The sequence below is a fragment of the Pseudomonas sp. YJ42 genome (genome assembly GCF_047225135.1).
GTDB lineage: Bacteria > Pseudomonadota > Gammaproteobacteria > Pseudomonadales > Pseudomonadaceae > Stutzerimonas > Stutzerimonas stutzeri_E.
Window position 1 is genome coordinate 225,448 of the sequence record NZ_CP178378.1, and the last position, 922,746, is coordinate 1,148,193.

Genomic DNA, 922,746 nt, shown 5'->3' on the forward strand with positions numbered 1-922,746 from the left:
CGCGCAGCGATGGCGCAGCCGACCTTGGACAGTGCGATGCAAGTGGCGCTGGACTTCTTCGGGTTAACCTTCGAAGCCTTCCGCGGCGAACTGAACCGTAGCGAAAGTCTGGCCGAGATCGTGCTGCTGGAGCGCGATACGTCGCCACGACGGGCATTTACCTACTTCACCTTCTGGATGTTGCTGCATGGGCTGGCGTGCTGGCTGGTCGGGCGGCGCATTCCGTTGCTGGCGGTGGAGCTGCGCTGCGACGAGCCTGACTACAGCGATGACTATCGCGTGATGTTTTCGGACAACCTGCGGTTTTCGCGTTCCACCACGCGCCTTATATTCGCCGCCGAGGTGCTGGGTCTGCCCGTTCGCCGTAGTGAGTCCGAACTGCATGGCTTCCTGGCCCAGGCGCCAGCGAACATTCTGGTCCGGTATCGTGATGACACCAGTCTGGCCAGCCGCATCAAGGCGAAATTGCGCGGGCTGCCGGCCGAGCAATGGCCGACCAGCCACCTGCTGGCTCAAGAACTGTGCGTTTCGCCGTCGACCCTGCGCCGTCGGCTGGCCGAAGCCGGGCTGCCGTACCAGACCATCAAGGACTTGGTGCGGCAGGAAATGGCGACCTTGTGGCTAGCCGATGCCGCCATCACCTATGGCGAAATCGCCGATCGCCTCGGCTTTGCCGATGTCAGCTCCTTCTACAAGGCGTTCCGCAAATGGACCGGGACCAATCCCGGCCAGTACCGCCGACTGATTCTGGGTACGGTCTAGACTTCAGTCAGGTCAGATTGGCCAAAACGGTCAGCCAGATTGAGAAGAACGACCATTGTCCGCACCGATCGGGCTGATGAAGATGCCGCCAAGGGGATCGTTTGGGCACCGGCCTTGACCATAGGTGCCTGCGGCGGCGATCTCGGACGCTTTCGAGAGGTTGTGCTGTGGACATTCAAGACAAGGTTTTCCTGATCACCGGAGGCGCCTCCGGGCTGGGCGCGGCGGCTGCCGAAATACTGCTGCTGGCCGGTGCGAAAGTCGTGCTGGCGGACATCAATACCAAGCTGCTGAACGAGCGCTGCGAGACGTTGGGCACCAATGCCCTGGGTGTGATCACCAACGTATGTGACGAAGCTGCGGCGCAGGGGGCTGTGAATGAGGCGGTGGAGCGGTTCGGCGCGCTGCACGGGCTGGTCAACTGCGCCGGCGTTGCCAGCGGCGAAAGAATACTCGGTCGTCAGGGGCCGCATGGTCTGGACAGTTTCGGCAAGGTCATCGGCCTCAACCTGATCGGTACTTTCAACATGCTGCGCCTGGCTGCCGAGGCCATTGCCAGGAATGAACCGGACGCCGAGGGCAATCGCGGCGTGATCATCAATACGGCCTCCGTCGCGGCCTACGACGGCCAGATCGGCCAGGCTGCCTATGCGGCCTCCAAGGGTGGTGTGGTCGCGATGACGCTACCGGCCGCACGTGAATTGGCACGCCACGGCATTCGGGTCATGACCATCGCCCCCGGCGTGTTCGAGACGCCGATGATGGCCGGCATGACTCAGGAAGTGCGCGACTCACTGGCCGCAGGCGTGCCGTTCCCTCCGCGGCTGGGTCGCGCGCCGGAATACGCAGCGTTGGTACGCCATATCATCGAAAACGACATGCTCAACGGTGAAGTGATCCGCCTCGACGGTGCGCTGCGCATGGCCGCGAAATAATCGGAGACAGCAATGAACAACGATCCAATCGTGATTCTGGGCTCGGCCCGCACGCCCATGGGCGGTTTCCAGGGCGATCTGAAAAGCCTCAGCGCGCCGGAGCTGGGCGCGGCGGCGATTCGCGCTGCAGTGGAGCGCAGCGGTGTTTTAGCCGAACAGGTGCAGGAGGTGCTGATGGGCTGCGTGCTACCAGCCGGCCTCGGCCAGGCACCGGCACGTCAAGCCGCGCTTGGCGCCGGGTTAGGCAAGGCAACCGCTTCCACCACGCTGAACAAAATGTGCGGCTCGGGCATGCAGGCGGCGATCCTCGCCCATGACGCGCTGCGCGCTGGCAGCGTCGACCTGATCGTTGCCGGTGGCATGGAAAGCATGTCCAACGCGCCGTACCTGCTGGAAAAGGCCCGCGGCGGCTACCGCATGGGCCACGGCAAGGTGCTTGACCACATGTTCCTCGACGGCCTCGAGGACGCCTACGACAAGGGACGCTTGATGGGTACCTTTGCCGAGGACTGCGCGCAGAATCATGGTTTCAGCCGTGAGGAGCAGGATGCCTACGCGGTGACCTCACTGCAGCGGGCGCGCGACGCCATTACCGCTGGCCGTTTCGCCAGTGAAATCGTCCCGCTGGAGGTCACGCAGGGTCGTGAGCAGCGCACCGTGCGCGATGACGAACAGCCGCCCAAGGCAATGCCGGAGAAGATTCCGTCTCTCAAGCCGGCGTTTCGCGAGGGCGGCACTGTTACCGCAGCCAACTCCTCCTCGATTTCCGATGGCGCCGCCGCGCTGGTGCTGACGCGACGCTCCCGGGCCGAAAAGCTCGGCCTGAAGCCGCAAGCGGTGATCCATGGCCACGCGGTATTCGCCGATGCGCCCAACCTGTTCCCGACCGCGCCCATCGGTGCCATCCACAAGCTGCTGGAGCGCACCGGCTGGCGTCTCGACGAGGTGGATCTGTTCGAGATCAATGAGGCCTTCGCCGTAGTCAGCATGGTCACCATGCGCGAGCTCGGTCTGGATCACGCCAAGGTCAACGTCAACGGCGGCGCCTGCGCGCTTGGCCACCCGATCGGTGCATCCGGTGCGCGCATTCTCGTCACGCTGCTCGCCGCGCTGCGCGACCGTGGGCTGCGCAAGGGCATTGCGGCCATCTGCATCGGCGGTGGCGAAGCGACCGCCATGGCCGTCGAACTACTCGACTGAGGAATTGCCATGCTGCTCAATGATGACCAGACCAGTATTCGCGACATGGCTCGACAATTCGCCCAGGAACGGCTGAAACCCTTCGCCGCCGACTGGGACCGCGAGCATCGTTACCCGGCCGAGGCGATTGCCGAGATGGCTGAGCTCGGCTTCTTCGGCATGCTCTGCCCGGAACAGTGGGGCGGCAGCGACACCGGGTATATCGCCTATGCGCTGGCACTCGAAGAGATCGCGGCTGGAGACGGCGCCTGCTCGACCATCATGAGCGTGCACAACTCGGTCGGATGCGTGCCGATCCTGCGCTTTGGAAATGATGAACAGAAACAGCGCTACCTCACGCCGTTGGCCAGCGGTTCGCAGATCGGTGCCTTCGCCCTCACCGAGCCCCATGCCGGCTCCGATGCGAGCAGCTTGCGCACCCGCGCCCGACGTGACGGCGATGGTTACGTTATCAACGGCGCCAAGCAGTTCATCACTTCGGGCCAACACGCCGGCACGGTAATTGTCTTCGCCGTGACCGACCCGGACGCCGGCAAGCGTGGCATCAGCGCCTTCATCGTGCCGACCGATACACCGGGTTATCACGTGGTACGGATCGAGGACAAGCTCGGCCAGCACGCCTCCGACACTTGCCAACTGGCGTTCGAAGAGATGCGCGTGCATGAGTCGCAGCGCTTGGGCGAGGAGGGCGAGGGCTACCGCATCGCACTGGCGAATCTGGAAGGTGGCCGCATCGGCATTGCCGCCCAGGCCGTGGGAATGGCCCGAGCGGCCTTCGAAGCCGCGCGCGATTACGCGCGCGAGCGTGAGGCGTTCGGAAAAGCCCTTACCGAACACCAGGCCGTCGCCTTTCGCCTGGCCGACATGGCCACCCAAATCACCGTCGCTCGGCAGATGGTGCTGCACGCTGCCGCACTGCGCGAGGCCGGCCAGCCTGCACTGGTCGAAGCCTCCATGGCCAAGCTGTTTACCTCGGAAATGGCGGAGAAGGTTTGCTCGGCAGCGATCCAGACGCTGGGTGGTTATGGGTATCTGCAGGACTTCCCGGTGGAACGCATCTACCGCGACGTACGTGTCTGCCAGATTTACGAAGGCACCAGCGATATTCAGCGATTGGTAATTGCGCGCAACTTGGGGGAGTGAATCCTCTGTTCGATATTGATGCGCAAGCCGTTTGGCTCCGGGTGGGCTGAAACCCACCACAATGGGGCGCAACCATGGCCCTGGTGGGCTGACGCTCACCTACGGGGCTAAATCTTAGGCTGCGTCGATATTCCAGATGACACTGGCTTGCGAAGCGGAAGGGTGATGACCTCACCTCTCGTTCAATCCCAGCCTTTCGTGTCCTCTGCCGAGTCCCTGATTGCCCCCGGCGTTCGCGAAAAGCGCGGGGCGGGTGCGGCGTGGAGGGTGCCGTCGATGTCGCGGTACACGCCGCGTTCCCGCATGTGCGGGTGCTGCGCGGCTTCTTCCAACGTGAGTACCGGCGCGAAGCAGGCATCGGTGCCTTCGAGCAGCGCGCACCAGTCGGCTTGGTTCCGGCTGGCGAACAGTGTGGCGAGTTGCTCGCTCTGTTCCTGCCAGCGGTCCGGGTCGGAACAGCCTTGGCGCAGGCTCTCCGGCGCATCGATGCGCTGCATCAGCTCGGAGAAAAACTGCGGCTCCAATGGCCCAACGGCAATGTCGCGTCCATCAGCACAGGTGTAGCAGCGGTAGTGCGGGGCGGCACCGGAGAGCAGGTTGCGGTCTCGCTCCAGGGAGATGGCGCCGCTGGGCAGGAGCCCGGCGAAAAAGGTCATCATGGACGACACACCATCGACGATGGCGGCGTCGACCACTTGCCCCTTTCCCGAACGATCCCGCTCCCAGAGGGCAGCCATGATGCCGAACGCGAGATACAGCGAGCCTCCGCCGAAATCGCCAACGAGATTCAACGGTGGGATCGCCGGACCTTCGCGGCCGCCGATGGCAGCCAGCGCGCCAGTGATCGCCAAGTAATTGATGTCATGGCCGGCGCTCTTGGCCAGTGGTCCGGTCTGGCCCCAACCGGTCATTCGGCCATAGACCAAGCGCGGGTTGCGCTCGTGCATCTGCTCCGGCCCAAGGCCCAGTCGCTCCATCACCCCGGGGCGAAAACCTTCGATCAACACGTCCGCGTTTTCGGCCAAGGTCAGGCATCGTTCGCGCCCTGTGTCCGTACGGACGTCGAGTGTGATTCGCTTGCGGCCGCGATCCGCCACCGGATTGGGCCAGCCGTTGCCGCCTTCACGCTCAATGCGGATAACCTCGGCACCGAGATCGGCCAGTAGCATTGCGCAGTGCGGGCCGGGGCCGATGCTGGCGAATTCGAGCACCCGAAGGCCGAGCAGGGGACCTTGGCGGGGTTGTGATTGGTCTATCGACATCGGTAGCTCCCGAGGCTTAGCGCATCGAACGGGCAGATGGCTCGGCGAAGCGAGATCCAACTGTGGTGGTCGTAGGATGGGCGCAACCCTGGCGGTTTAGCTGCCCACCGCGCTCATCTCAAGCAGGTGGTTGCGGTAGCGGTCGCGCAGGGTCTTCTTGTCGATCTTGCCAGTGGCGGTTAGCGGAACGCTGTCGAAAATCACCGCGTCGGGCATCCACCATTTGACGATCTGCGGTTCCAGATAGGCGAGAATGGCTTCAGCGCACACTTCAGCGTCATCGTGGGCTTCGATGATGAGAATCGGGCGCTCCTCCCATTTTTCGTGGGTCACACCAACCACCGCCGCGATTCGCACGCCGGGGCAGGCCACGGCGATGTTTTCGATATCGATGGAGCTGATCCATTCGCCGCCGGACTTGATCACGTCCTTACTGCGATCGGTGATGCGCATGTAGCCGTTGGGGTCGATGGTGGCGATGTCACCGGTGTCGAACCAGCCATCCTGGTCCAGTGCGCTGGAGTCGCTGCGGAAGTAGCGCTCGACCGTCCAGGGGCCGCGCACCAGCAGCGCGCCGGAGCTGGTGCCATCGTGGGGCAGCTCATTGCCTCTTTCGTCAACGATCTTGAGCTCGATGCCAAATTGCAGCCTGCCCTGGCGGGTCCAGATGGCCTCGTTGGTGGCCGCTTCGCCCTGGGCGGCCAACTTGGGCGTCGGGGTGGCGACCACGCCGAGCGGGCTGGTTTCGGTCATGCCCCAGAGCTGGCGGACACTGACGCCATAGCGGGTCTCGAACTTCTCGGCCAGCGCCCTGGGTACCGCCGAGCCGGCAATGACCAGGCACTTGAGCTGGCCGGTGCCCTCGCCGGTGCGTTCCAGATAATTGAGGTACATGGTCCAGATGGTCGGCACACCGCCGGAAAAGGTCACGCCTTCGTTCTGGATCAGCTCCTGCAGGCTGGCTCCATCCATCTTGTCGCACGGCAGGACGAACTTGCAGCCGTTTATCGCCGCGGTGAAGGGCACGCCCCACGCGGTCGCGTGATAGAGCGAGGAGCAGGGCATGATGCAGTCGAACGCCGAGAAGCCGAAGGCGCCGGTGAGTCCCGCGGCCATGGCATGCAGGACGACGGAGCGGTGGCTATACACCACACCCTTCGGATGACCGGTGGTGCCAGAGGTGTAGCAAAGCATGGCGCCGGCATTCTCGTCGAACTGCGGCCAATCGGTGATCGGTTCTTCTTGGGCAATCAGGGTCTCGTAGCTCTGCGCACCTACTTCGCCGGGTTCGGTGCGTTGGGCATCCGACAGCATGATGAAGGTATGGATGTGCTCCAGCCGTGGCCGAACGCGTTCGACCACGGAGAGAAAGCTGCGATCGAACAGCAACACGCCACTGCCGGCGTGATTCAACGTGTAGATGATCTGGTCATCCGACAGCCGCGGATTCGCGGTGTGGAGCACGGCGCCGATGCCCGGTACGGCAAAGAACAGCTCGAAGTGACGATGCGTATTCCAGGCCATGGACGAGACCAGGTCGCCGGCTTTGACGCCCAGACTGCGCAGCATCGAGGCCGCCTGGCCTGCGCGTTTCGCCAGCCCGGCATAGTCATAACGCCAGAGAGGTTCGTCTACCAGCCGCGAGACGATTTCCCGATCGCGATGGGCGAGGGCGGCGTGGGTCAGGATGCCGCTGATCATCAGCGGGGTCTGCTGCATCGTACCTTTGAGCATCTTCGTATCCTTTTTATTGTTGTGTGGATGGCGGCTGATATGGCTCGACATCCATAACTCGGATTACTGACTGCTTGTCGTCTTTAACGGGTCTTACCCGCCAGCTTTAATGATTTCGCGCTGAACTAGCGCTCCCTTGGCCCTCCAGGTTGCATTCGCGAGCCTGGCCACGAACAGATGAGTCCGCGCGCCGCTTTTCCATGCGCGATCTTTCACAGCCCATAGTTGTTGAGCTCCCGAGCGATCAGTAGCCGCTGAATCTCGCTGGAGCCTTCATAGATCTGCGTAATGCGTGCGTCGCGGTAGTAACGCTCGACCGGATAATCCTCGAGATAGCCGTAGCCACCGTGGATCTGCATGGCCTTGGAGCAGACGTATTCGGCGACTTCCGAGGCGAATAGCTTGGCCTGGGAGGCTTCGGATAGGCATGGCAGGTTGGCGCTGCGCAGACGCGCCGCATGCAGGATCAGCAGTCGCGCGGCGTTGAGGCGGGTGTGCATGTCCGCCAGCATGTTTGCCACACTCTGGTGCTCGATGATCGGCTTGTCGAACTGGATGCGCTCGCGGGCATATCCCAGCGCCGCCTCGAACGCCGCGCGGGCGATGCCCAGCGCTTGGGCGCCAATGCCGATGCGCCCACCTTCGAGATTCGACAGGGCAATGGCCAGTCCCTTGCCGCGTGGGCCGAGCAGATTGGCTTCGGGGATGCGGCAGTCGCGCAGGGTGACGCCGCAGGTATCCGAAGCACGGATTCCCATCTTGCTTTCCATCCGATCTACGACGAAACCGGGGTTGTCGGTAGGCACCAGAAAAGCCGAAAGACCCTTCTTGCCCAGTTCCGGATCGGTGACTGCGAAGACGATGGCGATCTTCGCGCGCTTGCCATTGCTGACGAATTGTTTGGCGCCGTTGATCACCCATTCGCCGTTCTCCAGCACGGCGCGGGTGCGCAGGTTGTGCGCTTCGGAGCCGGCCTGGGGTTCGGTAAGGGCGAAGCAGCCGATGGCGCGCCCGGCGGCCAGATCCGGCAGCCATTCGTCCTGCTGTTCCGGCGTGCCGTATTTGAGGATTGGACCACAGCCGACCGAGCTGTGAATGCTCATCAACGCGCCGATGGCACCGTCGCCGGCCGAGATTTCCTCGACCGCCAACGCGTAGGCGACGTAATCGATGTAGGTGCCGCCCCATTGCTCGGGAACGATCATGCCCAGCAGACCGAGCTCGCCCAGCTGGGTCACGGTCTCGTCACCGATCCAGCCGGCCTGCTCCCAGGCCTGGGCTTTGGGTGCGATTTCGGCGCGGGCGAAGTCGCGCGCCATGTCGCGGATCATCCGTTGTTCTTCGCTCAGTTCGATGTCTTGCATGGATTGTTTCCTCTCAGACGCCCGCGAAGAAATCGGCAACCCGCTGAGGCGTCACCTCACTCAGCGTAGGCGGGTTCCAGCGTGGGTTCTTGTCCTTGTCGACGATCAGTGCGCGAACGCCCTCGATGATGTCGCCCTGATCGAACCACTGGCGGTCCAGATGCAGCTCCATACGGAAGCAATCGGCCAGTGAGAGTGCGCGTCCGCGACGAAGCATTTCCAGCGTGACGCCGAGCGAAAGAGGCGAGCGGCTGTCGATGGTCTTGAGCGTCTCGGCCGCCCAGTCGCGATATTCCGGACGGTTTTCACCTGCCAGCGATTCGCGGATCGCCGCGACGTTGTCATGACCGAAGTGTTTTTCTATGGCCGGGAAAAGCGCTTTGAACGAGGCATCCGGCAGTTCGGTGCACCCCATCGATACCAGCAGATTGGTCAGCGCCTGAACCGGCGGGGTGCTCCAGTCCTGACGGTCTAACGCTTGTTCGAGCTCAGCGAAACGCTCATGGCGCACGCAGTAATCGGCCAGCCCGGCATAGAGCGCGTCGGCCGAATCGATATGGTTGCCGGTCAGACCCATGTAGATGCCGAGGTTGCCCGGCAGGCGCGGCAGGAAATAGCTGCCACCGACGTCAGGGAAATAACCGATGCCTACTTCCGGCATGCCCATGCGCGTGCGCTCTGAGATCACCCGCAACGACGCGCCCTGGACGAGTCCCATGCCGCCGCCGAGAACGAAGCCGTTCATCAAAGCCAGCAGCGGCTTGCTATAGGCGTGGATGTATTGGTCGAGAGCATATTCCTCTTCGAAGAAGACGCGATGAAGATCCTCGCCGTTCTGGTAGCTATCATACAACGAGCGGATGTCTCCGCCGGCGCAGAAGGCCTTTTCGCCAATGGCACGCAATACCACGGCGACCACGTCCTGATCGTCAGCCCAGTCCTGCAGTTGACGATGGAGGTTGCGGACCATCGGCAGGGTGATGGCGTTCAGCCCAGCCGGACGGTTCAGGGTGAGGTAGCCGACGCGATTACGAACCTCGATCAATACCGGCGCTTCTGCCTGGGTCATGCTCAATCCTCCTGACGGTAGAGTTTGATGATCGCGGAGAAGTCTAGGGTACCGTTGCCCTGCGTGCTGAAGGCCTGGTACAGCTGCTGCGCGAGAGCACCGAGGATAACCGGCTGGCGCACCTGTTTGGCCGCTTCACTGGCAAGTCCCAGATCCTTGAGCATCAGATCGGTGCCGAAGCCGCCGCTGTAGCCGCGCGAGGCCGGACTGTTCTCCACCACGCCGGGGAACGGGTTGTAGATCTCGGAACTCCAGCAGCGCCCGCTGGACGAGTTGATCACACTGGCCAGAACTTTGGGGTCCATTCCCAGCGAGACGCCCAGGGACATGGCCTCGGCGGCACCGATCATGGAGATGCCAAGCAATAGATTGTTGGCGACCTTGGCAACCTGGCCGTTACCGCTGCCGCCGCAGTGGACGATGTTCTTGCCCATTGTTGCGAGAATTGGCTGGGCCTTCTGAAAGTCCGCCTCGTTGCCGCCGACCATGAAGGTCAGGGTGCCGGCTGCCGCACCGACGGTGCCGCCGGAGACCGGGGCGTCGAGCATCGGGTTGCCGTTTTTTGCCGCAGCGGCGGCGACTTCGCGGGCACTCATCGGGTCGATGGTGGACGAGTCGATGAGCAGCACGTCGGCCGGGACGTGGGCGAGCAAGCCGTCCTCGCCCAGGTATACCTGCTTCACGTGGGCGGCCGCCGGGAGCATGGTGATGATCACCTCGACACCCGCTTGGGCGACGGCGGCGGGAGAGGTGGCTTCCTTCGCGCCAGCGTCGACCAGGTTGGAGACTGCCGCAGCGGAGAGGTCGAATACACAGACCTGATGACCGGCCTTGAGCAGGTTGTGGGCCATGGGCCCGCCCATGTTGCCGAGTCCGAGAAAACCGATATGCATGGCCGTTTCCTTCTTGTTATAGGGGCGATTGGCGGCGCCGCGATCGACGACCACGGCGCCGGCCGCGGTTATTTCAGGTTGATGGTGGTGTTGACCGATCCGCCAACTTCGCTCTCGTCGAACCAGCGCTGTGTAACGGTCTTGGTCTGGGTATAGAACTGCACGACCTGTTTGCCGTACGGGCCGAGATCGCCGAGCTTGGAGGCACGCGAACCGGTGAAGGAGAACATTGGCACCGGCACCGGGATCGGTACGTTGATGCCTACCTGGCCCACGTCGATTTCTTCCTGGAAATGCCTCGCCGCGGCGCCGGAACGGGTGAACAGGGCGGTGCCGTTACCGTTGGGATTGGCGTTGATCAATTCGATGGCTTGGTCGAGGGTGTCGACCTGCATCACGCAGAGCACCGGGCCGAAGATCTCCTCGCGATAGATGCTCATTTCAGGCGTGACGCCCGAGAAGATCGTCGGCGCGACGAAGTTGCCCTTCTCGAAACCTGCGACCTGCGGGTTGCGGCCGTCCAGGACCAGGTCGGCACCTTCGGCGACGCCGCGTTCAATCAGCGAGCTGATGCGATCGAGTGCGGCACAGGAGACGACCGGACCGACATCGGTGCCGCTTTCGGCGCCCGCATTGACTTTCAATGTCTTGGCCTTGGCGACCAGATCCGGCAGCCAGCTTTGCGCTTCACCGACCAGAATCAGCACCGATAGAGCCATGCAGCGCTGACCCGCCGCACCAAACGCCGCACCGACCAGGTTGTTGAGCGTCTGCTCCTTGTGCGCGTCGGGCAGGATGATGCCGTGGTTCTTCGCACCCATCATGCACTGCACGCGCTTGCCGGCGAGACTGGCGCGGTTGTAGACGTGAGTGCCGACCTTGGTCGATCCAACGAAAGACACGGCCTTGATATCCGGATGGTCGCAGATCAGGTTCACCGCATCGGCGCCGCCGTGGATGACGTTCAGCACGCCCGGCGGTACGCCCGCTTCCATGGCCAGCTCAGCGAGGCGCATGGTGACCATCGGATCCTGCTCGGACGGCTTGAGCACGAAGGTATTACCAGTGGCGATGGCCATCGGAAACATCCACAGCGGGATCATCGCCGGGAAGTTGAAGGGTGTGATGCCGGCACAAACGCCCAACGGCTGCAGCAGGGTATAGGTGTCGACTCCCGTGGCGACGTTATTGGCCAGCTCACCGAGTTGCAGATTGCCAATACCGGCAGCGTGTTCGACCACTTCCAGGCCGCGGAACACGTCGCCCTCGGCGTCCGGCAGGGTCTTGCCCTGTTCGGCGGTGAGGATCGCGGCCAGCTCCTTCATGTTTTCGCGAATCAACTGCTGGTATTTGAGGAATATCCGCGAGCGTGCACCGATTGGCGTCTTGCGCCAGGTCTTGAAGGCTTCTTTGGCGCTGGCGACTGCAGCATTCATTTCCGCTTCGGTGGCGAAGGGCACGCGGGCCAGGACTTCCTGCGTCGCCGGGTTGATGATGTCGCGCCACTCGCGGGTGGAGGACTCGACCAGCTCACCGCCGATCAGGAGTTTGACTGTGGGGATGGCACTTGACTGGGTCATGGTGGGTCCTAGCGATTGTCGTTATTGAATAAAGGCTGGTCGGTTGAGCTTTCCTGATCCTAGAGTGCAAATTTATCCACATCAATGCGGGTTGCCGCATAGTGGGTCTGCATAAATGCACAGTGTTGGCTGGCTTGCATCCTTACGGCGATGGTGAGTCCGCACACCGCGGTGCCTGGATTCACTGACAGAGCGAGACCTAACTGTGACCTTGGAACAACTATAGATGTTGAGTACTGATAGTCCCGGCGTGAATCAGGTCGGCAACCGACCCGATTGCCCGTTGCCCTTCGATGAAGCGCTACTGGACATGCTGCCGATCGGCGTCTGCACGCTTGATGCCGACGGCGCGGTGCTGCGTTACAACCGAATCGCTGGCCAACTGTGTGGTCGCGGGCTGGAAGCTTACGGTCGGCTTCGTATCCTGTCCGCGGACGGCGAGGCGCAGCCATTCGCCAATACACCGCTGGCGGAGACGATCCGTACGGGGCGTACCAGCCAAGACGTTGCGCTGCTCATCGAACGGCCCGATGAACAACCAATGCCGGTGCTTGCCAATATTCAGGCAATGCGCAGTGATACCGGGCAGATCACCGGGGCAATCATCTGCTTCCAAGGCAACACGCCGTCCCGACAGTGCAATGCCGACCGCCGACGCAGCGTCGAATGGCTGAGCTCCATCGTCGAAAACACCCCTGAATGCGTGAAGGTCGTCGATCAGGACGGCACTCTGGTGCAGATGAACCCGGCGGGGTTGCGCATGCTGGATGCGAAAAAACCATCCGATGTGGAGGGGCTGAGCGTCTTCGATCTGATCGTGCCCGAGCACCGCCAATACTGGCGAGAACAGCACCGGCGTGTTTGTGAAGGCGAAAAGCTCAACTGGGAATTCGACATCATCAGCCTCGGCGGTACCCGTCGGCATATGGAGACCCATGCGGTTCCCATGACCACGCCCGGCGGGCTTCCAGGCGGATTCGTGCAGCTGGCGGTGACGCGCGACATCACCGATCGTAAACGCCTAGAGGCAGCGACACGTGAGGCGGAGCGCCGGCTGGCCGACCTCCTCGATGCGCTGCCCAGCGCTGTCTATACCACCGACGCGAACGGTAAGGTCACCTACTTCAACCAGGCCTGCGTAAAATTGGCGGGCCGCGTACCGGCCATCGGCACCGACGAGTGGTGCGTCACCTGGCGACTGTACTGGCCAGATGGTACGCCGATGCCTCACGCAACCTGTCCAATGGCCATTGCGCTCGCCGAAAACCGCGCGATTCATGGCGCGGAGGCGCTGGCCGAGCGACCGGATGGTACACGGGTACCATTCCTGGCGTACCCCGCACCGTTACACAACGAGGCTGGCGAGCTGATCGGCGCGGTGAACATGTTGGTGGATATCACTGAGCGCAAGGTGGCCGAGGATCATCGGCAATTGCTGCTCAACGAATTGAATCACCGGGTCAAGAACACCCTGGCGACCGTACAGTCGATCGCCGCGCAAAGTTTCCGGAGGAACGAGATCAGCGAAGGCTATCGCTGGTTCGAAGGACGCCTGATCGCACTGTCCAAGGCTCATGACGTGCTGTCGAAGGAGAACTGGCAGGCTGCCAGTCTGAACGACATCATCGATCAGGCGGTGGCGCCGTTTCAGGCCCCAGGTCACCAGCGCTTCGTTATCGAGGGGCCGCCCCAGCGCCTGAAACCTAAAGCTGCGTTGGCATTGGCGATGGCTTTTCACGAGCTGTGTACCAACGCTGCGAAGTTCGGTGCGCTGAGCAGTGAGAGGGGCTTCGTTCGCATTCATTGGACGGTCACACCCTCTAAGTCCATGCATCTGTTTTGGAAGGAGGTTGGCGGCCCCCCGGTTTCGCCATCGGCGCGCAAGGGGTTCGGATCGCGCCTGCTCGAGTACGGTCTGGCGGGTGAACTCGATGCCGAGGTACGACTGGCTTATCCGGTCGACGGTGTGACCTGTGACATCGAGGTTCCGCTGCCATGATCGATCACAGCGCGAATACTAGAAGCGAGAGAAGTTTTGAACATCTCCGGGTTCTGGTCGTGGAAGACGAGGTGCTGGTCGGCATGTTGCTAGAGGATATGTTGAGCGACATCGGCTGCGCACACGTGGAAGTTCTGTCGCGCTTCGCCGATGGGCTGCAAGCGGCCGAGACCGGGTCTTTCGATCTGGCCGTGCTGGATGTCAACCTTGATGGCGTCGCCAGTTTTCCGATCGCCGAACAGCTCATCGCCCGCAACATCCCGCTGCTGTTTGCCACCGGCTATGGGGCCGATGGCATGGACCCGCGATTCTCCGACATCCCCACCTTGCAAAAGCCGTTCTTCTTCAGCGATCTGGAGCGAGTCGTATCTCAGGCGTTGGAAGGGGCTTGAATTGCATCAGGCATACGTCGAGGTAGCCACTGACAGCAAAAAGCCCGCGTTCAGCGGGCTTGCCGAGGTGGCTGGGCGGTAATCCTTTACGGGCCTTGAGTCACGAACGCCGAGTTGCCCGTTCCGTTCTGCATGATCGCAGCGTTATAACTCTGCGGGCTATCCAGCGTGCCGGTCTGCACGACAGACGCGTAGTTCTCGGTGCCGATCTGACCGACGTTGGCAGAGCTGTAGTAGCCGGTCTGATCCACATCGATTTCGTTGGCGGTTCCGTTCTGGTCGATGATCAGGCTGCTGCCGTCGAAGTCCTGCCGGATATCCACCCGGTTGTAATCGCCAGTGGAGCTCCCCTCTACGCTAGTCGAACGCCCGCTTTGCTGTGCGGTCAGCTCGTTGCCGGTGCCATTCTGCGTGAAGGAGAACGAGCCGAAGCCGGCAGACTCCACGACATCCGCGACGTTGTCCGTGCCGATCTGAATCAGCTCAACGGTACCCGAGGAGTAGCGACCGGGTGAACGTTGGTCGAGCGTCGCCTGGTTAGCCGTACCGTTCTGACTGATCGTTGCGGTGGCGCCGAAGGGGAAGCCATCCTGAGTGAGGTTGATGGCGTTATCCGTACCGGTCTGCTCGGTCTGCGCATGAGTATCGCCTATTTGTTCGATATAGGCGGTGTTCCCAGAGCCGTTCTGCATCCCACTGTAATTCTTGACGAGGAAGCCTTCCTGAAACACCTCGATTGAGTTGTTCTCTCCGTTCTGGCTGATAGCTGCGCTGTTTGCGTTGAAGTCCAGCTGCTCGATATAGGCCAGATTGCTCGTACCCACTTGCGAGATGGATGCCGAATGGCCAACTTCTGCTGAAGACTGAAGTACGGTAGCGAGGTTGTAAGCACCGTCCTGGCTGACAGTGATTTCGCCGTTCAAGCCTGTTTGCTCGATGGTGGAGATGTTGCCGTTGCCAGTCTGGTTGCTGTTGGCCGTAAGACCGACCCCGCTCTGGTCGGTGTAGGCAACATTGCCTGTGCCGTTCTGTACTTGCGTAATGCTGCCCTCGTCGCCTTGCTGCATCACATCGGCATAGTTGTCGCTGCCCGTCTGATCCTGCGTCGATTCACTGACGGCGTAGGCGTGATTCGCCAGTAATACTGAAATGGCCGCTGCCAGGATTGTTTTTCTTGTCTGCATTTCAGAGTTCCTTGAGTGAAGGAGGCCTGAGTTCTAGCCGGCGCGCTTGTGACTGTGTATCCGCCGAAAAGATGAACTGTATTCTACGGGGGATTAATTCTTACGGCCGTCAATGGATGCCACACGAAAACGCTGGGCTTTGGAGCGAAAGTGCCAGCGTTTTGCTTTGTATCAATTGGAGATAAGCGGCAGACGAACCCATACGAAACGGTGAGACGCCAGGTCTGTTCATCCAGCGCTGAAGGCATGGATTGACGGGCCGGGCAGAACGACCAGCTGTGCGTGTAGCTCATCGGGCTCAAGTGGATAAACGCGCCGGCGCTGCAGCAGTTCCGCTTTTACTCACTTCTCTCAACGGGTTGTTTTGCACGGCAAGGGTGCCGCCGTAGCGAATCCCGGCTGAACAGTGGCGTATCGGAGTTGCCGTACAGCGTGGAAAGCACTCGAATTTTTTTGCCGGTCGACAGACCATAGCTCACCGATTACCACCACGGCGCTTCTACGAGTACCGTCAATCGAAAGAGGAACAGCATGAATAGCAAGGTCGTCTTCATCACTGGCGCCACATCCGGGTTCGGGCGCGCTACGGCTCGCCGATTTGCCGAAGCCGGTTGGTCGTTGGTCCTGACCGGTCGCCGCTCGGAGCGCCTGGAAACGTTAAAAGCCGAACTGGACGGTAAAGTACCCGTTCATGTCGCGACGCTCGATGTGCGCAAGAACGAGGCGGTCAAGGAAGTGATCGCCGCGTTGCCCGAAGCCTTTCGGGCCGTGACCTGCCTGGTCAATAACGCGGGCTTGGCGCTGGCCCCGGAGCCTGCGCAGAAGACCGATCTGAACGACTGGCACACCATGATCGATACCAATATCACCGGCTTGGTCAATGTCACCCATGCACTGCTGCCGACGCTGATCGATACGGGCAAGGGCGCCAGTATCGTCAATATCGGTTCGGTGGCAGGGCAGTGGCCGTATCCCGGCAGCCACGTATATGGGGCCAGCAAGGCCTTCGTTCAGCAATTCAGCTACAACCTGCGCTGCGACCTGATCGCCACCGGCGTGCGCGTCACCGATATTGCGCCGGGCATGGCCGAAACCGAATTCACCCTGGTCCGTACCAAGGGCAATCAGGCGGCGTCCGATGCCCTTTACAGCACCACCACACCGTTGACGGCAGAAGATATCGCCGAGCAGATCTTTTACGTCGCCACATTGCCTGCGCATATCAACATCAATCGGTTGGAGATCATGCCGTCGCGCCAAGCGTGGGCGGGCTTCGCGGTCGATCGCGACAAATAGACCTAGGGTGGGCTGGAGGCGTGCCGCTGCAGCCCACCGAGCAACACTGTACGGTTCGGAGGGCTGAAGCCGGTCTGCAACGCCACAGGCACAGCGGCAGCGTCCCATGAGCACGCAAGGTGCTGGGATTCACAGGGAGATGGTTGTTCAGATCGAAATGCAGCAGGCGCTCTGGAGAGCGGTTTTGCGAGAGTAGACGAAGAGGGGAGCAGCGGGGCGTTTTGATCAGGCGCTGCGTCCACAAGGGACGTCAGCGGCCCGGTTTTCGAATGAGGTGCTTAGTTCACCGCATCTTTCAGCGACTTGCCCGGCTTGAAGCCCGGCAGCTTGGCTGCGGAAATCTTGATTGTCGCGCCGGTCTGCGGATTGCGACCGTCACGCGCAGCACGCTCTTTGACGGCAAAGGTGCCGAAGCCGACCAGCGTCACGCTGTCGCCGTTCTGCAGGGTATTGGTCACGCTTTCGGTGAAGGCATCCAGTACACGGGTGGCAGTGCTCTTCGGAACATCGGCGGAGGCTGCGATAGCTTCAATCAACTCGGCTTTATTCACGGGTGTGGCTCCAGATTGGGTTGGGTGGTCAGTATAAGCAGCGTCTCGCCCTGTCGCCTGCGGCAAATTTCCTCTTTTGTAAAAAAAATATGTTGGCCGGCTGACAAAATCGCATGTTGCAGCTGATCCGGACGCTTCTGTCTGGACAGCGTCCTGTCAGCTTCGGTTCATTGCCCGCCCGACCATCGGCTATTGCTGCAATCGCTCCCCGCGACGCCTCGTTGCAGGCGTTTGGTGACGGTGTGGCCCTGGTTTGGCCGGGCCAGGCATGCGCGTGGCTGGCGATCCGGCGGGACTCGCTCAGGCACCGAACCGACACGCCGATCTGCCCGCCGGGACCGGCAGCGGCTAGTAGCGAATATCGATATCCAGTTCGGTCGGCGCTGTGCCGCTTACCGCGAACTCGCTTTCTTCGAACGTCGGCGGGCCCATCACCTTGGGGTTGTTGGACAGCCCGTAGCCCTCCGTGGGAAACATGCCGAAGCGGCGATCCAACTCGCCGTTAGCGTTCTCATCGTGGTAGACCATGATGGCGTACTGGCCGGCGGGCACGTCCTCGAACAGCAGCGTGACCGTACCTCTCGCCGCCGGGGCCTCCTGTGTGGCGAAAGCCTTGTCGACCTTGCGAAAGCTCTTCGGGTCGGAAAACAGCGCGACCCGGACAGCCCCTTGGTCATGCTGGATGCCGTTCAGCCTTACGGTCAGTGCCTGGCCGTCGGCAAATGCCGCACCGCTCGCCGAAACGGCAAGCAGCAGAAATACTGCGCGTAGTGTCATCGATAAGCTCCGGTGGTTCGTCTAGCATCATCTGGCTGCAGCGGTCCGCGCGGCGACTCCGGCACGTTGCGGATCGGGCGTGCCATAGTGGCGTCGTTGCGCTCGGACGGCCAGCGCGACGCGTCACAACAGCACTGGGTCATGGCTCTCCGCCGCCTGCGATGCCATGCTAGCCGGCCACTCCTCTCACCCGAGCCCGCATGGATAAGATTCATCTGCAGACGCTGATCATCGACAAGCTGCTCGCCGATCTGAGGATCGCCGAGGACGCACTGAGGGCGTCTCACGAGGCGGCCACTCATGCCGAAAGCAAGGCGGAAAACAAATACGACACCCGCGGGCTGGAAGCGGCGTACCTGGCGGACGGCCAGCGCCGCCGGGTCGCAGAAATCGAAGCGGCGCTGGCGAGCTATCGCAACCTGCCTATGCGCGATCTGACGGGCGAGCCGATTCGGCTGGGTGCTCTGGTTTCGCTTGAACTGGCGAGTGGTTGCCGGTGGGTTTTCCTAGGTCCGGACGCCGCAGGGCTGAAGGTAAAAGTGGGCGAAACCGAAGTGCTGGTCATTTCTCCGCATTCACCGCTGGGACGGGCCTTGCTCGGTTGCCACGAGGGTGACGAGGGCAAGCTGCTAGTAGATGGCCGACCCCAGCAGTACGGCGTACTGACGATCTGTTGATGGGGGAGCGCCAGCCAGAGGTGGTGTCTCAGGCTTTACTATGTCTTGATACAGTGAAGATACGTTTCATATTCAGTTAGTTTACATCATATTTTGCATCTGGTTTGTCATGTTTATGGCTTGGCATGAGAGGCTTGCGTCGGAGCGAAACTTTGGCTCTGCGGGAGACACAAAGCCCGCTTTCGACGCTGGTTGCGCGTACTTCATCAGGGCTGCGGTGCGTTCGGGGCTCAGCCGATGGTCATCAGGCTGGCGTTGCCGCCGGCCGCCGCGGTGTTGATGCTCAGGGCGCGCTCGATCAACAGCCGCTCCAGCGGGATATCGGTTTCGCCCGGCGCCAGCCCTTGCACGCCGACGATAGGGCCGCTGCGCTGGGACAGTCGCTGGTTGACGTCACGCAGTTGGTCGGGCTCGCCATGGTGCAGCACCGCATCGAAGCGTACGGCGTCACTGGTCCAATCCGCGACGCGGATGATTCGGGCTTGCACGGCTTGGGGCAGCTGGCCGATCAGGTTGCTGCTGGATGGGTTATCCGCCAGTACAGCTTCGCTGCCGACGGTCAGCACTGCCGCTAGCTGGGTCAGTAGATCGCGTTCATCCTCGGAAAGGCACAGCACATATTCGCGTGGCAGCAGGCTGTAGCTGTTGCGTTCCCCTGTGGGCCCGTTGAGCAGCCGCGTGGTGCCGCTCTGGGATTGCTCGGCGTAGCGATCGCACAATGCGGCCAGTTCGCCTCGGCCATTGTCGTGCGCCCATTGCCTGAACTGCTTGGCGGCAGCGGTTTGCGCCGGAGGCTGCTGCACCTCGGGCAATGTCTGAGCACCACCGAAGTTCAGCGCGCGCAGCAATGCATCGTAGGGCCGCTCCGACAGCAGGCGATACAGATACAGTGGACCGCCGGCCTTGGGTCCGGTGCCCGAGAGCCCCTCGCCGCCGAATGGCTGCACACCCACCACTGCGCCGACAATGTTGCGGTTGACGTATAGATTGCCAACCTTGGCGCGGTCGATGACTTTGGCGATGGTTTCGTCGATGCGGGTATGCACGCCCAGGGTCAATCCGTATCCGGCGGCGTTGATCTGGTCCAGCAACTTGTCCAGATCGGCACGGCGATAGCGCAGCACATGCAACACCGGGCCGAAGATCTCCTGCTGCAACTCGTCCAGGCGTTCCAGCTCGATCAGTGTGGGCTTCACGAAGGTGCCATGGGCACATTCCTGTTCGTCGACGCGAGCCATCTGATGCACCCGGCGGCCCTTGTCCCGCATGGCCTGTAGGTGCCGTTCGATATTGTCCCGCGCTTCGGCATCGATAACCGGACCGATGTCCACCGCCAGTCGCTGCGGGTTGCCCATGCGTGCTTCGGCCATCGCCCCCTTGAGCATGCCGATGACCCGTTCGGCAACGTCTTCCTGCACGCAGAGCACACGCAATGCCGAGCAGCGCTGACCGGCGCTGTCGAAGGCTGAGTTCATCACGTCCATCACCACCTGCTCGGCCAGTGCCGAGGAGTCGACGATCATCGCGTTCTGGCCGCCGGTTTCGGCGATCAGTGGAATGCTCCGCCCGCGCTCATCCAGCCGTCCGGCGATGCTGCGCTGGAGGATCGAGGCGACCGCCGTAGAACCGGTGAACATCACACCACGAACGCGCTCATCACTCACCAGGCGCGCACCAACGGTTTCGCCGCGCCCGGGCAGCAGCTGCAAGACACTTCTGGGAATGCCTGCATCGTGGAGTATCTGCACCCCAAGCGCGGCGATCAGCGGGGTTTGCTCGGCCGGCTTGGCCAACACCGTATTGCCGGCGCCCAGTGCGGCACAGACCTGGCCGGTGAAGATCGCCAACGGGAAGTTCCAGGGGCTGATACAAACTACCGGGCCGACTGGGCGGTGGGTGTCGTTATCGAAATTGCCGTTCACTTCGGCGCCATAGAAGCGCAGGAAGTCCACTGCTTCGCGAACCTCTGCGATGGCGTTGACGTAGGACTTGCCCGCTTCACGAATGAGCACGCCCATCAGCATCTGCATGCGCTGTTCCATCAGATCGGCAGCGCTTAACAGCGCCGCCGCACGTTCTTTCGGCGCAGTGGATTGCCAGGCAGCAGCATGCTCCACTGCGCAACGCAGGGCATTGTCGACATCCTCCTCGCTGGCTTCCTGCACCTGACCGACCACGTCTTGCTGATCCGCAGGATTGAGCAGCGGCTCGACCGGCATCGTCGAAACCGTCTCGCAGCCAAGCTGAGGCGCCGCCGTATGGCGCTGATGGGCGCTGGCGAGCAGGGCGGAGGAGAGCGAGGCCAGGCGCTGTTCATTGGCAAGGTCGATGCCGCACGAATTGATGCGACCTTCACCGTATAGGTTGCGCGGTAGCGGGATTCGCGGGTGAGGCAAGCCAAGCGTGCCTTCCGCCGCGAGCATCTGTTCGACGGTTACCACCGGATCGGCCACCAGCTCTTCCAGCGAAATGCTCTTGTCGGCAATGCGGTTGACGAAGGAGGTATTGGCGCCATTTTCCAGCAGACGCCGCACCAGATAAGCCAGCAGCGTTTCGTGGCTGCCGACCGGGGCGTAGATACGGCACGGCCGGTTGAGTCTGCCTTCGCCCCTGCCGACCACCTGTTCGTAGAGCGGCTCGCCCATGCCGTGCAGGCACTGGAACTCATACTGACCGGGGTAATAGTTCTGGCCGGCGAGGTGGTACACCGCGGCCAGGGTGTGGGCGTTGTGGGTGGCGAACTGAGGGTAGATTGCCTCGGGCGCGGCGAGCAGCTTGCGTGCGCAGGCAATGAAGGACACATCGGTGTAGGCCTTGCGGGTGTAAACCGGGTACCCCTCGAGGCCGTTGACCTGTGCCAGCTTGATTTCGCTGTCCCAGTAAGCGCCCTTGACCAAGCGAATCATCAGCCGATGGCGGCTACGCTTGGCCAGATCGATCAGGTAATCCACTACATAGGGGCAGCGTTTCTGATAGGCCTGGATGACGAAGCCGATGCCGTTCCAATCGATCAGCGAGGGTTCGAAGCAAAGCCGCTCCAGCAGATCCAGCGACAGCTCCAGGCGATCCGCTTCTTCGGCATCGATGTTGATGCCGATGTCGTAGCGCCGCGCCAGTTCGGTCAAGGACAGCAAGGTCGGGTACAGCTCGTCCATCACGCGGTCGTATTGCGCACGGCTGTAGCGCGGATGCAGCGCCGACAACTTGATCGAGATTCCCGGGCCTTCATAGATGCCGCGCCCGCGCGAGGCCATGCCGATGGAATGGATCGCCTGCTCGTACGAGGCCAGATAGCGCCGCGCATCTGCGCTGGTCAGGGCCGCCTCGCCGAGCATGTCGTAGGAATAGCGGAAGCCTTTGGCTTCCATGGTCTGCGCATTGCTCAGGGCTTCGTTGATGGTTTCGCCGGTGACGAACTGCTCGCCCATCAGCCGCATTGCCATGTCCACGCCTTTGCGGATCAGCGGCTCGCCCCCCTTGCCGATCAGGCGGTTGAGCGAGGAGGAGAGGTTGGATTCGTTATGCGTGGCGACCAGCCGGCCGGTGAGCATCAGGCCCCAGGTCGCGGCGTTGACGAACACCGACTGGCTGTTGCCCAGGTGAGGTTGCCAGTTGCCGGTGCTGATCTTGTCGCGGATCAGCGCATCGCGCGTGCCTTTGTCTGGCACGCGCAACAGGGCCTCAGCCAGACACATCAGTGCCACGCCTTCCTGGGACGACAGCGAGAACTCCTGCAGCAGCCCCTGCACCAGGCCTTGGCGTCCGCCAGCGCTTTTCTGATTGCGCAGCTTCTCGGCGATACGCAAGGCCAGCCGGTGCGTGGCTTCGGCCCTTTCCGGCGACAGGCGCGCCTGCTCCAGCAGGACCGGCACCGCTTCCGGCTCCGGACGGCGGTAGGCTGCGGTAATAGCCGCGCGCAACACCGACTGCGGTAGCACGCTCTCGGCAAATTCGAGAAACGGCTGGCTATCGGATGTGATCTCTACGTCCATATGATCGGCGACGTGTTCCACCGGGGCGGCGCCGAGAGGGGCTGTGCCGCTTTCCAGCTGTTCGAGGTAATTCAGCAGCGCCTGTTTTACCAACCACTGTGGCGTGCGGTCGACCTGCCGGGCGGCTGCCTCGAGTCGATCACGGGCAGCCTCGTCTAGCTTGATGCCGAGCGTAGTGGTCGCCATGTCGCTGTCCCTCTGTCATGCGATGTGGTTGGTTCGCCAGCCCCATCCTGTTAGTCGGAGCGTTGCACTGCCTTCTAGCAGCGTAGACCCTCACGGCACCGCAGTCGGAAGGTGGCGGCGAGCGGTAAAACCCTGATACAGCTCGACACGCTCTTGTTGGCAGCCTATTCAGCCAGTCATGACTAATCTTCAACCATGGACCGTAAGGCCATTGTTCGAGGATTCGGGTGAGCCGTCTGCGGACGCGGCATCTACTCGTCAGCGAGTGGCTGCGTACCATCGAAAGGCGTGGAGAGGAATATGAAAATTGAACGATTCGAAGACCTCATCGACTGGACCCGCGATACCCACCGAGAGCTTTCCAGATGCCTGGGACGCAGCGCTTTGCGTCACGAAGAACAGCGAGCACGATGGTTGCTGGCCTATCTCGCTGATCACGAAAAGGTCCTGGCCAATACCATTGAACGTGTGGAGCGCCACGCTGATCCGAAAGCTCTGCGTACCTGGATTTATGACTACGTGGCGCGCAATCCGGTGATTCGCAGCCAGCCCCAAGCCATGCCGTACGCGGCGATGAGCGTTGAAGAAATTTCCTATGAAGTTTTCACCATTCACAATCAGGTGATGGATCTGTATCGCTCACTGGCACGCCGAGCCGAAATTGACGGTGCGCGGGACCTCGCCAATGATTTGCTGGCGCTCGAGTCTCACGAAACGATGCGTCTGGCGGTGCAGTTCAACCGGGTCGACGAGGTTTGAACGTTGGCCCCAAGTAATAGGGCAGGCGAAACCGGTTTCAGCGCTTTTCCGGCTCAGGCACATCGGATTCGCTGAGGTCTTTCTCACCCATTTTTTGCGCGGCCTCCTGCTCGTCTGCTGCGTCGCCTTGCAGGCTCTGTTGCTCGGAGGCGGGGTCGTACTGCAGTTCGACCAATACGGGGAAATGATCCGAGCCGAATGATGGCAATCGCTGGATACGCACCAGCTGGAAATGGTGGCTATGAAACAAGTGGTCCAGCGGCCAGCGCAGGTACCAGTGCTGGGCATGAAAGCTGTTAATCATGCAACGACCGACCCGCGGGTCGAGCAATCCGCTGATTTTGCGGAACAGGCGTGTGTTGGCCGACCAGGCGACATCGTTGAGGTCACCGGTCACGATGATCGGTGTGTCGGGCTCGTCGTCCTGAACGCTTTTGGCCACCAGCAGCAGCTCGATATCGCGTTCGGTGGATTCGTCGTTCTCCGTGGGGCTGGGTGGCGCCGGATGCAGGAAATGCATGCGGATCGCCAGCCGGTCGTTCAGCCGGACCTGCGCATGCATCGATGGGACATCCTCCTCGACCAGAAAGCAGGTTTCGGCATTTTCCAGCGGCAGTCGCGACCACACATGCATGCCATAGAGGTTGTCGAGCGGACATCGGATGCAGTGGGGATATTCCTCGGTCAGCTCTTCGAGCTGCGTCTCCCACCAGTCATCGGTTTCGAGCGTCACCAGTACATCGGGTCGATGTTCGCGGACCAGACTTTTGAGCATGTCGGCCTGACGGTTCGGCATCAGTACATTGGCCGCCATGACACGGATACGAGGTCTGGTGCGACTGGTGTCGGCGGACTTTACTTCGGGCCGCCATAACCGGGTGTACGGAATGATCCACCAGGCCTGGTAGCCGAGACAGCCGGCAGCTGCCAGCGAGATCAGGATCTGCAGCGGCTCGGAGTAAGACAACAGCAATGCCTGGGCCAACAGCAGTACCAAGGCCAGTGCGCACAGCTGCAAGCGAGGGAAATCCAGCCCTCGCACCCACCAGGCGGGATGCTTCCAGAGTGGCAAAAGGGTCAGTACGACGAGCAGGCCCGTCGCTCCCAACAAGATGCCTTCCGTCATACCCGATCCTCGGCGTTTTTCAGGTCCACGTCATGCCAACCTTTCCGGTACCTGAAACCAGGCACAAGGAATTCGTCCCATTGACCATTGAATGGTTCCGTTTGCCTGAGGTTGTGGTGAACAAGGGTGGTTTGCAGCGAGCGCGAGACCGGGCGCAAAAAAGGCCTGGCACGCAATACGTGGCAGGCCCTCAATGACGTATTTGCAGAAGGTTACATCGGTTCGCCAATCGCAGCGCAACTATTCGGTGTATTGGCGTGCTTGCGCAGAACCGGCAGTTGGGGCTGTTCAGCGCCCCCCGATACGTCGAGCGCGAGGATGTATTTGCCCCACCATGGGCCGCCGGCCCAGTACGTGAGCGGCACGCAATTCTCGCGCAAATAACCGAGGAGATTGTCCATGGCGACGATCGCGTCGGGCGCATAGTTCGGTACGCCCATCTCGCCGATGAAACCGCGCAGATTGTTGGTTCGCAGCCAGTCCACGAAGGGTTTGGCGCGGTTGATTCCCAGGTCCGGCGCAAAGGTTTCGGTCTTGTCGATGTACAGGCCCGAGGTGTCGCGGTCCAGATACATATGGGCTTCGAAGATCAGCTTGTTCGCAGGGTCGCGCATCCAGGGATCGGCAATCAGTTGAGTATTGGACTGAGGCCAATGCCATGCGCTGGAGAAACGGTCGCCGGCAACGTAGATCCAGTGGGTCTTATCGACCTTGCGAATTTCCTTGGCTGCGGCCAGTGCCGCTTCAGGCCAAAGGCCCTTGGTGTTCGGCTCGTTCATCAGGCCGTAACCGCTGAGCGCTGGGTGGCTACCGACCTTCTGCGCGATGCGTTTCCAGGTGTTGGCGAACGACGGGATGGGCACCGTCTCGGAGCCAATCGGCTGCTTGTAGTAGCGGTAGTAGTTATGCATGTCGAGCACGACCTTGACCCCGTACTTCTGCGCGAAATCGAGCGACTGGGTCAACAGTGCCACTTGCGCGGCGTCGAGCTCCGTATTCAGCCGCGGTTGTATGCGTTCCCAGAGAAACGGCAGGCGAACCAGCTTCAGGCCTTGCTCGGCGTACTTCTTGTAATACGACTCGGCCGGATAGATGTAATTGGTGCCGTGCTTGCCGGGCAGCACAGAAGGCCCGAAAGCGGCCCCGGACAGCGCAACGCCTACCAGCTGCACCGGACCGGACGCAGGCAGCACTGCTTCTGCGACCGGAGCGGAAGGCGCGGCGGGCTGAATCGTTGGCGCAGCCACCAGGCTGAGCTTGTTCGGATAGCCCACCACGTTGCCGTCGAGCGCAGGACCGCTCATGAACACGCTCAGAGCGCCGCTGGCGGGCTTGACCGAGGTAATCGTGCGGACCCGGCCGTCCGCCGTGCGCACCGACGCGCCCGCTACGAAAGCGGCCCTGTTTTGCGCGGTGGCCGCGACCGATACGCCAGCAGAGGCGCGCCAGGAACCGTTCAGCCAATACGTGTTGGTGAATTTGTTGATCAGCGCGGCGTAGCTTGGCGCAGCGACTGCGGTGTTGCTCGGCGCGGTTGTAACCGGCGTTGGGGCGGGTACGTTGCTAACACTGAGTCGGTTGGGATAGCCGACCACCGCACCATTCAGTGCTGGGCCGTTCATGAATATCGTCAGCGCACCGCTGGCGGGCTTCACCGACGTGACGGTACGTATCTGGCCGTCGGCTGTCCGTACGGCGGTGCCGACACGAAATGCCGCAATGTTCTGCGCGGTAGCGGCGACCGAAACACCCGCCGAGGCACGCCAGGAGCCATTCAGCCAGTAGGTATTGGTGAACTTGTTGATCAGCGCCGAGTAGGAAATTGCCGATGTGCTGGTGCCGTTGACCGTGGCTGCTTGAACATCGTTGGCGCCAGGGCAGAAGCCCAACAGTGCGGCTAGGGCGATGGCGGACATGAGGCCTTTGCGGACGCTCGGAAAAGCTGTGATGGGCATTTGACTCACCATGACAATGAACTTTCAAACGCAAAAAGCGCGGCGTTTAAATGAAGACGGGATATCGAGAACAGCGCTGTGAAAGCAGGTGAAATCCCACAGGCAGAACGAACCCTTTGGCGAAACAGAAGAGCGGATGGGTGCAGTCCCGCTTCGTTGGGTAGCTTTATAATTTGTTTTATAAATAGATGGAACTACGTTCGACCGGATACCGACGTCAATAATACGTCCGGTTGTCTGGGTGTGATCGCTTTGATATTGAAAGGCTACTATTAGGTGCGCTCTGAGCCAGCTAAATCTGGCGCCTGGTTAATTAATGGCGCCATTTTTTTGAACATTGATAACGTGTTGATCAACCGTTAATTGATGCAAATCCGACAAACGGTAAGTTGATGTTTGAACTTATCCGAATCGGCTCGATTGATTCCGTGCTCGCCTCGTTCGCATGATCGGCGAGATGGCTTCATAACGACTTTGTCTTTTCGTTGCGGCGGTGAGCGAAGAACCAAGGATTGGTAGTGCTTGTAAAGCGGTCGGGCTTCGGGCAGGGTCGAAGTCAGCTCTCTTGTTGCGGAGTCATCTCCATGTCGGACCTTTACCCGCTCGTCGACCCTGATGGGCTGATCGAATATTCGGTCGTCTTCACGGACCGCTCGCTGAATCACATGTCCCGGTCGTTCCAGACCGTGATGACCGATATTTCCGCCACCCTCAAATCCGTTTACAACGCCCACGCGGTGGCGGTGGTGCCCGGCAGCGGCACGTTCGGCATGGAAGCGGTGGCACGCCAACTGGCACATGAGCGCAGCTGTCTGGTGATTCGCAATGGCTGGTTCAGTTATCGCTGGACCCAAATCTTCGAGATGGGAGGTATTCCCTCGCACGCCACCGTGCTCAAGGCGCGACCGCAAAGCCAGAGCCCCCAGGCTGGATTCACGCCCCCGCCTATTGACGAGGTGGTTGCCATCATTGCTGCACAGAAACCGGATCTAGTGTTTGCGCCGCACGTGGAAACCTCGTCTGGGATAGTCCTCACGGACGACTATCTGCAGGCGGTGGGCGAGGCGGTGCATGCGGTTGGCGGTTTGTTCGTGCTGGATTGCATCGCCTCCGGCGCGCTCTGGGTGGACATGCAGGCCAGCGGTGTCGATGTGCTGATCAGCGCGCCGCAGAAGGGCTGGAGCGCATCACCTTGCTGCGCATTGGTGATGCTCAGCGAGGCGGCCCGGTTGCGTGTCGAGGCAACCCAGAGCAGCAGCTTCGCATGCGATCTGAAGAAGTGGCTGCAGATCATGCAGGCCTATGAGCAGGGCGGGCATGCCTACCACGCGACTATGCCGAGCGACGCCTTGGCGCGGTTTCGTGACGTCATGCTCGAAACCAGAGGCTATGGTTTCGAGCAGCTTCGTTCGCAGCAGCAGGAGTTGGGTCGCAGGGTGCGGGCGCTTCTTGCCGAGAAAGGTTTCAACAGCGTTGCGGCGACTGGCTTCGAGGCGCCTGGTGTGGTGGTGTGTTACACCACCGACAGCGGAATCAAGAATGGCAGCAAGTTCGCGGAGCAAGGGCTGCAGATCGCCGCGGGCGTACCGCTACAGTGCGACGAACCGGCTGATTTCCAGACCTTCCGCATCGGCCTGTTCGGACTGGAAAAGCTGAGAAACCTGGACCGTACCGTCGAGATTCTGCAGCGCGCGTTGGGGAAGATTCTCGGCGAGTAACAGACGACTCGTTCGATCATCGATACGTCGTCGTATGCCACCGAAGCTGGGCGACGATGGAGTTGGCAACCCTTATCGAGCCGTTTGGCTTCGTTCGAGCTGTTGGGGAAGATCGCTGGAACCTGCGTCCTAGACACATTTTTGAAACAAAATTGTGTTTGCGCATGTGCTCAGGGTAGCTACGCTGAACCTTATACAAGGCTTACTACAACAACAAAGAGGGGCTCAGTATGATCAACAACCAGAATGCTCAGGTCGTTGCACTCGAATTGTGGCGCTTCTGTGCACATTGCATAGCCATAATCGTGGTTGTAGGAGCGGTACTTATCGGTTTCCTTGGATCATGGGAGCTCGCGCTGAAGGTCGGTGTGTTGCCGTTACTGGCTTTGGTCGCGGCTGACCTGTTGGCCAAGCGCAGGGAGCAGCACATTCAAGTCAGAAACTCCTGACTTCCATACCCTGCGCAAACCGTCACGTGGGTTGCGCAGGGCTTACACCGAGCGGGAAGCGGCGTCCAGGCAGGCCGGGGCGCAGTGAATGCCGACCATCTTCCCACCTCCCCGCAACGATTCCCGCAGGTCCTTGTGTTGCGACGGCTTTACTGGTTTTTGCCGTTGCCCTCGTCCGCTAGGTAATCGGCGTAGTAGCTCAAGGTCGCAAGATTCTTGTCCTTGGCCTCGAACATCATGTCGAACCGGTCGAGAAATTCCCGAGCATACTGATTGGTCCAGTCGTTCCACATGCGCTTGCTATGGCTGTACAAGTCGCGCTTGCTGACCTTTGCCAGCAGAGCCGGCATCTCAAGTTTTTGCTCTGCGTCGAAGCCCAGTTCCATCAGGCTTTCCGGCGGCTGCGAGTAATGCATGGTCGGCCGCACGCCATGCCAGCTGTCGATGATCCGCTCCACCCGTGGGTCGTGCGGGTCGATGTAGTCATCCTCGTTGATCCAGCAGTGGTGGATGTCCAGCACAACTGGCGCCAGATCGGCCAGCGCCAGACAGTCATCGACACCGTAGGTTTTCTCCTCGTTTTCGAAGGTGATGCTGTAGCGGGCCTCCTGGGACAGGCGCGACCATACCGCCCGTATGCCTTCTACACCCAGGCGACCGGCGATGTGAACGTTGCATTTGAAGTCCTGGAACTGCCGGCCGAAGCCCATCATGCGGATCATGTCGGCGTGGTACTCGAACTCCGCCAGGCTGTTTTCCACCACCTGCGGTTTGTCCGAGCCGAGTACGCAGTATTGGCCGGGGTGCAGCGAAAGGCGGATGCCCAGTGACCTGGCAGCGGCGCCGATTCTGGAAAAACCATTCTCGATCATTTTGCGCACGTCGGGCTGGCGGTAAAAGTCTGCGGCTTCGGGGTGGCTGTAGAAGGGCAGTAGATCGCTGCTCAGGCGCAGCATGTGCAACTGTTTTGGCAGCGTGCCGACGTAGTCGAGCAGCCGCGATTGTGCCGTCAGGTTGTGCTCGATGATGTCGCTGAGCTTTTCCCGTGCCACGTCTTGCGACACGCTGTTGAGCCAGCGCAGCGTGGTCGAACGCGGATTGAAGGCGCGTTCGATGGTTTCCAGCTCCTTCAGCGACTCGCTGTGGCCGGGATGGCGGTACATGCAGGCGAAACCGATTCTGAACATAACGACCTGTGGTGAGCAGCACTCCTGAGCCGGGTGCTACAGATGGTTGTCCTCATTAGTGCCCAGACCCCGCATGGCGTGCCGTTAATCTGACGAACGTTAGTTGATCGATCCCTTGCGTGGACGCCAGCCGGCGGCGAAAAACCCTTACCATAACAATCACCTGTTGATGCACCGGTTGGTTTTTCATGTTGTCTGCCGTCAAGCGCTACAAGCTTCTGCTGTCAGGGGCCCTGACACGTTGTTTCCCTCGTACATCGGCTTATTTGCAGTCGGAGGAAGAGTTGGTGCTGCGGCGCTGGCCCAGTGCCACCACCAGTACAGCCAAGCGCGCCACCAAGAAGCCCGGCACCCCGCCGGCCAAGGTCGGTCGCGCGCCCAAGCAATCGGCCGGGGAGAAGACCGTCAAGCCTCGGGTTGCATCGCGCAAGGCTGCTAGCGAAGGCATTTACGGGCCGGCAAAGCTCGTAGTCGACGACCCGCAGGTCCAGGCAATGCGCTTGCGAGTCGGCCGTGCAGTCGAAGCGGGCGTGATCTGTGCGCCTTCGGACGAACAATGGGCAATGATCCTCAGCGATAGCCCGGTGACGCGGATCTTTGCTGGGGCCGGCTCGGGCAAATCCACCACGCTCGTGTTGCGGGTGGTCTTCATGCTCTGTCACATGGGCATCGCGCCAGAGCGGCTGACGGTGATTTCCTTTACCAATGCTTCCTGCGCGCAACTGCGCGAGCAATTGATTCGGGTGCTGGGTTTCTGGAACTTCGATTTCGATCCGGCCAGTGCGCGCCAATGCGTGCGAACCTTCCACTCGGCGATGGCGGTGTTGGCCAAGGACGTGCTGGGCAAGCCGGTCTGGTTCGAGCAATTGGACGAGAAGGGCGCATCACCCACCGACCTGGACAATCCACTGACCACCGCGCGTCTGCGGCCGGCACAGCAGCGTCTGCTGAAACAGGCCTACCAGAACTGCTACGCCGAAGATCAAGATTTCCGTTCGCGGGTGCACGAGCTGCTGCAGCTGCCGTTGCCGGACGAGTCGAAGCGCAAGCGCGTACCCAAAGCGCCGCTCGACAAGTTCAAACTGGTCGGCGAGTTCAGCGCGGTACCGTTGTTCGAGGCCTTCTACGTGCAAGCCGGTTTTATCGAGAGCATCGGCATCCGGATCGAACAGATGCAACCGGACCGGATGGACTGCTCCGCAGCTGAACGTGCGTTCATCGAAGCGCTAGGCCTGTTCTGGCAGCATTTCCAGGCTCTTCTTGAGCGTGAAGGGCTGACCACTTTCAACGGTGCCTTCCAGGGGTTGACTAAACGCTTGGCCGATCGCGGCCTGCCGCCCGCCGCCCTGGCACCGTTCAGCCATCTACTGATCGATGAATTCCAGGACATCTCGCCGCAGATCGTGCAGTGGCTGCAGGCGCTGCATCGTGCGCTGGCCCGCCAGGGCGAAACGGTGAGTCTGATGGCCATCGGCGATGACTGGCAGTCGATCTATGGTTGGCGTGGCAGCTCGCCGGAACTGTTCATGGATTTCGATAAGTACTTCCCCGGGCGCGGCGCGTCGAAGAAGAGCAGGGTGCTGATGCTGGAAACCAACTACCGCTCGATCGAACCCATCATCCGCGACGGCGAGGCAGTGCTGGGCGACGTGGCGTTCAAGCAGGCAAAGACCAGCCAGGCGGCCAAAGCGACGCAGCCGGGAGACCATGGGGTGAAGCTGATCACCCGTTTCGACGTGAAGACGCAACTGCCTGATCTGGTCCGCGAGATCCAGGCCCAGTGCGAACATGTCGGCAAGCGACCGAACGCGGACCGCAATGCGGTATTGGTACTCAGCCGGCGTAACGAACCCTTGCGGGCCATCGAGGCGCAGCTGGACCGCAAGTTGCCGGTCAAGACCTACACCATTCACCGCGCCAAGGGCCTGCAGGCGGAGGTTGCGATTATCGTCGATGACTGCCTGCCAGCTGAGCGTCACCCTCTGCGCAACGCGCTGTATGCCTACTGTGGGTTCTTTCGCAACAGCTACGATCAGGCCATGGCCGACGAGGCTTTGCGCCTGGCCTATGTGGCGATCACCCGTGGCGTCAGTCGGGTGTTCTGGTACACGCACAAGCCCCAGGGTGCAACTCGGCTGCTGGCTGGCAGGGGGAGGAGTCGGTAGCGATATACCGTCCGATGGCGCATCGCAGTGCTAGCTGATGTCACCGGTTTACCGCTAGGGTGCAGGTTTTGGCGCGCAGCGCTGGCGGATGAGAGGGTAGATGCATGGTGAAGCTCTGGGGTCGGATCAATTCAACGAACGTGAAAAAGGCGCTGTGGTGTCTGGAAGAACTCGGTGTGCCCTACACACGCATCGACGCCGGTGGCACCTTCGGCGTAGTCGGTGAGGCCGAATATGCTGCGATGAATCCGAATCGCCTGGTGCCCTGCCTGCAAGACGGCGAGCTGGTGCTCTGGGAGTCCAACTCCATCGTCCGCTACCTCGCCGCGCAATATGGCGCAGAACCGCTATGGAATGCCGATCCGCGCCGGCGTGCCGAGGCGGACAAATGGATGGACTGGGTAACGTCATCCTTGGCCGCACCCTTCCGTCCGCTGTTCTGGAACATCGTGCGTACCGCACCGGAACAACGCGACATGGCGGTGGTGCAGGCGGCGCTGGCGGAATGCGGCAAGTTGCTGGCGATCGCCGATCGGACGCTCTCAGAGCAGCCCTATCTGTCCGGCACCTCATTCGGCATGGGCGACATTCCTCTGGGATGTTTCGCCTATGCCTGGTTCGAGATGCCGATCGACCGGCCGGATCAGCCGCACCTGCGCGACTGGTATGAGCGATTGCAGCAGCGTACGGCGTATCAGACCGCGGTGGTTACGCCGCTAACCTGATCGGGTTCAGCGGCTGCAGGATTCGTTGGTCAGCCAGTCGAGGAAGGCCTTCACGGGTGGGTGGCGCTCGCGGCCGGGGACGCAGAGCGCCGTATAGGAGGCGCCGGACACGGTAATTTCGCTGCGGTAGGGCTGCAACAGCCCCATTGCCAGGCTCTGCGACACCAGCACATTGCTCGCCAGCACCAGACCCTGTCCTGCAATGGCGGCCTGCAAGGCGTAATGCTCCTCGTCATATTCACGCAGCTCGGCGGTGTCCATCCATGTCTCGCCCGCAGCCTCGCACCAGGCTTTCCAGCTGCGATCATAGAGCTGCGAATTGCGCCAGCGCACGGTAATCAGGGTCAGGCGCGTTGGGTCGAGCGACGCCAGCAGGCCCGGTGCGCCATAAACGCCGAAACACTCGTCGAGCAGGCATTGACTGTGCAAGCTGGGGTGATCGTTATAGCCATAGCGGATCACCAGATCGATGCTGGCATCCTGATGCAGATCGAGCAGTTCGGTGCTGGTCTCGACACGCACCTTTATGCCTGGGTGAGCCTGATAGAAGTACCCGAGCCGCGGGATCAACCAGAGTGCGGCGAAGGCCGGCGTCGTGGACAACGTCAGGCTGCCGGTACTGGGTTGGGGGCGCAAATGGTCGACCGTTTGCACGACGTCCAGCAGCGCCCCATGCAGACTGCGAAACAGCCGCTCGCCGCAGTCAGTCAACCGTACGCCGCGGGCCATCCGCTGAAACAACGGTACCCCCAACCAGCCTTCGAGCAGCTTGATCTGATGGGAAACGGCAGTGGGCGTTACCGCGAGCTCCTCGGCTGCTGACTTGAAACTTTTCAGCCGCGCCGCCGATTCAAAGGTGCGTAATGCAGTGAGAGGCAGATTCGCGAACATATCGATGCTCAGGTGAATTGAATTCATTCCGGACGAGTATTGCTCATTTGTCGTCCGGGCTGGCAGCAAATAACTTGGCTCCTACAGCCGCACTGGCGCGGCTTATGGAGGTCACTGATGAAAAAAATTCTAGCTGTGCAAGGTAGCCCACGAGGCGAGCGTTCACACTCTCGGCGTTTGCTCGACCACTTCCTCGAGGCGCTGACAGCCGAGCAGCATGGCGCTGAGATCACGCATCGGGAGGTAGGGCGCGTTTCATTACCCGCAGTAACCGAAGGTTGGGTTGCAGCCGCCTTTCACGACCCCCTTACCCGTTCCTCGACGATGCAGGCGGACCTTGCTCTCAGCGATGAGCTGGTTGATGAGTTGCTCGCCACGGATCGTCTCGTCATCGCCGCGCCCATGTACAACTTCGGTGTTCCCAGTGGGGTGAAGGCCTGGATCGACCAGATCGTGCGCATCGGCCGGACCTTCGACTTCACCCCCGAGGACCCGACGAGCCAGTACAAACCACGGGTCCTGGGTAAGCGCGGGTTGATCATTACCACCCGAGGTGATCGCGGCTACGGTCCGGACGGTGTGAACGCCCACCTCAATCATGCCGATACCCATTTGCGCGATGTACTGGGACTGATCGGCATTACCGACGTCGAGGTGGTTGCAGTGGAAAACGACGAGTTCGGTGGAATGGCATTCGAAGATTCCTACCAGGCTGCGCAGCGGCGTCTGGCGCAATTGGCGATGGACTTCTGATGGCCAGCGGCTGGGCATTCCTCCTGCTGGCAGCTGGCTTCGAAGTGCTGTTCGCGATGTCGATGAAGTATGCCGAGGGTTTCACTCGGTTGCTTCCCAGTGGTTTGGTGGTCGTCGGCGCGAGCGCGGGGATTTATTTCCTGACGTTGGCGCTGCGCGATCTGCCGGTGAGCATCGCTTATCCCATATGGACCGGTATCGGCACGCTGGGCACGGTGTTGCTGGGTGCCTTGCTGCTGGGCGAGGCGCTGACGCCGCTCAAGCTCCTGTCGATCGCACTGATCGTGGCGGGCATTGCCGGTCTCAAGTGATGGTCATCACCCATGAGATGCGCTTCGCCCGTGAAGTGGGCTGCAAGCTGGTGTTCATGCACCACGGTAAGGTGTATGAGGTTGGCGATTCCCGCGAGCTGTTCGCCAATCCGCAGACCATCGAGCTGCAACAATCTATCGGCTCGGTCAGCCTTTAACGGCGCTCAGCGATCCCCGAACGCCTGCGCGACCAGTGCCGGCAGCTGTTCGCCCGCTGGGCCAGCCAAGGTGTATTCCCGTTCGCGGTGCTGCCTATGGGGCAGGGGATTGACGTGGACGATGACCGCCCCGGCACGCCAGGCAAGCCCAGGAATTTCTGCGGCGGGATAAACCATGCCGGAGGTGCCGACCGAAATCAGCAGGTCGCACGTTTCAGCGGCTTGGAGGGCGGCGCTCAAGGCAGCGGCAGGAAGGTTTTCGCCAAACCAGACGACACCGGGACGCAACAGGCCGCTGCAAATGGTGCAGCTTGGCGGTTGCAGCCGACGGCCGCCTTCCGGCTCGTTGGGCATGTCCAGCGGTTGCTTCGGGGATTCGCCACATTTGCAACAGCGCGGCTGATGCAAACTGCCGTGAAGGTGAACGACCTCGGTGCTACCGGCGCGCTCATGCAGATCGTCGACGTTCTGTGAAACGAGCGTGAGACGGGGCACCTGTCGGGCCAATTCGGTGATGGCCAGGTGGGCCGCATTTGGCTGAGCCTGCAGGACCTTCATGCGGCGCCATTCGTACCAGCCCCAGACCAGCGCGGGGTCCGCTTGGAAAGCTTCGGGTGTAGCCAGCGAGGTGGCATCGAAACGCGCCCAAAGACCGGTAAGCGAGTCGCGAAATGTCGGAATGCCACTCTCTGCCGAGACGCCAGCACCGGTAAATACCACCATATGGCGGGCTTGGCGCAGTGCCTCGATCAGCGGGGCAGGGATCATGGGCTCGGCTCCTGTCGATTGTTCATGGTGAAGCTCTTCGCTTCTCAAGGCGCAATCAAAACACCGCGTCACGTCGATTCCAATCGGTGCGACAAACCGGCATTGGCTTCAGCGCAGCGAGAACGGATGAATCACAGTCGCTCGCCCAGATTCCTGAAGGCGGACAGGGCGCGCTCGCGGCTCGTCGTCAGATCCACGATCGGCAGCGGATATCCGGGGGTACCGAAGAGCCCGCTGGAAGCGCGCGGGTCGTGAATGTCTCGGTTGCTCAAGTGAGCCAGCTCCGGCAACCATTGCCGCAGAAAGTCACCGTGCGGATCGAATTTGGCCGATTGGCTGAGTGGGTTGAACAGGCGGAAGTAGGGCACCGAGTCGGTGCCGGTCGAGGCGCTCCATTGCCAGCCGCCATTGTTCGCGGCGAGGTCGCCATCGATCAGGTGCCGCATGAACCAGCGCTCACCTTCGCGCCAGTCGATCAGCAGGTTCTTGCTCAGAAACATGGCGACGATCATGCGCAGTCGATTGTGCATCCAGCCGGTCGCCAACAGCTGACGCATGGCGGCATCGATGATCGGAAAGCCGGTGCGACCCTGTTGCCAGGCCGCCAACTCGTCGGGTGCGTGGCGCCAGGGCAGGGCCTCGGTTTGGCTACGGAAGGCCCGACCCATCGAAACCCTCGGATAGCCATGGAGGATGTGTTTGTAGAACTCCCGCCAGAGCAATTCGTTGATCCAGGTGACAACACCCGGATTACCGCTGTCCAACTCGCCCTGGTTCATTGCCAACGCGGCGTGTAGGCATTGTCGCGGCGAAATGACGCCCGCAACCAGGTATGGCGACAGCCGACTGGTACCGGATTGAGCGGGAAAATCGCGACGCTGTTGGTACTCGGCCAGGCCATGCTCGGCAAACGATGCCAAGCGCTTGTGTGCCGCCTCTTCACCTGCGGGCCAGCGCCCACGTAATACGTCGCTGGGCGAGGCGAAATCTGCAACGGCCGTTGGTACCGGATCGCTAGGAACGGGTATCCAGGCTTGCGGGGCGGGCACTGGCAGGCAGCGCGGCAGCGAATGGCTCAGGCGCAAATAGCAAACCTTGCGGAACTGACTGAAGACCTTGAAGCAATCGCCCGCGAGGGTTTTCACACTGCCTGGCGCAAAGAGCAACTGATCCAGGTGCCGCTGAAGTCTCGTAGGGGTATTGCGAAGTGCTTCGGCGGTCGCCTCGTCGCGGCGTTGCTCGTTCACTCCGTACTCATCGTTGATATGCAGGGTGTCGATCTGATACTGACGGCACAGATCGACGATCTGCGCCGGTGCCGCCTGCCAGTGTTCCACACGGCGAATCAGTAACGGCACGTTCAGCTCGGCGAGACGCGTGGAGAGCACGCCCAGGTTGCGCAGCTGGAAATCGATCTTGCACGCGGCGTCGTCATGGGCGAGCCATTGCGCGGGGGTAATCAGATACAGGGCGACGGTGGGACCGGCATTCATAGCCGCGGCCAGGGCGGTATTGTCGGCAACGCGCAGGTCGCTGCGCAGCCAGAGCAGTTGAGTCATTTCAGATTTGGTTTCCAGTCGCGTCAGATTGCGTTGCGCAGGCTGAGATTCTCGGGGTGCGGCTGCAGATAGGCCTGATTGGCAACATAGCGATCCGGATGCCGGCGGAAGTGATGCTTGAGCAGCGTCAGCGGCACCACCAGCGGCACGACGCCTTCGCGGTATTGAGTGATCAGGTGCTGCAGCTCCTGCTTATCTTCGCTGCCGATGTCACGTTTCAAGTAGCCGCTCAGGTGCTGCAACACGTTGCTGTGGTTGCCGCGCGACGCGGTCTTCTTCAAGGCTTGCATCAATTGGCGGAAGTAGGTGGGAGCGAACTCGTCCAACGGCATCTTGCCGATCGTCGCGACCATCCGACCGAGTGCCTTGTACTGCAATGGATCGGTCGCCATCAGCTGATACTTGTAACGTGAGTGGAAATCCACCAGTGCCTTGCGCGTCAGTCCAGTATCCCGCAGGCGCTGCCATTCGGCGTGGGCGAAGACCCGCGACAGGAAGTTTTCTCGCAGCACCGGATCGTTGAGCCTGCCGTCTTCTTCCACGGGCAAATCCGGCCATGCCTGCATGAGGGCGCGCGCGAACAGACCGGATCCGCCGCCGTCAACCGGATGACCATTGGCCTGATAAACCTTCACCCGCTCCATACCGCAGGAGGGGGACTTCTGCATCAGGATGTAGCCGCTGAGGTCATCCAGTTCAGCGGCGATCCGCTCGCCGTAGGCGGTTAGCGCGTCGCTGACGTCCAGCTCCGGATGCACGGTACCGACGGCACGAGGATTGGTGGGCTCGCCGACCAGCCGAATCGGCTCGCGTGGTGTACCCAGGCCGATGGCCACTTCCGGACAGATCGGCACGAATTCGAAATGACGAGCCAGCGTTTCGCTGCATAACCGTGATTCCTTGTGACCACCATTGAAACGTACAGGACTGCCCAGCAAACAGGCGCTGATACCAATCTTGATGACAGGACGTGACGGAGTAAGCATTGGGCTGGCCTCAACTATTTATTGTACAGGAATACTTATATGTACAATTTTGTCCATTCTAGGTTCGCCTTTGTACAAGTCAATCGTCTCAATGACCTCGCCCGAATGATCATGCGTGGTATCACAGGTTTTTGGATTTGCCGCAAAGAAGCCGGCGGCAACGCCGAGGCGACGATTTTGCGCGGCGGAGTGGGACGGCGCGCCCCAAAGTGCGGCTAAAAGCTGTGCATATTAACCCTGCCTGTACAAGGCTATTATCAAGTACATGGCCGTCCAGCCTCCGGGGCAGGAGCGGTCCTTCGCTGAACCAAGGAGGTCGCCATCATGAACATATTGCTGACCGGTGGGACTGGCCTGATCGGGCGAAAGCTCTGCCAGTACTGGCTGGCAGAGGGGCATAAGCTCTGGGTTTGGAGCCGTACGCCGGAGCGAGTGGCCGAGCGCTGTGGCGAGGGGGTGACGGGCGTCGGTCAGTTGCAGGAGATGGATCAAGTTCCGCTGGATGCGGTTATCAACCTGGCGGGTGCACCGATCGCAGATCGCCCCTGGACCCGCTCGCGCCGCCTGCTGCTCTGGAACAGCCGGATCAATCTTACCGAGCAGCTGATCGAATGGCTGTCCGGGCAATTGAAGCAACCGCAGGTGCTGATATCCGGATCGGCAGTGGGTTGGTACGGCGATGGGGGCGAGCGCGAGCTGAGCGAAGACGATGGCCCTGCCGGCAACGATTTCGCCAGCCAGCTCTGCGGAGCCTGGGAAGAAAGCGCCATGCGCGCGAAGCGCCTCGGAATCCGCGTTGTCCTGGTGCGCACCGGTTTGGTGTTGGCCCGAGACGGAGGATTCTTGCAGCGTCTGATGCCACTGTTCCGGCTGGGGCTGGGCGGTCGTCAGGGTAGCGGCCGGCAATGGATGCCATGGATTCACATAGACGACGAAATCGCCTTGATAGATTTTCTGTTGCGGCAGCCGGCTGCGCACGGCCCCTACAATGCCTGCTCGCCGCAACCGGTGCGCAACGCCGAATTCGCCAAGGCCCTGGGGCGCAGTCTAGGGCGTCCGGCGATATTACCGGTTCCGGCGCTCGCCTTGAGAGGCACGCTGGGTGAGTTGTCCGGGCTGATTCTCGGTGGTCAGAAGGCAATCCCGGCGCGGTTGAGGGCAGCAGGGTTTCACTTTCGCTTCGTCGAGCTGGATGCGGCATTGGCGGACCTGCGCAAGCCGCAGTCAGCTGTGTAAAAATGCGCCGCCCGCGGCGGGTTGGCGGCGTGATTCTTTAATCAGTAGTCAGGAATATGCATGACTGAGCAGGCGTTGTTATTGGTCAACCTGGGTTCACCGGCTTCTACCGAGGTCGCGGATGTGCGCCGCTATCTCAATCAATTTCTGATGGATCCCTATGTCGTCGATCTGCCATGGCCCATCCGCCGCTTGCTGGTATCGCTGATTCTGGTCAAACGCCCGGCGCAATCCGCTCATGCCTACGCATCGATCTGGTGGCCGGAGGGGTCGCCACTGGTCGTGCTCAGCCAGCGCCTGACCGATGCAGTGCGTCCTTACTGGACTGAAGGTCCCGTTGAACTGGCAATGCGCTACGGCGAGCCATCGATCGAGAGTAAGCTGGTCAAGCTCGCGAAGCAGGGCATCAAGCAGGTGACCTTTGCGCCGCTGTATCCGCAGTTCGCCGACAGCACCACGACTACCGCCATTGACGAGGCGCAGCGTGTGATCCGAGAGAAGCGCCTCGAGATCAAGCTTTCGATCCTGCAGCCGTTCTATGACCAGCCGGAATACCTCGACGCGCTGGTCGATAGTGCTCGGCCGTACCTGGCGCAGGATTTCGATCATCTACTGTTGAGCTTCCACGGTTTGCCCGAACGCCACCTGCACAAGACCGACCCGACGGGCTCGCATTGCCTGAAAAGCGCGGACTGCTGCCAGCGAGCCGAAGGCGAGGTGCTCGCCAATTGCTACCGCGCCCAATGCATGCAGAGTGGCGCGGCATTCGCCACGCGCGCCGGGCTTCGCCCGGAACAGTGGTCGGTTTCGTTCCAGTCACGGTTAGGCCGCGCCAAGTGGATCGAGCCCTATACCGAAGCGCACCTGGAAGAGCTCGCGGCTATGGGCGTGAAAAAGCTCTTGGTGATGTGCCCGGCATTCGTTGCGGACTGCATCGAAACCCTGGAGGAAATCGGTGATCGCGGCCGTGAGCAATTCATTGGCGCGGGAGGTGAAAACCTGCAGCTGGTTCCCTGCCTGAATACGCACGAAAGCTGGGTGCAGGCGCTGGTCGCGCTCTGCCGGAGGGCGCCGCAGGCCTTGTAGGAGGCCAGCCACAGCTTGCAGCTCGGTGGGTCAGGTGCGAGCGCGGCTCCCGCTACGGAAGCCTGCGATCACGCCACGACTACAAGCTGCAGCGCTTCGAACTCGTTCAGTGGGACGGGGCGACTGAACAAGTAGCCCTGGAACATCTCGCAGCCGTTGGCAATCAGCAACGAGCGTTGCGCTTCTGTCTCGACCCCTTCAGCGATGACTTCCAGATTGAGCCCCGCGGCGAGCGCGCAGGTGGCCCGGACGATCATCTGGCTACTGGGGTCCTCGGCCAACTGGCGGACAAAGGACTGATCGATCTTCAACTGATCGAGCGGTAACCGCTGCAGGTAGGCCATGGACGAATAACCGGTGCCGAAATCGTCGATCGCAAAGCGGATGCCGTGCTGTTTCAGGATGTTCATCCGCACCACAGCTTCTTCCATGTCATCCAGCAGCAATGATTCGGTGATCTCGAGCTTGAGTAGTCGTGGGTCGGCGCCAGTGCGCTCCAGTAACTCGAGCAGGCGGTGGGCGAAGTCGGACTGATACAGCAGGCTCGCGCTGAGGTTGACCGCCAGCGTCAGTTCGTCTCGGCCCGGCTGGTGGGCCCAAGCGGCAAGCTGCTCGCAGGCCTGGGTCAGTACGACGAAATCCAGCGCTTCGATCAGTCCAGCGCGCTCGGCCGGTCCGATGAAGTGGATAGGGAACAGCAGGCCGCGTTGCGGATGCTGCCATCGCGCCAGCACTTCCGCCCCGACGAGCCCCCGATGTCGTTCGATCTGTGCCTGGAACTGAATCACGAACTCGCCGGCGTCGAGCCCGCGGCGAATCTCCTCTTCCAGACGCAAACGTTCCTGCACCGCTTGCTGCATGCGCGGGTCGAAGAAGCGCAGCGCGTTCCTACCAGCTTGCTTGGCTTCGTACAGGGACATGTCGGCGCGCTTCATCAGCTCCTCGGCGTCGCCGTCGCAGGCATTAAGGAGTACTACGCCGATACTGGCGCTGCTGTGTAACAGTAGCGACTCCAGCCGGTAAGGCGCGCTGAGCGCCGCGAGCAGTTTTTCTCCGATCTGCTCGGCCCGGGCTGCCGCATATTCCGCCCGTAAGTCCAGGTCTTCGAGCATGACCACGAACTCGTCGCCGCCGAGCCGGGCGATAGTGTCGATCGTGCGGACCTCGTTGCTTAGTCGTTCGGCGACCTGGCAAAGCAGCAGGTCGCCCGCCTGATGGCCATGCAAATCGTTGATGTTCTTGAAATTGTCCAGGTCGATGAACATCAATGCGCCGTAACGCTGGCTGCGATTGGATGCTGCTAACGCCTGTTTGAGACGATCAAGCAGCAAACGGCGGTTAGGCAGGCCGCTCAGTGGATCGTAGAAGGCGAGGTGATGAATGCGCTCTTCCGCTTCCTTGCGCTCGGTGATGTCGGTGAAAGCCGCTACGTAATGCGACACCTTGCCGTGCGCGTCAAGAACCGTAGTGATCGACAGCCACTCGGGGTATATCTCACCGCTTTTGCGCCGGTTCCAGATTTCCCCCTGCCAGGCGCCGGTCTGCTCGATACTGCGCCACATGGCCTGGTAGAAGTCGGGAGTGTGCCGTCCGGAGGCGAGCAGACGAGTGTCCTGACCAATGGCTTCCGCTGCGCTGTAGCCGCTGATATCGCTGAATGCCTGGTTCACCCGCAGAATACGATTCTCCGCGTCGGCGATGATCATGCCTTGCTGGCTTTCGAATGCGATCGAGGCGATGCGCCGCTCCTGCTCGGCATTGGCGCGCTCGCTGATATCGCGGCTCAGACAGACCACTGCCGGCTTATACGGTTGCGCCAATGTCAGGCGTTGTGCCCGTACTTCGAAGACCTTCAGCCCGCCAGCGCTTTGGATGGAATATTCGAAAAGGCCGGGCGAATCGCTGGCGAGAGTACTGCGGATGAATTCACGAAAACGCTGTGCCTGCGATGCTGGAAGCAGGTCATCCAGGGTTTTGCCCACCAACGTTGGGTCAGTGCCATGGGAAACGGCGGCATCGTTGGCGATCACTTCAAGGTAGCGACCATCCTCATCGAGCACCATCAGCACGTCGGGAATCGCTTGGGTAATAGCCCTCAAGCGAGCTTCGCTGAGGTGCATCGCGCGTTCGATCTGCGCGCGATTGAGCATGTCGGCCAGCATCAGGCCGAGTAACACCACCGCGGTCGGCATCACCAGCAACATCGGAACCGCGACCTGATCGATGGTGGGTGCCACGAAGGGCGCTGGCAAAAGCAGCAGGGTGGCGACGACGCAAGCATGCAGCAGCAGGCCAAACAGCAGCAGCGGCCGGAAGCCGATCGCCAGTTGTCCGCGCTGATGAAAATATCGATAGCCGAGCCCCAGACCGATTGGCAGCATTACGTTGAGCAACCCGACCCAGACGCCCGAGCCGCCGAGCCACAACCGGTAGCTGCCTGCCAACACGCCGGCGATACCGGCGACGATCGGGCCGCCGAACAGCGCCCCCATGCTCAGCACCACGGTGCGCGCGTCGAAGATGATTCCCGACTGCATGGAGAGCGGCATCAGCATGCCGACGATGCAGGCGCCGCCGAACCACAGGCCCGCCATGCACTTTGCCCGGCGGTGATGGCGCTGTCCCCACTGGCGAGCGGTATAGGACAGCAGCCAGCAGAGAGCGAGCATTACCGTTGCGTTTTCGGCGAAAGCGTAGGCGGTCAAGGATACGGGTCCGAATGCATCCGCCGTTCAGCTAGGCGGTGGTTAATGGTTGACTATCTGTTCGCAGCAGGGCGATCTGACACATCGGCCATGCTTCAAGCGTATCGGCGACAGTTTGACCGGCTGAAGGGCAAATGGATAAAGGACGACCAGAGGCGGTTAGCGTTTAAGTGCGTCGAGCTGACTTTTGAGTTGCTGCACTTCGGCTTCCAGTTCGACGACCCGCTGTCCAGTCTCGACCTCGAGGCTGACGTCCTTTTGAATACCGATGAAATAGGTGAGTTGGTCAGCTTCGTTGAATACCGGTGTGATCGAAAGCTCGTTCCAGAACGCGCTGCCATCCTTTCGGTAATTGCGGATGATCTGGCGGCAGGGCTGGCTGCTCCTTATCGCCTCGCGAATCGCCGCGACACCGGGCTGGGCGCGGTCGTCTGCCTGCAGGAAGCGGCAATCCTGATAGAGGATATCCTCCACGGCGTAACCGGTCAGGCGTTCGAAGGCTGGGTTTGCATAGATCAAGATGGTGTCCTCACCCTCTTGCTCGGCAATCACGATCCCATCGTTCGAGGCGTCGATTATCCTTTGCAGCAGCTTGGCATTGATCATCTGAGGCCCCTCATTCGTGGTCGCGGCATTCTAGATCAACTTCGGACGGGACGGCACGGTCTGGCGTGGCGCAGAGCGGCCGGTCGATACTGGAGCGAGCCGAACTGCGTATTTCAGCACGGTCTGAACGGCTCGGGCCTGGGCTACAATGCGCCGATCATCTGCATGAGCTGCCCGCGTCATGACCGAACCTGCCCAGGTATCCACACGGCTTTCTTCCGACACGCTCCGGCAGGAAGAGCTGTTCCCGATTCGGGAAGTCTCGCGTCTGACGGGCGTCAACCCGGTCACGCTGCGCGCTTGGGAGCGGCGCTATGGTCTGATCCAGCCCACCCGCACCGAAAGTGGCCATCGCCTTTATTCCCTGACCGATATTGAATCCATTCGCAGCATCCGGTCCTGGACCGACCGTGGCGTCGCCGTCAGCAAGGTGGGCAGCATTCTTTCCCGCCATGCTGCAACCAGAGCCGCCTTACCGGTGGAGCAGCAGGAAGCGATAGGTGAATGGAGCGAATGGATGGTGCAGGTGCAGCACGCCGTGAGTAGTTTCGATGGGGCCCGACTGGATCAGCTTTACGGGCAGATTTTCTCCCTTTATCCGCAGGCGGCGGTCTTTCAGGATGTGTTGCTTCCGGTGTGGCAACAGCTGCTGCTGCGTCAGGGCGAATATGGCCAGACCAGCGAATGGCTATTTCTCGATGCGTTCCTCCGCGCCCGCGTGCTGCAGCGGTTGCAGATTGCCAGCAGCCAGGCAGAAAGGCGCGTCTTGCTAGCGGCCTTGCCAGGACCGTGTCGAGAGCTCGAGCTGTTGATCACCGGTCTGCTGCTGTCCAGCGACACCGTAGCCGTCAATGTGCTGGGGCTCGGACAGCCTCTCGATGAGCTTCCGCTGGTTTGCGAAAAGGCTCGTCCGCGTGCGCTGGTGCTTTATGCCAATGCCCCACCGAGCGCGGTACTAATGCGCCAAATGGCCAAGCTCTCGCTGGGCATCGACTGCCCGCTGGCGTTGGTAGGCGAGGGGACAGAATTTTCGGAAGAAGTTTTTAGAGGGGCCTCGATTGCCTGCCTCGGCACTTCGGGCAAGCTGATGCAGCGCCGCCTGTTGCAGCTTCTCGACGGGCATCTGGATACCTAACGACCACCGACACGGCCGTCAGCCGGCTTGCTGAACGGCGCGCAGGGTCCGATGCTTAAGCATCATTGTGTCGGCCGCGACTCGGCGCGATGCTTAGCGACCTCAGCCGGAACACGATGACGCCATGCTCCAGACTTCCGATCCGACGCAGCGTCCTCCACAAGTGGCTCTGACCAAAGGATTGCGGGTGCGCCTGCTACCGTTATCGCACGGCGCGCAGGCCGCCGCCCTGGTGCGGGTTCATGCCGGTTCCCATGACGCTCCCGAGAGTTACCCAGGGCTGGCCCATTTCCTCGAGCACCTGCTGTTTCTCGGCAGTCGTGACTATGGCGCGGCACAAAGCCTGATGCCTTTCGTTCAGGGGTGCGGCGGGCAGTTGAATGCCTCGACTCGCGAACGTCATACCGACTTCTTCTTCCAGCTCCCGGCCAGCAAGCTCGAAGCAGCTTTGCGGCGTCTGTTGGATATGCTGGCGCATCCGCTGCTCGATCCCTCTGCACAGCTGCGCGAACGCGAGGTGTTGCATGCCGAATACCGCGCCCGCGCCCAGGACATCGAAACGCTCTGCGATGCCGCATTGAGCACAGCCTTCGATCCTGCTCACCCGCTCAGCGGTTTTCATGCCGGCAACCGGGACACGCTACCGGTGGAGGATCCGCAGTTTCAGCAGATGCTGCTCGATTTTCATCAGCGCTTCTACCAGTGTGGACAGATGGAGCTGTTGTTGGCCGGACCGCAGAGCGTTGCCGAACTGCAGCGGCTCGCGGCCCTGGCGGACGACACGCTCACAGCGGGCGGCGCCGTCACCCGCGCCGTGCAGCCTTTGCGTTGCAATCGTGATAGCTGGCTTCGGTTACAGATCGCAAGCGCTCAGCCGCGGCTGAATCTCCTGTTCGCCCTTGACGCGATGCCTGAGCACGGCGTGCCAGCACTGGATCACTTTGCCAGTTGGATAGCGTCCGAGGCGCCTGAAAGTGTTGTCCAGCGGCTACGCGCGGCAGACCTGTGCCAATCGTTGAAGTTGCGCGTGCCTTATTGGCATGCGGGGCAGGGCGTGGTGGTCATCGAGCTGATGCTGACCGCGCGAGGCTTAGCCGAGCGAGCGAGGATTGTCGACGCGGTGCTCGACTGGCTGCGCTTCTTCTCGGACGAGGCACGCTGGCAACCCTGTCGCGAAGAGTATCGAAGCATCCGTCAGCGAAGCCTGCAGGGTGCCGAGCCGCTGGCCAAGCTACGCCATTGGGCGGACCCGCTGGCCTGGGCCAACGACAGCGACGAAGTGGCGATCCGCGAGGCGCTGGGTACGCTCTTGAGGCAGATGATCGGGGCCGGCCCGCTGGTGTTAACCGCTGACACCGCCGCCTGCGAAGCCATCGAAACCGACGGTTTTCCGCTGCGCCTGGGACTGGAAACGCCGTCGCCAACAGAACCGCACTCCTGGGGCTGGCAACAGCCGGCACCCAATCCGTGGCTGCAGCCCTGTGCCGCGACGCACGGGGCCCGTTCGGTCACGCCGGCGCTACGGCGGCTTGGGCCGGGTGATGCCAGCGATCGTGGGGCGCTGTTCGTGCATTGGCGATTCGCTGCCGGGCAGCCACCGTCGGGGTTATGGCACGCACTGTCGCATGCCTTGCGCTCGGGAATCTGGGCCGCGCAGCAGGCCGGCGTAACGCTGCGTTTAGAGGATCTGGGAGAGGGCTGGTGTCTATCACTCGAAGGCTTCGCCGAGGCCATACCGATGATTCTCGGCGACATATCGCGGCTGCTGCTCGAGCCGCCCGCGGAATCGTTCCCTCTGGGCGATCGGCTTGCCGAGCGTGAGGTGGCGCTCGGTGACGGTGAGATGCTGATCCGTCAACTCCTCAAACGCTTGCCTCGGCTGCTCGCGAGCGTGTCCCGGAACGCCGGTCGGGATGCCGTATTGACGGAGCCGTTAGCCTTGTCTCGGTACTGGCAATCGGCGCAATGGCACGGTCTGGCGATAGGCTTTGCACCGGCCTTCAGTGACTCGCTCGCGGATGCGATCAGCAGGCTGCCGGGAACGCCCTCGAGCGCACCCGTCGCAATGGCCGGCCATTGCGCAGGCCGGCGTTGGCACGATATCGGCGGCGGGGTGCCCATGTCCGAAACGGCCTTTCTGCTGTTTTGTCCGCTGCCGGACCGCACGGTCGCATGCGAAGCGGCCTGGCGTGTCTTAGCGCGTCTGCTTGAAGGGGCCTTCTTCCGCCGCCTGCGCAGCGAGCTGCAGCTGGGGTATGCGGTTTTCAGTCGCTTCTGTCAGTTGGGTGGCCACGCCGGCATGCTCTTCGCGGTGCAGTCGCCAGTGGCGTCCGCCGAAGCGATTCTTGACCATATTCAGACCTTCCTATTGGACTTCGCCACGACGCTGGCGGAGCAGTCCACCGAGATCGTCGAGCGTGCCGCCCGCGAAGCGAGCGACAGGCATGTTGTCAGTCCGACAGAGCTGCACGCCCGGGCAGAGCAGGCCTGGCAGAGCGTCCTGGCAGGGCATGACGTTGCGCATCCCGCGCAGGTTGCCGCCGCCATGTGCAGCCTGCGACGCGACGATCTAACCGCAGCCCTGGATGCCCTGCGTGCTGCGACCGGGGGCTGGGTCGTGGTTGCCAACGCACCCGCGCCGGCCCCTGACTGGTCCTGATTCCGCTCCGCTGCTGCGCCGTTCTCGCGCCATTGCCGCGCGGATCCTCGCCATCTTTAATCGATCCAAACGCCATGATTTGGCCGTACGGACAGGCCCGTATGGTGTTGCCTGGGCATACCTAAGCGTGACGGCGTACTACCTAGGCGCTAGTTCCTCCGGCATGACGGGCATGTGCTTAAAGCGCAAGACAACGCTAGCGGCCAAAGAAGTAGCCAATTGCCGCCATAGCAGCGTATGGCCTCGCGGTTGCGCTTTCGATAATCCGCCTCGACACGACTGCCTGTCGTCACATCAGCGGAGAGCGCCATGCACAACAAGAAGAAAGCGGTTACCACCTTTTTGCCCCTGGCTCTGGCCAGCGCGATTGCCATGAGCCTGAGCCAGTCGGCCATGGCTGAAATTGTCCTGTATGACCAGGACGACACTACCTTTTCCACCGACGGCTATGTGAACGCCTTCTTCGTCAACAGCGACGTCGACCGCGAAGGCGAGCTGAACGACCGCCGCCAGTCGCGGGTGAAGATGGGATTCCTGCCCAACTGGATCGGCTTCAACTTCGGCAAGCAGGTCGGTGACCTGAAGCTTGGTGCGCGTTCATCTTTCTGGGTCACCATCAACGACAGCGATACCAACGGCACGGCCACCGCCATCGACGTACGCCAGTTCTACGGTACCGTTGGTAGCGAGTGGGGCGAGGTCCTGATCGGTAAGGATTTCGGTCTGTTTGCTCGCTCCAACATTTTCATGGACGAGATGCTGGCCAGCTTTGGCAACTCGGCCGACGCTCTCGGTCTGGTGGATGGTGCCGGCGTTTCGTTTGGCAACATCGGCACCGGGTACCCCTATCCATTCCCGACCTCGCAGATCACCTACCGCTCGCCGGTCATGGAAGGGCTGCGCGTGGCCGCCGGCATCATGGACCCGGTCGACACCAACAACGACACCACCAACGGCGGCCAGTCGTACCAGGACAATCCGCGCTTCGAGTCGGAAATCACCTACCAGTTCGATGTCGGTGGCGCGCAGATATACTCCTGGCTGAACGGCGCCTATCAGACCTCTGACAATACCGACTCCACCGTGGATGAAGTAACCTCCAAAGGCCTCGGTTACGGCGTACAAGCCAAGATGGGTGGGGTCTCGCTGACCGCCTCCGGGTTCCAGGCCAAGGGCATGAGCCCGTTCTTCACCAACAACTTCCTCGAGCCGGTTTTACGCGAAACCGACAGTGACGGCTATCTGCTGCAGGGTTCTTATACCTTTGGCAAGAACCGCCTCGCGCTGTCGTACGGCAAGACCCAGGACGACGGCAACAACGTGGTGGCGCTGGGTAGCGAGGCCGATTATGAAACCCGTGGGATCGCCTACTTCCGGACCATCAACGACAACCTCAAACTGGTGGCCGAGTACAACCAGTATGAAGTCGACGCGGCTGCTGGAAGCAGTCTCAATGAAGACACCAATACCTTCGCGGTGGGCGCCGTGCTGAACTGGTAAATCCCACTGCTGCACGCACCGGAGGTCCTGCGCGACCTGCCGGTGACGAACCCCGCCGAAACGGCGGGGTTTCTTTTTTCTGCACGAATCGTTGGCCCCGAAACAGCACTCGCTGCGAGAGGCCCAGGCTGACGCAGGCCTATCTTCGGGGCGAAGCGTTCAAGCGTCCCGGGACGGCCTGGGGTTCCGACGCCGATGACTACCGAGTGCGTTTGTCGCATCGCGACCTTGGCAGGGCACCACCGGTACTGAAGTAGCATTTTCGTGCCGAATGCCCTGACCAAGAATGAGGTCATCCAATATCGGTGTATGGGGTGCGGTGCGTGATCGAACAAGACGGCGAGGCGATACGCACAGCGATGTCCGAAGCCCATGACGCCGAGACGGTGGCGCAGGATCTGGCGCGTCAGCTGATTCATCCGCACCTGGGTTTTGTCCTGTTCTTCTGCTCGGCCGAATATGACCTGCCGGCGCTGGGTGATGCATTGAAGCAGTACTTCGGCGGCGTAAGGGTGGTGGGATGCACCTCGGCCGGTGAGATCACCTCGCAGGGTTACGGGCGCAGTTGCGTCACGGCGATTGGTTTCGATCACCGCAGTTTTTCCATTGCCAGCGAGCTGATCGTCGAAATGGATCGCTTCGGGCTGATCGACGCTCAGCAGTTGGTCGAGCGACTCGGCAGCGACTGTCGGAGCAACTCGCTGGCGCCGATCAAGGACCACAGCTTCGCCCTGACGCTGCTCGATGGTTTGTCCAGCCGCGAGGAAATCGTGCTATCGGCCCTGAGTGCCGCCTTCGGCAGCATTCCTCACTTCGGCGGTTCGGCGGGCGACGATAATCATCTAGCTGACACCCATGTCTACTACGACGGCAAGTTCCACAGCGGTGCAGCCATCGTCGTGTTGGTCAATACCTGGTTGGACTTTGAGGTCTTCACCACTCATCACATGCTGGCGCGCAGCGAGAAGCTCGTGGTGACGCACGCCGACAGTCATGCCCGGCGCGTCTATGAATTGAACGCCGAGCCCGCCGCCGAGGAATACGCCCGGCTTATCGGCGTGAACGTCAATGACCTCGACCACCGGCTGTTCGCCGCCCACCCGCTGGCGGTGCGCATCAACGAGCATTACTACGTGCGCTCGATACAGAAGGTCAACGCAGACCTCAGCCTGACGTTCTACTGCGCGGTGGAGAACGGCATCGTCCTGACCGCCATGCAACCCGGGCCGATGATGCCGAATCTCGAGGCGTTGTTCGAACGGCTCGAACAGCGCCTCGGCTCGCCACTGCTGACCATCGGCTGCGATTGCTTTTTGCGGCGGTTGGAAATCGAAGGCGACGGTTCGACGCAGCAGATGTCCGCGTTTCTCCGACGCCAACAGGTGATCGGCTTCAACACCTACGGAGAGCAGTTCAATGGCATGCACATCAACCAGACCTTCACCGGCGTCGCCATCGGTCGGCCTGGAGGACGGGCTGGAGAAAGGAGCGCTCGCTGAGCTACGCCTCAGACAGGCCGAACTCGAACGCGAGAACCACAAGCTGCGGCGCATCAACGCCGCGCTGATCGAACGCATCGAGTCCAGCGGCTCCGGGCGCGATGCATCCTACGCGGCCTTCCAGCACTCGGTCGAACTGGCCGAACAGGTGCGCGAGCGAACCGATGCGCTCAACCAGGCGATGGCGGAGCTCAAAGCCAGCAACCGCCTGCTCAGCGACGCAAGAATGCGCGCCGAAACCGCACATCAGCATCTGGTGGACGCCATCGAGAGCATTTCCGATGCCTTCGTGCTGTTCGACAAGGATCAGCGCATCGTCCTGTTCAACAAGCGCTTCAAGTCGTTGTGGAGCCGTACTCGGGCGCGCATCAACAGCGGCACGCGGCTTTCGGAACTCAAACGACTGGCTGAAAGCAGCGGGATGATCGCCGAAGAGCATCGCGGCAAGGCCAACGAGCCAACCGTCTACCGTCTGCAGAGCGGGCGCTGGGTGCAACTCAGCGAACGGCCGACCCGTGAGGGCGGCCTGGTAATGCTCTACACCGACATTACCGAGGTCAAGGTCAGCGAAACCATGCGCCGCGAGCAGGCCCTGGCGCAAAAGTCGCGGTTGCTCCAGCGCGCCGTGGACAACCTGTCCCAAGGCGTCGCCATGGTCAGCGCAGATGGCAGCCTGGAGCTGTGGAACGGTCGTTTTCTGGAGCTTTGCGGCCTGGCACCGATCGAGGCGCACCGGCCGTTCGAAGAGGTCATGGCCGACAGTGAACTGAAACTGCTGACACCCAACAGCCGCGATGCCCGGGGCAATCCTCTGAGCGAGCTAGAGCAACACCTGTTCGATGGCCGTACCCTGGAAGTCCGCACCCATCCGTTACCCACTGGCGGCTTCGTCAATACGTTCACCGACATTACCGAGCGCTACCGGCATGCCGAGGCGCTGCGCGAGAGCGAACGCTGGATCCGCCTGATCACCGATCATGTTCCCGCGCTGATCGCCTACGTCTCGGCGGATCTGACCTACGAGTTCACCAACAAGGTCTACGAAGAGTGGTATCGCTGGCCAAGCGACGGCATGCTCGGTCAGTCGCTGCGTGAGATCCACAGCGGGGAACATTGGCAGCAGCTCGAACCTTATATCGAACGCGCCATGTCCGGTGAGAACGTCAGTTTCGAAATGGCCGAGCCCAACCATTCGGGCCAGCAGCGGTACATGCTGCGCTCCTATGTGCCGAATCGGCAGGCCAATGGCGAGGTGGCGGGCATCTTCGTGCTGATCCAGGACATCACCGACCGCCGCCGCACCGCTGAAGCCTTGCATCAGGCCTATCAGAACCTTGAGCAACGCGTGCGCGAGCGTACCGCGGAGCTGACCAGCCTGAATGAGCAGTTGCTGTGTGAAATCGATGAGCGCGCCCATGCCGAAGCCCGCCTGCGCGAAGCCAAGCGTGAAGCGGAGCTGGCGAATCTATCCAAGACCAAGTTCCTCGCCGCGGTCAGCCACGACCTGTTGCAACCACTCAATGCCGCACGGCTATTCACCAGCGCTTTGCTCGAGCAACCCGTTGCGCCGAACGGCGGCCTGATTCGCAACATCAGTAATTCCCTGGAGGATGTGGAGAACCTGCTCGGTACTTTGGTGGATATATCCAAGCTCGACGCGGGTGTGATCAAGCCGGATATCGCTCCCTTCGCCGTCAGCGAGCTGTTGGAAAACCTGGCTGTGGAGTTCCGCCAGATCGCTGGCGCCGAGCACCTGCAGCTGGATTTCATCCCATGCTCGGCGCTGGTACGCAGCGATATCCAGCTACTGGCACGGATTCTGCGCAACCTGCTGACCAATGCGATTCGCTATACCCCTCAAGGTCGCGTGCTGCTCGGTTGCCGGCGTCGGCGGCAAAGCCTGTCCATCGAGGTTTGGGATACTGGGGTTGGTATCGCCGAGGATCGCCTGGAAGAAGTCTTCCACGAATTCAAACGAGGCGAGGGGGTGCGTCCCAACCAGGACCGCGGGCTTGGCCTGGGGCTCGCAATCGTCGACAAGATCGCGCGCATGCTCGGTCACCGGATCCTGGTTCGCTCGCAGCCGGGGCGCGGTTCGGTATTCGCCATCGAAGTACCGCTGTCGAAGCGTGCGCCCAAGGCCAGGCAGGAGCCGAGCTCCTCGGACCTGCTGCTGGAACGCCTCAAAGGGGCCAGGGTTTGGGTAGTCGACAATGACACCGCGATCTGTGCGGGCATGCGTACTTTGCTCGAAGGCTGGGGCTGTATGGTGATCACCGCGCTTTCGGAAGAAGATCTGGCCGGGCAGGTCGATAACTTCCATGCCGACGCCGATCTGATCATCGCCGATTATCATCTCGATAACGGCTGCAACGGCGTCGAGGTGGTCGCCACGGTCAACGCGCGCCGCGCCAGCCCGCTACCGGTGCTGATGATCACCGCCAATTACAGCAATGAACTCAAGCAGCAAGTGCGTGAGCTGGGCCACATGCTGATGCATAAGCCAGTGCGGCCGATGAAGCTCAAGACCGCCATGTGCCACATGCTGGAACACGGCCATTCGCAATGGCTCCGCTGACCGGAAGGAATACTGACGTGCTGTTGCCGGTCAGCGACGCAGATAGGCGGTGAAATCGATATCACCCGCCGACAGAATGGCCTGTACGCGGTTGTGCACGTTTAGCTTGCGCAGAATCGCCGAAACGTGGGCCTTGACGGTCGTTTCGGCGATGTCGAGGTTGTAGGCGATCTGTTTGTTCGACTCGCCCTTGGTCATGCGCTCCAGCACCAGCAGTTGCTTGCGTGTCAGCGCCTGCAGAAGCTCGGGTGGGATGCTCTGTTCATTGTGTTGCGCGCGACGGGTGGTGGCCTTCTGACTACGGATGATGTCCGACGGCAGATAGACGTTACCGTTGAGGATCTGCTCGATGGCTTCGGTCATCTGCGCGCGCGGGGAGGATTTGGTGATGAAGCCGCAGGCGCCATAGGTGATGGCCTGCAGCACGACCTGTTTGTCCTGCTCGGCGGAAACGATGACCACCGGAATGGTCGGCGCTTCGTTGCGCAGGTTGATCAAGCCGTTGAGGCCATGCATGCCGGGCATGTTGAGGTCCAGCAGGACCAGATCCAGATCGTCGTTCTCCAAGGTCAGCGCCAGCGCGCTATCAAGATCGGCGGTTTCCAGAATCTCGCTGCCTGGAAAACCGTCCCGGATGACGTTCTGAATGGCCTCGCGAAACAGCGGGTGGTCATCAGCTATCAGTATCTTGTACATGGCCGGTCACCTTATTGTTGTGATTATGCTGGGGTGGATTTTCGTTCTTTGCAGCCTAGCTCGCTCAGCGCCAGGCGGCGCACCGAGGCGGTTTCGATCAGGGAGGGGCGATTGGGTTGCGCATATTCCCAGACCGGCGGAAGGACGCCAACAAAGCGCGCGAGCTGGGGCAGGTGTCGGGACCGTGGCGGAAGCTGCATCGACGAATGACGACGCTTGTACAACGGAAGACATCCTCGGCCGCCCCCTGTGAACGGCGATCAGCCTCAAACCCGGCAGGCTCGGCATTTTCTTCTATTTCCCAGTCCGTCTGTCGACCACATTACAGAGCAATAAGCGTTGTTTTGAAATCCTACAATCGACAGGCAAATCGGTACCAAAGTAGTAAAGCTTCCTCAGGCTGCGCGGCGTAACGCCGCGTGTTGGGGATTGAAGCTGAGCACGGCGAGCAGGCTGAACAGCAGCGTCAGGCCCAGGCAGACCGCCAGCGCCACCGCGTTGAGTCGCTCGTACAGCGCATAGCGCACCAGTTCCACGGCATAGGTGAACGGGTTGGACGAACAGATCCAGTACAGCCATTCATTGGCCTCACGCATTTTCCACAACGGATAAAGCGCCGAGGATAGGAAAAACATCGGGAAGATGACGAAATTCATCACGCCGGCGAAGTTTTCCAGTTGGCGAATGCCATTGGATAGCAACAGCCCCAGCGCACTGAGCAACAGCGCCACTAACAGCAGCGCCGGCAGCGCCGTCAGCAGACCGACAGCCGGCGGCTGCACCCCGTAGAGCCAGGCAATGCCGAGAAAGGCGTACACCTGCAGCAGTGATATCAATGCCGTCGCCACCAGCTTGCTCGCCAGCAGGAAACCGCGTGGCAGGGGGCTGGTGAGCAGCACTCGCATGCTGCCCATCTCGCGGTCGTAGACCATCGACAGCGAGCCCTGCATGCCGTTGAACAGCAGGATCATGCAGGCCAGGCCAGGCACGATGTAGGTCTCGTAGGTGATGTAGGTTTCGTACGGCTCGATGATGGCGATGCCCAGCGCCGCACGGAATCCGGCTGCGAACACCACCAGCCACAGCAGGGGGCGCACCAGGGCACTGAAGAATCGCGAGCGCTGCTGTACGAAGCGCAGCCACTCGCGCCAGACGATGGCACGCAGGCATTCCCAATAGGCGATCACGACCCTGCCTCCAGCTTGCCGTGCGTGGCAGGACGCAGGGTTTTTATTACACGCATCAGACCACCTCCGGGCTACGAGTGAGGCGGTCGAAGGCCTGCTCCAGGCTGCCATCCATGGCAGACAGCGAATCGGCGGGGCCTTGCGCCACGAGCTGGCCGCGGTTGAGGACGATCAGCGCATCGTCGGCCTGTACCTCGTCGAGCAGATGGGTTGTCCAGAGCACGCTCATGCCATCCTCGTGGCAAAGGGTACGTACGTGGTCGTTGAGAGCCCTGCGGCTGATGGGATCGAGCCCGGCGCTGGCTTCGTCGAGTAGCAGCAGACTGGGTTTGTGCAGCAGCGCCCGGGCGATTTCGACGCGCCGGCGGTGACCGCCATTGAGCTCGCGTACCTTGCTCTTGCGCCGTTCGCCGAGCTGCTGACGGTTCAGCTCCAACTCGATGCGGTCGTTCGCCAAACTGCGCGGCAGGCCGTGCAACGCGGCGTGATAACGCAGGTTCTGTTCGACGCTGAGATCAAGGTCCAGAGTGGTCTGCTGAAACACCACGCCCAGGCGTCGCAACGCTTCGCGGGGCTGGTTACGTAGACTGTAGCCGGCCACGCGGATTTCGCCCTGCTGCAGGTCGTAAAGTCGCGTGAGCAATGCGATAAGCGTGGACTTGCCGGCGCCATTGGGGCCGAGCAGTGCGGTGAAGCGGCCCGCTGCAGCACTGAAGTCGATATGCTTCAAGGCTTCCCGAGCACCGTAGGCGAAGCCGACATTCTCCACCTGAAGCGCGGTCATGGCGCGACCACCACGCCCCAGGGGTAACGGCCAACCTTGATCGACTTGACCACTTTGAGCGCGTTCACATCGATGACCGAAACGTCGCCGCTGACACCATTGGTGGCCAGCAGTCGACTCTCGTCGGGAGTGAACGCCATGTGCCAGACACGCCGACCGACCAGCAGGTAGTCGAGTACTTCGAACGTTTTCGCGTCAACCACCGCAATGTGATTGGCCGGACCGAGGGCGACGAAGGCGTACTTGCCGTCGGCGGTGAGTCGGATGCCGACGGGCTGGACCTTGTCGCGATGCACGCCCTTGATCTCGAAGTCGATCGTCTTGATGATCTTTCGCTGATCGACGTCCACGATGGAGACCGTTCCGCCTATCTCCGACGATGCCCAGAGCGTCTTGCTGTCACGGCTGAATTCAACATGGCGCGGGCGCTGGTCGACCAGAGTGTTGTCTATCAAGGTGTTGTTGGTGGTGTCGATCCAATGCAGCATGTTGGTGGTTTCGCTGGTGTTGATCGCCCACTTGCCATCCGGCGACACCGCCATGCCCTCGGGCTCCACCCCCACGTCGATCTGGGCCAGCACTTGTTCGTTGTCCACGTCCACCACGGTCACCAGCGCATCGTCCTCATTGGAGATGTACAACCATTTGTTGTTGGGGTGCAGCGCGAACTGTTCCGGGTCCGCGCCGGAGGGCAGCTGTTTGATGATCCCGCGCGTCGCCAGATCCATGACCTGAACCGTGTCCGAGTCGCTGGCGCAGATGTAGAGCAGCTTGTTGTCGTGCGACAGCGTGAGGCCTCGTGGGCGCTGGCCCACCTCCAGCGTCTCCACTCTTTCGAGCGTGTCCAGGTCGATCACGCTGATGGTGTCGTCCTTCTCGTTGGAAACATAGGCGGTGGCCGCCAGCGCGGAAGCGTTGGTCCAGGCGAGCCCGCAGGCAATGGCAGTGGCTAGGAGCGTTCGATTCATTTGTAGGATCTCGTTCTTGTTGTAGGGCGCGTTAGCGTCTAGGGGCAGCGGGGTTATCCAGTCGCAACAGGTATTCGTCGGCTTCGGTCTGTCCGTCGTTCGAGGCGCGCAGTAGCCAGCGCCGTGCGGCTGCCTTGTCAATTGCGACGCCGCGGCCTTCAGTGAGCGCAACGCCCCAGTGGTAGCGCGCCAAACTGACGTAGGCCGCGGAGTCCGGTTGCTCTGCGCCGCGTTTGATGAGGGCGGCGGCTTTTTCCAGGTTCAATGGCACACCGACGCCGGACTCGTACATCTGCGCCAACCAGATCAATGAGTAGACGTCGTTCCAGCGATGTATGCAGTCCTCGAAGATCTTCAGCGCCGAGGCGTGATCGCCGGTTTTCTGCGCCGCGTAGCCGTAGAGGCACTTGATTCGCTTGTCGCTATCGACGTAAGACTCGTAGCTCAGGTCGCTGGTCTGGCCAAAGGCGGCAGGGGCTATCAGGGCCAGCGCCACGCGGGTTAGGTTGGCTAGCACTGGTCACCGCTCCTTGTCGCTCAATCGGCACTGGCTTTCGGGCCGATCGAAGCCCAGCGTGTCGAGCTCGCTGGTGGGGTGCAGGAAGCCTTCCTGAGGTGAGTTGGAGACCAAACCGCGCGGATGGATAAGCGCAATTGGCTGGCGCAGTTGACCGCTCCAGGGCCGGAAGGTCAGCTTGCGACCTTTGAACCCATCCACCGGCACCGTTTCGCCAAGGGAGAGTTGGTGAATGGCGGCTGGGTCAGTGTTACCCAGCCGGGTGATCGCGGTGGCGAGGCTGCGCACACCGATCCAGGCAGCAAAGTCGCGGTCGTTCATCCAGCGGCTGGCGAGTGCCTCGAAGCGCTTCTGCAACTGAGCGGCGCCGTACGTCTCCACCGTCTTGTGCCAGCCGGTTGCAATCAGCCCCTGCGTGCCGACCACCGGCCGCGGCAACCAGGTCTGGTAGGGTACGTATTCTCCAAAGTCGCCTCGCTCGTCGGCCACCACCACCACGTCGTAGTCGTCGGCCTGCGTGAACAGCGGCATTTCAGCCTGGGCGCTGCGGCGCTGGTCGTTGTCGAAGGTCCAGGGCTTCTCGAGAATGATCTTGTGGCCGAAACGCTTGGCCGCGCGGCGCATGGCGGTGGCAAACGCCTGGTCCTCGGCGGTCGGGCCGACGATCAGCAGCCAGCGGTTCCAGCGGCGTACGGCAAGAAACTGACCGAGCGCGTCGGCGAGCATGCTACGGCTAGGCAGGGTGTGTAGCACGTTGGCCAGACAGATCGTTGTGCGCAGATCGTCACTGGCGCTGCCGGCGTTGATCAGCAGGCTGTCCGGCAAGGCTTCGGCGAGCTGCTGCAGGCTTGCATCCGGTGCGTTGACGACGAACAGCCTTAGCCCGTCATCACGCAACTTGCGCGCCTCGTCGAGCAAGTGCTCAGGCGAATCACTGTTGCGCGCGGTCAGTTGATAGCGATGGCCGAGAAAGCGCCCGGTGGTGTTGCTGTCGATGATCGCCAGTTCCGCGCCGCGCTGCCCGGCATCCGCCGGTTCAGGAATGACATTCGAAAGCAGCGGACCCGGGTCCGGGCGGTAACCCAGATAGGCGATCCGCACATCGAGCGCGTCGGCAGCGATCGCAGCGGAACTCGCCAGCGCGGCGCAGCAACTCAGTGCCAACAGGCAACCGGCGCGTAGCAAAGGATGGGGCATGGGCGACTCCTATGGCGTTGCGGCCAGCATAGGAACCTGGGACAGGCGGGGGAATATGCAGAAAGTACCAGTCGTTGTGTACCAAGGTAGTAGCCTGGCCGCTGGCGATGCGTTCTAGCATGACGCTCGTCGACAATAAAAAGAGAAGCCTTCCATGACGCCTTGCAGAGCACTGATCCTCAATATGTTGTTAATCGGCAGTCTTATCGGTTTCGATCAGGTTCATGCCGCCGGCGACCTGACCCTGCGCCCACAGGCGTTGCCTGATCTGAGTTTCGGTTCCGACGAAAGCGATTACGCCGTCTCGCAAAAGACGTATCAGCTGGAAACCGGAGTCGCCTACCAGCTCAAGGTAATCGCCGATGGCCAGAAGGCCTGTGCGTTCCAGGCACCGGAATTCGCTCGTTCGATTTTCCTACGCAAGGTCGAGGCCGGCGGCGTCGAGATCAAGGCAATCACCCTGGTCGAACTGGAGTTTGAAGAAGCCGGAGAAGCCGAGCTTTTCTTCGTGCCAGTCAAGCCCGGTAGCTTTCCGTTCTATTGCGAGGGGTTGCAGAACAAAGGCATGGAAGGTGCGTTCGTGGTCAAGTAAGGCGTAGGCCTTATGAACCTCCGGCCCGAGACGATGCAGATGTCGGCGCTTTGGCGAATCAGCCTCTTGGTCTCGCTATTTTTCGGCCTTGTGGCGGCTGTCTGTATGGCCGTTCTGTTGCGTCAGGCCAGTCATGATGTCGAACGAGAGTTGAATGCTGCGGCCGCGATTCTTCGTTATCTCAAGGAGGTTGCGGAGCGCGACCCGTCCGACCTGCAACCCGATCTGACCCGTCACTTGCGCCACGTACAGGTGCACTGGCTGGACAGCGATGTTATCCATGCGCCGCGGCTGGCAGAGCGGCGTAGCTGGCTCGAAGCGGCGCTGTATCCGAACGCGCTCCCGGAACCGCTGATCGTGCGTTTGCCCGATGGCCGGGCACTGCGACTGAGTGTCGACCCGCGGGATGAAATCGAGGAAGTACGCGATTCCTTGCGCCAGCTGCTGGTGCTGTTCGGCATCGCGCTTGGGTTGAGCCTTCTGGCGATCCGCTGGGCCGTTCGACCGGCTTCGGAGGTGTTGCGCCAGTTGTTGGCCGCCTTCGGTCGTGTCTCGCACGGTCAGCTGGATACGCGTCTGCAGCTTCACTCGATGCTCGAAGCCCGGCAATTGGCCGGGCATTTCAACCATATGGTCAGCTCGCTGGAACACGTCCGGCGGGACAATGACGAGCTGACCCGCTCATTGCTGGCACTGCAGGAACGTGAACGGACCCAGCTCGCTCAGGCACTGCATGATGATCTGGGCCAGTACCTGGCCGGCATCCGTGCCCAGGCGTGCCTGCTGCAAGCGATCAATGACCAACCACAGCTGGTCAGCAGCACCGCACGCTGCCTCGATGAACATTGCGAGCAACTGCAGAACGGATTCCGGCGGCTGACCCGTGAACTCTACCCAGTGATGCTCGATCATCTGGAGTTGCCCGAGGCCATATGCCTACTGACCGAACAGTGGCAGAGCGCGCAAGGTGTCGAGCTGCATCTGCGAGTGGACAGGCGCCTTCCTAGCCTGCCGCTGACGGTCAAGGAACATCTGTATCGCCTGCTTCAGGAGTCACTGACCAACGTAGCCAAGCATGCCAGCGCCAGCTTTGTGTGTGTGCGGCTGCGCCTGAGCGGACAGAGGTTAAGGCTGCTGGTCCGTGACAACGGCGTCGGCAACCACGAAGGGCGGCAGCCGGGCATAGGCCTGCGCTCGATGCAAGAGCGGGCTCGCGCACTGGGTGGATTCCTGATTGCCGCCCATTGCAGAGGTAACGGCTGGATCGTCTATCTCGACGTTCCATACAAGGAGTCCTCGGTCTGATGAAGATACTGCTCGTCGATGATCACGCAGTGGTGCGACAAGGTTACGCCGCACTGCTGCGTGTGCTGTTGCCCGAGGCGCAGGTGATCGAAGCCTGCGACGGTGAGCAAGCGCTGCTCAAAGCATATGACTCCCCACCCAGCCTGGTGATTATGGATGTCGGGTTGCCGGGCATCAGTGGCGTAGAGACCACCCGACGATTGCTGCAGCGCTTGCCGCAACTGCGGGTGCTGTTTTTCAGCATGCACGATGAGCTGCCATTGGTGCGCCAAGCGCTGGACGCAGGTGCTGTTGGCTACATCACCAAAAACTCGTCGCCTGAGGTGCTGGTGGACGCGGTACGGCGTACCTTGGCCGGCTATGCCTATATCGAGCAACCCCTGGCAACCCAGTTGGCGCGCAATCCAGCCGCCGCAAACGCTCAGGACCCACGCCTGCAAGCGATGACTCAGCGAGAGTTCGAAATCTTCGTGATGCTTGCCAAGGGCACTCCGTCCCGGTTGATCGCCGAGCGACTGTGCATCAGCGGTAAGACTGTTTCCAACTACTTGACCTTGCTCAAAAGCAAGCTGCAGGTTAGCTCCCACGCCGAGCTGGTTCACCTGGCTATCGATACCGGTGTTCTGCGGGTTGGCGACCGAGCCGCCGGCTAGGCGACAACCCGCAGAACACCGGCATGGTTGTCAGAAGGGCGCTCGTGCCATAGTCGCAATCTCAGTCATCGCGGGAAGGCCCGCAATCGAGGAGTTGTTGCAATGATTAAAGTCAGCGTGATGTACCCCAACACCCCCGGTGCGCGATTCGATCACGACTACTACCGCGACACCCATCTACCGTTGCTCAAGGCCCGCATGGGCGATGCGTGCCTGTACTACACGATCGACAAGGCGCTATCTGCAGGTGCGTCCGCCATACCGGCGCCCTATATCGCGATGTGCCACATATTCTGCGAATCATTGGAAGCCTTTCAGGCTGGAATCGGCCCGCATGCCGAGGAGATCGTCGCCGATATCGCCAACTACACCGATCTGACACCGGTCAGGCAGATCAGTGAAGTGGTGGTCGGTCACTGAGCCCCGTGCCGGGCCTCCAGGCAAGCGGTCGCAACGCGATTGCGCCCGCGCTCCTTGGCACGATAAAGCTGGATGTCAGCGAGCTGCATCAGGCTGTCCAGGTCGCTGGCCTGTGACGGATAATGCGCCAGGCCGACCGACATAGTCAGTTGCAGAGTGCCTGCGCGTGTCTGCAATGACAGCGCGGCGAATTGCTGGCAGAGCAGGGTCAGCTTCTCCAGTGCTTCTTCAGGCTGGCTGCGGGGCAGCACCAGAAGAAACTCCTCCCCACCGACGCGAAAGACCGCGTCGGTCGCGCGCAAAGCACCAAGCAGAAAGCTAGCAACGCCCTTGAGCGTATCGTCACCGGCGGCATGACCGTGGGTGTCGTTCAAACGCTTGAAGTGATCGAGGTCGACCATCGCCAAGGCGATCGGGGTAGCGTCACGCTGAGCACGCGCAAGCTCCTGGGCGAAGAAATCCTGCAGATGGCGCCTGTTGAACAATCCGGTTAGCGGGTCGCGCAGCGCCTGGTTGCGTAGCGTCTCGTGCAGGCCGGAGATGGTTTCCAGCTGCTGTTCGCTAAGCGCCAGGGCCTCGGCCAGTTGCGACTGGCTGCGTTGGAATTCGGTGACATCGCGCAGGTAGAGCATCTGCCCGAGCACGACTGTTCCTTCACTCGAAACCCGGGAAATCTCACGCACACGTACCTCGAAGTACTGGCGAGCAGCGATGCTCAGCAGCTGCGGCGCGTGGCCAGCCTCTGCCTGGTGTAGCATGCCGTCCAGCTCTGCGCCGATCAGCGGCCAATCGACCAGCGCGCTACCTTGCCAATCGCGCTCCAGGTTAACCAGCCTGAGTCCGGCAGGATTCACCTCGATCACCCGGCGCTGCGGATCGATCACCAATACCGGGTCGATCAAGGCGTCGAGCAGCAGGTGGCGTGCCACCGGCAGCAGATCGAACAGCCGCAAGCCGCTGATCAGCCAGCCGAAGCCGATGAGGGCGATCGCAAAGCTGAACGGCGTCGGGTCGAAGCCGAACAGCGCCCAGCCGAAGGCGACGTAGCCGATATTGGCTAACCAGGGCGTAGTCGTCAGAACCAGGAAAACCACATAGTGCCATCGGTGCAAGCCCTTGCTCTGCGCGGCCGCGCGCAGCGTGATAGCGATGCAGAAGAGCATGAACGGATAACCATAGGCGGCGGCCAGATAGAACAGCGGGCCGTGCCGGTAGACGATCGGCGCACCGGGGTCGGAAGAGATAGGTGCACTGTCGACGCCATAGAACTGCCCGTGCCAGGGGTTGCTCAGCGACATCAACCAGAACACCACCGGCATCACCGACCAGGCGACAATCGACATGGGTCGGAGGCGGGTATGGATGTTGTTGGCGTACTGCCAGAGAAACAATGCCCAGAAGGTGGGCACACCGAGAATCGCGGGCCAGGCCATGCTCGCCCAGAACATTTTGCAGTCCGGCTGCTGGGCGCTCATCTCGAGCGCTGCAGCGCCTAGCCACCAGAGGATCGCCATGTGCAGCCAGGCAAAGGCTGCGCTACCGGCGAATCTACGCTGATGCACGACCCAGCGCGCCAACAGCGTGACGCCCAAGCCTACCAGCACGGTCATCAGTACGGGGGCTGAAACACTCCAACCTGAATTCAAGCAGGCGAACATCGGGCCGTCCTCTGGCAAATCGATACCCGGCATAGGGTTCGCGAAATTCAAGCGAGGACGATACCTGATGCGCTGCAGCGAGTAGTAGCGAAATGGTGGCGTTTCGCTTTCTTGTCGTTCGCCGCCATGGGTGCAGGCGCCGCAGTGGCTACATCTGGTCGTGGCAGGGCAGGTCGTCGGTGATATCGAACCAGGGTGCCTTGTTCGCGACGTATACGTTCCGGGTGGGTTTCACACCCGGGTCGGTATCCAGCGTTCCCAGTGGAAAGCCAAGCACTTCGGGATACTCATCGAAACGAGTGAACAGGCTCGAGCCGCACTCCGAACAGAAGGCCTTGTGCTCACCCGGCGACGACTCGTAGAACTTGATCGACTCGGCGCCACTCAGCGTCTTCCAGTCACGGCTGGCCACGCGCGCGCGGGTGCGGAACGCCGCGGCATGCAACTTGCGGCACATGCTGCAATGGCAGTTAAGGACGTCGGTCAGCGGTCCGTTGATTTCGTATGTCACGCGCTTGCACAAACAGCTGCCCCGCTGGGTCATGGTCGTTGTCCTTGAGCGATGATGGAGCGGGCGAGTGTAGCTGGGGATATGGTCGGTGAGCCACGCTGTCATTCATACGGCTCGCCGGGAAACTGGATCAGGCACAAACCATTGCCGAAGGGGTCGCTCAGCGTCACCAGCTCGCCCCAAGGGAAGTCACGGATGGGCGTTTCCTGGTGCGCTCCCGCGGCGACCGCTTGCTCACATGCCGTGGCGATGCCGTCCACGACAAAATCCAGATGGACTGGCGTCCAGGGCCGTCCATAGTCGCGTATGGCCTGCTGGCTGGCGGTAGCGGCCTCGCCTTCGGCATGTTCGATCAGGTAAAGCCGGCAGCAGGTACCGAGCATCTCGGCCACCGTTCCCTCGAACAGCGTGCGCGCGTGCTGTAGGCCGAGCGCGTCATGATAGAAACTGACGGCGCGATCCAGGTCGGCGACGTCGATGTTTACCAGAACCTGCATATTTCCTCCTCGTGCTTGCACTTGGATCTAGGCCGGTCCGATCTCGACCTCGCGCGGGCCGGGCGCCATGACGTCGGACAGGCTGGAACGATTGTCGCCGGAGCCAGCCATCATCACGCTGAAGCTGCCGTCGGTTTCCAACACCACAGCTTCAACCTCACCTATTGCGGCGAAACCGCTGGAACGGATGGCCGAGCGGATCTCATCCTCCGTCACGCGTGCGGCGCGCATCGCACCACTCAGCATCTGCCCCTGGTAAAACAGCAACGCCGGCTCGCCGGTCACCAGTTTGCGGACCCAGCCGGCACGGACGCTCGACCAGGTCACCAGGTACTGGAGACCGATCAGCAAGGCCAGAGCCAACGTGCCTTGCGCCAGAGATACGTTGCGGTTCAGCAGAATGGTGGCGAAGGTGGAGCCCAGCGCCACCGTGACCACCAGGTCGAAGGCGTTCATCTTCGATAGCGTGCGCCTGCCGGAAATACGTAGCAGGACGATCAGGTTGATATAGGCCAATACCCCGATTACCAGGGTTCGAAACAGGGTCGACCAACCGCTGAAAAACATACCTTCCACATCTACCTCCGTTAGGACTGTCACAAGTAGACGTCAGGAGCAGCAGCGGGTTGCACGCCCACTTCAGGCAGAGTGCTTGCTCAACTGGTCTCCAGCGGCCGAGTCACGGGAACCAAGCACGATGTGTTCGATTGCATCTCCAGCGCGAGAAACACCATCAGCGCCGCATAAGCATCGTTGGCGGCGTAGCGCTGCTGCGCGCAGGACAAATTGTTGTTCGCCCAGTTGGAGGTAGATACGCTTCGTGACTTGCTGATGCCGACGCCCAGCACTGCCGCTACGGCGCCGCGAAGCCCGACCTGGCCTTTCTTGCCCTGATAGCGCAATGTCGAGCCGAGATCCAGGCTGTGCCGCAGTTCGATCCCAAGCCGGGTGCGCAAACGACTGCGGTCGGACGCGAGGCCGAAGCCGATCTTCAACACCTGCTCCGCTTCCAAGACCTGCCTGGCGGCTTCGACCGCACCTGGCGTGCCCACTTGGAACAGATAAGCTTTTTGCGGTGTAGCGAACTGAATGAGGTGCGGCCCGCTGGAAATCTCACCCACCTTGAACGTGGGCTTTGACTCCGTATCGAAACCGATTTTCGAATGGCAGAGGATCTCCTCGACTGCCTGGCGAAACGCCTCGGGTGTTGCCGGGGTGACGATACGATCCAAGGCAAGGCCCTCGAAGCGGGGCAGGCTGTCGAACTGGGTGATTTGGGGGATGCGGATGATGACGGGAACTCCACTTAAAAAAGCTGCTAATCCGCACAGCGAAAGCGGCGTGCGTTGCATTCATTAAAGCTCAAGCAGCGGTCATCATTACCGCGATCCAATCACTTCTCCCAGTTGGTCGGACAATCGAGACAGCCCGCCATATGGGTGCCTTGGAAAGTGGCGTAGTGGCGACGTGCTCCGGTCAGGGTCGCATTCGCGAGATTGGCGTCGTTAAGCTTGCCCTCCTGCAGGTTGGCATCGGTCAGATCAGCGTGATCGAGATCGGCTTTGCTCAGCCAGGCCATCTCCAGGTTGGCTGCGGTAAGGTTCGCGCCATGCATTTTCGCTCCGCTCAAGCGCGCAAATTCCAGGTTCGCCGCGGTCAGGTTAGCGCCGTCGAAGCGCGCGGCCTGGGCGAACAGCCCCCAGCCCTGAACGGCGACCAACTGGGCATCGGTCAGGATCGACAGGCGCAGGTTGGCTTGTTGCAGGCTGGCGCGGGTGAGGGTGGCACCGGTCAGGTTGGCTTTTTCCAGGTTGGCCAGATCGAGGTTGGCATGGCGCAAGTTGGCACCGGTGAGATCGGCCCCCGCCAGATCCATCTTGCGCATGTCCTGATTGCTCAGATCGGCACCGCGCAGATCGACACGGGGACATTTGCTCTCTGGCTGGATGACACAACCGTTGATGAGCGGCGGCTGCTCGTCGTCAGCCTGCAGCGGTGCGCTGGCGAGCAGCGCGGTGAGTAGTAAAAAGCGGGACAGGTCCATGGTGGCTCCGAAATCATCGAGGGAAACGCGCAGCCATCTATCGCGATGGCCAGGGCGATGGCGGGGCGCCGTGAGAGCGCCAACCCTGCTGACGCACCGTCATCGTTATAGCGGATGGCTGGGTCAGCGCCGAGCGGTCTGGTTTTCCCACTTAGGCATACGGAAGACCCAGAACGAGCCACCCTGGGCGACCGGCTTGGTCAGCACAGCCATGTCACCGCCCCATAACGGCACCGCACCGCCGTAGCCGACTGTCACGCCGATGAACTGCTCGCCGTCCTGCTCCCAAGTGATCGGCGGCGCGATGATTCCGCTGCCGGTCTGGAATTTCCAGAGCTCCTCCCCGGTCTTCGCGTTGAAGGCCTTCAGGTAGCCGTCACCCGTGCCGGTGAACACCAGGTTGCCCTTGGTGGCGAGGACGCCGGCCCAGAGCGGCAGTGGTTCTTTGTGCTCCCAGGCGACCTTGCCGGTGGCGGGGTCCATGGCCCGCAGAATGCCGACGTGATCGTCGTACATGCGCTTGATCCGGAAACCCTGGCCGAGATAGGCGTTGCCCTTCTTGTAGCTGACTTCCTCGGTCCAGTAGTCCTCTTTCCAGTGATTGGCGGGAACGTAGAACAGGCCGGTGTCCTGGCTGTAGGCCATGGGATTCCAGTTCTTGCCACCAAGGAAGGGCGGTGAAACCTCTACCGATTTGCCGTGCGCCTCGCCGGGTTCCGGCTTTGGTGGGCGCTGACCTTCGTTCTCCACCGGCCGGCCAGTCTTGAGGTCGATGTGGCTGGCCCAGGTGATGTTGTCCACGAAGGGGAAGGCATTCTGCAGCTTACCGTCCTGGCGATTGACTACGTAGAAAAAGCCATTGCGGTCGGCGTGAGCGGTCGCCTTGATGGTTTTTCCCTCCTTGTTCTTGTAGTCGAACAAGACGAGTTCATTGTTGCCGGAGAAGTCCCAGGCATCGTTCGGCGTGTGCTGGTAGAACCACTGCACTTCACCGGTGCTGGCATCGACACCGACCTGCCCGGAGGTATAAAGGCTGTCATAGTCCTTCGGTTCGCCGCCATCGGCAGTGCGCGCCCATCCGTTCCAGGGTGCCGGGTTGCCCGCACCGACGATGATGGTGTTGGTTTCGGCATCGAAGCTCGCGCTCTGCCAAGGCGCGCCGCCACCCTGGCTCCAGGCTTCTTTCTTGCCGGTGGGCGAGTTGGGGTCATCGGGCCAGGAGGGTGCCTTGATGTCCCCGGTCGGGGTGCTGTCTTTGCCGTTGAGACGGCCCACGTGGCCTTCGACGAAGGGGCGCATCCAGACTTCCTCGCCGGTGTCCGGGTCGCGCGCGAACAGTTTGCCGACGACGCCGAACTCATCACCGGAGCTGCCATGAATCAGCAGGACCTTGCCGCTTTTCTGGTCCTTGATCAGCGTCGGCGCGCCGGTCATGGTGTAGCCCGCCCCGTGATCGCCGAACTTCTTCTTCCAGACGACCTTGCCGGTGTCCTTGTTCAACGCGACCACCTGCGCATCGAGTGTTCCGAAGTAGATCTTGTCGCCGAAGATGGCCGCTCCGCGATTGACCACGTCGCAGCACGGGCGGATATCGGCCGGCAGCCGATGCGCGTAGCTCCAGAGGCGCTTGCCGGTGCGTGCGTCGAGCGCAAAGACCCGCGAGTAGGAGCCGGTCACGTAGATGACACCGTCATGCACGATGGCCTGGGATTCTTGGCCCCGCTGCTTCTCGTCACCGAAGGAAAACGACCAAGCGGGTGTCAGCTTGAAGACGTTTTCGTCGTTCACCTGGGCCAGCGGGCTCCAGCGCTGGGCATTGGTGCCCATGCCGTACTGCAGTACGTTGCCGGTCGAAAGGTGGTCGTTGGCGATGTCTTCCCACGTCACGTTCTTGGCATATGACATACCCGTGGATGTGAGGCTGGCAGCCAGCACGGCAATGGCGAGAGGGCGTCTGCTGCCCAGGGTTGCTCTTGTTGTCATGGTTGGTTTCCCTTGGTCGATTCGAACGAGGCCGGGCGCTGCGCTCACGATGCGGTTGCGTGCGGTGAGCGACCGGCCAGGCGAATCGATTATTGGAAGGCGGCCTCGGCGGCTGATACGGAAAAGCTCCCGCTGATTCAGGGAAAATTTCCCAATCAGCCTGTGTTTTCGAGCCGCTACATCGGTGTTGCGCGAAGGCGTCAAGAGGCCCTACTACCAAGGGAGTAGGCGCAGGCAACCAAAGCACCATTCTGCCGTTGAGGCTCAAACTCCAAGATGACCACCATGCGCTCCGACTGGGGTTGCCTTGCTCAGGTATTCGAAATTAACGGTGGTAGTCATGAACAATAAAATCGCACTGCGCGCTCTCTTCGCTGCTGGTCTGCTGGGCTTTACAGGCATGGCTCTGGCCCACGGCGACGTAACACCACAGAAAGTCGAAACCAAGGGATTGACCACCCTGGGCGAAGAGTGGGTCGACGAGAATCCTTACCGCGCGCCCAGCGAAGATCACGACAAGGCCGTCGAGATCGGTGCATCCGCCTACAACCAGAACTGCGCTCGGTGTCATGGTCTCGAGGCGATTTCCGGGGGTATCGCACCCGACTTGCGTGATCTGGAGGCCAGCTACGACGGAGATGAATGGTTCAAGGAGCGCGTGATCAACGGTGCGGTTCGTGACGGCGCCGTCTATATGCCGCGCATGGCCGACTACCTCAGCCAGGAAGCGCTCTGGGCGATCCGGACCTACATTGAAAGCGAAGCTGCCAAGCGGTGATCGCCATGCGCCAGTTGCTAGCTGTCCTGTGCCTGTCGCTGTGGTGCGCGCTGGCGCAGGCCGGGGTGACGAAGGTGCGCGCCTACGACGACATCATCGCCTCGGGCGTGCTCAAGGTGGCGATGTACGAGAACTTCCCGCCCTACAGCTTCATGGACAATGGCAAGCCGAGCGGGGTCGATGTGGATCTCGCTAATACCCTGGCCAAGGCACTCGGGCTGAAGGTCGAGGTGCTCTGGGTCACACCCGGCGAAACCTTGGATGACGACCTGCGCAACTTCATCTGGAAAGGCCACTACCTGCGGCCGGACATTCTGGCCGACGTGATGATTCGTGTGCCCTATGACCGTGAATACGCCGTCAAGCGCAATGACGTGGGCGAGCTGGTCAACGAACAGGTGGTGATGTTCGGTCCCTATCAGCGCGAGCGCTGGCAGTCAGCGTACGACGATCGACGGCTGGACGAACTGTCGAGCGTCGGTGTGCTGCGTTTCCACCCGGTTGGCGTCGAAATCGAGAGCGTGCCCTCGTTCTACCTATCCTCGGTTTTCAACGGCAGCATCGCCAAGATGCTCCATCATTACCCGACGGCGCAAGCCGCATTCTCGGCGATGCAGGCCGGTGAGGTGGACGCGACCATGGCCATGCGCGGCGAAATCGACTGGATGCTCAAGCAGGCTGGCGACCAACATCTGAAAGCGGCCGACAACGCCTACCCGAACATGGGCCGTCAGGCCTGGGATCTCGGCATGGCGGTGCACGAGTCCAACCGTCAGCTGGCCTATGCGCTGGAAGGTGAACTGGAAGGGCTGATCGAGGATGGCAGCGTCGAACAAGTGTTCAACCGCTACGGTCTGCGTTACGAGCTGCCCGAGCTATATAAGGCCGAGTAACCGAACTGGGCTCGACGCGGTGTTGAGGGCCGCGTCGAATGCTGATTCGTTCAACCGAACCACCTCCGCCAAGCCGGCGAAAAATACGATTTCTTTACGCCACTTGCGTGCCTCTGCAATCGAATCTTTACATCCCCCGCTCAGACAATCTCCGTACCGCATAGACGCGTAAAACGGAGTTTTCCCATGTCCTTCCTTGACGGCCTCTCGCTGAGCTTGGCCATCGTGCTGTTCCTCTACCTGTCGTCGGCGCTGCTTCGCGCCGACCGCAGCTAGGAGGGCTCATGCACGCCAACGACTACTGGCTGATCGCGGCCTTTTTTACTCTTGTGTTGGTACCTGCGCCCTGGCTGGGGAGCTATCTGTTCCGAGCCATGGAGGGTGAGCGCACCTGGCTGACGCCGGTGCTCGAGCCGGTCGAGCGGCTCTGCTATCGCGCCGCCGGCATCGATCCCGAGCGAGAACAGGACTGGAAACACTACAGCCTGGCCTTGCTGGCGTTGACCGCCGCGAGCCTGATGGCGCTGTTCGCGATCCTGATGGGGCAGGGCAACCTGCCGCTCAATCCGCAAGGTGTGGCCGGCATGGACTGGCCGCTGGCCTTGAACACGGCGGTCAGCTTCGTCACCAACACCAACTGGCAGGCCTATAGCGGCGAGGCTCAGCTGAGCTACTTCAGCCAGATGCTCGGCCTCGGCGCGCAGAATTTCATCAGCCCGGCGGTCGGCCTGGCGGTGCTGGTGGTGTTCTGCCGGTCGCTCACGCGCCGTTCCTCGAAGGAAGTTGGCAATTTCTGGGTCGACCTGACCCGCGCCGTGCTGTACGGCTTGCTTCCGCTGAGCCTAATGCTGGCGCTGTTGTTGGTCTGGCAGGGCGTTCCACAGAGCTTTGCTAGCTACGTCCACGTGACGACCCTGCAGGGCGCCGACCAGACCATACCCCTGGGGCCGGCCGCGAGCCAGATCGCGATCAAGCAGATGGGCACCAATGGCGGCGGCTTCTTCGGCGTGAACTCGGCGCATCCCTTCGAGAACCCGACGGCCTGGAGCAACCTGTTCGAGGTGGTTTCGATCATCCTGATTCCCGCGGCCCTGGTGTTCATGTTCGGGCATTACGTGCGTGATCTGCGCCAGAGCCGTGCGATCCTCGGCTGCATGCTGCTGGTGTTCGTCCTCGGGCTCGGCATCACGCTGGTGGCCGAGCATCAGCCCAACCCGGCGCTGGCAGGCCTGGCAATCGAGCAGGGTGGCTCGCTGGAGGGCAAGGAGAGCCGCCTGGGTATCGCCGCGTCGGCGCTCTGGGCTACCGCCACCAGTGCGGCCTCGAACGGCTCGGTCAATGCCATGCACGACAGCTTCAGCCCGCTGGGCGGCATGGTGCCGCTGGTCAACATGATGCTCGGCGAGATCATCTTTGGCGGCGTCGGCGCGGGACTCTACGGCATGCTGCTGTTCGTCCTGATCACAGTTTTCCTGGCGGGCCTGATGATCGGCCGCACGCCTGAATATCTGGGCAAGAAGCTCGAAGTGCGGGAAGTCCGGCTGCTGGTGGCGACACTGCTGGTGATGCCGGTCGGCGTGCTGGTCCTGGTCGCCCTGGGGGTCAGCCTGTCCGGCCCGGCAGCGTCGATCGGCAACCCGGGGCCACATGGCCTCAGTCAGATCCTCTATGCCTACACCTCCGGCACCGGCAACAACGGCTCGGCCTTCGCCGGGTTCGGCGCCGACACGACCTATCACGACCTGATGATCGCGTTCGCCATGCTGCTTGGCCGCTTCGGCTACATCCTGCCGGTGCTGGCAATTGCCGGCAGCCTAGCGGCGAAGAACCGCGCGCCGGTGGATGCCAACAGCTTTCCCACCCACGGGCCGCTGTTCGTGGTGCTGCTGACTTTGGTGATCCTGGTGGTCGGCGGGTTGACCTTCCTGCCCGCGCTGGCGCTGGGACCGATCGCCGAACACTTCTCCCTTCTGCAAGGCCTCTGAGGATCGTCACGATGACTACCCATCAAACGGCACTCGACAGTGCCCAGCAGCCAACCTCCACGTCGTTCGCCGCGCTGTGCACACCGGCGTTGCGCCAGGCATTCGTCAAGCTCAACCCGCGCAGTCTGGCACGTTCGCCGGTGATGCTGGTGGTCGAGCTCACCGCTATCCTGACCACGGCGCTGTGTCTGGTGCCGGACAGCGCGGTGAGCACCAGTGTCGCGGTACAGATCGCGCTCTGGCTGTGGTTCACCGTGCTGTTCGCCAATTTTGCCGAAGCACTGGCCGAAGGCCGGGGCAAGGCCCGTGCCGACAGCCTCAAGGCCGGTTCCGATGGTCTCGCCGCCCGGTTGCGGACCGAGTCGGGAGACTACCAGAGCGTGCCGGCCAGCCACTTGCGCCGCGGTGACGTGGTACGTGTCGAGGCCGGTGAGCTGATCCCGGGCGACGGTGAAGTCATCGAGGGCATCGCCGCGGTGAACGAAGCGGCTATCACCGGCGAGTCGGCGCCGGTGATCCGCGAATCCGGCGGTGATCGCTCGGCCGTGACCGGCAATACGCGGATGGTTTCGGACTGGTTACTGGTGAGGATAACCAACAATCCGGGTGAGTCCACGCTGGATCGGATGATTGCTCTGGTCGAAGGGGCAAAGCGCCAGAAGACGCCCAACGAGGTGGCCCTGGACGTGCTGCTGATCGGGTTGACGCTGATCTTCCTGCTGGTGGTTGCCACGCTGCAGCCGTTCGCCCGGTTTGCCGGTGGCGACCTGCCACTGGTCTATCTGGTGGCGCTGCTGGTCACGCTGATTCCGACCACCATCGGCGGCTTGCTCTCGGCCATCGGTATCGCCGGCATGGATCGCCTGGTGCGGCTCAACGTCATTGCCAAGTCGGGGCGTGCCGTCGAGGCTGCCGGCGACGTGCAGGTCCTGCTGCTGGACAAGACCGGGACTATCACCTTTGGCAACCGCCGTTGTACCGCCATGGTCAAGGCGCCGGGGGTTACCGCCACCGAACTGTCCTGGGCGGCGCTATTGTCATCCCTGGCTGACGACACGGCCGAAGGCAAATCCATCGTCGAGTACTTGCGGACCCTGTCGCCGGCGGAAGAACCCAAAGGCGAGGAGATCAGCCCGATCCCGTTCACTGCTGAAACCCGGCTCTCCGGCGCCGATTACGAAGGACGACGCTACCGCAAGGGCGCGGTGGATGCGGTGCTGGCCCATCTGGGCATCGACCGCGAGCAGGTGCCGCCGGTGTTGGTGAGGGAAATCCAATCCATTGCCCAGAGCGGCGGCACGCCGTTGCTGGTGTGTGCCGATGATCGTTTACTCGGCGCGATTCATCTCAAGGATGTGGTCAAGCCGGGTATCCGCGAGCGGTTCGCAGAGCTCCGCCAGTTGGGCATACGCACCGTGATGGTCACCGGCGACAATCCGCTGACAGCCGCCGCCATTGCGGCCGAGGCGGGGGTCGACGACGTGATCGCCGAAGCGACGCCGGAAAAGAAGCTGCAGCGGATTCGTCAGGAACAGGCCGAAGGTAAGATGGTCGCCATGTGCGGCGATGGCGCCAATGACGCACCGGCACTGGCCCAGGCCGATGTCGGCATGGCGATGAACGATGGTACCCAGGCAGCACGCGAGGCCGCGAACCTGGTGGACCTGGATTCTGACCCGACCAAGCTGCTGGATGTGGTACAGGTTGGTAAACAGTTGCTGGTGACCCGCGGCGCGCTGACCACCTTTTCCATCGCCAACGACGTGGCGAAGTACTTTGCGATCCTTCCGGCGCTGTTTATCGGCGTTTATCCGCAGCTCTCGGCGCTGAACGTGATGCACCTCCACAGCTCGGCCAGCGCGATCCTGTCGGCCATCGTCTTCAACGGGCTGATCATCGTCGGGCTGATTCCGCTCGCCCTGCGAGGGGTGAACGTCAAAGCTGCGGATTCGGCCAGCCTGCTGCGCCGCAACCTGCTGGTCTACGGCGTCGGAGGCCTCGTGGCCCCGTTCCTGGGCATCAAGCTGATCGATCTTTTTCTCACCTCGGTCGGCCTGGTCTGACTTTGCTGCGTCGGGATCGGCGCGACCTCAGGAGATAACACATGCTCAAGCACATTCGTCCGGCGATCGCCGCGCTGCTACTGATGAGTCTGATTACCGGGATCCTGTATCCCTTGACGGTTACTGCAGTAGCGCAGCTGGTCTTTGCCGACCAGGCTAACGGCAGCCTGGTGCGTGACGCATCCGGCCAGATTCGAGGCAGCACGCTACTGGCGCAGCCATTCGATGGGCCGCAATGGTTCCAGCCACGGCCATCGGCCGCCGACTACGCGACGGTAGCCAGCGGCGCAAGCAACCTGGCCCCGAGTAATCCGCAACTGCTCGAACAAGTGCGCGCAAACACCAGCCGCTGGAACGCCAGCCGCTGGAACGCCACCCCCGACCAGCCGGTGCCAATGGAGCTGGTCACCACCTCCGGTAGCGGTCTGGATCCGAACTTGACCTTGGCCGCGGCGCGTTACCAGCTGCCACGTGTCGCTGCGGCCCGTGGACTGGCATCAGCACAGCTGGAGCAGCTGATCCAGGCCAACCTCGAAGCGCCGTTGGTAGGGCCGGCAGTGGTCAACGTGCTGGCTCTGAACCTCGCGATGGCGGAAAATCGCTGGCCCGAACGAGACGAGTGAGCCGAATGAGCGATGCCCCGCACGCCGATGCCTTGCTGGATGACCAGCCCCACCAGGGGCAAGGCCGACTCAAGGTGTTTCTCGGCGCGGCGCCCGGCGTGGGCAAGACCTACGCCATGCTGCAGGCGGCGCAGAGACAATTGCGCCTCGGCAGGCAGGTGCTGGCCGGCGTGGTCGAGTCGCACGGCCGAGCTGACACCGAAGCGCTGCGGGTGGGGGTGCCGGAACAACCGCTGACCCGCAGCGACTATCGCGGCGTGACGCTGGATGAGATGGACCTGGAAGGGTTGTTACAGATGCGTCCGGGTCTGGTTCTGGTCGATGAGCTCGCACACAGCAACGTCCCTGGCAGCCGTCACAGCAAGCGCTGGCAGGACGTGCTGGAATTGCTCGAGGCGGGCATCGACGTTTACACCACGGTCAACGTGCAGCATCTGGAAAGCCTCAACGATCAAGTCCGTACGATCACCGGCGTGCAGGTGCGTGAAACGGTTCCGGACTGGGTCCTGCACAACGCCGACGAAATCCTGCTGATCGACCTGCCTCCGCGTGAATTGCTTGAGCGCTTGCGCGAAGGCAAGGTCTACGTGCCGGAGCAGGCGCGGGCGGCAATCGATGCCTTTTTCACCCAGACCAACCTGACCGCGCTGCGCGAGCTGGCCATGCAGACCGCGGCGGCACGCGTGGATGCAGATCTGCTGCGGCGCTCGCGAAGCCTGGGCGAAACGGCGCCGGTCATGCGCGGCCGCTTGCTGGTGGGGATCGACGGCGATGCATCCGCCGAAGGCCTGGTGCGCCACGCCGCCCGCGTGGCGGAGCGGCGCCATCTGCCCTGGTCGGTAGTCCACGTCAGCAATGGCACCAGTCGCGGCGAGATGCAGTTGGGCTTTCTTCAGTCCGCCCAGCAACTTGCCGAACGTCTCGGTGGCGAGGTAGTCGAGTTGCGGGGCGAGCACATCGCGCGAACACTGCTGGAGCATGCGACCGAGCGGCTGGCCACGGTGATGCTGGTCGGCAGCAGCCAGGGTATGCGCAAGGCATGGAGCCTGTGGTCTAGGCGCACCATTGCCGAACAGCTCATCAGGGCAGGACAGGGGCTGGAAGTCAGCGTCCTTTCCCAGCAACCGGTCCATGCGATGAGCACCGCAGCGACCAAGGTAGCCTTCGACTGGCGCAACTACCTGCTCGCTGCCATGGCGACGGGCGTCGCCACCGCTGTGGCACTGCTGCTGTCGCGCTACCTCGAGTTGCCGAATGTGTCCCTGGTGTTTCTCTCCGCCGTACTGGTGGTCGCCGTGCGCAGCAGCCTTGGCCCGGCGTTGGCCTGTGCTGGCGCCTCCTTTCTGCTGTACGACTTTCTGTTCATCCCGCCCACCTTCACCTTTATCGTGGCGCGGCAGGAAGACGTGCTCACGCTGCTATTCTTCCTGCTGATGGCGGTGCTGACAGGTAACCTAGCCAGCCGTCAGCGTCGGCAGTATCAGGCGTTGCGCCAGACCCAGACGGAAACCGCAGCCTTGCTCAATCTCTCGCGCCAGCTCAGTGCCGCCACCGATGTGCAGGCGGTCGGTGTCGCGGCGGTGCGTCAGTTGCAGCAGCTGCGCGGGGTGCAGGCGGTGGTCGTCACGCGCGGCAAGGATGCGCAATGGTTGTTCAACGGCGACATGCAGGTGCTCGCCGAGCAGGAGCAGGCGGCGGCCGACTGGGCCTGGCGGCGTGGCCAGCCCGCCGGGCAGGGCACCGATACGTTGCCGAGCGGCCACTGGTGGTGGCTGCCTCTGAATGGCGAGACGCGCACCCTCGGCCTGCTTGGCATCCGGCAGACCCATGCGGGGCGACCGCAAACGCGTCGGCTGATCGCCGCGCTCGCCCATCCGCTGGCGCAGGCATTGCAACGCGCGATGCTGGCCGAAGAGCTGGAAGCCGCTCGTTTGCATGGACAAACCGAGGAGTTGCGCAGCGCCTTGCTGGCCTCCGTCTCCCACGATCTGCGCACGCCGCTGACCGCCATGCGCGGCTCCATCGACAGCCTGGCGACGCTGGGTGGAAGCATGAGCGAAGCCGATCGGCAGGAACTGCTGGACGCGACCCGGGACGAGGCCGAGCGGCTGGATCGCTATATCCAGAATCTGCTCGATATGACCCGCCTGGGGCACGGCGGCCTGAAACTGATCCGCGACTGGACCACACCGGGTGATATCGTCGCCAGCGCACTGCAGCGTCTTCAGCGTGTGCTCGCTGAGCTGAAGCTGGAGGTGTCGATCCCCGATTCGCTGCCGTTGCTCTATGTCCATCCAGCGCTGATCGAGCAGGCGCTGGTCAACGTGCTGGAGAACGCCGCGCGCTTTTCGCCGCCACAGGGACGCTTGCGGGTGGAGGTTGAGGTGGATGCCGATCACCTGCGTTTCATCGTCAGCGACGAAGGGCCAGGCGTGCCCGAGGCCGAGCGCGTGCGAATCTTCGACATGTTCTACACCGCCGCGCGCGGCGACCGGGGCGGTCCGGGAACCGGCCTTGGCCTGGCTATCTGCCAGGGCATGATCGGCGCCCATGGAGGCCGCGTCTCGGTCGGCGATGGCCTCGACGGTCACGGCGCCAGTGTCGTTCTGGAGCTGCCGTTGCAACCTCAACCGGAATTCGAAAAGGACCGCTCTTGAGCCAGCAAGCCAGTCTGTTGGTCATTGACGACGAGCCGCAGATCAGAAAATTCCTGCGCATCAGCCTCGGTTCTCAGGGCTATCGCGTACTGGAAAGCGCGACCGGTGCCGAAGGCCTGGCGCGTGCGGCGCTTGAGAAGCCCGACCTGGTGGTGCTCGATCTGGGCCTGCCAGACATGGATGGCCAGAAGGTATTGCGCGAGCTGCGTGAATGGAGCCAGGTGCCGGTGCTGGTGTTGTCGGTACGTGCCAGCGAAGCGGAAAAGGTCACCGCGCTCGATGGTGGCGCCAACGATTACGTCACCAAACCCTTCGGTATTCACGAATTTCTCGCCCGCGTCCGCGCACTGTTGCGCCAGGCGTCGGGCCAGGAATCGGTGCTGAGCCAGGTGGTGTCCGGCCCCTTGTGCATCGACTTTGCCTTCAGGCGGGTGAGCCTCGACGGCCAGGAGGTCAGCCTGACCCGCAAGGAGTACGCCGTGCTGGCGGAGCTGGGCCGATATCTCGGCCGTGTGGTCACGCAACAGCAGCTATTGAAGGATATCTGGGGGCCGAGTCACAGCGGCGATACCCATTATTTGCGCGTGGTGGTTGGGCACCTGCGGCGCAAGCTTGGGGATGATCCCGCGGCGCCGCGATTCATCGTCACGGAGGCCGGTGTCGGTTATCGGCTGACGGCCGAGGTCTGACCGCTGCCTCGGCAGCGTTGGCCGATGCGCCGGGGAATCCAGCGGTCTGCACCGTCAGGCATCGCGCACTCGTGGATGGACGAAAAACCACACCGCCAGCGGCGTGGCGATCACCATCACACCCAATCCCAGCGCTGTCACCGCCACCGGCAGGCCGTAATGATCAGCAATCCAGCCCGCGCCGAGCAGGGGCACGATGCTGCCGACGTAGCCGCACACCAAATAGGTCGAGATCAGTCCGGAGCGCTCGGCCGAGCTGGCGATGCGGTTGACCATGCTAATGCCCGCTAGCAGGCACAGGCCATGCCCGGTTGCCGTTGCGCAGACACCGATGATGAATACGGTTGGCGAGCCGAGCTTGAAGTTGAGTACGAGCATGGCGTTGCTGAGTGCCACTGCTAGCAGACCGAGCAGGCCGCACCAACGCAGGTTAATCCGTGCGCATGCCAGCTGCGTAATGGCCGAAGCCAGCAGAATGACCCCGATGGACGTCCCGCTCACCACCGGACCGTGCCAGGGAATCATCTTTTCCAGAAACAATGGGGCCATGGATGCATAAAGCCCGAACACGCCGAACGCGAAGAACGGGCAGGCACAGGTCAGCAGGAAGGCCAGCGAATCGCTGCGCTTCGCCCAGGCCAAGCGCGGGATGAAGGCTCGCCAATCGAGCACTGCGTCCGCGTTAGCCTCGTGGTGCTTCAACTGCACGCGCATCAAGGCATAGACGGCCAGCACCCCGAGCGCTAGCGAAGGCAGGTATGTGACCGTCAGCGGGTGCGGCATCCACTGGCCGATAACGCCGCCGGTCAAGGGCCCGAGCCCGAAACCGAAGGCGAGCAGGAAGCTGGTGAGGGTGGAAATACGCTGCGAGGCGCCGTCACGGGAGATCTGCACCAGGCCCACCGAGGCGCTGGTGACGATCAAACTCGAGGACAGGCCTACCGCGAAGCGACCGATATTCAGGCTCGGCAGATTCCACGCCAGCATCGTCAGCAAGGTGCCACCCCAGCCGAGCAGCAGGCCCGCCAGCATCACGCGGCGAAACCCCAGCGTGTCGGACAGCCGCCCCATGAACAGCAGCCCGGCGAGTGCACCGAGCATGTAGATCACGTAAATCAGCGAGACGTCGCTGGTGCGCAGCTGCCAGGCCTGCTGATAGAGCGGGTACAGCGGTGAAATGAGCGCGGTGCCCATGACGCCGACACACATGGCGAAACAGACCCAGGGAAACGCTGGCCATCGTTGCTTCATTGCTCATCCTGCGGCAAATGATCGGGACCTGCCGATACCGCTCCCCCGCGCCTCGTCATGGCACCCACAGCGCTGCGCGGTGCTGCGCTCAGGCACCGCCCCGACCGCGGTTCGGGGCGGCAGCGATCACCTGGCGAAAACGAAAAGCGTCAGCGCCCGCTGGGCCTGCTGACGTTGAAAAGAGGCGGAGCCTGAGGGGTATCCGGCACGACAGGCCGACGATTATCGCAGGATTGGGTCGTCGCCGCGCTCCTCCAGCCAATCGTCACGGCTGGGCGCCGCTTCCTCGCCGCCCATGCGGTGGATGATGCTGAAATAGTCCTGCTTGAACCGGTCCTGCATGATGTCGCTGCGCGAGCGGACCCGCACGGCATAGATGCTCTGGACGTTCTGATGGTCGAAGCCGCGCCAGTACTGGTCATCCTTGAGCAGGCTGTAATGGTGTTCCTCCAGCGCGGAGATGATCTTTTCGCTGTCCAGGCTCCCGGCTCGCTGAACGGCCGCGGCCCACTCTCGAACGACGCTGTAGGCCGAGGCGGTGGTGCTGTCCGGGTAGCGTTGATGCTGGGCAATGTAGGCGTCAACGAAGGCCTGGCCATCAGCGCTCTTGACCAACGCAGGCACCTGCCAGGTCCAGGCGGTGGTACCGATGACATGCTCCATGACCTGCGGGCCGGCTTGCTCGACGATGCTGCTAGTCAGGTTGGGCACGATGATCTGCATTCGCCGATCGAGGCGCATGTCGTGCGCGAGACGCATCATCTGCACCAGGTCCTGCCCGAGCAGCACGACGACCAGCACGTCGGCGTTGCTGGCGGCCGCCTTGTTCAAGGCCGCGAGATATTCGTCATGCCGCGCGCCCCTGACGCTGATGCGGCTGAAGCCGTGGCGCGCACGATCGCGGCTGCGAGTGGCTTCGCGTAGCGCCTGCTGCATGCTGTGGCCCCAGCTGTCATCGAGGCAGATGTAGTGATAACGGCGGTTGGGCAGGTGCCAGCTGAGGTACTCGCCTAGCACGCGCGCGCTCATCCAGGCGCTGTTGGTTTCGCGGAACAGGTAGCGTTGCCCATCGCGGCCGGTGATGGCGTTGGCGTAGGCCAGCGTCGGAAAGAACAACAGGCCCAGCTCGCGCGCCCGTTGCCCTGCGGCGATGGCTTCCTCGCTGGTGGCACCTCCGAAGGCCATGGAAACACCCTGAGCGGCGAAGCGATCGATGTTGGCACTGGCCTTTTCATCGCGTGCCGCCGAATTGTGGCTGAGCAGCTCCAGCGGCCTGCCGAGCACGCCACCCTCGCGATTGATGTCGTCGACAGCGAGCAGGGCGCCGCGACGCAACTCGAGACCTTCGCTTTTGTAGTTGCCGGTACTCGGGTAGTTCAAGCCGATACGAATCGCTGGCGCCGCCTGGCTTTCAGCGGCCAGCATCAGGACAAAGATAAGGAACAGGGAACGACACATGGCTCATGTCCTTGTGAGCTGAGGAACCGCTTTTTTACGGACTGTTATCGTCGCGAGGAATTGTCTTTTCGGGCCCCTGGGTTGCGACTTCGGTGTCGGGTCCCGCCCGGCCAGGACCTTCCAACGCCGAGTTGGCGCGGCCTACGTGGCGGTATTGCTACCAAGGGAGGAGGAAAATGGGTACTGCGTGCAATTGTTGGCAAAGGGCCTGCAACGAAGAATCGGCAGCAGACCGGGAAAACTTCCCGGCGACGATAACAATGAACCCGTAGAGGTAGCCGCAATGAAGCACACCGGTCTTCGCAAGCCCTTCGCCCTGACCGCGCTATGCGCCGCCATGGCGATGTCCAGCGTGTCGGCTTGGGCAGTCACTGATCAGGATATTCTCAATGACGCCAAGTCCACCGATCAGATCGTAACCAACGGCCTGGGCCCGCAGGGGCAGCGCTACAGTCAACTGGACAAACTGAACACCGAAAACGTCAGCCAACTTCGCCCGGTCTGGGGCTTTTCCCTCGGCGGTGAGAAGCAGCGTGGGCAGGAAGCGCAGCCGCTGGTCAAAGACGGTGTGATGTATCTGACCGGCTCCTATTCACGTGTTTTTGCCGTGGATGCCCGTACCGGCAAGGAACTCTGGCAATACGATGCGCGCCTGCCCGACGGCATCATGCCTTGCTGTGACGTGATCAACCGCGGTGTCGCGCTGTATGGCGACCTGGTGATCTTCGGGACTCTGGATGCCAAGTTGGTGGCGTTGAACAAGGACACTGGCAAGGTCGTCTGGAAAAAAACCGTCGCTGATTACAAGGCGGGCTACTCGATTTCCGCCGCGCCCATGATCGTCAAGGGCAAGGTCATCACCGGTCTGGCGGGCGGCGAATTCGGTGTTGTCGGCATGATCCAGGCGTTCGACGCCAAGAATGGTGAGCTGGTGTGGACCCGTCCGACCGTGGAAGGGCACATGGGCTACGTGATGAAGGACGGCAAGAAGGTCGAGAATGGCATCTCCGGCGGTGAAGCCGGCAAGACCTGGCCGGGCGACCTGTGGAAAACCGGCGGCGCCGCGCCCTGGCTGGGCGGCTACTACGATCCGGATACCGATTCGCTGCTGTTCGGCACCGGCAACCCGTCACCGTGGAACTCGCACCTGCGCCCGGGCGACAATCTCTTCTCGTCTTCGCGTCTGGCGCTCGACCCGAACGACGGCTCGATCAAGTGGCACTTTCAGTCCACGCCGCATGACGGCTGGGACTTCGACGGCGTGAACGAGCTGGTTTCGTTCGACTATCAGGACGGCGGCAAGACCATCAAGGCTGCCGGCACCGCCGACCGTAACGGCTTCTTCTACGTGCTCGACCGCACCAACGGCAAGTTCATCCGTGGTTTCCCGTTCGTCGACAAGATCACCTGGGCCAAGGGCCTGGATAAGGACGGTCGCCCGGTTTACGACGATGCCAACCGTCCGGGCGCGCCAGGCGATGCGGACAAGGGCAAGTCGGTGTTCGTCGCGCCGTCATTCCTTGGCGGCAAGAACTGGATGCCGATGGCTTACAGCCAGGACACCGGGCTGTTCTACGTACCATCCAACGAGTGGGGCATGGACATCTGGAACGAAGGCGTCGCCTACAAGAAGGGCGCAGCCTATCTGGGCGCTGGGTTCACCATCCATCCGCTGAACGAGGAATACATCGGTGTGCTGCGCGCCATCGACCCGAAGACCGGCAAGGAAGTCTGGCGCTACAAGAACTACGCGCCGCTCTGGGGGGGTGTGCTGGCAACCAAGGGTAACCTGGTGTTCACCGGCAATCCGGAAGGCTACCTGATGGCATTCGATGCCAAGACCGGCAAGAAACTCTACGAGTTCAACACCGGCTCTGGCGTGATCGGTTCGCCGATCACCTGGGAAATGGATGGCGAGCAGTACGTCTCCGTGCTTTCCGGTTGGGGTGGTGCTGTCCCGCTGTGGGGCGGTGAAGTCGCCAAGCGCATCAAGGACTTCAACCAGGGCGGCATGGTCTGGACGTTCAAATTGCCGAAGGACCAGGTCGTAGCCAAGCGTTGATCTTCGGCTCCAAACGAAAGGCCGGCTGCTAACAGCCGGCCTTTTGTTTTTACGGATCGGTTAACTACAGCGCCGCGCAATTCAGTGGCCTGACGTTCCATGCGGCTTCGATTGACTCAGGCGAAGAGGTTAGCCGAACACGAGAGACATACGGCCTGTCCGCCCTTGCTTAGGCTCAATCCCGACTGCCCGCGGGGAACCACACTCCACGGTTTCATGAGTGAAAAATGGCTCTGGACGACGCCTGAATCACCCTCAGGGCGCTGGCCAGCGCCGTTGGCATCTACTACCAAATGAGGAGTTCTCCGCTGCCATGGGTGCATACCGTAGGCCTGAGCGCGCTGCCTAAGATCGGTCCATGCCCTGTGCACCTTCCGGCGCAGGCTCTGACAAGCAGAGAAAGAGAGGCCCATCATGATCTACGCCCAACCCGGTACCGCAGGCGCCGTCATTTCCTTCAAACCGCGTTACGGCAACTTCATCGGCGGCGAATTCGTGCCGCCGGTCAAGGGTGAGTATTTCGTCAACACCTCGCCAGTCAACGGTGAAGTGATCGCCGAGTTCCCGCGCTCCGGCGCGGAGGATGTGGAGAAGGCCCTGGATGCCGCACATGCCGCTGCCGATGCCTGGGGCAAGACATCGGTACAGGACCGCGCGCTGATTCTGCTGAAGATCGCCGATCGCATCGAAGCCAACCTGGAACAGCTGGCCATCGCCGAGACCTGGGACAATGGCAAGGCCGTGCGTGAAACCCTGAATGCCGACGTGCCGCTGGCTGCCGATCACTTCCGTTACTTCGCTGGCTGCATCCGCGCCCAGGAAGGCAGCGCCGCCGAGATCAACGAGCACACCGCGGCCTATCACTTCCATGAGCCGCTGGGTGTGGTCGGTCAGATCATTCCTTGGAACTTCCCGCTGCTGATGGCCGCCTGGAAGCTGGCGCCGGCCTTGGCCGCTGGTAACTGCATCGTGCTCAAGCCTGCCGAGCAGACGCCGCTGTCAATCATGGTCTTCGCCGAGCTGATTGGTGACCTGTTGCCGCCGGGTGTGTTGAACATCGTCCAGGGCTTTGGCCGGGAAGCAGGGCAGGCGCTGGCGACCAGCACCCGCATTGCCAAGATCGCTTTCACCGGTTCTACCCCGGTGGGCTCGCACATCATGCGCTGCGCCGCTGAGAACATCATTCCGAGCACCGTGGAGCTGGGCGGCAAGAGCCCGAACATCTTTTTCGAAGACATCATGAATGCTGAACCCGCGTTCATCGAGAAAGCCGCTGAGGGTCTGGTACTGGCCTTCTTCAACCAGGGCGAAGTTTGCACCTGCCCGTCGCGTGCCCTGATTCAGGAGTCGATCTTCGAGCCCTTCATGGAAGTGGTGATGAAGAAGATCAAGGCGATCAAGCGTGGCAATCCGCTGGACACCGACACCATGGTCGGCGCCCAGGCGTCCGAGCAGCAGTTCGACAAGATTCTTTCATACATGGAGATCGCACAGCAGGAAGGCGCGCAGATCCTCACCGGCGGTGCCGCCGAGAAGCTCGAAGGTGGTCTGGCTTCCGGGTACTACGTGCAGCCGACCCTGATCAAGGGCCACAACAAGATGCGCGTATTCCAGGAGGAGATCTTCGGGCCCGTGGTCGGCGTGGCGACCTTCAAAGACGAGGCCGAAGCACTGGCGATCGCCAACGATACCGAGTTCGGCCTGGGCGCCGGCGTCTGGACTCGCGACATCAACCGTGCCTACCGCATGGGCCGTGGCATCAAGGCTGGCCGCGTCTGGACCAACTGCTACCACCTGTATCCTGCGCATGCTGCGTTCGGCGGCTACAAGAAGTCGGGTGTCGGCCGCGAAACCCACAAAATGATGCTCGATCACTATCAGCAGACCAAGAACCTGCTCATCAGCTACGACATCAACCCGCTGGGCTTCTTCTAAGCCGCGGGGATCGACCTCGGAGGACCCGGCGCGTTCGCTCCAGCGCGCCGGCATCATTTGCTCGCACCTGAGTGCGGGGATCACAGGCTGACTGGGTGCGGCCTCAGTGGTTCGTCAACGCAGCGCGGCCTTCTGGCCGCGTTTTTTTTTGGCTCCGCGATAAGCCGCAATCCGGCGTTTCGCGACCGCTCGTGGCGGTGCATGGGGCGCGTACCGGAGCTGTTGTGTCGATGCCTGCGGCAGATCCGTCTGGGACCTGCCTCGTCAGTGGTGCGCTGACCTCGACGCTGCCCTGAGCGGCGCGAGCGGTCGCCAAGGGCTCTACGATCGCCTTTCCGACGAATTAAAGAAGGTGTTAGGTCCAAGTGCCAGGCACTACCAAGGCAGCGTGTTGTCTCCTTCCAAAGTACCATTCTGCTTTCTGCTGACATGGGTGCTTAATGGGGCCGTCGGGATAATCCGTCAGCCAATAAGAAGAGGATCGAGCCATGTGGACCAAACCCGCTTTCACTGACCTACGTATCGGTTTCGAAGTCACCATGTACTTCGCTAATCGCTGAGTTATCCGCCCCGGCTCAGGTCGGGGTTTCGTTTTCAGGGAGCTGCCCATGTTCATCCAGATTCTCGGTTCGGCTGCTGGCGGCGGCTTTCCTCAATGGAACTGCAACTGTGCCAATTGCGCAGGATTGCGCGCCGGTACCATACGCGCGCAGGCCCGTACCCAATCGTCCATCGCCATCAGCGACGACGGCGAACACTGGATACTTTGCAACGCATCACCGGATATCCGTGTCCAGCTGGAATCCTTTCCGAAACTGCAGCCAGCCCGTGCACCGCGCGACACCGCAATTGGCGCCATCGTCCTGCTGGACAGCCAGATCGATCACACCACCGGACTGCTGACACTGCGCGAAGGCTGTCCGCACGAAGTCTGGTGTACCGAGATGGTCCATCAGGACCTCAGCACCGGTTTTCCCCTGTTCAAGATGCTCGAACACTGGAACGGTGGCCTGCGCTGGAACCCCATTGCGCTGGAACGCAGCTTCCGTATACCGGCCTGCCCGAATCTTCGAATCACGCCGATCCCGCTACGCAGCTCGGCGCCTCCCTACTCGCCGCACCGCAACGATCCACATCCGGGCGACAACATCGGCCTGCTGATCGACGATGAAAAAACCGGCGGTACGCTGTTCTACGCCCCGGGTCTGGGCAAGGTCAGCGCCGAGTTGCTGGAGATCATGCGTGGCGCCGATTGCCTGCTGGTCGACGGCACCCTTTGGCGCGATGACGAAATGCTCATGCGTGAAGTCGGCACCAAGCTCGGCACCGAAATGGGTCATCTTCAGCAGAGCGGCCCCGGCGGCATGATCGAGGTGCTCGATGGCATGCCTGCTGCGCGCAAGATCCTCATCCACATCAACAACACCAATCCGATCCTCGATGAAAACTCCCCCGAGCGAGGGGAGTTGGACGCGCATGGAATCGAAGTCTCGTTCGATGGGATGAGCATCGAGCTGTAACACGAGCGGCGCTCGGCACCCCGTCGCTGATGCACGCCGGGCTCTGCCCGGGGCGAACAACCCGTACAACATGCGTAAGGAAGCTCCATGACCCTGCCAGCCATGACCCGTTCCGAGTTCGAGCAGGCGCTGCGCGCCAAGGGCGACTACTACCATATCCATCACCCGTTCCACCGCGCCATGTACGAAGGCCGGTCGACCCGCGAGCAAGTCCAGGGCTGGGTTGCGAACCGCTTCTACTATCAGGTGTGTATACCGGTGAAGGACGCCGCGATCATGGCCAACTGCCCGGATCGCGAGACTCGCCGCGAGTGGATCCAACGCATCATCGATCACGATGGTACGCCGGGCGAAGAGGGCGGTATCGAGGCGTGGCTGCGACTGGCCGAAGCGGTGGGGTTGGATCGTGAGCAGGTGCTGTCCCAGGAACTGGTGCTACCCGGTGTACGTTTCGCCGTCGATGCCTATGTCAATTTCGCCCGGCGCGCCGTCTGGCAGGAGGCGGCCAGCAGCTCCCTCACCGAGCTGTTCGCGCCGACGATCCATCAGTCACGTCTGGATGCCTGGCCGCAGCACTACAGCTGGATTGATGCGTCCGGCTACGACTACTTCCGCAAGCGTCTGAAGGAGGCGCGCCGCGACGTCGAGCACGGCTTGCGCATTACTCTTGATCACTACAAGACTCGAGAAAGCCAGGAACGCATGCTGAACATTCTTCAGTTCAAACTCGACGTACTCTGGAGCATGCTGGATGCCATGAGCATGGCCTATGAACTGGACCGCCCGCCGTACCACACGGTGACCAGCGAGCGTGTGTGGCATCGCGGGATCACCTTGTGACGGCCATGCGCAGGGTAGGAGTGAGGTCCGGCGTGGGATGGGCTTCAGGCCTACCAACTCACCGGCCATCGATGATGCAACATTGGCGAGAGAGAGGACCATGAGCGATATCCAACTGACCCAGATCCCAGCCTTTCGCCGCGGCTTTCGCTTCCAATGGGAACCTGCGCAGAACTGCCACGTGCTGCTCTACCCGGAAGGCATGATCAAACTCAACGAGAGCGCTTCTGCTGTCCTGGCCGAAGTGGACGGCGCCCGTAACCTGGGCACCATCGTGGCCGATCTGCAGGCTCGCTACCCAGACGCAGAGGGGATTGAGGAAGATATCGTCGCGTTTCTGGAGGTGGCCGTTGAACGGTTCTGGATCGAGCTTCGCTAAACCGGGCTTCGAGCCAGGCCCACCGTTGTGGTTGCTCGCCGAGCTCACTTACCGGTGCCCGCTGCAATGCCCGTACTGCTCGAACCCGCTGGATTTCGCCCGCAACCAGGATGAGCTGAGCACCGCCGAGTGGATCGAAGTGTTCCGCCAGGCGCGCGAGATGGGTGCGGCGCAGCTGGGTTTTTCCGGCGGTGAGCCACTGGTCCGTCAGGACCTGGCCGATCTGATCAAAGCGGCGCGTGACCTCGGCTATTACACCAACCTGATTACCTCGGGGATCGGCCTGACCGAAGAGAAGATCGCTTCATTCGCCGCCGCCGGGCTCGACCATATCCAGATCAGTTTCCAAGCCGCCGATGAGGAGGTTAATAACCTGCTCGCCGGCTCGAAAAAGGCCTTCGCGCAGAAGCTCGCCATGGCGCGTGCGGTGAAAGCCCATGGCTATCCGATGGTGCTGAACTTCGTCACCCATCGGCACAACATCGACAATATCGAGCGCATCATCCAGCTGTGTCTGGAGCTGGAAGCCGACTTTGTTGAATTGGCCACTTGCCAGTTCTACGGCTGGGCCGAACTCAACCGTGCCGGGCTGCTGCCGAGCAAGGAGCAGTTGGTGCGTGCCGAGCGCATCACCAATGAGTGGCGCGACAAACTCGCTGCCGAGAACCACCCCTGCAAGCTGATCTTCGTCACGCCTGACTATTACGAAGAGCGCCCCAAGGGCTGCATGAACGGCTGGGGCAACCTGTTCCTCGACATCACCCCCGACGGTACGGCGCTGCCCTGTCACAGCGCTCGGCAATTGCCGATCAGCTTTCCCAACGTGCGCGAGCAAAGCATCGAGCAGATCTGGAAGCACTCGTTCGGCTTCAACAAGTTCCGCGGCTTCGACTGGATGCCCGAGCCGTGCCAGTCCTGCGACGAAAAGGAAAAGGACTTCGGCGGCTGCCGCTGTCAGGCGTTCATGCTCACCGGCGATGCCGTCAATGCCGACCCGGTCTGCAGCAAGTCGCCACACCACAGCACTATCCTCGCCGCGCGGACCGAAGCCGAGCAGGCACCTCTCGGTCTGGATGAACTGACGTTCCGCAACGAGAAGGCATCGAAGTTGATCCTCAAGGTGTAAGGTCGTTCGATCCGAACGATGCCTGTTGAGCGAAATCGAGATGACCAAGACCGCAATCCCCTACGGCTTCTGGCCCAGCGACTGGAGCGCCGAGAAAGCCGCATCGGCGAGCCGTGATTTTGCCGAGATTCGCGCCGGCCATGGTGGTGTGTTCTGGATCGAATACCAGCCGGCGGATGCTCGCTGCACCTTATGGCACTGGCGCGCGGGCCGGGCCGTCTGTATCACGCCGGCTGGCCTATCGCTGCGCAGCCGGGTCTACGAATACGGCGGTGGGGCCTTCTGTCTGACGGATCGGGGGGTGGCTTTCGTGAATGAAGGGGATCAGCAGATCCATCTTCAGTCTATTGCCGATCAGGCTGCAGGACCCAGTATGTTGACTCAGCAGGCCGATTGCCGCTACGGCGACCTTCAGTTCGATTCCGGCCAGACAGCCATTGTGGCGGTTGAAGAAGCGCATATTGGTGAGCGGGTGGAGCACCGGCTGGTCAGCTTCTCGGTGCAATCCGGTGGGCGCAGTGTCCTCGCCGAGGGGGCGGATTTCTATTCGTCGCCAGCGCTCGATGCCGAAGCCCGGCGTATGGCCTGGATCCAATGGCAGCGCCCCGAACAACCCTGGACCGCTACCAGTCTGTGGATGGCCGAGCGCGATGCGGACGGTACCTGGCAAACGCCGATTCGCCTGGCCGGGGCTGAAGGCGGCGAGTCGCTGCAACAGCCACGCTTCGCCGCGGACGGGACGCTCTACTGCCTGAGCGACAGGGCCGGCTGGTGGCAGCCCTGGAGGGAGGAGGGTGGCCGATTGGTGCCGGAGTTCGCTGTTGCGAACGATGGGGCCGCGCCCGAAGCTGGAGAGACGCAGGCGCCCTTTGATCATGCGCCGGCGCCCTGGCAACTGGGCACGATCAGCTACCTGCCGCTGAGCGAGGGTGGTCTGCTGTTGACTCGCATGGTCGATGGTTACGGCCTGCTGCTGGAACGCAACGACGAGGGCCGCGAACGCCAGCTTGCGACGGCCTTCACCCGCTGTCGGCAACTGGCTGCCGATGAACAGCACTATTACTGCATCGCCGCTGCCGTCGATCGAGTGCCAACGGTGCTGGCGATAGAACGCCGGACCGGCCGGCCCGAGATCATCGCAGGTGGCGAGCAGCCGCTACCGGCCGAGCAGCTGTCGCGGCCCCAGCCGTTCACTTTCGCCACTGGAATCGACGAAACCGCGCATGCCTTTTTCTATCCCCCCTGCAATGCCGACTGTCGGAGTTTGGAGGGGGAGAAACCACCGCTAGTGGTCTTCCTGCACGGCGGGCCGACTTCGGCCTGCTACCCGGTATTCGATCCGCGGATCCAGTACTGGACCCAGCGCGGCTTTGCCGTGGCCGATGTCAACTACCGAGGCAGCAGCGGTTTCGGTCGAGCCTACCGGCAACGCCTGCACGAGCAATGGGGCGTGGTCGACGTGGAAGATGCCAGCGCGGTCGTCACCGCACTGGCGGTGAGCGGGCAGGTCGACCCGGCCCGCACCTTCGTCCGCGGTTCGAGCGCCGGCGGCTATACCGCGCTTTGTGCGCTCACCTCCGACGCTGGCTTCAGCGGCGGCGCCAGCCTTTATGGCGTCAGCGATCCACTTGCGCTGCGGCGGGCCACCCACAAGTTCGAGGCGGATTATCTGGACTGGCTGATCGGTGATCCCCAGGGCCATGCCGAGCGTTACCGTCAGCGCACCCCGTTGCACCACGCGGGGCGGATCAGGGTTCCGGTGATCTTCTTTCAGGGTGGGCTGGACGCCGTGGTGCTTCCGGCACAGACCGAATTGATGGTGTCAGCGCTTCGCCAGCGCAACATTCGGGTCGAGTACTGCTTCTACCCGCAAGAACGTCACGGTTTCCGACAGGCGGATAGCCTGGCGGATGCGTTGGCGCGCGAATGTCGCTTCTATCAGGGTGTGCTTGGCTGAGCGTACGACGCTGTACAGCGCATCGGGATGCAGTTGTGAGAACGGTTCGCTTCCCAGCCTAGCGACTTTTTGCGGATTGCTTTGATGGCAGAAAGCAGTACGCTTGCCGGACGTATAACAATAACCGAGGCCGTAGTATGAGCCCCAATATCAGCCTGCAACGCAAATTCGTTTCACCCGAAATCGTCTTTGGTGCCGGGTGTCGCCACAGCGTGGGCAATTACGCAAAGAACTTCGGTGCCCGCAAGGTATTGCTCGTGTCGGACCCTGGCGTCGTGGCTGCGGGCTGGGTAGCAGATATTCAGGCCAGCCTGACGAATCAGGACATCGAGTACTGCCTGTTTACCCAGGTGTCCGCCAATCCTCGCTCCGAGGAGGTGATGATCGGTGCCGAGGTCTATCGCGACGAGGGTTGCAACGTCATCGTCGCGGTGGGCGGCGGTAGCCCGATGGACTGTGCCAAGGGTATCGGCATTGCTGTCGCTCATGGACGCAGCATCCTCGAGTTCGAAGGCGTCGATACGCTGCGGGTGCCGAGTCCGCCGCTGATCCTGATCCCGACCACCGCGGGCACGTCGGCGGACGTTTCGCAGTTCGTGATCATCTCCAACCAGGAAGAGCGGATGAAGTTTTCCATCGTCAGCAAGGGCGCCGTACCCGATGTATCGCTGATTGATCCGGAAACCACTCTGAGCATGGACCCGTTTCTCTCCGCCTGTACCGGCATCGACGCGCTGGTCCATGCCATCGAAGCCTTCGTCTCCACCGGCCATGGTCCGCTGACCGATCCGCATGCACTCGAAGCCATGCGACTGATCAACGGCCATCTGGTGCAGATGATCGCCAATCCAGCGGACATCCAGCTGCGGGAGAAAATCATGCTCGGCAGCATGCAGGCGGGGCTGGCATTCTCCAATGCCATTCTGGGCGCGGTGCACGCCATGTCACACAGCCTCGGCGGCTTCCTCGATCTGCCTCACGGGTTGTGCAACGCGGTATTGATCGAGCATGTGGTGGCGTTCAATTACAGCGCCGCGCCTGATCGGTTCAAAGTGGTTGCCGAGACCTTCGGTATCGATACCCGCGGCCTGCAGCATCGAGAAATTCGCGACCGTCTGGTCTACCATGTCATTCAGCTCAAGCAGGCCATCGGATTCAATGAAACCCTGGGGCTTCACGGCGTGAGTCTCTCGGATATTCCTTTCCTGTCCCAGCACGCCATGCAGGACCCCTGCATCCTCACCAACCCGCGCTCCTCGACCCAGCGCGACGTCGAAGTGGTGTATGCCGAAGCACTCTGACCGGTCCGACGCGCTGGCCGGACTGCTCGGCCTTGGTACGCACTCGGCGCGCAAGAGTCATTACCCAGAGCTGGTGGCACGCCTGGAGGAACTGGAAGCCGAGCGAAATCGCTACAAATGGCTGTTCGAGCATGCCGTGCACGGCATTTTCCAGGCGAGTCTGCAGGAAGGTATCCGAGCCGCCAATCCGGCGCTGGCTCGAATGCTCGGTTATGCCAGCCCCGCCGAGACGCTCTGGGCGCTGACCGATCTATCCCACCACCTGTTCATGGGCGGTGAAGAGGAGCTGAAGCAGATCCGTCAGGTTTTGAGTACCCAGCGTGGTCTCTTCGGCTATGAGACTCGGTTGCGGCGCAAAGACGGCAGCACCATCGACGTCATGATGAACTTGCTGCTCAAACCCGATGAGGAAGGGCTGGTCGAGGGCTTCGTCGCCGATATCACCGAGCGCAAACTGGCTCAGCTGCGTCTGCTGCAACTCAATGAGCAGCTCGAGCAGCGTGTTGCAGAACGTACCCTGGAGCTGCGCAAGGCACGCGATGCGGCAGAGGCGGCCAACCACAGCAAGGACAAGTACCTGGCTGCCGCCAGCCATGACCTGCTGCAGCCGTTGAACGCCGCACGCTTGCTGATTTCGACCCTGCGCGAGCGCGGCTTGCCGGATGCCGAGCAGAACCTCGTCGAGCGCGCGCATCAGGCGCTGGAAGGCGCCGAGGACCTGCTGGCCGACTTGCTGGACATCTCCAAGCTGGACCAACAGGCCATCAAGCCAGACATCGATATCTACCGCCTAGACGAAGTGCTGTTGCCGCTGGTCTCCGAATTCCAGTCCGTAGCCGAAGCGAAAGGGCTCGGCTTCGAGCACTTCGTCCCGGCCTACGCGCTGCGCAGCGATTTCAGGTTGCTGACGCGAATTCTGCGCAATTTTCTCAGCAACGCCTGCCGCTATACGGACGCCGGGCGGGTGTTGCTGGGCGCGCGCAAACGTGGCGAGTTTCTGCGCATCGAGGTTTGGGATACGGGCCGGGGTATCGAAGCGGATCAGTTGCAGGCGATCTTCCTTGAATTCAACCAACTTGGCGTGCAGCGTGCTGCCGAGCGCGCTGGGGTCGGGCTCGGCCTGGCCATTGTCGATCGCATCGCGACGATGCTCGATTACCGGGTGCAGGTGCGCTCGCGACCGAGACGGGGTTCGGTCTTCAGCATCGATGTACCCTTGGCCGACAACCCCGCGGCGCCACCTGCTGAAGCGCCGATGATGGGGCCAGTGCTCGGCGACCCATTGCCGGGTCGGCGCCTGTTAGTCCTGGATAACGAGCTGAGCATTCTGCACAGCATGGCGGCATTGCTGGGGCAGTGGGGCTGCGAAGTCCTGACCGCCACTGACGAAGCGGCGGCGCTGACCGTGCTGAGCGGCTCGCCTCCGGAGGTGATACTTGCCGATTACCATCTCGATCATGGTGTGACGGGGTGGGACGTGGTGACGGCGCTAAGTGCACATTACGGTCAAGCGATACCCGTGGTCATGGTCACCGCCGATCGCAGCGATGAATGCCGCCGCCAGCTTCAGGGGTTGGGCGTGCCCGTGCTTAACAAACCGGTCAAGGCCGGGAAAATGCGCTCGGTGTTGAGTCACCTGCTCAACGATAAGCCTGTGCGAGAGGAAACGGCCAAAACTAATCTGGATCAGTTTCCCAGCCCAAGCGGAACCGATACACTCGCGCCATGAAACGCCGTCTACGGTTGTGGTTCGTTCTCTTGATCAGTCTGGTGCTTCCCGTCAACGGGATGGCGGCTTTCGAGCTGGGTTCCGAACCCTGCCAGATGGGCGGCTCGATGAGCGCCATGGCAGCGCCCGCAGACCATCTGGCGCATGCGAACAGCCCGGCCATGAACGCCGCCGACGACTCCGGGCATACGCACGACGATGACGGAGCGCCGTGTCCGAGCGGCCAGCAGTGCAAGGCCGGCAGCATGCTGTTGCTGGATATGGCCCGTCCAATGCCCGCGAGCGCACCACTGAAAATGGCCGTCTATTTCCCGGACGCCATTCCCACCCCTGTCGACGACAACCACTGGCGTCCACCCCGCGTCTGATTCCTCCGCTGACCTGAGCAGCCCTTCACTGTCGAGGTGATGGGCTCAGTACGTGTGCCTTGCGGCACACCGGCTTCATAGGAATCTTCAAGATGAAATCCCGATACTTGCACCCCCGTCTGCTTGGCGTGGTGGTGTGCTGCGGCGCCATGCTGTTGCCAACGCTGGCTGGCGCACTGACATTGGAACAGGCGCTGCAGCTCGCCGAGCAGCATTCACCCTCGCTCGAGGCTGAAGCCTCGAAACTGATCGCAGCCAGGCAGAATGCTACGCCGGCGGGTGAGCTGCCTGATCCGAAGTTGCTGCTTGGCGTGCAGAACCTGCCTATCGAAGGGGGCGCGGCCTGGCGTCTCGGCGAGGAGGGCATGACCATGCGGATGGTCGGCTTGATGCAGGACGTCCCCAACCGCGACAAGCGCAATGCCCGTGTCGAACTCGCGCAAGCCAGTGTTGGCCGTGCCGAAGCGGAGCGTCAGGTCGAGAAGCTCAAAGTGCGCCAGGCCACTGCACAGGCCTGGATCGCCACTCATACGATCGAGCGCAAGCTCGAACTGTTCAAGGCGCTGTTCGATGAGAACCGCCTGCTGGCCGAGACCGTGCAGGCAAGGATTGCCGGACGCCGCGGGCAGATCGCCGACAGCGTGATACCCCGCCAGGAGGCGGCTTTGCTAGCCGAGCGTGAGGACGAACTGGTGCGCTTGCGCAGCCAGTCGCGCGCGGCGCTGGCACGTTGGATCGGCGATGCGGGCCAGAATCCGCTGAGCGGCGACCTGCCCAGCTTGGCCGTGAACGAGCAAGCGCTCATGGAGCGGTTGTACCGCCATCCGCAACTTGCCGCGTATGAGCCGATGTTGCGTGAGGCACAAGCGCGCATCGGCGAAGCCACGGCCGACAGGAAGCCGGACTGGAGCTGGGAAGTCGACTACCTCAAGCGTGGCCGGGAATATGGCGACATGGTCAATCTGGTGTTCAGTTTCGACCTGCCGATTTTCCAGCGCTCACGGCAAAGCCCGCGCATAGCGGCAACACACGCGCAACTCAACCAGCTCGAAGCCGAGCGCGAGGCCAGTCGGAGAGCCTTCGCCGAGCAGTTGGCCGGTGATCTGGCCGAACTCGAACGAGTTCGACGCGCCCTGGTGCGCACCAGCGAGGTGTTTCTGCCACTGGCCCGCGAGCGGGCGGAGTTGACCCTGGCCGGATATCGCGCCGGGACTGGCGAGCTGGATGCCGTGCTCGCCGCCCGTCGCGAACTGATCGAAACCCGCCTGAAACAGATCGATCTGCAGGGCCTGCAAGCCGTTGCGGCCGCCCGCCTGAATTTCGCCTATGGAGACGCCCAATGAGCCGGATATCAGCGAAAACCATCATAGCGATCGGCTTGGCTGCACTGGCCGGCTCTGCCGGCGGTTACTGGTTGGCACAGGAACAATCCCACTCGGTCATGCCGCATGCGTCGGCGCAAACCGGGGCGGCTCCGTCCACTCGAAAAGTCCTCTATTGGTACGACCCGATGGTGCCGCAGCATAAATTCGACAAGCCGGGTAAATCGCCATTCATGGACATGCAACTGGTGCCTCGCTACGCCGATGAGAGCGGCGATGCAGCTAGCATCAGCATCGATCCGAGCGTGACGCAGAACCTCGGCGTGCGGCTGGCGACAGTCACCTGGGGCGAACTCGCCAGCCGGGTCGAGGCGGTTGGTGTACTGGGCTATAACGCGCGCGACGTGGCACTCGTGCAAGCGCGTGCGGCGGGATTCGTCGAGCGGGTATATCGCCTCGCGCCGGGTGATGTTCTGGAAAAAGGTGCGCCGCTGGTCGATCTGCTGATTCCCGAGTGGGCGGCCGCGCAGGAGGAGTTTCTTGCCCTGCGGCGTGTCGGCGAGCCGGCCCTGCTCGACGGTGCTCGTCAACGCTTGCGTCTGGCGGGTATGCCCGCAGATGTCATCCGCCAGCTGGAGCGCAGCAGCAAGGTCCGTACCCAACTGACTATTCACACACCCATCGGTGGCGTGTTGCAGGACCTGGCCGTACGTGAAGGGATGAGTATATCGGCCGGTGCTCCGCTGGCGTCGATCAACGGATTGCAGAGCGTCTGGCTCGAAGTCGCCGTCCCGGAAGCACAGGGCCGGGCGATACGTGTCGGCCAGAACGCCAGCGCCCGGCTGTCGGCGTTGGGCGGCGAAGCGATCGAGGGCAGCGTGACCGCTGTGTTACCTGAAGCCACCGCCGCCAGCCGCACGTTACGTGTCCGCATCGAACTGCCCAACCCTGACGGGATTCTTCGTCCCGGCCTGACGGCAAGCGTGACCCTGGCCGATGCCGGCACCGAACCGGTGCTGCTGATTCCCAGCGAGGCGGTGATCCGTACCGGCAAGCGGGCCCTGGTTATGGTGGCCGAGCCGGGCGGCCGCTACCGGCCCGTCGAGGTTCGTTTGGGGGCGGACAGTGGCAGCCGGACGGCGATTCTCCAGGGGCTCGAGGAAGGTCAACAGGTCGTGGCGTCCGGGCAATTTCTGATCGACTCCGAGGCCAGTCTGCGAGGGCTCACCGCCGCGACACTCGAAGTGCCTAAGCCCGCTCTCGACGCTTCCAGCGCGGCCCCCGCGTTGCACGCCTCGGAAGGACGCATCGTCGAGCTCGACGAACAGTCGGCGAAGATCTCGCATGGTCCATTCCATACCCTCGGCATGCCGGGTATGACCATGCGTTTCGCGGTGGCCAACCCTCATCTATTGCACGACGTGGCAGTAGAGGACCGGGTGGACTTCGCCGTGCGCGAAACCTCCAGCGGTCTGGTGATCGAGCGTCTGCAGAAGCAGGAGCAACAGCAATGATCGCCGCGCTGATTCGCTGGTCGGTAGTCAATCGTTTCCTCGTTCTGCTGGCAACGCTGCTAATGACAGCTGTGGGCATCTGGGCGCTTCGCACCACGCCCATCGATGCGCTACCGGATTTGTCCGATGTGCAAGTGATCATCCGCACGCCGTATCCGGGCCAGGCGCCGCAGATCGTCGAGAATCAGGTGACCTATCCGCTGACCACCACCATGCTCTCGGTACCGGGGGCGAAGACGGTGCGCGGGTATTCGTTCTTTGGCGATAGCTACGTCTACGTACTGTTCGAGGACGACACCGATCTGTACTGGGCGCGCTCACGGGTGCTGGAGTACCTCAGTCAGGTCCAGAGCCGGTTGCCGGCCAACGCCAAGCCTTCGCTCGGCCCGGATGCCACCGGCGTCGGCTGGATCTACCAGTACGCACTGGTCGATCGCAGCGGTACGCATGACCTGGCGCAACTGCGCAGCCTGCAGGACTGGTTTCTCAAGTATGAGCTGATCACGCTGCCCAACGTCGCTGAAGTCGCCACTATCGGCGGCATGGTCAAGCAGTATCAGGTGGTGCTCGATCCGCTGAAGATGGCCAGCGTTGCGGTGACCCAGGCGCAGGTGATCGAAGCCATCGGCAACGCTAATCAGGAAGCCGGCGGTGCCGTGCTGGAACTGGCTGAAACCGAATACATGGTGCGTGCCTCGGGCTACCTGAAGACGCTCGATGATTTTCGCAACATCCCGCTGCGGCTCAGCGAGGCCGGTGTGCCGGTGATGCTCGGTGACGTTGCGCACATCCAGCTCGGCCCAGAGATGCGCCGTGGTATCGCCGAGCTCGACGGCGAGGGCGAAACCGTCGGCGGTGTGGTCATCCTGCGCAGCGGCAAGAACGCGCGGGAAACCCTGGCCGCGGTGCACGCCAAGCTCGATACATTGAAGAAGAGTCTGCCGGCGGGCGTGGAGATCGTCACCAGTTACGACCGCAGCCAGCTGATCGACCGCGCGGTGGAGAACCTCGGGTTCAAATTGCTGGAGGAATTCGTGGTCGTCGCGCTGGTGTGCGGGATGTTCCTCTGGCATCTGCGCTCATCACTGGTGGCCATCGTCTCGTTGCCGATCGGCGTGCTGATCGCCTTCGCGGTGATGCGCTATCAGGGCATCAACGCCAACATCATGTCGCTCGGCGGCATCGCCATTGCCATCGGTGCCATGGTCGATGCCGCCGTAGTGATGATCGAGAACGCGCACAAGAGGGTTGAAGCCTGGCGCCACGCCAATCCGGGCCGAACCCTGGAAGGCGAGGAACACTGGCGCCTGATGATCGCCGCAGCGCAGGAAGTGGGCCCGGCACTGTTCTTCTGCCTGCTCATCATCACCCTGTCATTCATCCCGGTGTTCACGCTCGAGGCCCAGGAGGGTCGGCTGTTCGGGCCTCTGGCGTTCACCAAGACCTATGCGATGGCGGCGGCGGCCGGGCTTTCGGTGACTCTGGTGCCCGTGCTGATGGGCTATTGGATTCGCGGGCGCCTGCCTGACGAGTCGCGTAATCCGCTCAACCGGGGCCTGATTCGCATCTACCGCCCGGCGCTGGAGGCGGTACTGGAGCGTCCGAAGACAACCATTGCCGTCGCGCTGCTGGTGCTCGCCACCACGCTGTGGCCGATGACGCGCCTGGGCGGGGAGTTTTTGCCGCCGATGGATGAGGGCGATTTGCTGTACATGCCATCGGCACTGCCCGGCCTGTCGGCACAAAAGGCCGCTCAGCTGCTGCAGCAGACCGACCGGATGATCCGTACCGTGCCGGAAGTCTCCCGAGTGTTCGGCAAGGCCGGACGCGCCGAGTCCGCTACCGATCCGGCGCCGCTGGAGATGTTCGAGACGACTATTCAGTTCAAGCCTCGAGACCAATGGCGTGACGGGATGACGCCACAAAAGCTGGTGGATGAGCTGGACCGCGCGGTCCAGGTGCCCGGCCTGACGAATATCTGGATTCCGCCGATCCGTAACCGCATCGACATGCTCGCCACGGGAATCAAGAGCCCCATCGGGGTCAAGATCGCCGGTGCCAATCTGGAGGAAATCGACCGCATCAGTCAGCAGGTCGAAGCGGTCGCCAAGGCTGTGCCAGGCGTCAGCTCGGCGTTGGCCGAACGGCTGGTCGGTGGGCGCTATATCGACATCGACATCGATCGTCAGGATGCCGCGCGCTACGGCCTGAATATCGCCGACGTGCAGTCGATCGTTTCCAGCGCCATCGGCGGCGCCGTCATCGGCGAGACAGTGGAGGGGTTGGCGCGTTATCCGATCAGCGTGCGCTATGCGCGGGAATGGCGCGACTCGCCGGACGCCCTGGAGCAGCTGCCCATTCTTACGCCAAAAGGCAGTCAGATCACGCTGGGCAGTGTGGCGCGGGTCCAGGTCAGCGACGGACCACCGATGCTGCGCAGCGAGAATGCGCGGCTCACCGGCTGGGTGTACATCGATGTGCGAGGTCGTGACATCGCCTCGGTGGTGGCCGACTTGCGCGAAGCGGTCGATGCCACGGTGAAGTTGCAGCCGGGCATGAGCCTCAGCTACTCGGGCCAGTTCGAGTTTCTCGAACGCGCCAACGCACGCCTCAAGCTGGTGGTTCCGGCGACCCTGTTGATCATCTTCGTGCTGCTCTATCTGACCTTCGGTCGCTTCGATGAAGCGCTGTTGATCATGCTGACGCTACCGTTCGCCCTCACCGGCGGGGTGTGGTTCCTCTATCTGATGGGCTTCAACCTGTCGGTGGCCACCGGCGTCGGTTTCATCGCACTGGCGGGAGTGGCTGCGGAGTTCGGCGTGATCATGCTGCTTTATTTGAAGAACGCCTGGATCGAGCAGCAGCGTGTCGGAAAGGACGACGCCGCCGGCTTATATGCGGCTATTCGTGAAGGTGCCGTGCAACGGGTACGGCCCAAGGCAATGACGGTGGCGGTGATCGTTGCCGGTCTGCTGCCGATCTTCTGGGGCGCGGGGACCGGCAGCGAGGTGATGAGCCGCATCGCCGCGCCAATGGTGGGTGGCATGCTCAGCGCGCCGCTGCTGTCGTTGTTCGTGATACCGGCAGCGTTCCGGCTGATGCGCCGCCCGGACGATGTCCGACAGCGGTGCGCGGGTCGACCTGAACGACACGAGCCGGATTTTGTGAGTCCAGCCGAGCGCTGATCAGCCGGCCGATGGGCCTGCCTGACCATGCCGAGGCAGGCCCGTCGAAATCAGGGCTGCCAGCAGCACGAAGCTGCTCGAGACCCACAGGCAAGCCTCCAGGCCGTAGCGCTGGTAGATCCAGCCGGACAGCAGCGTCCCCAGCAACCGGCCGAGGGCGTTGGACATGTAGTAGAAACCAACATCCAGCGACACGCCGTCGGCCTTGGCATAGGAAACGATGAGGTAGCTGTGCAGCGACGAGTTCACGGCGAACAGCGCACCAAATAGCAGGAGGCCGCCCAGCAGCACCGTCTCGGTCGACATGCCGCTGCCCATTCCCAGAGCAATGGCCGCCGGTAGACCGGCCAGCAGCAACGCCCAGATGAACGCCGCGCGGCCGTCCGGAACCTGGTCGCGCTGCTTGCCCGTGATGGCGGGGGCGAAGCTCTGAATGATGCCGTAGCCAATCACCCAGAGCGCGAGAAAGCCGCCAACCTGCCAGAAGTCCCAGCCAAACACAGACGATAGATAGACCGGCAGTGCAACCACGAACCAGACGTCACGCGCACCGAACAGAAACAGCCGTGCGGCTGACAGAACGTTGATGGCGCGACTCTTGGACAGCAGCTCGCGAAACTTCGGCTTTGCCTTGGCCTTGCCCAGGTCTTTTTTCAGCAGGAACAGGCTGGCGATCCAGATCACCGCCAATGCGATGGCCATGCCCAGCAGCGATCCCCGAAAGCCGATGCCTGCGAGCAAGGCTCCTCCGAGGAAAAAGCCCACGCCCTTGAGCGCGTTCTTCGAGCCGGTGAGCACCGCCACCCACCTATACAGCGTGCCTTGTCGATCCTCAGGTACCAACAGCTTGATCGAGCTTTTGGCACTCATCTTGTTCAGATCCTTGGCGATGCCGGAGAGCGCCTGCGCACCCATCACCCAGGCAATCGTCAGCCACGCTGCGGGTACGGTGAGCATCAGCAGTGCCACTACCTGCAGCGCCAAGCCAACGTTCATGGTGCGGTTGAGTCCGAGTCGCGCGCCCAGGTATCCGCCGATCAGATTGGTGACGACCCCGAATATCTCGTAGAACAGGAACAGCGCGGCAATCTGCAGCGGCGTATAGCCGAGCGTATGGAAATGCAGCACGACCAGCATGCGCAGCGCACCGTCGGCCAGCGTGAAGGCCCAATAGTTGCCGGTGACCAGCAAGTACTGGCGAACATCCGGTGCAAGGCGGGTGAGGGCGTGCATAAGAAGTCCTGATGCGTTGCACTAGCGGTGCGATTCGTGGCGGAGCTGAGCGAATGCCGCGATCAGGCCGAGCCCGATCGTTGTCGGTTCGTTAGCCGGTCAGGCCGACTTTGCGCGCTAGTTCAACGGTACGGTTGGCGTAGCCCCACTCATTGTCGTACCAGGCGTAGAGCTTCACCTGAGTTCCATTGACGACCATGGTCGACAGCGCGTCGATGATCGAGGATCGCGGATCGGTACGGTAGTCGATGGAAACCAGTGGGCGCTCTTCGTAACCCAGGATGCCCCGGAGGGGGCCTTCGCTCGCGGCCGCCTGCAGCAACTGGTTGACCTCATCGATGCTAGTCGGGCGTTCCACCTCGAATACACAATCGGTTAGCGAGGCGTTCGCCAGCGGAACACGCACTGCGTGGCCGTTGAGCTTGCCGCGTAGTTCGGGAAAGATCTCTGCGATGGCTGTCGCCGAACCGGTGGTAGTGGGGATCAGGCTCATGCCCGACGCGCGCGCCCGTCGCAGATCCTTGTGTGGTTGATCTAGGATGCTCTGGGTATTGGTCAGGTCGTGAATGGTAGTGATCGAACCGTGACGGATGCCCAGATGCTCGTGGATCACCTTGACCACCGGTGCCAGACAATTGGTGGTGCAAGACGCGGCGGTGACGATACGGTGTTGCGCAGGATCGAACAACTCGTCGTTGACGCCCATGACGATATTGAGAGCACCGGCTTCTTTGACCGGCGCGCTGACCACGACGCGTTTCACGCCCTGCCGTAAATAGTCTTGCAGAATTTCGACGGTCTTCATCTTGCCGCTGGCTTCGATCACCAGATCGCAATCGGACCAGTTGGTGTCTGCGATCGCCTTGTTCGCGGTCACTCGGATCCGCTTGCGCTCGATCACCAGGCAGTCGTCAGCGCTGCGCGCCTCGTGCTGCCAGCGGCCATGCACCGAATCGAAGTTCAGCAGATGGGCATGAGTGGCGGCATCGCCGGCCGGGTCGTTGATGCGGATGAATTCCAGCTCTGGCCAGGCCCAGGCGGCGCGCAGGGCCAGACGTCCGATACGGCCGAAGCCGTTGATGCCTACTTTGATCGTCATGAAAGCCACTCCATCTATATGATTCAGGTCGTTCGTGGGGCAAACATGATGATTGCCATGCCGAGCAAGGCCACGGCGCAGCCGAGCAGGTCCCAGTAGGTTGGCCGCACGCCGTCCACCAGCCACAGCCAGAGCATCGCCACGCCAACGTAGACGCCACCGTAGGCGGCATACACCCGCCCCGCGGCGGTCGGATGCAGCGACAACAACCAGGCAAACAGGGCCAGCGACAGGGCGGCGGGTACCAGCAGCCAGATGCTCTTGCCTTGCTTGAGCCAGAGATAGGGCAGGTAGCAGCCGATGATTTCCGCAACGGCGGTGACGGCGAACAGCGCAACGGTATTGAGCATTCAGGTCTCGCTAAGTGGCGCGTGGCTCAGATGGAACGCTGGTTGACGCGTCGGGATAAAGCTTCAGCCGACTCCTTGCGTTCGGAATAGCGATCGACCAGATAGTCCTGACGGCCGCGTAATAGAAGGGTGAATTTCATCAGCTCCTCCATGACGTCAACCAGTCGGTCGTAGAAGGCGGACGGCTTCATGCGGCCAGCGTCGTCGAACTCGAGAAATGCCTTGGGCACCGACGACTGATTGGGGATGGTGAACATACGCATCCAGCGGCCCAACACGCGCAGCTGATTGACCACGTTGAACGACTGCGAGCCGCCGCAGACCTGCATCACCGCGAGGGTTTTGCCTTGCGTGGGCCGAACAGCGCCAAGGGCGAGAGGAACCCAATCGATCTGCGCCTTGAATACAGCGCTCATCGAACCGTGCCGCTCCGGAGAGCACCAGACCTGACCTTCCGACCAAGTCATCAGATCGCGCAGCTCCTTGACCTTCGGATGCGTGTCTGGCGCGTCGTCGGGCAATGGCAACCCTGACGGATCGAAAATACGGGTCTCGGCGCCAAGCCGCCGCAGCAAACGCGAGGCTTCGTCGACCATCAGACGGCTGAACGAGCGCTCGCGGTTCGAACCGTACAGCAGAAGAATCCGCGGCGGATGGGGCAGGTCACCTGAATAACCGAGCCTTTCCAGGTCGGGAAGGGCGAACGACTCGTCTTCGATGTTGGGTAAATGCGACTGCAGATCGGTATCGGTCATGTGGGCTCCTTGTTCGCTCAGCCACATACAGAGGTGCGTTCAGGTCGGTTGCGCATGGCATCCAGACGCTGGCTGCTGGACGCCAGCCAGTGCTTGTTGGCGTTGAGGATGGTCTGAAGCATTTGATGAACCCAGTCAGGCAGGTGCGGATGGAGGCGGTAGTACACCCACTGGCCCTGGCGCCGGTCGGCCAGCAATCCGCAATTGCGGAGCTGCGCCAGGTGGCGGGAGACTTTGGGCTGGATCTCATCCAGGGCACAGGTCAGTTCGCAGACGCACAGTTCACCTTCGCGGGCGATGAGCAACGTCATCCGCGCACGGGTTTCGTCGGCCAGACATTTGAAAACGGTGGTAGGGGTCAAGTGCTCGATCATCGAGAGTCGGTGCCATCGAGAAGATATGGTTTAGCGAATATATTGGTTTCGGCATATTAGGTAAAGGTTTCGTTGTCTTCGATCAATCAGCATAGGATCTAAGACGGCTATGCTTAAGGGGCCGAAAGCGCTACGCTTTGCGACTATAAACATATCAAACAGCGTATGTCAGTTGTTACCCCGAAACCAGGATTCCGAATGTCCAGTCAATGTGAAGTCGACAAAAGATCTGGGGCGCCGTCGCTCGGTTTCTTCGAGCGTTTTCTGACGGTCTGGGTGTTTTGCTGCATCGTCGCCGGAACGCTGCTCGGGCTCTATGCGCCGACCGCTGCGCGTGCTGTGGGCGGGCTGGAAATCGCCCATGTAAACATTCCGGTCGGCCTGCTGATTTGGGTGATGATCGTTCCGATGCTGATGAAGATCGATTTCTCTTCGCTGCGCGAGGTGTATGCCCAGCGCGTGAGCATGGGCGTCACGCTGTTTATCAACTGGGCCGTTAAGCCCTTCACTATGGCGTTGCTCGGCTGGCTATTCATCAAACATGTGTTCGCTCCCTGGCTACCTGCAGCCGAGCTGGACAGCTACATGGCCGGGCTGATTCTTCTGGGCGCCGCGCCTTGCACGGCGATGGTCTTTGTCTGGAGCAACCTCTGCAACGGCAACGCGAATTTCACCCTCACCCAAGTGGCACTCAATGATCTGGTGATGGTGTTCGCCTTTGCTCCGATCGTGGCCTTGCTATTGGGTGTGTCATCCATTCCGGTGCCCTGGGATACGCTGTTGTTCTCTGTGTTGTTGTATATCGTGATCCCACTGGCCATCGCCCAGTTCATTCGTGCCCGGCTGATCCGGCGAGGGGCAGCGGCATTCCAGGCAGCGCTGACTGGCAGCGCGCCGTTTTCGATCGCGGCACTGTTGGTCACACTGGTTCTGTTGTTTTCGTTCCAGGGCGAGGCGATCGTCGAACAACCATTGATCATCGCCATGCTGGCGGTGCCAGTCTTTTTGCAGACGTTATTCATCGCGGGCCTCGGCTATTGGCTGAATCGTAAATGGCAGGTCCGCCATGACGTCGCCGGCCCCTCTGCGATGATTGGCGCGTCTAATTTCTTCGAGCTGGCGGTAGCGGTCGCCATTGTGCTGTACGGATTCGACTCAGGGGCGGCGCTCGCCACGGTGGTAGGCGTACTGATCGAAGTGCCGGTCATGCTCTGGCTGGTCCGTACGGTCAATCAAAGTCGCGCGTGGTACAGCCGAGCTCTGCGCCAGCCATGACTCCTGTTCGATCGCAGGTGCGATCAACCCATACGCTGCCCTAAATTCCTGAGCAGCCGATTGTCAGTCAGACGACCCACGAGCGATTCAGCTCGGGCAGCAACCCCAGGGCTGACGAGGCGGGCAGACAAAAAGCGGCACCGCCGGTTTCAGGCTATGTTGATCAATGAGTCAGGCTTGCATCTGGCCTCTGATGCTCCCATAAAGGAGCAGGCTGTGGGCGGAGGGGTGATGCCATATGGCCATAACGCGATGTATGGTCTGGGTAAGCCGATGTGTTTTTTGTTAAAGTCCGCCGCTTGCGAAGCGAGCAGTCAGCCAGCTTTGAATTTGCACAGAAAGAGGTGTCTGCTTGATTAGGGTGCTTGTGGTCGATGACCACGATCTAGTGCGCACAGGCATTTCCCGGATGCTTGCCGATATCGATGGCCTACAGGTGGTCGGACAGGCGGAATCCGGCGAGATTGCGCTCAAGAAGTCGCGGGAGCTCAAGCCGGACGTCGTGCTGATGGATGTCAAAATGCCGGGCATTGGCGGCCTCGAGGCCACCCGTAAGCTCCTGCGCAGCCACCCGGACATCAAAGTCATCGCTGTCACTATCTGCGAAGAAGATCCCTTCCCTACGCGACTGTTACAGGCGGGCGCCGCCGGTTACCTGACGAAAGGCGCGGCGCTCGACGAGATGATCCAGGCGATTCGCATGGTCTTTGCCGGGCAGCGCTACATCAGTCCACAGATCGCCCAGCAACTGGCACTTAAATCGTTTCAGCCGAAGATCAACGGCTCACCCTTCGATCTTCTCTCCGAGCGGGAGATCCAGATTGCCCTGATGATCGCTAACTGCCAGAAGGTCCAGACCATTTCAGACAAGCTTTGCCTGTCGCCGAAAACGGTCAACACTTACCGTTACCGCATCTATGAAAAGCTTTCGGTGACCAGCGACGTCGAGTTGGCGCTGCTCGCCGTCCGTCACGGCATGGTCGACACCATCAATTGATGAGCGGCTTCGATTCCTCCGCTTTTCTGGCTTCCTGCAGCGGACGTCCCGGCGTCTACCGGATGTTCGATGCCGACGCCAAGCTGCTCTACGTGGGCAAGGCGAAAAATCTCAAAAAGCGTCTGGCAAGTTATTTCCGCAAGACCGGGCAGGCGCCTAAAACCGCCGCGCTGGTGGCCCGCATCGCGCAGGTCGAAACCACTATCACGGCGAATGAAACCGAAGCGCTGCTGCTCGAACAGACGTTGATCAAACAGTGGCGCCCGCCTTACAACATCCTGCTGCGCGACGATAAGTCGTATCCCTACGTGTTTCTTTCGAGCGGCGAATTTCCTCGGCTCAGTATTCATCGCGGTGCAAAAAAGGAGGCGGGACGTTATTTCGGCCCGTACCCCAGCGCCGGCGCAATTCGCGAAAGCCTGGGTCTGCTGCAAAAGGCCTTCTTCGTGCGCCAATGCGAAGACAGCTACTACCGCAACCGCACCCGACCTTGTCTGCAGTATCAGATCAAGCGTTGCAAGGCACCTTGCGTGAAGCTGGTCGACGCCGAGGAATATGCAGAAGATGTCCGACATTCGGTGATGTTCCTGGAAGGGCGCAGCAATGCCCTGGCCGAGGAGCTGTCGAAGAACATGGAGAAGGCAGCGGCGGCGCTCGATTTCGAGCGCGCCGCGCAGATTCGCGACCAGATCGGCATTCTGCGTCGCGTGCAAGATCAACAGAGCATGGAAGGCGGCAGCGGTAACGTCGATATCGTCGCCGCGGTGGTGAGCCCAGGCGGTGCCTGCGTGCACCTGATCAGCGTGCGCGGCGGGCGAGTTCTCGGCAGCAAGAATTTCTACCCACAGGTCGCCATCGAAGAAAGCGTCAGCGATGTGCTCCAGGCATTTCTGGAGCAGTACTACCTCAGTTCCATGGAACGCGATCTGCCCGCAGAGCTGATCGTCAATACGGTTCACGAAGACTTCGATACTTTGATCAGCGCGGTTGCAGAGCTGCGTGACGTCGAGTTGACGATCACCCACCGCGTTCGTGGAACCCGAGCACGCTGGCAGCAGTTGGCCCTGACCAACGCCGAGCAGGCGCTCGGGGCGCGGTTGGCGAACCGTCAACATTTGGCCGCCCGTTTCCAGGCCCTGGCCGAGGCGTTGGAGCTGGACGAACTGCCCACCCGCCTGGAATGTTTCGATATCAGCCATTCCAGCGGTGAGGCTACGGTCGCGTCCTGTGTGGTATTCGGTCCGGAAGGGCCGCTTAAGTCCGATTACCGCCGCTACAACATCGAAGGGGTCACTGCGGGTGATGACTATGCAGCGATGCATCAAGCGCTCTCACGGCGATTCAAGAAAGCCGCCGAGGGGGAGGGCAAGCTCCCCGACATATTGCTGGTGGATGGCGGCAAGGGACAGTTGAACATGGCCCGTGAGGTCCTGCAGGAGCTTGCCGTGCCGGAGCTGATCCTGCTGGGCGTGGCCAAGGGCGTGACGCGTAAACCCGGTCTGGAGACGCTCTATCTCAATGATGCCGCGCATGAATTCACGCTGCCTGGCGATTCCCCGGCGTTGCATCTGATCCAGCAAGTACGCGACGAGGCTCACCGTTTCGCCATCACTGGCCATCGCGCACGCCGCGCAAAGACGCGAACGACCTCTACGTTGGAGGGTGTGCCGGGCATCGGACCGAAACGTCGTCGCGAACTGCTCAAGCACTTTGGTGGTCTTCAAGAACTCTGCCGTGCCAGTCTCGATGAAATCGCCAAGGCGCCCGGGATCAGCAAAAAGCTCGCCGAATCGATTTATGCGGCTCTGCACAGTGAGTAGAATCGCCTCCTAAATCTGCGGATCAGTGGTATCGATGAACATTCCAAATATTCTCACCGTGCTACGTGTACTGCTGATACCGATTATCGTCCTGTTGTTCTATCTTCCTTTCCACTGGAGCTATTTAGCCTCGAGCGCCGTGTTTACCGTTGCCGCGCTTACCGATTGGCTGGACGGTTACCTCGCCCGTAGGCTCCAGCAAAGCACGCCATTCGGTGCCTTCCTCGATCCGGTCGCGGACAAGCTGATGGTGGCGGTGGCACTGGTGTTACTGGTCGAAGAACATTCGAACCTTTGGCTGACCTTACCGGCGGCCATCATCATCGGACGCGAGATCGTGGTGTCGGCTCTACGTGAGTGGATGGCGGAACTGGGCGCGCGGGCCCAGGTGGCGGTCTCCAGCCTGGGTAAATGGAAAACGGCGGCGCAGATGGTGGCGCTGGTGATCCTTTTAGCCAACCCGCCACTGGTAACTGTTTGGGTAGGGCTTGGCTATGCATTGCTAATCATCGCTGCCGCATTGACCTTGTGGTCGATGATCAATTACCTGATGGCCGCCTGGCCCCACCTAAGTCCTACAGAAAAGAAATAAAAAACTTTTTTAATCAAAGGCTTGACGGGGGGCGCTGAAACTATAAAATGGCGCCCGTCACCAAGACGATGCGGGAATAGCTCAGTTGGTAGAGCACGACCTTGCCAAGGTCGGGGTCGCGAGTTCGAGTCTCGTTTCCCGCTCCAGTTTGTTGACGATTACGCCGCAATATGCGGCGTCATCGTTTTGAGGCCGGTTGGCAGAGTGGTTATGCAGCGGATTGCAAATCCGTGTACGCCGGTTCGATTCCGACATCGGCCTCCATTAGTGAAGAAACCGCAAGCGCAAGCTTGCGGTTTTTTTATGCCTTCGATTCGGCGGGTTGGGTATTCTGGCGCTTCCGACTCAGAGGTGTCTGGTCGTCCAAGGCTTGATCGAGAGCCCGCTAACGGAACTGCAGCGAGGTGAGCAAGACTCATACCCTTATGAGCCGAGCGAGGAGAGCTGCATGTCTGACGCGATGAGTTATGTCGCAATTGCCGTGGCCGTGATTGTGATCGCCCTGGATTTACTTGCCGTCATCAGCGTATTTAAAAGCGACCGAACGGTAGGTGCAAAGGCGCTCTGGGCCATTGGCATCGCATTGTTTCCCGTTCTTGGTCTTGTGTTCTGGTTGCTCGTAGGCATACGTCGTCGGCATTGAATTCCCGAGTTAGCCATTGCACAACCAAATCCGAGCACTGGATTGATCCTGGTTCCTATCGCGCTGAACGCAGCTCTTCCATCTCCGGCGTGCCGTTCGGGTTGCACCTCGACGGGTGGCTGGTTATAGTCCTGCGCCGCGATCGAGCATCGCGCTCACCGTCCTGCCCGGATGGCGAAACTGGTAGACGCAAGGGACTTAAAATCCCTCATCCGAAAGGGTATGCGGGTTCGATTCCCGCTCCGGGCACCAAAACGTGTGGCGTATCCGATAGTTGCGACATCTCGAAAACCGGCCTTTGCAGCCGGTTTTTTCGTTTCTACGGCCGGCAGGCCCGTACAGTGACCAATGGCAGCTCATCCGCCTGAACGCATAGGCTGGTCGATCCTCTTACCTGTACAGGGCAATAGAGAGGTGAATGATGAGCATCGAGCGTGAAGATCGCCAACCGCTGAGCAAATTGCCTACCGGCACCCGTGCCGAGAACGAAGACGATGGGGTGGTGATTCCCGGTTCGGCACCGCCGTTGAGTCCTGGACGCACCGATGTAAACCCTGACGATCAGCCGGGCGTCGATGAGTTGCCGGGCAATGAGCTGGAGCGTCCACGAGATGGCAACGATGGCGCGCCTATCGAGCGTGAGACCCCCGACATCGACCTGGACAACGCCGAGATGGATGACGCGCCCAACCCGCGCTAGCGTTGGCGCGCTAGGCGCTCTGCACGCGCTTTAGTGTCGCTGGGCCGCTCGCCGGATATCTTTCGAGGTTTGTTTCGCCACTCACGTCAGCAGCACCGCCGTGCGCCGGCACCTGCGACGTGTCGTTGCGCTCAGCCACATTGCGTATCGCCTGGCCAGGGCGTCACGTTCCATTGGCATCATATTCGGACTGACGATGAGTAAACTGACCGAGCAATACGCTGTAATAGCCGGGCTGACGGCGTTCATGGCTGGTTGCAGTGGAATAGAAACGGTACCGCCACCGGACGGTACCGATGAATATGTATTCGCTTGCAACAAGGCAGCCGGACAGCCGGGTTGCGAGGCCCGTGCGCGCGCGGTTTGTCCGAAGGGTTACGAAACGTTGAGTAGCGAAGAGAATTTCGATCGTAAGGAGCTGCGCGTTCGTTGTACGGAGAAAGGCAACGAAGACAGCTGATCGAGCCCACCGAGCGACTTCTGACAGAGCAACTGCTCGGTAGGGCGCGGTGACAATAGTTACTGTTTCATGCCGAGCAATTCTTGCGCTTCTCCCAGCGCTTCGAGCGATTGTTCGTGCTCGCCCGCCTTATGCAATTTTTCCCCCTCGGCGCGAAGCTCTTTGACTCGCGTCAGAACGGCTGGATCGCTTGGTGGATTCGTTGCCAGTTGCTCGTCGATCTTTGCCATGTCCATGGGACAGTGCATTGCCCAGAGCGGCGTGCTGACGACAGCGGCTGCGATGAATAGCAATATACGACGCATGATTCGATCTCCTGATGAGTGGCCCGCCAGTCCAGTATAGGAGCCACTCGGAAACCATGAGGGTTTCGCACGGCGTGAGTGAGGAGTCGGCCTTCTCGGCGTGAGTTGGAGCGTTTGGCGTCGTTTGCAGACATCGCACCAATCAGCGCGATAAGTCTTCAGTAAACCGCTAGGCTGCCGACAGCTTAAAATGGCACGCGCATGATCGGCCCGATAAGATCAGCCCGTTTTCTCGATGAATCAAATGACTGGCGCGTCTTCGCTCACGCTTTGGGTGATGCCGCTGTGAATACGTGACATCCACACAATGAAGAGGCAGGGAGCATGGTGGATCTTCAGAAGACCGGGTTGCCACAGCAAGGCGCGCCGCATGTATTGGTGATCGACGATACGCCGAATGAACTCAGAGGATTGCTCACGCTTCTCAGAGCGCAGGCATGGAAAGTTTCGGTGGCAACCGAGGCCTACCAGGGCTATCAGAGAGCGTTGGCCACTCGACCAGATCTCATCGTGCTGGACGTCAGGATGCCTCAGATGAACGGCTTCAGTCTGTGTCGCCTATTGCGCGAAGCGTCGGTGACACGCCGCGTTCCGATTCTGTTTCTGACCTCCTCGGGTTCGTTGGAAGAGCGGCTGGAGGGATTGACCTTGGGTGGAGTCGATTACGTACTCAAGTGCTGTGAACCAGAGGAAGTGCTCGCTCGGATCCGCATCCATCTGCAACTGACATGGCGTGATGAGCCCTGCGCCGCACCCTTTCACGAGACGACCGATGGAGACCAACCCGATCAGGTGATTCTTCGGGCGGCGATGCGTCTGGTTGAGGAAAGGCTGGACGATCTGCCGTCGTTGTCGGTCATTTCTCGGATGGTAGGGACACACGAGAAGCGCTTGTCGATGATTTTTCGTGAGCACCTGGGCACGACCGTTTTCGGCTATATCCGCGAAGCTCGTTTGCGTCGCGGTCAGAAACTGCTCACCGACGGTTCCATGAGCATCCAGGATATCGCCGAGCTGGTCGGCTTTCGCAGCGCCTGCAATTTCACCACAGCATTCCGCCAGTGGCTGGGGATTACGCCTACCCAGTTCCGTCAACAAATCCACGGCATCTGCGAGGCCGACTCGGTCCGTTCCGCATGATTGGGTCGCGGTTTTGCCGTCTGCTGCTCGGGTTCTGTCTTTCGATCTCGGGCCTCGCGCATGGCACGGTCTCCGTGGACGCATGTAAAGACGAACACGTCGAACTATTGCCCGTTACTCGGATGATCGAAGACCGTAGCGGGACGTTGAGCCTAGCCCGCGTTCTGGCGCGTTTTGAAAGTGAATCCGGCGCCCAGGCGGAGGTGCCGCCTGCGGGCTATACCCACTCGGCGTTTTGGTTCCGCCTGGAATTGAAGAACGAGGGATCGAGCAGCTGCTCGCGCTGGCTGACGGTGGGTGCGCCGCGTCTGGAAGACGTGCGCGTCTATAAACCGGTGCCGGGTGGCTGGGAATCGATGCGGGCGGGAAGCGCTTATCCGCTCAACGAATGGTCGTATCCGGCGCGGCAGCCGCTTTTCCCGGTATCGCTGGAGGCTGGTGAATCGGTCGTGTTGGTCGCTCGGGTCGCCAGCGGTACGCAGATATTGATCAACCCCCAACTCTGGTCCGATCTGGCGCGCTTCCAACATCGGCAGTCCACGGACCTGTGGGACGGAATCACCCTTGGCATCGTATGTCTGGTGGCCCTGTTCAGCCTGATGATCGGTGCGATCTTCCGCTCCTGCCTGGTCGTGGTGCATGCCGGCGCCGTCAGTTCTTACATTCTGCTGACGTGTGTTCTGAATGGCTATCTGGTGCTCTGGCCGGCGGCGCTCAGTTGGACGCGAGAGCTGACGGTGCTGGCCAGCGTGATCTCGTTTGCATGCTTTCTGGGCTACGCCGCAGTGGTACTGCGTGTCGGTCAGTTACCCAGAGCCATCGGTGTATTGTTCGGGCTGCAATTCGTTGCGCATGCGGGTGCACGCCTATGGTCGTTGATAGACCCGGCCCAGGGAGGCGATGCCGCCCTGATGGTAATGAAAGGCATCTATCTGCTTTTTCCGCTGACGCTGTTGGTCGGTTGGCGTAGAGGTGTGCGCTACGACTGGCTGGCCTGGTTGCTGCCGTTGATATTCATGTTGCTGTTGGCTGCTCGCTATTTTTTCGAACTGAGCAGCATTCCCTGGCAATCGCCTGAGCAGCGCTACAGCCTGGCGTCGACCTTACCGGGAGTCTTACTGCTGTTATGTACCCTTGCGGTCGAGGTAAGCCGCGCCAGATCCAGGGAAAAGCGAGCGCTGCTCGACCTCGACCATCTCAAACAGGCCGAGCACGAACGCCTCGAGCAAACGGTGGCCCTGCGTACCGAACAGCTGCGCGAATCGCTGCGCGCGCGCAGCGGGCTGATCGCTCGGATCAGTCATGATCTGCGTTCGCCTCTGGTGAGCGTGATCCAATATGCCCGTTTGTTACAGACGGGGGCGCTGCATGACTATCCGCAGAAGATCGAGCGCAACACGCGGCGGCAGCTGGAACTGATCGACGACTTGCTGGAGTTCTCCTCTGGCGAGCTGCAACAAATGGAATTGTCGCTCGCACCCGGCTATCTCTATGGCTTCTTGCGTGAAGTGGAGGACGAGGCCGCTTTCCTCGCTACCCGCCAGCGCAACGCGTTCGAAGCCCATTTCGCGCAGGACCTCCCGGTACTGGTACATGCCGATTTTCGGCGGCTGCGGCAGGTTCTCATCAATCTGCTGGCCAATGCGGCCAAGTTCACCACCGAGGGAAGCATCCGCTTCGAGGTGTGCTGCGTAAACAATATTCGTCCGAATCAGGTGCAACTGCGCTTCTGCGTCACCGACACCGGCATAGGACTCGATCCAAAGGACCGCGAGCAACTGATGCGGCCGTTCGGGCGTGGTCGCAACGCGCAGCGGTACGAGGGCAGTGGGCTTGGGTTATCGATCGTCCAGGATTTGCTGCAGCGCATGGGCAGCGAACTGGAAATCGAGGCGCCCGCAGAAGGCGGAAGCCGGCTGAGCTTCACGGTGCAGCTCGCCTGCGCGGCCGAGCAGGACATCGATTTTTCCGCTTCGGACGGTCCACCAACGGCACTGGACGGAGCGGGGCGGCACATCCTGCTGGTTGACGATATCGAGCAGAACGTGGAATGGCTGGCCGATCTGCTGGGCGGATATGGCTTCGAAGTTTCGACGGCGACCAGCGCTGCCCAGGCGCTTGGGTGTCTCGCCGATGATCCCGTCGACCTGATCGTCACCGATCAGATGATGCCTGATCTGGACGGCTGGGAGTTCCTGCGTCAGGTGCGTAGAGAGTGGCCAGGGACACCGGTGGTGCTTTATTCGGCGGCGCCCGCGCGACGGCCGTCTGGTTACCCAGAACAGGTCGAGTTCGATGCCGTGCTGATCAAACCGGCTTCGAACGGTGAGCTGCTTCGCTGCATAGATGAGCGGGCATGTCGTCAAAGGCAAACGATCACTACCGAGGTTGGCTCTTGAGTTCTTCGCGCGTAATGATGCTGTTCGTGATGCTGGCAGTCTCATCTGCCTCCATGGCGGAGGCCGTACCTTCAGGCGATGCCGGGTATTCTCGACGAGAGGAGCTGTTGCTCGACGACATGACGGTCACCGCAGACGCTGACAGTTCCTTGCACGAGGACGCGCGGCGTGGCGTCGTCTTGGTCGAGGGAGAGGCCGTGGAGCGCCCTGGTGGACACGCGCCCAGCCTCCTCGAGCAACGCGTCCCGGGTCTGGTACTGTCTGGCCACAACGCCCGTGATATCGGTTTCGGGATGCGCGGATACGGCGCGACGGCCTTCAACGATGGGCTGGAAGGCAGCGTTGGGGTCTTCGTTGACGGAGTCTATCTCGGCCGTCAGGGCATGGCCCTCGGCGACTGGCTGGATATCGAGCGAGTCGAGGTGCTGCGTGGGCCGCAGAACACCGCGTTTGGCAAGAACAGCAGTGCCGGGGCGTTGAACATCGTGACCCGACCACCGAGTCCGGAGTTCGAGGCACGTGGCGAAACAAGTGTGGGTTCTCGGGGCTTGCGGCAGCATCGCGGAAGTTTCTCAGGGCCGTTGGAGGACGGGGTGCTGGCCGGTCGGCTGAGCGTCTTTCATACCGAGCGCGATGCGCTCGTCGAGAATCGTTACAGCGGCGCGGGGCTGAACGACAAGGATCAACAAGGGCTGCGGGGACAGCTGCTGTGGACCCCCACCGAGGCGTTCAGTGCGCGTCTGGTGGGCGAGCATGGGCGGGCGGATGATTCGGGAAGCGTACTGATGGCTAGCCATTACAGCGACCAGACACGCCGCCGGGCCGCTTTTGTCGGCTACGATCTGCCGGCGACCGACCCGAAGAAGCGGGAAGTCCAGCATGACGCGCCGACCGGCAGTCGGGTGTCGCAGGATGCCGTTTCGCTGGAGCTGAACTGGGCGCTGGCGCCGACGATGCAGCTGACCAGCATCAGCGCGCATCGTGACTGGACTTATCTCAGCAAGCGAGATGGCGACAGTACGCCGCTTAGGGTCGCCGAGGGAAATGTCGATCTGCGGCACCGGCAGTTCAGTCAGGAGCTGCGCTTGAGCGGGTCGGTCGGTCCGCGCCTGGATTATTCAACGGGTGCTTATTACCTCAGCCAGGACGCTCGGCGTGAGACCGCTGTCCGCTTTGGCGACGATGCGGCTGCCTGGTTCGTCGGTGATCGTCTGGATGAAATCGAGCAGTTGTTCGGCATCCGCTTTCAAAATCCAGCCCAGATCCCGACGTCCTTGCTCAACGGGGCGAGTCAGCGCTATGCCGGTGCACAGGAGTCGGAAAGCCGCGCGGTGTTCGGAGCGCTCGCGTGGCGTCCCGTTGAGCGCGTCGAACTGAAGGGAGGGCTTCGCTACGGGCGCGAACACAAGCAAGGTTGGATGTCCCGGGAGCTTGCGGACCTGGCCTCTCTGAACGGTCTGCCGCCAGTCATTCAGGGTGGCGGTCAGTTACTTCGGCAAATTGCGTTGGGTGGAGCATATTACCGGCGTGACTCCATCGAAGAACGACACCTGACCGGTGAACTCGGGTTCAGATACCAGTTTTCCGATGCCGTTACGGGCCGGGCTGGCTGGTCACGCGGATACCGAACGGGTGGGATCAATTTCGACGTGGTGGGCCCTACGGCAGCACCGACGTTCGGCTCAGAGCGGGCCACATCGTTCGAATTGGGACTTGAAAGTCGCTTCTGGGACGACCGTGCGCGGGCCGGCCTGACCCTTTATCAGACGGATGTCGACGATTATCAGGCGCTGACCTATAGCCCTCCGGCCACGCTCTTCGCGCCTCCGTTGCGTGACAATCTCATCAACGTCGGCGCGGTGCGCCTGAGGGGAATCGAGCTCGACTCCGCTTGGCGCGTGCATCCTCGCACTGACCTGCGGCTGGGCGTCGCCTGGAGCGATGCGCGTTATGGCGCGTTTCGCAACGCGCCTTGCCCACCCGGCGAGGGGCCAATGGGTGTGCGACCTGAGCGGCAAACGCTTGTACAACGCACCCGAATGGAATGTGTCGACCGGGCTCGATTACTGGCAACCGCTGGTGCCGGGGCTGGAAAGCTTTGGCGGCGTCGACTACAGCTTCCGAAGCGGCTATTACGGCACCCTCGAAGGTGGTGAGGGCAGCTATCAGCCGAGCTACGGACTGACCCATCTGCGCTTTGGCCTGCGCCGCTCGGACCGTGGCTGGGAGGTCGAAGGTTGGGTGCGCAACCTGTTCGACCGCCATTCCGTCAGTGCCGTCTATGCCCTGCTTGGCGCGGGCGATTACGGTGTGCTTACAGGGGAGCCCCGCATGGCAGGCATGACAGTCAGGGCGCGCTACTAATAGGCGCCACGCTCGGTACCGTGCCCCCCTGCGTCATAGCCGTTCGTCAGGCCGCAACGGATTAATCCTCGACCATCCGCTGCAGCAAAGCTCACGTCCGCTCTCGCAAACTTTGCGCTGCTGAACTCTACGCATAATTCGCCGCAACTCGACCGGCCGAACACCCGGGACGGGCATTCATTACGGTTTTTATGGAGTTTGGCGATGGCAGTCCGTGAACAGGATTTCGTTTATGTGGGCAAGCGTCTGCTGCGGTGGAGCGTTGCGTTGGCTGGATCGGCTGCTGCGCCCTGGATATTTGCTCAAAGTCTGCCGGATGCCGGTCAGTTGCTGAACGAGCATCAGCAGAGCCAGCCATCCGCACCGCAATCCACCGAGCCGCCGCCTGCGTTCGAACTGCCATCCGATGCCGTGCGCGAAGGGCAGTCCGGTTTGCGCGTGACCCTTCGCTCGATTCGCTTTTCCGGCGACACGGAGTTGGCCGAGACTGAAGATCTGCAGCGTCTGGTTAGCCCCATGGTGGGCAAGACGCTCGACCACGCCGGGCTCCAACAGCTAACCGACAGCCTGACCCGTTATCTACGTGGTCGCGGCTATGTGTTGGCCAGAGCGTACCTGCCGCGTCAGGACCTGACCGAGGGCAATCTGGAAATCGCGCTGACCAAGGGAAAATTGCAATCGGATGCGGCGCGCATCGAGGTTGGCGGGGCGACTCGCAGCTCGACCGGTCGCCTGCGTGGCATTGCCGAGGCAGCGCTGCCCCAAGGCAAAGCACTGCGCGCCGAAGATCTTGAACGTGCGCTGCTGCTCATCAACGACCAGCCCGGCATAACCGCGCAATCCGCCCTTGAGCGCGGCACCGAGCCCGGCAGCAGCCGCTTGCTGATCAGCGCCAAGCAAGGGCCGGTCTTCAGCGGTGGCGTGTCGGGCGACAATTACGGAAACCGGAGCACGGGCAGTGCTCGCGCCAATGCTCAATTCAACCTCGCTGATCCGCTGGGTATCGGCGACCAGTTTTCCCTGGGTCTCAGCAAGACCACCGGCAGCACCGTGGTGGGTGCCGGCTATAGCCTGCCGCTGACGGCGAGCGGATTGCGCTTGCATGCCGCAGGGTCGTACCTGCGCTATCACGTCGACCAGGAGCAATTCCGCCCGTTGAACCTGCGCGGCACCGCCGAGAGCGGATCCCTGGGCCTGAGCTATCCACTGATCCGCTCGCGCCTGCAGAACCTCAATCTCTCCGGGACGTACGAATACAAGGCTCTGGAAGATCGGGCGCTGGGCATCAACTTGCGCGACCGGGAGCTGAACAACTTCAACGTCGCGCTTTCTGGTAACCGCTTCGATGGCTTGGGTGGGGGCGGCGTTACCGATGCTGGAATCGCTCTGACTGTCGGCCAGCTTGATCTATCCGGCAACCGTGGCGATGAATTCGCCGACAGCATGGGAGCCCAGAGTGATGGCGGCTTCCATAAGCTCAATCTGCGACTGTCGCGTCTGCAGAACCTTGGGGCGGCAAGCGACTGGACGCTGTTCGCCGGCGCTTCCGCGCAATGGGCTAGCGGCAATCTGGACTCATCGGAGAAATTCCTCCTGGGCGGCCCTGCCGGAGTGCGTGCCTATCCCGTGGGCGAGGCGTCCGGCGACCAGGGCTGGTTGGCCACCCTCGAGCTACGGCGCAATCTCGACCTGGGGCTTCCGGGGGTCAAGCTGCAGACGCTCGGCTTCGTCGACACCGGCCGTATCTGGCTGCACGAGGATGAATGGGCGGGCTCGATCAACAACGCGGGCGATACCAACCGCTACGACCTGCACGCTGTAGGTCTTGGGGCCAATGTATGGGTGGGCGATTTCACTGTTCGCACCGCTGTGGCTCGCACTCTGGACAACAACCCAGGCCGTGGCATCTCCGGATTGGACGCCGACGGACGCTCAAGCGACTGGCGCGCCTGGCTACAGGCATCGCTGGCTTTCTGACATCACCGTATCGGTCTTTTCGAAAAAGGAATAACGCATGAAGAGCGCTTCGTTGAACCATGTTTACCGCCTTGTCTGGAGCGAAGCCGAACAGGCTTTCGTTGCCGTTTCCGAACATACCGCTGCCCGTGGCAAGCGCGGTGGTGTCGTTGGTTTTCTAGCCGCCCTGGGTCTGCTGAGCATCGGCGCCGTCCATGCCGCCGATCTCCCTACCGGAGGGACGATAGTCGGCGGTAGCGGTGCTATTTCCCAAAACGGCAATCAGATGGTGATCAACCAGTCCAGCGGCAAGCTGGTAACCAACTGGAACAGCTTCGATGTGGGCGCCGGTTCAGGCGTCACCTTCCATCAGCCGGGCGCCGACAGCATCGCCTTGAACCGGGTGATCGGTGGCGGTAGCGCCAGTCAGATCCTGGGCAAGCTCGATGCGAACGGTCAGGTCTGGTTGCTCAACCCCAACGGGGTCGTGATCGGCCGCGGCGCCGAAGTGAATGTCGGTGGCCTGGTGGCTTCATCACTGCAGATCAGCGACGAGGATTTCCTGGCCGGCAAGACTGCGTTGAACGCGGGAACGGGTGCCGGTGCCGTGATCAACCAGGGCACGATCAACGCTGCGGAGGGCGGTGTAGTCGCGTTGATCGGTCCGCAGGTCAGTAACAGCGGCGGCATCCATACACCAGGCGGTAGCGCGGTGTTGGCGGCCGGTGACAAGGTTGCTCTCGACTTCCATGGCGACGGGCTGGTGAGCGTCAATGTCGAGCGAGGCGTGCTCGATGCCCTGGTGCAGAACGATGGGCACATCAGCGCCGACGGCGGAATGGTTGCGCTCAGTGCGCGATCGGCCGACGCCGCGCTCAACAGCGTTATCAACAATACCGGCATTATCGAGGCCAAAGGGCTCGTCGAGCGCGGCGGACGCATTCTGCTCGATGGAGACGCAGAGGGCGGTCTGACCCAGGTGGCGGGCAGGCTCGATGTCTCCTCGGACCAGGGCCAGGGCGGCGACATCGTAGTGACCGGGGAACACATTTCCGTCGCCAACGCAACGCTGGATGCCAGCGGCGCTACTGACGGCGGAACTATAAAAGTCGGCGGTGGCTGGCAGGGACGGGACGCCAGCGTCGCCAACGCTCGCCAGGTGACTGTGAGCAAGGACGCTACTTTCAAGGCGGACGCCATTGGCACCGGCAATGGTGGCACCGTGGTCGCCTGGTCGGACGGTGACAACCGTTTTGCCGGCAAAATTTCCGTGCGCGGCGGCGAGCAGGGCGGCGACGGCGGCAAGGCCGAGGTGTCTGGCAAGCAGACGCTGCACTACGCCGGCCTGACCGATGCTCGCGCCGCCAAGGGTCGCACGGGCGATCTGCTGCTCGATCCGACGCGGATCGATATTGTCGGCGGCGGCAACGCTGGGGATTCGATTACGGGCGCCACGGTCACTGAAAAGGCGCTGGAAGCTCAGGCGGCTAACGTACTGCTGCAGGCGACCGAGCGTATTCACTTCGGTGATCTCGCCCAGAACGGCGGTGATGGCAAGATCTCCATGCAGGAAGACGTCAGTTTCCGCGCGGAAGTGGTTAACAGCGGTAGCACCCGCACCATGATTACGTTTGAAAACGCCGAGAACACCTTGGAGGTATTCGGCACCGGGAGCATCTATCTGCAAGCCGGAGGGGGCGGTACTGGCTCCATCGGGGAGAGTAATTCCGCTGGGCTGACCGGCAATCTGGGTGTCTTCAATCTGATCGCTCATGGCCCAGGTGACAATCCAGACGTGGCGGACATCCCGGCACATCTCGTCGATCAGATCGGTAACGGCACGCCAGGTGCGGGCACCATCACCGTTCTCGGCGCGGACGGGGCAACCTTGGCCGGCACGCTCCAGACCAATGGCGGTTATGTGCGCATTTCCGTGGACTCGGATGCCGGGGTCAACAAAGGTGGTGCCGGAAACCTGGTGATCAACAAGGGCGCTGACATCACCACTCATGACGGCAATCTTTATCTGTCATTCGGCGGCAATGGGTATAGCGCTACGCTGCTTAGCGACATCACGTTGGGCAATGGGCGCCTGTACTTCGGCGATGCCATTCCTGGTGGCATCACCAAGCAACTCGGTTCGTCCACTGGAGAGAAAAAGCTGGGTGGCCTGCTCAGTCTGAGTGGAGATGTCAATTTCAACACGCCGCTGACCATGCTCGGGGGCGCCTCGATCTATACCAACGGCGCGATCAATTTCACCAGTACGGTCAATCTGGACACCGGCGACGACCTGCTGACACTCAGGGCGAATAATGTCGATTTCACCAGTGCGACGCTGCAAAACCTGTCTACGGCAAGCATCCGCTTGGAGCCCTACGACGCGACGACCAATATCAATCTGAACAGCAGCAGTGGCAACGCCGGCGGCGGCATCTTCCTCGATGCGAGTGCGCCGGCTACGGACATCAGCAGCCTAGTAGGCATCAAGAACCTTACCATTGGCCGCGAGGATGGCAGCGGTACCACTACCGTGGACGCCTCCGGGTTCGGTTTCAATGCCAACGACAACCTGACGTTGCTTAACGGCAACATCCGGATCGACGGCGAGTTGCGCAACAGCAACGCGACCGGCCATGTCATCGCCCAGGCGGGCGAGGGCGATGTGGTCATCAACGCTGGCGGTAGCGTCACCGCCCAGGGTAGCGGTGACGCCGTGGTGCTGGTTGCGGCGCGGAACTTCGTCAACAACGCTGGGGCCAACGCCTTGCTCGCAACCAACAGCAGTGGTCGCTGGCTCACGTATTCGACCAATCCATGGGATGACGTGCGGGGCGGGCTCGACATCGACTTCAAGCAGTACGCCACTGGGTACGGTCAGCCAATACTTGGCACTGGCAACGGCCATGTCTATACCTACGCACCGAAGGTCACGGTCGAATTGACCGGAGAGGTTCGCAAGACCTATGACGGCAACACGGACGCAACCGTCGATGCCTCGACTCACTTCGCAATGAGTGGTGCCATCGACGGAGACACCATCGATGTCATCTCCTTCGGTGACGCTTATTACGCAGACAAAAACGCCGGGGCGGGCAAAGGGGTCACCGTAGACAATGTCCAGGTTTCCGAAGCAACCAACGGCGATGTGAAGGTTTACGGCTATCAAGTCGATGCCTCGAGCGTCAGCGGCGACATCGGGACGATTGACAGGAAAACTCTGACGGCCACGGCCGATGTGGCCGACAAGGTCTACGACGGCACCACAGCCGCAGACCTCAGCAATGTGCAGTTGATCGGCGTGGTGGCTGGTGATGCCGGCAAGGTGAACACCAGTGGCTCGACCGGCAGCTTCGTCGACAAGAATGCGGGCCAGGATAAATCGGTAAGCGGCTCGGGCATCGCTTTGACTGGTGACGAGGCGAACAACTACGCCTTCGATACCGGTGCGCAGATCGGCACCGCTGACATCGACAAGAAGACCCTGACCGCCACGGCCGATGTGGCCGATAAAGTCTACGACGGCACCACCGCCGCAGACCTCAGCAATGTGCAGCTGGTCGGCGTGGTGGCCGGCGACGCCGGCAAGGTGAACACCAGTGGCAGCACGGGCTCGTTCGTTGACAAGAACGCAGGCCAGGACAAGTCGGTGAGCGGCTCGGGCATCGCTCTGACCGGCGACGAGGCGAACAACTACGCCTTCGATACCGGTGCGCAGATCGGCACCGCCGACATCGACAAGAAGACCCTGACCGCCACGGCCGATGTGGCCGACAAGGTCTACGACGGCACCACCGGCGCAGATCTCAGCAATGTGCAGTTGATCGGCGTGGTGGCTGGTGATGCCGGCAAGGTGAACACCAGTGGCAGCACGGGCTCGTTCGTTGACAAGAACGCAGGCCTGGATAAATCGGTAAGCGGCTCGGGCATCGCTTTGACTGGTGACGAGGCGAACAACTACGCCTTCGATACCGGTGCGCAGATCGGCACCGCCGACATCGACAAGAAGACCCTGACCGCCACGGCCGATGTGGCCGATAAAGTCTACGACGGCACCACCGGTGCAGACCTCAGCAATGTGCAGCTGGTCGGCGTGGTGGCCGGCGATGCGGGCAAGGTCAACACCAGTGGCAGCACGGGCTCGTTCGTCGACAAGAATGCAGGCCTGGACAAGTCGGTGAGCGGCTCGGGCATCGCTCTGACCGGCGACGAGGCGAACAACTACGCCTTCGACACCGGTGCACAGATCGGCACCGCCGACATCGACAAGAAGACCCTGACCGCCACGGCCGATGTGGCCGACAAAGTCTACGACGGCACCACGGCCGCAGATCTCAGCAATGTGCAGCTGATCGGCGTGGTGGCCGGCGACGCCGGCAAGGTGAACACCAGCGGCAGCAGGGGCTCGTTCGTCGACAAGAACGCTGGCCAGGATAAATCGGTAAGCGGCTCGGGCATCGCTTTGACTGGTGACGAGGCGAACAACTACGCCTTCGATACCGGTGCGCAGATCGGCACCGCCGACATCGACAAGAAGACCCTGACCGCCACGGCCGATGTGGCCGATAAAGTCTACGACGGCACCACCGGTGCAGACCTCAGCAATGTGCAGCTGGTCGGCGTGGTGGCCGGCGATGCGGGCAAGGTCAACACCAGTGGCAGCACGGGCTCGTTCGTTGACAAGAATGCAGGCCTGGACAAGTCGGTGAGCGGCTCGGGCATCGCTCTGACCGGCGACGAGGCGAACAACTACGCCTTCGATACCGGTGCGCAGATCGGCACCGCCGACATCGACAAGAAGACCCTGACCGCCACGGCCGATGTGGCCGATAAAGTCTACGACGGCACCACCGGTGCAGACCTCAGCAATGTGCAGCTGGTCGGCGTGGTGGCCGGCGATGCGGGCAAGGTCAACACCAGTGGCAGCACGGGCTCGTTCGTTGACAAGAATGCAGGCCTGGACAAGTCGGTGAGCGGCTCGGGCATCGCTCTGACCGGCGACGAGGCGAACAACTACGCCTTCGATACCGGTGCGCAGATCGGCACCGCCGACATCGACAAGAAGACCCTGACCGCCACGGCCGATGTGGCCGACAAGGTCTACGACGGCACCACCGGCGCAGATCTCAGCAATGTGCAGTTGATCGGCGTGGTGGCTGGTGATGCCGGCAAGGTGAACACCAGTGGCTCGACCGGCAGCTTCGTCGATAAGAATGCGGGCCAGGATAAATCGGTAAGCGGCTCGGGCATCGCTTTGACTGGTGACGAGGCGAACAATTACGCCTTCGACACCGGTGCGCAGATCGGTAAAGCGGATATCGATCGGAAGACCATCACCGCGGTGGTCAATATCGCTGACAAGGTCTACGACGGGAATGGCACTGCCGTCATCCGCGATACGAAGCTCAATGGAGTGATTACCGGCGACGATATCAGCGCTTCAGGTACCGCGGCGTTCAGCGACCCGGCAGCAGGGCAGAACAAAACGGTCGCTGTGGAACTGCAACTGGCTGGCGGGGATGCCGACAACTACACCTTGGCTGATTCGCCCGTGTTTGGCGAGGCAACGATCCAGGCGCCGTACTATGTTCCGGCGGGATTGATTGCAGAGCCGAGCGGCGCCAATGGCACTGAACTATCGCGTGATCGCTCCACCAATCGACCTGTACTTGAGACCTCAATCGGTCCTTGGCCGGTACTTGCAGACACGTTGTACAACATCGTCCCGGAACGCTCCGAACCGCCGCAGGGCTCAGGCGAGGCTGCCACGGTTGTACGAGGATCCGCCCTCAGCATGGGAACAATCCTGAGCCTCACGCTCGAGGATACCCGACTGGAACCGGCCTCCACGAACACCCTGGCGCTTTATGACCGCGATCCTGGCCAACCGCTGAGGGGGCAAGGGCTGTACTCGGCCACGGACCTGGGCAGCAGCATTACGCTGGAGCGGGAGGCGTCGCTTGTCGGTCAGTCTCCTTTGCTGGAGCGATCCAGCATAGTCAGCTCGCACGGCGTTGTGCCTCTCGCTGGTGGTACCTGGTTGAATCTGCAGGTCGCGCTACTGAAAGGCGGGGCTCTGTTGATTGAGGTGGGCCAAACGGGCGCGGGCCTGACCAGCGAAGAGATTGCGGCGTACGGGCTGGCCGTGTCGAAAAAGCGATTGGGTGTAAATGTCCAGGCGCTTAGGACCGTGGTGATTGAAAGGGCGCGCAACTTGGCGAGCAGCGAAGAAGTCTCGCAAATCGGTATGTGACCGATTAGCGGAACAAGACGCCCTGAAAGCTATACAGAGCGCCCAGTGACTGGGCGCTTTTGATTTCAATCAGATAAGGCGGCCGCGTGTGTTATGCGCGGCGCACCTTGTGTCTGGCCGCGTTTGCGGCGTCGCGCATGGCGACCCTCCGTCGTTCTGGTTATCGGTCATCCTGCACGTGAATCGATAAACAAAATTCGCCCTTTGGGTAACGCATTGGTTGTTATGTTTCCATCACTCTATCCCGTGGAGAAGCAGCATCTCCCCACGCCCGAGACGGCCGATTTGGTCGAAACGTCGGTGGACGGTTATCTGGATACGCTTTGCGATCTGGCAAGGCGCCTCCTGTCAGTCGATACGGTACTGCTCTCGATATTCGGTGACGAGCTGGGGCGATTGGCAGCAGGAACGACGCTCAAGGGCGTTGGCGACAACGACGAGATAGCCAGATGGCTACAGAATGCGCCGATGGATAAAACACTCGTGATCGCCGATGGTGCGGTTGACGATCGCTTATCCAATAGCCCATTCAGGGCTCTCGGCGTCCGTTTTTTTGCAGGCCAGCCGCTCATCATCGCCGGGCACCGTATCGGCGCATTCTGCCTGCTCGATTCGAAAGCGCGGAGCCTCAACGACCTGTGCATCGATCATCTGCGGCAATGGGCGCATCTGGCGGAAGGCTACATACGGGTATCCAGCCAGAAAGCGCAGATCGCCGAGCTTCGCGAAGCACTTCGGCGCGAACAGCGCATGGCCATGATCGATCCTTTGACAGGCACCTGGAACCGTCTGGGCTTGACGCGTCTGTTCGATGTCATTCGTTCGAATCTGCCGAAAAACCACAGGGTTGGTATCGCGTACTGTGACTTGGACAACTTCAAACGGATCAACGAACGATACGGCCACGCCACCGGTGATGAAGCGCTGAAGCTGGCAGCGCAAGCAATGACCAGCATACTGCGCGAGGGCGATATCCTTTGTCGGTTGGGCGGCGAGGAGTTCGTGGTATTGGCGCCGGTGAGGAACGAGAGTGAGATCACGCCCATCGCCGAACGTCTTTGTCACGCGGTGCGCATGGCATCTGTGGGGTTTCCGTCACGCCTTTCAACCAGCATTGGCACGTCAGTGCTGGGGGCAGACGAGATGCTTCGGGAAGGGCTTCATCGAGCCGATGCTGCCTTATTGCTCGCCAAGGCGGCAGGCAAGAACAGAGTGATAGCCGCTGCTACGTAGCGCTTACAAACACGCGTCAGGAGAGTCGCTCGCTGGGTACGGCCTACGCTCTGGAGACTCACGCCGCTCGGGTGCGGCCGTCGGCTGGACGAGGGTGCCGCTGGGTAGACCAGACGAGGCAGTTCTCGTTATAGATCGTTTGCTCAATCCGGCTCGCATTACGAGAGGGTTGACCAACACCCGACCCAGCGCACCACGCGATCTTGACAGCAACGAAACGCTTCTATCAAATGTTACGATATAACATCTGTTAGAGGTCGTGATGCGTAAAAGAGTTTCAACAGGATTTATCGGCATGGCGGCAATGACGGGCTTGGCCGCCATGCCGGCGTGGGCGCAAGAGGCCGAAACCACGGTGCTCGAAGAGGTGGTGGTCACGGCGGATCGAGAGGACGACGAAGCCCGGGGCTATCGCACTCGGCGTTCGGCCAGTGCAACCAAAACAGACAGTCCGCTTGAGGAGGTCCCGCAGGCGGTAAGTGTCATTCCCGCCACGGTCCTTGATGACCTCGGCAGCCCGCGGATCGAGAAGGCGCTGGACTATGCGGGAGGTGTAGCGCGCCAGAACGACTTTGGCGGCTTGACCATGTACGAATACAGCATCCGCGGGTTGACCACTTCGGAGTTCTACAAGGACGGCTTCAGCGTCAACCGCGGCTACATGAATCCGCAGGATCCATCGAACGTCGAGCGCATCGATGTGCTCAAGGGTCCGGCGTCCAGCCTTTATGGTCGTGGCGACCCGGGCGGCACCATCAATATCGTCAGCAAGCGTCCGGAGTACGATCGGTTCGCCCGTCTGGATCTGAGTGCCGGTCGCTGGGATCGCTACCGCAGCAGCCTGGATGTGAATACGCCGCTGGATGAAGACGGGAAGGTTCTCTACCGGATGAATCTGGCGGTGGAGGACAACAAGAGTTTCCGCAATTACCGCTCCGGTGAACGCCAATTCATCGCACCGGCGTTCAGCTGGGAGCTGTCGCCGCAAACCCGTTTGTTGGTGCAAGCGGAGGTGATCCGCAGCAGCCAGGTATTCGACCGAGGCGTGGTTGCGCCGAACGACCGGCTCGGCAGCGTATCGCGTTCGACGTTCCTGGGTGAGCCTGGCGACGGCGATATCCGCAACAACAACGAGAGTCTGCAGGCCGAGATCGAGCATGACCTGAACACAAGTTGGACGGTTCGGCTAGCCAGCCATTACAAGCAAGGGCGGCTGAACGGCGGCGCCACCGAGGCGAGCAGCTTCGCCGATGCACGTACGATCAACCGTGAGTACCGCTATCGCGACTTCGACTGGCAGGACAGCATCACCCAGCTCGAATTGCGTGGCTTGGTGTATACCGGCAGCGTCGAGCACAACCTGCTCATCGGCACGGAATACGAGCGTTATGCCAAGAGCGAGCGGCTGATGCGTTCCCAGCCGATTTCGCAAATCGATATCTACCAACCGGTCTACGGCCAGCCGCGACCACCGTTCAGCATCGGTCCGGGCGGGCGTAGCACTGACCGTCATGAGCTGGTCCATTCCCGCTCGTTGAATCTGCAAGACCAGATGCGTTTTACCGAAAAACTCTTCGGCGTCATCGGCGCTCGCTACGACCATTACGAGCATCGTCTGGACAACGAAATCAACGGCAAGCGCACGGAGCAGACGCACGAGAAAATCACCCCGCGTATCGGCGCGCTGTACCAGTTCATACCCGAGGTCGGGGTATTCGCCAACGCTTCGCAATCGTTCAAACCCAACAGCGGTGCCGATGCCGCTAACCGGCCGTTCGATCCGGAGGAGGGGGTTGGCTATGAGGCCGGTTTAAAACTGGATCTGCTCGACAGCCGCCTGGGCATGACCATTGCTGCCTTCCACCTGACCAAAGAAAACGTGCTCACCGCCAACCCGGCCGATACGAGCAGCCAGATCGCAGCCGGAGAAGTGCGCAGCCGGGGTATCGATCTGCAACTGACCGGCCAAATCACCGATGAGATACGCCTGATCGGCGCTTATGCCTACGTCGACGCCGAGGTGACGAAGGACAACACCATCGAGCGCGGCAGCCGTCTGCTCAACGTGCCAGAACACAGCGGCAGCCTACTTGGCGTGTACGAATTCCTCGACGGAGGGCTGCAAGGCCTGGAGCTCGGTGGTGGCGTTAACTACGTCGGCGACCGGTCCGGCAACGTTTCGGACAGTGGCTTCGAACTGCCCGGCTACACCACGGTGGATTTGCTCGCACGTTACAAGGCGACACCGGACCTGACCCTGGGTGTGAACCTCAACAACGCCTTCGATCGTACCTATTACGAGCGCTCCTACAGCAGCGTCTGGGTGATGCCGGGCGACCCGCGCAACCTCAGTTTAAGCCTGTCACTGAATTTGTAACGACCGCCCCGGCTCGATCCGCGAGCCAGGCCCACGAGACCGCAAGGAAAACGAATGAACAAGCAACACGCAAAAATCGCCGCGGCGTTGATAGCCATGTTGATGGCTGGACAGGCCTCGGCTCATGGCATGTGGACAGAGGAGCGCCGTGGCAATATCGAGGTGATCTACGGTCATGGCGCCGAAGACAACGCCTACGACGCCAAGAAAATCTCCGGCGCCTGGGCGACCGACCTGCATGGCGGGCGAATCCCGGTCACGGTCGAGCGTCTCGGTGACCACGCACGGCTGCAACCCCTACAGCCGCCAGCCGTGATCGCGGTGGCGCTGGACAACGGCTACTGGACGCAAGCCCCGGATAAAACATGGCGCAATGTCGGTGAAAGCCAGGTGCCCGGCGCGCTGGATTCCGGGCGCTATTACAAATACAGCCTTGCGCTGCTCGAAGAGGGCGCGAAGCTGCCAGCGCTGGATAAACTCAAGCTGGTCATCGTGCCCCAGGTCGATCCGCTATCGCTGAATATGGGCGACGCGTTGCCGGTACAGGTGCTTGTCGATGGCAAACCCGCCGAAGGCATCGAGCTGTTCGGTGACTACATCAACGACCCGGATCATGTCGTCGCGACCACCGACGCCCAGGGCAAGGCCGTCGTTCCGGTGCGTAACCGGGAGTTCAACGTAATCGGCGCCTCGACGAGCATCGCCAGCGAAGATCCGGATGCTCGCGTTCGCGGTATGTTCACCTCGCTGAGTTTTCGCAAGGCGGATCATCAGCATTGAGTCAGATGCCGCCCCGGTGGGGCGGCGTTTCAGAGTGAGAGCCTTACTTGGGTAGATCGGACGGGTAACTGTCCACGACCCGGCGGTATTGGCTCGGCGAGGCGCCGATGTGCTGTTGAAAGAACCGCGTGAAATGCCCTTGCTCGGAAAAGCCCAGATTCTCGGCGAGCTTACCCAAGGTTCCGCTTCGTTCACGCTCCAGCCAAGAGAAGGCCTGACGCATGCGTGCATCGTTGAGCATCAGCATGGGCGTCATACCGGTGTTCTGTCGGAACAGGGTAAAAAAATGTGCACGCGACAAGCCGCCAGCCAACGCGGCGTTTGCGATGCAATCCGGGTCGTCCAGGTGCGTCTGCAGGTATTCGCAGGCTCGGCGGATGCGCGCATCGGCGAACCCCTGTCGAGGCGGAAGTCCCAATCGGCGAAGGTGTTGCCATTGAGAAAAGTCCTCGATCAGCTCGATCAGAAAGTCGAACAGTAGAAACTCGATACGCTCCAGTGGAACGAGGCTGGACGAGTAAGCCTCGGCGATCAGCCGGTCGGCCATCGCCCGATTCTTGCCACTGAGCTCGATACAGGGCTGGGAGAAGAACTCGGGATGGCCGCTGAGCGCCAATGACTGCTGAGCGTCTGCCAGCCACGCCGGCTCGATGTAGAGCGCCAGTATCTGTGTGTACTCGGCGCCCTGTTGGTAGTCGTAATAGTGCGGCTGCCAGGCGTTGACCAGCACAGCACTGCGGTCGGTGAGCGGAACCTGGCGGCCATTGACGTTGAAGAAGGTATCCGCCCCGGCCGCCTTCACCAACACATGGCATTCGTGATGCGAGTGGGTGACCAGCGGCTTGTCCATGTCGAGGAGCGCAACCCGGCCGAACTTTCCATGAAATACACGTTGGGCAATGGACATCCTTAGCACCTCGATGTAAGGCCGGGACCATGACGGCCGGCGGCTGTGGATGGATCAACGATCGAGCCATGTATCACGACATCCTCGATCGTCGGCTGGCTGGCTGGCTGGCTGGCAAGGCGACCAGACATTCCCGGCGCGCTTCATAGCGCATCCCGCGCCTTGCCTCGATAAACGCGCAGCACATCAGCCATCACCGAAAGGGCGATTTCGGCGGGCGTCTTGCTACCCAGGTCGAGCCCGATGGGCATGTGGATACGTTCGATTTCTTCCTGGGTAAGCCCGCCGACGCGTTGCAGTCTTTCGGCCCGTTTGGCTGAGGTGAGTCGTGAGCCCATGGCGCCGATATAAAACGCCGGGGTTCGTACGGCCTCCATCAGCGCCAGATCATCGATACGCGGATCATGGGTCAGCGCGACCACGGCGGTGGCTTCGTGACATCCACCGGAGGCGATGAACACGGACGGTAACACCGGTTGCACCGCAATGCCTTCGATCAGCATGCCTTGCATGTCCTCGCGCGGATCGCAGGCGATCACTTCGCAACCCAGCGTGCGGGCAAAGCTGGCGCAGGCTTGCGCCACTGGCGATACGCCGGCCAGCAGCAGTCGTAGCGCTGGGCCGACACGGATTTCCACGTGTTCCCCCTTGATACATGTCTGCTCGCCGCCATGGTCCGGCAGCAACTCAGCGAATCCGCTGGTCAGATCCACGCGGCGCAGCAAACGCCGCTGGCCCTGCAGCGTTGCCTGGAGTGTTAACAGGTGGGTTCGCCATGCCTCGCTAGGCGCATGATGTTCCACCAGTATCTGCAAGATGCCCCCGCAGGGCAGCCGCAGACGGCGCCGATCATCGTCCGACTCGCCGTAGCGCACGATTTGCGCGGGCGCTTGCAGCTCGCCCTGCGCCAAGCTGGCAAGAAACTCCTCCTCGACGCAGCCGCCGGACAGCGAGCCTGCATGGGCGCCATCGGCGCGGGCAACGAGGAGGGCGCCTGGTGCTCGTGGTGCTGAGCCATAGGTCGACAGCACCGTGCAGAACCACACATCCTGCCCGTTTGCTACCCATTGCAGGGCCTGTTCGATCACCCGCAGATCAAGATGTTGCATGTCGTTTTCCCCTGGCTGCTGACAACGCACTGGTGGGCGCCGGCAATCGGTTACCCTTCGGGTTCGTTGTGTTCAGGAAACCTGTGAAATGTCTTGCTCTGTTCTCGACATCGGTACGGCGGAACTCGAATACCGATTGCTGCATACCACGGATCCGACCCACCCGACGCTCGTTCTGCTGCATGAGGGATTGGGTTGCGTCGCGCTGTGGAAGGATTTTCCCGAGGCGTTGGCTGCCAGGACGCGCTGGCCAGTACTCGCGTACAGCCGCCAGGGCTACGGCGCATCGAGCCCGGTGCCGTTGCCGCGTGGGCTGGACTACTTGAGCGTGGCCGGCCCGGACGAGCTGGCACGCGTACTCGATTCGCTGGCGCTCGAGCGTGTGGTGCTCGTCGGCCACAGCGATGGCGCCTCGATCGCGCTGGCTTATGCGGCGCGCAATGATCCACGTGTTCGGGGTGTGGTAGCCCTGGCACCGCACGTGACCGTCGAGCAAGCGAGCCTCGCCGGCATCCGGCGAACCCTCGATGCGTTTCGCACCGGCCATTTGCGTGAGCGGCTCGCCATCCATCATGGCGACAACACCGATTGTGCGTTCCGCGGGTGGAGCGATACCTGGTTGCGGTCGGAATTCAGCGGTTGGAATTTGCTTGATCAGCTGCCGCGTATCGCACTGCCGATTCTGGCGGTACAAGGACGCGATGACGAATACGCAACGGCCGAGCAGCTGGAACTGATCGAACAGCTTGTGCCTGACAGCCGCGTCGAGTTTCTCGATAACTGCCGACACTTTCCGCAGAACCAGGCCCGCGATCGGACCCTCGATCTGATCGAGGACTACCTGGCGATACTCCAAACCTAGGCTGGCGGAGCCCGGCTGGTTTTCTGACAGCTGCCTCATCTCACGCATTCTCGGAGGCGTTCAACGCCTCGATGTCATCGAGCGTCGGGACGGCTTCGGGCTCGTCACGCCAGCGCCGCACGATGCCCAGCTCGATATCGAACATATCGAGGACGCGTCCGAGCGTATGGTTGACCATGTCGTCGATCGAAGCTGGGCGCGCATAGAACGCCGGGACCGGTGGTGCGATTACCGCGCCGAGTTCAGCCAGTTCGGTCATGGTGCGTAGATGGTTCCGGTGCAACGGCGTCTCACGAACCATCAACACCAAACGACGTTGCTCCTTCAGGATCACGTCTGCGGCGCGGGTGAGCAGTGAGGACGTCACGCCACTGGCGATTTCCGACATTGTACGCACCGAACACGGGGCCACGATCATGCCCATGGTCTTGAACGAGCCGCTGGCGATGGCCGCACCGATGTCCTGATTGGAATAGTTCACCGTCGCCATGGTCTTGAGCTCCGACCACGAGAGGCCGGTTTCGTGAGCGAGGGTGATCAGCGCCGATTTGGTGACCATCAAATGAGTCTCGATCGGTGTGTCGCGCAGCAATTCCAGTAGACGCACGCCGTATATCGCGCCAGAGGCGCCGGATATACCGATGATGAGCCGCTGTGGACGCGGATTAGCTGATGTCATGTTCAGTGTCCTGTATCGCGCCTTCCTTATAGAAATGGATGGCGTTGAGAGCGGTGCCCAGCGTCTTGCTGATGATGTCGATGAACAGCGTGGCGGCAGGCGTCAGGGGGCGGCGGCTGTCATGTACGCAGACCATGCGGCGGGTGATGCCAGGGGTGGCGATTGGATAGGCGCGCAAAGCGCCTTCCTCGAGGCCGCGCTGTAAGACGGTTGCCGGAAGCAGGCTGATCCAGTCGCTGCGACGTAGAAAACTCTCGATCACGGTCAGGTCGTCGAGCTCGAGATGCGGGGCCAATTCGATGCCATGCACCGCGAGGGCCTGATCGATGACGATGCGCAAGCCGTGGCGGCGGGACGGCAGCACCAGTTTCAGTTGAGCCAGCTCGGCGAGCGGCACGGGCGTTTGCATGCGCAATCGGGTCGTGGCGCCGGTTGCGACGAGCAGCTCTTCGTCGAGGATATCGATCCGGTTCAGGTGCTCCTGCTGGAAGCTCTGGTTGATAACGGCGAAGTCCAGTGCCCCGGACAACACGCGATCGATCAGGTCCTGGCTGTAGCCGTAGCTGACCTGAAGCTCGACGTCCGGGTGGTGCTCGACGAAGTAGGCCAGGGTGCTGGCCAGCGCCTGGTTGGCAGCCGAAGCGATCAGCCCGGCGTTGATTCGTCCGCCAATCTTGCCGCTACGGTCGATCAACGTCTGCCGTGCTTCGAGCAGCTCACCGAGGATCGGCATGAACAGACGATAGGCCTGTACGCCTGCCTCGGTCGGCGTCATGCCTTTGGGCGTGCGCTCGAACAGCGGTTGGCCGAGTTCCTCTTCCAGCTTGGCGATCTGCATCGACAGGGCGGGCTGCACGATATTCAGACGCTGCGCCGCCTTGGTGACCGAGCCCTCTTCATACAGGCAGGTGAAGTATCTCAGTTGGCGCAGTTCCATCTCTGAACCTCGGCAAGTTGGCGACCTATAGGGTGCCGACATTCTGGTAGACGTGCTTGAGCTCTGTAAAATCCAGCAGCGCATCGTAGCCGTGCAATCGTCCCAGCCCGCTTTTGCGGTAGCCGCCCGTTTCGGCCTCGGCGAACAGTTTGTTGTGGTCGTTGATCCATACGGTGCCGTTGCGCAGCACCCGGGCAAGGCGCATGGCGCGAGCGCCATCCCGTGTCCAGATGCTCGCCGCCAGGCCGAAGGCCGAATGGTTGGCACGTACTACCGCTTCGGTGTCGTCCTCGAATGCTTCCACGACAAGCAGGGGGCCGAAGATTTCCTCCTGACAGAAGAACGCCGCACTGTCGCGATGGGCGATCAGCGTTGGAGAGAGGAAGGCGCCGGCGTCCAGCGGGCCACCCGGCTGGTTGCCGGCAAGCAGTACCTCGTCACAACTGTCCATCGCTTCGGCGATGCGCTGGCCCACCAGGTCGCGAGAACGCCAGTCGATCAACGGCCCCATCTGTGTGGTTGTCTCCAGTCCATGGCCGAGGCGGACCTCGGAAAGCGCGGCGGTGAGCGCCGTTTTCATTTCCGCCAGGCGGCTGGCGTGTACCAATACGCGGCGGGCAGCCGTGCACTGTTGGCCTGAAATGATCGTCGACGCGGCGGCAAGCTTAGGCGCGACAGCGGCGATGTCCGCATCTTCAAGCACCAGGCAGCAAGATTTGCCACCCAACTCCAACGACAGCTTCTTCATGGTCGGAGCCGCGTCCTGCATGATCCGTGTTCCGGTTGCTGTCGAGCCGGTGAAACTGAGCACATCCACTTCGGGTGAGGCGACCAGATACGCTGCACCGGCGTGACCGGTTTCGGCGAACAAATTGACGGCACCGCGCGGCAGCGTAGGCAGTTGCAACAAAGGTTCGAGAAATGCGGCGTTGAACAGTGCAGTTTGTGCTGCCGGTTTGATCACGCAGGTACAGCCCGCCGCCAGCGCAGGCGCCAATGCTCGCACCAGCAGAACGGCCGGGGCGTTCCAGGGAATGATCAGCGCGGCTACCCCCGCGGGCTCACGAAGCATGGTGGAAAATTCGCCGGGAGCCACTTCCAGTACGTGACCTGGAATATGACGAGCCAAGCCGGCGTAGTAGAGAATTTCGGAGATGGCACCCGCCACCTCGCCGCGCGATTGCGCAAGCGCCTTACCGTTTTCTCGCGTGAGCAGAATCGCCAGCTCCTCCTGACGACTGCCGAGCGCCGCTGCCCATTCCAGCAGGATCTGTTGACGCAGACGCGGATTCTGCGACCACTGCGGTGCTACGAACGCGCGTGACGCCGCGTCTACGGCGGCTTGGGCTTCGGCCAATCCTCCATCGGCAAACCGGCCGATGATCTCGCCATTGGCCGGATCGAGACTGTCGCTCCACTGACCGCTCTCGCACCACTCTCCGTCGATGAAGTGTCGGACCTGCATGGGCTTCTCCTGTCGGGTATGACTTGTTCGGATCGATCAGCCGATCGAAGGGGCTGAGTGCGGTGACCGGTAGCGGCTCGGTGTTCGGCGGTGGCTTCAGTTGGCTGTCTACGGCCGCCGCTGCACACCGCGCCAGCCACGGAATCGGTATATGGCTAGCGTCCTCGGTCGTTCGGTTCTGCTACGCCTGGCTGAACTGTCGTTCCCAATCGTCGCCGGCCGGTTGGCAGACATCGGCAAGGTTCACTTCGGCTTCGCCCGGGACTCGGATGCGCTTGAAACGCATCGGTGGCGCCGCCAACGGCACGGTGGCATCGAAGCCCATCTTCGAGCCGACGCCGTCACGGGTGGAGGGATCGAGCTTGGACCCCTGGGCTTCGTGGATCAGCACCAGATCGCGATCCGCCTGGAAGCGTGTTGCCACCGCCCACTCGACCTCGGTGGGGTTGTGTATGTCGACGTCGGTGTCGACCACCACCACGTGCTTGATGTCGTAGTGGCCGCCGAGCGCGCCGAGAATCACGTTCTTCGCTTCCCCTTCCGAGCGTTTGTCGATCTGCACGTAGAGGTGATAACGACATACCCCTCCGCGCGCCAGATGCACATCGCGCACCGACGGGAAGCTGCGTCGCAGGTGAGCGAGCATGGTCGCTTCGCGCGGAATGCCGCCGAGCAGCAAATGCTCCAGGCCACCGCCAACGATGGTGTGGAACATCGGCGATTGGCGGTGGGTGATGGCGTCCACCTCGATCACATGGCGCTCGGCGCGCTCGCCGTAGTACTGCGGAAATTCGCCGAACGGGCCTTCTTCCTCGCGTGTGTTGGCCAGCAGGCGACCCTCGATGACGATCTCAGCATCGGCCGGCACCCGAATGCGGTTGGTCACGCATTTCGCCACTGGCAGCGGCCGGCCCCGCAGCGCACCGGCGATTTCCAGTTCGTCGTGATCGATGGGCACGATAGCCTGCGAGGCCATGAGCGTCAGGGGGTCGCAGCCGACCACCACGGCGATTTCGAGGTCTTCGTTGTTGCGCTCGGTCTCCTGGAAATAGGCCAGGGTATGGCGTGGCAGCAACAAAGCACCGAGACGATTGGCACTGCTGACTTGCAGCCGATGGATGGAAACGTTCTGCACGCCTGTACGTGGATTTCGGGTGATCAGCAAACCGGCCGTGATGTAGGCACCGCTGTCGTGTTCGTTGTGCGTGGGGATGGGCAGTTGCGTGAGCAGGTCGACCTCGTGATGCACCACTTGCTGACAGGCGGGCTCGGTCACTTCCTGCCAGGGCGAGGGCTCGAGGCAAGCTTGCTCGAAGCGGGCCAGGACCTGGCTGGGCTCGACGCCCATCGCCTCGGCCATCCATTGACGGTCCGAGAGCAGCCCCGAAATCACCGGAATCATGTGCCCATCGGGTTGCAGAAACAGCGACGCGCTGTGACCGTCCAAGCGATTGGCGATGGCCGCAACGCCGAAGCGAAGCTCGGTACCCGGGCGGATCACGCTCAGCCGCTGAGTCTTCTGGAGATGATCCAGCCAGCCGCGCAGACTGGCGCCAACCGGCTGGGTAGCTGCAGTGGAATCGACCGAGGAGGAGGGCATGGACGGCATGGCGAGTTCTCTCGTGGTTATTGTTTTGGCCATGCTAGGAGCGCCGAACAAGTCTGCCTATTAGGGTTTTCTGATGCTCGCCATCAGCATCGGCGATGTCTGATCATCTGGTCGAAAAGGCGCCCGGACGCCCTGCGATCTGACCTTGGCGTAGCGGTAGCTGTCGGTTGGCCTGCGGCCGGGAGGCCCAGTGCAAACGCCTCAGTGCGGCTGCCCATCGCCGCAAGGGCAGGCCTACCGGGGAGGTTTTCAGGGACGCAGGATCGCGGGATCCAACACCAGCTCGATCAGGTACGGGCGGTCCGCGGCCAGCGCCTGTTCGAACGCTTCGGCGAATGCTTCGGTCCGCTCCACCCGCGTGGCACCAGCGCCGTATGCCTGAGCCAGGGCAACCATGTCCGGGTTGACCAGATCGGTGCCATAGCGGCGGCCCGGGTAGTGCTTGTCCTGGTGCATGCGGATCGAGCCGTAGGAGCCGTTGTTCACCACGATTACGATGACGTTGGCACCGTACTGCATGGCGGTCGCCAGTTCCTGGCAGGTCATCTGGAAGCAGCCGTCGCCAGCGAAGCACACCGCCGGTCGTGACGGCTGGGCGAGCTTGGCAGCGATTGCTGCGGGCAGGCCATAGCCCATCGAACCGGAGGTCGGTGCCAGTTGGCTGCCCCAACCGCGGAACGGGTAGAACCGGTGCACCCAGAGTGTGTAATTGCCGGCGCCATTGCTGATCACCGCCTCGGGCGGCAACCGGCGTCCCAGCCAGGCGACGATCTCGCCGAGCTGTACCGGTCCGAGCAGCTCGGTCGGCTGCTGCCAGGCGACGCGGCTTTCACGCGCGCGCGCCAGCCAGCTTTGGCGCTCGGCAGAGATATCGCTTGATTCGAACCCGGCGGCCGCCTCGGCAAAGCCTTGCACCGCGGCGCAGATCGCCAGATCCGGTACCCGCACACGTCCGGGCTCGTGCGGGTCGGGATGGATGTGGATCAGTTTCTGCCCTGGCTTGGGCACCTTCACCAGTTCGTAATGACGGGTGGTGATATCGCCCAGCCGGGTGCCGACGGCGATCAGCAGGTCGGCCTCATCGATCAGTTTGGCGAGTTCGGGGTTCATGCCCAGACCCGCGTCACCGGCATAGTTGGGGTGGCCGTTATCGAAACGATCCTGACGCCGAAAGGCGGTGGCCACCGGCAGGCCCTGGGTTTCGGCTAACCTCTGCAATTGCTGACGAGCCTCGGCGCTCCAGCCGGAGCCACCAAAGATCGCCAATGGTCGCCGGGCTTCGGCTAGCATCTCACGCAGCCGGGTCATCGCTTGTGGCGCTGGGTAGCCCTGGCTGATCGGCGCAGGGCCGACCTGGACCGGCTCGATGCGTTCGTACAGCAGATCCTCCGGCAGGCCGAGAACCACCGGGCCCGGTCGTCCGGAACGGGCGGTGCTGAAGGCGCGAGAGAAGTATTCCGGCAGACGCGCGGCCTCCTGGATGTCAGTAGCCCACTTGGCCACCGAACCGAACAGCGCGCCGACGTCGATTTCCTGCCAGGCTTCGCGTTGCTGGAAGTTGCGCGGTACCTGGCCGATGAATATCAGCAGCGGCGTCGAGTCTTGCGCGGCGACATGCAGCCCGGCCAACGCATTGGCACTGCCCGGCCCGCGGGTGACGAAGCAGACGCCGGGGCGTCCGGTGGTCTTGGCGTAGGCCTCGGCCATCATCGAGGCCCCGCCTTCATGACGGCAAACTACCAGGGCGATGTCGGGGGCGTCGTGCAACGCGTCGAGCACGGGCAGGAAGCTTTCTCCAGGGACCGTGAACACTCTGTCGACGCCGTTGCGCCGGAGCAACTCGACGATGGCCTGGCCGCCGTCGGGTCTGTTGTCTTCTGTCATCGGGGCCTCGCTGAGTCGGCTGACAAAGGCTGCACGGACCGGGCCCGTGCAGGTCGGATTCACTCTAGCAGTCCCGCTTCCTGGTAGTACTTGCGTGCACCTGGATGCAGCGGGGCGGCAAGATTGGCCGGCTGCGCCGAGCCTTTGGCGGTCCAGTCCTTCATCGAGCCGAACGAACGTTTGAGGGCGTCCTGGCCTTCCATGACGGCTTTGGTGATGGCGTAGGCGTCATCGTCGGACATCGACTGCGTGGCGTACAGCGAGGTGCTGAAGCCGACGCCTTCTACGGTTGCATCCTGACCTTCGAACATGTTGGCCGGCATGGTGGCGCGTACGAATCCGAACTTCTCCAGATAGGCGATAGCTTCCTCGCTGAGGTTGAGGAAGCGCTGGCCGGGGGTGATCGACAGTTGCGCGGTGTTCGGGTGTCCGGCCGTGGTGATGCCGATGATCATGTCCAGCTTCTTGTCGCCGAATTGGTCCTGCAGAATGCTCAGGTTCGATTTTCCGATGCTGCCGCCGTAGGACTCGATGTCTTCATAACTCAGGCCGTTGGCTTCGAGGATCAACTTGGCGATGTATTCATTCAGGCTGCCCTGCGGACCGGTACCGATGCGCACTGGCAGTTTCTTCTCCTTGATCTCGGCGATGGACTGGATATCGCTGTCAGTCTGCACGGTGATGCGTTGGTAGTACTGGTCGATGCCGCCCACCAACCCGCGCACGTTTTCGATCTTGCGGTCGAATGGGCCGAAGGGCTGTTGGGCCCAGGCGGCCACCGGGGGGAATATCAGACCGATGTCGGCGCGCTTGGCCGCCAGCAGCTTGGTATTGGCGATTGCCATTGGCGTGCCTTGGATATCGACCGTTGAGCCTTCTGGCAGGCGCTGGAGCATTTCGCCGCGCAGGGCGCCGGCGTAGGCGTACCAGGTGGTACCGGTGGGGCCGGCAGCGAACTTGACGTTCACGGGTTCGGCGGCCAGCGCGTCGCCGCAGAGGCCGACGGTGCCCAGCAGGGCAACTGCCGCGTATTTCGCGAGGATCTTTTTCATCTTGTTGTTCTCCTTGGTTGAATTCAGCTGATCCCGTGGCGCTAGACCCCGGATCGTCCCAGCACACAGCCCGCCCGCGCGGCTTTGGATTTGCGGCTCTGCCACACCCAGACCGCGCAGAGCAGGACCAGCCCGCCTAGCGACGCCTTGAGCACCGGTGCAATCAGCAAAGCAGCGGCGACCAGCAACAGCGCCGATTCCAGCAGCGAGTTGTGTGCGCGCAGGTAGCCGGCCACACACCCGGCCAGGGCGTAGCAGCCGATCACCGCGGTGACCACGGCGGGAACGATGGCCTGCCAGTCGCCCTGCAGCAGCAACGCTGGGCTGAAGACGAAGGCGAAGGCCACCAGGAACCCGGCCAGGCTGTAGCGGAACGCCACCCAGCCGGTCTTCCAGACATCCGCCTTGGCGATGCCGCCTGCGACGAACGCGGCCAGGGCCACCGGTGGCGTGACCATCGACAGCGCGGCGAAATACAGCACAAAAAAGTGCGACGACAGCGCCGGGATGCCGAGCTTGTCGAGCGCCGGAATCGCGAGGATGGCGCCCATGATGTAGGCCGCAGTGGTCGGCATGCCCATGCCCATCACGATGACCATGAACATCACCAGCAGCAGCGCCGGGATCAGCATGCCGCCGGACAGCGCGGTGACGAAGCTGCCGAAGGTCAGGCCGAGGTTGGTCATCGAGGCGATGCCGACCACGATGCCGGCTCCGGCGCAGGGGATGGCCACGGCGATGGCACCGCGCGCACCGGAGTCCAGCGCCTGTATCGAATCGCTGACTACCGAGCCCGCAGCCTTCAACACGCCATGCCCGCCCTCGGCGCGAAAGCCTTCCCAAACGCGAGTGCAGAGGCCGAACACCAGGGTGATCCAGATAGCCTCGAGGGTCGCCGAACTCAGCGCCCGGCCGGCCATGATCTGGTAGACCAGCACGAACACCGGGACCAGCAGGTACAACCGCTTGAGCACGCTGTTCCAGGTAGTGCCCAGCTCCGAGCGCTTGAGGCCGGCCAGGCCCTTGCGCCGCGCCAGCAGGTCGACGACGAAATACAGCGCGACGTAGAACAGCAGCGCCGGAATCAGCGCAGCGATCGCCACCTCGGCGTAGGGAATGCCCATGAACTGGGCGATCAAGAAGGCCGCTGCGCCCATGACGGGTGGCATCAGTTGGCCGCCGGTGGAGGAGGCCGCTTCGACGGCTGCGGCCTGCTCGGCGCTCATGCCCGATTTCTTCATCGCCGGGATGGTGAACATGCCCATTACCGCGGCATTGGCCGTGGCGCTGCCGCTGACCGAGCCGAACAGCGTCGAGGAGACGATCGAGACCTTGGCCATGCCGCCACGGAAGCGACCGACCAGCAGCACGGACAGGTCCATGAACAGCTGACCGCCGCCGAACAACTGGAGAAAGGCGCCGAATAGGAGGAAGTAGAAGACCTGGCCGTAGGAGACGATGCTGGGGATACCGAACACGCCTTCGTTCTGCAGTACCTGCACATCAAGGAAGGTTTCGAGGAACAGGCGGGTCGGCTCGCCATCGTGGCCGATGATGCCGAGCATCGGGATGTTACGCAGCTGCGGGCCGATGAACTGGTAGACCAGAAACACCAGGATGACCACGGTCAGACCCAAGCCCAGGGCGCGGCGCACCGCCTCGATCACCAGGGCGATGGTGGTGATGCCGATCACCAGGTCGATCGGCCGCAGCGGATCGACCATGGCGATGCGCATCGTCAGCTGTTCAGCGTTGAACAGGTAGAACAGGCCGATAGCGACCGCCACGGTGGCCAGCAAGTAGTCCGAGGCGCGCACCACGTTGAAATGACCGAGGTCCTGCTTGCGCAGCGGGTGGGTGATGAAGGTCAGCACCAGGCCGAACATGATGTGGATCGGCACGGCGACGATCAGGTCTAGCGGCGTGCCGTAAACCATGTAGATCTGGAACGCCGACCAGCAGAGCGCGACGAAAGAGGCGGGATTGACGAATTTTCTCATGGGGTCAGTCCTGCACGGTGGCGGCTTGAGGCCGGAACTTGGTGGCGCTGCGCGGAGGGCGGGCGTACGCGCAGTTCGAGCCTGGGATAGGAGCACTGGAGGCGGCGAGACGGGCCGGCAACCCGGAGGTCTGGCGAAGGATCATGACGGTTCACCGTTGTTTTTCTTATCGGTTGTCTGCTCGGCCGATGCAGGGCATCGGCGGCGGATTCATCTTGCTGCCTGTCGGATGGCCTGGCCATTAACGATTTTTGATACGGGCCATCAGGCAGTGCTCTAGCTGTTCGCGCAGGGGCTATTGGCGCCGTTCAGCGCGGATTTCACCGAGCAGCGCGGACACCGCGACGCCGAACAGCAGCGCCCAGAATGGCGAGCTGATGCCCAGCAACGAGAACTGGCTCATCGCAACGGCCAACGCCACGAATGCACCGATCTGACAGACGCCGCCTTTCTGGAATGCCTGCTGCAGCGCGCCCAGCAGCACGCCGATCATGGCCAGCCCGGCGACCACCACGATCAACGCCTTGGGGAAGGCCAGAATGAAGGGCACCGCCAGCCCCGCGAACAATCCGAACAGCCCGAACAGCACCCCATTGACGATCGCCGCGCCGTAGCGCAGGCGCGGATCGTCGCCGGCCTGCTCGGAAGAACAGATGGCTGTCATCGGTCCGGCGATATTGGCGTTGTGACCACCGAGCAGCCCGGCCAGCACGCCGCCGATGCCGCTGATAACCGTCATCGCGTTGACCGGCGGGCGATATCCTTCGGCCATCAGCACTCCGGTGGCCTGGGCGTTTTCCGCGCCGATCACCAGCGCCGTCAGTGGAACGGTGATGGCCAGGAAGGCATCGAGCGAGAAGCTCGGCGCGGTGAAGGCCGGCATCACCCAGGCGATGTTCACGTCCGCCGGTTGCAGCTGGCCCAGGGCGAAGGCCATCACCAGCCCGATCACGCCGGCGACCAGCACTGGCGGCACCGCACGGGTGAACCGTGTGACCAGGAAGAAGCTCAGTGCGGCGACGCCGGCGATCAGCGGCGCGCTGACGATGGAATCGATCGCGCCGGTGGCGAAGCGGATCAGTGCGCCGGCAATCATGGCCATCACGATCGGCATCGGCAGCCAGCGCATCAGTTTTCCGATCAGCCCGGTGATGCCCAGTATGAAGACCAGCAGGCCGCTCATGATGAAGGCACCCACCGCATCGCTGAACGGTATGACGGTCAGCGATGCGGCGAGGATCGCCGCGCCGGGAATGGTGTAGGCGCCGCAGATTGGCTGTCGATAGCGCAGCGCCAGAAACAGGCTGATCAGCCCGCCGAGGACGTAGATTGCGAACAGCCAGGCGACCGTCTGCGCATTGCTCAGACGGCCGGCTTCAGCGGCGTTGATCACCACCAGTGCCGGGCCGGTGCAGCCGAACAGGGCAGCGACCACGCCGGCGCTGATGGATTTGGAATTGAATGCTCGGCGCAGCGTCGGCTCGCCGGTGGTGGCGGCTATATCGACTGCCGGATGGGAAAGGTTCTGGGACATGGCAACGCCTTCGCTTTGTTGTTGTGCGTTCGCCGAGCGCCGCCCGCGGTGGACGGCACGCGTGTGAGAGTTACCCGCCGCGGCGCTTATTCACCACGAAAGACCGCCTGACGCTTGCCGTGGAACGCCTCGACGCCTTCCTTGAAATCTGCCGAGCTGCGCAGCCGGCTGTAGCAGTGGCCTTCCATTTCTATGGCGACTGTCAGCGGCGCGTCCTCGTTGTCATTGATCAGCTTCTTGGCGGTGCGCTGGGCCAAGGGCGAGAAACGACGCAGTTCGTCGACCAGCGCGTCCACGGTGCTTTCCAGCTCGCCGTCCGGTACGCATTCAGTGGCGATGCCCCAGTCGTAGGCCTGCTGACCGGTAATGCGCTTGGCGCGCATGACCATGTGCTTGGTGCGAGTGATGCCGATGATTTTCTGCAGGCGAGCGGAGCCGCCGGACCCTGGAATCTGGCCGAGATTCTGCTCGGGAAGGGCGTAGCGGGTGGTCTCGGACGCGATGCGGAAATCACATGCCAGCGACAGCTCGAAACCGACGCCAAAGGTGTAGCCACGGTTAGCGACGATGACCGGCTTGGTGCAGCGCGCCGGTGCCGCGACGTTCCAGGCCAGCTTGGAGACATGCTCCGGGGAGGCCTCGAGAAAGCCTTTGATGTCGCCCCCGCTGGAGAAATGTTCGCCCTGGGCGCGCAGCACGACGACGCGAATCCCGTTGTGTGCATCCAGGGCTTCGAATACTTCGCGCAACCTGTCGCGTTGGCTCATGGCGATCACATTGAACGGCGGGCGACCCAGAATCACATCGGCGCGTTCGCGGTCGAGGCTGAGCTCAACGGTGAAGCCGTCGAATTGGGTTTCCATAAATTGTTCGATCTGCTGGTTATTCATCGTGTTTCCTCATTGTGAAGGGGATCAGCTGACGGTTTCGGAGCCGTATTGCGCCACCAGCATGCGGCGCAAGATCTTGCCGACCGGGGATTTGGGGATCTGGTCAATGAATTCGTAACGGCGTGGACGCTTGAAACGAGCGAGTCCCGAGGAGACGCAATGGGCGTCCAGTTCGGCTTCGGTCACCGGGTGGCGTAATTTGATGAAGGCTGCGATCAATTTGCCCCACTGCTCATCGGGGAGCCCGACCACCGCGACCTCCTCGACGGCCGGGTGCAGCGACAGCGCGTTTTCAATCTCGGCTGGGCTGACGTTCTCGCCGCCGGTGATGATCAGGTCATCGACTCGGCCGGTCACAAAGAGGTCGCCATCCTCGTCGAAAAAGCCGGTGTCGCTGGTGAAGTACCAGCCCGCCTGGATTGCCTTGGCGTCGGAATCGGGGCGCTTCCAATAGCCTTCGAAGGCTTCATCACTGGCCAGGTCGGCGATGATCTGACCTTCCTCGTTCGGTTTGCAGAGGTCGTCCGGCGAGGTGCTGCCCAGTGCGACGACACGGATGCGCTGATTGAGCGCACTGCGCCCGGATGAACCCGGCTTGCTGCTGGCCTTCTGGTCGATGGTGAAGGTGTAGATTTCGGAGCTGCCGTAGTGGTTGACGAACAGCTCCGGCTTGAACGCCTGATCGACCCGCTGCATCAGGCCATCACTCATCGGCGCGCCAGCGAAGCCGAGCTTGGTCACGCTGGCGACACGCTCGGGGTTGAAGGCGGGATGCTCGATGAGCATGTGATACAGCGTTGGTACCAGATACAGGTTGGTGATGCGCTCGCGCTCGATGGCACCCAGCGTTGCTTCGACATCGAACTTGGGCACGCACACGAAGTGACCGTCGAGCAAGGCCATCGACAGAAGGGAACGCACACCCATGGTGTGATACAGCGGCATGACGCCCAGGGTGCGCTCCTCATGGCCGTAGAGATTCTGCGCCACATGCGCCACGGCGGAGGCTCGTTCGGCGCGATGGCGGCGGGGCACGCCCTTGGGCCGACTGGTCGTGCCTGACGTGTAGAGCATGAGCGACCAGTCTTCAGGGGAGGCACGCAGGATCGTTTCGTTCGGTGGCTGAGCGCAGAGCTGCTGAAAACTCATGACGCTGTCGCCCACTGGCCCGCCGAGGCTGATACAGCGGATATTCTCGACTGCGCATCCCTTCACGGCGCTCCGCCCAGAGTCGTCATAGACCAGCACGCGAGCCTCGGCGTCCTTGAGGCACCATGTCAGGTCCTCTGTGGTGCAGCGCCAGTTCAGGGGCGTCATGATGATCCCGCTGAACTGGCAGGCCCAGTGCAGCGTGGCCATTTCCCAACGGTTCTGCATGACGGTGACCAGATGGTCGCCCTTCGTCAGGCCCAATTGCTCGAGGCCGAAGCTCGCGCGCTGAATGTCATCGAACCAGGCCTCGTAGGTTTTCCTGAGCTCGCCATCGCTGATCGCGATCGCGTGCGGTCGGCGCTCGACCGCGGCGAGAAAGCTGCGTCCAAGGTCAAACATGGTTGTCGTTCTCCACGGTGTTTTCTTGTCGTTGTCGTGACACTTCCAGTACCGCCTGGACCATGCCGGTGTAGCCGGTGCAGCGACACAGATGCCCGGAAAGCATGTCGCGGACCTGCGTTTCATCCGGATTCGGCATACGCTCCAGGAATTCGACGCATGACATGAGGATCCCGGCGGTGCAGAACCCGCATTGCAAGGCGTGATGACGGCTGAACGCCTGTTGCAGGTCGTTCATGATGTCGTCGCGGGCCAGCGATTCCACGGTGTCCACGCGGCGGTCATGAGCCTGTACCGCCAGCATCAGGCATGAGCGCGAGGCCACGCCGTCTACCAGTACCGTGCAAGCCCCGCACACGCCGTGCTCGCAGCCCACGTGCACGCCGGTGGCGCCCAGCTCGTGGCGCAGAAAGTCGCACAGCTGCATGCGAGGCTCGGCCAGGGCTTCGCGCTGGCGGCCGTTGAGTTCCACTTTGACGGGGAAGCGCTGGTCAGCTGGCGCGTGCATGGTCGGTACCTTCGATCAGTTGTTGGCCTAGCTCGCGCACCAGCTGACGCCGGTACGCCGCGCTGGCGTGTACATCGTCCTGCGCGCCAAGCGACCAGGCGAATGTGTTGAGTGCGTCCTTGAGTTCCGCGCCCAATGGCAACCGGCGTAGGACCGAGCGATCAGCCACGCCGCCAATGCCAAGGTCTACGTGGTCCTGTCTGATGCAGGCGGCCAGCGCAACCAACGCGAAGTCGCCATGGCGCATCGCAACCTCACGAAAGCGATAGCTGACACCGGGTTCGAGCAGCGGAAAGTGCACTTCGACGACTAGCTCGTCTGGGCGTTTTTCTGTGGTCAGCACGCCCTGGAAGAACTGCTCGGCCGGCAGCTCTCGACGTTTACCCTTGAGTGATTCGAGTACCACCGTGCCGCCCAGCGTGACCAGGCACAGCGGGATCTCGGCGCTAGGGTCGGCATGGGCGACCGAGCCACAGACGGTGCCCCGGTTGCGGGTCTGGAAATGACCGATCCACGGCATGGCCTGAGCCAGCAGGGGCACTTCATGGACCAGGCTGGAGCGGTCCAACAGCTCCACCTGGCGCACGGCAGCACCCACGACCAGGCGGTTTTTTTCCAGCTTCTGATAATGCAGGTCGCTGGCGTGGTTGATGTCGATCAGCACCTTGGGTTGTGCCAGGCGCATGTTCAGCACCGCCATGAGTGACTGCCCGCCTGCGATGATGCGGGCCTGCTCGCCGTGTTCGGCCAGTAGCTGCAGCACCTCGCGCTTGTCAGCGGCACGGATGTAATCGAATGCGGCGGGTTTCATTTCTCACCTCCGAGACCCAGCAACGTGCGCAGCCGCTGCCACAGGCTGGTTTCCACTGGCTTGCCCGTCAGTCGATGCGCTAGCCGTGTGAATATCTGGCCGATGATCACTTTCGAAGCGCTCTGCAACATGCGTCCGCCGACCGCGGCGACCTTGCCGCTGACCGCCGCGTCGTAGGCGTAATCCAGGCGCGTATAGCCGCTTTCCAACTCGATGAAGGTCACCTTGGCGCTGCCGGTAGCGGAGCCCATCGGGCTGTTGCCTGAACCGGACAGCCGCAATGAATGCGGAGGCTCAAGGTCCGTAAGCCCGACGCGAGCGGCGAAGCGCGCGCGAATCATGCCAACGCCCACTGTCACGTCGGCGCGGTAGTGGTGCTCGCTTTCCAGCTCGAGCGCGTGGCAACCGGGGATGATCGCCTTGAGTGTTTCCGGATCGAGCAGGGCGTCGAACACCGCCTGCGGCGGTGCCGGAATCTCGACCGAATCCTGGGCCTGCAGGGCAGAGCCGCCCGCCACCCGTGGACTGTTCAGCGTGACGCCTTCGGGCGGAGGCGGCTCGTCGATGCCGATCATGGTGCGGACCCGTGAAGGCGTCAGCGGCAGCTTGATGTCGGAACGTCCCAGTGCGTCGGCCATGGCATTGGCGATGCACACCGGTGTGCTCATGTTGTTGCCTTCGCCCACGCCCTTGGCGCCAAGCGGAGTGAAGGGCGAGGGCGTTTCCATATGCAGGATCAGCGGCTCGATAGCCTCGGGAGCGGTTGGCACCAGGTAGTCGGCAAAGGTACCCGACAGGAAGCTGCCGTCTTCGCCATACGCGAATTCTTCCATCAGCGCCACGCCGAGCGCCTGGGTGAAGCCCCCGCGGATTTGTCCGTCGACCAGCATCGGGTTGAGGATGCGGCCGGCGTCGTGACAGGTGACGTAGCGGTCTATCTGTACCTCGCCCGTGATCCGGTCCACCTCAAGACCGCAGTAGTCGAAGATGAAGCCGTAGCACAGCGAGCTGTTGATGCAGTCGTTGTCGTCCGGAGCGGTCAGCTGCGGCGGCGTCCAGAATGCGGTTTCGCGCAGCCCACCTTCCTCGTTATCGGGAAGCAGGCCTGGCGACCAGTGGGTGGACCCCGCGATACGATGGAACGCTTGGTTGGGGCCGCCTTCGACGAACACCTTGCCATTGGCAAAGCGCACCTGATCGGCCGGCACGTCCCACATCGACGCCGCAATATCGGCCATACGCTCGCGAATTCTCACGGCGGCCTTGTAGACAGAGCCGGCAACCGCACCGGCAAAACGGCTGGAATAATTGCCGGATGCGATCGACCAGGCGTCCTTGCCGGTGTCCAGCTCGACATTGACGTTGATGCTGTCGAGCGCCACGCCCAGCACCTCCGAGACGATCTGCGCCACGACGGTCTGATGCCCCTGACCCTGGGGCGTTGATGAAATATGCACGGTGACGCCACCGAGCGGGTCGACGCTGACCGTGGCGGTGCTGACCGCACCGTTCTTAGGCCCGCTTTTGCGTCGTTCCTCAGGCGTCATCGCCGTGGTGATATAGCCCATGTTGGATATCGACGGCTCGACTACCGCGGTGTAGCCAATGCCATAAAGGCGGCCTTCGGCACGGGCCTGTTCGCGGCGCCGTAACAGTTCATCGAGCCCACCCTCACGAACGGCGAGATCGACCGTCGCGGGGTAATCGCCGGAGTCGAGTAGGGCCCCGGCAGCGGCCCGGTAGGGAAAGACGCCCGCTGGTACGAGATTGCGGCGAATGACGTGCAACGGGTCCAGTCCCAGCTGGCTGGCGACCTTGTGCATCAGGCGCTCGAGCGCGAAATACACCTGGCCGCCGCCGAACCCGCGGTTTAGACCGCTTGGGACTTTGTTGGTGAGCACGACGCGATTGCGCACCGACAGATTGCGGATGGCGTAGGCACCCGACAGGTTGCCGTGCATGCGGTAGAAGGTAGCCGGCTCCGGCGCGCGCAGGTAGCCACCGCAGTCGTCGATCTGGTCATAGTGCAGGGCGGTCACGCGCCCGTCGCTTTCGACCGCTGCCTGAATCTCGCAGACCCGATTGGTTGCGCTGGACGAGGCTTGCAAGTGTTCCAGACGGTCCTCGACCCACTTCACCGGTGCGCCGACCTTGCGTGCCGCCAACCCCATCAGCACCACGTAGGGGAAAACCCCCTGTTTGATGCCGAAGCTACCACCCGAGTCTGGCGGCGTACGAAGGCGCAGACGATTGCCGGGTACGTTCAACGCACGCGCCATCACCGAGTGCAGTGCATAGGGGCCCTGAAAATTAGAAAGGACGTCATAAGTGCCGGTGGCGGGCTGGTATTGCCCCAGCACCACGTAACACTCGATGGGCGTACAGGAGTTTCGCGGGTAATGGACCTTGATCGAGACCCGGTGAGGGGCGGTTTCGAACGCCTGCTCCGGCTCCCCATAGTGGAAGTGTCGTTCGTTGACCACGTTGCTGCCGACCGCTTCGTGAAGCACGGGGGCGCCGTCTTCCGCCGCGGCCTCCGGATCGATGATCGGCGGGAGCGGTTCGTATTCGACCCGCACGGCATCCAGCGCGTCCTCGGCCAGGTAGCGGTCTTCGGCTATCACCACACAGACCGGCTCGCCAACGTAACGGGCTTTGTCGATCGCCAGGCACCAGTGTTCCATGGGCGCACGAACGCCCACCGGGAACGGATTTGCCCAGCGTTTGACATCTTCTCCGGTGAGGACGCCATGCACGCCCTTCATGGCCAGCGCAGCGTCCATGTCTACCGAGATGATGCGGGCGTGGGCATGAGGAGAGCGGACAATGGCAGCGTGCAACGTGCCGGGTGGAACGGCGACATCGTCGGCATAGCGGCCCAGCCCGCGCAGTAGCGCCGCGTCCTCGACGCGACGCTGGGACCGTCCTATCTGGCCGACCCCGTTCTTGGCAGTGGGTTGGTAGGTGTTCATACGGGACTCTTGTTCTGATGTGTCCCGAGTATCGAAGAGCGCCCGGCCAGGCCGCCTTGCCTGTCGCTATGAAGTTTTGCCCATGGGTTTTGGAATTTACCGCTGAGTCTGATTTTGACGATAAAGCCTGGTCGCGCGATGGGAATGGAGCCAATAGGCGCGCCGCTTGCGGTCAGGGCGATGCGGCCTGAACCCAGTAGATTTTCTGGATTTATGAGCGCTTGCTGTTATGGCGCGCTTAAATCGCGCTGACGAGACTGACGCTGGAAATTCGACCGTTCCAGATCATTTCGTAATGAGCGGTCTGGACGATGGACAGCACCGGCTTTGGTGTCATCAGCGCCCAGCATTCCTGGTCTTCTTTGCGTACCGAGCGGTATCGCAAGCCGGGCTTGCCGGAGGCTTTCACCGAGCGTCCGAGGCGACGGCCTTGAGCGTAATCATCGGGATCGTAGATGGGGTCAGTCATCGGGACGGACGTTGCGTCGAGCATCCCGGCTTCGTTGAATCGGCACGACAAGCCGCGGAAGACGAACCGGTCGTAATTCAAGCCATGAACTTTCGACCAATATTGGTCCTGGTGATAGCGCACTTCGGCAAGGGCCGTATCCATCGTGCTGGCCAGGTAAAGCACGCCGAAGGTGCCATCGCTGAACCGCGACCCCGCGGGGTTCACATGGGTAAAGGGACTGGTTGCGTATGAGCAGCCCGGAATGCCGAAGGGGATTTCCGTACGGGGTATCAGCTCGAGGCGCCCGGTCTCGTTGTGGAGTCTCGGGTTCGTCAGGGCTTGCAACTGATACAGCGTGTCGAATTCGGCCGCGTCTGCAACATCATCGAACAAGGCAATAGGCGGAAACTTCGAGTTAACCAGCCGATACGCCTGCAGCTGGGCGTCAGCCCGCTCCGGCAACTCGCCCAGCGCTACCATTGAGCCCCCCGTAGGCTATCGATGCGCCGGAACGATTCGTACAAGGAGATCATGTCGCCCTGGGCCATGATCTCCAACGGCGAGCGTCCGTTGAAGAACTCGTTGTGGTTGGCCATGGCAGGGAAACCGTAGACGTTTTCCGGGTTATCGAAAACCAGCCGTAGCGCGGCGTGAATGTTGAGCACGAAACTGATGCGTTGCATCTGGTCCGGGTCGAGGTTCACCGACCAACTGGCGCCACCCAACTTGGCGCGCGCATGGGTGCTGCGCGAGATCCGCAGGATGTTGCAAGCCTGTTCGGTGGTCGCCTGCCACTTCTCAAGAATATTCACCGCGGCTCGCAGGCCCGTTGCGCATTGATCCTTCGTAAACGCCGGTGCTGGGAGAATTGCTGTCATGGCTTATGTGCCTGCTTTGATTCTGTAGACGCAAACATAGCATTTATTGTGTCTGTAGACAAAGGTTGCAGCAAGGAGCCCATCTCGGAGCACGGAGCCGTCAGGCTTTCTTCATCGACCAATAGGTGGGTTTGAACAGGTCTCGCTCACCCAGCAGCACTACGCCGACAGCGAAGGCACAGAGCACCAGCGCGATATACAGGCACAACTGCAGCAACCCCTGCGGCGCGGGCAGCCAATGCAACGCCGTGGCGACTGCAGCCGCGGTGGCGAGCCAACGCAAGAGCACGCCCGGCGCCAGCCCTGTGGGCGACGCACGATAGACGTACAGTCCCATGAACAATGCCTGCATTGTCGCGCCGCAGGAGAAGGCGAACGCCAGGCCCTCTGCACCGTACGGAGCGTAGAGCAGTGCGTCGAGGCCGATCGTCAGGGCAGAGCTGATCAACGTGATCACCAGAAACAGACGTGACTGATGCTGAGCCAGGAGCGCGCGTCCCCAGAGCAGCGCCAGCCCCATTGCAGGAAGGCCCAGCGCATACAGGATCACCAGCGATGCCGTCGCGTCGGTTTGCGGTGCACCGAACTGACCTCGCTCGAGTAGCACCGATACCACCGTTTGCGGGAACGAACATAGCACCACCGCCGCCGGCACCAGGAATAGCAGGGTGGCCAGCAATCCTTTGCGTATCACTGCGGCGTGGCCGCTGAGATCGTCGTCGTTCCAACTCGAGACGAAACGAGGAAAGAGCACCGCTAACACCGACAGCGCATAGAGCGTGAGCGGAATGGTGACGATGCGGAACGCAAAGGACAGCATGGTGATGCTGCCTTCATCCAGGAAGGAAGCGAACATGCGCTCGGCAAGAATGCAGCCTTGCTGCGCCCCGGCGGCCAGCAGAACCGGCGCGAATGCGAGGCCGAAGCCGCCCGCATGCCCCGTCGTCTCTACGGTCTTGGCTCCACGCAGATAGGCGATGCGCCGATGCTGCACCAGTATCAACACCAGTTGGGGCAGCAGCATGCCGATGAAGATCACCATGCCGGTGGGCTGGAACAGCAGGATCCCGATGATCGCGCCGGCGTTGAGCAGTACCGTGCGCGTCATCGGCAGGATGAACACTTCATCCATGTTGAGCAGCGCCCCCTGGCAATACAGGACAGCCTGAACGGCGATGAGCGCTGCGCCGACGCAGAACACGATCTGGCCGGAGGCAACTTGAACGTCTGTCCAGCCGGGCGCCAGCAGGTTGAGAATCCAGTAGCTGCCGACGACGGCGACGCCACTGACAGCTGCGCCCATAAGCATTACCCGCCAGTAGAGCCAGCGGCTGACGGTCTCAAACAGGGCTTCGGACTGGCTACGCAGCTTTTGCAGGTACGGGATCATCGCATCGCGCAGGGCAAGACCGAGGAAGTTCTCGAAGAACATCGGCAGGATCAGCGCGACGAAGATAAGGTCCGCTTCCCAGCTCAGGCCGAAGGCCTTGGCAATGAACAGGTCGCGTAGAAAACCGAGGAGAAAGCTGGCGACAGTCAGCGCCAGGATAACCAGTGATGCGTTCATTCCTTGATCCTGTGCAGACCATTATCGGGTGGCCTGATGAATAGCGGTATGTCGACCAGATGCAGTGGCTCGTCGGAGCAGTTCCGCTGAGTCTCGCTCGCCAGCGCTCCGGAGAACGATACATAGACTGGAAGGCTCAAGCATGGTTCCTGGGACCTGATCGCAGGTTTTGCGGTCCGTTTTGCTCAGGACAACTCCGGATACGTAAAAATGCCGTAAATCTCCTTTGCGAGCGGCGTGCGACTGCTTATGGTTCACGCTCATTTCCAAGCGAACCCCGTTCATGTCCGAGGCAAACACTTCTTCTACCGGCTCCGTATGGCGCTGGCTGATCATCGGCGGCGTGATCATCGCGATCGTACTGCTGCTCTGGTGGCTATGGCCAACCGCCGCCGAGAAACCGAAACAGCAACCTGGCGGGCGTCCGGCTTTCGGTGCGTTCGGTGGCCCGACACCGGTACGGGTCGCGGTGGTCGAACAGGGCCGGTTCGAGGTTTATGCCAAGGCGCTGGGTACCGTTACGCCCCTCAACACGGTAAATGTGCGCAGCCGTGTGGCTGGCGAGCTGGTCGAAGTGCGCTTCGAAGAAGGCCAGCGGGTGCAGGCCGGCGACTTGCTCGCCGTGATCGATCCGCGCCCCTACGAGGTGGCGCTGCAACAGGCGGAAGGTACGCTGCAGCAGAATCGCGCGCTGTTGCAGAACGCGCAGGTCGACCTCAAGCGTTATCGGGGCTTGTTTGCAGATGACAGCATTGCCAAGCAGACCCTCGACACGCAGCAGGCGCTGGTCAACCAGTACCAGGGCACACTCGCCGCGAATCAGGCGGCGGTCAACGAGGCCAAGCTGAACCTGCAGTTCACTCAGATTCGCGCGCCGATCGATGGCCGCGTCGGCTTGCGCCAGCTGGATCAGGGCAACCTGGTCGCGGCCAACGACACCACGCCGCTGGTGGTCATTACCCAGACTCAGCCCATGGCGATCAGCTTCACTTTGCCGGAAAGCGACCTGCCGCCGGTCATTTCGCGTTTTCGTCGCGGCGACGAGCTGTCGGTGCAGGCCTGGGACCGTGGCGAGCGGGTGCTCTTCGGCGAAGGCGTACTGGAAAGCCTCGACAACCTGATCGACACCACCACCGGTACGCTGAAAATGAAGGCCCGCTTCGATAACGAGGCGGAGCTGCTGATCCCCAACCAGTTCGTCAACATTCGCCTGCGCGTGGAAACCCTGGACGACGCGATTCTGATTCCGTCAGCGGCGTTGCAGTTCGGCTCGCGTGGAAACTATGCCTACGTCGTCGGGGAGGATTCGAAGGTCGAGCTGCGGGTGCTCGAGGTGGGCCCGAGTAATGGTGACAAGACGGTCGTCACCAAAGGGCTGAGTGTCGGCGAGCGGATCGTCATGGAAGGCACCGATCGCCTGCGTGACGGCAGCGAAGTCGAAGTGGTGGATCGCCAGACGCTCGCCGAAGAAGCGGCCGCAAATCCGAAAGTCGATACCCAGAGCGCCAAGGAGCGTCCGGCGCGATGAACCTGTCGCGGCTTTTCATTCTCCGGCCGGTGGCGACCACCCTGACGATGATCGCGATCCTGCTGGCCGGGTTGATCGCCTATCGCATGCTGCCGGTTTCGGCGTTGCCGCAGGTGGATTACCCGACCATTCGGGTCATGACGCTGTATCCAGGAGCCAGCCCAGAGGTGATGACCAGCGCCGTGACCGCGCCGCTGGAGCGCCAGTTCGGGCAGATGCCCGGGCTAACCCAAATGTCCTCGACCAGTTCCGGCGGCGCGTCGGTGATCACCTTGCGGTTCTCGCTGGAGGTCGAGCTGGACGTGGCCGAGCAGGAGGTCCAGGCGGCCATCAATGCCGGCAGCAACCTGCTGCCGAACGACCTTCCGGCGCCTCCGGTGTACAACAAGGTCAACCCGGCGGATACACCAGTGATGACGCTGGCGATCACCTCGGAAAGCCTCGCACTACCGGAACTCCACGATCTGGTCGATACGCGCATGGCACAGAAGCTCGCGCAGATCAGCGGCGTGGGCATGGTCAGTATCGCCGGAGGGCAGCGCCCCGCGGTGCGCATTCGAGTCAATCCGGAGGCGCTCGCGTCCTACGGCTTGTCGCTCGCCGATGTACGCACCTTGGTGACCAGCTCCAACGTCAACCAGCCCAAAGGCAATTTCGACGGCCCGACGCGGGTATCGATGCTCGATGCCAACGATCAACTGAAAACGCCGGAGGAATACGCCAATCTCATATTGGCTTATGAGAATGGCGCGACACTGCGACTGAAGGATGTCGCTCACATCATCGATGGCGCCGAGAACGAGCGCCTCGCCGCCTGGGCCAATCAAAGCCAGGCCGTGCTGCTGAATATCCAGCGTCAGCCCGGTGCCAACGTGATCGAGGTGGTCGAGCGTATTCAGGCGCTGCTTCCCGAGGTCACCGCCAGCATGCCGGCCGGTCTCGATGTGGTGGTGCTCACCGACCGCACGCAGACCATCCGCGCCGCGATCACCGATGTGCAGCACGAACTGTTGATGGCCACCTTCCTGGTCGTGATGGTCACCTTCGTGTTCCTCAAGCGTCTGTCGGCGACCATCATTCCCTCCATCGCGGTGCCGCTGTCGCTCATCGGCACCTTCGCAGTGATGCATCTTGCCGGATTCTCACTGAACAACCTGACGCTGATGGCCCTGACCATCGCGACCGGTTTCGTGGTCGATGACGCCATCGTGATGTTGGAGAACATCGCCCGCCACGTGGAGGAGGGCGAGACGCCACTGCAGGCCGCGCTCAAAGGTGCCAAGCAGATCGGCTTTACGTTGATCTCGCTGACGCTGTCGCTGATCGCCGTGCTGATTCCGCTGCTGTTCATGCAGGACGTGGTGGGGCGTCTGTTCCGCGAGTTCGCCATCACCCTCGCGGTAGCCATCCTGATCTCGTTGGTGGTGTCGCTGACGCTGACGCCGATGATGTGCGCCAAGTTGCTAAAGCCAGCCACGGTGGAGAAATCCAAGCCGGATTGGGTCGAGCGCCTCATCGGCGGCTACGCGCGCTGGTTGACCTGGGTGTTGGGCCATCAGGCGCTGACCTTGCTGGTCGCGGTGGTGACCCTGGGGCTGACGGTGGTGCTGTATCTGGCTGTGCCGAAAGGCTTCTTCCCGGTGCAGGACACCGGCGTGATCCAGGGCATCAGCGAGGCGCCGCAGTCGATCTCTTTTCGAGCGATGAGCGAACGGCAGCAATCGTTGTCCCGCGTGATTCTCGCCGATCCGGCGGTGGCCAGCCTGTCGTCTTATATCGGTGTCGACGGCGACAACGTGACCCTCAACAGTGGTCGCCTGTTGATCAACCTCAAGCCTCACGCCGAGCGCGCCGTCACCGCGAGCCAGGTCATCGATCGGCTGCGCCCGGAGCTGGCGAAACTGCCGGGCATCGAGCTGTACATGCAACCGGTGCAGGATCTGTCGATCGAGGACCGGGTCAGCCGCACGCAATTCCAGTTCAGCCTCGAATCACCGGATGGCGAGCTGCTGAAGGAGTGGACGCCACGCCTGGTCGCGGCCCTGCGCGAACGCCCTGAGCTGACTGACGTCGCCAGCGACCTGCAGAGCGATGGTCTGCAGATCTATCTGGATATCGACCGCGACGCCGCGGCGCGGCTGGGTATCGGAATATCAGCGATCACCGATGCGCTGTACGACGCCTTCGGTCAACGCCAGATCTCGACCATTTTTACCCAGGCCAGCCAGTACCGCGTGGTGCTCGAGGCGGAGGCGGGCAACCGTATCGGGCCGCAGGCACTGGAACAACTGTTCGTGCAGAGCGAGGGAGGCACCCCGGTGCAACTGTCGAGCCTGGCAACCCTGGAGCAACGCAGCGCACCATTGTTGATCAATCACATTGGCCAGTTCCCGGCCGTGACATTGTCATTCAACCTGGCCGACGGTGTGTCGCTGGGCAAAGCGGTGGAAGTCATCGAAGGCATCGAAGCCGAGATCGGCCTGCCGGCCGGCATCCAGAGCCGCTTCCAGGGCGCCGCCGAGGCGTTCCGCGCATCGCTGTCGAGCACCTTGCTGCTGATCCTGGCGGCGGTGGTGACCATGTACATCGTGCTGGGCGTGCTCTACGAGAGCTATATCCATCCGATCACCATTCTGTCGACGCTGCCATCGGCCGCAGTCGGCGCCTTGCTCGCGCTGTTGCTGACCGGTAACGACCTGGGGCTGATCGCCATCATCGGCATCATTCTGCTGATCGGTATCGTCAAGAAGAACGCGATCATGATGATCGACTTCGCTCTCGAAGCCGAACGGCAACAGGGCATGAGCCCGCGAGACGCCATCTATCGGGCAGCATTGCTGCGCTTCCGTCCGATCCTGATGACGACCCTGGCCGCTCTGTTCGGTGCGGTACCGCTGATGCTGGCGTCCGGCTCGGGTGCAGAACTGCGCCAGCCGCTGGGGCTGGTGCTGGTCGGCGGGTTGTTGCTCAGCCAGTTGCTCACGCTATTCACCACGCCGGTGATCTACCTGTTCTTCGATCGCCTGGGCAATCGCTTTGCCCGCAAGGATGCGGCAGGGCAGGAGGCGCGCGTATGACCGGCAACATTTGGCCAGCAACGCTATGCGATCCCGTGGCTATTTCTCGGATGGGTTGCACGCGTCCTAGGTGCAGGGATCGGTTCGGGCAGGGCTTCGGTTTATCGTCCCACTTCTCGCTTCGTGCTTCCGGTTCGCATCCATGAACCTCTCGGCGCCCTTCATCGCCCGCCCGGTGGCGACCATGTTGCTGAGTCTGGCGATCCTGTTGTTAGGTGGAGTCAGCTTCGGGCTGTTGCCGGTGTCGCCACTCCCGAACATGGATTTCCCGGTCATCACGGTGCAGGCCAGCCTGCCAGGGGCGAGCCCGGAAATCATGGCATCGAGCGTGGCGACGCCGCTGGAACGCTCGCTGGGCAGCATTGCCGGTGTCAGCCAGATGAGTAGCCGCAGCAGCCAGGGGTCGACGCGGATCATCATCCAGTTCGACCTCGAGCGCGATATCAATGGCGCTGCCCGAGACGTGCAAGCGGCGATCAATGCTTCACGGAACTTGCTGCCCAGCGGTATGCGCAGCATGCCGACCTATCGCAAGATCAATCCTGCCCAGGCACCGATCATGGTGTTGTCGCTGACCTCCGAAGTGCTGAACAAGGGGCAGCTCTACGACATTGGTTCGACCATCCTGGCGCAGAAGCTTTCGCAGGTTCCGGGTGTCGGCGAAGTGCAGGTTGGTGGCAGTTCGCTGCCGGCGGTGCGCGTCGAGCTGCAGCCGCAGCAGCTGGAACAATACGGTGTGTCCCTAGACGAGGTCCGTCAGACCATCGCTGCGGCCAACGTGCGCCGCCCCAAAGGCATGGTCGAAGATGATGATCGACACTGGCAGGTGCAGGCCAACGATCAGCTGCACGAGGCGGCCGACTACCTGCCGCTGATCATTCGCTATCAAGACGGTGCGGCATTGCGCCTGAGCGACGTGGCCAAGGTCCGCGACGGTGTTGAGGATCGCTACAACGACGGTTTTTTCAACAACGACCGGGCCGTGCTGCTGGTGATCAATCGCCAGGCCGGTGCCAACATCATCGAGACCATCGAAGGCATTCGCAACGAGCTGCCCGCACTGCAGGCCATCGTTCCTGGCAGCGTCAACATGGCGGTGGCGATGGACCGCTCGCCGGTCATTCGCGCAACGTTGCACGAGGCTGAACGGACTCTGCTGATCGCGGTGGGCCTGGTCATCGTCCTGGTGTTTCTGTTCCTGGGACGGTTGCGTACCGCACTGATACCGGCGCTGGCGGTGCCGGTTTCGTTGGTCGGCACGTTTGCCGTGATGTACCTGTTCGGCTTCTCGCTCAACGTGCTGTCGCTGATGGCCTTGATCCTGGCCGCAGGCCTTGTGGTGGACGATGCCATCGTGGTGCTGGAAAACATCGCGCGGCATATCGACGAAGGCGTACCGCCGATGCGTGCGGCCTATATCGGCACCCGTGAGGTAGGGTTCACCCTTTTGTCGATGAACCTCTCGCTGGTGGTGGTGTTCGTCTCGATCCTATTCATGGGCGGGCTCGTGGAGCGGCTGTTCCGCGAGTTCTCCATCACTTTGGCCGCCGCCATCCTGGTCTCGTTGCTGGTCTCCCTGACGCTAACACCCATGCTTTGCGCCCGCTGGCTAAAGCCACATCAGCCTGAGCACGAAGGCCGCCTGCATCGTTGGAGCCACGACGCTCACCAATGGCTTTTGCGGCATTACAACCGGTCCCTCGGATGGGCGTTACGTCATCACCGCATCACGCTTTTTACCTTGCTGGCGACCATCGGTCTCAATGTCTTCCTGTATATCCAGGTTCCCAAAACCTTCCTTCCACAGCAGGATACCGGCCAGCTGACCGGCTTTATCCGCGGCGACGACGGGCTGTCGTTCCAGGTCATGCAGCCGAAGATGGAAGTCTTTCGCAAGGCGGTGCTGGCCGACCCAGGAGTGGAAAGCGTGGCGGGCTTCATCGGCGGCCAGGGCGGCATCAACAATGCGTTCATGATCGTCCGGCTCAAACCGCTGGCTGAGCGCAAGATCTCCGCACAGAAAGTGATCGAGCGGATTCGCAAGAACCAGCCGAAAGTGCCCGGCGGGCGCATGTTCCTGATGGCCGATCAGGACCTGCAGTTCGGTGGCGGTCGGCAGAGCAGCTCGGCGTACTCCTACAACCTGCTGGCCAGCGACCTGGACGATCTACGCACCTGGGTGCCGCAGGTCACCCGAGCGCTGAAGGCGCTGCCGGAACTAACCAGCATCGATGCCAATGAAGGCGAGGGCGCACAGCAGATCAGCCTGAAGGTGGATCGCGATGCCGCCAAGCGGCTCGGTATCGACATGAGCACGGTCACCGCGTTGCTCAACAATTCCTTCAGCCAGCGGCAGATATCCACCATTTACGAATCGCTCAATCAGTATCAGGTGGTGATGGAAATCGATCCGCGTTACGCCCAGCATCCCGAAGTGCTTGAGCAGATGCAGGTGATCACAAGCGATGGCCGGCGTGTTCCGCTGGCAGCCTTCGCACGTTACGAACGCAGCCTGGAAGAGGACCGGGTCAGCCATGACGGGCAGTTCGCCGCCGAGAACATAGACTTTGATCTGGCCCCCGATGTCAGCCTCGATCAGGCGACACGGGCCATCGAACGAGCGGTTGCCGCCATCGGCATGCCGAGCGAAGTCCAGGGGCGCCTGGGCGGCACCGGAGATGTGTTCAAGTCCACGCAGGAAAGCCAGCCCTTGATGATTCTGGGGGCTTTGCTGTTGGTGTACATCGTGCTCGGCATTCTCTACGAGAGCTACATTCACCCTCTGACAATTCTGTCCACGCTGCCTTCGGCCGGTGTGGGCGCGCTGTTGGCGATCATCCTGACGCGAGAGGAGTTCAGCCTCATCTCGCTGCTTGGACTGTTCCTGCTGATTGGTGTGGTGAAAAAGAACGCGATTCTGATGATCGACCTTGCCCTGCAGTTCGAACGTAACGATGGACTGTCCCCAGCCGAGTCGATCCGCCGGGCCTGCTTGCTACGTTTCCGCCCGATCCTGATGACCACCATGGCGGCCATTCTCGGCGCGTTGCCCTTGCTATTGGGCGGCGCGGAAGGTGCCGAGATGCGCCAACCGCTGGGATTGACCATCATCGGCGGTTTGTTGCTCAGTCAGATGCTCACGCTTTACACGACGCCGGTGGTCTACCTGTACCTGGACCGGGCGCGTCATCGTTTCAATAGCTGGCGCGGTATACGTACCGACGCCGCCCTGGAAAATCCGCTATGACCTCGTTGTGTTCGAAGTATTCCGTGCGCCCGCTGGCCCTCTTCGTGATGGCGTTTTCGCTGGGCGCCTGCACCCTGGGCCCCGACTACCAGCGCCCTGAGCTGCCGCTGGCTGCAGCATTCAAACAGGCCGAAGGTTGGAAGAGCGCGACTCCGTCTGATGTATTGCAACGCGGCGATTGGTGGACGCTCTACGGCGATGCCGAGCTGAACGCGCTGGTCGGGCGGCTGAACGTCTCCAACCAAAATCTGGCTGCCGCCGAGGCGCAATATCGACAGGCACGCGCGCTGGTGCGTGGCGCGCGTTCGCAGCTGTTTCCAGTGGTTGGGGCCAGTGGCGGCGTATCGCGAGGTGGACAGGGCAGTTCAACCAGCAGCACGCAAACGGGCATTGGTAGCAGCAGGGTGAGCGAAAGCTATGAAGTAGGGCTCGATGCATCCTGGGAACTGGATATATGGGGCCGGCTGCGGCGCAATCTGGAAGCCAATCGCGCCGACATGCAAGCCAGCGCGGCGGACCTGGCCGCGGTTCGCTTGAGCCTGCAGTCCGAGCTGGTACAGACCTATCTGCAGCTACGCGTAATGGACGAGCAGCAGCGCTTGCTCGATCAGACGGTCGCGGCGTACGCGCGCTCCCTGCGTCTGACAGACAACCAGTACCAGGCCGGCATCGTACCTAGATCAGATGTCAGCCAGGCACGAACGCAACTGAAAAGTACCCAGGCGCAGGCCATCGACTTGCGTTGGCAGCGCGCGCAGATGGAGCACGCTATTGCGGTGCTGATCGGAGTGCCACCGTCGGAACTGAACATCGCCGAGCGCCGCGATATTCCACAGTTGCCCGACGTGCCGCTGGCGTTGCCATCGCAATTGCTGGAGCGCCGTCCGGACATCGCCTCGGCCGAGCGTCAGGTGATGGCCGCCAATGCGCAGATTGGCGTGGCCGAAGCGGCCTGGTATCCGGACCTGACCCTGAGTGCCAGCGGCGGCTATCGAAACAGCAGCTTCAGCAACCTGATCAACCTACCCAATCGCTTCTGGTCGCTGGGCCCGCAACTCGCGCTGACCGTGCTCGACTTCGGCGCACGTCGCGCCGAACTGGAACAGGCCGAAGCCAGCTATGACCAGACAGTGGCTACCTATCGGCAGACCGTGCTCGACAGCTTCCGCGAGGTCGAGGACAGCCTTGTGCAACTGCGTGTGCTGGCCGAGGAAGCAGTCGTACAGCGCGAAGCACTGGAGGCGGCGCAAGAGTCACTAAGGCTGATCGAAAACCAGTATCGCGCCGGGACCGTCGACTTCCTCAGCGTGGCAACGGTGCAGACCACCGCGCTGAACAACGAGCGCACCAATCTGACTTTACTGGGCGATCGCTTGACCGCCAGCGTGCAGCTGATCGCGGCGCTGGGTGGCGGTTGGGACATCCAGCAACTGGATACCGAGCTGGATCCGCAATAATCACCAGGCGAAAAAAACCAGGCCGAGGCCTGGTTTTTTCTGCTGTGCTCGATCACTGACGCTGCTTGCGATTCACCGTCTGTGCCGCCTTGATGATGTCGGCGCCGATTACCGGTTCGAACTCCTTCCATACTGGCCGCATGGCTTCCCGCCAGGCTTCGCGCTGTTCGGGGGTAAGCTCGATGATCTCCGAGGTGCCCGCCTTGCGGATGCGCTCGCGGTCGGCCTGGTTGGCTTCCTCGGCGGCGCGGTTCACCTCGTAGGTCACCTCATCGATGATGCCTTCCAGTTCGGTACGGATCAGGTGCGGAATGCCGAACCAGAACCGTGCGTTGCTCACCAGCATGTAGTCGAGCACGCCGTGATTACTCTCGGTGATGTAGGGCTGCACGGTGTGCATCTTCTTGCTGTAAATGTTCGACCAAGGGTTTTCCGCGCCCTGGACCGTGCCGTTCTGCAGCGAGGCGAAAACCTCGGCGAAGGGGAGCTTTTTAGTGGTCGCACCCACTTGGGAGAACTGTGACTCCAACACCGCCGAAGGCTGGATGCGGAACGCCAGACCGGCTGCATCGCCCGGCAGGCGCAGTGCCTTGGTCGCCGACAGTTGCTTCATGCCATTGTGCCAGTATGCCAGCCCGGTGATGTTTTCCTTTTCCATCGAACGCAGCAGCTGACGCCCCTTGGCGCGCTTCTGGAAGCGGTTGACGGCTTCCAGGTCGTCGAACAGGAACGGTAGGTCGAATACCTGCACCTGTTTGGTGTACTTCTCGAACTTGGCCAACGAGGGTGCCAATAGTTGAACATCATTGTTGCTTAGGGCTTCCAGCTCATTGGCATCGCCGTACAGCGTGGAGTTGGGATAGACCTCGACGGTCACTTGGCCGGGCAGACGTTCCTCGACCAGTCGCTTGAACAGCAGCGCGCCTTTGCCCTTGGGGGTGTCTTCAGCGACGACATGGGAGAACTTGATGACAATCGGCTCGGCCTCGACGGCGGTCGCGGTTAGCGCCAGCACCAGACCGGCGAGGGTGATGATCGGCTTGATCATTGAAAGGCTCTTTATTTTGGTTGGTTGGCATTGCGTCCGAGGACGCGATTGAGCTTCAACGGGGAGTTATGCCAAATAAGCCGAACCACCAAAAGCGCTTTCTCGCAAAATTCATGATTGGATGAACGGGAGCGGGCATGGATCACAGTTTGCTGCTTGCCTCGCAGCTCTGCGCCGAAGCAACGGCGCAGAGCTGTTTCAGGTCAACCGCTGGCCAGCTGCCAGCCGCCGCCCAGCGCTTTATAAAGCGCGACGATTCCACGGTACAGATCCACTTCGGCCAGCGCTTGGGCGTCCTCGGCGGTGAGGCGCTCACGCTCGGCATCCAATAGCACCAGGAAGTCCACGGTGCCTTCCCGGTAGCGAATCTGGGCCTGTTGCGCAGCCGCGCGGCTGGCGCTGGATTGGCGTAACAACGCCAGCAGCCGCTCCTGAGCACGGGCATAGTCACTGAACGCATTTTCCGATTCTTCCAGCGCGAGCAGAACTTGCTGCTCGTAGTTCGCCAACGCGCCTTCGGCATCCGCTTCGGCACCGCGCAAGCGAGCCCGGACGCTGCCCATGTCGAATGCCGCCCAGCTGATGCTCGGCGCCACCCCCCAGGCTTGTGCAGCGCTCGAGCCGATCTGCGAGCCACGACCTGCAATGAACCCAAGGAAGCCCGACAGGCTTACCCGCGGGAACAGATCGGCCGTCGCCACGCCGACGTTAGCGGTGGCGGCCGCCAGTTGCCGTTCGGCGGAAAGAATGTCCGGGCGGCGGCGCAGCAGTTCGCCGGGATCGCCGATCGGCAATGCCTTGGCTATTGCCGGCAGCTCGCGAGGCGAAAGGTCGACACTGAGTTGCTCCGGACGCTGGCCGAGGAGGGTGGCGATGCGATTGCGTGCGCGGGTCTGTGTCGCTTGCAGCTGCGGCAAGCTGGCTTCGGTGGCGGCCAAACGAGCATCGGCACGCAACACATCCAATTCGCTGCCCATACCGGCTTCGCGCAGATGCTCGGTCAGCTGATGCGACTCGCGTTGATTGGCGAGGTTTTCCCGGGCGATACGCTCGCGTAGCTGTGCACCACGCAGTTGGCCATAGGCATCCACCAGTTCGGCGATCAGGCTGACCTGTAGCTGATAGAGCTCGGCTTCTGCGGCCTCGCTTTGTGCCTCGCTGGACTCGATGCGGCGTTGGATGCGCCCGAACAGATCCAGCTCCCAGGCCATGTCCAGACCCAGATCGTAACGCTCGATATTGCTGCGCTCCTCGCTAGTACCCGGCTGCTGAGCCTTGCCGTACTCGGCGCTGGCACCGGCAGTCACGGTCGGGAAACGATCATTGGCCGCGTCATCACGAATCGACCGCGCCGCGCGTAACCTGGCGAAGGCGATGCGCAACTCACGGTTCTCCGACAATGCCTCGCCGACCAGCGCATCGAGTGTCGAGTCGTCGAACTGACGCCACCAGGCGGATTCGAAGCGCGAGCGGTCGAAACCCTCGGCGTTGGCTCGCTCAATCTTGGCTGGAGCCGTTTCGGGCGTCCGGTAATCCGGGCCGACGGCGCACGCGCTCAAGGTGAAGATCGCGGCAAGCAGTAAGACAGCTTTCATGCATGGGACTCCTTCAGTACAGCCTTTTTCTCCTCGCGCTTCTCGACGAAGGCGCGAATCACCAGGTAGAACACCGGGGTCAACAGCAGCCCGAAGAAGGTCACGCCGAGCATCCCGCTGAACACCGCGACACCCATGGCATGACGCATCTCAGCGCCCGCGCCGGAGGACAACACCAGCGGCACCACGCCCATGATGAAGGCGAAGCTGGTCATCAGGATTGGCCGCAGCCGCAACCGGCAGGCCTCCAGAACAGCGGCCAGACGGTCCATGCCTTCTTCCTGTTTGTCCTTGGCGAACTCGACGATGAGGATCGCGTTCTTGCACGCCAGTCCGACCAGCACGATCAGTCCGATCTGGGTGAACACGTTGTTGTCGCCACCGGACAGAATCACGCCGGTGATCGCCGACAGCAGGGTCATGGGCACAATCAGGATCACCGCCAGCGGCAGGCTCCAGCTCTCGTATTGCGCAGCCAGCACCAGGAAGGCCAGCAGCACGCAGAGCGGGAAGACGAAGACTGCCGTGTTGCCCGCCAGAATCTGCTGGTAGGTCAGCTCGGTCCATTCATAGCTCATGCCGTTGGGCAGTTCGGCCTTCAGCAGGCGCTCCATCGCGGCCTCCGCCTGGCCGGAGCTGTAGCCCGGTGCCGCGGCGCCATTGATTTCAGCGGTGAGGAAACCGTTGTAGTGCATGACCCGGTCGGGGCCGGCGCTATCGCTGACTTTGACGAAGGTCGACAGCGGCACCATCTCGCCGCGGTTGTTGCGCACCTTCAGCTGGCCGATCTGCTCGGGTGCCAGGCGGAACTTCTGGTCGGCTTGGACGTTGACCTGGTAGGTACGGCCGAAGCGGTTGAAGTCGTTGGCATACAGCGAGCCGAGGTAGACCTGCATGGTGTCGAAGATCTCATCGATCGGTACGCCGTGGGTCTTGGCCTTCTCGCGGTCGATGTCGGCGTCCACCTGCGGCACGTTGACCTGATAGCTGGTGAACAGTCCGGCCAGTTCCGGATAGTCGGCGCTCTTGGCGAGAACGTTCTGCACCTGCTTGTAGAGCTCCTCGTAACCGAGATTTCCGCGGTCCTGCACCTGCACCCGGAAGCCGCCGATGGTGCCCAGCCCCTGCACGGGAGGCGGCGGGAAGATCGCGAGATACGCTTCCTGAATGCCCGCGAACTGACCGTTCAGCTCACCGGCGATGGCCCCGGCCGACATGTTCGGCTCCTTGCGCTGATCGAAATCCTTCAGGGTGACGAAGACGATCCCGCTGTTCGGGCTGTTGGTGAAACCGTTGATCGACAGGCCGGGGAAGGCGACGGTGTTCGCCACACCAGGGTGTTTGCCGGCGATTTCCGACATTTGCTTGATCACATCCTCGGTACGGTCGAGGGTGGCGGCATCGGGCAGCTGCGCGAAGGCCACCAGGTACTGCTTGTCCTGAGGGGGCACGAAACCGGTCGGGGTATTGGCGAAGCCCATGTAACCAAGAGCGACCAGGCCGACGTAGACCACCAACGCGATGCCGCTGCCACGCAGGATGCGCCTTACCGCCCCGACGTAGCCGTGACTGGCGCGCTCGAACACGCGGTTGAACGGGCCGAACAGCCAGCCGCCGAACAGCTTGTCCAGCAAGCGCGAGAAGCCGTCTTTCGGAGCGTCGTGGTGACGCAGCAGGACTGCGGCCAATGCCGGCGACAGGGTCAGCGAGTTGAACGCCGAGATCACCGTGGAGATCGCGATGGTCAGTGCGAACTGTTGGTAGAACTGCCCGGTCAGGCCGGAAATGAACGCCGTCGGGATGAACACCGCGCAGAGCACCAGCGCTGTGGCGATGATCGGCCCGGTGACCTCCTTCATGGCCTGTTTGGTGGCTTCGACCGGAGACTTGCCGAGGCCGATGTTACGTTCGACGTTTTCCACCACGACGATGGCATCGTCCACCACGATCCCGATCGCCAGCACCAGCCCGAACAGCGACAGTGCGTTCAGCGAAAAGCCAAGCATGTGCATTACGGCGAAGGTACCGATCAGCGATACCGGCACGGCGGCCAGCGGGATGATCGAGGCACGCCAGGTCTGCAGGAACAGGATAACGACCAGCACTACCAGTACGAGGGCTTCAAGCAGGGTGTGCACCACCGCCTCGATGGATCCACGCACGAAAATGGTCGGATCGTAAACGATCTCGTAATCCACGCCTTCCGGGAAATCTTTCTTCAACTCGGCCATGCGCGCACGCACGGCGTCAGAGATCGCGATGGCGTTGGAGCCCGGACGCTGAAATACCGGGATGGCCACGGCCGGCTGGTTGTTGAGCAGCGAACGCAAGGCGTATTGGCTGGAACCCAGCTCGACGCGCGCGATGTCGCGCAGGCGGGTGATCGAGCCGTCTTCGCCGGCACGAATGATGATGTTCTCGAATTCCTCTTCGTTGACCAGACGGCCCTGGGTATTGATCGACAGCTGAAAGTCGGTCGCGCCCGGTGCCGGTGGTGCCCCGAGCGAGCCGGCAGCGACCTGGCGGTTCTGCTCGCGGATCGCGTTGACCACGTCGGACGCGGTTAGATTGCGCGAGGCCACCTTGTTCGGGTCCAGCCAGACGCGCAGCGAGTAATCGCCCATACCGAACAGCTGCACGTCACCGATACCGTCCAGTCGCGCCAGCTCGTCCTTGACGTTGAGCGCCGCGTAGTTGGACAGGTAGAGCATGTCGTAGCGTTCGTCAGGCGAGGTCAGGTGGACCACCATGGTCAGGTCCGGTGAGGCCTTGTCCACCGTTACCCCGAGGCGCTGTACTTCGGTCGGCAGCGTCGGCATGGTGCGGGTCACGCGGTTCTGTACCTGCACCTGGGCGTTGTCCAGGTCGGTGCCGAGGGCGAAGGTGACGGTCAAGGTCAATTTGCCGTCGGCGGTCGCCTGGGAGGACATATAGAGCATGCCCTCGACGCCGGTGATGGCCTGCTCCAGCGGCGAGGCGACGGTTTCGCCGATCACCTTGGGGTTGGCGCCGGGGAAGTTCGCACGCACCACGACGGTGGGTGGAACGACTTCGGGGTATTCGCTGATCGGCAGCTGAAACAGCGAGATGGCGCCACCGATCAGGATGATCAGCGACAGCACCGCAGCGAAGATTGGCCGCTGAATGAAGAACTGAGAAAAATTCATGACGCACTCCGGGGGCGAGGGCGCGCATGGCGCGCCCTGACGGAATCGATTTTCTAAGGGTGCGCCGAGGCGCACGGTCTACGGGGGTTAACGCATGCCTCAGCTGCTTGGACGGCGCGCCACGTTGTGCTCGACGACTTCGGTCTTGAACGCTGCCGTGATGGCACGGTTTTGCTCGCGTAGCGCAGCGAGGGTGTCGGCATCAGCCATCGGTACGTTCTGCGGTTGTACTGGGCTGCCCGGACGCACACGCTGCAGGCCGTTGACGACAATGGTCTCGCCTTCATGCAAGCCGTTGCGCACGATGCGCAGACCTTCGAGCTTCGGCCCCAGCTCAACGGAGCGATAACTCACCTTGCCGTCATCGCCCAGAACCAGCACGAACTTCTTGCCGAGATCGGTTCCCACCGCGACGTCCTTGATCAACACCGCCTCGTAGGTGGCGCTGCCAACCAGCTTCAGACGCGCGTAAAGCCCCGGGGTGAAGCGCCCGTCACGGTTGTCGAACACGGCGCGGCCGCGAATGGTGCCGGTACGTGGATCGACCTGGTTGTCGATGAAGTCCATATGACCCAGATGCGGATGACCGTCCTCGCTGGAAAGACCGAGGTAAACGGGCGTTTCTTCCCCCCGCGCGCCTTCGCGTGCCAACTCGCGGTATTTCAGGTAGGTGCGCTCGTCGGCCTCGAAGTAGGCGTAGACCTTGTCGGTGGAAACCAGTGTCGTCAGCAAGGCCTCGCCGGCATTGACCAGGTTCCCGGCGGTGATCAGGGCACGCCCGGCACGGCCATCGATCGGTGCCGTCACACGGGTGAAGCTCAGATCCAGTTTGGCGGCTTCCAGTTGCGCCTGGATGGCAGCAACGGCGGATTTCGCTTCGCTGGCGGCGCTGACGCGGGCATCGGCGAGCTCGGCGGAGATAGCGTTGTTGGCGCGCAAACGCTCACCACGCTGAGCTTCGCTGGCGGTGCGCTGCTGAGTAGCACGGGCCTGCTGCAGCTCGGCTTGCAGGCGCTTCACCTGCGCCTCGAACGGCCTCGGGTCGATTTGGAACAACAGATCGCCTTTCTTGACCAGTGCGCCTTCCTCGAAGGCAACCTTGTCGATGAAGCCGGACACTCGCGGGCGAATCTCCACCGACTCCGGAGCCTCCAGGCGGCCGGTGAGCTCGTCCCATTCGGTGACTTGCTGTTCGATGACTTCAGCCACGCTGACCTGTGGCGCCGGCATTGCCGCTTCGGTGGCCTCTGGCGCTTGGCCGCATGCGCCAACGAGGACAGCGGCAACCGCAACCAGTGGGTAACGCAAGGCTTTGAGTGAACGTTCCATGCTTGACTCCGCAACTCGGGTTTTTATCGATGGCGGGAGTGTGCCGGCTGGCCCTGCGATGCAGAAATCGAACAAGGCGAATATGAATATCATCCAGGATGATGTTGCCGATGGCTTCATCGATGGCGGACGAGGCGCCGGTACCTATTAGGTGGTGTCGCCAGCGCATCCGAACCTCGATGAGGATCGGGGCGGTGCGGACTCACGGTTGGTGGATTACGGTCCGGTAGGGTCGGTGAAACTCTTCGCGATTTGGAGCTTCAGAGACTGTCCGGGTCGCCGACGAACATCTGAATACGCGAGCGCAGCCAGCGTTCAGCGGGATCGTTGTCCTGCGCGCCACGCCAGGCCATGGACAGTTCGAAGTCCTGACTGGTCTCGAATGGCAGCGGCTCGGCGCGCACACCACCATTGGCGGCGAGGGCAGATGCGGCATAGTCCGGCAAGGTTGCGACCAGGTCTGTTCCTGCCAGCAGGCTTGCCAATCCGTTGAACTGCGGTACGGCCAGCACCACCTTGCGCTTGCAGCCGTGCAGCGCCAGCTCCTCGTCGATATAACCGTTCAGGTCGCCGGCGAACGAGACCATGGCATGCGGACGCGAACAGTAGTCTTCCATGGTCATGCGGCCCGGAATGCTGTCGGCACGCAGCAGCATCGGTTTCGGCCTGCGCAATATCTTGCGCTTGGCGTTGGCTGGCAGCTCCTGGGTATAGCAGACGCCGACCGATATCTCGCCGGACGCCAGCAGGCCCGGCATCAACAGGTAGTTGGCGCGCCGTATCACCAGCACCACGCCCGGCGCTTCGGCACGGATGCGCCGGAGCAGTTGTGGCAGCAAAGCGAATTCGACTTCGTCGGTCAGGCCGATCCGAAACACCAGCTCGCTGGTGGCCGGGTCGAAGCTAGAAGCACGGCTGACCGCGGTGGAGATCGAGTCCAGCGCGGGGGAGAGCAGGCTGGCGATTTCCTGGGCTCGAGCGGTCGGTTCCATGCTGCGACCCGTACGCACGAACAACGGATCGTCGAACAAGGTGCGCAGCCGCGCCAGTGCGGCACTGATCGCCGGCTGACCGAGAAACAGCTTTTCGGCCGCTCGCGTCACACTGCGCTCATGCATCAGCGTTTCGAAGACAATGAGCAGGTTCAGATCCACACGGCGAAGGTCGTTGCGATTCATGCCTTTCACTTCAAGCGGGGGTCAGACGAAGGGCGCGACTGACTTCAGGTTGCGACTGCATTCTAGACAGATCGGCGTGACGTCGGCATGTCCATTTCCGCTTTGCAATTACACAAACCTGCAGGTTGTGATGCGGCTTTACATACATAACACCATCATTCCTGCGCATGGCAACTATCGAGCGGAATGCGGGAATCACGGCTGGAGTTGTGCCGAAGGTGCAGATAGAGTCACTAACACAGTAGTAAACCGAGGGGTCTTTCAATGTCCCGTATCATTCGTTTCCACCAGTTCGGCCCGGCCGAGGTCCTGTGCTATGAGCAGCAGGACGTTCCACGGCCAGGTCCCGGCGAAGTTCTGATCGGCGTTCGTGCTATCGGCATCAGCTGGAACGACGTGCTCTGGCGGCAGGATCTTGCGCCGCGCCATGCGCGACTACCGTCCGGGCTTGGTAGTGAGATCGCTGGCGAAGTGCTGGCGGTGGGCGACGAGGTGAACGGTTTCGCCATCGGCGACCAGGTGGCGAGCTTCCCCGCCCATGACCTGAACCAGTATCCCCTGTACGGCGAGCATGCACTGCTGCCGCACACCTCGCTCGTTCACTACCCCGACATGCTCGGACCGATCGAAGCCTCCATTCACTACACGCCGGCGCTGGTGTCTTATTTCGCGCTGGTCGAACTGGCGCAGCTCGAGCCCGGCCAATATGTGCTGGTGACGCAGGCGCGCCATTGCACCGGCCCGACCGCAGTCCAAGTTGCGAAGGCGCTGGGTGCAAGAGTGATCGCCACGTGCGAGACGGCCGAGGACCGCGATTTCCTGCGCGAACTGGGCGCCGAAACGGTGATCGTGACCGAAGAGGAGGATCTGGTCGGACGACTGCAGAAGATTACCGGCGGTGCCGGCGTCGAGGTGGTGCTCGATGCATGTGGCGGCTCGCAGATGAAGCTTCTGGGTGACGTTATCGCGCCGCGTGGCAAACTTATCCTCTACGGGCTCAACGGCGGCAACGAAACGGCATTTCCGGCGTGTGCGGCCTTCAAGAAGAACTTCAAGTTCTTCCTTCACTGCCTATGCGACTTCACCGGGCAGCCGGAGTTGGGCATCAAGCAGAATCGCGAAGCGGTCGAGCGCGCGCTGTTGCATATCAACCAGCTCACGGTCGATCGGTTGATTACACCTCAGGTCGATAAGGTGTTTGGTTTCGATGACGTGGTCGAAGCGCATCGGTACGTTGAAAGTGGCATACCGCGCGGTCGAGTCGCGCTTCGCGTCGACTGAGCAGGGCCATACCGCGGCCCTCTCATCGCTTCACAGAAACTTTTCCCACGCGGCTCAAGTCCTCCGAAGACAGGTTATTCACCTTGACGGAGGATTTTTGCATGGCCGACGAAAACCAGACCCTACCCCCTCAGGAACAACCCGAGCCCGGCAAAGAGGGCTTGATGAATCCGCGACCTGAGTTCCGTGGCGAAAACTACAAAGCTGCCGGAAAGCTACAAGGCAAAGTCGCCATTATCACTGGCGGCGACAGCGGCATCGGCCGCTCGGTCGCGGTGCTTTTTGCCCGGGAAGGGGCCGACGTGGCGATTCTTTATCTCGATCAGGATCAGGATGCGAACGAAACCCGTCGCGTCGTTGAAAGTCATGGCCGCCAATGTCTGACCTTCGCCGGCGATGTGGCCGATCGCGACGTGTGCCGCAAGGTCGTCGACGAGACGCTGTCCAAGTTCGGCAAGCTCGACATCCTGGTCAACAACGCCGCGGAACAGCATCCGCAAAAGTCTTTCGAGGACATCAGCCAGGAGCAGTGGGAGAAAACCTTCCGCACCAATGTGTTCGGCATGTTCCAAATGACTCAGGCCGCGTTGCCTCATCTGAAGGAAGGCGCCTCGATCATCAATACCAGTTCGGTGACGGCTTACAAGGGCAACCCGATGCTGATCGACTACAGCTCGACCAAGGGCGCCATCGTGGCATTTACCCGGGCGCTGTCGATGAGCCTGGCCGAACGTGGCATACGGGTGAACTCAGTTGCGCCGGGGCCAATCTGGACGCCGCTGATTCCATCCACTTTCGATGCGGACAAGGTTGCCGAATTCGGTGCCAACGTACCGCTCAAGCGCCCTGGCCAGCCGGACGAAGTCGCACCGGCCTATGTCTATCTCGCAAGCAGCGACGCCTCCTACGTCAGTGGTCAGGTGATCCATGTGAACGGCGGGACGGTGGTGAACGGCTGACCAACAGCAAACAGGAGAAAGGCTATGCCTCGCACGATCTGGAAGGGCGCGGTCAGTTTCGGTCTGGTGCATATCCCTGTCGCGTTGGTGCCGGCCACCACGCGCCAGGGAATCGACTTCGACTGGCTGGATAAACGCAGCATGGATCGGGTCGGTTACAAGCGCATCAACAAGACCACGGGCGAAGACATCGACAGTGAGAATATCGTCAAGGGCGTGGAATACGAGAAGGGCAATTACGTCGTGATCAGCGACGAAGAGATCAAGGCAGCCCATCCGAAAGCCACCCAGACGGTGGACATCGTCGCCTTCGTCGATGCCAAGGACATATCCTTTCTCTACATCGATACGCCGTACTACCTCACGCCCGATCGACGGGGCGAGAAGGTCTATGCGCTGTTGCGCGAAACGCTGATCCAGACCGGCAAAGTCGGTATCGCCAACGTTGTGCTGCGTAACAAGCAGCACCTGGCAGTGGTCATGCCGCTGGGCAAGGCTCTGGTGATGAATACGCTGCGCTGGGCCGATGAGGTCCGCGGCGTGGAATACCTCGAGATGAAGGACGAGGCGCTAACCACCGATTTGAATCCTCGCGAGCTGGAGATGGCCAAGCGCCTGGTGGAGGACATGAGCGAAGAATGGAATCCCGAGCAGTACAAGGACACCTTCCAGGACCAGATCATGGATCTGGTGGAAACCAAGGCCCGCGAAGGCAAGATCGAGGCTGTCGGCGGGCCGGAAGAAGCCGTCGACCGTCGCAGCGCCGATGTCATTGACCTTACCGAGTTGCTCAAGCGCAGCCTGGCGGGCAAGACCGCCAAGAAAGCCGCGCCTGCGGATGAGGTCGAAGACGAGGAGGAAGCCGACGAAGAACAGGCCGCACCGGCTAAACGCACACCGAGCAAAAGTGCCTCCGGCAAGGGCAAGACGGCGAGCAAGTCGACCGCAAGCAAATCCGGCAGCAAGGCGCCGGCTGCACGCAAGAGCACGGCTAGCAAATCCAGCAGCAAGAAGGCCAGCTGACCTCATGAGGTAGCCATGTCCGCAGCATCCGGCAAGAGCGCCCGCCCTGACGTGGGTGGCATTGGTATCAGCAATCCGCAACGGGTCATCGACGCACGCAGCGGCGGCACCAAGCTGCAACTGGCTGAGTATTATCTGGCCGTCGGCGACTGGCTGACGCCGCATCTGCGCAACCGGCCGTTGTCCATCGTCCGTGCTCCGGATGGGGTGGGTGGTGAGAATTTTTTCCAGCGCCATTGCGGGCGTTTGAAAATGCCGCACATGCGCGTCCTGGACAAATCACTGGACCCTGAACATGCGCGTCTGATCCAGGCGGACAACATCACCGCTGTCGTCGAGGCGGTGCAGATGGGCACCGTCGAATTTCATACATGGAATGCCCGCAGCGACCGTATCGATCGCCCGGATCGGATCGTTTTCGACCTCGATCCGGATCCCGCATTGCCATGGTCGAGCATGATCGAAGCGACGTCGATGACCCTGGAGCTGCTTGCCGGCCTGGGCCTCAAGGCGTTTCTCAAAACCAGTGGCGGGCGTGGCATGCACGTGGTGGTGCCAATCGACCGTCGCCAGGGCTGGGACTGCATCAACGAATTCGCGCGCGGCGTGACGGCGCGCCTCGCCACACAGGCGCCCGAAAAGATCGTGGAAAAGATGGGGCCGAAGAATCGCGTCGGAAAGATCTTCGTCGATTACCTGCGCAATCAGAGGGGCGCCAGCACCGTGGCGGCTTACTCGGCTCGTGCGAGACCGGGATTGCCGGTTTCCGTACCTATCAGGCGCGATGAGCTGGAGCAGATCGCCGGGGCGGATCAGTGGACCATTCACAACCTGCACGAGCGCCTGGAGCAGATGCGAGAGGATCCCTGGTCCGACTACGCATCGACGCGCCAGGGCATTTCGGCGCGCCTGTTGAAGGGGCTTGACGCCTGACTCGACAGGTGACCTTTCCATCGCCGAATCTCCAGCTAGCCTTGAACGAGCGCAGCGAACAGGCGCCGACTCATCGATCGCCCTGCAGGAACCATCCCAGAGCGCCTGCAGTCGATGATTCAGATGGGGAGAACATAACGAGTAACAGGAGATACCGATGACCGTGCGAGTATCCCGGCGACAGTTCCTCAAGTTCGGTGCGGCAGGTGTAGGCGCATCGAGCATGGCCATGATGGGATTTGCGCCTGATGAAGCCGTCGCGTCGATTCGTCAGTTCAAACTGACCGGCGCAAAGATAGCCCGCAACATTTGTACCTACTGCTCGGTAGGTTGCGGCATGTTGCTCTACTCCCGCGGCGATGGTGCCGCCAATGTCATCGACGATATCTATCACGTCGAAGGCGATCCGGATCACCCGGTCAGCCGCGGCTCGCTCTGTCCACGTGGAGCGGGTGTGCTGGACTTCATCAAGAGCGAGTCCCGGGTCAAATACCCGGAAGTACGCGAGCCGTTCACCAACGAATGGAAGCGCATCAGCTGGGATGAAGCCTTCACACGCATCGCGCGCCACATGAAGGACGATCGCGACAAGAATTTCGAAACGCATGACGAACAGGGGCGGCTGGTCAATCGCTGGTTGACCACCTCGATGGTGGCGGCGTCAGCCTGCACCAACGAGACGGCCTATCTCACGCAGAAGATCACACGGGCACTTGGCATCCTTCAGATCGACAACCAGGCGCGCGTTTGACACGGACCAACGGTGGCAGGTCTTGCCCCAACATTTGGTCGCGGTGCCATGACGAACCACTGGGTCGACATTGCCAACGCTAACGTCATCCTGTCGATGGGCGGCAATTCGGCCGAAGCGCATCCGGTGGGCTTCCGTTGGGTCATGCATGCCAAGGAGCGCAGCAACGCGATCCTGATTTCCATCGACCCTCGCTACAACCGAACCACAGCGGTTGCCGATTATCACGCCTGGCTCCGGACCGGTACGGACATCGTGTTCCTCGGCGGTTTCATCAACTACCTGATCGAATCCGACCGCTACGCTCACGAGTACGTCCGCGAGTACACCGATGCTCGCCTGATCGTCAAAGAAGGCTTCGGCTTCGAGGAAGGGCTGTTCACCGGCTACAACTCCGAAGACCGGACCTACAACCGCGAGACCTGGAATTTCGAGCTGGACGAGCGGGGCTTCGCTCGCTCCGACCCAACGCTCGAGCACCCGCGCTGCGTGTTCCAGCTTATGCGCCAGCATTACAGCCGTTACACCGTCGAGCAGGTCGAGAATATCTGCGGCATGCCGCGGGACAAAGTGATGGAAATCTGGGATTTGATGGCGCAGACCTCGGCGCCGGACAAGACCATGACCATCCTCTACGCGCTCGGATGGACGCAGCACACCATCGGCTCGCAGATGATCCGCTGTGGTGCCATGGTGCAACTGCTGCTCGGCAACATGGGCATGCCGGGCGGCGGCGTGAACGCATTGCGTGGGCATTCCAACATTCAGGGCCTGACGGACATCGGCCTGCTATCCAATCTGCTGCCGGGCTACCTGAACCTGCCATCGGTGAATCTGCAAAGTTACGCCGACTACATGAAGACGCGGATCAAACAGCCGCTGGTCGAAGGTGAGGTGTCGTACTGGAAATTCTATGAGCGCTTCTTCGTCAGCCTGATGAAGGACTGGTACGGCGATGTCGCCACCGCTGAAAACGACTGGTGCTACGACTGGTTGCCGAAGCTGTCCGTGCCGATCTATGACGTGCTCTACGCCATCAACGACATGACCCTGGGCAAGATGACCGGCGCCTTCTGCCAAGGCTTCAACATCCTGGCCGCGTTCCCGAACAAGGCCAAGGTCATGGATGGCCTGTCGAAGCTCAAGTACCTGGTACTCATGGATCCGCTGAAGGTGGAGACAGGCGAGTTCTGGAAGAATTTCGGCGAATACCATGATGTCGATCCGTCGAAGATCGGCACCGAGGTTTTCCGCCTGCCCACCACGTGCTTCGCCGAGGACGACGGCTCCATCACCAACAGCTCGCGCTGGCTGCAATGGCACGAGAAGGCCGTACCTGGCCCTGGCGAGTCGATGACCGATTCCGAGATTCTTGGCGAGGTCATGTTGCGTCTGAAGCATCTGTATCAGGAGGAGGGCGGCGCTTTCCCGGATCCGATTCTGAATCTCACCTGGAATTACAAGGATCCGAAATTCCCCAAAGCGGCGGAACTGGCGCAAGAGTACAACGGCCGCGCGCTGGTCGACCTGACCGACGATGCCGGTAACGTCGTTCGTCGCAAGGGTGAACTGCTCAACGACTTCAGCGAGCTTCGCGCCGACGGTTCGACCGCTTGCGGGTGCTGGATCTACTCAGGCGCCTGGACCGAAGAAGGCAACATGATGGCCCGGCGCGACAACTCCGATCCCTATAACACCGGCAATACGCTGGAGTGGGCCTGGTCCTGGCCGATGAACCGCCGGCTGCTCTACAACCGTGCTTCGGCGCGGCCCGACGGCACACCATGGGCACCCAACAAGGCATTCATCTGGTGGAACGGCGAGCGCTGGACGGGGGCGGACGTCCCGGACTTCCCGCTGACTTCGCCACCTTCCCAGGGCGTCGGTCCGTTCATCGTCACGCAGACCGGATGCGGGCAGCTTTTCGCCTCGCAGTGGTTGAACGAAGGACCGTTCCCGGAACATTACGAGCCCATGGAAACCCCGATCGACCGGAACCCGCTGAGTCCGAACAATCCATTGGCGCTGCACAATCCGATCGCCCGTGTGTTCGAGCAGGATCGCGACTCGTTCGGCTCCAACAAGGATTTCCCTTATGCGGCGACGACCTATCGCCTCACTGAGCATTTCCACTACTGGACGACACATGCCCGGCTCAACGCCATCGCCCAGCCGGAGAAATTCGTCGAGATCAGTACCGTACTTGCCGAGGAGTTGGGCATAGCTGCAGGCGATCGGGTAAGGGTGACGTCCAAGCGGGGCTTCATTACAGCGGTCGCGGTGGTGACCAAGCGGCTAATTCCGCTGCAGATCGATGGCCGGACGGTGCACCAGATCGGCATTCCCATCCATTGGGGCTTCAAGGGTGTGGCCAAGAAGGCACACCTGACCAACACCCTCACCCCCTTCGTGGGTGACGGAAACACGCAGACACCAGAGTTCAAGTCGTTTCTGGTGAACGTGGAGAAGATTGGAGGGGCTGTCTGATGCGCGGTGACCAGATCAATATGCAGAACATCATCGCCCGCTCAGCGACCACCACGCCCTCGCCGCAGGTGCGGCACGGGGGCGTGGATGCCGTCACCAAGCTGATCGATGTATCGGTGTGTATCGGCTGCAAGGCATGCCAGGTTGCCTGCTCCGAATGGAACGACCTGCGTGATGAGGTTGGCGAATGCGACGGCACCTACAACAACCCGCAGGACCTGTCGCCGGAGTCGTTCGAGGTCATGCGTTTCAGCGAGTACGAGGATGAGCAGGGCAATCTCGAGTGGCTGATTCGCAAGGATAACTGCATGCATTGCGCCGAGCCGGGCTGCCTCAAGGCCTGTCCGTCGCCCGGTGCGATCGTGCAGTACGCCAATGGCATCGTAGATTTCAATTCCGAGCACTGTATCGGCTGCGGCTACTGCGTAGCCGGGTGTCCTTTCGATATTCCTCGAATCTCGAAGAAAGACAACAAGGCCTACAAATGCACGCTGTGCTCGGACCGGGTGTTCAATGGGCTCGAGCCGGCTTGCGTGAAGAGCTGCCCGACCTCGGCCATCATGTTCGGCACCAAGGAGGACATGCTCGATTACGGTTCGCACCGGGTCGCGCATCTCAAGGGGCGCGGCTACGACAATGCCGGCATCTACGATCCGCCCGGTGTGGGCGGCACCCACGTCGTCTATGTGTTGCAACATGCTGACAGGCCTGAGCTCTACAGCGGCCTGCCGAAGGATCCGCACATCAGCCCGACGGTGGAGCTGTGGAAGGGCGTGACCAAGCCGATCATGTCCGTGGCGCTGGGTGTATCGGTACTGGCCGGGTTCTTCCACTACGTGATGAAGGGGCCGAAGGAAGAGCCCGAAGACGATCCGGATCCTGAGTTGGCAGCGGAAGATCGCGCGCTCGATCGGCGTGGGGAGGACCAGCTATGAGCCATTCCAATATCAACCACGGCATCCTGCGGTACGGCTGGTGGACACGGGTCAATCACTGGCTCATCTCGATCAGCTTCGTGCTGCTCACATTGAGCGGGCTGGCGTTGTTTTATCCGGCTTTCTTCGGCCTTACCGCACTGTTCGGTGGCCCGGAGCCGACGCGAATCGTGCACCCCTATATCGGTGTGTTCATGTCGCTGTTCTTCGTCATTCAGGCCGTGCGTTTTTTCGGCGACAACCTGATTAGACGCCATGATGTCCAATGGATGCGACAGATCAGCGATGTGCTCAGCAACCGTGACGAGCGCCTCCCTCCGGTGGGCAAGAACAACGCCGGACAAAAGCTGGTGTATTGGCTCTTCCTGGCCACCGTGCCGGTGCTGCTGATTACCGGCATCGTGCTTTGGCGCCCCTGGATCGCCGACGGCATGCCGGTCTGGGCGTTGCGCTGGGCGGTGATGATCCATGCAATTGCGGCTTTCATCGCGATCATCACCTTGATCATTCATATCTATGCGGCCATCTGGGTCAAAGGGTCGGTGCGTGCCATGACGCAGGGGCGCGTTAGCCATGCCTGGGCGCGACATCATCACGGGCTGTGGTACGAGGACGTCATGCGCAACCGTAAAACCGATTCGCAAAGCGCGTCGCCCACCAGCGAAGTACAGGAGCGCCGCCGATGAAAGGAGCTGCAGTGAACCACGCTTATGGAAGTGCACCTTCCGGGATCATGGAGGCCCCCCACGTGGTGTTGCCGGATGCCAAGGTCTTCAGCAAACGGGCGACCCGATTGAGGGAACTGGTTCTGCAGGTGCCGCCGCTCGACGAGTTTCTCGCGTTCATGGCGCGCCTGGTACAGGCCCAGCACCAAGTCCTGAACGAACGAGAGCCGGCCTGGCGTCCAGCGGCGGACGCGTTCGACCAGGCGCTGAAACACCGCATGCCGCCCCTGGGCTTTCAGGCATTGCGACGCGATGTGCTCTGGCAGCAGGACTTGCTTGCCATTCTCGATGCGGTGGAATTGCACGTAGGGGAGCGCCAGCGGCCATTGCTCGCTCGATTGCGCGAGATGTCCCCCGAGCAGCTCTATGCATTGGCTGACGATGTGTTCGAGATGCGCCCCGGCAACGAGACGACCCGTGCCTTGCTGCCATTTGTGGCTGCGGCGTTGCAGGTCGCCTGGGTGCGTCTGGCCATTGGAATGTCCGCTGTGCCGGCGCGCCCGACGGGCGAGGCGAAGGCGCTATGCCCGTGTTGCGGCGCTGCACCTGTTGCCAGCGTAGTACACAACGAGCGCCATCGCAGTGGTGTGCGCTACCTACACTGCGCGTTGTGTGCGACCGAATGGCATCTGGAACGCATTACCTGCAGCGCATGCGATACCGGCGGCAAGCTGCTCTATCTGACCCTCGACGATGAGCAGGGCAAGCCTTTCCTGCCGGTCCAGGCGGAGGCCTGCAACGAGTGCCATAGCTATCTGAAAATCATGCAGCGCGAGCTGCATGGACGCGCCGACCCGGTCGCCGATGATCTCGCCAGTTTGGCATTGGACATGCTGCTGGCCGAGCAGGACGAGTACGCGCGCAGCGGCTACAACCCGCTGCTGGTCATGGGCGCGTAGCCGTTCAAGTGGGTTCTGGCTCTTCGTCAGCCACAGCCTGCCCACCGAATGGCGTGCCGGGTTTGTAGTCGTCGATATCGTCAGGACAGGGCACCTGCGGCAAATCCCCCGGTTTGTCGTGCACGACAGGGTCGGGTTGGGGCACATCGGGGCGGGCATGCGGAGTCATGACGGCCTCCCATCAGTCGGAATGTTTAATCGGCAATCAACCAAGGGCGAGCGGACGCCAGAACAACGGCGGCAACTGCGCATCGCTCCTCGCTTGAGTACACACCTTTCTTGGATCCCGCGTTGCAGTTTCCGACGGTCGTCGTACGGCGACATTCGGCTGCACCGCTGCGGTCTGTTCTGCTGAACTTTTACAGCCTCCGTTGGTTCGGAAGAACAGAGCCCATGAAAGCCTGCAGCGCGGGTTTTCACACGGTAAATCCAACCCGAACGGTTGCCGCCTCCGCCGCGGTTGGTTTGCCGTATCGCAACGACTTAGGCCTCAGGAGCCCGCTCGATGACCGATACACAGCCCCACGCAACGATTCACCCTCGACTGGAACAAGCATTGAAGATGCCGCGTATCGCCATCGAGTCGACCGAGCCGGTGCTCGACGGTGGGCGTTTCGCTGCCAAGGCCATCATCGGCCATCCGGTCAACGTAACCAGCAAGATATTCGCCGACGGCCATGACCAGCTCGCCGCCGCGATTTGCTGGCGGACCAAGGACGAAGACACCTGGCGCCGTGCTCGTCTCAAGCTGATCGGCAATGACAGCTGGGAAGGACATTTCACCCCGACGCAGGTCGCGGGCCATGAATTCATGATCGAAGCCTGGTGGGATATCTACGAGACCTACCGTTACGAACTATCGAAGAAGCATACCGCCGGTGTGCCAGTGCAACTGGAACTGGAGGAAGGCCGCTTGCTCCTGGAACGGGCCAGCAGCCGTGCCCAAGGTGAAGTCAAGGCCATCATCGACGATCTGCTGCACCGCCTGAGCACGGCGCATCTGGACGACGAGCGCGTGTCGGTTCTGCTGGCCGAAGAAACAGCCGCAGTCATGGCCGATGCCGACCCACGGGAGCATTGCAGTCAGAGCCAGGTCTTCCCCCTCGAAGTCGAACGGCCGCTGGCCCAGTTCGCCAGTTGGTACGAGTTGTTTCCGCGCTCCGAAACCGATGACCCGAATCGCCACGGCACCTTCCGTGATGTGCATAAGCGCCTGCCATCGATCCGCGACATGGGCTTCGATGTGCTCTATTTCACGCCGATTCACCCCATTGGCCGGCAGCACCGCAAAGGCCGCAATAACACCCTGGTGGCCGGGCCAAACGATCCGGGCAGCCCTTATGCCATAGGCAGCGAGGAGGGCGGTCACGACGCCGTGCATCCGCAGCTGGGCACGCTCGAAGACTTCCGCGAGCTGGTGACCGCTGCACGTGAGCACGGCTTGGAAATCGCGCTCGACTTCGCTATTCAGTGCTCCCAGGACCACCCCTGGCTGAAGGAACACCCGGGCTGGTTCTCCTGGCGACCGGACGGGACGATCCGTTACGCAGAGAACCCACCCAAGAAATACCAGGACATCGTCAACGTCGATTTCTACGCCGAGGACGCCATGCCGGACCTGTGGATCGCTTTGCGCGACGTGGTCTGGCATTGGGTGCAGCAGGGCGTGAAGATCTTCCGCGTCGACAATCCACATACCAAGCCGCTGCCGTTCTGGGAATGGATGATTGCAGACATCCGTGAGCGCGATCCGGACGTCATGTTCCTTTCCGAGGCGTTCACCCGCCCGGCAATGATGGCGCGTCTGGGTAAGGTTGGCTTCAACCAGAGCTACACCTATTTCACCTGGCGCAACAACAAGGCGGAGTTGAGCCAGTATTTCACTGAGCTCAACGAGCCCCCGCTGCGCGACTGCTACCGGCCGAACTTCTTCGTCAACACGCCCGATATCAACCCGTTCTTCCTGCATGACTCCGGCCGCCCCGGTTTCCTCATCCGTGCCGCACTGGCGACCATGGGCTCGGGGCTGTGGGGGATGTACTCGGGCTTCGAACTGTGCGAGTCCGCCGCGATTCCGGGCAAGGAGGAATACCTCGACTCGGAGAAGTACGAAATCCGTCCGCGCGACTATCACGCGCCAGGCAACATCGTTGCCGAGATCGCTCAGCTCAATCGCATCCGTCGGCAGAACCCGGCCTTGCAGACCCACCTCGGCTTCAGCGCGTACACGGCCTACAACGACAACATTCTGTATTTCGGCAAGCGTACGCCGGACCGCTCCAACTTCATTTTGATCGCTATCAGCCTTGATCCACACAACGCTCAGGAAGCCCATTTCGAACTTCCACTGTGGGAGTTGGGGCTGCCCGACCATGCCGAAACCCGTGGCGAAGACCTGATGAATGGGCATCGCTGGACTTGGTACGGCAAGACACAGTGGATGCGCATCGAACCCTGGCACCTGCCGTTCGGCATTTGGCGGCTCACCGCCGACGCCCCGGATCCTGACTTAAAGTAAATTCTTGGAAGTGTCTGCTTACCTTTAAATATCAGCACGTTATATGTATTAGTTAATCCATATTCTAGTACTGATGCACGTTTTGAGTCTCCACCCGATGCCTTGATGGAGCGGGTTCTGGAGGTCATGAAAGGAACGAGAACATGGCCAAAGCGCGTAAACCAGCCGCCTTTATCAAGGATCCTCTCTGGTACAAGGACGCAGTGGTCTATCAGGTCCACCTCAAATCTTTCTACGACTCGAACAACGACGGCGTCGGCGACTTCCAAGGTCTGATCGAGAAGCTCGATTACATTGCCGACCTCGGCGTCAACACCATCTGGCTATTGCCGTTCTATCCCTCGCCACGGCGTGATGACGGCTACGACATCGCCGAATACCGCGGCGTGCATTCCGACTACGGAACCATGGCCGATGCGAGGCGCTTCATCGCCGCCGCGCACAAACGCGGCCTGCGGGTCATCACCGAACTGGTCATCAACCACACCTCGGACCAGCACCCCTGGTTTCAGCGCGCGCGCAAGGCTAAAAAAGGTTCGGCAGCCCGCGATTTCTATGTCTGGTCCGACACGGATGACAAGTACGACGGCACGCGGATCATCTTCCTCGACACCGAGGTCTCGAACTGGACCTGGGATCCTGTCGCCCAGCAGTACTTCTGGCACCGCTTCTATTCGCACCAGCCGGACCTCAATTTCGACAACCCTCAGGTGATGAAGGCGGTACTCAGCGTCATGCGCTATTGGCTGGACCTGGGCATCGACGGGTTGAGGCTGGATGCCATTCCTTATCTGGTCGAACGTGACGGCACCAACAACGAGAACCTGCCCGAAACCCACGTGGTGCTGAAACAGATCCGTGCCGAGATCGATGCCAATTACCCCGACCGCATGCTGCTGGCCGAAGCCAACCAGTGGCCGGAAGACACCCAGCTGTATTTCGGCGGCGAAGATGGCGGCCCGGGTGATGAATGCCATATGGCATTCCACTTTCCGCTGATGCCGCGCATGTACATGGCGCTGGCCCAGGAAGACCGTTTTCCGATCACCGATATTCTCCGGCAAACACCCGATATTCCAGAGAATTGCCAATGGGCGATCTTCCTGCGCAACCATGACGAGTTGACCCTCGAAATGGTGACCGATAAGGAGCGCGACTACCTCTGGAACTATTACGCCTCGGATAAACGCGCGCGGATCAATCTCGGTATTCGCCGGCGCCTGGCGCCGCTGCTGGAGCGCGACCGCCGCCGCATCGAGCTGCTCAACAGTCTGTTGCTGTCGATGCCGGGTACGCCCGTGATCTATTACGGCGACGAGATCGGTATGGGTGACAACATCTTCCTCGGCGACCGTGATGGCGTGCGCACGCCCATGCAATGGTCCGTAGACCGCAATGGCGGTTTTTCCCGCGCCGATCCGCCGAGCCTGGTACTGCCGCCGATCATGGATCCGCTGTACGGCTATCAGGCGATCAACGTCGAGGCGCAGCAGCGCGATCCGCATTCGCTGCTGAACTGGACGCGCCGTCTGCTTTCGATTCGCAAGCAATTCAAGGCGTTCGGCCGCGGCACGCTGAAGATGCTTGCGCCGAGCAATCGCCGCATTCTGGCCTATCTGCGCGAATACACGACACCCAGCGGGGAAACCGAGGTGATTTTCTGCGTCGCCAACGTTTCGCGTTCGGCTCAGGCGGCGGAGCTCGAGCTTTCTCACTATGCCGGCATGGTGCCGGTGGAGATGGTTGGCGGAAGTGCCTTCCCGCCGATCGGCCAATTACCCTATTTGCTGACGTTGCCACCTTATGGCTTCTACTGGTTTCAGTTGGCGACCAGTCACCAGATGCCCAGTTGGCACCAGGCACCGGTGGAAACCATGCCCGACTTTCAAACGCTTGTGCTCAAACGTCTGGACACGCTCACCACCGCGAACAAACGCATTCTCGAGACCGAGTCGTTACCGGCGTATTTGCCGAAACGGCGCTGGTTCGCCAGCAAGGACGCGACCATCGACTCGATCAAGATCTGCTACAGCGTGCCCTTCGGCGATACCCACAGGCCCGTGCTGTTGAGTGAGATTGCAGTGGAAACGGCAGGGCGCACCGATTTTTATCAGCTGCCGCTGGGTTTCCTCGACGAAGGCGATTTCGACATTGCGCTGCCGCAACAGCTGGCCATGGCGCGGGTGCGCCGTGGCCCACAGGTCGGCCTGTTGACCGATGCCTTCGCGCTGAACCAGTTCGTGCTGGGCGTTATCCAGGCGCTGCGTGAAGAACAAGTGTTGCCTTGCGGCGAAGGGGAGATCCGTTTCGAGCCGATGGACAAACTGGCCGAGGTGGAATTGCCGGCCGATGCCGAGGTTCGTTACCTCACGGCAGAACAGTCCAACAGCTCGGCAATCATCGGCAGCAGCATAATGATCAAGGTACTGCGCCGGGTCTCGGCGGGGGTACACCCGGAGTTGGAGATGGGCCGCTTCCTGACCGAGCAGGGCTTCATGCACATCTCGGCGATGCTCGGACAGGTCACCCGGGTCGACAAACAGGGCGAGCAGTACGCGTTGATGGTGGTACAGCGCTTCCTCGACAACCAGGGCGACGCGTGGGAATGGACGCTCAACACGCTGGATCGCGCTGTTCGCGACCAGATCGCCGGCGGGGTCTCTCTGCACGAGAACCAGTTCAGCGCCCTCGAGGAGCTTGAGGCCTTCAATCGCCTGCTCGGTCAACGGCTGGGCGAGATGCATATGACCCTGGCGACACAGACTGACGATCCGGCGTTCGCCAGCGAGCCGACGCGTTCGGCCGACACCAAGGAATGGACCAAGGTGATATCGGCTCAAGTAGAGCGCGCACTGGATCTATTGCAAGCCCTTCGGGGCGATCTGGACCGCAAGGCAGCGACGCTTGTGGATCAGTTGCTTGGACAACGCAAGCCGCTGCTGGCTGAGGTCAAACGGTTGGCAGAACGTACCGTCGGGGGGCTGCGGACCCGGGTGCACGGCGATCTTCACCTCGGCCAGGTACTGGTCGCCCAGGGCGATGCCTATTTCATCGACTTCGAAGGTGAGCCGGCGCGCTCGCTCGACGAGCGCAGAAGCAAGCTGAGCCCATTCAAAGATGTGGCCGGCGTGTTGCGCTCCTTCGAATACGCCAGCGCCATGACGCTGCGCAATGCCCAGATCAGCGACAGCTCCGAAGCCGCGGATCTGGCACGGCGCACGATTTCCGAAACCTACCAGCAGAGCGCGCGCAGCGTCTTCCTCGAGGCTTATCGCGAGGCTACCGCGCAACTGCCGCACGCCTGGAAGGATGCCGCCGGTGCTGACGCCGCGCTGGCCCTGTTCAGCCTGGAAAAGACCGCGTATGAAGTGGCCTATGAGGCAGAGAACCGCCCGGCCTGGCTGTCCGTCCCGTTGCAGGGGCTTGCAGTTCTGGCACAACAGATTTCCGATGGAGGTTCCTAATGATTGATCGACCGGTCGTAACCATGCCTGGGGAAACCCTGCTACCCAGCGATGCCGATGTGGATGCGCTGGTTCGCGCCGAACATGGCGATCCGTTTTCCATACTCGGCCCACACCCGGACGGGGACGGGCTGGTGGTGCGCGCCTATCTGCCCAATGCGCTCGGCGTCGAGGTACTGGAGCGCTCCGGTGGCCGCGTGCTGGCCGCGATGGAGCAGGGTCAGGTGCCCGGATTCTTCTTTACCCGCCTGACCAACCCGCAGCCGTATCTGTTGAAGATTCGCTGGGCCGGCGGCGAGCAGGTTACCGAAGACCCGTTCAGCTTCGGTCCACAGCTCGGCGAGATGGACATGTACCTGTTCTCCGAAGGCAACCACCGGGAGATCGGCCGCGTATTCGGTGCGCAACCGATGGAAGTCGAAGGCGTGCAGGGCGTGCGCTTCGCCGTTTGGGCACCCAACGCCCGGCGAGTCTCGGTGGTCGGCAGTTTCAACGACTGGGACGGGCGGCGGCATCCGATGCGTCTGCGGTTTCCCGCCGGTGTCTGGGAGATTTTCATCCCGCGTCTGCAACCCGGTGATCGCTACAAGTTCGAGATTCTCGGCCCACACGGGATATTGCCGCTCAAGGCCGACCCCGTGGCGTTGGCCACCGAGTTGCCGCCGGGCACCGCGTCGGTGATCTCGCATCCGCTGGAGTACGAATGGAAAGATGATGCCTGGTTGCAGCAGCGGGTTGCGCGGCAATCGCTGCAGGCACCGATGACCATCTACGAACTGCATGCTGGCTCCTGGCGCCGGGAGGGCGGTGACGATGGTCGGTTGTACGACTGGCACGAACTGGCCGAACGGCTGATTCCCTATGTCGTGGACCTGGGCTTCACCCATATCGAGCTGATGCCAATCATGGAACACCCCTTTGGCGGATCCTGGGGGTATCAGCTGCTGTCGCAATTCGCGCCCAGCGCTCGTTACGGTACTGCGCATGATTTCGCCGCCTTCGTCGATGCCTGCCACAACGCCGGCATCGGCGTAATCCTCGACTGGGTTCCGGCGCATTTCCCGACCGACGCCCACGGTCTGGGCGAGTTCGATGGCACAGCGCTTTACGAGTACGCGCACCCTTTCGAAGGCTTCCATCAGGACTGGGACACCTACATCTACAACCTGGGGCGCACCGAGGTACACGGCTTCATGCTGGCCTCGGCGCTGCATTGGCTGCGTGAATTCCACGTCGATGCGCTGCGGGTCGATGCCGTTGCTTCGATGCTCTATCGCGATTATTCACGCAAGGAAGGCGAATGGATTCCGAACCGTCATGGCGGTCGGGAGAACCTGGAGGCCATCGAGTTCCTGCGTCATCTGAACGATGTGGTCGCGACCGAGACGCCTGGAGCCTTGGTCATCGCCGAGGAGTCCACAGCGTTCCCGGGCGTCAGCAAGCCCACGTCCGAGGGCGGCCTGGGCTTTGCCTACAAGTGGAACATGGGCTGGATGCACGACACCCTCAAATACATTCAGGAAGATCCGATCAATCGTCAGTACCACCATGACAAGCTTACCTTCGGCATGGTCTACGCCTATTCGGAGCATTTCGTGTTGCCGATCTCGCATGACGAAGTGGTGCACGGCAAGGGTTCGCTGATCGACAAGATGCCCGGTGACCGCTGGCAAAAGTTTGCCAACCTGCGTGCCTACTTGTCGTTCATGTGGACGCACCCTGGCAAGAAGCTGCTGTTCATGGGCTGCGAGTTCGGCCAATGGCGTGAGTGGAGCCACGACCGCGAACTGGACTGGCATCTGCTCGATGAGGCCGATCATCGGGGTGCGCAGAACCTGGTGCGCGATCTCAATCGCCTGTACGGACAAGAGCCCGCATTGCATGAGCTGGACAGCGACCCGCAGGGCTTCCAGTGGCTTATCGGCGATGACCGCACCAATAGCGTGTTCGCCTGGCTGCGCAAGAGCTCGACCGGACATCCGCTGCTGGTCGTGGGCAACTTCACGCCGGTGGTGCGTGAGGGCTACCGGATCGGCGTGCCGGTGGACAGCCGCTGGCTGGAAATCTTCAACAGCGATGCCGAGTGCTACGGCGGCTCGAACGTGGGCAATGGCGGAGGCATGCTGGCCGAGTCGGTCCCGGCGCATGGGCAGGACGTATCGCTCTCGCTGACACTGCCACCGTTGGGCGTGATCATCCTGCGACCGCAGGTGTAATGCCCAGGCGTCCAACAGGACGCCGGAAAGACAGAAGCCGGGACAATCGTCCCGGCTTATTTTTATTCGTCTCGTTTAGCGGCTGACGGCTTTTTGAGCGCTGGACGGATGGTCTCCCGGCGCTTTTTCTTCGCTGGGTTGAGCCTCGTTTCCGGAGCGCAACTTCTTCGCCCGGGCTTCGAGCACGACGTAGAGCATAGTGGCCAAGCACAGCGGCACCAGGAAATACACGACGCGATAGCCGATCAGGCCGGCTACGATCGTACTGTTGCTGAGTTCGCCGCCAAGGGCTGCCACGAACACCGCTTCGATCACACCCAGGCCCGCCGGAATGTGGGCAATCACTCCGGCGATGCTACTGATCATGAGGATCCCCAGCACCGTGGGGTAGGCGACCTGTTGCGACAACATGAAATAGACCACGAGTGCCATCAGCGACCAGTTCGCAGCGCCCAGCAGCATCTGCAAGGCAGCCAATCGCAGTGATGGCAGGTGGATCTGATGTTTGCGTATCGTCCAGTGGCGGCGCTTGGAAAAGCCGCACGCCCAAAGATAGACCAGCGCGAGCAGCAGCAAGCCGGCACCGAGCATGCGCAGCGCCGTATCGCCAATCTCCCAGCTCTCTGGCGGGGTGATCCAGCCCAACGAAAAGATCAATCCAGCCAGCCAGATATAGCCGAGCCAGTTGGTGAGCACGCTGAGCGTGAACACTCGGGTGATCTGCGAAGCGCGCAAACCCAATCGTGAATACAGCCGATAGCGCAGCGCGATGCCGCCAACCCAGGCGCTCAGGTTGAGGTTGAAGGCGTAGCAGACGAAGGTCACCGGCACGATCTGGCGCACCGGCAAATTGTGCTGCGCGTAGCGCTTGCCGAGGACGTCGAAACTACAATACACGGCGTAGCTGCCGAAGGTGGCGGCGCCTGCGAGCCAGAGCGTACGGGCGTTGTAGTTGCTCAGCGTCCGATAGACCTCAGGCCAGTCGACATTGCGCGCCAAGCCCACCAGCAGCCCGGCGACCAGCACGAAGAAGACATAGGTCAGGATCTTCTTGATCAGCGGCCAGCGTCGCCGCCAACCGCTGCGTGACGCGTCTTGGGTCTCGCTCATTGATGGTCTCGTTGCAAGGGTGCCGGAGGACTGGGCTCAAGCGGCTCCGGGTCGATCAGCTGCAGCTTGGGGCGGTGTGCTGGGAACAGGCCGACCAGCTGCGGAAAATGCCGTAGAAAATGGAAGATGAAAAAGGCTAGCGGTGCGCGCCACCAATAACCGCGGATCATGCGTTCCAGCGGAATGCGCCGGCAATCCTCCTGCAGCAAACGGTCCAGATTTTCATGCAGTTGGCGGTTGAACGCATGATCACGAATGATCAGATTGGCCTCTAGGTTGAGCGACAGACTGAGCGGATCGAGATTGCTCGAACCCACCGTTGACCATTCGTAATCGGCCAGCGCGACCTTGCCGTGCAACGGCCGGCGGCAGTACTCATGGATCTCGACGCCGTCGTTCATCAGGTAGTTGTACAGCATGCGCGCGCCGAACTTGGCGATCGGCATATCCGGTTGACCCTGCAGAATCAACCGCACCCGCACGCCGCGCCGAGCGGCGTTGCGGATCTCGCGCAGCAGCCGATAGCCGGGAAAGAAATAGGCATTGGCGATCAACAGGCGCGAGCGAGCGTCACGAATCGCTTGCAAATAATGCTGCTCGATATCGTTGCGGTGGTTGTGGTTGTCTCGAGTCACGAACAGCGCACGTGCTTCGCCCCGACTGACACCAACGTAGCCGTTGCTTTGCGTACGCACCCGTCGATGCCACCAGCGCCGATTCGCCTGGTTCGGCGCGATGGTGCTGAGGGCGAAGCGATGGATGTCGTGGACGATGGGCCCCTCGACCTGCAGCGCGTAATCCTGCTTGGCTGCCGGGCCGTAATCGCCCAGGTGATCGGCAGAAAAATTGATACCGCCGATGAAGGCGACCTGGCCATCGACCACGACGATCTTGCGGTGCATGCGTCGGAACACGTTGACGCGCTTGCCGAGCAGCCGTTTGCCCGGGTCGAACATATGAATGCGTACACCGGCCCGCGCCATCGCCGCGGCGAAGTCGCCATTCAGGTCAGCCGAGCCATAGCCGTCTACAGTGACGTCGACGCTGACGCCGCGTTCGGCGGCAGCGATCAGGACTTTCTGCAACTCCTGGCCCACTTTGTCCTTGAAGAAAATGAAAGTTTCCAGCAGGACTTCCTTTTCTGCGGCCGCAATGGCCTCGAACACGGCGGGGAAGAACTCCTCGCCGTTTTCCAGCAACTGAAGACGATTCCCGTCTCTCCAGTGAAAATTCATAGGTGTATCTCCACCGCCAAGGGCAGATGATCGGACAAGTGCGTCCAGGGTTTGTTACCGAGAATCCGTGCTTTATGACTCGTGGCGTTGCGCACATAGATGCGGTCCAGGCGCAGCATCGGCCAACGCGCCGGGAAGGTCTTGGCCACCTTGCCCTGGGACACGGCGAATACCTCATGCATGCCGGCGCAACGATCCAGGATCTGAGCGCCCTTCAGCCGCCAGTCGTTAAAATCGCCGGCGACCACCACCGGGGCGCCCTGGGGCAGCGAGTCGAGGAGCTCGCACAGCAGACCGAGCTGTTGCTGTCGGTGCGATTCGCGCAGGCCCAGGTGCACACAGATGGCATGAAACTCCTCATGGCCCGGCACCTGCAGCACGCTATGCAACAAGCCGCGGCGCTCCGGCCCGGCGATGGAAATGTCGAGGTTCTCGTAGCGCGTGATCGGAAACTTCGACAGCAGCGCATTGCCGTGATCGCCGTCCGGGTAGACCGCGTTGCGGCCATAGGCGAAGTCGGTCCAGATGCTGTCGGCGAGAAATTCGTACTGCGACATCTTCGGCCAGTCGTGAAAGCGCAAGGCGTGTTTCTCGTGGGTGCCCAGCACTTCCTGAAGAAATACGACGTCGGCCGAGACCGCCCTGACCGCCTCGCGCAGCTCCGGCAGAATGAATCGGCGATTGAGGGCGGTGAAGCCCTTGTGGGTGTTGACGGTAAGCAGGCGGACTGCGTTGACCGCCGTGGACATGTGGGCGTCCAGGTCGCTGCTGTCCAGTGGGTGATTCTTGTCCAGATTCAAGCCAGTGCTCCTTCCAGGTGGCCCGGAGTGGTCTCCAGGTTTTCCTCCAGCCCGAGCCGGCGCAACAGCTGCCGCGCATCGTAGGGCGCTCGGACCTTCACGTCGTTGTCGAAATAGCAGTACACCTCCCGCGCCTGGCGTGATGGGGGCTTATCGTCCGAGATGAGATGGGCGTCGTCGGGTTGCCCGCCCTGGTTCCACAGCGTTATGCGCTGGCACCAGTTGTCCAGCGCCTCTTCGCTGTAGCCGCTGGTATAGAGCTCTTCGGCGCCATGCAGGCGGATGTAGACGAAATCGCTGGTGAGATCCTCGCGATAGGGCCATTTGCCGGCGGTGTCCGCCACGACCAGTGCGACCTTGTACTTGCGCAGCAGCGCAACGAACGCGGGGTCAACGAAGCTCTGGTTACGAATTTCCACGGCGTGGCGTAGCCGGCGCTTGCGGTCGATCTGCAAATAACTGCGGCCCTCCATTCGCGCCTCGCATCCCTTGGCCATTTCCAGCGCTGCCTCGGTGTCGTGCGGCAACAGTTTGAGAAAGGTTTCGAACAGCGCTGCGTCGAACTTGAACGAAGGTGGAAACTGCCACAGCATCGGCCCGAGCTTGTCCTTGAGCGCCAGTACGCCAGAGGCAAGAAAATTGGCGATGGGCTTCTCCACATCGCGCAAGCGCAGGATATGCGTGATATAGCGCGGCGCCTTGACGCTGAAGACGAAGCCCTTCGGGGTTTCGTCGTACCAGCCGGTGTACAGCTCAGGTCGCTGGAGCGCGTAGAAGGAACCGTTGATCTCGATGCTGTTTACCGCACGCGAGGCGAACCTGAGCTCGTTCTTCTGGGTAAGGCCCTTGGGATAGAAGTCGCCTCGCCAGGGTGCGTAGCGCCAGCCCGATATTCCGATATGGATGGCCGCCATCGCTTTCTCCTGCTACCTGCCGGGACTCTGCATGCTGGTTGGATCGCTGGCGGGGAAGGTGTCGGCAACCGCCTGATCGACCACGTTCTCCTCCGATCCAGCCCCGGCGGAATGGCCCCGCTGTGGTTGCAATTCCACCTTGATCCAGCCGCGCTCGCGCCGATCGAACGCCTCGAAGGCCGCGATGGCGTCGGTCATCGGCTTGATCTGGGTCAGAATCTTCGCAGGGTCGATGCGCCGCGCCTGGATCATTTCGATCAGCCGCGGAATGTATTTGCGGTGATGGCAGTTGCCCATGTTCATGGTGATGTTCTTGTTCATCGCCATGCCGATGGGAAAAGTCATCGCATCTGGTGGATAGACGCCGATGATGGACAGGGTGCCGGCCTTCGCCAAGCTCTGCACCGCCCATTCCAGGGCCTGCGATGGGCCGTCGCCGGGCTGCCACTGGGCACCCTGACCGGACTGCGCACCGTCGGCCGGCTTGCCGCCGCAGCAGCCATGTTCGGCATCGATGCCGACCGCATCGATCACGCGGTCGACACCGATTCCGGCGGTGAGCCGCTTCAACGTTTCGACCGGATCCTCGCGATTGAAATCGATGACTTCCGCGCCTTGGCGCTGCGCCATGCGCAGGCGGTCCTCGAACTGGTCGATGGCAAAGACGCGCCCAGCGCCCAGTAGTTTGGCACTGGCGATGGCGAATTGGCCGACCGGGCCGCAGCCGAACACGGCCACGGTATCGCCCGAGCGGATCTCGGCCATTTCCGCGCCGAAATAACCGGTCGGGAAAATGTCGGAAAGCAGGATCGCCTGATCATCACTGATATCCGCCGGCAGCTTGACCAGACCGATATTGGCGAAGGGGATACGTGCTTTCTCGGCCTGCATGCCATGGAACGGCCCAGTCTGGGACGGGCCGCCATAGAAGGACGTGCCGGCCTCCTTGCCGTTCGGGTTGGCGACGTCGCACTGGGCGAAATAGCCGGAGCGGCAATAGGAGCAGTTGCCACAGGCGATGGTCGACGGAACCACCACCCGATCGCCGACTTGCAGGTTACGGACGTCTTCACCCAATTCCTCGACGATGCCTACGGCCTCGTGGCCAAGGATGGTGCCGGGCTTCATTCCGCTGACGGTGCCCCGAACGAAGTGCAGATCTGTGCCGCAGATGGCCGAGGCGGTGATGCGAACGATGGCGTCGGTAGGGGCTTCGATGCGTGGTTCGGCTACGTCCTCAAGGCGGATATCGCCGACACCGTGATAAACGACAGCTTTCATGGCTACTCCGTAACGCACCGTTCCAGCCTGTTGGACTCGAACGGTATGGATGATTGGTGACGTCCTGCTTGTAGGTCAGCCGGTCGAGAACCGGTCGGCGTTCCTGCGGATCGGCCCGGGCTTGGCCGGCGAGTCGTCCAACGGCACGCTGCGCCGAACAGGTGCACCTTCATTCGGACTAATCGAGGCTTTCGCGGTTCATCTTTTTTTCAATCCGCCGCGCATGCGCGGCCTCTGCCGCGGCGTTTTGGCGGGGAGATCAGTCGAGAAGGACAAGCGGCCGGCAGCGATGCCGAAGGGGGCGAGCCACGTCAGGTGCGCGGCGAGGCCCAGGGCAACTCGCCGGAGAAGGCTTCGACCAGATAGTCGATCATCGCTCGCACTTTGGCCGGGGGGCGGCGATCGGGGGGATAAACCACATGGATGCCGCCGAGCCCAAGCGATGGCTGGTCCAGCTCTATCGTCACCAGTTCGCCGCGGCTCAAAGCAGCGGCAACGATGAACTGCGGTTGATAGATCAGGCCCTGATCGCCCACCGCAGCCGCTACCAGAGCCGCCCCGTTGTTGGCGATCAGGTTGCCTTGGATGGGCACTCGAAATTCACCGGCCGGGCCGAATGCCCACTCGCGGCCACCCGACAAGGTTGACAGGCTGTAGCCGAGGCAATTGTGCCGAGATAGATCGCTCACCCGCTTCGGTACACCATGCTCCGTCAGATAGCCGGGTGAAGCGCATACCAGCATTGGGCAGTCCGCCAGGCGCCTGGCCTGCAACGGACTGTCGGTGAGGCGGCCGATGCGTACGGCCATGTCCCAGCTCCCATCGATCAGATCGACCTGGCTATCGGTCAGTCCCAACTCGATTTTCACGGCCGGGTGGCGCCGGCTGAACCCCGGCATCAGCGGAGCGATGAAGCGAGCGCCGAACGATAGCGGCACGTTCATCCGCAGAAGGCCAGAGGCGTCGACCCGCTGCGAGGCGATGCTCGCTTCGGCCTCGTCGATCTCCGGCAGCAGTCGCAGGCATGCTTCGAGATAGCTGCTGCCAGCTGCCGTGAGGCTCAGGCGCCGCGTGCTGCGATGGAACAGTTTGACGCCGAGCCGGGCTTCAAGTGCATCGACATGTTTGGTCGCCATCGCAGGAGACAGCCCGAGATGCCGCGCCGCGGCGGAAAGGCTGCCAGCGCTGGCGGCCCGGGCGAACACTCGCATTCCTGTTATTCGGTCGAGCATCTTGGCTCCTACTCTCAGTTAGAACTGTTGAGGCGTTTTGCCTTGTTAAGGCCATACGAAGTGTAATCCATACTTGTCACCTCACACGCGAGGACGACGATGACATGACCCGCCAGCACGAAGACGCACCATCGACGCGCATGCCCACCCTGTTCGTACCGCATGGCGCCGGCCCTTGCTTCTTCATGGAGTGGAATCCGGTCGATGCCTGGGACAAGATGGCCGCCTTCCTCAAAGGCGTCGCCGCATCGCTGCCACAGCGACCGCGTGCCATCGTGCTGGTGTCCGGCCACTGGCTGGAGCGCAAGGTCATGGTCACCGCCAGCACCAGTCCTGAACTGATCTACGATTACAGCGGCTTTCCAGCGCATACCTATGAGCTACGCTACCCGGCGCCGGGCGATCCTGCATTGGCGACGCGCTTGGTCGATCTGCTTGGCAAGGCCGGAATCGCTGCTGGCGAAGATCCACAGCGCGGTTACGACCACGGTGTCTTCATTCCTCTGAAGCTGATGTTTCCGGATGCGGACGTGCCGGTCGTGCAGCTGTCGTTGCGCAGCGACCTGAATGCTCAGGCCCATATCGATATCGGTCACGCCATCGCGCCCTTGCGCGACGAGGGCGTGCTGATTGTTGGCAGCGGCATGAGCTTTCACAACATGCAAGGCTATGGCGACTCGCGTTTTGCGCCGATTTCGGACGCGTTCGATCATTGGTTGAGCGAAACCGTCAGCGCCGCGCCAGCCCAGCGCGACGCGTTGCTGCAGCAATGGACCGAGGCGCCATCGGCGCGTCTGTGTCATCCACCTCGTGGCGAAGAGCATCTGCTGCCGCTCATGGTGGCAGCAGGCGCCGGAGCGAACAGCTCGGGCCGCAAGATATTCTCCGACCGGGTCATGCAAACGACTTTGTCGGCCTACCAGTTTGGCTGAGCGATCGGCCCTTAATCAGGAAGTCAACATGCACAGTTCCACCGTACAGATCGAAACGTCCAACCCAAGTCGCCTGATCCGCAGGCTTTGCAAGCATTGGAGTCACAAATTCGAGGTCAGCTTCGACGATCAACAAGGCCATATCGCGTTTGGCGACGCCCAGTGTCTGCTGACCGCAGGCGACGGGAGCTTGACCGCACAGGTGCAAACCGAAGACGAAGCACAGTTGGCTCAAATGGAAACCGTGGTGGCCGACCACCTGCAGCGCATGTCCGCGGACGAAACCTTCAATTTCGCCTGGAAGCGCTGATCGTTTTGTAGCTCAAGGGTCGTTGCGGGCGAAGTTCGGCAGGGCATTGACCGGTTGGGAGAAGCGGAAGGGGATCGACACCATCGAATCGCCATAGGCTTTTTGCACCACGAAGTGCAGATGCGGGCCGGTGCTGCGCCCGGTATTGCCGGAGCGTCCGAGCAGGGCGCCCGCCTTGACTTGCTGCCCCGATTGCACCTGCACTGAGCCGCGCTTGAGGTGCAGATAGGCGCTGTGGCTGCCGTCGTCGTGAAGAATGCGCACATAGTTGCCCGCCGGATCAGGCAGCCGGCCGCCCTGGTTATTGCGCACTTCCAGTACGGTACCCGCGCGTGCCGCTACGATTGGCGTGCCCACCGGCATGGCGACATCTACAGCAAAGCGGCCTTTGGGCGAGTTGTGGCTGAAATCTCCTCCGGCGCCTTGGGAAATACGGAAAGGGCCACCTTTCCAAGGAAGCGCATAGGCGTAACCGCCCACCGAGCCTTTCTTCCCCGGCTCTGGTGAGTAGATCAATGAATAGCTGAACGACTGCTGATACATCAGCGGATAACCAGGCTGGCGTTTGCGCAAGGTAGCAACGCGCATGCGGGTGCGTGCGGGCACAGTCTGGCGAACGACACCCTTGCCGACACCAGTGACATTAACCATGCGGGTCAAGCGCAGCACCACTTCGACCGGCACGTCCGTATCGTTGTGCACGTCCATTGCCTTGCCGGAGCCTGTCCGATTCACGAGCAGTCGCACGCTACCGGGTTTGGTCGCCGGCAGCGTCGCGTTGGTGATGCTGCCACCGGCCAGAACGGGCAGGGCAGTGGCGGAACAGAAGGTCAGTAGAGCAAGTGAAACGATCAGCCGGGTCGAAGCCATATGCGAGTGATCCGTCACGGATGGGACAATCTGCCTGCGGCCGGCAGGACAAATCCGTCGGGTTGCGTGAATGCCGCGCAGGGGTTGGGACTAAGGGAAGGAGGTGGCGTTCACTACCGCACGTCGGTATCCAACCAACGATTGAGTGCCGATGACGCGCCCGCGCCGCGACTGGCTTCAGATGCGCCAAGGCCCCGTAAACCGGGGCCCTGACCTTGTTGCGCGGAGCCGTTCCCTTGATCGACGTTTATTCCTCTTCCTTGATCAGCTCGAACAGCAATAACGAACGGCCGGTCAGCGCGTACTCATCGCTGAACTCGAATTGCTCGGGCCGCGCATTAGGGTTGTTGGTGTCGATCAGGCGGTTCCAGTAGATGCCTTGGGGCACTTCCGGCAGCGTGAAATTGACGACGTCGTGATGGGAGTTGACGATGATCAGCAGCGTCGCGTCCGAGCCAGCCCGGCGGATCCCCGTCGGCTGTGCGCGGCCATCGAGGAGCATGCCCATGCAGCGATTGTTGCCGTCCTGCCAATGCTCGACGGTCATCTCTTCTGCGTGAGGAGCCAGCCAGGTAACGTCCTTGACGCCCAACTCTTCGTTATAGGCACCGACCAGGAATCGTCCCCGGCGCAGCATCGGATAACGCTGGCGCAGCCGAATCAACTTGCGCACGAAGGCCTGCAACGAGCGACTGTCTTCCGGAATATCCCAATTGACCCAGCCGATTTCACTGTCCTGGCAATAAGCGTTGTTGTTGCCGTGCTGGGTGCGGGCGAATTCGTCGCCCGCTACGATCATTGGCGTGCCCTGAGAGAACAACAGCGTGGCGAAGAAGTTGCGCATCTGCCGGAAGCGCAGCTCTGTGATCTCTGGATCGTCGGTCGGGCCTTCTACGCCATGATTCCAGGAAATGTTGTTGTCGCTGCCGTCGCGGTTATTCTCGTCGTTGTCTTCATTGTGCTTCTCGTTGTAGGACACCAAGTCCTTGAGCGTGAAGCCGTCATGGGCGGTGACGAAGTTGACCGAGCTGAAGGGCCGACGGCCGCGTTGATTGAACAGGTCACCTGAACCGGTGAGCCGGCTGGCGAAATCAGCCAACTGCCCATCATCGCCGCGCCAGAACGAGCGAACGGTGTCGCGGAACTGATCGTTCCACTCCGCCCAACCAGGTGGGAAGCCGCCGACCTGATAGCCACCCGGACCGCAATCCCAGGGTTCGGCGATCAGTTTCGTCTTGGCCAGCACCGGGTCCTGACGACAGGCCACGAGGAAACCGTGGCGTTCGTCGTAGCCATCGTGCTGGCGGCCGAGGATGGTCGCCAGGTCGAAACGGAAGCCGTCGACGTGCATCTCCTGCGCCCAGTAGCGCAGCGAATCGGTGACCATTTGCACCACGCATGGGTGGCTCATATCCAGCGTGTTGCCGGTACCGGAGTCGTTGATGTAGTAGCGCTTTTCGTCCGGCATCAGACGGTAATAGGAGGCGTTGTCGATGCCCCGCATGGACAGAGTCGGGCCCAGCTCGTTGCCTTCGGCGGTGTGGTTGTAGACCACATCGAGAATGACCTCAAGATCGGCATTGTGCAGGTGCGCGACCATTTCTTTGAATTCGCTGATCTTGCCGCTGGCCAGATACTTCGGGTGCGGAGCGAAAAAGGCGATGCTGTTGTAGCCCCAGTAATTGCTCATGCCCTTTTCCAGCAAGTGCTGGTCCTGGACGAAGGCATGGATCGGCAGGAACTCGATCGACGAGACGCCGAGCTTGCGCACGTAATCGATCACTTCCGGCGTCTTGAAACCGCCGAAGGTGCCGCGCATGTCTTCGGCCACCGAGGGATGGCGCATGGTGAAACCACGCACATGGGTCTCGTAGATGATGGTTTGGTCCCACGGCACCTGCACGGGACGGTCATGCCCCCAGGTGAAAGCCGGGTCGATGATCTTGGACTTGGGCACGAAAGGGGCGCTGTCGCGTTCGTCGAAGCTGAGGTCGGCGTCGGGGTGTCCGATCGTATAGCCGAACAGGGCCTCGGACCATTTCAGCTCACCCACCAATTGCTTGGCGTAGGGGTCTATCAGCAATTTGTTGGCGTTGAAACGATGACCGGCATCGGGCTCGTATGGGCCGTGCACACGATAGCCGTAGATTTGCCCCGGATGGGCGTCGGGCAGGTAGCCATGCCAGATCTCGTCGGTGTATTCGGGCAGCTCGATGCGCTCGAGCTCGGTTTCGCCATCGGTATCGAACAGGCACAGCTCGACCTTGGTCGCGTTCGCGGAAAAGATCGCAAAGTTGACTCCCAGCCCATCCCAGGTAGCGCCAAGCGGGAAGGGAAGTCCTTCGCGTATACGCGAAGGGATCAGAATCTGAGGCGCCGCAGGTTTTTTTCTACTCATGAAATCTCCGATGGCAGCTCTTGGTCGGGCGGTTAAGACACTGGAAAGCCGCAGTCACGATTGGCGCTCGACAGCCGGATCGGGATCGCGGCGTAACGTTCAGCTTTCTTTCTTGGCTCGTGGGGCGCGGGTTTTCTTCACGCCTGCAGGGGTGCCTTCGGCGGCTTCTGTACCAGCCTTGGCCTTGGGGCGCGCAGTGCTTTTGGCCGCTGGTTTTGCTGGCTTGACGTCGGTGGCCTGCTTGGCATCTTGCGCGGGCTTGGCGGCCTTGGTGGGTTTTGCAGCAGGCGTCGCATCGGTTGGTTTGGTGGCCGTCTTGCGCGAGCGACTTGCAGGCTTCTCGGTCGACTTGCCATTTTCTGCTTCGACCAATTTCCGAGCCATCTCCCAGTGACGTTCGTCCTGGCCGTGTGGGCGCCCCTCCGATACCCAAATGTCGTAAGCAAATTCGCGGATGCGTTTCTCGTCTTTAGTCATCGTTCTGATTCTCCTGTTGAACTGGGATAGATAGCTGTAAAAGCGCCAAGGGCAGTGGTTGCAAAATCTCTGTTACACGTACACCCGCCTGTTTGGGTGTGACTGTCATTCCGTCAAAAAGTCGCTCCATTGCGTGACCGCTCAGCGCATCGGGTAGTTGCACGACGGTGTCGCCCCAGCGCTCAGCCGGAATCTGCGGCGAAGGGCTGTCGGCGAGCAGGCTGCTGGCGAGCCGTGCGGCGACGACGATCAGCCAGGTGCCTTCCAATTCCCGTGCGAAGGCGATCAGGCGATCGGCGTGCTCACCCTCGACTTTCAACGGCAGGTAACGACCCTCGGTGAACAGCCGAGGCTGCTGACGGCGCAGCTCCAGGGTTCGGGCGATCAACCATTGCTTGAGGCGGGCGTCTTTCCAATTGGTGAGCAGCTCGGCGGGCTGCGCGTGCAGGTCGAACGTGGCGCGGCGCCGATCAAAGTCCACGGGCCGTCGGTTATCCGGGTCGACCAGGCTGAAGTCCCAGTAATCGGCGCCTTGATAGAGGTCAGGGACGCCAGGCGTGGTCATGCGCAGCAAGGTCTGGGTCAGGCTGTTCAGGGCGCCGGCCGGCGCGAGTTCCGTCGCCGCAGCGGCGATCTCGGTGCGCAGGGTCTTGCATTGCTCGTCGAGCAGCAGGGCTCTGATGTACTGCTGGCAGGCACCTTCATATTCGCTGTTGGGATCGGTCCAGGTGCTGCGCAGCTTGGCTTCGCGCACGGCCTTTTCGTGCCACTTGATGATCCGCTCGCCGTACGCCTCGACAGCCTCGCGGTCATTCGCATCCATATCCAGCGGCCAGCTTCCGAGCAGAATCTGGAACAGCAGCATCTCGTCCCCGGCGGAAGGCGCGGGCCCTTCGGCAAGCTCCTGTCGTTGCCCATAGGCAAGTTGTCGCCAATGACGCACCTTGGCGGCAAACCACTCCGCACGCTCGCTGATCACCGTCATCCGGGCGCGGGTGTCTTCGCCGCGCTTGTGATCGTGGGTCGCGGTGGCCAGCAAATTGCGCGGGAAATGCTCGGCGCGGGCCAGACACTCGGCATGAAAAGCGTCCACCGGCGCACTGAAGGTCTGCGGGTCGAAGCCGACATCGTTGCGCGACAGCAAGGCGCCGGAGCGATAGCAGGCAGTGTCTTCCACGGCCTTGGCCGCTGCCGGTGAGGTGAGCTGCTGGAAGCGTGTGCAGGCGTAGCGACGGATTCGTCGGGCCGGACCCGGAGGCAGCGAGCGCAGGCTCTCGCCACCGAGCCAGCGATCGAGCAGATCCAGCAACGGCCAGTCCGCCTCGCCGAGGGTGGTGCGTGCACCCGCCAGCGCCTGCTGGAAGAACGGCTCGTCCGCCTCGCGCCGGCCATGGGCACCGATATAGGTTCGGTACACCGGAAAGTGCACGATCAGCTCCAGCAGCGCCCGGCGAATGGCGCCCAGGGTGATGTCACGGGTCATCACGTCGTAGCGCGCCACCTGTAGCAGGGCCTGCGCCACGGTTTCGAAGTCGCCTGCCAAGGGCCCGGTAAGCACCAGTTGGCGTGCCAGGCGCACTTCTTCCATGAAGTCTTCCGGGCGCTCGGAAATTTCACTCCATAGCGAGCAGAGCACCGATTTTCCTGCCGGATCGTGCTGCAGCAGCGATACCTGGTTCATGAATTCATAGCCGGTGGTGCCGTCCACGCCCCAGTCGTCGTGCAGGCGTTCGCCCCCGGCGAGGATCTTCTCGACATAGATGGGGACACGCGCCTGCGCCGCTTCGGCAGGCCGCGCGGCGTTCAGCCGATCGACCCGGCGGCGCAGCTGCCGGCAATAACCGCGTGGGTTGGCCAGCCCATCGACGTGATCGATGCGCAACCCGTCGACCAGGCCTTCGCTGATCAGCTCGAAGATTTTCGCGTGGGTTTCCTCGAACACCACCGGACGCTCGACACGCAGACCGCCCAGCTCATTGATGTCGAAGAAGCGCCGCCAGTTGATGTCATCGCCGGCGGTACGCCAGCTGGCGAGACGGTAGTTCTGGCGTTCCAGCAGGCCATGAAGGCGCTTGAAACCCTCTTCGGTGGTCGAGTCATAGTGCTTGAGCGCGGCTTCGAGGGTATGCCTGACTGCGTCGTCTTCCAGCAGCCGAGCCAGATCGGCGCGCAGCTGCCGGGCCGTTTGATAGGGCGCCGGCTCGGTCTTCAAGGCATCGAAATGCTGCGCCAGGGCGCGCAACTCGTGGTTGTCGGTAAGCCGCAGCACTTCGCCATAGCTGGGCGGAGTAATGGGGAAGCGATGTTCGTAGTGCTCGGCGTAGAGCGCGCCGGTCTCGGCATCCAGGCGCAGGGGAATCTTGCCCTCCTGCAGCGCTTCGCCGTAATCACTGCCGAGAAACGGAATCAGCAGCTGGCCTTCGAGCAGGGGGTCGGGCGAGTTCCACTGAATGTCGAAGAACTGTGCATACGGACTGCGACGGCCCCATTCGAGCACGTCCAGCCACCAGGGATTACCCGAGCCGCCAACGGCCATATGGTTGGAGACGATATCGAGTATCAGGCCCATGCCCTTGGCGCGCAGCGCGGCGACCAGACGACGCAGAGCCGGTTCGCCGCCGAGCTCCGGGTTGATGCGTGTGGGGTCGATGACATCGTAACCATGCATCGATCCCGGACGGGCGGTGAGCAAGGGCGATGCGTACAGGTGGCTGATGCCCAGGTCGGCGAAGTAGTCGACCAGCGCCGTCGCGTCGTCGAGGGTGAAGTCTCGATGGAACTGCAATCGCAGGGTGGCGCTAAGGTCTCTCATCGATGGTCATTCCCAATGGTCTGCTCGCGGGCCTCTGCCAGGATTTTCAGGCGGCGCGTGCAAGCAGGATCGTCAAGCAGAGTGGCGCTGTCGCCGGGGTAACGGCGTCGCCAGTTGGGGTGGGTATCGGTGGTGCCGGGCATGTTCGGTTGTTCCAGCAGGCACAGCGCATCCTCCACCGGAAACAGCACCAACGGCGCGGGCGTACGCCCGAGGAAGGCCCCACAGGCGTCGGCCAGCACTTCGGCGTCGGCTAGATCGCCCTGAACCTCCGGTGCATATTCGCGCAGCAGACGGAGCAGCCCGGCACGTTCCCGCTCGCGCTCCTCCAGCTGAGCCGGACGTTCGTGTTCCTGGTGCTGGCCAACGCGGATGCGCCAGTCGATGTCGTGGCCTCGCCACCAGCCGTTGATGGTCGGCAGATCATGGGTGGTGGAGGTCGCCAGGGCGCTGCGCGGCCACTCCCCAGGCGCCTTGAAGTTGCCGTGGTGGTCGCGTTCGAAGAACAGCACGCGCATGCCCAGCAGGCCGCGAGCGGCGAGTTTTTCGCGAAGTCCCTCAGGCACTGTGCCGAGGTCTTCGCCCAGAATCACCGCACGGCGCCGCCACGCTTCGAGCGACAGCAGTCGCAGCAGATCATCGACGGGGTAGTTGAGATACGCGCCCTCCATGGGGCCAGCGCCGGCCGGCATCACCCACAATCGCATCAGGCCCATGACGTGGTCGATCCGCATCCCGCCGGCGTGCGCTAGGTTGGCGCGAACCATCTCGATGAACGCCCGGTAGCCATGGGCTTTGAGGCCCCACGGGGAAAAGGCGGAAATACCCCAGCTCTGACCCTGACGGTTGATGATGTCCGGTGGTGCGCCGACGCTCAGTGCCGCCAGCACCTCATCCTGTCGGCTCCAGGCCTGGCTGCCGCCGCCATCGGCGCCCACCGCCAGATCGCTGATCAGGCCAATCTTCATTCCGGCGCTACGCGCGGCGGTCTGGGCGCGTTCCAGGCCACGCGCGATCAGCCACTGGCAGAAGGCGTAGTAACTGACCTCGTCGGCATGCTCCTGGGCGAATTGTTCCACCGCAGGGTTTTGCGGGCTGCGATATTGCTCAGGCCAGTCGCGCCAATGCTGCGGATCGCCTTCAGGGGTAAGCAGGGCCGCGTGCAGCGCTTCGAAACGGCAATGATTTTCCAGTGCTTCGCCACCCGCTTCGCGGAAGCTCTCGAAGTCGGCCTGCTGGGCATTGCCACCGGTGACGAAGTCGTCATAGAGCGTCCGCAACAGGCACTGACGGGTGCTGGACACTGCGCCCCAGTCGATCAGCTCCAATTGTTCCAGCCGTTGCAGCTCCTCGGTCAGCCCGCAGGATTGGATGGCGATTCGCAGCGGTGTGTCGCCGAGTATCGCCTCCGGTGCGCAGTGCAGGATGTTGTAGAACAAGCGGCTCGAAGGCGAATAGGGGCTGTACTGATCGCTATTACCGGTGAACATCGCATGGATAGGACTGATACCGAGGGCATCGGCACCATGGGCGGCTGCATTGCGCACAATGGCTTCAAGGGCCAGGGTATCGCCCAGCCCGCCATCACCCGGGCGGCGTAAGCCGTACAACTGAACCGTAAGACCCCAGGCGTTGGGACCGGCGATATCCTCGACGCTCGGGCAGGCATGCGGTGCGACTGCGAGCGTCAGCTGCTGTCCCCCGATCTCCAAGTGGTGATAGCCCGGTGTATCGATCGCTGCCAGATGTGCCTGATCGTCCAGTGTGCCCTGGTGCTGGTGACCGTCTTCGAGCGTCAGGGCATAGGCTGTGCCCGGCTCGAAATAACGGCCTAGTTGCAGGGGTGCGCCTTGATCCAGGGTCATCAAGGGCGGTACGTGGGAAGTCCCGTTGATGGCATCGAGTTTTTCCAGGCTGGTTTCGATGTCGCTCTCGCTGTCGGCGGCGAGGCCCAGCCCTCCGAGTACCGCACGCAGCACCTCCGGGCTTACCCGTTGGTCGCGACCATCGGCGTCCACCCAGTCGATGGACAGACCCGCTGCCTTGGCCAGACGGTTCAGTCGTTCATCGCTCATTGACAGTCTCCAGATACAGCTTGGCGGAACGCGCTTGCAGCGTGCTTGCATGGGGTTCGGCTGCGCCGGCACGGCTGGCGTGCAGCAGACGGGCGCCGGTATTCGGTGGGTCGACCGCGACGTCGACATCACTGAGGTTCAGCTCCAGACGCAGCTCGCTGCCATCCCCCAGACGCCAGCGGGCAAGGGCAGCGGCGGTTCCGAGCGCCTGTGCGCCGAGGAACTGCGAGCCCTCCAGCCGCGGCACGATTTCGCGATGGCGGATTTCCAGCAACTGGCGATACAACGCCAGCCACTCGGCGTGTTCCGGTTGAACCCGCTTGCTGAAGTCGGGTTTCGACGCTTCGAAGGTCTCCACCGCGTTAGGGTCCGGAATGCGCTCGCGGGTGTGCTCGTCGGCGAACTCGGCGAACTCGGCGAACTCGCCGCGGCGACCTTCGCGCACGGCATCGGCCAGCTCACCGTGGTGGCTGGTGAAGAACAGGAATGGCTCGCGGGCGCCCCATTCTTCACCCATGAACAACAGCGGGATCATCGGCGAGAGCAGCAGAACGGCCGTCGCCGCCTTGAGCGCATCGGGATCGGTGAGGCTGATCAAACGATCGCCGAAGGCGCGATTGCCAGTCTGGTCATGGTTCTGCAGGAACAGCACGAACGACGTCGGCGGCAGATGCCCGCTGGGCTCGCCCCGCGATTCGCCACGGCGGTTCTGGTGGCCTTGGTAAATGAAGCCTTCCCCGAGGAACCGGACCAGCTTGGTGGTCGAATCCTGGTGATAGTCGGCGTAATAGCCCTGACGCTCGTCGGTCAGCAGTGCGTGCAGGACGTTGTGTCCATCGTCGTTCCATTGGGCAGTGAAGCCCTGTGTGAGCAGGCTGGAGCGGTTGTCCTCGTTTTCCAGGACCAGATGCACATGGCGCCCGGGCTCGGTTTCTGCGCGCACTCGCTCGGCCAGTTCGGTGAGAAACGAACGATCCGGGATGGCATGCACGGCATCCATGCGCAAACCATCGAAGCGGTACTCCATCAGCCACATCAGCGCATTGTCGATGAAGAAACTCCGCACCTCCGGGCGACGGAAGTCGATGGCATCACCCCAGGGCGTCTGCTGATCGTGGCGGAAGAAATGCTTGGCGTAACGGTGCAGGTAGTTGCCGTCCGGGCCGAAGTGGTTGTAGACCACATCGATGAAAACCATCAGACCGAGGCCATGGGCGGTGTCGATCAAGTGCTTGAGCTGCTCGGGCGTGCCGTATGACGCCTCCGGCGCGTAGAGCAGAACGCCGTCATAGCCCCAATTGCGCTCGCCGGGGAATTCGGCGAGCGGCATCAACTCGATCGCCGTGACCCCGAGTTCGGCCAACGTCTGGAGTCGCTGTTCGATTTGCGTGTAGCCGCCGTAGGCGCCCACATGCAGCTCGTAGAGAACCGTTTCGTGCCATGGGCGGCCCCGCCAATCGCGGTTGCGCCATTGATAAGCGTCGTGATCGACGACGATGCTCGGATCGTGCACATCGGCTGACTGCGCGCGAGACGCTGGGTCAGGCACGGTCAGTTCATCGTCGATCAGAAAGCCGTAATGCGTACCGGGTCCAGCCTCTGCCTCGGTGCTATACCAACCGTTTTCGCCTTCCTGCATGAGCAGCGTATCGCCGCCGACGATCACCAGGCTGACGCTTTGCGCGTCGGGTGCCCAGAGCCTGAACCGGGTACGAGACGCATCGAGTAGTACCGGTCCGTGTTGCCCGTTGCGGGCAGGCCTGTTCTGCATTGATCACCCTCGTTAAAAAATGGCACGGGCCTCGCGCCGTCCGCCCAGCAACCGCTGGTACAGCCGGTCGTAGGGTTCGATCGCGTGGCGCCAGAAAAAACCACTGCCCATCGCGCGGCAGCGCATTGCATTAAGAAGTTGCGGTCGCTGATGCACCGCTAATGCCCGTTCCACGGCGTGGCGGTAACTCTGCGTGGTGGCCTCGTTGAACAGAAAGCCGGTCACGCCGTCGTCAATGCTGTCGGCCAGCCCACCTGTGCGGTGGGCGATGGGCAACGAGGCGAAGCGCTGGGCGTACATCTGGCTCAGGCCGCAAGGCTCGTAGCGCGAGGGCATGAGCAGGAAGTCGCTGCCGGCGAACAGCCGACGGGCATCGGTCTCGTTGAAGCCAATATGCGCGCCGACACGGCCGGGGAAGCGCTCGGCCAAGCGTCTGACTTCGTCTTCGATATGCGGGTCGCCACGGCCCAGGATGGCCAACTGGCCGCCGTGCTGAACGATCGTCTCGGCCACTTCGATGGTCAGGTCGATGCCCTTTTGGTGCACCAACCGCGACACCACCGAAAAAAGTGGACCGTCGCTTTCGTCCAACCCGAACAGCTCACGGACATGCGCCGCGTTGATTTTTTTACCAGACCAGTCATCGGGACCGAACGGGCTGACCAGGTGTGAGCAGCTTTGTGGCTCCCAACTTTCGTCAATACCATTGAGCAGGCCGCTGAGCAGGCCCTGGCGAGCTTTCATGCTGAGGAAGCCTTCCATGCCGCAGCCGAATTCCGGCGTGGTGATCTCCTGAGCGTAGGTAGCGCTGACGGTCGTCACATGATTGGCGTAGGCGATACCGGCCTTGAGCAGCGACAGCGCACCGTAGAATTCCATCCGCTCAGGTCCGCAGGCTTCGAGCGGAATACCCAGCGCCCGGCGCAGGCTCATGTCGATGTTGCCCTGGTAGGCCAGGTTGTGAATGGTGAAGATGCTGGGTGTGTGCAGCCCTCGCCAATGCATGTACGCCGGGGTCAGCCCGGTCGGCCAGTCGTGGGCATGGACCAGATCGGGGGTCCAGCGGATGCAGGCCGTGCCTGCGGCGATATCCGCGGCGGCCATGCACAGGCGGGCGAAACGCACCGGGTTGTCCGGCCAGTCGTGACCGTGCTCATCGCTGTAGGGCAGACCATCGCGCTCGTAGAGCTCAGGGCAGATCAACACGTAGATGATCAGACCGTCGGGCATATCGAGGCGGCCGATCCGGCAAGAAGGTAGATCGCCGTGCGAGAGCACACTGCCGACGATGCGGATTGGTTCGGGGCACTGCATGACTTGGGTATAGCCTGGGATCAACACCCGGACATCGTGCCGATCTCCCAATGCGCGGGGCAGGGCAGCGGACACGTCTGCAAGTCCACCCGTCTTGACCAGATCGGTCAGTTCCGAGGTGACGAAGAGGATCTTCTTTTTGTCGTCTTGCGTGCTGCGAAGCTGCAGCACTGGACGCTCGATGGGCGTCTCCAGACGTTGGATTGTGTTGAGGTGGACAGGCCGGGCATTCACTGCAGCAATACTCATAAGAATCTTCCCCAAGTGACCGGCATCTGCGCCAAGGTGGTCACGAGCACGTTTGTTTCCACACAGCGCCCGCTGGGGAGCTGCAAACCATGAGCACGGCAAGAGTGATTTTTCTTGTTAGGGCCGCTTGTTTCGCGGCATAGGGCTCGCACGGCCCTACCTTGAAAAAGACCGGACCGCTATGAATTAGTTCTCAAGTTTTGATGCAAACAGCCTAGGGGAACTTTGCGAAGGCACCTCGGTTCCGAAAATTGACCGAACTTGGGTGTATTACCGTTGCCAGTCGGAGGCAAGACCATGCGAGACCTTGCTGAAATCGTGCAATTTTTAAGCGACAAACACATTAAATTGACCACTGCCGAATCCTGTACGTGTGGCCTGATGGCCTCGTTGTTAGGCGACATTCCCGGCTGCGGTCAGGTGCTCGATAGCGGTTTCGTCGTGTACTCGCCGAAAGCGAAGAACCGGCTGCTTCATGTCAGTTTTGAAACCATCGAGACCTTTGGCCTGACCAGCGAAGAAGTCGCCACCGAGATGGCGGTCGGCGCACTGAATGCCAGCGTCGCCGACATTGCCATCGCCAACACCGGAGTCGCCGACGATGGTGAGGAGGATCCCGGCGGCACCCAGTGCTACGCCTTTGCGCTGATGCAAGGCGAACGCCAAGTCAGCATCAGCGAGACGGTTCAGTTCGAAGGTGATCGGGTGGAGATCCGCAAGCAGGCTGCGCATTACGGGCTAGAGCAGTTACCGAGCAAGTACGAGCAACTGCTGCGCAAGTTGCGCGAGCACGAATGAGCCGACGCAGCCATCCGTTACGCACCGAGAGGCGACAGTCCGCTGCGCGACGCCCCGTATAGCAGCACGACTCAGCTACGACACAGCACCATCAAACCGGAGGTTGACGCTCCGGTTCCACGCGTTCCGGCACCGAATGATCGACGCTCGGCTTCTGCCCGACGCTCAGATCGGCACGCAACTGCGGCAGGCACTGAGGGTATTTGCGCTGGACGAAGCCAATGAGGCTCTCACGCAGGTGGCAGCGCAGATCCCAGTTACGGGATGAGTCCGATGAGCTGACCAGCACCCGCAGCTGGATGGATTTCTCACTGGTATCGGTCACCTGCAATACGATGACGCGCCCATCCCAAAGCTCAGGAACCTCCTGACAGAGTCGCCGCAGTTCTTCGCGCAACGGCTCGAGTGGCAGCGAGTAATCGACCCAGAAAAATACCGAGCCGATGATGCTGGAGTTGCGGCGCGTCCAGTTCTGGAATGGCTTTTCGATGAAGTACTGCAGCGGTACCACCAGCCGGCGATCGTCCCAGATCCGCACGACAACGTAGGTGCCGGTGATTTCCTCGATACGGCCCCATTCGTTCTCGACGATCACCACGTCGTCCAGCCGAATCGGCTGGGTGACCGCGATCTGGATGCCGGCGATCAAGTTCGCGAGCACCGGACGCGCGGCGAAACCGACGGCCAGCCCGGCCAGTCCGGCGGAGGCCAGCAAACTGGCACCGAACTGGCGTGCGGCGGGAAAGGTCATCAGCATGCCAGCGGCACCGACCAACAGAATGAAGAAGCCCAGGGTGCGCAGCAGCACCCTCGATTGTGTCTGAATCTGCCGGGCGCGGAGGTTGTCGATCACATCCACAGGGTTTTTCAAGCGCACGGCATGCTCGACACCGCGCAGCAGGCGCAAGGCCAGCCAGGTGAAGCAGGCGATGATCAACAAAGTGGTGATGCGTCTGGCGGCGTCCATCAATGCAGGCTCATCGCTGCCCGCCGCAAGCACGGCCTGCAGGCCAAGCAGCGGCAGTAGCACCCGAACGGGTTTTTCCAGCTGCTCGGAGACGGCTTTGGTAAACAGAAAACTGCGGCCCAATCGCAGCATCACGGCGGTGAGTACACGACTGAACACGCTCAGCAGTACCACAACGGAGGCCGCTGCCAGCAGCGTGCGCAGCGCGGGCTCGGTTATGTAGGCTTCCCATCGCAGGGGGATGTTGAGAATTTCGATAAAGCCAGCTCCGCTTCGTGGGTGCATCAAATGACTGATGTCGCCCTTGCAAAGTTCATGGTTAACGTGCAGCCAGTCGGAAGCTTGGAACTCCCTTGAAAGGCTCTTTTCACACTAGATAAGAGGTGCAAAACCTCATCGCTATCCGAACCAGTGGGAGACAGCCATGCAAAGTGCACAAACCGGGAACGATGTCCGCGTCGAACGTTTGATCGAGTGGTTGCGTGACGCTCACGCGATGGAGGCCCAGGCCGAATCAATGCTCACCAAGCAGGCGAGCCGCATCGAGCACTACCCCGAATTGAAGGCGCGTATCGAGCAGCACATCACCGAGACTCAGAATCAGGCCAAGTTGATCGAATCCTGTCTTCAGCGGTACGACAAATCCTACTCGGGCTTAAAGGATCTGGGCGGCAAGATGATGGCGATGGGGCAGGCCATGGGCGGCATGATGGTCAACGACGAAATCGTCAAAGGGGCCCAGATGGGCTACGTTTTCGAGAACCTCGAAATTGCTTCTTACGAAATTCTGATCGCAGCTGCCAAGGCGGTCGGTGACACCCAGACTGCGGAAATCTGCACCCGCATCCTGGCCGAGGAGGTCGCCATGGCCGAATGGATGCGCAGCCACCTGGCGGAACTCACTCAGGCCTATCTGACCCGCGCACAAGCGCCGAACACCGAGGCCAAACGCTGATAGCAAGGATGTTTGCCGAGCGGTAACTACCGCTCGGCGACTTTCGCGGGAAGTGACGAGGTCATTAGCCCGCCCCGCGTCGCGTAAAGTTCAAAGCGCAGTTCTTGGGCGAGACGCACCAGATTGGCCGCGTCGCGGCACTGATCGTCTGTGATGCCGAATACGGTCAGCTCCTCACCGTCCAGATGCTCCTCGTAGAGCCGAACGGTGACTCGGCTGTCCTGCTGCGCATGGCAGTCGCAGCGGAAGGGATGAAGGTAGTTGCGAAGGACGTTTTCGATCGTCAACAGAGGTAGACGTGAAGCCATGACCCTTCCTCCCATTACATGTCCACGTTCATATTTCGCGAGATTGCTCGCAGTCAGCCTTCGCAGCTGTGCGCCGACTTTTCTCAACGCTAGCAGGCCCTACACCGTTGTAAATACCCTTTTGCCACCGCTCGGCAGAAGACCGGTTCGTGAAGTAAGCCCCGCCGTTGGGCTTGTAGACCGACGTCGCTACGCGCTCCGGCGAAAAAGGCGGCTTCATGGGCCGCGCCGATTCGAGCGCGAGCATTTCACACAGAGGAACCTTTCATGAACTTGATAAAAATATTGTTGTTGGCGAGCGCCATGGCTTCATTACCCGCGTTCGCTCAATGGCCCGCCGGCACGCCCGAAGAGGAGAAGGGCGCCCGGCCCAGCCCTATGGGCAACCCGACTCCGCAGGAGACGCTTGAGACGCACAAGGACAGCAAGGGCCGCACGGTGACTGAGGATGGGGACGTCGTCAGTACACCGCCCAAAACCGAAGGCGAATCGGATCCAGACGTGAAGGACTCTTCGGTGAGCCCCGGCCGCCATTCCAGCCACGGCGGGCCGACCGATCCTGCGTCAGATCCGGGCTCGCTTGAATAGCCGCTCGCTTGCGCAAATCACGGAGCTGCGCCATGGCCCTCGACGAATACAATCGAAAGCGAGACTTTGCCGCGACACCCGAACCCGATGGTGAGTCGAAGGCGAAGGGGCGGAGCGGCGCCCGCCACGCACTGCAGTACTGCATCCAGAAGCACGACGCGACCCGATTGCATTACGACTTCCGGCTCGAACTCGACGGCACGCTGAAAAGTTGGGCGGTACCCAAAGGCCCGTCGCTTGATCCTAAATCGCGCCGACTGGCCGTTCATGTCGAAGATCATCCGCTCGATTACGCCACCTTCGAAGGCACCATTCCGGCAGGCCACTACGGTGCCGGTGATGTAATCGTGTGGGATCGCGGTGTCTGGATTCCGCAGGGCGACCCACAGGAGGGTTACCGCAAGGGCAAGCTGAAATTCACCCTGGAAGGGGAAAAACTCAGCGGCAGCTGGAACTTGGTGCGCACCCGCATGGACGGCGGCAAGGAACAGTGGTTTCTGATCAAGTCGAACGATGAGGCGGCACGGCCCGAGCAGGAGTACGACATCGTCAGGGAACAGCCCGACAGCGTGCTCAGCGATCGCACGCTGATTCCGCGCAAACGCGGCAAGGCGAAACTCGAAACCGATGCCAAGCCGATCAAAACGCCCGCCGCACGCAAGAGCAAATCCAGAAAAGCCAGCTTGTCTGGCGCCAGACCCGCGTCCTTGCCCGACAGCATCAAACCGCAGCTGGCCACGTTGGTCGATTCGGTGCCCGATGGCGATTGGCGTTACGAGATCAAGTTCGACGGTTATCGGATCATGGCTCGGATCGAATCCGGCAGGGTGCAGCTATTTACCCGCAACGGTCACGACTGGACGTCCAAGATGCCACAGCAAGCCGAAGCGCTGGCGGCGCTCGGATTGGAATCGGCCTGGCTGGACGGCGAAGTGGTGGTGCCCAACGAGGACGGAACGCCAGATTTCCAGGCGCTGCAGAACGCCTTCGAGGTCGGGCGCAGCGGCACCATCGTCTACTACCTGTTCGACCTACCGTACCTGAATGGCATGGATCTTCGCGAAGTCCCGCTGGAGCAGCGCCGGGCGGCGCTGGAACAGGTGCTTGAGAAGAATGACAACGAACTGCTGCGATTTTCCGGCGATTTCACCGAGGAGCCGGAGAGTGTGCTGGAGAGCGCCTGCCAAATGAAGCTGGAGGGGCTGATCGGCAAACGCGCCGGCAGTACGTACGTCTCCAAGCGCAGCAACAGCTGGGTGAAGGTCAAATGCAAGAACCGTCAGGAGTTCATCATCGTCGGCTTCACCGATCCCAAAGGCGCGCGCAGCGGCTTCGGGGCCTTGCTGCTCGGGCTGCATAACGACGAAGGCGAACTGCACTATGCGGGCAAGGTGGGCACTGGCTTCAATCAGGTCACGCTGAAGAGCCTGCACGCCAAACTCAAACCGCTGGAAATCGACAAGAGCCCACTGGCCAAGGCACCACCTCCTGCGGATGTGCGGGGCGCGCACTGGCTGAAGCCAGAGCTGATGTGTGAAGTCGCCTACGCGGAAATGACCCGCCAGGGTGTGATTCGCCATTCGGTATTTCACGGGTTGCGTTCCGACAAGCCCGCTGAAGCCATTACCCAGGAGCGCCCGGCGAAGGCGGAGAAGGCTGCGACATCGCACAAGCCCAGGGGCGGCACGGCAAAGAATACCGCCGGTACGATCAAGATCTCTAATCCAGAGCGCGTCATCGACAAATCCATCGGCGCGACCAAGATGGAACTGGCGCGCTTCTATGCCGAGGTGGCGCCCTGGGCGCTACCGCATCTGCGCCACCGACCGCTGGCACTGGTGCGGGCACCGGAAGGCATCGATGGCGAACTGTTCTTCCAGAAACACACCGAGAAGCTGAGCATCCCGCACATCACTCAGCTGGATACTGCGCTGTTTCCCGACCACGCCGCGCTGATGACCATCGACACGCCCGAGGCGCTGGTCAGCGCCGCGCAGATGGGCACCATCGAGCTGCACACCTGGAACGCGGTGGCGCCGGTGCTCGATCATCCCGATCGCTTCGTCCTCGATCTCGACCCCGATCCGGCGCTGCCGTGGAAGCGCATGATCGAAGCCACGCAGCTGACCCAGACGCTACTCGATGAGATCGGTCTGCAATCCTTCCTCAAGACCAGCGGCGGCAAAGGATTGCATATTCTGGTGCCGCTCGAACCGGTCCACGGCTGGGGCGAGGTCAAGGCGTTCAGCCAAGCCATCGCACAGTACATGGCCAAGTTGTTGCCGCAGCATTTCTCGGCGGTCAGCGGGCCGAAGAATCGCGTGGGGCGGATCTTCATCGACTACCTGCGCAACAGCAAGGGCGCCAGCACGGTCGCAGCTTACTCGGTACGCGCCCGGGAAGGCCTGGGTGTGTCGGTGCCGATTCATCGCGACGAGCTGGCCGAACTCAAGGGCGCCAATCTCTGGACCATTCGCAACCTTATTCCGCGGCTGGAAGAGCAGGGCGATGACGACCCCTGGATCGGTATCGACGAGACGGGACAACGGATTACGGCGGACATGCGCGAGCGCCTGGGAATGAAATAACACCGGGCGACCGCGGATCGGTCATCGTTGCCACCGGTTCAGCGCGCCGTAACAGCGTCGCGTTTCGCCGCGGCGAAGACGGGACGTAGACGCAGCGCGACTAGATTGATCGCGATTGCTGCAATCAGCACCACCGCACCGGCTGCGCTCCAGCCGAACGCTGCCGTTGCGCTGCCCACCGCAACCGGACCAATCAGTTGCCCGAGATTGCTTCCCTGCATGATCAGACCGACCGCAATCGGTACCAGCGCGGCCTGAGCTGCAAGCAGCGGTGCGCAGGCCAACAAGGTGGCAGGAATCAGCCCTCCAACTGCGGAAAAGAGCAGGCACAACAGCAGCGTCGGCAGGGCCGGAAGGAACCCCAGAAAAATGCAGATCCCCGACGCCCCCATGATGCCGCCTGCAACGGCTATGAGCGATGCGCGATCGGCTCCGCGCGCCATCAAAAAACCGGCGGCGAGGTTGCCACTGACGTTGATGGCGCTCGCCAGCGCGGCCAACAGACCGGCGTTTCGATAGGACACCTCCATACGCTCCATCAACAGGACCGGAAGAAAGCTGAACAGGGCGAAAAACATCAGGCTGTACAGCGCGAAACCGATCGCCAGTGACAGGATGCCTTTGGCGCAAAGCAGCCGGCGGATGCCTTCGATCATGCGCCCCGGTGCAAAGTCGCCTGGCGAGCCGCCTCGCGGCGCACAGAGCGCCACCATTACTGCCGCCGCAGCGGCGAGACCCGAACTCGACCACCAGAATGATTGCCAGGTCTGGAACAGCGGCCCGGCTAGCATCGCGAGGGCGATCCCGCATGGCATGAAACAGCTCCATAGTGAAAACGCCATGTCACGCTGCGCGCCGGTCGTGACGCGCTGCAGCAGCGCCGGACCGGCGACGATGGTCAGCAGAAAACCGAACCCTTCCACCAGCCTCGAGCCCAGCAGAATCGGATACGAGCCGGCCATGGCACCCGCTGCGCCTGCGAACGTCATCGTTCCCAGACCGATAAGCAGTGTGCGTCGGTCACCAACAGCCGCCACCAGTGCACCCGCCGGCGCACCGCCAATGAGCCCGAGCACTGCGAATATCCCGGTAAGCCAGCCGACCTCGGCAAGGCTGAGATTCAAGTCAGCCTGAAGCGCGGGCGTCGCGATGGCGGCTTTGCCCACATACAAGGCCGCCACCACGCCACAGCCCAACACTAACCAGACGAGCGAGGAGGGCCGCGTACTCGCCGCGGTGGCATTCATTGGGGTATTCCGACAGGCGATGCGGCCAGCGCCTCGGCGACTCGAGCGACATGCCAGCCCTGGAAACGGGCCCCTTGCAACTCGTTGTCGCTCGGCTGCCGATCGCCGCCGTTACCATCGTCAGCCAGCGTCGAAGCGCCGTACGGGGTGCCGCCGGTGATCGCGTCCATTCGCAATTGGCCTTTGAAGCTATAGGGCAGACCCACGATGATCATGCCCAGATGGAGCAGAACAGTGTGCGTCGCCAGTAGCGTGCTCTCCTGGCCGCCGTGCTGGCTGCCGGTCGAGGTGAACACGCTACCGACCTTGCCGACCAGCCGGTCCTCGAACCACAAGCTGCCGCACTGGTCGAGAAAATTTTTCATCTGAGAAGCCATGTTGCCGAAACGCGTCGGCGTCCCGATAACGATCGCGTCGTATTCGGGCAGTTCCGCCACGCTAGCCACATCGGCTGGTTGATCGAGCTTGTATCCCGCTTTTTCGGCCACAGCCCCAGGGACGAGCTCGGGTACGCGTTTCACCACCGCCTGCGCGCCAGCCTGGCGCGCGCCCTCGGCGACTGATTGCGCAAGGGTTTCGATGTGGCCGTAGGAGGAATAGTAGAGAACCAGTACTTTCGCCATGATCGTCGCCTCGTTCAGGTTGGAATGAGGCAAGCCTATCCATTTAAAACGCTCCGCAAGAGTGATAAAAAACCGAACAACCCGATCGATGGATAAGATCATGTTGGATGGAATGACCCTTGATCAGATCAGAACCTTCGTCACGGTGGTCGATAGCGGCAGCTTCCGGTCTGGCGCGACTCGACTGCTGCGGGTGCAATCGGCGGTCAGCCATGCCATTGCCAACCTCGAGTCCGAGTTGGGCGTGCAACTGTTCGACCGCACCGGCTATCGTCCGGCGCTGACCCCGCAGGGGCAGGCACTGCTGGCCAACGCGCGGGACTTGCTGCTCAGAGCGGATGCCATGCGTGCCCGTGCTCGCGCGCTCGCTGGAGGGGTCGAGCTGGAACTGGCGATTGTCGTGGATACGCTTTACCCGATCGCCGCGGTGGCGCAGGCAATGCGCAGGGTACGAGCCGAGTACCCGTCGACTACCTTTCGCTTGGAATCTCAGCCTCTGGGTGGCCCCCTGGCTGCCCTGGAAGACAAGCGCTGCACGCTAGCGATCATCGTCGGCGAAGATTTTCGAAACCCAAGAATCCAGCTCGAAGCGATCGGCGCGGTTCAGCAGATTGCCGTTGTGCAGGCGGACCATCCGCTGGCCCGGTTAACCGAACAAACTCCGCTAGGATTGCCGGAACTCGCTGATCATCTCCAGATCGTGCTGACGGATCCCAGCCCGCTGTCCGAAGGGCGAACCTTTGGCGTGCTTTCGCCACATACCTGTCGGGTGAACACCCAGGAAGCGAAGCTGGTACTCATCCAAACAGGCCTCGGCTGGGGCAGGCTGCCGGCATGGCTGGTGCAGGAGGACCTGAACGCGGGGCGACTGGTCCGTCTTGGTATCGCGAATCTCGGCCGAAACGGCGAGGTGAACCATGAGGCCTATCTAGCGCATCGTCTGGACGAGCCTGTCGGTCCGGTAGCCCAAACCCTGCGTCGATTCCTGACAAGCCGCGAACAAGGGTGATGTTTCGGCGTGCTGCCGGTGCTGTTGCTCAGTCTGGCGCTGAGCACCTGGCAGCGCGAGCCGGCCATAACAACGCGCTGGGCATGGTCGCCGCCGCGGCCTGTATGGGTGGGCCGCGTTCGGCCAAATACCGGCCTTATTCACCGCTCCTGGGCAACCATCCGAGCTGCGTCTGATACAAGTGCCTCCCTGTAAGGTGATTTGTGCGTGCGTCTTGAGCCGCAACCTCTGACGCCCTAGGATGCGCTTACGTCAATAACCGGGCAAAAACATGCACGCTCCAGAACAAGACGGCAAACTGCCAATGCTTCGTCGCCAGAAGATCCTGCTCATGCTTGAGCGCGAGGGCAAGGTGATGGCTTCCGATCTCAGCCAGCACTTCAAGGTGTCAGAAGATACGATTCGCCGTGACCTCAACGAATTGGGCCGCGCCGGCCTTTTGCAACGTGTTCATGGTGGAGGCCTGCCGCGCTCAAGCGACTCGGGCAAGGATTACCTCACGCGCGCCCAACAACCCAGCGATATCAAGCGAGACCTGGCGCGCCAAGCGGTGCGGCATGTACAAGAAGGGCAAGTGGTCATATTCGACTCGGGCACCACGACGCTGAATATTGCCCGCACCTTGCCAATCGACATCAAGATTACCGCGGTCACCAATTCGCCCGAGGTCGCGATTGCCCTTGGCCGCTATGAGGGGGTGCGAGTGCTGATGATCGGAGGAGAGCTGACCCCGGACGCTATGGCCGTTACCGGTCATCAAGCGGTTGAAATGCTTCAGGGGATTCAGGCCGACCTCTGTTTCCTGGGTATCTGCGCGCTGCATGCGCAAGCCGGCATTACTGTGTCCAGCTTCGCCGAAGTCGCAACCAAACGGGCGATGATCCAACGCTCCGGTTATGTCGTCGCGGCGGTTACGGCCGATAAGCTGGGCGCCGTCGAAGCCTTTTCGGTAGCCCCAGCGAAAGGCATTCATCAATTGATCACCGAGTCCGATGTGCCTGACGGTGTGCTGGACGGGTTTCGCGCGCAAGGCATGGCGGTGGAGCCTGCCGAGCTTGCCTATTAGTGGGAAGTTCCGGTGCCCAGTCGCCACTCGCTCGCCGTAACAGGTCCGAGGGCGCTTTGGCGGCGGAGCGTTCAAGACCCTATCGTCTCCGCATCGAATTAGCTCGCTTGTACTGCCTTCAGTACATCGATGAAAGCGCGCAGCGTCGTCGGTATTTGCCGGTGCCCCGAATAGTAAAGGGCGAGTCCTGGCTCGGGAGGACACCAGTCCAGCAGGACGGCTACCAGCCGGCCCTCGGCTATGGCAGCGTCCGCATAAGGCTGCGGAACATAGGCGATGCCCAACCCATCGATGGCCGCTTCCACCATCAGCGTGTTGTTATCCAAGGTAAGTTGCCCCGGCACATCGACTGAAACCGTTCTGCCTTCACGAGCGAATTCCCAGCGGTAGCGCTTGCCGCTCGGTAGCCGTTGGCGAATGCAACATTGTTCCCGAAGGGCCTCCGGTTCATTGATCGGACGCTGGCTGCTCAGGTAGGCCGGCGAGGCGACTGCAATGAACCGCACGGGAGGCCCCAGAGGCACGGCGATCATGTCACGTGGCACTGCCTCCATTAAGCGGACGCCAGCGTCGAACCCCCGCTCGACGATGTCCACCAGCGCGCCGTCAGTGACCAGATCCAGTTCTACGCGAGGATACTGCTCGATGAATTTCGGCACCACGCTGGACAACAACGTTCGTATCCCCCCTTCGTTGCCGTTTATGCGGAGCACGCCGCGCAATTGCGCTGGAGAGGGCGCGAGGTCGGACAGAACTGCATCCATGGCGTTGATCAGCGGCCGCATCCCGGCGATCAGCCGTTCACCTTCAGCGGTAGGCGATACGCTCCGTGTTGTCCGATGCAGTAGGCGCACCCCGAGATCCCGCTCCATCGCGCGGATCGTATGGCTGAGGGAGGAGCGGGTCACGCCAAGCGAGTCCGCCGCTTCGCGAAAGCTGCGACGCGCCACAATCTCGGCGAGGGCGTCCAGGTCGTTCCAGGAAGGTCTTTTCATTGGTGAATTTCTCTCACCAGCACGTTCTGTTTGGTGGGGATTCTGGCAGCAATGATGCAGGACTAGCATGAAGCTCTCAATCATTGTGAGGAGAGCTTCATGACCAAGACCTGGTTTATCACTGGCACATCTTCTGGCCTCGGACGCGTACTTGCGGAGCGTGCGCTGACGCGAGGGACCCACGTGATCGCGACAGCACGCAACCTCAGCGCCTTGGACGATCTAAAGGCACGTTACCCGGAGCAATTGCATCCCCTTGCGCTGGAACTCACCGATACGGCCAATATTCGGCAGGCAGTCGATGCGGCTTTTACGCAGGCTAGACGCATTGACGTCATTGTCAGCAATGCAGGCTATGGGCTGGTCGGTGCCGCCGAAGAGCTGAGCGATGAACAGCTCGCTCGGCAGTTGGCGACCAATCTCACGGGCAGTATCCAGCTCATCCGTGCGGTACTGCCTCATCTTCGCAGGCAGGGCGGTGGGCGCATCGTTCAGATTTCATCCGAAGGCGGTCAGGTGGCTTACCCCGGGTTCAGCCTGTACCACGCAAGCAAATGGGGCATTGAAGGGTTCATCGAGGCGGTCGCGCAGGAGGTGGCCGGATTCGGAATCGACTTTATGCTGGCCGAACCTGGACCAACCGACACGCATTTCGGCGCAGGCATCGATTATGCCCAGGCACGGCCCGACTATGCCGGTACGCCGGCTGACAACGTGCGTACCGCACTGCGGTCAGGATCCTTCCCGGTGAAGGGGGATCCTGAGCGTACGGTGGAAGTCATGATGCGCGCCATTGACCAGCCCAACCCGCCGTTTCGCCTCGCGCTCGGTAGCGCTGCATACGACAACATCCATGCGGCGCTGACGAAGCGTTTGCAAGAGCTCAACGCCTACAAAGCCGAGGCGCTGTTCGCCGACAAATGCCCTTCGTGACCCAATGACCAGACGCAGGCTCTTCATCAAGAGCCTGCCGAGAAGGCACTGTCTTCAGGTACGACATTCGAGGAATGCAGCAGGTACAAATTATGAACATGATAATGCTCGCAATCGTCTTGAGCGGGGTAGTGGCATTGTCCGCTTGCGCACGTAACGCAGCGCTCGCCGAGCCGAACAATCATGTGGTCGGAACCTGGACGATGGTCAGCGCAACGACCGAGCGACAAGGCGTCAGGTCGAATGCCTATGGACCTAACCCGCATGGCTGGCTGGTATTCACAAAGGAGCTGACCTTCGTCGAGGTGCTGACCGACCCGCGCGTTCCGAAATTCGCCTCCGAGGTACGTGGCGAAGGCACGGATGAGGAGAATCGGGCGGCGATGGTCGGCGGGATCGGCTTCTTCGGGCGCTACAGCGTCGACCAGAACGGTGAGTTCAGCGGCAACACCGTCCTGGGGTCAACGTTCCCGAACTGGGTAGGAGCGGTGCGTACCCGCGATGAACTGCAGCTAAGGGTCGAGGGTGAACGAATGATCGAAGATTTCCGTCGCCCTGACGGAACCAGAGTTCACATCGAATGGGAGCGGGTTCGGTAGTAGATGCCGTACGGGCGACTAGGCGTTGGCTTCGGCCTTGATGAAATCCACGAACGCTCGCAGCGGTGACGGGATGTGACGGCGCCCGTGGTAATACAGGAATGGGCCGTCGAAGGCCTGCCACCAGTCTTCAAGGATGGGCACCAGGCTGCCGTCGGCCAGCTCTTGGCGGATGAACTCCTCGAAGGTGTAGAGGATGCCGAGCCCGGCTACGGCGCCACGGATCTTTAGATCGTGGCAGGACGTGAGCAACTGGCCGCGCGGAGGGATTCTGAACGTGCGGCCGTCCTTCTCGAACTCGAATACGCCGACCTTACCGCTCTCGAAACGGTGGCCGAGCAAGTCGTGATGTTCCAGTTCAGCGGGGTGATGTGGCGTGCCTCGTGCCGCTAGGTACGCCGGCGCAGCGGCTGCCACAAAGCGCTGGCGCCGAGGACCGATCGGCACGGCGATCATGTCCATCGCCAAGCTCTCCTCATAGCGCACGCCAGCGTCGTAGCCCGCAGCGATGACATCTATGAAGGTATTTTCCATTACCACCTCGACGTTCACGCCGGGGTAGAGCTTCAGGAAGCGCGTCAGCAGATCCGGCAGTATGTAACGCGCAACAGGAACTGGAACATTCAGCTTGAGTGTTCCGATCGGGCGATGCTCATCGTCATCCAGGTCGTTGAAGGCCGCTTGAATTTCCAGCAGGGCAGGGCGTAGACGTTCAAGCAGGCGTGCTCCGGCGGCGGTTGCCGTTACGCTGCGGGTCGTGCGGTTGAGCAGCCGTACGCCGACATCGCTTTCGAGACGTCGCACGCCGTCGCTTAGCGAAGAAGCGGAGATCCCTCGTTTCTGCGCGGCGGATCGGAACCCGCCGGCTTCTACGACAGCGCTGAACAGGGCAACGTCACTCAGATTGGGTTGGCGCATGCGGCTCTCCTGTGACCCGCCGAAACTGTACGGTCGGTCGTACGGGCCGTCCAGAGATCGGTGGATTATCGCATCGCGCTCGTACAGAAATAATCAGCCCTCGCGCGCCCGTTTATGCAAGGCCGGCCATATCGAATGGCGCCAGATGCTGATAACGCTTTCACGCAGCGACGCGGGACCGGCATCAGTGTGTTTCTGACGAAGATGTTATGAAGCGGTCAGCTTCCCGACATCCATCATCCCCTAACCTGATGGATGGAATAGACCCTAGCTGGCCGCTGCGCAACAACGCCAACTACGGCTCTTTGGCTAGTGAGCCATTATCGTCGCTTAGTAGGTTGCAGTGTTACGTACGACCGGATCGGGCCTCTTGCGGCCTGTTCCGCGATTTCGCCAAAGGAGTTGCCGCATGCGCCTGCTCATCGTCGAGGACGAAGAAAAGACGTCCTCTTATGTTCATCGTGGCTTGACGGAGCTCGGCTACATCGTCGACGTGGCGAGTAACGGCATTGATGGTCTGCACTACGCGCTGGAGATCGACTACGACGTGGTCATCCTCGACGTCATGTTGCCGGGCAAGGACGGCTATGGCGTGCTGCAGGGCCTGCGTTTGCAGAAGAAGACTCCGGTCATCATGTTGTCGGCCAGGGGATCGGTGGATGACCGGGTCAGAGGACTGCGAGAGGGCGCTGATGATTACCTGGGGAAACCCTTTTCATTTGCTGAGCTGGTCGCACGAATCCAGGCGTTGGTGCGTCGCCGCGGCAGTGACGCAGCCGATCTGACCCATATATGCATTGATGATTTGGAGTTGGACTTGCAGGCGCGCAAGGTCATGCGTGCCGGGACACGCCTGGATCTGACGGCCAAGGAGTTCTGTCTGCTGAGCCTTCTGGCGCGGCATCAGGGAGAGATTCTTTCCAAGTTGATGATCGCCGAGCAGGTATGGGACATGAATTTCGATAGTGATGCCAACGTGGTCGAGGTCGCGATCATGCGCCTCCGTGCTAAGGTCGATGCGCCTTATCCGCGCAAATTGCTGCACACCGTCCGCGGCATGGGATATGTGTTGGAAATTCGCGAAGAGAATGGCAAACACGGCGGTGTCGCCAGATGAAGGGATCGATCGCCAGAAGATTGGCGCTGATGTTTGGTCTGGCTGTGATGCTGATCACCTTGATCAGCGCGGTACTGTTGCGCTGTTCTTTGAAACAGTCGCTCGAGCAGCAGGTTCATAGTGAGCTGATACTGCGTCATTCGGTACTCGACCCCGTGCTTGCGAAATACGATTCGCCGGCGTTCTGGGTCGGCTTGCGTCAGAAGCTCGATGGCCTGACGCCCTCGGATCAACGGGTGCGCTATTGGGTCTTGGTCGATAACCCGGACTATAGCTACGGCGGGCCGATGCCCGATGGTCGGGACTGGTCGAAGCGCCCGGATGGTTTTTTCAGGATGGAACTCGCTGACCGGTATCACCCGATGGTGGTACTGCTCAAAACCATCCCGGCCATGGGCAGCCGTCCAGAACTGCAGTTTGCCGTAGGCCTGGACTCAACCCCCGCCATGGAGATTCTGAACAACTTCACCGAAACGCTGATTCTTATTTCAGCGCTGGGTGTGGTGCTGGTTGCATTGCTCGGATACTGGGTCGCGCGCTTCGGCCTGGGGCCTGTCAGGCGATTGAGCAGCCAGGCGAACAGCCTGCCACCGGGGGTCTCGAAGCAGCGACTGGATACCGAGGCGCTGCCTCACGAATTGCAAGAACTGGCGGTGTCGTTCAACGGCGCTCTCGCTCGCCAAGAGGAGGCCTGGTGCCAGCTCGAAGGCTTCAATGCCAATGTTGCACATGAGCTGCGTACTCCGCTGACAAACCTGATCGGCCAGACTCAGGTGGCATTGGCACACGAGCGCGATCTGACAGAGCTCCAGGAGTTGCTGCAATCGAATCTCCAGGAACTGGAGCGGATGGGCACCATAGTCAACGATATGCTGTTCCTGGCTGGTGCCGCGAGCGGGCAGCGAGCCACCGAGCTGAGCGATGTTTCGCTCTGCGAGGAGGCGGCGAAGACAGTGGATTATCTCGAGCCCGCCCTGGCCGGCAAACACCTGAAAGTGGTCATCGAAGGTGACATGCACGTACGGATCGATCGACGCCTTTTTCATCGGTCTCTGGCAAACCTGCTGCAGAATGCGGTTCGCTATGCGGCTCCGGCAAGCACCATCACGGTGAGATTGGTCCGTGACGGCATGCAGGCCGAGGTGAGCGTCTCCAACGTGGGCGAGCCCATTGACAGTACGCATCTGGAGCGCCTGTTCGAACGTTTCTATCGCGCCGACGCGGCCAGGACGCGGAGTGACGCGCACCACGGTTTGGGGCTGTCCATCGTGCGAGCGGTGGCCTCCATGCATGGAGGACAGGTCTTCGCGCGCAGTGAGGACGGGGTCAATACCATCGGATTTTCCTTGACGAGCGAAACCATCCGTTAACCCTTACCGATCAATCCGAGCCGTCCGGGCGCACGTCGTCAAACGCCAGCGATTGATATCTTCCTGTTAGCCAACTGTCACCTTGACGTCAGCCCTCCCGCCCTAGAGTGCATCCACACCTAGGGTGAGGAGAATCAACGTGGAAATGCCAAATGCGGTGCGTGATTGGCCTGGTTCAGGGCGGGATCGCCAAGCCAGCATGGCGGCCAATCGGATACAGGTTCCGCCTGCTTTGGTCGCCACGCCTTTCGGCATTGGTACCGCCAGCTTCCCGAATAGCCGCGCCCAAGCCATCGAGGCGCCATCGCGAGCGCATCCCAACCCGCTCGCCGAAATCACCGAACACTTCACGCTCAATGCCCTGAACGCGGCCGCCCTCGACCTGCAGCCCAGCTTGAACCCCCCTTCAAAGCGCGCCCGGACCGTAGTGGTCGCAGCAGGTGCCGTCACGGGGCGGTTGTCCACGAAGTGTCCAGCCTGCAGAGATTGCGCGAACGCTAGCTCAACGCCGCCGACAGTCCGTTCCCGGGCAGTCGTATCACCTCCGACAGCCCTGTCATTGATCGAGCGTCAACTCCGGCTTTGCGTCCGCCAGCGCCGCATTGATGCCGTTCCTCATTCGCAAAGCCGTCTTCGGCAAAACCGTCAAGGCTGCGGGTCACCAGCCGTCCAGGAGTCCATATGAACATCCGTAACTTGTCGATCGCCAGCCTCATGGCGATCAGCACCCTAAGCGGTTCACCGCTAAGCGCCGCAGAGCAGGCCGATGTCCCCGCCTATCAATACGGCATGCAACTGGATATCGCCAAGGTCATTCGCATCGAGGAACCGACGCCGCCAGTGTGCGAGCTCGTGCGAGCGCAAATGACGTACCTGACTTCAGAAGGAAAAACAGAAACCGTCAGTTTTCTGAAACAGGCCGATTCGTGCCTGCTGCAGTAGAGGCCAAAGCCAGTGCGAGATCGCTTTCCGGGCGATGCCGTTGTCGCTGGCGAAGAGACGGAGTATCGCGCATCGGACCGGTTTACCCATGCGCGCGGTAGCGGCCTGTGGGTCGTGTACACATGCCGTCACAGGTCTGGCGGCGCTAGTCACTACTTCAATAGAGAACTCAGTCATGTGGAACAGAACATTAGTGATGGACATGGCGGACAGTAAAAGCCGCGTTATCAAGCTGGTGCGCACGCTGACCGCTGGCGCCACGTTGCTAGCTGCAGTGAGCATTGAGGCCGCTGGCCGCGTCGCACCGCCCCCCGATTGGTCAGCCAGTGACATGCCATCCCAGGAGGGGCGCATCGTCCTGATCACAGGCGGCACCAGCGGAATGGGCTATGAGGACGCGTTAGCACTTTCGCGTGCGGGCGCTGAGGTCATCATCGCCGCCCGCAATCCGGAGCGTGGTGCACAGACCATCGCCCGTATCCAGGCGGCCGTGCCCGATGCCAAGGTGCAATTCGAGGCCGTGGACCTGGCCGATCTGTCTTCCGTACGAGGCCTGGCCCAGCGTCTCAATCAACGGCTGCCGCGGCTCGATGTGCTGATCAACAACGCCGCCATCATGGCGCCGCCCGAACGCGGCACTTCCGCCGACGGCTTCGAAATGCAGCTGGCGACCAATTATCTGGGGCATTTCGCCCTAACCGGTCTGATGTTGCCGCTGTTGCAGGAGAGTCAAGATGCTCGTGTAATCGGCGTTTCGAGCATTGCTGCCGCTCGCGGGCAGATGAACTTCGACGACCTCCAGGCCGAGCAGGCATATGACCCGCTGGCGGCCTATGCGCAGTCGAAACTGGCCATCCTCCACTGGATGTTCACCTTGCAGCGGCGCAGCGAGGCCGCCGGGTGGGGTGTCCAGGCCATTGCTGCGCACCCGGGCGTCGCCGTGACCGAGCTAATCGCACGTGGTCCCGGGTTGAACAGCGAATTCGGCCAGCGCTGGGCAAAGGATCGCGACGAATACCACTCCGCGGCTCAGGGGGCGCTGTCGACGCTCTATGCTGCCACTGCTCCAGAGGCTGTCGGCGGCGCCTATTACGGCCCGATCGGGGAAGATCAAAAACGCGGGCCGTTGGGCTTGGCAAAGATTCCGCCAACCGCCACCGACAAGCAAGATGCCGACCGGCTTTGGGCGGTCTCCGAGCAGCTAACGGGCGTTACCTATCCCTGATTGCTTGGCGGGCATGGGCGCCGCCCGTGCCCGACGCTCCTAGCAGTCGCCTGCTGTCTTAATCGTGGAGTTCCCATGAGCACGTCTTCTTATTTGCGCCGGTTAAGCCTCGCTATCAATGCCCGTGACCAAGAGCTACAACCGGCGCTATCGGGCTTTCTGTTGTTTCTTTGCCTTTTCGCCGGTTACTTCATGCTGCGTCCCATACGCGAATCGATGGGCATCGCGGCAGGCGTCGAGAATCTCCAGTGGCTATTCACCGTCACCTTCCTGGCCATGCTGGCCGCCGTTCCGCTGTTCGCCTGGCTCAGCTCCAAGGTTCCACGTTTGCGCTTCATCAATTGGGTGTACGGCTTCTTTGCCATCAACCTGTTGGTATTCGTCGAGCTGTTTCAATTTCAGCCAGACAGCATCTGGCTGGCCCGCGTCTTCTACGTATGGATATCCGTTTACAACCTTTTCGTTGTCTCCGTGGCCTGGAGCCTGATGGCGGATGTGTTCGACAACGAGCAGGCCAAACGCCTGTTCGCCTTCATCGCGGCGGGCGCCAGCGTCGGCGGGCTGCTCGGACCGGCCCTGAGCGCGCTGCTCATCGGCGTCATTGGCGAGGCGGGATTGATGTTCGTGGCGGCCCTCTTGCTCGGCGTCACGCTTGTATTGAAACAGGCGCTGATGCGGTGGCGTGAAGTGGGCGGTGCTGGCCGGCCCGGCGCCGCGCCGTCGGAACATCCCCGACAGCCGCTGCCCGGCAATCCGTTCAGCGGACTGACGTCGGTGCTCAGGTCGCCGTACTTACTGGGGATCGCTGGATTCGTGGTGCTATTGTCGACCGTGACCACGTTTCTCTACTTCGAGCAGGCTCGCTTGGTGGCCGAACAATTCCCCGATCGCGAGATGCAGGTCCGGGTCTTCGGCACCATCGACGTCATCGTGCAGGTCGGCGCTTTACTCTCGCAGCTGTTCATCACCGGACGTATCGCGCAGAAACTGGGGGTGCGCGTGCTGCTGGCGGTCGTGCCGCTACTCATGTGCATCGGGTTCGTTGGCCTCGCGCTGGCACCCGGATTCGCTCTGCTCGCGACCCTGATGATTGTCCGACGCATCGGCGAATACGCATTCGTCCGGCCGGGACGGGAAATGCTGTTTGCACCGTTGGATGCCGAGAGCAAATACAAGGCCAAGACGTTTATCGATACGGTGGTCTATCGCGGCGGTGACGCCGTCAGTGGGTGGGCCAAGAGTCTGCTGGACATGCTAGGGCAGGGCGCCGGTCTGGGCGCAATGATCGGAGCGGTTTGCGCATTGCTTTGGGCCGGCCTGGGATGGCGACTCGGACGACAGGCCGACCATCAGCAGGAGCGTGTGCGGGTTACCGCCAGTGCCGTCGGGACATGACGAGTGCTTCCAAATTGCGGCGTCTTGACCCGCCTGCGTGAATAGAAGACTCATCACATCAACAATGTTGACCTGATGCACGTACAACGTATAGGTTAGCGCTAGTCATCGCGCCTGCAGCTGCTTCACAAGTTCACGAGCCTTCTCGTTGTGACCGTTGAAGAGGCTGATACCAGCTTTGGCGTGCGCCGGCTCTTTGAGGCTCCGGCGGTTTTGCACCCAGCCCATCACAACGCCATTGCGATTATGGAGACGTTGCATGATTGAATCGGAGACTTCGGGCTTGCAGGCCCTGCGCGCGCTGATCCGCGGTGAGATTGCCGCGCCTACCATTGGTCATACGATGGCCATGACCGCCGTGGACGTGACGCCAGGGCGCATCAGGCTTGAGGCTCGACCTGACGAGCGTCATCTCAACCCAGCCGGCGGCGTACATGGTGGTTTCGCAGCGACCTGTCTGGACGGCGCGGCGGCATTGGCGTTGTTCTCGATGCTGGAAGCCACGACTGCGCATTCGACAGTCGACCTGAACGTCAAATATCTACGCCCCCTGATCGCGGGTGAGACCTATCGCGTGGATGGCTGGGTCGTTGATCGCACCCGAAGCCTGGCGATCTGCGACGCCCAGGTGGTTGACGATGCTGGAACGCTATACGCCAAAGCCACGACCACCTTCGCGATCAGAGGCTGAGGCGATGAAAGAACTGATGGTTCTTGGGGGAGGGCAGCTGGCGTGGGTGGACGCCCCGTCTCCAGCGCTCGGTAGCCCGCGCAGCGCACTGGTGCGGCCTATCGCGTCCGCGTCCTGCGATCTCGACCGCCGCTTGATCGCTGGCGTGACGCCCTTCAAACCGCCCTTCGCGCTAGGTCATGAATGCGTGGCCGAAGTGCTGGAGGTCGGCGAGGAGGTTCGAGGCGTGCGGCGCGGCGACCTGGTGTCGGTGCCCTGGAAGATCGCCTGTGGTGAGTGCCCGCAATGCCGTGCAGGACGATTCACCGCCTGTACCGCGGTGCCACGTCACGCCGCTTATGGCGTGCCGGCGGGAGGGAACTGGGGAGGGCTTTTCTCGGAGGTCGTCCATGTCCCGTTCGCAGACGCCATGCTGGTGCCGTTGCCGCCCGGCTTGAACCCGCTGGCAGTCGCCAGCGCCAGCGACAACTTGACGGATGCTTGGGTCGCAGCCAGCCGCCCCATCGCCACGCGCGACGATGCGCGAGTGCTGGTCGTCGGCGGCACCGAGAGCCTCGGCGTGTTGGCGGTACAAATGGCGGTTGCGGCAGGGGCGGCTGAGGTCGACTATCTGGATGACAGCGACTATCGGTTGGACCTGGCTCGGAAAAGCGGTGCGAACGTTGAGTTGGACAGGGTACTGGATGAGCGCTACGACGTAGTGGTTTCGGCCACGCGCGATCCCCAAGCGCTGCACCGAGCGCTTCTGGCGCTGGCCCCGGGCGGGCACTGCTCGTGCATCGGCATCATTTTCGAGGATCCGAAAATTCCGCTGTTTGGCATGTACCTTCGCGATGTCACCTTATCGGTAGGGGTATGTAATGTGCGTCCGCACATCCCCAAGGTGTTCGATCTGGTGGCAACCGGGCGCTGCGATCCGTTGCTGGTAAGCCCCAGTGTGGTCTCATGCGAAGAGGCGACAGAAGCGCTGATCCAGCCGCTGGCAAAGTGCATCGTGGTACGCGAGCGCATCACCTGAGCCACTTAGTTGAGGCGTTCGGCCAGGGCCAGCATCACCGCCGTCCAGGCTTCCCGGCCTGGGCCATCGGTGTGCGCGAAGGCTTGGCGCAGTGTCTCGCGCTCCAGCTCGGTGGCCTGGTGCTCCAACGCCTCACCCTGTTCGGTGAGCGCCAGCAGTTTGTAGCGATGGCGCTCCGGCTGGCGCGTGTAGCACACAAGCTCACGCTCGAAAAGATGCGTCAGCGGCCGGTGTATCGCTTGCTTGCTGACGCCAAGCGTGGATGTCAGTTCCCCTATGTTGATCTTCTCGGCACGGGCAATGATATAGAGGATACGGTGATGTACACGGGACAAACCCTGGGCGCCGAGAAACGCGTCCGCCTCGACGGTCAGCCCACGGAATCCAAAGTGCAACAACTCCAGGCAGCGATCGAGCGGGTCCAGCGATTTCATGCGCACGGAGGCCGCGTTGATCTTCTTGTCTATGACCATGGTGCGCCCCTTCATTGAACTGCGGCGAAGCCTAAGCTTTGCCCGTCACTCGAACAACTCTTGCAGTGAGGCCTAATCATGCAACTAACCTATGCCGCCGCATCGCCCTTCGCTCGAAAAGTCCGTGTGCTAGCGATTGAAACCGACCTGATTCAGCGGATGAAGCTGATCGATACCGCTGTTTTGCCGATTACCCACAATGACCAGGTCAATGCGCTCAATCCGCTTGGCAAGGTTCCGGTGCTACTGACTGATCTCGGCGAGGTGCTGTATGACAGCCGCGTGATTTGCGAATACCTCGACAGCCTGCACGACCGGCCTCGGCTGTACCCGGCAGAGGCGGCCGAAAGATGGCGCGCCCTACGCCTGGCAGCGTTGGCGGACGGCCTGATGGAAGCCGCGCTCCTGGTGCGATATGAGCGCGCCGTGCGTCCGGCTGAGCTGCAGTGGGATGAGTGGGTCGAAGGTCAGCTGGGCAAGGTGCGTCGCGCATTGATGACGCTGGAACAGCAGGCTACGGAGCTTCAGGGGTCACTGAACATTGCGCAAATTGCGGTCGCTTGCGCATTGGGCTACCTGGATTTTCGCTTCGCCGACTTGGCGTGGCGACATGGAGCGCCAGAATTGGCAAGCTTTCAGGAAGGGTTTGCAGCTCGTGAATCGATGAAGCTCACGGCTCCGGTGTAACGGAATCAACATTGCAGTGAATGCATGAGGCGAAGCCTGCCTGTTTTTGGGGCTCGCTAGCGCCGCGTCAATGCGAAGCTCGCCCAAGAGGCGTTACGACAGATCACACGAAGCGGCCATTCGAGCCGTAATGCAGCCAAATGATCCGCTCCGCTTGTTATTCCCACTCTCGCGATCCGATGCACACGGCGTGCTCGGGCGTCTTTAATTCTTTTCCGCATCGCTGTTGCTGATGATCCAGCGAATCAGACTCGCCACAGGCACCTGGTGATGATGCACGAGATCCCAGCCGGGTCGTTCGCGGCAATAGAATTCCGTGTAGCGGCTGAGGATCAGGTGACGTTTGTCGTTCGTGAGGTTGAGTTCGAATTCGCGATAGTGCAACGAGTTCGAGTCAGGTGCTCGTAGCCGGCGATGAAGCCGCATCGTTGTATCAGTCACTGTCGCTTTCCTCGATACAGTTTCGCGTTGCAGCGTCGGTGGATCCGGTTTTGCCTTCGATAACGAAGTTGGCACGCCGTTTCGCTACCTCGTCACGCAATGCAAGGTAGTAGTCGGGTTCTTTCTCGAGTTTGCTGGTCAAGGGCAATGATTCCGCCCGGCCATCGATTACCCCTCCGACCTTGTCAACCGTGCCGAGTGTCTCAATCGTATCGCTGTCGGAATTCAACGGCGAAACCACGGAGCTCAGGAGTCTCCCCGCAGCGTCCCTGAGGTTGGATGTACCCAGCAATGGCAGCTCAACGATCGGACCACTGGCCAGATTCCATACGCCGAAGGTCTGACCGAAGTCAGACTCGTGCCGCTCGATATTCAACCGTCCGGAAACATCGACGAGTCCGAGTAAACCAACCGTACTGTTCAGCGCGAAGCGTCCCACCGTTCTCACCGATCGCTTCGCATTGCCCTGCAATAGGTCGTTGATAAATACCTTCGGCTCGCCAAAGTTGGCGACGAAGTTATGAACGCCGTCTTGAACGACGCCCGGAAGGTGACGATAACCGCGCGCGACGGGAGCCAGTAGGTAGTCATCCACAGTGCGGTTGAACGCGAATATGCCGCGATTGAGCGGTTCCACTGGGTCATAGACCGAAACGGGTTCAACCGCGCAGCTCGACGTCGCGAGGGAAGGTGGCGTGCTTGCACAGCCAACGGTCAATGCGGCGGCGACGCTTAGAGCGGTTATACGAAGTGTCAATGCGGACTTCAGGATTGGCATGCGAGCAATCTCGGTGAGGATTTTTCGCGATGCTGCCTGAGCGGTTTTTCCTGAAGATTTCCTTATCGCTTCTGTGAGGAAACAATATTCCCAAATTGAAATATATGACGGGCGGCGCGCAATGGTTTTAGATATTCCTTCCTGCGTGCCGTGTACGAAGCCATGATCCGTTTATTACTTGTGGACGACGACATTGAAGTCCTCGCCCTGTTAAAGAAATTCCTAGAGCAACATGGCTATGTCGTGGATGTGGCAACAGACGGCCGTGCATTGTGGCAGGCGCTGGAGAAGCAACTGCCTGATCTTGTGATCCTGGACGTGATGCTCCCCGGCGAGAATGGCCTGGTGCTCTGCCAGCGATTGCGAGCCGACTATGCGATAGCGGTCATCATGCTCACGGCAATGGGCGAACTCAGTGATCGCGTCGTAGGCCTGGAACTGGGTGCCGATGACTATCTGACCAAGCCATTCGATGCCCGGGAGCTTCTGGCCAGGGTCCGTGCTGTTATCAGGCGTACCGCTGGCATCAATAACGCACGAAACGACAAGCCCCGGCCTATCCTGGGGTTTGCCGGTTGGGAGCTGGATGTGGCGCTTCGCGAGCTTAGGTCGCCGGAGGGCGTAATGATCCCGCTCTCTGGCGGAGAATTCGAGCTGCTCCTGGTATTCGCTGAGCATCCTCGGCGAGTCCTGACACGACAACAGTTGCTCGACCTGACACGGGGCGAGGCTCACGAAGCCTACGACCGAAGCATCGATGTTCAAGTCAGCCGTCTACGGCGCAAGCTGGAAAGTGATGTTATTGAAACGCCAATGATTCGTACTGTCCGCAATGGCGGTTATCTATTTACCCCACAGGTCGCGGTGAAACGATGAATCTAGTGCGCCGCATGCTGGCTTCGGTCCATCGTTCCAGCGATACGGTGGCTCGCTGGATTGCATTGACTACGATGGCCGCCATGTTGACCGCATTGGCGCTCAATGGGCTCCTCAGTCAGTTGGCCGGCATCTGGGCTCGTCCACCGTTGCTGGAAACGGGTTTGCTCGAAAGGTGCGCGACCATTACCCGGATAGTCGGCGCTGCGATACCCGAGCAAAGGCCTGGAATTGCGAAGGCAGCCAGTGATGAGATGCTCACCGTCAAATGGCTCGAGAAGCATGACGATGCAGGAATGCCGAAGCTGGATGACCCTGAGTTCAGAGCCGGTGAGCAGATCTTGCGTCGTCAGCTAAAGCAGTCTGACGTAAAGATCGAGGCGTACGTACCGAGCGATTGGCCTGCGCCTGATGTGGCTAAAGGTTACGTGTTGTTGATCGAGCTCAGTGACAGCTCCTGGGTGATGTTCTCGGCTCCTACTCGTAACTGGGGGCTGGATGTGGTGCCAAGAAATTTGATCGTGATGGTCACGGTGTTGTTGTCGACGATTGTCGTCGCTCTGATTGCCACGCGGCATCTGGCGAGCCCGCTGGAACGTTTCGCCCAGGGCGCGAGACGTTTTGGAACGGATTTCAGATCACCTCCGATTGCCGTGGAGGGTCCGCGGGAAATCCGTCAGGCCATTGTGGCGTTCAATGCCATGCAAGCTCAGTTGCAGCACTTCATAAATGACCGTACGCAGATGCTCGCGGCTATCTCACATGACCTTCGTGCACCCCTGACTCGTATGCGTCTACGCGGTGAATTTATCGGAGATACGGAGCAGCAGGCCAGACTGTTCCGGGACGTGGACGAGATGCGCGCAATGGTAAACAGCGCTCTGGAATTCTTCCGGGATGATGCGAGGCTAGAGCCAGCCACGACGTTCGACCTCGCTGCGCTGCTGCAGACCGTCGTAGACGACTATAAAGACTCCGGAGTGGACATCCCATTGTTCGGTCCTGACCGCCTCGTTTATGTGGGTCGCCCTATTGGAATCAGGAGGACGGTCACCAACTTGTTGGACAATGCGATCAAGTACGGCGGCGGATGCACTGTTGAGCTTGTCGCTGGTGCTGGCAAGGTCGAGATTCGAGTTCTGGACGAAGGCCCCGGTATCGCGACCGAGCATCTGGAGTGCGTGTTCAAGCCATTCTTTCGCATAGAGGGCTCTCGAAACAAAGACACCGGGGGGATAGGTCTAGGATTGCCCGCCGCACGGGCAACGGTGCTTGAGCATGGTGGAACGCTGACACTGCGTAACCGCCATGAAGGCGGTTTGGCAGCTGAAATCGTACTGCCGACTTGCTAGCGATCAAGGCGCGAGCAAGCACGGACATCAAGGATTCACCCAACTGCGAGGCGTTTAGTACGACACGCCCGATCGTCACAACTCAGCCGACTGTCGCCGGCTTTGCCAGTCAGCAACCGCTCTTGCCACTCCCGGCCCGATCGACAGCACCATGAGCAAGCGCAAAAACTGCGATGCCAGTATCAGTGGCAGAAGCACATCGGCGTCTCTGGCGATGATTACGATGGTTTCGATGCCGCCTGGGCTCAGGGCGAGATAGGCTGTAAGCAAGCCGATGTCCGGAATCATACGAGCCAGCACGAGGGCTAGCAGGCCACAAACGAGAATGACCACTGCAATCGCCGCCAGCATTACTGGCAACAGCGCCAGACAATGTCTTAGCGCGCTACGAGTGAACATCAAACCCACGTACCAGCCCGTTATCGTGAAGGCGGGGATGAAAATGAATGACGGCACCTCGATGCTGATCAAACCGGCCGCTTGCAATGCCGTTCCGCCGAATGCAGGAAACAGAAGCGCGAGAGCGCCATTGCCGGTCAGCTTAGCCACCGCATAGCCGCAAAACGCAAGGCCGAGCCCGGCGAGGATAGGCCCGTATTCCGCAGATAAAGACCACGCTAGCCCAGCCGGGCCGGATGCCGATTCGCCAGTCCCATGCGTTTGACCGAGAATTGAGGCCATGGAAATTGATGCAACCGACACCAGCACGATACGGGAATACTGCATCATCGCGACGACACGCGGATCGGAATGGTGGGTATCGGCTAATAGCACCATCGCAGATGCCGCGCCTGGGAAGAGCCCCCAGATCGCGGTGGTGTTGGGCAGCCACCGACAACGCGCGATGATCACGCTGACAATTACGATAATGGCCATGGTTGCGATGTTGGTTGTCGTCAACGCAAGCCAATGATCTGTATACGCAGCGAGCAAGCTAGGCGTGATGAATCCCGCTATCAGACAGCCCATCACACTTTGCGCGCCGAGCGAGAAGTTTCGTTGCAGGCGAAGGCCGGCTCCGCTCAAAGCAACCAGTATCGCCGCGATCATAGGGCCGAGCATAAAAGCAGCAGGCATCCTCAACTGGTGCATCAATGCCGCGGCCCCGGCGGACAACAGAATGAGGACGAGCCAGGAGGTGGTTTTGCGAATGCCGTGTCTTGTCATTGTCGAGTCCAGGGGCGCACCCCTTATCAATCGTCGTTAAAGGGTGCGCTGGGATCTTTCTCACCGGGAGGCCCAGGAGGCTGGATATTCGAGCAATTCGGCGTGTACTGCTGTTCGGCAAGTTGTGCATCCGCAAAAGCGAAGGCCTCGTTCAACGAGCCATGCAGCACGCCGTCATGACCCAATCCATCGAAAACCCGCCATGTAACCTGATTCCCAGCAGCGCACAATGCTGCCGCCACGGCATGCTGCCTTTTGGGTGTAATCGTCTCGTCGGCCTGGCCTGTGGCGATCAATAGCGGAAATGGAATCTCGGCCAATGGCATGTCGGTCGTGGGAACACGCAGCGCGTCAAGCTGGTCGCGAGTAATCGCCAAGAGGTCGGTAAACGAGCGAACCTTGAGTTCTCGGGCTTTGAGAGCGATATCACGCGTACAACCCCGTCGGGCGATGTCGAGAAGCTCAAGCCCCTGAGATGAAAGTATGTCCTCAATTGCCGGCCCATCTCCGCGCAACCCTCCGGTGGCGAACGACAGGAACATGGTATTGGAATAGCGTGGCGGAACCGCGACCGGCCCTTCGGGGAACGTGCTGTTAGGAGCTGTGATAATCGCGCCGAGGATCGTTAGATCTGGTGCATAGCTAGCACTAAGTATCGCCGCTCCTAAAGCGGCGCCCCCGCCCTGTGATTGCCCAGCGAGGAAAGCCCGGCTTGATAGACGCCCAGGCCTAACGGCGTGGGCTGCGCGAATCGCATCGAGAACAGAGCGTCCCTCTGCTTGCCAGACCGAATAGGGGTGAGGTCCCGGACCTCCCAAGCCTTGATAGTCACTGGCAACGACGGCGAATCCACGCTCTAGCCAACGATTGATGTATGCAGCATCACGCGCTTTGAAGCCGGTCCAGGAAGGCGCGCAAATGTCAGCGATGCCAAGCGTGCCGTGGGCCCATGCCAAAAGTGGCCAACCTTCAGATGGGGTAGGGGTCGCTGGCAGAAATAGTGTTCCGCTGACAGGAATCAACCCTGACTGCCAACGCTGGTCCGTGGAGCTGTAGAGGATGCGAATCGCCTCAGAGGCCGCCGGGATCTCTTTCTGCGGCTGGAGCGTTTCGCTCCTCAGCGCAGCACCGGGAAACGCGGGCATCTCGTCCTGCCATCGATAAAATGGCGAGATGTCCATATCGCCTGCGGAGGGGCCTACTGGTAGTTCATCGGCGGTCATTACGTTAGGTAAAACCACAATGGATGCGCATAGCCCAATGCGCGCCAGAATCCGTGAAACTTTAAAAGATCGATAAATCGGCATTAGAGTTTGCCTCTATACGAGACCATCAGAGCAATATCTGAAAGCCAGCCGACCGGCCAACTTAGATGAGAGCAGAGTCGAATATCACCCATACCGAATTGCCAGCTATTACCTGTCACTCGAAAAAAAGTGGCTTGCAAGTTCGGTTGGGCATTTGTTTTTTAGCCGGATACAGCGTTGTTCTGCCCGAGCAAGGACATCAGGTCGACAGGCCGAGTGTTGATTGTTCTGTACTTGGTGATGCGCTGTTCCGACAGGACCTGACGCGCTACTTCACCGCCCGGTTACGCCATAGCTTGATTGAATTTATGCTATTGATTTAATGCCGTAAATCTGTACGAAATTCATCAATGTAAACTATTCATTGCATCGAGGCGGGCAGGGGGCGTTGGCTCACGGAGCGTCGAGGCCCAGGACGCCTACAGAAGAGCGGGCGCCTTCATCTTCGAGCATTTAGGTGGAGCCGCTGGGCGATCGACTTGTCTCGTGGAGGGTAGGTTTGCTGGTTAACGAAGGACGAGGCGGACGCGGCAAAGGGGCATCGCCTCGTCACCCATCATGGAAGCTTGCCGGTGTAGTTAGCACGTTGACGGGCCGCAGGTTGTTGGCATTGTTCGCTGGCATGAGCAATCCAGCCGATCGTCCTGGCAATCCCCGCCAACGCTAGCTCCTCTCCGACAAGATTGCATTTTCTTCCCACAAAGCTGGCCAGCAGAACGAACTCTGGTGGTTTACGAACCAACTCGTTGGCCACCTCAGCGGCTTTGAGCAGATTTTTGAACTCCTGATCCGCCTCAAATGTTTCTACCAACGCAGCCATCAGATTGCCAACGCGGGGATCCACCACTTTGTGGGTGGAATGGTTAAACCCAGGTATTTCACCGCTCTGGCTGAAGTGCTGCAGAAGGGCTGGAGTAGGGTCTTTCGCGGTACATATTTCGAAGAGCAGCCGGTTGGCTGCCTGGTGTCTGCTGTAAGCGGTTCGCCTGCCTTGATATGTAGTCAGCCCTGCGATCGCCGCATAGTAGGGAGTCACACCTGTTCGGGCCGCAGCTCTGACGCTATAAGTGCAATGATCGAATTCATGGTCTATGAACAGGACCATTAAGCGTCTGATCAGGTCCCGATACGCTGGGTCTACGCCCAACTCCGCGGTCAAGAATTCGTGCAATGGCCTTGTACTAGGAGCTCCGCGGCCCGCGATAAGCGATGCCAGGATGCGTACGACATCGGCGCCAGTCCGGGCGTAAGCGTCGGGCGACAGGTCGAATGATCGCGGGTTCTCTCGTTCAACCAACGGAAAAAGCGCAATCGCTTTTTCTGAGACGGTCATATCACGGTAGAGCTCAAGCAGTGCCTGGGTGCTTTCAGGCATCACGGGGAGCGAATTTGAAAAGGCTCCCGACGATTGCCAAATGAGCTCCGCCGCTTCTTCAACGGACGCTGAGTCGGCCAGTTCTACGGCGCTTACGCCACGGTAATAGACGCCGTTGTCCGTCAACAGGGTGATGGCACTGCTTTGATTGCCCAGGTCTAGTGCCGGCTGTGCGGCGATATTGGTTCGCTGCTCGCCCTTGGACAGCCTTTCGATGTCGGCGGCCCAATATCGTCGCTTTCGAGATCCTTCGACTTTGACCGATCGGATGTTCTTACGGCTTACATAAGCGTACAGAGTTGGCAGGTTCACACCGAGACGGCTAGCCGCTTCCTCTGCTGTCAGATACAGATGATCGTCGCTCATAGGTAAACCGCCCTGGCCATTTACAGATTTCCTCATCGTTCCCGTCGTATCTCGACAGCGATCGATTTAATCATGCATGCATAAAAAAAGTAAATATGCACTGAAAAAATCAAGATTTACGCACGGATAATCAATATGTACTGTTGCGCTGTGATCACCGGACGAGTGAATCGCATATTTCTAAAAATAAGAAGGATGGTGATATGGCTTGGATTGGTTTCGGGATGGTCATTACCTTTATGGCCTTGATCATGACTAGACGATTGTCTGCCGTGGTAGCGCTTATTCTCGTCCCAGTAGTTTATGGACTCTTGGCCGGGCTGGGTGGCGACATGGGCGGCATGATCATGGATGGAATGCGCCAAGTCGCTCCGATCGCGATCATGCTGGTGTTCGCGATACTGCTGTTCTCAATCATGTACGACGCGGGGCTTTTCGAACCGATCGTCAGAGTAATAACACGCTTTGCCGGCAGCGACCCCCTGCGGATCAGCCTGGCGACGGCCTTTCTTGGCGCGGTGACCTCTCTTGATGGCGATGGAACCAGTACCGTACTTATCGTAGTGACGGCATTTCTGCCTGTTTATCTTCGCATCGGAATGAATCCACTGATTATTGCGCTGCTTATCCTTCTGACCAACACAATGATCAATATCATTCCTTGGGGCGGCCCTACGGCCCGTGTAGCCAGCGCTCTGCACTTGGATGTGATGGATGTCTTCGTAGGGCTTATTCCGGCCGCCTTGCTAGGACTCGTCTATGCCGGAGGCGTTGCGTGGTGGCTAGGCATAAGAGAACGAAAGCGCCTGGGTTGGGCGCCTGGCAAAGATATGCTGGCGTCGGAAACAGACGTGGCGATACCGGAGATTGATCGGAGTCATCAGCGGCCAAAACTCGTCTGGGTCAATCTTTTCCTGATGCTTGGAATGGCTGGGGCCATGGGTACTGGTTTGGCGCCGTTGCCAGTCGTCATGGTGGTTACCTTCGCCCTAGCGTTGCTGATCAACTATCCACGGCTGGCAGAGCAGAAGAAGCGCATCGCAGCACACGCAGAGAATGCGGTTACGGTTGCCACACTTATCTTCGCCGCCGGTGTGTTTACGGGCATTCTGACGGGCTCGGGGATGGTGGACGCAATGTCCCAATCGTTTGTTTCCGTTATCCCAGAAGCTGCCGGTAGTTATATGGCGATAATTACTGCGTTCGCGTCGTTACCTTTCACCTTCTTCATGTCTAACGACGCTTATTTTTTTGGGATCGTCCCAATCCTTGCTGCCGCTGGAGCTGAATATGGAGTCGATCCAATTCATATCGCGCGAGCCTCCATGCTTGGGCAACCCGTACATGCGCTCAGCCCACTGATCGCGGCCATCTATGTGATAGGCGGGCTTCTTAAAAAGGAGATTGGAGAGCTCCAGAAGTTTGCGCTGTTGCCAGCTATCTGCGCATCGCTGGTTCTAATTGTGGGTGCCTCCATTACCGGGGCTATTTCCTAGCAACTAATAACGAATTGATGTGAAACATCGCTTCCGGTGATTACCGGCGGCAGCGGGTTCCTGCTGCAAAAAATAAATATAAAGGATCAGGAAATGAAAACAAAAAAACTTATATCGGTAATCATATCGGCGATAGTTTTAGGTGCACACGCCAAGGTTTTTGCATCCAACATCCACGATTACAACAGAACCAACAACGATGGTAAGTTCAATGTTTATCTGCGAGCTGTACATATCGATACCAGAATTGAAAATGGCATCATCGAAGACGACTTCGGCGGCTTTCCATTTGGAAGCCGTCTCGGCGGTACGGCCCTCGGTTTAGTTGCAGACTATAACTCGGGTTACTGGCAAGACAGCATCGGCTTTGACGCCTCTCTTTATGGCGTCGCAAAAATTGATGCCCGACCGGAAAACCGGGATCTTTTCGATGACACGTCCGGCGAAAGTAAAGGATTTGCGAAGTTAGGCCAGGCAAGCCTGAAACTTCGCCATGCCGGTGATAACTGGTCCGCTGCGCTTCAAGCCGGCCGCGGAAGGTTCGATGCCGGTACGGTAGTCACCCTTGACACACGGGCGGTGCCGGGGAGCCTTCAAGGGGCTAGAGGGCAGATTCAAGTTGACGGGCTCGATATTGGCCCATTGCCGGGTGTATTGAATATTGATGGTGCTTACGTCAATAGAGTGTCTCCTCGGGACCGGGAGGATTTTGAACGGATACTGAGTAAAGGCGGATTTGAAGTAGACGACATCAAGACATTCAGTGTTACGTACGATGCCAAACTGTTCGCCCTGAAGTTTGCCAAGGGTGTCGCTGAAGATTTCAACAAAAACACCAACTATGGTCTGACACTACGAGCCCCATTGGGTGAAAACAGCGGCGCCGTTTTTGATACCCAATACTACGATTTCCGTCGAGGCGGCAGCATCTGGGACCGTGACTGGCTAGATGGGAATGCCGGCTACGATGACAAAGCAAGCTGGCTCAACCTGAATCTAGGGCTAAAAATTGATCACTGGAGTTTTGGACTTTCTTATTCAAAAACACGCGCCGAGCTGACTAACGGGCAACTTGGCTACGCCTTTTTTGATCATGGCGAAAACGTTGACGGCCTGATGGATGCCTGGACTCGCTCGGGTAACGACTTCAATAACGACGACGAGCAGACTTGGCAGATAGCCGGAAAGTATGAATTTGACGGGAAATCTATCGCTGGGATTTCGCTGGATGGCTTCAATGCGATGGTTCTATTCAAGCGAGGCAAATTCGATGCGACCAATCCATTTTCCGGAGTCAATACAGACATTCACGAAAGTCAGGCGGAATACCGGCTGAATTATCGATTTGAAGAGCCGGATTATCAAGGCCTCTCGGTTGGCATGATTTATACGCGCTACTGGATTAACGAAGATTTCGTCGCGCTCGTGTCCGCTCAACCAAACAATGTGGTGAACGGCAAAGAGCTCAGAGTGTACGTCGATTACGCGTTTTAACCCTTGAACGAGAACCCCAGTATGCAGAGCGAAGTTAAACGGTGAGCTTATGCTGAGTAACGGAAAGTCAGTGGTTGTAACACCAAAGTTTTTCGACGATGCGGCGATCAGATACCTGGAGGGGCATGGTTGTTCGGTCACTTTAGCCCGCCTGCCTGACGATAAGGCAGATGCCGCCGCGACAGAGGCAGAGTTGATCTCGGTTTTGGCCCAAGCGGATGCTTGGATCGTCGGCCATGCAAACGTGACGTCAAGCCTCCTCGAATCGCTACCTCGGCTCAAGGTCATTGCACGTAGAGGCGTGGGCTACGAAAAGATCGATCTCGACGCGGCAGCCAAAACAGGGAAGGTCATAACCATCGCCACCGGAGGTAACGAAGAGAGCGTAGCGGATCGCACCCTGGCTCTGATGCTTGCGGCGGCACATCGTCTTCGGGAATCTCAACAGCAACTCATAGATGGACCTGCCTCGATCCTTCTTGGCAGCGATCTCTACGCTAAAACGGTGGGCATCGTCGGATTAGGTCGTATCGCCAGAAATGTCATTAGAAGATTAAAAGCGTTCGATACGACCATCTTGGTAAATACGCCACGGCCCGCATTCGTTTATGGCGAATCGATGAACATTGAGTACGTTGAGCTGGAAACACTTTTACAGCGCAGCGACTTCGTGTCCATTCATGCTCCGTTGAAACCCGATACACGTCACCTAATCAACGCTGACCGCTTAGCGCTGATGAAAGAGAACGCTTTCTTAATCAATACGGCTCGCGGTGGTCTTGTCGACGATCAGGCGCTTCTAGCGGCACTGAAAGCAGGAGATATCGCCGGGGCTGGACTTGATGTCTTCGAAAGCGAACTGGATGCGAGCCTTGCTGAAGTAACCAAGGAAATGGTCCGCCGTCCGAATGTCGTAGCCACTCCGCATTCAGGTGCATCGACACATGAAGGCTTGCAACGGACGAACATGGTAGCGGCCAACTGCGTTGCATCGGTACTTAATGGAGAAATGCCTTCTTCGAAATGCCTGATCGCAGGTCCCGCCAACTGCGCTGGTTAAATAACTCAACAAGTAGCTGTGCTCAGGCACGGTGTGTTGCGTACCTACTAATAGTTCAAGAGATATTTTTATGAATCGGAATTTGAAAGACGCGATTAGAATTATCGTACCCTGTGGTTCTTTGGGCGCTGGCGTACGTGAGGATGAAATAGCATACGGGCTGGAGCAGGGGGCTCAGGCAATCGCTACGGACGCCGGCTCGACCGATAGCGGTGCGGCATATTTGGCGTTGGGGATATCCAAGAACAATCGCGGCGCGGTCAAACGCGATTTGACAATTTTGATGCAAGCCCACGCCGATAGTGGTGTCCCGATAATAGTAGGGACCTCCGGACAGGCAGGCGGCGATCTGAACCTGGCATGGACTCGCGATATTGTGCTCGAGGTTGCCGGTGAACTGAATATCACGCCTAGAATCGCACTGATTCATTGCGAACAGGATAAGACAACGATTAAGAGGCTGAACGCGGAAGGGCGTATCACTCCGCTTCCGCCGTCCCAGTCTTTGGATGACGCCACTATCGACTCCTGTGAGCATATCGTCGCCGCGCTGGGCGTCGAGCCATTCGTGGCTGCCCTGGAAGATGGCGCAGACATCATCCTGGCCGGCAGGGCGACCGATACCGCCGTTATCGCAGCGTTTCCCATCTGGAAGGGAGCGCCCTGGGGACCCTCATGGCACGCGGGGAAGATCGCAGAGTGTGGCGTGCACTGCGCCGACAACCCTACGGCGGGCTCCGGGGTTTTGCTCACGATTGACAAGGACGGTTTCGAAGTAGAGCCACTGAGTCTGAATAATCGCTGCACCGCCAAGAGTGTCTCTGGGCACATGCTCTACGAGAACAGCGACCCATTTCGTCTTATCGAGCCAGGCGGAGTCCTCGACGTAAAGGACGCTGAGTATCAAATGCTGGATGAACGCGTAGTTCGGGTGACGGGTTCGCGGTGGGATCCTAAACCCTACACCATGAAACTGGAAGGCGCCGCAGCAGGGCTGTACCAGACGCTCATGCTAGTTGGCGTGCAAGACCCGGACGTACTCGCGGATATCGATGGATTCCATGATCGCCTGTTGGAAGCACTTTATGTGCGCACGCGCCAGTGCATTCCTGCACAAGAACTCGGGGAATTTCATATCTCTCTCCGTATGTACGGTTGGAATGCGGTCACCGGCCTCAAGCCCCCAGCGGGCACTGCGACACCTCCTGAACTAGGTATCTTGTTCGTTTCGACCGCAGCGACCCAAGAGCTGGCCAATTCGATTGCCCAGGCCTGCAACCCGTATTTTTTCCACTATCCCAGCATTATGGGGAAAGAACTGCCTTCATACGGATTTGCTTTTTCTCCTGCCGACATCCCGCGCGGCCAAGTTTACGAGTTCAAGTTGAACCATGTTGTGAAGCTGGACGATCCTTTCGAACTAGTTAGCACTGAATGGCTGACCTTCGGGCGCAAGAATAAAAGTGAGGAGAAAAGCAATGCCTAAATTACGTGAAGTGTGCCGCCATATCAGATCGAAGCAAGCGGGGCCATTCTGGATTACCTTCGACATCTATTTTGATGGACGTGAAAATTTCAATCGCTACCATGAGAGCGAAGCGCTTTCTGCTGAAGCGTTCGCACAGTTATATGGGGCGAATCCTGCGTTCATAAAACGTATTCCGGTCCCGCAGCTCGATATGATAAAGATTTCTTACCCGAGACTGACGCCTCAGGGCGGGATCGTTGAGCGAGACATGCACGCAGGTCAGCAGTACGTCCGACTGCTAAACGTTTCTGTCGATTAATTGAAATCCCTTATGTCCTGATCGGCGCATAAGGGATTTTTTGTGGCACTTATTGGGCTGTGTTTATTTTAAGGGGGTGGGGATGGGAAGCCATACGCTAGCAAAGAGCATCGCGAAGTATGCGTACGAATTTCCAACAGCAGAGTACTCAGACGAGCTGAACACTATCGTTCGTAACCGGTTTTTGGACAGCCTTGCATGCGTATTAGGCGCGTATGGTGCAGCCCCAGCTCAAGCTAGCGTCGCATATGCCGCCTCGGTGCCGGGTCGAGCCAGTATTTTTGGAACGGCTGTAAGAACTGCGCCTGAATATGCTGCATTTGCCAATGGCGTCATGGTGAGGTTTCTGGATTACAACGATGGCTACATGGGCCTGGAACCTGGCCACCCAAGTGACAACATTCCGGCGTGCCTGGCTGTTGCACAGGCGGAGCGCGCGAGTGGGCGAGAACTGATCGCAGCCATTCTACTCGCGTACGAAATTCAAATGCGATTTCAGGATGCGGCGAGCTTGAATAAGCGGGGCTGGGACCATGTCAATTACATCAATATCTCGATGGCAGTTGCTGCCGCCAAGTTGATGAAGCTTACAGAGCAGCAAATAGAGCAGGCAATTAACATCTCGCTTAACGGCCATCTGGCGATGCGCCAGGTACGCTCTGGAAATTTGTCGGACTGGAAGGGATGTTCCGCAGCAAACGCTGCGCGCAACGCAATATTTTCAGCACAGATGGCGCGGCATGGAATGACCGGGCCATCACCGATATTCGAAGGGGAGATGGGCTTCCGCAAACAAATCACGGGCGATTTCTTTCTGGATGTTGCCGATTTCGGTTCCGTTGCAAACGAAGATTTTGCCATTGAACGCTCGCTCACCAAAACGTTTCCTACCAACGGAGAGCTACATACTGCTGTATGGGCAGGGATTGAGCTAAACAAGCGAATAGATGACATATTCGATATCCAGGCAATTTGCATCGAAACTTCCTACTTCAACAAACGTGTCTTGGCCGATGCATCGGATAAATGGCGTCCTCAGACTAGAGAAACCGCTGACCACAGCTTGCCTTACAACGTAGCCCGCGCCTTGATTGATGCGGATATTTCCGTCGATTCGTATTCGCTCGAAAAGATAACGGATCCTCTCGTCATCTCCCTGATGGACAAGACGATAGTTGTAGAAGACCCGAAACTCACGAAACTATTTCCCAAACACTTGGCCAATCGAGTCACCGTCACGTTGAAATCTGGTGAAGTACTGGTTAGTGAAATTATTACTGGACCAGGCTCGGTTGAGACGCCCATGACTGGGAAGTGTTTCGAGAAGAAGTTCCGGAAGATGGCGGCCCCGTATCTGGGAGAGGGTGCACAGAACGACGTTCTGGATTTCGTCTCTACGCTCGAACAGCAATCTGACTACGACGCTCTTTTTGCCGCCATGATGAGAATGTGAGTTTGTATCAGTCCCAAACGAGAATAATCTCATGGAACATACTGAACATAGCTATCTACCGAACTCGATCGTAACGGATCAGTTATCGGCCGTTCACCCGGACCTAACCAGGGTTTCTTCGCTTTTGAGTCAAGCTGGATTATTTCCTCCAAAAGGAGAGGGGATCTCAGGGGTGAGAGCTTATTTACAGCGAATAGCGCAGTTCGTCTCGGCAAGCAGCGTGCCGTTGGCACTCGAGCAGTTAATGGCTTTTCTAGCGAATGGGCGCGAAGTGCCCTGCAAACTTTACTGGCCCGACAGGAGTTATCCGCCAGGCTTAATGTTTTATTGCCATGGCGGCGGGTTTAGGCACGGCTCGTTAGAAGACTGGGACGCCCCCCTGAGGCAGTTAGTGCGCGAGAGCGGGGTGGCAGTCCTTTCAATTGAATACGCGCTTGCACCCGAACAACCATTCCCTGCGGCCTTCGAGGAAGTGGTTGCGATAGCCAGACAGGTGATCGGCGACCGCATGGTTGCCGGGTTCGAAGTCAATCGATTCGCATTCGGTGGTGACTCAGCAGGCGCTAATTTGGCGCTAGGAGCGGCCGTCGCACTGCGTGAGAATGGGGTAACTCCGTTGGAGCATCTTTTGCTTTTCTATGGAGTGTATTCAAAAGATACAACGTCTGAATCATGGAGTCGGTTAAGCGGTGTCGGCGGGCATGGGCTTTCTGCTGATTCGATGCGTCAGTACTGGGATAGCTATCTGGTACACGATGAAAACGACTGGCGGGTTCAACCGCTGTACGCAAACCTGGACGGGCTTCCGACGACTCGACTGGTAGTTGGTAACCTGGACCCGCTTCTAGATGAAAACATCGCACTGCAACACAAACTTGAACGTGTCGGTGTCGAGTCAAGTCTGACTGTATCTCCTGGGGTCATTCATGGTGTGCTTCGTTTTAACGAGGTAGCAGAAGTAGTTAAAGATTTGGTTCGTGTCGAAGGGCAAGCGCTGCGCAGGTCGTTCTTAAAATAGGCCGCTTCGGAGTTCCATATTTGAATGCGCCGGCGCCTGCTCGTGCAGGGACGGCGCCACATAGTATGAGGTTATTCGAACAGGTCTGGATGCAGGCGCGTAATCATTTCGTATTGGGGTTGGTAATTTCCCCATACTACGAGTTCTGAACCCGTGAAATCCCTGGTCTTACGAGCAACTTCCGGGTTGATGGGTTGGAAGTCATGGCCGGCGGCCTGCACCATTAGTTGGGTTTCGCAAGCTCTTTCGAGCTGTACAAATAACGACACTGCGCTATCTACATCCTTTCCTACGCTCAAGAGGCCGTGGTTCTGGAGAATCAATGCGATGCTTCCATCCGCTAGATGGTCAGCAATGGCATCTCCTTCTTCGCTTTGGTGCACGACGCCGTTGAAGTTCGAGAACACACGATGGCGCTCGAAAAACACGCAGCCGTCTTGCGTGAGTGGTTGTAAAGGCTGGCCAAAGGCGGACCAAGCACGCCCTTGAGGAGAGTGAGCATGTGCTACGGAGTGAATGTGCTGATGACGAGCATGAATCCGAGAGTGGATCATGAATGCCGCCAAGTTGACGAATGCATTTCCCTCTACCAGTTGCCCTTTGTGATCGAGGCGCACAAGATCACTGGCGCGTATCATCGAAAAATGCAGGCTTACCGGATTCACCCAAAAGGTATCTGGCTCGATTGGGTCTCGAGCAGTTATATGCCCAGCGAGGCCGTCATCGAACTGATAATGAGCAAATAACCTGAACGCCGCCGCAAGTCGATGCTTGATATAGGCCCGCTGTTCAAGTGGATCATTGAATGTAGGCGGCATTGGTATTTTGGCGGCACCCTCACCGCCAACTGTGCTCATTTTAACTTGGCTCAAAATATCCATAACCGAGACCTCTTATTATTAGTGGGGTTTGAAATTAGCGCAGGCCGTTGGCGGTGTATAATGGCGATATTTCACATAATTACATGAATGCAATTCATTCGATGAGCGACCTAAATCTATTTCGCGTTCTGGTTGCAGTAGCCGAGACGGGGAGTGCGACCGAGGCGGCTGAGCGACTCAACTTATCGCAATCAGCGGTCTCGCATGCTTTGCGCCGACTTAGAGCTGCCCTTGACGACCCGTTATTTGTTAAACACGGCCGCCAACTCGTGATGACTCCGCATACGCGAGACATTCTGCCCACGGTTCGAAATGCGCTCAGTGAACTTGCCACTACCGCGCGGCGTGAAAGGGTGTTCGATCCTTCTGAGTCAGCAATGACGTTTCGCTGCGGTCTTCGCGATGCACTGGAATTTCTGATCATGCCGACGCTCCTGCAGCGCGCTCGAGCAGGTGGTTGGGGAGTGCGCTTTCAAAGTCGGCGGGTGCAGGGCGAAGATATCGAGGCGCTAATCCTCTCAGGAGCGCTCGACGTTGCGATGAGCCTGGAATATCCGGTCAGCGAACTGCTGGCGAGTCGCGAAGTGGTCAAGGAACAGCTCGCAGTGATGGTTGGGCCACAGCACCTTGCTTTCAACCAAGGCGAAATCAGTCTTTCCGATTATGCGAAGAGTGAGCACGTTCTTGTTACCTTGACCGACCGCGAACGCAGCACTGTCGACCAAGAAGTGCTTGGCCTGACAGGGGAGCCACGGCGAATAGCACTGCATTGCGAGCATTACCACGCGGCAGCTCAGGTGGTAGCCCAAACGGACCTTCTACTGACAATGCCGAGGACGTACGCGGAACGGCTCGCCCATCTGACGGGCAACCGGCTGGTGTCCTTACCTTTTACCAGCACGGCCATCTCTGTGAGGTTGTACTGGCGCAAATCCCTCGGCGGTGAGCCGTATATGAGTTGGCTTACGAAAGAGCTCGTGGACATCATGATCCTAATGAAACGGGAGCCTTGAGAACGCCGAGATTAGTCTGAGGAGGGCATGTGAACGCTTTACCCGGTTGTTCTAGCGCCAACATGAAGTGTGAACATTCGCATCACAGTTGGCATCTTGAGTGCCGTCAACTTCGGCTTAGCATGCGCGAAACCGTTAAGAAGGAGTCATCGGCGTGTTCAACGAGTTCCGCAAAGAGTTTCGGCATGTAAACGGTGTTCAGATTTGCTATCGCATCGGCGGTCATGGACCGGGGCTGCTGTTGCTTCATGGGCATCCGCAAACGCATGTGATCTGGCACAGAGTGGCGCCGATACTGGCCAGACAGTTTACGGTTGTCGCAGCTGATTTACGGGGATATGGAGACTCAGACAGGCCTGCAGCGGACCCTGAGCACGCCCGCTATAGCAAGCGCGAAATGGCTCGGGATATGGTCGAATTGATGACGTCTCTGGACCTGCCGCACTTCGACGTGCTCGCACACGACCGCGGCGCGCGAGTTGCCGCTCGATTGGGGATGGACCATCCTGAAGCGGTGCGACGAATGGTGTTGCTGGATATCGCACCGACCTTGGCGATGTACGAGCAGACCACTGAAGCCTTCGCTCGAGCATATTGGCACTGGTTCTTTCTGATTCGCCCGGCGCCTATGCCGGAAACACTCATCGAAGCAGATCCAGATCTCTATCTTCGCGGCGTGATGGGCGGTCGCAGTGCCGGAATGAAGCCATTTACCGAAGAAGCGTTTGCTGAGTACCTCCGTTGTCTTCGGCTACCCGATAGTGCGCGCGGTATCTGCGAAGACTATCGCGCAAGCGCCTCCATTGACCTGGACCATGATCGAGAGGACCTCAAAGCCGGGCGGCGACTGCTGGCACCATTGCTGGTGTTATGGGGCAAGGATGGCGCAATCGGCCAATGCTTCGATCCGTTGAATGAATGGCAAAAGGTTGCTGCCGATGTCCAGGGAACGGCACTGCCAGCCGGCCACTATCTAGCCGAAGAGGTGCCAGAGATATTGCTGGAGCATGTATTCGGTTTTCTGGAGCGGTGAGCAAGCCACCGCTTTAGGACAATCTGCCAGTGGCAGCGTCTCGGTAATCCAGGCGCTATCATGGCAGCTTGTCGTTCGCGGCTGAAAGATCAGGCCTGAACACAGCTCGACAAGCTACGAGAGTGGCGCTGGTTCATATACTGCGTACTTCGCATAATCTATATTATGTTAAATAACGTATTGGGTTGTGAGTGTTCATGAGGTCCCCCGGGTCAAATGCGCCGTTTACCGTTATGCAGGATCACGTCGCGAGAACTGATCTGTTGTCGCTACTCGTCTCTGCGCGGGGATTCCCAACGTTGTTGGCGGCTTGCTGGTATTCACGGGGCGTACACCCGAACTCGCGCCGAAACACGGTATGCAGGTACTGCGCAGATTTGAAGCCACAATGTTGAGCAATATCCACCATCGTCGAATCGGTGTTCTCCAGCCTGCTTGTAGCTGCGGCCAGTTTGAAACGCAAAATCTCGTCATGCACGCTGCACCCTCGCGCTTTTCGAAAATGCGACTCCAACGATGAACGCGACACGCCCACATAGGCCGCTACCTGCGCTGTCTTGATGCCCTGGCAAGCGTATTGGCGGATAAACAACAGCGCCCGCATGACGTACGGGTTACCCAATGGCTGATGCAGGCTCGATAGCTGTACGTTGACCGCATCAGGCGGTATCAGTATGTGCGTGCTGGCCGACGGCACACCGTGCAGCATTTGATGGAGCAGATGCGCAGCGGTCCGGCCCATGGTTTCGGTGCCCTGAACGACCGAGCTCAATGGCACCCGGGTCAGGCTGCGTGTCAGCGGGTCGTTGTCGATACCGATCAACGCCACTTGCTCCGGCACTGCGATCCCGGCGGTCAGGCAGGCTTGCAGCAACTGCCGGGCGCGAGCATCCGTCACGGCGATGATGCCAATGGGTTTGGGCAGGCTTTGCAGCCAGGCGATCTGCTTTTCGACGGCGCTGTCCCAAAGCGGCGCGCTGGTACCCATCCCGCGATAGACCTCGGCATGCAAGCCATCGCGTTTCATCAGTTGGCGAAACACCTTTTCTCGTTCCTGCGCCCAACGATTGGCCTGTGCTTCAGGCAGGCTGAAGCAGGCAAAACGCGTCAGTCCGGCCTCGATCAGGTGCTCGTACGCCAGCGTTATCAACGCTTCGTTATCGGTGGCGACGTACGGAATACCCTTCGGATAAGCGCGCTCGTCCTGATAGGAACCGCCTACCGCCACAACGGGCACCTTGATGTCGGCCAGCGCCTCGCCAATCATCGGATCATCGAAGTCGGCGATGATCCCGTCCCCCTGCCAGCGCTCGATCCCTTTCAGCCGACAGTGGAAATCCTCCTCGAGAAAAAGATCCCAGGATGCTCGAGTGCTGCTCAAGTAGTTACCGATGCCGCTGATGATGCCGCGGTCGTAGATCTTGCTGCCGTTGAACAGCAGAGCAATACGGTGAACGAGCGGTACGGTTTTCATTGTTCTTGTCCTGAGCCGATCAGTACCTAGGCGGTAGTAAAGGCTAGGTCAAAATCGAACCCTGGGTTGGTGACTTTCATACTAATTACCCATAGGGCCGTTGCTAGTATCGGGACACCGCCAAGAACAAAAGGACATTACGAGTGCCCTACTTCCCCGATGTCGAAAAGATTCGCTATCAAGGCACCGCCAGCGATTCTCCCCTATCCTTCCGTCACTACGATGCCGACAAGCTCATCCTCGGCAAACCCATGCGTGAGCATTTGCGCATGGCGGTCTGTTATTGGCACAGCTTCGTCTGGCCAGGCTCCGATGTGTTCGGAGCGGGCACGTTCAAGCGTCCGTGGCAGCAGCTTGCAGATCCGATGGAAATGGCGATGGGTAAGGCGGAGGCTGCATTCGAGTTCTTCTCCAAACTCGGAATCGACTACTACTGCTTCCACGACACGGATGTTGCCCCGGAAGGCAACTCGCTCAAGGAGTACCGCAACCACTTCGCGCAGATGATCGACCATCTGGAACGCCATCAGGAAGAAAGCGGAATCAAGTTGTTGTGGGGTACCGCCAATTGCTTCAGCAACCCACGCTTTGCCGCCGGCGCCGCCAGCAATCCTGATCCGGAAGTGTTCGCCTGCACCGCCGCTCAGGTGTTTAGCGCCATGAACGCCACTCAACGCCTCAACGGATCGAACTACGTGTTGTGGGGCGGCCGTGAAGGCTACGAAACCCTGCTCAACACCGACTTGAAACGCGAACGCGAGCAACTGGGCCGGTTCATGCGCATGGTGGTCGAGCACAAGCACAAGATCGGTTTCAAGGGCGACCTACTGATCGAGCCCAAGCCCCAGGAGCCAACCAAGCATCAGTACGACTACGACAGCGCCACCGTATTTGGCTTCCTGCATCAGTTCGGCCTGGAAAACGAAATCAAGGTCAACATCGAGGCCAACCACGCGACCCTCGCGGGCCATAGCTTCCATCACGAAATCGCAACGGCAGTTTCGTTGGGGATTTTCGGGAGCATCGACGCCAACCGCGGTGATCCACAGAACGGCTGGGATACCGATCAGTTTCCCAACAGCGTCGAAGAAATGACCCTGGCCATCTATGAAATTCTCAAAGCCGGTGGCTTCCAGAATGGCGGGTTCAACTTCGACGCCAAGGTGCGTCGGCAGAGCCTTGATGAAGTCGATCTGTTCTATGGCCACGTCGCCGCGATGGATGTCCTCGCTCTGTCCCTGGAGCGCGCGGCAGCCATAGTGCAGAACGACCGACTCCAGCAGCTAAAGGATCACCGCTATGCCGGCTGGCAGCAGCCGTTTGGACAGGCAGTGCTGGCGGGCGAGTTCAGCCTCGAATCATTGGCTGAACATGCTTTCGCCAACGAACTGAATCCGCAGGCAGTAAGCGGTCGTCAGGAGATGCTCGAAAACGTGGTCAACCAGTTCATCTACCCCTGACAGCACCCGGTCGGCGTCAGGCGGTTACATTCTCGCGACACTTCGTTACGCACGGCGCCGTCCGACTTTCTACTGTTCTATAGCACTACCCAATCGTCAGGCAGTGTCTCCAACAACAATAAAAGGGCGCACCACCATGAAAACCGTAAAGCGCATGTTCCTCGCCGGGGCCCTTGCCCTGCTCTCGCTTCCACTCATGGCCGATCCCGCGAATCCGAAAATCGGCTTCTCCATCGATGACCTGCGCCTGGAGCGCTGGGCCCGGGACCGTGATTACTTCGTCGCGGCGGCGGAGCAATTGGGCGCCAAGGTCTTCGTCCAGTCGGCCGATGCCAACGAGCAGAAGCAGATTTCACAGATCGAGAACCTCATCTCCCGCGGCGTCGACGTGATCGTCATCGTGCCGTTCAACGCAACCGTGCTGACCAACGTCGTGGCCGAGGCCAAGCGAGCCGGGATCAAGGTGGTGTCCTACGACCGGCTGATTCTGAACGCCGATATAGACGCCTATATTTCATTCGACAACGAAAAGGTCGGTGAACTGCAGGCCCAGGGCGTGCTGCAGGCGGCGCCCAAGGGCAACTACTTCCTCCTCGGTGGCGCCCCTACGGACAACAACGCCAAGGTGCTGCGTGAAGGGCAGATGAAGGTCTTGCAGCCGGCTATCGACAAGGGCGACGTCAAGATCGTCGGGCAACAGTGGGTCAAGGAATGGAACCCGACCGAAGCGCTCAGCATCGTCGAAAACGCCCTTACCCGAAACGACAACAAGATCGATGGCATCGTCGCCTCCAACGACGCCACGGCAGGCGGCGCTATCCAGGCGCTGGCGGCGCAGAAGCTGGCCGGCAAGGTGCCGATTTCCGGTCAGGATGCCGACCTGGCGGCAGTCAAGCGGGTAATTGGAGGCACCCAGACCATGACCGTCTACAAGCCGCTGAAACTGATCGCCTCGGAAGCCGCCAAGCTCTCGGTGCAGCTGGCACGCAACGAGAAGCCTGCCTTCAGCTCCCAACTCGACAACGGCGCTAAGAAGGTCGACACCATCCTGCTCACCCCAACCCTGTTGACTCGCGACAACATCGATCTGCTGGAAAAGGACGGCTTCTACACCAAGGCACAGATCGCCGGGCAATGATCATCGAGCTGAGCAGACTCGACTGACGACCCGACCGCGACCCACGTGGATTGGCAGGCGCCCCTGCCGTCCCCGCCCGTTGCTTATCTGTGAGTACCTCCCGTGACCGATTACCTGCTGCAAATGGACGGCATTGTCAAATCCTTCAACGGCGTCAAAGCCCTTGACGGCATCGATATCAAGATCAAGCCTAGCGAATGCGTGGGCCTCTGCGGTGAGAATGGCGCCGGCAAGTCCACGCTGATGAAAGTGCTCTCGGGCGTCTATCCCTACGGCACCTGGGACGGTGAAATTCTCTGGGACGGTCAGCCGCTACGGGCAAAATCGATCAACGAAACCGAAGCGGCCGGAATCGTCATCATCCATCAGGAGCTGACGCTGGTTCCGGACCTGTCGGTGGTCGAAAACATCTTCATGGGCCACGAGCTGACCCTGCCCGGCGGTCGCATGAACTATCCGGCGATGATCCACCGCGCCGAAGCCCTGATGCGTGAACTCAAGGTGCCAGACATGAACGTCTCGCTGCCGGTGTCGCAGTACGGCGGTGGCTACCAGCAGCTGGTGGAAATCGCCAAGGCATTGAACAAGCAAGCGCGGCTGCTGATCCTCGACGAGCCTTCATCCGCCCTCACCCGCTCGGAAATCGAGGTGTTGCTGGACATCATCCGCGACCTCAAGGCTAAGGGCGTAGCCTGCGTCTATATCTCCCACAAGCTCGATGAAGTGGCGGCCGTGTGCGACACCATTTCGGTGATCCGCGACGGCCAACACATCGCAACGACCGCCATGACGGACATGGATATTCCGAAAATCATCGCCCAGATGGTGGGACGGGAGATGAGCAACCTCTACCCCACCGAACCCCACGACATCGGCGAAGTGATCTTCGAGGCGCGCCACGTCACCTGCTACGACGTCGACAATCCCAAGCGCAAACGGGTCGACGACATTTCCTTCGTTCTCAAGCGCGGAGAAATCCTCGGTATCGCGGGGCTGGTCGGCGCCGGCCGCACGGAGCTGGTGTCGGCGCTTTTCGGCTCCTATCCGGGCGGGTACGAAGCGGACGTCTTGCTAGAGGGCAAGCCGATCGACACCCGAACGCCACGCAAATCCATCCGCGCCGGGCTGTGCATGGTTCCCGAAGACCGCAAGCGCCAAGGCATCATCCCGGACCTGGGTGTCGGCCAGAACATCACGCTGGCGGTCCTGGAGAACTACGCGAGGATGACCCGCATCGATGCCGAAGCTGAGCTGAGCAGCATCGATCAGGAAATTTCGCGCATGCATCTCAAGACCGCGAGCCCCTTTTTACCGATCACCAGTCTCTCCGGCGGCAATCAGCAGAAGGCCGTGCTAGCCAAGATGCTTCTGACGCGGCCCCGCGTGCTGATTCTCGACGAACCCACCCGCGGGGTGGACGTCGGTGCCAAGTACGAGATTTACAAGCTGATGGGTGCGCTAGCGGCTCAAGGCGTGTCGATCATCATGGTTTCGTCGGAGCTGGCCGAAGTGCTGGGAATTTCCGACCGTGTCCTAGTCATCGGCGAAGGCCAACTACGCGGAGACTTCGTCAATCACGGACTCACCCAGGAACAGGTGCTCGCCGCCGCGCTCAGCCAACCCGCTGACCATAACGATAATGATCGGAAGTCCGCGTAAATGAACCACGTCAAACAATTATTCAGCCGCTACAAGATGCTCGCGCTGGTGATCGCTGTAGCAATTATCTGGTTGTTCTTCAGTTGGCAGACCGAGGGCGGGTTTCTGACGCCGCGTAACCTTTCCAACCTGCTGCGGCAGATGTCCATCACGGGAATTCTCGCCTGCGGCATGGTGCTGGTGATTATCAGCGGCGAGATCGATCTGTCGGTGGGCTCGCTGCTTGGCCTACTTGGCGGGCTGGCAGCGATCCTGGACGTGATTTACAACGTGCCGCTCCTGGCGAACCTGAGCCTGGTCGCTCTGTGCGGGCTGATGATCGGGCTGGCAAACGGCTACATGACCGCCTACCTGCGCATCCCCTCCTTCATCGTGGGGCTGGGGGGCATGTTGGCGTTTCGCGGAATCCTGCTGGGGATCACCGGCGGCACCACCATTGCTCCGGTATCGCCGTCCCTGGTTTACATCGGCCAGGGTTATTTGCCGCATACGGTGGGTGTGGTACTTGGCGTACTGCTGTTCGCCCTGACGCTGTTCCTGACGTGGAGACAGCGCCGCAATCGCGCCCTTCACGGGCTGGCTGCGCACTCGCTGGTTCGCGACCTGTTGCGCGTGGCCTTGATAGGCGCCGTGCTGGCCGGGTTCGTCTACACGCTTAACAGCTACGACGGCATTCCGGTTCCTGTGCTGCTCCTGCTCGTTCTGCTTGGCGTGTTCAGCTACGTCACCAGCCAGACCGTATTCGGCCGACGCATCTATTCGGTTGGTAGCAACATGGAGGCGACGCGGCTATCGGGCATCAACGTCCAGGCCGTGAAACTGTGGATCTTCGGCATCATGGGTGTGATGTGCGCATTCGCCGGCATGGTCAACACCGCGCGCCTGGCCGCCGGCTCACCGTCGGCCGGCAGCATGGGCGAACTCGACGCCATCGCCGCCTGCTTCATTGGCGGCACCTCGATGCGCGGTGGCTCCGGCACTGTCTACGGCGCCCTCCTTGGCGCGCTGGTCATCACCAGTCTGGACAACGGCATGTCCATGCTCGACGTAGACAGCTACTGGCAGATGATTGTCAAAGGCAGCATTCTGGTGCTGGCCGTGTGGGTAGACGTGAGCACCCGAACCGGACGGCGCTGACGTAAACCAATGCACTAACTTACGGGCGCACCGGATCACGGCACCCGTGTTCCGCATCGATGGGTGTGATAACCAATATCACACCCATCTTTTGTTCAGATGCGTACGGAACGAAGCTGGATATAGAAAAAGTGTTGTCTATCTCGACTCGAGATAGTGCTGTCTGCGAACCGGTGGAGCAGACCATGAAGTACATCGATTCGTCCGGAAAATCCCAAACGCTGTAGTACGTCGTTTTGTCCACGGCATGTAGTCGGAGTTAATGATCGCCGAGGCGCCATGTACATGCTTCACGATGCCGGCGGGATCTTTTACTAGATCCGCCGCGAACATCTTCGGGCTGGATTGAACCGGCCGTGCAAACCAACCTGTGAATTAATCAATGTCTATCGGCTTCGGCCGCAAACGGGGTGGATGCCGCTTCCGTGCGGCACCGGCGAAGGTCGCAACTACTGGTTCTCCATAACGACAACGCGAATGTCATCCGCCAACTGCCGCACACGCTCCTCGCTGGTGTCCCAGGAGCACATGAAGCGCGCACCGCCGACACCGATGAAGGTGTAAAACATCCAACCGCGGCTTCTAAGCGCTTCCAGGGCCAAGGGTGGGATGCTTACGAAAACGCCATTGGCCTCGACGGGAAACATCAGCTCCACGCCCGGCACATCGCTGATCAACGTCGCAAGTAACTGGGCGCAGCTGTTCGCATGGTCGGCGTATCTCATCCAGGCATTGTTTTCCAGCAAGCCGACCCATGGCGCAGATAGAAAGCGCATCTTCGATGCCAGCTGTCCGGCCTGTTTGCAGCGGTATTCGAAATCTTCAGCCAGGTCGCGATTGAAAAACAGAATGGCTTCGCCCACGGCCATACCGTTCTTGGTCCCGCCGAAACAGAGCACGTCCACGCCAGCCTTCCAGCTCAGCTCCGCCGGCGATAAGCCAAGAAACGCACAGGCATTGGCGAAACGTGCGCCGTCCATATGCAGATGCAGCCCCAGTTCTTTGCAGGTATCGCTGATGGCCTGGAGTTCGTCGGGCCGGTATACGGTGCCGATTTCAGTGGCCTGGGTAATGCTGACAACGCGCGGCTTGGGGTAATGGATGTCCTTGCGCTTCAGCGCAATTTCACGGATTGCCGTGGGTGTGAGCTTGCCTTGCTCGGTCCGCGCCACCAGCAGTTTGGAGCCGTTGGAGAAGAATTCCGGCGCGCCACATTCATCAGTCTCGATATGCGCGATATCGCCGCATATCACGCTGTGATAGCTCTGACAGAGCGAAGACAGCGCCAGAGAGTTGGCCGCCGTGCCATTGAACGCGAAGAACACTTCGCAATCGGTTTCGAACAACTGGCGGAAATGGTCCGCGGCGCGGGTCGTCCATTGGTCGTCGCCGTAAGCCCGATCATGGCCCTGGTTCGCCCGGGCCATGGCCTCCCAAGCTTCCGGGCAGATGCCCGAATAGTTGTCGCTGGCAAATTGCTGATTGGCGGTGGTCATCTAAGCCTCTTCTGGTTGCTGCCTCAGCTACTGATCGGCAAAAAAATAACGGTATAGAGCCCTAACACGGCGAGTATGGAAACTGAAGCACCCAACCACAGTACCGAGACCGCGTCAGCTTGAATGCGTCCACTTTTCAGGCCGCTGGCACTGCGTGTGTAACGATGCCGTTGGGTGGTCCAGATGCCTAGCGCCGTGAGCAACGACAGTGCGATCAGCATCGCGACGAAGGTTCCGTGATATGGCATCCAGCGCAAGAAAAGTGAGCTGACGGTGAGCATGGTGAGCAGCGTTCGACCCCAAGCCAGCGAGGTGCGTTCCGGCTGCAGCCCCGGGTCTTCGTGCAACGGCGGCCGCGGCGGTTTGGGCTCCAGGCGACGACGAAAGGATATGTGCATTTCAGCTGCGCAGGGCGATGAAACTGATAAGGACCAGCGTAACCAACGTGCCGCCGATCGAAAGGATCGGGATCAGCAACGGAAACGGCAAAGGGCCGCTGTGGCGCATCGCCCGTTCGATGCTCAGCCAGCGGATACAGGCCGTTGAGCTGATGAACATGGCCAGCAATAACAACGAGACGGCCAGCACCTTGCGCAACTCCAGGGTAAAGACGCCTCCGGCAAAGGCTTCGACCGCGACGCCGCCAGCCAATAGCGCCAGCGACGTGCGGATCCAGGCGAGAAAGGTTCTTTCGTTGGCCAGGGTGAATCGCGGATCAGGTTCTTTTCCGCCGGGTAACAGCCGGTGACTCCAGCGACTTCGTTCCATTGGTTGATGCATCTCCGATCAGATGGGACCTAGGCCTGTCCCCGTTTCGTTGTAAACCGCGTTCGGCGTTTCATTCAAACAGAAACGCAGCAGCGCTGCAGGTTCATTGCGACGCCAGCATCGCTGGCGCGATTGGCTTTGCTCTCATGAGACGTGAAAGCCGTCATGATAATGTTCGGCATCGCACACCACTCTGGAGAAACTTCATGCTGCTTCGTCTGGCAACCGCTCTCGTGCTCGGCACGGTTACTCTGACCGCCATGGCTGATGACCATGCACACAGCCATCAAATGAACGATGGGAAGCCGATCGTTACGCAGGTATGGTCCCGTGCCATGCCGCCGAGCGCCCCTACCGGTGCGGTGTACTTCACTTTGAGCAATCCCGGTAATACGCCGGATCGACTGATGGACATTCAGACCCCGCGCGCCGAAAGAGCCGAGTTGCATACCCATGTCCATAAGGGCGACGTGATGAGCATGGAGCGTATCGACTCGGTCGAGTTGCCTGCCGGTGGCGAAGTGGCGTTCAAGCCGGGAGGCAATCACGTGATGCTTTTCAAACTGAGCGAGCCGCTGGTCGCCGGAGAGCGCTTCCCCCTTACGCTGATTTTCGATAAAGCTGGTGAAGTAACCGTTGATGTCGCCATTCAGGAGCAGGCTCCGGAGCCGAATGGCAACACCCACCAGCATCATTGAGCGTCGACGACCACGGATGACAGCTGAGGTGCCTAGCTGCCCGCCCTGGAAATCAGCACCCTCCTCCACAATGATGCCTTGTCCGACCGGCCATGACGCATGGCCGGTCGGACGTGCGCAACACCGTGCTTCGATCAGATTCCCGTTGGCGTGCGCATGGTGACGAACTCTTCAGCCGCCGTCGGATGGATACCCACCGTATCGTCGAAGATTCGCTTGGTAGCGCCTGCTTTCAAGGCGATGGCCATGCCCTGCATGATCTCGCCGGCATCCGGTCCGGCCATATGGCAGCCCAGTACCTTGTCGGTTTCGGCATCGACCACCAGCTTCATCAGGCTGCGCTCGAGGCTACCGGTCATGGTCAGCTTCATGGGTCTGAAGCGACTCTCGAACAACACCACCTTGTGCCCTTGCTTGCGTGCTTCTTCTTCAGTCAGGCCGACCGTCGCCATGTTCGGCAAGCTGAACACCGCGGTGGCGATGGTGTTGTAATCGACCAGCCGGTACTCCTCCGGTTTGAATAGCTGGCGCGCCACCGCCATGCCTTCGGCAAGCGCGACGGGGGTCAACTGGATGCGACCGATCACATCGCCGATTGCCAGGATCGATGGCGCGGTAGTTCGAAACTGCTCGTCAACCGCAATGAAACCGCGTTTGTCCAACGTGACATCGACATTCTCGAGCCCCAGCCCGTCCAGCATCGGGCGCCGGCCAGTGGCGTACAGAATGCAGTCGGTTTCCAATACGCGACCGTCGTGCAGTGTGGCGAGCAAGCTGCCGTCCGCCTGTTTGTCGATGCGCGCGATGTCGGCGTTGAACTGCAGATCGATGTCCTTCTTGATCAACTCATCCTTGAGGTGATCGCGTAGCGAACCATCGAAACCACGCAGGAACAGGTCGCCCCGATAAAGCAGCTTGGTCTCGGCGCCACAGCCATGGAAGATCGAGGCGAACTCGACAGCAATGTAGCCGCCACCGACCACCAGCGCGCGACGCGGCAGCTCATCGAGATAAAAGGCTTCGTTGGAGGTGATCGCATGCTCGCGACCCGGAACGTCCGGCACGAAAGGCCAGCCACCGGTTGCGATCAAAATGTGCTCGGCACTGTAGTGACGGCCGTCTACTTCGACGGTATGGGCATCGACCAGCCGCGCATGCGCCTGCAGCAAGGTGACGCCGCTGTCGACCAGGAGATTCTTATAGATACCGTTGAGGCGTTGAATCTCGCGGTCCTTATTGGCAATCAGGGTCTTCCAGTCGAAAGTCGCACCATCGATGGTCCAGCCATAGCCTTGGGCCTGACCGATATCCTCGGCATAGTGGGCACCGTAAACCAGCAGCTTCTTCGGTACGCAGCCGACGTTTACGCAGGTGCCACCCAGATAACGGCTTTCGGCAACCGCGACGCGGGCACCGTAGCCAGCGGCGAAACGAGCGGCACGGACGCCACCGGAGCCGGCACCGATGACGAATAGATCGAAGTCGTAAGCCATGAACTGTTGTCTCCCATGTAGAACGCAAAGCATAACCCAACGTCGTTGGCCCGATCATCGAAGGAGTGCCGCATGCGCCCTACCCTGACCCACCTCGCCTTGCATGTCCCCGACCTGGACGCATGCATCGCGTTCTATGCACAGTTCTGCGGAATGCACGTGTTTCACGAGCGCGCTGGAAAAGGTTCACGCATCGTCTGGATGGCTGAGCCTGGCAAGGAGCGCGATTTCATCTTTGTGATCATGCCGGGGGGGCAGGACCGTGCGCTGGCCGACAATGACTACAGCCATTTCGGCTTCGCGCTGTCGAGCCGCGGTGAAGTCGATGCGATTGCCGCTCGTGCTCGCCAGGCTGGCTGCCTGATCTGGGAGCCGCGTGATGAACCCTACCCGGTCGGCTACTACTGCGGCCTGCGGGATCCGGCGGGCAACTACGTCGAGTTCAGCTATGGCCAGCCGTTGGGACCAGGCGCCGAGGACATGCCGGCGCCATGAAACGAACAAAGCCACCCTTGGGTGGCTTTGTGCTCGGCGTGAGGTGAATCAGAACGCCTTGCCGGTCAGATAGAAGTTCTCGTAGCAGAAGTTGGTCGCCGCGATATAACCCTCGGCGCTGCCGCAATCGAAACGCTGGCCCTTGAACTTGTATGCCAGGACGCAGCCATCCTGCGCCTGACGCATCAGGGCGTCGGTAATCTGGATCTCGCCGCCCTTGCCCGGCTCGGTTTGCTCGATCAGGTTAAAGATATCCGGCGTCAGGATGTAACGACCGATAATCGCCAGGTTAGACGGCGCGTCTTCCGGCTTGGGCTTTTCGACCATGTGACTGACGCGGAAAATGTCGTCACGGATCATTTCACCGGCAATAACACCGTACTTGCTGGTTTCTTCCGGCGGCACTTCTTGAATGGCGACAATCGAGCAGCGGAACTGGTTGTAGAGCTTGACCATCTGCGCCAGTACCGGATCTCCGTCCACGTTGATGCACAGGTCGTCGGCCAGAACCACGGCAAAGGGCTCGTCGCCAATCAGCGGGCGGCCGCTGAGAATGGCATGGCCCAGACCCTTCATTTCGACTTGGCGGGTGTAGGAGAAGCTGCACTCGTCAATCAGCTTACGGATGCCGACCAGGTACTTTTCCTTGTCGGTGTTGCGGATCTGATGCTCCAGCTCATAGCTGATGTCGAAGTGGTCTTCCAGGGAACGTTTGCCGCGACCGGTAACGATCGAGATCTGGTTAAGCCCTGCAGCCAGCGCCTCTTCAACCCCGTACTGGATGAGCGGCTTGTTCACTACCGGCAACATCTCCTTGGGCATGGCCTTGGTCGCAGGAAGGAAGCGCGTGCCATATCCGGCCGCAGGAAAAAGGCATTTCTTGATCATGTGAGTCCTTGAAAAGATAGTTCCGGTTGATGCACTGCGCCTGGATCGGTCAACAGCCATACCCTGCATGTCCCGCCGACAGCGGCTGACTAGAGGCTACGACCGCCGAAACGATTAGGGGTTCGCAGGTTCACACAGCAAAATTCGAGTCGGTAAACGAAGCTGCCAGCTGACCGGCGGTCGTTGACTTGCACGCGCGGCATAGAGTGCTCGGTGCCGAGCGGCTTGCCAAGTGGCCAAGTGAATCGGGACGACCGGAGATTCAAGGATTCCCCGTGCCGTAGATCCGCGCCGCCGACTCGTTCGCCGTACTTTGGAGCACCTCCGTTTTTCGCAAGCGAAACGAAGCGTTTGACTGACCCAGATCAGTGAAACAGCAACTAGCGCCCGATACGGTGCGAGTCCCAAAGGCGCAGCCGATCGCAGCCTTTAACATATCGCCAACTGCCTGGCTGATCGAACGGAGCGAACGCTTGCGTTGGACCGCCTGTTCTGTAGCCCCCACGTCTATCGCCTGCTTTCAGGCGATTTCGTTTCCGAGCAGTAGTAAGGATGATGATGAGCAGCGCTCACGCTAACCGGGAGATGTCCGTCCAGGCGAAGATCAACCTGGCCCTGGTGCTGGTTTTCGCACTGGTGCTTTCCGCCTCGTTGCTGCATGCCGCCAGCACCGAGAAGCGACTGGTGTTGCAGGTCGTCGAACAGCAAACCAAGGATGCCGCCGACTCGTACTTCGACAGCATCAACGCAATGATGCTGACCGGCACCATGGCCCAGCGCGAAGTGCTGCGAGAAAAGATACTCTCAAGGCCCGGCGTGATTGACGCGCGCATCGTACGTGGCGAACCGGTGACCAAGGTCTTCGGCCCAGGATTCGCACACGAGGCGGCGACCGATCAAATGGACCGCGATGCGCTGGCAGGCAAGGCGACGATGGACGTCAGGGAGGGCAAGGATGGTCGAGTGCTCACCGTCGTCAACCCAATCCTTGCTCATCGGGATTACCGCGGCACCAATTGCCTTTCGTGTCACCAGGTTGCCGAAAATTCGGTGATGGGGGCTGTGCGGATCAGCTACGACCTGTCGGTTCTCGACGGTGAAATCAATCGCAATGTCATGATCTCCGCCGGCATCCAGCTTCTGCTTCTGCTGGCCGGCCTGATCGTGATGAGCTACATCATTCGCCGCGTGATCATCAGTCGCGTCAACGACATGCGCCACACCATGGAGGCGATGACGGAGGACGAGGACCTCAGCCGCATCGTATCCGTCCATGCCGAAGATGAAGTGGGTGCCATGGGGCACTCATTCAACCGCATGATTGGCAAGTTTCGCCATAGCCTGGAAGCGGTCGCGGGCATCACCCGCCAACTGGGCGCCGTGTCGGACCGAGTCGCCAATGTGGCCGAAAAGACCCATTCGGCGGTCATGGCGCAGCGCAGCGAAACCGACATGGTGGCCTCGGCGATGAACGAGATGAGCGCGACGGTGCAGGAAGTGGCGCGGCATGCCAGCCAGACGGCATCGGCCTCGAACGATGCGGACGAGCAATCCAGAGCCGGCGTAACCCTGGCCACCGAGGCGCTGGACGGCATCGACGGGCTGATTCGGGAAATCGAACGGGCCGCACAGGTGATCAAGCAGGTCGAGACGGACAGTGCCTCCATCGGCATGGTGCTGGGCGTTATCAACGGCATCGCCGAACAGACCAATCTGCTCGCACTCAACGCCGCGATCGAAGCAGCACGCGCTGGCGAACAGGGCCGCGGTTTCGCGGTGGTCGCCGACGAGGTGCGCACCCTGGCTTCGCGTACGCAACAATCCACTCGAGATATCCAGGCGACCATCGAGCAGTTGCAGAGCGGTGTGCGCGATGCGGTCACAGTTATGCAGAACGCACAGATTCGCGCTCATGCCGGTTCCGACTGCGTTGCCAAGGCCGCCCAAAGCCTCAACGTGATTGCTGGCGGGGTGGGCACGATCAACGACATGAACATGCAGATCGCCACGGCGGTAGAAGAGCAAAGCGCGGTCGCCGAGGAAATCAACCGCAACATCACCACCATCAGCAACATTGCCGACACGACCTCCACGGATGCCAGCCAGACCTCGCAGATCAGCGATGAGCTGGTGCGCCTGGCGGCCGAGCTGAACCGCCTGGTCGGGCAATTCCGTCTCTAAGCACGCACGAACCAGACGGGTTCGACGCTCTGATACGCCGGGACGGGTGGATTGAGCGTCGAATATCGGCGTCTGGCAGTCGCAGCGTTCTTGATTTGAGACATCCGAACCGTGACTAGAATCAAGGATAATCGCGGCACGATGTCGCTGGCTGTCGACGGAGCTCCCCATCCAGCCACTCCCCTATTAACCCGCAAGGTGAAACCGCACATGGACCAAACGCCGAGCTTTAACCGCGCCCTGGTCGAAAAATATGACCGTCCGGGTCCTCGCTACACCTCCTACCCCACCGCGCCCCAGTTCCATCAGGCCTTCGCCATCGACGACTATCGCAGCGCCGCGCAGGAGACCAACGACGCCCCGGCACCCAAGCCGCTATCGGTGTATATCCACATCCCCTTCTGCAAAAGCCTTTGCTACTACTGCGCCTGCAACAAGATCATCACCCACAAGACCGATCGTGCCGTCGAGTATCTGGAATATCTCAAGCGTGAAATCCAGATGCAGGCGGCGCTGTTCGATCGTTCACGCAAGCTGACCCAGCTGCATCTGGGCGGCGGCACGCCGACCTATTTCACCAGCGAGCAACTGGCCGACCTGATGGATGCACTGCACGACGCCTTCAACATGGACGACAGTGACAATCACGAGTTCTCTCTGGAGGTCGATCCGCGCACCGTCACGCCCGAACAGATTCATGGACTGCGCACGCTCGGCTTCAATCGTCTGAGTTTTGGCGTGCAGGACTTCGATGAACAGGTGCAGATCGCGGTCAACCGCATCCAAACCGAAGAGCAGACCCGCGAGCTGGTCCAGGCAGCACGTGAAGTGAACTTCAAGTCGATCAGCGTCGACCTGATCTACGGATTGCCGCTGCAGACAGTCGAGAGCTTCAACACCACCCTGAACAAGATCATCGATATTCGCCCGGATCGCATCGCCGCTTACAGTTACGCGCATCTGCCGGATCTGGTGCGTGCGCAGAAGCTGATCCGCCCGGAAGACATGCCTCCACCGGAACGCAAGCTGGAACTGCTGGAGCTGACCATCAAGCGCCTGACAGACGCCGGCTACGTCTATATCGGCATGGACCACTTCTCCCTGCCTGATGATGAGCTGACGCTGGCCCGCGCCAACGGCACGCTGCAGCGCAACTTCCAAGGCTATTCGACCCACGCCGATTGCGACCTGATCGGGCTCGGCATTTCCTCCATCGGCAAGGTCGGCAACAGCTACAGCCAGAACGTGAAGGAGTTGTCGCAGTACTACGCACGCCTGAACGAAGGCATGCTGCCGGTGCATCGTGGATACAAGCTGAGCGAAGACGACCGGTTACGCCGTGACGTAATCATCTCCCTGATGTGTCACGGACGCGTCGATTTCGCCGAGATCGAAGAGCGCTACGGCATCGATTTTTGCGATTACTTCGCCGATTCGCTGGCCAAGCTCGACGAGCAGGTGGCCGACGGTTTGGTGGAGATACGCAGCGATGCGGTAGTGCTGATGCCTCAGGGCCACCTGATGATGCGCAACGTCGCCATGGCGTTCGATGCCTATCTCGGCGGCGAGCAGCGCGGCCGGTTCTCACGCACGGTGTGACGGCCTAACGCGCCCGGCCTTGCTGGGTGCGTCTCACTGCAGACATCCACTGCCATCGGCCTGCCCTGCTTTCAAATAGCACGCCAAACCACTGATCGTCCCGCCGTTGCCAAATTCGCCAACAACTGTATAAATACACAGCCAAACGGGTGAATGCGCCCGTGTATGACCGAACCGGACGTTCGATGCGCCAGGCCCTGGAAAACCCCTTCTACTACCTCGAGAACTTTCGACAGGTGCTTGCCTGGGTCGGCGAACGCCATGGCGATCTGCTGGCCGACCACGAGCGCGCGTTTCTAGACCGGTTCAGCGAAGTCCCGCAAGCCTCGCAGGCGCTGTTGGTTCGCATGGTGATGCGCAAGGGGACGTTATTCCGTGCCAGCAAGTTGCGTTATGCCGAGATCGGCTGCCCCCTGGAAGCCTCCGCCGCGCTGATCGATCAGGGCTGGATCGACGCGGATCCGACGCTGGATCTGGTTCAATTATTCGCCCTGCTCAATAAAGATGAACTGATCCGGGTCTTTGGCCCCCCGACGGGCCGCAGTCAGCGCAAAACCGACCTGCTGCAGACGCTGTTGGCCGAGCATGTTCAGCCACGACCGTTCCGCAACTGGTGCGAGGCGCTCGGTGAAGTCGCGTTCGGGCTCAACATCAGCGAGTTGTGTGACCGGCTACGGTTGATGTTCTTTGGCAATATTCACCAGGACTGGACAGAATTCGTGCTCGCCGACCTGGGCATCTTCCGCTACGAACAGGTGAGTTTCTCTCCCGCCTCGCGCGCGTTCCACAGTCGTGAGGACGTCGACGCCTATTTGCACCTGCATCGCTGCCGCGAACGTTTCGAGGCGGGCGAGGCGCTGGATGAGGTGCTCGCCGACATTCCTCACGTGCCCTACGCCAACGAATGGCTGGAGCATCGGCGCGGCAAGCTGCTGCTGAGCATTGGCCGCCAATGCGAACGTGTTGGCGACCTGAGCCAGGCCCTGCGCCTGCACGCGACAAACAATTATCCCGGTGCGCGCGAGCGGGCGATCAGAGTGCTCGAACGCTGCGACCAGCCCGAAGCCGCGTTGCAGCTGGCAAGCGAAGCCAATGCCGCGCCGGAAAGCGAACACGAAGCGCAGCAGCTGCAGCGGATCCTGCCACGCCTGCGTCGTGCGCTCGGCGAGCCCGTGGCACGCCGCCGCGTTGTGGTCGAAGCGGAACGCATCGATCTTGCCATTGCCAGGCAACCCGGCCTGAGCGTCGAGCAAGCCGTGCGGGAGCATCTGTCGCGCAGCGAGGCGCCGGCCTACTACGTCGAGAATGCGCTGATCAACTCGCTGCTCGGTCTGCTGTGCTGGGACGCGATCTTCGCGCCGCTGCCGGGTGCGTTCTTCCATCCGTTCCATGCGGCTCCAGCTGATCTCGCCCGACCCGACTTCCATACGCGTCGAGCCGGGCTTTTCGATGAATGCCTGAGCAAACTTGGCACAGACGAATACCGTGACTGCATACGCCGCGTGTTTCGCGAGAAGTTCGGCCTGCAATCACAGTTCGTCAGTTGGGGACTGTTTGACGAAACGCTGTTAGAGCTGGCGCTCGAATGCATTCCAGCCGAGCACCTGAAGGCATTCTTCCAGCGCATTCTGCTGGACGTGCCCAACCATCGCAGCGGGTTGCCGGATCTCATCCAGTTCTGGCCTGGCGATCGGCGCTACCAACTGATCGAAGTAAAAGGCCCTGGTGATCGTCTGCAGGACAATCAGAAGCGATGGATAGATTTTGCACAGCGACATCAGATGCCAATCGCCGTTTGCTATGTGCAATGGGCGGAGGCCACCTGGTGAGTTATCGCGTCGCGGTGCGAGCGCTGTGCGAATTCACGGCCAAGCAAGGTGATCTGGACCTGCGCTTCACGCCCTCGCCTACCGCGCTGGAGGGCGTCGCCGGTCACGCCACTGTCACCGCACGACGTGGTAATGGCTACGAACGCGAGGTCACCCTCGAAGGCCGTTACGGCTCCCTTCACGTGCGTGGCCGCGCCGACGGCTACGACCCGGGAAAGAATCGCCTGGAGGAAATCAAGACCTACCGCGGCGATCTGGACCGGCAGCCGGCCAATCACCGCCATTTGCACTGGGCTCAAGCCAAGGTTTATGGCTGGCTGCTATGCGAAGCGCGTTATCTGCAAACGCTCGATATCGCGCTGGTGTATTTCGATGTGGTCACGCAGAAGGAAACGCTGCTGGTCGAAACCTTCAGTGCGGACGATCTACAGAATTTCTTCGAGGCGCAGTGCAAATTTTTCATTGCATGGGCCGAGCAGGAGTTGGCGCACCGTGCCGAGCGCGACCAGGCGCTAAGGGACCTGGCGTTCCCCTACGGGGAATTTCGCAGCGGTCAACGGCAGCTGGCCGAGGCCGTCTATAAGGCCGTATGCACTGGCACGCACCTGATGGCACAGGCTCCCACCGGTATCGGCAAGACGTTGGCGACCCTGTTTCCGCAATTGAAGGCGTTTCCTGGTCAGCAACTCGACAAGCTGTTCTTTCTTACCGCGAAAACTTCCGGCCGCCAACTTGCCCTCGATGCACTGAAAAGCCTGTCGAGCGATTCCACGCCGCTTCGGGTACTGGAGCTTATCGCCCGTGACAAGGCTTGCGAACACCCGGACAAGGCCTGCAACGGCGAATCCTGCCCGCTTGCACGCGGCTTCTATGATCGGCTTTCAGCTGCTCGCGCCGACGCCGTCACACGACCCTTCCTGGACAAGGCGACGTTACGTGAGGTCGCGCTGGCGCACGGAATCTGCCCGTATTACCTGAGCCAGGAGCTGGCCCGATGGGCTGACGTGGTGATCGGCGACTACAACTATTACTTCGACCTGAGCGCTCTGCTCTACAGCCTGACGCTGCTCAATGAGTGGCACGTCGGAGTGCTGGTCGACGAGGCGCATAATCTGCTTGAACGCGGCAGGAGCATGTACAGCGCCGAGCTAGATGTAAGGAATATCAGGAAGTTACGGAAAACTCTTCCGATGATTTTGAAAAGACCTGTCGAACGCGTGCTGCGCGGCTGGAGCGACCTGCACAGAGATCAGGTCGATGCGTATCAGGTCCTCCCGGATATCCCGTACAAGCTCATCAACGCGCTGCAACAAGCCGTCAGTGCCATAACCGAATACATGAGTGAAGAGCCCGCGGGGCTCGATCCCTCGTTGTTATCGGCTTATTTCGATGCCATGCATTTCTGTCGACTGGCCGAAGAGTTCGGTGAGCATTCGCTGATCGACTGTACGCTGGTCCCGGGGCTGGATCGCAATGGGACGAAAGCCTCGGTGCTCTGCATACGCAACGTGCTCCCCGCCCCCTTTCTCGCCCCGCGTATTCGCCAAGCGCGCTCGTGCGTGCTGTTTTCCGCCACGCTAGCGCCGCAGCGTTTTTACGCCGATACCCTTGGCGTGCCGCTCAATCATGTCTGGATAGATGTCGAGTCACCCTTTCGGGCTGAGCAACTGCAGGTACGGCTGGCGCGCAACATCTCCACGCGTTATCGGGACCGTTACGCCTCCTTGCAGCCCATCGTCGATCTGCTGGCCGAGCAGTACCGCGAGCGCCCGGGCAATTATCTCGCCTTTTTCAGCAGTTTCGATTACCTGCAACAGGTGACCGCCCTGCTCAGTGAGCAGCACCCTGACCTGCCCTACTGGGAGCAGACCCGTAGCATGCAAGAAGCTGCACGCGTTGCCTTTCTCGAACGGTTTACTGAGCAAAGCCGAGGCATCGGTTTCGCGGTGTTGGGCGGTGCGTTTTCCGAAGGTATCGATCTGCCCGGGAAACGTTTGATCGGTGCATTCGTGGCAACCCTGGGCCTGCCCCAGGTCAATCCTGTGAACGAGCAAATGAAGGCTCGGATGGATCAGCTGTTCGGCGCCGGCTACGACTACACCTACCTCTTCCCGGGTCTGCAGAAGGTCGTGCAGGCTGCGGGGCGAGTGATCCGCACCACGGAAGACGCTGGCACGCTTCATCTCATCGACGACCGCTTCGCTCGATCACAGGTCAGACGACTGCTGCCTGGCTGGTGGCCACGGCCAGCGTAGGTCAGCCCCGTGCAGCCATCTGACTAGACTGGGCTCGAATCGCCGCAACAGCCTGTTTCTCCGCCTTTTACGCCATCGAGCTATTGCACTAGACGAAAGTCTGAGACCTAACAATTCTTTACAAATTGAATTGACAAGCCTTGCGGCATAGCCATAATCCGATACGTCGTCAGACAACTGATAACAGTTTCATTGCCCGACGAGCGCCGCTCCAGAATCTGCGGCCGCGCTACATCCCGCCTCGTCTTAGGCCTTGGCCGCACGGGGTGGACTACTTAAAAAAAGGGAGCACAACAACAATGACCCCACGCAATCCCCTGTCTGTCGCCGTATTCGCAGGCACTCTGACCCTGGCGCTTGGCATCCCTGCCACTGCCAGTGCTGCAGGCTTCGTCGACGACACCAAGATCACCGTCAATGCGCGCAACTTCTACATCGGCCGCGAATTCCGCGACGATTCGATCACCGACCGCAGCAAAGCCGAGGAATGGACCCAGAGCTTCATACTCAACATCCAGTCCGGCTATACCCCGGGCCCGGTCGGCTTTGGCGTTGACGTGCTCGCCGGTCTGGCGGTCAAACTCGATGGCGGTGGCGGTACCTACGGCACCGGCTTGCTGCCGCGTCATAGCGATGGTCGTCCGGCCGATGATTTCGGTCGTCTGGGCGTCGCGGCGAAAGCCAAGTTTTCCAATACCGAGCTGAAAATCGGCGAAATGATGCCGGTACTGCCGATCCTGCGCGCCGACGACGGCCGTTCGCTGCCGCAGACCTTCGAGGGCGGCATGGTCACCTCGCGCGAAATCGATGGCCTGACCCTCAGCGGCGGTCAGTTCCGTCAGAACAGCCCGCGCGACGACGCCAGCATGGAAGACATGAGCTACGGCGGTGGCGTCTCCGACCGCTTCAACTACCTGGGTGGCGAATACGCCTTCAATGAAAAGCGCACCACCGTAGGGTTGTGGACTGCCGAGCTGAAGGACGTCTACGAACAGCAGTACGTTCAGCTGCTGCACACTCAGCCGTTGGGCTCCGACCTGGCCCTGACCGCCAACCTGGGCTACTTCCAGGGGGACGAGGACGGCAGCGCGCTGGCAGGCGAGCTGGACAACAAGACCTACTCCGGTCTGTTCGGTCTGAAAACTGGTGGCAACACCTTCTACGTCGGCCTGCAGAAAGTCAGCGGCGATACCGGCTGGATGCGCGTCAACGGCACCAGCGGCGGCTCGCTGGCCAACGATAGCTTCAACAATTCCTACGACAACGCCGGCGAACGCTCCTGGCAGGTGCGTCACGACTATAACTTCGCCGCCATGGGTGTGCCGGGTCTGACCCTGATGAACCGCTACATCAGCGGCGACAACATCAAGACCGCCGCCGACGACGATGCCAAGGAATGGGGCCGCGAAACCGAACTGGCCTACACCGTCCAGAACGGCCCGGCGAAGAACCTCAACATCAAGTGGCGCAACTCGAGCTTCCGCTCCCAGGCCAACACCCGTGACCTGGACGAGAACCGCCTGATCTTCAACTACCCGATCTCCATCTTGTAAGCGGCATCCACCACGCTGGACGCAACGCTCCTCGCTCCTGTTGCGGAAACTTTCGCCCGTCCTCGTGACGGGCTTTTTTTCGGTGATTGAAGAGAGACTTAGGATCTGCACGAACAAGTGGAGAGATCGGCGCATCGCGCGCTCGAATAGCTGGACCTCTTCGTAGGCGCCCAAGGATGCTGGTCCCTTGCAGGCGATCAGCCAGAGCAGGAAAGCGATCGCCGCGGTTATGCGTCACCGCATCGCGTGGCAGTCTTACTCGACACCGATGCGCTTGATGTTCAGCTGGCAACTGACCTGCATCGTCTCGCCAGGCAACAACAGCCGCATCCCGTTCGCGACCGGATCGTCCATGCCAAGGGCGTTATTGGCGTGGGATACCGGTTCCACTGCGAAGAAGCCCATATCAGCAGGTGGCGTGAACACCACCAGATGAGCAAGTGCCTCGTTGGCGTTCATGCTCAGCTCGACGCCCTGCCCTGGCCAGCGAATCAGCACTGGCGCGGTACGGCCAACGAAACAGTTATCCAACCCTGGCTCCTGCAGCTGCCTGGCGGTCGCGAAGTCCCATTGTGCCGGAATCTGCGACAGATGCGACGGCAGGCCTTGCGAGTCGTTTTGCCAAACGGAGCGCGCCGCGAACTGCAGCCGGCAATCGTCATGGCGCAAGAAGTACGGATGCCAACCTAGCCCGGCAGGCATCGAGCGGGTGTCGGTATTGCGCAAATTCAGGTGCAGCGTAACGCCTCCATCACCGAGCTCAATTCGATGCTCCAGCTCGAAGGCGAACGGCCAATCAAGGACCGCGTCGCCCTCCGGTCGATGCGTGACGGCGAGGCTCAGGCTGGCCGATGCCTGTTCGGCCACGGTCCAGGCCCTTTTCCAGACGACGCCATGAATCGGCAGCGGATGGTCAGGTGACAATCGGCGCAGTGGATAGTGCTCGCCTTCGTGCTCGAAGGCGCCACCGCCGACTCGATTGGAAAATGGTGCCAGGACGAAGCAGCCGGCACGGCGGACGCTGTCGGAACCGTCCCATGGCCGCAATAGGTCGATACCGTCAATACTCAGGCGCGTGATCGCCCCACCCAACCCCGGACAAACCGACACCTGCAGCGAACCATGCCGCAGTTCGATCTCGGTCAGACTCGGTTGGCGATCGGACATGGCAGATGACTCCTCAGGCGAGCCGTTATCACTCGCGGATGTGAATGTAAGCGGCGCGCCACACCCACACGCTTGTGACTGTGGCTGTGGTAACGCCATTGGGATGTCGCTCAGAAATCGAACCCGGGCTTCTGGCCAGGGCTCGTTGTGGCGACGGTTGCCGCCCCCAGTCCGAAGCGCTCCGGTAAGTGCGCTCAGACCGCTGTCAGCACCTCTCCACGCTCGATAAACGCGCGCAGATTGGCCAACAGCAATTCTTCCATCGCCCGCCGGGTTTCCTCGGTGGCGCTACCGATATGAGGCAGCAGGACGACGTTCGGCAGGTCGAGCAAGGCGTGCGGCACATTCGGCTCCTGGGCGTACACGTCCAGCCCGGCACCGCCCAGGCGGCCCTCAAGCAACGCTTCGACCAATGCCGGTTCGTCCACCACCGAGCCGCGCGATACGTTGATCAGCGTGCCTTTCGCGCCAAGCGCGTCCAGGACCTCGCGATGGATGAGATTACGGGTGCTTTTCCCGCCAGGGCAGGTCAGCACCAGAAAATCACTCCAGCGTGCCAATTCGATCAGGTCAGACTCGTAGCCGTACTCACAACCTTCGACCGGCTGACGATTGTGGTAGCGCACCTGCATGTCGAAACCACTGGAGCGCTTGGCGACAGCCTCGCCGATGCGACCAAGACCGACGATGCCGAGTCGTTTGCCGTAAACCTTGCTCGCCAAAGGCAGGCCACCTGAGAGCCACTCGCCGTTACGAACGAAACGGTCAGCCCGGGAAATCTGGCGAGCACAGTCGATAACCAACCCGAAGGCAAGGTCTGCAACGCAGTCGTTGAGCACATCTGGCGTGTTGCTTACTGGAATGCCCCGCTCCCGCGCCGCTCCCACGGCGATGGAGTCATAACCGACACCGGAACTGATGATCGCCTTAAGGTTGGGCAGCCGCTCGATCAATTCTGCGGTGCAACCGAAGCGCGCCGAGGTCACCACGATTTCGATGCGTTGGGCGTGCTGATCGAGCAAAACATTCGCGTCCTGCTCCCAGATGCGCAGTACCTCATGCTCCGCGGCCAGGTCGCGGTTGAAGCGTTCGGTCAGGGGGCCGAGCTGGAGAATACAGGTCACGGGATTACCTCTGAGAGAGAGATTCGGTTAGAGCACTTTGCCGGGATTCATCAACCCTTTGGGGTCGAACGTCGCCTTGAGCGCGCGCATCAGCTCTAGCTCTAGCGGGTCCTTGTAATGCTTGGCCGCGTCGCGCTTGGCCTGGCCAAGCCCATGCTCGGCGCTGATACTGCCACGCAGGCTCATGGTGACGTCATAGATCACCCGCATGATCGCCTCCTGGTGCGCCTTGAAGACCGCATCTTGGCAGCCGATCGGCTTGCTGATGTTGTAGTGCAGGTTGCCGTCGCCGACATGGCCGTAGGCAACGATGCGTACGCCGGGGAACTGCTCGATAAGGCGCTGATTGGTCGCTTCGATGAATGCCGGAATCGAGCTCACCGGCACGCTGATGTCGTGCTTGAGGCTTGGACCTTCATGGTTCTGCGCCTCGGAAATACCTTCGCGCATGGCCCACAACGCCGCCACCTGGGCTTCACTCCCGGCCAGCACGGCATCGATCGCCAGCTCGCGCTCCAGCGCTTCGCCGATGCCCACCTCTAACAGTTGGTTGAGCGGCGCATCCGGCTGGGTATCGCTGAGTTCGATCAGTACATACCAGGGGTGAGGCTCGGCGAACGGATCGCTGCATCCCGCGACATGGCTCAGCACGAACTCGACGCTTTGCCGCGACATCAGTTCGAAGCCCGTCAGACGGTCGCCACAGAGCCCACGAATGACGCCGATCAACTCCACCGCGGCCTGGGCGCTGGGCAAGGCCACCCAGGCGGTGGTCGTGCTGCGCACGGCCGGATACAGCTTGAGCACCGCCGCAGTGATAACGCCGAGCGTGCCTTCCGAACCAATGAACAGCTGCTTGAGGTCGTAGCCGGTGTTGTCCTTGCGCAACCCGCGCAGGCCGTTCCAGATCCGCCCGTCCGGCAGCACAACTTCCAGGCCAAGGGCGAGATCACGCATGTTGCCGTAGCGCAACACCGCAGTGCCGCCGGCGTTGGTGGCGAGATTGCCACCCACAGTGCAGCTGCCTTGCGCGCCAAGCGCCAACGGAAACAACCGCCCTGCCTCAGCAGCCGCCTCTTGCAGCGTCTGCAGGATGACACCCGCCTCTACGGTGATGGTCTCGTTCGCCGGGTCGACTTCGCGAATACGGGTCATGCGGGTCAAGGACAGCACCACCTGGGTGCCGCTTGCATCCGGAATCGAGCCGCCACACAAACCCGTATTGCCACCCTGCGGAACCAGTGTCACCTGGTATTGGTTGCAGAGCCGTACTACGGATGCGACCTCTTCGGTGCTGGCCGGGCGAATCACCAGCGCCGCGTCGCCACGATAGGCGTTGCGCCAGTCGCTCAGATAGCTCTGCATGCGCTCGGCATCACGAACGATGCCGATTGCACCGACGATGCGTTCAATCTCGCGGACGAATTCGTCCGGCAGTATGCTCATCTCGACCTCCCGCAGTTAGATCATTCGCTACAGCGCACCAGGCGGATGCGCTGATTCACTTTTTCGCGCTGTGGTCAGGTGATGGGCGCCGGATTGAACAGCACGATGTCGTTGTGCAGCCGGTGTTGCTCGGCCCAGGTCTTCTTGCGACCGCTGGCGACATCCAGGTAGTAGTGGAACAGCTCCCAGCCCAGCTCCTCGAGGGTCGCGCGGCCAGTGGCGATGCGGCCGGCGTCGATGTCGATCAGATCCGGCCAGCGTTCGGCCAGCTCGGTACGGGTCGCCACCTTGACCACCGGTGCCATGGCCAGGCCGTACGGCGTGCCGCGGCCGGTGGTGAACACGTGCAGGTTCATGCCGGCGGCCAACTGAAGCGTGCCGCACACGAAGTCGCTGGCCGGTGTTGCGCAGAAGATCAGCCCTTTGCGATCGACCCGCTCGCCCGGCCCGACCACGCCGTTGATGGCGTTGCTGCCGGATTTGACGATCGAGCCCAGCGACTTCTCGACGATATTGGACAACCCGCCCTTCTTGTTACCCGGCGTGGTGTTGGCGCTGCGATCCGCGGCGCCGCGCTCCAGGTACTGGTCGTACCAGTCCATCTCGGCGATCAGTGCGTCGGCGATTTCAGTCGACTCGGCGCGGGCGGTGAGCATGTACACCGCGTCGCGAACCTCAGTATTTTCGGAGAACATCACGGTGGCGCCGGCGCGAACCAGCAAGTCCGACGCATAGCCCAACGCCGGATTGGCGGTGATACCCGAGAAGGCGTCGCTGCCGCCGCACTGCATACCAAGCACAAGCTCGGACGCCGGTACCGTCTCGCGGCGACGCTGGTCGAGTTTCTTCAGCCGCGTTTCGGCCAGGGCGATGATCTGCTCGATCATTTCGCCAAATCCGGTATTGGACTCCTGCAGGCGATAGAGCCAGGGGTCACGCAGGTCCACCGAAGGATCGCCCTCGTGCATCACCTGCTCGGCCTGGAGTTTCTCGCAGCCGAGGCTGATGACCAGCGCCTCGCCACCCAGGTTCGGGTTGCGCGCCAGGTTGCGCACGGTGCGGATCGGGATGTAGGCGTCGCGCGCATTGATGGCCACGCCGCAGCCATAGCTGTGAGTCAGCGCCACTACATCATCGACGTTGGGGTATTTGGGCAGCAGCTCATCGCGAATGCGCTTGACCGCGTGTTCCAGCACGCCGGTCACGCACTGCACTGTGGTGCTGATGCCGAGGATATTGCGCGTGCCCACCGTGCCGTCGGCGTTGCGATAACCCTCGAAGGTGTAGCCTTCCAGCGGGGCGAGCTTGTCCGGTACCGCATTGGCACGCGGCAAGCTATCAAGCGGTGGCGCGCTGGGCATCTTCAGCTGGGTTTCCTTCACCCATGAGCCGCGACGCAGCGGCTCGAGCGCATAGCCGATGATCTGGCCATAGCGGCGCACAGGCTCTCCTTCGGGAATGTCCACCAGCGCCACCTTATGGCTCTGGGGCACGCTTTCGACCGTCACCAGGCCATCCTCGAACTGGGCACCGGTCGGCACACCGCCATCGTTGACCACCACGGCCACGTTGTCCGCCTCGTGGAGGCGAATGTAACGCGGCGAATCTTGATGCTGAATCAGTTCCACGGTGTCGTTCATATCGGTCTCCGGTCAGGCCGGTTGTTGTCTGGTGCTCTGCGCAAGGGAATCACAGACATAGGGTGGGCTGAGGCGGATCGCCGTCCAGCCCGCCCTACTGGCTGGTGGGTGAAATCAACGCACCATGCACGGCTTCTTGTTGTTGAAGGTCCAGTTCGGAATCAGGTACTGCATGGCGATGGCATCGTCGCGCGCGCCCAGTCCTTTGGCCAGGTAAAGCTCGTGAGCCTTCTGCAACGCATCTTCATCCAGTTCCACACCCAGACCCGCCTTGGCCGGTACAGCGACCTTGCCGCCGACGATCTGCAGTGGCTCGCGGGTCAGGTATTGGCCGTCCTGCCAGATCCAATGGGTATCGATCGCGGTGATCTTTCCCGGCGCGGCTGCGGCTACATGCGTGAACATCGCCAATGAGATGTCGAAGTGGTTGTTGGAATGCGAGCCCCAGGTGAGGCCCCAGTCGTTGCACATCTGCGCGACACGAACCGAGCCGCTCATGGTCCAGAAGTGCGGGTCCGCCAATGGGATGTCCACTGATTGCAACTGGACGGTGTGACCCATCTGCCGCCAATCAGTCGCGATCATATTCGTCGCGGTCGGCAGGCCGGTGGCACGGCGGAACTCGGCCATGACTTCCCGACCGGAGTAACCGTTCTCGGCGCCGCATGGGTCTTCGGCATAGGCCAGCACGCCGTGCAGGTCCTTGCACAGGTCGATGGCTTCAGCCAGTGACCAAGCGCCGTTTGGGTCCAGGGTGATGCGGGCATCGGGGAAGCGTTCGGCCAGCGCGCGGATGGCCTTGACCTCTTCGCTGCCCGGCAGCACGCCACCCTTGAGTTTGAAATCCTTGAAACCGTAACGCTCATAGGCCGCCTCGGCCTGGCGCACGACGGTCTCGGGGGTCAGCGCTTCGTCGTTGCGCACACGGAACCAGTTATCGCTGGCGTTCGATTCGTCGCGGTAGCCGAGGTCAGTCTTGTTGCGATCGGCGATGAAGAACAGATAGCCGAGCATTTCGACTTCGTCGCGCTGCTGGCCGTCACCGAGCAGTGCAGCAACCGGTACGCCGAGATGCTGGCCGAGCAGGTCGAGCAGCGCCGACTCGATGGCGGTGATCGCGTGGATCGCAATGCGCAGATCGAAGGTCTGCAAGCCGCGGCCACCAACGTCGCGGTCGGCGAACGCCTTGCGCGCCTGGTTCAGCAAACCGTTGAAATTACCAACCGATTGGCCGATCAGAATGGCGCGAGCGTCGTCCAGCGTTTTGCGGATCGCCTCGCCACCGGGGACCTCTCCGACACCTGTATTGCCGGCGCTGTCCTTGAGAATGAGGATGTTGCGGGTGAAATACGGACCATGGGCGCCGCTCAGGTTGAGCAGCATGCTGTCTTGACCTGCGACCGGAACCACCCGAAGTTCGGTGATGACCGGAGCACCATGATTCACAGAATTGTTCATATGCGTCTCTCTTTTGTTCTTATGGTCCGCGTTGCGGGTACAGCGATCTGTTCGCCATGGGCGCGACCCGCCGAGACGCTAGACGGCTCGGACAGGGTGCGCCGTGTCAAGCGGCACGGCTGATCAGCCGATATAGGTGGTCTTCACCGTGGTGTAGAACTCCTGGGCGTAGCGTCCCTGCTCGCGCGGGCCATAGGACGAGCCTTTGCGCCCGCCGAATGGCACGTGGTAATCCACGCCGGCGGTCGGCAGGTTGACCATCACCATTCCCGCCTGAGAATGACGCTTGAAATGGTTGGCGTACTTCAGCGAGGTAGTGCAGATGCCCGCCGACAGGCCGAACTCGGTGTCGTTCGCCATGGCCAGCGCTTCGTCGTAGTCCTTGACCTTCACCACGTTGGCCACTGGCCCGAAGATCTCTTCACGGCTGATGCGCATGTCGGCGGTGCTGTCGACGAACAACGTCGGCGCCAGGAAGTAACCTTCTGTCCCGCAGCTGACACGCTCGCCACCGCAGGCCAGGCGTGCACCCTCTTGCTTGCCGATTTCGATGTATTTCAGGTCCTGTTCCAGCTGGGCCTGAGAAACCACCGGGCCGACATCCACGCCCTGCTCCAGAGCAGAACCGACCTTGATCTTCTTGATGCGCTCGATCATGGCTTCGACGAAACGATCGTAGATGCCTTCGGTCACGATGATGCGGCTGGAAGCGGTGCAACGCTGGCCGGTCGAATAGAACGCACTTTGCGCGGCCAGTTCGACGGCGGTATCGAGATCGGCATCGTCCAGAATGATCTGCGGGTTCTTGCCACCCATTTCCAGCTGAACCTTGGCCTGACGTCCCACGCAAGTCGCCGCGATGCCGCGACCAACACCCACCGAACCGGTGAAGCTAACGCCATCGACGCGCTTGTCGTTGACGATGGCTTCGCCCACTTCACGGCCCTTGCCCATCACCAAGTTGAACACACCCGCCGGGAAGCCAGCACGTGAAATGATCTCGGCGATCGCCCAGGCGCAGCCGGGAACCAGATCCGCCGGTTTGATCACCACGCAGTTGCCGTAGGCCAGCGCCGGGGCAATCTTCCACGCCGGAATGGCGATCGGGAAGTTCCAGGGGGTAATCAGACCGATCACGCCCAGCGGTTCCCGAGTGACTTCAACGCTGACGCCCGGGCGGACCGACTGCAGGGTTTCACCCGCCTGGCGCAGGCATTCACCCGCGAAATACTTGAAGATGTTGCCGGCACGGGACACTTCACCGATGGCTTCCGGCAGGGTCTTGCCTTCTTCCCGAGCGAGCAGATTACCCAGCTCTTCGCGGCGCGCCAGGATTTCCAGTCCTACCTTTTCCAGGGCATCGGCACGTGCCTGAATACCGGAAGTCGACCAAGCGGGAAATGCCTTACGTGCTGCTGCGATGGCGGCTTCGACCTGCGACGCGTCCGCCTGAGCGTATTCGCCGATGACGTCCGACAGATCGGACGGATTGATATTGGCCTGGTAGTTTTTGCCTGCTACCCATTGGCCATCGATGTAGTTGTCATAACGCTTTGCTTCTGCCACGGAACTCTCCTTCGTGAGGTCCGCCGCCGATGCCCTGACTATGATGACGGGCATCTGAAGCGGCGGGTGGGGCGAGTGATAGAGCGGGCGGGCCTTTATTGAGCGCCCTGCTTCGCGATCAGTGCGGCGAGCGCTTCGTACTCGTCCGGGCGCAGATCGGTCAGTGGTGCGCGCACGGGACCTGCGTCGTAACCGGAAATCTTCGCGCCCGCCTTGACGATGCTGACCGCGTAGCCTTTGCACTTATTGCGGATGTCGAGATACGGCAGGAAGAAATCATCGATCAGCTTACCGACGGTTTCATGATCGTCACGGGAGATAGCGCCGTAGAAGTCCATTGCCAACTTCGGAACGAAGTTGAACACCGCGGAGGAATAAACCGGTACGCCGAGTGCCTTATAGGCGGCGGCATAGACTTCTGCGGTAGGCAGACCGCCAAGATAAGTCAGGCGATCGCCCAAGCGACGGCGAATGGAGACCATCAGCTCGATGTCACCGAGGCCATCCTTATAGCCCACAAGGTTCGGGCAACGCTCGGCCAGTTGCTCTAGCAGCGGCGCGGTCAGACGGCACACGTTGCGGTTATAAACCACGACGCCGATGTTGACCGACTTACAGACCTCTTCCACATGACGCGCAACACCTTCCTGGCTGGCTTCGGTCAGGTAATGCGGCAGCAGCAGCAGACCCTTCGCGCCAAGGCGCTCAGCTTCCTGCGCATAGGCAATGGCCTGACGGGTAGGACCGCCAACGCCAGCGAGGATCGGCACCTGACCGGCACAGGTATCAACCGCGGTCTTGATGATGTCCGGATACTCCTGTGGGGTCAGCGAGAAGAACTCGCCTGTGCCGCCGGCCGCGAACAAGGCAGTCGCGCCATAAGGTGCCAGCCACTCCAGTCGCTTGATATACCCGGCGCGATTGAAGTCGCCTTGCTGGTCAAAATCGGTAACAGGAAAAGAGAGCAGACCAGAAGAGAGGATGGCCTTCAGTTCTTGTGGGTTCATTGTTTGAGCATCCTGTGAAGCTATCGGTATTTGAGGAAGGGGCCGCAGCCTTGAGATACGTTATCGTACAACTCTAAAACACGCTACCGGTTTTGACGATTTTCTTCTTCTCCTCGTTCGCTCCCTCTGAATATGGCCAACTCCCCCGAGTCATCGCGATAGGCGGGATTCGCGGCATTTCTTCTATTCTGAAAAAGAACACCAGATCCTGAAGGAGGCGAAACCTGGCGTCGACCGAGCAGTCACACAGAACAATTTTTATGTTTCCGTCATTTGACAACCACCATCGGCGCTGATAAAAATCGAACCAAGTCATACGACAACGTATGACAAAACAAACAGAGCTTAAAAAGCCATGTCTCATTCCGCGCATTTCTCCTCTGCAGCGCCCAGGCCTGTTGCCCACATCTCCACCGCTGTCTTGCCTCAGCGGGCAAGTCGTTCCGATAACCATTACAGCCTGGCGAGCGCGCCGGCCGCGAATCGTTCACGGTCAGACAGCTGTACGCGAGGGCTTGGCTGATAGCGCCACCCTCCCTATCCAATCATTGAGCTCACAAGAACAATCAGGAGCCCGCGACTCGATGTCAGACCTCAAAGCCAATACCCCTATCGTGACCAGGATGCAGGTCATCCCCGTGGCGGGCTACGACAGCATGCTGCTGAACCTTTGCGGTGCGCATGCGCCCTATTTCACTCGCAACCTCGTGGTGCTTGAAGACAGCGCCGGGCACAAGGGGATCGGCGAAGTCCCCGGCGGCGAAGGCATCCGTCAAGCGCTGGAGCGCACCAAAGGGCTCGTCGTGGGGCAGCAGGTCGGCCGCTACAACCGCGTGCTCAACGCCCTGCGCCAGGCTATTGCGGGCGGCTCGGCGAAAGGGCCGCAGGCCACCCAACATGAGGTGACCTCCGAAGCCGAAGCCGCGGTACTCAAACAGCCACACGAGATCAACCTGCGACTGGACAATGTCATCACCGCGGTCGAAGCCGCCCTCCTCGACCTGCTCGGACAGCATCTCAACGTGCCTGTCGCAGAATTGCTCGGCAGCGGCCAGCAGCGTGACAGTGTGCCGATGCTGGCGTACCTCTTCTATATAGGTGATCGCACCCGCACCGACCTGCCTTATCTGGCCGGCAGCGGTTCGGCCGACGAGTGGTACCACCTTCGCCATCAGGAGGCGGTCACCCCAGCCTCCATCGTCCGGCTTGCCGAAGCCGCCACGGCGCGCTATGGCTTCAAGGACTTCAAACTCAAAGGCGGCGTGATGCGCGGCAGCGAAGAGATGCAGGCGATTGCAGGCATCAAGGCGCGCTTTCCGGACTCACGTGTCACGCTCGATCCAAACGGCGCCTGGTCCCTGGCCGAAGCCATCGAGCTGTGCAAAGGCCAGGGCCACATCCTGTCCTACGCCGAAGATCCCTGCGGTCCCGAAAACGGCTACTCCGGTCGCGAGATCATGGCCGAGTTCAAGCGCGCAACGGGCATTCCCACCGCCACCAACATGGTCGCCACCGACTGGCGGCAGATGGGCCATTCGCTGCGCCTCGAAGCAGTCGACATCCCGCTGGCCGATCCACATTTCTGGACCATGCAGGGCTCGGTTCGACTGGCGCAGATGTGCGAGCAGTTCGGCCTGACCTGGGGTTCGCATTCGAACAATCACTTCGACGTCTCGCTGGCGATGTTCACCCACGCCGCGGCTGCAGCGCCGGGCAACATCACCGCCATCGACACCCACTGGATCTGGCAAGAAGGCCAGGAGCGCCTGACCCGCGAACCGCTGCAGATCGTCGGTGGCGCGGTGCAAGTGCCAGACAAGCCGGGACTCGGCATCGAACCGGACATGGATCGAATCGCTGCCGCGCACGAGCTCTACAACAAGGTCGCCACCGGCGCCCGAGACGATGCCATGGCCATGCAGTATCTGGTGCCTGGCTGGAAATACGATCCCAAGCAGCCAAGCCTGGGGCGTCAATAACCAGAAAAGATACAAACGAAGCGCCGCAACCCCAACCACGGAGAGACCCAACAATGAAAAAAGCTATCAGCGCCTCCCTCGTTTCCGCCCTGCTTGCAACCGCAGTCAGCGGCGCCTATGCCGCCGAAACCGAATGGCCGACGCGACCTGTGCAGGTCGTGGTCATCGCCAATGCCGGCGGCGACACCGACTTCAATGCCCGCACCATGGCCAAATACTTCACCAAGATCACCGGCGAAGCGATGGTCATCACCAACGTCGCGGGCGGCGGCGGCACCTTGGCTGCCGAGCAGGTCAAGCAGGCCGACCCGGACGGCAATACCATTCTCTTCACCCACACGGGCCAGTTGATCGTCAACGAAGTCGCAGGCCTGACCAAGGACAGCCTGGACGCATTCGACATCTGCTGCATCGCGGGCGTCGACAAGGGCACCGTATTCGTCGCCTCGAAAAGCTCAGGCCTGAAATCACTGGAAGACCTGATCTCCAAGTCCAAGGCAGAGCCAAGCAGCGTGACCTACGGCACCGAGATGGGCAGCTACTCGCACCTGCAAGGCCTGATGTTCGAAGGTCTGACCGATACCAAGCTGAAGATGGTCGACGCCGGCACGGTGTCGGAAAAGGTCGTCGCCCTGCTGGGTAACCGTATCGACCTCGCCGCGATCAGCTACGGTTCGGTACAGGACTACGTAACGAGCGGTGAGATGGTCGCCCTGGGCCAGCCCAACGACGAGCGCAACCCGCTGCTGGGCGATGTGCCGACATTCAAGGAACAAGGCGTCGACTTCGTCATGGAGAAGCCCTATGTCGTCGCGTTCCCGGACGGCACCGATCCGGCCATCATCGAAAAGATGGCAGGCATCGTGAAGCAGATCACCGAGACGCCTGAATACGAGGAAGAGCTGCGCAAGACGTTCAAGCAACCGGTCAGCTACTTCGGTACCGACGCGTCCATCGACCGCTTGAAGAACACCCGTGAGCAGTTCATGGAATACAAGGACGATCTGCGCCAGAGCAAGTAAGCCTGCGACCCGATGCCGGGCGCGCTCGCTGCGCCCGGCAGCCTTTCTTCTGAATCGAGAGCAGCCCCATGGATACCTACAAGAGAAAGGAGTTACTGGTCGGAGCCCTGATGCTGGGCGCCGGCCTGTTCTACCTGTTCCTGACAATCAATCTTCCGCGCAAAGGTTTCATCGACGCATCAACCGTTCCTTATGTACTGTCCGTCGGGCTCTGCCTGCTGGGCGTGTTGCAACTGCTGACTGCAACCAGGGCGACGCAACCTTCGGCTGATCCCGATGCGGCAGCTGACCCATCTACCGGAACGCCACCTGACTACCCGACGGTTTTCAAGACGCTAGGCCTGATCGCCGTATACGTCGCGCTGCTGCAGAAAGTCGGCTTTCCAATCATGACCGTGCTTTATCTGTATGCGCAGTTCATCGTGATCACGCCTCGCGAACAGAAGATCAACCACATCGCCTATGTCGTCATCGCGGTTGTGACCTCCGCAGTGATCTTCTTCACCTTCCGGCAGGGCTTCGATCTGATGCTCCCGACCGGCTTTCTGAAATTCTAGGAGGCGGCCATGTTCGAGCTTCTGCAGGCCGGTTTCGGTGCGGTTTTCTCTCCCTATATCTTCATCCTGATTACCCTTGGAGTCGCCGTTGGCATTGTCTTTGGTGCAGTTCCGGGGCTTTCGGCGACCATGGCAATCGCCCTGTGCCTGCCGTTGACCTACACCATGGGCCCGGCGGCCGGCCTATCGCTGCTAGTGGCCCTGTTCATCGGCGCGACATCCGGGGGTCTGATTTCGGCGATTCTGCTGAAAATTCCCGGTACGCCAGCCTCCATCGCCACGACCTTCGACGGCGGGCCGATGATGGAAAAAGGCGAAGGCCTGAAGGCCCTTGGGGTCGGCGTGGTGTTCTCCTTCATCGGCACCGTCTTCAGTATCGTCGCGCTGATGTCCATCGCCCCCTCGCTGGCGAAGATCGCTCTGCGTTTCGGCCCTCACGAGTATTTCGCCATTGCGATCTTCTCGCTGACGCTGATCGCCACGCTGTCCACCGGCTCGCTGCTCAAGGGCATCTACGCCGGCACCCTGGGCTTCGCGTTTTCCACCGTAGGCATCGCTCCGGTCGATGCCATCCGCCGCTTCACCTTCGACTCGCCCAACCTCAACGGCGGTTTCGCGATGCTGACGGTGATGATCGGTATGTTCGCCGTGGCCGAAGTGATCAAGATTGCCGAAACGGGCCGCGCCGCGCACAAGAGCAAGATCGCGTCCGTCAGCATGAAGGGCGTCAAAGGCTTCGGTTTCTCCATAAAGGAGTTCTTCGGGCAGATTCCCAATGCGTTTCGCTCCTCGCTGATCGGCATCGGGATCGGGATATTGCCGGGCATCGGGGCCGGCACCTCGAACATCGTCTCCTACATCATCGCCAAGAAGCGCTCCAAGCATCCCGAGCGATTCGGCAAGGGCGCGGTCGAGGGCGTGGTCGCCAGCGAGACGGCCAACAACGCCGGCATCGGCAGCGCCATGATCCCGCTGATGACACTCGGCATTCCGGGCGATACCGTGACCGCGATCCTGCTCGGTGGCTTCATGATTCACGGCATCCAGCCGGGCCCCTTGCTGTTCATTACCCAGGGCGCGCTGGTCTACACCATCTTCGCCGCCCTCATCCTGGCCTCGGTAATGATGCTGGTACTGGAGTTCTATGGGCTGCGGATCTTCATCAAACTGCTGGCGGTACCCAAGCACATTCTGCTGCCGATCATCCTGGTGCTGTGCGTGGTGGGTGCGTTCGGTCTGAGCAGCCGGGTGTTCGATGTCTGGACCATTCTGTTGTTCGGCCTGATCGGCTATGGCTTCGTCAAAGGCGGAATGCCCGCGGCGCCGTTCATCATCGGCTTCATTCTCGGGCCGATGGCCGAAACCAATCTGCGGCGCGGCCTGATGCTCTCGGACGGGAACTTCATGGGTTTCCTCACCAATCCCATCTCGGCGGCCTTCCTGGCGCTGGCCCTGCTGTCGGTGCTCTGGCATCTGTTCAGCGCATTGCGCGGTCGTAAAAGCGCAGTGGAAAAACTGCAGCGCGCTTGAGCGTGCGGCACCGTGCAAGCGGTGCCGCCGGGCATAGAACCGCGCCTTGGCGCGGTTTTTTTGCTCAGCCACGCTTACCCATTTCGATCTTTGCCAACGTCCAGTCAGCTACGCGCTCGTGCAGGCTGAGGCCCAGGCCTGGCCGGTCTGGCACGATCATGTGGCCGTCGCGTATTTCCAGTCGCTCGTTGAAGGCCGGTTCCAACCATTCGAAGTGCTCGACCCACGCCTGATGCTCGTAGGCAGCCGCAAGGTGCAAATGGATTTCCATGACGAAATGCGGCGCCATGATCATGCCGCGTTGTTCGGCTGCCTGGGCGACCTTGAGAAACGGCGTGATACCGCCCATGCGAGGAGCGTCGTGCATGATCACATCGACCGCGCCGGTGTCGACATAGCCCAAAGCTTCTGCGGCGCTAGTGAGCATCTCGCCGGTACCGATGGGCGTATCCAGTTGCGTGGCCAAAGCGGTATGCCCCGCAACGTCATGCGCATCGAGCGGTTCCTCGATCCATTCCAACTGATACTGCTCCAGCGCTCGCCCCATACGTAATGCGGTGATGCGATCCCATTGCTGATTGACATCCACCATCAGTGGCACCTCGTCGCCGAGATGTTTGCGCAAGGCATCAACCCGCTGCAGATCGAGGCGTCTATCCGGCTGCCCGACCTTTATCTTCACGCCGCCAATGCCGCGCTCGCGAGACTGCGTCGCCTTGTCGATGAGCTCTTCGATCGAGGCCTGCAAATAGCCGCCCGAGGTGTTGTAGCAGCGCACCGAGCCGCGCTGCGCACCCAGCAGTTTGGATAGCGGTAGCTCTGCGCGCCGTGCCTTGAGGTCCCACAAGGCGATGTCGATCGCAGCTATGGCCTGCGCCGCGACACCGCCCCGCCCTACCGAAGCACTTGCCCACGCCTGCTTGCTCCAGAGTCGGGCGATGTCGTTGGGATCTTCTCCGATCAGCAAGGGTGCGAGTTCCTGAGCGTGGGCATATTGCGCCGGCCCGCCGGTGCGCAGGCTGTAGCTGAATCCCAGGCCGGTGTGCCCCTGTGCGGTTTCGATCTCGGCAAACAACAGACTGACCGAGGCCAATGCGGCTTGCCGACCGGTCGCTACTTTGGCATCGCTGACAGCGTGCGCCAGTGGCAGCTCCACCGAGCGCAGGCCGACCCAGTTAATGCGATCGGAAATGTACGTTTTCATGTCCACCTTCATGGTCGCGACGATGTATGGAAAGCATGATGGACGTTGCGGTTGATGCAGAGCTAATCTAATCACCCACTTGATTGATACCGGAAATGCATCAATGTTTGATCTGGCGCAACTGCGATGCTTTACCGCTCTGGCGACGGAGTTGAATTTTCGTCGCGCCGCTGAGCGCCTGCACATGACCCAGCCGCCACTGAGCCGGCAGATCCAGCTGTTGGAGCATCAACTGGGCGTCGTCTTGTTCACCCGCAGTACCCGTGCGGTGGCGTTGACGGCCGCGGGTCGGGCCTTCTTCGTCGAAGCCCAGGCGCTGCTTGCGCAGGCCCACCGGGCGGCACAGACTGCGCGACTGATTGCGCTGGGCGAAAGCGGGACAGTGAGCATCGGCTTCGTCGCCAGCGCGGTTTACGATTTTTTGCCTCGGGTGGTGGCACAGGCCAGGCGCGACCGCCCCGGTGTACAGATCGCGCTACAGGAGATGACCACCTTCGAGCAACTGCAGGCCCTGCGCACGCGGCGCATCGACCTGGCCATCGTGCGTGCGTCTCTGAACGATCCGGGCCTTGTCAGCGAGCGTCTGGTGCGCGAGCCCTTCGTCTTGGCCGTGCACGACGAGCATTCACTGGCACGACTCGAGCCGCTTGAACTGGCGGCATTGCACGGCCAGCCGTTCATCCTTTATTCGCATGCCGCCTGGCAGCCGTTCAATGAGCTGCTCACCGGCATGTTCCGCTCCACCGGCGTGCAACCGGACTATGTCCAGTCACTCAGCAACACATTGACCATCCTGTCCCTGGTGAACGTCGGCATGGGCCTGGCACTGGTGCCGCGCAGCGCCAGTGCGGTGAGCTTCGAGCGAGTGCGTTGGCGCACGCTCGACCTTCCGATAGGCGTACACAGCGAGCTACATCTGGTCTGGCGCGACGATAACGACAACCCGGCCGTCGCCGCGCTTCGCGAAGCAGTGCGTCATGCGGCCAGCGAGCCCGCTCAGGCGCGCTGACCCACCTCGGCCTGCTGCGCGGTCCAGCCAGCCACCCGTTCGCTCAGACTCAAGCCCAGACCGGGTCGATTCGGCACCAGCATCCGCCCATCGCGAATTTCCAGTCGTTCTTCGAACAACGGTTCCAGCCATTCGAAGTGCTCGACCCAGGGTTCACGAATGTGGGTCGCCGCAAGATGCACGTGCAGCTCCATGGCGAAGTGCGGCGCTAATGTCATGCCGGCCTGTTCCGCCAGGATCTGCACCCGCAGATAGGGCGTGATGCCGCCGACGCGCGGGGCGTCAGGCATCAGGAAATCGGCAGCACGCTGACGAATGAACTCCCAGTGTTCGGCCGGGCTGGTAAGCATCTCGCCCGTTGCGATTGGCGTATCGAACTGGCGCACCAGCTCGGCGTGCCCCTCGGCGTCGTAGCAGTCCAGCGGCTCCTCGATCCATATCAGATCGAAGGGTTCCAGGCGTCGACACATGCGACGGGCCATCGGTCGGTCCCATTGCTGGTTGGCATCGACCATCAGTGGAAACGCTTCGCCCAGGTGCTGGCGTACCGTGCCGACCCGATGCAGATCCAGCGCCCAATCCGGCTGGCCGACCTTGAGCTTGATCCCGCCGATGCCCTTCTCGCGCGACAAATCAGTGTTCTTCATCAACTGATCCAGCGGCGTATGCAGGAAGCCACCAGACGTGTTGTAACAGCGTACCGAATCGCGCTGCGCGCCCAGCAAACGCGCCAGCGACAGTCCGGCGCGACGTGCCTTTAGATCCCACAGCGCCACGTCGAAGGCGCCGATGGCCTGGGTCGCCAGACCGCTGCGCCCCACCGATGCGCCCGCCCAGCACAGTTTGTCCCATAGTTTGGCGATATCGCTGGGATTCTCGCCGATCAGATTGGGCGCCACCTCCAGGGCATGGGCGAACTGCCCCGCGCCGCCGGCGCGCTTGGAATAGCTGAACCCCAGCCCCTGGTGGCCGTCGCGGGTTTCGATTTCGGCGATCAGGATGGCGATTTCGGTCATCGGCTTTTGCCGGCCGGTGAGTACCTTCGCATCGCTTATAGGATGGGCCAGCGGCAGCGCCACCGAGCGCAGACGTAGCCAGGTGATACGGTCATCGTCGGCATAGATGATCGCGCAGTTGTCGTTCATGGAACCTCCTGGTGATGGAACCGACGACCTACCCGAGGCCGCTGTGACCAGACAATCACATAGACCTGTCAGACCGTCGAAAATGAAGTGCCCGTTTCACCCTATGATGATTGCGCAATCATTCAAGTCCTAAAAACATCAGGCGCGGTCTCGCACGATCAGCTCGAAGACAACATCCAGGCGCAACGGATCGTGAGCCTGAGCGGGCTCGGCAATGCGCGCCAGCAACGCTTCGGCAATGGCTCGGCCAATCCTCGGACCATCGATCCGTACAGTGGTCAACGGCGGGGCTATGCGCCGCGCTGGACAGATCGCCAAAGCCCATCAGCGCCAGGTCTGCAGGGACGGCCAGACCGCGACTGGCTGCCTCCGCCAGTACACCTTGAGCCAGGGTGTCGGAGCTGCAGACCACCACGCCCCCCGTCGCGTTCGGCCGATCCAGCGCGCGACACGGTGATTGGAGAAACGCCCGCGACCTTGGCCACTTCGATCAGCGTTGGCGTGCCTGGCGGGCGAACATCGGGCTACTTTCTGCTCATGACTGTCTACCGTCGCTCATGACTGTCTATCGTCGAGGCGCCTCAGGGGGATGAGGAACGGGCTCTGAAGCCCACATCTGAACACCCTTACTCCTGGCGCTGTCATCATACAACTACACGGGGTTCGACCGACTTGCTCATCCTTTTCCAATACGGGAGTCCTACTCGACTTTAGTGGTATGTGATTGCCCCGCTGCGCCCGCTAGCGTGATGCTTTGCATTCACTTCTGAAGTCTATGAAGCCTAGAGAACAAGCCACTTTCAGGCGCAACGAACGGAGCTTTCCCAGGCAAGGCAAGCATTTTGGGCATCAGCACGAAGATCGCAATCGCGGTTGACAAAGTTCGATGGTCGCAGAAATAATCAGCTCAAGTCATCCGACAACCGATGACATCAAAAACAATAAGCGACGGGCAGGCCCATAATGACAAGCACGACGACCACACCCACACCCTTCAATCGCCTCCTGCTGACTGGCGCGGCGGGAGGTTTGGGCAAGGTGCTACGCGAAACGCTTCGACCCTATGCCACTGTTATTCGTCTCTCCGATATTGCCTCTATGGAGCCTGCCACCGGCCCGCATGAAGAGGTGATGCCTTGCGATCTCTCCGATAAAGCAGCCGTACACGCACTTTGCGAGGGTGTCGATGCGATCGCGCATTTTGGCGGCGTCTCTGTCGAGCGGCCTTTCGAAGAGATTCTCGAAGCCAACATCCGCGGTGTATTTCATATCTACGAAGCCGCACGCAAGCACGGCATCAAGCGCGTGATCTTTGCCAGTTCCAACCATGTCATCGGTTTTCACAAGCAGACCGAAACCATCGACGCTAACGCCCCGCGCCGCCCAGACAGCTACTACGGCCTGTCCAAATCCTACGGCGAGGACATGGCGAGCTTCTATTTCGATCGCTACGGCATCGAGACCGTCAGCATTCGCATCGGCTCTTCCTTCCCCGAACCGCTCAATCGTCGAATGATGGCCACCTGGCTCAGCTATCGAGACCTGACCGATCTGATTGGACGTTCGCTGTTCACTCCCAATGTTGGTCACACCGTCGTTTATGGCGCCTCGGCGAACCGGGATGTCTGGTGGGACAACCACATGGCGGCGCACCTTGGCTTCACACCCAAGGACACATCAGAAGTATTCCGCGACAAGGTCGAAGCGCAACCACCCTACGCCCCCAACGACCCTGCCTTGATCTACCAAGGCGGTGCGTTCTGCGAAGCAGGTCCCTTCGACGATTGATCGCCTTGCGCCACGCCGCGAAAAACAACAAGAGAATCGCCATGGCAAACCAAGCAGAACTAATCGTCGATGCCCGGAACGCTACCGGAGAGAGCCCGGTGTGGATCGCCTCGGAACAGGCGCTCTACTGGGTCGACATTCCCAACCGCCAATTGCAGCGCTGGGCGGCAGCGGACGCTTCGGTGACCCGCTGGACTGGCGAGCAGATGGTCGCCTGCATCGCGCGCCGCGATGGCGCTGCGAATCGCTGGATCGCCGGAATGGAAGACGGCGTCTTCGACATCACTCCGCAGGATGACGGCACGCTTGCCGCCACTCGCCTCATCGATGTGCAGCACGGTCACGGCGGTATGCGGTTCAACGATGGACGCTGCGACCGCCAGGGGCGTTTCTGGGCTGGCACTATGGTCATGGATATGGCTGCTGGCATCCCGGCTGGCGCGCTGTACCGCTTTGATGGTTCCGCCAGCGACGGTTCGCTCGCTGCACAGATAAACGACTTCGTCGTGCCTAACGGGTTGGGCTTCAGCCCGGACGGCCGAACCATGTATCTGTCCGACTCGCACCCCAGCGTGCAGTGCATCTGGGCGTTCGATTACGACATCGACAGCGGCACCCCGAGCAATCGCCGTCTGTTCGTCGACATGACCCAATATGCCGGTCGCCCAGATGGCGCTGCGGTGGACGTCGACGGTTGCTATTGGATCTGCGGCAACGATGCCGGCCTGATCCACCGTTTCACGCCGGACGGCCGTCTTGATCGTTCGCTGCAAGTACCTGTCAAGAAGCCAGCCATGTGCGCCTTTGGTGGCTCTGGCCTCGACACCCTGTTCGTCACGTCCATCCGTCCGGGGGGCGATCTCTCCGACCAGCCGTTAGCGGGCGGCGTGTTCGCCCTGCAACCCGGCGTCTGCGGACTGGAGGAAACACCCTTTCGTCAATGATTCACCCATGCAAGGACCGGCTCGCGGTTGTCCGGCCTTGAAGTTCCAACGCTGCTCACCAACAACAACAAGATGGAGATCCACATGAACTTCAAACGCAAGTTGCTCATCGCTGCACTCCCCTTCGCCTTCTGCTTGTCCAGCGCGGCCCATGCGGCCATGACATTGAAGATCGCTGAAATCCATCCAGCCGGTTACCCGACGGTCGTGGCTCAGGAACACATGGGCCAGAAGATTGAAGAAGCCACGAACGGCGAACTCAAGTTCCGCATGTTCTCCGGCGGCGTGCTTGGCTCGGAAAAAGAAGTGGTGGAGCAGGTCCAGATCGGTGCGGTGCAAATGACCCGCGTCAGCCTCGGCACGCTCGGTCCGGTAGTACCAGATGTCAACGCCTTCAACATGCCTTTCGTGTTCCGTGACCATGAACATATGCGCAAGGTCATCGACGGTGAAATCGGCCAGGAGATCCTCGACAAGATCACCAACTCCGAATTCAACATGGTCGGTCTGGCATGGATGGATGGCGGTGTGCGTAACCTCTACACCAAAGAGCCGGTTCGCAAGCTGGAAGATCTCAAGGGGATGAAAATTCGTGTCATGGGCAACCCCCTGTTCATCGACACTCTGAACGCCATGGGCGCACAAGGCGTTGCAATGAATACCGGTGAGATCTTCAGCGCCCTGCAAACTGGCGTGGTTGACGGCGCCGAAAACAATCCGCCTACCATGCTCGAGCACAACCACTTCCGTGCTGCGAAGAACTATTCGCTGACCGGTCACCTGATTCTCCCCGAGCCGATCGTGATGTCCAAGGCGACCTGGAACAAGCTCACCCCGGAACAGCAGGAAATCGTCAAGAAGTACGCCAAGGAAGCGCAGATGGAAGAGCGCAAACTGTGGGACGAGAAGACCGCCAGCAGCGAAGCCAAGCTCAAGGAAGAAGGCGTCACCTTCATCGAGGTGGACAAGAAGCCCTTCTACGACGCGACCGCCCCGGTTCGCGAGAAGTACGGCGCACCCTACGCCGAGCTGATCAAGCGTATCGAAGCCGTCCAGTAATTCGTTCTCTCTGAAAAGTCTCGCGGTGGCGGGCCTGCGCCCGTCACCGCGCTTGTGGTGAAGTCTGATGAAAAACACGCTGCTGCGCGTCAACGACGCGATCTACATGACCTGTGTATGGGTCGCGGGATTGGCCATCGTGGTCATGTCCATGATCATCCCTTGGGGGATCTTCGCGCGCTACGTGCTGGGCTCCGGTGGCGGCTGGCCTGAACCGGTGGCCATCCTGCTGATGGTGATCTTTACATTTCTTGGCGCTGCGGCGAGCTATCGAGCCGGAGCGCATATGGCGGTGACCATGTTCACCGACCGTCTGCCTGAACATCTGCACCGCCATGTCGAACTGCTGGTGCAAATCCTGATGGCCATCATCTGCCTGTTCATGACCATCTGGGGCGTCAAGCTGTGCATCGCCACCTGGAATCAATTCATGAGCACCTTGCCGACGTTGCGCGTTGGTATCACCTATTCCCCTATTCCGATTGGCGGCGCGATCACGCTGCTGTTCGTGCTCGAACGAATCATTTTCGGTGACCAGAGCCATCGACGAGCGGTCAACTACGAGCTGGTCGAAGACAGCAAGGAGGCGGTGTAATGGATGCGCTGATACTACTTGGCAGCTTCGCTGTGCTGTTCCTCCTACGGATGCCGGTCGCCTATGCGCTGGGCTTGTCGGCGCTGATCGGCGCCTGGTGGATCGACATCCCGTTCGACGCGGTGATGATTCAGGTCGCGGGCGGCGTCAACAAATTCTCTTTGCTGGCGATCCCATTCTTCGTGCTGGCTGGAGCCATCATGGCCGAAGGCGGTATGTCGCGGAGGCTGGTTGCTTTCGCTGCCGTGCTGGTCGGGTTCGTACGCGGTGGTCTGTCCCTGGTCAACATCATGGCCTCCACCTTCTTCGGCGCCATCTCAGGCTCGTCCTTGGCGGATACCGCTTCGGTGGGTTCGGTGCTGATTCCGGAAATGGAGAAGAAGGGCTACCCGCGCGAATTTTCCACCGCGGTTACGGTCAGTGGCTCGGTCCAGGCACTTCTGACGCCACCTAGCCATAACTCGGTGCTGTTCTCGCTGGCAGCCGGCGGCACAGTCTCGATTTCATCGCTGTTCATCGCCGGCATCGGCCCTGGACTGCTGCTGAGCGCGGTGATGATGACCATGTGTCTGATCTTCGCTCGGGTGCGCAATTACCCCAAAGGTGAGGTCGTTCCACTCAAGCAGGCGCTGAAGATTTGTGTCGAAGCGCTCTGGGGCCTGATGACCATGGTCATCATCCTTGGCGGCATTCTTTCCGGGGTATTCACCGCGACCGAATCCGCCTCGATTGCCGTCGTCTGGGCGTTCTTCGTGACCATGTTCATTTACCGCGACTACAAGTGGCGTGAGCTGCCCAAGTTGCTGCACCGGACGGTGCGTACGCTGTCGGTGGTGATGATCCTGATCGCGTTCGCCGCCAGCTTCGGCTACATCATGACGCTGATGCAGATTCCCTCGAAGATCACCACGATGTTTCTGACGCTGTCGGATAATCGCTACGTGATTCTGATGTGCATCAACATGATGCTGCTGGTACTCGGCACGCTGATGGACATGGCGCCGCTAATCCTGATTCTCACGCCGATTCTGATGCCCGTGATTACCGGCATCGGAGTCGACCCGGTGCACTTCGGTATGATCATGCTGGTCAATCTCGGGATCGGTCTGATCACCCCACCGGTAGGCGCTGTCTTGTTCGTCGGCGCAGCAATCGGCAAAGTGACGATCGAGAACACGGTCAAGGCGCTGCTGCCCTTCTATGCCGCGCTGCTGCTGGTACTGATAGCCGTAACCTACATTCCGGCCATCTCGCTCTGGTTGCCAAGCATGGTGCTCTGACAGTCCTCAGCGCACGAGCGAGGACGCCGCCCACCCGGGCGGCGTTTTGCTTTGCAAGCCAACGAACAATTCGCCAACCATAACCATCAAAAAGCCACCACTGCCATCTGGCTACACGGCCGAACGGAACGGATTCCGCCCAGGACAGGATTGACCCCATGCAAACTGCTGCGCCCTTCCCACGCCATATCGCCGTACTGGTTCTGGCCACCCTGGCCTGCTCATTCGCAGGCAATCACATCGCCGCCCGGATTGCTTTCGATCACGACACCGGACTGCTGCTGGCCATGCTCTGTCGCGCTGGCGTTACCCTGATTGCCTTAGGCACCTTGGTCTTCTGGCGGCGCGAATCCCTGCGCCTGAGCAGCGCCACTTGGCGCTGGCAGATTCTGCTCGGCCTGCTGATCGCGGTTCAGAGCTTCTGTATCTACTCAGCCGTGGCTCGCATTCCCGTGGCGCTGGCCCTGTTGGTGGTGAATCTGTCGCCCATCATGCTTGCGCTGCTGACCTGGCTGCTAGGCGGCCCAAAACCGACCCGGCAGGCGCTGGCGATCATGGGCATGATCCTGTTCGGCCTGGTACTGGTACTGGACGTCCCGGCACGCTTGGTCAGCAGCGAGGCGCCGGACGGCCAGTGGGTCGCCGGCATATTGTTCAGCCTGACCGCGGCCGCGGTGTTTGCGATCGCGCTGTGGATTACCGAGCATAAGCTATCGACGATGGCCGGTTCGGTGCGCAGCATGCTGACGCTGGTCGTCGTATTCAGCAGCTCCGCCCTGCTTGGCGCCAGCGGCCTGATACCGGGTGGTCTGAGCCTGCCAAGCGCGAGCGCCGGCTGGATCGCCCTGGGGTGCCTGATATTGCTCTACGGGGCGGCGTTCTCGACGCTGTTCATCTGTATGCCGCGCCTGAATATCGCGCGCAATGCGCCGGTAATGAATGTGGAGCCGGTCGCTGGCATGCTGCTGGGCTGGCTGGTGCTCGGCCAATTGCTCGGGCCCTTGCAAGTGCTGGGTGGCCTGATCGTCGTCAGCGGTATCGTTCTACTGGCGTACCGCAAGCATTGAGGCGAAAGGACAACCGGCCTGACGGTCATTCCGTTGAGGATCACCGTCTTGGCACACCGGCGATCGTTCGCTAACACGACGGAACGCTGAGTCGCCGAGTGGCGCTAGAAAAGCCGGTATTGGACGTTAGAGGAGCAGCTGATTACCGGTGGACTCATCCATGAGCCCGGTATAGCGCCGCTGCACTGCGAGCCTCTGCTGCGGTACGCGTCGCCGGCATGGCCATGAACCAGCGCTGAGGTTCACCCAACCTTGTCGGTTTCAGCCTCTTCGTGCGCCTGGCGCAGCCGCTCGCGGCTGTTGGTCAGGTGCAGGCGCATCGCGGCGCGAGCGGATTCGGCATCCTGGCGAGCGATGGCGTCGTAGATCTGCTCATGCTCTCGGCCGAGGCGTTGCTGATAGTGCGGCTGGTCATCGTGCGCCAGGCGGGCCGAATTGAGTCGACTGCGCGGAATGATCGCTGTACCGAGGTGATTCATGATGTCGGTGAAATAGCGATTGCCGGTTGCCTCGGCAATCTGCAGGTGGAACTGGAAATCGGAAACCGCGGCTTCGCTGGACAGTGCCGCACTCTGCTGCAGCGAATCCAGGAACGCGCGCATCGCCGCCAGTTGTTCTGGAGTACGACGCATCGCCGCCAACCCGGCTGACTCGACCTCAAGGCTGATACGTAGCTCGAGAATCGACAATACGTCACGCAACGTGCCGATGGTTGCCGGGTCGATGCGAAGACCCGTGGTACTGGGCGTGTCGAGTACGAAGGTACCGATGCCGTGACGCGTTTCCACCAGACCGGACGCCTGTAAGCGTGAGATCGCTTCGCGCACCACCGTCCTGCTTACACCCTGCGCCTGCATGATTGCAGACTCGGTGGGCAGCTTGTCTCCGCGCTTGATGAGGCCGTCGCGTATCTGCTGGGACAGCTCCGTGACCAGTTCCTGTGCAAGACTGCGGTGCTTCCGGCGGACGCGTGGTTGAGCGCTCTGGTTTTCCATGGACACATCGATCTCATTGAAGCGAAGTAATCTGTATCATAGCCCAGTGGTTGTACGATGACTATCCGACGACCGGATATAGGTAAGCCAGCGTCGTATCCAAACCTGACGGGGCATCTCGCCGTTTGAGAAGACAGCGAAAGGGGCGCGGCGGGTCTTACCCGATGACAGGTTCAATGATTCCGACGCTTTCGTAGGTGCAAGCCTGGCTCTTCCCGTCACCAGCGCTCGCGAAGAAAGCGGGCGATCTGGTGGAAGTACGCGGCCACGTCGGGCAGTAGGCTGGACATGCGCAGGAAGTCGTGGGTCAACCCTCGGCAAAGCGTCACCTCGACATCCACGCCCTGTTCCTGCAACGCCTTCGCATAGGCCAGTCCCTCGTCCACCAGAGGATCGAACTCGGCGATCAGCAATAACGCCGCGGCGCTGCCGCGCAGCCGTTCGCCTGCATACAACGGGGAGCAGTGCCAGTCATACCGCTGCGACTGCTCCGGTGCATATTGTCGGTAGAACCACTCCAGCGTGGCGCTCTCCAGCAGGTAACCGTCGGCAAACAATTCGCGCGATTCGCTTCCATCCTGAGCATCCACCGCCGGGTAGAACAGCAGTTGAGCACAGGGCAATGGGCCGCCCTCCGCCGCCAGTTGCGCCGCCAGGACGCTGGCCAGCGTGGCGCCGGCGCTGTCGCCAGCCACCGCCACCCGGGTTGGATCAATGCCGAGTCCAGCGGCCCGAACCCGCAGCCATTCCCAGGCCGCCCGCGCATCATCAGGCGCGGCGGGAAGCGGATGCTCCGGCGCCAGTCGGTAGCCAACCGCCAGCACCGTACAGCCACAGGCCTCGGCCAAGGTCCGACACAAACCGTCGTGGGACTCCAGGCTGCCAACCACGTACCCACCCCCATGGAAGTACAGCACTACCGGCGCCGAGCTTTGCGGCGTCGGGCGGTACAACCTCGCAGGCAGGGTTCGCCCTGGGAGTTCCAGCTCAAGTTGCTCCACTGGGATCCGAGGCGCACCGGCCTTCAAGGCTTGCGAAGCGGCCTCGAATTCCTCTCGCGCCCGCTCGACCGATAACTCATGCAGGGCCGGACGCCCACTCTGGCGGCGTTCGTCGACCATATCGAGAAAAGCGGAAAGTTCCTGATGCAGCATTGCAACCTCACTCAAGGGATCGCCGGCCCGGCATGTCGCCGGACCAGCGCTGGATAGTTGATTGATGAATGGTTCATGCGGGCAGGCACGCCTGTTCCTGGCGTTCACCGTGCGTCGCACAGCAATGCTCGATCACCGCCTGCAGCTCTTCCTGCAGCCCGGCCATCAGCTGCTCGATGGTCGAACGGCGATAGAGGCGTCGGCTGAACACACAGCGCAGGCTCAATCGCCCCTCATAGACCTGGCCAACGATCTCCAGCCATGCATTCAGCGGCGCGCTGGCGGCGTAGGCATCACCGGCGCTTTCCTGCACCGGCGCGAACAGCGCCTGGTCGTCGAAGCCCTGATCGAACTGCCCCAGATAGTTGAAGATGACCTGCGGCTGCGCCCGCTCCGCCAGGCGTCGACGTGTCGACTCGTCACCCAGATAGCGCAGCACGCCGTAGCCGATGCCCCTCTGCGGCAAGGCGCGCAGCTGATCACGGACCGCCGGAATCGCTTCAGCGTAACCGCCCTCGCCCGGTGTCAGGCGCAGCGGGAACAGGCTGGTGAACCAACCCAGGGTGCGGCTGTGATCCAGATCATCGAACAGGTCCTCACGACCATGACCTTCCATGCCGACCAGCACCGAGGCGCTGTCGCTCCAGCGGCACAGTGTGCGGCCCAGAGCGGTCAGCAGCAAATCGTTGATCTGCGTCCGATAGGCCTCCGGGGCGACCTTCAGCAGTCGTTCGGTCTGCTCCGGCGCAAGTCTCCACTGCACCTGCTCGCGATAGGCCACCCGGGCGTGCCCACGCGGGTTGTCGCGAGGCAGATCGACCAATCCGGCCGGCTCGGTCTGTGCCAGCCAGTAAGGCAGTTCCGCCGCCAGGCGGGGATGCCCGGCATAGCCGCGCAAGCCATCGGCCCACGCCTGGTAGCTGCAGCTCGGTGCAGGAAAGCTCGCTGCCTGCCCTTCGCACAGGCGCCGGTAGGTCTGTTTCAGCTCCGCCAGCAGGATGCGCCAGGACACCCCATCCACCCCCAGGTGGTGCGCCACCAGCAGCAGACGTCGGCTACCGTCGTCCATTTCGCTGTAGACCGCCCGAAACAGGCGTCCGTCGGCGATGGACAGGCTGCGCTGGGCCTGATTGGCGATGGCCACCATCGCCGCGGGGTCGGCCGCCGGCCGGACCCACAGCAGCGGATCCTCATCCAGCCGGAGCGCGTCCATGCCTTGCAGACGCTGGCGCCACTGACCGTCCGCGCCCCGCTGGAACGCCAGACGCAAGCTGCCGTGCTCACCGAGGACCGCGCGCAGCGCCGCTTCGAGCTGTTCGCAGTCCAGCGGCTGCCGGCACGCCAGCAGCACCGACTGGTTGAAATGGTCGGCCTCTTGCAGGCCCTGTTCGAACAACCATTGCTGGATCGGCAGCAGGCCGAAGCAGTCGCCATCCTGCGCTGCCGATGCAGTGAATTGTTCGGCCGCGAGGGCGGGCTGTGCGTCGCGCCGTTCCAGCAGCGCGGCGATGGTCTGGTACTGGAGGAGATCACGCAGGCGAATGTCCAGCGCCGGATCGCCACCCTGGCGCACCTGGGACACCACCTGCAAGCTGAGGATCGAATCACCGCCCAGGTCGAAGAAGTTATCGTGAATGCCGACCCGCTCGACCTGCAGCACCTGCGCCCAGATCGCCGCCAGCATCCGCTCGGCGTCGTTGCGCGGCGCGACATAGCCGGTCCCTTCCCAGCTCGGTTCGGGTAGCGCCTTGCGGTCGACTTTGCCGGCCGGAGACAACGGCAGGCACTGCAACGCCAGGATCTGGGCCGGCACCATGTAATCCGGCAGCTGCGTGCGCAGATAGCTGCGCAAGGTGTCGCCATCGACGTCACCGACCACGTAGCCGATCAGCTGCTTGCCGCTCGCACCTTCACGGGCGACCACCACGGCCTCCCGCACCTGCGGATGGGCTTGCAGGCGGGCTTCGATCTCGCCCAGCTCGATACGGAAGCCGCGGATCTTCACCTGATGATCGATACGCCCGACATACTCGACGACCCCGTCTGAGCGACCGCGCACAAGGTCACCGGTGCGGTACATGCGGCCACCCGGCTCGCCGAATGGATCGGCGACGAAACGCTCGGCAGTCAGCGCCGCACGCTGGTGGTAGCCACGCGCCAGGCCACTGCCGCCGATGTACAGCTCGCCAGCCACACCCAACGGCACTGGGCGCAGCGCTTCGTCGAGGATGTACAACCGGCGCGAGCCGACCGCCGTGCCAATGGGGGCATAGGTCGCTTCACAGCGGGTCGTTGCATCAGCCTTCCAGAGCAACGGCGTGACCACGGTCTCGGTCGGCCCGTAGCCGTTGATCAGATGTTCGGCACGCAGGTTGTGACGGGCCAGCTCGAAGGCCGCCTCAGCCACCGCATCGCCGCCGAAGCAGTAGATCCGCATGCTCGGGGCATGCCCGACACGCGCGGCCTGATCGGCCAATTGCTGAAGGTAGACTGGCGGAAACGCGGCGACGGTCACCGCATGCTCGCGCAGTTGCTCCAGGGTCTGGTCCGGTGCCCACAGCGCATCGCCGCGGATCAGCAGGCTACCGCCGTGGCTAAGCGCGGTTAGCCAGCGTTCATGGGCACCGTCGAAGGCGAACGACATGAAGATCAGCTCGCGATCGTTCGGGCCCATCCCGTAGCGCTCGCCGATTGCACGGCAATGCATGGCGATGTCGCCATGGGCCACCGCCACGCCCTTTGGCTGTCCGGTGGAACCGGAGGTGTAGATGAGGTAGGCCAGGTTGCCCGGCTGCAACGATACCTGCGGAAGTTCGGCGTGCTCTCCGGACAGCTCGAGCCCGTCCAGCTCCAAGCAAGCAACGCCCTCGGGCAGGGGCAAGCGGTCGCGCAGACGGCTGTCGGTAAGCAACAGGGCGATGCCGGCGTCCTGCATTTGGAAGGCCAAACGCTCGCGTGGGTAGTCGGCATCCAGCGGCACATAGGCGCCACCGGCCTTGAGCACCGCGAGCAGCGCCAAGGGCAGCTCGACACCGCGCGGCAGGGCCACACCGACACGCACCTCGGGGCCGACCCCAAGCGCCATCAGGCGCCGCGCCAGGCGGTTGGAGCCTTCCTCCAGGGCCTTGCGATCGAGGCGTGCGCCTTCGCTGATGAGCACGCAGGCATCCGGTCGCTCACGGTTATGCCGGGCAATCGCCAGATGCACCGGCTCGAAGCTCTCGACCACCGGCGCCTGGCCGTGCAAGCGTGCCTGGGCGTCCAGCTCAGCGACGCTCAAGCAAGCCAGATCGGCGATGCGCCGGTCGCCGCCCTCCAGCATCGAGGCAAGGATCTGTTCCAGATTGGCGCGAATACGCAGCGCCGCCTCGTCCGTGAAATGACTGCGCAGGTACTGGTACTCGATTTCCAGGCCATCACCGAGGCGTATCGCCAGGTCCATCGGCACGCTGGTGACATCCTTGGATACCAGCTCGCCGAAGCGCGGGCCTGTGCCGCCGCCTTGCTTGAGCGCCTCGTCGACCGGATAGTTCTCGAACACGATGATGCTGTCGAACAGCGCCTGGCCACTGTGCCCAGCCCAGCGCTGAATGTCGTACAGCGGCGTGTATTCGTACTCGCGGACTTCGACGTTGTATGCCTGCAGCTCGCGCAGCCAGTCGCCGAGTTCGGCCTGCGCCGCCGGCGCCTGGGCCACCGGCAAGGTATTGATGAACAGCCCCAGCAACCCCTCGGCACCGGGCAGATTCGTCGGCCGGCCGGCGACCGTGGCGCCGAAAGCCACTCGGCGCTTACCGGTGTAGCGCTGTAGAAGCAGTAGCCAGGCCGCCTGCAACAGGGTATTGAGTGTCACCCGCTCGCGGCGGGCGAAGGCACGCAGGCGTTCGGTGGCGGCCGTGTCGTAGCGGCTGTAGGTGACGCCGTGGTCGCTGCCCTCCGCCGGACGCGGCAAGCAATCTGCCAGCAGTGTTGGCTCATCCAGCCCGGCCAGTTGCTCACGCCAGAAGGCCTCGGCGGCGACCGCATCCTGGCGCTGTAGCCAGGCGATGTAATCGGCGTAGCGGGCGATCGGCGACGGCAAGGACTCGCCGGCATAGACCTGCAGCACCTCCTTGATCAGCTGCGCTCCGCTCCAACCGTCCGTCAGCAGGTGGTGCATGGTCCAGATCAGTTGCCAGCGGCCATCGCCCAACGCCAGCAGGCTCATGCGCTGCAAAGGTGGCCGGGCGAGATCGAAGCCTTCGGCACGGTCGCGTTCGGCGAAGGCGACGACGTCCGTCTCTTCCTCGATCACCCGTATTTCGGTCGGCACCTGGCGGTGTACCACCTGCAGCGGCTGGCGCAAACCGCCCTGCCAGAGGAAACCGCTGCGCAGCGTTTCGTGGCGGGCCACTACTTGAGCCCAAGCGGCCTGCAGGCGCGACGGGTCGAGATGCTCCACCGCCACGCTGATCTGGTTCACGTAGAGCCCCGAGCCCGGGTTGTCGAGGGCATGGAACAGCATGCCTTGCTGCATCGGCGACAGCGGATAGAGGTCCTCGATCTGCACCGCTGGCAAGTCGAGCGCATCGAGCTGCGCCTGATCGATGCCGGCCAGCGGGAAGTCCGACGGCGTCACCCCGCCCGCCTCGCCTTCGAGGCAATGCGCGATCAATGCGCGCAGCTCGTCAAGATAGCGGCCGGCCAATTGCTCGATTGTCGCGACCTCGAACATCTCGCGGCTGAAGGTGAAGCGCAGGCCCAGGCGGGCATCGAGTACCTGCCCATCGATGCTCAGCCAGTTACCCAGCGGTGCCTCGCCATCGCGGTTCGGCCCTGCACTTTCGTTGGCCGGCCGCAGCAGTGCATCGTCGGAGAAGCTGGCATCGAACTGGCCGAGGTAGTTGAAGGTCACGCGCGGCTCGTGCAGATCATCCAGGCCCTCGCCGAAATGACGCAGCAAACCGTAGCCGAGACCACGCCGCGGAACCGCGCGCAGCTGTTCCTTGACGGACTTGATCGCCGCGGCTGGCTCGCCACCGGCATGCAAACGCACCGGATAGAGGCTTGTGAACCAACCCACCGTGCGGCTCAGGTCGATGTCCTCGGACAGGGTTTCTCGGCCGTGTCCTTCCAGCATCAGCGAGGCGCTGTCGGCGCCGGTCCAGGCGCACAACGTGCGGGCAAGAGCCGTGAGCAGCAGATCGTTGACCTGGGTGCGGTAGGCCGCCGGGGCCTGTTGCAGCAGTGCGCGGGTGTTGGCTTCGTCCAGTTCCAGACGCAGCGTATACGCCTCCCGCTCGACCAGACGGACGTCAGTGCGAGCATCAGGCAGCGCCGCAGCGGTGCCGTCCAGTTGAGCCCGCCAGTAATCCCGTTCCGCCGCCAGTTCCTCGCTGCCGCCCCATTCACCCAGGTGCTGCGCCCAGCGCTTGAACGAACTGCTGCGCGGCGCCAGGGGTTGGCTCCGGTAGAGCGCCTGCAGATCTTCCAGCAGGATGCGCCAGGACACGCCATCGACCACCAGATGATGGATCGCCAGCAACAGCCGTTGGCTGCCGTCGGCCATGGTCACCAGCAAGACGCGCAGCAACGGGCCACGCGCCAGGTCGAGGCTGGTCTGGGCAGCGTGACAGTGCATTTTTAGCTCGCCGGCGTCCGCCGCCTCACGCAGCCAGAGCAGATCGGGATCCGGCTGCTCGGCATGCCCGGCGTGAAGGCCGTCGGCGGCGAAACGCAGACGTAGGGCGTCGTGATGAGCGACCAATGCCGTCAAAGCTTCGGCCAACCGCCGAGGATCGAGCGCTTCCCGGGGCTCCAGCAACAGCGCCTGGTTCCAATGAGCACGGCGCGGCATGGGCGTGGCGAGGAATGCCCGTTGGATCGGCAGCAACGGCGTTTCACCCTGCTCCGGCCCCTGCACGTCTTGCACCGCGGCGTCCCGCACGACCGCCGCCAGAGTGCGCAGGGTCTGATGTTGGAACATGTCCTTGGGGCTGAGCTGCAATCCCGCCTGGCGGGCGCGGCTGACTACCTGGATGGAGACGATGGAGTCACCGCCCAGCTCGAAGAAGTTGTCTTCGCGGCCGACGCGCTGCACACCCAGCACGCCCTGCCAGATATCCGCCAGCAATACTTCGCGCGCCGTCACCGGGGCCTGGTAATCGGCCTGCGGCTGGCTGAGGTCGGGTTCTGGCAGCGCCTTGCGGTCCAGCTTGCCGTTCGGCGATAGCGGCATGGCCTCAAGCACCAGAATCCTCGCCGGCACCATGTAGTCCGGCAATTGCACGGCCAGGGCCTGGCGCAGCAGGTCGCCGTCGCAGCTCGCCACGGCATATCCCACCAACTGCTTGCCTTGCGGCGTATCGCGGGCCACCACCACCGCTTCGTCCACCTGCGGATGGGCCTGCAGCCGTGCCTCGATCTCGCCCAACTCGATACGCAAACCGCGGATCTTCACCTGGTGGTCGATGCGCCCGACATACTCGATGGCCCCGTCCTCGCGCCAGCGCGCCAGGTCACCGGTGCGATAGAGGCGCCCGCCTTCGCCGAACGGATCGGCGACGAAGCGCTCGGCGGTCAGCCCCGGCCGTGCGTGATAACCCCGTGCTAGGCCCACGCCGCCGATGTACAGTTCGCCGGCCACGCCTTGCGGTACCGGCTCCAACCAGGCGTCGAGGATGTACAGGCGCAGGTTGTCGATGGGCCGACCGATCGGCACGATGTGCCGCTCGTTTTCCTCCTCGCAAGCCCAGTAGCTGACGTCGATAGCCGCCTCGGTGGGGCCGTAGAGGTTGTGCAGTTTGGCAACGAGGCGCTGGCGGAACTGCTGTTGCAGTTCGTACGGCAGCGCCTCGCCGCTGCACATCACCTGCCTGAGCGACGAGCACTGTTCCAGCTCACCGGAGGCTACGAAGGCCTGCAGCATCGACGGCACGAAGTGCAGCACGCTGACGTCGCCCGCATTGATCACCTGACGCAAGGCCAGCGGATCGCGGTGCGCGCCCGGCTCGGCCACCACCAGCGTGGCACCGGTCATAAGCGGCCAAAAGAATTCCCAGACCGAGACGTCGAAGCTGAACGGGGTCTTTTGCAGCACCCGGTCGTTTTCAGTCAGGCGGTATTGCTTCTGCTTCCAGTGCAGGCGGTTGATCAAGGCCTGGTGGCTGTTGCCGGCGCCCTTCGGCTTGCCGGTGGAGCCGGAGGTGTAGATCAGGTAGGCCAAGTTCTGCGGCGTGCCGAGGGTCGGCAGATCGCCGTCATCCAGCGCTTCCACCTGCGGCCAGTCGCGGTCGAGGCAGAACAGTCGAGCACTCGACTCAGGCAACGCCTCGCACAGGTGCGCCTGGGTCAGCAGCAGTGTCACGCCGCTGTCGGCGAGCATGTGCTCCAGGCGTTCGCGGGGGTAATCCGGGTCCATCGGCACGTAGGCGCCACCGGCCTTAATGATGGCCAGGAGCGCCACCACCAGCTCGACGGAACGCTCGGCGGCCACACCTACCAGTACATCCGGCCCCACACCCTGCCCGCGGAGCCAGCGTGCCAGGCGGTTGGCACGGCTGTGCAGCTCGCGGTAGCTCAGGCGCTGTGCGCCGAATTGCAGCGCCAGGGCATCCGGGCTACGCGAGGCCTGTTGTTCCAGTAGCGTTTGCAATTGAACGGCATCAGGGAACGCCGCCTCGGTGGCATTCCAGCCCTGCAGCAGTTGCTCGCGCTCGGTCTCTGACAGCATCGGCAACTGCCCCACCGGCTGCCGCGGATCGGCCACCAACGCTTGCAGCAGGTTGAGAAAGTGTCCGCAGAGACGCTCGATGGTCGACGCATCGAACAGGTCGGTGGCGTACACGAATTGACCGCGCACCTGCCCGTCACGGCCCTCCTCGGTCTGCAACATCAGGTCGAATTTGGCGATGCCGACGTCCAGCGTCAGGCTCTCCAGCGTCAGCCGACCGCCCTCGCCGCCGGGCAGTTCGCGCAACGCGTCGCGGGCGCTCGGCAGATGGTTGCAGGCCACCTGAAACAGCGGGTTGTGGCTCAGGCTACGTTCTGGTTGTAGCACGTCCACCAGCCGCTCGAAGGGCAGCTCCTGATGCGCCTGGGCATCCAGCACGGCCTGGCGCACCTCGCCGAGCAACTGGGCGAACGAGGCGTGCTCGTCGATTTCGCTGCACAACACTTGGGTATTGACGAAGAAGCCCACCAACCGCTCGCACTCGGCGCGGCCCCGGTTGGCCACCGGCACGCCGACGCGCAGCTCGCGCTGGCCACTGTAGCGCATCAGCAGCACTTCGAACGCCGCCAGCAGCACCATGAACAGGCTCGCCCCCTGACCGCGTGCCAGGCTGCGCAGGCCGATCACCAGCGGCAGCGGTAGCTCGAAGTTCTGCGCGGCGCCCCGGTAGCTTTGCACTGGCGGACGCGGGCGATCGCTGGATAGGGTCAACACCAGCGCCGGATCGCCGATGCGCCGGGTCCAGTAGTCGAGCTGGCGTTGCTCCTCGCCAGCCGCCATCCACAAGCGTTGCCAGCGGGCATGGTCGGCGTATTGGATCGGCAGCGGAGCGAGATCGGCCTCCCGACCTTCGGCGAAGGCGCTGTAGAGTTTGGCGAACTCGTCGATCAGCACGCCCATGGACCAACCATCGGAGACAATGTGATGCAGGGTCAGCAGGAGGATGTGATGATCGGTGTCCAGACGCAGCAGGTCGAGCCGTAGCAGCGGGCCTTCGGCGAGGTCGAACGGGCGCCGGGCGGATTGCTCCAGGTGCTCACCGGCGCTGGCTTCACGCTGAGTCTGAGGCAGCGCCGACAGATCCTTCTCGACCAGCGCCAACGGCAGCGAGGGCAGGATCACCTGGAGCGGCTCACCGCCCTCGTCGCGAAACAGCGTGCGCAGGCTCTCATGCCGTACCACCAGCGCCTCGAAGGCGCGACGCAGGGCGGAACGGTCCAATACGCCGCGCAGGCGAACCGCCGCTGGGATGTTATAGGCGGCGCTGTCCGGCTCCATCTGCCAGAGGAACCACAGGCGGCTCTGCGCCGGCGACAACGGCGCGCGTTCGCAGGGCTGGCGGCCGATGGGCAAGCGCTCCAGGCTCACCCCCTTTTCCCGCAACTGACGCAGGAAGGTCAGCTGTCGTTCTTCCGGGAGCGCGCCCAGGCGCTCGGCAATCACGCGCAGTTGTTCGGTTTGCGCATCCAGCATCGTCATCAGAAGTTCTCCAGCTCGCCCAGCAACTCATCCATCAGGTCCAATTCGGCGTTCTCCGGCGGCGCGCTGTCCTGTTGCGCCTGCAGATGGGCGGCCAGCGCCTGGATGGAATTCAATTCGAACAGACGGTGCAACGGCAGCGTGACGCCGAGGCGGTTGCGCAGCGTCATCCCGACCTGGGTCAACAACAACGAATGCCCGCCCAAGGCAAAAAAGTCGTCAGTGATGCCGACCCGCTCGACCTGCAGCACCTGCGCCCAGATAGCCGCCAACTCACGCTCCAGATCGGTGCGTGGGGCAACGTAGCCCACCGTCGTGGAACCGAATTCCGGTTCCGGCAGCGCCTTGCGGTCCAGCTTGCCGTTGGGCGACAGCGGCATGGCCTCCAGCACCAGAATGCGCGTCGGCACCATGTAGTCCGGCAACTGCTCGGCCAGTGCCTGGCGCAGCAGGTCGCCGTCGCAGCTCGCCACGGCGTAGCCCACCAGTTGCTTGCTTTGCGGCGTATCGCGGGCCACCACCACCGCTTCGTCCACCTGCGGATGGGCCTGCAGCCGTGCCTCGATCTCGCCCAACTCGATACGCAAACCGCGGATCTTCACCTGGTGGTCGATGCGGCCGACGTACTCGATGGCGCCGTCCTCGCGCCAGCGCGCCAGGTCGCCGCTGCGATAGAGGCGCCCGCCTTCGCTGAATGGATCGGCGACGAAGCGCTCGGCGGTCAGCCCCGGCCGGGCGTGATAACCCCGCGCCAAGCCCACGCCGCCGATGTACAGCTCACCGGCTACACCTGGCGTCACTGGCTCCAGCCAGGCGTCGAGGATGTACAGCTTGAGGTTGTCGATGGGCCGGCCAATCGGCACGATGTGCCGCGGGTTTTCCTCCTCGCAAGCCCAGTAGCTGACGTCGATGGCCGCCTCGGTCGGGCCGTAGAGGTTGTGCAGCTTGGCCGGATGACGCTGGCGGAATTGCTGTTGCAGCTCGTAGGGCAATGCCTCGCCGCTGCACATCACCTGCTTGAGCGATGGGCACTGCTCCAGCTCGCCGGAGGCGACGAAGGCCTGCAGCATCGACGGTACGAAGTGCAGCACGCTGACCTCGCCCGCGTTGATCACCTGACGCAGCGCCAAGGGATCGCGATGCGCTCCAGGCTCGGCCACCACCAGCGCCGCGCCGGTCAGCAGTGGCCAAAAGAACTCCCAGACCGAGACATCGAAGCTGAACGGGGTCTTTTGCAGGACGCGATCAGCCGATGTCAGGCCGTACTCCTTCTGCATCCAGTGCAGACGGTTGATCAGCGCCGCGTGGCTGTTGCCGGCACCTTTCGGCTTGCCGGTCGAACCAGAGGTGTAGATCAGGTAGGCCAGGTTCTGCGGCGTGCCGAGGGTCGGCAGATCGCCGTCATCCAACGCTTCCACCTGGGGCCAGTCGCGGTCGAGGCAGAACAGTCGAGCACTCGACTCAGGCAATGCCTCGCACAGGTGCGCCTGGGTCAGCAGCAGTGTCACGCCGCTGTCGGTGAGCATGTGTTCCAGGCGTTCGCGGGGGTAATCCGGGTCCATCGGCACGTAGGCGCCACCGGCCTTGACGATGGCCAGCAAGGCCACCACCAGTTCGACGGAACGCTCGGCGGCCACACCCACCAGTACATCCGGCCCCACACCCTGCCCGCGCAGCCAGCGGGCCAGGCGGTTGGCGCGGCTGTGCAGCTCGCGGTAGCTCAGGCGCTGTGCGCCGAACTGCAAGGCCAGGGCATCCGGGCTACGCGAGGCCTGTTGCTGCAGCAGCGTTTGCAATTGAACGGCATCAGGGAACGCCGCCTCGGTGGCATTCCAGCCGTGCAGCAGCTGCTCGCGCTCGGGCTTGGCGAGCATCGGCAGATCGGCCAAACGGCGGCCCGCGTCGTCGACCAGAGCCAGCAGCAAGCGCTCGAAGTGCTCGCGCACGCGCTCCACCTGGCTCGCCGCTAGGCGGTCTGCCCGGTAGGCGTAGCGCACATCCAGACACTCGCCGGCGCTGGCCACCAGGGCCAGAGCGAAGTGAGTGCTTTCCAGCGGTTTCTGACTTAGGACTTTCAGGTCATTACCGCCGCCCGCCAGGACGGCATCCATGGGGAAGTTCTCGAATACCAGGATGCTGTCGAACAACGCCTGCCCCGGCTTGCCAGCCCAGCGCTGGATATCGTACAGCGGGCTGTGCTCGAACTCGCGGGCATCCAGGTTCAGCGCTTGCAGGTCGCGCAGCCAGTCGCCAACACCCTGCTCCGGCTCGACCGGATGGACGATGGGCAAGGTGTTGATGAACAGCCCGAGCAGGCTTTCCGCCGTCGGCAATCCGGCCGGGCGGCCAGCGACGGTGGCGCCGAAACAGGGTCGCGCCTGCCCCGTGTAGCGCTGCAAAAGCAACAGCCAGGCCCCCTGTAGCAACGTATTGAGCGTCATGCGCTGGGCCTGGGCGAACTGTTGCAGGCGACGTGTCGCGCTGGCATCCAAGCGGCTGTTCACCTCCCGCGCGGGCTCGTCGGCTGCCTGACTCAACGCGCCGGCCAACAGGGTCGGCTCCTCGAAGTCGGCCAGCCGCTCGCGCCAGAAGCGCTCGCCGGCATCGGCGTTCTGAATCTGCAACCATGCGATGTAATCGCGGTACTGCCCAATCTGCGCCGGCAACGACTCGCCCCGGTAAAGCGCGAGTACTTCGCCGATCTGCCGAGCGCTGCTCCAGCCGTCGGCGATCAGATGATGGCAGGTCCAGATCAGGTGATAGCGGTGCTCGCCCAGCCGCACCAGAGTCACACGCTGCAGCGGCGGCGCGGCTAGGTCGAACCCTTCCTCTCGCTCGGCATCGGCCAAGGCATCCGCTGCCGCGGGATCGAAGCCGCGCTCGCGCCAGTCATGTTCGCGTACCGGCAACTCGGCCTGGCGCAGCACGAACTGCAAGGGTGCGCCGCCCTCGGTTACCAGGAAACCGGTGCGCAATGCGGCATGACGGGCAATCACTTGTCGCCAAGCAGCGATAAAGCGCGACGCATCGAGCCCGTCCAGATCGACCCGCAGCTGGTTGATGTAAAGGCCCGAGCCCGGCACATCGAGGGCATGGAACAGCAGCCCTTGCTGCATCGGCGACAGCGGATAGAGGTCATCCAGATTGGTTACGGGCAGCGCGAGGCTGTCCAGCGCGGCCTGGTCCAGCCCTGCCAATGGCACGTCGCTTGGTGAAAGACGCGGCTCGGCCTCCTTCACGTGGGCCAACAGCCCGAGCAGCGACTGCTCCAGGCCCTGAACAAGCGCGTCGATGGCCTCGCCAGCGAACATGGCGCGGCTGTAGGTCAGTTCCAGTTTCAGACGACCGCCGAGTACGCGGCCGTTGATCACCAGCCAGTTGCCCAGGGGTGCAATGTCCGACTGGCTGCGGCCGGCGGACTCGCTGGCGGGATGGAATGTCGCCTCCGCGCCGAACTGCTGATCGAACTGGCCGAGGTAGTTGAAGGTGACACGGGGCTGGCCCGCGCTTTTCAAAACGTCGGCATGGTCACTCAGGTAGCGCAGCACGCCATAGCCGATACCGGCGCGCGGCACCGCCCGCAGCGCTTCCTTCACCGCACGCAACGCCGTACCGGGCTCGCCGGTCGGACGCAGGCGCAACGGGTAAAGGCTGGTGAACCAGCCGACCGCGCGCGACAGTTCCAGCGGCTCGCCCTCGTCGAAGGCATCGCGGCCGTGACCTTCCACTTCGAGCAGCGCCTCGTCCGCGCCGGTCCAGTCGCACAGCGCGCGGCCTAAGGCCGTTAGCAACAGGTCATTGATCCGCAGGCGTTGATTAGCCAGGGCCGGGCCAAGCAGCTCGGCAGTAGAGGCTACGTCCAGCTGTACGTGCCGCTGCTCCGCTTCGCGCCAAGTCGTCCGCGCATCGGGCACTGCTTGCGGGAAGCACGGAGCATCCGCCAGTTGCGCCTGCCAGTATGGCAACTCGGCGGCCAACGCCGGGCTCGCCGCCAGCGCCTGCTGGCGGACAGCCCAGACGGCATGGCTGTCACCCTCGATCGCCAACACGATGGGTTGGCCGGAACGGGCGGCTCGATAGACGCTGTGCAGGTCTTCCAGTAGCACCCGCCAGGACACCCCATCCACTGCGAGGTGGTGAATCGCCAGCAGCAGCCGTTCGCCGCCCTGCTCCAGCCTGACGTGCATGGCGCGCAGCAGCGGACCCTGGCGCAGATCGAGGCTACGCTGGGCCTCGTCGCACAAGCGTTCGAGCGTCTGCTGGTCGGCAGCACGACGGCGCCAGAGCAAGGTCAAGTCGAGCGCGCCGAGCTCGGCGATGCGCAGGCGCGGGCTATCGCCGTCCTGGCGCAGACGCAGCGACGGATGGCGCTCCAGCAGGGCATGCAGGGCCCGAGCCAGCACGTCGAGATCGAGCTTTTCCCGTGGCTCCAGCAGCACCGCCTGGTTCCAGTGGTTACGCAGTGCCGCCGGCACACGCTCGAAGAAACGTGCCTGCACCGGTGCCAGCGGCGCTTCGCTGTTGGCGGGCGCGACGACCGTCGTCGGAACGGCCGTCGGCACGGCGCGGACCTCCAGCCATTGCGCCAGCTGGCGTACGGTCTGCCGTTCGAAAAGCTGCTTGGGGCTGAGCTTGAAGCCCAGTTTGCGGATGCGCGCGATGATCTGCAGGCTGAGAATCGAGTCGCCGCCCAATTCGAAGAAGTTATCCTCGGCGCCCACTCGCTCGACCTTGAGCACGGCCTGCCAGATCGCCGCCAGCTGGCTTTCCAGCTCGTTCAGCGGTTGCTCGTCGTGCACGGTCGCAGCGCCCGGACGCGGCAGCGCCTGGCGGTCGACCTTGCCATTGGCGGTCAGCGGCAGCGCCGGCAGCAGCATCAGGTGCGCCGGCAGCAAGTATTCCGGTACCTCGGCGGCCAAGGCCTGGCGCAGCGTCTCGGCGTCACCGTCGGCCACGCACCAGGCCAGCAGGCGCAGCGGGCCGTCGCCCTCACGTTCGGCCAACACCTGCGCATCACGAACGCCCGGCAAGCGCTTGAGGACCTGGGCCAGTTCCGCAGGCTCGACCCGGTATCCGCGGATCTTCACTTGCTCGTCGAGACGGCCCAGAAATTCGATTTCGCCGTCGGCGCGCAGCCGGACGCGGTCACCGCTGCGGTAGTGGCGTTCGCCGTCCAGCTCGACGAAGCGCTCAGTCGTCAGCTCCGGCTGGCCGAGATAACCCTCGGCCAGCCCGGCACCGGCAATCAGCAGTTCACCAGGGACACCCAGCGGGAGGCTGGCGAGCTGGGAATCGACGACTCGCACGTGGACATTCGGCAGCGGCCGACCGATGGCCAGGCTGCCGTCCGGTAGTGCATCACCTGCACGCCATTCATGCGTCAGCACACCGACCGTGGTTTCGCTCGGGCCATAGTGGTTGACCACCCGCAGCGCCGGCGTCAGCTCGCGCAGACGGGCCAACAGCGGCCCGCTGGTGGCCTCGCCACCGACCACCAGCAGGCGACGCGGCAGCACGCTGGCCGGTTGCGGCGCAGCAGCCAGCAGGCCGGCGAGATGGCTCGGGACAACCTTCAGCACATCCACGGCGCGCCCTTGCATGAAAGCCGCGAAACGCTCGGCATCCCCCACCTCATCAGCGCTCGCCAGGCACAGCCGCCCACCGCTGCACAGGGCACCGAACAGGCTGGTATGGCCGAGATCGGCCGCTACCGAAGACACCATCGCCCAGCCTTCACCGGGCTGGCCATCCAGGCGCGTCAGTACACCCTGGACGTAGTTGGCCAGGGCCGCATGGCTGACCACCACGCCCTTGGGCTGGCCGCTGGAGCCAGAGGTGAAGATCACGTAGGCCGGGCTGGCCGAGGCGATGGTCACGGCCGGCGCATCGGCCGGGAAGTCCTGCGGACCCTCGGCCTCCACCCGCAGCGCGGCATCAGCGAAGATCGCAGCAACCTCGGCATCGCCCACCAGCACCCGTCGCGCCCCGCTCTCGACCAGCAGCCCCTGCAGGCGCGCGGCCGGCAGCACCGGGTCCAGCGGTACGTAGGCGGCGCCGCTCTTGAGGACACCCAACAGCATCAACACCCAGCGCGCGCCTCGTGCCTCACACAACGCGACCCGCTCGCCAGGGCCGAGCCCCTCGGCTCGCAGCGCATGGGCCAGGCGGTTGGCAGCGGCGTCCAATTCGGCATAGCTGTAGCGACCATCCCAGGCCTCGACCGCGGCCTCGTCCGGGCGCGCATCGCGCTGGCGAGCAAACAGTCGTAGAACGTCGGCGGCTGGCCATGGGCGACGTTCTCCGGCCAGTTCCGAACGTGCCTCGGCCGATGCCGGGGCCAGCCGTGCGAGCGGTTCGAACGGCCGGGCACAGAACTGCTCGAGCTGCCAGGCGAAGACGGCGGCGATGCGTGCCACGGTACTGGCATCGAACAGATCGCGGGCAAATACGAAACTACCGCGCAGACGGCCGTCATCACTGGCTTCGGCCATGTCCAGGGCCAGATCGAAGCGCGCGCCGTACTGCTCCTCACTAAACAATTCCAGACGCAGCGGGCCGGCAGCAGGGAGCGCACTGACATCGAAACCGAAGTTGAACTTGACCTGCGCCAGCGGGTTCCAGGCCAGGCTGCGCTCGGGTTGCAGGGCCTCGACCAGTTGCTCGAACGGCAGGTCCTGGTGCGCCTGGGCACCGAGGGCCAGGGGTTTGAGGCTAGCCAGCAGATCGGCGAAGGATGCCTGCGGGTCGATCCGGCAGGGGAAAACCTGCGTGTTGACGAAGAAACCGATCAGCCCTTCGGTTTCCAGTTGCTGGCGATTGGCGACCGGCACGGCGACGCGCAGGTCGTCCTGCCCGCTCCAGCTGCGCAGCAGCACGCCATAGGCGCTCAGCAAGAGCATGAACAGGGTGACATCCTGGCTTCGCGCCAGGGCCTTGAGGCGCTCGCTGAGCTCGGCATCCAGTTCGAAGCCGAGACTGCCACCCCGGTAGCTCTGCTGGGCCGGACGCTGGCGATCAGTAGCCAGGGCGAGTATCGGGTTGTCGCGGCCGAGTTGCTCCACCCACCAGGCCAGTTGGCGCTCGCCTTCTCCGTCTGCGAGCAGGGTCCGCTGCCACTGTGCGTAGTCGGCGTACTGCACCGGCAGCACCGGCAACTGTGCTTCGATGCCATCGAGGGCAGCACGGTAGAGCGCCGCGAACTCGTCCATCAGCACGCGGATCGACCAGCCGTCGGAGACGATGTGGTGCAGGGTCAACAGCAGCACATGTTCCTCGTCGGCCAGGCGCAGCAACGTCAGGCGCAGCAGCGGACCGTCACGCAGGTCGAACGGGCGTGCGGCCTCCTCCTCTGCCAGACGGCGTGTCTGAACTTCTGCGTCTGGCTGGGTCGACAGGTCCAGGCGCGCCAGGGGCAGCTCCACATGGGGATGGATGATCTGGCACGGCTCGCCGTCGCGCTCGTCGAAGGTAGTGCGCAGGGTTTCATGGCGCGCCACCAGCGCAGCGAAGGTCTGCCGCAATGCAGCTTCATCCAGCGCGCCACGCAGGCGCAGTGCACCCGGCACGTTGTAGGCCGCACTTTGCGGCTCCATCTGCCAGAAGAACCACAGGCGGCTCTGCGCTGGCGACAGAGGCAAGGCGCCGTCGCGCGGCAGCGCACGCAGCGGCGGCCGACCTGAGCCGCTACCGAGCGCAGCGACACGGGTGGCGAAGGCATCCAGCCGTGACGCCTCGAAAATCACCTGCAGCGGGCAATCCAGTTTGAGGTCACGACGAATCCGCGACACCAACCGGGTGGCCAACAGCGAATGGCCGCCAAGTTCGAAGAAGTCGTCCTCGCGGCTGATCCGTGGTACCTCCAACAAACCGGCCCACAATTCGGCGAGCTGATGTTCCAGCCCGTCGCGCGGCGGGACATAGCAGTCGCGTCCTGTCTCCGCGACTTCAGGCAGCGCCTTGCGGTCGATCTTGCCGTTGGCGTTCAGCGGCAGGCGCTCCAGGCCAAGGATCTGTGCCGGCACCATGTACTCCGGCAGCTGCTCACGCAGTGCCGCCTTGAGCGCATCCACCGGCAGCGCTGGCGCCACGTAGGCCACCAGCCGGCGGCCGCCCGCGCCTTCGCGGCAGACCACGGCCGCCTCGCGTACGCCGTCCAGCGCGCGCAGGCGCGCTTCGATCTCGCCCGGCTCGATACGAAAGCCACGAATCTTCACCTGCTGATCTACCCGGCCGAGGTAGTCCATCACCCCGTCTTCGCGCCAACGCACTCGATCGCCGGTGCGATAGAGACGGCCTCCAGCCGTGCCGAACGGATCGGCGACGAAGCGCTCGGCAGTCATCCCTGGGCGCCGGTGGTAACCGCGCGCCAGCATCTCACCGCCGATGTACAGCTCGCCGGCCACGCCGCGCGGCAGCGGCTGCATGTGTTCGTCGAGCACGTACAGCGCACGGGCACCGACTGCCTCGCCGATGGGTGCATAGGCTGCACCGCAGCGCGCGGTGGCATCGGCTTTCCACAGCAACGGCGTCACCACCGTTTCGGTCGGCCCGTAGCCGTTGATCAGGTGCTCGGCCTTAAGGCTGCGTCGTGCAAGCTCGAAAGCCGCTTCGGGCACTGCATCACCACCGAAGCAGTAGATGCGCATGCTCGGCGCATGGCCGAGGCGCGCCGCCTGCTCGGCCAGTTGCTGCAGATAGGCCGGTGGCAAGGCGGTGACCGTGACCTGATGGCGCTTGAGGCGTTCCAGGGTTTCTTCCGGCGTCCATAGCGCCTCGCCGCGCACCAGCAAGCTGGCGCCATGGGACAACGCAGTGAGCCAGCGCTCGTGAGCACCATCGAAGGCGAAGGACATGAAGATCAGCTCGCGGTCGGCCGGGCTCATGGCATAGCGCTGACCGATGGCACGGCAGTGCGCGGCGATCTCGCCATGGGCTACCGCCACGCCCTTGGGCTGGCCGGTAGAGCCGGAGGTATAGATCAGGTACGCCAGATTGGCCGGATGGATCCGCGACGGCGGGCACTCGGCTGGCCAGCCGGCGTAGTCGAAGCGGTCGAGATCCAGGCGCTGCACGTTCTCTGTCGAGCGTAAACGCTCGGCCAGCGAGGCGTGGCTGATCAGCCAGCCGATGCCGGCGTCCTGCATCAGCCAGCTCAGGCGCTCGTGCGGGTAGTCCAGATCCAGTGGCACGTAGGCGCCGCCCGTCTTCATCACGGCCAGCAGTGCGAGCGGGATATCGAGCCCGCGCGGCAGGGCTACGCCGACTCGCGATTCCGGGCCGACACCGGCCGCCACTAGCGCCTGGGCGAGGCGGTTGGCGCGCGCGTCCAGCTCGGCGAAACTCAGCTCGCATTCATCATCCAGCACCGCCACTGCCTGAGGGCGCTCGGCAGCCTGGGTGGCGATGCGCGCGGCCAGGGGTTCGAAGGTGGCGTCCTGGACCGGCGCATCGGCGCGCCACAGCGCGGCATCGAGCCAGGCGCTGGCCTCCAGCGGCGACTCGGCTGGTTGGGTCGGCAAAACGCGCAGCAGCGCGAGGAACTGCTCGGCCATGCGCGCCATGCCCTCGGCGGCATACCGCTCGGCGGCGTAACAGAAGCTCAGCTCGACGCCATCACGACTCTCACGAACGCGCAGGACCAGGTCGAAAGGCGTTTCCAGGTCGATCTGCCGCAGGCTTTCCACGGCCAGGCCTGGCAGACTCGGATCGGTGCGCACCTGGTAGTCATAGGCCACTTGGCACAACGGATGTCGGCCATGACTACGTTCGGGTTGCAAGGCTTCGACCAGTTGCTCGAACGGCAGGCCCTGGTGCGCCTGGGCCTCCAGCAAGCCGTCACGTACCTGGCGCAGCAGCCCGGCCAGGGTCGGGTTGGCCGACAGGTCACAGCGCATCACCAGCAGGTTGACAAAGAAGCCCACCAGCCGCTCGCTGGCAAGCTGGTCGCGGCCGGCCTGGGTGAGCCCGACGCGCAAGTCGTGCTGGCCGGTGAAGCGCTGCAGCAGCAGGTTGAAGGCGGCCAGCAGGAGCATGGCCAGGGTGACGCCATGACGCTGGGCAAGGCCGCGCAGGTCGGCAGCGAAGCTGTCATCGAGGCGCTGTTCGACGAAACCGGCGCGGCGCCCCGCCTTGTGGGTACTGGCCAGGGCGTAAGGCAGCTCCAGCGGTGAATGCTCGTCGCCCAGATGCGCACGCCACCAATCCAGCAGACGTGCGCCCTCCCCGGCATCCAGGGCCTGCTGTTGAGCGGCGGCGATGTCGAGGTACTGGACCTCGAGCGCAGGCAGCGTGGCGGAACGGTCTTGCAGGCGCGCCGCATAGCAGGCGGCGAATTCCTCCAGCAGCAGATTCAGCGAGGCCCCGTCCGCGACGATGTGGTGCACGCATAGCAGCAGCGTCTGTCGGCCTTCACCCATGCGTTGCAAACGCAGGCGCAGTAGCGGGCCGCTGGCCAGATCGAAGGGCTCGGCGGCGAAACAGGCCGCATCGGCCTCGGCGGTATCCGGCTGGGCGCTCAGGTCGATCTCGCTGAAGGGCACCGCGCCGGGCTCGGCGAGTCGCAGCTGGACCTCACCGTCGGCGCCTTCGATGAATCGGCTGCGCAGGGTTTCGTGGCGCACGAGCAGATCGGCGAATGCCTGTCGCAACGCGGGGCGATCCAGCTCGCCAAGCAGGGTCAGGCTGCCGGCGATGTGATAGAGCGCGCTGTGCGGCTCCAGCTTCCAGAGGAACCACAGACGGCGCTGGGCCGGTGACAGGGGCAACAGATCCGCCCGCGCCAGGCGCGACACGTTGCGCGGTGCTTCGGCGGATGCCGCGTGGCTGGCCAGGGCCGCGACGAACGCGCCCAGTTCGGGCGCTTCGAACAACAGCCGCATGTCCACGGCGCGACCGTGGCGTTCCCGTAGGCGAGCCAGCAGTTGGGTGGCGCGGATCGAGTCACCGCCGAGCGCGAAGAAGTGGTCGTCGCGAGCGACCTGCGGCACCTGCAGCACCTCGCACCAGAGCGCGGCCATGGCCTGCTCGGCCTCATTCAGCGATGCCAGGGTGACAGTCGCCGGATCAGCGACCGACGACTCCCCGGCACGCTGTACGGCATAGGTATCGAGGGTACCGTCAGCCAATTTGTGCCGGCAGGCGGAGCGCTGCAACTTGCCGCTTGAGGTCTTCGGCAATGCGCCCGGCTCCAGCAACGCCACCACCAGCGGCGCTTCTTGGAAGGTTTCCGCCAGGGCGGCGCTAATCGCCTTGATCAGCGTGGCGGCTGGCACCAGCTTGCGCACGCTGCGACCGACCTCGGCGGCGATGCCGATGCCTTCACGACCATTGTGCTCAACGGCGAACGCGGACACGCGACCCTTGCGCAGCACGTCCACCTCCTCTTCTACGCAGCGCTCAATATCCTGCGGGTAAAGGTTCTGGCCGCGAACGATGATCATGTCCTTGAGCCGGCCGGTCACGTACAGCTCATCGTTGTGCAGGAAGCCCAGATCGCCGGTGCGCAGCCAGGTGCGGCCGTCGCGTTCGATGAACACCTGTGCACTGGCCTCGGGGTTGCGCCAGTAGCCCAGCGCCACGCTCGGACCGCTGCTCCAGATTTCACCGACGCCACCCGGCGCCACCGTCTCACGGCTGACCGGGTCGATCAGTTGCACGTCGTGGCCCGGTTGCGGACGCCCGCAACTGACCAGGGTGGTGCCCTGGCCGGGACGGCCTTGATTGGCGGCCAGCGCCGTCGGATCCACGGCCATCAGACCGATGCCCTTGCCGCGCTGTCCGCCGGCGACGAACAGGGTCGCTTCGGCGAGGCCGTAGGACGCGTAGAGCGCGTTCGGATCGAACCCCACCGGGGCGAAGGTGCTGGCGAAACGCTCAAGGGTATCGGGACGGATCGGTTCGGAACCGGAGAACGCCAGCCGCCAACTGCTCAGGTCGAGGCCGTCCATCGCCGACTCACGGATGCGCTCGCAGCACAGCCGGAAGGCGAAGTCCGGGCCGCCGCTCACCGTGCCGCCATAGCGCGAGATCGCTTCCAGCCAGCGCCGCGGACGCTCGAGGAAGTAGCGTGGCGACATCAGCACGCAGGGAATACCGCTGTAGATCGGCTGCAGCAGGCCGCCGATCAGGCCCATGTCATGGAACAGCGGCAGCCAGCTGACCATCACGTCGTCGGCCCGCATGTCCAGCCCATGGCGGATCAACCGCTCGTTGGCCAGCAGGTTGCCATGGCTGACCTGTACGCCCTTGGGCGTCGAGGTCGAGCCGGAGGTGTATTGCAGGAAGGCAATGTGCGTATCGCTCAGTTCCGGCATCCCCCATCCCGACGCAAGGCCGGTGGGCGTCTGGTCGACCGCGAGCAGCTGCGGCGAGGTATCGCCGGTCCGCTGGCAGGCCGGACGCAGGGCGTCGATAAGGCTGGAGTCGGTGAGTACCAGGCTGGGCTCGGCGTCGTCGAGGATCGCCCGCAAACGCGCCAGGTGCTGGGGGCGCACCGATTCCGGCGGATAGGCCGGCACCGCGATGATGCCGGCATAGAGGCAGGCGAAGAAGGCCGTCACGTATTCCGGGCTGCTGTGCAACAGCAACACGGCGCGGTCGCCGGGCTGGCCATGCTGAAGCAACCAGACGGCCAGATCCCGGGCGCGCTCGTCCAGCGCGCGATACGTCAGCGGTTCGTCGACCCCTTCGGCAATGAAGCGCAGGGCGATATCGTGTGGCGTTTCGGCGGCGCGCTGGCACAGCACCTCGAGCAGGTTGGCGGCAGCGTCGTAACGATCATTCATGGCATCACCTTGAAACGCGGCGAGTGTCTGGCACCCGCCGAGGAATTGGAAAATCGCAGCCCTCAGGCCTTGGGATGGTCAAGACCGTGGCCTTGCGCCATGGCGACGATGACCTTGCGCGGGCCGCTGAACGGCGCACGGGCATGGGCGGTGAGCATGTTGTCGAGCATCAGCACGTCGCCGCTGTACCAGGGAAAGCCCACCGTGGCCTCGGCCAGCACACCGCGGATGTCGTCGAGCAGGGATTCCTCGATGGGGCTGCCGTCGCCGTAGTAGACGTTGCGCGGCAGGTCTTCCTCGTCGACGATCTCCAGCAGACTCTCGCGCACCTCCTCCGGCAGGTTGGAGACATGAAACAGGTGCGCCTGGTTGAACCACACCCACTCACCGGTGCGCGGATGGCGGGCCACCGCCTGACAGCGTTGGCGGGTACGCAGCTCGCCGTCGTCCTTCCACTGGCACTCGATGCGATGGGCGCGGCAATAGGCCTCGACCACGGCGCGGTCGTCGCTGTTGAATACCTGTTCCCAGGCCACATCAAGGCCATTGCCGAAGTTGCGCACGTACATCAACCCGCGCTCGGCGAAGCGCTGGCGGATCGCCTCGCCGACCTGGCGGTAGATCACCCGGCTGTCGGCGATGGGCGTCTCGCCACCGCTCTGCGCGGCCTGCACGCAATAGAACCAAATGCGCATCGGCCATTCGCGGGTATAGGCCTGCTCGTTGTGCAGCGGAATGTGCTGGTGCGGCGGGTATTCGGTGGACGTATAGACGCCGGCGGTAACGTTGCTGCGCGGCGTCGAGCCGAATTCGTAATTGAGCAGCGGATCGCCGAAGCCAGCGGCGAATGCGCGGAAGCGCTCCGCCTCGCCAACACGAAAACCGCGCAGCAGCACCCCGCCGCAGCGTTCGAGGTGCTCATCGATCAGCCCGCGCAGTTCAGCCTGGGCCTCTAACAGGTCGACTTCGCCCTCGGCCTGCACCAGCAGCGGCAGCCCGCCACGTGCTTCAGCCAGAGGTTGAATGGAAAACAGTGCCATCGAGCTCTCCGTTCAGGCCCAGATGGCCTGTATATCACGCCCGTCCTGGCGCAGCTTGCCGAGCATCAGCTCGAGCAGGCGCGCCTCGCAGGCATTGATGAAGAAGTGACCCCCCTCGAGCATCTCCAGCGAGAAGCCTTCGGCGGTTTCGTCCTGCCAGGCAGCCAGCGCGTCCACCGAGACCCGATCGGCCTTGCCACCGAATACATGGATCGGGCAAGCAAGCAGTGCACGGCGGTAATAGCGGTAACGGCCGCATAGCAGGAAGTCGGCGCGCAGCACCGGCAGGGTCAGACGCAGCATCTCCTCGTCAGCGAACACCGCCTCGGGAGTACCTCCAAGACGGTGTAAACGCTGCAGCAGCTGAGCATCGCTCTGCTCCACCGCCAGCTCGAGATGGTTTTCGCGGCGCGATGGCGCGGGCGCAGCCGATACGAACAGCGCTCGCGGCGCAGGAAGGCCGCGTTGGCGGATTGCGTGCGCCAATTCGAAAACAAGCAGGCCACCAAGGCTATGGCCAAACAGCCCATAGGGCAGGTCCAGGCGCTCTTCCAGTTCAGCAGCAAGTTGGTCGGCCAGGCCGAGCAGGTCGGTCTGCAGCGGCTCGTTGAAACGCCGGCCACGGCCGGGCAGCTCCAGCGGAACCACCTCGATCCACTCAGGCAGAGAGCGGCGCCAACGTGCATAGACCATTGCGCTGGCCCCGGAATACGGCAGGCAGAACAGACGCAAGCGAGCGGCCATCGTTTACTGCCCCGCCGCTTGTGCATCCATGGCCTGGCGCAGGCTCAGCGGCCGCATGTCGGTCCACTCACGCTCGACGTAGGCCAGGCACTCAGCCTTGCTACCGCGTTGACCGGTCTCTTGCCAGCCGGCCGGCGCCGCCTTGTAGTCCGGCCAGAGGGAATACTGCGCTTCGTGGTTGACCAGAACCTTGAACAACGCGTCTTCGCGATCGAATGCCATCTGTACTCTCCTTCTCCCCGTACGGGGCGGTTGATCGGGCGGCACGGTGGCAGAGCACCTGTTGGCCGCTTTCCGATGAAGACGAAGGAGCGAGCGGAATAGTTAGCCTTCGCGTATGAGATTTATTCTCAACACAATGGAACATGCAGCACGAGCGAGAGTCCGACGAACGCTGCCATTCAGCAGAAAGCAACTAAGATCTGAATTGATAAGTATTATCATTTGGACTAGATTGCTCGCCTTCAAGCCAGTACAGGTGGGCCAGGCTGAGCGGGCGGTTCGCTCAACTGCCCAGGACAAGTCCAACCGATATGGACGTCCGCCTTCGCGTCGTACAGGAAATTTCACATGCCAAAAACAATTTCAGCAGAGCAGCATCCGGCCCTGAATGACATGTTCGTCACGAACAGGCAGACCTTCATCAACGCGGCGGCGCGCATTCTCGGGTGTCGCAGCCACGCCGAAGACGTGGTGCATGATGCCTATTTGAAGCTGCGCGGTGCGGCCGCGGTTCCCAGCCCCCATTCCCAGATCAGTTACCTGCTGCGCGTAGTACGCAACCTGGCCATTGACCGCTATCGACGTCAGGCCCTGGAAAAGCGCTATTGCGGCAGTGAGGAAGAAGGTCTCTATGTCTGCGCCTCAGGGGCATCGCCGGAAGGCCTTCACGAAAGCCGGCAGACGCTGGAAGCACTCTCCGACGCCCTCGCACAACTACCGGAACGCACCCGGTACGCCTTCGAGATGTACCGATTGCAGGGCAAAACGCAGAGCGCGATCGCTGCTGAGCTGGGGGTCTCGCCAACGCTGGTGAACTTCATGGTGCGCGACACGCTGATCCATTGCCGGCATGCCCTCAAGAAGATGGAGCGAAAGGAATCCTGAGCATCGCCAAGCGGATGGGCCCTAGACGGTACTCACGGAGCACGGGAAAACGATGTAGGCATCTTTCGCCAAAATTGATAACCATTAGCATTTGAATTAGGCTATCCGGCTTCCCGAAAATATCCGGTGGATGGACCCATGTTCGAACTGGAAAGCGTCAGCTTCAGTATTCCTGAACGCACCCTCTTGTACCCTCTGAGCCTAGGCATCCCCTCCGGACGCATGGTCGGTCTGATCGGCCATAACGGCTCCGGCAAGTCCACGCTGATCAAGCTGCTGGCCCGACAGCAATTGCCCAGCAGCGGACATATCCGTCTCGATGGCAAGGCCCTATCGGACTGGAGCCAGCGCGAGTTCGCCCAACAGGTCGCTTACCTGCCGCAGCAGCTGCCACAAACCGATGGGCTGACCGTTCGGGAACTGGTGGGTTTCGGTCGCTACCCCTGGCATGGCGCGCTCGGACGCTTCACCAGCGAAGATCGCGCCCAAGTGGAACGTGCGCTCGAACTGACCGACACCAGCGCCTTCGCCGAGCGCCTGGTGGATCAATTGTCCGGTGGCGAGCGTCAACGTGTCTGGCTGGCCATGTTGCTGGCCCAGAACACCCGTTATCTGCTACTGGACGAGCCCACTTCAGCGCTGGATATCGCCCACCAGGTGGAGGTCCTGTCGCGTGTTCAGGATCTCAGCCGCCAGCTCGGTCTCGGCGTGCTGGTGGTGTTGCACGATATCAATATGGCGGCGCGCTACTGCGACGACCTGCTGGCGTTGCACGGCGGTCGACTGCTGGCCCAAGGGAGCCCGACCAAGCTCCTGCACGGCGAAACCCTGGAGCGCATCTACGGCATTTCCATGGGTGTGCTGGCCAATCCAGCGGACGGCTCGCCGATCTGCTACGTGCATTGAGCAGCGGCCCGCCACCAGACTGCGCCCTGCCCCGCCAGCGCTGAGTGGCTACAGATCGCTCACATAGGCTGGCGGCTGGTCCAGTAGTGGACAGTTGTCACAATGCTCGAAATGTTCCAGCCGATACCGAATGCAACAGACCCGACGTTGACGCCAGAGACCATCCGGGCGCAACGCCGGGCTGACCTCCACGTAACGAACAGGCCGGAACAGCGGATTGCGGCGGCCATCGGGGCGGCGCTCGCTCGACAGCAGCTCATGACCATGGGTCAGCACCGCCCCCGGTAGCGCCTTGGCCATCTCACCAATAAACCACTCCAGATAATTGCCCGCGCTGCTCCACAGCACCTTGGGCGACAGACGCACCTCCGATGCCAACCCCTGGATGAAGGGCTGCAGATTCGCGTCGATCAGCTCGCCGAAACGCTGGAACGGATCGTTTGGCGGCGTGCTGAAAGGGCCGCCCTCAGCGGGCAGTTTGAACGCGTGCGGCAGACCTTGTTCGTCCAGCACCACCTCGACGTCATCGAAAGCCAACGGCAGACGCCAACCGAGCACCAGGGCGGCGGCCACAACCGGCGGAATCAAGCGAACCAAGTAGTATTTGGACCACTGCGAGGCCAGCGCACGACGGTCTTGCCCGGTATGCAGCGGGTCGAAACGCTGGAAGATCGCATCGAGCCGAGCCGGTTGCAGCAACAGAGGCGCGGGTATCGACGGGCGCGCATCGTCCCGGGTCGTCAGGACGTCGCGGTAGCTGGCGAACTCGCCGATATACAGGGGCGCGAGCGCGGCGATCATTGCCGCTCCCGGTAAACGCAGAGCGTGCGACTCAGCACAAGCGGCATCGCTCGAAGAAACGTTCACGACTCTGCACCATCAGCGCGGCGCGCTTGTGCGGAAAATCGAACTCTTTCTCCTGCCAGAAACCCAGACGCTGCATGTGCTCGATCATCCGGGCGTTGTCGGCCCGCGGCTCGGCAACGATGCGTTGGGTACGGGGATCATCCAGCAGCAGGTAGTGAATCAGAGACGGCAGCCAGCTTTCAACCTTGTGCGGGCCACGGTGCGCGTCTTCCCCCACCAGCATATGAATGCCCCGGTCGTAGTCGTCGGCCGAGTAGAACGGCGCGATGCGGTCCTCCTTGGCCCAGTAGGCCTCGAAGTAGCCGAACGGCTGGCCGTCGAAGCAGCCTATAAGGGCCAGCGTATGGGGATCGGCCGCGACCTTTTCCAAGTACTGCCGATGCTGCTCGAGGCTACCTTCCTCCTGCCAGAACGCCGCGACGCGTGGCTGGTTCTGCCAGCGGCTAAAGCGTTCCAGGTCGGTGTCGATATCCAGCGCACGAAACGAAATCCAACTGCCTAGACGTACATCGAAACGCCGGTACAGTTCACCGCCAGGCTTTGGCGGACGCAGCGGATGACGCTTGCCGTCGGTTATGCGCAAGCGTTGCGGATAGCCTTCGCTGGCCGGACCGAGGCGCCAGGGTGCCGGTAACTGCCAGAACGTCGCCCGCTCCACTTGCCAGGTACCGCTCGAGTCCCGGTTGAGCAGGCCGCTGTGCAGCAGTTCCGCCGGACACTCATCCATTCTCAGCACCAGTCGTTGGCACAGCGGATCGCTGGCGAACGCCTGGTAGGCCAGCGCCCAGACCGCCGGCGGCATATTGATAGCCGATAGTCGCCAGGAATCGTTCTGACGCTCGGCTCGACCCAGCGTTTGATCGTCGACCAGCAGGCTGAGCGCGTGTTCGCCGCCATCGACGAGCAACCGTCGGCCATCAGGCAAGGGAATGGAGCAACTGGTCATGTGTATTACCTCGAAAAACTCAAGACGAACGAGCGCCTGAAAAAATTAGTCGCTCGATGACAGTCGTCACCGAACGACTCGAATAGCAGACGCGCCGAGCAATCCTCAGGCGCTTTCCGCGGCTCGGGCATGCGGTACCGTCGCGACCGCCGGAAGACTGTCGAACAGCGAAACGGCGATTTCCTCGGCGCGCATCGGTAATACCGACAGCAGAGTATCGCTGAGACCGTGGCTGTCCTGACTGAACCCTTGCAGATAGATCCCGGCCCGCAAGCGTGCGTCGGCACGCATCCGGTAGTCGCGCCCGACGCTGAAGTCGCCCAGATACTCCTGCAGCGGCGCGAGCAGTTCGCGATGTGAGGTGCGCTCGTAACCGGTGGCAAGAATCACCGCATCGTAGCGACGGTTCTCCACCATACCGGTGGCGCTGTCGCAGAGGGTCAGCTCGACGCCGTTAGCATCGGCGCGGGCCGCTTCCACCGAGCGGCGGCAGAGGAAGCCATGGCGTGCGTCATTGGCGACTTTCTGGCGATAGAAGATGCCGTAGATGCGCTCGATCAAATCCAGATCGACGACCGAATAGTTGGTGTTGTGATACTCATGAATCAGCTTCTCGCGCTCGCTTTCCGGCTCGTTGAATACCAGATCGGTGTAGTTCGGCGCGAATATCTCGTTGACGAAGGGACTGTCGTCAGCCGGTTTCAGGACCGCGGCGCGAAGAATCATATCCACCTGCACGGACGGGAAGCTGTCGTTCAGATCGATGAACGCCTCGGCCGCGCTCTGACCGCCACCGACCACCGCGATGCGCATCGGCTCATGGCGCGTGCAGCGTTGCTGCGCCATGCACTCCAGATAACGGGCGTGATGAAAGACGCGGGCATCGTTGCGCAGGTGGACAAAGGCTTCGGGGATACGCGGCGTGCCGCCGGTACTAAGGACGATGGAGCGCGCCAGACGAAAATGCTCACGCCCCTGAGTATCGGTGGACATCACCTTGAGCCGATCGATGCCCTGAGCGCCGGAGACCGGCTCGACACGTGTCACCGTCTCGCCATAGGCGCACTGGTCGGCGAACTGGCGCCCCACCCAGCGCAAGTAGTCGTTGTACTCCAGACGGCATGGATAAAAGGTGCCAAGGTTGATGAAATCGATCAGCCTGCCCTGCTCGTGCAGGTAGTTGACGAAGCTGTAAGGGCTGGTGGGATTGCGCAGGGTCACCAAGTCCTTGAGAAAGGAAATCTGCAATTCGCTTTGCGCCACCAGCGTATTGCCATGCCAGCGATAGTCCTGCTGCCTGTCAAGAAACAACATGTGGCAATCGCGCTTCTGGTGCTGGGTCTGCTCCTGCAGGGCGATGGCCAGCGCCAGGTTGGAAGGGCCGAAGCCGATGCCCAGCACGTCATACGTTGGAGCGATCAATTGAGTCATGGTGCCTGTGTCCTCTAGCCGTTTACCACGGGCCGACGCGTACGCGGCGACCACCGGAAGCGCGCCTCCGCCGTGATGTCGACGGGGTGAAAGCGGCTTTGAAGAAAAGACGAGGCAGAAGGCGAGAAATTTAAATCATTCTCATTACGAACAGAGATAGCGGTCAGAACGAGCAGAAATTATTGCGTCCAGCTGAGCAGTCGGACACGACAGTGCTTCATCGCATTGACGATGTGCTTTTCCACCATGTCGCGGGAAAGGGAAAGGCGTTCGGCGATTTCCATGTGAGAGCAACCCTCCACCTTGCGCAACAAGAAGGCCTCCCGGCAAGGGGCCGGCAGTTCCTCCAGCGCCCGCCGCAACAGCTTCAATTGCTGGGCCTGGATGGCGTTCCCCTCCGGGTCGCGCTCATCCAGCCATTCTTCGTGATCGAGGCTGTCGAGCGGTTCGTTGCGTCGCACGCGGGTGCGGCGATGCATATCAATGCTGAGATTGGTAGCGGTCTTGAAAAGGAAGGCACGAGGCTGCTCGATGTCGCTCCCGGCCTTACGATCGAGCAGACGCACAAAAGCGTCATGAGCCAGGTCAGTGGCGACCTGGCGATCGCCGAGCAGGCGACTGAGGTAATGGACGAGTTCCTGATAATGACGGATCACAACGGCTTCCCTTCGGCGTTCCCGCCCGAAACCGCCCCATGCAGGTTTCGGGCGTGACGCATCTTGCGGATGCATGCTGGCAGTCCATGTCACCCCGTACTTATAATCACTCGCATTTTTCTGAAATGAAAGCGTGTTAGCGCTTCCGGAACTTCTCGAATGATTGGCAACCCGCTCCCTTCTGACGATGACCGCCTGAGCGCCGAGGCCGCGCTCTGGTGCACACGTCTGCACGATAAGGATTGCACTGACGAAGAGCGTCGGGACTTTGCTCGCTGGGTCGCAGAAGATCCGCGTCACCGCGCCGAGTACGATGCGATGCTGGCCATCTGGCAGTTGGCAGAAGGTTTGAAACCGGCCGGCGCTTCCGCCCTTGCGCATCCAACCACGCCGCCGGTTCGTCCACGTCGACGGCGCGATCCGGGGCGTATCGCCGCGGCCGCAGCGGTACTGGTGCTAACGGTCGCCACACTGTGGTCGGCTGGCTGGTCGGCAAGCCTCCTGCCTTCTCGGGTCGGCTATTACACAGCCGAAGACGCACCGCGCCAGGTCATCCTCGCCGATAACTCGCACGTTCAGCTCAACAGCCATACTCGGCTGTTTTTCGCCAGCTACCGCGACCGCCGCAGTGTCTGGCTGAACGGTGGTGGTGAAGCGTTCTTCGAAGTCCGTCACGACCGAGCGCAACCCTTCACCGTGCATACCGACAACGGCCAGGTGCGCGTCACCGGCACCCGTTTCAACGTCTGGACCAATCCCCAGCAATTGCTCGTCACGCTGCTGGACGGCTCGGTGACGCTGAGCCCACCCGAAGGCGTGAGCGGCAACAGCGCGCAGCTCATGCCAGGCATGCAAGCGCGCTACACCCAGGCCAGCCGGCGAATCGAGGTGAATCAGGTGGCCCCAGCCGGCGCGATAGCCTGGATCGAAGGCAAACTGGTGCTGGACGATCTGCCTTTGAGCAGCGCGCTGCCGCTGATCAATCGCTATCTGGATAAGCCTGCCAGCCTCGGCGACGACGAAGCAGCCGGCATGCGGATCGGAGGGGTTTACCAGACCAACGACCTGCGCGCGCTGATCGACTCGCTACCCGTAGTCCTGCCGGTTGAACTCACACGACGAGACGATGGCAGCACAGTCCTGGTAAGCCGAAACAAGCGGCCCTGAGCCGCCCTTCCCTTATTTGCGTCGGGCTGACGAACAAACCCAATCTTTTTTATTCAGTTTTTTATCGCTTCATACGTCTTAACAGGAACGATTCGGATTTACCGCCACCTGGCTGGTGACGATCCCCTGTTAGGACCCAACGATGCAGACATCCACGAACAGCACGCTCCGCGAACTCTTCAGGCTCCTTCGTCCGTTCGGACCGCAACTGCTTGGCGCCACGCTGCTCGGCATGCTCGGTGGCGCCAGCATCACCGCACTGCTGGCCACCATCAATTACAGCCTGCATTCCGATGAAGGTCTGCAGAGCGGCCTGTTGCTGGGTTTTGCCGGCCTGTGCCTGATGGCCCTACTGGGCTCGGTCGTATCTGACATCGGCACCAACTATGTCGGGCAACACGTCATCGCCCGTTTGCGTAAGGATCTGGGTAGCAAGATCATTTCGGCCCCCATCGATCAGATCGAGCGCTACCGCAGCCACCGCTTGATTCCGGTGTTAACCCATGACATCGACACCATCAGCGACTTCGCCTTTGCCTTCGCGCCGCTGGCCGTTTCCTTCACCGTCAGCATCGGCTGCTTGGGGTACCTCGCATCATTGTCGTTGCCGATGTTTCTGGCTACCGCGCTGGCCATCGTGATCGGTAGCGCTGTGCAATATGTCGCGCGTAGCAAGGGCATTCGTGGCTTCTTCGAGGCGCGTGACGAAGAGGATGAGTTGCAGAAGCACTACCGGGCCATGGCCGAAGGCGCCAAGGAGCTGCGGATCAGCCGCCCACGGCGCTTCCAGCATTACAGTGAGCGCTTGCAGGGCACTGCCGACCGCATCTGCGACATCCAGGTCAGCTCGATCAACCTGTTCGTAATTGCAAAGGGCTTCGGTTCGACGCTGTTCTTCATCGTCATCGGCGTGGCCCTGGCCTACCAGACGATCTGGCCAAGCACCGACAAGGCCACTCTGAGCGGATTCATCCTCGTGCTGCTGTATATGAAAGGCCCGTTGGAACACCTGATCGGCCAACTGCCCATCGTCAGCCGCGCGCAAGTCGCTTTCCGTCGCATCGCCGAGCTTTCGGTACGTTTCTCGTCTCCGGAGCCCAACCTGCTGCTGCGTGACGACGGTCGTCCAGCGATGCCCATGCAAGGTATAGAGCTACGCGGTTTGCACTACCACTACCCCACCGAGGACGGTAGCCAGGGCTTTGGTGTCGGCCCGTTGGACCTGACCGTGCGTCCCGGCGAGATCCTTTTCATCGCCGGCGAGAACGGCTGCGGAAAAACCACCATGATCAAGCTTCTGCTTGGCCTTTACGTGCCTCAGGCCGGCGAGCTACGGGTCAACGGTGAGGCGGTGACGGACAGCAACCGCGATGACTATCGTCAGCTGTTCACCACGATTTTTGCCGACTATTTCCTTTTCGAAGATCTGCTCAAAGAAAGCGAAGACATCCCCGTCGAAGCCAGTCGCTATCTGGAGCGTCTGGAAATCGCTCACAAGGTCACGCTGGATGGGCACAACTACTCCACCATCGATCTCTCCACAGGCCAGCGCAAGCGTCTGGCCCTGGTCCAGGCTTGGCTGGAAAAGCGCCCAGTGCTGGTGTTCGACGAATGGGCGGCCGACCAGGACCCGGAGTTCCGCCGGATTTTCTACACCGAGCTGCTGCCGGAACTGCGCGCGCAAGGCCGCACCCTGATCGTGATTTCTCACGACGATCGCTACTTCGATGTGGCCGATCGCCTGTTACGGATGAGCGCAGGGCGTATCACGGAAATCAGCGATAACCCACGCCGCACGCAGCAGCAGGATGCCGCTGTGCATTAGGACAATTATTTTTTCCGGTTTTTGGTCACTGACGCGTCATATAAATCTAAATAGTTCTTAACAACACTTCGATCTAAGGAGCTACACAGTGAAACGGTTTCTCAGCGCTTCGCATCGCAAAAAGCCACTGGCGGCGATCATCCGTGCCGCCGCGATTGGGCTGACATTGAGCGCCACCGGCGCAATCGCAGCGCCGGTCAGCATCGATGTTCCCGCCCAACCGTTGGCCTCTGCACTGACGAACCTTGGCGCGCAGACCGACCTGCAGATTCTCTTCAACCAAGCACAGGTACAGAATCTGCGCACCCCCGGCGTACGCGGCGAGATGGAGCCGACCGAGGCACTTGAAACGCTGCTCCGTAACACCGGCATTCGCTACCGGATCGAAGGTAATCGCGTGTCCCTGGTGGGCGACGAAACCAGCGCAGCTGCCCCTCTAGTCATGCCCGAGACGGTGGTCGAAGGCGTCATCGAAGGCCACGACAGCTTCGTGCCGAAGATGTCCAACAGCGGTAGCAAGACCGACACACCGATTCTCGAAATCCCCCAGTCGGTCTCGGTAATCACCCGTGCCCAACTCGAAACCCAAGGCGCACAGACCGTGACCGAGGCGCTGCGCTACGTGCCTGGGGTCAAGGTGGAAACCTATGGTCTGGATCCCAAAGGTTTCGACTGGTTGTTCCTGCGCGGCTTCAACGGCATGACCACCAGCGACTACCTCAATGGCCTGCGCCAGCAGAACAACAACTATGCCTTCTTTCGCAGCGAGCCCTATTCGCTGGAACGCATTGACGTTGTACGCGGCCCCGCCTCTACCCTGTTCGGTCAAGGTGATGCCGGCGGTATCGTCAACCGAGTGAGCAAGAGACCGACCGCCAACCAAACCAACGAAATACAGATCACTGGCGGTAGCCATAACCGTAAGCAGGGGCAGTTCGACGTTGGCGGCGCGCTCGATGAGCAGAACCAATTCCTTTATCGCGTGGTCGGCCTGGCCCGCGAAAGCGATACTCAGATCGAATACGACGACGGCCATGAAATAGAAGACGATCGCCTGTATATCGCTCCGTCATTCACCTGGGCGCCCGATGCGGACACCAGCCTGACCGTGCTCACCGATTTCCTTCGTGATCGCAACGGCGGCAGCGTGTTCGTCTATACCCCGCCGAACGGTCATCCGACCGACACCCTGCTGGGCGACCACAGCTTCAACCATTTCGACCAGGACCAGTACACCCTCGGCTACGAATTCCGTCATCGCTTCAACGACACCTTCGAGTTCCGCCAGAACCTGCGCTATGGCCAGGTTGATCTAGTTTTCAACAACCTGCTGCCCTTTACACAGGTCGGAAACAACCTGACACGTATTGCTGACCGTCGCGACCAGCACATGAACACTTTCAACATCGACAACCAGTTGCAGGCAGATTTCATGACTGGCTCGATACGTCATACGCTATTGTCTGGCATTGATTACAGCTGGCAGGACGCCGACGTCGCCTTCTATCGGAATTTGGGGCCTACTCTCGACTTGCTTGACCCCACCTATGGGCAGCCGGTACCCCGCCCCTCACGCGGTAACGGTCAGGTCGCCGCCGACTACGACCAGACCATTGAGCAACTCGGCGTGTATGTGCAGGACCAGATCCACTTCGACGATCACTGGCTGCTGACGCTGGGTGGCCGCCACGACCGGGTAGACAACGAGCTGGACGATCACACTTCCAACTCGACAACCCGGCAGAAGGACGACGCCTACACCGGTCGTGTCGGGCTCACCTATCTGACCAGCTTCGGGCTGGCGCCCTATGTCAGCTATTCCGAGTCGTTCAGCCCCAATAGCGGCCAAGCGCCCGGCGGCGGCACCTTCGATCCTAGCGAAGCCGAGCAGTGGGAAGCGGGTGTGAAATACCAACCGCACGACGACCTGCTGTTGACCCTCGCTGCCTACGATCTGACCAAGACCAACATACTCACCCGCCAGCTAGGTCCAAACGGCCTACCCACCGGTCTCGACGTCGCCGAAGGCGAGCAGCGCTCGCGTGGCATCGAGGCCGAGGCCCGTGCCAAACTCGGCGAGCATTGGGACGTGCTGGGTTCCTACACCTACACTAAGGCAGAGGTCACCCGAAGCAACAACGGTAACCAAGGTAATCGTCCTGCCAACGTGCCGGAGCATATGGCCTCCGCCTGGGTTAACTACAGCTTCACCGACGGCACGCTGCGCGGCCTGACCCTTGGCGGCGGCGCCCGCTATGTCGGCTCGATGTACGGCGACAACAACAACACATTCGCCATCGACAGCTACACCCTGTTCGATGGCTCGGCCAGCTATGCGCTAACTCCGCAGGTCACCCTGGGGCTGTACGCACAGAACCTGCTGAACGAGGACTACACCGCCACCTGCGATTCGGCGACCAGCTGCTATCCGGGCCTGGAGCGCAACCTCATGGCCAGCGTGAAGTACGCCTGGTAATTACCGCCGCGTAATACCGATTGCCCACCACCACGGGCCCCTCAGCGAGGGGCCCGACGCATTTCCGGAGCCGTCATGCCGCTATCGAAACACTGGAGTCCCGCATGCCACTGAGTCGCCGCCAACTGCTCAGCCAGCTCGGCGTAGGGGGGTTGGCGCTGGCGGCCGGGCTGCCGCTGCGCATCAGGGCCGAACCCCTGAGACGCGTCGTGGCGATCAACTGGGCGGCGGCGGAAACCCTGCTCACCCTCGGTGTCGCCCCGCTGGCCATCTCCGATGTTGGCTACTACAACCGGCGAATGCCGACCTGGCCGGTAAAGCCGCCGGTGCTGGATATCGGCCCCTATTGGGAGCCGAACCTGGAGCTGCTCCAGCAATTGAAGCCAGAACTGATCCTCTGCGATCCGCTTCCCCCTACGGTCGACCGTGCCCTACGCAGCATTGCACCCACCGAGGTGGTAGACATCTACCCCACCGAACAAGGCGTCTGGCGCAGCGCCAGCGCCTTCACCTTGCGACTCGCCGCGCGCCTGGAGCTGGAGTCACGTGCCGTCGCCTATCTCCAGGCAGCCAATGAGCGTCTCGAGATCTTGGCCGAACGACTGGCAAGCCGTCCCCAGCCGCCGTTGTGTATCGCGGTGCTCAACCAGGACGGCCGCCACGCGACGGTCTATGGCCGGCACAGCATGGCCCAGGATGTGCTCGATCGGCTCGGCCTGGTCAATGCCTGGCAAGGGCCGAGCAATGCCATGGGTTTCAGCTTGACCGGGGTCGAGCGACTCGCAGAAACGCCTGACACTCACTTGCTCTATATCGAAATCCCGACCACGTCGGCGCGTCTGCAGAGCCTGCGCCAGCCCAACGCGCTGTGGGACAACCTGCCGTCCGTACGTAACGGTCATAGCCAGCCTCTCGGCAAATTCTACCCCTACGGTGGCGTTGCCTCCGCCCTGAGCCTGGCGGAACGCATTGCCGGCTACCTTCTGAAGAGCCAACCGCATGTCTGATTCCCTCACCGCTCTGCCCGCCGGACGCGGCGAGCCCTACCGCAACCCGCTGCCCTGGGTCCTGGCGCTCGGGTTGGTCGCCCTGTCCCTGGCGGTCCATGGCCTGCAAGGACTGCTTCCCCGCGAGGTCTGGTGGCAGGCGCTGTGGAGCCCTGATCTCGACGACGCGCGTCAGGTCATGCTGCACTACAGCTTCGCGCCTCGGCTGCTGGTCAGTCTGCTGGCCGGCGCCGCCCTTGGACTGGCCGGCACACTGTTTCAGCAGGTGCTGCGCAACCCACTGGCCGAACCAGTAACCCTGGGCGTAGCGGGTGGTGCCAACTTGGCGTTGTCGGTGTTCACCATCGGCGCGCCTGGGCTGTTGGCACGTTTCGGTGTCGAATGGGCCACGCTGCTAGGTGCCGGACTGGCAACCCTGGCGCTGTTCGCCATTGCCTGGGGGCGGACGCTTTCACCATTGCGTTTCATCCTTGCCGGCATGGTCATCAGCCTCTACTGCAATGCCATCAATGCATTGTTGGTGCTTTTCAACCACGACTATTTGATCGACTTGCTGCTCTGGCAAGCCGGATCGCTGAACCAGAGCAGCTGGGACGGCGTCACCTACCTGCTGCCCCGCCTGCTCGGCGCGGCACTGCTCGCAGGCCTCCTGCTGCGCCCACTGGCAGCGCTTGGCCTGGAGGACGAAAGCGCCTCCAGCCTCGGCGTATCGCTGCGCACCACGCGCAGCCTGGCACTGCTCAGCGCGGTGGCGTTGAGCGCCTTCGTCACCAGTTGCGTTGGCATTATCGGGTTCGTCGGCCTCGCCGCGCCGGCCATCGCTCGTCTGACCGGGGCCCGCACGCTGCGCCAGCGACTGATCTGGGCGCCGATATTGGGCGCCGTACTGCTCTGTCTGGTAGATCAGTGCGCCCGTGAAATTTCGCGCTTCGTGGGAGAAGTCCCAGCCGGCATCCTCACTTCGGTGTTCAGCGTGCCGCTGTTGCTTTGGCTGCTGAGCCGTCAACGTGCCGGTGGTATTCGTCCGGCACGCGCCGGCATCGGTCGCCGAAAAGTGTCCACCGCTCGTTTGATTGTCGGTGTCGGTCTGCTGTTGCTTGTGCTGCTGCCCGTCGCACTGCTCCTGGCGCCCGTGGCGGACGGCTGGCACTGGAGTTCTTTCGGTCAGCTGCAGCCGGTGCTGCAATGGCGGCTGCCGCGCGCTGTGGCGGCGATCGCTGCCGGTGCCATGCTTGCGGCTGCCGGTCTGTTGATTCAACGCCTCACCGGCAATCCCATGGCCAGTCCGGAGGTGCTTGGCGCCAGTTCCGGCGCCGCGCTTGCCGTGCTGATCCTGTTTCTTGTCGTCAGCCGTCCCGAACCGCTGATGCTGCCAGCTGCCAGCGTTGGCGCCCTGCTCACGCTCGGCCTGCTGCTCTGGCTCGGCTGGCGCAGCGCCTTCAGCGCTGAGCGCATGCTGCTCACGGGGGTCTGTCTGACCACCCTGCTCGGCTCGCTGAGTACCTTGATGATGGCCAGCGGCGATCCACGTATGACCATGCTGATGAGCTGGATGACTGGCTCCACCTACCATGTCGATGACACCCGAGCGCTGGTCGCACTGGGCGTTGCCGGTCTGCTGTTGCCGCTATGCTTGCTGTTGGCGCGCCCGCTCGAGCTGCTCACGCTAGGGACGGGACCCGCCTCTGCATTGGGGCTGCGCCTGCGTCTGAGCCAGCTGACGATCCTGATGCTCGCGGCGCTGCTTACGGCGGCCGGGACGCTGGTGGTCGGCCCGCTCAGCTTCGTCGGGCTGATTGCGCCTCACATCGTTCGCCAGCTCGGTGTACGTCATGCCGTGCCGCAACTTGTGCTCGCCGCGCTCATCGGGGCCTTGATCATGCTTGTCGCCGACTGGATGGGGCGCAGCATCGCCTATCCTTGGCCGGTCTCCGCGGGTTTGCTGGCCGCATTTATCGGCTGCCCCTATTTTCTTTGGCTGATGCATCGCGAACGGGGTTGAACCCAGAGCCGGCTGCCAAGCTAAGATCGCGTCCGCATACACCGGCAGGCGTGATCCGCCCGCATACTCCTGAGGTGAACGATGGTCAGTATCTCGCATGAAACACCGGAGAAAACGGCTAGCCGCCTCGAGTCGATCATCCAAAGAAGCCGTCTTACGCTTTTTGACGAGCCGTATGCTTTTGAGGAATTTCCGCTGGCACATTTCCCCAATCGGGCAAATGTGGAAGCACTGGCGATGGTGCGCGATGAGCACGTTTGGAGCCAGTTGGTGAAAAGCAACGACGCCAGCATGGAGCTCTTTGCAGTCTGGCGGTTTCACTTCCCAGCGGACGCTGATAATTCGGGTTTCGTGGGATGGTTAGCCGCGCGGCTTAAAGCGAGTTTTGGCACCGGCGTGTTTGTGGTTTGCGGGCAAAACAGTACGGATGGTGGCATCTACGATTACTGGGGATGCCCATGGGCGCTGCGTGACGACGTTTTCAGTGAAGTGAAGCGTCTGGTGTCCCCTCGCTAGTGGAAAACCGAGCGCGTCTGATCGATGTACCCGCCGCGATTACCGTGGCAACCAGGTTCGCGCAGAGGCTTGCCAGGATTGGTGTCGTGTAGCTCTGGGTCAGATCGAAGGCGTATCCCGCCAGGCTAGGCCCTATCAACGTACCGAACGCCACACTGGTGTACAGAATACCGATGAGGCTGCCGACTTTGGCTTCGCCGAAGTAGTCCATGACGAGGGCTGGGAGGACTGCGACCCACCCGCCGTAAAAAATGCCATAGACAAGCGCGAAGATGACTAACGACCAGAATTCCGCCGCGATCAGCCAGATCAGCATGGCGAGCGCCATGCCGACGAACATGATCAAAAGGGAAAAGCGCCGCCCGTACCGATCGGCAAAGCCGCCAAGCAAAAAACGCCCAGCCGTGCTTCCTAACCCGATTACAGCCAGAAGGTAGACGGCCTGTGCGGGCGCGATGCCGAGATCCATAGCGTAAGGAGCGAGATGGGCGAACGGCACGAAGACGCCGAATGAGCAGAGTAAGCAGGCGGCATAAAGGCCGATGAAGCGCGGTGACTTGACGGCTGTGGCTACAGCGAAGCCTTTGCGTGGTTCGTCTCGTGCGCCCACCTGCACGGGGTCGCCGTCGGGCGCAGCGCCTCGATCCCTGGGGTTGTTGACGATCAGCAGCGCCATGCCCGCACCAACGACCGCGGCGAGCCCGCCGAGCACGAGGTAGGCATCGCGCCACCCGATGGACTCGATTAGCAGAGCGGAAAATGGCGGCATCACAAGCGTGCCGACGCCAATCCCACTGACCGCGACGCCGGATGCGAACCCGCGACGGCGAACGAACCATCGCTGGATGGTGCTCAGCACAGGTACATAAGAGAGACCTACACCGAGCCCTACCCCAAGCCCGTAGGCGATATAGACTTCCGTCAGAGTGCGGGCCATACCGGCTAACGCCAAACCGAGCCCCACCAGGATCATGCCGGCGACCGCCAGCGTCCGGGAACCCCAGCGATCGGCGAGCGGCCCGCTCACAACTCCCAGGCCGAAATACAGAAAGCCCGCCAGTGAGAACACCAGGGAAACCGAGCCACGCGAGGCTGAAAACTCGTTCTGAAGAGGGATGACGAAAGCGCTGAAGGTATAGGCGCTTCCGAATCCGACGAAGGTAACGGCGAAAGCGGCCGCCACCACAAACCAGCCGTAGAAAACACGAGACGGCATCGAATTGTTTGTCATGGAAATGCCCGTTAGGCCAATGGATGGCAACGATGCCAGGATGTAGCGCTTTGAAAGGCGGCGCCGGCTCGAAGGAGCATTGCCTCGTCAAGATGCGCAGAGACGAGCTGGAACCCTATGGGTAAACCGGATTCGGTGAAGCCACCGGGCAAGGTGATGGTGGGATTGCCGGTCAGATTGAATGGGCAGGTGTAGCGTTGCAGCCTGGCGATCAGTTCGGGCTGTTCACCCAATGTCTGTATCGCGTCGAGGCTCAGTGGTGCGAAGGGGTGTACCGGCGTAAGCAGCAAATCAACGGTGTTGAAAAAGGTGCAAACGCTGCCACGGAAAGTCAGTCGCCGCAGCAGTAGCTTCTGATAATCGATGCCGGACAGAGCGCTACCTGCTTCGATAACGGACGCCAGCACCCGGCCGTATTCGCTCTTGTGCGCAGGATAGGTTGCCTGGTGCGCGACGGCCGCCTCCACCGCGCATATCGGGTACCAGTCCGCAACCGCCTGCTGGACGTCCGGAAAGGCGACTTCGGCGATCTGCGCGCCGAGCGAGCGAAACACCTCCAGCGCGTCCAATAGCGCCCGTTGAATAGCGGGGTCAACATCGGCGCTGTTCCACTCGGGGTCCACGCCTATCCGTACGCCCCGGATGCCCTGGCCTACAGCCGCCACGTAATCTGGGACCGGATCGGTTATCGCAGTGGGGTCCTTCGGATCACCGCCAGCGATGGCTGCGAGCAGCGTGGCGATGTCCTCGGCACTCCGGGCCATAGGGCCCACATGATCGAGGCTTGCAGCAAGCTCGAACACGCCGTGACGGCTGACGCGCCCCCAGCTGGGTTTCAGGCCTGTCACACCATTGGCGGCAGAAGGCCAACGAATCGAGCCCCCCGTATCGGAGGCAAGCGCGCCGTAGCACAGCCCCGCCGCCGTCGCAGAGCCCGGACCGCTGGAAGAAATACCAGGCCAGAAGTCAGTATTCCAAGGATTCTTGGGGGCGGTAATCAAGGGATGGTGATCGGAGTAAGCGCCTTCGGTGAGTTGCAGTTTGCCCAGCAAGACGGCCCCGCCCTCCTTGAGACGCCGCACGACAGTGGCATCCTCGGTTGGGTGATTGTCCTGATGAATCGGCATGCCTGCTGCGGTCGGTATGCCTTTGGTCCAGAACAGGTCCTTCGCCGCGATCGGTATGCCATGCAGGGGCCCTCGGTATCGGCCCGCCGCGATCTCCGCCTCGGCCGCTTCAGCTTGGGACAAAGCAATATCCGCCGTCACAAGCGCGTAGCTACCGAGGCTACCGTCCATGGTTGCAATCCGGTCCAGCTGCGCCTGCACGACCTCGACTGGTGATATCTGGCGCGTTCTTATGTGAGCCGCGAGCTGAGTCAATTCAAGGTAATGCAGAGCTGTCGGTTGGGTGGTCACGTGATCCATCTCCACGAAAGGTATAGATAAGCTTGATCACGCATGCATGATTCGCATCAAGGTGACTAAGCTGAAAGAATAGTGACCCTGCACAAACGCTCGCGCAAACGAGTATTTCTGTCGGTTTCGAGTTAGGTGAGCTAAATGATCGAGCGCAAGATGCCCCCACTGAATGCACTCCGTGCGTTCGAAGCTACGGCAAGACACCTGTCGGTGAAGAACGCCGCTGAAGAACTATGCGTGACACCTGGCGCAGTAAGTCAGTTGCTCAAAACGCTCGAGTTCCATCTGGGCGTCAAGCTATTCCACCGGGTGAACCGGGGCATCTTCCTGACCGATATCGGGCAGACTTACCTGCCGCCGGTACGCAACGCCTTCAGGCAAATAACCGAAGCCTCCAGTCGCATTGCCAGCGCCATGGAGACAGGAATGCTGACTGTGAGCGTGACTTCGTTCTTCGCGTCAGCCTGGCTCGTACCGCGTCTGACGCAATTCCAGAACGACAATCCGGAGATCGATCTGCGGGTGGTAACCAGCAATCAATTGGTGGACTTCTCCCGCGATAGCGTTGATGTCGCCATCCGGCACGGACTTGGCGTTTATCCGGGGCTGTCGAGTCACCGCGTGTTGGCGGCGGAGATCGTTCCGGTGGCAGCCCCGCAACTCGTTGAACGATTGGGTCAGCCAGCAACGCCATCCGACCTGACGCACTGGCCGCACGTACATGATGCGGAGCGCAAGGCCTGGCATCGCTGGTTCCAGTCGCAAGGAATAGAAGATGTGGGTCCGCCCCGGGGGCCATCCTTCGATGACTCGGGATTGCTGGTCAAGGCCGTACTGGCGGGCCAGGGTGTGGGGCTGCTGCCGGCCGCCATGGTGGCTCCTGAACTCGCGCAGGGGCAGCTCGTTAAGGTTGCGGGGGTCACGCTGCTAGAGGACTTTGCCTACTATCTGGTCTACCCAGAAGCCCGACACGAACGACCAAAGGTCGCCGCGTTCCGTCGTTGGATACTCGATTCGGCGGCCGAAGCCGGTCTCTCGGGTTGAGAAGCCCCCACTCGGCTTGCGCTGTTCATGCCGTGTCGATGCACTTTTACCGGAACGTCCACGCAAATGCGTGCGAGACGCGGTAACACCCCGCATATCGAAATGCTCGACATTTTGGGCAACCCCGCCACACCCAGGCTTTCACCGCAAGCCATTGCCGGTGTGGTGTTTCCCGACGCACATCGAGCGGGTCTAGTGCCGAGGAAGTTCGCACTCATGGCCGGACGGCATGCACCGGGCGACCGCCAGCATTCTCGGCGCTGGCCATCGATGCGGGTTCAGCTGCTGCGTCTGGCCTCTCGGCACCTCGCTCGAACCTCTTCGTTCGACTGGGTTCAGTTTAAGAGCAACGAAAGAACTGCAGCGACACAGCAGTTCTTGGCTTGAACGCACCCCAAACGCCGAACGAGGAGGCAGAGTTTTGCATAAGCAACCGCGATGGAGTGAGCCTCGTGCAGACGAAGGACCGTCCTGTTGCAATGACAGACAAAACACGCTCAGGGTATTCGATATCGACCTCTACAATGGATCAAATGCCGAACTCATCTCGCACATCATCGAGGCGAGCGATACCGAGTTCAGTTATATCGTGACGCCCAACGTCAATCATGTGGTACGGCTCGAAGACGATCCCGAGCTACGTCGCGCCTATGCCAACGCCAGCCACCGGATATGCGATAGCCAGGTCTTGAAAGGCTTGATGAAGCTCATGCGTATCCAGGTGCGCGAGGTCATCCCTGGCAGCAATCTGACCGAGGAACTCATGCGCATCGCGGACGCGAGGAAATGGCGAGTAGCGGTGATTGGCAGTGACGCCTCGGAAATACAGACGATGCGTCAGCTATACCGAAATGTGACTTTCATCCATCACAACCCACCCATGGGTTTCTTCGATCGCCCAGAGGAGATCCAAGCGTGCCTGGATTTCGTTACCGACCACCCGGCACAACTGGTCGTGCTGGCCGTCGGGTGTCCGCGTCAGGAACTTCTGGGCCAGCTGATCCATACGAACGGAGGGGCTCAGGGCGTCGGGCTTTGTGTGGGCGCGTCAATCAATTTTTTGTCCGGCAAGGTCAAGCGCGCGCCCAGATGGATGCAACGTATGTCACTTGAATGGCTGCATCGTATGTGCACGGAGCCGCGGCGCCTGGTGAAGCGCTACGTGACGGATGCGATTCGCATCATCCCGATCGTATTCCGTCAGCTTCGCTAACGATTGATCATTCGCGCTCGGTGGGGCCACCCGGTATCCCGGCGCCAATCCCAACATTGCCGCCATTGCAAACCGTAAAGTCTCATGAGGGCCTCCATGAGGAAGCCCAACATATCGGCACTCAGGTGCATGGCTTTAAGACCACGATCAGTGACCGAGGCTGCGCGACTCAAGCGCCGCCGCTACATTGCTTCGCGGCCTGCATGCGCCGACTGTTGCATGTCCAGGGTGTTCACATCTCGTCGAATGCGGCCTGTAGGTCTTGTTGTCCCGATTTACCGCTTTGTAAAAGCAGCATCAGCAGAATGCGCGCCTTCTGTGGACTCAGATTTCCTGCCATGACGGCGCCTGCATCGGCGGTCGTTTTACCGCCACCCTCGAAGCCGTAATTGGCCATGACTCGCCCGTTATAGACACGCGTCGAGATGACTACCGGTACCTCCTTGCCCAGCGCATATTTCACCGCCTCGAACATCGGCCGGTTCATGTTTCCCATGCCCAGCGCCTGCACCACGATTCCTTCAGCGCCTTGGTCGACAGCGCTGCGCAGCAGGCTGCCATCGGCGCCTCCATACATGGCAACGATCTCCACTTTTGGCATGGTGTCGGCGCTGATCTCGATATGCTGTCGGCGTAGTGGCTCCCTGGCGAAAATCACGCGGTCGGGATACACCTCCCCTAGAAAACCGTAATCGCCAGATTGAAAGGTCTCTACGTTGGCCGTATGGGTTTTGGTCACATGGCGCGCAGCATTGATCTGGTTATTCATGGCCAGCATGGTGCCTTTGCCCTTTGCTTGCTCATCAACCGCAATCCGCACAGCGTTGAGCAGGTTGCGGGGGCCGTCGAAGTCGGAAGAGGACGCGTTGCGCTGTGCCCCAATAACGACGACGGGCTTTTCCGATTTTACGGTCAGGTCAAGCCAGAAGGCGGTTTCCTCCAGGGTGTCAGTGCCGTGCGACACGATCACACCCGAAACTTCCGGATTCTGAAGTGCAGTGTTTACTGCCTTGGAAAGCTCCACCCACCGCGGGGGATCCATGTAGTCCGAAGGCACGTTCGATAGATTATTGACTTCGATCTTGGCGAGCTTTGCCACTTCAGGCACGGTGGCCAGCAAATCATCGCCAGAAATGGCAGGTACGGGTGCGTTTTTGACCGGGTCGATTTTCATGGCAATCGTGCCACCGGTGGCAATGAACTGAACGGTTGGCTTCTCCTGGGCATGGGCACCGCCAGTTAGCGCCGCGCAAAGCCCGGCCAACAGCAATAAGCTCTTTTTCATGTCAGTTCCTTATCTGGTTATTCGTGCGCGGTAATGAAACTGACAAGCGATCTGACGTTTGGTTGGGTCTTCGTCCGGTGTTGCGTCCAGCTCGTAGCGTTTGAACATGACGTTGAAAGCGAAAGTCCCCAGAACCTGCTACACATCATTTAGGACGGTAGGCACTGGCAGTTCTTGTTTTACCGGAAGCCGCGTTCAATGTGTCCAACACCTACTTATTCGCCTCAAGAGCATCATCATGTCGATATCAAGCGAAAGCCGAACCGCCATCCGAGCAGCCTCCATCACGGCGAACAAATTTGCCCGTCGTATGGCCTCAGTCCTTTGTGTCACAGCGATAGTGTTGGCTACAACACAAGTCTTCGCTCACCACGGTTGGGCCTGGGCAGAAGAAGAGCTCTCGGAATTGAAGGGCACAATTGATGAAATTTCGATGGCTCCACCTCATCCGGTCTTACGCGTAAAGGCTCAAGACGGCCGCGTATGGCGAGTTGATCTGGGGAATCCGAACCAGACACAACGTTCCGGTTTTACTGGCGATACTGCCAAAGTGGGCGATGACATCACGGTACTCGGCAACCGTACCAAAGAGCCGAACGAAGCGCATATGAAAGCCGTGCGGGTTACGGTCGGCGGCAAGCAATACGACATGTATCCGGAACGCATCACGGAATGACGCCGCGGCGATGACAGTTTTTCTGCAATCAATCGCCGCCTGGCCCGGCGCCGTCTTCCTGCAGGAATCCTGGATCGCCTATCTCGTCGTCAATGCAGCTCACATCCTTGGCATAGGGCTACTGCTAGGCGCGATCTTGCCCCTCGATTGGCTCGTTTTACGGTCACGGCACGCGCGGGCTCTGCCAATCCTTGGACCCTTTCTTGTACGCGCGGCAGCGACGGGCTTCACGCTCGCGGTGATTACGGGCCTTTGGTTGTTCTCCGTGAAACCGGTCGAATACGCAGAGAACCCAGCGTTTCGCTACAAAGCGGCACTGCTAGTGGTGGCAATCTGTAACATCACTCTCCAGCATCGCGGCGGCCACTTTAATACCGCCCTGTGCAGCAACCAGCTAACTGTTCGAGTTCGTACCCTCGCCGCCGCCTCCGCCATGCTTTGGCTTTCGATCCTCATCGCTGGCCGCTGGATCGGATTTGTCTGAATGGGAAGCGATCGCCTGGACGTTGAAGGCGCCGCCGATCAACTCCGCTAGCGTTGACGACTAAACAGGTCGAGCAGCACCCAAGATTCCAAGCGTTGTTCACCTCTTTCAATGGCGCTTCGATCGCTCCCGAGCTTCGAGCGCTCCGGCGCAGTGAATAGCGATCGCATGGGTCAGTTACCGTTCGCGGCAAGCGGCGTGGAAGGAAGGGCGGGCGCGACGCCGATCGTCCGGTGCAGCTCGACCCAGCGCAGCGAGATGTCGGCGCTCGCTTGCACCTGATTGCGCTGGATATCGAACAGGCTGCGTTCGGCATCCAGGACCTCCAACAGCGACACGGTGCCGATCTGGTATTGGTTACGCGCCAGCGCGACCGCACGCGTGGCGGACGTAGCCGCCTGGTCGAGGCGCTGCTGGCGTTGCCAGCCCTGACCGTAGGCATGAATGGCGCTCTGGGTTTCCCGCATCGCCTGGCGTAGCGACGCTTCGTAGGCCAGCAGCGCCTGTGCCTGGCGTGCATCGCTGGCCTCGATGCCAGCGCGAATGCGGCCGAAGTCGAACAGCGGCTGCAGCAGCCCTGCGGTCAGCGACCAGGCGGGGACGCTGGTGCCACGTTCGAATCCGCCCAAGGCACCCAGCGTCAGTTGCGGATAGCGCGCGGCCCGGCTGGCAGCCAGCCCCGCTCCCGCCGCCGTGAGGCGCTCACTGGCTGCGCGTACATCGGGGCGTTCTCGCAGGATCTCCACCGGCACCTCGAGCAACGCCGCCAACGCATCCTCATTCGGCAGGCTTGTCGTTTCTGGCCCATCCGCAAGAATCGCGTCAACCTGTTGATATTCAGTGGCCAGCAGATAGGCCAGCGCGTAACGTGCATCGACTTGTTGCTGACGTGCGACGGGGATTTCCGCTTCGGTGATCTGCACCTGGGCTTCGATCCGCTCGAGATCCAGGCGACTCACGGTCCCCTGGGCAAAGCGTTCACGGGTCACCCGGGCGATTTCACGCTGCGTCTCGCCAGTGCGGGTGGCGATCGCCAACTGCTGTTGCGCCAGACGATAGCTCAGGTAGGTGTTGGCAACCTCGGCCATCAACCCGATGCGCAAGCTCCGGTAGTCCTCCCAAGAGGCACGTAGCTCGGCGTCGCTGGCATCGCGCAGGGCACGCAACCGACCGGATACATCCAGCTCCCAAGCCAGATCCAACCCGTAGAAGTGGTCGTTCGTTCGGCCGTCCTGCGCGTTGCGGGCACGTCCGTATTGACCGCTGATGGCGATATCAGGCCCCAGAGCAGCCGCAGCCAGACGTCGTTGCGCACGTTGCTCGCGTACCCGCTCATTGGCGCTCAACAGGTCGAGGTTGTCGCGCAGTGCCAGGCGAATCAGACGCTCGAGCGATGGATCCTCGAAGCTCTCCCACCAGCGCGGAGACAGAACAGCCAGTGCTGACGGCAGTGCGGATGCTGGCTGCTCGAGCGGTTCGTCCCTGCCCGCCTGGCCCGCGCATCCAGCCAAGCCGAGCATGACCACCAGTACCCATGATGCTCGCGCGTTCATGCCACCTCTCCTGTCGGTTGAGCGGTGGCCGGTGCGCGATCGCGCCGGGACAAGCGATCCAGTGCCAGGTACACGACGGGGGTGGTGAGCAGCGTCAGCACCTGACTGAGCATCAGCCCGCCGACGATGGCCACGCCCAGCGGTTCACGCAGCTCCGCCCCGGTTCCGAACGCCAGCATTAGCGGCACCGCCCCGAGCAGCGCGGCCAGGGTAGTCATCACGATCGGACGGAAGCGCGTCAGACAAGCCTGGTGGATCGCCTCGCGTGGCGACAACCCGCCTACCCGCTGGGCATGCAGAGCGAAGTCGATCAGCAGGATGCCGTTCTTCTTGACGATGCCGATCAGCAGAATCAGCCCGATCAACGCCATGATCGAGAAATCCAGTTGCCAAGCCCACAGCAACAGAATGGCGCCAACGCCGGCCGACGGTAGCGTCGACAAGATGGTCAGCGGATGGACGAAGCTCTCATAGAGCACGCCAAGGATGATGTAAACCGCCAGCAATGCAGTGAGGATCAGCAGCGGCTGGCTGGCCAGCGAAGCCTGAAACGCTTCAGCGGCGCCCTGAAAGGTGCCGGTCACCGAAGCCGGCATGCCGATCTCTAACTGCAGCGCATTGAGTTGCGCCACTGCGTCGCCCAGGGCGACACCGGCACGCAGGTTGAACGAGATATTGGCGGCCGGCAGCATGCCGTTATGGGAAATGACCTGAGGGCCGCTTTCCTGGTCCTCGAGGCGGGCGAAGGTACGCAGCGGCACCATCTCGCCCGTGGTGGGCGAACGCAGATGAAAGAAGGCCAGGCTCTCGGCGTTGCCCCGCTGCGCCGTGCTCAGCTCGAGCACAACCTGATACTGGTTGGTCTCAGTCTGGTATTCGTTGATCTGGCGCTGGCCGAAGGCGTCGTACAGGGCGTTATCGACGTCAACGGCGGAGAAACCGTAGCGGGCGGCCTCATCCCGGTCGATGCTCAGGCGGGTGATATTGGCGTCCAGTTGCAGGTCATGGGACACGTCCTGGAACTCGGGCATCTGCCGCAGTCGATCGGTCAACGTCCGGGTCCACTGCGCCAGCTCCGCACTGCTCTGTGCGCGCAGGACATATTGATACTGGGCACGGGGCACCCCAGCGCCGATGTTGATGTCCTGGGCCGCACGCAGAAAGACTTGGATTCCCGGCACCTGCGCCAGCTGTGGGCGCAGTCGGTCGATGACTTCGCTGACGTTCTCGTCACGCTCCCCGGGATCATTGAGCACCAGCCACATGCGGCCGTTGCCTATCGAGTCGCTGGCAACACCGCCGACGCCATGGTTGTAGCTGATGATGGCTGGATCCTGGCTGATAACCGCCTGCAGTGCCTGGTGCTTGGCGACCATCTCGTCATAGGAGATGTCTGGTGCGGCTTGGGTGAAGCCGACGATGAAAGCCGTGTCCTGCAGCGGGAAGAACCCCTTGGGAATCATCACGAAGCTCGCCACGCTCAGCATCACGCTCAACCCGAAGATGCCGAGCATGGTGCGCTGGTGATCCAGCGCCCAACGCAATACCCGGTCATAGCCGCTGACCAGCCGCCCGGTTATGCCCGTCGTGCTGGACTGACGGTGTTTCGGTGCCCGCATGAACAACGCCGCCAGCGTTGGCACCAGGGTCAGACAGACCACCACCGAGATCAGGATGGCGGCGGTCGCCGTCAAGGCGAACTCACGGAACAGGCGTCCAATCACACCGCCCATGAATAACAGCGGAATGAACGCCGCGATCAGCGACACACTGATCGACACCACGGTGAAGCCGATTTCCTGTACACCCTTGAGCGCCGCGTCGTAGCGAGTGTCCCCGGCCTCCAGATGCCGGTGGATGTTCTCGACCACCACAATGGCATCGTCAACGATGAACCCTACCGCTATCACGATAGCGACCAGGGTGAGGTTGTTCAGGCTGAAGCCGGCCAGATACATCACCGCACAGGTCGCAACCAGCGAAACCCCCAGCACGGTTGCGACGATCAGCGTTGCCGACCACTGGCGCAGGAACAGCGCCATCACCCCTACGACCAGCACAATCGCGATGACCAGCGTCAGCATGACTTCGTGCAGCGAGGAACGAATCGTGCGCGTACGGTCGTTTAGCACTTCGACTTCCATCGCCGCCGGCAGCGCTTCGCGCAACCCCGGCAGGGCTGCCTGAATACGCTCGGCAGTGGCCACGATATTGGCGCCCGGTTGACGCCGAATCACCAGAACCACGCCGGGTCGACCATTGGGCCAGTGCTGGGTATAGTCGTTTTCCGCGCCAACCCGGACCGTCGCCAGGTCCTTGATCCGCACCGCCGATCCGTTGCGGTAGGTGACGATTATGTCCTCGTATTCGTGCGCCTCGAACAGCTGGTCGTTGACCGCCAAGGTGGAGATGCGGTTGTTGCCGTACAGCGCCCCCTTCGGCAGGTTGACGCTGGAGCGCTGTACGGCTTCGCGTATGTCGCCCAGTGTCACCCCGGCGCCGGCAAGCACTTCCGGGCGGGCCTGGATGCGTATGGCCGGCCGGTGCTGACCGACCACATCGATCAAGCCGACGCCTTGAATCTGGCTGAGCTGCCGCGCCAGAACGGTTTCGGCGTGGTCGCTAAGCTCGATCAGGGACAGGTGGTCGGAGTTGACGCGCAGGATCAGGATCGGGCTGTCGGCCGGGTTGACCTTACGCCACGTCGGCAGGCTCGGCATGTCCTCCGGCAACCGCGCCGAGGCTGTATTGATCGCGGCCTGGACTTCCTGGGCGGCGCTGTCGATGTCTTTTTCCAGATTGAACTGCAGGTTGAGCGTGACCATGCCCAGGGAACTGGACGAGGTCATCTCGGTGATGCCCGAGATCGTGCTGAGCTGAACTTCCAGAGGCGTCGCCACGGACGAGGCCATGGTTTCGGCACTGGCTCCGGGCAGGCTGGCGGTTATCTGCAGGGTCGGAAATTCTGCCTCGGGCAACGGCGCGATGGATAAGCGCGGAAATGCCAGCGCGCCAAGCAGCACCAGGGCGACGGTCAGCAGAATCGTGCCGACCGGGTGATCCATGAACCAGGCGTAGAGGCTGCGCGGGGCCATCAGAATCCCCTCCGGGTGGCCATCGCAGGTTCCGGTTGCTGGGCCTCATCGAGCGTACGGACGGCCACGCCCGGCCGCAGCCGCGAATGCCCATCGACCACCACGGTGTCCCCAGCGGCCAGGCCACTGATCACAGCAATCTCGTTATCAGAATGGAGCACCTGTACCGCTTGGGGCGCGGCGCTGCCGTCCACGACACGCCAGACCAGGACCTGATCGACACCCTGGCGCAGTGCTCGATGTGGCACCACCAACGCGTTCGGCAAGGTCTGCACCGGAAGGCTCACGGTCACTGACTGATCCGGCCATAGGCGTCCGTCTGGGTTGGCGAAGTCGCCCTTGATCCGGATGGTTCCAGTCTGCGTCGACACTCGGTTGTCTATCAGCGTCAGGAGCCCTTCGCCGAGCAGCAAACCACCGTCGCCCGAGTACGCCTGCAGCAGCACCGGGTCGCTCTCGCTGCCAGGCCGCAGCGCCTGCAATTGCGGCAACATCCGCTGGGGTAACGACACCTCGACGCTGATCGGGTCCAGCTGCACCACGGAGAACAGCCCCTGTGCATCGCTGGCCCTTAGAAAATTGCCTTCATGTACGTTGTGAATCCCTACCCGACCATCGCTCGGCGCACGGATTTGAGTATGTGAGAGCTGTACCTGACTGGCTGCCACGCTGGCTTCGTGGGTGCGTAAAGTGGCTTCCAGCTGGGCCACCAGCGCACGTTGCTGATCCAGCGTCTGGGTAGCAATGGCCTGGGTTTTGGCCAACGATTGATAGCGGCGCAGATCCAGCCGGGCGGACACCAACTGAGCCTCGGTCACCGCTGCCTGTGCCTTGGCCTGCTCTACCGCAGCCACAATCGATCGATCATCGATACGAGCGAGCAGGTCTCCGCGTCGGACAAGCTGCCCTTCCTTGACCGGCAATTCGACGAGCACACCGTCGACCTGCGCGCGAATCTCAACGCTGCGCTGGGAGCGCACATTGCCTAGGGCGCGGATCAGTACCGGTACAGAGCGTTGCTCAACGATCCCGATCCTGACAGGCACCGCCGGCGCTGTCGCAGCGACTGTGGCACCAGACGTCGAATCCCCGTAAAAGACGGCAGTAGCAACGGCCGCACAGCCTATGACCAAGGCCGAAGCCAGCGCTTTCCTGAACGTAATGAGCGTCGCCACAACACTCTCCTTAACCCTAGAGGTTCCACCACTCTAGGGAGAGCAGACTGACGTCAATGTGACGGGTGGCTAACAGGAAGATATCAACGGGTCATTGGGCGAATGCGCGGGCAGGTTTTGGCAAATCGGCGGGTTTGCTCCGCTTGATGTAGGTATTTATGCACCTAAATGTCGACGTTGGTGCTAGGCGTTGTGAGGCCAGCCGAGAGTCTTCCTGGCACAAAAAAGCTACGCTCGCTTCACTGAGCGCCAGTCGGCCGGCCGCCTGGACGCCTCGTGCGTCCTATGTGCCGACTAGCTAGCAAGTGTTTGCAGGTCCAGGATCTGCAGAACCGTGTCCATCTGATTCATCGACAGGGGCGTGGCGTAGCCGCTGTAGGTGAAGTGTGGACGATCGGTGTTGTTGAATTCAAAGAAGTCATCGTCGTCGCTGGCGTCCGGAATTTGCTCGAGATCATTGTCCACCTCATCCAGGGACCGGTGAAGATTGTCTCGCAGCACACCAAGACGATCCGCGGGCATCGCATTGATCCAGGAGACGAATCCCTGCTGATCAGCTGCATCATTGAGGTCGAATCCCCGGCTATTGGCGTAGCGTTCGAGCAGGGGCAACACGCTATACCCTTCCCCACTCTGATCCGAGAGTATTTGGGCAGCACTGTTGCTGAAGCCGGCCTGTGTCAGGAACGTCACCGTGGTTTCAGTCTGGTACTGGTTGGCCTGCTTGACCTGGTCGTACTTCATATGGATTCCGGTGCCCAGCAACACCACGCCGATACCGATCGGTCCCCACATACTGCCGGTGCCGACCGCCGCCATCACCCCGCCCACGCCGGTGCTGGCATACAGCGCCGCTGCCCCCGCATCCCCTTGATTACCAGCCTGCCAGGCATTGCGGAAGTCGTAGAGCGAGGTCAGCACACCGAGTACCTTCACCGGCATGCGATTGCTGCCGCCGACCAGTTTGTCGAGCGTACCGCCCTTTTCGAACATGCCGACACCGATCATCAACTCCGTGGTTTTCTGCGCCACGCCGGCGGTATCCAGGGAGAGTTTCAGTGCCGTCCAGACATTCGGGTCGTTCACCAGGTTCGTCTGTGAATTGAACATAACCGCTGTATTGCCGACCACACCCAACAGTCGCAGAACCTGCCCAGGCGCGGTGTCGCGGTTGAAGGCACGCACGCCGGAACGGGACGAACTCAGTCGATCGAAATCGTCGTTCATCGCCTGCAACCGAGCACGCGCATCGACGGTGCTCTCACCCGGCTGCGGCATTGCACGCTCGATCACCTTCATCGCCTCGTCCAGGTCGGCTTCGGTCACCCCAAGCAAACGAGCGGTCGACTTGCTGTTGAAATTGTCCAGCGCGTTCTGCGCGTACTGGTAGCTCTTCGGGTTGGCGGGATCGAGCGAGGCAAGCTCCGGTAACACGGTACGGCGAATGATCTGCGTGGCCGTTTCCTCGACGAACTTGCGCCCACGGTCGGTCAAACGGCCGTATTGGCCGAGCAGCTGCATGCTTTGCGGGTCGGACAGTAGCGACGGATCACGATCAAGTGCCATGCCCAGCGCGGTAAAGGTGTCGGGGTTATCGAATGATGCAATCAGTTCCCTTGCGAAGGCGCGCTCTTCGGGGTTCTCGATGCGGCTCAGCCGAGCATCCAGTTCAGCGCTGCCCATGTTCTGCAGTTCGGTCGCGAATTCTTCCTCACCTTCAAATAGCTCCGGGTAGTGCGCGTCGATGGTCGCGAGGTTTTCCAGCACCTGCTCACCATCATCGGCAAGCTGATCGCGCAAGTCGGTGGCCTTTTTCTGCCAGTCCTCGTTGCCCTCGACGTACTGGTCTACCGCATCGGCGAGTTGGTCATCGGTCATCACCGATCCGCCGTTTTCCTCCAGCCAAGTCAGCTCCAGCAGATGGTTCTGGTAGGCATCGACGTGCTCGCCGATGCGCTGTGTGTTCTGTGTCAAGCCGGGAAGGATGTCGCCTTCAGTGAGCGTGGTCGGGAAGTCACCCTCGTAGTGCCCGACAAGCGCGAGGGGATAGTTCAGGCTGCCACCTCCGCCGAGATGCTGACTGATGCCATGCATGTGGTAAAAGCCCATCGCGCTTAACCGCTCCAACGAACGCTGATCGGCCTGGGGGTCGAGCCGGCCGGTCAGATTGAGCAGATGGTCCATGCCCTGAGTCCCCACGCGCAGCGCGCCAAAATCGCTACTGAGCGACTCGGCGAATGCCTCCTCCAATCCGGGCAGCGCCGCCTCGACCAGTTCGCTGGTGAGCGCGGGTTCCAGATCGGCGCTCATTTCATCAAGGCGACGGAACAGCTCCAAGGTCTTGAATACGTGTGGGTCCACCGCATCCTTGTGCTCTTCGGTCAGCGCGGCCAATGCCTGATCGGCAGCTCCCTCAATGATGTCCCGCGCGTCCGACGACCGCAGGAGCGCCTGCTGTACCTCGGGTGATGCTTGTTTGAAACCTGTGTTCAGGCTCTCGAGACGTTCGAGCGGATCGGTCTTCGCTTGTGCGTCGGCAACGAGCTGGCGGGCCTTCGTCTCGATGGCGCTACCGCTATGCGAGGACGCCGCAAGGGTAATGCCTTCGGCGCTGGCGGCCTGTTCTATCGCCATTTGTGCCGGCCCGGCATCGGTCCAGTTCTCATCGAACAGGCGCTGCGCGGCGGCTTTGCGCGCGCCGGCAGGCAGTGCGCCGAGGTATTCACGGACGTCGGCCACCAGCGTGTCGACCTCGGCCTGGTGGTCGATCTCACTGGCGTCCGCGTATTCGATGGCGTTGCCGCGGGTATAGAGATCATTCAGGAACAAGGCTTCGCCGTTGGGTCGCTGAGCCAGCTCCACAGGTGATGGTGGCGGCAGGAACAGCACCTCTCCGGTGTCGATGTGATCGAGACTTTCCAGCTGCGGATTGAGTTGTTCGACCTCCGGCAGCTCGACGTCGTACGCCTCGACGATGTCATTCAAGGTATCGCCGCGCTCGACGACCACCAGTCGCTCCTGTGGTTGCTGCTGGTCCAGACGCGCATCGTCAGACGCCCTGGCGCGATCGCCTACAGCCTTCTGCACGGCCTGGCGGAAACGCTCGCGCTCTTCCTGTGCCTGGGTCTGAAGGTTGCGCACTAGACGGCGCGCGCCCGAATCGTCGATCAGCAGAGCCATGTGATGTTCTCCGAAGGTTCGTTGAAGGCAGGCCCATACGGGCAGAGCAATGAACGAGCACGTCGTGCACGCTTATATCAACCGTGCGGAGACCAGCAGGTCCGCCACACGCTGGAAATAACGATCAGGCACCGGAGCGCCAGGCGGCGTGCGCTTGCCGATGGCCTCGGCCAGCTCGCTGTCGGTGGCCAGGGGCAGGCCGAGCTGCGCGGCGCGTGCCAGCACGGCCGAGGATTGTTCGGGTGCCGCGCGGAACACCACGACCGGTACAGGCGTCTGCCCACGGACATAGCGCAGCCCGACGAGCCAACCACCGGCCTGGCCCACTATCAGCGTCGCCTGCTCAAGACCGAGGCGCGCGCCTGGTGTTTGGAAATCCTGCCGCAGACGCCGCCGCTCACGCTTGATCAGGGGGTCACCTTCCATGTCCTTGTGCTCACGCTTCTGCTCGCTCTTGGTCATGCGCATTTCGCGACTGAACAACCAGCGCTGGATCAGCAGGTCCACTGCCCCCACGACCAGAAAAGCGATGAGGGCGGTCACTACCAACGGCGTCAGGAGTGAAAGGAAGGAGGAATAGACGCAGGCGGCGCCGCAGCGGGACGACTCCATCAAGGCCTGCAAGCCGAGGCGATAGACGATCACCAGAGCCACCGCTACCACCAGCAGCTTGAACAGCGTTTTGAGAAATTCGGTGATGCTGCGCATCGAGAACAGGCGTTTGAAGCCCGCAACCGGATTGATGTGCTGGACGTCGGGTTTGATCGGCTCTGCGGTGAATACCATGCCGCGCATGGCTGCGACGTTGGTGACGATTACCGTTGCGACGGTCGCCACCAAGATCGGCAGCGTTGCTGCGATCAGCAGGCTGAACGCCTCGGATTGCACGCGTGGCCAGACCGTGGCGAATGGCTCTACATAGACGCGTGCCACAGTGCCGAGAAATTGCTGCACGCGGGCATGGATGCCGTCGATCAGCACGACCACACACAGAGTGCAGACGAGCATGACCATGCCGGTCACAAGATCCTGACTCTTTGAGAGCTGTCCCTTCTGCCGTGCATCACGCAGCTTCTTGTCGGATGCAGGCTGGGATTTCTCTTCGCTCTTGTCACTCACCGCAGCCGTGCCTCGCGTTCAAGCACCAGTGCCCGCGCCCACGCGGGATTCAGCGAGCAGACGATCATACTCAGGCCACCGGACACGATGGACATGCGTTGTCTCCTTCGGGATATCGACGCCAGACGACACGACTTCCATCCCGAAGCCAAACAAGCTAATGCGAGGCGGCTATCCAGCCGCTTTGGTATGACTCTGCCGCGACACGATGACAGAGGTATTGCAGTAGGCGGCCCGCCGTCAGTCGAACGCAGCCGCCCCCATGGGGAGGCTCGAATCAAGGAAGCGTCGGAAAAGCGTCGGCAGCGCCTCCAGTTCCGTCAGCATGAACGGCACCAGAAACGCGGCATACAGCGTTAGCAGAAAGGCGAACAGGAGATTCTTGACCGGCAGCGAAAGGTCGAACACATGGAGCTGCGGTGCCATCCTTGAGAGGTACGCCAGCAGCAGATCCGCCACCAGCAGAGCGATGACCACGGGCGCGATCATCAGCACGCCGATGCTCATCAGCCGGTCGAGCACGTGCAGCAACTGCAACGCGGTGCTCTCGACCAATACCGGCGTCAAAGCCTGCGCTGGCCATAGGGTGTAACTACGATAGAAGCCATCGAGCATGGCAATGAACCCGCCGGTCATGAAGAACAACGCGATCAGCGCTACCGTGAGAAAGGTCGAGGTCACACTCGCCTCGCCAATACCCAGCGGATCGAGCAATTGCGCCATGGTCGATCCCCGTTGCAGGTCGATCAGCTCACCGGCGACCTCGGCCGCCCAGAACGGGATACCGAACAACAGCCCGATCGCAAGTCCGATCACCAGTTCCTTGACCAACAGCCCCGACAGCATCAGTGGCGACGGCGCGTCCAGGCTCGAAAATGCCAAGAACATCGCAGGTGCCACAGGGATCGCAAGGACCACCGCCACGGCCGAACGCAGCAGACCGGTCAGCCCGAGCCGGTTGAACGCAGGCGTGATCATCACCAGGCCCAGTGCGCGTGCGACTGCCAAGCCGAATGCGCTGAGTAACGGATAGGCCAGATCGAAGAATGCTGAGGCCAATTCACCGCCGGCAAACACGGCCTAGCGGGTCCAGGCAGGAAAACGGTCGAGCATCTGTCCCGCCAGGTCAGCCACTTCACCGCCCAAGAGCGGCCCGGTGACGATCAACACCAGCAACACCGCCACCAACTTCACCGCCTGCGGCAGGGTCTGATCCTGGATCTGCGTCAGCGCCTGCAAGAGTCCGACGCCAAAGCCGACCAGGATGGCGACGCCAAGCGCCGGTGCGGACAGCAGCAGCACCAACAGCGCAGCGTCCTTCATCAACGCCACGAAAGCGGCTTCGCCCACGTCAGCCTCCGTAACTCATGATCAGACCATGCATCAGCCGCGACCAGCCATCGACCGCCACGAACAGGAAGATCTTCAGGGGGATCGAAATCAGCGTCGGCGAAACCATCATCATGCCCATCGCCATCAGCACGTTGGAGACGATCAGATCGATCACGAGGAAGGGTATGTAGAGCAGGAAGCCGATCTCGAACGCGCGGGTCAGCTCCGAGCTGACGAACGCCGGGATCAGGACGACCAGATCATCATCGCGCAGGTCAGCCCGCGCTTCTTCCGACCATAGGTCCTCGGTGGCATCAAGAAAGAATGCCCGCTCGCTCGGCTCAGCGTAGCGCGACAGATGCGCCTGCAACGGCGCGCGAAGCACACCGGCGGTGGCTTTCACCTCCTCGACGCTGTCGAGCGCCAAGGGTCGGTTCTCCAGTTGACGGAACAGCTCTCCTGCCAGAGGGGTAGTGACATACACGGCCAGGATCAGCGCAATGCCGTAAAGCACCAGGTTCGGTGGCGTCTGCTGAACGCCCAGTGCGTTACGGATGAGAAACAGCACCACGGAGATCTTCAGAAAACCGGTCATGGTGACCACCGCCAGCGGAAGCAGGCCAATGGTGGCGACCAGCAGAATGATGCCGAACAGGTTCGGCTCGAACTCATTCATCGGCGGCGAAGCTCGTCAGTCGCACACCCAGCCCCGTGCCAAGCGTTACCAACTCGCCGCGGCCGATACACCGGCCGTTGACGGTGAGCTGCACCGGTTCGGTGAGGTTGCATCCAAGCTCCAGCACACTGCCCTCGCCCAATTCACGGACGTCACCCAGCGGCAACTCCAACCGGCCTACCTCGCAAACCAGGCGTACCGGCAGGCGGTCCAGTGCATCGTTAGGCGATGCATGTGAAGTCGTGGAATCAAGCGAGGCTTCCATGGGGTTAGGCTCCATCAGACGAAGGGAAGATAGGGGCGCAAGCAGCCGAACCGCGGCGGGCCCGGCGGACTCACACGAGGTTTCAAACGCCTCGGCCAAACACAGTCGATAGCGGGCAGCGGGACGATCGAGCATCACGACATCACCAGGACGCAGACTGCGCAGGTCACCGAGCGTGAGCGACTGCCATCCGCATTCAACCACCGCATGCAGTGGTATGACGGGTAGCCGATGCGGCGCGATAGGAAGTTGTTCGAGCAGATCGGCCAGCAGATGCGCGGCTCCGTCATCCAGATCGATCCAGCCATGTGCTTCGGCTGACGGCAATCCGAAGGTGACCCCCAGACGCAACCGGCAGGCATCAACGGGACCGTCGATATCGAACCGAACTGGCCGCTGAAGACGCTCTTCCAGCTGGGCGATCGGCCCGAGCAGTGCCTGTTCCACGTACAGGGCTCGCCAGGGCGACGGCAACTGCGGCCAGTTTTCGATCCCCATCAGTGCAGCCGCTTGGACGCCCAGATGCAGACAGGCGCGCGCAGAGCCAATGCTCAGCGGCAGGCCGGTCAGCGCCTGGTGTGCCGTCTTGGGCGCCGTCAGTTTCGCCAGCCGCTCACCCGCCACCGTACTGATGGGCACCGGCAGCCGTCGCCGATGCAGGCGCGCCATCAGAGGCAGGAGATCGGGAGGAACGGCGGGCAAGCTGTCACGCAGAGGCCGGTAATCAGATGAACGCTCGGGTGTCGTCACTCGGTCTTCCTTAGGGCCAGTCGGGGCGCGTGAGGCGTTCAGCCTCGTCTTCGTCGTGCAGATCGGCGTCCACCCGGGCCTTGTTTGCTTGACGTTGACGATGAAGCTCCATCGCCTCGCGTCGTTTGCGCTGATGCGAATGGTTACGGGCAAGCGCATCCCTTTGCGTCTCGGCGTCGTCCTGTGCCACGCGCGCCTGTTCGATCGTTCGCTGGTGGCCGGCCTCTTCGCTGGCAACGCTGATTCGCCGGGCGTGCTCCTGCTGCAGCGCGTCGAGATCAAGCCGATCGCCGTTCAGGTACTGGAGTGTCGATGCGTCTTCGGCCTCGAGTTCGTCGAGAAAGCGCTGATAGTCCTGCTGCGCATCGTTTGCACGCCGTGCCGCTTCCCTTGCGGTCTGGGTCTGTCGGGCCAGCGCAGCAGCAGCCTGATGTTCTCGCAGCTGACGCAAGCTCATCAGGCGATCAAGGGTTGGGCCGGTCATCGGGCCAGTTCCGTCATGGCCCGCAGGGTGTCGCCGAGCGTCGAATGTTCGTCCGTAGCCTGGCGTAGAAAGCGGTCGATGACCGGCTTCCGGGCGATTGCAGCGTCTATTTCCGGGTCGTTACCGGCCTTGTATTCGCCAACCTGCAACAGCAATTCGATATCCCGGTAGCGCGACAGCGACTCACGAATGCGCGCAGCGGTTTGCCGTTGCAGGGGCCGGGTCACTGCATCCATCAGACGGCTGCGGCTGCGCAGCACGTCGATGGCGGGAAAATGGTTGCGCTGGGCGAGCGATTGACTGAGGTGAATGTGCCCATCAAGGATCGACATCACCTCCTCGGCCACCGGATCCTGACTGCCCTCGCCTTCAGTCAGTACCGTGTAAAGGCCGGTAATACTGCCCATGGCACCCGGCCCCGCGCGTTCGAGCAAGCGAGGCAGCGCCGCGAACAGCGAGGGCGGATAGCCGCGACGGGTCGGCGGCTCGCCAGCGGCCAGGCCTATTTCACGCTGGGCGCGGGCGAAGCGCGTCACGCTGTCCATCAACAACAGAACATGGCGGCCCTGGTCCCTGAAATGCTCGGCGAGAGCTGTCGCGACATAGGCCGCTTTCACCCGTTCCATTGCCGGGCGATCTGAGGTAGCGACAACGGCAACGGTGCGGGCCCGAGCCGTCGGATCGAGATGACGGTCCAGCAGCTCCCGCACCTCCCGGCCACGCTCACCGATCAGCGCGAGCACCACCACGTCCGCCTCGGTGCCTCGCACCATCGAGGCCAGCAGTGAAGACTTGCCCACCCCCGCCTCACCGAACAAGCCCATCCGCTGGCCGCGCGCGAGTGTCAGCAGGCCGTCGATTGCGCGAATACCCAGCTGCAAAGGCTGCTCGATCAGCTGACGATCAAACGGCGCCGGTGGCTCGGCCTGTACTGAACAACGCCCCATCGGCGGCAGGCTCTCGCCTTCCGGCCCATCGAGCCATTCGCCAAGTGCGTTGATCGCCTTGCCGAGAAGCCCGTCACCCGCTGGCACCTGCAAAACCGAGCCAGTCGAAATGACTTCGGCACGGGTGGACATCCCGTCGAGGTCCCCAATTGGGGTAAGAATCGCTTCTTCGTCGGCGAAGCCCACGACCTCAGCGGGAATCTGCCGTCCGGTCAGTGGATCACGCAGATAACAGAGTTCACCAATTCGCGCCATCGCCAGGCTGGCATAGACCATCACACCGCGAACGCGACGTACACGGCCACGCGGAAGACGCGGATCGGCCTGTAGGGCGCGCTCCTGCAAGCGTGGCAACAGGTCGCTCAGGCGCTGGTCCAGCGGTAGTTCGCTCACGCCGATAGCTCCCGACTGGACGGATGGAGCGCCTTCGACAGTCCTTCGAGCTGCGCATCGAGGTCTAGGTCCACCACTGCCGAACGGCTGGCGAGCATCGCCTGAGCGCCCACCAGCTGCGAATCCGCGGTTACGGTCGGCGACCGGCTGCCCACCAGCGCGTCAAGGTTGGCCTGCACCGCTGCAACCTGCTCAGGAGCGACGTGTAGCGTCAGCACCTGTTGATCACGGAACGCTTTCAGTGCTTTCGCAGTGAGACGGGCGATGCGTTCAGCATGGTCCAAGCCTTCGATCAGCTGACGAACAACAGAAAGCGCGAGCTTCGCCAGATCACCTTCCAGACCGGCGAGGTAGCGTTCGACGTCCGCATGGGTCTTAGTCAAGAGCTCTGCCGCCGCATCGGCTCCCTGCCGGTGCCCATCGGCGTAACCCTGCTCGCGAAGTTGATCGGCCTCCTGCAGCGCACGTTCGCGTAAGGCTTCGGCCTGCTCACGCGCCGCCTGAAGAAAAGCAAAGCCGTCGGCCCAGGCCTGCGCCTCGTCAGCGCGAAGGATGATGCGGTTCGGCTGTGTCGGCAGATCACTCATGGCTTGTCAGCTGCCTCAGCGAAGTAATCGACGGCGACGGCGCGCACGATCTCGAGTCGACGTGCGTCATGCTCATCACCCACAGGCGCACCCTCATCAAATCCGCGCAGACGCATCCAGTCCCGTGACGACAGCGATAGTTGGACGTACCAGGCGGCCATGCAGGCTTCGCCTGTGGCACAGACGGTAGCTTCCAGTCCCGCCGGATCATCCGAAACCGCCGGCAACCATGCGAGCGCTCGGTGTCGCAGTGCCAATTCATACAGCGGCCGGCCAAAGCGCTCGGTTAGCGTCTGCACCTGTGCCGCCTGAATGGCACACGCGAAGGTTTGCGCATGACAAACAGCGCCACAGGCTCGACTCAGCTCGGACCACTGGCTGGCACTGGCACGCAACAGATGACGATCACCTGCATCAAGGACCGGATCGAGGGGCACGGCATTGCCTGCGAGCAACTGAAGTAGCCGGTCATGGAAACGCGGCTCGGCGAGCAGCACATCGACACTGGCGACACCTATCTGTTGACGAGCCAGCGCCGACACGTCGAGCAGGCTGAGCAGCTCGGTGCTCGACGGCGGCCAATCCATAGCGTCCGCACTCATGTGCGCGGCACCAATGGGTAGACGCGCGCCCCGACAGCGGGACGACGCAACAGCCAGATACAGACGCCGGCGAGTGCCAGCACCGTCAGCAGAAGGCTGCCGAAAACCCAGCGTGCCTGATCGAGGCTGGCCTGTTGCAGGGTTATGCCGAAGAATCGCACCAGCGGCTCGGTCGCACGCTCGACGGGCGCCGGCGCTTCGACGGGAATCACCGAGACGCCTTCGTAGCTCAGCCCGGAGATGCCGTTTGCCACCAACGTTTTCACCTGAGGCAACAAGCGATTGATATCCAGCCCGGGTTCATGGCGGATGAACACCGAGGCCGAAGATGGCACCGTGTTGCGCTTGAGCAGATCGTTATCTGGCAATACCACGTGCACGCGCGCCGATAGCACGCCATCGACCTGGGAAACGGTATGTGACAGCTCCTCACTGAGCGCATAGATCATCTGTGCGCGTTCCTGCACAGGCGACGACACCAGGCCATTGTTCTGGAACACCTCGCCTAGATTGGTGAAGCTCTGCTCCGGCAAACCGGCATCCTCAAGCAACGACACGGCGTCGGCGAAGCGGCGCTTGTCCACTGTCACGGTCAACCGTCCATCCTTCTGCATGACTCGATCAGCCGCGATACCCCGCTCCAGCAGCACTGCCACCATACGGTTCGCTTCGCGTTGCTCGAGGTCGCTGTAGAGTTCGGTGTCGCAGGCCTGCAGCAGTAGCATCAGTGCAAACAACGGGATCAACCTGAGCCGCATGTCATTGGCCTCGCAGCAGCGTATTGGCCGCACCAGATATCTGCGTCGCACCGCGCACCACCATTTGCGTCTCGATGGCATGATCGAACATCCGGCTCAACGACTCGGCAACCTTTTCGAGCTGAGCGTCGGCCATGCGCGTCGGTGCGCCAGGCTGATCAACCACGCTGACCTGCGCGTCGACGGCAGTTGGCCCGCTGCCGGATAGGCTGTCAGCGCGGGCAGCAAATGCTTGGGACCGCTCCAGAAACCCGTCGAGTCCATTGACCAGCCCTTCACCCAACTGCGCGGGGCTGGCTCCCTGTCCCGCGCTTTGGGCCTGGCTAGCCAGGTGTTCGAAAAGGTTCTGCGATGCCAACTCCTGCCCCCCGCTGGCGAGGTTGCTGGTGGAAATTGCTGGCGTCATCGCGTCTCCCCTTCTGTCTGTGGTGCAGACGTTTACTCGTCCGACATGGCTTCGTTGAGAATCTCAGTGGCGCGCGGCATAAGGATCATCTGCCCACCGACCTGTATGGCCCCGATGATCAATTGCTCGTTGAAGTCGGCCTCCGACAGCTCGTTTTGGGCGTTCTCGATGGCCTCGTCGAAGGTCCGCTCGTTGGAAGCGGCACTCGAGCCGTCGGTGATGACGCTGGTATCTACGGGATTGATCGACATGGAACTCTCCTGCGTGGATGTGCCCAGGGCACGGTCAGTGGTTGTCAGCTGCGATTGCTGACGACTTCGGTGTCGGCGCCGCCCCGGAATATGCGGACGCCGATACTCGGAGCTCGACCCGGACTGCCACGCAGGCTATCCAGGCGTTGCTGAACATGAGCGATGTAGCCCGGCGGGCCTGAGACGTTCAGTGTCGCGCGGCGCTCGTCCAGACGCGCCCCGACGCCTGTTCCGTGGCGAAGCGTGGCAAGCAGATGATCAAGCGCATCGCTGTCGAACGGGCCGACGTTGAAGCTGCGGCTAGCGAGTTCGGTGGCTGAATCGACCACGACCGCATCGCCCTTGAGGTACCAGGTAAGCCCGGCAGCGGTTGAAATACGCTTCAGAAAGGCTGCGGCGTCCGGCGCCTGGATGTCCCCTCGCACTCTGCCCTTCACGCGTGCAGATAGAATGACCGGCACGTTCAGGTTACGGCCGAACTCAGCCAGCACGTTGCGCACGTCCTGATCAATCACGCGATAGCGATAGGGTTGAGCGAACCAGTCGGGGTCAGACGTGGCCTGCGCAGGTTGTGCGAGGGCAAGCCAAGCGAAAAACCAGATCGCGGCATGACGGAATGGCCGCAGGATGTTGAAGGCGTCATCGTGGCGATACGAGGTCATGTTCGTTCCATCCATACCATCACCTTGAAAGGCGACAGTCGGGCGCGGGCCCGCTAGGAAAAACAGCCATCCTGGTATTGCGCGACTACAACGACCACGTCCAGCAGCCGAAACGCGGAAGTCGCGTCAGCGACCTCTCGAATGGCAAAAGTATTGCGGCCCCAGATGACAACATGATTGCAGCGGCCCTGATGGCGTCGGCGGAATGTCATGGCATTGTCATGCCGCTCTGGCCCAATCGCTTGCTGCACCCACGCAGGAGCTATCCGTTGCCAGAGTTTGTCCGCCCCCGCCTGTCGGCTGTCTTCGTCTGCATGGCGCTAAGCGCCTGCGCCAGCAATCCCACCCCCCCTGTCAGTGATCGCGACCGTCTCCTATCGCTGGCCGAACAGGTGCGACGTGGCGGGGACCCAGCCTCGGCTGTCGCGCTGTATGAACGAGCCGCCGAGCTGAGCGATCAGGCACCGGAGGTCATGCTCGCACTCGGCGATACGAAGCTGGTTACAGGTGATGCAAGCGGGGCAGCACAAGCGTTTCGCGCGGTATTGACCCGCAATCCGGACGACCCACAGGCGCTACTCGGGCTGGGCACCGCGGACCTGCAGCAGGGTCGCATCGAGCGCGCCGTACGGTCTCTCCAAGCCGCCGCGCCGCAGATCGACACGGCGGTAGCTTATAACCGTCTCGGAACCGCGTACGTGCTGTCCGGCGCGTTCACTGAAGCCCAAGCCGCCTACGGAACCGCACTGGCGCATGCGGGCGGCGACCTGGACATTCGCAGCAACCTGGCGTTGGCATTCGCACTTGACGGTCAAGCCCAGCGAGCACGAGCAGAGGCTACGGCGATTACCGAATCCCCATTATCCGAACCGCATCACGTGCGCCAGCAAATGCTGGTATTGACCCTGCTTGGTGATGATCAATCCGCAGCTGATGCGCTGGCTGGTTTACCCAAGGCAGAGCGCGGCGAGTTGCTCGCTCAAGCTCGGGCGATCCGTTCTATCAAAGATCCCGCGGCCCGAGCGCGTGCCGTCGGCTTGTTGACCTCCACCCAACTCTGACCTGTCAGGGTGCGCCTGTGCTGCTCTCCTGCTCCAGACGCCGGCTGCGCTCGCGCTCATCTTCGTTATCGCCACGCAGGTAGCGCTCCGCGGCCTGGGCAACTGGCGCCGCGAAGGGCGGTCCGGTATCGCGACCGCGACGCAGGTCATCAGGCCGCTCGACCATCCGCTGCAAATTGAGCGCATTGGCGCAACCGACCGGCAGGCGGGGCGAATTCGTTCCATTAGCAATGGCCAGACAAGCCTCCGGAAAAGGCCGCGAGTCGCCGGGCAGGTCCACATCGAACCCTGCCGAATAGTGCGGTGAGTCCAGCTCAGTGGCGCAGCCGCCAAGCATCGCAACCAGCCCCACCCAAACGACCGTTGCAGAAAAAAAGCGGATCTCATTCAACATGGAAGCCGAACTCCGTACGACGCGTGAACGCTGACGCGCCAGCCAGTTGCCAGGCGGGATTGGTGCCCGCCGGGTCCAGCGGTGTCGCCAAGTCGCGCTCGCCGCTCGGCTCGACCAGATACGGCGTGATCAGGATGACCAGCTCCGTCTCGTTCTGCTGAAAGCGCCGGGAACGAAACAAGCTGCCCAGCACCGGCATATCTCCCAGTAGCGGCAGGCGATCCATATCTTGCGAGTTATTGCGTTGGAACAACCCGGCAATGGCGAAGGTCTGTCCGCTGCCTACCTCTACCCGCGTATCGGCGCGGCGGATACGGAACGTCGGCACCGTCAGCCCGGCGATTTCAACCGTGCTGCTGCCATCCAGGCTGCTGACCTCAGGTCGCACCCGCAGACCGATCCGCTCGCCGGGTAGCAGCGTCGGGGTGAACATCAGCGAGACGCCATAAGGTTTGTATTCGATACCCACCAGCTCGTTGCTGACGGGGACCGGCACCGGGATCTCCCCGCCCGCCAGAAAGCTTGCAGTCTGCCCGGTCATGGCCGTGATATTCGGCTCGGCAAGAATCTCGAGAATCCCGTTACTCTGCAGCGCGTCGAGCAGCACGTCGACACTGCCGCTGCCGGAGCTGAAACCGCCACCGATCAGGTTGGTCGCCCCGTTGGCTGCCGCGCTGGCCAACGGGCCACCGGTCACCAGGCCGAAGGAGAAGTTTCCGGCGTTGACCAAGGCGTTCCAGTTAACGCCATAACTGAGCAGTTGCTGACGTGAAACCTCGGCGAACCGAACTCGGATGTTGACCTGTGGCGAGCCGGCATAAGTGGTCGCATTGATGGCCGGTTGGCCTTCTATAGCCTGGCTGTCCAACGAAGCCTGGGTAGCCAGCGCAGACTGCACCGTATCCGCTTCTCCGGATGCGAACGCGCGGCGCCCGGCAAGATCGACACGCACCTTGCCACCACCGTCGGGCCGAACGTCCAGGCTGACCGTGCCGCGTGTTTGTTGTTCTGGCCCCAGAGCGATCAGATCGGTCTTGCCAACCGCCTTGGCGTAGACATAAGCGACGCCGTCGGAGACGACGCGTACGTCAGCGATCGTCGGATCGGCGACAAACAGTGACTCAACGGCCGCAGGAAAGCGCAGCACCCTCCCTTCCCCCGGCGTCAGGCCGATCTGCTGGGCACTGCCAGGATCGATCGTGACCGGGCGGGCCTGAGCCATGACCGGCATCAATCCGAAGGCAAGCACCAACCAGCACAGCGGCCGGTACGTGGCCGCAGTCAGCCAACGAATAGCGTTCAGGAAACGTTCGGGCATGGGCGCTCCTTGCCGGCTCAAGAGGCTGCCATTGACGCAGGGGCGCGTTCTGGCGACGGTTTATAGCCCCGCGGCAGCTCCACAGGCGCGAGTGGCTGCACGAAAAATTCGCGGGTCAGGTCCTGGAAGCTCAGTACGGCGATATCGAGCCCTTGCCGGACAACCAATTGGCGCAGATAGCGGCGCAGGTCTGGTGATGTCATCAGCACCGGTTCCAGGTTGCCGCTCAGTCCGTCGTAATGCCCCTGGAGCTGGGACAACACGCCACGAGAGAGGGCTTCGGGCAATGCCTGGGCGCGATCGCTACGACGTAGCGCCTGTCTGATCGCCTCTTCCAGCGGACGGGTGAGGGTAAAGGCTGCGATGACGCGGTTGCCATCGGCGTGGCGGTGGCAGATCTGACGCGACAGTGCCGCACGGACATGCTCGCTCAACACATGAATTTCAAGATCGCGCCCGCCCCACTCCACCAGCGCTTCGAGCACGCCGCGCAAGTTGCGCAGTGCAATGCCTTCGTCCAGCAGCCGCCGAAATACTTCGGACGTGCGCTGCAACGACACGACGCGCTGGGCTTCCTTGACCAGCTCAGGATACTCAGCTTCCATTCGCGACAGCAGTTGGCGAGTTTCCTGGATACCGAGAAACTCCGCGGCGTACCGCCGTAGCGTATGCGCCAGATAGGCGCCGAGCGCTTCGTCGATTCCCCGACAGGCCACTCCTGCCTCATTCAGCGCAGTGCGTGCGCCTCGTTCGACCCATAAAGTTTCCCGCCGCCCGATCAAAGGTGGCAGGTACTGTGCGTCGAAGCCGGCCAGTGACAGCGTCACCGTGTCGTCAAGTACCTGCAGACAGCCCGGCGCGACGCTCGCCTCGGCGATCGGCACCCCATCAATATCGACACCGATGCGGCCCTGCGCTGCGCTCGGATCGCATCGCACACCGACACGCGGCAGCTCGATGCCCAGTTCATCCATGACCTGCTGGCGCGCTTCGCCCGCCTGAGCTCTTACAGCGTCGAGGACCAGATCACGCTCCAGCGCAGCCCCCAGCCACAGCGTAACGCGGCAGTTCCGGTCATCGCTTTCCACCAAGGCCGGTCCAACCTGCGGCTCAGCCGGCGGCGTCGCAATCAGGCTCTCGAGCACCGGGTCGGCACCGGCCGCCTGTACTGGCCGCTCGCGACGCGCCAGACGGTAGGCGAAGGCGCCAAGAATCGCAGACAGGGCCAGAAACACAGGGGCGGGGAAGCCCGGCACGATCGCCATGCCGCCAAGAATGACGGCCGTCAGCCCCAGCGCCCGCGAGTTGGCACCCAACTGACCGACGATTTCCGTACCCAGGTCGCGCTCGTCTTCAGACGCGACGCGGGTCACTACCGTGCCCGCCGCAACGGCAATCAACAGCGCGGGAATCTGGGCGATCAGACCATCACCTACGGTCAGCAGTGAATAGGTATGAAGGGCCTCGTCAAACGGCATTCCACGCTTGAGCATACCGATCATCCAACCGCCGAACAGGTTGACGAAGAGGATCACGAGGCCGGCGATCGCGTCGCCTTTGACAAACTTCATCGCGCCATCCATCGCTCCGTAGAGCTGGCTCTCGCGCTCCAGACGGGAGCGCCGCGTGCGCGCCTCCTGCTGATCGATGTCGCCGTTGCGCAGATCGTTGTCGATACTCATCTGCTTGCCCGGCATCGCGTCGAGCGTAAAGCGGGCGGCTACTTCGGCCACGCGTTCCGAACCCTTGGTAATCACCAGAAACTGCGCAACCGTGATGATCAGGAACACCACAAGGCCGATCAGCACTTCACCGGCAATGACGAATTCGCCAAAGGCTTGCACGATCTCGCCAGCGTCACCTTCCAACAGGATCAGGCGAGTGGTCGTGATCGACAACGCTAACCGAAATAAGGTGCTCAGCAGGATCACTGGCGGCAAGGCGGAAAAGTCCACTGCTCGGGTCAGGTAAAACGCAACAACCAGGATCAACAGACTGAACGCGATGTTGATGCCAATGAGCAGATCTACCAGCCAGGTCGGCAGCGGCATGATCATCATCGCCACAGCGAGGAGCATGAACGCGGCGATCACCACGTCGCTGCGACCAGCAGCCAGTTGCGCCAGGCGATTCAACGGAGCCAGGGTCATTCGGTTCTCCAGGCCAGATAGCGGTGAAAACACTCGCGCGCATCGTCACGCCGGTTGAGTATCCATAAGGCCCGGCTGCGCAATAACTGGTGGTCGGCCTTTTCGCCTTCGAGCAAGGCCAGCTGATCGATCGCTAGCAGCGCGCGGCGGCCATCACCCGCAGCAAGGAAGCCACCAATCAGCGTCCGAAGAATGGAAGGCTGCGTGGGGGCAAGGCGCACGGCGAGCAATAGCATTGCCAGCCCGCGCTGGGGCTGTCCCGCGCGCGAGTAAAGATCGCCACGCACTTGTAGCCATTGCGCGGCCTCGTGGTGGTGAATGCTCATGAAATCGGATCCGGCGATAACCATTCGAGAAGCGCCATCTGCTGATCGCACTCTTCCAGCAGCATGCACTCGAGGGTTTCCAAGGTTTCAGCGTCGCCTTCCAACGATGGCAGCACCTGGTCCAGCAGGTACTGAAGAACTTCCAGCGAACGGCTTTCGCCGAGCAGCGCCGGATCGTCAATGATGGGCATCGTTGCCCGCTCCAACGCGCTGATCAGGGACCGAGTCTGAGCGCCGCGCCTTGTACGCAGCAAGCGCTCGAAGGTGTCACCAGCGGTACCGTTGACGACCGGATTGAAACGCCGCACCGCATCGGCAGTGGTTGCTGCCGACACGTCCGGACCCGCTGAACGACCAAGTCGATGGGGATCGATTCTCATCGCCATGAGCTCCGGTGGATGTCTAGCGTTTGTCGGCTCATAGGGTCAGCACGAACTCGGCGCCATCGCGACGCAGCAGCAGGCGCTCGGCTTCGATGCTCGCCAGCACCCAACCACCGTCCACTGCTGCACCCGGGTATAAGCGTTGTCCGTTTTCGCCGATCACGTAGGGGTTTTCCCCTGTCCAGATCGCTTGCACCCGCACGCGAGGCGGTTCGATCGGCGCGGCCGGGCTGACCGCACCGTGCAGCAGATGGCTGTGCCCGTAGGTTTGGTCGAACCAACGCTGGACATCGCGCCACCGTTGCATCCTGTCCGCATCGAGCGCGCCGGTCACCTGCAGGTAGCTGCCCTGAACATCCAGGCGTAGCGCTTGAAGATTCGCGTCTGCCAACCGGGCGCGCAGTTCTTCGGTAGGGTCGGCAGACGCTGGGGCAACGCTTATGGATGTTTGGGCGGGCTGCTCTGGCTCTACACGCGACGAAGCGCCACTCATGGCCAGAAAAGGAAACAGGCACAACCCGAGACCCGCGACACTTCCGGCTAACACCGCAGCGCGACGATCCAGCCAGCTCTGCAGCGGCGTCGCGATCGCACCAGTGGTACCCGCGCAAATGTGCATCTCCACCTCACCGATCCTGAGCGTGACAGGTAGCCGGCCAAGGTACCCGCAGCCCTGCGCGACATGGGTGCCGTCGACATGCAGATCGGCACCAACGGCTTCGACGCGCAACCCCTTGCGCTTGACCAGTTGCAGCGCGAAGTGCTCGGGCGCGATCACGGCGTCACTGAGCACGACATCGCAGGTCAGGTCGCTGCCGATCCGACAGCGCTCATCGGTAAGCAGAAATGAGGCGCCAGCATGCGCGCCGGCCGAGACCACGAATCGCGGTGGCGTCGGCGCCGAGTGGGTGGTGAGGATCTGGGCAGTCATTGGATTCGAGCCCCGGAGCGGTGTTCATGGGGCGTTCTACTCGCCACATGATGAAGAAATCGATGCTGAACGGCCGGGCGACGACTGTTCGCCGCCCGGTCGCGAATCAGTTCTGAGGACGCTGTTTGGTGGCGTCGAGCTCAGTCTTCTTCTCGGTGGTGATCTCGGTGATCTTGGCCGATTTTTCGATAGCGGCGTCGAACGCTGCTTCCATTTTGGCGATTGCGGCGTCTGCGCTGGTGGTGCTGGAAGGGGCAACAGTACTCATATCGATGTCTCCTTGAAGGGATAGAAGGACATGCGCAAACCGCGACTGCTCGGCTGCAACCTGCACACTGCTTACGAACAAAACACCCCGTTGGGCTGCGCTGTCCGTTGCATTTTCAGGATGAAGGCCAAAGGTGACGGTAATATGGCGAGATGCTTGATGCAGAGCAGTTTATTGACACGCACCTGACAGACGGTAGAGCCGTTTACGCCCCTCTGGCCAAGCGCCTCCCAGAACTGACGACCGCCATCATGCACGCGAGCAATCTGCCGTCAGTGCAAAAAAAAGCCCGAACGGCCAGGGGCCACTCGGGCAAGCTTGGTGCTTCGGTTTCCTTGATCGAGGGAGCCGAGCAAATGGATCAACTCGCTACGGTACTTCCCTCATCCATCTGGGTTTGCAAGTTACTTCCGTCCCCGTCGTAATCCACGTGTGTGATGTAGTCAAAGCCTGGCGATGGCAGATTTCCATCCTCAACGAAGAACTCGTACTCCTCTTCGCGGTACTCGAAGATGCTCTGGTCGTCCGGCGCGTCACGCTGGCCATAGCTGTACATGTACTGGTCAAGAAACTCGAAGCGCTGCAACCCGTCTTCGGTCAACAGGCCCTGCTCGTCCAGGTCAGCGAACAATTGCTGCAGGTCATCGCGATGGGCATCCATTCGATTGTTGTGCTTGATGTCCTCGACGATCAGGAACGGGGTCAACGCCACGGTCAGTGCGGCGCCTACCCACAGTAGCGGCGCGGCAATGGCCCGGGCGGCATTGGAGCCCAGAAGCGCCGCCATCTGTGCGCCACCGCCGGCGAAGTTGAATGCTCCGGCGGCCACGGTGATAGCCCCTTGCGCCACTGCAACCTTGTCGTTGCTGGCTAGTCCTGACTTGATCTTCAGTCCCCCGAGCACAAGGTCGGCCACACCGGTAAAGGTATTGGCCCCTGCATCCATTACCCGAAGAAAGGCCGAGACGCCCCGGGTGGTCGGCGTGCTGCCGTTGAGTCCCGGGTTCTTGGCGAAGCCGTCGCGGAAGCCGGCGTTAAGCTGATCCCACTGATCGGGCGTCAGATCAAGCTTCTTCGCCAGCTTGTCCTTGTCTTCGATGGGTGCGGCATCAACGGCGGTGTTGAAGTCCGTGAGAATCTGATGCAAATCGCCTTCGACCAGCCCCATGTTCCGACCGGCACCGCCTGGGACGTCCTTTCCAAATATCTGCGGCAAGGACTTGTCGAGCCCCAACATTTGATTGACGTGAGTGCCACGGACGCTGTCGACGATATTGCTGCCCAAGTTGACGAAGTGCTGCCCTGCGCCCAACACGCTGACGAAGTCCTTGGCGATGGCCAGTCGCTCCTCTGGCGTGTCCGCCAGCGTGCCGCCCTTGCCCGCGATCTGATAGATGCCAGAGGCCAGCGAAATCAGACCGCCTGCCGACCCGAGCACGCCGTTGCTATTGAGCTCGGTGATGGTCTTCAACATGCTGCCGTGGGCACCCTCGCCCAACGTCTTGTAGATGTCCTTGCCCATGACCTTGTCGATATCGGCCGCGGTCACGGTCCCGTTTTTGGCGAAGGTCGCGCCCAGTTCCTTCAAGGCCTCACCGAACGCTTTGGCGGTCTGCTTGTTGCCCAGAAACTCCTGCACGAAACGCTCGGTTTCCACAGTACGGCGGGTCATGTCGACACCACCCTTCTTCAGCGCAGTCAGAAGGGTTTTGATGGTGTCCTGGGTCGCAAGTACCGTGTTTTCGTCATTGATTCCGGAGGGATCGGCGAGCAGCTTGTCCAGGTCCATGGTCGTCGCATCGATCATCATGTGCTGCGAAAACTGTGCGGCCTTGTCCGGATCGAAGGCAGCGAGCGATGCGTAGGTCTTGCCGATATCGGCTTCAGCCAGATCAGCCTTGCCGCTCTCCTTCAGATCGGCAATGTAGCGCGAGTACTCCTCGGAGAAGGCCATCTTCTCAAGCTTGTCGAGTACCGCGTCTTTGTCCGGCAGCGCGTCAAGGGCCTTGCCCTGTTGGGCCTGGAAATCTTTTTGCACAATGCTGGAGCCGAACAGCTCGGCCGTTTGCTCATCAACCTTGGCTCGATCGATGATCGAGGCGAAGTCCTCGCCGTTGACCTTGGACGTGCTCTGACCCATCGACATGTCCAGCGTCACCATGTCCAGGCCATTCTCGCTGGCAGCCTGGGCGCGCAAGGCGTTGTACAACTTGGCGCGGTCGTCGTCCTTTGCAATGCTGCCGTTGTCGATGCCGGTCTTCCATTCGCTGATCAGGTTCTGCCAGGTCAGCTCGCCTACGGTCAACTTGCGATTCTTGTCATTCGGATCGGCAGTCGTGGTTTCCAGGTTGGCCACATCCGTTTCGGAGTCCAAAGGCAGACCGGCGCTCTTGCGTTCGAAATCCAGCCTGCTGTCTTCGGTAGCCTCAGGTCCCTTGAGGCTTGAGAAACCGTACTTACCGAAGTCCTGGAGGCGGCCTGCTTCAGTGCCATTCCTCGCTTCGCCATCCTTGGTGATGCCGTCAATGCTGCCATTGCCCACATCGCTTCCAGACAAAAGCTTTCCGTCGCTGTCATGTGTTTCGATAAATTCGAGTACTTGCGAAGCCCTGAACGCGGCGTCGGCATCCTTCTCGAAATCGCCGACTTGGTCTTTCAGCATGTCCTTGATGCCGCTCTGGTTCCCGAGATTCTTGAGCAATGGATCGCCATTGATGATGTCTTGTGCCGAGCGATCATCGCTGTCCGGCCGCTCCCACACGATGCCGAGTTTTTCCGCCTGTTCGCGAGCGTCCTTGTCATTGGCGGCCGACGCCGGGTCCTTGAGTTCGCCTTTGAGGTGGGAGAAGCCGAACTTGCCGAAGTCCTGAAGACGCCCGGCCTCCGTGCCGTTCTTCGCTTCGCCGCTCTTGGTGAAGCCATCGACACTCCCATTGCCGACATCTTTCCCGGCGATCTTCTCGCCTGAACTGTCCATCGTCTCGATATGCTCGAGAACCTGAGCCGCTCGGTAAGCGGCATCGGCATCCTTCTCGAAGTCGCCAACCTGCTCCTTGAGCATGTCTTTGACGCCGCTCTGGTTCCCAAGGTTTTTCAGCAACGGGCTGTCGTCGATGATGTCCCGGGCAGAGCGCTCATCACCTTCGGGACGTTCCCATTTGATTCCCAGCTTCTCGGCTATTTCGCGTGATTGCTTGTCATCCGCTGCAGCGGACACCTGATTGAGCTCCCCCTTGAGGTGAGAGAATCCATACTTCCCAAAATCCTGTAGACGTCCGGCCTCGGTGTTCGCCCTCGCCTCGCCGCTCTTGGTGAAGCCATTGATGCTGCCGTTGCCGATGTCGCCGCTGATGATGCGGTTACCGTCGCCATCAAGCTTCTCGACATGTTCCAGTACCTGAGCGGCTCGGTAAGCGGCATCGGCATCGTTTTCGAAATCGCCGACCCGCTCTTTGAGCATGTCTTTGACGCCGCTCTGGTTACCTAGGTTCTTGAGCAGGGGATTGTCATTGATGATGTCTTGCGCTGAGCGGTCATCCCCGTCCGGACGTTCCCATTGGATGCCGGCGGCCTCGGCCTGCTCTCGGGCTTCGGTGTCGTCGCCAACAGTGCTGACATCGTTGAGCTCACCCTTGAGGTGGGTGAAGCCATATTTCCCGAAGTCCTGCAGTCGACCCGCTTCGGTGGCATGTCTCGCCTCGCCGCTGCTAGTGAACCCGTCTACTCTGCCGTTATCCACATCGTTGCTGGCGATACGGTTGCCGCTTTCGTCGAACTTCTCGATATGCTCCAGGACCTGCGCGGCCCGGTACGCCGCATCGGCATCTTTCTCGAAATCGCCGACGCGCTCTTTCAACTTGTCCTTCACGCCGCTCTGGTTTCCCAGATTTTTCAGCAGCGGCGTATCGTCGATAATCTCTTGTGCTGAGCGTTTGTCGTCTGCTGGACGCTCCCAATTTATGCCTGCTTCCTTGGCCCCCTCAGCCGCCTGCTCCCACGCTCTTGTGGAATTCGAGTCCGTTCTGGGGTTGTCGCCTGCGTTACTCGTCGCTTTGACGGTCATTGTCTATTCCTTTCTCGAAGCACCAGAAAAGTACAGTGACTACATGAGCTTACGTGGGCCGGGCGCAATACTCGCTACTGGCTGGATCGGATGATGTAAACACCGTCCATGAGAACCCTCATGAATGAAAATTCAATGACAGCCCAACCCATCGAGCAACGCACTGCATTTCAACGGGACCTGACGTGTGAGCGATAACGCTTCGGCCGACCAGACGCAGCATGAATCCCCTCGCGAACGGTGCGATGTGTTTCGTAACGACAGGGCCTCCTGATCCGCATCGGACGGCGATGTCCGGGCCGACGCCTGACAGCCATACCCCCAGCAAGCCATCCAACGGTGCGGTGAGCTTCTGCAAGACCAATCGATACCGGCTTTCTTCCGAGCACCGCCGACCTGCGGTAATCAACCTGCAAACGGCCTGGTACCGTATTCTGGGCCGGGAATCCGCGCCTATATCAGTGATTCAGTGAGCTGAACCAGATGTCTGCAGCAATCCTCAATGCCTTCGGCTGGAACATTGGTCACGCCCAACAGCAATCCACTTTGGGCCTGTGCAGCATCGGCATACCAGATGGATAACGGTAACGGCGCAATCCCGAATGCCAACGCCTCCTGGCTGATGGCAACGTCGTCCGTGCCTCGAGGCAAGTGCAACAGCAAAGCAAGTCCGGCCATCGCTTCGCTCGTGCCTGGAACGTTCAAGGCACGCTGTAGAGCGGCCAACCGGGCGGCATAGGTGCGCTTCATTCTGCGCAGGTGGCGCAGGTAATGGCCCTTGCGCATGAACTCGGCGAGCGCCCATTGGCTGGCGATCGACGCCGCAGGTGCCAGCGCAGCCGCTGTGTCTGCGACCCGGTTTGCCAAGGATGCCGGAGCCACAACAAACCCTAGGCGCAAACCCGGGTTGATGGTTTTGCTGAAAGTGCCAATGTGAATGACCCGACCTGAACGATCCTGGGAGGCAAGAGCCGGGGCCGCTCGACCTGCGAGTTGCAGCTCGCTCAGGTAGTCATCTTCTATGATCCAGCTGCCATTCCTCTCAGCCCACTCCAGCAGGCGAAGGCGCCGTGCCAGCGACAACGTCACACCCAGAGGTGCCTGCTGCCCTGCGGTGACGACTGCCAACGCCGCGTTCGGCGCGTGTCGGATACCCTCTTCGACGTTCAAACCCTGTGCATCAACCCTGACGGGTACCGACTCGATCCCCGCCATGGAAAGCGCCGTTCGGGTCATTGGATAGCCGGGATCTTCCATCCATGCCGTCTGCCCTCGCAAACCGAGCGCATGCAGGATCAGCCCTAGGCCACCCGAGTAGCCCGAGGTGATGACGATCTGCTCTGGCGCACAGATGACGCCTCGCGCCACCGAAAGATAGGCGGCGATCTCGGTCCGCAAACCGGGCTCGCCGCGAGGGTCCGGGTAGCTGACCGGAGCCATTGCGGCCTGACGGGCCGCGCCCGCGGCAATGCGTGACCATACTTTGTAGGGAAAAACGTCCTGCGCGGGTATGCCAGCCTGGAACACCATGGGTGCGTTGCTGAATGGATGCTGGTAGAAGTCCGGTAATGGCGAGCGCAAACTGCTGGCGTCAATCGCCCGGACCGCAGGTAACGGCTGCGCGACAAAGGTACCCGCAGCGCCCCGGGAGACGATCAACTGATCGTCGATCAATCGCTCATAAGCCGCCCGCACGGTGCCACGGGCTACGCCTAGTTGAACACTGAGGTCCCGCCAGGATGGCAAGCGAGCACCCGCATACAGATGCCCCTCGCCGATCGATCTGCCAATGGCTCCAACGATTTGCTCAACCAGGGAAAGCCCCGCCTCGCGGTTGAGTTCAATGCGCAAATCTTCCATGCATCCATCACCCGCTGGCGTTGACAAAAAGACGAAAGGAGGCCTGGCGTTCGAAAGCGGTACAGGCGCGCCGATGGTACAGCCAGATTTGCCGTTCATGGGCCTTTTTATTGAACCTTCAATCCATATGATGAAGCACTACAACGACCTATTTCATGCCCAACCCGGTCTAGGAGTTCCCCTTGCAATCACCGTCTTTCCTGTCATTCATCAAGCAGTTCGCGGCACTGCTCGTGCTCGGTTTCGTGTTCCACTCGGCTCACGCCGACGACAGTCTCGACGATGAGGGTGAGCGGCGGGCACGCACCGCCGGCGCTTCGCTGATCGGACATCCCGGGCCGGTTGCTGTGCTGGAAACCATCGATGGAAAAAAAATCGATCTGGCTGAGCTGTACGGTAACAAGCCGGTTTACCTGAAGTTCTGGGCCACATGGTGCGTGCCTTGCCGCCAGCAGATGCCCGGCTTCGAGCAATTGCAACAGACGATGGGCGACAAGGTGCAGGTCATCGCGGTAAACACCGGCTTCAGCGACGACATTGACTCGATCCGCGCATACCGCAAGGAGCATCAGTTGACCATGCCGATCGTGATCGATGACGGCAGCCTGGCGGCGGACCTCAACCTACGGGTAACCCCCCAGCATGTGGTGATCGGCCGGGATGGACTGATATCCCATATTGGTCACCTCGATGATCAGGCGCTGCACGCTGCGCTGGAGCGGGCCGTATCGGAGCAGACAGCCTCCGCCAGTCACTCGGAGGCCAACACAGCGCCCGAAACGCCGCAGTTCGGCGTGGGCGACACCGTGACCGACCTGAGCATCGAAACCCTCGACGGTGATCATGTGAAGCTGGGCAAGGGTGACAAGCCACGTGCGCTGGTGTTCTTCGCCCCCTGGTGCGAGTCCTATCTCGAGGAAAGCCGGCCCGAGACGTCCCAGGCTTGCCTACGGGTACGCAAGGATGTGGACAACCTGATGGGCCAGAGCGACATGGAATGGCTGGGCGTTTCTTCAGGCCTGTGGGTCTCGGCCAGCGATCTGCAGGACTACAAGAACACCACACCGACCACTCTGCCGCTGGCGCTCGACGAGCAGGACGAGCTCTTTCGTGCCTTCGCCATTCGGGACATCCCGACGGTGGTACTTCTGGATGCGCAAGGCCGTGTCACCAGCATCCTCAAACCGCAGGACAGCAATCTCGTAGAGGCCGTAAAAGCGCTGCCCTGACCCGTTGCGCCCCGCGGTTGCGGAAGGAGGCGCCATGATGCCTCCTCTCTTTGTTCACTCGATACCTTCGTCAGGAACCGCATGCCACTGCTATCGCTAAACAGGCTTCTGCTCTGCCTCTGCCTGTGCGCTTTCAATCTGCCTAGCCTGGCAGCCGAGATGCCTGGGCCGGACGATGTATTGATCGCCTCCTCGCTGATCGCTTCAACCGAGGCGCCTTCATCCGGGTCGACCACAACATTGGCGATCTTCATGGAACCCCAGGGCGAATGGCATGGCTACTGGAAGCAACCAGGCGATGTCGGTCTCCCCGCCAAGTTCACCTGGCATCTGCCGGACGGTGTAACGGTGGGCGATCCCGCTTATCCGCTGCCGCAAACGCTGCTGATCGAAGGTCTGATGAACCATGTCTACGAGCATCCCTATGCGTTGCTTGTAGACCTGTCTCTCGAAGACAACCTGCCAGACGGGACCGCATTGCCGATCCGTGTGGATATGCAATATCTGGCCTGTCGGTACGACGCCTGCGTCCCTGAGCGGGCCTCGCTGGGCATGACATTGCATGTCGGCGACGGTCATCAGTCGCCGGGCGTCGCAGCCCGTTTCGCCAGCTGGCGCCAGGCGCTGCCCAGGCCACTGGCCGCGCCGGCCAGTTATGACGTGGACGGCGATCGCCTAAGCCTTCGCGTGCCCCTTCCAGCCGGCGTCTCGATCCGGAATCCTCATCTGTTTTCAGCAACCAAGGGGGCGATCGACAACGCAGCTCCCCAACGCGTTGAGCGCCGCGGCGATGAACTGATTCTGGAAACCCGCGCGGGAGCTCAAGTACCCGATGCTTTCCAGGCCACGCTGAAACTGAGTGATGACCTGGGGCTGGATATACATGCGAAACGCGGCAGCCCGGCGAGCGCGCCCGACAGCGGCTTGAGCGTCATCCTGTTCGCGCTGGCCGGGGCGATTGCCGGCGGACTGTTGTTGAACTTGATGCCGTGCGTTTTCCCTATCCTGAGCCTCAAGGCCTTGAGCTTGGCGCGCTCTGGCATCAGCCCGGCTATAGCTCGTCGCGACGCCGTGGCCTACACCAGCGGTGTGGTGTTGGTGTGCGTCTTGCTCGGCGCCGTTCTACTCGCCCTGCGTGCTGCTGGCGCCCAGGTCGGCTGGGCCTTCCAACTGCAGAACGCTAGCGTGATTCTGACCCTGATGTTGCTTACCACCGCCATCGCCTTCAATCTGGCCGGGCTGTTCGAGCTGGCAGCGATCGATGCTGGAGCCAAGCTAACCAAGCAAAGCGGCGTCGGCGGTGCATTCTGGACCGGCGCGCTCGCGGCCTTCATCGCCACGCCTTGCTCCGGGCCGTTCATGGCAGCAGCCCTGGGCGCTGCGCTGGTTTTACCGACTGCCGCAGCCATGCTGGTATTCGCCGGGCTTGGTCTGGGAATCGCGTTACCCTTCTTGGCGCTGGGGTTCGTCCCCTCGCTACAACGACGCTTGCCCAGACCCGGCCCCTGGATGGGAACCTTGCGCCACGTCCTCGCGGTGCCAATGTTTCTCACCGCGCTCGCCCTCCTCTGGGTACTTAGCCATCAGGTGCCGGCCAATGCACTGGTCGCATCCCTGGGCTGCGCCATGCTGCTTGCACTCGGGCTCTGGCTGACTGGCCTCTGGCAGCAGAAACTGAAACGCAACGCCTGGTTACCCGCTGCTGTTGCATTGATCCTGTCGCTCGGCCTGGGCTGGAGTCTGGTAACAGGGCAAACCGCACCGGCTTCGGATGTGCAGCGGCACGTGTTCGACGAGAAGCAACTGGCCCAACTTCGTGCTGATAAGGTACCGGTGTTCCTTTACTTCACCGCTGACTGGTGCATCAGCTGCAAGGCGAACGAGCAAGTCGCCATCGACCGTGACGCAACCGCACAGGCTTTTGCCGCTGCCGGGGTTGAAGTGATGCGTGGCGACTGGACCAATGGCGATCCCGTCATCACCGCATTTCTAGAACGCCACGGTCGCTCAGGCGTTCCGCTGTACCTGTGGTACGGAGCGGGTGAAGCCGAGCCACGACTACTGCCCCAGATCCTCAGACCGGATTCGCTGCCCGAACTGGTGCAACGGTAATTCTGGATATCGAAAGACCAAGGAGTCGCTCATGGAACAATTGCTCGTCATCAACACCAGCCCGCAGCGCAGTGCGTCGTACAGTCGGCAAATGACAGAACGCTTTGTGCGTTCTTGGCGCCTTCGATACCCGAGCGGCGAAATCGTCTACCGCGAGCTGGGCAACCAGCCAATTCCACATGTGGATGAGCGCTGGGTCCAGGCCGCTTTCACACCGCCCGAGGGCCGGGACTCTCAACAGAAAGACATCTTGGCGCTCAGCGACGAACTGGTGAGCGAGCTGAAGCAAGCCACCCAGATCGTGATCGGCTGCCCCATGCACAACCTGTCGGTGCCCAGTACGCTGAAAGCCTATATTGATCAGATTATTCGTATGGGAATCACTACCCGCCTGGTGCCCGGCACACCCGGCAGCCCCTACGCAGGTCTATTGCTCGACAAGAAAGCGTATCTGCTGCTCGTGCGAGGCGGCCATGGGTACGGTGAAGGGGGAGCTTACACACACATGAATTTCCAGGAGCCCTACCTTACTGCAGTGTTGGGCATGCTGGGCATCCACGATGTGGCAACGGTCAGTCTGGAATACACGGCCATCGGCGGTGATCAACTCGATGAAGCCGTCAAGCGGGCCAGTTCACGTATCGATGCACTGTTGGGTTAAGCGACGACGGCACCGGTCTGGTCTGTGATACCCGACCAGAACCACCTGCCGCCGCGTCTCCAAGCCAACAACGAGAGCGGGCATCCGCGACTGCTCGACCGGTACGGCAAGCGGCCTAGAAAACCGGTGACTGTCTTGCTTCCCTGTTGACACTCTAAGGCTCCTATGCACCCTTGAATGCGGTCTGTGGCGCTTCACGACCGCGAGCGAATATGCGTTCGTCCATTAGCGACTGGACGCTTCAGGGAAGCATGCTCAGCTTCCATTGTCGACCGTAAGCCCACCCCCTGCCCTGTGAATCAGTGACGCCCTGGACTTCGGCACAAGCGCATCGGTCGCTGGGCGTATCGAGCACCGAACCACGATGACCGCCAGTCGCCCTTTTCTTAACTAATCGGTCAACTAGCCGATAGGGAGCCATCGCCACGCCCGGGTCGGGCCGGCTGTCTACAGGTTCAGGATCCATGTTCACTTTGCGTACCATTAAAGCTCGCTACACAACCGCCTTCATCGGCTTCGTTCTCTTGGTCATGCTGCTCACGATGCTGGGCGTCAAGCGCTTCGTTACCCCGCAACTCATGGCTGCGGGCGAAACCATCGTCATGTCCCAGGTCACTGAGATTGGCGAGCACATCGCGATGGAACTGGCGCGAGTCGAGGCGCAAGCACGCAGCATCACCCAGACGGTGCCGATGCTCGACGGTGACGGGATCGATCGGGTCCTGCCCGGCCTTGTCGACCAGTACGGTGATATCAAGGTCTTCGGCGGCGGCATCTGGCCGCTCCCAGAGGTCCGCACGCCAGGCCGCGCAAAGCACAGCACCTTCTACCACCGGGACGCGTCGGGGAAGCTTATCGTCAATACCCACTGGAACTCGCCAGAGTCGCGTAACTACTTCGAGGAGCCATGGCACCGGGCCGGCATGCAGGCACCTCGCGGCAAATGCGTCTGGGCAGCCGCGTACCAGGACGACGCCAGTGCGGAGCCACGTACCAATTGCGCCATGACCATCTATAAGGACGGCTCCCCCTGGGGCGTGTCGACGATCGATCTCACCCTTGGCTTCTTCAACCGCTTGGTTGCAGAAAAGCAGGATGAGATCGAAGGCGAAGTCATGATCGTCGAAGCCGATGGCAAGATCCTCAGCAACCAGCCGCAGCTGGGCTCGGACATGGTGCTGCGCAACGTTTCCGACATGGCCAGCCAGTCGCCCTTCATCGCGACCGTACAGAAGGCGCTCGCCAGTCCGCCGCAACCGCTACGACGGGAGGTATTCACGAACAAGACCGGCGAAGAATTCACTTTCTTCATGGCACCTGTCGATGGTACGCCGTGGTTCCTCGCCGCCGCCCTACCGACCGCCAAGCTCGAGGCACGAAGCGATGCGATGCTCAGGACGCTTGCATCCCTGCAAATTCCAATGGTGCTCGTCCTGCTAGTCCTCATGCTTGTTGCGATCAACCAGCTCATGAAGCGACTTGGCGTTCTAAGGACAAACATCGATTCATTGTCCGCGGGCGACGCCGACCTGACCAAGCGTATCGATATCAAGGGTGAAGACGAGGTCGACCAGGTCGGACGCTCCGTCAATGGATTCATCGGCTACCTGCAGAAGATGATGATCGACGTAAGTGACGCCACCACCCAGATCCAGTCCGAGATCGCGCAACTCAAGCAGCTGTCACGTTCTACCAACGATGCGCTTGCCCGGCATGCCTCGGAAACGGACCAAGCCGTTACGGCGATCAACGAAATGAGCTCGACTGCCGAGTCGGTTGCTCACAGCGCCAGCGACACGGCGACCTTCACCAAAACGGCCAACCACAACGCGATCTCATCCAAGCTGGTGGTTGACGATGCATCCAGCAGCGTGCGGTCGTTGGTCAGCGAAGTGGAAAGCGCGACGGCCAAGGTCCAGGCGATGCAGGCCGACGCCCAGCGCATCAACGATGTACTGGGCGTCATTGGTGACATCGCCGGACAAACCAATCTACTCGCACTCAATGCCGCGATCGAAGCGGCACGAGCCGGCGAGCAGGGCCGTGGTTTTGCAGTCGTCGCCGACGAAGTCCGCGCACTCGCCGCACGTACCCAACAGAGCACGTCCGAAATCAATGAAACGCTCCAACGCCTGAAAGACGCTGTGGGCTCTGCCGTGCAGGCCATGGAACAAACCAAGGCCAGTTGCCAGGCGACAGCCGACAAGACCGCTCAGGTCACTGTCGGGCTGGACGAGATGGCCAGCTCGGTCGTTCACATCAACGACCTCAGTACTCAGATCGCGACAGCCGCCGAAGAGCAAAGCGCCGTGGCCGAGGAGATCAATCGGAACATGGTCGCAGTGCGCCACGTGGTTGAAGAGCTGGTCGAAAGCGGCGTGAGCGTCGACCGAAGCACAGAGTCCCTACTTGGCACCAATGCCCGCCTAACGGCCTTGGTGAATCGCTTCAGGGTTCGCTAACGTTCGAGCTGATGAGAATGGCCCCGACAGGGGCCGTTCCACTGCAACACACCTCCGCAAGCTCTACCGACGTTGCACTGCGTCCTGCCTGTGCAAGCCACACTGCTGTCGGTAGCCAGGGCTGTCGAGCATAGTGGAGCACCTCTTCGAACATTGCTCATTCGATTTCTCGCCATGCCGCCAAGGCAACTGGTCGCGCAACAGCCCGGAGCTTGGGCGGCCAGCGGCTCCCCCGACTGAGACGCGGCCAATGTGGTACACCAGATTAACCGGCTGGCCGAACAGTTGGTGGGCCGACGGGTTTAGGGCGGCGTTCTGCTGTTGTCCTACATAGAAGTGGCCACAAGCCCGCTGACGGTTATGGCCCGAGACAATAACCGCAACGCAACGATCCTGGGCGCCTTCGCCCCAGCCGTGGTTCCATATTCGTGGGGCTCCTAAGCACCCAGCATGAGCGCGACAGAGCGATCAGGGCTGTGACCGTAACGTCGAACTGCGTCGCCTAATGGTCGCTCTGGTCAATCTAGAGCACTGCTTTACGCCCCGAGTAAGCGTCTAACCGCATTATCGATCACCAGGTCCTGAAACACCGCGCCATATCGCTACAACAAGCTAATATGTCGTCCCGGCTCCAGATCAGCGAGCCCTGGAGCGGTTATCAATGTCACCACCGCTCTGCGACTAACGAGACACAGGATGTTTTACGTACATGAAACCACAGACGAAGGCCAGGCCGACTATCTGAACTCAGCACTTCGACGTTACGGAGTCGATTCATTCGTAGCGCCAATAGGGCCTAATGCGGAAGGTCGGAACGTCTACGGTATTGCCTGCCCGCTTGCCTCTGAAGCTGAACAAGCGAGGTATCTGCTCTACAGCAACCGAGCGTTCATCGGCGATCTGCATCCTGATGCCGCGTCCGAGATCAGTGAGAAGCGTGCGAGGAAAAACGCGGCATTCGTTAGGCTGATCACATCCAACCGTATGCTGAAGGCCTCCGGACTGATGCTGTTGATCGTGCTCGGTGGCTATCTGCTAGGTCTTTAAGCGTGTCCACTTAGAAATATTGTCTGCTCAGAGCGACGGTCATCAATACCGAGTGACACGCTCTAGAAGCACCTGAGCTGAGCCCTCGCCAACCTGGGCTCACGAGCGCACTCGTACTGCTGCCCCAAGCAGCTAAGCGCCATGGAACTGGCATGAACTGGACAGCGCGATAAGCGAGTTTAAGAAGCGCAGCGTGACCGAAGGGGAAGCTGACGCCAGGGCTTAACCGAAGCTAGCCCCCTTATGGGTAGTAACGAGCTAGCCGGGCTTCAGTTCCCTCGAGTCGCCTAATCATTCCTCTTACCTGCTGCCAGTGCTGGGCTGATCGGGCGTCTCGGTGCCGGGCGCAATTGATTTAATCCGCAGTCTGTTCCGCAATGGTATCGGCTGCAGGCAGAGGTTCTTTCACCTTTGACTGAGTGCGTCGCGCTTGTCCGCGTTGCCGCTTAGCCTGCTGCTTCGCGTGTAGCGCTTGAGCGGCTGTCACCGAGCCAACCGCCTGGCCGTTCAAGTCGAGACGCGGAGCATTCTCAATCATGCTTGCCCAATATCGGCTCCCCCTGCACCAGGTCGCGATGCCCAACTTGAGTTGTTCGCTGGATATTCCGAGCAGCTCCAAGTGTTGCTCGGCATCTTTGAGAATGCCCTCTTTGAGCGGGACCTTGGGGGCCGGGTTGACCGGGAAGGCCAACGGAAAATGCTTCTGCAACCGCCATATTGCTTCCACCGCAGGATCTTGCTCACGAGGCTTCGTTTGCAAGGCCGGCTCCCTCTTGCGCTGCTTCGTACTTTCAGTCTTCACCTGCTGCTTTTCAGCCCGCAGGCGGTCCCGTAGCTCAGCTAGTTGCTCAAAACCCATCGTTCAGCTCGCCGCTTCATGGTTGTCGTGACGCAAGATTATCCCATGCAGCCATTCGAAGCAGCCTCGTCAGGCGGCAACACGATCAAGCAGTTGTTTACGGCACGCCGGCCGGTCGGTAACCGGCCGCCGCAAGCGGCGGCGTTATGTGACCTTCTGCACCACTGTCATGTCTGGCACAGCAATACCACCGAGGGCTCCGCCTGCCTGGCGTGCAGGATCAGACACTCTCCTGCAGACGCACCAGATGCCTCAGAAAGGGCCTTCTCCCAGAATCACCTCAATGGTGCGCTCGCTGCATTCAGCGCCGCAGTTGTGCAGAAGCATTTTTAGATCTGCCAGTTCCTCGATGCGCTGCTTGCTGCCGGCGATGGAGCCGACGCGCAGCGCCGCCGAGATCGATTTGGAAAAGCTGCCCAATACAGGGGGCGGTTCAACTGATCCAGGGCCGATAGCTTGACTGCCGAGCTGGATTTGAAGTCGGCCATGGCATCGTTTTCGACAATCAGCAGGTCATGCACCTCCGCCATTTACAGCAGCCGATGGGCCTTGGCGGGTGACAGGTCCGAGCTGGTGGGGTTGTGGCCAACCGACTGTATGGAGAACAACTTGGGCTTGTGCCGCTTGAGGATGCGCGTCAGCGCGTCGAGGTCCGGCCCATCGGCATGGCGCGGTACGCCTAGCATGCGCGCGCCTTGCAGCTGCAGCTTGCCGAACAGGGGGTAGTATCCCGGATCCTCGACCAGCACCACGTCACGTGGCGCAACGTAACGACGGATGATCAGGTCCATGGCGTGGTTGGCACCCAGGGTCGTCACGGCCTGCCCGGGTGAAACGACTATGGCGTAATCCGCCAGCTTCTGTATCAGCCGGTGGCGAAGCGCCGGATTGCCCAGACGGGTGCCGTAGCGAAACAGGGTGGTGCCCCCCTCGAACGACCTGGCGGTGAAACTTGTCCAGGCGCATGTCCATCAGCCACTCCACGGGCGGGAAGCCTTCGCCCAGATGCGAATGACCCGGCTCGCGGACGAACTGTTGGCGCATCATCCAGATGGTGTCCGGTAAGGCAAAAAGTAATTTTATTGCAAGCGGCTGATTTTAAAGGAATTCATAAAACGAACACCTCACCACTACTTGAGGTAATTCACGTACCTATTTTATTACCCCTATTATTACCTTTAACTAATGGTGACAAGGCATTGAATTCGTTACGCTTTTAACCGTTTAAAAATCGACCTTACCAAAATTACCCGTTTTTTTGGGGTCAGGCGAAATCGCGGCACCAGCCATGGAAGTGGGTTTTTTGACCTGATGCGCTCACTTTCATGGGAACACTCACGCGTGCTTTTGCCATATCCCAGATACGCGAAAGCCCCGAAATTCGGGGCTTTCAACGTTCTACATGGTGCGGACGGAGAGACTCGAACTCTCACACCTTGCGGCGCCAGAACCTAAATCTGGTGTGTCTACCAATTTCACCACGTCCGCAAATCTGCTAAACGAAAACGCCAGGCAGTGCCTGGCGTTTCGGAATATGGGGTGGACGATGGGGTTCGAACCCACGACCGCAGGAGCCACAATCCTGTGCTCTACCAACTGAGCTACGCCCACCATATTGCCTTGCTTTTGCCAGAGCCCGAAATGGCGCACCCGGCAGGACTCGAACCTGCGACCATCCGCTTAGAAGGCGGATGCTCTATCCAGCTGAGCTACGGGCGCTTTTATCTGCAACCTATCAGAGCGCAGACTTCAAGCTTCAGCCAATGAAGGCCTCGACCTTCAAAAGCCGTCTTACCCAGCAGCAAGCTGTGCTCGACAAGCGGGGCGAATCTTAATGGCCTGCCGGCATGCCGTCAACAGCCAAACCGAAAAAAATTCAGCCTGGTAAAGGAGTTACGGGATTCCGCCGTCGCATTGCCTTTGCCGGACGGTGTCACCGTGCGAGAATGCGCCTCCTTTTTCAATCCTTCTCGATGGTTAATCAAGCGTCATGACCGCAAAACTGATCGACGGTAAAAAGATCGCTGCCAACATCCGCCAACAGATTGCAGGCAGAGTTGCCGAGCGATCTCGGCAGGGCCTCAGGATACCGGGACTGGCAGTGATTCTCGTGGGCACGGACCCGGCGTCTCAGGTCTATGTGGCGCACAAGCGCAAGGACTGCGAGGAAGTCGGATTCAAGTCCATCGCCCATGATCTACCGGCAACGACCAGCCAGAAGGACCTGCTGGCACTTATCGATCAGCTCAATGAGGATCCGCTCATCGATGGCATTCTCGTACAGCTACCACTGCCCAAGCATTTGGACGCCTCGCAGTTGCTTGAACGCATCCGTCCGGACAAAGACGTCGATGGCTTCCATCCGTACAACATCGGCCGACTCGCTCAGCGGATGCCGCTACTGCGTCCGTGCACGCCGAAAGGCATCATGGCGCTGCTTGAAAGCACCGGCATAGATTTGCACGGGCTCAACGCCGTGGTTGTGGGTGCGTCCAACATCGTAGGGCGGCCCATGGCGCTGGAATTGCTGCTGGCAGGCTGCACGACGACCGTCACCCATCGTTTTACCCATGATCTGGCCGATCACGTCAAGCGCGCCGACCTGATCGTGGTCGCGACGGGTATTACAGGCCTGGTAAAAGGCGACTGGATCAAGGAAGGCGCAGTCGTCATCGATGTCGGGATAAACCGCCAAGCCGACGGCAAACTGGTCGGGGACGTCGAGTTCGAGGTGGCGGTACAACGCGCCAGCTGGATCACCCCGGTGCCTGGAGGTGTGGGTCCGATGACCCGCGCCTGTCTGCTGGAAAATACGCTGCACGCCGCAGAACATTTGCATAGCTGACCTGAACGAAGCCTAATCGTCGGGCGCTGCCCTGAGCCAGCGTGATGAAAAAACGGCACCCTGAGGTGCCGTTTTTTTTTTTGCGTTTTTAACGAACGTGTCGGCGCTTAGCGCTCCTGTTCCCAAGACTTGATCAGCTCGTCATAACTGATGGTCTGGCCCTGAGGCTTCTCATTTTCCAGCTTGGGTTTCGGTGAACCAGGCTGCTTCAGCCAGTACTCCGGGTCACGCGGCTCGTTCAGTTTCGGACCGCATTTGGACTGGACGTTGGCCCGCTCCAGTCGCGCCATCATGGTGTCTTGCGCTTCGGCAAGACCATCCAGCGCTTCTTGAGGGGACTTGTCGCCGCTGGCCGCTTCGGCGATGTACTGCCACCAGAGCTGCGCCAGACGTGGATAATCCGGCACATTGGTTCCGGTTGGCGTCCACTGCACCCGCGCAGGGCTGCGATAGAACTCGACCAGGCCTCCCAGCTTCGGTGCCGCTTCGGTCATGGCATCGGAATTGATGTCGGATTCACGGATCGGCGTCAGGCCGACCAGAGTCTTCTTCAGCGACACGGTTTTCGACACGGTGAACTGCGCGTAGAGCCATGCAGCCAGACGGCGCTTCTCGGGCGTCGAGTCGAGGAAGGTCCAGGAGCCAGCATCCTGATAGCCGAGCTTCATGCCCTCTTCCCAATATGGCCCTTTGGGAGATGGCGCCATCCGCCACTTAGGCGTGCCGTCTTCGTTGACGACCGGTAGACCCGGCTTGGTCATGTCGGCTGTGAAGGCGGTGTACCAGAATATCTGCTGCGCGATATTGCCTTGCGCCGGTACCGGCCCGGACTCGGAGAACGTCATGCCCTGGGCTTCACGCGGGGCGTATTCACGCATCCAGTCGACGTATTTTTGCGTCGCGTAGACAGCCGCTGGCCCATTGGTTGCGCCGCCACGAGCCACGCTCGAGCCGACTGGATGGCAATCCTCGACGCGGATGCCCCATTCGTCCACCGGCAAGCCGTTTGGCAGCCCCTTGTCACCAGCGCCCGCCATGGAGAACCAGGCATCGGTGAAGCGCCAGCCCAGCGAAGGATCTTTCTTGCCGTAGTCCATGTGGCCATAGACGCGCTGACCGTCGATTTCCTTGACGTGCTTGCTGAAAAACTCGGCGATATCTTCGTAGGCGGACCAGTTCACCGGCACGCCTAATTCATAGCCATAACGCTCTTTGAACTGCTTTTTCAGCTCGGGACGCTCGAACCAGTCCGCGCGAAACCAGTAGAGGTTGGCAAATTGCTGGTCGGGTAGCTGGTAGAGCTTGCCGTCTGGGCCGGTGGTAAAGGAAATCCCGATGAAATCATCGAGGTCGAGCGTCGGCAAGGTAACGTCCTTGCCCTCGTTCTTGATCATGTCGCTGATGGCGACCGCCTTGCCGTAACGAAAGTGAGTGCCGATCAGGTCGGAGTCATTGATATAGCCATCGTAAATGTTCTTGCCGGATTGCATCTGCGTCTGCAGTTTTTCGACGACGTCGCCCTCCTGCATCAAGTCGTGGCGCAGACGGATGCCAGTAATCTCGCTGAACGCCCGTGCGAGGGTTTTGGATTCATATTCATGGGTCGTGATGGTTTCCGAAGCGACGTTGATTTCCATCCCACGGAAGGGCTCGGCGGCCTTGATGAACCAGCGCAACTCTTCCATCTGCTGTTCCGGCGAGAGGGTCGAAGGATTGAATTCCGACTCGACCCATTTCTTAGCCGCATCTTCATAGGCATCAGCCCATGCCGTTCCTGCAATGCCGGACAACGTCAGCAAGGCCGCGATCGCCATGCCATGTCGGGTGTTGTTTTTATTCTCGAACATAAACACCTCCTTTGGGTTTTTCGGAGGGATGGGCCGCGAGGCTCAACCCCAGCGCATCACTGCAAACAACCAGACGAGAGATAGCGCGGACGCTATCCAGATGCTCCAGTCGGTCAGCCCTATCAGCAGAAGGTGCCAATAGGCGCTGCCCAGAAGTCCAATGAACAATCGATCGCCGCGCGTGGTGACGATAGGCAGGAAACCCTTGCGTGGTACACAAGGCCGCCTCAGCTCCCAAGCGCTCATCAGCGCCAGCATCACGCCAATTACCGCGAAGAAGGCTGCAGTAGGGGTGGTCCAAGCCATCCAATTCATGGTGATTTCCTTCCTATACCCGTCCGAGGGCGAAGCCCTTGGCCACGTGATTGCGGACGAACCAGATCACCAGCATGCCCGGCAAGATGGTCAGCACGCCGGCGGCTGCCAGCACACCCCAGTCAATTCCTGAAGCGGAAACGGTCCGCGTCATCACCGAAACAATGGGCTTGGCGTCGACCGAGGTCAGCGTGCGAGCCAGCAGCAGCTCGACCCAGGAAAACATGAAGCAGAAGAAGGCCGTCACGCCAATACCCGAGCCAATCAGCGGGATGAAAATCTTCACGAAGAACTTGGGAAAGCTGTAACCATCGATATAGGCGGTTTCATCGATCTCCTTGGGCACACCAGACATGAAGCCTTCGAGAATCCAGACCGCCAGGGGTACGTTGAACAGGCAGTGCGCCAGCGCCACCGCGATATGCGTGTCGAACAACCCGATCGACGAATAGAGTTGAAAAAACGGCAGCAGAAAAACCGCCGGAGGCGCCATGCGGTTGGTCAAGAGCCAGAAGAACAGGTGCTTGTCGCCGAGAAAGCGGAAGCGGGAAAAAGCATAGGCAGCCGGCAACGCCACGGTCAGCGAAATGATTGTGTTCAGGCAAACGTAATACAGCGAATTGATGTAGCCGCTGTACCAGCTGCGATCGGTGAAGATCACCCGGTAGTTGTCCAGCGTGAAGCCCCGAGGCCAGAGCGTAAGGCCGCCGAGAATCTCGGTGTTGCTCTTGAATGACATATTGACCAGCCAGTAGATCGGCACCATCAGAAAGACGATGTAGAGAATCAATACCGCTCGCTTGCGCAGGTTCATAAGCAGGCCCTTGTCATTTCTGGTCGCCATGGGTCATGGCTGTATAGAACAGCCAGGACACCAGCAGGATGATCAGGAAATAGATCAGCGAGAACGCCGCCGCCGGGCCGAGATCGAACTGGCCCACCGCCATCTTGGTCAGCGTCTGACTGAGGAAGGTGGTGGCGTTGCCCGGCCCGCCGCCGGTGAGCACGAACGGCTCGGTGTAGATCATGAAACTGTCCATGAAGCGCAGCATCACGGCGATCAGCAGCACGCTTTTGAGCTTCGGCAACTGTATGTAGCGGAACACCGCCCAGGACGACGCCCTGTCGATGCGCGCGGCCTGGTAATAGGCGTCGGGGATGGCCCGCAACCCCGAGTAACAGAGCAACGCAACCAGTGACGTCCAGTGCCAGACATCCATGACCAGTACAGTCACCCACGCGTCCCGTGTATTGGAGGCATAGTTGTAGTCGATACCCAGCTCACGCAGGCCGTACCCCAGCAGCCCGATATCGGCACGCCCGAAGATCTGCCAAATGGTGCCGACTACGTTCCATGGAATGAGCAGCGGAATCGCCATCACGATCAGACAGAGCGACGCCCAGCGGCCACGTGTCGGCATGGTCAAAGCAACCGCGATACCCAGCGGGATCTCGATCAGCAGCACGCAGCCGGAAAAGATGAATTGCCGCAGCAGCGAGTCGTGCAGTCGAGGATCATGAAGGATCTGGCGGTACCAGTCCGCCCCCACGAAGAACCGCGTCGAGGAATCGAAGATGTCCTGAACCGAGTAGTTCACCACGGTCATCATCGGCAGAATCGCACTGAAGGCGACCAGCAGAAATACTGGCAGCACCAGCCACCAGGCACGGTTGTTCTGAACCTTGGTCATGGCGCCTCCTCCACCAGCCGATCATCGGCGTAGAGCATCAGCCACTGGGCAGGGAAGCCTACCCAGGCCTCGCCTCTCGGGACGGGTTGATCCTCTGGCAGTCGCGCCTTGAGCAAATGTTCTTGCAGGCGAAGCGTGACGATCTTGTAGGTGCCCAGGTCTTCCACTCGCACCACGTCGGCCTGCATCCCGCCTACTGCGGCCTCGTCGGAAACCTGAACGAACTCCGGACGAATGCCGATCTGCAAGCGACACCCAGCTACATCGGGCAATCTCCCGAGCAAGGTATCGGAAAGGGACAGATGCAGATCGCCGAACCCGACACCGCCCTTTTCGGCCCGCACGTCGATCAGATTCATTCCCGGGCTGCCGACGAAGAAGCCGACAAAGGTGTGCTGTGGACGCTCGAACAGTTCCCGTGGCGTGCCGAACTGAACGATCTGCCCACCATGCATCACCGCGATTTTGTCAGCGAAGGTCGATGCCTCCAGCTGATCATGGGTGACGTAGATCATGGTGATATTGAACTGCTCGTGAATCTGCTTGAGCTTGCGCCGCAACTTCCATTTCAGATGAGGATCGATGACGGTGAGCGGCTCGTCGAAGAGAATTGCCGACACATCGTCCCGTACCAAGCCACGTCCCATGGACACTTTCTGTTTCTCGTCCGCGGTCAGGTTGCGGGCTTTTCGCTTGAGTAGCGGATGGAGATCGAGCACCTCGGCGATTTCGTGCACCTTGCTGGCAACCCGCGCTTCCGGAACGCCCTGATTGCGCAACGGGAAGGCCAGATTATCGAAGACGGTCATGGTGTCGTAGACGACCGGGAACTGGAAAACCTGAGCGATGTTGCGTTGCTCTGGCGACATCCTATTGACTTCTCGCGCGTCGAACAGCACCTGCCCCTCGGATGGGCTGAGCAATCCGGAAATGATGTTGAGCAGAGTCGACTTGCCGCAGCCGGAAGGGCCCAGCAGCGCATAGGCGCCACCCTGCTCCCACACGTGGTCCATCTCGCGAATGGCATAGTCCGCCGCACCACTCGGCTGCGGGTTGTAACTATGGGCAAGGTTCTGCAAGCGAATCTCCGCCATGGCGCTCTCCTCAGATGCGTCGGGCCGGTGCCTGGGCCAACTGCCCACCAGCATCGAACACAAACAGCTTGTGGGTCGGGATGTACACCCGGATCGGCGAATCAACGGCGTAGTCGTGCACACCCTGCAGATGTAGCACCAGGCTGAAATGTTCGTTGCGTACGTGCAGGAAGGTTTCCGAACCGCTGATTTCCGCCAGCTCGACCATGCCGGACACCTCGAGGTCGTCGTCATTGGACGGCACCAGCCCGATATGGCTGGGGCGGATGCCGAACCGGTATTCCCCTTCGTTAAGTGCACGCAGGTCGGCATTAAGGGGAAAGTGCATACATTCCTGGAAGCTCACCTCGTTGGCGGCGATCCGTCCCGGCAACAGGTTGATTGGTGGCTCGGAGAACAGCTCGGCGCTGAGCATCTGACTCGGCCGGTGGTAAACCTCGGACGTCGGTCCGCTCTGAATCACGCGACCCTCATGCAGGACAGTGGCCGTTCCACCGAGCGCCAGCGCCTCGTTGGGCTCGGTGGTGGCATAGACAGCAATGCTGCGCCGCGTCTTGAATAGCTCGCGCATCTCCTGGCGGAGTTCTTCACGCAGCTTGTAGTCGAGATTGACCAGCGGCTCGTCGAACAGGATCAAATCTGCGTCCTTGACCAATGCCCGGGCCATCGCAGTGCGTTGCTGCTGCCCGCCCGAGAGTTCTAGCGGGTGCCGCTGAAGAAAGCCTTCGATGTGCAGCATCTCAGCGGTTTCGCGGACCTTGCGCTCGATTTCCGCCTTGCTCATGCCAGCCTGTCGCAACGGTGAGGCAATATTCTCGAAGACGCTCAACGTCGGATAGTTGATGAACTGTTGGTACACCATCGACACATTGCGCTTGCGCACCGGTACGCCGGTTACATCGGCGCCGTTCATCAGGATCCGTCCCTGGTTCGGCTTGTCGAGCCCCGCCATGAGTCGCATCAGCGACGTCTTGCCCGACAGCGTTCGCCCGATCAGAACGTTGAATGAGCCTGGCTCGAAATTCAGGCTGGCGTCGTCGATATGCAGCTGCCCATCGACGGATTTGGTGACGTGTTCCAGCGTGAGGGACATGTCGCATCCTTCTATTGTTATGGAAGGATGAAGAGCGATATCCGTGCCAGCGCCGGAAAAGGCTCTAGTTCGTTGTTTTCCGCAGAAAACGTTGTTCTCAAGTGTTCAAAATGAACAATTGTGAACATTGACAGTGAACAGAAATGAACAAGACTGTTCAAAGCCGATAGCCGCGTCAGCGGTCGATAACAACAATAAATTGCACATTCAGAGAGGCAACATGGCCGACCCAGCCCAGTCCATCTCGCATCAGGCTCTGGTGGAAGATTCGTGGAACCGCTGCGAGCGTTACGGGTTGAACCCGCTCAGCATTCCCAGCTTCGGCCAACCCGCAAAGCAGGACATCGATGCGCTGCTGGAACGCCAGCGCAGCCTGGTGCAAACCACCCAGCGCGAAGTGCTCCCCTACTACGAAAACATTCTTTCGAATTCGAGCTGCCTGATTCTCTTGGCGGACAGTGGCGGGCAGCTGCTCGAATCCTGGGGCGATCGACGCTTTGTAGAACCCGCACAGCAGCGCGGATTCAAGCCTGGCGCGAGCTGGATGGAGCGCGACACCGGAACCAATGCGATCGGCACTGCGCTGGCCAGCGGGCAGGCCGTACACATTCAGCGCGACGAGCACTTCCTCAAGGCCAATCGCTATCTTTCCGGCGCGGCTTCCCCCATCTTCGATGCGCAGCGCCAGCTGATCGCCGTACTCGACGTCTCCAGCGACAGCTATCTTCCCCCTTCGCACACGCTCGGCATGGTCAAGATGATGAGCCAGTCGGTGGAGAATCGGCTGATCCTCAATCTGTTCCATGACGACTATTTCCAGCTGACCTTCAATACCGGACAGGACAATCTCGACAGCCAGTGGGCCGGGCTACTGCTATTCGACGAGTCCGGTCTGGTCGTCTCGGCCAACCGGCGTGCCGACAATCTGCTCGGGGTGACACTGGCGCGGACCCGCATCGACACGCTGTTTGATGTCCCCTTATTACAACTGCTCAATCAACCCGAAGACCAGCCCTTGCTGTTGCGAGCAATGGGCCGCCATCGCTTTCACGGCATCGTGCGACGTCCGCAGAAACCTCGCATGCAGCCGCGCGACTTCCGCACGATAGCTCGACCGGAACAACCCATCGACCTGGCTGGCATCGACCAGGGCGACCCGCAAGTCAACAAGGTGATTCGCCAGGCCAGACTCATGCTGGAAAAGGATGTTCCGATTCTGGTGCACGGTGAAACGGGTGTCGGTAAGGAAGTCCTGGTCAAGGCGCTGCATGCATCCAGCTCGCGGGCCAAGGCACCATTGATCGCCGTAAACTGCGCTGCCATACCCGGCGAACTGATCGAATCCGAACTGTTCGGCTACGAGAAAGGTGCGTTCACCGGTGCCCATCAGAAAGGCAGCCTCGGCTTGATCCGCAAGGCAGATCGAGGCGTGCTGTTCCTAGACGAAATCGGTGATATGCCGCTGAATCTCCAGGCGCGCCTGCTACGCGTGTTGCAGGACCGCAGCGTCCAGCCGCTCGGTGGCGGAGAGCCCTTCCCCGTCGACTTTCGCCTGATTTGCGCAACGAACCGCTCGCTACGCCAGGAGGTCGAGAATGGCCGCTTTCGCCAGGACCTGTTCTACCGCGTCAGCGGACTCAGCGTGGAACTGCCGCCTTTACGAGAGCGCCGCGACAAGCAGGCGCTGTTCCAGCGAATCTGGGAACAGTATCGAGAACCGCAGCAGTGGGCCGGGTTGAGCGCCGAAGTGCTGCGCTTATTCAACAGCCATCCCTGGCCAGGAAATATCCGCCAGCTGAGCAGTGTTATCCAGGTTGCGTTGGTCCTGGCCGACGATCAGCCGATCCGCCCCGAGCACTTACCCGACGACTTCTTCGATGACCTGGAACGTGCCCCGACACAGCCAACGCCACGCTCTGTGGAAGCCACGCCCTCCCCCAGCGACGATCTGGCCAGCCATTACCACGCTTGTCGCGGAAACATTTCGCATTTGGCCCGCAACCTCGGGATGAGTCGCAACACTCTTTACAAGCGTCTACGTGAACAAGGGCTGAAAGCATAAAGCCTGAACGCTGCCTCTAGCGAGATACACAACGCTTGTTCAATCGAGCGAATGATGCTTTCATCGATATTAATTAATTAAATGATTAATTAAATATGTCAAAAACTCATAAAACTCGCCGCACTGCTGGTCGTCCGGCCTCGCACCAACAGGTACAGCGCGATCAATTACTCGATCTTGCTACCCAGGCGTTCGCCCACACTGGCATCAAGGCCAGTAGCCTGCGCATGATCGCCGAGTCTGCCGGGGTGACTCCCGCGTTGCTCAACTACTATTTTGGTAACAAGCAGCAACTCGTCGACGCCATGGTCGAGGAACGCTTTTTGCCGCTGGTCCAGGAAATCGCCGAAGAGCTGCGATCCACGGACGACGACCCGCAGCGCTTGGTTCGCACCTTCGTCCGTAGCATGAGCGAAATGGTGCGACACAACCCATGGATACCACCGTTGTGGGTGCGCGAGATCCTTTGCGAGGGCGGCCTGCTGCGCGCACAACTGACCACCCGGATCGCGCCTATGGTGCCGTTGCTGCTGGCTCAGCGATTTGCCTCCGCCCAGGCGCGTGGAGCGCTCAATCCGACGCTGGACCCACGCCTGCTGGTGGTTTCCTTGATTGGCGTAACCATGCTGCCCTATGCCGCCGAGTCCATCTGGCGGGGCATATTTGCCAATCCGGAGGTTGGCCACGAAGCCCTCGTCAACCATACCCTAGCCCTAATGGAACGCGGCATGGAGGTCTGACATGAGCCGTGTACTACTTGTCGCCCTGTTACTCCTCGGGCTTATCGGCTGTGAAGCTAAAAACGACAAACTCCTCGGCACCTTGGAATGGGATTCGATCAGCCTGCCCGCCGAGGCCTCGGAAATCATGCTTAGCGTGAACGTCAACGAAGGCGATCATGTGGCAGCCGGCCAGCTACTGCTGGAGCTGGATGCGCGCCGCCACGATGCCCGCATCGCCCAGGCCAGGGGACAGGTCGATCAGGCCGCCGCCCAGTTCGCTGAAATGAGCAATGGCGCGCGTAGCGAGACCATCGAAGCGGCCCGCGCACAGCTGGCGAGGAGCCGTGCGGAACAGACCGATACCGAGCGTAGCTTCCAGCGCATCGCTGCACTCTATCAACGCAAGCAGGTCGCCATCGCCGAGCTGGATCGCTCGCGCGCCGCCCGGGATCAAGCCAGGGCCTCCGTGCGCAGCGCCGAGGCGCAACTGAGCGAGTTGACCAACGGCACACGGCCGGAACGCCTGGACCAAGCCACTGCCGCGCTAGACGCCGCGCGCGCGAATCTGAACCAGCTGCAGATTGGCCGTGAGCATCTCAGCCTGCGAGCGCCCCGTGCCGGTCTGGTGGATGCCTTGCCCTTCAAGACAGGCGACCAACCGCCTGCTGGGGCCGAACTGGTCCGTCTACTGGTGGGCGATGCGCCCTATGCGAGGGTATTCATACCTGCGAGTCAGCGGGCGCAGATCCACATTGGAGACGGCATGCAGGTCTGGGTTGAAGGCGTCGACCAGCCGTTCGCCGCACATGTGCGTAGCATTCGCAGCGAGGCGAGCTTCACGCCCTACTACGCACTCACGGGCGATGACGCCAGTCGCTTGTCCTACCGCGCCGAACTGGTGCTCGAAGGTGCTGAGGCGCAGCGGCTACCGGCCGGGCTGCCTCTACGGGCAGAACGGTTGAATGATGAACAATGACGATCTGGTGATACGCGCCCGAGGCCTGAGTAAGTGCTTCGGTACGCTGACCGCCGTCGACCATCTTGAGCTTAACGTGCGCCGCACCGAAGTGTTTGGTTTCCTCGGACCCAACGGCTGTGGCAAGTCCACCACCATTCGCATGCTCTGCGGCCTGCTGCAGCCCAGCGAGGGAGAAGTCGAAGTGCTCGGCTACCAGATTCCTCGAGACGCAGAAGCACTGAAGCGCCGCATCGGCTATATGACGCAAAAGTTTTCCCTTTATGACGACCTTACCGTCATGGAAAACCTGGAGTTCCTCGCCGCCGTCCATGGCCTGAGCCGTCGGGACGCCCACCAGCGTACCGAGGAGTTGCTGGAGCGCTACTGGCTGACCGACCAGCGCTCGCAAATGGCCGGCACCATGAGTGGTGGGCAGAAGCAGCGTCTGGCACTGGCCGGCGCCGTGCTGCACAAACCCGACTTGCTGCTGCTCGACGAACCCACCAGCGCCGTGGATCCGCAATCGCGCCGAGAGTTCTGGGGATCACTGTTCGAACTGGCCGATGCCGGCACCACACTGCTGGTTTCTACGCACTACATGGATGAAGCCGAGCGCTGTACCCGCCTGGGCATTCTCGACGCGGGCCGGCTGGTTGCCGACGGCAGCCCGCGAGAGCTGATGGACGCGCTACCCAGCCACCCGCTGTTGATCGAATGCCGCCAGCCACGGCAAGCCCAGCGAGCGCTCGAAGGGCACCCAGAAGTGCTCGCAATGGCGCAGATCGGTGCTGTGCTCCGCGTCCTCTGTGCTGGCAGCGATACGCGCGAGGCCATCGCAGCCACGCTACAGCGTGCTGGCATACCCGCCGAGCTGCGGGACGGTGAAGCCAATCTCGAAGATGTCTTTGTCAGCGTCACCCGCAAGCCCGTGGAGGCCACGCCATGAACCTGCGCAGGCTGGGCGCCATCGTGCTTAAGGAGCTGCGTCAGCTGCGCCGCGACAGACTGACCTTCGCAATGATCGCCGGCATTCCTCTCTTGCAGCTGGTGCTGTTCGGTTACGCCATCAGTATGGACGTGCGCGGCATCCAAGCGGCGGTGCTTGACCAGGCCAATACCGCCAGCTCCCGCGAAGCCATCGCCGAACTGGCCTCCAGCCAGGTGATCGACCTGCGCTACCACTTGGACAACCCGCAACAGATCAACCAATTGCTGCGCGAAGGCCGGATCAGCGCTGCTCTGGTGGTCCCAGTGGATTTCAATGCACGCCTGCAGCGCAAGGACCGCCCTCCGCTGCAACTGGTGGTCGACGGCTCCGACCAGAGCGTGCAAGCCTCGGCCCGCCAACTGGCAGCCTACCCGCTGCCTGGCTGGAGCAACCGCCAAGCCGTGGAGGTGGTCAACTTCTACAACCCGGAACGCCTGGCACCTCTGAACACCGTACCGGGACTGCTGGGCGTGATCCTGACCATGACCATGGTGCTATTCACCGCGGTCGCTCTGGTACGCGAGCGCGAGCGCGGAAATCTGGAATTGCTAATCGCCACGCCAGTCTCGCCGTGGGAATTGACCGTCGGTAAGGTCCTGCCCTTCGTGGGCATCGGCCTGATCCAAGTCAGCGTCATCCTACTGGTCGGTCACTGGCTGTTCGCCGTGCCGGTACGCGGCTCGCTGCTGGAGCTCTATGGCGCCTCGCTACTGTTCATCGTCGCCAGCTTGTCGCTTGGCGTGTTTCTTTCCACCCTGGCCAGTACGCAGTTCCAGGCCATGCAGATGGCGTTCTTCACATTCCTGCCGCAGATTCTGCTGTCGGGATTCATGTTTCCCTTCGCCGGCATGCCGAAAGCCGCCCAGTGGATCGCCGAGCTCTTGCCTCTGACTCATTACCTGCGCATCACCCGCGGCATCATGCTGCGCGAGGCCGGCATGGGCGAGCTATGGAACGAAGCCCTGTGGTTGCTGGTATTCTGCGCCATTCTGCTGGGCCTTTCGGTATCCCGCATTCAGAAGCGCCTAGATTGAACGCTGCGCAGCAACGAGCCCGCCAGAAGGCGTCGTTGCCCCAAATGAAAAAGGCCGCACACGCGGCCTTTGTCCTTTTGACAGCAATCAGTCAGCCAGCCGCCATGTCGTCCCACCTTTGCCGTCTTCCAGGACGACCCTCATGGCGGTGAGCTGATCGCGGATGCGGTCGGACTCGGCCCAGTTTTTCTCGGCACGAGCTTGCAGGCGAGCGGCGATCAACGCCTCCACCTCAGCTGCGTCAACCTTACCTGCGGCACCGGCCTGCAGAAAGTCGTCCGGCTCCAGCTGCAACACACCTAGCGGCCCGGCCAGCTCCTTCAGACGCGCCGCCAGACCGGCAGCGGCTTGCGGATCGGACGGGCGCAGGCGGTTGACCTCGCGGGCCAGCTCAAAGAGCACAGCACAGGCCTCCGGGGTATTGAAGTCGTCATCCATCGCCGCCGAGAAACGCTCAACGAAAGCCTCACCGCCTGCAGGCGCCGCGTCAGGCATGCCCCTCAAGGAATGGTAGAAGCGCTCGAGCGCGCCTTTGGCTTCTTTCAGGCTGTCTTCGGAATAGTTGATCGGGCTGCGGTAGTGGCTTGACACCAGCAGGTAGCGCACCACTTCCGGCTGGTATTTCTCCAGCACTTCGCGAATGGTGAAGAAATTGCCCAGCGACTTGGACATCTTCTCGCCATCGACACGCACCGCTCCAGCGTGCATCCAGGCGTTGGCGTACTGCTTGCCGGTTGCCGCTTCGCTCTGCGCAATCTCGTTCTCGTGATGGGGGAACACCAGATCGGGACCGCCGCCGTGGATATCGAAGGTCTCCCCCAAGCAGCAGGTAGACATCACCGAGCATTCGATATGCCAGCCCGGACGCCCCGCTCCCCACGGCGAATCCCAGCTCGGCTCACCCGGTTTGGCCGCTTTCCAGAGCACGAAGTCCAGCGGATCTTCTTTGGCCTCGTCGACTTCGATGCGCGCACCGATCTTGAGATCTTCGATCTTTCGGCGTGACAGCTTGCCGTAGCCGACGAACTTGCCGACTCGGTAATAGACATCGCCATTACCCGGCGCGTAGGCGAAGCCCTTGTCGATCAAGGTCTGGATCATGCTGTGCATGCCGGCGATGTGCTCGGTGGCACGCGGCTCGAGATCCGGCCGCAGGACGCTGAGCCGTGCCTCGTCCTCATGCATGGCGGCGATCATGCGTCCGGTCAACGCCTCGAAGGCCTCGCCATTTTCCTGAGCACGCCGGATGATCTTATCGTCGATATCGGTGATGTTGCGCACGTAGGTCAATTCATAACCACGCTGGCGCAACCAGCGCGAGACCACGTCGAACGCCACCATGACGCGCGCGTGACCGATGTGGCAGAAGTCATAGACCGTCATGCCGCATACGTACATGCGTACCTGGTTGTCGACCAGCGGCTTGAGGGGCTCCTTGGCCTTGGTCAGGGTGTTGTAGATCGACAACGCCATTACTGGCCTCCCCAGGAGTCACGCAGCGTCACGGTCCGATTGAACACCATGGCGCCCGGGTGACTGTCCTTGCGATCGACGCAGAAATAGCCCTCGCGTTCGAACTGGAAACGGTCTTCGGCTTGGGCCGAGGCCAGCGAGGGCTCGGCACGGCAGCCCTTGAGCACCACCAGCGACTCGGGGTTGATGTTGTCGAGGAAGCTGCCGCCCTCCTCGTCTTTCTCAGGATTGGCCGAGCGGAACAAACGGTCGTACAGACGCACTTCGCACTCGAGGCTCTCGGCGGCCGGAACCCAGTGAATGACGCCCTTGACCTTGCGGCCTTCCGGGTTCTTGCCCAACGTGTTTTCGTCGTAGGAACAACGCAGCTCGACGACGTGGCCGTGCTCGTCTTTAACCGCTTCATCGGCACGGATAACGTAGCCGCCTCGCAAACGCACTTCGCCGCCCGGAATCAAGCGCTTGAAGCCGGCCGGCGGGACTTCTTCGAAATCGCTGGCGTCGATGTAGATCTCGCGGGAGAACGGCAATTGGCGTACGCCCATGTCCTGCTTGGGATGGCGAGGCAGCTCGAGATTCTCGACCTGACCTTCGGGGTAGTTGGTGATGACGACCTTCAGTGGCTTGAGCACGCACATGGCGCGTGGTGCGTTGGCGTCCAGATCCTCGCGGATTGCGAATTCGAGCATGCCGATGTCGACCACACCACCGGCACGGTTCACGCCGATCATGTCGCAGAAGGAACGAATCGACGCCGGGGTATAACCGCGTCGGCGATAGCCGGTGAGCGTCGACATGCGCGGATCGTCCCAACCGTTCACGTGCTTCTCATCTACTAATTGCTTGAGCTTGCGCTTGCTGGTGATGGTGTAGTTCAGGTTGAGCCGGGCGAATTCGTACTGCCGCGGGCGCGCAGGAACCGGGAGGTTTTCGAGGAACCAGTCATAGAGCGGCCGGTGATCTTCGAACTCCAGGGTGCAGATCGAATGAGTGATGCCCTCGATGGCGTCCGACTGGCCATGGGTGAAGTCATAGCTGGGGTAGATGCACCAGTCATTGCCGGTCTGGTGATGATGCGCATGACGAATACGATAGAGAATCGGGTCGCGCAGGTTCATGTTCGGCGAGGCCATATCGATCTTCGCGCGCAGCGCCTTGGCGCCCTCAGGAAATTCACCGGCCTTCATCCGAGCGAACAAATCCAGGTTTTCTTCCACCGAGCGATCGCGAAACGGGCTGTTTTTGCCCGGTTCGGTCAGGCTGCCTCGATACTCCCGAGCCTGCTCGGGGGTCAAATCGCAGACGTAGGCTTTGCCCGCCTTGATCAGATCGATGGCCCATTCATGGAGCTGGGAGAAATAATTGGAGGCATAGCGCTCTTCACCCGCCCACTGGAAACCGAGCCATTGGACGTCGCTCTTGATCGCATCGATGTACTCCTGATCTTCCTTCGCTGGATTGGTGTCGTCGAAGCGAAGGTTGCACTCGCCGCCGAACTCCTTGGCCAGGCCGAAATTCAGGCAGATCGACTTGGCGTGGCCGATATGGAGATAACCGTTGGGCTCGGGCGGAAAGCGCGTGACGATCTTGGCATGCTTGCCCGATTCCAGGTCGGCCTGAATGATCGGGCGGAGAAAGTTGGTGGCTGCGGTAGTCTCAGGCTTGCTCATGGTGTCCTTAACGATCTGCGAGTGTGCGGCTCAGAGAGGTTTACAAAAATAGTCGGGCAAGGCGCAACGACCATCGGGAGTAACAGCCAAAGGCTGGCCCGAAGGGTGAGCGCCGCGAATCAATCAGTCGAAAAAGCGGAATGTACAAGTAGTACATGAGCATTTGAGGCTGATTTCAACGCAGCATGGCCGAGCGCAGTAATTTGTAAACGCTCTCTCAGGGTAGGCCGGCCAAAACAAAGCACCTATCATAGCGGACCCATCAACCCCCTGACAGCGCAAAGCGCCCTGCTGCGCACTGCGCCGCAGCAGCGAGTCTCCGGGGCGACCGCGCCAATTGCGCAATCGCAACACCATTTTCTAACTCTTTATCATAAGGAAGGCTTCCAATGATCAAACTCCACACCAATCATGGCGTCATCACCGTCAAGCTGTTCGAAGACAAAGCTCCTGAAACCACCGCCAACTTCAAGGAATATGTGAAGACCGGCCACTATGACGGCACCATCTTCCACCGCGTCATCAGCAACTTCATGATTCAGGGCGGCGGCTTCGAGCCAGGCATGAAGCAAAAAACTACCCGTGGCCAGATCAAGAACGAAGCCAACAATGGCCTTTCCAACAAGACGGGCACCTTAGCCATGGCCCGCACCATGGAGCCACATTCGGCGTCCGCGCAGTTCTTTATCAACGTCAAAGATAACGACTTCCTCGATCACACCGCGCCAACCGTTCAAGGCTGGGGCTACGCCGTGTTCGGCGAAGTGGTCGAAGGCATGGACGTGGTCGAAAAGATCAAGGGCGTTCCCACCACGATGAAGTCAGGTCATCAGGACGTGCCGGTGGACGACGTGGTTATCGAGAAAGCCGAGATCGTCGAGTAATCGCATTGATCCTGCTGATTTCCGACCTGCACTTGGAAGAAGAACGCCCGGATATCACCCGGGCGTTTCTTCGCTTCCTCGACACACGAGCGCCCCAGGCCGAGGCGCTCTACATCCTGGGTGATTTCTTCGAGGTCTGGGTCGGCGACGATGGCATGACGCCCTATCAGCACGAGATAGCCGGAGCGCTGAAGGCGTTGAGCCAGCGGGGAACCCGAATCTATCTGATGCACGGCAACCGTGACTTCATGATCGGCAAGGCGTTCAGCCGAGAGGCCGGGTGTACGCTCCTGGCCGATCCGCATATCGCGCAGCTTGGCGGAGAGCGAGTACTGCTGATGCACGGCGACAGTCTGTGCACGCGAGACGAAGGCTACATGCGGCTACGGCGCTGGCTGCGCAACCCGATCAGCCTGTTCATCCTGCACAACCTCTCCCTGGCCAAGCGTCAGAGGTTGGCGCAGAAGCTGCGCTCGAGCAGCAAGCAGGAGACACGCATGAAAGCCAGCGACATCGTCGACGTGACGCCCGACGAGGTAGTCAGGATCATGCAGCGACACAAGGTCCGCACGTTGATTCATGGCCACACCCACCGCCCCGCTACGCACTCGTTCCAAGTCGACGATCAAACCGCCAGACGTATAGTGCTAGGTGATTGGGATCGCCAGGGTTGGGCGCTGCAGATCGATGACTCAGGCTTTCACCAAGCTCCGTTCGACTTGGACTGAGCGAATCAGGCGGCGCTCGGTACACCGCTGTGAAAGCGAAACTCGTCATCCGGGCTTTCGATCAGCTCGCGCTCGCGCTCACGGACCCGAACGATGGTCGCGTCGATATCTGACGCATCGCCGTAGAGATATGCCAGCTTCAGATAATCCTGGAAATGCCTCGCCTCGGACTTCAGCAAACCGTGATAGAACTTGCCCAGCTCTTCATCCAGGTGCGGCACCAGCATCGCAAAGCGCTCGCAAGACCGCGCCTCGATAAAGGCCCCGATCACCAGGGTATCGGTGAGCCGATAAGGTTCATGGTTGCGAACCAACTCCCGCAATCCGGCGGCGTAACGTGATGAGCCGATGTTGCGCAGGCCGATATCGCGCTTGCGAATGATCGACAGCACCTGCTCGAAGTGTCGCAGTTCCTCTCTCGCCAGGCGCGACATCTTGTTCTGCAGATCGGGCTTGTCGACATAGCGGAACATCAGCTGGAAGGCCGCGCCAGCGGCCTTTTTCTCGCAGTTGCCGTGATCGATGAGCATTACGTCCTGGTTCTGCAGTGCAACATCGACCCAGGCGGCAGGCGTTGCACAGCCCAGAAACTCGTTCAATTCGGGAAGCATGGTGAGGTGTATTCGCAATAAGAGGTGAACGGCGGCGATACGGCGATTCGAAGCCGCGGACGACGGGCATTATACGAGCCGAATTTCCTGCGGCCAGTGCGGGTTGATTTGCGTCACAACCAAATGGGTTGCCTTAGCTATAGTGAAGACATTACGAAACCGGAAACGGAGCCGATCATGCAAGCCATTCGCAGCATCCTCGTAATAATCGACCCAAACCTGCCCGACAACCTGGCACTGAAACGAGCGCGCCTGATCGGCAGCGTCAGTCAGGCAAAACTGCATCTGCTGGTCTGCGATGGCAAGCATGAACACAGCGAATACCTCGCCAGGCTTCGCGCAGAACTGGAAGATCAGGGGCAGACCGTAGCCGTTCATCAGGCCTGGCATGAAAATCTTCACCAGACAATCATTGCGGTACAGCAAGCCGAAGGTTGTGATCTGGTGATCAAGCAGCACATCGCGGACTCTCCTTTGAAGCGCGCACTGCTGACGCCGGACGACTGGAAACTACTGCGTTACTGCCCCTGCCCCGTGCTGATGGCCAAGACCGAAGCGCCCTGGACCGGCGGCACGGTGCTTGCCGCGGTCGACGTCGGCAACGCCGATCTCGAACATCGCACGCTCCATGCCAGCATCGTCAATCATGGCTACGATATCGCCTCGCTTGCCGAAGGCAGCTTGCACGTCATCAGTGCCCACCCGTCGGCCATGCTCTCAGCGGCCGATCCCGCTTTCCAGCTCAAGGAAACCATCGAAGCGCGCTATCGCGATGCCTGTAAGCAGTTCCAGGCCGAGTTCGGCATTCCGGATAGCCATCTACATATCGAGGAGGGTCCGGCCGATGCCTTGATTCCTCGCGTTTGCCACGAGCTGCAAGCCGTTGTGACGGTTATCGGCACGGTAGCCCGCACGGGCTTTTCCGGCGCACTGATGGGCAATACGGCAGAAGTGGTGCTCGATACATTGGAAAGTGACGTCCTGGTACTCAAGCCGAAAGGTATCATCGATCACTTGGAAGAACTGGCACGTCGGTAACCGGCCCGGCGCGCCCATCCGGCGGGAGCAGTGCTACCGCCACTGCGGCCGCTAGCCGCTGATCTCGCCCAAAAACCCTGGCGCGATATAGCGCTGATAGTGCGCCTCTGAGAGAAGAAAAAACTCCCGGTCGATAGCATCGCGAAGCTCGGGCAGAGACCAGTCGCGAAACTCAGGCAGCAAGACTACGCCATAGGCGTCGAGCTGCTGAATCACCCGCGCGCCCCTAGCGATAAGCTGATAAGCCCAGCAGTAGGGTGACTGTTCCGCAACGAAGCGGATCTGTCGGCTTTCCAGTTGGCGGCGCAACAGCTCCGCATCGAAGATTTCCAGCTTGGCAGCCATCACCTGCGCCAGGAGCTGTTCCAGCCGCAGCCATACGGAGCGCTTGCTCGCCTCGTCATAGGCATTCCAGCTGACCACTTCGTGATGGAAACGCTTGCAGCCACGGCAGACGAGATCACCGTAAACAGTGGAACAGAGGCCCACACAAGGGGTTTTGATGCGCTGATTGGACATAACGGGCGGTGGATCGGAGAACAGCGCCGCATCTTAGACTTTTGTCCAAGCCGGGTCACGGAAGAATCCACCTGGGCACCCGCCCATGGCCGTGCATCCCGCGCCCTGCGGTACTCCAGCGCGTTTTCGCAACAGCCCGGCAGGACGCACCAGATTCGATGGTCACGGCGTTTCACTTAACTTTGCGGGCCTGTTCCAGTAGAATCGGCCCGCCGTTTTAGGCGCAACAATCCGCAAGAAGCTGTTTTCAAAGCGTCACGAGCACAGTTGACCGGCTACCTACCGGGTGCGCAGATCCCTCTAACCTGCGCACCCGGAAACCGGCGTAAAACTTTGAAAACAGCTTCCGGATGCGCGTCCCGAGACACCCAAGGGACCAATGATGAGGGTATAAAACTGTGCTTGAAGCCTATCGCAAACACGTAGAAGAGCGTGCCGCCCAGGGCGTCGTGCCCCAGCCGCTGAACGCCGAGCAGACCGCAGGCCTGGTCGACCTTTTGAAAAATCCGCCAGCCGGCGAAGAGCAATTCCTTCTCGATCTGATCACCAACCGCGTTCCCGCGGGCGTGGATGAAGCCGCCTACGTCAAGGCCGGTTTCCTCGCCGCCATCGCCAAGGGCGAAGCCACCTCTCCGCTGATCAGCAAGCAACACGCCGTCGAGCTACTGGGCACCATGCAGGGCGGTTACAACATCGTCACGCTGGTCGACCTCCTGGACAGCCCGGAACTGTCCGACGCCACCGCCGAACAACTCAAGCACACCCTGCTGATGTTCGACGCATTCCATGACGTAGCCGAGAAAGCCAAGGCCGGGAATGCGAACGCCAAAGCCGTCCTGCAATCCTGGGCCGAAGGCGAATGGTTCAAGAACCGCGCCCCTGTTGCCGAGAAAGTTACCCTGACCGTATTCAAGGTCACCGGCGAAACCAACACCGACGACCTATCGCCGGCACCGGACGCCTGGTCGCGCCCGGACATCCCGCTGCATGCTCTGGCCATGCTGAAGATGGCCCGCGACGGCATCACGCCTGACGTGCCTGGCTCCGTTGGCCCGCTCAAGCAGATGGAAGAACTGAAAGCCAAGGGCTTCCCGGTCGCCTACGTCGGCGACGTGGTCGGTACCGGTTCTTCGCGTAAGTCGGCCACCAACTCGGTGCTGTGGTTCTTCGGCGATGACATCCCGAACGTACCGAACAAGCGTGCCGGCGGTTTCTGCTTCGGCACCAAGATCGCGCCGATCTTCTACAACACCATGGAAGACGCAGGCGCCCTGCCGATCGAGTTCAACTGCTCGGATCTGGCCATGGGTGACGTGATCGACGTATACCCCTACAAGGGCGAAGTCCGTCGTCATGGCAGCGATGAGCTGGTCACCACCTTCCAGCTGAAAACCGACGTTCTGCTCGACGAAGTACGCGCCGGCGGCCGTATTCCGCTGATCATCGGTCGCGGCCTGACCGAAAAAGCACGTGCCGAGCTGGGCATGGGCCCGTCCGACCTGTTCAAGAAGCCGGAAGCGCCGGCTGAAAGCAACAAGGGCTACACCCTGGCCCAGAAGATGGTGGGTCGCGCCTGCGGTCTGCCGGAAGGCAAAGGCGTGCGTCCGGGCACCTACTGCGAGCCGAAGATGACCACTGTCGGCTCCCAGGACACCACCGGCCCGATGACTCGCGACGAGCTGAAAGACCTGGCTTGCCTGGGCTTCTCCGCCGATCTGGTCATGCAGTCGTTCTGCCACACCGCGGCTTATCCGAAGCCGATCGACGTCACTACCCATCACACCCTGCCGGACTTCATCATGACCCGCGGTGGTGTTTCCCTGCGTCCAGGTGACGGCATCATCCACAGCTGGCTGAACCGCATGCTGCTGCCGGATACCGTCGGTACCGGTGGCGACTCGCACACCCGGTTCCCGATGGGTATTTCCTTCCCGGCCGGTTCCGGTCTGGTCGCCTTTGCCGCGGCCACCGGCGTGATGCCGCTGGACATGCCGGAATCGGTACTGGTTCGCTTCAAGGGCAAGATGCAGCCTGGCATCACCCTGCGCGACCTGGTTCATGCGATCCCCTACTACGCCATCCAGAAAGGCCTGCTGACTGTCGAGAAGAAGGGCAAGAAGAACATCTTCTCCGGCCGTATTCTCGAGATCGAAGGACTGAACGAGTTGACCGTCGAGCAGGCTTTCGAGCTGTCCGACGCCTCTGCCGAGCGTTCGGCTGCAGGCTGCACCATCAAGCTGCCGGAAGCGGCTATCGCCGAGTACCTGCAGTCCAACATCACCCTGTTGCGCTGGATGATCAGCGAAGGCTACGGCGACGCCCGTACCCTTGAGCGCCGCGCCCAGGCCATGGAAGCCTGGCTGGCCGATCCGAAGCTGATGAGCGCCGACGCCGACGCCGAGTACGCCGAAGTCATTGAAATTGATCTGTCCGAAGTCACCGAGCCAGTTCTGTGCGCGCCGAACGACCCGGACGACGCCCGTCTGCTTTCGAGCGTACAGGGCGAGAAGATCGATGAAGTGTTCATCGGTTCCTGCATGACCAACATCGGTCACTTCCGCGCTGCAGGTAAGCTGCTGGACAAGGTCGAAGGCTCCCTGCCGACTCGTCTGTGGCTGTCACCACCGACAAAGATGGACCAGCATCAGCTGACCGAAGAAGGCTACTACGGCATCTATGGTCGCGCCGGTGCGCGCCTGGAAATGCCGGGCTGCTCGCTCTGCATGGGTAACCAGGCTCGGGTCGAAACCGGTTCGACAGTGGTTTCCACCTCGACTCGTAACTTCCCGAACCGCCTGGGCGATGCGACCAATGTGTACCTGGCCTCTGCCGAGCTGGCAGCAGTCGCCTCGATTCTCGGTCGTCTGCCGACCGTCGAGGAGTACATGGTCTACGCCGCGCAGATCGATACCATGGCAGCGGACGTGTACCGCTACCTGAGCTTCGATCAGATCGCCGAGTTCCGTGAGTCCGCGGCCAAGGCGAAGATCGACGTGGTTGCGGTTTGATGCGCTGAGCCATGCATGTCCGCCTTACAGACGGTTAACGCCGTCTGCATGAGTAGCGGAAGATGAGCAAACGCCCCGACTGGTTCGGGGCGTTTGCTTTTCTGCGAATCGCATAACAGTAGCAACCATAGCCGTGCGCTATCGGCGCTACTCAAGAACGCTGTCGACATGCATTCAACAGCACGAACCCGAGATAGCTCCATACCGTCGCGGTATGCTGAACCGCACGGCCAGATGTTCAGCCAGCTAACCTACGAACCTGCCTGGGTTCGGCAATACGTCAAACGCCGCTCGATAGAACGGCCGCTCAGTGATGTGCCAACACGGGAACCGCAGCAGCCAAAATAACCATGACGGCCTCCGATCCAGAAATCACTATCCCATCTAGCCGTTAGCCTTCGCCGAACCACCGTGCAGGCTCGCGTTACCCCAGCTGCGAAGGGCATCCTGCTTGATGCCAGAAATTTTCCATTCGCCCTCCAGGTCGGAAAGCTCGAACTCGTAGCCTCCGCATGAATGGAAGAAATCCTCGCCTGAATCCGGACGCTCCTGGGAAAGGTCAAACCGAAGAATCAGGTAGTTGCACCGCGCTCGGACAATTCCTGCGTCTGGCCCTGGAGTGATTAACAGGTTGGAAAAACTGTGGTGTTTCGCCAAGGTGTCTGCGGCATTCTGCCGACGACTGACGAAATCACGACCAGTCATCGTCGTCGGCCGCTCCCGCCCAGAGGACACATAGTCAATTGCCACTTCAGACCCAAGGCAATCGACCATCGAGGGCCAATCACGCTGATCGAAGCAAAGAAAAAATCTGCACAGGACATCATTGACCTGTACGAATACCTCTGGCTCTACGGATTCCACATCACACTCCTACGGATCGATCACTGCGTCGAAGGCATGTCTGCCGCTGCCTCCGTGAGGATTTCGGGGCCTGGGTTGCTGCGGGCAGCGAGCTATAATCTCGTCGCCTTTGCGGCCGTGCTGCGAAAGTTTCTCTGACCGACTTATCGCCAAACATTCAGTAGCGCTCAGCCTCGATAACCTGCGAGCGCAAATTCCGCATTCATGTCCGGGAAATATCGGACTCAGCGTATCGCATGCTAGAACGCCCCTAACAACGGCTCAAGTGACCGAGGCCAGATGCTCCGAGTGAGCAACGCTACGGCACTGACCCGCTGGGCCCAGCGAGCCCCGTCGGATCGGCATCGGGGCTGCCCTTGAGTTTGCGTAGGCAGCCGACGAAGTCATCCACGTAGCTGAATAACACCGGGATGACCAGCAAGCTCAACACGGTCGAAGTGATCAGTCCCCCTATCACGACGATTGCCATCGGAGAGCGGAAGCTCGGGTCGACGCCCCACCCCAGCGCCACCGGCATCATCCCTGCGCCCATGGCGATCGTCGTCATGATGATGGGACGTGCACGCTTGCTGCAGGCATCGATGATAGCGTCCCATCGCGACAGCCCGAAGTCGCGGCGCACGAGGATGATGTAGTCAATCAGCAGAATTGAGTTCTTCGTAGCGATGCCCATCAGCATGATCAGCCCGATCATCGCCGGCATCGACAACGCCGTTCCGCCCAGGTAAAGCGCAACGAAGGCCCCGGGAATTGAAAGCATCGGTGCGGCCAGAATAGTCAGCGGCTGCAGGAAATCCTTCAAGAGCAGGACTAGCACGACGTAAATACATAGCACGCCGGTCAGCATCGCCAGGCCGAATCCTCTCGCAAGCTCGCCCATGGCTTCGGCGTCTCCAACCGACGTCTGGACTACGCCTGCTGGCAGATTACGGAGGCTCGGTAGTGCCAGAACCGCCTGCTCGATGTCACCCAAAGGCTGGCCATTGAGTTCGATCTCGAAATTGACGTTGCGCATCCGATCATAGCGGGTGATCTCGGAGGGGCCGCTGCCGATCTCGAGCGTTGCGACATTATCCAGGGGCACCGGTCCGCGAGCACCGGGTACGGGAAGGCGTTGGAGCGTATCGAAGTCTGTTCGGGCGGCGTCAGTCAGCCGTACCACAACGGGAACCTGCCGATTGCTGAAGCTGAGCTTGGCGAGATCCTGATCGTAATCCCCGGTCGTGGCAACGCGCAGGGTATCGGCGATGGCAGTGGACGTAACACCCAGGTCGGCAGCACGTGCGAAATCAGGCCGGACAATCAGTTCGGGGCGAACCAGGCTCGCGGTCGAGGTAATGGCGCCCACCCCGGGAACGGTGCGCAGCTCCCGCTCCACCTGCTGGGCATGCCGGCTCAATACCCGACCGTCTTCGCCTGCCAGCACCAGCACGTAGTTTTCCGATCCGCCCATGCCGACCTTGATACGCACGCCGGGCAATGCAGCAAGCGCTTTGCGCAGCTGACTCTCGATCTGCTGCTTGGTCAGCCCGGGGCGATCGTTACGGTGAGTCAGATTGAGGGTGAGCACCGCGATGCGAACATCGCCTGCCGAGCTGCCGGACGGATCGATCAGGTCACCGCTAGTGTTGCCACCGCCAATCCCGGCGTAAACCATCTGCACGTGCTGATGTTGCGCCACGATACTGCGTGCTCGCTCGGCGAGCACCAGCGTGTCGTCCATGGTGCTTCCCGGCGCGAGCGTAAGGGTTACTTGCGTCTGCCAATCGTCGTCTGGCGGCATGAAGGTACCCGGCAACAAGGCGGCGAGCATCAGGCCACCCGCGAAGAATACCGCCGCGCCTGTGACGGTCAGAACGCGGTGCTGCAGGCACCAGCGCGCAAGCGATAGATACAAGCTCATCCATCCCGGCTCGGGTTCGTCATGCTGCTTTGGCGCCTTGAGCAAATACGCCGCCATCATAGGCGTCAGCATGCGCGCGACGAGCAGCGAGAAAAAAACCGAAATGGCTGCGGTCCAACCGAACTGCACGAAGAATTTACCGACCGTACCGCTCATGAAGGCCGTGGGCAGAAAAACCGCAATAAGCGTAAAGGTGGTCGCCACGACGGCCAATCCGATCTCATCGGCCGCCTCCATCGCGGCTTGGTACGGCGTTTTGCCCATCCGTAGATGGCGTTCGATGTTCTCGATCTCAACGATGGCGTCATCGACGAGAATGCCGACAACCAGTGACAACGACAGTAAGGTCACGGTATTGACCGTAAAGCCCATCCAATACATTACGGCGAAGGTGGGAATCGCTGACAGCGGCAGCGCTACGGCGGCCACAAACGTTGCCCGCCAGTCACGCAGGAAAAGGAATACGACCAGCACGGCGAGCGCAGCGCCCTCATACAGCAGGCGCATGGAGCCTTCATAGTTCTCGATCACCTGATCGACGGAGTTGAAGGCTTCGGTGACGGTGATGTCCGGGTGCTTGGCCTTGAGCGTGTCGAGTGCCGCCCGAACGCCCGCGCCCACCTCGACCTCACCGGCGCCCCGCGCACGTACAATCTCGAAACCGACCACGGGCTCACCATTCAGGAGTGCAGCCGATCGGCGTTCGGCGAACGTATCGGATACCGTGGCGACCTGGTCGAGCCTGACTCGCCGACCATCGCTGAGCGTGATCTCGAGCGCGCCGAGTTCCTCGGCGGATTGAACGGTAGCAATGGTGCGCACCATCTGCTCACCGCTACCGAGGGTCACACGGCCGCCGGATGCCTCCCGCTGGATCTGACGCAACTGACGGGAGATGTCCAGCGCCGTGGTATTGAGAGCCAGCAGATGCGTCGGATCCAGGGCGATGCGCACCTCGCGGGTGACACCGCCAACCCGGGTTACCGCTCCCACCCCGGGCACCGCAAGCAAAGCCTTGCTGATGTCATGGTCGACGAACCACGACAGGGCCTCGTCATCCATCCGTGTCGAGGCGACTGTGTAGGTCAGGATCGCCGAGCCCGAGACTTCGACCTTCTTGATCACCGGGTCGCGTAGATCGGCCGGCAGGTCGGCGCGTACTCGGGACACCGCGTCACGGACATCATCAAGCGCTTCCTGGGTCGACTTCTCCAGGCGGAACTCGACCGCGATATCCGCGGTACCGTCAGTCAGGGTGCTCTGGATGTGTTTGACGCCTTGCACGGTGGCGAGCGAGTCCTCGATCCTGCGCGCAACATCGTTCTCAAGCTGTGCCGGGGAAGCGCCGGGCAGCTCCGCCGTGATGGTGATCATCGGCAAGTCGATGTCGGGAAACTCCTGGATTTTCATTGAGGCAAAGCCCATCAGGCCCGCAAAAGTCAGCAGTATGAAGAGCAGGATGGCCGGCGTCGGGTTTCGGATCGACCAGGACGAAACGTTAAGAGTCATCGGGCATCCCCCTTCATGTACAGGCTGACGGGCTTGGCTGCTCCACTGGAAACCTGCTCGCCCTGACTCAAGGCAGGCTGCTCCTCGACGACTCGCACAAGATCGCCGTCGCCTAGAAACCCGCCTCCCGTCAGTACCACTTGGCCGTCCGTATCAAGACCCGCCGTGATCTCGACGCGGTCTTTTACCCGCCGCCCCACAGTCACCTTGACCTTTGCCACTGTTGAATCAGGTCCGACGCGCAGGACGTAGCTGAACCCGTCACGCAACAGCACGGCGCTCTGCGGCAGGGTCCGCACCTGATCCGTGCCCACCACAAACTCGCCTCGCGCGAACATACCAGCACGTGCCGGGCTGTCTGGCGGCAAGTCGACATAGACCAATCCATTGCGGGTTTGCGTGTCGATCACTGGCGCGACCATGCGCAACCGCCCTTCTACCACCTCGCCATTGCTCAGCCTGACTTGTGCGGGCTGGCCCGGTCGCAACGTAGCCAAGTCCGCCGCGGCGACCTCGGCGCGCCACTCGAGCCGCCGTCCGCGTATCAAACGGAACAGCTCCTGACCGGCAGGCAGAACTGCTCCCACGGTGGCGCTGCGCGCCGAGATAATGCCGTCGTCCGGCGCCAATACTTGGGTTTGAGCCAGGCGAAGGCGCTGGGTCTGCTCGGTTGCCTCCGCAGCCTTCAGGCGTGCTCGCGCGGTGCGCTCAGCCGTCACGTACTGATTGATCTGCTGGGCCGACAAGGCGCCGGTGTTTTGCAGCTCCCTCGCCCGCTGGGCATTGGCCTCGGCTTCGGCGAGTGCCGCCTGTGCTTCTGCGGTGGCGGCACTGCTCTGCGCCAGTTCGGCCGTGACGGTATCGGAAGCAAAGGTCGCCAGCAGCTGATTGCGTGTGACCAGATCGCCCACGTTCACCCTGACCTCGGCCAGGCGCAGGCCATCGGCCTCGGTACCGATGCTCGCCTCCTGCCACGGCTGGATGTTGCCATTCGCCGGGATCTGATTGGGCAGCGTGGTGGTTTCGAGCGAGGTAACGGCCACCGTGAGCGCAGGCCTCGCGACCGGCTCATCCTCCTGAATCGCGTCACGGCGGTCCCAGGCGGCTATAGCCCCCATCGTCATGGCGACCGTGGTGACCACTACCGTTACGATAAAAACGGTCTGGCGAGTTGTCCTTTTCATACGGGTCATAATCCTGATTTAACGTTGCGGCCGGGACGTGGTCGGAGCGGCGATCGATAAGGCGATGGTTGTGTGGGGGTCATAGGCCGGTGATGTCGTCTAACGCCGCGGACGACCAGCCACCACCAACCGCTCGGTACAGCGTGATCCAACTGGTGACGTGCTCGCGCTGCAGTTCGATGAAGGAGATCTGCGCATTCACCCTGCTGCGACGGGCATCCTCTAGTTCGAACAGGCTGGCATTACCCGACCGGTACCGTGCTTCGAAGGCCTGGAACGAACGTTCGAATCCCTCGACGGCGTCGCGCGCGTTGCCACTTCGCGCAGCGGTGCTCTGCAGCGACACCAGCGCCGTTTCGACTTCTCGTATGGCATTACGCAAGCGGTCGGCGTAAACGACCTTGGCAACGTCGTAGCGCACCTGGGCAGCTTCAGCGTTGGCTCGACGCGTACCGGCATCGAACAGAGGTACCGTCACCGCAACCGGGCCGACGCTCCAGACGGTACCGCTGGTGCTGACGCTGCCCTGCTCGGATACACGTGTCCGCCCGACTTCCCCGCTCAAGGTGACGCGCGGCCAACGCAATGCCTGCGCCTGAACAGACTCAGCGCTAGCGGTGACGACGTCACGAGCAGCCGCAAAGATATCCGGGCGTTGCGCCAGTACCTGAGCGGGCAGCGTCGCGACGACAAACTCGGCAGGCTGCGGCATCCGCGCGCTGGCTGCGTCAAGGTCGCGTCCCAGCGCCACCTCGTTCCGGGCGGTCAGCGCAACCAGCGACTTGATCAGATATTCGCATTGCGCATGTTGCTCAGCCAGACTCACCCGCCCTTGGGCCGCGCTCGCACGGGCCAGGTCAGCTTCGGCCGGCGATTGAAAACCGCTCGCGGCCATCAGATCGGTCAGGCGTGCGGTTTCATTGCGTGACTGTGCATCGAGTTCGGCTTGCACCGCCTGGGCTTCACAAGCCCGGAACTCGACATAGGTCGTCGCGATCTCGGCGGCGACCGACACCCGAGCGTCATGCCATTCGGCCAAACTGGCTTCCAGCTGCGCCTGTGCAGCGCCGGCTCCAGCTCGATTGGCACCGAATATATCCAGCTCCCAGCTGGCCTGAAGGCCCACCGATGCCATCGAGCCCACCGGCGCTGCCACTTCGGACCGTCCACGGCTCGACTCGATGGCTCCATCCAGCGAAGGCAACAGAGCAGCCAGCCCAGAGACACGTGCAGCTTGGGCGTCAGCGATACGTGCGATGGCCTGTGAAAGCGTCGCGCTGGCGTCCTGTCCATCCTGGATGAGGCGCAGCATCAGCGGGTCGTCGAATTGTCCCCACCACTGCGCCAGATCAACGAGCTCGCCCCCGTGTGCACGGGGTGCATGCCACTGGGTGGCCACGGGCGCATCGGCGCTGCCGAGTGTCGGTGCCTGCTCGATGGTCGCGCAGCCAGCGAGCACAACTGCTGTCAGCACGCCCCAGGTCAGACTCAACGATGAGTTCAATGCGGCATTCTCCCTTCCTACATGAGCGCAGCCAGTCGTCATCACGCAGCGAACCGGCCATCGACTTGCGGCTTAGGGAGTCACTATCGGACGGGCAACCTTTCCAGACCCTTACCGGGCGCACGGAAAATAAAGGTTGGCCGGTAAGTTTTCAGTAAGACGGAGTTCTGGACGATGCAAGCGTTTTCAACCTCGCCCTGGAGAGTTCGATGTATCGTTTTCGCTTACCCGCTTTGACCGCATCATCAAGTGCAATCATGCGCGCCGCGACTGCTTCCGTTCTTTTAGGTGGTTTGTCGCCGCTGACCACCCACGCGGCCGAGTTCTCCTATCCAGAGGTTTCAACATCCTGGGGGCTTGGTATTGGCGCGGCCAGCAGTCAACAGCCGTACACCGATATAGATCGGGACAACAAGGCGATACCGCTGATCTACTACGAAAATCAGTATGTGCGGATCTTCGGCCCTGTCGCGGAGTTCAAGCTGCCGAGTCTGCGCATCAGCGATTCTGAACAACTCAATTTCAATATTGTGGCTCGGTACGACTCAAGCGGGTATGAAGAAGGCGATGCTCGCATACTCGACGGAATGGACGATCGCGACGGCGGTTTTTGGGCTGGAGCGAATGTGAAATGGCAGAACGAATGGGCGGACGTCTACGCCGAATGGCTTACGGACGCGTCGAGTAATAGCGACGGTCAACGCTTTACCCTCGGCCTGGAACGATCGTGGCAGATCAGTGACCACATCAAGCTTACGCCGCGCCTGGCAGCCGTATGGCAGGACAAGAAGTACGTCGACTATTATTACGGCGTTCGCGACAGCGAAGCTCGCTTCGACCGGGCGGCCTACGATGGAAAGGCCGGAATCAATACTGAGTTTGGCGTGCGTGGAACCTATATGTTCGATAAAAAGCACTCCGTGTTCCTCGACCTCGAAGCGGTAAGTCTCGCTGATGAGATCAAGGACAGCCCTCTGGTAGACAGCTCCACCGAAAATCGCGTGGCCTTTGGCTACCTTTACCGATTCTGATGAACCGCATCCTCCTCGTTGAGGACCACGAACGCCTGGCTCGACTGATCTGCAAAGGGCTGCTGGGCGCCGGGATCGCTGTCGACGTAATCGGACGCATCGATGCTGCGTGGGCCGCTATCCAGCAGCTCCCGTACCAGGCCGTCATCCTGGATCGGGGCCTGCCGGATGGCGATGGGCTCATCCTGCTGCAAAGGCTGCGCACCGCGGGGATAGGGTTGCCGTGCCTCGTATTGACGGCGCGTGACGCATTGCATGATCGAGTAGAAGGGCTGGACGCCGGAGCGGACGATTACCTACCCAAACCGTTCGCCATGGATGAGATGATCGCGCGCGCCAAGGCGTTGCTGCGCCGCCCCGTCATACAGCGCTCGCTCGATCCCAGCTATGGGGACCTGACGCTACGCGTCGATGCCGGCGTTCTCTGGCGCGGCGGTAATAGCGTAGCCCTGTCGCCGACCGAAGCTCAGGTCATGCTCTTGCTGATGCGCAACCATGATGAGGTTGTGCGGCGCACGGCGCTGGAAGCGGCCGCGTGGGGGCTGAGTGAAGCGGTCACTCCCAATGCTCTGGATGTAGCGCTTCACCGTATCCGCCGCAAACTGCTCACCATCGGTGCGCGCCACAAGATCGTCAACGTACGGGGGCACGGTTATGCGCTTCGTGAGAACGACGTGGCTCAATAGCCTCGCCGTCAAAGTACTGCTCGCCTATATCGCCGGCGCAATGGTCACCACAGCCATAATCGTGCTGGCCCTTTTCGCGCTGACGGCATCTCAAAGTGACATGCTCTCGGACGCGGAGGTGGCCGATAATGCGAGAGAGATGGCCGATGACCTAGTGTTCGATAGCAATGGCATACCGATCGGGATAGACATAACCAAATTCGATATCGAATGGGTATTCGACAGCCTGAAACAAGAAACCTCATACCGGGTGCTGGACGCGTCGGGGATGGTTGTATTGTCCTGGCCTGGAAGCGAAGTCATTTGGCCTGAAAGTAGCGAAGCCGACCAGCTTCGCTCCGAAAGCTTTAAATTCGAGCAAAGAGGCGTGACGATGCACGGCGCCACCGAGGCAGTCGAGCATGAGGGGCGGACTTGGTATTTTCAGTTCGCGGCCAGTACCCGATTCCTGCACCTGATGCACCGTGCGTTCGCATTGCCTTTCACCGGCCTGGGAATCACGCTGTTCAGTTTGGTATTGCTGTTTATCTTCGGCGCATGCGTTTACGTAACACTGAAGTATGCGTTCAAGCCGCTACGAGACATATCGAACTCGGCTGCGAAGATCTCCCCTCGCTCGCTACACGCTCGCCTGAACACCGATGCCGCACCAAATGAGATCGCACCCTTGGTTGAAAGCTTCAATAACGTGCTCGAGCGGCTTGAGCGGGGCTATCGCGTTCAGCAGGAATTTCTCGCAACGGCGGCCCATGAACTTAAAACGCCACTTGCATTGATCCGTGCTCAGATCGAGTTGATCGATCATACCGACGGACAGAACTCACTGCTCAATGATGTCGAACATATGACGCGCCAAGTGCAACAGCTGCTGCATCTCGCCGAAGCAAGCGAGATGCAAAGCTACCGGTTTGCCGCTGTGGATATCCGGGAAGTTGTGAGCGAAGCGATCAGTTATCTGCAACGTATGGCCGATGGCGCGGGTGTGAGACTGGTAATGAACAATGACGCCCGTCAGAACGATTGGGTAGCCGATCGGGGTGCGCTGTTCACCTTGCTGAAAAATTTGTTGGAGAACGCGCTTCAGCACGCGCCTCGTGGGACGGCAGTTCATGTGAGCGTCGGCGCGAACATATTGGCGGTGCGTGACTGGGGCCCTGGTGTGAACGAAGACCAACTGGCGCATTTATTTGCACGCTTCTGGCGTGGCGCCGATAGACGCGATCACGGTGCGGGCCTTGGCCTCGCCATCTGCCAGGAAATAGCGACAGCGCACGGTTGGACGCTGTCCGTGTTCAGGGTAGAGCCAGGCCTGCTGTTCCAGCTCTCGCACCCTGGCGCCAAAGACACCGCAGGCCAGCAACTGCACCATCTGAGCCCAATACCAGATCCTGCTCCCAGCTAAGGCACAGGCTCTGCATCGCGGCGGATAGTTTCGGTCGATGAGGTCAACGGCGGATGCCCTTCCTCGTCGGGCTGCGGGAGGCTATGCAAGCGCACTGGACTTGAATGTAGCGGCTGACGCCGCCGTGCAACATCGTTACGTACCCACCGTGACGCCGGTCATTGCGACGCAGCATCACCAGAACCGGCCCTGTAATCTAGCGAAGCAAACCGGATCTGCATTCATCAAGGACAACCAACGCTTAAGTCATTAGGGATTCGCTAGCATCATCCGTACAATGCGCGCCACCCATACGCAACCATCTGCCTGATGTAGGCATGCCCCGCGTTTATCGCCGAACAGCTTGGCTATCGTTACATGTCCCTCGGTCTCGATACGCCTGTTGCCGATAGCGAACGCGATGGGAACGAAATGAAAAAGCTGCAGATGGGACCTAAAAGGGACCAAGCGTAAATCCCCAACTCTGAAACCCGCGAGAATATTGGCTTTGATCTCCACCGCTAACATCACCATGCAGTTCGGCGCCAAGCCGCTGTTCGAAAACGTTTCCGTCAAATTCGGCAACGGCAATCGCTACGGCCTGATCGGGGCTAACGGCTGCGGCAAGTCGACCTTCATGAAAATCCTCGGGGGCGACCTGGAGCCGTCCGCTGGTCAGGTCATGCTCGAACCCAACGTACGCCTGGGTAAGCTGCGTCAGGATCAGTTCGCCTACGAAGACTTCAACGTCATCGACACGGTGATCATGGGCCACGAAGAGCTATGGAAGGTCAAGGCCGAGCGCGAGCGCATCTACTCGTTGCCGGAAATGAGCGAGGAAGACGGCATGGCCGTCGCCGAACTGGAAACCGAGTTCGCCGAGATGGACGGCTACACCGCCGAGTCCCGTGCCGGCGAGCTGCTGCTGGGCCTTGGTATCCCGCTCGAACAGCACTTCGGGCCGATGAGCGAAGTGGCGCCGGGCTGGAAACTGCGGGTACTGTTGGCGCAAGCGCTGTTCTCCGATCCGGAAGTGCTGCTGCTCGACGAGCCGACCAACCATCTGGATATCAACACCATCCGCTGGCTGGAAAACATCCTCACGGCGCGTAACAGCACCATGATCATCATTTCCCACGACCGGCACTTCCTGAACAGCGTGTGCACGCACATGGCCGACCTCGATTACGGCGAGCTGCGGCTGTTCCCGGGCAACTATGACGAGTACATGACCGCGGCGACCCAGTCGCGCGAGCAGCTGCTGGCCGACAATGCCAAGAAGAAAGCGCAGATCGCCGAATTGCAGACCTTCGTCAGCCGCTTCTCGGCCAACGCATCGAAAGCCAAGCAGGCGACTTCGCGCGCCAAGCAGATCGACAAGATCCAGCTCGCGGAGGTCAAGCCCTCGAGCCGCGTCAGCCCGTTCATTCGCTTCGAGCAGACCAAGAAGCTGCACCGCCAAGCCGTAACCGTCGAGCGCATGGCCAAGGGATTTGATGGCAAGACGCTGTTCAAGAACTTCAGCTTCACCGTCGAAGCCGGCGAGCGGGTCGCGATCATCGGCCCGAACGGTATCGGCAAGACCACCCTGCTGCGTACGCTGGTTGGCGAACTGCAGCCGGATGCTGGTTCGGTGAAGTGGACCGAAAGCGCCGATATCGGCTACTACGCCCAGGACCATGCCGATGACTTCGAAGACGACATGTCGCTGTTCGACTGGATGGGCCAGTGGACGCAGGGCGGCGAACAGATCGTGCGCGGCACCCTTGGCCGTATGTTGTTTTCGAATGATGAGATCCTCAAGTCGGTTCGAGTTATCTCTGGAGGCGAACAGGGTCGCATGCTGTTCGGCAAGCTGATTCTGAAAAAGCCCAACGTCCTGGTAATGGACGAACCGACCAACCACCTGGACATGGAATCCATCGAAGCGCTGAACCTGGCGCTGGAGAACTATCCGGGCACTTTGATTTTCGTCAGCCACGACCGCGAGTTCGTCGGCTCGCTCGCGACGCGAATCATTGAGCTCTCGGATACAGGTGTGACCGACTTCAGCGGCACCTATGACGACTATCTGCGTAGCCTTGGCGTGATCTAAGGACGCCGGAACGAACGCGCCCCGTCAGTTCCGTACTGTACGGGGCGTTTTTGTATGAGCCCTTCGCGTCAGGCGGTTTCGTACAGCGCCTCAATGGACTGCTGAGCTGCGATCATCGCTGATTCCCGTGCATCGCCTCCCATGGCGAGGCCATGGGCCCGAACGATCTCGATCTCGGTAATGCCGAGAAACCCCAGTACAAGCTTCAAGTAGCCTTCGTGCGCGACACCGCTGGGTTGGTCGCCATGAATGCCTCCGGCAGTTGAAACGAGAATCACGCGTTTTCCACCGGCCAAGCCCTCTGCACCGTTCGGGCCGTAGCGAAAGGTTTTGCCTGCTACGGCGATGCGGTCGATCCATGCCTTGAGCTGGCTGGGTACGCTGAAGTTGTACATAGGTGCGCCAATGACCAGTAAATCTGCCTTGAGAAACTCATTCAGGGTCGCCTCGGCCAGTGCCGCTGCCTGACGCTGCACCGCATCACGCAGCTCTTCCGGAGTGCTGGCGGCCGCCAAACTTGCGCCAGACAGGTGGTCCAGCTCGTCCGCAGCAAGATCGCGATAACGCAAGCTGCTCTCCGGCTCGGACGCCAGCACAGTCGCCACGACAGCACGTGTTAGCTGACGCGAAGCCGAGGCGTCGCCGAGGATGCTCGAATCCAGGTGCAGTATGTTCATGTAGGGTCTCCATCTCAGGTTCGTTTCGATGGGGAAATCCTACAGACAAATCGAATAAGGGATTAGTAGCGAGATTTACGATAGATTGTCCTGAAAATAGGACGATAAGCCATGCAAGATCTCAACGACCTTTTCTATTTCGCCAAAGTGGTCGAAGGCGGTGGATTCGCTGCGGCCGGTCGCCAGCTCGGCATTCCCAAATCACGACTGTCGCGCCGCATCGCCGAGCTTGAAGAGCGACTCGGTGCGCGATTGCTTCAGCGCACGACGCGAAAGCTATCCGTCACCGAGATCGGCGAGCGCTACTACCGGCATTGTCAGGCGATGCTGCTGGAAGCGGAACAGGCGGATGAGGTCGTAGCGAGACTGACCAGCGAACCCAGGGGACGCGTGCGCGTGTCCTGCCCCATCGCTGTGGCCGGATTCGCTGATGCGGTAGTGGATTTCCTTGCGACATATCCGCTGGTAACACTCGAAACGATTGTCACCAACCGGCGTGTAGATCTGGTCAACGAGGGCATCGATGTCGCTCTGCGGGTTCGTACCGCAGATGACGAAGACCCCTCGCTCATCGTTCGGCGTTTGCAACCGACTGTCGCCTATCTCGTCGCCTCGCCCGCATTACTTCGTGACCACACCATCAACGGTCCAGAAGACCTGCCTAAGCTGCCCGTGCTCGGCGCAGCAGACCCCGACCGCAAGGTGCGCTACCGGCTCGTCAGCGATGATGGCGAGACACGGGAACTCGTGCTGGAACCGCGGCTTGCGGTCGATGACTTTCTGATCCGCAAGGCTGCCGCTCTTTCAGGACTCGGCCTGACCATGCTGCCACGCGGCTACTGTGAAGAGGAGTTGGCGAGCGGCCAGTTGATTCGCGTCCTGCCAGACTGGACGCTGCCGGGGGGTCACCTGCAGGTGGCTTATCTGCATCGGCGCGGAATGTTACCTGCCGTTAGGGCGTGGATAGATCATATGGTCAAGGTATTCGGTCAGGGCTGGCCGTGTTAACGCCGAAAGACTCACCGGCTCAATCCGAGCAACACCTCATGCAAGCGCTGGAAATACAGGTAATCCAGCCACACCACCTGATGAGCCATAACGATCAACCAGAACGCCAGCTGGAATGAGAGCTTGCGAGTCTTGTGTCGTAACACTTGCTGCGCCAGCAGCGCGCCAGGCCAACCACCGAGCAGCTCGACCAGATGCAGATGCGCCTCCGGCGTACGCCTGTTGCCGCGCATGGCGCTGCGCTTGTCGTGCAAATACAAACCGAAGACCAGCAAACTCGCCAGTGCATAGGCGACTAGCGGCCAGTGCACGCCCTGCTGGACCAACCGCACGCTGCCCAGCGTCGGTAGCAGACACAGTAGTACAAGGGCAGAGACCTTCAACGAGAAATGCTGACGAAGAGCACCAACTCGTCGGGCGCGCGGTCCATGGTCCTCATGCCGAGCTTTGGGTGAGCGCCGCGCCAAGGGCTTTTGGCGAATGGCCGGATCATCGAGGGAAAGCGTATCCAGACGGATATGCGAGGCACGCAAACGCCCTTCCCTGTCGCGATCGGTTCCATACCGCACCCGATCGCCCTGTACCGGACGACGTGCTCCGCGCATGACCGAAATGTGCGCGAACACCTCGTTACCGCCATTGTCAGGGCGGATGAAACCGAATCCTTTCTGATCGTCCCAACTTTTCAGCTGACCGCGTAATTCCATGTTGAAAGACTCGGTGAAAATCAGGCATTCCAATCGGCGGCAAAACGATACGAAATGATCGGTTTCAATCGGTGTTCGTGGCGTGTGCCGGAGTTTCTTCTTCAGCCCTAAGCCATGGCGTTATCAGCCTGCGGCAGTGCTCCAATCGATCAAGCCGAACTGCCAGGTCGCCAGAATGGCGATGCCAAAGATGATCCGGTACCAAGCGAATGCTGCGTAGCTATGGTTGCCGATAAATTTCAATAGCGCACGCACCGCCAACATCGCAAAAATGAACGAAGTGACAAAGCCAATCGCAAATACTGGAAGATCACCCGACTGGAACAGATCGCGGTATTTGTAGCCGGAGTAAACCGCAGCACCCACCATCGTCGGCATCGCCAGGAAGAAGGAAAACTCAGTCGCCGCCTTGCGCGACAGGCCAAATAACAGCCCGCCGATGATAGTAGCCCCCGAGCGCGAAGTTCCTGGAATCAGCGCCAAGCACTGTGCACATCCCACCTTCAACGCATGACTCCAGTGCATATCATCAACCGTTTCCGCCTGGATGCGATGCGAACGTTTTTCAGCCCAGAGCATGACCACCCCACCGATAACCAGCGCGGTCGCCACGGTGATGGGGTTGAACAGGTATTCATGTATCAGGTCGGCAAAGGTCACACCCAGCACGACGGCTGGTAGGAATGCCACTAGTAGGTTGACGGTGAATTTCTGCGCCTGTCGCTCGCTGGGCAGCCCGACCACGACATCGATGATCTTGCGCCGGTACTCCCAGACCACAGCCAGAATCGCGCCCAGCTGAATGATGATGTTGAAGGCCAATGCCCGCTCGCCACCAAACCCGATGAGATCGGCGACGATGATCTGGTGTCCGGTACTGGATATAGGCAGAAACTCCGTGATTCCTTCGACCACGCCTAGAAGCAACGCCTGAAAGGCGATCCAAAAATCCATCTAATCCCCAATAGCGGTGCAAACCACCGCATTTGAATATGCAACGAAGGTATATGTCAGATAGCCACTTGAGCGCTGTTGTGACTCGCTGGCGACAAGTAAATTCAATGAGTCGAAGCGCCCATCCTCATCTTTTTTTCACAGATGCCGACAAGCTATTCAACGGTGTAGCAAAGCAACCACTGCCACAGCTCAAACGGCCAAGGCAGACGCAGGCGCGGTGCTCCAACCCAAAGCCGCTAAACAAATAATAATTAAGATAAAGTCTCAACAGGAGCTTACAAGCAGATGAATATGCTGCGAAATTTCCCTATCAGCAAGCGCCTCTGGCTGATTCCGACGCTAGCCGTTGCGATGCTATTCGTTCTCGGCCTGCTGATGATCCAGCAAGTGCGTACCGACCTGTACAAAGGCAAGCAGGTCATGACCCAGAACATCGTCGAAACGGCGACGGGTGTTCTCAGCTATTACCAACAACTCGAGGCAAACGGCACGCTGAGCACGTCCGAGGCACAGAAAGCAGCAATGGATCAGATCCGCCTGCTCCGCTACGGACAAAATGACTATTTCTGGATCAATGACATGAGCCCGGTCATGCTCATGCACCCGATGAAGCCCGAGCTCGAAGGCAAGAATCTTTCCAACGTGAAGGACCCGAACGGCAAAGAACTGTTCAACGAGATGGTCAAAGTAGCTCGCCTACAGGGAGCCGGCATCGTCGACTATCAATGGGCGAAACCGGGTAAGGAAGATCCCGTACCGAAAATTTCCTACATCGAATTGTTCAAGCCATGGGGCTGGATCATCGGTTCCGGCATCTACGTGGACGACGTAGAAGCAGAGTTCCTGCATTACCTCGTTCGCTTCTCCATCATTGGCTTGATCATCGCCTCGCTGATGGCGCTGCTGGTTTCCGTTCTTATCCGCAGCATCACCCGTCCGCTGCGCCATTCCATGCAGGCGATGGCCAACATAGCGAGCGGTGAAGCCGACCTTACGCGCAGCCTGGACATCTCGGGGAATGACGAGCTGACTACGCTGAGCCGCGATTTCAACACGTTTATACACAAGCTCCATACGGTTATCGCTCAGCTGTTCGAAACTTCCGGCTCGCTGGCGAAGTCGTCCAGCGACCTGGGTGGGCTAGCCGGTCGGACACACAAGCAAAGCCAACAGCAGTCGCAGCAAATGGAACTGGTGGCCACCGCAGTGAACGAGGTGACCTACGCGGTGCAGGAAGTGGCGAAAAATGCCGAACATGCATCGAACGAAGTCGGCGATGCGGAAAAGCAGGCAGGGCTGGGACAACGTAATATCGAAGCCAGCCTTCAGCAGATCGACCAGCTATCGACCACCATCAATAAAGCAGTTGGGGTCATCCAGTCATTGGCCGACGAAACCACTCAGATCGGTTCGGTGTTGGAAGTTATCGGATCGATCGCCGACCAAACCAACTTGCTCGCTCTGAACGCCGCGATCGAAGCCGCTCGCGCCGGAGAACAAGGCCGCGGCTTCGCCGTTGTGGCTGATGAAGTTCGTTTGCTGGCACAGCGCACCCAGACCTCGACGGCAGAGATTCACACGATGATCGAACGCCTGCAGAAAAATTCAGGCGCGGCGGTGACCGTTATCATGGAAAGCAGTCGGGCCTCTCAGGCCACCGTCGAGCAAGCCAGCCAGGCCGGTGAAAGCCTGGGTCAGATCGCCCAGGCGCTGCGCAACCTGTCCGGCCTGAACGCCTCGATTGCCAGCGCTACCCTGCAGCAGACTCATGTCGTCGAAGATATCAATCAGAACGTCACTCAAGCCGCCGGACTGGCACAGGATAGTACCCAGGCCGCTGAGCACTCGAGCGCAGCGAGCAAGCAGCTCGGCGAGTTGGCAGAACAGCTGAATCGTCTGCTCAAGCAGTTCAAGGTCTAGCCAACCAAACTGCATCAACGACTGGCTTTTGTATACATACGGCCGGCCTCCTCACGGAGACCGGCCATCCTATTTCGCCAGGCGGCTGCGACTTTTCGCCACGCGCGATGCGGCTTGAGTAACGGTCATCGTTGCGGCCATGGAACCTCTGAACGGTCCGCAGGCCATGAAATCAAGCCGTTCAGCCGACGCTTAATCCAAAATGCGCTTGCACGACTAATCCTATACTTTCGGCTAATTGCAAAAATTCTCCGCAATCGCGAACTCTCAATGTGACTTATCAGTCCTCTGTGTACATCAATGGTATGTAAGGCCAACGCCGGCAGCCTGGCGGCAGGCTAAATCCGATCTTGGTTATCACACAGAGAGACACACCTCATGAATAGCCCCCTTCGTTTCAACGACGCCCTTCTCATTACTGATCGTGCGTTCAAGCCGTTCCAGTGCGTCGCCTGGACACTGCTCGAAGGCAACGGCGAACTCAGCATTACCGTCGTGGATGGCAGCGAGTCTCGCGCCGTCGGCCATTGCAAACTCTCCAGCAGCGTTTATTCCGACCCGGTCAAGCTCGGCGAATCGTTGGAACAAGCACGCGCTGACCTGAGCCGCCAGGGTATTCACCTCGCCCCCTGGCAGATGCCGGAATAAGACATCCGTCTCGAATGAACCAAGGCCCGGCGGCGCAAGCACCGGGCCTTTTTCATTGCAATCGCATGGCCCTCGCCTGCCGGTTCCGTTTATCGGACTGATCCATTCGCTTGTTTCACGGTCCCAGCAATAAGTGAATCAAGAGGAGCAAGCCATGAAGGGTGCAGAAGCCTACGTCAATGACCAGTGGTACAGCAGCGGTCTGGCAGACCTGCCTGAGGGTGCTGATGGCCATTGCATTACCTTGAAGTTCATTATCCCTCGCGATGCTCAGTTCACCGGGCTGATCACGCATGTCCGCGAGGTGGCGCAGCGGCACCTGAGCGAGTTCTATAAAGACCGAAAGGTAACGCATAGACCAGTGGAAGGTTCGGTCGTAGGGGATGGCAGTGGCGACGGTATAGACCTGGTATTTGATGTCGCCCCTGCGCAATGAGCAACCGCTACATCGGAGTACGGACCATGACCGCACTACGTCTTGCACTCGACGAAGCCATACGTATCAGCGAGATGGCTTTTCTACCTTGCCACGCAACTACCCAGGTGAATAACGAGGACGCCAGCTTTTCACTGCGGGTGATCAACGTGGCAGGCGATGAAATCATGTCGATTCCCCATATCGCTCGTTCCCAGTATGCGGACCCCATGCATCTCGCCGGTCTGCTTGAGAACGCACGGCTGCAGCTCAGCAAAGATGGCGTGCCGCTGAGCGCATGGTCCATGCCCGCACAGCCGGGCCTTATTGGTTAAGCGACGCCATTATCGAGGCCGCGAATGACTCCTTTCGATTGGCAGCGCATGCTGCTGGACGATCTGCCATTGCTGTTCATCGCAGAAGTGGTGCTGCGAGCGTTGTTTGCCTTCGTTGCGGTGTTTCTATTTCTGAAAATCAGCGGACGACGGGGTATTCGGCAGCTGTCGCTGTTCGAGCTGGTAGTGATTCTTACGTTGGGGTCAGCAGCAGGCGATGTCTCCTTCTATGAGGATGTGCCACTGCTGCCCATCGCGGCCGTATTCGCAACCTTGTTGCTGCTCTATCGGCTCACCGTCTGGTTCATGACGCGCAACGAACGGTTGTCCAAATGGATGGAAGGCGAACCAGTCACAATCATCCAGAATGGCCTGTACGAACTACACAGCCTGGACCAACTAAATATCTCATCCGACGAGTTTTTCATGGAGTTGCGTCAGCAAGGTGTTGAGCACCTGGGGCAGGTTCGATTGGGCATTCTCGAGACCGATGGAGAGGTCAGCCTCTATTTCAACGAAGCCGAGGCGGTGCGCCCAGGGCTTTCTGTGCTGCCCAAACAATTTCGGACGATTTACCGGCAGGTCCCCTCCAGCGGGCTGTATGCCTGCATGCGGTGTGGATATCCGCAGATCATCGAAGCACAGCGGGAGGCGACATGTCCTCGTTGTCACCACCAGCATTGGTGTATTGCGCTGAGCAATCCTCGTGTGCGCTGATCTGCGGCGCGAACCCCGTCCGCTTACATCGGTCACTTATAGAGACGGGCGCCGCGCTGCCCCCCCGCCACGGCTGCCTTTTATTCCGCGATCCAGGAGCGTTCACATGATTGGCGACTATTCATCGATAAATGATCATTTGGAAACTGCACGCAGGCTGGCTGACAGCGCTGAAACCAAGGCGGATCCTGCAATCTACCGAGAAGCAATCGACGAACTGGTAGCCGCGATACGGTTGCTGATGCGCAACAGCCCGGAAAGCGAAGACTGATCGCAATTCGTTCACTCGCCGGGTTCATGCTGAAAGGGGAGCGCGCAGGCCAGATCAGTCTGCGCCATCAAGCTGTGCGTATCGCGAGGTGTGTTCCGCATGCTGATCGATCAAGGCGGTGAAGTTCCTCTGCCATTGGCGGAGGGTATTCGTCCGGTACCGACGGACGAGCAGTCCGATACAGGCACCGCCCTGTGCCCTCCGCTTCCAGCCGATCTCCATTACGTTGATGATCGCAGTCCGGGAATCGGGCGACGGATACTGCGGGGCAAGTTCGCCTACTTCCAACCGAACGGAGAGCGCATTCGCGACGCGACCGAGATTGCCAGGATCAATAAACTGGCGATCCCGCCGGCCTATACCGATGTCTGGATCTGCCCCGATCCGCAAGGGCATCTTCAGGCCACTGGGCGTGACGCCCGTGGTCGCAAACAGTATCGCTATCACGCCCGCTGGCGGGAAATCCGGGACAGCACAAAATATGAACGCCTTCTGGCATTCGGTGCAGCATTACCCCGGTTGCGTGCTGGTCTGGAGCAACATCTGGCGCTGCGCGGACTACCGCGAGAGAAAGTCATGGCGCTGGTGGTGCAACTGCTCGAGTCGACGTTGATTCGTGTCGGCAACTCACGCTATGCGCGGGAAAACCGCTCCTACGGCCTGACCACGCTGCGTACACGCCATGTCGATGTGCATGGCGCCGCGATCCGCTTCCAGTTTCGAGGCAAGAGCGGTGTAAAGCATCAGGTCACGCTGAAAAATCAACGACTGGCGCGCATCCTGCGTCGCTGCATGGAATTGCCCGGGCAACACCTTTTCCAGTACCTGGACGAGGACGGTTTACGCCACCCGGTGAGCTCCAGCGACGTGAATCAGTTCATTCAAGATATGACTGGTGGTGACTTCACTGCCAAGGACTACCGCACCTGGGCCGGTAGTGCGCTGGCCCTGGACTACCTGCGCAAGCGCGACTGGCAACCGGACGCCGTTGCCCGTCGCAATCTGGTCGAGACGGTCACCCAGGTGTCCCGCCAGCTTGGCAACACCCCGGCCATTTGCCGCCAGTGCTATATCCACCCCGACGTGCTCCAGGCCTTCACCTCAGGTGAGCTCGCCCGGTTGTCCAAGGCAAGAAAGCGCAAGTGGCTGAGCAGCGAGGAAGCCACCTTGTTGAATTTCCTGACCGAGCGCAATCCCACCTGACGTCTCCGAATATTGGTCAGCGGTAGAGCGATACCTGATTGCGGCCTGCCGATTTCGACATATACATCGCGCTGTCAGCTCGCTCGATCAGCTGCGCATAGCCGCTGGTGGGCTGACTGAGATCCGCGATGCCGAGGCTGACGGTAAAATGGATGCTGCGCCCTTCATGGATGACCTCATGCGCCTCGATGGACTGCCGCAGCCTTTCCGCGAAGGTCACGGCCCCCTCGCTGTCCGTATCCGGCAGCAGTACCACGAACTCCTCACCGCCGTAGCGCCCGGCTATGTCGGCGTCTCGCATGCTTTGGCGGATGAGCTCGGCGGCCCGCTGAATGACCGCATCGCCTGCCTGATGACCGTAGCTGTCATTGATCCGCTTGAAGTGATCTATATCGAACATCACCAGTGCGGCATTACGGTCGTAACGTCGGTGCCGAGCATAGTCCTGACGCAGCATTTCTTCCCAATGACCGCGGTTGAACAGACCCGTCAGGCGATCAGTGCTCGATAACCGCTGCAGCTCCTGGTTGGCCGCCTGTAACTGGCGCCGGTTGATGGCGACGTCGGTCACGTCGTAGATGATCAGGCAAATCTGGTCAATGTTGCCGCTGAGGCCTTTCAAGGGCATCAAAGTGGTGTTCTGGTACATGAAATCTTCCAACCCGGTGATCGGCTGGTAATTCTTGAACCGTAACAAATAGGGACGTTGCTCCCAGATGGTGAACGACGGCGTGCCGAGCGTCGCAACGTTCTCCACCTTGCGCCGAAACCATTGCTCATCCACTTCCGGAAACAGCTCGAAAAAAGATTTTTCCCGCGCATCTTCAGGCAGCCGCCCGGAGCGGTTTTCCATGAAGGTATTCCACACATCGATGCGGTATTCGCGATCCAGGACCACAACACCAACGTCGATGCTCTGGATGATCGCCAGAAGCCAATGAAGTTCGCTCAGATTCATCGAGTCGGACATGCTCAGGCCATCAGGTAGGCGAGTTTGCGAGACAGCAGCTCAACCGAGTCTTCGGTGAACAGCAACAACAGATCGAAATGGACATCATGGCCTTCCAGGCTGTAGCTGATCTCCACCGCAAGGGTGCTTTTCCAACGCTGCCGATTGAGCCGGATGAGCTCGTCGATCGACGCGTGCTGGCCCAGCACCTGCGGATGCCCCTGGGAGAACACCACGTCAATTTGATCGGCGATGCCGCTGAGGCATGCGCTGATCAGCAGACTGGACAGATCGAGCAGCATTTCCAGTTCACGGAAGTCCTTTGCGCGCATCAGGCGCGCCATGTCGGCGACTTCCGAGTCATGAAAGATCAGCAATGCCTCACCGGCGATTCCACCGCCGATATAACCCTGGCAAACCGCGGTCAGTTTGTCTCCCTGGGCCGCATCGGCAAGTGCCATGTGCAACTCGCCGACTTCGAGGATGTTCACGTTGGGAATAGGTAGCTGAACAAAAACCCCAAGCACCTTTGCAAGCAGCGCAGCCGCGCGCCCCATCGCAACGTTCACCACCTCGCGGAAGGCATCACGAAACGGGATGGGCCCTGTCGCTCTCTCACCCAGCGCTGGCAACTCGTTGCCCACAATCCCCAGACTGGCCAGGGTCTGTCGCAAGTGCACCGGATCTGCCGGTTTACGAATGAATGCCAGCGCTCCCAGCTCCAGCACCCGCCGTACAGCCTCTTCCTGAACATCCGCCGAGACCACAATGACCTTGCAGTCGAGTTGCTCATCACGAAGCGCAGCAAGCACCTGATAGCCGTCCACATCCGGCATGGTCAGGTCGAGCAGTAGCACATCGATTCCGCCCTCGCGTATGCGCTCAAGGGCCTCACTGCCGCCGGCGGCCTGACGGATGTTCAGCGGCCAGGCAACCGGCAGCGCACGCAGCAATTGCTTGCGCGCCAGGTTCGAATCATCGCAAATCAACAGGGAAACGGCAGACATGCAGCGCTCGCTCACTTAGCCAGGCATCAGAAACCTGGACAGCTTATCTCAGCAAACGGTCGCTGGGTTGGTGACACAAAACTATAATGGCACTTTGCCCAAGAAGTGACTGAAACAACCACCGTTTGGGCAGTTCCGCCTTAATAGTAAGCGTTATCCCGATTGGTGTGATCGGTCACGTCGCGCACGCCCTTGAGCTCAGGAATTCGCTCCAGCAGGGTTTTTTCGATGCCTTCCTTGAGCGTAACGTCAGCCTGGCCGCAACCTTGGCAACCACCACCGAACTGCAACACCGCGACCCCCTCGTCAACCACATCAATCAAGGTGACCTGGCCACCATGGCTGGCAAGCCCTGGATTGATTTCGGTCTGCAGGTAGTAGTTGATGCGCTCGTTCAGCGGGCTATCTTCATTGACCATCGGCACCTTGGCGTTCGGCGCCTTGATCGTCAGCTGCCCCCCCATGCGATCAGTGGCGTAATCCACCAGGGCGTCTTCCAGAAAGGGCTCGCTGACACTATCGATCCAGGCTGTAAAACGCTTCAGTGCGACGGGAACGTCATCCGGCTTTTCTTCACCAGGCTTGCAATAGGCAATGCAGGTTTCCGCATAGGGCGTACCGGGCTGAGTGATGAAGACCCGGATGCCGATCCCTGTGGTGTTCTGCTTCTCGAGCAGGTCTGCCAGGTAATCGTGTGCAGCTTCGGTAATGGTAATGGCGCTCATGGGAACTCCTCTCAGACATGATGGGCAGTGTACGCCAACCCTCTCCCCGGATAAAGTCCCAGTGTTTTAGTAGGAAATAGAACCTTCCGAGCTGGAGGCTCCGATAGCTGTCCAGCCCCCTTCACGCGGAGCGTCAGAACCGGTTCGCAAGACGTCACACCCGGCAACGAATATGAGCGCCACTCATACAAAAGCGCTGATGATCAAAAAGCATGCAGCTTTGTTATCATTCGCGCTTCTAGAAATCAGCTTTTCAGGTAGTCCCCATGCTAGACCGCAACGCCCGTCTCCAGGCTCTCCAGAAGGCCCTCAAGGAGCGCATCCTGATTCTCGACGGCGGCATGGGCACCATGATCCAGAGCTACAAACTGGACGAGCCCGATTACCGCGGCGAGCGCTTTGCCGATTGGCCGCAGGACCTCAAAGGCAATAATGACTTGCTGATCCTGACACGCCCAGATGCAATCAGCGCCATCGAAAAGGCCTACTTCGATGCCGGCGCCGATATCGTCGAAACCAACACCTTCAACGCCACGCGCGTTTCCCAGGCCGATTACGGCATGGAAGAGCTGGTGTACGAGTTGAACGTGGAAGGCGCCCGCCTCGCTCGCCAGGCAGCCGATGCCAAGACTGCCGAGACGCCAGACCGCCCGCGCTTCGTCGCCGGGGTGCTGGGCCCGACCAGCCGAACCTGCTCGCTGTCGCCGGACGTGAATAACCCAGGCTACCGCAACGTTACATTCGACGAGCTGGTCGAGAACTACACCGAAGCCACCCGAGGCCTCATTGAAGGCGGCTCTGACCTGATACTGATCGAGACCATATTCGATACGCTCAATGCGAAGGCGGCGATCTTTGCGGTTCAGGAAGTCTTCGAGGAAATCGGGTTCGAACTGCCGATCATGATTTCCGGCACCATTACCGATGCTTCAGGCCGGACCCTGTCCGGACAGACCACCGAAGCTTTTTGGAACTCCGTACGCCACGCCAAGCCGATCTCGGTCGGTCTGAACTGTGCTCTGGGCGCCAAGGAGCTACGGCCCTACCTGGAAGAACTGTCTAACAAGGCCGAAACCCACGTCTCGGCACACCCCAACGCCGGCCTGCCGAACGCCTTCGGCGAGTACGACGAAAGCCCGGCGGAGATGGCCCGGGTGGTCGAGGAATTCGCCGCCAGCGGCTTTCTCAACATCGTCGGCGGCTGCTGCGGTACGACACCGGCGCATATCGAGGCGATTGCCAAGGCCGTTGCGAAATATGCGCCACGCGTCATTCCCGACATTCCCAAAGCCTGCCGCCTGTCCGGCCTCGAGCCGTTCACGATCGATCGCAGCTCGCTGTTCGTCAACGTCGGTGAGCGGACCAACATTACCGGTTCCGCCAAGTTCGCCCGCCTTATCCGCGAGGAGAACTACACCGAAGCCCTGGAAGTCGCCCTGCAGCAGGTCGAGGCCGGCGCGCAGGTCATCGACATCAACATGGACGAGGGCATGCTGGATTCGAAGAAGGCCATGGTGACCTTCCTCAACCTGATCGCCGGTGAACCGGACATTTCCCGCGTGCCGATCATGATCGACTCCTCCAAATGGGAGGTGATCGAAGCCGGTCTGAAATGCATCCAGGGCAAGGGCATCGTTAACTCGATCTCGATGAAAGAAGGCGTCGAAGCCTTCAAGCATCATGCCCGCCTGTGCAAGCGCTACGGGGCCGCCGTAGTGGTGATGGCCTTCGACGAGGCCGGCCAGGCCGATACCGCCGCGCGCAAGCGTGAGATCTGCCAGCGCTCTTACGACATCCTGGTAAACGAGGTCGGCTTCCCGCCGGAAGACATCATCTTCGACCCGAATATCTTCGCCGTCGCCACCGGCATCGAAGAGCACAACAATTACGCCGTGGACTTCATCGAAGCCTGCGCTTACATCCGCGACCACCTCCCCTATGCCCTGACCTCGGGCGGCGTGTCCAACGTGTCCTTCTCGTTCCGCGGCAATAACCCGGTGCGGGAGGCAATCCACTCGGTCTTCCTCTATTACGCGATCCAGAATGGGCTGACGATGGGCATCGTCAATGCCGGCCAGCTTGAGATCTACGACGAGATCCCGAAGCAGCTGCGCGACGCGGTCGAAGACGTGGTGCTCAACCGCACGCCCAACGGCACCGAGGCTTTGCTCGCCATCGCCGACGAATTCAAGGGCGACGGCAGCGTCAAGGAAGCGGAAACAGAGGAATGGCGTGGTTATACGGTCGAGAAGCGGCTCGAGCACGCGCTCGTCAAGGGCATCACCACCCACATCGTCCAGGACACCGAAGAGTTCCGCCAGCAGTGCGCGCGCCCCATCGAGGTCATCGAAGGTCCGCTGATGGCGGGCATGAACGTGGTCGGCGACCTGTTTGGCTCGGGCAAGATGTTCCTGCCTCAGGTGGTGAAGTCAGCCCGTGTGATGAAGCAGGCCGTTGCGCATCTGATTCCCTTCATCGAAGCTGAGAAAGGCGACAAGCCTGAAGCCAAGGGCAAGATCCTCATGGCGACGGTAAAGGGCGACGTCCACGACATCGGCAAGAACATCGTTGGCGTGGTGCTCGGCTGTAACGGCTACGACGTGGTCGACATGGGCGTGATGGTCCCAGCAGAAAAAATTCTGCAGACGGCGATTACCGAGAAATGCGACATCATCGGCCTGTCCGGCCTGATCACGCCTTCCTTGGACGAGATGGTCCACGTTGCCCGCGAAATGCAACGTCAGGACTTCCATTTGCCATTGATGATCGGCGGCGCCACCACCTCCAAGGCGCACACGGCGGTGAAGATCGACCCGCACTACAAGAACGATGCAGTGGTCTATGTCACCGACGCTTCACGTGCCGTCGGGGTTGCGACGACATTGTTGTCGAAGGAACTGAAGCCGGCCTTCGTGCAGAAGACTCGCGAAGAGTACGCGATGATCCGCGAGCGCACCGCCAACCGCAGCGCTCGCACCGAACGCCTGACGTACCCCGAAGCGGTTGCCGTCAAACCCAAATTCGACTGGGCCGACTACAACCCGGTGAAGCCGAGCTTCACCGGCCGCAAGGTGCTCGAAGACATCGATCTGCGCACCCTGGTCGACTACATCGACTGGACGCCATTCTTCATCGCCTGGGACCTGGCTGGTAAGTATCCGCGCATTCTCGAGGACGAAATCGTCGGCGAAGCCGCCACCTCGCTGTTCAACGATGCCCAGGCGATGCTCACCAAACTGGTCGATGAAAAGCTGATCAAGGCTCGCGCGGTGTTCGGCTTCTGGCCAGCCAACCAGGTCGACGAAGATGATATCCAGGTCTATGGCGACGACGGCGAAGCCCTGGCCACGCTGCATCATCTGCGTCAGCAGACGGTGAAGACCGACGGCAAACCGAACTTCTCGCTGGCCGACTTCGTGGCACCGAAGAGCAGCGGAGTGACCGATTACGTTGGCGGTTTCATCACCACCGCGGGCATCGGTGCAGAGGAAGTCGCCAAGGCTTATCAGGACGCCGGTGATGACTACAACTCGATCATGGTCAAGGCGCTAGCCGATCGCTTGGCCGAAGCCTGCGCCGAGTGGCTGCACCAACAGGTGCGCAAGCAGTGGTGGGGCTATGATCCGGAAGAGCAGCTGAGCAATGAAGAGCTGATCAAGGAGCTGTACAAGGGCATCCGCCCTGCCCCCGGTTATCCGGCCTGCCCCGATCACACCGAGAAAGCCACACTGTTCAGGTTGCTCGATGCCGACGGTGCCAGCCAGGTAACTCTGACCGAGCACTTCGCCATGCTACCAACCGCGGCCGTTAGTGGCTGGTACTTCGCTCACCCCAAGGCGCAATACTTCGCGGTCGGCAAGATCGACAGGGACCAGGCCGAAAGCTACAGCAAGCGCAAAGGGCAGGATCTTGCCGTAACCGAGCGCTGGCTGATGCCAAACCTGGGCTACGACGCCTGAGAAGCACTGCGCCTGTCGAAAGGCGCGTGCTGTCAACGACGGCGGCCGGATTCCCCAGGCCGCCTGCCATGCCCCCACGCTCAAGTCGCAGACGCGTCAACCGACAACCGCACGGCTAGTGCTAGTGCTCGGCAAGCCAGTGCTCGAAAGCTTCCGCGCGCAGGGGCATCGAGAGCAGATAGCCCTGGGCCTCTCGCCGCCGAGCGCTCTCAGTAGGTCATAGACTTCGGCCTCCTCAATGCCCTCGGCGACGACGCTGCAACCCAGATCATGGGCCATGTTCACCATTGACTTGACCAAGGTCTGGCTGCGCATGTGCTGGGCGGGTTTAAATAGCTACCCTGCGAGCACCGCTCGGCTCCGCCACATTTCCCTCTGGATGACGAAACCATGCCAAGCGACACGCTCTACCTACTCGATCAACTTGAAGTTGCGGACATGCTGGAAATCGACGGCCTGCATGCCTGGCAGTTCGAGCTTAACGATGCCCTCCTCGACCAAGCTGACGCCGCCGCCGAAGCAGAGCTGGCATTCGACAGCGAGGAAACCGTGGTCACCATCGAAGGACTCGATGGCCGGGAACGACGGGTGTGGCGCTTCAGCTACAACCAGGTCATGGAGGCGACCTATCTCGAAGCGGACGATGCCTGGTCACTGGACGAAGGCAAACATCACCTGCGCTGCCTCGGAGCGGTAATCGTTAGCGAAGACGTCTGAAGCGCCCGCCAAGCGCGACAAGCCGCCACCTGTTGCTTCAGTGCTGGTACACCGCTTTGGCGCCAGACCTGTCCTTCGACCCCGCCCCGTCAGTGGCGCTGACGTAAGCGGTTGCTCGATGGTCGTAACACGCGCTTGCCTGTCAGCCTTCGCGCGCGCCGCGGCGCAGCAACAGGGCGATCGCCAGCAGCACCAGCAGGCTGCCCGGTAGCCACTGCCAGCCGATGCGCTGTGGCTGGGTGAAGAACAGCAACAACATCGACACAAACGGCACCAGGTAGCTGTAGGCAGTAACGGCACCCGGCGTCAGCACTGCCGTGGCCCGCTGTTGCAGGAAGAAGGTCATGCCGCTGGAAAACACACCCAGATAGATAACCAGCATCACGTCGCGCAGGTCCATCCGCAACAATGTCGCCGGTTGCTCCCAGATCGCCCCGAGCAGGCCGATCAGGATCGCGCCTGTCAGCAGGCTCCAGAATGTTCGCAAACCGGCCTGCGGAGCCAATATGCCGCGCTGCAACCCCCACTTGCTCAGCACCGGGTACATCGCCGAAGCAATACAACCGAAGAAAAACGCCAGCTCGCCAAAGCCGAACTTGAGCTGCGCAAGGTCTCCATTGTTTTCCGCAACAGCCAGCCCCAGCGCACCCAGCGCACCCAACGCAAGAATCGCCAGTAGCCGACCCGCTGGTTGCTCGACACCCAGGCCACGGCCAATGCAGTAAGCCAGCAGCGGTACAGTGACGAACAGAGTAGCCATCGACAGCGCACTGATACGGTGCGCCGCCCAGAACATGGTGCCGAAGAAACCGGCCAGACTCAGGCCCATCAGGGCATACAGCAGCAATCCGGGAATACTTGGCCAACGTGCACCCTGACGCACCAGCAGCGGCAACAACGCCAGCGTGGCGATGCTGAACCGGATAGAGGTCAGTAGCAGCGGCGGCAAGCCTTCGCTCATCAACCCCACCGCAGGAAAAGACAGGCCAACGAACAATGCCCAGAGCAGCATGCCCAAATGCGCACGAGTGGCGCCACGCTTCGCCTCAGTCATCGCCTTGCTCCTCTAGTGTCCGCAGCAATATGCGCAGCCCGCTCGCCAAGGCCTGTCGCTGCTGGTTATCGAGCGGCGCCTGCAGACCGTCCAGGGTCGCGAGATATTCATCGAGGCAGCCGAGCAATACGGCCTGTCCTTCATCGGTGAGGCGTATCAACAGGCTGCGCCGATCGTTCGGGTTGGGAACGCGCTGGATCAGACCGGCCGTCTCCAGTCGATCGAGCCGATTGGTCATGGCACCCGAGCTGAGTACGGCGGCATGCCGCAAGGCGTTCGGTGTCAGTCCTTGCGGTTGGCCGCTGCGATAAAGCGTCGCGAGCAGATCGAACTCGCCGTCGTGCAGACCGTGCTTGCGAAATACGTCGGCGATGCGCCGGTTGAGGTATTTGGACAGCCGATACACACGCGTAAAGATTGCCATCGGCGATGCGTCGCCTTCCGGGCGGACGTTTTGCCATTGAGCGAGCACGCCATCGACGTGATCGCCGCCTTTGGGCTTGCGCATAGATATCTCCACGAAAAGAATCTTCATGTGAAGGTATTTAAACGAAGAACCAAAGGCAAGCGATTACGGCTCAGGCGGCGCACTGATCGACGAGTGACGTTTGATCAACCAGGAACCGGGCGGCAACCGGAGCTGCGCGCCCGATGGACAGCGTTACTTCAGCTCGGACGGCGAATTACGAACGATTTTGATCGAGTGTGTGAGCGCAGGCTTACGAGTGACACTGATAGCCTTGCGCGTCACGGTGTCGATGGTGATATTCCAGAAGCCGGTGTTGGGCACCTTGATCTTCGCTGGAAACTTGTCAAACGCACCGCCGTGATACGCATGACGCCCGCCGTTCTTGAAGCTGCGGAAATTCTTGTCGTTCATCAGACGGATATTGCAAGGCTGCGAACATTCGATGATCACGAAGTCGTCTTCGTTGAGATGTTCGCGCTGGTGAATGAACTTCATGTACCGCTCCGGACCGCGTTCTGGCAAAGGCGAAGATTACCATGGGCACGAGCGACGCTGGGCACACCCGGCACGCTGGAATTTGCCACAATGACGCCTGTACACGGCCTTTGGCGCGCTAGCGCTGGCTTTCACTCCTGCTGATCAAGGACACCCACGAATGTCGCCGGTGCCCCGTTGCGTTGATGCTACATCTCCCCTCGCGCGCCGCGCGACTCGGGTCGGTTTCTTCATGGCCGGATTCGGTCTGTCCGTATGGGCGCCGCTGGTGCCCTATGTGCGCGAGCGCATCGAGATGAGCGATGCCCTGTTCGGCACGCTGTTGCTATGCATCGGCATCGGCTCGTTGAGCTGGATGCCGTTATCTGGATTGCTGGTGACCCGCTGCGGCATCCGTCCTGTGGTGCTGTCGAGCGTCGCGCTATTGCTTTTTGCACTGACCGGAATGGCGCTGACCGAATCGATCTGGGTCCTCGCCTTGGCGTTGTTCTGCTTCGGTGGCAGCCTGGGTGTCATCGATGTGGTGCTCAATATTCAGGGTGTGCTCATCGAGCGTGGCTCCGGCAAGCGACACATGTCGAACTTCCATGGCATGTTCAGCCTGGGATCAATCTGCGGTGCGCTGGCACTGACCGGCGCGCTGACCCTGGGCCTCGCACCGGCAACCGGCACACTGTTGATGATTGCCGTGATCGCTTTGGCCAACCTCGCCGTATCATCCGGGTTTCTAAGGAACAAGGCGCCGGGCGGCGGGGTCGCGCTCATCCGCCCGACCGGGATGGTGCTGCTGGTGGGCGCCCTGTGTTTCGTCGTCTACCTGGCCGAGGGTGCAGTACTGGACTGGAGCGCGCTCTACCTCACCGAGCACAAGGCATTGGAAACCGCCAAGGGCGGCCTGGGTTACGCAAGCTTCGCCTTGATGGTGACCGTCGGCCGCTTCGCCGGAGCGCCTGTGGTAAACAGCCTAGGGACCGCACGGGTGATCGGTTTCGGCGGACTGTTGGCGGGATTTGGCATCGGCCTGAGTATCCTAACCGAGCATTGGGGGTTCGCCCTCCTCGGTTACGGCCTGTGTGGCCTGGGTTGCGCCAATGTCTCGCCAGTGCTTATTTCCTCCTTGAGCCGGCAGCACAGCATGCCGGTTCATCAGGCCATCACCGCGGCGACCACCATCGGCTTTGCCGGCGTACTTGCAGGCCCAGCCGTGATTGGCGTGATCGCTCACTACAGTTCGCTGACGCTTGCTTTTGGCTTGCTCGCGATACTGTTGTTCGGGCTCACCCTGGGCAGTCGTCGCTTCAAGGAATGAATGTCCCGGCGCGGGAGCTGGCAATCTTCACCACACTACAGACCAGGCCTCGACCTTTGGCTAGAATGCGCGCCCTATGCGCATCCAAGACATCCATCGACAGCTCGCCGAGATCGGTGCCAAGCCCGTCCATATCGGTCGGATCAGGCGTGCCTGGCTCAAAGGGCAGGCGCTGGATGTCGGAACCCGTCACCAGAAGACCGAAGACTTCCTGCCATTGTCGGTGCGCAACGGGCTGCCTAAGATCAGCGAAACCGTCGCTGGGCTGGCTCGCCTGCGCTCCGAACACCCCGGTGGCGATGGCTCGGCCCGGTTACTGGTCGAGCTGGCGGACGGCCAGATGGTCGAAAGCGTGCTGTTGCCGCGCGACGGTCTGTGCGTATCGAGCCAGATCGGCTGCGCAGTCGGTTGCGTGTTCTGCATGACGGGTAAAAGCGGCCTGTTGCGCCAGCTCGGCAGCGCCGAGATCGTCGCCCAGGTTGCCCTTGCCCGCCGCTACCGCCCGGTGAAGAAGGTGGTGTTCATGGGCATGGGCGAACCCGCGCACAACCTCGACAATGTCCTCGACGCCATCGATCTGCTGGGCACCGACGGAGGCATAGGCCACAAGAACCTGGTGTTCTCTACCGTTGGCGATCCACGCGTGTTCGAACGCCTCCCGAGCCAAAAGATCAAACCCGCACTGGCACTTTCGCTGCACACTACCGACGCCGCACTGCGGCGCGAGCTACTGCCGCGCGCACCGGTATTCGACCCCGCCGAGCTGGTCGAACTGGGCGAGCGCTATGCGCGGCTGGTCGATTATCCGATCCAGTACCAGTGGACGCTGCTAAAGGGCATCAACGACAGCCAGGACGAGATGGACGGCATCATCCGTTTATTGCGCGGCAAGTTCGCGATCATGAACGTCATTCCGTACAACAACCTGGACGACGATGAGTATCAACGCCCCGAAGCCGAGCGGATTCGCCAGATCATGCGTTATCTGCACGACAATGGCGTGCTGACCAAAGTGCGCAATTCTGCCGGACAGGACATCGACGGCGGTTGTGGACAACTGCGTGCGCGCGCCGAACGCATCGTGCGCGATCGCCGCCAATCCTCCCAAACATCCAGGCCAGAGCCGTTGCGCTGAACAAGCGTCGCATGCCGTTGTCCTAGCGCGACTGAGTCGAACTAGGCCCCGACCGGCCGATACAGACTGCGGCGATCGCACAACCATGCCCAGTGACGGGCAACGAGAACAGCATGCACACACTGGAACAATTGAAGCGCGGTGAGCTGACGGGCATCACCCGTCTCGACCTGTCCGAAGGACTCGACGTATTCCCATCGGAAATCTTCGAACTGGCCGACAGCCTGGAAGTGCTCAACCTGTCCGGCAACAGACTGACCCGCCTTCCAGATGACCTTCCGCGCCTGCACAAACTGCGCATCCTGTTCTGCTCCGATAACGCCTTTACCGCCGTGCCTGCTGTGATTGGCCGCTGCGCCCAACTGGAAATGGTCGGTTTCAAAGCAAACCGCATCCGCACGCTACCAGCCGAAGCACTACCCCCCCTGCTGCGCTGGCTGATTCTCACCGACAACCAGCTCGAAGCGTTGCCCACCGAGATCGGCCGATGCGACCGCCTGCAGAAACTGATGCTGGCGGGGAACCGGCTGCGTGAACTTCCTGAATCGCTCGCCGACTGCCGGCGCCTGGAGTTGCTGCGAATCGCTGCCAACCAGCTCTCCGCCCTTCCTGGCTGGCTGCTGCGTATGCCCCGGCTGAGCTGGCTGGCATTTGCCGGCAATCCCTTCAGCGACAGGATGGAGGCGGAGATCCTGGCCCAGCATCCATTGCCGCCCATTGTTCGCGCGCAGGTGTCGTTCGAAGATGTGCTTGGCCAGGGCGCGTCCGGGGTTATCCATCGTGCCGAATGGCAGCGCCCGGGGAGCGCCGGACAAGCCATGGCAGCCAAGCTGTTCAAAGGCAACCTGACCAGCGATGGATTGCCTCATAGCGAGATGGCCGCCAGCATCGCAGCCGGCGCGCACGCCAACCTGATTCCGGTAGCGGGACCACTGGCCGAGCAGGCTGGTGCCCTTCCTGGGCTGCTGTTGACCCTGATCGATCCCGCCTTCCAGACGCTCGCCGGCCCGCCATCGCTGTCCAGTTGTACGCGCGATTGCTATCCAGCGAGCTGCCAGTTCAGCCCTGCACAGGTGCTTCGCATCGCAGCCAGCGTCGGATCTGTGGTCGCTCACCTGCACGCACGAGGCATCCTGCACGGCGATCTCTACGCACACAATCTGATGGTGGATCCGCGCGGGCAGACCCTGCTCAGCGATTTTGGTGCTGCATCGTTCTATGATCCGCAAGGCGCACAAGCACCTGCGTTGCAGCGACTCGAAGCACGCGCGTTCGGATGCCTGCTGGAAGAGCTACTGGCGCATTGCGCGGTCGCCAACCACGATCCGGCGCTGCGAGACCTCGGCGAGCTGAAGCGCGGCTGCCTCCTTGACGCCGTACTGGAAAGACCGGACTTCGCGCAACTGAACCAGGCGCTCGAAGCAATTTGCGCCGGACGGACCGATACGGCCGATTAGTTGCATGGAGGGAATCGACTTTTCCAGCTCTGACGGCTTTCTGACGCATGTCTCACTCCGAACCACGCAATAACGACACAAACGCCCAGTCGCCAGCGGCCAACGCTAACGTTGCGCTCGAGCACGACCCATTCATCGTCGGACTCAAGCAACGACTGCCCGAACACTTGCGTGAAAGCTTTAGTGAACAGCAGCTGGAAGGATTGCGCAGCGCCTTCGCCACGCGTTCCTGGGGCCGCCACAAGATTGACTGGCGCGGTACGTTCAGCCTGTGGAGCAACCAGTACTATTTCGTACTGGTTGGCGGGCGCAACAAACGCAACCTGTCCCGCGCGCAGCGCAGCCTTTCGCTGGCTGCAAAGGCCGGCGCGATCACCTTGTTCCTGATGTTCTCCGTGCTGGTCGGCCTGGTGGTGCTCTATCTGATCAAGTCGGCGCTCGGGATCAACCTGTTGCCGAACTATTCGCTGGGGCTGTGGGACTGGTTCAAAGGCGGCGGCTGAGACGATAGGACTCGGTAGTCAGTCTCCGATCAGGATGAGTTTGCCGGTCAAGGGATCACGGTAGACCTGCCCGACACTTTCCAGGCCTTGGCCGGAGCTGCCCTCCAGACTGTCTGGCAAGCGCGGCAGCTCACGCCCGCGTTCGACCGTCACGGGCTGTTTGGCGGCATCGAGTTGCTCCAGTAGATCGGTCTGGGCGACTAACGCGGCGATCAAGCCACAGGCGAATACCAGGACTACGTCGACCAGATTGGCCAAGGGTCCCAACGGATCGTCATCGCCAGCCGCAAATCGACTAGATCGCCACCGTCGACTCATTGTCGCGCGCCTCCGCCGCTTCGATCTCATCCAGCAGCTCGTCATACCAACGTCGTCGCAAACGGCCGAGCGCAAAGCCGCCCACCCCGATCAACAGCCCGAGCACGGTGGTATCGAAGGCCACTCGCATCGCGACGCTGAGTATCTGCACATTGCCGTCTCCCAGCGCAGCCAGGCCCGGACCGAGGGGTATCAATGTGCCCATCAGGCCGAGCATCGGCCCGACGCGAGCGATCAGATCGGCGCGATCAAGCCGCCGCCTTGCACGCCTCTCGATTTCGGCCACCGTCAGCATGCGCCAGCGCCGAAGCCCACCAAACCGCTCTCCCGCCGCGACGCCTGCGTCGCAGATCATCATGGCCATGAGTCCGAACAGCGCCCAGGTCACGGGCTGCAGCAGCCACCCCACCAGCAGGTGCAACCAGCCGAACAAACGGTCATCGAGCATGCTCATGAGCCACCCCTGGATGGTGCTCGGCGGCCTCGCCAGATACCGATGCCCAGCAGCAACAGCATGACTAGCGCAACCAGCCACAAGTATTGGCTGGCACTGGTATCGCTCTCGCCTTGCGACTCCTGCGCCTCGACAGACTGCTCGGCTACGTCTGGCTGGATCTCGCTGATACTGCTGGGCGCCTTCATGGTGTGCTGCGGCTCGCGCTTCGCGGCATCCAGACGCGCCTGCAAAGCCTCCCGAACGTCGGGCTTCAGCTGGGGCAGCAGCCACTCGATCATCGGATGGTCGGGGCGGGTGTGGCCGCTGCCGGGGAGCCCATTCGCAGAAACCAGCGTGGCGAATGCCTCCGCCAACTCACGCCGGGTCTGCTCGTCGGCCTGCCAGAAGCCCTTGTGAATGGCCACCAGCATGATCGCCAGCATGTTGGTCTTCACATGCACATTGGCGCCCTGTTCAAGAAAGGAATCGATCCCCAACTGGTAGTGATCATCGAGATACACCGCCTTGACCTCCTCCCAGGCGCTGTCCTGGATAATGTCCGGGTTGGTCACCTGCCAGCCCCAGAGATATTCCAGGAACTCGCTGCCCATGGTCCGCGCGCCAGCGTAATCATGCTGCATCAACGCCTTGATCCAGGCCGGATTGAGGAAGCGGCCGCGAAGCTCCGCCAGCAACGCCTGCTGCAAGGGTTCCAGGCGCACCTTGGTCGGGTCGTTGTGCCAGCTGACGAAATTTTCGGGCGCCTGGCCGGCCAAATGCTCGACGGCCATGCTCAGGCCACCGAGGTAGTCGAACGCATCGTTGTTGTCCATCAGCCCGTAGAGGTTGCTGGAACGTCCTAGATAGGTACGTGTGACCTGCTTCAAGCCAGCCTCGAACACTGCCTGGACCGGCTCGCCATTGTGCTGCAGGCCGTAGGCATGGCCCATCCGGTTGACGTAGCTGCGCGCCAACTCGCTACGGTCCTGCCAACTGCCGGAGCGTTCCACCAGCGCGTTGATGCCTGCACCATAGGCGCCTGGTGCCACCCCAAACAGGCGCAGCGCCGACAGGCTTCCGGCCTGCTCGGCATCGGCGCCGCCGTCCAATCGGCGCGCCGCGTCCTCGACCCAGTTGGCGGCGATCCGGTTCTGTGAAAGGGTCTCATCTCCCCCGGTCGCCAGCGCACCGATCGGTTGCAGCGCGGCATCCAAAGCGATACGCAGAGCGGGATAATCCCGGCGGATGGTGTTGCTGGCGCCGTCCAGCGCCAACAGCACACCGCGCTCGAGCAGCGCAAGCTGGTCGGCGTACAAATCCCGGAACAGGCCGGAGGTGGTGAACATCAAGTCACGGCGTTCATGACCCTGCTCAAGCGGCACCCGCTCGATCCCCTCGACGATTCCCCGACTGTTCCAGACCGGCTCGACGCCGAGCAGATCGAGGCCGAACGCAACCATGGCGCCTTCGTCTCGTACGGTGTCCGAGGCCCAAAGGATGACCGCTTCACGGCCGCCCTCCGGCATGGCTCGCTCACGGGCGCGATCGGCCAGTTCTCGACCGATCCCCCAACCGATACGACTCGGCAGCAGGCTGCTGTCCAGCGCGTGGAAGTTGCGCCCCGTGGGCAACGCCTCCGGCGTGCGGATCGGATCGTTGCCTTTACCCGGCGCGACGAAGCCTCCCTCTAGCGCGTGGATCAGCGCCCGCATCTCGGCTGCCGGGGAATCGACCAATGCCTGGCGGTACTCGGTCCGTTCGGCGCCCATCGACGCCATCAGAGTATCGACCGCCTCCTCGGACCAGGGCTTGCCGAACACGTGCAGACCGAGCGGCATGAAGCGCTCCTGGATATTGGTTAGGTAATGACCGACCTCGTGGACCAGCAGATCGTCGTCGACCTGATCGAAATCGATACCGCGCGCGGCGAGCGGCTCGGCCATGGAATCGCGCAGCTCGGGTTCCAACCCGGACTCGCTCAGCAGCCGTTTGATCTCAGCGATGGTCGCGCGCCGAGCGGGCCCTTCGGTGCTGCCAGTCCCGGCCTCGAAACTCTCGATTAGCTGACGCAGCTTGAGCAGATCGTCGTACAGCGGCGTCGCCACCAGAGGCGGCGTGAGGTGATCGATCATCACCGCGAGCCCTCGACGCTTGGCCTGGATGCCCTCACCCACGCCATCGACAATGTAGGGATAGATGCTCGGCAGATCGCCGACGATCTGCAGCGGGTAATCCTCAGCACTCAGCCCGGCACGCCGCCGCGGCAGGAATTCGTAGGTAGAGTGACGCCCCAGGTGCACCAAGGCATCGGCACGAAAGTCGTCGCGCAGCCAGTGATAGAAGCCCAGATACTGGTGCGTTGGCGGAAAGACCAGGTTGGCGTGGAGCAATTCCTCGTCCACTTCCCAGCCTCGCGGCGGCTGCGGACCGAGGAAGACGTTGCCCAGACGTAGACCTGGAAAAACCATCCGCTCCCCTTGCACCATCACCCGTCCAGGCGCTTCGCCCCAACCACGCAGCCCCTCGATGCCTGTAGCCGCCAGCGCGTCGATCAGCTCATCCGCTTCACTCCAATTGGCCAGCCCGGGCTGCTCGAGCGCTCGTTCGTAGAAGTGCTCGAGTTGCCCGAGCAGATCCAGCGCGCGGGCTCTGGCCGGATGCTCGACGCCATCGAGCAGGTGATGCAGCTCGCTCGACCCATCACGCAAGGTCTGCTGGGCGATATCCAGATGCGACGCCTGCAGTGCCCGACGCATCTGCGCGCTCCAGTGGCCCAACGGGCCATGCACCATCTCGGCCTGCAAGGCCGGCGGCAAGGTACGGAACCAGCGCAGATATCCATCGCGGTCGAGCCCGGGCACCTTCTCGGCCATGTTGGCCAACGCATCCCCTTGCTCAGGCAGATTCACGCCATGGTCTTGCAGCATGCCCAGCAGCGCCTCGGACGACAGCGGCAACTCGCCTGTTTCGTAGCCCTCAGCCTTGAGACGCCGCAGTATCGCGAGCAAGGATTGCGGTACGTCCAGGTTGTCGGCACCAATGTTGTGCCGTCCCGGCGGATGGTTGTAATAGATGATGGCGACACGCTTGTTCTTGTTGGCCTTGCGCTGTAACCGCTGCCAGCGATGGATCCGAGCGGCGAACGCTTCGATCCGGGACGGCAAGGGCTGGCTGAAACCAAAACGGATACCGGAATTCGGATCGATCTGCGCCGACTCCCACGCGGCCAGCACCATCGGCTGGCTGCTGCCCTGCAGCTCCGGCATGGCCAACTGGTAGTGGACCTTGTCGCGCCCGAGCCCGTCACTGGAGAGCTGCCAGGCGCTCTCGTCACGGTCATCCAAGCGCAAGGCCTTGAGCACAGGCACATCGAGGCGCTTGAGTATCTCGGTGGCCTCTTCTCGCCCCTCGCCACCGCCGAGCACGAAATCCTGCAGCACGACCACCGCCGCCAGCGTCGGATGCGCACCGCTTTCGAGCCAACGCAGCGCCTGCAGGGTGCCCTCGCCCCATCCAGCGAGCAGGCTGACGCAGGCGATATCACGCTGTTGCAGCGTCTGGCAGAGCGCGTTGTTGAGGTCGGCGTCGCCCCGGCGATCGGCACGGCCATGATCGATCACCGCGACCATGCTGTCGCCGCGCCAGACGAGCTCAGATGCGTTGAGAGTACGCCCGTCCTGGTAGAAGCGTAGCGCTGGACGCGGCTCGGCAGGCATGATCCGCCTCGAACCATCGTCGGACAGCCAGCTCAGCAGGCGCGCGATGTTATCGCTCCCACCGGCAATCCAGTAGCTACGCGCCTCGATCCACCCGGTCTGATCGGGATTGGCATCGCCAAGCTCGCGGACCCAGCCGGCCAGATCCTCGCCGGGCTTTTCTGCGCCGAGACGTGATGCCTGTTCACGGTCGCGGAACACGGGCGTGCCATCGATACGGCTCATCGCAACCAGCCCCTGATCGCTGTGCATGATGTAACGATCACCGGAGCTGTACCCCTCGATCAGCGGCCGCAAGCGCTCCACCTCGGACCCGAAGACGCCGACAGCGAGCAGCGTGCCTCCGCCCTGGAGCCATTCGGCTATGCGGGCATCATCCATCTCGCTCAGCTGTTCCGGGGTCCGTGCATCGATGATTTCGTCCGGTTGGCGCTGTTTGAACAGGGCCACCGCCGAGGCGAATTCAGCCGCGCTGTACTGCGAGATGATCGCCTTAACCTGCCCGCCCAGGGCGGGAGGAGCGAGCAGCAGCGAAAGCACCAAACCAGCCCAGCGGAAAACGATAGACATGCCCACTCCGTCTCGAGACGCGCGGGCGGCAGAACGGCCGCACAGCCTGGAACAGGCGCAAGGCGTTCTGAGGATGTCGCCCACCGCGACAATTCCTTGGGGAGTACGGGCTGGTATCGGGCTTGGCCGAAGGTTCGGCTCTACCGTTGCGGGGGCAGCATCAGCTTGGTACTGATTTCCCATTTAACCCGAACCTTGATCCGGGCACCGCGCACTCCATGAAGACAGCCGCTTGGCGGCTGAAGGCGCGAACCTTACGCGGCGCACCCGACAAGATCAAGCAACAAACCCTAGCCGCTGCAGGCACCCTCGGAACTTAGATGCGACGGCTTGCTTGATGGTGGCTAGACTTCGAGGGGATCAGTCATATCGGGGCGGCTATGAACGACGACAAGCAACCAAAACCACTCACGTTTCGGCAAATGCTACAAAGCGTTCTGGCTGGCGCGCTCGGTGTGCAGAGCGGAAAAAACCGAGAAAGGGATTTCAGTCAGGGAAAACCGAGCCACTTCATTCTGTTGGGTGTCGGCTTCACAGTGGCGTTCGTACTGATCATCCTCGGCGTGGTCAAGCTGGTGCTGTATCTTGCCGGTCTGTGACAGCCCCGGCACAGGTACCATGCTTTATTGGTGACTGACCCAGAAAACCGCCGTTGCGACGACTAGAATTATCAGGACGAAAATAGCGGTGGCATCCGCCACGCTGTCATTACCGCGTTGATTGGACTGCTCTGACACGGCTGCTCTCCTTGTTATCGGGCTCACGTTGCTTGCAGTTAAGACCACGCCAGCGAGTCGCTCAAGCTCACCGCTTCAAATGCCAATAAAGCAGCGTTTCGTTCTAAACATATTCCCAAACATCACTTTTGCGCATAACCGCTAGCTGGTATCGTGCCGCCCTCCCTGAATGGGTGCGCGGCCGTGCGCGCGATAAGCTGTAGACAGCCCTGAGAACAGGACATCCCATGTACGTTTACGACCAGTACGACCAACACATCATCGAGGATCGCGTTCGCCAGTTTCGCGATCAAACCCGTCGCTTTCTGGCGGGTGAACTCGGTGGCGAGGAATTCCGCCCCCTGCGCCTGCAGAACGGCCTGTACATTCAACGCTATGCGCCCATGTTGCGTATCGCGGTGCCCTATGGGCTGCTGTCTTCGACCCAGGTGCGCAAGCTGGCTGAAATTGCCCGCAAGTACGACAAGGGCTACGCCCACATCAGTACCCGGACCAATGTGCAGTTCAACTGGCCGGAACTCGAAGATGTCCCTGAGATTCTCGCCGAGCTGGCAACGGTGCAGATGCATGCGATCCAGACCAGCGGCAATTGCATCCGCAATACCACTACCGACCAGTTTGCCGGTGTAGCCAAAGACGAGCTGATCGACCCACGCCCCTGGTGCGAGATCATTCGCCAATGGTCGACCTTCCATCCGGAATTCGCTTTCCTGCCGCGTAAGTTCAAGATTGCCGTGAACGGAGCCGCGAGCGACCGCGCCGCCATCGAAGTGCACGATATCGGCCTCGAAGCAGTGAACAACGAGGCTGGTGAGCTGGGCTTCCGCGTGTCGGTCGGGGGTGGTTTGGGCCGCACGCCGATCGTGGGCAGCTTCATCAACGAATTCCTTCCCTGGCAGCATCTGCTGACCTACCTCGACGCCATCCTGCGTGTGTACAACCGCTATGGCCGTCGCGACAACAAGTTCAAGGCGCGCATCAAGATTCTGGTCAAGGCGCTCACGCCGGAGGTCTTCGCCGAGCGCGTCGAGGCCGAGTGGTCCCATCTCAAAGATGGCCCTAGCACGCTGACCGAAGCCGAAGTCGAGCGCGTCAGCAAATTTTTCGTCGACCCGGCCTACAAGCCTCTGGAAGATCAAAGCGCCGCGCTCGCTCAACTCGATACCGAGCATCCCGGTTTCGCCCGCTGGCGCCAGCGTAACGTGGTGGCACACAAGAAGCCCGGTTACGCAGCCGTCACCCTATCGCTCAAGAGCACCGGAGTGGCTCCAGGCGATGTGACCGATAAGCAGCTCGATACCATCGCCGATTTGGCCGATCGCTACAGCTTCGGTGAAGTGCGCAACTCCCACGAACAAAATATGATCCTCGCAGATGTCGAACAGTCGCGGCTGTTCGAGTTGTGGAGCGAGCTGCGCGAACTGGGCGTCGCCACCCCGAATATCGGCCTGCTGACCGATATCATCTGCTGCCCTGGCGGCGATTTCTGCTCGCTGGCCAATGCCAAGTCGATTCCGATCGCCGAAGCCATCCAGCGCCGTTTCGATGATATGGACTACCTGTTCGACATCGGCGACATCGATCTGAACATCTCCGGCTGCATGAACGCATGTGGACATCACCATGTGGGTCACATCGGCATTCTTGGCGTGGACAAGAAAGGCGCCGAGTTCTACCAGGTCTCCCTCGGCGGCAGTTCCGGCCGCAATGCGAGCCTCGGCCAGATACTTGGCCCGTCCTTCGCTCAGGACGTTATGCCCGACGTGATCGAAAAGATCATCGGCGTCTATGTGGAGCAACGTACAGAAGATGAACAGTTCCTCGACACCTTCCGCCGTATCGGCATCGACCCCTTCAAGGAGCGCGTCTATGCAGCGAATCATTAAGGACGGCCAGGTCATCGACGAAACCTGGCATCTGCTACCCAAGGACGTAACGCTTGATGGTCTGTCCAATTGTGACGATCTGATCGTGCCGTTCCAGCTATGGCTCGATCATGCTCATGCATTGAAAGCTCGCGACGGCGGTCTCGGGGTTTGGCTGGACGCCGACGAAGCCGTGGAAGAAATCGCCGACGACCTTGAGCATTTCCAAGTCATCGCACTGAACTTCCCTGCCTTTACCGATGGTCGCCACTACTCCAGCGCTCGCCTGCTGCGCGAGCGTTACGGCTACAAAGGCGAGATCCGAGCCATAGGCGATGTGCTGCGCGATCAACTGTTTTATATGCGTCGTTGCGGTTTCGACGCCTTCGCGGTGCGCGCTGACCGCGACCCCTATGAGGCGCTGGAAGGTTTGAAGGATTTCTCCGTCACCTACCAATCGGCCGTCGATGAACCGTTGCCCTTGTTTCGCCGCCGACAAGGCTGAATCCACGCTCGTGCTGCAATAAAAAAACCGCCTTTCGGCGGTTTTTTATTGATACATCCAGAAGTTGGGGTGCTCGACCTGAAGGGCCTCGGTCGGCTGCTTCTTGCCGAATGCTTCGATGATCTTCTCTGCCAGTGCTTTCATGACCCATTCCTGTTGCGTTGGAGTGGCGCTAGCTTCGCTCACTCGATCAACGCAACAAAATCGGTTTTAGCTATGTCATCAATAGCCGGTTAACCGAAGGGGCCACACAGTCAGTCAAGCCGCACAAGTACTCGACCGGCCTGCTGCCCCGCCAGGATTCGCTCGATAGCTGCAGGCAACTCCTCCAACGAAATCTCCTGCACCAGATCATCCAGATTCGGCAATTTCCACTGCACGGACAGTCTGTCCCACATCGACGCTTTGACGACCAGCGGGATTTCCACCGAGTCGACTCCAAGCAGATTCACGCCGCGCAGAATGAAGGGCATGACGTTGGCCTGAAAATTCGTCCCGGCAGTCAGACCGCAACAGGCGACACTGGCGCCACGCCGCAACGATTTGACGACGTTGAAAAGAATTTCGCCACCGACGGTGTCGACCGCGCCGGCCCATTGCTCTTTGAACAGAGGTTTCTCCGCCCCCGCCTGAAGCACACCACGCTCAATGACCTGCGCGGCGCCAAGCCGGGTTAGGAAATCGACTTGATCGGCCTTACCGGTCACCGCAGCGACGCTGTAACCAAGACGGGACAGCAAGGCCACCGCAATGCTGCCGACTCCACCCGTAGCACCGGTCACCAAAACTGGCGCATCGGTTGTTGGCTCAAGGCCCGCCAACTCGAGCTTGTCTACGCAGAGTGCCGCAGTCAGCCCTGCCGTTCCAAGCGCCATGGCCTCGCGCAAGGAAAGCCCGGCAGGGCGCTTGATTACCCACGCCGACGGCACGCGAATGAACTGACCGAAACCGCCCGCCGTATTCATTCCAAGGTCATATCCGGTAACGATGACCTCATCGCCCTTGGAAAACTCCGGGACGCTCGATTCGGCAACTGTGCCGGCCGCATCAATGCCCGGTGTGTGCGGAAAGCTTCGGGTAACGCCGCGGTTGCCGCTGGCCGACAACGCATCCTTGTAGTTCAGCGATGAGTAGCTAACGCGAATCAACACCTCACCCACAGGGAGTTCGTCGATGACTCTCTCGACGACACGTGTTTCGAAACGGCCATCGGCATGTTCGCTGGTTTGCAGTGCTTTGAAGCTACCCATCAGTTGCTCCTTATTGCCAGAATCGCTGTTCGTTGAGACGTGTCCAGCCCTTCAGCAAGCCGTGCTCCAAGGTGGCACTCGCCGCCATGCCGAATCGCTCTGGAAGACTTTTTTTCTCCGCATAGTGCAGCTGGAACAGATCCGCCTCGCGGGCGCGAGCAGCCAGATACTCATCGCTCGTCTTCAATTCATCAACGAGCTGCTTGCCAAGAGCGGCGATACCCAGCCAGACCTCACCAGTGGCAACATCGTCGATAGACAGCTGCTGGCGATAGCGGGCGACGAAGTTCTTGAACAGCTCGTGCGTAGTTTCCAGATCGTCTTGGAATTTCTCCCGTCCCTTATCGGTATTTTCACCAAAGATCGTCAGGGTACGCTTGTATTCACCTGCGGTGAGCACCTCGACATCGACATCATGCTTCTTCAGCAATCGATGGACATTGGGCAGCTGCGCTACGACCCCAATGGAGCCGAGAATTGCAAAAGGTGCGCTGAGGATCTTCTGGCCGATACACGCCATCATGTATCCGCCGCTCGCTGCAACTTTGTCGACACACACCGTCAACGGCACACCTGCATCACGGATGCGCACCAGCTGCGAGGCAGCGAGTCCGTACCCGTGGACCATGCCGCCGCCACTTTCCAGACGAAGGACCACTTCGTCCTGTGGCGTGGCCAAGGTCAGCAGTGCAGTGATTTCATGCCGCAGGTTGTCGACGGCCGACGCCTTGATGTCGCCGTCGAAGTCGAGCACGAACACCCGTGGGCGGGTTTCCGGCTTTTTCTTCGCCAGCTTGGCTGCCTTGGCTTCACGCTTGCGCTGCAGTTTGAGTTGATCCTTATCGATCAGCGATTGTTCGAGACGCTCACGCATCGATTTATAGAAGTCGTTAAGTTTATGGACTTCCAGATGGCCACCCGTCTGCTTGCTCCTTCCGCGCCGCAGTGTGGCGAGCGCAGCTAGCACTACCAGCACAGCCGCCACTAGCGTGACGGTCTTAATCAGAAAGCTTGCATAGTCAGCAAGAAATTCCACATATCCTCCTCGGATCACCTACGGTTGCCAGCGGGACACGGCATGGCGTAAAGCGCTCAAGCATACCGATTGCATAGACACCTGAGCCAGCGGAAGCCGATTCAAACAAACGTATGATTTATCGTTGACACTCCTAATCGATCCCCCTACCCTCGCGAAAAACAGGGTCCTGGAGCTGAACATGGGCAGTATTTACCTGATCAGGCATGGTCAGGCGTCATTCGGCGCGGAAAACTACGATGTCCTGTCGCCGCTTGGCTTTCGACAGTCAGCAGCCCTGGGAGATTACTTGGAGCAATTAGGTGTTCGTTTCGACCGCTGCGTGAGCGGAGAGTTGAGCCGGCAGCAAGATACCGCTCGGGCCACCCTGGCGCGGATGACCACTCATGATCTAGATGAATGTCCCATCGAAATCGATTCAGCGTTCAATGAGTTTCACGCTGACGAGGTGATTCGTGCTCACATGGCCGATCTGTTGGCCGTTGAGCCTGACGCGATGCAGATATTCAGCAATGCTGCCAGTCACCGTGCCGAGTTCCAGCGACTGTTCAGTTACGTGATTCATCGATGGGTTTCTGGCGAGCATGAAAAAGCAGGGCTGGAAAGCTGGCAGAGCTTTATCGACCGTGTCCAAAACGGATTGAACCGTTTGCTCGATCAGGCGAACAAAAAGGATCACATCGCCGTTTTCACGTCTGGCGGGACCATCACCGCACTGCTTCAACTGATCATCGGCGTGCCGCCCATCAAGGCGTTCGAATTGAACTGGCAGATCGTCAACACCTCGCTCAGCTGCCTGAAGTTTCGCGACAACGACGTAGCGCTGGCTTCGTTCAACAGCCATGTGCATCTGGAACTGCTGAAGAATCCGGAGCTCGTCACCTATCGATAAGCTCCAACCCGACTGCAGCCCGAGGCTGCAATTTCCACGATAAAAAAGGACATATCCGATGAGCAACGTCGACGACACCATCCAGGGCATGAAAGCCAAGTTCAACCCCAGCGCTGCAGCCGGTCTGGACCTGGTTTTCCAGTTCAATATCACCGACGCGGAAAACTACTATCTGGTCGTTAAGGATGGCACCTGTGACTTTCACAAAGGCGAGTCCGCCGATGCCAACGTTACGCTGATCATGGACAGCGAAACCATGCAGGGCGTCATCAGTGGCGAAACCGACGGCATGCAGGCGTTCATGGCAGGCAAGCTGCGCGCCGAGGGCGACATGATGCTCGCGCTGAAGCTGAGCGAGCTGTTCCCGGCCTAATTTGCCGAGATGTGACGCAAAGGCCGAAGTTTTGCGACTTCGGCTTTTTTGTGCGCTTTTTTAGTGACGTTCAAGCATCAAGCATCTTGATTACATAGCAACACCCCGACCAATAAAGACCGTCTTTGCTTGGTGCTGTCATGGGCGCCCATTAGATTACAGGTGCTGGATGGTCAGCTGGCGTTGCGGAGCACAGCCGCCATGAACCTGCTCATCAAGGCATCGATTACAAGAAAGGGACAAGCATGGCGCTAACAGATCAGACCAGCCGCATCCGTGAAGGTGAAGAACTGCCCGCTGCAGTCATCGATCAATACCTCAAAGCCCATATTTCGGGACTGGAAGGCAGCCCGAACATTTCGCAATTTCCGGGTGGCGCGTCCAACCTGACCTACCTCCTGGAGTATCCTCGGCAGGAATTCGTGCTACGTCGCCCACCGTTTGGCCACAGAGCCAAGTCCGCACACGACATGGGCCGCGAATACCGAATCCTCAATCAGCTCAACGCGGGCTTTCCTTACTGCCCGAAAGCCTACGTCCACTGCACTGACGAGGCGCTTATCGGTGCCGAGTTCTATGTCATGGAGCGCGTCCAGGGCATCATCCTGCGTGAAGACATGCCGGCTGAACTCGGATTTACGCCAGAACAGACGACCGCGCTGTGCAAGAGCTTCATCGACAAGTTCGTCGAGCTGCACAACGTGGACTACAGCGCCTGCGGCCTTGGCGACTTGGGCAAGCCCGAAGGCTACGTGCAGCGTCAGATTACCGGCTGGATCGATCGTTACGAGCGGGCCGCCACACCGGATGCCCCTGGTTGGGAACCGATCAAAACCTGGCTGCGCGACAAGATGCCTGCTGACCACCACAAGCCCGGTATCGTGCACAACGACTACCGCTTCGACAATGTCATCCTCAACCCGGAGAACCCGATGGAGATCATCGGCGTGCTGGACTGGGAAATGACCACCATTGGTGACCCGCTGATGGATCTGGGCAATACGCTTGCCTATTGGATAGAAGCGACAGATCCGCCGCCTATGCAACTGATCCGCAAACAGCCCAGCAATGCTCCAGGCATGCTAACGCGCCAGGAGTTCGTCGATTACTACGCCGAGCGTGCCGGCATTCATATCGATAACTTCGACTACTACTACACCTACGGCCTGTTTCGTCTAGCGGCTATCGTGCAACAAATTTACTACCGCTACTTCCACGGCCAGACCCAGGATCAGCGGTTCGCTAAATTCGTTCAAATGAACGCCCTGCTCGAACAAGTAAGCCTGCAGGTCATCCATAAATCGAAGCTGTAATACAGCTCACCAAGAGGAATACAGTTCATGAGCAAAACCACCCTGTTCGACCTGGATGGCAAGATCGCTTTCGTCTCTGGCGCTAGCCGCGGCATCGGCGAGGCCATCGCTAAACTGCTGGCCCAGCAAGGCGCCCATGTCATTGTTTCCAGTCGCAAAATCGAAGGCTGTCAGGCTGTCGCGGATGCAATCGTCGCAGCTGGTGGCAAAGCGACGCCGGTTGCCTGCCACATCGGTGAGCTGGAACAGATTCAAACGGTATTCGCTCAGATTCGCGAGCAATTCGGTCGGCTGGACATCCTGGTCAATAACGCAGCGACCAACCCACAGTTCTGCCACATTCTCGATACCGACGTTTCAGCTTTTCAGAAAACTGTCGATGTGAACATCCGTGGATATTTTTTCATGTCCGTCGAGGCCGGCAAGCTGATGCGTGCAAATGGTGGCGGCAGCATCATCAACGTCGCCTCCATCAATGGCGTGACGCCAGGCAACTTCCAGGGCATCTATTCAGTCACCAAAGCTGCGGTGATCAATATGACCAAGGCGTTCGCCAAGGAATGCGCACCGCAAGGCATTCGGTGTAACGCGCTGCTGCCGGGCCTGACCGACACCAAGTTCGCCTCGGCGCTGGTCAAGAACGACTCGATCCGTGAAGAAGCGCTGCGTCATATCCCGCTGAATCGCGTCGCCGACCCGAGTGAAATGGCCGGCGCCGTGCTGTATCTGGCCAGCGACGCATCGAGCTACACCACAGGCCTGTCGCTCAACGTGGACGGTGGCTACCTCGCCTAACGGGTCTGAAACAAAGAAGGGAACCTCAGGGTTCCCTTTCTTCACTAGCTGAAATCTTCGCCGTTACCAGTCTTTCATCGCCTGTTCCGCTGCCGCGTTTGCCGGTTTCGCCAACAGACCCGTGGGTGCCATCTCAACCGTGTAGGTAGCGCCGTCGGCGATCGGTAGAAAGCTCACCCGTCGGGGCTGGGCCTCGAGGACCAGCGGTGCGCACTGACAGCGCTGCAGCCAAGCCCAGAAGTCGACCCCAGCCTGGCTCCGTCCGAGCGCCACATGAGGGTGGCGAGCCTGATCCTGCTGTTCGACGGCGAGGTAGCGACCAGAAAGCTTCTCCAGCCGATAGCCCGATTTCAAACCGATCAGCGTTGCCAGACCTTTCCAATGAAGTGCACGCAGGTCGAGTTGCCAAAGATCACCCTCCAGCGTGACAAAACGGATCTGCTGCCCCTCCTCCACCTTTACTTGATAGCGCTGCTGGCCATCGGCCTGAAACGACAAGGACGCCAACGGTGCCCCCTGCTCCAGCGGCTGATAAGTGGTGACGTCCCAGGCGATCAAGCCAATCAGACCACCCAGCGCGAGGACCAGCATACCGACGGTGCCTCGCAGCCACCCCAACAGCCAGCGGCCGCCGACCAGCATACGCACCGCTATCAGCGCAGTGATCAGCGCAAGCAACGCGACAACCACTGCAAGCCCCAGATATTGCATCGCCACATTCCCGAAAATTTGACGGCACATTATCGACAGGGTCACGCAGCGCAGCCAGCAGCAGATGGGGACACTGACTACGAGTCGACATTCTGCTTTGTTGCGTCCTAACGATACGGTGAAACGACGTTTATTAGTTCGCGATTGGCTTGCGGCAACGCAAGCGGCATCATGCGCCGCCTGTCTTCACCAATTTGCTCATGAGTGACGCCGCATGCCAATGTTTGAATTCGCCACAGACCCGCTGGTACTGGCCGCTCTGATGGCCGTTGCCTTCTTTGCGGGTTTTATCGATGCGATCGCTGGGGGTGGTGGTCTCCTGACCCTACCCGCATTACTCACGGCCGGCTTACCGCCACATCTGGTTCTCGGCACCAACAAACTGTGCGCGACCTTCGGCTCGGCCACGGCAAGCTTCACGTTTTATCGCCGTAAGCTCTTCGATCCCGGGCAATGGCGATTCGCACTCATGGCTACAGCCGTAGGCGCAGCATTAGGCGCAGGACTGGCGCACTGGATTCCCGCCCGCTGGCTTAATCAAATGCTGCCCTTGGTGGTCTTCGCCTGTGGGTTGTACCTGCTGTTCGGTCGGGTGCCGACCACACCACGAGAAGATTCAGCGCCGATCGGCAAACGCCGACAATGGCCGCAGGGGCTGACGCTGGGTTTCTACGATGGCGTGGCCGGCCCCGGCACCGGCGCCTTCTGGACCGTCAGCAACATGCTGATCTACCCACTGGATCTGCTAAAAGCGAGCGGCGTGGCGCGCAGCATGAACTTCGTCAGCAACGGTGTTGCGCTTGCCGTATTCGTGATCAGTGGCCAGGTTGCCTGGGCATTGGGGATCGGCATGGGGCTCGCATTGATGATTGGCGCCTACCTAGGGGCACGCACAGCGATCCAAGGTGGATCGAAGTTCATTCGACCGATCTTTATTTCGGTCGTGCTGGCATTGAGCCTGAGATTAGCTTGGCAGCACTGGTTCGGGGCGGCCTGAACGTCGAGCCACATACAAGTCGATCAAGTAGCGGGCAATGGATTTTGGCGCTGGTAGTGCCGGCAGATCGTGGATCGAGAACCAGCCGGCATCTTCGATCTCCTCAGGCTGCATGACGACCTCTCCCGACGCATATTCCGCGTGGAAGCCAAGCATCAACGAGTGCGGAAACGGCCAGCCCTGGCTGCAGATGTAGCGAGGCTCCTGGATCGAAACACCGACTTCCTCATGCACCTCTCGCCGGACGCACTGCTCGACCGACTCGCCAGGCTCAACGAAGCCCGCCAGCGTGCTGTATACACCCGGCGCGAAGCGCGGTGAACGCGCCAGCAGCAATTCATCGCCACGAGTCACCAGAACGATCATGCTCGGAGATATACGCGGGTAATGATGAATGCCGCAACTCTCGCACTGCATTGCCCGCTCTGTCGGATGCTGACGCATCGGGTTGCCACAGCTTCCGCAGAAGCGATGATGATTGGCCCAGGTGCCGATCTGTGCGGCGAAGCCGAGCATACGGAACCTGTCGACATCATTGTCCTGCATCATGAACTGACGCAAGCCCTGCCAGGCTGCACCAGGCACTTCGGCAGGGTGAGCCAGCTCCAACAGAAACACCGGGTCGCCGTCGAAGTAACCCAAGCCCTGTTCACTTATCACAGGTAATTCAAGCCGCTTGAGCCAGCCTCTCGGAAACAGCACACCGTTGGCATCGAAAAGAAAACCCTGCTGACAATGCACGACCGCCCACCCGCCTTCGTTCGCGGGATCGAGCAGTGCAGGCTGCCAGCGCAGGCTCATCAGGCAGCCACCGGAAGACCCAATGCGCGAACGCTCTCGGACGCAATATCCAGCACGCTGGCGCGAGAGTCGTCGCGCCGCAGTATTGCGCCACCGTCGAGGTAGTACTCGAGGCTGGTCAAGGCATCGGCAAGGGTTTCGAGCATCTGCTCTGGAGGCATCTGCACGCCTTCGAGCATCTGCTTCTGAATGAAGTCGGCACAAGCACCGATCAGCTCGGCCGCCCGATCTTGCTCAAGGAAACGCAACCCGCCACGAACCGCCATCAAGCTGAACGGGACGTTAGCCAGATGCAGCTTTTCCCCATTGGACTCCAGATAGGCTGTGATAGCGCGCTTGGCCAACGCCAGGCCCGCGGTCGCTTCGCCGATCACAACAATGCAGGCCTCGGTGAGCTGATGATTGGCGAAGGCTTCAGCTTCCTGGCCCGGTTGGGCAATTGGAGGCCGCGAATCACGGCGCTCGCCGCGCTCCAGGCTTGCCACCATGCTTTCGACATAGAGCACCGCGTCGGCCAGCTTCAGCAGCGCCTGGGAGTCCGGGGCCTGTTCGGCGCTCCAGCCGGCGACCGTGGCAAGCTGAGCGTGCAAGGTACTCGAAGCGGAAGACAGCCCCACCATACCCAGGGTCTTCGCCAGCTTCCCCAACAGACTGTGCAGGTTGGCGTACGATTCGCTCGGAGCCGTCTGCCTTTCGATGAGGTCCAGCAGATCCTTGAGGCTCGCCAGTTCTTCACGAATCGCCGATGACAGCGAACGCATCACTGCCTGACCGGGACCAGCGAGGCGCTGGGACTCGTCCTCGAGCAGATGATCGGTAAAGGGCAGCGGACCAAGCGAGAACGTCTCGCGAACCTGAGTCGCCATGGGCCCGCTGCTTTCCGCCAACGCAACCAGATACAGCAATTCCTTGAGCAGGACACGCGGCGGCTCGTAGGCCGTATTGATGCTGAGTTGTCGAAGCTCACGGTCGAGCCGGGAAAACAGTTGCTTGCGTGACTGACGCGGCAGCAGCTGGCCATCCAGCTGGGCCTCCAACGCCGCACTGCCCAACCAGCATAGGCGGCCAGCAGGAGTATTGGCGAACAGCAGATCCAATCGACTGAGGGCTCGCGCCATGAGCTTGAGGCTCGCGGCAGCATTATCTTCACGAATGAAACCCAGCAGACCGACCTGATACATCTGTCGTAAGCGTCGTGCTTCGGTCATCCGCGCGGCAGGCTCTCGCACTGCCGCCACCACTGGTGGTCGCGCATGATCGAGTCGGGCACTGAAGAAGAAACTCTCGGGTAACGGGGACTGTGCACTGACGAGCCGCAGCGCGTTGATCGGCGGCAGGAGCAGTTCCGGCATTTCCTGACGGCTGGCATCAACACTTTCAAGATAGCGCCCGAGCACATACAGGGCATTGCTCAGCGCTGCCAGCTGAGTATCCCGTTCTTCGCCTGCGCCAACCGGAATATCGGTGGCGAGCTGGAGTATTTCCTGCGCCAGCAACTCGGCCCCGGTCAATTCGATGAGATTGAGTGTCCCCCGAACCTGCTTGAGATTTTCCACGGCCTGTTGCAGCAGACTTCCGTTGTTCCGATCAATGATGAAATGCTCGAGGCTCTGCTCGGCTTCCTCCATGGTTGCGAATAGTTCATCGCGGACCAGGCTGAGTGAAGTAGCTCCGGTAACCATGCCTAGCGCGCCTCCCGCGCAACGTTTAGATGATGCATCAGTCGGCGAAATCCGGTTTCTGTTTGCTCATATGGGCAGCCATGGCCACCTTGAGGTCTGCCGACTGAAGCATTGCAGCATTCCAGGTGGCAATGTACTCGAGACCGTCATCGACGCGGTGATCGCGCATATAGCGGATCATTTCCTTGGTGCCGCGAATCGCCACCGGCGACTTCGCAGCGATATCAGCTGCCAGAGCGAACACCGCGGCCATCAGCTTCGGCTGATCAGGATAGGCTCGATTCACCAATCCTATGGCCTGCGCTTCCTGGCCTTCAACGGTGCGTCCGGTATAAGCCAACTCTCGCATCATTCCATCGCCGATGATTCGCGGCAGCCGTTGCAGTGTTCCGACATCAGCGGCCATGCCCATGTCGATTTCCTTGATGGAGAATTGCGCGTCGAGCGTGCTGTAGCGCATGTCGCAAGCAGTGATCAGATCGATCGCACCGCCTATGCAATATCCTTGGATGGCTGCGATAACCGGCTTGCGGCAGTTGTCCACGGCATTGAACGACGCTTGCAGCTTGAGAATCTGACGGCGCAGGCGCTCGGCGTTGCGTCCGACATCATTCCCCATCTGGCTTGCGGCTTGCGCTAACAACTGCAGATCGATACCGGCCGAAAAATGTTTACCCTCGCCTGAAAGCACCACTACACGGACATCGTCCGTATCGTCGATCCACTCGAAAATATCGACAATCTCACTCCAGAACGCAGCGTTCATGGCATTGACCTTGTCAGGTCGATTGATCGCTACATGGGCGATCTTGTCCTTCAACTCCACACGGAAGGCTTGGTACTCAGTCACGCTATCATCCTCGACAGCCGAGGCACTCATGTGCCTTAAACAGGTTGGACAGGCCCTTCGCAGGGACTGTTCTCAGCCGAACAACTATAACAACAGCCGGGTGAAAGTCGATGCGGGACGTTGTGAAGCAGCCCACGCCCTTGCACATCATCGGCTTTGACATCTCGCGATAGCAGGTCAATACCAAGTATTGCCTATTCCTCAAGGATGCAATCGACCGTATACCGCGTTCCCCCAGCATGCTCTTCGTGCTGCAGCCCATGCACGTCGGCGTCGAATCCGGGGAAGCGGGCGGCGAAGCGTTGGGCGAAAGCAAGGTAGTCGAGTATTGAGCGCGTTTCGGGAGTAAACCGCTCGCCCGGCATGATCAGGGGAATACCTGGCGGGTACGGCACCAACATTACCGCGGCAATACGGCCCTCCAGCGCTTCGATGGGTACAGCTTCGACCTCTCCCCGAACCAGCTTGTCATAGGCATCGGCCGGTTTTATCGCCAGCGCCGGCAGCGCCGTATACATCCGCCGCATGGCTTTTGCGGTGGCGTTGTCGCGGTAGCACTCGTGCAAGGAGTCACACAGGTCGCGCAACCCCATCCCGGCGTACTGGCTGCCGCCGGTCTGCCCGACGGTGGGCAACGCGTCGCATAACGGGACGTTATCGTCGTAGTGCCTTTTGAACTCCAGTAACTCGGTCAGCAACGTGCTCCATTTGCCCTTGGTGATGCCCATGGAAAACAGCACCAGAATCGAATAAAGACCAGTCTTTTCGACGACCAGCCCCCGCTCCCAGAGAAACTTGCTGACAACCGCTGCGGGGATGCCCCGCTCACTCAGCCTACCGCCAGCAGTGAGGCCAGGTGTGACCAGCGTGACCTTGATGGGGTCAAGCAATACGTAGTCATCCGCCACATCACCGAAACCATGCCAGTCCGCTTCCGGCTGCAGCAGCCAGTCAGCGGTAACCAGTTCGTCCGCGCCATCCGCCGCGGTGGGTTGCCAGATACTGAACCACCAATCGTCCGGCGCCAGATGCTGACGGAGATTGGCCAGTGCACGACGGAAACTTAGCGCCTCGTCGAAGGTTTCCTGTATCAACGAACGCCCGGCGGGGCCTTCCATCATCGCCGAAGCCACATCGAGCGAGGCAAGAATGCCGTACTGCGGCGACGTCGAGATATGCATCATGAACGCTTCGTTGAAGCGATCCCGATCCAACTGTCGCTGCTGACTGTCGAGCACATGGATCATCGAGGCCTGGCTGAAGGCCGCCAATACCTTGTGCGTCGAATGCGTGGTGAACACCAGCGGCCCCTGCTCGCGCGTATCCATCCCATAGCGGCCATCGTAGAACTCGTGAAAGGCCGCATAGGCATACCAGGCCTCATCGAAGTGCAAAACATCGACACTGTTGCCCAGGGTGCGCTTGATCAGATTGGCGTTATAACAGAGCCCGTCGTAAGTGGAATTGGTGACGACGGCCAGTCTGACTCGTGGCGGTCTCCCGCGCGCTAGCGGGTTGGCATCGATCTTGGCCTGAATCGATTCCGGGGAAAACTCCTCGAGAGGAATCGGACCGATAATGCCGAGCTCGTTGCGCGAAGGCGTCAGGTAGAGCGGAATCGCCCCGGTCATGATGATCGAATGCAGTATCGATTTGTGGCAGTTGCGGTCCACCAGGACCAGGTCATCCCGCGCCACCATCGAGTGCCAGACGATCTTGTTCGCGGTCGACGTTCCGTTGATGACGAAAAAAGTATGGTCCGCACCGAAATTGCGCGCCGCCCGAGCTTCGGCTGCGGCCAGCGGCCCCGTGTGGTCGAGCAGCGAGCCGAGCTCCGGCACCGAGACCGACAGATCGGAACGCAGGGTGTTCTCGCCGAAGAATTGATGGAAAGCCTGGCCGACCGGGCTCTTGCGAAACGCAACGCCACCGCCATGACCCGGTGTGTGCCACGAGTAGTTGGAATCGCCGGTGTGCTGAACCAGTGCGCGGAAGAACGGAGGCAGCAAGCCGTCCAGATAGCTCCGGGCGGCCCGCGCGACTTGTCGTGCAAGGAACGGAACAGTGTCTTCGAACAGGTAGAGCAGCCCGCGCAGCTCGTTCAGGTCTGCCATCGCTTCGGCCGGGGCATTCTCGATAGTGATCTGCTCACCAAGCGCGAAGATCGGCAATTGTGGCGCGCGCCGCCGTGCGACGCGAATAAGTCCCACCACGTCCTGCAGCAGCCGCTGATTCTCACCGGCACCCTCGGCAGCGACCAGAATACAGGCGAGTCCGTGGTGCGTAGAAGCGACGATGCGACCTTCGGCAGCGCTACCCGTGGGAAGAATATGGAAGCCGTCCCGTTCGAGCTCGGCAGCGATCTCGCGGACACGCTCGCCGGCGACGGTATCGGCTTTGATATCGCGGTGAACGATGAGGATGGGAAACTTGAGGTCTTTATACATGGGTGCTTCCTGAAGGCATACTCCCCCCAGCGTAGAAGGTCCGCCCTCAAGCACCAAGCGTGAAATGCGATGGCGCCGAGTCGACGCGACAATAGGCGCGTCAGACAGCGCCGACGGATCAGGCCGGCAAGGCTTCAGTCTCGATCTCAGAGGATTGTTCCAGCTGCACCCAGAGCGGCGCCGCACCCGCAGCCTTTTCGATCGCTTGCATGCGTGCCGCATGCGCGGCGACTTCTTCGGCACTGGCGCGAATGACCAGCGTGCCGGGACGATCAGCCGGCAACCGGCGGATTGGCGTTGCCTGCTGCCGACCGCCGTTTTCAGACTCGGCGCCCTCACCTGCCAGGGACAGATTGGTCTGCCCGCCGGTCATGGTCAGGTAGACGTCGGCGAGAATCTCGGCGTCGAGCAGCGCGCCGTGCAGGTCGCGACCGGAGTTGTCCACGCCATAGCGTTTGCAAAGCGCATCGAGGCTGTTGCGCTGACCCGGATGGCGCTCGCGCGCCATTAACAATGTATCGAGAACGCTACAGTGGTCGCTCAGCTCGGCACGGTCCTGCTGCCCGAGCAGGGCGAACTCGTTATTGATGAAGCCAACGTCGAACGCTGCGTTATGAATGATAAGTTGCGCGCCTTTGATGAAATCGAAGAACTCATCGGCGACATCCTTGAACCTGGGCTTATCGGTCAAGAACTCATTGGTAATACCGTGAACGGCGATGGCACCCTCGTCCACCTCACGGTCCGGCTGAAGGTACACGTGATAATGCCGCCCAGTGAGGCGTCGGCCGATGACTTCGACACAGCCGATCTCGATGATCCGGTGCCCATCGGTCACCGGCATGCCAGTGGTTTCGGTGTCCAGCACTACGCTACGCATGTTTCAACTCACTCAAGCGGTTTGTCGTTTGGCCTGTACTACGCCGCGATTGGCCAGCAGATCGGCGCGTTCGTTTCCCGGGTGGCCGGTATGCCCGCGCACCCATTGCCAGCTCACTTGATGGCGATTGACTTGCTCATCGAGCTGGCGCCACAGATCGGCGTTCTTTACCGGCTGCTTGGCAGCGGTTTTCCAACCCCGTTTCTTCCAGTTGGGCATCCAGTCGTTGATGCCTTGCATGACGTACTGGGAGTCGGTCACCAGCTTGACCCGGCAAGGCCTTTTCAGCTCTTCCAGTGCACGGATAGCTGCCATCAGCTCCATTCGATTATTGGTGGTTTCCGCTTCGCCGCCCCACAGCTCGCGCTCAACGCCCTTGTAAACAAGCAGCGCACCCCAACCACCGGGACCCGGATTACCCTTGCAGGCGCCATCCGTGTATATCTCGACCGTTTCATCACTCATGAAGGATTATTTGCCTAATTTTACTGTTCGGCATCACGGCGACTGACCTTTGCCACAGGCATTGGCAGCAGCTGGCCCATACGCTCGCGACGGCTCTGTCGCAGAGGTCGCAGGCCCACCATCAGCTTTCGCGCCACCAGCAGATAGAAACCGCCGGTCGGCATCTGCAGTCGCTGGCCGACGATGTCCAGGCCGGACAATCGTGTCTGCCACTGACCCGAGGAAAGCGGCGGACAATAGCATCCGAACCGACGTTTCTCCAGCGCGAATCCAAGCAGGTTCAACCAGTCCCCGACGCGTGTGGAACGGATGCAGCGAGCGCGACGAAAGGCCTTGCGTGATACCAGGCGCGTCGCTCCCCAAGCACTCCACGGATTGACTCCAACGATCAACAAGTGCCCGCCCGGCCTGACGCTACGCGCCGCCTCGCGCAGCAAAGCGTGTGGCGACAGACTGAAATCAAGGCCGTGCTGAACCACCACGACGTCGGCGGCGTGCTCACCGATCGGCCAGCTCTGCTCTTCGCAAACGATCTCGACGCCCGCCAACGGTGGCCCCAATCGCACACTACGCTTGATCTTCTGCGGCTCGATTGGCGTATTGGCGAACGGTCCGTAATGCACCAGGTAGCTGCCGAAGCAACGCGACAATTCCTGACTGATCACCCACTCTTCCTGCTGCAACAGCTGTCGACCCGTTGGGCTATCGAACCAGGCACTCGCCTCGTTCATCAGCGACAGCCAATCTTCATCCGACTTGGTACAAGACTCACTCATGGCTAGCCTCCATTCATCGGCTGGGTCGGTCAGATCGGAGCTACCGGCCGGTTCAACTTTCCGATATCGCTGTTAGGATGCGCTTTTGCTAATGACTTGGCGACCCGTACATATGTTGAAGATAGAAGCTCTGCCGGCCTTCACTGACAACTACATATGGATGCTGCTGGATCCTCAAAGCCGCCTTTGCGCGGCGGTGGACCCAGGTGAATCGGGCCCCGTCCAGCGCTGGCTGGATGCCCGTCCCGACTGGCGCCTGACCGATATTCTGATCACCCACCACCACCACGATCACGTTGGCGGCGTGCAACAACTCAAGGCCACGCATGGGGCGAAGGTCCATGGGCCGGCTGCAGAGAATATTCCTGGCAAGGACAATGCGCTGGCTGATGGGCAGCGTATCCGCGTCCTCGACCAGGAGCTGGAGGTGATCGAAGTGCCCGGGCATACCAGCGGCCACATCGCCTATTTTCACGACAACGCAAAGGAGCCATGGCTATTGAGCGGCGACACTTTGTTCGCCGCAGGCTGCGGCCGCCTTTTCGAGGGCACCGCAGCCCAGATGTTCAACTCTCTGCAACGACTGGCGGCGCTGCCCGCGTCCACCCGGGTGTACTGCGCTCATGAATACACACTGAGCAATCTGCGATTTGCCCAGGCAGTGGAGCCGGACAACCAGGAAATCGCAGGGCGCATCGAACAGGTCATTCGTTGGCGTGAGGCAAAACGCATTACCCTTCCCACTGACATGCGCATCGAACAGGCTACCAACCCGTTCCTGCGCAGCACCGAACCCACCGTCGCGGCTGCAGCAAGTCGCCATGCCGGCCGTCAATTAACCACGCCAGAAAGCGTATTCACGGCATTGCGCACCTGGAAAGACAGCTTCTGACTAAGTCGACCAGTCTCCAAAAACCAAGGCACCGGGTTGACCCACCGGAACGGCATTCCTACACTCCCTCGAATTTTGCGCTAGGGAAACCTTCAGCCAATGCCGTCTGACTCATCAAATAGCCCTCATCCGGACGCCTTGGCAGCCTCCGGCCGGGCCCTGGCGCTGGCCATCTGTCTCGTTATCACCGGCTGCCAAAGCACCGGTTCGCGCACCTCGCCAGACCGCGAAGCTCAAACACGACCTGAACCTCAGGTCCAGGACACACTGTGGCTCACGGACGTGAAAACCGCCGCGCCGACCCACTCGGACGTCTGGGATCGCATGCGGCAGGGCTTCAAACTGCAGGATTATCTGGACAGCAACCCTCGCATCGAGCAACAGCGCCTGCTTTTCTCAAGTCGCCCACAGTCCATCGAGGCGGCCAGCGAGCGAGGTAGCCCTTACATTCACTATATCGTCGAGCAATTGGAAGAGCGGGATATGCCGCTCGAGCTGGCGCTACTGCCTATAATCGAGAGTTCCTACAACCCCTTTGCCTATTCTCCAGCCCAGGCGGTAGGCCTATGGCAATTCATTCCTTCGACCGGTCGCCACTTTAATCTGCAACAAACCAGCTGGTACGACGGCAGGCGCGACATCACCGCCTCTACCACCGCCGCATTACGCTATCTGACCTACCTGCACGGCTTGTTCAATGACGACTGGCTACTGGCGCTGGCAGCTTATAACGCGGGCGAAGGAACCGTCAGCCGGGCCATCGAGCGCAACCAGAAGCTCGGCTTGCCGACCGACTACTGGAACCTGCCTCTGCCCCGCGAAACGCGCGACTACGTACCCAAGCTGCTGGCGCTCTCGCAGATGGTGCAAAGCCCCGAAGCATATGGCCTCAACCTGACTCCGATCGCCAACGAGCCCTATTTCGAAGTGGTCGCGCTGAAACAACGCATGGATCTCGCCAGGGTCGCCAAAATGGCGGATCTCGAAGAAGACGAAATCTATCAGTTGAACCCCGCGTTCACCCGTCGCATTACGCTGGACGGCCCACAACATCTGCTCGTTCCAAGCGCTAAGGCCGAGATGTTCGCCGCCAATCTAGCAATGATGAAACCGCAAGATCTGGTTGATTGGCAGCAATACAAGGTCCGCCCGGGCGACACGCTTGGCGCAATCGCCAACAGGCACCGCCTATCGGTCAACATCATTCGTGATATCAATCGTCTTCGAGGCGATCGCTTGCAGATCGGGCAGGTCCTGAGCATCCCGCAGTCGGCCGGAACGGGACAATCTCGCGAACTCCTGCATGCCGTAGCGCGGAGCCAACCGGCACCGCGCAGCTATCGGGTCCGCAAGGGTGACAATCTCTGGGATATCGCCAAGACCCAAAAAGTCTCGGTTCATGATCTGCAGCGCTGGAACAACCTTTCAGGCAGCAACATCAAGGTAGGTCAAGCACTGTTTTTACAGGCTGCCGGCGGCAACCAACGGGCTAACCCGAGGCCGACCTATTACAAGGTCAAGAAAGGTGACTCACTTTACGAGATCGCCAAGCGTTTCAATGTCCAGATCAATCACCTGAAAACCTGGAATCCCAGGGACAGCGCGCTGCTCAAGCCAGGCCAGACCCTCACACTGTATATCCCCCAGTAATTCGCCTGGGCAAGGCGCCCCCTTAGCGCCTGCCCAGCGCATCGAGACAACGCCCGGCCAGCTGTGTGAATCGCTGGAAAGCAACGAACTGCTCATGCTTCAGCGCGCGACCGGATATCCGATTGTCAGCGTAGAGCACACCGATCTCGCGCGCGCCCGCCATCAACGGCGCAATGAAAAACATTCCTTTACCCAACTGCTGGCGAAGCGGCAAGGTCACCATTTCCTCAAGGTTATAGCTAGCTGGCACCCCCATCCATAGCGGCTGGCGTTGACGAAGCACGTAGCTGAAAATGTGCGATTGACCCGATGGATCGACAGGCAAGACGAAGGTGTCAAGCCAGGATTGGGTATGCTCCCCCGCAACGCGCTTGGCGCGGAACGCAGTTTGGTGATCGGCCAGAACAGTCAGCATCACGCGCTCCAGCCCTGCTCCTTGATGCAGCCCCTTGAGCAACGCATCGAGAATCAGCCCGACGTCACCGCGACTCGCGGCCATCATTCCAAGGTCCTGCATGGCCTGTTGCATCAGCAACAGATTCGGTTGCAAAAGGCTAGCTGCGCGTTGCGCCTGTTGCAGCTGCACTTGCTCAGGATCGGTTGACGGAATCAGCTTGCACAGCCGGCTGGCCCCGAACGTCGCCGCCACGTTGACGGCTTCATCCGCGCTGGCAAGGACCTGTTGCATCGCGTCTGCTTCAGATATACCACTGAACTCGGCGAGCTCCTTGACCAGGCCTTCCATCTCCGGACACCCCCAACCGTTCAAGGCTGCCGAACCAATGCGAACACCCAGGCTGACCGCGTGCACCGCGGGGTCACGCAGATTCGCCGATCCGTGAGCAAAACTGGCGAGTTCACCGATATTCCAACTTTTAATCAGCCCCAGGTTCAGCTGGCGAAAACTGGTGCCAAGCACTCGCTCGACAGCCTGATCATGATCCGCATCACTAGCCGCGAGAGCCTCACCAAGCTCGTCGGCCTGCTTGCCACCGCAGCCCCAGAAGGCAAGTTCACCCACTTCATGAAGCAGTGCTGCAATGAAAACTTCCTCCTCGTGCTTCGTCAGTACGTAACCGGCGATATTGCGTGCTTGCACGGCAGCGTGAAACGAGCGTGCCAGCAGTTCCTGCAATTGTTGGCGCGGCGCGCGATCGAGCAGGCCATCGATCAGGCTGACCGAAAGACTGATCAAGCGAACATTGTCGAAGCCGATCATGACGATGGCACGCGAGATGGTCTTGATGGTTTCCTGAGACGGATTGTAGTAACTGCTATTGCCGACACGAAGCACCTTGGAGGTCAGCGCAGCGTCGCGCAATAGCACGTCCGCGAGCTGCTGCACGGACGCATGTTCCTGCTCCGTGAGGCGCTGCAGATCCTGCACGACCGCCGCCAGCGCGGGCAGCTCAGACTGGTTCAAGCGGTCTATCCAAGACTGCAGGCCATAGCTCGTTTCACTCAAAATCTGCGACCTCACCCTGTGACCGGGCGGCTAGTAAGGAAAGGCAGTTTGCCCAGATAGTCGGCCTTTTTCCAGCGGATACAAGCTGTTACTGTACTCCGCCGAAAAGACCGAAAGCGCCATGGATCGGATTCACCGTTTGATGCGACCCATCCTATTGTTATTAAGCTGTCTGGGATTGAGCTTTCCGTCGTTCGCGACTATCAGCGAGAGCCACGGTTATGCGCAGTTTGGGACTCTGAAATATGCGGAAGGCTTCACTCATTTCGACTGGGTGAACCCCGATGCGCCGAAGGGTGGCCGAGTGCAACTGATGGCGTCCGGCACATTCGACACGCTCAACCCTTATACTTTCAAAGGGACCAGTCCAAGCGCGACGCCGGGCTTCTTCCAGTACGGCATCAGCGAATTGAATGAACCGTTGATGGTGGGCACCGGTGTTTACGATCCGTCCGGCGACGAACCGGCTTCGGCGTACGGACTTATCGCCGAGACGATCGAGTACAGCGATAACCATAGTTGGGTAGTGTTCAATCTGCGCGACTCGGCCCGCTTTCATGATGGTCACCCGATCACGGCTTATGACGTGGCCTTTTCCTATCGTTTGCTGATCAAGGATGGCCACCCTCGATACCGCACCGATCTAAAAGGTATCAAGCGCGTCGATATTCTCAATAGCCACCGAATTCGCTTCGTGTTCGACAAACCGGATCAGCCATTGCTGATCATGCGCCTCGGCGAACTACCGGTACTGCCGCAACATTATTGGAAAGACCGTGACTTTCGCGCCACCACCTTCGAGCCGCCACTCGGCAGCGGTCCGTACCGCGTCAGCAATGTCCAACCGGGACGTAGAGTGAGCTTCGAGCGCGTGAAGAACTGGTGGGGTGCCAATCTTCCTGCCAACCGCGGAAAGTACAACTTCGATCGGATCGATGTAGAGTTTTACCGCGACACGACGGTCGCGTTCGAAGCCTTCAAGGTTGGCGAGTTCGATTTCTATATTGAGCATCAGGCGAAAAACTGGGCCAACGGTTATCAGTTCCCGGCGGTTCTTCGTGGTGATGTGATCCGTGCGGAGATTCCGCATCAGATCCCCACCCAGACGCAAGCACTGTTCATGAACGGGCGCCGGCCGGTATTTGCCGACATCAAGGTCCGTCAAGCACTGGGCATGCTGTTCGACTTCGAATGGACCAACCGCGCCCTGTTCTATGGCGCCTATCAGCGCAGCGAAAGCTACTATCCGAACAGTGAGTTCTCCGCGACCGGCACACCAGAAGGAGGCGAATGGTTGCTGCTATCGCCTTTCCGAGACCAACTACCGGCGCACCTGTTCACCGAACCGTTCGCGCTGCCGAAGACAGATGGGCGCGGTATTCCGCGAGACACCTTGCGCAAGGCGCTGACGTTGCTTGGCCAAGCCGGCTGGAAACTGACTCCTGACGGTCTTCGCAACAAGGCAGGCCGCGCTTTTAGGTTCGAAATCCTGCTGGTCAATCCGGGACTCGAGCGTATCCTCCAACCCTATGTGGAGAACCTGGCGCGCATCGGCATCCATACCCGCTTGCGCAGCGTTGACGGCGCGCAGTACAAGCAGCGCCTGGATCAGTACGATTACGACATGATTTTGACCACGCTGGCCCAGAGCCTCAGCCCGGGGCTCGAACAGTGGCTGTATTTCCATTCCAGTCAGGTGAACATCAAGGGAGGCCGCAACTATGCGGGTGTCGCCAACCCGGTGGTCGACCGGCTGCTTGAGAAACTGCTTGCAGCCAAGACCCGGGAAGAACAGATTGCCGCAGCACGCGCAATCGATCGGGTCCTGCTCTGGAACCACTACATCATCCCCAACTGGTACATCAGTTACCACCGCCTGGCATATCGCAATCGGTTCGCGCATGTCACCACACCGCCTTATACCCTCGGGCTGCGTGCGTGGTGGTTGAAGGACCTGGAGAAGGCTCAATGACAAAAAACGCACGACTGTCGATCTTGCATGCAGGCGTCCTGGCCTTCCTTTGTCTGGTAAACACAATCGAGGCAGCGCCACGGCACGCGCTGACGCTGTACGGCGAAGAGCCCAAGTACCCCGCGGATTTCTCCCATTTCGATTACACCAACCCGGACGCCCCCAAGGGCGGAACCCTGCGCCAGGCAGGCTTCGGCAGTTTCGACTCATTCAACCCCTTCATCAGCAAAGGCGTAGCCGCTGATGACATCGGCCTCATCTATGACACCCTGACAACCAACAGTCTGGATGAGCCCTTTACGGTATATGGCCTGTTGGCGGAAAAAATAGAGAAGGGTCCGAAAAACGAGTGGGTACGTTTTTACCTGCGCCCCGAAGCACGCTTCCACGACGGCGAGCCGGTAACGGCCGAGGATGTCGTGTTCACCTTCGAAACCTTGCTCAGCAAAGGTGCGCCGCATTATCGCGGCTACTACGCCGATGTCGAAAAAGCCGTAGTCGAGGGTCCCCGTCGCGTTCGTTTCGATTTCAAGCACGCAGGTAATCGTGAGCTGCCATTGATATTGGGACAACTTCCGGTCCTGCCGAAGCACTGGTGGGAGGAAAGAGACTTCACCTCAGGCAGCATGGAGCCCCCCCTGGGCAGCGGCCCCTATCGCATCGAGCATTTGGAAGCCGGCCGTTCGGTACGCTATGCCCGCGTCGAGGATTACTGGGGCAAGGACCTGGCGGTCAACCGGGGCTTATATAACTTCGATCATGTGCACTTCGACTACTACCGCGATAACACGGTGGCACTGCAAGCCTTTAAGGCTGGGCACTTCGACTACTGGTTCGAAACTAGCGCGAAGAATTGGGCCACCGCTTACGATATCGATGCAGTCAAAGGCGGGCGAATCATCAAGGAGGAGATCGCCAATCGGAACCCGCAAGGCATGCAGGGTTTCATCTTCAATACCCGCAGGAAACGCCTGCAGGACGTCCGAGTTCGAGAAGCACTTTCGCTGCTATTCGACTTTGAATGGACCAACCGGCAACTGTTCAACGGCGCCTATACCCGTACGGCCAGCTATTTCGACAATTCCGAGCTGGCTGCATCCGGGCTGCCCAGCGAGGAAGAGCTGAAATTGCTCGAACCCCTACGCGGCCAGATACCCGACGAAGTGTTCGAAAAGCCCTTCAAGCTGCCTCAGACCAATGCCGATGGCATGATTCGGGAGCAGCAGCGCAAAGCGTATGAGTTGTTCACCGCTGCGGGATGGAAGATCGAAAACGACCGCATGGTCGATGCCGATGGGAAACCGGTCAAATTCGAGTTTCTGCTGTTTCAGGCCGATTTCGAGCGCGTACTCTTACCCTACAAGCGCAACTTGGCCAGCCTGGGCATCGATCTGGAGATTCGCCGCGTCGACGTCTCGCAGTACGTCAACCGACGCCGCTCGCGTGATTACGACATGATCGTTAGCGGCTTCGGCCAATCGAACTCACCGGGTAACGAGCAACGCGGATATTGGCATTCGACAAGTGCCGACAACCCTGGAAGCTTAAACTTCATTGGTCTCAAGGACCCCGCCATCGATACGCTGGTAGAAAAGCTGATCGCCGCCGACTCCCGTGACGAGTTGATCACCCGAACGCGAGCGCTGGATCGTGTGCTGCTCTGGGGTCACTACGTGATTCCAAACTGGCACATCAAAACTTGGCGTGTCGCCTATTGGAATCATCTGGCGCATCCGGAGATCACACCCGATTACGACATCGGTCTCATGACCTGGTGGGAAAAACCCGACGTAAAGAGGCCAACGCCGGAGCCGCCCGCAAACCAGGCCGACGCGCCGATCGTCTCTAAGCGCCCCTCCTCCGGGACGGAGCGCTAAGCATGCTCGCGTATATTTTCCGGCGGTTGCTGCTGATCATCCCCACTCTGTTCGGCATCCTGCTGATCAACTTCATCATCATCCAGGCAGCCCCCGGCGGTCCGGTCGAACAGGCAATCGCCAAGCTTGAAGGCTTTGAAGGTGCTACGAGTCGAATTGCCGGCGGCGGCTCGGAAGTGGCCACCGGCAGCAACAGTTATCGGGGCGCACAAGGTCTGGACCCGGATTTGATCGCCGAGATCGAGCGTCTGTACGGCTTCGACAAGCCGGCCCCCGAACGATTCTGGATCATGCTCAGCAACTACCTGCGCCTGGATTTCGGTGAAAGCTTCTTTCGCGACGCAACGGTGACGGAACTGATCGCCGAAAAGATGCCGGTGTCGATCTCGCTGGGTCTCTGGAGCACACTGATCATGTATCTGGCGTCGATACCACTTGGCATTGCCAAGGCGACCCGCCATGGCAGCCCATTCGACGTCTGGACCAGCTCGGCCATTATCGTCGGCTATGCGATACCGGCGTTTCTGTTCGCGATCCTGTTGATTGTCCTGTTCGCCGGCGGCAGTTATTGGAATTGGTTTCCACTGAGGGGGCTGACCTCCAGCAACTTTGACGATCTGACACTCACCGGCAAGATCATCGATTACTTCTGGCACTTGGCACTTCCGGTCACGGCCTTGGTGATCGGCAACTTTGCGACCCTGACCCTTTTGACCAAAAACAGCTTTCTCGATGAGATCAACAAGCAGTACGTGATCACAGCGCGGGCGAAAGGACTGAGCAAGAATCGCGTGCTCTACGGTCATGTGTTCCGCAATGCAATGCTGATCATCATCGCTGGCTTTCCATCGGCTTTCATCGGCATGTTCTTCACCGGCTCGCTGCTGATCGAGGTGATCTTCTCGCTCGATGGGCTGGGCTTGCTCAGTTTCGAAGCGGCCGTCAACCGCGACTATCCCGTCGTGTTCGGCACACTGTTCCTCTTCACCCTGCTCGGCCTCGTGGTCAAGCTGATCGGCGATTTGACCTACACGCTCGTCGACCCGCGAATCGATTTCGAAAGCAGAGAGGCCTGACATGCAGCTATCGCCGCTGAATCAGCGCCGCTTCGCCCTGTTCAAAGCTCACAAGCGCGGCTGGTGGTCGCTGTGGCTGTTTCTCACCTTGTTCACCCTAAGCCTGGGTGCCGAACTGATCGCCAACGACAAACCGATCGTGGTGCGTTTCGATGGCGGTTGGTATTTTCCGGTATTCAAACGTTATCCGGAGACGGTTTTCGGCGGTGAGTTTCCGCTACAGGCCGATTACAAGGGTCCGTACATCCAGGAACTGATCGCAAAGAAGGGCGGCTGGATGATCTGGCCCCCGATCCCGTTTCATCATTCCAGTATCAACTATGACCTTCAAGTCCCCGCGCCCGCCCCACCCTCATGGGATAACTGGCTAGGCACCGACGACCAGGGCCGGGACGTGCTTGCGCGAGTCATCTACGGCTTCCGTATTTCGGTTCTGTTTGCGCTGACGCTGACGCTGATCAGCTCGGTGATCGGCGTCATTGCCGGTGCGTTGCAAGGATTCTATGGAGGCTGGGTCGATCTCGTTGGACAGCGACTGCTGGAAATCTGGTCCGGACTGCCCGTGCTTTACCTGCTCATCATTCTCGCAAGCTTCGTGCAGCCCAATTTCTGGTGGTTACTCGGCATCATGCTGCTGTTTTCCTGGATGAGCTTGGTCGACGTGGTCCGTGCCGAGTTTCTCCGCGGCCGCAACCTCGAATACGTACGCGCGGCACGAGCACTGGGTATGCGCAACGGCGCGATCATGTTCCGTCACATCCTGCCCAACGCGATGGTTTCGACCATGACCTTCATGCCGTTCATCCTGACCGGCGCGATCGGCACGCTAACGGCCTTGGATTTCCTTGGCTTCGGCCTGCCACCCGGAGCTCCGTCTCTGGGCGAACTGGTGGCACAAGGGAAAGCGAATCTGCAGGCGCCATGGCTCGGCATCAGCGCATTCATGGTCCTCGCGATCATGCTGACCTTGCTGGTATTCATCGGCGAGGCCGCTCGCGACGCCTTCGATCCTAGGAAATAGCATGGCTGAGAATCTGATAGAGGTCCGCGATCTGGCCGTCGAGTTCGTAACCGGCGGTCAGGCACAGCGAGTTGTCGAGGCCGTGAGCTTCGATATCCGCAAAGGCGAGACCCTGGCGCTGGTCGGTGAAAGTGGGTCCGGCAAGTCCGTTACGGCTCACTCGATCTTGCGCCTGCTGCCCTATCCGCTCGCGCAGCATCCGGCCGGTGAGGTTCGCTACGCCGGTGAAGATCTGATCAAAGCAAGCGAAAAGCGCATGCGCCGAATACGCGGCAACCGTATCGCCATGGTCTTTCAGGAGCCGATGACGTCGCTCAACCCGCTGCATACCATCGGCAAACAGATCAACGAAGTACTGCAAATTCACAAGGGGCTCAACGGCAAGGCCGCCACGGCACGCACCCTCGAGCTCCTCGAACTGGTCGGAATACCCGAACCCACCAAGCGGATTCGAGCCTATCCCCACGAACTGTCAGGTGGCCAGCGTCAGCGTGTGATGATCGCCATGGCGTTGGCGAACGAGCCCGAGCTACTTATCGCTGACGAACCAACCACCGCGCTGGACGTGACGGTACAACTGAAAATACTGGAGTTGCTCAAGGAGTTGCAGGCCCGCCTGGGCATGGCTCTGTTGCTGATAAGCCACGATCTGAACCTCGTACGCCGAATCGCTGATCATGTATGTGTCATGCAGAGCGGTCGCGTCGTCGAACAAGCACCTTGCGAAGAATTGTTCCGCTCGCCGCAGCATCCTTACACCAAGGAACTGCTCGCAGCGGAACCTAGCGGCGGACCTGTAGCAGTTGAGGCCTCGTCGCCGACGTTGCTGGAAGTAAGCGATCTGCGGGTCTGGTTTCCGATCAAAAAGGGGCTGTTCAGGAAAACCGTCGACCATGTCAAAGCGGTTGATGGAGTCACGTTCAGCTTGCCGAAGGGTCAGACGCTGGGCATCGTCGGTGAAAGCGGCTCGGGAAAATCAACGCTGGGATTGGCGATTTTGCGACTGTTGTCCAGCACTGGGCAGATTAGATTTCAGGATCAGGCCCTGGAAAAAATGTCGCAACGGGCGGTACGCCCATTACGACGCCAGATGCAGGTCGTGTTCCAGGATCCTTTCGGCAGTCTCAGCCCTCGGATGTCGGTCAGCCAGATCGTCGGAGAGGGGCTCAGCATCCATGGAAAGGGCTCCGCTGAGGAACAAGCGCAGGCGATCATCGATGCGCTGGTCGAGGTTGGGCTCGACCCGGAAAGTCGACATCGCTACCCTCACGAATTTTCCGGGGGGCAGCGGCAACGAATCGCCATAGCCAGAGCACTGGTACTCAAGCCTGAGCTGATTCTGCTTGATGAACCAACCTCGGCGCTGGATCGTACCGTACAACGGCAGGTGGTGGAGCTACTACGCTCGCTACAGGCCAAGTACAACCTGACCTACCTGTTCATCAGCCATGATCTGGCGGTGGTACGGGCGCTCAGTCACCAGATGATGGTGATCAAGCAAGGAAAGGTCGTTGAACAAGGAGCAGCCGAGGCTATCTTCGCCGCTCCCCAACATCCGTATACACAGCAGTTGCTGGAGTCTGCCTTTATGGCCCCGGCCACTGATGAACAACCAGAAGAGGGACAAGCACATGGGTTTTCTTACCGGTAAGCGCGTACTGATCGTCGGCGTCGCCAGCAAACTGTCGATTGCCTCCGGCATCGCCGCGGCCATGCATCGTGAAGGCGCCGAGCTGGCTTTCACCTATCAGAACGAGAAACTCAAGGGACGCGTCGAAGAGTTCGCCGCCAGCTGGGGCTCGGGCCCAGAGCTGTGCTTCCCATGCGATGTGGCCAGCGACGAAGAGATCGTCAAGGTTTTCGAAGCGCTGGGCCAGAAGTGGGACGGCCTGGACGGTATCGTTCACTCAGTCGGCTTTGCCCCGGGCGATCAGCTCGACGGTGACTTCACCGAAGTTACCACCCGCGAAGGCTTCCGCATCGCGCACGACATCAGCGCCTACAGCCTGGTCGCACTGGCCAAGGCCGGACGCCCGATGATGAAAGGCCGTAACGGCAGCATCCTGACCCTCTCCTACCTGGGCGCCGAGCGCACCATGCCTAACTACAATGTGATGGGCATGGCCAAGGCCAGTCTCGAAGCAGGTGTTCGTTACCTTGCCGGCAGCCTCGGCCCTGAGGGTACTCGCGTAAACGCCGTATCGGCAGGCCCAATCCGTACGCTGGCGGCGTCCGGAATCAAGAGCTTCCGCAAGATGCTCGCAGCCAACGAGAAGCAGACGCCGCTACGCCGCAACGTCACCATTGAGGAAGTCGGCAATGCCGGCGCGTTCCTCTGCTCGGATTTGGCGTCCGGTATCAGTGGTGAAATTCTTTACGTCGACGGCGGCTTCAACACCACCGCAATGGGCGCGATGGAAGACTGATTCACCACTCCAAAAAAAACCGCATCCTGGATGCGGTTTTTTTTGCCTGCAGTTATCCGCGCTTGATTAGAAGGTTTCGATCTCAGCGTCGGCGTGCAGCATCTGACGGTACGCTGCGAAATCCTGCTGACCACTGCGCGAGGCCAGGAAGCGACGATAGTTCTGCTTGTCTTGTTCCGAGAGCTCGCTTTTCGGCTCGCTGACTCCGCTCAGACGAACAACGACAAAATCCCCATCTGCGAGACGGACACTGCCGTAAGTTGGCTTGTCAGGCGCCTCGGGCTTTGGCATCCGGAACACCTGCTGCAGCACCGCGGGTTCAATGCCGTCCTGATTGCGCGAAGCGGCCTCCACCGGCACCCACTGCTGGTCTGCCTCGCCTCCGTCCCGCAGCGTCGCGATCATCCGCTCACCCGCTTCACGCGCCTGCTCGGCTGCCTTGCTGCGCTGTAGCTGGGCAACGATGTCATCCTTCACCGAATCGAAAGGCAGAAGTTCTGGCTGCAGGTGCTCTTTCACACGCACCGCAACGACAGTGTCCGGATCCAGTTCGATAACGCTACTGTTAGCACCATCAATCAGAACCTCGTCGCTGAACGCCGCCTGGATAACCTGCCTGTTGGCTGCGATGCCAGCGCCACCCTCGCGCCCGAACGCCTCGGTCGTTTGCACGGACAAACCCAACTCCTGGGCCGGCTGGACAAGATCGGACGACTCGAAAGCAGTGTCCTCTAGTTGCTTGCTCGCCTCGACAAAACGCTGTTCAACCTGCTGCGCCTTGAGCTCACGCACCAGCTCCGGCTTCAGGCTCTCCAGCGTCGGAACCTCAGGTGATTGCACGCCCAACAACTTGATCAGATGCCAGCCGAAATCGGAACGCACCGGCGCCGACACCTGACCTTCTTCAAGCGCATACAGCGCCTTTTCGAAAGCCGGGTCATACACGCCCGGACCGGCAAAGCCCAGATCGCCCCCTTCATTGGCCGAACCCGGATCCTCGGAGACCTCTTTCGCCAATGCAGCAAAATCCTCGCCGGCAGCCAACCGCTTGGCAATCTCCTCGATCTTTTTCTTGGCGTCGGCGTCGCTGGCGTCATCGGCCTCGATCAGAATATGTGCCGCACGGCGCTGCTCCGCTAGGTTAGCGATGCGCTGCTGATAGAGGTCATTCACCTCGTCATCCGAAACATCGACCTGATCGAAGAACGATTCCTTGTTCAACTCCACGTACTCAAGAACAACCTGCTCTGGAGATCGAAAACGGTCAGTGTTCTGCTCGTAATATTCACGCGCCTCTTCGTCGCTGACTTCAGCCGCACCGGCATCCGCCTGCACGGTGATGGTGGCGAAGTCACGGGTTTGCTGTTCCAGGCGAGCAAAGGCTTCAATCTGCTCGTCCGTAACGAAGCCGGAACCGGAAATGCCAGCGCGCAGTTGACCAATCAGCATTTCCTGCTTCAGCAGCTCGCGGAATTGCAGCCGCGTGTAGCCCATTTGCTGAATGACTTGGTCGAACCGAGCTGCGTTGAAAGCGCCGTCTACGGTAAATTCTGGCGTTTGTAGAATCAGTTGGTCGAGTGCGGCCTCGGAGAAGGCGAAATCGGCGTCACGTGCACCTTGCAGCAACAACGCACGATCGATGAGCGCACGCAGGGATGACTCGCGTACCAGTTTGTCATCCAGCAGCGACGGATCGAAATTGCCTCCCATCTGCTGAGCCAGCTGCCGACGCTGCATATTCATCGCCTGGTTGAGCTCGTCCAGCGAGATTTCCTCACCGTTCACCTCAGCGGCATTACGACTGTTGCTGGCGGCGTTGAAGATGGCGTCGAAGCCGGTCAACGCCAACAGCATAATGATGATGCCGATGATGGTTTTGGCAATCCAGCCTTGTGAATTGTCCCTGATGTTCTGAAGCATGCGTCCCCCAGGAGTCAACTGCGCAATATTCACTGCAGCACGGGTGGAAACTGGATAAAAGAAAGGCGCATCCAGGGATGCGCCTTCTCGGAGCTTTTGGAGCGGTTGGGCTTTATCCCCCAAGCCCGAACGCAACAGGCAACCACCTGTTCGATTAACCGCTCCAAGCCAGGACCAGCGCTAACTGGCAACTGGCCGGATCGAAAACGCTTAGTTCACAGCGTCTTTCAGCGCCTTGCCAGCTTTGAAGCCCGGGATCTTGGCCGCAGCGATGTTGATCGGCTTGCCAGTCTGCGGGTTACGGCCAGTACGAGCAGCGCGTTCCTTGACAGCGAAAGTACCGAAACCAACCAGCACCACGGAATCACCAGCCTTCAGAGCGCCAGTGACAGATTCAATCACTGCATCCAGCGCGCGGCCAGCAACAGCTTTCGGGATATCAGCAGATGCAGCGATGGCATCGATCAGTTCCGACTTGTTCACTCTAAGTCCCCTTATTTCTGTTGAGTCGTATCTTTAATTTTTGGGTGTAAGCAAAGCGGTGCTGAAATAGCAGCAACACAGAGGGCCGGCTTATATCAAGGCTACCGAAAATGTGTCAACAAAGCCTTTCAGACTAATGCGTGCTGATTCGCTCCTTGGAATCAGACTCGCGCTTGTCGTCCTTTGCAACAATATCGGGAGCCGCATCGGGCAAGGGCTCCGGCGCGTATTGCAGCGCAATTTGGAGGACTTCGTCAATCCACTTAACCGGTTTAATCTGTAGGTCCTGCTTAATATTCTCAGGAATCTCTTTCAGATCACGCTGATTTTCTTCCGGAATGATCACCGTCTTGATTCCGCCTCGATGCGCGGCAAGCAATTTCTCCTTCAAACCACCGATCGCCAAGACCTGACCACGCAATGTGATTTCTCCGGTCATAGCCACTTCGGCGCGAACCGGAATCTGCGTCAGCGCCGAAACGAGTGCGGTGCACATCCCGATTCCTGCGCTCGGACCGTCCTTCGGCGTTGCGCCTTCAGGCACATGGATGTGTATGTCCTGCTTCTCGTGGAAATCCACCGGAATGCCTAGACTCTTGGCTCGGCTACGCACAACCGTGAGCGCCGCAGTGATCGACTCACCCATCACATCACCCAGCGAACCGGTCTTGGTCAACCGGCCCTTTCCAGGAACTACGGCTGCCTCGATCGTGAGCAACTCGCCGCCAACCTGAGTCCACGCCAAACCAGTTACCTGACCGACCTGGTCCTGCTGCTCAGCAAGCCCGTAGCGGAATTTGCGGACACCGAGGAAATGCTCCAGCGACTCAGCGGTAACCTTCACTTCGAAGTTCTTCTCCGCCGCATGCTCCTTGACCACCTTGCGACAGACCTTCGCAACCTGGCGCTCCAGCCCACGAACGCCAGCCTCACGGGTGTAATAACGGATGATGTCGCGGATGGCGTCCTCGTCAAACAGCAGCTCGGTCTTTTTCAGGCCATTGGCCTGAACCTGCTTCGGCACCAGGTAGCGAATCGCGATGTTGATCTTTTCGTCTTCGGTATAACCCGGAAGACGGATGATTTCCATGCGGTCCAGCAGCGGCGCCGGAATGTTCATGGAGTTTGCGGTACATAGAAACATCACGTCGGACAGGTCGTAATCGACCTCGAGGTAATGGTCGTTGAAATTATGGTTCTGCTCGGGGTCCAGCACTTCGAGCAGCGCGGAAGCCGGATCGCCTCGCATGTCGTTGCCCATCTTATCGATCTCATCGAGCAGGAACAGCGGATTGCGAACCCCGACCTTGCTCATCTTCTGAATCAATCGGCCAGGCATCGAACCGATGTAGGTGCGGCGATGGCCTCTGATTTCGGCCTCGTCACGCACGCCACCCAATGCCATCCGGACAAACTTGCGGTTGGTAGAACGCGCGATGGACTCCGCCAGCGAAGTCTTACCCACGCCAGGCGGACCAACCAGGCACAACACCGGCCCCTTGAGCTTTTTCACGCGCTTCTGGACCGCGAGGTACTCCAGAATACGGTCTTTCACTTCCTCGAGACCGTAGTGGTCGGTATCAAGCACTTCCTCAGCCTTCGCCAGATCCAGGCGCACCTTGCTGGCAGACTTCCACGGCACATTGACGAGCCAGTCGATGTAAGTCCTGACCACGGTGGCCTCGGCCGACATCGGCGACATCTGTTTGAGTTTGTTCAGCTCGGTTGTCGCCTTGGCATATGCATCTTTGCTCAAACCGGCATTTTCAATGCGCTTCTTCAGGTCATCAATTTCGTTATGACCTTCATCGATATCGCCCAGCTCCTTCTGAATTGCCTTCATCTGCTCATTCAGGTAGTACTCTCGCTGGCTGCGCTCCATCTGCTTCTTGACACGGCCGCGGATGCGCTTTTCGACCTGCAACAGATCGATCTCTGCATCAAGCAGCGCCAGCACGTGCTCGACACGAGCCGGCAGATCGGTGATCTCGAGGATAGCCTGCTTCTGCTCGATCTTGAGCGCCATGTGCGCGGCCATGGTATCGACCAGGCGTGCAGGCTCATCGATGCTTGCGAGCGATGAGAGCACCTCGGAGGGAACCTTCTTACCGAGCTGTACGTATTGTTCGAACTGGCTTAGCAGACTGCGGGTAAAGACTTCCGCCTCGCGCTCTTCGACTTCCGACTCATCGATCAGCGAGACTTCGGCGCGACAGTGGTCGTCCACCTCAAAGAAACGGTCAATGACGCCACGCTGTTCGCCTTCGACGAGCACCTTGACGGTGCCATCCGGCAGCTTGAGCAGCTGCAGCACAGTCGCAACCGTACCCACACGGTACAGAGCCTCTTCGGCCGGATCGTCGTCAGCCGGGTTCTTCTGGGCCAGGAGCAGTATCTGCTTGTCACCAGCCATGGCGGATTCGAGGGCCTCGATGGATTTTTCCCGGCCAACGAACAGCGGAATCACCATGTGCGGGTAGACCACTACGTCGCGCAGCGGCAAAAGGGGCAATTCGATGGTTGTCTTCATAAATTCAGCTCTACGACGGCCATACGGCGGTAAACGGGAAACACCTTGGCAATCAAGATGAGGGCACGCAGGGCAAAAAACAAGGATGCTGTAGAAAAGCAAAGGGGCCCGGAGGCCCCTTGTGCTGTCACGCGTCTGGCGCAGCCTTTGCAGGCGGCTCACTGTTCTCATAAATCAGAAGCGGCTGAGACGTACCCTCGATGACGCTCTCGTCGATGACCACCTTGCTGACATCCTTTTGCGACGGGATCTCGTACATGGTGTCCAGCAGCACTCCCTCGAGAATCGAGCGCAGCCCACGGGCTCCGGTCTTGCGCTCCAAAGCGCGGGACGCGACGGCCTTGAGCGCGTCGGTGCGGAACTCGAGATCCACACCCTCAAGCTCGAACAGCTTGGCATACTGCTTGGTCAGCGCATTCTTGGGCTCAGTCAGAATCTGAATCAGCGCAGCCTCGTCCAGTTCATCAAGGGTGGCGATGACTGGCAGCCGTCCCACGAACTCGGGAATCAGGCCGAACTTGACCAGATCATCAGGCTCTACTGCTCGCAGCGACTCACCGATCTTCTTGCCCGGATCCTTGCTGCGAACCTCGGCGTTGAAGCCGATACCGCCCTGAGTCGATCGCCCCTGGATGACCTTTTCCAAGCCCGCAAACGCCCCGCCACAGATGAACAGGATGTTGCGCGTATCGACCTGCAGAAATTCCTGTTGCGGATGCTTACGGCCACCCTGTGGCGGAACCGAGGCGACCGTACCCTCGACCAGCTTGAGCAGCGCCTGCTGCACGCCCTCGCCCGACACGTCGCGGGTAATCGACGGGTTATCGGATTTGCGCGAAATCTTGTCGATCTCGTCGATGTAGACAATGCCCATCTGGGCCTTCTCGACATCGTAATCACACTTCTGCAGCAGCTTCTGAATGATGTTCTCGACGTCCTCGCCCACGTATCCCGCCTCGGTGAGGGTGGTGGCGTCGGCGATCGTGAACGGCACATTCAGCAGCCGTGCGAGCGTCTCGGCAAGCAGCGTCTTGCCCGAACCGGTCGGCCCGATCAGCAGGATATTACTCTTGCCCAGTTCGACTTCTTCTTTCTTGTCGCGCTGGTTGAGTCGCTTGTAATGGTTGTAAACAGCCACGGCCAGAATCTTCTTGGCACGTTCCTGACCAATGACGTACTGGTCGAGGATGCCGCTGATTTCCTTTGGCGCAGGCAGTTTTTGCGCGCTGCTCTCGGCCTGTGCTTCTTGCACCTCCTCACGGATGATGTCATTGCACAGGTCGACGCACTCGTCGCAGATAAAGACCGAGGGCCCGGCAATCAACTTGCGTACTTCATGCTGGCTTTTGCCGCAGAAAGAGCAATAAAGCAGCTTGCCGGAATCCTCGCCGTTGCGGGTGTCAGTCATTCGATCGATCCAATCGGGAAGGCTTGAAATACAAGATGAAGGCAAATGCGGGCATTTTCAAGGGTGCGCACAGCGCACATGACGGGTGCCCGCTCACAACGCCCTCCAAGACCGGTATTAGACCGGCAGTTGCCGTTTTTCGTGGACAGCGTCAACGACCCCATACTCCAGCGCTCGCGAAGCACTCATAAAGTAGTCGCGATTGGTGTCGCGCTCGATCGTCTCCAGGTCCTGCCCCGTGTGATGGGCCAGCAACTGGTTCAGCCGCTCACGAATGTAGAGAATCTCACGCGCGTGGATATCGATGTCTGACGCCTGGCCCTGGAAACCGCCCAGGGGCTGATGAATCATCACCCGGGCATTGGGAAGGCAGAAGCGCTTGCCCTTTGCACCACCGGCGAGCAGGAACGCGCCCATGCTGCAGGCCTGACCGATGCAGGTGGTGGAAACATCCGCCTTAATGAATTGCATGGTGTCGTAAATGGCCATGCCCGCAGTGACGGAGCCGCCCGGAGAATTGATATACAGATGAATGTCCTTCTCGGGATTTTCAGCCTCGAGGAATAGCATTTGCGCGACGATCAGGTTGGCCATGTAATCCTCTACCTGGCCCACCATGAAAATCACCCGCTCCTTCAGGAGACGGGAATAGATGTCATACGCGCGCTCGCCACGCGCAGACTGCTCGATGACCATTGGCACCAGGCCGCCAGCTGCCTGGATGTCTGGTGCTTGCATAAACGAATTGCCGGACATGTCCAACGATACTCCCTATGTCACGCCGCAAAGACATAAGCCAGCACGAGGCTGGCTTATGAATGTGCATTAAACGGTTGAAGAGGCTCAGGCAGCTTGCGGGGCTTCCGCAGGCTTCACTGCTTCTTCGTAGGAGACCGACTTGTCGGTCACTTTAGCCTGCTGCAGGACAGTATCTACAACTTGTTCTTCGAGCACAACAGAACGGACTTCGTTCAACTGCTCGTCGTTCTTGTAGTACCAGGACACGACCTGCTCCGGCTCTTGGTAAGCGGAAGCCATTTCTTCGATCAGCTCGCGAACGCGTGCATCGTCAGGCTTGAGCTCGTTCTGCTTGACTACCTCGGCGACGATCAGCCCCAGCACGACACGGCGCTTGGCCTGTTCTGCGAACAACTCTGCCGGCAGCTGGTCGGGCTTGATGTTGCCACCGAATTGCTGAACGGCCTGAACGCGCAAACGGTTCACTTCGTTGTCAATCAGTGCTTTCGGCACTTCGATCGGGTTGGCACTGACCAGACCTTCCATGACCTGGTTCTTCACTTTGGTCTTGATCGCCTGGCGCAGTTCACGCTCCATGTTTTTCTTGACCTCGGTGCGGAAACCTTCCAGACCACCTTCCTGAACACCGAACTGGGCGAAGAACTCCTCGTTCAGCTCGGGCAACTGAGGTGCCTCAACGCTGTTGACGGTCACGGTGAACTCAGCGGTCTTGCCGGCCAGATCGAGATTCTGGTAGTCCTCAGGGAACGTCGGGTTGATGACCCGCTCTTCGCCAGCCTTGGCGCCAACAAGAGCGGATTCGAAGCCCGGAATCATGCGGCCGGAACCCAGCACGAGCTGGGTACCCTTCGCCGAACCGCCTGCAAAGGCCTCACCGTCGATCTTGCCGACGAAATCGATGTTCAGCTGATCGCCGTCTTCGGCGGCACGATCAACTGTTTCGTAGCGAGTGTTCTGCTTGCGCAGGATATCGAGCATGTTGTCGACGTCGGTATCAGCTACTTCGGCCTGCAAACGCTCGATCTCAATGCCGTCGAAACCGGCAACCTTGAACTCGGGAAAAACTTCGAACGTCGCAACGTATTCCAGATCCTTGCCCTTCTCGAACACCTTCGGCTCGACCGCAGGCGCGCCGGCGGGATTCAGCTTCTCGGCAACCACGGCTTCATAGAAGGTGGCCTGGATCAGGTCGCCCAGTGCTTCCTGACGTGCTGCAGCTTCATAACGCTGGCGGATGACGCTCATCGGCACCTTGCCGGGGCGGAAACCTGGGATTTTTGCACGGCTGGCGGTCTGTTGCAGACGCTTGTTGACTTCGGTCTCGATGCGCTCGACCGGCACGCCAATGGTCATGCGGCGCTCAAGAGCGGAGGTGCTTTCAACAGAAACTTGCATGGATTTTCCTCGTTGCACAGACATAAGCCGGCATTCCGGCCCCAGAATGGGCAAGCATTCTAGTGGCTCGTATCACAGAAGTCACCCCGCCCGTCAGGGCGCATCCAAAAGTGCCCAGCGTCCTCTTTCAGCGAAAAATGCGAGCTCGAACGTGAGGATGCGAAGGTGGCCCAATTAATGCGGAGTACGCAGCAACCTGATCACCCGGCTCGGCTCCTCGCTTATGCCGAAAGCAGCACTCTCTTCGTTGGTCTATGTTATAGAAAACGCTATGCCAGAGCCCTGGCGCGCTAGAGGACGAGACGAGTCATGACTGACGATATTGGAAAACTGCTACTGAGGGTATCGGTAGGCGTGCTGATTCTGCTGCACGGGATCGCCAAGCTACAGAGCGGCGTCGGCGGTATCGCCGGAATGCTCAGCGGGCACGGTTTGCCCGCGTTTCTTGCCTACGGCGTATACCTCGGTGAATTAGTTGGGCCGGTACTAGTGATCATCGGCCTGTTCACTCGTGTTGGAGCATTGCTCATGGTCGGCAACATGCTCGTCGCCTTTGCTCTGGCTCATATGGGTGAGCTGTTCTCCCTCGGTCAGATGGGGGGCTGGGCTCTCGAGCTGCAAGGGATGTTCCTCTTCGGCTCGATTGCCGTCGCGCTGCTCGGTGCCGGCAGGTATAGCGTTGGCGGTACCAATGGGCGGTTCAATTAAGGCGTGCCCGCGCGCTGAGAAGCGTAAGTCGCCTCCAGCTGCAGCTGGCATCGTGCGAATCGCGATCAGGGCGCCTGCTACTGGTGGGCGCCTTTGAGAGAAGGTGATGTCGAATTTCGTAGCTCTTTAGCTGGATGCAGCCCTTCCCGATGCGCTTTCGCCTGCTAATCGGTACATCCGTTTCGTCGACGAAACGGGTATCGGGCCGCGCCGCCCGCTATGATCAATATCCATGACAGCTTCGGTTCCGATCCGCACCCCCTGCCCGCCAGGTTCCTGTATTTGCGGGCGCGAGCAACTGCTGGAAACGCCTGGCAGCGATCTGCGCATCCTTCGCCTGACCCGGCATGAGGAGAATCGGCTGCTGCATCGGCTGGAGAACCTGACCAGCCTTGATGATCTCGAACACATGCAGCAGCGGATTTACCAACAGCTGGGCATTCGCATGCAGATTGCACCGAGCTTCAACGAGGTACGCAGCATGCGCGGTATCCGCATTGATATCGCCGATCTGCCCGGGCTATGCCGAAAGACCCGCCAATCCATTCCCGCCGCGATTCGGCGCGCATTGGAGCGGCAGCCGGAAATCGCCTACCGATTGCTCGACGCTCACGATCTGCTACGCAATACCTGAGGCCCCAGATCCGGTAATAGCGCTCACAGGCACCTTCTGCGATAGTTGTACGACCAGTTGCAGTGCGGCTGGTACGTCGTTCGCTCACAAGGCATTCGGCATTGGTGACGCCCGTACGTTGCGCTGCACTATCCATCCGCAGCCTACGCGTCACTTTTCGCGCTACCCGCGCGTCCCTATGGCTATGGCTCGTCGGCCATCGCAGTGCCCGCCGCTGACCGTCAGCGCCTGGCCGTTCGCCAATAACAACCAGAAAGACCGATCCGAACAAGGACGCCCCATGAAACTGACCCGCTGTTTTACCGCGCTGACCATCGCTGCCGCCCTGTCTACTAGCTTCTCCGCCGCGGCCCGCGAATATTCCGTTTCCACCGTACTTTCCGATGCATTCCCATGGGGGCAAGCCGCGCAAAAATGGGCCGACCTGGTCGAGGAACGCTCCAAGGGCGAAATCACCCTGCGCGTTTACCCCAACGCGCAATTGGTCGCGGGAGATCAGACCAAGGAATTTTCCGCCATGCGTTCTGGGCTGATCGACATGGCGGTCGGCTCGACCATCAACTGGTCGCCGCAAGTACCGGAGTTGAACCTGTTCTCTCTGCCGTTCCTGATGGCTGATAGCGCCGATCTCGATGCCATTACTCAAGGCGAGGCCGGCAAGCTGGCCTTCGATGCCATCGAGAAGCGCGGGATCGTCCCGTTGGCCTGGGGTGAGAATGGCTTCCGCGAATTATCCAATTCGGCCAAACCGGTAAAGACTCCAGCTGATCTCGCCGGATTGAAGATTCGCGTTGTCGGCTCGCCACTGTTCCAGGACACCTTCACTGCGCTGGGCGCAAACCCCACTCAGATGAGCTGGGCCGATGCCAAGCCGGCACTCACCACTGGCGCCGTCGATGGCCAGGAAAACCCCCTATCGGTGTTTGATGTTGCCCGTGTCGATCAGGTCGGCCAGAAATATTTGACGCTCTGGCACTACATGGCCGACCCACTGATTTTTGCGGTCAACCAGCGCATCTGGAAACAGCTGCCGGAAGCCGACCGAGAGCTCCTGCGCCAGGCAGCCATCGACGCCGGCAAATGGGAAATCGAGCTCTCGCGAAGCGGAGAAGCCAAGCGCCTGGACGACATTCGTTCACGCGGCGTCGAAGTGACCGAGCTCAGCGATCAAGAGCATCAGTCATTCGTCGAGGCGACCCGAACGGTGCACGAAAAGTGGGCACCGAAGATTGGCACTGACCTGCTCGAAGCGGCCCGTGCGGCCATGGCAAAGTAAAACTGTTTTGCCCGGCGGTGCGCCGCCGCCGGGATTCGAGGGATTCCATGAACAATCGACAGGACGCGCGCCTTGAGCGTGTGCTGGCCACTCTGGCGCTTATGATTATCAGCCTGATCAGCCTGGCCAATGTAGTGGTGCGCTATTTCACTAACGCCTCCTTTGCCTTCACCGAAGAGCTTTCCGTGTTTCTGCTTGTCATTCTGACATTTGCCGGTGCCTCAGTAGCCATGCGCAGCAACCGGCACATTCGTATCGGACTGATCGAGCGGCTGTTCCCTGCTCTGCGCGCACCGCTGATTGTCCTTCAGTGGCTCGCCAGCATACTGGTCCTGGGATTGGTGGTTTGGTTCGGGGGGCAGTTTGCGTTGGAGGAATACCAGTGGGAGTCGGAGTCTCCCGGCCTCGGCCTACCGAACTGGTGGTACGTCGTCTGGCTGCCGTTGTTGGCACTGGCGATAGCCGTACGGCTGAGCCAGATGACGCTCGACCGGCTGCGCGGGAGGCTTTCCGATGAGCCCTGACGTCTGGATGCTCGTCAGCTTTTTGCTGTTGTTGCTGATCGGCGTACCGGTAGCCTTTTCCCTGGCGTTGTCTGGCGCCATCGGAATTCTCGCAGGCCTTTCACCAGACATGCTGGCAACGCTCGGCACCAATACCTACAACGGCGTCGCCAAGTATCCGTTGATCGCGATCCCGCTGTTCATTCTCACCGGTCTGGTATTCGAAAAGGCCGGTGTGGCGTTACGTCTGGTGCGTTTCGCCCAGGCGCTGATCGGCCCTCGACACGGCGGTCTGGCGATGGTTGCCATCCTGGTCTGCCTGATCATGGGCGGCATGAGCGGATCGGGTCCGGCAGATGCGGCAGCGGTGGCCATGGTGATGCTCCCAAGCATGACCCGCGCCGGGTACCCCAAACCGTTTTCGGCCACTCTGATTGCCGCTTCGGCGTCCACTGCGATCCTAATTCCACCCTCCATCGCACTGATTCTCTACTCCATCGTCGTACCGGGTGTGGATCTACGAGCGCTGTTCGCCGCCGGACTGTTCCCCGGCATCATCGCCGGACTGGTTCTGCTTCTACCGGCCTGGCTCCTGGCGCGCCGTTACGGCTGGGAAAACCCGGAGGACACCGAGCGGCCGCCGCTGGGCGAAAGCTTCCGTCTGGCGCTGCCGGCACTGTTCGCACCGGTGCTCATCCTAGGCGGTCTGCGCAGCGGCCTGTTTACCCCGACCGAAGCTGCGGTGGCCGGCGTTGCCTATGGCGTGCTGATCGGTTTGTTCGTTACCCGCGAACTGGACTGGCGCAATCTCTGGAAGCTCTGCGGGGAGGCGGCGGTGATCTCAGGGGTGGTCATGCTCATCATCGCGCTAGCCGGCATTTTCGCGTGGGCCGGCACGATGCTCGGCACCTTCCGTCATCTGGCCGAATGGCTGATCTCGCTTTCCGATAACAGCGCTGTGCTGCTGATTCTGGTGATGATCGCCGTGCTATTGGCCGGCATGTTGCTGGATGCGATTTCCATCTACCTGATCCTCATGCCGATCCTGATCCCGGTGATGCAACACTTCGGCTGGAACCCGGTTTGGTTCGGCATCCTGTTGGCCATGAACATCGCCATCGGCCAGTTCACGCCGCCGGTTGCGATCAACCTGATGGTCACCGCCGAGGCGGCGAAAATCCGACTGGAACAAACGGTCGGCTGGGCCATGCTGTTCGTCCTGGTCATGAGCAGCGCGCTAGTGCTGGTAGCAATCTTCCCGGAGATCGCGCTGTGGCTGCCAAGAGTGTTGGGGTATACGGTGTGAATCTGCCCAACCCACGCTCATCGTCGTTCCAGCACGTTGCACCAGCTACGTAGCGCCGACGAAACGCACCCCATCTGCTCCCCTGCCGCTACGGCCCAGGTCCGCCTACATCGGTCTATCCCTGCGGATAGGCCGGTGCAGCCGGCGCGAAGAGGCAGACGGCTATCGCTGAAGTTTTCTCTAAGAAACCACACAGCTGCGGATCGATTGATCGAGCCGAGAATATCTCGGTGGGTATTTATTCATTCGGAACTATCGAGATCTTTCCGTCTTTCTCCAGAATTGCGAATTTTATTTGGTCCAGGCGAGCCAAGCCTTGAGAGTAACGCGCCGCCTCAAGAATATCTTCCTCTTCAATACGCGCCCTTTGAGCTCTGCTTTTCAAAAGGAGGCCATTTTCAACAATGATCATGGGGTTTCCGTCGATGACCCTGCCGAGATAAGGAGAACGCCTTTTAATTAGCGATATGAGAATATCGAAGGTGACGAGCGAAACGATGATCAACACGGCATTGACCACAGAGAAATCATCTCCCAACAATGCCTGCTGGGTGGCCTCGCCAATAATGAGTAGCAGAACGAAATCGAACGTGGTTATTTGCGAGAGCGTTCGCCTTCCGGAGATTCGGAAGATTACCAAGACCACCAGATATATAGCCGCTGCGCGTAGAACAGACTCCATGACTCACGCCCTATGGGTAGATGAATTGGCGCAATTCCACAACTTGGTCGCCGGAGCGCACCGTAGTGCGTGAACGGCCGAAACCGTACGGCCTGATAGCAAGATAAGCAGTTGCCCAGCCATTGCCATCCGGCTTTAACTCAAGCCGTAATCCTTTGTTAAAGCTTTCGGTCGTGACGGGTTGTGGCTGAATGCTCTCAATCGTAAACGCTTCGAGCAGATCGCCATCGATAGTCAGCCTGACGACCTTACCGTCGTTATCGGCTTTGGCTTTGATAGTCATCTCGCTGGAAGCACCGTTGCGTTCGAACACCTCGTATTGAGCGCTGAGGGTGCCATTTACGGAGGCTTTGTCAGTCCAGCTCAACGGGCCGGTTCCGAATAAACCCGCCAGTGACAGAAGCATCAACAGACACAATAGATACCAACCGACGCGCTCTGCTGCCCATACCTTCACTTGCAGCGGCATGTCTTCCTGTACTGGATAAGTCCGACTGACATATTCATCATCACGGTTGCGCATAACGAACCCAACAGGCGTGTTGTTAGGTAGAGCCTGCCGCCTACAAGGAAGTTCAGGCGCCGTGGGGCCCGTTGTGCGGGACGATATTAGGGCAGTGCATCAGCACGGCAGGAAACCAAACCGAGAATCGCGGCCTGCATCTGGCACGTCACATCACCTAGCGTTCGGTCATGCCCTACTGGGGTTGATTGATGTTCCAAGCGGTCCGGCGTTACCGTCTAATCTGCGAGAGTCCGCCATACTGCGTCGATCGGCCAGTTGAATTCGCATGCGCATATTTTCACGGATCAGTTCACGCTGCGTAAAAGCCTCACGTATTTGGGCGCGCAAATGCTCTTCTTCCCATGGCTTGGTGATGAAGCGGTATATGACCCCTTCGTTGATAGCTTTGAGGATGCTATCCACCTCCGTGGAGGCACTCAACACAACGCGAATGACATCGGGGTAAAGCAGCCTGACCTGCCCAAGCAGTGCGATGCCGCTCATTTCATCCAGCCGCATATCGGTCAGTATTACGTCGACTGGGTAAGAAGCCAGTAAGGAGAGCGCTTTGCGAGCAGTGGTGGCAGTTAGTATTCGATAGTTCTCGAGGCGCAGTTCTCGGCGCAGCGCATAGAGAACGCTCTGCTCGTCGTTGATCAGCAGCAAATAGCGCACCTGCTCGTCGAGAATGTGTGCTGGTAATTGCAGATTCGATTTGCTGGACAGAAACGTCAGGCACTCCTCGGGTTTCAACGGGTGCGAATAAAAATAGCCTTGGAGTTCATCACAGCCGGCGTGGTGTAAGAAGCCGAGTTGTTCGGCCGTTTCCACTCCTTCTGCTATAACCTTGATGCCCAGATCATGCCCGATGGAAATCATCGAGCGCACCAACGAACCACTGTCCGGGTCGAGATGCGTGTCATTCACGAAACTGCGATCGATCTTGAGTTCGCTGAACGGAAAGCGCTTGAGATACCCGAGAGACGAATAACCAGTGCCAAAATCATCGATTGAAAACTGGATGCCCATAGAACTGAGCGCTTTCATTTTCTCCAGTGCCTGATCGGCATCGGTCATCAGGCAGGTCTCTGTCACCTCAAGTTTTATCAGGTTCGGGGTGATCTGGTATTGATCGAGCGTCCGCTCAACCCGCTCAACGAAATCCGCCTCCATCAAAGTAACTGCAGAGACGTTCACTGCCACGTTCACGCCATGCATCGCATCACGCCAGGACTGTAGCTGCCGGCACACGGCGTCGAGCACATAGAAATCGATGCCCACGACCAAACCGGTTTCTTCCGCCAATGGAATGAAATCATCCGGTGGGATCGGCTTGCCCTCGCGCTGCCAGCGCACCAGTGCCTCGAAGCCGCATAGCCGACCACTGAGCAGGTCTAGCTGAGGCTGATAAACCAGGTGATATTCGTTGTTTTGTAGCGCATGGCGGATCTGCTTTTCCAGGACCAGACGCTTCTGAATTTGCGCATTCATCTCAGGCATAAAGGCGCAAATACGGTTGCGGCCTTGGTGCTTAGCCCGATACATCGCGGTGTCAGCGTTACGCAGCAGCGTATCGATATCCTCGCCGTCGGTCGGGTAACAGCAGAAGCCGATGCTGCAGCCGACCACCAATTCATGCCCATCGAGCATCAGCGGCGCGGCAATACGTGCTTGCAGTCGCTCGAGAAAACCGATCGGCTCGGAGCACATGCGGCTATCGGTCAGCAGAATAACGAATTCATCGCCGCCAAGCCGGGCGAGCGTGTCGGTATTGCGAGTGCACTCTCGAAGACGCTCGGCAACCTGCTTCAGCAAGCAATCGCCAACGTTGTGTCCAAGGCTGTCATTGATCACCTTGAAACGATCCAGATCGATGAAAACGAGCGCGAAGGATTCCTGATTACGCGCGGAGAATGCGATCGCTTGCTGGATGCGGTCGTTCAACAGATTTCGATTCGCCAAGCCGGTCAGCCCATCATGATTGGCTTGGTGCTCGAGTTCCTCTTGATAGCGCTTGGCTTCGGTGATGTCGTGAAGAATGCCGACAAAATGACTGATCTTGCCTCGGTCGTTTACCACCGGAGATATGTTGAGCTCGTTCCAGAACTCGGAGCCGTCCTTACGATAGTTACGCAGGACGGCAGAGCCTTCCTGCTCGGTCTGCAGGGCCTGGCGAATACCAATCAGATCAATCTGGTCTCGGTCCGTTGCTTGAAGGAAGCGGCAGTTTTTACCTAGCACCTCTTCCTGCCTGTAGCCCGTGATGCGCTCGAATGCCGGGTTGACGTAAACGATGGGTTGGTCCGGCTGCTGGTTATCGGTGATGATGATGGCATTGACGCTTGCCTCCACCGCACGTGTTCGGACACGCATGCTCATGTCGCGCTGGCGCTGTTCGCTAATGTCCTGGATAACCGAGATCGATCCAAGCTGCAAACCACGCTCATCGCGAAACGGCACAGCCGAAGCCAAGACGGTCTTCTGGGCACCGTCGAACGCTTCGATGTCCAGCACCTGGTTTCGCAGCTCCTTGCCCTGCCTGGCGGCGAGGCGCAGAGGCCATTCCTGTTCGGTCAAGCGCTCTCCGGTCTCGGCCCACGCGCCCTGAAAGCGGCTCTGATCGGCCCGCTGAAGCGGCTGTTCGGCATTCCAGATGCGGCTGCATTCGACGTTGCTATCCAACAGTCCGCCATCCTGATCGCCAACCAATACGCCGACAGGCAAGCTATCGAGCACGCTGCGCAGCAGCGATTCGCTCCGCGATAACGCCTGGGTGCGCAGTTCAACCGCCTCCTCCATGCTCGCAAAAAGTCGCGCTCGTCCAAGCGCCATGGACAGCTGTTGGCCGATTGAGGTCAGAACCTCAAGCGATTCCTCCGGCCAGCTCTCGGCATCGCAACGCAACACATTGAGCATGCCGATGCATTCATCGCCAAGATTGAGTGGAATCCCCGCGTGAGTGTTTCCCCCGGGAAGGTCCTCCAACGCTGGGCAGGCTTCGATATTGGCCGGCGCGACGGGGTGCTGGCTGCGCCAGGCCTGCATGCATGGGCAGGTTTCAACGCAACGCCGAAGGGACTGCTTCGCTTTTGCCAGGCCATACCCCCGCACACCGGCGAGCTGCGCTGAAGCATCGCCCCCTTCGGCTTCCGTCATCACCAACCAGGCTCCACTGGCATCAGGGAAATCCACGATATGTTCGAGCGCAGCCTCAATGACATCCCGCTCGCTTCGGGCATCACTCAAGGCAGCGGTGAAGTCGAACAGGCAGCTGAGTAGAAGATTGCTGTGGGTGAGCTCGTCATGCTTGTTCTGTAGCTGATTGTTGAGGCGAATGCCTTGTTCGTACGTCGAAATGAGCAGATCAAAGATCTGCTGGCGATCGGCAGTGATGAAGTGCCGCTCGCCTGCCAGCATGATTTCGACACCCATCTGCATCCGCTCCTTGGTACGCAATTCCAGGTTCACCAGGAAATAACGGATACGCGACATCAAATAGTTTTGGTCATACGGTTTGACGATGAAGTTATCGGCGCCCGACGCCAGGCCGTGGACCACATCCAGCGCATTGCTCAAATGGGTGATCAAAATCAAGGGGATGTGGGAGGTCTTCGGGTCGTTTTTGAGCTGCCGGCAGAGCGCATAGCCGTCCATCTCAGGCATCACGATGTCGCTGATGACAATGGTTGGCGGCCGCTCCGCCACCATCGCCAACGCCTCGACGCCGTTGCTGGCGACGCGTACCGAGCACCCGGCGGATTCGAGCAGATACTGCAGCTCCATGGCCTGGGTTGGACTATCCTCGACAACCAATATTTCCGCAGCTTGATTCATCAGCATGTCCCGGCGCATTCCTTTTACGATGTCGCTTGCATCGCAATCGTATTGAGCATTTCGGCAATCCCTTGCGCAGACATGACCTCGCAGGCCGCCTGCAGATCGATCGCAGCACGCGGCATCGAATCGATTATCGCGTCGCTCGGCTCCTGAACGAAGGTGAGCGCTCCGTTGCGTTTCAACTCCGCCAGCCCGGCAGCACCATCACGCCCCATTCCCGACAGTTGAACCCCGATCGCCTGTCTGCCCAGTGTCCTGGCGATGGAGTGAAACAGGTAATCAGCCGATGGGCAGAACGCCTGCTCGGGCCGACAGGCTTCCAACCGCAAATGACAATCGGCGGTGATGCCGATCTGATATCCGTCCGGGGATAAATAAAGCCTGCCGCGCTGTAGCAATTGACCGTCACAGCCAATTTCCACCGGCATTGACGTGATGCTTTGTAACCATTGACAGAAGCTGGTCAGAAATCCGGGCGCGATGTGCTGTACCAGTATTAACGTCCAAGGTTGGCCAGGTTGCAAACGCTGCAACAAGATCTTGAGTGCCGCGGGCCCACCAGCAGAAGCGGCAACCGCCACGAGCCTGGGTACCTGCGATACGACCCGGTCTATCTGCGGAGTTGGCGCCACGCGGATCCGCTCCGTTACCAACCGCTGCCGCCGGACGACCTTCACCTGCGACATGACCCGCAAGGTTCGTAGCAACTCATCAATATGCTGATCGAAATCCGGCGCGTCCGGGCCGGCGGGCTTCTCCAGCACCGCCAATGCACCAACCTCCAACCCCTTCATGGCGGTCGTTGAATCCGCCGCATTGGCGCTAGCGGTGAGGACCACCACGGGCAACGCGTGCCGCTTGAGGATGCGGGAGATGGTCGTATAACCGTCGATGCCGGGCATGTGGATGTCCATGGTGACGATATCGGGCGTATAGCTTTCAAGCATTTCGAGCGCCTGCTCACCCGACTCGGCCAACCGCACTTCAGCACCAGTGCTTTCCAGAACGGCCTGGAGAAGCATGCGAACAACCTCAGAATCATCAACAACGAGTACCCGCATTTTTGATCCTCAGTCAGATTAGCCGCCGGATGGCGTCGAGCAGGCTGTCCTGGGCGAAACCGCTTTTCACCAAGTACGCATTCGCTCCCGCTTCCAGCCCTCGGGCGCGGTCCTCGTCAGACTCAAGCGCGGTGACCAACACGATCGGAAGCCGCGCCAGGTTCGGATCGGCCCGGACGCGGTCGGCCAGCATGAAACCGTCCATGCGGGGCATTTCGACATCGGATATCAACAAATCGAAGGGCTCCTGTTTCAGCGCGTTCCATGCTTCAAGGCCGTCGTTGGCCGTGGCGACCTGATAACCCGCGGCTTCGAGAATCGTCTTGAGCAGGCCGCGCGAGGTAAAGGAGTCTTCGGCGATGAGCAATCGCTGGACGGTAGTACCAGCCGGCTCGCCTGCAGGTCTCGCCAGGGTGCTGGCGTTCGTCGACAACGCGCTCTGGTACAGATCGACAGGGTGCAGGATCGGCACCAGTCGGCCGTCGCCGAGTACGGTCGCACCCATCAGGTTGCGTACCCGTCGCAATTGCAGCCCTAGGCTCTTGACCGTGATCTCCTGGTCGCCGAGCAGCTCATCTATCAGCAGGACGAAGCGCTCACCCCGCACCTGCAGCAATAACAGCGTAAGCTCGTCGACGTGCGGCTCCAATCTGTCGAGCCCGAGCACATCAGCCAAAGCCCAGACCGGCAAGACCCTTCCCTCCCATGCCAGCGAGGGGCGGTTTTCCATGGTCCGTATGGCGTCATGAGGCAGCCGCAAACAGCGCTCGACCGCCAGTGCTGGAATTGCGAAGGTGCGCTCGGCATTGCGCACGATGACCGCCCTGAAGGTAGACAGGCTTAACGGGAGGTTCAATTCGAAGCAGGTGCCCTCTCCAAGGCTCGACTCGGTCTCGATGCGTCCACCGATGCGCTCGACCGCTTCCTGGACGATGGCCATGCCCAAGCCGCGTCCGGACAGTTCGGTAATCATCGCGCTGGTTGAAAGGCCGGACGCAAACACCAGCTTGTAGGTCTCTGCCATGGTCATTTGCGCAGCCTGCTCTTCGCTCAACAGGCCGGTCTCCAGCGCTCGCGCCTTCAGCTGGTGGATATCGATTCCTCGGCCATCGTCGCGCACGCTCAATCGGAAACGATCCGCCGACTCCTGGCTCAGCTCGATCTGCAGTCGCCCTACCGGCGATTTGCCAAGAGCTTCACGCTGAGACGGGCTTTCCAACCCATGGTCGATGGCGTTGCGCAACAGATGAGTCAACGGCGTTCGCAGCTCATCGAGAATACGCTTGTCGATCTGCAGTTCCGTACCACGGATCTGCAGATCGACGCGCTTGCCTGCTCCGCTCGCCAGGTCCTGCACCATCGCCGGGATACCCTGTACCAGATTACCGGCGGGCAGCAAAAGCACAGCGAGCAACTCCGCGGCATGGCTATCCGACAGCTGTGACAGCCCAGCGGCAAGTTGGCGGCTGGCCTTCTCGAGATTCATCGCCTCGAAATGAAGTCGATCCAGTTGCGCCTGACTCCAATCCAACTGATCAAGCACCCCCTTAAGCAAATCACGGCTACCCAGCGGCAGTGTTTCCAGCTCCTCGCGCAGTTGTTTCCAGCCCGGACTGCCGGCAAGAAGCGCCCTGCCACGCTGGGAGTCGAAACCCCGCGAATGCTCGCGCAGATGCTGAGCCAACGCCACGGCCTCGAGCTTGTGTTGCAACAGGGTTTCGCCGTGGTACAGCAACGCGTCAAGATTATCCGTGGACACCCTGACCATATTCGATTCAGCAGGAGGCGCCGCCGCGGGCCTCTCTCCTCTGGACTCCACCGCTTCGCCACGCGACGCGGACTCGAGCTGCTCGATCAGTTGCCGTTGCTCGCCTCGATCCAGGGGAGTACCCGCCTCGAGCTTCTGTACGGCAGCCAGTGCCTGCCGACAGATATCTACCCGTTCAGGAGTCAGCTCGAGCTCGCCCTTGCGCACTGCGCCCAGCAGCGTCTCCCAGGCATGACAGATCTGCTCGATGGGTCTGAGCCCAACCGAGCGCGCGGCGCCTTTGAGGCTATGCACTTCACGAAACAGTGACTCAACGGATTGTGGATCAGTGAAACCTTCGCGCCAGTCCGCGAGCCGATCGGCAAGCACCATCAAGCGCTCACGCGCCTCCGTTCGAAAGCCTTCCAGCAATCGTCGCTGTAGCGCTTCACGATCCAGGCTCATGGCCGTTACAACCTGAAGCGACTGGTCAGGGTCTTGAGCTTCAACCCCACCTCGTGCAGATTGCGCGCTGCCACATCGACCTGTCGCGTACCGCCGACATTGTCCTGGCTTGCCTGGCGGATGTAATCCATGGCGCTGGAGATCTGGTCCATCCCGGCCATCTGCTGCTGGCTGGTGGCGGCGATCTGCAAGGCCACGTCGCTGGACTCCTCGATACTGCTGCTCAACGTGCGAATCGACTCGCCGCTCACGCGAGCTCGCTCATAACCAGTCTCGACCGCCTTGCTGCCTTGCTCGGCCAGCATTACCGCCTTCGTCATCGCTTTCTGGATATCGCCGAGAATGCCGCGCACCTGCGCGGTGGCCTGCTTGGACTGATCTGCCAGCGCCTTGACCTCCTGCGCCACTACCGAGAAACCCTTGCCCGCCTCCCCCGCCTTCACGGCCTCGATGGAGGCATTCACGCCGAGCAGATTCGATTGTTCGGCAAGGTCGCCTACCGTCGCGACAATTTCGCCGATGGCTTGGGTCTGATCGCCCAGTCGCATGATGCTTTCACCGACGGCCTGCATCTGCTCGCGGATTTGCTGCATCCCCTTGAGCGCTTCGTCCACTGCCTGAAAGCCGCTCTGGGCGACCAACCGGGTACGCTCAGCGCTTTCGGTCACAGTTTTCGACTTGGTGCTGGCCAGTACGGCGGTCTGTTTGACTTCCTCTACCGTGGTGGCGATTTCGCTGATGGCCGTGGCGGTTTCCTGGGTGCTCGAAGCCGCCTGGCTGGTAGCCGCGAGAATCTCCTCGCTGGAACTGGCCAGCACCGAGACTCCTTCGTTGATTTCCTGCACCATTTCTCGAAGGTACAGACTCATGTCGGCAAAGGCCTTAGCCAGGCTGCCCACCTCATCCTGACGCGAGCTGGTGGGGACCGAGCGGGGGATGTCGCCGCGCCCGATCTGCTCAGCGAGCCCCGTCAGCCAGGCCAACGGCTTGGAAATATGGCGACTGAGCAACCACGCCAGCACGCCGCTGATGAGCACCAGCATCAGGCATAGCTGAAACGTGCTGGTGCGTGTCGCCTCGAGTTGCTGCTGCGACACGGCGAAAGACTCGCTGATACGACGATCGGTCAGACGGGTGAGCTCCGCGCCAAGCTTATTGATTCGCTCGAGCCGTTCGGCTTGCTCCCTCGTCTGTAGTTGCACCGCCACTTCGGGACGGCCGTCTCTCATCAATTGCAGTTGTTGATTTCGCACCTCCACCAGCGCGGTACGTAATTCCACTATTCGATCAACGATACGGATAACTTCGATGTCATTGGTCGAATCGGATTGCAGCTGTCTGACAATTCGATCGTTGTCCTCACTGCCCTTCCTGATCGATTCCTCCAGTCCACTCGAGCCGGTCTGGCTGCCCTGCATACTGGCGTTCAACGCCAGCAGAAGGTCTCCGCGTAAATCAGCGAGATTGGCACGCAACTGGTTCACCAGGGAAACGCGCTGATAGTGACGCTGGAACTGCTCCTCCTCCTGTTCTTGCAACTTGGCGAAGCGCGCCTGGGTGGTGAACAGGAGCGAGCCAAACCCCAAGATGAAAATGGCGAAAATGATCACCAGTTTGCTGCCGATGCTGAACCGCAAGGCTTGCCTCATACTTCTTTTCCTTATTCGATGATGACGCGCATAGCCGGATCGCCCAGCATCCGGGCGCCGTCGAGAACCGTCCATTGATCGGCCGTGACGCCGAGCAGATACGCCGAGCGAATGCCCGACAGGTTGGCGACCTCCTGTTGCAGGGCCGCCGTTTGAATCTGTTTGACCCCCAGCACGCGGTCGATCAATAGCCCGAACTCCATCTCCGGCCCTTGCATGACGACCAGAAAATTCTTGTCGGACAGTCCTCCAATCGGGAGATCGAACAGCACGCGTAGATCAAGTACCGAGACGATACGGCCACGCACATTGACGATTCCCAGCACATGAGGCGGGGTGCCGGGCAGCGGCGTATATTGCGACAGAGGCATCACTAGGCTTACGTGCTCGCTTTCTACTGCGTAAGTCTCGCCGCTCAGGCTGAACGTCAGCGTCTCGATCCAGCCACCCTCCTGTTCCGCCTCTGGCATGGCCGCCCACTTCTGCGTCCGCTCACGCAATCGCGCCTCGAGCGTCGCGGCATCGGGCTTGAAGCCTGTGTCTAGACGTTGGCCTAATTCCGCCAAACGCAGGTGTATTTCGGCCCAATGGCCATCCTTATTCAACGATTCGGCCATGGCTGGTCTCTCGTCACTATCTGATCGCAAAGGCGCAACAACTGAGCGCAGCTCATGCCGTCGGCGCGAGGCACTGGAGCGTCCTCGGCTTGCTCGCTCAACAGCTGCCGGCACACCTGAAGGGATTTGCTGCTGGCTTGCGCCTGGTCATCGCTACGGAGCAGACGGGCCTGGAGGAAATAGCCAAGAATGAAATCCGGCTCCAGATAGAGCGCCTTTTGCAAGGCGGATAGCGCTCCACGGGTGTTACCGGCCTGCTGTTCCAGTAATGTCGATAACCAATAGGCAGACGTTGAGGCTGCATCGAGGGCGAGCGCACGCTCGAGGTAGCATCTGGCTGGTTCGATCCGCAGCTCGTCGGCCCAGCTCCTGGCCAGCAACAAGCAAGTCTCATGCTGCTGCCCCGGGCTCAGCCCAGGACAACCCAGATAGGCATGCAAGGATTCTCGCGCCACCTCCGACTGTCCCTGAGCCAGGGCTTGCTGCGCCTGTGCCCAAAATACCGCTGGATCCGTCTCGATCACTCGGGGTTCGTTTTCAGGCGTCGTGACTCGTCTCGGAGCGGTTCTCGACAAAGCCGCAGGTTCTGCTGGGGCAGCGGCCGCATAATCGCCCCCAGGCCAGAGCAACTGGGCCGGCGACGCAACTGGCCGAGGCACGCATAATTCCTTCGCACCTATCGAACCCGGCAGAGTCAACGCATAGTTGCTGGCTGCCATGCACCCCTTCAACCCGGCCTGGGTCGCGATGCCGGCCTCGACCGAGCTCAGCAACAGCACCCCGTTCGGTTCCAGGCTGGCGAGCAGACGATGCAACGCAGCGCTGGCACGCGCAGGTGAGAAATACATCAACACGTTGCGACAGAGAATCAGATCGGCGCTTGGCATCGGGCTCGGTTGCCGAGCATCCGTCAGATTGAAACGGACGAAGCGAATACGATCCAACCAATCAGAGCGCACTCGCCAGCGGGAACCCTCCGCCTGGAAATAACGCCGACGGAACGCATCGTCATTGCCGCGGAAAGCATTGCGGCCATATACGCCACGCCGTGCATGCGTCAGGAAATCCTCATTGATATCGGTGGCCAACAACTCCACATCCCAACTGCGACGCTCAGTGCCGAGGAGTTCATCGATCAGAAACAAAAGGCCATAAGCTTCCTCACCCGTGCAACATGCCGCGCTCCAGAGCCGCAAATAGCGTTGCCCTTCTCTCCTGCGTCGCGCCAGCAACGGCTTCAGGTGATTTCGCGCCAGCCAACCGAACGCTTCCGAGTCGCGCCTGAAATAGGTTTCGCCGACGGAAAATGCCGGGACCAGAGCCTGGATCTGGGACGCGTTCCAGTCGGCGAAAGCCAGCGCCTCCAACCAGTGCTCGGTATCCGGCAAGCGTTGTTCCCGTGCCAGCCTGAGCAGGCGGCGCAAGAGATCGCTTCGTCGCTCTCCCGAGAAGTCCATGCCCAGGTGCTGGTGCACCTTGTGAGCCAAGGCGTCGAGCAGACGTGGTGAGCATTGCAAGTCAGACACTCTCATTGCCGGCCTCGGTAGCCTGGGCCATCGCCTCGGCCAAACGCTGTTCATCGGCGGCCGACAGCAGCTGTTCGACATCCTGGATTAGCAACATGCCCGTCGCGCTTCGTACCACGCCGTGCAGCAGATTGGAGGGCACTCTAGGGTCGGGCGCCGGAAAGAACGATTCAGGTTCGCAAGCGAGGACTACCGCAACCGACTCGGCTGACAGCAGCAGTTCGCGCCGGCTGGTTTTGAGCCAGATCAAGGGTTGCCAGAGGGATTGCTGGGCCGGATGCAAGCCGAAGCGCCCAGACAGATCGATAACCGGCAGAACTTGTCCACGCAAGTTGACCAGCCCACAGACTGACTCTGGAGCCCCCGGTAGCGGTGTATTGAGAAGCGCAGGCAAGACCTTCACGACGTTCTCAAGCGGTACGGCACACTGGAGGTTACCGATGGTGAAAGGTAGTACTGATAATCCTTCCATATACATCCGGCGACGTTTACTTGGGAATTAACCGAGGCCCTTGCAGCATAGTCCAAGGCAAAAGAGTGCGCCGGTTCGTCGCGTCGAATTAGTAATTAAGCCGAAGGGAAGCCTTGCCAATTGCATAGAGGCCTATTGGAACCTGACCGGCCACGCCTAAGCGGGTCCGGTTTGCATCCGATTCCTTCCTGGGCCGAGGAGCAAACCGCGTGCATGCGGCCCCTTGCCATGCTCCCACGGTGCACGGGAAAATACCCGGGATCGAGGCTTATCGGAAGGTCAACGCCCATACGTACGCTTGGTTTAACAGCGTGGCGATGAGCGTTGAACTGTTGCGTGGCTCGAGAACGGCCATGCTGAGGGATGTTATGGTCCGGCGACGCCAAGCACGTCACCCTCTCACGCCAGGCGCCTGGTCTCGTCGCAACGCCCACTACGCCGGCACCGTCCTGCGCAGCGCCCCGGGCGATGGTCGCGCAGCATGGAGCGACACCAAACAGCGTATCGCTCTTTTTTTATCGACTGGTCTCTCAGCCGCCTACCGCAATCATTCCAACGGGCTGCAGGCTTGCTGGTGGCGTCTGCGTGACCTTAGCAGCACGCTCCGCACGTTGCTGCATGACGATATCCAGCGCGCGGCTCGGCAGGAGGTCAACGTCGTCGAACGTAATCAACTGACCGGGTTCAACCGCACGCTTGAGTGCTGTCTTGCGCAGCAGGCCGATCGGAACGTGATTTGGATTCTGATCGAGCTTGAGCGCTTCACCACGGAACTGGAAGCCACCGATGCCGCGCTCAATGAGCTCACCAGGGCGCATGGCCCGTTTGGCAATGGCACCTACACCCAAGGTCGGCGCGGTGGAATTATTCAGCAGCACGCCACCTCCGTTGAGTACGCGACGCACGGTCTTGCCCACTTCCAATGAACACAGGTGGAACGGACGCACCAACGTGTAATAAGGACCGGGACCGAGCTTGAAATACTCGATAGCGGCCTGCTGGCTGTCGTCATGCCGGCAGACCAGGAATACGCCGCCGGCTGGATACCCAGAGGGAATGACGTAATCGACGAATGGCTGACCGAGGCGCTCAGCCATCATGCCAAGCAAATTCCCTGTTTCGGTCAGATTGGTCGATGCCAGCCCTTCTAGCCCCTGCTGAGTAATGGTCGCGCCCAAACCGTTTCCAACGATCACTTGCTCGATCTGCACCTTGGTGCCGTCGGTGAAAGAAGTGGTCTGATCGATGCTGATACCCTGGCGTTTCGACCAGTACGTCATGTCTTCGAGCGACGGATCGTGGTTCAGGTAACCCTTCATGTTGCCGTACACCAACGGCTTGAAGCCCATCATCAGGGCTTCTTCATGCAGCGCCGCCAGCGAGCCGGGCTGGTCGCCCTCAGCTTCGGTGATAAAACCCTTACCGGCCAGATAAGAGCCCGTGGTGACCTGCAGCTCTGCATTGACCGTCACTACCTGCAAGCCGGCCTCGAACGCGCGCTCGATAACCTCGGTGCCATGAAAAACATCACCGCTGCATTCGACGATCAGGTCGGCGTCATCGATCAATTGATCGATGGAGTTCGTGAGCCGTTCGGTCAGGGGAAAGTCGCTGAAGGAATTCAGCGGGCGGCGAGTCAGCACACCGGAAATTTCCAGATCCTGGTAGTGCTGCTTGATCAGCCGGATAAAGCAATGGGCAATCATTCCTGTGCCGGATACACCGATCTTCTTTTTGATATGCGAGGTAGACATAGGGCGAATCCATTCAATAGGCAACGAATGCTCTGACCGCAGCGGCACGAAAAGATTTTGTAGCAAAATAAAAAATCTGGCCTAACGCCATCGCGTGACGCCGTTGCGTCTGCAGAGCGCTTGATAGCTCAAGCTAAGCGTTAGCAGCTCGATTCAGCCAATTGATTAATGGCAAGCGAAAAGGGTGAGCGGGCTAGATTTTTGTCGCCAGATTCGGGGAGAAAAAGAAGCGGCGTTGCACCGCTTCCTATCGATCGTAATTACTTGAGGGCCGCAATAGCCGCTTCATAATTCGGTTCGGTACCGATCTCGGCGACCAACTCGCTGTGCAGCACCTGGTCCTGCTCGTCCAGCACGACGACGGCCCGCGCGCTTACACCAGCAAGCGGGCCAGTGGCGATCAACACGCCATAATCCTCGAGAAATTCCCGACCGCGCATGGTCGACAGGTTGACTACGTTCTCCAGTCCTTCTGCGCCGCAAAATCGCTTCTGCGCGAACGGCAGGTCCGCAGAGATGCACAGCACAACGGTATTGGCCAGCTCGTTGGCCTGAGCGTTGAACTTGCGTACCGAGGTGGCGCACGTCGGCGTATCGATGCTCGGAAAGATGTTCAGCACCTTGCGCTTGCCAGCAAAGCTGCTCAGCGTGACATCAGCCAGATCGCCACCGACCAGGCTGAACGGCTTGGCCTTCTGACCCGCCTGCGGAAAAACGCCGGCCACCTGGATCGGGTTGCCCCTGAGGGTTACTTCAGTCATGTGAACTCCTAGTTGGAATGGGCCGCGAGATGAACACTCGCGGCCTGGATTGATCACGCAGCCTGATTACGGGCGAAATATTCCTTGGTCAGCTTGACCACTACCGGGCTCAGTAGCAGAAGCGCAACCAGGTTGGGAATCGCCATCAGGCCGTTGAGGGTGTCGGCCAGTAGCCAGGCGAAATCCAGCTGCGCGATCGCACCGAACGGCACTGCCAGCACCCAGATGATACGGAACGGCCAGATCGCCTTGGTGCCGACCAGGAACTCCCAGCATTTCTCGCCGTAGTAGCTCCAGCCAAGAACCGTGGTGAAAGCGAACACCACCAGTGCGACGGTCAGTAGCGCCCCGCCAACTCCCGGCATGGCTGATTCAAAGGCTGCGGCGGAGAGTGCGGCACCGCTTTCGCCTCCGGTCCAGACACCGGAGCAGATAATCGCCAGACCCGTGATGGTGCAGATGATCAGAGTATCGATGAATGTGCCCATCATCCCGATCATGCCTGAGCGTACCGAGCTTCTGGTGGTACCGGCGGCCTGAGCGATGCCGGCAGTGCCGAGGCCTGCCTCATTGGAGAAGATACCCCGCGCGACACCGAAACGAATCGCTGCCATGACCGCCGCGCCGGCAAAGCCGCCTGTGGCCGCGATAGGCGAGAACGCGTGGGTGAAGATCAGGTCGAATGCAGCAGGAATTTCCGAGGCGTGCACCACCAGCACCGTGATGCCAGCGATGATGTAAGCCACACACATGAACGGCACCAGCGCCGCTGCCACAGCGCCTATGCGCTTGATACCGCCCAGGATCACCAAGCCCACGAACAGCATGGCGACCAGACCGGTGACCCACAGCGGTACGGAAAATGTGGCCTCGAGCGCGAGTGCCATGCTGTTCACCTGCACCATGTTGCCGATACCGAACCCAGCCAGACCACCGAAAATGGCGAAGGCGCTGCCGAGCCACAACCAGCGCTTGCCCAGACCGTTCTTGATGGCATACATCGGCCCGCCGACATGCTCGCCACGGTCATCCTTCTCGCGGTAATGGACCGCCAGAACGACTTCGCAGTACTTGGTGGCCATGCCGACCAGCGCGGTACACCACATCCAAAACAGCGCACCCGGGCCGCCGAGAAAGATCGCCGTGGCTACACCGGCGATGTTTCCAGTGCCGACGGTGGCGGCCAGACAGGTCATCAGCGCCTGGAATGGGCTGATCTCACCCGTCTCCTCGTCGCCTTTTACGCGCCCGCGCCAGATCAATGCGAAGCCGGTGCCAATATGCGCCAGCGGCATGAACTTGAGCATCACCATTAGGAAGAGACCGGTACCGAGGATCAGCACCAGCATGGGTGGTCCCCAGACGAGACCGTTAATGTTGTTGACCAGGTTTTGCAGGAATTCCATTCAAGGCACCCTTATTAATTATGTTAGACATCCTTGCCCGAGCGGCCCGCGCCGGAGCGAAATACAAATGCAGCGCACACGCCACATTTCCATCCCCTGCCGAAGCGACTCGGTAATGACCCCGACTTCAATGTGCTGGGTACTACCGGCAACCTGCAAAACTCATGCTAGAGCCTTGCGTCAGCCGTCATGCGAGGAGCGACCGAGCGATCCTACCATCACCACGAGTGCTTGGCGCGACACCGTTGACAGGTACTTTTCGCAGCCTTGAGCGACTCGCAGGTCACCGAATGAGCGGAGCCCTGATTGCCGGTTACGTAAGCTCACCAGCGTAGCTCAGCGCTGCGATGCCGCCAGCGAATTCGGTGCGTTTTTTTGCAGGCGGTATCGCTGCATGAGCGGCTAGAAGTTGCGTCGATAGAAGAGGTCGAGCGAACTGGCCAGCCCGCTCGCAGCCTCGAGAAATATCCGCTTGGTCAATTGATAGCGCAGGGCCACGGTGTTGGCCGATTCGAACACCCCAACACCGTAACGAAGCGTCAATCGATCGGTAAGACGACCGCTGGCGACGACGCTGGTTTCCGTGCCACGACCTTCAGTGTCGAGCTGGAAATCCTGAATGCCCAGACGCTGGGCAACATTGCCGGTAATCGACGAGCTACCCGCCAGACCAAGCCCTAGCGCCGCCTGCGCCAACATGTTGTTTTCACCCTCATCGGTGCCCAAAGGCCGTCCGAGCACCAGATACGACAGCGCCTGCTCCTGGCTCATCGCCGGCTCGGCGAACACGTCGACCCTCGGTTGTTCGGCGCTACCGGTTATGCGTAAACCGGCGATGACGTTGTCCGACTCGATCCGTCGTATGGCCTCGATATTCAGGAATGGTTGCGTCAGCACACCCGTGAACAACAGCTGAGCACGGCGAATGGTCAGGCGCTGGCCGTAAGCACGATATCGACCATTGTTGAGATTGAGCTCGCCGCGTGTGTCTAGGTTGTCGCCGATGTGTACATAGCCCGCTAAATCGGCCGTGAGACCAAATGCTTTGAATCGCAAGCGGTCCTCGCCCACTTCGACATCGATATCCATGCGAATGGCCATCGGTGCCTGGGCTTCTTCGGCATCCGCACCGATGATCACGGCGTCTTCGGAAACCCGAACGGTCGAAGGTGGCAACTCGCGCACGGTGATATCACCGCGCGGTACGCGCACCTTGCCGCTCACCGCCAATTGATCACCGGCCAGCTCAAGACGCAGATCCGGCTCGACCTCGAGCTCGGCGTAAGGCTCGACGATCACCGGCAGCCGGCTGCCCCTCACGCGTAGATCCAGATCCAGCGCATCGCCCCAATCCAGGGTGCCGGCAATCTCCCCTCGCCCCTGCTCACCGCTGCGCCAGTCGCCATCGACTCGCGCGCGCTCACCCTCGATGGTGGCCCGTACCTGAAGCTGCTCGAAACTGACGGGCAGCTCGCTGCCGGCAATCTCCGCGTCGCTCAGTCTCAGCTCACCGTTGACCTGCGGCTGTTGCAAGCTGCCGGATAACTCGCCATTGCCGCTCAGCTGTCCGCTCAATCGCTCGACTTGAGCCACGAAGGGCCTGGCTACGGAAAGATCGAAACGGCTCAGACGGAACGAGCCGGAGATGGCCTTGGCCTCGGTACTCGGATCGACCCGCAGTTGCACGTCGAGCTCGCCGAGTTCCCCACCCTCGAAGCGCAAGCGGCTGTCGACTTGCCGCGGCGTAAGCTCGCTGTTCAGTGCCAGGGTTGTATAAGGAAAGTCCAACCACTGTTCGCCGTCGCGCATACGCAAGGTGCCGGGCCCCGCATCGACTCGAACGTTCCCGCTGGGACCCGCATTCGGCAGGTCCAACGACAGGTCGGCATTGACCTCCCCTTGCCAGAGCAGATTGTCGGGCAGGTAAGCGGCCAGTGATTCCAGTGGAAAATCACGCAGCCGGTAACGCAGTTGCGGATCGGGCATTAGCCGCTGATCCTCGGCACAGAGCGTGGCCGAACCCGATCCCCAGCAATGTGCGCCCAAGGTCACCCGACCGCTGGCCAAGCGCTGCAGGGTGGCCGGCTGCTGAAGTGTCCACTGCTGTCCCTTAGCATTCAGTTCGGCTCGCAGCAGGCGCCCTCGCCAATCCTCTCCACGCAATCCGCCATCCAGCCCCAAGGACAAATCGAGCAGCGGCCCTTGCAGGCTCAGACTGACCTGATGCGCCGGACGAGTCCCCTCGGCATTTATGTGCAGCTGCCCCAGATCGGTATCCCCCGCCTGCAACCCCGTGGCGGTGAGTTGCAGTTGGCCGCGCTCGCCTTCCTTGAGGTTCGCGGCCAGTTGCAGACGATCCAAGCGATTGTCCTGGAACGCGATTTGGCGGCCATCAAGCGTCAGCTCGCCCTGGGGGGCGGCCGGCGTGCCCGCCAGGCTGAGGTTGCCGGCGAGCTGGCCTTGGAGATCAGGCCAAAGCTGCGCCAAACGCGGCAAATCCAGCTCGAGGCTTGCCTGCAAGGTTTCAGCCCAGCGCCCGTTACCCTGGATCCGGTTGTCGCCGAGGCGCAAGTCCATACGGGGAACGTCCCAGGTGGCACCCTGCCCGCTCGCCTCCAGCTGAAGATTCAGCGGTTGCTGGCGCAACGTACCGTCCAGATCAAGACGAGCCTCGGCCTGCAGCTGTTCATCACGCATTGCGCCGCGGCTGCTGAGCGTGCCTTTCAACCGTCCCGGCAGTTCCGTAACCCAATACGACGGATCGAACTCGCTGAGATCCAACGTGGTGTTCCAATCGACACCGTTGGCGAAGCCCACGCTGAGATTCCCGTCGGCTCGGCCCTGTCCGGCACGCAATTCGAGCTGCGGCAGATGCACCTCTTCGAGATCGCCGCTGATAGGACTTCGCAAGGTGAAATCGCCCGACGGGCCGGTCAGCGCTGCATCGAAGTTGCCCAGGTAGTTGCCCCTGTCGTATTGCAGCTGCGCATTGAGCGTACGAAGTGTCACGGGGGGCTCTTCCATGTCCGGATACAACCGACGCCATGGGAAGTCGCGCCAGGCCAGCTCACCCTCCCCCTGCAGTCCTTCCTGCCAGTCCGCCTGGCCACTCAAGCTGAGCCGTTGCCCCTCGCCGGCCTCAAGCTGTAACGCTTCGACCTGCGCATGGATCTTGTCGACCAGCGCATTCAGGGCGATGCCGACCGCACCGCCCTCGCCTTGCAAACTCCCCTCGCCGACCAGCCGATAGCCACGCTGCAGATCGCCAGCAACGGTCAGGTCAAGCGTGTCCAGACGCAGCGCATCGGGGAGCTCTTCCGCGGCTTTGAAGCGCTCCACCGTCAGCAGCAGATTCGCCGGCAAATCCGACTCCAAGGGACGTATCCAACCTCCGAGCGTGCCGTCGAGATAGCCCTGGCTTTCGACGTCCAGCATCAGGTGCTCGCGCAATTCGCCATCCAGCGCAATCTTCAGCGCCCAGGGTTGCCCATCGGGCGAGCGCACCGCTGCATCGCCGGCCAGTTCCAGCGGCCAGTCGCCGCTCGGTTGCAGGCGACCAGCCATGTCCAGCGAGAGGTCTTCGCGGCGCAGCTGCAGCGCCTGGATATCCAGGCCGTCCTGACGCCAATCCGCGCGCAGCTGCAGGCGCTGCAACTGCTCGACATCATTCAACCGAAGCCTGCCGATCTCGATCCGTTCGACTCGCAATCGCAGCGGCAACTTGATGTCGGGCAGGCTGAACGGCTCACTGGGCGCAGCATCCTCCTGCGTCGGTGGGAACCGCAGATCAATATCGCCGACGACCAGCTCCTCGACGCACAGCGTCATGCGGAGCAGGCATAGCGGTGACCATGCCATTCGCGGCGACTGCACCTCGACGCGGCTGCCGTCCTGCTCCCAGGTCAGCCGCTGCGCCTGCCAATCGCCACCAAGGCGCCCGCGAAACTGCTCGACCTGCACTCCGGGGACCTGGCTCAAGGCCCACCGACTGCCCACACTGGTGCCAAGCACCAGGACTACGGCCAGCAGAGTCAGGAGCAGCAAGGCCAGAAGACCCAACAGCGCCCAACGAATGACTCGTGCCGTAGACTTCAAAGTTCCGGCCCCATGGAAAAATGCAGCCGCACGCCCCCCTCGTCATCGAGTGGGTGCGCCAGATCGACGCGGATCGGCCCGACCGGCGAAACCCAGCGAACGCCGAGCCCGACGCTGCTTTTCAGCGATGGCAGCTCCAAGGAGTTGAACGCGTTGCCCTGGTCGACGAAGGTCGCGACCCGCCACTTGTCCGTCAGCGAGTACTGGTATTCGGCACTGACCGCCAACTGGTAGCGCCCGCCAATCTTGTCGCCATCGGAGTTGGTCGGCGACAAGCTCTGATAGTCATAGCCACGTACGCTCTGATCCCCACCGGCGAAATAGCGCAGCGATGGCGGTACCTTGGTGTATTCGTTGGTCCAGTTTCCGCCGACCTGAACACGGCCCAAGAAACGATGGCGTTCGGCGAGGGTGATCAAACCCTTGACCGTCGTGTTCGCATGGATCAGATCCGCATCGGACAGCAGCCCCTCCTTGGCCGCGGCCAACTCGAATTCCAGACGGTAGCCGCGGCTGGGATCGATGCGGTTGTCGCTGCGCAGATAGCTGTAGGCAACGCCCGGCATCAGCAGTGTGCTGACGCCAGAATCGTCCCCGAGCTCGTACTGTTCGTGTCGCCATTTCAGTGCCCAGACCCGCTTCCACCCGCTGGGCAGCTTACGGTGCCACTCGGGGCCGACCGTCAGCAGCCGACTCTGGCTATCCCTGTCGGCCAGCTCTTCGAACTGATAACCGGCGGCATAGCGCAACTTGTCGGTCAGCGGCGGATCCAGCGGCACGTCGTACCAGAGTCCGATATTTTGCCGCGGCGCCGAGAGTTCCGTTTCGAGCCCGTAGCTATGACCCTGCGGATTGACCCAATGACGCAGAAAATCCAGACGCATGCGTGGGCCCACATCGGTGGAAAATCCAAGCCCGAGCCCAAGTGTTCTGGGGTCACGTGTGGTCAGCTGTACCGCAACAGGAATGCGCTGTTGCTCGGCGTTGGCCGGATTGGCATCGACCCGCACTCCTTCGAAGTAGCCACTGGACTGCATCGCCTGATTCAGATCAGCGACCAGTTCCGAGTCGTAAGGCGTACCGGCTTCGAATGGCACCATGCGGGCCAGCAGAGCCGGATCAAAGGGAGAATCTCCCTCGAAGCGCACATCGCCCAACAGGTAGCGTGGGCCGCTCTCGAATACCAGTTCGACATCGGCGGCGTTCACAGCGGGATCGATGGCAAGGCGCTGGGTTTTGAAGCGGCCATCGAAGAAACCGTAACGTGAAGCCTGGTTGAGGATCTGCTGCTTCACCTCCTCGTACTGGCCATGGTTGAGCACCTCCCCGCTCTTGAGCGTTTTGCGAGGCACGCGGAAGGTGCGCAAATCGGCGGCCGGCCCGTCCACACGTACGGTGATGCTGCGCAGTCGAACCGGCTCGCCGGGCTGGATACGTAACCTCAGCTGCGGGTTCTCGCCACCACTGACCTGAGATTCGATCTTGCCGCTGTAATACCCCAGGGCCTGGAGTGCTTTTTCCGCCTGCTCCTGGGCGATGCGGCTATAACGCAGCAGTTCCGCCTCGTTACGATCGCCCAGATCGCCAATGTAGCTTTCGACGTTTTCACGCAGTGCACGGTTCGAGGGCTCGACGCTGACGTCGAGCTCCGCGGCGCAGAGACCGGTAGAAACGAACAGGGCAAAGCCGGTCGGAAGGATTCGACTCATGGAGAATAAGCGCATGGCGAGCGATGCTAGCACGACGCGCGCCGAAGCTCGGGGTTGGCATCGAGGCGTATGGCACGGCACGTACAGCGTCAGGCAGGGCATTGGAAAACTTCATCGGACATCCATCAGTTGGACTTTGGACGGCCAGCAAAATTCGCGGTCAACCGCTATTGGCTTCAACCTGACGCGGCGCTGGATGGAAAAACACATGTTCGACCACCGGCCCGATGGCCACCTGGCCAAGCTCTTGATAGCCCTGCCGTTCGTAAAAGTGCAGGTAACGAGGATTCCCGGTATCGATCACCAATCCCTGCGAGGTGGTGTCGGCGGCGCACCAGTTGTGCAATGCCTCGAGAAGCTGCTCGCCATAGTGTTGCCCTTGATACTGCGGGTGGACGGCCATCATCGGTAATACATGGAAGGTGCCCGGCGGCAGGCAGCCCAACACCGCGGCGTGGTAATCGAGATAGCGTCGGGTGCAGCGAAAGCCGGCAGTCAACAACATACGCATGCGCCATGCCCAGCTTTCGGTGATGTCGAGGCGCCGCTGCGGCGGCGCGATCAGCGCGACGGCGATCAGCCGATCGTCTACCAGCAAACCTAGCGAAGGCTGGTCCTGTAGAAGGTGTTGATTCACCAACTCACGTACCGTTGCGCGCACTCGTTGGTCGTAGCCCGGCCGATCGGACTCGAACAGGTACGCAAAGGTGGGTTCGTGTCGATAGGCGTTGTACAGGAGCGAGCGAGCTTCCCTGGCGTAACCACTGTCCAGCATTCGTACTTCGGCGGGCATCGGCATGGCGGTTCTCTTTGATCTTTATTGTTGTAGAGCCTGAACTCACGTTAGCACCGGCATCGCTGCCGTGCTGCATCTAGGCGTGTTTATAGCCGGCTCTACTGATACGGCTCGCAGCGGGCCGCTCGAAACGATTAGAATCTCGGTTTTGCCGGGGCCTGAACCAAATGAAAATTGTATCCTTCAATATCAATGGGTTACGCGCAAGACCTCACCAACTGGCTGCACTGATCGACAAGCATCGGCCGGACGTTATCGGCCTGCAGGAAACAAAGGTGGACGATGAGCAGTTCCCCCAGGCCGAGATCGAAGCCCTCGGCTATCACGTCCACTTTCACGGTCAGAAAGGGCACTACGGCGTCGCATTGCTCTCTCGCAACGCGCCTCTGGAAATCCATAAGGGCTTTCCTGGCGATGGCGAGGAGTCGCAGAAGCGCTTCATCTGGGGTCGCTTCGCCGATGGCGATGGCCAACCGGTCACTGTCATGAACGGCTATTTTCCGCAGGGAGAAAGCCGCATCCATCCCACTAAGTTTCCCGCCAAAACCAAGTTCTACGCGGACCTGCAAGCATTGCTGGAAGAGCGTTTCACTCCCGATCAGTCCGTTGCCGTGATGGGCGACTTCAATATTTCGCCGGAAGATTGCGACATCGGCATCGGTGAAGTGAACGCCAAGCGCTGGCTGCGCACAGGCAAGTGCAGCTTCCTGCCGGAAGAGCGCGAATGGCTGGCACGCTTGAAGAACTGGGGCCTGCAGGACAGCTTCCGTACGCTCAATCCCGAGGTTGCCGATCGTTTCAGCTGGTTCGACTACCGCAGCCGTGGGTTCGAGGACGATCCCCGCCGAGGACTGCGTATCGACCTGATTCTGACGACCACCGGCCTGCATGAGCGCGTCATTGATTGTGGCGTCGATTACGACATCCGCGGCATGGAGAAACCTTCCGACCATTGCCCGGTCTGGATCGAACTGAAGTGACAGCCTTGACTGGACTCGATGCGCGGAGCATCGAGTCGGGCGACTGAAACTGCCAAGCATTGCTCATATCGGCAAGTTCGCGACCGGCCGTCACATAACGGCAAACAAAGCTTCTTAATCTCCCCGCTTCTTTGAAAGGGAGTCGCTGCATGGCATTTTCTGCGTCCGCACGCACTACAGGGAAACGGGTGCTGCGCTTAGCGTTTCTCGGCCTGCTCAGCATCGGGCCGATGTCAGCGAGCGAAGCTGCCATGCCGGCGCCGCCTGTGAACGACAGTCCGGTCTTGCGCATACAAGGGTCGAACACCGTCGGCGCGAAGCTCGCCCCGATGTTGATCGCCGGGTTCTTCGAAGCGCAGGGGCTGACGGCCGTACGGATTGCTCCGGCTGGGCGCGAGAACGAGCAGCGCGTCAGTGGCACCGACGATTCCGGTCGTACAGTCCACGCGCTGGTTGCGGCCCACGGGACAGGAACCGGATTCGCCGGGCTGAAGGACGGCTCCGCCGATCTCGCGGCCGCCTCACGACCGATCAAGGACAGTGAATTCGATAGCCTTGCCACGCTGGGTAATTTACGTAGTGCAGAGGCCGAACAGATCATCGCCATCGATGGACTGGCGATCATCGTTCACCCGGGCAGCCGGGTCGCTTCACTCAGCGTCGAGCAGGTCGCCAGGCTTTTTGCCGGCGAGGTCCGCAACTGGCGCGAGCTGGGCGGCGACAATCTAGCAGTCGAACTGCATGCACGCGATGATCAGTCCGGTACCTATGACACCTTCAAGGAGTTGGTGCTTGCCAGGCAGAGCAAGACGCTGGCCGGAAGTGCCGCACGCTACGAGTCCAACGACCAACTGTCGAACACGGTCAGCACCCGTCCCGGCGCAATCGGATTTGTCGGTCTCGCCTCGGTCGGTCGTTCAAAAGCTCTGGCGATAGCCGACGGCAACTCACAGCCGATGTTGCCCTCCACGGCGCTGGTCGCAACCGAAGATTATCCATTGTCGCGTCGCCTGTTCTTCTATGCCGATCCGGGTCGGCAGTCGGAGTGGACCCGCGCCTACCTCGACTTCGTCCACAGCGCCGCTGGCCAAGCCATCGTTGCGCAATCCGGCTACATCGCACAGGCGATTACCGCGATCAAACTGCCAGCGCAGACGGACATGCCTCCGCCCTACCAGGCCCTGGCCAATACAGCGCAGCGACTGACCGTCAACTTTCGCTTCGACGAAGGCAGTGCGCGCCTGGACAACAAGGCTCAGCGCGATATCGGTCGCCTGATCGATTATCTGCGAGGCACGGACAAAATAATGAACGCAGCGGTGCTGGTGGGCTTCGGTGACGCGAAAGGCGACCCGACACGCACCGCTCTTCTGTCCAAACTGCGGGCGATGGCGGTCCGTCGCGAGCTTTCCCGTGGAGGCATACTCGTAAGGGATATCAACGGGTTAGGCGACCAACTTCCGGTGGCGTCGAACAGTGAGAGCGGCCGCATCAAGAACCGGCGGGTCGAAGTGTGGGTGTACTGAACCGCCAACCACCAGTGCAAAATCGTATTGGCGGAAAGCCTGTGTCGTACTGTCACACGGCACGTACCGCGACTAAGCTCTGGGGATTTACGGCATCGGAAATATCCTATGTACCTGGTCTGTGGCGAAGCCCTGTTCGACGTATTTGCGACGCCCTCGGGCACTCGTAACAACCGCTTGAATCTAGAGGCGGTCGCCGGCGGGTCTCCCTTCAACGTTGCCGTCGGGCTGGCCAGGTTGGGAACGCCCTGCGCACTGTTCACCGGCATATCCAGCGATCACCTGGGCCAGCAGCTGCGCCAGGTGCTCGAAGAGGAAGGTGTTGATTGCCGTTATCTGGCGGCTTTCGATGCGCCCACCACCCTCGCGATGGTCGCACTCGGGGCCGGCGGCGTGCCGGTCTACAGTTTCCGTGGCGAAGGCTGCGCCGACCGCTTACCACGCGATGAGCATCTCGCCCCGCTTGGCGAGGATATCCGTGGCATTCATGTCGGCTCCTATTCGCTGGTGACCGCGCCGATCGCCGACACTTTGCTGGCGCTGGTACGCCGCGAAAGCAGCAATCGTCTGATTTCCCTGGACCCGAATATCCGCCTCAATGTCGAACCGGACGTGCTGCGCTGGCGCGAGCGGGTCGAGGCCTTTGCCGAGCACGCACACCTGATCAAGGTTAGCGATGAAGATCTGGCGCTGCTTTATCCCGGCGAAGCACCTGACGTTATCGCCCAGCGGTGGCTGCAAGGAAGCTGCGAGTTGGTGCTGCTGACCCGCGGTGGCGCAGGCGCGCAGCTGTTCAGTCGGCGTCATGGCGCGCTGTATGCGGCGGCCAGAACCGTCACGGTGCGCGACACCGTGGGTGCCGGCGATACCTTTCAAGCGGCGTTGCTGAGCTACCTCCACGAGCAGGGCCTGAATTCCCCAGGCGCATTGGCGGACATAGAGCCTGGTCAGTTGGAAGCGATGTTGAGTTTCGCGATGCAGGCGGCATCGATCACCTGCTCCAGACGTGGTCCCGAGCTGCCTTACCGATACGAAATCATCTGACCGGTTGGCCGTAGCTTCACGAACGTCTATAAACCCAGAGGACTTTTTAGGACGACGGAACCTGCATGAAAGCGCTGAAGATCACCGACCCATCCTATGAGCTGATGGATGACCACCACGGCAACTCGCTGATCTACCGTGAACATGGTTTCCCCTGCCCGCTGGTGCGCTGGCACAACCACAAGGAATACGAACTGCACCTGATCGTCGCCAGCTCCGGCAAGGTCTTCGTCGGCGACTACGTTGGCAACTTCGCTCCGGACAGCCTGTTTCTGACCGGCCCGCACCTGCCGCACAACTGGATCAGCCAGGTCGAGGAAGGCGAAGTGGTGACCAAGCGCGACATGCTGGTCAATTTCACCGATGAGCTGTTCGAGGCAGGCCATAACGTTTTCTCCGAGCTGCGCGGCTTCACACCGATGCTCGAACGCTCTCGCTACGGGATCGAGTTCCGCTGCCCGCAGACCATCACCCAGGCGCGCCAGCTGATGCAGCAGATCGCTGACAGCCGCGGCGCCACCCGCCTCGGCTACTTTCTGATCATGCTCGAACTGCTCGCCCGCTGTGACGACTATCAGCTGCTGTCCGGCGCGACGTCGGCACAACTGAGCGACGAACACCATGCCGACCGCACCAACATGGCGGTCAATTACATCTTCGATAACTACATGCGCGAACTGCCGCTTGAAGAGGTGGCCAGCCACCTCGGTATGAAGCCCACCTACTTTTCGCGCTTCTTCAAGCGCGCGACCGGCCGGTGCTACGTCGAATTCGTCAACAGCCTGCGCATCAGTAAGTCCTGCGAGCTACTGTTGGATCAGGACAAGCCGGTCACCGACGTCTGCTTCGAGTCGGGCTTCAACAACCTGTCCAACTTCAATCGCCGCTTCCAGCAGCTAAAAGGCATGACGCCGTCGTGCTATCGCCGTCTGGTCGAGCAGCGCCTCACCGAGCAGAACCTGGCCAGCTGATACGCATCCGGCCGCTGCCACCCATCGTGCACCCGCGCTCCGACTCGTTCGAAGGCCCCCGACCGAACTCGGAAAACCCTCGCGCTTGAGCGGCTGGCGCGACTCAATCTTGAGTCTATCCAGGCAACAAGAACGCTCAAACTCAGTGCAAAAAAGTATTGTTCGAAGTGTAGTCAGGGCTTTGTCGCCCGCACACTACCGGCGTTGTAATGCTCGCGAGCCGCCCGTAGCGCAGTACGCGGGCAACAACAAAAACAATAAGCGACTTCCACCGCTCTGCCGTGGAAGAGGAGTTCAAGAATGAAGATTTCACACTTGCTGCTCGGCACGGCCTGCATCGCCTCGTTCGGCATGGCCCAGGCCGCCGAAACCGTAACTGTCGCGACGGTCAACAACGCGGACATGATCCGCATGCAGCGCCTGTCCAAGACCTTCGAAGAAAAGAACCCCGACATCAAGCTCAATTGGGTGGTGCTGGAAGAAAACGTCCTGCGCCAACGCCTGACCACCGATATCGCTACTGACGGCGGCCAGTTCGATGTGCTGACCATCGGCATGTACGAAGCGTCGCTCTGGGGCGACAAGGGTTGGCTTGCACCGATGAGCGATCTGCCCGACGACTACGACCTCGACGATGTCTTTCCCTCGGTGCGCGAAGGTCTTTCGGTCGATGGCACCCTGTACGCCCTGCCGTTCTATGCCGAAAGCTCGATGACCTACTACCGCACCGATCTGTTCAAGCAGGCAGGCCTGGAGATGCCCGAGCATCCCACCTGGGCGCAGATGGCGGAGTTCGCCGAGAAGCTGCACAAGCCGGGAGAAGACCAATACGGCATCTGCCTGCGCGGCAAGGCTGGCTGGGGCGAGAACATGGCGCTGGTGACCACTGTGGCCAATTCATTCGGCGCGCGCTGGTTCGATGAGAAGTGGCAACCCGAATTCAACGGTCCGGAGTGGACCAAGGCGGCCAAGTTCTACGTCGATACGCTGAGCAAATACGGCCCGCCGGGTGCGTCCAGCAACGGATTCAACGAAAACCTGGCACTGTTCAACAGCGGCAAGTGCGCCATGTGGGTCGATGCGACGGTTGCCGGCTCCTTCGTCACCGACGCATCGCAAAGCAAGGTCGCCGACAAGGTCGGCTTCGCCTTCGCGCCGCAGCAGGAGACTGACAAGGGCTCGGCCTGGCTGTATTCATGGGCATTGGCGATTCCGACCAGTTCGCAGCAGAAAGACGCCGCCAAGACCTTCGCCGCCTGGGCCACCTCGAAAGACTATGCCAAGCTCGTCGCCGAAACCGATGGTGTCGCCAACGTACCGCCGGGCACCCGCGAATCGACCTACAGCGACGAATACATGGCCGCTGCGCCCTTTGCCCAGATCACCCTGGAGTCGCTGAAGCAGGCTGATCCCGCCTCGCCGTCGACCAAGCCGGTGCCCTATGTCGGCATCCAGCTGGTGACCATTCCAGAGTTCCAGGCCATCGGTACCCAGGTCGGCAAGATGTTCTCCGCCGCGCTGACCGGCCAGATGCCGGTCGAGCAGATGCTCACCGCGGTCCAGCAGTCCACCGCCCGTGAGATGAAGCGCGCCGGCTATCCCAAGTAGGCACTCCATCGGACAGGGCTCGCCTGAGCCCTTATGGCCTTCTTTCATCCGGAGCACGCCCATGGCCACCACTACCACAGCCTTGCCCAAGGTCCCCGTCACCGAAACGGCGAACGAGCGCAAGCCACGACGGTTCGGACCCAGCTGGTTCCTCGTCAGTCCGTCCGTTGCGCTTCTGCTGCTGTGGATGCTGGTGCCGCTGGCGATGACCATCTACTTCTCGACGATTCGCTACAACCTGCTCTATCCCGGCGAAAACGACTTCGTCGGGCTGGAGAACTTCGAGTATTTCCTGACCGACGCCGGCTTCATGCCCGGCATGGTCAACACGCTGATTCTGGTCGGCAGCGTGCTGCTGATCAGCGTGGTCCTCGGCGTGCTGATTTCCGCCCTGCTGGAAGCAGCGGACTTTGCCGGTCGCGGCATCGTGCGCGTCATGCTGATTTCGCCGTTCTTCATCATGCCCACGGTGAGCGCCCTGGTTTGGAAGAACCTGATCTACCATCCAGTCTCCGGAATTCTCGCCGCCGTCTGGAAATTCTTCGGCGCGCAGCCGGTGGACTGGCTGGCCCAGCACCCGCTGGCGTCGATCGTAATCATCGTCTCCTGGCAATGGTTGCCCTTCGCGATCCTGATCCTGATGACGGCCATGCAGTCCCTCGACCAGGAGCAGAAGGAAGCCGCCCGCCTCGATGGCGCTGGCCCGATCGCCATCTTCTGGCACCTGACCCTGCCGCACCTGGCGCGACCGATCGCGGTGGTGGTGATGATCGAGACGATCTTCCTGCTGTCGGTGTTCGCCGAAATCTTCACTACCACCAGCGGTGGTCCCGGCTACGCATCGACCAACCTTGCCTACCTGATCTACAACCAGGCGCTGCTGCAATTCGACGTCGGCATGGCCTCGGCCGGCGGCCTGATCGCAGTGCTGATCGCCAATATCGCGGCGATCATCCTGGTGCGGATGCTCGGCAAGAATCTCACCGAAAAATACTGAGGACAGACCGATGCTGACGCTCAAACAAAGTCGCCGCCTCAATACCCTGGTGGTCGGGTTGCTGGCCTGGGCCGTGGCGCTGCTGCTGTTCTTCCCGATTTTCTGGATGCTGCTGACCAGCTTCAAGACCGAGATCGACGCCTTCGCGACGCCGCCGCAGTTCATTTTCACCCCGACGCTGGAGAACTACCTGCACATCCAGGACCGCAGCGGCTACTTCAAGTACGCCTGGAACTCGGTAACCATCTCCTTCGGCGCAACCGCGCTCGGGATGCTGATCGCGGTCCCTGCGGCCTATTCGATGGCCTTCTACGAGACCAAGCGGACCAAGGGCACGCTGCTCTGGATGCTCTCTACCAAGATGCTGCCGCCAGTGGGCGTGCTGGTGCCGATCTACCTGCTGGCCAAGCAGTTTGGCCTGCTCGACAGCCGTACGGTGCTGATCATTATCTACACGCTGATCAACCTGCCGATCCTGGTCTGGATGATTTACACCTACTTCAAGGACATCCCGCGCGACATCCTCGAAGCGGCGCGAATGGACGGCGCCACCTTGATGCAGGAAATGGTTCGCGTGCTGCTGCCGATCAGCAAGGGCGGACTCGCTTCGACCATGCTGCTGTCGCTGATCCTATGTTGGAACGAGGCCTTCTGGTCGCTGAACCTGACCTCCTCGAACGCCGCCCCGCTGACCGCGCTGATCGCCTCCTACTCCAGCCCCGAAGGGCTGTTCTGGGCCAAGCTCTCGGCCGTCTCCACCCTCGCCTGCGCGCCGATCCTGATATTCGGCTGGATCAGCCAGAAGCAGCTGGTTCGCGGCCTGTCGTTCGGCGCCGTGAAATAGCTCGCCGCCGCGGTATTAACAAGATCGACAAGAATAAAAGGATTCGAACATGGCAGACCTTAAAGTCCACAACCTGAAGAAAAGCTTCGACGGCAACGACATCATCAAGGGCATCGACCTGGATATTCGCGACCGTGAATTCGTCGTCTTCGTCGGCCCATCCGGCTGCGGCAAATCCACCCTGCTGCGCCTGATTGCGGGGTTGGAAGAAGTCAGCAGCGGCAAGATCGAACTCGACGGCCGCGACATCACCGATCTCAGCCCGGCCAAGCGCGACCTGGCCATGGTTTTTCAGACCTACGCGCTGTATCCGCACATGACAGTTCGCAAGAACATGTCTTTCGCCCTCGACCTTGCCGGTGCGGACAAGCAGGAGGTGGCACGCAAGATCGAAGCAGCGGCCCGCACGCTCGAACTCGAGCCGCTACTTGAACGCAAACCGCGTCAGCTCTCTGGCGGCCAGCGCCAACGCGTCGCCATCGGCCGCGCCATCGTGCGCAACCCCAAGGTGTTCCTCTTCGACGAACCACTGTCGAACCTCGATGCGGCATTGCGTGTGCAGATGCGCCTGGAGCTCTCGCGCCTGCATCAGGAACTGCAGGCGACGATGATCTACGTCACCCATGACCAGGTCGAAGCCATGACCCTGGCCGACAAGGTCGTGGTACTCAACGGTGGCCGCATCGAGCAGGTCGGTTCGCCCATGGAGCTCTACCACCACCCCGCCAACCTGTTCGTCGCGGGCTTTCTCGGCACGCCGAAGATGGGTTTTCTCAAAGGCAAGGTCAGTCGTGTCGATGCAACTGGCTGCGAAGTCGAGCTAGACGCCAACTGCAAGTTGTTCCTGCCTCTGGGCGGCGCGACGCTGACTGCGGGCGATCCGGTCACGCTCGGCATTCGACCGGAGCACCTCAATCGCAGCACCGATGGCAGCTGCCAGTTGGAAGTGAAAGCTGACGTCAGTGAGCGGCTGGGTAGCGATACCTATTGCCACGTCATCAGCCAGGCCGGCGAACCGCTCACCATGCGAATCCGCGGCGATTTCACGCCACGCTACGGCGAGTCGTTGCAGCTGACGCTAGACGCCGCTCACTGCCATCTGTTCGACAGCAGCGGACTGGCGGTCGGTCAGCCATTACAACAGGCCGCCTGAGTTTTCGTTCCTGCCCGAGCCAGGTTGCTGGCGCGTCGCTGTTGACCAGTCGCAGCGAGTCACGCCTTCATTTTTTTGAGTTCACGCCCCGCGAGGCCTGATATGAAGTTGAAGCGACAGAATCTGCCACAGCTGCCGGCATCCATCGTCCGGCCTTCTTATGACCTGCAGTCCGTGCGTACTGGCATCGCCCACATCGGTGTTGGCGGTTTTCACCGTGCCCACGAGGCGGCCTACACCGACGCCCTGATGAACACGGGCGAAGGCCTCGACTGGGGCATCTGCGGTATCGGCACCCGAGCGGGCGAGATCACCATGCGCAACGCTCTAGCATCGCAGGATTACCTCTACACCCTGGTCGAGCTGGATGACCGGCCGGACACCGAGGTGCGGGTGATAGGCAGCATCCGCGACATGCTGCTGGCGACCGAGGATGGCTCCGAAGCGGTAGTCACCCGGCTGGCCGATCCGGCCATTCGCATCGTCTCGCTGACCATCACCGAAGGCGGCTACTGCATGGACGACAGCACAGGCCAGTTCAACGCCGCACTGCCGCAAATTCAGCATGACCTCGCTCATCCGCGCGCGCCGATCAGCGTATTCGGGCTACTCTGCGCCGCGTTGGCCAAACGTCGCAGCGAAGGCAGCGGGCCGTTTACCGTGATGTCCTGCGACAACCTGCCGCACAATGGCGATGTCACCCGCAAGGCGACCCTGGCCTTCGCCAACCTGATCGATGCCGAGCTGGCAGGCTGGATAGAAGGCAACGTCAGCTTTCCCAACGCCATGGTCGACCGGATTACACCGATGACCAGCGTCGCGCATCGCAAGGATCTCAGGCAGCAGCACGGTGTCGACGACGCCTGGCCGGTGGTCTGTGAGCCCTTCGTGCAATGGGTGCTAGAAGACAAGTTCGTTGCCGGACGTCCGGCCTGGGAAAAGGTCGGCGTGCAGTTCACCGACGATGTCACGCCCTATGAGGAGATGAAGATCAAGCTGCTCAACGGTAGCCACCTGGCGTTGACCTACCTGGGCTTCTTGCGCGGCTACCGCTTCGTCCACGAGACCATGGCCGATCCGTTGTTCGTCGAGTACATCCGTCGCTACATGGACGATGACGTCACGCCGCAGCTGGCGCCCGTGCCTGGCATCGACCTGACCGAGTACAAGCAGACCCTGATCGAGCGCTTCTCCAATTGCGCCATCGCCGATCAGCTGGAGCGCGTCTGTTCCGACGGCTCATCGAAATTTCCCAAGTTCACGGTACCGACCATCAACCGTCTGATCGCCGACGGCGCAGAGCTGGACCGCGCCGCGCTGGTGGTGGCCGCCTGGGCCATGTACTTGCGGGGCGTCGACGAGAACGGTGACCGCTATCGGATTCCCGATCCGCGAGCCGAGTTCTGCCAGGCGCTGGTGGAAGAGGACGAGGGCCTCGCCGAACGATTGCTCGGGCGCGAAGAGATCTTCGGCGCGCAGATTCCCCGGTCCATGGCGTTCCGCGACGCCTTCGAGCGCAACCTGTTGCGGCTGCGTACGCTCGGCGTGAGCGGCACGCTAGATCTCCTGCTGACACGCTGACGGAGGCCACCATGTTTCTCGGCATCGATTGCGGAACCCAGGGCACCAAGGCGCTGCTGCTCGATGCCACCAGCGGCCGCGTCTTGGGCCAGGGCTCAGCCAGTCATGAGCTGATCAGTGGCCCCAATGGCCGCCGCGAACAGCGCACCGAACAGTGGACCTGCGCCTTCGAAACGGCCACCGCCGCGGCCTTGAGCGAGGCCGGCGTACAGGGCGGTGCGATATTGGGCATCGGCGTTTCCGGCCAGCAACACGGCCTGGTCACGCTCGACGCACAGGGTGCGGTGCTTCGCCCGGCCAAGCTCTGGTGCGACACGGAATCAGCGGCTGAAAATCAACGGCTACTTGACTGGCTGGGCGGCGAAAGCGGATCGCTACAGCGCCTCGGTGTTGCCATTGCGCCGGGCTACACCGTTTCCAAGCTCCTCTGGATGAAAGAACAGCATCCGCAACTGTTCGAACGCATCGCGCATACCCTGCTGCCCCACGATTATCTCAACTACTGGCTCACGGGCCGCTGCTGCAGCGAATACGGCGACGCCTCCGGAACCGGCTACTTCAACGTGCGCAGCCGGGAATGGGACTTCGAGATCCTGCGGCATATCGATCCAAGCGGTCGCATCGCGGCAGCGCTACCGGAGCTGATCGAGCCAGACCAGCCCGTCGGCCGGCTGCGCCCAGAGCTGGCGAAGTGCCTGGGCTTGAACCCACACGCCATCGTATCGAGCGGCGGTGGTGACAACATGATGGGCGCGATCGGCACCGGCAATATCAGCACCGGCGCGATCACCATGAGCCTCGGCACGTCCGGCACGTTGTACGCCTATACTGACCAGCCACGTATCAGCCCGCAGCCCTCGGTCGCAACCTTTTGCAGCTCGAGCGGTGGCTGGCTGCCGCTGATCTGCACCATGAACCTGACCAATGCCAATGGTGCCGTTCGCGACCTGCTGCAACTGGATCTCGAGCAGTTCAATGCTTTGCTGGCCCAGGCGCCGATCGGTGCTGAAGGCGTCTGCATGTTGCCGTTTCTCAACGGCGAGCGGGTTCCCGCCCTGCCGCACGCCACAGCCAGCCTGCACGGGTTGACCAGCGACAATCTCACCCGCCCCAACCTGTGCCGCGCTGTGGTCGAAAGCGTGAGCTTCGGCCTGCGCTACGGTCTGGACCTGCTGCGTGATAGCGGTGTTCGCAGCGAGCGGATCCAGCTGATCGGTGGCGGTGCGAAGAATCCGCTATGGCGGCAGATGATCGCCGACATGATGGCGACTCCGGTGGTCTGCACCACCTATAGCGAAGCCGCCGCGCTGGGCGGTGCCATTCAGGCCGCCTGGTGTCATGCGCGGCAAAGCGATCCACAGGCGAGTCTTGACGAGCTGTGTGAGCGTTGCGTCAGCTTCGACGAAACAACCGCTGTCGAACCCCGCGCCGAGGCCGTGGAGGCCTACGAGCGGGTCTATCGACGCTACCGAGAGCTGATCGTCGCCACCTATGGTCGGCACACCCCACCGGACCTGGTGACGGTCGCCCCCTGAGGCGTGCCAGGCTGCGACGTGGGACGCCATACTCAGTCGCCTGCTATCAACGAAGCGGTCAGGCAAAAAAAAGGCAAAGCCACCGAATGTGGCTTTGCCTTTTGAACAACAACGAGCCGGAATCAGCGGCTACGCAGCATTTCCCGCGGGAAGTACTTACCCAACTCGTGCTTGGCAATCGATGCGCGATGCACTTCGTCCGGGCCGTCAGCCAGGCGCAGGGTGCGCTGCATCGCCCACCAGTGCGCCAGCGGGAAGTCTTCGGAAACACCCGCACCACCATGGATCTGAATGGCGCGGTCGATGACCTTCAGCGCGACGTTAGGTGCGACCACCTTGATCTGAGCGATCTCGCTGGCGGCAATCTTGTTGCCCACGGTATCCATCATGTACGCCGCATTGAGTGTCAGCAGGCGTGCCATGTTGATTTCGATGCGGCATTCGGCGATGTGGTCGAAGTTCGCCCCCAAGCGCGCCAGCGGCTTGCCGAAAGCAGTACGGTTCACCGATCGCTCGCACATCAGCTTCAGCGCGCGCTCAGCGACACCGACGGAACGCATGCAGTGATGGATACGGCCTGGGCCAAGGCGACCCTGGGCGATCTCGAAGCCACGACCTTCACCGAGCAGCACGTTCTCGTACGGCACCCGCACGTTTTCCAACAACACTTCGGCGTGGCCGTGCGGCGCGTCGTCGTAGCCAAAAACCGGCAGTGGACGCAGCACCTTCAGGCCAGGCGCGTCCATCGGTACGAGGATCATCGAATGCTGCTGGTGGCGCGGTGCATCCGGGTTGGTGAGGCCCATGAAGATCATGATCTTGCAGCGTGGATCGCAGGCACCGGACGTCCACCATTTACGACCATTGATAACCCACTCGTCACCCTCGCGAACCGCACGAGCCTCCATGTTGGTGGCATCGGAAGACGCCACACCTGGTTCAGTCATGCCGAAGGCGGAGCGGATTTCCCCACGCAGCAGTGGCTCAAGCCATTGCTTCTTCTGCTCTTCACTGCCGTAGCGCACCAGCACTTCCATATTGCCGGTGTCCGGCGCCGAGCAGTTGAATGCCTCCGGGCCGAGACCTGAGCTGCCCATGATCTCGGCAAGCGGTGCGTATTCGGTGTTGGTCAGGCCGGCACCGAGCTCGGACTCTGGCAAGAACAGGTTCCATAGCCCTTCGGCTTTGGCTTTGGCCTTGAGTTCTTCGACAATCGCGGTGGGCTGCCAGCGGTCTCCCTCGCTCACCTGTTGGTAGAAGATCTTTTCAGCAGGATAGACATGGGCATCCATGAACGCCTGGACGCGCTCACGCAGCTCTTGAACCTTGGGGGAATAGGCGAAATTCATGGCGACCTTCTGCACGTAATGTTTTGTAGTTTTGAATGCTAGAGGACACTCAGTGATTTATCTAAGCTATTTTCCTCGTGTATAAACATTCATCACCGATATATGATCGGCCAATTCCGATATACGCCAGAGAGCACAACAATGAACCTGAACAAGGTCGATCTGAATCTATTCATTGTCTTCGACGCCATCTACACCGAGGCCAACCTGACCCGCGCCGGGCAGATCGTAGGCATCACCCAGCCGGCCGTCTCCAATGCCCTGGCACGGTTGCGCGAGACCTTCAACGACCCGCTGTTCGTGCGTACCGCCCAAGGCATGGTGCCGACCCCGATGGCACAGAACATCATCGGGCCGGTGCGTAACGCATTGCAGTTACTGCGGGTGTCGGTGCAGGAAAGCCGTACCTTCAATCCGCTACAGGCAAACAAGACTTTCCGCATCAGCATGACCGACCTTACCGAGGCCGTGGTACTGCCACCGTTGTTCCAGCGGCTGCGACGGCTGGCGCCGAATGTGAAGATCGAAAGCATGCTGGCCAAGCGCCGCGAAACCACCAAAGAGTTAGCCGCCGGCCGCCTGGATTTCGCCATGGACGCGCCGCTCAATACCGACCCACAGGTTCGCCACGTCAAGCTGTTGGAAGACCGCTACGTATGCGCCATGCGCCGTGGACATCCAATGGCGAAGGACAAGCTCAGCGTCGAGGAATACCTGTCGCTGTCGCACATCCACATCTCCAGCCGGCGCAGCGGTCTGGGCATGGTCGATCTGGCCCTGGGGAAGATGGGCCAGCAGCGCAAGATCGCCCTGCGCTCACAGCACTACATGATGGCTACTCAGGTGATTCAGCAGACCGACATGGCGGTCACCGTGCCAGAGCGTTTCGCCCGTCGTCACGATCTACATCAGATCCCGTTGCCGGTGGACATTCCGCCATTGGAGACGCACATCTACTGGCACGAAAGCACCGATCAGGACCCCGCCAACCGCTGGATGCGCGAACAGATGATCGAGATCGCTCAGCAGGTCACCGCGGCACAGCAAGCCGAGTAGCAATACGGCCGGCAGGCCCCCTTGCCGGCTCTCCAACTACGCACTTTCGCGCATCACCACTTCGAATCCGACGTCGATCCGCCGTTGCGACGGAGTTTCGCCACGCATGAGGCTCAACAGCATCTGCCCGGCCAGCTTGCCAATTTCGCCACGAATGGTTCGCACCGTCGTCAGAGCCGGATGCATCCAGGCGGCCGCTGGCAGGTCGTTGAAGCCTGCGATCGCCAGTCGTTGCGGGACGGCAAGCTGCAGCTGACGCGCACGGAACAGCGCGCCCAGCGCCAAATCGTCATTGTTGAAGAAAATCGCATCGATCTGAGGATGCTGCGCCAGCAGTCGGTCCAGCAATTGCGCGCCCAAACCAATGGAGGAAACCTCAGGCGTCAGCAATTCCAACGCGGCGGCGTAGCGCGACGCGTCGCGCATGGCCTGCCGATACCCTTCGGCGCGTTGCAGCGTGCGGGGGTCGAGCTGAGCGGCAGCGAAAGCGATATTGCGGTAGCCGCGTTCGAGCAGCTTGCGGGTCATTTCCGCACCCGCCTCGTACTGTGAGAAGCCGACGCAGTAGTCTTCCTCCGCATCACTCAGCTCCATCAGGGTAACGATCGGGCTGTTGTAACTGCCGAGCACTTCGCGCGCGGCGTCACTGCGTTCGAATCCGGTGACCAACAGTCCGGCCGGCTGATGCGCCAGATAGGCGCGTAGCAGACGCTCATCTTCTTCGGGGTGGTAATGGCTGACACCGATCATCAGCTCATAGCCAGCCGGCATCAGCACACGCTGAATGGCCTCGACCGTATCGACGAACACCGCGTTCGATAGCGATGGGATGATCACCGCGACCAGATTCGACCGGGCGCTGGCAAGGTTGCGCGCGGCGGTATGCGGCACGTAACCCAGTGTCTTGACCGCTGCCATCACGCGCTCGCGCAAGGCGTCCGACACCCGTTCGGGTTGCGACAGCGCACGTGAGGCGGACATCAGCGAACAGCCTGCGCTGCGGGCAACATCGGAGAGCGTGGCCCGTTCCAGAGAACGACGACGGCGAGAACTCATAGCGGCATCCAGCGACCAAGGACGGGAATTCTATAACGGGACGGCGCCCCCGCAGGGGCGCGGCCGCTCACTTCGGCGCTTTGGCAATTTCCGCCTGGACTTCGTTGAACAAGGGCTCGCCCACCGTGTCGACCACGGTCTGAATCGCTGGCTTGGCCTTCTCGCGCATGCGCTGAATCTCTTCAGGGCTGACCTTGTTGATTTCCATGCCCTGCTCCTTGATTTTGGCCAAGGCTTCTTGCGCTTCGGCACGGGTGTCCGCACGCTCCGAATCGCGTGATTTCTTCGCGGCGTCCATGATGATCTTCTGCTCGGTCTCGGACAGGCCATCCCACCAGCGCTTGGACGCCGTGACGATCCATGGGCTGTAGACGTGATTGGTCACGCTCAGATACTTCTGCACTTCGTAGAATTTCGAAGAGAGGATGGTGTTGTAGGGGTTTTCCTGGCCGTCGACCGCCTTGGTTTCCAGCGCCGTAAACAGCTCAGAGAACGGCAGAGGCACCGCATTGGCGCCCATTTGTTTGAAGGTGTCAATGAACACCGGGTTAGGCATCACGCGCAACTTGATGCCGTTGAAGTCTTCCATCTTCTCGACCGGGCGCACGTTGTTGGTCAGGTTACGAAAGCCGTTCTCCCAGTAAACGAGGCCGACCAGGCCCTTGGCTTCCAGCGCATCCATGACCTTCTGACCCACGGGGCCGTCCAGCACGTAGTCCGCCTGCTTTTCACTTTCAAACAGGAAAGGTGTATCCCACACGGCCATTTCCTTGGCGATACCAACCAGGGTCGCCGTCGAGCCGACCATCATTTCCTGCGCCCCGCCCATCAGCGCGTTCTGCATTTGATCGTCCGAGCCCAAACTGGCGGAGCCGAAGGTGCGGACCTTGAGCTTGTTGTCCGACGCCTTGGCGATCTCTTCGGCGAGTACCTTGGCCGCGCGCCCCTGGTTACTGTCTTCATTGAGACCGTAGCCGAAGCGGATCATCCGCGGACGGATATCGTCGGCCGCCTGTGCGGTAACAGCGCTGATGGCACTGCCAAGGGTGGTAGCGGCCAGGGCCGCGATCAGAAAACGTTTCATGCTGACGTACCTTTTGTTGTTGTGGAGGATTGGGTGAAGCGATTGTTGTTTTGACCGATTACCTGAGCCACTGCAGCGGCACGGTGATGATCGACGGCACCGCGACCAGCAGTGCGACGATAACGAGGTAAATGGCGAAGAACGGAGTCACACCACGGACCAGGGTTTCCATGCGTAGCCGCCCGATTCCGCCGACGACGTTGAGCACCGTACCGACTGGTGGTGTAATCAAGCCGATCGAGCCGATCAGCACGAACATCACGCCGAAATACACAGGATCGATGCCCGCCTTGACCGCAATGGGCGCAAGTACCGGACCGAGAATCAGGATCGTCGGGGTCAGGTCGAGCACCATGCCGATCGCGATCATCAGCACCATGATGGCAACCATGAGCAGTTTCGGATCCTCGGCCAAAGGCCCGAGCATGGCGGCAATCTCGTCTGGCAACTGGGCGAGCGTAATCATGTAGGCGGAAACGATCGCGGCTGCGCAAAGGAACATGACCGAAGCCGTGGTGCGGCTGGCGCGGGTCAGCACTTCTATCACTCCGCTCCAGCTCAGCTCGCGGTACAGCAGCGTCGACACCAGCAACGCATAGACCGCAGCCACAACAGCCGCTTCGGTAGGCGTGAACAGGCCAAAACGCAAGCCACCGACAATGATCACCGGCAGCATCAACGCAGCCGAACCATCGACCAGAGCCTTGCGGCGCTCAGCTCCGCTGGCCTTCGCCTGTGGTGGCTCTTCGATCTTGCGCGCGATCAGGGTCCAGGCAATCACCAGCCCGGCGCCCATGATCAAGCCCGGCACCATACCGGCGAGAAACAGCTGGCTGATCGAGGTGTTGGTCACCACGCCGTAGATCACGAACGGCATCGACGGTGGAATGATCGGCGCAATGATGCCGCCGGCCGCCACCAAGCCCGAGGACGAGCTCAACGGATAACCACGCTCGCGCATCATCGGCAACAGCAGCGTCGCCAGCGCGGCGGTGTCCGCCAACGCCGAGCCGGACATGCTCGCCAGCAGCACCGACGCGGCGATCGCCACGTAGCCGAGACCACCACGCTTATGGCCGAAATAAGCCTGCGCCATGTTGATGATGCGCCGGGAAATACCGCCGGCGTTCATCAGTTCGCCCGCGAGGATGAAGAACGGCACGGCCAGCAGCGGGAAGCTGTCAGCCCCGGCCTGCAGATTCTGCGCGAGCAGCTGCACATCCCAGAAATCCAGATACCACATCAGCACCGCGCCAGTGAGGATCAGCGCGAAGGCGATCGGCATACCGAACGCCATGAAGCCAAATAATGACGAGAGAAAGACGACGACAGTCATGTACGGACCTCGGGTGGGCGTCTGCCCTTGTTGTTATCAGGAAATCAATCGGCCGTTACATTGGCTTCGGCGATATGCGCGGGCGGTTGTCGACGCCAGACGTTGATCAGCTGGAGCAAGGCCAGCACCGTCAGCGCGACCATGCTAGCGGCGACCGGAACCATGGCGATCGCCAGCGGATAACCCACTACCGGGCTATTGATGTTCCAGCCGAACTGCATTTGGTGCCAGCCGCCCAGGGCGGCCATGCCGCTGGCGACGGCCACCATGATCCAGCTGATCGAATCCACGACACGGCGAAACAGCAAGGGAAAGCGGTCCCGGATCATGCTGAAGGCCATCAGCTCGCCTCGCCGCATGCTAGACGCGACGCCGACGAAAACCAGCCAGACGAAGGCCAGCCGGGACAGCTCTTCGGCACCGGTCCAGCCAGTGCCAAAGGCGTAGCGCAACACCACGCTGCTGAATACCACGATAACCATGAAGGCCAGCAACGCGGCCATCAGCCAGTCGGTAATGCGATCGAAGCCCTGGGCGACTCGTCCACTATAGATTGGCGGGCTAGTCAGCTCGGCACCTCGCACCGTCGACGTGTTAGCGCTATCAAGCGGAGCCGCCGAAAGCCCCTCACGCTCGCTGATCTCCAGACCCAGGCCTTGCTGCATCCAGCCAACGATTGCCTCCAGCACCCGCTCACGCGGCTGGCTGGCGTCAACTACAAGTACGCCCGGCTCACCTTCCGGTGATTCGAGAGTGGCGAACTGGCTGTCCACCAGCGAAATAGGCATGAAGTGCCCGGCACGCCCGCCAACACGCTGCACGGCGATGTCGTAGTCGATGGCTAGGTGAGCGAAACGCAGGCCGGGAACGGCATGGCGCAGCAAGTCACGATAGCGGCACTTGAGGGCGGAACAGGCCAGAACGAAACCAACGTCGTCATCAATGGCGCGCTGCATCTCGACCGTCAGCTTCTGCAACCACTCGACACGGTCAGCGTCCGACAGCGGTGTGCCGGCACGCATGCGTGCCACGTTTTCTTCGGGATGGAAATGGTCGGCTTCGATATGTCGAAAACCCAGTGCTTCGGCGACGGCGTGGCTGGTATCGGTCTTGCCCGAACCGCTGACGCCCATCACCACCAACGCTCGACAGGTCGCAGGAAAATCGCTGTTGGAGTGGGAATCCACTATCGGCTCTCCAGCAGCATCGAAGTGCTGCGTTATGATTGTTGAGCAGAATGGTAGCGCTAACATGAAGCACCCATAACTACCGTTCGTCGGGTCAGGTGGCGGACGAACGGTCGGCCTTGGGCGATGCTGCTTCGGTTTTGCATCTGCCCTGACTACAATCGCCGCCGCACGCAAGGAGAAACGCAATGCCCAAAGCCATGGCCCGCCATATTCTGGTGAAGACCGAAGCCGAAGCTGCACAGCTGAAAAAGCGCATAGCCGGCGGCGAGGCCTTCGATGTGCTAGCGAGGAAGTATTCGACTTGCCCGTCGGGCAAGAAAGGTGGCGATCTGGGCGAGGTGCGACCAGGACAGATGGTCCGAAGCATCGATCAGATCATCTTCAAGAAAGCACTGGGCGAGATACATGGCCCAGTAAAAAGCCAGTTCGGTTATCACTTGGTGCAAGTGTTCTACCGCGACTAAACGGTGCCTGCCCCGGCTGTGCCGAATCGCTGCAGTTGCATTTCCCGTAGCCGGCTCAGGGTGCGACGAAACGCGAACGATAGATATCCCTGGGTGTACAGCGCCTCCAGCGGCACGCGGGCCTCCAGATACAGCGGCACACCGCGGTCGTAACACTCATCCACCAGCGCAATAAAACGTCTGACCGCATCGTCGCGCGGGGCCAACCTCGGTAACTCTCGATCCCCCGCCTCTACCTGCGCCGCAGCATCTTCGGTACCCCGAGCAATGCGCCCTTCCCTCTGCTCGCTGCCGAGCTTCGGAATTTCACTGATCAGAATCGCAGAGAAGCGGTCGCACAGCTCGATGAAATCCAAAGCCGAAAACGGCTGCTCACAGAGATCGGCAAAACGACACCAGATCACCGATCCGCTATTGCGTACGGTCTGCACCGGACGATGGCCAACGGTCACCACATTTGTATTGGAATCCTCGCCGCCCGCCAGCTCATCGAATACGGACCACAGCGCGCTGACGCTATCTGGCATGGTTAACCAATAGCGCTGTAGCGCGGCGCCTGGTCGCTGTCGGTGGTCCGCGCCGCCATCCACTTCGATTACGTTCATGTGCCGCTCGATGGCATCGATAGCCGGCACGAATCGCTCCCGGTTGAAGCCATCGGCGTATAGCTGGCCAGGCGGCTGATTGGAGGTGGCGACGATGACCACCCCGTGCTCGAACATGACCTGAAACAGGCGTCCAAGGATGATCGCATCGCCGATATCGCCAACGAACAGCTCATCGAAGCACAGTACACGCACTTCCTGGCTTAGTTCTTTGGCCAGTACCTGCAGTGGATCAGCCGTGCCGTTGAGCTGGAACAACCGGATATGCACCCAGCGCATGAAATGGTGAAAATGCTGCCGGCGTGACGGTACTCGCAAGCTGCGGTGAAACATGTTCATCAGCCAGGTTTTGCCACGTCCCACCGGCCCCCATAGATAGACGCCGCGCGGCGTCTCCATGGCAATGCCGTGCAAGGCGTCGTGGCAGTGCTGCAGCAAGGCAACGGCGCGCAGCTGAGCAGCGTCACTGACAAAGCCTTGATCGACGATGGTCTGCTGGTACAGGGCAAGCGGGGAGCTGAGTTCCATGAAAAAACAGGCGATGATGATATGTATCGCGATGGTAACTCAGGCACATCTGAATCGCAGGACAAGCCAGCCGATGACTACGGTCGGAGCTAATCGCCCATCAGGCTGTTGGCTTGCTTGCGTACCTGCTCAAGCAGTTCGAGCTGCGCTGCGGACGCCGCTTCCTGGGTTCTCTCCAGCGCATAGAGCGGTACGGGGATCAGCGGCTCCAAGGGGCGTGCCAGTACCCGCTGCCCGTCCCCTGCCTGCGCGGTCAAAGGATCAACCAGGGCCAACCCTTGCCCGGCAGCAACAAGCGTGCGTGCCAGTTGGTACGTCTGTACCCAGGTATCGATGCGCGGCGGCGGATCGAGCGCTTCCAGATGGCCGCGCAGCAGACCGCCGAGCGCATCATGCGTATCCAGACCGATCAGCGGGGCATCGGCCAGTTGCTCCAACCGAAAGGGATGCGAAAGCGTTTCGTCTGACCACCAGCCGACCGGAGCGATCACCATCATCTGTCCCTGCGCGAGGAGCTGGCTGCTCAGACCCGGATGTTCCACCGCCTGCAAAGTCAGCCCTAGATCGGCCTCGCGCAATAACAAGGCCTGGATGATCTCAGCGGTGTGCTGGGTGGCCAGGTGGCATTGCGTACTGGTGAATCGCGTACGCCAAAGGCGCAGCGCCTCGGGCACCAGCGCTTGCGCTAATGCAGGCGTGCAGATCAGTCGCAACGCACGCTCCTCGCCCCGACCGAGATTGCCAGCCAGCCGCCGGAGATTCTGCAGATCGGCCGCGAGCCGCTCCGTTTCCTGCTGCAAGATCCGCGCTTCGGCGCTCGGTTGGAGCTTGCCCCGCACCCGATTGAACAGCGCAAAACCGAGCTGCTGCTCGGCATGTTTGAGAATTTTGCTCGCCGCTGGCTGGGATATGTGCAGTAGCTGCGCGGCGGCAGTCAGGCTGCCCGTCTGCAAGATGGCCTGGAACAATTCGATGTGGCGAAGGCGCATGCGCAATCCTCTGATCTGAGTGCCGAAGCATAACCATAACCCCAGGTTATGACTTACCTTCATCCTTTCATTGGCCGCTTCGCTCCCGCTGATTCTAGGCTGCTGTCATCAAATGTCTGGGAGCGGCACGATGCAAATCGCGGTAATCGGTGGCGGTGTCATTGGGCTGACCACGGCCTATGCACTGGTGCGCCAGGGCCATCAGGTCGAACTGGTCGAAAAGCGCGATCAGGTGGCGATGGAGACCAGCTTCGCCAATGGCGGCCAGCTTAGCTACCGCTACGTATCGCCGCTGGCCGATGCAGGCGTTCCCATGCAGGCGCTGGGCTGGATGCTGCGTGGCAACGATGCGCCCCTGCGGTTCCGGCCGAAAATCAGCAGACAGCAGTGGCGCTGGTGTCTGCGCTTCTTGCTCGCCTGCCGGCGCTCCACCAATCGGCGCAACGCACAGCACCTGCTACGCCTCGCCCTGCACAGCCAGCAGGTATTGCGCAGCTGGCGGGAAGAAGACGGCCTCAGTGACTTCGGTTGGCGCGCCAATGGCAAGCTGGTGATCTATCGCAGCCGAACCAGTTTCGAAAAGTCAGCTGCCGGGCTCGATACAAGCGCAGGCCAATTAGTGCTTAATGGCCCGCGGTGCATCGAAATCGAGCCGGCGCTGCTGCCCTTATCCGGTGAGCTGCACGGCGGCATCTATTCGCCTGGCGACGAAGTCGCCGATTGCCTCTTGTTCTGCCGACGGCTACTCGAACGGCTGGAACGATCGCCGAACTTTCGCTTGCACTGTGGATGGGAAGTCGGGGCGCTGCACAAGGAGAACGGCCGGATTCGCTCGCTGAATGTCGGTGGCAAGCGGCTGGAGCTGGACCACTTGGTAATCGCCGCCGGCACCGCCAGCGTCGCACTGCTGCGGCCGTTGGGGATCGAATTGCCGATTTATCCACTCAAGGGCTACAGCCTGACGCTGCCGTTGAGCAGTCACATCGGCATTCCGGAAACCAACGTGACCGACTACGACAATAAGGTGGTGTATGCACGCTTGGGTGACCAGTTGCGGGTGGCCGCGATGGTCGATATCGGTGGCTGGGATGCCAGTCTCGATCAGGGTCGGATCGCCATGTTGCAGCGCCTCGCCAGCGAAACCTTTCCCGCCGCAGGAGACTACCGTACGGCGGCTCAATGGGCGGGGTTACGTCCAGCGACCCCGGAGGGAACACCGCTGCTCGGTGCCGCTGCAATCGACAATCTCTGGCTCAACGTGGGTCATGGCAGCCTCGGTTTCACCCTGGCGTGTGGCAGCGCCGATCTGCTTTGCGACCTGATTGGCGATCGACGTCCGGCCGTTGCTCTGGACGGCCTCACCCTTGCTTCCTGACCACGCACCCAAGAGGAATTCGCATGACTTTGCAACGTATCCGCAGTAATGAACGTATGTCCGCAGCCGTCACGTTCGCCGACCTGGTTTTTCTGGCTGGCCAAGTACCCGATAACCGCAGCGAGAACGCGGATGGGCAGACCCGGCAGGTGCTGGCGAAGATAGACAACTTGCTTGCCGAGGCCGGCTCCGATCGCTCCAAGATCCTCAGTGCGCAGATCTGGCTGAAGGACATCGAAGCCGACTTCGCAGCGATGAATGCAGTGTGGAGCGAATGGCTGCCGGCCGAATGCGCGCCGGCGCGAGCGACCGTGGAAGCCCGCCTCGCCTCAGCAGACGTGCTCGTGGAAATCATGGTGATCGCCGCCAGCGCCTGATCCGCTAGCACCGGTTCATGCTCTATCGCGATCGCTGAGATGATGCCGTGGTCGTCACGGACGATACGGTGGCAAACCCAACCAATAAAAACATGAGAGGGACTCACGATGAATAAGAAGATCCGTATCGGTTTGCTCGGCTGCGTACTTGCCGGGTCCCTGGGTGCGAATACCGGCATGGCCCAGGAGCGTTTCGTCACTATCGGTACCGGTGGCCAGACCGGGGTCTATTACACGGCGGGTCAGTCGGTGTGCCGCTTTCTCAACCGCGCCGAAGTGCAGCCAGCGATCAAGTGCAACGCGCCGTCTACCGCCGGTAGTGTGACCAACATCATGTCGCTGCAAAACGGCGAATATGAATTCGGCTTCATTCAGTCCGACCATCAGCATAAAGCCCTAAACGGGCTCGCCCCTTTCGACAAGGACGTCCCTATCAAGGAACTGCGAGCCGTATTCTCATTGCAGACCGAGATTCTCACTGTGGTCGCTCGAAGCGATAGTGGTATCGAGTCGTTCGATGACCTCAAGGGCAAGCGAGTGAACATTGGGGTACCGGGATCTGGTAGCCGCGATACGTTCGAAGAGGTTATGAAGGCCAAAGGCTGGACCAACGCCGACTTCGCCCTGGCCAGCGAACTCAAGCCAGCAGAGATGGCCTCGGCACTCGGCGATAACAACCTCGACGCGATTACCTATGTAGTCGGACATCCCAGCGGGGCGATTCAGGAAGCACTGACCAACGTTAAAGCCAGGCTGATTCCGGTCGATGGTGCGCAGATCGACACCTTTCTAAAGGGCGCCGATTACTACACCGCAGCCGAGATTCCCGCCGGGCTCTACCCAGGCGTAGATGCAGCCGTCCCCTCGATCGGCGGCAAGGCGGTGCTGGCGACAACCGCGAATACCGACCCGGAAATCGTTTATCAGCTGGTTAAGGCCGTGTTTGACAACCTTGAGCGCTTCAAACGCCTGCACCCGGCGTTTGCCGACTTGGACGGCAAGGACATGATCCACGTCGGCCTCACCGCGCCATTGCATGAGGGCGCTGAGCGGTTCTATAAGGAGAAAGGCTGGCTCTGAAGCTGTTGCGCCGCCCCTAGGGCGGCGCCTCCACGGTGTCTGTAACCAAACAAGCGAGCCGCTTGTCGGCAGCCGCCAACCTGTCATTAAATTGTCGCAACCTCAGCCTAGCGTCACAGTTCCGTCGATTACCTATGGAGCTGCGTCGTGACTGACGATAATCAAAACATCATGTTCGGCAATGGCGATGAACTGCCGAGCAACCGCTCAAACAACTGCCATATTCAGGATGTCGTCAGTGCGGGTCGACGCAAGGTTCTGGCAGGCGGTGCGGCGCTTGGGGCGTTGGCCTTTTTAGGTGGTTTGCCTGCCATCGCGGGCGCAGCCGAACCTGCAGGCGCAGCCAACAAGTTGCCCTTTCAGCGACGTACCCGCCTCCCGTTCGGCGCCGTAAACGTCACCAGAGCGGACACTGTCACGGTCCCATCCGGCTTTTCTACACAGGTGTTCATTCCTTGGGGCACGCCTATTTGCGGAAGCTATCCGGCGTATCTGGAAGACGGCAGCAACAGCGCGGAACATCAAGCGCAACAGACCGGAATGCACCACGACGGGATGCACTTCTTCCCGATGGACGCAAAGTTCAAAGGACGCAAGAGTGACCATGGCCTGCTCGCACTGAATCACGAATATATAGATCCGCCGTTGCTGCATCGAAACGGGCCCACTGTCGTGGGCGACAGACGCGTCGATGCCGATGAGGTCCGAAAGGAGATCAACGCCCACGGCGTATCGATCGTAGAAATCCGTCGCAATGCCCGCGGTGAGTGGGCTGTACTGCCATCCGCCCGCAACCGACGCATCACCGGCGCGACACCGATGCGGATCGAAGGCCCCGCCCGCGGTCATGACCTGATGAAAACCCGCTATAGCCCAAGCGGCACCTCCACTCGTGGGACCCTGAACAATTGCGCAAATGGTTACACACCTTGGGGAACCTATCTGACCTGCGAGGAAAACTGGGCGGGCTATTTCGCGACTCGCGACGCAGAGCTTCCTCGGCACCTGCAGCGCTACGGACTCCGCTCGACGAGCCGTTACGGCTGGGAAACCATTCAAGGTGATGAGTTCCAGCGCTTCGATGCCACCATAACAGCCGAAGACGCCCGTGCCGACTATCGCAACGAACCCAATACATTTGGCTGGATCGTCGAGATCGACCCGTTCGATCCTGACTCCACACCGGTAAAGCACACCGCGCTGGGCCGTTTTGCCCATGAAGGACTGGTGTTCGCACCCGTCAAGCCGGGTTGGCCAGTGGTCTGCTATTCGGGAGACGACTCGCAAAACGAGTACATCTATAAATACGTCAGCCGCGACAAGTACCGTCCAATGCGCGGCGATAGCCGCCTTCTCGATGAAGGCACTCTGTACGTCGCTCGTTTCAATCCGGATGGCAGCGGCGATTGGTTACCGCTGGACATCGACGACGCAGGTTTTCAACAGGCGTGTGCCAACGCTGGCGTCGAATTCGCCGATCAGGGCGATGTAATGATCAATACTCGAGTCGCAGCGGACATTGTCGGAGCGACCAAAATGGATCGCCCGGAATGGGGCGCGGTGCATCCTGATACGGGCGAAGTGTATTTCACACTGACCAACAACAGCGCTCGACAGGAGGCCGACGCAGCCAATCCCCGAGCACCGAACCCTTACGGACATATCATCCGCTGGCGCGAGGTTGGACGAAATCACATCGGTACCCAATTCCGATGGGACCTTTATCTACTTGCCGGGCCACAGAACGACAGTCTCGACCCGCGTGGCAAATCACTGGACGAAGCGAGCATCCTGGCCAGCCCGGACGGCCTCTGGTTCGACGATGAGGGACGTCTCTGGATCCAGACTGACATGAGCGGCAGCCAGCTGAGCGGTGGTCCTTTTGGCAACAACCAAATGCTGGTGTCGGACCCCAGGACGGGTGAGACCAAGAGATTCCTGGTTGGGCCAAGAGGAGCCGAGGTGACAGGCATTACAGCCACTCCCGACTTCCGCACCCTGTTCGTCAATATTCAGCACCCTGGAGAAGGTTCGACCTCCACCGAATACACCAGCGCCTGGCCCGATGGTCCAGGACGTAGGCCCCGTTCTGCTACGGTAATCATCACTCGTGACGATGGCGGACGAGTGCTTTGATCCCGAGGTGCGCCCGGTACGACCGGGCGCGCCTAAGCTAACGGTTTGGATTCGGGGGCGGTAAACAACCCCCACGTGGACATGAACAGCGCAGCAATGAGCGGGCCGATCACGAAGCCATTAAGGCCGAACAGAGCGAGCCCGCCCAGCGTCGAGATCAACACCAAGTAGTCGGGCATCTTGGTGTCCTTCCCTACCAGAATCGGCCGAAGGATGTTATCCACCAAGCCAATCACCAAAACACCGTACAGGGTGAGAATTACACTCTGTACGACCATTCCCTTCATAAGGAAGTAAATTGCGACTGGCGTCCATATCAATCCTGCACCGACCGCTGGCAGCAATGACAAGAACGCCATGAGTACGCCCCAGAGCAACGCAGCAGGAATACCCAACACAGCGAAAATCACACCGCCAAGAAATCCTTGAGTGGCCGCTACGACGATATTTCCTTTAACCGTTGCCCTGACCACGCGCGTGAACTTGCTGAACAATCTACGTTTTTGATTATCGCTCAAAGGCAGCGCTCGCCGGATCATTGCTACCAGTTCTCGCCCGTCTCGAATGAGGAAGAACAGCAGGTATAGCATCACAAAAAAGCTGATCAGAAACTGGAAGGTTCCTTGGCCAAAACTAAATGCCTTGGTAGCCAGAAACTGACTCCCTTCCAGCGCCCCGCTTGCAAGCCGCTCGCGTATTTGGTCCATATCACCAAGGCCAAACCTCTGCAACTGCAGCTGAAACGATGTGGGCAACAGTTCTTTTGCGCCACCTACGAAGCTGCCTATATCGAGTTCACCGCTTTCGATCTGTTTATAAAGCGAAGTGCCCTCTTGAACCAGCAGGCCGGCAATCAGGATAACTGGAAGAATCGCAACGACCAGACATACCGACAAGGTAATCAGTGCAGTCAAATTTCGCCTATTACCAAGACGGCTGTATAGGCGACGCTGGAGGGGCGCAAAAATGATGGCAAGGATGACGGCCCAGAATACTGCCCCGTAGAACGGGAAGAGTATCCAGCAGAACGCAAGGGTTACGATGAGCAACAGAGCAAGAAAAACTTTCTGCTCAAGAGTTGAGTTCACAATCTGCTTCCTATCGCTGCGGCTGTATCTATTAGTCAGCGATTGCCGTTAGGAGTGCTGGTTCGGCAGTAGGAAGTGGCATGATGAAAGCGCCGTCCTTAGGACGGCGCGTAATGCATATGGGCGGTAGTTCAATCCTTCACAACGTCATTGCTGCAACCCAGCCAAATGCAAGGAGCGGCAGGTTGTAATGCAGGAAGGTCGGCACCACGGTATCCCAGATGTGGTTGTGCTGGCCGTCTGCGTTCAACCCAGCAGTTGGGCCCAGCGTTGAGTCCGAAGCCGGCGAGCCCGCGTCCCCTAACGCACCGGCTGTGCCTACCAGGCTGACGATGGCCAACGGACTGAACCCGAGCTCCAACCCGAGCGGAACGAAAATCGCCGCGATAATCGGAACGGTGGAAAAGGAAGACCCGATACCGATGGTGACCAACAAGCCAACCAGCAACATCACCAAGGCGCCAATAGCCTTGCTGTTCCCAATCCATTCTGCAGACGCATCGACAAGAGTTTTGACTTCGCCCGTTTCGCGCATGACTTCTGCGAATCCGGCTGCAGCAATCATGATGAAGCCGATCATAGCCATCATCTTCATGCCTTCGGTGAACAGATCATCAGCCTCCTTCCAGCGCACCACTCCAGAAACGGAGAAAATAACGAAACCTATCAGGGCCCCGATAATCATCGAGTCCAGCCACAGCTGTACAACGAACGCAGCAGCAACAGCCAGCGCTGCAACCAGCAAGGTGAGGGGGCTGTAGCTCACGCTGATCGTTTTAGATTGATCGACCTTGCCTAGATCGTAGACGCGCCGTTTGCGGTAGCTGAACATGGCCATCAGCAGGCCTGCGCCCATCCCAAGGGCAGGAATCAACATGGCCTGGCTTACATTTATCCCAGAGACATCAGCACCGCTCTTGGCGACATTAGCGAGAAGAATTTCATTCAGAAAGATGCTTCCGAAGCCCACGGGCAAAAACATATAGGGCGTGACTAGGCCAAACGCCAGAACGCAGGCGATCAATCGTCTGTCGATCTGTAACTTACTCAGTACATACAGCAGAGGCGGGACCAGCAAAGGAATAAAGGCGATGTGTATAGGAAGGATATTTTGGGATGACACTGCGACCGCGAGCAACAGTCCGATCATCGTCCACTTAACTGCTCCGCCAGACTGGGATTCGCGCTTACCCACCATAGCCAGAGCGCGGTCTGCCAGAGCATGGGCTAGCCCACTCTTGCCGATTGCGACTGCGAACGCACCAAGCAGAGCATATGAAAGCGCGACCGTCGCTCCTCCCCCAAGCCCCTTGTTAAAAGCAGAGAGACTCCCCTCAAGCCCTAGCCCACCCAAGACGCCCCCGGCAATAGCCCCAGTGATCAATGCCACTACTACATGGACCCGGCAAAGACTTAGGATCAGCATAATACCGACTGCCGCCACTACTGCATTCATTTCAACTCCTCGAAGTGGCACGTGCCGATAAAAAAGCGGGGTACTTTGCCCCAAGCCCGCAGTAGTGTCAAAGTCCAGCAAGAGATACGAACTTAGACGCGCTTTTCAAGCAGCCTGTTTAGCTGTGACACCCTAGTTACAGGACGGTAAGATGAGCCTGACTTTCACCTCTTGGATGAATCAGTGGAAATATTCAAAGAGTTTACGTTCGAATCAGCCCACCGCTTGCCGCATGTACCCGAGGGACATAAATGTGGCCGCCTGCACGGCCATTCGTTCCGGGTCGCAATCTACCTAGAGGGTGAAGTGAATGCTCATACAGGCTGGATTCGAGATTTTGGTGAGATAAAGCAAGTATTCAAGCCAATCTACGAACGACTCGATCACAACTATCTAAACGATTTGCCGGGCCTGGAAAATCCCACCAGTGAAAATCTGGCGAAGTGGATCTGGCATGAACTGAAACCGCTACTCCCAGAATTATCGCGGATTCGCGTTCATGAAACCTGTACGAGCGGATGTGAATACCGGGGTAACTGACCTACGCATTGCGACGGGCTAGCGAGCCGCTTATTTATCTTATCGTTTGTGGTGCCTTGCGGTGTCCCGTGAACCGCATTTCCAACAAGATTGTAGCCTTACAAAAGCAAGGCGATCTATGTATACGCTATAGATGCGTTTAGCGCGCCTTGTGAATCTGGGGCCGCCTGTCATTCATCCAACCCGCCCGCCCGCGCTACCGAGCGGTTACTCCAAAGCAACAAGCGCGGCTCACAGCGTTAGCTACCCAGCGCTCAAGGCGTGCCTCGGTAGTGAATCGTGTGCACTATTGGCAGACGATGAGAAATGGTTTTCCCGCACCCAAAGACAAACCCCCGGCCATCTTTCGATGATCGGGGGTTTGGTGTAGAAGCTTGACGATGACCTACTCTCACATGGGGAGACCCCACACTACCATCGGCGATGCGTCGTTTCACTTCTGAGTTCGGGATGGGATCAGGTGGTTCCAACGCTCTATGGTCGTCAAGCAATTCGGTTGGGGAGTCGGTGTTCAGTCGCTTCCCCTAATTGGGTATGTGATGGTGTTGCTGTATTGGTTTCGCTTGCGAGCGATGCGTCTTTTCGGTTTGTTTGTCGACTTCAACCGTCTGACACGCAAACATCAAATTGTTTGGGTGTTATATGGTCAAGCCTCACGGGCAATTAGTATGGGTTAGCTCAACGCCTCACAGCGCTTACACACCCCACCTATCAACGTCGTAGTCTTCGACGGCCCTTCAGGGAGCTCAAGGCTCCAGTGAGATCTCATCTTGAGGCAAGTTTCCCGCTTAGATGCTTTCAGCGGTTATCTCTTCCGAACATAGCTACCCGGCAATGCCACTGGCGTGACAACCGGAACACCAGAGGTTCGTCCACTCCGGTCCTCTCGTACTAGGAGCAGCCCCTCTCAAATCTCAAACGTCCACGGCAGATAGGGACCGAACTGTCTCACGACGTTCTAAACCCAGCTCGCGTACCACTTTAAATGGCGAACAGCCATACCCTTGGGACCGGCTTCAGCCCCAGGATGTGATGAGCCGACATCGAGGTGCCAAACACCGCCGTCGATATGAACTCTTGGGCGGTATCAGCCTGTTATCCCCGGAGTACCTTTTATCCGTTGAGCGATGGCCCTTCCATACAGAACCACCGGATCACTAAGACCTACTTTCGTACCTGCTCGACGTGTCTGTCTCGCAGTCAAGCGCGCTTTTGCCTTTATACTCTACGACCGATTTCCGACCGGTCTGAGCGCACCTTCGTACTCCTCCGTTACTCTTTAGGAGGAGACCGCCCCAGTCAAACTACCCACCATACACTGTCCTCGATCCGGATAACGGACCAGAGTTAGAACCTCAAAGTTGCCAGGGTGGTATTTCAAGGTTGGCTCCACGCGAACTGGCGTCCACGCTTCAAAGCCTCCCACCTATCCTACACAAGCAAATTCAAAGTCCAGTGCAAAGCTATAGTAAAGGTTCACGGGGTCTTTCCGTCTAGCCGCGGATACACTGCATCTTCACAGCGATTTCAATTTCACTGAGTCTCGGGTGGAGACAGCGCCGCCATCGTTACGCCATTCGTGCAGGTCGGAACTTACCCGACAAGGAATTTCGCTACCTTAGGACCGTTATAGTTACGGCCGCCGTTTACCGGGGCTTCGATCAAGAGCTTCGCTTGCGCTAACCCCATCAATTAACCTTCCGGCACCGGGCAGGCGTCACACCCTATACGTCCACTTTCGTGTTTGCAGAGTGCTGTGTTTTTAATAAACAGTCGCAGCGGCCTGGTATCTTCGACCGGCATGAGCTTACGGGGTAAACCCTTCACCCTCACCGGCGCACCTTCTCCCGAAGTTACGGTGCCATTTTGCCTAGTTCCTTCACCCGAGTTCTCTCAAGCGCCTTGGTATTCTCTACCCAACCACCTGTGTCGGTTTGGGGTACGGTTCCTAGTTACCTGAAGCTTAGAGGCTTTTCCTGGAAGCATGGCATCAACCACTTCTCCTTCTAAAAGAAGGATCGTCATCAGTTCTCGGCATTAAGATCCCGGATTTACCTAAGACCTCTGCCTACCACCTTAAACTTGGACAACCAACGCCAAGCTGGCCTAGCCTTCTCCGTCCCCCCATCGCAGTAACTAGAAGTACGGGAATATTAACCCGTTTCCCATCGACTACGCTCTTCAGCCTCGCCTTAGGGACCGACTCACCCTGCGTCGATTAACGTTGCGCAGGAACCCTTGGTCTTTCGGCGTGCGAGTTTTTCACTCGCATTGTCGTTACTCATGTCAGCATTCGCACTTCTGATACCTCCAGCAAGCTTCTCAACTCACCTTCACAGGCTTACAGAACGCTCCTCTACCGCTCAACTTACGTTGAACCCGTAGCTTCGGTACCTGGTTTGAGCCCCGTTACATCTTCCGCGCAGGCCGACTCGACTAGTGAGCTATTACGCTTTCTTTAAAGGGTGGCTGCTTCTAAGCCAACCTCCTAGCTGTCTGAGCCTTCCCACATCGTTTCCCACTTAACCAGGATTTTGGGACCTTAGCTGACGGTCTGGGTTGTTTCCCTTTTCACGACGGACGTTAGCACCCGCCGTGTGTCTCCCGTGCTGACACTTGCTGGTATTCGGAGTTTGCATCGGTTTGGTAAGTCGGGATGACCCCCTAGCCGAAACAGTGCTCTACCCCCAGCAGTGATACACGAGGCGCTACCTAAATAGCTTTCGAGGAGAACCAGCTATCTCCGAGCTTGATTAGCCTTTCACTCCGATCCACAGGTCATCCGCTAACTTTTCAACGGTAGTCGGTTCGGTCCTCCAGTTAGTGTTACCCAACCTTCAACCTGCCCATGGATAGATCGCCCGGTTTCGGGTCTATTCCCAGCGACTAGACGCCCTATTAAGACTCGCTTTCGCTACGCCTCCCCTATTCGGTTAAGCTCGCCACTGAAAATAAGTCGCTGACCCATTATACAAAAGGTACGCAGTCACCTAACAAAGTAGGCTCCCACTGCTTGTACGCATACGGTTTCAGGATCTATTTCACTCCCCTCTCCGGGGTTCTTTTCGCCTTTCCCTCACGGTACTAGTTCACTATCGGTCAGTCAGTAGTATTTAGCCTTGGAGGATGGTCCCCCCATATTCAGACAAAGTTTCTCGTGCTCCGTCCTACTCGATTTCACTTCTAAGATCCTTTCGCGTACAGGGCTATCACCCACTATGGCCGCACTTTCCAGAGCGTTCCGCTAAAATCAAAGAAGCTTAAGGGCTAGTCCCCGTTCGCTCGCCACTACTAAGGGAATCTCGGTTGATTTCTTTTCCTCAGGGTACTTAGATGTTTCAGTTCCCCTGGTTCGCCTCACACACCTATGTATTCAGTGTGTGATAACCATCTTATGATGGCTGGGTTCCCCCATTCAGACATCTCCGGATCACAGTCTGTTTGCCGACTCCCCGAAGCTTTTCGCAGGCTACCACGTCTTTCATCGCCTCTGACTGCCAAGGCATCCACCGTATGCGCTTCTTCACTTGACCATATAACCCCAAGCAATCTGGTTACTGTCTATAACGTGAAGACGACATTCGCCGAAAATCCGCATTTTGCTCTCTCGAGCATCTCGCAAATTTTACCTTGACTTGAATAATCACCAGTGAAAGTAATTACCCAAATCTACTTCTATCACATACCCAAATTTTTAAAGAACAGTTACTGGCGCAAAGACCAGAAATCAATACACTCCTCTAAGGAATCTATTCATTTCTGTGCTTTCAAGCGATGTCGAGGTAATGGTGGAGCCAAGCGGGATCGAACCGCTGACCTCCTGCGTGCAAAGCAGGCGCTCTCCCAGCTGAGCTATGGCCCCATCTACAGATCGGCCACATCCCATGACAATTGGTGGGTCTGGGCAGATTCGAACTGCCGACCTCACCCTTATCAGGGGTGCGCTCTAACCAACTGAGCTACAGACCCAATCGTCTCTCTCGGGTCGAAACCCAATCGCTTTTCGCTAGTGAATCAAGCAATTCGTGTGGGAACTTATGAAGAAGCTGAAGTCTTCGATTAAGGAGGTGATCCAGCCGCAGGTTCCCCTACGGCTACCTTGTTACGACTTCACCCCAGTCATGAATCACTCCGTGGTAACCGTCCCCCCGAAGGTTAGACTAGCTACTTCTGGAGCAACCCACTCCCATGGTGTGACGGGCGGTGTGTACAAGGCCCGGGAACGTATTCACCGTGACATTCTGATTCACGATTACTAGCGATTCCGACTTCACGCAGTCGAGTTGCAGACTGCGATCCGGACTACGATCGGTTTTATGGGATTAGCTCCACCTCGCGGCTTGGCAACCCTTTGTACCGACCATTGTAGCACGTGTGTAGCCCAGGCCGTAAGGGCCATGATGACTTGACGTCATCCCCACCTTCCTCCGGTTTGTCACCGGCAGTCTCCTTAGAGTGCCCACCATTACGTGCTGGTAACTAAGGACAAGGGTTGCGCTCGTTACGGGACTTAACCCAACATCTCACGACACGAGCTGACGACAGCCATGCAGCACCTGTGTCAGAGTTCCCGAAGGCACCCCTCCATCTCTGGAAGGTTCTCTGCATGTCAAGGCCTGGTAAGGTTCTTCGCGTTGCTTCGAATTAAACCACATGCTCCACCGCTTGTGCGGGCCCCCGTCAATTCATTTGAGTTTTAACCTTGCGGCCGTACTCCCCAGGCGGTCGACTTAATGCGTTAGCTGCGCCACTAAGATCTCAAGGATCCCAACGGCTAGTCGACATCGTTTACGGCGTGGACTACCAGGGTATCTAATCCTGTTTGCTCCCCACGCTTTCGCACCTCAGTGTCAGTATTAGCCCAGGTGGTCGCCTTCGCCACTGGTGTTCCTTCCTATATCTACGCATTTCACCGCTACACAGGAAATTCCACCACCCTCTGCCATACTCTAGCTTGCCAGTTTTGGATGCAGTTCCCAGGTTGAGCCCGGGGCTTTCACATCCAACTTAACAAACCACCTACGCGCGCTTTACGCCCAGTAATTCCGATTAACGCTTGCACCCTTCGTATTACCGCGGCTGCTGGCACGAAGTTAGCCGGTGCTTATTCTGTCGGTAACGTCAAAACAGCAAGGTATTAGCTTACTGCCCTTCCTCCCAACTTAAAGTGCTTTACAATCCGAAGACCTTCTTCACACACGCGGCATGGCTGGATCAGGCTTTCGCCCATTGTCCAATATTCCCCACTGCTGCCTCCCGTAGGAGTCTGGACCGTGTCTCAGTTCCAGTGTGACTGATCATCCTCTCAGACCAGTTACGGATCGTCGCCTTGGTGAGCCATTACCTCACCAACTAGCTAATCCGACCTAGGCTCATCTGATAGCGCAAGGCCCGAAGGTCCCCTGCTTTCTCCCGTAGGACGTATGCGGTATTAGCGTTCCTTTCGAAACGTTGTCCCCCACTACCAGGCAGATTCCTAGGCATTACTCACCCGTCCGCCGCTGAATCAGGGAGCAAGCTCCCTTCATCCGCTCGACTTGCATGTGTTAGGCCTGCCGCCAGCGTTCAATCTGAGCCATGATCAAACTCTTCAGTTCAATACTGCTTGGGTTTTGAGAAAACCCTAAACTTGGCTCAGCAATCGCAAATCTCTTCTCCTAAAAGAAGAGCACTCAATGATTTCTCGTTGAGTACATTGTGATGCTGATAATCTTGCTGACCATCAGTCTTACCCCACAAGCACCCACACGAATTGCTTGATTCAGTTGTTAAAGAGCGTTTCGATCAATTCTTTCGTCTCAACCGAGGCCGCGCATTCTACAGCAGCCCTGTTTCTCGTCAAGCTGTTTTGAAGAAGTTTTTCTTTCTTCTCAACCGCTTGCGCTTCCGATCAACCTGCGTCTCTCGTCAGCGGGAGGCGAATCATACAGCGTCCAAAACCGCTGTCAACCACCTCTTTCAACCGCCTCCGATCAACCCGACCGAAGCTGCCAACAGGACTCAACCTCCACCCTGTCAGCCCGGCGCATTCTACTCGAATCCGCCTTCCGTGCAAGCCTTTATTTTAGCTAACTTATTGATTTACAAGACGTTTCGCCAAAAGCCTGCGCCGGAGAAGGTGCGCATTATAGGCACTCACAAAACCACGTCAACGGTTGTTTTCAGTTTTCTCTACGGGGCAAATGGCTACGTACGTGCATATAGATAGGCCTGCCCAGTTTGCCGACGGTAGAGTTTCCTCCGGCTTCCTTCAAAGTACCTTCGACAGGCTTTACACTGGGCCCTTCTTTAGATCAATCGATGACCCAAATGCCGCATACACCTGCCGATCCGCTCGACCTATTGCTGCTTCCAACTTGGCTCGTCCCGGTCGAGCCAGCCGGTGTTGTCCTGAAGAACCATGCATTAGGCATCCGTGACGGCCGCATCGTGCTGATAGCGCCTCGCGAGGAGGCAGTCCAATACATTGCCCGCGAAACACGGGACCTCACCGGAATGCTCCTGGCCCCAGGGCTTGTCAATGCTCATGGGCACGCCGCCATGACCTTGTTTCGCGGACTGGCCGACGACCTGCCACTGATGACGTGGCTGCGCGAGCACATTTGGCCAGCGGAAAGCAGGTGGGTAGACGAGGCATTCGTACAAGCCGGAAGCGAGCTGGCGATCGCGGAGCTGCTTCAAAGCGGTGTCACCTGTTTTTCTGACATGTATTTCTTCCCAGACGTAGTCAGTCAGCTCGTGCACAAGCACGGCATTCGTGCACAGATAGCGATCCCAGTGCTGGACTTCCCTATCCCAGGCGCGCGCGACGCCAACGAAGCGCTTCGCAAAGGCGTCGCGCTGTACGACGACCTCAAGCATCATCCTCGCCTGAGTATCGCATTCGGTCCACATGCGCCCTACTCGGTGGCAAACGGCACGCTGGAAAACATTCGAACCCTTGTCGCGGAAATGGACATCGGCATTCATATGCACGTCCATGAAACAGCGCACGAGGTAGAAGAGTCACTGAGCAAGCATGGCGAACGCCCACTGGCTCGGCTGGCCCGCATGCAGCTTTTAGGCCCACGTTTTCAAGCCGTCCACATGACCCAGATCGATGACGAAGATATCGCCTTGCTGGTTGAACACAATTGCAGCGTCATTCACTGCCCTGAGTCCAATTTGAAACTAGCCAGCGGCTTTTGCCCAGTCGAACGCCTCTGGGAGGCCGGAATCAATGTCGGCATAGGGACCGACGGCGCAGCCAGCAATAACGACCTCGACTTGCTGGGCGAAACCCGTACCGCCGCGCTGCTTGCCAAAGCCGTCGCAGGATCGGCGACGGCTCTCGATGCCCATCGCGCGTTACGCATGGCAACGCTCAATGGCGCTCGCGCTCTCGGACTGGACGATCACACCGGATCACTGGAGATAGGAAAATTCGCAGACATGGTGGCATTCGATCTATCAGGCCTTGCGCAACAGCCCGTCTACGACCCTGTCTCCCAACTGATCTATTCCAGCGGTCGAGATTGCGTACGCCATGTATGGGTGGGCGGCAAGCAGTTGGTCGATGATCGTCGACTGATCCGTATGGATGAAGAGCACCTAATTGCCACAGCCAAGGCTTGGGGGAAGAAGATCGGCGCTAAGCATTAAACGAGCACCGCTCATGCGGTGCTGCGACAAACTGACGTACACGAAGCGCTTCACCAAAGCCTCTTCGTCTGACAGAAGGTGGCAACATGAGCATTTGCAGCTCAAGCTTCTCCCTCAAGCTTTCAAACGGAACGGATCATGAGCAACGTCGACCACGCCGAAATCGCCAAATTCGAAGCCCTGGCTCACCGCTGGTGGGACCGGGAAAGTGAGTTCAAGCCGCTGCACGAGATCAATCCGCTTCGGGTCAACTGGATCGACGAGCATGTCTCGCTAGCCGGCAAGAAGGTTTTGGACGTGGGCTGCGGCGGTGGGATTCTCAGTGAAGCCATGGCCCAGCGCGGCGCTACAGTGACTGGGATCGACATGGGCGAAGCCCCTCTGTCCGTTGCACGACTGCATTTGCTCGAGTCCGGCCTGGAAATCGACTATCGACAAATTACTGCCGAGGCGCTGGCCGAAGAGTCACCAGAGCAATTCGATGTCGTGACCTGCCTGGAGATGCTTGAGCATGTTCCCGATCCAGCCTCCGTTATTCGCGCTTGTCACAAGATGGTGAAACCTGGCGGGCAAGTGTTCTTTTCAACCATCAACCGCAACCCGAAAGCCTATGCATTCGCCATTGTAGGTGCCGAGTATCTTCTGCAACTACTGCCGCGGGGCACCCACGACTTTCGTAAGTTCATTCGCCCATCGGAGCTCGGCGCATGGAGCCGCGAGGTCGGGCTTGCAGTCCAGGACATTATCGGCCTGACATATAACCCATTGACGAAACATTACAAGCTGTCGCCGGATGTGGATGTGAACTACATGATCCAGACGCTTCGGGAGGCCTGATGCGTCTGCGTGCAGTGTTATTCGATATGGACGGCACGCTGCTGGACACCGCGCCGGATTTCATCGCTGTCGCACAGGCCATGCGTCTGGCACGCGGCCTTGATCGCGTTCCGGACCAGCAGGTCCGCGACGTCGTTTCGGGCGGAGCTCGGGCTATGGTGCTCAGCGCCTTTGATGTCGATCCCCTGTCTGATGAGTTCGAAGTGCTGCGGCTCGAATTCCTGGACCGCTATCAGGAGCACTGTGCCGTCGAAAGCCGCCTGTATGAGGGTATGGAGGAGTTACTGGTCGAGATCGAAAAGACAAATCTTATCTGGGGGGTGGTTACCAATAAGCCGTTGCGCTTCGCCGAGCCGATCATGCATCAGCTGGGCCTCGCTTCGCGCTCTGCCGTGCTGGTCTGCCCCGACCACGTCAGCAAGAGCAAACCCGACCCGGAACCAATGTTGCTGGCATGCAGCCAACTAGATCTCGACCCCTCGACCGTGCTGTTCGTGGGTGACGATTTACGCGACATCGAGTCCGGACGCGCAGCAGGGAGCCGTACGGCAGCGGTGCGTTATGGGTATGTCCACCCCGATGACGACCCGGATACCTGGGGAGCGGACATGGTCGTTGATCATCCCCTTGAATTGCTTGCCTTGCTGCATCGTACGACCGGGAATAGCTGACTCGTCGCCCGGCCACTTTATTGATAACACCCGGTGGGTGTCACCCACGATTACATGAGGCTTCAGATGTTCAAATACTCGGCCCGCCCCGACCTGCTCAGGAATAGGATCATCATGGTCACCGGCGCAGGCCGCGGGATTGGCGAAGCCGCCGCCAAAGCCTACGCCGCGCACGGTGCGACCGTCCTGCTGCTGGGCAAGAACGAGGACAACCTCAACAGGGTATACGACGAGATCGAAGCCGCCGGCGGGCCGCAGCCGGCGGTCATACCACTCAACCTGGAAACCGCCCTACCACACCAGTACGACGAACTAGCAGCGACCGTCGAGCGAGAGTTCGGGCGACTCGATGGCTTGCTGCACAATGCAGGCATCGTCGGCCCGCGCACACCGATCGAACAGTTGTCCGGCGACAACTTCATGCGAGTCATGCAGGTGAACGTTAACGCTGCCTTCATGCTCACCAGTAGTCTGCTCCCCCTGCTCAAATTGTCGAACGACGCCTCGGTTGTTTTCACCTCGAGCAGCGTTGGGCGGAAAGGCCGCGCCTATTGGGGCGGTTATGCCGTATCGAAGTTCGCGACCGAAGGGTTGATGCAGGTGTTGGCTGATGAACTTGATGGCACCGCATCCGTGCGCAGCAATAGCGTCAATCCGGGCGCGACTCGTACGGACATGCGCGCAAAGGCTTACCCAGGGGAAAATCCGGCGGCCAACCCGCTACCGGCAGATATCATGCCGGTCTATCTCTATCTGATGGGGCCAGACAGCACGGGCATCAACGGCCAGGCGTTGAACGCTCAGTAACTTACACCATCCAAAGCGCCTGTTTTCCGGCACTTCGTAACGGTGGGCATGTCATATTGGCATCACTCCGCCGTTCCGCTGGCAACTCTTTGCCGTAACGCCAGAAAAAATTACGCTAAGCCTTTGATACAAAAAGACATTCTTGAACTGGCATTAAATTCGCTTTAGAACCTCTACCAGCGCCAATTGCGTTCGAGGTTCACCTTATGCTGCCAGAGAAGCAGGACAATACCACCGATATCGAGACCGCTCGCGTCCGGCGTCTGGAGGTCAATTTCAACAAGCCGCTATCGATACGTCAGCTCGACCTTTCCGAGCTGTTACGTAATCTGGCATCACGCCTGCAGACCAGCCTGGAGATTGACAGGTTATTGGGGTTCTTTTTTGACGAAGTCTGCAACCTGGTCCCGTTGCGCGGCCTGTCCTATCGCCATGTCGGCACTGACTCCAACCTTCAGTTTGGCGAAGCCGAGGGATTCGTCGTGAACTATTCGCTGTCCAACCAAGCCGACTCTCTCGGCGAGCTCCGCCTGTTCAGCCAATATCAGTTATCCACGTTGGCGCTGGAGCAGCTCGAAAGCGCTGTTAACTGCATGCTCTTTCCATTGCGCAATGCTCTGCTCTACCGGCATGCCCTTCAGGCCTCGCTCAAAGATTCGCTGACGGGCGCGGGGAACCGCATGGCCCTGGAGCAAAACCTGGCTCGGGAAATTGAGCTGTCCCGACGCCATGATCAGGCCATGTCAGTCATCATGTTGGACATGGATCATTTCAAGACCCTTAACGACACCCACGGACACCAGGCGGGAGACGCCGCACTGAAAGCGACCGCCCTCTTGCTTAAAGAGCAGCTGCGCAACGTGGACATGGTTTTTCGTTTTGGCGGCGAAGAGTTTGTTCTGGTGTTATCCAACACCGGGCTTGAGGCCGCCGCTGTTGTAGCCGAGCGAATCAGAGCCGCCATCCAGAACCTGTGTTTTCTCGTTGGGGAAAAGCAGGTCCGGTTGTCGGCTAGCCTTGGCTGCGCCACTTATCAATCATCCGAGTCGCAGGAAGCGCTTCTGCGTCGGGCCGATCAGGCGCTGTATCAAGCCAAACGCGACGGACGCAATCGAATGTGCGCGGCCTCGGTATAGCATTCGCTCGAATGGCTGGCGAAAAAAAGGGCGGGGCCATTATGGCCCCGCCCTTCTCATTTAGCTTGCATCCACAGCTCAAGGACGTTTGGAGCGATCACCGCGTCCGAAGCCAGGACGCTGCCCTTCAGAGGCCGGCGGTCCATTGCGCTTGGCGGGAGACGGTTTGCCGCGATTGCGCCCAACAGTACTCGGCCGCTCCGCCACGGGTGTGCCGCGACTCGGTTTGCTGCGTTCATCGGCGTCACGCGGTTTGCGCGCCGGCTGATCGTTGCGCGTACGACGACCTTTATTGCCACCACTCGATGCATCCGCTTCATGAGCCGAGCGCAGAACCCTGGGGCGGCGCTCGGCGCGTCCGATAGGCTTGGCCACCTTGCGCTGCATACGGTCGAGCTTCTCCTTGGTCTTCGCTTTCATCCCCGGTAGCGCCACCGGCTTGAGCCCCACCTCCTCGCTGAGGATGTCGACTTCGCTCTGAGACATCTCGCGCCAGCGCCCCATAGGCAGGTCCGAAGTCATGAACACCGGCCCGAAGCGCACACGCTTCAACCGGCTGACGACGAGACCTTGAGACTCCCAAAGACGGCGCACCTCGCGGTTGCGCCCCTCCATCACCACGCAGTGGTACCAATGATTGAAGCCTTCCCCACCGGGCGCTTGCTGAATATCGGTGAACCGCGCCGGCCCGTCTTCAAGCATGACGCCCGTTTTCAGGCGCTCGATCATCTCGTCGTCGACTTCACCACGCACGCGCACTGCGTACTCACGGTCCATCTCATAGGACGGATGCATCAGGCGATTGGCCAGCTCGCCGTCAGTGGTGAATAGCAGCAGGCCGGTCGTATTGATATCGAGACGACCGATATTGATCCAGCGCCCTTCTTTCGGACGGGGCAGGCGATCAAAAACCGTCGGGCGACCCTCTGGGTCATCACGAGTGCAAATCTCGCCATCCGGCTTGTTGTAGATCAGGACACGGCGAACCACTTCAGCGGCTTCTTCGCGCTTGAGCAAGCGACCATCGACCGCGATCGCATCATGCAGATCGACGCGCTGACCCAGCGTCGCTACGGCGCCGTTGACCTTGACCCGGCCAGCGGCAATCCAGTTCTCCACGTCGCGGCGCGAAGCCAGGCCAATTCTGGCCAGGACCTTCTGCAGCTTTTCGCCGTGGGCAATATGAGGGGTTTCATCGTCGTGTTCGGTCATCTGGGCACCTCCCGGTGTGGCAGTTCCGATAGAAAGGCCGCGCACTATACGCGGCCCGGCTCACCAAAGCACTAGGAAGGTTAGCAGCCCGAACCAAGGTGCGCGCAGAGCGGCGCGCCAGGTGATTACAGGCTCAGCGTTTATCCAGCGCCGCCAGTGCGTCAGCCGTCGCTTGCTGAATCGCTGCCCAGTCACCGTTCTTCAGTGCCGCGCCGTCAATCATCCAGGTTCCGCCAACGCACATCACGTTGGGCAATGCCAGGTATTGCGCCGCGTTGCTGGCATTGACGCCCCCAGTCGGGCAGAAGCGAACATCACCGAAGGGTCCACCGAGTGCCTTTATTGCCGCAACACCACCGCATACCTCGGCTGGGAAAAGCTTAAAACGGCGGTAGCCGAGTGCGTAGCCGCGCATGATGTCCGACGCATTGCTAATGCCAGCCAACAACGGCACCGAGCTGGCCACGCCCGCTTGCAACAACTCATCCGTGCAACCCGGCGAGACGATGAATTGCGCGCCTGCTGCCTCGACTTCGTCCATCATCCGCTTGTCTAGCACCGTGCCTGCGCCCACACAGAGTTCAGGCCGCTCTTCACGCAGGCGACGGATGGCAGTGAGGCCGTGTGCCGAGCGCAGCGTGATCTCCAACGCCTTCAGGCCGCCCGCGGCGAGTGCATCGGCCAACGGCAAGATCTGCTCCTCGCTGCCTATGGTGATGACTGGAAGGATTCGGGCTTCGGTACAGATCTTTTCGATCAGTGCGTTTTTCTGGTCCATCATGGAAAGTCCTCGGGCCTCACGGGCACCAGTAGATCTCTAACGGGGAATGCAGAAATGCGCGGATGGGCATCTGCAAGGTTTCGAGCTGCATTGCCTGACGCAGGGTTTCCAGCTTGGCCGGCCCTTGGATGGCCAGGCACTGAACCCGCGCGGTGGCCAGCAATGAATAGGTCATGCTGATGCGCTGTTCCGGGCTGATAGGTGCTTGCATCGGCAGGCAATGGGCTGCCCCATCTGGATCGAGCCCTTGGGCCAGCAATGGACTGTTCGGAAACAACGAAGCGGTATGACCGTCGTTGCCCATACCGAGCACCAGTACATCAATGGGCTGGTGCAGATCATCCAATCGGTGGCTAACCAGCCGAGCGGCCTGCTCAAGTGTTTCGGCCGGCTGATACAGACCGAGCAGTTGCGCATCGGCTGCGGCATTCTGCAACAGATGGCGGCGAACCAGCCCTTCGTTGCTGTCGGCATCGTTGACATCGACCCACCGCTCGTCAGCGAGACTCACCTGCACCTTCGCCCAGTCCAGTGGGCAAGTCGACAATGCCTCTAGAAAGGCGATGGGGCTGCGGCCGCCAGACACCACCAGGCTGGCACAGCCATGAGTCGCTACAGCGTAGCTCAGCGCCTCGGCGACCCGATCAGCCAACGCCCGGGCCATCTGATCGGGATCAGCGAGGCTATGTGCAACTACGCCCGAAGGCAGTTCAAGTTCAGAGATCGCCATACCAAGACCTCCCATCACGAGTGATCAAGGCGATGGACGCGACCGGCCCCCATGACCCGGCGGGATAGGGCTTCGGTGCGTCACCGAGGCGCGACCAGCCATCGATGAGCTGGTCACACCATTTCCAGGCGTATTCGATTTCGTCTTTGCGCACGAACAGATTCTGATTGCCCTGCATCACCTCCAACAGCAGGCGCTCATAGGCATCGGGAATGCGCGAGCTCTTGTAGGTCTCAGAGAAGTTGAGCTGCAGCGGCCCACTGCGAAGGTGCATGCCCTTGTCGAGCCCCTGCTCCTTGGTCATCACCTGCAGCGAGATGCCCTCGTCCGGCTGCAAGCGGATGATCAGCCGGTTGCTGATCAGCGAACGCTGCTCAGGCGCGAAAATATAAAATGGTGGCTCTTTGAAATGGATGACGATCTGCGAGACCTTTTCGGCCATGCGTTTCCCGGTACGCAGATAGAACGGCACGCCCGACCAGCGCCAGTTACAGATATCGGCACGCAGCGCGACGAAGGTCTCGGTGCTACTTTCGGCGTTGGAGTTTTCCTCCTCCAAATACCCTGGAACCGCCTTGCCGCCGACCGAACCAGCCACATACTGGCCGCGCACTACCTGCTGACCGAGGCGTTCCGGCGTGATCGGTGCCAGCGCCTTGAGTACCTTGACCTTCTCGTCGCGAATGCTGTCGGCGGTGAGGTCGCTCGGCGGATCCATCGCGATCAGGCACAACAGCTGCAGCAGATGGTTCTGGATCATGTCGCGCAGCTGTCCGGCCTGATCGAAATACCCCCATCGCCCTTCGATGCCGACCGTCTCGGCGACGGTAATCTCGACGTGAGAAATGTGGTGCTGATTCCACTGGGTCTCGAACAGGCTGTTGGCGAAGCGCAGTGCGATCAGGTTCTGTACCGTCTCCTTGCCAAGGTAGTGGTCGATCCGGTAAATCCGGGTTTCGGGAAAGTACTTTGCGACCGCGTCATTGACCACGCGCGAGGATTCAAGATCGTGTCCGATGGGTTTTTCCAGCACGACGCGGGTCTGCTCGGCCAATCCGACCGCAGCGAGGTGTTCGCAGATCGAACCGTAAACCGAGGCAGGCGTGGCGAAATACGCAATCAAGGGCATGTCAGACGACACCGCCTCAGCCAGCGCCGCATAATCATGTGCGTCGCGGAAATCCATCGTGAAGTATTCCAGCCGCGTCTGAAAGCGCGCGAGCGCCGTTTCGTCCAGTTGCGCGGCAGGGATGTACCGTCGCAATGCCTGATCGATCCGCTCCAGATGGACGGCAGGCTCTCCTTTATCCCGCGAAAGCGCCAATATGCGCGTATCGCTATGAAGGAGCCCCGCTCGGTCTAGCTGGTAAAGTGCGGGAAACAGCTTGCGCAGTGCCAAATCGCCCAGAGCGCCGAACAAAGCAAAGGTGGTCGCGTCAACAGTAATAGCAGGCATGTTTTTTATACTAACCAAATTAAGCTGCATGACAGATTCGTTAGCGCAGTTTAAGCGCATAATGTTGTTATTAAAACAACATAACCTGTTTTTTTCGCGCTCTGGATGGCATCTCACAGCCGCCGCGAGCACGGCCCCTTGAAAGAAGAGACATGGATCGCATGAAAAATCTCTTGGAACAGATAAAAAATCGGCTCGACGAGCTGAACAAAGCGGAAAGGAAGGTCGCCGAGGTGATACTGAGCGACCCGCAACAGGCCACTCGCTATAGCATTGCGGCGCTGGCACAAGCGGCGAAGGTCAGTGAGCCGACGGTCAATCGTTTCTGCCGGTCGTTCGGCGCCGCCGGTTATCCGGTGCTCAAGATCCAGCTGGCCCAGAGCCTGGCGAGTGGCGCAGCCTATGTCAGCCGTGCGGTAGAGGCGGATGATGGCCCCGAGGCCTACACACGAAAGATCTTCGGCAGCGCCATCGCATCACTAGACAGCGCTTGTCAGGCGATCGATCCACAAGTCATCAGCCATGCCGTGGACCTGATGATCCAGGCGCGGCAGATCCATTTCTTCGGCCTTGGTGCGTCCGCATCGGTAGCACTGGATGCCCAGCACAAGTTCTTTCGATTCAACCTACCGGTGACGGCTCATAGCGACGTGCTCATGCAAAGGATGCTGGCGTCCGTAGCGCATACCGGCGATCTGTTCGTAATCATCTCCTACACCGGTCGCACGCGCGAGCTGGTGGAGGCCGCGTCGATTGCGCGTGACAACGGAGCTTCCGTTCTGGGACTGACCGCTGCCGACTCGCCATTGGCCAAAGTTTGCACGCTGAGCCTAGACATACCCTTGCCGGAAGACACGGACATTTATATGCCGATGACCTCGCGGATCATCCAGTTGACCGTGCTCGACGCGCTGGCAGCCGGTGTCACCCTGCGGCGTGGGGTCGATTTCCAACCACATCTGCGCAAAATCAAGGAGAGCCTGATGGCCACCCGCTATCCGGCCGAAGAAAGCTGATCACTGCTTTTTCTTCCGCGCTTTGTTCAACGCCTTCAGCCGCCCGACGGCTAGCGCGTTGACCACCTTGCGCTCCTTGTTCTTCATGCTCTTCCAGGCCTTCATCTCGTCCCGGCTGCGACCGCAGCCGATGCAGACGTCGTCCTTGAGCTTGCAAATGCTGACGCACGGATTCTTCGCCTTGTCGCCCAAAACCACCTCCGATCAGCCTGAGGACCCTACCGCCTTGGCTAAGTAGAGGCCCTCTTCGCCTGGAGGTTCTAACCGAATCGGACTATCGGCTCGATCAGTCCCACCAGTACTCGACCTGCACGCCGAAATTCGAACCGTGTTGGTCGCCACCAAAGGCGCCGGTGTCGGACAGCGCACTACCGGCTGCCATCAGATTGGCCGCGTCCTGTGCCGCTTCGTTCCACTGGGCATAGGTGTAATACAGGCGCACCTCAGGACGAGCCCAGAAGTCGGGGCCAGCCGGTGACCACGTGGGCGCCACGGTGAATTTGGTCAGCTTTCGGGTGCCTTCCGGTGCATCGATCTGATCATGCCCGAGCTCGGCGACCAGCTTGAATTGGTCGCTCAAGGCATAAACCGGGCGCACGCCAACCGAGATCCAGTCCTGATCGCCGCCGCCTTGGCGCTTGTCCTTCTGGTACACGGCCTGGAACTGCCCACCGAAACGCGGCGTGACCTGCCAGTCGAAGTATTCGACCGCCCGCCAGCTCTTGTCACTGCTGCCCAGCGTCACGTCGCCGGTATAGCCGAGACCGGTACCCGGCCCTTCGCCGTACTGGAGAGCGAAGGTGTTGCTGCCGCCCAGGAAACCAACCTGCTTGTGTTGCACAGTAACGGCCCAGCCGCTGTTGGCATCCTCACGATCCGGCTCGTCAATGTAGCTGACACCGAACTCCAGCTCTCCGCCGGGGTTGCTGTCGAAGCCCCCGACGTTGAAATCGTGACGGTTGATGTAGTTTTCCTGGAACACGTTGTCCTTGCGGGAAAATGCGTAGCTGTACTTCAGCCCGCCGATCTCCATGTCTTCGATACCGGCACCAGTGGCACTCTGGTTCCAGTAGTAGAAGTCGGAGATATGGATGTCGTTCCGCTTGTAGAAACGCCGCCCCGCCCACAACGAACCACCATTGAGTGCCGGCACCTTGCTCCATTCGGCGTAGGCTTGCACCATCCGCGCCCAGCCATGGTCGCCGGTGAACTTCGGTGTGTGGTCATATTCGTTGTAGAGCGCCGCCATACCCTCGACGCTCAGCACCGAACCATCGCTCAGCGTGAACAGGTCCTGACGCAGTCCCAGCTCCGCGTACTGCTCGCACTCGTTACCGAGACGGAACTTGGACGGGGCTCCCGGCAGTTGGAAACAGGCTTGCGAAGCGCTACCGCTCGATTCGCCTACGCCGCTGCGCACGTAACCGTTGAAATCCAATGCCTGAACGGTGAATGGCATGGCGAGGCTCGCCAGCGATACCGCGAGGCCCAGGCGTGTGGTTTTTTTCATATCCGCTCCAATTAGCTCTTATTGTTGTTACTGCCGTTGGATCGAGCCGGTGAAGGCTCTCCTTACGATCCGCATGCCAGCTACCTGCGTGCTGCGGTTCGAACTTTAGCGATCCGGGCTCGCCCGCGTCGCCGAAAAACCAGGCACATCAATAACATTCAGACGAAACCTGCGCCGGTACGCAGATATACCGCGACCGGTCCTTTTCCTCACACTTCCGATCAACGAGCTACCAACCGGGTGACGATGCCGTTATGCCCAGCGGAGCCGTTTCCTTGGGTGATACCCAGCCGCTCGCCTGTCTGTGCGTCGAACAACAACACCTTGTCTGGCTCGAACAGCAGATCCAGGCTGGAGCCAGGCGCGGGCGCCGCGTCCGGAGCGAGACGAACACAGACCTTGGTCTGGTTGAGCTCGACGAAGACCATGGTGTCGGGCCCGGTGGGCTCAATTACCTGCACTTCGGCCCGCAGGGACGGCAGACCGCCTCCAGCGCCGAGCGTGATCTGCTCCGGACGGATACCCAGGATCACCTCGCGGCCTTCCAACGACTCGCCATCAGCCAGGCGCAGTGGCAACTCGCAACGGTCCTGACCGCTGTCCAGCAGCGCCTGCCAGGCGCCGCCCTGCTTGATCAGTCGCAGCGGAATGAAGTTCATCGGCGGTGAACCGATGAAACTGGCAACGAAGAGGTTGGTTGGATTGTTGTAGATCTCTTTAGGCGTACCGAACTGCTGGACGACGCCATCCTTCATCACTGCGACCTTGTCACCGAGAGTCATCGCTTCGATCTGGTCATGGGTGACATACACCGTGGTGGTCTTCAGCCGCTGATGCATCAGTTTGATCTCGGTGCGCATCTCGACCCGAAGCTTGGCGTCGAGGTTCGATAAGGGCTCATCGAACAGGTAGATCTTTGGCCGCCGCGCCAGTGCACGGCCCATCGCCACGCGCTGTTGCTGACCACCGGATAGCTGCGACGGCTTGCGCCCCAGCAGGTGCTCGATCTGCAGCAGCTGGGCGACTCGCGACACTTCCTCGTCGATCTTCGCCGCCGGCACCTTTCGCATCTTCAGGCCGAAGGCAATGTTTTCCTGAACGGTCATGGTCGGGTACAGCGCGTAGGACTGGAACACCATGGCGATATCGCGATCCTTGGGGCTTGCGCCGCTAATGTCGGCCCCGTCCACACGGATCTCTCCGCCGGTAATGTCCTCGAGCCCGGCAATGCAGTTCATCAAGGTTGATTTTCCGCAACCTGAAGGGCCAACCAGGATTAGGAATTCGCCGTCCTCGATCTTCAGGTCGATATCTTTCAAGGTGTCGTTGGAGCTACCCGGATAGCTCTTGCGGACGTTGCAAAGTTCAAGTGCAGCCATGTCGTTCTCCTAACCCTTGACCGCGCCGGCCGTGAGCCCACGCAGGAAATACTTGCCGGCGAGGATGTACACCACCAGCGTTGGCAGCCCGGCGATCATTGCCGCAGCCATATCGACGTTGTATTCCTTGGCACCGGTACTGGTGTTGACCAGGTTGTTCAACGCCACGGTGATCGGCTGCGAGTCGCCGCTGGCAAACACCACGCCGAAAAGGAAATCGTTCCAGATCTGGGTGAACTGCCAAATCAGGCAGACCATGATGATCGGCGTCGACATGGGCAGCAGAATTCGCCCGAAAATAGTGAAGAATCCAGCACCGTCCAGGCGTGCCGCACGGACCAAGGCGTCAGGTACGCTCACGTAGTAGTTGCGGAAGAACAGCGTGGTGAAGGCGATCCCGTAGACCACATGCACCAGCACTAGGCCGGCCGTGGTGTTGGCCAGACCGAACTTTCCGAGCGTGAACGAGGCAGGCAGCAACACGGTCTGGAACGGCAAAAAGCAGCCGAACAGCAATAACCCGAAAAACAGCTGGGAACCGCGGAAGCGCCACATTGACAAGACATAGCCGTTCAAGGCTCCAATCGCTGTGGAGATCAGAACGGCGGGTACGGCGATTTTCACCGAGTTCCAGAAGAACCCGTCGACCACGCCCCAGGCCTTGACCCAGCCGATCACCGTGAACACCTCAGGCCAGGACAACAAGTTGCCGGTGCGGATGTCGTCGGGCGTCTTGAAGCTGGTCAGCAACATCACCACAAGCGGCACCAGATACAACACAACCGCCAGCAGCAGCGTGGTGTGGATGGCCAGACGGCTCGGGCTGAATGTCCTAGTCATGACGCTTGCTCCGCAGTTCCGAGTAGAGATACGGCACCAGGATCGCCAGGATCGCGCCCAGCATCATCATCGCGCTGGCGGAGCCGATGCCCATCTGGCCGCGGCTGAACGTGAAGTTGTACATGAACATCGCGGGCAGGTCGGACGCATACCCGGGCCCTCCCCCTGTCATCGCCGCCACCAGATCGAAACTCTTGATAGCGATGTGAGCGAGGATCATCACGGCGCTGAAGAACACCGGCCGAAGGCTCGGCAGGACGATGCGCATGTAGATGCTCGGCAGGCTGGCACCGTCGATCTGCGCCGCACGCACGATGGATTGGTCGACGCCGCGTAGCCCGGCTAGAAAAAGCGCCATGACGAAGCCGGAGGCCTGCCATACCGCCGCAATCACGAGGCAATAAACGACACGGTCTGGGTCGACCAGCCAGTCGAAGCGAAAACCTTCCCAACCCCAGTCACGAAGCATTTTGTCGATGCCAAGACCTGGGTTGAGCAACCATTGCCAGGCGGTCCCGGTGACGATCATCGACAAAGCCATCGGGTACAGATAGACGGTCCGGATGAAGCCTTCACGGCGGATGCGTTGATCCAGCAACACCGCCAAAAACACACCGATCACCAGGCTGATGCCAATAAACAGACCGCCGAATACCAGCAGGTTCTGGCTCGCCACCCACCAGCGCTCGTTGTCCATCAAGCGGGCGTACTGTTGCAAGCCGACCCACTTGTAGCTCGGCATGAAGCTGGAGTTGGTGAAGGACAGCACCAGCGTCCAGAGGATGTAGCCATAGAAGCCGACCAAGACCACCAACATGGTCGGTGCCACCACCAATTTAGGAAGCCAGCGCTGAAGCGCATCCAGGGGTGAGGGCTTGGTCATTACCGTCGCGACACTCATCGGGCATTACCAGTCAGAAGTGAAATCCGGGCCAAGCGCTTCCTACGACAGGTCCGCAGTCCTGTCGCGGGAAGCTTTGACGAAGGAGAAAGGGCCGCGGAACATCGGCCCTAGTCAGCCTATTGGGCGGACTTGATCGCCGCGTAGAGCTGCGCCCCGGCTTTGCTCGGATCGGCGTTCTTCTCGCTCATGAAGTTGGTCACGACATCGAAGATCGCGCCCTGCACCGCCAAGTTGGTGGCCATGCTATGCGCCATGCTCGGCTCCAATTGGCCATTTTGGTCGGCTTCCTTGAAGTCCTTCATCGAGGCTTGTGCGCAGCTGTCGAACTTGCTCATGTCCAAGTCGGAACGTACCGGAATCGAACCCTTGTTCTGGTTGAACACATACTGGAATTCGGGCTCCAGGGCGATCCGTGCCAAGGCATGCTGCGCCGCGACGTCGCCTTCGTCCTTGAGCTTGAACATAGCGATGGAGTCGATGTTGTAGGTGTAGCTGCCAGCGGTGCCGGGCATCGGTACGCACTGATAGTCCTTGCCTGCCACTTTGTCGGCAGCAGTCCATTCGCTCTTCGCCCAGTCGCCCATGATTTGCATCCCGGCCTTGCCGTCGATTACTTGTGCAGTGGCGAGGTTCCAGTCACGGCCGGCACGATTGTCGTCCATGTACGTGGAGAGTTTTTTCAGCGCGGTAAACACTTCGGTCATCTGCGGACTGGTAAGGGTCGCCTCGTCATGCTCGACGAAGGCTTTGTGATAGCCATCGGCGCCCATGATGCCCAACACCAGGCCTTCGAAAACCGTGCTGTCCTGCCACGGCTGGCCACCGTGAGCCAATGGCACGAAGCCGGCAGCCTTGAGCTTGTCACCCGCGGCATAGAGTTCTTCGAGGGTGGTGGGCGCCTTGTCGATCCCGGCCTTCTCGAACACCTTCGGATTGATCCACAGCCAGTTGACGCGGTGAATATTCACCGGCACCGCGACGTAGTGGCCGTCATATTTCATGGTGTTGGACACGGTCTTCGACAGCAGGCCATCCCAGTTATTGGCCTCGGCCACTTCATCGAGCGGGCTCAGGAGGTCGAGAGCGCCCCACTCCTGCAGATCAGGGCCCTTGATCTGCGCTGCGCCGGGTGGATTGCCGGATACCACACGTGTCTTCAGTACGGTCATGGCCGCGGAGCCTGCGCCGCCAGCGACTGCGCCGTCTTTCCAGGTAAAGCCTTCTTTGTTGACCAAGTCGCGCAGGACATTCACAGCGGCGGCCTCCCCTCCGGACGTCCACCAGTGGACAACTTCAACAGTGCCCTTGGAATCGGCAGCCAGTGCCGAGAGGGGAAACAGGGAGGCGAGAGAAACAACTGTGGCGAGGCGAGTTATCGCGTTCATTTGGATACCTTTTCTTGTTGTTATGCATGCAAGCTCAAGGCTTGCGCTGCATTGGATTCTAAGTCGGGTAAATACCTTAAGACGTAACGAAGGGATGCGCGTGTGTCACCGCTCCGTTACACAGCAGCGAGGGCCGTTGCCAGGCTCGGCGTCAGAGGTAGGCGAGGCAACAATACGGCCTGATAGGCGTGATAGAGATCGGGTTTGCCCGGCCAGATGCTACTCCCCGGTCGGTTTCCGCTATCGAGCTCATGGTGCCAGCTGCCGTTTTTCAGATCGATGAGGTGGCTCGCAGAGAACTCCCAGAAGCAGCGGTACCAGTCCTCATAAACCGCAGAGCCCGTGCGTTTGAGCAGCGCCGCGGCCGCTGCGCTGGCTTCGGCGTGCGCCCAATGCAAGCGCGCGCGCACCACGGGCTGGCTCTCCCAATCGAGCGAGTACACCAACCCGGGAGCACCGTCCGCGTTCCAGGCATCACGGCAGGCCTTGGCGAACAACTCGCAGGCGTCATCCAGTAACCATCCGGGCGCAACGAGTCCGGCATGCTCCAAGGCAGCCTCCAGGTTCAGCAGCAGGCGCGCCCACTCGAAACTATGGCCCGGTGTGCTGCCGTAGGGGCGAAACGGGTCGGCACGGTTACCGTCGTTATAGTCCGGCAGCGGACGCCATTCATGATCGAAATGCTCGACCACTGCATACCCACTTGCCGCCGCATGGCCGTGGATCAGCCGCTCCGCGATGCGTAGGGCGCGTAGCAGCCACACCGTGTTGCCAGTGGCGTCGGCCAGGGCAAGAAAGGCCTCGGTAGCATGCATATTGCTGTTGGCGCCGCGATAAGGCTCTTCCTGCTGCCAATCACGGCTCAGGCTTTCACGTAAGGCGCCCTCCTCTTCGCTCCAGAAGTGCGTCTCGAGGACCGCGATCGCCTCGTCCAGCAAGGTCAACGCTGCAGAACGGTCAGCAGCCAACGCGGAACTGGCAGCCAGGGCAACGAAGGCATGCAGGTATGCCGACTTGTCGCCCGTGCGCGTTGCATCGGCGAACCAACCGCCGAAATCGGCATCGTGCAAGGCGCCTCGCAGCGCGGCGAGCCCGTGGTCGACCAGCTCGGCGTATCCGGGAATACCCTGGATATGCGCCAGGGCGAAACAATGGGTCATGCGCGTGGTGTGGATCAACTCGGCGCAGGCGTGTTCCGGGAGGTGCCCGCTCGCATCGAGTGCGGCGAATCCTTGGTCGACTCGCGAAGCCCTGGCGAACGGCAGCAGACGCATGCCTTCGTCAGCCAACCACGCCAAATGGGCAGGCTTCTGCAGCCAGCTGCTTGAGGATAATTCAGCGGTTTTCATTATTATTTTTCCGTGCGAGCGAGTATGTCGTTGCCAATGACCGTGAGCGGTCAGCGTGGAGAACTGTGAGCATTTATATGAGTTCGGGCCGCTCAAGGGCAGAAGCGTTTTGCCCTTCACGGTGCATCGGCCAACTCATCGACCCGTTGCCGGAGTCTAGCGGGCGCTCGGAACCGGTCGGGTAACGAACATGCCGACCATCGTCACCACCTGGTGACATTCACTCGAGCTTGCGGGGCAGACGCAAGGTCACGCGAAGCCCGCCTTCTTGCAGGTTGCAAAGGCTGACCTCGCCACCATGGCTGTGGGCGATATTGCGTGCGATACCGAGTCCGAGACCATAGCCGGGTTGCTTGGCCGCTAAGCGAAAGTTCGGTTCGAATACCTGCTTCAGCCAGGTTTCCGGCACGCCAGGGCCTTCATCGTCAACGTGCAAAACGAAGATGTTCTTGTCGTCCTCGATAAACAGATGCGCCCGCTCGCCATACTTCAACGCGTTGTCCAGCAGGTTGCCGATGCAACGCTTTAGCGCCAACGGCTTGCCGGCATAAGGCGCGAGCGCCCGGCCCTGAACTGTCACGCGCCCATTCCCGGCGGGTGCCAAGTAGGGCTCGGTGACGCAATCAAGCAGCAAATTGAGATCGAGCGGTTCGATGTTTTCGTGAATATCCGTGTCCTTGACGCATTGCAAAGCGCCTTTGACCAGCAACTCCAGCTCGTCGAGGTCCCGGCTGAATTTGCCCTGGAGCGTCTCGTCATCCAGTAGTTCAACACGCAGCCGCAGCCGCGTGATTGGGGTGCGCAAATCATGGGAGATCGCGCTGAACAACTGGCTACGCTCGGTCAGGTAGCGACCGATGCGTTCGCGCATGCTGTTGAACGCCCGACTGACCTCGACCACCTCGCTGCCGCCCGCTTCCGGCAGCAACTCAACCTCGCTACCCAGCGACATTTCTCGCGCCGCGCGCGCCAAGTGTTTGAGTGGACGGCTCTGCCAGTGAACGAGGATGCCGATGAACAACAGCAGAAAGCTGGTAGTGAGAAAGATGAACCAGAGTTGCTGGTTAGGGATTCCTTGGTCTTCGAGGCTGACGTACGGCGCCGGCATCAGCGAAGCAAGATAGAGCCACTCGTCAGGGGCGATCTGGATCTGCGTGACCAGCACGGGCGGATTCAGCGGTTCCAGGCTCAATGCGTAATGTGCCCAGGATCGCGGCAGTTCGTCGAGCTTCAGTCCGCCATTGAAAATACGCAGGTCGTCCGGACTGACAAAGTTAACCGACATATCGACACTTTTGCCCAAGCGTTCACGCAGCACCTCGTCGACCTGCGCCAGCACCGCCTGCTTGCGTTCGGTGGGTGGCAAGATTTGCATTTCCAGCGGCTTGTCGTTCAGCGATACGAAAAAGCGCGTACCGCCCATGCTGCGCAATTGATCAAGCACCAGCGGCCGATAGCCCAGCGGCAGCGAGCGGAAATAGCTGACGCTGGCGGCCATTGAATGCGCCAGACTGCGTGCACTGGTCAGCAATCCCTCCATTTGACTGGCGCGCAGTTGCGACACCCAGATGAAGCTCGACAACGCCTGTGCCAGCAACACCACCAGCAGGGTCAGAAAAAGCATCCGTCCAAGCAGCGAACGCGGCACCAGCAACCAGCGACGCCTAGCCGAGCGAGTCATGATGCGGCAACACCTGGGCGGCGAGCAGGTAGCCACTGCCGCGAACGGTACGAATCAATCGTGGGCACTTGCCGGTATCCCGAAGGCGTTGGCGCAGACGACTGACCGCCATGTCGACGATTCGGTCGAGCGGCATCACCTCGCGGCCACGAGTCGCGTTGGCGATGGTGTCGCGGTCGAGTATCTGCTGCGGATGATCGAGAAAAAGCTTGAGCAAGGCGAAGTCGGCACCGGACAACAGCACCTCCTCGCCGTCCTGATGAAATAGCCGGTGGCTGACCATATCCAGCCGCCATTCGTCGAAGGCCAGCACATCGCTACCGCGCTCATGAGCGAAGCTGACCCGGCGCAACAGGGCCTTGATTCGCGCCAGCAATTCCCGCGGGCTGAAGGGCTTGCCCAGGTAGTCGTCCGCGCCCAGCTCCAAGCCGATGACGCGGTCGGTCTCGTCGGAACTGGCGGTCAGCATGATGATTGGCATCTGTGCCAGCCGCTGGTGTCCACGCACCCAACGGCAGAGACTGAAGCCGTCTTCGTCCGGCAGCATGACGTCGAGAATCACCAGATCCGGCGTATCCCCGCCCATGGCTTCGCGAAACTGCGCGCCGTCGGCAACGGTGCGCACTCGAAAGCCCGAACGGCTCAGATAGGTTTCCAGCAATTCGCGAATTTCCTGGTCGTCATCGACCAGCAGAATCGATCTTCCAGCCTGGCTCACCCGGCATCCCTTCTCTTGTTATATATCGTTTCAAGGCCGTTCAAGGCCCAGTCGGCACGACCTCCAGCAACTGCTGCAGCGCGACGCCAGCGCCCTCCAGACCAGGATAATCGGCCGTCACCACCCAGACTGGGACGTCGTCAAAATAGCGGCTCATGCAACCTTTGTCGCGAAAGCTCTGACGAAAACCGCTGCGCATGAAGAACTCGACGAAACGCGGCACTATACCGCCAGCCACATAGACACCACCGCGCGCACCGGTGGTCAACACGTTATCGCCGGCAATCCGACCCAACGATACGCAGAATTGTTCCAACACCGCTGCAGCGGTTGCATCACCGCTCAACGCACCCGCTGTCACTTCTGCCGGAGTCGTCAGGGTTGCAGGCTCGCCATCCAGCGCGCAGCTGGCTCGGTACAGCTCCAGCAAGCCACCACCGCTGAGCACAGCTTCGGCGTTCACATGACCGAGCTTTTCGTGCAGGTGCCGCCAGAGCGCGGCTTCACGAACACTGCCGACCGGCAGGCAAACATGCCCCCCTTCGCCAGGTAAAGCATGCCAGCTACCGTCTGGCATCGGCAGCAGCGTGGCAACCCCGAGGCCGGTCCCCGGCCCGATCACCAGACGCGCACGCCCCGGCTCGGAATGGCCTTCACAGACGGTAATCAGTTCGTCGTCACCCAGCCGGGTCATGCCCAGCGCCATCGCGGTGAAGTCGTTGATCAGCAACAGATCGCTCAAGCCAAGGTCCTGGCAGAAGGCCTTGCGACTCAGGCGCCAGTGATTGTTGGTGAAGACGAACTCGTCGCCGGAAACCGGGCCGGCACAGGCAAGACAGACCGCCTGCAGCGCTTCGACACTCTGCCCGACGCCGCGCAGATAAGCGCGGATGGCATCTTCAGGACGCGGATAATCAATGGTCGGCAACACCCTCACCGACTCGATCTGCTGATCACGCCACAGCGCGAAGCGGGCATTGGTGCCACCGATATCGCCTACCAGTGCCGTCACTTGAGCGCCTCCAGCTCCTCGGTAAACACGCTCGCGCCCTTCTCCGCCGGGCTGAACGCGGCACGGAGAAAGCCGAACAGCTCGCGGCCGCAACCGATGCCCAAATCGTTCGGTGCCATCACCCGCTCGCGGGCGTCGAACTCGGCCTGATCTACCAGCACACGGAGTTCGCCCGTGTCACCGTCGACACGAATGACATCACCGTCTCGCACTCGGCACAACGGACCGCCATCGAGCGCCTCGGGACTGACGTGAATCGCCGCCGGTACCTTGCCCGATGCACCAGACATGCGTCCGTCGGTAACCAGCGCCACCTTATGGCCACGATCCTGTAGCACGCCGAGGAACGGCGTCAGCTTGTGCAGCTCCGGCATGCCGTTGGCCTTCGGCCCCTGGAAGCGCACCACGGCGATGAAGTCCTTTTCCAGCTCGCCGTTCTTGAATGCCTGCGCCAACTCCGCCTGGTCACTGAACACTCGCGCTGGTGCCTCGACCACACGGTGCTCCGGAGCGACCGCGGAAATTTTGGTCACGCCACGCCCGAGGTTGCCTTCCAGTACGCGCAAGCCGCCCTCGGGCGAGAACGGACGACCGGTGGGACGCAGGATGGCTTCATCGAGGCTATCTTGCGGGCCCTCTCGCCAGACCAGCCGTCCGTCTTCGAGGAAAGGTTCCTGGGTGTATTGCTTGAGCCCCTGACCCATCACGGTATAAACGTCTTCGTGCAACAGGCCGGCATCGAGCAGCGTACGCACCATGAAAGGCACCCCGCCACAGGCATGGAAATGATTCACGTCGGCCTGGCCATTGGGATAGACCTTGGCCAGTGTCGGCGTCACCGCGGAAATATCGGCCATATCCTGCCAGGTCAATTGGATGCCCGCCGCCTGGGCGAAAGCCGGAATATGCAAGGTGTGGTTGGTCGAGCCGCCCGTGGCGTTCAGGGCCACCACCGAGTTGATGATCGCCTTCTCGTCGACGATCTTGCACAGTGGCAAGTAGTTGCCGGACTGCGGGGTCAGGCGAGCGACCTGGCGCGCCGCCTCGCGGGTCAGCTCGTCGCGCAACGGGGTATAGGGATTGACGAAGGACGAGCCCGGCAGGTGCAGCCCCATGATTTCCATCACCACCTGATTGGTGTTCGCCGTGCCATAGAAAGTGCAGGTGCCCGGGCTGTGATAGGACAGCATTTCCGACTCCAGCAGCTCTTCACGACTGGCCTTGCCTTCGGCGTAGCGCTGGCGAACCTCGGCCTTCTGCTTGTTGGGAATGCCCGATGGCATCGGCCCGCCCGGTACGAACACGGCCGGCAGATGGCCGAAGCGCAAGGCACCGATCATCAGACCCGGGATGATCTTGTCGCAGATGCCCAGATACAGCGCCGCATCGAACATGTTGTGTGACAGTGCGATGGCGGTCGACATAGCAATCACCTCGCGACTGGCCAGGCTCATTTCCATTCCCGCCTCGCCCTGGGTCACGCCATCGCACATGGCCGGTACGCCGCCGGCGAACTGGCCAATCGAGCCGACGTCTCGCAACGCCTGCTTGATGATCTCCGGAAAATGCTCGTACGGCTGGTGCGCCGACAGCATGTCGTTGTACGCCGAGACGATCGCCACGTTGGCCTCGTTCATCAGCCGCAGCTGCTGTTTGTCGCTGGTCGATGCGCAACCCGCCACACCGTGCGCGAAGTTGGCACATTGCAGCTTGCCGCGCTGAGGCCCATCGCTCGCCGCGCCGGCCATCTGGGCAAGGTAGCGCTGCCGCGACGGACGGCTGCGCTCGATCAAACGTTCGGTAACTTCTTGAATCCGCGGGTGCATGCCATCACTCCTGCTCATGAATCTGTAGTTTTACCAACAAAACAACATGTATTTGGGCTTGATTTCTATTTTGACAGGAATAATCTTGTAATTCCTACAACAAATTCCGCCAGGGACTCATTATGACCATTCGTATCGCCATCAACGGCTTCGGCCGTATCGGACGCAACGTCCTCCGTGCCCTGTACAGCCACGATTACCGCGAACATCTGCAGGTCGTGGCGATCAACGACCTCGGCAGCTCGGCGATGAATGCCCACCTCTTGCAGTACGACAGCGTCCATGGTCATTTCGACGCAAAAATCGAGGTCGGCGATGATCGGCTGATAGTCAATGGAGATTCGATCGCCGTGACGGCGATCCGCAACCCGGCAGAACTGCCTTGGCGCCAGCACGAAGTCGATGTGGTCTTCGAGTGTACCGGTCTATTTACCTCCCGCGAGAAAGCCAGCGCTCACCTGCAGGCCGGCGCCGGCAAGGTCATCATCTCCGCTCCGGCTTCCGGCGCCGATGCCACCATCGTCTACGGCGTCAATCACGACATTCTGCGCCAGTCGCATCAGATCATCTCCAATGCATCCTGCACCACCAACTGCCTGGCTCCGGTCGCACAGGTGCTGTCACGCGAATACGGTATCGAGCACGGGCTGATGACCACTATCCACGCCTATACCAACGACCAGAACCTGTCCGACGTTTATCACAGTGACCCCTACCGCGCTCGCTCGGCCACTCAGTCGATGATCCCGACCAAGACCGGTGCCGCCGAAGCCGTTGGCCTGGTGTTGCCGGAGCTGGCCGGCAAGCTGACCGGCATGGCCGTCCGGGTGCCGGTGATCAACGTATCGCTGGTGGACCTGACCCTGGAGCTCAGCCAGGAAACCACTGCAGAGGAAGTCAATGCACTGATGCTGGACGCCAGCCGACGCTCGCCCATACTGGCCTGTAACTCGCTGCCGCTGGTTTCCTGCGATTTCAACCACAACCCGATGTCGTCGATTTTCGACACCAACCACACCAAGGTTAGCGGACGACTGCTGAAAGTGATGGCCTGGTATGACAACGAGTGGGGATTTTCCAATCGGATGCTGGATACTTGCCGCGCCCTGCACGAGGCGCCGTAGTCAGCGCTTCGGCCCTACCGCCCAATCAGCCAGGGAAGAACATGAACCGTATCGATTTCGTTACCGCGACACTGCCCGCCCGCAAGCGCATTGCGCTAGTAGCGCACGATCACTGCAAGGAGCGTCTGCTGGAATGGGCCGACCGGCAGAAAGAGCGGCTGGCAAGGCATGAACTGCTCGCGACCGGAACCACGGGCCTACTGATTGAACGGCGCCTGGCGCTGCCGGTGGAATGCATGATCAGCGGCCCGCTGGGCGGGGACCAGCAAATCGGCGCACGCATCGCCGAGCGACGGATCGACATGCTGGTGTTCTTCTGGGATCCCTTCGAACCGCAGCCCCATGATCCAGATGTGAAAGCGCTGCTGCGGGTTGCCGCCGTGTGGAACATCCCGCTGGCGGCCAACGAGAGCAGCGCCGACTATCTATTGTCGAGCCCTCTGCTCGATGAAGCCCACTCCCTGAGCATCCCCGACTACAGCAGCTATCTGGCAGGCCGGCAGTCCGCGGATCAATAATCGCGGCGATCCTCGTCTGGAAGACGTTGGCTTTCGTCGTCCGCTTCGTCACGCAGGTCGTCGAAGTCGGTTTTGAGACCTGTTTCCATGCTGTCCAGCTCGGCCAGCAGGCTGCGAAAGCTGGTTTGCCCGCGAGAGGCCTCCTCCGGTTCCTGTTCGAGATCTGCACGAGCCTGCAACGCCACCGGCACGGGCGCTTCTTCCACATCCACTGGCAGCGGCTCGGGCTCCATTTCACGCAGCACCGCCAGCGGTGGCAGCTCGTCGAGGTTCTTGAGGTTGAAGTGATCGAGAAACTGCTTGGTGGTGGCGAACATGGCCGGTCGCCCCGGAACGTCGCGATGGCCAACCACTCTCACCCATTCGCGCTCCAGCAGTGTCTTGACGATCTGACTGTTAACCGCGACGCCACGAATGTCCTCGATCTCGCCCCGGGTAATCGGTTGCCGGTAGGCGATCAGCACCAGGGTCTCCAGCAAGGCGCGCGAATAGCGCTGCGGCCGCTCCTCCCAGAGCCGCCCCACCCAGGGCGAAAAGCGCTCGCGAACCTGCAGACGATAGCCACTGGCAACCTCCTTCAGTTCGAACGCACGCCCCTTGCAGGACTTGTCGAGCACCTCCAGTGCTTTGCGCAACAGTGCCGGCGCGGGCCGCTCAGCTTCTTCGAACAGCTCGGCCATTCGGTCGATCGACATCGGCTTGCCCGCCGCCAGCAGAAAAGCTTCGAGCAGCGAAGCGAGATCCTTGGGATCGGAAAGATTCAACCTTGACTACCTCGGCTCATCCATAAATCGCACAAACAACTATTCGACCCGAGCTCGAACATGAATCGGCGCGAAGGGTTCGTTCTGCACCAACTCGACTAAGGATTCCTTGATCAGTTCGAGCACCGCCATGAACGTGACCACTACGCCAAGCCGACCTTCCTCGATCGTGAACAGAGCGGCAAAGGGAACGAAAGCGCCGCCTTTGAGCCTTTCCAGCACATCGCTCATGCGCTCACGAGTCGACAGCGTTTCGCGCGTGACCTGATGGCTTTCGAACATGTCGGCACGGCGCAACACCTCGGCCATGGAGATCAGCAGCTCCTCCAAACTGACCTCGGGCAACAGCTTGCGCGCCCGTGCATCCGGCGCATCCAGTCGCGGCACATGTAGCTCGCGACCGACACGTGGTAATTGATCGAGATCTTCGGAGGCCGCCTTGAAGCGCTCGTATTCCTGCAACCGGCGTATCAGTTCGGCACGCGGGTCGAGCTCGTCTTCTTCCACCTCAGCCGAACGCGGCAGCAGCATACGCGACTTGATTTCCGCCAGCATCGCGGCCATCACCAGGTATTCGGCAGCCAGCTCCAGACGCACCGCCTTCATCAGCTCGACGTAGCCCATGTACTGGCGGGTGATCTCCGCAACCGGAATATCCAGGATGTCAATGTTCTGCTTGCGAATCAGATAGAGCAGCAGATCCAGCGGCCCCTCGAACGCCTCGAGAAACACCTCCAGCGCATCTGGCGGGATATAGAGATCCTGCGGCAGACTGTTGAATGCCTCACCGTAGACCAACGCCAGCCGTAACTGCTCGCCGGGCGGGTCGATCGGCGCGGCGGCCTGGGGTTCCTGCATGCTCTCTCCACGGTCGAAGGATATTGAAAGCGGCAACAGCTTAGTCCTGTGGCCCCGCGACCTCTAGCGGTAGTTCAGGCCCATGGCCTGACGCACGACCATCAGCGTTTCCCGGACCTCGTCACGGGCCTGCTCGGCCCCTTCAGCCAGAATGCTGCGCACCAGATCCGGATTCTGCTCGTAATCCTGAGCCCGCTCTTGGAGCGGTGCCAACTCGAGTTGGATCGCCTCGATCAGCGGCGCTTTGCATTCCAGACAACCGATACCCGCGCTGCGGCAGCCCTGTTCGGCCCATTGGCAGACCTCCTCTCCCGAATGGGAAAGGTGCATCTGCCAGACGGGGCAGCGCGTCGGCTCACCGGGATCGTGACGGTGCACCCGTGCCGGATCGGTGGGCATTCGCTTGATCTTCTCTTCGATTTCGTCAGGCGTGTCGCGCAGGAAAATGGAATTGCTGGCCGACTTGGCCATTTTGCCGCCGTCGAGTCCCGACAGCTTGGACGAATCGCTCAGCAGAGCCTGCGGCTCGGGCAGCAACAATCTGCCGCTTCCTTCCAGATACCCGAACAGACGCTCCTGATCCCCGATGGTGATGGTCTGCTGATCCTTGAGAAGGGCGCGGGCGGTGTTCAACGCCTCGAGATCACCCTGTTCCTGATAGCTCTTGCGCAGGCTGGTATAGAGCTTGGAGCTCTTCTTGCCGAGTTTGCGTATGGCGGCCTCAGCCTTCGCCTCGAAGTCTTCCTCGCAGCCATAGAGATGATTAAAGCGTCGCGCCACGTCACGCGCGAACTCGATATGCGGCAACTGGTCGGCACCCACCGGCACGACCCCGGCTCGGTAGGCCAGAATATCGGCGGCTTGTAGCAGCGGATAACCGAGGAAGCCGTACGTGCCGAGATCCTTATGCTGCGAATCGAGCTGTAGCTCTTTATAGGACGGCACGCGCTCCAGCCAGGCCAAGGGACAGATCATCGACAGTAACAGATGCAGCTCGGCATGCTCAGGAATCTGGGATTGAATGAACAGGGTTGCGGAGCTCGGGCTAACCCCTGCCGCCAACCAATCGATCGCCATGTCCTGTACATGCCGGGCGATATCGCTACCGGCAGCGTGATCGGTGGTCAGAGCGTGCCAGTCGACGATGCAGAAAAAGCACTGATATTCATGCTGCATCCTGACCCAGTTCTTCAATACGCCGTGGTAATGGCCAAGATGAAGGCGGCCGTTGGGCCGCATTCCAGAGACCACACGTCGCTGCGAATCCATGGAGCTCAAAAGGGTTTCCTTCGTAGTTTTCGAAAAAGCGGATCGGGTCAGGCAGCGAAAGGCGCGGGATCACCACACCCCACCCGCACAACTTCCGGATCGCCGTCCACCAGGCTGATGACCGTGGAGGCCTCGACGCCACCGTAACCTCCGTCGATGATCAGGTCCACCTGATGCTCCAGCGCATCGCGCATTTCATAGGGATCGCTCATCGGCTCGGTCTCGCCGGGCAGTATCAGACTGACACTCATCAATGGCTCACCGAGCTCGGCAAGCAGCGCCTGGGCGATCGGCTGCGCCGGGACCCGCAGGCCAATGGTTCGGCGCTTGGGGTGCAAGAGCATCCGTGGCACTTCTCGGGTGGCGCTGAGGATGATGGTGTACGGCCCCGGCAAGTGCGTCTTGAGCAGACGAAAGGCCGCAGTGTCGACCTTGGCAAACAGGCCGAGCTGGGACAGATCACGGCAGACCAGCGTGAAGTTGTGTTTGTCATCCAGTTGGCGCAAGCGGCGAATACGTTCGATACCCGCCTTATTGCCCATCGAGCAGCCAATGGCATACGACGAGTCAGTGGGATAAACCACCACTCCGCCGTTGCGAATGATTTCCACCGCCTGCTTGATCAGCCTGGCCTGCGGGTTTTCCGGGTGTACTTGAAAAAACTGGCTCACGGGAACTCCCTGTTCAGCGGGCAGCAGACTCGCATGGTTCATGGTCGAAATGTCTCCACAGCGGCGGCAGATCATCCGGCAAGGTTCGATACATTCCCAACTCCGACCAGTCGCCAGGCGCATGAAAATCGCTGCCGATACTGGCCATCAGGCCGAACTCACGCGCGAGAATCGACAGACCGCCGACCTGCTCCAGCGGCTGCATGCCGTTGACGACTTCCAGCGCGTGGCCACCGGCCTGGGCGAACTCGACCACCAGACGCCGCCGCTTGCTACGAGTGAAGTCGTATTGCCAAGGATGCGCCAGACTGATCCAAGCCCCCGCTTCGCGCAGCGTAGTTACGGTTTGTTCGAGACTCGGCCAGTGCTGTTTGACATCACCGAGCTTGCCCGAGCCGAGCCATTTACGAAATGCTTCGGCGCGGTCGCGAACATGGCCGGCGCGCACCAGAAATTCGGCAAAGTGCGGGCGTGCCGGGGCGTTGCCGCTGTCACCCAACTCCTGTTGCACGGCTCGTGCGCCTTCCAGCGCGCCCGGCATGCCTTTCACTTCCAAGCGCTGGGCAATCAGTTCCGCCCGACGCCAGCGGCCGTCGTGCAACTCCGCGATGGCCTTCTGCAGCACCGCGGCGTCCCGGCGGAACGCATAGCCGAGGATATGAATAGTCGCGCCGCCCCAGACGCACGATAGCTCGATACCGTTGACCAGCCGGATCCCCAACGATTCTGCCATGGCACGGGCGGCATCGAGACCTTCCAACGTGTCGTGATCGGTCAGCGCGAGCAATTCGACACCACGTGCATATGCCCGCTCAACCAGTGCGTCGGGCGAGAGCACGCCATCGGACGCGGTGCTGTGGCAATGCAGATCAACAATCATTCGGGACCTATTCTCCAGGGGCTTGGCGGCATACTGTTACTGACCGTCGCCGCCAGCGCTCGTGCCGTCATCCACCTCGCCAAAGCTTGCGCCGCGTCCAGGAAATGGTCCGCAGGCAGCGTTCCGCCGAAAGCGCGGTTTGCTATTATGCCGCCCACATACCGCTTCTGGCTCTCTTCGTGAAACAAATCGTCGACTTCATTCCGCTGCTGCTGTTCTTCGTGGTGTACAAACTCGAGCCCAGAACTTTCGAACTGGCGGATCTGAACGTCACCGTCGGCGGCATTTTCAACGCGACCGCGGCGCTCATCATCAGCTCGGTCGTCGTGTATGCCGCGCTGTTCATTCATCAGCGCCGGCTGACCAAGAGCCAATGGCTGACGCTTGCCGCATGCCTGCTGTTTGGTGGACTGACCCTGGCCTTGCACAGCGAAGCCATTCTCAAGTGGAAGGCGCCGGTGCTGAACTGGTTGTTCGCGCTAGCGTTCACCGGCAGCCATTTCATTGGCGAAAAGCCGCTTATCCAACGCGTAATGGGCCATGCGGTACAGTTGCAGCCGGCACAATGGACAAAACTTAATGTCGCCTGGATCCTGTTCTTCCTCATCTGCGGCTTCGCCAATCTGTTCGTCGCCTTCGTCTACCCCTCTGTCTGGGTCGACTTCAAGGTCTTCGGCAGCCTGGGGCTGACACTGCTTTTCATGGCAGGTCAGGCCGTATACCTGGCCCGCCACATGCAACCCGAACCTGAAGAATCATAGGAGTAAACATGCTCTACGCCATCATCGCCACCGACGTAGCGAACTCGCTAGAGAATCGTCTGGCGGCCCGCCCGGCCCACCTGGCGCGTCTCGAGCAGCTGAAAAGCGAAGGCCGCATGATTCTCGCCGGGCCGCATCCAGCCATCGATAGCAACGACCCAGGCGCTGCCGGGTTCACCGGAAGCCTGGTGGTCGCCGAGTTCGAATCCCTGCAAGCCGCGGAAGCATGGGCGGCGGCTGATCCGTACAAGGCTGCCGGCGTCTACGGAGAAGTGGTCGTCAAACCTTTCAAGCAAGTCTTTCCCTGAGTCGATCGGCTGACGCCGTCAGATATTGCTCTGGTCGTGGGGTTTCTACGGCCGTTTAAGGAAAAAGGAGTTCCGATGCGCCAAGGTTCGCTAACCCTGCTGTTTTTCCTGAGTGTTGCCATGCCGCTCGTGAACGCCGAGGAAGGTCCAATCGATCCGTCTGCCGAACGACCACAGGTGGAGCTCGAAGAACGCCTGTCCGACAATGAACTACAGCCCGAAGCGCCCAACGACAGCCTCAGCATGGCCATTACCGATGCCGAGCGGGCTCAGCTGGCGCATCTGCGCCAAGAGAACCACCGGCTGCGCATGCAGTTGCAGCAAGTCCAACCGAAGGCGCAACCGCAACCACAACTGCTGAACGATCAGCAGCAGTGGTTTGCCGTGGGCGGCGGCGTCGGCGTGCTGGGTTTCCTGCTGGGCGTTCTCACCACGCGGGGACGCCGGCGCCGGCAATGGTTGAACTGAAGCGGATACGAGCAAAGGCATGAGCGAACTGTTACTGATAGACGATGATGAGGAACTCTGCGAACTGCTGGTGAGCTGGCTCGCCCAAGAGGGTTTTGTCGCTCACGCCTGCCACGACGGTCAAAGCGCCCGCGCGGCACTGGCCGAACACCAGCCGGCTGCGGTGGTGCTCGATGTGATGCTGCCCGACGGGAGCGGCCTCGAACTACTCAAACAATTGCGCAGTGAACATCCGGACCTGCCGGTATTGATGCTTTCAGGGCGCGGCGAACCGCTGGATCGCATCCTCGGCCTGGAACTGGGCGCAGACGATTATCTGGCCAAACCCTGCGATCCCCGCGAGCTCACCGCCCGGCTACGTGCCGTGCTGCGGCGCAGCCAGCCGGCAAGCACGCCAACTCAACTGGAGCTGGGCGATCTTTGCTATAGCCCGGCGCGCGGCGTCGCTAGCGTCGGCGATCACGAGGTCACCCTGACGCTTTCTGAAGGCCGCATTCTGGAAGCGCTGCTCAGCCAGCCGGGCGAGCCTTTGGACAAGCAGGCACTGGCGCAGCTCGCCCTCGGTCGCAAACTGACCCTGTATGATCGGAGCCTCGACATGCACGTCAGCAACCTGCGGCGCAAGCTTGGCCCTCATCCCGATGGTCGTCCGAGGATCGTCGCCCTTCGCAGTCGCGGTTACCTTTACGCCTCCTGATCGGCTTTACCGAGCCTTTACCCTGTACTGACCGCCGTTGACCTTGCGCTCCCTAGACTGAGCTCATCCGATCGAAGCGCAAAGCGTGCAGGCGTTCTGGCGATCGGTTCCCATACACAGGAGAGACCTCATGATGCGCAAGACTGTTATAGCCGTGCTTTTCGCTTCCGCCCTGCCCACCCTTGCCATGGCGATGCCCGACGAGGGCCATCGCCATCATGGCGGCAAACATGCCCCGTTCGAACAGCTGAACCTCACTCAGGAACAGGAAGCGAAAATGCGCGACCTGATGGGGGCCCAGATGAAGCAACGTCGCGAAATCACCCAGCGCTACCTGGACAAACTGCCCGAAGCCGAGCGAAAGGCCATGCTGGACGAACTTAAGTCGAGCAAAGAAAACACCCACAAACAGATGCGCAACCTCCTCAAGCCCGAGCAACAGAAGCAGTTCGACGAAATGCACGAGAAGATGGAAGCCAAGCGAGCAGAGCGCGCCGAGTTCCAGCAATGGAAAGCCGAGCGCGATCAGAAGAGCTAATTCCAGGCTTGTGCGTCCGAAACCAACCCGCCGGTCGCGCCTCACCGAGGAGGCGCGAACTGGGCATTGTCGTAGAGAGATGACCGTTGCGATCTTTGTTCTGGCGTATCCTTGCAACATTCTGGCTGGCCATCGCGCTGGTGGCCGGCCTTGCCATGCTGCTGGGCCGCGCGCTAAACCAGGACTCCTGGATCATCAATCGGCATCCTGGCGTCAAGGATCTGGCCGAAATCTGGACGAGAGTCTACGAGCGCCAGGGCCCCTTGCCTGCGCAGTTTTTGCTCGAACAGCACCGACAACGCTTCCATATCGACGTTCAGGTACTGGCCGAAAACGGCCAACCGATCATCCGCGGAACCTTTCCGGCACGCGCCGCCGCATTCGAAGCGAGACAGGAAAACCTCTCGGGACGCCTGCCCTGGCGGCGCCTGACCACCGACTACACCAGCCCGCTCAGCGGCGAAACCTACCTGTTCATCTACCGTATTCCCAATTCCGAATTGCAGGCCTGGCACCGTGGCAGCCTGTTCTGGCCATTGAGCGCGATCGCCATCACGCTGGTCGTGCTGACCGGCTTCAGTCTGCTACTCACCCTGTCCATCACGCGCCCCCTCGACCGCCTTCGCGGCGCCGTACATGACCTCGGGCAGACTACCTATCAGCAGAATTCGCTTGCCCGTCTGGCTACCAGACGCGACGAGCTCGGCGTGTTGGCCAAGGACTTCAATCGCATGGGCGCGCGCCTGCAGAGCCTGATCGGCAGCCAGCGACAGCTGTTGCGTGACGTTTCCCATGAGCTGCGCTCGCCACTTGCGCGGCTGCGCATTGCCCTGGCGCTCGCCGAACGAGCGACCCCGACGGAGCGTGAAGCCATCTGGCCGCGACTGGCGAAGGAGTGTGACCGCCTGGAGGCACTCATCAGTGAGATCCTCGCGCTGGCGAGACTGGATGCCGAGCCCGGCGCGACGATCCCGGTCGATTTGCCGGCCATGTTCCAGCAACTGGAAGAAAATGCACGCATCGTGTCGCCTGCCCAGCGCATCGAAACCCGGATGGATGCCACGGTTGAATTTCACGGTTGGCCGGACATGCTGGAGCGAGCGCTGGACAATCTGCTGCGCAACGCGCTGCGCTTCAATCCAGAAGGCGCGCCGATCGAGCTGTACGCCACTGCCGACAACGACTGGCTGCTCCTGAGCATTCGTGATCGCGGTCCAGGTGTCGATGAAGCCCACCTCGCGCGACTGAGCGAACCGTTCTTCCGCGCGCCGGGGCAGACCACTGCCGGTCATGGGCTGGGACTGGCGATCGCCCGCCGCGCCGCCGAACGGCATGGCGGAGAGCTGTTGCTGGGCAATCATCCCGAGGGCGGTTTCGTCGCCAGCCTGAGGCTGCCGCTAAAACCGCCCGGTCCTTCCATCCCCGACCTGAGCTCTACTGCGCGCCGTTCCACCGGCTGACGAAAGACTGGGGATCCAACTCCGGCGGCGTCCGCAGATTGCCTTCCGGCGTGCCTAGATAAATGAAGCCGAGTACCTGTTCGTTCTCCGCCAGGCCTAATCGCTGTGCCACATGCCGGTCATAGGCGAACTCACCGGTGCGCCAGACCGCGCCTAATCCCTGGGCATGCGCCGCCAGCAACACACCATGCGCCGCACAAGCAACCGCGAGCACCTGCTCGGATTGGGGGATTTTTGGGTGCGGCAACACCTGGGCGATGACAACGACTAGCAGCGGTGCGCGCAGCGGCATCTTGCGCGCCTTGGTCAGGGCGTCCTCTGGCGCATCCGGCTGACGCAAACGAAGCGACTCGACGAACACCTCGCCCAGCCGTTCGCGCGCGCCATCCTGAACGGTTAGAAAGCGCCACGGCCGAAGCTGACCGTGATCCGGTGCGCGCAGTGCCGCGCGGAACAAGACATCCAGTTGAGCGGCCGTCGGCGCCGGATCAGCGAGTCGCGTAACTGAAACGCGGTTGAACAACAGGTCGAGAGCATCCATCCAACACCTCCAAAACGAATCGGACATTCTAGGGGGTGTTGGCGTTTCATCGCGACCGCGCGGCACCATTTCGACAACGGCCTGTTTGGCAACCTAGCGGCTAACAGCTTGACAGGCGATGGTCAGGCGACCCGATCAGGCGACAGATGTGGCTCCAAAGGCGGAGTCAGTGGTGGCAGGCCATGGGCGGCCCGGGCCGCGTCGCAATGGGCATTGTGCTGGCCATCGGCCCAGGACGCTTCGAACTCGCGGCAGGTACTCGAGCGCTGCTCATACATCGTGCAACGCACGCCACACCCCACATCGCCCATCAGGCCGACGCACCGCGCTGGCTTGGATTCGGTCCCGAGCATCGCAACATGAAACGGGCTGACCTGCACGGTCACGTTGTCGGGTACGGTACCACCGGATGAGGCGCACTCGCCCCAGAAGAAGGACACACGAAAATACGCGCAGCAGGCGCCGCACGTGAGGCAGGGATTGTCGATCGACATGGAAGGTGAACACCCAGAAACCGGGAAAGGGCCGGCGCCCGGGCGGCTATTCTAATCATCGCAACGGACTTGGGAAGAGCCTCCCGGGGTGCTCCACAAAAGATTTTCCAGCGGGCCGATAGCCGGTTTACTGCCGCTGCGACAGGCGTAGAATGGCGGCCTCATTTTTCGAGCCGAGCATCAATCAAAAATGGCCTTGCCGACGCTGCGCATTATCGGTTTCATCCTCGGCATTTTCCTGATCACCCTTGCAGTCAGCATGGTCATTCCAATGATCACGCTGTTCGCTTTCGATCGTACCGATGATCTCCAAGCGTTCATCTGGGCGAGCCTCATCACCTTCAGCTGCGGTTTCGCTCTGGTAGCGCCAGGCCGCCCGGCGAACACCCACCTGCGTCCTCGCGACATGTATTTCCTGACGACCATTAGCTGGGTGATCGTTTGCTGCTTCGCCGCCCTGCCACTGATGCTCATTCAGCACATCAGCTATACCGATGCCTTTTTCGAAACCATGTCAGGTGTTACCACCACTGGCGCAACTGTACTTTCAGGGTTGGATAGTGCATCGCCGGGTCTGTTGATGTGGCGCTCGTTGCTGCACTGGCTTGGAGGCATCGGCTTTATTGGTATGGCGGTGGCGATCCTGCCGTTGCTGCGAGTCGGTGGCATGCGCTTATTCCAGACCGAGTCATCAGACTGGTCGGAAAAGGTCATGCCTCGCTCTCACATGGCCGGCAAATACCTGATCGCAATCTATGTGGCGTTTACGCTGGCCGCCTTCGTTGCATTCTGGCTAGCCGGGATGAGCGGCTTCGATGCCATCAACCACGCGATGTCGACCGTGTCGACAGGGGGATATTCGACGTCCGACGCGTCTCTCGGCAAATTCAGCTCTGCATCGCATTGGGTTGCGATCTTCTTCATGGTGCTGGGCAGTCTGCCGTTTACGCTGTACGTCGCTACCGCACGAGGAAATCGCGGCGCTTTATTCCGCGATCAGCAGGTCAGGGGATTTCTCCTGATGCTTGCGCTCACCAGCCTTCTATTCAGCGGTTGGTACTGGCTCAACCATGATGACAACTTGCTCGACTCGCTGCGAATCGTAACGTTCAGCGTGGTATCGGTGATCACCACCACCGGCTTCGCCGTTACCGATTACACCCAATGGGGTGGATTTGCCGTCATGGCATTCTTCTACCTCACGTTCCTTGGCGGATGTTCCGGCTCCACCTCAGGCGGATTGAAGATGTTCCGCTTCCAGGTCGCCTATGCCCTGTTGCGTTCGAACCTCAAGCAACTGGTTCACCCGCGAGCAGTGATACGCCAGCAGTACAACGGTCACAACCTCGACGAAGAAATCGTCCGTTCGATTCTGACATTCTCATTCTTTATCACCATGACCATCGGCGTGCTGGCCCTGTGTCTGGCGCTACTTGGCTTGGACCCGATCACCGCACTCACAGGCGCGGCTTCAGCGGTCTGCAACGTTGGTCCCGGCCTGGGGCCGATCATCGGTCCAGCCGGCAACTTCTCGACTCTGCCAGACGCTGCAAAGTGGCTACTCTCAGTCGGCATGCTGCTCGGCCGTCTGGAAATCATTACCGTACTGGTCATGCTGACACCCTCGTTCTGGCGTCACTGATCCAATTAGGTTTCGCCGATATCCTCGTTCCACAGTTCAGGGCTATTGGCGATAAAGCTGCGCATCATCTCGACGCAGCCTGGGTCCTGCAACACTTCGACCTCGACACCGCGGCCACGTAGCAACAGCTCTTCGCCCATGAACGTCTGATTCTCGCCAACCACGACTTTGGGAATCCCATATAGCAGGATCGCCCCGCTACACATCGAGCAAGGCGACAGCGTCGTATAGAGCACCGATTCGGTATAAACAGAGGCCGGTTGCCGCCCGGCATTCTCAAAGGCGTCCATCTCGCCGTGCAGTACAGCGCTGCCCTGCTGAACACGTCGGTTATGTCCACGCCCGATGATCTGTCCTCGGTGGACGATCACCGAGCCGATCGGAATGCCGCCTTCGGCCAGCCCCTTCCTTGCCTCGTCGATTGCCGCCTGCATGAATGCATCCATCCCCTTCTCTCCCCTGAATATCCAAGCCAATGAACAGGCCGATACGGCTGAATCGCGCGCCACTCAAACGTGAGCACTCAGACCGCGTCGGTCTTGCCCTTGAACAGCCGACGGCCCAGCGTAAGCGCTGCGAAAACCAGTCCCCCGACGAGGATGCCGAAGGCCGCATCGAGCACCGTCGGCAGCAACCCAGCCAACACCGAGCCGACATAGGGCAACGCCACGGAGTTCTGGGCGCTGTCCTCGATGAAATGGTGAATCGCCTGGATGCCATGGGTGAGGATGCCACCGCCGACCATGAACATGGCCGCCGTACCGATCACCGACAACGATTTCATCAACCAGGGCGCCACCGTCAGTATGCCCCGCCCGATCGCCTGCGCCGCGCCACTGGCGCTTTTACTCAAGGCCAGACCGGCATCGTCCAGCTTGACGATACCGGCGACCAGCCCGTACACGCCGACGGTCATGATGACCGCGATGCCCGCCAGCACCGCCACTTGTTCGGTGAAGCTCGCGGCCGCCACGGTACCCAGCGTGATGGCAATGATTTCGGCCGAGAGGATGAAGTCGGTGCGTACCGCGCCGCTGATCTTGTCCCGCTCAAAGGCGACCATATCGACCTGCGGGTCCGCCAACGCCTGCAATTGCTGTGCATGGTGGTTGTCGTCTCGATGCAGAAAACGGTGCGCCAGCTTCTCGAAGCCCTCGAAACACAGAAACGCACCGCCGAGCATCAGCAATGGCGTAATCGCCCACGGAATGAACGCACTGATCAATAGGGCGGCCGGTACCAGAATCAACTTGTTTCGAAATGATCCCTTGGCCACCGCCCAGACGACAGGCAATTCCCGATCGGCCTTGACGCCCGTGACCTGCTGGGCGTTGAGGGCAAGATCATCGCCGAGTACACCCGCGGTTTTCTTCGCGGCGACCTTGGTCATGACGGAAACGTCATCGAGAACCGTCGCGATATCGTCGATCAGGGCAAGCAGGCTACTGGCCAATGCTGGGCGTCCTCTGGAAGGGTTGGAAAGAGCGGCGAGAATATGCCGCTGTATGGACTCTGGAACTAAGGCCGTCGCGCCGCAGCACAAGTTCCGGCGCAACTGCCGTCAGCGCTGGCTTCGCCACGCCAGTCCTATGCCATCGGGGCGCTGTCGGGGTTTCTGATGCCGGTCCGCAATACCCTAGCCGAAACCCTATGGCGAGCAAGCGTCAGCGAATCTAGACTGCGATGACGACAATAACAGGAGGTGCCGCATGAGCACGCAAACCGCCGAACGCTTTACCCGCTTTGCTGATTTTTATCCGTTCTACCTAGCTGAGCATAGCAACCGCATCTGCCGCCGCCTGCACTACGTGGGCAGCCTGCTGGTGCTGGCCATCCTTGCCTATGCGCTCATCAGCCAGCAATGGTTGTGGCTACTGGCGATGCCGGTGGCTGGATACGGATTTGCTTGGGTCGGCCATTTCGTTTTCGAGAAGAACCGGCCTGCGACCTTCCAGTATCCGCTGTACAGCTTTTTGGGCGACTGGGTCATGCTCAAGGATATGCTCACTGGAAAGATTCGCTTCTGAGGCTGAGCCAGGCACGGCCCGCTCGATACTCGCGGCCCGTCACGGATTGGACGGGCGATTTGGCGCAATGACGATGACTTGGTTATGATCGCCGGTCAGCGTCGTTCGATGCGCTGTTGCCTCCAACGGCGCATCCTAGAGCGCTGAAACCTTTCAGGGATAGTTATCCATCATGCCAACCGTGACCGGTGAACGGCGTAACGGCCTCGCGACTCGCCCCTTGCGCGAGTACTACGCCCGGGTGTTCGCCTACCTGACCTGCGCCGCCACGCTCGCCGCCGGTGTCTATACCCAGCAATTCGCCCTCGACTTGCTGTGGATGGTCCCCTATACCCTTCTCTATCCGCATTTCGCCTATCACCTGAGTTATCGCTTCAAGCGCGAATACCCGGAGCAAACTTCGCAGACCCTGCTGTGCCTCGACGCCTTGAATGCCGGAGCGGGAATCGTGCTGCTCGGCTGCATCCTGGTACCGAGCATGATGTTTCTGCTGACCCTCGGTTTCAGCGCACTGGTTATTGGCAGCCTGCGCCACTTGTTGATGACCATACTGATGGTGATCATCGGTGCCGGGCTGACCAGCCTGCTGGTGCCTTTGCGCTTCGACGGCGCAACCCCTACTCTGGTGTCGGCGGTCAGCATTTTGTTCACCACCCTGTATGTCTGTATCACGGCCTACTACGTGCACCAGCAGGGCGAGCGACTGGCACAGGCGCGCCGCGAAGTGGAAGCCGAGCAGGCAAAAGCCGCACGGTTGGCTCGTAATCTGGCCAAATACCTATCCCCGCAGGTGTGGGAGTCGATCTTTTCCGGCAAGCGCAGCGTACGGCTGGAAACCCAGCGCAAGAAACTTACGGTGTTCTTTTCGGATATCAAGGGCTTCACCGAGCTCGCCGAAGAGCTGGAAGCAGAAGCCCTGACCGATCTGCTCAACAACTACCTCAACGAGATGTCGAAGATCACCCTCAAGTACGGCGGAACCATCGACAAGTTCGTTGGTGACTGCGTGATGGTGTTTTTCGGCGACCCCACCAGCCAAGGCGCAAAAAAGGATGCGGTGGCGGCGGTATCGATGGCCATCGCCATGCGCAAACACATGAAGGTGCTGCGCCAGCAATGGCGGGCGCAAGGCATTACGAAGCCGATGGAAATCCGCATGGGGATCAACACCGGCTACTGCACGGTCGGCAACTTCGGTGCCGACACCCGCATGGACTACACCATCATCGGCCGCGAAGTTAACCTGGCCAGCCGTCTGGAAAGCTCCGCCGAAGCCGGGGAAATTCTCATTTCCCACGAGACCTACTCCCTGGTCAAAGACGTCATCATGTGCCGCGACAATGGCCAGATCACGGTCAAGGGGTTCAGCCGACCGGTTCAGATCTATCAGGTCGTGGATTTTCGGCGCGATCTCGGCGCAACCAATAGTTTCGTCGAACACGAACTACCAGGTTTCTCCATGTACTTGGATACCAACGGTGTCCAGAACTTCGACAAGGAACGTGTCATCCAGGCGCTCAACCAGGCGGCTGACAAACTGCGCGACAAAGTCATCATGTAGTGCCAACGGCACGCGTCGGATTCCGCCGCAGCCGGCCACGCCATCCGCTTGCAGTCGAGGTAAACATGTCGCCCATCCTGTCCCTGCGTCATTACAACCAGGACCAGGTCATTCACAGTCATCAACATACGCAATTGGTGTTCGGCCTGCGTGGACAGCTGGATTTCGAGATTGATGGCCACGGTAGCCGCATTCAACAACAACGCCTTGCTGTAGTACCCAGTGATGCGCGCCACGCATGCGGTAGCACCGATGGCAGCCTCTGCCTGGTCGTGGACATACCCGATGGCGGCTGGTTACAACAGCACCTTGGTCATCACGCCAGCTCCACTCAGCGCTTGCTGGAGCAGTCCGCAGCACTACAGCTGACGCCATCCCAAAGCCAGCTCGTCAGCTGGCTTGCCGCCAGCCCGATCAACGATTCAATCATTGGCGCACAAGGCGCAGCCTTGCTGCTGGCCAGCCTGGGGGCAGGCTGCGAGCAAATCAGCCGACCGCAGTCGCTTCCGCTGGCCGCGCTCCATGCCCACGTCGACCGGCATCTGGCGCATCCGCTTGAAGTCAGGGATCTCGCGCGACTGGCCGGCCTCTCCGTACAACGCTTCCATGTACGTTTCGTCAGCGAAACGGGCCTGACGCCACAAGAGTTCATCCGATTGCGCCGCCTGCAACAAGGCCGAGAGCTACTGAGCAGTACCCAATTGGCAGTCGGCGAGATCGCCGCACGCGTCGGCTATGCGTCGCAAAGCGCCTTCACGGCCGCTCTCAACCGCCAATACGGCACTACGCCTCGCGCCATCCGCCGCGAGACGCACGACAAATCACGAGACTGACGCGACAGACGAGCCGCACCGCACGACCTACCCTGGTGGCTCAACGCTGCGGGCGATGCTCCAACGCATATCGCGAGGCTCCATGATGAACTTATTCGACACCTCTGCTTCCCCTTTTCAAGGCCGATCCAAGCAGGCGGATCTACCGTGACCCACCGCAACGCCTTATTGGCGATCCACTTCGGCGCGCTGATGTTTGGCCTCTCGGGGGTATTCGGCAAGCTGGCCGAAAGTCCGCCCCTGCTCATCACCTTTGGCCGCGCACTGTTTGCCGTCATCGCCTTGTTGCTGGCAGCGCAGTTCTTGCGTGTCGGCGGCAACCGTCCAAGCGGGCGGCAGCGTGTTGGCCTGTTGCTCGGCGGCGTGCTGTTGGGCGGGCACTGGCTCACCTTCTTCATGGCCGTAAAGATCGGAGGGGTCGGCATCGCCACGCTGGGCTTCGCCAGCTTCCCGGCCTTCACGGTGCTGCTTGAAGGACTGCTGTTTCGCGAGCGTACCCGTCCGGTCGAGTTCGCCATGGTGGGACTGGTATGCGCAGGCCTGCTGCTGGTGACGCCACACTTCGATCTCGCCAGTGAAAGCACTGTAGGGCTGCTCTACGGCATCCTCTCGGGGCTGACGTTCGCCCTGCTCTCGCTGCTCAACCGTGCCGTCACCCGCGGCGTCGACCCGGTACAGGCCGCACTTTGGCAAAACGGCACCATCCTGCTGTGTCTGCTGCCTGTCACCTGGACCTCACTTCCCGCGGTACCAGTGCTGGACTGGCTATGGCTGGGATTACTCGGCGTGTTCTGTACGGGACTGGCGCACAGCCTGTTCGTGGCGAGCCTCAAGGTGCTGAAGGCGCGGACCACGGCGGTGATTTTCGCCCTCGAACCGGTCTATGGGATTGCTTTCGCGTGGTGGCTGTTCAACGAACAACCCACCCTGCGCATGCTGATCGGCGGTACCTTGATCATTCTCGCCACGGTGATCACCAGCCGTCTCAAGGCTCCGGCTGGGACCAGTGCCGCAGCATCGCTGACAGAGATGCCGAAGGCGCAGCGTTAGCTACGCCGGGCATGCAGCGGACAGCACTGCCGTCAGTGGGAATGACGCGGTACGTCCGCCCCTCGACAGCCCACGAGGAAGTCGAAGTCGCAGCCTTCATCCGCCTGTAGTACATGATCGACGAACAGCCGCCGATAGCCGCCGTCCCACAACAAGCCCTGCGGCGCTTGCCAGGCAGCCAATCGCTCTTTCAACTCTGCATCGGGAATGTCCAGATGCAGGCGGCCCGCCAGGCAATCCAGTTCGATGAAGTCGCCATTACGCACCACTGCCAGCGGTCCACCAGCGGCGGCTTCGGGGGCGACGTGCAACACCACGGTGCCGTAGGCAGTCCCGCTCATCCGCGCATCGGAGATTCGCACCATGTCGGTAATCCCCTTCGCCAGTACCTTTGGCGGCAACCCCATGTTGCCGACCTCGGCCATGCCGGGATAACCCTTGGGTCCGCAGTTCTTCATCACCAACACGCAGGTTTCATCGACGTCCAGCTCCGGATCGGCGATGCGCGCCTTGTAGTCGTCGAAGTCCTCGAAGACCACCGCACGCCCTCGGTGCTTCATCAGCTCAGGTGTCGCCGCAGAGGGTTTCAACACCGCCCCGCTGGGTGCCAGATTACCGCGCAGCACGCAGATGCCGCCGTCCTCGCGCAGCGGATTGTCCAACGCACGGATAACCTCGTCCTGCCCGTAGATCGGTGCTTGGGCGCAGTTGTCCCACAGCGACTTGCCATTGACGGTCAAGGCATCCGGGTTGGGTAACAACTGGTTTTCACCCAACCGACGGATCACAGCGGGCAGGCCACCGGCGTAGTAGAACTCCTCCATCAGGAAGCGCCCCGACGGCTGCAAGTCGACGATGGTGGGCATGCCCCGGCCGATGCGCGTCCAGTCATCCAGATCGAGCTCGACGCCTATCCGCCCGGCGATCGCCTTGAGATGGATCACCGCATTGGTCGAACCGCCAATGGCGGCATTGACGCGGATGGCATTCTCGAACGCCTGCTTGGTCAGCACCTTGGACAGCCGCAGGTCTTCCTGAACCATCTCGACGATGCGCATGCCGGACAGATGCGCCAGCACGTAGCGGCGCGAATCCACTGCGGGAATCGCCGCGTTGTGCGGCAACGAAGTACCCAGCGCTTCGGCCATGCAGGCCATGGTCGAGGCCGTGCCCATGGTGTTGCAGGTGCCGGCCGAGCGCGACATGCCAGCCTCGGCCGAAAGAAATTCGTCGAGACTGATCAGGCCGCCCTTGTACGCCTCGTGCATCTGCCAAACGATGGTCCCGGCGCCGATGTCGCGGCCGTTATGCTTGCCGTTGAGCATCGGACCGCCGGTAACGACGATGGCGGGAACGTCGCAACTTGCTGCCCCCATGAGCAACGCCGGGGTGGTCTTGTCGCAGCCGGTGAGCAGCACCACCGCATCGATGGGGTTGCCACGAATCGACTCTTCCACATCCATGCTGGCCAGGTTACGGGTGAGCATGGCGGTCGGCCTGAGGTTCGATTCGCCGTTGGAGAACACCGGAAACTCCACCGGAAACCCGCCTGCTTCCAACACGCCTTTTTTCACGTGCTCGGCGATCTTGCGGAAATGCGCGTTGCAAGGGGTCAGTTCGGACCATGTGTTGCAGATGCCGATGATCGGCTTGCCCTGGAATTCGTGATCCGGAATGCCCTGATTCTTCATCCAGCTGCGGTACATGAAACCGTTCTTGTCGGTGGTGCCGAACCATTGAGCGGAGCGTAGGGGGCGTTTGTCGGTCATTTGCGATGCACCTGTTTCAGCGGCTGACCCGCCGGGCCCGCCAGATTGAACGTTCGGGTTGATTACAGCAGCCAGGTCGAGATGGCCGGGAAATACAGCAGCAGGCCGAGTACCGCGATCTGAATGACGATGAAGGGCACCATCGAACGGAAGATGTCGGTCAGCGTGATATCCGGCGGCGCCACGCTTTTGAGATAGAAGGCAGCAGGGCCGAAGGGTGGCGAGATGTAGGACACCTGCATGCTCACCGCGAACAAAATGCCGAACCACACCGGGTCGTAGCCGAGCTCGACGACTATGGGCACGAAGATCGGCAGGCAAAGCATGGCGATGCCGATCCAGTCCAGAAACATGCCCAGCAGCAGGAAGATCAGCATCATCACCAGCACGATGACGAAGGGCGCCACCTCCAGCCCGGTAATCGCGGATGAGACGAAGCGGTTGCCGCCCATCAGGTTGTAGACCCCGACCAGACAGGCCGCACCGATACCGATCCAGACAATCATTCCGCAGGTTTCCAGCGTCTGGGTCAGGCTTTCCTGAAGCAGCTTGACGCTGAATTCGCCGCGCACCAGCACGGCCAGCAACACACCCAGCGCGCCCATGGCCGCGGCCTCGGTGACCGAGGCGATACCGCCGTAGATGCTGCCGAGCACCAACCCGGCGATGGCGATCGGAAAGAACATGCCCTTGAAGGCTTCGGCCAACGTAAGTCGTGGCTGATTGATGTCCTTCTCCAGATGCGCACCACCCATATGCGGATACCGCATGCACATCACCACCACGTAGAGCATGTAGCTGCCCATCAACAGCGCCGCGGGCATAATCGCCGCCTTGAACAGGTCGGCAATGGAGACGCTGGCGATCAGCCCGTAGATGATCAGCACGATCGACGGCGGCACCATGGTGCCCAGCGAGCCACCCGCGCAGACCACGCCGATGGCGATGCGCTTGTCGTAGCCCAGGCGAAGCATCTGCGGCAGGGCCAGCACGCCGAGCAGGACGATTTCGCCACCGATGATTCCCGAAATCGCAGCGAGAAAGAACGCCACGACGATGGTCTGTACCGCGACCCCGCCCGGCAGCCGACCGGCGAAAAAGCGCATGGAATTGAACAGATCCCGCGCCAGACCCGATCGGTCCAGCAAGCCCGCCATGAAGACGAACATCGGTACGGCCACCAACGAGTATTCGGTGATAAAGCCGAACATCCGGCTCGCCACCAACGGCACCGCCACAGGTCCAAACCAGCCGAGGGTGAAACCGGCGGCCACCAGGCCGGTGACGAAGGCCAGCGGCAGGCCCAACACCAGTAAAGCGAAGATCGCGAAGATCATCAGGTAGGTTGCGATCTCGATGGTCATTGCGCGGCATCCGAATCATGACGTGCACGACGGTGAGTCGCGATCCGCACCACCTGCTGCACACACATCAGGGCAATCGAGGCGAGAATGACGATCTTGGTGAAGGCCGGCAGCGGCTGGTTCCAGGACGACCCGGAGGTTTCCAGGCGCCAGCTGCCATCAGGCGCGTGAGTCGCGTTATAGGCCAGCACCCAGGCGGCATAACCGATCGCCAAACAGAACAGGATGCCCAAAAGCAGGTTCAGCAATTCCAGCCAGCTCCGCTTACGCGGCGAAAGCCGGTCGAGCAGGATGCGAATCTGGATATGCCGGTTGGTCGCCAATGCATAGGGCCCACCCAGCGCGAAGATCGCAGCGACCAGAAAGGTCGTGGTCTCGTGCGCCCACTCGGTCGGCGAGTTGAAGCCGTAGCGCATGATGACCTCGAACACACTGACCAGCATGGCGATGAACACCAGCCAGGCGATGGCTTGGCCGGCGCGACGAACGCCGCGATCGAGCAATCCGCGGCCCGGTTCGGGGGCGCAGGCGTCGAGATGATCGTCAGATGAAGGTTGAGCATTTTTCACAGCGAAACTCCTCGGACTACCCGGCCGAAGCCAGGGAGCCTTTGGTCATCGAAGAGAGGAACCGCAAGGTGCGGCTTAGAGCATGCCTTTGTCCTGCAAGTAGGCCTGGATCGAATCCACCGCCTCCTTGGCCTGGGGGCTACGCTCACGCCAGCGCGCCCACTCTTCCCGGGCGGATTGGCGGAAGCTCTTCAACTGATCGTCGGAAAGCGAGGTCAGGGTCACGTCGCCCTTCTGCTTGGCCAGCGCAACTTGTTCCTCGTCCTTTTTCTGCAGATCGCTGACCAGTTGTTCGGTGAACGCATCGACAGAGTCTTCGAGAGTCTTCTGTTGCTCGGGCGTTAGCTCATCCCACAGCGCCTTGTTGACCGAGATGTCCTTCATCGGCATCGAGTGAAAGCCGGGATAGACGGCGAATGGCGCGTACTTGTGATAGCCCTGCTGGTAATTGGTGGAGAACACCGTGTAGTCGGCTGCGTCGATCACGCCCTTTTCCAGCCCGGTGTATACCTCGGAGGTGGGCAGATTCACCGGCGCCGCGCCGACCAATTTGAAGATGTTCGAGACCATGCCTTCCGGCGCACGCACCTTCAGGCCCTTCAGATCGCCGAGCGTTTCGATCTTGCGCTTGCTGATCAGGGATTCGGCTCCCACGGCGCCAGCACGAATGAGGTGAACGTTGTATGGCTCGACCAGGCGGTTGTAGCCCGCCTCGCCGCCAGCGTTGCGCATGTAATCGAGAAACGGCGTCGGACCGCTCCAGGCGCCGACCATATTGCCGTACACCGCGAAAGCCGGGTTCTTGCCTGAGAAGTATCCGGGGTCGGTGATGTGCCCCTGGATGATGCCGGCACCGACCGCGTCCAGCGTCTCGTTGTTACCCACGATGGTGCCGGTCGGCAGGACCTCGACGGTGATCTCGCCGTTGGTTTTCTCGCCGACGCTCTTGGCCCATTGCTGGGCGATGCGGTACTCGTCGTCACCGGCATTGACGTTAATCTGAAATTTCCATTCCTGAGCAGCGGCGACACTGCCGGAAGCAAGGATCAGGCTCGCCGCAAGGACAAGGCCGGCACGGGGAATAGTCGGTTGCATAGTTGCCTCTCCACTTATTGTTATTCGGCATCTTCGGCCACGGTGACAGCGCTTCTTGGCGTGGCCTGTCCCGCTGTTGAAAAGACTAAAGAGCGCAGCCATCATCAACAAATACAAAATCTCGCCGCACCTATACGCAAACGGATATATCCGACATGAAACCGATCAACAGCAACTGGTTCGTACGAGCTCGCTTGAAGAACCGTCACATCCCTTTGTTGGTAGCGCTAGGCGACACCTCGAACCTCAATCGCGCCGCCGAAGGCCTGGGGATTTCCCAACCGGCCATTTCGAAGCTGCTGAAGGAGTTGGAAGACGGGCTTGGCGTCGCCCTGTTCGAGCGACATGCGCGCGGGGTAGTCCCGACGCTTTACGGCGAGACCATGATTCGCCACGCCAGGCGCTTGCAGAACACACTGGACAACGTCTACAGCGAAGTCGACGCGTTGCGCCAAGGGCAGCAAGGCCACGTTCGGATCGGCACCATCCTCACACCCTGCGCTGAGCTGTTGCCAGAAGTGGTCGGTCGTGCCAAGCAGCGTTTCCCGAACCTGGAACTGAGCATCCGGACCGGCTCGAGCCGCGATCTGATGGCGATCCTTGACGACGGCGAGCTGGATTTTCTGGTGGCGCGCTTCTTTGCCGGTAGCCAGCAGCACGACCTGCGCTTCGAACCACTGGCCAAGGAACCCCTGCGAATCTGTGCGCGCGCGGGACTCATCCAGCGGCCGATGTCGCGCGCCGAACTGAACGCCGCCGACTGGGTGCTGCCGCCGGCGGGCAGCGTGTTGCGTCAGGAATTCGATGGTTTGTTCCAGCGTGTTGGCATGCGGCCGCCGACCAAGGTGGTCAACGCTGAAAACCTGCTGATGGTCACCACGCTGGTCGAGAAGAACGACATGCTGACAGTGCTGCCGCGCGATGTACTGGCGCACTACGCACGTTATGGGATGCTCGCTGAAATCGACGTCGACGCCAGCATCGACACCGACCTGAATCAGGGCTTGATGGAGTTTGGCATCATCACCAAGGACCAGCGGCTGCTTTCCCCAGCCGCACGCAACGTGCTGGAACTGCTACGCGACGTCGCCCAGCAGACCGCGCTGGCATAACGCCGACCGAGATGGCACTGCCACAGCAACCACGAGCAATGACAGTCCATCTGCCAACGCGCGATCGCCATCGGTAAAGGGTGCCATTGAATGGCACCCAGATGACGTTCGGCTGATGCATCACATCAGCCGTCGGATTGAGCTAGATCGCGCTCCGGGTCATTTCACCATCGACGAGGCGGTTGATGCCCAGCGGGTTGGCGTTTTTCAGCGCCTCCGGCAGCAGTGCCTCGGGGAAGTTCTGATAGCACACCGGCCGTAGGAAACGGTCGATCGCCAAGGTGCCCACCGAGGTGCCTCGGGAATCGGAAGTTGCCGGATACGGCCCGCCATGCACCATGGAGTCACACACCTCGACGCCGGTCGGATAGCCATTGAGCAGCAAGCGTCCGGCCTTCTGCTCCAGCACCGGAGTGAGATCGGTGAAAGCGCTGAGGTCCGCCTCATCGGCAATCAAGGTAGCAGTGAGCTGCCCACGCAAGCCATGCAGCGCGCGCAGCAATTCCGCTTTGTCGGCGACCTCGACAACGATCGTGGTGGGCCCGAAGACCTCCTCCTGCAATAACTCGTCACCGTCGATGAGCAATTGCGCATCGGCCTTGAACAGCTGTGGTCGCGCCTGATTGCCGTCCTGCGCGGCGCCGGCCAGATGGGTGATACCCGGATGCGCCTGCAGATGCTCCAGGCCTTTGGCATAGCTCGTCAGTGTTCCGGCGTTGAGCATGGTTTGCGCCGGCTGCTCGGACATGAAACCTGTGAGTCGCTCGAGGAAGTCTGAAAACTCTGGCGAACGAATACCGATGACCATGCCCGGATTGGTGCAGAACTGGCCACAGCCCAGCACCACAGAGGCCGTCAGCTCATTGGCGATGGCGTCACCGCGCGCTTTAAGTGCTTCGGGCAGTACCAATACCGGATTGATGCTGGACATCTCGGCGAAGACCGGAATGGGCTGCGGGCGCGCCGCCGCCATATCGCATAGCGCACGTCCACCGCGTAGCGAGCCGGTGAAGCCGACCGCCTGGATCGCCGGATGCTTGACCAGCCACTCGCCGACACCGCCGCCGTAGATCATGTTGAACACGCCCTTGGGCATGCCGGTTTTCTCAGCGGCACGCAGGATCGCATCGGCGACCTGCTCGGCCGTTGCCATATGCCCGCTGTGCGCTTTGAACACCACTGGGCAGCCGGCGGCCAGCGCCGAGGCGGTATCGCCGCCGGCCGTGGAGAATGCCAGCGGAAAGTTACTGGCACCGAACACCGCGACCGGGCCCAGGCCCATCCGGCATTGGCGCAGATCGGGCCGCGGCAGCGGCTTGCGCTCCGGCAAGGCGCGATCGATACGCGCGCCGTAGAAATCGCCGCGGCGCAGCACTTTGGCGAACAGCCGCATCTGACCGCTGGTACGTCCGCGCTCACCCTGGATGCGCCCGGCCGGTAGTGCGGTTTCCTGGCAGACCAGAGCGACGAAGTCGTCGCCCAGTGCGTCGAGCTCATCTGCGATGGCATCGAGAAACTCGGCGCGCCGTTCGGCTGGAAGGGCACGGTAGGTTGGGTAGGCGACGGCAGCGGCCTCTGCCGCCGCGTTCACTTCGTCTTCCGTCGCCTGAATGAATTCGAACGGCAGCGCCGCGCCGCTGGTGGCGTCATGGCTCTGCAGCTTTTGGGTGCCAGCGGCGCTACGCGCACCGGCGATGTAATTGTGGCCGAGAATGGCGGACATGGAATATCTCCTCTACCTGTTGGTTCAGGGGGCTCCGCATGGCGTGCGGAGCATGGCCGACGGCCCGTGGGCGAATGCCGCCGACCTCCAAAGCTGGGTCGGCGACTCGCCTGGTATGACGATTACAACTGCGCAGATTCGATCAGAGCGCCTTCACCCCGCCCGCGCCGATGCCGGGCTTGCGGATGGAAATACCGTTGCGCAGCGGCTCACCGAAGGCATCGAGGCTGACCTCGAACTGGTCACCCGGCTGCGCCTTGATCCCATCCGCGAACGACAGGGTAGCCGTTCCGAAGAAATGCACATGTACATCACCGGGTCGCAGGAACTGAGCGTACTTGAAGTGATGGTATTCGAGATTCTCTAGGCTGTGGCACATGTTGTCCTCGCCGGAGAGAAACTCCTTCTCCCAGAGCACCTCGCCGTTGCGGCGGATGCGACTGATACCAGCCAGGTTCGCGGGCAGCTCACCGATCCGCAGCTCCGGTCCGAAGGAACAGAACCTGAGTTTGGAGTGAGCCAGATACAGGTAGTTCTTGCGTTCGGTCACATGATCGGAGAATTCATTGCCCAGCGCGAAACCGAGCCGGTATGGCTGGCCGTCGTCGCCAATGACATAAAGGCCAGTCAGCTCAGGCTCTTCGCCGAAGTCCTCGGCGAAATCGGGCGCAGGAAAATCTGCACCGGGACGCACCAGGATGCTGCCATCGCCCTTGTAGAACCACTCGGGCTGCGCGCCGACGGTTCCCGGCTGCGGCTTTCCGCCCTGCATGCCCCAACGGAACATCTGCATGGTATCGGTCAGTTTTTCCGCGGTCTGCTCGACCTGCTGGTGCATCTTGTCTCGGGTCGAAGCGCTACCCAAGTGAGTCAGGCCGGTACCGCTGACCAGGCAATGCGCAGGGTCTTCATGGTCCAGCGGCGGCAGCACTCGCCCGGCATCCAGCAGTTGCCTATACGACGGTCCGGCATCGCAGCCCTGCACGTCGATCTGAGCCGCCAGGCTGTTACCGTTGCGAATCGCCGCCAGTGCCAGCTCGCGGGTACTGCTCACGCCGCGCAACATGTCGATGCGTTCGCCAATCACCACGCCTACCTGACGCTGGCCCTGTTCGTTCTCGAATTGAATCAACCGCATGAGGCTTCCTCTTCTTATTGAAGGGCCTGCAATCGCAGGCATCTGCTGCGGCCACTTTAAAAAGCACCGTAGGTGGTGCCTAATGAAAGCTTCTGATTGAGTGATAACTTCCAGTCATCCCCATGATCGCCGCCCTGCCCTCCATCGTTTCTCGCTTGCGCCTCAAGCAGCTGCGCCTTCTCATCGCACTGGATGAACAGGGCTCGCTGCACCGTGCCGCCGAACAGGTCTCGATCAGCCAGCCCGGCGCCACGAAGGCGCTGCACGAGATTGAAACGACCTTCGCCGCCGAACTGTTCACCCGTAGCAGCCAAGGGCTGCAACCCAACGATCTGGGTCGTTGCGTGATCCGCTATGCACGGCTGATCCACAGCGACCTGGCGCACCTGCGCGAAGAAATGGTCGGCATTCTGCAAGGACATGGTGGGCGTCTCTCGATAGGCGTGATAATGGGCGCCGTGCCGCTGTTGATGCGCGTGCTGGGCCGGTTGCGGCGCAAGCAGCCGGAGCTGTCAGTGGAGATCGTCGAGGACACCAGTGCGCGCCTGCTCGGCCTGCTCGACGAAGGCCGGCTGGACCTGGCGATCTGCCGGAGCAGTGTCAGCCGGCGTCCGGACGCTTATGACTGCCTGACCCTGCATGAGGAGCAGCTGGCCGTGGTCGCCCATCCTGACCATCCGCTCGCCGACGCCGCGGCGCCGCTGACCCTGGCCGATCTGAGCGGCTATCGCTGGGTCATCTACCCGGCGAACATGCCGATGCGCCAGTTGCTCGAGCGCGAATTCAGCGAAGCCAGCCTTGAGTTCCCGCGGTACCCGGTCGAAACCGCCTCCACCTTCACCACCCTCAGCCTGCTGCAGGAGGATCCGGAGCTGGTCGCCGTCATGCCGCTGTCGGTGGCCCGTTTCGGCGAACGCTTCGCCATGATCCGCCAGCTTCCGCTGACACTGCACTCGCGCAGCGAACCCTATGGTGTCATCGCCCGGCACGGGAGCAGCCTGTCGCCAGCGGCGCGGCTATTGCTCGAAGAGCTGCAGGACGAAAGCGGCTCGGCAGCGGCCGAGCCTTGCGTGGGCTAAAGCAGGCCGCGTGCCCCGAGGTTCTTCAGCAGCGCCAACACCCCGAACTCCCAAGGCGCCACCGCATCGCTGTGGTTGACCCGGTTGTGCAGCGCCCCCAGTTGATCGCTGCGTATGCTGACCTTGTCGCCCAGCTTGTGGGTGAAGCCCGAACCCGCCGTATCGCGGTCCTCGGTGGGCGCGAACAAGGTGCCGAGAAAGAGCAGGAAACCATCGGGATACTGGTGGTTGCGGTTGATCGCCTGCCCCACCAGATTCAGCGGGTCTCGACTGATCTGGTCCATCGAACTGCTGCCGTTAAGTACGTAGCCGTCCTCCCCCTCGACCCGCAGCTCCACCACGCTGCGGCGCACATCGTCGATGGCGAAGCTGTCGTCAAACAATCGAATGAAGGGCCCGATGGCACAGGAAGCGTTGTTGTCTTTCGCCTTGCTCAGCAACAACGCACTGCGACCCTCGAAGTCGCGCAAGTTGACGTCATTGCCCAGGGTTGCACCCACCGCCGCACCACGACTGTTAACCGCCAGCACAACCTCTGGCTCGGGGTTGTTCCATGCCGAGCCCGGATGAATGCCTATTTCAGCCCCGGTGCCAACCGCCGCTAGCAACGGCGCTTTGGTGAATATTTCCGCATCCGGACCGATACCGACCTCCAGATATTGCGACCACAGGCCCTGCTCGATCAGCAAGCTCTTGAGGCCCATCGCCGCCTCGGAGCCCGGCTGGATGCGCGACAGGTCCGTCCCCAGAACCTGGTGAACCTGGCCGCGCACCGCTTCGGCCTTGGCCGGATCGCCCGCCGCCTGTTCTTCGATCACACGTTCGATCATGCTGGCGGCGAATGTCACACCAGCGGCCTTGATCACTTGCAAATCCGCCGGCGCCAACAGGTAAGGCCGGGCCGGGTCGCGATCTTCACCGCTGTTGGCCAGTAGCGCCTCGATGCTGGTGATCCGCGGCACGTCCAGTTGTTGTAAACGCTGCAACAGTTCGGGCTCCTCGAACAGACCGCTCAGGGTGGCTGACACGCGGGACAGGTCATAGACGCCGCCCTCGCGCAACAGCACAGGGGTCGGGCCGGCCACCTCGCCGGGCAACCAGACGCGTCCGACCAGGGTGCCCTGCAGGCCATCGACGGGCAGGGTGTTTTCGAAAGTGAGCTGAATCCGGCGCGGCATAGGTCGGTTACCTTGGCAAAGATAAGGAACGCCGCGCCTTTAGCAGGACAACGAGCCCATGGCGTTGCAGCCTGCAGTACTATCCAGAGGGTGCTACCCGGACTGCGGGCGCGGCGATCATCACTTTAGGCAGCCAAACCGCCTGGCTTCTAATGACAAATTTTCAGGGTTCGATATGACTTCGTTATCACTCCGCCGTCGAACAGACCGATCATGAGCGTTGAACAGGGCAATTTGCCCGCGTTGAAAAACTGGCTCAAATACCGCCATCTGGTGCTGATATCCACCCTGGCGCGTACAGCGAACATGCACACCGCAGCTGAGCAGATGGGCCTCAGCCAGCCGGCCGTCAGCAAGATGCTGCGCGATATCGAAGAGCTGTTCGGCTTCGCGCTGTTCGTACGTCTGTCACGCAAGCTGGTACCCAGCGAGCTCGGGCAGGTGGTCATTCAGCATGCTGAGAGTACCCTCAACGACACCCAGCGCTTCGCCCATCAGCTCGATACCTTGCGCAAGGGCGGCCACGGCAACATCAAGATCGGCGCGATCATCGCCGCCACCGCCGCCACCATCCCGGTGGCGCTGGTCGAACTCAAGCGACGGCGACCGCTGTTGATGATCGAGCTGGTTGAGCAGACCAGCGATCACCTGCTGGACATGCTCGAAAACAAGCAGCTCGATCTGGTGGTAGCCCGTTTTACCAACACCCGCCAGCAGCAGCGCTTCGACTTCCAGCCGCTGGCCGAAGAGCCGTTCTGGTTGGTCTGCAAACGCGATCATCCATTGAGCGCACAGCGCGACATTCATCCAGCCGAACTAACGCGCTGGCCTTGGGTGCTCTACCCCTTCGACACGCCGATGCGACAGATGCTCGAGCAACTGCTGAGCCAGCTCGACGTCGCGCCGCCGAGTAACGTCGTGGAAACCACCTCGGTGCAGACCACCCTCTACCTGCTGCGCAACAGCGAAACATTGGCACTACTGCCCGAAGCCATCGCCCGGCAGCAAGTCGAGCAGGGCTTGCTGTGCGAACTGTCCACCAGCCTGGCCACCCAATCGCTGCGGTACGGCATCCTCACCCGCAAGCATCAGACGCCCTCGAGCAATGCGCAGGAATTGATGGAGATTCTGTTGCGAGGGCGCAGCGAGCTTTGAGTGTTACGCGTCGTGCCATAACGACGCGGCTGTGGTTGACGACCAAACCAGATCTCAGACGTCGAATAACTCCCCGTTATCGTTCAATGAAGAAGCCTCATTAGTCCCGCGGTCGAAGCCGTCTATACCTTCCTCAGTGCTGGCGAGGGGACATCCCGCCGCTGAGCACCATCGTGCGCCGCGTCTCATCAGTCGCGACAGCAACAACAAGAACAAGACGCACCGGAAGGAAACCCGCAATGCCGACGATCACTCGGGTCGAAGTTCAGGATGTCCGGTTCCCGACGTCCCGCTCCCTGGACGGCTCGGACGCCATGAATGCCGCACCCGACTATTCCGCGACCTACGTCACCCTGTACACCGATGCGCCCAGCGGCCTCACCGGCCAAGGTCTGACCTTCACCATCGGCCGGGGCAACGACATCTGTGTTGCCGCAGCCCGGTCGCTGTCAGGTATGGTCGAGGGGCGCAGCCTCGCCTCGATCACCGAGAACATGGGCCGGTTCTGGCGCCAGATCATCTCCGGCGACAGCCAGTTGCGTTGGTTGGGGCCCGAGAAGGGTGTGATCCATCTCGCCACCGCTGCCATCGTCAATGCGGTCTGGGATCTCTGGGCCAAGATCGAAGGCAAGCCGTTATGGAAGTTGCTGGCCGATATGTCGCCCGACGAGCTGGTGCGCTGTCTCGATTTCCGCTTCGTCAGCGATGTGCTGACGCCGGAAGAAGCACTCGCCATGCTGCAGCGCCAAGCCAGTGGCAAGGCGTCACGCGAACAGGCGTTGATCGAGCGCGGCTACCCCGCCTACACCACCTCGGCCGGCTGGCTCGGTTACTCCGAAGAGAAGATTCGCCGGCTGGCCCGTGAAGGGCTGGCCGAGGGCTGGACGCATTTCAAACAGAAGGTCGGCGGCGACCTGCAGGAAGACATTCGGCGTGCATGCATCCTGCGTGAAGAAATCGGCGAAGCCGGCACCTTGATGATGGATGCCAACCAGGTCTGGGACGTCGACGAGGCGATCCACAACATGCGCCAGCTGGCGCAGTTCAACCCGATGTGGATCGAGGAGCCGACCAGCCCCGACGACATCCTCGGCCACGCCGAAATCCGTCGGCGCCTCGATGGCATCGGCGTCGCCACGGGTGAGCATTGCCAGAACCGCGTGATGTTCAAGCAGCTGCTGCAAGCGGGTGCGATCGATTACTGCCAGGTGGATGTCGCCCGTCTGGGTGGATTCAACGAAGCCATCCTGGTCCTCCTGCTGGCGGCCCGTTTTGGCGTGCCGGTCTGCCCGCACGGCGGCGGCGTGGGCCTGTGCGAATACATCCAGCATCTATCGATGTTCGATTACATCGCAGTGTCCGGCTCGCTCGAGGGGCGCGTGCTCGAGTATGTCGACCACCTGCACGAACACTTCGTCGATCCGGTGCGTGTGGAACGCGGTCACTACCGGGTGCCGACCGCAGCGGGTAGCAGCATCACCATGCATGCCGCGTCGCTCGCCGAGCATCTGTTCCCCACGGGTGCAGCCTGGCAGCTGGATGCGAGCCCAAGCGACCGATGAGCCAGGAGGTTACCCATCGCAGAGGCCTTCAAAGCAGGCGACCCTGAACCACCCGTCCCGCAGACCTTCACCCCAAAACGGAATGCCACGATGAAAACAAAGACAAGAAAACAGGTGATTTCCATACTCGGCGCGCTGGGCATTGGCCTTGCGTGTTTGCAGGCGGCCGCCGCGCCGGAATTTCCACCGCTTCCCGAGGTGAAGGGCGATACCGTCCCGGACAAAGGCACCTTCAACATCAAGTTCAGCATCGGTACTACCCAGTCCGGCGCTCAATACCGGGGGCTGGAGTACTTCAAGAAGATCGTCGAGCAACGCAGCGAAGGGCGCGTCAACGTCAAGCTGTTCCACAGCGCGCAGCTGGGCGATGACCTACAGGCGGTCAGTTCGCTACAGGCCGGCACACTGGAAATGACGGCACCGTCGACCTCTCCACTCGTTGGCATGCTGCCGCAACTCGCGGTGTTCGATCTCCCGTTTCTGTTTCCCACCCCGGCAGACGCCGACCGCGTGCTCGATGGTGAGATCGGCCAGAGAATGCTCAAGGATGCGTCCGGGCAAGGATTCGTCGCCATCGGCTGGGCCGAGAACGGCTACCGTCAGCTGACCAACAGCAAAACGGCCGTGCAGACGCCTGACGACCTGGCCGGGTTGAAAGTCCGCACCATGCAGAATCCGATTCATATCGACATCTGGCGCACCCTCGGTGCGAACCCGACGCCGATGTCCTTCGCCGAGCTGTTCACCGCACTGGAACAGGGTGTGGTCGATGGCCAGGAAAATCCCTGGATCACCATCTCATCGTCGCGTTTCAACGAAGTGCAGCCCTACGCAACCGAAACCAACCACGTCTACACGCCGTTCATGACCTTGGTTTCCGAGCGATTCTGGAATCGCCTGCCGGCTGAATACCAGGCACTGCTGGTGGATGCGAGCAAGGAGATGGGCATCTATGAACGCCATGTCAGCCGCACCATGAATGACCAGCTGAAGGCGGAAATGAAAGCCTCGAACATGAACGTCACCGAGCTTACCCCCGAGCAGGTAGCCGTCTTCCAGGAGCACCTCGAGCCCGTCTACGAGAAGTGGAAGTCACAGATCGGTGAAGACCTGGTGGATGCGATCCTGAGCAAGAATTGACGCCTCGCCCCGTCACGGGCAGGCATCCAGTGCCTGCCCGCCTCCCGTAAGCCTTCAGGTATGGTTCCCATGACCCGTCACTCATCTGCTCTCCAGGCCATGCTGGGCGTTCTGCGTTCAGCGCTGGAAATCACCATCGGCCTGCTGGTATTGGGCGTGGTGTTCTGTGTCGCCGCCAATGTCTTTGGTCGTTTCGTCCTCAATTACTCCTTCGTCTGGGCCGAGGAGTTTTCCCGAATCATGTTCATCTGGGTGGTCCTGCTCGGCGCCGGGCTCGCCAGCCTGAACGACGAGCACGTCTCGGTGACCTACTTCAAAAACCTTGTTGCCGCCCCGCTGCAGAAGGCGTTCAGCCTGATCACCGTGGCCGTCATCTATGCGGTCTGCATCTGCATCCTGATCGGCTTCAAGGACATCCTGTCCGGCTTCGTCAGCGTCACGCCCCTGCTGCAAATCTCCAAGACCTTCATTTACAGCGCCATGCCGGTCATGGCGGTGCTGACGTTGATCGCCAACACCATCGCCCTGTTCTCGATATTCAGCCGGAGCTCGACATGATCCTCTGGAGCATTCTGATCGGCCTGCTGGTGGCCATCGTGGTGGGCGTGCCGATCTCGTTCGCCCTGGCGGCGATAAGCCTGTTCATCTTCTTTTACGCCGACTACGCGATGACGCCCATCGTGTCCGAGGCGATCAACGGCCTGGATTCATTTCCCTTGCTGGCAATCCCGCTGTTCATCCTGGTTGGCGAGGTGATGAGCGAAGGTGGCATCGCCAAGCGCCTGGTGCGCCTGGCCAGCGCCATGGTCGGCTTCGTCTCCGGCGGTCTGGGGCAGATCGCTGTGCTCACCTCGATGTTCTTCGGCGGCATCAGCGGCTCGGCGGTCGCCGATGCTTCGGCGGTCGGCAGCATGATGATCGAACCCATGAAGCGTCATCACTACCCGGCACCTTTGGCCGCGGCGATCATCGTGGCCTCCTCGGTCGTCGGCATCATCATCCCGCCGTCGATCCCGATGATTCTCTATGGCGTGGTGACCAACACCTCGATCTCGCAGCTGTTTCTCGCCGGGATCGTGCCCGGAGTCCTGATCACCCTGGGTCTGGCCATCACCACCTACTTCCAGTCAAAAAAGATCGGCAAGGCGCAGCCCTTCAGCGTCGGCGAGCTAGGCAAGGCGCTGCGCGGTGCGCTGTTGGCGATGCTGCTGCCGGTGATCATCGTCGGCGGCATTCTCACCGGAGTCTTCACCCCTACCGAGAGCGCTGCCTTCGCGCTGGTCTATGCGCTCGTCATCTCGATGTTCGTCTACCGCAGCCTGACGGTGAAACGCTTCTTCCAGCTGTGTATCGCCACCGGCAAACTCACCGGGATCGTCATGTTGCTGCTGGCATTCGCCAACGTGCTGGCCTGGCTGCTGACCGCCAACATGATTCCGCAGCAGCTGGTCGAGGCCCTCGGCGCGCTCTCGCAAAGCAAGTTCGTCATCCTCGGCATCCTCACGCTGTTCTTGCTGCTGGTCGGCTTCTTCATGGACCTGACGCCGGCAATGGTGATTCTCGCGCCGCTGATGACGCCCATCGTGGTGAAGCTCGGCGTCGACCCGGTGTACTTCGGCGTGCTGATGTCCTTCGTGCTTGGCATCGGCCTGATCACGCCACCCGTCGGCACGGTGCTCTACGTGGGCTGCGGGGTCGGCAAGGTCGGCATGGAGCAGCTGGTGCATCGGTTGCTACCGTTCTACTTCACGCTGCTGGCGCTGCTGGTGCTGTTCCTCGCCTTTCCCGGCCTGGTGCTCTGGTATCGCTAGCGCGGGGCTTGCTCCCAACGAAGGAATTACGCATGAAGATTTCCCGCCAGCAGATGCTCGAAGGGCTGGTTTCGATCCTCGGCGAAGCCGGTGTAATGCGTGACGCGCAGGATTTTCAACGCTACGTCAGCGATTGGAGTGGCAGCCACCTGGGCACACCGCTGGGAGTGGTCCGGCCGGCCGATACAGCGCAGGTGGCTGCCGTCGTCCGGTTCTGCGCACAGCACGGCATTCCCATGTCGCCGCAAGGTGGGCATACCGGCCTGGTCGGCGGCGCCTTGCCCGATCGCACTCGACCGGAGCTGGTAATCAGCCTCGAACGACTGAACCGCGTCCGCCAGCTCGACCCCATCGGTTTCACCATGACCGTCGATGCGGGTTGCGTGCTCGAACAGGTCAAGCAGGCGGCCGAGGTGGCGGATTGTTACTTTCCGCTGGCACTGGGTGCTCAAGGCAGTTGCCAGATCGGCGGCAACATCGCCACCAACGCCGGCGGGGTGAATGTGCTGCGCTACGGCATGATGCGTGAGCTGGTACTGGGGCTGGAGGTGGTGCTGCCTGACGGCCGAGTCTGGGAAAGCATGAACGCTCTGCGCAAGGACAACCGCGGCTACAACCTGCAGCAGTTGTTCATCGGCAGCGAAGGCACGCTAGGCATTGTCACCGGAGCCGTACTCAAGCTCTCGCCGCGCCCACAGCGCACGCTCACGGCCTGGCTGGCCGTCGCGTCGGCGGCCGATGCGGTGCTGCTGTACACCCGTGCGCGACGAGAGTGCTGCGAGCTGCTGTCGGCCTTCGAGCTGGTCCCTCGGATCGGCATGGAGCTGGCGTTCGAAGCGATTCCACTGTTGTCCGATCCGCTGTCCGAGCCCCACCCCTTCTATGTGCTGCTGGAGCTGAGCGTCTCCGGGCCGCTGGACTTACGAGGCTTGTTCGACGGTTTCCTCGAACGAGCCATGAGCGACGGTTTGGTGCACGATGGCGCGCTTGCCAGCAGTGGTGAACAGGCGCGCAGGCTATGGCTGATCCGTGAGGGCATGGTCGAAGGCCAGCGTTTGCGCGGCGAGCACCTGCGAACGGACGTCTCGGTGCCCATCTCGTCCATCGCGGCGTTCGTCGAGCAAGCGAGTCAGGCGGTCGCCGAGATCTCGCCGCAAGCGACGACCCTGGTCTACGGGCACATCGGCGACGGTAACCTGCACTTCAACATCCTGCCGCCCCTCGGTCTGGACAACGAAGCGGTCAGCGCCCTGCTGCTGCACATCGAGGACGTGATATTCGCCGTCCTGGATCGCTTCAATGGCAGCATCAGTGCCGAGCACGGTATCGGGCGGATCAAGCAACAGGCCTATCTGTCTCGAATGGCACCGGAGGACGTGCAGCTGCTCAACGGCCTGAAGGCCCTGTTCGATCCCATGGACCTGATGAACGCCGGCCGCATCGTTCTGCCGCGCGCGCGGACCGCGGCCGACTAGCACGCCCTGCCCGGCTGGCCTGCAGCCGGACTCGGTATTCGATCAATGCGAGTGGCGCGGCTCCCCGCGGTTGGCGATCACGCGCAAATAGAGTGTGGCAGGCTCCAAACAACCACCTGTCGAGAGCTGGCCGACCAGTTGCCGATACAGCTCCTGCCAGGGAGTTTGCGATTCTGGAATCGGCGGGACGGCATCCTGGCGCCGTCGCTCCAGCTCTACTTCGTCGACCAGTAAATCGACGCTACGGTTGTTGAGATCCACCCGTAGCCGGTCGCCGGTGCGAAGCAGCGCCAGCCCACCGCCCACTGCGGCCTCTGGGGACATGTTGAGAATCGAGGGGCTGGCCGAGGTACCGCTCTGGCGACCATCGCCCAGGCACGGCAGCGAATCGATGCCGCGGCGGATCAGATCGGACGGCGGCGCCATGTTGACCACCTCGGCGCTGCCCGGATAACCGACGGTGCCGCAGCCACGGATGACCAGAATGCAGTGCTCGTCGATCTCCAGTGCTGGGTCGTTGATCCGTGCGTGATAGTCCTCCGGCCCGTCGAACACAATCGCCCTCGCCTCGAAACGGTTTTCGTCACCTGGGGTGGCCAGATAGGTTCTGCGGAAGGCTTCGCCCACCACCGACATCTTCATGATGGCGCTGTCGAAGAAATTGCCGCTAAGCACGATGAAGCCGGCGCGGTGCTTGAGCGGCTCCGCGTAGGGGCGAATCACATCGCTGTCGTGGGCCTGGGTCGCGGCGACAATCTCGCCAATGCTTTTGCCAGACACAGTCGCGCAGCCGGGGTGCAAGCGCCCCGCCTTGAGCAGTTCGTGCATCACCGCCGGCACGCCACCGGCACGGTGAAACCCTTCACCCAGATACTTGCCAGCCGGCATGCAGTTGACCAGCAACGGCACCTCTTCACCGACACGCTGCCAGTCCTCGAGCGACAGCTCAACGCCGGCGTGGCGAGCGATGGCAATCAAGTGCGGCGGGCAATTGCTCGACGCGCCAAGGGCCGAGGCCACGGCGATGGCGTTCTCGAACGCCTCCCGGGTCAGAATCTGCGACGGGCGAACGTCCCCGAACACCAGGTCAACGATCCGCTTGCCGGTGAGGTAAGCCATCTGGCCGCGCTCGCGATAAGCCGCGGGAATGCTCGCGCAACCCGGCAACGACATGCCCAGCGCCTCGGCCAGTGCATTCATCGAGAGTGCGGTGCCCATGGTGTTGCAATGACCGATGGAGGGCGACGCCGCCGTGGTCATTTCCATGAAGCCTTCGTAATCGATCTCGCCGGAGGACAACAGTTTGCGCGCATGCCACAGCACGGTACCCGAACCAATCAGCTCGCCTTTGTGGTGGCCGTCGAGCATGGGCCCGCCGGACAGGACGATTGCCGGCAAGTCGGTGGTGGCGGCCGCCATCAGGCACGCCGGGGTGGTCTTGTCGCAGCCGGTGGTGAGCACGACACCGTCGAGCGGATAGCCGTGAAGAATCTCCACCAGGCCCAGATAGGCGAGGTTGCGATCCAGGCCTGCCGTCGGGCGGCGGGTCTGCTCGGCCAGCGGATGCACGGGAAACTCCATGGGTATGCCACCCGCATCGCGTATGCCCGCCTTGACTCGCTGGGCCAGCTCCAGATGGTGCCGGTTGCAGGGTGCCAGGTCGCTGCCAGTCTGAGCAATGCCGATGATCGGGCGGCCGGACTGCAGCTCGCCCCGGGTGAGCCCGTAGTTCATGTAGCGCTCGACGTAGATGGCGGTCATGTCGGCGTGGCTGGGGTCGTCGAACCACTGCTGGCTGCGCAGCGGTCGTTTGTCAGCTTGGGTCATGGGAGCCCTTCTTGTTTTTGCCGGCCAGGACGCTCCTCGGCCGATCAGTTAGGGGGACGCCAGCCGCCGAACACAGAAGCGGATATCGAATAAATCATCCACAACACATCCAAGGAGCAGCAACTCGCTCGTCACAGCGCAAAATGTTACCGATAACATTCGCCTTGTAAAGCGCGGTGAACGACCAGACCGACAACGGGCCGCAGGTATACTCCGATGCCACCAGTGACTGCCGGAACCCGTACCGATGACGGACAACATCCTCGCGCCAGACGTATCGCCCCCGCGCATGGCGGATGTCGCCAGGCTCGCCGGCGTCTCCAAGATGACGGTTTCGCGAGTGCTGGCTGGGCGGAGCGTCAGCGAGAAGACGCGAAAGCGCGTTCAGGAAGCCATCGAGCGCCTTGGCTACTTGCCCGACGCTTCGGCCGGCACCCTCTCGAGCGGGCGCTCCGAATTCATCGTCGCGCTGGTGCCCTCGCTGAACAGTTCGAACTTCGCCGACACGGTGCGCGGCCTGAATGATTGCATTCAGGGGCAGGGCCTGCGTCTGCTGCTGGGCGACACCGATTATCACCCCGAGCAGGAAGCGTTACTGGTGCGGACATTGCTGCGGCACCGGCCGCTAGGCGTGATGCTGACCGGCAGTGCCCACCTGGACGTCACGCGCAAACTGCTGTTGCAGTCAAAAGTGCCAGTGGTGGAAACCTGGGACGTGCCTGACGAGCCGATAGAACAGTCCGTGGGCTTTTCCAATGCTGAAGCCGCATCGGCTCTGGTTCGCTACCTGCACGGTTGCGGCTATCAACGCATCGGCTTCATCGGCGGAGCGTCAGCCCTGGATCATCGCGGCCTGCAGCGTCGTGAAGGCTATCTGCGGGCGCTCAGTGAGCTGAATCTGGATTCCCGGGTGGTCGAACATGGCCAGTCGCCGATCACCATGAGCCACGGCGGCGAAGCCATAAGCCGCCTGCTGGAGCAATGGCCCGACACGGACGCGGTGATGTGCGTCAGCGATCTCTCGGCCTTTGGCGCGATCATGCATTGCCATCGTCAAGGCCTGAGCGTACCGGACGATATCGCCATCGCCGGTTTTGGCGACTTCGAGGTATCACGCCATTGCACGCCGACGATCACCACTGTGTCCGTCGACCCGTACCGAATCGGCTGGCGCGCCGGAGAAATGCTGCTGGCCAGCGCGGCCGCGCAACGTGCGGGCATGCCGAAGCCGCGGGAAGTTTCGATCGTCGACTACCAGATCCTTGCCCGTGAAAGCACAGCACCGCCAGCTGCCGGCCGGAACACCCCTACTGTCTGATCTATCTGTCGTTATGCCCGAGGTCCCGTTGCGGATCGATCTGGTCGCGCACGCGCTGTTTCAGCTCCTTGGCTTCCGGGAAGCCGCCGTCGCGCTTGCGCTCCCATATCTGCACGCCGTCACAGGCAATATGGAATGTACCGCCACTGGCCGGCACCAACGAGACCTTGCCCAAGTCCTCGGCGAAAGTGGACAACAGTTCCTGAGCCAGCCAGGCCGCACGCAGCAGCCACTGACACTGGGTGCAGTAGGTAATGACGATTTCCGGTTTGCTATCGGCCATGACAGGACGCTCGTGGGCTGACGGACGCCTATAATAGCCGCCATTTCGCAATCCTCCCGCCGGTGTTGCCATGTCCCGCCTACTCGTTCTGCTGATCCTCCTGATGCCGCTGACAGGATTCGCCGATTCCCAGCCCCGCACTGGTTTGGTGCTGTCCGGAGGTGCTGCAAGAGGACTGGCACATATCGGCGTCCTGAAGGCATTGGAGGAACACGGCGTGCGAATCGATGCGATTGCCGGTACCAGCATGGGTGCGGTGATCGGTGGGCTCTACGCCGCAGGCTATAGCGTCGAGGAGTTGGAAACGCTGGCACTCGATCTCGACTGGCAACAGGTACTGTCGGATGATCCGCCGCGGCAGGATGTACCTTTTCGACGCAAACAGGACGACCGCGATTTCCTGGTCAAGCGCAAACTCAGCTTCCGCGACGATGGCAGCCTAGGGCTGCCTTTGGGTGTCATCCAAGGACAGAACCTTGCCCTACTGCTCGAACGCCTGCTCGTGCACACCAGCGACACCCGTGATTTCGATCGCTTGCCAATACCCTTTCGCGCTGTGGCAACCGATATCGCCAACGACAAGAAAGTCATCTTCCGCAGTGGCCATCTGCCCCAAGCCATTCGCGCCAGCATGTCGATCCCTGCGGTGTTCGCCCCGGTCGAAATCGAAGGCCGTCTGCTCGTCGACGGCGGCATGGTCGACAACATTCCCATGGATGTCGCCCGCGACATGGGCGTGGATCGGCTGATCGTGGTGGACATCGGCACGCCACTGCAGCCCCGCGAGCAGCTGCTTACGGTCGTCGATGTACTCAATCAATCGATCACCATGATGACCCGACGTAACTCCGAGGCTCAGCTGGCGACCTTGCGTCAGGAAGACCTGCTGGTACAACCGATGCTGGCGGGGTTCGGTTCGACCGATTTCGGCCGCACGGAAGCGCTTATCGACGCAGGGTATCGTGCGGCCACCGCGCTGGACGCCCGTCTGACCGCCATGCGCAGCGAAACCGGTGGCAACCCTGCGCTGAGCCTCGCCCGCTCAGCCGAGCCTCGTACACCACTGATCACCGCGGTGCGCATCGAGAACGATTCGAAAGTGGGCAACGCGGTCATCCGCCGGCACATCCGCCAGCAAGTGGGCAAGCCCCTGGATCTCCAGGATCTGCAGAATGACATGGGCACGCTGTACGGACTGGACTATTTCGAGCAGGTCGAATACCGCGTGGTGCATGGCAATCCGGGCAATACGCTGGTCATCACCACCCGTGAAAAGCGCTCCGGCACCGACTACCTGCGCCTGGGCATCAACCTCTCGGATGATTTTCGCGGCGACAGCGCATTCAACATCGGCGCCAGCTATCGCAAGAACGGCATCAACGAGTTGGGCGCCGAGTGGCTGACACGCCTGCAGCTGGGCGATCGCCAGGAGCTGTTCAGCGAGTTTTATCAGCCGTTGGATGCCGGTTCGCGCTGGTTCGTTGCACCCAACCTGTTCGCCGAGACACAGAACATCGAGGCGATCATCGATAACGACCCCATTGCCGAATACCGCCTGCAGCGATACGGCTATGGGCTGAACCTGGGGCGACAGATTGCCAACAATGGCGAAATCCGTTTCGGTGTAGGTCAGGCCTGGGGCGAGGCAGACATTCGCGTCGGCGACCAGCAGCTACCGGATTTCAACTTCGAGGAAGGTTATTACCAGCTGCAGTATTCGTTCGACACGGTGGACAACGTCGATTTTCCGCGCGAGGGCGAAGATATTGGGCTGACCCTGCGCCAGTACGATCCAAGTCTCGGCTCGGATCAGCGCTATCGCCAATGGGAGTTTCGCCTGGATAAGGCCGTCAGTTTCGGCCTGGATACGCTGGTCTTCGGTGGCCGCTATGGACGCACCCTGGACGACGCCGAGATCGTCACATCGAGCTTCTTGCTCGGTGGCGCACGGCAGCTGTCGGGCTTTCGCCAGGATGCCCTCTCCGGTCAGAACATCAGCCTGGCCCGCATGATCTATTTCCGCAGGATGACGCCGCGCTCGTTCTTGCCACTGGATTTCCCACTGTACTTGGGGGCATCGCTTGAACGCGGTCGCGCCTGGAACAACGACAACGCGTTCGATAGTGGCTATATCAACGCCGGCAGCATCTTTATCGGCTACGAAACGCCCCTGGGACCGCTGAACTTCAGCTACGGCCTGAACGATGAATCCGAGCGGGCCCTGTACATGAATCTTGGGCGCAGCTTTTGATGGCCTCGCCCAGCGCTCATACCGGAACCTCGATCAGGCGATCTGTGCAAGCAACTCGTTGACTTGCTGCCGCTGCTTCTCGTCGCCTTCGATCGCGAGGCTTTCCAGAATGACGCAGGCGCTCTCCATGTCGCCCTGTTTGATGTAGGCGGCAGCCTGATTGAGGCGAACCAGATGCTCCGGGTTTGCCTCCAGCTGGCGCAGTTCTTCGGTCGCCGAAATCGACGCGAAGCTACAGGAATTATCGAACAGACTGGGCAGGTCGCCGAGCGTCAATGCACTTTCGTCAATGCCATCCAGCCAGGGCTGTGAATCTTCAGAGGCAATCTGCTCGCGACTCTCAGCCAGGCGTGGCTCGGCGACCATGGGCGCCAGGCCTACCAACGGCGACGGAGAAAACTCGTTCAGTACGAACGTGACGTCTGGATCCAGCGATGACTCATGATTAGCGGATGCAAACGTCGCAGCCAAGGCGGGACACACGGTCAGCAGCGGGTCCAGCTGCGCCTGGCTACCACCCGCTTGCAGGTAAGCATTGGCAGCGGCGCGGCAACGGTCGATATCACCAGACTCCACGAGAAGCCCGAGGTGGCGCAAGCGAATATCGAGCTGCTCGGGTGCTCGCTCGATACCGCGCTGCAGCACTTCGAGCGCCTCGTCGCGGCGACCGTAGGACAGGTAGATCTCCGCCGCCTCGAGCACGTCCGTTTCGCTGACGGAGGCGTGCGCGGGCTGGCGAGGCATCTCCAGCGCCACCGTCGGCGCGACAGGCGCCGTAGGTGTCGGCGGTACAACCGATACGGGAACCGCTACCGGGAATTCGACGTGTCGTTTGTGGCGGCGCCCGAACCACAGCCCACCCAGCAGCAGCGCTACCAGCACGCCTCCGCCAGCCAATGTCCAGTCCTGCCACCAGAATGCCGGCTCGGCAATGGCTATTTGTGCAGCTGACGGCTCAGCGACAGGTTGCTCAGGCGTATCCACTGGCGCAATCGATTGTTCAAGCTGAGGCGAAGCGGTCGCCTGTGGTCGCTGCTGCTCGACTAATTGCCCGGTGACAGCCTCGAGCTCCATCTGCAAGTCGGCCAACGTTTGCCTGAGCTGCTGGTTCTCCTCTCGACTGGCTGCCAGCTCTTCGAACAGCTGACGGCGCAGAGCCGTGATTTGATCATCCAGTGCCGAGGCATCGGCAGGCTCAGAACTGGCTACCGGATGATTCTGGGCGATGGATTCAGCCATCGGCTGTGCACTGACAGGTTCGGCAAGCGTAGTGGCAGCTCTCTCCGCCGAATCTGGCAACAGCAGGTTCGCACCGGCTTTTAGGCGCCCCAAATCACCATCGGGAAAGGCATTCGGATTAAGTGCCTGGATATCGCGCATGAACTGCGACTGGGAACCCTGCGCGCCGTCAGCGACATAAGCGTTTGCAATCATCCAGAGACTTTCGCCACTCGCAACCCGATGGCGTTTGCCCAGCGACGCTTGCGGCAATTCGGCGAGCTCTGAAAAGTGAGCTGGTTCGGCGCGCACTGGCGAAGCCACCGCTTGCGGGACGCTGACCATCTCGTTATCGGGAGCCGGCGTGGTCGGCAGCGGATCAAGCAGAACCGTGTACTCGCGCAACATCCGGCTCTTCGCCCGGGTGATCTCGACCAGGAAGTTCAGGTAAGGCTCATTAACCGACTTGTTGGAAGCCACGCGGATCCGGCTGCGGGTACCGTCAATCACGGGGGTGAAGCTCAGATCCTGCAGGAATGCCAGGCGCTCGACACCGACACGGGCGAAGTCATTACTAGAAGCCAGGGCAACACGGATGTCATCAGCCGACAGATCGGCCACATCCAGCAACTCGATTTCAGCGCTCAGCGGCTGATTCAACGCGGAGTGGAGTGTGATATCGCCCATGCCCAAGGCAGACACCAGGCCGGAATAGATCAGCGAGCCCGAGGCTACCATTAACAAGACTCGACGACTTAGTGCCATAACAACCTCCACAGCCGACCAGCGGCGTGCATGGACGCCGACCCACTGTTCGATTACTGAACTGTGACGCGGTTATCGACAGATACAGAAAAAGATGGATGTATTTCGTCGGCGAACGCGCTATGGCATTGTGCCACTACCATGCAAACCAGCCTAGGAGCAAAGGATGAACGGCGATCGCCGCCTGGTTTGCGAACAGTCGAATGAGGAAGAACGACGCGCCAATCGACGACGACAAGGGCAGCGATCTCGGTAGTGATTAGCCCACGCCGGCCTTTAACGTTTGGCCTTGACCAGGTTGGCCAGAATGCGCTCATGCACCTGTTGGCAGTTGCGCAGGTCTTCCTCGTCGATGCCTTCGAAGAGCTCCTGCCGAACCTGGGTGGAGATCGCTTCGATCTTCTGAATCAACGGGCGCGCCGGCACGCCAAGAGTAATGAGCTTGGCACGGCGATCCCCGGGCGCCGGCTGGCGATGCACCAACCCCTGAGCTTCAAGGCTGTCCAGCAATCTGGCCAGCGTCGGACCTTCGACCGCCACGCTTTGCGCGAGCTCGCGCTGGGTTGGATCGTGATCGAACCGGGCCAGATGCAGGAGAACCAGCCACCGGGCCTGCGACAAGCCTAGATCGGCCAGCCGGCGATCCAGCTCGGCGCGCCAGCCACGCGAAAGTTGCGCCAATTGCATGGCGAAGCGGTGTTGGTCTGGGTACATGGAGCGGCGTTCCTGCAAAACTAATTATTAGTGAGCTAACCACAGCTCTAAAATGCTGGCAAGCGGCCCTCTACTCTGGAACGTAACCGTGAGTTGCAGGACAAGCCTCAGCCCGAGCGCAATAGGCAACAAGCGAGGCGCCGGCTAGCCACGCCGGACTATATGCCAGGTATGGCGATCAGAGTTCGAATTCGGCCTGCAATGACGCCCGAACGCAAAACAGTACCGCTTCTGGAACACGTCCGACGAAGTGCTCGGCAATTGACGCAACGGGAGGAAGCTCGCCTTCGCCATCGAGGAACGCCTCCTGGATCTCGCCCAGCAATTCCTCGGGTAGATCCAGCGCCTGCTCCAAGCTGAGCTGTTGCTGGCCGATCGCTTCGGCGAGCATGGCGTACACATTCTTCTCGCTGCAATCGAGCTGTCGGGCTATCTGCGCTGGCGTCATACCGGCACGCGACAGGGTGATGAGCTCATGACGCACATCCGCAGGGGACCTGACCGCCTTCGCCGTACCCTGCAGGACTTCCAGAAACGCTTGGCCATAGCGCTCAAGCTTGCGCGCACCCACGCCACTGATGCGCGCCATGTCGCTAAGCGAGCTCGGTTGGCTGCGGAGCATTTCCAGCAAGGTCGCATCCGGGAAAATTACGTAAGGCGGTACGCCATGTTCTTCGGCGAGCTTGCGGCGCAGCGTGCGCAACGCCTCCCAGGTCTCGCGTTCCTCGCTGCGAACCAATTGACTCGCCGCGCTGACGGAGGTCTTCGGCGCCTTGGCAGCCAGCTCGCGGCGCAGTTCGAGGGTGACTTCGCCACGCAATAACGGACGGCAGCTGTCGCTGAGTCGCAACCCACCAAAACCTTCCAGGTCGACATCCGCCAGCCCCCGCGCGACCAACTGACGGAACAGCGAACGCCACTCCCCTTCCGATAGCGCCTTGCCAACGCCGAACACCGACAGTTGTTGATGGCCGAAGCTACGAATCTTCTCGTTGTCGCGGCCGAGCAGGATATCGACCAGATGCCCGACGCCGTAGCGTTGTCCGCTGCGGTAGATCGCCGACAGCGCTTGCCGCGCCGGTTCGGTGGCATCCCAGGTCTGTACGCCATCGACACAGTTGTCGCAATGACCGCAAGGTTCGGGCATCTGCTCGTCGAAATAAGCCAGCAGAACCTGGCGACGGCAGCGGGTTTCCTCGCACAGCGAGAGCATGGCGTCGAGCTTGTGCTGCTCGATGCGCTTGTGCCGATCATCGCCCTCTGAATTGTTGAGCATCTGCTTGAGGAAAATCACATCCTGCAGGCCATACGCCATCCAGGCATCAGCAGGCAGGCCATCGCGACCCGCACGGCCGGTTTCCTGGTAATACGCCTCCAGCGATTTGGGCAGATCAAGATGAGCGACGAAACGCACGTTGGGCTTGTCGATCCCCATTCCGAAGGCGATGGTTGCCACCATGATCAGGCCTTCCTCGTTGAGGAAGCGCTTCTGATGGAAAGCCCGCAGATCGTTCGGCAACCCGGCGTGGTAAGGCAGCGCAGGAAAACCCTGCTCGGTGAGGAAGGCGGCAATGTCATCGACCTTCTTGCGCGACATGCAGTAGATGATGCCAGCATCGCCGCGACGCTCCGCCAGGAAGGCCATCAACTGCTTGCGAGGCTGTTCCTTGGGCACGATGCGATAAAAGATGTTCGGACGATCGAAGCTGGAAAGAAAACGCTCGGCATTCTCCAGATGCAATCGCTGGACGATTTCCTCTCGGGTGCGCTTGTCCGCCGTGGCAGTCAACGCGATTCGCGGGACGCTGGGGAAAAACTCTGCGAGCTGTCCCAGCTGAAGATACTCGGGACGGAAATCATGGCCCCACTGCGAGACGCAATGGGCCTCGTCGATGGCAAACAGACCGATTTCCAAACGTTGCAAGAACGCCAGCATGCGCGGTTGAACCAACCGCTCGGGCGCGAGATAGAGCATTTTGATTTCGTTGCGGCGCAGGCGATCGGCGATGTCTCGCTGTTGCTCAGCCGTCAGGGTCGAATTGAGCGCTGCCGCAGCAACACCCAGCTCCTCGAGCGTGGCCACCTGATCGTCCATCAGCGCAATCAGCGGCGATACCACTACTGCCAGGCCGTCACGGAGCAATGCCGGCACCTGATAACAAAGCGATTTGCCGCCACCGGTCGGCATCAACACCAGTGCGTCATCGCCGCCGGCCACGCGCTCGATGATCGCACCCTGGTTGCCACGAAAGGCGTCGTAGCCGAAAACATCTTTTAGAATGCGCTGTGCCTGATCGAGCATGCCGGTCTCCGAAACAAGACGCGCGAGTATACGCGACACGGGCGCGGGGTTCAGGCTGAACACCACGATGACGCGATAGCCGGACGGTGAGTTCTATTGCAGCGGAACTCCATCGGTATTTTTCTATCTGTCGAAGGACGACGGCGCGCGAAAGCTGGCCCAGCCACTACCGCCTGATAGCGCCCGGTAGCGGGAGACCCGCAGCTCGTCTAGAATCACCGCTGTTCTCATCCCAAGGTAGTCTTCGATGTCATTCGCCGAGCAACTCGCCCGCTTGCAAGTGTTTCTGGATGCAGATGACCTGCATGAAGAAGCACTGGATTACATCGCCGCGCACGGCTACCTGACCGCGCTGTGCATTTGCTCGGAGCAGGTGCCCGAACGCGAGTGGATCGATGCGCTGTTCGCCGAGCCGCCGAAGTACGCCGACGACACCGAGCGCGAAGCCATCGAGGCGACACTGACTCAGCTTAAGGCGCATATCGCCCGGCAGCTGGCCAGTGACGAAGATATGGAACTGCCTTGCGAGCTCGACATGGGCGACGAACCGGACGAATCCGATCTGCGCGGTTGGTGCATCGGCTTCATGGAAGGCGTATTCATGCGCGAGTCGGTGTGGTTCGAAGATTCCGAGGAGGAAGTCAGCGAGCTGCTCCTGCCGATCATGGTCGGCTCCGGGCTGTTCGATGAGCAACCCGAGTTCAGCGACATCGCCGAGGATCAGGATCTGGTCGGGGAAATGGTCGCGCAGATCCCTGAAATCCTCACCGCGCTGTACCTGATCTGCCATGCCCCCGAAGAGAAACCGGCGCTTCTTAAACCGCGCAAACATTAAACCCGGGTAACCTCTTGGCGCACCGCGATATCCCGACGTATCGCAACCCGGTAGTGCGTTATACGCTACTGGGTATCGGCTGGTTGAGCGTTGCGCTCGGCGTCATCGGCATCTTTCTGCCGGTCCTGCCGACTACGCCCTTTCTTCTTCTTGCCGCCGCCTGCTTCGTCCGCAGTTCACAGCGCTTCTACAACTGGCTGGTGATGCACCCGAGGCTGGGTCCCTGGTTCCGGGATTATCTGGAAGGCAAAGGCATCCCGCTGAAGGCAAAAATCTATTCGATCGTAACGATGTGGCTGAGCATCAGCGTGTCCTGCTGGTTAGTGCCGATGTTCTGGGCACGAATCGGAATGCTGACCAGCGCGACACTGGTGACGCTGTACATCCTCCGCCTGAAAACCCGTCCGCCGCGCTAAGCCACGGATGCGTGCTCACCGGTGCTGGAGGCTTGCGTGATTGCGCTGGAACACCTCTGTGCCCATCGCCGCGATCTGCCGCTCGATCATCGTTTCGAACGGTCCCAGCAACACATCGAACCTATCGGTGTCCTCAAGCGTATTCAACACAGCCACAATCGCTTCGAGGGTAGACAACGCACCGGGCATCGGGGCCTTGCGCAGTCGATAGCGGGACATCAGGCCCTCTGGTAGTACAACACGCGGCAGGTCGGCAAGACGCGGATTGAGGTGCAGCAGCTTGCGGGCCTTGCGCCAGGTGCCGTCCGGCACGATCAATCGCAGCGGCCCACCCTTCTGTGCCAAATCCACAAGCGACACGGCCTGCTCGCCGGGAAACAACAGGTAGCTTTCGAGGCCATCGTCTGGGAGATCCTCGAATACTTCGCCCGTTCGGAGCTCGGCATTGGTCAGACCCAGCGCTGCCAAGCGCGCCGTGTTCAGGGCGTGTCTCGTTTCGCTAAGGTGCTGAAGGATCAGCACAGCAGTGGTGCTGGCAACAGAGGGGATCAAAGCACAGAGGCAATGACTCAACGGGCGCTGGCAACGCGTGCATTGTGGACGGGACATGGCTTCTCCTGAATGGAGGCGAAGTCTGCCACAACCGGCAGAAACGTAACGGTGGACTAAGCTAGTCGCGGTCACCGATTGTAAAGAGGCTGCACCGATGCTCACCCTGCACCACCTGGACAATTCCCGCTCGCAACGCGTGCTCTGGCTGCTGGAAGAACTGCAACTCCCTTATGAGATCAAGCGCTACGCTCGAGACCCGCAGACAATGCTTGCTCCACCTGAACTGAAGAAGGTGCATCCGCTCGGCAAGTCGCCCGTCATTACCGATGGCGACCTGACTCTGGCCGAATCCGCCGCCATCATTGAGTATCTTGTCGACCGCTACGGCGACGGCCGACTGACCCCGCCCATAGGCTCATCCGAATACCTTCGCTTTCGCTATTGGATGCACTACGCCGAAGGTTCAGCGATGCCGCCGTTGCTGCTCAAACTGGTATTCGATCGCATTGGCAACGGGCCAATGCCCTTTTTCATTCGGCCGGTGGCGCGGGCAATCGCCAAAGGCGCGAACAAGGCATTTATCGGCCCACAGCTAAAGCTCCATCTGGATTACATGGAGAAGGAACTAGAGAAAAGCCAATGGTTCGCCGGGGACGAATTCAGCGCTGCCGACATTCAGATGAGCTTCCCGTTAGAAGCCGCCCAAGCGAGAGCGGGCCTGGATGCCAGCCGCCCGAGGCTGAGTGCGTTCTTGCAAAGGATACGTGACCGCCCCGCTTATCAACGAGCCATAGAACGGGGTGGTCCGGTGATGCCCGGGCGCTGAAATTCAACCCCCCGGTTGTACGGGTCAGCGCCTCTTGGCTGCTGACTCGCCTCGTTGCGCGCGGACCGGTATCGGTTGCAGCCGTGGCGGTTCGATGAAGCCAAGCGCCACTGCCAGATTCCAGCACACACTACTGAGCCATGCTTTCATGATGAACCCTCCTGCTTGGTAACGGGTCTTGGTGGAGCCATGGGCTTCGTAATCAGCATAACCCAAGAAAAGCGCCGTTGCCTGCAACAAATGTTGCTGATTGTCAGCCTCCGAGCCTATGTGGTTTGGCTCTATAAATTGCGACCCGCCTTGACCGCGAGCGTTCACCACATACCACTCACTGGGCAGCCTCCAGCCTGCGCCTGTACGGAAAGACATCGATCACTTTGCCATCGCTTATCGCTTGCTGCAGGCCCTTCCAATAGTTGGCGTCGTACAGCTCGCCGTGGAGCTTGGCAAAGAGGCGACGCTGCTTGATATCGGCAAACAGAAAGCGCGGGAACTCCTCTGGAAACACATCGTTCGGACCGACCGAATACCAGGGTTCGGACGACATTTCGTCTTCCGGATAACGAGCCTCGGGGATGTAGCGGAAGTTCACCTCGGTGAGGAAGCAGATCTCGTCGTAGTCATAGAACACTACCCGGCCATGACGGGTCACACCGAAGTTCTTCAATAGCATGTCGCCGGGAAAGATATTGGCGGCGGCGAGTTGCTTGATCGCCAGTCCGTAGTCCTCCAGCGCTTCCTGTACCTGCTGTTCGCTGGCGCTCTCCACGTAGATGTTCAATGGCGTCATCCGCCGCTCGGTCCAGCAGTGGCGCACCAGCACCGTATCGCCCTGTACCTCGACCGTTGACGGCGCAACCTCAAGCAGTTCTGCCAGGCAGTCGGGATCGAACTTGGACTTAGGGAAGCGGAAATCGGCGAATTCCTGCGTATCGGCCATGCGCCCTACCCGGTCGACACTTTTAACCAGCCGGTACTTCTCGATGACGGTCGCCCGGTTGACGTTCTTGGTCGGAGAGAAGCGGTCCTTGATGATCTTGAAGACCGTGTTGAAGCCCGGCAGCGTAAACACGCTCATGACCATACCGCGCACACCCGGCGCCATGATGAAGCAGTCATCAGTGGTTGCCAGGTGATTGATCAACGCGCGATAGAACTCCGACTTGCCGTGCTTGTAGAACCCAATGGAGGTGTACAGCTCGGCGATGTGCTTGCCCGGCATGATGCGCTTGAGAAATCCGATGAACTCCGCGGGTATCGGCACCTCGACCATGAAATACGAGCGCGTGAACGAAAAGATGATCGAGACTTCCGCTTCGTCGGTGATCAACGCATCGGCGACGATTCCCGCGCCTTCGTGGTGAAGTAGCGGTATCGCCAGCGGCCATTGTTCGTCGCGTGTGAAGATCCGTCCAACCAGATAGGCGCCCTTGTTGCGGTAGAGCACCGAACAGAAAAGCTCAACCGACAGCTCAGGGTCCTTGCATACCCAGTCTGGCAAGGACACCTGCAGCTGCGCCTCGAGCCGCCGCAGGTCACCGTTCAGATCCGCGTAGGGTACGGAGAAGGCAAAGTCCCTAAGGATCTGCGCGAGCATGCCGTAAAGGTCACCGCCGGGCTGATACCGACGCGTCTGGGCCTTTCGCTCGTGGGCACGATTGGAGGGCCGAGTGGTATGGATGAACATGGTGCCGTCGCTGATGCAGTCATGGCTGAACAACGTACAGAAGATCGAGTTGTACCAAGTCTCGGACAATTCATCGTCAAAGCGGGGATTGATCTGATCGATATAGGCGCTCTTGATCTGCGGCCACTGCTGTACATCCAGCAGTACCTCTGGCTCGAATAACGCTCGCAGGTCCGCTGCCGTTTCGCCGACCTTCTGTTCGTACAAGTTGATGCGTGCCGCCGAGGCATGCTGAGCATCTTGCCACTGTGCTTGTTCGAACCGGGACCGAGCACCTTCAGTGATCAGCCGGAAATGTTCACGGTAGTTATCGAAGCCCAGCAGGATCTGCCGCGCGATTTCAGCGTCCGGCGATTTTGACAGCATGGCGATCGTCTCCAGCGATGGAAGCCCGAGCTTATCCAGCCACCGATCGCAATGAAAGGACCGCAGCGGGTCGCAAGCCGGTTTGAAAGCGTGATTCGGGTTGCCAGACAGGCAGACCTCGCCAACACTTCGGTGTCCCGTCGTCGGAGTTTCCCATGCGTCCTTCAGACCTACTGCGCCTGCTCGGTCTCGCTGCCATCTGGGGCGCCAGCTTCCTGTTCATGCGAATCATCGCGCCGGAACTCGGGACATTTCCCACTGCGTTCTTCCGGGTACTATTTGCCTGCCTAGGCCTGTTGGCGATTCTGATGATGATGCGGATCCGCTGGGATTTTCGCGGCAAGCTGAAACTGTGTCTGATTCTCGGAATGATCAATTCCGGCGTCCCGTTCGCGCTCTATGCCCTGGCAGCGCAATTTCTGCCAACCGGCTATTCCGCGATTTTCAACGCAACCACACCAATGATGGGCGTAATCATTGGTGCTCTATTTTTCGCCGAAGCGCTGACGGCAGCGAAACTGGTCGGAGTGCTATTCGGCCTGAGCGGCGTGGCGCTGCTGACACGTACCGGCCCCGTGGCATTCGACGCACAGCTGTTGATCGGCGCGCTCGCATGCCTGGGCGCGACCGCCTGTTATGGATTCGGTGGTTTCCTGACTCGTCGCTGGATCAACCAGCACGGCGGGTTGAGTAGCGAATTGGTTGCCTTCGGCAGCCAAGCGGGAGCGGCACTCTGTCTGCTGCCACTGTTCGTCCTGTCACTGCTGACAGCGCCCCCGGTTTCCTGGGGTGACAGCACCGTCTGGCTCAGCCTTGCCGGGCTCGGCATCGTCTGTACCGCCTTCGCCTATATTCTGTATTTTCGCCTGCTTGCAGACATCGGCCCGGTTCGTACCCTGACGGTCACCTTCATCATTCCACCCTTCGGTGTGCTCTGGGGCGCCCTGTTTCTTGATGAACCGCTGGACTGGGCCTATGCCTATGGCGGTGCGCTGATTGCCGTGGCGCTCTGGCTCGTACTCAAGCAGGCGCCGGCCACGACCGCGGCGACACCTGCGTCCAACGAAGTTAACGACGGTCCGGCGCTGGCCGAAATACCAGAACGAGACCAAGCACGATCAGCAACATGCCGACCAGACTGAGCATCGCCAACCGGTTGCCGAATACCAGGTAGTCCATTACCGCCGTCACCGCCGGCACCAGATAGAACAGGCTGGTCACGTTGACCAGATCTCCCTTGGCGATCAGTCGATACAACAATAAGGTCGCGGCCACCGAGATTACCAACGCCATCCATGACACCGACAGCCAGAAGCCCGGTTCGAAGGTTATGTTCATGGGCTGGAATGGCACGAACAGCGAACAAAGCAAAAGCCCGGCGAGATACTGCAAGGGCATGGCACGTAGCGGATCACCTTTGGCTCGTTTCTGCATCATCGAGCCCAGCGTGATGCTCGACAGTGCCAGCAAAGCACAGGCCACGCCCGCCACGGACAGCCCTCCCACGCCAAGGCTCTGATACACCACCAGCACCAGTCCACTCAGACCAAGCAGCAATCCGAACAGCCGCAGCGGTCTTAGCCGTTTGCGCTCCAGCAACACGGCCGTCAGGATCGGCTGCACGCCTAGCAGAGTCGCCATGACCCCCGGCGTCATCTGCAGATCCAGTGCCAGCAGATAGAAGATCTGATAACTGCCCAGCAGCACCAGACCGGTGGTCAAGGCATACCGACGCGCCTTCCATCCGTCAGGCAGCGATAGCGAGGCCAGCCTCACCACCCCCACCAACGCCACCAGCGCGATAACGAAACGAACCAACAGGAAGGCGAACGGCGACGCGTACGCCAATCCCCATTTCGACACGATTGCCCCACTGCTCCAGAGCAGCACGAAAAGGCCCGTAGTCGCATACGCGACCAGGTTGTTGCGTGAGAAAGAAATCATCCTGCCACCTTTGATCAGGCATACGAAACTGCGCCAACGAATGGCAAATGCAGTGACGGAAGTGCCGGCGAACCGGCGTGACTCAAGCCACCGCGGGTGGCGGTGACGGAGCCAGGAACAAGCCCGGTGGTGGGCTCGCAGGATGGCGGGGAGATGTGATCGGCATGCGTGCAAGAGCTGCGAAACCACCCGCGTATGGGCGTTCGTGGTCAGCGACGTTGCAGAAGCATGTGCGGTTCATACCGATCTCGAAGCATTGGAGAAGCAGGTTTCAGACTATAGCGGTGCTGCGCCGGTTCTGCCAAGCCAGATCGGCGCAACGGGTGTTACTGCTGCAGTTCCTGCTCACCGAACAGGTCGGCAAACAACATGGTGGACAGGTAGCGCTCGCCGGAATCGGGAAGAATCACCACAATGTTCTTGCCCTGCATTTCAGGCCGCTGGGCCATGCGCACCGCCGCAGCCATGGCGGCGCCGCAAGAGATGCCACAGAGGATGCCTTCTTCGCGCATCAAGCGCAGCGCCATGGCCTTGGATTCTTCATCACTGACCAGCTCGACTTGATCGACAATGGACAGATCGAGATTCTTCGGCACGAAGCCGGCACCGATGCCCTGGATCTTATGCGGGCTCGGTTTGACCTCATCTCCCGCGAGCGTCTGGCTGATTACCGGAGAGCTGGCGGGCTCGACCGCCACACTGAGAATCTTCTTGCCCTTGGTGTCCTTGATGTAACGCGAAACCCCGGTGATGGTGCCGCCAGTCCCAACCCCCGAAACCAGTACGTCGATGTTGCCTTCGGTGTCGTTCCAGATTTCCGGCCCGGTGGTTTTCTCATGGATCCCCGGGTTGGATGGGTTCTCGAACTGCTGCGGCAAGTAATACTGGTCACGGTCCGATGCGGCGATTTCAGTCGCCTTCTCGATGGCGCCCTTCATGCCTTTCGCCGGATCGGTGAGCACCAGCTCCGCGCCAAGCGCCTTGAGTACTTTGCGCCGCTCCAGGCTCATCGAAGCCGGCATGGTCAATACCAACTTGTAGCCACGTGCCGCGGCGACGAACGCCAGACCGATGCCGGTATTGCCGGAAGTCGGCTCGATGATCGTCATGCCTGGTTTGAGCAGTCCGCTTTTCTCGGCATCCCAGATCATCGCCGCGCCGATCCGGCACTTTACCGAATGGGCCGGATTGCGGCCCTCGATTTTGGCCATGATGCTGACGCCCTTCGGGCCCAACCGATTGATCATCACCAACGGGGTATTCCCGATGGCCTGCGCATTGTCAGCGAAGATGCGGCTCATGACAGTGTCCCTGCGAGTGGAAAATCAGACTGATCAGCCTAAGCCCAGTCTCATGACTCGTCCAGCCGAACTCACCGATACGAGCAACGGTCCACCTTCAAGTAAAGGCAGTTCGATGACCACACCTTCGGCCAGACCACTCCATGAAAAGACGTTACCGACTCCCGCTGTGGATACTTCTGTCATTGGCATTGCTACTGCTGATCATCCACCTTGCCCTGCCCCACTTGGTGCGCAACTACCTGAACGACAAGCTGGCGGACATGGGCGAGTATCGCGGCCATGTCGACGACGTCGATCTGGCCTGGTGGCGTGGTGCATATCAGATTGACGGGGTGCTGATCGAGAAGAAGAACGAGCAGGTTCAAGCCCCTCTGTTCACCGCTCCGACAATCGATATCGGGGTGAGCTGGCGAGCACTCTGGAAGCACCGCGCCCTGGTAGGTGAGGTCCGGCTGGAACAGCCAGAACTGAATTTCGTCGACGGCAAGGACGCCGGCGACTCGCAGACCGGCGAAGGGGTCGACTGGCGCGAAAGGCTTGAGGAGCTGGTGCCGTTTACCTTGAACGAGCTGCGTGTCATCGACGGTCAGCTATCGTTCCGCAACTTCGAATCCGATCCGCCAGTGCATATCTACGCCAACGCGATTAACGCCAGTCTCTACAACCTGACCAACACGGCGGATGGGCAAGGCCGCGTGGCGACGTTCGAAGGCAGCGCCAAGTTTCTGAACCATGCCCCTATGGAAGCCACCGCGAGCTTCGACCCCTACACCAACTGGGAAGATTTTGAAGTGAACCTGCGCTTGACCGGGGTGGAGCTGACCAAGCTGAACGACTTCAGCAATGCCTACGGCAAATTCGATTTCGCCGGCGGCACCGGTGACTTGATCATGGAAGTAGAGGCCAACGACAGTCAACTGTCTGGCTACATCAAGCCCTTGCTGCACCAAGTCGAAGTGTTCAACTTCGAGCAGGACGTCGAGAACGAAGACAAGGGCTTCTTCCGTGGGATCTGGGAAGCCGTGGTCGGTGGCGGCGAAGAAGTCCTGCAGAACCAGAGCAAAGATCAGTTCGCTACGCGTGTTGAGCTATCCGGCAGCACCAAGAACACCGAGGTCAGCCCGTTTCAGGCCTTCATCGCCATCTTGCAGAACGCTTTCGTCGAAGCATTTTCGGCCCGTTTCGAGCGTTCACTGAGTGAAGACGACAAATAGCGGAGCACGGTTGAGCGGCCTGCGCCCATTCAGTGACTGAATGATTCGCTCGCGTTCACACTAAAGGGCCCATCCCTTATAGTCGATCTCTGACTCAAACACGAAGCGCCTGCGTGCCAGGCCCGATCAAGGAAATCCTGATGAAGTTCGAAGGCACCCAATCCTATATCGCCACCGACGACCTCAAACTGGCGGTCAACGCAGCCATCACACTGGAGCGCCCGTTGCTGGTGAAAGGCGAGCCGGGCACCGGCAAAACCATGCTCGCCGAGCAACTGGCAGAGTCATTCGGTGCGAAATTCATCACCTGGCACATCAAGTCCACTACCAAGGCCCATCAGGGCCTGTACGAATATGACGCGGTGAGCCGCCTGCGTGACTCGCAGCTAGACTCAGACCGGGTGCACGATGTACGCAACTACATCAAGAAGGGCAAGTTGTGGGAGGCGTTCGAGTCCGAACAGCGCGTCATTCTGTTGATCGATGAAATCGACAAGGCGGACATCGAGTTCCCCAACGACCTGCTGCAGGAACTCGACAAGATGGAGTTCTACGTCTACGAGACCAATGAAACCATCAAGGCCAAGCAGCGCCCGATCATCATCATTACGTCAAATAACGAAAAGGAGCTGCCGGATGCCTTCCTGCGCCGATGCTTCTTTCACTACATCGCCTTCCCTGACCGGGAAACGCTGCAGAAGATCGTCGACGTGCATTATCCGAACATCAAGAAGGACTTGGTGGCCGAAGCCCTCGACGTGTTCTTCGATGTTCGCAAGGTACCCGGGTTGAAGAAGAAGCCATCCACCAGCGAACTGGTCGACTGGCTCAAGTTGCTGATGGCCGACAACATTGGTGAAGCCGTGCTGCGCGAACGTGATCCGACCCGAGCGATTCCGCCCCTGGCTGGAGCCCTGGTAAAAAACGAACAAGACGTGCAATTACTTGAGCGTCTGGCATTCATGAGTCGTCGCGCCAGCCGCTGAACGGCGGCGGCTCCAAGCGGAGCCGACCGCCCCACACACTGGAGGAAGAACCATGCAAACGCATACCGGTAGTTGCCTCTGCGGTGTCGTGCGGTATCGCATCGACGCACCGATCAACCAGCTCACCCATTGCCATTGCAAGATGTGCCGCAAGGCGCACGGGGCTGCATTCGCGACCTACGCGAGCGTGCCGCTGGAAGCGTTTCACTTCCTCTCCGGCAAGGATCAGCTGGGCGTCTTCCACTCCTCCGAACATGTGACGCGGACGTTCTGCATTCGCTGCGGATCCAATCTGCAATTCGTCGATAACCGAGAGCATGAGGTCGGCGTCGCTGCCGGCACGCTCGACTCTTCGCTGCCCGTCCCGCCCCAGGAGCACATTTTCGTCGGTTCCAAGGCGGACTGGTACGAAATCAGCGACGGGCTCGCGGAACACGACGAAGACCTCTGACCATCAAACGCAAGGTGCCGTGATGACGGTACGCCCGAGGTTCTGCCATGTTGCTTGGCCTGTTCAATGAAATGCGCGCCGCCAAGGTGCCGGTGTCGGTACGCGAGCTGCTCGACCTGATCAACGCGTTGAAACACAACGTGATTTTCGCCGATATGGACGAATTCTATTTCCTGTCGCGGGCCATTCTGGTCAAGGATGAGCGCCACTTCGACAAGTTCGACCGCGCCTTCGGCACCTACTTCAAGGGCTTGGAAAACCTCGATCAACACATTGAGGCGTTGATTCCAGAAGAATGGCTACGCAAGGAATTCGAACGCTCGCTGAGCGATGAAGACCGCGCCAAGATCGAGTCCCTCGGTGGGCTGGACAAGCTGATCGAGGAATTCAAGAAGCGCCTGGAAGAGCAAAAGGAACGGCACGCCGGCGGTAACAAATGGATCGGCACCGGCGGCACCAGCCCGTTCGGTTCCGGTGGCTACAACCCCGAAGGCATTCGCATCGGTGATGCTGGCAAGCGTCAAGGCAAGGCGGTGAAGGTCTGGGACCAGCGCGAATACAAGAATCTCGACGATCAGGTCGAACTGGGCACTCGCAACATCAAAGTCGCCCTGCGCCGCTTGCGCAAATTCGCCCGTCAAGGTGCGCAGGACGAGCTGGACCTCGATGGCACCATCGACCACACCGCTCGAGACGGCGGGCTACTCAACATCCAGATGCGCCCGGAACGACGTAATGCGGTGAAGCTGCTGATCCTGTTCGACATCGGCGGCTCGATGGACGCTCACGTGAAGGTCTGCGAAGAGCTGTTCTCCGCCTGCAAAACCGAGTTCAAACACCTGGAGTATTTTTACTTCCACAACTTCATCTACGAGTCGGTCTGGAAGAACAACTTCCGCCGCACCTCCGAGCGCACCTCGACACTCGACCTGCTGCACAAATACGGCCCTGATTACAAAGTGGTATTTGTCGGCGATGCCGCCATGGCGCCTTATGAAGTGACCCAACCCGGTGGCAGTGTCGAACACTGGAATGAGGAAGCGGGCTACGTCTGGATGCAGCGCTTCATGGCCAAGTACAAGAAACTCATCTGGATCAATCCCTACCCCAAGGACACCTGGGGCTACACCTCATCCACAGGGATCATCCGCGAGCTGGTGGAGGATCGGATGTACCCGCTGACATTGAGCGGTCTGGAAGAAGGGATGAAATTTCTGGCGAAATAGCAGCCAACCGATCACCGTCACGGTGCCATAGCGAACCCGCCTGGGCTCGCTATGCATTATCACCTGGACGACCCGAGCGAGCGACGCGACGCACATTACGTGGCCGACGCTGCGGAAACAGCAATCGGCGGATCAGCAGAAAAATGCTCTCGGCAATCCAGGCCAACAGCAATGCACAGCCGACCCCCCAAGCGATCGCCTCGGGCGCCAGCAGGACCTGAAAGCGGTAACTGCTCCAGACCTGATGGCGAATGGCCTGGTCGGCCCCGAAGAACACATGCCAGGCTTGTGCATACCAGGGACCCTGCATGATTCGCCACTCACGATCGAGCAGGCGTGCGCGTTCCACGAGCGCCGCGACACTGCGTGCATCACTCTGGATAACTGGATCATCGCTGGCACGATAGTGCTCCACCAGCGCATTCAAATTGCCCTCGAAGAACCGTCCGGCCGTTTCCTGAAAGCCCAGCAGCCCCTGCTGCGCTTCGATCCGGCGCGCCTCGACGTGACGTTCATATGCTTGAATAAAGCCCGGCACCTGGACGCCAATCAGCAAGCCAAGGGCGAACACCGTCAGTCGCAAATAGCTTCGTAGCATCACTGCACCTGCCCGCGCGCAACGCACTCGCCCAAACGCCAGAGCGTCCATTCGCCCGGCTGGTGAACTTGCCACTGCTCGTTATCAGTCAATGGCTCGGTTGCCAATACGGTAACGACATCATTCGGCGTTGTTTCGACGGTGAAATCGACCGTCAGGTCGGCATCTTTCAGTTGTGCCGGGCCAAAGGGAGCGCGCCGAGTAATTTGCACGAGCTTGGTGCTGCAGAAACTGAACAACCATTCACCGTTGCTCAGCAAGCAATTGAATACGCCTTTGGCACGGTAGCCCGCGCAGGCGTCGAGCAGTGCAGGGAGCAGGTCCTCGGCAGCCACGCGGTCGGGGAACACGCTGCGCACCCGGCTAAGCAGATCGCAGAACGCCGCCTCGCTATCGGTATCGCCGACTGGCTGGTAGAAACCACGCGCAGGACTGAAATCAGCGAGCTGACCGTTATGGGCGAAGCACCAATGCTGCCCCCACAGTTCTCGCACGAAGGGATGGGTATTGACCAGCGCGACCCTGCCGACGTTGGCGTGACGGATATGACCGATCACCACTTCGCTCTTGATCAGGTAGTGCTGAACCATCTTCGCCACTTCGGACTCGCAGCTGGCCACTGGATCCTGAAACAGACGCAGACCACGGCCTTCGTAGAAAGCGATGCCCCAACCATCTTTGTGTGGCCCGGTGCGCCCCCCGCGCTGCATCAGCCCCGTGAAGCTGAAATGAATGTCGGTCGGTACGTTGGCGCTCATGCCGAGCAGTTCACACATGCATGATCTCCCGCTATCTCTTGTGTTCCGAGTGCCCGGTATTAGCCGGTCGACTCGCTCATAACCTGGGCTCGGTCCGTGACTGGTAACGATTGGAGGGGCGGTAGTCCACCTGCTCGTCATCCTCGAGCCGCTCCCGCAAGGTACGAGCGTCCTCCTCTGCTGCAGATGCTGTGCGCCGCCGCCCGAGCCGGCGCTCGATCGGCCAGCGCAGCGCCACCAATACTGCGTATAGCGCGAATGCGATCAGCCCGTAGAGTGCCAAATCCGCAACTGCACGCCAGGCGTTGTTGCCGACCTTGAACAGTAGATCCAGCGCGGTGATCGCCACAGCCGGCGCGAACAGTTCCCGAGTGGGATCGACGATGGTGGGTGTCAGTAGCAGTACGGCTGCGATCAGCCGCAGCGGCTCGCGCAGCCAGCGCCACAGGGGTCGCGTGACACGGAACCACACCAGCAGAGCTCCCAGTGCAGCCACTCCATAAGCTGTCCAGGCGAGTAGGTAATCATTGGCGAATAGGAACATGACGATCTCGTGTGTAAGGCAGTGTGCTCACCGGCGTGTAATGCCGCGCATGATAACAGTGGCGAGCCTGCCGGCTGCCAGTTCGCAATGCAATGACAAGCTGGTCATCATCCATGTAACGCCGTATAAACGCTGAAAACAAAAAAGGGCCGGAAAGCGCCAGTAGCGTGCCGAGAAGCCATACTTGTCACACGGACACATCAGGAGAGCCATCATGACCTACCAGCATATTCTGGTCGCTACCGACCTGAACGACGAATGCCACCCGGTCGTAGCACGCGCCGAGGCATTGGCCATCGCCAGCGGCGCAAAACTAGCCTTGGTCCACGTCATCGAACCAATGGCCATGGCCTTCGGCGGTGACGTGCCGATGGATCTATCGATGCTGCAGCAGCAGCAGTTCGACCAGGCCCGTGAGCGCTTGACCGGGTTCGCTGAGCGTTACCCCAGCCTGACTGTCGAGCAGCGTCATCTAGCCTACGGACAGCCCCGTCAGGAGATACACAGGCTGGCCAAGGAACAAGGTTGCGATCTTGTCGTTGTCGGCAGTCACGGCCGTCATGGTCTGGCGCTGCTGCTCGGCTCTACCGCCAATGACATTCTTCACGGAGCCCCCTGCGACGTGCTTGCTGTTCGGCTGACCAAGGCCGAGTAACTTCACCGATTCTGCGCCTGAGCCCTGGCGGCTCAGGCCATCTCCGGCCCCTCTCCGGCGCTCATCACCAGCGGTCTGATTTTCTTCAACTGGGTCTCCAGTGAATAGGTCAGGCTGGTTGCCATGGAGAAAAACGTCAGGAAAGCCTTTAGATTGGAGTCGCCGTGACAGGTGTCGTGGATTCGCTGCCAGAACGCCTGATTGACCAACTGCAGTTGCTGGAAAGATCGCACCAGGCCACGCAACTCCCAGTCGGCATGGCGTCCTTCACGTAAATTGAAGTACTGCCGAGCCAGATACAGCGAGACCGCACGCAGCACGAACTCCTGATTGCTGGCGAACGGCAGATGCTGATGCGCCATCGGCTTGAGCCTGCCCAGCACCGGGCACGCGCTGGTAGCCATGATAACGCCGAGCAGCGCACGCAACCCCTCCTCCAGCCCTACCAGCTTGTTGTATTCCCGTTCCGGCGTACGCACTCGCACTTGCGCTTTCTTCACCGCAGGCAGGCCCTGGAAGTCCTCGATGACCCGGTGCAGGTCCACCGCGGCGGGGCAATGGCTGAAGCTGTCCCGACTCAGTGGGCAATTGTTGCACTGCTGATGATCCAGGCGCGTCCATTTGGGTGCCTGACTGGCAGCCTCGTGATCGTAGACGCGGTCCAGCTCGATCCGGTAGCTGAACTCATGCTCGTCGTCCAGGACGATGCGGTAATCAATTGCCATCTAAGCTCCGTCTGGAATGCTGACAGGTGTCGTTTAGTCTTGGTGTCCGGGTCACGCCATGCGGAACATCAAGGGCTGATCTATGGCATCGAGAGATGTGCTGGACAGAACGGGGGGATTTCCACCACGCGTGCGCTTCAGTCTTCCAGCTCGGCCCAGCGCTCCAGCAATTCGTCGAGTTCTGCCTGCAGCGCCTCAAGACGCGATATCGTTTCGCCAGTATGCTCCGCAGTCTGCTGATAGAACGTCGGCTGCGCAATTTCGGCTTGCAACGCGGCGATGTTTTTTTCGACTGCGTCTATTTTTCCCGGTAGCGCCTCCAGTTCGCGCTGGACCTTGTAGCTGAGTTTCTTCTTCGCCGGGGCAGGTTCGGCGTTGGGTGTCGCGGGCTTGCTCTGTGGTGTTTCGACTTTCGCTTCCTTGGCTTCCTTCGTCTCCGCTACGCCGAGCAGTTTTACCGAGCCGCCTTGCCGCAGCCAGTCCTGGTAGCCGCCGACGTATTCGCGAACGACCCCGTCACCCTCGAAAACCAACGTACTGGTGACCACGTTATCGAGAAACGCCCGGTCATGGCTGACCATCAATACCGTGCCCTGGAACCCGAGTAGAACCTCCTCGAGAAGCTCGAGGGTTTCCACGTCGAGATCGTTGGTCGGCTCGTCCAGTACGAGCAAGTTGGCCGGCTTACTGAACAGTTTAGCGAGCAAGAGGCGTGCCCGTTCTCCGCCAGACAGTGCCTTTACTGGCGTGCGGGCCCGCTGCGGGCTGAACAGGAAGTCACCGAGGTAGCTGAGAACATGGCGATTCTGGCCGTCGATAGTGATGAAGTCGCGCCCCTCGGCGACATTGTCGATGACAGTCTTTTCCAGTTCCAGCTGGTGACGCAATTGGTCGAAATACGCCACTTCCAGTTTGGTCCCCGCCTCAATCGTGCCACTGGTGGGTTGCAGATCGCCCAACAGCAGCTTGAGCAGTGTGGTCTTGCCGGTTCCGTTGGCCCCGAGCAAACCAATCCGATCGCCACGCTGCAGCACCATCGAGAAATCGCGAATCAACGGCTCGCCGCCCGGATGAGCGAAGCTTGCATGCTCGACGACGATGACCTGCTTGCCGGATTTCTCCGCTGCGTCGACCTGGATGTTGGCCTTGCCTTGATGCTCACGGCGTTCGCTGCGCTCGGCTCGCAATGCCTTGAGTGCACGAACACGGCCTTCGTTACGAGTACGGCGGGCCTTGATGCCTTGGCGAATCCACACCTCTTCCTGCGCAAGCTTCTTGTCGAACAGCGCATTGGCCGTTTCTTCAGCCGCCAACTGTTGTTCCTTGTGCACCAGGAAGCTGGCGTAATCGCCGTTCCAGTCGATCATGTGGCCTCGATCGAGCTCGAGGATGCGAGTCGCCAGGTTCTGCAGGAACGCACGGTCATGCGTGATGAACAGCACCGCACCGTTAAAACCGGTCAGCGCTTCTTCCAGCCAGGCAATCGCGCCGATATCCAAGTGGTTGGTCGGCTCGTCCAGCAGCAGCAGATCGGGTTCCGATACCAGCGCCTGAGCCAGCAGAACGCGCCGCCTCCAGCCGCCGGAAAGCTCGGCGAGGGTTTTGTCGGCTGGCAGCTGCAAACGACTCAAGGTGCTATCGACCAGCTGCTGCAGACGCCAACCGTCCTTGGCTTCGAGTTCTTGCTGGACATGCATCAGCTTGTCCAAGTCGGCTTCGTTCTGGATGTTCTGGCTGAGGTGATGGTAGTCGGCAAGCAACTGACCGACGCCGGACAAGCCTTCGGCTACCACGTCGAACACGGTGCGCTCGTCAGCGAGCGGAAGCTCCTGCGGCAGCTCGCCGATCTTCAGCCCCGGCGCGCGCCAGATTTCGCCGTCATCGGGCAACTGGCTGCCCTTGACCAGACTCAGCATGCTGGACTTTCCGGTGCCGTTGCGGCCGATGATGCACACCCGCTCACCCCGCGCAATCTGCCAGGACACTCCATCGAGCAATGGATTGGTGCCATAGGCGAGGGACACATTGGTCAACTTGAGCAGGGTCATGACTACCTCCGGAAAACAGGGCGCGCAGTCTAGCAGAATGCGCCTGTCAGACGGACGTCACCGCGTTTGCGGGCACGCGTCCGAGGGCTTCATCCACAACCTGCCATCATGATTCCGCCAGCGTCACAGGCGCGCCACGTCTGGCTTATCGTACGTTCGTCGGAACGTACTAGTTTGTTGGTTTCAACAGCTTAATCCTCGTTTAACTGCCAGCGCGGCCAAGCTAAGCTAGCGCAGCAATCCCTCATGCCCCCGTCTTCGGAAGTCTCATGCGCGGTCGACTCTCCAGTATCTGTTTTTGTCTGTTGTTCACTGCCGTCACCCTCGAAACCGCTCAAGCCGCCAGCCTTCAGCAGCAACGGCAGTATTACGACGAAGCCAAGCGAGCCTTGGCCAAGGGCGACAGCGGCCCGTATCGGCGCTACGCCAGCGCGCTGCGAGACTACCCGCTGGAGCCTTACCTGGCTTATGACGAGCTGACGGCACGGCTGAAGTCCGCCAGCAATGACGAAGTCGAGAAGTTTCTGGCTGAGCATGGCGACTTGCCCCAGGCCAGCTGGATGAAACTGCGTTGGCTGCGATTGCTCGCCGCGCGCGGCGACTGGCGGCCCTTCGTCGCGCACTACGATCCGAAGATGAACTTCACCGAACTGGACTGCCTGTTCGGCCAATACCAGCTCGCCAGTGGACAGACGAAACAAGGTTACGAGACCGCCGAGCGGCTCTGGCTGGTTGGTAAATCACAGCACAACGCATGCGATGCGCTATTCGACCGCTGGGAAGCCGCCGGACAACTCACCGAAGAGTTACGTTGGAAGCGCACCAAACTGGCGGTCGAGAACGGTAACTACGGCCTCGCCAGTTTCCTCACCAAAAGCCTGCCGACGCTGAAAGCGCAGGGCGAGCTGCTGATCGATGTCGCGCAGAAGCCGCAGATGCTTGATCAGACGGGCCGCTTCATGACGCCAACGCAGACGATGGGCGATATCGTCTCGATCGGCCTGCGCCGGCTTGCACGCAAGGATCCGGAAAAGGCCCTCCGGCTGCTGGAGACATACGCCAGGCGCCTGTCGTTCTCAACGGACGAAAAGGTCGCGATCGCTCGCCAGATTGGTCTCACCCTGGCCAAGCGCTTCGATGCACGCGCACTGAAGGTCATGGCCGAGTACGATCCCGAGCTGCGTGACGATACCGTCAGCGAATGGCGGGCCCGCCTGTTGTTGCGCCTGGGACGCTGGGACGACGCCTACGCGCTGACCCAACGGTTCCCCGAGGAGCTCGCCAACAGCAACCGTTGGCGTTATTGGAAAGCACGCAGTCGGGAGCTGGCCAAGCCCAATGACGAACAAACCATTCAGCTCTACCGGCCGGTCGCCAGCGAGCGCGACTTCTATGGATTCCTCTCTGCCGACCGCATCCAAGCGCCTTACAAGCTCAACCATCAGCCACTTGCGCTGGATCCAAAGTTGATTCAAAAGGTCCGTAACACCGCGGGTATCCGCCGTGCTATGGAATTCCATGCGCGTGGGCAGATCGTCGATGGGCGCCGGGAGTGGTACCACGTCAGTCGGCTGTTCAGCCGTGAAGAGCTGGTCGCGCAAGCACGGCTAGCCTACGAGATGGAATGGTACTTCCCGGCCATTCGCACCATCAGCCAGGCGAAGTACTGGGACGATCTGGACATTCGCTTCCCCATGGCCCATCGCAACAGCTTGGTGAAGGCAGCTAAAGCGCGGGAGATTCATCCAAGCTGGGTGTTCGCCATCACACGCCAGGAAAGCGCCTTCATGGCCGACGCCCGTTCGCACGTCGGAGCCACGGGACTGATGCAGTTGATGCCGGCCACCGCGAAGGAAACCGCCAGACGCTTCGGCATCCCGCTTTCATCACCGCAACAGGTGCTCAATCCCGATGTCAACATCCAGCTGGGCGCCGCCTATCTCAGTCAGATCTACGGTCAATTCAAAGGCAACCGGGTGCTCGCCTCAGCCGCTTACAACGCTGGTCCCGGGCGGGTTCGTCAATGGTTGAAGAACGCCGAACATTTGCCGTTCGACGTCTGGGTCGAAAATATCCCGTTCGATGAAACCCGCCAGTACGTGCAGAACGTGCTGACCTACTCGGTGATCTACGGACAGAAGCTCAACGCACCACAGCCCCTGGTCGAGTGGCACGAGCGCTATTTCGAAGGGCAGTGATGGCGATGGCAGGCCTTAAAAATGCCGGCCGCACGATGGGGACGCACCCCATTCTGCGGCACTGCGGTTTTGCTATCCGAACCTATTCGAGCACTTGCACAGGCATGCCCACCTTCAGCACGCCAGTGCCCTCGGCGATGAGGTTCTGTCCGAAAAACACCCCGCCATCCCCCTTTCGGTAGTTCATCAGCGTAGCCAGTGGCTCACGGGTCGGGCTCTTCTCACCGTTGAGCGGATCAATGGTCGGGATGATGCAGCGCGAACACGGCTTGACTACGCGAAACTCCATATCGCCAATACGAATGCGCCGCCAGCCGTCCTCGGCGTAGGGGGCCGAGTCGGCGATCAGCAGATTCGGCCGAAACCGTCGCACGTCGAGCAGTTGTCCCACCCGTGCAGAAAGATCGTCAAGTGATCGCTGGCCGATCAGTAGAAAGGGAAAGCCATCGCTGAATCCGGTCAGCTCGCCAGGTCGGGCATAGTCCTGGTCGATCTGGATGCCCAGCGCGTTTGGCAGATGCACCAGCCGGCACGGGCGTTCGAGCAAGCGCGTCAGCCAGGCCGCCGCGGCATCACCGGCATCAGGTGCCCGCAGGGTCTCGCGCCAGATCAGCACGCCGCGCATCACGCTGTCCGGGCCAGGCACTGGTACCCGCAGCGTCTCCATGCCGGGGGCGCACATCAGTAACGCCGCTTCGCCCTGCCAGCGCGCGGTCAGCAATGCCATCTGCGGCAGTATTCGCTGTGTCAGGAATTTTCCAGTCGCCGCATCCACCACCATCCAGCGGCGGTCGCCGCTCAGACCGAGCTCGTCGCATCGCCCCTCCTCAAGCAACTCAGCGGAACCGGACTTGAGCGGAAAACGGTACAACGAGGAAAGGTGCATGCGGGTGCCTCGATCAGATGGACGGGTCAGCGAGTTTCGTCCAGCAACAGGCGTTCTCGGACGACATCCACCAGTTTCTCCGGCTGGAACTTGGAAAGGAAGTTGTCACAGCCGACTTTCTGCACCATCGCCAGGTTGAAATTTCCGGAAAGGGACGTATGCAGCACCACATACAGATCACGCAGACGCGGATCGTTACGGATTTCAGTAGTGAGTCGGTAGCCGTCCATCTCCGGCATTTCAGCATCGGTGAACACCATCAGCAGGCGATCGGTGAGCACTTCTCCCGCATCGGCCCACGCCTTGAGCCGGTTCAGCCCTTTCATGCCGTCGCTGGCGGCATGTACGGTGATGCCGAGCTGGCTGAGGGTCTCGCGCAGCTGCGCCAGTGCGACGGTTGAGTCATCGACACAAAGCACTTCACGCCCCCTGGCGCGCTCGAGCAACGGATCGGTTAGACGTTCGGGCGCGATGCTGGTGTTGTACGGGACGATTTCGGCCAGCACCTTTTCCACGTCGATGACCTCGACGAGCTTATCGTCGACCTTGGTGATCGCCGTGAGGTAATGCTGGCGTCCCGCCGTGGTCGGTGGCGGCAACACTTCCTCCCAGTTGAGGTTGAGGATGCGGTCCACGCCACCGACTAGAAACGCCTGAATCGAGCGGTTGTACTCGGTCACGATGATGGTGCTGCGCTCATCCGGCACCAGTGGGCGCAGCCCGATGGCACGCGATAGATCGATCACCGGGAGCGTCTGGCCACGCAGATTGACGACGCCGCAGACCGAGCCGTGCCGGTGTGGCATCAGCGTCATCTTCGGCAGTTGCACCACCTCCTGGACCTTGAACACGTTGATCGCGAATTGCTGGCGACCCGAGAGCCGGAACATGAGGATTTCCAGACGATTTTGCCCCACCAACCGGGTGCGTTGATCGACTGACTCTAGAATGCCGGCCATTATGCGGGCTCCTTGCGAATAAGGGATGTAACAAGCTATCGGCCGCAAAGCTTCGCGCTTTATTATCGGAACAAGTATTTTATCGGCCCGCAGCGAGCCACCTGATTGATCAGCCGGTAGTGGGTACGCCGCGGTCAGGCGGGCTCGCCATCAGCTCGAGGCAGTGGCTCATCCCGCAGTAACGGGCTGCCGTCGGGAAGATGCAGTCGCAACGCCCTACGCTTCACCGAGAAGCGCATACGCTTCGCTGCAAAGGGTTCACCATCAAGGTTGATGTCGATCTCATCCGGCGCTTCAACCTCGATCCATGGCACGCGCGCGGTTACTGAAACGGTATCGATTCCCAGCAGCCCACCGCTCAACAGCGTACCCAAGGTGCCCACCGTATCGGCAGGCGCCGGGACGATGCAGATATCGAACAGGCCATCATCGATCGAAGCCTGCGGACACAGCTGTTGCCCACCCCCAGACTGACGACCGTTGCCGATACCCAGTGCTAGAAAGTCGCCTTCCCAGGCGAACTCAGGTCCAACAAAGCGCCCCCAGGCAGCGCGCAGTTCACTGAAGCGCGACAAGCCGGTCAACAGATATGCGCTGCCCCCCAGCACCCGCTTCAGCTCTTCGGAAGTCGTAGCAGTGACCTTGGAACCGAAGCCACCGGTGGCCATGTTGAGGAAGGTTTCACCGTTCATTTCTCCAACATCGACGCTCACCGGCTCGCGATTGAGCAAGGTCAGCGCCTCGAAGGGCGTCAGCGGAATCTCGGCGGCTTGGGCGAAATCATTGGCAGTACCCAACGGCACTATCGCCAGGCTGGCATCCGAACCACTTTCGAGCAAAGCCTGGGTCATTTCCCGCGCGGTCCCGTCTCCACCTCCAGCGATCAGTGTTCGGTATCCCGCGGCGAGCGCTTCCTGCACCAGGCGTGCGGTATCACCGGCTTCCCAGGTCACCCGCACGGCCAGTTCGTTTCCCAATTGACGCCATTCGTTGACTGCGGCACGCAGCTCGTCGTTGAGCGCCTGTTTCCCGTGAAGAACAAGTAACGCCTTGGGTTCATTCATTTCCAATAACTTCCATTCGGTAATCGGCAAATAGGACCTGCTGCGGCACCAGAAAGTTGTGAGTCCGGGACCAACCGCGACTTAAGCCCAGCGACACATCGCGTTGACCATCGGTCAGGAGACCGCACCCGAAAACGCTCGGTGCGGAACCAGCCCTTGCTCATAACCTTTAAATATCAGCCCTTTAGCAGCGAATTTAATCCTCACGACTGACTAAGCACTTTGCACCCTGACGGTGAACTCATTTCCTGGAAGGCGGTCGGAGCAGGTGTCCAGGTGAAGGTTGCGATAGCGGCCTGCCATCAGAACCGCGGATCGCGGCGATCAAAACGAGTATTGAGCTAGCAATAGCCGTAGGAAGGAGCCTTGTATGCGCTTACAGTCCGTTGGAACCCTTGAGTACGCCCACCCCAGTTTTGTTGATTATTTCCTTGCCAGCGTTCGCTTGATTCACGGACTGACCGCTGTTTTGCCGGGCGTCCTGCTGTTGCTTTTTCTGCCGCTCGAACTGCCGGCGGGTGGTGGTACTTTCAGTACCTTTCTGATGTTTTTCGGCGTCATCAGCGTAGTCATTTTCCAGTCGGTTGGTATCTATAGCGAAGAAGTGTTCAGCACACTGCTGCGCTTCCGCACCATGTTGGTGGCCTGGGCTGCTGCGTTCAGCCTGTTGATCTTCATGCACCAGGGGCTGGGCATGTTCAGCTACCTGGAAGCCAAGCACCTGACTTTCTGGTTCATTGCCAGCGGCGTCCTGTTCGGCGCCGAGCGATTGATGATGCTTGCACTGTTCCGTCGCCTGATGGCCAAAGGTGTATACCTGCAAAATGCGGTGATCCTCGGCGGCACCGATAACGGCCTGCGCGTTGCCGAGTATCTAGCCCATCACCGCGACATCCGCACCGGCGTACTCGGTTTTATTGATGACCGCCTGGAGCGCCTGCCCAAAACGCTGGCCGACCTCCCACTGCTGGGCAATACGCGCGATCTGGAACAAATGATCCGCGAAGAAAAAGTCACCCAGGTTCTAGTCGCCCTGCCCTGGTTCGCCGACAGCCGCATCGGCCAAGTGATCAATGAACTGCGCAAGCTGCCGGTCAACGTGCTGCTGGTCCCGGACATGGTCGCCTTCCGTCACGCCAACAAGCGCATCACCGAAGTCGGCGGGCTGCCGACGCTGATCGCTTCCGATCTGCCGCTGCGCGGCTGGTCGCCAATGTTCAAGCGCATCGAGGACATCATCCTCTCCAGCCTGGCTCTGCTGGCCGCCGCGCCCGTGATGCTGTTGCTGGCCCTGGCGATCAAACTGGACTCGCCCGGCCCGGTACTGTTCAAGCAGAAGCGCTACGGCTACAACAACCGGCTGATCGAGGTGTTCAAGTTCCGCTCGATGTACCACGCCAAGTCGGATGCCAATGCCGAGCGCCAGACCACCCGTGACGACGACCGCATCACCCGTGTAGGTCGCTTCATTCGCAAAACCAGCCTTGACGAGCTGCCCCAGCTGCTCAACGTCTTCCTCGGCAGCATGTCCATGGTTGGCCCGCGCCCTCATGCAACCGCGACCAAAGCCGCGGGCGTGCTGTTCGAAGACGCCGTCTCGGAATACTCCGCGCGCCATCGCGTCAAGCCCGGCATCACCGGCTGGGCGCAGATCAATGGCTATCGTGGCGAAACCGACACCCTCGAAAAGATCGAAAAGCGCGTCGAGTTCGATCTGGACTACATCGAGCGCTGGTCGGTCTGGTTCGACATCTACATCCTCGCCCGGACCATTCCCGCCTTGCTATTCAATAGGGACGTCTACTGACTGCAGCACGCATTGACCGGCCCCATCAAGGCGATACGCCACTTCATGCGCGAGCGCAGCAGGAAGATTGAACTAATGAAGCGAGCAAATATCAGATTTGCGTTCTGCTACACGCATGCCCATCCGTCCAGGAATTCGGGGCTGAGAGGCTAAGCGAGATGTTCCAGAACATATTGATCGTCTGTGTCGGCAACATCTGCAGAAGCCCGGCGGCCGAAGCGTTGCTGGCGCACAGGCTCCAGGGTAAAGGCCTGACAATTAGCTCGGCAGGCATAGGTGCACTAGTAGGCAATCCAATGGACAAGACCGCACATGAGGTGCTTGCCGACCACGGCCTGGAACACAGGTCCCACCGTGCTCGGCAGGTCGATAGCGAGATGCTGCACCAGGCCGACCTGATCCTCACCATGGAGCACAGTCACGTCCAGCACATCCGCCAGATAGCCCCCGAAGTACATGGCAAGACCTTTCTGATGGGTAAATGGCTAGACAACATGGAAATCCCCGATCCCTTTCGTCAATCCAAGCCCGCATTCGAACATGTCCACAGCCTTCTGACGCAGTCCGTCGAGAGCTGGCTTCCTTACCTGAAATAAGAAGAAGGAACTTCAATGACCACCATGCCCCGCCCCATCTACGAAACCAAAGAGGACAAGGACATTGACCTGGCCCACCTCTTTGACACGCTCATCAACAATCGGGCCTTGATCCTCACTATCACAGGCTTCTTCGCGGCACTAGGTGTCGCCTACGCATTGCTCGCCACGCCGGTGTATCTGGCCAGCGCGATGATTCAGATCGAGCCGAAGAATGGCTTGCCCAGCCTCACCGATGTGGTGGGCAACGCACCGGCAGTCTCCCCGGCACAGACCGAAATCGCACTGCTCAAGTCGCGCTCCGTTGTGGGCGGCGCGGTGGAGGCGCTCAACCTCGACATCAACATCGAGCCGCATTACTTCCCCCTGATCGGCGGGTTCGTGTATCGCCGCTTCGAGCCGACTGAAGAAGGCGAGCTGGGTTGGTACCCGGACGGTTTCGAGTCCTACGCCTGGGGCGGTGAATCGCTGCGTGTCACTCAGCTGATCGTGCCGGACAAGATGCATGGCGAAGAGTTGACACTGGAAGCCGCTGAGAATAATGGCTTCATTCTGCGCGACCCCGACGACGAAGTGGTCGCTCAGGGTGTGGTTGGCGAACCGGTCGAAACGCCGGATTACGGAATTACCGTCGCCGAGCTCAACGCGCGGCCAGGTACCACCTTCACGGTGATCAAGAACCGCACCTACGCCACCACCGAGGACTACCAGAATCGCCTCTCCGCTGGCGAGCTCGGCAAGCAGTCCGGCATCGTCAATGTGACCCTGGAAGGCACCGATCCGGACAAGGCCATTCAGGTGTTGGAGGAAGTGGCGCAGCGCTATGTGGACCAGAACGTCGCACGCAACGCCGCCGAAGCGACCCAGAGCTTGGAATTCCTCAGCGAACAGGTACCGGAAGTTCGCAAGAAGCTCGATGCCGCCCAAACAGCGCTGAACAAGTACCAGACCGGCAACCGTTCGGTAGACATCTCGGCCGAAACCCAATCGGTACTGGATCGCATCGTCGATCTGGAAAAGCAGATTTCCGAGCAGAACCTCAAGCGTACCGAGATGGAACGCCGCTTTACCCGTCAGCATCCGAACTTCCAGGCGCTGATGAATCAGATCAATCAGCTACAGATGCAGAAGGCCGAGCTGGAGAAACAGATCGGCACCCTCCCCTCGACCCAGCAGGAACTGCTACGCCTGACCCGTGATGTGGAAGTGTCGTCCGAAACCTATTCGATGCTGCTGAACAAGACTCAGGAGCTGGACATTATCCGTGCCGGTACCGTGGGCAACGTGCACATCATTGACCACGCGGCAGCCGACATCGATCAGCCCGTCAAGCCGAACAAGCCACTGATCGTCATTGCAGCCATCCTCCTCGGAGGCCTTCTCGCAGTCGCCTTCGTTTATGTTCGCGAGGCGCTCAAGCGCGGCGTGGAGAATCCAGAAGAGATCGAGCGAGTCGGCATTCCGGTGTACGCCGCAATCCCGTTCAGCGAGAAGCAGGGCGCGCTGGAAAAACGTTTGGCCAACTTCAAGCGGGACAAAAGCAGTGCTTCTTATCTGCTGACCATCAACGATCCGGCGGATCTGGCGACCGAAGCCATGCGTAGCCTGCGCACCAGCTTGCACTTCGCCATGATCGAGGCCAAGAACAATATCCTGATGATCACCGGCCCCAGTCCAGCCGTCGGTAAGTCGTTCGTCACCAGCAACCTGGCGGCGGTAATCGCGCAATCCGGCAAAAAAGTGCTGCTGGTCGACGCCGACATGCGCAAGGGGTATCTGCACAAAGTCATGCGTTGCCAGGGTGAGAAAGGGCTTTCGGACATCCTGTCCGGGCGCATCACGCTGTTCGACGCCATCCAGAAGACCCAGCTCAACAACTTGCACGTGATTGCTCACGGCCAGTTGCCACCCAATCCGTCAGAGCTGCTGATGCACGAGAACTTCTCTCGCTTCGTCAAAGAAATCAGCACGATGTACGACATGGTGATCTTCGACACGCCGCCGATCCTCGCAGTCACCGATGCCGCCCTGGTCGGCAGCCAGGCTGGCACCACGCTGATGGTTACCCGCTACGGCCTGAACGGCGTCAAGGAGATCGAGGTCGCCAAGCGCCGTCTCGAGCAGAACGGGCTTCTGGTCAAAGGTGTGATCTTCAATGCCGTGATTCGCAAGGCGTCGAATTACAGCGAGTACGGCTACTACCAGTACGACTATCAGAGCAAGTGAGTGTACCCGGCATGTACCGCATGCCGGCCTCACGAACAACAGCTTTTGCCACTCGTTGCTCCGCATCGACTACTCGTTCCCGTTCGCTCGCATTCGTTAGCGAACGGTGCGCGCAGGTTGCGCAGTCAATGCCAGCCCAGTTGCAGATAGTTCAATTGGAGATCAAGGTAAATATGACACGTTGCTTTCTTTCGCCCGTGCTTGGCGCGATACGGCTGGCTGCAGGCTTGGCACTGGTCAGCTGTGTATCGCTTGCGCAGGCTCAATCCAGCGAGAATAGCGCCGGTATCGACCTGATCGGCATCAATATGTCCGGCGCCAATTTCGCACCTCATATAACGCCCGGTAAGGTCGGCACTAACTATTTCTACCCGGAGGAAAAATACTTCAAGTATTACGCGGACAAAAATATCCGTTTGATCCGCTTTCCATTCATCTGGGAGCGCGTGCAACATGACCTATACAAAGGCGTGAACTTCGATCAGATCCGCCTGATTAGGCGCACTTTGGATTACGCGGCCAAGCATGGCCAGAAAGTCATTCTGGATATGCACAACTATGGCCGATACAAGGGCAACCTGATCGGCTCTCCCGAAGTGCCATACGAAGCCTACGCTAGCGTCTGGAGAAAACTCGCCGAAGAGTTCAAGGATCACCCCGCTCTGCTGGGCTACGACATCATGAACGAGCCCCACTCCACCAAGGGATTGTGGCCAGCTGCGGCACAGGCGGCGGTCGATGCGATCCGTCAGGTGGACATGAACACCCTGATCTTCGTGGAGGGCGACCGCTGGGCCAGCACTTTCCACTGGCGCAAGGTGAACGAGGACTTTCTGATCGAAGACCCCGCAGACAAGCTCATTTACGAAGGTCACCTGTACTTCGACAAAGACTTTTCCGGACGCTATGCAGCGGACGAAACCGTCAGCCCCATGTTGGGGGTGGAGCGAGTCCGACCTTTCGTCGAGTGGTTGCAGGAACACAACCTTAGAGGTTTCTTGGGTGAGTACGGCGTACCTGGCCATTCCGAGTCGATGCTGGTCGCCATGGATAAATTGCTCGGCTATCTCAACGAACACTGCATTCCCAGTGCCTATTGGGCCGGCGGCCCGGGTTGGGGCAAGTACGTCCTGGCCGTTGAGCCCATCGACGGTAACGACCGGCCGCAAATGGAGGTGCTGCAAAAGAACATCGCCAATAGCTGTACGGAATACGGACCGACGCCGCGGCCTTGATCGATGCCCAGCTACCCTATCCGCGTATCCGCCGTGGAGAAACGCGTAGCACCTCGGCGGTGTGACGGCAGTCAGAAATTTTTGGCAAAACTGGCAATCACACGCAACCCAACCACTAACCGGTTGTCCAACGTTTCGACCGAGCATCAGCGGATTAATGCGAGCGAAACTCGAATGACCCGCCTATCGAAGGAGTCTGGTTACCGACGGTTGCTGCGCGATGAAAGGCAGGCCGGTAACAGCGATACCAGGACGACGCATCGAAGCATCGGTACGACAACGTTCAATGGCTTGAGTTTGTTGCGGCGTAGTTGGTCTGGACAATGGAAAAGCACCTAAGGACCCAGGTGATGACAAACATCAGCTCAAGATTCTTTTATTTACCTTTGACGGTGTTGGCGCTCGTTCTACATTTCTCTGTATTCGGCGATAGCACGCACAACCCGATCGGATTCAAATTTCTCAACGAAGCCTATCTGGCGGTTTGCCTTGGTGCATCGTTGCTTCTCGTGCTCGCAGCTGCAGAGGATGCGTCCCGAGAATTGCGCGTTCTGATGTACTACGCCTTATATAGCGTTTTGGTATTTACTCTGCTGCCGGCGATATTCTCGTTCTATACGTTCGGCCAACCCATTGCTTACGGGCTTATCGAAGAACGAAGAATTTTGTTCGCTTTTGGTTTCGCACCTCTTTTATTGCTCGCGAAAAAACTGACGACCCGCCAGTTCGAGCATTCGCTCTTGGGCGCGGCGCTGCTGGCAGTATTTCTTTCATGGTGCTTCAAGTTCGGCCTGTTGCCTGATCTGCGCACAGAGCAAACAGCATGGGACCGTCCAGATCGCTCCTCCATAGGTCCCTTTCTGATTTGCTTTACCTACTTCTATTGCATTCAGACCTGGGCGAGAGGGAAGTCTCCGATCAATGGCGACAAGCGGGCGCGTAACCTCTATCTCATCATGGCCGCGATACTTCTCATGACGCTGGTTTTCGCAACGCAAACTCGCCAGCTTATTGTACTTTGCCTTGCTTTTACGCTTTTTTCTCTTAGGGCCAAGGCCATCATATGGGCCGCTTCACTCTGTATTATCTTATCGCCCTTCTATTTCTATCCAGAACTTCTCCAAACCTTGGGGCTGAACATCGAGTTCTATCAAAACAGTCTTGAAGGCGATGTAGACGATGGCGTGCGTCGTTACACGATCGCCGCCATATTCAATCATCTGGATCTGGTCAACTGGCTTCCCAGCGGTTCACTTTCGCTGATGTGGCAGGACGGCTTCATTCCTTATTTCGGTGAACATTTTTTCCTGTCGGACGTCGGGATCATCGGAACCATGTTCCGCTTCGGGTTTCTGACCTTCCTGGTGGTGCCAATGTCGCTGTTCATTTATCAGCGCATCGCCCGCAACATAAACCCGGACATGGGCTTCAATTACGCGGTCATGCTGGCGCTCTTCGTGATATGGCCACTCAGCGGCCTGTTCGAATACGCACAACCGATCGTTGTCATGCTTTTCGTTGTACATGCTTTACGCGCACGCCATCTTCGCAGCAAGGAACGAGTACATGAACGTCGCACTTATTCTCAACTACAAAGCTGCTACTGAAACTATCAGCTGCGCAGAAAGCCTGCTCACTCATTGCTCGACAATCGATCATATCGTCATCGTCGACAACGACTCCCAGGATGGGTCAGCCCTTGCCTTCCAGCAATGGCTGGATGAAAAGGCATATGCAAAGGTAACGTTGCTCTGCAATCCGGAAAATAACGGTTATGCCGGCGGCAACAATTATGGCTTGCGCTGGGCGATGGAAAATCTCCGGCCCACCTACTTCTGGGTTGTCAACAACGATACGTATGTCGACAGCGATGCTTTCTCGCCGTTACTCGAAGCGTTGCAGCGGGACGACCGCCAGTTCGTCGGTTCGCTCGTACTGAGCGCCGACACCGGGCGTTTGGAATGTTACGGCGGCGGAAAGCTGTACCCCATCCTGGGCAAGGCACGCCTGCTTGGAAAAAATCAGAGCCTCGAAGCACTGCAGCAGCAAAACCTCCAGCATGACCCCGATTACATAATGGGTTGCAGCCTCGCGTTTTCAGCGGCGCTGACGAAGGAGATCGGCCTGATGGACGAAAGCTACTTCATGTACTTCGAAGAAGTGGATTGGCAATACCGCGCCAGGCGCTTCGGTATCTCGATCAAGGTCATTCCAGAAAGCCGCCTGTTCCACTATGGCTCTCTCAGCTTGGGAAATCGCTCGGCTTTCTATCATTACTATCGCAACCGAGCGGCCACTCGCTTCAATAAGCGATTCTATGGACCGCTCTTCGCACTTACTTCCGCATTCTTGCTTTCAGCCGTTACAACGATAAAGGAATTCAGAAATCCCACCCTCGCCTGGTCGGGTATCAAGGGCGCTTTCAAGGGAGTAGCAATGAGTGTCAAGTGATACTAATGCGTTCGGAATAGACTTCTATTCCGGCAATAAGAAAACGTTATTGAGCTACATCCGAGAGGGTGTTAAGCAACCCTATTCATTTGTAGTAACGCCGAACGTGGATCACCTCGTTCAACTGGAGCATGACGAAGAGCTCCGAGATGCGTACGCCAAAGCCCGCTGGAGGCTCTGTGACAGCCGTATTCTTCTATCGTTGTTGGGACGCCTGGGTGTGCATCTGGACGAGGCCATTCCGGGCAGCGACCTGACCCTGGATATTCTCAAATGGGCCGACAAGGATCGCTTGCGCGTGGTTCTGATTGGTTCGTTGCAGTCGGAAGCCGACAAGCTGAGAGCCCTCTACCCCGGCATCGATCTGTATCACTACAACCCGCCGATGGGCTTCATCAAGAACCCCGAAGAAGTGCAGCGTTGCTTGCAATTCGTTCGGGAAAACCCGTCGGAACTGGTTCTGTATGCCGTAGGGACGCCGCGCGGAGAAGTTCTGGCCGCGGCGACTCAGTCTCATGAGCGTTCTGGCATGGGCTTTTGTATTGGTGCGTCCATCTCTTTTGCGACGGGCACCATCAAGCGTGCGCCGAAGTGGATGCGCGAATACAAGCTCGAGTGGCTTCATCGCATGTGCATGGAACCCCGCAGGCTGGCCAAACGTTATTGGATTGATGCGTTGTATATCGTGCCCGCCTTTCTACGGGAAAAAAGCTCGAGGCAAAAAGCCAGCCCCGCAAAGCAGGAGTCTTGATCGGATATCGAAGGGCTGCCAAAGGGCATGCCACCGTCGTTTCGTTATGTTGGTCGGCAACTAACGAAAAAAACTCGCGAATACTGCTTCGCTGCTGCTTTCCAGACAATAGCGAAGCAAGAGCAATTTCTAAAATCTAACCTCAAACAGGGAAGAACATGAAAGCAATCATCACGGGCATCACAGGGCAAGACGGCGCTTATCTGGCGGAGCTTCTGCTGGAAAAAGGCTACACCGTATATGGCACTTTTCGGCGTACCAGCTCGGTAAATTTCTGGCGAATCGAAGAGCTGGGTATCGACAAACACCCCAATCTGCATCTCGTTGAGTATGACCTTACCGACCTGTCCTCCAGCATCCGCTTACTTGAGAACAGCGGTGCAACCGAGGTGTACAACCTCGCGGCACAAAGTTTCGTCGGGGTTTCATTCGAACAACCGCTGACCACCCTGGACATCACAGGCGCAGGCGCTGTGAACCTGTTGGAAGCCATTCGTATCGTCAATCCGAAGATTCGCTATTACCAGGCCTCCACCTCGGAAATGTTCGGTAAGGTTCAAGCCATTCCGCAAGTGGAAACCACCCCCTTCTACCCTCGCAGTCCCTATGGCGTCGCCAAGCTCTACGCGCATTGGATGACCATCAATTACCGAGAGTCATACGACATCTTTGGTTGCAGCGGGATCCTGTTCAACCACGAATCGCCTCTGCGCGGCCGCGAGTTCGTAACCCGGAAAATCACCGATTCAGTGGCAAAGATCAAACTGGGTCAGCTGGATGTGCTCGAACTGGGCAACATCGACGCGAAGCGTGATTGGGGTTTCGCCAAAGAATACGTCGAAGGAATGTGGCGCATGCTGCAGGCCGACGAGCCTGACGTTTTCGTACTGGCGACGAACCGTACCGAAACCGTGCGTGATTTCGTGACCCTGGCATTCAAGGCAGTCGATACCGAACTGCGATGGGAAGGCAGCGGTGAGCAGGAGCAGGCTATCGACACGGCGACTGGCAAGGTCGTTATGCGGGTCAATCCAAAGTTCTATCGCCCAGCAGAAGTCGATCTGTTGATCGGCGACCCGCAAAAGGCCAAAGACGTGCTGGGCTGGGAACCCAAAACTTCGCTGGAACAGCTGTGCCGCATGATGGTGGACGCCGACCTGCGCCGCAACCAGCAGGGTTTTTCGTTCTAGGAAGGTTGATCGCCCACTGAGCGGAGCTGTACTGGATGCTTTAGTTGGGCACCGGCACACTCCGCCAGAGAACCGCGAAGGACACCGGACCTGTTCTCTGAGCTCACTTCCCCTGAACGATGGCCAGCTTGTTTATGCCAGCGATTCACGGTCGGCGCTGGCTTGAACTGATCAGAAAGATGAAAGGCGCCGTTCCAACGGCGCTTTGTAATCAGCCAGCCGACCGTAACCGGGACGCAACATCCCATGCCTATACCAGGGATAGATCGCTCCGCTGAAATTGGAATTTCATGCTATCGGGAAGAACATGCGTAAAGTGCTGATTACCGGCGTCACCGGTTTTACCGGCCGCTATATGGCAGAAGAATTCGCAGCCTACGGCTACGAGGTTCATGGCCTCAGCTATCGCCAACCCATGGGTGAACTGCCGATGGCGGTCTCAGCCATTCATTGCTGTTCGCTGAACGACACCGAGACGCTGCGAGCACTGTTGACGGAAATACGGCCCACCTATGTTGTCCATCTGGCCGCCGTGTCTTTTGTCGCACATACCGATGCGGACGCGATCTACAACGCCAACCTGCTCGGCACTCGTCACCTGCTCGAAGCGCTACGCACAACAGCTACCGGCCTGGAAGGCGTGCTCCTGGCCAGCAGTGCGAATGTCTATGGAAACGCTACCGAAGGCGTACTGGACGAGTCTTCACCTTTTGCTCCGGCCAACGATTACGCTGTGAGCAAAGCAGCAATGGAGTACCTGGCGCGACTATACGTTGGGCGGTTGCCGTTGATTATCAGCAGGCCGTTCAATTACACGGGGGTTGGTCAGGCTGAGCAATTCCTCATCCCGAAAATCGTCGCGCACACACGTCGTCGCGCCGATGTTATCGAACTGGGGAATCTGGATATCGCCCGCGACTTCTGCGATGTCCGTCAGGTTGTACAGGCCTATCGACGACTGTTGGAAACCCCCGCCGCAATCGGCGAAACGGTCAATATCTGCTCGGGTTCTGCGTATACGCTCGAATATGTTCTTAAGCAGGCGGCCGCCATATCCGACCACCGAATGGAGGTCAGGGTTAATCCAACCTTCGTGCGCAGCGCTGATGTAAAAAATCTGTTCGGCTGCAGAACCAAGCTGGACTCGCTTATCGGCGACCTTCCCCAGATAGAACTGAAGGATACCTTGCGCTGGATGATCGAACAGCCATTGGAGGATTAATACTTTTTTTCAATAACAGCGGCGTTGCCGAGGGCCTAAGGGCATTGCGATTGGTTATAACAGAGCGGGTATCTTCGATCCTTTTTAAGCTCGACTGATACGAGCATCGAATGGCGTACGGTTATTCATAAGCCTTACTTCTCCGCTTATTTGCATGCGTGCCGCAACCGCGTCCCAGGGTGAAAAGAAACGAATTGCCGTTCTAGACGCTCTCATCGCTTAGCACCACAAATGCTTGCTACATCAATGCCTGATTTGTGCGCATTGCCTTGAACCCCCGAGAAACGGAGCGGTCTATGGCTACGGTGAGCGGCAAGCGCCTGTTGCAGTCTCGTGAAAGCGCTAAGCAGGTTGACTGAAGCCTGTCAGTAACTCTTCCGAAACAGGTCTCACATCGAGTCATGACGTACGACTTCCAGCGCTTTGCGGTAGCGGCATCAGGAGAAGCAGATATTGAATCGTTTTTGCACTTTCGAAAAACCGATTGTTGATAGACGAATCAATTTCGCTCGTTCCTTCAGTTCCAAGTGAATCTGCTGTTTCACTTCGTAAAACAACTATTCCGTCAAGGATGAAGAACCATGAAACCATTATTTGCTCTCGCTTTCTCTTCCGTGCTGGTGCTCCAGGGATGCGTGTTTTCGCCTGGCCAACACCTTGATCCGGATGAATTCAAGGACGGTGCGGTATCAGAAGACGGTACTGTACAGCTGATTCGCATCACTCCCGATATGCTCAAGGGCGAGCTGTCCTCGGACAGGGGCACCTCCAGCAAGCAGGAACTGATCGACTACAAACCGGAGGCGTACCGTATCGGCGCCAACGATCTTCTCTATATAACCGTATGGGATCATCCGGAGCTGACAGCACCGTCCGGTCCGCAGCAGCAACTCGATGCCAACGGGCGCCTGGTTCGCCCTGATGGCACCCTGTTCTACCCCTACATCGGCACCGTCAACGCTGCGGGCCGTACTATTGAAGAACTGCGAACCGACATCGCACGCCGCCTCGCCAATTACATTGACAGCCCACAGGTGGACGTTGCATTGCTGCGTTACGGTAGCCAGCGCGTAGTCCTGTCCGGCGCGTTCAATACGGCTGGCGAAGTACCAGTCACCACCGCCCCGATTACGCTGGTCCAGGCCATCGGCCAGGCCGGTGTAGACACCGAGACCGCTGACCTGTCCAGCCTGATCCTCAAGCGTGACGGTCGCGAGTACATGCTTAACCTCGACGACCTCAACCGTCCAGATTCCTGGCTGAACCAGGTCTACCTGAAAGACGGTGACCAGCTTCACCTGCCCTACAACGACCAGAAGAAGATCTATGTGCTCGGTGAAGTCACCCAGCCACAGGCGCTCAGCTTCAAGGCCTCGAGCTTCAATCTGATGGATGCCATCGGTACTGCAGGCGGCATTCGACAGGATACGGCTGACGGCGAAGCGGTCTATGTCATCCGTGGCGCAGAGAACATCGCCACCGAGAAAGCCAAGGTATTCCAACTGAACGCGGCCTCCCCCACCGCCTTCGCCCTGGCCAAAAGCTTCCCGCTCCAGCCGCAGGATGTGGTGTTCGTAGGGCCGGCCGGAATCACTCGCTGGAACCGTTTCATCAGCCAGCTGTTGCCGTCGGCCACCGTGGTCGGTACCGGTGCGGCGTTCAACCGCTAATGACGTGAAAGGCATCAGGTCCAGCGCGGCCTGAGAAAAAGAACCGCAGCCAGCCCCTTGGGCGGCTGCGGTTTTTTATTTCCGTCCACATCCCGTGTGATGCCCGAGCCAGTGAGCTTGTGCCATCAGCATTGAGTGAACGGCATCAACTGCCTATTCGGTCGGGATAGTTGGGTCATCTTCAAACATGTCGATGTCTTCATCGGTGAGCTCCGGCTCCTCGGGGTCGGACATCGGGGCATCATTGATGCTAGCGCCGTCCGGATCCCCGGGCAGGGGCGCCTGCGCGTCAGGATCGTTCGCCGCCTGTACTTCAGTAAACATCATGGATTCGACTTGCATGCTTCACCTCGCAGTGAGGCTCTCGATGAGCCTCTGCAAATTTCGAACGGTGAAGCCGCGATTGGTGCTGAACCTTCAGTCGGAACAGCGAAGCGCGTAATCAGCCGCAACCGCCTTCCGTATGACATCAGCGCGGCCTTGCGGTAGGCGCAAGCTGAAACACACGGACACACGAGGACATCCTGAACCAGCACCCGATGCCCTATTCGCCTCCACCGAGAACGCCATCAGGAGCGCGCCGAAACCAACTCGATTACGAGTGTCCTGCAGCAGTGGCAGGACGCCGGAAGGCCGTCTGGCTTTCCGGCTGTAACCTGCGCTTTGTCGATAACGCTCATCCAGGCAAGGCATGGGCCAACGCATAGGCCATTGCAACCAGCGAGACGTCAGGTCGGGCGGTCAACGGCTCTTAATTTGCCGCTTGGGCCACCGCCGCAGAAGAAGCGGCCCGTGCCATCGTATTCGAGCCCGGATACGCCGACACCCTCAGGCATTTCGACGGCGTCCAGCACGTCGCCTGTGGCCGGGTCGATGCGCCTCAGCTCGCTCTGGCCTTCCTCCCAAACTCCGTGCCAGAGTTCCCCGTCGGCCCAGGTGACGCCTGTGACGAAACGGTTGGACTCGATGGTTCGAAGAATGGCGCCTGTTTGAGGATCGAGTTGATAGATCTTTCGCCCGCGATACTGGCCAACCCAGAGCGTCCCTTCTGCCCATGTCAGGCCCGATGCATCTCCAGGTGCCGTAATGGTGGCACGCACTGTGCCGTCCGTGGGATCGACTTTATGAATGAGGTCGCCCGATATCTGGTACAGGTACTGGCCGTCGAATGCCGTTCCGGCATCCGAGCAGACATCGATCGAACGCAGGGTTTCGCCGGTTGATGGATCGAGCGCATGCAGTTTGTCTCCGCTTGCAAACCAGACGTGCTGGCCATCATAGCTGACGCCATGCACGCTCTCGATGCCATCGAAGGGTCCGTATTCTCGTGCGATGTGTGCTGCTGATCGGTTCATGTGTCCATTCCTCCTTAACAGGTGGGAAGATCCTAGTCACATCATCACGGAAACGGGGAGTAACAAGATCGGCGCGAAACCAGGCGTGTGCGACGTCATCCAGCGCCGCGACCTACCGCTACCGAATGATTGCACGCTACCGACCGTCGCCAACGAGTCCAATGCTCGTTGCACGCTGCGCTGGCTGGTTCCGAGCGCAAGGGCAAGCGCGGAACTCGACCAGGACTCACCGTCAGCCAAGCAGGCGAGCACGGCCGTGTGTTTCTCTTCGGCGGGGCGTGTCAGCACAGCGACCTCGTCCGTCGCAAGCGGCGCGAGCACGAATCCCCGCTTCGTTGCAGTCACGCCAACCAGCCCCAACAGCAATGCTCGAAGACGCCCGATCTCCACACGCAACCGAGCCCTGTGCGACTCATCGACGGCCCGGGCCCGGAATGCTCGTTCAATCAAGGTGCGTCGCGATACGTCTGCCGGCCAGGCTTCTCCCAGCACGCGGATCAGCTCGAACAGCACAGGGCGTTTGATCAAAGAAATGCTCGCATTGCCTTTACACACGATATGACGGCATGCGTCCACAACGACCATGCCTGACGTCAGTACCTGTTGCACTTCGTCCAGCTGCACCAGTCGGTCGTCGCGCTGCGTAGTCAGCCGTGCGACCGGCTTGCTCAATGCAGCGGAGGCGCGTTGCAGCTCCGCACTCAGAGCGGGAATGCATGCTCGGCTCGCCGCATCCTCGGCTCGTGCCAGCGCCCTGCGCGCGCTATCGACCTGAAGACGCCGGAGCGCTATGGCTGCAACGACCAGCTCATGGATCGCCTTGGACGCGGGTCCAAGTACTGCCGAATCCAGTGCGGCCAGAGCGCATTCAGCGTCGTCCATGCGGCCGATCAGAACCAACCGCCGAAGCTCGATCAAACGCGCGTGCGCGGCGTTCGGCCAATCTCCATGCGCTTCGAGTGTCGCTCTCGCGTCGTCGAGCCTTTGCGACGGCCAGCCCAGATCGCGTGAAGCAAGCGCGATCTCGGCTTCGGCGACAACGCACCGGGCGCGGGGCACCGCCTCTTCGAAGCCGAAGGCGGCGTCACGCAATAGGGCCTTCGCTCGCACGAAATCCCCGAGTTGTGCCATTGCGATACCCCGAAGCGCAAGCGCTGCCGGATCGTCGCACAACGCGACCCTTTTGAGAGCGCCAAGTGGATCGCCAGATGCAAGTGCCTGCGCCGCGGCTTTCCTCAGAGAATCCATCCGCATCCCGTCCACACCTATATACCTCGAGGCTCCGATCGATCTGTCTTCCAGTGTCGATGACAGATCCTCCTTTTGATCCGAAGGACAACAAACCCATCGCTAGGAGTGGGCGGCCCCTCGCGGGCAGTTAACTGGCAGACGTTGCAGTCACTCTCATCGATGTCGATCTGCCCCAATGAGCCTAGCCGCTCCACGGAATTTCCATGCGCTGATAGTAGTAGCCACAGTTATGCAGCCCGGCAATGGGCCGGCAAACACAGCGTCCCATCGCTCGCACAAGGCTGACGCCTTCTATTAGAAGCTGGCCGTTAAGCCGAACGGCAAGGATGCCGTTCGATAATCGCACAGTAAGCAGCATGCCCGATTGATTGCGCAGACCGGAGCTTGCACGATTCATCGGCGATACGAGCCGCTGTCCGCCAAGGCGAGCCTTGCTCCCTTCCAGACACGCCGTTCGAACATAACAATGAATAAAAAAGGATGACGTGATGCTCAAGCTCCCCAAAACGCTGCTGTCCATGTTTGCGCTCGGGTCCCTCATGCTGAACGGCGCGGCCCATGCCGATGAACCAGTAGTCACCCTGAAACTGGCCCACTTCCTGCCCGCGCATTCGGTGACCCAGGCGCAATTTCTCAAACCTTGGGCGGAACGCATCACCCAGCAGTCCAACGGACGCATTCAGTTCCAGTTCTATCCTTCTATGCAGCTCGGCGGCACACCACCGCAGCTGGTCGATCAGGTTCGCGATGGCGTAGCCGACATCGTCTGGACCTTGCCTGGCTACAGCAGCGGCCGCTTTCCGCTCACCGCGGCGTTCGAACTGCCCTTCATGAGCAGTTCCTCGGAAGCCAGTAGCCAGGCCATGTGGGACTTCATTCAAAGACATGGACAGGACGAATTTGCCGACATGCACCTGTTGGCCACGCATCTGACTGATGGTGCCCTCGTGCATACGACGAAAAAGCCTATTCATACTTTGAAGGATTTCCGCGGCCAGAAGCTGCGCGCAGCCAACCGCACCGCCGCCAAGACCATCGGGCTGCTCGGCGCTACGCCTGTGGCGATGCCCGTCCCGCAGGTTCCCGAAGCCCTGTCCAAAGGCGTTGTGGACGGTGCGGTGCTGCCATGGGACGTAGTCCCTGCGCTCAAACTGCACGAACTGGTCAGGTACCACACCGAAACCGCTGCTGGCACCCCGGCGCTGATGCACACCGCGCTGATCGTCGGGATGAACCAGGACACCTACAACAATCTGCCCGCTGATCTGAAGCAGATTATCGATGCCAACAGCGGTCGCGAACTCTCCCGCGAAGCTGGACGCATCTGGGACAACCAGGTGGTGGAAACGGGCCACAAGCTGGCTCAGTCGCGCAATAACGAAATCTACATACTGCCCCCGGAGGAGCAGGCCAAGTGGGTTCAGGTTACCAGCAAGGTCAGTGAAGACTGGATCAATGAAGTTGAAAGCAAAGGCTACGAGAACGGCAAAGCGCTGCTGGAAGAAGCTCGCCAACTGATCGAGCAATACAACGCCCAGCTATCCCACTGATCGATACAGGCAGTACCGACGGTGCTGCCCTGGAGAGTTACATGAGCGAACCCATTGCCCAGGTTGCCCCGGCGCCTGCGGATCCCCTTGGCCGCCTGCTCGACGTGCTGTCGCGCTTGCTAGCCATCGTAGGCGGCCTGGTGCTAGTAGCGATGACATTGATGGCGACCTACAGCATCGCCATGCGCGCGCTTTTCGACGAGCCGCTGCTCGGCGACGTCGAGCTTGTGCAGATGAGCTGCGGCATCGCTATCGTCTTCTTTCTGCCGCTGTGCCAGCTGCGACGCGGCAATGTCATTGTCGACGTATTCACCCTGCATGCTTCGGCACAGGTGCGCAACGGTCTTGACGCCCTGGGCGGCTTGTTGATGGCGCTGACCGCGGCGGTGCTGGCCTGGCGCTCGGTAGTCGGCACCGTCGATGCCTACGGCACCGGCGAGGAATCGATCATCATGGGCTTGCCGATCTGGTGGTCGATGACCGCCTTCGCCCCTGGTTTCGCCCTGCTGGCGCTGGTGGCGCTGTACACCGCGTGGCAGGATTTTCGCGGTAAGGGCCAGTCCATATGAGCAGTGTTGAAATCGGTGGACTGTTTCTCGCTATCCTTCTGGTGTTGTTGGTGGCACGCATCCCGATTGCCATCGCCATGCTGCTGACCGGTGTCGGCGGCTACGTTGCCATCAGCGGCTGGCCACCATTGCTGAGCTACCTGAAAACGGTCGCCTATGCGCGATTCACCGTTTATGACCTTTCGGTCATTCCTCTCTTCCTGTTGATGGGCCAGTTCGCCTCACGCGGCGGCTTGGCGACAGGGCTGTTCCGCGCCGCTGCGGCGATGATCGGCCACTGGCGCGGCGGCTTGGCGATGTCGGCAGTCGGCTCCTGCGCGGCCTTCGGCGCAGTCTGTGGTTCCTCCATTGCCACCGCCGCGACCATGGGCCAGGTCGCCCTGCCCGAACTCAAGAAGTACAACTACTCCGGCTCGCTGTCGGTGGGCTGCCTGGCCGCCGGCGGCACCCTGGGAATCCTCATCCCGCCGTCGGTCGTCTTAGTGATCTACGCCATCCTCGCCCAGGAAAACATCTCGTCGCTGTTCATGGCGGCGTTCATTCCCGGTGTGCTGGCGGCGATCGGCTATATGGTCGCGATCGCCATTTACGTGAGGATGAATCCAGACGCCGGTCCGGCACAGCCCCGCATGAACTGGCGCCAACGCCTGGCCGCGCAGAAAGGCGTATGGCCGGTATTCTTGATCTTTGTGCTGGTACTGGGTGGCATCTATGGCGGCTGGTTCACCCCCACCGAGGCCGCAGCGATCGGCACCGTCGGCACCGGTATCTTCGCCGTCGTGCTCGGCGGGATGCGCTGGGCGGGCTTCAAGGAAGTGCTCTACGGCACAGCGGTAACCACCGCAATGATCTTCATGATCCTGCTCGGCGCCGACATCATGAATTCCTTTCTCGCTATTTCGCAGCTCCCGGTAGCGCTAGCCGAGGCCATCACCAACAGCGGCGTCGGGCCGTTCGTGGTGCTCGCCGGGATCCTCATTCTGTACCTGATCCTCGGCTGCGTGATGGACACCATGTCGATGATCCTGTTAACCATCCCGATTTTTTTCCCGCTGATCATGGGCCTCGATTTCTATGGGCTGGACCAGACCGAGAAGGCCATCTGGTTCGGCGTACTGGCGCTGATGGTGGTGGAGATCGGCATGATAACGCCGCCGGTGGGAATGAATGTCTACGTCATCAGCAGCATGGCCCGCGACGTGAGCCTGCGCGATGCCTTCCGCGGCGTGGTGCCCTTCCTGATCTCCGATGTCCTGCGTGTGGTGGTCCTGGTGCTGTTCCCCTCCATCACACTCTGCCTTGTGCGGTGGCTGTCATGACGCCACCCGACTAACCGGATTGCCGCCAGCGGCGGCGTATCACTCCCCCTCGCTTTGAAGCATCCGCGACTGCGGCGGGGAGCCCTCAACCTTGAAAAAGGGATAACAACAATGAAGCACCTGAACCACAACACCCGAGCAGACCGCATCCTGGTCCCGACGTTGCTCGCGGCATCCATTGCCGCCCTCGCCCCGCTGGCCGCCAGCGCCGAAGGCTTCGTCGACGACACCAAGATCACCGTCAATGCGCGCAACTTCTACATCGGCCGCGAATTCCGCGACGATTCGATCACCGACCGCAGCAAAGCCGAGGAATGGACCCAGAGCTTCATACTCAACATCCAGTCCGGCTATACCCCGGGCCCGGCCGGCTTTGGCGTTGACGTGCTCGCCGGTCTGGCGGTCAAACTCGATGGCGGTGGCGGTACCTACGGCACCGGCTTGCTGCCGCGTCATAGCGATGGTCGTCCGGCCGATGATTTCGGTCGTCTGGGCGTCGCGGCGAAAGCCAAGTTTTCCAATACCGAGCTGAAAATCGGCGAAATGATGCCGGTACTGCCGATCCTGCGCGCCGACGACGGCCGTTCGCTGCCGCAGACCTTCGAGGGCGGCATGGTCACCTCGCGCGAAATCGATGGCCTGACCCTCAGCGGCGGTCAGTTCCGTCAGAACAGCCCGCGCGACGACGCCAGCATGGAAGACATGAGCTACGGCGGTGGCGTCTCCGACCGCTTCAACTACCTGGGTGGCGAATACGCCTTCAATGAAAAGCGCACCACCGTAGGGTTGTGGACTGCCGAGCTGAAGGACGTCTACGAACAGCAGTACGTTCAGCTGCTGCACACTCAGCCGTTGGGCTCCGACCTGGCCCTGACCGCCAACCTGGGCTACTTCCAGGGGGACGAGGACGGCAGCGCGCTGGCAGGCGAGCTGGACAACAAGACCTACTCCGGTCTGTTCGGTCTGAAAACTGGTGGCAACACGTTCTACGTCGGCCTGCAGAAAGTCAGCGGCGATACCGGCTGGATGCGCGTCAACGGCACCAGCGGCGGCTCGCTGGCCAACGATAGCTTCAACAATTCCTACGACAACGCCGGCGAACGCTCCTGGCAGGTGCGTCACGACTATAACTTCGCCGCCATGGGTGTGCCGGGTCTGACCCTGATGAACCGCTACATCAGCGGCGACAATATCAAGACCGCCGCCGACGACGATGCCAAGGAATGGGGCCGCGAAACCGAACTGGCCTACACCGTCCAGAACGGCCCGGCGAAGAACCTCAACATCAAGTGGCGCAACTCGAGCTTCCGCTCCCAGGCCAACACCCGTGACCTGGACGAGAACCGCCTGATCTTCAACTACCCGATCTCCATCTTGTAAGCGGCATCCACCACGCTGGACGCAACGCTCCTCGCTCCTGTTGCGGAAACTTTCGCCCGTCCTCGTGACGGGCTTTTTTATAGGACCGTTACCGAGTCGCTTATGCAAATCACTTGACTGCAACACACGGCGGCAGCGACCTGAAGGATGAAGCCCCCTTTGGTTGAGTGCAGTCATATCAGCTCGACATCGGCCGTAGTCGGCTCAAGGGCCGTAACGAGCCTGTCCGATTACCGAACGCAGTTTATAAAAGTCCAAGTTAAAGCCGGGTATGGCCATTAACTTGGGCCCGTCGGTGCAGCAAGAATGTCCGTCATCTCGAATCAATAGGCGCAACACGCGCGAACAATAACGAGAGGCCATTCATGAGAACCAATGTTGCCATCATCGGCGCAGGCCCGTCCGGCCTATTACTCGGCCAGCTCTTACATAAGGCAGGCATTTCTAATGTGATCATCGAGCGCCAGAGCGCGACCTATGTGCTGGGTCGCATCCGTGCAGGAGTGCTTGAGCAGGGCTTGGTCGATCTGATGCACGAGGCCGGTGTTGCCGAACGCATGGACCGCGAAGGAATTGTCCACGAAGGTGTCGAGTTGGCCTTCGCTGGACGACGCGAACGGATCGATCTGAAAACTCTTACGGGTGGAGATACGGTCATGGTCTACGGCCAGACCGAAGTGACCCGAGACCTGATGGTCGCCCGTCGCGACAGCGGTGCCCCGGCGTTCTACGAAGCGAGCGACGTGCAGCTACACGATCTGAAATCCGATGCGCCCTATGTCACCTTCACGCACAACGGCGAACAGCTGCGTCTGGACTGCGACTACGTCGCCGGATGCGACGGGTTTCACGGCGTCTCGCGCAAGACCATCCCCAGCTATGCCTTGGAAATCTTCGAGCGGGTCTATCCGTTCGGCTGGCTAGGGCTGCTCAGCGATACGCCTCCGGTGCATGAAGAGCTGATCTACGCCAACCATGAGCGCGGCTTCGCCTTGTGCAGCATGCGCTCCACCACCCGTTCACGCTATTACCTGCAAATAGGTCTGGATGAACATGTGAAGGACTGGTCGGATGAGCGTTTCTGGAAAGAGCTCAAGTGCCGTCTACCTGAAGATATCGCCGCCCAGTTGGTGACCGGCCCCTCGCTGGAAAAGAGTATCGCCCCGCTGCGCAGTTTCGTGACCGAACCCATGCAATACGGCCGGCTGTTCCTCGTCGGCGATGCCGCGCATATTGTTCCACCCACCGGCGCGAAAGGATTGAACCTCGCGGCAAGCGATGTCAGCACGCTGTACCGGATCCTCTGCAAAGTATTCCAAGAAGGTCGACACGACCTCGTCAGCCGCTATTCACCTATCTGCCTGCGGCGCGTATGGAAAGCCGAACGCTTCTCCTGGTGGATGACCTCGTTGCTGCATCGCTTCCCGGATACCGACGGTTTTAGTCAGCGCATCCAGCAGAGCGAGCTGGAGTACTACACCAGTACCGTCGCCGGGCTGACCAGCATCGCGGAAAACTACGTAGGCCTGCCCTATGAGCCGATCGAGTGACCCGGCAGGCTGGGCAGTGCCTGCTGGCGGTGCTAGCGTCAACGCTTTGCGCAGAGGCCACGTCATGGAAGCCCGTCCGGCGAGCGTTCCGGTGTTCAAGCTCTACGGTGACCGTCTTGAGTGGACCGCACCGGATCTACTGCATTGCGAATCGATCCCAGAGCGCAGTCGCCTGCACGATTGGGAAATCAAGCCCCATCGGCATGGCGATCTGGTGCAATTGCTGTACGTTCGCAGCGGCTGGGCCGTGATCGAGATTGAAGGAGCGCAAACCCGGCTGGAACATCCGGCAATTCAAGTAGTGCCGCCGCTGTGCATCCACGGTTTCCAATTTTCCGACCAAATAGAGGGCTATGTCATCACATTGGCAGCTCCGTTGGCCAGGGTGCTCGAGGAACAGCTCGCCGCACCCCAACCCATTCTCGCTACGGCCGCCCTCCACCCCATCGGCGATGATCTGCAATATCTCGATGGGCTCTTCGAAGCCATCAATCGCGAATACCTTTGCCCAGCCCCAGCACGGGAACTGCAGCTTCACTCGCTGATCGGCCTTGTCGTAACCTGGTTGCGGCGACAGGCACATGATCGGCAGCGGGAGCGCCCATTGCCCGGACTGGACCATCTGCAGGCATTTTCTGCGTTGGTCGAGGCACACTTTCGCGAGCAGCTCTCTATTGAGCAGTATGCGCACCGCATCGGCATCACGCCTGCACACCTGAACAACCTGACACGTCGGTTCGCTGGTTGTACCGCACAGCAGGTAATCCATCAACGTTTGCTGCTCGAAGCAAAACGACAGCTGCTCTACACCGCACTCAGTGCCAAACAGATCGCCGAAGGACTCGGATTCTCGGAGGCGGCCTACTTTTCCCGGTTCTTCAAGCGCCTCATGGGGCTATCCCCCCAGGCGTTCCGTAAGCAGGATCGGTCTGAGCCGTCCCTATCATCGGATACAGGGCTCTGACCGGCCATCGAGCGCAGGCCACGCTAGGGCTTCACGCCTCAACAGCAAGATCGACGCTGGCGATAACGAGGAAAGAGGCCGGATTAAAGTCCCGTAAAAACCGTCTAAAACGAAAAAGGCCAGCTCATCTCTGAACTGGCCTAAATCGTGAAGTTTTTTGGTCGGGACGGAGTGATTCGAACACTCGACCCCTTGCACCCCATGCGGGTTACTTGAAAAGTATCTTATTGATTTAAATGCAATTTTATCGGCGCCCTACTGCAATCAGCGCCCTACTCTGTTCGACGATGTTCAACTGATCCCCGCAAAAGTCCCACCGCGGATCGACAGGGCTGCAACACAAGGGCTCCACTGGACCCTAACGACCTAACTGATAGGTCAACGAGCCGATTACCTCGATTCCCTCCGCAGGTGACGTCGAGCTGAGCAGATGTACCGATACCAAGAACGATGACGGCCAGGTCGACCGCAACGTCAATGTGTCCATACTTGCGAAGATGTGATCGATGAGAATGACACCCGCAAGCAGATCCCGTCTGAGAAAATGGCGAGTTCCGTCGTCACATCAACGATCTGAGTACCCAGATCGCCACCGCGGTCGAGGAGCGAACTGCCGTGGCCGAGGAGATCAACCGGAACATGGTCGCCGTGCGGCATGTCGTCGACGTCATCTGATGCCTGACAAGGGAAATGGGCATTAGCAACGCGAATTGACCCTCTTATCTCACGGCATCTTGAAGTCACGTGCCGCGTGCTCGACGATACCGAGCGCCGCCAGAGCGGTGCCCAGATCGAGCGGCGGCTGCAAGAAATCGCCGTCGCCCGGCATGATCCGGTGGAAGCTATTGTTCAATGCGCTGGTCGGCTAAGCGACGAGGCGCCAGTTACTGAAATCCGGTCCACGCCTGAACTGGCTGTGCTTGGTTGAGCCTCTCACGTAAACGCACGACGCTATACCGAGCGCCAACGTCAGATCCAGCGATTGACAGCCGGAAATATCGTCAGCGGGACAAGGGCTATGGCTGCGTGAATCCCTTAACTGTGGCTGATGGCTCGAGCCGGCCAATGCCCCTGTTCGGGCGGTCACCCATGCGTCCTTGACACGTCGTGAATCCTGACGGGATCGGGCCTAGGCCCGCAACCGTTCGCCCCAAACATTTTCCCCGCCGGCGAGCGGCTTCCTCGCGCGACAAAATGTTCGGGGCTCACGGTCCTCCTCTACGCTTCGGCTGCATCGCAGTGCGTTCGGCTCTCACCCGTCGACCGGTTCACAACAAGGACGCGATGGGCGCGACCTTGAATCCGAAAGGAGCACATCATGGCCATCATCGGCACCTTTACCACCTCCAAAGACGGCTTCACCGGCACCCTACGCACCCTCGCGTTCCAGGCCAAGGTGAGCTTCGTTCCAAACACCAAGAGCAGCGAGAACGCTCCCGACTATCGCATCCTGGCTTCCGGCGGATACGAGATCGGCGCTGCCTGGGAGAAGCTCAGCCAGGCGGACCGACCTTACCTGTCGGTAAGCATCGATGATCCGGCTTTGCCTGCCACGGTCTACGCCAACCTCATCGAAGGCGAGGATGGTACCCACACGCTCATATGGAGCCGCAGCAAAATCGACTGACCGCACCGGGCGCCCCTTCAATGGGGCGTCCTTGGGCGATGCAGCTATACAGCCCGAAACCAGCTCATGGGTCCTTCGGATGTGCGCGAAGCACGACGGTGGTGGTCTTTTCCACTCGGCAACCCATCCACAAAGATGAACGTTAGAGCGTGAGTTCTCAGTCGAACCCCCTGAGAAGTTTGCGACGTTCCCTAGCCCATACTTCAATACGATACGATGAGCTTCGCATTGCCAATGCAACCGCGTTACGCGGCAAAGACAAACTCAGTTTATTCACGCTCAAGATGGCGTGCGTCTGATGAGATCGCTTCCATGATCGAAACCATCTCTTCCAGCAGGTCGGCATGATATTGCCGTAAATAACCGGCGATTGCGTCGTTTCTCAGGATTCTGAGCAGGTATCCCTTTGCAACGACTAGTACCAGCATGGTCTCGCCCAGGGTGTCTTCGACCTGCTTATAATCATGTTGCAGGTTTTCCATTTCGCGCTCCATGCGCGCGATGTCAAGCGCATTGGTCTCGGTAAACGGCTTTTTCTTGTCGACCAGCATCTCAGGACGTGTTGCGGCAAAAACCATTTGCGCGTAGCTCAGCGTGAAGCAGTTAGCCGAAATCATCATCTCCGCCGTTTCTATCTGACGCATCGGTTTCATTTTCCGTAAAACTCGAAAGACGCCTTGGGCAACCATCTTAACCTTGAGCATATCGGCGACCTCGGGCGCGATACCCTCCAGCAGGCTCCGGCGGTGATGGATTCGATCGACGTTCACACCGAGCACGCGCGCAATCCGTTCCGGCTCGATCCCCTTCTTGAGGGCGGCTAGAACCATTTTGTGTTCCTGTATAGGTGTTAACCTGTTTATTTGGCGGTTGTACGTGAATCCTTCGTCGTCAGTAGATATCAAGCACAGGGCGTCCGTGCCCCCCAGCTCTTTGAGCGCCTCCAAACGAAGATGTCCATCGAGCAAAATGTAGGAAGCGATACCTTGACCGCTCACAGGTTGAGGATGTACGGCTAACGGCTCAACGACGCCGAGCTCACGGATCGAGCTAAGGATGGTCGCGAATTTCTTGCTGCCTTGAACGCTCTTGTCCACCTGCCGTGTCGGGAGGATTCGATCCAAAGGAATCGCGACGACTTGCTGTTCAAACGCCTGCTTCACCAGTCCCATCATTTCACCTCGCCGTTAATACGATCCGCTAAAGGTCGCGGCATGTCCTGAATATCCTGGTTACGCAGTAACGCGGCGAAGTAGTCGTCTGCCAGCAGCTTTTTAACTGCTGTTACGATGATCAGCAGGCGCTGCTCGTTGATATCGGCCTTCTTAATCATCACCTTCTGACGTCGAACTTCGGCCTGGTAGGTGTTGAGAAGCTTCTGTGGTGTGGTCGGTCGTTCGACGTGCACGTGTTGTCCGTACCGTTTGCCAAGTGCATGGCGCCTATCGACGAGTCGGCGCACCTTAATCAACTGTTCCCCTTTTAGAACACCCGTCTCATAGGCCTCGATCATTGCTTGTTGAATTTCCGCATCATCGGAACGGGCTATCTCAGTGGCGATCTTGATAGGTAGCCAACCTTTCTCAACAGCCGAAATCAAGCGTTCCTCACCCTGGCGGAGCAGAAGAAGAATGCAGTTGATGTACGTTGGGTCGAGGCTTGTCTTGCCCGCGATCTCTTTGGCTGAATACCCTCTCTCCGAGAGAATCTGAATGGACATGAGCAGATCACGATTGGAGTGTTTTCTGCGGGCAAGATTTTCCACCAGGCTGATCAAGAAGCGGTCCGCCTCGCTTGCAGAAACCACGATGCAAGGAATGCTCGACTCGCCCAAAGCTTGGAACGCCTCGAAACGTCCTTGGCCGCAGACGACTTCGAACTGTTGTTCACCTCCGTCCTTGGTACAGGTCACGGTGATAGGCCGTTTGAGCCCGATCATCGCGATGTTTTCTACCAGCCTGGCAAAGACCTGCTTGTTGCGAACCCGGGGATTGAGCACTCTGATTCGATCAAGCGGAATGAGCCTGATCGTCGAGGCATCGGAGATATGGAGCGCCGCCTTCCCCGTCGGTGCGGAAGTCGTCATGCTGCCGTCCTATACGGACAGCGACGCGATAATTGGGAAAGGATCTCCAAAGTATCGAAGCGGTAGATTTCCACGTCGGCCTGATTGTTCTCCGATACACGCAGTTGCGAAGTAGTCATGTCCACGGTGGGGAGAACGTAATAGTCCAGAGCGCTCTCTTCGCCCTCACTCATGCGCACGGCAACCGTTAGGTCGGGGTTCAGCCCCGAATCGAAGCGGATCTTCCACCGTCTGGAGCCAGCGGGCGTTAACTGGCATCTACATAGAACTATCGAAAGCTTTATTTCCTGGTTGATCGATAGCATGCCGGATTCACGCTCGACATCGACCCGCCCGCCAACCGCTCTGATCTGGTCAATCGTCTGCTGCAATAGACCCGGATGCCGTTGGCGAAGCCTCCTATTGGCTTCCAGGTAACGATAGTCGCGACTAGGCGTGTAACCGATTAACGAATAACAGCGCAGCAGACTGCCGAACCGATACTGGTAGGCGCTGCTTGATGGACACCCTTCAGCTTCGTCGATGACCAATCCTGATAGGCATCCACTGCGCTCCCTGATGCTGCGCAATAGCCGAAGCATTTCCTCGTCTGGCATACGGTATGAGCGCGCGGCAATTATTTCTCTGGCGGCTCTAAAAAGGAGCTCACTAATTATTGGACGATAGGCCCCGTCAGCCCTGACCCAATGCTCGGGTCTGTTTCGCGTCCGCGTCTGCTTGAGCTTGAAAGAGGTACGATTCCAAACGTTGTTGCCGATGTATTTCTCGTTGATAAGCACTTGGTGGACCGCACCGCGAGACCAGGGGCGGGAGAGATCGGTCAGGATGGACCGGCTATTTAACCAATTAGCAATTTCCCGTTCGCTTCTGCCCTCGTCCACAAATAGTCGGTATATCTGTTGGACTACCTCAACCTCCTGTTTTGGTCCGGGCACTAGTACCACTCGGTCAGTCTGGATACTTTTGTGCTCGCCGGGGGACAGCTCGTATTTGGGCAATCCCGCACCGTCGATCAGTTGTCGCCGCAGGCCATACCCTGCAGTCCCGCCCTGCCGGTAGCCCAACTCGATCAACCGAGACTGTCCGGCGAACACCTTTACCGAAAGCTCCCGGCTGTACTCGCCGGCCATCATTCGTTTGACGCTTTTTATGATGTTAGAAACGGGAGAACCGTCGTTGCAAAACTGCTCGGCACAGTACTGCACTGAGACACCCATTTGGCGACAGCGGACCTCGTAACTTGCACTTATATCCGGGTCTTGAAACCGGCCCCAGCGACTAACGTCATAGACCAGGATGGTCGCAAAGCCTGAATGCCCGCTTTCCACGTCACAAAACAATTGCTTAAGTGCGTCCCGCCCCTCAAGCACGAGGCCGCTTTTGCCTGCGTCGGTGTAAATCTTGGCTATCTCTAACGAGTGAGCTGCCGCGTATAGCCGAATGGTGTCCAGCTGATTCTCGGTCGAATACTGCTGATGCTCGGTCGACATTCGGACATAAGCCGCCGCCAGTAGTGGGCGGGTTGATGTATACGCAGCTTCGCCAGCATTTCCTATCATCGACAACTCGCTCCCCACAAAGTCATCGTCTCGATCAGGCGGGATTACTCCAGTCGGCTCGAGCCGTTCACACCGTTAAAACGATAGAAGAAGGAGGCCGGAAAAATGTTTACGAAAACGGGCAATCATTTTCTTAGTCACGAGCGGTACGCACAGAATCTGGCGTTAGCGCTTCGTGGCGAGCTCGGGTCAACTCATCAGGCCACAAAAACGCTGATGCGCTGGACCAACGCCAATGAGCGGACGGTGAAGAACTGGATGGCGGGTTCCAGCGGTCCCAGAGGTGAGCATCTAATTGCGTTGATCAAACACTCCGACGTCGCGCTTGCAATGATCTTGTCATTGGCCGATCGGCCCTTCGCGAACACGGTTCTCGAACTGCCTTTATTGCGCAAGCGACTGCAAGCCGCGGTAGAAGGCATCGATGCCTTCCTATACTTGGGCGGAATTCAGGTCTGAATGCATTGGCGAGTTCAGCCATATGCGGGATGCGTGATACGCGAACGAGTCACATCCTGGCCCGGCCGAGCTTTACCGACCTGCCTGTGTTGCTACCGCGCGGCGCTTGGAAAACCCGGAGGTTTATCCATGATTACGAGGCGCCAATCGTTGAGCGCACGCACCGAGCTGGAGCGGGTGTTCGCCCCCTTTGCATGCCATTTCCGCTGCGAACAGTCGAGTGTCAGGCTTCGAGTGTATGAGCGAGAAACGGGGCGGACTCAGCTCATCATTGCAGGGATACTGCTTTCCCAGATTGCGACGAGCCAAAACGTAGCCAAGCTGGTACCCGAACTAAGGCATGAGTTCGACGGGTCGGTATTCAAAGATGGTTAACCTGGTTGCACCTGCGTAGTAAGTGCGATTCGTATTCCGGTTATCACTGAAAATCCCTGCTGCGCACGTTCAGCCCCGTCAGCAGGTGGGTCAGATTGCGCATCCTTCCGGCAATGATGTGGCGTACTCCGCTCTGGTATTCCAGCCGGCCGTTAACCTGCATGAGCTGCGAATCGAGTAGCTCGCGGCGCTGGCGCTCGCCAACATCGGCCCAGACCACCACGTTCATCATTCCGTGCTCGTCCTCCAGCGTCACGAAGATCACACCGCTTGCCGTTGAAGGTCGCTGCCGGCCCGTTACGAGCCCCGCGACTGCGATATGACGGCCATGCTCGATCTCGACCAAATCTCGAGAGCTCTTGCAACGCATCGACCGAAGTGTTTCACGTAACAGTGACAGCGGGTGTGGGCCTAGCGTAGTGCCTAGGGTGGCGTAGTCGGTGTACAAATTCTCGGCCACCGAGGGGGCAGGAAGGGCAACGTTGGCCTCCTGGTGGCTTTCGATCCCCGCGAACAGGGGCAGCTGCGGTTCGATGCCACCGACTCCCCATCTGGCCTGATGTCGATGCCCGGCCAAGCCTTCCAGCGCGCCGGCGTCGGCCAGCTGCGCACGGGCACGATTATCGAGTTGGGCGCGTAGACAAAGGTCATTGATATTCCGGAAAGCGACGCTGTTTCTGGCAGCCTCGATCCTTCTGGCGTCGTCCTCACGAAACCCACGGATCATCCGAAGACCAAGACGAATAGCAGGTTGCCCGTCCCGATCCGGCTCAAGGGTACAGTCCCAATCCGAATGGAGCACGTCGACCGCTCGGGTTGAAATTCTGTGACGACGGGCGTCTTGGAGGATCTGGTCCGGACTGTAGAAACCCATGGGCCAGCTGTTGATTAAGGCACAGGCGTAGGCCGCCGGCTCATGGCATTTGAGCCAGCAACTGGCGTAGGTCAGCAGCGCAAAGCTGGCCGCGTGCGATTCGGGAAAGCCATAGCTGCCAAATCCCTTGATCTGTTCGAAAATCTTCTCGGCAAACTCGACTGGATAGCCGCGCGCAAGCATACCCTCCATCAGGCGCTTCTGATGTGGTTCAAGCCCCCCGTGGCGCTTCCAGGCCGCCATTGAACGCCGCAGTTGATCGGCCTCCCCAGCGCTGTATCCCGCAGCAACGATGGCCAGCCTCATCACCTGCTCCTGAAACAGCGGCACGCCCAGGGTCCGCTCGAACACTTCCTTCAGGTCCTCGGATGGGTAGACCACGGGCTCCTCGCCGTTGCGACGCCTCAGATAGGGGTGAACCATGTCACCGACGATGGGCCCGGGTCTGACGATCGCAACCTCAATGACGAGATCGTAAAAGGTCTTGGGCTTGAGCCGCGGGAGCATCGCCATCTGGGCCCGCGATTCAATCTGGAATACGCCTATGGTGTCGGCCCGGCTGATCATGCGGAAGGTCGCCGCGTCCTCGGCTGGAATTGTCGCCAGTGTGAGATCCCGCCGACCATGGCTGCGTAACAGATCCAGCGTGCGGCGAATGGCGGTCAGCATGCCCAGCGCAAGCACATCGACCTTCAGCAGTCCCACCTCATCCAGATCATCCTTGTCCCACTGGATGATCGTTCGATCGGGCATGGCGGCGTTTTCCACCGGTACCAGTGTATCCAGAGGTTGTTCGGAGATGACGAAGCCACCTGGGTGCTGCGAGAGATGACGCGGAAAACCGACCAGCTCATTGGTGAGCACCAACACTCGCTTAAGCACAGGGCTGTCTGGATCGAACCCCGCCTCGATTAGCCGTTCGGCCGGTGGCAGGCGATCGGTCCAGCGCCCCCCGCAATCAGCCAGCATCTTCACCTGATCAGGTGGCATGCCGAGCGCCTTGGCCACATCGCGGACCGCACCGGCGAAATGGTAAGTGCTGGCTACAGCCGTCAGTGCGGCGCGCGCGCGACCATAGCGCCGGTAGATGTATTGAATCACCTCCTCGCGACGCTCATGTTCGAAGTCGACATCGATATCGGGTGGCTCGTTGCGTTCTCGCGATATGAAACGCTCAAACAGCATGCTCATCCTGGACGGGTCCAGCTCGGTAATGCCGAGGGCGAAGCACACGGCCGAATTTGCCGCCGATCCTCTCCCTTGGCAAAGAATGTCCCTACCGCGGGCGAAATGAACGATGTCCCGTACCGTCAGGAAGTAGCTCTCATAGCCAAGTTCAGCGATCAGAGCCAGCTCGTTCTCGATCTGGGCACGCGCCTTCTTTGGCACACCTTCAGGCCAGCGCCAACGCGCGCCCTGCTCCGTCAACTGCCGCAACCAGGCGGTGGGAGTCGTGTTTGCCGGCACCACTTCGTGTGGATATTGATAGCGCAACTCACCAAGTTCGAACGTGCATCGCTGTGCAATGCGCAGCGACTCGGCGAGCAGTTCGGGCGGATACAGGTCGACGAGCGCGGAGATCGGTCGAAGGTGGCGCTCACCATTGGGATACAGATAATGGCCCGCTTCTGCCACCGGCACATGATGGCGGATGGCTGTGATGGTGTCCTGAAGCGCGCGACGCCCCCGCGCATGCATATGCACGTCACCGGCAGCCACCAGCGCGACACCAAGCTCACGCGCCGCCTCCTGAAGCTGCACCAGGCGTCCAACATCATCCGGCCCGCGATGAAGCTCGGCGGCGACCCATACTCGATTAGGAAACCGGTCGAGAAGCCACCGACCTTCCGCAAGGTTTGTCTTGGCCGTGGGCACCCACAGGGCTAGCAGCCCTTCCAGCGGCATAGCGAGGTCATCCGGTACAAGCCTATAGCGGCCTTTCTCGGACCGCCGCCGCGCCAGTGTGATGAGCCGGCAAAGCGCCTGGTACCCAACCAGGTTCTCCACCAACAGAACGATCTTGGGGCCGCCCTCCACCACGATTTCACTGCCAATGATCATGGGCAGGTCTACCGCCCTTGAGGCTTGCCAGGCGCGGACGATACCTGCCAGGGTGCATTCATCGGTAATGGCTAGCGCTGCATAGCCGTGCAGTTTGGCTCTTTCGAAAAGCTCACGGGCGCTGGAGGCGCCCCGCTGGAAACTGAAGTTCGACAGGCAATGCAGCTCGGCGTAACTGGATCGACTTGGTGTTCGCGCGTAAGGCATGAAGGCAAACTGACACTACTGTATATATGGACAGTAGATCGAGTTTCACCGTCATGGGTCAATTGAAAGAATGTGGCGAGCGACGACCGGTCGGCCCATGTATGAAACGCAAAGGCTGAAGTGCCAAAGCCGGAAGAAGTATGTGCTCCTCCCCTCTTCCTCCCCAAACATTCCGGTTCTGGACAATGGCGGAGAGGGCCTGGGGGTGGATCAGCGAGCAAGTGCAGAACCGGAAGATCCAGCTCGTACGATGACTGGATATTCTTGCCCGCCGCGCTTGCAATATCGCATGAGGCACGAATGAAGCGGACCAACGGATAGCGTCTATGTAGCAGTGCACCCGGCGACCGCGCTCAGATTCAGGCATAGGCGCAGGCCTGTAGATCACATAGACGAGAACTGAATCGCGCTTGGTGATAAAACGGACCGCGCCGATATAGCGATCCAAGAAGCATCACTTCACCGACTGCGCCGTTCCCCAACCGCACCTGCTGGCAATACGTACCCAATGAGCAAACCTATACTGAGCTACGTCGTTCGATACCCCTCGGCTGGGCTACTGTTTATCCAACTGCTGGGCATCCTCCTCTACCCGTTCATGGAAAATACCCCGCTCGGTCGCGCTGCCTTTGGCGCTTTCGGTGTCGTGGTACTGGTTTCGGCGCTGCGCATCGTCAATCGCAGCCCGACAATCCATTCAGTGGCATTCATACTCGCAGCCGCCATTCTCTTGCTCACGGTGGCGGCGGAGCTAACAGCGGTGCCGAACCTACGCTTGGTACTGGTTGTATTCGAGGCAGGGTTCTACTTCTATGCGGCGGCCGGCCTGATTGGCTACATGATGGAAGACCAGCGCACCACCAAAGACGAATTATTCGCCGTAGGCGCAACGTTCACGCTGCTCGCGTGGGCATTCGCCTATACCTATGCCGCCTGCCAACTTCTCGCCCCTGGAAGTTTCGTTGCTCAGCTACAGCCCGATGAACCGCGATCCTGGCTCGAGCTGCTGTTTCTCAGCGTGACCGTACTGTCCGGTGTCGGGCTCGGTGACATCCTTCCCATCCGACCAGCCGCCCGCGCTTTGGTCATGCTCGAGGAAATTGCGGGACTGATGTACATCGCCCTGGTTGTTTCTCGGGTAATTGGGCTGACGATCCGTCGCTAGATAGGCGCCTCGCTTTCCGGATACGCAGTGAGCGCATAGGGGAGCATCGTCTGCGTGCAGATATGCCTTGGGATGCGGTCAGTACGCGTTCGGCAGCCGCCGGCTGCGCGGCTCATCTCGTATCGTCACCTGCGCCGGCGCGGCCAGGTCGTGCGACCGGCATCAAGCGACGCAGCCCTCAAAGTTATGCTTCCACGGATTAAGGACAGGAACGCCTGTGGATACGAAATCGGCTACGTTGCGGGTGACAACGGTCATTCCGTGAGCGAGCGCGTTTGCCGCAATCAGCGCGTCACGCTCGGCTCGAGAGTCCGGCACATGAAGCCGGGCGCAACAGCATGCGATGGCGGTATCGACTCCGTAGGGTCCGCCCGGCCGGACTTTGTTTTGCGCAGCTCGGACACAACATTGTTATCAACGAAAACATCAGGACAGATCAACTTGACGTGTGTTGATGTCGGCCCGCGGCGGATCGAACACAGTACCCTCTGCATCAAGCACTGCCAGCACGTCGATGATGCTGGCGTTTCCGCCAGTTAGGCGCTGGTACTCATCTACGGACAGCCAGGATGGCCCGAAGCCAGCTTCTCGATAGCTGACCGCTGGTCAGCGAACAGCCGGGCCAGCGTCGCCACGCTACCGTCAATAGATCCACACCAACGTCCTGCCAGAACACCATCAGCAACGCAGGGCGCCTGATCCAAGGTGTAGAACCGCCTCTGTCCTTGGTTCGAAAAACCATCAATGGCGACGCCGGAGAACTACGTCACAGGCCTCGGCCTCATGCATGTTCCTAATCTGCGGCTTTCCTGAACGCCCGACGATAAGCAGTTGGACTGGTTCCAACGATCTGCATGAAATGCTTTCGTAGAGAAACGGGCGAACCAAAACCCACTTCCGCCGCTACGTGCTCAATGGTGATATCCGTCGACTCTAGAAGGCACTGCGCGCGATTTACTCGGGATTGGATGACCCATTGCAGTGGGCTAACGCCAAGCTGCTCCTGAAAGCGCCGGTTGAGAGTCCTAGTGCTGACAGCAGCAAACTCCGCAATGTCGTCCACCGTAATGGTTTTGACCAGTTGAGTGTCGATCCATTGCAGAACCTGAGAAAGACTAGTGTGCGAGTCTGGAGTTTTCCTGACGATGAACTGAGCTTGGCCACCGGAGCGTTCCAGAGGCACCACCGCGAGCCTAGCGGCGCTGCCGGCAACCGTTGCGCCATGGTCCCGCTTAACCATATGCAGACATAGATCCATGCCGGCCATGGCTCCCGCAGAAGTCAGCAACTGGCCGTTGTCGATGAACAACACGTTCGGGTCGACATGGATCGCGGGATGAAGGCTGGCCAGCAGGTTCGCGGCCTTCCAGTGGGTGGTAACACGCAATCCGTCCAACAGCCCGGTTGCCGCCAGAACGAAAGCTCCTGTACAGATGGATGCGATCCTAGCTCCGGTCGCCTGGGCCTGTCGGAGCACTTCGACGATCTCAACCGGAACGTCATCGGCTGGATTGGCCAACCCGGGCACGATCACTGTGTGTGCATGGCGTACCACATCCAGAGACCATCGAGTGTGCAAATCGAACAGGTGCGTCTTCACAACTGGCGCGCTGGCGCAGACCTGGACCTGATACGGGAGGCGCCCATCTCCAAGCTCTACGCTCCCGAAAAGCTCACATGGAATGCTGAGATCACCCGTCACCACACCATCGAAAGCGAGGACTGCCACTCGGTGGCTCTGCGGCGTGGGCATGATTGAACCTCCTGTATGTCGCCGTTAGCCAAATTTCTTCAGACTGGCCGAATTCTTTCTAATAATGGCATTTCGGACAATGGTAGCTGGTCGAGCCTACCTCGACAATGCAGCCTCTTTTCCCGCTAAGAGCTTGTGATGGATAACAATTCCAAGGTTTCCCCAATGCGCCGGTTTCTGGTAGGTGCGGCCTTGCTCGAGGGCTCGACTCTCCTGTTTCTGGTAACCGTTGCGGTTCCCCTAAAGCATCTCTGGGGGTATCCGCAAATGGTCTCCTGGTTTGGGCCTGTCCACGGTGTTGCGTTCATCCTCTACATCTGGACGGCACTCAATGTCGCTATGACCGAAGGCTGGGACAATCGTCGCCTGCGCCGGGTGCTGGCTGCCGCCTTCATACCGCTAGGGGCCTTTGTGACGGTCCGCTCGCTGATCCGTAGCGAAGCATTCGAGCAAAGGAAGTGAGCCACGATGTATTTGACGCTCAAGGCCCTGCATATCTTCTTCGTCTTATTTTGGGTCTCCGGAATGACCGTTCAGGCCCTGCTGCTGCGGGCGGGACGGAAATTGCCTGGCGTTGCGTTGCCTCAGGAACTGGCGAGACTGCGCATATTGCAAAAATGGGATCGGGTGCTCACAACACCAGCGATGGTGCTGGCCTTAAGCAGCGGTTTGCTCATAGCGATGGAGGGCGACTGGTTTGGCAACGGCTGGCTGACCACCAAGATAAGTCTCGCCCTGCTGCTGGCAGGCGTCCATGGCGTTCAGGCGGGGAGCTTGCGACGCATGGTCAGCATGGGTGGAGGGGGAGTTAGCTTCAATGCGATGGACATGCTGCCGATCATCATCGGCGCACCCCTCGTCATCATATTCTTGGTCATATTCAAGCCATTTTGATGACTGGCAGCGGCTCGGTAAGCGCTAACAGCGCTGCTCGAAGACTTGTCCCGCAAAATTTGTTCGCTCCGCTTGCCTGTCCGTGCCAGGAGAGTGGGTATGGGACGGTCTTGCTGGTTCCCTCACTTTGTCACGGCGTGCTCGCCGTCAAGGGCTGCACGCGCGGGGCGCGTTGGCGGCCGCAAGCCGGCGATGCTCCTGTGACCGCTTGCGCTGCGCCGTGCCAGGTCGGTTCCGGGCAATTTCGCCCGAGCAACCGGAGCATGCTGCCATGTCTCAAGTTTCCTTCGCTTTTGATTCCTCCCTCCTCGTACGTGATGAGCTGGGGGATTACCTGCCAGCAACGGTCGACCAGATCCTGGAGGCGGCGCGTCAGGTCGTCGATCAGAAGATCGGCCACGGGACGCCGTTAACATCACCAGACATCGTCAAGGAGTACCTGGGCGCCAAGCTCTAGGAAACATTGAGCCGCACGTTCATGTCGGAGCATTGCGCCTTGGTCGTTCGCCTCGCTCAAAAATCAGCTGTCAACCCGCCGGAAAAATGAGTAGTCATCGAGGTTGTAAACAAAGTCAGGCACAGCCTTTATTGTCAAACGAAGGTAAGCGACACGCTCCAGTATGTGATGGTCCCTGACGCTAGCATCACCAAACAATCCATACGGCGTGTCAAACACCAAATCTCGCTCCGTGCGCCCTATTGCCTCGCAAATCGTTCTTAGCAATAGCCTGCGCCAAACATCAAGTTCCGACTCCTTATCGGGTCTCGGAAGGAATTCTACGCTCCCTTTCCGGCAGCGTTCGGCAATTGAGTATTCATATTCGTAACAAGCCCGCGATTCAGTCAAGCCACCACCTCGTATGCATCCGTTTGCACTGGCTTTTCTAACTCAGCCAACTGCGCATAGAGGATTAATACCACAACGGAACGGCATGAAACATGCCGGCCAGACGACACTATCGGGACATTTATTTGGCGCGAAAGCGTACGAGCCAAACAGGATCTAAGCGTCCTTCCGACCTGCTAAGCCAGTATCAATCCGAGCTTGTTTCGTTTCCGGCATCAAGCTGTGTTGCAGCTGGCATAGCGCCGGAGGGCAAGGGAGACGTTGTCAGATGCGCTCGATTGGTTGGTTCAAACAACCAATCAATTAGCTTGCGTCATCGATGAGTACGGCGGCTTCGCTGGGGTGCTTACGATTGAAGATCTCGCTATGAAATCTTTTCACCCTATCTTTGACGATACTAGCGTGTTGACGAACCAGCTAAATAGTCTGAGTTATTCAGACGGCCCGTAAAAGGCAGTCCTCGCTACAGAACTAGCCTTGCCGCACATTAGAGGTGATCTAGTATTAGCCCACGACTCGGTGCGCTGGATGTTATTGCTCTTGGAGTACTCGTTCCGTGACCTTGATGACGTTTGTCTACCTGATCGCCGGCCTAGTGCTTCTTGTCGCTGGCGCCGAGGTGCTGGTGCGCGGCGCGGCCAAACTGGCCTCGCAATTTGGCATCTCCCCGCTGATCATTGGATTGACAGTGGTGGCGTTCGGCACTAGCGCGCCTGAGACTGCCGTAAGTGTGCAAGCAGCGCTTAAAGGCAGCGGTGATATCGCCATCGGCAACGTGGTCGGCAGCAACATCGCTAACGTCTTGTTCATCCTAGGCCTGACAGCGCTCATCGCTCCCCTGGTCGTGTCTCGTCAACTGATTCGCCTCGACGTACCGATCATGATCGCCGCCAGCTTAGTTACCTATGCATTGGCATGGAATGGCACGCTAAGCCGTTTGGATGGAGCCGTGCTGTTTGCCGCCATAATCGGGTACACGATTTTCCTGATCCAGAGCAGCCGTCGCGCAAATGCCCAAGCCATTGCAAATGACGAGTTTGCCAAAGAGTTTGCTGCCGACGCGCACGCCAAGCCCTACTCCAGCTACATGAATGCAGCTCTGATCATTTTCGGTTTGGTTTTACTTGTGGTCGGCTCTAACTTCCTGGTTGAGGGCGCAGTATCGCTGGCGCGTGCGCTGGGATTGTCAGAACTGGTGATCGGTTTGACGGTTATTGCCGTCGGCACTTCGCTGCCGGAGCTGGCCACTTCGATACTTGCCGCGATCCGTGGAGAAAGAGACATCGCGGTGGGCAATATCGTTGGCAGCAACATCTTCAATTTACTGTGCGTGCTAGGGCTATCGGCACTGGTCGCACCACAGGCCGTTGCGGTGGCCGCAAGTGCACTGGCGTTCGATTTTCCAGTGATGATTGCTGTTGCGCTGGCATGTCTGCCCATATTCTTCACCGGCTACAGCATCAGCCGGTGGGAGGGCCTGTTGTTCCTGGTCTATTACGTCGCATATACGGCCTATCTGGTAATGACCAGCTCCAGCGAGCCGTTCGCTGAAACCTTCGCCGATGCGATGCTCGGCTATGTCCTGCCGCTCACCGCGGTGACGTTGCTGGTGGTTGCCAGCCGAGCCTGGAGAAGGCAGCGAGGCTAAGCGGAATACTCAGTCCGCTTAACCAGGTCGAGTGGAGCGCATGTCGTTCATTCGGCTTATTGCCGCGCCGGTCGAAGCTGGGGTCACCAGTCTCGCGTCAAATGGTGAATTCCTAGACCTTCTCTTTCACACCCTCGCTTCGTGGCTTGGACCGTCCCGTCAGAAGGGTATTGGGGTTCGAATAGTCCGTCGTACGCGCAGCACGATCACGATCGGCATTGCGATAGTCGAGCAGGGCCCCAGTACCCAAGACACCTAAGCTGAGGATGGCGCAAAGGACTATTTGATAGGTGTTCATGTAAAAAAGCTCATGAGAGGTGGGAAGAAGGTGTGATTGGTAGCAATCGACGCGTATCCCACTCCTATTTGGACCGGCAATCAACTGGCTTTTAGTGCAATGGCAAGGTTTGTTGGCGGCGAGTTCGGGTTGAATCTTGTTGAAACAAATCGGACCAGCCTCATTGCTCTCAGCCAAGAGGGGTTCCGGATATGCTCTCGCCGCCTTGGTATCCCTGTTTTGGGACCATCACCCCCCCTAGCCTAGAGATCCTTGATGGAATCGCTTATCCAGCTGTTCTCCGAACCCACCACCTGGGTGGCCCTGGCCACCTTAATCGCGATGGAGGTGGTTCTCGGTATCGATAACCTGATCTTCATTTCGATTTTGACCAACAAGCTTCCCGAGCATCAGCGTGAGCGAGCGCGGCGTATTGGTATTGGCCTCGCGCTCATTTTGCGCCTGGGTTTGCTGGGTACAGTGGCTTGGATCGTCCAGCTCACCGAACCGGTAGTCGAGCTGTTTGGTAATGCCTTGTCGTGGAAAGACATGATCCTGATAGCGGGAGGGCTATTTCTCCTCTGGAAGGCCACAAAAGAGATTCACCACAGCATGGACCCCACCCCGGGAGGGGACATGTTTGAAGGCAAGCCCGTAGAGAATTCCGCGGTGATGGGCTTTAGCGCCGCGATCGCGCAAATCCTGCTGCTCGATCTGGTCTTCTCGGTCGACAGTATCATCACGGCGGTCGGCATGACTGACCATGTGGCGATCATGGTCATCGCGGTTGTTGTCGCGGTAACCGTGATGCTGGTCGCGGCCAACCCGCTAGCCAAGTTCATCAATGACAATCCGACTGTCGTGATGCTTGCCCTAGGCTTTCTGCTGATGATCGGAATGACGCTGATCGCGGAAGGTTTCGGTGCCCACGTCCCCAAGGGCTATGTGTATGCCGCAATGGCGTTCTCCGCGGGCGTCGAGGTGTTAAACATGTTGGCGCGGCGTGCCAATCAAAAGAAGGCAGGACTGCCTCGATGACAGGCAGGGCTTGTACCGCCCGATAAATGCAGGCGCCTGCAAGCAGGCGCCGAAACCCGAACTATTCGGCAATAACCTGCCCTTGGCCTGCATCGGCTTGCTTGGCCGAGCAATGCGGATGAGACGATAAACGTGAGCGATGACGTAGCGGCCTGCTCTCGTTTCGCCACGCCTACAATGTTCGTGCGCCCTCTTTGGCTGCCTCACCTGGCCCCAGCGATGACCGCCCACACCTGTTCGCTTCTATTGCCTGGCGCGGTTCATGGCGGAACTCCGCCTTCGTGCTCTGACCAAGGGCGGAAAGCCGCCTTATTTATCGATTTTGCTGCCCAGGATGCCCTGCCTTTTTGTTGGGGTTTCTCATTCGCGTCACGGCCAAAACGAACACTTTACTGCCTGACCCAGGATTGACGCGTGGCGCCTCATTCAGGCGATTTCGTTTCCGCCATCGCAGCATTACATGTGGTCTTCTGGCATATGCCTTGCTCTCCAGATTCCCGACAGGTCATTGAGTACGCCGCTCACGGCAGCCGCTATGAGCATCCCTATTCACGCCTGCCGCGGCTAATCAACGGCACGCCTCAAGTGCCATATAACAATGCTGGTACTACTGGAGAGACATCCATGAACGCCCTCAGGCGCGCTTGGGATCACTTTGAAGAGGGCTTCATTGCCCTCCTGCTTGCTGCCATGACGCTAGTCACCTTTGTCTACGTCATCCTCAATAACCTGTACACCTTGTTTTACAACTTGGGAGACCGCTTCTCGTCTGTTGAAAACCTGTTCTTCGCCATGGGCGACTTCACCATCGGGTTGGCCCAGTCGATGACCTGGAGTACCGCCCTGACCAAAGCGCTATTTGCGTGGTTGATCTTCTTTGGCCTGGCTTATGGCGTACGCACCGCCGGCCACATTGGGGTCGACGCTCTGGTCAAACTCGCCCCGCGCCATGTCCAGCGCTATATCGGTGTCCTCGCGTGCCTGTTTTGCCTTGGCTATGCCGGTCTGCTGGCCTCGGCGAGCTTCAGCTGGATATCGGCGTTGCTGAACGCCAACATCGGGGCCGAGGACCTTGGACATTTCGGCGTTAAGCAATGGCACATCGGTATGATCGTTCCGGTCGGCTTTTCCCTCGTGTTCATCCGTTTCGCCGAGATCTTCGTACGCCTTCTGCGTAACGAGCAAACCGGGCTCGGCCTGGCAGATGAGGCCGCCGAAGCGGTGAAGCTGGGCGCAGAGGAGTCGAAGTAAATGACCATACTTTTCCTCTTCGTCGCGCTCTTCGCACTCATGTTTATCGGTGTGCCGGTCGCAATCTCATTGGGGCTGGCTGGCTCGCTCACAATCATGCTGTTCAGTCCTGACTCGGTAACATCCCTGGCAATCAAGCTGTTCGAGACGTCCGAGCACTACACCCTGCTGGCCATTCCATTCTTCCTGCTCGCCGGCGCGTTCATGACAACCGGCGGCGTCGCCCGCCGACTGATTGATTTCGCCAACGCGTGCGTCGGCCACATCCGTGGAGGATTGGCCATTGGTGCGGTTCTGGCGTGCATGCTGTTCGCTGCGCTGTCTGGATCAAGTCCGGCTACCGTGGCGGCCGTAGGATCGATTGCAATTGCAGGCATGGTGAGATCCGGCTACCCCCAAGCCTTTGGCGCAGGCATCGTCTGCAATGCCGGTACACTGGGAATTCTTATACCGCCCTCGGTCGTGATGGTCGTTTACGCCGCTGCCACCGAGACTTCGGTCGGCAAGCTATTCATGGCCGGTGTGGTACCCGGAATCATGCTTGGCGTGGTGCTGATGGCCGCCATCTACATCATCGCTGTCAAAAAGAAACTGCCGGCCCTGCCACGCGCTACGTTCAAGGAATGGCTCTCGGCTGCTCGCAAAGCTATCTGGGGCTTGCTGTTGATGGTAGTGATCCTGGGCGGCATTTATTCGGGCATGTTCACGCCGACCGAAGCCGCGGCGGTCGCCGCGATCTATTCAGCTTTCGTCGCAGTGTTTGTCTACAAGGACATCACACTGCGCGACTGTCCGAAGGTCGTTCTCGAGTCCGGCAAGCTTTCGATCATGCTCATGTTCATCATCGCCAACGCCATGCTGTTCGCGCATGTGCTGACGACCGAGCAAATTCCGCAGCAGATCACTGCAATGGTGCTTGAGGCGGGACTACAGCCCTGGATGTTCCTGCTAGTGGTGAACATCGTGTTGTTGGTAGCGGGTGCCTTCATGGAACCTTCTGCAATCATCCTGATCCTGGCGCCGATCCTGTTCCCAATCGCCGTGGAGCTGGGGATCGATCCGATCCACCTGGGTATCATCATGGTCGTGAATATGGAGATCGGACTGATCACGCCGCCGGTTGGCCTGAACCTGTTCGTCACCTCAGCGGTGACGGGCATGTCAGTGCCGCAAGTGGTTCGCGCAGCCATGCCATGGCTGATGCTGCTCATCAGCTTCCTGGTGCTTATCACTTATATCCCGGCGTTGTCGTTGGCACTTCCAAACGCACTGGGCATGTAACATGTAAGGATGCCTTAGCGAAGCCCGGCCTGGCCGGGCTTTTTTGATTTTATTGCTCCAAACGCAGGCTGCGTTACTGCCGTCATAGCTAGAACCAAAACGCCCTTCAGTACACGTTACTGCGCAACGAAGCCGTAAGCGCAGCGTTCGGCCGCAGACTCGATATAGGTTTGACCTGGGTCGGGCCGTATCCCACAACGCTCGCCACGACCATCCCCCAACACTCGCACTTATGCCAGGCCCGATTCTGCTCCTTGCAGTGCGCTGATTGCCTGACCAGAATGCCGGCGACCTCGTATTGCTCGACTTCGAGCGGGAGCTTGGAGGTTTTCGCCGTACGGCCAAGGGGTTTGGCCGCGGCTGTTTGAATGAGATTCCGGTCCTCATTGGGGACCAGCGTAAGCGGATCGCCGGCTAAAGTTGGGGGAGTGCTGCGCGTACGGGTGCGTGCCGAGGCTGGCGTCCAGTTGGTGGCGAGTTTCGGGACCTCTACGCGCCCCTCGGAGTCGCACTTGATAAAGTCCTGTTTCGAATCGCTGAAGTAGTGCATCACCTCACCAGGCTCAGGGCAGCGGCCATCTCGCCCAATGCGACCCCGGCGTACTCGTGCATTACGTGCACCTGGATGCGTTTTCCTCGGTAGCGCTCGTAGACTTGAGGCAGTCGTCATTGAGGACTCCGCTGCGCTTTTCGGGATTGACCTCTGGTTTCCACGAGCAGGTCTTTGCCACGAAGGCCTACGGGGATCTTAACCAGGAAATCGAACAGCAATGTGGCCAACGTTCGACGCTTCTCGCCAAATTTATGAAGCTTTGCCCAGCTGTGGCCACCCTCGTGGAGAGACAGCATGATCGGTTGAAAGCGACGTCTGAAGCCAAGCGGACGAGACGCTGGGCCACATCATCGTGGCCGGGCGCGAACGGGCCGCTACACGAGGATTTGCGGTCGCAATTCCTCTTCGCACCACTGCATGAAGGTTGTAGGCGTACTGTTACCACTCGTACGGCGCACCCTGTTGTCGAGCCCTTCGTTCTTGGCCCTGGCCATGTCAGTCATACCTTGGGCCATGGCGTCCGACATACCGCGCTGTACAAAGCCGGCCTTGTAGGTCTCATAGCTGATCTGCCGATAGCGTATGGGCTTGCCCAGCACCTCGGACATGATGCGTGCCATCTCGTTGAACGAAAGATCCTCTGGACCTAACACGGGCACCTCACTGGATCCCCTCCATGTCGGGTCTAGTAACAGCCCTGCGGCAACGGTTGCGATGTCGCGACTGGCGACAGTCGGGAGCTTGCGGTCGCCGTCGATAGGCATGAAGAACACACCTTGCTCCCGGATGGGAATCGCCTGCCGGGCAATGTTGTCCATGAAGGACGGCATGGTCAGCGCTCGGAAGTTTACGCCAGTGGCCGCGATCATATCGTCCATCGCCAACGAGGCGGTGACGTACCCAGCATTCCTCGCCAGTGCCGACCCCCTACCCAACGCCGAGATGCTGACGACTCGGCGCACGCCGTTTCTAATGATCGCCTCGCACGCCGGGCGGCTAAAGTCCACGTATGCAGCCATAACGCTGTCAGCCTGTGAGGCTGGAGGACACAACCAGAACACGGTATCGGTATCCTTGAACGCTTCGTCCACGATGTCCGGATCACCGTGCGAGCCGTGTATGACTTCGACGCGCCCACGCACTGTCGCAGGAAGACGCGCAGGCTCGCGTTCAATCACTCTGATAGGAGCGCCGCTGGCAAGAATGATTTCAAGCACTTGATGGCCGATATTTCCTGCGGGTGTTGTGATGACAATCCTATTGCTGGTTGAAGGCTGCTCAGCGTACGAAACACGTGAGACGCCGAGCCCCGCAAGCACCCCCACCCCTGCACCCAGCGCCAGCCGACCAAGGAGTCGACGCCGCTCCATATCCGGCATGATCTGATCGGGATCAGAAGTTGGTTTCTTAGTCATAGGTATCTCCAGGTTCAGTCGGATACGGTTCACACCGACGCCACTGCGGAGATTAGGCGTGCAGCCTTGTATGACCTATGCGTGAAAGTCCGTTTCATCTTCGCGAGCGTCCAGCCAGTGGTCCGAGCTCGCAAAATACCGATTTGGTAGCTGCCCGATCTGTCGCGCACAAACATAGGTGCTTACCGCTTCACTGTCTGCGCGGTAAAGTCCGGTGTCGCTTTCAATCGTCGAGCAGAACCATGGATCCGCTTTCAGACGTCCTCTCACTGCTGAAGCCGCGCAGCTATGTGTCCTCAGGCGTCGATGCCGGCGGGGTGTGGTCGATTCAGTTTCCGGATCAGAACAAACTCATCAAATGTTATGCCGTGGTCTCAGGTGAGTGCTGGCTGGCCGTCGAGGGCGTTTCTATGGCCGCGCATCTGAAGAATGGCGACTGCTTCGTCCTGCCTAGCGGACGCCCTTTCCGCCTGGCCAGTGACATGACGTTACCAGCAGAGCCTGCCAGCAATTACTTTCCACCGCCGCGCCCTGGAGCTGTCGTGCAGATCAACGGAGGAGGCGATTTCTCTCTCGTCGGCAGCCGGTTTGGAGTCAGCGGAGGGCACGCCGCAGTTCTAATGGGCATGCTTCCTCCAGTCGTGCATATCCACAGCGAAACAGAACAAGCTGCACTGCGTTGGTCCGTAGAACGAATGATGAAGGAACTGCGCGATCCCGAACCAGGTAGCTTTCTCATCGCCCAGCACCTCGCCCACATGATGCTGGTTCAGGCACTTCGACTACATGTGGATGAAAAAGGCGCGGACCGCACGGGCTGGCTCTTCGGGGTGGCAGACAAGCAATTAGGCCTGGCCATTAGCGCAATCCATGCCGATCCTTCGTATCGCTGGACCCTGAAGGCGCTCGCTGAATGTGCCTGCATGTCGCGCTCGGCTTTCGCCAAAAAATTCCGGGAAACGATTGGAAGCTCACCCATGGAATACGTCACGCGCTGGCGCATGCTCTTAGCTGGAGATAAGTTGGAGAACTCCAACGATCCCGTTTCCGCCATCTCCTTCTCGCTTGGCTACGAGTCAGAAAGCGCGTTCAGCACGGCGTTCAAACGAGTTATGGGCACCTCCCCTCGCCAATATGGGCAGCGTCCGATCGCGATCTCGACTGATCGCGCCTCCCCGGTCAATGGAGCGAGCTTGGATCACCCCGCGTAACCTCCGCCAGATACTGCCAGCCGACTCAAGAGCTGGGCCGCGACCAGGTGCACACCCAAGCCGCAGCAACAGCCGTAGCCACCCCTGTTACTTAGCGCGAAAACGAAGCAGTCGGGCTACCCAGGCGGGGCGATCAAAGTTCAGACTTCAGGCTTTCGAATGCGTCTCGCAGGAACTCGGCCACAGGCCTCCGTTGGTCGACCTGTTCCCGCCACGCCTGAAGCGCGAGCCTCATAGCACCTATCGACACCATGGCCACCATCCGAAGCGCCTGACGGCGCTCTGGCTGCCGCCACACCTCACAAAGCGCATTGAAAAGCGACTGCTCTTGTTCCACGTAATACGCCTGCTTGCGCGTACGCAGCGATTCACTCGACAACATCAGATTGTCGAGAGCGATCATCTGCTCCGTTGTGTAGCGCGCGATATGTTTCACCATCACGTCGCGAACCGCATCGAGTGGCGGCACGTCCGGAGATACGCTCAGCAGACTGGCAATCAGACTCGTCCTATCGGCCTCCACCCAGAAAAAGATGATGTCGTCCTTCGACTTGAAGTACGAGAAGAACGTCCGACGCGAGATGCCTGCCTCCGCAGCAATCGCGTCCAGTGTTGTGCTGTCGTACCCCTGGCTTAGGAACAGCCGCTGACCGACTTCGGCAATACGCTGCTGGGTTTCGCGACGCTTGCGTTCCCGCAAGCCTTCCGTGGGCGCAGCGCTCACGGGTGAAAAAGTTTTCGACATGTTAACGGCCTATTGCACATCAGCACCGAGTGCACTAATGTTTGCACTCGGTGTATTTAGTTATGCACCCAGCATAGCTTTACCACCCTCACAAGGCAAAGACGCATGGCCGATCCTCCCCGTCGGTGTGCCGCCTGATCCGCAGCTCGAACTTTTACGGTCAAGTGAGAAAAAATAATGATCAACGTACAGCTGAGAAAAATCCCACGGCGTTATGGTTGGCTAGGCCGCATCACCGCTCTTAGTGCAATGTTGAGCTGCGCCTTTGCCCTGGACACTGCACTAGCGCAGACTCAACCCAAGCCCGATTGGAGTCTGGCCGACATGCCCTCACAGAAGGAGCGAATCTTCCTAGTGACCGGTGGAACCAGCGGCATGGGTTTCGAGGACGCTAAGGCGCTGGCTGCCGCGGGCGCGAGAGTCATCATCGCCTCGCGCAATCCACAGCGCGGTCAAGAAGCGATCGATCAGATCAGAAAAGACATACCCGACGCCAAGGTGCAGTTCGAATCGTTCGATTTGTCCGATCTGTCCTCGGTACGCGCACTCGCCGCACGCCTTGGCAGCACACTGCCTCGACTCGACGGCCTCATTAACAACGCGGCAATCATGGCCCCACCGGACCGCAGTACGTCCGCGGATGGCTTCGAGATGCAGTTCGCCACGAACTACGCCGGGCATTTCGTCCTAACCGCAGAATTGCTTCCGCTCCTGGGTAAAAGCGACTCTCCTCGCGTCGTCACGCTGTCCAGCATCGCGGTCCATCTAGGCAGCATCAACTTCAACGATCTGCAGTTCACTCAGACGTACGAGCCGATGACTGCCTATGCACAGTCAAAACTGGCCTGTTTGATGTTCGCGCTGGAGTTGCAACGGCGCGGCGATGCAGCAGGCTGGGGCGTCCGGAGCTTGGCTGCCCACCCCGGCGTCGCGGTGACCGAGCTGGTTGAGCGCGGTCCCGGCCTTGACAGCCCGCAGGGGCGTCAGTGGTCGGCCATGCGTGCCCGCCTCCCAACCGCCGCACAGGGAGCCATTCCCACTCTCTATGCCGCTACCGCACCCGAGGCGCAAGGCGGGGCGTACTACGGACCGATTGGCGAGAAAGAGGTTGCGGGGCCGCTTGGACTGGCAACCGTTCCCGCTGAGGCCAGCGACCCAGAGCTCGCCGCAAGATTATGGACGATCACCGAAGAGCTCACCGGCACTCGTTTTCCTTCACCGGGCTATTGATCGCTTAGTCATCGACTTAAGGCCTCCAGCTCCGAACGACGCTAAACGAACAATGCAAGTCGGATAGCAGGACCAGCATTCATGACTAACCGGACCCCGTCTGATACCCCTTTCCAACCTGGCCAAACGGCTGTGGTCACTGGGTACTGGCCGACTTGTATTTGAAGTGGCATTTGCCGGGGGAGAAACCACTCGGATTAGCTCGGCCTTGAGAGGACCGGCCCCATGACGCTGCGACTAAAAACTCCATAACTTTTTGATGGGTGTATGCGATGACTGCGTTGAACTCTAAGCGGATTCCTTCAGCTTTTAGCCTATTGACTATGACTCGTCGGCAAGTAAACGCACTGCTTTTGTTGGTCGCATTGGTAGCGCCTCACTCAGCAATGAGCGAGCAACTAAACGAGCGCCCCTATGTTGTGACGGATTTTAATTGGATGGATCACGCTCGTTCGCGACCGGTTCCCGCGCGATTGTACTGGCCACGGCACGCCATTCATCAAACGTCGGTCCCACTAGTCGTGTTCTCACATGGCATCGGCGGTTCGCGGGAGGGTTACAGCTATCTTGGAAAGCATTTATCAACCAATGGCGTTGCCAGTCTGCACGTCCAGCACGTCGGCAGCGATGAGGCGCTTTGGAGAGGCAATCCGTACAAAGTAATCCGCCGTTTGCAAGCGGCTGCTCAAGAGACCGAGGCAATCTCCCGTGCTGCTGACGTGCGTTTTGCGCTCGACCAGATGCTTTCGGTCGATGCAGGTAGCCGAGGAGCTGCCGTGAATCGGCAACGTATAGTCGTGGCAGGTCACTCATACGGCGCGAACACTGCACTGCTCACGGCCGGAGCGCAGGTCGTGAGAGGCGGTATCACGATCGACCGCTTGGATTCACGCTTCTCTGCAGCGATCGTTATCTCCGCGCCGCCGTTCTATGGTGAACAAGATTTGGCGGCAGTATTAGGAGACATTTCGATACCAACTCTGCACGTGACAGCGACCGATGACGTAATTGCGATACCTGGTTTTCACTCCGGAGTGGAGGATCGATTAGCGGTCTTCGATGCGATTACCCATCCACGCAAGCTGCTTGCCGTTTTTCATGGCGGCTCCCACAGCATGTTCACCGATCGCTCTTTCACCGGCGGCGCGCGACTCAACCCAAAGGTGAAGCTCGCAACTGCGGAACTGACTTTGGCGTTCTTCGACTTAATTTTTGAAGATAACAAGGAAGCGCTCTTGCAGTGGCAAGCAACTTGGCAACCCATCCTGGCGCGGGCACCGGAGCTTGACTCGATACCACAATCGCGAGTTACGGCTACGAGCGTGGATCAGGGGGACTCGCCTCTATTCGGCCTGAAGCGATTCAACATGAACGACGCTAACGTCGCGTCTGAAGGGCGCGCTGGGGTTGGTAGACTTTCGCATGACCCAAGCTCGATATCGGAGCCTTTATGATGCGCGCCGAGTAATGGCGGGCATCATGGGGAACCGGCGTGAAGAATGGCGACGGGTGGCTCGTGTTGTTGAAACCGGGGCGATATCGGTGATCGAAAGCCAGCAAAGACTCACGCCCAGTCTGTTTTTTCCGTACGAGCAACCCGACGAGAACGGCAACCGACGCCATGAACGATTCGACCTGGAGAAAGGCCAGGCTCAGGGCGACGAAGTGGCGGCATTTCCTTTCAATGGCTGTTACCTATATAAAGGTATTGCGGAACGGATCGACATTTCGCAAGAAGGCACCTTAAGCAAGTTCCAAGCGTACCGCTGGGCGACCGTCCCAGGGGCGGACTCTTCGCTTCTAATCCATATTGGATTTGTTTGATAAATATTTGACGCGAGCACAAACCCTGTCCAAGCATTGGACTACGAACTAGTTTTGATAGATTCGCCACGCGTCATTGCCAGCGCAAAAAACGATCTTTGCCTCCAGTTCTTTTTGCGAAAACGGCTTGTGCAGTACGGGACGCAAAGCGAACTCACCCTGGAATCCGCTGGCGCCATATCCCGTACTGAAGAAAAAGGGAATATTGCGGTCGCGCAAAATCTCAGCGACAGGAAAGACAAGCTGGCCGGCCAGGTTTACATCCAGCACCGCTAAGTCGACCTCAATAGAGCGCGCAACGTCGCTCGCCTTGGCAAGCCGCGCAACAGACGCAACAACAACGCATCCGAGGTCTTCCAACATTTCCTCGATCAACATCGCGACTGCGCCCTCATCTTCAACGACAAGCACCCTGAGTCCATGCAGAGGTGTCACTGCTACTAGGCTCCGATGACTAATGAGAAGCGGCAAACGACACCCTCGGAAGCGAACATAAGCTCGAACTTTCCATCCAAGTCACGCTCGATGCAACGCTCCATCAGACGCGACCCCAGGCCCCGCCGCTTTGGTTCAGATACCTGCGGCCCGTCATGCTCGCGCCAGTCCAGTGAAAGCAAGACACCATCCGCGTGCGGCTGCGTGGTCCAGCTAATTGCAAGGATGCCTGTCTCTACCGTCATGGCCCCATGTTTCAACGCGTTGATTGCAAGCTCGTTGAGCGTCATGGTGAGATTGAGCGCAACGCGAGCACTAACCTCGACCGGTGGCCCGTCAATCTTCAATCTGTTGGCGTCGAGCCCAAACACTGGCACGACCACCTCGCGTACCAACGAGCCCAGAGGTGAGTGCCCCCAATGCCGTTTCGTCAAGAGGTCGTGCGCCCTGGACAATGCTAGCAGCCTGGCTTCGAACCGCTGATATGCTTCGTCTGCGCTGTCAGCACTACGTGCCGTTTGGCCCGCCAATGACTGCACGGTGACAAGCGTGTTCTTGACCCGGTGATTGAGTTCATCGATAAGGGTCTTTTGCCTGTCTTCCGCCTGTTTACGCTCTGTAATGTCCACAAGCATGTTGATCGCGCCGACCAGCTTGCCGTTGGCGTCGTGGAGCGGAGTCGGGTACGGAATAAAGGGCACGCGGGTGCCATCAGGGCGCTCCGCAATTGCCTCGACGCCTCGTATCGGCCGGTTTTCCTTCAACGCCAATGCCATCGGACATTGATCATGGGGAAGCGGCGATTCATCCGTGTTCAAGAGACGCCACGTGACGCACCACATATCGCCCAGTTGAGGTGTCCGTCCCGCCAGCTCCACACAGGCTCGGTTGTAAAAGGTAATACGGCCTTCGGCATCGGTTGTATACACCGCAGCAGGCAACGCTTCGAGAAGATCGCGCATATGCTGTTCGCTTTCCCGGACCCGCTGCTCCATGCGATGCGCGAGGGTGACGTCCTGGATCACGCGAACTCCGTAGCGGAAGTTGCCGGAACCATCTCTTACCGACGAGCTGTGAATTTCGAGATAGACAACTTCGCCATCAGGCTTGAAGGCTCGCTTTCGAAGCACGTAATTATCGATCTCGCCTTCGACCTGCCGCGCGTAGAGGGCCGCATCCTCATCTACAAAATCCGAATGGGTATACCCGAAAAAGGTCATCGCCAGCAGCTGTTCGCGCGTGCGACCCAGCATGTTGCAGATGGCGTCGTTCACACGAAGGAGACGTCCGTCTGAATCAGCCTCAGCGATACCGACCGTGGCCGCCTCATACGTAGCTGCAAGCCTGTCGTCACTTTCACGCCGTGCAGCTTCAGCTGCATGGACATCAGTCACGTCAATCGTGAAGCAACGGGTGTTGAAAAGCTTCCCGTTTTCGAAACGTGCGTTGGAGGTGATCAGCACATGCTTGATGGTGCCATTCTTGGCACGGAGTCGTGCTGGGTAGGCTTCCAGGCTCTCGCCGCTGCCAAGCTTTTGAAGAATGTCATTGATAACAGGGGCATCGGCATGAAAATCCGCGATACGGCGGCCTACGTATTCCTCTGCCGTATAACCCAACAGGGCGAGCTCGGCCTTATTGGCACGCTGGATGATTCCTTCACCACTTACGATGTGCAGCCCCACCGCACTGTTGTCGAAGAAGTCTTCGAGCTCCTGCGCCATGGCATGGTGCGCCGTCACGTCCTGGAAACAATTGATTGCTCCTTGTATTACCCCATGCCTATCTCTAAGCGCGCGAATATTTACCAGAGCCACCAGCCGCGAGCCGTCTGGTCGCTGGAGTACCACGTCAGCATTCCTGGTTTCGACGCCGGTTTTGAGCGCCGTCGCCATCGGACACTCGTCAGCCGGGAGCGGCGTTCCATCGGGCAAGAAGAGCTGATAGGACCCGCAGAAACGATCTCCATTACGCCCGAGCACGGGTACCCTTCCCCACAGCCGAGCCGCCTCCGTGTTGTATCTGACGACCCAGCCCTCGCTGTCGCACAGATAAACGGCGCCCGGAAAGGCATCGAGCGTGTCTGTGCTCATCGAGATCAGGCTTTCGTACTCACTGAGCCGTTCGGGAAATTCTTGGATACTCGACATTGCATGATTCCTGATTCATGCCCTGGATCAAACGCCACGGTGAGCGGCACCCAAAGGCTATATCGTTCGAAGCCATTCTTAGGCGAAGCGTTGTTCGGACGTGCCGGAAAGTGAACCAAGATGCCGTAACTGTCAGACACCAGCCTCTTCACAACCCATCAGCACGCGGCATTCAGCGTAGACGACTATCAGTAAGCAATAACGGCCGACTACCGAAGCCGGTCGTTTACGGAATTCTCGGTGAAACGGCACAGGGAAACATGGCGCGTGCGGTGTGTCGACAATTTCGTCCTCAGTAACGTCGTTGCCTAAAGACTTCCAGCCCCGCCGATCTAGACATCTTTCATCGTTCCGCCCATTCCCCCGAGTGAGGCAAGTCAACGAAACTTGACCGCACACACCATCGACATCAATTCCGACGCAACAATGGCCGGCTTATTGACACGAGTCTGACCAAAAGGGCTGCACCCTAACGATCAAAGCGTCGACCGACCCCAGATTGAACGAGCGTCAGCCGAACAGCTCCGGACTGTTGCTGACCAAGAACAACTTATCGCCAGCCAGGCACCGACAGATATGCCAATATTTCAGCGAGCGACTCTGGCGATCTCAGGTCAGTAACCGATGAACAACTCTGCGTCCAAGCCATGCATCTTCCATGCTCGACCCGGAGTCTTTGCCTCAGTTGCTCGACGCGGCTATCTGGGGCGTAGCTCAGAGCGTATTTGCACTTAGCGAAATTGAGCAGATCGACCAATGCTTTACGCGCAGCCGAGGTAGTGTCGATTCGAAAAATTTTTCGAGAGCCGTACATGGAGAGTTTTGGAGGGGGCAGACAAGGGGATGAGCGGCAACTCGGTCCCCGAGCCATGACAAATGTCCTTAGCGCACCTTGCTTAAGGTGCGAAGTCCATGAGCGCTCCGTTTGGGCTAAAACTACTTGACTCGTCTTCAGCTTATGCCCGTCGGCGATGCAGCATCTATATCGGATCGAGGAGATTGAGCGTTATCCCAAGCATTGCCGCCAGATGAAGACGGATCGAGTCAAGAAGCGCTTGATCGGTGATGGCGCCGATTAGTTCTGCGCCACGCGCAGCAGGATCGAGCCCGCGCATCTGAGTGAGGATGGCAGTCCCGTGTACGTTGCAGTCGTTTTGGGTCGGATTGACCTGGGGAAATAGACGCATTATGGAGCCAGTCCCGCTCGTGAGCGGCACTACTACAACCGTTCGGCTTACCGAGTTAAGTTGCTCCTCGGTGAGAACAATAGCGGGTCTTGTTTTCTGCGTTTCGGACCCTACGGTAGGGTCGAGGGCGACGCGAATAATGTCGCCCGGCTTAAGAGTTTTGCGGGTTGTTTCGGTAATCTGAATCATTATTGTCAAGGACCTCTGCGCCAAATGCGCCTGGGATTAAGTCTTCCTCGACGTCCTGGAAATCAGCAAGCAACCAAGCTAGCGAAATCTCTCGCTTCCCTCGTCGTTGATCCTCCAATGGTCGAATTGTTAGTGCGCCGTTTCTAACGGCTAGATCAATTTCTGTTCCTATCGCAAGTTTCACCTCCTTGAGCATCACGGAAGGGATCACAACGCCAGCGCTGTTACCGACCTTTCTGATTTGCGTAATCATTGTTTGTGGACCTCTGTAATTTTCATGCCCTTGTATGGGTCATGGGTGGAAACGCCCCACCAGGCGTGCCCTTCCTTCAGGGCTGGTTTATGTGACGCACGCAGCTGCTTTTATGGCTGCGTGGGCACAATGTAATACATTTCTATGAGTATTACAATGTACCCACGTTACTGGTTTAAGTGAGGGCTTTTGAAGGGGCAGATTTGACGGGGGTGGCGCGCGTCAACACGTAGGATCTGGCGCAAAATTGGGGCAATCGGAGTGCCAATCCATGCCAAGCCATGCCCAAACAGGCGATGGAGAAACGGACAACATAGTCTGCGAAGCCCTGTGATGCCTGGTTTACGGCGATACCCGAAATACGCGCGCACAATCGGAGGTCCACTATCGGCCAGAAGCCGCCCATCGTCAGAGCTGCAATCGGCTAAGAGCGGCATTGGGGGCACTTGATCTACTCGTTGTTCCGATACCCTAAGCAGGCTAGCCTGCGGTCGCAGTTAGGCAGAAAAGGAAACGCCATGATTTCTGTACGCTCGATAACTCCTAGTGAATGGCGGGAGTACCGAGATGTGCGCCTACGAGCCCTTCGTGACTCTCCTGATGCATTCGGAAGCACCTACGACATAGAGGCAACAAGACCGGATGATATCTGGTCGGCCCGAATCAATAACGCTATCTCCTCTGGCACAAACCAGGTTCTTTTCGCTTTCAACTGTGAGAAGGTTTGCGGCCTGGTTTGGTGCAAGTTGTCAGCTTCTGAGCCCGGAGTGGCAGAGCTGTTTCAGATGTGGGTAGATCCCTCTTCGCGTGGATTTGGGGTGGGGCACGAGCTGCTCAAAGAAGCTGTTGCTTGGGCCACAAGCACTAATGTGCACCGTATTCGCTTGGCAGTTACTGCCGCAGACTCTCCTGCAATGCGCCTATACCGAGCTCATGGATTTCGCCCCGCTGGAGCCTTGGAGCCATTGCGTGAGGGCTCCAGTTTGATGGCACAGGTGATGGAGCTTGAGCTGTGAGTTGTGCTATGTCCCCGTCTGGCCGTAAGCGGCTCCTGATGATTGGCTGCCAACGGCCGGAAGGGAGCAGCTAGGTGACTCCAGTGGTCGTTGAACGTTACGACGAAATCTGGCTGCCCTTCAGACGGTAACTCCCTGGAATGCATGCCCGACGAACGGGGAACAACCTTGAATTGACATATCGGTAAATCTCGATATTATTGCGCCATGGAACTGATCGACGCATTCAAGGCCCTCTCGAATCCGACACGCCTCAAGATTTTGAACGGCTTGAAGGATCCCTCGAAGAACTTCCCTCCACAGGATGAAGGAGACGTCCATACGGTGGGCGTTTGCGTGAGCAGTATTCAGGAAGGCGTCGGGCTGTCGCAGTCGACGGTGTCCGATTACCTGGCAACGCTGCAACGGGTGGGTCTGGTCGAAGTTCGTCGTATCGGGCAGTGGACCTACTACAAGCGCAATGAAGCCAACATCCGTGAGCTTGCCGAGCTGATAGGCAAGGAGCTGTAATTTTTTACTCATGAAATCGGAAAATCGCGATATCCCTTTTTAGCAAAACAAGGAATTCGCAACACAATGAGACAGTAGCGAAATCTGCGCGCTTTTTTGCAACTTAATATCGGGATTTCCCTATATCCCTTTTTACCGAAGCGAGGATTTATCCATGAAAGCACAGCTACTGAAAGCGTTCGGCGGCCCGGAATCGTTCGAACTGCGTGACATCTCCAAGCCCGTACCGCAGGCAGGGCAGGTACTGGTCCGTGTGCACGCCACCTCCATCAACCCGCTGGATTTCCAGGTCCGCCGTGGCGACTACGCCGACTACGTGCCCCTGCCGAGCATTACCGGGCATGACGTTTCCGGTGTCGTCGAAGCCGTAGGCCCGGGTGTGACGAGCTTCGAGCCAGGTGACGAAGTCTGGTACACCCCGCAAATTTTCGACGGCCCCGGCAGCTATGCCGAGTACCACGTGGCAGCCGAAAGCATTGTCGGCAAGAAGCCTGCCTCGCTGAGCCATCTCGAAGCGGCCACCCTGACCCTGGTCGGCGGGACCGCGTGGGAAGCACTGGTCGTGCGTGCGGCGCTCCGTGTGGGCGAAAGCATCCTGGTGCACGGCGGTGCTGGCGGCGTCGGTCACGTGGCGATCCAGCTGGCAAAAGCCATTGGCACCAAGGTGTTCACCACCGTGCGAGAAGCAAACTTCGCGTTCGCACGGAACCTGGGTGCCGACGTGGTCATCGACTACGAGCAAGAGGATTACGTCGACGCCATCCTGCGCGAAACCGATGGCCGCGGCGTCGATGTGGTGTTCGACACCATCGGCGGCAACACCCTGTCGCGCAGCCCCGACGCCCTCGCACAACTGGGCCGCGTGGTCTCCATCGTGGACATCGCCCAGCCGCAAAACGTCATTCAGGCCTGGGGCAAGAACGCCAGTTACCACTTCGTGTTCACCCGGCAGAACCGGGGCAAGCTCGATGAGCTGAGCGCATTGATCGAGCGCGGTCAGCTGCGGGCACACATTGGCGCGGTTTTTTCGCTCGCCGACATCCCGAGTGCCCACGCCCTGCTCGAAAGCCCGAACAACGGCGTGCGCGGAAAGATCGCTATCGCCGTCGAGCCCTCGCTCTACCCTTAAGCACCCGTTGGACCGTTCACGTCACGTTGGAGATAACCCATGATTTACGAGATCGCAATGCTCCCCGTTCACCAGGAACGCGTCGAGCGTTTCAAATGTGCATTTGCCGAGGTCGAACCGTTGCTCAAGCGGGCAACGGGTTACGGCGGCCACCTGCTCGCGCAAGGCATCGAAACGCCCCAGGTCCTCAACCTCATCGTGCGTTGGCGCTCGTTCACGGACCACAAGGACTTCGAAGCGGGTGAAGACCATCAGGTGTTCATGGACGCTCTAGAGGACTACTTCTCGGAAGAACCGACGGTTTGGCACATCGAAGGAGCACCATTTACGTCCGCAGAACACAACGTTCAGGACAGCTTCTTTGACCAGGCATAACCCACGTCTCAGCAAGTTGTTGCCGGTAAACACCTGTTCGTTGCGAAAACCATTCAGGCGTGATGTCGCCCCATCACGATTCGACCTGACAGCTCCTGTTCGAAGCCCTTGGCTGTCAGGTCAAATCCAGCTGCGCAGTGCGCTGACCTTATTCCGACAACCGTTAAGCAAGCACCGATTGAAGAGCGGGATCGGCTGACCGCGGCTGTCCGAAAACAGCAATTCGATACTCGACTAACAGCCCACTTGGAACCTCACGCAAAACAGGCCTCGAAGCCGCCCGATAGCCAATGACGAACGGTTGGCGTCGCCCGGCCTTGCCGGGCCGCGCTGTCGTGCTGTGCATCGAGCTGGCTGGCCGTCTCGTCCCTTCGGGCTTCCATCGCCCCCTCCCCGAGGTCGGCTGATGCGTGCGCGCTCCGCTTGCCAATCCGTGCCAAGAGAGTGGGTATGGGACGGTCTTGCTGGTTCCCTCACTTTGTCACGGCGTGCTCGCCGTCTAGGGCTGCACGCGCGGGGCGCGTTGGCGGCCGCAGGCCGGCGATGCCCCTGTGACCGCTTGCGCTGCGCCGTGCCAGGTCGGTTCCGGGCAATTTCGCCCGAGCAACCGGAGCATGCTGCCATGTCTCAAGTTTCCTTCGCTTTTGATTCCTCCCTCCTCGTACGTGATGAGCTGGGGGATTACCTGCCGGCAACGGTCGACCAGATCTTGGAGGCGGCGCGTCAGGTCGTCGATCAGAAGATCGGCCACGGGACGCCGTTAACATCACCAGACATCGTCAAGGAGTACCTGGGCGCCAAGCTCGCAGGTTTCGAGCACGAGGTCTTTGCGGTGCTGTTTCTAGACAATCAGCATCACCTTATCCGTTACGTCGAGATGTTTCGCGGGACGATCGACTCCGCGTCGGTGTATCCACGTGAAGTCGTCAAGGAAGCCCTGAAGCTCAATGCAGCAGCTGTGATTCTCTCGCACAACCACCCAAGCGGGCATCCGGAGCCAAGCCAGGCGGACAGAACGCTAACAGGTCGACTAAAGGAAGCACTGGGACTCGTGGACATACGCACCCTGGACCACATCATCGTTGCGAGCCACGAGCGGGTGTCCTTCGCAGAGTTGGGGCTGCTCTAGAGGCAGTGGGGGCTCCGGCCCCCTTTCCTGATGATGCAAACAACCAGGCGTGAGCAGCGTGCGACCAACGCTAGCTCTTAGGACATGCTCGTGCCCTGTAAACAATTCGGGCCGAATAATCGAAGCACTACGCCGTTGCTGAATTAGAGCCTGATAGATAGACTAACCAAGTTAGCTAACCTGGAGACTAACATGAAGGCCGAAAACACTCCGAGCGATGGACTCAAGACCGTCAATATTCATGACGCGAAGACGCACCTGTCGCAGCTGATCCTGGAGGCCAGTCAGGGCACCCCCTTCGTGATCGCAAAGGCCGGAAAGCCGATGGTGAGAGTAATTGCCATCAGCCAGGAGCCCAAGCCGCGGCTAGGCATGCTCAGCGGGGCTTACGTGGTTCCCGAGGACATCGATTCGCCTTTTCAGGATGAAATCGAGGCGATGTTCCAGATATGAAGTTGTTGCTCGACACCCATATCCTCCTATGGGCTTGCGCCGAGCCCGCGTCGCTGCCTGCCGAAGCCATTGATCTGATCGAAGACCGAAGCAACGAGCTGTTTTTCAGCGCAGCCAGTATCTGGGAAGTTGGCATTAAGAGTGCCATGGGCAAGCCCAGTTTCCGATTCGACCCAGCCGTACTCAGAAGAGCACTGCTGGACGCCGACTACCGGGAGCTGGCGATGACCGGGCAACATGGCATCGCCGCGGCTGCCCTTCGACCCATTCATAACGATCCGTTCGATCGGATGCTGATTGGGCAAGCCCTTACGGAGGGTTTCGTTCTGGTAACCAAGGACCAGGCGATCGCCAAATACTCGGGGCCGATCAGGCATATCCAGTAGCGTCAGCGGGCGTAGGCATACATTTCGTTTAACCTGCCGGTAGCCTGTCGTCTCCCCTGCCTCCGTCCAAAGCATCGTAAGGGAGTTGACGAGCGCAGCGTGACCGAAGGGGAAGCTGACCCCAAGGCTTAGCCCCTTAACGGTAGTAATGGGCTAGCCAGACATCAGCGTTCCCCACAAGTCGCCTAATCATTTTCGTCACACGCTGCTAGTGGCCGGACTGATTGGGCGTCTCGGTACCGGGCGCAATCGATTTTTAATCCGCGGTCTTTTCCGCAATGGTATCGGCTGCGGGGATAGGTTCTTTCACCTTTGACTGAGTGCGTCGCGTTTGTCCGCGTTGCCGCTTAGCCTGTTGCTTCGCGTGTAGCGCTTGAGCGGCCGTCACCGAGCCAACCGCCTGACCGGCCAAGTCCGGACGCCGAGCATTCTCAATCATGCTTGCCCAATATCGGCTCCCCCTGCATCAGGTCGCGATGCCCAACTTGAGTCGTTCGCTGGATATTCCGAGCAGCTCCAAGTGTTGCTCGGCATCTTTGAGAATCCGTGCTTTCAGTCTTTACCTGCTGCTTTCAGCCCGCAGGCGGTCACGTAGCTCAGCTAGTCGCTCAAAACCCATCGTTCAGCTCGCCGCTTCATGGTTGATCGTGACGCAAGATTATCCCTTCCAGCCATTCAGATCAGCCTCGCCAGGCGGCAATACGATCAAGCAATTGTTCACGGCACACCGGCCGCTAGCCAAATGGCCGGCCGCAAGCGGCGGCCTTATGTGACCTTCTGCACCACAGTCAAGTCCGGCGTGAGCACGGAGCCATCCTTTGCCGTGGGAGCCATAAACGGAATCCGCTTACCGGTGCGCTTATCGACGAGCTCTGAGTGTCTCTCGCCATGATTGAACAGATGCCCCTCACCCCACTGGCGCAGCGCAACTACCACCGGAAACAGGCTTTTGCCCTCCGGCGTCAGCACGTACTCCTGATAGGCCGTACCATCGGAAGCTTCACGAGTCTCGAGAATGCCTGCATCGACCAACTTGCGCAGACGGTTGGACAGGATGTTGCGGGCCATGCCCAGGCTGCGCTGAAAGTCGCTGAAACGGCGAGTGCCGTCGAACGCGTCACGTACGATCAGCAGCGACCAGCGATCGCCAATGACATTGGCGGCCCGGGCGACGGGACAGGGTTCATCGTTGATGGACTCACAGCTTGGCATGCCCTCTCCAGGCGTATAGCCTCAACTTGGTTAGTGGTTGCATTTTAAAACCACTCACCCTAGCATTCAACCAGTTTCATTTTGAAACCGGATTGAGTGAGCGATAGACCATGGAGTCATCCCAAGTATCGATAGCGTCGGGCTCTCCGGCGACGACGGTGCAAACCCAAGCTTCCGATATGCCGCGCGGGCTGGTGCTGCTGTTTGCCGCCGCCAGCGGGCTGAGCGTGGCGAACGTGTACTACGCCCAGCCATTGCTGGATGCCCTCGCCCATGACTTTGGCATCAGCCACGCCGCTATCGGCGGTGTGGTCACCGCCACGCAGGTCGGCTGCGCCTTGGCCCTGCTGCTGCTTGTCCCGCTGGGGGATAGGCTTGACCGCCGCCGCTTGATGGTAGTGCAACTGTTGGGCCTCGTTGTGGCACTTACGGCAGTCAGCATGGCGAAGTCCGCTCATGTTCTATTGGTAGCCATGCTGGCGGTCGGGCTGCTGGGAACGGCGATGACGCAGGGGCTCATAGCCTATGCGGCCCGCGCCGCGGCGCCCCATGAGCAAGGCCGCGTCATAGGTGCTGCGCAAGGCGGTGTGTTCATGGGCCTGTTGCTGGCGCGGGTATTGGCAGGCGGAGTGAGTGACCTGGCGGGATGGCGCAGCGTGTACGTCTTCGCCGCCGTACTGATGCTGGCGATCACACTGCCGATGTGGAGGCGGCTACCGGCCCTACCGCCAGCTCCGAGCGTGATGACCTATCCACGCCTAATTGCCTCCATGCTGACATTGCTACGCCAAGATAGGGTGCTACAGGTGCGGGGCATGCTTGCGCTGTTGATGTTCGCCGCGTTCAACATCTTCTGGAGCGCGCTGGTACTTCCTTTGAGCGCCCCGCCCTACAATTTCTCCCACACCCTGATTGGCGCTTTCGGGTTGGTCGGCGTTGTCGGTGCCTTGGCCGCTATGCGTGCCGGGCAGTGGGCTGACCGCGGACATGCCGAGCGCATCAGCATGGGAGCGCTCTTGGCGCTGCTGCTGGCTTGGTGGCCGCTGTCGCTACTGGAATGGTCACTCTGGCCGGTGGTGATCGGCATCGTTCTGCTTGACCTGGGTGGTCAGGCGCTGCACGTTACCAACCAAAGCCTGATCTTCCGCACCCGCCCCGAGGCTCACAGCCGGCTTGTTGGCCTCTACATGTTGTTCTACGCGGTGGGCAGCGGGTTGGGGGCGATCGGCACCACCGTTACCTATGCCCATGCCGGTTGGCAGGGTGTATGTGCATTGGGAGCGGCGGTCAGCTCGCTGGCGGTGGTGTTCTGGTGGACAACACATCAACCAACACCCTCGACTGCTCAACGATGAAGCAGACAGGAGGAACGCTGCACAGTGAAACAGCCGCAACAGGCCGTGCGTGTGGCGATGGGCATGGACCGCGCGCTCAACGCCGGGGCTTGCACCCTTACAGCTCCTTGAGGCTCACGTATGATATTTCGTCCCTCCTGACACCAAGGAATCCACGTGCCCACAGATGCCCCGCTCTCCCCTGCGCTCATCGACACGACGCGGCTTGCCGAGGCCCTAGAAGCCTTCGCCGATGCGCGCAACTGGGCGCAGTTCCATTCGCCCAAGAACCTGACCATGGCCCTGACCGGGGAAACCGGTGAGCTTTCCGAGATCTTCCAGTGGATGACTGAAGAGCAGTCGATCACGGCGGCGCAAACGCCTGAAACCGCCCAGGCGGTGCGAGACGAGCTGGCTGATGTATTGATGTACCTGGTTCGTCTGGCTGATGTGCTCGGGGTTGACCTGGATGAGGCCGTGCAGGACAAGCTCAAGCGCAATGGCGAGAAGTATCCGGTGGACAAGGCACATAACACGAGCAAGAAATACGACCAGCTCTAGACCCGGCCAAGGAAGACCGCGTGATCGTTTACGAAGCAACCAAACAGCAGTTCCTGCACGACACCGACAATGACGACATCGAGGACGTGATCCTCACTCACTTCACCGCTCGCACCGGCAAGCGGGTCGGGCGGTCGGAGATCGATTCTTGGCGGGGATCGCTCGGCTACATGGCCAGGGTGCTGCGAGACGAGGGGTTGCCCAGCGACACCGGGCTTGCCATCGAGCTCCACCTACCACAATCATCCAAGCGTATCGACTTTACCTTGACCGGCCGTGACGACACCGGCGGCAAGAACGCCGTGCTGGTCGAGCTCAAGCAATGGAGTACGGCGAAGGTCACGACCAAGGATGCGATTGTCGTCACCGCCCTGGGCAAGGGTCTGAGGGAGACGGTTCATCCCTCATACCAAGCCTGGTCCTACGCCTCGCTACTAGAGGGTTTCAACGAGGCGGTGTATGACCAGAGCATTGCGGTCAGGCCCTGCGCGTACCTACACAACTACGTGCGTGACGGTGTCATCGACGCGGCCCATTACCAGCCCTACATCGACAAGGCGCCGCTCTTTCTCAAGGGCAAGGATGAGCTCGAACAGCTACGCTCCTTTATCAAGAAGTACATAAAGTCCGGTGATGACAAGGCGGTGCTGTACGAGCTCGCCAACGGCAAGATCAGACCGTCCAAGGCACTGGCGGATTCACTTAAAGGGTTGCTGGCCGAGAAGCCTGAGTTCGTGCTGATCGATGATCAGAAAGAGGTCTACGAGGCGGCCATTGCCGCGGCCAAGGCGGCCTCCTCCGCCCAGTCGCGGGTGGTGATCGTCGAGGGCGGGCCCGGAACCGGCAAGACGGTGCTGGCCATAAACCTGCTGGTGCATCTCACCTCCTTGGGACTGGTGGGCAAGTACGTGTCCAAGAACGCCGCGCCCCGCAAGGTCTATGAGACGAAGCTGGTCGGCTCGATCACGCGCACGCGCTTCTCGCACATGTTCACCGGCTCCGGTGCCTTCGTTGATGCCGATCCGAATGTCTTCGACATGCTCATCGTCGATGAGGCGCACCGCCTCAACGAGAAGAGCGGCCTGTACGCCAATCTTGGTGACAACCAGATCAAGGAGCTCATTGGTGCCGCCAAGTGCACGGTATTTTTCATCGATGAAGACCAGCGCGTCACCCTGAGCGACATTGGCAGCAAGCAGGCAATCCGGGAGTTTGCCGAGGCCAAGGGTGCGGTGGTTGAAGAATACAACCTGGCCTCGCAGTTTCGTTGCAGCGGCTCGGATGGGTATCTCGCTTGGCTCGATCATATGCTCGACATTAGGCTGACGGCCAACGAGCGGCTCGATGCCAGCGAGTATGACTTTCGGGTGTTCGATACGCCTGAGGCGCTGCATGAAGCGATCGAAGCGCGAAACGGGGAGAACAAGGCACGGGTGGTGGCGGGCTACTGCTGGCCGTGGCGCAGCAAGAAGGATCCGCTGGCCGACGACATCGTCATTGGCCATTACCGCCGGCAGTGGAACCTCAGCCAGGATGGAAGCCTGTGGATCATCGCCGATGAATCCATCGACCAGGTGGGCTGCATCCATACGTGCCAGGGGCTCGAGGTCGACTACATCGGCGTGATCATCGGACCAGACTTGATCGTGCGCAACGGTGAGGTTGTCACCTCCCCCGATCAGCGCGACAAGCAGGACCGCTCGATACGGGGATACAAGAAGCTCATGACAACGCATCCCGACCTGGCCAGGCAGGAAACCGATCTGATCATCAAGAACACCTACCGCACGCTCATGACGCGCGGGATGAAGGGCTGTTACGTGTATTGCACGGATGCGGAGACGGCTGAGTATTTCAGGGCTGGGTTGGCGGCAGGGCCTCTAGGGGCAGGTTGAAGCAGAGGAGTCGCCCGGCGCTGCCGGGCCGCGCTGTCGTGGAGCGAGCCGGAGACCGTCTCGCCCCTTCGGGCTTCCATCGTACTCTTCCCTGCGGTCGGCTGACGCATCTGCCACGAAAGTATGCACTCGTTAGGCAAAGTGTCTCAATCAGAGTACCTATCCAGTTCTGCTTTCAGATCGTCCAGCAACTCATCAACCGTCGGCGTGATCCCTTTATCCGAGGGAAGGAAAAAGACCCCAGGGAGAATTCCATCTTTTTTTAACTTAGGCAAGAGCTCGCTTTGCAGCTCATCAAGCGAGAACTTTTCAGGCAAATACTCCACCCATTGTTCCCCGATACAACGGGCCGCATATTCTTCCGCCGGCCACATCGGAAATACAGGTTCACCAGAGTCAGTCGCAGCCATAGCCCAACCGTCATTATAAAGCCCCCAAAGCTCCTGCCAATCTGCCACGAGCTTAAGGAAATGCTCATAGCGCTTTGCCGCTGGAAGCGCTAAAACTGCGTCAATTTGCTTTTCGTTGATCTTACGAGTGCTCATTGAACCGGACGCTCCTTATTTTTTCGACCGAAATCGTCGTACTTATGTTGCGTTCGATGCAGTTTACGATCCTGAAGCTTCGAATGTTCATAGTTGTACCCTTTAGCAGCTTCTCTGCCCCGCTCATGCGCAAGGTCCTTTCCAGGAGGATTGCGGATGCTGTTCCTATGACCTCGCTCTATGGAGTTTAGCTCCTGCTTTATCCAGCCCCGATCGGCACTGCCCAACTTATCATCGTTAGCAAGGTCTCGAAGCTTAGCCTGTTTTCCTGCCCGACCGGAACCGCTCTTAACGTCCGCACCTTTAAGGACCGGATTGCTAACCAACTCGCCCTGCGGAGCTAGCCCGCCCTTGAGACCATTAATTGGCCCCACGCCTCCTGGCCCATTATATATGTGCACCTCGAACCCAGGAGTCCAGCCACCGTGAAGGATAGCATCATCGGACATACGTCCATCTGGATCTATGTAGCGATGTGGATTGTTGTTGCCATAGGCGTAGCGATTGAACGTTACAGGTGACTGGACCTGAACAGCGGCAGGGTCTACGGATAAAAAACGGCCCAATATCGGATCATAGTGTCGAGCACCCGCATAAATAAGCTCACTGGCTTCGTCCTGCGCATGTCCCGTGTAACCCACTGATCCAAACCGCACAGTCGAGGTATCTTCTTGACGCTCACCAAAAGGTCTGAAGTGAGCACGCCAAAGTAGCTCATTTCTTTCATCAGTGGCTGCGACTGGCGAACCTAGGTAATCATTGTGATAATACGTCGTGAAGCTTAACGTTTCCGCGTTAGCGCCATTAAACAAGCACAGCAGAGACGCCGCTAGGAGGCAAAGAAAGCGATTCATTGGAGTACCAGCCTGTCAGCTTAAGGACGTGTAACGAGGCGGAAATAGGTCGGGGTAGGAGAATTGCCATATGTAGGCAACGCCTCGCACGTCGTGCCCGCCGGCACGTTGTAATAAACCCCTACCTGCGCACCCTCCTTCCAAGCCATAGTGGCCATGGATACCCAGTTAGAGCAGGTAACAGCATCAATCGGGCCAGCAGAGTTCAGATCGCATATATACGTCCAATCATTGCGCCACGACCCGGCGATCGACAACTCACCTGAACCATAAACGATCAGTTGACCGATTTTCCCGGAGCAATAAAGTGACACAGCGTGAGCGCCAATTGACATCCCAAACATTGAAACTAAAAGCGCAAACCTGACGATTATTAACATAGGACACCTCAGCCGAAACCTAATCGACGAAAATCTAATTATTGAGGATCGTATTTACCGGCGGAATTATCGCAGGCCAAATTGATGCCGCTGGAGTTCCATTCTGATAATGCTGAAGATTGGTCAGCCCGTCGCCGTTCAAGTCCAAGTTGGCATCGCCTGCAGACTTAGGATTCAAGCCGTACTTCAGCTCCCACCCATCCGGCATCCCATCATCATCGCTGTCTACGTTTCGAAGCTTTGTTCCGAGACGGTATTCTTGGTGGCTAAGCACGCCGTCCCCGTCTGAATCAGCAAACCCATCACTGGCATTTTTTGGATCGAAACCTAGGCGTAGCTCATAACAGTCAGGTAGCCCGTCACCATCCGAATCCGCACTCGAGCAAAGCTCCTTATGCGCGATCCGCTCAGTGCCTACGTAAACGAACTCTTTTACCGTACCGGTTGTGAGGTCATCCTCTCGAGCCAGCATGCCGTTTTGCCCATACACGTGGACCAGCTTTTCCCCAGAGGCATCCAGAGATACAACACGCCGCTGACGCGCGTCATATCTGAACTGCTGATCTGGCTTCACACTACAGTCAGCGCGTGGATTCAAACATAGCCACGTCAAATTCCCCGCATCGTCGTAACCGTACTGGCCTCGCGCAGTAAGTATGTTGCCCTTCACGTCATAGCTGACCGCACCCTCCACGCTACCGCTTAGTGTCGCCAATCGGCCCTGTCCGTTGTACGTGTAGCCGATAGTCCGAGTACCCACCTTCTGGCTCGTCAAATCGCCTCGGTTGTTGTACGAAAAGTTGGCGGCGCCCCAAGCACCCGCCGCGGACACGAGCCTATTCAATCCGTCATAGCTAAGCTTCTGAGTGAAAGCGCTATTTTGAAGATCACTTATCTGGGTCACATTGCTGGTGCTGTCATACGCCAGCCGCTGCTGCATTGGCATGTCAGCTCCGTAAACCGTGTGCTCCGTCGGGCGCAATCTAGCGTCCAGCGAAACGCTCAACGTCCGATCATTCCCAAAAACAATTTTTTGAATGCTGCCATTGGCGTGGTAGCTAATAGCCTTAGCGAACACCCCAGCTTTGGTCGGTCGACCATAAGCATCGGGTAAATAATCGACAACAAGGCCACTTGGATACACCATCGACTCGAGGCCGTCAGCCGCGTTGTAGCGGTAAAAAATCGTGAAAGTGCGGGGCGGCGAAGTTAGCGAAAGACTTTCACTCAACAAATTATCGTGAACATCATAAGCAAAGCTCCAAGTTGTCGGCCCAAAAACTTGGTCAGTAACCCGTCCTGCTTTGTCGTAGCTGTTAACAAGCTTAAGTGCACTACCGCCATATGTTATGGATACCAGTCGGTTCCTTGCGTCATAGCCGTACACATCTGGGGCAGCACTTCCGACCTTCTTTGAAAGTACGTTTCCTACCGAATCATGCGTATATTGAGTAATGCCCGTCTCCGGGTTGTTCTCAGACACAAGAAACCCCTTGCTGGAATAAGTGTACGTCCTCGTCAGGCCACCTTGAGTCATCGACGTCACCCGCCCTAAGTTATCAATTCCCAACGAGGTAGCAATCGCCCCTGGCTGGGTGATCCTCGACAAGAGCCTATCGTCAGGTTCTGCGTAAGCGACAAACTCCTGAGTTGTTGTGTTGCCGCGCTCATCCGTTATGACCATTTTATTGCCGGTCTGATGGGCGAAAACGACAGAACTTCCATCAGCGTGAGTGACCTTAATCACCCGATTAAGAGCATCGTAGCTATAGCGCTCGCCACTAGCAGCCGAAGCGTAGCTAGGGTTGGACGTGAATGTGCGATTGCCTTGGGAGTCGTACTTAGCCGTCACCACGATCGGGCTGCCGGAGCCGCTTTCGGTCTGGCCGATAAGCTGACCGAGCTGGTTGTAATTACGCACACGCTTATAACTACCGCGAGTGAGCGTCTCCGAGGTACCACTTGAGCTGAAACGGTATGCGATACTCGCTTTAGCACTAACGCCTCTCGGTGGTGTTATAGCAATCAAGCGGTCCATTTTGTCGTATGTATATGACGTTACCCGCCCTAGTTCGTCCGTTTGTGTCGCAACGGTACCGCCAGAATTCACCGTTCGCTTAAGCGTACTGCCATCAGCATAGGTAACTAACCTCGGAACCCCCCGATAGTAGTCTGCAAACCGAGTAACTCGCCCATTCGCGTCGGTTTGCGAACTAATGTCTCCTTTATTCGAATATGAGAACTTGGTGCTGACACCATAGTTGCTTTCCTGCGTAACCCTGGCCGCACTGTTGTATGTATATGATAGGTTCCCCGAGACCCCCGATACGGCTTGGGTAGATATACGTCCCAGCACCCAGTTTCCGCCTGGCTTCGTATATGTAATGGTCTTAGTGCGAGATCTTTGTCCGTCCTCTTTAATTTGTATCGGCTGACCATCGGCGTCATAAGAAAAATCGGTCGTATAGGTAGATCCATTCTGAGTTATCACACGTTTCGCTTCAATTGCCGCATATGTTCCATTTTGGGTTTGACTAAAGCTGTAGGTACCGTACCGTCTTACCTCGTTCTGGGCAGAGATCTTTTGACTTGCCCAGGTCGTCTGCTCTGTTCTGATAACCGAACTGCACGAAGAGCCGTTGAGCGTTTCTTTTTTTACCTGAAGCCCCAGCTTCCAAAGCTCGTTGGTGATTGTTGCTTTGCTTATTGTGTCCGAACCAATGTGTTCATAACGTACGCAGCTTTCAGGTCCGGCAACCAATGTCTTGTCATTGTTAGGTGAATACCCTTTGGTATATGTATATTTCCAGACCTGCTGCGGTTGATCGGAACCCGCAATCGTGCTGAGTGATCTCCGAGTCACCACGTTAACTTTCTCGGCAGGAAGCGGGCCCATCTGGCGATACTCGAAAGTATAGCTAGTAGTCAAACCATAAGGGCTTGTCATACTAGAGATCGAAAAACGACCAGGAACGAAATTCGCTTGATCAGACCGATGAAGATATTTGTAGGACCAGCTAGTGCCATCAGGATATTTAACGGACGCCAGATAATGAGGGAGCTCGTTAGTTCCGGAAAACCAGCTGGCATCAATGTAGCTATAAGAAACCGTTTTTCCTTCGCCCTTTATACTTGTTAGCCGTGGTCGCAGCCCGATGCTAGAGGCGGTAGCGTCATCGTAACCAAACTCAACCTTGCGACCATCCGAAGCCGTTATGGTGCTCAACAAGGTATATTTAGTGGTCGTATTGCCGCTTGGCTTTATGTAAGAAAACTGCAGATAGTTTCCATCAAGATCCTCAATCTTGGTTACGAAGTAAGCCATATATGGCTTATCCGGCGACACAGACCCTAAGAGGTTAAAGGTATATTTTTTTCCATCCGGAGAATGTACCACCAACCCGCCGGTCGAATTTGAGTTCTCTGCCGTTGGAAGACATTTTCCAATCCATCTGTTTCTGGTGGTATAAGCGTAATCGCTACCCGAGCTGTTCGCCAGAAGCTCGCGAGAACCGTCAGGCAATTCAAGGTAAGGGTTGAGCCTTGTGGCAACATTATTTTTTTTACACGAAGATGGATTGTTAGACGAGTTTATATATCGATAGGCATTATTGTCTGGCACGAGTATACGACCGAAGTGTATATCCCACCCCGTCCCAAAAGGTGTACGCGCCGTATGTCCGGTATTGTAGGGGCCTCGCTCGTTATTGATCGTATGATAATTTCGAATAATGTCTATATCGAGCCCACCATTACCTGGAATATGAAGATCTCGCACTACGATCTTCAGAGCGCCAGAGAATGGATCTATCGAGTCGACCTGATTGCTACTCGAAAAATCACGATTAAGATTAAGGCCTGGATCTTGATAAACATCCGTTGCAGCGCTATTAAAGTCCTCTTCCGCTTGGGAAGGCAAAGCTGAAAAAGCAAGCGCAAAAAGAAGAGGAAACCTTAGCCCTCTAGATAGAAACGTCATACAGACCTCGGTGCAGAACGGGATACACAAAATAGCCGGGGCGGAGCAGCTTCGCCCCGCCCACCCTAGTGCCTAAAAACTAGTTCGGCCTCATATCCGCGCTTGTTGCGTTACACTGGCTACCGGCGACTTGCTTATCTATTACAACGCCAAACTTGTTCGTCGTTGCCATCGCGGACAGCGCTAACGCATATATTTCCGCGTATAGCTTTTCGCCAAGCGCCGCACGCGGGAAATAGACATATTTATGTAAACAATCGTCTAACACCCCTGAATCCAGGGTGACGACCAAGGCGCCGCTCATCGGCCAAACTCGGGTAATCTTTCCAAAGTACCAAGCGGGCGCTGCACTCGCTTGTGCACTCAACAACAGGCAACCTATCGCCATTGCGATCTTTTTCATCTTTCCGAGTCCCTATGGATTTTGCTTAACACAGGCGCAACAGTGCCCGCCGTTTACGTGATGACGTTTAAACTGCAACTGGATGCGCGAACAACTAAGACCTCAGCGCCCCTATTGCGTAAATAGTTCGGCCGGGAAAGAGAAAGTCCTTTTGGATGCGATGCCTACCCTGGCAGATACCTTGGTTTATGGGGTCACACGCTTAAGGCGTCAAACGAAAAATGCTGATGTGTGATAGACCTCACAACTATTTGCTTCGCATCGACTGTTGCTAGGGCGTGCTATTGACCCTGTTAAGTGAAGTCGGCTGAGTGCTGCCGGGGCTTTCGGAGATCAAGCTAGCTCGCTCTTACGAGCGAGCTAGCGGGTACGACTTGCGGGTATTCGATACGCCTGAAGCACTGATGCAGTGATCGAGTCGTGCAACGGGAAGAACAAGCCCGGTAGTCTGCATCCATAGCTGTCAGGGGCTTAGCCATCCTCAGTTATCCGATCACCAGCGTCGGCAGTAGACGGGGGCTGCCTGCCCGAAATTTCGGCGGTGCCTTCCGAACATCGAAACGCACATCCCGTAGAGCCAGTTGGTGCTCGTCACGATGAACAGAGAGTCCGCCATGATCGGCAGGCGCAGGGTGTCGATCACCGGGAGCTGGTGCAGGGCAAGCGTTGGGGCCTGCTGTTTGAGGATCGGCAGGTCATGGTCGATGACGTTGTGGCCGAGCACGAAGATTGCGCCCTGCCCCAGGCTGTCCAGGGCATCGAGGACGCTGGGCAGGTCCTTGTCGACCTTGCGTTCGAGGTCCTCGCCCGTGTCAGGGCGCAGGGCACCGACCATGAAGATGCGGTCGGGTTGGTCGGCTTTGCCGGGTGCGACTTCCAGATCGAAGATCAGGCTTTTGGGTTGAGACGGTGAAGCCATCCGGACGGCGATCCTTGCAACAGACTAGGGGCTATGGGCACTGTAGCGGCGGTAGGTGAGTGGGTCGCGTTGCCGTGCGGCTGAGGGGTCTCCGACGGGTGTGGGGCAGCTCAATGGCAAGAGCAAAAGAGCAAAAGAGTATGGCGTCACCCGGCTGGGCCGGGGCGCGCTGGCGTGCTTCGCATCGAGCCGGCCCAGGCCGTCTCGACCCTGAGGGGCGCTCATCGCTGACGCGAGGGCGGTGGGGATGGCGGGTTTCTGCCATGAGCGGCCATCGCTCATCTACGAATTCAAGGTCAATTCAGGTTGCGGTAGTGTGCGAAGAATCCTAACTGCAGGCGACTCTCGGATTTACACGCCATTCCGCTACCAAGACTGCCCCGTAAAGGCAACGCCTAAACAGCTTCACGGTATGTACTGTCATAATGCACTTGATGACATTTCAATGGTACTTTGCCATACCACTCGAACCCCAGTTCAGCTGTCGTGCCCATGCCTAAACATCCTCGCGGTCTCAATACATTCCCTCAGAAGTACCCTCAAACCGTTGAATATTTGAGCGCGATTGACGTGCAGAAAGAAGCTGTCGGTCTAGAGGACGATGGTTTTTGCACGGTGACGTTTGACGCAATTCCCTTACAACTCTTGCCCTTCCTGCGCCGTGCAACCTCCCAGGAAATTGTCAACAACCTGGACACTGCGCTGAGTTTCTTATTGATGGAAGCACGAGTTCCGAAATCTGTCGCTGAGGAGGCTATGAGAAACGATGGTTGGTGCTTGATCAGCGTCGCCGATACCCACATATCAGGTGACAACGCTTTTCCGGCTACAGCACTGGAGTTTTCCATAGAAGCGCAGGAGTCTAATCCGACGGTCCTCTTTGTAAAAATCAGTGCTTTAGCGCCTAGCGCAAAGGACCTGCACACACTCAAGCGAGTAATCGAGTGTCGCCATCATCAAGGCGCTGCCTTTGACTATCTAGGCCTTCAACCGAACAACAGTTTGTTCGTTGCGATCTATGACGTCGGCCAAGCCAGCATGAGTGCCATCATCGATCACAACAACAAGCCCAAGGCTTTCTTCGATTTTGGATGGCCGATTGGGTTCTTCCGTCGCACGCTACCAACTTGCCGAGGTTTCAATCCATTGGCTGAGGATGATTCTGACCATCCCGCCCCAGTTTTTCTTTCCCACCTAGACTGGGATCACTGGGGGTACGCATACGAGTCAGGTCGTCCCATTAAAGATCGGCAAAGCAAATTCTGGAAAACGTCTGTTACCTATAAGCCTGGTGTGCTTCAGCGCCCATGGGTGATGCGTCGCCCGTCTGCCGGCATGAAACTGGGAATCAGCCATGCGCACCTAATGTATTCGCTACAAAACCAAGTGCTTCAGGATGGCAGCAGTGCATTGAAATTCTGGCCTGCCAGGCGCAAGGAGATTCAATGGGGGGCATGTACGCTCTTCGCATGTAACCCTGTCAAAGGCATGAGCGATGCTAAGTACTTACGTAACAACGAAGCACTAGGAATGCTGGTGGAGAACTCTCAGAGTCCTTACTACCGCCGAGTGTTGCTCTGTGGTGATGCCGATTACACATCTATTCCGATGCGCTTTCAGAAAAATCTAGGCGGAATCGTGGCACCTCATCACGGCGGAGAAGTAACACCAGGCACGATTCCAGTGCCGAATTCGCCTAATACCCTTTACAGGTACATGGTCTTTTCAACTCATGAGGGCTGTTACTCCAATATCCCATCAACTAACACTATTACCGAGGCAGCCAATAAAGGCTGGGTAATACGCCGAACTGACGAAAGATCGGGCTGCGACTGTTGTCGCGGCGAAAGGAGAAATCGCTGGTTCTCTCTTGCTGACAGACCAATGCCTGGGCGCTCCCACAGTTGCCGTTGTTTGACTTTGAAATGAGAGCTACAAGACCTGAATTAGAGGCAAATGGGACAGATTTATTTTCGGCTAGCCCTCCGCCTCTGGCCGGAAGCGGCCGGGACCGAGCAGCAGCTATCGGTCGGGTAGCTGCGAGCCACACCCGCGCGGTCAAGATTCATTCTGATGACAACACAAGTAGTCAGAGTATTCGCTGCACCTTTTCGATGCTCAAAAGGCCTTGAGCGGCCAGTTGCATTAGCTGTCCCGCTGCTGCCTCGCGCTCGATTCTGGGTGTCACCGGGTCAACCATCAAATACTGTCGATCGCACCAATGCGCTAATTGACGGAGCCAGAACGCTTGGAGATCGGTTTCCGCGCCCAGCCGAGCGAGTAGGAATGCCAGCTGTTGCCAGGCAGGGAGCAGTCCCAAAATTGCTTCGCGACGGGCTGCCGGCAACGCATGCCAGCGCTGAGACAGTTTACTGTCCAGCTCTTTTAATGACGACCAAGGTTGCTTACCAAGCCGCGCGACCGAGGCACTAAAAACCCTGTCTGAATGGTCCTCGAGCATCTCAAACAAAAGCGATAAATGATCGTCGCGTAGCTGCAGCACGGCGGACTCGCGCACGGTTGAGTAGTCGGAGTGCAGTGCCTTGTCCAACCATTGCATATCGAGTTCGACGTTAAGCTCGCCGGCGAGACCAAGAATGCCTAGCCAGCCTCTCTTCGTCACTGGCATGTCGCCTTGAAGTCGCTCTGCGAGAATAGCAGCGGCATCGAGGCCGCTGCGCGGAGCTGCCCAGCATGCAAAACCCCTAACACCTCGGGATGCGTCCAACAACGCGTTGCGTAATGCGTCGCGCGGATCATCAAGTAAAGGCAGCAATGCCCGCAGCACGCAAACCCGAACGCTGGCGCCAGGTCGCGACAACGCTTCGGCTAGCAACGGGCGCGCCTGGTAAGCGGGTAGTTGCTTACAGGCAGCCACTGCCATCAGCCGTACGGTGAGCTCCCGGTGGGCTAGCGAAGACCGAAGAAGCGCCTCGGGCTCAGTGTCGCACTCTAGCAATAGGTCAAACAGGTAGCGCGCTGCTTTCCCCTGTCGCATCAGAAAGTTTCGATAAACCTCCTCCCGAACGAGCGGGGATTGTAATACCGTGCGCGCCGCCATGAGCGTGGGGCCATGATCGACCCTCTGCCGTGCTTCAAGGGCGATGAGCGGCTCAAGCGCCGTTAGCAGCGCGGGTGCCTGGGAAGGAGACAGATACTGTTTGAGTCCGGCCGCTGCGAGATCACGGACCTGTGGCACCAATCGTTGAGCCTGTCGATCAACGCGACTAGCGCGCCAGGTGAACGCGTGCGGTTCAACTCCCTCACCGCAACTTCCCGCACGAAACCGTTGCAGTGGCGAGACAGGCCAACCCATGCGGCGTCATTTCCAGCCTGTGCCACGAGTTCGAGCGCTTCGACACGTCGACGGTCTGCCCACGACTGAGCGGCCCCCTGCTTGTTCAATAACCTATCGAGCCAGCTTCGTATTTCGTTCAACTCTCAAATCTCGGACGCGTATATGAGCAGCTACTTGTGTCGTTCAACAGTAGGACGTAGTTTTTGAGGTCGCCCCAAGGGCGCGGCAGGCCTGGAGTGCACTGAGCCGCTCCACTGCCGTTACAGTAGCAGCCGCTTAGGGCCTGAAGTGTGCGTAATCCCCCGGTTTTGAATCCGCCATGACAGATCGATCAACAAGCGGTGTGCAGGGCAGCTTCGGGGCCTGCTGTTTGAGGATCGGCAGGTCATGGTCGATGACGTTATGGCCGAGCACGAAGCTTGCGCCCTGCCCCAGGCTGTCCAGTGCATCGAGGACGCTGGGCAGGTCCCTGTCGACCTTGCGTTCGAGTTCCTCGCCCGTGTCGGCAGGGCACCGACCATAAAGATGCGGTCGGGTTGGTCGGCTTTGCCGGGGGCGACCTCCAGATCGAAGATCAGGCTTTGGGTTGAGATGGTGAAGCCATCCGGACGGCGATCCTTGCAACAGACTACGGGGCTGGCTGCACCGTAGCGGCAAATGCCCGGTGTAGGTAGGTGCGTGAGGTCGCGGTGGGGTGTGGTTGAGGGTGTTTCCGACGGGTGTGAGATAGGGCAACGGCAAAAGAGCAAAAGAGCAAAAGAGCAAAAGAGCAAAAGATTGGGCGTCACCCGGCTGGGCCGGGTCGCGCTGGCGTGCTGCGCATCGAGCCGGACGGGGCCGTCCCGACCCAGGGGCGCTCATCGCTGACGAGGGGGCGATGGGGATGGCGGGTTTCGGCCGAAAGCACTCATTTTGAGTACGGGCAATAATTCCATGCAATTTTTAGCTTTTACCCACGGTGCTTTATGATGGGGAAGATGATTGTATTCGGCCAATAAGTAGATCTGTATGAAATGGAAGATCACAGCTATTATCGCTGTCGTACTCGGATTCCCTGCTGTATTTACTGCGGGAGTTGCCACAGCCTTATCTGTTGCCGCGGAAAAGGATTCTGCTGAGACGTTAAAAACTGCCCTGGGTTCTGCCGGTGATTGGGTATCCGGGCTTGGCGGACTCGCAGCCGCAACAATTGCCATCTATCTAGCGGATAAGCAACGGCGAGATAACTCAGCGAGGATGGAAATCAAACAATATTTCACCAAAGATAATTTCACTATTGAACTCATTTCGGTAGGGGAAAAACCCGCGACCGTCAGAGGTATTTACATTCGGTCTCCGCGTTATCGGAAGCAGGCAATGATAAGCAGGCCACCTATTTTGAAGTCAGATGCAATTCCAGCGCGGTTTGAGTACGGCGACGTACAGCGTCTGACTATCGACAAATCCATCTATTTCGATGTCGCTCTCGAGATAGAGCATGAGCTTGGTCAGAAGGAGTTCAGAGGTTTGCAGTTGGTGATTGGTACTAGCACCAAAGAGTTTAAACTTGACCTAGACCCTCAATTCGCTGCTGAGCTCGAACGTGAATCAGTAGACGACTAAGCCCTGCAGAAATGCGATTCTTTTTGGGACCAACGGTTTGGATCCGACATAGCTAGTCAGCGAAGAGCAGGGCTACGCCTGTTCGGCAGAATTTACAGGTAGCCCATCCTCAATACTAAAATGTCCCTCAATTCGCTGCCACCTTGCGCGGCTGCTTCTCGTCGGTTTCTACAGGTCGTAACATACATGGTCGATCGCTGCTGGTCGCGAATGTACGAAATCGGCCACAAGCGGCCAAGACCGAGGACAAACCATGAGACTATTTGTCGGCCAAGGAGCTGGTTTGGCCTTGCTTTAGTTCGCAATACTGGATCAGCTCGGCGAGGTAGCCGATCGCCTGATCCACAGGATCATGTTTCACTTTACGCAGGCTTGTCGCGATTTCTTGGCGATTGCTTTCGAATAGTTCCTTTACGAACTCTGGCATGACATTAGACTCGACGATTGCCTCCTCAAGCTCAGCCATGTTGAAGAGTGCTCCTCTGAGCTGCTCAACGCTCTCCAGCCCGGTCAATGTCTCGCGCAATAGCTGACAAAGATCCTCCGCAAATTCTAAAGAAAGACTACGGATGTCTTTAGTCGGGGCAGGGATCTCGATGACTTGCCCTCGATCACCTAGGCGCACCATTTTTGCTGGGACAAAGTAGCGCCCATCGACCCAGGCGCTAACAACGGGATTGCCGTCATGGGTCGCCGCATTACGCGCATCGCGCATGAAAGCACCATGGCGCAGTTGCACAATTTTCGACCATGGCAGCTGTTGGCCGGTCACTGTTTTGACGGCGTCTTTCAGTGTTTGAACGACATTCGCAAATGCTGAAAAGCCATAGACTACCGCTTGATTATTCTCTCTAGGGACGGTTTGTCCGCTGGCGAACAGCGCAAGTGATTGGTCACAGGCGGCCACGATGGCTTGCAAGTGATACTGAAGCTCGCGCACCTTACTGCCGAAATGATTTGCCACCCATCGCCGGTGACGCTCAGAAATCTCTTGCATTTTCTTACGCCCGAAGCTGCTCCAATTCTAGAAATTACACGGTACATAATTGTTACAGTCACATGAGCGTCTGTATTTGGCCGATTCTGTTGAAAAAGTCCCGCCTCGATATTGGTCCACGAAAGAGCGTGAACGACGTTGAAATCTGGTTCGCTCAGAAGGCGGGGTTGTTTTGGTTTTTACGTAGCAACACCAAAATCGAGCGTTTTTTGAGCAGCCGAAAAGCAACTCCCTCGGAGAGCGACTTTTTCAACAGAATCGGCCGAAAACTGCCTCTAGCAGGTGACCGCTTCCGGCCATGAAGCGGACTCATCAAACCTGACCTGAGGCTGCCTCGTTTATAGGCTCCGAGATACCAAGGAAACCCCGAGCGATTCACTGTTCAGGTTCAGCGTCACGCGCGGCTCTTGTGAGCGACTGGATCAGCGTCTTGAATCCCCTTGTCTCAGCGAACTTTTTGTACAAGGCCGGGGTGACCTGAGACAGCTTGGCAACGGCCTCCCCCATCGTGCTACGGAGTTCAGGTGAGTATTTAAATGCAGCGATCTGCTCAGCCTTCGCATCAAAGAATTTGGCCAACGCTGGAAGGCCGTCGGGGTCTCGGCTGAGGTGTGACAGGAACAGTACGATTCGTAGCACCTCTTGCGGGTTCGATGGCTGAATGTTCGGAATTAGGTGACCATATTTTGCGAGCGGTGCGACAAAGTCATCAGGCTCTACAGATTCGGAAAAGAGCATCGACCTCAAGCGAATACCGATGACAGCTCGTTGCTGGGCATCAAGTCCCCTCATCAACGCATCCATCATGGTGTACTGCTTTTGCCCCCACGCAGACGTCATCGAATTATTAGCGAGGGAGTTAAGCACTTGGATAAGGGCATCGATGACAGCCGCAATAGTTGGTATAGAAATCCCTCTGTTTACAACTGCCTCAACGACTGCCAGGTGCTGTTTCGCTCCACCCATGATGATCTGAACCCAGTCATCACAGGTTCGCTCTTCGCTCGTGGCCTGTTTGACCAGTCCGTCCCGTGTTATGGGCAGTACCTTCTCATCCGACTCCATCACGATGCGGATGAATTCGCCGTCCGCTTTGAGCAAATCCTGGCAGGCTTTTTCGATGTGCGTGTCCCACGAAGTCAGCCAAGTGGCGACCTCAAGCTCACCTACCCCAAAAGGCGCGACAGCGTTTGTCAGGACGCTGAAATGAGCCGTTACCCAGCTACTCTGCAGTGACCCAATGCGCCGTTCCCGAATTAAGTACGCCAAGAAACCTCCGATCGACTCACCGACCTGTTTATCAGGCAGGAGCTCGAACAGAGAGGACGCTTTCAGCGTTGCGTTCGCAAGTGCGCGGAAGACCGATGACTCAAAGATTCCATCTAAATCTTCCAGAGTGGCCAAAGCTTCCGCATCCGCTTTTCGGATGTAGATGATTGCAGCCACCGCTTTGATCAGGTGATTAGCGTTATTTGCAAGCAACCTGGTGATAGTGGAGCCGATGACCTGGTCAACATTTGTGGCCAGCGCCAGACCTACCACTGCATTTTCAACCTCACCGGCAGCGCCAGCGAATTTTGTCAGCACGGCGACTTCTGTTGCCGCAATGCCATCGGTCACGCCGCCACCCAGATTGCGATCCGCGTACAACCATTCAAGCGCCTGCACGACAGACCCACTAGGCAACGGAACTCGATCAAGCGGATAATCAGCGCAACTGACCAGCTGCAACTGCGCCTCGCCTAAACCGGTGTCGGCCAAGCTGAGCGCTTTGGCCGTGATCACTCGCAGCTCGGCCATATCGGGCAACAAATGCATTACATACTCTGCCCGCCTGACCACAAACTCTTCAAACTCGAACCCTTGAGCGTGGAGATAGCAGTCGTATTCATGCATAAGATTCCAGGCCGGCTCGAGCTGCTCCTGATCGAAATTGGAATTTAGCACTTTCTTCAGACTGGCCTTCAGATGATCACCATGCTTAATCAGCAGCCGACCGTCCAGCCCTTGGCCTTTGCAGTATCGTACGGCCTCATAGAAATCTCCAGATCCGGTTAGCGACTCGCTGAAGATTTCTAGTTGTACGTTATTGATCAGCTCCAGAAGAGATGTAATCCACTCACCTCCTTTCGCCTGATGCGCGTTTGAAATGGTTGGCAGCAGAGTGGCAAGCACCGGTCGCTGAGCTAAGAGCCGCTTCATGGCATCTGAGAACCCGAACAGGGAAGTGAGTCTGCCGAAGGCCTCGTGATCGTTGCTCGCAAACGCCTCTGCCAACGGCGTGTCCAACAACTCAGCGATCGCGATATCACCCGTTGTCAGGTAGTGAATCTGCAGAAACTGGATCTGCCAACCTGTCTCCATTGAATCACCGAGAGTCGCGCTCAGCAGGGTCCGAGTGTCCTTGACCAGCTCCGCCTGGGCTTTCTGAACTTTCTCGATCTCATTCAAATAGGGCACCGAAAACCCATCCGTGCGGAGGATCTGCACCAGGGGGAACTCGGCATACTTGCAGAGCAGGAGATGGCCGGCAATAGCGAGGAGACTGATCTCTTCCCCTACCACCAGAGCAGTTGCGGCAATGTCGTTAATGAATTTTTTTTGCAGCCGAGGCGTAACAAGGTTGTTGGCCATCGGGCTGTGGCGCTGCAGCAATTGAGCACTTTGCTCAATGAGGCTTTCACCTGTATCGGGGAACGAGTGGTTCCATAGATGACGGAACCCGTCTTTCCAGCCGGAAGTAATGACAGGCGGGGAGCGGAAAACGACAGGGAATTTTTTCGCGATAAAGTCCTTGCTGTCGTACCGGCGATCACCATCTGCCTTCAAATACTCTGCGAGTTTCGTCGAGCAGAAGGGAACAATGACGGTCAGATTCTTAGCTTCGGCAGCAACTGCGATGAAGATCTCCAAGTCGCTCCAGACTGAGCGCAGACTGTCTTTGGGCAAGCGATCCAGGTTGTCCAAAATAATGACGAAACGCTTATCCTCAACAACCTTCAATTGCTCAAGCAGCGTCCTCTTTAGATCCAGAGGCGTCACCTCCTTGCCCACCTCGATCTTTTCTTCAATGCGATCGTCGCTTGATCCCTTGAACAGGCTGAGCAAGCTCCAATCCTCATCCCCCACCTTGGTGTTCCAATGCCACAGCTTTGCGATGCCAAGGATTAATATCGGACTCAGCAAGGAAATGCAGTGGATGCCGATCAGCCACGGAGAGGTATTTTGAAGAACGCCTGGAAGCCAAGTGGCCTCGAGGGCATTGGTCGCCGTAGCGACGTGCGCGCTGCGCGACAATGCGAATATCTCTCGGAAGGACATAGCTGCAAAAAAAAGACTGGCGATCACGCCCAAGGCCCACGCACTGACGCGACTGTTTGTTTTTTTTGTGTACTCAAAGAGACGCCCCAACCCTCTGTCTCGCGAGGCCTTTACAGCTGCCGCTGCCTTGCTGAAAGGAGGCAACTCCTGAAGCACCTCGTCGGTAAACAGCTCGATGAAGTTGCTCTTGGTAGAGCCTTGGTAATTTTGCTCGCAATCGAAAAACCAGACCCTGAAGTCGGGATCAGCAGCTATCAGCTTCGCCTTCAACATGTTCAGGATCGAGCTCTTGCCGGAGCCAAACTCACCGTCCAGACCCACTACCTTGGACGGCTTATCACTAAGCAAATGACCATGTATTGCGCTCGCCACCTTGTCGTGGCTGCCACCAGGGAACACGTCCTGGCTCGCAGGGTGTTCGGTATGAAAATTAATCAACCGCATAGAAGTCCTTTTTTGTGTCGCACCGTCGCGACAAAGTGCGCTGGATGAGCGCGGCTGCCCAGCGCTAGGTGAGATCGCCAGCGAGAAGTCAGCTCAAGTTAAGCACCACATGTAGTAATTCTGTTGATCTAAAACACAAGGTAGTGACGTATTGCTCGGATGGCAAGCTGCCATGCATGTTAGCCAAGAGACGCATTTTCCTGGCCCCGGTGCGCAATAAATTTGCTCGAATGGCTATGTACAACTGCGCATTAAGGGCTTGCTATCGGAAATAGTGATTCGTCAGAGCGAATGTTAATAGACGCTGGGTGTCCACTTCCTGGCCGGTAGCCGCCATTCGCAATTTATCACTCCATTTACTCCTCATTACGCTTCAGCCTGTTTGCCCTCCCCCAATTCCCCGCGCTAGACTCTCCGGGTCGTGGTAAATCCCACGGCCGGGCGTGACAACCCGGGAACTAGGAGCGCCATAGCGGCTAGTCGGCATTTCGGTGTCGGCTATCGCTTTTCTATGGTGGGCCGTGCGGGGCAGGCTTCGGCCTGGCCGGTTCCCTTGGTTCCCGGTTGTCACCCCCGTGCGGTCCACCTCCATTCCGCGTGACAACGGGTGGTGGTGGCTCCTTAATCGAACCAAGGAGCACAAGCAGAATGCACTACCTCCTTTTTACGCCCGCGCCCCACCCCGTCGTTTCGTCCTTGTTTGGCTGTTCTGTTGTCACTTCGCGCTGCGAGGTGGGCCATGACTGAGCTGTCTTCCAACCTCCTGGCCTTTCCTTCCACTGCCCCCTTGCGTTGTTCGGCTGCCGTTTCGTCTTCCGGTCCCTTGGCCGAGGCGGAGATGCGGGTCGAGATGATCCGGGGGCTTTTGCTTCAGCTGACCGAGGACGAAGGCGTGCAGACCCTCGATCTGCGGGCGCGCCTGCTGGGCTATGCGGCTCAGGAACTGCTCGACGAGATGGTCGTGCTGTATCGGCGGGCATTCGGGGCGCAATCGGCGCAAGCCTGAGCCGGTGGGCCGTCCGCCTGGGCGGCCCGCTTTGCCCTCTCTTAGGGGTCGGTGTTTTGCAGCGCCGGCAGCCGGGCGGGTAACTGTTACACGATCTGAATCGTCGTTATGCCGCTCTTGGTCCAACGGACGGTACTGATCGCTTTGAACTGGCTAATGCCAACCGATCCGCGTTCGTTGCGCGCTTTCGAGCCAGGCTTGGTGAGTAATGCCTCGACATCGGCACGCTCCGCTTCGTACATCGCAAGCGCATTCAGGTCCATGTCCAATAAGACCAGCAGTACGGTATCGAAAGGCTGCCTGAGATCGATCTTGCCGACCCGCCCCGTTACGCGCTTCGGGTCAGCGATGCATCGCCCTTTTATTTGCACCCGAACGGGCTTCCCGTCTCGCATCTCCGTTGCGTCATAACCAGCGGTTCGAGCGGCGTGCAGATCCAAACCAGGAATGGCGGCCGCCTCGAACTCTGCCACTTCTCCCGTGATGCCCAACGGTTTACCAGTGAGCTGGCGGTAACGCACCGCGATCAGTTTGGCCTGGCGCAGCAGCTCCACGACCTCGTCGTTGCTTCCCCCTGAAGCGTCTTCTAATCCATAGCTCATGTAACGCTACCTTGATGCATCGGACTCACTGATCATCCTTGCGCTGGATGCACTCGACGAAATTCTCCGATGCATATCCCACGCTGCCATTCGCCTCGAAGGGCGCGTCGACCTTGTGCAGGATCATTTTGCTCGCGTCAGCAGGCGAAACGGGAAAGAACGCGCCACCCGGCTCTGAGTGCATGTAGAAGCCGCCCAGCTTGGCACCGCAGCGCTCGCAGTGGTTCATATAGTAGGTTGCCCCGGCCTGCTGGCTGTAGGCAGGCATATACCGGGTCGTATGGGATCGAAGCTGCGTCACTACCTTCGGCGACAAGCCATACACATTCGACACCGTCCCCATTTCCCCTTGGCGCATCCAGCAACCGCGTGGACTAGCTAGGGAAAACGCCTCGTCGTCCTCGTCTGCGTACTCGAACTGCTCATGATCCTCCGGCAGCATGAATGCATGCACCCGTGTCCGGCTGCTGCATTTCCAACATTCGGATGACGACTCGACCAAGAAGTACCAATGCGACCGGATTTTAAATTCCGGCTCATTCGCCAGGTCCGCATCGCCTTGCTGGGCGAGCCATCTCGCAAATGCAGCCGTTTCCTTGCCGTCGGGGACATACCAGGTCTTGGCCTGCGGGTCCCAACGCGCTCCAAGCGCTTTCGCCTCGTCCTTCTCTGCAAAAGGAACGTCTAAGTCAACGCGAGCCACACAGGTTCTCCTGCGACGGGTGAGGCAGCCCGGCATCGCCGGGACTCTGCTGCAATGACCGAAGGATAGCAAGGCTGCAAAGAGGCCTGTGAGATCGACCGGCGTGCATGGCGATGCACAGCCCGTCAGTACTCCGGGAGTAGCCGCAGCCGAGTAATGCTGCATACCTATGTTTCCATTGACTAGCGAAGAGAAAGCTCCCGCGTGATCAACCCCAGCGCGCAAGCTGTTGTACCTGTTTGAGCGCGGACAGCAACGCATAGCCGAGACCATTCAAGATCCGGCGGGATACATCAAAGCAAACGCTGTTCGATCCACTGCTTAACGTCGATGGTTTCGATCGCCCGACGGGCGTTATAAGTGGCACCTTTTGCCCAAGCAACGCCTTTTCCTTCGGCGAAGACCGTACGGTACTTGCGGATCGGATCATTGGGTGCTGCTGCCAGGTCTGCTTGGAGCGCCGGCACTGTCCATTCGACACGTTCAACCTTGCGGTTGAGCACTTGATCGACGGTATCTGCCAGTTGCCGGTAAGTAAGGGTGTCGCCGGCGATGAAAACGACTTGGTTAGCCAACTCCGGTTCGCACAGGACAGAAGCGGTTAGCCTGCCGATATCTTCGGGCGTGGTAACGGTCACAGACGTGTCCCAGCTACCCAGCGCATGAACAATATTGCGTTGCAGGTCTATTACGCCGAATGCAGGTTTGAACAGAAAGCTGGTGAACATACCGGTGGAGATGATCAGCCATTGCACACGCGGTTGGCCGCGCAGCAAATCACGCACGTCCAATTGTTCATCAAACAGGTCTTGCGCACTGCCCCGGCCGATCGCGTCGTAATCGACGCCAAACTGCCAAGGCACAAAACGATTCACATCTGACTGCAAGGCTGCGCGGGCCAGCTTGAGCTGAATCCCTTTCCCCGCCGTGAATCCCAGGCAACTGACCAGCGTGTCGTAACCGCTAAACAGCGCCGCGAGCTTTTCTTCAGAGTCATTGGCAGCATCGGCGAGTACTACCTCGATACCCAAGGCGCTGAGTTCATCAAGCGTCCGGCGCTTGCTGTCGGGCGTAATGTGGTCCACCGATGGTCTTAGCATGACGGTTACGCGCGCCGCCGGGAGCGCTGCCAATTCCCGGAGCACGGCCATGCCGAGTTCACCAGCACCCAGAACGAGAATGTTGTCGGTTGGTTGCATCAGTTGCCCCCATGAATGTTTGAAGTCGATGGGGCTTATCCTGTCATCGTTTCCGGACACGCATAAGAAGGCACACGAGTGATACCGCATGAATCCATGACCGAAGACGAGGTGATACGCCTATCTCAAGCCACCTGCGACGCACTCACCGACGAGGAAGACGGTCTCAAGCGCGAGGTGCTGACTCACGCCGGCAATCGCTGGTCGCTGGGGATTGTTCATACCCTGGGGGTTGAGGGAAAACTAAGACACGCCGAGATCGGTCGTCGCTTGCCAGGCATCACGCAGCGAATGCTCACCCGGAGCCTGCGGCGGCTTGAACGCGACGGGTTGATCGCACGTTGCGATCATGGCGAGGTTCCGCCGCGTGTCGATTACGAATTGACCGCGCTGGGCCGAAGTTTTTTGGTGCACATGGTGCCGCTATGGATCTGGCTGCTGGAGCATGCAGATGATTTTCGAGCCGCGCGCGCTCGGTTTGTTGATGGATGAATGTTCAAAGCACAACGAGTCGCCTCACGAGGCGACTGAGTACGACGCTAGCCTGCCCGATCGACCGATTCTGTACAAAATCGGTCCCGCGTGGAATGCATTGCGTGAGACGGCGATGTCGTGACCTTTGGGGCGGCGCCAGCTTCGACCGGCCGCCAACCTGAACCTGCTGCCTTTCGCGAGGTCATCCGTTGCGAATGTTTACAGGACGAATGAATGACCAAGCCTTTCGCAGATCGCCAGCGTCTGGAGGGATGCTAGGCTCAGCCCGCTGGGCCCAACCCGGCCGTCCACCCCCCATGTTCCCCAGAGTGCATGACAAAACCGTAACAGAACGCCGATAGGATCTGGATCGACCCGCGCATATGGCACCGCGCGAGGCTTGAATCCCTGGGAGGTCCTGTTTCGTGTCGGAATTTGCCCCGCAGCTCCTGCACCGCCCCCGCTTGGCTGACCTGCGCCGCCTCGGCCACCCCTCCGCCCTGGTCGATTCGCCCCCTACCCTGTCGCCCGCCCGAACCACATCAGCGCAAGCACTGGCTGACCGCGCGGGTTACCGAGCCGATTTCCTGGGCGATTTCCAGGTGCCTTGGCCGCAGCTACTTGAACCTTTCAGGAGCGACCTGTTAGCCATCCCCAACAGTGACGACGACCGGCTCGACTACACACACTTTTCTATCGCCATGTCCCGTAGCCGGCGCCTCGCCTTTGTCGTTGGCGTCAATATTAAAGGGGCGTCGCTGAAAGGGGTGCCGCGCAGCGGAGATTCCTGGCGTTATGACGGCCGTATCGCCACTGACGCACAGTGCGGTGAGGCGCTCTATGCGGACAACATGCTAGATCGGGGACATTTGGTGCGCCGGCAGGACCCGAATTGGGGTCCCCTGGCAGAACAAGCCAACGCCGACACGTTCCATTTCACCAATTGCGCTCCACAAATGGCCGGCTTCAACCAGAGGAACTGGCTTGATCTGGAAAACTACCTGCTGGACAACACGCGGCGATGGAAAACCCGTGCCACCATATTCAGTGGACCAGTATTCACGGAATCGGATCGCCTTTACCGGGGCGTTCGGATACCCAGCGCGTTCTGGAAGATCGTCGCGTTCATGGATGAGGATGGCCGGCCCTCCACCACAGCCTACATGATCAGCCAGGCCGCGGAGCTTGACCGATTGACCGCCCTGTTCGGTCGATTCAGGACCTACCAGCGCAGCGTGTTGCAGATTGAGCAATTGACCGGCATCAGTTTCGGCCCGCTGTCTAGCTACGATGGCTTCTCCAACGAGGAGCGCGCCACAGGTACCCGGATAGAGGCGGAAATTCGCCAGCTTGGCGACATCCGGGTCTGAACTGGCGCCTGCAAAAAGAGCAACGAGCCCGATCTCCCCGAGCATGCCGTGCTGAGCAAGGCAAGGAGCCGCAGGGAAACGCATCGCCTACGACCCGCCACGAAAAGTACGTAGCGCAATAGTCGCACGCCATCAAGGGACACACATGAGGGCCCGTTACGCGCCATAAGCATCGGCCGCCACCTGTCGCCTGTCATGAAACCGGTAGGTCGCGTGGCGGGTCAGTCTTCCCGTCAATGGCGTTGAGCCGCAGGCTCTGCAGGAGAAGCGATGTCAGACCAGACCCCGGTGCGCTCCACGACGATGTCGGATGTTCACGCCTTGCGCGTGCATCTCGAGTCGCTACGGGAGGCGATGACAAGCGCGAAGTGCCTGGCGCCGCTCAAAACGGCGCGGCTTCACGAGCACTATCGGGCAAGCGCGGAGAATCTTCTGCAGTATCTCTGCCTTCGCCGCCATGACCTGCGAGAGGTGCAAGCGCAGCTGGCTCAGGTGGGGTTGTCGTCGCTGGGTCGATCCGAAGCGGCCGCGCTCGCAGGCCTGACAAGGGTAATCGGCATCTTGCAGCGGCTCGAGGATCCGCGCGGGCAAGCACCGTCAATGCCCGATCTGGAGCTGGCCGAGGGGTCTCGACTTCTGGAGGCGCACACCGAGGCTCTTTTTGGGAAGCCTCGCAACGAGCGACCGGTTCGAATCATGGTCACGCTTCCCTCCGAAGCCGCGGAGGACGGCGCGCTCATCGAGTCGCTTATGCGCGCCGGCATGGACTGCGCCCGAATCAATTGTGCACATGACAGCCCCGAGCGTTGGCGTGCCATGATCGAGCACGTACGCGCTTCGGAGAAGACGCTCGGGCGCGCTTGCATGGTGACCCTCGATCTCGCTGGCCCCAAGCTGCGCACCGGTCCCATTGCCAAAGCGCCTGGCGTGAAAAAGGTCCGCCCCACTCGCGATCCCTACGGCCAGGTCGTTTGTCCCGCTCGCGTTCGGCTGGCCTGGGCAAGCTCGGACATAGACGACTCGGACGTTGATGCGTGCCTGATGCTAACGAGTGCTGACCGATTGGCGGTGCAGGCGGGCGATAAGCTGAAGCTTCGTGACGCGCGCGGCTCCACCCGAACCATGAGGGTCATCGGGATCGACCAGGACGGATGCCTGGCCGAGCTGAGCAAGACCGCGTACTTCACGGGAGGACTGAAGATCAAGCTGCGTCGCTCAGGCAAGACGCTCGGCCGGATGCACCTGTTTGAACTGCCTCCTCGCGATCAGCATTTGCATCTTCAGGCTGGGGACTGCCTCATGCTGACGGCCGAGAACGAGCCTGTTTATCCGCCCAGTCTAGACAACGGTGCCGAGCCGGCACGCATAGGCTGCACCTTGCCAGAGGTGTTGGCTGCGATCGGCGAAGGTGACCCGGTTTGGTTCGACGACGGCAAAATCGGGGCACGCGTGGAGTCTGCCTCCGCCGAGGCTCTGACCCTTCGCATCACTCAGGTTGCCCACGCTAGCGGTTGCGCCAAGCTGAGTAGCGACAAGGGCATCAACTTTCCCGACAACAAGCTGCCGGTGCGTGCGCCAACCGAGGAGGATATCGAGACGTTGGCTTTCGCGGCGACACACGCCGATATTGTCGAGATGTCCTTCACCAATACCGCGGAAGATGTCATCGAGCTGCTCGATCATCTGGAGCGCCTGGATGCGAAGCACCTCGGCGTGGTACTGAAGATTGAAACCCGCACCGGCTTTGAAAACTTGCCGGCCATGCTACTTGCCGGCATGCGGCTTCCTCGGTTCGGCGTGATGATTGCCCGCGGCGACTTGGCCGTAGAGAGCGGCTTCGAGCGGCTAGCAGAGGTACAGGAGGAGATGCTGTGCCTGTGTGAGGCTGCCCACGTCCCTGTAATCTGGGCGACCCAGGTCCTCGAAACCCTCGCGAAAAAGGGTGCTCCGGCGCGTTCCGAGATCACGGATGCAGCGATGAGCGTGCGCGCCGAATGTGTGATGCTCAACAAGGGGCCTTATATTCGCAAGGCGTTGGCGACGCTGGACGACGTGTTACGGCGAATGCGCGAACACCGGATCAAGAAGCGCGACCTGCTCCGATCCTTGCGGGTCGCCGAACTCTAGTTATCGGTAGACTCGCCGTGACGGACATCTGGCGAAACAAGTGATGGCTGCACTGGGACTATGCGCAGCGAGGCACCGGAAACACGATTGATGCCTACCTCATCGGCCAGTACAGCAGCTGGAGCGGCAATTCAGAAGGTGATTTCAACACGGTTATGACGTCCCAAGTTGGGACGATAAGCTCCTGGATACTAGCCAAACGGGCTCTCACAACAAGATTGAGGCGACTCAAAGCCTGAACGGTCATGAAGCGCTCATCAGCCAAACCGGTATCGGCCACCGGGCTTTCTTGGCGCAAGCTGAAGCACTGATCGGTCATCCGGCCGCGTCGTTCGAAACGGAACCGGCAACCTAGCCCGGTATTCCAGCCCAGATCACCAGATGTGAACTGCGAATTCGGAAAAGACGCGCCACGTTTTTTGCTCGGCCGGCAAAATCGGCTCGTCCGGGAAGCGGTACAGGGCCATCTCCTGCAAGACCGCCTCATCGAAAGCAGCATCGCCTGAGCCTTCGATCATCGTAACGTGCGGGATGATGGAGCCAACCGAATATTCAAATTGAAGCTTGACCGGCTTTAACGCTGAGCGCTGCGTGGACGTTTTGCTCAGTTTCGTCTTGGTACGACGCATATGTCGGGTCAACGTATCGTTGACCAGTTTGGACCAGACCTGGTTGTATCGTCCCACCTGCTCGGCATCCAGGACCATGCCGTCGCGGCGAAGCCGCTGCACGCCACGCCAGGCATCATCCTGACGACGGTCCAGCCATTTGAGATAAAGGTTAAGCGCACCCATCTTATCTTGCGGACCGCCCCTACCCGCCTCCAGGAGCTCGGCGAGCCGGACCGCTGCAAGCTTGTTGTCTTCGTAGGCGCCCGACTGCTCGTAAAGGCGCCGGGCCTTTGCTGGATCGGCCGGCTCGCCGATGCCCTCTTCGGCCATGCGCCCCAGCTGTACGTATACGGCATCATCCGCCTGGGCGGCTGACAGGTAGGTAGCTCTGGCCTTTCCAGGTCTACGGGAACCCCAAGCCCGTTCTCGTACATTTGGCCGAGCACCGTGCCGCAAAGGCTGTCGCCACTCTCGCTTCGGTCTCGGATATACGCGAGACTCTGCCTGCTAACAGGTGTCTGATCCCTAAGGTACCAGCAGCGAACACTTGCCCACTTTTCCGTGTTGTCGGGTGCTGTTTCGCCGAGGCTTTGGCAACCCGCGCTCAGCAACGCAAGCACGAAAACGACTGCTGATTTGTTCATGAGGTATCCGTGTTCAGCCGCGCAGGCACCTATTAATGGCAGGGCGCCGCTCTTGGAGCCGTGGAAGCGGAGGATGGGTTCACGATACCCAACCTCAGAGCGACGTCCGAGGCGGCGCCAAACGTCGGCGCGATTCTAGCGAAGCAGCGCAACTAAAGGGTGACAGACGTATCACTTCGCCACCATGGCGGCTCGTGGACCGCCATGGTCTTTCTTGGCGATTGCACGCTCGAGGCTTGAGCCAACTGGGCCAGTTGGCCCTTGACAGATCCCCAACCCCCTGCTCCGCTGCAGCGATGTCTCGCCGCCATGGTTCAGCTCGGCTCGGAAAGGACCGCAAACGGTGGGAAGATTAGCGCAGGGACTGGATGGACAAACCCAGACGCTGACAGCCATCTGCTTGACGCTCGACGCGTACCACTTCGGTCATCGCTTCCAGGCCCTTGAGTTCGGCATGCTCTGACGGAATGCGCACGTCAATCTTGTCACCCAGATCGAACGAGCCGGCAGCGACTACCTGCATGCCAGTGCTAGACAGGTCTTGGCATACACCTTGGAGGATACACCCAGCCTGCGACAGGGTGATCGGGGTCTTGATAGACATCCGGATGAAGTCGCGCTTCTCGGTATAGTCCCTTGCTTGGTGATTCATGATCACGTCCCTTTTAGTGAGTGCGTCGATGACGGCGGGCGCCCCCGCAACAAGCGAGGCGCCGCGGTCGTCATCACTTGGAACGCTGTTTCAGAGGAAGTTCAGTCAGCAGCCGGCAGGCCTCAACCGATGTGCGTGCCGGTAACCCGTTGACGTAGACCGAGCCGAATTCGATGGACCAACGATAGCGTGGCGCATCTGTGTTTCTACACCTACCTGGACACATAAAACGGGCAGCCGAGATACTCGGAGGTCGATCCTGGTTGAAAACAAGCCAGTCGGCGTGAACGCTATCAGACGATAGTCGCTCTGGTTTGAGGCGAGCCAGGCGGTCATGAGTAAAGGCGGCGCAATGATAGATGATCGAGCGACGCGGGCGGTTTGCGGCCAGTGATGCGCCCCGACTTGGTGGTCAACCTGGTGGTTACTTAGGAAACGAGGCGAGATTTATGATCCGAAACATTTGTCTGCAGGACATGGAAGCAGTGCTGAACATATGGCTGCAGGCATCGATTCAAGCGCACCGATTCATCGATGCGAAGTTCTGGCACAGCCAACTCGACGCCATGCGCAATGTTTATCTGCCTGCTTCCGAATCTCATATATTCGAACGCGAAGGTAAGGTCTGCGGATTCCGCAGCTTGAACCAGAACGTGCTGGCTGCGCTGTTCGTGGCGCCAGAGCACCAGGGCACTGGTATCGGTGCACAGTTGCTCGCGGATGCAAAGATCCGCCGCCCGACGTTGGAACTAGCCGTGTACTCAGCCAACGTCCCCGCACGTCGCTTCTATGAACGACATGGCTTCGTCGCGCTGCGCGAACAGCGGGACGAACACACCGGGCATTTGGAAACACTCATGCGATGGGAAGCGTAATCACGCGGCCTATCCCTTGTAAGTCACAGGGCGCGCTCAGCATCAAGCATGCTGGTCAGTTGCGCAAAGGCCAGCTCAGCCGAATCGCTGCCTCGTCAGTTCGGGTGTCCGCCAAAAAAACGGCCCTGTATCGCTACAGGGCCGATCAAGGGCTGGGTCCATTGGTGATGCCGCTCCGAGCGGTCTGGGAGGTTTCATCCAGAAACCCTGCGAGTCCTTCGCGGCAGCCGGATCGGGAGCAACCCGAGCTGGATTGGCGCACGGCTGAGCTCACCGAGACGGCGGTTCAAAACAGTGCCGTTCTAGGAGTGGCATTGCTGGCATAAGTTCATCACTTTGACACTTTTATGCCATCAGACTAATCCGCCGCAGCAAAGTTGATCCGTTCGGCCACCGCGCCTTCCGCTCTACACTTTCAACACAATGTGAACCCGTTCCGCCTGCCGATCGACGGGCCGACCCGATGTCGGCCTATGATAGCGACGCGGCTGATCTTCCCTCTCCATGTGCCGGCCGCTTCTCCGCGCTGTTTGGCGCGGTTTTTTTTGCCTAACCCCTCTGGCGTGAAGCTATAAGATGGCACGTGCTTCGAGATTTCCCTGACACGCAGGCACGAAGCGGGCAGCGCCCAACCGAAACGGCAGGCATGGCGCGCTCGCACCGATAACTGTATATTTATACAGATGCATCGACTGCACCAAGGAAGTGCGAATGGCTCGCCTGCTCCGCCTGCTACTGCTACTCACCTGCGTACTTGCCTTCCAAGCCTCCGCCGGCGCACCTCGCACCTTTGCCGAAGCAAAGAAAGTGGCTTGGAAGCTCTATGCCGGCACTCCGGAGTTTTATTGCGGGTGCCGCTTCAATGGGAACAAGGCGGACCTGCAGAGCTGCGGATACACCCCACGCAAGAATGCGTCGCGGGCGTCTCGCATCGAGTGGGAGCACATCGTGCCGGCCTGGGTGATAGGCCACCAGCGCCAGTGCTGGCAGAAAGGGGGCCGCACCAACTGCTCAAAGAACGACGCCACCTACCGACTGGCCGAAGCCGACTTGCATAACCTGGTGCCCAGCATCGGTGAGGTCAACGGCGACCGGAGCAACTACGGCTTTGCCTGGCTCCCCCAGAAGCCCACTCAGTATGGCGCCTGCCCGATGGTGGTGGACTTCAAGGCTCGCAAAGCCATGCCGCGCCAGCAGGTGCGCGGCATGATCGCCCGTACCTACTTCTATATGGCCGAGCGCTACGACCTACGCTTGTCCAAGCAGGACCGCCAGCTGTACAGCGCATGGAGCAAGAGCTACCCGCCCCAGCCTTGGGAGCGGGTTCGTAACCAGCGTATTGCTTGCGTAATGGGCCATGGCAATCGTTATGTCGGGCCGGTCCGGCTGACTGAGTGCCAGTAAGCATTGAGCAATGGTCCTGACCTCAGGCAGACCAGGTCGTAGTCAGATGGCAGCCTTCATCAGTTAGCGATGGCGTGCGTAAAAGCGCAACAATCGAAGGGTAACCTACGACGCCCCGTATTTTAGGCGCTCTGAAACGCCCGCCACGCTTGGGCTACGTCTGTTATCCACAAAAGCTGTGGATAACACTGTGAACACAACTTGGATGATCGGGGCAAACGCCCATTTGGCGCGGGGTTGAGCCAGATCGGCGAGTTTTTGCTCAGGTACGATATTGCCTTTTAAATCATGGACTTATAGAAAGCAGTGACGTCCGTCAAGGACTCTCACAGCCGATGGAGCAGCTTCCTGGACCGATGTGCATAACAATTTGTTGTCAACGCCTTTTTAAGAAAAATTGGCAACTATTGGGCTGGACAAAACAAACTTTTCGGCGCTAGGAGCTGGCGAGATGCCACCGTGCATATCGACGGCGAGTGTCCATCGGCTCACGGCGAAACGGAGGGCTTATCCGTCTCACCTCTTGCGCGGTGTGCCGAGCTCCACACGGATGGCTTGTCGAGCCTGGCGCTTGTCGCGTGCTTTGAGCAGTTCAAGAAGCTCGAACGAACTCTTCCCGTTTAGCAGTTTTGGATTGGTGATTTTTGCGTAGGGATCAGCGCCGCCATCCAGGAATCGCCTGACGAGCACCGGTTCGTTATAGTGGATTGCCGCGTTCAATGGCGACAATCCGGGCACCGGGACGATCGGTCGATGCTCGACGGGTCCGATCAGCGAGCGCCTCAGGCTGGATATCAATCGGGCTGCTCGTACCGGTCCACTAGCTCGTCACGCAGAACCAACAGTTCATCCGGCGCCTCGATAATCAGGCGCGCTCGCCCTCCCTCTACCTCGGCGACCGTAATCCAGACGCCCTCGTCTTCGAGTTGGTCAAGTACTGCATCGACCGACGCTCCGCGCCGTAGCGTCAATCGCACTTGCTCGCCTACTCGCCTGTTAAGAACCAACCTACCCATATGCGCACTCCTTTGCGGGTACCGCCCCAACGGCGGTCGGAGCGACATTATCGCAATTGGCGCAAGACGAGCGCGCAGGATCTGCTATTGGATATACGCGTCACATTTCGAGCCTGCCCGCTAGGGCTGTTGCAGCGAGCGCTGCGTTGCCAGCTAGTCTGATGGGCCACCCTACGGTGACGACCAATGACGACTACCGCGCCCAGGATTTGACCTGCTCAGCGCCATACTCGGCCTTCCAGGCGTTGAGGGTTTTATTGTTGCCGCCTTTGGTCTCGACAACTTCACCTGTGTGTGGGTTGGTGTATGTCTTGACGACCCGAGTTCTGCGGCGACTCGGTTCTACGGCCTTTGACGACGGCGTCGGATCCAGGATATCAATGACGGTTTGAAGGCCATATCCATACTCTTTGAGGAGCCCCTTCAGTTTGGTCTCGAACTCCATTTCTTGCTGCAGCTTGTTGTCGCCCTTGAGCTTGTCCAGCGCAGCGAGTTGTTCGGCAAGCTGTGCTTCCAGGCGTTTGTACTCTGCGATTTTACTCATCTGTACTCTCATAAGTTTGACCAGTGGCCTTTTATGTGCCAGCCGCACGTCCAAGGCGACGTACCGCAACCTCAACAATTATATGTAAGTGCGTAGCCGAGCGCACTCGATCAGAGTTATATATTGAGACTAATCGAACATGCATCAATTACTGAAACTTGATAATTCGGACTCCGATAACCACGACTTTGTTATTGTCGGCTCTTACGATTAGCCATTTCATACACAACCAATGCATCGAATTGTCGCCCTGCTCGAGGTAGTGTCCTGCGGACGACTCTTACATGGACAGACTGCGCTCGATTGGCCTGTCACGAATCCGACCGGACCCGCTGTAATTGCTCTGGTTGGCTACTGCCGACTCGCTTGAGACCGAACCCAGCATGATCCCCGCCCCAGGGCGGACCAGGGTAAGCCTTCATTCACTGGAGGCCATGCCATGTCACGCCACATTTACCGCGATGCACACCCACTCTCCTGCCGCACAGCGCCGAGCCATAGGCGACCAGGCGGGATCGAGCGCGAGGACGATCAGAGCCGTCAACCAAGCCCAAGCAACACTCCCCAGTATCTGAACAACGACGAAGCAGCCGCTTTTCTGCGCCTGTCGCCGCGCACGCTGGAAAAGCAACGTGTGATCGGCGGAGGCCCTCGTTTTCGAAAGTTCGGGCGACGCGTGATGTATGCCCGGGCAGACCTGCAGGCCTGGGCTGACGCGCGATGCTTCCAAACCACCTTTGACGCGGAGTATCTGGCTCAGCATCAGGGAGGCGCGCGCGATGACCTATGAGTCCGTCCCACATCGTCACTCCGAAGCAAGGCGCCACGCCGGAGCCCTTACGGTGCTTTCGGGCCATCCCGGGAGACCTGGCGCCGCGGGATGCGCAGGATCTGATGGCACATCCGTTCTTCTCCCTGGCCAAGTCCCGTCGGACAACGCCCATCGACTTTCGAACGGCCACGGTCGCCGTTCGTGTCGAGGGTACGCTCGATCACGGCATCGCCACGATTTGGGACGCCGACATCCTTATCTGGGCGGCCAGCCAACTGGTCGAGGCGCGCGACGCGGGAATCCCGACCTCACGACTTATCCAGGCGACGCCTTACGAGATCCTGCGCTTCATTGGCCGTGGCACGTCCCAGCGCGACTACCAGCGGCTCAAGGCGGCACTGGACCGGCTGCAAAGTACGAGTGTTGCGACCTCCATACGCGAAACGACCGGCCGCCGGCTGCATCGCTTTTCCTGGATAAACGAATGGAAGGAGCTGGCAGCGCCCAACGGAAAACCTTTGGGCTTGGCGATAATCCTGCCGGACTGGTTCTATTCCGGCGTGCTCGACCGGGCGCTGGTCCTGACGATAGATCCGGCGTATTTCAAGCTAACCGGAGGGATAGAGCGCTGGCTCTATCGCCTGGTACGCAAGCACGGCGGACGCCAAGTGGATGGCTGGCAGTTCGACTTCCGCCACCTGTACCGCAAATCCGGGAGTGCCGCGCGATACTCCGACTTCGCCTACGACCTGCGTGCATTGGTTGCCCGGCAGTCGCTGCCAGGCTACGAATTGAGCACTCTGCGCATCGCGCCATCCATCGAGCTGCTTGCCTTTCGCCCCGTGCCGCATACGGCACGGGGATAAGTCGCGCACAACCTGTGGAATCCCTCGTGCTATCGGGCGCATCTGCCTTCGTGCTATCAGGCGCATGCCTGTCGTGCTATCAGGCGTACCCAAACGCCGGCAGGCCTTTGGTGGCGGGCGTTACGGCGAGCATTAACTTAGCTAACCAAAGAGCGCTAACTTGTTATTGGTGTTCGGCATCGCGCTGCCTGGAACAACCGAGCCTTACATGCATCGGGGGCCGATCATGATCATCGCCCTGCTCAACCAGAAGGGTGGCGTTGGCAAAACCACCCTGGCCACGCACATCGCCGGTGAGCTCGCGCTGCGGGGAAATGCGGTAATCCTGCTCGATGCCGACCCTCAGGGTTCGGCACTGGACTGGACCCAGCGGCGCGCGCAGCGCGGTTTGCCGAGGCTGTTCAGCTCGGTGGGGCTACCGCGCGAGACGCTGCACCAGGAGGCGCCGCAGCTGGCCCAGCGGGCCGATCATGTGATCATCGATGGCCCACCTCGGATCGCCGCCTTGGCGAGGTCGGCGTTGATGGCCGCCGACCGGGTGCTCATTCCGGTGCAACCCAGCCCGTTTGACATGTGGGCCAGCGCCGAGATGGTTGCGCTTCTGCAGGAAGCGCAGGTTTTCAAACCGGCGCTTCGCGCCGCGTTTGCCATCAATCGGCGCGTCAGCACCACCATCATCGGCCGAGAGGCCCGTCAGGCACTGGCCGACCAACCACTTTCGGCGCTTCAGTCCGAGGTTCGCCAGCGAATCGTGTTTGCCGACAGCGCGGCGGGCGGACAACTGGTGTGCGAGCTCGCCCCTGGAAGCGCTGCGTCACGTGAAGTCAGCAGCCTGGTTGATGAGCTGCTCAGGTGGACCTTATGACATCCAAGCGAACCGCAATCGGTAGTCGTCCCCTCGCCGATCGACAGGCCGAGGCCTGGGTAAGGCAAAGCAACCGCGCCGCTCTCGCCAAGGGCGCCGTCTACAGTGCGCGCCTGACACTGGATGTGACACCGGCCCTACGTGCTCGGATCAAGGTCGCCGCGTTCAGCCAGGGCGTAACCGTCGCCGACATGTTGCGCGAGCTGCTGGAAAGTCGATTTCAGGAGGACGGAGCATGAAGTTCCCTGGCCAGCATTTGCAGCGGCGGTCTGCACGAGGGTGCCGAGAGAACCCAATGCCAGCCAATCGGCTGATTATCGGGCTGACTGTCATCGCCATGGCGGCACTTGCCTGGACCACGTTCAGAACCCCTTCCGTGCGAATCGTCTACAACGCGTCGGCGAGCATGCCGACCGGGTGGTATCTCATCTCGCCAGCTGAGTCGGTCGCGCCCGCCGATGCCGTGCTTGTGCGGCTGCCCCAGGCTGTGGCCGAACTCGCCGCCGCACGTCACTACCTGCCGGCGAACGTTCCGCTTATCAAACGGGCATTTGCCACGTCGCCGAGCAGGGTATGTATCAGGGCGCGCCAGGTGATCGTTGACGGTCGAGAGGTTGCGCGGTGGCAACCGCATGACCGCGCCGGCCGCGCCCTCCCCCGATGGAACGGCTGCCGAGCGCTCGCCAAGAACGAGATTTGGCTGCTTAACCCGGATCATCCGGACTCGTTCGACAGTCGTTACTTCGGCCCGCTTAGACTCGACGCCGTGCTAGGCATCGCCCAGCCCGTACGTCTCGATAGAGGTTGACCGATCGCTGAGGGACCTTCGGTCAGGTGCAAACAACATCGAGGCGGGAGCGGCCCGGCTGGCCTTTCGCTATCCGCGCATTACCGTGCAGTGCCGGGGTGGCGATGCATGCTGAGGATTCAGCAGCCAGGGAAAAGCGGAGGGCAAGATAAAAGGTGGCAGCACCTGGAGGTTTGGGGAACCAGTCTGCACATGGGGTTGGGACGGCACGAACAGTGAGCATGCTGTGCCGAGGTCGGCCGCAGTGCAGGTCGCTGCTACGTTTCGGCGGTGCCGCCACGCTGCACCGCGCCAATCCTGGAGCACCCGATGCATGACCCGCAAAGGCAAACAGGAACCCGATGACGACCTTCGGCCGAAGGCCGGGCCGCCTCGGCATCGAGGCCAATCGTTCATTGGCCAGATCGTCCGTCAGGCGAGCAGGTCCGGGCCGACCGGCCTCAATGGGCGGCACCAGCCAGGCGCTCGCCTTGGCAGAGGCCATGTCGCGGCGCGCATGGTTGCCGGCAACCCCCGAGAACGCCGCGTGACCATCAAGACCCGGCTTGTGAACTTGCGCAGGGCCGGCAGTCGCTCGACGGGCGCCCATCTTCGCTACATCGAGCGCGAAGGTGTCGGTCGGACGGGCGAAGCCGGACAGGCCTACGCGCCGGTGAACGACCGCGCGGACCTGGACGCCTTTGAAACGCGTGGACGGCCCGATCGGCATCAGTTCCGTTTCATCGTGTCGCCCGAGGACGCCGAGTCGCTCGAGGACCTTCGCAGCTTCACCCGGCATCTGATGGAACGCGTCGAAACCGATCTCGGCACGCGCCTGGACTGGGTCGCCGTCGACCACTGGAACACGGACAACCCCCACACGCACATCGTCTTGCGGGGCGCGGACGATACGGGCAAGGATCTGGTCATCGCGCGTGATTACATCGCCCATGGCATGCGAATGCGCGCCGGCGAACTGGCGACCGAATGGCTTGGGCTGCGCAGTGAACGGGAGATTCAGCAGGGGCATGTTCGCGACGTAAGCCTTGATCGGCTGACCGGACTGGATCGCACGCTGGTGAAACACAGCCGTACCACCGGTGTAAGCCTGCGCGAACTCAGCCGTTACCCGCATCGTCAGCAACTGATCGGTCGCTTGCAGCATCTCGTGCGTCTGGGGCTCGCGCGCGAGCACCGAGCCGGGCACTGGCAACTCGACGACTCGGCCGAACGGGTGCTGCGTGCGATGGGGGAACGGGGCGACATCGTGCGAACGATGCAGCGCGCGATGGCAGGTCGCGAGCGGGAACTTGTTCTCCATGAGCCCGGGGCCGATCCGGCCGTTGTGGGAAGCGTGTTGGCGAAGGGCTTGGCTGGAGAACTGCACGACCAGGGATATTTGATCGTCGATGGAACCGATGGCAAAGCCCATCACCTGCCGCTCGCACCAGAGGCCGACCTGTCCGTCTATCCACTAGGCTCGATCATTGAAGCCCGTTCCTCGCAAGGGCCCAGGGCCATAGATGCGCAACTTGCCTCACTCGCCCAGGACGGCTGGTACCAACGGGACCACCACCGCGCATCCCTTCTGGCGGGTCCCGACAGCATCCCGGACCCCGACTTCGTGCTGCATGCCCACGCACGGCGGCTCGAAGCCCTGCGCCGATATGGAATCGTCGAGCGCGCGCGCGACGGCCGCTGGCGGATTCCTCCGGACTTGGTAGAGCAAGCTCAGCGCCACGAACAAGAGCGCTCCGCAGGCTGGCGCATCAAGCTGCGTACGCCAATGCCGCTCGAGCGACAAGTCCGGGCCGTCGGTGCCACATGGCTCGATAGCCAGCTCATCGCCGGCACCGCATCGATCGCGAACCGGGGGTTTGGTGCCGAGGCCCGGGTAGCGCTGGGCAGGCGCGCCGACTTTCTGATCGACCAAGGCTTGGCCAAACGGCTGGATCAGCGTCTGATGCTCGCCCGCAACCTGCTCGCCACGCTTCGTCGCCGTGAAATCGAGACGGTTGGACGCAAGCTTTCGGATCGATTGGGCAAGCCACATCGCCTACCCGTCGATGGGCAGGCCATCCGGGGCGTCTATCGAAATTGCATCGAACTCACCAGCGGCCGCTACGCGCTGCTGGACACCGAGGCGGGCTTTAGCCTAGTGCCCTGGAAGCCGGTTATCGAGACGAGGCAGGGTCAGACCATCGGAGCCGTCATGCGCGATGGCCAGGTGTCCTGGCAGTTGGGACGAACGCGCGGCCCCACGATCAGCTGACGACTTGGGCCTCGCTAGCGGACTCCTCGGACATCGGGAGCGCCAGCCATTGCTCGAACCGAGTGCTCTGAGGATGCCCCTGTTTGGCTGCGTAGTAGACAAGGCGCAAGTCCCGATCGACGTCGATCGTCAGCGACGTATGATCGAACACCACATGGCCGACCTCGCCAATCTGGAAATGTCGGATGCCTTGGCACGCACCATGGATGTCCTGCTGTCGCCACCAGGTTCTGAAATCCGTGTCGACCTTCTCCAGGTCCTTGACCAACGCGCCGATGTCCGGGTCCTGAGCGGCCCTGACGAAATCGCGACGGAAGCTCGAAAGGATCTGCAACGCCTGTTCCGCCCATGGGTCGAGCAGCGCGCGCATGGACGGTGCGGTAAACAGCAACCAGAGCAGGTTGCGTCGTTCGGCGGGAAAACTGGAAAAACCGAACACCTGATCGGCCGCCGCGTTCCACGCCAGCACGTCCCAGCGCAAGTTCAGAACGTAGGCCGGACGCAACGGTAAATCATCCATCAGGCGATGCACCACCGGCGGAACCACGCACCACGTCTTGCCGGGTTCCGGAGGAAGGCGCTGATGGGCCAGCAGGAACAGATAGCGACGCTCGGTCGCATCCAACCTCAGCGTCCGGGACAGGTTTTCCAGAAACTGAGCCGACACGCCAATATCCCGCCCCTGTTCCAACCAGGTGTACCAGGACAAGCCCACCCCAGCCAATGCCGCCACCTCTTCACGTCGCAGCCCAGGCGTGCGGCGCCGTTTGCCCGCAGGTAGCCCCACTTCCTCTGGACTGATTCGCTCGCGCCGATGGCGCAGGAAGTCAGCCAGCTCTGCTCGGTTTCGCTCATGGCTGCGTGGCGCGCTCATCCCGTTACCTCCAGTACTAGCATAACCAATCAAATTGTAACCCCATCGAAGCGGTACTAAGAATACCTCCTTGTCGCCTGTAAGGCGCGAACCAGAGAGCTTGCTCGCGCCATGGCGACCTCTACCGTTCAGGAGATATACGGATGTACCAGTCAATTCTTGGTGAACAGCTCGAATCGTTGAAGTCGTCCAACCAGTACCGCACTTTCACCACACTGAGCCGCATCTGCGGGCAGTATCCTTTGGCCAAGCTCGACGGCGGGGCGCAGAAGCCCGTCGTGGTGTGGTGCAGCAACGATTACCTCGGTATGTCGCAGCATCCGCTTGTGCGCGAGCAGATGCATTTGGCGTTGGAAACCTACGGGGCAGGCTCCGGCGGCTCACGCAACATCGGCGGATCACACGAGTTGTATGGACGGCTCGAGAGCTCCCTGGCCGACTGGCATGACAAGGAAGCGGCACTGGTTTTTCCGACCGGATTCGGATCGAACGACGCGACGCTTCAATGCCTACTACGGCAGATTCCCGACTGCGTCGTAGCCAGTGACGAGCGAAACCACGCATCCATCGTCAATGGCATCCGTGCCACCGCCAACGAACGCCGGGTCTTTCGGCACAACGACGTCGCCCATCTGGAGCAGATCCTGGCCGGGTACCCGCTCGAAAGACCCAAACTCGTGGTGTTCGAATCCATCTATTCCATGGATGGCGATATCGCTCCGGTGGCGCAGATCGTCGAGGTCGCCAAGCGCTTCAATGCGCTGACCTACCTCGATGAGGTGCATGCGGTTGGCATGTACGGACCTCGCGGCGCCGGTATCGCCGCGGACCTTGGCGTTGCCGACAAGGTAGACATCGTGCAGGGGACGATGGCCAAGGCCATCGGGGTCATAGGTGGCTATATTGCGTCGACTCGGACGCTCGTCGATGCAGTTCGGTCGTTCGCAACGGGTTTCATTTTCACCACCTCGCTTCCTCCAGCAATTACCGCCGGTTGCCTGGCGAGTGTCGAGCATCTGAAGGCGAGCTCCGGTGAGCGAGAGCAGTTGCATCGCAACACGCAACAGCTACGTGAACGGCTAAAGCGGCACGACATTCCGGTAATGCCCTGTTCGCAAACGCACGTGCTGCCGGTGCTCGTCGGCGAAGCCGAGCGGTGCAAGGCAGCGGCGAATCGCCTGCTGCAAGTCCACAATATCTATCTGCAACCGATCAATTACCCCTCGGTCCCGGTAGGCACTGAGCGCTTCCGAGTCAACGCGACACCCAACCACGCCGCCGAGCAGATCGACCATCTGGCCGCTTCGCTGCGAGAGACGTTCGACCACTTCGCAATCCCGCTCGCCTCCCAAGCCTTTGCAGCGGAGGTGGCCTGATGAGCGAATCGCTGTTTGCGGTGCGAAACGCGACGGGCGAGGACACCGCTGCCCTTATCGAGCTCAGGGCTCTTTTGCTGGACGGGACCGGCGCGAGCTATTCGAGTCGCAGCCCCGAAGGCACGGCGCGATGGCGCGCCGCCTACAGGAACTGGCTGGCAGACAATCTCGGCTCGAACGACAGCGTGCGGGTGCTGGTCGCCGAGCACCAGGCGTCCAGGCAGATCATCGGCTGCGCCACCGGGATCATTGATGTCAGGGCCCCGACCTCGGTCAATCCCAACGGTCTGTCCGGGTGGATTCAGTCGGTTGTGGTCGCGCCACAATGGCGCGGGCACAAAGTGGCAAAGCAGCTGATGCAGACCCTGCTCCGCTGGTACGCCAACAGGGACGTCGCAACCGTGTCCCTCCAGACAACCGACGGTGCGTTCCGGCTCTACCAGACGCTTGGCTTCAGCCCAAGCGCGGAGCGCCTCCTGATCCGTCAGGAGGTGCCGGTGTGAACATACTGATCATTGGCCTGGGCTACGCTGGCAACCGTTTTCGCCGCGCATTCGAACACGTGGCGCAGCATGCCGGGATTTCGATCTCGCTTGCCTACGTTGGGCGCAAGCAGAAGCCAACCGCGTTGCCTTACTTCGATTGCATTGATGAAGCCCTGCGGACATTCAAACCAGAGGTCGTGGTCGTTAGCGTCAACGACATCAGCCACGCTAGGGTTCTAGCTGAATTGGCGGACTACCAGGGGTTCGTCATCTGCGAAAAGCCGCTCGCCACCCCCATAGATGACCTGTCGAGCGTGCAGGCGCCGCTCGAGCGGCTCGGCGGCTTTGCGCTGAACCTGATCGAGCGTTATTCGGACGCTACGCAGTCGCTGCGTGATTGGATTGCACGTCATGGCTGGCAACCCGTGCGCGTCGGCTTCCATTGGGGCAAGGACCGCATCAACGACTACCGCCCAACGTGCGGCGTTACCAGCGAAGCCATCCATGCGCTGGATCTCCTACGCTGGATTTGTCCGGCTGCTGGGCCCCTGCGCCTAGTCGATGTGCTCGGAACAAGGTCCGATTTTTCCATTTCAGGCGAGGCCATTCTCGACACGATTCAACTGAGTGCAACGCTGGGCGACACGCCAATCACCGGCTACAGCAGCTTCGTGAACGTCGTTCGGCAACGTACGGTCGATTTCAGTTTTGTCGATCAGGAAGATCATTTAATCCATGCCCGATTGACCTTCGACACGCCGCGATGGGATCACGACCATTTGCGCATCTGGATGCGCGACATCGATGGCACGGAGCTGGTGCTGCACGATCTGCGCGTCTCGCCCGAAGAACCTGGACTCGAAACCCTTCATAAGCTGTCGCGGCTTTGCCAGCAGGTGCTGCAGTGGGTCGCACTGCAGCAGCCTCCTGCCCCGCCTTTCGCTGGTGTGGAAGAGTCAGTCCACCTGCAGCGGCTGCTCAACGAACTCGAGCGCCGTGCTCAGACCCCCGTCCCTGCCCGTTACAACCATGGCCCGAGCCGCGCGTTGCTGGTTGAAGGCAGTGACCTGGAAACCCTCGGGTAATCGAATCAGCAGGAGAAGACCATGTGTGGAATAGCAGGATGGCTGTCCTTCGGCCAGAACATGCAGACGCAACGAGACACGCTTCAGCGAATGACCGAGACGATGTCCAAGCGCGGCCCTGACGCGGGAGGGCTGTGGATCGACGGACCGATCGGATTCGGGCATCGCAGGCTTGCGATCATAGACCTACAAGGTGGCCGTCAGCCCATGCTGGCCCGACGCGATGATGGGCTCGAGGCCGCGGTCATTACCTACAGCGGCGAGGTATACAACTTCCGCGAAATCCGCTCGGAACTGAAGGTTCTGGGTCACCACTTTGAAAGTCAAAGCGACACCGAAGTCGTGCTGCGTGCATATCTCGAGTGGGGTAACGGCTTCGTCGACCGGCTAAATGGCATGTATGCCTTTGCGGTGTGGGATCTGCGGACTCACGAGCTGTTATTGGTCCGTGATCGCATGGGCGTCAAACCGCTGTACTACTACGAAACCGCCGACGGTGTGATCTTCGGGTCCGAACCCAAGGCGCTTCTGGCGAACCCGCTCGTGCCCCGCACCGTTCGCGCCGATGGGCTTCGCGAACTCCTGGAAATGGTGAAGACCCCAGGCCAAGCGATATTCGACGGCATGCGGGAGGTTCTGCCCGGTGAGGTCGTGCGATTCGACAGGCACGGACCGCATCGGCGCCGATACTGGCAACTCGAGGCGTGCGAGCACGGGGACTCCCTCGAGCAGACCATACGGCATACCCGCGATTTGCTCGAAGACATCGTCCAGCGTCAGATCGTTTCGGATGTCCCGCTGTGCAGCCTGCTCTCGGGCGGGCTCGACTCGTCGATCATTACCGCCATGGCATCGAAGAAGCTACTAGCCGCTGGCAAGGAGAACATCCGTTCGTTTTCCGTTGATTTTCTCGATCACGGCAGCGCCTTTTCCAGCGATGCCGTGCGCGGCACGCCGGATGCTCCCTACGTCCGCGAACTGGTAAAGCGCATCCACTCCAGCCACAACGAAATCGTGCTCGACAGTCGAGAGCTGGGTGACCCGGGCTTACGCAGCCTCATCGTCCAGGCACTCGACCTGCCACCGGCCTACTGGGGCGATATGTGGCCATCGCTCTACCGGCTATTCGAGCAGGTGCGCCGGCATTCCACCGTGGCATTGTCCGGAGAAAGCGCCGACGAAGTCTTTGGCGGGTACCGCTGGTTTCACGATCCCGTCGCTATCGAGGCGGATACATTCCCCTGGCTGACATCCGTGACGGGCAAATACTTCGACGGCAAGACCCTGTTCGCCCCCGGGCTGCTTCGCCAACTGGACATGCCAGGGTTTCTGGCGGACAGCTACAGCCAGGCGATTGCCAGCGCGCCAACGCTCTCCGGCGAAAACCCGGCGGAACGGCGCATGCGCCAGATGAGCTACCTCAACCTGACGCGCTTTGTGCAGACGCTGCTCGATCGCAAGGACCGCATGAGCATGGCCGTCGGCCTGGAGGTCCGGGTGCCCTTCTGCGATCACCGATTGGTCGAGTACGCCTTCAACATTCCTTGGGACATGAAGGCATTTGACGGACGGGAGAAGAGCATCCTGCGCGCAGCGACCCGCGACCTGCTTCCCGACTCCATCGCCGATCGGGTCAAGAGCCCCTACCCCTCGACGCAGGATCCGGCGTACGAGCAGGCGCTACGTACGTCGCTGGCAGCGATCATGGCCAACCCCGACGCCCCCGTGCGCGACCTACTCGACCCGCCGCGGGTCAAGCAAACCCTCGACAGGCCCCTTGGGGAATCCTCACCCATGTACGACCGCATGGGCATGGAGCTCGCGGTCGGGCTCAACACCTGGCTGATCGAGCAGGACGTCAGCCTCGCACTCTAACCGCCCCGGCGCGGCCCGACGGGGCCGCGCCGCCCTTTCATTTGGAATGAACAGCTCATGCGCAACACCACACAGCTTCCCATCTACCTGATCGCGCTCGGTGCATTCTCACTTGGGATGGCTTCCTACGTGACAGCCGGCCTGATACCCATGATCGAATCGTCATTCTCGGTCTCGGTGGCGGTCGCCGCGCAGCTGGTCACGGCTTTTACCCTGGCCTACGGCCTCGGTTCCCCAATCTTCGTCGCGCTGACGCCGCCCGATCGGCAGCGCACCGGATTGCTCGTTGCCCTGGCGCTGTTTGTCGCCGCCAATGCGGCAAGTGCCCTGGCAACCGACTTCAACGCTTTGATGATCTGGCGCGCCGTCGCGGGCATCGGCGCGGGCGTCTATCTGGCCATGGGCATCGGCGCCTCGGCCGCACTGTCTTCGTCCGAGCGGCGCGGCAAGTCGATCGCGATCATTATGGGGGGCATGGCCAGCGGCGTGGTGCTGGGCGTCCCGCTGAGCCTGATGATTGCCGATCAGGCGGGCTGGCAGGCCGCTCTCTGGCTGGTCACGCTGCTGGGTCTGCTGGCTCTGGCTGGGCTGGCCGTCTTGCTACCGGCGCTCCCCGCGGCACCGGCCAGCTCTCTTCGCCAGAAACTGGCCATCCTCGCTGATGGGCACGTGGTCACCATCCTCCTCGTATCGCTCCTGGCAGCAATTGCGAGCCTTGGAATGTACACCTTCATCGCGCCCCTGTTGGCCGACCCAAACTACGGCGCGGTCCGCTCAGTGACACCGTACCTGTGGATCTGGGGCATCGGCGGCGTGCTGGGCAGTTTTTTCATCGGTCCCGTGGTGGACCGCTTACGGGGGCCCGTGCTCGTGCTCTCCATCATGCTGATCCTCTCGGCCTCGCTATTTGTGCTGCCGTTGGCCGCCGCGCTGGGTGCCTGGCTGGTCATGCTGCCGATTGCGCTATGGGGCGCTGTTGGCTGGGCACTGCAGGTGCCGCAAAACAACGAGCTGATCCTGGCCAGGCAGACACAGGGCGACGGTAATCTCGCCATCGCCCTCAACGAATCGGCGCTCTATCTGGGAAGTGCCATTGGCGCGGCAGCGGGTGGATTCCTGCTGCTCCTGCAGTTGCCAACCTGGACGCTCGCCGCCAGCGCAGGCGCGGTCGCGCTAATTGGCGCCCTGCTTCAGATCGCCAATCTGCGGCGCCAGCCAGCCTGGTCAGGCCTTACCGATCCCGAATCCCATTAACGACCGACACGGGAGAAAGAAACGTGGAGCTTCGTCATCTTCGCTGTTTTGTCGTTGTTGCCGAGGAGCTGCATTTCGCGCGCGCCGCGGCGCGCCTGCATATCGAGCAGTCGCCCCTGTCGCGAATCATCAAGGACCTGGAATACAGGCTGGGCGTACAGCTTTTCGAGCGCACGACGCGGCGTACCCGGCTCACCTGGGCCGGCACCGTGCTGCTTGACGAGGCACGCCGCATATTTGCGGTCGTTGACCAGGCGAAGGCCAGCGTCAAGGGTGCGGCAGCCGGCTTCCGTGGACACCTGCGCGTCGCGCTTTCGGATGGCGTTCCCCAGGCCCGACTGGCCACCCTGCTCGCGCAATCTCGAGAGCAGGATCCCGAGGTAGAAATCTGTCTGCACGAGGTATCGTCTTCGGCGCAAGTCAAGGGACTGCAGGACGACCTGTACGATGTAGGCATGACCCAGAATACGGATCGAATCGAGGGCCTCGTTGCGGTCCCCGTCTGGCAGGACCGGCTCGTCGTCGCCCTACCCGCCCGGCATCAGTTGCTGGCATATCGCGAGATACCCCTGGACGAAATCGCGCGCCATCCATTGGTGCTATGCGAGCCGCAGGTGTGCGAAGGCTTCTGGCAACAGCTGCAACCGGTTCTAGAGCCGGTCGAACCCAGACTGAGCATTGCCGAGCGCGTGCCCACGCTCGACCTGATGATGGCGCTGGTAGCGGCCGGATACGGTCTCGGATTCTCAAGCCAGGCACGGATTGCCGAGCTCAAGAATCCGGAGGTGGTAACGCGCCCCCTGGAGGGTGCCACAATGCTCACCACCTTTCTGGTTCGGCGCGATGTCGAGCCATCCGAGCAACTCGGTCGATTCATTAACCGCGTCATACACGCCGATCCGGAGCTTGCGCCCCCTGCGGTTGCCGGCGTGGCGGACGTCCAAGTCCTGAACGTCCAGTCCTAGACATGTCAGCAGCAAGCCACCCAAAACAATGCTATCATTTGACGTATTCAAATACGTCATTTGAGGGTTACTGCATGAGCGCCATAGCGAAGCAGCCGGTCAAACGATCGTCCACCGCTTCAGAAAAGCTGAGCTTCTGGAGCATGGCGCATGAGCTGACGGCAGCCACCGAACAGGAACGACTCATCAAGATCCGCATGGGTTTCGAACCCAACTGGCTGGTGGCGACCAAATCAGCGTTCGGCCTGACCGTGCCCATGATCGCAGTCATCGCGAACGTGTCGGCTTCGACGGTAGAGCGCAGACTCAGAAGCCACGAGGCGTTGGACCCGATTGCATCGGAGCGGATTGACCGCCTGGCTCAGGTAGCGGTGCTGGCCGAGGACGTTTTTGAGGACAAGGACACAGCCAGCATATGGATGGTAACGCCGAACGATTCGCTCGGCGGGGAAACGCCTCTTTCGCTGTGCGAGACGGAACTCGGCGCACGCCAGGTGCGTCGGGTGCTGCATGCAATCGAATGGGGTGGCGCGGTCTGATGCGAGCCTGGCGTATATCCAAGGCCAAACGCGCCGCTGATCTCTCGGGTGTTGGCGCGGCACTTGAAGGAGGCCGCTGGAATGATGCCGAAGTTGCGGCCGTCTATCTGGGCCTGTCGCCTGCGATATGCTGTCTCGAAACATTCGTGCACCAGACCCAGCGCCCGGTGATTCCCATGAAAATCACCGAACTGGAACTGCCCGATGATCCTGGTCTCTACCTTGAGCCCGACGTGCACAGTTTGCCGAAGGGTTGGGCATCCTTGCCGCCCGATCGACCAAGCATGTCCTTTGGCACAGCCTGGCTAAAGAGCTGCTCTCATCTGGGACTGATCGTGCCTTCCGCAGTGATGACTCTCGAACGGAATATCGTCCTCAACCCAATGCACCCGGCGATGGCCCGCGTGAAGATCAGCCAAATCCTGGACTTCACCTATGACGAACGGCTGTTCGTTCTGCGAATTTGATTCGTCTGCCGCTATGGTGCGTCTGCCTTGCCAATTGCTGCGGGAGCTAACAAGGGAAAGTCCGCTCTTCGGGCACGGCCGCCCTGCAGGGACGCAAGTCCAACATCCGCTCGCTTGGCGGCGCGCTGTTCTGCGATCGCCGCTACGGGGCGGTGTCCACGTACCGCAACAACGCACAATCGCACTACGCAGCAATAGGTTTTCGCGGACTGTTGCGGATCTGATCGTCGTGCTGCCATTCGCCGGACAAGCTGCTGCGCCCAATCAGGCAGGCATTGCCGATCAACAACGCTCCCACGTACAGCGATAGTCCGGACACGAGTGCGAGGCAAGGTGACGATCCCGGCGGGCGCAGGTGCGCAGAGTTTGCCGTGGATCTTTCTTACCCATCGGAAACCCTTCGCGTGGGCTCCGGCAAGTTAATTATCCGCACACAGAATTCGGACGCCCGAGATGCCAAAGGCGACTTCAGCAGGCCGTCTTACACCCTGCTTCGTCACCGATATTGATAGCCTGAGGCTGCCCTAGGCGTCCGTTCCGCCGTAGGCGACAAATCAATGGCTTGCAGAAATGCAGGCCTTTTTCGTTTCTGTCTATTGGCGCCAGTCTGACTGGCTGCAACTTCCCCAAACTGTCACCTGAGGGTCACGCTGCCGTCATCAAACAACCTTAGCGTTTGATACTGATTCGCAATACAGCGTGTCACATCATTGCTAAAGGTAATCCAATGGCACCGAAACAAGTGACGAATCCTATTCTTAAGGTAAAGGATCTGAGCGTCACCTATCCGGGGGGTGTTGTGGCATTGCGCTCAACCTCTGTGGATTTGATCCAGGGCGAGTTCACAGTGCTGCTGGGCTTGTCCGGTGCGGGCAAGTCGACCTTGCTGCGAACACTTAATCATCTCGTACAGCCGTCCAGTGGACAGGTGATATCCGGTGAGTTTGGTCCGCTTGATACGCGGACCAACCTGCGAAAGCATCGCAGCAAGACCGCAATGGTTTTTCAGCATCACCAACTGATTCTGCGCCACACCGCGCTGGCTAATGTGCTGACGGGACGGCTGGCGTATCACAGCACTTGGCGCAGCCTGTTCCCGCTGCCCCGTCGTGATCTTGATCTGGCTCTGCATTGCCTCGACCGCGTAGGTTTGGCGGACAAGGCGTTGATGCGGGTCGATCAGCTCTCTGGTGGCCAGCAGCAACGGGTAGGCATTGCCCGTGCGCTGGCTCAGGAACCCAGCATGATTCTTGCCGATGAGCCCGTCGCCAGCCTGGACCCTGCCACCTCGGAAAAGGTGCTGTCGCTACTCAAACGCATCTGCGAAGAAGACGGCATCACAACGGTGGTGTCCCTGCATCAGCTGGAGTATGCCCAGCGGTTCGCCGATCGCATCATCGGGCTGGCCAACTCACATATCGTTTTTGATGGCGCACCGCGCGAGCTGAATGACGGCCAACTTGCTCGTATCTATGCCACCGCTGGATCGGCCACTCCGCTAGCTCTGCCCCCCGGCATTACACGCCTGAACCCCAACTCCGCTAACCAGCCTGTCCTAAGAATGGAGATCGCTCAATGAAATTGCTTAACCGTATAGCGCTGGCCGCAAGCCTCTTGATCGCAGGTATTGGTTCGACCCTGGCTGCCGATGACAACCCGGATACACTCAAGGTGGCTCTGTTGCCTGATGAGAACGCCTCGGAGCTGATTAAACGCAACCAGCCGCTGAAGGAATATCTTGAGAGCACGCTGGACAAGAAGATTCAGCTGATCGTCACCACAGACTATTCCTCAATGATCGAGGCAATGCGTTTCGGGCGAATTGATCTGGCCTATTTTGGTCCGCTGTCCTACGTCCTGGCCAAGTCCAAAAGTGAGATTGAGCCCTTTGCAGCAATGGTTGTCGACGGCAAGCCCACCTACCGCTCCGTGCTGATTGCCAATATCGAATCAGGCGTGAATTCCTATGCGGACCTGAAAGGCCGCAACATGGCATACGGTGATCGCGCTTCCACTTCCAGCCACCTGATTCCCAAAACGGTGCTGATGGAGGCCGGGCTGAAAGCCGGAGACGATTATCAGCAACACTTCCTGGGCGGCCATGATGCGGTGGCAGTAAACGTAGCCAACGGCAATGCGGATGCCGGGGGCCTATCGGAAGTGATCTTCAAGCAAGTGTCCGAGAAAGGTCTCATCGATGCCTCCAAGATCAAGGTGCTTGGTTACAGCAAAGAATATCCGCAATACCCCTGGGCAATGCGCTCCGACCTCAACGCCGATCTCAAGTCCGACATCAGGGATGCCTTCATCAACCTGAATGAACCAACCGTTCTGAAGAACTTTAAGGCCGAGGCTTTTGCACCAATAGAGGATGCTGACTACGACATCATCCGGAACATGGGCGGCCTGCTTGGGCTTGACTTCGCCACCATGTAAGGAGTGGTCATGAGTATTTATTCGAGCGCTGCCTTGAAAGATGTGGATGGTCACAACCAGGCACTGGCTGATTACGGTCGGGGCTGGAAACGCACGCTGGTTCAAGCCGCCGCGGCTCTTGGCGTGGTCCTGATTGCCATCTGGTATGTGAACTTATTGGACTTCGATACCTTGATGCAGGGCGTGCCGGCCATCATGACTTTGGCCGGGGAGTCTTTCCCGCCTGATTTCAGCAATGGCGCAAGTTGGCTTTCACCCCTGATCGATACGTTGGCGATGAGTATCGCCGGAACCGCGATCGCCGTCGCCCTGTCGTTGCCGGTCGCATTTCTGGCGGCCCGCAATACCTCGCCGCACCCGTTGGTATTTCAGTTGACGAGGATCGTGCTGAACGGCCTGCGATCAGTCCCCGAACTGATCATGGGCATCATCTTTGTCGCAGCGGTTGGCTTTGGCGCATTGCCTGGCGTCCTGGCGCTAGGGATGCATTCAATAGGCATGGTCGGAAAATTCTTTGCCGAAGCCATAGAGCATGTGGATGAAGCGCCAGTGGAAGCTGCGCGGGCTGCCGGCGCCACGCGATTGCAAGTGTTGATCCATGCCGTGCTGCCGCAGGTTTTGCCACAGTTTGCCGACGTTTCGATATACCGCTGGGAGTACAACTTCCGCGCTTCCACGGTGATGGGCATGGTCGGCGCGGGGGGTATCGGTTTTGAGCTCATGGGCTCATTGCGAATCATGCAATACCAAGAAGTTCTGGCGATCCTGCTTGTCATCCTGCTGATGGTAACCCTGGTAGACGCGCTCAGCGGTGTTCTGCGCAAATCATTCAAGTAAGAGCGAAACATGAAACCACGCGTAGTAATAACCCACAAAGTGCATGAAGAAACACTTCAACTGCTCGCCCCGCATTGCGAGCTGATTACCAACCAGACTGATAAGACGCTGCCGCGGGAAGAAATACTACGCCGAGCCGGCAGTGCGCAGGCGATCATGGCTTTCATGCCTGATCGAGTTGATGCTCACTTGCTCGATGCTTGTCCGCAACTCAAGGTGGTCGGCGCGGCGCTGAAAGGGTTCGATAATTTCGATGCGCAGGCCTGTACGCAGCGGGATGTCTGGCTGACCTTTGTACCGGATCTACTTACCACGCCGACGGCCGAACTGACCGTTGGGCTGACGATCGGATTGGCGAGACAGGTCAGAGCCGCCGATGAATATGTCAGGTCGGGCAACTTTCAAGGATGGACGCCGCAGTTCTACGGGCTGGGTATCGAAGGATCATCGGTAGGTATCGTTGGTATGGGCGCGATCGGCAAAGCGCTGGCACAACGACTCAAAGGCTGGGGCGCGCAGGTCCGCTACAGCGAAATGCAGCCCTTGGACACTGAGGAAGAGGCAGCGCTGGGGGTTGAGTTCTGCTCACTTGAAGCACTGCTGGAAACATCCGATGTAGTGATCTTGGCATTGGCTCTCAACTCTCACACCCTGCATACAATCAATGCCAATCGTCTCGCCCTGATGAAGACTGGCGCCTTCCTCATCAATCCCTGCAGGGGGTCGGTGGTGGATGAGCAGGCGGTACTTGATGCGCTGGTTTGTGGGCAACTGGGTGGTTATGCGGCAGATGTGTTCGAGATGGAGGATTGGGCCAGGGATGATCGGCCTCGGCAGATCCACCCTGCGCTGTTGGCGCACCCCAACACTCTGTTCAGTGCACACATAGGCTCGGCGGTGCGCCGGGTACGTCTGGCAATTGAGCGCAGGGCGGCAGAAAACATATTGCAGGCGCTGCAGGGCAGCGTGCCACAGGACGCCGCCAATCGACTTGCCGAGGCGGAGGAGTCCGCATGCTGAATCTGGTCTGGCTCCAGACCCTGGTCGCCTTACTTCAGCACCGGAGTTTCCAGGCGACCGCAGACCGGTTGGGTATTGCCCAGCCAACAGTGACACAGCATATCCGGAAGCTGGAAGAGCAACTCCAGGTGGGCCTGATCGTACGTGGACGCACCTGCTCCCAGCCGACACCAGAGGCACTGATGCTGCTGCCCTTTGCCAAAAGCATGCTCAAACTAAATGACCGCGCCATGCGCGCCATCAAGGGACGCAATCTGCGCGTAGGGGCAAGTTCAAATATCGGCATCTACATGCTGCCGCCGTATGTGCGATCTTTTATTACAGCAGAGCAGAGCCCTGAACTGGACTTGGTCATCGACAGCAACCCCGCCATTGCGGAAAAGCTGGAAAACGCTGAACTGGATGTAGCGGTCATGGAATGGTGGAAGCCCCTAGATGGTTTCCAGGCGCGTAGCTGGAAAAGGGAGCCGCTGGTGCTGATAGTGGCGCCCACTCATCCCTTCGCGCAGCTGGCCCAGGTCAACCCAGAACACCTGGCAGGAATGGAGCTGATTGGCGGAGAGTCCGGTACGGGAACGGGGCGATTGCTTGACCGTTACTTTCCTGATGGAAGTGCCACGCCCGGAGTATCCATGCAACTGGGCAGTACGGAAGCTGTCAAGCAGGCGGTCAAGGCTGGACTAGGAGTGTCGTTGGTGCTGGCGTCAGCCGTAACAGAGGAAGTCCGGGCAGGCAGTCTGTGTGCCATTCCGTTCAGCGGGGCAGGCCTGAATAAGGAGTTGATGATCATCTGGCGCGTAAATCCGGCAAGACCGGAACAACCGCCTGGTTTTGTCAACCACCTACTTGGCGCGGGGGTACGCTCTTACGCTCTTGCATCAGCATCACATCCTCCATAACTTGCCGACTCCAGCGGCGGGGTCGCAGCCTGCTTCTGAAGTTAGCCTTCCCTCGGGCATCAATTCTTTCGATAGCCCGTAGCCTTGGGGCTGGAACGCGAGATTCCAGCATCAAACGGGGAACGGTTTTTTTACACAGCCTGGGCCGAAAGCAGTCCGTATCGGGGAAAGAGATGCAACGCCCTGCTCTCGCAGTTCCCTTGCATCTCATCACGGGCGCAGCTCAACTGATCGTTTATTAGTGTCCGTCTCTATCAGGCTCGTGCAGCGCTCCAAAGCTGCACGGGCCTATTAGAAACCTTCTGATACGCGGTTTCTAACGTTCGCTTTAGCAAATTTCCGCCGTTCGCGTCCGGCAGCTTTCTGCAAGAAGCGGACAGCAGCCCAATAAATAAATCTGCGCCTTTTGCCTTCGTAGCGACCTCGTCCACGCAGCAGCGATCAATTTCCCATGAAATGCCGTCATCACCATGTCGTTGTTCCAAGCCCGCGGCACTCTGACGCGTGGGTGCGACATGGCCAATGTAGACGGCTGCGCTCGTGATGCTTATGGTTGCGAAGCCGGGTACAGAATCGAGCCTGGCATGTCATGGCTTTTATACACTGCTTTCACCCTAACCGAGCTGCACCTGATGAAACTGGCCCGCCATCAACGTCCGCTGATCATCTGGGGTCTTTATCTCAGTGTTTTCATCGCCGGGCTGGCTTGTGCGTTTTGTCACGGCCAAATGGCAGGCCACCAGCTTGCCGGGCCCGGTGTCGATCATCATGCCGCATCGCACTTGGACGGTCATGGGGGCAGCCATGGGCACGATCACATCCAAAACGTTCAGACGAGCCACGACAGCTCGTCGATGAACTCGGTTACCGCGGCGGGTTGCGCCGTGGCGAGCCTGTTTGGCGCGGTCATGATTGCCGCCCTGTTTGGTCTAGTCGGCCGGTTGCCGACAAACCCCGCCCGGCCATCGTCTACGTCTGTTATACCGACATCGCCTCGCTTTCATTGGCCTCCAGCCAACCCTCGCGCCTCCCCACAGCTGCTTCCTGCTAACTAAGTTCGCCCTCACGACTCCGGGTTTTTCATGCCCGGGGGGCGGGCTTGTCGGTTAAAAAAATCAATTCAGGAAGCTCTCATGTTTCGAGCAACAACGTTCGTGCTGCTTGTTGGCAGCGCTCCGCTTGCTTGGGCGCAAAGCGACGCCCTTACGCTACCCGCAGATACCGTAACAGCTGACGCCGCTGAGCCCGACGAGGCCACCGGTATTAACCTGGACAGGACTATCGAAAGCGGCTCCCGCCTGAATCTGAGTGCCCGCGAAAACCCAGCATCGGTTAGCGTGGCTGACCGAGCCACCATGGAACGCATCGGGGTACGCAATTTTCAGGATGCCGCCAACGCCCTGCCTGGCGTAAATGCCTCGGCTCCGCCCGGTTGGGGCGGTTATGTGGCCTACCGTGGTTTCAATGGCGCGCAGATCGGCCAGTTGTTCAACGGAATCAACCTGCAATACGGCGGTTCGGCCCGTCCCGTTGGGGCTTGGATATATGATCGTGTCGAGTTGCTGGGTGGACCCTCCTCCTTTCTCAATGGCAGTGGTGCGGTCGGCGGCAGCCTGAACTTCATTACCAAGCTGGCCAGCCGCGACGAAGACAGTTTCGAAGGGCGGGTGAGCTATGCGCGCTACGACACCTGGGAAACCGCCATCGGTCTCAACCAGGCCCTCCACGAGGGCGACGGGCCGCGCCACTACGCGCGCCTGGACTACAGCCGCACCCACACCAACGGCTACATCGATCGCCAGGAGAACGGTGCCGGCAACCTGGCCTTTTCCCTACTTAGCGACATCAATGACCAGCTCTCTCATACGCTGGCCATCGAGTACCTGGAGGAAAAGGAAGACAGCCCGTACTGGGGCTCGCCGGTGCTGCAGCCCTTGAGCGGCACGCTGCATGCCGACAAGCACAACCGCTTCAACAACTACAACGTCGAGGATGGCCGCTACGAGCAACGCACCCGCTGGCTGCGCTCGATCACGGACTACCGTTTCGATGACGCCACCCAGTTGCGCAACACTTTCTATCACTACAAAGGCAATCGCGATTACCGCAACCTCGAACGCTATCGTTACAACGCCGACAATTCCGAGGTGACGCGCTCTGCCGCCTACCGGCAACGGCATGATCAGGAGTTGAACGGCAATCGTATCGAACTGACCCATGCCAACACGCTGTTCGGCCTGGCCAGCGATTGGGCCCTCGGCGTGGAATACAGCAGCAACCAGCAGACCAACTATCCGCTGTCGATATCGGCGGATTTCGATACGGTCGATCCGAATGGCTTCGATCCAGGACAATTTCTCGACATCCCCGGCATGGACGCTCCGCGTACTAAGGGCCGTAGCACATGGATCGACACCAGCTCGGCATTCGCCGAAAACCGTACCCGGCTGACGGATCGGCTCGCCCTCATCACCGCGCTGCGCTACGACCATATCGACTTCGAGGTGGTCGACCACGCAGCCAGCGCCCAACTGGATCGGCGTTGGGACGCCTTCACCGGTCGCCTCGGGCTAGTCTACGACCTGACCGATAGCATCAGTGTATATACCCAATACAGCACGTCGGCCGAGCCACCAGGCGGCACCCTGACCAGTGCGAGTATCGGCCAGGTTGGCGATTTAGACCTGAGCACCGGTCGGCAGGTCGAGGTCGGTACCAAGTTCGCCTTCCTCGAGGGGCGTGGATCGGCCACCGCAGCGGCCTACCGTATCGTGCGCAAGAACGTCTCGGTGCCGTCTTCGACCGTTCCTAATACCACCGAGCAGGCTGGCCAGCAGACCTCCACAGGCATCGAACTGGCGGCGTCGTTCCAGATCACGCCGCAGTTGCTGGCTGCCGGCAATGTCGCCTGGGTACGCGCCGAATACGATGAATTCAACGAAACCGTCGATGGCGTGGTGGTTTCACGCAAGGGCAGGCAACCGGTGAACATTCCGGATCGTGTTGCCAACCTATGGCTGACCTACGACCTGGCGCCGGATTGGCAAGTCGGGGCTGATGCGCGCTACGTCTCCTCGGTCTACGCCAATACCGCGAACAACATGTGGGTGCCGTCCTACACGCTCTATGGGATGTTCCTCAAACATGACCTGAACGCCCATACCGAGTTGAGCGCGCGCCTGCGCAACGTCACCGACGAGACTTACGCTCGGTTCATCCATCAAAGCAACACCCAGTACTACCTCGGCGAGCCGCGCAGTCTCGAAGTGGCTGCGCAGTGGCGCTACTGATGGGCTTCAAGCGTCAGCTTTACCTCTGGCATCGCTGGCTGGGCATCGCCCTGTGCCTGCTGATGGCGCTGTGGTTCGTATCTGGAGTGGTGATGCTTTTCGTCGGTTATCCCAAGCTGACGCCGAGCGAGCGCCTCGGGCATCTGCCTGTTCTGCCTGCCGCCTGCTGCGCCGAACTGCCGGCGCAGTGGGCGCAGTCACCATTGCAGCGGTTGCGCCTGACCAGCCTGGGCGGACAACCGTTCTACCTGCTTGACCTGGTCGACGGGCGTCGTGTAACGCTCGATGCCCGTGGCGGCGAACCGCTTGAGCGCGCCAACGAGACCCAGGCGCTGGCAGGCGCCCGGCAGTACGAGGCCGATGTGCCATTGATCTACCGCGGCCAGTTTGACGAGGACGTCTGGACGCATTCGCGCGGACTCGATACGGAGCGTCCGCTGCATCTCGTCGAGCTGCGCGATGCCAACAAGACTTGGCTCTATCTCTCAGGCAGAACCGGCGAAGTGGTACGTGATGCCAGTCTGCAAGAGCGTTACTGGAACTGGCTGGGCGCCTGGCTGCACTGGCTATACCCGCTGCGAGACGGCTTCGGTTTCGAGAATGGCTGGCGCACCCTGGTGATCGGTTTGTCTCTGCTTGGCACGGCCATGGCCGTGCTGGGCATGGTGGTCGGCGTGCTGCGCTGGCGTTTTCGCAAAGCCTACCGTAACGGCTCGCGCAGCCCTTATTCCGGTGGCTGGCTGCGCTGGCACCACATCGTCGGGTTGGTGTTCGGGACAGCGCTGGTGGCATGGATTTTTAGCGGTTTGATGTCCATGCGTCCGTGGAGCGTGACCGACGGGCGGTCGCGCCTTGATGCTACGACCATGCAGGGTGGCACCCTAAGGGCCGCGGATGTGTCAATTCCTGTCACGCGGGCGCTGCAATTGCTTAGTGGTGAGCTGAACGTCGTGGAAATGGAATGGCGCCGCATGAATGGCATCAACTTTCTCGCGGCGCGCGACTCATCTGGCGATAGCCGCATCCTGCTGGGCGAGACACTCATTCGACAGTTTTCGCCTGAGCAGCTGCTCGCTGCGGCTCGCACTATGGCACCTGCCATCCCGGTAGAAGAAGACTGGCTCGAGCGCTTCGATTCCTATTACTTCGCCCGCGATGCGCAGAGCATGTACGGCGCCGAGCGCCGGCCGCTGCCAGTGCTGCGGGTGCGTTTCGACGACCCTGAGCAGACTTGGATTTACCTTGATCCCGCCAGCGGTGAGATGGTCGCGCGCCATGATCAGCGGCAACGAGTCGGCCGCTGGCTGTTCAACCTGCTGCACAGCTGGGATTGGCAGCCGCTGCTGGAGCGACCGCGCCTGCGAGAGGTCCTGATTACCGCTTTCAGCCTCGCCGGGCTGATCATCTGCCTTAGTGGCACAGTGTTGGGCTGGCGACGCTTGCAGCGTCATCCCAGACGGCGACGCGCTGCGTCGCCACAAGGGATGCAAGACAAATCCGTGAGCTAAGTTACTTATATAGCAATAGTCATGCAGGAAGCGTAAGGCATTCTGTCTCCCGAAGAGGTATTCGTGCTCGGCTCAGGTGGTCTCGAATGGCCGCTTCTGGCCGCTCTTTGCCAGTCGCCTCCTTGGTGTGAGTTGAGCAACTCGAATGCAACCAACTGGTAAGCACCAATGCAACTAGGTAATGAGGCTCGAATAAAATAAGTTCTCCCTGCTAATCCAAAATGTGTCGCAATGTAGCGGGTCAGCTTGATCGGTTCTGCCAGCCGTCCGGCCCTTGGCGCTCACGCTCGACTACAACTTTGATCATGATGAAGGGCGCGCGGTCTAGACCGCCTTGCGCACGTTCGACAATCTCAGTGCCCCAATCTCCTGTCCACAGGCCTATCACGTCTTCAAGGAGCCAGGTGCCAATACTCTTACCGAGCGTCGCGGCATGGGAGGGCAACATCTGCGCGCTGAGTTGGCCGCGACCGATGAGCTCTTGCACTAGGCGCGCAGGAATGATCGGAATTCTGACCCCATCGTGCTCCGGCCCGAGGAGCAAAAGGAAGCTTGCCAAAGTCTGTTCAGACAAGTCAGCAAGTTGTTTCGCGTCGATCGGATAACGCCCTGCGCCTTGTCGGGACTTGGTTCGATGCAGGCGCTTGGCCTGGAGCAGCGAACCTCGGCGAGCAAAGCAGTTGCCAGCTTCGTGGGCTTCGAATAGCAAACATACATCTGCAGAGAACCTGGCGGCCCCAATTCCAGGCCCGCCCTCTTCGTGCTTGCCAACGACGCGATATTGTAGGCTCAGGCTGAGCCGCTCATTGGCATGGCTCTCTATCGCGAGATCTGCCAGGCGATCACTAATCGAATCGCACGCGGTGCTGAGGCGGTCGAGGAGAAGTATTAGATGACTTTCCTCACCCATATCCAGCCGCTTGCTAATAGCGGTGCCGACTTGACCAGCCACATGATCCAAAGTCTGCTCAATCAACTCCTCAATGCGGGGATCCGCTATCCAGGTACGGGCAGGCTTGCTGGGCGGCGGCTCGGGCGTTTGGATACGAGTTCTGGCGCGTTTTGATAGCAGTAACTCCATGGTGTCCGGCTCAGCTACCATAATGTCGCGAACCGTTGCCGCGCGCAGGCGCACCAAGGCATCGGCATGGGTCAGAAAGATAGCTAGATCCGACTGTATATCACTTTCATCCTCATACAGCTCCAGGACTGCGAACAATGCCGCTCGGTCCTCATGAGCGCTGGTAAACCAAAGTATTGCCTCGGCAGTCAGTTGGCGAAGCACCGCATCATTGCCGATGGTTGCCTTCAAGGTGCGGCGCCAAGTGGCCTTGGTTTCTGCTGAGAGCGCGGCGAGATCAAAGGGCGCTTTCCGATTACCGGGGATGCCGAATTGGGCAAGCAACCTGGCTACTTCTCGTACCGCCTCGTCGATAGGGGTGAGCTCGGTCTCACTGCTCGCCTCCGGGGGGTCCTGGCGCCAGATTAGATACTGCAGTTGGCCCCAGCATCCCTCTCCCGCCCACTCGGCCATCAGTTGTGCTAGTTGATCCCAGTCATTGAAGGCTCGGTGGCTCAGCTTGATGGCCGTGAAGGCTGCTCTAGCTGCTGATTCACTTCCATGAAGTGCACGCAGCCGGCTTATGGCGGACTCAGGCTCCGAGTTACCGCCTTGCAGTATAGATATCAGCGCTGATCGGATAGCGGGATCAGTCCGTAGGCGCTCCCAGCGTTTGACGTGCGTCCAGAACTCATCATGCTCTGAAGAGAAAAATTTACGGTCTGTAAAGAGCTTGAGCGCCAGCGCGCTCGCTTCTCCTTCGACTAATTGCCAATTGTCCTGCGCCCAACTGTATAAATGCATGCTGATAGCTTGGCGGGAATCATAATCAGCTATACCAGCTACGGCCGTTTCCAACTTGAAGTAGGCGCTGGCCTCAAGCCAAGAGTAATCCGGCGCCTCGCTGATTGCACGGGCGGCCGCTTGCGAGTTGATTGGGAAGTTCTTCCAACTGCGCTTGCATCGCTCGTGTTCTAGTAACGCGGCAACAGCGTCCAACGCCGTTGAATAGGCCTCGGGCGGTTCGGCAGGCTCGATCTGGGGCAATTGAATCCCATCCCACCACTCCACTATCCAGCACTCCTTGGTTGTAGATTTGAATTGCTCACTCGCCCTGCGCCACGCTTTAGCTTTCCCGCCCTAGGAGCATCAATCTTTGTTGTGGCTCAATGATTCTGGACACCCCCGAGAGGGCGTTAAGCTTCGTCTCCGCATCCCGACGACTTGTGGTTGATCAGCGAGAAGACCGCAGCCTGCCAATCCTTGTTGTTCTGCTTGTAGTAGTCCAGTAGCAACTGTAGGTGCGAGTTGAAGACCTTGTGGAAGGTAATCTCGCGGTGCGGCTCAGTTGGGGGGCGGTGCAGCCAGAATCCGCATGGGAAGCTGAAGCGGAAATCCCACGCATGCTGGGGGTCTGAGAGACTTAAGCCATCCAGCTTGTACGCCCGGCTGAATCGCAAGGTGTTGACGATGCCCGAATGGAGGAAGCCTGTCAGACAGATCACCACGGCATCGATGTTGGTCATCAGTGATAGATTGGGGACGACTGAATTGGGTAGGTGGGAGCTGCCACCCGCAATCTTGGAAGCCCTAATTAGGCCATAGGGCCCGTGCAGACTTTCCATGACATCAGCGTATTCATCCGGATCGTTGCAGCAAAGCAACACGACGTTCATGTCATCGTCGCGGCGTAGTAACTGGCCATTCGCATCCCTGAGAAAGCGCCCGATAGCAGGGGTAAGGGTGGCGGTCATTTCGACACCGGAGTCGTACAGCGACTGCTTGACAAGCTCTGGCAAGAAGTATTTCGCGCCTCCTTCGTCGCTTGCATCAAAGGGTTTGGAAAACGCTTTCACTTCGACGTTGAAGCAAATGCCCTCAGCTTGGAACGTGAAGTCGAAGTTTTTGTCCGGGCCGGTGCTTGAGCTGCCCGGGTTCGGAACATGGTTTTTGAAACCCTCTGGATAGGTTGCCCTGAAATACTCCGCAGCCCCCAGTTCCGAAATCTGCGACAGGAAATTCTCAATGTCACCCGCTCGAAGCAGTCCGGCTAGACCATCAGCTATTTTCTGAGATGTCTTGTTTGGGAGTTTTTGGTACTCAATGGCGGCGGCCAGGAGAGCGCAGTACTGATCGAGGATCTCACCTTGAACGACGTCGGAACGCTTCAGCAGCGCGAGACGAATGACCCAGGCGGCGGCGTCACGACTTCCCGGCGTAGGGTCGCAGGCTGGATCGTAGGGAATGAAGCGCTCCTTGGTGAGTTGCCACACCAGATTGGGGACAAGTTGCCTATCTCTCTTAAGGTTGGCTGCCGCGTTGCGGAGGAGGTCGCTGAAGCGCTGGGGCGCGATATCGGGATAATGCGCGGCACACCATTGGAGCGCTTCTGTCATGGTAAATGACTGGATTCCTGATGTTTCCCAGTCACTCAACATTTCTTTGAGGTGACTTTCAGTTGGCACGACTGCAGGTTTGCTGTCCATGGCGCCTTCTCCTTGCGTAATACCGCATTTTGCCCGCAGGGGGACAACGGCTCAACCAATGGGCACGAGCTTTCCTGGAGAGCGGAAAGATGCAACGCCAAACTTAAGTGGCTTGAAGTCGGGCTGGAGTCAAGGTTGTCATATGCCAGCATTTGGGGAGACGCTAAATTTCCTGATGCAGGCAAAGAGATGTCTGGCGAGCTGAGGCATGAGTTACGCACACTGGATGTTGGAAGCTAACGGCATTCGAGTCTCCGCTTGTAGGCATCATCGCCCTGGCCATTAGCGCCTACCGGAGTGACCGCTCCTGGCCGATAGTGGACATTGACCTCCAGTCTGGTCGCATATTGCCCTTTCATGGACGAAAACCAATCGCTCGTCGGCCCTACGCCGGCATTAGGTAACTATCGAAGTTGTTGGAAGGAACGCCGCTGCTCCGGCGCCGGAATAAGCCGGACCTGGCCCAAGCGCGCCTCACAACACCTCTGTTCACAGCCGGCATAAACACCGCCAAAACGGTCTTTGATGTCTTTTCGCTGATTACCGACTCTCCTTCCCGCGGCACATTGGCGTGCCGCACCGATGAGGGTTGGTGCCGCCGTGAAACAGGCAACGAACGTGCTGTACGGACAGGTGACGGTGGTGGTGACCGTCGCTTTTGCAGGTGTCTGGAGCGCCACCCAGTGGGCGGCCCGTGCGCTCGTTTATCAGCCACGCTTGGGTGCTGCCTGGTTCGAACTGTCCGGCACCCCGATCTATCATCCCTGGCGCCTGTTCGAATGGTGGTTCGCCTATGGTGCCTACGCACCGGAGATCTTCGATAGCGCCGGTCTGATCGCCGCGTCCGGCGGCGTGTTGGCCGTGTTGGCCGCGATCGGCATGGCGCTTTGGCGTGCCCGCCAGTCCCGACACGTCACGACTCATGGCTCGGCCCGCTGGGCGGACGCTCGGGAGGTGCGCAAGGCCGGCCTCACCTCAGTTGGCGGTGTTTTCCTCGGACAATTCGAGAAGCGCTATTTGCGTCATTCAGGCCCCGAGCACGTCCTGGCGTTCGCCCCGACACGCTCCGGCAAAGGCGTCGGAATGGTGGTACCTACCCTCCTCTCCTGGCCGGCCTCGGCGGTCATTCATGACATCAAGGGGGAGAACTGGAGCCTGACCGCCGGCTGGCGATCAAAATTCTCGCACTGCCTGCTATTCAACCCGACCGATCCCGCCTCGGCGGCGTACAACCCGCTGCTTGAGGTTCGCCGAGGCGTTCACGAGGTTCGGGACGTGCAGAATATCGCCGACATCCTGGTCGACCCCGAGGGTGCGCTTGAGCGGCGCAATCACTGGGAGAAGACCAGCCATGCACTGCTGGTCGGCGCCATCTTGCACGTGCTCTACGCCGAAACCGACAAGACGCTCGGCGGCGTCGCGAACTTTCTGTCCGACCCGAGCTGCACCTTCGAACTGACGCTTCACCGGATGATGGCCACTCTACACCTCGGAGAAGCGCCTCACCCCGTGGTGGCCTCGGCGGCGCGAGAGGTCCTGAACAAGAGCGAGAACGAGCGCTCGGGTGTGCTCTCCACCGCCATGTCCTTCCTGGGGTTGTACCGCGACCCGACTGTTGCACGGGTAACATCGCGCTGCGACTGGCGCATTGCCGATCTCATCTCTGCGCCCTATCCGGTATCGCTGTATCTGGTCGTTCCGCCTTCGGACATCAGCCGCACCAAGCCGCTGATCCGCCTTATGTTGAACCAGGTTGGCCGGCGCCTGACAGAGTCGCTGGATGGTGGGGACGGCATCGAGCGTAGGCACAAGCTGTTGCTGATGCTCGATGAATTTCCTGCCCTGGGGCGGCTGGATTTCTTCGAATCGGCCCTCGCCTTCATGGCCGGCTACGGTCTTCGTGCCTTCCTCATTTCGCAGTCGCTCAACCAGATCGACAAGGCCTATGGTCAGAACCACTCGATCCTGGACAACTGCCATGTGCGCGTCACCTTCGCAACGAACGATGAACGCACAGCCAAACGCATCTCCGAAACGCTGGGCACGGCCACAGAGTTGCGCGCCCAGCGCAACTATGCGGGCCACCGGCTCGCGCCCTGGCTTGGCCATTTGATGGTGTCCCGCCAGGAAACGGCCCGCGCGTTGCTGACGCCCGGCGAAGTTATGCAGCTTCCAGCTGACCAGGCCATCGTGATGCTCTCAGGTCACCCGCCGGTCCGTGCCGACAAGCTTCGCTACTACGAGGACGCCAATTTCACGCGGCGACTGCTACCCGCCCCGGTACTCGTTCTGGGGCACTACCACGATGCTCCGCCGCCGCGCCCCGATGACTGGAGCGAGCTCCGGGCACCCGTCGCCTGGACCGGCCCATCGCCGGAGGACCGGACTGAACAGGTAGCGGGCGGTATCAGTCCTGCGCACCAGCCGGAGTGGCAAACCCCGCCAGAGCTGCCTCTCTCCCATCCCGCGTCCAGCGACCTTGGTCTGCTGGATGAGGAGGAAGACGTGCGGCTGCCTGTTTCGCAGGCCCAGCGTCGCCACGAGACCGCCCGCCAGGCCTCGCTTGACCCCGACGACGGTATCGCCCTATGAGCCGCACACGCCTGAATCTGTTCATCGAACCCGAGCACGCCAAGCGGCTGAACGAGCTGGCCATCAAGAAAGGGCTCTCCAAATCTTCGATCGTGGCGGCGGCCCTAGCCGCCTGGCTGTCCCCGGTCTCGGGAGAACAGCGGGACACGGCCATGGCCAAACGACTGGACAGGCTGTCGCGACAATTCGAGCAGCTGGAGCGGGACCAGAACATCCTGATCGAAACCGTCGCGCTGTACGTGCGCTATTACCTGACGGTCAGCACGCCCGTTCCCGAAGCCCACCAGGACGCCGCCAGGGCTCAGGGTCGGCTTCGCTTCTCGCAGTTCATCGAGCAGCTGGGGCGCCGAGTGCAAAAGGGCCGCCGCCTGTTTGACGAGGTACGGATGGACGGGTCCGTCGAGACCTCGCCGTCCGCCCCGGGTACCGGACGGGAGGAGGCACGATGACGACTTTGTCCCCTATCGGCTGCGTCGTGCTCGACCGTCGCGTGCGCATGTTGCGTACGGCCATGGGCCCGTTGATCGCCGATGCACTGGACGACCCCGACGTACTGGAGATCATGCTCAACCCTGACGGGCGACTGTGGATCGACAGGCTTTCACGCGGGCGGGTGCTTCTTGGAGCAATGGAAGGTCCCGACGGCGAGCGCATCATTCGGCTGGTGGCCGCGCACGTCGGCGGCGAAGTGCATCGGGCACGCCCACTGTTGAGCGCTGAACTCCCCGAGACAGGCGAACGCTTCGAAGGGGTGCTGCCGCCGGTCTCGACGGCACCGGCCTTTGCGCTGCGAAAGCGCGCCAGGCACGTGATGGACCTTGAGCGGTACGAGCACGACGGCATTCTTTCGCGGGCGCAGGCCCGGGCTCTGCAAAGCGCGGTGCATGACCGATTGAACATCCTCGTTGCCGGTGGCACCAGCAGCGGCAAGACGACCCTGGCCAATGCGCTGCTTGCCGAAATTGCCACGACCGGAGACCGGGTAATCGTGCTTGAGGACACGGTCGAACTGCAGTGCGCTGCCAGCGACCAGGTCGCCCTGCGCACCCAGGCCGGCACCGTCACGTTGGCCGAACTCGTGCGCAGCACCCTGCGCCTGCGCCCCGACCGCATTGTCGTCGGTGAAGTCCGTGGCGCAGAGGCGCTGGACCTGATCAAGGCCTGGGGCACCGGGCACCCAGGCGGTATCGCCACCATCCACGCCGGGTCCTGCCTGGGCGCACTGCTGCGCCTGGAGCAGTTGGTCCTCGAAGTTGCGCGGGTCGCGCCGCACCCACTAATTGCCGAGGCAGTGAACCTCATTGTGTTTCTGGCCGGGCGGGGACGCGCGCGACGCGTGCGGGAGATGGTCCGGGTCCTCGGACACGACCATCAGGGCTACCGGCTGGAGCCAGTCGGCTGCCCAGCCACCTTAGCGTCCCTCGATACCCCAAGAGCCAAGCCATGACCCGACACCCTTTCACCGCTTCGTTTCGAATCTCCTCGCTACGAGTTGCGACGCGCGTCCTGCTGTGGTCCTTCGCGATGCCCGTATTCGCCGCCGGATCGGGCATGCCCTGGGAGGGTCCACTGCAGTCAATCCTCGACTCGGTGCAGGGACCGGTCGCGAAGATCGTTGCGGTAATTATCATTATCAGCACAGGTCTCGCGCTCGCCTTTGGCGATACCAGCGGCGGTTTTCGCAGGCTCATCCAGATCGTGTTCGGCCTGTCGATTGCCTTTGCCGCCTCCTCTTTCTTCCTCAGTTTTTTCAGCTTCGCAGGCGGAGCGGTGATCGCATGAGCCAGTCGGAGCAGCATCTGCCGGGCTTCGAACTGCCCCTGCACGGCTCGCTCAGCGAACCCATCCTGCTGGGTGGCGCACCGCGCAGCGTGGCCATCCTCAACGGGACCGTCGCCGCCGTGGTCGGACTGGGCCTGCAGTTGTGGTTGCCCGGTCTAGCGCTATGGCTGGTCGGGCATGCGCTGGCCGTACGGGGTGCGCGCTTGGATCCACAGTTCATGCAGGTCTTCGCTCGCCACATTAAGTACCCGCCCCTCTTGGACGCATAGAGAGCCACCGATGCTGAACCTGCGCGAATACCGCGATCGGCCCGCACGACTGGCCGACTGGCTCCCCTGGGCAGGCCTGGTTGCACCTGGCGTCGTGCTCAACAAGGATGGCGCGTTCCAACGCACACTGTGCTACCGCGGCCCCGATCTGGAAAGCGCCACTGAGGCCGAGCTGATCGCCACTACAGCGCGCATCAACAACGCGCTGCGCCGCCTCGGTTCGGGCTGGATGCTACACATTGAGGCCGATCGCCAGGTGGCGGTGCAATATCCGATGAGCCCATTTCCCGACCCCTTGTCCTGGCTCGTTGATGAAGAACGCCGCGCCACTTTCGCATCGACCGATAGCCATTTCGAGAGCTGCCATCACCTGACTCTGGTCTACCTGCCCAGGGAAGAAGCGCATGCCCGAGCGGCCGGGTTGCTGTACGCCGACAAACCCATACAAGGCGTGGACTGGCATCAGCAGCTCTCGTACTTCATCGCCGAAACCGATCGTTTCCAGGACCTGCTTGCAGGCGCGATGCCCGAAGCCGACTGGCTCGATGATTGCCAGACCCTGAGCTACCTGCACGGTACGGTTTCGACCGAACGCCAGTCGGTAACGGTTCCGGAGGTCCCCTTTTACCTGGACGCGCTGCTGGCCGACCGGGCCCTAACGACCGGGCTGTCGCCCATGCTCGGCGACCTGCAGCTACGGGTCATATCAGTTCGCGGCTTTCCGACATCCACCTGGCCAGGGGTGCTTGATGAGCTTAACCGGCTGGACATCGCCTATCGCTGGTCGACCCGCTTCATTTGCATGAACAAAGACGAGGCGCTCGCCGAACTTGCCCGCCTGAGACGCCAGTGGTTTGCCAAGCGCAAGGGCGTGATGGCGCTGCTGCGCGAGACGATCTTCCAGCAGGAAAGCCCACTGGTCGACAGCGATGCCGCCAACAAGTCGGTTGACGCCGACGCGGCGCTCCAGGAACTGGGCGCCGACCATGCCGCCTTTGGCTACATGACTGCCACCGTCGTGGTGCTCGACGAAAATGCGCAGCGAGCGGACGAGAAGCGGCGTCTGGTGGAGCAAGCCATCCAGGCACGCGGCCTGGTCACGATCGCCGAGCAGCTGAACGCCGTCGAGGCGTGGCTATCCTCCGTCCCGGGCAATGCCTACGCCAACGTGCGGCAGCCGATCATCTCGACCCTCAATCTCGCGCACCTGATGCCGGTCTCCGCGGTCTGGGCCGGGCCCGTTCGCAACGCCCATCTCAACGGCCCTCCTCTGATGGTTACCCGCACCGGAGGCGCTACGCCCTTCCGACTGGTCACCCATGTCGGAGATGTGGGTCATGTGCTGATCGCCGGACCGACCGGCATGGGCAAATCCGTGCTACTGGCGACCCTCGCCATGCAGTTTCGCCGCTACGCCGGCTCCCGGCTGCTGATATTCGACATGGGGCGCTCGCTGCGCGCTACGACCCTTGGGCTATGTGGCGAACACTACGACCTGGGTCGGGACGGCGACATCGCCTTCCAACCATTGGCGCATGTCGATCAAGAAGAGCATCGCGCCTGGGCGAACGAGTGGATCCAGGCACGCCTGCTGCATGAGGGTGTCGACCTGGGGCCCGAGCAGCGAACCGCGATTTGGACGGCGCTGCAGAGCCTGGCCGGAGCGCCGGTCGCGCAGCGCACCATGACGGGTTTTCAGGTGCTGTTACAGGACGAACACCTGCGCGAGGCGCTGCAGCCCTACGTGCTCGACGGCGCCCATGGGCGGCTTCTCGATGCCGATCAGGAGCGCGTGGGCGAAGCGGATGTGCAGTGCTTCGAGATGGAGGAACTGATGCACAGCAAGGCCGCCGTCGCCGCTGTGCTCGATTACCTGTTCCACCGCTTCGAGGCGCGCTTCGACGGCTCGCCTACGTTACTGATTCTCGACGAGGCCTGGCTGTTTCTTGACGAGCCGCTGTTCGCGGCACGCATCCGCCAGTGGCTCAAGACCCTGCGCAAGAAGAACGTCTCGGTTATTTTCTCGACCCAGTCGCTCGCTGATATTCAGGCCTCCGGCATCGCCACCGCAGTCATCGAGAGCTGCCCCAGCCGGATCCTGCTGCCAAACCCTCAGGCGCAGGAGCCCCAGGTTCGCGACCTCTACCGGTCGTTCGGCCTCAACGATCGGCAGATCGAAATCATTGCCCAGGCCACACCCAAGCGCGATTACTACTTCCAGTCCCGTCAGGGAAACCGGCTGTTCGAACTCGAGCTAGGGCCCGTCGCGCTGGCATTTGCGGCAGCGGCCGGCCCCGCTGACCAGCGCCGAATCGACCGGTTGCTCAGCGACCACGGCAATGCCGGGTTTGCCGCCGGCTGGCTTCGAAGCGCGGGGCTGGGCTGGGCCGCGGACCTGCTTGCAACCTATCAACCTATCAAGCCGAGCCAGCCATGAGCCGATTCCGCCCATGTGTTGCGCCCTCTCTGTTCCTGCTCGGACTGGCCCTGCTCGGCCGCGCCGAGGCGATGACGGTGATCGACCCGACCAACCTAATTCAGAACACGCTGACGGCGGTGCGCACGCTGGAGATGACCAACAACCAGGTCAACCAATTGCAGAACGAGACACGGATTTTGCTGAACCAGGCGCGCCACCTCGCCTCGCTCGACTTTAACGTTATTGACCGACTGAACCTTTCGATCACCCGGAGCGAACAGTTACTTACCCAGGCCCAGGGGCTGGCCTTTGAAGTGACACGCCTCGATCGGGAGTTCGCGCGTCTGTATCCGAATCAGTACGTCCAGACCATTACCGGGGGGCAACTGGCGCAGCAACGCCTCGAGCGTTGGAGCCAGCACCGCCAAGGTCTGCACACGGCCCTTCGCATGCAGGGCCAGGTGGCACAGAACCTGGACATGGACCAGACGGTGCTCGCCGAACTGGTCGCCCATAGCCAGTCCGCCGTGGGCTCGCTGCAAGCCAGCCAGGCCACCAACCAGCTTCTGGCGCTGCAGGCCAAGCAGGCCATTCAGGCCCAACAGATGGCGCTCACCCAGAATCGGGCAGTGGCCCTCGACCATGCGCGGCAGGTGGCCGACGAGCAGGAAGCGCGGGAACAGCGTCGACGCTTCATGCGCAGCGGCACGCCCTATACACCACGTCCTGTCAGGCTGTTTGGGCCATGAAACGCCTGAGGCTCATTGGAATCCTCATGACCATGGTCGTGACGCTCAGTGCCTGCGAGCGCCGTGTTGTTGAACCACAGGCCAACGCGCGCGCCCCACTGACACCTTCGCAGCGGTTTTTTGCAGGACAGGCTCTTCCGGGCGAATTTCTCACGTTGAAAGACTTGCCTCCCGTACCGGCAAGTTTCGATGAGTCGCAGCCATGAACGACGTCGGCGTGATCGATCGCTTCCTGGAGGTGTTCTCGCTGTACATCGATTCGGGCTTCGGCCTGCTGGGCACCGAGATCGCCTTTCTGTCAGCCACGCTCGTGGCGATCGACATGACCCTGGCAGGCCTACTCTGGGCAACCGCCGGCGACGACGTTATCGGCAAACTGCTCAGGAAGACGCTCTATGTGGGTGCCTTCGCCTTCATCATCGGCAACTTCAACTGGTTGGCCGAAAACATATTCAACTCATTTGCCGGACTCGGCCTACTGGCGTCCGGATCAGCGCTGACGCAGGAGCAGTTTCTCCAGCCGGGGCGGCTCGCCGCCATTGGCATCGAGGCCGGGCGCCCTTTGCTCGATCACATCGGCAGCCTTAGCGGTCTCACCAAGACGGTGAGCAACCTGGACAGCATCGTCGTGCTTTTCCTGGCCTGGCTGGTAGTACTGGCGAGCTTCTTCATCCTCTCGATCCAGCTCTTCGTCACCCTCATCGAATTCAAACTCACCACCCTTGCCGGCTTTGTTCTGGTGCCTTTTGCGCTCTGGAACAGAACCGCCTTTCTGGCCGAAAAAGTCCTCGGCAATGTGGTGTCCTCCGGCATAAAGATCTTGGTACTCGCCGTGATCGTGGGTATCGGCAGCGGCCTGTTCGGCGAATTTCTCGCCGCACCGGAAGAACCTTCGATCGACCATGCCCTGGCCACGATGCTGGCGGCGCTGTCCATGCTTGGACTGGGCATCTTCGGCCCTGGCATCGCCTCGGGGCTGGTCTCGGGCTCGCCTCAACTGGGCGCCGGCACCGCGGCAGGGACAGCGCTGGGTGCGGCCGGCATGGCAGCCGGTGCGGCAGCGATAACCACGGGTGTCGGTGGAGCCGCCATGGCTGGGGCGCGCTTGGCGTCACGCGGTGCGGGCCTGGCCTCCACGAGGTTGGCGAATCACGCCTCGGGAACAGCAGCGTCCGCCGGCACTGCAGCGGGTACCGGGGCCCAACTGCACGCGTCGGTAACACCGGACCCCACCCAGCCGGCCTGGGCCAGGCAACTGCAACGCCGACAGCGGCTCACCCAGGCGACCTCGACCATCGCTCATACGCTTCGTAGCGGTGACGCCAGCGGTTCCTCTGCCGGGCCGCGCCTCAACGATCCATCCGACGCTTGAAGGAGACAGGCATGCGTTTCAGACGTGCCAGGGTTCGCTATTCGGAAACACCGCCCCCCACCACACCCTACCAGGCCGCGGGCCAGCTCTGGGACGAACGCCTGGGATCGAGCCGAGTCCAGGCCAGAAATTGGCGCCTGATGGCGTTCGGCTGCCTGGGCCTGTCGCTGGTGATGGCGGCCGGCTTGGTCTGGCGCTCGGCACAGACCCTGGTGACGCCCTATGTGGTGGAGGTCGATAGCCAGGGGCAGGTTCGGGCAGTGGGTGAAGCGGCCAGTGACTATCACCCCACCGATGCGCAGATTGCCCACCACCTGGCACGCTTCATCAGCCTGGTGCGCGCCTTGGCCATCGATCCGGTGGTGGTAAGGAAGAACTGGCTTGAAGCCTACCAGTACACCACCGACCGGGGCGCCGCCACGCTCAATGAATACGCCCGCAACAACGACCCTTTCACCAGAGTCGGCAAGGAGTCGGTGACGGTCGAGGTCACCAGCGTGGTGCGCGCCAGTGATAGCTCCTTTCAAATCCGCTGGGATGAGCGCCGCTACATAAGCGGCGCGCCGGCCGGCGTGGAGCGCTGGACGGCCGTGCTCTCAATCGTGCTGCAACCGCCACGCACCGAGGAGAGGCTTCGCAGCAACCCCCTGGGCCTCTATGTAAACGGCCTGTCGTGGAGCCGTGAGTTCGACACTACGCAACGGGTCAAGCAGCCATGAAGACCACCGCCTACCTGTACGCCTGCCATCTGGTTTTCGCACTTCTGGCCGGTTGTGCCAGCCGGAGCGCTCCGCCACCGGTCGTGCCCCTGGACGAACCGGTACGGGCCCAGCGCCTGCCCGAAGCGCCCAAACCCATCGAGGTGGTGACGGTACCTCAGCCGCTGGCCCTACCCGCCCAGCTCAAGCCTCTTCCGGAGCACAGGCCTGTCCGTGAACCGGTCGACGAGCGTGCCCGGGTCACCGGTGCGAACCGCAATGCCCGTGTCGCACCCGACAACGAGGGTTTCCTCAACGCTATCCAGGTCTGGCCCTACTCCGAGGGTGCGCTGTACCAGGTCTATACCAGCCCTGGCCGGGTCACGGCCATCAATCTCCAGGCCGGCGAAGAACTGGTGACGGTCGCGGCCGGCGACACCGTACGCTGGATCGTGGCCGACACATCCAGCGGCAGCGGCGATGCATCGAGGGTCAGCGTGCTGGTGAAGCCCACCCGTCGAGATCTGAAGACCAACCTGCTCATTGCGACCACACGCCGAACCTACCTGATCGAGCTGACCTCGACCGAGCAGGCCTGGATGGCAGCGGCGTCCTGGGATTATCCGAAGGATCGTCTGCTGGCGCTGCAGCAACGCGCGGCCTCAGCACAGGCTGGCACACCGGTTGACACTGGGCTTAGCCTGGAACGGTTGCGCTTTCGCTACGCGATAAGCGGCGGAAACCCGCCATGGAAGCCGCTGCGAGCCTTTGATGACGGGCGCAAGGTGTATATCCAGTTCCCGGCCGGCATTGCCCAGGGCGAGCTTCCACCACTGTTCGTAATTGGCCCCGAGGGTGACGGCCAGTTGGTCAACTATCGCTTCCGCTCGCCCTACTACATCGTAGACCGTCTATTCGGAGCCGCCGAGCTGCGCCTGGGCACAAACCGAGGAGACGAGGTGCGGCTCGAGCGCACCGATGGTTTGGCGCGCCGGCCCTGAACATGAGCACATCCAATACCGACTCGAGCAAGGACCGCACGTCCTCCAAGATGGAGCCGGAGCCGCTGGCCCTGCGGGCGCGTCCCCGACGTGTCACCCGCCTCAATCCAAGGGCCTTGGCCGTGCTCGCAGGCGGGCTGGCCACTGCGGTGCTCAGTGCCTTGCTGTGGTCGCTGCAACCCCAGCAGCGCCGTCAGGGCGCGTCACCCGACGAGCTTTACAATGTTGAACGCATCACGCGCTCCGAGGCTCTTGAACAACTGCCATCCGACTACTCCCAGCTTCCTCCGCCAGAGGTGCCCCAGCTGGGTCCGCCACTGCCCGGCGACCTGGGTGGCGCAATGCTCAAGGCCGAGCAGCGAGCGCGATACGCGGGCGATCCGCCCGCCGGATCCGACCTCGCCGACGCCGACCGCCTGGCCAGGCTCAAGGAAGCCGAAGCCGCTGCGTTGTCTCCTGTGTTCTTTCGCTCGGTTGGCAAGGGGCAAAAAAGCGAGCCGGGCCTCGAGCATGGCCGGCCGCACGATATGAGTTCGGACAATGCTGTGCCGATGCAAAGGGAGGATTACGACGAAGCGCTTTCCCTTAAATCCCAAAATACCCAGATACGTAATTCCGGATTCGTGCAGATACCAGAATCGCCCTATCAGGTCATGGCCGGTACCGTGATCGCGGCAGCGCTGGTGACCGGAATCAAGTCGGACTTGCCAGGCGATGTCATCGCCACGGTGACCGAACCGGTCTACGACAGCGCGACGGGCGAGCATCAGTTGATCCCGCAAGGCTCGCGCCTGCTGGGTCGCTACAACAGCCAGGTCAGCTACGGACAGCGGCGCGTGCAGGTGGTATGGCAACGCGTTATCTTCCCGGACACCTCTTCGGTTCAACTGGATAACCTCGTGGGCACCGACGCCGCCGGCTACTCAGGCTTGGAAGATCGGGTCGACTGGCACTGGGACCGCATCGTCACGGGTGCGGCCATGACCAGCCTGCTGGATATCGGCGCCGAACTGGCGTCCCCTTCGAACCGCCGCGACGGCGACCGTATCATCATCGCCGGACGCGACAGCCTGCAGGACACGGTGAACCAGGTCGGCCAGGAGATGCCTCGACGCAATCTGGATATCAAGCCGACGCTGACGCAGCGCCCCGGGCTGCCCCTTCGAGTGATAGTCAATCGAGACCTCGTCCTGCAACCCTATCGACCGTGAGTCCGGCTAATGCGGCCCGTTGACGCATGACGGTAGCCGTCGCGCGGGAGACGCTCCCCTGTTTGTACGCCACTAGCAGCTCCAGGCCTTGCACAGCGGCACTTGGCCTACCCTCATGCGTGCATGGCGGGGGCCGCACGCCATCTGCGACACTCCTAGTCGCTTGATTGCATTCGCGAATGTTTCTCATTACGATAAGCGTCAGACACGGAAACAACTCTTAGCCAGCCAGGGCCATGGTACCCAAGCCAGCCATTCTCATTCTTATCAGGGGGTGGATATGCGCAGGCACGCGCTGGCAATGGCATGCATCATGGTTTCTCCGGCGGCTCTGGCCGCAGGCACGACCGAACTCGATCCGATGGTGGTGACCGCCACTCGAAGCGAACAGACGCTGGCCGACGCACCAGCGGCAGTAACGGTCATTACCGCCGAGCAGATCAAGGCCCGCGGCGCCACCAACCTGCTCGAAGCCCTGCGCGGCACGCCTGGCATCAGCCTCAACGGCCGTCAGGTCGGCGGCCGCAAAACCCTCAGCATCCGAGGCGCGGAAGACCGCCATACACTGGTTCTGATCGACGGTCGGCGCATCTCCTCTACAGACGACACCATCGGCCACTCCGACTACCAGTACGGTTGGGTCGGTATCGAGCAAGTTGAGCGCATCGAAGTAGTGCGTGGCCCGATGTCGGCGCTGTACGGTTCGGAGGCTATAGGCGGGGTCATCAACATCATCACCCGGCAGGCGCAGCGCGAATGGCACGGCGGGGTGACCCTGCGTGGCGAAATGGGCGATGGCGACACTGGTAACGGCCACCGGATGGCTGCACGCGCCTCCGGGCCGTTGGCCGAGGGGCTGAACCTGGCGCTGAGCGTCGAGGAAGTGCGCCGCGAATCCACGCCGTGGGAGCAGGATACGCGCGTCTCGGAGGTCGAAGGCCAGGATCGACAGACTGGCAGCCTGGGATTGAGCTACAGCCCAATCCAGGGCCAGACACTGAAATTAGACATGCTGCGCAGCGACGAAACTCGTGACCGCAATCAGCAATACGCCTACTCCACACGCCCCATCTACCTGGACACCTATGAGTTGGAACGCCGCCAGGATTCGCTGGCTTGGAGCGCCGACTGGACTGCGCTGCGATCGCAGCTGCGCTTCACCCGTTCGGAGTTCGACGTCACCAACAAGCGCACCCAGGATCTCGCGCCGACCCGCCCGCAATCAATTCGCGACGACATCTGGGATGCCAGCCTAGCTTTTCACCTCGGTGATAGCCATGCGTTGACCGTAGGCGGCGAGCACCGGGACGAGCGCCTGGACAACGCCGGCCTGATTGGGGGTTCCGATTCTGCAGTGCACAAAGCGGTGTTCATTCAGGACGAAATCGCCCTGACCGACGACTGGGCACTGACCCTCGGCGCGCGCATGGACGACCACGAGATCTTCGGCCGCGAAACCAGCCCGCGCGCATGGCTGGTCTGGCGTGCTACGTCGGAGCTGACCTTCAAGGCCGGCTACGGCGAAGCCTTCCGGGCACCGACCCTTAAGCAGATCTCACCCAACTACGTCGGCGCCGAAGGACCGCACACCTTCCTCGGTAACGCCGACATAAAGCCGGAAACCAGCCGTTCCTTCGAGCTGGGGGTGGACTGGCACGACGAGCGCAGCGCCTACACCGCCAACCTCTACCGAAATGAAATTGACGACCTGATCTACTACCGGATGCTGCGGCGCGAGCCGGGCATACCGCCACGCACCATCTACCAATACGACAACATAGAGGAGGCGCGCATCGAAGGCGTCGAGCTTTCGGCACGTCGCGAGCTGGCCTATGGCATTGCCCTGGGCACCACGCTGAACTGGATGGATGCGCGCAACGCCAAAACCGATGCCAAGCTCAACGGCAGACCGGAGTTCACGGCCACGCCGTCGCTGGAGTGGCAGGCCCGCAAGTGGAATGCCTTGCTGCAATGGGAATATATCGGCAAGCAGCACCTGGAAGGCACCAGCGGCCAGCAACGCGCGCCGGGCTACAGCTTGGTCAATGCCAGCCTTGGCTATGAGCTGCATAGCAACCTGATGCTGCGTGGCGGCGTGCAGAACATCGGTGACCTGCGCCTGGAGGACAAGTCCGAGCTGTTCGGCTACGTCGAACAGGGCCGCACCGGCTGGCTCGCCGTGGAGGCCAGTTTCTGATGCGCGAAATCTTCATGCTGGGCAAGACGCTGATGCTGTTGCTCTGCGGCCTACTGGTGCTGAGTCAATCCATGCGTATCCAGGCCGAGACGGTGCCGCCCAAGCGCCTGTTGTTCATCGCCGCTGCGCCGGTTCAGGCGGGCAAATTCGAGCGTCTGAAACCGCTGGCGGCCGAAGCTGGTTTCACTCTCGACTACCGCATGCTCGCCGGCGCCGCCACAACGCCGGGCAAGGCCGAGCTGGACAGCTACGACCTGTTGGTCATCGACGCGCCTTATGGCGCGGCGCTGGGCACCGTGCAGATGAGCTTGGGCCCGCTGCTCGATGCCGTGCAGGCGCCCTGGGCCTGGTTTCGCCGTGACGGCAGCCGTGGCCGTCAGTTACCTGAGGCGACGGTCGCCGAGCTGGATGTGTATTACAGCAACGGCGGCGTGTCGAATTTCAGCGGCTTCTTCTGCCGCTTACAGGCGCAGTTCAGCGGGACTGACGGGGCGGCCTGTCCGGCGCCAGACATTCATCCGCAGGCCGGCATCTACCATCCCGACGCGCAAGGCCGCACATTCGCTAGCCTTGGCGATTTCCTCGCCTGGAAGGGCGTTGCGCTGCCCCCCGAGGTGCCGCTGATCGGCGTGTTGTTCCACAAAGCCTATATGGATTCAGGGCTGACTGGTTTCGTCGACGACAGCCTACGCCGTATCGAGGCGGCCGGTGCGCTGGCCGTGCCGCTGTACACCTCGGCCATGGGCAACGGTGAGATCACCAGGTTGCTGAGCCACGATGGCGAGTCGCGTGCCGATGTACTGATCAACATGCAGATCATGCTCAACGGCGCCGGACGCAAGGAGGAGTTCGAACAGCTTGGCATCCCGGTGATACAAGCCATGCCCTACCGCGGCGGCGAGCAAGCGGACTGGGAAGCCGATCCCAAGGGCCTCGATGCACAGGACATACCTTTCTACCTGGCACAGCCGGAGTTCGCTGGATTGATCGACCCGCTGTTCGCCGCCGCCACACGCAAGGTCGACGGCGACATCGTGCCCATCGAGCGCCAGTCGCAGGCAGTGGTCGACAAAGCCATGCGTCTGGCGCGCCTGCAACGGCTACCGCACCAAGACGTCCGAACGGCTATCCAGTTCTACAACTACCCGCCCGGCGAGAAGAACCTCGGCGCCTCTTTCCTCAATGTGCCGCGCAGCCTCGAACGTCTACTCGGCGCCTATGCCGAGCGCGGCTACACCGTGGAGCAAGTTGACGAAGCGCGATTGATAAAAGAACTCACCGACCTGCTCGCCCCTTATTACCGCGACGGCCGGTTGGCGGAACTGCTGGCCAACGACCGTGCTGCATCATTGCCACTGCAAACCTATATGGCCTGGTTCGATGGCCTGCCTGAGTCGGTGCGCCAGCCCATCCTCGAGCGCTGGGGCGCGCCCCAAGATGCTGGGTTATTTCTGACCACAGAAGGCGCCTTCGTCATCCCTCGCCTGCGGCTGGGCAACCAGGTGATCATGCCGCAGCCACCGCGTGGCGAGCGTCTGGATGACCGCGAGAAGACGCTCTACCACGACACCAAGGTGCCGCCGTCACACAGCTACCTGGCGGCCTATCTGTGGCTGCGTGAAGGCTTCGCCGCCGATGCGCTGGTACATTTCGGCACCCATGGCTCTTCCGAATGGCAACCGGGCAAAGAGCGAGGGTTGGATGTGCTGGAGGCACCTTATCTGGTGCTCGGCGATCTGCCAGTGGTCTATCCCTATATCGTCGACAACATTGGCGAAGCGCTGCAGACCAAGCGTCGTGGCCGCGCGGTGACCATCAGCCACAACACCCCCTCGTTCGGTCCCGCGGGGCTGCATGGCCAACTCAATGAACTGCACGACCTGCTGCACCAATGGCTGAGCATGACCGAAGGCGAAGTGCGCAGCGCAACCGCAGCACGTATCCGGACGCTCACCAACGAATTAAAGATCGACAAGGACATAGCCATCGACCTGTCAGGCGTCGATGACTTCCAGGCTTTCGTCGACACCCTGCACGTGCAGTTGCACGACCTGGCGCTGGAGCAACAACCGTTGGGCCTGGCCCGTTTCGGTGTACCGCCCGAAAGCGACTTGCGCCTGCTCACCGTGCAGCAGATGCTCGGCAAGCCGCTGTTGGCGGCGCTGGCGCCGAACGACCCGGAGGAGCTGCTGCTGGTGGATTACGAACAGATCCGCTCTACCCCGGTGTGGACATTGCTGGACAGCCATGTTCGGCAGAACCAGGCTTGGACAGACGACCCCGCCATCGGCGAACTGCTGAAGCGCGGTCGCGCCTACTGGCAGAAGCTGGGTAATGACAGCGAGCTGGATGGTTTCTTCGCTGCCCTGAACGGCCGCCATGCGCCCAGCTCCTACGGCGGCGATCCGATCAAGAACCCCGACAGCCTGCCCACCGGGAGAAACCTGTACGGCTTTGATCCTTCGCGCATTCCGACGCGCGAGGCCTGGGAAGCCGGCAAGGTGGCCGCAGAGCGATTGATCGAGCAGCACCGGGCGCTACATGGCGACTATCCAAGCAAACTAGCCTTCACCCTCTGGTCGGTCGAAACCATGCGTCACTTCGGCATTCTCGAAGCACAGGTGCTAGCGGTAATGGGCTTCAAGCCGCAATGGGACGCCTCCGGGCGGGTGACCGGCATCGAGGCGATTCGCATTGCCGAGTTGGGCCGCCCACGTATCGACGCGGTGATCTCTGCCACCGGCCTGTACCGCGACCAGTTTCCCAGTGTCATGCACTGGCTGGCCCAGGCCGCGGACCAGGCCAGCGCGCTGGACGAGCCGAACAACCTGATCGCTGCCAACAGCCGACGCATCGAGCAGGCGCTGCTGGCGCGTGGGTTGGCTGCCGAGGACGCGTCGCTAGCAGCACGTACACGGATCTTCTCTTCGGAAACCGGCGCCTACAGCACCGGCCTGGAGGACGCCACACTGGCCAGTGACAGCTTCGGCGAAGCCGCCGAGGGCGGCCAGGACCGCGTAGCTGGCGAAGCCAAACTGGCCAACCTGTACCTGGAACGCATGCAGTTCGCCTACGGCCCGGACAGCGACCGCTGGGGCGAGAAAGCAACGGTGAATCTATATGCCGAGCAGCTGCGTGGCGTTCAGGGCGCGGTGCTTTCACGCTCGTCCAACCTCTACGGCATGCTCACGACCGATGATCCCTTCCAGTATCTCGGCGGTCTGGGCCTGGCGGTGCGCCATCTGGATGGCCAGTCGCCGGAGCTGTACATCAGCAACCTGCGCGACGCTGACAGTCCGCGCAGCGAAACCGCCGCAGGCTTCCTGTCGCGTGACCTGCGCGCTCGCTACTTCCACCCAGGCTGGATCAAGTCGATCCAGCAGGAAGGTTACAGCGGTGCCCTGGAAGTGCTGGGCTCCGCCAACAACCTCTGGGGCTGGCAGGTCACCGCGCCTGAGTCCGTGCGCAGCGATCAATGGGATGAGTTCAAGGCCGTCTATGTCGACGACAAGCTGGAACTGGGTATCAACGAGTGGTTCGAGCAGCACCACCCGCAAGCCCAGGCGCAGCTGATCGAACGTCTGCTGGAGGCGGCGCGCAAGGAGTACTGGAACACCGATGCCCAGACCCTGCAGCAGCTGGCCCAACGCTGGCAGGCACTGGCTGAGCAGCATGATGTGGTCAGCGACAACGCCAAGTTCAGCGAATACGTCGGACAGACCGCCGCCGGCTTCGGCCTCGCCTCACCCGTCAGCGATATCGCTGAAACGCAGCCCAGTGAACCGAGCGACGTGGCACCGACGCAGCAGGTTCAGGGCCAGAAGCTGGAGAAAAAACAGGCCCAGCCGCAGCCCTTCGACTGGTTGCCACTGGTGGCGTCGCTGCTGGTCGCACTGGCGCTGCTGGCCGGTATTTACCAACAGAGCCGGCGCCTGCCGGTCCGTACATGACCAGGGAGAATCCATGCAATACCTCGTCGAATCGGCGCTCTACAGCGCCAGCCAACTGTTCATGCTGCCGGTGCTGCTGGCTGTGATCCTGTTGTTTCTCTACGCCTTCTACGCGGTCGGCGGGTTCCTCTGGCAGTCGCGGCAGCGTCGCCGGGGTGATGCGCGCGGCTTCGACCTGCTGCACAGCTGGCGTCAGGCACCAGGCATGGGCTCTGTGGAGCTGGAGACTCTGGCCTTCAAGCGTCTGGAGGTTCCCCGAATCGTCACACGGGTAACGCCGATGCTCGGCCTGGTGGCCACCATGATTCCGATGGGCCCTGCGCTAAAAGGCCTTTCCAGTGGTCAGCTCGATCAGGTCAGCGACAACCTCACCGTCGCCTTCTCGGCAGTAATCCTCTCGTTACTGGCCGCCTCACTGACCTATTGGGTGGTCAATGTGCGCCGCCGCTGGTACGCCGAAGAATTGGTGCAGATAGAGCACGCGCAGCGCAACGGCAAGCGCGAAGTGGCAGGTGTCGCCCATGACCTGACGGCGGAGATTGCCTGATGGGCCTACGCCTACTAGAAGAAGCCGAGGCCGACGATCCGATCCTCTCGGTCGTCAACCTGATCGACGTTTTCCTGGTGATCATCGCCGCGCTATTGATCGCGGTGGCCAACAATCCGGTCAATCCATTTGCCAGCGACGACGACGTTACGGTGATCAAGAACGCCGGCAAGCCAAACATGGAGATCTACGTCAAGGAGGGCAAGACGATGGAGCATTACACCTCCACTGGCGACATCGGTCAGGGCGAAGGCGCTAAGGCCGGCGTGGCCTATCGTCTCAAGGATGGGTCGATGGTGTACGTACCAGAATGAGCAAGGAGCAAGGCATGACTTTACTGGATCGATACCTGTCCGACACCACACAAACACAGACGCAGCCGACAGGATCAGTCGCGATTCCGCCTCGTAGGCGCGTCTGCAGTGATCAGTTGCTTGGGGGATTAAGAGAGATGGTCATCGTCCATGACGGCTGTGAATACGTGTTGCGGCTCACGCGTCAGAACAAGCTCATCTTGACCAAATAAACCCGTAAACGGTGGGGCGCCCCCTCGGTTTGACGCCCCAGGAATTGGCGCCTCTGCTCGGCGGGGATCTCAGCGGGTCCTCGTCTCACTCTTGGTAGCGCTTGGTGGCCGATCATGAACCGACATGAACATCGAATATCACTTCATTCCATTCTTTAATACGCCCGCGTCAAACACCAAGCTATAGGTCATCCAGCGCTGCCTTCACGCGCTGGGGAGCTTCAAGACGCTCACGAACGGAGGCGATCAACGCTTCATCTTCCTCGGTCATCAGCACTGGACGAAATGGCAGCTGCCCGCGCTCGGCCACATACTGCAGGGTTTGGCGTAACAGCTCAGAAGGCGTGACGCCGAACTTTTCCAGCTCGTGATAAGCCCGGGTTTTTAACTCGTCGTAGATACGAATATTAATGGAAGCCATGGCTGCAGACACTTTGTACCCCGCTGCGCCCATATCGGCCGCGTTCCGCAGCGCTACATGGCTGGCGATGAAAGTCGAGCCGATACGAGGAAGACTCGAGCTGCCGACAGACCAGCCCCGGCGCTAGTCCGCCTATCTTCGCTCGCCGCCCTTGTCGAGCGGAGCGGCCGTAGCCCCTGCTCGCTGTTCGACGTGTTTGCGGCGCGGGTTGGCTCCGCGGGCCGGGCGGGCCACATCGGACTGCGGCTCACTCAGAGAAACTGACGAGGCGGGTATGCCCGCTGCGAGCCCCAGGCGAAGCCCGAATTTCCTCAGGATCGTCTCGATAGTGCCGAGGGTCGGGTTACCTTTATCGGTCTCTATCTGGTACAGGGCTTTGGTAGACAGGTTGCACATCGTGGCGAAAGTGGCCTGGTCGAAACCGGTCACCTCGAGGCGCAATCGGCGGATCGAGGTCCCAAGCGTCTCCCTTCCCAACGCATGGCCCTGCATGATGTCGTCGATAATCCGCTTGCGTTGCTCGTTATTGGGCGTGCTCATCTCAACCCCCATTCCGCCAGGCGCGTGTCCAGGCTGTTCAAGGGAACGGCCTGGGCTTGGCGCACCTCCGCGGGCAAATCGACCAACAGATCAGGCAACGCTCTGAATCTTTGCGCGGCCCAGCGGAGGCGCTCGAACAGCGTAGCCGGATCGGTAATGGCGCGGAAATAGTCGCAGATCGCTCTCCAGTCCGGGCTCCCCATGTGCTCTGGCCGCCACTTGGTCACCCGCGTCACGCCCCCGGGGTCCAGCACCATCGGTGCAAGGTCATACACGGGCGCCAGCTCGAATCTGCCGCGATACCGAAAAATCGCCATGTTGCGGCCGTGGTTGTCGGAGTTGCCGAGGATCCGATTCAACAGATCGCGCTGCAGATACTCGAAGACAAGCTCCTCGAGCTCGCCAACCTGGTCGTTGGATGTCCACAGCCCTATCAGCCGGCCCAGCACATCCTCATGGTTCATACTTGATCCTGGGACGGTATTTCCGCAGATCGAGTAAATCGACTCGACCGGGATTCTCTCGACCCCACCTTGATCGACTCGACGATCGAAGCGTGGCATCCACAGGCTAGGCTTCTCGGCTTCCTCGAGCACGAGGCCGTCGGTCGAGACCGTGTTCAAGCCAAGGGCCGAGACCGCCCGGTAGTAGTGATATTCGGAGCGGAGGATATTCTTGTCCCGCTCGGTTACCTGGTTGCGGGCGAACTTAACCAGCCAATGTCGTCTGGCCAGATCGTCTGATAGCATCGCGTCTGCATACAGCGCCCCGTCTACGCCTTCGACCATCAGCAGCTTCGGCGCCTCGCCCTGTGCACCGGTAGCGCCGCCCAGCGCAGCCCCCGACTCGTAGGCGTATTCGAGAAAATCGTTGGTCCTGTCCACGACATCGCGACGAGGAAAAGCTTCCCGGCGCGTCTGGTCTACGTGCTCGAAAGACTCTTTCACGCGCAGATGACCGATCGACGAAGACGTACAGCGGCTTAGCAGAAAGAAATCGAGATCGACTCCGTCGGGCTTCTCACCGCCGAAGCGCTTTTCCAGCGATCTTCGAGCGGCCCCGGCTGGCATCAGGTCGTAGACGAAGGCCGGATAGCCCTTGGCCTCGACCAGATTCCAGTTGACCGGCAGGTTAACGCTGATGGCCGGTTCGAGAAGCGAGTCCAGTTCTCCGATGAAGTCGACTAGATACGGCTGCAGGTAGGACATTGTGCATCTCGCCTCCCCCACGTGTCGGATGTCGGTGATCGAGAGCGCCAATGCATCTCGCCAGCGTCCCTCGACATGGGTCTGGATCGTGAGTTCTCCAACCATAGCCTGCCCAATCGTATAACCGGTACTGTAGTTCCGAATATACCGCAACCATGCCGATTAGTCAGTATTAAAATACCTAAACAAGCCGAAACCGAACAATAACAGGTACTATAGTGCCGACATAAGCCTCGACGGCCCGAGTCGACGCCAGTTCAGCCACAAGCGCTGCACGACGCGCACCTATCGCTCTTCAGGCGTTTTCCAGTCAAGCAGCGCTGCCAGAGGATCCGGCTCGCCGATCAATGAGCGAGCGCTGTCCAGCCGCTCGAGAAGCACATCGCGTGCATCATCGTTTCGCTGTCGCGCTTGCGCCTTTGCCGCTGCAAAGAATGAGTGAATACGCTGCGCTTCGCCCCAACTGGCAATGATCTGTAAGAGCTCATCCCGTGCGTCCTGCCTGGCCTTCTCACGCCATTGCCGCTCCCGCTCTTCCAAATAACGCTGCCATTGCGCTTCTTGCTCGCGGCGCCGGATTTGCTCGGCAAGTTCCACCTTCTCCACCCGTTGCGCCACCACGGGCGCCGCTGCGCGCACTTCGCGAACGATGACGTCGAGGCGCTTTCGCAAGTCGCCGGGCTTGCGCTCGCGCCAACTTTCGGACCAGTCGGCCAGCGGATAGGGAGAATAGGCCTGCAAACAGAACCGTCCCGTCGCGAAGACATGCTGGGTCGTCCAGGACCAGTGCGGCCATCCGTGCCGGGGCCGGTGTCGCTCGGCCTGCTCAAGCGGCAGGTACTCACCGTCGATGTAACGCGCCTCCTTCGTTTCCGTCAGCTCGAACAGCGTCAGGCCAATGGCAACAGTCCCAATGAAAACGACGGTTGGCTTCGATGGTGCCCACAACGAGGGATAGCGGTGCTCGGCCGTCTTGCCGGGCTTTTCGCGTACGTCCACCCCGACTCGATGGTAGGTCCTGTCCCCGGGTGACAAGCTGACCGGATGCCCTTTCTGCTCGAACCGTCGAAACAGTTCATCGAGCAGCGCAATTCCCTCGTCGAGCATCGGGCGGGTCACTACGAGATCGGCGAGGCGGCGCTTGGAGGGCTTGAGAAAACCCTGGTCGATTTCTTGCGCTTGCCCGAACACCTCCTTGACACCAGCGAGCACCGGGTGAGGTCCGGAACCGTTGCGAACCACGGCCTTGAGTCGACGCGCCCGCGCGGGCGCCTTTGGCAATGAACGAGGAGCATTGATATCGACTCGCTCGCCACGCCGCCACGACTCGCGCATTCCAGGTCCCAGCGCCGGCAACGGCGGCTGCGGGCTGGGTTTGCCGTGACTGAGCTTCGCCCAGTGCCCGCGCGGCGGTCGCGGTACCCCCATGCATTGGCAAACCCGTGCCATGAAGCTGGACGATACCCTATAGCGCTCGGCGACCCTGAGCATGGGTTCGCACCAGACCAGCTCGTACAGCGCCTCTCTACTAATCCGCTCGTCGTTCCTCACCTCTACCTCCAGCCAGTCAGCACCGCGTCTCCTACCGGGTACGCTCCAACATGCCCGAGCCGGTTGAGCGCATACAGCGTAACGCCCAGCATCTAGCCGATGGTGCCAACGGCACCCTGTCGTTTCGAGCAACCGGTGCCCAACGTCATGGCAAATTCCAGCAGCCCCACGCTAACGCCCCTTCCCCCTCGGATTCTGCGAGCCAATGCAGCCCCTGCGTACCTGGGCATGTGTCGCAGCGAGTTCAACAGGACCGTACGCCCCTTCATCCGGGAGTTTCCCATCGGCCTCCAGGGCATTGGCTTCGATCGTCTCGAGCTCGACGCCTGGGCAGACGCCTATATTGCCGAAGCCAGCATTGAAAAGAGCGGCGAGCAGAGGGAAGATCAGCCCTGCAGTAGGCGCCGTGGAGGACAACCATGGCGAAAAAACAAATCACGGGCCTGTACCTACGGAACGGTATCTGGCACATCGACAAGATCTTCAGAGGTCAGCGCCTTTATGAAAGCACTGGATCAGACGATCGGAAGGAGGCGGAACAGTACCTGATCCATCGCCTGGAGCAGCTGAGGCAACAGCACATCTACGGTGTTCGGCGGGTAAGAACATGGCGTGAGGCGGCTACGCGCTATCTGGTGGAGTACAAGGAGCAGCCATCCATAGGACTGACGGCGTTGTATCTCGAGCAGCTCGATCCCTACATTGGTGATCGACCGGTCGACCACATCGACGACGAGGCGCTCGCACCCTACGTGAAGGATAGGCTCGCCGGTCGCCTGCGCGGATCGCCCGAAAAAGGCAGAAGCGTGGCGCCGCGGACCATAAACATCGCGCTGGAGCGAGTCATACGGATCCTGAATCTCTGCGCCCGTAAATGGCGTGATGAAGCGAGGCGTCCCTGGCTCGATACCGTCCCGATGATTACGCGGCTGGACCTCAGGCGCTCGACGCGTCAGCCCCATCCGCTGTCGTGGGAGGAACAGAGCCTGCTGTTTGCAGAGCTGCCCGATCACCTGAAGAGGATGGCGCTCTACAAGGTCAACAGCGGCTCGCGGGAACAGGAAGTGGTCAAGCTGCGCTGGGATTGGGAAATCCCGGTACCGGAGCTCGGAACCAGCGTTTTCCTCATTCCTGCCGATTTCGGCGGGCGACACGATAACGCGGGCGTGAAGAATGGCGACGAGCGTCTGATCGTGCTGAACCGGGTCGCCAAGTCGGTCATCGAGGGGCAGCGAGGACTGGACCCGTTATGGGTGTTTCCCTATGGCCAGCCCGACAAGGATTTCAACGCCACCCCAATGCACCGCATGAACGACTCGGCGTGGCGAAAGGCAAGGAAACGGGCGGCCGCGATGTACGAGCAGCGCTTCAAGCGAACGGCACCGGCGGGTTTTGCGTCGATCCGCGTGCATGATCTCAAGCATACGTTCGGCCGCAGGCTTCGCGCCGCAGGCGTGACGGAGGAAGACAGAAAGGTCCTGCTGGGGCACAAGAACGGCAGCATCACCAGCCACTACTCGGCGGCCGAGCTGGGCAAGCTGATCGATGAGGCCAACAAGATATCGGCAACGGATTCGAGAGGACCGGCGCTGACGATACTGAGGAGGAAGGCAGGATGAAAAAATCCCGCAAAAGTCCCGCAACGAAAAAGGCCGGTGCTTTCGCACCGGCCTAAGTCGTTGATCTATTTGGTCGGGACGGAGTGATTCGAACACTCGACCCCTTGCACCCCATGCAAGTGCGCTACCAGGCTGCGCTACGCCCCGACGATGCTTTCAGCTCGGCTGGAAGCGGATCGAACTATACATTAAGCGACTGAATATGTGAAAGTTTTTTATGCCAAGTAGTTAGTTCTTGAGCACCTGAAGCACATCTTCAAGCTCGGTGATCATTTGTCGGATCAGTTGCTTGTACTGCGTTGTGTCCTCACGAGCCTCGTCACCGGACATCCGCTGCCGAGCGCCGCCGATCGTGAAGCCTTGCTCATATAGCAATGACCGAATCTGCCGGATCATTAGCACGTCCTGCCGCTGGTAATAGCGCCGATTACCGCGACGCTTCACAGGATTGAGTTGCGGAAACTCCTGCTCCCAATAACGCAGCACATGCGGTTTGACCGCACACAGCTCACTGACCTCACCGATGGTGAAGTAGCGTTTGCCAGGTATCGTTGGCAATTCGTCGTTATGACTTGGTTCCAGCATAGGCTTCGACTCTGGCTTTTAGTTTTTGCCCTGGCCGGAATGTCACGACACGACGCGCCGTGATCGGGATTTCCTCACCGGTTTTCGGGTTGCGCCCAGGGCGCTGTCGCTTATCGCGCAGATCGAAGTTGCCGAAACCGGACAACTTCACCTGCTCGTTATGCTCGAGCGCCTGTCGAATTTCCTCGAAAAACAGTTCGACCAGTTCCTTGGCCTCGCGCTTATTCAAGCCTAGCTCTTCATATAGACGTTCCGCCATTTCAGCTTTCGTCAGAGCCCCCATACGCTATTTCCTTAACGTGGCGTTGAACCTTTCTTCCAGGGAGGAGAGGATTTGCTGCATCGCACCACTCACCTCATCGTCGTTTAGAGTGCGCGAAGGGTGTTGCCAGGTCAAGCCGACTGCCACACTTTTGCTAAGAGGATCAATACCTTTACCCTGATAGACATCAAATAGCTTGAGGTCTGTCAGGTTCTCGCCTGCGGCCCTACGAATGCATAGCAACACATCGTCAGCCGGAACTTCACGTGCCACCAGAATCGCCAGGTCGCGACGCACTTCAGGGAAGCGGGATAGCTCACTGAAACGCGGTAGCCGGCCCTCGCTGATTTCTGCGACCAGCAGCTCGAACAGATAGACGGGCTGATCGATACCCAGCGTGGCGGCCAGTTCAGGATGAAGACTTCCGATATAGCCGACCAGACGCCCTTCCCGCTCGATTCGAGCAGTCTGTCCAGGATGTAAAGCAGGATGCTCGGCGGCGGAAAAGCGATAGGAGACAGAGTCACCGGCATACCCGAGTAAGGCTTCTACGTCGGCTTTCATGTCATAGAAGTCAGCTGCGGCTCTATCGTTGCCCCAACCCTCCGGCAAACGGCTGCCGGTGATGACACCTGCCAACATCGGCTCCTGCTTCAACTCGCCAAGCTGACCGACAAAACGTAGGCCGCTCTCGAACAGACGCACCCGCGTCTGTTGCCGGTTCAGGTTGTATTGCAATGCCTTGATCAACCCTGGCCATAGCGTCGCGCGCATCGCCGCCATGTCCGAGGAAATCGGGTTGGCCAATTGCAGCGGCTCGACACCAGGGCTAAACAGCTCGAACATTTTCGGATCGATGAAGCTGTAGGTGATCGCTTCCTGGTAGCCACGGGCAACCAGCAAGCGACGCAGAGCGGGCAACTCGGCTCGGGATTCAGGGTTGGCTTCGGGGGCCAGACGTGCCTGGGGATAACGCACCGGTAAGCGGTCGTAACCATACAGACGGCCCAATTCCTCGATCAGATCTACTTCGAGGCTGATATCGAATCGGTGGCTGGGCACGCTGACTTCCCAAGACTCATCTCCCAGCTCAGCAACACCCAGACCCAGCGCTGACAATAGCGAGACGACCTGATCGCCCGCCATGCTTAACCCCAGCATCTGTTCTATCCGATCCTTGCGCAACAGAACCGGTGCAACGCGGGGGAGATCGGCTTCGCTAGCGACTTCGATTACGGGCCCGGCGCTGCCGCCGACTATCTCCAGCAGCAGCACAGTAGCCCGCTCCATGGCCCTACGGGCCAGCTGGGAATCAACCCCTCGCTCGTAGCGATGCGAGGCGTCGGTATGTAGACCATAGGAGCGCGCCTTGCCGGCAAGGGCAATGGTGTCGAAGAAGGCACTCTCCAGGAACAGATCCTGTGTCGCGGCACTCACACCGCTGTGCTCACCCCCCATGACCCCAGCAATCGCGAGGGCACGCTGGTGGTCGGCGATGACCAAGGTATCGCTGCGCAGAGTCACTTCCTGCCCATCAAGCAGGACGAGTTTCTCCTGATCCTCAGCCATCCGAACCCTGATCCCTCCTTGAATCTCGGCTAGGTCGAATGCGTGCAGCGGCTGCCCAAGTTCAAGCATCACGTAGTTGGTGACATCTACCACCGCATCAATACTGCGGATATCGGAACGACGCAACCGCTCGACCATCCACAGCGGAGTGGGTCGCGACAGGTCCACATTACGAATCACGCGTCCGAGGTAGCGCGGACAAGCTGTGGGCGCCAACACCTCTACGGGACGTACCTCATCGTGGCTCGCAGCCACCGGAACGATATCGACTGGAGCGACCTTCGCGCCGTAGATGGCGCCTACCTCACGCGCAAGCCCCGCGATAGAGAGGCAGTCGCCACGGTTTGGCGTCAAGCCTATCTCGATGCTCGCATCATCCAGGCCGAGATACACTCGAAGATCGCTACCAACGGGGGCATCACCAGCCAGCTCCATCAGTCCACTGTCGTCTGTACCAACCTGCAACTCGGTTTCCGAGCAGAGCATGCCGTTGGATTCGACGCCGCGAAGCTTCGCTTTCTTGATCTTGAAGTCGCCCGGCAGCTGCGCGCCGATCAGCGCAAAAGGAATCTTCAGCCCCTGGCGCACATTGGGCGCACCACAGACTACCTGAAAGGTTTCGCTGCCGTTGCTGACCTGGCAGACGCGCAGCTTGTCCGCATCCGGATGTTGCTCGGTGCTCAGCACCTCGCCCACGATAACGCCACTGAACTCACCAGCCACGGGGGTGACCGCATCCACTTCGAGGCCTACCATCGACAGCCGCGCTACCAGTTCCTCACGGGAAACTTGCGGATTGACCCACGTACGCAACCACTGCTCGCTGAATTTCATCCTGCTCTCCTAGTATTTCTTTGACTGGACTCTGGCCTAGCGGAATTGCGCCAGGAACCTCAGGTCGTTATCGAAGAACAGGCGTAAGTCGTTGACGCCATAACGCAGCATGGCAAGCCGCTCGGCTCCCATACCGAAAGCGAAACCCTGATATTTCTCCGGATCGATACCGGACATGCGCAGCACATTCGGATGCACCATGCCGCAGCCCATCACCTCGAGCCAACCGGTCTGTTTGCAGACGCGACATCCCTTTCCGCTGCACATGACGCACTGCATGTCCACTTCGGCCGACGGCTCGGTGAACGGAAAGAACGAGGGCCGGAAACGGACGCCCAGCGGCTTTTCGAAGAACACCCGTAAGAACTGCTCGATTGTGCCCTTCAGATCCGCAAAGCTAATGCCCTCATCGACGAGCAAGCCTTCGACCTGATGAAACATAGGCGAATGGGTGATATCCGAGTCGCATCGGTAAACACGCCCCGGACAAACAATGCGGATAGGCGGCTGCTGCGACTCCATCGTGCGCACCTGAACCGGCGAGGTATGGGTACGCAACAGCATGTTGGCGTTGAAATAGAAGGTGTCGTGCATCGCCCGGGCTGGATGATGGCCGGGGATATTGAGCGCTTCGAAGTTATGGTAGTCGTCTTCGACCTCAGGGCCCTCGGCAACGCTATAGCCGATGTGGCTGAAGAACTGTTCGATCCGCTCGAGTGTTCGCGTCACCGGATGCAGTCCACCGGAGGCCTCTCCCCGTCCTGGCAATGTCACATCGATCCGCTCGGCGGCGAGCTTGGCGCTCAGCGCAGCTTGCTCAAGATCCGCCTTCTTGGCATTCAACTCATCCTGAACGCGGCTCTTCGCCGCATTGATGAGCGCACCGGCCTTGGGGCGCTCATCCGCAGACAGTTTGCCCAGCGTCTGCATGACTTGGGTCAGCTCGCCTTTCTTGCCGAGATACTGAACCCGGATTTGCTCCAGGGCGTTGATGTCTTGACTATGTTGCACCGCCTCAAGCGCTTGCGAGACCAGTGCATCCAGGTTTTCCATGTACAACCTCCAGAGGTTCTTGCAGAACCGCACCAGACGATCAGCACTCAGGCTGTACGCGAGGTGCATTTTTGCAAATGCCCCTTCAGATACGAAATAGGGGAAGAGCACAAGGCTCTTCCCCTATCGGTGACGCTACGAATCCGAAGATTCGATTGTCGATGGGCTTAGGCCAGAGAAGCTTTGGCTTTTTCGACAATGGCAGCAAAAGCTGCTTTTTCGTTCACTGCCAACTCGGCCAGAACCTTACGGTCGATCTCGATAGCCGCTTTTTTCAGGCCAGCGATGAAACGGCTGTAGGACAGACCATTTACACGAGCGCCGGCGTTGATACGAGCGATCCAAAGAGCGCGGAACTGACGCTTCCGCTGACGGCGGTCACGGTAGGCATATTGGCCAGCCTTGATCACCGCCTGCTTGGCAACACGGAACACACGCGAACGAGCGCCGTAGTAGCCTTTGGCGAGTTTCAGAATTTTCTTGTGACGGCGACGAGCGACGACGCCACGCTTAACACGAGCCATGAGTTATTCCTCTGAGTCTTGACCGAATTAACGAACGCGCAGCATGCGCTCTACTTTTGCGTTGTCAGACGGGTGCATCAGAGATGTACCACGCAGCTGACGCTTACGCTTGGTAGACATTTTGGTCAGGATGTGGCTCTTGAAAGCGTGTTTGTGCTTGTAGCCATTCGCCGTCTTCTTGAAGCGCTTCGCAGCGCCACTTTTAGTCTTCATCTTTGGCATGTTCGGTACTCCACAGTGTGGGTGATTTCAAATAACCGCAAGGCCTGCCAGTGCCCTGGTGGTTACTTTTTCTTCTTGGGAGCGATGACCATGATCAGCTGGCGTCCTTCCATCTTTGGATGCTGTTCGACCGAACCGTATTCAGCCAGATCACCTTCGACCCGCTTCAACAGTTCCATCCCCAGCTCCTGATGCGCCATCTCACGACCGCGGAATCTCAACGAAACCTTGGCCCTGTCCCCGTCACTCAGGAAACGTACCAAGTTGCGTAGCTTGACCTGGTAGTCCCCTTCTTCCGTCCCTGGACGAAACTTTACTTCTTTAACCTGGATCTGCTTCTGGTTCTTCTTCGCCGCAGCGACCTGCTTCTTCTTCTCGAACAGGTGCTTGCCGTAATCCATGATCCGGCAAACGGGAGGAACCGCATCGGCGGAAATCTCCACCAGATCCAATTTGGCTTCTTCAGCTATACGAAGCGCTTCATCAATCGAGACGATGCCAACCTGCTCGCCATCAGCACCAATCAAACGGACCTCACGAGCCGAGATATTCTCGTTGATCGGGGCCTTGGGTGCAGCTCGTTTATCCTGTCTCATTTCACGCTTAATAGTCATTACTCCAATTCTTGGCGACCACGCCGGGAAACCGCTTGTGTCAGCAGCTGCGCGAAGTCATCCAGGGGCATGGAGCCCAGATCGACGCCTTCACGGGTGCGCACAGCAACGGCTCGTGTCTCTACTTCCCTGTCTCCGATAACCAGAAGATAGGGAACCTTGAGCAAGGTATGCTCGCGGATTTTAAAGCCGATCTTTTCGTTTCTCAAGTCGGACTTGGCACGGAAGCCGCTTTGGTTAAGCGTTTTCTCCACTTCCAGTGCGAAATCAGCCTGCTTGTCGGTGATATTCATCACCACGGCCTGAGTTGGAGCCAGCCAGGCAGGGAAAGCGCCTTCGTAATGCTCGATGAGAATTCCGATGAATCGCTCGAACGAGCCAAGAATGGCACGATGCAGCATGACCGGATGCTGGCGGTCATTATTCTCGCTGACGTACTCGGCACCCAGGCGAATCGGCAGATTGAAATCAAGCTGCAGCGTTCCGCACTGCCATACGCGCCCCAGGCAATCCTTCAGCGAAAACTCGATCTTCGGCCCGTAGAACGCGCCTTCACCTGGCTGCAAGTCATAAGGCAGTCCAGCGCTATCCAGCGCAGCAGCGAGCGCCGCCTCGGCGCGATCCCACAGCTCATCGGAGCCAACTCGCTTTTCTGGCCGGGTCGACAGCTTCAATTCAATGTTGTCGAAACCGAAATCCGCGTACACCGCCTGGGTCAGCTTGATAAACGCAGCGGACTCGGACTGCATCTGCTCTTCTGTACAGAAGATATGCGCATCATCCTGAGTAAAGCCACGCACTCGCATGATGCCGTGCAAAGCACCGGAAGGCTCGTTGCGGTGGCACGCCCCGAATTCGGCAAGGCGAAGTGGCAGTTCGCGATAACTTTTCAGCCCTTGGTTATAAACTTGCACGTGACAAGGGCAGTTCATCGGCTTGATCGCGTAGTCGCGACTTTCCGACTCGGTCGTGAACATGTTTTCGGCGTAGTTCGCCCAGTGTCCGGACTTTTCCCACAGGCTGCGATCAACGACCTGCGGAGTCCGAATCTCCTGATAGCCATTTTCGCGCTGCACGCCGCGCATGTACTGCTCGAGCACCTGATACAGAGTCCAGCCATTCGGGTGCCAGAAGACCATCCCCGGTGCTTCTTCTTGGGTATGGAACAGATCCAGGCGCTTGCCGATCTTGCGGTGGTCGCGCTTCTCGGCCTCTTCAATTCGCTGGATGTAGGCGGCAAGCTGCTTCTTGTCCGCCCACGCGGTACCGTAGATGCGTTGCAGCTGCTCGTTCTTCGCATCGCCACGCCAATAGGCACCAGACAACTTGGTCAACTTGAAGGACTTGAGGAACCGGGTATTCGGCACGTGCGGGCCACGGCACATGTCGACATATTCTTCGTGGTAGTACAGCCCCATTGCCTGCTCGTCCGGCATATCCTCGACTAGGCGCAGCTTGTAATCCTCACCGCGCGACCGGAATACCTCGATCACGTCAGCACGCGGCGTGACCTTTTTGATCACGTCGTATTCAGTATCGATCAGTTCTTTCATTCGCTGCTCGATCGCAGCCATATCATCCGGCGTAAACGGCCGCTCGAAGGCGATATCGTAATAAAAGCCCTCTGCGATCACCGGCCCAATCACCATCTTGGCAGACGGATATAGCTGCTTGACCGCATGCCCAACCAGGTGCGCACAGGAGTGACGAATGATCTCCAGACCCTCTTCATCCTTAGGCGTGATGATCTGCAGGCTCGCGTCGCGCTCGATCAGATCACAAGCATCAACCAATCGACCGTCTACTTTGCCCGCCAGAGTAGCCTTGGCGAGACCTGCGCCAATTGATTGAGCCACCTCAGCGACGGAAACGGGATTATCGAAAGAACGCTGACTGCCGTCAGGAAGAGTAATGATGGGCATGGCGCCTCCTCTCCTAGTGGTGACCCCTACCAAAGGCCACGTGGGTTGGGATGAGCCAGGAAAGCGATCCATCGAATAACCTGCCGCACGGTGGCAGGAGCACTAAAGCTGATCGATCCGGATCGAAGTCACTGGAAATATATGGAGCACGGATGCTTTCAGAAAGCCGCCGCACTGACAAGCAAGGCATAAAAAAAGGGTCGCTAGCGCGACCCTTTTCGGAATTGGTAGGCACAATTGGATTCGAACCAACGACCCCCACCATGTCAAGGTGGTGCTCTAACCAACTGAGCTATGTGCCTCCGATGGACGCGCATTTTAGAGATACGCCTGAGAGAGTCAAGCGCTTTTTTCGCTAAGCCACTGATATACGTAATTTTTGGATTCCAAAAAAGTCTCTCGCACCGCTATGGCATAGGAAGTCCTGTAGCGATAGCATCAGCGTCAAATATTCAAAACAGGGCAAACAGAATGTCGCACACTCCCTACCCGTCATCCTATTACGCGGCTTCGGCGAACCCGGCGCCTGTTCGCACCGCCCTGGGATGCGATGTCGAGACTGACGTCTGCGTGATTGGCGCCGGCTACACCGGGCTATCGACCGCCCTGTTCCTGCTTGAGCAAGGTTTCCGTGTCATCGTCCTTGAAGCCGCGAAGGTCGGTTTCGGCGCGTCCGGGCGCAACGGTGGGCAGATCGTCAACAGCTACAGCCGCGATATCGATACCGTCGAGCGCAGTGCTGGTCGTGACGAAGCACGATTGATCGGGGCGATGGCATTCGAGGGCGGGCAGATTATCCGGGAGCGAGTAGCGCGCTATGGCATTGACTGCGATTTGAAGAACGGAGGCGTATTCGCCGCTTTCAACATCAAACAGATGCACCACCTCGAGGCTCAGAAGACCCTTTGGGAGCGCTACGGCTACGATCGACTCGAACTGCTCGACCACGACGGCATTCGAAACGTCGTCGCATGCGAGCGATACATCGGCGGAATGCTGGATCACGGCGGCGGCCATATCCACCCACTCAACCTTGCGCTCGGCGAAGCAGCAGCGGTCGAATCCCTCGGCGGCGTCATCTATGAACAAAGCCCAGCAATCCGTATCGATCGAGGAAACACGCCGCGAGTACACACCCAGCACGGCCAAGTAACCGCTAAATTCGTGGTCGTTGCCGGGAATGCTTATCTGGGTGGACTGGTTCCTGAACTAGCAGCCAAATCCATGCCCTGCGGCACTCAAGTCATCGCCACCGAGCCCCTCGATCCAGAACTCGCGGCGACGTTGCTCCCGCAGGATTACTGCGTCGAGGACTGCAACTATTTGTTGGACTACTTCCGTCTTTCCGCCGATAAACGTCTGATTTATGGTGGTGGAGTGGTATATGGCGCACGCGATCCGGCCGATATCGACTCGATCATCCGACCGAAGATGCTCAAGACGTTTCCGCAGTTGCAAGGCATCAAGACGGAGTTCGCCTGGACCGGCAATTTTCTAATGACGCTATCGCGCTTACCCCAGGTCGGTCGGCTCGATGGCAATCTTTACTACTCCCAAGGATGCAGCGGTCATGGCGTCACCTACACCCATGTCGCCGGGAAAGTCATTGCCGAGGCCTTGCGAGGGCAGGCTGAGCGCTTCGATGCTTTTGCCAGTTTGCCGCACTATCCGTTTCCCGGAGGACAAACATTCAGCGCGTCGCTGAGTGCTCTCGGCGCGCTCTATTACAGTCTGCGTGACAGAATCGGCTTCTGACGTATCACCTAACGGGACATGGCGGAGCCGCATCGCAAGCGCCGGACTCTTCTTGCCCCCTAGGTAACCCCGCCTTGAATCGCTCGTCCTTCGGCGCCAGCTGCACCGCACATGAGCGTGCTGCTGATGCCTGAGTACGACACCCCCGCTCGGCCAACACTTGCGACAGGTTAAACCAACCAGGCGCGAAAGCGTTGTCACGCTGGACGCTGGCCCTCAGGGCGCGCTCCGCCGCAGGCTTGTCGCCTTGTGCGTACCGAGCGTTGGCCAGTACGAACCATGACAAGCCGCTCGACCAACGTTGTGCAGCCGTTTCGTAGGCTTTTAGCGCCGCATCATTGTGACCGGTTTGCTCAAGGTCATTCGCAGCCTTCAGCCAGACCGTTTCCTGAGCGGTACGCGGCAATTGATCGGGCGCAACCGTTACCACTGCCCACCGCTTACCCTTGGCCCAACTGCGCTCGAACTGACGAAAACTTCCGGTCCAGCGCCGAGTGGTCCCGGAGCGCAGCACGAGAGTCTGCGCAGCCAGGTCATACCCCACCACAACTGCAAAATGCCATTGAGGCCAGCGATCGAAAGCAAGGTTCTGCAGCACCAGGACGGGATTTCCTGCCGCCACCTCACTCAGCACCGCTTCTAGGCGTGGCTTCAACGGGTAGACCAGCAGATCGTGGGCCCTCGCAGCCGCGACCATTTCAACCTGTAGGCTACCTTTGCGCTGGGGAAGATAAACGCGTTTGACGAGCTGTTCCGGTTGAGTATCGACGCCACGCTGGGTAAGCATCGTGGCGAGCGCGGCGGGCCCGCACTGATAATCTTCCTGGGGAAAGAATGGGACCTCGTCCAGCTCAACCCGCTCGGGAAGCCCCGCGGACCCAACCGGTACGATTGGAGTCCGCGCGCACGCCGCGAGAAGGATTACGGCAAACAGCAGGACCAGTCGTTGCATCAACGGTTGATACAGTGGACGAAGTTGAAGATGTTAGTCGCGCAAAGCAGATCGGTGATGATAAAGATCACCAGGAACAGAACGATGATCCCGACGACTCCGGCACCGGCTGGCGCCTGATCCAGTTGCTGGTTGAACTGCGCGAGTTCCGCCGGCGTCAAGCTGTTGATTCGCTGCTCAACCTGATCGCGGTCGACACCCATGGAGATCAGCTTTTTCTGGACGTCTTTGTCCTCGAGCATCGTCAGCAGCTGCTGGCGGTCCACTTGCTGTTGCTGCTCGGCAATGATTTCCGGGGTGCCGATCATTGTCGCCTGGGCCAGCGGGATTTGCGCGAACAGCATGAAGTGCATCGCAGCCAGCAGGCTGGCTACACGCTTCATAACGGACGAATTGAACATGGCGGAACTCCTTAATCTTTTTATTCGTCAGCCCCGCGCGATTGTCAGGGGCCACCAAAGTTAAGACGGTGCCGCTGTTCCGCCAGTTCCCTCGTACGCTAAGGTTTCAGCAAAAGGAGGATTTCAACCACCCACCGCCCATCCCCCCAAACGATCACGATACAAGGGAGAACGAACATGCAGGCCATTCGATCAATCACTCTGATGTTGTACGGCGCCATCCTCCTTGGCTGCCAGTCATCAACATCCGATTCGATGCAAACGCCACAGGACACAACCGGGCGATGCAACGCCGGGGCTGTTCAGGCGCTGGTCGGGAAACATGCAAGCCCAGCATTGCTTGAACAGGCACGCCAACAAAGTGGGGCAGCCATAGCCCGCATCCTCCGACCAGGAGACGTCGTCACGCTGGAATACAACGCGCAACGGCTAACACTCACGACTGACGAATCGTTGGAAATTCAGCGGATTGGCTGCGGCTAAGCCGCAGCATCGTCCTTCTAACCCTCCGCATGACCGGGCGCCGCATCGATAGCCTGCAGCGCCTGCTGCAACCAAGGCGCAACGCGCTGGGGTCAGTGCGCGACCACCCTGCGCGTCCGTAGGCTGGTCGCAGAGAATGATTTCGGCGGTACCAACAGCCAGTACAGGTCATAACGCGTAATGATGGCTTGAGCCAGCAACGGTGCAATTAGGCCGATCAGCGTCCCAAGCACGAGATGCACAGGGATGGAATCAACACCCAAGAAGCTGCTGAGGATTACCCTAATACCGCTTCCGGCGAGAATGTGCATCAGGTAAATGGTCATTGAGGAAGCGCCAATGAACAGTAGCCACTCCATCCGAACCTGCCCTAACCACATCGATAGCGCAATCACGAAAAAGATCGAAACAGTCGCCAGCACAAGTACCGGCAAGCCACCAACTTCCCAGTTCAAGCCAAACGTGATGTGGAACAGATACTGACCGATTACGAATAGCGTTCCGAACAGCAAGGTGAGCGGAACGAAGCGGGTCAAAAAATACGCCTTGATCTCGTTAAACCAGACGCCAAGCGCAAAAAATACGGCATTGCCAAAGATGAACCTGCCAACATTGCCCATCGCGAGGTCTTGCTTGAAGACATAGAAGGCGCTGAATGCCAGCAGTATCGGCAGGAAGTAGCGACGATCAGCCTTGGCATAGACAAAGGAGCAGACCACGAAAACCAGAAACAGCGCATAGAGAAACCAGAACTGCGCCCGCGGCGACCAGAGCAACGAGAACACCTGCCCTAAGGTGACCTCTCCATTCGTGTAGTTCGACAACACCACCTCAATCGAGCCTTGCAGTAACGACCAGACGATAAAGGGATAGACGACGGTATCAACCTTGTTGGTGATCAGCCCCGTCTTTCCGCGTTTCATCAGCGAATCGTAAAAGAACAAACCCGACAAAAAGAAAAACAACGGCATGTGAAAGCTGTAAATGATGCTATCGACGAGAAGATAGCGGTCTTCCTCTATTGGCAAGCCAGCATTGAACACCCCGCGTGCAACATGTCCGTAGACCACCAAGATGATTCCAATGGCTTTGGCATAATCGACCCAGGCATTTCTCTCCTGCATCACATTCTCCTTGTTTTGGGGTACCAGGCACATCGCAGCCACAGCTGGCGCGGACGGGAAAGGTAGACAGTGAGAAATGCGATCAGTTTGTTGCCGGTACCCAGCTACCCTATTTATCCGACGTAATGCGCCAGAGCCATTCGTACGTGGCTTCCATCCGGACAGCCTCAGGCAATTGGGTCTTAGCCCAGCAACTCAGCAAAAGAAATAAAGCGTACGGGATCCCCCTCCTTCAGTTGACCATGTTCACGCACCTCGACCAACCCATCCGCCCAGGCTGCGCTGCGCAGAATCGACGAGCTCTGGTTGGCATATAGCACCGCCCTGCCCAATTCGAGGCGCGCCCTAAGGTATTCGCGGCGCTTGCCAGGTTTGTTCCAGCTGAAGCCCGCAGGCACTGGAAAACTTAACGGTTCGACCTCCGTCACCCCCATCCTGCGCAACAAATAAGACCGCGCCAGCAAACCAAAGGTGACCAGCGTGGAGGCCGGATTGCCGGGCAAACCAATGACCGCTACGCCGCGATAACTACCGCAGGTCAACGGCTTGCCTGGCTTGATCGCCAACTTCCAGAGCGTTAGCTCGCCCTCTTCCTGCAGAACTCTTCCTAGAAAGTCGGCTTCGCCGACCGACACGCCACCCGTGGAAAGAATCAGATCTACCTCGTGCAGACCCGCAAGGCATTGATGAACCCGCGCGAGGTCGTCCGGCACGATGCCGGCATCGATGACATCGCACCCCAAACGCTGCAACCAGTGGCGCAATAGCACGCGATTGCTGTTGTAGATCTGTCCTGGCTGCAGCGTTTCGCCCGGCTCGACCAACTCATCTCCGGTAGAAAGCAGCGCGACCTTGAGTTTTCGACTCACGTTCAGCTGCGAGACACCCAGTGAAGCGGCAAGCCCCAACTCAATCGCCCCCAGCCGCACACCCGCTGCCAGGACCTCGTCACCCGACCGCGCCTCGCCACCCTGAGGACGGACGTGTTGCCCCTGCCGCACCGGCACGGCAAAACGCACTCGGCCATCATCGAGCACCTCGACGTTCTCCTGCATCTCCACGCTATCGGCACCTTCCGGCATCGGCGCGCCGGTGAAAATCCGAGCGCAGCTACCTGGTTCCAGAGGTGCGGGTTGAGTGCCGGCAAAAATCTTCTGGCTGACCCGTAGTGGCTGCCCACACAAATCGGCTTCTCGCAGGGCATAGCCATCCATGGCGCTGTTCGGCCATGGCGGCAAGTCCAGCTTCGCGATCAAGGGTTCAGCGAGTATCCGACCAACCGCATCATCGATCGGCACGCTTTCGACGCCATCAATCTGAGTGGCCTCCGCCAGATTGAGCAGTGCTTCAAGCGCCTGCTCTACCGGCATCAGCGCTGGCGGCTCACCCGCTTTCATGCGCGGCTCTCGCAGGGTTCGGCCTGCTTGAGATGCGGCACGAAATTGCACGGACGATGACGCGCATCGAGCTGCTCGGCAAGAATGCCATCCCAGGCGGTCCGGCAGGCATTGGTCGAGCCGGGTAGGCAGCAGACCAGCGTCGAGTTCGACAGTCCGGCCACCGCTCGCGACTGGATGGTGGAACTGCCGATATCGGAAACGGATATTTGGCGAAACAGCTCACCGAAGCCGTCGACCTGCTTGTCCAGCAAGCAGCTCACCGCTTCCGGGGTGCTGTCGCGCCCGGTAAAACCTGTACCTCCGGTAATCAGTACAACTTGTACTTCGTCCTCGGCGATCCAGTTCGCTACTTGCGCACGAATGCGGTACAGATCGTCCTTGAGCAGTACTCGAGAAGCCAGTCGATGCCCGGCAGCCAGGAGCCGGTCGACGAGAAGCTGCCCTGAGGTATCGGTTTCACGCGAACGGGTGTCGCTGACTGTCAGGACAGCAATATTCAACGGAACAAAGGATTGATCAGCAAGATGGCTCATACAGGCTTCCCGGTTGTTGGACTCAATTTTGGGTGTTATATCACAGGCTTTTGGCGGAGCATTTGATGCAACAGCGCAGGCTTGCTGATTGCTCGATTTTGCTGCTGGCTGGTGGCCGCGGACAACGAATGGGCGGGCAGGACAAGGGATTGGTTGAGTGGCATGGCAAACCGCTCGTGGCGTGGCCGTATCGCATCGCGCGGCCACTGACGGATGACTTGCTCGTCTCCTGCAACCGCAACCAACAGCGTTACGCGGCCTTTGCCGATCGATTGGTTTGTGACGACGAGCCTGATTTTCCTGGGCCGCTTGCCGGTATACGAGCAGGCCTCGCGGCGGCTCGCCACCACTGGCTCATGGTATTGCCGTGCGATGCTCCGCTGATAGACGAGGCGCTGCTTATACAGCTGTACAAGAGCGCTCGAGCGGAGCCGGGGAAGGCCGTAATGGCTAGGCGTGACACGCAATGGGAACCGCTGTTCTGCGTCATTCCGAGCGATCTGGCACCTGCCATCGAAATTGCCTGGCATGCGGGAGAACGCAGCAACCGCAATATACTGTTGGAGCTGGGTGCACAAGCCCTTGACCTCGACGCAGACGATCCTCGGCTAGCCAATCTGAACTCGCCTGAGCTGCTTTCGGAGCGAGCACCTCCACAGGGAACTTAGCGTCGGCGATTGCCGTCACAGACGCAACTACTCAGAGGAGACTTATCATGCGTGCAGCAACCGGACCCGCCTTGGCATTGCTGGTTGGACTGGCCCTTCTTACGGGCTGTTCGAGCCCCAGCGTCATCACACTCAACGATGGTCGAGAAATCCAGACGCTGGACCGTCCGGAATATGACGAGGACGCCGGCTTCTACGAATTCGAAGGCATCGACGGTAAGCCAGGCAGGGTTAACAAGGATCAAGTTCGTACTGTCAAGGAGCTGTAACCACCCCGCTCTTCGGTGTCGAGCACACTGCCCGGCACCGTCAAAAAAGCATTCGCTAAACGCTTGTGAAGCAAAACTTTTTCTGTAAAATGCGCGCCATCTTCGGAGCGTAGCGCAGCTTGGTAGCGCGTCTCGTTCGGGACGAGAAGGTCGCTGGTTCGAATCCAGTCGCTCCGACCAAATCCCGGCATCAGACTGAATAGGTCTGATGCAAAAAAAACCGGCCTCTGGCCGGTTTTTTTTGTATTTGGGCCGAAACCTCCGCGTCTGGATTCGTTTAATCGGTCAGGCCCGCTGCTCCTTAGCGCACCTCACGAACACACCCTTGCACCCGCTCCGCGATACTCCTTCGACTAGCCTGCCTTCCTTCTATCGCTGCAAAAACCATACAACCTGCTCTGCTTCAAATGGCCAATCCAGCTCGGCGCCCGTATCCACTCGCCGCAACACAGGTATACGTAGGCCGTAATCATCGACCCACTCAGGGCGGTCGGCTATATCCAGCAACTCTACCAGCAGCCCGTTTTCCACTAGCGACAGAAGCTCCGCCTCGGCCTGCTCACAGAGGTGGCAACCCAGCGTTCCAAACAACTGGCATTCAGGCAGATACATAAGTACGACTCACTAGAACAGGCCATGCAATTCTAGCAGGCCAGACATGATGCAGCTGGGAACTGCCAGCCTCGTCCTTTCGGATTACTCAGTTAGAAAAAGTGTGACCTTCACCCCACTCAAACGATGGTTTGATTTAGGGAATCGACGAGACGCTGGCAAACCGCTAGGATGCGGCAACCCAAGCGGCCGCAGAGCCACTGGGCCGGATGTGTCGACGCGTATCGGCAGCAGCAGTTGATGCCAGGCTTCAACGGAAGTAGACATAACTGCCGAACGGTTTAACCGACACTTTCATGCTTAAGCCTTAAAGACTAAGGTCTAAGGGCTCAATTACTTATGTAGTGCTTTATTGCATGGCGCCGTAAGAGCGACTTCAGAGCATCATCCAACGAGGAGAAATAAGAAATGCTCAAGACCCCAATCGCCCGGGGCGTGGCCCTAGCCACTCTGGGAGCAACACTGGCCATTCCTACTATGGCTCAAGCTGAGTTCTTGAAGGACAGCAAAGCCAGCCTGGAACTGCGCAACTTCTACTTCAACGGTGATAACCGTCATGACGGCGCCGGCCAGTCCAAAATCGAAGAATGGGCACAAGGCTTTATCTTCAAATACGAATCAGGCTTTACCGAAGGCACTGTTGGATTTGGTGTAGATGCGATTGGCCTGCTGGGCCTGAAGCTCGATTCCAGTCCCGACCGCACCGGTTCCGGCCTTCTTCCTACCAATGACGATGGCTACGCTCCGGACGATTACGGCCGCATCGGCGGCGCCGCGAAAGCTCGAATCTCCCAGACCACGCTAAAAATCGGCGAGATGATTCCGAAGCTGCCAACTATCCTGCCGAGCGACTCGCGCCTGCTGCCACAGACTTTTCGCGGTGGCATGCTGACCTCTCAGGAAATCGATGGCCTAACCGTCAACCTCGGCCGCATGACCGAAACCAGCTTGCGCAGCGAAGCCGGTTTTGCTGACATGACAATGTCCAATGGAGGGGCTGGTGGTGTAGCTTCTGATAAGTTCGATTTCGCCAGCTTGAAGTATCAGTGGAATAAGGAACTGACGACTTCGTACGACTACGGCAACCTGGACAAGAACTACAAGCAACATATCTTCAACCTGGTTCACGTAATGCCGCTGGGCGAGAAGCAATCGTTCAAGAGCGACATTCGCTACGCCCGCTCCACCGACGATGGCAACACCAACGTCGACAACAAGGCATTCGGCGCGATGTTCACCTATAGCCTGGGCGGCCACGCATTCGGTGCGGCCTATCAGGACATGAGCGGTAATACCGGTTATCCCTACCTAAATGGTGGCGACGCGTTCCTGGTGAACTACGTCATGATCGACCCCACCTTTGCCGATCCGGACGAAAAGTCGTGGCAGGTCCGCTATGACTACAACTTTGCCGCCATGGGCGTGCCGGGCCTGACCTTCATGACCCGTTACGTGAAAGGCACCGATGCCGGCGCCAACGGCAACGGCGAAGAGTGGGAGCGTGATACCGATATCGGCTATGTCATGCAAAGTGGCGCGCTGAAGAATCTTGGTGTCAAGCTGCGTAACGGCACCTACCGCGGCGACGGTCGTGAGATCGATCAGACCCGCTTTATCGTCAGCTACACCATCCCGCTGATGTAATAGCGGCTACCGCATGCAAGTGCAGTAGATAGAAAACCCGCTTCGGCGGGTTTTCTTTTTTGCGCATATATCAACCACGAACCATCACTGCGAGCGGGTTCAACGCCTGAACGCAAACTGACGGTAAAACGAGTCAAACGGAGCGGGAACCTTGCGCTATCAGCGTGCTCGAAACTTGAGGCACTGGGACCTTTTGTTCCAGCGAGACTGAAGAGGAGCTGCAGATGTCTACCGAATCCACTTTCGGCACCAGTGACGAAACGCCAATCCCCGATGCATCCATGGGAACCTCCGCACCGTTGTTCGACAAGTCCGCACACCGCCGCAACCTCCAAGCCGCTCAGAACGCACTCATTGAAGAATTCCACACCTTGATCGGAGACACCGAGCGCCTGTTGAAGCACACGCAAGAGACCGCAGGTGCACAGACCGAAGAGTTGCGCGGCAAGATCAACGCCAACCTCAGCCGCGCCCGTCAAATGCTCAAGGAACAGGAAGGTACGTTGCGTGAGCAGAGTCAGGCAGCTATCCAGTGCACCGAGGAGTATGTCCATACCCATCCATGGCAATCGATCGGTATCGCGGCAGGGGTCGGTTTTCTCTTTGGCTTGATTACCCGCCGCTGATGTGGGGTATGGATTCAATGGAAACCAAGCACGCCGATGAAGCACCAGCGCCCTCCCTCAAGAAAATGGGCGGCGCGCTTGTTGATCTGTTGCAAGGGCATTTGGAGCTGGTCGGGATAGAAATCCAGGAAGAAAGAGTCCGAGTGTTCAAGCTTTTTCTTCTCGCCAGTATCGCCCTCATCCTCGGTTTGCTGATCTTGGTAGGGCTATCGGCCGCGATCGTCATCGCGTTCTGGGACAGCAACCCTATCGCAGCGATCCTGGTGCTCTGCGTGCTGTACACAGTGTGCCTGGCAGCATGTATTAGCCGCGCAACTCGCCTCGCCAAAGAGAGCGCTTCGCCCTTCCAGGCAACGGTCGAGGAGCTGGCCCGCAATCGGGAGCGTCTATTGCCATGAGCTTTCCCCTTAGTAGTTCCAGCGACCTCGCCATGCGCAAGGATCTGGTTCGGTTGCGCATGGAGATGAACCGCCAACAACTCCTTTATCACTCGCAACCACTCGCCCATCCTTTTCAGCGAATCAAGCAGATGGTCGCGAACCGCGGCGCCGCGTCCGAACATACTGTACAGAGGGGCCCCGTGGTGGTAGCGACGACCATGGCGCTCGCTCTGTTTGGTCGTCGCCTTGGAAAGGTAGGCAAACTGGCTCGATTGGGCCTTCTGCTATATCCGATTATCCGTAAGATGCGGCATTAGCCGGCGCAAAATTCCGAGAAGGCCTGATGTTGGCAGGCAGTGCAGCTTGACTGCCCCGCCATGCGATGCGCGTATGGTTTAGCAGTCGGCAAGTGCTGTAGGCTGGCGCCATGTGATGAATGCACTCGACGGACACGCTGCGGCGCTAGCTGCCGGTCGTGTTATTGCGCCTGGCACATCGGCCCCACTGCGACATCAAGGAGGTTGCTCTTTGGATTGGCATACCCTGCTTAATCGTGAACGGCTCGGTAAATCCGTTCACAGCAACGAAGAGCTTGGTCGAAGCCCGTTTCACAAGGATCATGACAGGATTATCTTCTCTGGAGCGTTCCGTCGACTTGGGCGCAAGACCCAAGTGCACCCCGTCTCCAGCAACGACCACATACATACCCGCCTCACTCATTCGCTGGAAGTGAGCTGCGTCGGACGCTCTCTCGGCATGCGTGTGGGAGAAGTGTTGCGTGACGACATGCCGGAATGGTGCAGTCCGGCTGATCTAGGGATGATCATCCAGTCAGCCTGCCTCGCTCACGATATAGGCAATCCCCCGTTCGGCCACTCGGGGGAAGATGCGATTCGCCATTGGTTTCAACAGGCGGCCGGACGTGGCTGGCTGGATAGCATGAGCGATGCTGAACGAGCCGATTTCTTGAACTTCGAGGGCAACGCGCAAGGCTTCAGAGTGCTTACACAGCTCGAGTACCACCAGTTCGACGGTGGCACCCGGCTGACCTATGCAACGCTTGGCACCTACCTCAAGTATCCTTGGACATCGCGTCATGCCGAGGCGCTCGGCTACAAGAAGCACAAGTTTGGCTGCTACCAGAGCGAGCTGCCTCTGCTCGAGCAAATCGCCTCGAAGCTCGGCCTGCCGAAGCTGGATGAGCAGCGCTGGGCGCGTCATCCGCTGGTCTATCTGATGGAGGCGGCAGACGATATCTGTTACGGCCTCATCGATCTGGAAGATGGCCTCGAAATGGACCTGCTCGATTACGCCGAGGTCGAGGCCCTGCTGTTGAATCTGGTGGGCGACGACCTGCCAGAGACCTACCGGCAACTCGGTCCCAAGGATTCGCGCAGGCGCAAGCTGGCCATTCTCAGAGGAAAGGCCATCGAACATCTGACCAACGCCGCGGCACGTGCCTTCGTCGAGCAGCAGCAGGCGCTGCTGACTGGAAAACTCGCCGGAGATCTAGTCGAGCATATGCACGGCCCAGCCAAACAGTGCGTAGTGCAAGCCAAAGCCATGGCGCGGGAAAAGATCTTTCAAGACAAGCGCAAGACGCTTCACGAGATTGGCGCCTATACCACGCTCGAAATTCTCCTTAACGCCTTCTGTGGTGCCGCCTTGGAGCAGCATGGCGGACGTACACCGTCCTTCAAGAATCGTCGCATACTGGACCTGCTTGGTAGCAATGCGCCGAATCCTGACTGGCCGTTGTATCAGTCTTTCATACGGATGATCGACTTCATTGCCGGCATGACTGACAGCTATGCGACCGAGATGGCCGGCGAAATGACCGGACGCTCGAGCCCGACGTGAGTCAGATGAAAAAACCACTGTGGAGAATCGTCGGCTGGCAGCCTGGCCGCCCCGCCTGGGGCGCAGCAACCGTAGCCGGCCTCGGCTGTGCACTGCCGCTTCTGCTCGGGTTGTTCAGCGGTCATCCCGGCTTCCTATGGGCCACTGTCGGGGCTTTCCAGGCGGCCAAAGCGAACCCGCTGCACCGCCTCGGCATGCTACGAATGCTGCTATTGATCGGCCTCGGTGCCGGTAGCGCCGCGCTCGGATTCTGGTCGGCGACGCACCCTCTGGTCAGTCTTGGTCTGTTTGCCTTCTACGGCCTGTTATTGGCATGGCTGCAGCGCTATGGCAGTGAGGCCGGCAAGCTCGGGATCGGCCTGGCGATCTGCCTGTGCCTTGGCCAGGGGCAGCACGGAATCGGCGATTTCAACAATCCCCAGGCAATCGCCGTACTGTTCGCTTTGGGAGGTCTTTGGGTCACCCTGCTGGCATTCGGGCTACGCGGCATGCATGGCTTGCGCATGTGGCCGTACATGCCTCGGCTATTCAGCTTGATGAAAGTGCTACGGCGCCGTGCGCGGCGTACTCCGATTCACCAATGGCGGCTCCATGCCCTGACTTACATACTCGCAGCGGCCACCGGTGGCCTGATCGTGACCCTTGCCGAGCTTCCACGAGGTTATTGGTTGACGCTGGCAGTCTTCACAAGCTTGCAAATGGATTTGCAGCACAGCCTCGTTCGCGCTCTGCAAGCCGGCATCGGAATTTTCTGCGCGGCAGCGGTACTGATCTATATGGGCCACAGCCTGGCCGATCCGCCGATGATGGTGATGATCATGCTGCCACTGGTGATGCTGAGTCGGGCTTTCCAGGCACATCACTACGGGCTATTCGTCCTGCAGACGACACTGAGCTTTTTGCTGTTGGCAGAAACCCTGGCGCACGATTGGGAATTGCCGCAGATACGCCTGACCAATGCGGCCATTGGGGTGGGTGTAGCGCTGGGCGTAACTACGCTGATGTACGTGCTACGCCGGTTGATTGCCCGGATTGCATTGCGCAAATCCCGGCAAACAACCGCGACCGATCAGGACAGGAACGACTCGATCACGCCTTAGCGTTGATCTCGTTTTCCGGATACCAGACATCCATCAACGGGCTTACGTTGAATTCGGCTAGTTCGTTGCGGCCCTTCAGCCACGCCTCGACTTGACCGCGCTGCTCTTCGTTAACCGAGCCACGACTGGCCAAGCATACAAAACCATAATCCTCACCACCGATATAGCCTAGACCGTTGGCTTCGATAGCTTCGTTCAGGAAAGCTTCGAGAAAGCCGTCGACTGCCGACGCGTCAAGACCGTCACGGTAGGTCAGATTGACTTCGAAACCCAGTTCCTGGAATTCATCGACACAGAGTTTTTTGCGCAGGCGGCGCGAGCGATTGGTAGCCATTGAATCGGTCCTTTTTCCAACGTGATGACGGCGCGCACTCTAACAGCAACGCCGCGCTTGTGCGATTACAGGCAGCAGTCTGTCACCCTATTCGTTCAAATCAATGGCAACTGCGGATTCTTTTTGCAGGGACCGCACGTCGCCAGCTACGCTTGTCGGATGAGAAGCACGTCACTTCTTGGACGTGGGCATAATGAGCCCGCCTTTTTTCCCTGAACGCAGTAGGGAACTTCAATGTCGCTGATTTCCAGTCTCTCTGTTCCAGCTGCTCGGCACAGAGTCATCAACAAATTGCTTGGCCGTATCGCGGCCGCCACGCTGACGCTACCGTTGGCGTTTACAACCTTCGCCGAGACCGTCAATCAGACCCTGCCACCCCGAGTGGCACAGGCGCTTAAGGCGAACAAGATAGAAAGCAGCGCGCTGTCCGTCGTAATGTTGCCGCTCAACAGCAATGCGTCGCCGACTTTTGTGAATGCCGATGTGTCGGTCAACCCCGCCTCGACCATGAAGCTGGTCACGACGTACGCTGCGCTGGAACTGCTGGGCCCCAACCATCAGTGGAAGACGGAATTCTATGCTGACGGGCCTATTGAGAGCGGCACGCTCAACGGAAACCTTTACCTCAAGGGTGGCGGTGATCCCAAGCTCAACATGGAGAAGCTCTGGCTGTTGCTGCGCGATCTGCGCGCCAATGGCGTCCAGACCGTTACTGGTGATCTGATCCTCGACCGCAGCCACTTCGTGCAACCGACGTTGCCGATTTTCGATGACGACGGCAACGACAAGAACAAGCCCTTCCTGGTGGGGCCGGATTCTTTGCTGGTCAATCTCAAGGCGCTTCGCTTCATCGCCCGCAACGATGACGGCAGGGTAAACGTCATGGTCGAGCCGCCGATCTCCACGGTTCGCGTCGACAATCGCATACAGGCACTGCCCAAAGCCAAATGTCCCGGCTGGCCTGACATTCGCTACAACCCGATCGAGGAGGCTGACGGCGTGACGGTCGTGGTCACCGGCAAACTTCCAGCCGGATGCAGCGGCCAGACTTACCTGTCTCTGCTCGATCATCAGCGCTACGCCGCAGGTGCCGTCCGGGCAATTTGGAATGAATTGGGCGGCAGCATCCTGGGTAACGACCGAGTCGCCCAGGTACCCAAGAATGCTCGCATGATCGCTCGCGCCTATTCACCGGATCTGGCGGAAATCATTCGCGACATCAACAAATACAGCAACAACACCATGGCGCGGCAACTATTCCTGAGCCTGGGCGCCGAGTTCCGTAACGAAACGGATACCGATGACTCGAAAGCCGCGCAGCGCGTGATCCGCCAGTGGCTGGCGAAAAAGGGATTGATATCACCGCATCTGGTCATCGAGAACGGCTCCGGCCTGTCGCGTGCCGAGCGCGTCAGTGCACGGGAACTGGCTAGCCTGTTGCAGGCGGCCTGGCAGAGCCCGTACGCGGCGGAATTTATTTCCTCGATGCCGCTCGCGGCCATAGACGGCACCATGCGCAAGCGTCTGCACAACACCGGCGTGGCTGGCAAGGCACATATCAAGACCGGAACGCTGAATACGGTGCGGGCGATCGCCGGCTATAGCCGCGACAACGATGGCAATACCTGGGCTGTTGTGGCCATTCTCAATCACCCGCGTCCATGGGGTGCCTCCTCGATACTGGATCAGGTGCTGGTCAGTCTCTACAACCGCCCGAGCAACGAAAGCACCGCGCAACGCTAATCCATGCGTGCCGGCGGTCGAAGGCCGCCGGCCGTCGGTTCATGCATCAGCGCCACTCCATCGCAGAGCGTCGGCCACCCAATACGTACTCGCATCGCTGTGCAGCCAAACGCTTACGAATCGCCGGTCAACGCGCCTGGAGTTTCCAGGCCCGATGTATCTTGCTGTTGCGCCGAAAATCCTCGTCTAACGTCGCGCCGGTGATTTCCTCCACGGCGTAACGCTCGGCGACGCCCGCATCGAGCGCGAACTTGCGGAAATTGTTGGAAAAATAAAGCGTACCGCCGGCAGCCAACCGCGCCATGGCGAGGTCGAGCAATGCAACATGATCACGTTGGACATCGAAGACGCCTTCCATGCGTTTGGAGTTGGAGAAGGTGGGCGGGTCGATAAAGATCAGATCGTACTCGCCACGATCCTCCTCGAGCCAAGTCATCACATCGGCCTGCTCCAGACGTTGCCGATCGGACAAGCCGTTCAAAGCCAGGTTGCGCCGCGCCCAGTCCAGGTAGGTCTTCGACAGATCGACGCTGGTAGTGCTGCGAGCGCCGCCCTTGGCCGCATGCACAGTTGCCGTTGCCGTGTAGCAATATAGGTTCAGAAAGCGCTTGCCAGCCGCTTCGCGAGCGAGGCGCAGGCGAAGCGGACGATGATCGAGGAACAGCCCTGTATCGAGATAGTCGGTCAGGTTCACCAGCAACTTGACGTCGCCCTCTCTCACTTCGAGGAACTCGCCCTGGCTGGCCTGACGCTCGTACTGGCGTGTCCCGCTCTGCCGCTCTCGGCGTTTGACCACCACGCGATCGCGGGAAATACCCAACGCTTGAGGAATCGCTCCCAGCGCATCGTACAGCCGCGCCTGGGCTTTCTCCGGGTCGATCGAGCGTGGGGGGGCGTACTCCTGTACATGCACCCAATCACCATACAGATCGATGGCCAACGCATATTCAGGCATGTCGGCGTCGTATAGCCGGTAGCATTGAATACCTTCCTTTCGCGCCCATTTGCCGAGCAGCTTCAGGTTTTTCTGCAGCCGGTTGGCGAACATCTGACCACCTTCACTGAGGCGCGCCAGTTCCGTGACGGGCTGTTCCTCGATCTTGTTCTCAACCGAAGCCTTGCGCTGCCCGGTCACGAACTGATCCAGCTCGACCTTGATCAGCAACAGCTTGCAAGGCAGCGCGCCATTCCAGAAGGCGTATTGCTTGTGACTGCGGATACCCATGCGCTTGCCAAGGTCCGGCGCCGACGTCAGAACGGCAGCCTCCCAGCCAAGGCATGCCTGTCGCAAGCGTTCACCGAGATTCTGATAGAGGTAGACCAGGCTCGCCTCGTCTCCCAGCCGCTCACCATAGGGCGGGTTGCAGATCACCAAGCCCTTCTGGTTCTGGTCGGGACGAGGTTCGAACGTTGCCACATCTCCCTGGTAGACCCGAATCCAGCCGGCCAGACCGGCGCGCTCGATATTGTTCTTGGCAGGCTGTATCAGACGCGGGTCCGCCTCGTAGCCCCGTATCCACAGCGGCTTTTGCGCCAGCCCCGCTTCAGCGCGAGCCTGCGCTTCGGCATGCAGGCGGTTCCAGATGGCCGGTACATGCCCCAGCCAGGCGCTGAACCCCCAACGCTCACGGCGCAAGTTGGGCGCGACATCAGCAGCCATCAGGGCGCCTTCGATAAGAAAGGTGCCGACGCCGCACATCGGGTCCGTCAGCGCGCCGCCCGCTGCGGCGATACGGGGCCAGCCCGCGCGGATCAATACAGCGGCCGCCAGGTTCTCCTTCAGTGGTGCAGCGCCCTGCTGCAGACGGTAGCCGCGCTGGTGCAGGCTGTGCCCGGAAAGATCCAATGAAAGAACCGCCTGCCCGCGGTCGAGACGCAGATGAACGCGAAGGTCCGGATTCAGCTTGTCGACGCTCGGGCGCTCGCCGGACGCCGTTCGCAGGCGATCTACGATCGCGTCCTTGACCTTCAGCGCACCGAAGTGAGTATTGTCGATTCCCGATCCGTGACCGCTGAATTCAACAGCCAGGCTGCCAGTCGCTTCCAGATGCTCCGCCCAGTCGATCCGGTGGACGCCTTCATAAAGCGTTTCGGCATTCACTGTTGCGAAACGGTCGATCACCAGCAGAACCCGGTTGGCCAGGCGCGACCAGAGGCACAATCGATACGCAACCTCCATGCCGGCGAAGCCGCGAATGGCAGCGGTCTGTTCGCGTGCCTCCTCAAGTCCGAGGCCAATGGCCTCTTCGAGCAACAAGCCTTCCAGCCCTTTGGGGCAGGTGAGGATAAGTTCGTGGCGATCAGTCATGACATGTCCAGAATTGTGCGACCCGGTCGGATAGCCATACCGGATCTCTCTTCGATAGTTGCGCGGTTCCGACTGCATTCGTCGCGAAGCAGCGGCAACAGTGCGGAGGCAGACATCGCGAGACGCGCGTCTCGCGTGCCTTATGGGCACCACTACGGTTTGGTTACTTGCTTATTACAAAACGATCATTCCCGCATCGGAACCATTTGGGTTAGAACTCGACTCAACCCGGCATCGCAACGATGTTCGGCAGAGGCTCGCCACGCCGGCAGCGGGCTTCGTTGGCAGTCTATCTGCCGACCTCTAGGAGGTCATACAGGAACACCAGTCAACCACTGAGGGCAATACCCAATGAGAAGACTCAAGCGTGATCCGATGGAACGAGCATTTCTACGCGGTTATCAGCATGGCATACACGGCAAATCTCGCGATCTCTGTCCTTTTTCTCATCCCGAAGTACGCCAAGCCTGGATTAACGGCTGGCGAGAGGGCCGCGGCGACAACTGGGACGGTCTGACCGGTGCGGCCGGTCTTCATCGATTGAACGAACTTCACGCAGTCGGCTGACACGATCACACCGACTTCAACTGGCACGCCCCACCCGGGCGGCGGGCTTGAAGCCCGGGGCTCCCTCAGGGAGCCCCACCGAGCAAATAGATCAGCGATTCACTTCCTTCCGAGATTGCAGCGCTGCGATGGCATCCACCGTCTCGCGTATCAGTGCTGGCCCCTTGTAGATAAAGCCCGTATACAGCTGCACCAAACTCGCGCCGGCCTCGATCTTCTCCGCCGCATGCCGCCCTTCGGTGATGCCACCGACAGCGATGATCGGCAAACGGCCCGCCAGCGTTTCAGCCAGAACTCTAACCGTGTGGGTACTTTTTTCGCGCACCGGCGCCCCTGACAGTCCGCCAGTTTCGTCAGCGTGGGCAAGCCCGGCGACACCGTCACGACCGAGTGTCGTATTGGTCGCGATGATGGCGTCCATCCCGGCTTGAAATACAGCTTCGGCGACCAATGCGGTTTCCTCATCGGTCATGTCCGGCGCGATCTTGATGGCCAGCGGTACACGCTTGCCGTGCAGCACCTCGAGATCCTCACGGCGCTGCCCAAGCGCGTCGAGCAGCTGCTTGAGGGAGTCACCGAACTGCAGGCTGCGCAGCCCTGGTGTATTCGGTGAGCTGACGTTCACGGTGACGTAGCTTGCCTGGTGGTAGACCTTGTCCAGGCACAACAAATAATCATCCTGGGCGCGATCGACGGGCGTATCGAAGTTCTTACCGATATTGATGCCCAGAATGCCTTTGAAACGAGCCGCATCGACTCTTTCCAACAGCGCGTCGACCCCATGATTGTTGAAGCCCATGCGGTTGATGATGGCTTCGGCTTCGGGCAGGCGAAAGATGCGCGGCTTCGGATTGCCCGGCTGCGGCCTCGGCGTCACGGTGCCCACTTCGACAAAGCCGAACCCCAACTGAGACATGCCATGGATCGCCTCGCCATTCTTGTCCAGTCCGGCCGCCAGCCCCACAGGGTTGGGAAAGTCCAATCCCATCACTCGCACCGGCAAGCCGGCCGGCGCCTTGTTGAGCATGGCATTAAGCCCCAGACGGCCGCCCGCGCCGATAAGATCGAGCGAGAGTTCATGGGAAGTCTCGGGAGTGAATTTGAATAGCAGCTGGCGGGCCAGGTTATACATACGCAGCCTAGATCCTGGAAAGTGTGGCGCGGGAGTATAGCAGGCGGGGGGCATTTTCAGCGGGTTGAACGTAAAGCCCAACCATGTGGAACCACTCTCTGAGAGGTCGCCTAATCAAGGCGGCGCAAGCGAATCAGCTTGCCTTCCGGAGCAAATTCCATCTCGAATGAACCAAATATCCCAACAGATGTCAGAAAGGGTCGCAGGTGATATGCCGGCAAGCTGACGCTCGTCCCTTCCCGGCTCTTGATTAGGATACGATTAGCGCGCCCCTGATAGACAGCCAGCAGTTTTTCTGCAGGCAGCGCAATATCCAGCACGAGGCTTGGCATGGAGGCTCCTCAATGATCAGCACAGCGATTCTGCCACATTGGCACTTAACCAGTGGCAAACCAAGGCTATCCGAACCTCTCAATCCAGAACAAAAGCTCGGCAAACACGGTGCACGACTTCGTCGGCTCTGCCACACTCCCGCCGTTGTCCTACGTGTTCATCTACAATGATGAACTTGCCCGAGCCGATGCCGCCCGTGACCTCCCGAATCGTCAAATTTGCTCAGCGCCTCGGACTGACCGGCAAGTCGCCGCGCCAGATCCTTGAACGCGCCAGCCAAATCCAGTTGCCCTTCGCTCCGCTCTCCGAGCCGACGCCGAGCATCTTTTGGCACGACGGACCCTGCCTACAGCGATTCGTCGATCTTCCCAGAAGCGCGCTTTCCGGACCGATCCAGGAAGACAAGGCAAAAGCTCGCGCGGCCTTGACGCGGCTCGTGCGCCGAGAGCAGAGCGCCCATCCAGCACTCGACCTTCGGCAGATTGACGGCCTCGGCGGGCAGAGCATCGATGGCACTATCTATCCGACGTTCGAAGCCTTTGCCGCCACCCAGGCGTGCCGCCAGTTGCGCGTGATCAGTTACCGGGACTTCGTGCGGACCATTACCGCCGCCCTGCCCGACTTCCAGACCCAGGCTCCGATCGAGCTTCGTCAGGCGAGCTGGCTCGGCGAGCGAATTTACTGGTCGGGAGAACATCATGCCGAAGCCTTCGCCTGTGCCATTGCCTATGCGCGGCTACGAGGGCTTGAGGTGAACCTGCCCTGCGAGCTGACCGACTACCGGCTCGATGCAGCGGGACTGCAGGCGCTGGACAGCGAGTACCACGCTGTGACCATGCCGGCGCAAGCCTGGGACGATCGCGAGTTTATGGGCCTGCTGCTTGATGCGAAGATCCCTTACGCGCGCTTGACGCTGCTACGCAACGCCAACAACTCCGAGCTGCTTCTGCTCGACAAGCAACAACCCGCCGCCAATGCCCTCGGCGAGGGACTCAAGCTTGCCGGCGCGCCCGACTTGGTTCGCTATCTGCGCGGCTTGCCCCAAATCACCAGATTCCGCCTTGGCAACCGGACGGCGCAAGCGGACTGATCGTGACTGGCGACCCAACGCCAGGCCGCACACTGGCGCGTTGCGCGCCTCTGACACCCACAGCTGAACGCAAAACGCCGGTGCAATGCACCGGCGTTTTACTTGTCAACCGATCACCGCCCTAAACATCAGGCGGCTGATTGGTCATTAACGTCGTGCGCTGTCCAGCGCCAGATCCTGCAGCTCACGCCCAGCGACGGCGTACATGGCATAGTCGACGCTGCTTGCACCGCGCAGCTCGACCAACATCCGCCGCCAACGCTCGACCTGATATTCCCGCTGTTCCAGCCAGAGCTGAACCCGGGCATCCAGATCGTCAGGCGCGTCGCTCATCTGCAGCACCGACACGGTGATGGCGCGCTGCTGGCTGTCGAGATCATCGCGGAAACCTTCCCGTGCCAGCGCCTGCCAGTTGTTTTCGACCGGCAACCCGGTGATCTGCTGCAGATACCAAGGCAGCTCCAGCGCGCCGCCAACGGCAAAATAAGCCGCCGCCACGTCAGCCGGGGGCTGACCGGTTTCATCAGCGGCTTCCAGAATGGGCAGCAGCGTGTACAGATGGTTGGTACCGGCCACCATTCGCGCCAACAGTTCGGGGACGCCTGCTTCCGTATACCGCTCGTAACGGGCCTGCCAGAGCTCACGCGTTCCACCTTGCAACAATGAATCGAGCTTCAGCCCGAGCGCCGCCACACGTGGGCCGAAATGCCCGACGTCACGCGCCGCATCCAACTCGTTGCGACGGTTGCGCAGGAACCAGCGGGTCGCGCGGCGGCCCAGCCGCATGAGTTCCTCCATGAGGTTGAGCTGGAGTTCGGCCGGGACCTTGTAATCCAGCGCCTCGATCTGACGGAACCAGTGTGGCAGATGGAAAACGTCACGAACGATCACATAAGCGCCGGCAACGTTCGCAGCGCTCACGCCGGTCGCTTCTCGGAGCCGTTGAACGAAAGTGATGCCCATGTTGTTGATCAGGTCGTTGGCGATCTGAGTGCTGACGATTTCGCGCTTGAGGCGGTGCTGTAGCATCGCCGGGCGATACTGCTCAGCCAGCAGCTGCGGGAACGCACTTTCCATTTCTCGCGCCAGATAGGCGTCATCCGGTACGCGAGATTGCAGCAGCGCGTCCTTCAGATCGATCTTGCTATACGAGATGAGCACCGACAGCTCCGCGCGCGTCAGGCCCTTGCCTTGGTTTGCGCGCTCGGCGAGCGCGTCATCGTTGGGCAGGAACTCAAGCGCACGGTCCAGCAGCCCGTCGGCTTCGAGGGCGCTGATCAGCCGCTTGTATTCACCCCCGCCCTCGCGAGCGCGGTGTTCCGCCTGTGAGAGCGCCTGGGTTTGCTTGTAGTTGTCATGCAGCACCAGCTCGGCTACCGCGTCGGTCATCTCGAACAGCAGCTGATTGCGCTGCTTTCCAGTCATATCGCCGGCGCTGACGATCTCGTTGAGCAGGATCTTGATGTTGACTTCATGGTCCGAACAGTTGACCCCACCGGCGTTGTCGATGAAGTCGGTATTCGCCGCGCCGCCGTGCAGGCAGTATTCGACGCGACCCAGCTGGGTGATCCCAAGGTTTCCGCCCTCGCCGATCACTTTCGCACGCAGCTCGTTGCCGTTGACGCGCAACACGTCGTTGGCCTTGTCGCCGACATCCGCATGGCTCTCCAAGCTGCTCTTGACGTAGGTGCCGATGCCGCCGTTCCAGAGCAGATCCACCGGCGCCTTGAGCAACGCGTGGATCAACTCGGCCGGGGTCAGCTGGTCAGCTTCGATCTCGAACCGTGCCTTCATCTGCGGCGTGATCGCAATGCGCTTGGCCGAACGCGGGAAAACGCCGCCGCCCGCCGAGATCAGCGAAGCATCGTAATCTGTCCAGGAGGAACGCGGCAGATCGAATAGACGCTTGCGCTCGATGAAACTGCGCGCTGCATCCGGATCAGGATCGATGAAGATGTGCAGGTGGTTGAACGCGGCGACCAGTTGAAGCGTCTCGGACATCAACAGACCGTTGCCGAATACATCGCCGGCCATGTCGCCGATACCGATCACGCTGACCGGGTCACGTTGAACGTCGATCCCGCGCTCACGGAAATGTCGCTGGACCGAGACCCAGGCGCCCTTGGCAGTGATGCCCATCTTCTTGTGGTCGTAACCTGCCGAGCCGCCAGAGGCAAAGGCATCGCCCAGCCAGAAGTCGTACTCTGCGGCAATGCCGTTGGCAATATCGGAAAAGGTCGCGGTGCCCTTGTCGGCTGCCACCACGAGATAAGGGTCGTCTTCGTCGTAACGCAGCACATTAGCCGGCGGCACGACATTGCCGTCCTTGAGGTTGTCGGTGATATCCAGCAACCCGCTGATAAAGATGCGGTAGCAGGCGATACCTTCGGCCAGCACTTCATCGCGCGAGCCGCTTGTCGGCAGCCGGCGCGGTACGAAACCACCTTTGGCCCCGCCCGGCACAATGATGGCGTTCTTCACCTGCTGCGCCTTGACCAGCCCCAGCACTTCGGTGCGGTAATCTTCTTCGCGATCCGACCAGCGCAGCCCGCCGCGCGCCACCTTGCCGCCACGCAGATGCACGCCTTCAACACGCGGCGAGTACACGAAGATTTCGAATTTCGGCGCTGGCCGTGGCATCTCCGGGATTGAGCGCGGATCGAGCTTGAAGCTGAAGTAGCTTTTCGGTTTGCCGCTGGCATCAGTCTGGTAGAAGTTGGTCCGCAGGGTCGCTTTGATCAGCGCCAGATAGCGGCGCAGGATGCGGTCCTCGTTGAGCACAGCGACGTCATCCAGAGCGGTGATGATTGCCTGCTCGAGCCGTGCCTGCTTGTCCGCCAGATCCTCTTCGCCGAGCTTGCGGGCAAGGTAGAAGCGCGTCTTGAACAAGCGCACCAGTTCACGGGCGATATCGGTGTGATTGACGAGCGCGCTGGCGATATAGCCCAGATCGAAGCCCATGCGAATCTGCTTGAGATAGCGCCCATAGGCCCGCAACAAAGCCACTTCGCGCCAGGTAAGGCCCGCGGTGAGCACCAGCCGGTTGAACGCATCGTTTTCCGCCTGGCCGTTATGGATATGAATGAACGCATCCTGCAGCGGTTCATTGATTTCCATCAGGTCGATTTCCAGACCTTCGGCATAGGTGAAGGCGAAATCGTGAATCCAGTATTCGCGCCCGTCCTTGCGCCGCAGATGGAATGGAAACTCACCCAGCACCCGCAGGCCGAGGTTCTCCAGAATGGGCAGCATGTCCGACAAAGGCAGCGGCGTGTTCAGGTGATAGAGCTTGCAGTGCAGGCGGTTTTCCACCGCCGTGATCGGCTGGTAAAAGCTCATCACCAGCGGCCGCTCTTCGTTCAGGCTGAGCACGTGCTGCATGTCGACGGCAGCCGAATGCGGAGCGAAGCGCTCACGGTAGCCGGCCGGGAAACCCTTGGGGAAATCGGCGAGGATGCCGGTTCCCTGCGCTTCGCCGAAACGCTCGACTACCACGCTGGAGTAATCGTCCTGCCAGGTGCGGCAGGCTTGCACTACTTCCCGCTCCAACTGCACCGGATCGAACTGGACCTGCTTGTTCGGATCCAGGCGTAGCAGGAACTGCACGCGGATCAATACCGATTCGGAGAAATAGGTGGAGAATTCGCAATCGCTGGCTTCCAGCCGATCGACCAGAACCTGCTGGATGCGCAATCGCGTTTCGGTCGAATAGCTGTCACGCGGCACGTACGCCAGGCAATAGCAGAAACGGCCATAGGGATCGATGCGCAGGAACAAACGCAGTTTGTTGCGCTCCTGGATCTGCACGATGGCGATCGCCGTGTCGAAGAGCTGCTCGATGGTCATCTGGAACAGTTCGTCGCGCGGCAGCACTTCGAGGACCTGAATCAGTTCCTTGGCCAGGTGTGCAGAATCGTCGAAATGGGAATGCTCGACGACCTCTGCGACCTTGCTACGGATATAGGGGATTCGGCGCACACTCTGGGTGTAGACCGAAGAGGTAAAGAGACCAAGGAAGCGGCACTCCTTGACCACACGGCCTTGCTCGTCGAACTCCCGAATGGAGACGAAATCCGGGTAGGCTGGCCGGTGAACCCGGCTGGGTGTGGCCGCCTTGGCGAATGACAGCAGTAACGGCTGACGCAAATAGGCCAAAGCCGGCGGCATGATCAGCTGATCATGTTCCTCCAGGCCTGTACGCAAAGTGCGTGACAATCCCAGCAGCGAAGACTCGTCATAGACGATGCGACCGCCTTCGCCCTGGTCTACTACGACGAACTCCTCATAGCCGAGGAACGTGAAGTGATCGTCAGCGAGCCAGCGCATGAAATCCATGATCTCGACCAGTTGCTCGTCACCGCCCTGTTGCTGTGACGCGCTCAGCCGGGCGTAGTGTTCCTCGGCCTTGGCCTTCATCGACGGGAAATCATTCACGGTGATCCGGACGTCGGCGAGCACGCCATGCAGCGACTGCTCCAATTCGCGCAAGGCAGCGGCGTTGGCGCAGCGATCGATCTCGACGAATATCAGCGACTCGGCTTCGCTGCCTTCGCCGGAACTGCCTTTGGGCAACAATTCAACCAAGCTGCCATCGGCATCCCGGCGGACCTGCAGCACGCTGTTCTGCAGGGTGTGGATCGCGTAGCCGCGGCGGGTCAGCTCCATCCGCACCGAGTCAACCAGGAACGGCATATCCGGATGCAGCACCTCGACCACGCTATGGGTCGATTGCCATCCATGTTTCTCATAGTCAGGGTTGAACACGTGAACTTCCGGGCTGCCCGGATCGAAACGCTCCAGCAGACGCCAACTGGCCAGCGTCGAACCGACCAGATCGGTCATGCGCCGCTCGGTGAGCTCGGGCAGCGCAACGATCCCGAAGAATTGCTCGGCGAAAAGTCCCACTTGTGGCAGAAGTTTCTCGTCGACATGCTGCGCCAACGCCACTTGCAGTTGTTGCTGAAAGTCGGCTTTGCTGGCAGCTGTAAAGAACGCCATTTTTTCGCTCCATTCTGGCTTTGAATTCGACTAAGGCAGTCGCGGCACCTGACTGGCAACGCAACGTGTAAGTTCAACGTTAGTTCAGAAGACACGGATTGCATTCACGCGTGCCTCCCTTGTCTGGCGTCGCCAGCGGCTGTGCCGTCACATTTAATTTGTCAATGTGACGATAGAGGCATACCCCCTCCCTGAGTTGCGGTCGGCCAACCCTGGTGTGACGAAGTTGCCGAGCCGCGCATAGCCTGTCGCTCGGCAAATGAATTAAAGTCGTGACCGTCGAGCGCCCGCCCAGACACGCCCCAGCAGAAGAGCCCCGCGATGGACCACCGTGAAGCAATAGTCGCGCTGCGACAGTTTCTTTCAACTCAGATTCTTGGCCAGGAACGGCTCATCGAGCGGCTGCTGATCGCATTGCTGGCCGACGGCCATTTACTCGTCGAAGGCGCCCCGGGCCTGGCCAAAACCCGCGCGATCAAAGAACTGGCAGGCGGCCTCGAAGCCGAGTTCCATCGCATCCAGTTCACCCCCGATCTGCTTCCAGCCGATATCACCGGAACGGAGATCTACCGTCCGGAAACCGGCAGCTTCGTTTTTCAGCAGGGCCCCATCTTTCACAACCTGGTGCTGGCCGACGAAATCAACCGCGCCCCGGCGAAAGTGCAGTCGGCGCTGCTCGAAGCCATGGCCGAGCGCCAGGTCAGTGTCGGCCGCAGCACCTACGACCTGTCGCCGCTGTTTCTGGTGATGGCCACGCAGAACCCCATCGAACAGGAAGGCACCTACCCCCTGCCCGAAGCGCAGCTCGATCGCTTCCTGCTACATGTGAAGCTTGGCTTCCCCGATGCCTCAGTGGAGCGACGTATTTTGCAGCAGGCCCGTGGCGAGGCCATTCACGGCGAGACACCGCCCGACCACCGTGTCTCGCAGCAGGCGATCTTCGCCGCGCGCAAGGAAATCCTCGGCCTGTACATGGCCGATGCGGTGGAGGAATACCTGGTGCAGCTGGTGATGGCGACCCGCACCCCCGCCAAGTTCGACGCCGAGCTGGCCGGCTGGATCGCCTACGGTGCCAGCCCCCGTGGCTCGATTTCGCTGGATCGCTGTGCCCGCGCCCACGCTTGGCTCGCGGGCCGCGATTTCGTCAGCCCGGAAGACATTCAGGCCATGCTATTCGACGTGCTGCGCCATCGCCTGATTCTCTCGTTCGAAGCAGAAGCCGCCGGCATCGACCAGGATCGGGTGCTGCAGCGCATCCTCGACGTCGTGGCGGTGGCCTGATGCACCCCTTGCCGTCGGTCGCCCGCCACGCTCCGCCCTCGCCCGGCGAGGGAGTTCACGTGAGCCTGGCCGAGCTGATCGATATTCGTCATCGGGTTCGCGAAGTCCCGTTGTTCTCCAGTCCGCACCGTCGCAGTCCACTGGTCGGGTTGCATCATTCGAAGCTCCGCGGACGCGGGGTGGACTTCGATCAGGTGCGTATCTATCAGGCGGGCGATGATGTCCGCACCATCGACTGGCGGGTAACGGCGCGCACTCAGGAACCGCACACCAAACTGTTCCACGAGGAGCGCGAGCGGCCCATTTATATCCTTGTGGAACAGAGCTCGCGATTGTTCTTCGGTAGCGGCCTGGCCTTCAAATCCGTGCTCGCCGCGCAGGCGGCGAGTCTGGTCGGCTGGGCCGCACTGAGCCATAACGACCGTGTCGGTGGGCTGGTGTTCGGCCACGGCGAACACCATGAGATCAAACCTCGACGCAGCAAGCAGAGTCTGCTTCAACTACTCGATCGTCTGGCCCGCGCCAACACCGGGTTGAGTACCGACCAGAGCAGCGATGCGGATGCCTTCGGGCTGGCATTGAGACGCGCTCGCGAAGTGCTGCGTCCCGGCAGCCTGGCGGTGATCATCTGTGACGAGCGCGCCCTGAGCGATGCCGCTGAACAGCAGCTGAGCCTGCTCGCCCGCCACGTCGACCTGTTACTGGTCCCGGTATTCGATCCGCTCGACCATGCCTTACCTGCCGCCGGCCTGTTGCGCTTTGCCCAGTTCGGCGCGCGGTTGGAACTGGACAGCCACGATGCGGCCATCCGCCAGGCCTACCGACTCCAGGGCGAAGCCCGCACCGCCCGCTGGCGGCGCCTGGCCGATCGTCTGCGGCTGCCACTGATGCCGCTGGATACCCAGCGTGATCTGGTCGACCAGCTACGCGAGCACCTCAGCGTGCAACATCCCGGAGCGCATCGATGAGTTCCCTTGATCAGCTCGAGCCGCTGATCGCACCCGCCCCGATCAGTGGGTGGCCTCCGGCGCCCGGCTGGTGGTTCGTCGCCGCGCTGATGCTCAGCGTACTTCTGCTACTGCGTTTGCGCCCATGGCAACGGCGACAACGAGCGAAAGTCGAAGCCGAAGTGACCGTCGACCCCCAGCGGCAGATCGCATTGGACGAGCTCGCTCAGTTGAACAAGCCCTACGGGGGCCAGCCGGCCAATCAGTGGCTGCAGCAGCTCAACGGGCTGCTCAAACGCCTCTGTCGCACCCGCTATCCGGACGATCACCCGCATACGCTCAGCGGCCGTGCCTGGCTGGCGTTTCTCGACAGTCGTTGCCCGGCAGCCGGCCTGACGCGCTGGATGGTGCTGGTCGAAGGGGTTTACCGCGCCGAATGCCAACTGGACGACAAGGCCATCCAGGGTTTGGAGCAGGCCGTGCAGATCTGGATTCGCAAGCATGTTTGAACTGGCGTGGCCGTGGATTTTTCTCCTGCTGCCGCTACCCTGGGTGTTGCGCTGGCTGCTGCCGGCCGCCGACAGCGGCGATGCCGCGCTGAAGGTCAGTTTCATCGGAGAACTGGAACCGCTGGCCGGCCGTCGCGCCGGCGTCGCGCTTCCCGCGTGGCGTCAACAACTTCCCTATCTGGTGGTCTGGTTGCTGCTGTTATTGGCCGCCGCCCGGCCGCAATGGCTCGGCGAACCCCTGCCGCTGCCCACCAGTGGTCGTGATCTGCTGCTGGCTGTAGACGTCTCCGGCTCGATGGACTACCCGGACATGCAATGGGAGGGCGACGAGGTCAGTCGGCTGGAACTGGTCAAGCATCTGCTCGGCAATTTCATCATCGAGCGGCGTGGCGACCGCGTCGGACTGATTCTCTTCGGCAGCAAAGCCTACCTGCAGGCACCGCTGACCTTCGACCGACAGACCGTGCGCACCTGGCTCGACGAGGCCGCGATCGGTATCGCCGGCGGCAACACCGCCATCGGCGATGCCATCGGCCTGGCGATCAAGCGGCTGCGCGAGCGTCCGGCGCAAAGCCGAGTGCTGGTGTTGATCACGGACGGTGCCAACAACGGCGGAGAGCTCGACCCGCTGCTGGCCGCTCGCCTCGCTGCAGAAGAAGGCGTCAGGATACATACCATCGGCATTGGCTCTGATGCGGAGGCTGGCGGCGTACTTCAGCGCTTCGGCTTCGTGGGTGCCGAGCTGGACGAACCAACCCTGCGGGCAATTGCCGAGCGAACTGGCGGCGATTACTTCCGAGCACGCTCGAGCAGCGAGCTGAAGGCCATTGGCGACACGCTCGATCAGCTCGAACCGGCCGCACAACAGCCGGCCCAGGCACGCGTCGCCGATGCGCTCTACGTCTGGCCACTGTCAGCGGCATTGTTGATCAGCCTGCTGCTGGTGGCGAACAGCCTCTGGAGGCCGGCATTGCAACGCCTCATCTGGCGCGGGGAGCAGCTGTGATCGACGCGCTGCCCCACGTGCTCAGGCCCTTCTGGCTGTTGATCCTGCCGCTACTCGCCTGGCTGCTGTGGCGACTCTGGCATCGTCAACGGCAGATTGGCCGCTGGCAGCGCCTGTTGCCCGAAGCCTTTCATGCTGCGTTGCTGACACGTGGCAAATTGCGCAACAGCAGGCGTCCCTGGCTGCTGCTCGGTACGGCCTGGCTGCTTGCCTGCGTGGCGCTGCTGGGGCCGAGTTGGCAGCATGCCGAACAGCCCAACCTGTCACGTGTCGATCCGCTGGTGATACTGCTGGAAACCACGCCGGCCATGCTCGCGGCCGATGTCCGCCCCAATCGCCTGGAGCAGGCCAAGCGCAAGATTCTCGATCTGCTGCACACGCGTGACGATGCCCAAACCGCGGTAGTTGCATTCGCCGGAAGCGCCCATACCCTGGTGCCGCTGTCCAACGATATCGCCACGACGCAGAACCTACTGGATGCCCTCCAGCCTGACCTGATGCCGGAGCCCGGCCACCGCGCGGAGCTGGCCGTGGCGCATGGCATCGAACTCCTTGCACGAGGGGCGAATGGGCGCGGTCGGTTGCTGTTGATCGGCAGCAGCCTGAACGAACAGGAGCGCACCGCGATTCGTAGCGTGCTCGAGGACAGCGATCAGCAACTGCTTATTCTGGGCGTCGGTACCGCGCAAGGCGCCCCCATCGCCAACGAAGATGGCAGCTTCCTCAAGGACGAAACGGGCGCCATTCTGATCCCACGGTTGGATGACGGCGCGATGCGCCGCTTCGCGAACAGCATCGAAGGCCGCTATCAGCAGGCACGTATCGATGACAGCGACTTAGCAGGCCTCGGTTTGCTGGAGCGCAGCGGCGCGCTAGTGACTCAGGATGACTCGACCCGTCTCGATACCTGGCTCGATCAAGGCTACTGGCTGCTGTTGCCGCTGCTGTTGCTGGCCGCGTGTGGAGGGCGCCGCGGTTGGCTTTTCTGCCTGCCGCTGTTGATCGTCATACCGCAACCCGCCAGCGCACTGAGCATGCAGGACCTATGGCTACGGCCGGATCAGCAAGGCATGCGACTGCTGGAAGCCCAACGTCCAGCCGAGGCAGCGGAGCGCTTCGAAGACCCTCAATGGCAAGGCTACGCCCGCTACCAGGCGGGTGACTTTGCCGGTGCCGCCAAGCAGTTCGCCAAAGGCGATACCGCAGCGGACCATTACAACCGTGGTAATGCACTGGCGCGCAATGAGGAACTGGAAGCGGCCATAGAAGCCTATGATCAGGCATTGGAGCTCGACCCGGAGCTGGAACCGGCCCGTCGCAACAAAGCCACCGTTGAAGCCGCCCTGCGTCAACGTCAGGAGCAAGAGCAAGAGCAGACCTCGAACGAGCCCGCGCAGGATGAACCGCCAGAGGCTCGCCAAACCGAGCAGAAGTCATCGAGCAACAGCGCCACTGCTGCTCAGCCTGACGCGCCCGACGCATCCGGCCAGGACGATTCCAGCAAGGGCAACGATGCAGCAGACGCTGCGCCAACCGAATCCCCTGTGCCAGACGAACAGGACGAAGCAGACGAAGCGCTTGCTCAGCCCCGGGAAGCGCCTTTCGATCCAGAGCAGGACCAAGCGATGAACCAGTGGCTGCGCAAGATTCCCGACAACCCCGGCGAGCTGCTGCGCCGCAAATTTCTTTACGAACAACGCAAGCGCCAGGAAATGAATCGATGAAGCGGCTGACGGCACTGGTATTTTTGCTCCTGCTCGGTTTCCAGGCGAATGCCGCTGCGTTGATCGCCCGGGTCGACCGCACGCAATTGAGCCTGGACGAAATGGTCGAGCTGACACTCGAAACCGCGGACGCCACCGTATTCGGCAAACCCGACCTGCAGCCACTCGAGGGTCTCTTCAAGGTGCTCGGTACCCGTCAGGACAACCAGCTATCCGGGGCCAACGGCGAGGCGCGCGCAATCACCCGTTGGCTGATCACCCTGCAGCCCCGGCAAACCGGCTACGTGATCATTCCACCGCTGCAGCTGGGCGACTGGCGCAGCGAGCCGATCACCCTCAACGTCACCGAACCCAGCCCCGGGGGTGGCGATACGCTCGCCCCGATATTCATCGACTCCAGCCTCGATCACGACAGTGTCTATGTACAAGCGCAGGTGGTGCTGACCCTGCGCATTTACCATTCCGTATCGCTCTATGACGACAGCACGCTCTCGCCCTTGAAGATGAGCGACGCGTTGGTCGAGCGGCTCGGCGAGCCGCGGACCTACGAAAAAGACATCAACGGCATTCGTCATGGCGTGATCGAAATCCGCTATGCGCTGTTTCCGCAGAAAAGCGGCACGCTGAGTATTCCTGCTCAGCTGTTCAGCGCAACTACGGTCGCCGGCAATGGCGACTACTATGGCTCTCGCTTCGGCAAATCCACTCAAGTGAAATCGCCGGAGATCCCACTGCAGGTCAAACCCAAGCCGGCCGAATACCCCGCCGATGCCCCCTGGCTCCCGGCGACCAATCTGACCCTGGTCGAAGCCTGGAGCCCGCAGCCGCAGGATGCACAACTCGGCGAGGCGCTGACACGCAGCCTGCTGGTGAAAGCAGAGGGTCTGTCCAGTGCGCAGCTGCCCCCGGTCGAATCGCCAACGGTTCCAGGACTGCGCCGCTATCCCGACCAACCGAGCCTGAACGATGCGGTCAGCGAAGATGGCGTCAACGGCAGCCGCGAACAGCGTGAGGCGCTGGTGGCGACGCGAGCCGGTGATCTTGTTCTGCCGCCCGTGGAGCTGGTCTGGTGGAACACCGTCGAAGACCGACTGGAGCGCAGCGCACTCCCCGAACGAGCGCTGCAGATTGCAGACAACCCCGAGCTTCAGCAGCCCTCGCAAGAAAACGCCGATACACCGCAACCGCAAGCCCAGGCGCACCGGCTGTGGCCATGGCAGCTGAGCAGCGCCGTGCTGGCCCTGACCACCCTGCTCGGTTTCGGCCTATGGCTGCGAGCCCGCAGTCAGCCGGCGGTGATTCGCACCGTTCAGAGCGGCCCCACGCCCCGCAGCCTGCTCGACGACCTCAAACGCGCATGCCTGGCCAACGATACCCAGGCGACTCGTCACGCGCTCGACGCCTGGGCGCGTCAGCAACCTGAAACCTTGGCCGACATGGCCGCACGCTTCGTCCCTTTATCAGACGCACTCGATGGCCTGAATGGTGCGCTCTACAGCGAGACCGGCCAGCGCTGGCAGGGTGAAGCGCTGTGGCAGGCCATCCAGAGCCTGCCGACTGCGCAGCCCGAAACCAGCGAGCAGGAAACCGGCGCCTTGCCACCGCTATATCCACGCTAACCCTCATCGCTGCGCCAGGCAGCCTGAGCACATCGGGCCGGTCGCTGAAGCACAAGCAGGCACCCGGAAGCACCGGTGGGCTTGCATCGATGCTCACTCCTTTGGCATGTGGCTTGCTTTGCCTCGCATATGATTTCCCTGCGCGCCGATCGCTGCTCCACGGCGATACGCGATACGCGCGCCCAGCATTGCCAAAGGTCCCGCCAGCATGCCCCATCCCAACACACCCTCGCGACCTGATCCGCTGGCCTGGGTCGCAGGCAGCGATGCACCGGAAAAGCGCGTCGTCAACCTAGGCTTCATGGCTCTGACCGATGCCGCCTCACTGATCGTCGCTGCCACCCAGGGCTTCGCGCAGCCTTACGGCCTGACGCTCAACCTGCAGCGCCAGGCGTCGTGGTCCAACGTGCGAGACAAGCTGATCGAAGGTGAACTGGATGCCGCTCATGGTCTGTACGGGCTGATCTACGCCGTGCATCTGGGCATTGGCGGTAGCGCACCGGTGAACATGGCGGTGCTCATGGGCCTGGCCCAGAACGGCCAGAGCATCAGCCTGTCGAGCACGCTCAAGGCGGCGGGCGTGACCGATCCGGAGGCACTCAGTACGTGCGTGCGCCAGAGCGGTGCAAAACTCACCTTGGCCCAGACCTTCCCCACCGGTACGCATGCCCTCTGGCTCTACTACTGGCTGGCGGCCTACGGCATCCACCCGCTGAAAGATGTGCGCACCCTGGTGGTGCCGCCCTCACAGATGGTTGCACACCTGCGGGCACGACGCATCGACGGCTTCTGCGCCGGAGAGCCCTGGGGCGCCCAGGCGATCCAGGAGGACATGGGGTTTACGCTGGCGACAAGCCAATCGATCTGGCCCGACCACCCGGAAAAGGTTCTGGGCTGCACCCGTGCCTTTGTCGAGGAGAATCCCAACACCGCCCGCGCGCTGGTCATGGCCGTCCTCGAGGCGAGCCGCTTCATCGACGAGAGCCAGGAGAATCGGCGCAGCACCGCGCACCTGATCGCCGGCAGCGAGTACGTCGATGCACCGGTAGCGGCCATCGAGCCGCGTTTTCTCGGCCAATATGAGGACGGCCTTGGCCACGCCTGGTTGGACAAGCATCCACTTCGCTTCTTCGGTAACGGTGAAGTGAACATGCCCTACCATTCCGACGGTCTGTGGTTCATGACCCAGCTACGGCGCTGGGGCCTGCTGCGCGAAGACCCCGATTACCTTGCCGTTGCTCAAAACGTGCAGCAGACCAGTCTCTATCGCGATGCGGCGACAGCGCTGAATATCCCCCTGCCCGACACCCTCATGCGCAGCGCTCTGCTGATGGACGGCAGCCGCTGGAATGGCAGCGACCCGGCCGCCTACGCCCGCAGTTTCGCCCTGCATGCTTTGGCGGATTCCGCCGTGCCTCCAGTACTCTGCTAAGGGAGACAGCCATGCTTCGCGTCCTCCTGATCGACGACACCCCACGCAAGGTCGGCCGCCTGCGAACCGCCCTTATAGAAGCCGGCTTCGAGGTTATCGAGGAATCCGGCCTGACCATCGACCTTCCCGAGCGGGTCGAGGCCATACGCCCCGATGTGGTACTGATCGACACCGATTCCCCCGGCCGCGACGTGATGGAGCAGGTGGTGATGGTCACCCGCGACCAGCCCCGCCCCATCGTCATGTTCACCGACGACAGCAACCCAGACGCCATGCGCCAGGCGATCCGCGCCGGCGTCAGCGCCTACATCGTCGAAGGCATCCAGGCCCAGCGCCTGAAACCCATCCTCGATGTCGCCATGGCCCGCTTCGAGAGCGACCAGGCGATCCGCGCACAGTTGCATGCACGCGATCAGCAACTGGTCGAACGCAAGCGCATTGAACTGGCCAAGGGCATGCTGATGAAGATGCGCAGCTGCAACGAGGAAGAGGCCTACACCCTCATGCGGCGCCAGGCCATGAGCCGCCAGCAGAAGCTTATCCAGGTGGCCGAACAGATCATCGCGATGAACGATCTGCTGGGCAGCAATTCAGGCTAGCAGCACCGGCTCCTGACACGACAACGAGCCCCGCCAACTTGGCGGGTTTTGTTTTTTGCAGAGTCGCAGACAAGTCCTCAGGGCGATTTGGCGCGCGTTCCGCCCTGAACCAAAACGGCGCTTCATCGGCTCGTCACTGCACGGCAATCGGGCCAGCCACGACCTCGCAGCTGGCTGAACGCTCGGACGACACCGTATCGAGCGTACCGTATCTTATACAAGCTACTGATTTTTATATAAATAAAAATAATAAAAGGAAAATCTTGCGCTCTGGCAAGCCGATTGCTACTTCCCCATTACCACGTCTTCGGGTCGCCAACGGCGGTGATCGGGACGAATTGACAAAGGCGTCAACGGTGCTCGCTCTGCTCTTGCGGAGGCGGCGTCCGTTACGCCTTTTTTCGTTTCGCGATTGAGGGATAAATCATGCGCAAGACCCGCCGTACACTGCTGAAGACCCTTGTGGCCAGCGTGGGCTGCTCCGCCCTGCTGCAGTTGGTGCCGATGACCGCCTGGGCGGCCGAACCGGAAAAGGAAGAACTCAAGCTCGGCTTTATCAAGCTCACCGACATGGCACCCCTGGCGATCGCCTACGAGAAGGGCTTTTTCGAGGACGAAGGCCTCTACGTCACGCTTGAGGCCCAGGCGAACTGGAAGGTCTTGCTGGACCGCGTCATCGACGGCGAACTGGACGGCGCGCACATGCTCTCCGGCCAGCCAATCGGCGCCACCATCGGCTTCGGCACCAAGGCGGAGATCATCACGGCCTTCACCATGGACCTCAATGGCAACGCCATCACCTTGTCCAACGCGATCTGGGAGCAGATGAAGCCCAACGTGACCATGGTCGACGGCAAACCGCAGCATCCGATCAAGGCCGACGCGCTCAAGCCGGTGATCGAGCAGCTCAATGCCAGCGGGAAATCGTTCAACCTGGGCATGGTGTTCCCGGTTTCGACGCACAACTACGAGCTGCGCTACTGGCTCGCCGCCGGCGGTATCCATCCTGGCTACTACGCACCGAACAAGGGCGACATCAGCGGGCAGATCGACGCCCAGGCGTTGCTCTCGGTAACCCCGCCACCGCAGATGCCCTCGACCATGGAAGCCGGCACTATCCATGGATACAGCGTCGGCGAGCCTTGGAATCAGCAAGCGGTGTTCAAGGGCATCGGCGTGCCGGTGGTGGCCGACTACGCGATCCGCAAGAACATGTCGGAAAAGGTCTTCGGCGTCTCCAAGGCCTGGGCCGAAGCAAACCCCGAAACCCACAAGCGTCTGGTCAAGGCGCTGATCCGCGCCGGCAAATGGCTCGATGAAGACAACAACGCCAATCGTCAGGAAGCGGTGGAAATTCTCTCTCGCCCCGAATATGTCGGCGCCGATGCCAAAGTCATCGCCAACTCCATGACCGGCACCTTCGAGTTCGAAAAAGGCGACAAGCGCGACGTGCCGGACTTCAACGTGTTCTTCCGCTACCACGCGACCTACCCCTACTACTCCGACGCCATCTGGTACCTGACGCAGATGCGCCGCTGGGGACAGATCGCCGAGGCCAAGCCGGACAGCTGGTATCTGGACATGGCCAAGCGCGTCTACCACCCGCAAATCTATCGCGAGGCCGCGGCGGAGCTGATCGCCGACGGCCTGCTCAACGCGAGCGACATACCGCCGCCCGACGAGGACGGTATCCGCGAGCCGCTGGCCGACACCATCGACGGCATCACCTACGACGGGCAAACGCCCAACGCTTACCTCGAACAGTTCGCGATCGGCCTGAAAGGCGATACCACGCTCTGATTCCGCCCATGGGAGCCGTTGCGGCTCCCGATACCCGGAGAGGACATGTCAATGAGCAATCCCGCCGTCGCAAAAAGCATTAAGGAAACGCTTGAGGCAGGTCGTCAGGCCCGGCTCAAACGCTGGCTGCCGCAGGTGATCATGCCGCTGGTAGGCATCTTCGCCTTCCTGCTGTTCTGGCAGTTGGTGGCATCGAACATCCAGACCAGTCTCGGTCAATTTCCCGGCCCGAGCCAGGTGGCCGAGCAGTTCAACGGGCTGGTCGATGCCCATATCGAGTCGCAGGAAAAAGCCGAAGCCTTCTACCAGCGCCAGGAAGAACGCAACGCCGCGAAACTGGCGAAGAACCCCGACGCCGACGTGAAGATCCGCCCATACACCGGCAAGCCGACCTTTTTTGGACAGATCATCACCAGCCTCTACACGGTGATGACCGGCTTTGCCATCGCCTCGCTGATCGCGGTCCCGCTGGGCATCGTCTGCGGTTTGAGCAAGACGGTGTACAGCGCGGTTAATCCGCTGATCCAGATCTTCAAACCGGTGTCGCCGCTGGCCTGGCTGCCGCTGGTGACCATGGTGGTCAGCGCCGTGTACATCAGCGAAGACCCGCTGATGGCGAAATCCTTCGTTACCTCAGCGCTTACAGTCGCGCTGTGTTGCCTGTGGCCGACGGTGATCAACACCACGGTCGGCGTGGCCAACCTCGACAAGGACCTGCAGAACGTCAGCCGGGTGCTGCGCTTGTCACCGCTGAGTCATGTACGCCGCATCGTCCTGCCCGCCGCCATTCCGATGATCTTCACCGGCCTGCGCCTGTCGCTGGCGACCGGCTGGATGGTGCTGATTGCCGCGGAAATGCTGGCGCAGAACCCCGGTCTCGGGAAATTCATCTGGGACGAGTTCCAGAACGGCAGTTCCAATTCGCTCGGCCGAATCATGGTCGCGGTGATCGTCATCGGCCTGATCGGCTTCGCCCTGGATCGCATCATGCTGATGCTCCAGCGCCGCGTGAGCTGGGACAAGAACGCAGACCTGCGCTGAGGAATCACCATGAACAATACCCATCTCGAACTCACCGCCGTCGGCATCAGCTTCCCCACCGACAAGGGCCTCTATCGCGCCCTGCAGAACGTCAACCTGCGCATCGCCAAGGGCGAATTCGTCTCGCTGATCGGCCACTCCGGCTGCGGCAAGTCGACGGTGCTGAACATCGTCGCCGGGTTGTATCAGTCCACCACCGGCGGCGTCATTCTCGACGGCCGTGAGGTCAACGAGCCCGGCCCGGAGCGCGCCGTGGTGTTCCAGAACCACAGCCTGCTGCCCTGGCTCTCCTGCTACGAGAACGTCGAGCTGGCGGTGCGGGAAGTCTTCAAGGGTCGCAAAAGCCGGCGCGAGATGCGCGACTGGATCGAGCACAACCTCGAGCTGGTGCACATGACCCACGCCCGCGATAAACGCCCGAGCGAGATCTCCGGCGGTATGAAACAGCGCATCGGCATCGCCCGCGCGCTGGCCATGCAGCCCAAGGTGCTGCTGATGGACGAACCCTTCGGCGCCCTCGATGCGCTGACCCGCGCGCATCTGCAGGACTCGCTGATGGAGATCCACGCCGACCTCGGCAACACGGTGATCATGATCACCCACGACGTCGACGAAGCGGTGCTGCTTTCCGACCGCATCGTGATGATGACCAACGGGCCCTCCGCAACCATCGGCGAGACCCTGCGCGTCGAGCTCAAGCATCCGCGCGACCGCATGAGCCTGGCCCACGACGCTCAGTACCACGCCTACCGGGCGCAGGTTCTGGAGTTCCTTTACCAGCGCCAGCAGCGGCCGGCGGCCTGACAACTCACCAGGAAGGTAATCGAGAAAGGATCACGAGCATGGACAGAGCTTTGAACAGCACGCGCCCGGCGCACGCCGTGCCACACGCGACAAAGGCCGCCCTGCAGTCATACATGGATTGGCTACTGCTCGCCGCCTGGGCCATGGCCTGCATTGCGGGACTGTGGCAGCAGCAGCTGCTGTCGCTGGCCCTCGCCTGCATCGCTGCAGGTCTGCAACTGACCCAACAGCGCAAACGCCGCGCACATCAGCGCCACAGTGAGCATTTGCTGGCAATGCTCGGCCAGCAGCAGGGGCTCAACGAGCCCCGTGAGGATCTGGTCGCCACCGTTGGCGCTCAATCGCTGCGCAGCGAACGTTTACGAAGTGAAGTGCAGTTCGCCAGCGATGCCCTGGAGCGCATGGCCGGAATCGCCGAGCACAGCAGTATCGGCCAAGGCGAGCGAGTGCTGGCGATGACCGAGGCCAGCAAGGCGCTGAGCCGCAACCTTGAGCAGGTCCGCACACTGGGCCAGCAAGCCATGCAAGCCTTTGCCGACACCCACCGGCAAAGCCAGGCCGGCCGCGACAACGCGATGTCGGTCAGCGTCCGCATGACCGAGGTGCGCCAGAGCATGCAGCGCACCTCGGATGCGGTCGGCCAGCTGTTGCAGGACACGGCCGCCGTCGGCAAAGCCGCACTGAGCATCCAGAACGTCGCGAAGCAGACCCAGCTGCTCGCCCTGAATGCGTCCATCGAAGCGGCGCGAGCCGGCGAGCACGGTCGCGGTTTCGCCGTGGTGGCCGACGAAGTTCGCCAACTGGCGCTGACCAGCGACTGCGCGGCCCAAGACATCACCCGCGTGGTGGCCACGACCGGCAACGCGGTTCGTCGCGTCGAGGCCGAGGTCGTCCAGCACCAGCAATTACTCGAGCAAAGCAGCGAGCAAAGCAGTGCATTAGCCACCGAACTCGATCAGTTGGCGCGGCGCAGCCAGCTGAGCCTGGCCGAACTCGATCATCTGCAAACGGCCCTCGAAGAGCAGCGACACGGCAACCGCCTGTTGCGCGACCAGCTCGATCACGTCGAAGCCGGCGTCGAGCGCCAGCGTACCCAGGCCCAAGAGCTGCACAGCCTGACCCTCTACCTCACTCGTCTCAGCCGTACGGAAGCCTGACCATGGAAGTATCTATCGCCCTGACACTGGCCGCCTGCCTGGTGCTGCTCGGCAACCATCTCAGCCGCGTTGCAGCCGAGCGTCATCGCAAGCGCCTCAGCGCAACCGATGTCCAGGCGCTGCAGCATTCGCTGGAGATTCTTCAGTTCGTGCAGAAACACCGTGGCCTGGGCGGCCAATCTGATGCCGCAGCAGCCGCGCAGCGGTTGGAGGTTGCGAGCCATATCGACCGGCTCTGGCAGGAGTGGAAAGGCGAGGAAAACCGGCCCGCGATGCGCGGCCTGTGGCAACAGATCCGCCAGAACCCGGCGGAGTTCGAACCGCACTGCATCCTGATCGAGCAATTGCTCGAAAGCATTCATGTGCTTGAACTGCGCCTTGCCTTTCAAGGCAATCCTCAGGTGTCCGGTCTGTGCGAGGCCTGTCGCGCACTGGAAGACCTCGGACGCTTACGCGGCCTGGCAGTGCGTGCAGCCAACTTCGAAAAGTGCCCGTTGGATATGCAGATCCAGATGCGCTATCTCTGCCTGCGCCTCACCGACCCGATCAGCGGCGACAGCCTGCGCAACCTCATCGAGCACCTGGAGTGCAACCTGATTGACGCACCGCGGGTCAGCCTGGCGCCAGCCGAATGTTACGCGTTGATCACCCCGATCATCGATGAACGCCTGCAAGGCATTCGTCATAGCATCGCCTGACGCGCCCCACTTCGAAGCACGGCGCACCAACGGCGCGCGCTTGCACCCGGGCAACATTCCACTGAAGGTCCCGCAGACGGCTGAAACCGACAGCTTCGGCTGTTGGCACAGCTTCTGCTTACTTCGAGACAGGTAGCCAAAGGCGGTTACTCACAGACATGACAAAGGCGTCGCGTTGCCCCGTCGAGACTGACGGCGGTTTCGCGGCGCTTTTTTTTTGCCCCAAGGACCGGGGCGCGAGCGGCAACGACTCAGCGGCTCGCAACAGTTTCACGCGGTCCCACACCGAATCCGGGTGGGGCCCATCGCATTCTCCGTCGCCCGTTTCAGCGCGTCGGTTGCCCTTGTCTAGTGAGGTGTTCGATGAATACGAGTTTCTGGAAATCCGGCCATACGCCGACGCTGCTCTGCGCCTTTCTCTACTTCGATTTGAGTTTCATGGTCTGGTACGTGCTCGGTCCGCTGGGCGTGCAGATCGCGGCAGATCTCGGCCTGACCACCCAACAGCGTGCCTTCATGGTAGCTACGCCGATCCTCTCCGGTGCCGTTCTACGTCTCGTGCTAGGCATGCTGGCCGACCGCACCTCGCCGAAGGCGGCCGGGCTGTTCGGGCAGATCGTGGTGATCGTCGCGTTGTTCGTTGCCTGGCTCAATGGCATCCACAGCTATGAGCAGGCTTTGCTGCTGGGGCTCTTCCTCGGCATGGCCGGCGCCTCCTTCGCCGTCGCGCTGCCGCTGGCCTCGCAGTGGTATCCGCCGCAGCACCAGGGCAAGGCCATGGGCATCGCCGGTGCAGGCAACTCAGGTACCGTTTTCGCGGCACTGTTCGCACCGGTGCTGGCGACGATGGTTGGCTGGAGCAACGTATTCGGCCTGGCGCTGATTCCGCTGGTGCTGGTGCTGATCATCTTCGCCACTCAGGCCAAGAACGCACCGAACCGTCCTGCGCCGAAATCCTTCGCCGACTATATGAAAGCGCTCGGGGACCGCGACAGCTGGTGGTTCATGTTTTTCTACAGCGTGACATTCGGCGGCTTCCTTGGCCTGGCCAGCACCCTGCCCGGCTACTTCCACGACCAATACGCCTTCGATCCGGTCAAGGCCGGCTATTACACCGCCGCCTGCGTGTTCGCCGGCAGCATGCTGCGCCCGCTGGGTGGTGCACTGGCCGATCGCATCGGCGGCATCCGCTCGCTGCTGCTGATGTATACGGTTGCGGCTGTCTGCCTGTTCGTCGTGGGCTTCAACTTGCCGAGCTCGACAGCTGCACTGGCGCTATTCGTGGTCGCGATGCTCAGCCTCGGCGCGGGTAATGGTGCGGTGTTTCAGCTGGTGCCGCAGCGCTTCAACAAGGAAATCGGCGTGATGACCGGGCTGATCGGCATGGCGGGCGGCATCGGAGGCTTCCTGCTCACTGCAGGACTGGGCGCCGTCAAGCAGGCCACGGGTGACTATCAGATGGGCCTCTGGTTGTTCGCCAGCCTGGGTGCGCTGGCCTGGTTTGGCCTCTATGGCGTCAAGCGTCGCTGGAGAACCACCTGGGGCTCTGCCGCGATGACGGTCGCACGGGTCTGATTTCAGACTGGCGATCAGTAGGCGGGCCTCACAGGGCCTGCCGATGTCGTTCATCCACCTACCCGCGCGCCATCCGGAGTGATGCCTTCATGCCCTTGCAGTTTTCGTTCGGCGAAGCCACTGCCACCGGACCACGCCAAGAGAACCAGGACGCACTGCGCATCGTCACACCCACACCGGGTCTGGCCGCAAGCAAAGGCGCACTGTTCGCCATTGCCGATGGCGTCAGCCAGTGTGCCGATGGCGGCCTAGCGGCACGGGCCACCTTGCAGGCGCTGGCGACGGACTACTACGCCACGCCGGAAACCTGGACCGTCGCTCAATCGCTCGATCGGTTGTTGGTCGCCCACAATCGCTGGCTGCAGGCCAACGGTGGCGGGCAGCCGCTGCTAACGACATTGACCGCACTGGTGCTGCGCGGCCGTCGTTTCACCCTCGCTCATGTGGGCGACTGCCGCGCCTACCGCTGGCTCGACGGTGAGCTGCAACGGTTGAGCGAAGACCATGTCTGGGAACAGCCGAACATGCAGCACGTGCTCAAGCGTTCCATGGGGCTGGATCAGCATCTGGTAGTGGACTACCTCGACGGCGAACTGCGTCTCGGCGAAACCCTCATGCTGCTCACCGACGGCATCTGGGCCAGCATCGCCGAGAGCGATCTACGGAACATCCTCGGTGCCGAGCCTAATCTATCCAACGCAGCCAAGGCACTGGTCAACCTCGCTCACCAGAGCGGCAGCCAGGACAATGCCAGCGCATTGCTGCTACGGGTCGACGAGCTGCCTGAAGCAGCGCTGGCCGACTCACTCGCGCAACTGGCGGACTGGCCCCTGCCGCCAAAGCTGAGACCGGGGCAGCTGTTCGAAGGCTGGACCGTCGAGGCGCTGTTGGCCGAGTCGCGGCAATCGCTGGTCTATCGGGTCAGCGATCAACAGGGTCACCCCTGGATTCTCAAGACGCTGCCACCCAGCCGCGATGACGAACCGGACGCCGGCCCTGCGCTGCTGCAGGAAGAGTGGTTTCTGCGCCGCGTCGCCGGACGACACTTTCCCGAAACACACGGCCTGCCGCAACGCCAGCACCTGTACTACGTGCAGCGCGAATACAGCGGCCAGACCCTCGCTCAGCAGTTCGGCCAACAGGGCCCAATGGCGCTACCCGACTGGTTGCAACTGGCGCCACGCCTGATCCGTGCGCTGGGGATGCTGCATCGGCGCAATATCCTGCATCGCGACATCAAGCCGGAAAACCTTCATTTGAGTGAAGACGGCGAGCTGCGTATGCTGGATTTCGGCCTGGCCTATTGTCCGGGTCTGTCGCAGGACCTGCCGCATAGCCTGCCGGGTACGCCGAGCTATATCGCTCCGGAGGCCTTCGCCGGCGTCGCGCCGAGCCGAGAACAAGATCTTTACGCCGCCGGGGTAACCCTCTACCACCTGCTCACCGGCCACTATCCCTACGGCGAGGTGGAAGCCTTCCAACGCCCGCGCTTTGGCATCCCGGTCCCGGCCAGTCGCTATCGCCCCGACCTGCCCCAGTGGCTGGATGACATGCTCAAGCGCGCCGTTGCAATGGAGCCCGCGCAGCGATTCGAAACGGCCGAAGAATGGCTGCTGACCTTGGAACAGGGCGAACGCCTGACCGGTAGCGCGCCTGCACTGCCGTTGCTCGAACGAGAGCCCTTGAAGGTCTGGCGCGGCCTCGCCCTGCTCTCGCTGCTGGTCAACCTGATCTTGCTGGTCTGGCTGGGCAAAGGCGGTTAGCAGGCAGACTGATTGGCAAGCCCGATCAGCGTCGAACGATCAAGCCTTGGCGCGCAACACGTGTCAGCTCGTGCACGCATTCATCGAGGCGCTCGCGGCTGGGTGCCTGAATCACGGCCAGATCGAAACTGTCCGCGGCGAAATGCGCCAGCGACTCATCGGCACCGGTGAACTGCACGAGAAACGCACGCGGCTTGCCCCAGCGCTTGGGCCAGCCGTCCAGGTAACGCAGCAGCGAGGGTTGGTGGCTACCGCCAAGGAGGATTTTCGGGTTGCTGCGAACCAGCCCACTGGTGATCGGGGCCAGGCGTAGAGGAGCGCGTTGCAGTGCATTCATCGGGGATTTCCCGCCTCGAGGATTCCGCTGGGCAGCGGTGGGAGGCGACACCGAACCAGCGCTTTAGCGGTATTTCGAAGCCTTCGGCTCCAGGCGCCCCGCAAGTAGCTGACTAAATCGGCGCATGGGCGAAACAATAAAAAGCGACACGGCTGCTGTCAACGGCCAATTGCTCTTCCCCGATGGGTTCAGCTGCACCAGGGCTGCGCGGTGCGCATCATATGGGTGCAGGAATCATCCGGATCGGGCCCTGACACCCCGTCCAAACGCCTGAAAACCAAGGACGTACGGGCTTGGCACAGGCCCTGCATTGTCAGGTTCAACATCAAGCCGGGCCTTCAACGTAGAGGGCCGGGCTCCGAATACGGAAGACAAGGACAAAGGCGTCCTCACTGGGTAACCAGTGGGACGCCTTTTCGTTGTTGGATTTTCAACGGCATGGCCAGACGGCGATCAGCCCCCCGGCCCGGCGCGGAGAACAGCATGAAAAAACTCAAACTGGTGATGATCGGCAACGGCATGGCCGGGGTCCGCACCCTGGAAGAACTGCTCAAGCTCGCCCCCGACCTTTACGACATCACCGTGTTCGGTGCCGAGCCCCACCCCAACTACAACCGCATCCTGCTCTCACCGGTGTTGGCCGGTGAGCAGACCTTCGAGGAGATCGTGCTCAACGACCTCGATTGGTACGCCGAACACAACATCCGCCTGATGCTCAACCGCAAGGTGGTACAGATCGACCGCGCCAAGCGCCGCGTCATCGCCGAAGACGGCAGCGAGGCCGAATACGACCGACTGCTCATTGCGACCGGATCCAACCCCTTCATCCTGCCGATCCCCGGCAATCAGCTCGACGGGGTGATCGGCTACCGCGACATCGCCGACACCCAGGCGATGATGGACGCTGCCAAGACCCACAAGCATGCCGTGGTCATCGGTGGCGGCCTACTGGGCCTGGAAGCGGCCAATGGCCTGAAGTTGCGCGGCATGAAGGTGACCGTGGTGCACATCGGCGAGTGGCCGATGGAACGTCAGCTCGACAAGACCGCCGGAACCCTGCTGCAGCAGGCGCTCGAGAGTCGTGGCCTCGACTTCAAGATGCAAAAGCAGACCGCCGAGCTGATCGGCAACCAGCAGGGCCGGGTCCGCGCCGTGCGCTTCGCCGATAGTGAAATCATCGAGGCAGATCTGGTGGTGATGGCCGCCGGTATCCGCCCCAACAGCGAACTGGCGGAAAAAGCCGGCATTCCTTGCAACCGCGGCATCCTGGTCAACGACACCTTGCAAACCTACGACCCCCGCGTATACGCCGTTGGCGAGTGCGCCAACCATCGTGGCACCGCCTACGGGTTGGTGGCCCCGCTGTTCGAACAGGCCAAGGTCTGCGCCAACCACCTGGCGATGCTCGGCTTTTCCCGCTATCTCGGCTCGGTGACCTCGACCAAGCTCAAGGTCACCGGCATCGACCTGTTTTCCGCCGGCGACTTCATTGGCGGCGAAGGCACGGAAACCATCACCCTCTCCGACCCCATCGGCGGCGTGTACAAGAAGCTGGTGATCAAGGACGACATCCTCGTCGGCGCCTGCCTTTACGGCGACACGGCCGATGGCGGCTGGTACTTCCGTCAGGTTCGTGAAAATCACAACGTGGCGCAGATTCGCGACCACCTGATGTTTGGCGAGGGCGCCATCGGTGACACCGGCCACCAGGGTCAGAACAAGGCCATGGCGATGCCCGACAGCATGGAGGTCTGCGGCTGCAACGGCGTGTGCAAAGGCACCATCGTCAAGGCGATCCAGGAACATGGTTTGTTTTCCGTCGATGACGTGAAGAAGCACACCAAGGCCGCCAGCTCCTGCGGCTCCTGTGCCGGGCTGGTCGAGCAGATCCTGATGAACACCGTCGGTGGTGCGGCGGACGTCAAACCTAAAAGCGAGAAGGCCATCTGTGGCTGCAGCGACCTCAACCATGGTCAGGTGCGCAAGGCCATCCGCGACCATCACCTGCTGACCGTTCCGGACGCCATGGCGTTCATGGACTGGCACACGCCCAACGGCTGCGCGACCTGCCGGCCCGCGCTGAACTACTACCTGATCTCCACCTGGCCAGGCGAGGCCAAGGACGATCCACAGTCGCGTTTCATCAACGAGCGCGCCCACGCGAACATCCAGAAGGACGGCACCTACTCCGTGGTTCCGAGGATGTTCGGCGGCGTGACCAATGCCGCCGAGCTGCGCCGCATCGCCGACGTCGCCGACAAATATCAGGTGCCGATGGTAAAGGTCACCGGCGGCCAGCGCATCGACCTGCTGGGGATCAAGAAGGATGATCTGCCGAACGTCTGGAAGGACCTGGACATGCCCGACGGCCACGCCTATGGGAAATCCATCCGTACCGTGAAGACCTGCGTCGGGCAGGAGTTCTGCCGCTTCGGCACACAGAACTCGACGCAACTGGGCATTGAACTGGAAAAAGCCTTGTTCGGCATGTACTCGCCGCACAAAGTCAAGCTCGCCGTCTCCGCCTGCCCGCGCAACTGCGCCGAATCCGGCATCAAGGACGTCGGCATCATCGGCGTGGATTCCGGCTGGGAGCTGTACATCGGTGGCAACGGTGGCATCAAGACCGAGGCCGGGGAGTTCTTCGTCAAGGTCAAGACGACCGAGGAAGTCGCCGAATACAGCTTCGCTTTCCTCCAGCTGTACCGTGAAGAAGCCTTCTACCTCGAGCGCACCGTGCACTACATGCAGCGCGTGGGCCTCGATTACATCAAGAAGATCGTTCTGGAAGACGAAGCCCGGCGCAAGGCCCTGAGTCAGCGCCTGATGTACTCGCTGAGCTTCGAGGGTGACGGCTGGAAGAAGGCCATCGCCGAGCAGTCGCTGAAAAAGGAATACGAAACGATCCAGCTCAAATCGATCGCGCCTGCCTGAAACCCATGCTCGACCGAAACCGCCTGCCATTCGAGGAAATCACCATGACCTGGTTCGACATCTGTTCCCTGGACGAGATCAACCCGCTCGGCGCACGCATCGTCGCCGGCCCCAAAGGTGACATCGCGGTGTTCCGCACCGCCGATGACCAGGTATTCGCTCTGGACGACCGCTGCCCGCACAAGGGAGGTCCGCTGTCGCAGGGCATCGTCTTCGGCAAGCAGGTCGCCTGCCCGCTACACAACTGGCAGATCAACCTGGACAGCGGCGAAGCCGTGGCACCCGACGTGGGTTGCGCACACCGCCATGAAGTCCGCGTCGAGAACGGCCGCGTGCTGCTTTCGCTGAATAGCGCAACTGAGTGCGCCTGACTGCAGCGCTAGCGAGCCCATCCATGAACGAATTGCCAGGAGACGACGCCATGCGCCAGACAACCGCCTCGACCTGCTGCTACTGCGGCGTGGGCTGCGGGGTACTGATCGAGCACGACGGCGAGCGCATCCTCGATGTCGCCGGCGACCCGAGCCACCCGGCCAACTTCGGCAAGCTGTGCAGCAAAGGCTCGACCCTGCACCTGACCGGCGATCTTGACGCCCGCGCGTTGTATCCCGAGCTGCGCCTGGGCAAGGGGCTGGCACGTGCCCGCACCGACTGGGACACCGCCCTGGACCACGCCGCCACCGTATTCGCCGAGACCATCGCCGAACACGGCCCCGACAGCGTCGCCTTCTACATCTCCGGCCAGCTGCTGACCGAGGACTACTACGCGTTCAACAAGCTCGCCCGCGCGCTGGTCGGCACCCATAACATCGACTCCAACTCCCGCCTGTGCATGTCTTCGGCAGTGGTCGGCTACAAACGCAGCCTCGGCGCCGACGCCCCCCCCTGCAGCTACGAGGACATCGAGCAGAGCGACTGCGTGCTGATCGTTGGTAGCAACATGGCCTACGCCCACCCGGTATTGTTTCGCCGCCTGGAAGAGGCCAAGGCGAAGCGGCCGGACATGAAGGTCATCGTCGTCGACCCTCGCCGCACCGACACCTGCGAGCTGGCCGATTTGCACCTCGGCATTCTGCCGGGGACGGATGTCGCCTTGTTCCACGGCATTCTGCATCTGCTGCTGTGGGAAGGTTGGATCGACCGGGACTTCATTGATGCGCACACCGACGGCTTCGATGAGCTGAAGACCCTGGCGCGTGACTACAACCCATCGATGGTCGCGGACCTGTGCGGCATCAGCGTGAACGAACTGCAAAGCTGCGCGCGGTTGATCGGCAATGCGCCGAGCTTCCTGTCGCTCTGGTGCATGGGCGTGAACCAGTCGAGTTCAGGCAGTACCAAGAACAGCGCCCTGATCAATCTGCATCTGGCCACCGGACAGATCGGCCGCACCGGCGCCGGGCCCTTCTCGCTCACCGGCCAGCCCAACGCCATGGGCGGCCGCGAAACCGGCAGCTTGTCCAATCTGCTGCCCGGCCACCGCGAAGCCGGCAACCCGGCGCATCGTGCCGAAGTGGCGGCTTACTGGGGTGTCGACAGGCTGCCCGAAACCACCGGACTGTCCGCCATCGAATTGTTCGACGCCGTGCACAGCGGGCGGATCAAGGCGCTGTGGATCGCCTGCACCAACCCAGCTCAGTCCATGCCGGACCAGAAGAAGATCCACGAAGCACTGGCCGCTTGCCCCTTCGTCGTGGTTCAGGAAGCCTTCTTCACCACCGAGACCTGTCGCTACGCGGACTTGCTGTTGCCCGCCGCCAGCTGGGGCGAGAAGGAAGGCACGGTGACCAACTCCGAGCGCCGCGTCAGCCATGTGCGTGCGGCCATTCCTGCGCCTGGTGAGGCCCGTGCCGACTGGTCGATCACCTGCGACTTTGCCCGTCGGCTGGAAAAGATGATGCGCCCCGATCAGCCGGGCTTGTTCGACTTCGACAGCCCTGCCGCGCTGTTCGAAGAATACAAACTGCTGACCCGGGGTCGCGATCTGGACCTCTCCGGGCTCAGCCACGCACTGATCGACCAACTCGGCCCGCAACAGTGGCCCTTCCCTGCCGGCAGCACGCAAGGTACGCCGCGGCTCTACGGCGACGGTGTGTTTCCGACCGCAAATGGCCGGGCACGCTTTCTCGCCGAGCATTACCAGGCCCCGCAGGAAAAGCGCGAAGCGCGCTTTCCGCTGATCCTCAACACGGGCCGTCTGCGCGACCACTGGCACGGCATGAGCCGCACCGGCACCGCCGCGCGGTTATTCGGTCATGTGGAAGAAGCGGTCCTTGGCATGAACGCCGACGACATGCGCCGCCGTCGTCTGCTCGACGGTCAGCTGGTCCGTGTCCGTGGCCGTCGCGGTCAACTGGTGCTGCCAGTGCAGAAAGACGACAACCTGCGGGTCGGGCAGGCGTTCCTGCCCATGCACTGGGGCGATCGCTTTCTCAAGGGATTGGGCGTGAATGTCATTACCCTGCCCGCCTTCGACCCGCTGTCGAAACAACCCGAACTCAAGCACGCCGGAGTCGAAGTGGAGACGGTCGAGCTGCCCTGGCAATTCTTCGCCCTGGTGGAAGGCACGGTGCAGCGGCGCTTCGAAGCCCTGCGTCCGTTGTTCGACGGTTTTGCGTACGCCAGCTTCAGCCTGGCCGGCCGTGAGCGTCCGGCGTTGGTGGTCCGAGCAGCCTGCATCGAGGCGCCCAGCGCCGAGCTGCTGGCGCGATTCGATCAGCTGCTGGGGCTCGACAACGGGCCTGTGGTGGCCTACGACGATCCGCGGCGCGCGGTCGGCAAGCGGGTCAGGATCGAGGAGGGCCGCATCGTAGCCCTGAGTCTTTCCGGTGAGACGGCCGCGCGCCACTGGCTGAAAAACCTCTGGCAGGACGGCAAGGCCGATGCCGCCCTGCGCCGCTGGATGCTAGCGCCGTTGAACACTTCCCCAGGTGGGAGCGAGTTCAAGGCTGGCAAAACGCTGTGCAACTGCATGAACGTCAGTCAGGAGGCGATCTGTGCCGGCATCGACCGGGGGCTCGATCTCAATGGTTTGAAGAAGGAACTGGGCTGCGGCACCAGCTGCGGCTCCTGCGTACCGGAAATCAAGCGACTGCTGGTGAAACAGCCAGCGGTGGCTTGAACGGTAAGAGAGCAGAACCGGTGATGCACAACGCATTACCGACACGACCACAGCAGCACGAGAGGTGGAAGCATGAGCGCAAAAGTCTGGCTGGTGGGCGCAGGTCCTGGTGACCCGGAACTCCTGACGCTCAAGGCCGTGCGCGCCATGGGCGAGGCGCAGGTGGTGCTGATCGACGATCTGGTCAATCCTGCCGTGCTCGAACATTGCCCGAGCGCACGGGTGATTTCAGTGGGCAAGCGCGGCGGCTGCCGCTCGACGCCTCAGGCCTTCATTCACCGGCTGATGCTGCGCTACGCCCGTCAGGGGAAATGCGTGGTACGCCTGAAAGGCGGCGATCCGTGCATCTTCGGCCGCGGCGGCGAAGAGGCCGAATGGCTGGCCCAGCGCGGCATAGAAGTCGAAATGGTCAATGGCATCACCGCCGGGCTGGCGGGCGCCACCCAGTGCGGGATATCCCTGACGCAGCGCGGTATTGCTCGCGGCGTGACGCTGATCACCGCACACACGCTCGACGGCAGCAGCCCCGAATGGCATGCACTGGCGAAGACCGGCACGACGCTGGTCGTCTACATGGGCGTGAGCAGCTTGCAGCAGGTACAGACCGGTCTGATCGAGGGCGGGCTGCCGGCGAGTACACCGGTGGCCATGATCGAAAACGCCTCCCTGCCACAGCAGCGCGAATGCCGCTCGGACCTGGGTGCGATGTGCACCGACGCGACCCGCTTCATGCTCAAGAGCCCGGCAATCCTGGTCATCGGCGACGTGGCGGCGCAGGCCGTAACCCAGATACTGAGCCAGACAGCCTAAGCCCTGCCACCTTCACGAAGAGCGAGAGGGCCGCTCGCCACGCGCCCGCATCAATGATCGCTCCCCCCCGCTTTTGAGGGCGAGCATCCATCAGTGCCCCTTTCTCCCAGTCATAAAAGAACCGCGACCCTAGGGCCGCGGTTCTTATTTGCCGCTTGAGCATCACGCCTTGTGCCGCAGCTTCTCCGGCTTGATCAGGAAGCGTGCCAGTGCCGGCAGCAGCCAGATCGCGCCGACCATGTTCCAGAGGAACATGAAGGTCAGCATCAGGCCCATGTCGGCCTGGAACTTGATTGCCGAGAAGACCCAGGTGAACACGCCGATCGCCAGGCAGATGCCGGTGAAAATCACCGCCTTGCCGGTGGATTTCAGGGTTTGGTAGTAGGCTTCCTGCAGCGTCATGCCCTGACGCAGGTAGGACTCCAGACGGCTGTAGATGTAGATGCCATAGTCGACACCGATACCCACGCCCAAGGCGATCACCGGCAGCGTCGCTACCTTCACGCCGATTCCCATGAACGCCATCAAGGCGTTGCCGAGGATGGAGGTCAGCACCAACGGCAGGATCACGCAGAGTGTCGCCGCCACGGAGCGGAAGGTCAGCAGGCACATGAAACTTACCGCGGCATACACCGCAATCAGCATGGTGGTTTCAGATGCGGCAATGACCTCGTTGGTGGCCGCCTCGATACCAGCGTTACCGGCGGCAAGAACGAACTCCAGCCCTTCGCGGTTGTTTTCCTCGGCGAATTCCCGTGCTGCGGAGACCACGTGTTCCAGCGTTTCGGCCTTGTGATCGTTGAGGAACACCAGGACCGGAGCCAACGAGCAGTCGCTGTTGTACATGCCTTCGGCGCGGGCGATGGAGCTGTTGAGGACGAACTGGTTACGCGACAGCGTTTCCCACTTCAGGCTGCCCTCGTTCATGCCCTTGATGCTCTGCCGCGCCACGGTGACCATCGAAACCGCCGATTGCACGCCTTCGGTGTTTTCCATTTTCCACATCAGCTCGTCCATGGCGGCGAGCGTGTCGTAATGGGCACAGCCTTCAGGGGCGGTCTTGACCATCACCACCAGCACGTCGGAGCTGGTGGAGTAGTTGCGGATCACGAAATCGTTATCGAGGTTGTAGCGAGAGTCCGGATGCAGCTCCGGGGCGCCCTGATCGAGATCGCCGATCTTCAGGTTCTGGCCGTACCAAAGGCCGCCACCGACCGCCAGCAAGGCGATGACGATGGAAATCGGCGCAACCACTGGATTGGCGAAGTTCGACAGCAAGCGCCAGAACGGATGGTTTCGAGCCGCTTCCTCGCGGGCCTGCTTGACCGCGCGCCGGCTGATGCCCATGTAGGAGATCGCTACCGGCAGCAGGATCAGGTTGGTCAGGATGATCACCGCCACGCCCAGCGACGCGCCGATGGCCAGCTCTCGGATCACCCCGATATCGATCAGCAGCAGCGTAACGAAGCCGACCGCGTCGGATGCCAGCGCCACCATGCCGGGGATGAACAGTTGGCGGAACGCCATGCGCGCGGCGGACAGCGGATCATCGGTTTCGCCGGACGCCATGGCGATACCGTTGATCTTCTGCACCCCGTGGGAAATACCGATCGCAAAGACCAGGAACGGCACCAGCATCGAGTACGGATCGAGGCCGAAACCGAGCGTGTGAAGCAGGCCGAGCTGCCAGATCACCGCGATCAGGGTGGTGACCACCACCGCAATGGTGCTTTTGAAGCAGCGGGTAAACCACAGCAGCAGAGCCAGGGTGATGCCGATGGCGACGAAGAAGAACAGGGCAACACCGACCAGACCATCGATCAGATCGCCGACCTTTTTGGCGAAACCGATGATGTGGATCTCGACGTTCGGGTTTTGCGCCTCGTACTTGTCGCGAATCTTCTCTTCCAGCTCATGGGAGAACTTCTGGTAGTCGAGCTTGATCAGCTTGCTGCGGTCATCCGGGTCCGAATAGGACTCCATCAGCGGCACATCAATGATGCTGGATTTGAAGTCGTTCGCCACCAGGCGGCCGATCTGGCCGGATTTGAGGATGTTGCTGCGCAGATCGCCAAGACTCTGTGGCGACCCGTCATAGGTCTGTGGGATCACCTCACCGCCGGCGAAGCCCTGCTCTGTCACCTCGGTCCAGCGGACGCTCGGACTCCACAGCGACTTCATGTTGGAGCGGTCGACACCTTGAATGTAGAACACCTCGTCATGGATCTGACGCAGCGTTTCCATGTATTCCTTGGAGAAGATGTCGCCATCCTTCGCCGCGACGGAAATCCGCACCGTGTTGCCCAGGTTGGCCAGGTCATCGCGATGCTGGAGCATGTTCTGAATGTAGGGATGCCCCAGCGGGATCATCTTTTCGAAACTGGTCGAAGGACGAACCTGGGCAGCCTGGTAGAACAGGAACACGCTGACCAACAGGCAGATAAGGATCACTGCCGGTCGATTGTTGAAGATCAGGCGCTCGAGGAAAGAGGCCGGTTTCTGTTGATGCTTGGTCATGGTGGCTCCGGCTTATTGTTGTTTTACGGGCAGGTTCGCGCCGCTCGGCGAAACGACCCTGACGCCGCTCTGCCCGACGAGGACCAGGTTGCCATCCGGGTTGGCGACGACGCCTGACAGCGAGCGCCGATCCGGCCGACTGAATAGCTTGAAACTCTGCCCTTTGTCCTCGCTGCTGAGCACGGTGCCGCCATGGCCTACCACCACGATGCGCCCATCGGGTAGCAGATTGCCGTCCGCGAGCCCCGACTCGATCGGCTCGCCGCCGTCGAGCAACTCGATCGGCTGCCAGCTGTCACCGAAATCGGTGGAGCGGAACAGGTGCCCGCGCAGGCCGAATGCCACGACCACGCCAGGCTCGCCGCCAGCGACCACGCCGAAGAAGGAACCTTGATAAGGCGATTCGACACGCTCCCAGGTTTCGCCCGCATCAGTGGAACGGAACATGCCGCCCATTTCGCCGACGATGAATAGACCGGAGCCAGGAATTTCTGCGATGGCGTTGAGGTGCGTGCCGTCCTCGTTATCGAGGCGGTCGGCGACGTCTTCCCAGTTCTGGCCACCGTCGGTGGTTTCCAGCAGCACGCCGTATGCGCCGGTCGCGAAGCCGTGTTGCGGGCTTTCGAACCAGACGTCGAGCAGCGGCACCTCGCCTTCACGGTTTTCGTACTGCCGCGTCCAGGTCTCGCCGCCGTCACTGGTCGCCAGAATCAACGCGTCATGGCCGACCGCCCAGCCCTGTTTGTCATCGGCGAAATACACGGCAGTGAGCAGTTGACGGGTGGGCACCTTGGCCTGCGACCAAGTGGCGCCTCCGTCATCGGAATAAAGGATGTGCCCCCGGTCCCCTGCAGCCACCAAACGCGAGCCGGCATAGGCAATATCAAGAAGAAGTGAGGATGCGGCTTTTTGCGATTCGATCGCATAGCGAGTGCCGGGCTCCGTGGCGCTTTGTGCATGAGCCGGTGCAGCGATCAGTACCAGAGTGGAGAGCACAACACTGTAGAGCGAGAGTGTTCTCACCAGCGACGAGCTGAACATCGGCTTGCGAAGTGCTTCTGTCGCACGGCCGAACTGGGTGCGCCACATGACGGGCTCACTCATACATACCCCCTTTATTCTTATTAGGTAAGGCCTGATTTGATATCAGGCTGGGCCATGCTATAGGGCTTTCGAAAGCGCCGGCAATTGTCTGGACGTTATGTTTTGTTAAGCCGGGCTGATTGATGTTGTCCGATAGGCATGCCTTATGGCACGGGGCTTCGCCGCGCGACGCGTTCCGCTTCGAAGAAGGGTTTCACGACTTCGAAAACGACAATCCCGCGACGATGCGCGGGATTGTCGTTTCGGGTCATCTCATTTCGTTGGCCCGGCTCACGCGGTCAGTGCGTCAAGCAAGGCTCTTGCTGACCACCTCGTAGACATCGCTGGACAATTCGCCCGAGGCTAGAATGCGCTCCAGTTCGGCCTTCATCAGGCCTTGGCGACTGGCATCGTACTTGCGCCAGCGGGTCAGCGGCGCAAGAAGGCGCGAGGCGATTTGCGGATTGAGGGTGTTCAGCACGATGACCTGATCGGCGAGGAAGTGATAGCCGGCACCGTCCTCTCGATGGAAGTTGACCAGGTTCTGGTTGGCGAAAGCCCCGATCAGCGCACGAACCTTGTTCGGGTTCTTCAGCGTGAACGCCGGATGTTGCATCAGCTGCTGGACGCGCTCCAGGCCGCCCGGCTGGGTGTTGCCGGCCTGCACGCTGAACCACTGATCCATCACCAGCGGGTTATCCTTGAAGTGCTCGGCGAAGGCTTCCAGCGCCTTGTCGCGCTCGGCAGCGAAATCGGAATTGACTAACACCGCCAATGCGGTCAGACGCTCGGTCATGTTGTCCGCCTGGTCGAACTGTTCGACACAGGCGGCGACCACCTCGGGCTTGCGGCTGAGCATCAGGTAGGACAGCGCGATGTTCTGCAGCGCGCGACGGGCGAAGTGGCCAGCCTCGGCCACGTAAGGCGTCTGCCGAGAGACCTCACGATTGGCTTGATAACGCTTCCAGAGCAGATCGAACAACGCGGTGGCGATGCGCTCTCGGGCGAACTCACGCGCCGCATGGATGGCATCGACATCGGCCACTTCGCTGATCTCGGTGAGGTAGGCTTCACTGGGCAGCGAGAGCATTTCGGCAACCATGGCGGGATCGAGTGACTCGTCCTGCAGCAGGCTGCGCAGCGCCTCGACCAGACGCTGATCCAGGTGCAGCGCTTCGCCGCGCTGGTGCTGACCGATCATCTCCTGCAGTACCTGCACGGACAGCTGCTGCCCCGCCTCCCAGCGGTTGAACCCGTCGGAATCGTGCTGCATGAGGAACATCAGCTGATCACGGCTGTAGGGGAACTCCAGCTTCACCGGTGCCGAGAAACCGCGGAGCAACGAGGGCAGCGGCTGCTCGGGAACGTCGACGAATGTGAAACTCTGCTCGGGCTGGTCGACCGCGAGCACGCGGGTGGTCCCAGCCGCCGCACTTTCGCCCTGCAGGCGTAGCGCAATTTCCGCGCCTTGGCTATCGAGCAGGCCCAGCGAAACCGGAATCACGAACGCCAGCTTCTCGCTCTGCCCCGGTGTTGGCGGACAGCTCTGACGGAAGGTCAGCGTATAGCTCTTGTTGGCGTCATCGTATTGCTCGCTGACCGCCAGACGCGGTGTGCCTGCCTGGCTGTACCAGCGCTTGAACTGCGTCAGATCGGCGCCGTTGGCGTCTTCCATGGCTTTGACGAAATCATCGACGGTAACGGCCTGGCCGTCATGCCGCTCGAAGTAGAGGTCGCTGCCCTTGCGAAAGCCCTCCTCGCCCAGCAGTGTCTGAATCATGCGCACCACTTCGGCGCCCTTCTCATAGACGGTCAGGGTATAGAAGTTGGAGATCTCGATGAAGGACTCCGGGCGCACCGAGTGGGCCATCGGGCCGGCATCCTCGGCGAACTGGTGCGTACGCAAGTAGGAGACGTCTTCGACGCGCTTGACGGTCGGCGAATTCATGTCGGCGCTGAATTGCGAATCACGGAAAACCGTGAAGCCTTCCTTCAGCGACAGCTGAAACCAGTCGCGACAGGTGACGCGGTTGCCCGACCAGTTGTGGAAATATTCATGGGCGACGATCGCTTCTACCCGCTGGTGAGCGGCGTCGGTAGCGGTTTCGGCACGCGCCAGCACGGCGCTGGAGTTGAAGATGTTGAGGCCCTTGTTCTCCATCGCACCCATGTTGAAGTCGTTGACCGCAACGATCATGAAGATGTCCAGGTCGTACTCGCGACCGTAGGCCTCTTCGTCCCACCTCATCGACTTCTTCAGGCTGTCCATGGCGTGCTGGCACTTGTCGATGTTCTCAGGCTCGACATAGATGCGCAGCGCCACGTCGCGCCCGCTCATGGTGGTGAAGCTGTCCTCGACGCACCAAAGATCGCCGGCCACCAGGGCGAACAGGTAGGCAGGCTTTTTGAACGGATCTTCCCAGGTCACCCAATGACGACCATCATCCTCTTCTCCACTGGCGAGCGGGTTACCGTTGGACAGCAGGATTGGATAGGCCTGTTTCTCGGCGCTGACCGTGGTGGTGAACTTGCTCATCACGTCCGGACGGTCGAGGTAATAGGTGATCTTGCGGAACCCCTCGGCCTCGCACTGGGTGCAGAACATGCTGCCGGATTTGTAGAGGCCTTCCAGCGCGGTATTGCTCTCGGGGTGGATTACCACGCTGCTGTCGAGGGTGAAGCTGGCCGCGTCAGGTTGCAGCGTCAGGCACTCCCCAGCCACCTCGTAATCGCCAAGGCCAAGTGGCCGGTCATTGATCGACAGTGAGAGCAGCTCCAGATCCTGGCCGTGCAGCTCGAGCCGCGGCAGCCCAGCGCCCGCATCCGGGTTGCGGCGCATTACCAGTTGCGCATGGACCAGGGTACGGTCCTCGTAGAGCTCGAAGGTCAAATGGGTTTCATCGATCAGGTACTCAGGCGCCTGGTAATCCTTGAGATGAATGACTTTCGGTTGTTCGGTGCGCATTGGGTTGGCCTCTTCGAGGCAGCTTCAAGCTGCGAGCTTGAAGCTGCGAGTGAATGGTTCGTTTGGTGAATCGATGAAGCTGAATCCACCTACAAGCTTGGGTTTACGGCGTGCAGCTTGCGGCCACCTGGTAAGCGGTGAACTTGCGAATGTTGATCACGCCTGTGTCGAGGATCAGGTATTGACCCTTGATACCGCGCAGGGTGCCTTCTACGACGGGGGTCTTTTCCAAGTCTAGACTGACAATCTTGGTGGGATAGGCCTCGACGGGGTAGCGGATTTCCAGCACCTCGGCATCCGCCATTGGCTGGATCGCTTGCAGTCCATAACGCTGCTGCAGATCTCGCAGGCCATCGGCACAGGCATCGAAGATCCGCTCGCGAATCTCCATCAGGTCGATGGGCTCGGCATCGCCCTTGAGCAGCGCGCGCCAGTTGGTGCGATCGGCCACCTGGCTGCGCAATAGGTCTTCGACCATGCCGGACTGCTGTCGGGTCGCGACGCGCATGATCGGCAGCGCCTGGCTCGCGCCCTGGTCAAGCCAGCGCGTCGGCAATTGCGTGGCGCGGGTGATGCCCACCTTGATGCCCGACGAGTTGGCGAGGTACACCACATGGTCGGTCATGCAGAAATCCATGCCCCACTGCGGATCGCGGCAGGTGCCGAAGTCGTGGTGGCATTTTTCCGGGCTCATGATGCAGATGTCGCACTGCGGCAGCTTCTTGAAGCAGGGATAGCAATACCCCTGGCTGAAGCTCTTGTTGGTCTTGCGTCCACAATGGCTGCAATGAATGGCGCCGAGATATTCCAGCCGCAGGGTCTTGCCGATCAGCGGGTTGACCGGCACCCGGTGTTCATCGAGACGGAACGAGTACTGCGCCGGCGCGCCGAGCTGAACCGACATCTTGCTCAGGGCGCCGCGTCCGAGTTCAAGCATCAGTGTCGCGTTCCAGAAGCCGGGGCGAACAGACTGGTGTCGATCGGCGCCTTGTTCTTGCTCTTGGAGGCGCACTCCTGGCCACCCATGTAGCCGGTGCGCTGCTCTTCGGGGAGGTTCTTCATTTCCCAGGCGATCATCGCGCCGAGACAGGTTTCCTTCTGCTCGGGCGTCAGCTTGCGGCCGTCGCTCCACTTGCCCAGCTCGACGGCGGTTTTGAGGTTTTCGTAGATTTCGGGGGTAATGTTTTCGATGGCTTCGATAAAGGACGACATGGCCGGCTCCCGGAGAACAAGCGGACATTCTACCGAGCGCCGCCGCTTTAGGGAAAACCCGATCAGCCTTTCAGTTGCGCCGGCCCGCCGCCCTGCGACGCGATAGCAGCCCACCGAGGAAACCGGTCAGGCAGCCGGCGGCCAGCCCACCGACATGGGCCGCGTTGGCGATCGCCAGCGCGCCAAAACTGAGCACATCGACCACGCCGCTCAGACACACCACCAGCCAGATCAACATCAGCACCACCACACCGGGTGGCAGTCGGTAGGCCTCGCCCGGCGACAGTTTCTGAAACAACCAGCAATGCCCCAGCAATCCATAGAGCACACCGGAGAGCCCGCCGAAAATGCCGGGACCGCCAAACGTATATTGCGACAGGCTGGAGACAACGCCGAACAGTAGGGTCAACCCCAACAGCATCAATGCACCCTGTCGATATTCGATACGCCGCCCGAGCTCCCAGTACCACATGGAATTCATCGCCAGATGTAGAAAGCCAAAGTGCACGAAGATCGGCGTGATCAGCCGCCACCATTGACCTTCGGCCAGGGTCTGTTCGAGGGTGGCGAAATAGGCGTATTCGCCGTCGATGCGAAAATCGCTGAAGCTGAACCAGCGGATGGTCTCGAAATTCTCGCCCAGCATGGTGGTGGCCGCCGCAAACAACGTCAGCAGTAACATCATCGCTGTCAGCGGGCTACGCCGTAGGCTGGCGAAGAACCCACCTCCTCGCCGCGGCGGCTGCTCGGCGACGACCGTTCCATCCCCTTGCGGATAGCGCTGATAGAGCTCACGGACCTGCTCAGCCGTTTCTGCCGGCACCCTCAGCACCTGTTCGCCCGCCTCTTCCGAGACCCGGCAGGGCACCTGCAGACGCCGCAGCAATGCGATGAAGCCACTCAGATCTTCCGACAACGGCAGACGCAACGCCTCTACGACGATCATTCAGCGCTCCACATTCACCCAGACGAACTTCGCTGGGTCGAGTCGGGTTTCATCGTCTAGTCGGTAGGCTACCAGCTTGCCGTATTTCACCGCGCTGTAATCCAGGCAAGCCAGGTTATGCCGTATGGGAGCGGGTTCGCCGCTACGCCAGTAATGCCCAACGAACAACAGCGGCTCGTCGGGACCGTACAGGAACAGGCGGCTCTTCTGGCTTTCGCTGAGCGGCAGGCGCGCCGCCTTCTCCGGCAGGCCGTCGGGCTGAAACACGATATCGCCGTAAGTCTTTGGGTTCTCTTCCCAGAATTTGGTGCGGAAGAAACTGCGGGTAAAACCCTCGGCGCTGGTCAGCGTCAGACCTTCCGGCAGTGGCATATCGGTGCCACGCAGCAGACGATCCAGCGCCTTGGCGGCAAACCCATCAGCAAAGGCAGCGTCACGCAGAAACTCGGGATCGACCCGTCCTTGCTGCAGGCGCTGGCGCAACTGGCCGATCACCGTGTTATCCCAGCAGGCGTGAACCACACGGAAGCGCTCACACTGAAGAAATAGCGGCAGCTCCATGAGCCATTCGCGAAACGCCCGCCATTCCTCCGGATAATCCTCGAACTGCTGAAAGGTCTGCTGCAGCAGCATCTCATAGCGGGGCGAATGTTCGCGGACGAAGGTCTTGCCGCTCTCCGGCGGGGCCGGTGTGTACCACCCCAGCGCATTGAACTCGTGATTGCCCATGATGCAGTGGGCCTGCCCCGCCTCGACCATGTCGTGCACCAGGTGCAGCGCCTCACGGATGCGCGGGCCGCGGTCGATGATGTCGCCAAGGAAGATCACTTGCCGCCGCGGGTGCTGCCAGATGCCCCCGTGCCGGCTGTAACCGAGCTGCTCGAGCAGACGCTCCAGAGTATGGGCGCAACCGTGCACGTCCCCGATGAGGTCGTAGCTGCGCTCCGGATCGACAATCACTATTCCCCTCCACCAAGGCGACTGCCCCAGCCAAGCTTGGTACGGCACACCTCGTAATAGTTGTGGTCAAGCGGGTGAATCAGGTGCAGCTTCTGCGGCTTCTTGCGCACGGTGACGGTATCGCCTGGCGCACAGGTGAAATGGTTCTGGCCGTCACACGATACTTGCGGATAGATCTGCATGTTCGGTGAGACCACGATTTTCAGCTCGCTGTTGCCATCCACCACAATCGGGCGGCTGGACAAGGTGTGCGGATACATCGGCACGATGACGATGGCATCCAGACGCGGATGCATGATCGGCCCGCCGGCGGACAGCGAATAAGCCGTAGAGCCGGTCGGCGTGGCGACGATCAGCCCGTCGGCTTTTTGGCTACAGACGAACTGGCCGTCGATGTACAGTTCGAACTCGATCATCCGCGTCGACTTGCCGGGATGCAGCACCACATCATTGAGCGCGTCACCCTCGCCGATGGACTCTTCGAAGCGCCGCACTTGGGCCTCGAGCAGGAAGCGGTTCTCCAGGGTGTACTGCCCACTAAGCACTTCGGCGACCTTTTCTTCCAGATCGTCGGGACGAATATCGGTGAGGAAACCCAGGCTGCCACGGTTGATTCCCAGCACCGGAACACGATGCCTGGCCATCGCCCGTGCAGCACCGAGCAGGCTGCCATCACCTCCGACCACGATGACCAGGTCACAGGACTCGCCCAGCCTCTGCCGCGACGAGGTCTGCATGCCATGGCCCGGCAGCACCTCGGCGATGTTCTCCTCGAGAATGACATGCAGATGGCGCTCTACGAGGAACCGCTTCAGCCGGCGAATGGTATCCAGCACCTGGGAACTGCCCAGGCGGCCGATGATGCCGATATTGCGGAACTGATCCATTGAAGCTCCCTGATAGGCGTGGCTGGTAACGGGCGGGCGTGCATCGGGGCGCAGGCCGGCCGAAGCGTAACAGGCACTAGATTGGTGTCGCGCGGGCGCGATTGAGTTCAACGCCGCGCGCTGCCCGGAATCCCGTTGCGACGCGGCGCAGGGATTATGGGCGAAAGCTCGAAGTGGCAGCAAACCATCCCGGCTATGCTTGTTGCATGAGCCCGTCTTATCTTGCTGAATTGATGCCCCGATTGCTGCATCCTCAGGTGCGGGATCTCGCGTGGGTGCTGATGTCGCCTCCCCTGCTGAGCGATACGCCGGCCCCGCAGCGACACCCGTTCGCAGCCAGTCGCTGGGCCTCTCACCCCGGCGAGCTTGCCGACTGGCTGCTGTCGCACGACGGCCAGCCGACTGTGCTCGAGGCGTGGCTGGCACAACACAGCATCCGCCGGTTGGGCCTGTATTACGAGCGCCTCTGGCAGTTCGCGCTGGGTCAGGCGCCGGACGTCGAGCTGCTGGTGGCCAATCTGCCGATCCGCCAGGGAGGTCATACGCTGGGCGAACTGGATCTGATCCTGCACGACGCCGAAGGCGTCCATCATGTCGAGTTGGCGGTGAAGTTCTACCTGGGCCTGGAAGCAGGTGACCGCCGTCGGCACGATCACTGGCTAGGGCCCGGCAGCCATGACCGACTGGACATCAAACTTCAAAGACTCTGCGAGCATCAGCTGCAACTCTCGTCGAGCGCAGCTGCGAAGGCGCTTCTCGCCGAGTTGACCTGCAGCGAAATCGACAGTGCCCTCTGGCTTGGCGGTTATCTGTTTCAGCCGTGGTCGTCCGGGTGCGAGCCACCGGCCGGGGCCCATCCGCTGCATCTCGATGGACATTGGCTACGGCAGCGCGATTGGGTGAACGCGACAGTGGCCGATGGCGCGACACGCTGGCAGCCGCTGCGCCGTCAGGCCTGGTTGGCACCGGCACAGCTGGACGGCAGCCAGTCTTGGTCAGCCGAGGAAATCGAGCGCTGGATAGCCGAAGTCAACGGCAAGCAGGCGAGGCTCATGGCACGCCTTGAGCAGGATACGGACGGCCGCTGGGTCGAGCGCGAGCGCCTGTTCGTGGTACCCGATAGCTGGCCGGGATGATTGACGCGGCGTTGCCGCCAACCTGTCATCCGTCTATCGCATACTGCCAGGCCAGCCGACGTGTCCACGCCAACAGCAGAAGCTTCCATGTCCATTACCTCAGACCACCGACAGCGTTCGACCGCCTGGGCGATATTTTTGGTGTTCCTGCGCCTGGGGCTGACCTCGTTTGGCGGTCCGGTCGCCCATCTCGGCTACTTCCGCGAAGAATTCGTCAACCGCCGCCACTGGCTGGATGAGGCGCGGTATGCCGATCTGGTCGCGCTCTGCCAGTTTCTCCCCGGCCCCGCCAGCAGCCAGGTCGGTATCGCCATCGGCCTGTTGCGTGGCGGTTACCGCGGCTCGCTCGCCGCCTGGGCCGGCTTTACCCTGCCCTCGGCGATTGCGCTGACACTGTTCGCCCTCGGCATCGCCAACTGGGGCGATGCCGTTCCGGAAGGGTTCCTGCATGGCCTGAAAATCGTCGCGGTAGCGGTCGTGGCTCAGGCAGTCTGGGGCATGGCGCGGACCCTGTGTACCGATGGCGCGCGCAGGATCGTCGCGCTGCTGGCGGCCTGCGCGGTATTGGTCCTACCCAACGCCTGGGCACAACTCGGCGTCATCGCGCTGGCAGGCGTGTTTGGATTGTTGGTGTTTCGCCCGGCGATGCAAGCCCCTTCGACTCCATTGCATTTCTATGCGGGTCGCTCAGCAGCCAGCCTGTTTCTACTGGCATTCTTCGCCCTGCTAATCGTGCTGCCCGTTCTGGCACTCGCCTCGACCAACCAATGGCTGGCATTGCTCGATACCTTCTATCGCACCGGCGCGCTGGTGTTCGGCGGTGGTCATGTGGTGCTTCCACTGCTACAGGCCGAGGTCGTTCCCAACGGCTGGGTCAGCAACGACACCTTTCTCGCGGGCTACGGAGCCGCCCAAGCAGTACCGGGGCCGCTGTTCACCTTTTCCGCCTTTCTCGGTGGATCGATGAACGAGGGAGGCACCCGTCTGGTGAGCGCAGGTTTATGCCTCGTCGCGGTATTCATTCCTTCGTTTCTGCTGGTATTCGGTGTGATCCCTTTTTGGGATCGGCTGCGCGCCAATCGCCAAGTACAGGCGGCGTTGGTTGGGGTGAACGCGGCGGTGGTCGGCCTGCTGCTGGCGGCACTGTACAACCCGGTCTGGACCAACGCGATATTCGGCCCTGGCGACTTTACCCTGGCGCTGATCGCCCTGGTCGCCCTGATGGTCTGGAAGCTGCCCCCCTGGGTGGTGGTGCTGGCCGGTGGCATTGCCGGCTGGGTGGTTGCCGCGCTGTTCTAATGGGCGGCAAGCGCAACCTGACTCCGATCATCAGCCGCTACGCTCGGTACGCCCGCCGGAACGCGCTAGATAGCCACTGCCCTGCTCGCACAGCAAGGCCGCATACTCCTCCGCCGACAGGGCATCGAGCCCGTCGCGCAACGGATAGGCGGTGAAGCCCAGCTGGGTCAGCAGAAAGACCGCGCTGGCGCTACGCTTGCCGCTGTCGCAGTAACACAGATAGACCCGATCTTGCTTCAGCAGGCGCGCTTTCAGGCGTAACAGATGCAGCGGCATGTTCAGCGCCTGCAGCGCATGGCCACGCTGGTATTCGTCCAGCAGTCGGACATCCAGCCATTGCGCGCCTTGAGCGACCAGTTCGTTGGCCTGCGCCAGCCCTAGCTCGGCTACCACTGGCGCCTTCAGCAGGGCAATGAAATCCTGCCGCGCCAGACGCAGCACACAGGACTCTTCGAGCAAGGTCACAGTGGCGTTGCGCGGGCTCTCGGTCAGCAAGGCTTCTTCGCCGACACAGGCACCGACGCCCAACTCAGCCACTACCTGCTCGTCGCTATCAAAGCCGATCATCACTTCCGCACAGCCGCTTTTTAGGAAGTAACAGCAATCTCCGGCATCGCCTTCATGCAGTAACACATGGCCGGCAGGCAACTCGATTGCCTCGAGCTTGCCCAACATGCTCCGCACGTTTTCCGCCGGCACCTTGGCGAACAACGGATTTTCCAGCAGTTCCTCGAGCCATTCGGTCAGCTCACCAGTGGTCGCCAGCTGGAGAAGCAGATCGGAATGGCTCTGATGCCAGGCTAATGAACGATCCAACAGTGCGCTATCGACTACCAGCACACTGGAGTCTTCCAGCGCCTGTACCTGAATCAGCCGGCTACCGGCACTGAACACATGGCAGCTTTCTGGAGAGCCAGCGAACATTCGCCAAGCCACGCCGTCCGCGCCTTGCATGGACAGCGAACCGGTCAGCAGGAAATAGCTCGACCCGAGCTCGATCTCGCCATCGAACAGCCACTGGTTGGCGAGCAGCGGGCGAGGGATCAACTGGTCACGCAGCGATTGCAACTGACGAGGCGAGAGCGCATTGAGCGGAGTCAGACTGCGTATCTGATCGGGGAGTAACGGCTTGTTCATCCATGGATTCCAAGTACAGAAGTTCAGCGCAGCAGCTCGTCCAGCTGTGCCTGGGCAGCCCGTCGACCCTGCAGGCCACCGGTGTGCACGAAGATGAGCCGCGTGCCGGTCGCAAAATAACCGCGCTCCACATAAAGGCGCAATGCCATCATCGCTTTAGCTGTATAAACCGGCTCCAGAGGTAGCTCGGCCGCCCGCTCGGTTTCGACCATGAAGCGAGCCAGAGTCTCGTCGAATTGGCCGAAACCACCGCTACTCGCATCGATCAGCTGATAATTTGCGGAGACGACACCGGCCTCACCCAGCAGTCGGTCGACCTCCTGCGTGACGCCGTGAGACGGTGGCCCCGCCAGCGCCCCATATACCCATCGGTTACCCTGCTCCGCCTCACCCATCACCAACCCGGCCAGCGTCGTTCCGGTGCCAGCAGCCAACCACCAGCCGTCGTAGTCGTCCCAGCTAAGCGCGGCAAGCTGCTCCCGTACGCGGAGCACCAAGGGCGCGCAACCCAGGGCACCCGCCAATCCACCGCCACCTTCAGGTATGCAGTGATAGTCCGGGTAACGCTGGCGCCAGACGTCAAAGAAGTCCGGCTGATGCCGCGCCCTGTAGCCCGCGTAACCCAGCCAGTGCAGCTGCATGCCGAAGCCCTGCAGATCCTCTACTGTCGCGGTTCGCTGGGGATGCCCGCGCAACAGGCCAACGCTGGCAAGCCCGAAGCGCTTGGCCGCGGCGGCCAGCGCGTGAAGATGGTTGGAATGCGGACCGCCGAGGCTGATCAGTCCTGGCGCATCGGCCGCCTGGGCTGCGTGCAGGTGATGGACGAGTTTGAACCACTTGTTTCCAGACAACTCGGGATCGATCACGTCCAGGCGCAACACGGCGAGCTGTATGTTCGCTCGCTGCAGCCAGGGTAAGTCGACGGTGTGCAACGGCGCAGGCACAGCCTCTGGGGAAAACGCTGAAAGTGCAGGCACGTGCATCAGCTACCCGTGCGTAGCCGGTCCTGCGATCGATGCCTGGCACAGCAGTTGGAATGTCCAATGACGAAACGCCCCGGCGACTCCACTTTGTCCAACGGCATATTGCAGCGTTCTCCGCTGGACAGCGTGGCAATGCAGGTGGGCTGCTGATAATGCTGAACCCACTGACCGTACTGTTCTTCGGAGACCGCGCATTTAGCCGCAGCATAGGCGAGCGGGTTTTGCTGATAACCGGCCATATCAGAAAGTGGAATAGTCAGGTGACCGGCACCGGGATGGTAGGCCATGAACGCCACGCCAAGCGCTGAAAGACGTTCCAGGGAGCGCTCACCACTCTGCTCGATGAGCGCATCACGTTGCTTCTGGAGCTGCTCGATTTCTTCCTGTAACTGGCTATCCAGTTCGTTGCGGTAGGCCAGTTCGACGTCGCGTATGGATACTTGCTCCTTGTACTCAGCCACGGCTGCTGCGACTTGCCGCTGTAGTTCATCATCGAACTGCGCACGCGCAGCCTGCGCTTCGGCGCGGCTATTGTGTTCCAACGCACGGAGCTGTCGGCTCATCTCTTCGCGGGTTTTCTGAAAGCCTTCAGCCTGTTCGTTGAGCTGTGCCCGCAGGTCTGCGGCAAGCTGCTCTTTGTGCACCAGCTCCTGACGCAACTGGGCAAGCTCGTCCTGCAGCTTGGCATGCTGCTGTGCGGCCAGTTCGCGCAACCTGGTGATATCGGCCTCGCGCTGCTGCTCAAGATTGGCGATGCGCAGACGCTGCTGCTTGATCAGTTGCGCGGCCTTCAGCCGTTGTTCCTGTTCCAGTTTCTCTGCCCGTCGGGTGGCGGTTTGCTTGGCCGAATCAGCCGCGTACCAGGTGTCTTCGGCGACCATCTGCAGTCGCTCGGCCGGTACCGTCTGAGGCTGTTCTTCCTCGACCAGAAGACCAAGCTGGTTGCGCCTGACCCGATCGCGCAGCATGACGAGGTGATTCTTGCTCTGGGTCAGTTCCGGATCCCAGAGATGCATCTGGTACCAGGAGACCGGGCACTGACTGCGGCAGGCCAGGCGAATGGGGCCCGCGCCCAGATCGGGCCCGCGCCCGGTACGTTCGGCCAGATTGCGCAGCGGAATGTTCCAGCCACTGTCAGCCGAACCGTCTTCGTTGAAATCGAGATAGAAGAACACCGCCGCGCGAACCTGCAAGCGGGTGTTGATCAGTACATAGGCGACGCGCATCTGCTGATCGGCGAATTCGGGCATGCTCACGACCCCATCGAGCATCGCCTCGAATTCCGGATAGAGCATTTCCTTGCAGACGCCGTCATCGTTGAAGAACAGCACGGCTTCGACCGTCTGCGGTTTGATCTGCATGCTCGCACCCTCAACGGCTTGATCGGCCAGCGAAAATTCCGAGACAGCAACCGCACCGACGCCGCCATCCCATGGTTGGCGCAAGTTTAGGGGAAAAACTGCAGCGGGCGATGTGACTGGGTTGGCAGCGAGTCGGCATGCTTATTCGCAGCGAGGTGCAACCAGCAAACTATGGTGGCATCGGAGGTGGACGATCACCGCGTCAGCGCGGCAAGCTGAGGCGCCAGGCGCCTGCCCATCTCCTCGCCGAGCGCCTGCAGGCCGCTCATTGGGCGCACCATGACTTCAAAATCGGTGATCAGTCCAGATTCATCGAAACGGATCATGTCGATGCCCTTGAGCTGTCGATCACCGACGCGTGCGCTGAATTCCAGCACGACGTTCAAGCCATCGGGACTGACCAACTGGCGATGGTATTCAAAGTCTTCGAATACCGTTACCACGGTATTGAGGATCAGATTGACCGCCACTGCGCTCTCGTAGGGTTTGAAAGCCATCGGCGAACGGAACACCGCCCGCGGATGCAGCAGCTCCGGTAGTTGCTGGAGATCCTGGGCGTCGATCATCCGATGCCAGCGCTGCACAGTCGCAGCAACGGCCGGCTGCATCGCGAGGGAAGTATTCATGCGGAGCTCCTTTGTTGCGCAAGAAAAAAGCCCCGCTCGTAGCGGGGCCTGGATACTCAGAGTTCAGCCGCGAGACGCGAGCCCTGGTTGATGGCCCGCTTGGCATCGAGTTCGGCGGCCACGTCCGCGCCACCGATCAGGTGCACCTTGGCACCCCCTGCCTCGAGCTCAGCCTGCAACTCACGCAGTGGGTCCTGTCCTGCACAAACGATCACGGTATCCACTGGCAACGCCTGAGGCTCGCCGTCGGCGACACGAATATGCAGGCCCTGATCGTCCACTTTGAGATACTCCACAGCGCTGATCATCTGCACCTGCTTGTTCTTCAGGCCAGTGCGATGAATCCAGCCGGTGGTCTTGCCCAGACCATTGCCGACCTTGGACTTCTTGCGCTGCAGAAGATAGACCTGACGCGCCGGTGCGTGCGGTGCCGGCTGGATTCCGGCGACGCCGCCACGCGCCTCGAGCCCGAGGTCTATGCCCCACTCCTTCCAGAACGCTTCACGGTCCAAGCTGGTCGACTGACCTTGATGGGTGATGAATTCAGAAACGTCGAAGCCGATGCCGCCGGCGCCGATCACCGCGACGCGCTGCCCAACGGGTTTGCGTTGCAGAATCGCGTCGAGGTAACTCATCACCATCGGATGCTCGATGCCTGGGATCTGCGGTGTGCGCGGTGCGATACCGGTGGCGAGGATGATCTCGTCATAGCCGCCGTTCAGCAGGTCCGCCGCACTGACGCGGGTATCCAGGCGGACATCGACACCGGTGCTCTCGAGCTTGCTGTTGAAGTAACGCAAGGTTTCGTAGAACTCTTCCTTGCCTGGTACACGTTTGGCGACGTTGAACTGGCCGCCGATCTCGCTGGCCGAGTCGAACAAGGTCACCTGATGGCCACGCTCGGCGGCGACGGTCGCGGCCGACAACCCCGCCGGGCCGGCGCCAACGACCGCGATTTTCTTCACTGACGCGGTAGGAATGTAGTTCAGCTCGGTTTCGTAGCAGGCGCGCGGATTGACCAGGCAGGTGGTCAATTTGCCACTGAACGTATGGTCGAGGCAGGCCTGGTTGCAACCGATGCAGGTATTGATGGTATCGCTGCGATCGGCCGCCGCTTTGTTGACGAAATCCGGATCGGCCAGAAAGGGTCGTGCCATCGACACCATGTCTGCATCGCCTTCAGCCAGCACCTGTTCGGCGACTTCCGGTGTGTTGATGCGGTTGGTAGTCACCAGAGGGATACCGACTTCGCCACGTAGCTTGGCGGTCACCTTGGTGAACGCCGCACGCGGCACCTTTGTAGCGATGGTCGGGATACGCGCCTCGTGCCAGCCGATGCCTGTGTTGATCAGTGTCGCGCCGGCCTGCTCGATGGCCTTGGCCAACTGCACCACCTCCTCCCAGATACTGCCGCCTTCCATCAGGTCGAGCATCGACAGGCGATAGATGATGATGAACTCCGGCCCCACGGCCTCTCTCACACGCCGCACGATCTCCACAGGTAGACGCATGCGATTTTCATAGCAGCCGCCCCAACGGTCGGTGCGGTGGTTGGTATGCGCGACGAGGAACTGGTTGATGAAGTAGCCTTCCGACCCCATAATTTCGACGCCGTCATAGCCGGCCTGCTTCGCCAGGCTGGCGCAATTGACGAAGTCGCGAATCTGCTTTTCGATGCCCTCTTCATCCAACTCACGCGGCGTGAAGGGGTTGATCGGGGCCTGAATGGCGCTCGGTGCGACCAGCTGTGGACTGTAGGCATAACGCCCGGCATGAAGAATCTGCATGCAGATCTTGCCACCTGCCTCATGCACGGCCTGGGTAACGATCTTGTGCTCTTCGGCCTCCTCGCCCGTCGACAGTTTGGCGGCACCGGCCCGCACCGAACCCTCTTCGTTGGGCCCCACCCCGCCGGTAACGATCAGGCCGACGCCGCCACGGGCGCGTTCGGCAAAGAATGCAGCCATACGCTCGAATCCGTTGGGCATCTCCTCAAGACCGGTGTGCATCGAGCCCATAAGCGTGCGATTACGCAAGGTGGTGAAGCCCAGATCCAGCGGAGCCAGCAGGTGCGGAAAAGCGGTCATGTTCGTTCCTCGATCAGGCGGCACGGTCACAGCGGCCCAGGGTCAACGGTAGGAATGCCACGCCTCGTGGGGTCGCGGTCACTGTGTCGTGAAGATAAACAGGCGCTGCGCCTCGCTCAATGATCGAAACTGACAACTGCCTGACCCTATCGCGCAAAAACACTTGGCAATCATCGGGCATGTCTCTAGTCTCCTCCCACACGTTTAACCAACCTCAGTCATGCGCACCTACAGCAAACTATTCGGCCTGACGGTACTCGTCCTCGTCGCGCTCAGCCTCTACCTGGACTGGACGCGCGACCGGCGCAGTGGCCCGCTGCTGTCCGATCTGCGCATCCTGCCGATCAACAGCCACGGGCAGCCAGGCCCTGCTGGCAATCTGCTCGGCGTGGAAACCCGCCTGACGCCGGCTGACTACCAGAGCAGAGAACGGCTGCAACTGAAATTCACCACTTATCTCAACCAGGCACGCGATGCCGGCCTACTGGACTCGCGCACTATCGTCGTGCTGCCGGAACACGTCGGCACCGGGCTGTTTGCCCTGGGAGAAAAACCTGAAGTGCAGCAGGCGCGCACGTTGCGCGACGCCATGCACTGGATGGCGCTGAGCAATCCATGGACGTACCTTCGAGCGCTGCTCGATAACGAGGGTGAAGACCACCGCACCGAGGCCGTTCTGAAAATCAAGGGCCGGCAGATGGCCGATGATTATCAGCGCATATTCGGCGGCCTTGCCCGTGATTACGGAGTGACGCTGGTCGCAGGTTCCATCGTGCTCCCCGAGCCGCGCCTTGAGGAAGGACGCCTGCAGATCGGCGATGGCCCGCTTCGCCAGGTCAGTCTGAGTTTTGCCGCCGACGGCGAACCCATCGGACCGCTGCAGTACAAGATGGGGCTCAGCCGCTACGAACGCCGCTATAGTCAGGCCCCGGATGCACCGTCGTCCGCGCTGCTGACACCCGCCGGACGTCTAGCGGTGCTGATCGGCTGCGATGGATACACTCGATCACCGCCAGCCGATGCCGATCTACTCGCTCTGCCTGGCGCGCGCGATGATCCGCCGGTTACCTGCGCAGCCAGCAACCCGCCACAGACCACCCTGCCGCGCATGGAGGTACGTACCCTCGGTTTGCCGTGGAACTTGGTCGGCTCTCCGCGGCGCCCTGTCCGCCAACGCTACAACGAACCGGTGCAACTGACCAACCTGTGGCTACCGGACCGACCATGAATCGGCAGCGAGTGCGCCTGGGTGATCTCTCGGTTGGCTTCGTGCATAGCCTGAGCAGCGCCCTGCTGGCAAAGCAGATCGATCCGCAACCGCTACTCGACGCTTACGGGCTGGATCCCGCGCGCCTCTCGGAACCGCGTGCCCGGCTTTCGATCCCGCGTTACATGCGCCTCGGCCATGCCGCCATACAATTGACTGGCGACCCGAGCCTGGGCCTGGAGATGGGACGATTGCGCAAGGCCGGGCATCTTGGTCTGGTCGGGGTGACATCAACCCAGGCGCCGACCGTTCGAGAAGCCGCCCGCGCGCTGATCCGCTATGAACCGCTGTATGCATCCAACTACCGCGGCGCCTCCGGGTTCCATGAGGATGCCAAAGGAGCCTGGCTGCGGTTCTATTCGATCAGCCCCTACAACAGCTACAACCGGTTCGTCGTGGATACGGTATTGGCGAGCTGGATCACTCAGCTGAGCACGGTGGCCGCTTCCCCGCTGGTACCCGTGGCGGTACACATCGAGTTCGAGCGCCCCATCTACGCAACTTCCTACGAGACGTTCTTCACGAAACCGGTGGAGTTCGCGGCCGAACACAATCAGCTGCGATTGGACAGAGCCACGCTGGCTTTGCGCAACCCGGAACATTGCCCTGGCACCTGGCGCCAGCTATTGGAGCTCTGCGAGGCGGAGCTGGAGCAGCGCACCCGTACCCGCAGCCTGCGCGAGCGGGTCACCCAACTCCTAGGGCCGATGCTCAAGGGCCAAGAACCCGATCTGCAGCAGATCGCCAGCCGCTTGCAGCTGCCACCCTGGACCCTGCGTCGCAAGCTCGAGGAAGAAGGCACCAGCTATCGGGCCATTCTCAACGACACACGACGCGACCTGGCAATGGCCTACATACGGGATACCGAATCCGCTTTCGGCGAGATAGCCTGGCTACTGGGATTTTCCTCGGCGGAAGCCTTTCAACGCGCGTTCAAACGCTGGAGCGGACAAACACCGGGGGAATATCGGCGCGCGCAGCGGCGCGCTGATTGATCCGCTGACGTTTCGTCGTGCTGCAGCGAAACGCCAGTGGCGGTCTTAAAGCTCGAAGGCGTCGTCGGCCGGCTCAGGACCGTCCTGCTCTGCGGCGTGCCATTCGAGTATCTCGTCCTGATAGTCATCCATAGGAGCGCTCCTCTTGCTGGGGTCTGCCAAACCGTCGAAATCCCATTGCGTTGGCAAGACGCCTCGCCTGCGTTTTTCAACAGCTGCTACCGGTGCTAACAAAGTCCATGCCAGCAAGCTACCGCGGAGACATGACGAAAACATGAACCGCCCCACGCTGGCACTTACGACTGAATAGCCCAACCTCTCCACAGCCACAACGCGCCCAATCGCCGCACATGGCTACAACCGCCGTTGCAGAGCCGCTTGGTGCACTCATGGGGTCGCCAGGCCAGCGGCTGTCATGAATTGACGCAGCAGCCAGGCGACCACCCCGAGCGCCAGCACACTGGCAGACCAAATCAGCACGAGCCAGGTCATGCGCTGCCATAACGGCTTCGGTCCTGGCGCACTGCTTTCGGGCTTCTTCTGCATCGTGGGCTCCATAACGAGACGACTAGTGATAGCCATCCTCTGCGCTGACCTTGCCGCGGAACACGTAATAGCTCCATGCGGTGTACATCAGGATCAAAGGGATGATCAGCAGCGCCCCCACCAGAGTGAAACCCTGGCTCTGCGGTGGCGAGGCGGCCTCCCAGATGCTGACCGATGGCGGGATGATGTTCGGCCAGAGGCTGATGCCAAGGCCGCTGTAGCCAAGGAATATAAGCGCCAGGGTGAACAGGAACGGCGCGTAGTGGGCGTAGCGCGCGATAGATCGCAGCAGTCCGAACGTGCACAGCAACACGAGGATGGGCACCGGCATGAAGAGGAACAGGTTCGGCATGCTGAACCAGCGCTCGGCGATGTCCGGATGTGTTAAAGGCGTCCATATACTCACGATGCCGGTCACCGCCAATACCGCCCAGACCAGTGGCGTGCCGATGTCGTGCATCCGTCGCTGCAGTTCACCCTCGGTTTTCATGATCAGCCACGTGCAGCCCAACAAGGCATAGGCAGCAATCAGCGCCACGCCGCAGAACACCGAGAACGGCGTCAACCAATCCAGAGGTCCCCCTGCATAGGCGCGATCGGCGACCGGAAACCCATGAATGAATGCGCCCAGCGCGACGCCCTGGAAGAAGGTCGCCGCCAATGAACCACCGACGAACGCCTTGTCCCAGATATGTTGGCGCGCGACGCTCGCCTTGAAGCGGAATTCGAAGGCCACGCCGCGGAAGATCAGGCCCATCAGCATGAAGATGATCGGCAGGTACAACGCGGAAAGCACCACCGAATAGGCCAGCGGAAACGCGGCGAACAGCCCGGCGCCACCCAGCACCAACCAGGTTTCGTTGCCATCCCAGATCGGCGCCACGGTATTCATCGCCACGTCGCGCTCGGAACTGTCGGCGAGGAACGGGAAAAGGATCCCGATACCCAGGTCGAAGCCGTCCATCACCACGTACATCATGATGCCGAAGATGATGATGACGGCCCAGATCAGCGAAAGATCGACACCCATATTCAATTCCTCTCGCCCAGTTGATCGCCGTGTTCGTGTGGAATCGCCTCGTCGGCAGCCGAGAGCGGTCGCATCGGCGTCCGCTTCTCGCCGGGCCCACCAGCGCCCTTCTCGTTGCCCTCGTTGGTAACGGGGCCCTTTGCAATCAGCCGCAACACATAGACGAAACCGATTCCGAACACCGCGAAGTAGATCAGAACGAACATCGCCAGCGTCAGGCCGAGCTGCTCGGTGCCGTGATTGGAAACGGCGTCTGCAGTCCGCATCAGCCCATAAATCACCCAAGGCTGGCGGCCGATTTCCGTGGTGAACCAGCCGGCCAGAATCGCGAGGATTCCGGAGGGACCCATGCACAACGCAAGTCGTAGAAAGGCACGTGACTGGTACAGCCGACCGCTTCGTCGCAGCAGGAGGCTCCACAAGCCGGTGAAGATCATCAGAAAGCCCAGCGCGACCATCACGCGAAACGTCCAGAACACGATGGTCGAGTTGGGTCTGTCCTCTGGCGGAAAATCCTTCAGCGCCGGAATCGGCTCGGTCAAGCTGTGCTTGAGGATCAGGCTGCCCAGATAGGGAATCTCCACCTTGTAACGCGTCTCTTCACGCTCCATGTCAGGCCAGCCGAACAGCAACAGAGGCGTTGGCTCGCCTGAGGAGTTATCCCAATGTCCTTCCATGGCGGCGATTTTTGCCGGTTGGTATTCCAGCGTGTTGAGGCCGTGGAAGTCACCGACCAATGCCTGGATCGGCGCCACCAGCAACGCCATCCACATCGCCATGGACAGCATCTTGCGGACCGCAGGGTTGTCTCGCCCACGCAACAGATGCCAGGCCGCGGAGGCGCCCACCATGAACGCCGTGGCGAGGAACGCGGCAATCGCCATGTGCGTCAGCCGGTAGGGAAAGGAGGGGTTGAACACGATGGCGAACCAGTCCACCGGCACCACGATGCCATCGATGATCTCGTGGCCCTGAGGGGTGTGCATCCAGCTGTTCGAGGCAAGAATCCAGAATGTGGAAATCAGTGTGCCGACGGCCACCATCAGCGTGGAGAAGAAGTGCAGACCGGGGCCGACGCGATTCCAGCCGAACAACATGACGCCGAGAAACCCCGCCTCCAGGAAGAACGCGGTGAGCACCTCGTACGCCAGCAACGGCCCGGTGACGCTGCCGGCAAACTCCGAGAAGGCGCTCCAGTTGGTGCCGAACTGATAGGCCATGACGATACCGGAAACCACCCCCATGCCAAAATTAACGGCAAAAATCTTCAGCCAGAAATGATAGAGGTCGCGGTACACCTGGCGCCTGGTCTTCAACCACAGCCCTTCCAGCACGGCCAGAAAGCTCGCCAGTCCGATGGTGATCGCCGGAAAGATGATGTGGAAGGAAATGGTGAAAGCGAATTGAATCCGCGCAAGCTCGAGAGCTTCCAGACCGAACATTAAAAACCCCTCGTCAGTTAGCCGCTTGCCCCTGGCCTGTTGATGTCATCACGCATTAATGACAGCAGGAAAACACAAGGGTGCGCTCGGGTCGCTGTGACAGGTCGCCGCGTATAGCGGAGCAAACTGGATCAGCGCTACTTCAAGGGGCCCGGGAGGCCTTCGCCATAGCGAGATTGGAAGGTCCCGATAGCCAGCGGATCGAAGATCGGCGCTGCGCCGTTATCAAGTAAGAAGGGACGAAAAATCTGCCCGCGCCAGACGAGTGCAGGAAGCGGCGATATAGAACGAAAAAAGCGGCCATAAGGCCGCTTTTAGCGAGACTTCCAGTCGCTCAATGGACTTGGAAGCAAATGTGGCGCAGCGGACGGGACTCGAACCCGCGACCCCCGGCGTGACAGGCCGGTATTCTAACCGACTGAACTACCGCTGCGCGTCGGCCGGACTTTCGTCCGAATCGTAAGAGTCAACCGTGATACCAACCGGCTGATCGCCTTGCGAGGCGCGCAATTTACGCACCCACTTCAATCAAGTCAACAGCGTGCCAGGTAATTTTCTTAAAAAATACCGACTACGGGAGGTCATGAAGAGGAATCGCCGTCCATAGGGCACCTTTTGCCTGAAAAACAGTCAGTTGCACTGGCATACTCAGGTGCTTCTTGTCATGGTCCCGGTCTAGACTGCCAGGACGCCTGGCCGTTCGTAGATATCACAACTGCCTACGTGATCCAGCGACCATGCCGTCATCACTTAGCTTCACGGAGTGCCTAGTTTGGCTTCCCCCGCAGCACTGCAGAAATTTCGCCAACATGCGCCTCTAATCGTCAGCGCAGCTATCGTCGTGCTCTTCGGCTTCTACCTTGCCGGCCAGATAAGGACATGGCTTCAGCTTACCCAGGCGCCGGCAGCAGCCACCACGGACAGCAACCAGCCCGCTGGAGTCGTACCGGACCTGCAACGCATGGAAAGCCTGTTCGGCACACCAGCGACAACAGCAGGCCAACGCTATAGCCCCGACGCATCGAGTTCTGATCTAACCTTGCTGGGCAGTTTCGTTCATGCTGATCCGGCTCGCTCCACCGCAATCATCCAGTTAAGCGGCCAGCCGCCGCAGCTGTATCGGGTCGAACAAGAACTGGAATCGGGGGTGCGCCTGCACAGCGTTCATCCAGACAGAGTCGAAATACTGCGCGGCGGGCGCGTTGAAAGTCTGTATTTTCCCAGCGTTCGCTCCGCGACAGCCGTACCCGATAATCTGCCGGACTACAGTGAACCGGCAGAAATGAATCAACCAGACCCGCAAGCGGAGATGCTTCAGCAGCAGATGGAAGCGCTCCGCCAACAGATGGAAGGGGCAAACAGCCCGCCAGATACCATGCCCTCCGACGAACAGCCCACGGAAGACAACTGACCGATGCTGCCTTTTTCCTCCCGCCCGCTCATTGCCTTGCTCGCCGCCGGTCTGCTCGCCGCCCCTCTGCCTGTGCTAGCGGCCGACCCCGGAATCGAGCCGAGCGAAACCCAACAGGACGGCTGGACGATCAATCTCAAGGATGCCGATATCCGGGCCTTCGTCGATCAGATCAGCCAACTGACCGGACAGACCTTTATCGTCGATCCGCGCGTAAAGGGCCAAGTCAGCGTGGTGTCGTCGACAACGCTCTCGCTGTCGGAGGTCTATCAGCTATTCCTCTCGGTCATGGCGACACATGGCTACAGCGTGCTCACGCAGGGCGAAGTCGCACGAATCGTGCCGAATGCCGAAGCGAAATCCGAGGCCGGAGGGGGCCCGACCGGTGGTGATTTACTGGAGACCCGCGTGATTCAGGTCCAGCACACATCCGCTACCGAACTGATTCCGCTGATTCGCCCATTGGTACCCCAATATGGCCATCTCGCCGCCGTCAGCTCTGCCAATGCGCTGATCATCAGCGATCGCAGCGCCAACATCGCACGCATAGAGGACCTGGTCCGCCAGCTCGACCGCGCTCAAACCGACGACCACAGCGTGGTGAACCTGCAGTACGGCTGGGCCGTCGATATCGCCGAAGTGCTGCGCAACACGCTGGCCCGGGGTGAAGCCCGCGATACCGCAGGTGCCCAGATCATCGCTGACTCGCGCACCAATCGGCTGATTTTTACCGGGCCGGAGCAGGCGCGACAGAAGCTCGCCAATCTGGCGAAGACGCTCGATACGCCAAGCACCCGCTCGGCCAACACACGAGTGATCCGCCTGCGCCACAACGATGCGAAAGCCCTGGCCGAGACCCTCGGGGACATCTCCGAGGGTCTCGCAGCCCCTGCCGACGGCGAAGCTCAAAGCAGCCGGCAACAGAACATCCTCATCCGTGCCGACGAAAGCCTCAATGCTCTCGTCATGCTCGCCGAGCCCGAGCTGATCGGCACCCTCGAATCGATCGTGCGCCAACTGGACATTCCACGCGCCCAAGTCATGGTCGAAGCCGCCATCGTCGAAGTCTCCGGCGATATCACCGACGCGCTTGGCGTGCAGTGGGCCGTGGATGCGCGCGGCGGCACCGGTGGCATCGGCGGAGTCAATTTCGGCAATACCGGCATTTCCGTCGGCAGCGTGCTAACTGCGATGAGAGAGGATGAGATCCCTGACAGACTTCCCGACGGCGCCATCATTGGACTAGGCACGCGTAGCTTCGGCGCCTTGATCACTGCACTTTCCGCTAACAGCAAGAGCAACCTGCTATCGACCCCAAGCCTGCTGACGCTGGATAACCAGGAAGCGGAAATCCTCGTCGGACAGAACGTTCCTTTTCAGACTGGCAGCTACACGACCGATTCGTCCGGGGCCAACAACCCATTCACGACCATCGAGCGAGAGGATATCGGCGTAACGCTCAAGGTCGTGCCGCATATCAATGACGGCGCAACCCTGCGCCTGGAGATCGAGCAGGAAATCTCATCGATTGCTCCATCGGCAAGCCTGTCAGCGCAGGCCGTCGACCTGGTGACCAACAAGCGTTCGATCAAGAGCACTATTCTTGCCGAAGACGGCCAGGTGATTGTCCTCGGCGGACTGATTCAGGACGATGTGACCCAGACCAACTCCAAAGTCCCGTTGCTTGGCGACATTCCACTGATCGGTGGACTGTTTCGCTCCACCCAGGAAACCCACGTCAAGCGCAACCTGATGGTTTTCCTGCGACCGACAGTCATTCGTGATCGCGCAGGACTGGCAGCACTTTCCGGTAAAAAGTACAGCGACATCCGGGTCATCGAAACTGACTCGGACAGCCCAAGCATTCTTCCGGCCACGCCGGAGCGACTGTTTGACGGTCAGGGCCAGCCGGCACCAGCCATCGACCTTCGATCCAACGAGCCGGAACAACGTCGCGAAGTGCCTAAAGCCCCCGCAACGCAACGAGCGCCACAAACCTTCACGCCACAGGCACAACCTCAGGAGCGGTCATCGTCGACACGTTCGGGCTGGGCCGTACAGGTCGCCAGTTTTCAGAACCGCGATAGCGCCGCGACACTGGAGCAAAAGCTGGCGACCGAAGGCTTCGATACCTATACAAGAACGACAGGCCGCACCCATCGCGTCTTCGTCGGTCCAGTCGATCAGCGTCAGGAAGCCAGTCAGCTTCGCGACCAGCTATCCGAGGAACAGCGTCTGGATGGTTTCGTGGTCAACTTCGAAACCACTGACAATTGATGGGACGGCTGATGCTGATCGCCGGCGCCTTTAACTAGCCTGTCCTTAAAAGCGAAACCCCGCAATTAGCGGGGTTCGTCAATCCGAGACGGTTTTTCAGAGCGCCTGTTCTCTACATCAGAGCGCGGCCAACCCTCGGGCGAGATCAGCCTTAAGATCTGCCACGTCTTCCAGGCCCACCGCTACGCGAACCAGGCTATCGCGGATACCAGCGGTGGCGCGATCTTCAGGGGAAAGACGGCCATGGGTGGTTGTCCCCGGGTGGGTGATGGTGGTCTTACTGTCGCCCAGATTGGCGGTGATAGAGACCAGGCGGGTCGCATCGATGAAACGCCATGCACTATCCTTACCCCCCGCCACCTCGAAACTCAACACCGCTCCGAAGCCTTTCTGCTGACGCTTGGCCAGCTCGTGTTGCGGGTGGCTGGGCAGACCGGCGTAATACACCTTTTCAATGCCCGACTGTTGTTCGAGCCACTCGGCCAACACCTGTGCATTGGCGCAGTGGGCCTGCATGCGCAGCCGCAAGGTCTCCAATCCCTTAAGGAAGACCCACGCATTGAAAGGGCTCAGCGTCGGGCCAGCTGTGCGCAGAAAACCCACCACTTCTTTCATCTGCTCGGATCGCCCGGCAACCACGCCCCCCAGGCAGCGTCCCTGCCCGTCGATGTACTTGGTTGCGGAATGAATGACGATATCAGCACCGAGCGCCAATGGCTGCTGCAGCACCGGTGTGCAGAAGCAGTTGTCCACGGCCAGCATGGCGCCCTTGGCGTGGCAGAGCTCAGCCAACGCCTCGATATCGACCAGTTCAGCCAAGGGGTTCGACGGCGATTCAACGAAGACCAGCTTGGTATTGGGCTTGAATGCAGGTTCCCAAACACTCACGTCCGTGAGCGGAACGTAGTCGACCTGAAGACCGAAGCGCTTAAGATACTTTTCGAACAGCGAGACCGTTGCACCAAACACGCTCCGCGAAACCAGCACGTGGTCGCCAGCCGAGCATAGGCTCATAACCGTCGCCAGAATCGCGGCCATACCGGAGGCGGTCGCTACGGCCTGCTCGGCGCCTTCCATGGCGGCGATGCGCTCTTCGAATGCTCGCACAGTAGGGTTGGTGTAGCGCGAATAGACATTCCCCGGCACATCACCGGCAAAACGTGCAGCGGCGTCTGCAGCACTGCGGAACACGTAGCTGGAGGTGAAGAACAGCGGCTCGCCGTGCTCACCCTCGGGCGAACGATGCTGGCCCGCACGAACGGCCAATGTATCCATGCCTGCGTCGGACAAGTCACTGTCCAGACGGCCAGCGTCCCAGTCAGTTGTCATAGTCTTTTCACCCTGAGCCGAGGCGGCCGAGCCGCCGGGTTGTCGATCAGTTGTTATACAGGTCGATGATTGCACTGCCTGCAACGCCCTTGTTCTTGCTCAGGTCGTTGCGGGCCTGCTCGATCTTGTGCAAATAGACATCGTCGATATCACCGGTCACATATTTGCCGTCGAACACAGCGCAATCGAAATTCTCTATCTTCACCTTGCCGCCGCCGACCGCTTCGATCAGGTCAGGCAGATCCTGATAGATTAGCCAGTCGGCGCCGATCAGCTCTGCGACCTCTTCGGTGCTGCGATTATGCGCGATGAGTTCATGCGCGCTGGGCATGTCGATGCCATAGACGTTCGGATAGCGAACAGCAGGCGCGGCGGAACAGAAATAGACGTTCTTCGCCCCCGCTTCGCGGGCCATCTGAATGATTTGCTTGCAAGTGGTACCGCGAACGATGGAGTCGTCCACCAGCATGACGTTCTTGCCACGGAATTCGAGGTCGATGGCGTTGAGCTTCTGGCGTACCGACTTCTTGCGCGCGGCCTGGCCCGGCATGATGAAGGTTCGACCGATGTAGCGGTTCTTGACGAAGCCTTCGCGGAACTTTACACCCAGGCGATTGGCCAGTTCCAACGCTGCCGTGCGGCTGGTATCGGGAATCGGAATCACCACATCGATATCGTGATCCGGGCGCTCACGGAGAATCTTGTCGGCGAGCTTCTCACCCATCCGCAGACGCGCCTTGTACACCGAAACGCCGTCCATCAGGGAGTCCGAACGCGCCAGATAGACGTGCTCGAAAATGCACGGCGCATAATGAGGATTCGGTGCGCACTGGCGAGTGTGCAACTTGCCGTCTGCAGTGATGTAGACGGCCTCGCCCGGAGCCAGATCGCGGATCAGCGAGAAGCCCAGCACGTCCAGTGCGACGCTTTCGGACGCGATCATGTATTCGACGCCTTGATCCGTATGACGCTGGCCGAACACGATCGGGCGAATGGCATGCGGATCACGAAAACCGACGATGCCATAGCCGGTCACCATCGCCACGACCGCATAGCCACCCACGCAGCGCTCGTGCACCTTGGCCACTGCGGCGAATACGTCTTCCTCAGTGGGTTGCAGCTTGCCACGCACGGCCAGCTCGTGCGCGAACACGTTGAGCAACACCTCCGAGTCGGAGTTAGTGTTCACGTGGCGCAGGTCGGACTCGTAGATCTCTTTGGTCAACTGGTCGACGTTGGTCAAATTGCCGTTGTGCGCCAGGGTGATGCCGTAGGGCGAGTTCACATAGAACGGCTGCGCCTCCGCCGAGCTGGAGCTGCCGGCAGTCGGATAACGTACATGGCCGATGCCCATGTTACCGACCAGGCGCTGCATGTGGCGCTGCTGAAAGACGTCGCGAACCAACCCGTTGTCCTTGCGCAGGAACAGCTTGCCGCCGTCGCTGGTCACGATTCCGGCTGCATCCTGCCCACGGTGTTGCAGTACGGTAAGCGCGTCATACAACGCCTGATTGACGTTTGACTTACCGACGATGCCGACAATGCCACACATGCAAGGAACCTCTCAGTTATTACAGGCTGATCCGGACATGGCGCAGGCTTGAAAGCCTCCAGCACGCCCGTTGTAAAGAATGCTCATCTCAACCGGAAGCGTCGAGCGAGCCGGCTACCCATTGGCTTCCAAACCCGAGAATCAGGTTTTTTGACCAATCGGCAACCAACAGAAAATGCGGCAGCAATGTCGATTCGCGCCACCAGGGGTCCTGCTGTACAGGCGCAAGGCTGAGAAGCCCCACCAGCACTACGATCAGCAGTCCACCTCGGGCCGCACCAAACACCATTCCGAGAAAGCGATCCGTGCCGGACAGTCCGGTCACCCGAACCAGCTCACCGATGAGGAAATTGATCAGCGCCCCTACCAGCAAGGTCACAACGAACAGAATCACGCAGGCCGCGATGACTTGAAAGGATGGGGTACTGATGAACTCTGCAAGATGGTGCGACAGCGCACCACCGAACATCCAGGCGACAACACCTGCAATGATCCAGGTGAGCAGGGAAAGCGCTTCCTTGACGAAACCGCGCTTCAAGCTGATCAGGCTGGAGATGACCACAACGGCGATAAACGCCCAATCGACCCAGGTGAGCGTCACGGGGTTTCCTGCAAAGAAGAAAGGCGGCGTATTTTAGCAGAGCGCCCGCCACGGAGTAAGCACCGCGAATTCGCTCTTGCCGGCAGCGGGCTAGCCACCGGCAGGTAAGCCTGTCGACGGCCGATGCAGAGCGACTTCAGCCCTGTTCAGGCTTGAAACGCACAACGAACCCGTTCAGTTTCTGCTGCCGCTGCAGCTGGTCACGCAAACGATTGGCTTCCGCCCGTTCCACCAAAGGCCCGACGAAAACACGATTCATTCCATCCGCGGTGCGTATATAGGCGTTATAGCCCTGAGACCGCAGCGTTTTCTGCAGCTTGTCGGCGTTCTCGCGGCTGGAAAGACTGGCCAGTTGCACCGACCAGCTGACCGGAAGGTTCGCCGCATCCAGTCGTTTCTCTTCGGGCGCGGCCGGCACGGAGGCCGGCGCTTTGACGGTTGCTGGTTCAGTCGCTACCGGAGGCACCGGCGGCGGCTCGACAGGGGCTGGACTAATGGGGGCCGCCGGCGCATCAGCCTCGGTTGTCGGTTGTGCCTCGTCGATAATTTCATACTCTTCAGGGAAGGGCTCTATCTGCGGCTCCGGGACCTCGACAGGTCGCGTCTCGATCGCAGGCGCAGCGGGCGCCTCAGGCATTTGCGGCGCATCTACGGCAACCTGCCGGCCAGCATCATCACGATTGAATAGCATCGGGACGAATATCACGGCTAGCGCAACAAGCACCAGCGCACCGACGATACGCTGAAGTAAACCTCTATCCACCAAGAGCATGTCCTCCACCCGTTGCGTATCGCTCAAGCCATGTCAGCGCTTCAGCCACGCAATAAAAAGATCCGAACAGCAATATCTCATCCCCCTCCGCGGCCTGATCACACTGCTGCTCGAGTGCTTGGGATATTCCGGGGTAGATAGTGACGGTCGCGCCCCGTTCCTTCAATGACGAACTCAGCTCCGCTGCGGAGCGCGAGCGAGACGTCGCCAATGGCGCAACCGCCCAGCTGTCCACGACCGGGCGCAGTTCGTCGATCACACCTGACAAATCCTTGTCAGCTAGTAAGCCGAACACTGCAAGTCGGCGACCGGATTTCGGCTGCTGCCGGAGTTGCGTAGCCAGATAGGCAGCCGCGTGAGGGTTGTGCCCCACGTCGAGCAATATCACTAACTCTCGCCCCTTCCAGCGAATCGTCCGCTGGTCCAGACGCCCGGTAATACGCGTATCCCGTAATGCTTGGATGAGCGGCGCAGGACGCCAGGACGGCTCGAGCAATGCAAACGCCTGCAATGCAACTGCTGCGTTTTCCAGTGGCAACCTGAGCAATGGCAGATTTCGCAGCTCCAGGGCGTTACCTGCCCCATCCTTGCCATACCAGTGCCAACAGGTGGCTTCTCTCACCAGATCGAAATCGAGCCCACGTACCAGCAACGGCACGGCAGACTGATTCGCGTACTCCAGCATCGACTCTGGCGGCGAGGAATCACCGCATACGGCCGGTTTAGCAGAGCGAAATATGCCAGCCTTTTCGAAAGCCACGCTCTCACGCGTAGAGCCTAGCCACTCGGCATGATCCAGGCCGACGTTAGTAACCACCGCCACATCGGCATCGACCAGGTTCACCGCATCGAGGCGGCCACCAAGTCCGACCTCCAGTACTACGGCATCCAGTGCCTCACGCTCGAACAGCCAGAAGGCGGCGAGCGTACCCATCTCGAAATAGGTCAGGGAAACGGAGCCACGGGCCTGTTCAACCGCCTCGAAGGCATCACAAAGCGCTTCGTCGCTGGCGTCCACGCCGCCAAGGCGAACGCGCTCGTTGTAGCGCAACAGATGCGGTGAGCTGTAAACACCCACTGTCTTGCCCTGCCCCGCCAACATCTGGGCGATAAAGGCGCAGGTCGAGCCTTTACCATTTGTACCCGTGACCGTAACGACCTGAGGAGCCGGGCGTGTGAGCCCAAGCCTTGTCGCCACCGCACGGCAGCGATCGAGCCCCATATCAATGGCGGTAGGGTGCAGCTGCTCGAGATACTCGAGCCAGTCCTGCAGGCTCCGCCGGGTCATGCGCTAGCCGTCACCAGAGCCGGCTCCGCTGGCGTAGGCAGCTGTTGCAGCTGAGCAAGCAAACGCGACAGGCGAGCACGCAACTCGGCGCGCGGGATGATCAGATCGATGGCGCCGTGATCCAGCAGGAACTCGCTGCGCTGGAAACCTTCTGGGAGCTTTTCGCGCACCGTCTGCTCGATCACGCGCGGCCCCGCGAAGCCGATCAATGCCTTGGGCTCGGCAACGATCACATCGCCCAGCATGGCCAGACTCGCCGATACGCCGCCATAAACCGGATCGGTAAGGACGGAAATGAACGGCAGCCCCTCTTCGCGCATCCGTGCCAGCACCGCAGAAGTCTTGGCCATCTGCATAAGCGAGATCAGTGCCTCCTGCATCCGGGCCCCGCCGGACGCGGCAAAACAGACCAGAGGGCAACGCTGTTCAAGCGCGGCATTGGCGGCGCGAACGAAGCGCTCTCCGACAATAGCGCCCATGGAGCCTCCCATGAAGGAGAACTCAAATGCACAGGCCACGACCGGCATACGCATCAAGGTCCCGCGCATGGCAATCAGTGCATCCTTTTCGCCCGTCTGCTTCTGGGCAGCGGAGAGACGGTCCTTGTACTTTTTGCTATCGCGAAACTTCAATCGATCAACAGGCTCGAGGTCGGCCGCGATCTCTTCGCGTCCTTCCTTGTCAAGAAAGATGTCCAGACGCGTACGCGCGTCGATACGCATGTGATGCTGACACTTCGGGCAGACATCCAGTGTTTTCTCCAACTCCGGACGATATAGAACCGCCTCGCATGACGGGCATTTGTGCCACAGGCCTTCGGGCACTGAGCTTTTCTGCGTTTCCGAGCGCATGATCGAAGGGATCAGCTTGTCTACCAGCCAGTTGCTCATGCTTTTATTCTCCACAGCTTGTCAGTCCCGCGCGTAACAACTGCACGCACCGGAAATTTATCGTTGCGACCGTCTCCATTGGAGCTCACCACGTCGCGTAGGCGATAGCCCAGAGGGGGCGCTGTCGCTGAAACTTGAGCCGCCACCCTTAACAGGCGGGTATCAATGGCGGGCCCGCCAATCCAGCGAATGGTAACTGGACGGCAATGCCCATCGGTTCGTCACATCGCCGTCCTTACCAGACGAATGAACTCACGCACCTTTTCGACATCCTTGATGCCCTTGCTTGACTCCACTCCACCACTGACATCGACGGCGAACGGGCGCACTCCGGCCACAGCCTGTTGAACGTTCTGAGGGGATAGTCCGCCAGCGAGTATCAGCGGCTTGGGCAGATCTGCTGGAATCAGCGACCAGTCGAACACTTCGCCCGTTCCACCTGGAACACCTGCCACGAAAGTATCGAGCAAAATGGCGCTAGCCCCGGCATAACGAACGGCCTGCGCGCGAATGTCTTCGCCCGGCTGGACTCTGAGCGCCTTGTACCATGGGCGGTGAAAGCCCTCGCAATCAGCCGGTGTTTCGTCACCATGAAATTGCAGCATATCCAGCGGCACGGCATCGAGTATTTCATTGAGCTCGCAACGCGATGCATTGACGAACAAGCCTACGGTTGTGACAAAAGGTGGCAAAGCGGCAATGATCGCACGCGCCTGCTCGATGCCTACCGCGCGCGGGCTCTTGGCATAGAACACCAGGCCGATAGCGTCCGCTCCCGCTTCGGCAGCGACAAGCGCGTCCTCGATACAGGTGATTCCACATATCTTGCTACGAACGATAGGCAACGGCAGATACCTGCGAAGAAAGACGCTGGATGGTAACAAAAGCGCCACAGGCTGCAACCTGCATTGCTGTGCCAGTCGGCGTCAGGACGACAGCTCCTGCCCCTTCTGCGCCTGCCGGTTTCCTGACCTTAGGTTCGTTGATTTCGGACATCCGGCAAGCCAGACAGAAAATGCGGCCCGAGATAGCGCTCAGGCAATTGGAACTGCTCCGGATAATCCACCTGAACCAGATAGAGGCCATAAGGATGAGCCGTCACTCCACCGGTCCGCCTAACCCGCGACTCCAGCACCTTCCTGGCCCACTCCACCGGCCGTTCCCCCGCGCCGATGGTCATCAGCACACCAGCGAAGTTGCGCACCATATGGTGCAGAAAAGCATTGGCGCGGACATCGATCACGATGAGCCGTCCATACTCAAGCAACTCCAGATGATGAATCGTTTTGATCGGCGATTTCGCCTGGCACTGGCGCGCCCGAAAAGCGCTGAAATCGTGGGTCCCGACAAACGCCTTGGCCGCTTCGCGCATCAGCGCGACATCCAGCGGGCGATGATTCCAGGTGACCTCTTCGGCAAGGTGCGCGGGACGGATCTGATCGTTGTAAATCACATAGCGATAGCGACGGGCCATGGCACTGAAACGCGCATCGAAGGTTTTCGGCATCTCCTTGGCCCAGGTGACACTGATATCGCCCGGCAGGTTCATGTTCGCACCCATGACCCAAGCATGCATGGAGCGGCTCACTGGCGTGTCGAAATGCACCACCTGGCCGCAGGCATGTACGAGCGCGTCGGTACGCCCCGCACAACTCAGCACGACCGGATGACCACCAGCAACTTTACTCAGTGCACTTTCCAGCGAGAGCTGAACAGACGGCACACCATCGCGCTGTCGTTGGAATCCGCGGTAGCGTGAACCTTTGTATTCAACCCCGAGGGCGATTCTGAAAACGTCAGCGGCAGCCGATGGGGCTGCCGCTTCAGATACTGCATCAGTCATGGTCAGGCTAGTTTGGCGAGCATATCTCGCGCCTCTTGCTGCTGTGCATCGCTACCCTCGCTCATAACCTCATCGAGAATGTCGCGAGCACCTTCCGCATCACCCATATCGATGTAGGCGCGAGCAAGGTCCAGCTTCGTAGTGGTTTCATCAGTATCTGAGAAGAAATCGAAATCATCGTCCAAAGCGTCCGATGCTGCCTCGACGGGCGCGATCGTAGCCGCTGGCTGCTCGGGAAGATCGACCGGCTCAACGTGTCGCGAGAGGTCGTCTAGCTCGGCCTCGACCTCATCCAATTCTGAGTTAAAGCGCGCAGAGGTTGTTTCTTCGGCAGCCTCGTCAGCCAGCGATAGGTCGAACTCCTCAGGCATATCAGCCGGCTGTGCGGAGTCAGAAAGTTCGAAATCAAAATCATCGGCCGGCTCGAGCGGCTCGGACTTGGACGCTTCCTCTTCGAGGTCGGTCATCAATTCGTCATTGCGATCGGTAGTGGCGGGCTGATCATCGAGATCGAGCGAGAAGCCGGCCAGCTCGTCCTCAAGAGAAACCTCATCCGACTTGGACGATTCGTTCAGATCGAAAGAGAAGTCGTCTGCGCCCTGCTCTTGGGTCGCGTCGAGGTTGAGTTCGTCGAAATTGAGCTCGTCCAGTTCCTCTGTGGCCTGATTAGCCGGCGCGGTCGTACCGGCCAGGTCGTCGTCCAACTCAAGATCGTCCAGGCTCAAATCAAAACTGTTGTCCGCGCTTTGATCTGTGGCTGGCGCAGGCTGTTCAAGCTCAAGATCGTCTAGGCTGAAACTGTCGAAGTCATTGGTACTCGCCGAGGCTGCCGCAATACCTGCTCCCGCGGCAGCAGCCATTGCCGGGTATCTGGCCTTGGTCTGCTCTATAGCGGCGGTAGAGCCGCCAATATCACGAAGTTCCGCCTCTTGCCGAGCGAAGCCCTCGCGATCGCCGAGTTCGGCATAGACTTCCATAAGTTTGAGGCGCAGGTCACTGCGCTGCGGCTCATCGTTCAATGCATTTTGCAGCAGGTCCGCGGCCTGATTGAAACGACCATAGGCGATATAAATATCGGCTTCGGCAAGCGGATCGTTGCTAGCCGCTGCAAGCGAGTCCGCCGAATGCGCGTCGGCACCCTCAGTGCTGCGATCGGCCGGTTCGACATCCGGCGAATCGAGGTCATGCTGCGCTACGTAAAACGCGTCCGGCGCGTCATCGGCCAGCAGACTTTCCTGCAGCTCGGCTTCTTTCATGGCGTTGCGGCGCGACAAAGCCATCAAACCGACCAGCAACAGCAGCAGCGCACTGCCCCCCAAGACACCGAGCAGTACGGGATTTCCCAACAGTTCATCGACGTAGCTGTCGCTTTCGGGCGCCTGAGCATCTGCAACCGGCGCGACAGGAGCCGCAGGCGGCTGAGCGGCCGGCTCCTGGGGTGCTATTGCTTCGCTCTGAGGTACCTGCGACGCCGAAGCGTCAGCAGTAGTCTCGGACTCGGTTTCTGTCTCTGGCGCGACTTCAGTCGCTTCCGGTGCAGCAGGTGTGTTTGACTCAATCTCGTCGATCGGAGGATTTACAGACGCCTCGGTGCCCGCTGCCGGCTCCCCTCCAGTCGCCAACTGAGCCTGTAGTTTGGCAAGCTGGTCATCCTTGAGTTGCATCAGGCGCTGCAGTTTGTCCAGCTGACCCTGTAGGTCGTTGAGACGGTCCTTGAGATCCAGGTTCTCTCGACGACTGGAATCGAGGCTTTCCTCGGCAACGGAAAGTTTGTCGCGCAATGCTGCCGCGTCACCCCCCGTTCCGGCATCGCTGCCAGTGGTGGACTTCCCTGCTTCCGGCGCAACCAGTCGCAAGCTATCGCCCTGCTCGCTGCGAGAAGGTGCGGCCCCGGCCGACCCGCGCTTCGTGGCGTCGAGCTGACGCGCCCCCGCGACAGTCGAGCCAGCAGCCTGACGCCAGCTGGCATTCTGTTGCGCAACCTGCTGAATAGCCTCAGCTTGCGAACGCCTACCAATCTGCTCGGCGTTCGGCAAGCGCAGCACTTGGCCATTCTTCATCCGATTGATATTGCCGCCAATGAACGCGTTCGGGTTCAGGTCCTGAATGGCCAGCATGGTCTGATGTACGGTGCCGCCCTGCCGCGCGCGCTCTGCAATTTCCCAAAGCGTGTCGTTGGGCGTGACCTTGTATTCGTTACTTGGCTGCGCGGATGGGCTAGCGGATACCGGAGCAGCCGGGCTTGCCGGCCGCAGAGTCGAGACGGGACGGGACGAGGGGGTCGCAATCGGTAGCTGAGGTGCAACGGCGGCAGCGATCTCCGGAGAGTACAGCGGCGGATCCAGCAGCAAGGTGTATTCACGCAGGAGACGGCCACTGGGCCAGAGCACTTCGATAAGAAAGTTCAGGTAGGGTTCGCGAACCGGCTTGGTCGACGACACCCGAATGATGCTTTTACCGTCAGGGCGCAATACAGGGGTAAAGGTAAGGTCCGTCAGAAAATACTGCCGGTCTACACCCGCCCTATTGAAATCTTCAGCGGATGCCAGAACCGGAACCACCTCACCCGGCGCCAAAGTTTTCGCGTCCAGCAGTTCGATTTCAGCCACCAGCGGTTGATTCAGCGCGGACTTCAGCGTGACCTCTCCCAGCCCCAGCGCATAAGCCATTTCGGAAGTCAGCGCGGTAGCAGCCGCGATTGCCAGTACCAGATTGCGAACCCGAACCATTATGTAAATCCTTGTTTTTTAACTTTTCTCGGATGTTCGAGAGGGTCTTATAGTCACTGCCCGCGCCCGCCAGGTGGCGGTTCCCCCCGTCAGCGATAAGCCTAAACAGCGTCGTTAGCTAGAATAGTTCTTCGAATTTCCAGTAAGTATCTTTTACAGATAGTGTTTTATCAACAACTCACCAGACCGTGCGGCATTGCCTGCCGCGCCTTTTCGCACGTTATCAGACACAATCCACAAATTAGCCCGCGCACTTCAGCAAGACATGTCGCCGCCAAGTCATCCCGGCCGCTAGAGGCTCGCCATACGCCATTCAGCCCAACCGAGCACCCCGACGCTCTACCGTCCGAGGATAGCCATGACTGGATCGGCCACAGCGGAAACGCCCGCAATCGAAAGGGCATCACTGTAGCCGATACCGCCCCTCGCGCAGAACCATTAAGGCTTAACCCGACGAACCGTCGCGCGGAGTTCCTCCCCAAAAAACACCGCAGCACCTTTAGCTTCCGACACAAAAAAAGCGCCGCGGCAGTGCCGAGGCGCTTCTAGTGTTTCTTTTCTTTCGGCTTATCGCTCCAAAAGAATACGCAGCATGCGGCGCAACGGCTCGGCAGCACCCCAGAGCAGCTGATCGCCAACGGTGAACGCGCCCAGGTAATGCGAGCCCATATTCAGCTTGCGAAGGCGGCCAACGGGAACACTCAAGGTACCGGTCACTGAGGTCGGACTCAGCTCCTGCATACTGGCGTCACGGTGGTTCGGGACGAGCTTAACCCAGGGATTATGCTGACTGATCAGCCCCTCGATATCCGAGATGGGCACGTCTTTATTCAGCTTGATGGTCAACGCCTGGCTGTGGCAGCGCATCGCGCCCACGCGTACACAGATACCGTCCACTGGAATCGGGCTTTTGAAACGACCGAGAATCTTGTTGGTTTCCGCCTGAGCCTTCCATTCTTCCCGGCTCTGCCCGTTCGGCAGTTCTTTGTCGATGTAGGGAATCAAACTACCAGCAAGCGGAACGCCGAAGTTATCCACGGGGAAAGCTTCGGAGCGTTGACACTCGGCGACCTTGCGATCGATTTCCAGGATTGCGCTGGCCGGGTCTGCAAGCTCGTTGGCAACCGAGGCATTAATGCTGCCCATCTGCTTGATCAGCTCACGCATGTTCTGCGCGCCGGCACCGGAGGCAGCCTGGTAGGTCATGGCGCTCATCCAGTCGACCAGCCCATGTTCGAACAAGCCGCCAAGCCCCATCAGCATCAGGCTGACGGTGCAATTGCCGCCAATGTAGTTGAGGGTGCCGGCGTCAAGCTGATGGTCGATGACCTTGCGATTGACCGGATCGAGCACGATGACCGCGTCGTCTTGCATGCGCAACGTCGAAGCCGCATCGATCCAGTAGCCTTTCCAGCCCGCTTCGCGCAGCTTGGGGAAAATTTCGCTGGTGTAGTCGCCACCCTGGCAGGTGAGGATCACATCGAGGGATTTCAGCTCATCGATGCTGTAGGCGTCCTTCAGCGGCGCGGTGTCCTTGCCGATCGACGGGCCCTGACCGCCTACGTTGGAGGTGGTGAAGAACACTGGCTCGATAAGGTCGAAATCCCGCTCTTCCAGCATTCGCTGCATGAGCACGGAACCGACCATACCGCGCCAACCGATCAGACCTACACGTTTCATCGCAACTACCTATATATATGTGGCCCGCCTGGCAGGCCGTCGATAACAAAATACGCTTTCGGGTTCGAAAGCGAGGGCGCGCCGTGCCGTGGCACCGCAACGCCTCGCCATCACTCGGCGTCTTCCGCCTAGCCGTCGCCCGCAAGCTCTGTCAACGGCCGGTGCAATGGGACCCGAGAGATTACAACTTCGCGAGCGCCGCGACTACTGCGTCACCCATTGCCTGAGTATTGGCCTTCTTGCAGCCGTCGGACCAGATATCGCCTGTACGCAGCCCCTCGTCGAGAACATTGCTGACGGCCTGCTCGATGGCGTCCGCGGCCGCGACTTGGTTGAAGCTGTAACGCAGCATCATCGAAACCGAAAGAATGGTTGCCAACGGGTTGGCGATGCCCTGGCCTGCGATATCCGGGGCCGAGCCATGGCAGGGCTCGTACATGCCCTTGTTGTTCGAATCCAGTGAAGCAGACGGCAGCATGCCGATCGAGCCGGTCAGCATGGAAGCTTCGTCCGACAGGATGTCGCCGAACATGTTGTCGGTCACGATCACGTCGAACTGCTTCGGTGCGCGCACCAGCTGCATCGCTGCGTTGTCGACGTACATATGGCTGAGTTCGACATCCGGGTAGTCCTTCGCAACCTCTTCCACCACGGCGCGCCACAGCTGGCTGGACGCCAGGACGTTGGCCTTGTCCACCGAGCAGAGCTTCTTGCCACGCACGCGGGCCATGTCGAAACCGACCCTGGCGATCCGGCGAATCTCGCTCTCGCTGTAAGGCAGGGTATCGAAGGCCATGCGCTCGCCGTTTTCCAGCACCTTGCTCTCGCGCGGCTGACCGAAATAGATACCGCCGGTCAGTTCACGGACGATAAGGATATCCAGCCCGGCCACGATCTCCGGCTTCAGGCTGGAAGCCTCGGCCAGCTGCGGGTACAGCAGCGCAGGACGCAGGTTGCCGAACAAACCCAGTTGCGAACGGATTTTCAGCAGCCCGCGCTCAGGACGGATGGCGGGATCGATGGTGTCCCACTTTGGCCCGCCCACCGCGCCGAGCAGGATGGCGTCGGCAGCACGGGCACGCTCCAAGGTCTCGTCGGCCAGGGGCACGCCGTATTTATCGACCGCGGCCCCGCCCAGCTCGTCGTAGCTGAGCTGGAAGTCGAGCTGGAACTTGTCGTTGGCCAGCTCCAGCACCTTGACCGCCTCGGCCATGATTTCCGGTCCGATACCGTCGCCGGGAAGAATCAGAATCTGTTTGCTCATCATGTTTTCTCGAGTTATTCAGTGGGGCGGTCGCCATCGCGACCACCTGGAATCTGTGAGGAGACCGGCTGACCGTACATCGCTTTGATGCGTCTATCCTGCTCGTCGGCAGAAAAAGACTCCCAAATCAGGTCGTTGACGTCCGTCTCGCTGGAGAAGCCTTGCACTCCATCGTCCTCGAAGCCGACATGGCGCAGCTGGCCGCCATGCCCAGTCTGCTGGTTGATGGAGAAGTTCAGCTGATCGGTCCGCCACATTGCGTACCGGCCGGGAACCACCACATCAGCCGACTGACCTAGCCGGCGGCTATAGTCAGCAATTGAATCATCAAGGTCATCCACCGCCAGGGCGATATGAAAACGCTTCATCGTCACCTTCTCACTTGATCGCGCCGAACAGCCAGGGCTGGCTTTGCTGATGCCGGATCTCGAAGGCCTTGATGGCATCTGCGTCCTGCAACGTGAGGCCGATATCATCCAGCCCGTTGAGCAGGCAGTGCTTGCGAAACGCGTCGACCTCGAAGCTGTACTGCACGCCATCCGGGCGCGTTACCGTCTGCGCCGCCAGATCCACGGTGAGCTGATAGCCCTCGGTGGCCTCGGCCTGCTCGAACAGCGCATCGACCTCTTCTTCCTTCAGCACGATCGGCAGCAGGCCGTTCTTGAAACTGTTGTTGTAGAAAATGTCGGCAAAGCTCGGCGCGATAATCGCGCGGAAGCCGTACTCTTCGAGCGCCCAGGGTGCATGCTCACGGGACGAACCACAGCCGAAGTTTTCACGCGCGAGCAGAACGCTGGCGTTTTGGTAACGAGGAAAATTCAATACGAATTCCTGGTTTACCGGACGACTCGAGCAATCCTGATTGGGCTGACCCACGTCCAGATAGCGCCACTCGTCGAACAGGTTCTGACCGAAACCGGTACGCTTGATCGACTTGAGAAACTGCTTCGGAATGATCTGATCGGTATCGACGTTGGCGCGATCGAGTGGCGCGACGAGACCGGTGTGCTGGGTGAATGCTTTCATGTCGGTCTCCTCAGGCCTGGATCAAATCACGAACATCGACGAAACGACCGGTCACCGCGGCGGCGGCAGCCATCGCCGGGCTCACCAGATGAGTCCGTCCGCCAGCGCCCTGCCGCCCTTCGAAATTGCGGTTGGAAGTGGACGCGCAATGCTCGCCGCTGCCCAGCTTGTCGGGGTTCATCGCCAAACACATGGAACAACCGGGCTCACGCCACTCGAAGCCAGCTTCGAGAAAGATCTTGTCGAGCCCTTCCGCCTCGGCCTGTTGCTTGACCAGCCCGGAACCTGGCACGACCATCGCTTGCTTCACCGTAGCCGCCACCTTGCGGCCCTTGGCCACTTCGGCAGCGGCGCGCAGGTCTTCGATACGCGAGTTGGTGCAGGAGCCGATGAAGACGCGGTCGAGTTGAATATCGGTGATCGGCTGGTTGGCACGCAGGCCCATGTACTTCAGCGCTCGGGTGATGGAATCGCGCTTGACCGGATCAGCTTCGGCCGCCGGATCAGGCACATGCTGGTCGACTGCCAGAACCATCTCGGGCGACGTTCCCCAACTGACCTGCGGTTTGATTTCTTCGGCATTCAGCTCGACGACCGTGTCGAATACCGCGTCGTCGTCGGACACCAAACTCTTCCAGAGCTCGACGGCATTGTCCCAATCAGCGCCCTTAGGCGCGAATGGGCGACCTTCGACGTAAGCGATCGTCTTCTCGTCCGCCGCCACCATACCTACGCGTGCGCCGGCCTCGATGGACATGTTGCAGATGGTCATGCGCCCTTCCATCGACAGTTCGCGAATGGCGCTACCGGCGAACTCCAATGCATAGCCGTTGCCTCCGGCGGTGCCGATCTTGCCGATCACCGCCAGGACGATGTCCTTGGCGGTCACGCCGAAAGGCAACTTACCTTCGACGCGCACCTGCATGTTCTTCATCTTTTTGGCGACCAGGCACTGGGTCGCGAGTACATGCTCGACCTCGGAAGTACCGATCCCATGCGCCAGCGCGGCGAATGCACCGTGGGTGGAGGTATGCGAGTCGCCACAGACGACCGTCATGCCCGGCAACGTCGCGCCCTGCTCCGGCCCGATGACATGGACGATGCCTTGGCGAACATCGTTCATCTTGAATTCGAGAATGCCGAAGTCGTCGCAGTTTTCGTCCAGCGTTTGTACCTGGATACGCGAGACTTCGTCGGCGATGGCTTCCAGGCCGCCCTGACGTTCGCCCTTGGTGGTCGGCACGTTGTGATCGGGAGTCGCGATATTGGCGTCGATGCGCCATGGCTTGCGCCCTGCCAGGCGAAGCCCTTCGAATGCCTGCGGTGAGGTCACTTCGTGCAGGATATGACGGTCGATGTAGATCAGGGACGAGCCATCGTCACGGCGCTTGACCTCGTGCATTTCCCAGAGCTTGTCGTAGAGCGTTTTGCCGGCCATCGGACTTTCCTCATCAGTGCGTTGGGCTAAAGCCCTTTTGCTTATGGGGTTGATGCTAGGGGGTTGCGTCGAATTACTCAAATTCATATTTTTCATCTAACGCATTCCATATAGGAATAGCGGTACGCTGTTCCTAGTCCAGTAATAACGCGCCTTACCCGACCTTCCGGGAGACAACCAATGGACCTTGCCAACCTCAACGCCTTTCTCGCCATCGCCGAAACGGGGAGTTTTTCTCTGGCCGCCGAGCGCCTGCATCTGACCCAACCGGCCGTGAGCAAACGACTGGCTGCGCTGGAATCACAGTTGAACGTACGGCTGTTCGATCGTCTCGGACGCGAGATCGGTCTCACTGAAGCAGGCAGAGCCCTGCTTCCACGGGCCTATCAGATTCTCAACGTGCTGGACGATACCCGCCGCGCGCTGACCAACCTCAACGGCGACGTCAGCGGGCGACTGAGTCTGGCGACCAGCCACCACATCGGTCTGCACCGTTTGCCGCCCTTGCTGAGGGCCTTCACTCGCGCCCACCCACGCGTGAATCTGGATATCCGTTTTCTCGATTCGGAAATCGCCTATGAGGAAGTCCTGCACGGGCGCGCCGAACTCGCGGTGATCACCCTGGCACCCAAAACGGCGGCTCCGGTTCGCGCCCACAAGGTCTGGGATGATCCACTCGACTTCGTGGTGGCCCCCGAGCATCCCCTGGCACAAAAACGCGAGATCACGCTGGCGGACATTGCCGGTTATCCGGCGGTATTTCCGGGCGGCAATACCTTTACCCACCATATTGCGCAACGGTTGTTCGAGCGCGAAGGCCTCATCCCGAATATCGCGATGAGCACCAATTACATGGAGACGATCAAAATGATGGTGTCCATCGGCATCGCCTGGAGTGTGCTGCCGCGCACAATGCTCGATGATCAGGTGGTGCGTTTGCCACTGGCGGGCGTTCAGCTGTCACGGCAACTCGGCTACATCACCCACACCGAGCGCACCCTGTCGAACGCGGCGAAAGCCTTCATGGCGCTGTTGGATGCCGACTAACCGCACTTGCACTCTGCCATCAGCTACGGATAAGTTCGCGGCACAAGAACAAGATCGTCAGAGCGCCCATGAGAATCGCCTGTCATCGCCCGATCCGCGATTCCCTGATCCTTCCGATCGAGGCCTTTTATGCTTCCTCCTGAGCCGCTTCAGAACGCTACCGCACATGAAGCGGAAAACCCCTGGCAGGATGCCTCTCGCCTGCTATCGGTGCTCGACGGTGCGGGAGTCGGCGTATGGTCCTGGGACTTGTCATGCGGCATCGTGCATTGGTCAATCGGTACGGGCCTGCTTTTCGGGCTCACCGAACCGCTCGTCGAAATTAGCCTCGATTATTACCTAACGCTCATCGCTGCGGAGGACCGCCCTCATGTCGACGCCATTGTCCGCTCGGTACTGAAGGGCGGCGAGTCACGCTTCAGCTTTCGTCATCGGGTGCGTTGGCCGGACGCCAGCGTGCGCTGGCTGGAAATCGATGGGCAGCGGCAAGACAGCGGCACGCCACCTTCGATGATAGTCGGCATCATCCGCGACATCACCGATCAGCATCTTCAGGCCCAGGCCCTCGAAGACAGCCAGGAGCGGCTCGAGTTGACACTCGAATCGGCAGAGCTGGGCAACTGGGAATGGCACATTCCCAGCGATCGCCTCTATGCGTCCACCCGGGCCTCCGAGCTGCACGGCATCGTCGACGGTCCCTTCAATGGGGCATTCCGCGAGTTTTTCCGCTCCGTCGCGGCCAAAAACCGTCAGACCATGCGCGAGGCATACAGCGATCTGCTCGCAGGCCGACGCCAAATCTACCAGACGACCTATCAGGCGGAGCACACCGATGGCACCGCCCGCCATCTGGAGAGCACGGCAAAGCTGTATCGTGACGAGCACGGCGCGCCGCTGCGGATGGTCGGCATCATCATCGACGCCACCGAACGCGTCCTGCGTGAACAGCACCTTGCCGCATCCGAAGCGAAATTTTCTGCATTGTTCCAAGGCAGCCCCGACCCCATTGCGCTCTCGCGCATCCGCGACGGTGTCTTCGTCGACGTCAATCCGAGCTTCACCGCCGTATTCGGCTGGGAGGGCGGCGACATCATCGGCCGCTCGGCCCCGGAAGTAGGCATCTGGCGCGACGAGGCACAGCGACAGGCGCTCTACCAACAGCTGACTCGCGACCAGCATCTGGAAAATGCCGAGGCGCAATTTCGCACCAAGGACGGCCATGTCGTCACCTGCGTGGTCTCCAGCCGCTTCATCCGAATCGATCGACGGCTGTGCATCGTCACGACCTTCCGCGACATCACCAAGCGCCAGCAGGCCGAGGCGGCGCTGAAGGTCAGCGAGGCCAAATTCGCCATGGCGTTTCATTCGAGCCCAGACGCCATCATTATCAGCGAGCGCAGCACGGGACGTTTCATCGAAGTCAACGAAGGCTTCCATCGCCTTTCCGGCTACCGTCCAGAGGAAGCGATCGGCCGCACGTCCACCGAACTGGGCGTCTGGCCCGGTACGCAGCGCCAAGCGCTGCTCGAACGTCTCAATCGCGACGGCCGCGTGGCCAATTGGGAAATGATCGGACAAGATCGTTACGGCAACCCCAAACACATCGAGGTCTCGATTGAACCGATCGAACTCAACGACACCGCCTGTCTATTGCTATCGGCACGGGACATCAGCCAGCTGAAGGCTGCCCACGCGCAGATTCATCACTTGGCGTATCACGACCCGCTGACCAATCTGCCCAACCGCGCCATGCTGATGGATCGCCTGACGCAGCAGACTTCCCTGCACAAACGACACAATCTGCGCGGCGCCTTGCTGTTTCTTGATCTTGACCACTTCAAACACATCAATGATTCACTCGGGCATCCGGTGGGCGATGCCGTATTGAAGATGATCACGGCTCGCCTCGAAGCCAGCACCCGTCAGGAAGACACGGTCGCTCGCCTCGGTGGCGACGAATTCGTCGTGTTATTGACCGGGCTGAGCGGTCGCCGCTCGGAGGTGACTCGTCATGTTCGCCAGGTGGCCGAAAAACTGCGCACGCTGCTCGCCGAGCCCATGATTTTCGAGGGTAATCGGCTGCAGGTCACGCCGAGCATTGGCATCGCCCTGATGCCTGATCACGGCGAGACGCCGGCCGATCTGCTGAAGCGCGCCGACATCGCGCTCTACCGAGCCAAGGACGCCGGACGCAATGCCATTCAGCTGTTCCGCACGACGATGCAGGAAGCCGCCGTTGCCCGCATGAAACTGGAGAGCGAGTTACGGCTGGCGCTGCAGCGTCACGAATTCGAGCTACAGCTGCAACCCCAGGTGAACGCGCGTTCCGGTGCGGTGATCGGCGCGGAAGTCCTGCTACGTTGGCATCAGCCAGCGCACACCCCACGCTCCCCCGCCCAGTTCATCGACGTGTTGGAAGAAAGCGGCTTGATTGTCGAGGTCGGCAACTGGGTCATAAAGGAAGCCTGTCGAATCGGTGCATCGCTACTGGCCAGCGGTCTCGTACATGCCGATCATTTCAGCCTTTGCGTCAATATCAGCCCCCGCCAGTTCCGGCAGAGCGAATTCGTCGAGCGCATCCTCGAGGCGCTGAAGACCAGCGGGCTTCCGCACAAGATGATCAAGCTGGAAATCACCGAAGGCATCGTGATCCACAATCTGGACGACACCATCGCCAAGATGCGTCGCCTTTGCCGGCATGGCGTAAGTTTCGCCATGGACGACTTCGGTACCGGCTACTCCTCGCTTACCTATCTGAAGCGCCTGCCGGTGAACCTACTGAAGATCGACCAGTCCTTCGTTCGAGACGCGCTGGATGATCCCAACGACGCTGAGATCATCCGTGCCATCGTCGCGATGGCCAGGAGCCTGGAATTGGAAGTGATTGCCGAAGGCGTCGAACAGCAGGCACAGCTCGACCTGCTGCAATTGCAAGGCTGTCATCTTTATCAGGGCTATCTGTTCAGTCGCCCATTGCCGTTGGCCGAGTTCAGTGAGCTTCTGATATCACGCCCGACGACCTGACCGGTTAGCGGGCCAGAGAAACGAAGCCCCGCCATATCGGCGGGGCTCGTCATTGATTCGAGGGCGCCTCGACGCCCTCCTTTCGCGATCAGGCCTCTTCCAGCGCCAGGCGTTCGCCGTTGATCGGGATGCGCTTGGGTTTGGCCTCTTCCGGTACGACGCGTTCGAGCTCGATGCTCAACAGCCCGTTGTTGAGCGCGGCGCCCTTGACCTCTATATGGTCGGCGAGGCGGAACGAGAGCTTAAATGCGCGCTGAGCAATGCCCTGGTGCAGGTAGGTAACATTGTCACCTCCGTTTTCGCGCTTGCCGCCACTGATGGTCAGCACGCCACGCTCAACCTGCAGGTCCAGATCGGATTCTTGGAATCCGGCGGCTGCTACGATGATGCGGTATTGATCATCGCCGTGCTTTTCCACGTTGTAAGGTGGAAACGAGCTGCTAGCGTCGTTACGCAACGCGGACTCGAACAGATCGTTGAAACGATCGAAGCCAATGGATTGGCGGAACAATGGAGCCATCGAAAAACTAGTCATTTTGCTATCTCCTGATATTCAGCGAGTGGTTACTACAGGACCCGAATTCGGCATCCTGTAATGCCCTAGATAGGAACCGCCCGTTGTTTTTCAAGACCGTTCGTCGGAGTTTTACATGTCCAAAGTCATGTTGATCACGGGTGCCAGCCGAGGGATAGGTGCCGCTACTGCCAGGCTTGCAGCGAGCGAAGGTTACTCGCTGTGTCTGAATTTCCACCGCCGCCAGGACGCCGCACAGCAACTACTCGAAGAGCTTCAACGTAACGGCACGCGAGCCATCGCGATCGCCGCCGACGTGGCTGACGAGGCGCAGATCGCGAACCTGTTCGCCGCAATCGATGATGAGTTCGGCAGGCTCGACGTACTGGTCAACAACGCCGGCATGCTAGAGCGCCAGATGCGCCTGGATGAAATGGATGCGGCGCGACTGATGCGTGTGTTCTCGGTCAATGTGACCGGTAGTTTTCTCTGTGCGCGTGAGGCTGTGAAACGCATGTCCACCCGCTACGGTGGCAACGGCGGCGCCATCATCAATGTCTCGTCGATCGCAGCGAAGCTCGGCGCGCCAAACGAATACATTGATTATGCGGCAGCCAAGGGCGCAATCGACAGCATGACCCTTGGTCTGGCCAAGGAGGTGGCCGCCGAAGGCATTCGAGTCAACGCCGTGCGACCAGGCGTGATCAACACCGACATTCACGCCAGCGGTGGCGAGCCGGGACGCGTCGAGCGGGTCCGGTCCAGCGTGCCCATGGGCCGTGGTGGCGAGGCTGAAGAGGTGGCCGAAGCGATACTCTGGCTCGCCAGCGAAAAGGCCAGCTACGCCAGCGGTGCGCTGCTGGACATCAGCGGTGGGCGCTAGCCCCACCGCCGGAAGCCCAGTTCAGACGGCTACTTCGAAACCCGGCGCGGAGCTGTCGAGCCCCAACAGGGCGTCGAGTCGCTCGCAATCGTTCTCGCGCCGCAGCTGGGCGAACAGCGAAACCGCTTGTGGATAGCTGCGGGTGAGCATGGACAGCCACTGTTTGAGCCGACCCGGTGCGTAGCGTGGAGAGATCTTGCGCCGTGCCTGCATCCAGAAGTCAGCGAGCAGCGGCTGAAGGTCATCCCAGCTCATCGGCTCGACCGTCACACCCCGCTTCGCCGCGCTGATCTGACGCGCCAGATCCGGCCGACAGACCAGCCCGCGGCCCAACATGATGTCCTCGACGCCGCTGACTTCGCGACAGCGGCGCCAATCCTCCAACGACCAAATATCGCCGTTGGCAAACACTGGCACCGCGACCACATCCCGAACCCTGGCCACCCATTCCCAATGCGCCGGCGGCTTATAGCCGTCGACCTTGGTCCTCGCATGCACCACCAGTTGCTCTGCGCCGCCGTCGACCAGTGCCTGGGCGCAATCGAGCGCGCCATCCGGGCTATCGAAACCCAAACGCATCTTTGCAGTGACTGGAATATGTGCCGGAACCGCTTTGCGCACCTCAGACAGAATCGCATGTAGCAATTCGGGTTCCTTGAGCAGCACGGCACCGCCACGAGACTTATTCACGGTCTTGGCCGGGCAGCCGAAGTTGAGGTCGATGGCAGGCGCACCGAGGGTACAGGCGAATGCGGCATTGTCGGCCAGGCAAAGCGGATCGGAGCCCAACAATTGCACTCGCAGCGGTGTGCCGGTACGGGTTTTCGCATCGTTGTCGAGCTCAGGTGCAAGCTTGCGGAAACTGGATGGAGGTAGCAGACGATCGGACACTCGAATGAATTCGGTCACGCACCAGTCGACGCCGCCGATGCCGGTCAGCACATCGCGGAGGATTTCATCGACCAGGCCTTCCATCGGTGCCAAAGCAATTTGCATCAAAAACGGTCCGCTCTGAAAAGCACCGCATTGTACGGAGCCGGCGGGCACTTAGGAACGGTCCGGCTGACGCCGCCTGGCGTCCTATGGGTCCGTTTCGTCGTCGCGGTCTTCGATGGTATCGGTTCCTGTCGTTGCCCCCATACCACCAGTTGTGCCCGTGGCCCCGGTGCCCATCGTGCCTAATTCGGAGTCACTGTCCATCTCTCCGTCACGGTCGACCATACCGTCCCGCTGGTTCTGTGCAGGATCCCGGATCTCGGACGATGGCTGCTCCATCGCATCGGTCCCCGTGGTGGACGGATTGGACAGGTCGCCATCCGCGTCGGCCAGCGCGATGCCAGAGACGACCATCAAACCAGCACTCATCAACAGAACTTTATTCAGCATGCTCTTCTCCACTTTCGTCGGTTCGATCAATCGTCATCCTGATCGCCCAAGGTCCGGCGAGGGTGATGCTCCATATCGATATCGTTATCGCCGTGACCTGATTCGCCGTGGGTCTTGCTTCGTGGGTCTTCACGTTCGTCGCGCCCGGCTTCGCGACGTTCGGGTAATCGCTCGATGCCCTCACCCAGCCCCATGGAACCGTTACCCAAGCTGCGATCAGCAGCGCCGGTGTTCTGTGCCCACTCGATTGCAGCTGGGTCAACCTGCGCAGCGGCAACGCCTGTCATCGCAGCGAGCCCGGCCACGGATCCAAACGCGATTAGCAAGTAGGTCCGCATACCTCCCTCCTTCTACTGAGTCGCGACAATCTTTTTAGGCAATCCAAAAGACCAGCCGTGCGCTATCGGTCAGCGTCACCGACCAATGGCAAGCGGAACCGTTGAGCCGAACCTGGGGTCCGACCTATCGAGAGCCGTAGATCTCGGGTTAGAAAGGAATCCAACAATGATCGCACCCGCACTGGTAATCCTTTTGATGGTCGTCGGCTGGAGTGCCGCCGCACTGGCCATGCTCTGGGGGATGTTGCGAATCGCTCGCTACCATCACCGGCCCAGCCACGACGCGTCACAAGAGCGGCGAATTCGCGTCGTGACAGCGAAGTCCGGCATCAACGTTTCGCTAAATGCTTGAAGAAAATACGCTTTCGCCCAATTAAGCCGTGACAGCACCACTGAAAGCTGTAGAATGCCGCTCCACAGACGCGGGATGGAGCAGTCTGGTAGCTCGTCGGGCTCATAACCCGAAGGTCGTCGGTTCAAATCCGGCTCCCGCAACCAAAATACGAAAAAGGCCACTCTTGCGAGTGGCCTTTTTTCGTTTAGGCAGGTCTCCGAGCAACGCAGCGCGATAAGCAGCCGTCGTGCCAGCGAAACAGCTAAGCAACTGAATAAAAAAGCTTTCTTTTCAGCTTGAGGTTGACAGAGGCACCTTAACCTGTAGAATGCCGCCTCACAGACGCGGGATGGAGCAGTCTGGTAGCTCGTCGGGCTCATAACCCGAAGGTCGTCGGTTCAAATCCGGCTCCCGCAACCAAATACGAAAAGGCCACTCTTGCGAGTGGCCTTTTTCGTTTCTGTCTGCCAGACGCGCTGCTTAGCTCTTACCCCCGCCTCTGCCCGCCTGGTCGTGCCACTCCGCTCGTTTAAAGCTGCCTAAGGCCGCCCCATGGATACTTGCTCATCTTTCAACTAAACATTGATAGATCGTTCGGCTTAGTTCCAAAGATGTATGCCCTTAAAAATAACTTTTATTGCTGATGCCCGCTGCAGTCGAGCATTCTTTTGTCTATCAATGCATTACGACAGGCGGTCAGAGAATCCATCAAAAAAACAAGGTTTTCGTCTTGACTGCCGCCTGGTTCTGAATGATAACTAGATCACACAAATGAGACAGGACGTTTCCGGAGCCGCAAACCAAATAAAAACCAGGTATTGCAGCCAAGAAGTGCGCAGGGATGGCATCCCCGTTACAGCTTATTTGCTGTTCTGCGCTAACAGTATTCGCACCTTAAAGCTTCTCTCGAATCCCAGCCGAGTGCGGTAGCTTTGCCTAAAGCCCGCGCCATACCTGGCGAGTACTGAGTTGGGTACCGTTCAGGAAGCAAGTCGGATGACGGCGTAACCCGGCAGTGGCGGTAGCTTTGCTTAATTAAAAAAGAAATTTGCATGGCATCTTTTATACATTATCCGTTTAACTCGCCATTATATTGATCATTAACGGTTCGCTATTTCTGCACACGTTTTCATTCCGACTTGCGTACCTAACAAGCACCCCTCCCGGAAAATTCCCGTAGATTCATCCGCAGTTCAACTCGGAGTTCATCGTGACTATCCAGTTCCGCAGCCTCGACATCGAAGCGAAACAATTAATTGCCAAGGAAATGAACTTGAAAGGGAGCTCCTGCATCGCAAATTTCCTTACACCAGAACAACTATCGTCGCTGCAGCAACATGTCAGGATCGATGCCGAAAAACATAATGGTAAATACTTCGCTCACCATGGTGGAGCTGCGATAGAAAGTTCTCTAATAGGCGAGCTAGGCGCTGCGCCGGAGTTTCGGGAGCTACTGGCGAGCCTCTACCAGACAGGCATTGGAAAAGCTGCCTACAGCGACGAGATTCTCAAAGTGCTGCGCTGTGTGCAGGGAAATTCAGGCCGTCGCGAATCCAATTGCTTTCATTACGACGCAAGTCTTGTGACGGTACTGTTGCCCATCGAGATTCCTCAGAACGGCGTCGATCGCGGTGATCTGATTATTTTTCCCAATCTTCGAGGCGTGCGCTCGAGTGTGCTGGTCAACGTGTTTGAGAAAGCACTGTTGCAGAATGCAGTGACTCGAAAGCTGATAACCAAGGCAATCCGCCACCGTATTCTGAAGCCGGAGCGGCTGCAGCTGGTTCCCGGCAATCTGTATCTGTTCTGGGGCTACCGCACGCTGCATGCAAACGAGCCCTGCGACCCTGCCAGTCGCCGAGCAACCGCCATCTTGCACTATGGCGACCCTCATGCTGGCAGCTTTACGACCCGCCTGATTCTCAAGCTGAACCAACGCCGCGCCCGGCGCGCAACCGCCCTCGGTACACAACCAATCGCATGACCGAAGCAGGCCGACGCCGTTAGTTATCGCTTCCTGATCTCGATGTGACGACCGATAAGGACATCACGATGATCCATGTCACCAAATCGTATCTGGGTAACAAAGCCAAGTTTCTCGGCTATGTGGACAGCATTTATGCGTCCGGCTGGCTGACCAACCACGGGCCGCTGCTCACCGAGCTGGAAGATCGCCTGCGGGACTATCTGGGTGTCCGAAACATCATCCTCACGAACAACGGCACCCTGGCGCTGCAGATCGCCTATCGGGCATTGAACCTCTCAGGCAGCGCCATCACGACGCCGTTCAGCTTCGTCGCCACCACCAGTTCGCTGCAGTGGGAAGGTATCCGACCGATATTCGCCGACATCGACAGGACCACCTGGAACATGGATCCACAGGCGATAGAAGCGAGGATCGACCGCGACACCTGCGCGATCGTCGCCACGCACGTGTTCGGCAACGCCTGTGATGTGGAAGGCATCGCGCAGATCGCCGAACGGCATCGCCTCAAGGTGATCTATGACGGCGCCCACGCGTTCAGTGTGCGCTACAAGGAGCGCTCGGTATTCAATTGGGGTGATATCAGCACGCTCAGCTTTCATGCAACCAAGCTTTTCCACACCATCGAAGGCGGGGCCATCGTCACCAATGACGATGCATTGGCCGCCAAGATTCGTTTGTTGTGCAATTTCGGCATTGTCGACACCGACATCATCGACGGCATCGGCATCAACGCCAAGCTCAACGAATTTGCCGCCGCCATGGGCCTGTGCATCCTCGACGACATGGCGATGATTCTCGAGCAACGGGAAGAGATCGCCAGGTTCTATGAAGAACGCCTGAGTGACCACTTCGATCTTCAGCAACAGCAACCACACTCCCTACGCAACCATAGCTATTTCCCGATTGCACTGGCCAACGAAGACCAGCTGCTACGTTGTCGCGTGGCGCTGAACGCCAAGGGCATCAACCCCAGGCGCTATTTCTATCCCTCTCTGGACACTCTCGGCTATCTGCAACCGCAACCGCCGCAGATCCAGTCGAGATCCTTGAGTCGCCGAGTGCTATGCCTGCCGATTTATCCCGGCTTGCCGCGGCATATCCAGAACACCGTGGTCCAGACGTTGCTACGCGACGCAACGGGGCGTGATCAGCGGCAAACCGAGCGTCTATGGCCACAAGTCAACGCAACTGGGTTGATGGAGCAGCGTTTCGGCTTGCCTGATTCCGAGCTCAAGAACATTTACTGATTCATTCTCGGCGGCCCGATTACATGTCCGATCGAAAGCTATCGATGATCCGCAACACCGGCTTGAGCTACGCCGGGCAGGCATATGCCCTGCTCATCGGCATTCTCATTCTGCCTTTCTATCTCGGACATCTGGGCGCGGAGGCCTACGGCCTGATCGGTTTCTTCGCGGTGCTACAAGCCTGGCTGCAGCTGCTGGACGCGGGTCTGTCACCGTCGCTGGTGCGTCAGATCGCCCATTTTCGCGGAAGGCAGAACACTGCGGCACAGCGCTACGAACCGGGGCGGCTGCTGCGCTCGTTCGAAATCATTTTCCTGCCGCTGGCATCGCTGACGGTATTGGCCATCCATTTTTCGAGCGGCTGGATCGCTCATCAATGGCTGCAAGCGCAGGAGTTGAGCACGGCCACGATTGTCCATTGCATCAGCCTGATGGGGCTGATGATCGGGCTGAAGCTGTACGCCACCCTTTATAAAAGTGGCTTGCAGGGGCTCGAACTGCATGCATGGCTGAACGGCGCGAATATCCTGATCGCCACCTTGCGCTACTTTGGCGGCCTGTTTCTGGTGGCCAGCATCAGCCAGGACCCTCTGGACTTCTTTCTCTTCCAGACGGCGGTCGCGCTGATCGAGACGCTGTTGTTCGCGGCCAAGGCTTATACCTTGATGCCCAACCCCAGATTGCTGACCGGCTTCGACTGGGCAGTGGTCAAGCCGGTGCTGCCCTTCGCCGCCGGCATGTCGCTCACTTCGGTGCTATGGATCATTCTGACGCAGCTGGACAAGGTGCTGCTTTCCAACGTGCTGCTGCTCAAGGAGTACGGTTATTTCTCGCTGGTGGCGCTCATGTCGACCGGAATCATGACGCTCACCAACCCGTTGGTACAGACGTTGCTGCCGCGCATGACGATGCTCGTCGCCGAAGGTCGGATCGCCGACATGCAGGCGCTCTACCTGAATGCCACCCGGTTCGTCTGCAGCTTCCTGTTTCCGTTAGCGGGCGTCATCGCCTTCCACTCCGCTGAGCTGATCTTCGCCTGGACCGGCGATGAGGAGGCGGCGCAATGGAGCCGGCTGGTGCTGCCCTGGTACGTACTCGGCAGCGCGATCATGGCGGTCACCGCATTTCAGTTCTATCTGCAATACGCTCACGGACAGCTACGCCTCCACGTCTGGTTCAGCCTGATCAGCGCTACGCTCAGCATTCCGCTGGTGGTGTATGCCGCGCTCGAGCATGGCGTGTATGGCGCAGCGCTGGCCTGGTTCGGGCTGCGCATGCTGACCTTCCTGATCTGGCCGCCAATGGTGCACAAGCGCTTTGCCGCCGGCGTGCACCGCCAATGGTTACAGGATTTGCTACGCATCACCGCCATGACCGGCCTGGGTCTCGTGATCGGCGAACCCGTGTTCGCGGCGATAGCCAGCGAGAACCGCTTCGACATCTTCCTGGGATTGGCCGTCAGCGGTCTTATCTGCCTGACGCTAGTCGCTTTCACCTCCAAGCCCGTCGTGTTGCGGCTTTACGTACTGATGACAAAGTCGAGTGTCTGAATGGATATTCAACCAAAGCGTGAACAAGAGCTCATGGCCGCCTGGGGTAATAGGTTCGCCCCCCTGGTGAGCATCGTCTGCTTGGCCTACAACCATGCACCGTTCATACGGGAAACGCTGGACGGCTTCCTCCTGCAGGAGACGGATTTTCCCTTCGAAGTGATCGTCCATGACGACGCCTCGACCGACGCCACCGCCGCGATCATCCGTGAATACGCCGCGCGCTACCCGAGCCTGATCAAACCGATCTATCAGCAAGAAAACCAGTACCGCCAGGGGGTTACCGTCAGCACTCAGCTGTTCGCGCAGGCGCACGGCAGGTATATCGCCTATTGCGAAGGGGACGACTACTGGACCGACCCGCGCAAACTGCAGATCCAGGTCGACTTTCTCGAACGGCATCGCGACTACGTGATGACGTACCACGATGCCTTCATGTTCAACGCCCAGGGGGTGGTCCGCAGTCCCCACATGCAGGGCAAGTTCCGCCGGGATGCCACCGCTCGCCAGCTGATGCAGGCGCGACCGGTTTCCACCCTGACGGCATGCTTTCGCAATCTGCTGCAGGAACTGCCGCCGGAGCTGCGCGGTGTCGAGGTGCTGGACATCTGCTGGTGGTCCCTGCTCGGTGCCTATGGCAAGGGCAAGTTCATCGCTGAAATCAAGCCCGCCGGCTACCGCGTGCATGAGGGCGGGATCTTCTCCATGCGCAGCAGCAAGCAACGCATCCAGATGTCCATGCACGCCTATTACAGCCTCGCCCGCTATTACCAACGGATCGGCGATCAGTCGCTCTACGAATATTTCATGATCCAGGTCTTCTCCCAGGCACTGGCATCGATATCGCCGCTCAGCAAGCTTCAGGCGCTGGGCCAGATATTCCAGAACATCAGCATCAATCTGTTACGCAGACTGACGCCCGGTGCCTGACCGGCATGGCTGGCTTCTGTCGCACTGATAGCGCAACACTCAAGGAAGGATCCGCAATGACTGTCATGGCCCGCTCTTCGCTGGAATACGAGGGAGACAATCGCATCGACCTGGCGCGCATCCTGCGCGTGGCGTTCGATCACAAAGCACTGATTTTCACCATTACCGCCCTCTTCGCCCTGCTTGGCGTGGCCTATGCGATCGTCGCCACGCCCGTTTACCGGGCGAGCGCGATGATCCAGATCGAACCGAAGAAGGCCGGGATAACGGGCATTCCGGAAGCCATTCCCAGGCCCAACTCGGTTTCCCAGGCGGTGACTGAAATCGAGCTTATCAAGTCGCGCTCGGTCCTTGGACGCACGGTTAACGCTCTTAAGCTCTACATCACTGCCCGCCCCAAATATTTCCCGATCCTCGGCAGCTACATGGCGCGTCTGCACGATCCAGAAAAGGACGGCGAGCTCGCCACGCCACTGCTGGGCATGGACAGTTACGCCTGGGGCGGAGAGAAGCTGGTGGTGTTTCAGCTGGACGTACCCGAAGCCTATCTGGGGGAAAAGTTGACGCTGCGTGCCGGCAGTGCAGGTGCATTCAGCCTGTACGACGAGGACGACCAACTGCTGCTGAATGGCAAAATCAACCAAGCCGTGCGGCACGAGGGTTTCCGCGTCCAGATCGCCGAACTCAAGGCCCGCCCGGGGACAGAGTTCTTCGTGGTGCGTAGCCGCCCGCAGACCACGGCGCTGGACTACCAGAAGCGGTTGAAGGTGGGTGAAGCCGGCAAGGACTCCGGAATCATCTACCTCACTCTGGAAGACCCGGACGCGGACAAGGCCAACCATGTGCTCGATCAGATCAGTCGGCTCTATGTGCGCCAGAACATCGAACGCAGCTCCGCCGAAGCCGCGCAGCGCCTGGAGTTTCTGCGTTCGCAGGTACCGCTGGTACGCAAGGAATTGGAAAAGGCCGAAGCCGCCCTAAATGCCTATCAGACCAGCGCCCAGTCGGTGGACATCAGCATCGAGACCAAGAGTGTGCTGGACCAGATCGTCGCGCTGGAGTCGCAGATCTCCGAGCACAATCTCAAGCGTACGGAGTACAACCAGCTCTTTACCCCGGAACACCCGACCTATCAGACGCTGATGACCAAGATCGCTCAGCTGCAAGCGCAGAAGAACGCGCTGATGAGCAAGATCGATACCTTGCCGATGACCCAGCAGGAACTGTTGCGCCTGAATCGCGACATGCAGGTCACGACTCGCACCTACACACTGCTGCTGGACAAGGCTCAGGAACAGGACATTCTGCGCGCGGGCACCATTGGCAATGTGCGCATCATCGACAGTGCCTACGCCGTGGTGGAGAAGCCGGCCAAGCCCATCAAGCCGCTGGTGGTGCTGATCGCCATCTTCGTCGGGCTGCTTGTGTCAGCGCTGGTGATTCTGATACGCCAGGTGTTCTATCGCGGCATCGAAAGCCCCGAGACGATCGAGCACCTGGGTATTCCGGTGTATGCCGCGCTGCCTTTCTCGGCGAAACAGGAGCACCTGTACCGCCTGAGGAAAATCCGCGATGGGCGAAGCAAGCTGCTAGGCGGAGCGGATCCGGCGGACCTGGCCATCGAGTCACTGCGCAGCCTGCGCACCAGCCTCAAGTTCGCCATGCTCGAGGCCCGCAATCGAACCCTGGTGATCACCAGCCCCACACCTTCGGTGGGCAAGTCTTTCGTTTCCAGCAACCTGGCGTCGGTTATCGCCCAGGCGGGCCAACGAGTGTTGCTGATCGATGCCGACATGCGTCGCGGCTATCTCGCGGGCGTGTTCGGTCAGGAGCCGCGCCACGGCCTGTCCGATGCGCTGGCCAGCGGACTGCGTCTCGCGGCGGTGACCAACAAGACCGACCAGGCCAACCTGCATTTCGTCGCCAGCGGCTTTTCCGCTCCAAACCCGTCCGAGCTGCTGATGCACGACAACTTCGCCAAGTTGCTCAAAGAGGCGGAGCGGGAATACGACTTCGTCATCATTGATACGCCCCCGGTATTGGCCGTTACCGATGCCGTGCTGGTCGCACAGCTGGCCGGCACCTGCCTGCTGGTCGCACGTTACGGGCTGAGCACGGCCAGCCAGGTCGAGACGTCCAAGCGGCGCCTGGCACAGAACGGGGTATTGCTCAAAGGCGCCATTCTCAATGGTGTCAAGCGCAGGGCCTCGAGCACCGCCTATGAAACCGGCGCCTACGGTTATTACAGCTATTCTCAAAAAGCCTGACACATGCGAGGGAGACGCCGTGTTCGGAACCGCCGCGATGATGCAACCTTACCTGTTCCCCTACCTGGGCTATTTCCAGCTGATCGCCCGCAGCGATGTTTTCGTGTTGGGTGACGATCTCCAGTACGTCAAAGGTTCATGGATAAACCGTAACCGGATACTGGTGAACGGACAGCCGCAGCTGATCACCTTTCCCTTGCGCAAAGGCGGCGGGTTCGACCCGATCAACCAGCGTTGGCTGTGCGATGACTTCGCGCGCGAAGCCCAGAAACTGCTGAGGACACTGGAACTCGCCTATTCGCGCGCGCCGTACAAGACTGAAGTGGTTCCGCTGATCCGCCAGATCCTGACGCATCCGGAACGCAATCTGGCCCGTTTTACCGAGCATTCGATCCGTTGCGTCTGTGCCTATCTGGACATCACGACGCCGATCCGTATCGGCTCCGAGCTGGGGCTGCCGGCTCGCATGGATAAGCAGGAGCGGGTCATCGGCATCGCGAAGAAGCTGGGTGCCGCGCTCTATATCAATCCAATCGGCGGTGTGGCGCTTTACTGTCCAGCCCTCTTCCGATCTCACGGCCTGTCGTTGCGATTTCTGCGCATGGACGACCTCAGCTATCCGCAGTTCAACCAGCCGTTCGTGCCTTCACTGTCAATCATCGACGTGTTGATGTTCAACAGCCAGAAAGATGCACAGGCCCTGCTCAAACGCTTTTCTCTGATCGAAGGGGTCGAGCAACAGACGGCACTGCAGGCATAAACGTCCTCGACAAAAGGGACATCGGCAACCTCCCCTATGGAAGGCAGGTTTCACATGACAGCACTTGGCAGCAATCCGCACTGGTACCTGATTCAAACCAAACCCCGCCAGGAGGCCCGCGCCGAAGAGCATCTGGTGCGCCAGGCGTTCGAGTGTTACAGACCGCAGAAGCCCAGCGGAAACGGCAAGACACCAGAAGCGCTGTTTCCGGGCTACCTGTTCATCCGCCTCGATCGCCAACTGGACAACTGGTATCCCATTCGCTCGACCCGTGGCGTCGCCCGGGTGGTGTCCTTCGGAGGCGAGCCGACGCCGGTCAGGGACGAACTTATCGAACAACTGCGTCAACGCCTCGCGGTGCCGGCCGAAAAGCCGCAGTTCCAACCCGGCGAGCGCGTGCAACTACATGGCGGCAGCTTTAGCGATCTCGAGGCGATCTTCGTCAGCGCCGATGGCCAGGAGCGTTCGGTGATCCTGCTGAAACTGTTGCAGCGTGAACAGAAAGTGCGCGTGCCAACGCGCTACCTCAGCGGTTGCGGCGTGTCTCACAGGGCCGCGCTTGGCTGCGGCGTCGATTGATTCGGGGACTGCAACCATGAAGATCTTGTTTCTGCACAGTCTCTATGAGCCCCATGTGGGCGGAGGCGCGGAGATCGTCGTACGCCAGCTGGCCGAAGGGCTGCAGGTTCGTGGCTATGATGTGGCGGTGCTGGTCACCGGACCGGAGCCCGGCGTTCAGAAGGAGACGTTAGACGGCGTACGGATCTATCGCGCCGGCCTGCACAACCTTTACTGGCATTTCACCCAAAACAGACCCAGCTCGTTGCGTCGCCTTGGCTGGCATTACCGGGATCGTTACAACCGCAGCATGCGCCAGCACGTCCGCGAAGTGATCGCATGCGAACAGCCGGACCTGGTGATGTGCCACAACCTGACGGGCTGGTCGATCTCGGCGTGGGACGAAATAAGTGCCGCCGGCGTGCCGATCGTTCAAGTGCTGCATGACCTCTATCTGCTGTGCCCCAAGGACACCATGTTCAATAAAGGCCGCAGCTGCGAGCGGCAGTGCACGCTCTGTTCGGCCTTTCGGCGGCATCACGCCGTAGCGTCCGCTCAGGTCGACGCGGTGATCGGTGTCAGCCGTTTCGTTCTGGACCGACTCACCACCCAAGGCTATTTCGGCCGAGCCACCCGCCATGTGGTGCATAACAGCATCGTGCCGAGCGCCAGTGCGCCTCCTGAGCGCCACAGCCACAGCGGGCTGCTGCGTTTCGGCTATATCGGCACGCTGTCGGAAAACAAGGGCGTGGGTTGGCTGATCGAGCAGTTTCAGCAGCTTTCCATCGACGCCACCCTGGAAATCGCCGGGCGCGGCAAGTTGGACTACGAGGCACAGCTCAAGGCGAAGGCCGATCCGGCCAAGGTCCGTTTTGTCGGCTACCAGGATGCCAATGCCTTCATGCGCAACATCGATGTGCTGGTGGTGCCGTCCATATGGGCTGAGCCGTTCGGCCTGGTGGCGGTCGAGGCTTGCGCCCAGCACCTGCCCGTCATCGCGACGAGCATGGGCGGCCTAGGGGAAATCATCGAAGACAACCACAACGGCCTGCTCTGCACACCGGCCGATCCTGACTCGCTTGGCCGGGCGATGCTCAAACTCTACCTGGACAGCAGCCTGCGCCAGCGGTTGTCGCGGCAGGCGCGTACCAGCGTCGCGCCTTTTTTGAACATGGAGCGAATGCTCGATCAGTACCAGTCGATCCTGCATACCGCGCTACACGGCCGGAGAGCCCACGATGACCCCGAGTTCGCTGACCATCACGCGCCCCAGGTCGAGCCCGCTGGCGATTGACAAGCCAACCCTGCTGACCTTGATCGCGGCCTCGCTGCTGATCAGCGAAACCTTTGCCGGCGCGCTGCGCTATTACCTGGACATGGCTGGCATCTCCGCCCTGCTCTACGTGCCGAAGCTGGCGTGCCTGGCGGCGGTCGCGCTGGAACTGCCGCGTGCGCGAAACAAGCCCGGGGTGTGGCTGGTGTTGTTTGCCTTGGCAGTCTCGGGTTTGTTGGCGTTGCTGCACGGGGCCGCGCTGATGAACGTCGGCTTCAGCCTGTTCATCTACATTCCGCTGCTGTTCGGGTTGTTCTGCGGCGGCTACCTGGAAAGCAGAGCCACCCTGCTGGGATGGGTGGTCGGGCTGTGCCTGGTTGCCTCACTGTTCGGCATCGCGCTGGACATGTTCACCAATGTGCCATGGAAGGGCTATAGCTACATGATGGGTGACGTCGAGCTGACCGCGAACAAATCCTGGGCCTTCGGCAGTACCGACCGCCTAGCCGGCTTTGCCCGTATGTCGACCAACCTGGCGGTGATGATCGCGCTGTACAGCCTGTACCTGGCCGCGTTCCTGCATTCGCGGCTGCTGCGAATGCTGCTTTACCCGCTGGCCTTCGGCGCGATCTTCCTCACCACCAACAAGTCCACCGCGGCGGCTTACCTGTTGACCCTGATGATGCTGTTCCTCGCCGGCTACCGCATGCCCAGCGCTACGGCATTTTTCATCGCGGTGCTGACGGGGATGGCGTTGCCGATCGCCAGCCTGTTGCTGAACATTCCGCAGAGCGAAGCCTACAGCGCTAGTCTGCTTGCATCCTTCAACGACCGTCTGATCAACAGCTGGCCGAACTTCATCGACGTGATCACCAACGAAGGCTGGGGCTGGTGGGGCGCAGGGTTCGGTGCGGTCGGCAGCAGCGCAGCGGCCTTTCCGCTGGCCTGGCTGGAGCTGCTGAGCATCGCCGACAACACGGCGCTGTATCTCTGGGGAATGCTCGGGGTGTTCGGCGTCCTGCTATATCTGCTGCTGTTTCCGTTAATGCTGCGCCTGCACGACCGAGGCCCACGCATCCGTCACGCCCTGCTGGGCATTGTCTTCTGTACCTGCCTGATCGGCTGGGCGACCGACGTCCTGGAGGTGACCACCTCCACCCTGTTCCTCGGCATGGCGATCGCCCATGCCCTGACGCCACGGGAAGTGCTGCACCGAGGGCCGCACCACCCGATCGCTACCGCGCAACCGCATGCGCATAGACCCTGGGAAGCCCAGTCATGAGCACCCGCCTTCTTTTGTGCCGTTTGGTGTTTGTCTCAGCCGTGTCGGGCCTGGCACTGCAGGCTTCGGCAGTTGAGCCGGAAGAGCCCTTTATCGTCGGCGTCTGCTCGCATGACCTGCATCTTCGCGACAGCCGCAGCCAGGGCAACCAATTGTTACGGGACGCCGGTATCGAGTCGGTACGAACCGACGCGCATTGGGCATTTCTCGAGCGTAACCGCGATCAGCTCAAGGTGGAGCCGCACTGGGATCGCTATCTCGCCGGTAACGAAGCGCAGGAGCTCGATAGCCTGTTCATTCTGGGGTACGGCAATCGTTTTCACGGCGGTGGAGAGAAGCCGCGCAGCGAACCGGTACGCGCCGCCTTCAATCGCTACGTCGCCTTCGTTGCCCAGCAGTTTCGGGGGCGGGTCAAGCACTACGAAGTCTGGAACGAGTGGGACGTCGAGGACCCGAGCGATCCTCAGTTCACTCAGGACTATGCCCGGCTGATCGCCGATGCGGCAGGCATCATTCGCCAGCACGATCCCGACGCCAAGGTGTTGGCCGGCGCGGTGACCACCAAGGGCATCGAGTCGGGTTTCGCCCTGCGCCTGATCGAAAATGGCGTAATGCAATCGATCGACGGCCTCTCGTTGCACCCGTACGTCCACTGTCGCGGCCGGGGAAAGAACACCCCGGAAGCCTGGATCGAGTGGCTTGCCGAGGTCGACCTGGAACTGTCCCGTGCGGCCGGTCAGCCGGTGCCCCTGTACCTGACGGAAATGAGCTGGCCGGCCTATCAGGGTTCCTGCGGCATCGATGAAGACCTGCAGGCTGCCTATCTGGCGCGCAGTTTCCTGCTCGTCAGGACGCTGCCGAACGTGCGGGGCATGTGGTGGTACGACTTCCGAAACGACGGGACCGACAAGCGCGAGCGAGAGCACAACTTCGGCTTGGTCCGTCAGGACTACAGCCTCAAGCCAGCCTACCGGGTGCTCGAGGCGGTCGGCCCGATCGTCCAGCACTACCAATTCCTTGGCCATCGCGAAAAAACCGGGAATAACACCGTTCTGATGCGTTTCGGCAACGCGGACGAGCAACTTCTGGTCGCCTGGAGCACCGACCAGGCCCGCGCCGTCAGCATCGAATCCACGGGCAAGGCTATCGGCCCTCTGGAACTGATCGATACCGCACACCCGGAAAACGGCCGAACCCTGGGCGACACGATGTGGACCTGTCCGGTCAACGCGAGCACCTGTACCGCCACTGTGGAGCTCAATGGGTTTCCCAAAATCATCAGCCTCGGCAAGTCCGCCGCGGCTCGTACCAGCCCCTAGCAGAAGATCTCCATTCGGGAACCGTTTTGAAAAGAGGAATTTCAGATGATTGTGATCAATGCTCGCTTTCTGACCCAGGAAATACGGGGAGTACAGCGCTTCGCAGAGCAGATCAGCCTGCAACTCAAAACCCTACGCGACGATCTGGTGTTCGTCGCCCCCCAGGATATCCGCCTGCACGGCAGTGCCGAGCAACTGCAGGTGCTTCGCATCGGCCGCCACCGCGGACATCTTTGGGAGCAGGTGGACCTCCCGCTGTGGCTGGTACGCAATGGCAGTCCGCCGCTGGTCTCATTTTGCAATACCGCCCCGCTGGTCTACGGCAACCAGATCGCGACCCACCATGACATCACCTATGTCAGGCATCCGGAAAGCTACTCGAGAGCATTCCGGGCCACCTATCGCAACCTGACCCCCCTCTTACTCAAACGAATCAAGGCCTTGATTACCGTGAGCGAATTTTCCCGGAAAGAAATAGCGCGTTTCTACGGCTATCCGGCGCGCCACATCTGGGTGGTGCCCAACGCAGTGGATGCACGCTTTCAGCCCTTCTGCGCAGAGCAATATCCCCGGGCCTCGGCGCCTTACCTGCTGGCCGTGTCCTCTCATAGCGCGCACAAGAACTTCGCCAGGATGGTTGCCGCGTTCCTGCGAATGGAAGGGCTCGAGGACGTCGAGCTACGCATCATTGGCGACTCGAATCGAGTCTTCTCCGGCAGCCTCCACGACGTTGTTGGCAGCCGTCGAATCCGCATGCTCGGCCGGCTCACCGATGAAGAACTGGTGGAGGCCTACCAGGGCGCAACAGCCTTCGTGTTCCCGTCCGTTTACGAAGGTTTCGGCATCCCCCCGCTCGAGGCGCAGGCCTGCGGCTGCCCGGTCATCGCCGCACGTGCCGCCTCCATTCCCGAGGTACTGGGCGACAGCGCCCTGTACTTCGACCCGCTGAAGGTCAAGGACATCGCGGATTGCATGCAGCGGATCCTGCGCGACGAAGCCTTGCGCCAGGATTTGCGGCGGCGTGGCAAGGCGAACGTAGCGCGGTACTGCTGGAATTCATCGGCCCGACAGGTTTCCCGGCTGATCGACCAGGCATTCACCAACGTACGCGACGGCAATAAGGCAGGCCTACAGCGACTCCCGTTCAGCCAGCCGAAGCATTGACCCCCTCGTCGACAGATGCCCATCGCCGCACTTCGATACCCCAGTCGCCGAACGCTCGACGATTGATCCCGCTGCCACCTCATCCCTGAAAGGCTATCGTATGAAAATCGCCATTGTTCATGACTGGCTGGTGACCTATGCCGGCGCCGAACGGGTGCTCGCCGGGCTGCTGGAGACCTGGCCGGAAGCAGACCTGTTCGCCGTGATCGACTTCCTCTCCGATGAAGATCGCAGCAGTCTCGGCGGCAAGCGCGCCACCACCACCTTCATTCAGCAGCTTCCCAAGGCCAAGACGCACTATCAGAAGTACCTGCCCCTGATGCCGCTGGCCATCGAACAGCTCGACATGTCGGCCTATGACCTGGTGATTTCCAGTAGTCACGCCGTGGCGAAGGGCGTACTCACCGGACCGAACCAGTTGCACATCAGCTACGTGCATTCGCCGATCCGCTACGCCTGGGACCTTCAGCATCAGTATCTGCACGAGGCCAGCCTGGACCATGGTTTCAAGGCCAAGCTGGCACGCATGCTTTTGCACTACATGCGTATGTGGGATCAGCGCACTGCGAGCGGCGTGGACGAGTTCATCGCCAACTCGCATTTCATCGGCCGGCGCATCAACAAGAGTTATCGGCGCGAATCAACCGTCATCTATCCACCCGTCGACACCCGTCAGTTCACGCTGTATGCGAACAAGGAAGACTTCTATCTGACGGCCTCACGGATGGTGCCCTACAAGCGCATTCCAATGATCGTCGAAGCGTTTTCCCGGATGCCTGACAAGAAGCTGATCGTCATCGGCGCCGGGCCCGAGATGGAAAAAGCGAAGGAGCTCGCAACGCCAAACGTGACGCTGATGGGTTATCAGAATTTCGCGGTATTGTTGCACTACATGCAGCGCGCGCGTGCATTCGTTTTCGCCGCGGAGGAAGACTTCGGTATCGCGCCGATCGAAGCCCAGGCGTGCGGCACACCCGTCATCGCCTACGGTCGAGGCGGAGTACTGGAAACCGTTCGGGGCATTGATCATCCGGAGCCGACCGGGGTGTTCTACCCCGAGCAGACGCCCGAGTCTCTGATCGCTGCGATCGCGGAATTCGAATCGGAAGCACATCACATCTTTCCTGATGCATGCCGAGCCAGCGCGGAGCGTTTTTCAACCGAACGATTCAGGCAGGAGATCAGGGCTTTCGTAGATACTAGGGTTCGAGAGGTTTCGTTGCTTCAAGGGCAGGACGCGCTATTGCACCGAACGACCGTAACTCCGGCAAGCGTTACGCCGGTTTACCCCGCCGCGGTTCCAATGAAGCAAGCCTGACCAAGACCTCATTACAATTGCGAGGTTTCAAGGATGAACACTGCAACCCAATGCATCCGCACCACGTGCGTACTGAGCATCGCCCTGCTGATCTGCGGGACGACCGTCGCCACGCAAATTTCCGAACGTGCCAAAGCAAAACTGTATCCGCAGGGATACGACAGTCTTGCGCGGGACACGTATAGCTGCGCCAGCGGTGACCCCGCAGCAATCGCCTTCGATCATGGTGTTCGCCAGGGCGTTCCCTCCTGCGATGACAGCAGTCGCCGCGTAACGGTATCCCCGTCCCCCGTACGCCTGGCGAAACCGCTGTCCGATAACCATTACATCCGCTCTGGCGACAGCATCCGCTACTCGTTCTAACCCTGCGACCTTTTGGAGGCGCTATGGACAGTGAAGACCAAAACAGGCAATCGCTGATTTATGCCGACGGATATTCCTATACCGAAATATTCCAGGCACCCGAACTACCGGGAATGCCTGGCGGCAGTCGGTTGATCAGTGTCTTTCATGCTTTTTTTACCGCAGACCGAGACAACGACATTCTCGACGCCGATCCGACTGCGCTGCTGAGGATGAAAATGACCAGCGACCTCTGAAATTCGAACCGCACGCGTCCCGCTGCTGTCCCTAAGCGCCTCGTCAGACGGCCTTCCGCGCCATCTGACGCGGCGGTCGTTCCCCCCGATTCATGCAGAGCTCCCCAATGACCCCGAAAACCTCCGTGGTGACCGTGACCTATGGAGATCGGCTGGCTTATTTGCAGCAGCTGATCGAGCGCGCGCTGGCGTTCGTCGAGATCAACGAAGTGATCATCGTGAGCAACGCCGCGCTCGCACCGCTGGAACAATTGTCAGAACGCTGGCCGGGAAAGGTCCGATTGATTCAGCTGCAACACAATACCGGCTCGGCGAATGGCTATGCCGTGGCGCTCGAAGCCGCGCTGGCCGGCGGCGCCGATTACATCTGGATGATGGATGACGATAACGCCCCGACGGCCGCCGCAGTGTCGATCCTGCATCGGGAGGTCGCGCGTCTGGGCAGCCTGCTCGGCCCGGATCGGGTGGCAGTACTGGGCTACCGGGCAACACAGCAGGCCGACATCGCCCAAGGCGTACCGCCGCGCTATATCTTGCAGCCGCGCTCCAGCTATTTCGGCTTTCACATCGCCCAGTTACCTTTCAAGATCTGGCGTAGGCTTCCTTGGGCCAAACGGCCCGGCAAGCGGCTGGCGAGTATCAGTCTGCCCTTCGCTCCCTACGGCGGCATGCTCGCGCATCGCAGTCTGTACCAGCGCATCGGCCTGCCGTTGAAAGATTTGGTGCTATACGTCGACGACACTGAGTACACCCGGCGCATCACCGCAAGCGGGGGGCGATTGTTCCTGTTCACCGATGCGGTAATCGACGAGCTTGAGCAGTCCTGGAACATCAAGGCGCGCACACGCAATATCTACGAAGCCTTTCTGCTCGGTGACTCGGACTTCCGCGCCTATTACACCGCACGCAATCAAGCCTGGTTCGACAAGAACGTCTGGGCCGCCTCCCCCCGGTTGCATCGCCTCAATCGGGCGATCTTTCTCACCCTGCTGCGCCTGATCGCCCGGCTGCGCAATACCCGTGAGCGCCTGGCGCTTATCGAACAAGCCATCCATGACGGCGAAAACGGCGTTCTGGGAATGAGCAAAACTTTCCCGTTGCGTTGAGCCCTGCCTGTAGCAGTGCTGGCGCCCGGATCACCAGGACTTGTCCATGGATATCGCTTCGACTCAGCGCGAGCAGAACAACTTCGACTTCTTGCGTTTTTTTGCCGCTTCGGCAGTGGTCCTTGGCCACTGCTATTGGCTGTCGGGGGCCGGCGAAGTCGAACCGGTACGGCTGTTTACCGGATCCATGGATACCGCTGACATTGCCGTGAACCTGTTCTTCGTCATGAGCGGATTTTTGATCGCCGCATCATGGATCAACAGTCGCAGCCCGCTGGACTTCGCCGCGAAACGCGCCCTGCGGATTTTCCCGGCGTTGGGCGTATCGGTACTTTTGACCGTGCTCATTGTCGGGCCGCTGGCGACCGAGCTGTCACTCGAGGAGTACTTTCTTAACCGCCAGACCTTGGGCTACCTCGGCAACATCGCGCTGATTACGCATTTCCATCTGCCCGAGGTGTTTACCGGCAATCCCTTTCCCGAAACCGTCAACGGCTCCGTCTGGACGTTGCCCTACGAAGTGCTGATGTACGTTTCCTTGCTGCTGATGGGATTGCTCCGTGTATTCGGCCGTATCGCAGTGCTGGTGGTACCTATCGCGTTGATACTGATCCATTTCCAGCTGGCACCGAGCCTGGGCCTGGAAAGCGACATTCTGCGCAAGTCGACCCGACTGGGCATGTTCTTCTTCCTGGGCTCGGCGTTGTACCTGTTTCGCCGCAGCGTGCCGTGGAACTGGAAGATCGCGCTGACGCTGCTGGCCGTATCGCTGCTCAGCGCGCAGACTGAGTTGTGGCTGTTCGTCCACGTCCTGACCTTGCCTTACCTGACTATCTATCTGGCGCACCTGCCCATTCCGCGATTGTCCCGGTTTGGCAAATATGGCGATTTCTCCTACGGTATCTACATTTTCAGCTTTCCGATCCAACAGCTGCTGATGCACGGGTTCAGTCCGCAATTGCCTCTGGGTGCGTTCATGGCGATCAGCCTGTCAGCGAGTATCGCTATCGCGGCGTTGTCCTGGCATTTGATCGAGTCTCCAGCGCTGCGATTGAAACGCTATCTGCCCGGAGCGCGAGCGAGCATCAGCCGTACGGACCTCAGCCCAACCCCCTGACCAATGTGTCTGCCTCGCTTGATAGCCACCCCATCGGTGATGGATTTCATTGCAAGTCTGGAGCCCTGTAGTCAAACGCCCTACCATGCATCACGATTCCTTCCTGCCTACCACAATCAGACCCCATGCCTTTTGCCCCACTGTTTCGCGTAGACCTGCGACGGCTGATCGTAATGCTGGCCATCCTCAGCGGGTTGATTACGCTGAGCATCAGCTTTTATGCGAGCTATCAGGTGCAGCGCGATTCACTCATCGACAGTACCCTCGAGGCCAACCGGGTCTATGCACTCAAGCTTGCAATCGGCACAGAAACCTTCTTCGATTCGGTACAGCAACAGCTCGCATACAGCGCGGGTATCCTCGGTGGGCAGTTCAACGATAACGGCAAGCTACTTAGCGAGGCCGAACGCCTACGATTGCAGACGAACAGCTTCAATACCGTGGTCGTCACCGATGCCTGGAGCGTAATACGCGCGACGTCGCGTAATGCCGAGCGGCTGATCGGTCAGCGGTTGGATTCGCCCGGTGCACGCGAAGCGCTTCGAGAGCGTAGAGCGCTGATCAGCAGCCCCTACATTTCAGCGATCGGTACGCTGGTGGTCCTGATCTCGCATCCGATCGTGGACAAGGAAGGCACTTACCTCGGCTATATCGGCGGAGTCATCAGTCTTAAGGAGCCGAACATACTCAACAGCATGCTTGGCGAGCACTACTACCAGGACGGCTCCTATCTCTACGCCGTTGATCAGAACCGGCGCTTGCTGTACCACCCAGACCCCAAACGGTTAGGCACCGTCGTGAAGGGAAACCCAGTCATCGATCGGGTAATCCACGGCGAGTCGGGCAGCCAGCGGGTCATCAACAGCCAGGGGCAGGACATGCTAGCCGGCTTTGCAGCGGTTCCAACCGCCCGCTGGGGCATCGTCGCGCAACGACCGACCGCGGTGACGCTGCACCCACTCGACAATCTGATGCTCGAGATCCTGCGGCAAACAGCCCCCCTCGCACTGCTGACGTTTATCGGCGTCTGGTGGTTGTCAGCGCTGATTTCACGCCCGCTCTGGCAGTTGGCGAGAAGCGCCGGCGAAATGGACGCCCCTACCAGCGCGGAAAGAATCCAACGTATCCGCTCCTGGTATTTCGAAGCCGCGCAGCTCAAGCGCGCCTTGAAGCTGGGCATCAGCCTGCTGCACCAACGCATCGGCAAGCTCAATCTCGATGCCCAGACCGACCCGCTGACCGGCCTGCACAACCGCCGCGGTCTTACCCTGGCTCTGGACGCGTTAAGCGCCGAAGGCCACTCGTTCGCCGTCATTGCTCTGGATATCGATCACTTCAAGCGCATCAATGACAACTACGGCCATGACGTTGGCGATCAGGTCATTCTTCATCTCGCTCAGCTGATGACCGCCTGCTCGCGTGGCGCCGACACGCTGTGCCGAAGTGGTGGCGAGGAGTTTCTGATGCTGCTGCCAAACACCAGCATCGAATCCGCACTACGGGTCGCCGAGCGCTTGCGCCAATGTGTCGAGCAGGAGCAGATTGCACCGGTGGGGCACATCACCATTTCTCTGGGTATTGCCGTCTGGCCGGTACACGCCGACGGAATCGATCGCGTGCTCAAGCTGGCCGACGGCGCGCTGTATCGGGCCAAGCAGCAGGGCCGCAATCGATCAGAGGTCGCCGAACTGGATCGGGACCCAACGGAAGATTCCAACCGGGACGGCTAGCCGACAGGGGCACACTCTACTCGGCCGGCGTGGACTTACGCCGGCCGGGCACGACGACCGACATGGCTAAAAAACATCCAGCTCTGTATACTCGCGCGCCTTTTTCATGCGCTGTTCCGAGGTCATTGTCGATGAGCAAAACGCCAACAGTCGGGTTCGTATCACTGGGCTGCCCCAAAGCCACGGTGGACTCCGAACGCATCCTGACTCAGCTGCGCATGGAGGGCTATCAGATCGTGCCCACCTACCAGGACGCCGACGTGGTGGTGGTCAACACCTGCGGCTTCATCGACAGCGCCAAGGCCGAATCGCTGGATGCCATCGGCGAGGCCATCGCCGAGAACGGCAAGGTGATCGTCACCGGCTGCATGGGCGTGGCTGAAGACAGCATCCGCAACGTGCATCCCAGTGTGCTGGCCGTCACCGGTCCGCAGCAGTACGAGCAGGTGGTCAATGCCGTGCATGAAGTGGTGCCGCCGAATATCGACCACGATCCCTTCATCGATCTGGTTCCGCCGCAGGGCATCAAGTTGACCCCGCGCCATTACGCCTATCTGAAGATTTCCGAAGGCTGCAACCACACCTGCAGCTTCTGCATCATCCCCTCCATGCGCGGCAAGCTGGTCAGCCGCCCGGTGGGCGATGTGCTGAGCGAAGCCGAGCGTCTGGTCAAGGCAGGCGTCAAGGAGATCCTGGTGATTTCCCAGGACACCAGCGCTTACGGCGTCGACATGAAATACAAGACCGACTTCTGGAACGGTCAGCCGGTCAAGACGCGCATGCTGGAGCTCTGCCAGGCGCTGTCGAGCATGGGCGTGTGGGTACGTCTGCATTACGTCTACCCGTACCCGAACGTCGACGACGTGATTCCACTGATGGCCGAGGGCAAACTGCTGCCCTACCTCGACATTCCCTTCCAGCACGCCAGCCCGAAAGTACTGAAAGCCATGAAGCGCCCGGCCTTCGAGGACAAGACCCTGGCTCGCATCAAGAAGTGGCGCGAGATCTGCCCGCAGCTGACCATTCGTTCGACCTTCATCGTCGGCTTCCCCGGCGAGACCGAGGAGGACTTTCAGTACCTGCTCGACTGGCTCACCGAAGCACAGTTGGACCGTGTCGGCTGCTTCCAGTACTCCCCGGTCGAGGGCGCACCGGCCGAGGCGCTGGGCCTGGAGCCGGTGCCGGATGAGATCAAGCAAGACCGCTGGGACCGTTTCATGGCCCACCAGCAGGCCATCAGCGCCGCGCGGCTGGAGCGCAAGGTCGGTCAGGAAATCGAAGTTTTGATCGACGAAGTCGATGAAGATGGTGCGATCGGTCGTTCCTAC

General features: G+C 60.3%; 758 protein-coding genes, 14 tRNA genes, 3 rRNA genes, 13 pseudogenes and 1 riboswitch (2 of these 789 cut by a window edge). Of the genes and pseudogenes, 414 read left to right on the top strand and 374 right to left on the bottom strand.

The genetic code is table 11. From position 1 onward, the window contains the following. The 4 genes from ACL0K2_RS01060 to ACL0K2_RS01075 form a co-directional block, all read left to right on the top strand. Window positions 1–762: the 3' portion of an AraC family transcriptional regulator gene (locus tag ACL0K2_RS01060; protein ID WP_413043568.1), read on the top strand. 258 nt of this gene lie to the left of the window's left edge; the window shows 762 of its 1,020 coding nt (coding positions 259–1,020); the start codon falls outside the window, past its left edge; it ends in the stop codon at window positions 760–762. A 167-nt stretch (window positions 763–929) separates the two neighbouring features. Then, window positions 930–1,697, top strand: coding sequence for an SDR family NAD(P)-dependent oxidoreductase (locus tag ACL0K2_RS01065; RefSeq protein ID WP_413043569.1), 768 nt, complete (start codon window positions 930–932; stop codon window positions 1,695–1,697). Window positions 1,698–1,709: 12 nt separating this feature from the next. Then, window positions 1,710–2,897, top strand: coding sequence for an acetyl-CoA C-acyltransferase (locus tag ACL0K2_RS01070; protein WP_239609337.1), 1,188 nt, complete (start codon window positions 1,710–1,712; stop codon window positions 2,895–2,897). 9 nt (window positions 2,898–2,906) lie between these two features. Continuing rightward, entirely contained in the window at window positions 2,907–4,040 is a 1,134-nt protein-coding gene (locus ACL0K2_RS01075) for an acyl-CoA dehydrogenase (RefSeq protein ID WP_413043570.1), read from the top strand. A gap of 182 nt (window positions 4,041–4,222) precedes the next feature. On the opposite strand, the gene ACL0K2_RS01080 is transcribed toward ACL0K2_RS01075, so the two are convergent. The 6 genes from ACL0K2_RS01080 to ACL0K2_RS01105 all read right to left on the bottom strand — a co-directional run bounded on the left by ACL0K2_RS01080 (window position 4,223) and on the right by ACL0K2_RS01105 (window position 11,942). Next, window positions 4,223–5,302 (bottom strand): CaiB/BaiF CoA transferase family protein, encoded by a 1,080-nt coding sequence (locus ACL0K2_RS01080; protein WP_413043571.1) that lies wholly within the window; start codon window positions 5,300–5,302, stop codon window positions 4,223–4,225. Window positions 5,303–5,398: 96 nt separating this feature from the next. Further along, window positions 5,399–7,036, bottom strand: a complete 1,638-nt coding sequence (locus ACL0K2_RS01085; protein ID WP_413043572.1) for a long-chain fatty acid--CoA ligase — start codon at window positions 7,034–7,036, stop codon at window positions 5,399–5,401. A 212-nt stretch (window positions 7,037–7,248) separates the two neighbouring features. Continuing rightward, the gene (locus ACL0K2_RS01090) at window positions 7,249–8,400 is read right to left on the bottom strand and encodes an acyl-CoA dehydrogenase family protein (RefSeq protein WP_045161951.1); all 1,152 of its coding nucleotides are present in this window, start codon (window positions 8,398–8,400) and stop codon (window positions 7,249–7,251) included. A gap of 13 nt (window positions 8,401–8,413) precedes the next feature. Beyond that, complete coding sequence (locus ACL0K2_RS01095; protein WP_413043573.1) at window positions 8,414–9,469, bottom strand: enoyl-CoA hydratase/isomerase family protein; 1,056 nt, start codon at window positions 9,467–9,469, stop codon at window positions 8,414–8,416. A gap of 2 nt (window positions 9,470–9,471) precedes the next feature. Beyond that, window positions 9,472–10,362, bottom strand: coding sequence for a 3-hydroxyisobutyrate dehydrogenase (gene mmsB, locus ACL0K2_RS01100; protein ID WP_413043574.1), 891 nt, complete (start codon window positions 10,360–10,362; stop codon window positions 9,472–9,474). Window positions 10,363–10,430: 68 nt separating this feature from the next. Then, a complete protein-coding gene (locus tag ACL0K2_RS01105) occupies window positions 10,431–11,942 on the bottom strand; it encodes a CoA-acylating methylmalonate-semialdehyde dehydrogenase (protein WP_239609345.1) in 1,512 nt (503 codons plus the stop codon). Between the two features lie 226 nt (window positions 11,943–12,168). On the opposite strand from ACL0K2_RS01105, the gene ACL0K2_RS01110 reads away from it, so the two are divergent. Both ACL0K2_RS01110 and ACL0K2_RS01115 read left to right on the top strand, forming a co-directional pair. Next, on the top strand, window positions 12,169–13,941 hold the full coding sequence (locus ACL0K2_RS01110; RefSeq protein ID WP_413043575.1) for a PAS domain-containing protein: 1,773 nt from the start codon (window positions 12,169–12,171) through the stop codon (window positions 13,939–13,941). Continuing rightward, on the top strand, window positions 13,938–14,333 hold the full coding sequence (locus ACL0K2_RS01115) for a response regulator (RefSeq protein ID WP_413043576.1): 396 nt from the start codon (window positions 13,938–13,940) through the stop codon (window positions 14,331–14,333). Before ACL0K2_RS01110 ends, ACL0K2_RS01115 begins: the two co-directional genes overlap by 4 nt. Window positions 14,334–14,419: 86 nt before the next feature. Here the strand turns inward: ACL0K2_RS01115 and ACL0K2_RS01120 are convergent, their stop codons facing one another. Beyond that, on the bottom strand, window positions 14,420–15,517 hold the full coding sequence (locus ACL0K2_RS01120; RefSeq protein ID WP_413043577.1) for a hypothetical protein: 1,098 nt from the start codon (window positions 15,515–15,517) through the stop codon (window positions 14,420–14,422). Between the two features lie 531 nt (window positions 15,518–16,048). On the opposite strand from ACL0K2_RS01120, the gene ACL0K2_RS01125 reads away from it, so the two are divergent. Further along, complete coding sequence (locus tag ACL0K2_RS01125) at window positions 16,049–16,813, top strand: SDR family NAD(P)-dependent oxidoreductase (protein ID WP_045161958.1); 765 nt, start codon at window positions 16,049–16,051, stop codon at window positions 16,811–16,813. A 278-nt stretch (window positions 16,814–17,091) separates the two neighbouring features. On the opposite strand, the pseudogene ACL0K2_RS01130 reads toward ACL0K2_RS01125, so the two are convergent. Continuing rightward, window positions 17,092–17,442: pseudogene (locus ACL0K2_RS01130) on the bottom strand (HU family DNA-binding protein); the annotation flags it as partial. Between the two features lie 270 nt (window positions 17,443–17,712). Next, window positions 17,713–18,141 carry a DUF2141 domain-containing protein gene (locus ACL0K2_RS01135; RefSeq protein ID WP_045161959.1) on the bottom strand — a complete coding sequence of 143 codons (429 nt, stop codon included), beginning with the start codon at window positions 18,139–18,141 and terminating at the stop codon, window positions 17,713–17,715. Between the two features lie 200 nt (window positions 18,142–18,341). Between ACL0K2_RS01135 and ACL0K2_RS01140 the strand changes: the two genes are divergently transcribed. After that, window positions 18,342–18,818, top strand: a complete 477-nt coding sequence (locus ACL0K2_RS01140; protein ID WP_045161960.1) for a GreA/GreB family elongation factor — start codon at window positions 18,342–18,344, stop codon at window positions 18,816–18,818. 230 nt (window positions 18,819–19,048) lie between these two features. On the opposite strand, the gene putA is transcribed toward ACL0K2_RS01140, so the two are convergent. Next, on the bottom strand, window positions 19,049–22,996 hold the full coding sequence (gene putA, locus ACL0K2_RS01145) for a trifunctional transcriptional regulator/proline dehydrogenase/L-glutamate gamma-semialdehyde dehydrogenase (RefSeq protein WP_413043578.1): 3,948 nt from the start codon (window positions 22,994–22,996) through the stop codon (window positions 19,049–19,051). Window positions 22,997–23,296: 300 nt separating this feature from the next. Here putA and ACL0K2_RS01150 point away from each other — a divergent pair, with 300 nt between their 5' ends. Further along, a complete protein-coding gene (locus ACL0K2_RS01150; RefSeq protein WP_413043579.1) occupies window positions 23,297–23,755 on the top strand; it encodes an ATPase in 459 nt (152 codons plus the stop codon). Window positions 23,756–23,792: 37 nt separating this feature from the next. Here the strand turns inward: ACL0K2_RS01150 and ACL0K2_RS01155 are convergent, their stop codons facing one another. Both ACL0K2_RS01155 and ACL0K2_RS01160 read right to left on the bottom strand, forming a co-directional pair. After that, a complete protein-coding gene (locus ACL0K2_RS01155; RefSeq protein ID WP_413043580.1) occupies window positions 23,793–24,881 on the bottom strand; it encodes an endonuclease/exonuclease/phosphatase family protein in 1,089 nt (362 codons plus the stop codon). Window positions 24,882–25,093: 212 nt separating this feature from the next. Further along, window positions 25,094–26,797: a glycoside hydrolase family 5 protein gene (locus ACL0K2_RS01160; protein ID WP_239609367.1), complete on the bottom strand. Its 1,704-nt coding sequence runs from the start codon at window positions 26,795–26,797 to the stop codon at window positions 25,094–25,096. A gap of 623 nt (window positions 26,798–27,420) precedes the next feature. Here ACL0K2_RS01160 and ACL0K2_RS01165 point away from each other — a divergent pair. Next, window positions 27,421–28,554 carry an aminotransferase class V-fold PLP-dependent enzyme gene (locus ACL0K2_RS01165; protein WP_045161964.1) on the top strand — a complete coding sequence of 378 codons (1,134 nt, stop codon included), beginning with the start codon at window positions 27,421–27,423 and terminating at the stop codon, window positions 28,552–28,554. A gap of 230 nt (window positions 28,555–28,784) precedes the next feature. Beyond that, complete coding sequence (locus tag ACL0K2_RS01170) at window positions 28,785–29,003, top strand: hypothetical protein (protein WP_239609369.1); 219 nt, start codon at window positions 28,785–28,787, stop codon at window positions 29,001–29,003. A 149-nt stretch (window positions 29,004–29,152) separates the two neighbouring features. On the opposite strand, the gene ACL0K2_RS01175 is transcribed toward ACL0K2_RS01170, so the two are convergent. Next, window positions 29,153–30,190, bottom strand: coding sequence for a UV damage endonuclease UvsE (locus tag ACL0K2_RS01175; protein WP_413043581.1), 1,038 nt, complete (start codon window positions 30,188–30,190; stop codon window positions 29,153–29,155). A gap of 188 nt (window positions 30,191–30,378) precedes the next feature. Between ACL0K2_RS01175 and ACL0K2_RS01180 the strand changes: the two genes are divergently transcribed. After that, window positions 30,379–32,355: an ATP-dependent helicase gene (locus tag ACL0K2_RS01180; protein ID WP_239609371.1), complete on the top strand. Its 1,977-nt coding sequence runs from the start codon at window positions 30,379–30,381 to the stop codon at window positions 32,353–32,355. Window positions 32,356–32,459: 104 nt separating this feature from the next. Further along, entirely contained in the window at window positions 32,460–33,080 is a 621-nt protein-coding gene (locus ACL0K2_RS01185; protein WP_413043582.1) for a glutathione S-transferase, read from the top strand. Between the two features lie 6 nt (window positions 33,081–33,086). Here ACL0K2_RS01185 and ACL0K2_RS01190 read toward each other — a convergent pair whose 3' ends face one another. Further along, window positions 33,087–33,971, bottom strand: a complete 885-nt coding sequence (locus tag ACL0K2_RS01190) for a LysR substrate-binding domain-containing protein (protein ID WP_045162073.1) — start codon at window positions 33,969–33,971, stop codon at window positions 33,087–33,089. Between the two features lie 117 nt (window positions 33,972–34,088). On the opposite strand from ACL0K2_RS01190, the gene ACL0K2_RS01195 reads away from it, so the two are divergent. From ACL0K2_RS01195 to ACL0K2_RS01205, 3 genes and pseudogenes are all read left to right on the top strand, one after another. After that, complete coding sequence (locus ACL0K2_RS01195; protein WP_239609373.1) at window positions 34,089–34,724, top strand: FMN-dependent NADH-azoreductase; 636 nt, start codon at window positions 34,089–34,091, stop codon at window positions 34,722–34,724. Continuing rightward, window positions 34,724–35,035, top strand: coding sequence for a DMT family transporter (locus ACL0K2_RS01200; RefSeq protein WP_045161970.1), 312 nt, complete (start codon window positions 34,724–34,726; stop codon window positions 35,033–35,035). Before ACL0K2_RS01195 ends, ACL0K2_RS01200 begins: the two co-directional genes overlap by 1 nt. Beyond that, window positions 35,032–35,193: pseudogene (locus ACL0K2_RS01205) on the top strand (amino acid ABC transporter ATP-binding protein); the annotation flags it as partial. The gene ACL0K2_RS01200 and the pseudogene ACL0K2_RS01205, both read left to right, overlap by 4 nt. 6 nt (window positions 35,194–35,199) lie before the next feature. Here ACL0K2_RS01205 and ACL0K2_RS01210 read toward each other — a convergent pair. The 3 genes from ACL0K2_RS01210 to ACL0K2_RS01220 form a co-directional block, all read right to left on the bottom strand. Beyond that, entirely contained in the window at window positions 35,200–35,961 is a 762-nt protein-coding gene (locus ACL0K2_RS01210; RefSeq protein ID WP_413043583.1) for an SIR2 family NAD-dependent protein deacylase, read from the bottom strand. Window positions 35,962–36,092: 131 nt separating this feature from the next. Further along, window positions 36,093–37,520, bottom strand: a complete 1,428-nt coding sequence (phrB, locus tag ACL0K2_RS01215) for a deoxyribodipyrimidine photo-lyase (RefSeq protein ID WP_413043584.1) — start codon at window positions 37,518–37,520, stop codon at window positions 36,093–36,095. Between the two features lie 23 nt (window positions 37,521–37,543). Further along, window positions 37,544–38,506 (bottom strand): YbgA family protein, encoded by a 963-nt coding sequence (locus tag ACL0K2_RS01220; RefSeq protein ID WP_413043585.1) that lies wholly within the window; start codon window positions 38,504–38,506, stop codon window positions 37,544–37,546. Window positions 38,507–38,830: 324 nt separating this feature from the next. Here ACL0K2_RS01220 and ACL0K2_RS01225 point away from each other — a divergent pair, with 324 nt between their 5' ends. Continuing rightward, on the top strand, window positions 38,831–39,742 hold the full coding sequence (locus ACL0K2_RS01225; RefSeq protein ID WP_045161975.1) for a TIGR01777 family oxidoreductase: 912 nt from the start codon (window positions 38,831–38,833) through the stop codon (window positions 39,740–39,742). A gap of 60 nt (window positions 39,743–39,802) precedes the next feature. Beyond that, complete coding sequence (gene hemH / locus ACL0K2_RS01230) at window positions 39,803–40,828, top strand: ferrochelatase (protein WP_045161976.1); 1,026 nt, start codon at window positions 39,803–39,805, stop codon at window positions 40,826–40,828. Between the two features lie 68 nt (window positions 40,829–40,896). Here hemH and ACL0K2_RS01235 read toward each other — a convergent pair whose 3' ends face one another. Both ACL0K2_RS01235 and ACL0K2_RS01240 read right to left on the bottom strand, forming a co-directional pair. Further along, complete coding sequence (locus tag ACL0K2_RS01235; protein ID WP_413043586.1) at window positions 40,897–43,533, bottom strand: EAL domain-containing protein; 2,637 nt, start codon at window positions 43,531–43,533, stop codon at window positions 40,897–40,899. 159 nt (window positions 43,534–43,692) lie between these two features. Further along, complete coding sequence (locus ACL0K2_RS01240) at window positions 43,693–44,139, bottom strand: PAS domain-containing protein (RefSeq protein ID WP_413043587.1); 447 nt, start codon at window positions 44,137–44,139, stop codon at window positions 43,693–43,695. Between the two features lie 181 nt (window positions 44,140–44,320). Between ACL0K2_RS01240 and ACL0K2_RS01245 the strand changes: the two genes are divergently transcribed. The 5 genes from ACL0K2_RS01245 (at window position 44,321) to nahK (ending at window position 53,510) form a co-directional block, all read left to right on the top strand. Next, complete coding sequence (locus tag ACL0K2_RS01245) at window positions 44,321–45,274, top strand: MerR family transcriptional regulator (protein ID WP_413043588.1); 954 nt, start codon at window positions 44,321–44,323, stop codon at window positions 45,272–45,274. Between the two features lie 124 nt (window positions 45,275–45,398). Further along, the gene (gene pqqF, locus ACL0K2_RS01250) at window positions 45,399–47,933 is read left to right on the top strand and encodes a pyrroloquinoline quinone biosynthesis protein PqqF (protein WP_413043589.1); all 2,535 of its coding nucleotides are present in this window, start codon (window positions 45,399–45,401) and stop codon (window positions 47,931–47,933) included. A gap of 309 nt (window positions 47,934–48,242) precedes the next feature. Continuing rightward, a complete protein-coding gene (locus ACL0K2_RS01255) occupies window positions 48,243–49,433 on the top strand; it encodes a porin (RefSeq protein ID WP_239609391.1) in 1,191 nt (396 codons plus the stop codon). 359 nt (window positions 49,434–49,792) lie between these two features. Continuing rightward, window positions 49,793–50,932 carry a nitric oxide-sensing protein NosP gene (nosP, locus tag ACL0K2_RS01260; RefSeq protein WP_239609481.1) on the top strand — a complete coding sequence of 380 codons (1,140 nt, stop codon included), beginning with the start codon at window positions 49,793–49,795 and terminating at the stop codon, window positions 50,930–50,932. Further along, window positions 50,850–53,510 (top strand): hybrid sensor histidine kinase/response regulator NahK/ErcS', encoded by a 2,661-nt coding sequence (nahK, locus tag ACL0K2_RS01265; RefSeq protein WP_413043590.1) that lies wholly within the window; start codon window positions 50,850–50,852, stop codon window positions 53,508–53,510. The genes nosP and nahK overlap by 83 nt, the downstream gene beginning before the upstream one ends. A 30-nt stretch (window positions 53,511–53,540) precedes the next feature. Here nahK and ACL0K2_RS01270 read toward each other — a convergent pair whose 3' ends face one another. From ACL0K2_RS01270 to ACL0K2_RS01295, 6 genes are all read right to left on the bottom strand, one after another. After that, window positions 53,541–54,206 carry a response regulator transcription factor gene (locus ACL0K2_RS01270; protein WP_045161983.1) on the bottom strand — a complete coding sequence of 222 codons (666 nt, stop codon included), beginning with the start codon at window positions 54,204–54,206 and terminating at the stop codon, window positions 53,541–53,543. 395 nt (window positions 54,207–54,601) lie between these two features. After that, the gene (locus ACL0K2_RS01275; protein ID WP_045161984.1) at window positions 54,602–55,393 is read right to left on the bottom strand and encodes an ABC transporter permease; all 792 of its coding nucleotides are present in this window, start codon (window positions 55,391–55,393) and stop codon (window positions 54,602–54,604) included. A 55-nt stretch (window positions 55,394–55,448) separates the two neighbouring features. Then, entirely contained in the window at window positions 55,449–56,177 is a 729-nt protein-coding gene (locus tag ACL0K2_RS01280) for an ABC transporter ATP-binding protein (protein WP_045161985.1), read from the bottom strand. Next, the gene (locus ACL0K2_RS01285; RefSeq protein WP_413043591.1) at window positions 56,174–57,145 is read right to left on the bottom strand and encodes a YVTN family beta-propeller repeat protein; all 972 of its coding nucleotides are present in this window, start codon (window positions 57,143–57,145) and stop codon (window positions 56,174–56,176) included. The genes ACL0K2_RS01280 and ACL0K2_RS01285 overlap by 4 nt, the downstream gene beginning before the upstream one ends. A gap of 31 nt (window positions 57,146–57,176) precedes the next feature. Then, complete coding sequence (locus ACL0K2_RS01290) at window positions 57,177–57,662, bottom strand: tetratricopeptide repeat protein (RefSeq protein ID WP_413043592.1); 486 nt, start codon at window positions 57,660–57,662, stop codon at window positions 57,177–57,179. A gap of 3 nt (window positions 57,663–57,665) precedes the next feature. Beyond that, on the bottom strand, window positions 57,666–58,859 hold the full coding sequence (locus ACL0K2_RS01295) for an ABC transporter substrate-binding protein (protein ID WP_045161987.1): 1,194 nt from the start codon (window positions 58,857–58,859) through the stop codon (window positions 57,666–57,668). A 154-nt stretch (window positions 58,860–59,013) separates the two neighbouring features. Here ACL0K2_RS01295 and ACL0K2_RS01300 point away from each other — a divergent pair, with 154 nt between their 5' ends. The 4 genes from ACL0K2_RS01300 to ACL0K2_RS01315 all read left to right on the top strand — a co-directional run bounded on the left by ACL0K2_RS01300 (window position 59,014) and on the right by ACL0K2_RS01315 (window position 61,829). Then, the gene (locus ACL0K2_RS01300) at window positions 59,014–59,451 is read left to right on the top strand and encodes a copper-binding protein (protein WP_045161988.1); all 438 of its coding nucleotides are present in this window, start codon (window positions 59,014–59,016) and stop codon (window positions 59,449–59,451) included. 39 nt (window positions 59,452–59,490) lie between these two features. Continuing rightward, the gene (locus tag ACL0K2_RS01305) at window positions 59,491–60,756 is read left to right on the top strand and encodes a histidine kinase (RefSeq protein WP_413044418.1); all 1,266 of its coding nucleotides are present in this window, start codon (window positions 59,491–59,493) and stop codon (window positions 60,754–60,756) included. Further along, window positions 60,756–61,409: a response regulator transcription factor gene (locus ACL0K2_RS01310; protein WP_045161991.1), complete on the top strand. Its 654-nt coding sequence runs from the start codon at window positions 60,756–60,758 to the stop codon at window positions 61,407–61,409. The genes ACL0K2_RS01305 and ACL0K2_RS01310 overlap by 1 nt, the downstream gene beginning before the upstream one ends. A 102-nt stretch (window positions 61,410–61,511) precedes the next feature. Further along, window positions 61,512–61,829 (top strand): EthD family reductase, encoded by a 318-nt coding sequence (locus ACL0K2_RS01315; RefSeq protein WP_045161992.1) that lies wholly within the window; start codon window positions 61,512–61,514, stop codon window positions 61,827–61,829. Here ACL0K2_RS01315 and ACL0K2_RS01320 read toward each other — a convergent pair. From ACL0K2_RS01320 to exaA, 7 genes are all read right to left on the bottom strand, one after another. After that, entirely contained in the window at window positions 61,823–63,487 is a 1,665-nt protein-coding gene (locus tag ACL0K2_RS01320) for a histidine kinase N-terminal 7TM domain-containing protein (RefSeq protein WP_239609401.1), read from the bottom strand. The two genes, ACL0K2_RS01315 and ACL0K2_RS01320, sit on opposite strands and share 7 nt — an antisense overlap. Before the next feature lie 148 nt (window positions 63,488–63,635). Then, on the bottom strand, window positions 63,636–64,031 hold the full coding sequence (locus ACL0K2_RS01325; RefSeq protein ID WP_045161993.1) for a GFA family protein: 396 nt from the start codon (window positions 64,029–64,031) through the stop codon (window positions 63,636–63,638). 68 nt (window positions 64,032–64,099) lie between these two features. After that, window positions 64,100–64,495: a VOC family protein gene (locus ACL0K2_RS01330; RefSeq protein WP_413043593.1), complete on the bottom strand. Its 396-nt coding sequence runs from the start codon at window positions 64,493–64,495 to the stop codon at window positions 64,100–64,102. 27 nt (window positions 64,496–64,522) lie between these two features. Continuing rightward, the gene (locus ACL0K2_RS01335) at window positions 64,523–65,071 is read right to left on the bottom strand and encodes a DUF421 domain-containing protein (protein ID WP_045161995.1); all 549 of its coding nucleotides are present in this window, start codon (window positions 65,069–65,071) and stop codon (window positions 64,523–64,525) included. An 80-nt stretch (window positions 65,072–65,151) separates the two neighbouring features. Next, the gene (locus ACL0K2_RS01340; RefSeq protein ID WP_239609403.1) at window positions 65,152–65,847 is read right to left on the bottom strand and encodes a 3'-5' exonuclease; all 696 of its coding nucleotides are present in this window, start codon (window positions 65,845–65,847) and stop codon (window positions 65,152–65,154) included. A gap of 41 nt (window positions 65,848–65,888) precedes the next feature. Next, complete coding sequence (locus tag ACL0K2_RS01345) at window positions 65,889–66,539, bottom strand: pentapeptide repeat-containing protein (protein WP_045161998.1); 651 nt, start codon at window positions 66,537–66,539, stop codon at window positions 65,889–65,891. A 123-nt stretch (window positions 66,540–66,662) separates the two neighbouring features. Next, window positions 66,663–68,522, bottom strand: coding sequence for a quinoprotein ethanol dehydrogenase (gene exaA / locus ACL0K2_RS01350; RefSeq protein ID WP_413043594.1), 1,860 nt, complete (start codon window positions 68,520–68,522; stop codon window positions 66,663–66,665). Window positions 68,523–68,862: 340 nt separating this feature from the next. Here exaA and pedF point away from each other — a divergent pair, with 340 nt between their 5' ends. From pedF to ACL0K2_RS01390, 8 genes are all read left to right on the top strand, one after another. Then, window positions 68,863–69,300 (top strand): cytochrome c-550 PedF, encoded by a 438-nt coding sequence (pedF, locus tag ACL0K2_RS01355; protein WP_045162000.1) that lies wholly within the window; start codon window positions 68,863–68,865, stop codon window positions 69,298–69,300. Between the two features lie 5 nt (window positions 69,301–69,305). After that, window positions 69,306–70,193 carry a substrate-binding periplasmic protein gene (locus ACL0K2_RS01360; RefSeq protein WP_155397620.1) on the top strand — a complete coding sequence of 296 codons (888 nt, stop codon included), beginning with the start codon at window positions 69,306–69,308 and terminating at the stop codon, window positions 70,191–70,193. Window positions 70,194–70,379: 186 nt separating this feature from the next. Beyond that, window positions 70,380–70,469 (top strand): potassium-transporting ATPase subunit F, encoded by a 90-nt coding sequence (locus tag ACL0K2_RS01365; RefSeq protein WP_239609405.1) that lies wholly within the window; start codon window positions 70,380–70,382, stop codon window positions 70,467–70,469. Between the two features lie 8 nt (window positions 70,470–70,477). After that, window positions 70,478–72,178, top strand: coding sequence for a potassium-transporting ATPase subunit KdpA (gene kdpA, locus ACL0K2_RS01370; RefSeq protein WP_239609407.1), 1,701 nt, complete (start codon window positions 70,478–70,480; stop codon window positions 72,176–72,178). 11 nt (window positions 72,179–72,189) lie between these two features. Continuing rightward, window positions 72,190–74,241, top strand: a complete 2,052-nt coding sequence (gene kdpB / locus ACL0K2_RS01375) for a potassium-transporting ATPase subunit KdpB (protein ID WP_413043595.1) — start codon at window positions 72,190–72,192, stop codon at window positions 74,239–74,241. Window positions 74,242–74,282: 41 nt separating this feature from the next. After that, a complete protein-coding gene (gene kdpC / locus ACL0K2_RS01380; RefSeq protein ID WP_413043596.1) occupies window positions 74,283–74,864 on the top strand; it encodes a potassium-transporting ATPase subunit KdpC in 582 nt (193 codons plus the stop codon). Window positions 74,865–74,869: 5 nt separating this feature from the next. Further along, window positions 74,870–77,521 (top strand): DUF4118 domain-containing protein, encoded by a 2,652-nt coding sequence (locus ACL0K2_RS01385; RefSeq protein WP_413043597.1) that lies wholly within the window; start codon window positions 74,870–74,872, stop codon window positions 77,519–77,521. After that, window positions 77,518–78,210 (top strand): response regulator, encoded by a 693-nt coding sequence (locus ACL0K2_RS01390; protein WP_413043598.1) that lies wholly within the window; start codon window positions 77,518–77,520, stop codon window positions 78,208–78,210. Before ACL0K2_RS01385 ends, ACL0K2_RS01390 begins: the two co-directional genes overlap by 4 nt. A gap of 54 nt (window positions 78,211–78,264) precedes the next feature. On the opposite strand, the gene ACL0K2_RS01395 is transcribed toward ACL0K2_RS01390, so the two are convergent. Together ACL0K2_RS01395 and ACL0K2_RS01400 are read right to left on the bottom strand one after the other, a co-directional pair. Then, the gene (locus ACL0K2_RS01395; protein WP_413043599.1) at window positions 78,265–79,461 is read right to left on the bottom strand and encodes an MFS transporter; all 1,197 of its coding nucleotides are present in this window, start codon (window positions 79,459–79,461) and stop codon (window positions 78,265–78,267) included. A 222-nt stretch (window positions 79,462–79,683) separates the two neighbouring features. Further along, the gene (locus ACL0K2_RS01400; protein WP_413043600.1) at window positions 79,684–80,919 is read right to left on the bottom strand and encodes an ABC transporter substrate-binding protein; all 1,236 of its coding nucleotides are present in this window, start codon (window positions 80,917–80,919) and stop codon (window positions 79,684–79,686) included. 283 nt (window positions 80,920–81,202) lie between these two features. Between ACL0K2_RS01400 and ACL0K2_RS01405 the strand changes: the two genes are divergently transcribed. The 14 genes from ACL0K2_RS01405 (at window position 81,203) to ACL0K2_RS01470 (ending at window position 100,157) form a co-directional block, all read left to right on the top strand. Then, window positions 81,203–82,981, top strand: a complete 1,779-nt coding sequence (locus tag ACL0K2_RS01405) for a PQQ-dependent methanol/ethanol family dehydrogenase (RefSeq protein WP_045162010.1) — start codon at window positions 81,203–81,205, stop codon at window positions 82,979–82,981. Window positions 82,982–83,395: 414 nt separating this feature from the next. Further along, on the top strand, window positions 83,396–84,916 hold the full coding sequence (locus tag ACL0K2_RS01410) for an aldehyde dehydrogenase family protein (RefSeq protein WP_045162012.1): 1,521 nt from the start codon (window positions 83,396–83,398) through the stop codon (window positions 84,914–84,916). 488 nt (window positions 84,917–85,404) lie between these two features. Then, window positions 85,405–85,476 (top strand): pyrroloquinoline quinone precursor peptide PqqA, encoded by a 72-nt coding sequence (gene pqqA / locus ACL0K2_RS01415; protein WP_003253598.1) that lies wholly within the window; start codon window positions 85,405–85,407, stop codon window positions 85,474–85,476. 48 nt (window positions 85,477–85,524) lie between these two features. Beyond that, window positions 85,525–86,436, top strand: coding sequence for a pyrroloquinoline quinone biosynthesis protein PqqB (pqqB, locus tag ACL0K2_RS01420; protein ID WP_413043601.1), 912 nt, complete (start codon window positions 85,525–85,527; stop codon window positions 86,434–86,436). An 87-nt stretch (window positions 86,437–86,523) separates the two neighbouring features. Then, window positions 86,524–87,276: a pyrroloquinoline-quinone synthase PqqC gene (pqqC, locus tag ACL0K2_RS01425; protein WP_045162016.1), complete on the top strand. Its 753-nt coding sequence runs from the start codon at window positions 86,524–86,526 to the stop codon at window positions 87,274–87,276. Between the two features lie 100 nt (window positions 87,277–87,376). Beyond that, window positions 87,377–87,655, top strand: a complete 279-nt coding sequence (gene pqqD, locus ACL0K2_RS01430) for a pyrroloquinoline quinone biosynthesis peptide chaperone PqqD (protein WP_045162017.1) — start codon at window positions 87,377–87,379, stop codon at window positions 87,653–87,655. Next, window positions 87,627–88,781, top strand: a complete 1,155-nt coding sequence (gene pqqE / locus ACL0K2_RS01435) for a pyrroloquinoline quinone biosynthesis protein PqqE (protein WP_045162018.1) — start codon at window positions 87,627–87,629, stop codon at window positions 88,779–88,781. The genes pqqD and pqqE overlap by 29 nt, the downstream gene beginning before the upstream one ends. Before the next feature lie 40 nt (window positions 88,782–88,821). Next, window positions 88,822–90,738, top strand: coding sequence for a prolyl oligopeptidase family serine peptidase (locus tag ACL0K2_RS01440; protein WP_413043602.1), 1,917 nt, complete (start codon window positions 88,822–88,824; stop codon window positions 90,736–90,738). 137 nt (window positions 90,739–90,875) lie between these two features. Continuing rightward, complete coding sequence (ercA, locus tag ACL0K2_RS01445) at window positions 90,876–92,039, top strand: alcohol dehydrogenase-like regulatory protein ErcA (RefSeq protein ID WP_413043603.1); 1,164 nt, start codon at window positions 90,876–90,878, stop codon at window positions 92,037–92,039. After that, the gene (locus ACL0K2_RS01450) at window positions 92,023–93,768 is read left to right on the top strand and encodes a NahK/ErcS family hybrid sensor histidine kinase/response regulator (RefSeq protein WP_413043604.1); all 1,746 of its coding nucleotides are present in this window, start codon (window positions 92,023–92,025) and stop codon (window positions 93,766–93,768) included. Before ercA ends, ACL0K2_RS01450 begins: the two co-directional genes overlap by 17 nt. Next, a complete protein-coding gene (locus ACL0K2_RS01455) occupies window positions 93,765–94,136 on the top strand; it encodes a hypothetical protein (RefSeq protein ID WP_413043605.1) in 372 nt (123 codons plus the stop codon). Before ACL0K2_RS01450 ends, ACL0K2_RS01455 begins: the two co-directional genes overlap by 4 nt. Before the next feature lie 92 nt (window positions 94,137–94,228). Further along, complete coding sequence (locus tag ACL0K2_RS01460) at window positions 94,229–95,479, top strand: TolC family protein (protein WP_413043606.1); 1,251 nt, start codon at window positions 94,229–94,231, stop codon at window positions 95,477–95,479. Next, entirely contained in the window at window positions 95,476–96,972 is a 1,497-nt protein-coding gene (locus ACL0K2_RS01465; protein ID WP_413043607.1) for an efflux RND transporter periplasmic adaptor subunit, read from the top strand. Before ACL0K2_RS01460 ends, ACL0K2_RS01465 begins: the two co-directional genes overlap by 4 nt. Further along, on the top strand, window positions 96,969–100,157 hold the full coding sequence (locus ACL0K2_RS01470; protein WP_230623596.1) for an efflux RND transporter permease subunit: 3,189 nt from the start codon (window positions 96,969–96,971) through the stop codon (window positions 100,155–100,157). Before ACL0K2_RS01465 ends, ACL0K2_RS01470 begins: the two co-directional genes overlap by 4 nt. Here the strand turns inward: ACL0K2_RS01470 and arsJ are convergent, their stop codons facing one another. From arsJ to ACL0K2_RS01495, 5 genes are all read right to left on the bottom strand, one after another. Further along, window positions 100,158–101,390, bottom strand: a complete 1,233-nt coding sequence (gene arsJ / locus ACL0K2_RS01475) for an organoarsenical effux MFS transporter ArsJ (RefSeq protein ID WP_413043608.1) — start codon at window positions 101,388–101,390, stop codon at window positions 100,158–100,160. 91 nt (window positions 101,391–101,481) lie between these two features. Further along, window positions 101,482–102,489: an ArsJ-associated glyceraldehyde-3-phosphate dehydrogenase gene (locus ACL0K2_RS01480; protein WP_413043609.1), complete on the bottom strand. Its 1,008-nt coding sequence runs from the start codon at window positions 102,487–102,489 to the stop codon at window positions 101,482–101,484. A gap of 23 nt (window positions 102,490–102,512) precedes the next feature. Beyond that, window positions 102,513–102,839 (bottom strand): YnfA family protein, encoded by a 327-nt coding sequence (locus ACL0K2_RS01485; protein WP_239609438.1) that lies wholly within the window; start codon window positions 102,837–102,839, stop codon window positions 102,513–102,515. Between the two features lie 26 nt (window positions 102,840–102,865). After that, complete coding sequence (arsH, locus tag ACL0K2_RS01490; protein ID WP_413044419.1) at window positions 102,866–103,579, bottom strand: arsenical resistance protein ArsH; 714 nt, start codon at window positions 103,577–103,579, stop codon at window positions 102,866–102,868. 32 nt (window positions 103,580–103,611) lie between these two features. Further along, window positions 103,612–103,968, bottom strand: a complete 357-nt coding sequence (locus tag ACL0K2_RS01495; RefSeq protein WP_045162028.1) for a metalloregulator ArsR/SmtB family transcription factor — start codon at window positions 103,966–103,968, stop codon at window positions 103,612–103,614. 198 nt (window positions 103,969–104,166) lie between these two features. Here ACL0K2_RS01495 and arsB point away from each other — a divergent pair, with 198 nt between their 5' ends. The 10 genes from arsB to ACL0K2_RS01545 all read left to right on the top strand — a co-directional run bounded on the left by arsB (window position 104,167) and on the right by ACL0K2_RS01545 (window position 110,455). Further along, window positions 104,167–105,243: an ACR3 family arsenite efflux transporter gene (gene arsB, locus ACL0K2_RS01500; RefSeq protein WP_413043610.1), complete on the top strand. Its 1,077-nt coding sequence runs from the start codon at window positions 104,167–104,169 to the stop codon at window positions 105,241–105,243. Between the two features lie 352 nt (window positions 105,244–105,595). Further along, window positions 105,596–106,240 (top strand): UvrY/SirA/GacA family response regulator transcription factor, encoded by a 645-nt coding sequence (gene uvrY, locus ACL0K2_RS01505; protein ID WP_413043611.1) that lies wholly within the window; start codon window positions 105,596–105,598, stop codon window positions 106,238–106,240. Beyond that, window positions 106,240–108,060 (top strand): excinuclease ABC subunit UvrC, encoded by a 1,821-nt coding sequence (gene uvrC, locus ACL0K2_RS01510; RefSeq protein WP_413043612.1) that lies wholly within the window; start codon window positions 106,240–106,242, stop codon window positions 108,058–108,060. Before uvrY ends, uvrC begins: the two co-directional genes overlap by 1 nt. Before the next feature lie 34 nt (window positions 108,061–108,094). Continuing rightward, a complete protein-coding gene (pgsA, locus tag ACL0K2_RS01515) occupies window positions 108,095–108,652 on the top strand; it encodes a CDP-diacylglycerol--glycerol-3-phosphate 3-phosphatidyltransferase (protein ID WP_045162033.1) in 558 nt (185 codons plus the stop codon). A gap of 70 nt (window positions 108,653–108,722) precedes the next feature. Then, window positions 108,723–108,798: transfer RNA gene (locus ACL0K2_RS01520), tRNA-Gly, on the top strand. Window positions 108,799–108,842: 44 nt separating this feature from the next. Then, a tRNA-Cys gene (locus tag ACL0K2_RS01525) sits at window positions 108,843–108,916 on the top strand. 184 nt (window positions 108,917–109,100) lie between these two features. Next, window positions 109,101–109,295, top strand: a complete 195-nt coding sequence (locus ACL0K2_RS01530; protein ID WP_413043613.1) for a PLD nuclease N-terminal domain-containing protein — start codon at window positions 109,101–109,103, stop codon at window positions 109,293–109,295. Between the two features lie 165 nt (window positions 109,296–109,460). Further along, window positions 109,461–109,547 (top strand) — tRNA-Leu (locus ACL0K2_RS01535). 166 nt (window positions 109,548–109,713) lie between these two features. After that, window positions 109,714–109,995 (top strand): hypothetical protein, encoded by a 282-nt coding sequence (locus ACL0K2_RS01540; RefSeq protein WP_413043614.1) that lies wholly within the window; start codon window positions 109,714–109,716, stop codon window positions 109,993–109,995. Window positions 109,996–110,191: 196 nt separating this feature from the next. Further along, window positions 110,192–110,455, top strand: a complete 264-nt coding sequence (locus ACL0K2_RS01545) for a hypothetical protein (RefSeq protein ID WP_045162046.1) — start codon at window positions 110,192–110,194, stop codon at window positions 110,453–110,455. A 59-nt stretch (window positions 110,456–110,514) separates the two neighbouring features. Here the strand turns inward: ACL0K2_RS01545 and ACL0K2_RS01550 are convergent, their stop codons facing one another. Beyond that, complete coding sequence (locus ACL0K2_RS01550) at window positions 110,515–110,760, bottom strand: hypothetical protein (RefSeq protein ID WP_045162047.1); 246 nt, start codon at window positions 110,758–110,760, stop codon at window positions 110,515–110,517. Between the two features lie 324 nt (window positions 110,761–111,084). On the opposite strand from ACL0K2_RS01550, the gene ACL0K2_RS01555 reads away from it, so the two are divergent. From ACL0K2_RS01555 to ACL0K2_RS01595, 9 genes are all read left to right on the top strand, one after another. After that, window positions 111,085–111,900, top strand: coding sequence for a DNA-binding response regulator (locus tag ACL0K2_RS01555; RefSeq protein WP_413043615.1), 816 nt, complete (start codon window positions 111,085–111,087; stop codon window positions 111,898–111,900). 122 nt (window positions 111,901–112,022) lie between these two features. Then, window positions 112,023–114,299, top strand: a complete 2,277-nt coding sequence (locus ACL0K2_RS01560) for a 7TM-DISM domain-containing protein (protein WP_413043616.1) — start codon at window positions 112,023–112,025, stop codon at window positions 114,297–114,299. Then, window positions 114,296–116,455, top strand: a complete 2,160-nt coding sequence (locus ACL0K2_RS01565) for a TonB-dependent receptor (protein WP_413043617.1) — start codon at window positions 114,296–114,298, stop codon at window positions 116,453–116,455. The genes ACL0K2_RS01560 and ACL0K2_RS01565 overlap by 4 nt, the downstream gene beginning before the upstream one ends. Continuing rightward, entirely contained in the window at window positions 116,346–116,663 is a 318-nt protein-coding gene (locus ACL0K2_RS01570; RefSeq protein ID WP_413043618.1) for a hypothetical protein, read from the top strand. Before ACL0K2_RS01565 ends, ACL0K2_RS01570 begins: the two co-directional genes overlap by 110 nt. Before the next feature lie 204 nt (window positions 116,664–116,867). Beyond that, on the top strand, window positions 116,868–118,640 hold the full coding sequence (locus ACL0K2_RS01575; protein WP_052679301.1) for a ShlB/FhaC/HecB family hemolysin secretion/activation protein: 1,773 nt from the start codon (window positions 116,868–116,870) through the stop codon (window positions 118,638–118,640). Between the two features lie 37 nt (window positions 118,641–118,677). Continuing rightward, entirely contained in the window at window positions 118,678–124,872 is a 6,195-nt protein-coding gene (locus ACL0K2_RS01580) for a YDG domain-containing protein (RefSeq protein ID WP_413043619.1), read from the top strand. Window positions 124,873–125,097: 225 nt separating this feature from the next. Beyond that, the gene (locus ACL0K2_RS01585; RefSeq protein ID WP_413043620.1) at window positions 125,098–126,105 is read left to right on the top strand and encodes a GGDEF domain-containing protein; all 1,008 of its coding nucleotides are present in this window, start codon (window positions 125,098–125,100) and stop codon (window positions 126,103–126,105) included. A 295-nt stretch (window positions 126,106–126,400) separates the two neighbouring features. After that, entirely contained in the window at window positions 126,401–128,482 is a 2,082-nt protein-coding gene (locus tag ACL0K2_RS01590; protein WP_413043621.1) for a TonB-dependent siderophore receptor, read from the top strand. 54 nt (window positions 128,483–128,536) lie between these two features. Beyond that, on the top strand, window positions 128,537–129,262 hold the full coding sequence (locus ACL0K2_RS01595) for a DUF4198 domain-containing protein (protein ID WP_239608922.1): 726 nt from the start codon (window positions 128,537–128,539) through the stop codon (window positions 129,260–129,262). 43 nt (window positions 129,263–129,305) lie between these two features. On the opposite strand, the gene ACL0K2_RS01600 is transcribed toward ACL0K2_RS01595, so the two are convergent. Together ACL0K2_RS01600 and ACL0K2_RS01605 are read right to left on the bottom strand one after the other, a co-directional pair. Beyond that, the gene (locus ACL0K2_RS01600; protein ID WP_239608924.1) at window positions 129,306–130,169 is read right to left on the bottom strand and encodes a helix-turn-helix transcriptional regulator; all 864 of its coding nucleotides are present in this window, start codon (window positions 130,167–130,169) and stop codon (window positions 129,306–129,308) included. Between the two features lie 143 nt (window positions 130,170–130,312). Then, on the bottom strand, window positions 130,313–131,278 hold the full coding sequence (locus ACL0K2_RS01605; RefSeq protein WP_413043622.1) for an XdhC family protein: 966 nt from the start codon (window positions 131,276–131,278) through the stop codon (window positions 130,313–130,315). 88 nt (window positions 131,279–131,366) lie between these two features. Here ACL0K2_RS01605 and ACL0K2_RS01610 point away from each other — a divergent pair, with 88 nt between their 5' ends. After that, window positions 131,367–132,140, top strand: coding sequence for an alpha/beta fold hydrolase (locus ACL0K2_RS01610; protein ID WP_045162321.1), 774 nt, complete (start codon window positions 131,367–131,369; stop codon window positions 132,138–132,140). 40 nt (window positions 132,141–132,180) lie between these two features. On the opposite strand, the gene ACL0K2_RS01615 is transcribed toward ACL0K2_RS01610, so the two are convergent. The 16 genes from ACL0K2_RS01615 to ACL0K2_RS01690 all read right to left on the bottom strand — a co-directional run bounded on the left by ACL0K2_RS01615 (window position 132,181) and on the right by ACL0K2_RS01690 (window position 152,928). Beyond that, window positions 132,181–132,819: a UbiX family flavin prenyltransferase gene (locus ACL0K2_RS01615; RefSeq protein WP_239608934.1), complete on the bottom strand. Its 639-nt coding sequence runs from the start codon at window positions 132,817–132,819 to the stop codon at window positions 132,181–132,183. Continuing rightward, a complete protein-coding gene (locus ACL0K2_RS01620; protein WP_045162319.1) occupies window positions 132,806–133,756 on the bottom strand; it encodes a LysR family transcriptional regulator in 951 nt (316 codons plus the stop codon). Before ACL0K2_RS01620 ends, ACL0K2_RS01615 begins: the two co-directional genes overlap by 14 nt. Window positions 133,757–133,781: 25 nt before the next feature. Beyond that, complete coding sequence (locus ACL0K2_RS01625) at window positions 133,782–135,221, bottom strand: aldehyde dehydrogenase family protein (RefSeq protein ID WP_413043623.1); 1,440 nt, start codon at window positions 135,219–135,221, stop codon at window positions 133,782–133,784. Between the two features lie 181 nt (window positions 135,222–135,402). Then, window positions 135,403–136,830, bottom strand: a complete 1,428-nt coding sequence (locus tag ACL0K2_RS01630) for a UbiD family decarboxylase (RefSeq protein ID WP_413043624.1) — start codon at window positions 136,828–136,830, stop codon at window positions 135,403–135,405. 249 nt (window positions 136,831–137,079) lie between these two features. Beyond that, window positions 137,080–138,714: a thiamine pyrophosphate-binding protein gene (locus ACL0K2_RS01635; RefSeq protein ID WP_413043625.1), complete on the bottom strand. Its 1,635-nt coding sequence runs from the start codon at window positions 138,712–138,714 to the stop codon at window positions 137,080–137,082. Window positions 138,715–138,773: 59 nt separating this feature from the next. Beyond that, on the bottom strand, window positions 138,774–139,766 hold the full coding sequence (locus tag ACL0K2_RS01640) for a TAXI family TRAP transporter solute-binding subunit (protein ID WP_239608939.1): 993 nt from the start codon (window positions 139,764–139,766) through the stop codon (window positions 138,774–138,776). A 41-nt stretch (window positions 139,767–139,807) separates the two neighbouring features. Next, complete coding sequence (locus tag ACL0K2_RS01645) at window positions 139,808–141,766, bottom strand: TRAP transporter permease (protein WP_413043626.1); 1,959 nt, start codon at window positions 141,764–141,766, stop codon at window positions 139,808–139,810. Window positions 141,767–142,061: 295 nt separating this feature from the next. Further along, on the bottom strand, window positions 142,062–143,300 hold the full coding sequence (locus ACL0K2_RS01650; protein ID WP_413043627.1) for a benzoate/H(+) symporter BenE family transporter: 1,239 nt from the start codon (window positions 143,298–143,300) through the stop codon (window positions 142,062–142,064). 86 nt (window positions 143,301–143,386) lie between these two features. Further along, complete coding sequence (locus ACL0K2_RS01655) at window positions 143,387–144,190, bottom strand: enoyl-CoA hydratase/isomerase family protein (RefSeq protein WP_413043628.1); 804 nt, start codon at window positions 144,188–144,190, stop codon at window positions 143,387–143,389. A gap of 24 nt (window positions 144,191–144,214) precedes the next feature. Further along, on the bottom strand, window positions 144,215–145,741 hold the full coding sequence (locus ACL0K2_RS01660; RefSeq protein WP_413043629.1) for an AMP-binding protein: 1,527 nt from the start codon (window positions 145,739–145,741) through the stop codon (window positions 144,215–144,217). Continuing rightward, on the bottom strand, window positions 145,734–146,249 hold the full coding sequence (locus tag ACL0K2_RS01665; RefSeq protein ID WP_239608943.1) for a (2Fe-2S)-binding protein: 516 nt from the start codon (window positions 146,247–146,249) through the stop codon (window positions 145,734–145,736). Before ACL0K2_RS01665 ends, ACL0K2_RS01660 begins: the two co-directional genes overlap by 8 nt. Then, window positions 146,233–147,060: an FAD binding domain-containing protein gene (locus ACL0K2_RS01670; protein WP_413043630.1), complete on the bottom strand. Its 828-nt coding sequence runs from the start codon at window positions 147,058–147,060 to the stop codon at window positions 146,233–146,235. The genes ACL0K2_RS01665 and ACL0K2_RS01670 overlap by 17 nt, the downstream gene beginning before the upstream one ends. Beyond that, on the bottom strand, window positions 147,057–150,032 hold the full coding sequence (locus ACL0K2_RS01675) for a xanthine dehydrogenase family protein molybdopterin-binding subunit (RefSeq protein ID WP_413043631.1): 2,976 nt from the start codon (window positions 150,030–150,032) through the stop codon (window positions 147,057–147,059). Before ACL0K2_RS01675 ends, ACL0K2_RS01670 begins: the two co-directional genes overlap by 4 nt. 238 nt (window positions 150,033–150,270) lie before the next feature. Continuing rightward, entirely contained in the window at window positions 150,271–150,963 is a 693-nt protein-coding gene (locus ACL0K2_RS01680) for an RES family NAD+ phosphorylase (RefSeq protein WP_045162307.1), read from the bottom strand. Beyond that, window positions 150,957–151,361: a hypothetical protein gene (locus ACL0K2_RS01685; RefSeq protein WP_413043632.1), complete on the bottom strand. Its 405-nt coding sequence runs from the start codon at window positions 151,359–151,361 to the stop codon at window positions 150,957–150,959. Before ACL0K2_RS01685 ends, ACL0K2_RS01680 begins: the two co-directional genes overlap by 7 nt. Window positions 151,362–151,461: 100 nt before the next feature. Then, window positions 151,462–152,928: a lipid II flippase MurJ gene (locus tag ACL0K2_RS01690; protein ID WP_413043633.1), complete on the bottom strand. Its 1,467-nt coding sequence runs from the start codon at window positions 152,926–152,928 to the stop codon at window positions 151,462–151,464. Between the two features lie 283 nt (window positions 152,929–153,211). Here ACL0K2_RS01690 and ACL0K2_RS01695 point away from each other — a divergent pair, with 283 nt between their 5' ends. From ACL0K2_RS01695 to ACL0K2_RS01710, 4 genes are all read left to right on the top strand, one after another. Then, window positions 153,212–154,456, top strand: a complete 1,245-nt coding sequence (locus tag ACL0K2_RS01695; protein ID WP_413043634.1) for an MdtA/MuxA family multidrug efflux RND transporter periplasmic adaptor subunit — start codon at window positions 153,212–153,214, stop codon at window positions 154,454–154,456. Next, window positions 154,453–157,533: an MdtB/MuxB family multidrug efflux RND transporter permease subunit gene (locus ACL0K2_RS01700; protein WP_413043635.1), complete on the top strand. Its 3,081-nt coding sequence runs from the start codon at window positions 154,453–154,455 to the stop codon at window positions 157,531–157,533. The genes ACL0K2_RS01695 and ACL0K2_RS01700 overlap by 4 nt, the downstream gene beginning before the upstream one ends. A gap of 142 nt (window positions 157,534–157,675) precedes the next feature. After that, a complete protein-coding gene (locus ACL0K2_RS01705) occupies window positions 157,676–160,780 on the top strand; it encodes an efflux RND transporter permease subunit (RefSeq protein ID WP_413043636.1) in 3,105 nt (1,034 codons plus the stop codon). After that, window positions 160,777–162,237, top strand: coding sequence for an efflux transporter outer membrane subunit (locus ACL0K2_RS01710; protein WP_413043637.1), 1,461 nt, complete (start codon window positions 160,777–160,779; stop codon window positions 162,235–162,237). The genes ACL0K2_RS01705 and ACL0K2_RS01710 overlap by 4 nt, the downstream gene beginning before the upstream one ends. Before the next feature lie 52 nt (window positions 162,238–162,289). On the opposite strand, the gene ACL0K2_RS01715 is transcribed toward ACL0K2_RS01710, so the two are convergent. From ACL0K2_RS01715 to ACL0K2_RS01735, 5 genes are all read right to left on the bottom strand, one after another. After that, the gene (locus tag ACL0K2_RS01715; protein WP_045162334.1) at window positions 162,290–163,282 is read right to left on the bottom strand and encodes a TRAP transporter substrate-binding protein; all 993 of its coding nucleotides are present in this window, start codon (window positions 163,280–163,282) and stop codon (window positions 162,290–162,292) included. Between the two features lie 206 nt (window positions 163,283–163,488). Continuing rightward, a complete protein-coding gene (locus ACL0K2_RS01720) occupies window positions 163,489–164,880 on the bottom strand; it encodes an efflux transporter outer membrane subunit (protein ID WP_413043638.1) in 1,392 nt (463 codons plus the stop codon). Next, window positions 164,877–168,047 carry an efflux RND transporter permease subunit gene (locus ACL0K2_RS01725; RefSeq protein WP_045162299.1) on the bottom strand — a complete coding sequence of 1,057 codons (3,171 nt, stop codon included), beginning with the start codon at window positions 168,045–168,047 and terminating at the stop codon, window positions 164,877–164,879. Before ACL0K2_RS01725 ends, ACL0K2_RS01720 begins: the two co-directional genes overlap by 4 nt. 99 nt (window positions 168,048–168,146) lie before the next feature. Beyond that, entirely contained in the window at window positions 168,147–169,376 is a 1,230-nt protein-coding gene (gene mexE, locus ACL0K2_RS01730; RefSeq protein WP_045162298.1) for a multidrug efflux RND transporter periplasmic adaptor subunit MexE, read from the bottom strand. Between the two features lie 260 nt (window positions 169,377–169,636). After that, window positions 169,637–170,554: a LysR family transcriptional regulator gene (locus ACL0K2_RS01735; RefSeq protein WP_045162297.1), complete on the bottom strand. Its 918-nt coding sequence runs from the start codon at window positions 170,552–170,554 to the stop codon at window positions 169,637–169,639. 264 nt (window positions 170,555–170,818) lie between these two features. Between ACL0K2_RS01735 and ACL0K2_RS01740 the strand changes: the two genes are divergently transcribed. The 8 genes from ACL0K2_RS01740 (at window position 170,819) to fdhE (ending at window position 180,547) form a co-directional block, all read left to right on the top strand. After that, complete coding sequence (locus tag ACL0K2_RS01740; protein ID WP_239608962.1) at window positions 170,819–171,835, top strand: zinc-dependent alcohol dehydrogenase family protein; 1,017 nt, start codon at window positions 170,819–170,821, stop codon at window positions 171,833–171,835. 101 nt (window positions 171,836–171,936) lie between these two features. Continuing rightward, window positions 171,937–172,794 carry an SDR family oxidoreductase gene (locus ACL0K2_RS01745; RefSeq protein ID WP_413043639.1) on the top strand — a complete coding sequence of 286 codons (858 nt, stop codon included), beginning with the start codon at window positions 171,937–171,939 and terminating at the stop codon, window positions 172,792–172,794. Between the two features lie 24 nt (window positions 172,795–172,818). Next, window positions 172,819–173,817 (top strand): Ku protein, encoded by a 999-nt coding sequence (locus ACL0K2_RS01750; protein ID WP_413043640.1) that lies wholly within the window; start codon window positions 172,819–172,821, stop codon window positions 173,815–173,817. 15 nt (window positions 173,818–173,832) lie between these two features. Next, the gene (ligD, locus tag ACL0K2_RS01755) at window positions 173,833–174,750 is read left to right on the top strand and encodes a non-homologous end-joining DNA ligase (RefSeq protein WP_413043641.1); all 918 of its coding nucleotides are present in this window, start codon (window positions 173,833–173,835) and stop codon (window positions 174,748–174,750) included. Between the two features lie 163 nt (window positions 174,751–174,913). After that, window positions 174,914–177,988, top strand: a complete 3,075-nt coding sequence (gene fdnG / locus ACL0K2_RS01760) for a formate dehydrogenase-N subunit alpha (RefSeq protein ID WP_413044420.1) — start codon at window positions 174,914–174,916, stop codon at window positions 177,986–177,988. Then, on the top strand, window positions 177,988–178,923 hold the full coding sequence (gene fdxH, locus ACL0K2_RS01765) for a formate dehydrogenase subunit beta (protein ID WP_045162291.1): 936 nt from the start codon (window positions 177,988–177,990) through the stop codon (window positions 178,921–178,923). Before fdnG ends, fdxH begins: the two co-directional genes overlap by 1 nt. Continuing rightward, a complete protein-coding gene (locus ACL0K2_RS01770; RefSeq protein ID WP_239608974.1) occupies window positions 178,920–179,609 on the top strand; it encodes a formate dehydrogenase subunit gamma in 690 nt (229 codons plus the stop codon). The genes fdxH and ACL0K2_RS01770 overlap by 4 nt, the downstream gene beginning before the upstream one ends. Then, a complete protein-coding gene (gene fdhE / locus ACL0K2_RS01775; RefSeq protein WP_413043642.1) occupies window positions 179,606–180,547 on the top strand; it encodes a formate dehydrogenase accessory protein FdhE in 942 nt (313 codons plus the stop codon). Before ACL0K2_RS01770 ends, fdhE begins: the two co-directional genes overlap by 4 nt. Window positions 180,548–180,551: 4 nt before the next feature. On the opposite strand, the gene ACL0K2_RS01780 is transcribed toward fdhE, so the two are convergent. Beyond that, entirely contained in the window at window positions 180,552–180,716 is a 165-nt protein-coding gene (locus tag ACL0K2_RS01780; RefSeq protein ID WP_196298658.1) for a hypothetical protein, read from the bottom strand. 336 nt (window positions 180,717–181,052) lie between these two features. Between ACL0K2_RS01780 and ACL0K2_RS01785 the strand changes: the two genes are divergently transcribed. The 3 genes from ACL0K2_RS01785 to glgB all read left to right on the top strand — a co-directional run bounded on the left by ACL0K2_RS01785 (window position 181,053) and on the right by glgB (window position 188,745). Continuing rightward, window positions 181,053–183,065, top strand: coding sequence for an alpha-1,4-glucan--maltose-1-phosphate maltosyltransferase (locus ACL0K2_RS01785; RefSeq protein WP_045162288.1), 2,013 nt, complete (start codon window positions 181,053–181,055; stop codon window positions 183,063–183,065). 143 nt (window positions 183,066–183,208) lie between these two features. Further along, on the top strand, window positions 183,209–186,529 hold the full coding sequence (gene treS / locus ACL0K2_RS01790; protein WP_239608979.1) for a maltose alpha-D-glucosyltransferase: 3,321 nt from the start codon (window positions 183,209–183,211) through the stop codon (window positions 186,527–186,529). Further along, window positions 186,529–188,745, top strand: a complete 2,217-nt coding sequence (gene glgB / locus ACL0K2_RS01795; protein WP_045162286.1) for a 1,4-alpha-glucan branching protein GlgB — start codon at window positions 186,529–186,531, stop codon at window positions 188,743–188,745. The genes treS and glgB overlap by 1 nt, the downstream gene beginning before the upstream one ends. Before the next feature lie 75 nt (window positions 188,746–188,820). On the opposite strand, the gene ACL0K2_RS01800 is transcribed toward glgB, so the two are convergent. The 6 genes from ACL0K2_RS01800 to ACL0K2_RS01825 form a co-directional block, all read right to left on the bottom strand. Then, window positions 188,821–189,855: a lysylphosphatidylglycerol synthase domain-containing protein gene (locus tag ACL0K2_RS01800; RefSeq protein WP_045162285.1), complete on the bottom strand. Its 1,035-nt coding sequence runs from the start codon at window positions 189,853–189,855 to the stop codon at window positions 188,821–188,823. Further along, a complete protein-coding gene (gene clsB, locus ACL0K2_RS01805) occupies window positions 189,852–191,090 on the bottom strand; it encodes a cardiolipin synthase ClsB (protein ID WP_239608981.1) in 1,239 nt (412 codons plus the stop codon). Before clsB ends, ACL0K2_RS01800 begins: the two co-directional genes overlap by 4 nt. Further along, the gene (locus ACL0K2_RS01810) at window positions 191,087–191,890 is read right to left on the bottom strand and encodes an endonuclease/exonuclease/phosphatase family protein (protein WP_045162283.1); all 804 of its coding nucleotides are present in this window, start codon (window positions 191,888–191,890) and stop codon (window positions 191,087–191,089) included. The genes clsB and ACL0K2_RS01810 overlap by 4 nt, the downstream gene beginning before the upstream one ends. After that, on the bottom strand, window positions 191,887–192,804 hold the full coding sequence (locus tag ACL0K2_RS01815; protein ID WP_045162282.1) for a DUF72 domain-containing protein: 918 nt from the start codon (window positions 192,802–192,804) through the stop codon (window positions 191,887–191,889). Before ACL0K2_RS01815 ends, ACL0K2_RS01810 begins: the two co-directional genes overlap by 4 nt. Before the next feature lie 12 nt (window positions 192,805–192,816). Further along, window positions 192,817–194,085, bottom strand: a complete 1,269-nt coding sequence (locus ACL0K2_RS01820) for a zinc-dependent alcohol dehydrogenase (RefSeq protein WP_045162281.1) — start codon at window positions 194,083–194,085, stop codon at window positions 192,817–192,819. A 311-nt stretch (window positions 194,086–194,396) separates the two neighbouring features. Further along, window positions 194,397–195,317: a LysR substrate-binding domain-containing protein gene (locus tag ACL0K2_RS01825; RefSeq protein ID WP_413043643.1), complete on the bottom strand. Its 921-nt coding sequence runs from the start codon at window positions 195,315–195,317 to the stop codon at window positions 194,397–194,399. Window positions 195,318–195,421: 104 nt separating this feature from the next. Between ACL0K2_RS01825 and ACL0K2_RS01830 the strand changes: the two genes are divergently transcribed. Then, complete coding sequence (locus ACL0K2_RS01830; protein WP_413043644.1) at window positions 195,422–196,249, top strand: DODA-type extradiol aromatic ring-opening family dioxygenase; 828 nt, start codon at window positions 195,422–195,424, stop codon at window positions 196,247–196,249. A 28-nt stretch (window positions 196,250–196,277) separates the two neighbouring features. Beyond that, window positions 196,278–196,559: a DUF2218 domain-containing protein gene (locus tag ACL0K2_RS01835; RefSeq protein WP_239608987.1), complete on the top strand. Its 282-nt coding sequence runs from the start codon at window positions 196,278–196,280 to the stop codon at window positions 196,557–196,559. 12 nt (window positions 196,560–196,571) lie between these two features. Here ACL0K2_RS01835 and ACL0K2_RS01840 read toward each other — a convergent pair whose 3' ends face one another. The 7 genes from ACL0K2_RS01840 to glgA all read right to left on the bottom strand — a co-directional run bounded on the left by ACL0K2_RS01840 (window position 196,572) and on the right by glgA (window position 208,525). Beyond that, a complete protein-coding gene (locus tag ACL0K2_RS01840; RefSeq protein WP_413043645.1) occupies window positions 196,572–197,429 on the bottom strand; it encodes a M23 family metallopeptidase in 858 nt (285 codons plus the stop codon). A gap of 247 nt (window positions 197,430–197,676) precedes the next feature. Next, complete coding sequence (glgX, locus tag ACL0K2_RS01845) at window positions 197,677–199,827, bottom strand: glycogen debranching protein GlgX (protein ID WP_413043646.1); 2,151 nt, start codon at window positions 199,825–199,827, stop codon at window positions 197,677–197,679. A gap of 99 nt (window positions 199,828–199,926) precedes the next feature. Beyond that, window positions 199,927–200,304 carry a DUF2934 domain-containing protein gene (locus ACL0K2_RS01850; RefSeq protein WP_239608992.1) on the bottom strand — a complete coding sequence of 126 codons (378 nt, stop codon included), beginning with the start codon at window positions 200,302–200,304 and terminating at the stop codon, window positions 199,927–199,929. Then, window positions 200,297–203,116, bottom strand: a complete 2,820-nt coding sequence (locus ACL0K2_RS01855) for a malto-oligosyltrehalose synthase (RefSeq protein WP_413043647.1) — start codon at window positions 203,114–203,116, stop codon at window positions 200,297–200,299. The genes ACL0K2_RS01850 and ACL0K2_RS01855 overlap by 8 nt, the downstream gene beginning before the upstream one ends. After that, complete coding sequence (gene malQ, locus ACL0K2_RS01860) at window positions 203,113–205,191, bottom strand: 4-alpha-glucanotransferase (protein ID WP_413043648.1); 2,079 nt, start codon at window positions 205,189–205,191, stop codon at window positions 203,113–203,115. The genes ACL0K2_RS01855 and malQ overlap by 4 nt, the downstream gene beginning before the upstream one ends. Beyond that, window positions 205,181–206,962, bottom strand: a complete 1,782-nt coding sequence (gene treZ / locus ACL0K2_RS01865; protein ID WP_413043649.1) for a malto-oligosyltrehalose trehalohydrolase — start codon at window positions 206,960–206,962, stop codon at window positions 205,181–205,183. Before treZ ends, malQ begins: the two co-directional genes overlap by 11 nt. A gap of 12 nt (window positions 206,963–206,974) precedes the next feature. Then, window positions 206,975–208,525, bottom strand: a complete 1,551-nt coding sequence (gene glgA, locus ACL0K2_RS01870) for a glycogen synthase GlgA (RefSeq protein WP_239609001.1) — start codon at window positions 208,523–208,525, stop codon at window positions 206,975–206,977. A 297-nt stretch (window positions 208,526–208,822) separates the two neighbouring features. On the opposite strand from glgA, the gene ACL0K2_RS01875 reads away from it, so the two are divergent. After that, entirely contained in the window at window positions 208,823–209,323 is a 501-nt protein-coding gene (locus ACL0K2_RS01875) for a CinA family protein (RefSeq protein ID WP_045162271.1), read from the top strand. Between the two features lie 91 nt (window positions 209,324–209,414). On the opposite strand, the gene ACL0K2_RS01880 is transcribed toward ACL0K2_RS01875, so the two are convergent. Next, window positions 209,415–210,527 carry a mechanosensitive ion channel family protein gene (locus tag ACL0K2_RS01880; protein ID WP_239609069.1) on the bottom strand — a complete coding sequence of 371 codons (1,113 nt, stop codon included), beginning with the start codon at window positions 210,525–210,527 and terminating at the stop codon, window positions 209,415–209,417. A 187-nt stretch (window positions 210,528–210,714) separates the two neighbouring features. Here ACL0K2_RS01880 and ACL0K2_RS01885 point away from each other — a divergent pair, with 187 nt between their 5' ends. Next, on the top strand, window positions 210,715–211,245 hold the full coding sequence (locus tag ACL0K2_RS01885; protein WP_045162269.1) for a ferritin-like domain-containing protein: 531 nt from the start codon (window positions 210,715–210,717) through the stop codon (window positions 211,243–211,245). 26 nt (window positions 211,246–211,271) lie between these two features. Here ACL0K2_RS01885 and ACL0K2_RS01890 read toward each other — a convergent pair whose 3' ends face one another. Beyond that, window positions 211,272–211,553: a DUF1652 domain-containing protein gene (locus tag ACL0K2_RS01890; RefSeq protein WP_413043650.1), complete on the bottom strand. Its 282-nt coding sequence runs from the start codon at window positions 211,551–211,553 to the stop codon at window positions 211,272–211,274. Between the two features lie 267 nt (window positions 211,554–211,820). Here ACL0K2_RS01890 and ACL0K2_RS01895 point away from each other — a divergent pair, with 267 nt between their 5' ends. Together ACL0K2_RS01895 and ligD (ACL0K2_RS01900) are read left to right on the top strand one after the other, a co-directional pair. After that, window positions 211,821–212,141: a hypothetical protein gene (locus ACL0K2_RS01895; RefSeq protein ID WP_045162267.1), complete on the top strand. Its 321-nt coding sequence runs from the start codon at window positions 211,821–211,823 to the stop codon at window positions 212,139–212,141. Window positions 212,142–212,173: 32 nt separating this feature from the next. Further along, entirely contained in the window at window positions 212,174–214,729 is a 2,556-nt protein-coding gene (ligD, locus tag ACL0K2_RS01900) for a DNA ligase D (protein ID WP_413043651.1), read from the top strand. 38 nt (window positions 214,730–214,767) lie between these two features. Here ligD (ACL0K2_RS01900) and ACL0K2_RS01905 read toward each other — a convergent pair whose 3' ends face one another. Beyond that, window positions 214,768–215,976: an MFS transporter gene (locus ACL0K2_RS01905; RefSeq protein WP_239609003.1), complete on the bottom strand. Its 1,209-nt coding sequence runs from the start codon at window positions 215,974–215,976 to the stop codon at window positions 214,768–214,770. Beyond that, the gene (gene wrbA, locus ACL0K2_RS01910) at window positions 215,973–216,599 is read right to left on the bottom strand and encodes an NAD(P)H:quinone oxidoreductase (RefSeq protein WP_045162331.1); all 627 of its coding nucleotides are present in this window, start codon (window positions 216,597–216,599) and stop codon (window positions 215,973–215,975) included. Before wrbA ends, ACL0K2_RS01905 begins: the two co-directional genes overlap by 4 nt. 100 nt (window positions 216,600–216,699) lie before the next feature. Between wrbA and ACL0K2_RS01915 the strand changes: the two genes are divergently transcribed. Together ACL0K2_RS01915 and ACL0K2_RS01920 are read left to right on the top strand one after the other, a co-directional pair. Further along, the gene (locus ACL0K2_RS01915) at window positions 216,700–217,608 is read left to right on the top strand and encodes a LysR family transcriptional regulator (RefSeq protein WP_045162264.1); all 909 of its coding nucleotides are present in this window, start codon (window positions 216,700–216,702) and stop codon (window positions 217,606–217,608) included. Between the two features lie 271 nt (window positions 217,609–217,879). Next, complete coding sequence (locus tag ACL0K2_RS01920) at window positions 217,880–218,674, top strand: DeoR/GlpR family DNA-binding transcription regulator (protein ID WP_413043652.1); 795 nt, start codon at window positions 217,880–217,882, stop codon at window positions 218,672–218,674. Between the two features lie 98 nt (window positions 218,675–218,772). On the opposite strand, the gene ACL0K2_RS01925 is transcribed toward ACL0K2_RS01920, so the two are convergent. Further along, window positions 218,773–219,669, bottom strand: coding sequence for a LysR family transcriptional regulator (locus tag ACL0K2_RS01925; protein WP_239609005.1), 897 nt, complete (start codon window positions 219,667–219,669; stop codon window positions 218,773–218,775). Window positions 219,670–219,768: 99 nt separating this feature from the next. On the opposite strand from ACL0K2_RS01925, the gene ACL0K2_RS01930 reads away from it, so the two are divergent. Both ACL0K2_RS01930 and ACL0K2_RS01935 read left to right on the top strand, forming a co-directional pair. Beyond that, on the top strand, window positions 219,769–220,602 hold the full coding sequence (locus ACL0K2_RS01930) for an SDR family oxidoreductase (protein ID WP_413043653.1): 834 nt from the start codon (window positions 219,769–219,771) through the stop codon (window positions 220,600–220,602). A gap of 104 nt (window positions 220,603–220,706) precedes the next feature. Continuing rightward, complete coding sequence (locus ACL0K2_RS01935) at window positions 220,707–221,201, top strand: lipocalin-like domain-containing protein (RefSeq protein ID WP_413043654.1); 495 nt, start codon at window positions 220,707–220,709, stop codon at window positions 221,199–221,201. A gap of 18 nt (window positions 221,202–221,219) precedes the next feature. On the opposite strand, the gene ACL0K2_RS01940 is transcribed toward ACL0K2_RS01935, so the two are convergent. Further along, complete coding sequence (locus tag ACL0K2_RS01940) at window positions 221,220–222,119, bottom strand: LysR family transcriptional regulator (protein ID WP_045162260.1); 900 nt, start codon at window positions 222,117–222,119, stop codon at window positions 221,220–221,222. 409 nt (window positions 222,120–222,528) lie between these two features. On the opposite strand from ACL0K2_RS01940, the gene ACL0K2_RS01945 reads away from it, so the two are divergent. From ACL0K2_RS01945 to ACL0K2_RS01975, 7 genes are all read left to right on the top strand, one after another. Continuing rightward, the gene (locus tag ACL0K2_RS01945; protein WP_413043655.1) at window positions 222,529–223,236 is read left to right on the top strand and encodes a heavy metal response regulator transcription factor; all 708 of its coding nucleotides are present in this window, start codon (window positions 222,529–222,531) and stop codon (window positions 223,234–223,236) included. Continuing rightward, a complete protein-coding gene (locus tag ACL0K2_RS01950; RefSeq protein WP_045162258.1) occupies window positions 223,233–224,606 on the top strand; it encodes a heavy metal sensor histidine kinase in 1,374 nt (457 codons plus the stop codon). The genes ACL0K2_RS01945 and ACL0K2_RS01950 overlap by 4 nt, the downstream gene beginning before the upstream one ends. Before the next feature lie 681 nt (window positions 224,607–225,287). Next, window positions 225,288–225,548: a DUF2790 domain-containing protein gene (locus tag ACL0K2_RS01955; protein ID WP_045162257.1), complete on the top strand. Its 261-nt coding sequence runs from the start codon at window positions 225,288–225,290 to the stop codon at window positions 225,546–225,548. A gap of 175 nt (window positions 225,549–225,723) precedes the next feature. Further along, on the top strand, window positions 225,724–226,773 hold the full coding sequence (locus ACL0K2_RS01960; protein ID WP_045162256.1) for an oxidoreductase: 1,050 nt from the start codon (window positions 225,724–225,726) through the stop codon (window positions 226,771–226,773). A gap of 75 nt (window positions 226,774–226,848) precedes the next feature. Beyond that, complete coding sequence (locus ACL0K2_RS01965; protein ID WP_413043656.1) at window positions 226,849–228,168, top strand: NTP/NDP exchange transporter; 1,320 nt, start codon at window positions 226,849–226,851, stop codon at window positions 228,166–228,168. A gap of 259 nt (window positions 228,169–228,427) precedes the next feature. Further along, window positions 228,428–228,859, top strand: a complete 432-nt coding sequence (locus tag ACL0K2_RS01970; protein WP_045162254.1) for a PaaI family thioesterase — start codon at window positions 228,428–228,430, stop codon at window positions 228,857–228,859. A 4-nt stretch (window positions 228,860–228,863) separates the two neighbouring features. Further along, the gene (locus ACL0K2_RS01975) at window positions 228,864–229,877 is read left to right on the top strand and encodes a zinc-dependent alcohol dehydrogenase (RefSeq protein WP_045162253.1); all 1,014 of its coding nucleotides are present in this window, start codon (window positions 228,864–228,866) and stop codon (window positions 229,875–229,877) included. A gap of 5 nt (window positions 229,878–229,882) precedes the next feature. Here the strand turns inward: ACL0K2_RS01975 and ACL0K2_RS01980 are convergent, their stop codons facing one another. After that, the gene (locus ACL0K2_RS01980) at window positions 229,883–230,350 is read right to left on the bottom strand and encodes a MarR family winged helix-turn-helix transcriptional regulator (protein ID WP_413043657.1); all 468 of its coding nucleotides are present in this window, start codon (window positions 230,348–230,350) and stop codon (window positions 229,883–229,885) included. A 78-nt stretch (window positions 230,351–230,428) separates the two neighbouring features. Between ACL0K2_RS01980 and ACL0K2_RS01985 the strand changes: the two genes are divergently transcribed. Next, window positions 230,429–231,037, top strand: coding sequence for a glutathione S-transferase N-terminal domain-containing protein (locus tag ACL0K2_RS01985; protein ID WP_045162251.1), 609 nt, complete (start codon window positions 230,429–230,431; stop codon window positions 231,035–231,037). Window positions 231,038–231,241: 204 nt separating this feature from the next. Here ACL0K2_RS01985 and ACL0K2_RS01990 read toward each other — a convergent pair whose 3' ends face one another. Further along, entirely contained in the window at window positions 231,242–231,478 is a 237-nt protein-coding gene (locus ACL0K2_RS01990; RefSeq protein WP_230623622.1) for a hypothetical protein, read from the bottom strand. Continuing rightward, window positions 231,471–232,256 (bottom strand): VacJ family lipoprotein, encoded by a 786-nt coding sequence (locus ACL0K2_RS01995; protein ID WP_045162250.1) that lies wholly within the window; start codon window positions 232,254–232,256, stop codon window positions 231,471–231,473. The genes ACL0K2_RS01990 and ACL0K2_RS01995 overlap by 8 nt, the downstream gene beginning before the upstream one ends. A 162-nt stretch (window positions 232,257–232,418) precedes the next feature. Here ACL0K2_RS01995 and ACL0K2_RS02000 point away from each other — a divergent pair, with 162 nt between their 5' ends. After that, the gene (locus ACL0K2_RS02000; RefSeq protein WP_045162249.1) at window positions 232,419–233,132 is read left to right on the top strand and encodes a response regulator; all 714 of its coding nucleotides are present in this window, start codon (window positions 232,419–232,421) and stop codon (window positions 233,130–233,132) included. Continuing rightward, window positions 233,129–234,484, top strand: coding sequence for an ATP-binding protein (locus ACL0K2_RS02005; RefSeq protein WP_045162248.1), 1,356 nt, complete (start codon window positions 233,129–233,131; stop codon window positions 234,482–234,484). The genes ACL0K2_RS02000 and ACL0K2_RS02005 overlap by 4 nt, the downstream gene beginning before the upstream one ends. Before the next feature lie 75 nt (window positions 234,485–234,559). Here ACL0K2_RS02005 and ACL0K2_RS02010 read toward each other — a convergent pair whose 3' ends face one another. The 3 genes from ACL0K2_RS02010 to ACL0K2_RS02020 all read right to left on the bottom strand — a co-directional run bounded on the left by ACL0K2_RS02010 (window position 234,560) and on the right by ACL0K2_RS02020 (window position 238,735). Beyond that, the gene (locus tag ACL0K2_RS02010) at window positions 234,560–235,651 is read right to left on the bottom strand and encodes an AbrB family transcriptional regulator (RefSeq protein ID WP_045162247.1); all 1,092 of its coding nucleotides are present in this window, start codon (window positions 235,649–235,651) and stop codon (window positions 234,560–234,562) included. A gap of 26 nt (window positions 235,652–235,677) precedes the next feature. Next, the gene (locus tag ACL0K2_RS02015; RefSeq protein WP_413043658.1) at window positions 235,678–236,958 is read right to left on the bottom strand and encodes a lipase family protein; all 1,281 of its coding nucleotides are present in this window, start codon (window positions 236,956–236,958) and stop codon (window positions 235,678–235,680) included. A 556-nt stretch (window positions 236,959–237,514) separates the two neighbouring features. Then, window positions 237,515–238,735: a citrate synthase gene (locus tag ACL0K2_RS02020; protein WP_413043659.1), complete on the bottom strand. Its 1,221-nt coding sequence runs from the start codon at window positions 238,733–238,735 to the stop codon at window positions 237,515–237,517. A 167-nt stretch (window positions 238,736–238,902) separates the two neighbouring features. Between ACL0K2_RS02020 and ACL0K2_RS02025 the strand changes: the two genes are divergently transcribed. The 7 genes from ACL0K2_RS02025 to ACL0K2_RS02055 all read left to right on the top strand — a co-directional run bounded on the left by ACL0K2_RS02025 (window position 238,903) and on the right by ACL0K2_RS02055 (window position 247,007). Next, window positions 238,903–240,195: a CitMHS family transporter gene (locus ACL0K2_RS02025; RefSeq protein ID WP_413043660.1), complete on the top strand. Its 1,293-nt coding sequence runs from the start codon at window positions 238,903–238,905 to the stop codon at window positions 240,193–240,195. 93 nt (window positions 240,196–240,288) lie between these two features. Next, a complete protein-coding gene (locus ACL0K2_RS02030; RefSeq protein ID WP_413043661.1) occupies window positions 240,289–241,689 on the top strand; it encodes an OprD family outer membrane porin in 1,401 nt (466 codons plus the stop codon). A gap of 49 nt (window positions 241,690–241,738) precedes the next feature. Continuing rightward, complete coding sequence (locus ACL0K2_RS02035; RefSeq protein WP_413043662.1) at window positions 241,739–242,749, top strand: phosphoglycerate dehydrogenase; 1,011 nt, start codon at window positions 241,739–241,741, stop codon at window positions 242,747–242,749. Window positions 242,750–242,819: 70 nt separating this feature from the next. Further along, window positions 242,820–244,235, top strand: a complete 1,416-nt coding sequence (locus ACL0K2_RS02040) for an acyclic terpene utilization AtuA family protein (RefSeq protein ID WP_239609037.1) — start codon at window positions 242,820–242,822, stop codon at window positions 244,233–244,235. Further along, window positions 244,228–244,536, top strand: a complete 309-nt coding sequence (locus ACL0K2_RS02045; RefSeq protein ID WP_413043663.1) for a DUF4387 domain-containing protein — start codon at window positions 244,228–244,230, stop codon at window positions 244,534–244,536. The genes ACL0K2_RS02040 and ACL0K2_RS02045 overlap by 8 nt, the downstream gene beginning before the upstream one ends. A gap of 82 nt (window positions 244,537–244,618) precedes the next feature. Further along, window positions 244,619–245,989, top strand: coding sequence for an MmgE/PrpD family protein (locus tag ACL0K2_RS02050; protein ID WP_413043664.1), 1,371 nt, complete (start codon window positions 244,619–244,621; stop codon window positions 245,987–245,989). Window positions 245,990–246,020: 31 nt separating this feature from the next. After that, entirely contained in the window at window positions 246,021–247,007 is a 987-nt protein-coding gene (locus ACL0K2_RS02055; RefSeq protein ID WP_413043665.1) for an alpha/beta hydrolase, read from the top strand. A 71-nt stretch (window positions 247,008–247,078) separates the two neighbouring features. Here the strand turns inward: ACL0K2_RS02055 and ACL0K2_RS02060 are convergent, their stop codons facing one another. Further along, a complete protein-coding gene (locus ACL0K2_RS02060; protein WP_413043666.1) occupies window positions 247,079–247,888 on the bottom strand; it encodes a class II aldolase/adducin family protein in 810 nt (269 codons plus the stop codon). A gap of 83 nt (window positions 247,889–247,971) precedes the next feature. Between ACL0K2_RS02060 and ACL0K2_RS02065 the strand changes: the two genes are divergently transcribed. After that, window positions 247,972–248,901, top strand: a complete 930-nt coding sequence (locus tag ACL0K2_RS02065; RefSeq protein ID WP_413043667.1) for a LysR family transcriptional regulator — start codon at window positions 247,972–247,974, stop codon at window positions 248,899–248,901. Between the two features lie 154 nt (window positions 248,902–249,055). Next, a complete protein-coding gene (locus tag ACL0K2_RS02070; RefSeq protein ID WP_413043668.1) occupies window positions 249,056–249,934 on the top strand; it encodes an alpha/beta fold hydrolase in 879 nt (292 codons plus the stop codon). A gap of 241 nt (window positions 249,935–250,175) precedes the next feature. Here the strand turns inward: ACL0K2_RS02070 and ACL0K2_RS02075 are convergent, their stop codons facing one another. Further along, on the bottom strand, window positions 250,176–251,408 hold the full coding sequence (locus ACL0K2_RS02075) for a XylR family transcriptional regulator (RefSeq protein WP_239609050.1): 1,233 nt from the start codon (window positions 251,406–251,408) through the stop codon (window positions 250,176–250,178). A gap of 143 nt (window positions 251,409–251,551) precedes the next feature. Here ACL0K2_RS02075 and xylA point away from each other — a divergent pair, with 143 nt between their 5' ends. The 5 genes from xylA to ACL0K2_RS02100 all read left to right on the top strand — a co-directional run bounded on the left by xylA (window position 251,552) and on the right by ACL0K2_RS02100 (window position 257,029). After that, window positions 251,552–252,868 (top strand): xylose isomerase, encoded by a 1,317-nt coding sequence (gene xylA, locus ACL0K2_RS02080; protein ID WP_413043669.1) that lies wholly within the window; start codon window positions 251,552–251,554, stop codon window positions 252,866–252,868. Window positions 252,869–253,004: 136 nt separating this feature from the next. After that, window positions 253,005–254,006 (top strand): D-xylose ABC transporter substrate-binding protein, encoded by a 1,002-nt coding sequence (gene xylF / locus ACL0K2_RS02085; protein WP_413043670.1) that lies wholly within the window; start codon window positions 253,005–253,007, stop codon window positions 254,004–254,006. A 102-nt stretch (window positions 254,007–254,108) separates the two neighbouring features. After that, window positions 254,109–255,665 carry a D-xylose ABC transporter ATP-binding protein gene (xylG, locus tag ACL0K2_RS02090; protein WP_413043671.1) on the top strand — a complete coding sequence of 519 codons (1,557 nt, stop codon included), beginning with the start codon at window positions 254,109–254,111 and terminating at the stop codon, window positions 255,663–255,665. After that, window positions 255,666–256,802 (top strand): sugar ABC transporter permease, encoded by a 1,137-nt coding sequence (locus ACL0K2_RS02095; RefSeq protein ID WP_045162212.1) that lies wholly within the window; start codon window positions 255,666–255,668, stop codon window positions 256,800–256,802. 59 nt (window positions 256,803–256,861) lie between these two features. After that, on the top strand, window positions 256,862–257,029 hold the full coding sequence (locus tag ACL0K2_RS02100; protein WP_080890595.1) for a DUF2790 domain-containing protein: 168 nt from the start codon (window positions 256,862–256,864) through the stop codon (window positions 257,027–257,029). A 222-nt stretch (window positions 257,030–257,251) separates the two neighbouring features. Here the strand turns inward: ACL0K2_RS02100 and ACL0K2_RS02105 are convergent, their stop codons facing one another. Genes ACL0K2_RS02105 through ACL0K2_RS02115 form a run of 3 tightly spaced genes read right to left on the bottom strand, consistent with a single transcriptional unit; the run spans window position 257,252 to window position 259,066 of the window. Next, a complete protein-coding gene (locus tag ACL0K2_RS02105; protein WP_045162211.1) occupies window positions 257,252–258,298 on the bottom strand; it encodes a threonine aldolase family protein in 1,047 nt (348 codons plus the stop codon). 23 nt (window positions 258,299–258,321) lie between these two features. Further along, window positions 258,322–258,696, bottom strand: coding sequence for a DUF202 domain-containing protein (locus ACL0K2_RS02110; RefSeq protein WP_413043672.1), 375 nt, complete (start codon window positions 258,694–258,696; stop codon window positions 258,322–258,324). A gap of 1 nt (window position 258,697) precedes the next feature. Further along, window positions 258,698–259,066 carry a YidH family protein gene (locus ACL0K2_RS02115; RefSeq protein WP_239609056.1) on the bottom strand — a complete coding sequence of 123 codons (369 nt, stop codon included), beginning with the start codon at window positions 259,064–259,066 and terminating at the stop codon, window positions 258,698–258,700. Window positions 259,067–259,272: 206 nt separating this feature from the next. On the opposite strand from ACL0K2_RS02115, the gene ACL0K2_RS02120 reads away from it, so the two are divergent. Then, window positions 259,273–259,764 (top strand): copper chaperone PCu(A)C, encoded by a 492-nt coding sequence (locus tag ACL0K2_RS02120; protein ID WP_045162208.1) that lies wholly within the window; start codon window positions 259,273–259,275, stop codon window positions 259,762–259,764. 134 nt (window positions 259,765–259,898) lie between these two features. Here the strand turns inward: ACL0K2_RS02120 and gorA are convergent, their stop codons facing one another. Beyond that, window positions 259,899–261,257, bottom strand: a complete 1,359-nt coding sequence (gene gorA / locus ACL0K2_RS02125; protein WP_413043673.1) for a glutathione-disulfide reductase — start codon at window positions 261,255–261,257, stop codon at window positions 259,899–259,901. 72 nt (window positions 261,258–261,329) lie between these two features. Here gorA and ACL0K2_RS02130 point away from each other — a divergent pair, with 72 nt between their 5' ends. Continuing rightward, window positions 261,330–261,752 carry a VOC family protein gene (locus tag ACL0K2_RS02130; protein WP_413043674.1) on the top strand — a complete coding sequence of 141 codons (423 nt, stop codon included), beginning with the start codon at window positions 261,330–261,332 and terminating at the stop codon, window positions 261,750–261,752. A gap of 48 nt (window positions 261,753–261,800) precedes the next feature. Here the strand turns inward: ACL0K2_RS02130 and galU are convergent, their stop codons facing one another. Continuing rightward, the gene (gene galU, locus ACL0K2_RS02135) at window positions 261,801–262,640 is read right to left on the bottom strand and encodes a UTP--glucose-1-phosphate uridylyltransferase GalU (RefSeq protein WP_045162205.1); all 840 of its coding nucleotides are present in this window, start codon (window positions 262,638–262,640) and stop codon (window positions 261,801–261,803) included. Window positions 262,641–263,807: 1,167 nt separating this feature from the next. On the opposite strand from galU, the pseudogene ACL0K2_RS02140 reads away from it, so the two are divergent. The 6 genes and pseudogenes from ACL0K2_RS02140 to ACL0K2_RS02165 form a co-directional block, all read left to right on the top strand. Beyond that, window positions 263,808–263,957, top strand: a pseudogene (locus ACL0K2_RS02140) (HAMP domain-containing protein); the annotation flags it as partial. Window positions 263,958–264,092: 135 nt separating this feature from the next. Further along, window positions 264,093–264,821, top strand: a complete 729-nt coding sequence (locus ACL0K2_RS02145) for a methyl-accepting chemotaxis protein (protein ID WP_413044421.1) — start codon at window positions 264,093–264,095, stop codon at window positions 264,819–264,821. 210 nt (window positions 264,822–265,031) lie between these two features. Then, window positions 265,032–266,420, top strand: coding sequence for an oxygen-independent coproporphyrinogen III oxidase (hemN, locus tag ACL0K2_RS02150; RefSeq protein ID WP_045162203.1), 1,389 nt, complete (start codon window positions 265,032–265,034; stop codon window positions 266,418–266,420). A gap of 185 nt (window positions 266,421–266,605) precedes the next feature. Beyond that, window positions 266,606–268,249, top strand: a complete 1,644-nt coding sequence (locus tag ACL0K2_RS02155; protein ID WP_045162202.1) for a VRR-NUC domain-containing protein — start codon at window positions 266,606–266,608, stop codon at window positions 268,247–268,249. Next, entirely contained in the window at window positions 268,246–270,504 is a 2,259-nt protein-coding gene (locus tag ACL0K2_RS02160; protein ID WP_239609061.1) for an ATP-dependent DNA helicase, read from the top strand. Before ACL0K2_RS02155 ends, ACL0K2_RS02160 begins: the two co-directional genes overlap by 4 nt. A 299-nt stretch (window positions 270,505–270,803) precedes the next feature. Next, window positions 270,804–272,057, top strand: coding sequence for an OprD family porin (locus ACL0K2_RS02165; RefSeq protein ID WP_045162201.1), 1,254 nt, complete (start codon window positions 270,804–270,806; stop codon window positions 272,055–272,057). Between the two features lie 255 nt (window positions 272,058–272,312). Here ACL0K2_RS02165 and ACL0K2_RS02170 read toward each other — a convergent pair whose 3' ends face one another. The 7 genes from ACL0K2_RS02170 to kdgD all read right to left on the bottom strand — a co-directional run bounded on the left by ACL0K2_RS02170 (window position 272,313) and on the right by kdgD (window position 281,465). Then, entirely contained in the window at window positions 272,313–273,224 is a 912-nt protein-coding gene (locus tag ACL0K2_RS02170) for an aldose 1-epimerase (protein WP_413043675.1), read from the bottom strand. A 194-nt stretch (window positions 273,225–273,418) separates the two neighbouring features. Next, complete coding sequence (locus ACL0K2_RS02175) at window positions 273,419–274,348, bottom strand: 2-hydroxyacid dehydrogenase (protein WP_045163704.1); 930 nt, start codon at window positions 274,346–274,348, stop codon at window positions 273,419–273,421. Window positions 274,349–274,375: 27 nt separating this feature from the next. Next, window positions 274,376–275,794 carry an FAD-binding oxidoreductase gene (locus tag ACL0K2_RS02180; RefSeq protein ID WP_413043676.1) on the bottom strand — a complete coding sequence of 473 codons (1,419 nt, stop codon included), beginning with the start codon at window positions 275,792–275,794 and terminating at the stop codon, window positions 274,376–274,378. 74 nt (window positions 275,795–275,868) lie between these two features. After that, a complete protein-coding gene (gene garD, locus ACL0K2_RS02185; RefSeq protein WP_413044422.1) occupies window positions 275,869–277,422 on the bottom strand; it encodes a galactarate dehydratase in 1,554 nt (517 codons plus the stop codon). Window positions 277,423–277,548: 126 nt separating this feature from the next. Next, window positions 277,549–278,892, bottom strand: a complete 1,344-nt coding sequence (gene gudD, locus ACL0K2_RS02190; RefSeq protein ID WP_239610421.1) for a glucarate dehydratase — start codon at window positions 278,890–278,892, stop codon at window positions 277,549–277,551. A 123-nt stretch (window positions 278,893–279,015) separates the two neighbouring features. Then, a complete protein-coding gene (locus ACL0K2_RS02195; RefSeq protein ID WP_413043677.1) occupies window positions 279,016–280,458 on the bottom strand; it encodes an aldehyde dehydrogenase family protein in 1,443 nt (480 codons plus the stop codon). Between the two features lie 95 nt (window positions 280,459–280,553). Continuing rightward, complete coding sequence (gene kdgD / locus ACL0K2_RS02200) at window positions 280,554–281,465, bottom strand: 5-dehydro-4-deoxyglucarate dehydratase (protein ID WP_045163708.1); 912 nt, start codon at window positions 281,463–281,465, stop codon at window positions 280,554–280,556. A gap of 584 nt (window positions 281,466–282,049) precedes the next feature. On the opposite strand from kdgD, the gene ACL0K2_RS02205 reads away from it, so the two are divergent. The 4 genes from ACL0K2_RS02205 (at window position 282,050) to ACL0K2_RS02220 (ending at window position 286,553) form a co-directional block, all read left to right on the top strand. Next, window positions 282,050–283,444, top strand: a complete 1,395-nt coding sequence (locus ACL0K2_RS02205; protein ID WP_413043678.1) for an enolase C-terminal domain-like protein — start codon at window positions 282,050–282,052, stop codon at window positions 283,442–283,444. A 53-nt stretch (window positions 283,445–283,497) separates the two neighbouring features. Next, the gene (locus ACL0K2_RS02210) at window positions 283,498–284,466 is read left to right on the top strand and encodes a tripartite tricarboxylate transporter substrate binding protein (RefSeq protein WP_239610419.1); all 969 of its coding nucleotides are present in this window, start codon (window positions 283,498–283,500) and stop codon (window positions 284,464–284,466) included. A 68-nt stretch (window positions 284,467–284,534) separates the two neighbouring features. Next, complete coding sequence (locus tag ACL0K2_RS02215) at window positions 284,535–285,023, top strand: tripartite tricarboxylate transporter TctB family protein (protein ID WP_045163711.1); 489 nt, start codon at window positions 284,535–284,537, stop codon at window positions 285,021–285,023. Between the two features lie 9 nt (window positions 285,024–285,032). Further along, window positions 285,033–286,553, top strand: coding sequence for a tripartite tricarboxylate transporter permease (locus tag ACL0K2_RS02220; protein ID WP_045163712.1), 1,521 nt, complete (start codon window positions 285,033–285,035; stop codon window positions 286,551–286,553). A 64-nt stretch (window positions 286,554–286,617) separates the two neighbouring features. On the opposite strand, the gene ACL0K2_RS02225 is transcribed toward ACL0K2_RS02220, so the two are convergent. Further along, window positions 286,618–287,757 carry an L-talarate/galactarate dehydratase gene (locus ACL0K2_RS02225; protein ID WP_413043679.1) on the bottom strand — a complete coding sequence of 380 codons (1,140 nt, stop codon included), beginning with the start codon at window positions 287,755–287,757 and terminating at the stop codon, window positions 286,618–286,620. Between the two features lie 103 nt (window positions 287,758–287,860). Here ACL0K2_RS02225 and ACL0K2_RS02230 point away from each other — a divergent pair, with 103 nt between their 5' ends. Beyond that, the gene (locus tag ACL0K2_RS02230; RefSeq protein ID WP_413043680.1) at window positions 287,861–288,766 is read left to right on the top strand and encodes a LysR family transcriptional regulator; all 906 of its coding nucleotides are present in this window, start codon (window positions 287,861–287,863) and stop codon (window positions 288,764–288,766) included. Here the strand turns inward: ACL0K2_RS02230 and ACL0K2_RS02235 are convergent. Together ACL0K2_RS02235 and ACL0K2_RS02240 are read right to left on the bottom strand one after the other, a co-directional pair. Further along, window positions 288,754–289,911 (bottom strand): L-talarate/galactarate dehydratase, encoded by a 1,158-nt coding sequence (locus ACL0K2_RS02235; RefSeq protein ID WP_413043681.1) that lies wholly within the window; start codon window positions 289,909–289,911, stop codon window positions 288,754–288,756. The two genes, ACL0K2_RS02230 and ACL0K2_RS02235, sit on opposite strands and share 13 nt — an antisense overlap. A 138-nt stretch (window positions 289,912–290,049) precedes the next feature. Then, a pseudogene (locus tag ACL0K2_RS02240) lies at window positions 290,050–290,359 on the bottom strand (substrate-binding domain-containing protein); the annotation flags it as partial. A gap of 515 nt (window positions 290,360–290,874) precedes the next feature. Between ACL0K2_RS02240 and ACL0K2_RS02245 the strand changes: the two are divergent. The 6 genes from ACL0K2_RS02245 (at window position 290,875) to ACL0K2_RS02270 (ending at window position 296,644) form a co-directional block, all read left to right on the top strand. After that, on the top strand, window positions 290,875–291,699 hold the full coding sequence (locus tag ACL0K2_RS02245) for an NAD-dependent epimerase/dehydratase family protein (protein WP_045163716.1): 825 nt from the start codon (window positions 290,875–290,877) through the stop codon (window positions 291,697–291,699). A 41-nt stretch (window positions 291,700–291,740) separates the two neighbouring features. Then, window positions 291,741–292,643 (top strand): SMP-30/gluconolactonase/LRE family protein, encoded by a 903-nt coding sequence (locus tag ACL0K2_RS02250; RefSeq protein ID WP_045163717.1) that lies wholly within the window; start codon window positions 291,741–291,743, stop codon window positions 292,641–292,643. Window positions 292,644–292,727: 84 nt separating this feature from the next. Then, the gene (locus tag ACL0K2_RS02255; RefSeq protein WP_045163725.1) at window positions 292,728–293,702 is read left to right on the top strand and encodes a TRAP transporter substrate-binding protein; all 975 of its coding nucleotides are present in this window, start codon (window positions 292,728–292,730) and stop codon (window positions 293,700–293,702) included. A gap of 67 nt (window positions 293,703–293,769) precedes the next feature. After that, window positions 293,770–294,297, top strand: a complete 528-nt coding sequence (locus ACL0K2_RS02260; RefSeq protein WP_045163718.1) for a TRAP transporter small permease — start codon at window positions 293,770–293,772, stop codon at window positions 294,295–294,297. Next, on the top strand, window positions 294,297–295,577 hold the full coding sequence (locus ACL0K2_RS02265) for a TRAP transporter large permease (protein ID WP_045163719.1): 1,281 nt from the start codon (window positions 294,297–294,299) through the stop codon (window positions 295,575–295,577). The genes ACL0K2_RS02260 and ACL0K2_RS02265 overlap by 1 nt, the downstream gene beginning before the upstream one ends. A gap of 158 nt (window positions 295,578–295,735) precedes the next feature. Continuing rightward, window positions 295,736–296,644 carry an EamA family transporter gene (locus tag ACL0K2_RS02270; protein WP_045163720.1) on the top strand — a complete coding sequence of 303 codons (909 nt, stop codon included), beginning with the start codon at window positions 295,736–295,738 and terminating at the stop codon, window positions 296,642–296,644. A 242-nt stretch (window positions 296,645–296,886) separates the two neighbouring features. Here ACL0K2_RS02270 and ACL0K2_RS02275 read toward each other — a convergent pair whose 3' ends face one another. The 7 genes from ACL0K2_RS02275 to ACL0K2_RS02305 all read right to left on the bottom strand — a co-directional run bounded on the left by ACL0K2_RS02275 (window position 296,887) and on the right by ACL0K2_RS02305 (window position 322,771). Next, window positions 296,887–297,639: a FadR/GntR family transcriptional regulator gene (locus ACL0K2_RS02275; protein ID WP_045163721.1), complete on the bottom strand. Its 753-nt coding sequence runs from the start codon at window positions 297,637–297,639 to the stop codon at window positions 296,887–296,889. Between the two features lie 218 nt (window positions 297,640–297,857). Beyond that, entirely contained in the window at window positions 297,858–298,793 is a 936-nt protein-coding gene (locus ACL0K2_RS02280; protein WP_045163722.1) for an alpha/beta hydrolase, read from the bottom strand. 73 nt (window positions 298,794–298,866) lie between these two features. Then, the gene (locus ACL0K2_RS02285; protein ID WP_413043682.1) at window positions 298,867–307,983 is read right to left on the bottom strand and encodes an amino acid adenylation domain-containing protein; all 9,117 of its coding nucleotides are present in this window, start codon (window positions 307,981–307,983) and stop codon (window positions 298,867–298,869) included. After that, complete coding sequence (locus ACL0K2_RS02290) at window positions 307,983–320,765, bottom strand: non-ribosomal peptide synthase/polyketide synthase (RefSeq protein WP_413043683.1); 12,783 nt, start codon at window positions 320,763–320,765, stop codon at window positions 307,983–307,985. The genes ACL0K2_RS02285 and ACL0K2_RS02290 overlap by 1 nt, the downstream gene beginning before the upstream one ends. A 62-nt stretch (window positions 320,766–320,827) precedes the next feature. Beyond that, on the bottom strand, window positions 320,828–321,805 hold the full coding sequence (locus ACL0K2_RS02295) for a TauD/TfdA family dioxygenase (protein WP_413043684.1): 978 nt from the start codon (window positions 321,803–321,805) through the stop codon (window positions 320,828–320,830). Between the two features lie 12 nt (window positions 321,806–321,817). Then, window positions 321,818–322,549: a thioesterase II family protein gene (locus ACL0K2_RS02300; RefSeq protein WP_413043685.1), complete on the bottom strand. Its 732-nt coding sequence runs from the start codon at window positions 322,547–322,549 to the stop codon at window positions 321,818–321,820. A gap of 3 nt (window positions 322,550–322,552) precedes the next feature. Beyond that, window positions 322,553–322,771 carry an MbtH family protein gene (locus ACL0K2_RS02305; protein ID WP_045162181.1) on the bottom strand — a complete coding sequence of 73 codons (219 nt, stop codon included), beginning with the start codon at window positions 322,769–322,771 and terminating at the stop codon, window positions 322,553–322,555. Window positions 322,772–323,119: 348 nt separating this feature from the next. On the opposite strand from ACL0K2_RS02305, the gene ACL0K2_RS02310 reads away from it, so the two are divergent. Further along, a complete protein-coding gene (locus ACL0K2_RS02310) occupies window positions 323,120–323,656 on the top strand; it encodes an RNA polymerase factor sigma-70 (protein ID WP_045162180.1) in 537 nt (178 codons plus the stop codon). A 138-nt stretch (window positions 323,657–323,794) separates the two neighbouring features. After that, window positions 323,795–324,562 carry an ATP-binding cassette domain-containing protein gene (locus ACL0K2_RS02315; RefSeq protein ID WP_413043686.1) on the top strand — a complete coding sequence of 256 codons (768 nt, stop codon included), beginning with the start codon at window positions 323,795–323,797 and terminating at the stop codon, window positions 324,560–324,562. 48 nt (window positions 324,563–324,610) lie between these two features. Here the strand turns inward: ACL0K2_RS02315 and fhuF are convergent, their stop codons facing one another. From fhuF to ACL0K2_RS02335, 4 genes are all read right to left on the bottom strand, one after another. Continuing rightward, on the bottom strand, window positions 324,611–325,363 hold the full coding sequence (gene fhuF, locus ACL0K2_RS02320; RefSeq protein ID WP_413043687.1) for a siderophore-iron reductase FhuF: 753 nt from the start codon (window positions 325,361–325,363) through the stop codon (window positions 324,611–324,613). Window positions 325,364–325,394: 31 nt separating this feature from the next. Beyond that, entirely contained in the window at window positions 325,395–326,375 is a 981-nt protein-coding gene (locus ACL0K2_RS02325) for a GNAT family N-acetyltransferase (protein WP_045162177.1), read from the bottom strand. 105 nt (window positions 326,376–326,480) lie between these two features. After that, window positions 326,481–327,806 carry a lysine N(6)-hydroxylase/L-ornithine N(5)-oxygenase family protein gene (locus tag ACL0K2_RS02330; protein ID WP_413043688.1) on the bottom strand — a complete coding sequence of 442 codons (1,326 nt, stop codon included), beginning with the start codon at window positions 327,804–327,806 and terminating at the stop codon, window positions 326,481–326,483. 179 nt (window positions 327,807–327,985) lie between these two features. Then, window positions 327,986–328,537 (bottom strand): sigma-70 family RNA polymerase sigma factor, encoded by a 552-nt coding sequence (locus tag ACL0K2_RS02335; protein ID WP_413043689.1) that lies wholly within the window; start codon window positions 328,535–328,537, stop codon window positions 327,986–327,988. Between the two features lie 84 nt (window positions 328,538–328,621). Here ACL0K2_RS02335 and ACL0K2_RS02340 point away from each other — a divergent pair, with 84 nt between their 5' ends. From ACL0K2_RS02340 to ACL0K2_RS02365, 6 genes are all read left to right on the top strand, one after another. After that, window positions 328,622–329,629 (top strand): FecR family protein, encoded by a 1,008-nt coding sequence (locus ACL0K2_RS02340; protein WP_413043690.1) that lies wholly within the window; start codon window positions 328,622–328,624, stop codon window positions 329,627–329,629. A 142-nt stretch (window positions 329,630–329,771) separates the two neighbouring features. Further along, window positions 329,772–331,454: a cyclic peptide export ABC transporter gene (locus tag ACL0K2_RS02345; RefSeq protein WP_045162173.1), complete on the top strand. Its 1,683-nt coding sequence runs from the start codon at window positions 329,772–329,774 to the stop codon at window positions 331,452–331,454. A gap of 88 nt (window positions 331,455–331,542) precedes the next feature. After that, complete coding sequence (locus ACL0K2_RS02350) at window positions 331,543–333,930, top strand: TonB-dependent siderophore receptor (protein ID WP_413043691.1); 2,388 nt, start codon at window positions 331,543–331,545, stop codon at window positions 333,928–333,930. A gap of 104 nt (window positions 333,931–334,034) precedes the next feature. Then, on the top strand, window positions 334,035–334,937 hold the full coding sequence (locus ACL0K2_RS02355) for an ABC transporter substrate-binding protein (protein ID WP_413043692.1): 903 nt from the start codon (window positions 334,035–334,037) through the stop codon (window positions 334,935–334,937). Then, window positions 334,930–336,939: a Fe(3+)-hydroxamate ABC transporter permease FhuB gene (gene fhuB, locus ACL0K2_RS02360; RefSeq protein ID WP_413043693.1), complete on the top strand. Its 2,010-nt coding sequence runs from the start codon at window positions 334,930–334,932 to the stop codon at window positions 336,937–336,939. The genes ACL0K2_RS02355 and fhuB overlap by 8 nt, the downstream gene beginning before the upstream one ends. An 81-nt stretch (window positions 336,940–337,020) precedes the next feature. Further along, a complete protein-coding gene (locus ACL0K2_RS02365; RefSeq protein WP_413043694.1) occupies window positions 337,021–337,455 on the top strand; it encodes a DUF6196 family protein in 435 nt (144 codons plus the stop codon). On the opposite strand, the gene ACL0K2_RS02370 is transcribed toward ACL0K2_RS02365, so the two are convergent. Continuing rightward, window positions 337,421–338,686, bottom strand: coding sequence for an MFS transporter (locus ACL0K2_RS02370; RefSeq protein ID WP_413043695.1), 1,266 nt, complete (start codon window positions 338,684–338,686; stop codon window positions 337,421–337,423). The two genes, ACL0K2_RS02365 and ACL0K2_RS02370, sit on opposite strands and share 35 nt — an antisense overlap. 11 nt (window positions 338,687–338,697) lie before the next feature. Then, window positions 338,698–340,113 carry an amidase gene (locus tag ACL0K2_RS02375; protein WP_413043696.1) on the bottom strand — a complete coding sequence of 472 codons (1,416 nt, stop codon included), beginning with the start codon at window positions 340,111–340,113 and terminating at the stop codon, window positions 338,698–338,700. A gap of 135 nt (window positions 340,114–340,248) precedes the next feature. Between ACL0K2_RS02375 and gcvA the strand changes: the two genes are divergently transcribed. Then, the gene (gcvA, locus tag ACL0K2_RS02380; protein ID WP_413043697.1) at window positions 340,249–341,151 is read left to right on the top strand and encodes a transcriptional regulator GcvA; all 903 of its coding nucleotides are present in this window, start codon (window positions 340,249–340,251) and stop codon (window positions 341,149–341,151) included. A 229-nt stretch (window positions 341,152–341,380) separates the two neighbouring features. Further along, window positions 341,381–342,364 carry a WecB/TagA/CpsF family glycosyltransferase gene (locus ACL0K2_RS02385; protein ID WP_413043698.1) on the top strand — a complete coding sequence of 328 codons (984 nt, stop codon included), beginning with the start codon at window positions 341,381–341,383 and terminating at the stop codon, window positions 342,362–342,364. Between the two features lie 232 nt (window positions 342,365–342,596). On the opposite strand, the gene ACL0K2_RS02390 is transcribed toward ACL0K2_RS02385, so the two are convergent. Then, window positions 342,597–343,649, bottom strand: a complete 1,053-nt coding sequence (locus ACL0K2_RS02390; RefSeq protein ID WP_045162160.1) for an asparaginase — start codon at window positions 343,647–343,649, stop codon at window positions 342,597–342,599. 238 nt (window positions 343,650–343,887) lie between these two features. Between ACL0K2_RS02390 and ACL0K2_RS02395 the strand changes: the two genes are divergently transcribed. After that, a complete protein-coding gene (locus ACL0K2_RS02395) occupies window positions 343,888–344,325 on the top strand; it encodes a DUF6152 family protein (protein ID WP_413043699.1) in 438 nt (145 codons plus the stop codon). 10 nt (window positions 344,326–344,335) lie between these two features. Next, window positions 344,336–344,809: a hypothetical protein gene (locus ACL0K2_RS02400; protein WP_045162157.1), complete on the top strand. Its 474-nt coding sequence runs from the start codon at window positions 344,336–344,338 to the stop codon at window positions 344,807–344,809. 173 nt (window positions 344,810–344,982) lie between these two features. Here ACL0K2_RS02400 and ACL0K2_RS02405 read toward each other — a convergent pair whose 3' ends face one another. The 17 genes from ACL0K2_RS02405 to ACL0K2_RS02485 all read right to left on the bottom strand — a co-directional run bounded on the left by ACL0K2_RS02405 (window position 344,983) and on the right by ACL0K2_RS02485 (window position 363,044). Further along, window positions 344,983–346,362 carry an efflux transporter outer membrane subunit gene (locus ACL0K2_RS02405; protein ID WP_413043700.1) on the bottom strand — a complete coding sequence of 460 codons (1,380 nt, stop codon included), beginning with the start codon at window positions 346,360–346,362 and terminating at the stop codon, window positions 344,983–344,985. Then, window positions 346,359–349,457, bottom strand: coding sequence for an efflux RND transporter permease subunit (locus ACL0K2_RS02410; RefSeq protein WP_413043701.1), 3,099 nt, complete (start codon window positions 349,455–349,457; stop codon window positions 346,359–346,361). The genes ACL0K2_RS02405 and ACL0K2_RS02410 overlap by 4 nt, the downstream gene beginning before the upstream one ends. Continuing rightward, window positions 349,457–350,620 carry an efflux RND transporter periplasmic adaptor subunit gene (locus ACL0K2_RS02415; RefSeq protein ID WP_413044423.1) on the bottom strand — a complete coding sequence of 388 codons (1,164 nt, stop codon included), beginning with the start codon at window positions 350,618–350,620 and terminating at the stop codon, window positions 349,457–349,459. Before ACL0K2_RS02415 ends, ACL0K2_RS02410 begins: the two co-directional genes overlap by 1 nt. Window positions 350,621–350,926: 306 nt before the next feature. Beyond that, window positions 350,927–353,812, bottom strand: a complete 2,886-nt coding sequence (locus ACL0K2_RS02420; RefSeq protein ID WP_413043702.1) for a hypothetical protein — start codon at window positions 353,810–353,812, stop codon at window positions 350,927–350,929. Window positions 353,813–353,884: 72 nt separating this feature from the next. Next, window positions 353,885–354,931, bottom strand: coding sequence for an EscU/YscU/HrcU family type III secretion system export apparatus switch protein (locus tag ACL0K2_RS02425; RefSeq protein ID WP_239610393.1), 1,047 nt, complete (start codon window positions 354,929–354,931; stop codon window positions 353,885–353,887). A 240-nt stretch (window positions 354,932–355,171) separates the two neighbouring features. Beyond that, complete coding sequence (gene sctT / locus ACL0K2_RS02430; protein WP_413043703.1) at window positions 355,172–355,990, bottom strand: type III secretion system export apparatus subunit SctT; 819 nt, start codon at window positions 355,988–355,990, stop codon at window positions 355,172–355,174. Between the two features lie 21 nt (window positions 355,991–356,011). After that, window positions 356,012–356,254, bottom strand: a complete 243-nt coding sequence (gene sctS, locus ACL0K2_RS02435; protein WP_272892037.1) for a type III secretion system export apparatus subunit SctS — start codon at window positions 356,252–356,254, stop codon at window positions 356,012–356,014. 28 nt (window positions 356,255–356,282) lie between these two features. After that, on the bottom strand, window positions 356,283–356,939 hold the full coding sequence (gene sctR, locus ACL0K2_RS02440) for a type III secretion system export apparatus subunit SctR (protein WP_045162147.1): 657 nt from the start codon (window positions 356,937–356,939) through the stop codon (window positions 356,283–356,285). Then, the gene (sctQ, locus tag ACL0K2_RS02445; protein WP_413043704.1) at window positions 356,932–357,954 is read right to left on the bottom strand and encodes a type III secretion system cytoplasmic ring protein SctQ; all 1,023 of its coding nucleotides are present in this window, start codon (window positions 357,952–357,954) and stop codon (window positions 356,932–356,934) included. The genes sctR and sctQ overlap by 8 nt, the downstream gene beginning before the upstream one ends. 10 nt (window positions 357,955–357,964) lie before the next feature. Further along, window positions 357,965–358,438, bottom strand: a complete 474-nt coding sequence (locus ACL0K2_RS02450) for a hypothetical protein (RefSeq protein WP_413043705.1) — start codon at window positions 358,436–358,438, stop codon at window positions 357,965–357,967. After that, a complete protein-coding gene (locus tag ACL0K2_RS02455; RefSeq protein WP_058075825.1) occupies window positions 358,435–359,763 on the bottom strand; it encodes a FliI/YscN family ATPase in 1,329 nt (442 codons plus the stop codon). Before ACL0K2_RS02455 ends, ACL0K2_RS02450 begins: the two co-directional genes overlap by 4 nt. Window positions 359,764–359,774: 11 nt before the next feature. Next, complete coding sequence (sctL, locus tag ACL0K2_RS02460; protein WP_413043706.1) at window positions 359,775–360,365, bottom strand: type III secretion system stator protein SctL; 591 nt, start codon at window positions 360,363–360,365, stop codon at window positions 359,775–359,777. Next, complete coding sequence (locus tag ACL0K2_RS02465) at window positions 360,362–360,967, bottom strand: hypothetical protein (RefSeq protein WP_152987083.1); 606 nt, start codon at window positions 360,965–360,967, stop codon at window positions 360,362–360,364. Before ACL0K2_RS02465 ends, sctL begins: the two co-directional genes overlap by 4 nt. Continuing rightward, entirely contained in the window at window positions 360,964–361,725 is a 762-nt protein-coding gene (gene sctJ / locus ACL0K2_RS02470) for a type III secretion system inner membrane ring lipoprotein SctJ (protein ID WP_413043707.1), read from the bottom strand. Before sctJ ends, ACL0K2_RS02465 begins: the two co-directional genes overlap by 4 nt. A gap of 1 nt (window position 361,726) precedes the next feature. After that, window positions 361,727–362,131 carry a hypothetical protein gene (locus tag ACL0K2_RS02475; RefSeq protein WP_413043708.1) on the bottom strand — a complete coding sequence of 135 codons (405 nt, stop codon included), beginning with the start codon at window positions 362,129–362,131 and terminating at the stop codon, window positions 361,727–361,729. Window positions 362,132–362,163: 32 nt separating this feature from the next. Then, window positions 362,164–362,382, bottom strand: coding sequence for a hypothetical protein (locus tag ACL0K2_RS02480; protein ID WP_045162142.1), 219 nt, complete (start codon window positions 362,380–362,382; stop codon window positions 362,164–362,166). A 44-nt stretch (window positions 362,383–362,426) separates the two neighbouring features. Beyond that, window positions 362,427–363,044, bottom strand: a complete 618-nt coding sequence (locus ACL0K2_RS02485; protein WP_239610386.1) for a hypothetical protein — start codon at window positions 363,042–363,044, stop codon at window positions 362,427–362,429. Window positions 363,045–363,121: 77 nt separating this feature from the next. Between ACL0K2_RS02485 and ACL0K2_RS02490 the strand changes: the two genes are divergently transcribed. Further along, window positions 363,122–364,105: a tetratricopeptide repeat protein gene (locus ACL0K2_RS02490; RefSeq protein ID WP_052679307.1), complete on the top strand. Its 984-nt coding sequence runs from the start codon at window positions 363,122–363,124 to the stop codon at window positions 364,103–364,105. 4 nt (window positions 364,106–364,109) lie between these two features. Here ACL0K2_RS02490 and ACL0K2_RS02495 read toward each other — a convergent pair whose 3' ends face one another. The 9 genes from ACL0K2_RS02495 to ACL0K2_RS02535 form a co-directional block, all read right to left on the bottom strand. Further along, window positions 364,110–364,499 carry a hypothetical protein gene (locus ACL0K2_RS02495; protein ID WP_413043709.1) on the bottom strand — a complete coding sequence of 130 codons (390 nt, stop codon included), beginning with the start codon at window positions 364,497–364,499 and terminating at the stop codon, window positions 364,110–364,112. After that, window positions 364,489–365,784 carry a type II and III secretion system protein family protein gene (locus tag ACL0K2_RS02500; protein WP_413044424.1) on the bottom strand — a complete coding sequence of 432 codons (1,296 nt, stop codon included), beginning with the start codon at window positions 365,782–365,784 and terminating at the stop codon, window positions 364,489–364,491. The genes ACL0K2_RS02495 and ACL0K2_RS02500 overlap by 11 nt, the downstream gene beginning before the upstream one ends. A gap of 50 nt (window positions 365,785–365,834) precedes the next feature. After that, window positions 365,835–367,967, bottom strand: a complete 2,133-nt coding sequence (sctV, locus tag ACL0K2_RS02505) for a type III secretion system export apparatus subunit SctV (protein WP_413043710.1) — start codon at window positions 367,965–367,967, stop codon at window positions 365,835–365,837. Continuing rightward, window positions 367,964–368,293, bottom strand: a complete 330-nt coding sequence (locus ACL0K2_RS02510) for a hypothetical protein (RefSeq protein WP_045162139.1) — start codon at window positions 368,291–368,293, stop codon at window positions 367,964–367,966. The genes sctV and ACL0K2_RS02510 overlap by 4 nt, the downstream gene beginning before the upstream one ends. Beyond that, on the bottom strand, window positions 368,290–368,673 hold the full coding sequence (locus ACL0K2_RS02515) for a hypothetical protein (protein ID WP_045162138.1): 384 nt from the start codon (window positions 368,671–368,673) through the stop codon (window positions 368,290–368,292). Before ACL0K2_RS02515 ends, ACL0K2_RS02510 begins: the two co-directional genes overlap by 4 nt. Before the next feature lie 37 nt (window positions 368,674–368,710). Further along, entirely contained in the window at window positions 368,711–369,607 is an 897-nt protein-coding gene (locus ACL0K2_RS02520; RefSeq protein WP_413043711.1) for an FHA domain-containing protein, read from the bottom strand. Between the two features lie 106 nt (window positions 369,608–369,713). Then, complete coding sequence (locus ACL0K2_RS02525) at window positions 369,714–369,875, bottom strand: hypothetical protein (protein WP_177330795.1); 162 nt, start codon at window positions 369,873–369,875, stop codon at window positions 369,714–369,716. 361 nt (window positions 369,876–370,236) lie between these two features. Next, window positions 370,237–373,938: a hypothetical protein gene (locus tag ACL0K2_RS02530; RefSeq protein ID WP_413043712.1), complete on the bottom strand. Its 3,702-nt coding sequence runs from the start codon at window positions 373,936–373,938 to the stop codon at window positions 370,237–370,239. A gap of 453 nt (window positions 373,939–374,391) precedes the next feature. Continuing rightward, complete coding sequence (locus ACL0K2_RS02535; protein WP_045162137.1) at window positions 374,392–375,798, bottom strand: PLP-dependent aminotransferase family protein; 1,407 nt, start codon at window positions 375,796–375,798, stop codon at window positions 374,392–374,394. A gap of 182 nt (window positions 375,799–375,980) precedes the next feature. Between ACL0K2_RS02535 and ACL0K2_RS02540 the strand changes: the two genes are divergently transcribed. The 6 genes and pseudogenes from ACL0K2_RS02540 (at window position 375,981) to ACL0K2_RS02565 (ending at window position 383,309) form a co-directional block, all read left to right on the top strand. Continuing rightward, entirely contained in the window at window positions 375,981–377,027 is a 1,047-nt protein-coding gene (locus ACL0K2_RS02540; RefSeq protein WP_080890588.1) for a TlpA family protein disulfide reductase, read from the top strand. A gap of 81 nt (window positions 377,028–377,108) precedes the next feature. Further along, complete coding sequence (locus ACL0K2_RS02545) at window positions 377,109–379,139, top strand: protein-disulfide reductase DsbD family protein (protein WP_413043713.1); 2,031 nt, start codon at window positions 377,109–377,111, stop codon at window positions 379,137–379,139. 31 nt (window positions 379,140–379,170) lie between these two features. Next, complete coding sequence (locus ACL0K2_RS02550; RefSeq protein WP_045162135.1) at window positions 379,171–379,800, top strand: FMN-dependent NADH-azoreductase; 630 nt, start codon at window positions 379,171–379,173, stop codon at window positions 379,798–379,800. A 692-nt stretch (window positions 379,801–380,492) separates the two neighbouring features. Then, window positions 380,493–381,401, top strand: a pseudogene (locus ACL0K2_RS02555) (cache and HAMP domain-containing protein); the annotation flags it as partial. Window positions 381,402–381,713: 312 nt separating this feature from the next. Next, a pseudogene (locus tag ACL0K2_RS02560) lies at window positions 381,714–382,262 on the top strand (methyl-accepting chemotaxis protein); the annotation flags it as partial. 696 nt (window positions 382,263–382,958) lie between these two features. Continuing rightward, complete coding sequence (locus ACL0K2_RS02565) at window positions 382,959–383,309, top strand: hypothetical protein (protein WP_239610375.1); 351 nt, start codon at window positions 382,959–382,961, stop codon at window positions 383,307–383,309. Between the two features lie 355 nt (window positions 383,310–383,664). Here the strand turns inward: ACL0K2_RS02565 and ACL0K2_RS02570 are convergent, their stop codons facing one another. The 5 genes and pseudogenes from ACL0K2_RS02570 to ACL0K2_RS02590 all read right to left on the bottom strand — a co-directional run bounded on the left by ACL0K2_RS02570 (window position 383,665) and on the right by ACL0K2_RS02590 (window position 385,887). After that, window positions 383,665–384,168: a ProQ/FinO family protein gene (locus ACL0K2_RS02570; RefSeq protein WP_413043714.1), complete on the bottom strand. Its 504-nt coding sequence runs from the start codon at window positions 384,166–384,168 to the stop codon at window positions 383,665–383,667. A gap of 229 nt (window positions 384,169–384,397) precedes the next feature. Continuing rightward, window positions 384,398–385,227, bottom strand: a pseudogene (locus ACL0K2_RS02575) (PLP-dependent aminotransferase family protein); the annotation flags it as partial. Between the two features lie 344 nt (window positions 385,228–385,571). Beyond that, a tRNA-Leu gene (locus ACL0K2_RS02580) sits at window positions 385,572–385,656 on the bottom strand. 47 nt (window positions 385,657–385,703) lie between these two features. After that, a tRNA-His gene (locus tag ACL0K2_RS02585) sits at window positions 385,704–385,779 on the bottom strand. Window positions 385,780–385,810: 31 nt separating this feature from the next. Then, a tRNA-Arg gene (locus ACL0K2_RS02590) sits at window positions 385,811–385,887 on the bottom strand. A gap of 271 nt (window positions 385,888–386,158) precedes the next feature. On the opposite strand from ACL0K2_RS02590, the gene folD reads away from it, so the two are divergent. Beyond that, window positions 386,159–387,013: a bifunctional methylenetetrahydrofolate dehydrogenase/methenyltetrahydrofolate cyclohydrolase FolD gene (gene folD / locus ACL0K2_RS02595; protein WP_045162129.1), complete on the top strand. Its 855-nt coding sequence runs from the start codon at window positions 386,159–386,161 to the stop codon at window positions 387,011–387,013. Window positions 387,014–387,120: 107 nt separating this feature from the next. Here folD and ACL0K2_RS02600 read toward each other — a convergent pair whose 3' ends face one another. The 6 genes from ACL0K2_RS02600 to ACL0K2_RS02625 are packed head-to-tail and all read right to left on the bottom strand — an operon-like array spanning window position 387,121 to window position 393,053. After that, the gene (locus ACL0K2_RS02600; protein ID WP_413043715.1) at window positions 387,121–388,860 is read right to left on the bottom strand and encodes an ABC transporter substrate-binding protein; all 1,740 of its coding nucleotides are present in this window, start codon (window positions 388,858–388,860) and stop codon (window positions 387,121–387,123) included. Window positions 388,861–388,902: 42 nt separating this feature from the next. Then, window positions 388,903–389,175 (bottom strand): DUF2160 domain-containing protein, encoded by a 273-nt coding sequence (locus tag ACL0K2_RS02605; RefSeq protein ID WP_045162126.1) that lies wholly within the window; start codon window positions 389,173–389,175, stop codon window positions 388,903–388,905. A 13-nt stretch (window positions 389,176–389,188) separates the two neighbouring features. Further along, window positions 389,189–389,989: a carbohydrate ABC transporter permease gene (locus tag ACL0K2_RS02610; protein ID WP_413044425.1), complete on the bottom strand. Its 801-nt coding sequence runs from the start codon at window positions 389,987–389,989 to the stop codon at window positions 389,189–389,191. Between the two features lie 13 nt (window positions 389,990–390,002). Next, entirely contained in the window at window positions 390,003–390,866 is an 864-nt protein-coding gene (locus ACL0K2_RS02615) for a carbohydrate ABC transporter permease (protein ID WP_045162124.1), read from the bottom strand. Beyond that, window positions 390,863–391,960: an ABC transporter ATP-binding protein gene (locus tag ACL0K2_RS02620; RefSeq protein WP_413043716.1), complete on the bottom strand. Its 1,098-nt coding sequence runs from the start codon at window positions 391,958–391,960 to the stop codon at window positions 390,863–390,865. Before ACL0K2_RS02620 ends, ACL0K2_RS02615 begins: the two co-directional genes overlap by 4 nt. Window positions 391,961–391,970: 10 nt before the next feature. Continuing rightward, window positions 391,971–393,053, bottom strand: a complete 1,083-nt coding sequence (locus ACL0K2_RS02625; protein WP_413043717.1) for an ABC transporter ATP-binding protein — start codon at window positions 393,051–393,053, stop codon at window positions 391,971–391,973. Window positions 393,054–393,273: 220 nt separating this feature from the next. On the opposite strand from ACL0K2_RS02625, the gene ACL0K2_RS02630 reads away from it, so the two are divergent. From ACL0K2_RS02630 to ACL0K2_RS02650, 5 genes are all read left to right on the top strand, one after another. Beyond that, entirely contained in the window at window positions 393,274–395,115 is a 1,842-nt protein-coding gene (locus ACL0K2_RS02630; protein WP_413043718.1) for a sigma-54-dependent Fis family transcriptional regulator, read from the top strand. A 95-nt stretch (window positions 395,116–395,210) separates the two neighbouring features. After that, window positions 395,211–395,855, top strand: coding sequence for a TetR/AcrR family transcriptional regulator (locus tag ACL0K2_RS02635; RefSeq protein WP_413043719.1), 645 nt, complete (start codon window positions 395,211–395,213; stop codon window positions 395,853–395,855). Window position 395,856: 1 nt separating this feature from the next. Beyond that, window positions 395,857–396,813, top strand: a complete 957-nt coding sequence (locus ACL0K2_RS02640; RefSeq protein ID WP_413043720.1) for an HlyD family secretion protein — start codon at window positions 395,857–395,859, stop codon at window positions 396,811–396,813. Next, window positions 396,800–397,741 (top strand): ABC transporter ATP-binding protein, encoded by a 942-nt coding sequence (locus ACL0K2_RS02645; protein WP_239610356.1) that lies wholly within the window; start codon window positions 396,800–396,802, stop codon window positions 397,739–397,741. Before ACL0K2_RS02640 ends, ACL0K2_RS02645 begins: the two co-directional genes overlap by 14 nt. Continuing rightward, the gene (locus ACL0K2_RS02650) at window positions 397,738–398,817 is read left to right on the top strand and encodes an ABC transporter permease (RefSeq protein ID WP_413043721.1); all 1,080 of its coding nucleotides are present in this window, start codon (window positions 397,738–397,740) and stop codon (window positions 398,815–398,817) included. Before ACL0K2_RS02645 ends, ACL0K2_RS02650 begins: the two co-directional genes overlap by 4 nt. An 87-nt stretch (window positions 398,818–398,904) precedes the next feature. On the opposite strand, the gene cysS is transcribed toward ACL0K2_RS02650, so the two are convergent. Continuing rightward, on the bottom strand, window positions 398,905–400,290 hold the full coding sequence (gene cysS, locus ACL0K2_RS02655) for a cysteine--tRNA ligase (protein WP_239610354.1): 1,386 nt from the start codon (window positions 400,288–400,290) through the stop codon (window positions 398,905–398,907). Continuing rightward, window positions 400,290–401,960, bottom strand: coding sequence for a glutamine--tRNA ligase/YqeY domain fusion protein (locus ACL0K2_RS02660; protein ID WP_045162115.1), 1,671 nt, complete (start codon window positions 401,958–401,960; stop codon window positions 400,290–400,292). The genes cysS and ACL0K2_RS02660 overlap by 1 nt, the downstream gene beginning before the upstream one ends. A 389-nt stretch (window positions 401,961–402,349) precedes the next feature. On the opposite strand from ACL0K2_RS02660, the gene ACL0K2_RS02665 reads away from it, so the two are divergent. Continuing rightward, window positions 402,350–402,844: a peptidylprolyl isomerase gene (locus ACL0K2_RS02665; RefSeq protein ID WP_239610352.1), complete on the top strand. Its 495-nt coding sequence runs from the start codon at window positions 402,350–402,352 to the stop codon at window positions 402,842–402,844. A 5-nt stretch (window positions 402,845–402,849) separates the two neighbouring features. Beyond that, on the top strand, window positions 402,850–403,572 hold the full coding sequence (gene lpxH / locus ACL0K2_RS02670) for a UDP-2,3-diacylglucosamine diphosphatase (protein WP_413043722.1): 723 nt from the start codon (window positions 402,850–402,852) through the stop codon (window positions 403,570–403,572). Window positions 403,573–403,577: 5 nt separating this feature from the next. Here lpxH and ACL0K2_RS02675 read toward each other — a convergent pair whose 3' ends face one another. Then, a complete protein-coding gene (locus ACL0K2_RS02675) occupies window positions 403,578–404,183 on the bottom strand; it encodes a tRNA-(ms[2]io[6]A)-hydroxylase (RefSeq protein WP_045162111.1) in 606 nt (201 codons plus the stop codon). Window positions 404,184–404,360: 177 nt separating this feature from the next. On the opposite strand from ACL0K2_RS02675, the gene ACL0K2_RS02680 reads away from it, so the two are divergent. After that, window positions 404,361–405,221, top strand: a complete 861-nt coding sequence (locus ACL0K2_RS02680; protein ID WP_045162109.1) for a universal stress protein — start codon at window positions 404,361–404,363, stop codon at window positions 405,219–405,221. Between the two features lie 51 nt (window positions 405,222–405,272). Here ACL0K2_RS02680 and ACL0K2_RS02685 read toward each other — a convergent pair whose 3' ends face one another. Further along, window positions 405,273–405,740, bottom strand: a complete 468-nt coding sequence (locus ACL0K2_RS02685; protein WP_045162107.1) for a DUF1289 domain-containing protein — start codon at window positions 405,738–405,740, stop codon at window positions 405,273–405,275. A 398-nt stretch (window positions 405,741–406,138) separates the two neighbouring features. Here ACL0K2_RS02685 and acnB point away from each other — a divergent pair, with 398 nt between their 5' ends. After that, window positions 406,139–408,748: a bifunctional aconitate hydratase 2/2-methylisocitrate dehydratase gene (gene acnB / locus ACL0K2_RS02690; RefSeq protein WP_413043723.1), complete on the top strand. Its 2,610-nt coding sequence runs from the start codon at window positions 406,139–406,141 to the stop codon at window positions 408,746–408,748. Between the two features lie 384 nt (window positions 408,749–409,132). Here the strand turns inward: acnB and ACL0K2_RS02695 are convergent, their stop codons facing one another. The 4 genes from ACL0K2_RS02695 to ACL0K2_RS02710 form a co-directional block, all read right to left on the bottom strand. Beyond that, the gene (locus ACL0K2_RS02695) at window positions 409,133–409,612 is read right to left on the bottom strand and encodes a nuclear transport factor 2 family protein (protein WP_045162104.1); all 480 of its coding nucleotides are present in this window, start codon (window positions 409,610–409,612) and stop codon (window positions 409,133–409,135) included. Window positions 409,613–409,910: 298 nt separating this feature from the next. Continuing rightward, entirely contained in the window at window positions 409,911–413,024 is a 3,114-nt protein-coding gene (locus ACL0K2_RS02700) for an efflux RND transporter permease subunit (RefSeq protein WP_413043724.1), read from the bottom strand. Then, entirely contained in the window at window positions 413,021–414,208 is a 1,188-nt protein-coding gene (locus ACL0K2_RS02705) for an efflux RND transporter periplasmic adaptor subunit (protein ID WP_413043725.1), read from the bottom strand. Before ACL0K2_RS02705 ends, ACL0K2_RS02700 begins: the two co-directional genes overlap by 4 nt. A gap of 79 nt (window positions 414,209–414,287) precedes the next feature. Continuing rightward, the gene (locus tag ACL0K2_RS02710; protein ID WP_413043726.1) at window positions 414,288–415,712 is read right to left on the bottom strand and encodes an efflux transporter outer membrane subunit; all 1,425 of its coding nucleotides are present in this window, start codon (window positions 415,710–415,712) and stop codon (window positions 414,288–414,290) included. A 209-nt stretch (window positions 415,713–415,921) separates the two neighbouring features. On the opposite strand from ACL0K2_RS02710, the gene ACL0K2_RS02715 reads away from it, so the two are divergent. The 4 genes from ACL0K2_RS02715 to ACL0K2_RS02730 all read left to right on the top strand — a co-directional run bounded on the left by ACL0K2_RS02715 (window position 415,922) and on the right by ACL0K2_RS02730 (window position 420,905). Next, window positions 415,922–416,743: a MipA/OmpV family protein gene (locus tag ACL0K2_RS02715; protein WP_413043727.1), complete on the top strand. Its 822-nt coding sequence runs from the start codon at window positions 415,922–415,924 to the stop codon at window positions 416,741–416,743. After that, a complete protein-coding gene (locus ACL0K2_RS02720) occupies window positions 416,743–417,429 on the top strand; it encodes a response regulator transcription factor (protein WP_045162100.1) in 687 nt (228 codons plus the stop codon). Before ACL0K2_RS02715 ends, ACL0K2_RS02720 begins: the two co-directional genes overlap by 1 nt. Then, entirely contained in the window at window positions 417,398–418,831 is a 1,434-nt protein-coding gene (locus ACL0K2_RS02725; protein WP_413043728.1) for a sensor histidine kinase, read from the top strand. Before ACL0K2_RS02720 ends, ACL0K2_RS02725 begins: the two co-directional genes overlap by 32 nt. Window positions 418,832–419,318: 487 nt before the next feature. Beyond that, on the top strand, window positions 419,319–420,905 hold the full coding sequence (locus ACL0K2_RS02730) for an ABC-F family ATPase (protein ID WP_239610342.1): 1,587 nt from the start codon (window positions 419,319–419,321) through the stop codon (window positions 420,903–420,905). 68 nt (window positions 420,906–420,973) lie between these two features. Here the strand turns inward: ACL0K2_RS02730 and ACL0K2_RS02735 are convergent, their stop codons facing one another. Beyond that, a complete protein-coding gene (locus tag ACL0K2_RS02735) occupies window positions 420,974–421,582 on the bottom strand; it encodes an FMN-dependent NADH-azoreductase (RefSeq protein ID WP_413043729.1) in 609 nt (202 codons plus the stop codon). Between the two features lie 111 nt (window positions 421,583–421,693). Between ACL0K2_RS02735 and ACL0K2_RS02740 the strand changes: the two genes are divergently transcribed. Then, window positions 421,694–422,590, top strand: a complete 897-nt coding sequence (locus tag ACL0K2_RS02740) for a LysR substrate-binding domain-containing protein (RefSeq protein WP_413043730.1) — start codon at window positions 421,694–421,696, stop codon at window positions 422,588–422,590. An 11-nt stretch (window positions 422,591–422,601) separates the two neighbouring features. On the opposite strand, the gene ACL0K2_RS02745 is transcribed toward ACL0K2_RS02740, so the two are convergent. After that, on the bottom strand, window positions 422,602–423,297 hold the full coding sequence (locus ACL0K2_RS02745; protein ID WP_413043731.1) for a DUF1294 domain-containing protein: 696 nt from the start codon (window positions 423,295–423,297) through the stop codon (window positions 422,602–422,604). 123 nt (window positions 423,298–423,420) lie between these two features. Then, window positions 423,421–424,251, bottom strand: a complete 831-nt coding sequence (locus ACL0K2_RS02750; RefSeq protein ID WP_045162093.1) for an undecaprenyl-diphosphate phosphatase — start codon at window positions 424,249–424,251, stop codon at window positions 423,421–423,423. Between the two features lie 378 nt (window positions 424,252–424,629). Here ACL0K2_RS02750 and ACL0K2_RS02755 point away from each other — a divergent pair. From ACL0K2_RS02755 to ACL0K2_RS02790, 8 genes and pseudogenes are all read left to right on the top strand, one after another. Continuing rightward, window positions 424,630–425,316 (top strand): annotated as a pseudogene (locus tag ACL0K2_RS02755) (cache domain-containing protein); the annotation flags it as partial. A gap of 123 nt (window positions 425,317–425,439) precedes the next feature. Continuing rightward, window positions 425,440–426,174 carry a methyl-accepting chemotaxis protein gene (locus ACL0K2_RS02760; RefSeq protein ID WP_413044426.1) on the top strand — a complete coding sequence of 245 codons (735 nt, stop codon included), beginning with the start codon at window positions 425,440–425,442 and terminating at the stop codon, window positions 426,172–426,174. A 378-nt stretch (window positions 426,175–426,552) separates the two neighbouring features. Next, window positions 426,553–426,822: a hypothetical protein gene (locus tag ACL0K2_RS02765; RefSeq protein WP_045162090.1), complete on the top strand. Its 270-nt coding sequence runs from the start codon at window positions 426,553–426,555 to the stop codon at window positions 426,820–426,822. A 154-nt stretch (window positions 426,823–426,976) separates the two neighbouring features. Then, a complete protein-coding gene (locus tag ACL0K2_RS02770) occupies window positions 426,977–427,258 on the top strand; it encodes a hypothetical protein (RefSeq protein ID WP_413043732.1) in 282 nt (93 codons plus the stop codon). A gap of 26 nt (window positions 427,259–427,284) precedes the next feature. Beyond that, a complete protein-coding gene (locus tag ACL0K2_RS02775; RefSeq protein ID WP_413043733.1) occupies window positions 427,285–427,572 on the top strand; it encodes a hypothetical protein in 288 nt (95 codons plus the stop codon). A 24-nt stretch (window positions 427,573–427,596) separates the two neighbouring features. Beyond that, window positions 427,597–428,289 (top strand): DUF421 domain-containing protein, encoded by a 693-nt coding sequence (locus tag ACL0K2_RS02780; RefSeq protein ID WP_413043734.1) that lies wholly within the window; start codon window positions 427,597–427,599, stop codon window positions 428,287–428,289. A 106-nt stretch (window positions 428,290–428,395) separates the two neighbouring features. Further along, a complete protein-coding gene (locus ACL0K2_RS02785) occupies window positions 428,396–428,560 on the top strand; it encodes a hypothetical protein (protein ID WP_196298660.1) in 165 nt (54 codons plus the stop codon). A gap of 99 nt (window positions 428,561–428,659) precedes the next feature. Further along, complete coding sequence (locus ACL0K2_RS02790; RefSeq protein WP_239610336.1) at window positions 428,660–429,763, top strand: DNA topoisomerase IB; 1,104 nt, start codon at window positions 428,660–428,662, stop codon at window positions 429,761–429,763. Between the two features lie 16 nt (window positions 429,764–429,779). On the opposite strand, the gene ACL0K2_RS02795 is transcribed toward ACL0K2_RS02790, so the two are convergent. From ACL0K2_RS02795 to nfuA, 3 genes are all read right to left on the bottom strand, one after another. Beyond that, window positions 429,780–430,733 carry a diguanylate cyclase gene (locus ACL0K2_RS02795; RefSeq protein WP_413043735.1) on the bottom strand — a complete coding sequence of 318 codons (954 nt, stop codon included), beginning with the start codon at window positions 430,731–430,733 and terminating at the stop codon, window positions 429,780–429,782. A 2-nt stretch (window positions 430,734–430,735) separates the two neighbouring features. Beyond that, window positions 430,736–431,719, bottom strand: a complete 984-nt coding sequence (locus ACL0K2_RS02800; protein WP_239610334.1) for a response regulator — start codon at window positions 431,717–431,719, stop codon at window positions 430,736–430,738. Between the two features lie 140 nt (window positions 431,720–431,859). Beyond that, window positions 431,860–432,444 (bottom strand): Fe-S biogenesis protein NfuA, encoded by a 585-nt coding sequence (gene nfuA, locus ACL0K2_RS02805; RefSeq protein ID WP_045162339.1) that lies wholly within the window; start codon window positions 432,442–432,444, stop codon window positions 431,860–431,862. A gap of 266 nt (window positions 432,445–432,710) precedes the next feature. Here nfuA and metH point away from each other — a divergent pair, with 266 nt between their 5' ends. Beyond that, complete coding sequence (metH, locus tag ACL0K2_RS02810) at window positions 432,711–436,403, top strand: methionine synthase (RefSeq protein WP_413043736.1); 3,693 nt, start codon at window positions 432,711–432,713, stop codon at window positions 436,401–436,403. A 96-nt stretch (window positions 436,404–436,499) separates the two neighbouring features. Here the strand turns inward: metH and ACL0K2_RS02815 are convergent, their stop codons facing one another. Continuing rightward, on the bottom strand, window positions 436,500–436,718 hold the full coding sequence (locus tag ACL0K2_RS02815; RefSeq protein WP_413043737.1) for an EAL domain-containing protein: 219 nt from the start codon (window positions 436,716–436,718) through the stop codon (window positions 436,500–436,502). A gap of 75 nt (window positions 436,719–436,793) precedes the next feature. On the opposite strand from ACL0K2_RS02815, the gene ACL0K2_RS02820 reads away from it, so the two are divergent. Further along, on the top strand, window positions 436,794–437,120 hold the full coding sequence (locus ACL0K2_RS02820) for a DUF5629 family protein (protein ID WP_045162341.1): 327 nt from the start codon (window positions 436,794–436,796) through the stop codon (window positions 437,118–437,120). Window positions 437,121–437,262: 142 nt separating this feature from the next. Here ACL0K2_RS02820 and ACL0K2_RS02825 read toward each other — a convergent pair whose 3' ends face one another. The 3 genes from ACL0K2_RS02825 to ACL0K2_RS02835 all read right to left on the bottom strand — a co-directional run bounded on the left by ACL0K2_RS02825 (window position 437,263) and on the right by ACL0K2_RS02835 (window position 439,138). Further along, window positions 437,263–438,174 carry a DMT family transporter gene (locus ACL0K2_RS02825; RefSeq protein ID WP_239610332.1) on the bottom strand — a complete coding sequence of 304 codons (912 nt, stop codon included), beginning with the start codon at window positions 438,172–438,174 and terminating at the stop codon, window positions 437,263–437,265. Continuing rightward, window positions 438,167–438,682 carry a MarR family winged helix-turn-helix transcriptional regulator gene (locus ACL0K2_RS02830; protein ID WP_045162343.1) on the bottom strand — a complete coding sequence of 172 codons (516 nt, stop codon included), beginning with the start codon at window positions 438,680–438,682 and terminating at the stop codon, window positions 438,167–438,169. Before ACL0K2_RS02830 ends, ACL0K2_RS02825 begins: the two co-directional genes overlap by 8 nt. Window positions 438,683–438,835: 153 nt before the next feature. Then, complete coding sequence (locus ACL0K2_RS02835) at window positions 438,836–439,138, bottom strand: DUF1883 domain-containing protein (RefSeq protein WP_045162344.1); 303 nt, start codon at window positions 439,136–439,138, stop codon at window positions 438,836–438,838. 160 nt (window positions 439,139–439,298) lie between these two features. On the opposite strand from ACL0K2_RS02835, the gene ACL0K2_RS02840 reads away from it, so the two are divergent. From ACL0K2_RS02840 to ACL0K2_RS02855, 4 genes are all read left to right on the top strand, one after another. Further along, a complete protein-coding gene (locus tag ACL0K2_RS02840; protein WP_045162345.1) occupies window positions 439,299–440,447 on the top strand; it encodes an MFS transporter in 1,149 nt (382 codons plus the stop codon). A gap of 76 nt (window positions 440,448–440,523) precedes the next feature. Continuing rightward, window positions 440,524–441,582, top strand: coding sequence for an RNA methyltransferase (locus ACL0K2_RS02845; RefSeq protein WP_413043738.1), 1,059 nt, complete (start codon window positions 440,524–440,526; stop codon window positions 441,580–441,582). 113 nt (window positions 441,583–441,695) lie between these two features. Further along, window positions 441,696–443,039 carry a leucine-rich repeat-containing protein kinase family protein gene (locus ACL0K2_RS02850; protein ID WP_413043739.1) on the top strand — a complete coding sequence of 448 codons (1,344 nt, stop codon included), beginning with the start codon at window positions 441,696–441,698 and terminating at the stop codon, window positions 443,037–443,039. A 47-nt stretch (window positions 443,040–443,086) separates the two neighbouring features. Next, window positions 443,087–443,542 carry a hypothetical protein gene (locus tag ACL0K2_RS02855; RefSeq protein WP_045162348.1) on the top strand — a complete coding sequence of 152 codons (456 nt, stop codon included), beginning with the start codon at window positions 443,087–443,089 and terminating at the stop codon, window positions 443,540–443,542. 18 nt (window positions 443,543–443,560) lie between these two features. On the opposite strand, the gene ACL0K2_RS02860 is transcribed toward ACL0K2_RS02855, so the two are convergent. From ACL0K2_RS02860 to ACL0K2_RS02870, 3 genes are read right to left on the bottom strand one after another with little or no spacing between them, the layout of a single operon-like run. Next, window positions 443,561–443,860: a DUF2149 domain-containing protein gene (locus ACL0K2_RS02860; RefSeq protein ID WP_155397634.1), complete on the bottom strand. Its 300-nt coding sequence runs from the start codon at window positions 443,858–443,860 to the stop codon at window positions 443,561–443,563. Next, window positions 443,838–444,314, bottom strand: a complete 477-nt coding sequence (locus tag ACL0K2_RS02865) for a MotA/TolQ/ExbB proton channel family protein (protein WP_230623633.1) — start codon at window positions 444,312–444,314, stop codon at window positions 443,838–443,840. The genes ACL0K2_RS02860 and ACL0K2_RS02865 overlap by 23 nt, the downstream gene beginning before the upstream one ends. After that, window positions 444,311–448,582: a cobaltochelatase subunit CobN gene (locus ACL0K2_RS02870; protein WP_413043740.1), complete on the bottom strand. Its 4,272-nt coding sequence runs from the start codon at window positions 448,580–448,582 to the stop codon at window positions 444,311–444,313. Before ACL0K2_RS02870 ends, ACL0K2_RS02865 begins: the two co-directional genes overlap by 4 nt. 90 nt (window positions 448,583–448,672) lie before the next feature. After that, window positions 448,673–448,809, bottom strand: a riboswitch (cobalamin riboswitch). A 153-nt stretch (window positions 448,810–448,962) separates the two neighbouring features. Between ACL0K2_RS02870 and ACL0K2_RS02875 the strand changes: the two genes are divergently transcribed. The 3 genes from ACL0K2_RS02875 (at window position 448,963) to ACL0K2_RS02885 (ending at window position 451,689) form a co-directional block, all read left to right on the top strand. Further along, window positions 448,963–449,181: a DUF2970 domain-containing protein gene (locus tag ACL0K2_RS02875; protein WP_045162351.1), complete on the top strand. Its 219-nt coding sequence runs from the start codon at window positions 448,963–448,965 to the stop codon at window positions 449,179–449,181. A gap of 365 nt (window positions 449,182–449,546) precedes the next feature. Beyond that, window positions 449,547–451,205, top strand: a complete 1,659-nt coding sequence (locus ACL0K2_RS02880; RefSeq protein ID WP_239610325.1) for a nitrite/sulfite reductase — start codon at window positions 449,547–449,549, stop codon at window positions 451,203–451,205. After that, on the top strand, window positions 451,189–451,689 hold the full coding sequence (locus ACL0K2_RS02885) for a DUF934 domain-containing protein (protein ID WP_045162353.1): 501 nt from the start codon (window positions 451,189–451,191) through the stop codon (window positions 451,687–451,689). Before ACL0K2_RS02880 ends, ACL0K2_RS02885 begins: the two co-directional genes overlap by 17 nt. 254 nt (window positions 451,690–451,943) lie before the next feature. On the opposite strand, the gene ACL0K2_RS02890 is transcribed toward ACL0K2_RS02885, so the two are convergent. Together ACL0K2_RS02890 and sohB are read right to left on the bottom strand one after the other, a co-directional pair. Beyond that, window positions 451,944–452,939 (bottom strand): YhdH/YhfP family quinone oxidoreductase, encoded by a 996-nt coding sequence (locus ACL0K2_RS02890; protein ID WP_045162354.1) that lies wholly within the window; start codon window positions 452,937–452,939, stop codon window positions 451,944–451,946. A gap of 10 nt (window positions 452,940–452,949) precedes the next feature. Beyond that, window positions 452,950–453,975 carry a protease SohB gene (gene sohB / locus ACL0K2_RS02895; RefSeq protein ID WP_045162355.1) on the bottom strand — a complete coding sequence of 342 codons (1,026 nt, stop codon included), beginning with the start codon at window positions 453,973–453,975 and terminating at the stop codon, window positions 452,950–452,952. A 181-nt stretch (window positions 453,976–454,156) separates the two neighbouring features. On the opposite strand from sohB, the gene ACL0K2_RS02900 reads away from it, so the two are divergent. From ACL0K2_RS02900 to ACL0K2_RS02915, 4 genes are all read left to right on the top strand, one after another. After that, complete coding sequence (locus ACL0K2_RS02900) at window positions 454,157–454,867, top strand: histidine phosphatase family protein (protein ID WP_413043741.1); 711 nt, start codon at window positions 454,157–454,159, stop codon at window positions 454,865–454,867. Window positions 454,868–454,925: 58 nt separating this feature from the next. Then, complete coding sequence (locus tag ACL0K2_RS02905) at window positions 454,926–455,240, top strand: SCP2 sterol-binding domain-containing protein (RefSeq protein WP_025241974.1); 315 nt, start codon at window positions 454,926–454,928, stop codon at window positions 455,238–455,240. A 245-nt stretch (window positions 455,241–455,485) separates the two neighbouring features. Further along, entirely contained in the window at window positions 455,486–456,553 is a 1,068-nt protein-coding gene (locus tag ACL0K2_RS02910; protein WP_239610321.1) for a phosphotransferase family protein, read from the top strand. An 18-nt stretch (window positions 456,554–456,571) separates the two neighbouring features. Beyond that, complete coding sequence (locus ACL0K2_RS02915) at window positions 456,572–457,348, top strand: SDR family oxidoreductase (protein ID WP_268988819.1); 777 nt, start codon at window positions 456,572–456,574, stop codon at window positions 457,346–457,348. A 63-nt stretch (window positions 457,349–457,411) separates the two neighbouring features. Here the strand turns inward: ACL0K2_RS02915 and ACL0K2_RS02920 are convergent, their stop codons facing one another. Next, window positions 457,412–458,059 carry a hypothetical protein gene (locus ACL0K2_RS02920; RefSeq protein WP_045162359.1) on the bottom strand — a complete coding sequence of 216 codons (648 nt, stop codon included), beginning with the start codon at window positions 458,057–458,059 and terminating at the stop codon, window positions 457,412–457,414. 214 nt (window positions 458,060–458,273) lie between these two features. On the opposite strand from ACL0K2_RS02920, the gene ACL0K2_RS02925 reads away from it, so the two are divergent. Beyond that, window positions 458,274–459,056, top strand: a complete 783-nt coding sequence (locus tag ACL0K2_RS02925; protein WP_413043742.1) for a TSUP family transporter — start codon at window positions 458,274–458,276, stop codon at window positions 459,054–459,056. Here the strand turns inward: ACL0K2_RS02925 and nudC are convergent. The 7 genes from nudC to ACL0K2_RS02960 all read right to left on the bottom strand — a co-directional run bounded on the left by nudC (window position 459,024) and on the right by ACL0K2_RS02960 (window position 466,957). Beyond that, complete coding sequence (gene nudC, locus ACL0K2_RS02930) at window positions 459,024–459,857, bottom strand: NAD(+) diphosphatase (protein WP_413043743.1); 834 nt, start codon at window positions 459,855–459,857, stop codon at window positions 459,024–459,026. The genes ACL0K2_RS02925 and nudC overlap by 33 nt on opposite strands. Further along, the gene (locus ACL0K2_RS02935; RefSeq protein WP_045162362.1) at window positions 459,857–461,539 is read right to left on the bottom strand and encodes a hypothetical protein; all 1,683 of its coding nucleotides are present in this window, start codon (window positions 461,537–461,539) and stop codon (window positions 459,857–459,859) included. The genes nudC and ACL0K2_RS02935 overlap by 1 nt, the downstream gene beginning before the upstream one ends. Window positions 461,540–461,576: 37 nt before the next feature. Next, window positions 461,577–462,389, bottom strand: a complete 813-nt coding sequence (locus tag ACL0K2_RS02940) for a crotonase/enoyl-CoA hydratase family protein (protein WP_413043744.1) — start codon at window positions 462,387–462,389, stop codon at window positions 461,577–461,579. 194 nt (window positions 462,390–462,583) lie between these two features. Beyond that, window positions 462,584–464,836, bottom strand: a complete 2,253-nt coding sequence (locus ACL0K2_RS02945) for an Orn/Lys/Arg decarboxylase N-terminal domain-containing protein (protein ID WP_045162363.1) — start codon at window positions 464,834–464,836, stop codon at window positions 462,584–462,586. A 118-nt stretch (window positions 464,837–464,954) separates the two neighbouring features. After that, window positions 464,955–465,716, bottom strand: coding sequence for a DNA polymerase III subunit epsilon (dnaQ, locus tag ACL0K2_RS02950; RefSeq protein ID WP_045162364.1), 762 nt, complete (start codon window positions 465,714–465,716; stop codon window positions 464,955–464,957). A 12-nt stretch (window positions 465,717–465,728) separates the two neighbouring features. Further along, complete coding sequence (rnhA, locus tag ACL0K2_RS02955; protein ID WP_239610319.1) at window positions 465,729–466,181, bottom strand: ribonuclease HI; 453 nt, start codon at window positions 466,179–466,181, stop codon at window positions 465,729–465,731. Window positions 466,182–466,201: 20 nt separating this feature from the next. After that, window positions 466,202–466,957, bottom strand: a complete 756-nt coding sequence (locus tag ACL0K2_RS02960; protein WP_045162366.1) for a class I SAM-dependent methyltransferase — start codon at window positions 466,955–466,957, stop codon at window positions 466,202–466,204. A gap of 112 nt (window positions 466,958–467,069) precedes the next feature. Between ACL0K2_RS02960 and gloB the strand changes: the two genes are divergently transcribed. Beyond that, a complete protein-coding gene (gene gloB / locus ACL0K2_RS02965; RefSeq protein ID WP_045162367.1) occupies window positions 467,070–467,849 on the top strand; it encodes a hydroxyacylglutathione hydrolase in 780 nt (259 codons plus the stop codon). 99 nt (window positions 467,850–467,948) lie between these two features. Continuing rightward, window positions 467,949–469,499, top strand: coding sequence for a LysM peptidoglycan-binding domain-containing protein (locus ACL0K2_RS02970; protein ID WP_080890607.1), 1,551 nt, complete (start codon window positions 467,949–467,951; stop codon window positions 469,497–469,499). Between the two features lie 22 nt (window positions 469,500–469,521). Here the strand turns inward: ACL0K2_RS02970 and ACL0K2_RS02975 are convergent, their stop codons facing one another. Next, on the bottom strand, window positions 469,522–470,964 hold the full coding sequence (locus ACL0K2_RS02975; protein ID WP_413043745.1) for an HDOD domain-containing protein: 1,443 nt from the start codon (window positions 470,962–470,964) through the stop codon (window positions 469,522–469,524). Window positions 470,965–471,106: 142 nt separating this feature from the next. Between ACL0K2_RS02975 and ACL0K2_RS02980 the strand changes: the two genes are divergently transcribed. Genes ACL0K2_RS02980 through fabI form a run of 6 tightly spaced genes read left to right on the top strand, consistent with a single transcriptional unit; the run spans window position 471,107 to window position 479,336 of the window. After that, on the top strand, window positions 471,107–472,936 hold the full coding sequence (locus ACL0K2_RS02980) for an extracellular solute-binding protein (RefSeq protein WP_045162424.1): 1,830 nt from the start codon (window positions 471,107–471,109) through the stop codon (window positions 472,934–472,936). After that, window positions 472,933–474,813, top strand: coding sequence for an extracellular solute-binding protein (locus ACL0K2_RS02985; RefSeq protein WP_413043746.1), 1,881 nt, complete (start codon window positions 472,933–472,935; stop codon window positions 474,811–474,813). The genes ACL0K2_RS02980 and ACL0K2_RS02985 overlap by 4 nt, the downstream gene beginning before the upstream one ends. Window positions 474,814–474,815: 2 nt before the next feature. Next, the gene (locus ACL0K2_RS02990; protein ID WP_045162369.1) at window positions 474,816–475,889 is read left to right on the top strand and encodes a microcin C ABC transporter permease YejB; all 1,074 of its coding nucleotides are present in this window, start codon (window positions 474,816–474,818) and stop codon (window positions 475,887–475,889) included. Between the two features lies 1 nt (window position 475,890). Continuing rightward, a complete protein-coding gene (locus ACL0K2_RS02995) occupies window positions 475,891–476,910 on the top strand; it encodes an ABC transporter permease (RefSeq protein ID WP_045162370.1) in 1,020 nt (339 codons plus the stop codon). 1 nt (window position 476,911) lies between these two features. Next, window positions 476,912–478,561 carry an ABC transporter ATP-binding protein gene (locus ACL0K2_RS03000; protein ID WP_413043747.1) on the top strand — a complete coding sequence of 550 codons (1,650 nt, stop codon included), beginning with the start codon at window positions 476,912–476,914 and terminating at the stop codon, window positions 478,559–478,561. Beyond that, window positions 478,542–479,336 (top strand): enoyl-ACP reductase FabI, encoded by a 795-nt coding sequence (gene fabI / locus ACL0K2_RS03005; RefSeq protein WP_045162372.1) that lies wholly within the window; start codon window positions 478,542–478,544, stop codon window positions 479,334–479,336. Before ACL0K2_RS03000 ends, fabI begins: the two co-directional genes overlap by 20 nt. Window positions 479,337–479,402: 66 nt before the next feature. On the opposite strand, the gene ACL0K2_RS03010 is transcribed toward fabI, so the two are convergent. From ACL0K2_RS03010 to tig, 6 genes are all read right to left on the bottom strand, one after another. Further along, a complete protein-coding gene (locus ACL0K2_RS03010) occupies window positions 479,403–481,256 on the bottom strand; it encodes a SurA N-terminal domain-containing protein (protein WP_413043748.1) in 1,854 nt (617 codons plus the stop codon). A 210-nt stretch (window positions 481,257–481,466) separates the two neighbouring features. After that, window positions 481,467–481,739 carry a nucleoid-associated protein HU-beta gene (gene hupB / locus ACL0K2_RS03015; RefSeq protein ID WP_003282502.1) on the bottom strand — a complete coding sequence of 91 codons (273 nt, stop codon included), beginning with the start codon at window positions 481,737–481,739 and terminating at the stop codon, window positions 481,467–481,469. Between the two features lie 133 nt (window positions 481,740–481,872). Further along, a complete protein-coding gene (gene lon, locus ACL0K2_RS03020; protein ID WP_045162374.1) occupies window positions 481,873–484,269 on the bottom strand; it encodes an endopeptidase La in 2,397 nt (798 codons plus the stop codon). A 127-nt stretch (window positions 484,270–484,396) separates the two neighbouring features. Continuing rightward, the gene (clpX, locus tag ACL0K2_RS03025) at window positions 484,397–485,677 is read right to left on the bottom strand and encodes an ATP-dependent Clp protease ATP-binding subunit ClpX (RefSeq protein ID WP_045162375.1); all 1,281 of its coding nucleotides are present in this window, start codon (window positions 485,675–485,677) and stop codon (window positions 484,397–484,399) included. 117 nt (window positions 485,678–485,794) lie between these two features. Continuing rightward, window positions 485,795–486,433 (bottom strand): ATP-dependent Clp endopeptidase proteolytic subunit ClpP, encoded by a 639-nt coding sequence (gene clpP, locus ACL0K2_RS03030; RefSeq protein WP_045162376.1) that lies wholly within the window; start codon window positions 486,431–486,433, stop codon window positions 485,795–485,797. An 87-nt stretch (window positions 486,434–486,520) separates the two neighbouring features. Then, window positions 486,521–487,831, bottom strand: a complete 1,311-nt coding sequence (gene tig, locus ACL0K2_RS03035; RefSeq protein WP_045162377.1) for a trigger factor — start codon at window positions 487,829–487,831, stop codon at window positions 486,521–486,523. Between the two features lie 309 nt (window positions 487,832–488,140). Here tig and ACL0K2_RS03040 point away from each other — a divergent pair, with 309 nt between their 5' ends. The 5 genes from ACL0K2_RS03040 to ACL0K2_RS03060 all read left to right on the top strand — a co-directional run bounded on the left by ACL0K2_RS03040 (window position 488,141) and on the right by ACL0K2_RS03060 (window position 492,258). Then, window positions 488,141–488,539, top strand: a complete 399-nt coding sequence (locus tag ACL0K2_RS03040) for a DoxX family protein (protein WP_045162378.1) — start codon at window positions 488,141–488,143, stop codon at window positions 488,537–488,539. Between the two features lie 232 nt (window positions 488,540–488,771). Further along, window positions 488,772–489,173 (top strand): hypothetical protein, encoded by a 402-nt coding sequence (locus ACL0K2_RS03045; RefSeq protein WP_045162379.1) that lies wholly within the window; start codon window positions 488,772–488,774, stop codon window positions 489,171–489,173. A gap of 280 nt (window positions 489,174–489,453) precedes the next feature. Beyond that, window positions 489,454–490,449 carry a DctP family TRAP transporter solute-binding subunit gene (locus ACL0K2_RS03050; RefSeq protein ID WP_045162380.1) on the top strand — a complete coding sequence of 332 codons (996 nt, stop codon included), beginning with the start codon at window positions 489,454–489,456 and terminating at the stop codon, window positions 490,447–490,449. 47 nt (window positions 490,450–490,496) lie between these two features. After that, window positions 490,497–490,973, top strand: a complete 477-nt coding sequence (locus ACL0K2_RS03055) for a TRAP transporter small permease (protein WP_045162381.1) — start codon at window positions 490,497–490,499, stop codon at window positions 490,971–490,973. Continuing rightward, window positions 490,963–492,258, top strand: coding sequence for a TRAP transporter large permease (locus tag ACL0K2_RS03060; RefSeq protein WP_413043749.1), 1,296 nt, complete (start codon window positions 490,963–490,965; stop codon window positions 492,256–492,258). Before ACL0K2_RS03055 ends, ACL0K2_RS03060 begins: the two co-directional genes overlap by 11 nt. Before the next feature lie 238 nt (window positions 492,259–492,496). Here ACL0K2_RS03060 and ACL0K2_RS03065 read toward each other — a convergent pair whose 3' ends face one another. The 15 genes from ACL0K2_RS03065 to ACL0K2_RS03135 form a co-directional block, all read right to left on the bottom strand. Next, complete coding sequence (locus ACL0K2_RS03065; RefSeq protein WP_239610311.1) at window positions 492,497–492,940, bottom strand: DUF421 domain-containing protein; 444 nt, start codon at window positions 492,938–492,940, stop codon at window positions 492,497–492,499. Window positions 492,941–492,950: 10 nt separating this feature from the next. Next, window positions 492,951–493,463: a hypothetical protein gene (locus ACL0K2_RS03070; RefSeq protein ID WP_413043750.1), complete on the bottom strand. Its 513-nt coding sequence runs from the start codon at window positions 493,461–493,463 to the stop codon at window positions 492,951–492,953. Between the two features lie 168 nt (window positions 493,464–493,631). Further along, window positions 493,632–497,285: an EAL domain-containing protein gene (locus ACL0K2_RS03075; protein WP_413043751.1), complete on the bottom strand. Its 3,654-nt coding sequence runs from the start codon at window positions 497,283–497,285 to the stop codon at window positions 493,632–493,634. Window positions 497,286–497,302: 17 nt separating this feature from the next. Then, window positions 497,303–498,343, bottom strand: coding sequence for a chemotaxis protein CheB (locus tag ACL0K2_RS03080; protein ID WP_413043752.1), 1,041 nt, complete (start codon window positions 498,341–498,343; stop codon window positions 497,303–497,305). 13 nt (window positions 498,344–498,356) lie between these two features. Beyond that, window positions 498,357–500,555: a response regulator gene (locus tag ACL0K2_RS03085; protein WP_413043753.1), complete on the bottom strand. Its 2,199-nt coding sequence runs from the start codon at window positions 500,553–500,555 to the stop codon at window positions 498,357–498,359. 5 nt (window positions 500,556–500,560) lie between these two features. Continuing rightward, a complete protein-coding gene (locus ACL0K2_RS03090) occupies window positions 500,561–502,204 on the bottom strand; it encodes a methyl-accepting chemotaxis protein (RefSeq protein WP_239610306.1) in 1,644 nt (547 codons plus the stop codon). 11 nt (window positions 502,205–502,215) lie between these two features. Further along, window positions 502,216–502,821, bottom strand: a complete 606-nt coding sequence (locus ACL0K2_RS03095) for a chemotaxis protein CheW (protein WP_045162388.1) — start codon at window positions 502,819–502,821, stop codon at window positions 502,216–502,218. Beyond that, window positions 502,806–504,353: a CheR family methyltransferase gene (locus ACL0K2_RS03100; protein WP_413043754.1), complete on the bottom strand. Its 1,548-nt coding sequence runs from the start codon at window positions 504,351–504,353 to the stop codon at window positions 502,806–502,808. The genes ACL0K2_RS03095 and ACL0K2_RS03100 overlap by 16 nt, the downstream gene beginning before the upstream one ends. Further along, window positions 504,340–504,825: a chemotaxis protein CheW gene (locus ACL0K2_RS03105; RefSeq protein ID WP_413043755.1), complete on the bottom strand. Its 486-nt coding sequence runs from the start codon at window positions 504,823–504,825 to the stop codon at window positions 504,340–504,342. Before ACL0K2_RS03105 ends, ACL0K2_RS03100 begins: the two co-directional genes overlap by 14 nt. Window positions 504,826–505,349: 524 nt before the next feature. Further along, a complete protein-coding gene (locus ACL0K2_RS03110) occupies window positions 505,350–506,525 on the bottom strand; it encodes an NAD(P)-dependent oxidoreductase (RefSeq protein ID WP_413044427.1) in 1,176 nt (391 codons plus the stop codon). 308 nt (window positions 506,526–506,833) lie between these two features. After that, a complete protein-coding gene (tpx, locus tag ACL0K2_RS03115) occupies window positions 506,834–507,334 on the bottom strand; it encodes a thiol peroxidase (protein WP_045162391.1) in 501 nt (166 codons plus the stop codon). 53 nt (window positions 507,335–507,387) lie between these two features. Further along, entirely contained in the window at window positions 507,388–508,740 is a 1,353-nt protein-coding gene (locus ACL0K2_RS03120; RefSeq protein ID WP_045162392.1) for an alanine/glycine:cation symporter family protein, read from the bottom strand. A 402-nt stretch (window positions 508,741–509,142) separates the two neighbouring features. After that, on the bottom strand, window positions 509,143–512,835 hold the full coding sequence (locus ACL0K2_RS03125; protein ID WP_413043756.1) for a translocation/assembly module TamB domain-containing protein: 3,693 nt from the start codon (window positions 512,833–512,835) through the stop codon (window positions 509,143–509,145). Beyond that, entirely contained in the window at window positions 512,832–514,559 is a 1,728-nt protein-coding gene (locus tag ACL0K2_RS03130) for an autotransporter assembly complex protein TamA (RefSeq protein ID WP_413043757.1), read from the bottom strand. Before ACL0K2_RS03130 ends, ACL0K2_RS03125 begins: the two co-directional genes overlap by 4 nt. 145 nt (window positions 514,560–514,704) lie before the next feature. After that, window positions 514,705–515,343, bottom strand: coding sequence for a GNAT family N-acetyltransferase (locus tag ACL0K2_RS03135; protein ID WP_045162394.1), 639 nt, complete (start codon window positions 515,341–515,343; stop codon window positions 514,705–514,707). 164 nt (window positions 515,344–515,507) lie between these two features. Between ACL0K2_RS03135 and xthA the strand changes: the two genes are divergently transcribed. The 10 genes from xthA (at window position 515,508) to xylB (ending at window position 527,579) form a co-directional block, all read left to right on the top strand. Beyond that, entirely contained in the window at window positions 515,508–516,320 is an 813-nt protein-coding gene (gene xthA, locus ACL0K2_RS03140; RefSeq protein ID WP_045162395.1) for an exodeoxyribonuclease III, read from the top strand. Between the two features lie 149 nt (window positions 516,321–516,469). Beyond that, window positions 516,470–517,846 carry a substrate-binding domain-containing protein gene (locus ACL0K2_RS03145; protein ID WP_413043758.1) on the top strand — a complete coding sequence of 459 codons (1,377 nt, stop codon included), beginning with the start codon at window positions 516,470–516,472 and terminating at the stop codon, window positions 517,844–517,846. Between the two features lie 108 nt (window positions 517,847–517,954). After that, window positions 517,955–518,890, top strand: a complete 936-nt coding sequence (locus tag ACL0K2_RS03150) for a carbohydrate kinase family protein (protein WP_413043759.1) — start codon at window positions 517,955–517,957, stop codon at window positions 518,888–518,890. Between the two features lie 65 nt (window positions 518,891–518,955). Beyond that, a complete protein-coding gene (locus tag ACL0K2_RS03155) occupies window positions 518,956–519,861 on the top strand; it encodes an AraC family transcriptional regulator (protein ID WP_045162398.1) in 906 nt (301 codons plus the stop codon). A gap of 300 nt (window positions 519,862–520,161) precedes the next feature. Beyond that, the gene (locus ACL0K2_RS03160; RefSeq protein WP_045162399.1) at window positions 520,162–521,469 is read left to right on the top strand and encodes an ABC transporter substrate-binding protein; all 1,308 of its coding nucleotides are present in this window, start codon (window positions 520,162–520,164) and stop codon (window positions 521,467–521,469) included. A gap of 187 nt (window positions 521,470–521,656) precedes the next feature. Continuing rightward, on the top strand, window positions 521,657–522,466 hold the full coding sequence (locus ACL0K2_RS03165) for a carbohydrate ABC transporter permease (protein ID WP_413044428.1): 810 nt from the start codon (window positions 521,657–521,659) through the stop codon (window positions 522,464–522,466). Window positions 522,467–522,476: 10 nt separating this feature from the next. Further along, window positions 522,477–523,310, top strand: a complete 834-nt coding sequence (locus ACL0K2_RS03170) for a carbohydrate ABC transporter permease (protein WP_045162401.1) — start codon at window positions 522,477–522,479, stop codon at window positions 523,308–523,310. Between the two features lie 49 nt (window positions 523,311–523,359). After that, a complete protein-coding gene (locus ACL0K2_RS03175) occupies window positions 523,360–524,463 on the top strand; it encodes an ABC transporter ATP-binding protein (protein WP_239610296.1) in 1,104 nt (367 codons plus the stop codon). Window positions 524,464–524,565: 102 nt separating this feature from the next. Beyond that, window positions 524,566–526,044, top strand: a complete 1,479-nt coding sequence (locus ACL0K2_RS03180) for a mannitol dehydrogenase family protein (protein WP_413043760.1) — start codon at window positions 524,566–524,568, stop codon at window positions 526,042–526,044. An 11-nt stretch (window positions 526,045–526,055) separates the two neighbouring features. Beyond that, window positions 526,056–527,579: a xylulokinase gene (gene xylB / locus ACL0K2_RS03185; RefSeq protein ID WP_045162404.1), complete on the top strand. Its 1,524-nt coding sequence runs from the start codon at window positions 526,056–526,058 to the stop codon at window positions 527,577–527,579. 122 nt (window positions 527,580–527,701) lie between these two features. Here xylB and ACL0K2_RS03190 read toward each other — a convergent pair whose 3' ends face one another. Next, complete coding sequence (locus ACL0K2_RS03190; RefSeq protein ID WP_045162405.1) at window positions 527,702–528,928, bottom strand: acyl-CoA dehydrogenase; 1,227 nt, start codon at window positions 528,926–528,928, stop codon at window positions 527,702–527,704. 141 nt (window positions 528,929–529,069) lie between these two features. Between ACL0K2_RS03190 and ACL0K2_RS03195 the strand changes: the two genes are divergently transcribed. Further along, a complete protein-coding gene (locus ACL0K2_RS03195; protein WP_045162406.1) occupies window positions 529,070–529,984 on the top strand; it encodes a LysR family transcriptional regulator in 915 nt (304 codons plus the stop codon). A gap of 36 nt (window positions 529,985–530,020) precedes the next feature. Here ACL0K2_RS03195 and ACL0K2_RS03200 read toward each other — a convergent pair whose 3' ends face one another. From ACL0K2_RS03200 to ACL0K2_RS03215, 4 genes are all read right to left on the bottom strand, one after another. Then, window positions 530,021–531,040, bottom strand: a complete 1,020-nt coding sequence (locus ACL0K2_RS03200; protein ID WP_239610293.1) for a LacI family DNA-binding transcriptional regulator — start codon at window positions 531,038–531,040, stop codon at window positions 530,021–530,023. 67 nt (window positions 531,041–531,107) lie between these two features. Beyond that, on the bottom strand, window positions 531,108–532,124 hold the full coding sequence (locus ACL0K2_RS03205) for a TRAP transporter substrate-binding protein (RefSeq protein ID WP_045162408.1): 1,017 nt from the start codon (window positions 532,122–532,124) through the stop codon (window positions 531,108–531,110). Between the two features lie 58 nt (window positions 532,125–532,182). Continuing rightward, the gene (locus tag ACL0K2_RS03210) at window positions 532,183–533,460 is read right to left on the bottom strand and encodes a TRAP transporter large permease (protein WP_045162409.1); all 1,278 of its coding nucleotides are present in this window, start codon (window positions 533,458–533,460) and stop codon (window positions 532,183–532,185) included. A gap of 44 nt (window positions 533,461–533,504) precedes the next feature. Beyond that, entirely contained in the window at window positions 533,505–534,593 is a 1,089-nt protein-coding gene (locus ACL0K2_RS03215) for a gluconokinase, GntK/IdnK-type (protein WP_413044429.1), read from the bottom strand. A 242-nt stretch (window positions 534,594–534,835) separates the two neighbouring features. On the opposite strand from ACL0K2_RS03215, the gene ACL0K2_RS03220 reads away from it, so the two are divergent. Beyond that, on the top strand, window positions 534,836–535,114 hold the full coding sequence (locus ACL0K2_RS03220; protein ID WP_045162410.1) for a peptidylprolyl isomerase: 279 nt from the start codon (window positions 534,836–534,838) through the stop codon (window positions 535,112–535,114). Here the strand turns inward: ACL0K2_RS03220 and zapE are convergent. Both zapE and ACL0K2_RS03230 read right to left on the bottom strand, forming a co-directional pair. Beyond that, entirely contained in the window at window positions 535,111–536,247 is a 1,137-nt protein-coding gene (zapE, locus tag ACL0K2_RS03225) for a cell division protein ZapE (protein WP_413043761.1), read from the bottom strand. The genes ACL0K2_RS03220 and zapE overlap by 4 nt on opposite strands. Window positions 536,248–536,336: 89 nt before the next feature. After that, complete coding sequence (locus ACL0K2_RS03230) at window positions 536,337–537,236, bottom strand: LysR family transcriptional regulator (RefSeq protein WP_413043762.1); 900 nt, start codon at window positions 537,234–537,236, stop codon at window positions 536,337–536,339. A gap of 130 nt (window positions 537,237–537,366) precedes the next feature. Here ACL0K2_RS03230 and ACL0K2_RS03235 point away from each other — a divergent pair, with 130 nt between their 5' ends. The 4 genes from ACL0K2_RS03235 to ACL0K2_RS03250 all read left to right on the top strand — a co-directional run bounded on the left by ACL0K2_RS03235 (window position 537,367) and on the right by ACL0K2_RS03250 (window position 542,204). Continuing rightward, window positions 537,367–538,611, top strand: coding sequence for a D-amino acid dehydrogenase (locus ACL0K2_RS03235; protein WP_413043763.1), 1,245 nt, complete (start codon window positions 537,367–537,369; stop codon window positions 538,609–538,611). 23 nt (window positions 538,612–538,634) lie between these two features. Then, window positions 538,635–538,988, top strand: coding sequence for a RidA family protein (locus tag ACL0K2_RS03240; RefSeq protein ID WP_413043764.1), 354 nt, complete (start codon window positions 538,635–538,637; stop codon window positions 538,986–538,988). Between the two features lie 108 nt (window positions 538,989–539,096). Further along, on the top strand, window positions 539,097–540,068 hold the full coding sequence (locus ACL0K2_RS03245; RefSeq protein WP_413043765.1) for a TAXI family TRAP transporter solute-binding subunit: 972 nt from the start codon (window positions 539,097–539,099) through the stop codon (window positions 540,066–540,068). Between the two features lie 171 nt (window positions 540,069–540,239). After that, window positions 540,240–542,204, top strand: a complete 1,965-nt coding sequence (locus tag ACL0K2_RS03250; RefSeq protein WP_413043766.1) for a PhoX family protein — start codon at window positions 540,240–540,242, stop codon at window positions 542,202–542,204. 32 nt (window positions 542,205–542,236) lie between these two features. On the opposite strand, the gene ACL0K2_RS03255 is transcribed toward ACL0K2_RS03250, so the two are convergent. Further along, window positions 542,237–543,295 carry an AI-2E family transporter gene (locus ACL0K2_RS03255; protein ID WP_045162417.1) on the bottom strand — a complete coding sequence of 353 codons (1,059 nt, stop codon included), beginning with the start codon at window positions 543,293–543,295 and terminating at the stop codon, window positions 542,237–542,239. 136 nt (window positions 543,296–543,431) lie between these two features. Beyond that, complete coding sequence (locus tag ACL0K2_RS03260) at window positions 543,432–544,748, bottom strand: Na+/H+ antiporter family protein (protein WP_413043767.1); 1,317 nt, start codon at window positions 544,746–544,748, stop codon at window positions 543,432–543,434. A 183-nt stretch (window positions 544,749–544,931) separates the two neighbouring features. On the opposite strand from ACL0K2_RS03260, the gene queD reads away from it, so the two are divergent. Further along, window positions 544,932–545,288 (top strand): 6-carboxytetrahydropterin synthase QueD, encoded by a 357-nt coding sequence (gene queD, locus ACL0K2_RS03265; protein WP_239610285.1) that lies wholly within the window; start codon window positions 544,932–544,934, stop codon window positions 545,286–545,288. 372 nt (window positions 545,289–545,660) lie between these two features. Here queD and rrf read toward each other — a convergent pair. From rrf to ACL0K2_RS03290, 5 genes are all read right to left on the bottom strand, one after another. Further along, window positions 545,661–545,776: ribosomal RNA gene (rrf, locus tag ACL0K2_RS03270) — 5S ribosomal RNA — on the bottom strand. Window positions 545,777–545,930: 154 nt separating this feature from the next. Beyond that, window positions 545,931–548,821 (bottom strand): 23S ribosomal RNA (locus tag ACL0K2_RS03275). A gap of 253 nt (window positions 548,822–549,074) precedes the next feature. Beyond that, window positions 549,075–549,150: transfer RNA gene (locus ACL0K2_RS03280), tRNA-Ala, on the bottom strand. Window positions 549,151–549,180: 30 nt separating this feature from the next. After that, window positions 549,181–549,257 (bottom strand) — tRNA-Ile (locus tag ACL0K2_RS03285). Window positions 549,258–549,348: 91 nt separating this feature from the next. Further along, window positions 549,349–550,885: ribosomal RNA gene (locus ACL0K2_RS03290) — 16S ribosomal RNA — on the bottom strand. Together the 16S, 23S and 5S rRNA genes with 2 tRNA genes alongside form the textbook arrangement of a ribosomal RNA operon. A gap of 703 nt (window positions 550,886–551,588) precedes the next feature. Between ACL0K2_RS03290 and ACL0K2_RS03295 the strand changes: the two genes are divergently transcribed. From ACL0K2_RS03295 to ACL0K2_RS03315, 5 genes are all read left to right on the top strand, one after another. Continuing rightward, a complete protein-coding gene (locus tag ACL0K2_RS03295) occupies window positions 551,589–552,929 on the top strand; it encodes a TRZ/ATZ family hydrolase (protein ID WP_413043768.1) in 1,341 nt (446 codons plus the stop codon). Between the two features lie 138 nt (window positions 552,930–553,067). After that, window positions 553,068–553,766, top strand: coding sequence for a bifunctional 2-polyprenyl-6-hydroxyphenol methylase/3-demethylubiquinol 3-O-methyltransferase UbiG (ubiG, locus tag ACL0K2_RS03300; protein ID WP_239609608.1), 699 nt, complete (start codon window positions 553,068–553,070; stop codon window positions 553,764–553,766). Then, window positions 553,766–554,437, top strand: a complete 672-nt coding sequence (mupP, locus tag ACL0K2_RS03305) for an N-acetylmuramic acid 6-phosphate phosphatase MupP (RefSeq protein ID WP_045162582.1) — start codon at window positions 553,766–553,768, stop codon at window positions 554,435–554,437. The genes ubiG and mupP overlap by 1 nt, the downstream gene beginning before the upstream one ends. 66 nt (window positions 554,438–554,503) lie before the next feature. Continuing rightward, window positions 554,504–555,244 (top strand): YciK family oxidoreductase, encoded by a 741-nt coding sequence (locus tag ACL0K2_RS03310; RefSeq protein ID WP_413043769.1) that lies wholly within the window; start codon window positions 554,504–554,506, stop codon window positions 555,242–555,244. A 206-nt stretch (window positions 555,245–555,450) separates the two neighbouring features. Then, window positions 555,451–556,380: a GGDEF domain-containing protein gene (locus tag ACL0K2_RS03315; protein ID WP_045162584.1), complete on the top strand. Its 930-nt coding sequence runs from the start codon at window positions 555,451–555,453 to the stop codon at window positions 556,378–556,380. 78 nt (window positions 556,381–556,458) lie between these two features. Here the strand turns inward: ACL0K2_RS03315 and rluB are convergent, their stop codons facing one another. The 4 genes from rluB to zwf form a co-directional block, all read right to left on the bottom strand. Then, window positions 556,459–557,592 carry a 23S rRNA pseudouridine(2605) synthase RluB gene (rluB, locus tag ACL0K2_RS03320; RefSeq protein WP_413043770.1) on the bottom strand — a complete coding sequence of 378 codons (1,134 nt, stop codon included), beginning with the start codon at window positions 557,590–557,592 and terminating at the stop codon, window positions 556,459–556,461. Window positions 557,593–557,725: 133 nt separating this feature from the next. Further along, on the bottom strand, window positions 557,726–558,373 hold the full coding sequence (locus tag ACL0K2_RS03325) for a bifunctional 4-hydroxy-2-oxoglutarate aldolase/2-dehydro-3-deoxy-phosphogluconate aldolase (protein WP_413043771.1): 648 nt from the start codon (window positions 558,371–558,373) through the stop codon (window positions 557,726–557,728). A gap of 16 nt (window positions 558,374–558,389) precedes the next feature. Then, window positions 558,390–559,103, bottom strand: a complete 714-nt coding sequence (gene pgl / locus ACL0K2_RS03330) for a 6-phosphogluconolactonase (RefSeq protein ID WP_413043772.1) — start codon at window positions 559,101–559,103, stop codon at window positions 558,390–558,392. Then, window positions 559,090–560,559, bottom strand: coding sequence for a glucose-6-phosphate dehydrogenase (gene zwf, locus ACL0K2_RS03335; protein ID WP_045162671.1), 1,470 nt, complete (start codon window positions 560,557–560,559; stop codon window positions 559,090–559,092). The genes pgl and zwf overlap by 14 nt, the downstream gene beginning before the upstream one ends. A gap of 161 nt (window positions 560,560–560,720) precedes the next feature. On the opposite strand from zwf, the gene ACL0K2_RS03340 reads away from it, so the two are divergent. Further along, window positions 560,721–561,575 carry a MurR/RpiR family transcriptional regulator gene (locus ACL0K2_RS03340; protein ID WP_196298663.1) on the top strand — a complete coding sequence of 285 codons (855 nt, stop codon included), beginning with the start codon at window positions 560,721–560,723 and terminating at the stop codon, window positions 561,573–561,575. Here the strand turns inward: ACL0K2_RS03340 and ACL0K2_RS03345 are convergent, their stop codons facing one another. The 11 genes from ACL0K2_RS03345 to edd all read right to left on the bottom strand — a co-directional run bounded on the left by ACL0K2_RS03345 (window position 561,576) and on the right by edd (window position 574,179). Beyond that, the gene (locus ACL0K2_RS03345; RefSeq protein WP_045162589.1) at window positions 561,576–561,767 is read right to left on the bottom strand and encodes a DUF1289 domain-containing protein; all 192 of its coding nucleotides are present in this window, start codon (window positions 561,765–561,767) and stop codon (window positions 561,576–561,578) included. It lies immediately after the preceding gene. Window positions 561,768–561,861: 94 nt separating this feature from the next. Beyond that, a complete protein-coding gene (locus ACL0K2_RS03350; RefSeq protein ID WP_045162590.1) occupies window positions 561,862–563,085 on the bottom strand; it encodes a maltoporin in 1,224 nt (407 codons plus the stop codon). 221 nt (window positions 563,086–563,306) lie between these two features. After that, window positions 563,307–564,464 carry an ABC transporter ATP-binding protein gene (locus tag ACL0K2_RS03355; RefSeq protein ID WP_413043773.1) on the bottom strand — a complete coding sequence of 386 codons (1,158 nt, stop codon included), beginning with the start codon at window positions 564,462–564,464 and terminating at the stop codon, window positions 563,307–563,309. A 9-nt stretch (window positions 564,465–564,473) separates the two neighbouring features. Then, window positions 564,474–565,304: a carbohydrate ABC transporter permease gene (locus tag ACL0K2_RS03360; protein WP_413043774.1), complete on the bottom strand. Its 831-nt coding sequence runs from the start codon at window positions 565,302–565,304 to the stop codon at window positions 564,474–564,476. Beyond that, window positions 565,297–566,205: a carbohydrate ABC transporter permease gene (locus tag ACL0K2_RS03365; protein WP_413043775.1), complete on the bottom strand. Its 909-nt coding sequence runs from the start codon at window positions 566,203–566,205 to the stop codon at window positions 565,297–565,299. The genes ACL0K2_RS03360 and ACL0K2_RS03365 overlap by 8 nt, the downstream gene beginning before the upstream one ends. A 119-nt stretch (window positions 566,206–566,324) precedes the next feature. Then, window positions 566,325–567,593: an ABC transporter substrate-binding protein gene (locus ACL0K2_RS03370; protein ID WP_239609626.1), complete on the bottom strand. Its 1,269-nt coding sequence runs from the start codon at window positions 567,591–567,593 to the stop codon at window positions 566,325–566,327. Window positions 567,594–567,709: 116 nt separating this feature from the next. Then, window positions 567,710–568,942 carry an AGE family epimerase/isomerase gene (locus tag ACL0K2_RS03375; protein ID WP_413043776.1) on the bottom strand — a complete coding sequence of 411 codons (1,233 nt, stop codon included), beginning with the start codon at window positions 568,940–568,942 and terminating at the stop codon, window positions 567,710–567,712. Between the two features lie 220 nt (window positions 568,943–569,162). Beyond that, window positions 569,163–570,590, bottom strand: a complete 1,428-nt coding sequence (locus tag ACL0K2_RS03380; protein WP_196298665.1) for an ATP-binding protein — start codon at window positions 570,588–570,590, stop codon at window positions 569,163–569,165. A gap of 16 nt (window positions 570,591–570,606) precedes the next feature. Next, window positions 570,607–571,341, bottom strand: coding sequence for a response regulator (locus ACL0K2_RS03385; RefSeq protein ID WP_045162596.1), 735 nt, complete (start codon window positions 571,339–571,341; stop codon window positions 570,607–570,609). A 40-nt stretch (window positions 571,342–571,381) separates the two neighbouring features. Next, complete coding sequence (locus tag ACL0K2_RS03390; RefSeq protein ID WP_413043777.1) at window positions 571,382–572,353, bottom strand: glucokinase; 972 nt, start codon at window positions 572,351–572,353, stop codon at window positions 571,382–571,384. After that, window positions 572,350–574,179, bottom strand: coding sequence for a phosphogluconate dehydratase (gene edd / locus ACL0K2_RS03395; RefSeq protein ID WP_045162598.1), 1,830 nt, complete (start codon window positions 574,177–574,179; stop codon window positions 572,350–572,352). Before edd ends, ACL0K2_RS03390 begins: the two co-directional genes overlap by 4 nt. A 122-nt stretch (window positions 574,180–574,301) precedes the next feature. Here edd and gap point away from each other — a divergent pair, with 122 nt between their 5' ends. Both gap and ACL0K2_RS03405 read left to right on the top strand, forming a co-directional pair. After that, a complete protein-coding gene (gene gap / locus ACL0K2_RS03400; RefSeq protein ID WP_045162599.1) occupies window positions 574,302–575,303 on the top strand; it encodes a type I glyceraldehyde-3-phosphate dehydrogenase in 1,002 nt (333 codons plus the stop codon). A 41-nt stretch (window positions 575,304–575,344) separates the two neighbouring features. Further along, window positions 575,345–575,821 carry a methylglyoxal synthase gene (locus ACL0K2_RS03405; RefSeq protein ID WP_045162600.1) on the top strand — a complete coding sequence of 159 codons (477 nt, stop codon included), beginning with the start codon at window positions 575,345–575,347 and terminating at the stop codon, window positions 575,819–575,821. Here the strand turns inward: ACL0K2_RS03405 and scpB are convergent. From scpB to ACL0K2_RS03430, 5 genes are all read right to left on the bottom strand, one after another. Continuing rightward, window positions 575,815–576,585: an SMC-Scp complex subunit ScpB gene (gene scpB, locus ACL0K2_RS03410; protein WP_239609635.1), complete on the bottom strand. Its 771-nt coding sequence runs from the start codon at window positions 576,583–576,585 to the stop codon at window positions 575,815–575,817. The genes ACL0K2_RS03405 and scpB overlap by 7 nt on opposite strands. 39 nt (window positions 576,586–576,624) lie before the next feature. Continuing rightward, a complete protein-coding gene (locus tag ACL0K2_RS03415; protein WP_239609702.1) occupies window positions 576,625–577,323 on the bottom strand; it encodes a segregation and condensation protein A in 699 nt (232 codons plus the stop codon). Window positions 577,324–577,506: 183 nt separating this feature from the next. Continuing rightward, window positions 577,507–578,712, bottom strand: a complete 1,206-nt coding sequence (locus tag ACL0K2_RS03420) for a tryptophan--tRNA ligase (RefSeq protein ID WP_413044430.1) — start codon at window positions 578,710–578,712, stop codon at window positions 577,507–577,509. A 47-nt stretch (window positions 578,713–578,759) separates the two neighbouring features. Next, window positions 578,760–579,383: an L-threonylcarbamoyladenylate synthase gene (locus ACL0K2_RS03425; protein ID WP_045162674.1), complete on the bottom strand. Its 624-nt coding sequence runs from the start codon at window positions 579,381–579,383 to the stop codon at window positions 578,760–578,762. 13 nt (window positions 579,384–579,396) lie between these two features. Beyond that, complete coding sequence (locus tag ACL0K2_RS03430) at window positions 579,397–580,263, bottom strand: PHP domain-containing protein (protein WP_045162603.1); 867 nt, start codon at window positions 580,261–580,263, stop codon at window positions 579,397–579,399. A gap of 179 nt (window positions 580,264–580,442) precedes the next feature. Between ACL0K2_RS03430 and ispZ the strand changes: the two genes are divergently transcribed. The 6 genes from ispZ (at window position 580,443) to ACL0K2_RS03460 (ending at window position 584,495) form a co-directional block, all read left to right on the top strand. Then, window positions 580,443–581,024 carry a septation protein IspZ gene (gene ispZ / locus ACL0K2_RS03435; RefSeq protein ID WP_045162675.1) on the top strand — a complete coding sequence of 194 codons (582 nt, stop codon included), beginning with the start codon at window positions 580,443–580,445 and terminating at the stop codon, window positions 581,022–581,024. Between the two features lie 8 nt (window positions 581,025–581,032). Continuing rightward, a complete protein-coding gene (locus tag ACL0K2_RS03440; protein ID WP_045162604.1) occupies window positions 581,033–581,332 on the top strand; it encodes a YciI family protein in 300 nt (99 codons plus the stop codon). 75 nt (window positions 581,333–581,407) lie between these two features. Then, window positions 581,408–581,800: a hypothetical protein gene (locus tag ACL0K2_RS03445; RefSeq protein WP_239609639.1), complete on the top strand. Its 393-nt coding sequence runs from the start codon at window positions 581,408–581,410 to the stop codon at window positions 581,798–581,800. A 19-nt stretch (window positions 581,801–581,819) separates the two neighbouring features. Next, window positions 581,820–582,497 (top strand): response regulator transcription factor, encoded by a 678-nt coding sequence (locus ACL0K2_RS03450; RefSeq protein ID WP_045162606.1) that lies wholly within the window; start codon window positions 581,820–581,822, stop codon window positions 582,495–582,497. Between the two features lie 133 nt (window positions 582,498–582,630). Further along, a complete protein-coding gene (locus ACL0K2_RS03455) occupies window positions 582,631–583,035 on the top strand; it encodes a Spy/CpxP family protein refolding chaperone (protein WP_413044431.1) in 405 nt (134 codons plus the stop codon). Between the two features lie 86 nt (window positions 583,036–583,121). Further along, window positions 583,122–584,495, top strand: coding sequence for a sensor histidine kinase (locus tag ACL0K2_RS03460; protein ID WP_413043778.1), 1,374 nt, complete (start codon window positions 583,122–583,124; stop codon window positions 584,493–584,495). On the opposite strand, the gene ACL0K2_RS03465 is transcribed toward ACL0K2_RS03460, so the two are convergent. Further along, entirely contained in the window at window positions 584,470–585,036 is a 567-nt protein-coding gene (locus ACL0K2_RS03465; protein WP_413043779.1) for a nitroreductase, read from the bottom strand. The genes ACL0K2_RS03460 and ACL0K2_RS03465 overlap by 26 nt on opposite strands. A gap of 122 nt (window positions 585,037–585,158) precedes the next feature. After that, the gene (locus tag ACL0K2_RS03470) at window positions 585,159–585,530 is read right to left on the bottom strand and encodes a YkgJ family cysteine cluster protein (protein WP_080890617.1); all 372 of its coding nucleotides are present in this window, start codon (window positions 585,528–585,530) and stop codon (window positions 585,159–585,161) included. Window positions 585,531–585,720: 190 nt separating this feature from the next. On the opposite strand from ACL0K2_RS03470, the gene ACL0K2_RS03475 reads away from it, so the two are divergent. Then, window positions 585,721–587,172: a TrkH family potassium uptake protein gene (locus tag ACL0K2_RS03475; RefSeq protein WP_413043780.1), complete on the top strand. Its 1,452-nt coding sequence runs from the start codon at window positions 585,721–585,723 to the stop codon at window positions 587,170–587,172. Window positions 587,173–587,177: 5 nt separating this feature from the next. Here ACL0K2_RS03475 and ACL0K2_RS03480 read toward each other — a convergent pair whose 3' ends face one another. Together ACL0K2_RS03480 and ACL0K2_RS03485 are read right to left on the bottom strand one after the other, a co-directional pair. Continuing rightward, the gene (locus tag ACL0K2_RS03480) at window positions 587,178–587,618 is read right to left on the bottom strand and encodes a nucleoside deaminase (RefSeq protein ID WP_045162611.1); all 441 of its coding nucleotides are present in this window, start codon (window positions 587,616–587,618) and stop codon (window positions 587,178–587,180) included. Between the two features lie 77 nt (window positions 587,619–587,695). Beyond that, window positions 587,696–588,625: a DUF808 domain-containing protein gene (locus ACL0K2_RS03485; RefSeq protein ID WP_413043781.1), complete on the bottom strand. Its 930-nt coding sequence runs from the start codon at window positions 588,623–588,625 to the stop codon at window positions 587,696–587,698. Between the two features lie 256 nt (window positions 588,626–588,881). On the opposite strand from ACL0K2_RS03485, the gene ACL0K2_RS03490 reads away from it, so the two are divergent. From ACL0K2_RS03490 to ACL0K2_RS03505, 4 genes are all read left to right on the top strand, one after another. Next, a complete protein-coding gene (locus tag ACL0K2_RS03490; protein WP_045162613.1) occupies window positions 588,882–589,199 on the top strand; it encodes an Mpo1-like protein in 318 nt (105 codons plus the stop codon). Between the two features lie 172 nt (window positions 589,200–589,371). Beyond that, window positions 589,372–590,760, top strand: a complete 1,389-nt coding sequence (locus tag ACL0K2_RS03495; protein WP_045162614.1) for an adenylate/guanylate cyclase domain-containing protein — start codon at window positions 589,372–589,374, stop codon at window positions 590,758–590,760. A 65-nt stretch (window positions 590,761–590,825) separates the two neighbouring features. Continuing rightward, entirely contained in the window at window positions 590,826–591,593 is a 768-nt protein-coding gene (locus tag ACL0K2_RS03500; RefSeq protein WP_155397643.1) for an AraC family transcriptional regulator, read from the top strand. Between the two features lie 147 nt (window positions 591,594–591,740). Continuing rightward, window positions 591,741–592,643 (top strand): DMT family transporter, encoded by a 903-nt coding sequence (locus tag ACL0K2_RS03505; RefSeq protein WP_413043782.1) that lies wholly within the window; start codon window positions 591,741–591,743, stop codon window positions 592,641–592,643. A 32-nt stretch (window positions 592,644–592,675) separates the two neighbouring features. Here ACL0K2_RS03505 and ACL0K2_RS03510 read toward each other — a convergent pair whose 3' ends face one another. The 4 genes from ACL0K2_RS03510 to dctP all read right to left on the bottom strand — a co-directional run bounded on the left by ACL0K2_RS03510 (window position 592,676) and on the right by dctP (window position 597,440). Then, window positions 592,676–594,412 carry an IlvD/Edd family dehydratase gene (locus ACL0K2_RS03510; protein WP_045162616.1) on the bottom strand — a complete coding sequence of 579 codons (1,737 nt, stop codon included), beginning with the start codon at window positions 594,410–594,412 and terminating at the stop codon, window positions 592,676–592,678. Window positions 594,413–594,474: 62 nt separating this feature from the next. Continuing rightward, window positions 594,475–595,776 carry a TRAP transporter large permease gene (locus ACL0K2_RS03515; protein WP_045162617.1) on the bottom strand — a complete coding sequence of 434 codons (1,302 nt, stop codon included), beginning with the start codon at window positions 595,774–595,776 and terminating at the stop codon, window positions 594,475–594,477. Further along, window positions 595,773–596,345, bottom strand: a complete 573-nt coding sequence (locus ACL0K2_RS03520) for a TRAP transporter small permease subunit (protein WP_045162618.1) — start codon at window positions 596,343–596,345, stop codon at window positions 595,773–595,775. The genes ACL0K2_RS03515 and ACL0K2_RS03520 overlap by 4 nt, the downstream gene beginning before the upstream one ends. 75 nt (window positions 596,346–596,420) lie before the next feature. Continuing rightward, window positions 596,421–597,440: a TRAP transporter substrate-binding protein DctP gene (gene dctP / locus ACL0K2_RS03525; RefSeq protein ID WP_045162619.1), complete on the bottom strand. Its 1,020-nt coding sequence runs from the start codon at window positions 597,438–597,440 to the stop codon at window positions 596,421–596,423. Window positions 597,441–597,595: 155 nt separating this feature from the next. Between dctP and ACL0K2_RS03530 the strand changes: the two genes are divergently transcribed. Then, a complete protein-coding gene (locus tag ACL0K2_RS03530; RefSeq protein WP_045162620.1) occupies window positions 597,596–598,552 on the top strand; it encodes a LysR substrate-binding domain-containing protein in 957 nt (318 codons plus the stop codon). 142 nt (window positions 598,553–598,694) lie between these two features. Here the strand turns inward: ACL0K2_RS03530 and ACL0K2_RS03535 are convergent, their stop codons facing one another. Further along, the gene (locus ACL0K2_RS03535; protein ID WP_045162621.1) at window positions 598,695–600,275 is read right to left on the bottom strand and encodes an aldehyde dehydrogenase (NADP(+)); all 1,581 of its coding nucleotides are present in this window, start codon (window positions 600,273–600,275) and stop codon (window positions 598,695–598,697) included. A 142-nt stretch (window positions 600,276–600,417) separates the two neighbouring features. After that, a complete protein-coding gene (gene araD1, locus ACL0K2_RS03540) occupies window positions 600,418–601,413 on the bottom strand; it encodes an AraD1 family protein (RefSeq protein WP_045162622.1) in 996 nt (331 codons plus the stop codon). A 122-nt stretch (window positions 601,414–601,535) separates the two neighbouring features. On the opposite strand from araD1, the gene ACL0K2_RS03545 reads away from it, so the two are divergent. After that, entirely contained in the window at window positions 601,536–602,492 is a 957-nt protein-coding gene (locus ACL0K2_RS03545) for a LysR family transcriptional regulator (RefSeq protein ID WP_045162623.1), read from the top strand. On the opposite strand, the gene ACL0K2_RS03550 is transcribed toward ACL0K2_RS03545, so the two are convergent. Then, the gene (locus ACL0K2_RS03550; protein ID WP_413043783.1) at window positions 602,489–603,670 is read right to left on the bottom strand and encodes a fumarylacetoacetate hydrolase family protein; all 1,182 of its coding nucleotides are present in this window, start codon (window positions 603,668–603,670) and stop codon (window positions 602,489–602,491) included. The genes ACL0K2_RS03545 and ACL0K2_RS03550 overlap by 4 nt on opposite strands. Window positions 603,671–603,883: 213 nt before the next feature. On the opposite strand from ACL0K2_RS03550, the gene ACL0K2_RS03555 reads away from it, so the two are divergent. From ACL0K2_RS03555 to ACL0K2_RS03580, 6 genes are all read left to right on the top strand, one after another. Continuing rightward, entirely contained in the window at window positions 603,884–604,825 is a 942-nt protein-coding gene (locus ACL0K2_RS03555) for a LysR family transcriptional regulator (RefSeq protein WP_413043784.1), read from the top strand. Window positions 604,826–605,064: 239 nt separating this feature from the next. After that, the gene (locus tag ACL0K2_RS03560) at window positions 605,065–606,387 is read left to right on the top strand and encodes an L-fuconate dehydratase (RefSeq protein WP_413043785.1); all 1,323 of its coding nucleotides are present in this window, start codon (window positions 605,065–605,067) and stop codon (window positions 606,385–606,387) included. 90 nt (window positions 606,388–606,477) lie between these two features. Beyond that, window positions 606,478–607,527: a TRAP transporter substrate-binding protein gene (locus ACL0K2_RS03565; protein ID WP_045162627.1), complete on the top strand. Its 1,050-nt coding sequence runs from the start codon at window positions 606,478–606,480 to the stop codon at window positions 607,525–607,527. 69 nt (window positions 607,528–607,596) lie between these two features. Then, window positions 607,597–608,085 (top strand): TRAP transporter small permease, encoded by a 489-nt coding sequence (locus tag ACL0K2_RS03570; RefSeq protein ID WP_230623639.1) that lies wholly within the window; start codon window positions 607,597–607,599, stop codon window positions 608,083–608,085. Then, window positions 608,082–609,338 carry a TRAP transporter large permease gene (locus ACL0K2_RS03575; RefSeq protein WP_196298664.1) on the top strand — a complete coding sequence of 419 codons (1,257 nt, stop codon included), beginning with the start codon at window positions 608,082–608,084 and terminating at the stop codon, window positions 609,336–609,338. The genes ACL0K2_RS03570 and ACL0K2_RS03575 overlap by 4 nt, the downstream gene beginning before the upstream one ends. A gap of 32 nt (window positions 609,339–609,370) precedes the next feature. Beyond that, on the top strand, window positions 609,371–610,813 hold the full coding sequence (locus ACL0K2_RS03580; RefSeq protein ID WP_413043786.1) for an FAD-binding oxidoreductase: 1,443 nt from the start codon (window positions 609,371–609,373) through the stop codon (window positions 610,811–610,813). Between the two features lie 42 nt (window positions 610,814–610,855). Here the strand turns inward: ACL0K2_RS03580 and ACL0K2_RS03585 are convergent, their stop codons facing one another. Further along, the gene (locus tag ACL0K2_RS03585) at window positions 610,856–612,640 is read right to left on the bottom strand and encodes an IlvD/Edd family dehydratase (RefSeq protein ID WP_413043787.1); all 1,785 of its coding nucleotides are present in this window, start codon (window positions 612,638–612,640) and stop codon (window positions 610,856–610,858) included. A gap of 247 nt (window positions 612,641–612,887) precedes the next feature. Between ACL0K2_RS03585 and ACL0K2_RS03590 the strand changes: the two genes are divergently transcribed. Then, on the top strand, window positions 612,888–613,958 hold the full coding sequence (locus ACL0K2_RS03590) for a LacI family DNA-binding transcriptional regulator (RefSeq protein ID WP_230623641.1): 1,071 nt from the start codon (window positions 612,888–612,890) through the stop codon (window positions 613,956–613,958). Window position 613,959: 1 nt separating this feature from the next. On the opposite strand, the gene ACL0K2_RS03595 is transcribed toward ACL0K2_RS03590, so the two are convergent. Then, on the bottom strand, window positions 613,960–614,241 hold the full coding sequence (locus tag ACL0K2_RS03595) for a SelT/SelW/SelH family protein (RefSeq protein ID WP_045162631.1): 282 nt from the start codon (window positions 614,239–614,241) through the stop codon (window positions 613,960–613,962). A gap of 70 nt (window positions 614,242–614,311) precedes the next feature. Here ACL0K2_RS03595 and ACL0K2_RS03600 point away from each other — a divergent pair, with 70 nt between their 5' ends. Continuing rightward, window positions 614,312–616,492, top strand: a complete 2,181-nt coding sequence (locus tag ACL0K2_RS03600; RefSeq protein ID WP_413043788.1) for a patatin-like phospholipase family protein — start codon at window positions 614,312–614,314, stop codon at window positions 616,490–616,492. A 33-nt stretch (window positions 616,493–616,525) separates the two neighbouring features. Here ACL0K2_RS03600 and ACL0K2_RS03605 read toward each other — a convergent pair whose 3' ends face one another. From ACL0K2_RS03605 to recQ, 3 genes are all read right to left on the bottom strand, one after another. After that, the gene (locus ACL0K2_RS03605; protein WP_413043789.1) at window positions 616,526–618,475 is read right to left on the bottom strand and encodes a FimV/HubP family polar landmark protein; all 1,950 of its coding nucleotides are present in this window, start codon (window positions 618,473–618,475) and stop codon (window positions 616,526–616,528) included. Window positions 618,476–618,751: 276 nt separating this feature from the next. Further along, window positions 618,752–619,189, bottom strand: a complete 438-nt coding sequence (locus tag ACL0K2_RS03610) for a MarR family transcriptional regulator (RefSeq protein WP_045162634.1) — start codon at window positions 619,187–619,189, stop codon at window positions 618,752–618,754. Window positions 619,190–619,367: 178 nt separating this feature from the next. Continuing rightward, the gene (recQ, locus tag ACL0K2_RS03615) at window positions 619,368–621,491 is read right to left on the bottom strand and encodes a DNA helicase RecQ (RefSeq protein WP_045162635.1); all 2,124 of its coding nucleotides are present in this window, start codon (window positions 621,489–621,491) and stop codon (window positions 619,368–619,370) included. Between the two features lie 247 nt (window positions 621,492–621,738). Between recQ and ACL0K2_RS03620 the strand changes: the two genes are divergently transcribed. After that, the gene (locus ACL0K2_RS03620) at window positions 621,739–622,326 is read left to right on the top strand and encodes a YecA family protein (protein ID WP_045162636.1); all 588 of its coding nucleotides are present in this window, start codon (window positions 621,739–621,741) and stop codon (window positions 622,324–622,326) included. A gap of 14 nt (window positions 622,327–622,340) precedes the next feature. Then, complete coding sequence (locus ACL0K2_RS03625; RefSeq protein WP_045162637.1) at window positions 622,341–622,742, top strand: YbaN family protein; 402 nt, start codon at window positions 622,341–622,343, stop codon at window positions 622,740–622,742. A 15-nt stretch (window positions 622,743–622,757) separates the two neighbouring features. On the opposite strand, the gene ACL0K2_RS03630 is transcribed toward ACL0K2_RS03625, so the two are convergent. Beyond that, the gene (locus ACL0K2_RS03630) at window positions 622,758–623,351 is read right to left on the bottom strand and encodes a tRNA-uridine aminocarboxypropyltransferase (protein ID WP_413043790.1); all 594 of its coding nucleotides are present in this window, start codon (window positions 623,349–623,351) and stop codon (window positions 622,758–622,760) included. A gap of 97 nt (window positions 623,352–623,448) precedes the next feature. On the opposite strand from ACL0K2_RS03630, the gene ACL0K2_RS03635 reads away from it, so the two are divergent. Beyond that, complete coding sequence (locus tag ACL0K2_RS03635) at window positions 623,449–624,120, top strand: glutathione S-transferase (RefSeq protein WP_045162639.1); 672 nt, start codon at window positions 623,449–623,451, stop codon at window positions 624,118–624,120. Between the two features lie 24 nt (window positions 624,121–624,144). On the opposite strand, the gene ACL0K2_RS03640 is transcribed toward ACL0K2_RS03635, so the two are convergent. Further along, window positions 624,145–624,270 (bottom strand): PA1414 family protein, encoded by a 126-nt coding sequence (locus ACL0K2_RS03640; RefSeq protein ID WP_275589394.1) that lies wholly within the window; start codon window positions 624,268–624,270, stop codon window positions 624,145–624,147. 178 nt (window positions 624,271–624,448) lie between these two features. Next, window positions 624,449–626,173, bottom strand: a complete 1,725-nt coding sequence (gene aceK / locus ACL0K2_RS03645; RefSeq protein WP_045162640.1) for a bifunctional isocitrate dehydrogenase kinase/phosphatase — start codon at window positions 626,171–626,173, stop codon at window positions 624,449–624,451. 155 nt (window positions 626,174–626,328) lie between these two features. Here aceK and ACL0K2_RS03650 point away from each other — a divergent pair, with 155 nt between their 5' ends. After that, window positions 626,329–627,315 (top strand): DMT family transporter, encoded by a 987-nt coding sequence (locus tag ACL0K2_RS03650; protein WP_230623643.1) that lies wholly within the window; start codon window positions 626,329–626,331, stop codon window positions 627,313–627,315. Here the strand turns inward: ACL0K2_RS03650 and ACL0K2_RS03655 are convergent. Together ACL0K2_RS03655 and cysK are read right to left on the bottom strand one after the other, a co-directional pair. Beyond that, window positions 627,242–628,117: a DMT family transporter gene (locus ACL0K2_RS03655; protein WP_045162641.1), complete on the bottom strand. Its 876-nt coding sequence runs from the start codon at window positions 628,115–628,117 to the stop codon at window positions 627,242–627,244. The genes ACL0K2_RS03650 and ACL0K2_RS03655 overlap by 74 nt on opposite strands. A gap of 326 nt (window positions 628,118–628,443) precedes the next feature. After that, window positions 628,444–629,418 carry a cysteine synthase A gene (cysK, locus tag ACL0K2_RS03660; RefSeq protein ID WP_413043791.1) on the bottom strand — a complete coding sequence of 325 codons (975 nt, stop codon included), beginning with the start codon at window positions 629,416–629,418 and terminating at the stop codon, window positions 628,444–628,446. A gap of 143 nt (window positions 629,419–629,561) precedes the next feature. On the opposite strand from cysK, the gene ACL0K2_RS03665 reads away from it, so the two are divergent. From ACL0K2_RS03665 to ACL0K2_RS03680, 4 genes are all read left to right on the top strand, one after another. Continuing rightward, window positions 629,562–630,635, top strand: coding sequence for a DUF748 domain-containing protein (locus ACL0K2_RS03665; protein WP_413043792.1), 1,074 nt, complete (start codon window positions 629,562–629,564; stop codon window positions 630,633–630,635). 140 nt (window positions 630,636–630,775) lie between these two features. Beyond that, window positions 630,776–631,621, top strand: coding sequence for an AAA family ATPase (locus ACL0K2_RS03670; protein ID WP_045162644.1), 846 nt, complete (start codon window positions 630,776–630,778; stop codon window positions 631,619–631,621). Between the two features lie 52 nt (window positions 631,622–631,673). After that, window positions 631,674–632,072 (top strand): GFA family protein, encoded by a 399-nt coding sequence (locus ACL0K2_RS03675; protein ID WP_045162645.1) that lies wholly within the window; start codon window positions 631,674–631,676, stop codon window positions 632,070–632,072. A 47-nt stretch (window positions 632,073–632,119) separates the two neighbouring features. Next, complete coding sequence (locus tag ACL0K2_RS03680) at window positions 632,120–633,298, top strand: vWA domain-containing protein (protein ID WP_045162646.1); 1,179 nt, start codon at window positions 632,120–632,122, stop codon at window positions 633,296–633,298. A 49-nt stretch (window positions 633,299–633,347) separates the two neighbouring features. On the opposite strand, the gene ACL0K2_RS03685 is transcribed toward ACL0K2_RS03680, so the two are convergent. Genes ACL0K2_RS03685 through ACL0K2_RS03695 form a run of 3 tightly spaced genes read right to left on the bottom strand, consistent with a single transcriptional unit; the run spans window position 633,348 to window position 635,198 of the window. Next, complete coding sequence (locus tag ACL0K2_RS03685) at window positions 633,348–633,896, bottom strand: DUF2937 family protein (RefSeq protein ID WP_045162647.1); 549 nt, start codon at window positions 633,894–633,896, stop codon at window positions 633,348–633,350. Further along, the gene (locus tag ACL0K2_RS03690) at window positions 633,896–634,672 is read right to left on the bottom strand and encodes a class II glutamine amidotransferase (protein WP_045162648.1); all 777 of its coding nucleotides are present in this window, start codon (window positions 634,670–634,672) and stop codon (window positions 633,896–633,898) included. Before ACL0K2_RS03690 ends, ACL0K2_RS03685 begins: the two co-directional genes overlap by 1 nt. A 58-nt stretch (window positions 634,673–634,730) precedes the next feature. Beyond that, window positions 634,731–635,198: a hypothetical protein gene (locus tag ACL0K2_RS03695; protein ID WP_045162649.1), complete on the bottom strand. Its 468-nt coding sequence runs from the start codon at window positions 635,196–635,198 to the stop codon at window positions 634,731–634,733. Between the two features lie 214 nt (window positions 635,199–635,412). Here ACL0K2_RS03695 and ACL0K2_RS03700 point away from each other — a divergent pair, with 214 nt between their 5' ends. Next, window positions 635,413–635,853, top strand: coding sequence for a universal stress protein (locus tag ACL0K2_RS03700; RefSeq protein WP_045162650.1), 441 nt, complete (start codon window positions 635,413–635,415; stop codon window positions 635,851–635,853). Between the two features lie 32 nt (window positions 635,854–635,885). Here ACL0K2_RS03700 and ACL0K2_RS03705 read toward each other — a convergent pair whose 3' ends face one another. Together ACL0K2_RS03705 and ACL0K2_RS03710 are read right to left on the bottom strand one after the other, a co-directional pair. Continuing rightward, window positions 635,886–636,578 (bottom strand): DUF6901 family protein, encoded by a 693-nt coding sequence (locus ACL0K2_RS03705; protein WP_045162651.1) that lies wholly within the window; start codon window positions 636,576–636,578, stop codon window positions 635,886–635,888. Between the two features lie 137 nt (window positions 636,579–636,715). After that, window positions 636,716–638,626 carry an ATP-binding cassette domain-containing protein gene (locus ACL0K2_RS03710; protein ID WP_413043793.1) on the bottom strand — a complete coding sequence of 637 codons (1,911 nt, stop codon included), beginning with the start codon at window positions 638,624–638,626 and terminating at the stop codon, window positions 636,716–636,718. A gap of 269 nt (window positions 638,627–638,895) precedes the next feature. On the opposite strand from ACL0K2_RS03710, the gene ACL0K2_RS03715 reads away from it, so the two are divergent. Further along, window positions 638,896–640,824: a transglycosylase SLT domain-containing protein gene (locus ACL0K2_RS03715; protein ID WP_045162653.1), complete on the top strand. Its 1,929-nt coding sequence runs from the start codon at window positions 638,896–638,898 to the stop codon at window positions 640,822–640,824. An 82-nt stretch (window positions 640,825–640,906) separates the two neighbouring features. On the opposite strand, the gene ACL0K2_RS03720 is transcribed toward ACL0K2_RS03715, so the two are convergent. The 3 genes from ACL0K2_RS03720 to yegS form a co-directional block, all read right to left on the bottom strand. Continuing rightward, the gene (locus tag ACL0K2_RS03720; RefSeq protein WP_413043794.1) at window positions 640,907–641,710 is read right to left on the bottom strand and encodes an MOSC domain-containing protein; all 804 of its coding nucleotides are present in this window, start codon (window positions 641,708–641,710) and stop codon (window positions 640,907–640,909) included. Between the two features lie 26 nt (window positions 641,711–641,736). After that, entirely contained in the window at window positions 641,737–642,669 is a 933-nt protein-coding gene (locus ACL0K2_RS03725) for a chemotaxis protein CheV (protein ID WP_045162655.1), read from the bottom strand. A gap of 134 nt (window positions 642,670–642,803) precedes the next feature. Beyond that, the gene (gene yegS, locus ACL0K2_RS03730; RefSeq protein WP_413043795.1) at window positions 642,804–643,733 is read right to left on the bottom strand and encodes a lipid kinase YegS; all 930 of its coding nucleotides are present in this window, start codon (window positions 643,731–643,733) and stop codon (window positions 642,804–642,806) included. A gap of 370 nt (window positions 643,734–644,103) precedes the next feature. On the opposite strand from yegS, the gene ACL0K2_RS03735 reads away from it, so the two are divergent. The 10 genes from ACL0K2_RS03735 (at window position 644,104) to ACL0K2_RS03780 (ending at window position 656,881) form a co-directional block, all read left to right on the top strand. Then, window positions 644,104–645,540, top strand: coding sequence for an undecaprenyl-phosphate glucose phosphotransferase (locus tag ACL0K2_RS03735; protein WP_045162657.1), 1,437 nt, complete (start codon window positions 644,104–644,106; stop codon window positions 645,538–645,540). A 158-nt stretch (window positions 645,541–645,698) separates the two neighbouring features. Further along, window positions 645,699–646,136, top strand: coding sequence for a low molecular weight protein-tyrosine-phosphatase (locus ACL0K2_RS03740; protein ID WP_045162658.1), 438 nt, complete (start codon window positions 645,699–645,701; stop codon window positions 646,134–646,136). 15 nt (window positions 646,137–646,151) lie between these two features. Then, window positions 646,152–648,362, top strand: coding sequence for a polysaccharide biosynthesis tyrosine autokinase (locus ACL0K2_RS03745; RefSeq protein WP_045162659.1), 2,211 nt, complete (start codon window positions 646,152–646,154; stop codon window positions 648,360–648,362). Between the two features lie 173 nt (window positions 648,363–648,535). Then, window positions 648,536–649,597, top strand: coding sequence for a glycoside hydrolase family 5 protein (locus tag ACL0K2_RS03750; RefSeq protein ID WP_045162681.1), 1,062 nt, complete (start codon window positions 648,536–648,538; stop codon window positions 649,595–649,597). A gap of 350 nt (window positions 649,598–649,947) precedes the next feature. After that, window positions 649,948–651,204, top strand: coding sequence for a hypothetical protein (locus ACL0K2_RS03755; RefSeq protein WP_239609686.1), 1,257 nt, complete (start codon window positions 649,948–649,950; stop codon window positions 651,202–651,204). Further along, window positions 651,164–652,048: a glycosyltransferase family 2 protein gene (locus ACL0K2_RS03760; RefSeq protein ID WP_413043796.1), complete on the top strand. Its 885-nt coding sequence runs from the start codon at window positions 651,164–651,166 to the stop codon at window positions 652,046–652,048. The genes ACL0K2_RS03755 and ACL0K2_RS03760 overlap by 41 nt, the downstream gene beginning before the upstream one ends. Further along, complete coding sequence (locus ACL0K2_RS03765) at window positions 652,038–652,799, top strand: WecB/TagA/CpsF family glycosyltransferase (RefSeq protein WP_045162662.1); 762 nt, start codon at window positions 652,038–652,040, stop codon at window positions 652,797–652,799. The genes ACL0K2_RS03760 and ACL0K2_RS03765 overlap by 11 nt, the downstream gene beginning before the upstream one ends. A gap of 158 nt (window positions 652,800–652,957) precedes the next feature. Next, on the top strand, window positions 652,958–653,989 hold the full coding sequence (gene gmd / locus ACL0K2_RS03770) for a GDP-mannose 4,6-dehydratase (RefSeq protein ID WP_045162663.1): 1,032 nt from the start codon (window positions 652,958–652,960) through the stop codon (window positions 653,987–653,989). Between the two features lie 307 nt (window positions 653,990–654,296). Further along, window positions 654,297–655,211 carry a GDP-mannose 4,6-dehydratase gene (locus ACL0K2_RS03775; protein WP_413043797.1) on the top strand — a complete coding sequence of 305 codons (915 nt, stop codon included), beginning with the start codon at window positions 654,297–654,299 and terminating at the stop codon, window positions 655,209–655,211. Between the two features lie 581 nt (window positions 655,212–655,792). Continuing rightward, entirely contained in the window at window positions 655,793–656,881 is a 1,089-nt protein-coding gene (locus ACL0K2_RS03780) for a polysaccharide biosynthesis/export family protein (RefSeq protein ID WP_045162665.1), read from the top strand. Between the two features lie 153 nt (window positions 656,882–657,034). Here the strand turns inward: ACL0K2_RS03780 and ACL0K2_RS03785 are convergent, their stop codons facing one another. The 3 genes from ACL0K2_RS03785 to ACL0K2_RS03795 all read right to left on the bottom strand — a co-directional run bounded on the left by ACL0K2_RS03785 (window position 657,035) and on the right by ACL0K2_RS03795 (window position 659,484). Continuing rightward, window positions 657,035–657,223 (bottom strand): hypothetical protein, encoded by a 189-nt coding sequence (locus ACL0K2_RS03785; protein WP_045162666.1) that lies wholly within the window; start codon window positions 657,221–657,223, stop codon window positions 657,035–657,037. Window positions 657,224–657,609: 386 nt separating this feature from the next. Beyond that, a complete protein-coding gene (locus tag ACL0K2_RS03790; protein ID WP_413043798.1) occupies window positions 657,610–658,236 on the bottom strand; it encodes a DUF5074 domain-containing protein in 627 nt (208 codons plus the stop codon). Between the two features lie 36 nt (window positions 658,237–658,272). Further along, window positions 658,273–659,484 (bottom strand): hypothetical protein, encoded by a 1,212-nt coding sequence (locus ACL0K2_RS03795; RefSeq protein ID WP_045162682.1) that lies wholly within the window; start codon window positions 659,482–659,484, stop codon window positions 658,273–658,275. A 491-nt stretch (window positions 659,485–659,975) separates the two neighbouring features. Between ACL0K2_RS03795 and ACL0K2_RS03800 the strand changes: the two genes are divergently transcribed. From ACL0K2_RS03800 to ACL0K2_RS03825, 6 genes are all read left to right on the top strand, one after another. After that, entirely contained in the window at window positions 659,976–661,037 is a 1,062-nt protein-coding gene (locus ACL0K2_RS03800) for a TRAP transporter substrate-binding protein (protein WP_413043799.1), read from the top strand. Between the two features lie 41 nt (window positions 661,038–661,078). Beyond that, a complete protein-coding gene (locus ACL0K2_RS03805) occupies window positions 661,079–661,606 on the top strand; it encodes a TRAP transporter small permease (RefSeq protein WP_045162669.1) in 528 nt (175 codons plus the stop codon). Then, complete coding sequence (locus ACL0K2_RS03810; protein ID WP_045162670.1) at window positions 661,603–662,925, top strand: TRAP transporter large permease; 1,323 nt, start codon at window positions 661,603–661,605, stop codon at window positions 662,923–662,925. Before ACL0K2_RS03805 ends, ACL0K2_RS03810 begins: the two co-directional genes overlap by 4 nt. Window positions 662,926–663,036: 111 nt before the next feature. Continuing rightward, window positions 663,037–664,305, top strand: a complete 1,269-nt coding sequence (locus ACL0K2_RS03815) for an OprD family porin (RefSeq protein ID WP_413043800.1) — start codon at window positions 663,037–663,039, stop codon at window positions 664,303–664,305. 365 nt (window positions 664,306–664,670) lie between these two features. Next, window positions 664,671–665,855, top strand: a complete 1,185-nt coding sequence (pobA, locus tag ACL0K2_RS03820) for a 4-hydroxybenzoate 3-monooxygenase (protein WP_413043801.1) — start codon at window positions 664,671–664,673, stop codon at window positions 665,853–665,855. A 64-nt stretch (window positions 665,856–665,919) separates the two neighbouring features. After that, the gene (locus ACL0K2_RS03825) at window positions 665,920–666,819 is read left to right on the top strand and encodes a helix-turn-helix domain-containing protein (RefSeq protein WP_239610564.1); all 900 of its coding nucleotides are present in this window, start codon (window positions 665,920–665,922) and stop codon (window positions 666,817–666,819) included. Between the two features lie 724 nt (window positions 666,820–667,543). Here ACL0K2_RS03825 and ACL0K2_RS03830 read toward each other — a convergent pair. Further along, on the bottom strand, window positions 667,544–667,672 hold the full coding sequence (locus ACL0K2_RS03830; protein ID WP_413043802.1) for a hypothetical protein: 129 nt from the start codon (window positions 667,670–667,672) through the stop codon (window positions 667,544–667,546). 465 nt (window positions 667,673–668,137) lie between these two features. On the opposite strand from ACL0K2_RS03830, the gene ACL0K2_RS03835 reads away from it, so the two are divergent. Then, window positions 668,138–668,446: a DUF736 domain-containing protein gene (locus tag ACL0K2_RS03835; protein WP_413043803.1), complete on the top strand. Its 309-nt coding sequence runs from the start codon at window positions 668,138–668,140 to the stop codon at window positions 668,444–668,446. Between the two features lie 269 nt (window positions 668,447–668,715). Here ACL0K2_RS03835 and ACL0K2_RS03840 read toward each other — a convergent pair whose 3' ends face one another. Genes ACL0K2_RS03840 through ACL0K2_RS03850 form a run of 3 tightly spaced genes read right to left on the bottom strand, consistent with a single transcriptional unit; the run spans window position 668,716 to window position 672,091 of the window. Next, window positions 668,716–669,618 (bottom strand): plasmid partitioning protein RepB C-terminal domain-containing protein, encoded by a 903-nt coding sequence (locus tag ACL0K2_RS03840; protein WP_413044432.1) that lies wholly within the window; start codon window positions 669,616–669,618, stop codon window positions 668,716–668,718. Beyond that, window positions 669,618–670,532, bottom strand: a complete 915-nt coding sequence (locus ACL0K2_RS03845) for a ParB/RepB/Spo0J family partition protein (RefSeq protein WP_413043804.1) — start codon at window positions 670,530–670,532, stop codon at window positions 669,618–669,620. Before ACL0K2_RS03845 ends, ACL0K2_RS03840 begins: the two co-directional genes overlap by 1 nt. Continuing rightward, window positions 670,529–672,091 (bottom strand): recombinase family protein, encoded by a 1,563-nt coding sequence (locus ACL0K2_RS03850; protein ID WP_413043805.1) that lies wholly within the window; start codon window positions 672,089–672,091, stop codon window positions 670,529–670,531. Before ACL0K2_RS03850 ends, ACL0K2_RS03845 begins: the two co-directional genes overlap by 4 nt. Before the next feature lie 105 nt (window positions 672,092–672,196). On the opposite strand from ACL0K2_RS03850, the gene ACL0K2_RS03855 reads away from it, so the two are divergent. Further along, window positions 672,197–672,550, top strand: coding sequence for a hypothetical protein (locus tag ACL0K2_RS03855; RefSeq protein WP_413043806.1), 354 nt, complete (start codon window positions 672,197–672,199; stop codon window positions 672,548–672,550). Window positions 672,551–672,679: 129 nt separating this feature from the next. After that, window positions 672,680–672,925, top strand: a complete 246-nt coding sequence (locus ACL0K2_RS03860) for a DUF1652 domain-containing protein (RefSeq protein ID WP_413043807.1) — start codon at window positions 672,680–672,682, stop codon at window positions 672,923–672,925. Between the two features lie 43 nt (window positions 672,926–672,968). Here ACL0K2_RS03860 and ACL0K2_RS03865 read toward each other — a convergent pair whose 3' ends face one another. Further along, on the bottom strand, window positions 672,969–676,067 hold the full coding sequence (locus ACL0K2_RS03865) for an error-prone DNA polymerase (RefSeq protein ID WP_413043808.1): 3,099 nt from the start codon (window positions 676,065–676,067) through the stop codon (window positions 672,969–672,971). Between the two features lie 508 nt (window positions 676,068–676,575). Between ACL0K2_RS03865 and ACL0K2_RS03870 the strand changes: the two genes are divergently transcribed. Continuing rightward, window positions 676,576–677,232 (top strand): ion channel, encoded by a 657-nt coding sequence (locus tag ACL0K2_RS03870; protein ID WP_413043809.1) that lies wholly within the window; start codon window positions 676,576–676,578, stop codon window positions 677,230–677,232. A 162-nt stretch (window positions 677,233–677,394) separates the two neighbouring features. Here ACL0K2_RS03870 and ACL0K2_RS03875 read toward each other — a convergent pair. Next, a pseudogene (locus ACL0K2_RS03875) lies at window positions 677,395–677,589 on the bottom strand (hypothetical protein); the annotation flags it as partial. Window positions 677,590–678,025: 436 nt separating this feature from the next. Next, window positions 678,026–678,985 (bottom strand): GlxA family transcriptional regulator, encoded by a 960-nt coding sequence (locus tag ACL0K2_RS03880; protein WP_413043810.1) that lies wholly within the window; start codon window positions 678,983–678,985, stop codon window positions 678,026–678,028. Window positions 678,986–679,123: 138 nt separating this feature from the next. On the opposite strand from ACL0K2_RS03880, the gene ACL0K2_RS03885 reads away from it, so the two are divergent. The 7 genes and pseudogenes from ACL0K2_RS03885 to dctM all read left to right on the top strand — a co-directional run bounded on the left by ACL0K2_RS03885 (window position 679,124) and on the right by dctM (window position 686,221). After that, window positions 679,124–679,447 carry a DUF3817 domain-containing protein gene (locus ACL0K2_RS03885; RefSeq protein WP_413043811.1) on the top strand — a complete coding sequence of 108 codons (324 nt, stop codon included), beginning with the start codon at window positions 679,124–679,126 and terminating at the stop codon, window positions 679,445–679,447. A 6-nt stretch (window positions 679,448–679,453) separates the two neighbouring features. Continuing rightward, a complete protein-coding gene (locus ACL0K2_RS03890) occupies window positions 679,454–679,879 on the top strand; it encodes a CopD family protein (protein ID WP_413043812.1) in 426 nt (141 codons plus the stop codon). Window positions 679,880–680,150: 271 nt separating this feature from the next. Continuing rightward, window positions 680,151–680,333 (top strand): annotated as a pseudogene (locus tag ACL0K2_RS03895) (DNA repair protein RadC); the annotation flags it as partial. Window positions 680,334–681,282: 949 nt separating this feature from the next. After that, on the top strand, window positions 681,283–682,374 hold the full coding sequence (locus ACL0K2_RS03900) for a calcium/sodium antiporter (RefSeq protein ID WP_413043813.1): 1,092 nt from the start codon (window positions 681,283–681,285) through the stop codon (window positions 682,372–682,374). 553 nt (window positions 682,375–682,927) lie between these two features. After that, window positions 682,928–683,689, top strand: coding sequence for a TerC family protein (locus ACL0K2_RS03905; protein ID WP_413043814.1), 762 nt, complete (start codon window positions 682,928–682,930; stop codon window positions 683,687–683,689). 624 nt (window positions 683,690–684,313) lie between these two features. Next, window positions 684,314–684,940 carry a TRAP transporter small permease gene (locus ACL0K2_RS03910; RefSeq protein WP_239609511.1) on the top strand — a complete coding sequence of 209 codons (627 nt, stop codon included), beginning with the start codon at window positions 684,314–684,316 and terminating at the stop codon, window positions 684,938–684,940. Continuing rightward, on the top strand, window positions 684,941–686,221 hold the full coding sequence (gene dctM, locus ACL0K2_RS03915) for a C4-dicarboxylate TRAP transporter large permease protein DctM (RefSeq protein ID WP_239609513.1): 1,281 nt from the start codon (window positions 684,941–684,943) through the stop codon (window positions 686,219–686,221). A gap of 927 nt (window positions 686,222–687,148) precedes the next feature. Here the strand turns inward: dctM and ACL0K2_RS03920 are convergent. Continuing rightward, the gene (locus tag ACL0K2_RS03920) at window positions 687,149–688,189 is read right to left on the bottom strand and encodes an NAD(P)H-binding protein (RefSeq protein WP_413043815.1); all 1,041 of its coding nucleotides are present in this window, start codon (window positions 688,187–688,189) and stop codon (window positions 687,149–687,151) included. 242 nt (window positions 688,190–688,431) lie between these two features. Here ACL0K2_RS03920 and ACL0K2_RS03925 point away from each other — a divergent pair, with 242 nt between their 5' ends. After that, a complete protein-coding gene (locus ACL0K2_RS03925) occupies window positions 688,432–689,400 on the top strand; it encodes an AraC family transcriptional regulator (protein ID WP_413043816.1) in 969 nt (322 codons plus the stop codon). Window positions 689,401–689,533: 133 nt separating this feature from the next. Here the strand turns inward: ACL0K2_RS03925 and ACL0K2_RS03930 are convergent, their stop codons facing one another. Beyond that, window positions 689,534–690,145, bottom strand: a complete 612-nt coding sequence (locus tag ACL0K2_RS03930) for a TetR/AcrR family transcriptional regulator (RefSeq protein ID WP_239609519.1) — start codon at window positions 690,143–690,145, stop codon at window positions 689,534–689,536. A 249-nt stretch (window positions 690,146–690,394) separates the two neighbouring features. Here ACL0K2_RS03930 and ACL0K2_RS03935 point away from each other — a divergent pair, with 249 nt between their 5' ends. From ACL0K2_RS03935 to ACL0K2_RS03945, 3 genes are all read left to right on the top strand, one after another. Further along, entirely contained in the window at window positions 690,395–691,375 is a 981-nt protein-coding gene (locus tag ACL0K2_RS03935) for an SDR family oxidoreductase (protein ID WP_239609549.1), read from the top strand. Between the two features lie 272 nt (window positions 691,376–691,647). Further along, complete coding sequence (locus ACL0K2_RS03940) at window positions 691,648–692,829, top strand: alpha/beta hydrolase family protein (protein WP_239609521.1); 1,182 nt, start codon at window positions 691,648–691,650, stop codon at window positions 692,827–692,829. Further along, the gene (locus ACL0K2_RS03945) at window positions 692,798–693,199 is read left to right on the top strand and encodes a hypothetical protein (RefSeq protein ID WP_413043817.1); all 402 of its coding nucleotides are present in this window, start codon (window positions 692,798–692,800) and stop codon (window positions 693,197–693,199) included. Before ACL0K2_RS03940 ends, ACL0K2_RS03945 begins: the two co-directional genes overlap by 32 nt. 48 nt (window positions 693,200–693,247) lie before the next feature. Here ACL0K2_RS03945 and ACL0K2_RS03950 read toward each other — a convergent pair whose 3' ends face one another. The 4 genes from ACL0K2_RS03950 to ACL0K2_RS03965 form a co-directional block, all read right to left on the bottom strand. Continuing rightward, window positions 693,248–693,610 (bottom strand): response regulator, encoded by a 363-nt coding sequence (locus ACL0K2_RS03950; protein WP_413043818.1) that lies wholly within the window; start codon window positions 693,608–693,610, stop codon window positions 693,248–693,250. A 29-nt stretch (window positions 693,611–693,639) separates the two neighbouring features. Further along, entirely contained in the window at window positions 693,640–695,784 is a 2,145-nt protein-coding gene (locus tag ACL0K2_RS03955; RefSeq protein ID WP_413043819.1) for a PAS domain S-box protein, read from the bottom strand. Between the two features lie 980 nt (window positions 695,785–696,764). Further along, window positions 696,765–697,160: a type II toxin-antitoxin system PemK/MazF family toxin gene (locus ACL0K2_RS03960; RefSeq protein WP_239609528.1), complete on the bottom strand. Its 396-nt coding sequence runs from the start codon at window positions 697,158–697,160 to the stop codon at window positions 696,765–696,767. Further along, window positions 697,123–697,413, bottom strand: coding sequence for an AbrB/MazE/SpoVT family DNA-binding domain-containing protein (locus tag ACL0K2_RS03965; RefSeq protein ID WP_413043820.1), 291 nt, complete (start codon window positions 697,411–697,413; stop codon window positions 697,123–697,125). Before ACL0K2_RS03965 ends, ACL0K2_RS03960 begins: the two co-directional genes overlap by 38 nt. 518 nt (window positions 697,414–697,931) lie before the next feature. On the opposite strand from ACL0K2_RS03965, the gene ACL0K2_RS03970 reads away from it, so the two are divergent. The 4 genes from ACL0K2_RS03970 to ACL0K2_RS03985 all read left to right on the top strand — a co-directional run bounded on the left by ACL0K2_RS03970 (window position 697,932) and on the right by ACL0K2_RS03985 (window position 700,443). Then, window positions 697,932–698,429 (top strand): GNAT family N-acetyltransferase, encoded by a 498-nt coding sequence (locus ACL0K2_RS03970; RefSeq protein WP_239609530.1) that lies wholly within the window; start codon window positions 697,932–697,934, stop codon window positions 698,427–698,429. A gap of 207 nt (window positions 698,430–698,636) precedes the next feature. After that, window positions 698,637–698,939: an ArsR/SmtB family transcription factor gene (locus tag ACL0K2_RS03975; RefSeq protein WP_239609532.1), complete on the top strand. Its 303-nt coding sequence runs from the start codon at window positions 698,637–698,639 to the stop codon at window positions 698,937–698,939. 154 nt (window positions 698,940–699,093) lie between these two features. Further along, the gene (locus ACL0K2_RS03980) at window positions 699,094–700,068 is read left to right on the top strand and encodes a zinc-dependent alcohol dehydrogenase family protein (protein ID WP_413043821.1); all 975 of its coding nucleotides are present in this window, start codon (window positions 699,094–699,096) and stop codon (window positions 700,066–700,068) included. Between the two features lie 39 nt (window positions 700,069–700,107). After that, window positions 700,108–700,443 carry an antibiotic biosynthesis monooxygenase family protein gene (locus tag ACL0K2_RS03985; protein WP_413043822.1) on the top strand — a complete coding sequence of 112 codons (336 nt, stop codon included), beginning with the start codon at window positions 700,108–700,110 and terminating at the stop codon, window positions 700,441–700,443. A 254-nt stretch (window positions 700,444–700,697) separates the two neighbouring features. Here the strand turns inward: ACL0K2_RS03985 and ACL0K2_RS03990 are convergent, their stop codons facing one another. Next, window positions 700,698–700,826 carry a hypothetical protein gene (locus ACL0K2_RS03990; RefSeq protein WP_413043823.1) on the bottom strand — a complete coding sequence of 43 codons (129 nt, stop codon included), beginning with the start codon at window positions 700,824–700,826 and terminating at the stop codon, window positions 700,698–700,700. Window positions 700,827–701,065: 239 nt separating this feature from the next. Between ACL0K2_RS03990 and radC the strand changes: the two genes are divergently transcribed. The 3 genes from radC (at window position 701,066) to ACL0K2_RS04005 (ending at window position 702,411) form a co-directional block, all read left to right on the top strand. Then, complete coding sequence (gene radC / locus ACL0K2_RS03995; protein WP_413043824.1) at window positions 701,066–701,572, top strand: RadC family protein; 507 nt, start codon at window positions 701,066–701,068, stop codon at window positions 701,570–701,572. Window positions 701,573–701,764: 192 nt separating this feature from the next. Beyond that, entirely contained in the window at window positions 701,765–702,025 is a 261-nt protein-coding gene (locus tag ACL0K2_RS04000; RefSeq protein ID WP_239609541.1) for a type II toxin-antitoxin system Phd/YefM family antitoxin, read from the top strand. Continuing rightward, complete coding sequence (locus tag ACL0K2_RS04005; protein WP_413043825.1) at window positions 702,022–702,411, top strand: type II toxin-antitoxin system VapC family toxin; 390 nt, start codon at window positions 702,022–702,024, stop codon at window positions 702,409–702,411. Before ACL0K2_RS04000 ends, ACL0K2_RS04005 begins: the two co-directional genes overlap by 4 nt. Before the next feature lie 256 nt (window positions 702,412–702,667). Here ACL0K2_RS04005 and ACL0K2_RS04010 read toward each other — a convergent pair. Continuing rightward, window positions 702,668–702,967 (bottom strand): annotated as a pseudogene (locus ACL0K2_RS04010) (ProQ/FinO family protein); the annotation flags it as partial. 209 nt (window positions 702,968–703,176) lie between these two features. Continuing rightward, window positions 703,177–703,623: a winged helix-turn-helix transcriptional regulator gene (locus ACL0K2_RS04015; protein WP_413043826.1), complete on the bottom strand. Its 447-nt coding sequence runs from the start codon at window positions 703,621–703,623 to the stop codon at window positions 703,177–703,179. A gap of 158 nt (window positions 703,624–703,781) precedes the next feature. On the opposite strand from ACL0K2_RS04015, the gene ACL0K2_RS04020 reads away from it, so the two are divergent. The 3 genes from ACL0K2_RS04020 to ACL0K2_RS04030 all read left to right on the top strand — a co-directional run bounded on the left by ACL0K2_RS04020 (window position 703,782) and on the right by ACL0K2_RS04030 (window position 707,413). After that, window positions 703,782–704,978, top strand: a complete 1,197-nt coding sequence (locus tag ACL0K2_RS04020; RefSeq protein ID WP_413043827.1) for an MFS transporter — start codon at window positions 703,782–703,784, stop codon at window positions 704,976–704,978. A 156-nt stretch (window positions 704,979–705,134) separates the two neighbouring features. Then, window positions 705,135–705,518 (top strand): nucleotide pyrophosphohydrolase, encoded by a 384-nt coding sequence (locus tag ACL0K2_RS04025; protein ID WP_413043828.1) that lies wholly within the window; start codon window positions 705,135–705,137, stop codon window positions 705,516–705,518. A 20-nt stretch (window positions 705,519–705,538) separates the two neighbouring features. Then, on the top strand, window positions 705,539–707,413 hold the full coding sequence (locus ACL0K2_RS04030) for a DNA/RNA helicase domain-containing protein (protein ID WP_413043829.1): 1,875 nt from the start codon (window positions 705,539–705,541) through the stop codon (window positions 707,411–707,413). A gap of 146 nt (window positions 707,414–707,559) precedes the next feature. On the opposite strand, the gene ACL0K2_RS04035 is transcribed toward ACL0K2_RS04030, so the two are convergent. The 5 genes and pseudogenes from ACL0K2_RS04035 to ACL0K2_RS04055 form a co-directional block, all read right to left on the bottom strand. Further along, a complete protein-coding gene (locus ACL0K2_RS04035; RefSeq protein ID WP_413043830.1) occupies window positions 707,560–707,958 on the bottom strand; it encodes a DUF2750 domain-containing protein in 399 nt (132 codons plus the stop codon). Beyond that, on the bottom strand, window positions 707,955–708,812 hold the full coding sequence (locus ACL0K2_RS04040; protein ID WP_413043831.1) for an RHS repeat-associated core domain-containing protein: 858 nt from the start codon (window positions 708,810–708,812) through the stop codon (window positions 707,955–707,957). Before ACL0K2_RS04040 ends, ACL0K2_RS04035 begins: the two co-directional genes overlap by 4 nt. A gap of 414 nt (window positions 708,813–709,226) precedes the next feature. Beyond that, the gene (locus ACL0K2_RS04045; protein WP_413043832.1) at window positions 709,227–713,171 is read right to left on the bottom strand and encodes an RHS repeat protein; all 3,945 of its coding nucleotides are present in this window, start codon (window positions 713,169–713,171) and stop codon (window positions 709,227–709,229) included. 79 nt (window positions 713,172–713,250) lie between these two features. Next, on the bottom strand, window positions 713,251–713,574 hold the full coding sequence (locus ACL0K2_RS04050; RefSeq protein ID WP_413043833.1) for a hypothetical protein: 324 nt from the start codon (window positions 713,572–713,574) through the stop codon (window positions 713,251–713,253). A gap of 610 nt (window positions 713,575–714,184) precedes the next feature. Continuing rightward, a pseudogene (locus ACL0K2_RS04055) lies at window positions 714,185–714,493 on the bottom strand (hypothetical protein); the annotation flags it as partial. A gap of 492 nt (window positions 714,494–714,985) precedes the next feature. Here ACL0K2_RS04055 and ACL0K2_RS04060 point away from each other — a divergent pair. After that, window positions 714,986–716,422 carry a hypothetical protein gene (locus ACL0K2_RS04060; RefSeq protein WP_413043834.1) on the top strand — a complete coding sequence of 479 codons (1,437 nt, stop codon included), beginning with the start codon at window positions 714,986–714,988 and terminating at the stop codon, window positions 716,420–716,422. Between the two features lie 160 nt (window positions 716,423–716,582). Here the strand turns inward: ACL0K2_RS04060 and ACL0K2_RS04065 are convergent, their stop codons facing one another. Further along, window positions 716,583–717,692 (bottom strand): PBS lyase, encoded by a 1,110-nt coding sequence (locus ACL0K2_RS04065; protein WP_413044433.1) that lies wholly within the window; start codon window positions 717,690–717,692, stop codon window positions 716,583–716,585. A 1,107-nt stretch (window positions 717,693–718,799) separates the two neighbouring features. Between ACL0K2_RS04065 and ACL0K2_RS04070 the strand changes: the two genes are divergently transcribed. Beyond that, window positions 718,800–719,393, top strand: a complete 594-nt coding sequence (locus tag ACL0K2_RS04070) for a hypothetical protein (RefSeq protein WP_413043835.1) — start codon at window positions 718,800–718,802, stop codon at window positions 719,391–719,393. 259 nt (window positions 719,394–719,652) lie between these two features. Here the strand turns inward: ACL0K2_RS04070 and ACL0K2_RS04075 are convergent, their stop codons facing one another. Both ACL0K2_RS04075 and ACL0K2_RS04080 read right to left on the bottom strand, forming a co-directional pair. Continuing rightward, a complete protein-coding gene (locus tag ACL0K2_RS04075) occupies window positions 719,653–720,390 on the bottom strand; it encodes a hypothetical protein (RefSeq protein ID WP_413043836.1) in 738 nt (245 codons plus the stop codon). 375 nt (window positions 720,391–720,765) lie between these two features. Further along, entirely contained in the window at window positions 720,766–724,155 is a 3,390-nt protein-coding gene (locus ACL0K2_RS04080; RefSeq protein WP_413043837.1) for a P-loop NTPase fold protein, read from the bottom strand. A 739-nt stretch (window positions 724,156–724,894) separates the two neighbouring features. On the opposite strand from ACL0K2_RS04080, the gene ACL0K2_RS04085 reads away from it, so the two are divergent. Further along, window positions 724,895–725,161, top strand: coding sequence for a hypothetical protein (locus ACL0K2_RS04085; protein WP_413043838.1), 267 nt, complete (start codon window positions 724,895–724,897; stop codon window positions 725,159–725,161). 86 nt (window positions 725,162–725,247) lie between these two features. On the opposite strand, the gene ACL0K2_RS04090 is transcribed toward ACL0K2_RS04085, so the two are convergent. The 3 genes from ACL0K2_RS04090 to ACL0K2_RS04100 all read right to left on the bottom strand — a co-directional run bounded on the left by ACL0K2_RS04090 (window position 725,248) and on the right by ACL0K2_RS04100 (window position 727,665). Next, window positions 725,248–725,763, bottom strand: a complete 516-nt coding sequence (locus tag ACL0K2_RS04090; RefSeq protein WP_413043839.1) for a hypothetical protein — start codon at window positions 725,761–725,763, stop codon at window positions 725,248–725,250. 25 nt (window positions 725,764–725,788) lie between these two features. After that, window positions 725,789–726,466, bottom strand: a complete 678-nt coding sequence (locus ACL0K2_RS04095; protein ID WP_413043840.1) for a DUF5710 domain-containing protein — start codon at window positions 726,464–726,466, stop codon at window positions 725,789–725,791. A gap of 293 nt (window positions 726,467–726,759) precedes the next feature. After that, window positions 726,760–727,665 (bottom strand): aromatic alcohol reductase, encoded by a 906-nt coding sequence (locus tag ACL0K2_RS04100; RefSeq protein WP_413043841.1) that lies wholly within the window; start codon window positions 727,663–727,665, stop codon window positions 726,760–726,762. A 96-nt stretch (window positions 727,666–727,761) separates the two neighbouring features. On the opposite strand from ACL0K2_RS04100, the gene ACL0K2_RS04105 reads away from it, so the two are divergent. From ACL0K2_RS04105 to ACL0K2_RS04115, 3 genes are all read left to right on the top strand, one after another. Beyond that, the gene (locus tag ACL0K2_RS04105) at window positions 727,762–728,157 is read left to right on the top strand and encodes a winged helix-turn-helix transcriptional regulator (RefSeq protein WP_413043842.1); all 396 of its coding nucleotides are present in this window, start codon (window positions 727,762–727,764) and stop codon (window positions 728,155–728,157) included. A gap of 407 nt (window positions 728,158–728,564) precedes the next feature. Then, window positions 728,565–729,509 (top strand): DNA/RNA non-specific endonuclease, encoded by a 945-nt coding sequence (locus ACL0K2_RS04110; protein WP_413043843.1) that lies wholly within the window; start codon window positions 728,565–728,567, stop codon window positions 729,507–729,509. A 303-nt stretch (window positions 729,510–729,812) separates the two neighbouring features. Beyond that, complete coding sequence (locus ACL0K2_RS04115) at window positions 729,813–731,636, top strand: pyruvate kinase (RefSeq protein WP_413044434.1); 1,824 nt, start codon at window positions 729,813–729,815, stop codon at window positions 731,634–731,636. 374 nt (window positions 731,637–732,010) lie between these two features. On the opposite strand, the gene ACL0K2_RS04120 is transcribed toward ACL0K2_RS04115, so the two are convergent. After that, the gene (locus ACL0K2_RS04120) at window positions 732,011–732,577 is read right to left on the bottom strand and encodes a hypothetical protein (RefSeq protein WP_413043844.1); all 567 of its coding nucleotides are present in this window, start codon (window positions 732,575–732,577) and stop codon (window positions 732,011–732,013) included. Window positions 732,578–733,243: 666 nt separating this feature from the next. After that, window positions 733,244–733,543 carry a PilZ domain-containing protein gene (locus ACL0K2_RS04125; protein ID WP_413043845.1) on the bottom strand — a complete coding sequence of 100 codons (300 nt, stop codon included), beginning with the start codon at window positions 733,541–733,543 and terminating at the stop codon, window positions 733,244–733,246. A 359-nt stretch (window positions 733,544–733,902) separates the two neighbouring features. Between ACL0K2_RS04125 and ACL0K2_RS04130 the strand changes: the two genes are divergently transcribed. Together ACL0K2_RS04130 and ACL0K2_RS04135 are read left to right on the top strand one after the other, a co-directional pair. After that, window positions 733,903–734,418, top strand: a complete 516-nt coding sequence (locus tag ACL0K2_RS04130; protein WP_413043846.1) for an N-acetyltransferase — start codon at window positions 733,903–733,905, stop codon at window positions 734,416–734,418. A gap of 711 nt (window positions 734,419–735,129) precedes the next feature. Then, window positions 735,130–735,822 (top strand): endonuclease, encoded by a 693-nt coding sequence (locus ACL0K2_RS04135; protein WP_413043847.1) that lies wholly within the window; start codon window positions 735,130–735,132, stop codon window positions 735,820–735,822. Between the two features lie 516 nt (window positions 735,823–736,338). On the opposite strand, the gene ACL0K2_RS04140 is transcribed toward ACL0K2_RS04135, so the two are convergent. The 3 genes from ACL0K2_RS04140 to ACL0K2_RS04150 form a co-directional block, all read right to left on the bottom strand. After that, window positions 736,339–736,620, bottom strand: coding sequence for a hypothetical protein (locus ACL0K2_RS04140; RefSeq protein ID WP_413043848.1), 282 nt, complete (start codon window positions 736,618–736,620; stop codon window positions 736,339–736,341). Beyond that, window positions 736,617–736,838: a carbon storage regulator gene (locus ACL0K2_RS04145; RefSeq protein ID WP_413043849.1), complete on the bottom strand. Its 222-nt coding sequence runs from the start codon at window positions 736,836–736,838 to the stop codon at window positions 736,617–736,619. The genes ACL0K2_RS04140 and ACL0K2_RS04145 overlap by 4 nt, the downstream gene beginning before the upstream one ends. A 193-nt stretch (window positions 736,839–737,031) precedes the next feature. Then, window positions 737,032–737,382: a histone-like nucleoid-structuring protein, MvaT/MvaU family gene (locus ACL0K2_RS04150; protein ID WP_413043850.1), complete on the bottom strand. Its 351-nt coding sequence runs from the start codon at window positions 737,380–737,382 to the stop codon at window positions 737,032–737,034. A 439-nt stretch (window positions 737,383–737,821) separates the two neighbouring features. Between ACL0K2_RS04150 and ACL0K2_RS04155 the strand changes: the two genes are divergently transcribed. From ACL0K2_RS04155 to ACL0K2_RS04180, 6 genes are all read left to right on the top strand, one after another. Further along, complete coding sequence (locus ACL0K2_RS04155) at window positions 737,822–738,172, top strand: helix-turn-helix transcriptional regulator (protein WP_413043851.1); 351 nt, start codon at window positions 737,822–737,824, stop codon at window positions 738,170–738,172. Further along, window positions 738,169–739,020 (top strand): replication initiator protein A, encoded by an 852-nt coding sequence (locus ACL0K2_RS04160; RefSeq protein ID WP_413043852.1) that lies wholly within the window; start codon window positions 738,169–738,171, stop codon window positions 739,018–739,020. The genes ACL0K2_RS04155 and ACL0K2_RS04160 overlap by 4 nt, the downstream gene beginning before the upstream one ends. A gap of 226 nt (window positions 739,021–739,246) precedes the next feature. Next, window positions 739,247–739,885, top strand: coding sequence for a ParA family partition ATPase (parA, locus tag ACL0K2_RS04165; protein WP_413044435.1), 639 nt, complete (start codon window positions 739,247–739,249; stop codon window positions 739,883–739,885). Continuing rightward, window positions 739,882–740,124, top strand: a complete 243-nt coding sequence (locus ACL0K2_RS04170) for a hypothetical protein (RefSeq protein WP_413043853.1) — start codon at window positions 739,882–739,884, stop codon at window positions 740,122–740,124. Before parA ends, ACL0K2_RS04170 begins: the two co-directional genes overlap by 4 nt. A gap of 56 nt (window positions 740,125–740,180) precedes the next feature. Next, window positions 740,181–740,693: a S26 family signal peptidase gene (locus tag ACL0K2_RS04175; RefSeq protein WP_413043854.1), complete on the top strand. Its 513-nt coding sequence runs from the start codon at window positions 740,181–740,183 to the stop codon at window positions 740,691–740,693. 313 nt (window positions 740,694–741,006) lie between these two features. Beyond that, entirely contained in the window at window positions 741,007–742,944 is a 1,938-nt protein-coding gene (locus tag ACL0K2_RS04180; RefSeq protein ID WP_413043855.1) for a DUF3363 domain-containing protein, read from the top strand. On the opposite strand, the gene ACL0K2_RS04185 is transcribed toward ACL0K2_RS04180, so the two are convergent. Further along, on the bottom strand, window positions 742,937–743,818 hold the full coding sequence (locus ACL0K2_RS04185; protein WP_413043856.1) for a helix-turn-helix transcriptional regulator: 882 nt from the start codon (window positions 743,816–743,818) through the stop codon (window positions 742,937–742,939). The genes ACL0K2_RS04180 and ACL0K2_RS04185 overlap by 8 nt on opposite strands. Before the next feature lie 143 nt (window positions 743,819–743,961). Between ACL0K2_RS04185 and hemA the strand changes: the two genes are divergently transcribed. The 14 genes from hemA to ACL0K2_RS04255 all read left to right on the top strand — a co-directional run bounded on the left by hemA (window position 743,962) and on the right by ACL0K2_RS04255 (window position 757,056). Next, complete coding sequence (gene hemA, locus ACL0K2_RS04190) at window positions 743,962–745,194, top strand: 5-aminolevulinate synthase (protein ID WP_413043857.1); 1,233 nt, start codon at window positions 743,962–743,964, stop codon at window positions 745,192–745,194. After that, window positions 745,194–745,697 carry an N-acetyltransferase family protein gene (locus ACL0K2_RS04195; protein ID WP_413043858.1) on the top strand — a complete coding sequence of 168 codons (504 nt, stop codon included), beginning with the start codon at window positions 745,194–745,196 and terminating at the stop codon, window positions 745,695–745,697. The genes hemA and ACL0K2_RS04195 overlap by 1 nt, the downstream gene beginning before the upstream one ends. Further along, window positions 745,694–746,764, top strand: a complete 1,071-nt coding sequence (locus tag ACL0K2_RS04200) for a Gfo/Idh/MocA family oxidoreductase (RefSeq protein ID WP_413043859.1) — start codon at window positions 745,694–745,696, stop codon at window positions 746,762–746,764. Before ACL0K2_RS04195 ends, ACL0K2_RS04200 begins: the two co-directional genes overlap by 4 nt. Before the next feature lie 21 nt (window positions 746,765–746,785). Next, window positions 746,786–748,639 (top strand): asparagine synthase (glutamine-hydrolyzing), encoded by a 1,854-nt coding sequence (gene asnB, locus ACL0K2_RS04205; protein WP_413043860.1) that lies wholly within the window; start codon window positions 746,786–746,788, stop codon window positions 748,637–748,639. Between the two features lie 57 nt (window positions 748,640–748,696). Beyond that, complete coding sequence (locus tag ACL0K2_RS04210; RefSeq protein ID WP_413043861.1) at window positions 748,697–749,893, top strand: MFS transporter; 1,197 nt, start codon at window positions 748,697–748,699, stop codon at window positions 749,891–749,893. Window positions 749,894–749,916: 23 nt separating this feature from the next. After that, window positions 749,917–750,858 (top strand): LysR family transcriptional regulator, encoded by a 942-nt coding sequence (locus ACL0K2_RS04215; protein WP_413043862.1) that lies wholly within the window; start codon window positions 749,917–749,919, stop codon window positions 750,856–750,858. A 74-nt stretch (window positions 750,859–750,932) separates the two neighbouring features. Then, window positions 750,933–751,397, top strand: a complete 465-nt coding sequence (locus tag ACL0K2_RS04220; protein WP_413043863.1) for an antitoxin Xre/MbcA/ParS toxin-binding domain-containing protein — start codon at window positions 750,933–750,935, stop codon at window positions 751,395–751,397. Next, window positions 751,397–751,864 carry an RES family NAD+ phosphorylase gene (locus ACL0K2_RS04225; protein WP_413043864.1) on the top strand — a complete coding sequence of 156 codons (468 nt, stop codon included), beginning with the start codon at window positions 751,397–751,399 and terminating at the stop codon, window positions 751,862–751,864. The genes ACL0K2_RS04220 and ACL0K2_RS04225 overlap by 1 nt, the downstream gene beginning before the upstream one ends. 104 nt (window positions 751,865–751,968) lie before the next feature. Then, entirely contained in the window at window positions 751,969–752,088 is a 120-nt protein-coding gene (locus ACL0K2_RS04230) for a DUF4256 domain-containing protein (RefSeq protein ID WP_413044436.1), read from the top strand. A 503-nt stretch (window positions 752,089–752,591) separates the two neighbouring features. Further along, complete coding sequence (gene phnC / locus ACL0K2_RS04235) at window positions 752,592–753,443, top strand: phosphonate ABC transporter ATP-binding protein (RefSeq protein WP_413044437.1); 852 nt, start codon at window positions 752,592–752,594, stop codon at window positions 753,441–753,443. After that, window positions 753,440–754,300, top strand: coding sequence for a phosphate/phosphite/phosphonate ABC transporter substrate-binding protein (phnD, locus tag ACL0K2_RS04240; protein WP_413043865.1), 861 nt, complete (start codon window positions 753,440–753,442; stop codon window positions 754,298–754,300). The genes phnC and phnD overlap by 4 nt, the downstream gene beginning before the upstream one ends. A gap of 9 nt (window positions 754,301–754,309) precedes the next feature. Next, the gene (phnE, locus tag ACL0K2_RS04245; protein ID WP_413043866.1) at window positions 754,310–755,137 is read left to right on the top strand and encodes a phosphonate ABC transporter, permease protein PhnE; all 828 of its coding nucleotides are present in this window, start codon (window positions 754,310–754,312) and stop codon (window positions 755,135–755,137) included. A gap of 9 nt (window positions 755,138–755,146) precedes the next feature. Further along, window positions 755,147–756,157 carry a phosphonate dehydrogenase gene (locus ACL0K2_RS04250; RefSeq protein WP_413043867.1) on the top strand — a complete coding sequence of 337 codons (1,011 nt, stop codon included), beginning with the start codon at window positions 755,147–755,149 and terminating at the stop codon, window positions 756,155–756,157. Beyond that, window positions 756,151–757,056 carry a LysR family transcriptional regulator gene (locus ACL0K2_RS04255; RefSeq protein ID WP_413043868.1) on the top strand — a complete coding sequence of 302 codons (906 nt, stop codon included), beginning with the start codon at window positions 756,151–756,153 and terminating at the stop codon, window positions 757,054–757,056. The genes ACL0K2_RS04250 and ACL0K2_RS04255 overlap by 7 nt, the downstream gene beginning before the upstream one ends. Window positions 757,057–757,670: 614 nt before the next feature. On the opposite strand, the gene ACL0K2_RS04260 is transcribed toward ACL0K2_RS04255, so the two are convergent. Beyond that, entirely contained in the window at window positions 757,671–757,898 is a 228-nt protein-coding gene (locus ACL0K2_RS04260; RefSeq protein WP_413043869.1) for a hypothetical protein, read from the bottom strand. A gap of 291 nt (window positions 757,899–758,189) precedes the next feature. On the opposite strand from ACL0K2_RS04260, the gene ACL0K2_RS04265 reads away from it, so the two are divergent. Next, window positions 758,190–760,346 (top strand): TonB-dependent receptor, encoded by a 2,157-nt coding sequence (locus ACL0K2_RS04265; RefSeq protein WP_413043870.1) that lies wholly within the window; start codon window positions 758,190–758,192, stop codon window positions 760,344–760,346. After that, window positions 760,346–761,854 (top strand): PepSY domain-containing protein, encoded by a 1,509-nt coding sequence (locus tag ACL0K2_RS04270; protein ID WP_413044438.1) that lies wholly within the window; start codon window positions 760,346–760,348, stop codon window positions 761,852–761,854. Before ACL0K2_RS04265 ends, ACL0K2_RS04270 begins: the two co-directional genes overlap by 1 nt. Before the next feature lie 241 nt (window positions 761,855–762,095). On the opposite strand, the gene ACL0K2_RS04275 is transcribed toward ACL0K2_RS04270, so the two are convergent. After that, window positions 762,096–763,985, bottom strand: a complete 1,890-nt coding sequence (locus ACL0K2_RS04275; RefSeq protein WP_413043871.1) for a hypothetical protein — start codon at window positions 763,983–763,985, stop codon at window positions 762,096–762,098. A gap of 125 nt (window positions 763,986–764,110) precedes the next feature. Then, window positions 764,111–765,400, bottom strand: coding sequence for a hypothetical protein (locus ACL0K2_RS04280; protein ID WP_413043872.1), 1,290 nt, complete (start codon window positions 765,398–765,400; stop codon window positions 764,111–764,113). A gap of 582 nt (window positions 765,401–765,982) precedes the next feature. Here ACL0K2_RS04280 and ACL0K2_RS04285 point away from each other — a divergent pair. The 17 genes from ACL0K2_RS04285 (at window position 765,983) to hemP (ending at window position 784,713) form a co-directional block, all read left to right on the top strand. Next, window positions 765,983–767,992 carry a conjugal transfer protein TraG gene (locus tag ACL0K2_RS04285; protein WP_413043873.1) on the top strand — a complete coding sequence of 670 codons (2,010 nt, stop codon included), beginning with the start codon at window positions 765,983–765,985 and terminating at the stop codon, window positions 767,990–767,992. After that, window positions 767,989–768,441 carry a CopG family transcriptional regulator gene (locus ACL0K2_RS04290; protein WP_413043874.1) on the top strand — a complete coding sequence of 151 codons (453 nt, stop codon included), beginning with the start codon at window positions 767,989–767,991 and terminating at the stop codon, window positions 768,439–768,441. Before ACL0K2_RS04285 ends, ACL0K2_RS04290 begins: the two co-directional genes overlap by 4 nt. After that, complete coding sequence (trbB, locus tag ACL0K2_RS04295; protein WP_413043875.1) at window positions 768,438–769,439, top strand: P-type conjugative transfer ATPase TrbB; 1,002 nt, start codon at window positions 768,438–768,440, stop codon at window positions 769,437–769,439. Before ACL0K2_RS04290 ends, trbB begins: the two co-directional genes overlap by 4 nt. Continuing rightward, window positions 769,436–769,774 (top strand): TrbC/VirB2 family protein, encoded by a 339-nt coding sequence (locus ACL0K2_RS04300; RefSeq protein ID WP_413043876.1) that lies wholly within the window; start codon window positions 769,436–769,438, stop codon window positions 769,772–769,774. Before trbB ends, ACL0K2_RS04300 begins: the two co-directional genes overlap by 4 nt. Then, the gene (locus tag ACL0K2_RS04305) at window positions 769,771–770,043 is read left to right on the top strand and encodes a VirB3 family type IV secretion system protein (protein WP_413043877.1); all 273 of its coding nucleotides are present in this window, start codon (window positions 769,771–769,773) and stop codon (window positions 770,041–770,043) included. The genes ACL0K2_RS04300 and ACL0K2_RS04305 overlap by 4 nt, the downstream gene beginning before the upstream one ends. Before the next feature lie 10 nt (window positions 770,044–770,053). Beyond that, on the top strand, window positions 770,054–772,480 hold the full coding sequence (gene trbE, locus ACL0K2_RS04310; protein WP_413043878.1) for a conjugal transfer protein TrbE: 2,427 nt from the start codon (window positions 770,054–770,056) through the stop codon (window positions 772,478–772,480). After that, the gene (gene trbJ / locus ACL0K2_RS04315) at window positions 772,477–773,211 is read left to right on the top strand and encodes a P-type conjugative transfer protein TrbJ (RefSeq protein ID WP_413043879.1); all 735 of its coding nucleotides are present in this window, start codon (window positions 772,477–772,479) and stop codon (window positions 773,209–773,211) included. Before trbE ends, trbJ begins: the two co-directional genes overlap by 4 nt. 26 nt (window positions 773,212–773,237) lie before the next feature. After that, window positions 773,238–773,417: a hypothetical protein gene (locus ACL0K2_RS04320; protein ID WP_413043880.1), complete on the top strand. Its 180-nt coding sequence runs from the start codon at window positions 773,238–773,240 to the stop codon at window positions 773,415–773,417. Beyond that, window positions 773,414–774,583, top strand: coding sequence for a P-type conjugative transfer protein TrbL (gene trbL / locus ACL0K2_RS04325; RefSeq protein ID WP_413043881.1), 1,170 nt, complete (start codon window positions 773,414–773,416; stop codon window positions 774,581–774,583). The genes ACL0K2_RS04320 and trbL overlap by 4 nt, the downstream gene beginning before the upstream one ends. 11 nt (window positions 774,584–774,594) lie before the next feature. Beyond that, window positions 774,595–775,302: a conjugal transfer protein TrbF gene (trbF, locus tag ACL0K2_RS04330; protein WP_413043882.1), complete on the top strand. Its 708-nt coding sequence runs from the start codon at window positions 774,595–774,597 to the stop codon at window positions 775,300–775,302. Then, window positions 775,299–776,282 (top strand): P-type conjugative transfer protein TrbG, encoded by a 984-nt coding sequence (gene trbG / locus ACL0K2_RS04335; RefSeq protein ID WP_413043883.1) that lies wholly within the window; start codon window positions 775,299–775,301, stop codon window positions 776,280–776,282. The genes trbF and trbG overlap by 4 nt, the downstream gene beginning before the upstream one ends. 2 nt (window positions 776,283–776,284) lie before the next feature. Further along, the gene (locus tag ACL0K2_RS04340) at window positions 776,285–777,493 is read left to right on the top strand and encodes a TrbI/VirB10 family protein (protein ID WP_413043884.1); all 1,209 of its coding nucleotides are present in this window, start codon (window positions 776,285–776,287) and stop codon (window positions 777,491–777,493) included. A gap of 280 nt (window positions 777,494–777,773) precedes the next feature. Next, entirely contained in the window at window positions 777,774–779,690 is a 1,917-nt protein-coding gene (locus ACL0K2_RS04345) for a TonB-dependent receptor plug domain-containing protein (protein ID WP_413043885.1), read from the top strand. After that, on the top strand, window positions 779,690–783,640 hold the full coding sequence (gene cobN, locus ACL0K2_RS04350) for a cobaltochelatase subunit CobN (protein ID WP_413043886.1): 3,951 nt from the start codon (window positions 779,690–779,692) through the stop codon (window positions 783,638–783,640). Before ACL0K2_RS04345 ends, cobN begins: the two co-directional genes overlap by 1 nt. Window positions 783,641–783,653: 13 nt before the next feature. Then, complete coding sequence (locus ACL0K2_RS04355) at window positions 783,654–784,187, top strand: MotA/TolQ/ExbB proton channel family protein (protein WP_413043887.1); 534 nt, start codon at window positions 783,654–783,656, stop codon at window positions 784,185–784,187. Beyond that, window positions 784,187–784,501 (top strand): DUF2149 domain-containing protein, encoded by a 315-nt coding sequence (locus ACL0K2_RS04360; RefSeq protein WP_413043888.1) that lies wholly within the window; start codon window positions 784,187–784,189, stop codon window positions 784,499–784,501. Before ACL0K2_RS04355 ends, ACL0K2_RS04360 begins: the two co-directional genes overlap by 1 nt. A gap of 14 nt (window positions 784,502–784,515) precedes the next feature. Next, a complete protein-coding gene (hemP, locus tag ACL0K2_RS04365) occupies window positions 784,516–784,713 on the top strand; it encodes a hemin uptake protein HemP (protein WP_413043889.1) in 198 nt (65 codons plus the stop codon). 181 nt (window positions 784,714–784,894) lie between these two features. On the opposite strand, the gene ACL0K2_RS04370 is transcribed toward hemP, so the two are convergent. From ACL0K2_RS04370 to ACL0K2_RS04385, 4 genes are all read right to left on the bottom strand, one after another. Then, on the bottom strand, window positions 784,895–785,134 hold the full coding sequence (locus ACL0K2_RS04370) for a type II toxin-antitoxin system RelB/DinJ family antitoxin (protein WP_413043890.1): 240 nt from the start codon (window positions 785,132–785,134) through the stop codon (window positions 784,895–784,897). Between the two features lie 132 nt (window positions 785,135–785,266). Continuing rightward, the gene (locus tag ACL0K2_RS04375; RefSeq protein WP_413043891.1) at window positions 785,267–785,674 is read right to left on the bottom strand and encodes a helix-turn-helix domain-containing protein; all 408 of its coding nucleotides are present in this window, start codon (window positions 785,672–785,674) and stop codon (window positions 785,267–785,269) included. Beyond that, window positions 785,671–786,987, bottom strand: a complete 1,317-nt coding sequence (locus ACL0K2_RS04380) for a type II toxin-antitoxin system HipA family toxin (RefSeq protein WP_413043892.1) — start codon at window positions 786,985–786,987, stop codon at window positions 785,671–785,673. The genes ACL0K2_RS04375 and ACL0K2_RS04380 overlap by 4 nt, the downstream gene beginning before the upstream one ends. A gap of 180 nt (window positions 786,988–787,167) precedes the next feature. Then, window positions 787,168–788,433: a hypothetical protein gene (locus tag ACL0K2_RS04385; RefSeq protein ID WP_413043893.1), complete on the bottom strand. Its 1,266-nt coding sequence runs from the start codon at window positions 788,431–788,433 to the stop codon at window positions 787,168–787,170. A 419-nt stretch (window positions 788,434–788,852) separates the two neighbouring features. Here ACL0K2_RS04385 and ACL0K2_RS04390 point away from each other — a divergent pair, with 419 nt between their 5' ends. Then, window positions 788,853–790,052, top strand: a complete 1,200-nt coding sequence (locus ACL0K2_RS04390; protein ID WP_413043894.1) for a tyrosine-type recombinase/integrase — start codon at window positions 788,853–788,855, stop codon at window positions 790,050–790,052. A gap of 70 nt (window positions 790,053–790,122) precedes the next feature. Here ACL0K2_RS04390 and ACL0K2_RS04395 read toward each other — a convergent pair. The 10 genes from ACL0K2_RS04395 to ACL0K2_RS04440 form a co-directional block, all read right to left on the bottom strand. Continuing rightward, window positions 790,123–790,199, bottom strand: a tRNA-Pro gene (locus tag ACL0K2_RS04395). Between the two features lie 81 nt (window positions 790,200–790,280). Next, complete coding sequence (locus ACL0K2_RS04400) at window positions 790,281–790,637, bottom strand: MerR family transcriptional regulator (RefSeq protein ID WP_025242142.1); 357 nt, start codon at window positions 790,635–790,637, stop codon at window positions 790,281–790,283. Next, window positions 790,618–790,920, bottom strand: coding sequence for an integration host factor subunit alpha (gene ihfA, locus ACL0K2_RS04405; protein WP_003282572.1), 303 nt, complete (start codon window positions 790,918–790,920; stop codon window positions 790,618–790,620). Before ihfA ends, ACL0K2_RS04400 begins: the two co-directional genes overlap by 20 nt. Before the next feature lie 3 nt (window positions 790,921–790,923). Then, on the bottom strand, window positions 790,924–793,302 hold the full coding sequence (pheT, locus tag ACL0K2_RS04410) for a phenylalanine--tRNA ligase subunit beta (RefSeq protein WP_239610565.1): 2,379 nt from the start codon (window positions 793,300–793,302) through the stop codon (window positions 790,924–790,926). Window positions 793,303–793,338: 36 nt separating this feature from the next. Continuing rightward, window positions 793,339–794,355: a phenylalanine--tRNA ligase subunit alpha gene (gene pheS, locus ACL0K2_RS04415; RefSeq protein ID WP_073303920.1), complete on the bottom strand. Its 1,017-nt coding sequence runs from the start codon at window positions 794,353–794,355 to the stop codon at window positions 793,339–793,341. Between the two features lie 167 nt (window positions 794,356–794,522). Beyond that, on the bottom strand, window positions 794,523–794,879 hold the full coding sequence (gene rplT / locus ACL0K2_RS04420) for a 50S ribosomal protein L20 (RefSeq protein ID WP_019339387.1): 357 nt from the start codon (window positions 794,877–794,879) through the stop codon (window positions 794,523–794,525). Window positions 794,880–794,906: 27 nt separating this feature from the next. Continuing rightward, window positions 794,907–795,101 (bottom strand): 50S ribosomal protein L35, encoded by a 195-nt coding sequence (gene rpmI, locus ACL0K2_RS04425; protein ID WP_019339386.1) that lies wholly within the window; start codon window positions 795,099–795,101, stop codon window positions 794,907–794,909. Window positions 795,102–795,163: 62 nt separating this feature from the next. Next, window positions 795,164–795,715, bottom strand: coding sequence for a translation initiation factor IF-3 (gene infC, locus ACL0K2_RS04430; protein WP_019339385.1), 552 nt, complete (start codon window positions 795,713–795,715; stop codon window positions 795,164–795,166). After that, on the bottom strand, window positions 795,715–797,637 hold the full coding sequence (thrS, locus tag ACL0K2_RS04435; protein WP_413043895.1) for a threonine--tRNA ligase: 1,923 nt from the start codon (window positions 797,635–797,637) through the stop codon (window positions 795,715–795,717). Before thrS ends, infC begins: the two co-directional genes overlap by 1 nt. 225 nt (window positions 797,638–797,862) lie before the next feature. Beyond that, a tRNA-Val gene (locus ACL0K2_RS04440) sits at window positions 797,863–797,939 on the bottom strand. Between the two features lie 169 nt (window positions 797,940–798,108). Between ACL0K2_RS04440 and ACL0K2_RS04445 the strand changes: the two genes are divergently transcribed. Beyond that, complete coding sequence (locus ACL0K2_RS04445; RefSeq protein ID WP_413043896.1) at window positions 798,109–799,392, top strand: NAD(P)/FAD-dependent oxidoreductase; 1,284 nt, start codon at window positions 798,109–798,111, stop codon at window positions 799,390–799,392. 4 nt (window positions 799,393–799,396) lie between these two features. Here the strand turns inward: ACL0K2_RS04445 and ACL0K2_RS04450 are convergent, their stop codons facing one another. Both ACL0K2_RS04450 and ACL0K2_RS04455 read right to left on the bottom strand, forming a co-directional pair. Further along, the gene (locus ACL0K2_RS04450) at window positions 799,397–800,347 is read right to left on the bottom strand and encodes a PA2778 family cysteine peptidase (RefSeq protein ID WP_413043897.1); all 951 of its coding nucleotides are present in this window, start codon (window positions 800,345–800,347) and stop codon (window positions 799,397–799,399) included. After that, on the bottom strand, window positions 800,344–800,745 hold the full coding sequence (locus tag ACL0K2_RS04455; RefSeq protein WP_045162437.1) for a PA2779 family protein: 402 nt from the start codon (window positions 800,743–800,745) through the stop codon (window positions 800,344–800,346). Before ACL0K2_RS04455 ends, ACL0K2_RS04450 begins: the two co-directional genes overlap by 4 nt. A 177-nt stretch (window positions 800,746–800,922) precedes the next feature. Between ACL0K2_RS04455 and ACL0K2_RS04460 the strand changes: the two genes are divergently transcribed. Continuing rightward, a complete protein-coding gene (locus ACL0K2_RS04460; RefSeq protein WP_239610568.1) occupies window positions 800,923–801,228 on the top strand; it encodes an I78 family peptidase inhibitor in 306 nt (101 codons plus the stop codon). Between the two features lie 92 nt (window positions 801,229–801,320). Here ACL0K2_RS04460 and ACL0K2_RS04465 read toward each other — a convergent pair whose 3' ends face one another. The 3 genes from ACL0K2_RS04465 to moaB all read right to left on the bottom strand — a co-directional run bounded on the left by ACL0K2_RS04465 (window position 801,321) and on the right by moaB (window position 804,285). Next, entirely contained in the window at window positions 801,321–802,352 is a 1,032-nt protein-coding gene (locus ACL0K2_RS04465; protein WP_045162439.1) for an acyltransferase family protein, read from the bottom strand. A gap of 182 nt (window positions 802,353–802,534) precedes the next feature. Beyond that, on the bottom strand, window positions 802,535–803,749 hold the full coding sequence (glp, locus tag ACL0K2_RS04470) for a gephyrin-like molybdotransferase Glp (protein WP_413043898.1): 1,215 nt from the start codon (window positions 803,747–803,749) through the stop codon (window positions 802,535–802,537). Next, window positions 803,746–804,285: a molybdenum cofactor biosynthesis protein B gene (gene moaB / locus ACL0K2_RS04475; RefSeq protein ID WP_045162441.1), complete on the bottom strand. Its 540-nt coding sequence runs from the start codon at window positions 804,283–804,285 to the stop codon at window positions 803,746–803,748. The genes glp and moaB overlap by 4 nt, the downstream gene beginning before the upstream one ends. 65 nt (window positions 804,286–804,350) lie before the next feature. On the opposite strand from moaB, the gene mobA reads away from it, so the two are divergent. From mobA to ACL0K2_RS04490, 3 genes are all read left to right on the top strand, one after another. Further along, on the top strand, window positions 804,351–804,953 hold the full coding sequence (mobA, locus tag ACL0K2_RS04480) for a molybdenum cofactor guanylyltransferase MobA (RefSeq protein WP_413043899.1): 603 nt from the start codon (window positions 804,351–804,353) through the stop codon (window positions 804,951–804,953). A 47-nt stretch (window positions 804,954–805,000) separates the two neighbouring features. Beyond that, window positions 805,001–805,222, top strand: a complete 222-nt coding sequence (locus tag ACL0K2_RS04485; protein WP_045162443.1) for a YgdI/YgdR family lipoprotein — start codon at window positions 805,001–805,003, stop codon at window positions 805,220–805,222. Window positions 805,223–805,325: 103 nt separating this feature from the next. Next, a tRNA-Pro gene (locus ACL0K2_RS04490) sits at window positions 805,326–805,402 on the top strand. A 189-nt stretch (window positions 805,403–805,591) separates the two neighbouring features. Here ACL0K2_RS04490 and ACL0K2_RS04495 read toward each other — a convergent pair. Further along, complete coding sequence (locus ACL0K2_RS04495) at window positions 805,592–805,834, bottom strand: glutaredoxin family protein (protein ID WP_045162444.1); 243 nt, start codon at window positions 805,832–805,834, stop codon at window positions 805,592–805,594. Between the two features lie 408 nt (window positions 805,835–806,242). Between ACL0K2_RS04495 and ACL0K2_RS04500 the strand changes: the two genes are divergently transcribed. The 6 genes from ACL0K2_RS04500 (at window position 806,243) to ACL0K2_RS04525 (ending at window position 811,444) form a co-directional block, all read left to right on the top strand. Next, the gene (locus ACL0K2_RS04500) at window positions 806,243–807,478 is read left to right on the top strand and encodes an OprD family porin (protein WP_045162445.1); all 1,236 of its coding nucleotides are present in this window, start codon (window positions 806,243–806,245) and stop codon (window positions 807,476–807,478) included. A 224-nt stretch (window positions 807,479–807,702) separates the two neighbouring features. Next, a complete protein-coding gene (locus ACL0K2_RS04505; protein WP_045162446.1) occupies window positions 807,703–808,104 on the top strand; it encodes a DUF883 family protein in 402 nt (133 codons plus the stop codon). A 17-nt stretch (window positions 808,105–808,121) separates the two neighbouring features. Beyond that, a complete protein-coding gene (locus ACL0K2_RS04510) occupies window positions 808,122–808,502 on the top strand; it encodes a phage holin family protein (protein WP_413043900.1) in 381 nt (126 codons plus the stop codon). Continuing rightward, entirely contained in the window at window positions 808,499–808,801 is a 303-nt protein-coding gene (locus ACL0K2_RS04515; RefSeq protein WP_045162447.1) for a hypothetical protein, read from the top strand. The genes ACL0K2_RS04510 and ACL0K2_RS04515 overlap by 4 nt, the downstream gene beginning before the upstream one ends. Window positions 808,802–809,012: 211 nt before the next feature. Further along, window positions 809,013–810,344 carry a deoxyguanosinetriphosphate triphosphohydrolase gene (locus ACL0K2_RS04520; RefSeq protein WP_045162448.1) on the top strand — a complete coding sequence of 444 codons (1,332 nt, stop codon included), beginning with the start codon at window positions 809,013–809,015 and terminating at the stop codon, window positions 810,342–810,344. Between the two features lie 5 nt (window positions 810,345–810,349). Then, window positions 810,350–811,444 carry an FUSC family protein gene (locus tag ACL0K2_RS04525; RefSeq protein WP_413043901.1) on the top strand — a complete coding sequence of 365 codons (1,095 nt, stop codon included), beginning with the start codon at window positions 810,350–810,352 and terminating at the stop codon, window positions 811,442–811,444. Here ACL0K2_RS04525 and ACL0K2_RS04530 read toward each other — a convergent pair. Beyond that, window positions 811,434–811,778, bottom strand: coding sequence for a YggL family protein (locus ACL0K2_RS04530; RefSeq protein WP_045162449.1), 345 nt, complete (start codon window positions 811,776–811,778; stop codon window positions 811,434–811,436). The genes ACL0K2_RS04525 and ACL0K2_RS04530 overlap by 11 nt on opposite strands. Window positions 811,779–812,012: 234 nt before the next feature. Here ACL0K2_RS04530 and dacB point away from each other — a divergent pair, with 234 nt between their 5' ends. Continuing rightward, window positions 812,013–813,521 (top strand): D-alanyl-D-alanine carboxypeptidase/D-alanyl-D-alanine-endopeptidase, encoded by a 1,509-nt coding sequence (dacB, locus tag ACL0K2_RS04535; RefSeq protein WP_413043902.1) that lies wholly within the window; start codon window positions 812,013–812,015, stop codon window positions 813,519–813,521. Window positions 813,522–813,648: 127 nt separating this feature from the next. On the opposite strand, the gene rlmKL is transcribed toward dacB, so the two are convergent. After that, window positions 813,649–815,829 carry a bifunctional 23S rRNA (guanine(2069)-N(7))-methyltransferase RlmK/23S rRNA (guanine(2445)-N(2))-methyltransferase RlmL gene (gene rlmKL / locus ACL0K2_RS04540; protein WP_413043903.1) on the bottom strand — a complete coding sequence of 727 codons (2,181 nt, stop codon included), beginning with the start codon at window positions 815,827–815,829 and terminating at the stop codon, window positions 813,649–813,651. A gap of 351 nt (window positions 815,830–816,180) precedes the next feature. Between rlmKL and rmf the strand changes: the two genes are divergently transcribed. Further along, window positions 816,181–816,396, top strand: a complete 216-nt coding sequence (gene rmf, locus ACL0K2_RS04545; RefSeq protein WP_021207445.1) for a ribosome modulation factor — start codon at window positions 816,181–816,183, stop codon at window positions 816,394–816,396. A 91-nt stretch (window positions 816,397–816,487) separates the two neighbouring features. Here the strand turns inward: rmf and ACL0K2_RS04550 are convergent, their stop codons facing one another. Together ACL0K2_RS04550 and ACL0K2_RS04555 are read right to left on the bottom strand one after the other, a co-directional pair. Next, complete coding sequence (locus tag ACL0K2_RS04550; RefSeq protein WP_045162452.1) at window positions 816,488–817,528, bottom strand: quinone-dependent dihydroorotate dehydrogenase; 1,041 nt, start codon at window positions 817,526–817,528, stop codon at window positions 816,488–816,490. Between the two features lie 110 nt (window positions 817,529–817,638). Beyond that, the gene (locus tag ACL0K2_RS04555; protein ID WP_045162453.1) at window positions 817,639–817,860 is read right to left on the bottom strand and encodes a DUF2835 domain-containing protein; all 222 of its coding nucleotides are present in this window, start codon (window positions 817,858–817,860) and stop codon (window positions 817,639–817,641) included. A gap of 167 nt (window positions 817,861–818,027) precedes the next feature. Between ACL0K2_RS04555 and ACL0K2_RS04560 the strand changes: the two genes are divergently transcribed. Then, window positions 818,028–818,951 carry a DUF6685 family protein gene (locus ACL0K2_RS04560; protein WP_045162454.1) on the top strand — a complete coding sequence of 308 codons (924 nt, stop codon included), beginning with the start codon at window positions 818,028–818,030 and terminating at the stop codon, window positions 818,949–818,951. A 147-nt stretch (window positions 818,952–819,098) separates the two neighbouring features. Here the strand turns inward: ACL0K2_RS04560 and ACL0K2_RS04565 are convergent, their stop codons facing one another. Continuing rightward, the gene (locus tag ACL0K2_RS04565; protein ID WP_239610574.1) at window positions 819,099–823,949 is read right to left on the bottom strand and encodes an NAD-glutamate dehydrogenase; all 4,851 of its coding nucleotides are present in this window, start codon (window positions 823,947–823,949) and stop codon (window positions 819,099–819,101) included. A 321-nt stretch (window positions 823,950–824,270) separates the two neighbouring features. Between ACL0K2_RS04565 and ACL0K2_RS04570 the strand changes: the two genes are divergently transcribed. The 15 genes from ACL0K2_RS04570 to ACL0K2_RS04640 all read left to right on the top strand — a co-directional run bounded on the left by ACL0K2_RS04570 (window position 824,271) and on the right by ACL0K2_RS04640 (window position 841,904). Beyond that, window positions 824,271–825,230, top strand: a complete 960-nt coding sequence (locus ACL0K2_RS04570; RefSeq protein WP_025242170.1) for an AAA family ATPase — start codon at window positions 824,271–824,273, stop codon at window positions 825,228–825,230. Further along, window positions 825,230–826,198, top strand: a complete 969-nt coding sequence (locus ACL0K2_RS04575) for a DUF58 domain-containing protein (protein WP_045162456.1) — start codon at window positions 825,230–825,232, stop codon at window positions 826,196–826,198. The genes ACL0K2_RS04570 and ACL0K2_RS04575 overlap by 1 nt, the downstream gene beginning before the upstream one ends. Next, window positions 826,195–826,686 carry a DUF4381 domain-containing protein gene (locus ACL0K2_RS04580; RefSeq protein ID WP_045162457.1) on the top strand — a complete coding sequence of 164 codons (492 nt, stop codon included), beginning with the start codon at window positions 826,195–826,197 and terminating at the stop codon, window positions 826,684–826,686. The genes ACL0K2_RS04575 and ACL0K2_RS04580 overlap by 4 nt, the downstream gene beginning before the upstream one ends. Next, window positions 826,679–827,692, top strand: a complete 1,014-nt coding sequence (locus ACL0K2_RS04585) for a vWA domain-containing protein (RefSeq protein WP_045162458.1) — start codon at window positions 826,679–826,681, stop codon at window positions 827,690–827,692. The genes ACL0K2_RS04580 and ACL0K2_RS04585 overlap by 8 nt, the downstream gene beginning before the upstream one ends. Further along, on the top strand, window positions 827,689–829,416 hold the full coding sequence (locus ACL0K2_RS04590) for a VWA domain-containing protein (RefSeq protein ID WP_413043904.1): 1,728 nt from the start codon (window positions 827,689–827,691) through the stop codon (window positions 829,414–829,416). The genes ACL0K2_RS04585 and ACL0K2_RS04590 overlap by 4 nt, the downstream gene beginning before the upstream one ends. Further along, a complete protein-coding gene (locus ACL0K2_RS04595; protein WP_045162460.1) occupies window positions 829,413–831,035 on the top strand; it encodes a BatD family protein in 1,623 nt (540 codons plus the stop codon). The genes ACL0K2_RS04590 and ACL0K2_RS04595 overlap by 4 nt, the downstream gene beginning before the upstream one ends. Window positions 831,036–831,243: 208 nt before the next feature. Continuing rightward, on the top strand, window positions 831,244–832,467 hold the full coding sequence (locus ACL0K2_RS04600) for a CmpA/NrtA family ABC transporter substrate-binding protein (protein ID WP_239610579.1): 1,224 nt from the start codon (window positions 831,244–831,246) through the stop codon (window positions 832,465–832,467). Window positions 832,468–832,478: 11 nt separating this feature from the next. Further along, window positions 832,479–833,066 (top strand): ANTAR domain-containing response regulator, encoded by a 588-nt coding sequence (locus ACL0K2_RS04605; protein WP_045162461.1) that lies wholly within the window; start codon window positions 832,479–832,481, stop codon window positions 833,064–833,066. Window positions 833,067–833,492: 426 nt separating this feature from the next. Next, the gene (locus ACL0K2_RS04610) at window positions 833,493–834,866 is read left to right on the top strand and encodes a CmpA/NrtA family ABC transporter substrate-binding protein (RefSeq protein WP_413043905.1); all 1,374 of its coding nucleotides are present in this window, start codon (window positions 833,493–833,495) and stop codon (window positions 834,864–834,866) included. A 51-nt stretch (window positions 834,867–834,917) separates the two neighbouring features. Next, a complete protein-coding gene (locus ACL0K2_RS04615) occupies window positions 834,918–835,907 on the top strand; it encodes an ABC transporter permease (RefSeq protein WP_239610581.1) in 990 nt (329 codons plus the stop codon). 9 nt (window positions 835,908–835,916) lie between these two features. After that, window positions 835,917–836,711: an ABC transporter ATP-binding protein gene (locus ACL0K2_RS04620; RefSeq protein WP_239610582.1), complete on the top strand. Its 795-nt coding sequence runs from the start codon at window positions 835,917–835,919 to the stop codon at window positions 836,709–836,711. A 614-nt stretch (window positions 836,712–837,325) separates the two neighbouring features. After that, a complete protein-coding gene (locus ACL0K2_RS04625; protein WP_413044439.1) occupies window positions 837,326–837,868 on the top strand; it encodes a methyl-accepting chemotaxis protein in 543 nt (180 codons plus the stop codon). A 2-nt stretch (window positions 837,869–837,870) separates the two neighbouring features. After that, window positions 837,871–838,566, top strand: coding sequence for a hypothetical protein (locus ACL0K2_RS04630; RefSeq protein ID WP_045162465.1), 696 nt, complete (start codon window positions 837,871–837,873; stop codon window positions 838,564–838,566). Between the two features lie 363 nt (window positions 838,567–838,929). Then, window positions 838,930–840,141: an MFS transporter gene (locus ACL0K2_RS04635; protein WP_413043906.1), complete on the top strand. Its 1,212-nt coding sequence runs from the start codon at window positions 838,930–838,932 to the stop codon at window positions 840,139–840,141. Window positions 840,142–840,230: 89 nt separating this feature from the next. Beyond that, window positions 840,231–841,904 (top strand): protein kinase domain-containing protein, encoded by a 1,674-nt coding sequence (locus tag ACL0K2_RS04640; RefSeq protein ID WP_413043907.1) that lies wholly within the window; start codon window positions 840,231–840,233, stop codon window positions 841,902–841,904. 25 nt (window positions 841,905–841,929) lie between these two features. Here the strand turns inward: ACL0K2_RS04640 and ACL0K2_RS04645 are convergent, their stop codons facing one another. Continuing rightward, entirely contained in the window at window positions 841,930–842,241 is a 312-nt protein-coding gene (locus ACL0K2_RS04645) for a hypothetical protein (RefSeq protein ID WP_045162468.1), read from the bottom strand. A 483-nt stretch (window positions 842,242–842,724) separates the two neighbouring features. Between ACL0K2_RS04645 and nirB the strand changes: the two genes are divergently transcribed. The 4 genes from nirB (at window position 842,725) to cobA (ending at window position 849,106) form a co-directional block, all read left to right on the top strand. Further along, window positions 842,725–845,175 (top strand): nitrite reductase large subunit NirB, encoded by a 2,451-nt coding sequence (gene nirB, locus ACL0K2_RS04650; protein ID WP_413043908.1) that lies wholly within the window; start codon window positions 842,725–842,727, stop codon window positions 845,173–845,175. 44 nt (window positions 845,176–845,219) lie between these two features. After that, window positions 845,220–845,546, top strand: coding sequence for a nitrite reductase small subunit NirD (gene nirD / locus ACL0K2_RS04655; RefSeq protein WP_045162570.1), 327 nt, complete (start codon window positions 845,220–845,222; stop codon window positions 845,544–845,546). Window positions 845,547–845,569: 23 nt separating this feature from the next. Continuing rightward, window positions 845,570–848,296, top strand: a complete 2,727-nt coding sequence (locus ACL0K2_RS04660; protein ID WP_413043909.1) for a molybdopterin-dependent oxidoreductase — start codon at window positions 845,570–845,572, stop codon at window positions 848,294–848,296. 72 nt (window positions 848,297–848,368) lie between these two features. Beyond that, complete coding sequence (cobA, locus tag ACL0K2_RS04665; RefSeq protein WP_413043910.1) at window positions 848,369–849,106, top strand: uroporphyrinogen-III C-methyltransferase; 738 nt, start codon at window positions 848,369–848,371, stop codon at window positions 849,104–849,106. 162 nt (window positions 849,107–849,268) lie between these two features. Here the strand turns inward: cobA and ACL0K2_RS04670 are convergent, their stop codons facing one another. From ACL0K2_RS04670 to ACL0K2_RS04705, 8 genes are all read right to left on the bottom strand, one after another. Further along, entirely contained in the window at window positions 849,269–851,623 is a 2,355-nt protein-coding gene (locus tag ACL0K2_RS04670; protein WP_045162472.1) for an efflux RND transporter permease subunit, read from the bottom strand. A 12-nt stretch (window positions 851,624–851,635) separates the two neighbouring features. Beyond that, complete coding sequence (locus tag ACL0K2_RS04675; RefSeq protein ID WP_413043911.1) at window positions 851,636–852,727, bottom strand: WD40/YVTN/BNR-like repeat-containing protein; 1,092 nt, start codon at window positions 852,725–852,727, stop codon at window positions 851,636–851,638. A 286-nt stretch (window positions 852,728–853,013) separates the two neighbouring features. Next, window positions 853,014–855,671, bottom strand: coding sequence for an aminopeptidase N (gene pepN / locus ACL0K2_RS04680; RefSeq protein ID WP_413043912.1), 2,658 nt, complete (start codon window positions 855,669–855,671; stop codon window positions 853,014–853,016). A 103-nt stretch (window positions 855,672–855,774) separates the two neighbouring features. Further along, window positions 855,775–856,608: a DUF2797 domain-containing protein gene (locus ACL0K2_RS04685; RefSeq protein ID WP_413043913.1), complete on the bottom strand. Its 834-nt coding sequence runs from the start codon at window positions 856,606–856,608 to the stop codon at window positions 855,775–855,777. Beyond that, complete coding sequence (locus tag ACL0K2_RS04690) at window positions 856,608–856,883, bottom strand: YeaC family protein (RefSeq protein ID WP_045162476.1); 276 nt, start codon at window positions 856,881–856,883, stop codon at window positions 856,608–856,610. The genes ACL0K2_RS04685 and ACL0K2_RS04690 overlap by 1 nt, the downstream gene beginning before the upstream one ends. Window positions 856,884–856,953: 70 nt before the next feature. Then, window positions 856,954–857,829, bottom strand: coding sequence for a rhomboid family intramembrane serine protease (locus tag ACL0K2_RS04695; RefSeq protein WP_413043914.1), 876 nt, complete (start codon window positions 857,827–857,829; stop codon window positions 856,954–856,956). After that, complete coding sequence (locus ACL0K2_RS04700) at window positions 857,830–858,789, bottom strand: metallophosphoesterase (protein ID WP_045162478.1); 960 nt, start codon at window positions 858,787–858,789, stop codon at window positions 857,830–857,832. It abuts the gene before it with no gap. After that, a complete protein-coding gene (locus tag ACL0K2_RS04705) occupies window positions 858,789–859,676 on the bottom strand; it encodes an NAD(+) kinase (RefSeq protein ID WP_025242211.1) in 888 nt (295 codons plus the stop codon). The genes ACL0K2_RS04700 and ACL0K2_RS04705 overlap by 1 nt, the downstream gene beginning before the upstream one ends. A gap of 206 nt (window positions 859,677–859,882) precedes the next feature. Here ACL0K2_RS04705 and ACL0K2_RS04710 point away from each other — a divergent pair, with 206 nt between their 5' ends. Both ACL0K2_RS04710 and chrA read left to right on the top strand, forming a co-directional pair. Continuing rightward, window positions 859,883–860,812 carry a DUF1853 family protein gene (locus ACL0K2_RS04710; protein WP_239610591.1) on the top strand — a complete coding sequence of 310 codons (930 nt, stop codon included), beginning with the start codon at window positions 859,883–859,885 and terminating at the stop codon, window positions 860,810–860,812. 93 nt (window positions 860,813–860,905) lie between these two features. Then, complete coding sequence (gene chrA, locus ACL0K2_RS04715) at window positions 860,906–862,111, top strand: chromate efflux transporter (protein WP_413044440.1); 1,206 nt, start codon at window positions 860,906–860,908, stop codon at window positions 862,109–862,111. Between the two features lie 30 nt (window positions 862,112–862,141). Here the strand turns inward: chrA and ACL0K2_RS04720 are convergent, their stop codons facing one another. The 5 genes from ACL0K2_RS04720 to ACL0K2_RS04740 all read right to left on the bottom strand — a co-directional run bounded on the left by ACL0K2_RS04720 (window position 862,142) and on the right by ACL0K2_RS04740 (window position 868,305). Beyond that, entirely contained in the window at window positions 862,142–863,248 is a 1,107-nt protein-coding gene (locus ACL0K2_RS04720) for a cyclic nucleotide-binding domain-containing protein (protein WP_413043915.1), read from the bottom strand. 23 nt (window positions 863,249–863,271) lie between these two features. Further along, window positions 863,272–864,231: a 1-aminocyclopropane-1-carboxylate deaminase/D-cysteine desulfhydrase gene (locus tag ACL0K2_RS04725; RefSeq protein WP_413043916.1), complete on the bottom strand. Its 960-nt coding sequence runs from the start codon at window positions 864,229–864,231 to the stop codon at window positions 863,272–863,274. After that, window positions 864,231–865,592: a chromosome partitioning protein ParA gene (locus ACL0K2_RS04730; RefSeq protein ID WP_045162483.1), complete on the bottom strand. Its 1,362-nt coding sequence runs from the start codon at window positions 865,590–865,592 to the stop codon at window positions 864,231–864,233. Before ACL0K2_RS04730 ends, ACL0K2_RS04725 begins: the two co-directional genes overlap by 1 nt. Window positions 865,593–865,786: 194 nt before the next feature. Next, window positions 865,787–866,218: a nuclear transport factor 2 family protein gene (locus ACL0K2_RS04735; RefSeq protein ID WP_239610594.1), complete on the bottom strand. Its 432-nt coding sequence runs from the start codon at window positions 866,216–866,218 to the stop codon at window positions 865,787–865,789. Between the two features lie 56 nt (window positions 866,219–866,274). After that, window positions 866,275–868,305, bottom strand: coding sequence for an FAD-dependent oxidoreductase (locus ACL0K2_RS04740; RefSeq protein ID WP_413043917.1), 2,031 nt, complete (start codon window positions 868,303–868,305; stop codon window positions 866,275–866,277). Window positions 868,306–868,525: 220 nt separating this feature from the next. Between ACL0K2_RS04740 and ACL0K2_RS04745 the strand changes: the two genes are divergently transcribed. Next, the gene (locus tag ACL0K2_RS04745; RefSeq protein ID WP_239610596.1) at window positions 868,526–869,533 is read left to right on the top strand and encodes a carbon-nitrogen hydrolase; all 1,008 of its coding nucleotides are present in this window, start codon (window positions 868,526–868,528) and stop codon (window positions 869,531–869,533) included. Continuing rightward, window positions 869,530–870,567, top strand: coding sequence for an AraC family transcriptional regulator (locus ACL0K2_RS04750; RefSeq protein WP_239610597.1), 1,038 nt, complete (start codon window positions 869,530–869,532; stop codon window positions 870,565–870,567). Before ACL0K2_RS04745 ends, ACL0K2_RS04750 begins: the two co-directional genes overlap by 4 nt. A gap of 387 nt (window positions 870,568–870,954) precedes the next feature. Here ACL0K2_RS04750 and ACL0K2_RS04755 read toward each other — a convergent pair whose 3' ends face one another. The 4 genes from ACL0K2_RS04755 to ACL0K2_RS04770 form a co-directional block, all read right to left on the bottom strand. Next, entirely contained in the window at window positions 870,955–871,113 is a 159-nt protein-coding gene (locus ACL0K2_RS04755; protein WP_155397639.1) for a DUF2474 domain-containing protein, read from the bottom strand. A gap of 22 nt (window positions 871,114–871,135) precedes the next feature. Beyond that, the gene (gene cydB, locus ACL0K2_RS04760) at window positions 871,136–872,143 is read right to left on the bottom strand and encodes a cytochrome d ubiquinol oxidase subunit II (RefSeq protein WP_045162489.1); all 1,008 of its coding nucleotides are present in this window, start codon (window positions 872,141–872,143) and stop codon (window positions 871,136–871,138) included. 2 nt (window positions 872,144–872,145) lie between these two features. Continuing rightward, window positions 872,146–873,585: a cytochrome ubiquinol oxidase subunit I gene (locus tag ACL0K2_RS04765; RefSeq protein ID WP_045162490.1), complete on the bottom strand. Its 1,440-nt coding sequence runs from the start codon at window positions 873,583–873,585 to the stop codon at window positions 872,146–872,148. Window positions 873,586–873,941: 356 nt separating this feature from the next. Beyond that, window positions 873,942–874,018 (bottom strand) — tRNA-Asp (locus ACL0K2_RS04770). Between the two features lie 408 nt (window positions 874,019–874,426). On the opposite strand from ACL0K2_RS04770, the gene ACL0K2_RS04775 reads away from it, so the two are divergent. Beyond that, entirely contained in the window at window positions 874,427–874,996 is a 570-nt protein-coding gene (locus tag ACL0K2_RS04775) for a type II secretion system protein N (RefSeq protein ID WP_230623637.1), read from the top strand. Between the two features lie 3 nt (window positions 874,997–874,999). Continuing rightward, on the top strand, window positions 875,000–877,273 hold the full coding sequence (gspD, locus tag ACL0K2_RS04780) for a type II secretion system secretin GspD (RefSeq protein ID WP_045162492.1): 2,274 nt from the start codon (window positions 875,000–875,002) through the stop codon (window positions 877,271–877,273). 117 nt (window positions 877,274–877,390) lie between these two features. Here gspD and ACL0K2_RS04785 read toward each other — a convergent pair whose 3' ends face one another. From ACL0K2_RS04785 to leuC, 15 genes and pseudogenes are all read right to left on the bottom strand, one after another. Continuing rightward, window positions 877,391–878,602, bottom strand: coding sequence for an O-succinylhomoserine sulfhydrylase (locus tag ACL0K2_RS04785; protein ID WP_413043918.1), 1,212 nt, complete (start codon window positions 878,600–878,602; stop codon window positions 877,391–877,393). 46 nt (window positions 878,603–878,648) lie between these two features. Next, window positions 878,649–880,154 carry an amidophosphoribosyltransferase gene (gene purF, locus ACL0K2_RS04790; RefSeq protein WP_045162494.1) on the bottom strand — a complete coding sequence of 502 codons (1,506 nt, stop codon included), beginning with the start codon at window positions 880,152–880,154 and terminating at the stop codon, window positions 878,649–878,651. Between the two features lie 88 nt (window positions 880,155–880,242). After that, the gene (locus ACL0K2_RS04795; RefSeq protein WP_025242227.1) at window positions 880,243–880,755 is read right to left on the bottom strand and encodes a CvpA family protein; all 513 of its coding nucleotides are present in this window, start codon (window positions 880,753–880,755) and stop codon (window positions 880,243–880,245) included. A gap of 136 nt (window positions 880,756–880,891) precedes the next feature. Then, the gene (locus ACL0K2_RS04800) at window positions 880,892–881,527 is read right to left on the bottom strand and encodes an SPOR domain-containing protein (protein ID WP_196298662.1); all 636 of its coding nucleotides are present in this window, start codon (window positions 881,525–881,527) and stop codon (window positions 880,892–880,894) included. After that, window positions 881,511–882,815 (bottom strand): bifunctional tetrahydrofolate synthase/dihydrofolate synthase, encoded by a 1,305-nt coding sequence (gene folC / locus ACL0K2_RS04805; RefSeq protein ID WP_045162496.1) that lies wholly within the window; start codon window positions 882,813–882,815, stop codon window positions 881,511–881,513. Before folC ends, ACL0K2_RS04800 begins: the two co-directional genes overlap by 17 nt. After that, entirely contained in the window at window positions 882,812–883,705 is an 894-nt protein-coding gene (gene accD / locus ACL0K2_RS04810; protein ID WP_239610599.1) for an acetyl-CoA carboxylase, carboxyltransferase subunit beta, read from the bottom strand. Before accD ends, folC begins: the two co-directional genes overlap by 4 nt. A gap of 221 nt (window positions 883,706–883,926) precedes the next feature. Beyond that, complete coding sequence (locus ACL0K2_RS04815; protein ID WP_413043919.1) at window positions 883,927–884,550, bottom strand: phosphoribosylanthranilate isomerase; 624 nt, start codon at window positions 884,548–884,550, stop codon at window positions 883,927–883,929. Between the two features lie 128 nt (window positions 884,551–884,678). Continuing rightward, window positions 884,679–885,548, bottom strand: a complete 870-nt coding sequence (gene truA / locus ACL0K2_RS04820; protein ID WP_413043920.1) for a tRNA pseudouridine(38-40) synthase TruA — start codon at window positions 885,546–885,548, stop codon at window positions 884,679–884,681. A 2-nt stretch (window positions 885,549–885,550) separates the two neighbouring features. Then, entirely contained in the window at window positions 885,551–888,277 is a 2,727-nt protein-coding gene (locus ACL0K2_RS04825) for a FimV/HubP family polar landmark protein (RefSeq protein ID WP_413043921.1), read from the bottom strand. 153 nt (window positions 888,278–888,430) lie between these two features. Then, window positions 888,431–888,526 (bottom strand): annotated as a pseudogene (locus tag ACL0K2_RS04830) (aspartate-semialdehyde dehydrogenase); the annotation flags it as partial. 318 nt (window positions 888,527–888,844) lie between these two features. Beyond that, complete coding sequence (asd, locus tag ACL0K2_RS04835) at window positions 888,845–889,957, bottom strand: aspartate-semialdehyde dehydrogenase (RefSeq protein ID WP_045162501.1); 1,113 nt, start codon at window positions 889,955–889,957, stop codon at window positions 888,845–888,847. Window positions 889,958–890,138: 181 nt separating this feature from the next. Continuing rightward, the gene (gene leuB, locus ACL0K2_RS04840) at window positions 890,139–891,221 is read right to left on the bottom strand and encodes a 3-isopropylmalate dehydrogenase (protein WP_045162571.1); all 1,083 of its coding nucleotides are present in this window, start codon (window positions 891,219–891,221) and stop codon (window positions 890,139–890,141) included. A 14-nt stretch (window positions 891,222–891,235) separates the two neighbouring features. Next, window positions 891,236–891,589: a hypothetical protein gene (locus ACL0K2_RS04845; protein ID WP_045162502.1), complete on the bottom strand. Its 354-nt coding sequence runs from the start codon at window positions 891,587–891,589 to the stop codon at window positions 891,236–891,238. Between the two features lie 10 nt (window positions 891,590–891,599). Beyond that, a complete protein-coding gene (leuD, locus tag ACL0K2_RS04850; protein ID WP_045162503.1) occupies window positions 891,600–892,247 on the bottom strand; it encodes a 3-isopropylmalate dehydratase small subunit in 648 nt (215 codons plus the stop codon). 10 nt (window positions 892,248–892,257) lie between these two features. Next, window positions 892,258–893,685, bottom strand: coding sequence for a 3-isopropylmalate dehydratase large subunit (leuC, locus tag ACL0K2_RS04855; RefSeq protein WP_413043922.1), 1,428 nt, complete (start codon window positions 893,683–893,685; stop codon window positions 892,258–892,260). Window positions 893,686–893,865: 180 nt separating this feature from the next. On the opposite strand from leuC, the gene ACL0K2_RS04860 reads away from it, so the two are divergent. Both ACL0K2_RS04860 and ACL0K2_RS04865 read left to right on the top strand, forming a co-directional pair. Then, entirely contained in the window at window positions 893,866–894,732 is an 867-nt protein-coding gene (locus ACL0K2_RS04860; protein WP_045162505.1) for a LysR family transcriptional regulator, read from the top strand. A gap of 129 nt (window positions 894,733–894,861) precedes the next feature. After that, window positions 894,862–897,756: an EAL domain-containing protein gene (locus ACL0K2_RS04865; RefSeq protein WP_413043923.1), complete on the top strand. Its 2,895-nt coding sequence runs from the start codon at window positions 894,862–894,864 to the stop codon at window positions 897,754–897,756. An 88-nt stretch (window positions 897,757–897,844) separates the two neighbouring features. Here ACL0K2_RS04865 and ACL0K2_RS04870 read toward each other — a convergent pair whose 3' ends face one another. Next, complete coding sequence (locus tag ACL0K2_RS04870) at window positions 897,845–898,291, bottom strand: Hsp20 family protein (protein ID WP_045162506.1); 447 nt, start codon at window positions 898,289–898,291, stop codon at window positions 897,845–897,847. Between the two features lie 115 nt (window positions 898,292–898,406). Here ACL0K2_RS04870 and ACL0K2_RS04875 point away from each other — a divergent pair, with 115 nt between their 5' ends. After that, on the top strand, window positions 898,407–899,153 hold the full coding sequence (locus ACL0K2_RS04875) for an SDR family oxidoreductase (protein WP_045162507.1): 747 nt from the start codon (window positions 898,407–898,409) through the stop codon (window positions 899,151–899,153). Window positions 899,154–899,174: 21 nt separating this feature from the next. Here ACL0K2_RS04875 and ACL0K2_RS04880 read toward each other — a convergent pair whose 3' ends face one another. From ACL0K2_RS04880 to ACL0K2_RS04890, 3 genes are all read right to left on the bottom strand, one after another. Next, window positions 899,175–900,149 carry a tRNA dihydrouridine synthase gene (locus tag ACL0K2_RS04880; protein ID WP_413043924.1) on the bottom strand — a complete coding sequence of 325 codons (975 nt, stop codon included), beginning with the start codon at window positions 900,147–900,149 and terminating at the stop codon, window positions 899,175–899,177. 84 nt (window positions 900,150–900,233) lie between these two features. Beyond that, on the bottom strand, window positions 900,234–900,569 hold the full coding sequence (locus ACL0K2_RS04885; RefSeq protein WP_052679324.1) for a hypothetical protein: 336 nt from the start codon (window positions 900,567–900,569) through the stop codon (window positions 900,234–900,236). Then, complete coding sequence (locus tag ACL0K2_RS04890) at window positions 900,566–900,877, bottom strand: hypothetical protein (protein ID WP_413043925.1); 312 nt, start codon at window positions 900,875–900,877, stop codon at window positions 900,566–900,568. The genes ACL0K2_RS04885 and ACL0K2_RS04890 overlap by 4 nt, the downstream gene beginning before the upstream one ends. Before the next feature lie 166 nt (window positions 900,878–901,043). Here ACL0K2_RS04890 and ACL0K2_RS04895 point away from each other — a divergent pair, with 166 nt between their 5' ends. From ACL0K2_RS04895 to rimO, 21 genes are all read left to right on the top strand, one after another. After that, entirely contained in the window at window positions 901,044–901,229 is a 186-nt protein-coding gene (locus ACL0K2_RS04895; protein WP_413043926.1) for a hypothetical protein, read from the top strand. 69 nt (window positions 901,230–901,298) lie between these two features. Next, window positions 901,299–901,375 (top strand) — tRNA-Met (locus ACL0K2_RS04900). Window positions 901,376–901,554: 179 nt separating this feature from the next. Then, window positions 901,555–901,631 (top strand) — tRNA-Met (locus ACL0K2_RS04905). 847 nt (window positions 901,632–902,478) lie between these two features. Next, window positions 902,479–903,195 carry a hypothetical protein gene (locus tag ACL0K2_RS04910; protein ID WP_239611678.1) on the top strand — a complete coding sequence of 239 codons (717 nt, stop codon included), beginning with the start codon at window positions 902,479–902,481 and terminating at the stop codon, window positions 903,193–903,195. Between the two features lie 68 nt (window positions 903,196–903,263). After that, window positions 903,264–904,445: a DegT/DnrJ/EryC1/StrS family aminotransferase gene (locus ACL0K2_RS04915; RefSeq protein ID WP_413043927.1), complete on the top strand. Its 1,182-nt coding sequence runs from the start codon at window positions 903,264–903,266 to the stop codon at window positions 904,443–904,445. Between the two features lie 23 nt (window positions 904,446–904,468). After that, window positions 904,469–905,995 carry a lipopolysaccharide biosynthesis protein gene (locus tag ACL0K2_RS04920; RefSeq protein WP_239611645.1) on the top strand — a complete coding sequence of 509 codons (1,527 nt, stop codon included), beginning with the start codon at window positions 904,469–904,471 and terminating at the stop codon, window positions 905,993–905,995. Between the two features lie 6 nt (window positions 905,996–906,001). After that, window positions 906,002–906,925 (top strand): glycosyltransferase family 2 protein, encoded by a 924-nt coding sequence (locus tag ACL0K2_RS04925; RefSeq protein ID WP_413044441.1) that lies wholly within the window; start codon window positions 906,002–906,004, stop codon window positions 906,923–906,925. Between the two features lie 56 nt (window positions 906,926–906,981). After that, window positions 906,982–909,192 (top strand): polysaccharide biosynthesis tyrosine autokinase, encoded by a 2,211-nt coding sequence (locus tag ACL0K2_RS04930; RefSeq protein ID WP_045162512.1) that lies wholly within the window; start codon window positions 906,982–906,984, stop codon window positions 909,190–909,192. Between the two features lie 19 nt (window positions 909,193–909,211). Next, complete coding sequence (locus ACL0K2_RS04935) at window positions 909,212–909,952, top strand: WbqC family protein (protein ID WP_413043928.1); 741 nt, start codon at window positions 909,212–909,214, stop codon at window positions 909,950–909,952. Between the two features lie 54 nt (window positions 909,953–910,006). Then, the gene (rfaH, locus tag ACL0K2_RS04940) at window positions 910,007–910,531 is read left to right on the top strand and encodes a transcription/translation regulatory transformer protein RfaH (RefSeq protein ID WP_045162514.1); all 525 of its coding nucleotides are present in this window, start codon (window positions 910,007–910,009) and stop codon (window positions 910,529–910,531) included. A 16-nt stretch (window positions 910,532–910,547) separates the two neighbouring features. Beyond that, window positions 910,548–911,804, top strand: a complete 1,257-nt coding sequence (locus ACL0K2_RS04945; RefSeq protein ID WP_413043929.1) for a glycosyltransferase family 4 protein — start codon at window positions 910,548–910,550, stop codon at window positions 911,802–911,804. After that, complete coding sequence (locus tag ACL0K2_RS04950) at window positions 911,749–913,065, top strand: hypothetical protein (RefSeq protein ID WP_045162516.1); 1,317 nt, start codon at window positions 911,749–911,751, stop codon at window positions 913,063–913,065. Before ACL0K2_RS04945 ends, ACL0K2_RS04950 begins: the two co-directional genes overlap by 56 nt. Next, entirely contained in the window at window positions 913,062–914,384 is a 1,323-nt protein-coding gene (locus ACL0K2_RS04955) for a hypothetical protein (protein WP_413043930.1), read from the top strand. Before ACL0K2_RS04950 ends, ACL0K2_RS04955 begins: the two co-directional genes overlap by 4 nt. A gap of 45 nt (window positions 914,385–914,429) precedes the next feature. Next, window positions 914,430–915,548 (top strand): glycosyltransferase family 4 protein, encoded by a 1,119-nt coding sequence (locus ACL0K2_RS04960; protein WP_413043931.1) that lies wholly within the window; start codon window positions 914,430–914,432, stop codon window positions 915,546–915,548. Between the two features lie 100 nt (window positions 915,549–915,648). After that, entirely contained in the window at window positions 915,649–916,866 is a 1,218-nt protein-coding gene (locus ACL0K2_RS04965) for a glycosyltransferase family 4 protein (RefSeq protein ID WP_045162519.1), read from the top strand. A gap of 33 nt (window positions 916,867–916,899) precedes the next feature. Next, a complete protein-coding gene (locus tag ACL0K2_RS04970) occupies window positions 916,900–917,229 on the top strand; it encodes a hypothetical protein (protein ID WP_045162520.1) in 330 nt (109 codons plus the stop codon). Between the two features lie 23 nt (window positions 917,230–917,252). Further along, window positions 917,253–917,465: a hypothetical protein gene (locus ACL0K2_RS04975; protein WP_413043932.1), complete on the top strand. Its 213-nt coding sequence runs from the start codon at window positions 917,253–917,255 to the stop codon at window positions 917,463–917,465. A gap of 107 nt (window positions 917,466–917,572) precedes the next feature. Continuing rightward, window positions 917,573–918,571 (top strand): glycosyltransferase, encoded by a 999-nt coding sequence (locus tag ACL0K2_RS04980; RefSeq protein WP_413043933.1) that lies wholly within the window; start codon window positions 917,573–917,575, stop codon window positions 918,569–918,571. 46 nt (window positions 918,572–918,617) lie between these two features. Then, window positions 918,618–919,688, top strand: a complete 1,071-nt coding sequence (locus ACL0K2_RS04985) for an acyltransferase family protein (RefSeq protein ID WP_413043934.1) — start codon at window positions 918,618–918,620, stop codon at window positions 919,686–919,688. A gap of 125 nt (window positions 919,689–919,813) precedes the next feature. Further along, the gene (locus ACL0K2_RS04990) at window positions 919,814–921,418 is read left to right on the top strand and encodes a sensor domain-containing diguanylate cyclase (RefSeq protein WP_045162524.1); all 1,605 of its coding nucleotides are present in this window, start codon (window positions 919,814–919,816) and stop codon (window positions 921,416–921,418) included. A gap of 131 nt (window positions 921,419–921,549) precedes the next feature. Beyond that, a protein-coding gene (gene rimO / locus ACL0K2_RS04995) for a 30S ribosomal protein S12 methylthiotransferase RimO (RefSeq protein WP_413043935.1) crosses the window boundary here: on the top strand, window positions 921,550–922,746 show its 5' portion. The gene runs 126 nt beyond the window's last position; the window shows 1,197 of its 1,323 coding nt (coding positions 1–1,197); it begins with the start codon at window positions 921,550–921,552; the stop codon falls past the right edge of the window.

Coding starts and splice junctions, on each gene's coding strand:
- ACL0K2_RS04565 (WP_239610574.1), bottom strand. CDS start 823,949: ATGGCGTTCTTTACAGCTGCCAGCAAAGCCGACTTTCAGCAACAACTG.
- folD (WP_045162129.1), top strand. CDS start 386,159: ATGACCGCAAAACTGATCGACGGTAAAAAGATCGCTGCCAACATCCGC.
- ACL0K2_RS02110 (WP_413043672.1), bottom strand. CDS start 258,696: ATGCACATATCCTTTCGTCGTCGCCTGGAGCCCAAACCGCCGCGGCCG.
- ACL0K2_RS03490 (WP_045162613.1), top strand. CDS start 588,882: ATGAGCACGCAAACCGCCGAACGCTTTACCCGCTTTGCTGATTTTTAT.
- ACL0K2_RS02720 (WP_045162100.1), top strand. CDS start 416,743: ATGAACCGCATCCTCCTCGTTGAGGACCACGAACGCCTGGCTCGACTG.
- ACL0K2_RS04985 (WP_413043934.1), top strand. CDS start 918,618: ATGGATATCGCTTCGACTCAGCGCGAGCAGAACAACTTCGACTTCTTG.
- ACL0K2_RS02450 (WP_413043705.1), bottom strand. CDS start 358,438: ATGACCGGCCCAACCCTTGATCGCCTGATGAGCTTGCGTCAGCTGCGA.
- ACL0K2_RS02420 (WP_413043702.1), bottom strand. CDS start 353,812: ATGGCTCTGCTGATCGACGATTCGGGCGCGCGCCGTCTAGTGCGCAAC.
- ACL0K2_RS01155 (WP_413043580.1), bottom strand. CDS start 24,881: ATGACGGAAGGCATCTTGTTGGGAGCGACGGGCCTGCTCGTCGTACTG.
- ACL0K2_RS01895 (WP_045162267.1), top strand. CDS start 211,821: ATGAACTTGATAAAAATATTGTTGTTGGCGAGCGCCATGGCTTCATTA.
- ACL0K2_RS02065 (WP_413043667.1), top strand. CDS start 247,972: ATGAATGCAATTCATTCGATGAGCGACCTAAATCTATTTCGCGTTCTG.
- metH (WP_413043736.1), top strand. CDS start 432,711: ATGCTAGACCGCAACGCCCGTCTCCAGGCTCTCCAGAAGGCCCTCAAG.
- ACL0K2_RS04045 (WP_413043832.1), bottom strand. CDS start 713,171: ATGACGTTTCTATCTAGAGGGCTAAGGTTTCCTCTTCTTTTTGCGCTT.
- zwf (WP_045162671.1), bottom strand. CDS start 560,559: ATGCCTGCTATTACTGTTGACGCGACCACCTTTGCTTTGTTCGGCGCT.
- gcvA (WP_413043697.1), top strand. CDS start 340,249: ATGATCGAGCGCAAGATGCCCCCACTGAATGCACTCCGTGCGTTCGAA.
- ACL0K2_RS04355 (WP_413043887.1), top strand. CDS start 783,654: ATGCAATACCTCGTCGAATCGGCGCTCTACAGCGCCAGCCAACTGTTC.
- ACL0K2_RS02565 (WP_239610375.1), top strand. CDS start 382,959: ATGTTTTACGTACATGAAACCACAGACGAAGGCCAGGCCGACTATCTG.
- ACL0K2_RS01840 (WP_413043645.1), bottom strand. CDS start 197,429: ATGGCTTCGACCCGGCTGATCGTTTCACTTGCTCTACTGACCTTCTGT.
- ACL0K2_RS02510 (WP_045162139.1), bottom strand. CDS start 368,293: ATGAGCATTCACCACCACGAGGCCGCGCAATGGCTACAAGTGCGTGGC.
- rpmI (WP_019339386.1), bottom strand. CDS start 795,101: ATGCCAAAGATGAAGACTAAAAGTGGCGCTGCGAAGCGCTTCAAGAAG.
- ACL0K2_RS03810 (WP_045162670.1), top strand. CDS start 661,603: ATGAGCAGTGTTGAAATCGGTGGACTGTTTCTCGCTATCCTTCTGGTG.
- ACL0K2_RS04620 (WP_239610582.1), top strand. CDS start 835,917: ATGAACAATACCCATCTCGAACTCACCGCCGTCGGCATCAGCTTCCCC.
- ACL0K2_RS01980 (WP_413043657.1), bottom strand. CDS start 230,350: ATGGTCATAGACAAGAAGATCAACGCGGCCTCCGTGCGCATGAAATCG.
- ACL0K2_RS02300 (WP_413043685.1), bottom strand. CDS start 322,549: ATGGCCGCTCGCTTGCGTCTGTTCTGCCTGCCGTATTCCGGGGCCAGC.
- nirB (WP_413043908.1), top strand. CDS start 842,725: ATGAAAAAACTCAAACTGGTGATGATCGGCAACGGCATGGCCGGGGTC.
- ACL0K2_RS04040 (WP_413043831.1), bottom strand. CDS start 708,812: ATGAATCGCTTTCTTTGCCTCCTAGCGGCGTCTCTGCTGTGCTTGTTT.
- ACL0K2_RS03860 (WP_413043807.1), top strand. CDS start 672,680: ATGATTACGAGGCGCCAATCGTTGAGCGCACGCACCGAGCTGGAGCGG.
- ACL0K2_RS03655 (WP_045162641.1), bottom strand. CDS start 628,117: ATGATTTCTTTCTCACGCAACAACCTGGTCGCGTATGCGACTACGGGC.
- ACL0K2_RS03295 (WP_413043768.1), top strand. CDS start 551,589: ATGACCCAAATGCCGCATACACCTGCCGATCCGCTCGACCTATTGCTG.
- ACL0K2_RS04560 (WP_045162454.1), top strand. CDS start 818,028: ATGATGAACTTGCCCGAGCCGATGCCGCCCGTGACCTCCCGAATCGTC.
- ACL0K2_RS03595 (WP_045162631.1), bottom strand. CDS start 614,241: ATGGCCGATAGCAAACCGGAAATCGTCATTACCTACTGCACCCAGTGT.
- ACL0K2_RS02330 (WP_413043688.1), bottom strand. CDS start 327,806: ATGACTCAATTGATCGCTCCAACGTATGACGTGCTGGGCATCGGCTTC.
- ACL0K2_RS03840 (WP_413044432.1), bottom strand. CDS start 669,618: ATGGGACTGGTGAAGCAGGCGTTTGAACAGCAAGTCGTCGCGATTCCT.
- ACL0K2_RS03500 (WP_155397643.1), top strand. CDS start 590,826: ATGTCGCCCATCCTGTCCCTGCGTCATTACAACCAGGACCAGGTCATT.
- ACL0K2_RS02860 (WP_155397634.1), bottom strand. CDS start 443,860: ATGAGTCGACGGTGGCGATCTAGTCGATTTGCGGCTGGCGATGACGAT.
- ACL0K2_RS03235 (WP_413043763.1), top strand. CDS start 537,367: ATGCAAATCGCGGTAATCGGTGGCGGTGTCATTGGGCTGACCACGGCC.
- xylF (WP_413043670.1), top strand. CDS start 253,005: ATGAAAACCGTAAAGCGCATGTTCCTCGCCGGGGCCCTTGCCCTGCTC.
- pqqC (WP_045162016.1), top strand. CDS start 86,524: ATGACCCTGCCAGCCATGACCCGTTCCGAGTTCGAGCAGGCGCTGCGC.
- ACL0K2_RS02630 (WP_413043718.1), top strand. CDS start 393,274: ATGGCCGACCCAGCCCAGTCCATCTCGCATCAGGCTCTGGTGGAAGAT.
- ACL0K2_RS03925 (WP_413043816.1), top strand. CDS start 688,432: ATGGATCCGCTTTCAGACGTCCTCTCACTGCTGAAGCCGCGCAGCTAT.
- ACL0K2_RS03250 (WP_413043766.1), top strand. CDS start 540,240: ATGTTCGGCAATGGCGATGAACTGCCGAGCAACCGCTCAAACAACTGC.
- ACL0K2_RS04210 (WP_413043861.1), top strand. CDS start 748,697: ATGCGCAACACCACACAGCTTCCCATCTACCTGATCGCGCTCGGTGCA.
- putA (WP_413043578.1), bottom strand. CDS start 22,996: ATGGCGACCACTACGCTCGGCATCAAGCTAGACGAGGCTGCCCGTGAT.
- ACL0K2_RS04250 (WP_413043867.1), top strand. CDS start 755,147: ATGAAACCACGCGTAGTAATAACCCACAAAGTGCATGAAGAAACACTT.
- ACL0K2_RS01690 (WP_413043633.1), bottom strand. CDS start 152,928: ATGAACGCATCACTGGTTATCCTGGCGCTGACTGTCGCCAGCTTTCTC.
- ACL0K2_RS02815 (WP_413043737.1), bottom strand. CDS start 436,718: ATGCGCAGCCAGACCTTGGTCAAGTCAATGGTGAACATGGCCCATGAT.
- ACL0K2_RS04950 (WP_045162516.1), top strand. CDS start 911,749: ATGACCCCGAGTTCGCTGACCATCACGCGCCCCAGGTCGAGCCCGCTG.
- sctV (WP_413043710.1), bottom strand. CDS start 367,967: ATGACCCTGGCTCCGTTGAATCGCCTGGCGCAACTGGCTGCTGGTCGC.
- ACL0K2_RS02765 (WP_045162090.1), top strand. CDS start 426,553: ATGAATAGCCCCCTTCGTTTCAACGACGCCCTTCTCATTACTGATCGT.
- ACL0K2_RS04635 (WP_413043906.1), top strand. CDS start 838,930: ATGAATACGAGTTTCTGGAAATCCGGCCATACGCCGACGCTGCTCTGC.
- ACL0K2_RS02210 (WP_239610419.1), top strand. CDS start 283,498: ATGAAAAAAGCTATCAGCGCCTCCCTCGTTTCCGCCCTGCTTGCAACC.
- glgB (WP_045162286.1), top strand. CDS start 186,529: ATGATTGATCGACCGGTCGTAACCATGCCTGGGGAAACCCTGCTACCC.
- ACL0K2_RS02165 (WP_045162201.1), top strand. CDS start 270,804: ATGACCCCACGCAATCCCCTGTCTGTCGCCGTATTCGCAGGCACTCTG.
- recQ (WP_045162635.1), bottom strand. CDS start 621,491: ATGCTCGATCAGGCACAGCGCATTCTAAAAGATGTTTTCGGCTACGAC.
- ACL0K2_RS02850 (WP_413043739.1), top strand. CDS start 441,696: ATGCACACACTGGAACAATTGAAGCGCGGTGAGCTGACGGGCATCACC.
- fabI (WP_045162372.1), top strand. CDS start 478,542: ATGGGTTTTCTTACCGGTAAGCGCGTACTGATCGTCGGCGTCGCCAGC.
- ACL0K2_RS02105 (WP_045162211.1), bottom strand. CDS start 258,298: ATGACCACCGCCAATCAGCAATTTGCCAGCGACAACTATTCGGGCATC.
- ACL0K2_RS02990 (WP_045162369.1), top strand. CDS start 474,816: ATGCTCGCGTATATTTTCCGGCGGTTGCTGCTGATCATCCCCACTCTG.
- aceK (WP_045162640.1), bottom strand. CDS start 626,173: ATGCTGTCAAAATCGCCGGACGCTGAAATCGCGCGGCAGATCCTGCTG.
- ACL0K2_RS03470 (WP_080890617.1), bottom strand. CDS start 585,530: ATGTCGATCGACAATCCCTGCCTCACGTGCGGCGCCTGCTGCGCGTAT.
- pqqD (WP_045162017.1), top strand. CDS start 87,377: ATGAGCGATATCCAACTGACCCAGATCCCAGCCTTTCGCCGCGGCTTT.
- ACL0K2_RS02265 (WP_045163719.1), top strand. CDS start 294,297: ATGGATGCGCTGATACTACTTGGCAGCTTCGCTGTGCTGTTCCTCCTA.
- ACL0K2_RS02795 (WP_413043735.1), bottom strand. CDS start 430,733: ATGTCCGACTCGATGAATCTGAGCGAACTTCATTGGCTTCTGGCGATC.
- ACL0K2_RS03550 (WP_413043783.1), bottom strand. CDS start 603,670: ATGCCGCGCCGGATTCAGCTCACTTTCGAAAACACCCTGCCCGTCGAT.
- ACL0K2_RS02410 (WP_413043701.1), bottom strand. CDS start 349,457: ATGGCCCCGCGCAGCCTCTACGCCTGGTTCATGGATCACCCGGTCGGC.
- ACL0K2_RS01395 (WP_413043599.1), bottom strand. CDS start 79,461: ATGAAGCAACGATGGCCAGCGTTTCCCTGGGTCTGTTTCGCCATGTGT.
- ACL0K2_RS02740 (WP_413043730.1), top strand. CDS start 421,694: ATGCAAGATCTCAACGACCTTTTCTATTTCGCCAAAGTGGTCGAAGGC.
- ACL0K2_RS02220 (WP_045163712.1), top strand. CDS start 285,033: ATGTTCGAGCTTCTGCAGGCCGGTTTCGGTGCGGTTTTCTCTCCCTAT.
- hemP (WP_413043889.1), top strand. CDS start 784,516: ATGACTTTACTGGATCGATACCTGTCCGACACCACACAAACACAGACG.
- ACL0K2_RS03845 (WP_413043804.1), bottom strand. CDS start 670,532: ATGACGACTTCCGCACCGACGGGGAAGGCGGCGCTCCATATCTCCGAT.
- ACL0K2_RS03340 (WP_196298663.1), top strand. CDS start 560,721: ATGAAAAATCTCTTGGAACAGATAAAAAATCGGCTCGACGAGCTGAAC.
- ACL0K2_RS03245 (WP_413043765.1), top strand. CDS start 539,097: ATGAATAAGAAGATCCGTATCGGTTTGCTCGGCTGCGTACTTGCCGGG.
- ACL0K2_RS04895 (WP_413043926.1), top strand. CDS start 901,044: ATGATCGCACCCGCACTGGTAATCCTTTTGATGGTCGTCGGCTGGAGT.
- ACL0K2_RS04845 (WP_045162502.1), bottom strand. CDS start 891,589: ATGAAGCGTTTTCATATCGCCCTGGCGGTGGATGACCTTGATGATTCA.
- cobN (WP_413043886.1), top strand. CDS start 779,690: ATGCGCGAAATCTTCATGCTGGGCAAGACGCTGATGCTGTTGCTCTGC.
- ACL0K2_RS03610 (WP_045162634.1), bottom strand. CDS start 619,189: ATGTACCCAGACCAACACCGCTTCGCCATGCAATTGGCGCAACTTTCG.
- ACL0K2_RS03465 (WP_413043779.1), bottom strand. CDS start 585,036: ATGGATGCTCTCGACCTGTTGTTCAACCGCGTTTCAGTTACGCGACTC.
- ACL0K2_RS03355 (WP_413043773.1), bottom strand. CDS start 564,464: ATGGCTGCACTTGAACTTTGCAACGTCCGCAAGAGCTATCCGGGTAGC.
- ACL0K2_RS01550 (WP_045162047.1), bottom strand. CDS start 110,760: ATGCGTCGTATATTGCTATTCATCGCAGCCGCTGTCGTCAGCACGCCG.
- ACL0K2_RS04640 (WP_413043907.1), top strand. CDS start 840,231: ATGCCCTTGCAGTTTTCGTTCGGCGAAGCCACTGCCACCGGACCACGC.
- ACL0K2_RS03755 (WP_239609686.1), top strand. CDS start 649,948: ATGACAAACATCAGCTCAAGATTCTTTTATTTACCTTTGACGGTGTTG.
- parA (WP_413044435.1), top strand. CDS start 739,247: ATGATCATCGCCCTGCTCAACCAGAAGGGTGGCGTTGGCAAAACCACC.
- ACL0K2_RS03360 (WP_413043774.1), bottom strand. CDS start 565,304: ATGACTAGGACATTCAGCCCGAGCCGTCTGGCCATCCACACCACGCTG.
- ACL0K2_RS01695 (WP_413043634.1), top strand. CDS start 153,212: ATGTCCGAGGCAAACACTTCTTCTACCGGCTCCGTATGGCGCTGGCTG.
- ACL0K2_RS03350 (WP_045162590.1), bottom strand. CDS start 563,085: ATGAAAAAAACCACACGCCTGGGCCTCGCGGTATCGCTGGCGAGCCTC.
- ACL0K2_RS02120 (WP_045162208.1), top strand. CDS start 259,273: ATGCTGCTTCGTCTGGCAACCGCTCTCGTGCTCGGCACGGTTACTCTG.
- ACL0K2_RS04300 (WP_413043876.1), top strand. CDS start 769,436: ATGACCCGACACCCTTTCACCGCTTCGTTTCGAATCTCCTCGCTACGA.
- ACL0K2_RS04080 (WP_413043837.1), bottom strand. CDS start 724,155: ATGCGGTTGATTAATTTTCATACCGAACACCCTGCGAGCCAGGACGTG.
- ACL0K2_RS04175 (WP_413043854.1), top strand. CDS start 740,181: ATGCCAGCCAATCGGCTGATTATCGGGCTGACTGTCATCGCCATGGCG.
- ubiG (WP_239609608.1), top strand. CDS start 553,068: ATGAGCAACGTCGACCACGCCGAAATCGCCAAATTCGAAGCCCTGGCT.
- ACL0K2_RS04740 (WP_413043917.1), bottom strand. CDS start 868,305: ATGACCGCTTTTCCGCACCTGCTGGCTCCGCTGGATCTGGGCTTCACC.
- ACL0K2_RS03970 (WP_239609530.1), top strand. CDS start 697,932: ATGATTTCTGTACGCTCGATAACTCCTAGTGAATGGCGGGAGTACCGA.
- pobA (WP_413043801.1), top strand. CDS start 664,671: ATGAGAACCAATGTTGCCATCATCGGCGCAGGCCCGTCCGGCCTATTA.
- ACL0K2_RS01345 (WP_045161998.1), bottom strand. CDS start 66,539: ATGGACCTGTCCCGCTTTTTACTACTCACCGCGCTGCTCGCCAGCGCA.
- pgsA (WP_045162033.1), top strand. CDS start 108,095: ATGAACATTCCAAATATTCTCACCGTGCTACGTGTACTGCTGATACCG.
- ACL0K2_RS02625 (WP_413043717.1), bottom strand. CDS start 393,053: ATGTCCCTCACGCTGGAACACGTCACCAAATCCGTCGATGGGCAGCTG.
- ACL0K2_RS03195 (WP_045162406.1), top strand. CDS start 529,070: ATGAACCTGAACAAGGTCGATCTGAATCTATTCATTGTCTTCGACGCC.
- ACL0K2_RS04005 (WP_413043825.1), top strand. CDS start 702,022: ATGAAGTTGTTGCTCGACACCCATATCCTCCTATGGGCTTGCGCCGAG.
- ACL0K2_RS02025 (WP_413043660.1), top strand. CDS start 238,903: ATGGCTTGGATTGGTTTCGGGATGGTCATTACCTTTATGGCCTTGATC.
- ACL0K2_RS02640 (WP_413043720.1), top strand. CDS start 395,857: ATGAGCCGTGTACTACTTGTCGCCCTGTTACTCCTCGGGCTTATCGGC.
- infC (WP_019339385.1), bottom strand. CDS start 795,715: ATGACTATTAAGCGTGAAATGAGACAGGATAAACGAGCTGCACCCAAG.
- ACL0K2_RS04460 (WP_239610568.1), top strand. CDS start 800,923: ATGCAGGCCATTCGATCAATCACTCTGATGTTGTACGGCGCCATCCTC.
- ACL0K2_RS01140 (WP_045161960.1), top strand. CDS start 18,342: ATGGATAAGATTCATCTGCAGACGCTGATCATCGACAAGCTGCTCGCC.
- ACL0K2_RS02250 (WP_045163717.1), top strand. CDS start 291,741: ATGGCAAACCAAGCAGAACTAATCGTCGATGCCCGGAACGCTACCGGA.
- ACL0K2_RS03670 (WP_045162644.1), top strand. CDS start 630,776: ATGAAGTTCGAAGGCACCCAATCCTATATCGCCACCGACGACCTCAAA.
- thrS (WP_413043895.1), bottom strand. CDS start 797,637: ATGCCCATCATTACTCTTCCTGACGGCAGTCAGCGTTCTTTCGATAAT.
- ACL0K2_RS01440 (WP_413043602.1), top strand. CDS start 88,822: ATGACCAAGACCGCAATCCCCTACGGCTTCTGGCCCAGCGACTGGAGC.
- trbL (WP_413043881.1), top strand. CDS start 773,414: ATGAACGACGTCGGCGTGATCGATCGCTTCCTGGAGGTGTTCTCGCTG.
- malQ (WP_413043648.1), bottom strand. CDS start 205,191: ATGAGCGATGAACGACTGAACCGTCTGGCCAAGGCAGCGGGTCTGTCC.
- ACL0K2_RS04445 (WP_413043896.1), top strand. CDS start 798,109: ATGTCGCACACTCCCTACCCGTCATCCTATTACGCGGCTTCGGCGAAC.
- ACL0K2_RS03785 (WP_045162666.1), bottom strand. CDS start 657,223: ATGCAAGTCGAATCCATGATGTTTACTGAAGTACAGGCGGCGAACGAT.
- ACL0K2_RS03065 (WP_239610311.1), bottom strand. CDS start 492,940: ATGGAGTCTGTTCTACGCGCAGCGGCTATATATCTGGTGGTCTTGGTA.
- ACL0K2_RS01920 (WP_413043652.1), top strand. CDS start 217,880: ATGCACGCTCCAGAACAAGACGGCAAACTGCCAATGCTTCGTCGCCAG.
- ACL0K2_RS02170 (WP_413043675.1), bottom strand. CDS start 273,224: ATGTCCGATCGCCAACCGAGTCTGACCGAGATCGAACTGCGGCATGGT.
- ACL0K2_RS01835 (WP_239608987.1), top strand. CDS start 196,278: ATGCACAGTTCCACCGTACAGATCGAAACGTCCAACCCAAGTCGCCTG.
- ACL0K2_RS03060 (WP_413043749.1), top strand. CDS start 490,963: ATGAGCCCTGACGTCTGGATGCTCGTCAGCTTTTTGCTGTTGTTGCTG.
- ACL0K2_RS03045 (WP_045162379.1), top strand. CDS start 488,772: ATGACAGCTTCGGTTCCGATCCGCACCCCCTGCCCGCCAGGTTCCTGT.
- ACL0K2_RS01530 (WP_413043613.1), top strand. CDS start 109,101: ATGTCTGACGCGATGAGTTATGTCGCAATTGCCGTGGCCGTGATTGTG.
- ACL0K2_RS04605 (WP_045162461.1), top strand. CDS start 832,479: ATGCTTCGCGTCCTCCTGATCGACGACACCCCACGCAAGGTCGGCCGC.
- ACL0K2_RS02855 (WP_045162348.1), top strand. CDS start 443,087: ATGTCTCACTCCGAACCACGCAATAACGACACAAACGCCCAGTCGCCA.
- ACL0K2_RS02370 (WP_413043695.1), bottom strand. CDS start 338,686: ATGACAAACAATTCGATGCCGTCTCGTGTTTTCTACGGCTGGTTTGTG.
- moaB (WP_045162441.1), bottom strand. CDS start 804,285: ATGAGCCATCTTGCTGATCAATCCTTTGTTCCGTTGAATATTGCTGTC.
- ACL0K2_RS02785 (WP_196298660.1), top strand. CDS start 428,396: ATGATTGGCGACTATTCATCGATAAATGATCATTTGGAAACTGCACGC.
- ACL0K2_RS01785 (WP_045162288.1), top strand. CDS start 181,053: ATGACCGATACACAGCCCCACGCAACGATTCACCCTCGACTGGAACAA.
- ACL0K2_RS01360 (WP_155397620.1), top strand. CDS start 69,306: ATGCGCCAGTTGCTAGCTGTCCTGTGCCTGTCGCTGTGGTGCGCGCTG.
- ACL0K2_RS02230 (WP_413043680.1), top strand. CDS start 287,861: ATGTTTGATCTGGCGCAACTGCGATGCTTTACCGCTCTGGCGACGGAG.
- ACL0K2_RS03530 (WP_045162620.1), top strand. CDS start 597,596: ATGAAACCGATCAACAGCAACTGGTTCGTACGAGCTCGCTTGAAGAAC.
- ACL0K2_RS03040 (WP_045162378.1), top strand. CDS start 488,141: ATGACTGACGATATTGGAAAACTGCTACTGAGGGTATCGGTAGGCGTG.
- ACL0K2_RS04360 (WP_413043888.1), top strand. CDS start 784,187: ATGGGCCTACGCCTACTAGAAGAAGCCGAGGCCGACGATCCGATCCTC.
- fhuB (WP_413043693.1), top strand. CDS start 334,930: ATGTCTGATTCCCTCACCGCTCTGCCCGCCGGACGCGGCGAGCCCTAC.
- ACL0K2_RS03905 (WP_413043814.1), top strand. CDS start 682,928: ATGGAATCGCTTATCCAGCTGTTCTCCGAACCCACCACCTGGGTGGCC.
- ACL0K2_RS01295 (WP_045161987.1), bottom strand. CDS start 58,859: ATGCCCCATCCTTTGCTACGCGCCGGTTGCCTGTTGGCACTGAGTTGC.
- ACL0K2_RS02050 (WP_413043664.1), top strand. CDS start 244,619: ATGGGAAGCCATACGCTAGCAAAGAGCATCGCGAAGTATGCGTACGAA.
- ACL0K2_RS01200 (WP_045161970.1), top strand. CDS start 34,724: ATGGCCAGCGGCTGGGCATTCCTCCTGCTGGCAGCTGGCTTCGAAGTG.
- ACL0K2_RS03775 (WP_413043797.1), top strand. CDS start 654,297: ATGCGTAAAGTGCTGATTACCGGCGTCACCGGTTTTACCGGCCGCTAT.
- xylB (WP_045162404.1), top strand. CDS start 526,056: ATGTTTCTCGGCATCGATTGCGGAACCCAGGGCACCAAGGCGCTGCTG.
- ACL0K2_RS02515 (WP_045162138.1), bottom strand. CDS start 368,673: ATGAGAATCGATCCCCATCGACTTGGTCGTTCAGCGGGTCCGGACGTG.
- ACL0K2_RS04730 (WP_045162483.1), bottom strand. CDS start 865,592: ATGCAGATCAAACCGCAGACGGTCGAAGCCGTGCTGTTCTTCAACGAT.
- ACL0K2_RS04625 (WP_413044439.1), top strand. CDS start 837,326: ATGCAGCGCACCTCGGATGCGGTCGGCCAGCTGTTGCAGGACACGGCC.
- ACL0K2_RS03910 (WP_239609511.1), top strand. CDS start 684,314: ATGAACGCCCTCAGGCGCGCTTGGGATCACTTTGAAGAGGGCTTCATT.
- ACL0K2_RS02335 (WP_413043689.1), bottom strand. CDS start 328,537: ATGCATCCGCAAGATGCGTCACGCCCGAAACCTGCATGGGGCGGTTTC.
- ACL0K2_RS04225 (WP_413043864.1), top strand. CDS start 751,397: ATGCGAGCCTGGCGTATATCCAAGGCCAAACGCGCCGCTGATCTCTCG.
- arsJ (WP_413043608.1), bottom strand. CDS start 101,390: ATGCACGCCCTCACCCGCCTTGCACCGGATGTTCGCCAGTACTTGCTG.
- pgl (WP_413043772.1), bottom strand. CDS start 559,103: ATGGCGATCTCTGAACTTGAACTGCCTTCGGGCGTAGTTGCACATAGC.
- ACL0K2_RS02770 (WP_413043732.1), top strand. CDS start 426,977: ATGAAGGGTGCAGAAGCCTACGTCAATGACCAGTGGTACAGCAGCGGT.
- ACL0K2_RS01240 (WP_413043587.1), bottom strand. CDS start 44,139: ATGATCAATGCCAAGCTGCTGCAAAGGATAATCGACGCCTCGAACGAT.
- ACL0K2_RS03475 (WP_413043780.1), top strand. CDS start 585,721: ATGGCCTTGCCGACGCTGCGCATTATCGGTTTCATCCTCGGCATTTTC.
- ACL0K2_RS03365 (WP_413043775.1), bottom strand. CDS start 566,205: ATGAGTGTCGCGACGGTAATGACCAAGCCCTCACCCCTGGATGCGCTT.
- ACL0K2_RS04340 (WP_413043884.1), top strand. CDS start 776,285: ATGAGCACATCCAATACCGACTCGAGCAAGGACCGCACGTCCTCCAAG.
- gudD (WP_239610421.1), bottom strand. CDS start 278,892: ATGAACAATTCTGTGAATCATGGTGCTCCGGTCATCACCGAACTTCGG.
- ACL0K2_RS02010 (WP_045162247.1), bottom strand. CDS start 235,651: ATGACAAGACACGGCATTCGCAAAACCACCTCCTGGCTCGTCCTCATT.
- ACL0K2_RS03190 (WP_045162405.1), bottom strand. CDS start 528,928: ATGAATTTCGCCTATTCCCCCAAGGTTCAAGAGCTGCGTGAGCGCGTC.
- ACL0K2_RS01465 (WP_413043607.1), top strand. CDS start 95,476: ATGAGCCGGATATCAGCGAAAACCATCATAGCGATCGGCTTGGCTGCA.
- ACL0K2_RS02550 (WP_045162135.1), top strand. CDS start 379,171: ATGGAACAATTGCTCGTCATCAACACCAGCCCGCAGCGCAGTGCGTCG.
- ACL0K2_RS02365 (WP_413043694.1), top strand. CDS start 337,021: ATGGTCAGTATCTCGCATGAAACACCGGAGAAAACGGCTAGCCGCCTC.
- ACL0K2_RS01985 (WP_045162251.1), top strand. CDS start 230,429: ATGCAACTAACCTATGCCGCCGCATCGCCCTTCGCTCGAAAAGTCCGT.
- ACL0K2_RS02530 (WP_413043712.1), bottom strand. CDS start 373,938: ATGACCGTCAAAGCGACGAGTAACGCAGGCGACAACCCCAGAACGGAC.
- galU (WP_045162205.1), bottom strand. CDS start 262,640: ATGATCAAGAAATGCCTTTTTCCTGCGGCCGGATATGGCACGCGCTTC.
- ACL0K2_RS02700 (WP_413043724.1), bottom strand. CDS start 413,024: ATGACTCTTAACGTTTCGTCCTGGTCGATCCGAAACCCGACGCCGGCC.
- ACL0K2_RS03210 (WP_045162409.1), bottom strand. CDS start 533,460: ATGACTGTCGTCGTCTTTCTCTCGTCATTATTTGGCTTCATGGCGTTC.
- ACL0K2_RS02260 (WP_045163718.1), top strand. CDS start 293,770: ATGAAAAACACGCTGCTGCGCGTCAACGACGCGATCTACATGACCTGT.
- ACL0K2_RS02800 (WP_239610334.1), bottom strand. CDS start 431,719: ATGTCTGCCGTTTCCCTGTTGATTTGCGATGATTCGAACCTGGCGCGC.
- ACL0K2_RS04865 (WP_413043923.1), top strand. CDS start 894,862: ATGCTTCCTCCTGAGCCGCTTCAGAACGCTACCGCACATGAAGCGGAA.
- ACL0K2_RS04515 (WP_045162447.1), top strand. CDS start 808,499: ATGAGCTTTCCCCTTAGTAGTTCCAGCGACCTCGCCATGCGCAAGGAT.
- nirD (WP_045162570.1), top strand. CDS start 845,220: ATGACCTGGTTCGACATCTGTTCCCTGGACGAGATCAACCCGCTCGGC.
- ACL0K2_RS03745 (WP_045162659.1), top strand. CDS start 646,152: ATGACCACCATGCCCCGCCCCATCTACGAAACCAAAGAGGACAAGGAC.
- ACL0K2_RS01175 (WP_413043581.1), bottom strand. CDS start 30,190: ATGTTCAGAATCGGTTTCGCCTGCATGTACCGCCATCCCGGCCACAGC.
- ACL0K2_RS04180 (WP_413043855.1), top strand. CDS start 741,007: ATGACCCGCAAAGGCAAACAGGAACCCGATGACGACCTTCGGCCGAAG.
- ACL0K2_RS01725 (WP_045162299.1), bottom strand. CDS start 168,047: ATGAATTTTTCTCAGTTCTTCATTCAGCGGCCAATCTTCGCTGCGGTG.
- ACL0K2_RS01940 (WP_045162260.1), bottom strand. CDS start 222,119: ATGCGCCAACCCAATCTGAGTGACGTTGCCCTGTTCAGCGCTGTCGTA.
- clsB (WP_239608981.1), bottom strand. CDS start 191,090: ATGAATTTTCACTGGAGAGACGGGAATCGTCTTCAGTTGCTGGAAAAC.
- ACL0K2_RS03960 (WP_239609528.1), bottom strand. CDS start 697,160: ATGATTCAGATTACCGAAACAACCCGCAAAACTCTTAAGCCGGGCGAC.
- phnD (WP_413043865.1), top strand. CDS start 753,440: ATGAAATTGCTTAACCGTATAGCGCTGGCCGCAAGCCTCTTGATCGCA.
- ACL0K2_RS04750 (WP_239610597.1), top strand. CDS start 869,530: ATGAATCGGCAGCGAGTGCGCCTGGGTGATCTCTCGGTTGGCTTCGTG.
- cysK (WP_413043791.1), bottom strand. CDS start 629,418: ATGAGCCGCATCTTCGCTGACAATGCGCAGGCCATCGGGAATACCCCG.
- ACL0K2_RS04600 (WP_239610579.1), top strand. CDS start 831,244: ATGCCCCATCCCAACACACCCTCGCGACCTGATCCGCTGGCCTGGGTC.
- ACL0K2_RS04580 (WP_045162457.1), top strand. CDS start 826,195: ATGAGTTCCCTTGATCAGCTCGAGCCGCTGATCGCACCCGCCCCGATC.
- ligD (WP_413043641.1), top strand. CDS start 173,833: ATGTCCGCAGCATCCGGCAAGAGCGCCCGCCCTGACGTGGGTGGCATT.
- ACL0K2_RS04550 (WP_045162452.1), bottom strand. CDS start 817,528: ATGTATAACCTGGCCCGCCAGCTGCTATTCAAATTCACTCCCGAGACT.
- ACL0K2_RS01285 (WP_413043591.1), bottom strand. CDS start 57,145: ATGAATCGAACGCTCCTAGCCACTGCCATTGCCTGCGGGCTCGCCTGG.
- ACL0K2_RS01325 (WP_045161993.1), bottom strand. CDS start 64,031: ATGACCCAGCGGGGCAGCTGTTTGTGCAAGCGCGTGACATACGAAATC.
- ACL0K2_RS01635 (WP_413043625.1), bottom strand. CDS start 138,714: ATGACAGAAGACAACAGACCCGACGGCGGCCAGGCCATCGTCGAGTTG.
- ACL0K2_RS04290 (WP_413043874.1), top strand. CDS start 767,989: ATGAGCCGCACACGCCTGAATCTGTTCATCGAACCCGAGCACGCCAAG.
- mexE (WP_045162298.1), bottom strand. CDS start 169,376: ATGGAACGTTCACTCAAAGCCTTGCGTTACCCACTGGTTGCGGTTGCC.
- ACL0K2_RS04035 (WP_413043830.1), bottom strand. CDS start 707,958: ATGAGCACTCGTAAGATCAACGAAAAGCAAATTGACGCAGTTTTAGCG.
- nfuA (WP_045162339.1), bottom strand. CDS start 432,444: ATGAGCGCCATTACCATTACCGAAGCTGCACACGATTACCTGGCAGAC.
- ACL0K2_RS01620 (WP_045162319.1), bottom strand. CDS start 133,756: ATGGAACTGCGCCAACTGAGATACTTCACCTGCCTGTATGAAGAGGGC.
- ACL0K2_RS03705 (WP_045162651.1), bottom strand. CDS start 636,578: ATGGCAATTGATTACCGCATCGTCCTGGACGACGAGCATGAGTTCAGC.
- ACL0K2_RS04255 (WP_413043868.1), top strand. CDS start 756,151: ATGCTGAATCTGGTCTGGCTCCAGACCCTGGTCGCCTTACTTCAGCAC.
- ACL0K2_RS01495 (WP_045162028.1), bottom strand. CDS start 103,968: ATGATCGAGCACTTGACCCCTACCACCGTTTTCAAATGTCTGGCCGAC.
- ACL0K2_RS01780 (WP_196298658.1), bottom strand. CDS start 180,716: ATGACTCCGCATGCCCGCCCCGATGTGCCCCAACCCGACCCTGTCGTG.
- ACL0K2_RS02705 (WP_413043725.1), bottom strand. CDS start 414,208: ATGAAAAGGACAACTCGCCAGACCGTTTTTATCGTAACGGTAGTGGTC.
- ACL0K2_RS04725 (WP_413043916.1), bottom strand. CDS start 864,231: ATGCACGTGCCTGCACTTTCAGCGTTTTCCCCAGAGGCTGTGCCTGCG.
- ACL0K2_RS02600 (WP_413043715.1), bottom strand. CDS start 388,860: ATGTTCGAGAATAAAAACAACACCCGACATGGCATGGCGATCGCGGCC.
- ACL0K2_RS03145 (WP_413043758.1), top strand. CDS start 516,470: ATGGCATTTTCTGCGTCCGCACGCACTACAGGGAAACGGGTGCTGCGC.
- ACL0K2_RS04860 (WP_045162505.1), top strand. CDS start 893,866: ATGGACCTTGCCAACCTCAACGCCTTTCTCGCCATCGCCGAAACGGGG.
- ACL0K2_RS01455 (WP_413043605.1), top strand. CDS start 93,765: ATGAAACGCCGTCTACGGTTGTGGTTCGTTCTCTTGATCAGTCTGGTG.
- ACL0K2_RS02885 (WP_045162353.1), top strand. CDS start 451,189: ATGCAGCGAATCATTAAGGACGGCCAGGTCATCGACGAAACCTGGCAT.
- ACL0K2_RS02355 (WP_413043692.1), top strand. CDS start 334,035: ATGCCACTGAGTCGCCGCCAACTGCTCAGCCAGCTCGGCGTAGGGGGG.
- cydB (WP_045162489.1), bottom strand. CDS start 872,143: ATGGGTGTCGATCTTTCGCTGATCTGGGCCGTCATCATCATCTTCGGC.
- ACL0K2_RS03165 (WP_413044428.1), top strand. CDS start 521,657: ATGCTGGTGCCGCTGGCGATGACCATCTACTTCTCGACGATTCGCTAC.
- ACL0K2_RS01885 (WP_045162269.1), top strand. CDS start 210,715: ATGCAAAGTGCACAAACCGGGAACGATGTCCGCGTCGAACGTTTGATC.
- ACL0K2_RS03230 (WP_413043762.1), bottom strand. CDS start 537,236: ATGCGCCTTCGCCACATCGAATTGTTCCAGGCCATCTTGCAGACGGGC.
- ACL0K2_RS04185 (WP_413043856.1), bottom strand. CDS start 743,818: ATGAGCGCGCCACGCAGCCATGAGCGAAACCGAGCAGAGCTGGCTGAC.
- sctJ (WP_413043707.1), bottom strand. CDS start 361,725: ATGCGGCTCAGGTTGATCCCGTTGTTTGCACTGATGCTACTGCTGCAG.
- ACL0K2_RS03440 (WP_045162604.1), top strand. CDS start 581,033: ATGCTCTACGCCATCATCGCCACCGACGTAGCGAACTCGCTAGAGAAT.
- ACL0K2_RS04400 (WP_025242142.1), bottom strand. CDS start 790,637: ATGCTGGAACCAAGTCATAACGACGAATTGCCAACGATACCTGGCAAA.
- ACL0K2_RS04135 (WP_413043847.1), top strand. CDS start 735,130: ATGGCTCGCCTGCTCCGCCTGCTACTGCTACTCACCTGCGTACTTGCC.
- ACL0K2_RS02305 (WP_045162181.1), bottom strand. CDS start 322,771: ATGGCATTCGATCGCGAAGACGCGTTGTTCAAGGTTCTGGTCAACCAC.
- ACL0K2_RS02280 (WP_045163722.1), bottom strand. CDS start 298,793: ATGCTGCATCAGGAACTTTCCGCTTTTCTCGATATGGTCGACGAACGC.
- nahK (WP_413043590.1), top strand. CDS start 50,850: ATGGCATGCACATCAACCAGACCTTCACCGGCGTCGCCATCGGTCGGC.
- ACL0K2_RS03130 (WP_413043757.1), bottom strand. CDS start 514,559: ATGCGCTTATTCTCCATGAGTCGAATCCTTCCGACCGGCTTTGCCCTG.
- ACL0K2_RS01745 (WP_413043639.1), top strand. CDS start 171,937: ATGGCCGACGAAAACCAGACCCTACCCCCTCAGGAACAACCCGAGCCC.
- phnE (WP_413043866.1), top strand. CDS start 754,310: ATGAGTATTTATTCGAGCGCTGCCTTGAAAGATGTGGATGGTCACAAC.
- ACL0K2_RS02835 (WP_045162344.1), bottom strand. CDS start 439,138: ATGAAGTTCATTCACCAGCGCGAACATCTCAACGAAGACGACTTCGTG.
- ACL0K2_RS04270 (WP_413044438.1), top strand. CDS start 760,346: ATGGGCTTCAAGCGTCAGCTTTACCTCTGGCATCGCTGGCTGGGCATC.
- ACL0K2_RS02005 (WP_045162248.1), top strand. CDS start 233,129: ATGAATCTAGTGCGCCGCATGCTGGCTTCGGTCCATCGTTCCAGCGAT.
- ACL0K2_RS01960 (WP_045162256.1), top strand. CDS start 225,724: ATGTGGAACAGAACATTAGTGATGGACATGGCGGACAGTAAAAGCCGC.
- kdpB (WP_413043595.1), top strand. CDS start 72,190: ATGACTACCCATCAAACGGCACTCGACAGTGCCCAGCAGCCAACCTCC.
- pheT (WP_239610565.1), bottom strand. CDS start 793,302: ATGAAATTCAGCGAGCAGTGGTTGCGTACGTGGGTCAATCCGCAAGTT.
- ACL0K2_RS02570 (WP_413043714.1), bottom strand. CDS start 384,168: ATGGGTTTTGAGCAACTAGCTGAGCTACGGGACCGCCTGCGGGCTGAA.
- ACL0K2_RS01615 (WP_239608934.1), bottom strand. CDS start 132,819: ATGACATCAGCTAATCCGCGTCCACAGCGGCTCATCATCGGTATATCC.
- ACL0K2_RS04120 (WP_413043844.1), bottom strand. CDS start 732,577: ATGGCCGAAGAGGGCATCGGCGAGCCGGCCGATCCAGCAAAGGCCCGG.
- ACL0K2_RS03510 (WP_045162616.1), bottom strand. CDS start 594,412: ATGACCGACAAACGCCCCCTACGCTCCGCTCAATGGTTCGGCACCACC.
- ACL0K2_RS04960 (WP_413043931.1), top strand. CDS start 914,430: ATGATTGTGATCAATGCTCGCTTTCTGACCCAGGAAATACGGGGAGTA.
- ACL0K2_RS01655 (WP_413043628.1), bottom strand. CDS start 144,190: ATGAATAACCAGCAGATCGAACAATTTATGGAAACCCAATTCGACGGC.
- pepN (WP_413043912.1), bottom strand. CDS start 855,671: ATGCGCACCGAACAACCGAAAGTCATTCATCTCAAGGATTACCAGGCG.
- wrbA (WP_045162331.1), bottom strand. CDS start 216,599: ATGGCGAAAGTACTGGTTCTCTACTATTCCTCCTACGGCCACATCGAA.
- ACL0K2_RS01330 (WP_413043593.1), bottom strand. CDS start 64,495: ATGCAGGTTCTGGTAAACATCGACGTCGCCGACCTGGATCGCGCCGTC.
- ACL0K2_RS03375 (WP_413043776.1), bottom strand. CDS start 568,942: ATGAAAACCGCTGAATTATCCTCAAGCAGCTGGCTGCAGAAGCCTGCC.
- ACL0K2_RS02255 (WP_045163725.1), top strand. CDS start 292,728: ATGAACTTCAAACGCAAGTTGCTCATCGCTGCACTCCCCTTCGCCTTC.
- ACL0K2_RS01850 (WP_239608992.1), bottom strand. CDS start 200,304: ATGACTAAAGACGAGAAACGCATCCGCGAATTTGCTTACGACATTTGG.
- ACL0K2_RS02155 (WP_045162202.1), top strand. CDS start 266,606: ATGCGCCAGGCCCTGGAAAACCCCTTCTACTACCTCGAGAACTTTCGA.
- ACL0K2_RS01185 (WP_413043582.1), top strand. CDS start 32,460: ATGGTGAAGCTCTGGGGTCGGATCAATTCAACGAACGTGAAAAAGGCG.
- ACL0K2_RS02215 (WP_045163711.1), top strand. CDS start 284,535: ATGGATACCTACAAGAGAAAGGAGTTACTGGTCGGAGCCCTGATGCTG.
- ACL0K2_RS03370 (WP_239609626.1), bottom strand. CDS start 567,593: ATGAACGCGATAACTCGCCTCGCCACAGTTGTTTCTCTCGCCTCCCTG.
- ACL0K2_RS04320 (WP_413043880.1), top strand. CDS start 773,238: ATGACCATGGTCGTGACGCTCAGTGCCTGCGAGCGCCGTGTTGTTGAA.
- ACL0K2_RS03120 (WP_045162392.1), bottom strand. CDS start 508,740: ATGGAATTCCTGCAAAACCTGGTCAACAACATTAACGGTCTCGTCTGG.
- ACL0K2_RS01700 (WP_413043635.1), top strand. CDS start 154,453: ATGAACCTGTCGCGGCTTTTCATTCTCCGGCCGGTGGCGACCACCCTG.
- ACL0K2_RS03055 (WP_045162381.1), top strand. CDS start 490,497: ATGAACAATCGACAGGACGCGCGCCTTGAGCGTGTGCTGGCCACTCTG.
- ACL0K2_RS02645 (WP_239610356.1), top strand. CDS start 396,800: ATGATGAACAATGACGATCTGGTGATACGCGCCCGAGGCCTGAGTAAG.
- ACL0K2_RS03455 (WP_413044431.1), top strand. CDS start 582,631: ATGCGCAAGACTGTTATAGCCGTGCTTTTCGCTTCCGCCCTGCCCACC.
- lon (WP_045162374.1), bottom strand. CDS start 484,269: ATGAAGACAACCATCGAATTGCCCCTTTTGCCGCTGCGCGACGTAGTG.
- ACL0K2_RS01965 (WP_413043656.1), top strand. CDS start 226,849: ATGAGCACGTCTTCTTATTTGCGCCGGTTAAGCCTCGCTATCAATGCC.
- ACL0K2_RS03815 (WP_413043800.1), top strand. CDS start 663,037: ATGAAGCACCTGAACCACAACACCCGAGCAGACCGCATCCTGGTCCCG.
- ACL0K2_RS01090 (WP_045161951.1), bottom strand. CDS start 8,400: ATGCAAGACATCGAACTGAGCGAAGAACAACGGATGATCCGCGACATG.
- ACL0K2_RS02845 (WP_413043738.1), top strand. CDS start 440,524: ATGCGCATCCAAGACATCCATCGACAGCTCGCCGAGATCGGTGCCAAG.
- ACL0K2_RS03880 (WP_413043810.1), bottom strand. CDS start 678,985: ATGCCCACGCCGCAGAGCCACCGAGTGGCAGTCCTCGCTTTCGATGGT.
- fhuF (WP_413043687.1), bottom strand. CDS start 325,363: ATGATCGCCGCGCTCGCGCCCCTGTATATCGGCGAGTTCGCCAGCTAC.
- ACL0K2_RS01365 (WP_239609405.1), top strand. CDS start 70,380: ATGTCCTTCCTTGACGGCCTCTCGCTGAGCTTGGCCATCGTGCTGTTC.
- ACL0K2_RS01300 (WP_045161988.1), top strand. CDS start 59,014: ATGACGCCTTGCAGAGCACTGATCCTCAATATGTTGTTAATCGGCAGT.
- ACL0K2_RS02880 (WP_239610325.1), top strand. CDS start 449,547: ATGTACGTTTACGACCAGTACGACCAACACATCATCGAGGATCGCGTT.
- ACL0K2_RS03105 (WP_413043755.1), bottom strand. CDS start 504,825: ATGTATATGGAAGGATTATCAGTACTACCTTTCACCATCGGTAACCTC.
- hemA (WP_413043857.1), top strand. CDS start 743,962: ATGTACCAGTCAATTCTTGGTGAACAGCTCGAATCGTTGAAGTCGTCC.
- ACL0K2_RS01075 (WP_413043570.1), top strand. CDS start 2,907: ATGCTGCTCAATGATGACCAGACCAGTATTCGCGACATGGCTCGACAA.
- ACL0K2_RS02725 (WP_413043728.1), top strand. CDS start 417,398: ATGCGCTTCGTGAGAACGACGTGGCTCAATAGCCTCGCCGTCAAAGTA.
- ACL0K2_RS01660 (WP_413043629.1), bottom strand. CDS start 145,741: ATGTTTGACCTTGGACGCAGCTTTCTCGCCGCGGTCGAGCGCCGACCG.
- ACL0K2_RS02385 (WP_413043698.1), top strand. CDS start 341,381: ATGCACCGGGCGACCGCCAGCATTCTCGGCGCTGGCCATCGATGCGGG.
- ACL0K2_RS03135 (WP_045162394.1), bottom strand. CDS start 515,343: ATGCCGATGCCCGCCGAAGTACGAATGCTGGACAGTGGTTACGCCAGG.
- ACL0K2_RS03075 (WP_413043751.1), bottom strand. CDS start 497,285: ATGCTGATGAATCAAGCTGCGGAAATATTGGTTGTCGAGGATAGTCCA.
- ACL0K2_RS04170 (WP_413043853.1), top strand. CDS start 739,882: ATGACATCCAAGCGAACCGCAATCGGTAGTCGTCCCCTCGCCGATCGA.
- ACL0K2_RS02405 (WP_413043700.1), bottom strand. CDS start 346,362: ATGAACGCGCGAGCATCATGGGTACTGGTGGTCATGCTCGGCTTGGCT.
- ACL0K2_RS01545 (WP_045162046.1), top strand. CDS start 110,192: ATGAGTAAACTGACCGAGCAATACGCTGTAATAGCCGGGCTGACGGCG.
- xthA (WP_045162395.1), top strand. CDS start 515,508: ATGAAAATTGTATCCTTCAATATCAATGGGTTACGCGCAAGACCTCAC.
- asnB (WP_413043860.1), top strand. CDS start 746,786: ATGTGTGGAATAGCAGGATGGCTGTCCTTCGGCCAGAACATGCAGACG.
- ACL0K2_RS03890 (WP_413043812.1), top strand. CDS start 679,454: ATGTATTTGACGCTCAAGGCCCTGCATATCTTCTTCGTCTTATTTTGG.
- ACL0K2_RS04965 (WP_045162519.1), top strand. CDS start 915,649: ATGAAAATCGCCATTGTTCATGACTGGCTGGTGACCTATGCCGGCGCC.
- ACL0K2_RS02375 (WP_413043696.1), bottom strand. CDS start 340,113: ATGGATCACGTGACCACCCAACCGACAGCTCTGCATTACCTTGAATTG.
- ACL0K2_RS03560 (WP_413043785.1), top strand. CDS start 605,065: ATGCCGACGATCACTCGGGTCGAAGTTCAGGATGTCCGGTTCCCGACG.
- ACL0K2_RS01640 (WP_239608939.1), bottom strand. CDS start 139,766: ATGAAAAAGATCCTCGCGAAATACGCGGCAGTTGCCCTGCTGGGCACC.
- pedF (WP_045162000.1), top strand. CDS start 68,863: ATGAACAATAAAATCGCACTGCGCGCTCTCTTCGCTGCTGGTCTGCTG.
- ACL0K2_RS03640 (WP_275589394.1), bottom strand. CDS start 624,270: ATGAAAGCATGGCTCAGTAGTGTGTGCTGGAATCTGGCAGTGGCGCTT.
- ACL0K2_RS03935 (WP_239609549.1), top strand. CDS start 690,395: ATGTTGAGCTGCGCCTTTGCCCTGGACACTGCACTAGCGCAGACTCAA.
- ACL0K2_RS04345 (WP_413043885.1), top strand. CDS start 777,774: ATGCGCAGGCACGCGCTGGCAATGGCATGCATCATGGTTTCTCCGGCG.
- tig (WP_045162377.1), bottom strand. CDS start 487,831: ATGCAAGTTTCTGTTGAAAGCACCTCCGCTCTTGAGCGCCGCATGACC.
- ACL0K2_RS02040 (WP_239609037.1), top strand. CDS start 242,820: ATGAATCGGAATTTGAAAGACGCGATTAGAATTATCGTACCCTGTGGT.
- ACL0K2_RS04530 (WP_045162449.1), bottom strand. CDS start 811,778: ATGGCTACCAATCGCTCGCGCCGCCTGCGCAAAAAACTCTGTGTCGAT.
- leuB (WP_045162571.1), bottom strand. CDS start 891,221: ATGAGCAAACAGATTCTGATTCTTCCCGGCGACGGTATCGGACCGGAA.
- ACL0K2_RS01210 (WP_413043583.1), bottom strand. CDS start 35,961: ATGATCCCTGCCCCGCTGATCGAGGCACTGCGCCAAGCCCGCCATATG.
- ACL0K2_RS03480 (WP_045162611.1), bottom strand. CDS start 587,618: ATGGATGCATTCATGCAGGCGGCAATCGACGAGGCAAGGAAGGGGCTG.
- ACL0K2_RS01305 (WP_413044418.1), top strand. CDS start 59,491: ATGTCGGCGCTTTGGCGAATCAGCCTCTTGGTCTCGCTATTTTTCGGC.
- ACL0K2_RS04585 (WP_045162458.1), top strand. CDS start 826,679: ATGTTTGAACTGGCGTGGCCGTGGATTTTTCTCCTGCTGCCGCTACCC.
- ACL0K2_RS04930 (WP_045162512.1), top strand. CDS start 906,982: ATGACTGTCATGGCCCGCTCTTCGCTGGAATACGAGGGAGACAATCGC.
- ACL0K2_RS04100 (WP_413043841.1), bottom strand. CDS start 727,665: ATGCAACCAACCGACAACATTCTCGTTCTGGGTGCTGGTGAACTCGGC.
- ACL0K2_RS03965 (WP_413043820.1), bottom strand. CDS start 697,413: ATGATTACGCAAATCAGAAAGGTCGGTAACAGCGCTGGCGTTGTGATC.
- ACL0K2_RS01950 (WP_045162258.1), top strand. CDS start 223,233: ATGAAGGGATCGATCGCCAGAAGATTGGCGCTGATGTTTGGTCTGGCT.
- ACL0K2_RS01600 (WP_239608924.1), bottom strand. CDS start 130,169: ATGTCCATTGCCCAACGTGTATTTCATGGAAAGTTCGGCCGGGTTGCG.
- ACL0K2_RS01970 (WP_045162254.1), top strand. CDS start 228,428: ATGATTGAATCGGAGACTTCGGGCTTGCAGGCCCTGCGCGCGCTGATC.
- ACL0K2_RS03260 (WP_413043767.1), bottom strand. CDS start 544,748: ATGAATGCAGTAGTGGCGGCAGTCGGTATTATGCTGATCCTAAGTCTT.
- ACL0K2_RS04785 (WP_413043918.1), bottom strand. CDS start 878,602: ATGACAACTGACTGGGACGCTGGCCGTCTGGACAGTGACTTGTCCGAC.
- ACL0K2_RS03450 (WP_045162606.1), top strand. CDS start 581,820: ATGAGCGAACTGTTACTGATAGACGATGATGAGGAACTCTGCGAACTG.
- ACL0K2_RS02180 (WP_413043676.1), bottom strand. CDS start 275,794: ATGAGCATACTGCCGGACGAATTCGTCCGCGAGATTGAACGCATCGTC.
- ACL0K2_RS01825 (WP_413043643.1), bottom strand. CDS start 195,317: ATGCTCGACCGAATAACAGGAATGCGAGTGTTCGCCCGGGCCGCCAGC.
- ACL0K2_RS04220 (WP_413043863.1), top strand. CDS start 750,933: ATGAGCGCCATAGCGAAGCAGCCGGTCAAACGATCGTCCACCGCTTCA.
- kdpC (WP_413043596.1), top strand. CDS start 74,283: ATGCTCAAGCACATTCGTCCGGCGATCGCCGCGCTGCTACTGATGAGT.
- ACL0K2_RS01080 (WP_413043571.1), bottom strand. CDS start 5,302: ATGTCGATAGACCAATCACAACCCCGCCAAGGTCCCCTGCTCGGCCTT.
- ACL0K2_RS01855 (WP_413043647.1), bottom strand. CDS start 203,116: ATGAGAGACCTTAGCGCCACCCTGCGATTGCAGTTCCATCGAGACTTC.
- ACL0K2_RS04390 (WP_413043894.1), top strand. CDS start 788,853: ATGGCGAAAAAACAAATCACGGGCCTGTACCTACGGAACGGTATCTGG.
- ACL0K2_RS03555 (WP_413043784.1), top strand. CDS start 603,884: ATGAGCGTTGAACAGGGCAATTTGCCCGCGTTGAAAAACTGGCTCAAA.
- ACL0K2_RS04920 (WP_239611645.1), top strand. CDS start 904,469: ATGTCCGATCGAAAGCTATCGATGATCCGCAACACCGGCTTGAGCTAC.
- ACL0K2_RS04285 (WP_413043873.1), top strand. CDS start 765,983: ATGAGGGTTGGTGCCGCCGTGAAACAGGCAACGAACGTGCTGTACGGA.
- pqqB (WP_413043601.1), top strand. CDS start 85,525: ATGTTCATCCAGATTCTCGGTTCGGCTGCTGGCGGCGGCTTTCCTCAA.
- ACL0K2_RS04370 (WP_413043890.1), bottom strand. CDS start 785,134: ATGGCTTCCATTAATATTCGTATCTACGACGAGTTAAAAACCCGGGCT.
- ACL0K2_RS04660 (WP_413043909.1), top strand. CDS start 845,570: ATGAACGAATTGCCAGGAGACGACGCCATGCGCCAGACAACCGCCTCG.
- ACL0K2_RS04485 (WP_045162443.1), top strand. CDS start 805,001: ATGCGTGCAGCAACCGGACCCGCCTTGGCATTGCTGGTTGGACTGGCC.
- ACL0K2_RS02060 (WP_413043666.1), bottom strand. CDS start 247,888: ATGGATATTTTGAGCCAAGTTAAAATGAGCACAGTTGGCGGTGAGGGT.
- ACL0K2_RS01905 (WP_239609003.1), bottom strand. CDS start 215,976: ATGAATGCCACCGCGGCGAGTACGCGGCCCTCCTCGCTCGTCTGGTTA.
- ACL0K2_RS02485 (WP_239610386.1), bottom strand. CDS start 363,044: ATGACCTCGTATCGCCACGATGACGCCTTCAACATCCTGCGGCCATTC.
- ACL0K2_RS01405 (WP_045162010.1), top strand. CDS start 81,203: ATGAAGCACACCGGTCTTCGCAAGCCCTTCGCCCTGACCGCGCTATGC.
- ACL0K2_RS02865 (WP_230623633.1), bottom strand. CDS start 444,314: ATGAGCATGCTCGATGACCGTTTGTTCGGCTGGTTGCACCTGCTGGTG.
- nudC (WP_413043743.1), bottom strand. CDS start 459,857: ATGAGCCTGCGCTGGCAGCCTGCACTGCTCGATCCCGCGAACGAAGGC.
- ACL0K2_RS03865 (WP_413043808.1), bottom strand. CDS start 676,067: ATGCCTTACGCGCGAACACCAAGTCGATCCAGTTACGCCGAGCTGCAT.
- ACL0K2_RS02205 (WP_413043678.1), top strand. CDS start 282,050: ATGTCAGACCTCAAAGCCAATACCCCTATCGTGACCAGGATGCAGGTC.
- glp (WP_413043898.1), bottom strand. CDS start 803,749: ATGAAAGCGGGTGAGCCGCCAGCGCTGATGCCGGTAGAGCAGGCGCTT.
- gorA (WP_413043673.1), bottom strand. CDS start 261,257: ATGGCTTACGACTTCGATCTATTCGTCATCGGTGCCGGCTCCGGTGGC.
- araD1 (WP_045162622.1), bottom strand. CDS start 601,413: ATGCGGTTGATTCAATTCGAGAACGAACAGGGCCAGCGTCAGGTAGGC.
- ACL0K2_RS03080 (WP_413043752.1), bottom strand. CDS start 498,343: ATGCGGGTACTCGTTGTTGATGATTCTGAGGTTGTTCGCATGCTTCTC.
- ACL0K2_RS03975 (WP_239609532.1), top strand. CDS start 698,637: ATGGAACTGATCGACGCATTCAAGGCCCTCTCGAATCCGACACGCCTC.
- ACL0K2_RS01740 (WP_239608962.1), top strand. CDS start 170,819: ATGTCCCGTATCATTCGTTTCCACCAGTTCGGCCCGGCCGAGGTCCTG.
- nosP (WP_239609481.1), top strand. CDS start 49,793: ATGTCCGAAGCCCATGACGCCGAGACGGTGGCGCAGGATCTGGCGCGT.
- ACL0K2_RS03750 (WP_045162681.1), top strand. CDS start 648,536: ATGACACGTTGCTTTCTTTCGCCCGTGCTTGGCGCGATACGGCTGGCT.
- ACL0K2_RS02225 (WP_413043679.1), bottom strand. CDS start 287,757: ATGAAAACGTACATTTCCGATCGCATTAACTGGGTCGGCCTGCGCTCG.
- ACL0K2_RS04955 (WP_413043930.1), top strand. CDS start 913,062: ATGAGCACCCGCCTTCTTTTGTGCCGTTTGGTGTTTGTCTCAGCCGTG.
- treS (WP_239608979.1), top strand. CDS start 183,209: ATGGCCAAAGCGCGTAAACCAGCCGCCTTTATCAAGGATCCTCTCTGG.
- ACL0K2_RS04115 (WP_413044434.1), top strand. CDS start 729,813: ATGTCGGATGTTCACGCCTTGCGCGTGCATCTCGAGTCGCTACGGGAG.
- ACL0K2_RS03885 (WP_413043811.1), top strand. CDS start 679,124: ATGGATAACAATTCCAAGGTTTCCCCAATGCGCCGGTTTCTGGTAGGT.
- ACL0K2_RS03590 (WP_230623641.1), top strand. CDS start 612,888: ATGACGGACAACATCCTCGCGCCAGACGTATCGCCCCCGCGCATGGCG.
- dctP (WP_045162619.1), bottom strand. CDS start 597,440: ATGCAACCGACTATTCCCCGTGCCGGCCTTGTCCTTGCGGCGAGCCTG.
- ACL0K2_RS02780 (WP_413043734.1), top strand. CDS start 427,597: ATGACTCCTTTCGATTGGCAGCGCATGCTGCTGGACGATCTGCCATTG.
- arsB (WP_413043610.1), top strand. CDS start 104,167: ATGTCCAGTCAATGTGAAGTCGACAAAAGATCTGGGGCGCCGTCGCTC.
- ACL0K2_RS01070 (WP_239609337.1), top strand. CDS start 1,710: ATGAACAACGATCCAATCGTGATTCTGGGCTCGGCCCGCACGCCCATG.
- ACL0K2_RS04570 (WP_025242170.1), top strand. CDS start 824,271: ATGGACCACCGTGAAGCAATAGTCGCGCTGCGACAGTTTCTTTCAACT.
- rluB (WP_413043770.1), bottom strand. CDS start 557,592: ATGACCGAACACGACGATGAAACCCCTCATATTGCCCACGGCGAAAAG.
- ACL0K2_RS01685 (WP_413043632.1), bottom strand. CDS start 151,361: ATGACAGCAATTCTCCCAGCACCGGCGTTTACGAAGGATCAATGCGCA.
- ACL0K2_RS04910 (WP_239611678.1), top strand. CDS start 902,479: ATGAACTTGAAAGGGAGCTCCTGCATCGCAAATTTCCTTACACCAGAA.
- ACL0K2_RS01180 (WP_239609371.1), top strand. CDS start 30,379: ATGTTGTCTGCCGTCAAGCGCTACAAGCTTCTGCTGTCAGGGGCCCTG.
- purF (WP_045162494.1), bottom strand. CDS start 880,154: ATGTGTGGCATTGTCGGCATCGTCGGTAAGTCAAACGTCAATCAGGCG.
- ACL0K2_RS03675 (WP_045162645.1), top strand. CDS start 631,674: ATGCAAACGCATACCGGTAGTTGCCTCTGCGGTGTCGTGCGGTATCGC.
- ACL0K2_RS01815 (WP_045162282.1), bottom strand. CDS start 192,804: ATGGCGGCCATCCATATCGGAATATCGGGCTGGCGCTACGCACCCTGG.
- ACL0K2_RS02325 (WP_045162177.1), bottom strand. CDS start 326,375: ATGACCAGTTGCTCCATTCCCTTGCCTGATGGCCGACGGTTGCTCGTC.
- ACL0K2_RS01595 (WP_239608922.1), top strand. CDS start 128,537: ATGAACAAGCAACACGCAAAAATCGCCGCGGCGTTGATAGCCATGTTG.
- glgA (WP_239609001.1), bottom strand. CDS start 208,525: ATGAGTATTGCTGCAGTGAATGCCCGGCCTGTCCACCTCAACACAATC.
- ACL0K2_RS02095 (WP_045162212.1), top strand. CDS start 255,666: ATGAACCACGTCAAACAATTATTCAGCCGCTACAAGATGCTCGCGCTG.
- ACL0K2_RS03825 (WP_239610564.1), top strand. CDS start 665,920: ATGGAAGCCCGTCCGGCGAGCGTTCCGGTGTTCAAGCTCTACGGTGAC.
- ACL0K2_RS04990 (WP_045162524.1), top strand. CDS start 919,814: ATGCCTTTTGCCCCACTGTTTCGCGTAGACCTGCGACGGCTGATCGTA.
- ACL0K2_RS01220 (WP_413043585.1), bottom strand. CDS start 38,506: ATGCTTACTCCGTCACGTCCTGTCATCAAGATTGGTATCAGCGCCTGT.
- ACL0K2_RS02620 (WP_413043716.1), bottom strand. CDS start 391,960: ATGGCGGAGATTCGCTTGCAGAACCTTGCCCATAGTTACAACCCGCAG.
- ACL0K2_RS01665 (WP_239608943.1), bottom strand. CDS start 146,249: ATGCACGCGCCAGCTGACCAGCGCTTCCCCGTCAAAGTGGAACTCAAC.
- ACL0K2_RS02610 (WP_413044425.1), bottom strand. CDS start 389,989: ATGAACCTGCGCAAGCGAGCGGTATTGATTCTCTACATCGTCTTTCTG.
- ACL0K2_RS02045 (WP_413043663.1), top strand. CDS start 244,228: ATGCCTAAATTACGTGAAGTGTGCCGCCATATCAGATCGAAGCAAGCG.
- ACL0K2_RS01605 (WP_413043622.1), bottom strand. CDS start 131,278: ATGCAACATCTTGATCTGCGGGTGATCGAACAGGCCCTGCAATGGGTA.
- ACL0K2_RS01165 (WP_045161964.1), top strand. CDS start 27,421: ATGTCGGACCTTTACCCGCTCGTCGACCCTGATGGGCTGATCGAATAT.
- zapE (WP_413043761.1), bottom strand. CDS start 536,247: ATGGAACTCAGCTCCCCGCTTGCCCTGTACCAGCAGACCATCGTCGAT.
- gspD (WP_045162492.1), top strand. CDS start 875,000: ATGCTGCCTTTTTCCTCCCGCCCGCTCATTGCCTTGCTCGCCGCCGGT.
- ACL0K2_RS03920 (WP_413043815.1), bottom strand. CDS start 688,189: ATGACTAAGAAACCAACTTCTGATCCCGATCAGATCATGCCGGATATG.
- ACL0K2_RS04380 (WP_413043892.1), bottom strand. CDS start 786,987: ATGGTTGGAGAACTCACGATCCAGACCCATGTCGAGGGACGCTGGCGA.
- ACL0K2_RS01770 (WP_239608974.1), top strand. CDS start 178,920: ATGAGCCATTCCAATATCAACCACGGCATCCTGCGGTACGGCTGGTGG.
- ACL0K2_RS01245 (WP_413043588.1), top strand. CDS start 44,321: ATGACCGAACCTGCCCAGGTATCCACACGGCTTTCTTCCGACACGCTC.
- ACL0K2_RS01315 (WP_045161992.1), top strand. CDS start 61,512: ATGATTAAAGTCAGCGTGATGTACCCCAACACCCCCGGTGCGCGATTC.
- clpX (WP_045162375.1), bottom strand. CDS start 485,677: ATGACTGACACCCGCAACGGCGAGGATTCCGGCAAGCTGCTTTATTGC.
- ACL0K2_RS03420 (WP_413044430.1), bottom strand. CDS start 578,712: ATGGATTCGCAGCGACGTGTGGTCTCTGGAATGCGGCCCAACGGCCGC.
- ACL0K2_RS02665 (WP_239610352.1), top strand. CDS start 402,350: ATGATCAAACTCCACACCAATCATGGCGTCATCACCGTCAAGCTGTTC.
- ACL0K2_RS04145 (WP_413043849.1), bottom strand. CDS start 736,838: ATGGGTAGGTTGGTTCTTAACAGGCGAGTAGGCGAGCAAGTGCGATTG.
- ACL0K2_RS02465 (WP_152987083.1), bottom strand. CDS start 360,967: ATGAGTGCGGACGCTATGGATTGGCCGCCGTCGAGCACCGAGCTGCTC.
- ACL0K2_RS04945 (WP_413043929.1), top strand. CDS start 910,548: ATGAAGATCTTGTTTCTGCACAGTCTCTATGAGCCCCATGTGGGCGGA.
- ACL0K2_RS03495 (WP_045162614.1), top strand. CDS start 589,372: ATGCCAACCGTGACCGGTGAACGGCGTAACGGCCTCGCGACTCGCCCC.
- ACL0K2_RS03310 (WP_413043769.1), top strand. CDS start 554,504: ATGTTCAAATACTCGGCCCGCCCCGACCTGCTCAGGAATAGGATCATC.
- ACL0K2_RS01095 (WP_413043573.1), bottom strand. CDS start 9,469: ATGACCCAGGCAGAAGCGCCGGTATTGATCGAGGTTCGTAATCGCGTC.
- ACL0K2_RS03570 (WP_230623639.1), top strand. CDS start 607,597: ATGACCCGTCACTCATCTGCTCTCCAGGCCATGCTGGGCGTTCTGCGT.
- ACL0K2_RS03600 (WP_413043788.1), top strand. CDS start 614,312: ATGTCCCGCCTACTCGTTCTGCTGATCCTCCTGATGCCGCTGACAGGA.
- ACL0K2_RS03680 (WP_045162646.1), top strand. CDS start 632,120: ATGTTGCTTGGCCTGTTCAATGAAATGCGCGCCGCCAAGGTGCCGGTG.
- ACL0K2_RS02675 (WP_045162111.1), bottom strand. CDS start 404,183: ATGCTTCCCGAATTGAACGAGTTTCTGGGCTGTGCAACGCCTGCCGCC.
- ACL0K2_RS02870 (WP_413043740.1), bottom strand. CDS start 448,582: ATGTCTATCGTTTTCCGCTGGGCTGGTTTGGTGCTTTCGCTGCTGCTC.
- ACL0K2_RS02480 (WP_045162142.1), bottom strand. CDS start 362,382: ATGTCGATCAATCCCGTAGATACCAGCGTCATCACCGACGGCTCGAGT.
- ACL0K2_RS02290 (WP_413043683.1), bottom strand. CDS start 320,765: ATGAATGATCGTTACGACGCTGCCGCCAACCTGCTCGAGGTGCTGTGC.
- ACL0K2_RS02945 (WP_045162363.1), bottom strand. CDS start 464,836: ATGTATAAAGACCTCAAGTTTCCCATCCTCATCGTTCACCGCGATATC.
- ACL0K2_RS04915 (WP_413043927.1), top strand. CDS start 903,264: ATGATCCATGTCACCAAATCGTATCTGGGTAACAAAGCCAAGTTTCTC.
- ACL0K2_RS03665 (WP_413043792.1), top strand. CDS start 629,562: ATGAAAAGACGTTACCGACTCCCGCTGTGGATACTTCTGTCATTGGCA.
- ACL0K2_RS02960 (WP_045162366.1), bottom strand. CDS start 466,957: ATGAGTGAGTCTTGTACCAAGTCGGATGAAGATTGGCTGTCGCTGATG.
- ACL0K2_RS04155 (WP_413043851.1), top strand. CDS start 737,822: ATGTCACGCCACATTTACCGCGATGCACACCCACTCTCCTGCCGCACA.
- truA (WP_413043920.1), bottom strand. CDS start 885,548: ATGACTGATGCAGTATCTGAAGCGGCAGCCCCATCGGCTGCCGCTGAC.
- ACL0K2_RS01720 (WP_413043638.1), bottom strand. CDS start 164,880: ATGAAAGCTGTCTTACTGCTTGCCGCGATCTTCACCTTGAGCGCGTGC.
- ACL0K2_RS02145 (WP_413044421.1), top strand. CDS start 264,093: ATGGTGGCCTCGGCGATGAACGAGATGAGCGCGACGGTGCAGGAAGTG.
- uvrC (WP_413043612.1), top strand. CDS start 106,240: ATGAGCGGCTTCGATTCCTCCGCTTTTCTGGCTTCCTGCAGCGGACGT.
- gap (WP_045162599.1), top strand. CDS start 574,302: ATGACCATTCGTATCGCCATCAACGGCTTCGGCCGTATCGGACGCAAC.
- ACL0K2_RS03725 (WP_045162655.1), bottom strand. CDS start 642,669: ATGGCCGGCATTCTAGAGTCAGTCGATCAACGCACCCGGTTGGTGGGG.
- kdpA (WP_239609407.1), top strand. CDS start 70,478: ATGCACGCCAACGACTACTGGCTGATCGCGGCCTTTTTTACTCTTGTG.
- ACL0K2_RS02925 (WP_413043742.1), top strand. CDS start 458,274: ATGCCAATGTTTGAATTCGCCACAGACCCGCTGGTACTGGCCGCTCTG.
- trbB (WP_413043875.1), top strand. CDS start 768,438: ATGACGACTTTGTCCCCTATCGGCTGCGTCGTGCTCGACCGTCGCGTG.
- ACL0K2_RS02275 (WP_045163721.1), bottom strand. CDS start 297,639: ATGGAAAACCAGAGCGCTCAACCACGCGTCCGCCGGAAGCACCGCAGT.
- ACL0K2_RS01195 (WP_239609373.1), top strand. CDS start 34,089: ATGAAAAAAATTCTAGCTGTGCAAGGTAGCCCACGAGGCGAGCGTTCA.
- ACL0K2_RS02615 (WP_045162124.1), bottom strand. CDS start 390,866: ATGACCAAGGTTCAGAACAACCGTGCCTGGTGGCTGGTGCTGCCAGTA.
- cobA (WP_413043910.1), top strand. CDS start 848,369: ATGAGCGCAAAAGTCTGGCTGGTGGGCGCAGGTCCTGGTGACCCGGAA.
- treZ (WP_413043649.1), bottom strand. CDS start 206,962: ATGCAGAACAGGCCTGCCCGCAACGGGCAACACGGACCGGTACTACTC.
- ACL0K2_RS01120 (WP_413043577.1), bottom strand. CDS start 15,517: ATGCAGACAAGAAAAACAATCCTGGCAGCGGCCATTTCAGTATTACTG.
- rfaH (WP_045162514.1), top strand. CDS start 910,007: ATGACAGCACTTGGCAGCAATCCGCACTGGTACCTGATTCAAACCAAA.
- ACL0K2_RS04510 (WP_413043900.1), top strand. CDS start 808,122: ATGGAAACCAAGCACGCCGATGAAGCACCAGCGCCCTCCCTCAAGAAA.
- ACL0K2_RS02995 (WP_045162370.1), top strand. CDS start 475,891: ATGCAGCTATCGCCGCTGAATCAGCGCCGCTTCGCCCTGTTCAAAGCT.
- ACL0K2_RS04195 (WP_413043858.1), top strand. CDS start 745,194: ATGAGCGAATCGCTGTTTGCGGTGCGAAACGCGACGGGCGAGGACACC.
- ACL0K2_RS04875 (WP_045162507.1), top strand. CDS start 898,407: ATGTCCAAAGTCATGTTGATCACGGGTGCCAGCCGAGGGATAGGTGCC.
- ACL0K2_RS04500 (WP_045162445.1), top strand. CDS start 806,243: ATGCTCAAGACCCCAATCGCCCGGGGCGTGGCCCTAGCCACTCTGGGA.
- ACL0K2_RS04505 (WP_045162446.1), top strand. CDS start 807,703: ATGTCTACCGAATCCACTTTCGGCACCAGTGACGAAACGCCAATCCCC.
- ACL0K2_RS03325 (WP_413043771.1), bottom strand. CDS start 558,373: ATGATGGACCAGAAAAACGCACTGATCGAAAAGATCTGTACCGAAGCC.
- ACL0K2_RS02030 (WP_413043661.1), top strand. CDS start 240,289: ATGAAAACAAAAAAACTTATATCGGTAATCATATCGGCGATAGTTTTA.
- ACL0K2_RS04265 (WP_413043870.1), top strand. CDS start 758,190: ATGTTTCGAGCAACAACGTTCGTGCTGCTTGTTGGCAGCGCTCCGCTT.
- ACL0K2_RS03855 (WP_413043806.1), top strand. CDS start 672,197: ATGTTTACGAAAACGGGCAATCATTTTCTTAGTCACGAGCGGTACGCA.
- ACL0K2_RS04615 (WP_239610581.1), top strand. CDS start 834,918: ATGAGCAATCCCGCCGTCGCAAAAAGCATTAAGGAAACGCTTGAGGCA.
- ACL0K2_RS04000 (WP_239609541.1), top strand. CDS start 701,765: ATGAAGGCCGAAAACACTCCGAGCGATGGACTCAAGACCGTCAATATT.
- ACL0K2_RS01400 (WP_413043600.1), bottom strand. CDS start 80,919: ATGTGTCGTTCCCTGTTCCTTATCTTTGTCCTGATGCTGGCCGCTGAA.
- ACL0K2_RS02115 (WP_239609056.1), bottom strand. CDS start 259,066: ATGGAACGAAGTCGCTGGAGTCACCGGCTGTTACCCGGCGGAAAAGAA.
- mmsB (WP_413043574.1), bottom strand. CDS start 10,362: ATGCATATCGGTTTTCTCGGACTCGGCAACATGGGCGGGCCCATGGCC.
- ACL0K2_RS01610 (WP_045162321.1), top strand. CDS start 131,367: ATGTCTTGCTCTGTTCTCGACATCGGTACGGCGGAACTCGAATACCGA.
- ACL0K2_RS03515 (WP_045162617.1), bottom strand. CDS start 595,776: ATGACCATCGAGATCGCAACCTACCTGATGATCTTCGCGATCTTCGCT.
- fdxH (WP_045162291.1), top strand. CDS start 177,988: ATGCGCGGTGACCAGATCAATATGCAGAACATCATCGCCCGCTCAGCG.
- ACL0K2_RS02745 (WP_413043731.1), bottom strand. CDS start 423,297: ATGGAATTACGCGGTCAGCTGAAAAGTTGGGACGATCAGAAAGGATTC.
- ACL0K2_RS03790 (WP_413043798.1), bottom strand. CDS start 658,236: ATGAACCGATCAGCAGCACACATCGCACGAGAATACGGACCCTTCGAT.
- ACL0K2_RS02905 (WP_025241974.1), top strand. CDS start 454,926: ATGAGCAACGTCGACGACACCATCCAGGGCATGAAAGCCAAGTTCAAC.
- ACL0K2_RS04555 (WP_045162453.1), bottom strand. CDS start 817,860: ATGCCAAGCCTCGTGCTGGATATTGCGCTGCCTGCAGAAAAACTGCTG.
- ACL0K2_RS02340 (WP_413043690.1), top strand. CDS start 328,622: ATGATTGGCAACCCGCTCCCTTCTGACGATGACCGCCTGAGCGCCGAG.
- ACL0K2_RS01680 (WP_045162307.1), bottom strand. CDS start 150,963: ATGGTAGCGCTGGGCGAGTTGCCGGAGCGGGCTGACGCCCAGCTGCAG.
- ACL0K2_RS03795 (WP_045162682.1), bottom strand. CDS start 659,484: ATGGATTCTCTGAGGAAAGCCGCGGCGCAGGCACTTGCATCTGGCGAT.
- ACL0K2_RS03180 (WP_413043760.1), top strand. CDS start 524,566: ATGAAGTTGAAGCGACAGAATCTGCCACAGCTGCCGGCATCCATCGTC.
- ACL0K2_RS01115 (WP_413043576.1), top strand. CDS start 13,938: ATGATCGATCACAGCGCGAATACTAGAAGCGAGAGAAGTTTTGAACAT.
- ACL0K2_RS03760 (WP_413043796.1), top strand. CDS start 651,164: ATGAACGTCGCACTTATTCTCAACTACAAAGCTGCTACTGAAACTATC.
- ACL0K2_RS02685 (WP_045162107.1), bottom strand. CDS start 405,740: ATGTCCAATCAGCGCATCAAAACCCCTTGTGTGGGCCTCTGTTCCACT.
- ACL0K2_RS01750 (WP_413043640.1), top strand. CDS start 172,819: ATGCCTCGCACGATCTGGAAGGGCGCGGTCAGTTTCGGTCTGGTGCAT.
- ACL0K2_RS02735 (WP_413043729.1), bottom strand. CDS start 421,582: ATGAACATACTGCACCTGGATTCGAGCATCCTCGGCGACGCCTCGGCT.
- ACL0K2_RS03635 (WP_045162639.1), top strand. CDS start 623,449: ATGCTCACCCTGCACCACCTGGACAATTCCCGCTCGCAACGCGTGCTC.
- ACL0K2_RS02825 (WP_239610332.1), bottom strand. CDS start 438,174: ATGACTGAGGCGAAGCGTGGCGCCACTCGTGCGCATTTGGGCATGCTG.
- ACL0K2_RS04050 (WP_413043833.1), bottom strand. CDS start 713,574: ATGAAAAAGATCGCAATGGCGATAGGTTGCCTGTTGTTGAGTGCACAA.
- ACL0K2_RS02295 (WP_413043684.1), bottom strand. CDS start 321,805: ATGGCACTGTTTTCCATTCAACCTCTGGCTGAAGCACGTGGCGGGCTG.
- ACL0K2_RS01385 (WP_413043597.1), top strand. CDS start 74,870: ATGAGCGATGCCCCGCACGCCGATGCCTTGCTGGATGACCAGCCCCAC.
- ACL0K2_RS04705 (WP_025242211.1), bottom strand. CDS start 859,676: ATGGATCAGTTCCGCAATATCGGCATCATCGGCCGCCTGGGCAGTTCC.
- sctL (WP_413043706.1), bottom strand. CDS start 360,365: ATGAGTGATCTGCCGACACAGCCGAACCGCATCATCCTTCGCGCTGAC.
- ACL0K2_RS04610 (WP_413043905.1), top strand. CDS start 833,493: ATGCGCAAGACCCGCCGTACACTGCTGAAGACCCTTGTGGCCAGCGTG.
- ACL0K2_RS02055 (WP_413043665.1), top strand. CDS start 246,021: ATGGAACATACTGAACATAGCTATCTACCGAACTCGATCGTAACGGAT.
- ACL0K2_RS03545 (WP_045162623.1), top strand. CDS start 601,536: ATGATCGCCGCCCTGCCCTCCATCGTTTCTCGCTTGCGCCTCAAGCAG.
- ACL0K2_RS01110 (WP_413043575.1), top strand. CDS start 12,169: ATGTTGAGTACTGATAGTCCCGGCGTGAATCAGGTCGGCAACCGACCC.
- ACL0K2_RS03110 (WP_413044427.1), bottom strand. CDS start 506,525: ATGATTGCCCATTGCTTTATCCGGCTGATCAAGCAGCACTACCAGGAT.
- ACL0K2_RS03200 (WP_239610293.1), bottom strand. CDS start 531,040: ATGAGTTCTCGCCGTCGTCGTTCTCTGGAACGGGCCACGCTCTCCGAT.
- phnC (WP_413044437.1), top strand. CDS start 752,592: ATGGCACCGAAACAAGTGACGAATCCTATTCTTAAGGTAAAGGATCTG.
- ACL0K2_RS03700 (WP_045162650.1), top strand. CDS start 635,413: ATGACCTACCAGCATATTCTGGTCGCTACCGACCTGAACGACGAATGC.
- ACL0K2_RS01735 (WP_045162297.1), bottom strand. CDS start 170,554: ATGAATCGCAACGACCTTCGCCGTGTGGATCTGAACCTGCTCATTGTC.
- ACL0K2_RS01105 (WP_239609345.1), bottom strand. CDS start 11,942: ATGACCCAGTCAAGTGCCATCCCCACAGTCAAACTCCTGATCGGCGGT.
- ACL0K2_RS03985 (WP_413043822.1), top strand. CDS start 700,108: ATGATTTACGAGATCGCAATGCTCCCCGTTCACCAGGAACGCGTCGAG.
- ACL0K2_RS03980 (WP_413043821.1), top strand. CDS start 699,094: ATGAAAGCACAGCTACTGAAAGCGTTCGGCGGCCCGGAATCGTTCGAA.
- ACL0K2_RS02970 (WP_080890607.1), top strand. CDS start 467,949: ATGCCGTCTGACTCATCAAATAGCCCTCATCCGGACGCCTTGGCAGCC.
- trbF (WP_413043882.1), top strand. CDS start 774,595: ATGCGTTTCAGACGTGCCAGGGTTCGCTATTCGGAAACACCGCCCCCC.
- ACL0K2_RS04735 (WP_239610594.1), bottom strand. CDS start 866,218: ATGAATACTTCCCTCGCGATGCAGCCGGCCGTTGCTGCGACTGTGCAG.
- ACL0K2_RS01310 (WP_045161991.1), top strand. CDS start 60,756: ATGAAGATACTGCTCGTCGATGATCACGCAGTGGTGCGACAAGGTTAC.
- ACL0K2_RS04375 (WP_413043891.1), bottom strand. CDS start 785,674: ATGAGCACGCCCAATAACGAGCAACGCAAGCGGATTATCGACGACATC.
- ACL0K2_RS03085 (WP_413043753.1), bottom strand. CDS start 500,555: ATGAGCCTGGATCGTGAAGCGCTACAGCGACGATTGCTGGAAGGCTTT.
- hemH (WP_045161976.1), top strand. CDS start 39,803: ATGACTGAGCAGGCGTTGTTATTGGTCAACCTGGGTTCACCGGCTTCT.
- ACL0K2_RS01925 (WP_239609005.1), bottom strand. CDS start 219,669: ATGAAAAGACCTTCCTGGAACGACCTGGACGCCCTCGCCGAGATTGTG.
- asd (WP_045162501.1), bottom strand. CDS start 889,957: ATGAAACGTGTAGGTCTGATCGGTTGGCGCGGTATGGTCGGTTCCGTG.
- leuD (WP_045162503.1), bottom strand. CDS start 892,247: ATGAAAGCATTCACCCAGCACACCGGTCTCGTCGCGCCACTCGATCGC.
- ACL0K2_RS03955 (WP_413043819.1), bottom strand. CDS start 695,784: ATGTCGAGTATCCAAGAATTTCCCGAACGGCTCAGTGAGTACGAAAGC.
- ACL0K2_RS03585 (WP_413043787.1), bottom strand. CDS start 612,640: ATGACCCAAGCTGACAAACGACCGCTGCGCAGCCAGCAGTGGTTCGAC.
- cysS (WP_239610354.1), bottom strand. CDS start 400,290: ATGGCGTTGTCGATCTACAACACCCTGACCAAGGCCAAGGAGCCCCTC.
- ACL0K2_RS02345 (WP_045162173.1), top strand. CDS start 329,772: ATGCAGACATCCACGAACAGCACGCTCCGCGAACTCTTCAGGCTCCTT.
- ACL0K2_RS02245 (WP_045163716.1), top strand. CDS start 290,875: ATGACAAGCACGACGACCACACCCACACCCTTCAATCGCCTCCTGCTG.
- ACL0K2_RS04685 (WP_413043913.1), bottom strand. CDS start 856,608: ATGCTTGAACTCGGACGCGGCGCCCTGAGCAAGATGTCGGTTCAGCTC.
- ACL0K2_RS02285 (WP_413043682.1), bottom strand. CDS start 307,983: ATGACGATGCTGGATGCGCAAACCGAACAACTGCGCGTGATTGCCGAG.
- ACL0K2_RS04695 (WP_413043914.1), bottom strand. CDS start 857,829: ATGATCGTCGTAGAGGCGTTGCGTCTGCCGTTGTCGGAAGATCTGAGT.
- ACL0K2_RS04670 (WP_045162472.1), bottom strand. CDS start 851,623: ATGACCAAGCATCAACAGAAACCGGCCTCTTTCCTCGAGCGCCTGATC.
- ACL0K2_RS01560 (WP_413043616.1), top strand. CDS start 112,023: ATGATCGAAGACCGTAGCGGGACGTTGAGCCTAGCCCGCGTTCTGGCG.
- kdgD (WP_045163708.1), bottom strand. CDS start 281,465: ATGAACCCACAAGAACTGAAGGCCATCCTCTCTTCTGGTCTGCTCTCT.
- dacB (WP_413043902.1), top strand. CDS start 812,013: ATGTCGCTGATTTCCAGTCTCTCTGTTCCAGCTGCTCGGCACAGAGTC.
- ACL0K2_RS03095 (WP_045162388.1), bottom strand. CDS start 502,821: ATGGCCGAATCGTTGAATAAGGATGGCCATTGGGCCGAAATACACCTG.
- ACL0K2_RS03315 (WP_045162584.1), top strand. CDS start 555,451: ATGCTGCCAGAGAAGCAGGACAATACCACCGATATCGAGACCGCTCGC.
- ACL0K2_RS03155 (WP_045162398.1), top strand. CDS start 518,956: ATGAAAGCGCTGAAGATCACCGACCCATCCTATGAGCTGATGGATGAC.
- ACL0K2_RS02775 (WP_413043733.1), top strand. CDS start 427,285: ATGACCGCACTACGTCTTGCACTCGACGAAGCCATACGTATCAGCGAG.
- ACL0K2_RS01540 (WP_413043614.1), top strand. CDS start 109,714: ATGATGAGCATCGAGCGTGAAGATCGCCAACCGCTGAGCAAATTGCCT.
- ACL0K2_RS02520 (WP_413043711.1), bottom strand. CDS start 369,607: ATGACTGCCCAGATCCTCACCACCCACTCGGCGCCGACGCCACCGCGA.
- ACL0K2_RS04980 (WP_413043933.1), top strand. CDS start 917,573: ATGACCCCGAAAACCTCCGTGGTGACCGTGACCTATGGAGATCGGCTG.
- ACL0K2_RS01975 (WP_045162253.1), top strand. CDS start 228,864: ATGAAAGAACTGATGGTTCTTGGGGGAGGGCAGCTGGCGTGGGTGGAC.
- pqqF (WP_413043589.1), top strand. CDS start 45,399: ATGCTCCAGACTTCCGATCCGACGCAGCGTCCTCCACAAGTGGCTCTG.
- ACL0K2_RS04630 (WP_045162465.1), top strand. CDS start 837,871: ATGGAAGTATCTATCGCCCTGACACTGGCCGCCTGCCTGGTGCTGCTC.
- ACL0K2_RS02235 (WP_413043681.1), bottom strand. CDS start 289,911: ATGAACGACAACTGCGCGATCATCTATGCCGACGATGACCGTATCACC.
- ACL0K2_RS03990 (WP_413043823.1), bottom strand. CDS start 700,826: ATGGAAGCCCGAAGGGACGAGACGGCCAGCCAGCTCGATGCACAGCAC.
- ACL0K2_RS01930 (WP_413043653.1), top strand. CDS start 219,769: ATGACCAAGACCTGGTTTATCACTGGCACATCTTCTGGCCTCGGACGC.
- ACL0K2_RS02830 (WP_045162343.1), bottom strand. CDS start 438,682: ATGCGCAAGCCCAAAGGCGGCGATCACGTCGATGGCGTGCTCGCTCAA.
- ACL0K2_RS02900 (WP_413043741.1), top strand. CDS start 454,157: ATGGGCAGTATTTACCTGATCAGGCATGGTCAGGCGTCATTCGGCGCG.
- ACL0K2_RS01670 (WP_413043630.1), bottom strand. CDS start 147,060: ATGAAACCCGCCGCATTCGATTACATCCGTGCCGCTGACAAGCGCGAG.
- ACL0K2_RS03720 (WP_413043794.1), bottom strand. CDS start 641,710: ATGCACCTTTCCTCGTTGTACCGTTTTCCGCTCAAGTCCGGTTCCGCT.
- ACL0K2_RS04525 (WP_413043901.1), top strand. CDS start 810,350: ATGAAAAAACCACTGTGGAGAATCGTCGGCTGGCAGCCTGGCCGCCCC.
- ACL0K2_RS04575 (WP_045162456.1), top strand. CDS start 825,230: ATGCACCCCTTGCCGTCGGTCGCCCGCCACGCTCCGCCCTCGCCCGGC.
- ACL0K2_RS02000 (WP_045162249.1), top strand. CDS start 232,419: ATGATCCGTTTATTACTTGTGGACGACGACATTGAAGTCCTCGCCCTG.
- ACL0K2_RS02020 (WP_413043659.1), bottom strand. CDS start 238,735: ATGAGGAAATCTGTAAATGGCCAGGGCGGTTTACCTATGAGCGACGAT.
- ACL0K2_RS03150 (WP_413043759.1), top strand. CDS start 517,955: ATGTACCTGGTCTGTGGCGAAGCCCTGTTCGACGTATTTGCGACGCCC.
- ACL0K2_RS01160 (WP_239609367.1), bottom strand. CDS start 26,797: ATGTCCGCCATCGCCCTAGCCGCACTGTTGGGCTTCTGCCCTGGCGCC.
- ACL0K2_RS02545 (WP_413043713.1), top strand. CDS start 377,109: ATGCCACTGCTATCGCTAAACAGGCTTCTGCTCTGCCTCTGCCTGTGC.
- ACL0K2_RS02920 (WP_045162359.1), bottom strand. CDS start 458,059: ATGCAATATCTGGGGCTTGCAGTGGTTGTCGCGTTGCTTGCGCTGATC.
- ACL0K2_RS03010 (WP_413043748.1), bottom strand. CDS start 481,256: ATGCTTCAGAACATCAGGGACAATTCACAAGGCTGGATTGCCAAAACC.
- edd (WP_045162598.1), bottom strand. CDS start 574,179: ATGCACCCGCGGATTCAAGAAGTTACCGAACGTTTGATCGAGCGCAGC.
- ACL0K2_RS03685 (WP_045162647.1), bottom strand. CDS start 633,896: ATGCTACGAAGCTATTTGCGACTGACGGTGTTCGCCCTTGGCTTGCTG.
- ACL0K2_RS03930 (WP_239609519.1), bottom strand. CDS start 690,145: ATGTCGAAAACTTTTTCACCCGTGAGCGCTGCGCCCACGGAAGGCTTG.
- ACL0K2_RS03575 (WP_196298664.1), top strand. CDS start 608,082: ATGATCCTCTGGAGCATTCTGATCGGCCTGCTGGTGGCCATCGTGGTG.
- ACL0K2_RS02525 (WP_177330795.1), bottom strand. CDS start 369,875: ATGAGTACTGTTGCCCCTTCCAGCACCACCAGCGCAGACGCCGCAATC.
- ACL0K2_RS03430 (WP_045162603.1), bottom strand. CDS start 580,263: ATGATTGTTGATCTGCATTGCCACAGCACCGCGTCCGATGGCGTGCTC.
- ACL0K2_RS01270 (WP_045161983.1), bottom strand. CDS start 54,206: ATGTACAAGATACTGATAGCTGATGACCACCCGCTGTTTCGCGAGGCC.
- ACL0K2_RS01150 (WP_413043579.1), top strand. CDS start 23,297: ATGAAAATTGAACGATTCGAAGACCTCATCGACTGGACCCGCGATACC.
- ACL0K2_RS01410 (WP_045162012.1), top strand. CDS start 83,396: ATGATCTACGCCCAACCCGGTACCGCAGGCGCCGTCATTTCCTTCAAA.
- ACL0K2_RS03220 (WP_045162410.1), top strand. CDS start 534,836: ATGCCCAAAGCCATGGCCCGCCATATTCTGGTGAAGACCGAAGCCGAA.
- ACL0K2_RS02680 (WP_045162109.1), top strand. CDS start 404,361: ATGCAAGCCATTCGCAGCATCCTCGTAATAATCGACCCAAACCTGCCC.
- rplT (WP_019339387.1), bottom strand. CDS start 794,879: ATGGCTCGTGTTAAGCGTGGCGTCGTCGCTCGTCGCCGTCACAAGAAA.
- ACL0K2_RS04890 (WP_413043925.1), bottom strand. CDS start 900,877: ATGCGGACCTACTTGCTAATCGCGTTTGGATCCGTGGCCGGGCTCGCT.
- ACL0K2_RS01575 (WP_052679301.1), top strand. CDS start 116,868: ATGGCAGTCCGTGAACAGGATTTCGTTTATGTGGGCAAGCGTCTGCTG.
- ACL0K2_RS02390 (WP_045162160.1), bottom strand. CDS start 343,649: ATGAAAAAGAGCTTATTGCTGTTGGCCGGGCTTTGCGCGGCGCTAACT.
- ACL0K2_RS04645 (WP_045162468.1), bottom strand. CDS start 842,241: ATGAATGCACTGCAACGCGCTCCTCTACGCCTGGCCCCGATCACCAGT.
- ACL0K2_RS03740 (WP_045162658.1), top strand. CDS start 645,699: ATGTTCCAGAACATATTGATCGTCTGTGTCGGCAACATCTGCAGAAGC.
- dctM (WP_239609513.1), top strand. CDS start 684,941: ATGACCATACTTTTCCTCTTCGTCGCGCTCTTCGCACTCATGTTTATC.
- ACL0K2_RS02495 (WP_413043709.1), bottom strand. CDS start 364,499: ATGTTGAATGAGATCCGCTTTTTTTCTGCAACGGTCGTTTGGGTGGGG.
- ACL0K2_RS01915 (WP_045162264.1), top strand. CDS start 216,700: ATGTTGGATGGAATGACCCTTGATCAGATCAGAACCTTCGTCACGGTG.
- ACL0K2_RS04070 (WP_413043835.1), top strand. CDS start 718,800: ATGAAATGGAAGATCACAGCTATTATCGCTGTCGTACTCGGATTCCCT.
- ACL0K2_RS01170 (WP_239609369.1), top strand. CDS start 28,785: ATGATCAACAACCAGAATGCTCAGGTCGTTGCACTCGAATTGTGGCGC.
- ACL0K2_RS01955 (WP_045162257.1), top strand. CDS start 225,288: ATGAACATCCGTAACTTGTCGATCGCCAGCCTCATGGCGATCAGCACC.
- clpP (WP_045162376.1), bottom strand. CDS start 486,433: ATGTCCGGCAATTCGTTTATGCAAGCACCAGACATCCAGGCAGCTGGC.
- trbJ (WP_413043879.1), top strand. CDS start 772,477: ATGAGCCGATTCCGCCCATGTGTTGCGCCCTCTCTGTTCCTGCTCGGA.
- ACL0K2_RS04595 (WP_045162460.1), top strand. CDS start 829,413: ATGAAGCGGCTGACGGCACTGGTATTTTTGCTCCTGCTCGGTTTCCAG.
- ACL0K2_RS02715 (WP_413043727.1), top strand. CDS start 415,922: ATGTATCGTTTTCGCTTACCCGCTTTGACCGCATCATCAAGTGCAATC.
- ACL0K2_RS03695 (WP_045162649.1), bottom strand. CDS start 635,198: ATGTTCCTATTCGCCAATGATTACCTACTCGCCTGGACAGCTTATGGA.
- folC (WP_045162496.1), bottom strand. CDS start 882,815: ATGACCCGGCGGAGCCTGCAGGACTGGCTCGAGTATCTCGAGCAGCTG.
- ACL0K2_RS02395 (WP_413043699.1), top strand. CDS start 343,888: ATGTCGATATCAAGCGAAAGCCGAACCGCCATCCGAGCAGCCTCCATC.
- ACL0K2_RS04085 (WP_413043838.1), top strand. CDS start 724,895: ATGACTGAGCTGTCTTCCAACCTCCTGGCCTTTCCTTCCACTGCCCCC.
- ACL0K2_RS02635 (WP_413043719.1), top strand. CDS start 395,211: ATGTCAAAAACTCATAAAACTCGCCGCACTGCTGGTCGTCCGGCCTCG.
- ACL0K2_RS02475 (WP_413043708.1), bottom strand. CDS start 362,131: ATGACGCCAGCAATTTCCACCAGCAACCTCGCCAGCGGGGGGCAGGAG.
- ACL0K2_RS03090 (WP_239610306.1), bottom strand. CDS start 502,204: ATGAGGCAAGCCTTGCGGTTCAGCATCGGCAGCAAACTGGTGATCATT.
- phrB (WP_413043584.1), bottom strand. CDS start 37,520: ATGACTCAACTGCTCTGGCTGCGCAGCGACCTGCGCGTTGCCGACAAT.
- ACL0K2_RS04280 (WP_413043872.1), bottom strand. CDS start 765,400: ATGGACAGCAAACCTGCAGTCGTGCCAACTGAAAGTCACCTCAAAGAA.
- fdhE (WP_413043642.1), top strand. CDS start 179,606: ATGAAAGGAGCTGCAGTGAACCACGCTTATGGAAGTGCACCTTCCGGG.
- ACL0K2_RS03690 (WP_045162648.1), bottom strand. CDS start 634,672: ATGTGTGAACTGCTCGGCATGAGCGCCAACGTACCGACCGACATTCAT.
- ACL0K2_RS01650 (WP_413043627.1), bottom strand. CDS start 143,300: ATGTCCCAGAACCTTTCCCATCCGGCAGTCGATATAGCCGCCACCACC.
- ACL0K2_RS04305 (WP_413043877.1), top strand. CDS start 769,771: ATGAGCCAGTCGGAGCAGCATCTGCCGGGCTTCGAACTGCCCCTGCAC.
- gloB (WP_045162367.1), top strand. CDS start 467,070: ATGTTGAAGATAGAAGCTCTGCCGGCCTTCACTGACAACTACATATGG.
- gmd (WP_045162663.1), top strand. CDS start 652,958: ATGAAAGCAATCATCACGGGCATCACAGGGCAAGACGGCGCTTATCTG.
- ACL0K2_RS01555 (WP_413043615.1), top strand. CDS start 111,085: ATGGTGGATCTTCAGAAGACCGGGTTGCCACAGCAAGGCGCGCCGCAT.
- ACL0K2_RS03240 (WP_413043764.1), top strand. CDS start 538,635: ATGACTTTGCAACGTATCCGCAGTAATGAACGTATGTCCGCAGCCGTC.
- ACL0K2_RS01340 (WP_239609403.1), bottom strand. CDS start 65,847: ATGCAACGCACGCCGCTTTCGCTGTGCGGATTAGCAGCTTTTTTAAGT.
- ligD (WP_413043651.1), top strand. CDS start 212,174: ATGGCCCTCGACGAATACAATCGAAAGCGAGACTTTGCCGCGACACCC.
- ACL0K2_RS02820 (WP_045162341.1), top strand. CDS start 436,794: ATGCCAAGCGACACGCTCTACCTACTCGATCAACTTGAAGTTGCGGAC.
- ACL0K2_RS04075 (WP_413043836.1), bottom strand. CDS start 720,390: ATGCAAGAGATTTCTGAGCGTCACCGGCGATGGGTGGCAAATCATTTC.
- yegS (WP_413043795.1), bottom strand. CDS start 643,733: ATGAATGAACCCAAGGCGTTACTTGTTCTTCACGGGAAACAGGCGCTC.
- ACL0K2_RS01625 (WP_413043623.1), bottom strand. CDS start 135,221: ATGCAGGTCCGACACTTCATCGACGGAGAGTGGTGCGAGAGCGGTCAG.
- ACL0K2_RS04015 (WP_413043826.1), bottom strand. CDS start 703,623: ATGCCAAGCTGTGAGTCCATCAACGATGAACCCTGTCCCGTCGCCCGG.
- ACL0K2_RS01280 (WP_045161985.1), bottom strand. CDS start 56,177: ATGACCGCGCTTCAGGTGGAGAATGTCGGCTTCGCCTACGGTGCTCGG.
- ACL0K2_RS01190 (WP_045162073.1), bottom strand. CDS start 33,971: ATGTTCGCGAATCTGCCTCTCACTGCATTACGCACCTTTGAATCGGCG.
- ACL0K2_RS01875 (WP_045162271.1), top strand. CDS start 208,823: ATGCGAGACCTTGCTGAAATCGTGCAATTTTTAAGCGACAAACACATT.
- ACL0K2_RS02875 (WP_045162351.1), top strand. CDS start 448,963: ATGAACGACGACAAGCAACCAAAACCACTCACGTTTCGGCAAATGCTA.
- ercA (WP_413043603.1), top strand. CDS start 90,876: ATGAGCCCCAATATCAGCCTGCAACGCAAATTCGTTTCACCCGAAATC.
- ACL0K2_RS01460 (WP_413043606.1), top strand. CDS start 94,229: ATGAAATCCCGATACTTGCACCCCCGTCTGCTTGGCGTGGTGGTGTGC.
- ACL0K2_RS02980 (WP_045162424.1), top strand. CDS start 471,107: ATGCGACCCATCCTATTGTTATTAAGCTGTCTGGGATTGAGCTTTCCG.
- ACL0K2_RS01590 (WP_413043621.1), top strand. CDS start 126,401: ATGGCGGCAATGACGGGCTTGGCCGCCATGCCGGCGTGGGCGCAAGAG.
- ACL0K2_RS01830 (WP_413043644.1), top strand. CDS start 195,422: ATGACCCGCCAGCACGAAGACGCACCATCGACGCGCATGCCCACCCTG.
- rmf (WP_021207445.1), top strand. CDS start 816,181: ATGAGAAGACTCAAGCGTGATCCGATGGAACGAGCATTTCTACGCGGT.
- ACL0K2_RS01255 (WP_239609391.1), top strand. CDS start 48,243: ATGCACAACAAGAAGAAAGCGGTTACCACCTTTTTGCCCCTGGCTCTG.
- ACL0K2_RS02130 (WP_413043674.1), top strand. CDS start 261,330: ATGCGCCCTACCCTGACCCACCTCGCCTTGCATGTCCCCGACCTGGAC.
- ACL0K2_RS01820 (WP_045162281.1), bottom strand. CDS start 194,085: ATGAAAGCTGTCGTTTATCACGGTGTCGGCGATATCCGCCTTGAGGAC.
- ACL0K2_RS03070 (WP_413043750.1), bottom strand. CDS start 493,463: ATGCGCAACCGTGATGATGAATATGTCAGTCGGACTTATCCAGTACAG.
- trbG (WP_413043883.1), top strand. CDS start 775,299: ATGAAGACCACCGCCTACCTGTACGCCTGCCATCTGGTTTTCGCACTT.
- ACL0K2_RS02535 (WP_045162137.1), bottom strand. CDS start 375,798: ATGGAAGATTTGCGCATTGAACTCAACCGCGAGGCGGGGCTTTCCCTG.
- ACL0K2_RS03445 (WP_239609639.1), top strand. CDS start 581,408: ATGCGCCAAGGTTCGCTAACCCTGCTGTTTTTCCTGAGTGTTGCCATG.
- ACL0K2_RS01320 (WP_239609401.1), bottom strand. CDS start 63,487: ATGTTCGCCTGCTTGAATTCAGGTTGGAGTGTTTCAGCCCCCGTACTG.
- ACL0K2_RS01675 (WP_413043631.1), bottom strand. CDS start 150,032: ATGAACACCTACCAACCCACTGCCAAGAACGGGGTCGGCCAGATAGGA.
- ACL0K2_RS03565 (WP_045162627.1), top strand. CDS start 606,478: ATGAAAACAAAGACAAGAAAACAGGTGATTTCCATACTCGGCGCGCTG.
- ACL0K2_RS01085 (WP_413043572.1), bottom strand. CDS start 7,036: ATGCTCAAAGGTACGATGCAGCAGACCCCGCTGATGATCAGCGGCATC.
- ACL0K2_RS01125 (WP_045161958.1), top strand. CDS start 16,049: ATGAATAGCAAGGTCGTCTTCATCACTGGCGCCACATCCGGGTTCGGG.
- ACL0K2_RS03715 (WP_045162653.1), top strand. CDS start 638,896: ATGCGCGGTCGACTCTCCAGTATCTGTTTTTGTCTGTTGTTCACTGCC.
- sctR (WP_045162147.1), bottom strand. CDS start 356,939: ATGAATGAGTTCGAGCCGAACCTGTTCGGCATCATTCTGCTGGTCGCC.
- ACL0K2_RS04755 (WP_155397639.1), bottom strand. CDS start 871,113: ATGCAGAAGAAGCCCGAAAGCAGTGCGCCAGGACCGAAGCCGTTATGG.
- ACL0K2_RS04495 (WP_045162444.1), bottom strand. CDS start 805,834: ATGTATCTGCCTGAATGCCAGTTGTTTGGAACGCTGGGTTGCCACCTC.
- ACL0K2_RS01995 (WP_045162250.1), bottom strand. CDS start 232,256: ATGCCAATCCTGAAGTCCGCATTGACACTTCGTATAACCGCTCTAAGC.
- ACL0K2_RS03580 (WP_413043786.1), top strand. CDS start 609,371: ATGAAGATTTCCCGCCAGCAGATGCTCGAAGGGCTGGTTTCGATCCTC.
- pheS (WP_073303920.1), bottom strand. CDS start 794,355: ATGGAAAACCTGGATGCACTGGTCTCGCAAGCGCTTGAGGCGGTGCAA.
- ACL0K2_RS03050 (WP_045162380.1), top strand. CDS start 489,454: ATGAAACTGACCCGCTGTTTTACCGCGCTGACCATCGCTGCCGCCCTG.
- ACL0K2_RS04825 (WP_413043921.1), bottom strand. CDS start 888,277: ATGGTTCGGGTTCGCAATCTGGTACTGGCAATCGCGGCTGCTACCGCG.
- tpx (WP_045162391.1), bottom strand. CDS start 507,334: ATGACTGAAGTAACCCTCAGGGGCAACCCGATCCAGGTGGCCGGCGTT.
- ACL0K2_RS03870 (WP_413043809.1), top strand. CDS start 676,576: ATGAGCAAACCTATACTGAGCTACGTCGTTCGATACCCCTCGGCTGGG.
- ACL0K2_RS04870 (WP_045162506.1), bottom strand. CDS start 898,291: ATGACTAGTTTTTCGATGGCTCCATTGTTCCGCCAATCCATTGGCTTC.
- trbE (WP_413043878.1), top strand. CDS start 770,054: ATGCTGAACCTGCGCGAATACCGCGATCGGCCCGCACGACTGGCCGAC.
- ACL0K2_RS02400 (WP_045162157.1), top strand. CDS start 344,336: ATGACAGTTTTTCTGCAATCAATCGCCGCCTGGCCCGGCGCCGTCTTC.
- mobA (WP_413043899.1), top strand. CDS start 804,351: ATGCAACAGCGCAGGCTTGCTGATTGCTCGATTTTGCTGCTGGCTGGT.
- ACL0K2_RS03940 (WP_239609521.1), top strand. CDS start 691,648: ATGACTGCGTTGAACTCTAAGCGGATTCCTTCAGCTTTTAGCCTATTG.
- ACL0K2_RS03100 (WP_413043754.1), bottom strand. CDS start 504,353: ATGAGAGTGTCTGACTTGCAATGCTCACCACGTCTGCTCGACGCCTTG.
- sctS (WP_272892037.1), bottom strand. CDS start 356,254: ATGAAGGACGCTGCGCTGTTGGTGCTGCTGCTGTCCGCACCGGCGCTT.
- ACL0K2_RS03800 (WP_413043799.1), top strand. CDS start 659,976: ATGCTCAAGCTCCCCAAAACGCTGCTGTCCATGTTTGCGCTCGGGTCC.
- ACL0K2_RS03805 (WP_045162669.1), top strand. CDS start 661,079: ATGAGCGAACCCATTGCCCAGGTTGCCCCGGCGCCTGCGGATCCCCTT.
- ACL0K2_RS03175 (WP_239610296.1), top strand. CDS start 523,360: ATGGCAGACCTTAAAGTCCACAACCTGAAGAAAAGCTTCGACGGCAAC.
- ACL0K2_RS04880 (WP_413043924.1), bottom strand. CDS start 900,149: ATGCAAATTGCTTTGGCACCGATGGAAGGCCTGGTCGATGAAATCCTC.
- ACL0K2_RS03215 (WP_413044429.1), bottom strand. CDS start 534,593: ATGGGCGTCAGCGGTTCGGGCAAGACCGATACCAGCCACGCCGTCGCC.
- ACL0K2_RS03205 (WP_045162408.1), bottom strand. CDS start 532,124: ATGAAACGTTTTCTGATCGCGGCCCTGGCCGCTACCACCCTTGGCAGT.
- ACL0K2_RS02890 (WP_045162354.1), bottom strand. CDS start 452,939: ATGGGTAGCTTCAAAGCACTGCAAACCAGCGAACATGCCGATGGCCGT.
- ACL0K2_RS01890 (WP_413043650.1), bottom strand. CDS start 211,553: ATGGCTTCACGTCTACCTCTGTTGACGATCGAAAACGTCCTTCGCAAC.
- ACL0K2_RS04125 (WP_413043845.1), bottom strand. CDS start 733,543: ATGAATCACCAAGCAAGGGACTATACCGAGAAGCGCGACTTCATCCGG.
- ACL0K2_RS02315 (WP_413043686.1), top strand. CDS start 323,795: ATGTTCGAACTGGAAAGCGTCAGCTTCAGTATTCCTGAACGCACCCTC.
- ACL0K2_RS02935 (WP_045162362.1), bottom strand. CDS start 461,539: ATGGTTACCGGAGCTACTTCACTCAGCCTGGTCCGCGATGAACTATTC.
- ACL0K2_RS01705 (WP_413043636.1), top strand. CDS start 157,676: ATGAACCTCTCGGCGCCCTTCATCGCCCGCCCGGTGGCGACCATGTTG.
- hemN (WP_045162203.1), top strand. CDS start 265,032: ATGGACCAAACGCCGAGCTTTAACCGCGCCCTGGTCGAAAAATATGAC.
- ACL0K2_RS03605 (WP_413043789.1), bottom strand. CDS start 618,475: ATGGCACTAAGTCGTCGAGTCTTGTTAATGGTAGCCTCGGGCTCGCTG.
- ACL0K2_RS03160 (WP_045162399.1), top strand. CDS start 520,162: ATGAAGATTTCACACTTGCTGCTCGGCACGGCCTGCATCGCCTCGTTC.
- exaA (WP_413043594.1), bottom strand. CDS start 68,522: ATGACAACAAGAGCAACCCTGGGCAGCAGACGCCCTCTCGCCATTGCC.
- ACL0K2_RS02075 (WP_239609050.1), bottom strand. CDS start 251,408: ATGAAAACCGTACCGCTCGTTCACCGTATTGCTCTGCTGTTCAACGGC.
- leuC (WP_413043922.1), bottom strand. CDS start 893,685: ATGGCCGGCAAAACGCTCTACGACAAGCTCTGGGAAATGCACGAGGTC.
- ACL0K2_RS01480 (WP_413043609.1), bottom strand. CDS start 102,489: ATGACGATCAAAGTAGGCATCAACGGCTTCGGCCGTATCGGACGTCTG.
- radC (WP_413043824.1), top strand. CDS start 701,066: ATGTCTCAAGTTTCCTTCGCTTTTGATTCCTCCCTCCTCGTACGTGAT.
- ACL0K2_RS03620 (WP_045162636.1), top strand. CDS start 621,739: ATGTCATTCGCCGAGCAACTCGCCCGCTTGCAAGTGTTTCTGGATGCA.
- ACL0K2_RS01470 (WP_230623596.1), top strand. CDS start 96,969: ATGATCGCCGCGCTGATTCGCTGGTCGGTAGTCAATCGTTTCCTCGTT.
- ACL0K2_RS03535 (WP_045162621.1), bottom strand. CDS start 600,275: ATGTCCGCCATTCTCGGCCACAATTACATCGCCGGTGCGCGTAGCGCC.
- ACL0K2_RS03780 (WP_045162665.1), top strand. CDS start 655,793: ATGAAACCATTATTTGCTCTCGCTTTCTCTTCCGTGCTGGTGCTCCAG.
- ACL0K2_RS01485 (WP_239609438.1), bottom strand. CDS start 102,839: ATGCTCAATACCGTTGCGCTGTTCGCCGTCACCGCCGTTGCGGAAATC.
- ACL0K2_RS02840 (WP_045162345.1), top strand. CDS start 439,299: ATGTCGCCGGTGCCCCGTTGCGTTGATGCTACATCTCCCCTCGCGCGC.
- ACL0K2_RS01945 (WP_413043655.1), top strand. CDS start 222,529: ATGCGCCTGCTCATCGTCGAGGACGAAGAAAAGACGTCCTCTTATGTT.
- ACL0K2_RS02790 (WP_239610336.1), top strand. CDS start 428,660: ATGCTGATCGATCAAGGCGGTGAAGTTCCTCTGCCATTGGCGGAGGGT.
- ACL0K2_RS02750 (WP_045162093.1), bottom strand. CDS start 424,251: ATGGATTTTTGGATCGCCTTTCAGGCGTTGCTTCTAGGCGTGGTCGAA.
- ACL0K2_RS04970 (WP_045162520.1), top strand. CDS start 916,900: ATGAACACTGCAACCCAATGCATCCGCACCACGTGCGTACTGAGCATC.
- ACL0K2_RS01645 (WP_413043626.1), bottom strand. CDS start 141,766: ATGAGAAAATTCGTCAATCCCGCCTCTTTCGTCGCGCTCTGCTGGTCG.
- ACL0K2_RS01450 (WP_413043604.1), top strand. CDS start 92,023: ATGCCGAAGCACTCTGACCGGTCCGACGCGCTGGCCGGACTGCTCGGC.
- ACL0K2_RS02035 (WP_413043662.1), top strand. CDS start 241,739: ATGCTGAGTAACGGAAAGTCAGTGGTTGTAACACCAAAGTTTTTCGAC.
- ACL0K2_RS02015 (WP_413043658.1), bottom strand. CDS start 236,958: ATGCCGATTTATCGATCTTTTAAAGTTTCACGGATTCTGGCGCGCATT.
- ACL0K2_RS02760 (WP_413044426.1), top strand. CDS start 425,440: ATGGAACTGGTGGCCACCGCAGTGAACGAGGTGACCTACGCGGTGCAG.
- ACL0K2_RS03405 (WP_045162600.1), top strand. CDS start 575,345: ATGAACCGTATCGATTTCGTTACCGCGACACTGCCCGCCCGCAAGCGC.
- ACL0K2_RS02605 (WP_045162126.1), bottom strand. CDS start 389,175: ATGAATTGGATGGCTTGGACCACCCCTACTGCAGCCTTCTTCGCGGTA.
- ACL0K2_RS02910 (WP_239610321.1), top strand. CDS start 455,486: ATGGCGCTAACAGATCAGACCAGCCGCATCCGTGAAGGTGAAGAACTG.
- dnaQ (WP_045162364.1), bottom strand. CDS start 465,716: ATGCGTAGCGTAGTGCTGGACACCGAAACCACTGGCATGCCGGTGACC.
- rlmKL (WP_413043903.1), bottom strand. CDS start 815,829: ATGACTGATCGCCACGAACTTATCCTCACCTGCCCCAAAGGGCTGGAA.
- ACL0K2_RS04105 (WP_413043842.1), top strand. CDS start 727,762: ATGACCGAAGACGAGGTGATACGCCTATCTCAAGCCACCTGCGACGCA.
- ACL0K2_RS04455 (WP_045162437.1), bottom strand. CDS start 800,745: ATGTTCAATTCGTCCGTTATGAAGCGTGTAGCCAGCCTGCTGGCTGCG.
- ACL0K2_RS01135 (WP_045161959.1), bottom strand. CDS start 18,141: ATGACACTACGCGCAGTATTTCTGCTGCTTGCCGTTTCGGCGAGCGGT.
- ACL0K2_RS04465 (WP_045162439.1), bottom strand. CDS start 802,352: ATGCAGGAGAGAAATGCCTGGGTCGATTATGCCAAAGCCATTGGAATC.
- ACL0K2_RS04745 (WP_239610596.1), top strand. CDS start 868,526: ATGCGCACCTACAGCAAACTATTCGGCCTGACGGTACTCGTCCTCGTC.
- ACL0K2_RS01935 (WP_413043654.1), top strand. CDS start 220,707: ATGCTCGCAATCGTCTTGAGCGGGGTAGTGGCATTGTCCGCTTGCGCA.
- ACL0K2_RS01630 (WP_413043624.1), bottom strand. CDS start 136,830: ATGCCGTCCATGCCCTCCTCCTCGGTCGATTCCACTGCAGCTACCCAG.
- ACL0K2_RS04975 (WP_413043932.1), top strand. CDS start 917,253: ATGGACAGTGAAGACCAAAACAGGCAATCGCTGATTTATGCCGACGGA.
- ACL0K2_RS03850 (WP_413043805.1), bottom strand. CDS start 672,091: ATGATAGGAAATGCTGGCGAAGCTGCGTATACATCAACCCGCCCACTA.
- accD (WP_239610599.1), bottom strand. CDS start 883,705: ATGAGCAACTGGCTGGTAGACAAGCTGATCCCTTCGATCATGCGCTCG.
- ACL0K2_RS04160 (WP_413043852.1), top strand. CDS start 738,169: ATGAGTCCGTCCCACATCGTCACTCCGAAGCAAGGCGCCACGCCGGAG.
- rnhA (WP_239610319.1), bottom strand. CDS start 466,181: ATGAGTGATGAAACGGTCGAGATATACACGGATGGCGCCTGCAAGGGT.
- ACL0K2_RS02650 (WP_413043721.1), top strand. CDS start 397,738: ATGAACCTGCGCAGGCTGGGCGCCATCGTGCTTAAGGAGCTGCGTCAG.
- ACL0K2_RS03735 (WP_045162657.1), top strand. CDS start 644,104: ATGCGCTTACAGTCCGTTGGAACCCTTGAGTACGCCCACCCCAGTTTT.
- ACL0K2_RS01585 (WP_413043620.1), top strand. CDS start 125,098: ATGTTTCCATCACTCTATCCCGTGGAGAAGCAGCATCTCCCCACGCCC.
- ACL0K2_RS01225 (WP_045161975.1), top strand. CDS start 38,831: ATGAACATATTGCTGACCGGTGGGACTGGCCTGATCGGGCGAAAGCTC.
- glgX (WP_413043646.1), bottom strand. CDS start 199,827: ATGAGTAGAAAAAAACCTGCGGCGCCTCAGATTCTGATCCCTTCGCGT.
- mupP (WP_045162582.1), top strand. CDS start 553,766: ATGCGTCTGCGTGCAGTGTTATTCGATATGGACGGCACGCTGCTGGAC.
- ACL0K2_RS03170 (WP_045162401.1), top strand. CDS start 522,477: ATGCTGACGCTCAAACAAAGTCGCCGCCTCAATACCCTGGTGGTCGGG.
- ACL0K2_RS04675 (WP_413043911.1), bottom strand. CDS start 852,727: ATGAGTGAGCCCGTCATGTGGCGCACCCAGTTCGGCCGTGCGACAGAA.
- ACL0K2_RS02660 (WP_045162115.1), bottom strand. CDS start 401,960: ATGAGCAAGCCTGAGACTACCGCAGCCACCAACTTTCTCCGCCCGATC.
- ACL0K2_RS04130 (WP_413043846.1), top strand. CDS start 733,903: ATGATCGAGCGACGCGGGCGGTTTGCGGCCAGTGATGCGCCCCGACTT.
- ACL0K2_RS04720 (WP_413043915.1), bottom strand. CDS start 863,248: ATGAACAAGCCGTTACTCCCCGATCAGATACGCAGTCTGACTCCGCTC.
- ACL0K2_RS04150 (WP_413043850.1), bottom strand. CDS start 737,382: ATGAGTAAAATCGCAGAGTACAAACGCCTGGAAGCACAGCTTGCCGAA.
- ihfA (WP_003282572.1), bottom strand. CDS start 790,920: ATGGGGGCTCTGACGAAAGCTGAAATGGCGGAACGTCTATATGAAGAG.
- ACL0K2_RS02270 (WP_045163720.1), top strand. CDS start 295,736: ATGCAAACTGCTGCGCCCTTCCCACGCCATATCGCCGTACTGGTTCTG.
- ACL0K2_RS04090 (WP_413043839.1), bottom strand. CDS start 725,763: ATGAGCTATGGATTAGAAGACGCTTCAGGGGGAAGCAACGACGAGGTC.
- ACL0K2_RS03945 (WP_413043817.1), top strand. CDS start 692,798: ATGACCCAAGCTCGATATCGGAGCCTTTATGATGCGCGCCGAGTAATG.
- ACL0K2_RS02310 (WP_045162180.1), top strand. CDS start 323,120: ATGCCAAAAACAATTTCAGCAGAGCAGCATCCGGCCCTGAATGACATG.
- ACL0K2_RS03710 (WP_413043793.1), bottom strand. CDS start 638,626: ATGACCCTGCTCAAGTTGACCAATGTGTCCCTCGCCTATGGCACCAAT.
- ACL0K2_RS01800 (WP_045162285.1), bottom strand. CDS start 189,855: ATGAGCGAGACCCAAGACGCGTCACGCAGCGGTTGGCGGCGACGCTGG.
- ACL0K2_RS03000 (WP_413043747.1), top strand. CDS start 476,912: ATGGCTGAGAATCTGATAGAGGTCCGCGATCTGGCCGTCGAGTTCGTA.
- ACL0K2_RS03630 (WP_413043790.1), bottom strand. CDS start 623,351: ATGTCCCGTCCACAATGCACGCGTTGCCAGCGCCCGTTGAGTCATTGC.
- ACL0K2_RS03835 (WP_413043803.1), top strand. CDS start 668,138: ATGGCCATCATCGGCACCTTTACCACCTCCAAAGACGGCTTCACCGGC.
- ACL0K2_RS04765 (WP_045162490.1), bottom strand. CDS start 873,585: ATGTTCGGTCTGGAAGCTCTCGAGCTTGCGCGGATTCAATTCGCTTTC.
- ACL0K2_RS04690 (WP_045162476.1), bottom strand. CDS start 856,883: ATGTCGTCCTTTATCGAAGCCATCGAAAACATTACCCCCGAAATCTAC.
- ACL0K2_RS02100 (WP_080890595.1), top strand. CDS start 256,862: ATGGGTGTGATAACCAATATCACACCCATCTTTTGTTCAGATGCGTAC.
- ACL0K2_RS01710 (WP_413043637.1), top strand. CDS start 160,777: ATGACCTCGTTGTGTTCGAAGTATTCCGTGCGCCCGCTGGCCCTCTTC.
- ACL0K2_RS01580 (WP_413043619.1), top strand. CDS start 118,678: ATGAAGAGCGCTTCGTTGAACCATGTTTACCGCCTTGTCTGGAGCGAA.
- ACL0K2_RS04060 (WP_413043834.1), top strand. CDS start 714,986: ATGCCTAAACATCCTCGCGGTCTCAATACATTCCCTCAGAAGTACCCT.
- ACL0K2_RS02985 (WP_413043746.1), top strand. CDS start 472,933: ATGACAAAAAACGCACGACTGTCGATCTTGCATGCAGGCGTCCTGGCC.
- ACL0K2_RS04800 (WP_196298662.1), bottom strand. CDS start 881,527: ATGCTCTTGGTGGATAGAGGTTTACTTCAGCGTATCGTCGGTGCGCTG.
- ACL0K2_RS04710 (WP_239610591.1), top strand. CDS start 859,883: ATGAGCCCGTCTTATCTTGCTGAATTGATGCCCCGATTGCTGCATCCT.
- ACL0K2_RS03650 (WP_230623643.1), top strand. CDS start 626,329: ATGCGTCCTTCAGACCTACTGCGCCTGCTCGGTCTCGCTGCCATCTGG.